The 922746-nt window shown below is 40.4% G+C and carries 792 protein-coding genes, 7 tRNA genes, 17 pseudogenes and 2 CRISPR repeat arrays (1 of these 818 cut by a window edge); of the genes and pseudogenes, 384 read left to right on the forward strand and 432 right to left on the reverse strand.

The window, feature by feature from the left end; all coding sequences use genetic code 11:
- Positions 1 to 633 precede the first annotated feature (633 nt).
- The gene (gene ilvN, locus QI031_RS00345; protein ID WP_281483266.1) at positions 634 to 1155 is read right to left on the reverse strand and encodes an acetolactate synthase small subunit; all 522 of its coding nucleotides are present in this window, start codon (positions 1153 to 1155) and stop codon (positions 634 to 636) included.
- A gap of 262 nt (positions 1156 to 1417) precedes the next feature.
- Between ilvN and QI031_RS00350 the strand changes: the two genes are divergently transcribed.
- Positions 1418 to 1786 (forward strand): phospholipid-binding protein, encoded by a 369-nt coding sequence (locus QI031_RS00350; RefSeq protein WP_281483267.1) that lies wholly within the window; start codon positions 1418 to 1420, stop codon positions 1784 to 1786.
- A gap of 44 nt (positions 1787 to 1830) precedes the next feature.
- Here the strand turns inward: QI031_RS00350 and QI031_RS00355 are convergent, their stop codons facing one another.
- Positions 1831 to 2760 (reverse strand): alpha/beta fold hydrolase, encoded by a 930-nt coding sequence (locus QI031_RS00355; RefSeq protein ID WP_281483268.1) that lies wholly within the window; start codon positions 2758 to 2760, stop codon positions 1831 to 1833.
- 483 nt (positions 2761 to 3243) lie between these two features.
- On the opposite strand from QI031_RS00355, the gene QI031_RS00360 reads away from it, so the two are divergent.
- From QI031_RS00360 to QI031_RS00385, 6 genes are all read left to right on the forward strand, one after another.
- Positions 3244 to 3531, forward strand: a complete 288-nt coding sequence (locus QI031_RS00360) for a Mo-dependent nitrogenase C-terminal domain-containing protein (protein WP_281486167.1) — start codon at positions 3244 to 3246, stop codon at positions 3529 to 3531.
- 182 nt (positions 3532 to 3713) lie between these two features.
- On the forward strand, positions 3714 to 4388 hold the full coding sequence (locus QI031_RS00365) for a response regulator transcription factor (protein ID WP_281483269.1): 675 nt from the start codon (positions 3714 to 3716) through the stop codon (positions 4386 to 4388).
- Between the two features lie 339 nt (positions 4389 to 4727).
- Positions 4728 to 5696: an arsenosugar biosynthesis arsenite methyltransferase ArsM gene (arsM, locus tag QI031_RS00370; RefSeq protein WP_281483270.1), complete on the forward strand. Its 969-nt coding sequence runs from the start codon at positions 4728 to 4730 to the stop codon at positions 5694 to 5696.
- Between the two features lie 15 nt (positions 5697 to 5711).
- The gene (locus QI031_RS00375) at positions 5712 to 6671 is read left to right on the forward strand and encodes an inorganic phosphate transporter (protein ID WP_281483271.1); all 960 of its coding nucleotides are present in this window, start codon (positions 5712 to 5714) and stop codon (positions 6669 to 6671) included.
- A 44-nt stretch (positions 6672 to 6715) separates the two neighbouring features.
- On the forward strand, positions 6716 to 7702 hold the full coding sequence (gene arsS / locus QI031_RS00380; RefSeq protein WP_281483272.1) for an arsenosugar biosynthesis radical SAM (seleno)protein ArsS: 987 nt from the start codon (positions 6716 to 6718) through the stop codon (positions 7700 to 7702).
- A gap of 402 nt (positions 7703 to 8104) precedes the next feature.
- Positions 8105 to 8536 carry a (2Fe-2S) ferredoxin domain-containing protein gene (locus QI031_RS00385; RefSeq protein ID WP_281483273.1) on the forward strand — a complete coding sequence of 144 codons (432 nt, stop codon included), beginning with the start codon at positions 8105 to 8107 and terminating at the stop codon, positions 8534 to 8536.
- 85 nt (positions 8537 to 8621) lie between these two features.
- Here the strand turns inward: QI031_RS00385 and QI031_RS00390 are convergent, their stop codons facing one another.
- The 3 genes from QI031_RS00390 to QI031_RS00400 form a co-directional block, all read right to left on the reverse strand.
- Positions 8622 to 8933, reverse strand: a complete 312-nt coding sequence (locus tag QI031_RS00390; RefSeq protein WP_281483274.1) for a P-II family nitrogen regulator — start codon at positions 8931 to 8933, stop codon at positions 8622 to 8624.
- 4 nt (positions 8934 to 8937) lie between these two features.
- Positions 8938 to 9906 (reverse strand): sodium-dependent bicarbonate transport family permease, encoded by a 969-nt coding sequence (locus QI031_RS00395; protein ID WP_281483275.1) that lies wholly within the window; start codon positions 9904 to 9906, stop codon positions 8938 to 8940.
- 533 nt (positions 9907 to 10439) lie between these two features.
- Positions 10440 to 12701 carry a sensor histidine kinase gene (locus tag QI031_RS00400; RefSeq protein WP_281483276.1) on the reverse strand — a complete coding sequence of 754 codons (2262 nt, stop codon included), beginning with the start codon at positions 12699 to 12701 and terminating at the stop codon, positions 10440 to 10442.
- Positions 12702 to 13260: 559 nt separating this feature from the next.
- Between QI031_RS00400 and QI031_RS00405 the strand changes: the two genes are divergently transcribed.
- Positions 13261 to 13665, forward strand: coding sequence for a response regulator (locus tag QI031_RS00405; RefSeq protein WP_281483277.1), 405 nt, complete (start codon positions 13261 to 13263; stop codon positions 13663 to 13665).
- Positions 13666 to 14061: 396 nt separating this feature from the next.
- Here the strand turns inward: QI031_RS00405 and ppsA are convergent, their stop codons facing one another.
- Positions 14062 to 16521 (reverse strand): phosphoenolpyruvate synthase, encoded by a 2460-nt coding sequence (gene ppsA, locus QI031_RS00410; RefSeq protein WP_281483278.1) that lies wholly within the window; start codon positions 16519 to 16521, stop codon positions 14062 to 14064.
- 183 nt (positions 16522 to 16704) lie between these two features.
- Between ppsA and QI031_RS00415 the strand changes: the two genes are divergently transcribed.
- Positions 16705 to 17109, forward strand: a complete 405-nt coding sequence (locus QI031_RS00415) for a hypothetical protein (RefSeq protein ID WP_281486168.1) — start codon at positions 16705 to 16707, stop codon at positions 17107 to 17109.
- Positions 17110 to 17145: 36 nt separating this feature from the next.
- On the opposite strand, the gene QI031_RS00420 is transcribed toward QI031_RS00415, so the two are convergent.
- The 3 genes from QI031_RS00420 to QI031_RS00430 form a co-directional block, all read right to left on the reverse strand.
- Positions 17146 to 17421 carry a DUF6737 family protein gene (locus tag QI031_RS00420; protein WP_281483279.1) on the reverse strand — a complete coding sequence of 92 codons (276 nt, stop codon included), beginning with the start codon at positions 17419 to 17421 and terminating at the stop codon, positions 17146 to 17148.
- Positions 17422 to 17472: 51 nt separating this feature from the next.
- Positions 17473 to 17940 (reverse strand): hypothetical protein, encoded by a 468-nt coding sequence (locus QI031_RS00425; protein WP_281483280.1) that lies wholly within the window; start codon positions 17938 to 17940, stop codon positions 17473 to 17475.
- A 431-nt stretch (positions 17941 to 18371) separates the two neighbouring features.
- A tRNA-Val gene (locus tag QI031_RS00430) sits at positions 18372 to 18444 on the reverse strand.
- Positions 18445 to 18562: 118 nt separating this feature from the next.
- Here QI031_RS00430 and QI031_RS00435 point away from each other — a divergent pair.
- The 3 genes from QI031_RS00435 to QI031_RS00445 all read left to right on the forward strand — a co-directional run bounded on the left by QI031_RS00435 (position 18563) and on the right by QI031_RS00445 (position 21265).
- The gene (locus QI031_RS00435; protein WP_281483281.1) at positions 18563 to 19180 is read left to right on the forward strand and encodes a metal-binding protein; all 618 of its coding nucleotides are present in this window, start codon (positions 18563 to 18565) and stop codon (positions 19178 to 19180) included.
- A gap of 3 nt (positions 19181 to 19183) precedes the next feature.
- A complete protein-coding gene (mazG, locus tag QI031_RS00440; RefSeq protein ID WP_281483282.1) occupies positions 19184 to 20002 on the forward strand; it encodes a nucleoside triphosphate pyrophosphohydrolase in 819 nt (272 codons plus the stop codon).
- 228 nt (positions 20003 to 20230) lie between these two features.
- Positions 20231 to 21265 carry an endonuclease NucS domain-containing protein gene (locus QI031_RS00445; RefSeq protein ID WP_281483283.1) on the forward strand — a complete coding sequence of 345 codons (1035 nt, stop codon included), beginning with the start codon at positions 20231 to 20233 and terminating at the stop codon, positions 21263 to 21265.
- A gap of 13 nt (positions 21266 to 21278) precedes the next feature.
- Here QI031_RS00445 and QI031_RS00450 read toward each other — a convergent pair whose 3' ends face one another.
- Both QI031_RS00450 and QI031_RS00455 read right to left on the reverse strand, forming a co-directional pair.
- A complete protein-coding gene (locus QI031_RS00450) occupies positions 21279 to 21842 on the reverse strand; it encodes a Uma2 family endonuclease (RefSeq protein ID WP_281483284.1) in 564 nt (187 codons plus the stop codon).
- Between the two features lie 144 nt (positions 21843 to 21986).
- Positions 21987 to 23984: a M48 family metalloprotease gene (locus QI031_RS00455; protein WP_281483285.1), complete on the reverse strand. Its 1998-nt coding sequence runs from the start codon at positions 23982 to 23984 to the stop codon at positions 21987 to 21989.
- A gap of 233 nt (positions 23985 to 24217) precedes the next feature.
- Here QI031_RS00455 and QI031_RS00460 point away from each other — a divergent pair, with 233 nt between their 5' ends.
- The 3 genes from QI031_RS00460 to QI031_RS00470 all read left to right on the forward strand — a co-directional run bounded on the left by QI031_RS00460 (position 24218) and on the right by QI031_RS00470 (position 26409).
- Complete coding sequence (locus QI031_RS00460; RefSeq protein WP_281483286.1) at positions 24218 to 24796, forward strand: Uma2 family endonuclease; 579 nt, start codon at positions 24218 to 24220, stop codon at positions 24794 to 24796.
- An 88-nt stretch (positions 24797 to 24884) separates the two neighbouring features.
- Positions 24885 to 25355, forward strand: a complete 471-nt coding sequence (locus QI031_RS00465; protein WP_281483287.1) for a DNA phosphorothioation-associated protein 4 — start codon at positions 24885 to 24887, stop codon at positions 25353 to 25355.
- Between the two features lie 73 nt (positions 25356 to 25428).
- Positions 25429 to 26409: an HNH endonuclease gene (locus QI031_RS00470; RefSeq protein ID WP_281483288.1), complete on the forward strand. Its 981-nt coding sequence runs from the start codon at positions 25429 to 25431 to the stop codon at positions 26407 to 26409.
- Positions 26410 to 26887: 478 nt separating this feature from the next.
- Here QI031_RS00470 and QI031_RS00475 read toward each other — a convergent pair whose 3' ends face one another.
- Positions 26888 to 28486 carry a DGQHR domain-containing protein gene (locus tag QI031_RS00475; RefSeq protein WP_281483289.1) on the reverse strand — a complete coding sequence of 533 codons (1599 nt, stop codon included), beginning with the start codon at positions 28484 to 28486 and terminating at the stop codon, positions 26888 to 26890.
- A gap of 159 nt (positions 28487 to 28645) precedes the next feature.
- On the opposite strand from QI031_RS00475, the gene dndC reads away from it, so the two are divergent.
- Positions 28646 to 30244, forward strand: coding sequence for a DNA phosphorothioation system sulfurtransferase DndC (gene dndC / locus QI031_RS00480; protein WP_281483290.1), 1599 nt, complete (start codon positions 28646 to 28648; stop codon positions 30242 to 30244).
- 97 nt (positions 30245 to 30341) lie between these two features.
- On the opposite strand, the gene QI031_RS00485 is transcribed toward dndC, so the two are convergent.
- Positions 30342 to 30587 (reverse strand): helix-turn-helix domain-containing protein, encoded by a 246-nt coding sequence (locus tag QI031_RS00485; RefSeq protein WP_281483291.1) that lies wholly within the window; start codon positions 30585 to 30587, stop codon positions 30342 to 30344.
- A 122-nt stretch (positions 30588 to 30709) separates the two neighbouring features.
- Here QI031_RS00485 and QI031_RS00490 point away from each other — a divergent pair, with 122 nt between their 5' ends.
- The 11 genes from QI031_RS00490 to QI031_RS00540 all read left to right on the forward strand — a co-directional run bounded on the left by QI031_RS00490 (position 30710) and on the right by QI031_RS00540 (position 39608).
- Positions 30710 to 30964, forward strand: coding sequence for a hypothetical protein (locus QI031_RS00490; RefSeq protein WP_281483292.1), 255 nt, complete (start codon positions 30710 to 30712; stop codon positions 30962 to 30964).
- Positions 30965 to 31216: 252 nt separating this feature from the next.
- Positions 31217 to 33202 (forward strand): DNA sulfur modification protein DndD, encoded by a 1986-nt coding sequence (dndD, locus tag QI031_RS00495; RefSeq protein WP_281483293.1) that lies wholly within the window; start codon positions 31217 to 31219, stop codon positions 33200 to 33202.
- Between the two features lie 68 nt (positions 33203 to 33270).
- Entirely contained in the window at positions 33271 to 33522 is a 252-nt protein-coding gene (locus QI031_RS00500) for a hypothetical protein (protein WP_281483294.1), read from the forward strand.
- Positions 33519 to 33854, forward strand: a complete 336-nt coding sequence (locus QI031_RS00505; protein WP_281483295.1) for a type II toxin-antitoxin system PemK/MazF family toxin — start codon at positions 33519 to 33521, stop codon at positions 33852 to 33854. The genes QI031_RS00500 and QI031_RS00505 overlap by 4 nt, the downstream gene beginning before the upstream one ends.
- A 29-nt stretch (positions 33855 to 33883) precedes the next feature.
- On the forward strand, positions 33884 to 34270 hold the full coding sequence (dndE, locus tag QI031_RS00510; protein WP_281483296.1) for a DNA sulfur modification protein DndE: 387 nt from the start codon (positions 33884 to 33886) through the stop codon (positions 34268 to 34270).
- A gap of 46 nt (positions 34271 to 34316) precedes the next feature.
- A complete protein-coding gene (locus tag QI031_RS00515) occupies positions 34317 to 35765 on the forward strand; it encodes a DNA phosphorothioation-associated putative methyltransferase (RefSeq protein WP_281483297.1) in 1449 nt (482 codons plus the stop codon).
- A 171-nt stretch (positions 35766 to 35936) separates the two neighbouring features.
- Positions 35937 to 37229, forward strand: coding sequence for an AmpG family muropeptide MFS transporter (locus QI031_RS00520; protein WP_281483298.1), 1293 nt, complete (start codon positions 35937 to 35939; stop codon positions 37227 to 37229).
- The gene (locus tag QI031_RS00525; RefSeq protein ID WP_281483299.1) at positions 37214 to 37633 is read left to right on the forward strand and encodes an ABC transporter permease; all 420 of its coding nucleotides are present in this window, start codon (positions 37214 to 37216) and stop codon (positions 37631 to 37633) included. Before QI031_RS00520 ends, QI031_RS00525 begins: the two co-directional genes overlap by 16 nt.
- Positions 37634 to 37854: 221 nt before the next feature.
- The gene (locus QI031_RS00530) at positions 37855 to 38001 is read left to right on the forward strand and encodes a hypothetical protein (protein ID WP_281483300.1); all 147 of its coding nucleotides are present in this window, start codon (positions 37855 to 37857) and stop codon (positions 37999 to 38001) included.
- Positions 38002 to 38170: 169 nt separating this feature from the next.
- Positions 38171 to 38683 (forward strand): GNAT family N-acetyltransferase, encoded by a 513-nt coding sequence (locus QI031_RS00535; RefSeq protein WP_281483301.1) that lies wholly within the window; start codon positions 38171 to 38173, stop codon positions 38681 to 38683.
- 163 nt (positions 38684 to 38846) lie between these two features.
- Complete coding sequence (locus QI031_RS00540; protein ID WP_281483302.1) at positions 38847 to 39608, forward strand: HEAT repeat domain-containing protein; 762 nt, start codon at positions 38847 to 38849, stop codon at positions 39606 to 39608.
- Between the two features lie 168 nt (positions 39609 to 39776).
- On the opposite strand, the gene QI031_RS00545 is transcribed toward QI031_RS00540, so the two are convergent.
- From QI031_RS00545 to QI031_RS00580, 8 genes and pseudogenes are all read right to left on the reverse strand, one after another.
- Complete coding sequence (locus QI031_RS00545) at positions 39777 to 40181, reverse strand: phosphomannose isomerase type II C-terminal cupin domain (RefSeq protein WP_281483303.1); 405 nt, start codon at positions 40179 to 40181, stop codon at positions 39777 to 39779.
- A 101-nt stretch (positions 40182 to 40282) separates the two neighbouring features.
- Positions 40283 to 41619, reverse strand: a pseudogene (locus QI031_RS00550) (PQQ-dependent sugar dehydrogenase).
- A 93-nt stretch (positions 41620 to 41712) separates the two neighbouring features.
- On the reverse strand, positions 41713 to 44013 hold the full coding sequence (locus QI031_RS00555; RefSeq protein WP_281483304.1) for an NACHT domain-containing protein: 2301 nt from the start codon (positions 44011 to 44013) through the stop codon (positions 41713 to 41715).
- A gap of 243 nt (positions 44014 to 44256) precedes the next feature.
- On the reverse strand, positions 44257 to 45471 hold the full coding sequence (locus QI031_RS00560; protein WP_281483305.1) for an EAL domain-containing response regulator: 1215 nt from the start codon (positions 45469 to 45471) through the stop codon (positions 44257 to 44259).
- Positions 45472 to 45480: 9 nt separating this feature from the next.
- Complete coding sequence (locus QI031_RS00565) at positions 45481 to 47874, reverse strand: PAS domain S-box protein (RefSeq protein WP_281483306.1); 2394 nt, start codon at positions 47872 to 47874, stop codon at positions 45481 to 45483.
- A gap of 543 nt (positions 47875 to 48417) precedes the next feature.
- Positions 48418 to 51105 (reverse strand): family 10 glycosylhydrolase, encoded by a 2688-nt coding sequence (locus QI031_RS00570; protein WP_281483307.1) that lies wholly within the window; start codon positions 51103 to 51105, stop codon positions 48418 to 48420.
- A 355-nt stretch (positions 51106 to 51460) separates the two neighbouring features.
- Positions 51461 to 52825 carry a TIGR03279 family radical SAM protein gene (locus tag QI031_RS00575; protein WP_281483308.1) on the reverse strand — a complete coding sequence of 455 codons (1365 nt, stop codon included), beginning with the start codon at positions 52823 to 52825 and terminating at the stop codon, positions 51461 to 51463.
- Positions 52826 to 52924: 99 nt separating this feature from the next.
- Complete coding sequence (locus QI031_RS00580) at positions 52925 to 53887, reverse strand: undecaprenyl-diphosphate phosphatase (protein WP_281486169.1); 963 nt, start codon at positions 53885 to 53887, stop codon at positions 52925 to 52927.
- Positions 53888 to 54212: 325 nt separating this feature from the next.
- Between QI031_RS00580 and QI031_RS00585 the strand changes: the two genes are divergently transcribed.
- The 3 genes from QI031_RS00585 to nadB all read left to right on the forward strand — a co-directional run bounded on the left by QI031_RS00585 (position 54213) and on the right by nadB (position 57561).
- Positions 54213 to 54992 carry a DUF3120 domain-containing protein gene (locus QI031_RS00585; RefSeq protein WP_281483309.1) on the forward strand — a complete coding sequence of 260 codons (780 nt, stop codon included), beginning with the start codon at positions 54213 to 54215 and terminating at the stop codon, positions 54990 to 54992.
- 261 nt (positions 54993 to 55253) lie between these two features.
- Positions 55254 to 55682, forward strand: coding sequence for a photosystem II complex extrinsic protein PsbU (gene psbU, locus QI031_RS00590; RefSeq protein ID WP_281486170.1), 429 nt, complete (start codon positions 55254 to 55256; stop codon positions 55680 to 55682).
- Between the two features lie 193 nt (positions 55683 to 55875).
- Complete coding sequence (nadB, locus tag QI031_RS00595; protein WP_281483310.1) at positions 55876 to 57561, forward strand: L-aspartate oxidase; 1686 nt, start codon at positions 55876 to 55878, stop codon at positions 57559 to 57561.
- 156 nt (positions 57562 to 57717) lie between these two features.
- Here nadB and QI031_RS00600 read toward each other — a convergent pair whose 3' ends face one another.
- The 4 genes from QI031_RS00600 to btpA form a co-directional block, all read right to left on the reverse strand.
- The gene (locus tag QI031_RS00600) at positions 57718 to 57954 is read right to left on the reverse strand and encodes a hypothetical protein (protein WP_281483311.1); all 237 of its coding nucleotides are present in this window, start codon (positions 57952 to 57954) and stop codon (positions 57718 to 57720) included.
- A 466-nt stretch (positions 57955 to 58420) separates the two neighbouring features.
- Positions 58421 to 60631 (reverse strand): CHASE2 domain-containing protein, encoded by a 2211-nt coding sequence (locus tag QI031_RS00605; protein ID WP_281483312.1) that lies wholly within the window; start codon positions 60629 to 60631, stop codon positions 58421 to 58423.
- Between the two features lie 732 nt (positions 60632 to 61363).
- The gene (locus tag QI031_RS00610) at positions 61364 to 62344 is read right to left on the reverse strand and encodes a vitamin K epoxide reductase family protein (RefSeq protein ID WP_281483313.1); all 981 of its coding nucleotides are present in this window, start codon (positions 62342 to 62344) and stop codon (positions 61364 to 61366) included.
- A gap of 279 nt (positions 62345 to 62623) precedes the next feature.
- Positions 62624 to 63472 carry a photosystem I biogenesis protein BtpA gene (btpA, locus tag QI031_RS00615; protein ID WP_281486171.1) on the reverse strand — a complete coding sequence of 283 codons (849 nt, stop codon included), beginning with the start codon at positions 63470 to 63472 and terminating at the stop codon, positions 62624 to 62626.
- A 680-nt stretch (positions 63473 to 64152) separates the two neighbouring features.
- Between btpA and rimO the strand changes: the two genes are divergently transcribed.
- The 3 genes from rimO to QI031_RS00630 all read left to right on the forward strand — a co-directional run bounded on the left by rimO (position 64153) and on the right by QI031_RS00630 (position 67637).
- Positions 64153 to 65472 (forward strand): 30S ribosomal protein S12 methylthiotransferase RimO, encoded by a 1320-nt coding sequence (gene rimO / locus QI031_RS00620; protein ID WP_281486172.1) that lies wholly within the window; start codon positions 64153 to 64155, stop codon positions 65470 to 65472.
- Positions 65473 to 65540: 68 nt separating this feature from the next.
- A complete protein-coding gene (locus QI031_RS00625; protein ID WP_281483314.1) occupies positions 65541 to 67052 on the forward strand; it encodes a DEAD/DEAH box helicase in 1512 nt (503 codons plus the stop codon).
- 450 nt (positions 67053 to 67502) lie between these two features.
- Positions 67503 to 67637: a hypothetical protein gene (locus QI031_RS00630; RefSeq protein WP_281483315.1), complete on the forward strand. Its 135-nt coding sequence runs from the start codon at positions 67503 to 67505 to the stop codon at positions 67635 to 67637.
- Positions 67638 to 68234: 597 nt separating this feature from the next.
- On the opposite strand, the gene ftsZ is transcribed toward QI031_RS00630, so the two are convergent.
- From ftsZ to QI031_RS00645, 3 genes are all read right to left on the reverse strand, one after another.
- On the reverse strand, positions 68235 to 69527 hold the full coding sequence (ftsZ, locus tag QI031_RS00635; RefSeq protein WP_281483316.1) for a cell division protein FtsZ: 1293 nt from the start codon (positions 69525 to 69527) through the stop codon (positions 68235 to 68237).
- A 46-nt stretch (positions 69528 to 69573) separates the two neighbouring features.
- Positions 69574 to 70143: a hypothetical protein gene (locus QI031_RS00640; RefSeq protein ID WP_281483317.1), complete on the reverse strand. Its 570-nt coding sequence runs from the start codon at positions 70141 to 70143 to the stop codon at positions 69574 to 69576.
- Between the two features lie 918 nt (positions 70144 to 71061).
- Entirely contained in the window at positions 71062 to 71907 is an 846-nt protein-coding gene (locus QI031_RS00645; protein ID WP_281483318.1) for a cell division protein FtsQ/DivIB, read from the reverse strand.
- A gap of 509 nt (positions 71908 to 72416) precedes the next feature.
- Between QI031_RS00645 and QI031_RS00650 the strand changes: the two genes are divergently transcribed.
- Positions 72417 to 73757: a P-loop NTPase fold protein gene (locus QI031_RS00650; protein ID WP_281483319.1), complete on the forward strand. Its 1341-nt coding sequence runs from the start codon at positions 72417 to 72419 to the stop codon at positions 73755 to 73757.
- Positions 73758 to 73960: 203 nt separating this feature from the next.
- A complete protein-coding gene (locus tag QI031_RS00655; RefSeq protein WP_281483320.1) occupies positions 73961 to 78919 on the forward strand; it encodes a WD40 domain-containing protein in 4959 nt (1652 codons plus the stop codon).
- 2 nt (positions 78920 to 78921) lie between these two features.
- On the opposite strand, the gene QI031_RS00660 is transcribed toward QI031_RS00655, so the two are convergent.
- Both QI031_RS00660 and QI031_RS00665 read right to left on the reverse strand, forming a co-directional pair.
- A complete protein-coding gene (locus QI031_RS00660) occupies positions 78922 to 79287 on the reverse strand; it encodes a hypothetical protein (RefSeq protein ID WP_281483321.1) in 366 nt (121 codons plus the stop codon).
- Positions 79288 to 79361: 74 nt separating this feature from the next.
- Positions 79362 to 79505, reverse strand: coding sequence for a hypothetical protein (locus QI031_RS00665; RefSeq protein WP_281483322.1), 144 nt, complete (start codon positions 79503 to 79505; stop codon positions 79362 to 79364).
- A 238-nt stretch (positions 79506 to 79743) separates the two neighbouring features.
- On the opposite strand from QI031_RS00665, the gene psbO reads away from it, so the two are divergent.
- Positions 79744 to 80580 carry a photosystem II manganese-stabilizing polypeptide gene (psbO, locus tag QI031_RS00670; protein WP_281483323.1) on the forward strand — a complete coding sequence of 279 codons (837 nt, stop codon included), beginning with the start codon at positions 79744 to 79746 and terminating at the stop codon, positions 80578 to 80580.
- 169 nt (positions 80581 to 80749) lie between these two features.
- On the opposite strand, the gene galE is transcribed toward psbO, so the two are convergent.
- Positions 80750 to 81760: a UDP-glucose 4-epimerase GalE gene (gene galE, locus QI031_RS00675; RefSeq protein ID WP_281483324.1), complete on the reverse strand. Its 1011-nt coding sequence runs from the start codon at positions 81758 to 81760 to the stop codon at positions 80750 to 80752.
- 330 nt (positions 81761 to 82090) lie between these two features.
- On the opposite strand from galE, the gene fraI reads away from it, so the two are divergent.
- Together fraI and QI031_RS00685 are read left to right on the forward strand one after the other, a co-directional pair.
- Positions 82091 to 82789 (forward strand): septal nanopore formation protein FraI, encoded by a 699-nt coding sequence (gene fraI / locus QI031_RS00680; RefSeq protein ID WP_281483325.1) that lies wholly within the window; start codon positions 82091 to 82093, stop codon positions 82787 to 82789.
- A 241-nt stretch (positions 82790 to 83030) separates the two neighbouring features.
- Positions 83031 to 84782, forward strand: a complete 1752-nt coding sequence (locus QI031_RS00685) for an ABC transporter ATP-binding protein (protein WP_281483326.1) — start codon at positions 83031 to 83033, stop codon at positions 84780 to 84782.
- Between the two features lie 206 nt (positions 84783 to 84988).
- Here the strand turns inward: QI031_RS00685 and QI031_RS00690 are convergent.
- Positions 84989 to 86049 (reverse strand): annotated as a pseudogene (locus QI031_RS00690) (IS630 family transposase).
- A gap of 154 nt (positions 86050 to 86203) precedes the next feature.
- Here QI031_RS00690 and QI031_RS00695 point away from each other — a divergent pair.
- Positions 86204 to 86863 (forward strand): HupE/UreJ family protein, encoded by a 660-nt coding sequence (locus tag QI031_RS00695; RefSeq protein WP_281483327.1) that lies wholly within the window; start codon positions 86204 to 86206, stop codon positions 86861 to 86863.
- Between the two features lie 63 nt (positions 86864 to 86926).
- On the opposite strand, the gene QI031_RS00700 is transcribed toward QI031_RS00695, so the two are convergent.
- A complete protein-coding gene (locus QI031_RS00700) occupies positions 86927 to 87604 on the reverse strand; it encodes a sugar transferase (protein WP_281483328.1) in 678 nt (225 codons plus the stop codon).
- 765 nt (positions 87605 to 88369) lie between these two features.
- Here QI031_RS00700 and QI031_RS00705 point away from each other — a divergent pair.
- A complete protein-coding gene (locus QI031_RS00705) occupies positions 88370 to 88666 on the forward strand; it encodes a hypothetical protein (protein WP_281483329.1) in 297 nt (98 codons plus the stop codon).
- A 223-nt stretch (positions 88667 to 88889) separates the two neighbouring features.
- On the opposite strand, the gene surE is transcribed toward QI031_RS00705, so the two are convergent.
- Entirely contained in the window at positions 88890 to 89570 is a 681-nt protein-coding gene (gene surE, locus QI031_RS00710; protein ID WP_281483330.1) for a 5'/3'-nucleotidase SurE, read from the reverse strand.
- 105 nt (positions 89571 to 89675) lie between these two features.
- Between surE and psb32 the strand changes: the two genes are divergently transcribed.
- On the forward strand, positions 89676 to 90413 hold the full coding sequence (psb32, locus tag QI031_RS00715; protein WP_281483331.1) for a photosystem II repair protein Psb32: 738 nt from the start codon (positions 89676 to 89678) through the stop codon (positions 90411 to 90413).
- A gap of 43 nt (positions 90414 to 90456) precedes the next feature.
- On the opposite strand, the gene QI031_RS00720 is transcribed toward psb32, so the two are convergent.
- Entirely contained in the window at positions 90457 to 90840 is a 384-nt protein-coding gene (locus tag QI031_RS00720) for a DUF4346 domain-containing protein (protein ID WP_281483332.1), read from the reverse strand.
- 393 nt (positions 90841 to 91233) lie between these two features.
- Between QI031_RS00720 and QI031_RS00725 the strand changes: the two genes are divergently transcribed.
- The 4 genes from QI031_RS00725 to QI031_RS00740 all read left to right on the forward strand — a co-directional run bounded on the left by QI031_RS00725 (position 91234) and on the right by QI031_RS00740 (position 94529).
- Complete coding sequence (locus QI031_RS00725) at positions 91234 to 91791, forward strand: RDD family protein (RefSeq protein ID WP_281483333.1); 558 nt, start codon at positions 91234 to 91236, stop codon at positions 91789 to 91791.
- Positions 91792 to 91837: 46 nt separating this feature from the next.
- The gene (gene rpmG / locus QI031_RS00730; protein ID WP_281483334.1) at positions 91838 to 92032 is read left to right on the forward strand and encodes a 50S ribosomal protein L33; all 195 of its coding nucleotides are present in this window, start codon (positions 91838 to 91840) and stop codon (positions 92030 to 92032) included.
- A gap of 3 nt (positions 92033 to 92035) precedes the next feature.
- A complete protein-coding gene (gene rpsR / locus QI031_RS00735) occupies positions 92036 to 92251 on the forward strand; it encodes a 30S ribosomal protein S18 (protein WP_214439325.1) in 216 nt (71 codons plus the stop codon).
- A 217-nt stretch (positions 92252 to 92468) separates the two neighbouring features.
- On the forward strand, positions 92469 to 94529 hold the full coding sequence (locus tag QI031_RS00740; protein ID WP_281483335.1) for a ribonuclease catalytic domain-containing protein: 2061 nt from the start codon (positions 92469 to 92471) through the stop codon (positions 94527 to 94529).
- On the opposite strand, the gene QI031_RS00745 is transcribed toward QI031_RS00740, so the two are convergent.
- From QI031_RS00745 to QI031_RS00760, 4 genes are all read right to left on the reverse strand, one after another.
- Positions 94526 to 95404 carry an SDR family oxidoreductase gene (locus tag QI031_RS00745; RefSeq protein WP_281483336.1) on the reverse strand — a complete coding sequence of 293 codons (879 nt, stop codon included), beginning with the start codon at positions 95402 to 95404 and terminating at the stop codon, positions 94526 to 94528. The two genes, QI031_RS00740 and QI031_RS00745, sit on opposite strands and share 4 nt — an antisense overlap.
- A 100-nt stretch (positions 95405 to 95504) precedes the next feature.
- Positions 95505 to 96143, reverse strand: a complete 639-nt coding sequence (locus QI031_RS00750) for a histidine phosphatase family protein (protein ID WP_281483337.1) — start codon at positions 96141 to 96143, stop codon at positions 95505 to 95507.
- A gap of 90 nt (positions 96144 to 96233) precedes the next feature.
- Positions 96234 to 96431: a hypothetical protein gene (locus QI031_RS00755; protein ID WP_281483338.1), complete on the reverse strand. Its 198-nt coding sequence runs from the start codon at positions 96429 to 96431 to the stop codon at positions 96234 to 96236.
- Between the two features lie 60 nt (positions 96432 to 96491).
- Positions 96492 to 97235, reverse strand: a complete 744-nt coding sequence (locus QI031_RS00760) for a tetratricopeptide repeat protein (protein ID WP_281483339.1) — start codon at positions 97233 to 97235, stop codon at positions 96492 to 96494.
- 486 nt (positions 97236 to 97721) lie between these two features.
- On the opposite strand from QI031_RS00760, the gene QI031_RS00765 reads away from it, so the two are divergent.
- Positions 97722 to 98639, forward strand: a complete 918-nt coding sequence (locus QI031_RS00765) for an AEC family transporter (RefSeq protein WP_281483340.1) — start codon at positions 97722 to 97724, stop codon at positions 98637 to 98639.
- Between the two features lie 297 nt (positions 98640 to 98936).
- Here the strand turns inward: QI031_RS00765 and QI031_RS00770 are convergent, their stop codons facing one another.
- Together QI031_RS00770 and dapB are read right to left on the reverse strand one after the other, a co-directional pair.
- Positions 98937 to 99644: a phosphate ABC transporter permease gene (locus QI031_RS00770; protein WP_281483341.1), complete on the reverse strand. Its 708-nt coding sequence runs from the start codon at positions 99642 to 99644 to the stop codon at positions 98937 to 98939.
- Between the two features lie 32 nt (positions 99645 to 99676).
- Positions 99677 to 100513, reverse strand: a complete 837-nt coding sequence (gene dapB, locus QI031_RS00775) for a 4-hydroxy-tetrahydrodipicolinate reductase (RefSeq protein ID WP_281483342.1) — start codon at positions 100511 to 100513, stop codon at positions 99677 to 99679.
- 242 nt (positions 100514 to 100755) lie between these two features.
- On the opposite strand from dapB, the gene QI031_RS00780 reads away from it, so the two are divergent.
- From QI031_RS00780 to QI031_RS00790, 3 genes and pseudogenes are all read left to right on the forward strand, one after another.
- Entirely contained in the window at positions 100756 to 101982 is a 1227-nt protein-coding gene (locus tag QI031_RS00780) for a hypothetical protein (RefSeq protein ID WP_281483343.1), read from the forward strand.
- A 150-nt stretch (positions 101983 to 102132) separates the two neighbouring features.
- Positions 102133 to 104256 (forward strand): annotated as a pseudogene (locus QI031_RS00785) (AAA-like domain-containing protein); the annotation flags it as partial.
- Positions 104249 to 107827, forward strand: a complete 3579-nt coding sequence (locus QI031_RS00790) for a WD40 domain-containing protein (protein ID WP_281483344.1) — start codon at positions 104249 to 104251, stop codon at positions 107825 to 107827. The pseudogene QI031_RS00785 and the gene QI031_RS00790, both read left to right, overlap by 8 nt.
- Positions 107828 to 108035: 208 nt before the next feature.
- On the opposite strand, the gene QI031_RS00795 is transcribed toward QI031_RS00790, so the two are convergent.
- From QI031_RS00795 to nrdJ, 4 genes are all read right to left on the reverse strand, one after another.
- The gene (locus QI031_RS00795) at positions 108036 to 108695 is read right to left on the reverse strand and encodes an HD domain-containing protein (RefSeq protein ID WP_281483345.1); all 660 of its coding nucleotides are present in this window, start codon (positions 108693 to 108695) and stop codon (positions 108036 to 108038) included.
- Positions 108696 to 108746: 51 nt separating this feature from the next.
- On the reverse strand, positions 108747 to 109097 hold the full coding sequence (locus QI031_RS00800; protein WP_281483346.1) for a 4a-hydroxytetrahydrobiopterin dehydratase: 351 nt from the start codon (positions 109095 to 109097) through the stop codon (positions 108747 to 108749).
- Between the two features lie 72 nt (positions 109098 to 109169).
- A complete protein-coding gene (locus QI031_RS00805) occupies positions 109170 to 109388 on the reverse strand; it encodes a ssl0294 family protein (protein WP_281483347.1) in 219 nt (72 codons plus the stop codon).
- Between the two features lie 166 nt (positions 109389 to 109554).
- Positions 109555 to 111855: a ribonucleoside-triphosphate reductase, adenosylcobalamin-dependent gene (nrdJ, locus tag QI031_RS00810; protein WP_281483348.1), complete on the reverse strand. Its 2301-nt coding sequence runs from the start codon at positions 111853 to 111855 to the stop codon at positions 109555 to 109557.
- Positions 111856 to 112599: 744 nt separating this feature from the next.
- Here nrdJ and QI031_RS00815 point away from each other — a divergent pair.
- Both QI031_RS00815 and QI031_RS00820 read left to right on the forward strand, forming a co-directional pair.
- On the forward strand, positions 112600 to 113031 hold the full coding sequence (locus QI031_RS00815; protein ID WP_281483349.1) for a hypothetical protein: 432 nt from the start codon (positions 112600 to 112602) through the stop codon (positions 113029 to 113031).
- 503 nt (positions 113032 to 113534) lie between these two features.
- Positions 113535 to 115958 (forward strand): two-partner secretion domain-containing protein, encoded by a 2424-nt coding sequence (locus QI031_RS00820; RefSeq protein WP_281483350.1) that lies wholly within the window; start codon positions 113535 to 113537, stop codon positions 115956 to 115958.
- A 358-nt stretch (positions 115959 to 116316) separates the two neighbouring features.
- Here the strand turns inward: QI031_RS00820 and QI031_RS00825 are convergent.
- Positions 116317 to 117542 (reverse strand): ISAzo13 family transposase gene (locus QI031_RS00825; protein WP_425526025.1). Its coding sequence is split into 2 segments (ribosomal slippage): positions 116317 to 117059 and positions 117059 to 117542, totalling 1227 coding nucleotides; the frame shifts between segments, so codons are not numbered across the junction.
- A 580-nt stretch (positions 117543 to 118122) separates the two neighbouring features.
- Here QI031_RS00825 and QI031_RS00830 point away from each other — a divergent pair.
- The 4 genes from QI031_RS00830 (at position 118123) to QI031_RS00845 (ending at position 126394) form a co-directional block, all read left to right on the forward strand.
- Positions 118123 to 120534, forward strand: a complete 2412-nt coding sequence (locus tag QI031_RS00830) for a sucrose synthase (RefSeq protein ID WP_281483351.1) — start codon at positions 118123 to 118125, stop codon at positions 120532 to 120534.
- An 85-nt stretch (positions 120535 to 120619) separates the two neighbouring features.
- Positions 120620 to 123565 carry a beta-phosphoglucomutase gene (gene pgmB / locus QI031_RS00835; protein WP_281483352.1) on the forward strand — a complete coding sequence of 982 codons (2946 nt, stop codon included), beginning with the start codon at positions 120620 to 120622 and terminating at the stop codon, positions 123563 to 123565.
- Positions 123566 to 124023: 458 nt separating this feature from the next.
- Entirely contained in the window at positions 124024 to 125193 is a 1170-nt protein-coding gene (locus QI031_RS00840; protein ID WP_281483353.1) for a glycosyltransferase family 4 protein, read from the forward strand.
- A 43-nt stretch (positions 125194 to 125236) separates the two neighbouring features.
- The gene (locus QI031_RS00845) at positions 125237 to 126394 is read left to right on the forward strand and encodes a glycosyltransferase family 4 protein (RefSeq protein WP_281483354.1); all 1158 of its coding nucleotides are present in this window, start codon (positions 125237 to 125239) and stop codon (positions 126392 to 126394) included.
- Here QI031_RS00845 and QI031_RS00850 read toward each other — a convergent pair.
- The 7 genes from QI031_RS00850 to QI031_RS00880 form a co-directional block, all read right to left on the reverse strand.
- Complete coding sequence (locus tag QI031_RS00850) at positions 126380 to 126751, reverse strand: hypothetical protein (RefSeq protein WP_281483355.1); 372 nt, start codon at positions 126749 to 126751, stop codon at positions 126380 to 126382. The genes QI031_RS00845 and QI031_RS00850 overlap by 15 nt on opposite strands.
- Positions 126752 to 126782: 31 nt before the next feature.
- Positions 126783 to 127049, reverse strand: coding sequence for a hypothetical protein (locus QI031_RS00855; protein ID WP_281483356.1), 267 nt, complete (start codon positions 127047 to 127049; stop codon positions 126783 to 126785).
- Between the two features lie 252 nt (positions 127050 to 127301).
- Entirely contained in the window at positions 127302 to 127913 is a 612-nt protein-coding gene (locus QI031_RS00860; protein WP_281483357.1) for a molybdenum cofactor guanylyltransferase, read from the reverse strand.
- Positions 127914 to 128341: 428 nt separating this feature from the next.
- Positions 128342 to 128605, reverse strand: a complete 264-nt coding sequence (locus QI031_RS00865) for a type II toxin-antitoxin system RelE family toxin (protein WP_281483358.1) — start codon at positions 128603 to 128605, stop codon at positions 128342 to 128344.
- Positions 128605 to 128829, reverse strand: coding sequence for a hypothetical protein (locus QI031_RS00870; protein ID WP_281483359.1), 225 nt, complete (start codon positions 128827 to 128829; stop codon positions 128605 to 128607). The genes QI031_RS00865 and QI031_RS00870 overlap by 1 nt, the downstream gene beginning before the upstream one ends.
- A gap of 33 nt (positions 128830 to 128862) precedes the next feature.
- Positions 128863 to 129243 (reverse strand): VOC family protein, encoded by a 381-nt coding sequence (locus QI031_RS00875; RefSeq protein WP_281483360.1) that lies wholly within the window; start codon positions 129241 to 129243, stop codon positions 128863 to 128865.
- A 24-nt stretch (positions 129244 to 129267) separates the two neighbouring features.
- Positions 129268 to 131346 (reverse strand): thioredoxin domain-containing protein, encoded by a 2079-nt coding sequence (locus QI031_RS00880; RefSeq protein ID WP_281483361.1) that lies wholly within the window; start codon positions 131344 to 131346, stop codon positions 129268 to 129270.
- Between QI031_RS00880 and QI031_RS00885 the strand changes: the two genes are divergently transcribed.
- Complete coding sequence (locus QI031_RS00885; protein ID WP_281483362.1) at positions 131345 to 131638, forward strand: hypothetical protein; 294 nt, start codon at positions 131345 to 131347, stop codon at positions 131636 to 131638. The genes QI031_RS00880 and QI031_RS00885 overlap by 2 nt on opposite strands.
- A gap of 141 nt (positions 131639 to 131779) precedes the next feature.
- Here QI031_RS00885 and QI031_RS00890 read toward each other — a convergent pair whose 3' ends face one another.
- The gene (locus tag QI031_RS00890) at positions 131780 to 134488 is read right to left on the reverse strand and encodes a CBS domain-containing protein (protein WP_281483363.1); all 2709 of its coding nucleotides are present in this window, start codon (positions 134486 to 134488) and stop codon (positions 131780 to 131782) included.
- Between the two features lie 462 nt (positions 134489 to 134950).
- Between QI031_RS00890 and psbZ the strand changes: the two genes are divergently transcribed.
- The 7 genes from psbZ (at position 134951) to QI031_RS00925 (ending at position 139895) form a co-directional block, all read left to right on the forward strand.
- Positions 134951 to 135139 (forward strand): photosystem II reaction center protein PsbZ, encoded by a 189-nt coding sequence (psbZ, locus tag QI031_RS00895; RefSeq protein WP_281483364.1) that lies wholly within the window; start codon positions 134951 to 134953, stop codon positions 135137 to 135139.
- A 185-nt stretch (positions 135140 to 135324) separates the two neighbouring features.
- Positions 135325 to 135903: a 6,7-dimethyl-8-ribityllumazine synthase gene (ribH, locus tag QI031_RS00900; protein ID WP_281486173.1), complete on the forward strand. Its 579-nt coding sequence runs from the start codon at positions 135325 to 135327 to the stop codon at positions 135901 to 135903.
- 314 nt (positions 135904 to 136217) lie between these two features.
- Positions 136218 to 136289, forward strand: a tRNA-Gly gene (locus QI031_RS00905).
- A gap of 1049 nt (positions 136290 to 137338) precedes the next feature.
- Positions 137339 to 137746, forward strand: a complete 408-nt coding sequence (locus tag QI031_RS00910; protein ID WP_281483365.1) for a hypothetical protein — start codon at positions 137339 to 137341, stop codon at positions 137744 to 137746.
- A 4-nt stretch (positions 137747 to 137750) separates the two neighbouring features.
- A complete protein-coding gene (locus QI031_RS00915) occupies positions 137751 to 139016 on the forward strand; it encodes a glutamate-5-semialdehyde dehydrogenase (RefSeq protein ID WP_281483366.1) in 1266 nt (421 codons plus the stop codon).
- Between the two features lie 136 nt (positions 139017 to 139152).
- The gene (locus tag QI031_RS00920; protein ID WP_281483367.1) at positions 139153 to 139572 is read left to right on the forward strand and encodes an element excision factor XisH family protein; all 420 of its coding nucleotides are present in this window, start codon (positions 139153 to 139155) and stop codon (positions 139570 to 139572) included.
- Entirely contained in the window at positions 139557 to 139895 is a 339-nt protein-coding gene (locus QI031_RS00925) for a XisI protein (RefSeq protein ID WP_281483368.1), read from the forward strand. Before QI031_RS00920 ends, QI031_RS00925 begins: the two co-directional genes overlap by 16 nt.
- 79 nt (positions 139896 to 139974) lie before the next feature.
- On the opposite strand, the gene QI031_RS00930 is transcribed toward QI031_RS00925, so the two are convergent.
- From QI031_RS00930 to QI031_RS00950, 5 genes and pseudogenes are all read right to left on the reverse strand, one after another.
- The gene (locus QI031_RS00930; protein WP_281483369.1) at positions 139975 to 140529 is read right to left on the reverse strand and encodes a Uma2 family endonuclease; all 555 of its coding nucleotides are present in this window, start codon (positions 140527 to 140529) and stop codon (positions 139975 to 139977) included.
- A gap of 119 nt (positions 140530 to 140648) precedes the next feature.
- The gene (locus QI031_RS00935) at positions 140649 to 141773 is read right to left on the reverse strand and encodes a fatty acid desaturase family protein (protein WP_281483370.1); all 1125 of its coding nucleotides are present in this window, start codon (positions 141771 to 141773) and stop codon (positions 140649 to 140651) included.
- A 186-nt stretch (positions 141774 to 141959) separates the two neighbouring features.
- Positions 141960 to 142130 (reverse strand): annotated as a pseudogene (locus tag QI031_RS00940) (fatty acid desaturase); the annotation flags it as partial.
- Positions 142131 to 142354: 224 nt separating this feature from the next.
- Positions 142355 to 143407 (reverse strand): fatty acid desaturase, encoded by a 1053-nt coding sequence (locus QI031_RS00945; RefSeq protein WP_281483371.1) that lies wholly within the window; start codon positions 143405 to 143407, stop codon positions 142355 to 142357.
- A 190-nt stretch (positions 143408 to 143597) separates the two neighbouring features.
- Positions 143598 to 144416, reverse strand: a complete 819-nt coding sequence (locus QI031_RS00950; RefSeq protein ID WP_281483372.1) for an acyl-CoA desaturase — start codon at positions 144414 to 144416, stop codon at positions 143598 to 143600.
- A gap of 87 nt (positions 144417 to 144503) precedes the next feature.
- Here QI031_RS00950 and QI031_RS00955 point away from each other — a divergent pair, with 87 nt between their 5' ends.
- Complete coding sequence (locus QI031_RS00955; protein ID WP_281483373.1) at positions 144504 to 145733, forward strand: methionine gamma-lyase family protein; 1230 nt, start codon at positions 144504 to 144506, stop codon at positions 145731 to 145733.
- Positions 145734 to 145784: 51 nt separating this feature from the next.
- Here QI031_RS00955 and QI031_RS00960 read toward each other — a convergent pair whose 3' ends face one another.
- Both QI031_RS00960 and QI031_RS00965 read right to left on the reverse strand, forming a co-directional pair.
- The gene (locus QI031_RS00960) at positions 145785 to 146162 is read right to left on the reverse strand and encodes a GxxExxY protein (protein ID WP_281483374.1); all 378 of its coding nucleotides are present in this window, start codon (positions 146160 to 146162) and stop codon (positions 145785 to 145787) included.
- Positions 146163 to 146195: 33 nt separating this feature from the next.
- The gene (locus tag QI031_RS00965; RefSeq protein WP_281483375.1) at positions 146196 to 147392 is read right to left on the reverse strand and encodes a Coenzyme F420 hydrogenase/dehydrogenase, beta subunit C-terminal domain; all 1197 of its coding nucleotides are present in this window, start codon (positions 147390 to 147392) and stop codon (positions 146196 to 146198) included.
- Between the two features lie 264 nt (positions 147393 to 147656).
- On the opposite strand from QI031_RS00965, the gene QI031_RS00970 reads away from it, so the two are divergent.
- Both QI031_RS00970 and trpD (QI031_RS00975) read left to right on the forward strand, forming a co-directional pair.
- A complete protein-coding gene (locus QI031_RS00970; RefSeq protein WP_281483376.1) occupies positions 147657 to 147905 on the forward strand; it encodes a hypothetical protein in 249 nt (82 codons plus the stop codon).
- A 132-nt stretch (positions 147906 to 148037) separates the two neighbouring features.
- The gene (gene trpD / locus QI031_RS00975) at positions 148038 to 149093 is read left to right on the forward strand and encodes an anthranilate phosphoribosyltransferase (protein ID WP_281483377.1); all 1056 of its coding nucleotides are present in this window, start codon (positions 148038 to 148040) and stop codon (positions 149091 to 149093) included.
- Here the strand turns inward: trpD (QI031_RS00975) and QI031_RS00980 are convergent.
- Positions 149023 to 150072 carry a retropepsin-like aspartic protease family protein gene (locus tag QI031_RS00980; RefSeq protein ID WP_281483378.1) on the reverse strand — a complete coding sequence of 350 codons (1050 nt, stop codon included), beginning with the start codon at positions 150070 to 150072 and terminating at the stop codon, positions 149023 to 149025. The two genes, trpD (QI031_RS00975) and QI031_RS00980, sit on opposite strands and share 71 nt — an antisense overlap.
- A 491-nt stretch (positions 150073 to 150563) precedes the next feature.
- On the opposite strand from QI031_RS00980, the gene carA reads away from it, so the two are divergent.
- The 9 genes and pseudogenes from carA to QI031_RS01025 all read left to right on the forward strand — a co-directional run bounded on the left by carA (position 150564) and on the right by QI031_RS01025 (position 158193).
- Positions 150564 to 151730, forward strand: a complete 1167-nt coding sequence (gene carA / locus QI031_RS00985) for a glutamine-hydrolyzing carbamoyl-phosphate synthase small subunit (RefSeq protein ID WP_281483379.1) — start codon at positions 150564 to 150566, stop codon at positions 151728 to 151730.
- A gap of 152 nt (positions 151731 to 151882) precedes the next feature.
- Complete coding sequence (locus QI031_RS00990) at positions 151883 to 152278, forward strand: STAS domain-containing protein (RefSeq protein WP_281483380.1); 396 nt, start codon at positions 151883 to 151885, stop codon at positions 152276 to 152278.
- Positions 152279 to 152984: 706 nt separating this feature from the next.
- On the forward strand, positions 152985 to 153467 hold the full coding sequence (locus QI031_RS00995; protein ID WP_281483381.1) for a Mini-ribonuclease 3: 483 nt from the start codon (positions 152985 to 152987) through the stop codon (positions 153465 to 153467).
- A 96-nt stretch (positions 153468 to 153563) separates the two neighbouring features.
- Positions 153564 to 154538 carry a 23S rRNA (guanosine(2251)-2'-O)-methyltransferase RlmB gene (rlmB, locus tag QI031_RS01000; RefSeq protein WP_281483382.1) on the forward strand — a complete coding sequence of 325 codons (975 nt, stop codon included), beginning with the start codon at positions 153564 to 153566 and terminating at the stop codon, positions 154536 to 154538.
- Between the two features lie 88 nt (positions 154539 to 154626).
- Positions 154627 to 154929, forward strand: a complete 303-nt coding sequence (locus QI031_RS01005; protein WP_281483383.1) for a DUF1816 domain-containing protein — start codon at positions 154627 to 154629, stop codon at positions 154927 to 154929.
- Positions 154930 to 155135: 206 nt separating this feature from the next.
- Positions 155136 to 155624, forward strand: coding sequence for a hypothetical protein (locus tag QI031_RS01010; protein WP_281483384.1), 489 nt, complete (start codon positions 155136 to 155138; stop codon positions 155622 to 155624).
- 440 nt (positions 155625 to 156064) lie between these two features.
- Positions 156065 to 157330 (forward strand): IS701 family transposase, encoded by a 1266-nt coding sequence (locus QI031_RS01015; RefSeq protein ID WP_281483385.1) that lies wholly within the window; start codon positions 156065 to 156067, stop codon positions 157328 to 157330.
- A 29-nt stretch (positions 157331 to 157359) separates the two neighbouring features.
- Positions 157360 to 157518: pseudogene (locus QI031_RS01020) on the forward strand (UPF0175 family protein); the annotation flags it as partial.
- Positions 157519 to 157785: 267 nt separating this feature from the next.
- A complete protein-coding gene (locus QI031_RS01025; RefSeq protein ID WP_484832968.1) occupies positions 157786 to 158193 on the forward strand; it encodes a PIN domain-containing protein in 408 nt (135 codons plus the stop codon).
- A 91-nt stretch (positions 158194 to 158284) separates the two neighbouring features.
- On the opposite strand, the gene QI031_RS01030 is transcribed toward QI031_RS01025, so the two are convergent.
- Positions 158285 to 158422 (reverse strand): hypothetical protein, encoded by a 138-nt coding sequence (locus QI031_RS01030; RefSeq protein ID WP_281483387.1) that lies wholly within the window; start codon positions 158420 to 158422, stop codon positions 158285 to 158287.
- Between QI031_RS01030 and QI031_RS01035 the strand changes: the two genes are divergently transcribed.
- Positions 158421 to 158552, forward strand: a complete 132-nt coding sequence (locus QI031_RS01035) for a hypothetical protein (protein WP_281483388.1) — start codon at positions 158421 to 158423, stop codon at positions 158550 to 158552. The two genes, QI031_RS01030 and QI031_RS01035, sit on opposite strands and share 2 nt — an antisense overlap.
- Here QI031_RS01035 and QI031_RS01040 read toward each other — a convergent pair whose 3' ends face one another.
- The 3 genes from QI031_RS01040 to QI031_RS01050 all read right to left on the reverse strand — a co-directional run bounded on the left by QI031_RS01040 (position 158553) and on the right by QI031_RS01050 (position 160963).
- Positions 158553 to 159395 (reverse strand): alpha/beta fold hydrolase, encoded by an 843-nt coding sequence (locus QI031_RS01040; protein WP_281483389.1) that lies wholly within the window; start codon positions 159393 to 159395, stop codon positions 158553 to 158555. It lies immediately after the preceding gene.
- Positions 159396 to 159465: 70 nt separating this feature from the next.
- Positions 159466 to 160101 (reverse strand): CAP domain-containing protein, encoded by a 636-nt coding sequence (locus QI031_RS01045; protein ID WP_281483390.1) that lies wholly within the window; start codon positions 160099 to 160101, stop codon positions 159466 to 159468.
- A 157-nt stretch (positions 160102 to 160258) separates the two neighbouring features.
- On the reverse strand, positions 160259 to 160963 hold the full coding sequence (locus QI031_RS01050; protein WP_281483391.1) for a CAP domain-containing protein: 705 nt from the start codon (positions 160961 to 160963) through the stop codon (positions 160259 to 160261).
- A 536-nt stretch (positions 160964 to 161499) separates the two neighbouring features.
- Here QI031_RS01050 and QI031_RS01055 point away from each other — a divergent pair.
- From QI031_RS01055 to QI031_RS01110, 12 genes are all read left to right on the forward strand, one after another.
- Entirely contained in the window at positions 161500 to 163149 is a 1650-nt protein-coding gene (locus tag QI031_RS01055; RefSeq protein WP_281483392.1) for a serine/threonine protein kinase, read from the forward strand.
- Between the two features lie 552 nt (positions 163150 to 163701).
- Positions 163702 to 164631 (forward strand): lipid kinase, encoded by a 930-nt coding sequence (locus QI031_RS01060; RefSeq protein ID WP_281483393.1) that lies wholly within the window; start codon positions 163702 to 163704, stop codon positions 164629 to 164631.
- 161 nt (positions 164632 to 164792) lie between these two features.
- Positions 164793 to 165404, forward strand: coding sequence for an exopolysaccharide biosynthesis protein (locus QI031_RS01065; RefSeq protein WP_281486174.1), 612 nt, complete (start codon positions 164793 to 164795; stop codon positions 165402 to 165404).
- 248 nt (positions 165405 to 165652) lie between these two features.
- Positions 165653 to 166453 (forward strand): SDR family NAD(P)-dependent oxidoreductase, encoded by an 801-nt coding sequence (locus tag QI031_RS01070; RefSeq protein WP_281483394.1) that lies wholly within the window; start codon positions 165653 to 165655, stop codon positions 166451 to 166453.
- 454 nt (positions 166454 to 166907) lie between these two features.
- Positions 166908 to 169232: a GMC family oxidoreductase N-terminal domain-containing protein gene (locus tag QI031_RS01075; protein ID WP_281483395.1), complete on the forward strand. Its 2325-nt coding sequence runs from the start codon at positions 166908 to 166910 to the stop codon at positions 169230 to 169232.
- Positions 169233 to 169347: 115 nt separating this feature from the next.
- Positions 169348 to 170412 carry a DUF6765 family protein gene (locus tag QI031_RS01080; RefSeq protein WP_281483396.1) on the forward strand — a complete coding sequence of 355 codons (1065 nt, stop codon included), beginning with the start codon at positions 169348 to 169350 and terminating at the stop codon, positions 170410 to 170412.
- A 177-nt stretch (positions 170413 to 170589) separates the two neighbouring features.
- A complete protein-coding gene (locus tag QI031_RS01085) occupies positions 170590 to 172290 on the forward strand; it encodes an alpha/beta hydrolase (protein ID WP_281483397.1) in 1701 nt (566 codons plus the stop codon).
- 353 nt (positions 172291 to 172643) lie between these two features.
- A complete protein-coding gene (locus QI031_RS01090) occupies positions 172644 to 174092 on the forward strand; it encodes a hypothetical protein (RefSeq protein WP_281483398.1) in 1449 nt (482 codons plus the stop codon).
- Between the two features lie 167 nt (positions 174093 to 174259).
- On the forward strand, positions 174260 to 175834 hold the full coding sequence (locus QI031_RS01095) for a c-type cytochrome (protein WP_281483399.1): 1575 nt from the start codon (positions 174260 to 174262) through the stop codon (positions 175832 to 175834).
- Positions 175835 to 175971: 137 nt separating this feature from the next.
- The gene (locus QI031_RS01100) at positions 175972 to 177864 is read left to right on the forward strand and encodes a cytochrome P450 (RefSeq protein WP_281483400.1); all 1893 of its coding nucleotides are present in this window, start codon (positions 175972 to 175974) and stop codon (positions 177862 to 177864) included.
- A gap of 23 nt (positions 177865 to 177887) precedes the next feature.
- Entirely contained in the window at positions 177888 to 178829 is a 942-nt protein-coding gene (locus tag QI031_RS01105; protein ID WP_281483401.1) for an alpha/beta hydrolase, read from the forward strand.
- Between the two features lie 127 nt (positions 178830 to 178956).
- Entirely contained in the window at positions 178957 to 179196 is a 240-nt protein-coding gene (locus tag QI031_RS01110) for a hypothetical protein (protein WP_281483402.1), read from the forward strand.
- Positions 179197 to 179310: 114 nt separating this feature from the next.
- Here QI031_RS01110 and QI031_RS01115 read toward each other — a convergent pair whose 3' ends face one another.
- The 3 genes from QI031_RS01115 to QI031_RS01125 form a co-directional block, all read right to left on the reverse strand.
- Positions 179311 to 179970, reverse strand: a complete 660-nt coding sequence (locus tag QI031_RS01115; protein WP_281483403.1) for an ester cyclase — start codon at positions 179968 to 179970, stop codon at positions 179311 to 179313.
- Between the two features lie 245 nt (positions 179971 to 180215).
- Positions 180216 to 180932: a cyclase family protein gene (locus QI031_RS01120; protein ID WP_281483404.1), complete on the reverse strand. Its 717-nt coding sequence runs from the start codon at positions 180930 to 180932 to the stop codon at positions 180216 to 180218.
- A 501-nt stretch (positions 180933 to 181433) separates the two neighbouring features.
- Positions 181434 to 182162 carry a phycocyanobilin:ferredoxin oxidoreductase gene (locus QI031_RS01125; RefSeq protein WP_281483405.1) on the reverse strand — a complete coding sequence of 243 codons (729 nt, stop codon included), beginning with the start codon at positions 182160 to 182162 and terminating at the stop codon, positions 181434 to 181436.
- 218 nt (positions 182163 to 182380) lie between these two features.
- Between QI031_RS01125 and QI031_RS01130 the strand changes: the two genes are divergently transcribed.
- Positions 182381 to 182680, forward strand: a complete 300-nt coding sequence (locus QI031_RS01130; RefSeq protein WP_281483406.1) for a hypothetical protein — start codon at positions 182381 to 182383, stop codon at positions 182678 to 182680.
- 213 nt (positions 182681 to 182893) lie between these two features.
- On the opposite strand, the gene QI031_RS01135 is transcribed toward QI031_RS01130, so the two are convergent.
- The 12 genes from QI031_RS01135 to QI031_RS01190 form a co-directional block, all read right to left on the reverse strand.
- Positions 182894 to 183787 (reverse strand): alpha/beta fold hydrolase, encoded by an 894-nt coding sequence (locus tag QI031_RS01135; protein WP_281483407.1) that lies wholly within the window; start codon positions 183785 to 183787, stop codon positions 182894 to 182896.
- 44 nt (positions 183788 to 183831) lie between these two features.
- Entirely contained in the window at positions 183832 to 185601 is a 1770-nt protein-coding gene (locus QI031_RS01140; protein ID WP_281483408.1) for a PAS domain-containing sensor histidine kinase, read from the reverse strand.
- Positions 185602 to 185753: 152 nt separating this feature from the next.
- On the reverse strand, positions 185754 to 186758 hold the full coding sequence (locus tag QI031_RS01145; RefSeq protein WP_281483409.1) for an NAD-dependent epimerase/dehydratase family protein: 1005 nt from the start codon (positions 186756 to 186758) through the stop codon (positions 185754 to 185756).
- Positions 186759 to 186820: 62 nt separating this feature from the next.
- On the reverse strand, positions 186821 to 188695 hold the full coding sequence (locus QI031_RS01150) for a TubC N-terminal docking domain-related protein (protein ID WP_281483410.1): 1875 nt from the start codon (positions 188693 to 188695) through the stop codon (positions 186821 to 186823).
- Positions 188696 to 188778: 83 nt separating this feature from the next.
- Entirely contained in the window at positions 188779 to 189084 is a 306-nt protein-coding gene (locus QI031_RS01155; protein WP_281483411.1) for a phosphopantetheine-binding protein, read from the reverse strand.
- A gap of 96 nt (positions 189085 to 189180) precedes the next feature.
- On the reverse strand, positions 189181 to 190536 hold the full coding sequence (locus QI031_RS01160) for a phthiocerol/phthiodiolone dimycocerosyl transferase family protein (RefSeq protein WP_281486175.1): 1356 nt from the start codon (positions 190534 to 190536) through the stop codon (positions 189181 to 189183).
- Between the two features lie 5 nt (positions 190537 to 190541).
- Positions 190542 to 192203 carry a PfaD family polyunsaturated fatty acid/polyketide biosynthesis protein gene (locus tag QI031_RS01165; protein WP_281483412.1) on the reverse strand — a complete coding sequence of 554 codons (1662 nt, stop codon included), beginning with the start codon at positions 192201 to 192203 and terminating at the stop codon, positions 190542 to 190544.
- A 36-nt stretch (positions 192204 to 192239) separates the two neighbouring features.
- Positions 192240 to 195518, reverse strand: a complete 3279-nt coding sequence (locus tag QI031_RS01170) for a type I polyketide synthase (RefSeq protein ID WP_281483413.1) — start codon at positions 195516 to 195518, stop codon at positions 192240 to 192242.
- A 115-nt stretch (positions 195519 to 195633) separates the two neighbouring features.
- Positions 195634 to 196989 carry a beta-ketoacyl [acyl carrier protein] synthase domain-containing protein gene (locus tag QI031_RS01175; protein ID WP_281483414.1) on the reverse strand — a complete coding sequence of 452 codons (1356 nt, stop codon included), beginning with the start codon at positions 196987 to 196989 and terminating at the stop codon, positions 195634 to 195636.
- 54 nt (positions 196990 to 197043) lie between these two features.
- On the reverse strand, positions 197044 to 198777 hold the full coding sequence (locus QI031_RS01180; RefSeq protein WP_281483415.1) for an SDR family NAD(P)-dependent oxidoreductase: 1734 nt from the start codon (positions 198775 to 198777) through the stop codon (positions 197044 to 197046).
- A gap of 95 nt (positions 198778 to 198872) precedes the next feature.
- Positions 198873 to 204056, reverse strand: coding sequence for a type I polyketide synthase (locus QI031_RS01185; protein ID WP_281483416.1), 5184 nt, complete (start codon positions 204054 to 204056; stop codon positions 198873 to 198875).
- A gap of 354 nt (positions 204057 to 204410) precedes the next feature.
- Complete coding sequence (locus QI031_RS01190) at positions 204411 to 204686, reverse strand: hypothetical protein (protein WP_281486176.1); 276 nt, start codon at positions 204684 to 204686, stop codon at positions 204411 to 204413.
- A 799-nt stretch (positions 204687 to 205485) separates the two neighbouring features.
- On the opposite strand from QI031_RS01190, the gene QI031_RS01195 reads away from it, so the two are divergent.
- The 5 genes from QI031_RS01195 to QI031_RS01215 all read left to right on the forward strand — a co-directional run bounded on the left by QI031_RS01195 (position 205486) and on the right by QI031_RS01215 (position 209783).
- Entirely contained in the window at positions 205486 to 205809 is a 324-nt protein-coding gene (locus QI031_RS01195) for a hypothetical protein (RefSeq protein ID WP_281483417.1), read from the forward strand.
- Between the two features lie 269 nt (positions 205810 to 206078).
- Complete coding sequence (locus QI031_RS01200) at positions 206079 to 207272, forward strand: ABC exporter membrane fusion protein (RefSeq protein ID WP_281483418.1); 1194 nt, start codon at positions 206079 to 206081, stop codon at positions 207270 to 207272.
- Positions 207273 to 207409: 137 nt separating this feature from the next.
- Positions 207410 to 208582, forward strand: a complete 1173-nt coding sequence (gene devC / locus QI031_RS01205; RefSeq protein WP_281483419.1) for an ABC transporter permease DevC — start codon at positions 207410 to 207412, stop codon at positions 208580 to 208582.
- Between the two features lie 23 nt (positions 208583 to 208605).
- Positions 208606 to 209298, forward strand: coding sequence for a DevA family ABC transporter ATP-binding protein (locus QI031_RS01210; protein WP_281483420.1), 693 nt, complete (start codon positions 208606 to 208608; stop codon positions 209296 to 209298).
- A 254-nt stretch (positions 209299 to 209552) separates the two neighbouring features.
- Positions 209553 to 209783, forward strand: coding sequence for a hypothetical protein (locus tag QI031_RS01215; RefSeq protein WP_281483421.1), 231 nt, complete (start codon positions 209553 to 209555; stop codon positions 209781 to 209783).
- A 345-nt stretch (positions 209784 to 210128) separates the two neighbouring features.
- Here QI031_RS01215 and QI031_RS01220 read toward each other — a convergent pair whose 3' ends face one another.
- Together QI031_RS01220 and QI031_RS01225 are read right to left on the reverse strand one after the other, a co-directional pair.
- Complete coding sequence (locus QI031_RS01220; RefSeq protein WP_281483422.1) at positions 210129 to 210638, reverse strand: hypothetical protein; 510 nt, start codon at positions 210636 to 210638, stop codon at positions 210129 to 210131.
- Positions 210639 to 210741: 103 nt separating this feature from the next.
- Positions 210742 to 211515 (reverse strand): glucosamine-6-phosphate deaminase, encoded by a 774-nt coding sequence (locus QI031_RS01225; protein ID WP_281483423.1) that lies wholly within the window; start codon positions 211513 to 211515, stop codon positions 210742 to 210744.
- Between the two features lie 300 nt (positions 211516 to 211815).
- Between QI031_RS01225 and QI031_RS01230 the strand changes: the two genes are divergently transcribed.
- The 6 genes from QI031_RS01230 (at position 211816) to QI031_RS01255 (ending at position 217502) form a co-directional block, all read left to right on the forward strand.
- On the forward strand, positions 211816 to 213159 hold the full coding sequence (locus QI031_RS01230) for an adenylosuccinate synthase (RefSeq protein WP_281483424.1): 1344 nt from the start codon (positions 211816 to 211818) through the stop codon (positions 213157 to 213159).
- Between the two features lie 173 nt (positions 213160 to 213332).
- Positions 213333 to 213983 (forward strand): 50S ribosomal protein L25/general stress protein Ctc, encoded by a 651-nt coding sequence (locus QI031_RS01235; protein ID WP_281483425.1) that lies wholly within the window; start codon positions 213333 to 213335, stop codon positions 213981 to 213983.
- An 81-nt stretch (positions 213984 to 214064) separates the two neighbouring features.
- On the forward strand, positions 214065 to 215609 hold the full coding sequence (locus QI031_RS01240) for a bifunctional aminoglycoside phosphotransferase/ATP-binding protein (protein WP_281483426.1): 1545 nt from the start codon (positions 214065 to 214067) through the stop codon (positions 215607 to 215609).
- Between the two features lie 13 nt (positions 215610 to 215622).
- On the forward strand, positions 215623 to 216126 hold the full coding sequence (locus QI031_RS01245) for a hypothetical protein (protein WP_281483427.1): 504 nt from the start codon (positions 215623 to 215625) through the stop codon (positions 216124 to 216126).
- A gap of 140 nt (positions 216127 to 216266) precedes the next feature.
- Positions 216267 to 217058, forward strand: coding sequence for a YdcF family protein (locus QI031_RS01250; RefSeq protein WP_281483428.1), 792 nt, complete (start codon positions 216267 to 216269; stop codon positions 217056 to 217058).
- A 222-nt stretch (positions 217059 to 217280) separates the two neighbouring features.
- The gene (locus QI031_RS01255) at positions 217281 to 217502 is read left to right on the forward strand and encodes a hypothetical protein (RefSeq protein ID WP_281483429.1); all 222 of its coding nucleotides are present in this window, start codon (positions 217281 to 217283) and stop codon (positions 217500 to 217502) included.
- Positions 217503 to 217507: 5 nt separating this feature from the next.
- Here the strand turns inward: QI031_RS01255 and QI031_RS01260 are convergent, their stop codons facing one another.
- Both QI031_RS01260 and QI031_RS01265 read right to left on the reverse strand, forming a co-directional pair.
- Positions 217508 to 217780 (reverse strand): ferredoxin-thioredoxin reductase variable chain, encoded by a 273-nt coding sequence (locus QI031_RS01260; protein ID WP_281486177.1) that lies wholly within the window; start codon positions 217778 to 217780, stop codon positions 217508 to 217510.
- 907 nt (positions 217781 to 218687) lie between these two features.
- Complete coding sequence (locus QI031_RS01265) at positions 218688 to 220655, reverse strand: PP2C family protein-serine/threonine phosphatase (protein WP_281483430.1); 1968 nt, start codon at positions 220653 to 220655, stop codon at positions 218688 to 218690.
- Between the two features lie 227 nt (positions 220656 to 220882).
- Between QI031_RS01265 and QI031_RS01270 the strand changes: the two genes are divergently transcribed.
- On the forward strand, positions 220883 to 221317 hold the full coding sequence (locus QI031_RS01270) for an NfeD family protein (protein ID WP_281483431.1): 435 nt from the start codon (positions 220883 to 220885) through the stop codon (positions 221315 to 221317).
- A 274-nt stretch (positions 221318 to 221591) separates the two neighbouring features.
- Complete coding sequence (locus QI031_RS01275) at positions 221592 to 222602, forward strand: SPFH domain-containing protein (protein ID WP_281483432.1); 1011 nt, start codon at positions 221592 to 221594, stop codon at positions 222600 to 222602.
- 343 nt (positions 222603 to 222945) lie between these two features.
- Here the strand turns inward: QI031_RS01275 and QI031_RS01280 are convergent.
- Positions 222946 to 223187 (reverse strand): annotated as a pseudogene (locus QI031_RS01280) (type 2 periplasmic-binding domain-containing protein); the annotation flags it as partial.
- An 82-nt stretch (positions 223188 to 223269) separates the two neighbouring features.
- On the opposite strand from QI031_RS01280, the gene QI031_RS01285 reads away from it, so the two are divergent.
- The 4 genes from QI031_RS01285 (at position 223270) to QI031_RS01300 (ending at position 226072) form a co-directional block, all read left to right on the forward strand.
- Positions 223270 to 224184, forward strand: coding sequence for an SMP-30/gluconolactonase/LRE family protein (locus tag QI031_RS01285; RefSeq protein WP_281483433.1), 915 nt, complete (start codon positions 223270 to 223272; stop codon positions 224182 to 224184).
- 32 nt (positions 224185 to 224216) lie between these two features.
- A complete protein-coding gene (locus tag QI031_RS01290; RefSeq protein ID WP_281483434.1) occupies positions 224217 to 224720 on the forward strand; it encodes an N-acetyltransferase in 504 nt (167 codons plus the stop codon).
- Between the two features lie 13 nt (positions 224721 to 224733).
- Positions 224734 to 225294, forward strand: coding sequence for a putative antibiotic biosynthesis monooxygenase (locus QI031_RS01295; RefSeq protein ID WP_281486178.1), 561 nt, complete (start codon positions 224734 to 224736; stop codon positions 225292 to 225294).
- Positions 225295 to 225763: 469 nt separating this feature from the next.
- The gene (locus tag QI031_RS01300; protein WP_281483435.1) at positions 225764 to 226072 is read left to right on the forward strand and encodes an RNA-binding regulator; all 309 of its coding nucleotides are present in this window, start codon (positions 225764 to 225766) and stop codon (positions 226070 to 226072) included.
- A gap of 424 nt (positions 226073 to 226496) precedes the next feature.
- Here the strand turns inward: QI031_RS01300 and arsC are convergent, their stop codons facing one another.
- The 3 genes from arsC to QI031_RS01315 are packed head-to-tail and all read right to left on the reverse strand — an operon-like array spanning position 226497 to position 228024.
- Positions 226497 to 226892, reverse strand: coding sequence for an arsenate reductase, glutathione/glutaredoxin type (gene arsC / locus QI031_RS01305; protein WP_484832219.1), 396 nt, complete (start codon positions 226890 to 226892; stop codon positions 226497 to 226499).
- A complete protein-coding gene (locus QI031_RS01310) occupies positions 226889 to 227599 on the reverse strand; it encodes an MIP/aquaporin family protein (protein WP_281483437.1) in 711 nt (236 codons plus the stop codon). Before QI031_RS01310 ends, arsC begins: the two co-directional genes overlap by 4 nt.
- 14 nt (positions 227600 to 227613) lie before the next feature.
- Positions 227614 to 228024, reverse strand: coding sequence for an ArsI/CadI family heavy metal resistance metalloenzyme (locus QI031_RS01315; RefSeq protein WP_281483438.1), 411 nt, complete (start codon positions 228022 to 228024; stop codon positions 227614 to 227616).
- A gap of 90 nt (positions 228025 to 228114) precedes the next feature.
- Between QI031_RS01315 and QI031_RS01320 the strand changes: the two genes are divergently transcribed.
- Positions 228115 to 228444 (forward strand): ArsR/SmtB family transcription factor, encoded by a 330-nt coding sequence (locus QI031_RS01320; RefSeq protein WP_281483439.1) that lies wholly within the window; start codon positions 228115 to 228117, stop codon positions 228442 to 228444.
- 213 nt (positions 228445 to 228657) lie between these two features.
- On the opposite strand, the gene QI031_RS01325 is transcribed toward QI031_RS01320, so the two are convergent.
- Positions 228658 to 229926, reverse strand: coding sequence for a glycosyltransferase family 4 protein (locus tag QI031_RS01325; RefSeq protein WP_281483440.1), 1269 nt, complete (start codon positions 229924 to 229926; stop codon positions 228658 to 228660).
- A 488-nt stretch (positions 229927 to 230414) separates the two neighbouring features.
- On the opposite strand from QI031_RS01325, the gene QI031_RS01330 reads away from it, so the two are divergent.
- The 4 genes from QI031_RS01330 to QI031_RS01345 all read left to right on the forward strand — a co-directional run bounded on the left by QI031_RS01330 (position 230415) and on the right by QI031_RS01345 (position 236500).
- The gene (locus QI031_RS01330; protein ID WP_281483441.1) at positions 230415 to 231578 is read left to right on the forward strand and encodes a tyrosinase family protein; all 1164 of its coding nucleotides are present in this window, start codon (positions 230415 to 230417) and stop codon (positions 231576 to 231578) included.
- Between the two features lie 545 nt (positions 231579 to 232123).
- The gene (locus QI031_RS01335; protein WP_281483442.1) at positions 232124 to 235660 is read left to right on the forward strand and encodes a WD40 domain-containing protein; all 3537 of its coding nucleotides are present in this window, start codon (positions 232124 to 232126) and stop codon (positions 235658 to 235660) included.
- A gap of 94 nt (positions 235661 to 235754) precedes the next feature.
- Positions 235755 to 236165 (forward strand): type II toxin-antitoxin system RelE/ParE family toxin, encoded by a 411-nt coding sequence (locus tag QI031_RS01340; RefSeq protein ID WP_281483443.1) that lies wholly within the window; start codon positions 235755 to 235757, stop codon positions 236163 to 236165.
- Positions 236162 to 236500, forward strand: coding sequence for a helix-turn-helix domain-containing protein (locus QI031_RS01345; RefSeq protein WP_281483444.1), 339 nt, complete (start codon positions 236162 to 236164; stop codon positions 236498 to 236500). Before QI031_RS01340 ends, QI031_RS01345 begins: the two co-directional genes overlap by 4 nt.
- Before the next feature lie 56 nt (positions 236501 to 236556).
- Here QI031_RS01345 and QI031_RS01350 read toward each other — a convergent pair whose 3' ends face one another.
- The 16 genes from QI031_RS01350 to QI031_RS01425 all read right to left on the reverse strand — a co-directional run bounded on the left by QI031_RS01350 (position 236557) and on the right by QI031_RS01425 (position 268547).
- On the reverse strand, positions 236557 to 237687 hold the full coding sequence (locus tag QI031_RS01350; RefSeq protein ID WP_281483445.1) for a 3-oxoacyl-ACP synthase III family protein: 1131 nt from the start codon (positions 237685 to 237687) through the stop codon (positions 236557 to 236559).
- A gap of 147 nt (positions 237688 to 237834) precedes the next feature.
- The gene (locus QI031_RS01355) at positions 237835 to 239589 is read right to left on the reverse strand and encodes a ScyA-related TPP-binding enzyme (RefSeq protein ID WP_281483446.1); all 1755 of its coding nucleotides are present in this window, start codon (positions 239587 to 239589) and stop codon (positions 237835 to 237837) included.
- Positions 239590 to 239618: 29 nt separating this feature from the next.
- Positions 239619 to 241139, reverse strand: coding sequence for a class I adenylate-forming enzyme family protein (locus QI031_RS01360; protein WP_281483447.1), 1521 nt, complete (start codon positions 241137 to 241139; stop codon positions 239619 to 239621).
- A gap of 159 nt (positions 241140 to 241298) precedes the next feature.
- Positions 241299 to 243008, reverse strand: coding sequence for an HAL/PAL/TAL family ammonia-lyase (locus QI031_RS01365; protein ID WP_281483448.1), 1710 nt, complete (start codon positions 243006 to 243008; stop codon positions 241299 to 241301).
- Positions 243009 to 243076: 68 nt separating this feature from the next.
- Positions 243077 to 244087, reverse strand: coding sequence for a beta-ketoacyl-ACP synthase 3 (locus QI031_RS01370; protein WP_281483449.1), 1011 nt, complete (start codon positions 244085 to 244087; stop codon positions 243077 to 243079).
- A 270-nt stretch (positions 244088 to 244357) separates the two neighbouring features.
- Positions 244358 to 245614: a beta-ketoacyl-ACP synthase II gene (fabF, locus tag QI031_RS01375; RefSeq protein ID WP_281483450.1), complete on the reverse strand. Its 1257-nt coding sequence runs from the start codon at positions 245612 to 245614 to the stop codon at positions 244358 to 244360.
- Positions 245615 to 245623: 9 nt separating this feature from the next.
- Positions 245624 to 245869 carry an acyl carrier protein gene (acpP, locus tag QI031_RS01380; protein ID WP_281483451.1) on the reverse strand — a complete coding sequence of 82 codons (246 nt, stop codon included), beginning with the start codon at positions 245867 to 245869 and terminating at the stop codon, positions 245624 to 245626.
- Positions 245870 to 246170: 301 nt separating this feature from the next.
- On the reverse strand, positions 246171 to 247301 hold the full coding sequence (locus QI031_RS01385; protein ID WP_281483452.1) for a 3-deoxy-7-phosphoheptulonate synthase: 1131 nt from the start codon (positions 247299 to 247301) through the stop codon (positions 246171 to 246173).
- 696 nt (positions 247302 to 247997) lie between these two features.
- Complete coding sequence (locus QI031_RS01390; protein ID WP_281483453.1) at positions 247998 to 248753, reverse strand: thioesterase II family protein; 756 nt, start codon at positions 248751 to 248753, stop codon at positions 247998 to 248000.
- A gap of 86 nt (positions 248754 to 248839) precedes the next feature.
- The gene (locus QI031_RS01395; protein ID WP_281483454.1) at positions 248840 to 249592 is read right to left on the reverse strand and encodes a DUF4386 domain-containing protein; all 753 of its coding nucleotides are present in this window, start codon (positions 249590 to 249592) and stop codon (positions 248840 to 248842) included.
- Positions 249593 to 249738: 146 nt separating this feature from the next.
- Positions 249739 to 250338, reverse strand: a complete 600-nt coding sequence (locus QI031_RS01400; RefSeq protein ID WP_281483455.1) for a cupin domain-containing protein — start codon at positions 250336 to 250338, stop codon at positions 249739 to 249741.
- A 222-nt stretch (positions 250339 to 250560) separates the two neighbouring features.
- Entirely contained in the window at positions 250561 to 250995 is a 435-nt protein-coding gene (locus QI031_RS01405; RefSeq protein WP_281483456.1) for a hypothetical protein, read from the reverse strand.
- Between the two features lie 498 nt (positions 250996 to 251493).
- Positions 251494 to 252579: a spondin domain-containing protein gene (locus QI031_RS01410; protein WP_281483457.1), complete on the reverse strand. Its 1086-nt coding sequence runs from the start codon at positions 252577 to 252579 to the stop codon at positions 251494 to 251496.
- Positions 252580 to 252725: 146 nt separating this feature from the next.
- Positions 252726 to 253679 (reverse strand): PEP-CTERM sorting domain-containing protein, encoded by a 954-nt coding sequence (locus QI031_RS01415; RefSeq protein WP_281483458.1) that lies wholly within the window; start codon positions 253677 to 253679, stop codon positions 252726 to 252728.
- A 301-nt stretch (positions 253680 to 253980) separates the two neighbouring features.
- The gene (locus QI031_RS01420; RefSeq protein WP_281483459.1) at positions 253981 to 258993 is read right to left on the reverse strand and encodes a non-ribosomal peptide synthetase; all 5013 of its coding nucleotides are present in this window, start codon (positions 258991 to 258993) and stop codon (positions 253981 to 253983) included.
- A gap of 167 nt (positions 258994 to 259160) precedes the next feature.
- Positions 259161 to 268547, reverse strand: a complete 9387-nt coding sequence (locus QI031_RS01425) for a type I polyketide synthase (RefSeq protein WP_281483460.1) — start codon at positions 268545 to 268547, stop codon at positions 259161 to 259163.
- 643 nt (positions 268548 to 269190) lie between these two features.
- Here QI031_RS01425 and QI031_RS01430 point away from each other — a divergent pair.
- Positions 269191 to 269337 (forward strand): annotated as a pseudogene (locus QI031_RS01430) (glycosyltransferase); the annotation flags it as partial.
- On the opposite strand, the gene QI031_RS01435 reads toward QI031_RS01430, so the two are convergent.
- From QI031_RS01435 to QI031_RS01460, 6 genes are all read right to left on the reverse strand, one after another.
- Positions 269334 to 269783, reverse strand: coding sequence for a type II toxin-antitoxin system YhaV family toxin (locus QI031_RS01435; protein ID WP_281483461.1), 450 nt, complete (start codon positions 269781 to 269783; stop codon positions 269334 to 269336). The pseudogene QI031_RS01430 and the gene QI031_RS01435 overlap by 4 nt on opposite strands.
- Positions 269767 to 270105, reverse strand: coding sequence for a hypothetical protein (locus tag QI031_RS01440; RefSeq protein WP_281483462.1), 339 nt, complete (start codon positions 270103 to 270105; stop codon positions 269767 to 269769). Before QI031_RS01440 ends, QI031_RS01435 begins: the two co-directional genes overlap by 17 nt.
- Before the next feature lie 268 nt (positions 270106 to 270373).
- Complete coding sequence (locus tag QI031_RS01445) at positions 270374 to 271120, reverse strand: 4'-phosphopantetheinyl transferase family protein (protein ID WP_281483463.1); 747 nt, start codon at positions 271118 to 271120, stop codon at positions 270374 to 270376.
- A gap of 44 nt (positions 271121 to 271164) precedes the next feature.
- Entirely contained in the window at positions 271165 to 271587 is a 423-nt protein-coding gene (locus QI031_RS01450) for an acyl carrier protein (RefSeq protein ID WP_281483464.1), read from the reverse strand.
- A gap of 49 nt (positions 271588 to 271636) precedes the next feature.
- Entirely contained in the window at positions 271637 to 272803 is a 1167-nt protein-coding gene (locus tag QI031_RS01455) for an MFS transporter (RefSeq protein WP_281483465.1), read from the reverse strand.
- A 91-nt stretch (positions 272804 to 272894) separates the two neighbouring features.
- A complete protein-coding gene (locus QI031_RS01460) occupies positions 272895 to 273752 on the reverse strand; it encodes a response regulator transcription factor (RefSeq protein WP_343217834.1) in 858 nt (285 codons plus the stop codon).
- A 32-nt stretch (positions 273753 to 273784) separates the two neighbouring features.
- On the opposite strand from QI031_RS01460, the gene QI031_RS01465 reads away from it, so the two are divergent.
- Together QI031_RS01465 and QI031_RS01470 are read left to right on the forward strand one after the other, a co-directional pair.
- The gene (locus tag QI031_RS01465) at positions 273785 to 273913 is read left to right on the forward strand and encodes a hypothetical protein (RefSeq protein ID WP_281483466.1); all 129 of its coding nucleotides are present in this window, start codon (positions 273785 to 273787) and stop codon (positions 273911 to 273913) included.
- Between the two features lie 631 nt (positions 273914 to 274544).
- On the forward strand, positions 274545 to 275933 hold the full coding sequence (locus QI031_RS01470; RefSeq protein WP_281483467.1) for a cytochrome P450: 1389 nt from the start codon (positions 274545 to 274547) through the stop codon (positions 275931 to 275933).
- A gap of 10 nt (positions 275934 to 275943) precedes the next feature.
- Here the strand turns inward: QI031_RS01470 and QI031_RS01475 are convergent, their stop codons facing one another.
- From QI031_RS01475 to QI031_RS01495, 5 genes are all read right to left on the reverse strand, one after another.
- Entirely contained in the window at positions 275944 to 276282 is a 339-nt protein-coding gene (locus QI031_RS01475) for a hypothetical protein (protein WP_281483468.1), read from the reverse strand.
- A 624-nt stretch (positions 276283 to 276906) separates the two neighbouring features.
- Positions 276907 to 277662, reverse strand: a complete 756-nt coding sequence (locus tag QI031_RS01480; protein ID WP_281483469.1) for a DevA family ABC transporter ATP-binding protein — start codon at positions 277660 to 277662, stop codon at positions 276907 to 276909.
- Positions 277663 to 277729: 67 nt separating this feature from the next.
- Positions 277730 to 278890, reverse strand: coding sequence for an ABC transporter permease DevC (gene devC / locus QI031_RS01485; protein WP_281483470.1), 1161 nt, complete (start codon positions 278888 to 278890; stop codon positions 277730 to 277732).
- 102 nt (positions 278891 to 278992) lie between these two features.
- Entirely contained in the window at positions 278993 to 280282 is a 1290-nt protein-coding gene (locus tag QI031_RS01490; protein ID WP_281483471.1) for an ABC exporter membrane fusion protein, read from the reverse strand.
- A 54-nt stretch (positions 280283 to 280336) separates the two neighbouring features.
- Positions 280337 to 280543, reverse strand: a complete 207-nt coding sequence (locus tag QI031_RS01495; protein WP_281483472.1) for a hypothetical protein — start codon at positions 280541 to 280543, stop codon at positions 280337 to 280339.
- Positions 280544 to 280906: 363 nt separating this feature from the next.
- Between QI031_RS01495 and QI031_RS01500 the strand changes: the two genes are divergently transcribed.
- Both QI031_RS01500 and QI031_RS01505 read left to right on the forward strand, forming a co-directional pair.
- Positions 280907 to 281614: a hypothetical protein gene (locus tag QI031_RS01500; RefSeq protein ID WP_281483473.1), complete on the forward strand. Its 708-nt coding sequence runs from the start codon at positions 280907 to 280909 to the stop codon at positions 281612 to 281614.
- An 84-nt stretch (positions 281615 to 281698) separates the two neighbouring features.
- The gene (locus QI031_RS01505) at positions 281699 to 282328 is read left to right on the forward strand and encodes a LysE family translocator (protein ID WP_281483474.1); all 630 of its coding nucleotides are present in this window, start codon (positions 281699 to 281701) and stop codon (positions 282326 to 282328) included.
- 180 nt (positions 282329 to 282508) lie between these two features.
- Here QI031_RS01505 and QI031_RS01510 read toward each other — a convergent pair whose 3' ends face one another.
- The gene (locus QI031_RS01510; RefSeq protein ID WP_281483475.1) at positions 282509 to 283138 is read right to left on the reverse strand and encodes a response regulator transcription factor; all 630 of its coding nucleotides are present in this window, start codon (positions 283136 to 283138) and stop codon (positions 282509 to 282511) included.
- A 1255-nt stretch (positions 283139 to 284393) separates the two neighbouring features.
- Between QI031_RS01510 and QI031_RS01515 the strand changes: the two genes are divergently transcribed.
- From QI031_RS01515 to QI031_RS01530, 4 genes are all read left to right on the forward strand, one after another.
- On the forward strand, positions 284394 to 286190 hold the full coding sequence (locus QI031_RS01515) for a ScyA-related TPP-binding enzyme (protein WP_425526051.1): 1797 nt from the start codon (positions 284394 to 284396) through the stop codon (positions 286188 to 286190).
- Between the two features lie 14 nt (positions 286191 to 286204).
- Positions 286205 to 287344, forward strand: a complete 1140-nt coding sequence (locus QI031_RS01520; protein WP_281483476.1) for a 3-oxoacyl-ACP synthase III family protein — start codon at positions 286205 to 286207, stop codon at positions 287342 to 287344.
- A 242-nt stretch (positions 287345 to 287586) separates the two neighbouring features.
- The gene (locus tag QI031_RS01525) at positions 287587 to 288588 is read left to right on the forward strand and encodes an SGNH/GDSL hydrolase family protein (protein ID WP_281483477.1); all 1002 of its coding nucleotides are present in this window, start codon (positions 287587 to 287589) and stop codon (positions 288586 to 288588) included.
- Positions 288589 to 288599: 11 nt separating this feature from the next.
- Positions 288600 to 289631, forward strand: coding sequence for a methyltransferase (locus tag QI031_RS01530; protein WP_281483478.1), 1032 nt, complete (start codon positions 288600 to 288602; stop codon positions 289629 to 289631).
- 15 nt (positions 289632 to 289646) lie between these two features.
- Here the strand turns inward: QI031_RS01530 and QI031_RS01535 are convergent, their stop codons facing one another.
- On the reverse strand, positions 289647 to 290351 hold the full coding sequence (locus QI031_RS01535) for a Uma2 family endonuclease (protein WP_281483479.1): 705 nt from the start codon (positions 290349 to 290351) through the stop codon (positions 289647 to 289649).
- 64 nt (positions 290352 to 290415) lie between these two features.
- Positions 290416 to 291012, reverse strand: a pseudogene (gene recR / locus QI031_RS01540) (recombination mediator RecR); the annotation flags it as partial.
- A 280-nt stretch (positions 291013 to 291292) separates the two neighbouring features.
- Here recR and QI031_RS01545 point away from each other — a divergent pair.
- Positions 291293 to 291574: a hypothetical protein gene (locus QI031_RS01545; protein WP_281486181.1), complete on the forward strand. Its 282-nt coding sequence runs from the start codon at positions 291293 to 291295 to the stop codon at positions 291572 to 291574.
- 87 nt (positions 291575 to 291661) lie between these two features.
- Here the strand turns inward: QI031_RS01545 and QI031_RS01550 are convergent, their stop codons facing one another.
- Positions 291662 to 292807 (reverse strand): hypothetical protein, encoded by a 1146-nt coding sequence (locus QI031_RS01550; protein WP_281483481.1) that lies wholly within the window; start codon positions 292805 to 292807, stop codon positions 291662 to 291664.
- Positions 292808 to 293088: 281 nt separating this feature from the next.
- Positions 293089 to 293586 (reverse strand): hypothetical protein, encoded by a 498-nt coding sequence (locus tag QI031_RS01555; protein WP_281483482.1) that lies wholly within the window; start codon positions 293584 to 293586, stop codon positions 293089 to 293091.
- Positions 293587 to 293955: 369 nt separating this feature from the next.
- Between QI031_RS01555 and QI031_RS01560 the strand changes: the two genes are divergently transcribed.
- The 3 genes and pseudogenes from QI031_RS01560 (at position 293956) to QI031_RS01570 (ending at position 296832) form a co-directional block, all read left to right on the forward strand.
- A complete protein-coding gene (locus QI031_RS01560) occupies positions 293956 to 295206 on the forward strand; it encodes a glycoside hydrolase family 10-like protein (RefSeq protein ID WP_281483483.1) in 1251 nt (416 codons plus the stop codon).
- A 275-nt stretch (positions 295207 to 295481) separates the two neighbouring features.
- Positions 295482 to 296108, forward strand: a pseudogene (locus tag QI031_RS01565) (Uma2 family endonuclease).
- Positions 296109 to 296496: 388 nt separating this feature from the next.
- Positions 296497 to 296832 (forward strand): GIY-YIG nuclease family protein, encoded by a 336-nt coding sequence (locus QI031_RS01570; RefSeq protein ID WP_281483484.1) that lies wholly within the window; start codon positions 296497 to 296499, stop codon positions 296830 to 296832.
- Positions 296833 to 296926: 94 nt separating this feature from the next.
- On the opposite strand, the gene QI031_RS01575 is transcribed toward QI031_RS01570, so the two are convergent.
- Together QI031_RS01575 and QI031_RS01580 are read right to left on the reverse strand one after the other, a co-directional pair.
- Positions 296927 to 297838, reverse strand: a complete 912-nt coding sequence (locus QI031_RS01575; RefSeq protein ID WP_281483485.1) for a carbohydrate ABC transporter permease — start codon at positions 297836 to 297838, stop codon at positions 296927 to 296929.
- A 151-nt stretch (positions 297839 to 297989) separates the two neighbouring features.
- Entirely contained in the window at positions 297990 to 299393 is a 1404-nt protein-coding gene (locus QI031_RS01580; RefSeq protein ID WP_281483486.1) for an amidase, read from the reverse strand.
- A gap of 227 nt (positions 299394 to 299620) precedes the next feature.
- On the opposite strand from QI031_RS01580, the gene QI031_RS01585 reads away from it, so the two are divergent.
- Positions 299621 to 301108 carry a hypothetical protein gene (locus tag QI031_RS01585; protein WP_281483487.1) on the forward strand — a complete coding sequence of 496 codons (1488 nt, stop codon included), beginning with the start codon at positions 299621 to 299623 and terminating at the stop codon, positions 301106 to 301108.
- Here QI031_RS01585 and map read toward each other — a convergent pair.
- Complete coding sequence (gene map, locus QI031_RS01590) at positions 301105 to 301932, reverse strand: type I methionyl aminopeptidase (RefSeq protein WP_281483488.1); 828 nt, start codon at positions 301930 to 301932, stop codon at positions 301105 to 301107. The genes QI031_RS01585 and map overlap by 4 nt on opposite strands.
- Before the next feature lie 336 nt (positions 301933 to 302268).
- Between map and argB the strand changes: the two genes are divergently transcribed.
- Positions 302269 to 303171, forward strand: a complete 903-nt coding sequence (argB, locus tag QI031_RS01595; RefSeq protein ID WP_281483489.1) for an acetylglutamate kinase — start codon at positions 302269 to 302271, stop codon at positions 303169 to 303171.
- Positions 303172 to 303408: 237 nt separating this feature from the next.
- Here argB and QI031_RS01600 read toward each other — a convergent pair whose 3' ends face one another.
- The 3 genes from QI031_RS01600 to QI031_RS01610 all read right to left on the reverse strand — a co-directional run bounded on the left by QI031_RS01600 (position 303409) and on the right by QI031_RS01610 (position 305135).
- Positions 303409 to 303813 (reverse strand): hypothetical protein, encoded by a 405-nt coding sequence (locus QI031_RS01600; protein ID WP_281483490.1) that lies wholly within the window; start codon positions 303811 to 303813, stop codon positions 303409 to 303411.
- Positions 303814 to 303868: 55 nt separating this feature from the next.
- Positions 303869 to 304114 (reverse strand): regulatory protein SipA, encoded by a 246-nt coding sequence (gene sipA, locus QI031_RS01605; RefSeq protein ID WP_281483491.1) that lies wholly within the window; start codon positions 304112 to 304114, stop codon positions 303869 to 303871.
- 532 nt (positions 304115 to 304646) lie between these two features.
- Positions 304647 to 305135 carry a Spy/CpxP family protein refolding chaperone gene (locus QI031_RS01610; protein ID WP_281483492.1) on the reverse strand — a complete coding sequence of 163 codons (489 nt, stop codon included), beginning with the start codon at positions 305133 to 305135 and terminating at the stop codon, positions 304647 to 304649.
- 249 nt (positions 305136 to 305384) lie between these two features.
- Between QI031_RS01610 and QI031_RS01615 the strand changes: the two genes are divergently transcribed.
- Complete coding sequence (locus QI031_RS01615; protein ID WP_281483493.1) at positions 305385 to 306590, forward strand: sensor histidine kinase; 1206 nt, start codon at positions 305385 to 305387, stop codon at positions 306588 to 306590.
- Positions 306587 to 307243, forward strand: a complete 657-nt coding sequence (locus QI031_RS01620) for a response regulator (RefSeq protein ID WP_281483494.1) — start codon at positions 306587 to 306589, stop codon at positions 307241 to 307243. Before QI031_RS01615 ends, QI031_RS01620 begins: the two co-directional genes overlap by 4 nt.
- Before the next feature lie 4 nt (positions 307244 to 307247).
- Here the strand turns inward: QI031_RS01620 and QI031_RS01625 are convergent, their stop codons facing one another.
- A complete protein-coding gene (locus QI031_RS01625; RefSeq protein ID WP_281483495.1) occupies positions 307248 to 307676 on the reverse strand; it encodes a nucleoside deaminase in 429 nt (142 codons plus the stop codon).
- A 90-nt stretch (positions 307677 to 307766) separates the two neighbouring features.
- Here QI031_RS01625 and QI031_RS01630 point away from each other — a divergent pair, with 90 nt between their 5' ends.
- Positions 307767 to 308555, forward strand: coding sequence for an ion transporter (locus tag QI031_RS01630; RefSeq protein WP_281483496.1), 789 nt, complete (start codon positions 307767 to 307769; stop codon positions 308553 to 308555).
- Positions 308556 to 308721: 166 nt separating this feature from the next.
- Here QI031_RS01630 and QI031_RS01635 read toward each other — a convergent pair whose 3' ends face one another.
- Positions 308722 to 309261, reverse strand: a complete 540-nt coding sequence (locus QI031_RS01635; protein WP_281483497.1) for a calcium-binding protein — start codon at positions 309259 to 309261, stop codon at positions 308722 to 308724.
- 131 nt (positions 309262 to 309392) lie between these two features.
- On the opposite strand from QI031_RS01635, the gene QI031_RS01640 reads away from it, so the two are divergent.
- Positions 309393 to 309647 (forward strand): hypothetical protein, encoded by a 255-nt coding sequence (locus QI031_RS01640; RefSeq protein WP_281483498.1) that lies wholly within the window; start codon positions 309393 to 309395, stop codon positions 309645 to 309647.
- 983 nt (positions 309648 to 310630) lie between these two features.
- Here the strand turns inward: QI031_RS01640 and QI031_RS01645 are convergent.
- Together QI031_RS01645 and QI031_RS01650 are read right to left on the reverse strand one after the other, a co-directional pair.
- Complete coding sequence (locus QI031_RS01645) at positions 310631 to 312262, reverse strand: ArnT family glycosyltransferase (protein ID WP_281483499.1); 1632 nt, start codon at positions 312260 to 312262, stop codon at positions 310631 to 310633.
- A gap of 88 nt (positions 312263 to 312350) precedes the next feature.
- Positions 312351 to 315002 carry an MASE1 domain-containing protein gene (locus tag QI031_RS01650; protein ID WP_281483500.1) on the reverse strand — a complete coding sequence of 884 codons (2652 nt, stop codon included), beginning with the start codon at positions 315000 to 315002 and terminating at the stop codon, positions 312351 to 312353.
- A gap of 22 nt (positions 315003 to 315024) precedes the next feature.
- Here QI031_RS01650 and QI031_RS31540 point away from each other — a divergent pair, with 22 nt between their 5' ends.
- Entirely contained in the window at positions 315025 to 315492 is a 468-nt protein-coding gene (locus QI031_RS31540) for a Rieske 2Fe-2S domain-containing protein (RefSeq protein WP_343217835.1), read from the forward strand.
- On the forward strand, positions 315438 to 316427 hold the full coding sequence (locus tag QI031_RS01655; RefSeq protein WP_343217836.1) for a cell death suppressor protein Lls1: 990 nt from the start codon (positions 315438 to 315440) through the stop codon (positions 316425 to 316427). The genes QI031_RS31540 and QI031_RS01655 overlap by 55 nt, the downstream gene beginning before the upstream one ends.
- A 120-nt stretch (positions 316428 to 316547) precedes the next feature.
- Here the strand turns inward: QI031_RS01655 and QI031_RS01660 are convergent, their stop codons facing one another.
- Positions 316548 to 317321 carry an MlaE family lipid ABC transporter permease subunit gene (locus tag QI031_RS01660; protein WP_281483501.1) on the reverse strand — a complete coding sequence of 258 codons (774 nt, stop codon included), beginning with the start codon at positions 317319 to 317321 and terminating at the stop codon, positions 316548 to 316550.
- 303 nt (positions 317322 to 317624) lie between these two features.
- Positions 317625 to 318353 (reverse strand): phytanoyl-CoA dioxygenase family protein, encoded by a 729-nt coding sequence (locus tag QI031_RS01665; RefSeq protein ID WP_281483502.1) that lies wholly within the window; start codon positions 318351 to 318353, stop codon positions 317625 to 317627.
- 968 nt (positions 318354 to 319321) lie between these two features.
- Here QI031_RS01665 and QI031_RS01670 point away from each other — a divergent pair.
- From QI031_RS01670 to QI031_RS01680, 3 genes are all read left to right on the forward strand, one after another.
- Complete coding sequence (locus QI031_RS01670; protein WP_281483503.1) at positions 319322 to 320272, forward strand: ABC transporter ATP-binding protein; 951 nt, start codon at positions 319322 to 319324, stop codon at positions 320270 to 320272.
- 42 nt (positions 320273 to 320314) lie between these two features.
- On the forward strand, positions 320315 to 322207 hold the full coding sequence (locus QI031_RS01675) for an ABC transporter permease subunit (RefSeq protein ID WP_281483504.1): 1893 nt from the start codon (positions 320315 to 320317) through the stop codon (positions 322205 to 322207).
- Positions 322208 to 322276: 69 nt separating this feature from the next.
- Positions 322277 to 323989, forward strand: a complete 1713-nt coding sequence (locus QI031_RS01680) for a hypothetical protein (protein WP_281483505.1) — start codon at positions 322277 to 322279, stop codon at positions 323987 to 323989.
- 192 nt (positions 323990 to 324181) lie between these two features.
- Here the strand turns inward: QI031_RS01680 and QI031_RS01685 are convergent, their stop codons facing one another.
- From QI031_RS01685 to QI031_RS01705, 5 genes are all read right to left on the reverse strand, one after another.
- Positions 324182 to 324541, reverse strand: a complete 360-nt coding sequence (locus QI031_RS01685) for a ribbon-helix-helix protein, CopG family (protein WP_281483506.1) — start codon at positions 324539 to 324541, stop codon at positions 324182 to 324184.
- A 147-nt stretch (positions 324542 to 324688) separates the two neighbouring features.
- Entirely contained in the window at positions 324689 to 324955 is a 267-nt protein-coding gene (locus tag QI031_RS01690; RefSeq protein ID WP_281483507.1) for a PIN domain-containing protein, read from the reverse strand.
- Complete coding sequence (locus QI031_RS01695) at positions 324945 to 325181, reverse strand: hypothetical protein (protein ID WP_281483508.1); 237 nt, start codon at positions 325179 to 325181, stop codon at positions 324945 to 324947. Before QI031_RS01695 ends, QI031_RS01690 begins: the two co-directional genes overlap by 11 nt.
- 572 nt (positions 325182 to 325753) lie before the next feature.
- Entirely contained in the window at positions 325754 to 327202 is a 1449-nt protein-coding gene (locus tag QI031_RS01700) for a hypothetical protein (protein WP_281483509.1), read from the reverse strand.
- Between the two features lie 464 nt (positions 327203 to 327666).
- A complete protein-coding gene (locus QI031_RS01705) occupies positions 327667 to 329880 on the reverse strand; it encodes a phosphoketolase family protein (RefSeq protein WP_281483510.1) in 2214 nt (737 codons plus the stop codon).
- A gap of 196 nt (positions 329881 to 330076) precedes the next feature.
- Between QI031_RS01705 and QI031_RS01710 the strand changes: the two genes are divergently transcribed.
- The 7 genes from QI031_RS01710 (at position 330077) to QI031_RS01740 (ending at position 336522) form a co-directional block, all read left to right on the forward strand.
- Complete coding sequence (locus QI031_RS01710; protein ID WP_281483511.1) at positions 330077 to 331447, forward strand: cytochrome P450; 1371 nt, start codon at positions 330077 to 330079, stop codon at positions 331445 to 331447.
- Between the two features lie 145 nt (positions 331448 to 331592).
- Entirely contained in the window at positions 331593 to 331847 is a 255-nt protein-coding gene (locus QI031_RS01715) for a DUF4212 domain-containing protein (RefSeq protein WP_214441315.1), read from the forward strand.
- A gap of 13 nt (positions 331848 to 331860) precedes the next feature.
- The gene (locus QI031_RS01720; protein ID WP_281483512.1) at positions 331861 to 333528 is read left to right on the forward strand and encodes a sodium:solute symporter family protein; all 1668 of its coding nucleotides are present in this window, start codon (positions 331861 to 331863) and stop codon (positions 333526 to 333528) included.
- A gap of 209 nt (positions 333529 to 333737) precedes the next feature.
- The gene (gene truB / locus QI031_RS01725) at positions 333738 to 334616 is read left to right on the forward strand and encodes a tRNA pseudouridine(55) synthase TruB (protein ID WP_281483513.1); all 879 of its coding nucleotides are present in this window, start codon (positions 333738 to 333740) and stop codon (positions 334614 to 334616) included.
- Positions 334617 to 334918: 302 nt separating this feature from the next.
- Positions 334919 to 335101: a CopG family transcriptional regulator gene (locus tag QI031_RS01730; protein WP_281483514.1), complete on the forward strand. Its 183-nt coding sequence runs from the start codon at positions 334919 to 334921 to the stop codon at positions 335099 to 335101.
- 268 nt (positions 335102 to 335369) lie between these two features.
- On the forward strand, positions 335370 to 336203 hold the full coding sequence (locus QI031_RS01735; protein WP_281483515.1) for a hypothetical protein: 834 nt from the start codon (positions 335370 to 335372) through the stop codon (positions 336201 to 336203).
- Between the two features lie 118 nt (positions 336204 to 336321).
- Positions 336322 to 336522 (forward strand): hypothetical protein, encoded by a 201-nt coding sequence (locus tag QI031_RS01740; protein WP_281483516.1) that lies wholly within the window; start codon positions 336322 to 336324, stop codon positions 336520 to 336522.
- Between the two features lie 276 nt (positions 336523 to 336798).
- Here QI031_RS01740 and QI031_RS01745 read toward each other — a convergent pair whose 3' ends face one another.
- The 3 genes from QI031_RS01745 to QI031_RS01755 all read right to left on the reverse strand — a co-directional run bounded on the left by QI031_RS01745 (position 336799) and on the right by QI031_RS01755 (position 343176).
- Positions 336799 to 340314 (reverse strand): WD40 domain-containing protein, encoded by a 3516-nt coding sequence (locus QI031_RS01745; protein WP_281483517.1) that lies wholly within the window; start codon positions 340312 to 340314, stop codon positions 336799 to 336801.
- A gap of 1062 nt (positions 340315 to 341376) precedes the next feature.
- On the reverse strand, positions 341377 to 341673 hold the full coding sequence (locus QI031_RS01750; RefSeq protein ID WP_281483518.1) for a hypothetical protein: 297 nt from the start codon (positions 341671 to 341673) through the stop codon (positions 341377 to 341379).
- 123 nt (positions 341674 to 341796) lie between these two features.
- Positions 341797 to 343176, reverse strand: coding sequence for a cytochrome P450 (locus tag QI031_RS01755; RefSeq protein ID WP_281483519.1), 1380 nt, complete (start codon positions 343174 to 343176; stop codon positions 341797 to 341799).
- Between the two features lie 110 nt (positions 343177 to 343286).
- On the opposite strand from QI031_RS01755, the gene QI031_RS01760 reads away from it, so the two are divergent.
- Both QI031_RS01760 and QI031_RS01765 read left to right on the forward strand, forming a co-directional pair.
- Positions 343287 to 343919, forward strand: coding sequence for a ParA family protein (locus tag QI031_RS01760; RefSeq protein ID WP_281483520.1), 633 nt, complete (start codon positions 343287 to 343289; stop codon positions 343917 to 343919).
- Positions 343919 to 344539: a hypothetical protein gene (locus tag QI031_RS01765; protein WP_281483521.1), complete on the forward strand. Its 621-nt coding sequence runs from the start codon at positions 343919 to 343921 to the stop codon at positions 344537 to 344539. The genes QI031_RS01760 and QI031_RS01765 overlap by 1 nt, the downstream gene beginning before the upstream one ends.
- Positions 344540 to 344707: 168 nt before the next feature.
- Here QI031_RS01765 and QI031_RS01770 read toward each other — a convergent pair whose 3' ends face one another.
- Positions 344708 to 345382, reverse strand: coding sequence for a carbonic anhydrase (locus QI031_RS01770; protein ID WP_281483522.1), 675 nt, complete (start codon positions 345380 to 345382; stop codon positions 344708 to 344710).
- A 707-nt stretch (positions 345383 to 346089) separates the two neighbouring features.
- On the opposite strand from QI031_RS01770, the gene QI031_RS01780 reads away from it, so the two are divergent.
- Positions 346090 to 346245 carry a DUF2256 domain-containing protein gene (locus tag QI031_RS01780; RefSeq protein WP_281483523.1) on the forward strand — a complete coding sequence of 52 codons (156 nt, stop codon included), beginning with the start codon at positions 346090 to 346092 and terminating at the stop codon, positions 346243 to 346245.
- 91 nt (positions 346246 to 346336) lie between these two features.
- Positions 346337 to 347293 carry an isoaspartyl peptidase/L-asparaginase gene (locus tag QI031_RS01785; RefSeq protein ID WP_281483524.1) on the forward strand — a complete coding sequence of 319 codons (957 nt, stop codon included), beginning with the start codon at positions 346337 to 346339 and terminating at the stop codon, positions 347291 to 347293.
- Positions 347294 to 347356: 63 nt separating this feature from the next.
- On the opposite strand, the gene glmU is transcribed toward QI031_RS01785, so the two are convergent.
- Both glmU and QI031_RS01795 read right to left on the reverse strand, forming a co-directional pair.
- Entirely contained in the window at positions 347357 to 348709 is a 1353-nt protein-coding gene (glmU, locus tag QI031_RS01790; RefSeq protein WP_281483525.1) for a bifunctional UDP-N-acetylglucosamine diphosphorylase/glucosamine-1-phosphate N-acetyltransferase GlmU, read from the reverse strand.
- Positions 348710 to 348842: 133 nt separating this feature from the next.
- Positions 348843 to 350075, reverse strand: coding sequence for a two-component system response regulator (locus QI031_RS01795; protein WP_281483526.1), 1233 nt, complete (start codon positions 350073 to 350075; stop codon positions 348843 to 348845).
- Positions 350076 to 350709: 634 nt separating this feature from the next.
- On the opposite strand from QI031_RS01795, the gene QI031_RS01800 reads away from it, so the two are divergent.
- Positions 350710 to 350865: a hypothetical protein gene (locus QI031_RS01800; RefSeq protein ID WP_281483527.1), complete on the forward strand. Its 156-nt coding sequence runs from the start codon at positions 350710 to 350712 to the stop codon at positions 350863 to 350865.
- Between the two features lie 113 nt (positions 350866 to 350978).
- On the opposite strand, the gene QI031_RS01805 is transcribed toward QI031_RS01800, so the two are convergent.
- Positions 350979 to 351878 (reverse strand): tRNA (5-methylaminomethyl-2-thiouridine)(34)-methyltransferase MnmD, encoded by a 900-nt coding sequence (locus QI031_RS01805; RefSeq protein ID WP_281483528.1) that lies wholly within the window; start codon positions 351876 to 351878, stop codon positions 350979 to 350981.
- Positions 351879 to 351903: 25 nt separating this feature from the next.
- On the opposite strand from QI031_RS01805, the gene QI031_RS01810 reads away from it, so the two are divergent.
- Positions 351904 to 352722, forward strand: a complete 819-nt coding sequence (locus QI031_RS01810) for a sulfurtransferase (protein ID WP_281483529.1) — start codon at positions 351904 to 351906, stop codon at positions 352720 to 352722.
- Between the two features lie 28 nt (positions 352723 to 352750).
- On the opposite strand, the gene QI031_RS01815 is transcribed toward QI031_RS01810, so the two are convergent.
- Positions 352751 to 354052 carry a hypothetical protein gene (locus QI031_RS01815; RefSeq protein WP_281483530.1) on the reverse strand — a complete coding sequence of 434 codons (1302 nt, stop codon included), beginning with the start codon at positions 354050 to 354052 and terminating at the stop codon, positions 352751 to 352753.
- 521 nt (positions 354053 to 354573) lie between these two features.
- Here QI031_RS01815 and QI031_RS01820 point away from each other — a divergent pair.
- The 3 genes from QI031_RS01820 (at position 354574) to QI031_RS01830 (ending at position 357938) form a co-directional block, all read left to right on the forward strand.
- Positions 354574 to 355911: a FecR domain-containing protein gene (locus QI031_RS01820; protein WP_281483531.1), complete on the forward strand. Its 1338-nt coding sequence runs from the start codon at positions 354574 to 354576 to the stop codon at positions 355909 to 355911.
- Positions 355912 to 355976: 65 nt separating this feature from the next.
- The gene (locus tag QI031_RS01825) at positions 355977 to 356612 is read left to right on the forward strand and encodes a YqiA/YcfP family alpha/beta fold hydrolase (protein ID WP_281483532.1); all 636 of its coding nucleotides are present in this window, start codon (positions 355977 to 355979) and stop codon (positions 356610 to 356612) included.
- Positions 356613 to 356789: 177 nt separating this feature from the next.
- The gene (locus tag QI031_RS01830) at positions 356790 to 357938 is read left to right on the forward strand and encodes a histidinol-phosphate transaminase (RefSeq protein WP_281483533.1); all 1149 of its coding nucleotides are present in this window, start codon (positions 356790 to 356792) and stop codon (positions 357936 to 357938) included.
- A gap of 203 nt (positions 357939 to 358141) precedes the next feature.
- Here QI031_RS01830 and QI031_RS01835 read toward each other — a convergent pair whose 3' ends face one another.
- Together QI031_RS01835 and QI031_RS01840 are read right to left on the reverse strand one after the other, a co-directional pair.
- Positions 358142 to 358696, reverse strand: a complete 555-nt coding sequence (locus QI031_RS01835; protein WP_281483534.1) for a hypothetical protein — start codon at positions 358694 to 358696, stop codon at positions 358142 to 358144.
- 816 nt (positions 358697 to 359512) lie between these two features.
- On the reverse strand, positions 359513 to 360151 hold the full coding sequence (locus QI031_RS01840; protein WP_281483535.1) for a GNAT family N-acetyltransferase: 639 nt from the start codon (positions 360149 to 360151) through the stop codon (positions 359513 to 359515).
- A gap of 1107 nt (positions 360152 to 361258) precedes the next feature.
- Between QI031_RS01840 and QI031_RS01845 the strand changes: the two genes are divergently transcribed.
- The 3 genes from QI031_RS01845 (at position 361259) to QI031_RS01855 (ending at position 366445) form a co-directional block, all read left to right on the forward strand.
- Positions 361259 to 364753, forward strand: a complete 3495-nt coding sequence (locus tag QI031_RS01845) for a response regulator (protein WP_281483536.1) — start codon at positions 361259 to 361261, stop codon at positions 364751 to 364753.
- A 66-nt stretch (positions 364754 to 364819) separates the two neighbouring features.
- Positions 364820 to 366331 (forward strand): hypothetical protein, encoded by a 1512-nt coding sequence (locus QI031_RS01850; RefSeq protein WP_281483537.1) that lies wholly within the window; start codon positions 364820 to 364822, stop codon positions 366329 to 366331.
- A gap of 43 nt (positions 366332 to 366374) precedes the next feature.
- Positions 366375 to 366445: transfer RNA gene (locus QI031_RS01855), tRNA-Gly, on the forward strand.
- A 627-nt stretch (positions 366446 to 367072) separates the two neighbouring features.
- Here the strand turns inward: QI031_RS01855 and QI031_RS01860 are convergent.
- Positions 367073 to 367480, reverse strand: a complete 408-nt coding sequence (locus tag QI031_RS01860; protein ID WP_281483538.1) for a type II toxin-antitoxin system VapC family toxin — start codon at positions 367478 to 367480, stop codon at positions 367073 to 367075.
- Positions 367470 to 367730 carry a hypothetical protein gene (locus tag QI031_RS01865; protein WP_281483539.1) on the reverse strand — a complete coding sequence of 87 codons (261 nt, stop codon included), beginning with the start codon at positions 367728 to 367730 and terminating at the stop codon, positions 367470 to 367472. Before QI031_RS01865 ends, QI031_RS01860 begins: the two co-directional genes overlap by 11 nt.
- A gap of 258 nt (positions 367731 to 367988) precedes the next feature.
- Between QI031_RS01865 and QI031_RS01870 the strand changes: the two genes are divergently transcribed.
- Together QI031_RS01870 and QI031_RS01875 are read left to right on the forward strand one after the other, a co-directional pair.
- Entirely contained in the window at positions 367989 to 368243 is a 255-nt protein-coding gene (locus QI031_RS01870; RefSeq protein WP_281483540.1) for a FitA-like ribbon-helix-helix domain-containing protein, read from the forward strand.
- Positions 368240 to 368467 carry a type II toxin-antitoxin system VapC family toxin gene (locus tag QI031_RS01875; RefSeq protein WP_281483541.1) on the forward strand — a complete coding sequence of 76 codons (228 nt, stop codon included), beginning with the start codon at positions 368240 to 368242 and terminating at the stop codon, positions 368465 to 368467. The genes QI031_RS01870 and QI031_RS01875 overlap by 4 nt, the downstream gene beginning before the upstream one ends.
- A gap of 93 nt (positions 368468 to 368560) precedes the next feature.
- Here QI031_RS01875 and QI031_RS01880 read toward each other — a convergent pair whose 3' ends face one another.
- From QI031_RS01880 to QI031_RS01890, 3 genes are all read right to left on the reverse strand, one after another.
- Complete coding sequence (locus QI031_RS01880) at positions 368561 to 369931, reverse strand: serine/threonine protein kinase (protein ID WP_281483542.1); 1371 nt, start codon at positions 369929 to 369931, stop codon at positions 368561 to 368563.
- Positions 369932 to 370005: 74 nt separating this feature from the next.
- Positions 370006 to 370785: a serine/threonine protein kinase gene (locus tag QI031_RS01885; RefSeq protein ID WP_425526002.1), complete on the reverse strand. Its 780-nt coding sequence runs from the start codon at positions 370783 to 370785 to the stop codon at positions 370006 to 370008.
- A gap of 39 nt (positions 370786 to 370824) precedes the next feature.
- Positions 370825 to 371022 carry a hypothetical protein gene (locus QI031_RS01890; protein WP_281483543.1) on the reverse strand — a complete coding sequence of 66 codons (198 nt, stop codon included), beginning with the start codon at positions 371020 to 371022 and terminating at the stop codon, positions 370825 to 370827.
- 612 nt (positions 371023 to 371634) lie between these two features.
- On the opposite strand from QI031_RS01890, the gene QI031_RS01895 reads away from it, so the two are divergent.
- The 7 genes from QI031_RS01895 to QI031_RS01925 all read left to right on the forward strand — a co-directional run bounded on the left by QI031_RS01895 (position 371635) and on the right by QI031_RS01925 (position 376710).
- Positions 371635 to 371928: a hypothetical protein gene (locus QI031_RS01895; RefSeq protein WP_281483544.1), complete on the forward strand. Its 294-nt coding sequence runs from the start codon at positions 371635 to 371637 to the stop codon at positions 371926 to 371928.
- A gap of 153 nt (positions 371929 to 372081) precedes the next feature.
- Positions 372082 to 372852, forward strand: coding sequence for a Uma2 family endonuclease (locus tag QI031_RS01900; RefSeq protein ID WP_281483545.1), 771 nt, complete (start codon positions 372082 to 372084; stop codon positions 372850 to 372852).
- Between the two features lie 387 nt (positions 372853 to 373239).
- On the forward strand, positions 373240 to 373494 hold the full coding sequence (locus tag QI031_RS01905) for a FitA-like ribbon-helix-helix domain-containing protein (protein ID WP_281483546.1): 255 nt from the start codon (positions 373240 to 373242) through the stop codon (positions 373492 to 373494).
- Positions 373491 to 373730, forward strand: coding sequence for a type II toxin-antitoxin system VapC family toxin (locus QI031_RS01910; protein ID WP_281483547.1), 240 nt, complete (start codon positions 373491 to 373493; stop codon positions 373728 to 373730). The genes QI031_RS01905 and QI031_RS01910 overlap by 4 nt, the downstream gene beginning before the upstream one ends.
- Before the next feature lie 6 nt (positions 373731 to 373736).
- A complete protein-coding gene (locus tag QI031_RS01915) occupies positions 373737 to 373910 on the forward strand; it encodes a type II toxin-antitoxin system VapC family toxin (RefSeq protein ID WP_281483548.1) in 174 nt (57 codons plus the stop codon).
- Between the two features lie 210 nt (positions 373911 to 374120).
- The gene (locus tag QI031_RS01920; protein WP_281483549.1) at positions 374121 to 375191 is read left to right on the forward strand and encodes a DMT family transporter; all 1071 of its coding nucleotides are present in this window, start codon (positions 374121 to 374123) and stop codon (positions 375189 to 375191) included.
- A gap of 322 nt (positions 375192 to 375513) precedes the next feature.
- The gene (locus QI031_RS01925; RefSeq protein WP_281483550.1) at positions 375514 to 376710 is read left to right on the forward strand and encodes a peptidoglycan-binding protein; all 1197 of its coding nucleotides are present in this window, start codon (positions 375514 to 375516) and stop codon (positions 376708 to 376710) included.
- On the opposite strand, the gene QI031_RS01930 is transcribed toward QI031_RS01925, so the two are convergent.
- Positions 376707 to 376883: a hypothetical protein gene (locus QI031_RS01930; protein ID WP_281483551.1), complete on the reverse strand. Its 177-nt coding sequence runs from the start codon at positions 376881 to 376883 to the stop codon at positions 376707 to 376709. The genes QI031_RS01925 and QI031_RS01930 overlap by 4 nt on opposite strands.
- 60 nt (positions 376884 to 376943) lie before the next feature.
- Between QI031_RS01930 and QI031_RS01935 the strand changes: the two genes are divergently transcribed.
- Positions 376944 to 377150: a glycogen debranching protein gene (locus tag QI031_RS01935; protein WP_281483552.1), complete on the forward strand. Its 207-nt coding sequence runs from the start codon at positions 376944 to 376946 to the stop codon at positions 377148 to 377150.
- Between the two features lie 27 nt (positions 377151 to 377177).
- Here QI031_RS01935 and QI031_RS01940 read toward each other — a convergent pair whose 3' ends face one another.
- Both QI031_RS01940 and QI031_RS01945 read right to left on the reverse strand, forming a co-directional pair.
- Positions 377178 to 377564, reverse strand: a complete 387-nt coding sequence (locus QI031_RS01940; RefSeq protein WP_343217880.1) for a nuclear transport factor 2 family protein — start codon at positions 377562 to 377564, stop codon at positions 377178 to 377180.
- Positions 377565 to 377701: 137 nt separating this feature from the next.
- The gene (locus tag QI031_RS01945) at positions 377702 to 378655 is read right to left on the reverse strand and encodes a Rieske 2Fe-2S domain-containing protein (protein ID WP_281483554.1); all 954 of its coding nucleotides are present in this window, start codon (positions 378653 to 378655) and stop codon (positions 377702 to 377704) included.
- A gap of 298 nt (positions 378656 to 378953) precedes the next feature.
- Between QI031_RS01945 and QI031_RS01950 the strand changes: the two genes are divergently transcribed.
- Positions 378954 to 379625, forward strand: coding sequence for a TetR/AcrR family transcriptional regulator (locus tag QI031_RS01950; RefSeq protein WP_281483555.1), 672 nt, complete (start codon positions 378954 to 378956; stop codon positions 379623 to 379625).
- Between the two features lie 132 nt (positions 379626 to 379757).
- Here QI031_RS01950 and QI031_RS01955 read toward each other — a convergent pair whose 3' ends face one another.
- Positions 379758 to 380381: a hypothetical protein gene (locus QI031_RS01955; protein ID WP_281483556.1), complete on the reverse strand. Its 624-nt coding sequence runs from the start codon at positions 380379 to 380381 to the stop codon at positions 379758 to 379760.
- 258 nt (positions 380382 to 380639) lie between these two features.
- On the opposite strand from QI031_RS01955, the gene psbP reads away from it, so the two are divergent.
- Both psbP and QI031_RS01965 read left to right on the forward strand, forming a co-directional pair.
- Positions 380640 to 381185 carry a photosystem II reaction center PsbP gene (gene psbP / locus QI031_RS01960; protein ID WP_281483557.1) on the forward strand — a complete coding sequence of 182 codons (546 nt, stop codon included), beginning with the start codon at positions 380640 to 380642 and terminating at the stop codon, positions 381183 to 381185.
- A 40-nt stretch (positions 381186 to 381225) separates the two neighbouring features.
- Positions 381226 to 381819: a Maf family protein gene (locus QI031_RS01965; protein ID WP_281483558.1), complete on the forward strand. Its 594-nt coding sequence runs from the start codon at positions 381226 to 381228 to the stop codon at positions 381817 to 381819.
- A 187-nt stretch (positions 381820 to 382006) separates the two neighbouring features.
- Here QI031_RS01965 and QI031_RS01970 read toward each other — a convergent pair.
- Together QI031_RS01970 and QI031_RS01975 are read right to left on the reverse strand one after the other, a co-directional pair.
- Positions 382007 to 383067 (reverse strand): annotated as a pseudogene (locus QI031_RS01970) (IS630 family transposase).
- 699 nt (positions 383068 to 383766) lie between these two features.
- Positions 383767 to 386898: a plasmid replication protein, CyRepA1 family gene (locus QI031_RS01975; protein ID WP_281483559.1), complete on the reverse strand. Its 3132-nt coding sequence runs from the start codon at positions 386896 to 386898 to the stop codon at positions 383767 to 383769.
- Positions 386899 to 387412: 514 nt separating this feature from the next.
- Here QI031_RS01975 and QI031_RS01980 point away from each other — a divergent pair.
- On the forward strand, positions 387413 to 387652 hold the full coding sequence (locus QI031_RS01980; RefSeq protein WP_281483560.1) for a hypothetical protein: 240 nt from the start codon (positions 387413 to 387415) through the stop codon (positions 387650 to 387652).
- 79 nt (positions 387653 to 387731) lie between these two features.
- Here QI031_RS01980 and QI031_RS01985 read toward each other — a convergent pair whose 3' ends face one another.
- Positions 387732 to 388448, reverse strand: a complete 717-nt coding sequence (locus QI031_RS01985; RefSeq protein ID WP_281483561.1) for a GDYXXLXY domain-containing protein — start codon at positions 388446 to 388448, stop codon at positions 387732 to 387734.
- Between the two features lie 248 nt (positions 388449 to 388696).
- A complete protein-coding gene (locus tag QI031_RS01990; RefSeq protein WP_281483562.1) occupies positions 388697 to 390124 on the reverse strand; it encodes a DUF2157 domain-containing protein in 1428 nt (475 codons plus the stop codon).
- A 116-nt stretch (positions 390125 to 390240) separates the two neighbouring features.
- Between QI031_RS01990 and QI031_RS01995 the strand changes: the two genes are divergently transcribed.
- Complete coding sequence (locus QI031_RS01995; protein ID WP_281483563.1) at positions 390241 to 391206, forward strand: RsmB/NOP family class I SAM-dependent RNA methyltransferase; 966 nt, start codon at positions 390241 to 390243, stop codon at positions 391204 to 391206.
- A 38-nt stretch (positions 391207 to 391244) separates the two neighbouring features.
- Here the strand turns inward: QI031_RS01995 and QI031_RS02000 are convergent, their stop codons facing one another.
- The 5 genes from QI031_RS02000 to QI031_RS02020 form a co-directional block, all read right to left on the reverse strand.
- Complete coding sequence (locus QI031_RS02000) at positions 391245 to 391835, reverse strand: flavodoxin family protein (protein WP_281483564.1); 591 nt, start codon at positions 391833 to 391835, stop codon at positions 391245 to 391247.
- A gap of 189 nt (positions 391836 to 392024) precedes the next feature.
- Positions 392025 to 393749 carry an ABC transporter ATP-binding protein gene (locus QI031_RS02005; protein WP_281483565.1) on the reverse strand — a complete coding sequence of 575 codons (1725 nt, stop codon included), beginning with the start codon at positions 393747 to 393749 and terminating at the stop codon, positions 392025 to 392027.
- A 66-nt stretch (positions 393750 to 393815) separates the two neighbouring features.
- A complete protein-coding gene (locus tag QI031_RS02010) occupies positions 393816 to 394355 on the reverse strand; it encodes a hypothetical protein (RefSeq protein WP_281483566.1) in 540 nt (179 codons plus the stop codon).
- 64 nt (positions 394356 to 394419) lie between these two features.
- A complete protein-coding gene (locus tag QI031_RS02015) occupies positions 394420 to 395043 on the reverse strand; it encodes an exopolysaccharide biosynthesis protein (protein WP_281483567.1) in 624 nt (207 codons plus the stop codon).
- A gap of 196 nt (positions 395044 to 395239) precedes the next feature.
- A complete protein-coding gene (locus tag QI031_RS02020; protein ID WP_281483568.1) occupies positions 395240 to 395845 on the reverse strand; it encodes a DedA family protein in 606 nt (201 codons plus the stop codon).
- 258 nt (positions 395846 to 396103) lie between these two features.
- Between QI031_RS02020 and QI031_RS02025 the strand changes: the two genes are divergently transcribed.
- Positions 396104 to 396886, forward strand: a complete 783-nt coding sequence (locus tag QI031_RS02025; RefSeq protein WP_281483569.1) for an ABC transporter permease — start codon at positions 396104 to 396106, stop codon at positions 396884 to 396886.
- Between the two features lie 85 nt (positions 396887 to 396971).
- On the opposite strand, the gene QI031_RS02030 is transcribed toward QI031_RS02025, so the two are convergent.
- On the reverse strand, positions 396972 to 397226 hold the full coding sequence (locus tag QI031_RS02030) for a rhodanese-like domain-containing protein (protein ID WP_343217838.1): 255 nt from the start codon (positions 397224 to 397226) through the stop codon (positions 396972 to 396974).
- A 17-nt stretch (positions 397227 to 397243) separates the two neighbouring features.
- Positions 397244 to 398590 carry an AAA-like domain-containing protein gene (locus QI031_RS02035; protein WP_281483570.1) on the reverse strand — a complete coding sequence of 449 codons (1347 nt, stop codon included), beginning with the start codon at positions 398588 to 398590 and terminating at the stop codon, positions 397244 to 397246.
- Between the two features lie 475 nt (positions 398591 to 399065).
- Here QI031_RS02035 and QI031_RS02040 point away from each other — a divergent pair, with 475 nt between their 5' ends.
- From QI031_RS02040 to mutL, 5 genes are all read left to right on the forward strand, one after another.
- Positions 399066 to 399302 carry a hypothetical protein gene (locus QI031_RS02040; RefSeq protein ID WP_281483571.1) on the forward strand — a complete coding sequence of 79 codons (237 nt, stop codon included), beginning with the start codon at positions 399066 to 399068 and terminating at the stop codon, positions 399300 to 399302.
- Positions 399303 to 399556: 254 nt separating this feature from the next.
- A complete protein-coding gene (locus tag QI031_RS02045; protein ID WP_281483572.1) occupies positions 399557 to 400666 on the forward strand; it encodes a hypothetical protein in 1110 nt (369 codons plus the stop codon).
- 39 nt (positions 400667 to 400705) lie between these two features.
- Complete coding sequence (locus QI031_RS02050) at positions 400706 to 401080, forward strand: hypothetical protein (RefSeq protein ID WP_281483573.1); 375 nt, start codon at positions 400706 to 400708, stop codon at positions 401078 to 401080.
- Positions 401081 to 401139: 59 nt separating this feature from the next.
- A complete protein-coding gene (locus tag QI031_RS02055; RefSeq protein ID WP_281483574.1) occupies positions 401140 to 401727 on the forward strand; it encodes a hypothetical protein in 588 nt (195 codons plus the stop codon).
- A gap of 367 nt (positions 401728 to 402094) precedes the next feature.
- On the forward strand, positions 402095 to 403753 hold the full coding sequence (gene mutL / locus QI031_RS02060; protein ID WP_281483575.1) for a DNA mismatch repair endonuclease MutL: 1659 nt from the start codon (positions 402095 to 402097) through the stop codon (positions 403751 to 403753).
- On the opposite strand, the gene QI031_RS02065 is transcribed toward mutL, so the two are convergent.
- The 3 genes from QI031_RS02065 to QI031_RS02075 form a co-directional block, all read right to left on the reverse strand.
- A complete protein-coding gene (locus QI031_RS02065) occupies positions 403700 to 405373 on the reverse strand; it encodes a DUF2079 domain-containing protein (RefSeq protein ID WP_281483576.1) in 1674 nt (557 codons plus the stop codon). The genes mutL and QI031_RS02065 overlap by 54 nt on opposite strands.
- 117 nt (positions 405374 to 405490) lie before the next feature.
- Positions 405491 to 406468: a helix-turn-helix transcriptional regulator gene (locus QI031_RS02070; RefSeq protein WP_281483577.1), complete on the reverse strand. Its 978-nt coding sequence runs from the start codon at positions 406466 to 406468 to the stop codon at positions 405491 to 405493.
- A 447-nt stretch (positions 406469 to 406915) separates the two neighbouring features.
- Positions 406916 to 407218 (reverse strand): hypothetical protein, encoded by a 303-nt coding sequence (locus QI031_RS02075; RefSeq protein ID WP_281483578.1) that lies wholly within the window; start codon positions 407216 to 407218, stop codon positions 406916 to 406918.
- Between the two features lie 2 nt (positions 407219 to 407220).
- Between QI031_RS02075 and QI031_RS02080 the strand changes: the two genes are divergently transcribed.
- From QI031_RS02080 to QI031_RS02090, 3 genes are all read left to right on the forward strand, one after another.
- On the forward strand, positions 407221 to 407349 hold the full coding sequence (locus tag QI031_RS02080) for a hypothetical protein (protein WP_281483579.1): 129 nt from the start codon (positions 407221 to 407223) through the stop codon (positions 407347 to 407349).
- 63 nt (positions 407350 to 407412) lie between these two features.
- On the forward strand, positions 407413 to 407625 hold the full coding sequence (locus QI031_RS02085) for a ribbon-helix-helix domain-containing protein (RefSeq protein ID WP_281483580.1): 213 nt from the start codon (positions 407413 to 407415) through the stop codon (positions 407623 to 407625).
- A 321-nt stretch (positions 407626 to 407946) separates the two neighbouring features.
- Positions 407947 to 408099, forward strand: a complete 153-nt coding sequence (locus tag QI031_RS02090) for a PIN domain-containing protein (protein ID WP_281483581.1) — start codon at positions 407947 to 407949, stop codon at positions 408097 to 408099.
- Here the strand turns inward: QI031_RS02090 and QI031_RS02095 are convergent.
- The 8 genes from QI031_RS02095 to cas3 all read right to left on the reverse strand — a co-directional run bounded on the left by QI031_RS02095 (position 408082) and on the right by cas3 (position 415276).
- Positions 408082 to 408408 (reverse strand): hypothetical protein, encoded by a 327-nt coding sequence (locus tag QI031_RS02095; RefSeq protein ID WP_281483582.1) that lies wholly within the window; start codon positions 408406 to 408408, stop codon positions 408082 to 408084. The two genes, QI031_RS02090 and QI031_RS02095, sit on opposite strands and share 18 nt — an antisense overlap.
- A gap of 29 nt (positions 408409 to 408437) precedes the next feature.
- Positions 408438 to 409426: a CRISPR direct-repeat array (repeat unit 37 nt; unit sequence GTTTCAATCCCGTTGCCGGGTTTCATTTATTTGAAAG).
- A 203-nt stretch (positions 409427 to 409629) separates the two neighbouring features.
- Positions 409630 to 409923: a CRISPR-associated endonuclease Cas2 gene (gene cas2, locus QI031_RS02100; protein WP_281483583.1), complete on the reverse strand. Its 294-nt coding sequence runs from the start codon at positions 409921 to 409923 to the stop codon at positions 409630 to 409632.
- The gene (cas1d, locus tag QI031_RS02105; protein ID WP_281483584.1) at positions 409920 to 410897 is read right to left on the reverse strand and encodes a type I-D CRISPR-associated endonuclease Cas1d; all 978 of its coding nucleotides are present in this window, start codon (positions 410895 to 410897) and stop codon (positions 409920 to 409922) included. The genes cas2 and cas1d overlap by 4 nt, the downstream gene beginning before the upstream one ends.
- A 3-nt stretch (positions 410898 to 410900) precedes the next feature.
- The gene (gene cas4, locus QI031_RS02110) at positions 410901 to 411485 is read right to left on the reverse strand and encodes a CRISPR-associated protein Cas4 (RefSeq protein WP_281483585.1); all 585 of its coding nucleotides are present in this window, start codon (positions 411483 to 411485) and stop codon (positions 410901 to 410903) included.
- Between the two features lie 7 nt (positions 411486 to 411492).
- Positions 411493 to 412350: a CRISPR system precrRNA processing endoribonuclease RAMP protein Cas6 gene (cas6, locus tag QI031_RS02115; protein ID WP_281483586.1), complete on the reverse strand. Its 858-nt coding sequence runs from the start codon at positions 412348 to 412350 to the stop codon at positions 411493 to 411495.
- Positions 412319 to 413110 carry a type I-D CRISPR-associated protein Cas5/Csc1 gene (gene cas5d / locus QI031_RS02120; protein ID WP_281483587.1) on the reverse strand — a complete coding sequence of 264 codons (792 nt, stop codon included), beginning with the start codon at positions 413108 to 413110 and terminating at the stop codon, positions 412319 to 412321. The genes cas6 and cas5d overlap by 32 nt, the downstream gene beginning before the upstream one ends.
- An 86-nt stretch (positions 413111 to 413196) precedes the next feature.
- Positions 413197 to 413700, reverse strand: coding sequence for a type I-D CRISPR-associated protein Cas7/Csc2 (gene cas7d / locus QI031_RS02125; protein ID WP_281483588.1), 504 nt, complete (start codon positions 413698 to 413700; stop codon positions 413197 to 413199).
- A complete protein-coding gene (cas3, locus tag QI031_RS02130; protein WP_281483589.1) occupies positions 413648 to 415276 on the reverse strand; it encodes a type I-D CRISPR-associated helicase Cas3' in 1629 nt (542 codons plus the stop codon). Before cas3 ends, cas7d begins: the two co-directional genes overlap by 53 nt.
- A 286-nt stretch (positions 415277 to 415562) precedes the next feature.
- Between cas3 and QI031_RS02135 the strand changes: the two genes are divergently transcribed.
- Complete coding sequence (locus QI031_RS02135) at positions 415563 to 416063, forward strand: helix-turn-helix domain-containing protein (protein ID WP_281480997.1); 501 nt, start codon at positions 415563 to 415565, stop codon at positions 416061 to 416063.
- A 47-nt stretch (positions 416064 to 416110) separates the two neighbouring features.
- Positions 416111 to 416635: an IS630 family transposase gene (locus QI031_RS02140; RefSeq protein WP_281485908.1), complete on the forward strand. Its 525-nt coding sequence runs from the start codon at positions 416111 to 416113 to the stop codon at positions 416633 to 416635.
- 119 nt (positions 416636 to 416754) lie between these two features.
- Here the strand turns inward: QI031_RS02140 and QI031_RS02145 are convergent.
- Positions 416755 to 417980 (reverse strand): ISAzo13 family transposase gene (locus QI031_RS02145; RefSeq protein WP_425526025.1). Its coding sequence is split into 2 segments (ribosomal slippage): positions 416755 to 417497 and positions 417497 to 417980, totalling 1227 coding nucleotides; the frame shifts between segments, so codons are not numbered across the junction.
- Between the two features lie 388 nt (positions 417981 to 418368).
- Positions 418369 to 419214: direct repeats of the CRISPR family, unit length 37 nt; unit sequence CTTTCAATTAAATGAAACCCGGCAACGGGATTGAAAC.
- Between the two features lie 54 nt (positions 419215 to 419268).
- Here QI031_RS02145 and QI031_RS02150 point away from each other — a divergent pair.
- From QI031_RS02150 to QI031_RS02160, 3 genes are all read left to right on the forward strand, one after another.
- Positions 419269 to 419994: a Uma2 family endonuclease gene (locus QI031_RS02150; protein ID WP_281483590.1), complete on the forward strand. Its 726-nt coding sequence runs from the start codon at positions 419269 to 419271 to the stop codon at positions 419992 to 419994.
- Positions 419995 to 420057: 63 nt separating this feature from the next.
- Positions 420058 to 420957 carry an ATP adenylyltransferase family protein gene (locus tag QI031_RS02155; RefSeq protein WP_281483591.1) on the forward strand — a complete coding sequence of 300 codons (900 nt, stop codon included), beginning with the start codon at positions 420058 to 420060 and terminating at the stop codon, positions 420955 to 420957.
- A 139-nt stretch (positions 420958 to 421096) separates the two neighbouring features.
- Positions 421097 to 421453: a DUF6464 family protein gene (locus QI031_RS02160; RefSeq protein ID WP_281483592.1), complete on the forward strand. Its 357-nt coding sequence runs from the start codon at positions 421097 to 421099 to the stop codon at positions 421451 to 421453.
- A gap of 49 nt (positions 421454 to 421502) precedes the next feature.
- On the opposite strand, the gene fmt is transcribed toward QI031_RS02160, so the two are convergent.
- Together fmt and QI031_RS02170 are read right to left on the reverse strand one after the other, a co-directional pair.
- Complete coding sequence (fmt, locus tag QI031_RS02165) at positions 421503 to 422522, reverse strand: methionyl-tRNA formyltransferase (protein ID WP_281483593.1); 1020 nt, start codon at positions 422520 to 422522, stop codon at positions 421503 to 421505.
- 252 nt (positions 422523 to 422774) lie between these two features.
- Entirely contained in the window at positions 422775 to 424055 is a 1281-nt protein-coding gene (locus tag QI031_RS02170; RefSeq protein ID WP_281483594.1) for a DNA cytosine methyltransferase, read from the reverse strand.
- A gap of 132 nt (positions 424056 to 424187) precedes the next feature.
- Between QI031_RS02170 and QI031_RS02175 the strand changes: the two genes are divergently transcribed.
- Both QI031_RS02175 and QI031_RS02180 read left to right on the forward strand, forming a co-directional pair.
- Positions 424188 to 424586 (forward strand): response regulator, encoded by a 399-nt coding sequence (locus tag QI031_RS02175; RefSeq protein ID WP_281483595.1) that lies wholly within the window; start codon positions 424188 to 424190, stop codon positions 424584 to 424586.
- The gene (locus QI031_RS02180) at positions 424586 to 424741 is read left to right on the forward strand and encodes a hypothetical protein (RefSeq protein ID WP_281483596.1); all 156 of its coding nucleotides are present in this window, start codon (positions 424586 to 424588) and stop codon (positions 424739 to 424741) included. Before QI031_RS02175 ends, QI031_RS02180 begins: the two co-directional genes overlap by 1 nt.
- Before the next feature lie 423 nt (positions 424742 to 425164).
- Here QI031_RS02180 and QI031_RS02185 read toward each other — a convergent pair whose 3' ends face one another.
- Both QI031_RS02185 and QI031_RS02190 read right to left on the reverse strand, forming a co-directional pair.
- Positions 425165 to 428152: a GAF domain-containing protein gene (locus QI031_RS02185; protein ID WP_281483597.1), complete on the reverse strand. Its 2988-nt coding sequence runs from the start codon at positions 428150 to 428152 to the stop codon at positions 425165 to 425167.
- Between the two features lie 194 nt (positions 428153 to 428346).
- Positions 428347 to 429609: an FAD-dependent hydroxylase gene (locus QI031_RS02190; protein WP_281485910.1), complete on the reverse strand. Its 1263-nt coding sequence runs from the start codon at positions 429607 to 429609 to the stop codon at positions 428347 to 428349.
- 168 nt (positions 429610 to 429777) lie between these two features.
- On the opposite strand from QI031_RS02190, the gene QI031_RS02195 reads away from it, so the two are divergent.
- Both QI031_RS02195 and QI031_RS02200 read left to right on the forward strand, forming a co-directional pair.
- Positions 429778 to 430650 carry an Rpn family recombination-promoting nuclease/putative transposase gene (locus QI031_RS02195; protein WP_281483598.1) on the forward strand — a complete coding sequence of 291 codons (873 nt, stop codon included), beginning with the start codon at positions 429778 to 429780 and terminating at the stop codon, positions 430648 to 430650.
- A gap of 48 nt (positions 430651 to 430698) precedes the next feature.
- The gene (locus QI031_RS02200; protein WP_281483599.1) at positions 430699 to 430917 is read left to right on the forward strand and encodes a hypothetical protein; all 219 of its coding nucleotides are present in this window, start codon (positions 430699 to 430701) and stop codon (positions 430915 to 430917) included.
- On the opposite strand, the gene QI031_RS02205 is transcribed toward QI031_RS02200, so the two are convergent.
- Entirely contained in the window at positions 430914 to 431672 is a 759-nt protein-coding gene (locus QI031_RS02205; protein WP_281483600.1) for a YebC/PmpR family DNA-binding transcriptional regulator, read from the reverse strand. The genes QI031_RS02200 and QI031_RS02205 overlap by 4 nt on opposite strands.
- A 274-nt stretch (positions 431673 to 431946) precedes the next feature.
- Between QI031_RS02205 and QI031_RS02210 the strand changes: the two genes are divergently transcribed.
- Entirely contained in the window at positions 431947 to 433242 is a 1296-nt protein-coding gene (locus tag QI031_RS02210; RefSeq protein ID WP_281483601.1) for an ABC transporter substrate-binding protein, read from the forward strand.
- On the opposite strand, the gene QI031_RS02215 is transcribed toward QI031_RS02210, so the two are convergent.
- Genes QI031_RS02215 through QI031_RS02225 form a run of 3 tightly spaced genes read right to left on the reverse strand, consistent with a single transcriptional unit; the run spans position 433243 to position 435680 of the window.
- On the reverse strand, positions 433243 to 433884 hold the full coding sequence (locus QI031_RS02215; protein ID WP_281483602.1) for a Uma2 family endonuclease: 642 nt from the start codon (positions 433882 to 433884) through the stop codon (positions 433243 to 433245).
- A gap of 57 nt (positions 433885 to 433941) precedes the next feature.
- Positions 433942 to 434709, reverse strand: a complete 768-nt coding sequence (gene uppS, locus QI031_RS02220) for a polyprenyl diphosphate synthase (protein ID WP_281483603.1) — start codon at positions 434707 to 434709, stop codon at positions 433942 to 433944.
- Between the two features lie 38 nt (positions 434710 to 434747).
- A complete protein-coding gene (locus QI031_RS02225; protein ID WP_281483604.1) occupies positions 434748 to 435680 on the reverse strand; it encodes a ferritin-like domain-containing protein in 933 nt (310 codons plus the stop codon).
- 219 nt (positions 435681 to 435899) lie between these two features.
- Between QI031_RS02225 and lepB (QI031_RS02230) the strand changes: the two genes are divergently transcribed.
- Positions 435900 to 436424 carry a signal peptidase I gene (lepB, locus tag QI031_RS02230; RefSeq protein WP_281483605.1) on the forward strand — a complete coding sequence of 175 codons (525 nt, stop codon included), beginning with the start codon at positions 435900 to 435902 and terminating at the stop codon, positions 436422 to 436424.
- Positions 436425 to 436457: 33 nt separating this feature from the next.
- Here the strand turns inward: lepB (QI031_RS02230) and QI031_RS02235 are convergent, their stop codons facing one another.
- A complete protein-coding gene (locus tag QI031_RS02235; RefSeq protein WP_281483606.1) occupies positions 436458 to 437141 on the reverse strand; it encodes a Uma2 family endonuclease in 684 nt (227 codons plus the stop codon).
- 149 nt (positions 437142 to 437290) lie between these two features.
- A complete protein-coding gene (locus QI031_RS02240) occupies positions 437291 to 439057 on the reverse strand; it encodes an alkaline phosphatase family protein (RefSeq protein ID WP_281483607.1) in 1767 nt (588 codons plus the stop codon).
- 366 nt (positions 439058 to 439423) lie between these two features.
- Here QI031_RS02240 and QI031_RS02245 point away from each other — a divergent pair, with 366 nt between their 5' ends.
- Positions 439424 to 441799: a helix-turn-helix domain-containing protein gene (locus tag QI031_RS02245; protein WP_281483608.1), complete on the forward strand. Its 2376-nt coding sequence runs from the start codon at positions 439424 to 439426 to the stop codon at positions 441797 to 441799.
- Positions 441800 to 441825: 26 nt separating this feature from the next.
- Here the strand turns inward: QI031_RS02245 and QI031_RS02250 are convergent, their stop codons facing one another.
- From QI031_RS02250 to QI031_RS02260, 3 genes are read right to left on the reverse strand one after another with little or no spacing between them, the layout of a single operon-like run.
- A complete protein-coding gene (locus tag QI031_RS02250) occupies positions 441826 to 442107 on the reverse strand; it encodes a hypothetical protein (RefSeq protein WP_281483609.1) in 282 nt (93 codons plus the stop codon).
- A gap of 28 nt (positions 442108 to 442135) precedes the next feature.
- Positions 442136 to 443176 carry an ABC transporter permease gene (locus QI031_RS02255; protein ID WP_281483610.1) on the reverse strand — a complete coding sequence of 347 codons (1041 nt, stop codon included), beginning with the start codon at positions 443174 to 443176 and terminating at the stop codon, positions 442136 to 442138.
- 24 nt (positions 443177 to 443200) lie between these two features.
- The gene (locus QI031_RS02260; protein WP_281483611.1) at positions 443201 to 443719 is read right to left on the reverse strand and encodes an adenine phosphoribosyltransferase; all 519 of its coding nucleotides are present in this window, start codon (positions 443717 to 443719) and stop codon (positions 443201 to 443203) included.
- Between the two features lie 636 nt (positions 443720 to 444355).
- Between QI031_RS02260 and QI031_RS02265 the strand changes: the two genes are divergently transcribed.
- On the forward strand, positions 444356 to 444982 hold the full coding sequence (locus QI031_RS02265; RefSeq protein ID WP_281483612.1) for a DUF3038 domain-containing protein: 627 nt from the start codon (positions 444356 to 444358) through the stop codon (positions 444980 to 444982).
- Positions 444979 to 446427, forward strand: a complete 1449-nt coding sequence (locus QI031_RS02270; protein WP_281483613.1) for a DUF4335 domain-containing protein — start codon at positions 444979 to 444981, stop codon at positions 446425 to 446427. The genes QI031_RS02265 and QI031_RS02270 overlap by 4 nt, the downstream gene beginning before the upstream one ends.
- A 153-nt stretch (positions 446428 to 446580) precedes the next feature.
- Here the strand turns inward: QI031_RS02270 and QI031_RS02275 are convergent, their stop codons facing one another.
- Complete coding sequence (locus QI031_RS02275; RefSeq protein WP_281483614.1) at positions 446581 to 448851, reverse strand: transglycosylase domain-containing protein; 2271 nt, start codon at positions 448849 to 448851, stop codon at positions 446581 to 446583.
- 443 nt (positions 448852 to 449294) lie between these two features.
- Here QI031_RS02275 and QI031_RS02280 point away from each other — a divergent pair, with 443 nt between their 5' ends.
- Positions 449295 to 450026: a hypothetical protein gene (locus tag QI031_RS02280; RefSeq protein ID WP_281483615.1), complete on the forward strand. Its 732-nt coding sequence runs from the start codon at positions 449295 to 449297 to the stop codon at positions 450024 to 450026.
- 546 nt (positions 450027 to 450572) lie between these two features.
- Here QI031_RS02280 and lspA read toward each other — a convergent pair.
- Together lspA and QI031_RS02290 are read right to left on the reverse strand one after the other, a co-directional pair.
- Positions 450573 to 451049: a signal peptidase II gene (lspA, locus tag QI031_RS02285; RefSeq protein WP_281483616.1), complete on the reverse strand. Its 477-nt coding sequence runs from the start codon at positions 451047 to 451049 to the stop codon at positions 450573 to 450575.
- 180 nt (positions 451050 to 451229) lie between these two features.
- Positions 451230 to 451817, reverse strand: coding sequence for a biotin transporter BioY (locus QI031_RS02290; RefSeq protein ID WP_281483617.1), 588 nt, complete (start codon positions 451815 to 451817; stop codon positions 451230 to 451232).
- A gap of 533 nt (positions 451818 to 452350) precedes the next feature.
- Here QI031_RS02290 and pstS point away from each other — a divergent pair.
- The 5 genes from pstS (at position 452351) to QI031_RS02315 (ending at position 457508) form a co-directional block, all read left to right on the forward strand.
- Positions 452351 to 453523 carry a phosphate ABC transporter substrate-binding protein PstS gene (pstS, locus tag QI031_RS02295; RefSeq protein WP_281485911.1) on the forward strand — a complete coding sequence of 391 codons (1173 nt, stop codon included), beginning with the start codon at positions 452351 to 452353 and terminating at the stop codon, positions 453521 to 453523.
- 170 nt (positions 453524 to 453693) lie between these two features.
- On the forward strand, positions 453694 to 454644 hold the full coding sequence (pstC, locus tag QI031_RS02300; protein ID WP_281483618.1) for a phosphate ABC transporter permease subunit PstC: 951 nt from the start codon (positions 453694 to 453696) through the stop codon (positions 454642 to 454644).
- A gap of 18 nt (positions 454645 to 454662) precedes the next feature.
- Positions 454663 to 455547, forward strand: a complete 885-nt coding sequence (gene pstA / locus QI031_RS02305; RefSeq protein ID WP_281483619.1) for a phosphate ABC transporter permease PstA — start codon at positions 454663 to 454665, stop codon at positions 455545 to 455547.
- Positions 455548 to 455597: 50 nt separating this feature from the next.
- Positions 455598 to 456404, forward strand: coding sequence for a phosphate ABC transporter ATP-binding protein PstB (gene pstB / locus QI031_RS02310; RefSeq protein ID WP_281483620.1), 807 nt, complete (start codon positions 455598 to 455600; stop codon positions 456402 to 456404).
- A 123-nt stretch (positions 456405 to 456527) separates the two neighbouring features.
- Positions 456528 to 457508, forward strand: a complete 981-nt coding sequence (locus tag QI031_RS02315; protein ID WP_281483621.1) for a protochlorophyllide reductase — start codon at positions 456528 to 456530, stop codon at positions 457506 to 457508.
- 203 nt (positions 457509 to 457711) lie between these two features.
- Here the strand turns inward: QI031_RS02315 and QI031_RS02320 are convergent, their stop codons facing one another.
- The 5 genes from QI031_RS02320 to QI031_RS02340 all read right to left on the reverse strand — a co-directional run bounded on the left by QI031_RS02320 (position 457712) and on the right by QI031_RS02340 (position 464059).
- Positions 457712 to 459436, reverse strand: a complete 1725-nt coding sequence (locus QI031_RS02320; protein WP_281483622.1) for an NAD+ synthase — start codon at positions 459434 to 459436, stop codon at positions 457712 to 457714.
- Positions 459437 to 459507: 71 nt separating this feature from the next.
- Positions 459508 to 460278, reverse strand: coding sequence for an NUDIX hydrolase (locus QI031_RS02325; protein ID WP_281483623.1), 771 nt, complete (start codon positions 460276 to 460278; stop codon positions 459508 to 459510).
- The gene (locus QI031_RS02330; RefSeq protein ID WP_281483624.1) at positions 460239 to 460838 is read right to left on the reverse strand and encodes a nicotinate-nucleotide adenylyltransferase; all 600 of its coding nucleotides are present in this window, start codon (positions 460836 to 460838) and stop codon (positions 460239 to 460241) included. The genes QI031_RS02325 and QI031_RS02330 overlap by 40 nt, the downstream gene beginning before the upstream one ends.
- Positions 460839 to 461097: 259 nt before the next feature.
- On the reverse strand, positions 461098 to 462561 hold the full coding sequence (locus QI031_RS02335; RefSeq protein ID WP_281483625.1) for a nicotinate phosphoribosyltransferase: 1464 nt from the start codon (positions 462559 to 462561) through the stop codon (positions 461098 to 461100).
- Positions 462562 to 463015: 454 nt separating this feature from the next.
- A complete protein-coding gene (locus QI031_RS02340; RefSeq protein WP_281483626.1) occupies positions 463016 to 464059 on the reverse strand; it encodes a M42 family metallopeptidase in 1044 nt (347 codons plus the stop codon).
- 69 nt (positions 464060 to 464128) lie between these two features.
- On the opposite strand from QI031_RS02340, the gene QI031_RS02345 reads away from it, so the two are divergent.
- Complete coding sequence (locus QI031_RS02345) at positions 464129 to 464905, forward strand: class II aldolase/adducin family protein (RefSeq protein WP_281483627.1); 777 nt, start codon at positions 464129 to 464131, stop codon at positions 464903 to 464905.
- Here the strand turns inward: QI031_RS02345 and QI031_RS02350 are convergent.
- Together QI031_RS02350 and QI031_RS02355 are read right to left on the reverse strand one after the other, a co-directional pair.
- Positions 464847 to 465902, reverse strand: coding sequence for an SGNH/GDSL hydrolase family protein (locus QI031_RS02350; protein ID WP_281483628.1), 1056 nt, complete (start codon positions 465900 to 465902; stop codon positions 464847 to 464849). The genes QI031_RS02345 and QI031_RS02350 overlap by 59 nt on opposite strands.
- Before the next feature lie 376 nt (positions 465903 to 466278).
- Positions 466279 to 467679 carry an S-layer homology domain-containing protein gene (locus QI031_RS02355; protein ID WP_281483629.1) on the reverse strand — a complete coding sequence of 467 codons (1401 nt, stop codon included), beginning with the start codon at positions 467677 to 467679 and terminating at the stop codon, positions 466279 to 466281.
- Between the two features lie 1035 nt (positions 467680 to 468714).
- Between QI031_RS02355 and QI031_RS02360 the strand changes: the two genes are divergently transcribed.
- On the forward strand, positions 468715 to 469920 hold the full coding sequence (locus tag QI031_RS02360; RefSeq protein ID WP_281485912.1) for a histidine kinase: 1206 nt from the start codon (positions 468715 to 468717) through the stop codon (positions 469918 to 469920).
- Positions 469921 to 470117: 197 nt separating this feature from the next.
- Here QI031_RS02360 and QI031_RS02365 read toward each other — a convergent pair whose 3' ends face one another.
- Positions 470118 to 471140 carry a GGDEF domain-containing response regulator gene (locus tag QI031_RS02365; RefSeq protein ID WP_281483630.1) on the reverse strand — a complete coding sequence of 341 codons (1023 nt, stop codon included), beginning with the start codon at positions 471138 to 471140 and terminating at the stop codon, positions 470118 to 470120.
- Positions 471141 to 472719: 1579 nt separating this feature from the next.
- Here QI031_RS02365 and QI031_RS02370 point away from each other — a divergent pair.
- The gene (locus tag QI031_RS02370) at positions 472720 to 472980 is read left to right on the forward strand and encodes a CRR7 family NDH-1 assembly protein (protein ID WP_281483631.1); all 261 of its coding nucleotides are present in this window, start codon (positions 472720 to 472722) and stop codon (positions 472978 to 472980) included.
- Between the two features lie 55 nt (positions 472981 to 473035).
- On the opposite strand, the gene QI031_RS02375 is transcribed toward QI031_RS02370, so the two are convergent.
- Positions 473036 to 473587, reverse strand: a complete 552-nt coding sequence (locus QI031_RS02375) for a DUF2854 domain-containing protein (RefSeq protein ID WP_281483632.1) — start codon at positions 473585 to 473587, stop codon at positions 473036 to 473038.
- Between the two features lie 361 nt (positions 473588 to 473948).
- Here QI031_RS02375 and QI031_RS02380 point away from each other — a divergent pair, with 361 nt between their 5' ends.
- Positions 473949 to 474128 carry a hypothetical protein gene (locus QI031_RS02380; protein WP_281483633.1) on the forward strand — a complete coding sequence of 60 codons (180 nt, stop codon included), beginning with the start codon at positions 473949 to 473951 and terminating at the stop codon, positions 474126 to 474128.
- A 143-nt stretch (positions 474129 to 474271) separates the two neighbouring features.
- Here QI031_RS02380 and QI031_RS02385 read toward each other — a convergent pair whose 3' ends face one another.
- From QI031_RS02385 to QI031_RS02420, 8 genes are all read right to left on the reverse strand, one after another.
- On the reverse strand, positions 474272 to 474688 hold the full coding sequence (locus tag QI031_RS02385) for a response regulator (RefSeq protein WP_281483634.1): 417 nt from the start codon (positions 474686 to 474688) through the stop codon (positions 474272 to 474274).
- A 206-nt stretch (positions 474689 to 474894) separates the two neighbouring features.
- Complete coding sequence (ppk1, locus tag QI031_RS02390) at positions 474895 to 477060, reverse strand: polyphosphate kinase 1 (protein ID WP_281483635.1); 2166 nt, start codon at positions 477058 to 477060, stop codon at positions 474895 to 474897.
- 99 nt (positions 477061 to 477159) lie between these two features.
- Positions 477160 to 480012, reverse strand: coding sequence for a carboxypeptidase regulatory-like domain-containing protein (locus QI031_RS02395; RefSeq protein WP_281483636.1), 2853 nt, complete (start codon positions 480010 to 480012; stop codon positions 477160 to 477162).
- Between the two features lie 119 nt (positions 480013 to 480131).
- Positions 480132 to 481052, reverse strand: coding sequence for a fimbrial biogenesis chaperone (locus tag QI031_RS02400; RefSeq protein WP_281483637.1), 921 nt, complete (start codon positions 481050 to 481052; stop codon positions 480132 to 480134).
- A gap of 66 nt (positions 481053 to 481118) precedes the next feature.
- Positions 481119 to 481661, reverse strand: coding sequence for a hypothetical protein (locus QI031_RS02405; protein ID WP_281483638.1), 543 nt, complete (start codon positions 481659 to 481661; stop codon positions 481119 to 481121).
- 273 nt (positions 481662 to 481934) lie between these two features.
- Positions 481935 to 482534 (reverse strand): hypothetical protein, encoded by a 600-nt coding sequence (locus tag QI031_RS02410; RefSeq protein WP_281483639.1) that lies wholly within the window; start codon positions 482532 to 482534, stop codon positions 481935 to 481937.
- 153 nt (positions 482535 to 482687) lie between these two features.
- The gene (locus tag QI031_RS02415) at positions 482688 to 485378 is read right to left on the reverse strand and encodes an ELWxxDGT repeat protein (protein ID WP_281483640.1); all 2691 of its coding nucleotides are present in this window, start codon (positions 485376 to 485378) and stop codon (positions 482688 to 482690) included.
- 444 nt (positions 485379 to 485822) lie between these two features.
- On the reverse strand, positions 485823 to 486026 hold the full coding sequence (locus tag QI031_RS02420) for a 2-oxoisovalerate dehydrogenase E1 subunit beta (RefSeq protein WP_281483641.1): 204 nt from the start codon (positions 486024 to 486026) through the stop codon (positions 485823 to 485825).
- A gap of 94 nt (positions 486027 to 486120) precedes the next feature.
- On the opposite strand from QI031_RS02420, the gene QI031_RS02425 reads away from it, so the two are divergent.
- The 3 genes from QI031_RS02425 to QI031_RS02435 all read left to right on the forward strand — a co-directional run bounded on the left by QI031_RS02425 (position 486121) and on the right by QI031_RS02435 (position 489958).
- Positions 486121 to 487542, forward strand: coding sequence for a sensor histidine kinase (locus QI031_RS02425; protein ID WP_281483642.1), 1422 nt, complete (start codon positions 486121 to 486123; stop codon positions 487540 to 487542).
- Between the two features lie 608 nt (positions 487543 to 488150).
- Positions 488151 to 488603, forward strand: a complete 453-nt coding sequence (locus QI031_RS31545) for a DUF2267 domain-containing protein (RefSeq protein WP_343217863.1) — start codon at positions 488151 to 488153, stop codon at positions 488601 to 488603.
- A 521-nt stretch (positions 488604 to 489124) separates the two neighbouring features.
- The gene (locus QI031_RS02435) at positions 489125 to 489958 is read left to right on the forward strand and encodes a hypothetical protein (RefSeq protein ID WP_281483644.1); all 834 of its coding nucleotides are present in this window, start codon (positions 489125 to 489127) and stop codon (positions 489956 to 489958) included.
- A 383-nt stretch (positions 489959 to 490341) separates the two neighbouring features.
- On the opposite strand, the gene QI031_RS02440 is transcribed toward QI031_RS02435, so the two are convergent.
- Both QI031_RS02440 and QI031_RS02445 read right to left on the reverse strand, forming a co-directional pair.
- Positions 490342 to 491445 carry a tetratricopeptide repeat protein gene (locus QI031_RS02440; RefSeq protein ID WP_281483645.1) on the reverse strand — a complete coding sequence of 368 codons (1104 nt, stop codon included), beginning with the start codon at positions 491443 to 491445 and terminating at the stop codon, positions 490342 to 490344.
- 99 nt (positions 491446 to 491544) lie between these two features.
- The gene (locus QI031_RS02445; RefSeq protein WP_281483646.1) at positions 491545 to 492174 is read right to left on the reverse strand and encodes an RNA polymerase sigma factor; all 630 of its coding nucleotides are present in this window, start codon (positions 492172 to 492174) and stop codon (positions 491545 to 491547) included.
- Between the two features lie 199 nt (positions 492175 to 492373).
- Here QI031_RS02445 and QI031_RS02450 point away from each other — a divergent pair, with 199 nt between their 5' ends.
- A complete protein-coding gene (locus QI031_RS02450) occupies positions 492374 to 492970 on the forward strand; it encodes a glyoxalase-like domain protein (protein ID WP_281483647.1) in 597 nt (198 codons plus the stop codon).
- A 198-nt stretch (positions 492971 to 493168) separates the two neighbouring features.
- Here QI031_RS02450 and lysS read toward each other — a convergent pair whose 3' ends face one another.
- Complete coding sequence (gene lysS, locus QI031_RS02455) at positions 493169 to 494854, reverse strand: lysine--tRNA ligase (RefSeq protein ID WP_281483648.1); 1686 nt, start codon at positions 494852 to 494854, stop codon at positions 493169 to 493171.
- 272 nt (positions 494855 to 495126) lie between these two features.
- Positions 495127 to 495327, reverse strand: coding sequence for a restriction endonuclease subunit S domain-containing protein (locus QI031_RS02460; RefSeq protein ID WP_281483649.1), 201 nt, complete (start codon positions 495325 to 495327; stop codon positions 495127 to 495129).
- A gap of 86 nt (positions 495328 to 495413) precedes the next feature.
- Between QI031_RS02460 and QI031_RS02465 the strand changes: the two genes are divergently transcribed.
- Entirely contained in the window at positions 495414 to 495605 is a 192-nt protein-coding gene (locus tag QI031_RS02465) for a hypothetical protein (protein WP_281483650.1), read from the forward strand.
- A 141-nt stretch (positions 495606 to 495746) separates the two neighbouring features.
- Here QI031_RS02465 and QI031_RS02470 read toward each other — a convergent pair whose 3' ends face one another.
- From QI031_RS02470 to hisF, 4 genes are all read right to left on the reverse strand, one after another.
- Positions 495747 to 495914, reverse strand: coding sequence for a ribbon-helix-helix domain-containing protein (locus tag QI031_RS02470; RefSeq protein ID WP_281485913.1), 168 nt, complete (start codon positions 495912 to 495914; stop codon positions 495747 to 495749).
- Positions 495915 to 496526: 612 nt separating this feature from the next.
- Positions 496527 to 496599: transfer RNA gene (locus QI031_RS02475), tRNA-Ala, on the reverse strand.
- A 74-nt stretch (positions 496600 to 496673) separates the two neighbouring features.
- Positions 496674 to 496865, reverse strand: coding sequence for a hypothetical protein (locus QI031_RS02480; protein ID WP_281483651.1), 192 nt, complete (start codon positions 496863 to 496865; stop codon positions 496674 to 496676).
- A gap of 105 nt (positions 496866 to 496970) precedes the next feature.
- A complete protein-coding gene (gene hisF, locus QI031_RS02485; protein ID WP_281483652.1) occupies positions 496971 to 497744 on the reverse strand; it encodes an imidazole glycerol phosphate synthase subunit HisF in 774 nt (257 codons plus the stop codon).
- 156 nt (positions 497745 to 497900) lie between these two features.
- Here hisF and ruvB point away from each other — a divergent pair, with 156 nt between their 5' ends.
- The 3 genes from ruvB to QI031_RS02500 all read left to right on the forward strand — a co-directional run bounded on the left by ruvB (position 497901) and on the right by QI031_RS02500 (position 501419).
- On the forward strand, positions 497901 to 499004 hold the full coding sequence (gene ruvB / locus QI031_RS02490; RefSeq protein WP_281483653.1) for a Holliday junction branch migration DNA helicase RuvB: 1104 nt from the start codon (positions 497901 to 497903) through the stop codon (positions 499002 to 499004).
- Between the two features lie 236 nt (positions 499005 to 499240).
- Positions 499241 to 500047, forward strand: a complete 807-nt coding sequence (locus tag QI031_RS02495) for a tetratricopeptide repeat protein (protein WP_281483654.1) — start codon at positions 499241 to 499243, stop codon at positions 500045 to 500047.
- 97 nt (positions 500048 to 500144) lie between these two features.
- Complete coding sequence (locus tag QI031_RS02500; protein WP_281483655.1) at positions 500145 to 501419, forward strand: glycosyltransferase; 1275 nt, start codon at positions 500145 to 500147, stop codon at positions 501417 to 501419.
- A 7-nt stretch (positions 501420 to 501426) separates the two neighbouring features.
- Here QI031_RS02500 and QI031_RS02505 read toward each other — a convergent pair whose 3' ends face one another.
- From QI031_RS02505 to QI031_RS02520, 4 genes are all read right to left on the reverse strand, one after another.
- Positions 501427 to 502818 (reverse strand): cytochrome P450, encoded by a 1392-nt coding sequence (locus tag QI031_RS02505; RefSeq protein ID WP_281483656.1) that lies wholly within the window; start codon positions 502816 to 502818, stop codon positions 501427 to 501429.
- A gap of 142 nt (positions 502819 to 502960) precedes the next feature.
- Entirely contained in the window at positions 502961 to 504418 is a 1458-nt protein-coding gene (locus QI031_RS02510; protein WP_281483657.1) for an alpha-amylase, read from the reverse strand.
- 259 nt (positions 504419 to 504677) lie between these two features.
- Entirely contained in the window at positions 504678 to 505466 is a 789-nt protein-coding gene (locus QI031_RS02515) for a TIGR01548 family HAD-type hydrolase (RefSeq protein ID WP_281485914.1), read from the reverse strand.
- Positions 505467 to 505537: 71 nt separating this feature from the next.
- On the reverse strand, positions 505538 to 505903 hold the full coding sequence (locus QI031_RS02520) for a four helix bundle protein (protein WP_281483658.1): 366 nt from the start codon (positions 505901 to 505903) through the stop codon (positions 505538 to 505540).
- A gap of 174 nt (positions 505904 to 506077) precedes the next feature.
- On the opposite strand from QI031_RS02520, the gene QI031_RS02525 reads away from it, so the two are divergent.
- Complete coding sequence (locus QI031_RS02525) at positions 506078 to 506377, forward strand: 30S ribosomal protein PSRP-3 (protein ID WP_069071048.1); 300 nt, start codon at positions 506078 to 506080, stop codon at positions 506375 to 506377.
- Between the two features lie 10 nt (positions 506378 to 506387).
- Here the strand turns inward: QI031_RS02525 and QI031_RS02530 are convergent, their stop codons facing one another.
- From QI031_RS02530 to QI031_RS02550, 5 genes are all read right to left on the reverse strand, one after another.
- A complete protein-coding gene (locus QI031_RS02530; protein WP_281483659.1) occupies positions 506388 to 508175 on the reverse strand; it encodes a protein kinase domain-containing protein in 1788 nt (595 codons plus the stop codon).
- A gap of 552 nt (positions 508176 to 508727) precedes the next feature.
- Entirely contained in the window at positions 508728 to 510839 is a 2112-nt protein-coding gene (locus tag QI031_RS02535; protein ID WP_281483660.1) for an SPFH domain-containing protein, read from the reverse strand.
- A gap of 274 nt (positions 510840 to 511113) precedes the next feature.
- Positions 511114 to 511527: an ATP synthase F1 subunit epsilon gene (gene atpC, locus QI031_RS02540; protein ID WP_281483661.1), complete on the reverse strand. Its 414-nt coding sequence runs from the start codon at positions 511525 to 511527 to the stop codon at positions 511114 to 511116.
- 117 nt (positions 511528 to 511644) lie between these two features.
- Positions 511645 to 513093: a F0F1 ATP synthase subunit beta gene (gene atpD, locus QI031_RS02545; protein ID WP_281483662.1), complete on the reverse strand. Its 1449-nt coding sequence runs from the start codon at positions 513091 to 513093 to the stop codon at positions 511645 to 511647.
- Between the two features lie 259 nt (positions 513094 to 513352).
- On the reverse strand, positions 513353 to 514540 hold the full coding sequence (locus QI031_RS02550) for a PEP-CTERM sorting domain-containing protein (protein WP_281483663.1): 1188 nt from the start codon (positions 514538 to 514540) through the stop codon (positions 513353 to 513355).
- Positions 514541 to 515192: 652 nt separating this feature from the next.
- On the opposite strand from QI031_RS02550, the gene QI031_RS02555 reads away from it, so the two are divergent.
- Positions 515193 to 516014 carry a SirB1 family protein gene (locus QI031_RS02555; RefSeq protein WP_281485915.1) on the forward strand — a complete coding sequence of 274 codons (822 nt, stop codon included), beginning with the start codon at positions 515193 to 515195 and terminating at the stop codon, positions 516012 to 516014.
- 11 nt (positions 516015 to 516025) lie between these two features.
- Here QI031_RS02555 and QI031_RS02560 read toward each other — a convergent pair whose 3' ends face one another.
- From QI031_RS02560 to clpS, 3 genes are all read right to left on the reverse strand, one after another.
- Entirely contained in the window at positions 516026 to 516478 is a 453-nt protein-coding gene (locus tag QI031_RS02560) for an SRPBCC family protein (RefSeq protein WP_281483664.1), read from the reverse strand.
- A gap of 128 nt (positions 516479 to 516606) precedes the next feature.
- Entirely contained in the window at positions 516607 to 517437 is an 831-nt protein-coding gene (locus QI031_RS02565) for a CPBP family intramembrane glutamic endopeptidase (RefSeq protein WP_281483665.1), read from the reverse strand.
- A gap of 192 nt (positions 517438 to 517629) precedes the next feature.
- Positions 517630 to 517911, reverse strand: a complete 282-nt coding sequence (clpS, locus tag QI031_RS02570; protein WP_015129168.1) for an ATP-dependent Clp protease adapter ClpS — start codon at positions 517909 to 517911, stop codon at positions 517630 to 517632.
- Positions 517912 to 518373: 462 nt separating this feature from the next.
- Here clpS and QI031_RS02575 point away from each other — a divergent pair, with 462 nt between their 5' ends.
- On the forward strand, positions 518374 to 518724 hold the full coding sequence (locus QI031_RS02575; protein ID WP_281483666.1) for a hypothetical protein: 351 nt from the start codon (positions 518374 to 518376) through the stop codon (positions 518722 to 518724).
- Between the two features lie 217 nt (positions 518725 to 518941).
- Here the strand turns inward: QI031_RS02575 and QI031_RS02580 are convergent, their stop codons facing one another.
- Complete coding sequence (locus tag QI031_RS02580) at positions 518942 to 519142, reverse strand: hypothetical protein (RefSeq protein ID WP_281483667.1); 201 nt, start codon at positions 519140 to 519142, stop codon at positions 518942 to 518944.
- 474 nt (positions 519143 to 519616) lie between these two features.
- Here QI031_RS02580 and QI031_RS02585 point away from each other — a divergent pair, with 474 nt between their 5' ends.
- The 4 genes from QI031_RS02585 (at position 519617) to QI031_RS02600 (ending at position 526377) form a co-directional block, all read left to right on the forward strand.
- Positions 519617 to 519919 carry an STAS domain-containing protein gene (locus QI031_RS02585; RefSeq protein WP_281483668.1) on the forward strand — a complete coding sequence of 101 codons (303 nt, stop codon included), beginning with the start codon at positions 519617 to 519619 and terminating at the stop codon, positions 519917 to 519919.
- A gap of 185 nt (positions 519920 to 520104) precedes the next feature.
- Complete coding sequence (locus QI031_RS02590; RefSeq protein WP_281483669.1) at positions 520105 to 522720, forward strand: TIGR03960 family B12-binding radical SAM protein; 2616 nt, start codon at positions 520105 to 520107, stop codon at positions 522718 to 522720.
- An 889-nt stretch (positions 522721 to 523609) separates the two neighbouring features.
- Entirely contained in the window at positions 523610 to 525706 is a 2097-nt protein-coding gene (rne, locus tag QI031_RS02595; protein ID WP_281483670.1) for a ribonuclease E, read from the forward strand.
- An 8-nt stretch (positions 525707 to 525714) separates the two neighbouring features.
- Positions 525715 to 526377: a ribonuclease HII gene (locus QI031_RS02600; RefSeq protein ID WP_281483671.1), complete on the forward strand. Its 663-nt coding sequence runs from the start codon at positions 525715 to 525717 to the stop codon at positions 526375 to 526377.
- 52 nt (positions 526378 to 526429) lie between these two features.
- On the opposite strand, the gene QI031_RS02605 is transcribed toward QI031_RS02600, so the two are convergent.
- Positions 526430 to 527017, reverse strand: coding sequence for a DUF1997 domain-containing protein (locus tag QI031_RS02605; protein ID WP_281483672.1), 588 nt, complete (start codon positions 527015 to 527017; stop codon positions 526430 to 526432).
- 315 nt (positions 527018 to 527332) lie between these two features.
- On the opposite strand from QI031_RS02605, the gene QI031_RS02610 reads away from it, so the two are divergent.
- The 3 genes from QI031_RS02610 to pheA all read left to right on the forward strand — a co-directional run bounded on the left by QI031_RS02610 (position 527333) and on the right by pheA (position 530274).
- The gene (locus QI031_RS02610; RefSeq protein WP_281483673.1) at positions 527333 to 529018 is read left to right on the forward strand and encodes a glycosyltransferase family 39 protein; all 1686 of its coding nucleotides are present in this window, start codon (positions 527333 to 527335) and stop codon (positions 529016 to 529018) included.
- A 116-nt stretch (positions 529019 to 529134) separates the two neighbouring features.
- On the forward strand, positions 529135 to 529314 hold the full coding sequence (locus tag QI031_RS02615; protein ID WP_281483674.1) for a hypothetical protein: 180 nt from the start codon (positions 529135 to 529137) through the stop codon (positions 529312 to 529314).
- An 84-nt stretch (positions 529315 to 529398) separates the two neighbouring features.
- Positions 529399 to 530274, forward strand: a complete 876-nt coding sequence (gene pheA / locus QI031_RS02620; protein ID WP_281483675.1) for a prephenate dehydratase — start codon at positions 529399 to 529401, stop codon at positions 530272 to 530274.
- A gap of 49 nt (positions 530275 to 530323) precedes the next feature.
- Here the strand turns inward: pheA and QI031_RS02625 are convergent, their stop codons facing one another.
- From QI031_RS02625 to QI031_RS02665, 9 genes are all read right to left on the reverse strand, one after another.
- A complete protein-coding gene (locus QI031_RS02625; protein ID WP_281483676.1) occupies positions 530324 to 530974 on the reverse strand; it encodes an LON peptidase substrate-binding domain-containing protein in 651 nt (216 codons plus the stop codon).
- A 303-nt stretch (positions 530975 to 531277) separates the two neighbouring features.
- Complete coding sequence (rpsJ, locus tag QI031_RS02630; protein WP_010998474.1) at positions 531278 to 531595, reverse strand: 30S ribosomal protein S10; 318 nt, start codon at positions 531593 to 531595, stop codon at positions 531278 to 531280.
- A gap of 142 nt (positions 531596 to 531737) precedes the next feature.
- Positions 531738 to 532967 (reverse strand): elongation factor Tu, encoded by a 1230-nt coding sequence (tuf, locus tag QI031_RS02635; RefSeq protein WP_281483677.1) that lies wholly within the window; start codon positions 532965 to 532967, stop codon positions 531738 to 531740.
- 22 nt (positions 532968 to 532989) lie between these two features.
- Positions 532990 to 535068: an elongation factor G gene (fusA, locus tag QI031_RS02640; protein ID WP_281483678.1), complete on the reverse strand. Its 2079-nt coding sequence runs from the start codon at positions 535066 to 535068 to the stop codon at positions 532990 to 532992.
- A 118-nt stretch (positions 535069 to 535186) separates the two neighbouring features.
- Entirely contained in the window at positions 535187 to 535657 is a 471-nt protein-coding gene (gene rpsG / locus QI031_RS02645; protein ID WP_281483679.1) for a 30S ribosomal protein S7, read from the reverse strand.
- Positions 535658 to 536014: 357 nt separating this feature from the next.
- A complete protein-coding gene (gene rpsL, locus QI031_RS02650; protein WP_281483680.1) occupies positions 536015 to 536398 on the reverse strand; it encodes a 30S ribosomal protein S12 in 384 nt (127 codons plus the stop codon).
- 107 nt (positions 536399 to 536505) lie between these two features.
- Positions 536506 to 536847, reverse strand: a complete 342-nt coding sequence (locus tag QI031_RS02655; protein WP_281483681.1) for a HesB/IscA family protein — start codon at positions 536845 to 536847, stop codon at positions 536506 to 536508.
- 170 nt (positions 536848 to 537017) lie between these two features.
- Positions 537018 to 537437, reverse strand: coding sequence for a cupin domain-containing protein (locus tag QI031_RS02660; protein ID WP_281485916.1), 420 nt, complete (start codon positions 537435 to 537437; stop codon positions 537018 to 537020).
- A gap of 337 nt (positions 537438 to 537774) precedes the next feature.
- Positions 537775 to 539805 carry a phosphodiester glycosidase family protein gene (locus tag QI031_RS02665; RefSeq protein ID WP_425526003.1) on the reverse strand — a complete coding sequence of 677 codons (2031 nt, stop codon included), beginning with the start codon at positions 539803 to 539805 and terminating at the stop codon, positions 537775 to 537777.
- 773 nt (positions 539806 to 540578) lie between these two features.
- Here QI031_RS02665 and gltB point away from each other — a divergent pair.
- Entirely contained in the window at positions 540579 to 545237 is a 4659-nt protein-coding gene (gene gltB / locus QI031_RS02670) for a glutamate synthase large subunit (protein WP_281483683.1), read from the forward strand.
- An 83-nt stretch (positions 545238 to 545320) separates the two neighbouring features.
- On the opposite strand, the gene QI031_RS02675 is transcribed toward gltB, so the two are convergent.
- The 7 genes from QI031_RS02675 to psaA form a co-directional block, all read right to left on the reverse strand.
- Positions 545321 to 545698 carry a DUF5615 family PIN-like protein gene (locus QI031_RS02675; RefSeq protein WP_281483684.1) on the reverse strand — a complete coding sequence of 126 codons (378 nt, stop codon included), beginning with the start codon at positions 545696 to 545698 and terminating at the stop codon, positions 545321 to 545323.
- Complete coding sequence (locus QI031_RS02680) at positions 545695 to 545925, reverse strand: DUF433 domain-containing protein (RefSeq protein ID WP_281483685.1); 231 nt, start codon at positions 545923 to 545925, stop codon at positions 545695 to 545697. Before QI031_RS02680 ends, QI031_RS02675 begins: the two co-directional genes overlap by 4 nt.
- A 91-nt stretch (positions 545926 to 546016) precedes the next feature.
- Complete coding sequence (locus tag QI031_RS02685; protein ID WP_281483686.1) at positions 546017 to 546364, reverse strand: type II toxin-antitoxin system PemK/MazF family toxin; 348 nt, start codon at positions 546362 to 546364, stop codon at positions 546017 to 546019.
- Positions 546364 to 546570, reverse strand: coding sequence for a hypothetical protein (locus tag QI031_RS02690; RefSeq protein ID WP_281483687.1), 207 nt, complete (start codon positions 546568 to 546570; stop codon positions 546364 to 546366). The genes QI031_RS02685 and QI031_RS02690 overlap by 1 nt, the downstream gene beginning before the upstream one ends.
- 22 nt (positions 546571 to 546592) lie before the next feature.
- Positions 546593 to 546910, reverse strand: a complete 318-nt coding sequence (locus QI031_RS02695) for an LAGLIDADG family homing endonuclease (RefSeq protein ID WP_343217864.1) — start codon at positions 546908 to 546910, stop codon at positions 546593 to 546595.
- 479 nt (positions 546911 to 547389) lie between these two features.
- Positions 547390 to 549621: a photosystem I core protein PsaB gene (gene psaB, locus QI031_RS02700; protein ID WP_281483688.1), complete on the reverse strand. Its 2232-nt coding sequence runs from the start codon at positions 549619 to 549621 to the stop codon at positions 547390 to 547392.
- Positions 549622 to 549725: 104 nt separating this feature from the next.
- A complete protein-coding gene (gene psaA / locus QI031_RS02705; RefSeq protein WP_281483689.1) occupies positions 549726 to 551984 on the reverse strand; it encodes a photosystem I core protein PsaA in 2259 nt (752 codons plus the stop codon).
- A gap of 521 nt (positions 551985 to 552505) precedes the next feature.
- On the opposite strand from psaA, the gene QI031_RS02710 reads away from it, so the two are divergent.
- Positions 552506 to 554086 (forward strand): hypothetical protein, encoded by a 1581-nt coding sequence (locus tag QI031_RS02710; protein ID WP_281483690.1) that lies wholly within the window; start codon positions 552506 to 552508, stop codon positions 554084 to 554086.
- Here QI031_RS02710 and QI031_RS02715 read toward each other — a convergent pair.
- The 4 genes from QI031_RS02715 to QI031_RS02730 all read right to left on the reverse strand — a co-directional run bounded on the left by QI031_RS02715 (position 554039) and on the right by QI031_RS02730 (position 557180).
- Positions 554039 to 554365, reverse strand: coding sequence for a hypothetical protein (locus QI031_RS02715; protein WP_281483691.1), 327 nt, complete (start codon positions 554363 to 554365; stop codon positions 554039 to 554041). The genes QI031_RS02710 and QI031_RS02715 overlap by 48 nt on opposite strands.
- Positions 554366 to 554778: 413 nt before the next feature.
- Positions 554779 to 555417, reverse strand: coding sequence for a Uma2 family endonuclease (locus QI031_RS02720; protein WP_281483692.1), 639 nt, complete (start codon positions 555415 to 555417; stop codon positions 554779 to 554781).
- A gap of 30 nt (positions 555418 to 555447) precedes the next feature.
- Positions 555448 to 556362: a glutaminase A gene (glsA, locus tag QI031_RS02725; protein WP_281483693.1), complete on the reverse strand. Its 915-nt coding sequence runs from the start codon at positions 556360 to 556362 to the stop codon at positions 555448 to 555450.
- 35 nt (positions 556363 to 556397) lie between these two features.
- Positions 556398 to 557180 carry an SIMPL domain-containing protein gene (locus QI031_RS02730; RefSeq protein WP_281483694.1) on the reverse strand — a complete coding sequence of 261 codons (783 nt, stop codon included), beginning with the start codon at positions 557178 to 557180 and terminating at the stop codon, positions 556398 to 556400.
- A 140-nt stretch (positions 557181 to 557320) separates the two neighbouring features.
- Between QI031_RS02730 and QI031_RS02735 the strand changes: the two genes are divergently transcribed.
- Positions 557321 to 558853, forward strand: a complete 1533-nt coding sequence (locus QI031_RS02735; protein ID WP_281483695.1) for a thioredoxin-like domain-containing protein — start codon at positions 557321 to 557323, stop codon at positions 558851 to 558853.
- A 390-nt stretch (positions 558854 to 559243) separates the two neighbouring features.
- A complete protein-coding gene (locus QI031_RS02740; RefSeq protein ID WP_281483696.1) occupies positions 559244 to 559759 on the forward strand; it encodes a hypothetical protein in 516 nt (171 codons plus the stop codon).
- A 202-nt stretch (positions 559760 to 559961) separates the two neighbouring features.
- Here the strand turns inward: QI031_RS02740 and QI031_RS02745 are convergent, their stop codons facing one another.
- From QI031_RS02745 to QI031_RS02755, 3 genes are all read right to left on the reverse strand, one after another.
- Positions 559962 to 560354, reverse strand: a complete 393-nt coding sequence (locus QI031_RS02745; RefSeq protein ID WP_281483697.1) for a GFA family protein — start codon at positions 560352 to 560354, stop codon at positions 559962 to 559964.
- Positions 560355 to 560373: 19 nt separating this feature from the next.
- Complete coding sequence (locus QI031_RS02750; protein ID WP_281483698.1) at positions 560374 to 560712, reverse strand: hypothetical protein; 339 nt, start codon at positions 560710 to 560712, stop codon at positions 560374 to 560376.
- A 71-nt stretch (positions 560713 to 560783) separates the two neighbouring features.
- A complete protein-coding gene (locus QI031_RS02755) occupies positions 560784 to 562268 on the reverse strand; it encodes a CIA30 family protein (RefSeq protein ID WP_281483699.1) in 1485 nt (494 codons plus the stop codon).
- A 188-nt stretch (positions 562269 to 562456) separates the two neighbouring features.
- Between QI031_RS02755 and QI031_RS02760 the strand changes: the two genes are divergently transcribed.
- Positions 562457 to 562954 (forward strand): HugZ family pyridoxamine 5'-phosphate oxidase, encoded by a 498-nt coding sequence (locus QI031_RS02760; RefSeq protein WP_281483700.1) that lies wholly within the window; start codon positions 562457 to 562459, stop codon positions 562952 to 562954.
- A gap of 36 nt (positions 562955 to 562990) precedes the next feature.
- On the forward strand, positions 562991 to 563878 hold the full coding sequence (locus QI031_RS02765; protein WP_281483701.1) for an alpha/beta fold hydrolase: 888 nt from the start codon (positions 562991 to 562993) through the stop codon (positions 563876 to 563878).
- A gap of 85 nt (positions 563879 to 563963) precedes the next feature.
- Here QI031_RS02765 and ccmS read toward each other — a convergent pair whose 3' ends face one another.
- Positions 563964 to 564392: a beta-carboxysome assembly chaperone CcmS gene (gene ccmS, locus QI031_RS02770; RefSeq protein WP_281483702.1), complete on the reverse strand. Its 429-nt coding sequence runs from the start codon at positions 564390 to 564392 to the stop codon at positions 563964 to 563966.
- A gap of 91 nt (positions 564393 to 564483) precedes the next feature.
- Positions 564484 to 566262, reverse strand: a complete 1779-nt coding sequence (locus tag QI031_RS02775) for an ABC transporter ATP-binding protein (RefSeq protein ID WP_281483703.1) — start codon at positions 566260 to 566262, stop codon at positions 564484 to 564486.
- 143 nt (positions 566263 to 566405) lie between these two features.
- Here QI031_RS02775 and QI031_RS02780 point away from each other — a divergent pair, with 143 nt between their 5' ends.
- The 7 genes from QI031_RS02780 to QI031_RS02810 all read left to right on the forward strand — a co-directional run bounded on the left by QI031_RS02780 (position 566406) and on the right by QI031_RS02810 (position 572593).
- Positions 566406 to 567254, forward strand: a complete 849-nt coding sequence (locus QI031_RS02780) for a prohibitin family protein (RefSeq protein WP_281483704.1) — start codon at positions 566406 to 566408, stop codon at positions 567252 to 567254.
- Between the two features lie 80 nt (positions 567255 to 567334).
- Positions 567335 to 567751: a DUF1824 family protein gene (locus QI031_RS02785; protein WP_281483705.1), complete on the forward strand. Its 417-nt coding sequence runs from the start codon at positions 567335 to 567337 to the stop codon at positions 567749 to 567751.
- 69 nt (positions 567752 to 567820) lie between these two features.
- Entirely contained in the window at positions 567821 to 569758 is a 1938-nt protein-coding gene (locus tag QI031_RS02790; protein WP_281483706.1) for an ABC transporter ATP-binding protein, read from the forward strand.
- A gap of 21 nt (positions 569759 to 569779) precedes the next feature.
- The gene (locus tag QI031_RS02795) at positions 569780 to 570364 is read left to right on the forward strand and encodes a Uma2 family endonuclease (protein WP_281483707.1); all 585 of its coding nucleotides are present in this window, start codon (positions 569780 to 569782) and stop codon (positions 570362 to 570364) included.
- 455 nt (positions 570365 to 570819) lie between these two features.
- Positions 570820 to 571506: a magnesium protoporphyrin IX methyltransferase gene (gene bchM / locus QI031_RS02800; protein ID WP_281483708.1), complete on the forward strand. Its 687-nt coding sequence runs from the start codon at positions 570820 to 570822 to the stop codon at positions 571504 to 571506.
- Between the two features lie 148 nt (positions 571507 to 571654).
- On the forward strand, positions 571655 to 572143 hold the full coding sequence (locus QI031_RS02805; protein WP_281483709.1) for a hypothetical protein: 489 nt from the start codon (positions 571655 to 571657) through the stop codon (positions 572141 to 572143).
- 69 nt (positions 572144 to 572212) lie between these two features.
- A complete protein-coding gene (locus QI031_RS02810; RefSeq protein WP_281483710.1) occupies positions 572213 to 572593 on the forward strand; it encodes a DUF423 domain-containing protein in 381 nt (126 codons plus the stop codon).
- 121 nt (positions 572594 to 572714) lie between these two features.
- Here the strand turns inward: QI031_RS02810 and QI031_RS02815 are convergent, their stop codons facing one another.
- A complete protein-coding gene (locus QI031_RS02815; protein ID WP_281483711.1) occupies positions 572715 to 574646 on the reverse strand; it encodes a choice-of-anchor Q domain-containing protein in 1932 nt (643 codons plus the stop codon).
- A 2247-nt stretch (positions 574647 to 576893) separates the two neighbouring features.
- Here QI031_RS02815 and QI031_RS02820 point away from each other — a divergent pair.
- The 3 genes from QI031_RS02820 to QI031_RS02830 all read left to right on the forward strand — a co-directional run bounded on the left by QI031_RS02820 (position 576894) and on the right by QI031_RS02830 (position 579034).
- On the forward strand, positions 576894 to 577643 hold the full coding sequence (locus QI031_RS02820; RefSeq protein WP_281483712.1) for a MotA/TolQ/ExbB proton channel family protein: 750 nt from the start codon (positions 576894 to 576896) through the stop codon (positions 577641 to 577643).
- 21 nt (positions 577644 to 577664) lie between these two features.
- Complete coding sequence (locus tag QI031_RS02825; RefSeq protein WP_281483713.1) at positions 577665 to 578294, forward strand: ExbD/TolR family protein; 630 nt, start codon at positions 577665 to 577667, stop codon at positions 578292 to 578294.
- Between the two features lie 374 nt (positions 578295 to 578668).
- Positions 578669 to 579034: a phage holin family protein gene (locus QI031_RS02830; RefSeq protein WP_281483714.1), complete on the forward strand. Its 366-nt coding sequence runs from the start codon at positions 578669 to 578671 to the stop codon at positions 579032 to 579034.
- Positions 579035 to 579104: 70 nt separating this feature from the next.
- Here QI031_RS02830 and psb29 read toward each other — a convergent pair whose 3' ends face one another.
- Positions 579105 to 579812 (reverse strand): photosystem II biogenesis protein Psp29, encoded by a 708-nt coding sequence (gene psb29, locus QI031_RS02835; RefSeq protein ID WP_281483715.1) that lies wholly within the window; start codon positions 579810 to 579812, stop codon positions 579105 to 579107.
- Positions 579813 to 579984: 172 nt separating this feature from the next.
- On the opposite strand from psb29, the gene QI031_RS02840 reads away from it, so the two are divergent.
- Positions 579985 to 580581, forward strand: coding sequence for a chromophore lyase CpcT/CpeT (locus QI031_RS02840; RefSeq protein ID WP_281483716.1), 597 nt, complete (start codon positions 579985 to 579987; stop codon positions 580579 to 580581).
- A gap of 65 nt (positions 580582 to 580646) precedes the next feature.
- On the opposite strand, the gene QI031_RS02845 is transcribed toward QI031_RS02840, so the two are convergent.
- Both QI031_RS02845 and hemF read right to left on the reverse strand, forming a co-directional pair.
- Positions 580647 to 581015 (reverse strand): STAS domain-containing protein, encoded by a 369-nt coding sequence (locus tag QI031_RS02845; RefSeq protein WP_281485918.1) that lies wholly within the window; start codon positions 581013 to 581015, stop codon positions 580647 to 580649.
- Between the two features lie 319 nt (positions 581016 to 581334).
- Positions 581335 to 582378: an oxygen-dependent coproporphyrinogen oxidase gene (hemF, locus tag QI031_RS02850; RefSeq protein WP_281483717.1), complete on the reverse strand. Its 1044-nt coding sequence runs from the start codon at positions 582376 to 582378 to the stop codon at positions 581335 to 581337.
- 428 nt (positions 582379 to 582806) lie between these two features.
- Here hemF and QI031_RS02855 point away from each other — a divergent pair, with 428 nt between their 5' ends.
- From QI031_RS02855 to QI031_RS02895, 9 genes are all read left to right on the forward strand, one after another.
- The gene (locus QI031_RS02855) at positions 582807 to 583331 is read left to right on the forward strand and encodes an SRPBCC family protein (protein WP_281483718.1); all 525 of its coding nucleotides are present in this window, start codon (positions 582807 to 582809) and stop codon (positions 583329 to 583331) included.
- A 164-nt stretch (positions 583332 to 583495) separates the two neighbouring features.
- Positions 583496 to 583822 (forward strand): hypothetical protein, encoded by a 327-nt coding sequence (locus QI031_RS02860; protein WP_281483719.1) that lies wholly within the window; start codon positions 583496 to 583498, stop codon positions 583820 to 583822.
- 63 nt (positions 583823 to 583885) lie between these two features.
- Positions 583886 to 584956 carry an Mrp/NBP35 family ATP-binding protein gene (locus QI031_RS02865; protein ID WP_281483720.1) on the forward strand — a complete coding sequence of 357 codons (1071 nt, stop codon included), beginning with the start codon at positions 583886 to 583888 and terminating at the stop codon, positions 584954 to 584956.
- Positions 584957 to 585104: 148 nt separating this feature from the next.
- Positions 585105 to 586421: a rod shape-determining protein RodA gene (gene rodA / locus QI031_RS02870; RefSeq protein WP_281483721.1), complete on the forward strand. Its 1317-nt coding sequence runs from the start codon at positions 585105 to 585107 to the stop codon at positions 586419 to 586421.
- A 161-nt stretch (positions 586422 to 586582) separates the two neighbouring features.
- Positions 586583 to 586780: an NAD(P)H dehydrogenase subunit NdhS gene (locus QI031_RS02875; RefSeq protein ID WP_281485919.1), complete on the forward strand. Its 198-nt coding sequence runs from the start codon at positions 586583 to 586585 to the stop codon at positions 586778 to 586780.
- 115 nt (positions 586781 to 586895) lie between these two features.
- Positions 586896 to 587552, forward strand: coding sequence for an HAS-barrel domain-containing protein (locus QI031_RS02880; protein WP_281483722.1), 657 nt, complete (start codon positions 586896 to 586898; stop codon positions 587550 to 587552).
- A 147-nt stretch (positions 587553 to 587699) separates the two neighbouring features.
- A complete protein-coding gene (locus QI031_RS02885; protein WP_281483723.1) occupies positions 587700 to 589835 on the forward strand; it encodes a cation:proton antiporter domain-containing protein in 2136 nt (711 codons plus the stop codon).
- Positions 589836 to 590131: 296 nt separating this feature from the next.
- Positions 590132 to 591082 (forward strand): UDP-glucuronic acid decarboxylase family protein, encoded by a 951-nt coding sequence (locus tag QI031_RS02890; protein ID WP_281483724.1) that lies wholly within the window; start codon positions 590132 to 590134, stop codon positions 591080 to 591082.
- 149 nt (positions 591083 to 591231) lie between these two features.
- Positions 591232 to 592623: a UDP-glucose dehydrogenase family protein gene (locus QI031_RS02895; RefSeq protein ID WP_281483725.1), complete on the forward strand. Its 1392-nt coding sequence runs from the start codon at positions 591232 to 591234 to the stop codon at positions 592621 to 592623.
- Between the two features lie 238 nt (positions 592624 to 592861).
- On the opposite strand, the gene QI031_RS02900 is transcribed toward QI031_RS02895, so the two are convergent.
- Complete coding sequence (locus QI031_RS02900) at positions 592862 to 593656, reverse strand: LmeA family phospholipid-binding protein (protein WP_281483726.1); 795 nt, start codon at positions 593654 to 593656, stop codon at positions 592862 to 592864.
- A gap of 339 nt (positions 593657 to 593995) precedes the next feature.
- Complete coding sequence (locus QI031_RS02910; RefSeq protein WP_281483727.1) at positions 593996 to 594127, reverse strand: hypothetical protein; 132 nt, start codon at positions 594125 to 594127, stop codon at positions 593996 to 593998.
- A 22-nt stretch (positions 594128 to 594149) separates the two neighbouring features.
- Here QI031_RS02910 and QI031_RS02915 point away from each other — a divergent pair, with 22 nt between their 5' ends.
- Together QI031_RS02915 and QI031_RS02920 are read left to right on the forward strand one after the other, a co-directional pair.
- A complete protein-coding gene (locus tag QI031_RS02915) occupies positions 594150 to 594767 on the forward strand; it encodes a 2OG-Fe(II) oxygenase (RefSeq protein ID WP_281485920.1) in 618 nt (205 codons plus the stop codon).
- A 404-nt stretch (positions 594768 to 595171) separates the two neighbouring features.
- Positions 595172 to 595570, forward strand: coding sequence for a hypothetical protein (locus QI031_RS02920; RefSeq protein ID WP_281483728.1), 399 nt, complete (start codon positions 595172 to 595174; stop codon positions 595568 to 595570).
- Between the two features lie 58 nt (positions 595571 to 595628).
- Here the strand turns inward: QI031_RS02920 and QI031_RS02925 are convergent, their stop codons facing one another.
- Together QI031_RS02925 and QI031_RS02930 are read right to left on the reverse strand one after the other, a co-directional pair.
- On the reverse strand, positions 595629 to 595790 hold the full coding sequence (locus tag QI031_RS02925; protein ID WP_281483729.1) for a hypothetical protein: 162 nt from the start codon (positions 595788 to 595790) through the stop codon (positions 595629 to 595631).
- Between the two features lie 39 nt (positions 595791 to 595829).
- Positions 595830 to 596060, reverse strand: coding sequence for a hypothetical protein (locus QI031_RS02930; protein WP_281483730.1), 231 nt, complete (start codon positions 596058 to 596060; stop codon positions 595830 to 595832).
- Between the two features lie 160 nt (positions 596061 to 596220).
- Between QI031_RS02930 and QI031_RS02935 the strand changes: the two genes are divergently transcribed.
- From QI031_RS02935 to QI031_RS02945, 3 genes are all read left to right on the forward strand, one after another.
- On the forward strand, positions 596221 to 598293 hold the full coding sequence (locus QI031_RS02935) for a flavin-dependent dehydrogenase (RefSeq protein WP_281483731.1): 2073 nt from the start codon (positions 596221 to 596223) through the stop codon (positions 598291 to 598293).
- A 174-nt stretch (positions 598294 to 598467) separates the two neighbouring features.
- The gene (gene purM / locus QI031_RS02940; RefSeq protein ID WP_281483732.1) at positions 598468 to 599496 is read left to right on the forward strand and encodes a phosphoribosylformylglycinamidine cyclo-ligase; all 1029 of its coding nucleotides are present in this window, start codon (positions 598468 to 598470) and stop codon (positions 599494 to 599496) included.
- Between the two features lie 340 nt (positions 599497 to 599836).
- Positions 599837 to 600523 carry a PHP domain-containing protein gene (locus QI031_RS02945; protein WP_281483733.1) on the forward strand — a complete coding sequence of 229 codons (687 nt, stop codon included), beginning with the start codon at positions 599837 to 599839 and terminating at the stop codon, positions 600521 to 600523.
- A 225-nt stretch (positions 600524 to 600748) separates the two neighbouring features.
- On the opposite strand, the gene QI031_RS02950 is transcribed toward QI031_RS02945, so the two are convergent.
- Both QI031_RS02950 and QI031_RS02955 read right to left on the reverse strand, forming a co-directional pair.
- The gene (locus tag QI031_RS02950; protein ID WP_281483734.1) at positions 600749 to 601204 is read right to left on the reverse strand and encodes a cupin domain-containing protein; all 456 of its coding nucleotides are present in this window, start codon (positions 601202 to 601204) and stop codon (positions 600749 to 600751) included.
- 1 nt (position 601205) lies between these two features.
- On the reverse strand, positions 601206 to 602000 hold the full coding sequence (locus QI031_RS02955) for a cysteine hydrolase family protein (protein ID WP_281483735.1): 795 nt from the start codon (positions 601998 to 602000) through the stop codon (positions 601206 to 601208).
- A gap of 82 nt (positions 602001 to 602082) precedes the next feature.
- Between QI031_RS02955 and QI031_RS02960 the strand changes: the two genes are divergently transcribed.
- Positions 602083 to 603492, forward strand: a complete 1410-nt coding sequence (locus QI031_RS02960) for an amidohydrolase (RefSeq protein WP_281483736.1) — start codon at positions 602083 to 602085, stop codon at positions 603490 to 603492.
- A 217-nt stretch (positions 603493 to 603709) separates the two neighbouring features.
- Here QI031_RS02960 and QI031_RS02965 read toward each other — a convergent pair whose 3' ends face one another.
- On the reverse strand, positions 603710 to 606595 hold the full coding sequence (locus QI031_RS02965; protein ID WP_281483737.1) for an NHLP bacteriocin export ABC transporter permease/ATPase subunit: 2886 nt from the start codon (positions 606593 to 606595) through the stop codon (positions 603710 to 603712).
- Between the two features lie 35 nt (positions 606596 to 606630).
- On the opposite strand from QI031_RS02965, the gene QI031_RS02970 reads away from it, so the two are divergent.
- A complete protein-coding gene (locus tag QI031_RS02970) occupies positions 606631 to 607002 on the forward strand; it encodes a hypothetical protein (RefSeq protein ID WP_281483738.1) in 372 nt (123 codons plus the stop codon).
- A gap of 76 nt (positions 607003 to 607078) precedes the next feature.
- Here the strand turns inward: QI031_RS02970 and QI031_RS02975 are convergent, their stop codons facing one another.
- From QI031_RS02975 to QI031_RS03005, 7 genes are all read right to left on the reverse strand, one after another.
- Positions 607079 to 607282, reverse strand: coding sequence for a hypothetical protein (locus tag QI031_RS02975; protein WP_281483739.1), 204 nt, complete (start codon positions 607280 to 607282; stop codon positions 607079 to 607081).
- Between the two features lie 19 nt (positions 607283 to 607301).
- On the reverse strand, positions 607302 to 609635 hold the full coding sequence (locus QI031_RS02980) for an NHLP family bacteriocin export ABC transporter peptidase/permease/ATPase subunit (protein WP_281483740.1): 2334 nt from the start codon (positions 609633 to 609635) through the stop codon (positions 607302 to 607304).
- Positions 609622 to 611067: an NHLP bacteriocin system secretion protein gene (locus QI031_RS02985; protein WP_281483741.1), complete on the reverse strand. Its 1446-nt coding sequence runs from the start codon at positions 611065 to 611067 to the stop codon at positions 609622 to 609624. The genes QI031_RS02980 and QI031_RS02985 overlap by 14 nt, the downstream gene beginning before the upstream one ends.
- Before the next feature lie 426 nt (positions 611068 to 611493).
- Positions 611494 to 612588, reverse strand: coding sequence for a cyclic nucleotide-binding domain-containing protein (locus tag QI031_RS02990; RefSeq protein ID WP_281483742.1), 1095 nt, complete (start codon positions 612586 to 612588; stop codon positions 611494 to 611496).
- Between the two features lie 308 nt (positions 612589 to 612896).
- Positions 612897 to 613703: a MinD/ParA family ATP-binding protein gene (locus QI031_RS02995; protein ID WP_281483743.1), complete on the reverse strand. Its 807-nt coding sequence runs from the start codon at positions 613701 to 613703 to the stop codon at positions 612897 to 612899.
- Between the two features lie 130 nt (positions 613704 to 613833).
- Complete coding sequence (locus QI031_RS03000) at positions 613834 to 616446, reverse strand: amino acid permease (protein ID WP_281483744.1); 2613 nt, start codon at positions 616444 to 616446, stop codon at positions 613834 to 613836.
- A gap of 2 nt (positions 616447 to 616448) precedes the next feature.
- Positions 616449 to 617885 carry a cache domain-containing protein gene (locus tag QI031_RS03005; RefSeq protein WP_281483745.1) on the reverse strand — a complete coding sequence of 479 codons (1437 nt, stop codon included), beginning with the start codon at positions 617883 to 617885 and terminating at the stop codon, positions 616449 to 616451.
- Between the two features lie 478 nt (positions 617886 to 618363).
- Here QI031_RS03005 and QI031_RS03010 point away from each other — a divergent pair, with 478 nt between their 5' ends.
- From QI031_RS03010 to QI031_RS03020, 3 genes are all read left to right on the forward strand, one after another.
- Positions 618364 to 618726, forward strand: a complete 363-nt coding sequence (locus tag QI031_RS03010; RefSeq protein WP_281483746.1) for an NHLP leader peptide family RiPP precursor — start codon at positions 618364 to 618366, stop codon at positions 618724 to 618726.
- Between the two features lie 125 nt (positions 618727 to 618851).
- Positions 618852 to 620354, forward strand: coding sequence for a radical SAM family RiPP maturation amino acid epimerase (locus QI031_RS03015; protein ID WP_281483747.1), 1503 nt, complete (start codon positions 618852 to 618854; stop codon positions 620352 to 620354).
- Positions 620355 to 620516: 162 nt separating this feature from the next.
- Positions 620517 to 621689, forward strand: coding sequence for a S8 family peptidase (locus tag QI031_RS03020; protein WP_281483748.1), 1173 nt, complete (start codon positions 620517 to 620519; stop codon positions 621687 to 621689).
- 318 nt (positions 621690 to 622007) lie between these two features.
- On the opposite strand, the gene QI031_RS03025 is transcribed toward QI031_RS03020, so the two are convergent.
- The 27 genes from QI031_RS03025 to QI031_RS03155 form a co-directional block, all read right to left on the reverse strand.
- A complete protein-coding gene (locus QI031_RS03025; protein ID WP_281483749.1) occupies positions 622008 to 622811 on the reverse strand; it encodes a helix-turn-helix domain-containing protein in 804 nt (267 codons plus the stop codon).
- A 411-nt stretch (positions 622812 to 623222) separates the two neighbouring features.
- Positions 623223 to 625841: a CHAT domain-containing protein gene (locus tag QI031_RS03030; protein WP_281483750.1), complete on the reverse strand. Its 2619-nt coding sequence runs from the start codon at positions 625839 to 625841 to the stop codon at positions 623223 to 623225.
- Positions 625842 to 626130: 289 nt separating this feature from the next.
- Positions 626131 to 627894 carry a ShlB/FhaC/HecB family hemolysin secretion/activation protein gene (locus QI031_RS03035; RefSeq protein WP_281483751.1) on the reverse strand — a complete coding sequence of 588 codons (1764 nt, stop codon included), beginning with the start codon at positions 627892 to 627894 and terminating at the stop codon, positions 626131 to 626133.
- Positions 627884 to 629557: an autotransporter outer membrane beta-barrel domain-containing protein gene (locus QI031_RS03040; protein ID WP_281483752.1), complete on the reverse strand. Its 1674-nt coding sequence runs from the start codon at positions 629555 to 629557 to the stop codon at positions 627884 to 627886. Before QI031_RS03040 ends, QI031_RS03035 begins: the two co-directional genes overlap by 11 nt.
- Positions 629558 to 629605: 48 nt before the next feature.
- Positions 629606 to 631033: a filamentous hemagglutinin N-terminal domain-containing protein gene (locus tag QI031_RS03045; RefSeq protein WP_281483753.1), complete on the reverse strand. Its 1428-nt coding sequence runs from the start codon at positions 631031 to 631033 to the stop codon at positions 629606 to 629608.
- Positions 631034 to 631156: 123 nt separating this feature from the next.
- The gene (locus tag QI031_RS03050) at positions 631157 to 635089 is read right to left on the reverse strand and encodes a two-partner secretion domain-containing protein (protein WP_281483754.1); all 3933 of its coding nucleotides are present in this window, start codon (positions 635087 to 635089) and stop codon (positions 631157 to 631159) included.
- A gap of 41 nt (positions 635090 to 635130) precedes the next feature.
- Positions 635131 to 635943: a DUF928 domain-containing protein gene (locus tag QI031_RS03055; RefSeq protein ID WP_281483755.1), complete on the reverse strand. Its 813-nt coding sequence runs from the start codon at positions 635941 to 635943 to the stop codon at positions 635131 to 635133.
- 13 nt (positions 635944 to 635956) lie between these two features.
- On the reverse strand, positions 635957 to 638308 hold the full coding sequence (locus QI031_RS03060) for a CHASE2 domain-containing protein (RefSeq protein ID WP_281483756.1): 2352 nt from the start codon (positions 638306 to 638308) through the stop codon (positions 635957 to 635959).
- Positions 638309 to 638331: 23 nt separating this feature from the next.
- On the reverse strand, positions 638332 to 639297 hold the full coding sequence (locus QI031_RS03065) for a DUF1822 family protein (protein WP_281483757.1): 966 nt from the start codon (positions 639295 to 639297) through the stop codon (positions 638332 to 638334).
- 18 nt (positions 639298 to 639315) lie between these two features.
- Positions 639316 to 639954, reverse strand: coding sequence for a sigma-70 family RNA polymerase sigma factor (locus tag QI031_RS03070; RefSeq protein WP_281483758.1), 639 nt, complete (start codon positions 639952 to 639954; stop codon positions 639316 to 639318).
- Positions 639955 to 640161: 207 nt separating this feature from the next.
- Entirely contained in the window at positions 640162 to 640470 is a 309-nt protein-coding gene (locus tag QI031_RS03075) for an urease subunit beta (protein WP_281483759.1), read from the reverse strand.
- 21 nt (positions 640471 to 640491) lie between these two features.
- Complete coding sequence (ureA, locus tag QI031_RS03080; RefSeq protein ID WP_281483760.1) at positions 640492 to 640794, reverse strand: urease subunit gamma; 303 nt, start codon at positions 640792 to 640794, stop codon at positions 640492 to 640494.
- Between the two features lie 40 nt (positions 640795 to 640834).
- A complete protein-coding gene (locus QI031_RS03085; protein WP_281483761.1) occupies positions 640835 to 641674 on the reverse strand; it encodes an urease accessory protein UreD in 840 nt (279 codons plus the stop codon).
- A gap of 163 nt (positions 641675 to 641837) precedes the next feature.
- The gene (locus QI031_RS03090; RefSeq protein ID WP_281483762.1) at positions 641838 to 642083 is read right to left on the reverse strand and encodes a hypothetical protein; all 246 of its coding nucleotides are present in this window, start codon (positions 642081 to 642083) and stop codon (positions 641838 to 641840) included.
- A 2-nt stretch (positions 642084 to 642085) separates the two neighbouring features.
- Positions 642086 to 642964, reverse strand: a complete 879-nt coding sequence (locus tag QI031_RS03095) for a hypothetical protein (protein WP_281483763.1) — start codon at positions 642962 to 642964, stop codon at positions 642086 to 642088.
- Positions 642965 to 643125: 161 nt separating this feature from the next.
- Positions 643126 to 643905, reverse strand: a complete 780-nt coding sequence (locus QI031_RS03100; protein ID WP_281483764.1) for an RNA polymerase sigma factor SigF — start codon at positions 643903 to 643905, stop codon at positions 643126 to 643128.
- Between the two features lie 809 nt (positions 643906 to 644714).
- Entirely contained in the window at positions 644715 to 646037 is a 1323-nt protein-coding gene (locus QI031_RS03105) for an ABC transporter substrate-binding protein (RefSeq protein WP_281483765.1), read from the reverse strand.
- Between the two features lie 183 nt (positions 646038 to 646220).
- Positions 646221 to 646312: transfer RNA gene (locus tag QI031_RS03110), tRNA-Ser, on the reverse strand.
- Positions 646313 to 646420: 108 nt separating this feature from the next.
- On the reverse strand, positions 646421 to 647353 hold the full coding sequence (gene crtB / locus QI031_RS03115; RefSeq protein WP_281483766.1) for a 15-cis-phytoene synthase CrtB: 933 nt from the start codon (positions 647351 to 647353) through the stop codon (positions 646421 to 646423).
- On the reverse strand, positions 647337 to 648776 hold the full coding sequence (pds, locus tag QI031_RS03120) for a 15-cis-phytoene desaturase (protein ID WP_281483767.1): 1440 nt from the start codon (positions 648774 to 648776) through the stop codon (positions 647337 to 647339). Before pds ends, crtB begins: the two co-directional genes overlap by 17 nt.
- 282 nt (positions 648777 to 649058) lie before the next feature.
- Positions 649059 to 650003, reverse strand: a complete 945-nt coding sequence (locus QI031_RS03125) for a LysR family transcriptional regulator (RefSeq protein ID WP_281483768.1) — start codon at positions 650001 to 650003, stop codon at positions 649059 to 649061.
- A gap of 250 nt (positions 650004 to 650253) precedes the next feature.
- Complete coding sequence (gene ccmO / locus QI031_RS03130; protein ID WP_281483769.1) at positions 650254 to 651126, reverse strand: beta-carboxysome assembly protein CcmO; 873 nt, start codon at positions 651124 to 651126, stop codon at positions 650254 to 650256.
- Between the two features lie 153 nt (positions 651127 to 651279).
- A complete protein-coding gene (ccmN, locus tag QI031_RS03135; protein ID WP_281483770.1) occupies positions 651280 to 652047 on the reverse strand; it encodes a beta-carboxysome scaffolding protein CcmN in 768 nt (255 codons plus the stop codon).
- Positions 652048 to 652173: 126 nt separating this feature from the next.
- Positions 652174 to 653838, reverse strand: a complete 1665-nt coding sequence (ccmM, locus tag QI031_RS03140; protein WP_281483771.1) for a beta-carboxysome scaffolding protein CcmM — start codon at positions 653836 to 653838, stop codon at positions 652174 to 652176.
- 75 nt (positions 653839 to 653913) lie between these two features.
- Positions 653914 to 654216, reverse strand: coding sequence for a beta-carboxysome shell vertex protein CcmL (gene ccmL, locus QI031_RS03145; protein ID WP_214442551.1), 303 nt, complete (start codon positions 654214 to 654216; stop codon positions 653914 to 653916).
- Between the two features lie 6 nt (positions 654217 to 654222).
- Positions 654223 to 654567: a carbon dioxide-concentrating mechanism protein CcmK gene (locus QI031_RS03150; protein ID WP_039748664.1), complete on the reverse strand. Its 345-nt coding sequence runs from the start codon at positions 654565 to 654567 to the stop codon at positions 654223 to 654225.
- 91 nt (positions 654568 to 654658) lie between these two features.
- Positions 654659 to 654967, reverse strand: coding sequence for a carbon dioxide-concentrating mechanism protein CcmK (locus tag QI031_RS03155; RefSeq protein ID WP_010995042.1), 309 nt, complete (start codon positions 654965 to 654967; stop codon positions 654659 to 654661).
- A gap of 656 nt (positions 654968 to 655623) precedes the next feature.
- Between QI031_RS03155 and QI031_RS03160 the strand changes: the two genes are divergently transcribed.
- The 3 genes from QI031_RS03160 to QI031_RS03170 all read left to right on the forward strand — a co-directional run bounded on the left by QI031_RS03160 (position 655624) and on the right by QI031_RS03170 (position 660311).
- On the forward strand, positions 655624 to 657480 hold the full coding sequence (locus QI031_RS03160) for an NAD(P)H-quinone oxidoreductase subunit F (protein ID WP_281483772.1): 1857 nt from the start codon (positions 655624 to 655626) through the stop codon (positions 657478 to 657480).
- Positions 657481 to 657549: 69 nt separating this feature from the next.
- The gene (locus QI031_RS03165) at positions 657550 to 659052 is read left to right on the forward strand and encodes an NADH-quinone oxidoreductase subunit M (protein WP_281483773.1); all 1503 of its coding nucleotides are present in this window, start codon (positions 657550 to 657552) and stop codon (positions 659050 to 659052) included.
- A gap of 128 nt (positions 659053 to 659180) precedes the next feature.
- The gene (locus QI031_RS03170; protein WP_281485921.1) at positions 659181 to 660311 is read left to right on the forward strand and encodes a CO2 hydration protein; all 1131 of its coding nucleotides are present in this window, start codon (positions 659181 to 659183) and stop codon (positions 660309 to 660311) included.
- A gap of 269 nt (positions 660312 to 660580) precedes the next feature.
- Here the strand turns inward: QI031_RS03170 and QI031_RS03175 are convergent, their stop codons facing one another.
- Positions 660581 to 662146, reverse strand: a complete 1566-nt coding sequence (locus QI031_RS03175) for an alpha-amylase family glycosyl hydrolase (RefSeq protein WP_281483774.1) — start codon at positions 662144 to 662146, stop codon at positions 660581 to 660583.
- 382 nt (positions 662147 to 662528) lie between these two features.
- On the opposite strand from QI031_RS03175, the gene QI031_RS03180 reads away from it, so the two are divergent.
- From QI031_RS03180 to QI031_RS03195, 4 genes are all read left to right on the forward strand, one after another.
- On the forward strand, positions 662529 to 663161 hold the full coding sequence (locus QI031_RS03180; RefSeq protein ID WP_281483775.1) for a PEP-CTERM sorting domain-containing protein: 633 nt from the start codon (positions 662529 to 662531) through the stop codon (positions 663159 to 663161).
- 169 nt (positions 663162 to 663330) lie between these two features.
- Positions 663331 to 665400: a phospholipase C gene (locus tag QI031_RS03185; protein WP_281483776.1), complete on the forward strand. Its 2070-nt coding sequence runs from the start codon at positions 663331 to 663333 to the stop codon at positions 665398 to 665400.
- 197 nt (positions 665401 to 665597) lie between these two features.
- Positions 665598 to 666548 (forward strand): type 2 periplasmic-binding domain-containing protein, encoded by a 951-nt coding sequence (locus QI031_RS03190; protein WP_281483777.1) that lies wholly within the window; start codon positions 665598 to 665600, stop codon positions 666546 to 666548.
- Positions 666549 to 666793: 245 nt separating this feature from the next.
- A complete protein-coding gene (locus QI031_RS03195; RefSeq protein WP_281483778.1) occupies positions 666794 to 667531 on the forward strand; it encodes an SDR family oxidoreductase in 738 nt (245 codons plus the stop codon).
- Between the two features lie 321 nt (positions 667532 to 667852).
- On the opposite strand, the gene hypB is transcribed toward QI031_RS03195, so the two are convergent.
- The 10 genes from hypB to QI031_RS03245 all read right to left on the reverse strand — a co-directional run bounded on the left by hypB (position 667853) and on the right by QI031_RS03245 (position 679635).
- Positions 667853 to 668704 (reverse strand): hydrogenase nickel incorporation protein HypB, encoded by an 852-nt coding sequence (gene hypB / locus QI031_RS03200; protein ID WP_281483779.1) that lies wholly within the window; start codon positions 668702 to 668704, stop codon positions 667853 to 667855.
- Positions 668695 to 669036 carry a hydrogenase maturation nickel metallochaperone HypA gene (gene hypA / locus QI031_RS03205; RefSeq protein WP_281483780.1) on the reverse strand — a complete coding sequence of 114 codons (342 nt, stop codon included), beginning with the start codon at positions 669034 to 669036 and terminating at the stop codon, positions 668695 to 668697. The genes hypB and hypA overlap by 10 nt, the downstream gene beginning before the upstream one ends.
- A 25-nt stretch (positions 669037 to 669061) precedes the next feature.
- On the reverse strand, positions 669062 to 670162 hold the full coding sequence (hypE, locus tag QI031_RS03210; protein WP_281483781.1) for a hydrogenase expression/formation protein HypE: 1101 nt from the start codon (positions 670160 to 670162) through the stop codon (positions 669062 to 669064).
- Between the two features lie 84 nt (positions 670163 to 670246).
- Positions 670247 to 670462 (reverse strand): tautomerase family protein, encoded by a 216-nt coding sequence (locus QI031_RS03215; RefSeq protein ID WP_281483782.1) that lies wholly within the window; start codon positions 670460 to 670462, stop codon positions 670247 to 670249.
- A 65-nt stretch (positions 670463 to 670527) separates the two neighbouring features.
- Complete coding sequence (hypD, locus tag QI031_RS03220; RefSeq protein ID WP_281483783.1) at positions 670528 to 671679, reverse strand: hydrogenase formation protein HypD; 1152 nt, start codon at positions 671677 to 671679, stop codon at positions 670528 to 670530.
- A gap of 231 nt (positions 671680 to 671910) precedes the next feature.
- Positions 671911 to 672171 carry a HypC/HybG/HupF family hydrogenase formation chaperone gene (locus QI031_RS03225; RefSeq protein WP_281483784.1) on the reverse strand — a complete coding sequence of 87 codons (261 nt, stop codon included), beginning with the start codon at positions 672169 to 672171 and terminating at the stop codon, positions 671911 to 671913.
- A gap of 45 nt (positions 672172 to 672216) precedes the next feature.
- A complete protein-coding gene (gene hypF, locus QI031_RS03230) occupies positions 672217 to 674571 on the reverse strand; it encodes a carbamoyltransferase HypF (protein ID WP_281483785.1) in 2355 nt (784 codons plus the stop codon).
- A 227-nt stretch (positions 674572 to 674798) separates the two neighbouring features.
- Positions 674799 to 675986, reverse strand: a complete 1188-nt coding sequence (locus QI031_RS03235; RefSeq protein WP_281483786.1) for an NHL repeat-containing protein — start codon at positions 675984 to 675986, stop codon at positions 674799 to 674801.
- Positions 675987 to 676335: 349 nt separating this feature from the next.
- On the reverse strand, positions 676336 to 677601 hold the full coding sequence (locus QI031_RS03240) for an IS701 family transposase (RefSeq protein ID WP_281480781.1): 1266 nt from the start codon (positions 677599 to 677601) through the stop codon (positions 676336 to 676338).
- 108 nt (positions 677602 to 677709) lie between these two features.
- Complete coding sequence (locus tag QI031_RS03245) at positions 677710 to 679635, reverse strand: choice-of-anchor Q domain-containing protein (protein ID WP_281483787.1); 1926 nt, start codon at positions 679633 to 679635, stop codon at positions 677710 to 677712.
- Positions 679636 to 680960: 1325 nt separating this feature from the next.
- Between QI031_RS03245 and QI031_RS03250 the strand changes: the two genes are divergently transcribed.
- Entirely contained in the window at positions 680961 to 681584 is a 624-nt protein-coding gene (locus QI031_RS03250) for a DUF4340 domain-containing protein (RefSeq protein WP_281483788.1), read from the forward strand.
- An 86-nt stretch (positions 681585 to 681670) separates the two neighbouring features.
- Here QI031_RS03250 and QI031_RS03255 read toward each other — a convergent pair whose 3' ends face one another.
- Positions 681671 to 681943, reverse strand: coding sequence for a hypothetical protein (locus QI031_RS03255; RefSeq protein WP_281483789.1), 273 nt, complete (start codon positions 681941 to 681943; stop codon positions 681671 to 681673).
- A 276-nt stretch (positions 681944 to 682219) separates the two neighbouring features.
- Between QI031_RS03255 and purU the strand changes: the two genes are divergently transcribed.
- On the forward strand, positions 682220 to 683074 hold the full coding sequence (gene purU / locus QI031_RS03260; protein ID WP_281483790.1) for a formyltetrahydrofolate deformylase: 855 nt from the start codon (positions 682220 to 682222) through the stop codon (positions 683072 to 683074).
- A 48-nt stretch (positions 683075 to 683122) separates the two neighbouring features.
- On the opposite strand, the gene QI031_RS03265 is transcribed toward purU, so the two are convergent.
- The 8 genes from QI031_RS03265 to QI031_RS03300 all read right to left on the reverse strand — a co-directional run bounded on the left by QI031_RS03265 (position 683123) and on the right by QI031_RS03300 (position 689580).
- Entirely contained in the window at positions 683123 to 683677 is a 555-nt protein-coding gene (locus QI031_RS03265; protein WP_281483791.1) for a (2Fe-2S) ferredoxin domain-containing protein, read from the reverse strand.
- Positions 683678 to 683926: 249 nt separating this feature from the next.
- Complete coding sequence (nifT, locus tag QI031_RS03270; protein ID WP_281483792.1) at positions 683927 to 684130, reverse strand: putative nitrogen fixation protein NifT; 204 nt, start codon at positions 684128 to 684130, stop codon at positions 683927 to 683929.
- On the reverse strand, positions 684105 to 684392 hold the full coding sequence (locus QI031_RS03275; protein WP_281483793.1) for a nitrogen fixation protein NifZ: 288 nt from the start codon (positions 684390 to 684392) through the stop codon (positions 684105 to 684107). Before QI031_RS03275 ends, nifT begins: the two co-directional genes overlap by 26 nt.
- Positions 684382 to 685512, reverse strand: a complete 1131-nt coding sequence (gene nifV / locus QI031_RS03280; protein ID WP_281483794.1) for a homocitrate synthase — start codon at positions 685510 to 685512, stop codon at positions 684382 to 684384. The genes QI031_RS03275 and nifV overlap by 11 nt, the downstream gene beginning before the upstream one ends.
- Positions 685513 to 686006: 494 nt before the next feature.
- Positions 686007 to 686204 carry a DUF2949 domain-containing protein gene (locus QI031_RS03285; protein ID WP_281483795.1) on the reverse strand — a complete coding sequence of 66 codons (198 nt, stop codon included), beginning with the start codon at positions 686202 to 686204 and terminating at the stop codon, positions 686007 to 686009.
- 167 nt (positions 686205 to 686371) lie between these two features.
- Positions 686372 to 686617, reverse strand: coding sequence for an Asr1405/Asl0597 family protein (locus QI031_RS03290; RefSeq protein ID WP_281483796.1), 246 nt, complete (start codon positions 686615 to 686617; stop codon positions 686372 to 686374).
- Positions 686618 to 686677: 60 nt separating this feature from the next.
- Positions 686678 to 687424 (reverse strand): serine O-acetyltransferase, encoded by a 747-nt coding sequence (gene cysE, locus QI031_RS03295; RefSeq protein WP_281483797.1) that lies wholly within the window; start codon positions 687422 to 687424, stop codon positions 686678 to 686680.
- A 1079-nt stretch (positions 687425 to 688503) separates the two neighbouring features.
- Complete coding sequence (locus QI031_RS03300) at positions 688504 to 689580, reverse strand: PIN/TRAM domain-containing protein (RefSeq protein ID WP_281483798.1); 1077 nt, start codon at positions 689578 to 689580, stop codon at positions 688504 to 688506.
- Positions 689581 to 689831: 251 nt separating this feature from the next.
- Here QI031_RS03300 and hemW point away from each other — a divergent pair, with 251 nt between their 5' ends.
- From hemW to QI031_RS03315, 3 genes are all read left to right on the forward strand, one after another.
- On the forward strand, positions 689832 to 691028 hold the full coding sequence (hemW, locus tag QI031_RS03305; protein ID WP_281483799.1) for a radical SAM family heme chaperone HemW: 1197 nt from the start codon (positions 689832 to 689834) through the stop codon (positions 691026 to 691028).
- A 290-nt stretch (positions 691029 to 691318) separates the two neighbouring features.
- Positions 691319 to 692149 (forward strand): tryptophan synthase subunit alpha, encoded by an 831-nt coding sequence (gene trpA, locus QI031_RS03310; RefSeq protein WP_281483800.1) that lies wholly within the window; start codon positions 691319 to 691321, stop codon positions 692147 to 692149.
- A 234-nt stretch (positions 692150 to 692383) separates the two neighbouring features.
- Positions 692384 to 693031 carry a heterocyst differentiation related protein gene (locus tag QI031_RS03315; protein ID WP_281483801.1) on the forward strand — a complete coding sequence of 216 codons (648 nt, stop codon included), beginning with the start codon at positions 692384 to 692386 and terminating at the stop codon, positions 693029 to 693031.
- Positions 693032 to 693101: 70 nt separating this feature from the next.
- On the opposite strand, the gene ureC is transcribed toward QI031_RS03315, so the two are convergent.
- The gene (gene ureC, locus QI031_RS03320) at positions 693102 to 694817 is read right to left on the reverse strand and encodes an urease subunit alpha (RefSeq protein ID WP_281485922.1); all 1716 of its coding nucleotides are present in this window, start codon (positions 694815 to 694817) and stop codon (positions 693102 to 693104) included.
- Between the two features lie 1032 nt (positions 694818 to 695849).
- On the opposite strand from ureC, the gene QI031_RS03325 reads away from it, so the two are divergent.
- The 3 genes from QI031_RS03325 to QI031_RS03335 all read left to right on the forward strand — a co-directional run bounded on the left by QI031_RS03325 (position 695850) and on the right by QI031_RS03335 (position 698127).
- Entirely contained in the window at positions 695850 to 695987 is a 138-nt protein-coding gene (locus QI031_RS03325; protein ID WP_281483802.1) for a hypothetical protein, read from the forward strand.
- A gap of 170 nt (positions 695988 to 696157) precedes the next feature.
- The gene (locus tag QI031_RS03330; RefSeq protein ID WP_281483803.1) at positions 696158 to 696604 is read left to right on the forward strand and encodes a tellurite resistance TerB family protein; all 447 of its coding nucleotides are present in this window, start codon (positions 696158 to 696160) and stop codon (positions 696602 to 696604) included.
- A gap of 170 nt (positions 696605 to 696774) precedes the next feature.
- The gene (locus QI031_RS03335; protein WP_281483804.1) at positions 696775 to 698127 is read left to right on the forward strand and encodes a UDP-N-acetylmuramoyl-tripeptide--D-alanyl-D-alanine ligase; all 1353 of its coding nucleotides are present in this window, start codon (positions 696775 to 696777) and stop codon (positions 698125 to 698127) included.
- Between the two features lie 40 nt (positions 698128 to 698167).
- Here the strand turns inward: QI031_RS03335 and QI031_RS03340 are convergent, their stop codons facing one another.
- Positions 698168 to 698344, reverse strand: a complete 177-nt coding sequence (locus QI031_RS03340; protein ID WP_281483805.1) for a hypothetical protein — start codon at positions 698342 to 698344, stop codon at positions 698168 to 698170.
- 96 nt (positions 698345 to 698440) lie between these two features.
- Between QI031_RS03340 and QI031_RS03345 the strand changes: the two genes are divergently transcribed.
- Both QI031_RS03345 and QI031_RS03350 read left to right on the forward strand, forming a co-directional pair.
- Positions 698441 to 698818, forward strand: a complete 378-nt coding sequence (locus QI031_RS03345; protein WP_281483806.1) for a hypothetical protein — start codon at positions 698441 to 698443, stop codon at positions 698816 to 698818.
- 30 nt (positions 698819 to 698848) lie between these two features.
- Entirely contained in the window at positions 698849 to 701377 is a 2529-nt protein-coding gene (locus tag QI031_RS03350) for a caspase, EACC1-associated type (RefSeq protein ID WP_281483807.1), read from the forward strand.
- Between the two features lie 42 nt (positions 701378 to 701419).
- On the opposite strand, the gene QI031_RS03355 is transcribed toward QI031_RS03350, so the two are convergent.
- From QI031_RS03355 to QI031_RS03370, 4 genes are all read right to left on the reverse strand, one after another.
- Positions 701420 to 701641 carry a type II toxin-antitoxin system HicA family toxin gene (locus QI031_RS03355; protein WP_281483808.1) on the reverse strand — a complete coding sequence of 74 codons (222 nt, stop codon included), beginning with the start codon at positions 701639 to 701641 and terminating at the stop codon, positions 701420 to 701422.
- Entirely contained in the window at positions 701638 to 701847 is a 210-nt protein-coding gene (locus tag QI031_RS03360; protein ID WP_281483809.1) for a type II toxin-antitoxin system HicB family antitoxin, read from the reverse strand. The genes QI031_RS03355 and QI031_RS03360 overlap by 4 nt, the downstream gene beginning before the upstream one ends.
- Positions 701848 to 701952: 105 nt before the next feature.
- Entirely contained in the window at positions 701953 to 702663 is a 711-nt protein-coding gene (locus tag QI031_RS03365; RefSeq protein ID WP_425526004.1) for a Uma2 family endonuclease, read from the reverse strand.
- A 34-nt stretch (positions 702664 to 702697) separates the two neighbouring features.
- Positions 702698 to 703336, reverse strand: coding sequence for a Uma2 family endonuclease (locus tag QI031_RS03370; RefSeq protein ID WP_281483810.1), 639 nt, complete (start codon positions 703334 to 703336; stop codon positions 702698 to 702700).
- A 136-nt stretch (positions 703337 to 703472) separates the two neighbouring features.
- Between QI031_RS03370 and QI031_RS03375 the strand changes: the two genes are divergently transcribed.
- The 4 genes from QI031_RS03375 to QI031_RS03390 all read left to right on the forward strand — a co-directional run bounded on the left by QI031_RS03375 (position 703473) and on the right by QI031_RS03390 (position 706336).
- The gene (locus QI031_RS03375; protein WP_281483811.1) at positions 703473 to 704198 is read left to right on the forward strand and encodes a pyridoxine 5'-phosphate synthase; all 726 of its coding nucleotides are present in this window, start codon (positions 703473 to 703475) and stop codon (positions 704196 to 704198) included.
- Between the two features lie 158 nt (positions 704199 to 704356).
- Complete coding sequence (locus QI031_RS03380) at positions 704357 to 705076, forward strand: SnoaL-like polyketide cyclase (RefSeq protein WP_281483812.1); 720 nt, start codon at positions 704357 to 704359, stop codon at positions 705074 to 705076.
- Positions 705077 to 705141: 65 nt separating this feature from the next.
- The gene (locus QI031_RS03385; protein ID WP_281483813.1) at positions 705142 to 705471 is read left to right on the forward strand and encodes an MgPME-cyclase complex family protein; all 330 of its coding nucleotides are present in this window, start codon (positions 705142 to 705144) and stop codon (positions 705469 to 705471) included.
- Positions 705472 to 705652: 181 nt separating this feature from the next.
- Positions 705653 to 706336 (forward strand): hypothetical protein, encoded by a 684-nt coding sequence (locus QI031_RS03390; protein ID WP_281483814.1) that lies wholly within the window; start codon positions 705653 to 705655, stop codon positions 706334 to 706336.
- Between the two features lie 384 nt (positions 706337 to 706720).
- Here QI031_RS03390 and QI031_RS03395 read toward each other — a convergent pair whose 3' ends face one another.
- The 3 genes from QI031_RS03395 to folD form a co-directional block, all read right to left on the reverse strand.
- Positions 706721 to 707176 carry a divergent PAP2 family protein gene (locus QI031_RS03395; RefSeq protein ID WP_281483815.1) on the reverse strand — a complete coding sequence of 152 codons (456 nt, stop codon included), beginning with the start codon at positions 707174 to 707176 and terminating at the stop codon, positions 706721 to 706723.
- Positions 707177 to 707194: 18 nt separating this feature from the next.
- Positions 707195 to 708124 carry a geranylgeranyl diphosphate synthase CrtE gene (gene crtE / locus QI031_RS03400; RefSeq protein ID WP_281483816.1) on the reverse strand — a complete coding sequence of 310 codons (930 nt, stop codon included), beginning with the start codon at positions 708122 to 708124 and terminating at the stop codon, positions 707195 to 707197.
- Positions 708125 to 708232: 108 nt separating this feature from the next.
- Positions 708233 to 709117: a bifunctional methylenetetrahydrofolate dehydrogenase/methenyltetrahydrofolate cyclohydrolase FolD gene (gene folD, locus QI031_RS03405; RefSeq protein ID WP_281483817.1), complete on the reverse strand. Its 885-nt coding sequence runs from the start codon at positions 709115 to 709117 to the stop codon at positions 708233 to 708235.
- Between the two features lie 43 nt (positions 709118 to 709160).
- Here folD and QI031_RS03410 point away from each other — a divergent pair, with 43 nt between their 5' ends.
- The 8 genes from QI031_RS03410 (at position 709161) to QI031_RS03445 (ending at position 716853) form a co-directional block, all read left to right on the forward strand.
- On the forward strand, positions 709161 to 709685 hold the full coding sequence (locus QI031_RS03410) for a hypothetical protein (RefSeq protein ID WP_343217839.1): 525 nt from the start codon (positions 709161 to 709163) through the stop codon (positions 709683 to 709685).
- A 31-nt stretch (positions 709686 to 709716) separates the two neighbouring features.
- Entirely contained in the window at positions 709717 to 710154 is a 438-nt protein-coding gene (locus QI031_RS03415) for an NUDIX hydrolase (RefSeq protein WP_281483818.1), read from the forward strand.
- Positions 710155 to 710458: 304 nt separating this feature from the next.
- Positions 710459 to 711031 (forward strand): signal peptidase I, encoded by a 573-nt coding sequence (gene lepB / locus QI031_RS03420; RefSeq protein ID WP_281483819.1) that lies wholly within the window; start codon positions 710459 to 710461, stop codon positions 711029 to 711031.
- 62 nt (positions 711032 to 711093) lie between these two features.
- On the forward strand, positions 711094 to 713220 hold the full coding sequence (locus QI031_RS03425; protein WP_281483820.1) for an ATP-binding protein: 2127 nt from the start codon (positions 711094 to 711096) through the stop codon (positions 713218 to 713220).
- A gap of 251 nt (positions 713221 to 713471) precedes the next feature.
- Positions 713472 to 713858 carry a response regulator gene (locus QI031_RS03430; protein WP_281483821.1) on the forward strand — a complete coding sequence of 129 codons (387 nt, stop codon included), beginning with the start codon at positions 713472 to 713474 and terminating at the stop codon, positions 713856 to 713858.
- A gap of 340 nt (positions 713859 to 714198) precedes the next feature.
- Complete coding sequence (locus QI031_RS03435; protein ID WP_281483822.1) at positions 714199 to 716094, forward strand: response regulator; 1896 nt, start codon at positions 714199 to 714201, stop codon at positions 716092 to 716094.
- A gap of 182 nt (positions 716095 to 716276) precedes the next feature.
- Positions 716277 to 716618 (forward strand): DUF6883 domain-containing protein, encoded by a 342-nt coding sequence (locus QI031_RS03440; RefSeq protein ID WP_281483824.1) that lies wholly within the window; start codon positions 716277 to 716279, stop codon positions 716616 to 716618.
- Positions 716608 to 716853, forward strand: coding sequence for a DUF4926 domain-containing protein (locus tag QI031_RS03445; RefSeq protein ID WP_281483825.1), 246 nt, complete (start codon positions 716608 to 716610; stop codon positions 716851 to 716853). The genes QI031_RS03440 and QI031_RS03445 overlap by 11 nt, the downstream gene beginning before the upstream one ends.
- 179 nt (positions 716854 to 717032) lie before the next feature.
- Here QI031_RS03445 and aat read toward each other — a convergent pair whose 3' ends face one another.
- Positions 717033 to 717608: a leucyl/phenylalanyl-tRNA--protein transferase gene (aat, locus tag QI031_RS03450; RefSeq protein ID WP_281483826.1), complete on the reverse strand. Its 576-nt coding sequence runs from the start codon at positions 717606 to 717608 to the stop codon at positions 717033 to 717035.
- A gap of 76 nt (positions 717609 to 717684) precedes the next feature.
- On the opposite strand from aat, the gene QI031_RS03455 reads away from it, so the two are divergent.
- A complete protein-coding gene (locus QI031_RS03455; protein WP_281483827.1) occupies positions 717685 to 718014 on the forward strand; it encodes a hypothetical protein in 330 nt (109 codons plus the stop codon).
- Positions 718015 to 718086: 72 nt separating this feature from the next.
- On the opposite strand, the gene rpsN is transcribed toward QI031_RS03455, so the two are convergent.
- From rpsN to rseP, 3 genes are all read right to left on the reverse strand, one after another.
- Positions 718087 to 718389: a 30S ribosomal protein S14 gene (gene rpsN / locus QI031_RS03460; RefSeq protein ID WP_281483828.1), complete on the reverse strand. Its 303-nt coding sequence runs from the start codon at positions 718387 to 718389 to the stop codon at positions 718087 to 718089.
- 203 nt (positions 718390 to 718592) lie between these two features.
- Positions 718593 to 719276 carry an endonuclease III gene (gene nth / locus QI031_RS03465; RefSeq protein ID WP_281483829.1) on the reverse strand — a complete coding sequence of 228 codons (684 nt, stop codon included), beginning with the start codon at positions 719274 to 719276 and terminating at the stop codon, positions 718593 to 718595.
- Positions 719252 to 720358: an RIP metalloprotease RseP gene (rseP, locus tag QI031_RS03470; protein WP_281483830.1), complete on the reverse strand. Its 1107-nt coding sequence runs from the start codon at positions 720356 to 720358 to the stop codon at positions 719252 to 719254. Before rseP ends, nth begins: the two co-directional genes overlap by 25 nt.
- A gap of 667 nt (positions 720359 to 721025) precedes the next feature.
- On the opposite strand from rseP, the gene QI031_RS03475 reads away from it, so the two are divergent.
- Both QI031_RS03475 and QI031_RS03480 read left to right on the forward strand, forming a co-directional pair.
- Positions 721026 to 721697, forward strand: a complete 672-nt coding sequence (locus QI031_RS03475; protein WP_281483831.1) for a Nif11-like leader peptide family natural product precursor — start codon at positions 721026 to 721028, stop codon at positions 721695 to 721697.
- Between the two features lie 364 nt (positions 721698 to 722061).
- Complete coding sequence (locus QI031_RS03480) at positions 722062 to 722445, forward strand: nuclear transport factor 2 family protein (RefSeq protein ID WP_281483832.1); 384 nt, start codon at positions 722062 to 722064, stop codon at positions 722443 to 722445.
- Between the two features lie 325 nt (positions 722446 to 722770).
- Here the strand turns inward: QI031_RS03480 and QI031_RS03485 are convergent, their stop codons facing one another.
- The 3 genes from QI031_RS03485 to QI031_RS03495 all read right to left on the reverse strand — a co-directional run bounded on the left by QI031_RS03485 (position 722771) and on the right by QI031_RS03495 (position 725165).
- The gene (locus tag QI031_RS03485; RefSeq protein ID WP_281483833.1) at positions 722771 to 724357 is read right to left on the reverse strand and encodes a glucose-6-phosphate isomerase; all 1587 of its coding nucleotides are present in this window, start codon (positions 724355 to 724357) and stop codon (positions 722771 to 722773) included.
- Between the two features lie 113 nt (positions 724358 to 724470).
- Positions 724471 to 724728: a cytotoxic translational repressor of toxin-antitoxin stability system gene (locus tag QI031_RS03490; RefSeq protein ID WP_281483834.1), complete on the reverse strand. Its 258-nt coding sequence runs from the start codon at positions 724726 to 724728 to the stop codon at positions 724471 to 724473.
- 239 nt (positions 724729 to 724967) lie between these two features.
- Complete coding sequence (locus QI031_RS03495) at positions 724968 to 725165, reverse strand: hypothetical protein (protein ID WP_281483835.1); 198 nt, start codon at positions 725163 to 725165, stop codon at positions 724968 to 724970.
- A 235-nt stretch (positions 725166 to 725400) separates the two neighbouring features.
- On the opposite strand from QI031_RS03495, the gene QI031_RS03500 reads away from it, so the two are divergent.
- From QI031_RS03500 to QI031_RS03515, 4 genes are all read left to right on the forward strand, one after another.
- Complete coding sequence (locus QI031_RS03500; protein WP_281483836.1) at positions 725401 to 726534, forward strand: branched-chain amino acid ABC transporter permease; 1134 nt, start codon at positions 725401 to 725403, stop codon at positions 726532 to 726534.
- Positions 726524 to 727297, forward strand: a complete 774-nt coding sequence (locus QI031_RS03505) for an ABC transporter ATP-binding protein (RefSeq protein WP_281483837.1) — start codon at positions 726524 to 726526, stop codon at positions 727295 to 727297. The genes QI031_RS03500 and QI031_RS03505 overlap by 11 nt, the downstream gene beginning before the upstream one ends.
- Positions 727298 to 727466: 169 nt before the next feature.
- Positions 727467 to 728336: a substrate-binding domain-containing protein gene (locus QI031_RS03510; RefSeq protein ID WP_281483838.1), complete on the forward strand. Its 870-nt coding sequence runs from the start codon at positions 727467 to 727469 to the stop codon at positions 728334 to 728336.
- 159 nt (positions 728337 to 728495) lie between these two features.
- Positions 728496 to 730403, forward strand: a complete 1908-nt coding sequence (locus QI031_RS03515) for a sensor histidine kinase (RefSeq protein ID WP_281483839.1) — start codon at positions 728496 to 728498, stop codon at positions 730401 to 730403.
- A gap of 94 nt (positions 730404 to 730497) precedes the next feature.
- On the opposite strand, the gene QI031_RS03520 is transcribed toward QI031_RS03515, so the two are convergent.
- Positions 730498 to 732543, reverse strand: coding sequence for an elongation factor G (locus tag QI031_RS03520; RefSeq protein ID WP_281483840.1), 2046 nt, complete (start codon positions 732541 to 732543; stop codon positions 730498 to 730500).
- 278 nt (positions 732544 to 732821) lie between these two features.
- Here QI031_RS03520 and QI031_RS03525 point away from each other — a divergent pair, with 278 nt between their 5' ends.
- From QI031_RS03525 to QI031_RS03545, 5 genes are all read left to right on the forward strand, one after another.
- A complete protein-coding gene (locus tag QI031_RS03525) occupies positions 732822 to 733838 on the forward strand; it encodes a tetratricopeptide repeat protein (protein WP_281483841.1) in 1017 nt (338 codons plus the stop codon).
- A gap of 90 nt (positions 733839 to 733928) precedes the next feature.
- Positions 733929 to 734477 (forward strand): phosphate-starvation-inducible PsiE family protein, encoded by a 549-nt coding sequence (locus QI031_RS03530; protein WP_281483842.1) that lies wholly within the window; start codon positions 733929 to 733931, stop codon positions 734475 to 734477.
- A gap of 195 nt (positions 734478 to 734672) precedes the next feature.
- A complete protein-coding gene (locus QI031_RS03535; protein WP_281483843.1) occupies positions 734673 to 735887 on the forward strand; it encodes a glycosyltransferase family 4 protein in 1215 nt (404 codons plus the stop codon).
- Between the two features lie 396 nt (positions 735888 to 736283).
- Positions 736284 to 736571 (forward strand): hypothetical protein, encoded by a 288-nt coding sequence (locus tag QI031_RS03540; RefSeq protein ID WP_281483844.1) that lies wholly within the window; start codon positions 736284 to 736286, stop codon positions 736569 to 736571.
- 1532 nt (positions 736572 to 738103) lie between these two features.
- Positions 738104 to 739264 carry a helix-turn-helix domain-containing protein gene (locus QI031_RS03545; protein WP_281483845.1) on the forward strand — a complete coding sequence of 387 codons (1161 nt, stop codon included), beginning with the start codon at positions 738104 to 738106 and terminating at the stop codon, positions 739262 to 739264.
- Between the two features lie 27 nt (positions 739265 to 739291).
- Here QI031_RS03545 and QI031_RS03550 read toward each other — a convergent pair whose 3' ends face one another.
- The gene (locus QI031_RS03550) at positions 739292 to 739477 is read right to left on the reverse strand and encodes a DUF4278 domain-containing protein (protein WP_281483846.1); all 186 of its coding nucleotides are present in this window, start codon (positions 739475 to 739477) and stop codon (positions 739292 to 739294) included.
- A gap of 668 nt (positions 739478 to 740145) precedes the next feature.
- Here QI031_RS03550 and QI031_RS03555 point away from each other — a divergent pair.
- Positions 740146 to 741780, forward strand: coding sequence for an alpha-D-glucose phosphate-specific phosphoglucomutase (locus QI031_RS03555; RefSeq protein ID WP_281483847.1), 1635 nt, complete (start codon positions 740146 to 740148; stop codon positions 741778 to 741780).
- A gap of 246 nt (positions 741781 to 742026) precedes the next feature.
- Here the strand turns inward: QI031_RS03555 and QI031_RS03560 are convergent, their stop codons facing one another.
- Positions 742027 to 742806, reverse strand: a complete 780-nt coding sequence (locus QI031_RS03560) for a carbonic anhydrase (protein ID WP_281483848.1) — start codon at positions 742804 to 742806, stop codon at positions 742027 to 742029.
- A gap of 155 nt (positions 742807 to 742961) precedes the next feature.
- Between QI031_RS03560 and QI031_RS31665 the strand changes: the two are divergent.
- The 3 genes and pseudogenes from QI031_RS31665 to QI031_RS03570 all read left to right on the forward strand — a co-directional run.
- A pseudogene (locus QI031_RS31665) lies at positions 742962 to 743139 on the forward strand (WD40 repeat domain-containing protein); the annotation flags it as partial.
- A gap of 317 nt (positions 743140 to 743456) precedes the next feature.
- The gene (locus QI031_RS03565; protein ID WP_281483849.1) at positions 743457 to 743645 is read left to right on the forward strand and encodes a hypothetical protein; all 189 of its coding nucleotides are present in this window, start codon (positions 743457 to 743459) and stop codon (positions 743643 to 743645) included.
- A gap of 190 nt (positions 743646 to 743835) precedes the next feature.
- Positions 743836 to 747765: an ATP-binding protein gene (locus QI031_RS03570; protein WP_281483850.1), complete on the forward strand. Its 3930-nt coding sequence runs from the start codon at positions 743836 to 743838 to the stop codon at positions 747763 to 747765.
- A 257-nt stretch (positions 747766 to 748022) separates the two neighbouring features.
- Here QI031_RS03570 and QI031_RS03575 read toward each other — a convergent pair whose 3' ends face one another.
- The 7 genes and pseudogenes from QI031_RS03575 to QI031_RS03605 all read right to left on the reverse strand — a co-directional run bounded on the left by QI031_RS03575 (position 748023) and on the right by QI031_RS03605 (position 756020).
- Complete coding sequence (locus QI031_RS03575; RefSeq protein WP_281483851.1) at positions 748023 to 749318, reverse strand: recombinase family protein; 1296 nt, start codon at positions 749316 to 749318, stop codon at positions 748023 to 748025.
- A 31-nt stretch (positions 749319 to 749349) separates the two neighbouring features.
- Positions 749350 to 749679: pseudogene (locus QI031_RS03580) on the reverse strand (recombinase family protein); the annotation flags it as partial.
- Between the two features lie 179 nt (positions 749680 to 749858).
- Positions 749859 to 750218 carry a VOC family protein gene (locus QI031_RS03585; protein ID WP_281483852.1) on the reverse strand — a complete coding sequence of 120 codons (360 nt, stop codon included), beginning with the start codon at positions 750216 to 750218 and terminating at the stop codon, positions 749859 to 749861.
- A 38-nt stretch (positions 750219 to 750256) separates the two neighbouring features.
- The gene (locus QI031_RS03590) at positions 750257 to 750952 is read right to left on the reverse strand and encodes a class I SAM-dependent methyltransferase (protein WP_281483853.1); all 696 of its coding nucleotides are present in this window, start codon (positions 750950 to 750952) and stop codon (positions 750257 to 750259) included.
- Positions 750953 to 751438: 486 nt separating this feature from the next.
- Positions 751439 to 752536 (reverse strand): iron-containing redox enzyme family protein, encoded by a 1098-nt coding sequence (locus QI031_RS03595; protein WP_281483854.1) that lies wholly within the window; start codon positions 752534 to 752536, stop codon positions 751439 to 751441.
- 410 nt (positions 752537 to 752946) lie between these two features.
- Positions 752947 to 755169: a family 1 glycosylhydrolase gene (locus QI031_RS03600; RefSeq protein ID WP_281483855.1), complete on the reverse strand. Its 2223-nt coding sequence runs from the start codon at positions 755167 to 755169 to the stop codon at positions 752947 to 752949.
- Between the two features lie 20 nt (positions 755170 to 755189).
- Positions 755190 to 756020 (reverse strand): N-acyl homoserine lactonase family protein, encoded by an 831-nt coding sequence (locus tag QI031_RS03605; protein ID WP_281483856.1) that lies wholly within the window; start codon positions 756018 to 756020, stop codon positions 755190 to 755192.
- Between the two features lie 236 nt (positions 756021 to 756256).
- Between QI031_RS03605 and QI031_RS03610 the strand changes: the two genes are divergently transcribed.
- Genes QI031_RS03610 through QI031_RS03620 form a run of 3 tightly spaced genes read left to right on the forward strand, consistent with a single transcriptional unit; the run spans position 756257 to position 759335 of the window.
- Positions 756257 to 757366 carry an Npun_R2821/Npun_R2822 family protein gene (locus tag QI031_RS03610; protein WP_343217840.1) on the forward strand — a complete coding sequence of 370 codons (1110 nt, stop codon included), beginning with the start codon at positions 756257 to 756259 and terminating at the stop codon, positions 757364 to 757366.
- Positions 757367 to 757412: 46 nt separating this feature from the next.
- Positions 757413 to 758360: a glycosyltransferase family 2 protein gene (locus tag QI031_RS03615; RefSeq protein WP_281483857.1), complete on the forward strand. Its 948-nt coding sequence runs from the start codon at positions 757413 to 757415 to the stop codon at positions 758358 to 758360.
- 45 nt (positions 758361 to 758405) lie between these two features.
- Positions 758406 to 759335, forward strand: coding sequence for a glycosyltransferase family 2 protein (locus tag QI031_RS03620; RefSeq protein ID WP_281483858.1), 930 nt, complete (start codon positions 758406 to 758408; stop codon positions 759333 to 759335).
- 107 nt (positions 759336 to 759442) lie between these two features.
- Here QI031_RS03620 and QI031_RS03625 read toward each other — a convergent pair whose 3' ends face one another.
- The 5 genes from QI031_RS03625 to QI031_RS03645 all read right to left on the reverse strand — a co-directional run bounded on the left by QI031_RS03625 (position 759443) and on the right by QI031_RS03645 (position 765532).
- Positions 759443 to 760735 (reverse strand): glycosyltransferase family 4 protein, encoded by a 1293-nt coding sequence (locus QI031_RS03625; protein ID WP_281483859.1) that lies wholly within the window; start codon positions 760733 to 760735, stop codon positions 759443 to 759445.
- Positions 760736 to 760829: 94 nt separating this feature from the next.
- Positions 760830 to 761558 (reverse strand): ParB N-terminal domain-containing protein, encoded by a 729-nt coding sequence (locus QI031_RS03630; protein ID WP_281483860.1) that lies wholly within the window; start codon positions 761556 to 761558, stop codon positions 760830 to 760832.
- Complete coding sequence (locus QI031_RS03635) at positions 761558 to 762922, reverse strand: AAA family ATPase (protein WP_281483861.1); 1365 nt, start codon at positions 762920 to 762922, stop codon at positions 761558 to 761560. The genes QI031_RS03630 and QI031_RS03635 overlap by 1 nt, the downstream gene beginning before the upstream one ends.
- A 270-nt stretch (positions 762923 to 763192) precedes the next feature.
- Positions 763193 to 764851 carry an alpha-amylase family glycosyl hydrolase gene (locus QI031_RS03640; protein WP_281483862.1) on the reverse strand — a complete coding sequence of 553 codons (1659 nt, stop codon included), beginning with the start codon at positions 764849 to 764851 and terminating at the stop codon, positions 763193 to 763195.
- A gap of 303 nt (positions 764852 to 765154) precedes the next feature.
- Entirely contained in the window at positions 765155 to 765532 is a 378-nt protein-coding gene (locus tag QI031_RS03645; RefSeq protein ID WP_281483863.1) for a DUF1823 family protein, read from the reverse strand.
- Between the two features lie 254 nt (positions 765533 to 765786).
- Here QI031_RS03645 and QI031_RS03650 point away from each other — a divergent pair, with 254 nt between their 5' ends.
- On the forward strand, positions 765787 to 766089 hold the full coding sequence (locus tag QI031_RS03650; RefSeq protein WP_281483864.1) for an acylphosphatase: 303 nt from the start codon (positions 765787 to 765789) through the stop codon (positions 766087 to 766089).
- A 227-nt stretch (positions 766090 to 766316) separates the two neighbouring features.
- On the opposite strand, the gene QI031_RS03655 is transcribed toward QI031_RS03650, so the two are convergent.
- Positions 766317 to 766466 carry a CHAT domain-containing protein gene (locus tag QI031_RS03655; RefSeq protein WP_281483865.1) on the reverse strand — a complete coding sequence of 50 codons (150 nt, stop codon included), beginning with the start codon at positions 766464 to 766466 and terminating at the stop codon, positions 766317 to 766319.
- A 14-nt stretch (positions 766467 to 766480) separates the two neighbouring features.
- On the opposite strand from QI031_RS03655, the gene QI031_RS03660 reads away from it, so the two are divergent.
- Positions 766481 to 767092 carry a GDSL-type esterase/lipase family protein gene (locus QI031_RS03660; protein ID WP_281483866.1) on the forward strand — a complete coding sequence of 204 codons (612 nt, stop codon included), beginning with the start codon at positions 766481 to 766483 and terminating at the stop codon, positions 767090 to 767092.
- A gap of 27 nt (positions 767093 to 767119) precedes the next feature.
- Here the strand turns inward: QI031_RS03660 and QI031_RS03665 are convergent, their stop codons facing one another.
- The 5 genes from QI031_RS03665 to QI031_RS03685 form a co-directional block, all read right to left on the reverse strand.
- Positions 767120 to 768106 carry a hypothetical protein gene (locus QI031_RS03665; protein WP_281483867.1) on the reverse strand — a complete coding sequence of 329 codons (987 nt, stop codon included), beginning with the start codon at positions 768104 to 768106 and terminating at the stop codon, positions 767120 to 767122.
- A 59-nt stretch (positions 768107 to 768165) separates the two neighbouring features.
- Complete coding sequence (locus QI031_RS03670; protein ID WP_281483868.1) at positions 768166 to 769386, reverse strand: MFS transporter; 1221 nt, start codon at positions 769384 to 769386, stop codon at positions 768166 to 768168.
- A gap of 590 nt (positions 769387 to 769976) precedes the next feature.
- Positions 769977 to 770699 carry a hypothetical protein gene (locus QI031_RS03675; protein WP_281483869.1) on the reverse strand — a complete coding sequence of 241 codons (723 nt, stop codon included), beginning with the start codon at positions 770697 to 770699 and terminating at the stop codon, positions 769977 to 769979.
- Positions 770700 to 771101: 402 nt separating this feature from the next.
- Entirely contained in the window at positions 771102 to 772433 is a 1332-nt protein-coding gene (locus tag QI031_RS03680; RefSeq protein ID WP_281483870.1) for a calcium-binding protein, read from the reverse strand.
- 503 nt (positions 772434 to 772936) lie between these two features.
- Positions 772937 to 774916 (reverse strand): DNA polymerase III subunit gamma/tau, encoded by a 1980-nt coding sequence (locus QI031_RS03685; RefSeq protein ID WP_281483871.1) that lies wholly within the window; start codon positions 774914 to 774916, stop codon positions 772937 to 772939.
- A 396-nt stretch (positions 774917 to 775312) separates the two neighbouring features.
- Between QI031_RS03685 and QI031_RS03690 the strand changes: the two genes are divergently transcribed.
- Positions 775313 to 776032, forward strand: coding sequence for a hypothetical protein (locus tag QI031_RS03690; RefSeq protein WP_281485925.1), 720 nt, complete (start codon positions 775313 to 775315; stop codon positions 776030 to 776032).
- Positions 776033 to 776315: 283 nt separating this feature from the next.
- On the forward strand, positions 776316 to 780071 hold the full coding sequence (locus QI031_RS03695) for a CHAT domain-containing protein (RefSeq protein WP_281483872.1): 3756 nt from the start codon (positions 776316 to 776318) through the stop codon (positions 780069 to 780071).
- A gap of 328 nt (positions 780072 to 780399) precedes the next feature.
- Here the strand turns inward: QI031_RS03695 and QI031_RS03700 are convergent, their stop codons facing one another.
- Positions 780400 to 780726 carry a hypothetical protein gene (locus QI031_RS03700; RefSeq protein WP_281483873.1) on the reverse strand — a complete coding sequence of 109 codons (327 nt, stop codon included), beginning with the start codon at positions 780724 to 780726 and terminating at the stop codon, positions 780400 to 780402.
- A gap of 315 nt (positions 780727 to 781041) precedes the next feature.
- On the opposite strand from QI031_RS03700, the gene QI031_RS03705 reads away from it, so the two are divergent.
- The gene (locus QI031_RS03705; protein WP_281483874.1) at positions 781042 to 781983 is read left to right on the forward strand and encodes a putative 2-dehydropantoate 2-reductase; all 942 of its coding nucleotides are present in this window, start codon (positions 781042 to 781044) and stop codon (positions 781981 to 781983) included.
- A 27-nt stretch (positions 781984 to 782010) separates the two neighbouring features.
- On the opposite strand, the gene QI031_RS03710 is transcribed toward QI031_RS03705, so the two are convergent.
- Positions 782011 to 783129, reverse strand: a complete 1119-nt coding sequence (locus tag QI031_RS03710) for an ABC transporter permease (RefSeq protein ID WP_281483875.1) — start codon at positions 783127 to 783129, stop codon at positions 782011 to 782013.
- A 235-nt stretch (positions 783130 to 783364) separates the two neighbouring features.
- Positions 783365 to 784240 (reverse strand): Npun_R2479 family HD domain-containing metalloprotein, encoded by an 876-nt coding sequence (locus QI031_RS03715; protein WP_281483876.1) that lies wholly within the window; start codon positions 784238 to 784240, stop codon positions 783365 to 783367.
- Positions 784241 to 784836: 596 nt separating this feature from the next.
- Between QI031_RS03715 and QI031_RS03720 the strand changes: the two genes are divergently transcribed.
- The 3 genes from QI031_RS03720 to QI031_RS03730 all read left to right on the forward strand — a co-directional run bounded on the left by QI031_RS03720 (position 784837) and on the right by QI031_RS03730 (position 789889).
- On the forward strand, positions 784837 to 786333 hold the full coding sequence (locus QI031_RS03720) for an efflux RND transporter periplasmic adaptor subunit (protein ID WP_281483877.1): 1497 nt from the start codon (positions 784837 to 784839) through the stop codon (positions 786331 to 786333).
- A gap of 274 nt (positions 786334 to 786607) precedes the next feature.
- Positions 786608 to 789763, forward strand: a complete 3156-nt coding sequence (locus QI031_RS03725) for an efflux RND transporter permease subunit (protein WP_281483878.1) — start codon at positions 786608 to 786610, stop codon at positions 789761 to 789763.
- Between the two features lie 54 nt (positions 789764 to 789817).
- Positions 789818 to 789889 (forward strand) — tRNA-Gly (locus tag QI031_RS03730).
- Between the two features lie 128 nt (positions 789890 to 790017).
- Here the strand turns inward: QI031_RS03730 and QI031_RS03735 are convergent.
- The 4 genes from QI031_RS03735 to uvrA form a co-directional block, all read right to left on the reverse strand.
- Positions 790018 to 790179: a type II toxin-antitoxin system RelE/ParE family toxin gene (locus tag QI031_RS03735; protein WP_281483879.1), complete on the reverse strand. Its 162-nt coding sequence runs from the start codon at positions 790177 to 790179 to the stop codon at positions 790018 to 790020.
- A gap of 14 nt (positions 790180 to 790193) precedes the next feature.
- Positions 790194 to 790328, reverse strand: a complete 135-nt coding sequence (locus QI031_RS03740) for a hypothetical protein (RefSeq protein ID WP_281483880.1) — start codon at positions 790326 to 790328, stop codon at positions 790194 to 790196.
- Positions 790325 to 790579 carry a hypothetical protein gene (locus QI031_RS03745; protein WP_281483881.1) on the reverse strand — a complete coding sequence of 85 codons (255 nt, stop codon included), beginning with the start codon at positions 790577 to 790579 and terminating at the stop codon, positions 790325 to 790327. Before QI031_RS03745 ends, QI031_RS03740 begins: the two co-directional genes overlap by 4 nt.
- A 329-nt stretch (positions 790580 to 790908) precedes the next feature.
- Positions 790909 to 793836, reverse strand: coding sequence for an excinuclease ABC subunit UvrA (gene uvrA / locus QI031_RS03750; RefSeq protein WP_281483882.1), 2928 nt, complete (start codon positions 793834 to 793836; stop codon positions 790909 to 790911).
- A 562-nt stretch (positions 793837 to 794398) separates the two neighbouring features.
- On the opposite strand from uvrA, the gene QI031_RS03755 reads away from it, so the two are divergent.
- From QI031_RS03755 to QI031_RS31670, 4 genes and pseudogenes are all read left to right on the forward strand, one after another.
- Complete coding sequence (locus QI031_RS03755; RefSeq protein ID WP_281483883.1) at positions 794399 to 794578, forward strand: hypothetical protein; 180 nt, start codon at positions 794399 to 794401, stop codon at positions 794576 to 794578.
- A 189-nt stretch (positions 794579 to 794767) separates the two neighbouring features.
- The gene (locus QI031_RS03760; protein WP_281483884.1) at positions 794768 to 794986 is read left to right on the forward strand and encodes a type II toxin-antitoxin system HicB family antitoxin; all 219 of its coding nucleotides are present in this window, start codon (positions 794768 to 794770) and stop codon (positions 794984 to 794986) included.
- Positions 794987 to 795070 (forward strand): annotated as a pseudogene (locus tag QI031_RS03765) (type II toxin-antitoxin system HicA family toxin); the annotation flags it as partial.
- 19 nt (positions 795071 to 795089) lie between these two features.
- A complete protein-coding gene (locus QI031_RS31670) occupies positions 795090 to 795206 on the forward strand; it encodes a type II toxin-antitoxin system HicA family toxin (protein ID WP_425526052.1) in 117 nt (38 codons plus the stop codon).
- A gap of 31 nt (positions 795207 to 795237) precedes the next feature.
- Here the strand turns inward: QI031_RS31670 and QI031_RS03770 are convergent, their stop codons facing one another.
- Positions 795238 to 796293, reverse strand: a complete 1056-nt coding sequence (locus QI031_RS03770; RefSeq protein ID WP_281483885.1) for a BMP family protein — start codon at positions 796291 to 796293, stop codon at positions 795238 to 795240.
- 161 nt (positions 796294 to 796454) lie between these two features.
- On the opposite strand from QI031_RS03770, the gene QI031_RS03775 reads away from it, so the two are divergent.
- Positions 796455 to 796889: a DoxX family protein gene (locus tag QI031_RS03775; protein WP_281483886.1), complete on the forward strand. Its 435-nt coding sequence runs from the start codon at positions 796455 to 796457 to the stop codon at positions 796887 to 796889.
- A gap of 212 nt (positions 796890 to 797101) precedes the next feature.
- Entirely contained in the window at positions 797102 to 797596 is a 495-nt protein-coding gene (locus tag QI031_RS03780) for an ureidoglycolate lyase (RefSeq protein WP_281483887.1), read from the forward strand.
- Here the strand turns inward: QI031_RS03780 and QI031_RS03785 are convergent.
- Positions 797593 to 799872 carry a tetratricopeptide repeat protein gene (locus QI031_RS03785; RefSeq protein ID WP_425526026.1) on the reverse strand — a complete coding sequence of 760 codons (2280 nt, stop codon included), beginning with the start codon at positions 799870 to 799872 and terminating at the stop codon, positions 797593 to 797595. The genes QI031_RS03780 and QI031_RS03785 overlap by 4 nt on opposite strands.
- A gap of 346 nt (positions 799873 to 800218) precedes the next feature.
- Between QI031_RS03785 and QI031_RS03790 the strand changes: the two genes are divergently transcribed.
- The 8 genes from QI031_RS03790 to QI031_RS03825 all read left to right on the forward strand — a co-directional run bounded on the left by QI031_RS03790 (position 800219) and on the right by QI031_RS03825 (position 806462).
- A complete protein-coding gene (locus QI031_RS03790; protein WP_281483888.1) occupies positions 800219 to 801376 on the forward strand; it encodes a DUF58 domain-containing protein in 1158 nt (385 codons plus the stop codon).
- 92 nt (positions 801377 to 801468) lie between these two features.
- Positions 801469 to 801834 carry a ferredoxin thioredoxin reductase catalytic beta subunit gene (locus QI031_RS03795; RefSeq protein WP_281483889.1) on the forward strand — a complete coding sequence of 122 codons (366 nt, stop codon included), beginning with the start codon at positions 801469 to 801471 and terminating at the stop codon, positions 801832 to 801834.
- Complete coding sequence (locus QI031_RS03800) at positions 801831 to 802220, forward strand: DUF309 domain-containing protein (protein ID WP_281483890.1); 390 nt, start codon at positions 801831 to 801833, stop codon at positions 802218 to 802220. The genes QI031_RS03795 and QI031_RS03800 overlap by 4 nt, the downstream gene beginning before the upstream one ends.
- Before the next feature lie 161 nt (positions 802221 to 802381).
- Entirely contained in the window at positions 802382 to 802882 is a 501-nt protein-coding gene (locus tag QI031_RS03805; protein ID WP_281480997.1) for a helix-turn-helix domain-containing protein, read from the forward strand.
- Between the two features lie 47 nt (positions 802883 to 802929).
- A complete protein-coding gene (locus tag QI031_RS03810; RefSeq protein ID WP_281485908.1) occupies positions 802930 to 803454 on the forward strand; it encodes an IS630 family transposase in 525 nt (174 codons plus the stop codon).
- 254 nt (positions 803455 to 803708) lie between these two features.
- Positions 803709 to 804233 (forward strand): LptA/OstA family protein, encoded by a 525-nt coding sequence (locus QI031_RS03815; protein ID WP_281483891.1) that lies wholly within the window; start codon positions 803709 to 803711, stop codon positions 804231 to 804233.
- Between the two features lie 29 nt (positions 804234 to 804262).
- Positions 804263 to 804991: an LPS export ABC transporter ATP-binding protein gene (gene lptB / locus QI031_RS03820; protein WP_281483892.1), complete on the forward strand. Its 729-nt coding sequence runs from the start codon at positions 804263 to 804265 to the stop codon at positions 804989 to 804991.
- 355 nt (positions 804992 to 805346) lie between these two features.
- Positions 805347 to 806462 carry an LptF/LptG family permease gene (locus QI031_RS03825; RefSeq protein WP_281483893.1) on the forward strand — a complete coding sequence of 372 codons (1116 nt, stop codon included), beginning with the start codon at positions 805347 to 805349 and terminating at the stop codon, positions 806460 to 806462.
- Between the two features lie 179 nt (positions 806463 to 806641).
- Here the strand turns inward: QI031_RS03825 and QI031_RS03830 are convergent, their stop codons facing one another.
- Positions 806642 to 807265, reverse strand: coding sequence for a CBS domain-containing protein (locus QI031_RS03830; protein WP_281483894.1), 624 nt, complete (start codon positions 807263 to 807265; stop codon positions 806642 to 806644).
- 746 nt (positions 807266 to 808011) lie between these two features.
- On the reverse strand, positions 808012 to 808272 hold the full coding sequence (locus QI031_RS03835; RefSeq protein ID WP_281483895.1) for a hypothetical protein: 261 nt from the start codon (positions 808270 to 808272) through the stop codon (positions 808012 to 808014).
- Between the two features lie 188 nt (positions 808273 to 808460).
- Here QI031_RS03835 and QI031_RS03840 point away from each other — a divergent pair, with 188 nt between their 5' ends.
- Positions 808461 to 809198: a phycocyanobilin:ferredoxin oxidoreductase gene (locus tag QI031_RS03840; protein WP_281483896.1), complete on the forward strand. Its 738-nt coding sequence runs from the start codon at positions 808461 to 808463 to the stop codon at positions 809196 to 809198.
- Between the two features lie 151 nt (positions 809199 to 809349).
- On the opposite strand, the gene QI031_RS03845 is transcribed toward QI031_RS03840, so the two are convergent.
- A complete protein-coding gene (locus tag QI031_RS03845; protein WP_281483897.1) occupies positions 809350 to 809727 on the reverse strand; it encodes a Mo-dependent nitrogenase C-terminal domain-containing protein in 378 nt (125 codons plus the stop codon).
- Between the two features lie 408 nt (positions 809728 to 810135).
- Here QI031_RS03845 and QI031_RS03850 point away from each other — a divergent pair, with 408 nt between their 5' ends.
- A complete protein-coding gene (locus QI031_RS03850; protein ID WP_281483898.1) occupies positions 810136 to 811332 on the forward strand; it encodes an anion transporter in 1197 nt (398 codons plus the stop codon).
- Between the two features lie 372 nt (positions 811333 to 811704).
- Here QI031_RS03850 and QI031_RS03855 read toward each other — a convergent pair whose 3' ends face one another.
- The 3 genes from QI031_RS03855 to QI031_RS03865 form a co-directional block, all read right to left on the reverse strand.
- Positions 811705 to 813477 (reverse strand): ribonuclease J, encoded by a 1773-nt coding sequence (locus QI031_RS03855; protein ID WP_281483899.1) that lies wholly within the window; start codon positions 813475 to 813477, stop codon positions 811705 to 811707.
- 267 nt (positions 813478 to 813744) lie between these two features.
- Complete coding sequence (gene dapA / locus QI031_RS03860; RefSeq protein WP_281483900.1) at positions 813745 to 814629, reverse strand: 4-hydroxy-tetrahydrodipicolinate synthase; 885 nt, start codon at positions 814627 to 814629, stop codon at positions 813745 to 813747.
- Positions 814630 to 814772: 143 nt separating this feature from the next.
- Positions 814773 to 815816 (reverse strand): aspartate-semialdehyde dehydrogenase, encoded by a 1044-nt coding sequence (locus QI031_RS03865; protein ID WP_281483901.1) that lies wholly within the window; start codon positions 815814 to 815816, stop codon positions 814773 to 814775.
- Between the two features lie 846 nt (positions 815817 to 816662).
- On the opposite strand from QI031_RS03865, the gene tig reads away from it, so the two are divergent.
- The 4 genes from tig (at position 816663) to QI031_RS03885 (ending at position 821415) form a co-directional block, all read left to right on the forward strand.
- Entirely contained in the window at positions 816663 to 818081 is a 1419-nt protein-coding gene (tig, locus tag QI031_RS03870) for a trigger factor (protein WP_281483902.1), read from the forward strand.
- 288 nt (positions 818082 to 818369) lie between these two features.
- Positions 818370 to 819068 (forward strand): ATP-dependent Clp endopeptidase proteolytic subunit ClpP, encoded by a 699-nt coding sequence (clpP, locus tag QI031_RS03875; RefSeq protein ID WP_281483903.1) that lies wholly within the window; start codon positions 818370 to 818372, stop codon positions 819066 to 819068.
- Between the two features lie 9 nt (positions 819069 to 819077).
- The gene (gene clpX, locus QI031_RS03880; RefSeq protein ID WP_281483904.1) at positions 819078 to 820418 is read left to right on the forward strand and encodes an ATP-dependent protease ATP-binding subunit ClpX; all 1341 of its coding nucleotides are present in this window, start codon (positions 819078 to 819080) and stop codon (positions 820416 to 820418) included.
- A 76-nt stretch (positions 820419 to 820494) separates the two neighbouring features.
- Positions 820495 to 821415, forward strand: a complete 921-nt coding sequence (locus tag QI031_RS03885; protein WP_281483905.1) for an alpha/beta fold hydrolase — start codon at positions 820495 to 820497, stop codon at positions 821413 to 821415.
- Between the two features lie 123 nt (positions 821416 to 821538).
- Here the strand turns inward: QI031_RS03885 and QI031_RS03890 are convergent, their stop codons facing one another.
- Complete coding sequence (locus tag QI031_RS03890; protein ID WP_281483906.1) at positions 821539 to 822645, reverse strand: glycosyltransferase family 4 protein; 1107 nt, start codon at positions 822643 to 822645, stop codon at positions 821539 to 821541.
- Positions 822646 to 822761: 116 nt separating this feature from the next.
- Positions 822762 to 823748: a GntR family transcriptional regulator gene (locus QI031_RS03895; protein WP_281483907.1), complete on the reverse strand. Its 987-nt coding sequence runs from the start codon at positions 823746 to 823748 to the stop codon at positions 822762 to 822764.
- Between the two features lie 204 nt (positions 823749 to 823952).
- On the opposite strand from QI031_RS03895, the gene QI031_RS03900 reads away from it, so the two are divergent.
- Both QI031_RS03900 and QI031_RS03905 read left to right on the forward strand, forming a co-directional pair.
- Complete coding sequence (locus QI031_RS03900; protein ID WP_281483908.1) at positions 823953 to 824702, forward strand: dienelactone hydrolase family protein; 750 nt, start codon at positions 823953 to 823955, stop codon at positions 824700 to 824702.
- A 163-nt stretch (positions 824703 to 824865) separates the two neighbouring features.
- Positions 824866 to 825768, forward strand: coding sequence for a S1 RNA-binding domain-containing protein (locus QI031_RS03905; protein ID WP_281483909.1), 903 nt, complete (start codon positions 824866 to 824868; stop codon positions 825766 to 825768).
- A 107-nt stretch (positions 825769 to 825875) separates the two neighbouring features.
- Here QI031_RS03905 and QI031_RS03910 read toward each other — a convergent pair whose 3' ends face one another.
- Complete coding sequence (locus QI031_RS03910) at positions 825876 to 826163, reverse strand: hypothetical protein (RefSeq protein ID WP_281483910.1); 288 nt, start codon at positions 826161 to 826163, stop codon at positions 825876 to 825878.
- A 93-nt stretch (positions 826164 to 826256) separates the two neighbouring features.
- Positions 826257 to 826509: pseudogene (locus QI031_RS03915) on the reverse strand (hypothetical protein); the annotation flags it as partial.
- Positions 826510 to 826674: 165 nt separating this feature from the next.
- Here QI031_RS03915 and QI031_RS03920 point away from each other — a divergent pair.
- On the forward strand, positions 826675 to 826887 hold the full coding sequence (locus QI031_RS03920; protein WP_162394360.1) for a helix-turn-helix domain-containing protein: 213 nt from the start codon (positions 826675 to 826677) through the stop codon (positions 826885 to 826887).
- A gap of 52 nt (positions 826888 to 826939) precedes the next feature.
- Here QI031_RS03920 and QI031_RS03925 read toward each other — a convergent pair whose 3' ends face one another.
- Both QI031_RS03925 and QI031_RS03930 read right to left on the reverse strand, forming a co-directional pair.
- Complete coding sequence (locus tag QI031_RS03925; protein ID WP_281483911.1) at positions 826940 to 827206, reverse strand: FitA-like ribbon-helix-helix domain-containing protein; 267 nt, start codon at positions 827204 to 827206, stop codon at positions 826940 to 826942.
- A 112-nt stretch (positions 827207 to 827318) separates the two neighbouring features.
- On the reverse strand, positions 827319 to 827699 hold the full coding sequence (locus tag QI031_RS03930; RefSeq protein ID WP_281483912.1) for a hypothetical protein: 381 nt from the start codon (positions 827697 to 827699) through the stop codon (positions 827319 to 827321).
- 118 nt (positions 827700 to 827817) lie between these two features.
- Here QI031_RS03930 and QI031_RS03935 point away from each other — a divergent pair, with 118 nt between their 5' ends.
- On the forward strand, positions 827818 to 828027 hold the full coding sequence (locus tag QI031_RS03935) for a ribbon-helix-helix domain-containing protein (protein WP_281483913.1): 210 nt from the start codon (positions 827818 to 827820) through the stop codon (positions 828025 to 828027).
- A gap of 397 nt (positions 828028 to 828424) precedes the next feature.
- The gene (locus tag QI031_RS03940; RefSeq protein WP_281483914.1) at positions 828425 to 829867 is read left to right on the forward strand and encodes a tetratricopeptide repeat protein; all 1443 of its coding nucleotides are present in this window, start codon (positions 828425 to 828427) and stop codon (positions 829865 to 829867) included.
- A 126-nt stretch (positions 829868 to 829993) separates the two neighbouring features.
- On the opposite strand, the gene QI031_RS03945 is transcribed toward QI031_RS03940, so the two are convergent.
- Together QI031_RS03945 and QI031_RS03950 are read right to left on the reverse strand one after the other, a co-directional pair.
- A tRNA-Ser gene (locus QI031_RS03945) sits at positions 829994 to 830078 on the reverse strand.
- A 78-nt stretch (positions 830079 to 830156) separates the two neighbouring features.
- The gene (locus QI031_RS03950) at positions 830157 to 831086 is read right to left on the reverse strand and encodes a TIGR04168 family protein (protein WP_281483915.1); all 930 of its coding nucleotides are present in this window, start codon (positions 831084 to 831086) and stop codon (positions 830157 to 830159) included.
- Between the two features lie 219 nt (positions 831087 to 831305).
- On the opposite strand from QI031_RS03950, the gene nadA reads away from it, so the two are divergent.
- The 3 genes from nadA (at position 831306) to QI031_RS03965 (ending at position 833360) form a co-directional block, all read left to right on the forward strand.
- A complete protein-coding gene (gene nadA, locus QI031_RS03955; RefSeq protein WP_281483916.1) occupies positions 831306 to 832280 on the forward strand; it encodes a quinolinate synthase NadA in 975 nt (324 codons plus the stop codon).
- Positions 832281 to 832620: 340 nt separating this feature from the next.
- Positions 832621 to 833037 (forward strand): XisH family protein, encoded by a 417-nt coding sequence (locus tag QI031_RS03960; protein ID WP_281483917.1) that lies wholly within the window; start codon positions 832621 to 832623, stop codon positions 833035 to 833037.
- The gene (locus QI031_RS03965) at positions 833025 to 833360 is read left to right on the forward strand and encodes a XisI protein (RefSeq protein ID WP_281483918.1); all 336 of its coding nucleotides are present in this window, start codon (positions 833025 to 833027) and stop codon (positions 833358 to 833360) included. The genes QI031_RS03960 and QI031_RS03965 overlap by 13 nt, the downstream gene beginning before the upstream one ends.
- A 198-nt stretch (positions 833361 to 833558) precedes the next feature.
- Here QI031_RS03965 and QI031_RS03970 read toward each other — a convergent pair whose 3' ends face one another.
- From QI031_RS03970 to QI031_RS03995, 6 genes are all read right to left on the reverse strand, one after another.
- On the reverse strand, positions 833559 to 833819 hold the full coding sequence (locus tag QI031_RS03970; protein ID WP_281485927.1) for a type II toxin-antitoxin system RelE/ParE family toxin: 261 nt from the start codon (positions 833817 to 833819) through the stop codon (positions 833559 to 833561).
- A 17-nt stretch (positions 833820 to 833836) separates the two neighbouring features.
- Complete coding sequence (locus QI031_RS03975) at positions 833837 to 834184, reverse strand: hypothetical protein (protein WP_281483919.1); 348 nt, start codon at positions 834182 to 834184, stop codon at positions 833837 to 833839.
- A 185-nt stretch (positions 834185 to 834369) separates the two neighbouring features.
- Positions 834370 to 835812, reverse strand: a complete 1443-nt coding sequence (locus QI031_RS03980; RefSeq protein ID WP_281483920.1) for a serine/threonine protein kinase — start codon at positions 835810 to 835812, stop codon at positions 834370 to 834372.
- A 273-nt stretch (positions 835813 to 836085) separates the two neighbouring features.
- The gene (locus QI031_RS03985) at positions 836086 to 836997 is read right to left on the reverse strand and encodes a hypothetical protein (protein ID WP_281483921.1); all 912 of its coding nucleotides are present in this window, start codon (positions 836995 to 836997) and stop codon (positions 836086 to 836088) included.
- 449 nt (positions 836998 to 837446) lie between these two features.
- Positions 837447 to 838499 carry a metallophosphoesterase gene (locus QI031_RS03990; protein ID WP_281483922.1) on the reverse strand — a complete coding sequence of 351 codons (1053 nt, stop codon included), beginning with the start codon at positions 838497 to 838499 and terminating at the stop codon, positions 837447 to 837449.
- 439 nt (positions 838500 to 838938) lie between these two features.
- Positions 838939 to 839163 (reverse strand): hypothetical protein, encoded by a 225-nt coding sequence (locus QI031_RS03995; protein ID WP_281483923.1) that lies wholly within the window; start codon positions 839161 to 839163, stop codon positions 838939 to 838941.
- Positions 839164 to 839439: 276 nt separating this feature from the next.
- On the opposite strand from QI031_RS03995, the gene QI031_RS04000 reads away from it, so the two are divergent.
- Positions 839440 to 839913, forward strand: a complete 474-nt coding sequence (locus tag QI031_RS04000) for a hydrogenase maturation protease (protein WP_281483924.1) — start codon at positions 839440 to 839442, stop codon at positions 839911 to 839913.
- Positions 839914 to 839916: 3 nt separating this feature from the next.
- Here the strand turns inward: QI031_RS04000 and QI031_RS04005 are convergent, their stop codons facing one another.
- The 3 genes from QI031_RS04005 to QI031_RS04015 are packed head-to-tail and all read right to left on the reverse strand — an operon-like array spanning position 839917 to position 842029.
- On the reverse strand, positions 839917 to 840294 hold the full coding sequence (locus QI031_RS04005; protein ID WP_281483925.1) for a hypothetical protein: 378 nt from the start codon (positions 840292 to 840294) through the stop codon (positions 839917 to 839919).
- A gap of 18 nt (positions 840295 to 840312) precedes the next feature.
- Complete coding sequence (locus QI031_RS04010) at positions 840313 to 841599, reverse strand: SagB family peptide dehydrogenase (RefSeq protein ID WP_281483926.1); 1287 nt, start codon at positions 841597 to 841599, stop codon at positions 840313 to 840315.
- Positions 841562 to 842029, reverse strand: a complete 468-nt coding sequence (locus QI031_RS04015; RefSeq protein WP_281483927.1) for an ankyrin repeat domain-containing protein — start codon at positions 842027 to 842029, stop codon at positions 841562 to 841564. The genes QI031_RS04010 and QI031_RS04015 overlap by 38 nt, the downstream gene beginning before the upstream one ends.
- A gap of 153 nt (positions 842030 to 842182) precedes the next feature.
- Between QI031_RS04015 and QI031_RS04020 the strand changes: the two genes are divergently transcribed.
- Positions 842183 to 842392, forward strand: a complete 210-nt coding sequence (locus tag QI031_RS04020) for a TOBE domain-containing protein (RefSeq protein ID WP_281483928.1) — start codon at positions 842183 to 842185, stop codon at positions 842390 to 842392.
- A gap of 59 nt (positions 842393 to 842451) precedes the next feature.
- Here the strand turns inward: QI031_RS04020 and QI031_RS04025 are convergent, their stop codons facing one another.
- The 13 genes and pseudogenes from QI031_RS04025 to QI031_RS31675 all read right to left on the reverse strand — a co-directional run.
- A complete protein-coding gene (locus tag QI031_RS04025; protein ID WP_343217843.1) occupies positions 842452 to 842769 on the reverse strand; it encodes a FeoA family protein in 318 nt (105 codons plus the stop codon).
- 18 nt (positions 842770 to 842787) lie between these two features.
- A complete protein-coding gene (locus QI031_RS04030) occupies positions 842788 to 843087 on the reverse strand; it encodes a 2Fe-2S iron-sulfur cluster-binding protein (protein ID WP_281483929.1) in 300 nt (99 codons plus the stop codon).
- 190 nt (positions 843088 to 843277) lie between these two features.
- A complete protein-coding gene (locus tag QI031_RS04035) occupies positions 843278 to 843649 on the reverse strand; it encodes a HesB/IscA family protein (protein ID WP_281483930.1) in 372 nt (123 codons plus the stop codon).
- Positions 843650 to 843716: 67 nt separating this feature from the next.
- Complete coding sequence (locus QI031_RS04040) at positions 843717 to 844517, reverse strand: HesA/MoeB/ThiF family protein (RefSeq protein WP_281483931.1); 801 nt, start codon at positions 844515 to 844517, stop codon at positions 843717 to 843719.
- A 10-nt stretch (positions 844518 to 844527) separates the two neighbouring features.
- On the reverse strand, positions 844528 to 844845 hold the full coding sequence (gene nifW, locus QI031_RS04045; RefSeq protein ID WP_281483932.1) for a nitrogenase-stabilizing/protective protein NifW: 318 nt from the start codon (positions 844843 to 844845) through the stop codon (positions 844528 to 844530).
- On the reverse strand, positions 844842 to 845048 hold the full coding sequence (locus tag QI031_RS04050) for a CCE_0567 family metalloprotein (RefSeq protein WP_281483933.1): 207 nt from the start codon (positions 845046 to 845048) through the stop codon (positions 844842 to 844844). Before QI031_RS04050 ends, nifW begins: the two co-directional genes overlap by 4 nt.
- Positions 845049 to 845331: 283 nt before the next feature.
- Positions 845332 to 845808, reverse strand: coding sequence for a NifX-associated nitrogen fixation protein (locus QI031_RS04055; protein WP_281483934.1), 477 nt, complete (start codon positions 845806 to 845808; stop codon positions 845332 to 845334).
- A complete protein-coding gene (nifX, locus tag QI031_RS04060) occupies positions 845805 to 846218 on the reverse strand; it encodes a nitrogen fixation protein NifX (protein WP_281483935.1) in 414 nt (137 codons plus the stop codon). The genes QI031_RS04055 and nifX overlap by 4 nt, the downstream gene beginning before the upstream one ends.
- 241 nt (positions 846219 to 846459) lie before the next feature.
- Positions 846460 to 847785, reverse strand: coding sequence for a nitrogenase iron-molybdenum cofactor biosynthesis protein NifN (gene nifN, locus QI031_RS04065; protein ID WP_281483936.1), 1326 nt, complete (start codon positions 847783 to 847785; stop codon positions 846460 to 846462).
- Entirely contained in the window at positions 847785 to 849221 is a 1437-nt protein-coding gene (gene nifE / locus QI031_RS04070; RefSeq protein ID WP_281483937.1) for a nitrogenase iron-molybdenum cofactor biosynthesis protein NifE, read from the reverse strand. The genes nifN and nifE overlap by 1 nt, the downstream gene beginning before the upstream one ends.
- A gap of 133 nt (positions 849222 to 849354) precedes the next feature.
- Positions 849355 to 849708 carry a Mo-dependent nitrogenase C-terminal domain-containing protein gene (locus QI031_RS04075; RefSeq protein ID WP_281483938.1) on the reverse strand — a complete coding sequence of 118 codons (354 nt, stop codon included), beginning with the start codon at positions 849706 to 849708 and terminating at the stop codon, positions 849355 to 849357.
- Positions 849709 to 849792: 84 nt separating this feature from the next.
- Entirely contained in the window at positions 849793 to 851328 is a 1536-nt protein-coding gene (nifK, locus tag QI031_RS04080; RefSeq protein ID WP_281483939.1) for a nitrogenase molybdenum-iron protein subunit beta, read from the reverse strand.
- 235 nt (positions 851329 to 851563) lie between these two features.
- Positions 851564 to 851722: pseudogene (locus tag QI031_RS31675) on the reverse strand (nitrogenase molybdenum-iron protein alpha chain); the annotation flags it as partial.
- Positions 851723 to 851832: 110 nt separating this feature from the next.
- Here QI031_RS31675 and QI031_RS04085 point away from each other — a divergent pair.
- The 3 genes from QI031_RS04085 (at position 851833) to QI031_RS04095 (ending at position 854022) form a co-directional block, all read left to right on the forward strand.
- Positions 851833 to 853251 carry a site-specific integrase gene (locus tag QI031_RS04085; RefSeq protein WP_281483940.1) on the forward strand — a complete coding sequence of 473 codons (1419 nt, stop codon included), beginning with the start codon at positions 851833 to 851835 and terminating at the stop codon, positions 853249 to 853251.
- A 77-nt stretch (positions 853252 to 853328) separates the two neighbouring features.
- Entirely contained in the window at positions 853329 to 853589 is a 261-nt protein-coding gene (locus tag QI031_RS04090) for a hypothetical protein (protein ID WP_281483941.1), read from the forward strand.
- On the forward strand, positions 853582 to 854022 hold the full coding sequence (locus tag QI031_RS04095; protein ID WP_281483942.1) for a pepsin/retropepsin-like aspartic protease family protein: 441 nt from the start codon (positions 853582 to 853584) through the stop codon (positions 854020 to 854022). The genes QI031_RS04090 and QI031_RS04095 overlap by 8 nt, the downstream gene beginning before the upstream one ends.
- Positions 854023 to 854031: 9 nt before the next feature.
- Here QI031_RS04095 and QI031_RS04100 read toward each other — a convergent pair whose 3' ends face one another.
- Together QI031_RS04100 and QI031_RS04105 are read right to left on the reverse strand one after the other, a co-directional pair.
- A complete protein-coding gene (locus QI031_RS04100) occupies positions 854032 to 854598 on the reverse strand; it encodes a Uma2 family endonuclease (protein ID WP_281483943.1) in 567 nt (188 codons plus the stop codon).
- Between the two features lie 182 nt (positions 854599 to 854780).
- A complete protein-coding gene (locus QI031_RS04105; RefSeq protein WP_281483944.1) occupies positions 854781 to 855320 on the reverse strand; it encodes a DUF2267 domain-containing protein in 540 nt (179 codons plus the stop codon).
- Between the two features lie 272 nt (positions 855321 to 855592).
- Between QI031_RS04105 and QI031_RS04110 the strand changes: the two genes are divergently transcribed.
- Together QI031_RS04110 and QI031_RS04115 are read left to right on the forward strand one after the other, a co-directional pair.
- Positions 855593 to 856381, forward strand: a complete 789-nt coding sequence (locus QI031_RS04110; RefSeq protein ID WP_281483945.1) for a dienelactone hydrolase family protein — start codon at positions 855593 to 855595, stop codon at positions 856379 to 856381.
- Between the two features lie 66 nt (positions 856382 to 856447).
- Positions 856448 to 858643, forward strand: coding sequence for a DNA methyltransferase (locus QI031_RS04115; RefSeq protein ID WP_281483946.1), 2196 nt, complete (start codon positions 856448 to 856450; stop codon positions 858641 to 858643).
- Between the two features lie 100 nt (positions 858644 to 858743).
- Here QI031_RS04115 and QI031_RS04120 read toward each other — a convergent pair whose 3' ends face one another.
- Positions 858744 to 859172 (reverse strand): hypothetical protein, encoded by a 429-nt coding sequence (locus QI031_RS04120; protein WP_281483947.1) that lies wholly within the window; start codon positions 859170 to 859172, stop codon positions 858744 to 858746.
- A gap of 840 nt (positions 859173 to 860012) precedes the next feature.
- Between QI031_RS04120 and QI031_RS04125 the strand changes: the two genes are divergently transcribed.
- A complete protein-coding gene (locus tag QI031_RS04125; protein ID WP_281483948.1) occupies positions 860013 to 860591 on the forward strand; it encodes a hypothetical protein in 579 nt (192 codons plus the stop codon).
- A gap of 351 nt (positions 860592 to 860942) precedes the next feature.
- Here QI031_RS04125 and QI031_RS04130 read toward each other — a convergent pair whose 3' ends face one another.
- Entirely contained in the window at positions 860943 to 861539 is a 597-nt protein-coding gene (locus tag QI031_RS04130; protein ID WP_281483949.1) for a hypothetical protein, read from the reverse strand.
- 67 nt (positions 861540 to 861606) lie between these two features.
- Here QI031_RS04130 and QI031_RS04135 point away from each other — a divergent pair, with 67 nt between their 5' ends.
- From QI031_RS04135 to QI031_RS04145, 3 genes are all read left to right on the forward strand, one after another.
- The gene (locus QI031_RS04135) at positions 861607 to 861768 is read left to right on the forward strand and encodes a hypothetical protein (protein ID WP_281483950.1); all 162 of its coding nucleotides are present in this window, start codon (positions 861607 to 861609) and stop codon (positions 861766 to 861768) included.
- Positions 861769 to 861824: 56 nt separating this feature from the next.
- The gene (locus QI031_RS04140) at positions 861825 to 862397 is read left to right on the forward strand and encodes a TMEM175 family protein (protein ID WP_281483951.1); all 573 of its coding nucleotides are present in this window, start codon (positions 861825 to 861827) and stop codon (positions 862395 to 862397) included.
- A gap of 445 nt (positions 862398 to 862842) precedes the next feature.
- Complete coding sequence (locus QI031_RS04145; protein ID WP_281483952.1) at positions 862843 to 863289, forward strand: hypothetical protein; 447 nt, start codon at positions 862843 to 862845, stop codon at positions 863287 to 863289.
- Positions 863290 to 863477: 188 nt separating this feature from the next.
- On the opposite strand, the pseudogene QI031_RS04150 reads toward QI031_RS04145, so the two are convergent.
- The 4 genes and pseudogenes from QI031_RS04150 to QI031_RS04165 form a co-directional block, all read right to left on the reverse strand.
- Positions 863478 to 864538, reverse strand: a pseudogene (locus QI031_RS04150) (IS630 family transposase).
- Positions 864539 to 864575: 37 nt separating this feature from the next.
- Positions 864576 to 865595: a pentapeptide repeat-containing protein gene (locus QI031_RS04155; RefSeq protein WP_281483953.1), complete on the reverse strand. Its 1020-nt coding sequence runs from the start codon at positions 865593 to 865595 to the stop codon at positions 864576 to 864578.
- Positions 865596 to 865818: 223 nt separating this feature from the next.
- Positions 865819 to 867090 carry an EndoU domain-containing protein gene (locus tag QI031_RS04160; protein WP_281483954.1) on the reverse strand — a complete coding sequence of 424 codons (1272 nt, stop codon included), beginning with the start codon at positions 867088 to 867090 and terminating at the stop codon, positions 865819 to 865821.
- A gap of 241 nt (positions 867091 to 867331) precedes the next feature.
- A complete protein-coding gene (locus QI031_RS04165) occupies positions 867332 to 868063 on the reverse strand; it encodes a hypothetical protein (RefSeq protein WP_281483955.1) in 732 nt (243 codons plus the stop codon).
- Between the two features lie 219 nt (positions 868064 to 868282).
- On the opposite strand from QI031_RS04165, the gene QI031_RS04170 reads away from it, so the two are divergent.
- The 7 genes and pseudogenes from QI031_RS04170 to QI031_RS04200 all read left to right on the forward strand — a co-directional run bounded on the left by QI031_RS04170 (position 868283) and on the right by QI031_RS04200 (position 873851).
- On the forward strand, positions 868283 to 868864 hold the full coding sequence (locus QI031_RS04170) for a Uma2 family endonuclease (protein WP_281483956.1): 582 nt from the start codon (positions 868283 to 868285) through the stop codon (positions 868862 to 868864).
- Between the two features lie 160 nt (positions 868865 to 869024).
- Positions 869025 to 869624 carry a hypothetical protein gene (locus QI031_RS04175; RefSeq protein WP_281483957.1) on the forward strand — a complete coding sequence of 200 codons (600 nt, stop codon included), beginning with the start codon at positions 869025 to 869027 and terminating at the stop codon, positions 869622 to 869624.
- Between the two features lie 311 nt (positions 869625 to 869935).
- Positions 869936 to 870409, forward strand: a complete 474-nt coding sequence (locus QI031_RS04180) for a type II toxin-antitoxin system VapC family toxin (RefSeq protein ID WP_281483958.1) — start codon at positions 869936 to 869938, stop codon at positions 870407 to 870409.
- Positions 870410 to 870411: 2 nt separating this feature from the next.
- Entirely contained in the window at positions 870412 to 870576 is a 165-nt protein-coding gene (locus QI031_RS04185; protein ID WP_281483959.1) for a hypothetical protein, read from the forward strand.
- Positions 870577 to 871342: 766 nt separating this feature from the next.
- Positions 871343 to 871894 carry a hypothetical protein gene (locus QI031_RS04190; protein ID WP_281483960.1) on the forward strand — a complete coding sequence of 184 codons (552 nt, stop codon included), beginning with the start codon at positions 871343 to 871345 and terminating at the stop codon, positions 871892 to 871894.
- A gap of 147 nt (positions 871895 to 872041) precedes the next feature.
- Positions 872042 to 872161: pseudogene (locus tag QI031_RS04195) on the forward strand (2Fe-2S iron-sulfur cluster-binding family protein); the annotation flags it as partial.
- A gap of 376 nt (positions 872162 to 872537) precedes the next feature.
- Complete coding sequence (locus QI031_RS04200) at positions 872538 to 873851, forward strand: NF041680 family putative transposase (protein WP_281481499.1); 1314 nt, start codon at positions 872538 to 872540, stop codon at positions 873849 to 873851.
- Positions 873852 to 873945: 94 nt separating this feature from the next.
- Here the strand turns inward: QI031_RS04200 and QI031_RS04205 are convergent, their stop codons facing one another.
- The 10 genes from QI031_RS04205 to nifB form a co-directional block, all read right to left on the reverse strand.
- Positions 873946 to 874206: a DUF5615 family PIN-like protein gene (locus QI031_RS04205; RefSeq protein ID WP_281483961.1), complete on the reverse strand. Its 261-nt coding sequence runs from the start codon at positions 874204 to 874206 to the stop codon at positions 873946 to 873948.
- Positions 874203 to 874454 (reverse strand): DUF433 domain-containing protein, encoded by a 252-nt coding sequence (locus QI031_RS04210; RefSeq protein WP_281483962.1) that lies wholly within the window; start codon positions 874452 to 874454, stop codon positions 874203 to 874205. The genes QI031_RS04205 and QI031_RS04210 overlap by 4 nt, the downstream gene beginning before the upstream one ends.
- 373 nt (positions 874455 to 874827) lie before the next feature.
- Positions 874828 to 876240, reverse strand: a complete 1413-nt coding sequence (gene nifD, locus QI031_RS04215; RefSeq protein ID WP_281483963.1) for a nitrogenase molybdenum-iron protein alpha chain — start codon at positions 876238 to 876240, stop codon at positions 874828 to 874830.
- Between the two features lie 156 nt (positions 876241 to 876396).
- Entirely contained in the window at positions 876397 to 877293 is an 897-nt protein-coding gene (gene nifH, locus QI031_RS04220; protein WP_281483964.1) for a nitrogenase iron protein, read from the reverse strand.
- A 2-nt stretch (positions 877294 to 877295) separates the two neighbouring features.
- On the reverse strand, positions 877296 to 877439 hold the full coding sequence (locus QI031_RS04225; protein ID WP_281483965.1) for a hypothetical protein: 144 nt from the start codon (positions 877437 to 877439) through the stop codon (positions 877296 to 877298).
- 201 nt (positions 877440 to 877640) lie between these two features.
- Entirely contained in the window at positions 877641 to 877997 is a 357-nt protein-coding gene (locus QI031_RS04230; protein WP_281483966.1) for a globin domain-containing protein, read from the reverse strand.
- A gap of 230 nt (positions 877998 to 878227) precedes the next feature.
- Positions 878228 to 879142 (reverse strand): Fe-S cluster assembly protein NifU, encoded by a 915-nt coding sequence (gene nifU / locus QI031_RS04235; protein ID WP_281483967.1) that lies wholly within the window; start codon positions 879140 to 879142, stop codon positions 878228 to 878230.
- A 336-nt stretch (positions 879143 to 879478) separates the two neighbouring features.
- A complete protein-coding gene (nifS, locus tag QI031_RS04240) occupies positions 879479 to 880678 on the reverse strand; it encodes a cysteine desulfurase NifS (RefSeq protein WP_281483968.1) in 1200 nt (399 codons plus the stop codon).
- Positions 880675 to 881022 carry a 4Fe-4S binding protein gene (locus QI031_RS04245; RefSeq protein WP_281483969.1) on the reverse strand — a complete coding sequence of 116 codons (348 nt, stop codon included), beginning with the start codon at positions 881020 to 881022 and terminating at the stop codon, positions 880675 to 880677. Before QI031_RS04245 ends, nifS begins: the two co-directional genes overlap by 4 nt.
- A gap of 154 nt (positions 881023 to 881176) precedes the next feature.
- Positions 881177 to 882628 (reverse strand): nitrogenase cofactor biosynthesis protein NifB, encoded by a 1452-nt coding sequence (gene nifB, locus QI031_RS04250; protein WP_281483970.1) that lies wholly within the window; start codon positions 882626 to 882628, stop codon positions 881177 to 881179.
- Between the two features lie 1065 nt (positions 882629 to 883693).
- Between nifB and QI031_RS04255 the strand changes: the two genes are divergently transcribed.
- On the forward strand, positions 883694 to 884638 hold the full coding sequence (locus tag QI031_RS04255) for an NAD(P)-dependent alcohol dehydrogenase (RefSeq protein ID WP_281483971.1): 945 nt from the start codon (positions 883694 to 883696) through the stop codon (positions 884636 to 884638).
- 233 nt (positions 884639 to 884871) lie between these two features.
- Here QI031_RS04255 and QI031_RS04260 read toward each other — a convergent pair whose 3' ends face one another.
- Together QI031_RS04260 and QI031_RS04265 are read right to left on the reverse strand one after the other, a co-directional pair.
- Positions 884872 to 885717, reverse strand: coding sequence for an HIT family protein (locus QI031_RS04260; protein ID WP_281483972.1), 846 nt, complete (start codon positions 885715 to 885717; stop codon positions 884872 to 884874).
- A 459-nt stretch (positions 885718 to 886176) separates the two neighbouring features.
- Positions 886177 to 886503: a winged helix-turn-helix transcriptional regulator gene (locus QI031_RS04265; protein ID WP_281483973.1), complete on the reverse strand. Its 327-nt coding sequence runs from the start codon at positions 886501 to 886503 to the stop codon at positions 886177 to 886179.
- A gap of 112 nt (positions 886504 to 886615) precedes the next feature.
- Here QI031_RS04265 and QI031_RS04270 point away from each other — a divergent pair, with 112 nt between their 5' ends.
- A complete protein-coding gene (locus QI031_RS04270; protein ID WP_281483974.1) occupies positions 886616 to 887350 on the forward strand; it encodes an SDR family oxidoreductase in 735 nt (244 codons plus the stop codon).
- A gap of 484 nt (positions 887351 to 887834) precedes the next feature.
- Here QI031_RS04270 and QI031_RS04275 read toward each other — a convergent pair whose 3' ends face one another.
- Entirely contained in the window at positions 887835 to 888680 is an 846-nt protein-coding gene (locus QI031_RS04275) for a response regulator transcription factor (RefSeq protein ID WP_281483975.1), read from the reverse strand.
- An 84-nt stretch (positions 888681 to 888764) separates the two neighbouring features.
- The gene (locus QI031_RS04280) at positions 888765 to 890720 is read right to left on the reverse strand and encodes a scytonemin biosynthesis sensor histidine kinase (RefSeq protein ID WP_281483976.1); all 1956 of its coding nucleotides are present in this window, start codon (positions 890718 to 890720) and stop codon (positions 888765 to 888767) included.
- A 1357-nt stretch (positions 890721 to 892077) separates the two neighbouring features.
- On the opposite strand from QI031_RS04280, the gene scyA reads away from it, so the two are divergent.
- The 9 genes from scyA to eboC all read left to right on the forward strand — a co-directional run bounded on the left by scyA (position 892078) and on the right by eboC (position 902919).
- On the forward strand, positions 892078 to 893946 hold the full coding sequence (gene scyA / locus QI031_RS04285; RefSeq protein ID WP_281483977.1) for a scytonemin biosynthesis protein ScyA: 1869 nt from the start codon (positions 892078 to 892080) through the stop codon (positions 893944 to 893946).
- Between the two features lie 108 nt (positions 893947 to 894054).
- A complete protein-coding gene (scyB, locus tag QI031_RS04290; protein WP_281483978.1) occupies positions 894055 to 895116 on the forward strand; it encodes a tryptophan dehydrogenase ScyB in 1062 nt (353 codons plus the stop codon).
- Positions 895117 to 895141: 25 nt separating this feature from the next.
- Positions 895142 to 896107, forward strand: coding sequence for a scytonemin biosynthesis cyclase/decarboxylase ScyC (scyC, locus tag QI031_RS04295; RefSeq protein WP_281483979.1), 966 nt, complete (start codon positions 895142 to 895144; stop codon positions 896105 to 896107).
- A gap of 59 nt (positions 896108 to 896166) precedes the next feature.
- Complete coding sequence (locus QI031_RS04300) at positions 896167 to 897432, forward strand: ScyD/ScyE family protein (RefSeq protein WP_281483980.1); 1266 nt, start codon at positions 896167 to 896169, stop codon at positions 897430 to 897432.
- A gap of 80 nt (positions 897433 to 897512) precedes the next feature.
- Entirely contained in the window at positions 897513 to 898796 is a 1284-nt protein-coding gene (locus QI031_RS04305; RefSeq protein ID WP_281483981.1) for a ScyD/ScyE family protein, read from the forward strand.
- A 150-nt stretch (positions 898797 to 898946) separates the two neighbouring features.
- Positions 898947 to 900128 (forward strand): scytonemin biosynthesis PEP-CTERM protein ScyF, encoded by a 1182-nt coding sequence (gene scyF / locus QI031_RS04310; RefSeq protein WP_281483982.1) that lies wholly within the window; start codon positions 898947 to 898949, stop codon positions 900126 to 900128.
- Positions 900129 to 900318: 190 nt separating this feature from the next.
- Positions 900319 to 901011: an EboA family metabolite traffic protein gene (locus QI031_RS04315; RefSeq protein WP_281483983.1), complete on the forward strand. Its 693-nt coding sequence runs from the start codon at positions 900319 to 900321 to the stop codon at positions 901009 to 901011.
- Positions 901012 to 901069: 58 nt separating this feature from the next.
- Positions 901070 to 902005 carry a TatD family hydrolase gene (locus tag QI031_RS04320; RefSeq protein ID WP_281483984.1) on the forward strand — a complete coding sequence of 312 codons (936 nt, stop codon included), beginning with the start codon at positions 901070 to 901072 and terminating at the stop codon, positions 902003 to 902005.
- A gap of 5 nt (positions 902006 to 902010) precedes the next feature.
- Positions 902011 to 902919, forward strand: a complete 909-nt coding sequence (gene eboC / locus QI031_RS04325; RefSeq protein WP_281483985.1) for a UbiA-like protein EboC — start codon at positions 902011 to 902013, stop codon at positions 902917 to 902919.
- Positions 902920 to 903192: 273 nt separating this feature from the next.
- Here the strand turns inward: eboC and QI031_RS04330 are convergent, their stop codons facing one another.
- Complete coding sequence (locus tag QI031_RS04330) at positions 903193 to 904533, reverse strand: transposase (RefSeq protein WP_281481729.1); 1341 nt, start codon at positions 904531 to 904533, stop codon at positions 903193 to 903195.
- A 98-nt stretch (positions 904534 to 904631) separates the two neighbouring features.
- Between QI031_RS04330 and QI031_RS04335 the strand changes: the two genes are divergently transcribed.
- From QI031_RS04335 to QI031_RS04405, 15 genes are all read left to right on the forward strand, one after another.
- The gene (locus QI031_RS04335; protein WP_281483986.1) at positions 904632 to 905921 is read left to right on the forward strand and encodes a glycosyltransferase family 4 protein; all 1290 of its coding nucleotides are present in this window, start codon (positions 904632 to 904634) and stop codon (positions 905919 to 905921) included.
- Between the two features lie 15 nt (positions 905922 to 905936).
- Positions 905937 to 906755: a bifunctional chorismate mutase/prephenate dehydrogenase gene (gene tyrA, locus QI031_RS04340; protein WP_281483987.1), complete on the forward strand. Its 819-nt coding sequence runs from the start codon at positions 905937 to 905939 to the stop codon at positions 906753 to 906755.
- A 160-nt stretch (positions 906756 to 906915) separates the two neighbouring features.
- Positions 906916 to 907554 carry a DsbA family oxidoreductase gene (locus QI031_RS04345; protein ID WP_281483988.1) on the forward strand — a complete coding sequence of 213 codons (639 nt, stop codon included), beginning with the start codon at positions 906916 to 906918 and terminating at the stop codon, positions 907552 to 907554.
- Positions 907551 to 908726, forward strand: coding sequence for a 3-dehydroquinate synthase (locus QI031_RS04350; RefSeq protein WP_281483989.1), 1176 nt, complete (start codon positions 907551 to 907553; stop codon positions 908724 to 908726). Before QI031_RS04345 ends, QI031_RS04350 begins: the two co-directional genes overlap by 4 nt.
- A 98-nt stretch (positions 908727 to 908824) precedes the next feature.
- Positions 908825 to 910069, forward strand: coding sequence for a metabolite traffic protein EboE (gene eboE / locus QI031_RS04355; protein ID WP_281483990.1), 1245 nt, complete (start codon positions 908825 to 908827; stop codon positions 910067 to 910069).
- 148 nt (positions 910070 to 910217) lie between these two features.
- A complete protein-coding gene (locus tag QI031_RS04360) occupies positions 910218 to 911597 on the forward strand; it encodes an alkaline phosphatase family protein (RefSeq protein WP_281483991.1) in 1380 nt (459 codons plus the stop codon).
- 452 nt (positions 911598 to 912049) lie between these two features.
- On the forward strand, positions 912050 to 914263 hold the full coding sequence (locus tag QI031_RS04365) for an anthranilate synthase (protein ID WP_281483992.1): 2214 nt from the start codon (positions 912050 to 912052) through the stop codon (positions 914261 to 914263).
- Between the two features lie 148 nt (positions 914264 to 914411).
- A complete protein-coding gene (trpC, locus tag QI031_RS04370) occupies positions 914412 to 915239 on the forward strand; it encodes an indole-3-glycerol phosphate synthase TrpC (protein ID WP_281483993.1) in 828 nt (275 codons plus the stop codon).
- Positions 915240 to 915401: 162 nt separating this feature from the next.
- Positions 915402 to 916229 carry a tryptophan synthase subunit alpha gene (gene trpA, locus QI031_RS04375; RefSeq protein WP_281483994.1) on the forward strand — a complete coding sequence of 276 codons (828 nt, stop codon included), beginning with the start codon at positions 915402 to 915404 and terminating at the stop codon, positions 916227 to 916229.
- A 73-nt stretch (positions 916230 to 916302) separates the two neighbouring features.
- Complete coding sequence (gene trpB / locus QI031_RS04380; protein WP_281483995.1) at positions 916303 to 917532, forward strand: tryptophan synthase subunit beta; 1230 nt, start codon at positions 916303 to 916305, stop codon at positions 917530 to 917532.
- A gap of 128 nt (positions 917533 to 917660) precedes the next feature.
- A complete protein-coding gene (trpD, locus tag QI031_RS04385; protein WP_281483996.1) occupies positions 917661 to 918755 on the forward strand; it encodes an anthranilate phosphoribosyltransferase in 1095 nt (364 codons plus the stop codon).
- 57 nt (positions 918756 to 918812) lie between these two features.
- Positions 918813 to 919889, forward strand: a complete 1077-nt coding sequence (gene aroF, locus QI031_RS04390; RefSeq protein WP_281483997.1) for a 3-deoxy-7-phosphoheptulonate synthase — start codon at positions 918813 to 918815, stop codon at positions 919887 to 919889.
- A 139-nt stretch (positions 919890 to 920028) separates the two neighbouring features.
- Positions 920029 to 920172: a hypothetical protein gene (locus tag QI031_RS04395; RefSeq protein WP_425526005.1), complete on the forward strand. Its 144-nt coding sequence runs from the start codon at positions 920029 to 920031 to the stop codon at positions 920170 to 920172.
- Between the two features lie 238 nt (positions 920173 to 920410).
- The gene (locus QI031_RS04400) at positions 920411 to 920644 is read left to right on the forward strand and encodes an antitoxin family protein (protein WP_281483998.1); all 234 of its coding nucleotides are present in this window, start codon (positions 920411 to 920413) and stop codon (positions 920642 to 920644) included.
- Positions 920641 to 920886 (forward strand): PIN domain-containing protein, encoded by a 246-nt coding sequence (locus QI031_RS04405; protein ID WP_281483999.1) that lies wholly within the window; start codon positions 920641 to 920643, stop codon positions 920884 to 920886. The genes QI031_RS04400 and QI031_RS04405 overlap by 4 nt, the downstream gene beginning before the upstream one ends.
- Positions 920887 to 921422: 536 nt before the next feature.
- Here the strand turns inward: QI031_RS04405 and QI031_RS04410 are convergent.
- A protein-coding gene (locus QI031_RS04410) for a RecQ family ATP-dependent DNA helicase (RefSeq protein ID WP_281484000.1) crosses the window boundary here: on the reverse strand, positions 921423 to 922746 show its 3' portion. It continues 119 nt past the right edge of the window; only the last 1324 of its 1443 coding nucleotides appear in the window; the start codon falls outside the window, past its right edge; it ends in the stop codon at positions 921423 to 921425.

Raw genomic sequence — 922746 nt, forward strand, 5'->3', positions numbered from 1 at the left:
ATCTATACAGGTAGATCACACTTGTTTCAAACAGAAGTATTTAGTCACTATGCAGTGCCTAGTTTTAAATTAATTTTCTAATTTAACCCTTTTATGTTAAATCCATATCAGACCCTCATCATGTCACAACAATAATCACGTTGTTCTTTCAAGAACATGGATTTTGAGTGGATATCTGCTGCCATGTTTGTGTTTGTCCGCAGATAATAGATGAACTGATTAGCCTTGCCAGGGAATCTTGAAAAATATCAAGTATAAAAATCAGGGTTTTCATACATAAGTCAGCTTATCAACAGTACTAAAATTTTGAAAATACCTCTTAGGGTAGATTATAAATTTCTTATGAATGAATAAATTAAAGAGTTTGTAAGATTACTTGATTGATTGTTGATTGATTCAAAGTTAGGCTTAACCTTGATTTTGATATCTATTTTAGAAACAACTATCCAAAAAAATATTCCTAACCAATGGCTAGGAACGAGATAGCGTCAGGATTTGCCAGTTAAGTTGATATTAATGGCAAAATTAAGGAAGAAGTATTTTCATTGTGCGTTGTGAACGATAGTTTATAAATATCTGTCTAAGAATTTGTGAACTATTAAGTTTGTATAAAATAGTAGCGATCGCATTTCTTTACGAAACCTTTGCTTCTAAAGATTTAAGTAACTCCGTATTCACACCAGACTCACGAGTCAAAGCAATTTTGCCGGTACGAGCCATTTCCCTCAGACCAAATTTTTGTAGTACCTGAACTATCGCCACCATCTTACCTGGATCTCCTACAACTTCCAAAGTTAGAGAATCTTCTGCTACATCTACGACTCTTGCCCGAAAAATCTGAGCTAGTTCGATCACTTCTGAGCGATTACTACTAGTAGCATTTACTTTCACTAGCATCAATTCTCGCTCTACGCAAGGAGTTTCAGTAATATCTTGCACCTTGAGAACATTGACCAGCTTGTACAATTGTTTGGTGAGTTGTTCGATGACGCGATCGTCACCTGGTACAACCATCGTAATTCGAGAAACTCCTCCTTGTTCACCTGGCCCTACAGCAAGACTTTCTATATTGAAGCCGCGACGGGCAAATAAACTCGAAATGCGGGACAGAACACCCGCCTCATCTTCTACTAAAACTGAAAGGGTATGTTTCATTTTCGCCAACACAGGATCAAGCAGCGTATCATTAAATGCAAGCACTGCCCTACACGTACTGTTTAAATTGCTAAATTGTATATCTAATCTTTTATTTTAAACTTAATACTTGCATTTACTACTCTCTCTAGAGAGTAGTTATGCATAAATCATACTGAAAGTAGAAAGCTTGCTCAAGCTACATCTTTTTTTTGGCAGATGTGGATTTTTTGTAAAACTTTTATTCTGTAATGTTATAAACCTTTAGTGGTAGAAAAATTGTATGAGTTGGTTAAAAAGACTTTTTGGATTAGAAAAACCTCAAAATGCACAAGTAAATCCTACTCCCCAAGCAGTACCGCAAGCTACTACTACTAATGCTGCCTCTACTGCTACGCAATCAATTCCCCCAGAGCGTGTAGGATTGAACGGAGAATATGACCAAAGTGGACTGGCAAAACGGGTAGCATTGGCATTTGATCAAGACCAGCAACTTGACGATGTTGATACTCTTTGGGTAGCTCAAACAACCAGCACTGTAGTCTTAAAAGGCAAAGTTCCCAGTCAGGAAATTCTGAACAAGATGGTTTCTGTAGCACAATCAGTGGATGGGGCTACAAATGTTGATACTAGGGAAGTTACTATTGGCTAGTAACACTGGGCAAAAGTCAAGGCTTTGGCTAATTTACCAGTTGCTCATGTGGTCGATTGCTGGGTGTCGTCAAGACATCCACCAATCCAATTTAAAATCGCTTGATTTACTTGATCTGGGCATTCATCGTGGGGACAATGACCTACATCTTCTAACTGAAGTATTTGTAATTTATCGTTGTACTGAGCAAATCGATTAGCAAGTGTAGGAGGAACGAATCGGTCTTTTTGCCCCCAAATTAATAGCATTGGTATTTTTAAATTTGGTAATAATGCCTTAACACTAGGACTAAAATTAACAGCGATCGCAGCTTTAAACAAGGCACTAAAAGCACGAGCAGCACCTCGGTCTTGGGGAGGGCTAGCTAAAATCTCTATAAGTTCATCGGTAATTGCCTCTGGATGAGCGTAAGCAATTCCAGCCCAGCGACGCAATATACTAGGACGGCGTACGAAGTGAAATATCGGTTTTAATATCAGCGGAGAAGCAACAATATTTTTAATGGTTTTGACCAAAGGTCGCAAATAAGGCGGAATCGCTTCTTGTTCTAATGAGGGATCAGGTAAACTCATCATCACTATCCCTTGCACCATATCAGGATGGGCAGCAGCGGCGGCCAAAGCAATCAGCGAACCGTTAGAATTTCCTATTAATATTACTGGTTGACGAATAAAAGCTTTCCAAAATTCGTATACTTGCTCTACCCACAGTTCTATGCTGTAATTCACAGGGGCTTTTTGGGAAGCACCAAAACCTAGCATATCTAAGGCGTAAACTGTGTGGTGTTCTCCCAACACCTCTAAATTATGTCGCCAATGACCAATAGAAGCACCAAACCCGTGTAGTAAGACTAAGGGTGTTGTTTGTCGATTGTCTTGAGCAGGTCGAATGTAAGTATAACGAGTTTGCCAACCTCGCCAAACCCAATCTCTTTGATTCCCAACTCGTTGCTGCCAGTGTACCGTAGTGGTCACACTTTCCTCCGAATTTATCAATAAGTTAATTAAATACTATCTAATGTTTTGTAGTCAGGACTTTAGTCCTGGATTTTCAAACTCTAAAGTTTTGACTACTAAATACAGTACTCGACCCTGCGGGAACAACTTCATCGGACGGGAAGTCCCTTCTCTACGAAACGCTATACGAACACGTTGACGTTATCAGAAGTTAGTCTGATTAGTCTGAAGGAGGTAATAAAGAAGCTACAAAGCTGATTGGATAAGAGTCATAAGCACGTAGTTCTTTCTGAAAATTAGGTAATTTACTGGGCTGAAAACGCATCAATTCATTATTGCTTCCAGCCAAAGTTAAAGACCTCTGCTCTATTAGCAAAATAGGGATTGCTTCTTGAAATCTTTAAAAAGTGAATGCATAAAATGATAGAACCAAACTGTATCTAATTAACAGAGAGTTAAATCTCTCAAATCTAGTCAAATTAGAAATTATGAAGGTGAATGATGACAAGCTTTACTCAAGTCTGCTTACATAAAGACCTACTGCATCCAGTCCGTGAGTGGTTAGAAAATATTGAAGTTCATAGCCCTAAACTAGCTCATCTGTTGTGCAAAGTCATCCCAGCTCAATGTCCCTTTGAACGTGATATTAAACTGTTTGGTCGTCAGCTATTTCACATTCCGCCAATGTGTAAATTAAATCCTTTCTATGAACAAGTAGTAACTCTGCGTTTTAGAGCGCTCTGTTATCTTGCAGATGAATGTGGTGAAGATGTCACAGCCTATTGCTAAAGCTAGATAATTGCTTGATGCAGCGTATCGGTAATTACAGATTTACAGTTGTAACCGACTTAAGTCTATACTAAGCTAACATAAGCCTAATTAGATGTCTGGCTATTTAGTAGCTAGTACCTTTCTAAAGTGTTACCAATCTGTGTTATTTACCATACCTTGCTGAAATCATTAACATCATCATGACGCACATCTTACTGGTTGAAGATGAAGTCAAACTGGCGCGATTTGTAGAACTAGAACTGAGTTACGAAGGTTATCAAGTCAGCGTCGCCTACGATGGATTAACTGCGCTTACCGCAGCGCGGGAATTACGTCCAGACTTAATCATTTTGGATTGGATGTTGCCTGGTTTATCAGGCTTAGAAATTTGCCGTCGCCTACGAAGTACTGGCGATAAAGTGCCGATAGTTTTATTAACTGCTAAAGACGAAGTAAGCGATCGCGTTGCAGGTTTAGACGCTGGTGCTGATGATTATGTAGTCAAACCTTTCAGCGTCGAAGAATTATTAGCCAGAGTCCGCGCTCATCTGCGAAGAAATCAAGAAGCAGATGCCGCAGATATTTTAGAATTTGAAGATTTGAGTTTAAATCGTCGCACGCGAGAAGTATTTCGGGGCAAGCGGTTAATTGATTTAACTGCCAAGGAGTTTGATTTACTAGAATATCTACTCATTCATCCACGACAGGTAATTACCCGCGATCGCATTTTAGAAGAAGTCTGGGGTTATGACTTCATGGGTGATTCCAACATTATCGAAGTTTACGTTCGCTACTTGCGTCTAAAGCTCGAAGCCAATAACGAAAAGCGCCTCATTCAAACTGTGCGTGGTGTCGGCTACGCCTTGCGTGAGTAGGGACTAGGGACTAGGGACTAGGGGTTAGAGATTTGGAAACAGATATAGTCATTCATAAAATTTTTTCAATCTCTAAAAGACCATTCAGAAAGTAAATATTAAGTAGGGTGTGTTACGGCTTAAAGTTTACTTTATAAATAAGCTCTAAACTCCTAGTCCCTAACCTCTAGTCCCTAACCTCTAGTCCCTAGCCCCTAGCCTCTAGTCCCTAGTCCCTAACCTCTAGTCCCTAATTTGAAGATTATCCCGTTCTCAGCAAAATCTCATGTAATTGATAGTTAGTTATATTAGGATGCACGGAGTTGATTCTATACGAAAATACAAAAAATTTAGACTACAATGACCTATCTAGAAACAGCAGCGCAATTCTACCGCGAAGTTGCCCAAACCCCGCAAGTGGGACTTTGCTGCGTTCAAAGTACGCCCCTGCAATTACCAGGATTGAAAGTTCCCTGTCAGATGCAGGAGATGAATTATGGTTGTGGTACTACTGTTCACCCCACGGAACTCTCAAACCAACCCACGGTGCTTTATGTCGGTGTTGGTGGTGGTTTAGAGGCATTACAATTCGCTTATTTTTCCCGTCGTCCAGGTGGTGTAATTGCCATTGAACCGGTTGCTGCTATGCGAGAAGCCGCCGCCCGCAATCTGGAAATTGCCGCTACAGAAAACCCCTGGTTTGACACCAGTTTTGTGGAAATTAAAGCAGGTGATGCTTTTAACTTACCTGTGGCTGACGCTGCTGTTGATATTGTCGCCCAAAATTGCCTTTTCAACATTTTTGAACCAGAAGATTTAACTCGTGCTTTACTAGAGGCATATCGAGTATTAAAACCAGATGGACGCTTGCAAATGAGCGATCCGATTGCCACGCGCACAATTCCCGAACATCTACGACAAGATGAGCAGCTACGAGCCATGTGTTTATCCGGGGCGCTCACATACGATGAGTATACTGAACGCATCATTAATGCTGGCTTTGGTCAAATTGAAATCCGCGCCCGTCGTCCTTATCGTTTGTTAGATTCTCAAACTTATAAATTAGAAGAAAATTTACTACTAGAAAGTTTAGATTCTGTTGCTTTCAAAGTCGCTATTCCAGAAGATGGTGCTTGCATCTTCACAGGCAAAACGGCAATTTATGCTGGCACAGAATCTTTATTTGATGATTCAGCAGGGCATCTGCTTCAGCGTGGTATTCCCGCAGCAGTTTGTGATAAAACCGCTGCTAAATTTGCAGCTTTAAAACCAGGAGAAATCATGATTACTGATTCTACTTGGCATTATAGCGGCGGTGGTTGCTGTTAATTTTAGTAAGCCCCAATGTTTTTAATTAGTTTATTTCTGTCTACGCTTTTTTTAGCTTACTCTAATGGAGCTAACGATAATTTTAAAGGTGTAGCAACACTGTTTGGTAGCCGAACAACTAGCTATCAAACAGCTATTTTATGGGCAACTTTTACAACTTTTGCTGGTGGATTGGCTGCAACTTTTTTTGCCAGTACACTAGTGAGAAATCTTTCTGGCCAAGGAATATTGCCAGATGCGATCGCCAATGCTCCAGAGTTTCATGTTGCAGTGGCGATCGCCTCTGGTTTAATGGTGCTAGTTGCTGCTCTAACAGGATTTCCCATTTCCACAACTCATAGCTTGACAGGCGCGCTGTTTGGTGCTGGTTTAGTGGCGATCGGACTCAAAGTTAATTTTGTAGCTTTGGGAAGTTTATTTATTTTACCCTTATTTCTCAGTCCCATAATTGCTATTTCTTTAACAGCAACAATTTATAGTTTATTAAAATATAGTAATTATCAATGGAACTTAGAAGCTAATCAAAAAGCAATTGATGCTTGTCACTTTATTAGTGCTGGCATAATTAGTTTTGCTAGAGGATTAAATAATACACCCAAAATTGTGTCGCTGATTGTGATTATTGAGTATTTCTCAATCCAAGGAGGGATGATTACGGTAGCAATGGCAATGGCACTTGGTGGTTTACTCAATTCTCAACAAATTGCTGCAACCATGAGCGAAAAAATTACTGCCATGAACCAAATTCAGGGTTTATCTGTCAATATAGTAACAGGACTACTTGTGATTGCTGCTACTCAATTTGGGCTTCCTGTTTCTACTACTCAAGTTTCTGTATCTTCTATTTTTGGTGTAGGACTAATTGAGAGAAAAACTAATGTAAGTGTTTTTTACAAACTTTTAATTTCATGGGTTTTGACTTTACCTACTGCTGCCATTATTAGTGGAATAACCTACAGATTGTTGCAAGGATAAAACCATCGAATAAATCTTGTCCATAGTTTGAGAAAAATTAACCAATGCAGACTATATCAATTACACCATTCAAAAATAAATTAAATTCCCCCTTAACAAAAAAAGGTATTACTGTTTTACAAATTAATTTAGGTAAGCGCTGTAATCTTGCCTGTACACACTGTCATGTCGAAGCTAGTCCCAAACGTACAGAAGAACTTTCTCCAGAAATTTGCCAACAGTTGATTGAGCTAATTCATAAATTTCCGGAAATTAAAATTGTGGATTTGACTGGTGGCGCACCAGAAATGAACTATGGATTTAAGCCATTAGTAGAAGCAGCAAGGGCAACTAACAAACAGGTAATTGTCAGATCTAATTTGACCATTTATTTTGTAGATGGCTTTGGTGATTTACCTGAATACTTCGCTCAACATCAACTAAGAATTGTAGCTTCTATGCCTTGCTACCTTGCAGACAATGTTGATAAAATGCGGGGTTATGGTGTCTTTGATCATTCAATTCAAGCTTTGCAATGGTTAAATAAACTTGGCTATGGAAAAGAACCAAATTTAATTTTAGATTTGGTTTACAATCCCCAATTACCCACAAGTGAAAAATTCTCTTTAGCTCCCGAACAGACTAACTTAGAACGAGACTACAAAATGTTTTTACAAGAACATTTTGGTATTATTTTCAATCATCTCTTCACTATTACTAACTTACCAGTTGGTAGAACTAGAATGCATTTAGAACGAAAAAAATTGTACGCTAGCTACTTGCAGTTTTTAGAGTCACATTTTAATAACGACACAATTGACCATTTGATGTGTCGTGACCAACTTTCAATTGATTATCTGGGTAATGTGTATGATTGCGACTTTAACCAGATGATAAATCTGCCGGCGAAAACTGTTAATGATGAAACATTAACAGTTACGAAATTGCTAGAAACTGGTAGTTTAGACTTGATTAATGAAATCCAAACTGCGCCATATTGCTATGGTTGTACTGCTGGATGCGGTTCTAGTTGTGGTGGTGCTTTGATATGAAGTTCAATGCGTTTATGTTATTGAAAAATAACTTTGTAACAAATTTCGTTACACTTTTACTACTATTCATCTCATGAGATTATGATGGGATGAACTAAATCTCCTCACACCACACCAAAAAGCCGTAGAAATTTTGATAATTTTACGGCTTTTATTTTTTATTGGAGATAAGAGCAGTAATTAATTATATCGTGTGCGGTTAAAGACTTGTCATCAAAACCGCAGAGGGCAGGAGACACAGGAGAAAAAGAGGAATTGGGAACAAGGAGAATTGGGCAAAGAACTGTCCCCCTGTTCCCTTGTCTTTCTTGCTCTTTTAAGCTAGAGGGCAGAAGGCAAGATTTGTTATAGATTGAAGATGGGTACGCCGCTTCAAAAACTAATCAACACAAGGAGATGGTTGTGAAGAAACTGATTAAGTGGCTCAGGAAAATTATCCAATACATCCTTGAGCAGTTTTCACCGCAACCCGAACAAATTTCAGTACCAAAGCCTCGTCCTGTCAGCATTCCTATTCCTACTGTTTCTCCCCGTTGGCAGTCTGGTTTGGTACTTGTGTGTTCACAATGTGCCAATGAGCAGCTTGTTAACTCCCATCGCCCTAACAGGAACTCAACGGCTGCTGAAGACCTAGAAAATTGGTTGAAATCTCGGCTGAAATCTGAAGGATTGTGGGGTGCATATCGAGTTGTTAGCACCAGTTGTTTGGGAGTTTGTCCAAAGGGACGGGTGACTGTAGTTGTTGGTAGTGATGCGGGCGGCAAAGGTCTATGCTTAGTTGTCAATCCCCGAAGCGATCGCGAACGTCTTTACTCATATATTAAGCAGAAATAGGGCATGGACAGTTATCAGTTATCAGTTATCACTGTTTACTGCCCCCTACCTCCCCTGCTCTCTAATCCCTAAGTCCCGAAAAGCGCTATAACGACGCGACGCATTTTATAGATCTAATCTCCATAACATCTGAGATGTAACAAGTACCTCCAAATTTGTTGAGCAGTGGTTTGATGTTTTCGACTACAGGCTTGACGTACTCTGGCATACAAAACGCAATAATGTAAACGTTATCGAGCATTGTCATGTCTAAATCTTCCGCCGTACCTCGTAACCCTTTGCCTGCAACATTGCGGATTACTGCATGACCATGTACACCTGATTTATCTAAACCATCTAAAATTCTGCTCAACTCAAACGCATTGGCAATAATTTCTATCTTTTTGACTAGGTGCATATCATTATCTCCAAAATAGGTTAATTCCGTACTGATACAACGGAATACCTACAATAATATTGAACGGGAATGTCACTGCTAGAGCAGTAGAAACGTACAGGCTGGGATTTGCTTCTGGAACAGTTAACCGCATAGCCGCTGGGACAGCAATGTAAGAGGCGCTGGCGCATAATACGGCGAATAAGAGTGAATCTCCCTGAGGCATACCAATGATTTTGGCAATTACTAATCCAACACCTGCATTGACTATTGGAATTAGTATGGCAAATAAAATCAGGAAAACTCCGGTTTTTTGCAAGTCTTTAATTCTTCTGGCGGCGACTAATCCCATATCCAGTAAAAAGAAGGTGAGAACACCATAAAACAACCCTTGGGTAAAGGGTTCTAATACTTGCCAACCATGCTCTCCCGTCAATACACCAATTATTAGGCTACCAACCAACAAAAAGACTGAACTATTTAAAAAAGCCTCTTGCAGAACTTCCGGCCAGGAAAACTCTCGCTTTTCGTCAACAGTGAATATATTCACCAAGATTAGACCAACAATGATCGCTGGAGACTCCATCAGGGCAAGGGCTGCCACCATATAACCATCAAAATTAATGCCCAGTTCACTCAGAAAAGCACTAGCAGTAATAAAGGTGACAGCACTAATTGAGCCGTAGGTAGCAGCGATCGCCGCTGCATCGTAAGTATCTAGCTTCCACTTCAGAATAAAAAATGTATAAACTGGGACGATGCAAGCCATCAATATCGCTGCCAAAAGCGTGAGAACTACTTCTTGAGTAACGCCGCTTTTAACTAGTTCTACTCCTCCTTTAAAACCAATCGCAAACAGCAGATACAGCGATAGAAGTTTGGGAATCGGGGCAGGAATTTCCAGATCGGACTTGACAAAAACAGCAGTCATCCCTAAAAAGAAAAAGAGGACTGGCGGATTTAGAAAATTGGAAATAATCAAGCTGACATCCATTTCCACCCCTCCTCATACTGATGAAATCGGCAATTCCAAAAATTTTTCATCTTAAAAAATTTAACGGCTCAATCATGATGTATCGTGTATTGCTACCTCATGTCAATTGGGTAAGCAAGTATCTCGAATGCAATTAGTAAGCTGCATCGTTAAATATGAGTGCAAAAATATGTTTTGGGAAAAATCGCGTATAAATTAGAACTAATTATGTTACCTTTTTATGGCATTAATTGTTTTTGTCCTCTGCAAATATTAAGTAATACCGTTTCACTTAATAATTGATACAAATAGGCAGCAGGGGAGCAGGGGGAAAGAATTAAAGACCAATCATCTATTTCAAGTATTTCGTGAAATAAATGGTATAACCTAGAGTAAATAAAGACACTTTGACAAAAATTTAGATGCCTTTTGGTCTGGAGTTAAGACAAGTCTCAACTCTAGTAATACAGCTTGGCGTAAATAAACCACCAATTCTCAATGAATCAAAAGCTTACGCTGTATTCATTTTTAATTTTTAATTTTGCGTAGCGGTACTAATCCACTTCCTGTAATGTGAAATAGAAAGTACTACCTTCGCCGTAGGCTGACTCCACCCAGATTTTACCTCCATGTCGCTCGACAATTTTTTTAGTGATGGTCAATCCTGCGCCAGTTCCGCCACCATATTTGCTGAGTCCGTGCAGTCGTTTGAAAATGCGGAAAATCGCCTCAAAGTGTTTTTCTCGAATGCCAATGCCGTTATCTCGCACGTAGAATATCACTGGTGGATTTGGATGGTCAATATAACCGATTTCAATCCATTTTTTGGCTTTATCGTTGTATTTAATGGCGTTGGCAATAAGATTATTGAAGACTTCGCCTACTTGGACGCGATCGCAATACACTGTTGGTAATGGTCTGGGAATACGAATCTCTACCTGCATCTCTTCAATTCTGGCACTCAACAAATCTAAACTGCGACGAACAACACCATTAAAATCAGTCTGCTGCATTGAGAGATCCACTCTGCCCAAGCGCGAAAAATATAGCAACGAATCGATTAAATCCTCCATGCGCTGGGTGAGACGAATCAGAGTTCTGAGCTTTTCTTTACCTTCATCGTTTATGGTTTGACCGTAATCCTCAATCAAAAAATTAGAATAATTATGAATACCCCGTAGTGGTTCCTTCAAATCATGAGAAGCAATGTAGGCAAAAGCATCTAATTCATGATTGCTGCGTTCTAATTCGATATTTAGCTGTGCTAGTTCATCTGCTTTCCGCAGCACTACGCCAATAATTGCACTTCTCAATTCCAGTGCTGCATCCACTTCACAAGATTTCCAAGGCCGTGACTTGAATTGCACTATTTCTTTCCACAATTCAAACGACTTGCGGGGTGATAGGCGCAATCCTCCATTTGCTGTTACTTCTACAGGTTTATTCGGGTTTCCGCCCCAATTTATAGTTCTTACTACTTCTGGGCGAAACCACAAAACATAATTTTTTTGAGTTTTAGAAAAGGAAAACGTCATCAAACCGCTGGCTACATCCCGAAATTTTTCAGCCTGGGGATAAACTTGTGAAAGTGCATCGGTGTAAAAAATATCCTCACGCAGATTTTGATAAAGCCATTCGACTAAATCTTGTAAATCCTGTTTTTCTGGAGTGTTACCAACGGTAAAATATTCTCCAGAAAAACAGACTGCTGCTCCTTGAGCGTTCACAAGATTCAGGAGATTAGGCTCGTAGTTAATTAAACCCTCAATAAAGTTTTTTTCTGCCGACATAAATTCAATTAACTTGCTGTGGACAGATTTCAATGTAATTTTATATTCGCTATCTTCACTATCTTCTTTTGTACCCAGTTCTAAAGATGTCATTTGTCCTAAAAATTCACAAGCATTGCGAATTTCATAAGGAATATATTTAGGTGATTGATGATGACAAGCAATTAGTCCCCATAGTTTTTTATTTTTCATAATCGAAATTGACATTGATGCCTTTACACCCATATTGTGCATATACTCAACATGTAAAGGTGAGACACTCCGCAATACCGACATACTTAAATCTAAAGGCTGCTCAGTCTCTGGGTTATTTATAGGCACAATTGCTGCTGATTGGTAGCCAGCATCAGGTATCAGCCTTAGCCAGTTTTGGCTGTAGAGTTGTCGGGCTTGATGAGGAATATCAGAAGCAGGGTAATGTAAGCCTAAATAAGCAGTAAGATATTCTGGCTTTTCTTCTGCAATAACGATGCCATTCCAATCATCATCTAATCGATAAATCATCACCCGATCAAAGCCAGTGATCTTTTTAATTTCTTTAGCAAGAATTTGACTTAATTTTGTGACAGTGGCTGCACCTTGTAACTTCGACATTGCCAGCTTCACTAAGTGATAAAATCTAAAAAATGCATTATCTTTTTCTGAAAATGCAGGTTCTAGTTCCAAGATTAAAACTTGATGGGAACGATGAACAATTCCATCAAAATGTATAGTTTTATCACCAGATTTTATAGTAAATTCAATTGGATTAACAAATGATAAATTTTCTTGAGATAAACAATCTTGTAGTAAATGAACTTGCTCAGATTCAATCAACTTGTGTAAAGGTTGATTTAGCAATTCTTCAGGATGAAGACCAAAAAAATTAAATATATTATTACTAACTTGCAGGATAGTTAAATCCGCTTCTTTTAACGCTAAAAGGATACCATGTGGCTGAATTGAGCCAGGAATATGAATTGGTTCGCGATCGCAGTTTGTGAGATCAACTTGAAAGGGAATGGTAATATCATTGTTACTGTTCACTTTTTAGTACCAATAATTATAAGTATGCCTGAACCAAAGACAACCTTTAATCTGCTTGGACAATTGTCAGGTTAATACACGTCTATAAGCATGTAATTATAAGATGATAATCATGTATGCAAATAAGATTTTCGCATTAAATTACTATTTATTAAAGGGAGATTGATAAATGTAATAAAACATAAACATATATAAAATTTACCTTAGGCAATAATTAAAATGCCAGAGAACAATTAGCCAAAAAACGAAGTTTGATTAGATAGATTGAGTTATTTGATCAGAAAAACTGGTGCGATCGCAGTAAAATTACCTTTGGTATAGTTACTGAGGATAAATAAAAACTCTACCCACAAGGGGATAAAGTTTTGTCAGTGGTCAGTAGCAAAGCGAAAAGTGAGTTTGAAACCAGATTAAAAACAACACTTCGACAAGCGGTAGTTGAATCTCGACTTCGCGACAATTAGGCGCAGCGATGCACTGAGTTTCGACACTTCGGTAAGCTTAGTGCATCGCTGACAACTGACAACTGACCCGCGTAGCGCAAATAAATGGAGACTCTATGCAACCTCACCTTCCTCTGGCAGGCTTAAACATTTTCGTGGTTGACGATGATGATGATAGCCGCTTTTATATCACTACCGTATTAGAAGCAGATGGAGCCACTGTCGTAGCGGTTACATCAGCGGCTGAGGCATGGGAAACGCTACCCAAGTTGCAACCTGATGTCTTTATCTGTGATATTGCCATGCCTGGCGAAGATGGCTACACCTTAATTCGCAAGGTGCGTTCACTGCAAAACGATAAACTTAGACAAGTCCCAGCAATCGCTTTAACTGCTTATGGAGACAGTGAAGATCGTATTCGTGCCTTAGAAGCGGGTTTTAACACTCATGTTGCTAAACCAGTTGATCCAGGAGAATTAGTGGTGATTATAGCAAATGTAGTTGCTTCTTGTAGAACTTAAGGGGCTAGGGGTTAAGGATTAGGGACTAGAAACTGTTTTCAAACCCAAAATAGTTGCTTTGTTGGGTTTCCTTACGTCAAACGCTACTTACTTTAAGTCGGCAGAGCCGACGACAGTCGCCTCAAGTCGGTAAACCCTTTCGGCAGTTCCTCATGGGGGAAACCCCCAAGACCGGACTGCCGACGCTCCTGCGTCGCTACCGCTACGCTAACACCACGGCGCTGTCTCCCCAACGTAGTGGCTCCCCAACCTACAGTTCAAGTTTGAAAACACGCCCTAGGAGCTAGGGAGTAGAGTGGTGTATTATATATCATAAGAAAACCGCTATAGATTTTGAAGAATTTGCTTTTTGGAGTTGCTTAAATCCTCCTAAAAACAACTACTACAAGTATTACCTCAAGCTTGCTGTTCGACTTTGGCTATTTCCAGCATTGTCTTTAAAACTGAATCTGGATTCAGACTTATAGAATCAATTCCCTCTTCAACCAAAAACTGAGCAAATTCTGGATAATCACTGGGTGCTTGTCCACAAATACCAATTTTGCGGTTATGCTTTTTGGCAGTTTGAATGACCATTTTCACCATTTGTTTGACTGCTGGACTGCGTTCATCAAATAACCGCGCCACTAACGCAGAATCTCTGTCTACTCCCAGTGTTAATTGAGTTAAGTCGTTGGAACCAATGGAGAATCCATCAAATACATCAGCAAACTCTTCAGCCATAATTACATTGCTGGGCAATTCACACATGACATAAACTTGTAAGTTATTGACACCTTGCTGTAAACCATTTTTTGCCATCTCTGCTAACACCAAACGCCCTTCATCAGGAGTCCGGCAAAAGGGAATCATGGGGATGACATTAGTTAAACCCATTTCTTCTCTGACCCGTTTTATAGCCTCGCATTCGAGAGCAAAAGCTTCTCTATAGCCTTCGTCGTAATAACGCGCCGCCCCTCGCCAGCCCAACATCGGGTTTTCTTCGTCGGGTTCAAACTGTTGACCGCCTAATAAATTGGCATATTCATTACTTTTAAAATCTGACATTCGCACAGTCACTGATTTGGGATAAAATGCTGCGGCAATTCTGCCTATACCTTGGGCTAATTTATCCACAAAATACTGAGATTTTTCGGCATAAAGTGCAGTAATTTTAGCAATTTTGGCTTTGACAAATTCGTCTTTTACTTCGTCAAAATGAATCAACGCCATTGGGTGGATTTGAATTTGGTTAGCAATGATAAACTCTGTCCGCGCCAAACCCACTCCATCGTTAGGAATGGCAGATAAACTCAAAGCTTCTTGAGGATTACCGACATTCATCAAAATTTGAGTGCGAGTGCGGGGTAAGTTCTCTAAAGGAACTTCTTGAACTTCAAAGGGCAATAAACCTGCATAAACCTTGCCTTCTTCTCCTTCAGCGCAAGAAATTGTTACTTCTTGACCAGTTTTCAAAACATCCGTCGCATTGCCGCAGCCCACGATCGCCGGCACACCCAACTCTCGTGCAATAATTGCTGCATGGCAGGTGCGTCCACCAGCATTAGTGACAATAGCACTGGCGCGTTTCATAATCGGTTCCCAGTCAGGGTCAGTTCTTTCTGTCACCAACACATCCCCAGCTTGGAACTGCTCAATTTTGTGTACATCTAAAATTAGGTGGACTTTGCCTTGACTAATTGCTTCCCCGACTGCACGTCCTGTTGTCAGAGGTTGAAGAGAAACATTCTTTGTTTGCTCCTCTGCTTTCCCTACAAGGCGATAACTACGCAGCAAATTTCCGGTTCTCTGTGACTGGACAGTTTCAGGACGTGCTTGGACTACAAACAATTGGTTGGTAATGCCATCTTTTGCCCATTCAATATCCATTGGAGTGTAAATACCGTGGACTTGAGAATAATGGTCTTCAATTAGACATGCCCAATGTGCTAGTTGTAAAATTTCGTCATCACTGAGGGCAAATTTACCTTTATCTGCGGTTGATACGGTGACATTTTTGGTAAATTTTGAGCCGTCATCATAGATCATTTTCAACTCTTTGCTGCCCAATTTTTTATCAATAATTGGGCGAAAACCTGTTTTTAAAGTTGGTTTAAAAACACAGTATTCATCTGGATTGACGGAACCTTGAACTACGTTTTCTCCTAAACCGTATGCTGCGGTGATTAATGCCGCATCCTTAAAACCAGTTTCTGTATCAATTGAAAACATTACTCCGGAGGTTGCTAAATCTGAACGCACCATTTTCTGCACACCCACAGTCAAAGCAATGCTCAAATGGTCAAATTTCTTAGTGTGACGATAAGAAATAGCGCGGTCAGTAAATAAAGAAGCAAAACATTTGTGACAAGCTGCTAAAACTCCTTCGACACCAACAACATTGAGGTATGTTTCTTGTTGTCCGGCAAAACTAGCATCGGGGAGGTCTTCGGCGGTAGCACTGGAGCGAACTGCTACATCTGTATCTGCGTTGTATTTCTCACATAGACTTTCATAAGCTGTAGCGATCGCCTCTCGCAATTCTACAGGAAATGGCGTATGTATCAACAGCGATCGTGCTTTTTTTCCCCTGAGCCGTAAATTTTTAATATCCTCAACATCCAAATCTCGAAACAGTTCTTGCAACTTTGCTTCTAACCCTGCTGATTGAATGAAATAACGATAAGCATAAGCCGTAGTAGCAAATCCGGTAGGAACTTTCACACCTTGAGGTGTCAATTGTTGAATCATTTCCCCTAATGAGGCATTCTTCCCACCAACAAGGGGAATGTCAGCAATTCCTACTTCATCAAACCAGAGAATAAGCGATCGCTCTTGAGAAAATTGAGCTAAAGTGTTTTGAGATACCGTAACCATCTGTATTACCTCTCAAGTATATGCTCTGGCTATAAGTGTGTAATTACTAGTGAGGATCTTATTTTCCCTATTCAATTTTAGGTTTCAATTTTGGGATTGTGCCATTAAACGCCACGTTTTCGTTAACAACAGCTAACATTATCCGGGATAATGACCATATCAAAATTTTGGATGTCAGGCAAAATGGCACAGCTAGAAAGACTATTGAAAATGGCAGAAGACGAGCTAACACAGTACAGCACTGATGCCCGTAAAATCGAAAAACTGCGCCGTAAAATTGGTTTATCAGTATCAGCAGCAGAACAGCGGCAAGTCAAATCAGAATTATTAGCAACTATGCAACCTAATATAATTACCCAAACTGTGGAAGAACAAAGACAAGTAGTAGCCTTACCATTTTGGGGAATTGCTGGATTGGGTTTGTTATTCGGAATTTCGTTAAATCAACCCCTAGCCTTATTAGCAGCCATAGGTGGAAGTGTAGCAGCTTTCAAAATTCAGCAATGGGGTTGGCGATTGCAAGCAAAACGTTTATTGTTACAAACGTTCGCAGATATTGAAGCACGTGTTAGCCAACCCAATAAATAATGTGGCATTGCTGAATATAACAATGAGATTAAACTCTTACTCTCTGCGTCTCTGCGTCTCTGCGTGAGGTAAATTCATAATATCGTGTTCGGGTGAATCGGGAATGCCACTTTTGATAATTAGTCGAGGCCAAACCAATAAGAAAAAACCCATCCATACCAATAGAGGAATTGCAACCAGTACTGTTAACCAAATGATCTTAAATAGTAGCCAACTGCCACTAATTAGCGTCACGCCTGTAAGTAAAATCGACCAAGGCTGACACCACCAAGGTTTGTAGTTCCAAGGATTTAGAGGCTTTTGTTCAGACATTGGTTTGATTGAGCAAATTTTTAAATTGTCTTCTTGTCATCTCAAGTAATTTTAGCGTTTCAATTGTTCTTTCCATGCTTCCAAGGTGATGTATTTGTTATCTATCACATCTAAAACATCAATTACACCGCTTGTACTCAAGACACGAAACCAATAAACCGTTGAATTATGATCTGGTTCATCTTCAAAGACTCTAATTTTATAGTAAGGATCATCAGGACTAGGAGAACCATAGACGATCGCAGCAACTTTTATACTACCCTTAGAGAGTCGTTCAATTTCTTTTGCTTTGCGTTGCACCTGTGGCAGTTTCCAAACTGAGTTCAGGGCAGTTTTTTCATCAATTTGTCTAATAGCCTGAGAAATTGTCTGATTAGTATATTTTTCTAATTCAGGGAACAGTTGGGAAGAATTTAGCTCCATCTGTACATGATCTCCAGAAATTGGAGTCAGGTCTGAGTGACCTGTTACCCCTATTAGCAAAGAAGTCATGAGAGGATACCAAATCAATCTTGTCATGAAGCTATTCCTAAACGTGATCTTTTTCTCGGTTAGCCTGCAAAAGGTTACTGCATAACATATCTAAAATAAATTTTTAGTATGTTGGCAACGGAGAAACTTTAGTTTAGCAGATTAAAGATGATCCCGCTGATAGTTAGTCGAATAAACTATAAGTATAACTGATGATTTTGGACACTACGGGATGAATTTATTCTGAATACCATACTTGTGGCGATCGCTCAACAGTATTTTTAAGATTCCAACTAATTTTTTATATGCAAATTTGGTGTATTTTCCAAATCTTTAATGTTGTAAGTGAGAATGAGCTGCGGCAGTCATTGAGTCTATTAGCCGTCAGGATAAATAGCTAAAATCAAAACCTAAAGGTGGCTTTTTTAAAGATGTACATCTGCCAATAAAAAAACCGCCTTGTGGCGGCTTTTGAAATATGGGCAGTACCAGACTCGAACTGATGACATCCTGCTTGTAAGGCAGGCGCTCTACCAACTGAGCTAACCGCCCATTTACTAATCCTTAACTAGTATAGCAGAACATTTCGCGTTGCGCTAGTAGTTTTGGGAAAATCTTTTTTCTCTTATACTGGCTCAGTATTAAGTTACTCACAGAGGAAAGATTTAGAATGCCCTCTGGTCGGACACACGATCGCATTACTTTGTATGCTCTACCATTAATAGCGGGTGTGACGTTCTGGCAGACTCGTAGCAGTAATGTGACTTTGTTAGTTGCAGGCGGATTTCTATTTGGAGGGCTGATGTTTGGCCCTGATTTAGATATTTACTCTGTGCAATTTCAACGCTGGGGTTTCTTACGTTGGATTTGGCTACCTTATCAAAAAAGTCTCCGTCATCGTTCTTTTTTATCCCACGGGCCAATTATTGGCACAACACTGCGGATACTTTATCTTGGCTGCTTGCTTACTACATTAGTAATTCTCGTTTTAGTAATTGCCCAAAAGCTGTGGAATCTGAGTTTTACTTGGCAAGATCTGGGGGAAACTATAGGGCGATCGCTCATGAATTACGATACTGAATATATCGCTTTATTCTTGGGTTTAGAACTCGGTGCGATGAGTCATTCTCTTAGCGATTGGGGCGGTTCGGCATATAAGCGCTTGCAAAAGCAAGGTTTACGGGGGTTGCTTACCAGCAGCAAAATTAAGAAGCGTAAACCAACAAGTCGTGGTCGTCGTCGAGCTACAGTGAGCAAAGACAAGGGGAAAATCACAAAGGATAAATAACTTATGACTGATGGCAAAGTTAATACTTTGGCGGCGTTGCAAGAGTTAATTGAGGTGGTAGCAAAGTTGCGATCGCCTGATGGGGGTTGTCCTTGGGATTTGGCTCAAACTCCCGAAACGCTGATACCTTATGTGATTGAAGAAGCTTATGAAGTGGTTGATGCGATTAAAAGTAAGGAAACAGAAGCAATTAAAGAAGAATTAGGAGATTTATTATTACAAGTAGTTTTACAAACCCAAATTGCTAGCGAATCTGGACAATTTGCTTTAGCAGAAGTCGCACAAGGTATTTCTCAAAAATTGATTCGCCGTCATCCCCATGTATTTGGTGATGTGTCGGTAGCCAGTGTAGATGAGGTACGGCAAAATTGGGAACAAATTAAAGCTGCGGAAAAAGGCGAATCATCCCCAAATAATCAAAAACTCAGCGCTAAACTCAGTCGCTATGGACGTACTCTTCCTCCGCTGATGGCGGCAATGAAAATTTCTCAAAAAGCTGCTGCGGTTGGGTTTGAATGGGAAAATATTGATGGAGTCTGGGACAAATTTCACGAGGAATTAGGTGAGTTTCAACAAGCTTTAGCTGAGGAAACACCCGAACGACAACAAGCAGAATTAGGAGATTTACTATTTGCGATTCTTCAGCTTGCCCGTTGGTATAATCTTGACCCTAGCGCTGCCTTACAAGGTACAAATCAGCGATTTGTGCAGCGGTTAGAAAAAATGGAGGCAGTTAGCGATCGCCCCCTTTCTGATTACAGTTTGGATGAGTTAGAGACTCTATGGCAACAGGCAAAAGCCCAAATTGCCAAAGAGCTGTAATACATACCGATTTACAATTTGATGGTGACTGTCTTAACTTCGGTATATTGCTGTAAGCCATACTCGCCTAGTTCTCGATCAATACCGAACTGTACCAGCTTGGTGATTATTAGCGATCGAACTCCCTAGAATCATCACTGAATTAAGCTCAGCACAACTCTAGTCAATAAATAGACATCAATTTAATAAGTGTGTTAACTTGGGCTGATTTATTTCAAAGTTAACTACATGTCACAAAATATTAGAATTTGGGATATTTCTTCCACAAATCGCCTCAGTGAAGTAAAAAAATCAAAGCTTGAAGCTGAACAGAGTATACAAGATTGGTTAGAGCAAGATATTTATATTATTTCAGATAACTTATTAGTAATAGGAAAGGAAGTGCAAACAGATTATGGTGGATTTATAGATCTTTTATGCTTAGATAAAAAAGGAGATATTGTCATTATAGAGTTAAAACGTGACAAGACTCCTAGAGAAGTTACCGCTCAAGCTTTAGATTATGCTTCTTGGGTAAAAGATTTATCAAACGATACGATTACTAGTATTGCTAATAAGTATCTAATAAATAAAGTTTCTCTAGAACTTGATAAAGCTTTCCAGAAAACTTTTAATACAGAATTACCCGAAATTCTTAATACAAATCATCAGATATTAATTGTTGCATCTAAAATAGATAGTAGCTCTGAAAGAATTATTAGTTATTTATCAGAAACTTATGGAGTAAATATTAATGCTGTAACATTTCAATACTTCTGTAGTGAAGATGGTAGAAAACTATTAGCTAGAGTATTTTTAATTGAGCCAACTCAAGTAGAAGAAAATACGCAGCGACAAAATAATTCCAAAAGACAACCAAATTTATCTTTTGAAGAACTTGATGAGATTGTTAAAAAACATAGTTTAGAAAATCTATATTCTACCCTCTATAAAAATTTGTTAAATACTTATTTTACTGTTGTTTCAACAACCAGAAGTTCATTGAGCTTTAAAAAAGGTAATAAAACTATATTTACTTTAATTCCTGTAGAAAGCAATCCTGAAAAAGGGCTTAAATTCCGGATTTATACAACAAGATTTGCACAACATTGGGGTATAAATACAGAGGAAATAATAAATTTATTGCCCACATCAAAATATAAATGGGAAAATTATCCTGATGCTACACCTGATTGGTCTGGGCATGAAGGATTTTTCAACAATCTAGATGAAGTAGACAAATTTATTGCAGGACTGCATAAACTAACTCAAAATTCAGTTTGATTTATCTTGATAATTAAAAACTCACACCTTCATAAATCAAATCAATTGCACAATTAAAATCAACACTTTCTATAGTGATATCTTCACCAATCGTATAGGGAGAATATAGCCACATTCTGCCCTCTCCCCGACGATAAAATTCTACTCCGATTTTTTCAGATTCAATTAAAATATATTCTTGCAAACTAGGCATAGTGCGATAGAAAGCAAACTTTTCTCCTCTATCTTTAGCTTCTGTTCCAGGAGAAAGTACTTCTACAATTATTTTGGGATATTGAATAAATCTGCGTGCATTTAAATCCCTAGTATCACAACTAATTACTACATCAGGATAAAAGTATGGGCTTTGAATACTGACTTGCACCTTGACATCGGCAACGTTGATCCGACAACCTCTAGCACGTAAATGGGGATACAATGCTCTGTAGAGATTTAGGGCGATATCATTGTGAGGAATTGTACCGCCAGTCATAGCAAAGATTTCACCATTCACGTATTCATAGCGACAACCTTGTAATGGTTCCCAATCAAGGTATTGCTCTATACTCATTTTTTGAGGTTGAGGAGTGGCAATCATTGCATCATGATCATAAATAAACGCTTTTAACTTTTGCTATCAATCTTATCACCCCAAAGAAATGGAGGCAGTTAGCAACTACCTCCTAATAAATTAAAGCTTGGATGTATTGAGAAATGCTTTGACAACAGGCTAAAAACTCGGCTATCTGCTGCTCAAAAACACAGTCAAGACCACTCCTAAGATAATCGATCCACCACCAAGGATGAATGACCATAAACGATGGTAACTATTGACAACAGTGCCATTTTCGCTTTGAAGTTGGATCAAATCCATCCAGGGCGCAACACCCCGACGGAACCAACCCACAGCCCCGACTTGTTCACCGATTAAGCTTTGTACTCGCTTCATCCCAAATAAGAAATTGCCAATGGGGCCAAAGCGGGAAGCGTAATGCAGATAAAGCATACCGCTACGGTCTTGAATTTTTAAATCGGAACCAAACTTATAACCAGCGTCGCCACGACCAATTAATTGACCTTCCAATTTTGCAGGTTGTCCACGCAATGGACTGGCGTAGGGGTCTGACATTAAAGTAAGAACGTCAGACGTTGGTGCTTGCTTGTAGTTGGGGAACATGACAAAGGCTTTGATGAGTATTCCCAACCCTAAACCGATAATTGGCGCGCCTAATATTAAACCTGAGTTTGAGTCACTTGACCAGATAATTATACCCAAGGCCAAGCCAGCAAAGAAACCGATGGTTTCGGCTCCATATAGCGTAATATCTAACAAGAAATTACCGTAAAGCTTGCTTCTATTGAGGTTTTTACCTTCTCCTACAACTCGTCCCATATCAAACTCAGTTGGTAAACCCAACTGTTCAGCATAGGTGCTGAGGGCGCGGACTCGTTTACCAGTCAGGGGATGAGTAGAATTTAACTCCATCCACCAGCCCCAAGGATTAAATAAATCCCACAAAAAGACGCGACCTATTTTTTGAGGTTCGGATGCAATGCGGTAGGCGGTTCCCGTAGAAGCAGCAGCTTTATGGTCGTAGATACCCAAGGCGCGAGTCCCTTCAATTAAACGGCTGGGTTCTTGTGTCCGTGAACCTTCTTCTAATATCCCGTAGGCAATCTTCACCAAGGCGCGGGATAATCCGTTAGGATTACCTGTGCTTTCTGCGGCGAAGTGGTCAGCAAAGTATTCTCTGGTACGGGAGAGATACAGCAGTAAGTAAGTACCGATAATATAAAATACGTAGGCCACAAAACCAGCGGTTTGGATAGCATCTTTAATTTTGCTATCGCCACCACCACGAGCCAATCTTCTGGCTGTGCTATAAATTAAGTAGCAAATCTGCACTAATGTAGATGCTACTGTCATCACTGCAAAATCCCAATGGACGATGTGTCCTAATTCATGGGCATAGACGGTAGCAATTTCATCATCATCCAGGTATGTGAAAAGTCCCTGACTGACGACTAAGCGGGCGCTGTTAGGTAATGAACCGTAAGTAAAAGCCGTTGGATTTTGGTCGTTAATGATTCCCAATCGGGGAGTTTTAAGGTTTTTCTGCTGACAAACTTGCCGAAGAACTTTAGCTGTCTCTGGACTGAGGGTTTCTATTTCTGCTAATTCTACCCAACGAGTCTGGTAAAGCCAGCGCTGGGTCAAATCCATCAAAAACGGAGATAGGAAAAAGGCAGCGATATTGAAAGTTATTGTAATACCAATCGCGATCGCTAGTCCTTGGAGTGGATTATCGCTACCTAAAATAAATACTAAGCTCAAGCCTAAAGCTAATACCATACCAAACAACAAGGTCATGGTGACACCAGAGGCTAATACAAGAGAGCCACCTACACCCCCCATTGCTAGTTTGACACCAGTTGTAACAGCACGTCCGGCTTTTTGGGTGGTGCTAGACTGAGTTACTGCACCTTTGGGTAAAGATTGGCTAGCTTTTTGGGCCCAGTTGCGAATCTGTGAGTTTTCACTCATCATTAACTTTTGACACAGACTCGTTGCTTTTTCGACTTCGCCTGCACCTTGGTAAGCTTTCATCAGCCACATCTGTGCAGAAAGATAATCTGAAGAATTGTGGTCAACACAATTTCGGCAGAACTGTTCTAGCAACTCAACTGCTTCTTGATAACGTCCTTGTTGAAAGGCATCTAATCCAGATTGTAATGACATAGGATCTCCTGTGCAAAGGAGTGATATTTGATCTATCAATACTCAATAAATTCAGCTTTCGTCATCGCAATTACGGAAAACAGCAACGTATAAATTATATTTTATCAGGATAGATATTTTTAGTTGGTTATATTCCAGGTAACTTTAAAACTGCTTCGGTGGTAATGGAAAATAGCCTAGGAGAAAGAGATATTGCTAAATTAAGATTATTCCTCATTCATATCAGGTAGTTGATGGATATAAAAACTGAGGTCACAATTGAGGATTTATACCACTTACCCGACAATTGTAAAGCGGAGATTGTGAATGGAAAATTGTTGCTGATGTCTCCAACTGGATTTTTACCGGGACGTACGGGAGGTGAAATTTATGCCAGTCTGCACGATTATGAACGCCTGAAAAAGAATGGTTATGCTTTACCTGATAATGTTGGTTTTATTGTAAATCTTACTCATCGCCGTTCTTTAAGTCCTGATGCCGCATTTTATACTGGCAAACCTACAGGTGGAAAGTTTCTTAATGGTGCGCCTGTGTTTGCTGCTGAGGTGAGAAGTGAAAATGATTATGGTGATAAGGCTGAGAAAGATATGGCTAGCAAACGCCGTGATTATTTTGCTGCGGGTACTTTGGTAGTTTGGGATGTGGATGTACTGAAAGAGGAAGTGATTAGAGTATACCGTGCTAGTGATCCTGAAGAACCGCAAGTGTATCGCCGTAGGGAGATGGCTGAAGCTGAACCCGCAGTACCAGGATGGACTATGTTAGTGGATAATTTGTTTGTTGAAAAACGAACCACAGAGGCACAGAGATGAATAGGCGATCGCTACTGTTAATTGGTATAAAATAGTGCGATCGCTTTTGCTTTTCGGTTAATATGGCAATAACGTAGATATCAAAGTCATGGCTGAAACTGGTAGAATTAGGGTTGCTAAAGATAAAGCTGAGTTGGTGAAAGATTTAACGTCTTCAAATGGTGGGACAGGGCCTTTTCAGACTTTTGCTGATGTGATTGTGTTTGCAGCAGCTTTAGGTGCAAAACATAAAAAACGGATGGCTTTGGGAGAGATTTCTAAAAGGGAACCATCGCCAATACCTCAAGAACAATTTATAGTTAGGGGATATAGTACAGTAATAAATTTAATAGCCATTGCTGAAATTCAAGATATAAAAGTTTTATCTCTTCAAGAAGAAAATATTAATGAGAAACGTAATTATATCTTTGAAGAATATGCTAATGGTGGACTTGAAATATTACAATCTGAAATCCGGGGCGCAGTAAATTATTCTGAAAGGATTTTATTGATCCTCAGTTCTGAAAGGTTTCAAGATAACTCGGAAGAAGATTTTGACTTAAGTAAATTTATTTCATAAATTAGCATCGATCCATGCTTAATCATTACCAACTGACTAAGAAAATACTTGTGATATATAGAAAGATGAAACAATGAGTAAAGCAAAACAGCCAGCAAATCAGCGAAGTTTAGTTTATTATTGTGAATGTTTCTCTAATATTAAAGTATATAAAAGTCAGACAAAAGGTGATGCTCTTAATAAACCCATTTTACTTTTATCTATAATTGATCTAATTACACAATATTTAATCACAGATAATCGGATCACCATGTCAAATGAATTGATTGATACCTTCAAGAAATATTGGGAAGTACTTGCTTCCAGCACTTGTAAGGGAAGTGATTTTGCACTTCCTTTTTTTCATCTAAAAAATGATAATGGTAAATTTTGGCATCTCAAGTATAGTTCTGGATATGATGGTGGTCGTCCGCAAACAATTCCTAAACTCAAGGAAGATGTTGACTATGCATATTTAGATGATGAACTATTTGATTTAATTCAAGATGAAATCTCTAGGCAAATATTAATTGATGCACTTGTTTCAGCTTGGCTACCATCTGAAGATAATACTATAGAAAAATTTTTAACAATTAATGAAAATTTTCAAGATATTACTTTAAAACTAGATAAAAATATAAAGTCTAGTAATTTAGATGTTAATCATAGACAAAGCTTAAGAAAATCAGTAATTAGAAATGCTTTTTTCAGAAAAGCAATTGTAAGTATTTATGGTTATAAATGTGCTTTTTGTGGACTCAAAGTAACTAAAAAAATTAACCAAAATATTGTGGATGGCGCACACATAAAGCCATTTTCACAGTTTTATGATAGTAAAATTAATAATGGAATAGCATTGTGTAAAAACCATCATTGGGCATTTGATAGGGGTTGGTTTGCTGTAGATGAGCAATACAAAATCATAGTTAGTCATGATTTGGAAGAAGTATCTCCCAATGCTAAACCTATGAAAGATTTTCACGGTGAAACAATACTTTTACCAAATACAGAGCAATACTTTCCAGAACTAGAAGCACTGCAATGGCATCGTGAAAACATATTTAAATCAAGATGAAATCAACATAAAACTATACCCATATAAGAGTTTAACTGCTAATAGGGGTATAGCTATTAACTCTCAGATAGTTTATTATTCAGTTAACTTCAACATGGGAACTAAAAGAAGGTTAGACCATGTTGAAGCAGAAAGCCCAAAGGCAGCTGGATTTCCCCTCCCCTCATTTCTGTAGGCAGTTAGCAAGTTATTCAAGAGGGTGTTTCCCATCTCATCCCATAACTTTTCGACAGGACTCTCCCACTTTCCATCTTTAATAAATACACGGAAGGCTGCAAGAATGGGAAAGACGAAAGTAATGGGAAGAGTGTGATTAAATTGCTTACCTGTGATGAACTGATAAGTCTTTTTTTCAACGCCGTTTAACTTACTCAGCCCTTTTTGCCGATCATATTCATCACGAAGGCACTCTTCAATATAAAGTACGTCTGTACTTTGACTAAATGCAACTACATAAACGTCATTTTATATACAATCTTTACAGGATAGGTGGAAGTCCTACTTGCTTTGGTTCAACAAACTCGCCATTAAAACTTATAGTTTTATCTTCTACAGTCCTAGCATCAGCTAAAGATTTACGAAGTTCAGCGCGTTCCATTTGATCTTGAATCCCACCTAAGATGTAAATTAATAATTTCGCCGCTAAATCTCGTCTAGAAACCTGCACTCGCTTTTTATTTGGGTCGTACAAAACTCCGTACCACAGAGATTGGGGATACTCCATACCACTAAAACCCCCTTGCTGGTCAAACTTCCGCAGTTTCTTAAAAATATCTACTAGGGAGAAACCTTTTTTAAATACCAAAATTCCTAAAGCTTGGGCTAATGCAACTTGAGCAACCGGACGGAAAAGTATATTTCCTTCGCCTCCATCTTTTTCAAAACTGAAGCGTCGTAAAACTGGTGTATCTTCATGTTCTAAAATTTTGTAGCTTGGAAGATTCGCCAAATAATCAAATAGCTTGCTAAATTCCTCAATTCCCTGCTCAAGTTCTTCATCCTCTGGTCGCATGGGAATTAGACCTTTCTCCAAGGGTTTCCAGTGAGGGAACTTTTGACCCAAATATCGCTCAGACATATCTTGTAGAGCTTGCAAAGTCGTCAAAACTGTAGAATTGGAAGCTACTGTTGCACTATTCCAATTGACGCGGGGTTTGCGCTCTTGTTGTTGTTCTAACAGTGAATGTGTAACTGCAATTTTTCTAGCTGCGATCGCAAAACCGTTATCTTCATTCAACTGTGTTAGCTGACCTTTAGTCAAGGGTGCAGCCATCAGATTGACATGAACAAAAATCGATCTTACCCTCCGCCTTGCCTCGGTGCGAGTTTCCCCAGTCGTTACCGCACAGATGAACTCAATACCAATTTTTTCCTTGGGTAAATTTTGCAAGTAAGCAAGGTCTACTTGGTACTTTTCTATTAAATCATTGACTGTAATAAAACTGTCATCAGCACCTTTATCTTTTTTATAGCGCTGGAGTTTGCGAGTTTTGATTAACTCCATCAATCCCTGAACCCCCATTAATCGATGTTGACCATCTAGCGCATATATAGTTACATCATCCTCAGAAATATTTAGCAGTCCTACTTTACCGTCTTTATCTAGGGGGATGAAATCAGTAGTAGATTTTGTGGCGCGTTCTTCGTTATCCCATTCAGCAGCTTTGGGATTATCCACCCACGGTTGATTAATTACTACCAGCACCGGGGGAAACTTATGATTTTGTCGAGCTGCTAGATACTGCACTAGCGGTGCTTGACGTGACCAATCAAGGGGGCGTTGCTGAATTTCATCAATACTATCTGCGTCAATCTCAACATTATTTGTGTCTGGATTGTACTTTTTTTGAAACAGAGGTAAGCCAGAGGCGAAGTGAACACGACCCGCAAACCATTCTAAAGTCACAGAGCTAACATAAGCTTCTACACCACCCATTTCGGTTTTTTGAACGAAAATTTGGTCTTTTTTCGTTAAAACATTATCTATCAATAAAGATAGTACCTGTTTTTCCTTATTTTCTCGTTCTAGATAGTCTATAGCGATGTCAGTAGTTGAGTCAGATGCACTGTCTTTCATGGATAATTGTGAAAAATTGTGTGTCAAAAATTAAATTACAACTCGTGTTAAGATGATAAATTTTATTTTTTTGCCTTGAAGTCTGTAAAATACGGAGGCTACCCTCAAAGTAATTCAAGGAAGGGTGAAAAATATCGATGTTTCAGTAGGTAAGGAAAAATGTCTACAGCACAACAGCAAGAGGATAAAAATCAGCAAGTACGTACTGTAGCAGAATTAGTGGATTATATCCAAGCTCTAACTACTGAAATTCAAGAATTATACTGTTTAGACGAGATACCTTGGGTTGTAGGCTATTCGGGCGGTAAAGATAGTACTGCAACTTTACAGCTGATCTGGAATGCGATCGCAAAACTACCACCAAAAAAAAGAACTAAAACAATCCATGTTATTACAACTGATACGTTGGTAGAAAATCCTGTAGTCTCTGTTTGGGTACGTAACTCTTTAGAACAGATGAAGGTTGCTGCTAAAGAGCAAGAAATGCCAATTGAACCCCATCTGCTTTATCCTGCAATTAAAGATACTTTTTGGGTAAACTTAATTGGGAAAGGCTACCCAGCACCGCGAAACAGATTTAGATGGTGTACTGAACGCCTTAAAATTCAACCATCTGACAGCTTTATTCGTGAAGTTATTAGGTCTAGTGGTGAGGTAATTCTTGTCTTAGGTACACGTAAAGCTGAAAGTACTAAACGTGCTGCTACGATGGCCAAACATCGGGAATGGCGGGTACGTGATCACATAAATGTTAATCCCAACCGACCTAACTCATTGATTTATCTTCCTATTGAAGATTGGCGTACTGATGAAGTCTGGATTTACTTAAATCAATTGCAAAATCCCTGGGAACATAGCAACAAAGATTTGTTCACCATGTATCGAGGCGCTACAGCAGATAATGAATGTCCGCTAGTTGTTGATACTTCTACTGCTAGCTGTGGTGATTCTCGCTTCGGCTGCTGGGTTTGCACAATTGTTAGTAAAGATAAATCGATGGAGGCAATGATCCAAAACGATGAAGAGAAAGAATGGATGCAGCCTCTATTGGATATTCGCAATGAATTAGACATTAAAGAAGATTGGGACAAAAGAGACTTTAGAAGGATTTGGGGAGATGTCCAACTATTCGAGCGCAATAAAGATGGAGAAATAACTGTTGAGCCAATACCTGGCCCTTATACTAAATATTGGCGGGAACATTGGCTCAGAAAATTATTAGAAGCGCAAACAAAAACCCGGCATACAGCGCCAGAAAATATGCGCGATATTACTCTAATTACTCCAGAAGAACTGAGTGAAATTCGCCGCATCTGGCTAGAAGACAAACACGAATTTGATGATAGTTTACCTCGCATTTATCAAGAAGTGACTGGTGAAGAATTTAAAGATCCCCGCCCTGGTGCTGACTATAGTCTATTAGGTAGCGATGAATGGGCTGTGTTAGAAGAAATCTGTGAAGATGATGCTATGCACTTGGAACTCATGGCGAAACTGTTGGATACTGAACGCCAGTATCGTAAGAAAGGCCGTCGTGTGGGAATATATGACACCTTAGAGAAATGTTTTACAACAAGTTCCCGTTCACCAGAAGAAGCAATTAAAAATGCTCATTTGAAACGTGATTTAAAGACAGCAGTTGACCAAGGTGATGTCAAAAAAGTCAAGCAGCTGACTTTGGGGGATGCTGTGGATGAAAACGATAATCAGCCAACTTGGGCAAACATCAAATTTCAAAAGAAGGAAACAACGTCATGATAATTCGTAATTCGTAATGATGCTCGATTGCGTAGCGTGTCGTAGACAAGACTCGCCAACGTAATTCTTAATTACCTTTCCGTTAAGCCGTGATGTACTAGAGTTGCTTATCATCTTCTGTAGGGTCTTCTAAATACAGCCTAATAAACTCCTCTGCTGCTGCTGGGTTGATTACTTTCAGCGCATTACGAATTTCTAACACTGTCTCCGCCACAGGGTCTGTCATCTCGTTTACCCAGCGATGAACGTTTGGCCGTCCTGTTCCCATTGTCACTGCTAACTTGTTTTGGCTAATACCATAAGTTTCCAATACCCGTTTCAGCGCTTTTCCTGCTTTTCCCATGCCTTTGATTGTGTCAAAGGCTTATAACCAAGTAAATGTTCTATATATGTAACAAACAGTGTAAGATGATATCGTTACTTATATGTAACAAAAACTTTTTATCAAAAAACAAGTAAATCCCAATGACTAAAAGCTTTTTAGCAGATGCTTTTCAAGCCACTGCACCGTCTGTTTCTTCTAGCGTTCTTGCAGAAACAATACCAAACCGAGAATCTGTAAAAGTTGTAATTTTTGGTTCTACAGCAGGTGTCAATAACACAATTCTCACTTTATACAAGCTTGGTTTTGCCCAAGTTAATGAATGGAGTCCTTTATTACCCAGTCCTAATCCCGGCGAAGTTATGAGTATTTTGACTCGCTATATTCTGACAAATTAACTGTAAATTCAGTAGGGTGGGCAATGTAAACCTTACAATAATAGGACTTACGCAAGAACTCTCTGAAACTCCTATTTTTCTGTGTCACGGACACTTTGCTCAAGTCGGGAAACCCGCCCACGCAAGTGTCCTTCTCAGCGTCCTCTGCGGTTAGATTTTCCGTTACCTGTGCGTAAATCCTGAATAAAATACTTGGCGAATATAATTTGCGGACTTTATTTTATAAACTCGAACTAATATAAACTAATATAAATGATATTTATTGAACTTGTATTACAAAACTTTGGCCCCTACTGTGGTCGTCAGATAATTAATCTGAACCCCAAAATTGATGCTAAAAATTCTAGCCCAATCATTTTATTAGGTGGCATGAATGGTGGTGGAAAAACCACCCTTATGGATGCAATTCGTCTTGCACTGTATGGGCAACGCGCCCAATGTTCAACTCGTGGTAATTTGAGTTATAACGATTTTCTAACCCAATGTGTTAATAGTCAGACTGATCCAACGGAAGATACTCGAATTGAATTAGCTTTTGAACACATTGAAAACGACAAACCAGTACAATATAGAATTGTACGAAGATGGACAATAAACCCTAAAGATGGTAAAGACCAATTGGGTATTTTAGATGCTAATGAATGGTTGGATACTGCGTTAGCTAATATTTGGGATGAATATATAGAAAATTTACTGCCATTGGGAATTTCTAACTTGTTTTTATTTGATGGTGAACAAGTTAAGGAACTTGCAGAACAAGAATCACCTCCACTAATTGTAGTGGATGCTATTCGTGGACTTTTGGGTTTAGAGTTAGCTGAACGTTTAGGAGTTGATTTAGAAATTTTAGTTAATCGCAAGCGGAAAGAACTTGCTGATACTAAAGAGTTAGCTGTTTTAGAAGAAATTGAACAAACACTAAATCTGCAACAAGATGAATATCAAGAAATTGAAAATAAATTAAAAGCACTTACCGAGAATTTAGAAGATGTAGAAAAAAAGCAGCAAGAAGCTTTAAATAAGTTTATTTCTGAAGGTGGTAAAATTGCTGGCGATCGCAGTCAATTAGAAAAACAAAAACATGAAAGAAATGCAGAATCGGAAAGTGCGCGTTTAGCAATGCGCGAATTAGCTGCTGATGTCTTACCTTTAGCTTTAATTGAACCTTTATTAAATGCAGCTTATCTGCAAGGAGAAAAAGAGTTTCGTCATCAACAAGCTAAGACAGCCCAAGATTTAATTTTACAACGAGATCAGCGTTTAATAGACTTAATTCATCAATTGGCGATCGCAGATGATCAAGTTGATCAAATTCACAAATTTATCGACCATGAAAACCAATCTTTAGAGCAAGATACCACAGGAGAAACTTGGTTATTAGCTGATACAGAAACACTCCACCAACTGGATAATGTCATTCACCATTACTTACTGTACACAAAGAAGACAGCCCAAGACAAGCTAACACTACTACAAACTCAAGAAGAAGAAATTATTGCTATAGAAAGACAAATACAAACAGCGGCATCTCCAGAAGATTATCAAAGACTAGTCGATGAATTACAAGAAGCACAAAAAGAAGTTGGAGAAGCTAAAGCTAATTGTGAAATAGCAAAACGTCGTTTGTATGAATTAGAAATCGAGATTCGCAACACTAAAAAAAGCCTAGAAACATATACTGACACCAATATTAAACGCCAAAATAAAGAACACATTATTATCTCTGCGGCTAAAGTCCAAGAAACACTCAAAATTTTTCGTGAAAAATTAACCCTTCGCAAACTGAACAAGTTAGAAGTAGAAGTTACAGAATGCTTTCGTTACTTGCTGCACAAATCAGATTTAGTACATCGCGTCGCCATTGACACCAACACTTTTAGCCTTTCGCTTTATGACTTAAATGGTCAACCCGTTCCCAAACATCGCCTTTCCGCTGGCGAAAAACAACTCCTAGCGATCGCCTTTCTTTGGGGTTTAGCACGAGTCTCCGGTCGCCGCTTACCCGTAGCTATTGATACGCCACTCGGTAGACTAGACTCTTCCCACCGGGGAAACCTCATAGAACGCTACTTTCCATCCGCTAGTCATCAAGTTATTTTGTTATCTACTGACACCGAAATTGGTAAAAAAGAAGTAGAAACATTGCGAGAAAATGAAGCGATCGCCCGTGAATATCTCCTCAAATATGACTCTAGCACCCGCCAAACCACAGTGATCGAAAATCAATATTTTTGGTAGTAGATATCGTTTAAAAAAGATATTTACAATATAAAATATCACGCTCTTTGGAAAGTAAATAAACAACTATGAACTCACCCCATGTACTAAAAATAGATTGTGATCTCCGTAGTTTGTCATTAGAAGAACTAGAATGGCTTTTAGAACGGATCACAAAACAAGTGCAAGAAAGGAAGCAAACATCAAATAAATTTACTGATGTGAACTATATGCATCAACAACTAGCTGCTATGGCTAATGATTTAGATATAAAAACAGAAATTATTTCTATAAATAATGAATTTGAGGTTACAGAAATGGATGGTCTAGAAAAGCTGTGAACATCGAGAGAGGACAAATTTATTTTGTCAATCTTAATCCAGTACTGGGTAGAGAACAAGCAGGAACACGACCAGTTTTAGTGTTATCTGTAGACGCTATCAACCAATCACCTGTAGTTGTCGGTACTAAAGGAACAAACATTAAGCGTGATTATCCAACTAACATACGAGTCTCTCCAAGTGACAGCGGATTGCTTGTAGAAACAGTGTTTTTATGTTTTCAAATTCGTTCTTTAGACCCAAATCGCTTTCCTGCTGACCCAGTTGGTAAAATTTCTGACTCCAAAATGCTTGATGTTGAAGTTGCGGTTCGCTACTGTTTGGGTTTATGAGCAAAAACTACCTCAATTTTTAGGAAGATATGGAAGCCCCAATCGAAAGAATTAAACTATCTCAAACAGCCAAAGACCAACTTCTTAAACTCAGACGCAACACCAAAATCGACCAATGGAATATTCTATGTCGTTGGGCATTTTGTCGTTCCCTCGCCGAACCAACCCCACCCTCACCTGTACCAATTCCTCAAGATAGTAACGTTGAGATGACTTGGCGCGTTTTTGGCGGGGAAATGTCCGATATCCTCCTTCTCGCTCTTAAGCAACGCTGTCACAACGATGGTTATCCCACCGACAAAGAAACCCTCGCTACCCAATTTCGCCTACACTTGCATCGCGGTATTGGCTACTTAGCAGGTGATCCAAATATCAAGAAAATTGAAGATTTAATTGAAATAGCGGTGAAAAATTGAAAGGATATTAGTTAACTGTTAACTGTTCACTGTTAACTGAAATATTATGCCCGAAGCGCTAGAAATCGAGCGTCATAGAGCTGCGATCGCTCGTAATGATATATCTCGCCCTGTGCGATTGGCAATAGAATGGTCAATCTTGAACCAAGACACCACCTTTTTTGACTACGGCTGCGGTTACGGTGGCGATGTAGAGCGAGTAACAAACCTAGGTTACACTAGCGCAGGTTGGGACCCTTACTACTATCCCGATACACCAATCACAACCGCTGATATAGTTAACTTGGGTTATGTCCTCAATGTGATTGAAGACCAAGAAGAACGCTGTCAAAGTTTAATTCAAGCCTGGGAACTCACCCATCAAGTTTTAATTGTCGCAGCTCAAGTACTAATTAATGCTCCCAGTAAAACACAACTAGCTTACAGCGATGGGATAGTAACTCGCCGCAATACTTTTCAGAAATACTACGAACAAGCAGAACTCAAAACTTATATTGATCAAGTCTTAAATGTAGATGCAGTCCCAGTAGCGCTGGGTGTTTACTTTATCTTTCGGGATGAAGCTCAAAAGCAAAGTTTCAAAGCCATCCGCTTCTTTTCTAGTACTGCAACTCCACGAGTCCGCGTACCTAGTAAGCGATTTGAAGATTATCAAGAACAACTCCAACCATTAATGGACTTTTTTACCAAGCGTGGCAGATTACCTGTAAAAGGTGAATTGGTAAATCAACAAGAATTATTGAGTGAATTTGGTAACTTCCGCCGGGCTTTTGGCGTAATTTTACAAGCCACAGATGAAGCAGAATGGGATGCGATCGCCTACCGTCGCTCTTTAGATATTCAAGTTTATCTGGCTTTGACCCACTTTGATCAACGCCCGAAATTTCATCAGCTAGCGCCGGAAATGCGCCATGACATCAAAGCTTTTTTTGGGAACTACGAAGAAGCTTGCCAAGTAGCCGACCAAAAGCTACTTAGTTTGGGCAATCCCAAAGTTGTACAAACTGTTTGCGAAAAAAGCAGAATTGGCAAACACACGCGCGGCGCTCTTTACATTCATATTTCTGCATTAGCTGCACTCGACCCATTGCTACGAATTTACGAAGGCTGTGCTAGTCGCACCATTGGGCGTGTAGATGGAGCTACGTTAATTAAATATTACACAGATAAACCGCAAATATCCTATCTTTTCTATCCAGATTTTGACCAAGATCCTCATCCAGCGTTAAAAGCCAGTATAACTATTGACTTAAAGACTTTATACATAACTCACCGAGACTACGAAAATCGAGCCAATCCGCCAATTCTGCATCGCAAAGAAACTTTTATTACTAGCAACTACCCACGCTACGAAGAATTTGCTCAACTCACCCGACAAGAACAGCAATTAGGACTGCTCAAACTCAAAAGCGATATAGGTACTCGCAAAGGTTGGGAAAAATGCCTCGCCGCCCACGGAGTGGAGATTATGGGACACGAAGTGAAGCAGGGATAATAGAGAGCAGGGGAAGCAGGGGAGGCAGGGGAGGCAGGGGAGAATAACAAATAATAATTAATCTCCCATGCCCCATGCCCAATGCCCAATGCCCAATGCCCAATGCCCCATGCCCAATGCCCCATGCCCAATGCCCCTTATAATGACTAAGATTTTCTTAAAATAAACAATATGAATATAGTGCGATCGCTGCTGCAAGTTTTCGGTAGCCGTAAAATGGCAGCGTTATTATTATTAGGGTTTTCATCAGGGTTGCCCTTATTTCTCACCAGTAAGACCTTGCAAGCTTGGATGACGGTGGAGAAAGTTGATTTGACCGCTATTGGGTTATTTAGTCTTGTAGGCTTGCCTTATTCGTTAAAATTTCTCTGGTCGCCTTTGTTAGACAGGTTTGCACTGCCATTTCTGGGTAGGCGGCGGGGTTGGTTGATGACAATTCAGATTGGATTGTTGATTGCGATCGCCTGCATGGCTTTTCAACAACCGAAACAAGCACTACAATTGTTAGCGATCAATGCTGTAGCGATCGCCTTTTTCAGTGCAACTCAAGATATTGCTGCTGATGCCTACCGCACCGACGTTTTAGAAGAATTAGAATTGGGAGCAGGTGCAGCAGTTTTCGTTTTAGGTTATCGGGTCGCGCTGTTACTCACTGGATCTTTGGCGTTAATCCTGGCTGATAGAATACCTTGGTCATCGGTTTACTTGTTGATGGCAGTGGGGATGATAATTGGTATTCTGGGAACTTTATTTGCACCAGAACCCAAGGAAATCCGTCCACCAGAATCTTTAGCCGCTGCGGTGATCTTGCCTTTTGGAGAATTTTTCCAGCGTCAGGGTGTAATTCGAGCCTTTTTAGTGCTGCTGTTTATCGTCCTTTATAAACTGGGCGATTCCTTTGTTAACAATATGTCCACACCCTTTTTGCTGCAAACAGGATTTACTCAAACCGATATTGGAGCAATTCAAGGCGGTATGGGACTTATTGCTACTATTATTGGCACTTTAGCAGGGGGCGCAGTTTTAAGTAAAATTGGTCTCAATCGCTCACTGTGGTTATTTGGCGGACTGCAAGCATTAAGTAACTTAGCTTACTTATTACTAGCCCAAGTCGGTAAAAATTATCAGGTTCTAATACTTACAATCAACATCGAAAACTTTTGTGCTGGGTTAGGAACAGCAGCTTTTGTCGCTTTTTTAATGAATATGTGTAACCAGCGCTTTTCCGCCACCCAGTATGCTTTGCTCTCAAGTTTCATGGCTGTTAGTCGTGATATTTTAGTTGCCCCAGCTGGCTCTTTAGCAAAAAATACGGGTTGGCCTTTATTTTTCGTCATTAGTATCATTGCCGCTGTGCCAGGATTACTTTTGTTACCATTCTTTGCTCCTTGGAACCCTAAGCCAGGAGCATTATCCAGACCAGGACTTGAGGAAGAAGAAGAGGATTTATGGGGAACCAAGTAGTTATTCTTGTCGGTACATTTGTTCTTTTAGTCACCGGTTTGTTACTTGGCTATGTTCTCTCACAGTTAGTTTTAGGATTTCTGTCATTTAGCCCGCCCATTCTTTTTGGAACACTCAGCCTGATTTTAATTTTTGGTACACTTTATTACGTTTTATTCTGGCAGTTAAAGAGAGAACAAACCCCGGTAGTTTCAGTAGAAAGACGTGTTGAGGTCAACGAAATTAACGAAACCAACGAACCAACAGTTGAGAACCATCTCAAAGACAACCTCATTGCTAAACTAAACGGTGATGTCGCGGCTGCCGAGCGTTTAATTGAGCAAGCAAAACAGGATTATCCAGGGATGCCAGAAAGTTGGTATTGCGAAAGAGTACTTGATGATTTAGAGCGCGATCAACGTTAATGCTAAAGGAGGTAGGCAAATAGGCTTCGACTTCGCTCAGCCTACAAGGAACAGGAGCAGATGAAGAAAATAATAATCAATTAATTTTAATTACCCATGCCCAATGCCCAATGCCCCTTTTGTTACCTGTATCCAAAAGCGGCTAAAATTAAGTCAAGCAAACTTCACAAATCTTCAGCTAGGGTCTTAAATATTAAGACCTTAGCTGGTGCAATACAAATATGGCTATATTTCGTCAATACATCGCCCCTTTGCTTGTAGTGTTGGTATTTTTGTTTGCCTTAGTGGCAGTCAGCGCCCGCATATTTTTACCCTCAGATATGGCAGCACCCGCACCGATTGAAGAGGTGGGAGTGATTGTTCCGTGAAAAAGCAGGGGAGCAGTGTTTCGACTACGCCCAACAATCGGTGCAGAGGTGCAGGGAAAAATACAAATAATAATTAATCACTCATGCCCCAACCCTTTGGGGTGATTGTGTTGGACGGGGCAACAGTCACCTTCCAACACATGCCCTATTTCCTATTCTCTTTAATCAAGTGTCTGAGCAACTGCTACCGGGATACTACATTCGTTGTGGTTCAACATTAGAACGATCGCTGCTGGTAAAATTCATGCAGCGGACTTACCAGCATCTATTCCCAGAGCAAGATTTCGCTCACCTAGCGCGAACAGTCGAGCAATACTTTTCTCGTGACACGCCTTTATGGTGGGTAGATTTTTCTAAAGAGGACGGGGAAGAAATTACCAACTCCCCTGCACCTATAGCTTGTCTGTGGGTAGGAAATGCCATAGACCAAGTACAAGGCGATCGCCATGCTCACATTTTTCTACTTTATGTCGAGCCAGAACACCGACGGCGGGGTGTTGGTACAGCTTTGATGCGATATATAGAAAATTGGGCAACTCAAAGAGGCGATCGCCAACTTGGCTTACAAGTGTTTCAGTCCAACCAACCCGCCTTGAATCTTTACAATCAGTTAGGTTATCAAACCCAATCTCTTTGGATGGTAAAATCGCTGAATACCAATAAAGAAGAAACTGGCGTGTAACAGTAGCATCCTAATAGCATGTTAGTTATGGCAATTCTCCTACGGATAAAAGTCAAACAGATAGCTAAGAAGTGTACAATAATCTCAACTAATACCTATCAGACTTTGACTTGTTGAGGTGGGGGGTTACATACTAAATCCCAATTGGGTATTTAAACAAAATATGTATGACGAAGACGACTTGAGCTTGCTTGATAATGTCGAGCAAGAACTAGAAAGCCCCCTAGATAAAATGGAGCCACTAACTGCTGAAGAGGAAGTGGCCAAACCAGACCCAGAAGTGATGTTAGCTCTTTTGGAAAGTCCTCATTCTCAACAAAGGATGCTAGCAGCTCGTGCCTTTTGCGACATTGAAGATGCACGGGCAACCCCTCATCTAATTGGCTTATTGAACGATACCTGTCCTTTAGTACGAGTGAGTGCAGCCTACGGCATCGGACGTAACCCCTCTTTTGAGGCAGTAGAGCCGTTAATTACTCAACTAAACAAAGACTGGAATGGTTATGTGCGTAAAGGCATTGTTTGGGCTTTAGGAAATTGCCGCGATCGCCGTTCTTTAGCACCCTTAGCAAATGCCTTAAGGACTGATATTTCCGCAGTGCGTTTATGGTCTGCTAGTGCCTTAGCGCAGATGGCAGAGGTGAGTTATGAGGCTGTCGTGGGGGCAATGCCGTCACTAATTCAAGCCTTAGTTCAAGATCCGATCGCAGCAGTGCGGAGTAACTGCGCTTGGACAATTGGACAGCTGTGTCGAGAATTACCTTCTAATATTATTTATGCCACAGCGATCGACGCTTTAATTCAAGCCTTTGCTGAAGACCAAGATTTAGGAGTACGGGAAGATGCAAAAGCTTCATTATTAGGTGTAGGCGATCCTCGTGGCTTGCAGTTGATTGAAACTTTAGAACAAGAAGGTTGGTTTTAGTTAGTTGGGCATGGGGCATGAAAAGGAGGAATTGGGGCAGGAGAGAAGTGCGGTCTTGGGGTTTCCCCAATTAGAGCAACTTCGGGGTGCAGGGTGCACACTTCGACTACGCTCAGCGACCGGGGGATGAAGAAAAATTACCTATTTCTCCCTGTTCTTCAGCCTCTACTAACTTTCAGATCCAGGCTTGACTAAATTTAAATCATAAGGACGTTCAGTATCATCCTCACCTAAATATTCACCATTTTGAATTTCCAGAATTACTAGCGGAATTTGTCCTGGATTTTCTACCTTATGCAGCGTTGCTGAGGGAACATAAGTTGACTCATTTCGATTTAATAATATCTCCTCTTCACCACAAGTTACCTTGGCTACACCAGATACTACAACCCAGTGTTCATTGCGGTGATAGTGAATTTGTGGTTTAATACTATGCCTGGGCTTGATTTCAATCCGGCTAATTCTATAAGATTCTCCTTCCTCTATAACTTCCACGTTACCCCAATAACGCGTACCTGAATGGGGAGAAGAGTCATTGATATTTGACTGATCATTATTTTCATTCTGAGTCATAACAAAATCTCCACTAAATATCTTTAAACTAAATGACTATTACTAACTAGTTGCCCAAAATTAAACTCATTATTTTCTTTCCATGCCCTATGCCCCATGCCCTAATCCCCTGTATACTGAATCCGATAAATCCGATTATTAGATTCTTCGGTCACTAAAAGACTACCATCAGGCAGTACAAGTAATCCTACAGGTCGTCCCCAAGTAGTTGGTACAGAAGGATTGAGCAAAAACCCTGTCATAAAATCTTCATAATAGCCTTGCGATCGTTCTTGAGCATTGAAGGGAATAAATACAATTTTATAACCAGTGCCGCGATCGCGGTTCCAAGAACCGCGAAAAGCTGCAAAAGCACCGTTACGGTATTTTTCGGGAAACTTTTGACCATCATAAAACTGTAAACCCAATGCTGCGGAATGGGCTTGAAATAAAACATCTGGGGTGCGAGTACGGGCTACCAAGTCGGGGCGTTTACTTTTACCATTCGTTATTGACGGGGATCAAGGTTGTTGGGTGTCAAGTAAGCATAAGGCCAGCCGTAAAATTCCCCTTGTTGAATGCGTGTGAGGTAGTCTGGAACCAAATCATCGCCAATGCCATCTCGTTCGTTGACAGTGGCGTAAAGTTCTTTAGTTACAGGATGAAAATCTAGACCAACTGGGTTACGCAAGCCGTAAGCAAAAGTTTTTTGCTGAGAACCATCCAAATTCATCACTTGTACAGAAGCCCTTGGTAGTGGTTCTTCATCTGCATTAGATTTAGAACCCACAGACACATATAATTTATTACGATCGGGTGAGACTACTACATTGCGTGTCCAGTGCTGGTTATAACCTCCACCAGGAAGATCAGCAATTTTTTTACCAGTACCAGTTAGTTTTTGTTGACCTTTAGTATAAGGAAATCGCAGAACCGCATCAGTATTCCCTAAAAAGAAAAAATTATCTGCAAAAGCCATACCAAAGGGAATATTTAGCCCATTAGACTGAGTAGCAAATGTCTGGCGCACATCAGCAACTCCATCACCATTGCTGTCACGCAATAAACGAATCCGGTTTTGTCGGGTTTCTGTCACCAGCACATCACCGCTAGGAGTTAAAGCTAACCAGCGTGGTGCGTCCAAATTTTCTGCAAAAACATTAACTGTAAATCCTTTTGGTACACGCAGTACCGGATTTTCTGGAATTTGTACAACATCAGGTCGTTTAGAAGCGCTTTTTGTAGCAAACGGTGCTGGTAAATTCTTCAGATTAATGCGGATAGGCTGGGGTGAAAGTGGTTCAGTAGGAATGATATTTTTCGGTTGTGTAGGATTCTGCGCTAATTTAGCCGATGGTTCAGATGCTTGAATGGGATTATCTGAAGAGGTACGAATTTGGTTACAGGCTGCTGTGGTAGATAGCAAAACTAGCAGCAAGCAACGTGCAGTAACTTTCATAGCAGGGGAAACTATACACAACTTCTTTACTTTAGACTTGAAATTTCATAACTGTCGCCAGTCTCAAGTCCGATTTTTGCTGATAAATCGCCTCTAACCACAAACTAAAAATAAATTTTCCTTAATAAAATTTCCTAGTTGAGGAGTGACATCACTAGCCCTATTGAGGCAATCTAAAAGTAACTTATTAGCATCCCAGTACTGCTGTAGTTGCTCCAACTCATGTTGATTGAACTGCCAATTATGACCAATTTGGCGAGTATCAATCATTAGAGTTCGCAATTCCTCAATCCAAGCATTTCCATGATCTTGCCACCAGATTTTTAGTACTTCTCCACCTTGACTTGGAAAAGGCAGTTGATTTTTCAGGTCTTGCAACGATTTTTGTAAAGATGGTTGATCTGTAAGTAAATGCCTTAAATCAAGGGCAAAACTTAAAGCAGAAAAACGCTGCAAAAAAATATCAACATTGATTCCCAAACTTACGACAAGTGCATGAGTCAGAGCTAGATCTAATGCTAAATCAACGGCAAGATTACCAGCAAGTCTTTGATCCAAAGACATAGCCAACTCTTGATTAAAAGCTAAAGGATATTCTGGAGGGAGAGCAATAGTAAAGTAAAAAGCCCGTACACTAGCCGCATGATAAGATGTGCTGACTGTGGCAGATTTTCGTTTTATCCATCCTAAAAAATCATATAATAACGTATTTGTGGTAGCTAAATTATCAATGTTTTCTTTGATTAACTGCAACAAAGTATCTGCAGGTCTTAACATATCTACACTTAGTAAATAGATATTTCGCCACCGATACTCATTTAAATGATTAACAAAATCTTTTAAAAGTTGGTTATTCGTAATAACTTCTCTAGCGATTAAATATTCTTGAAATATCAAATGAGAAAAAGTATAAATTCCTCGCGCTCTTTCGGTTAGTAATCCATGTTGCACTTCGATTGCTTTTAATACCGCTGCACTCTCTAACTCCAATGTTTCTATATCAGTTATTCTATTGGGAAGATGAACTAGATAGTCGGCGATGATTTGCCGTATTGTACTTTCACTTTGAAAATCATTTCCTTGGGTAAATAAAATTGCTGCAATTCGACTAAGCAATTTAACTTTATGTAGTAGTGACAAGTCACAAGAGACTTGTTCTCGTTTAATACCCTTTGCTTCATCCCAGCGTAACAAAAGTAGATCTAATGCTTGTTTATAAAGTTCACAGCGGTTGCTTGGGAAATCTTCTAGCGAATTAAAAACTAAGCACAGGAAATTCAAAAAAATCGGTGTAGCAGCTAACTCCAGAATTGGCAAATTTTCCTTTAGTTCTAGTTCTTGCATAAATCTATTTGCTAATTTTTTTGCTTGCAAGGGCAATTTTTTAGCAACTGTCAAAAACCAATTTTCTGCAAAAATGGCAATTTCTGTTTTAGTAAAATCTGCAATTTCTACTTCAGTAAATCTTTGAAATTGATAATCTTGATAAGCAATGCGAGAAGTAATAATTATTTGGTTTTTGTAAAATTTTTCCGTAAATATCCGAATTTTATGAATAACTTTTTCCGCAAATTCTGTCGTAACTTCATCTAAGCCATCTAATAAAACTAAAGCTCTACCATGAGCTAAGACTTTAACTAAATCTTGTTCAGAAATACCAAAATTTATTAAATAGTCATAAAGATAGTTAAATAAACTAATTTGGTTCCGTTCTCGAATATCTTCAGCAAAGTTTTTCAGACTAATAAAAATTGGTAGATAATCAGGTTGGAAAATTCCTTGATTGCAATTAATAGCAATTGATTGTAAAAATGTAGTTTTACCAGAACCTGGCTTTCCCAACACCATCAGATGGGAATATCTTTTAACCATTTCTAGTCCTACTATTTTTTCTGAGCTTGATTTACTCAATTTACAATAATTGAATTTATTTGCATTTAACTTTTGCAAATCGGAAATTTCTAGCCATCTGTTACTAGTAATTTCCTCAAGAATATTGACATCAACATAAATATCGTTGAGGGCAATGGGTCTAGTAATATCTAAAAGATGTAAAGTACCGCACTGGGCTTGCATTTTTTCATAGTGAACAGACCGCAGTTTCTGCACAAGGGCATCAATATCTAGGGTAATGCCTGTAGAGGTATCTAAAAACGTGGATTCGTCGAAATCCGGCTTTTGGGCTATTTCTGACGGTTCTAGCTCAAGGATAAAGCAAATGTCATTAAAAACATGGCGGTCGATAGGCTTACCAGTGAAAAACTTCCAAATAGGCTGGCGAGTTTCTAGACTGACTTCACTAGCTAGATATTCTTGTGTCCAACCCGTGCGTTTAAAAGCTTGTTTTGCCTTTCTAATGCCTTCAGCTGATGCTTGGAGCGATCGCTTTGCCATTGGTTTACCACCAACCTATAATACTGATGTGTCTGTTTGAATACAATTCATACAAATCATACAAGTTATACGTTAATTTACACCAAAAACCCAACACGATCGCAAACGTCGACTGTACATAATAGTATTCGAGTCAGCCAAATCTACATACCCAACTAGCTTAGGCCATTGCCAAGACTAGCTATTGCATCTTGAGCAATGCCCAAGCTTTTATTAAACCTGACTTGTATTGATTTTTTTGATTTACGCAGGTAAGTGTTTTTTATTCCACAAAAATTTTTCAAATTCTGCTGCGGGGAGTGGATGACTAAATAGAAAACCTTGCATAGCATCACAGCTTTTTTGGCGTAAAAAAGATAATTCTGCTTCTGTCTCTACACCTTCAGCGATTACCTGCATATTCAGGTTATGAGCCATTTCAATTAATGCTTTGGTAATTGCAGATTTTTGAGGATCTTGGTCAACATTGTGGATAAAATAGCGATCAATTTTGAGAGTATTAACTGGTAAATTCTTTAGATAAATTAAAGAAGAATAACCTGTGCCAAAATCATCAATGGCAATTCTAACACCTAGAGATTGCAATTTATTTATAGTAGCGATCGCGCTGGTTATATCTTGCATAATCATACTTTCAGTAAGTTCTATTTCTAAATATTGTGGTTCTAAATTATTGATTTTTAAAAACTTAACTATTTTTTGAATAAAATCTGGTTGATTAAATTCAATTACCGATAAATTTACAGCCAGGGTCAAGTCAGAAATTCTTGCATCCAGCCAGATTTTCATTTGCTTACAAACACTCTGTAATACCCATTGATCAATAGGCATAATTAAACCTATAGACTCTGCTAACGGAATAAATTCCGTTGGCGAAACTAAACCTAATTCAGGACTATGCCAACGCAACAAGCATTCAGCAGCTATTATTTTACCAGAGCTAATATTGACTACAGGTTGATAATAAATCTCGAATTGTTCTGTAAATTGCTGACTGTTTACAACTCGATGTAGACTAATTTCTAACAATTGTCTTTTAGGAGATAAAGTCTTAGTTATAGTTTGATTTGATAAATACTTCTTTAAAGTAGCTTGCCTTTCTAAGCGGTTCATGATTGCACTTAGTAACTCTGCCCTTGTAAATGGCTTGGTGAGATAGTCATCTGCTCCCATATCCATGCCTTGACGAAAATCAGCTTTAGCAGATTTTGCAGTTAAAAAAATAAAAGGAATAGTTGCTGTTAATGGCTCTTGACGTAGCGCCGTAATCACTCCATAACCGTCAATTTCCGGCATCATCATATCACACAAAATTAAATCAGGGATTTCAGATAACGCTAAATTTACACCTATTTTCCCATTCGCAGCAGCAACAGTTTCAAAGTTCTCAGCTTCTAATAAATCTAAAATATTTTCACGTACTGATTCCTCATCTTCAATAACTAAAATCTTGATCATAGATTTAACTCAACTGATATTTCGGTTATTAAATGGCAAAGTAACAGTAAACAACGTACCGACTTCCAGCTTACTTGTCACAAAAATTTCACCTTGATGGATATCCACACACCTTTTAACAATCGCTAATCCTAATCCAGTTCCTAAGATATTACCGACATTTTGAGCGCGATAAAATGATTCAAACAAGTGCGGCAAATCTTCTGGTGGAATACCAATTCCCCAATCTTGAATTTCAAATATAGCTTGTCCATTCTCACAAGCAAGAGTAAATTTTACAGCACTATTAGCTGGGGAATATTTAATTGCATTTGAGAGTAAATTACTCAAAATATGCCCCAATAATTTATTATCCATGCAGCATGACGCAGATTCATCTTGACTGATAAAATTAATAACTCGCTGATAGTTAAAATTCAATTGCATTTCTGCTACTAATTCATGGCAGTAGGCAACTAAATCAAAAGATTTAGGTTTAAACTCTAAGTTTCCTGCTTCCACTTTGCCAATCACCAACACATCATTCAACATATCCGTCATTCGCTTCACAGCAGTTTGAATACGGCGCAAATGAGTAAGTTTTTTTTCCTCTGTCCATTTTTGGTGGTAGTGTTCTAATAACTCCGCAGACGAAAGGATAGTACTTAAAGGCGTGCGGAACTCGTGGGAAGTCATAGAGACAAAACGAGATTTGAGTTCGCTAAGTTCTTTTTCTTTCTCTAAAGCTACTCTTAATTCTTGTTCTAATTGTTTACGGTCTGTGATTTCTGCCAAGTAACCAACCAATTCCAATGGATTACCAGTATCGTCTCGTAGTAGCTTGCCTTTGTCATATAGCCAACGATAACTTCCATCTTGATGTAAAAAACGGTATTCTAGTTTGTACTGTTCCTGTTCTAATACCTTTGAAAGTTCAGTAAATACATCTGGCAAGTCTTCTGGATGGATACGACTAGCCCAAAAACTGGAATCTTCTATCATTTCTTTGGCTTCATAGCCCAGTATGGTACTAACATTTTCGCTAACAAAAGTACCGCCAAAATCTCCCGATGCTTTGGCGGTATAGATTACAGCTGGACTGGAGTCAAGTAAATATTGCAAACGTTGTTGACTGACAAGTAATGCTATTTCTGCTTGCCGACGCTGTGTAACATCAGTATGGGTAGCTACTGTGCCGATAATTTTACCATTAGTATCTTTAATTACATAAGCACGTAAATAAATTTGCATAATGTGACTACTGCGCGATCGCATTGTTACTTCACCACGCCACGGTTCACCTTTGTAAATAGTCATAAGTACTTGTTGTAACTGCGCTGGATGCTGGAAAATAGTTAATGCTCCACCAACAGCTTGAAATTCTTTTAGGGTGTACTCATAAAGTTCAGTAAACCCCGAATTAACATAAATCGGCTTGCCTGTAATATCAGCCATGCAAATAGCGTCACTTGTACTTTCTATAGCTTGGCAAAAGCGTAATAGCGACTCTTCGGCTATTTTGCGGTCTGTAATATCTGTAGAAATGCTGCAAACTGCGTAGGGTAAACCATCAGCATTTTTTAAAGGAGACTTGACAGATAAATAAGTATGTAGTCCATCTTCGTGAGGGACAACTTCTTCAGCTTCTATGGAAATATTACCTGCAACTACCTGATGATTATTAGCAGCAAATCCATCGGCAATATCAGCAGACCAAATATCATAAATGCTTTTGCCTATAATTTGATCTTGAGTAATTTTAAATAATTGTTCAAATTTACGGTTGATCAGTAAGAATTGATTTTTAGTATCTATGACATAAATCACCGCAGAAGAATTATCTAAAATTGCTTGCAACTGCTGTTGAGTCTCTCGTAATGCACTTTCTGCCTGCTTACAAGCAGTAATATTTTGGAATTTAGCTTCAACATCAAAGACTGGAATCCCAGTAGTTTCAAGAACTGCTTCGTGGTCTAACTTTGCTTTTTGATGATTAACAAGTAAATCATAGTCTGATGTAGGTTGACTTAATTCTCGACAAATACTTTGAGATGTAATCGTCCCTACAAGTTGACCTTGACTATCTACAATTGGCAGAAAAACCAAGTTATTCTGGTTCAACAGTGACAATGCTGTTGCCATATTCTTAAATTCTGACAACTTCAGTGTTATTACTGAGGTATGCATAACTTCAGAAACTTTAGTGGTTTTAAAGTCAACCCCTGAAGCTAAAAGATGTAATATATCTTGCTGTGTCAAACACCCCACTATCTGCGAACTTGTCACCACCAAAATTTGGGTACTTTGTTTTGTCATCAGTGATATTGCATTTAACACTGATGTTTCTGGTGCAACCGTTAGTGGCGAAAAGTCGATTATTGACTTTAAGCATCGTAGCCAGAGAAGTTGAGGTAAGGCTTGCATAAACGATTACCATACCTATCATCTTTAAAGCAGATTATTTAAGTATCTTCTAATATAGGCACTAGGAGCTAGGGGCTAGGGACTAGAGTTATTTTTAGGGAAATGCTCAGAACTTTAGGTTGGGTTTGAAAACAGCCTCTAGCCCCTTTTCCTTACTGGAGTGTATTACACACAACCGAAAAGCGCTATACCTGGATTTCTCACTTGTGAGAAATCCAGGGAGTGTGGGGAGTGTGGGAAGAGAGGGGAAAGAGGGGAGATAGGGGGAAAGAGGGGAAAGAGGGGAGTGTGGGGAGAGATTTCTTCTCCATCCTCCCACACCTCCCACACCTCCCACACTTTTGTGAGAAATCCGGGTATATTAGCTTTGGCGATCGCAGTAACCAAGATTCATTGAAAGCGGCGGAAAACTCCATCCCTTCATGGGTGGTTAAATCAGTGAACAGTGAAAACTGATGACTGATAACTGATAATTTCTTCCCCATGCCCCATGCCCTATGCCCTATGCCCAAAAACTTCAATCCCCTTGTGGCGTGAAGTTTTTTATAAATCTAATCGCCGTTCGCCATAACGCAACAGCCTTTCTATCGTCACCAAACGATTTTCCCAAACTTTAAATTGATAGGGATTATCTGTAGTTTGTTGGCGCATCCATGCCCGAAATTGAAATTGAAACCGAGTCAAAGTAGCTCGTGTAGCAAGTAAATTACTACTAGATGGCGAGGCTGCCAGCTGATCTAAAGCTTTTTGTACTACTTTTGCTTGGTTATGAAAATCTGCAATTGTCGTGGTAGACATCCGCTGTTGATCGTTTTTTAACACTAACTGCCATTCTCTTTGCAAAGCAGCATAACGAACAGCAGCAGTTTTGAAAGGCTGGCGCTGAGGAAGAGGTTCATCAGTTGCAGACTGAACCTTTCCTTGAGTACTACTAAAGATTTTTTGTAATTCGCTGTTGAAATTATCTACAGCAAAGAGGGCATAACCACTAACTGGTAAATCTCTTACCAATTGCAGTTGGTCAAACGCTCCCACAGTTGGCAAAGAAAGTAAGCGAATACCCGGTACTAACAAGGTAGAACCTAACTGTGTTGAGGCTATCCAAGGCTGTGCTAAACGTTGAAAACGCGGAGTATCTTGAGCATAAGTCATGGGAACGATTAAATCTATATCCCCTCGCCTAGCCCAAACTTCCCAATGTTGTTGGATTTTTTGAATCCGTTCTGATTCTGGTAGGGGAAATACAGCAACTGATAAAATTAATTGCTTAGATAGGGAACAGTTTGTCGTTGGACATCGCTTTTTTCGTAACTGTTGCGATACTTGAGTGACAAAACTATCAATTTGTTGGGTACGAAATTCTGTCCACTGTTGCCATAAATCTTTTTGGCTAGGAGAAATCTTGACTGGATCTACACCAGTTAATTGCTGAAACTGCGCTCTTGCAGCTTTCCCATAACCGTAAGTGCGATTTGCACTTGGGTCTTGGAAGGGATAACGGATATAGTCTAGCTGAAGACCATCTACGTCATACTGGGTGACAATTTCTTCATACAGTCTCAGTAAATATTGCCGTACTTCGGGATTAGCTGGGTCAAAAAACGGCTTGGTCTGACCAACTGGAATGGAATTACCGAGTTGATCGTAATTTGCCCAATCGGGATGGGCTGCAAGTACTGGCCCTGGGTAATTAGGGTTAATCTTGAGAATCTCATTATGACCCTGGTTGCCAGCAGCAAAAGCCCAAACCCAAGCGTGTAATTCCATCTTTCGTTCATGGGCTAATTCCACCGCAGCCGCCAAAGGGTTCCACCCACGAATTAAGGGATTTTCTTGAGGTGCAACTTTGCTGGGATAAATGGTATAGCCAGCATTGACAGTTTCCAAAAAGACAGTGTTAATTCCTGCTTGTGCCAATCGATCAAAAATTTGGGCTAGTCCTTGTTTGCTACCAGCACGGACAATTGTCCCTCGATCTAACCATACTGCCCGAATTTCTGCTTGGGCTAATCGCTGATTTATAGGAAACTGCTGCCACAAATTTGTTTTTGTTGCTAGCCACTGCTGACGAGCCAAAGCATAATTTTTTTGGGCGATTAACTGGGGTAAGTTTTTGGCAACTATCCTGGCTTGGGCGATGACTTGCTCTTTGTTAAGAATTAGCGCTCCAGGTCTTGTTGAGGCTAATTGAGTTTCTTCCTTATTGAGAGACTGGAGATTACCAACATTAGCAGCGTCAGCCGATGCTGCTAAATGGGCGCTTTCTACTCGACCAATCAAATTTTCTAGCTCTTGCTGGAGGGCGATCGCTTCATTCTTGTCAATTGGCACATTAGAATTGGGTACGACATCCAGGCGCACTTTTTGTTCAAGTTGGTCGATGGTTTCTGGGGGAGCAGTGTTTCGACTACGCTCAACAACCGGGGCAGGGGAAGCAGGGGAAGCAGGGGAGGCAGGGGAAGTAGCTATGGAGGTGGAACAGTTTGGGGAACCGCCTTTGACTTTATTTCTGCTACTTGATGAAGCTGTTACATGACGATTGAGAGCAGCTTTTAACCAAGCAATATCTAGTTCTGCTGTGGAAGCAACATCTGTACCCCAGCGCCAGCCTAACAAGGTAGAACGTTCATTTGTCACTACTGCGGCAGCATTATCTTGAGCATTCCAGACAGCAGCAGTTTGACTGGTGGCATCATTAGGAATCACAGCACCGCCATGTACTTGGCCAAAAAGTCCGTTTTGGTTCATCCATGACGGCATCTTAGTTTTTGAGGGTTTGATTTGTTGGGTATTATTCAGGCCAAATCCCCAATAACTTCCCAAGAGTGATCGCAATAATTGTCTAACTCCTGGCGCTGATAAACTACCTACAGGGCCACTAGCAACTAAATTTCCTCCATTACTCATCCATTCTTCTAAAGCGATCGCTTGTGCTGGCGTTAATGTCTCTACATTTGGCAAAAATAAGACTCGGCGATCGCCCCAATCTGCTGCACTTCTCACATTAGCTAGATTAATCACACAATACTTTGCCCCAAGTGTTTGCAAACGTTTTGTGATTCCTGTCCATTGCTGTGTATTTTCTTGACTCTGCACCACACTTAATATAGGCTCTTCTGCCGCTGCTGTTGCTGGCAAAATACTCAATAAATTAAAGATTAAAAATTTAATACTTAAAATGAAGAATCTGGTTTTTATAATTTTTTTATGGCATTCGTCCTGATTCTTCACTACTTACTCCTTAATGGATTATTTATTAGTTATTCCTGCTTTCTTTATCATGCAATATCATAATAAAATACCTCCGAAAAATAACTGATATTTTATTTACGTTATGCGGGTCAGTTGTCAATTGTTTTTGATCTGGTTTAATATCCCCCAGCAGAGTTTTCGCTGTTTTGAAAAGTTAAGTGTCGGGAAGCCCAAACGCACTAAGCCAGTTTTCTCAAGTCGGGAAACCCGCCCACGAGACTGGCTCGACTTTTCGCTGTCTTGAAAAGTTCTGCGCCGGGAAGCCCAAACGCACAACGCCAGTTCTCTCAAGTCGGCAGAGCCGCCCACGAGACTGGCTTGACTTTTCGCTTTACTACTGACTACTAACCAATGACCATTGACCACTGACAACTTCAGCAATACAGACATTGATTAATTCTGTAACTCCAGCTACAGGGAAAATTTTTGTTTTTAATTGCCGAGATACTTCTTCAATATTAATGTCATCTAAAAATACCAATTCTCCTTGTTTCAACATCACATTTGGCAATAAAATTCCATCCCCTAAATCTTGTTCTGCTAAATTTAAAAGTAAATCATGACCTGTTAATAATCCTGTGACACTAATATTTTGTCCCCAATAATCACTACATAAAGCCTGCATATTTACTTCTAAACCTTCAACAGCATTCAAGCGTTCCAATATGGGTTGAAATGCTGTTTCTACTGCATTACCCACTACCCAAGTTAATTTTCTTGGGGGATAAATTTTTTCTGGTAGTAATTCTGTGGCAGTATCGGCAAATTGCTTGAGAAACAACCTAATAGAACCAACACCGTTATCAATTTGGGGATATTCTTCATATTCCGATTCGCTTGGTAATTCTTCACCTGCAATCAAAAACCATTCATCGGCTAACCAAGCAAAGCCAGAACCGAATTTTTGACGAAATTGCTGCGACAGCAACTGCACTTGGGCAATCACTTCTTTTGCTTTTTCTCTAGTTACAGGTATCAGTTGATCTTCGTGAGGACGAAATCGTGTCAAGCCTACTGGCACAACTGCCACTGATGCCACCGCAGGTACTTCACCAGTATGAAAGGACGCTAAATCTTTTAAGGTTTGTTCCAGGTGTTTGCCGTCATTTATACCAGGACAAACGACTACTTGAGCATGAATTTGTAATCGTCGGGCTTGAAACCACTGGAGTTGCTGTAGAATTTCTCCCGCACGGGAGTTTTTTAGCAGTCTAATTCTAACTTCGGGTTCTGTAGCATGAACAGACACAAACAATGGAGAAAGGCGCATTTGTTCAATCCGCTGCCATTCTCTCTTTGATAAATTAGTCAGAGTTAGGTAAGAGCCATACAAAAAGCTTAAACGGTAATCATCATCTTTTAAATACAAGCTAGAACGCTTACCCGGTGGCTGTTGATCAATAAAGCAAAAAGGGCAACGGTTATTACACTGAATTAAGCCATCAAATAAAGCAGTGGCAAATTCTAACCCCAGATCTTCGTCGTAGTCTTTTTCAATTTCAATATGATGGGTTTTGCCAGCAGCATCTAAAACTTCTAATTCGAGAACTTCATCAGCACATAAAAATTGATAATCAATTAAATCGCGGGGATGTATGCCATTGATAGCAATGATCGCATCACCAGCCTCAAAGCCAATCTCTGCGGCTATTGAGTCGGGAAGCACTTTAGTAATTTGGGCAGGACGAGTAGTAGACATAAGTGGAAGGGACTAGGGACTAGGGGCTAGGGACTAGGGAGAAAGAGGTAATTTTTCTTCATCCCCTATGCCCCATGCCCCATGCCCTATGCCCTAAAATTAACTATTTTTCAATAATCCTGCACCGATCGCACTTAAGATGACGACACCAAAGATCAGGCGATACCAAATAAATACCCAGGTGCTTCGGGTTTTGAGAAAGCGTAGCAATCCAGCGATCGCTATATATGAGAAAATTGTGGCAGAAATCACTCCTACAACAATAGGAACAATTGCTGCACTACTTAAACCTGCTTTGAGAACATCTTTTAATTCCACTAACCCTGCTAGGGTAATGGCTGGAATACCTAACAAAAACGAGAATCTAGCCGCTGTTTCCCGTTGCAAACTCATAAATAGCCCAGCTGTTAAGGTAGAACCAGAACGAGATACACCAGGTATTAATGCTAGAGATTGAGCTAAACCCATCAATAGCCCATCTTTCATTGTTAGATGCTCAAAGTCTCGTTGACGCTGACCGAGTTTTTCTGCTAATCCCAATAACAAAGCCATGACTATAGAGGCAGTAGCGATCGCTGCCATGCTTCTAATCGGTGAATTATCAAAGTCTGGAATAAATACTTTAATTAAAAGTCCAAAAAAGATAATAGGTAACGTACCCAGAATAATACCTATAAATAAGCGTAAGTCGTGATCATGATAATCTTTGAGGGCAATCGCTCTGGTGGCTCCTTTAAGAATGCGCGTTAGATCTCCCCAGAAATACCATAATACGGCTGCTATACTACCGAGCTGAATAATAGCAGTAAAAGCTACACCCGGATCACCCCAACCTAAAGCCACAGGCACAACTTTTAAATGTGCTGTGCTACTAATAGGCAGAAATTCCGTCATTCCCTGCACAAAGCCTAAAACAATAGCTTGTAAAATATTCATTGATTGCACCCCACTTACCACCGGGTTAGTTTGGGCGCTGACAACTTTAATCGGAAATGCCGCCACACAGAAGATGGCAGACATTGCACTTAAAAGCACGAACCATTGACGTTTTGATAGAGTCATCAGTTTACCTGCGATCGCTGTTATTACAACCAATTACACAAACAGCTGCTTGGAGAGCCTTCCAGGAAAGTTACACAGAGACTAGAAGAGGAGCAGCACTTCGACTACTTCGGCTACGCTCAGCACAAGTACGCTCAGTGACCAAAGCAGAGGAGAATAACAAATTAATCCCCCATGCCCCATGCCCCATGCCCTATGCCCTATGCCCCATAAACATAAACATTAATAATGTCCCAAATTTATATAATATAAAAATGCCCTAGGGGGGGATTCATCAGTGTGTTATCTTAAATAACATAAAGTTTAGTAACAATTATTAAAAACTTTGCTTAATAATACATTGTCTTCATACAACACTTCTACTAATTCTATTGATACCAAATTACATGCAACCGATACTGGGCAGATAAATATTAGAGAGTTAGAATCTACACTTTCCTTATCTCCGTCTTTCTTGATCTCTATATCTTCGCGACAAACGTGGTTAGTGTTTGCCGCGGCAGTATTTTTAGTATCAGTGCCAGTATTTATAGAAGCGCCGCTAGTGCGATCGCTGCCATTTATAAGTTTAGCGATTACAGGGTTTTGGGTATGGTTGAGTTTTAAATTAATGTCACGCCCTGCAACTTATCTGTGGGGAGATTTACTTTTAGGCTTTAGCTGGAGTTGGTTAGCAGGAGCTATTTATTGGGGCTGGTTACGTTGGGAGCCTGTGTGGCATTTACCAGTAGAGTCTATAGGGCTACCCTTTGCTTGTTGGTGTCTACTAAGAAATTGGGGTAAAGTTGGTAACTTCTTTTATTTAGGTTCTTTACTCGGAACAGTCTTGACAGATGTGTATTTTTATATAGTAGATTTAATGCCTTATTGGCGGCAAATTATGCAGGTAGAACCTGCTGGTGCGCCATTAATTTTACAAAATGCCCTGATTCAAGTACAAACTCCTTGGGGACAAACTTGGGCGGTAATCCTCGCCTCAGTGTTGTTGATAGCAGGAATTTTACCTTTACGTCAAAGACAACGCCATTGGTATGCCTTTGGCGGTGCGGTTTTAAGTACAATTTTAGTAGACAGTCTATTTTTACTAGCAGCCTACGCCGCTTGAGCATTAAATAAATAGAACAAGACCTTATACAAGGTTGGGTCTACGTGCCTCAACCCAACCTACACAAAAATGGCGAAGGTATTGTAGGACAAAGCGTTTAGCGGTGGTTACTAAGCTGTATATTAGTTTCTGATGATTGCTGTGTGTTAATTAAGCTATCACCTAGTCTAAAGGCAATCGTCTTGGCTGTAGACTGTGTACTATTGACACCTGTTGGCTGAAAGCCATTTTTTCAGTTTGATGGAAAGAGGTAGAAAAATCGTGAAAGTATTGGTGCGTTTATTAACAGTGTTTAGTTTGTTCCTTGGCTGCTGGGGATTTTTAGGAACAACTCAGATAGCCCAAGCTAGTAGTTTCAACAGTTTTGCTTTGCCTCAAGTTCCAATTTTGGCACTTGAACGGCAAAATCGGGCAGACGCTAAGCTAGGAACGGAATTTGGTAAAAAACTTGATTTGAATAATACCAACGTGCGGGCTTTTCAACAGTATCCGGGGTTGTATCCTACCCTTGCGAAGAAAATTCTCAAGAATGCTCCTTACGAAAGTGTAGAGGATGTATTGGATCTTCCAGGACTGAGCGATCGCCAAAAACAACTTCTGCAAGCTAACATGGATAACTTTACTGTGACAGAATTTGAACCTGCCTTTAACGAGGGAGACGATCGCATTAACAACGGTATCTACAGATAACCGCCTTTTTAGTTAGCTGTAGGCAAATTTATGAGTTAGGAGTTATGAGTTATGAGTTATGTAGTGATTTCAGGTATGGAATACCTTACTCTAGCCCCTAGTTTCTACTAGAGTGTATTGCACACAACTGAGAAACACCATAGTTACAAAACTTCTAACTCCTAACCTTTAACTCTTAACTTCCCCTAATACCTTGCCTCAAATAGATATTCCTAGTCAATTTGATGTCTTAGTAGTCGGCGCTGGTGCGGCTGGACTGTATACGGCACTTTGCTTACCAGAGTACTTGCAAGTCGGCTTGATTACTAAAGAAACAGTTTCTTTGTCTGCTAGTGATTGGGCCCAAGGTGGGATTGCTGCGGCTATTTCCCCGGAAGATTCTCCTTCACTGCACATTGAAGACACATTGGAAGCAGGTGCTGGTTTATGCGATCGCCCAGCAGTAGAGTTTCTTGCCCAACAAGCACCTAGCTGTATTCAATCTCTGGTTAACCTAGGAGTCGCTTTTGATCGACACGGTAAAGCGTTAGCTTTAACTTTAGAAGCCGCACATTCACGTAACCGTGTACTTCACGCCGCTGACACCACAGGTAGAGAGGTAACTACTACCCTAACTGCCCAAGTATTACGTCGTCAAAATATTCAAGTTATCCAGCAAGCTTTGGCGTTGAGTCTGTGGCTAGAACCCCAAAGCAGTCACTGTCAAGGAGTTAGTCTCTTTTACCAAGGTGAAATCCACTGGGTAAGGGCTGGTGCTGTTGTACTAGCAACTGGTGGTGGAGGTCAAGTATTTGCCCAAACCACTAACCCAGATGTCAGTACAGGCGATGGGGTAGCGATCGCCTGGCGCGCTGGGGCTATCCTCCGCGACTTAGAATTTGTCCAATTTCACCCTACTGCCTTAACTAAACCCGGCGCTGATCACTTTTTGATTAGTGAAGCTGTCCGAGGGGAAGGCGCACATCTTGTAGATAATGAAGGCCGGCGTTTTGCTTTCGATTATCACTCTGCTGGTGAACTCGCACCCAGAGATGTAGTTAGTAGAGCAATTTTTAGCCATTTACAACAGACTGCGGCCGATCCTGCTACTGCCCATGTGTGGCTAGATATGCGCCCTATTCCTGCTGACAAAATTCGTCACCGCTTTCCCAATATCATTAAAGTTTGTCAACATTGGGGCATTGATGTCTTTAATGAACCAATTCCCGTAGCCCCTGCTGCCCATTATTGGATGGGTGGTATTGTCACAGATTTGATCAATCGCACAAACATTCAGGGTTTGTATGCGGTGGGAGAAACAGCCAGTACCGGAGTGCATGGGGCAAATCGTTTAGCGAGTAATTCCTTGCTAGAATGTATTGTCTTTGGGGCGCAGATGGCTAATTTGAAGGATGAACTCACAAAGATTAAAGATGAAGAAACTAAACTCAGCTTTCATCCTTTGACATTCAGGCTTTCTGATGGCGATTGGCAAATCCAGCAAACACAATTAGAAGCATTTAGAGAAAAGTTACCGCGCCTAGTTTGGCAAAGTGCTGGTATTTGTCGAGAACAGTCAGTTTTAGCAGATGCGATCGCCACTGTTGAATTTTGGCAGCAAGACTTTGCCGCTTTGCCTTTAAGTCAATTTTTGATGGCTTTACGTCCATACGAACCCGTTAAATTTGACATACCGAACGCTGAAAAACAATTGCGACTTTGGGCAGAAACTCGTAATTTACTAGATGTAGCCTATTTAATTCTTAAAAGTGCTGTTTTTAGAACCGAAAGTCGGGGAGGACACTATCGCTTAGATTATCCTCAACCAGATCCAGCTTGGCAAGTTCACACGCTCGTACAAAAGCATCAATGGCGCAAGTCTGTAGTTCCCAACAAGTAGATGCATAAACCCGCGCAAGACACTTCTGTTTGTAAAAATGGACTCACAGCCCACGTCACTGACTCCTAAATTTATTATGGGTTTTTTAATTTTTAATTTTTAATTTTTGATTTTTAATTCCCCAAAGGCTCTGAATCTTGAGTAATAGTTAACTTGTTAACGAGTACCACTACCATGTAGGCTATCAGGCCCACCATGATTGGGTGGAACGAATAGGTCATGTGAATCCTGAGAATCAATACTAGAAGGAGTCGAGTGATTGCTACCAGTAGTGTTTAAAATATCAGTGGTTAGAGTGTTAAAGCTTCCCGTAGCATCAGCAATTTTCGGAATAATTATGTAAGCACTAATACAAAGTATCATAGCGCTGGTGATTCTTAAGTTAATTCTCATAAGCCTTTGTTAATACCTCCATTCTGATTTCATCTAGTGTTTTTTTGTGATCTACAGCAGATTAAGTTATTTTTTCCGAAAAATTAAATCTTGATGAAACTTTTATTGTGAATGGATAACAATTTAACCAAAAAGTAATTGATGCTAGCTTACACTTCGCCGACAAGCTATATTTTGAAAATACGCTCAGTATTCTAGAAATACGGCTACCAAGGAAGTTTTGGCATCAGTCTTAAGTTAGAAGTAGTTATCAGTCTCAAGTAAAATATTCGTTAGTTTCCGCAGAATAATTAATATTAGCAGAAAATCTTAAAAAACTATTAATTTTTTTGCGTATAAATACTTGCATTACTGAGCAATAAAGATTGACAAATAAGCTTATTTCAACTAAATTCCAGGGTTGGCATCAACAAGAATTAGTAAACATACATACTATAGTCATCATTTCAGCGAGTTTTGATAAATTTTAAGCAAACTCGTAGCGGTTTTTACCAAGATGCTTGGCACGGTACATAGCGGTGTCTGCTTGTTTAATTAATGCTTCCGTGCTTTGACCATTGAGGGGATAAATACTGATACCAATACTGGCAGAAATTTTAGTGGTATACTCATCCAAAACGATTGGCTCAGTAATGCACCCTAAAATTTTTTCCGCAACTTTAGCAGCTACCTGCTCATTAGGAAGTGACCGTAAAATCACTGTAAATTCATCACCGCCTAAACGGGAAACAGTATCACTACCACGTAAAGAGTTATTGAGCCGCTGAGCGATAGTTACTAAGAGGCGATCGCCTATCTCATGTCCAAAGGTATCATTGACTTGTTTAAAACCATCCAGATCAACAAACAGCAGTCCCAAAGATAAATTATTCTCTTGAGCCCAAACTAAAGACTCGTGAAGTTGTTCTGCAAAGAATTTACGGTTAGATAGACCTGTAAGCGGGTCGTGATCAGCTAGATAACGCAAATGGTCTTCTTTGCGTTTAGCGGTGCGTATAAGTTCGTATTCTTTCTCTTTACGCTGAGTAATATCTCGAATTATCCCCACTAAAAAGAAATTACCCGCCGCGTCTTTGTGGAGCGATCGCTTAGTAGCAATTAAATGAATTTTTCCCGCCGCATCAGTAAACTCTTCTTCATTTTCTTTTGGTTGTTGAGTGCGGAAAACTAATTCATCTTGTTGTCGAAACACGTCAGCTTCATGAGCAGGAAAAAAGTCATAGTCTGACTTTTCAATTAACACAGTATTAGGACGACCAATTAATCGACAGTATGCCTCATTTAACACAATCCACTGATGTTGTTTATTTTTGACAAAAATTGGATCTGCGATTGTATTGATTACTTGCTGCAAAAACTCTTTAGAACGTTTCAATTCTTCCTGAATATGGGCAACATGAAAAATCATCCAAATAGCTGAGATGCCAAAAGTCAGCAATGAAGGAATTATTGGTATCCACCAACCAGTTAAAAAAGCCAAATATGCACTTAAGATTAACGCTAGATAAGAAAGCAAAATACTAAACATACTCTGGCTTTTGGAGCGTACTTGCCACGTCATTACGGCTCCCAAATAAGACCAAGTAAAAATCCATAAAGATTCCCACAGTTGAGGCCATGTCTTTAATAAAGGTCGTCCTTCAATCGCAGCTGAGATTAATTCACTGATAAAATAAGCTTGAAGTTCGATACCTGTAATCGGCTCGGCTGCACCCATCAGACGACTAGATTGGGGAATAAATGCAAAATCTTGAAGACTAGGAGCAGTGGAACCAATAAGTACGATGCGATCGCTAATTAGGTTTTTGTCTACTTTATTAGCAAGCACATCGCTCATAGTTACCTGTCGATAACCACAAAGTTTTCCAGACGAGCTATTTTTACACCCTGGTTTAGGAAAATTGGATAAAATTTGGTAGCCTCTGTCATCAGCTCCTACATAAGCACCATCGTTGGCCTGAAAACGAGGAAATACCGACTTACCCAACTGTAAATACTCAGAGTTACTGACTGCTTTTTTTGGAGTAATCCCCTTTGACTTTAAATACAATAAAGCTAGCTTGAGCGCAAAACTTTCGTGTAACTTATTATTAACATGCCAATACAATAAACTGCGGCGTATTTTGCCATCAGGGTCAAATAGTACATTATTGAAACCGACTTGTTCTGTATTCAGTCCTTTTGGAGGTCGAACACCAACGTTTTTATTTTTAAAATTGTTATTTTTTTCATTTGCCAACAGTTCAATACCAATCAAGTTTGGCGTTGATTTATAAACATCAAGCAATTTTTGTTTACCAGAGTTTTCTGCCGAATCGTTACTAGGAACTTCCAAGTCTCGGTAGATATCTAAACCAATTGCTCGCGGTTTTTGTTCACTTAATTTTTGCAATAATTGAGCGATGATGCGATCTGGAATTGGCCAGCCAACTTTACGTAAATAACTCTCATCAATGACTACAATAGTAATGCGATTATCTGGCTGTTCGTTTGGACGTAAGCGAAAAAATTGATCTAAAACTCCTAACTCTAATGATTGCAATAATCCCATAGAACGCAAAATTAGGATGCAGATTGCAACGATAGAGGCGGTAATCAATTCTCTGTGTTTTTGACCAAGCGATTGTTTCAGTCTTAATATTAACCTTACAAGACGCTTGCATAACTGCTTACTCATTCCCATAACCTAGTGGGGAAAAATACTCTTTGTTTCTTATAGTTATCAGCCTATTGGCAAATATAACTTGTGCAAGAACTATAGCAATTCTCAAATGAGTGAAATAAACTTATTTTCAGGATCAGGAGGAGTAGTTCCTGTAAGAAAGTCTATGGTAAGTAGGTCGATGTCGATAATTATCGTTGGAATAAAGCAGGGAGCAGGGGGAGAAAAAGTTTGAGCCTTATTTACTTTTATTCACATAGTTTGATTTTATTTCACCGATTTACTTAACTCTAAATGGATCATTCATTATTCATTACGACTTATGTGTTACAAAAGGGCAACTGTAATTTTTGCTTCTATAAAAACAATTTCAGTATAAATATTATTCATTATTGATTACAAAAGTATATTTATAATAACTTTCAGTTGACATATTATTTTTTCAGTGTCTGTCTAATTTCCATTACTAACTCTCTCGGATGCTATCTAAATGCATTTAAGTACAAAAAATGTAAGTAATTGTACTCAAATATGTATTTTACTTCTGTGGTACTTGTAGATTAACGTAAGTCTTCAAGGGAGGCGCACGTTAGATTATAGTCCTAAGCAAATTAAAAATTTGTAATTGGGTACTAGACTAAGAGTATTTCATCAAAAAAAGTCAACTGGAAAAAAATAGCTGCATTTAACCAGTTGACTATGGAGTTTGAAAGCCTAAGTTTTCTCAAAAAGACTTGCTTAATGAAGTTACTTAAAGTATTTGAAATTACTAGAACCCGTATAACCAGAAACTTTTGCCAGTTCCTCTAAGTTTTGTACCCCACTGTAGCTTTTGCCATTAATAATCCAAGTAGGGAAACCTTCTACTTTTGCTGCTTTACATAATTCAGGTTTACCTTTTGGGCTATCAGCAGCGCATTCCACCTTAATATTGTCGATGATCTGTTCAGCTTCTTTGCCGAAAAGCAATTTCTGTTCGTGGCAGTGAGGACACCAGTAAGCACTGTATTCCTTAGCGCCTATCTTCACTAAATGGCGGGCTAGGGCAATTTCTGCCTCACCAGAAGTTGTGGTGACTTCCCAACCAAATTCTGGGTTAGGTTGTGCTTGAGGAACAAAGGTAATTTTCTCTGGTTGTCCAGAAGTTCCAGCTGTACCACCTGTTTGATTGACACCAGCATAGACACCTAAAGTACCAATTAGCGTTACCATCCCCACAATAATAGCGGTAAAAAAGATTTGTCCAACATCCTCCCAAGTACGGCCGATAATCGTCAATACTAAAAGACTCAGGGAGAACAAAGCCGAACCAATACAGTAAAGACAAATAGCCTTAATTTGAAATGCCAGCAAGTACATTAAGTAGCCACTGAAAACTGACATGGCGATCGCCCCCACCAACAGCAGCCACCACGTCCAGTTTTCTAATTGTTTACTGCTATTGTTTTGTCCTGATTTCAACACCAAGGGTGCTAGGGCAAATATCACCATGCTGGTGTATGCCAAAAACCCGAATAGGGCTAAAGGCTGACCCAAAACTGTTGCCCAAGGACTGGAAAGTACATCATTACAGCCCTTGACACCAGCTTGTGCTACACAAGCGGCGCTACCTCCTGTTATCTTTTCTATTGTGAGATATCCAGTTGTGAGCGCACCAAAGCCGGCGATCGCGGCAATCAATGGACGCGACCATTTATGAATCCAAGGAGTAGAACGGCGGCGAATCATAAACTGCTAATTGGGAAATTGGGCATGGGGTACTTGTACTGAGCGTAGCCGAAGTATGGGGCATGGGGCAATTAAGAGGAATTGGGGCAGAAGAGAAGTGCGGTCTTGGGGAGCCAGTCCGTTGGGCGGGTTTCCCGACTTGAAGGAACTGGCGTGTCTCCCCAAGTGGAGCAACTTCGGGGTGCGGGGTGCAAGGGGGATGAAGAGGAATTATCTATTTCTCCCTGCTCCCTGCTCCCTGCTCCCCTGCCTTTTTTCCTAGTTCCTAGTCCCTAACCTCTAAGAATGTAACTTCACTTGTTCTGCTGATTTGCTTTCACTTTTGGAGTTCCAAGTGCGATGTGCTGCTTCCACAAATTGGCTGACGCGAATTGGGTCAATTGGTTGCTCAATTCGACCTTGGCGTTTTAGGGAACTAGACACAATGACACCATCTGCTGCCTGCATTAGTGTAGCAATATTTTCCCAGTCGGCTCCACTACCAATAAATACTGGAGTGCCGTTTGCTGCGCCGCAAGCTAGCTCTAAATCTTCTAGGTCAGGAGGACTACCTGTAGACCAGCCAGATAAAATCACCGCGTCTGCCAAACCCCTTTCAATCGTATCTTTCACAGCAACTGTCAAATTTGGGGAACTCAAAGGACGGGCGTGCTTGACCAACACATCAGCCATAATTTTGACATTACAACCCAGTTCGCGCCGATAACGCAATAATTGATGGGCTTCTCCCTCAATTAATCCCTGATCGGTTGCCATTACTCCTGTTAGAACATTGACGCGGATAAATTGTGCTTGTACACAACTAGCGATCGCTATTGCACTTTTAGCATCGTTCCGCAAAACATTTAAGCCTACGGGCAACGTTACCAAATTTTGTATTCTTTGCACCACAACAGTCATCGCGCTGACAACTGCTGGATCTACTTGGTTTTTAGTAAACGGAGCATCGAAAAAATTCTCCACAATAATGCCATTAACCCCACCACTTGCTAAGGCTGCTGCTTCTTGTTCGGCGCGGTCAATTACCGCTTTTAAAGTACCTCCCCAACGGGGTGAGGTGGGTAGTGGGAGTAGGTGAACTACGCCAATAATCGGTGTTCGAGTTTTAAATATCTGATGTAAGTCCACGTCTTTAAATCCGCTTCGCGGAGTCAATAGTCCACCAGTCCAGAGTCTAAAATTTTTTGGCTATTGACTCTTGACTTTTAACTAAATTAGTCAAATGTGTTTTACACTGGTTGTCTTACTGCCTCTCTCCGAAGATGGAATTTGGCGTAAAACCTCCCATAAGATATGTTAAGATAAAACTTGGCTACAACAAGAGGAGTTTGCCACTCACAAGACGCAAGGCAGTTTCCCATAGTTTAGGCATTTCGTTTGCGCATTGTCGTAGACTAAGCCAGAAGCTCCAGGGTAGCATTACTGCTTTATTAGGCGTAGTCGCAAGTGCGATTTCCCTGAGGGTAGCGACTTCTCACAACAAGCCCTTTGGGCGGCTTCCCGACGGGTAAATTAACAACGCGTACGCTTGTGGTAATGCAAAATACCAGTAAGCAATTTGTTAAAAAACATTAAAAGTGTCGAATGTACCCAAAGGCACTCTATTTTACCTGGGAAACAGACTAATTAACAGAAATATCATACCATGACCTCAAATCATCAAGGTCATAAGTCCACAAGCAGTAGCTATAAGTGGAATATTTCTAGATGAGTTGTGAGCGCTGTAATTATAAGGGTACTAATTATCAAGGGCAAAATCATCGCGTTTTGTGTTTGACTACGAAAAAACCGGAAAATATTTTCAAAATATGGGTGAAAAGCCAACAATTGCAATTTCCCACTTGGGCTGCGAAAAAAACCGAATTGATACAGAACACATCTTAGGGCTGCTTGTAGAAGCAGGTTACGATGTAGATACAAATGAAGAGTTAGCAGATTACGTTATTGTCAATACATGTAGTTTTATTGAAGCGGCAAGAGAAGAATCTGTCAGAACTTTGGTAGAGTTGGCAGAGGCAGATAAAAAAATTGTCATCACTGGCTGTATGGCCCAGCACTTCCAGGAACAATTATTGGAAGAGTTGCCGGAAGCAGTTGCTGTGGTGGGAACAGGTGATTATCACAAAATTGTCAATGTAATTGAGCGAGTACAACAGGGAGAACGGGTCAAACAAGTTAGTGTAGAACCAACTTACATTGCTGATGAAACGACACCGCGCTACCGCACCACAACAGAGGGTGTTGCCTACTTGCGAATTGCTGAAGGATGTGATTATCGTTGTGCATTTTGTATTATTCCTTATCTACGAGGAAACCAGCGATCGCGTACTATTGAATCTATAGTTGCCGAAGCCAAGCAGCTAGCCTCCCAAGGGGTACAAGAGATTATTCTCATTTCCCAAATCACAACTAATTACGGTTTGGATATTTACGGTAAGCCAAAGTTAGCCGAACTGCTTCGCGCCTTGGCAAAGGTGGATGTACCTTGGATTCGAGTACATTATGCTTATCCCACCGGATTAACTTTGGATGTGATTACAGCGTTCAAAGAAACACCTAACGTCTTACCTTACCTGGATTTGCCTCTGCAACATTCTCATCCAGAGATTCTCCGCAATATGAACCGTCCTTGGCAAGGACGTGTGAACAATGAGATTATTGATCGCATCAAAACAGCGCTACCAACGGCAGTATTGCGGACAACATTTATAGTTGGTTTCCCCGGAGAAACTCAAGAGCATTTTGAGCATCTACTAGAGTTTGTGCAGCGGCATGAATTTGACCATGTTGGTGTTTTCACCTTTTCACCAGAACAGGAAACCCCTGCCTATAAGCTACCTAATCAGTTGCCACAACAAGTGATGGAGCAGCGTCGGCACAGAGTTATGGAACTCCAGCAGCCAATTTCGCAAAGAAAAAATCAGCAGGAAATAGGCAAGATTGTTGATGTCCTGATAGAGCAAGAAAATCCTGAAAGTGGGAAATTAATTGGTCGTTCAGGTAGATTTTCCCCAGAAGTCGATGGTCAAATTTATATCGAAGGTCAGGCGAAGTTAGGAACCATCGTGCCAGTAGCGATCCACGGCGCTGATATATATGACCTATACGGTCAAGTTGTCAATAACTAAATTGTCATTTGTCAAATTTAGATGACTAATGACTCATCTAAAAATAAAAACTAAACCTAGGAGATTTGATGAATCTTTCGTTTCCAGAATTAGGCATTTCACAAGAACGTGTAGAGTTATTAGAAACAATCGGCTTTACCGCACCTACTAATATTCAAGCCCAAGCTATTCCCCAATTGTTAGCAGGTCGAGATGTAGTCGGTCAATCCCAAACAGGAACAGGTAAAACAGCAGCATTTACCCTGCCAATTTTAGAACGGTTAGATGTTAACCAAAGAGCAGTACAAGCGTTGGTCTTGACCCCAACTCGTGAGTTAGCAATTCAAGTTCACGATGCCGTTGCTCAGTTCATGGGTAACGATGGATTGCGAGTGCTAGCAATTTATGGTGGACAATCGATTGACCGCCAAATGTCACAACTCAAACGTGGCGTTCACATGGTTGTGGGTACTCCAGGACGGATGATAGATTTACTAGACCGGGGCTGTCTCAAGCTCGATCAAGTGAAATGGTTTGTCTTAGATGAAGCCGATGAAATGTTGAGCATGGGTTTTATCGATGATGTGATTAAGATTCTTTCTCAAGCACCTACAGATCGCCAAACAGCTTTGTTCTCAGCCACCATGCCGCCATCGATTCGCATGTTGGTGAACAAATTTTTGCGATCGCCTGCGATAGTCACCGTCGAACAACCAAAAGCTGCTCCCAACAAAATCAATCAAGTAGCTTATCTCATCCCCCGTCACTGGACAAAAGCCAAAGCTTTACAGCCGATTCTGGAAATGGAAGATCCAGAAACAGCTTTAATCTTTGTGCGTACCAGACGCACAGCCGCAGAACTCACCAATCAATTACAAGCTGCTGGTCATAGTGTTGACGAATATCACGGTGACTTGTCGCAACAAGCACGAGAACGCTTATTAGGTAGATTCCGCAATCGTCAAGTGCGCTGGGTGGTAGCCACAGATATTGCCGCACGGGGGTTAGATGTCGATCAATTATCCCATGTGATCAACTACGACTTACCTGATAGCGTAGAAACCTATGTCCATCGGATTGGTCGTACTGGTCGAGCTGGTAAAGAAGGAACGGCTATTTCTTTAGTTCAGCCTTTTGAGCGACGCAAACAACAGGCATTTGAGCGCCATAATCGCCAAAGTTGGCAATTGCTATCAATTCCTACACGGGCGCAAATTGAAGCCAGACACATCAATAAATTGCAAGAACAAGTAGGAGAAGCCTTAACTGGCGAACGCCTAGCTTCATTCTTGCCAATAGTTAGCGAATTGATTGAAAAATACGATGCTCATGCGATCGCTGCGGCGGCATTGCAAATCGCTTACGATGAAACTCGTCCTGCTTGGTTGCAATCAGGCGTAGATCCCCAAGAAGACAACGTACCCGTACCCAAACCCAAGCTCAATAAACGTCGTGATTCTTCTGGTGAACGCAGCCGTTCCTCTTGGACTAAATCAGACAGTAACGGTGGTGAAGAAGAAAGACGAGGTACTCCCAAGCCTAAACTGCGGACAACACATCGTGAACCTTCTGTATCGCCTAATAGCAAAAAACTCGGTTGACATACAGAATAGAGAACCAACTTCTTAGTCAAGAATCAAAAGTCAATGGTGAGCCAGTACTGTCTTTTCACAAAGGGAGCCATTAGCGTAAAGCCTTCTCTACAAGAGGCTATGCGTAGCTTGCTTCTTTGCAGGACTACGCTTAGAGCGAGTCTGCGAACGTCTGGGGTTTTCCTAAATGGAGTGAGAGGCTAGAGTGGCTTTCCATGCTATTTGCTATAAATTGGGCATTGCTCGCCTAAAGCAGTGCCTCCCCATAATATCGTTTAACTTTAAAGTTGATACATTTGGGCAAGCAGGGGAAGCAGTGCGGTCTTGGGGTCTCCCCTTTGGGTGACGCTCGCAAGCTTGCTATCGCTACGCTAACGGCAGTCCAACGCCAGTCGCTCCTGGGGAGCCACTGCGTTGCGGGGGTTCCCCCCGAGTCCCGCAAGTGGCATGGAAACCCCCATGACCGCGCTGGCTCCTCTTTGTTGGAACAACTTTCTGCGGGCTGCCTCACCAAGTGGAGCAAGTGGCGTGGTTCCCCCCAAGAGCAACTGCCGTGAAGCAGGGGAAGCAGCACTTCGGCTACGCGGTAGTTAAGTTTCGGCTACGCTCAACTGCCGCGCAGCGCCGCACTAAGCCTGTCGAAGTGTCGAAACTCAGTGACCAAAGGCAGGGGGAGTAAGAAAAGTAATTTGTATCAATAATTTCGTGAAATGGTATAACAGCTTGTCTAAAGCTAATTAGCCTTCAATTTGCCTAAAAGTAGGAATAAAGCCGCTTCCTATTAGAATAAAGCAGGGGGCAGCACTTCGGCTTACTTCGACTACAGTTGTTGAGCAAAGTCGAAGGACGCTCATTATAAGTCGCTCAGTAACCAAAGGCGGCGGGAGAAAGAGTTTGAGCCTTATTTACTTTTATTCACATAGTTTGATTTTATTTCACCGACTTACTTAAATCTTTTTTCAAAAAATACTATTTTTGGCTATTTTTTATGAGTTGACAGACTCTTGCCCAATCTTATTTAATAACTGGGTAATATTGACAATTTTAGTTATCAATTCATTGGCTGCATTGGGGATCACAACAGGATTGCTTACCCCTCTCTATAAAAGTCTAGAAATAAAAGACTTTATCCAGTACTCAGCCAAACAAGAGACTGCAAATTTCATCTAAAAATTTAAAATCCAAAATCAATTAATTGCGTGGTGGTGTACGCCGATTACGAAGAAAATCTGGAATATCTAATCCAGTCTTTTCTTTGGGTTCTGCAACTGGTGTTGGGGGATTAACTGCTGGTGTCTGTGGTGTTGGTGTTGGCCGCTTTGTCGGGGTTGTTACCCTGGCGTTAACGACGTTTTGTTGTGGCGCTGTTTGCACTTCGCCTGTAAACCCAGTGGCAATGACTGTAATTCTTACCTCACCTTGTAGCCTGTCATCAATCACTGCTCCAAAAATAATATTGGCATTGGGATCAACTACTTCATATATTGCTTCTGCGGCAGCATTCACTTCATGTAGGGTAAGGTCACTACCACCAGTAATATTAAAGACAACTCCTCTAGCTCCTTCAATAGAACACTCAAGTAATGGTGATGAAATAGCAGCAATTGCTGCTTCTCTAGCTCTTGATTTGCCCGAACTAACACCTATACCCATCAATGCTGATCCCGCATCGGCCATCACAGCTCGGACATCAGCAAAGTCAACGTTTACTAAACCGGGAATCGTAATGATATCTGAAATTCCCTGTACCCCTTGACGTAGTACATCATCTGCATAGCGAAAAGCTTCTTGCACAGGAGTTTGCTCAGGAATCACTTCCAGCAGCTTGTTGTTGGGGATGATAATCAATGTATCTACCCTACTTTTTAGCCCTTCAACACCTTGCTCTGCTTGACTAGTGCGACGACGACCTTCAAAAACAAATGGACGAGTCACTACGCCAACAGTAAGAGCGCCCATTTCTTTTGCTACTTCTGCAACAATGGCGGCAGCACCTGTTCCAGTACCACCTCCCATGCCAGCCGTGATAAATACTAGATCAGCACCTTCTAAAGCCGTAGCAATTTCGTCTCGTGATTCCTCTGCTGCCTTTTGACCAATGGCAGGATTACCACCTGCTCCTAAACCTCGTGTTAGCTTTTGTCCAATCTGCAACCGACTAGGGGCCCCTGCCAAAGTTAAAGCTTGAGCATCAGTATTAATTGACCAAAACTCTACTCCGGAGACATCAGACTCAATCATGCGGTTAACCGCATTTCCACCACCACCACCTACACCGATTACTTTGATGTTGGCAACTCGACCTGGAACAATTTCGCCAATTCTGCTATTTTCTGTAGTGATCCTTTTACTATCGTTGTTTTGTCCAAAATTAAGCCCAGAGTGATTAAAGGGATTATTCGAGTTAGATGCCAGTGAAAATCCTGGCTGCCCCACAGATTGGGAGTTTTTATAGGTAAGCTCTTGGTTATTATCAAGTGTCATTGGATTTTGAAAGGTAGATAAACGACTTTACTCAGGTATTCTTCACCTAAGAGTCAACTATAGATAGTTGGACACTGCCTCTATGGCACTGTTCTTTATTGAGATCACTATTTCCAACCTTAACAAGATTGAAAGTGCGAAAGTTTGCTATAGGATAAGCCATGAAAGTAGTTATCTGCATAGCTAATTCTAGAGAAGTATACATACATTTACTAAAAATTGATCTGTATAACTTCCACAAAATATGAATATTTTCACTACTATGTTGCCAATTTGGCACAGCATACCTTTGACATACCCAATACCCTCCTAATAATTCTGTTGATGATTGAGATTGTTGATTACGTTGACAACTAGCAGTGTTTGTTTTTTTTAAATTAACAATCACACTTATTACATGAGTTTTGTATATTTTATTCACCATTAGAAGAATAAAATACTGATAATACAAGTTTTTTATCCCCAAATGATTAATACTATCGGCTGATTCTAGTAAATCAAATATACATCTAATAGCAGTACAAATAACATTGCGCTTAGAAAGCATGTCTTGCAAAAATGCGCTGTAATAGCCCATCCCACCTGCCTTAGCCATATAGTTGATAGATTTAACCATAGAAATGATTGCAACTTAAGAGACAAATTTTGCCTTTTATTGAATTAACTGTAAAGTCAAAGGCAAGGAGACTATGCTTATCAGTTATATAACATCCTGATAGATTTGCTATTTGATGTGCCTGAATAGACGCTTATTTAGGATAAGATTCTATCTTGTCAGACTGATGAAAGTGATAAATCTCATCAAAACTACCTTCTTTTTATGAACATTTGCGGTGGTATGATCAACTAATAGGTAGTTGTAACAGCAACTGTCCGTCTTGTAAGAAGTCACCCTCCAAGGGTCTACACCAGTGTTCTGCAATGGAAAACTCACGCATTTTTCTCATTTCTCAGCTGGGTTAGGTTAAAGATTGGTAGGCACAAGGCATTTTTCACACCAAACACCATCATCCGATTGTCTAACATATTGCACCCCTCGACCAGATGTCAGGGTAACAATTATAGGCCTTTGTAATCTCAAAAGAAGTCTGATGATGGATCTTTGCATCTAAATTAATTAAAATTTGACACTGATTTTTTAAAGTTATAGGACTTATCCCTCTTTTGTTACTACGAGGAGAGAAAAATATTATTCCTAGCCTGAGTCTCAGATATCATCACAAATGTAGGCGATCGCATCCCAGCTTGATCATTTACATCCTTTTGTTGAAAAAAGACGTAAAAATAGGCGTTTCAGATTATTCTCTGCCGAAGGCAACAAAAGAGGAATTACGCATTCATAATGAAAAACTGAGCCTTTGCGATTACTTCGCTGTATACCCTGCGGGAACGCTAAAAGCGAACGGAATAACGTAAAGTCGTAAGCCGTACGTCAGTTCTGAGTTATTAGAAAAGTGAAAATAATCAATATATTTAGTAAACATAAAATTTCTTAATTTACTAGAATTGGCTCAATTCAATATCTTGGATATTTCTAGGGAGTTTGGTGGTCAGTTTCCTGTGTTTTTTGGTTCATCCGTACTAATGGGGATTCGGGATTTTTCAGATCAATATACTCTATTTGATTGAGATTAAGCTTTTTAGATAAATGACGCATTTGAGCAAGTACCTTGATTTGTTCAGGTAATTGAGGACTTGGCGCACCCAAATAGACATTTCCTAGTTCTGTTTTTAAAATTAAATTCGTTGGATCTTGGCAATCAATTTCCATGATTTTCACAGAACTTTGGCTCAAAGATAGATAAAGCTGACTCCAGTAGGAACGATATTGTGCTGGCGCTCCAATAACTTTGAGAATCGGCAATTTGATGGTGGGATTCACTAATTTGTATTTTTCTAAGGGTATCCAAACACCACTTGCGTCTAGTAAACCCGTAGATGCTTGTTCATTGTTAGTATCAGTATTTGATGATTTGGCCTGTTGAGCGATCGCCACAGGTACTCGTTCTTGAATTTCAATGATTAATCCAGGAGGAAACAGCCGACGAGCGACGCTTGCTTGGGCAATAGTTGGTTGTTGCTCTAAAGAATCAGCGATCGCAGACGGTTCAATCCGCCATAAAGACTGAGGATAGGGAAATGTCAAAAATGACTGAATCGCTTCTTGTGAAAGCACTTGATCCCCTGATTTCATCACAATTTGCTTGGGAGTATTGAGTATCCATGTTGGTTGGATTGCCACCCATAGTAAACCACCAGCTAGGCCACTAATGGCTAAGGTTCGCCAAATAGCCTGAAGAATTTTCATCTGCCGTCGGCGACGTAATTTTTGACGGCGCTGGGCTAAATCTGTATAGGAAACTGAGACTATGCCAGCCATTTAAACCCCTTTTTGCTTGCGGTTCTATTCTTCGGTAGATTGAGAGTAACTGATTAACTACAGTAAACCTTGTCAACATCTGTTAGCCGCTACCCTCAAGACTTTTTTTACTTTTAGTAACAACACCTTACAGTATTCATCATCTGGGGTGTCAGGAATCCAAAGAAGACAGGGCTAGATTTAATACATATTACTGTTCTATTAGCAGCCACACAAATCAAGAACAGTAATAAATAGTAGCTTTTTTTACTAAATAATTTAATGCATATAAAGCAGTTTTTAGTCAAGTAAAAGCTTAAAGATTATCAAAAGCTGAATAGCATCTGTAAAAAAGACGGATATACTGTACCCATCAGGGTCAATTAAATCTCTATTATGGTACTGACTATTGCTTGTGGCAATCTTGCATCGAGCGTTGTCATCTGCAATATGATCAATTGCAAGCTAATTATGTACCTATACAAGTAATGGGGATTTTAAGTATATAAAAAGGCAAACAACGCATCTACATGATCAATACACTGAATTTGTCACGCTTTTACAAAGCATGTAATCCTAGCTACACGTTAAATATGGGTAATGTGCTGGATCAACAGTATTACATCGATTTTGCTGATGTCCGGGGTTGTAAGATTGTTGAGGAATTAAAACGTACTATCACTCGTATTTCTCCGGATGAGCCGACCTGTCAGTTATTTACGGGACATATTGGCTGCGGAAAGTCAACAGAGTTACAACGCCTCAAAGCAGAACTGGAAGTAGCAGGATTTCATGTAGTTTATTTTGAGTCCAGTCAAGACCTAGATATGGCGGATATTGATGTCAGTGATATCTTGTTGAGTGTAGCCCGTCAAGTTAGTGTCAGTTTAGAAGCAATTGGCATCAAACTAAAACCAAGTTACTTTATTAATTTGTTTAAAGAAATTGGGGATTTTTTGCAAAGTCCCATTGAGCTTTCTGGACAAGCAGAATTGTCTTTGGGTATTGCCAAAATTACAGCTAAAACTAAAGATAGCGCTCAGTTACGAAATCAGTTAAGGCAATATCTAGAACCACGTACCAATAGTATTTTGCAAGCTATTAATGAAGAGGTATTAGACAAGGCTGTTGAACAACTCAAGTTAAAAGGTCAAAAAGGACTGGTTGTAATCGTAGATAACTTAGATAGAGTCGATATGCGCCCTGTGGCATCTGGGCGGACACAACCAGAATATCTTTTTATTGACCGAGGTGAACAGTTACGCCGACTCAAATGCCACTTAGTTTATACGATTCCCCTAGCGTTGATTTTTTCCAATGAGTATGAAACATTGAAAAACCGCTTGGGGGGAGGCATTGCACCGAAAGTTCTGCCAATGGTCAGAGTGCGACAAAGAGATAGTAGTGATTACGAACCAGGGATGTCACTACTACGCCAATTAGTGCTAGCAAGAGCTTTTCCAGAAGTTTCTTATAATCAAAGGCTGTTATTAATTACAGAGTTATTTGATGATCCAGAAACCCTTAATCGCTTATGTCGCGTTAGTGGCGGTCACATTCGTAATTTACTAGGGTTGCTTTACAGTTGTCTTCAACGGCAAGATCCTCCTTTTTCTAGAGACTGTTTAGAAGCTGTGATTAAGGATTACCGTGACGATTTGCTATTAGCTATTGATGAATGTCAGTGGGAATTACTGTTTGAAGTAGTGCAGCAACAGAGCGTTAAAGGTGAGTCTGATTACCAAAGTTTATTACGAAGTATGTATTTATTTGAATACCGTGATCCTCAAGGGCGTTGGTTTGGTATTAGCCCAGCATTGGCAGAAACAGAAAAAGTGATAACTTGGCAGCAAAAACAAATTGTAAAATAAAAATTTCAAAAATTAATTAATAAGTTAATAAATTTGGAATTAAGCAATCCTCAAAACTAATTTAATAGACTAGTAAATGCCTGGATGGCATTTACTGAGTTTGTTAGTAACATACATAGTAACGACAAAAAATTAATAATTGGTAAGGCTATTTATGCCTTGTCAATTTTTGGTATGTAGTTTTTTATTATTATTTTATAATTATGACACAGTTGCAACTTACAGCAGCGATCGCCGAAACTAATCAGCAATCTCTGCAAAGGCTAGTGCGATCAATTCAGCTTTCACAAGGTCAGTTTTCTCTAATTTTAGTTCGATGTAACTATGGGCAATTGCGTGAACAAATGCTCAATACTGTCCATGAAATTACTAAAGATATCAATTTAAAAGAGATATTTATCCAACCCTCAACGACTGCCTTACACAACAAAATAGTCACAGAATTATTTCTAGATAATCCTGCTGTTATTACAGATTCTTTACCATCAGCTTTGATGGTGTTTGGTCTAGAATCAGTGATCAATCTTGATGACTTACTGAGTGGCATTAATCAAGCAAGAGATATCTACGCAGCTACTTTTTCTTTTCCGATAGTTTTGTGGCTGCAAGATGAAGTGGCATCATTGTTAGCTAGATTAGCGCCTGATTTCAAAAGTTGGGCTGCAACCACTATTAAATTTGAAATGACCAAAGAAGATTTAATTGCCTTAATACGGCAAGAGACAGAATCTCTCTTTGGCAAAGTCTTAGAAGCTGGTGCTGCTAGGTTTTTATCTAATGCTGCCCTTGATTTAGCACCAAAATCTCAGCATCGTCTCGAAATTGAATCAGCCCGTAATGATTTGTTACGGTTATATAGTGTCCAATTAGAACCAGGATTAGAAGCTAGTTTAGAATTTGTGTTAGGGCGAGACAAATACGCCAACGATCAAATTAATGGAGCTTTAGCTCATTATCAAAAAAGTCTAGCTTTATGTCAGCGAGAAGGTAAAAGAGAAAAAGAAGAGTTTAAAGAAAGAGAAAGTTTTCCCTATCGACTCTGGCAGGCAATAGTATTATTCCACTTAGGATTATGTTACCGCCGGATGGCAGATTTACATCAAGGTGCTAATAGTAATTATTGGCATCATGCTTGCGTTTGGTTTAAACAATGTCTGGAGAAATTAGAACAGGAACAAAGACAAGACTTGGTTGCCAAATTCATTTTGCCCGCTTGTGAAATGCTGCAACGTCTACAAGCCTGGGAAGAGTTAAAAGAATTAGCGCAAACGTCTTTGTTACTGCATAAAACTTATGGTAACTCAATGCAAGTTGCTCAAGATTATGGCTTTTTGGCAGCTGTGGCAGTTTCTGAATCTAAGTGGATATTAGCTCATGAATTGGTGAATACAGCCCTTTCAATTATAGAACGAGCAACAGATGCAGCCCGACAACAAGAAAGCTGGTATCTTTTATTGCTAGCACGGACACAACGGCATTTAGGTGAGTGCGATGAAGCTATTAGCAATCTGGAATGGGCGCGGGTAGTTTGTGAGCTACAGTATGAGCCATTATTATATTTAGAGATTTTAGAAGAATTGCGATCGCTTTATTTTTTGGAACGTCGCGATTACATAGAAGCTTTTAATCTCAAGCAAGAAAAAATTCAAATAGAACATCAGTACGGCTTTCGTGCATTCATTGGTGCTAGTCAATTACAGCCACAACGCTGCAAAATTAACCCAGTTATCGAACCGCAAAAAACACCATTTATTCCTGAGGGAATTGCTCAGGAAATAGCTGCTTCTGGACGACAACAAGATGTAAATCGTTTAATTGAAAGAATTACTCGTGCCGACTATAAACTGACGATTATTCATGGGCTATCGGGAGTTGGTAAAAGTTCAATTATTAAGGCTGGCTTGGTACCAGCTTTAAAAGGCAAAGCCATCGGTGAACGTATCCCTTTACCTATTGTTTTATCTAGTTACACCGATTGGGTTACAGCTTTGGGACGCAATATCAACCAAGTACTGACACAAATACAAGCCCCCATTGCGATCGATTTTTCTCCTGCTATTCTTTTGGAAAAGCTTCGTTTAGCTGCTGAACGCAACCACACAATAGTTATAATTTTTGATCAATTTGAAGAGTTTTTCTTTATTAATAACAATTCTCAAAGAGTAAAATTTTATAATTTCTTTAGTGAATGTTTAAATATTCCTTTTATCAAAATAATTCTCTCTTTAAGAGAAGATTATTTGCATTATTTATTAGAGTTTGAGCGTTTAAGCAAAAATACTAATAGTTTAAGTGTAATTAATCAAAATATTCTCGATAAAGATATTCGTTACTATTTAGGAAAGTTTTCTACTGAAGATACAATAGGTATTATCAAAAGTTTTACTCAACGATCTCACTATGCATTAAGCGATGACTTAATTCAAAAGTTGGTGCAAGATTTAGCAGGAGAGATTGGGGAAGTACATCCGATTGAATTACAAATAGTTGGCGCTCAACTACAAGCAGAAAACATTACAACACTAGAGCAATATAAGCTTTGTGGTGGCTCGAAAAAACTAGTAGAACGCTGGCTAGAAGAAGTTATTAAAGATTGTGGTCAAGAAAATGAAGAACTAAGTTGGAAATTATTATTTGAGTTAACTGATGAGAAAGGTACACGACCACTTAAAACAAAAAGTGATTTAGCGATCGCCTTAAATAAAAATCTTGATCAAACCTCCAATTTTGAATTAGCTTGGGAATTGATTTTAGAAATTTTAGTCGGTTCAGGATTAGTATTACGGCTACGAGAAGAGTTAGGCGATCGCTATCAATTGGTTCATGATTACTTAGTAGAACCAATTCGTCAAAAGAACAACTATGGTGTAGTTGCTGAACTAGAAAAAATAAAATTTGAAAAAAACAAAGCTGAGGTAGCTCAAAAACTCTCTCAAGAGCATCTGAATTTGCTTTTACAACGGCGACTGCGAGAAGCACGGATAGCGGGCGTAGTATTGGCGATGATGGGGGGAACAATAGCAGCTTTATGGTGGCAAGCCGACTTACAAAAAACAGCAGCTATTCGCCAAACTATTAGAGCAGAACGTAGCGAAACCAACTGGAAAATTAGTACAACCGCGGCATCGAGTGAAGCTTTGTTTGCTTCTAATAAAGAATTTGATGCTTTGTTAGAAGGTTTACGGGCTTGGAAAAAACTTAAACAAGCACAAGGAGTCCAACCGGAAACCAGAATGCGGGTAGTGACAGCCCTGCAACAAGCAGTTTATGGGGTAACGGAACTAAACCGCTTGGAGGGTCACTCTGATATTGTCTGGGGTGTAATTTTCAGCCCTGATGGACAATTATTGGCATCAGCCAGTCGAGATCAAACTATCAAAATCTGGCATCCTGACGGCACATTACTCCAAACCCTCAAAGGTCATACTGACGCTGTTACTAGCATCAGTTTTAGTCCTGATGGTCAAAAATTGGCATCCGCCAGTCTCGATAAAACTGTAAAAATCTGGCGCAAAAATCCCATTACAGGAGAATTTAATCCGCAGCCGTCCCAAACCATCGCTGGACAAGGTGATTGGGTTTATAGCGTCAGTTTTAGTCCTGATGGTAAATTTATAGCTACTGGCAATAAAGATAAAACCGTTAAACTCTGGCGACAAGACGGTACTTTAGTTAAAACTTTGTCTGGACATCAAGCAGAAGTTAACTGGATAAGCTTCAGTCCTGATGGTCGATTCATTGCTTCAGCAAGTGACGACAAAACAGTAAAAATTTGGCGAACAGACGGTAGCTTGGTTAAAACTTTGTACGGTCATGAAGAAGGTGTAACTATGGTTACCTTCAGTCCTGATGGTAAACTGCTAGCCTCAGCAGGTCGAGACAAAACTGTGAAATTATGGCAGCAAGATAAATTAGATTTTCGTCTTTACAAAAATTTACAACAACACACCAGTATAGTTTGGAGCCTCCAGTTCAGTTCTGATGGTCAAAAATTGGCATCAGGAAGTGATGACAACACGATCAATCTTTGGAGCGTAACTGGTACGTTACTCAAAACCTTCAAAGGACACAGTGATGCTGTTGCTGCTGTCGCTTTCAGTCCCGATAATAAATTGTTGGCATCAGGCAGTTACGACAAAACTGTCAAACTGTGGAGTTTAGATGCTCCCACACTACCTGTACTTCAGGGGCATCAAGATAAAGTTTTAAGCGTTGCTTGGAGTCCCGATGGTCAAATGTTGGCTTCTAGCAGCCGCGATCGCACCGTGAAACTCTGGCAACGAGACGAGATTCTTGATGGAGTTAAACCCCGACTTTATAAGACCTTAGTCGGGCATACAGATAAAGTTCCTAGTGTGAGTTTTGATCCCAAAGGTAAAATCTTAGCGTCAGGAAGTTATGACAAAACTGTCAAACTTTGGAACCGTGATGGTACTTTGCTGAAGACTCTCCAAGGACACAGCGATAGTGTAATGAGTGTCAGCTTTAGCCCTGATGGTAATTTGTTGGCATCAGCTAGTAAAGATCAGACGGTGAAACTTTGGAGTCGTGACGGCCACTTGCTAAAAACCTTAATGGGACATCAAGGTTGGGTGAATAGCGTTAATTTTAGTCCTGATGGTCAGGTGCTAGCTTCAGCTAGTGATGATAAAACAGTCAGACTTTGGCGACGGGATGGGACTTTGTTAAAAACTTTTTCGCCCCATGATAGCTGGGTTTTAGGTGTGAGTTTCAGTCCCACCGACCAATTACTAGCTTCAGCGAGTTGGGATAACACAGTTAGACTTTGGCGACGGGATGGTACTTTGTTGAAAACACTATTAAAGGGATATAGCGATAGCGTCAATGCTGTTACTTTTAGTCCTAATGGTCAATTCCTGGCTGCTGCCAGCTGGGATAGTACAGTCAAACTCTGGAGCCGTGAGGGTAAATTAATTAAAACCCTCAATGGGCATCGCGCTCCAGTACTAAGTGTTAGCTTTAGCCCTGATGGTCAAACCCTGGCATCGGCTAGTAACGATAACACCATAATTTTATGGAATCTGCATCTTGATGACTTACTTCTTCGTGGTTGCAACTGGGTAGATGATTACCTCAAGCACAACCCTAATATTGAAGGAGGCGATCGCTTTCTTTGTGATGGCGTAAATTATAGACGCTAAATTTAACATTTATGAGAGCGATCGCTATCTAAAACTTCATCGCTATTTGTTTGCTTGCTGTCTTCCTCAGTAGCTTCTGGAGGAAAATTTGCTAAAAAAGCTTGCAATCTCATCCGCCCAATATAAGGCCAGCCACCTTCAGACTCAATATCTTTTAAGAGCGAGTAGAGTTTCTGGCGATTATCAGGCAAACTTTCTTGAAAAACACCATCCCGGATGTCTCGATGTAATTGTTCTAATTGCCGTAGCAGGCTCAAAAGAGCGATTGCATCCCCTTGATAAACTTGGGCGACATCATCCACTGCGCTGGCGATCATTTGCAGTTGCTCAGATAATTTCCCCAATTCCAGACTATTATTTTTACTCACACTATCCTATCCGTGTAAATCAGGTCTACTCAAATTTACCGGAGATTTTCGGTTTTCATCCGCTGTTACCAGTTTTAGACCACAATCAAAGAAAGTAGAAAAGATGATGTTTCCTGAAATTGATCTTGTTTTGGATTAATTTTACAGGCGATCGCTTTCACTTGTAAAACAGCGCAACAACGCTCAATACAGCCTCTACACAAGCTAGATCCAATCATAACTTCTGAATTTAAAGCTAGAGTGCTTTGATTTTGAGTTAAAAAAAATCGTATGATCTGGCTGATTTCCCCATAAAGCATTGGGTTGTATGTAATGGCAACACATACATAATACAAAACGATGATTTGGGCGATGCCGCAAATGTCTATAACATTTTTCAGGCACAAAGTAAACCCAATTCTTCGGATTCCTCGAAGTACGCACTTTAGATATTAATTTTTGACATTGAGGTTGACCATGAGGTATCGCGCTTTAATTGTTACATTCTTGGCTTTATGCCTAGGGCTAATAACTGCTTGTAGTGAAGGCCCTTCTTCTAGTGGTGGTAGAGACTTACTCTCTTACGACCAAATTAGAGGCACTGGCTTGGCTAACAAATGCCCTCAACTAGCAGAAACTAGTCGTGGTTCCATTCCCCTTGACTCTAGTCAGTCCTACGCCATCAAAGAACTCTGCTTAGAACCAACCAATTTCTTTGTCAAAGAAGAACCTGCTAATAAACGGCAGAAAGCAGAATTTGTAGCTGGCAAATTATTGACCAGATACACTTCTACCATTGATCAGGTGCAAGGCAACTTGAAAATCAACTCAGATAATAGCCTGACCTTTAAAGAAGCTGATGGTCTTGACTTTCAAGCTATAACTGTAAAACTTCCTGGTGGTGAATTAGTACCTTTCCTCTTCACCATCAAAGACTTGGTTGCTCAAACACAACCTGGGTTGACCAGTATTAACACCTCCACGGACTTTGAAGGTACTTTTAAGGTTCCTTCCTATCGTGGTGCTGCTTTCTTAGATCCTAAAGGTCGTGGTGTCGTCAGCGGCTATGATAATGCCGTGGCTCTCCCCGCCCAAGCCGATGATGAAGAACTTACTCGCGCTAACGTCAAGCGTGCGGAAATTCTCAGTGGTGAAATTTCTTTGCAAGTAGCGAAAATAGATAGTTCCACTGGTGAAATTGCTGGGACTTTTGTAAGTGAACAACCATCGGATACAGATTTAGGTGCTGGCGAACCCAAAGAAGTCAAGATTCGAGGTCTATTTTATGCACGAGTTGAACCAACTGGTGTATAAGATTTAAGGGAACAGGGAAGTAGAGAGCAGGGGAAGCAGGGGAGGAAAGGGAGCAGGGAGCAGGGAGCAAGGGAGAAGGATTATGATACAAATTCAAGGTATTTTCTTCATTCTCCTCTGCACCCCGCCCCCTGCCCCTCTGCCTTTTCTTCCCTATGCCCCTCTGCCCCTATTCCCTTCCTTCTACATGTCGCTGTTGATGCCACTGCCATGCATGAGTCACAATATTTTTGATAGATGGGTACTGGGGTTGCCAGTTTAAGACTTTTCTAGCTTTTTCACCACTACCAATTAAAGATGGAGGATCGCCAGGACGGCGATCGCACTCTTGGACAGTTATTGGTAGTCCAGTTACCTGTTCGGCAGCTGCAATGACTTCTCTTACAGAAAAGCCACTACCATTACCTAAATTAAAAACTTCACTGTCGCCGCCTTTTAATAAATATTCCAAACCTAAAACATGAGCATCTGCCAAGTCGCTCACATGAATATAATCGCGAATACAAGTTCCATCAGGCGTGGGATAATCAGTACCAAAAATTGAGATAGATTGTCGTTTACCTAAAGCTGTTAGCAGCACCAAAGGAATTAAATGGGTTTCTGGATTGTGATCTTCGCCTAGTAAACCATTGGGTTCAGCACCAGCGGCGTTAAAGTAACGAAAGCGCACTGATTTTAATCCATAAGCAACGTCAAAATCAGCCAGAATCCGTTCCACCATTAACTTAGTAGCACCATAAGGATTGATGGGATTTTGGGGATGATTTTCTGGAATAGGTACAATTTCCGGTACTCCATAAGTAGCGCAAGTAGAAGAAAAGACAAATTTATTGATAGATGCAGCTAGCATTGCTTCTAGAAGAGTCAGGGTTCCCACCACGTTGTTACGGTAGTATTTCGCTGGGTCTATAACCGATTCTCCTACGTAGGCATAAGCGGAGAAGTGCATGACTGCGGCAATATTACGGGTTGTAAATAAGTCATCAAGCAAAGCGCGATCGCCTGTATCACCCACTACCAGCTCAACTTGTAAAACCTTTTCTACTAAGTCTCGATGCCCATAAACAAGATTATCAAGTATTATCACGTCATAATCGGCTTGTTTAAGAGCAAGTACAGTGTGAGAGCCAATATACCCTGCTCCTCCTGTGACTAAAATACTGGGCTTGACAGACGACATAAATTTTCCCTTTATAATTGACAGCTACCAAATTAATTTAGTTTACTGGTGCTACATTACTCTTCTATAAAATTAAAAATAATAGACTCAGTATGAAAAAATTGCACTAAAATCACTACGACGGTAGTCTTTGGTTACAGGCTTGAGGTATTTGCAGTCAGGTAACAGTGCGATTACAATTTGACGATAAAATAAACCCACTGCCCAAACCCTCTAGGTTGACCCTTACGGGTTGTTTGGTTACTTTATACCGAAAAACCCTTGTGGCAGTTCTTCTCAGAGGAAACCGCGCCACTGGCTCACCGCACCAGAAAATTTGAGAGTTTATCTATGTTTCTACTGCTAAGCCGGGTACTATTGTGGCTATTGATTGGCACTATCGTATATTCCTTGTTTCAGAGATTTTATCCCAGCGGCACTTTTGCAGGGCGATTAGTCTTAGTTATTGTGTTGATTGTCATAGCGCTGTCATTTGTCAATCCTAATGAACCAGCTGTTGCGTCTTTGTGGAGATTGATATCGTTTCCCTTGAAGCCTTTGGGAGCTTCGATCTTGTTAATGATGTTTGCTGCTCAGAGAATCAAGGGAGGCGGAATAGATGCTCCAGGAGGATTTTTACTGGGTTGGGCGCTGACAATTTTACTATTGTCTAGTACACCAGCGATCGCTTACTTCTTGGTGAGAACACCGATAGCAACAGTTGATAACATCAACCTAGCAACTAATGCTTACCCTGTGGAAACGCTGGTAGCATTAAGACAAGACACTACTGCCAATTATGTCTCAGATGTAGTAGGAGATACTATGCTGCCTGCTAGAGATTTGAGTCAAGCAACCATAGCTTTCAACTCGGTGGATATAAAAATTCCATCTTATCTATTACAAAATCCTCAAGATATCAGATCACGGGGATTGCGGATTGAAGACTTTGTACCCAATGCAGCAACCCTGCAATTAACAACCCAAGTCTGGGAAAGTTATCTTAGCCAAGTTTACATTTTCTTGCGTGGTAATCAGGTACAAGGTTAAAAATCACTTTAAAAAGGCCGCAATGCTACATCCTAGTGGCTGGCCTTATTTAGATTTTTATTAGAATTGTTAATGGTGATTCCACGATTTTTTAGCCCTTCGGCTCCACTCAGGACTAAAACCAAACAAAACAAAGGTGTTAGAAGTTACACTTTTTATGTAAGGTAAAGGACTAAACTTCAAATAAAAAATAGATTGATGATCTGTTGGTTTAGGATGATACAGTTGCGAAATTGCTTGAATGGCCAACTCTCGACGACTTGCTAGACTCGCTGCTTACCTACGTCCCCATTGGCGGGAGGCAACATTAGGCATTATCGCGCTGTTGTCTGTAAACGGACTAGGTGTTTATATCCCCTGGTTAATTCGCGCTTGCGTTGATAAACTTTCAACAAACTTCAGCTTAAACCAAGTGCTACATTACGTAGTACAAATTATCTTGCTGAGTTCAGCGATGTTGCTAATACGTATGGCATCACGTATTTGGCTATTTGGGGTAGGTCGTCAAGTAGAATTTGACCTCAAACAACGAATTTTTGAACACTTACTCAAGTTAGAACCGGCTTATTTTGCCACCAATACAGCTGGCGATTTGATTAGCAGGGCTACTAGTGATGTGGACAATATCAGGCGGCTTTTGGGTTTTGCCGTGTTAAGTTTGGCGAATACATTTTTTGCCTATCTCCTCACATTGCCAGTCATGTTAGCAATTAGTGTGGATCTAACATTAGCTTCTTTGGCCGTATATCCTTTGATGTTCTTGTTAGTGCATCTGTTTAGCAATTACTTACGCCAACAACAAGCAGCAGTACAAGAGCAAATCTCTGATATTAGTGAACTGATTCAAGAAGATATTAGCGGCATTGCCCTAATTAAAATTTATGCCCAAGAAGAAAACGAGCGTCGAGCTTTTGCTCAAAGAAATCAGCAGTTATTAACGGCTAACATGCAATTAGCAAAAAGCCGAAATATTTTGTTTCCGCTGATTGGCGGTCTAGCTAGTGTCAGTTCGTTGATTATAATTTGGCTAGGGACAATACGGATATCTTCTGGAACGCTGGCAGTTGGAGACTTTTTAGCGCTGTTAATTTATGTAGAGCGTCTGGTTTTTCCCACTACACTTTTAGGATTTACGATTACTGCCTATCAACGAGGTGAAGTAAGTATTGATCGTTTAGAATCTATTCTTACGGTTACGCCCAAAATTCAAGATCATGCCGATGTCATTCATCTGCATAGGAGTGATGTAAAGGGGGAACTAAAAGCTAAAAATCTCAGCTACACTTACCCTGGTTCCAGTATCCCAGCTTTAGAAAATATCAATTTTACGATCGCACCTGGGGAACTAGTGGCTATTGTGGGGGCAATTGGTTCTGGAAAATCAACTTTAGCGAATGCCTTACCACGCTTGTTGGATATTGAATCAGGGCAGTTGTTTTTAGATGGGTGGGATATTACTAAGATAGCGTTGGCAGATTTACGCAGTGCGATCGCCTATGTCCCCCAAGATAGCTTTTTATTCAGTACTACAATCAAGAATAATATCCGCTACGGTGATCCAGTTAGAGAACAAGAAGATGTAGAGTTTACAGCCCAGGTAGCCCAGATTCACCCAGAAATTACTAATTTTCCCCAGCAGTACGAAACTATTGTCGGCGAACGTGGTATTACTCTTTCAGGCGGACAACGACAACGCACTGCTTTAGCTAGAGCAATGTTAGTCAATGCTCCAGTATTAATTTTAGATGATGCTTTATCTAGTGTAGATAACCAAACTGCTACCAAAATCCTGAACAATCTTTCTAAGGATACAGATAAAAAAACTGTAATTTTTATTACGCATCAATTATCGGCGGCGGCGGCGGCTGACCGGATTTTTGTCATGGATAAAGGAAGAATTGTTCAGATAGGAAATCACTTAGAACTTGTACAACAAAAGGGTCTATATAGAACTTTGTGGAGTCAGCACCAAGTAGAAGAATTACTTCGTTAATATTTTGAATTGCCAGAATGATTGTTGGTTTGTGCGTGTAATTTATTAATTACATTTAATTGATAAATTATCTTCAGAGAATAATTAATATTTGAAGTATGTGCAGAATTATTTTTCCAGATTCCCATCCAATGAAATCTGCTTGACGGTTATAGATTCAGTTATTAATCCTTCACATAATATCATGTCCGGATAATCACTTACGATTAAACTCCAATCTGAAGCCACCAATGAAAACCAGTTAACCCACGAATTAAATCTTGCTGTTGAAGTAAAGACTGACAGCGATGAAATAAAATATTCTCCAAATCATTGAGTGAGTTAAACGATTGATTAGCGATTGGTTCGTCCACCAAAGTCCACAACCTTTCTGCCGGCTGTAACTCAGGTGAGTGAGAAGGCAAAAATGTTAAATGTAGTCCTTCAGGAATCTGTAAATTTTTACTGGTATGCCAGCCAGCACGGTCAACAGCTAATAAAATGTGTTTATTTTTACCTAATCCAAATTCACGAGCAAAATCAGCCAAAACCTGATTAAACAATTCTGTGTTCACGTAAGGCAGAATCCACCAATAGCTCTCTCCTGTTTTGGGATGTACAAAAGCATACAACCATAACCATTTAAACCGCCAATGGACATCAGCAATTGGTGTTTCTCCTTCAGGTACATACACTCGTCGCAAAATCGGTTTGAGTCCTAAACGATGTTCATCTTCACACCACAACTGAACTTCTGCATCTGGATAGATAGTTTGGAGTTGTTTTACTTGTGTCGCTAGTTTTTTTTCCAGGCTTCTTGCTCAAAATGATCGCTTTTAGTGTGAGACGGGCGAGGTACTCTGAGTCTAAAAGTCATCTGCCGTAATATCTCCCATCCCCTCTGTCGGCTGATCTGATTTCCTGTGACTTCAGTTAGCCAGTCTGCTACCTTTCGACCGTTCCATAGCCCTCCATCTGGTGCTTTCTCTTGTAATGCCTGCCATAACTGTGCTTGTTGCATATCATCCACTACAGGCTGTTTACCTTGGTTTAACTGCCTGCGATCGCCTAAGTATCCCACTCCAAATTCGTTGTATCTTTTTACCAATCCGTATATCCATGTTTTGCTGTAGCCTGTTATTTCCTCTACTTCTTCCGTTTTTTTACCTTGTGCTACTAACCAAATAATCTGGTACTGACGGCTTTCTATGCCATCTTTAGCTTGACGATAACGTTTTTCTAGCTCTTCAATACTTAAATGTTTGGCTACACTAATTCGTTTTGGCATGACTCATCTTTGCGCTCCCTGCTTTTATCGTAAGCGATTATCCGGACATGATATAACTTGATGAAATTGGCATAATCTAGAGCGATTATAATGTTAGTTTTTTAAGGTACTTGGGCAGTATAAAGTACCAAAAAAAACGAGTCTGACATTAGCGATGTTTAAAATTAAATTATTAGGATCTACTGCCCTTAAAGATTTACAGCACCGCCATATAAGAGCGATTGCTGCTTTAATTCTAATTAGTTTATTGACTTCATGGAGTGGATTACCATCTCACCATGCCATATCTAACTGCTGGGAAGGCTTATTGTGGGGAATAGCTAATCCAGTCATTGGCTTGGATCGTTTAACCAGCATTGTTGCTGTTGGGTTCCTCTCGGCTAGGATGATTTATAGTACTTTGATTGCTAGCTGGTTTATTTTAGCAACAGTCTTAGGAACAGTACTGCATTTATACCAGTTCAATTTACTAGGTGCGGAAATAGCGATCGCTATTTCTAGCATTGCCTTTGGCGTTATATTGTTGATGCCAAATCAATTTCACTGGTTGATCGTTGCATTATTAGGAATAATGGCTGGTTTGTTTCAAGGTTACAGCAATGGTCAGTCAATTGTTGGGCTAGATATGATGCCATTGCTTGCTTATATTTTTGGTGTTACCTTGACTCAGTATGCAGTTGTGATGAGTGCTAAAACAATTAGCAATTCAATCAGCCAAAATAAAATAAATGAATTTTTAACAAGGATAATTTATTTTGTCGGCTTCGCTTTCTGTGCGATCGGAATTGTGTTTCTGAAAAACTCAATCAACTAAATCAATTATTTAGTTATGTCACTGTTAATAGTTTAGTTATTTATACCATTAACAGTGAAGTCGTTAGAAAGCTCCGATACGTCCAAAGATGATGTAGAAAGTTTTTCCAATCAATAATAAATCGTAAAATTGATGCCAATTACTTTGATACTGCAAGTCTAAATCAACTATTTGTTCAAAATCTTTCACTTGAGAGCGACCGTTAACTTGCCATTCACCAGTTAATCCGGGTTTGACATTTAAACGTTGCCAGTGACGTTTTGTGTATTTTATCACTTCATCTTTGGTAGGTGGACGTGTTCCGACTAAACTCATTTCACCTACAAGCACATTCCAAAACTGAGGTAATTCATCTAAGCTAGTGCTTCGCAAAAAACGACCTACTTTCGTAACTCGAAAATCATTTTTGTTTTTAAATATTAGCCCGTTGGCTTCGTTATCCACTAAGGATTTTAACTGTTCCGCATCACTAACCATTGAACGGAACTTCCGAATCACAAAGGGTTGTCCTTGGAGTCCATAGCGTTCTTGAGTGAAGAAAATAGAACCTGGGCTATCAATTTTGATAGCGATCGCTATAGGTATAAACACGATACCTAGAATTACTAGCCCCACCAAGCTTCCTAATATATCCAAAATACGTTTAAACTTTGACTTTACCGAGGAATGAGGTGTAAATTCCAATTCCCAAGCTTTGTAAGTAGCACCTTGAAAGACACTTTGTAATGATGTTTGATACATTTTCTAGCCGAATATTGAGCGACAAGGGTAGAATTACGTAAGCTTCACCTCGACTATAGACTTAAGTTTTATTAACAGTATTAGGTTTTACGGTATATTTACTCGATCTTCATCTAGATAGTGGGGATCATAATATTTTACAAAGTTATTGTAAAGATAAGATAAAGCTAAAGCAAGTCTATCGTTTGGAGGATGGTCAAATGTAATTTTTATGCATAAAAGGATGCTTTTATTTAAAAATTTGTTACCAACTGATTACGTAAGCTAGAAAAATCAACAAAATATCTGGTATGAATGCAAGTAGCAACGAAAAACATCTTCTAAAGAGGGATTTTTCCAAAAAAAGCATAAGATAGCATATCTTGCAGAATCAGCATAGTAGATAGGAGTTGCAAAAAAAACTTCTATATCATCAAAAGGCGACGGAAAACCCACTTTTTCAAGGAGTGTCCGTAATAGTACTTCAGCTACGCCCTTCTCTACGAGAGGCTGCGCTCAGGCTAAACTCAGGACAAGTGCGCGGCAGTTGAGTTTCGACTGCGCTCAACTGCCGTGAAGTTGAAACTCAACTACCGCTAGCCGAAGTGTGGTAAGTAGCAAAAACAGCTGACAACACTTCGACTACGCTCAGTGCATCGCTGACAACTGACCACTGACACAAAATCCAGTCCCTTTCAAAGATAGGATGAGCTTAATATTTGGCGATCAGTTTATTTAAATATTTAAGGATGATTTGCGACGTTATATTTAGGGATAGTATAAGATATGGTTTCAGTAGGAATCGAAGTTAAAATTAGTCGTTTAGAATCCATTGTTGAGCAAATCGGGGAAGCAGTAATTTCTACGACTGAAACAATTGAACATCTTGCTGAAAGATTAGAAAACTTGAGTGTGCAAGTTGAAGCACAAGGCAAGCAGGTACAGCAGCAAGGCTATCAAATTTTCGCATTGTGTGATGCTGTCCAGAGCTTGGCTGAATCTCAGGATGACTCACTAAAAAAACTAGCTAAACTTACACAAACTCTAGACAGGTTGACATCCTTAATTGAAGGAACGGACTAAATAAATGTAGGGCATGGGGCATGAGAAAGAGGAATTGGGGACAAGGAGAATTGGAGAATTGGGGAAAGAAATGTCTCCCGCAGTCGCTCCACTTGGGGAGACCCCAAGACCCACAAGGGGTGCGGCAGTCGCTCCTGGGGGAAACCCCCAAGACCGCGCTACCTTACCGCGCTGCTCTCCTTGTTTCCCTGCTCCCTGCCCCCTGCCCCTCTGCTTCTTCTGGTCATACCTTCAGCTGAGTTATAGCGATATTACCAGAAAAACAGACATCTACATCGCTGCCAGGAGTGCGATCGCGTTTACCGTATTCGCCTACATAATAAAAATTATCACCGTCAATGCGATAATTGACTGGCAAAGGTTTGGTACATGGCTGACAAAATACTAATTTTGGGTTTTCTTCTCCTGGTTGTAGATGCGGCAGATTGACATTCCAGAAGCTTCCTGCTTCGAGAGAACGCTGGAGTAGGTCTGCTAAAACTTTAGCAGTTAATTTTGCAGCCAAATCCCAATCAAAATTTTGTTTAGCTTTGCGGTAATGAGAAATAGAAATTCCCGGAATACCATGCATTGCTGCTTCTCGCACAGCAGCAACAGTGCCAGAAATATAGGCATCGACTCCTAAATTGCCGCCAGCGTTAATGCCAGACAAGACAAATTTGGTATCTGGACAAATTTGCGTTATGGCAATTCTCACACAATCAGCAGGAGTACCTGCGATCGCATATTCGATCTCAGAACGCCGTTGGAGATGAATTGGCTGCGTAGTGGTGACTCGATGTCCACAGCCCGATTGATGGTGCTTAGGCGCGGCAATAATAGTCTTTTTATCATTGATGGCTGTAATCAAGGCTTGAATACCAGGAGCATCAATTCCATCGTCGTTAGTTAAGATAATAGTCATATTAATTATTATGGGATTTCTGTGTTCTCTATTCCCTATTCCCTATTCCCTTTTAAATTGGTTGTGTAGTATTTTTGGTGCAAGTATGTCTTAACGAAATCTCCAATGAAACAGCTCCTCAACCAATTACTTAGCATAAAAAAACACTTTATCCGGCTTATTTTACCGCTGTTAGCGATCGCTTTAGGTTCTTCGCTGTTTGCCACACCTGCATTAGCCATAGGTGTATACCAAATGCCAGGTCTAACAGTAAGCGATGCTAACTGGGTACTAGATAAAGGTGACGTTATTAGCCGCATCAATGAAGGCAAGATTAGTAGTTCCTTTGAAGATTTAGCTGAAAAAACTGGTAATGAAGTCAGATTTGTGAGTGTGCGCCGCCTCGACTATGGAGAAACAGCCGAAAGTTTTACTAAAGCACTGTTTGAAAAATGGTTTCCAACAAAAGAAGCCCAAGCTAATCAAACACTATTAGTACTAGTGACAATTGCCAACAACAGCGCTATCATCACAGGCGATAAAATCAAGTCTGTGTTGACAGACTCGATTGCCGAAAGCGTAGTTGATGAAACATTGGGTGTGCCATTACGGGATGGTAACAAATATAATCAGGCGTTTTTAGATGCTAGCGATCGCTTAGTCGCCGTCCTTTCTGGTCAACCCGATCCTGGCCCACCCGAAGTCATCGATAATATACAAGTAGAAGGCACATTTACCAAAGCAGAAGAAACCGACCAGGGTAACGCCACTGCTTGGGTAATAGGATTATTAATTGCCGCCACCATTATCCCGATGGCGACTTACTACATCTATCAGGTGAATCAACCATCATCTGATGGGTAATGAAACAGGTTGAAGGTTGAAGTATAAAACTCCAACCTTCTTGCTAATCTTGAACATACTCTTGCCCTGTAACCAAAGCCATCTCAGCTCGAATAAATTCTCGACCTAAATAGGCCGCATGATCTAACTGAGTTACTAAACAGGGCTGAGTTTCTTCAAAAATTTTCACACAAAGTTCTTTTGCTGTCCTCCCACTAAAAATTGTTGTGTTAGTTCGTTCTACCTTTCCCCGCGCCGGAATTACCTTTCCCGTTTCTGGATCGACGGCTAAACCGCGATCGTCAATTACGTTTGTAAAATGTTTGGCATAAATTAATCCCTCTTCTCGATCTAAGTAGATGATGAAATATCCACCAGGATCAAGAGCAATATGACGTTGAGAAAGTTTGTGATCAATTGCTGCCAAATCTTCAACTACTAAATCCATAAGCATTCTCAAAAGCAAATTTCTTTCTTCAGGGTTTTTACACTCCATATCAAGTGTAATTCCTATCTTACTTAATATTTTTAATATATTTGTGACTTCTTTTAATTCAATACTTATCGATAATAAACTCTTAAAACTAAAAGTAATCTCAAAGGAAATCAAGAACAAAGCATCTATCGTTAGTATTTGGTATATGTTCTGCGTTACAAATCTTCCCTGAAAGCACAGCAATTACCTCAGGCATCACTTTAATATTGAAAATAGCAGCAACAATATCTTTCCCAACCACTGACAACTGACCACACTTCGACTACGCTCAGTGCATCGCTGACCACTGACAACTGACAACTGACTATTGACCCGCATAGCGTAAATAAAAATCTTGAATTTGATATGACCATCGAACGAGTTCCTCAACAACATTATCCCAAGGCTGAGATTGGGCGACGAGGTATGGCATTAGGGCTTGATTTCTTCGGTGTATGGTTGATCAGTTCCTTGTTAGGCAGCAATAATTTTGGGATTCAATTTGTTCAGATCCTAGTTTTCATGATCTGTTGGCTGATTCTGCGCGTGGTAGTGGTATATAACAATCGAGGGCAAAGTTTAGGGCGTTGGGCTTTCGATCTAAAGGTGCTAGAAGTCGAAGATGGACAAGTAGTGGGTAGGATTCCAGAATTGCAGGCACTGCTGAAGCGAGAAGCTATAATTGGTTTTGGTGCGCTTTTGGTATCAATTGCCCTTAGCAATATTAGAGCCAATCCCACTGCTATACTGCTAGTACTTCCTCTGGCAATCGACTGTGGTGCTGCCTTGTCTGACAATCAACTGCGGCAAGCTTTGCATGACCGCTATGCTGGAACTTTCTTAGTTTCGTCGCGTCGGGGCTACTCGCTGGATATAAAAGTTAAGCGATTAGTTGAAAATTTGCGTCGTCATGTGAGAAGATAGTCATTTGTGTTAATTCTCCTCAAGCTTCACTGTTTGTAAAAAATCTATGGCTAAGAGTAAAGGTGTTCGCATAATAGTGACACTGGAATGTACTGAGTGTCGCACTAATCTAGACAAGCGTTCTGCTGGTGTTTCACGGTACACTAGTACTAAGAACCGTCGCAATACAACTAACCGCCTAGAACTGAAAAAGTTCTGCACCCACTGCAATAAACATACCGTTCACAAGGAAATTAAGTAAAAGATGAGCTATTACCGTCGTCGTCTGTCTCCAATTAAGCCAGGAGACCCAATTGATTATAAGGATGTTGATTTGTTACGTAAGTTTGTCACCGAACGGGGTAAGATACTACCGCGTCGGATCACAGGACTTACATGCAAACAACAGCGAGACTTGACATTAGCAATTAAACGTGCGCGGATTGTGGCTTTATTGCCTTTTATTAATGCCGAAGGCTAAAACAATTTTGGATTTGGGATTTCAGATTTTGGATTAATAGAAAAAGCTGCTTTTAAATAACAATTAGCTTTGTCTTTTTGATTCCAAAATCTCAAATCTGAGTAATAAAGTCTAAAATTGGTTTGACATAAAAAATCTTGGGATTCAGGATTTAATCAGTCGATATTAAATCCAAAATCCTCAATCTAAAATTTAAAATTACTAGAGTGCGAGAGTTGTGGAGAAGGGGACGCTAGTTGAATTTCGGGTTCAAGGCGATCGCCGTCTGGGTGTAGTAGAACGTCCAGATGGCAAAACCCGTTGGTTTGTGGTAGACGAACGCAGTCAATCCCATAGCCTCGCGCCGAGACAAATTACTTATACAGTTAACGGACAAGCCTACAAAACCTCTGAAATCGTCAGCTTTTTAGAGCAGGTCAAGCCTTATTTAGATCCATCAAGCTTAGAAGTAGCCTGGGAATTACTAGTAGAAGACGGGGAAACAGTTACACCTGCCGAAATGGCAAATCTGTTGTTTTCTCAATCAGACCCTGCTCCTTGTTATGCCGCACATTGCTTGTTATCAGATGATAAATTCTATTTCAAGCAAAAAGGAGACGCTTACGAACCACGAACTGCGGCTCAGGTGGCAGAACGCAAACACCAAATAGAAGTAGAAGCTCTCAAGGCGAAGGGACAGCAGGAATTTTTAGCTCGTGTAGAGCAAGCCCTGCAAGGTGAAACGGTAGAATGGCAGCGTCACGATCGCCAGCGCTTAGAAGGACTGGAAAAATACGCAGCACTGTTGGCGGATGTTGTGAAAATAGGAGTAAATTTTGACTCTCTAGGTCGTGCCTATCCTCCGTCAACCTCAGTCTTAGAGACTATGACCATGCTAGGCCGTCCTGCAACTCCCCAAGGAGCCTTGCAATTATTGATAGACCTAGGTTGGTGGAATGTCCATGAAAACTTGTTCTTGCGTCGTTCGTCAATTCCGGTTCAGTTTCCTCACAAGGTATTAGAAGTGGCGCAACAGCGTTTGGATTTTCCACCAGCTGACTTAGATGCAAATCGCCTAGATTTGAATCATTTGAAGGTTTACACAATTGATGATGAAAGCACCACTGAAATCGATGATGGTCTGAGTTGGGAATTACTCCCTGATGGACGACAGCGCTTGTGGGTACACATTGCTGATCCTACCCGGTGGTTAATGCCAGAAGATGATTTAGATTTAGAAGCGAGGAAGCGGGGAAGTACAGTTTATTTGCCTACTGGGATGATTCCCATGTTCCCCGAAGTATTGGCAACTGGGCCGATGAGTTTAGTTCAAGGGCAAGTTTGTTGTGCCTTGAGCTTTGGGGTTGTTCTAGATCAAAATGGGGCAGTAGAAGATTATTGCATTCATCCTAGTTTGATTAAGCCAACTTATCGCCTCACCTACGAAGATGTAGATGAGATGTTGCAATTGGGTGTACAAGCAGAACCAGAAATAGAAGCGATCGCCAATTGGGCAAGACAGCGCAAATCTTGGCGCTACAATCAAGGAGCCATCAGCATTAATATGCCGGAGGCGATGATCAAAGTCAAAGACGACAATATTGACATTGACATTTTAGATGATTCTTCCTCGCGGCAACTAGTAGCGGAAATGATGATTTTGGCTGGTGAAGTAGCAGCTCGCTACGGTCAAACTCATAATATACCTCTGCCATTTCGGGGTCAGCCGCAGCCAGAATTACCCCCAGAAGAAGAATTGCTTCAGTTACCAGCAGGGTTTGTGCGTGCTTGTGCGATGCGTCGCTGTATGCCCAAAAGTGAAATGAGCATTACTCCCGTGCGTCATGCCGGTTTAGGTTTGGATACCTATACACAGGCAACTTCTCCTATTCGCCGTTATAGTGACTTACTCACCCATTTTCAACTTAAAGCCCACTTACGAGGCGAAGTTCTGCCATTTTCAGCCGAACAACTCAAAGAAGTGATGATGAGTGTCACCAGCACTACCCAAGAATTAGTAATGGTGGAACGGCAAACTAATAGATATTGGGCTTTAGAGTATCTGCGCCGCCATCCTGAGCAAGTTTGGCATGTAACAGTCTTAATGTGGTTGCGGGAAGACAGCAATTTGACACTAATTCTGTTAGAAGACTTAGGCTTGCAATTACCAATGATGTTCAAACGTTTGGTGAGGTTGGGTGAACAGATATTAGTAAAAGTTAGCTTTGCCGACCCGCAAAAAGATTTTATTCAATTTCAAGAAATAATTTATCAAGAAGCTCATACAGCTACAAATTAAATATAAGTTCTGAATAATGTTTGCAATTCCTGTTTTAAAGATAACGGCTGATAACCTAAAGCAAAAGCTTTAGAACTATTTAAAGAAACATCGGCTGGTCTGGGCGCTGCCATTTTCACATCTGCTTGTCGGCAGGATTTAAGTCCAGTGGTGGGGAGTTGAAATACTTCGGTTAGTAACTGCCCAAAATCATAACGAGAAATTCGCTCTTTCCCTCCCAGATGAATATAACCGTTGACTTTTTCTAATGCTAATAATAGTCCTTTTGCCGCAGTTACTGCATTAACTGGCGTGCGAAATTCATCTATAAATAAACTTAGTTCTTTTCCTGCCTGTAAAGTTTGAATAAATGGTTGAATAAAGCTTTTAGCTGTAGGGGTTTTTGCACCAAACATTAATGGCATTCGACATACTGCTGTTTGAGGATATCGCTCTAGCATACCTATCTCAGCCATGACTTTTTGCTCACCATAAATATTGACAGGACATATAGAATCTGTTTCTTGATAAGGAGCATTTAAACCATTAAAAACTAAGTCAGTTGATGTAAAAGCACAAGGAACTGTGTAATCTGCACAAAGTCCAGCAATATTGCAGGATGTTGTCACATTAATTATGTGTGATTCTTGGGGATGGGTTTGACAAAAATTTGGTTGTGATTGTGCCGCTGTATGAATAACTGCTGCTGGGGCAATATCACTAAATATGTCCTTGAGTTGTTGATAATTTGTCAAATCAACTTTTAGTAATTTGATGCCAGAAATTTCTAATTCATGGGAAGAATAAGTGCCATAAACTTCCCATTTTTGCTTTGCTAGTTCGCAAATATGCCATCCTAAAAAACCACTAGCTCCAGTGATTAATAGTTTTTTCATGTTCAATTAAGCAACGTAGCTTTTTACATATTTTAATTGTAGTTAGGGGCTTGCATCATAAATTACGAATTACGAATTACGAATTACTAGTAGGGACTATTTATGTTCCCGGACGAGAGCGAATATAATCGGGTATATGATGGCGATCGCCTAGTATTTCTAACAAAGGGCCGTTAACATCAAATTTCATCATACTTACCGACGCGACCAAAATATTTACTCGATAGCGATAGCGTCCTAAATCAATTCCCAGTAAACTGCAAAGCATAATCCGAATCGTGGCTTTATGGGAAACTACTAAAACATTACCTTGGGGATGTTTTTCTTGAATTTCAGCAATTACAGGCATAGAACGGTTAGCAATATCTACCGCAGTTTCTCCACCTAGAGGTGCATTCCAAGCGGGTTCTGTCAACCATTTTACATAGTTTTCTGCATAGTTCTTTTGGACAAACGATTTACTCTTACTTTCCCATTCGCCGTAACTACCTTCTCTAAGTCCGTCACGCAACTGCATATCCATACCAATAGCATCACAAAATGGCTTGGCAGTTGCCATTGTGCGCTTCATTGGGCTAACATAAACAGCTTCCCACTGCAATTTTTGATAGACATCGGCAAAACTCTCTGCCATCTGCATCCCTTCTGTTGTCAACTCCGCATCGGTTTCACCGCAAAAATTACCACTTTGACTAAAAGTAGTTTCTCCATGTCGCAGTAAATATAAATTGAGTGTCATAGCTTGTATTGCGATTAGGATCAAGAAGTTTGTGCAAAAATAAAATACCATCAATTTAGCAGTCGGTTATGTGACACCAGCACAAAGTAATTAACCAAAAAAGTCAATCAACCACAAACTTTTGAAATCGAAGACAGAAGTAGCGGTTTCATACCATTTCACTAAATTACAGATACAAATTACTTTTCTTACTCCCCCTGCTTCCCCTGCTTCCTCTGCTTCCTCTGCTTCCCCTGCTTGCCCAAATGTATCAACTTTAAAGTGAAACGGTATCAGCGGCCACCTCATCGCCCAAAACATGATAACTTGCTACTTGAAAATCAAACAGCGATCGCCTGACATTGAAAACTAATTAATCAATTCCTGAAACCGCTTGTCACTACGCACTTTATTAAAATCTGGATCAGTTTTTGCTAACTTTTGGTATTTACCAGGAACCATTTGCATAGACTTGTGCAGGTTTTCAAGTGCTAGTTTTGTATTGCTTTGCAAAGCATAAGTGCAAGCTTTATTGTAGTAGGCTTCATCTTTACTTGGCTTGATGGCGATCGCTTTGTCGTATGATATCAGCGCTTCTTGGTATCTTTGCAATTTTGTCAGGGCAATGCCTCGATTAATCCAAGCTGCATACTTGTCTGGTTTGATGGCGATCGCTTTGTTGTAAGATTCTAAGGCTTCTTGATATTTTTGCAATGATGCTAGAGCATTGCCTTGGTTATACCAAGCTTCATCTTTGTCTGGTTTAATGGCGATCGCTTTATTGTAAGATTTTAAGGCTTCTTGATATTTTTGCAATGATGCCAGGGCGTTGCCTCGGTTAATCCAAGCTTCTGCACTCTCAGGTTGAATCGCGATTACCTTGTCGTATGCATTAATAGCGTCTTGGTAGCGTTGTTTGTCTAATAGTTGATCAGCCTGATAAAATAAGTCTTGGGCTTTTTGGTTAGCCTTTGCTTCTGTCAGTAGTTGAGTAACATTGATTTCCTGCACTACTTGCTTGGTATTTTCTGTTGATGAGTTTGCCTCATAACCACAACCGAAGGTGAATAAAGTAATAAAGCCAGAGGCAACGAGGCAGCGCCATAAGACCATGCTGTACCTACAGAAGTCCTAATACAATGTTGAAAAAACGTTGACTTTTTATCATAATATCAAAAATCCTACTTTTTTTTAAATTAATTTTTAGTTTTATATTAGTTAGATTTACTAAAGGTATTAAATATATTAATATATTGTGTCTAATATCCTAATATATTTAGGTATTGTAAATATAAGTTTTTAACTGAGTTATCTGGTTAACCTAGACTTGATCAAGACTTACGTAACTGGCACAGTGTGATCGCCAGTCAATAGTATATAAGTATTTAATCGATTAAGCATTTTTAACTTGAAATTGCGCTTTGGCAAAAGGTTAAAGGGTAAGGGTTAAAGGCTTTTCTTTTCCCTTTTACCCTTCCCCTTTACCCCTTATACCGAAAGATATTGTGGTGGGATGAGCTTAAGCTGAGTTACTATTGTAGACTGGAAAAAATAAACGCAACAGGTAACATTTTACATCTGTAATTCTTAGGCGCAATCTTGACAAATCTCCTAGAACTATACGTCAAGCTGGTGGGATTAGTCCTAGTTGGATTTATCTTGGGACGCAAACTACCTACCGCAGTTCCCACTCGTTTAGGTCGGTTTCTTTTCTGGGTGGGAGTACCTATAAGTATTGTAGCTTTTTTACGTCAAGCCGATTTATCAGGGCAGATTTGGATTGCACCTGCGATCGCTTATTTAGCTATGTTACTAGGGGCATCTTTGGCTTGGCTAGCAATTCAAGGGCAAGTCCATTTCACCAAGACTATTCCTCAACAATCAACTCAAGGTAGTTTGATTTTAGCAGCAATGGTAGGTAACACAGGTTATCTGGGTTTTCCCATTACCTTAGCAATGGTAGGACAAGAATACTTTGCTTGGGCTTTATTCTACGATTTACTAGGGTCACTATTTGGAAATTACGGCTTGGGTGTAGCGCTAGCATCTCATTTTGGTGGCAGTATTGGCAATTTTAAACAAATTGCTCAAGCAATCTTAATTAATCCTGCCTTATGGAGTTTCGGCTTTGGCTTGATGCTGCGACAAGTGACAATACCCAAGATAGTTGAGTTCTATCTAGATAAAATGGGTTGGAGTGTCGTTGCTTTATCTTTAGTATTAATTGGAATGCGGCTTTCAAAGCTTAAGTCTTGGCATAAGTTACCACAGGTAGGGATGAGTTTAGCAATTAAAATGCTCTTAGTTCCCTTAGTTATTGGTATTGCCTTACCACTTTTTGGTGTGACTGGTTCCGCTGCCCAGGTAATAGTATTACAGATGGCAATGCCTCCTGCATTTGGCACATTGGTAATTGCCGAAACTTTTAATCTTGATCGTGACTTAGCTGTTACTGCTTTGGCAGGAGGGGCTATGCTATTGCTGGTGACTTTACCGATTTGGCTATGGCTATTTTGATTGGCGCTATGCGGGTCAGTTGTTAGTTGTCAGCAGTCAGTGGTCAGTGGTCAGTGGTCAGTGGTCAGTGGTCAGCGATGCACTGACTTGTGCTGAGTTTAGCCTGAGCGTCTTGCCTTGAGCGTAGCCGAAAGGAGCCGTAAAGCCTACGGCATAGCTCGCTTAGCGCGTAGCGTCTCCGACAGGAGAAGGGCGTAGTCGAAGTATTGGGCATGGGGCATTGAGATTATTATTCTCCCCTGCTCCCCCTGCTTCCCCTGCTTCCCCTGCTCCCTGCTCCCTGCTCCCTGCTCCCTTTTATCTATAATCTTCTTCATCCCTTTGCCTATCTGGACGACGGCGGCGGCGTGGTCTTTCTTCTCTGTCTTCACGTAAGCGACGACTAACTTCATTAAAGAAATCTCTTCGCAGACAAGGATAGTCGTTTACCCACAAATCATGACTGGGGATGTATACGTCGCTAAATTCTTCAATAGTGCTTAAATCTGAGCGATTTGACATCACGATCATTTCAGCAATTTGACCACGAGTAATAACTTTGTGAGTCTGACGAAGTGGTGCTTCCAACTCTACGCTAAATCCTGTGTCATCGCCCACTTCTAAGTTAATCCGTTTTTCCCGATTTTCAACAATCACCAATTCACCTCTACTGTTGACGGTTTCTTGTTTACCTATCAATCGGTCTGTAATCCACCAATCTAAAATTCGACCACGGAAAAAACCGCTGTATTTGTAACGGCGGGTTTTTGTATTCCGGATACTTGCCTGAAACACTGGATACCACAGCCAAAAAAAAGCACCAAAAACCCCTACCAAAAAGATGATTCCACCAAATTCCAATTTGAAGAAAACTCTAATTAGGAAAATTACAGCTATAGTAACTACAGAAATTAATAAGCGCTGCAAAAAATTGGCAAATTTCCCCCAGTAGTACTTGTATTGTTGGCTAGTGGCTATTAAAGGTACAAGTTGTTCAAATTTTTGGCGGGTCAATGGGACTAACATATTTGGGGAGTAGGAATTGGGGAGTTTGCAGCTTAGAGGATCTTTTCTAATCCATATACTAACGACTTTAGCTGAGAGACTTTACGAATCGCCAGTAAAACTCCTGGCATGTAGCAAGAGCGATCGCTTGTGTCATGTCGTAAAGTATAGATTTGACCCGATGCGCCAAAAATTACTTCTTGATGAGCAATTAGTCCTGGTAAACGCACGCTGTGAATCCGAATGCCTTCTTCTGCTACACTGCCTCTAGCTCCGGGTAGTTTCTCGGTTTCTTTTACAAGAGGTTGGTTAAAAGGTTTACCCAGTTCGGCTAACAATTGCGCGGTCTGAATCGCCGTACCACTGGGGGCATCAGCTTTTTGGTTGTGGTGCAGTTCGATAATTTCTACATGATCAAAATATTGAGAAGCGGCGATCGCTGCTTGTTGCAACAGCACCATTCCTATGGAAAAATTAGGAATAATTAGACAACCAGTACTAGCTTTTTCGGCAAAGTCTGCCAAATTTTGAATTTGTTCTGCATTTAAACCCGTTGTGCCGACTACCGGACGAATACCGTAGGCGATCGCACTCCGCACATTATCATAAACTGAATCGGGATGCGTAAAGTCTACAATCACCCCTGGAGGCAGCTGTCTTTCCCCAGCTACGTACCCCAGCATTGGTTCTAACTGATTAGTAATAGGAACTTCCAGAGGTTCGCTTAAACCTGCTAATTCTCCAGCATCTTGACCTTGGTGTTCGGGGCTGGTGTCAACTGCACCCATGAGAGTTAAATCTGGCGCTTGCGTCACCGCTTTAATCACTTCGCGCCCCATTTTGCCAGCAGCACCATTAATAATAACTGGAATCGGCGTTTGATTAGTCATAGGTTAAGAAATACCCTTTGAATCAATATAAAGAACTTATAAAATTAAACAACAAAAGTGATGGCGTGTGTATAAATTAAGAGACTATGACTTACGCAATAACTCTTTAAAACTCTTATTACTCCGTGTACTCAGCGTTCTCTGCGGTTTCCTTTTCTGTTACCTATCCCTAAATTTTGTCAACTAATAATCGTTATATCCTTGTTGAAAATTAATTCCTACAAAATAAGTTAAAAATTAATATGTTTGCTCCACTTCGCCGTTTTATAAGTCAATTTTTTAACAGGTCAAATACAGTCAATAATGAACCTCTAAATAAAGTTAGTCTGATTGTTATTATTCTGATTGATATTTTTATTCTCATCAATGTTTTTACAGGCTTAGATGATATTAGTAGATGGCATCTTAGTCCTTCACAGGCTTATCCATGTTATTTCGAGTGGCAAAATTATCAGACACAAAAGATTAAAGATAAAGACTATAATATTATCCAGCTTTCCCTCACGTCTAATGAAAATCAATCTAGTCAACAGCAAATTTATCAACAAATAAAAACAGGACATTTAGGTAAGGTTTCTCCAACTTGTCTGAAATATGCGGAATATAAAGATAAAATCAATAATTCTCAAAATCGGCAAGAGATAAAAATTATCAATCAAAAACAAGAAAAAATTTCTGCGCTTAGACAAGCTAACAGCAGTATTCGTCAGCGATATGACTCTACACTTTTAGAAAAGATAGCAGGTCAACCTCGTGAGCAATCAATTAATCAAGTCAGTGCTGAAAAAGCGAAACTTGAATTAGAGCAAAACAATCAGAATATTTATATCCTTGAAAAAGAAATTGCTAATCTTAAAAATGAACTGCTAGCTCAACTAGAAAGCACTAGCTTTCTAAATTTTTTGAATAACAAAGAGCAATTTATTACAACTCAAAAAGGTTATCAGCAGGCATCGTTTTGGTATCCCAGTATTCAACTGGGTTTTCAATCAATTTTTCTATTGCCACTGATTTGTGTGGCTTTATTAGTTCATAATTTAGCTCAACAAAAAGGATATGGACTAATTAAACTAATTAGCTGGCATTTGCTTGTCATCTTTTTTATCCCGTTAATTCTGAAAGTTTTTGAATTTCTGCAAATCGGCGTACTATTTGAATTTGTTTTTAATATAATTAGCACCATTTTTGGAAGGTTACTTTTCCTCGTTAGTTATATTTATATCTTGCTAGTGCCATTGATAGGTTTTGGAATTATCAAGTTTTTTCAAAAAGTTGTTTTTAATCCTCAAGTCCAGGCAATTAGTAGAGTTCAAAAATCATCCTGTATTCAGTGTGCTAAAAAAATTCGGCAGAATGATATTTATTGTCCTTACTGCGGTTGCGATCAATACATTGAATGCCAACAATGTCACGAACTGACTTACAGACTAATACCATACTGTAAGCATTGCGGACATTTCAAGGCTTAATATAATTGGCTACGGCTATAAAGCTGAATATTTTAATGAATATGTGAATATTTCGCCTTTTTGTGTTATCAGAGTTGATATTGTGTTATCTATCAGTAATTATTCGTATAGTATGAGGCAGAGAACTGTACGCCGCTAAAAACCCTACGTGAAATTGTTGATAACACCGTGAAAAAAATCCTAATTTTGTCAGCAAATCCCACAAATACGGAAAAGCTGCGCTTAGATGAAGAAGTCCGGGAAATTCAGGCGGGGTTGGAACGTGCCAAAATTCGGGAGCAGTTTGAAATTATCACCAAATGGGCAGTGCGTCCTGACGATTTGCGTCGCGCCCTTTTAGATTATGAACCAGAAATCGTCCATTTTTCGGGACATGGGGGAGGAAATCAAGGCTTGGCTTTGGAAAATAATTCCGGGCAATTGCAACCAGTGAGTACAGAGTCACTGACTCGGTTGTTGAAATTATTTCAGAACAAAATTGAGTGTATTGTCTTAAACGCCTGTTACAGTGAAGTGCAAGCCGAAGCGGTTCATCAACAGATTAATTATGTAGTGGGTATGAATCGGGCAATTGGCGATCGCGCAGCGATTAAGTTTGCCGTCGGGTTTTATGATGCATTAGGGGCAGGTAGATCTTATGAGGATGCTTACGAGTTTGGTTGTTTGGCGATTGATTTAGAGAGTATTCCCGAATCTGCCACCCCGGTATTGAAATGCAGACATAATTTAGCAGCAGCTGAACCGAAACCACAAACTCAGCGTATTTTTATTAGCTATAAGCGTCATGCCGAACCCGATGAAACCGTGGTGCTGCAAGTTTTTCAGGCGCTTTCCTCACAGCATCAAGTCTTTATTGACCAAACAATGTCTGTAGGGACACATTGGGCTGAATGCATCGAAGCAGAAATTAGTCAAGCAAATTTTATGATTCTTTTTTTGTCATCTCATTCAGTCCACAGTGAGATGGTAGAAGCAGAAGTGAAGATGGCGCATAATTTAGCCCAAGTGCAGGGCGGAAAACCTGTGATTCTGCCAGTGCGTTTGGCTTATCGCCAGCCTTTTCAGTACCCTTTAAGCGCCTATTTAAATCATATTAATTGGGCATTTTGGCAAGATGCGGCAGATACACCGCGCCTGATTGATGAATTAAAACAAGCTGTTTCTGGGGGTGCATTGACGATTAGTGAGGAGAAATCGAAGGCAGATTTACTGCAAATCAGTGAACCGTCACCTCTTCCTCAACCCTTTGCTTCAGCACAGCCGGACTGCTTAGAAATGCCATCAGGGACGATGGAATCTCAATCTAATTTTTACGTAGAACGTTCCTCTGATGCCGTAGCCCTCCAGACAATCGAGCGTCAAGGCGTGACTGTTACGATTAAAGGACCGCGGCAAATGGGTAAGAGTTCGCTGTTAATTCGCACGATTGAAACTGCGGTGAATGCTGGTAAACATGTAGCTTTGCTGGATTTTCAATTGTTTGATAAAGCGGCTTTAACTAATGCTGACTTGTTTTTTCGTCAGTTCTGCATTTGGCTAACTGATGAGTTGGCAATGACAGATAAAGTTGAGCAGTATTGGGATATGCCTTTAGGTAATAGCCAGCGTTGCACTCGTTATGTAAGTCGTTATTTATTAAAAGAGTTTGGCAACCCTCTAGTTTTGGCAATGGATGAAGTAGAGAGGGTGTTTGATACTGATTTTCGCTCAGATTTCTTTGGGATGCTGCGGAGTTGGCACAATAGCCGCGCTACTACTGCGGTGTGGAAGCAACTAGATTTAGCGTTGGTAACTTCCACAGAACCTTACCAATTAATTGATAATCTTAACCAATCGCCTTTTAATGTGGGGCAAGTGATTGATTTAGAAGATTTTACACCCGCACAGGTAGCAGACTTGAATCGCCGTCATGGTTCGCCCCTCAACCCCAACGAAGAACGGCAATTAATAGCGTTACTGAATGGGCATCCTTATTTGGTACGTTTGGCACTCTACGAAATTGCCAGTCAGCGCCTGACTACGGCTGAGGTGTTCGCTCATGCTACGGCGGATAAAGGTCTATTTAGTAATCATCTGCGGAATCATCTGTTTCGATTACATAACAAACCGGAATTAGTGCAAGGAATGCTTCAGGTAATTCGTCAAAACACTTGTGAAGATGAAGGCGTTTTCTTTCGGTTGCGGGGTGCGGGTTTAGTGCGGCGGGAAGGGCGTGTAATTTTGCCGCGTTGTCAACTTTATGCCGATTATTTTCGGGAGAATCTGCGTGGTTAAACCAATCATTTACACTGTAGGCGGGACGGTACAGGCTGGGGGTGGTGTTTATATTCCCCGCCAAGCTGATGAGGAATTGCTGAGTTTATGTCGGTCAGCAATTTTTACTTATGTTCTCACGCCGCGCCAGATGGGTAAGTCGAGTTTGATGGTACGCACAGCCCAAACCCTGACAGCAGAAGGTATTAAAGCGGTGATTGTTGACCTCCAGGAATTGGGGGCAAATGTCACTGCCGAACAGTGGTATTTGGGCTTTTTGGTGAAGTTAGATGACCAACTGATGTTAGATACCGATGTGGTGAGTTGGTGGCAAGAACACCAGCATTTAGGGGTTTCGCAACGGCTGACATTGTTTTTTGAGCATGTGTTATTGGCTGAAGTTGAGGGGCAAATAGTCGTGTTTGTGGATGAAATTGATTCCACCCTTAGCTTAGATTTTACCGATGATTTTTTTATTGCAATTCGTTATTTGTATGTTGCCCGTGCGACTAATGCCGAATTTAACCGTTTATCTTTTGTGTTGATGGGGGTAGCAACTCCTGGGGATTTGATTCGGGATGCCAAGCGTACACCGTTTAATATTGGTACGCAGGTGGATTTGACTGATTTTACTTTTGAAGAAGCTTTACCCCTGGCCGAGGGTTTGGGTTTACTGGCTGATGAGGCTCAAAAAGTTTTGCGATGGGTGCTGAAATGGACGGGAGGGCATCCTTATTTAACACAGCGTTTGTTTGGTGCTTTATTAGCAGAGGGGAGTAGGGATGTAGACAAGATAGTTAGCAGCACATTTTTTGGTTTGATGAGTGAGCAAGATAATAACTTGCAATTTGTGCGGGATATGTTGACTAAACGCTCACCAGATATGGAGGTTTTGACTATATATCGGGAGATTCGCCGGGGTAAGCGGGCAATTGTAGATGAGGAACAATCGTTAGTTAAATCTCACTTAAAGTTGTCGGGGGTGGTGCGGCGTGAAAATAATGTTTTGCGGGTGAGAAATCAAATCTATCGGCAAGTATTTAATGGCAAGTGGATTAATCAATATTTGCCGTTTAATTTGCGGGATAGGTGGGAAAGGCTGAAACCGGCATTGCCCTATGTGGTTGCATTGGTATTGTTTTCGGGTTTAATGACGCTAGTGGCTGCGTATGTGAATAACCAACGCCTGATAGCAGAAGAACAACGCAGTAAGGCTCAAGAAGCCCAAAAAGAAGCACAAACCCAAAAGCAAAGAGCTGAAAACCAAGCTGCTAAAGCTCGTGAACAACAGGAAAGAGCAGAAAAACAAAGCCGAGAAGCAAAAAGACAAAAGCTAAGGGCTGAAGCAGGAGAGAAACAAGCCAAGTCTGCCCAAACAACAGCTGAAAAACGAGGTGTAGAACTAGCCGCAGCCCTCCAGCAAGCCCAAGCAGCTCAAACAGCCGAAGCCCAGCAGCGTCGAGTGGCAGAAGAACGAAAAAAACAAGCACAAGATGCCCAGAAACGTGCTGAACGAAACTTGTTAGAAGCCGACAGGCAGCGAAATATTGCCAAACAACAAGAACAGACAGCCGAAAAGCGCCGCATTAATGCCGAAATTCTGGCTGAGAGTTTAAAGTCACAAAACTTGTTGGCATCAAATTTGGAGATAGAAGCGTTAGTCGCAGGTTTGACATTAGGCAAACGACTAAAAACACTAGATAAAAATATAGAGTCAGATACCCGTGTTTCAGCTATAGCTTCTCTCCAGCAGGTGGTTTATGGAGTTAAGGAACGTAATCGATTAGAAGGTCATAGCAATTATGTCTATGGCGTGGCTTTTAGCCCCGATGGCAAAAACATTGCCTCTGCTAGTAAAGACAACACCGTAAAGTTGTGGAATCGCAACGGACAACTGTTACAAACTCTCCAAGGTCATAGCAATTGGGTTTATAGCGTGGCATTTAGCCCCGATGGCAAAACCATTGCCTCTGCCAGTGAGGACAACACCGTGAAGTTGTGGAATCTCAACGGACAACTGTTACAAACTCTCCAAGGTCATAGCGATTCGGTTTGGGGTGTGGCATTTAGTCCAGATGGCAAAACCATTGCCTCTGCTAGTAAAGACAACACCGTAAAGTTGTGGAATCTCAACGGACAACTGTTACAAACTCTCCAAGGTCATAGCGATTGGGTTAGGGGTGTGACATTTAGCCCTGACGGTCAAATTATTGCCTCTGCTAGTAAAGACAAAAAGGTAAAGTTGTGGAATCTCAACGGACAACTGTTACAAACTCTCAAAGGTCATAGCGATTCGGTTTGGGATGTGGCATTTAGCCCTGACGGTCAAATGATTGCCTCTGCTAGTAACGACAAAAAGGTAAAGTTGTGGAATCTCAACGGACAACTGTTAGAAACTCTCCAAGGTCATAGCCATTTGGTTTGGGGCGTGGCATTTAGCCCTGACGGTCAAATTATCGCTTCTGCGAGTTCAGATACAATGGTGAAGTTATGGAATCTCAACGGTCAAGAACTGCAAACTCTCAAAGGTCATAGCAGTTCGGTTTGGGATGTGGCATTTAGCCCCGACAGTCAAATTATTGCCTCTGCCAGTGACGACAAAACGGTGAAGTTGTGGAATCACAATGGGCAACAAGAATTGCAAACTCTTAAAGGTCACAGTAAGTTGGTTAGGGGTGTAGCATTTAGCCCTGACGGTCAAATTATTGCCTCTGCTAGTGACGACAAAACGGTGAAGTTGTGGAATCGCAATGGGCAAATGTTACAAACTCTCCAAAGTCATAGCAACTTTGTCAATGGTGTGGCATTTAGCCCTGATGGCAAAACCATTGCCTCTGCTAGTACAGACAACACAGTGAAGTTGTGGAATCGCAATGGGCAACAAGAATTGCAAACTCTTAAAGGTCACAGTAAGTCGGTTAAGGGTGTGGCATTTAGCCTTGACGGTCAAATTATTGCCTCTGCCAGTGAGGACAAAACGGTGAAGTTGTGGAATCTCAATGGGCAAATGTTACAAACTCTCCAAGGTCATAGCAACTTTGTCAATGGTGTGGCATTTAGCCCTGATGGCAAAACCATTGCCTCTGCCAGTGAGGACAACACAGTGAAGTTGTGGAATCTCAATGGTCAAGAACTCCAAACTCTCAAAGGCCATAGCAACTCTGTCAATGGTGTGGCATTTAGCCCTGATGGCAAAACCATTGCCTCTGCCAGTGAGGACAACACAGTGAAGTTGTGGAATCTCAATGGGCAAATGTTACAAACTCTTAGAGGTCATAGCACTTGGGTTAATAGCGTGGTATTTAGTCCTGACGGTCAAATTATTGTCTCTGCTAGTACAGACAAAACAGTGAAGTTGTGGAATCTCAACGGTCAGCAACTCCAAACTCTTAAAGGCCATAGCAGTTCTGTTTTGGGCGTGGCCTTCAGCCCCGATGGCCAAACTATTGCCTCTGCCAGTGATGACAACACGGTGAAGTTGTGGAATCTCAACTTGGATGATTTAATGGCTAAGGGTTGCGCTTGGGCGCGCGATTATTTACAGCACAACCCCAATGTGAGTGAGAAAGATAAGGGGTTGTGTAATTTGTAATACTCGCCAAGGGCGAGAAGCAAGCTACGTAATTCGTAATTATGGATTGGTACTTTATTGCAGGATAAACCGCTATAAGTAAGGTATTGAGAGACTTTTATTAGTTTGCGATCGCGTTTAAAAGCTTGACCTTACGCTGGAAATTTTAAAGGAGTCAGCAACGAGGATGAGATTATCTATTATCCTTCTAAAACTACTGTTGAACTTCCTAGCTATTGCATCTTTGAGAAAAGCTTTGAATTTCTGCTTGAATATTAGCTCTTGCAGATTGTTCTGCAACCTTCAACATCAGAGGCGTAAAATATATCTGCTGTCTTTGTAAAAATTTTTCTAAAACTTGTTTGCGACCGATAATATAATCATTTTCTGCCACCCAAGCATATTCTTGACGAATAGCATTAGCATACTCTTGATAATCAACTGAATCAGCAGCCAAAATTGCCAAATCTGCATCTAGTAAAATGTGGCTATCAATATCATCCGCAGTCGCTTGGTGATGTTTGGTGTTTAGAATCAGACGATGAATTGTCGTTATATAACTAATGGGAATTTCTAAACTATTCATTAACTGACAAGCATATTCAGCACTTTTTTCTTCGTTATCTAAAACTTTAGTATCATAAATAACATCATGAAACCAAGCTGCAAGTTGTACAGCGGGCAAATTTTGGGTATTTTTTTGTAAGGTTTGAATTTTATTTAAAACGTAGTGTATGTGTTGCAATGTATGGTAATAACGACCAGTAGTAGAATATGCCTCAACTACTTGGGTAAAGGTTGTTTTAATCTTGAATTGGTCAACTTCAAAGTATTGCAGTGTATGCTGCCAGTGATTAAATAAAATATTGGTAAGTTTAGCTGTAAGCATATAATCTCACATAACAAGATCCCCGACTTTTTAAAAAGTCGGGGATCTAATTTACTCGGCAAACTCAGCAGCGATCGCATCTGTTTTAGCTGCCATAATAAAATCATTGCGATGCAATCCTTCAATTGCATGTGTCCACCAAGTAACTGTAACTTTGCCCCATTCGGTTAGCAAAGCGGGATGATGTCCTTGTTTTTCGGCTTCTTCACCTACTTGTTGAGTAAAAGCTAGTGCTTTTTGAAAATCGGGAAACTTGTAAACGTGCTGTAAACGTGCTTCCCCATTCTCATCAATTATCTTCCAATCAGGAATCTGAGGCTTAAGTTCAGCAATTTCTGCTTTAGTTATTGGCGGCGAATCACCACTACAAGGAGCGCAAGTTTGTGGTAGTAAAGTCTCCATTGTTCTTACTCCTTCATGATTTCAATTAGTATTTTCCCGACGCTGTATCAGTTACAGCGTCGGACTTATAGCTTAGTCAATCGAAATTGACTGAGGGCCAGTACCCTTACCGTTATGCAGTTCAGTATTAAGGCTGGAATAACTGTGAGGACGAGTCTGTTGATCTAGCCAGCTTTTGACAGGATCATCTGCCAAGTTGAGTCTAAGTACACCAGACACAAACCCACCCAAAAATGAGATTGGGTGCTGAGTAAATTGTTTGAATATTGGTGACAATTCATCAATAAACATTCTATAAGTCTCCTAAGTGCCGTGAAAAATTATCACTTCTTGATCGTAACTTGGAATTGGGCATAGGGAATAAAAGGCAGAGGGGCAGGGTGCGGGGTGCAAGGGGGATGAAGAAGAATTACCTATTTCTCCCTGCTCCCTGCCCCCTGCTCCCCTGCTTCTTTTTTTACGACATTGGTTGCTGGTCTGGAAACATACATTTATCAGAGTCACAACCACTAGGGCCAGCTTCACTCAATTCACCTAAATCATAGCGGCTGAGAACTGCACAAAAATCATCTGTTTTCCGTCGTGCTTTGACATCTTGAGTCAAAAGTTCGTAGGTTGTTTTATCTATCGGCTCAAATGGCAAACGCGGGAATGACTGCAAATCGTCAAAACGAGCTAAAAGAGCTGCTGAGATGTATCCTTGATCATTTTTGATCGCTTCGTAGATCCGTTGTCCTAAAGATTCGATTTCATCAGAACGTAGTTCTAGAGTAGCTGATGTGTTGTGTGTTACATAGTGCTGCTGAACTTGGAGAACAAAATCGAATTGAGCCAAGACAGAAAACTGAGAAACATCAATTTTATCTGCTCCTGGTAAATTAGCCCAAGATACAGCGACGGGGATTTCTACTAGCCATTCGCTGACACGAGCATCAAAAGGATCATTTAACAAGTTGCCTTGTTCATCTTTATCTGATTGGGAAGGAATGACATTGTAACCGTAGTCAATACAGGCTAAAGCTACTGGATCATTTTTACCAAAAGTGATCCGGCGAATAAATCTCTGTGCCTTGGGGGGATGCCATCCAGAACTCGCACCAGTGAGTAAAGCTTTAGTACCACTAGGCTGGACTGTAGTGCAACGATTGGGACGTTTGAGATTATGGCGATCGCAATACTCCCATACAACTCGATGCACAGTATCTTTCCAAAAGCTGAGATATTTCGCTTCTTCGTGCTTGAATTGTAATCCTTGGGTAGTAGTTGGTCTGCCTTCCTCCCACCAACGTAGCCAGTCAACGCCAAAAGCATGAACAAAGAAATCAAATAAACCTGTGAAAGAAACACCCACAATTGGATCTAATTCACGGCTTTCTTGGTAGCGTGGTTCTAAAAATTTATGATTTAAAAGTGCTGCTACAGATAAAGCTCCCGCTGTGAAAGCTTCCTCTTGTTCTTGATAGTTATGTGGGTCAATTTGGTTTAAGTGAACTTCCCCAAGGTTACAGTGAAAATTGCTACCAATAATTTCACCACACGGGTTTAAACCATGACGAGCTAAACGATGTTCTAATTCCTTAGCATCCAAATAAGGATAGTGTGCTTGTAACCATTGTTTTGCTGTTCCTTGTTCATAAGATTTCAAGAAATCAACTTTTAAGGCTTGCGTCGGCAATAAATCACAGTTAGATCTAGCGACAGCTTCACCAGCCCATTGAATCGCACCTTCGCCACTATAATATTGTTTGCGAACAGCATCAACACATTCTTCTAATGTGGGCTTGCGGTGAAACACTCTGGTATGGTTTGCCATCCGTAAAGCATCACGCTCAGGATCAATTCGCCAGTTGCCATTTTTATCTTGCTGCCATAAATTATCTTTAGCAGTAGCTCCTAGTTGGTCGTCAGAAATAAACTGACGTATCCCTGCGCTTCTTCTAATGTTACCGGCAACTATGGTTACAGCAGCTTGATCAATTAATAAACAGCATTCAACTGAGTTTAATTGTCTTCCTACAGCTTTATTGAGAATGGATGCACAACTTTGATAAAGTCCAGGCAATTTAACGGGATTTGCAACTCCTCCAAAGCCGTTTAGAGTTTCTCCGGCTTGACGGACATCACTTAAATCAACGACTATTTTTACTTCTGTAGAAAATCGTTCATCTGTAGAGAGTTCTAGCAAGCTTTGATAAGATTCCACCCAGCCTTCACGGCTATCTCCCACACGGATAGTAACCTTGTGACCTTCTATATTGGTTTGGGTATATTCATGGCGTAATTCTGGAGATGTGCTACCAATTTCTCCACTTACCGTCACATTTAAGTAATTACGGATAGCAGGTAATTGATTAATATACTGCGGTTCTATAATGGCTCCCGTACCACAACCCATCATCGCCAAATCCATCATTAACCCGAAGGCATTCCAGTCTTCTAGGTTGGTAGATGTGCAGTTATAAGCCCCAGAAAAGTTTTTAGGTTTGGCTATCCAGTCAGTGCCACCAACCCACAGCCAGCGTCCACTAGGGAGAGCCTTAAGATTGCGTTGCATGTTCTCTAAGATGGCAATTTCTTCTGGGCGTAACTTGCCTAAATCGATTATGCCTTGGAGGGTGCGATCGCAAACCTCATCCCATGTTTCTCTTAGCCCTGCCTTTGTGCGGCGGCTGTAAGTTCTAAAAAATACTGGATTAGCAGCTGGCGCAGTTTCCGGGAACTGCGTACTTTGACGTTTTCTTTCAAGCTCTTGAACCATAAATTAGGTGTTTTGCGTTCTTGTTGGGTGCGGACAGATTATGACTATACGCCAAGTGGAATTAGGATTAAAGATTGCAAAATTTTCCACTTTGCGCTACTCCTCCACCTGTAAGAATTGCAACAAAATTGATCATGTATAATATGTCTTTGCTATTGTGCAAATGCCTCTACTGAGTTGCAAATATGAACAGTATTTTGGTGGTGGATATCAGAAATTTCATAGCTTCATTTTAGATTAGTTAAGCTCATTCCACCCCTGGAAGGGGCGGGATTTCGTGTCAGTGGTCAGTAGTCAGTAGTCAGTAGTCAGTTGTTTTTGCTACTGACCCCTTCGGGGTTCGCCAGTCGCTCATGGGGGCAACCCCCAAGACCGCGCTGGCTCACCACTGACTACTGACACTTGACGGCGACTATCCCGGACACTCCTTGTTCGCGAGACTCGTCTCTGAAAGAGAAGAAGTGGGCTTCCCGCCGCCTTTTGGTAAACCATTTCGGCGCAGGAGTAGGAATCAGCTGACTTTAAGTTATTTAATACAACTTGCGGAAATTAAAAGAACGCATACACAGCGCTCAAACTCAAGGAATAATATGAAGTTTTGTTACACATTGCGTAATTATTACAAGGCAAGGTGAGGTTTATATGTGTGAGGGTTAGAGGAACTTAATTTTTTTGCTAAGAGTCCTTTCTCTCGTGGTTCTACTTAGTTAATACAAATAGTAACTAGCAAAAAAGGCAAAAATCATGGAATCTCAAAAGATACAGCAAATCAATACTTCTGAGAATTTAGAACAGTTGCAAGATGAGATTGCTCAGAGAGAAAGTGGAGAAAAAAATATGGATTCTGATTTTCAAAAATCACATTCAGTAACTATGTTAATTCAGGATTTATTAAACTTAGAAAATGAAATTGGACAAAAATTTCGTGAGCTGATAAATAACTCTAATTTTGAGAAATTGCTGGAAAAATCTAATTTATCAAAACAAGCAGTTATAAGATTTGAGTGTAGTATTGAGTTAAATGACATTCAAGTTGATGATAATAGAGAAAATCAAACAATTACCAAATTCACAAAAACAATTCAAAATAGGGAACTTCAGTTAGTAGGATGTATGACGTATTGGGACCCAAATTGCGATGTTGATGGTTGCTCGGTAACAATATGCAAACCTTAATATTCTGTTATTAGTAGAACTCACGCCCTGGTGACGAAAACTAAACCTTTGCGATTACTACTCTTCGAGAAGCCGCTAACGCGTCTACGCTTTGTACCCCCTGCGGAAACGCTAAGAGCGAACGTAATAATGTAAAATCATAATCGTTGCGTAAGTTCTGATTAGTTTCACTAATTTATTGAACAGAAATTTAGCAATCCATAATCATCCGTGAGAAAATTTTTAGAAAAAAGTCATTGTTTTACAAAAATTACACTCTTTCTTAATTCTCACGTATCATTGGGGATTGCTATACAAACTTTTCTTAGTTAAATTAAATGTTTTTATCTAACTCTTACTAACCATAAAAAATCAATGATATTCAACCGCTGTTACTTACTTTCAAGGCTTAATTTGTGTATTTAATTTGTATATAAAAATTGATCAAAATGACTGTTTCATGATAAATTTGCATTTTCGTGTTATCTAAGCTTTAAAAACTGTACCTCTCCTTAACATTAGTTATGAATTATTTGCAAAAATCGCATAATTATCTAGGATTGATAACTATTAGTGTAATTGTTTTTTATGCAAACTCTGCTATTGCCCAAATTGATCCAGATGGGACTTTACCTAATAATTCTCAAAAGAGAACAGAAACAAATACTATAACTATTGAAGGAGGCACTTTATCCCCTGATGGCAAAAATTTATTTCATAGTTTTAGAGAATTTTCTGTTCCGCAAAATTATACGGTTGAATTTAAGCATAGTGGAAATGTTCAAAATATCATTAGTAGGATAACAGGTAATTCCGGTTCTCATATTGACGGCATTCTTAAAGTTAATGGCACAACTAATCTATTTATAATTAATCCTAATGGGATTACTTTTGGAGCTAATGCTTCTTTAAATATTGGTGGTTCATTTATAGCAACCACTGCAAGTAGTCTCAACTTTGGCGATGGTAGCAAATTTAGTGCTGTATCTCCCACAACCACACCCTTACTAACAGTAAGTGTACCTATCGGCTTACAATTTGGGGCAGTTGCTAAACCTATCCGCAATCAATCTCAAGCAAGAAGTTCAGATGGTACAACAAATGGTTTTGGTGGAAATGTTGGTATACAAGTGAAGCCAAGTAAAACATTAGCACTTGTAGGTGGGGATATAACGTTTGAGGGCGGAAACTTAACAGCACCTTCAGGAAGAATTGAGCTAGGAAGTGTTGCTGGTAATAGTTTAGTTAATTTAGAAATAAATGATAAACAAGGTCTAATCTTGGGATACGAAAATGTTCAAAAATTTCAAGATATTAAATTGACACAGCGAACTGAAATTCCATCTTATGCTGAAGTTCGATCTTATGTAGATAGTAGTGGTGAGCGTGGCGGTACTATTCAGGTGCAAGCCAAGCGCTTGTTACTTGATAAGGGTTCAATTATTTCAACTAATACTTCTAATTCAGAATTAGGAGGAATTTTAACTGTAAATACCTCTGAGTCTGTAGAACTAAATGATCGTAATACATCCTTGAGAGCCAGAAATCGCAGTATAGGTGAGGCTGGAAACTTGACTATCACTACTGGGAAGTTAATTGTCCGGGATGGGGCACAAGTAGTCATTAATAGTACTGATAGTATTGATTCGGTTCCGGTAGGAGAATTAACCGTAAACGCTTCAGATTCCGTAGAACTGTTGGGTTTTAGTTCTCCTGGTAATGGTCGTATTATTTCTAGTGAGTTGTCCAGTATAGCTCCTCTTGCTGGAAACGCTGGCAATATAACGATTACAACTAACAAATTACGTATCCAAGGACCGGCAAAGGTAACAACACAGTCCGCAGGAACCTTGTTAGCTTCTGGTGAAGCTATACCAGCTACTGGAAAAGGAGGAAATCTGACTGTAAAAGCTTTTGAATCTGTAGAGTTGATTGGAGACCCTTCAACTGGTAGATTCTTTAATTTATTATCTACTTCAACTCAAGGTGTTGGAGATGCTGGAAATTTAACGATAACCACAGGAAAATTAACTGTTCGAGACGGGGCTAGAATAAGTTCAAGCAGTGAAGGTAATATACCTAATCCAGGAGGGGCAGGTGACTTAAGTGTTACGGCTCGCTCAATCTTTTTGGAAAATCAAGGAGTAATCGAAACCAATAGTCAAGCAGGGCAAGGTGGCAATATTAAATTAAAGGTGCGAGACTTATTGCTTATGCGCCGCAACAGTCAAATATCCGCTAATGCTGGCAGTGATGGAAACGGTGGTAACATCACTATCAAAGCACCTAACGGCTTCATCCTCGCCCCTCCTTTAGGAAATAACGATATCACCGCTAACGCTAATTCTGGCTCTGGTGGTAAAATTACAATCGACGCTAAAAGGATCTTTGGGTTTGTGCCGCGCACTCGTGCAGACTTAGTAAGGGAGTTAAACACTGAAGACCCAGAACAACTAGACCCAAGTAACCTTTTAACCAACGATATCACGGCGTTTTCTGGAAATCCTTCATTGAATGGCATTATACAAATTAACTCTCTAGATGTTGACCCTAGTAAAGGATTAGTAGAATTACCTGTAAATGTGGTTGATAATTCTACACAAGTTGCTGCTGGTTGTAATGGTGGTGGAAAACTGGCAAAGGGTAAATTTACTGTTTCAGGGCGTGGAGGAATACCATCGAATCCGATAGAGCCGCTGACGGCTGAAACGGTTCTAGCAGACTGGATTACACTGGAGCCAGATATAGATAATCGTGCTAATGCTCTACAAAATAGGACGGTTAATCAAGAGCAGCTTCAACCGAAAAATTACTCACAGACTAATGAAATTGTAGAAGCCCAAGGGTGGATTGTAGATGCTAATGGAAATGTGGTTTTAGTGGCTCAAGTACCAACTGCAACACTACATAACTCAGCACTTACTAGCGTATCTTGTGCTGCTAATTAGATATTTTTTACTCTAATACTAGTTTTGTATAAAAGTACGCTTTAAAAACGTAGACCGAAGGGCTTGCCGGAGGCTACCACAAAGAACACAAAGAACACAAAGAAATAAAGAATGGTAGGTTGGGTTGCGCTGCGCTTAGGGACTTCCAAGAAATAAATTAATCAGCAAAAATCATAAGTTAATCTTTAAGAGATAATGATAATCATTCTGAAAGGGTAAGAGGTGGTTGCCGTCGGCAACCACCTCTTACCCCCTCAAACACAGAAGGAAAAGTCTGCATCTGCACTCTGTAAATAATTTCAGTGCAATATCATAATTAATATTCATGTTTTTAGATTTAAAAACTGAAGAGTGAAAATTAAGTGCTGCCACAACAAATATCAACAAACCATTTGCCTAAATCGGGAAATTTTTCATGTTCCGAGTTAGTGAGTCTTTCTATTTGTTTTTCAACAGCAGACATAGCCTCCTTAGTAAGAGTAACCCCAGTTTCATAAGTTTGAGTCACTAACTTAACCACAGGATTCTTACCTTTCCACGTCATGTTTTGAGCAAATTTTAAAGCGGTTGCAACTTCATCTAAAATACTGCCATTCCAAGAATTTTCTAATATCCCCCATACTCGCTCGATGGGATTATATTTGCTGTGATAGGGTGGATAGTAGGCTAAACGTATATTCAGTTGATATTCATGAACAAACTCAACGATACGTTTCATAAACTGGGTACGTCTAGAATTATTATCTGTCCCATTATCCTGGTTAATAATCAGGGTTTTTATTGAGGAAAATCGCCAACTCTCACTCTTCCAAAAATCTTCTAGAACGTCTACAATAAAATCACTCGTTACATTAGACTCTGTAAAGTATAAAAATAGTTCGTCTAATTCTGGAAGGAAGATGCCGTAAGGAGTTACGGTAGTTTTTGGATGAAAATTATGGTCTTCTGTTTCTGTGACAACTCGGTTTTTACCTCCTCTGTCAAAGTAGCCAATATCTACACGGGCTTTGGCATCCAGACTGAGACGTAAGATACTTGGATCATCCAGGGCGGATTGATTAACTATTGCTAATTGTTCAAAGATTGCGTCTGTTTCTGGAATTTTTTTTGAGGTAAAACTTTTGCTACTCGCTTGAGTCTATAACCTAAATCATTCAATTTAACTCTCATTGTTTCTTCAGTAGGTAACTGTTCATCCGTATAACCAAATTTATCAATTAATAGCTTTCTGACCTGACTAGCAGTTAGGCGTGTATACAGCCTTTGGCTTTTAAAACTTGGATCTGTTTGGCTTTGGAAATCAACTAATTTTTTGATATCTTCTAACAGGTTTGGTAAATGCTCTTCTACTTTCCATCTACCCCTAGCTGAATAATTATCTATACAACTAATCCCACTGGTTAGTTCTTTAATTCCTTTACGAATAGTATTTCTATCCCAGCCCAATTCTTTTTGAGCCAGTAATTGTCCTCCGTAACCTAATTCCATGACAATTTGTGCTTGAAAACGCCGCCTTGCTGCACCTTTGAGTTGGTTTGCTGTTTCCTTGAATACTTTTTTGACTGAATCAGTTAATTCGAGCAACACTCCTGTCCACCCACAAAATTCCCTCCAAATTGAATTTACTACGAATAGGGGGGAAGGAGAAGCAGCCTGCGGCTGCTTCTCCTTCCCCCCTTAGAATGATTATCATTATTATAATTGGTCATTTTATTCCTTGGAAGTCCCTTAACCCAACCTACTTTTCTTTTTTCTGTATTGCCCTTTAACCGAAAAGTATTGGGAGTGTTAGAGAGTTATTGCGTCAGTCTTACGTTAATTAGTACAAAGCGATGTCTGACGACAAGCCCTTTTACATCTATGCCCTGAAACGAATCACATCTCATCGATATTTCATCCCACAGCCAGAAGCGAAGGACTTTTGTGCTTATTTACTATAAAAGACAAGGAAAATATACCTCACACAGCTCATTTATACCAATTATCTAAAATTCGGCAACTAATTTAAAGCCGGAAACGCAGATTAAATCTTGAATTACGAATTACGTAGCTTGCTTCTCGCCTTTGGCGAGTATTACGAATTACGAATTGGTATTAGATATAACCGTTGGTGTTGAAGAGGAACAAATGAGGTTATAACTCAGCTAAAGTTTGGGAGTTCGTCATGCATGAACTAGTTCAAGCGGTCTTTGGTAGTGATGAAAAAACTGCTCTGCATCAGTTAATTGATGCTTTAAGAGTCTTAGATAAGTTTTACTTCCTCAGAAACGAAATCTTACATGTTTTTGCCGACTATTGTCAGCAATATCAAAAACCTGCCTACTTTTACTACTCTTCGGCAATTGGTAAATTAATTAACTACACCCATGAAATAATTCTGGAAGCAGAAAGTACGTGGTTTGTCGTCCGACCGAGGATTGGTAGTCAACAGGTATGGCGGTTAAGACCTGATTTTACTGGGTTTGATCTCATGACACCACAAGCATTTTTAGATGTGAGCGATCGCCTCGTCAACCGTTACCAACCTCACATTCTCGAAATCGACCTCCATCCTTTTTATCAAGGTTCTCCGACAATCGACGACCCCAGAAATATTGGTCAGGGTTTAGCCTTTCTCAACCATTACTTATGTAATCAATTATTGACTAATCCTGAGTATTGGGTAGAGGCTTTGTTTAAAGCGTTACATCGATTACACTATAATAATATTCCTTTACTAATCAGCGATCGCATTTCTTCAGGTACTCAGCTAGCCAAACGACTTAAGCAAGCACTAAAATTCTTAAGTCAGCGATCGCCTAATGAATCTTACGAAAAGTTTCGCGTTGATCTGCAAGAACTTGGCTTTGAAGCGGGTTGGGGTAATACTGCGGCGCGAGTCAGCGAAACCTTAGAACTTTTCGAGCGACTGATTGATACTCCCCAACCTGCAATTTTGGAAGCGTTTGTATCTCGTATTCCTGCTGTTTTTCGAGTTGTGCTGATTTCTATACACGGCTGGGTTGGCCAACAAGATGTTTTGGGACGAGATGAAACATTAGGTCAAGTTATTTATGTCCTGGAACAAGCTAGAAGCTTAGAAAATAAACTACAAGCAGAAATCAAACTTGCTGGTCTTGATTTGCTAGGTATTAAACCCCATGTAATTATTTTGACTCGGCTGATTCCTAATTGTGAGGGAACAGAATGTAACCTGCGCTTAGAAAAAGTCCAAAATACTGAAAACGCTTGGATATTACGCGTTCCTTTTAGGGAATTTAATCCTGAAATTACTAACAACTGGATTTCTAAATTTGATATTTGGCCATATTTAGAAACATTTGCTGAAGATGCAGAAAAAGAACTACTAGCTGAATTTCAAGGTTGTCCTAGTCTAATTATTGGTAACTATAGCGACGGCAATTTAGTAGCCTCTTTATTATCCCGCAGCCTAAAAGTTACTCAATGCAATATTGCCCACTCTTTAGAAAAACCGAAATATTTATTTAGTAATTTATATTGGCAAGACTTAGAAGATCAATACCATTTTTCAGCCCAATATACTGCTGATATAATCAGCATGAATGCCGCTGATTTTATCATTACTTCATCCTACCAAGAAATTGTCGGCACACCGGATTCAATGGGTCAATACGAGTCTTATAAGTGTTTTACGATGCCTCAGCTATATCATGTAATTGATGGCATTGATTTATTTAGTCCTAAATTCAACATGGTTCCACCGGGAGTAGATGATAAAAACTTCTTTCCCTACACTCAAAAAGAAGATAGAGATCCTAGCCTCAGCGCCCAAGTTATAGATCTACTCTTTCATCGTGAAGATCCTCATATTTTCGGTAAGTTAAATAACCCGAATAAGCGACCAATTTTTGCTATTCTGCCAATTACTTTTATTAAAAATCTTACAGGTTTGGCTGAATGTTTTGGGAGAAGTCAAGCTTTGCAAGAACGCTGTAACCTAATTATTGTAACTAGTAAATTACATCCAGATGCAGCAACAAATCCAGAAGACACCCGCGAAATTCAAAGACTTCACGACATTATCAATCAATATCATCTCGACGGCAATATTCGCTGGTTAGGAATGCGCCTTCCTAGCAATTATATTGGTGAAGCTTACCGAGTAATAGGCGATCGCCAAGGAATTTACGTTCATTTTGCCCGTTTTGAAGCCTTCGGACGCAGCATTTTAGAAGCAATGATTTCTGGTTTACCAACTTTTGCTTCTAAATTTGGTGGTGCTTTAGAAATTATTGCAGATCAAGAAAATGGATTTCATCTCAATCCCACCGATTTAGAAGAAACAGCAAATAAAATTTTGAACTTCTTGGATCAATGTGATACTCATCCCGAACACTGGAATGAAATCTCCGAGGAGATGAGCCAGCGAATACGTAACAGTTATAATTGGCAGTCACATACCAGTCAATTGCTATCGCTAGCTAAGATGTTTAGTTTCTGGAACTTTATTGCTCCAGAAAACAATGAATCTAGAGACCGCTATATGGAAACCTTATTTCATCTCATTTATAAACCTAGAGCAGAAAAGATTTTAGAAAAGCATCTTAAATTCTGATTTTTTCTCTGCTTTTAGCTAGATGAAAAACTACCAAGATTGAATAAAATTTTTCGGAAGTTGAATTTTAGCCAAGACATTCACAATGAATACAAAAAGTCCGGCTCGTCATTTTATTTATACAGACTGGATATTAATTGAAACCCAGTTTGATCCTGAGCAGCTGCACTCTAGAGAAACCCTCTTCACAATCGGTAACGGCTTTTTAGGAACAAGGGGAAGTTTTGAGGAAGGCTATATTCGGGCTTTGCCAGCCACTTTTATCCACGGGGTTTATAATGATGTTCCTGTAGTATATACAGAACTTGCCAACTGCCCCGACTGGCTACCATTAGTGGTAATAATTAATGACGAACGCTTCCGCCTCAACCAAGGCGAAATATTGCAGTATGATCGCCAGCTTGATTTACGTCAAGGCATTGTTAGCCGTTCTTTGCGTTGGCGTAGTCCCAGCGGTAACACCATAGACATCCATTTTGAACGTTTTGCTAGTCTAGCCGATCAGCATGTGTTAGGGCAGCGCTGCCGATTGACACCTTTAAATTTTGATGGAGTGATTGAAGTTCAAGCTAGTATCAATGGCTATCCTGAAAATCAGGGTTTTAATCACTGGGAAGATTTAGACCAAGGCAAAACAGATCAAGGAATCTGGTTCCACAGCCGCACCCGCAAGTCTCGGATTGATATTGGCATGGCAGCTAAGATGACAATATCTGGGGCTGAAGCTTCGTTACAAGTCAGCACTGCACCGGGTTATCCTACCTTGAGTGGTTCTTTTTTCGCTACATCACAGCAGACTGTAACAGTGGAAAAACTGGTTACAGTTTTTACCTCGCGGGAAATAGATGCACCAGTTCTAGCAGCTCAAGAAAAACTCGCACATCTGCCAGATTACACAACATTACTCAATGCCAACGCCCAAGCATGGGAGGAAGTTTGGCAATACAGCGACATCGTGATTGAGGGAGATAGCACAGCGGCTTTTGCTGTCCGCTACAATCTTTTTCAGTTGCTAATTGCTGCCCCAAGGCATGGTGACAAAGTAAGTATTCCGGCTAAAACTCTTTCAGGTTTTGGCTATCGCGGTCATGTCTTTTGGGATACAGAAATTTTTATCCTACCCTTTTTTACTTTTACCCAACCAGATTTAGCCCGCAACTTACTCAGTTACCGTTATTACACCTTAGATGGAGCGCGACGCAAGGCAATTCATTCGGGATATCAAGGAGCGATGTATGCTTGGGAAAGTGCTGTAACCGGAGATGAAGTTACACCACGTTGGTCACTTCCCAATGATTTTTACGGTGAAGATGTGCGGATTTGGTGTCGCGATCGCGAGATTCATATTAGTGCAGATATTACCTACGCTATTTGGTATTATTGGCAAGTCACTGGTGATGATCAGTGGATGCGAGATTGTGGTGCAGAGATTGTTTTAGATACTGCTGTTTTTTGGGGTAGTCGAGTTGAATTTAATTCTCAAGAACAACGTTATGAAATTCGCGGGGTAATTGGGGCGGACGAATATCACGAGTTAGTACATAACAACACTTTTACTAACCGGATGGTGCAGTGGCATTTAGAAAAAGCCCTGTTAGTCTATGATTGGCTGCATCAAAACTTTCCCGAACGAGCTGCTGAATTAGCAGAAAAATTGCCACTCACCTTAGAGATGCGATCGCATTGGCAAGATATTATCAACAAAATCTGGATTCCATACAACTCTGCAACAGGACTAATTGAGCAGTGTGAAGGATTTTTTCAACTAGAAGACATCAACTTAGAAGACTACGAACCTCGCCAACGTTCAATTCAAGCCATTTTAGGTATTGAAGAAACTAACGAACGGCAAGTACTCAAGCAACCAGATGTATTGATGCTTTTATATTTAATGCGGGAATCAGCAGATTATCCCTACAACCAAAAAGCTTTGCAAGCGAATTGGGATTACTATGCACCCCGTACTGATATTACTTATGGTTCCTCTCTTGGCCCGGCAATTCATGCCATCTTAGCCTCAGATTTAGGTCAATCAGAGTTAGCTTATAAACGGTTCATGCAAGCGGTAATGGTAGATCTCGAAGATAGCCGAGGTAACACCGCTGACGGGATTCACGGGGCTAGTGCTGGTGGAATTTGGCAGACTGTAGTTTTTGGATTTGGTGGGATTCAATTTACAGACAGTAAACCCGTAGCTAACCCTCACCTTCCCCCTGGCTGGACACGCCTCAAGTTTAAGTTACATTGGCGCGGCCAATGGCATGAATTTGATCTGCGTTCTCAACAGACTACCCAAGAGGAAAAAAACAGAGAATTTATCTTATTTGCTTCACCTGCTAATTCTCCATCTCTGCATAACCCCGACATTCGCGGAGTGATTTTCGATTTAGATGGTGTATTAACTGATACAGCAGAATATCATTATCTAGCTTGGCAGCAGCTAGCCGATGAAGAAGGCATCCCCTTTAATCGCCAAGCTAACGAACCGTTAAGAGGAATATCCCGTCGTGCTTCACTGATGATGATTTTAGGGAATAGACAATATTCAGAAGCAGAAATTGAAGAAATGATGGAGCGTAAAAATAATTACTACATAGAACTGATTCAAACCATCTCACCCAAAGATTTATTACCAGGAGCGATCGCTTTATTAGACGAATTACGGCAAAATGGAATTAAAACAGCCATTGGTTCAGCCAGTAAAAATGCCCGCATGGTTGTAGAACGATTGGGTATTGCCGATCAAGTAGATGCGATCGCGGATGGTTATAGTGTACAGCAACCCAAACCAGCACCTGATTTATTTTTATATGCTGCCAATCAACTCAAATTAGCACCACAACAATGTGTAGTTTTTGAAGATGCAGCAGCAGGGATTGAAGCCGCACTAGCAGCTAAGATGTGGACGGTAGGACTCGGCCCATCTGAACGCGTAGGCTCTGCTCATATTGTTCTCCCCAGCCTAGCAGGTGTGAAGTGGGCAGAATTACAAGCCAAATTGAGCGACGTTAGCAGGCAACAGTTAACATAACCTTTGATATTATTTTCTAGCAACATAAAAAACACTTAAATAACTGGCATTACTGAATCAAGGGATGAAATTTATGTATTGAGATCTAAAACTCCTTATTCTCTCTGCGCCTCTGCGTGATAAAAATCATCCCGCACTTATGCAACGCCAGAATTGGTATAAGATAACGTCTGATTTTAGTATAAAAAAATACTAAAATATAAAAACCTTTATTTATAGCCTAGGTTGCATAAACATAAAGAAAAGTAAACAATCCTCAAACTCTTTTCTCCTTGCCCCCTGCCTTATCCCAACGATAATTATTTACGCCTACAGTGTCACGTAAACATTACGGATGCAGTAGAGAATAACAGAATATAACTACTAGCAGCATCAATTTACTGCTGAATTTAAAAGACGGTTGAGCTTGGTATGAAAGTAAATACACGCACGCTCAATACATCATAGGAGGCAAGTAAGTGGAAGATAAAAAAGGTAATTTTAATTTAAAATCTGCATCTATCCTCGCTCTTGGGTTAGGCTGGTTTCCTCAAACGCCTGGAGGATTAGAAAGGTATATTTATGAGTTGACTCATAGTTTAGCAGCAAATCAAGACCAGATCGAATTATGTGGAGTCGGTCTACCAGAAGCGGAATTAAATTTGCCCATAAAACTAACTAATTTGGCTTCTCCAGATGATGCAATTTGGCAGAGATTTTGGTCTATTCGCCATAACTTTAAAAAAACTAGAGTCGGAAAACCAGATGCTATTAATTTGCATTTTGCATTATATAGTTTTCCTATTTTAGATCTTCTACCCAAGGGAGTACCTGTTACTTTTAATTTTCATGGCCCTTGGGCTTGGGAAAGTAAACAAGAAAATTTTAATCATAAATTCGGTATTTTTTTGAAGCGTAGCCTCGTAGAACAAAACACTTATAATCGCTGCGATCGCTTTATTGTTCTAAGTAAAGCATTTGGTAAAATTTTAAACCAAAACTATCAAATTCCGTGGAGCAAAATTCATGTCATTCCTGGCGGAGTTAATATTAATTGGTTCCAACCAAACTTATCTTCTCAAGAGGCTTGTCAACAGTTAGGTTGGCCTGAAAATCGGCGTATATTATTTACATCCCGCCGTTTAGTACATCGAGTCGGAGTAGACAAATTATTACAGGCAATAGCCAAAATTAAACCAAAAGTTCCTGATGTTTGGTTGGCAATTGCAGGTCGGGGTCATATACAAACTGCACTAGAACAACAAGTTAAAGAATTAGGATTAAACGATTATGTAAAATTTTTAGGTTTTCTCCCTGACGAACAGCTACCAATAGCTTATCAAGCAGCAGAATTAACTATTATGCCCAGCCAATCTTTTGAAGGTTTTGGATTAGCAATAGTAGAGTCTCTAGCCTGTGGTACTCCGGTTTTATGTACTCCAGTTGGGGGAATGCCAGAAATTTTACAACCCTTTTCACCCAATTTAATTACTGCGACAACTGAAGTTTCAGCTATTGCCGAAAAATTAGAACAAGTGTTATTAGGACAACTACCAATACCTTCACGTCAAATGTGTCGTCAGTACGCTGTTAATAATTTTGACTGGGATAAAATAGCCCAGCAAGTACGGCATGTTCTTTTGCAATGATGAAATGAAGAATTGTTATTTGATAATGCCTAATTTATAAGTTATGAAAATTTTATTTTTAGACCAAAGTGGTAAGCCAGGCGGTGCAGAATTATGTTTAATAGATATTGCTAAACCATATCGCGATCGCAGTATGGTAGGATTGTTTGCCGATGGATCTTTTAAAACTCTATTAAAGCAGCATCACATCCCAGTTGAAGTTCTCGCCACTCAACCTATTTCAGTCCGCAAACAAAGCAATTTAGTCCAAGCCTTAGGAAGTCTGGGACAACTCGCGCCACTGCTAGCTAAAGTTATCCAAAGAGCTAAAAAATACGATATTATTTATGCCAATACCCAAAAAGCTTTAGTTATTGGGGCATTAGCTAGCTTTCTGGCTCGTCGTCCTTTGGTTTATCATTTACATGATATTCTTTCTACAGAACATTTTAGCCAAATTAATCTGCGTGTTGCAGTTAATTTAGCTAATAAATTTGCATCATTAGTAATTGCCAATTCTCAAGCGAGTCAAAAAGCTTTTGTGCAAGCCGGAGGACGACCAGAATTAACTACTATTGTCTATAACGGCTTTGAACCACAAATTTATCAAACTTGCGAGTCTGAAATTAAACAATTGCGGCAAGATTTAGGGATAGCAGAAAAATTTGTAGTTGGACACTTCAGCCGACTTGCACCTTGGAAAGGTCAGCATATTTTAATTTCTGCACTTGCTCAATGTCCTGAAAATGTGACAGCAATTTTAGTCGGTGATGCTTTATTTGGTGAACAAGATTATGTTAAACAATTACACCAACAAATTGCTATATTAGGTCTAGAAAAGCGCGTCAAATTTTTAGGATTTCGTGTTGATATTCCTCAGTTAATGGCAGCTTGTGACTTGGTAGCACACACATCAACCTCCCCAGAACCCTTTGGTAGAGTCATTGTGGAGGCGATGCTATGTGGCAAACCTGTGGTTGCAGCTAAAGCTGGAGGCGCAATAGAATTAGTCGAAGATGGAATTAATGGTTTTCTGGTGACACCAAAAGAACCTCAAGAATTGGCACAAGTAATTCATACATGTGTTCAAGAACCAGAGATGACTGCAAGAATAGCAAGTCATGCCAGAACTCTTGCTAGTCAACGTTTTGATGTAACAGTTATCAATGATGTCATTGCCAAACTATTAAAGCGATTAATCGCGTCTCTACAAACCAACTAATTCCTTAGATTCAAAATCGGTTAGTTGTTGAGCGATCGCTAATCTTGCTTCTAATTTTGCTACACTAAACTGGTTACGCAGATATTCCAGATGAGCAAATGCGTTTGCTTTCTCAACAGTCAATCGCATCTGCATATCTATTGCTTGTTGGTATTCGTGATTCACAAGCAGCACTTCAAAACGACGCGCCTTGCGTTGAGCATCGTTTTTTAAATCTATATCAAAAGCTGCGGCGCGGTCTGCATTACCTTCAAATCGGTTAATCTGCTGCTGAACTGCCATTAATTGAGAGTCTATTTCATTCATCCGTTGGGCAGCTTGGGTGATTGCAGCCGGAAAATGACTCAGTTGCATCATCAAATTAATATTCCTATCAAAAAAAGGTCAACTACGCTACTTCCCTCAGTTGCGACGACGAAATAGCCACATCTGGAAATGAAAGCGAAAGCTGTTCGGCTTGAGGTACGGCGGCTTGTTCCAATACCTGAACTTCAATATTTACACTTACTAAATAACTGCCTGTGTCAGCAGCAACCGCTTCAGAAATTAACTTGGCAATATCTGGGCGTTTTGCAGTCAGAGGGTCACGTAAGATGCATCTATCCCATTCATGCTTGGCAGTTGGGTTGAGGTTGAGAATGTAATGTTTAATCATCGGACTAACCCTTGAATCCATCTTCCAGAAGACTGTCACACAGCCGTTTTGTACTGCAATAGGCTTTGTGGACGCTAAATCTATTATAGTACAAAAGTACTAAAAAGCAAAGATAAAATGAAAAAGCAGGGGGCAGCATAAGAAGCAGGGGGGCAGGGAGCAGGGAGCAGGGAGAAAGAGGTAATTTTTCTTCATCCCCCATGCCCAATGCCCAATGCCCCATGCCCAATGCCCCATGCCCCCTGCCTCTTATCAAATTAAAGCCCAGTCTTCTGGTGTATTACAATTAAACAGTATTTCTGGTGTTGGCAAGGGTAAAACCTTGACTGGATGTAGCTTTAGCCATTGCTGAAACGATCGCCCCCCTTGGTTGATAAACTCTAAAAGTTGGGGTAAACAGCGACGGCGATAGAAACCACACAGAGGTTCCCAGCCTTGATGAGAACGAGTTAAAGCTGCGATCGCTTCACCTTCCACATTATCAAGTTCTGCTGCCCATGTTTGCAACACTTCAAGCCGCAACTTGGGTAAATCGCAAGCTAGTAACAACACCCAGTCTGTTTTTACTTGTACTAGTCCTTGAGCAAACCCTACCAAAGGCCCGTGATTTAAAGGTTCATTGCCAGTTTCACCAGACAACGGCATTTCTCGAATAAACTGACAATGAGGTAATGTTAAGTGTTGATAGCGTTCTATCCAGGGAGTAACAATATAAACAGTGTCAGCACAACCCGCCGCAATTCGACAAACTCGCTGCAATAAAGGTACTCCGTGAACAGGAAGCAAAGCTTTATCCTGTCCCATACGTGAACTTTTACCACCAGCTAAGACAATGGCGGATAGCAGTTGTGAGTCATTTGTCATTTGTGCTTCGGCGTTGCTGAATTGAGGTATGAACTTGAAAAATTCAAAATAAGTAAGTCGGTGAGAATAAATCAAACTATGTTAACTAATGTAACATTGGCTAAAATTAGCTCTTAGTAAGGGCTTTAGCCCTTTTTTTAGGACTAAAGTCTTTACCCTACGGGTGACGCTCGAAGACTCGCTCTAAGCGAAGCTATGCCGCAGGCTTTACGCTGCGCTAACGTTAGTCGCTCATGGGGAGCCACTGCGTTGGGCGGGTTTCCAAGGCACTCCGTTGGGCGGCTTTGCCGACTTGAAGGAAGTGCCGCCGACTTGTAGCAAGTGGCGTGGAAACCCCCAAGACCGCGCTAACTCACTACAAACATTGAATTTTTTACCCCGTTCTAATTAATGCTTAACGCACCAATTTATAAACAGCCTTTTGTTTATCAAGTTTCGTCTTTATAAATTTTACTTCTATGCCCTACTCTAACTACACTTATTAGTAAAATATCATCATATATTTCATATATTATGCGGTAATCTCCTACTCGGATTCGATAAGAATTTTCATTACCTTTTATTTTTTTAACTTTATCTGGACGCGGTTCTATAGCCAAATCTAAAATTCTGGCATCGATGCGTTCTTTAATATTACTTGGTAGTTTATTTAGTTGTTTTGTAGCACTTTTTGTCAATTCAATTTGATACATTAAGCCGTTTCTTTGTTATATCCTTTATATTCATTCCAAGACACAGCACCATTGATACGTCTATCTTCTCTAGCTTCTTTAATAGCTTGCAAGTCTTCTTCATCTTCCATATCATCAATTATTTGTAAATACGCGAGTATTTCATCTAAAACACTGTCGTATGCTTGGTTTAACAACACGTTGATAGATTTAACTATTTCTTGTCTTTCTTGTTCGCTTTTCATTGCCATTTCGCTTTATATAATAGATAGACTTTATCAGTTTTCTGGTTCACAAAAAGTAATGCACACACCAGCTACATCAATAATTGCAAACTCCTTCATTCCCCAAGGTTTTGTTTGTAGCTGACCGTTCGGATGAATCATGTGTCCTCCATGTACCTGAAATTCCTGATATAGTTGCTCAATACCATCAACTTGAATGCGAAAGGTTGTCCATTCTGCAAGATGTTGATCGTCATTTTTTAGAAGAAAAATTTCTGCTGAGTCGCGCTTGACAACCGCCATAGTAATTGGGTTGCCTTCTTTGTGAATTAATTTAAAGCCAAGCTGTTGTTCATAGAAGGCGATAGATTTTTCTAAGTCATTGCCAGCCGGAATCATGGGGCTGATGTTTTTCAGTACAGGCTGTTTACTCATAAATTATATGTTCAGTATTTAAAGTCACCCTCTAGTTTGACTTTGCTGCACTTGCTGTAACATTTGCTCATAACTTGTTGCAGGTGCAAGACATTTCAAACCTTGACAAACTAAGGCAATGCTTCCTTCTGGTAAATTTGAGACGATACTAAACGCCGCCACAGGTAAATATTGAGGAATGAGAGATTTAATTTGCTCAATGGTGCTACGAATTAAGGTAGAGTTACGATACCAATCTAAGGCGGTGAACAAGCTAGGACATGCTTGGGGAGCGTTACTCATGACACTGCTAAAAGCTTTTAAACCTTGTTCAGCTAAGTCTAAATAATGTAAATTATCGGTGAGTAAAGCTAGACGGACTAAATTAGCGATCGCAACGCCGTTAGCTGATGGTGTAGCATTATCTGCATAGCTGCGTTCCCGCACGATTAAATCTTGACTGGCATCACTGGAGGTATTGTAGTAGCCACCTAATTCTACACTCCAAAGGAATTGATCAAATTCATCTTGGAGAGCGATCGCTTTTTCTAACCAGTGTTTTTGCTCAGGACAACAAGCGTATAAATCCAACAACGCTTTAATAAATAAAGCATAATCTTCCGACTGCGCTAGTACAGTCGCTTGACCTTGATAATTCAGTCGCTGGAAACGCCCATCTATAAATTGCTGTTCCAAGATGAAAGTTGCTGCCCTTGCGGCTATTTCCAAATACAAAGGTTCTTGAAATACCCCAGCCGCCCTTGCTAACGCGGAAATCATCAAGCTATTCCAAGCCACAATCATTTTTGTATCTGTCACCGAGGGAATACGCCCAGGCCAGTTGTGAGTTTTTGCTTCTTGATTGTTACTAGCAGCAGGGAAAGTCTTCAGTGAATTTGGTGCATCACCATAACGAGCAGTGAACAACTTACCCAATGCAATTTCTAGCGCTGCACTTAATTCTCCCGAATCACGTCTTTGCAGAACATTCTTGCCTTCAAAGTTGCCATTAGCAGTTACTGTAAACTTTTGTTGTAGTTCCGTTAGTTCTTCTGGCGTTAATAGTTGTGCTAGTTCGCTGTAACTCCAGACATAAAATGCTCCTTCTTCTGGTTCTATTGCGGTAGAGTTAATAAAACTATCGGCATCTTGAGCAGCATAAAAGTAACCTTCCGGGGCAGTCATCTCTCGTTGCAGCCATTCAACAGTACCCACAACTGCTCGCTTGAAAGCTGGCTCTTGAACTCCAGCACTCCACAAATTTGCTAGATACTCAACAATCTGACCATTGTCATAGAGCATCTTTTCAAAGTGAGGCACTGTCCAAGTAGCGTCAACAGTATAGCGATGAAAACCACCGCCGACATGATCATAAATGCCTCCCAAGGCTAAATCTAGTCCTCGTTGAGTACAAATTTGCTTGCCATCATTCTGAAATTCCCGTTCCCAATCAGAGCCAGGAAACAAAAACCGAGTTCCCCGCAGTGCCAATTCTGCATAGGGAATCATCGGAAAGCTATTACCCTGTTGGTTTGGAGTAATTACGCTCGTGCTGGTTTTCCAGCCTTGTTTGAGTAATTCATTTGTTTGAGCTGCTTGAGTAGTACCATTTTGCAATACCGCAGAAGTTAATAGCGACTCAATAATCAGGGCTTTGCGTTGGCGCAAGTCATCTTTTTCTGTATAGTAGTAGCGGCGAAGAGCTTGCAGCACTTGCAAAAAACCAGGACGACCATAACGCGGATCAACTGGAAAATAAGTACCAGCATAAAACGGTACTAAATCATCTGGAGAAAGAAAAACATTTAAAGGCCAACCCCCTTGACCACTCATCATTTGCAAAGACTGCATGTAAATACTGTCGAGGTCGGGTCTTTCTTCTCTGTCTACTTTGATGGGCAAGAAATTAGCATTCATGTACTCGGCAATAGCCAAATTGGAGAAAGCTTCGCCTTCCATGACAGTACACCAGTGGCAACTAGAATAACCAATGGAGAGAAAGATAGGTTTATTTTGTGCTTTTGCAGTTGCGAGAGCTTCATCACACCAAGACCACCAGTCAATCGGGTTTTCGGCGTGTTTGCGGAGATAGAGACTCTTAGCTTCAGCAAGGCGATTAGTCATGATTAAGATGCCGATAGTTGCCTTCTTTGCTCAGTCTATCCTATGGGGCATTGAGAAGAAGGGTAAGGGGAAAAGGGTAATACCGTTTCACTTTAAAGTTGATACATTTGGGCAAGCAGGGAAGGCAGGGGGCAGGGAGCAGGGGAGGCAGAGGGCAGAGGGCAGGGAGCAGGGGAGGCAGAGGAAGCAGGGGAGGCAGGGGAAGCAGAGGGCAGGGGGAGTAAGAAAAGTAATTTGTATCAATAATTTCGTGAAATGGTATGAGGGGAAAAGCTGGGCAAACGCATCTTAACCGTAATATGCCCATTTCAATCTTGCCGTCAGCTAGCGATGCCTGTGGCGGGCGTAGCGATTGCACTTTACCTGCCTACTTCCAGCAAATTCATACCTAACAAACTTTTTGGGCTTTTCTATCCGTCGAACTCACTTTACTTTATTGGGGATAATATTTGTTTAAAAATTCTGCTGCTGCTGTTTTATCTTGAACCACTTTATCTACAGTAGCAATAAGTAAATCATCTAAAATTTGTCGATATTGTGGACCAGGTTGGTAACCTAATTTTTTGAGGTCGTTACCATTGAGAATAGGCTGCACATTTGCCAAAACTGTGAAATAATGCCATATTTGCTGTCTAATCAGGCGTGAACTTTGTAAGGCAATTAAAATCAGCATTGGTAAATCGTGTTGTCTCAGCAGCTGGATTATTTGACTAGAACGTTGACACTGAGGTAAAGATTTCTGTACATCAGTTTGGGCTGAAGCCAAATTTTGCAAGCGTTTAATACTATCTTCTTGCAATTGTAAATTTTTTGCTACTTTTTCCCGAAATTCTGGTGCTAAGTGGGCAATTAATGCTTCTAGTCGCATTTGCCAATGGTTCAGACTTTGTTGGGGATCAAATCGTCGCAGACAGCGTTCTAGCAAACGCAGTTGTCGCACAAGTGAGTCATCTAGCGTTAGGGTAGGGTGAATACACTGCAACGCCCCTAAATTATCGAGTAATTGCAAAGCCAGTTGCCAGTAAGGGGCTTCTAAAATATGTTTTAATTCCGTTTTAAGTCTAGTTTGTAGTGCTGGGGTTTTACTATTTGTTTGGGAAGTGCGATCGTAAACACCACTATTGATGGCATAACGAATAAACTCTTGTGTTTGTGATTCAATCTCAAACCCGAAGCGCACAGCAAAGCGTACACCGCGATAAATGCGGGTAGGATCTTCGATAAAGCTGTTGGCGTGTAAAACTCGAATTTGCTTAGCTTGTAAGTCTAGTAAACCACCAAAAAAATCGAGTAATTCACCTGCACGAGGAGAGGTGAGACGTAAAGCAAGAGCGTTGATAGTAAAGTCTCGACGATATAAATCTTGGCGAATGGAACTCGCCTCAACTTCGGGATTTGCTGCTGGATAAGGGTAAAATTCTGTCCTAGCTGTGGCAATATCTACCCATAAAGAGTCTAATTCTGGATCTTTGTGCCATAACAAAGCAGCGGTTTGAAAAGCCCCATGAATGTCTAAACGGGCTGATGCATAAATTTGTTGGAGTGCTTTGGCTAATTCCACACCAGCGCCAACATCTGCTGCTTGATGAAAGCCATCAACTACCAAATCAATATCTGTAATCATCAAAGTGCCTGCTGCTGATTCAGCTAACAGCAAGTCTCGCACTGCACCCCCCACTAAGTAAAGATGCCAACCCCGTTGTTCTGCTGCCTGTGATGCAGTGCTAAGCAATTGCCACAGTTGAGGAGCAAGCTTATTTTTTAATTGAGGCAGGTTAATATTATCTTCTCTTCGTGTACTTTTGTGTCTCTCTGTTCCTCTGCCTCTGTTTTCATCTGCTTGATGTAATTCTCGTAATACATCAGTGCGAGTAACAATACCTACCAACTTTTCATTTTCTAATACTGGCAAACGTCCAATATCGTAAGTTACCATCAACGACTCAATTTGTGGCAGTGTTGTATTCGGTGTAATAGTTTTGACATTTGTTGTCATGTATCCTTTGACTGGCGCATGACTAAAGCCGTGGTGCAGGGCAATATCAATATCCCGCCGCGAAATAACCCCTACTAGTTGTCCTTGGACATCGACTACAGACAAGCCAGAGTGTCCATACCGTAATAAAATCCGTTGCGCCTCTGCAATTGTGGTTTCCGGGCGAATAGTACGGACGGGTGAAGACATTAAATCCCGCGCTGTGAGGGGATGAGGGATTGAGGCTTTGATGCCGTCTAGGAGTTGTTTTAAGATTGCCTGAGAATCGACTTTGCGTAAATTTACTGAAGTTGCTTGAGAATGACCGCCACCACCTAGGGGTTGAAATAATGAATTGAGATTAACACCAGGAATTTGCGATCGCCCAATTATAGTTAAGCGTGAATCATCATCTCCTAAATGATGTTCGTTGGCCAAGAGTAAAGCATCAATTTCGGTCAGTTCAATTAATTGTGAAGCCAGACTAGATAAACCCGGTACAAAATCATTGGTTTTGAGAGTTACCCAAGCAATGGTATATCCATGTAAATCAAAAGATTGTAAGTTTTCTATTGCCTCTGTTAATAGTTGCTGCAATTGGGGAGATAACCCAGGATCTCGATAAGTAGAAACTACCGACAAACTAGCGCCTTGCTGCATTAGCCAAGCCAAAGCCAGAGCATCCCGTGGTGTTGCACTATCATAAGTTAACGAGCCAGTATCTACATGAATACCCAAGGCCATCACCGTTGCTTGAGAAGGAGTGAGGGAAATTTGCTGTTGTTGCAATTTTTCCACCATTAAAGTGGTAGTGGCTCCCACTGGAGAAATATAAGATTGGGTAGCGGGAATATCCTGTTTTTGTCCGAGGTGATGGTCATAAACGATGATTTCTTGCAGATAAGGCAAATCTAACCACTCAGCAGCTTTGCCCAGGCGATCGCGCTGTTGTGTATCTACAATTGTTAGAGAACGAATCTTATGCGGATTCACCGAACGCCGTTCAATTAACGGATACTCATCTCGATGCAACGCTAAAAAATCCCGCACGGGTGGGTGAGAACCACCAGTCAGCACAATCTTACTTCCTGGAAGCAAACATGTTAATCCTACCGCTGCTCCTAGTGCGTCAAAGTCAGCTGTTGTGTGACAAAGAATTAAATCCATAATTGTCAGTTGTTAGTAGTCAGTGGTCAGTGGTCAGCGATGCACTAAGTTTCGACACTTCGACAGGCTCAGTGCGGCGCTGCGCGGTAATCGAGTTTCAACTTCGCGGCAGTTGAGCGTAGTCGAAACTCGATTACCGCGTAGTCGAAGTGTGGTCAGTGGTGAGCCAGCGTGATAGTTTTGGTTTCCCAAATGAGTAACTGGCAAATCCCTTTATGATTAGCGCTCAGAAATAACAACTAACAACCGACAACTGACAACTGACAACTGACTAATAACTATAGTGACGCAATTTCTGCTAGCTTACAAATAAGGAATAAAAAATTAAAGTGTCTTCTGTGGAACATCACAGAAAACTTCAATCAAAGCTCAGTCAACTTCCCACGTTTTACCGGGAGTCACTGAGAAACCTACATTGTAGGTAGAACATATCACTATTTCGCTGTCTTGGGAGAAACAAAAATGACGATAATATTCCAATTTGCTTTGATAGCTCTGGTAGCTTTGTCTTTTGTTCTGGTTGTTGGCGTTCCTGTTGCTTATGCAACTCCGCAAAACTGGGTTGAATCTAAAAAGCTGCTCTGGCTTGGTTCTGCGGCTTGGATTGCTTTGGTGCTTTTAGTTGGTCTGTTAAACTTTTTTGTTGTTTAAGCAACGGCTTCGCCCTAATGCAAGCAAATAGCATAGGGAATATGAGAGCAGGAAAGCCAAAATCACAGGTGAAAACTCAATGGATAAATTTTCCTTGTCCTTTTTGCCTGATTGTGCTTTCTTGCTCTTCTATGTTTAAAGAACAAATGTATAGTGGCAAGAGTATAGTTGATTTAGAGGCAGTCATGGCGGTTTTCGAGGGAACTTTTACTCAAACAGAACCTTTGCGTTTTGCAGTGGTTATTGGTCGATTTAATGACCTTGTTACCGGAAAACTGTTAGAGGGATGTCAAGATTGCCTGAAACGCCACGGCGTAGACCCCAATCCCCACGGTAATCAAGTGGACTACGTTTGGGTTCCTGGAAGTTTTGAAGTGCCAATTGTGGCTCGCCAATTAGCACTTTCCCATCGTTATGATGCTGTAATTTGTCTTGGTGCTGTAATTAGAGGGCAAACACCCCACTTCGATTTAGTATCCTCTGAAGCTGCCAAAGGAATTGCCTCTGCTAGTTTTCAGACCGGAGTTCCTGTAATTTTTGGTATTTTGACAGTAGACACTATGCAGCAAGCCTTAGAACGGGCAGGTATTAAAGGTAATCATGGCTGGGATTATGCTCTAAATGCCCTAGAAATGGCTAGTCTCATGCGACAATTGCGTTCTAATCTAGCAGAGCCATATTCACATAATCCTCAATCGTTGCCGGCTTCTTTCCAGGGTGCTAGTGTTGGTAATTTAACTGCAAACTCAGAAGAAATAGACTGAAATTAACCAATAGTCCGTAGTCCAAAATTTTTTGACTCTTGATTACGGACTATTGACTAAAATAATGGCTCTACCGTACTTGTTATGCTAAATTCGCAGCTGACTAAGAGGGAACTCTTAACAGGGAACGGGGAACAGGGTAAAGAGGCAATATAAAGCGATTATCTTCGTTAATAAGATGATTTACCTTATATATCTACCTTTTCGAGATTTCGCTATGTCAACTTAGCATACTAACTACTGAGGAACCAAAATAATTAAATGCAAGAGTTGACAAATAGAGATAGATTTGAGATCATAGATAAGTAGCAAATGCGGGTATAGCTCAGTGGTAGAGCGTCACCTTGCCAAGGTGAATGTCGCGCGTTCGAATCGCGTTACCCGCTTGTTAAAAGATGTGAATCTTAATTTTAATCTGTTCCAAACTCTATGGTAGTTTGCAATACCTCCGCCAAAATGAAAAAAGCCTTGATTCGTAAGTTGGTTTGAGGTACGTATACCCGAAGGGTCTAATCTTACGAGAACGCTTTTAGCGAACTTGCAGGGGAACCCAACAAATACGTTAGGTTTTGCTTGCCTAGGGGATGCTACGCGAATGCTCAACCCAGCTTACATAAGACAAGGCAAAAGTATTGAGTTTGGTTACAATTTTTGAAAGTGTAGTCGACTAATTTGGTTTAGGGTATGGAGCGCCGCATTAAAAAAGTTATACTACAACGTCAAGGTAACTAGTTATACAGCTGTATAATTAGATGCAAATTGAATATTGTAGCTGTATAAGGAACAAGTCTGAAAATGGATTAATGTAGAGACAATTATGGCTCTTTAAAAATGTTTGTGTTGCGGAAATCGCAACTAGCAGCAACACTCAAAGATAATTATCAGGAATTGACAGAAGTGATCCCGATCAAAGCGTGATCACAAGAAAACAATAATAGTGACCCCAGTGATTCGTAGGAAAATCTGGGGTAATGTTGAAAGTTCAATACTGGTTGTTTTCAGAGTTATCGCCACGTAGACTTAAAGTTGTAGCAGATATACAAGCATAATCAATGTTCAAAAAAGTAACTATATTACCTTTGAATTTACAAATGAAGACCAGTAAATTTTTAAACAAGATGCCAAACATCTCCTTTGGTCAAATGTATCTATAGCAGTTTTCTGATGAATGAAATACACTATTCTAGCCCCTATACCCTAATTGCTAGCCCCTTTTCCTGACTGGAGTGTATTGCATACAACCGAGAACCTCTATATACCTGAAGAGAAAAATATGAAAGTATTAGTTAGATACATTTTCTGTTTGTAATTATGGCAGTATTCGTCTCGACTCGCTATGTTGATAAACAGTTGATCACGCAGAAGCCACCCAGGCATTTCCGGGGGAATGGATTCTCACAGCCAGTAAAAACACGCTCAAGTTATTAGAACGCTTGTGCAATCTCAAAAACCTGAAAAAATCGACTTCAACACGGAATATCCCTGTCCCTGCCGTCGCCGGGGGCAGTTGATTCCTATTACCCTGACAGAAGCATTTGGTTGCGATCGCTGTCAGCAAATCTTTGTAGTAGAAGATAATGGTCATGTCCTAGAACAGCTTTCTACCACCTATCCCTACAAGCGAGCTTGGCGCTGGACGGGAAATAGTTGGCATGTAGTCCAACCACGGCTAGGAGAAAGCTATCTACCTATAGCATTGGGCATTCTTTTCGTGCTAGTGATTATATGGTTGCCATTAGCATTACGATTAGCGAATGGTTCCAGCATTATTGCTTGGGCGATGGTGGCAGTGCTGTTGGCTGTTCTGCCAGCACTCATGGTCTGGCTTACCTACAGACGTTAATTCAATGACCCTTGAAGTTTTAGATGATTACCCTGAACCAATTACTAGCGCTAAACGCGCTTATCAAGCTTCCCTAAAGTTGGGGTTCACAAAGGGAGCAGACCGTAGTCGTGCTGTGTTGGCGATGGCTGAGGCGATTGAGCGCTCATTTGACGACATTTTAGAAGCCAACACTTTGGATCTAGAAGCCAGCAAAGAAATGGCAGTGCCAGAGTTGATTTTGGATTGGCTAAAGTTGACTCCCACTCGGCTAGAAACAACAGTGGAAATTCTCCAACGGTTAGGAGAACTATCAGATCCACTGCGACGAGTCAGGAATGCTGATTATCAACTAGAAGACTCCCAAAGTTACACTCAGTTAATGCCTTTGGGAGTGATTGGATTTATTTATGAGGCATTTCCTGATTTAGGAGCGATCGCGGCGGGGTTTTGTATTAAAACTGGTAACAGTATCATTCTCAAAGGCGGTGCTGAGGCTAGCCATTCCAACACGGTAATTGCTGAAGTATTACAAAGTGCGATCGCTGAAGTTAATCTACCGCCAGGCTGTATAGAAATCATCACGGCCGAACATGGTGCTTCCATTCGGGATTTAGTTACTCAAGACCAGTATCTCAGCTTAGTGATTCCCTACGGGCGTTCTAGCTTGGTACAGCAAGTAATGCGGCAAGCAAGCTACCCAGTTTTAAAGTCAGCGATGGGCAATTGTTACCTTTACTGGTCGCTCAATGCGAGTTTAGAGATAGTACGTTGGATGATTACCGATAGCCATCAAAGTGAACCAGATCCAGTTAATGCCATCGAAAAAGTCCTAATTCATCGCCAAGCCATGCCCTCGTCTTTAGCAGTTCTGTGGAACAGCTTGAAAGAAAAAGGTTTTGAAATCAAAGGCGACGAAGAATTAGTAGAGGCGTTTCCCCAATTGCATTTAGCTAAAGAAGGCGAATGGGGAACCGCTTATTTAACCAAGACAATAGCTTTTAAATTAGTGGATAGTTTAGAAGAAGCGATCGCCTGGATTAATCAACACAGCAGCGGTCATGCTGACTGCATCGTCACTGAATCTTACCAGGAAAGTCGCCAGTTTGCTTTAGGAGTGAACAGCGCTTCTACATACATCAACACTTCCCCACGGTTTTCCCGCAATCCCTCGCGGGGAGACTCAGTATTTTTGGGTATGTCTAATCAAAAAGGCCACCGCCGGGGATTTATTAGTTTAGAAACTCTAACGACAGTTAAACATATTGTTCAGGGAAATGGTCGGTTTTAGGATTACAGGCGATAATTCTATAATTAAGGTATCTTAAGTTACTAGCTAGTAAAGATAATACAGTGAGTAAATCTGTTACTTACCAAAATTATAAGTCTAATCCTTAAATCCAAAAATCCCGATTCTGACGTTTAGTATGTCAAGACGAGATATCTATCACAATACAGTTAAACTTGCTTTACAAAAAGCAGGTTGGACAATTACACATGATCCCTTTCCTCTCCAAATAGGTAATAAACGTTTATCTACTGACTTAGGTGCGGAACGTTTAATTAGTGCGGAGAAAGGAACAGAAAAAATAGTTGTAGAAGTCAAGAGTTTTGTGGGTGAATCAGATGTTAAAGATTTGGAACAGGCGTTAGGACAGTATGTTTTATACAGACAAATACTTAATGAGATTGGAGAAAAACGAGATTTATATCTAGCAGTTTCTCGACCAGTTTTTAATAATGTGTTTACTATAGAATTAGGACAGATTTTAATTAAAAACCAAATTATCAAATTGATTGTATTTGATGATGTAGTCGAAGAGATAGTAAAATGGATAAGAAATTAAAATATCAAAAAATTATCAAAAAAATATTAACAGAAATAGCAAAATATCGCGCTTCTATACCTGATGGTTATGATTCACGATTATTATTTGATGATGAGAGAGGAAGTTATTTAGTTTTAGACATTGGTTGGAGTAATGATAAATATCTACATACAACACCTGTTCATATAGACTTAATTGATCACAAAATTTGGATTCAATATGATGATACAGAAGAAGGTATTGCAAATGATTTAATAGCAGCAGGTGTTCCTACACAGGATATTATACTTGGTTTTCGTCATCCTAAAGTTCGACCATATACAAACTTTGCTGTCAGCTAACAATGTTATTTTGACTGAACAACAAGATCCCCGACTTCTTAAATAAGCCGGGGATCTCAGCCTATAAAATTACAAAAACTTACTCAAATACAGGCGGCCATAATTCAGAAATTGCAATTTCCCAACCAGGAAATAACTCAATAATAGTTAATTTATCGTCACCCGCTAAAACTTCAATCTTACCATTGGGGCGATATACGCTCACAGTTAACTCATCTGGATTAATTAATATTCCTACTCTTGCGCCTAACTCTAAAAATAATTTGACTTTATCTTCCAATTTAGAAATTCTATCTGATTTAGATTTTATTTCTACAATCAAATCAGGTACTAACTGACCAAAATCTCTAACAGGACGTTTTAGTCTAGTCGCAGCCACAAAAGAAACATCAGGAGCGCGTAAATCAGTATTTGGCATAATAAACCCACCACTTGAGTCAAATATGCGTCCAAGCTTACGGGGTTTTATCCAATTACCTAATAGTCTGATTAACTCAGCTCCAATTTCGCTAGACTCTATATCCGATGGTCCCATAACTAAAATATTGCCTTCTTGCAGTTCTATTTGGTAGTCCTGCTCATCTCCTTGTAGCTTTTGTTGTAATCTTTCTACATCTTTAATGGTGAGAGCCATACAACTTTTCAGATATAGTTCACAATACAGTTATCTTAACTTTAATTATTTACAAACAAAGTTTACGTTAGGAAATTTTGTTTAATATGCCACCCCTTCAAGGGATGGCATTTTTTGGCTTAACGAGGTAAATTCTCTACCAGAGACATAGCTGAATAATCTGTATTTGCCTCTCCCATACGTTTTAGCCAAGAAAAATTAGAAGCCAGTGCTGATATAAATGTTGGATAAACATTGTACTTGACCTCAAATTCTTCACATACTTCTGCTAATATTAGAGCTATTTTTGGATAATGGATATGGCAAACCTGGGGAAATAAATGGTGTATGACTTGATAATTAAGTCCGCCAAGATACCAGTTTAAAAATTGATTCTTAGGAGCAAAATCAACAGTTGTTCTGATTTGAAAAATAGCCCATTCATCATCTATTTGATTTGTTTCAGCATCAGGTTGAATAAACTCTGCTGGTTCTAGAACATGAGCCAGCATGAAAACTATGCAAATCACTAGCCCATAAGTCATGTAAGTAATGAGAAATCCCACAATAGTTTGAATAGGAGTATAACCTACTGCTAAGGGTATTCCTAAGAAAAGCCCTAACCAAATAACTTTCCCACCGAACAAGATAAGCATCTCTAGTGGTTTAGGTGTAGGGATTGCATGGGAATGATATTTGCGCTTAAACAAAATTAGATGAATATCAGCAATCGACCAATAAATTGGGATTACTGTATATATAAATAAAATGAATATGTGTTGAAATGAATGATACCATTTATGCTCCATGTAGGGAGTCATCCGCACTAATCCATCACCGTGTATTTCTACATCATGCTCTAATATATTGGTGAAAGTATGATGTAAATAATTATGCCTAAATTTCCATAAATAACTAGATAAGCCAATTATGTCGTAGAGCGAACCTATAGTATTATTTACCCATTTTTTACGAGAATAACCGCCATGATTAGCATCATGACCTATACTAAAACCGACACCAGCAATACCTAACCCTAAGACAACACAGCTAATTACTTTGAGCCAAATTTGTGGCGGGCCAAAAAGAGTAAATGTCCACGCAGCAATTACCCATCCCAAAATCATTACCGTTTTGAGGTACATCGCGGGATTATCTCTAGTAGGAATGTTCCTAGACTGAAAATAAGCATCAACTCGTTTGTTTAGTTCTTTTCTAAAACCGTAGTTTTTAGTAAAAGTTATTTTTGGTTGTGTCTGTGTCATAAAAACCGCTCACGTAAATAACATTTGACTTGATTTAAAGTTGAAATAACTCTCAAAAAAGGCGTAGCTAGATATATCTCGAAGTTCAACATCAAATATCTGAAACTACGCCTAAAATTGTGTCGCAGATATCGGCACAATTTATAAAAAAATCATGACAGTCTTACCACAAAATCCAGCTTTGCATTAATTTTTTGCTAACTTTTTATTGGATGTGTAGTAAACCTTGCTGCCAGTATCTGAGACAAAATGACAACTAAAACATGAGCGCCATAAGGACTTACAAATCGGTTCTTCAGATTTGCGGAAGTATTCACCCATCACAGGTTTAATTGCTTTTGTTGCTTTTAACAAGTTGTTTTCGCTGTCTTGAAAAGTTCTGCGCCGGGAAACCCGGACGCACAATGCCAGTTCTCTCAAGTCGGTGGAACCGCCCACGAGACTGGCTCGACTTTTCTCTGTCTTGAAAAGTTGCTCCTCTTGGGTAGAACCCAAAACCGCACTTTTCGCTTTGCTATTGACTACTGACAAAACTCTATCCCCTTGTGGGTAGAGTTGTTATACTTGCACTTTATCCTTAGTTATCGTTCTGCATAATATTCATTGAAAGACTTATAACCAACATCAGTTGTGTACAGTTGACATTGGTCTACAATTTGCTTCATTAAAGACCAAGAAAACTGACATTCATCATGCAAATAAGGCTGCCAATTTTCTTTAATGCTGCTATATGCTAGCCGCAAATTATAAGAAGGAATTGCAGTAGAAAGGTGATGTGGGACATGAACATTGATGTCGTGGCAGAGGATTTCTATCCACCGGGGATAATCGCAGTGAATAGTACCAGATAGCTGTGCTAAAGCCTCGTTCCATTTATTCGCTGCCACAAAAGGCACATCTGAGGCAGTATGGTGAACAATAGTAAAAGTACTCATCCAAAAATGGTAGACCAGCCAGGGTACAAGCCAAAACTTGACAAATCCCCAAATACCAGTTGTAGCAATGAGTAAAGGAAAGGCGATCGCAGCAAAAATCACGACAACAGCCACAGAAAGCTTGATACTTGATTGGTCTTTCGTTTTGAAGTTCCGCCAATCAAAATGCACAACAGCCCAATGTCCAATGGAACCTACCCACCAGAGGCGTTTACGCATAAACCCTTCAAAGGCAAATTGCCTACTTTTATCCCAACTTTCAAAAACTTCTGGTCTAATGGGATGCCAAGCGTTATCCTCATCCAGCTTGTTGGTATGAGTATGGTGATAATTGTGCTTAATCCGCCAACTATGAAAAGGGTAAATTAACGGCATCATGAAAAAATGCCCCACCAAATCATTTACCCAACGACGTTTGGCGAATGATCGATGACCACAATCATGAGCAATGACAAAAAAACCTGTTAAAGCAGTGCCAGTCAAAATCCAGGCAAAGGGCAAGAGAAACCAAGGAGCGATCGCCAGAATATAGTAGCCTAAACCAACCATAAAAACACTGAACAAAACTTGAGTCCAAGCTTTGCGACGGTTTTGCTGAAAACATTCCCGTGGCAGCGTTTTGATAATATCTTTAAGCCTTAGGTTGGAATCACTAAGGTCTTCACTTAGCTGCTGGCTGTTAATTATTGATGTAGTCATGAACACCTGAAAAACAACACACCCCACTACCAAGTCACTTTTTTAGTAACTTGCCGCAAAGTTTCGTAATATTAGCGTCTCGGATTATAGCAACCTAACCTACCCAAGCGCACCCGTAACAAATTTACCAAAAGTCAAAAGTCAACAGTCAAAAGTTATAACTCTTGACCGTTGAGTTTCAACTATTGACTTATTGCTTTGTGCCGGCAAGTTTCACATTAGTAGCTAAACCGAGTACTTGTAGCAATTGAATTGTCATCCAAGTCAAATCGATTTCCCACCATTGCAGCCCGTGACGAGCTGAGTATTGAAAGGCATGGTGATTATTATGCCAGCCTTCGCCGAAAACTAATACAGCTACCCACCAACAATTAGTGGAGCGATCGCTCGTTTGGTGACTGCGATAGCCAAATTTATGGGTAGCGCTATTTACTAACCAAGTGCAGTGATAAACCCAGACAATACGAACAAAGATGCCCCAAACCACAAAAGGCCAGCCACCTAGAAACATTAGCAATAAACCCAGAGCTACCTGGATCAAAATAAAATATTTCTGTAAAAACTGATAAACTGGGTCTTCGGCAATGTCTTTGGTGAAGCGAGGAACATCAGCATGAGAGGGAGAGTGATAAATTAACCAACCGATATGACTCCACCAAAAGCCTTTATTGGAATCATGGGGATCAGGGTCAGTATCAGAATGTACATGATGAATGCGATGTGTCCCGATCCACTCAATTGGCCCTCCTTGACAGGCCAATGTCCCGCAAAAAACCAAGAAATACTCCAGCCATTTGGGAGTCTGAAAACTGCGATGGGTGACAAGGCGATGAAATCCTAAGGTAATGCCTAGACCACCACTTATCCAGTAAAGCAACAAAGCCACACCAACTGCTGACCAGCTAAAGTTACCAGGAACAAAAGCAAACAAAGCGCCGATGTGTAGACCAAGGAAAAATAGGGTATTCACCCAGTTGATTTGAGGTTTAGTCGAAGTAGCAATAGTCATGCAGTAACCCGAATTGGAATTGTCCAGCTTAATCTGCGCGATTTGAAAATCGCGTATATCTATAATTTTTTTGTGAAAGAGGAACTAATGAACAGCTTGGAGCAGCTGCGGCAAGCAGAACAGGCACTGTTAGAAATTTTTTCTGGAATTGACGCACAGGTCAAGCATAATCTGAAACGAGTCCTAAATGCTTTTCGTAATCACCGTGTAGGCGCACATCATTTTGCTGGTGTCAGTGGTTACGGCCACGATGATTTAGGACGAGAAACTTTAGATAAAGTTTTCGCCGAAGTTATGGGCGCAGAAGCAGCGGCCGTGCGAGTGCAGTTTGTTTCGGGAACTCATGCGATCGCTTGTGCTTTATTTGGTGTACTCCGTCCTGGAGATGAGATGTTAGCAGTGGTCGGTTCTCCCTACGATACGCTCGAAGAAGTCATTGGTTTAAGGGGTCAAGGACAAGGCTCCCTAATCGAGTTTGGCATAAATTACCGCCAATTAGAGCTAACTACGGACGGAAAGATAGATTGGCAAGCTTTAAATACTAACGTGGCTGATAACACCCGTTTAGTGTTAATTCAACGCTCTTGCGGCTATTCTTGGCGATCAAGTTTATCAATTGCCGACATAGAAAAAATTATCCACATAGTTAAACAGCAAAACCCCAACACAGTTTGCTTTGTAGATAACTGCTACGGCGAATTTATCGAAACCAAAGAACCCACCAATGTAGGTGCTGACTTGATGGCGGGATCGCTGATCAAAAATCCTGGCGGTACGATCGTCAACGCTGGTGGATATGTCGCCGGTCGCGCCGATTTAGTAGAAGCGGCCGCTTGTCGTCTAACTGCTCCTGGTATCGGTAGTTACGGCGGTGCGACCTTTGATCAAAATCGGTTGTTATTTCAAGGGTTGTTTTTAGCCCCACAGATGGTAGGAGAGGCGATGAAGGGAACTTACCTAACCGGTTATGTTTTTGACAAACTAGGTTATCCCGTAAATCCTGCGCCCCTTGCTCCTCGTGGGGATGTGATTCAGGCGATTAAACTTGGTTCTGCTGCCAAGCTAATTGCTTTCTGTAAAGCCATACAACAGCATTCTCCTGTTGGTTCTTATTTAGACCCCGTTCCCGATGATATGCCGGGGTACGAGAGCCAAGTAGTCATGGCTGGTGGGACATTTATTGAGGGTAGTACTTTGGAGTTTTCTGCGGATGGCCCTTTGCGTGAGCCTTATGTGGTTTATTGCCAAGGCGGGACTCACTGGACTCATATTGCGATCGCCTTGGAGGCGGCGATGGATGCTGTGGGAGAAGCTTAAGAAAAAGCTCACGCAAAGACGCAAAGGCGCAAAGGATTAGTGTGAGATTTTTTATAAGTTATTGACAACTCGTGAGATACCGTCTTTGATCAGCAAAGCTCCAAAATTGATCAGCAAGCCAAGGCGTTTGTTAGCAAGACTAAGATACGTTAATAGTTGTTTCTTGTGTACTGGATGAACTGCTTCTACTGATTTGAGTTCGATAATCACCTTGTCTTCAACAATAAGGTCTGCACGAAAACCTACCTCCAAATGTACATCTTCATAAACAACAGGTATGGGTCGCTCTGCCTCCACCTGCAATCCTCGTTTCCGTAACTCATATTCCAAAACAGCCTGATACACAGACTCCAATAATCCAGGTCCCAAACTTACGTGAATCTTGTATGCAGCATCAACAACCATCTTCGCAATTTCATTTTCATTCATCTTTAACTTTGCGCCTTCGCGCCTTTGCGTGAGCTATTCTTCCGGCAACTTATACTGCCCCACAATCCGCTTAGCATACTCCGGCACATGCCCCTCCAACTTCTTGGGATGATTCCGCTTCACATACAAATAATTCCTAGTAAAGTGCGAATCAATCGAAAACCGCGCATACTCCAAACCCTTCGGCCCAATTCTTTCAATCACCACACCCATGAGTTTCGCCGCCCACATCGGCAAAGTCACACCCTTATCATAAGCAGGAATACTTTGCTGTACAGCTTCTTGACGATTTCCTTGAGACATCACTGGCTGAGTATCTAACTGGTCTTGCACCAAGTCCAGCATTTCTTTACCAGTATCATTTCTGACTACAATCCACTGCCAGCCAAAGGGTGCGCCCATATAACCAACGACTAAATCTGCCAAGGAGTTAACGTAATCAAAGCAACTCATGCAGGAAGGAGCAAAGACATCTTTAAGTTTGTTAGTTTTCAAACCAAAGAAAGGTACGGTTTCTGTTGATCCGTCTTCATGTTTGAAGTGAACCCGAAAATCTTGCATAAATTCGTAATGTACAACAGTATCAGGCGATCGACTGGTGGTTTCTAAGAATTTTTGCAGTCCGTCGCGGGTAACATTATCTACGCAAGGTGTACCTAAAACATATAGTTTTTCTAAACCCAGTTGTTTTTCTACGGCTCGCAAAGCTTGAATTTGGCAACCAACACCAATTACCAATAATCGCTTCATTCCCGATTGTTCTATCTGTTCCAAAATAGAAAGGTTGGGTGAAAGTGTTGGTTTATTTACTCGTGCTGCTAGTATTTCTTCTGGGGTAAGAGCAATCACAGGCATGGGTTGAAAGCGGTCTTCTTTGGTGTTTTGGACACAGACAACACCTTCTACTAAACCGCGATTCAGCATTTCAATGGCGATGCTGCTAACAATACCCGTCCATTGTGCGCCTTCGATGGGCTGCTGTTTTCGCGCCGCCATCATGTCTTGATGAACACCAAAGTAGAGTTCATTGGCGTTATCGAGATCGCGCGATCGCCTGTGAGTTTGTTCTTCAAGTTCGCCTATTTGCTGATTAATAAAAGCACAAGCTTCCTTGACATAATGAATATAATATGTATCGCACAATCCGCATTCGCTACAAAGTTCTTTAGCAGGGCGGCGGCTAGTAGGTTTAAGAGCTTTGGCTTTTTTGTGAGGATAAACTGAGGTCATATAAATTTTTGTTTTATCCAGGAATCACTTTTATTACAATACCTTTACTGGCTATGAACTTTACGATACGTTTTTCAACGCAGAGGGACGCAAAGTAACGCAGAGTTTTACCTAATTTAATTCGCTACAAGTTAATGAGAGAGTATATTAGGACTTTTCTGACATAGTATTAAAAGCAAAATTTAAGGCTTAAGTAAATTTTACGAAGACGTAATAGTTTAACTGAGCCTAAGCTCTGGATAATGAGGTTTCCTAGATCAGCTTATGACACTCTACGATCCAGATCAATCAGGGCAGAAGGCTCTAGAAAAGTTACGTGTAGCAGCAACTAGCGCCAGCTTAACTTTAGAAACTGCTCAACGAGACTACGCGCAAGCTCAAATCGAAGTTTATAAATGGTTAAAACGATATAAACTTGCCTTAGAAAGTCTCAAAGAAACTACTACTTCTAGTTCAAGCACCGTTGTTAACTTAGAACTAGAATCACTGCGAAAGCAACTAGAGCAAATGTAGTCACTAAGACATCTACCTGAAATACCTTCTCTTCCTTTGCGCCTTTGCGCCTTTGCGTGAGGCAGATTCATTTCTTGTTCCCATTTTTCGGTAGGATAGCTCCCAGACTCACAACACACTTCAACCGGAGCTATGACAACCTCGCCAATTCCTACTCAACAATGGTATATCCTCCTGCAACAATTAATTGATGGCCAATCCTTATCCCGCACTCAAGCAACCGAATTGATGCAAGGATGGCTAAGTGAAGCAGTTCCCCCAGAATTATCAGGAGCAATTTTAACAGCACTGAACTTTAGAGGCGTTTCTGCTGATGAATTAACTGGAATGGCTGAGGTATTACAATCACAATGCTCACCCCTGAGAACTGATAACTCACAACTCAGTACAGTCATAGATACCTGTGGCACTGGTGGCGATGGTTCATCAACTTTTAATATTTCTACAGCCATTGCCTTTGTCGCCGCCGCTTATGGCGTACCCGTTGCCAAACATGGTAATCGTTCCGCATCAAGTCTGACAGGAAGTGCAGATGTTTTAGAAGCCTTGGGTGTAAACCTGAATGCCTCTAGCGAAAAAGTGCAAGCAGCACTATCACAAGTGGGGATCACTTTCTTATTTGCCCCTGGTTGGCATCCAGCATTGAAGGCAGTGGCTTCGTTACGCCGAACTCTAAAGATCCGAACGGTATTTAATTTGCTTGGGCCATTAGTCAATCCGTTGTATCCCACTGGGCAAGTTGTGGGGCTATTTACTCCTAAACTTTTGGCAACTGTTGCCCAAGCATTACACAATTTGGGTAAACAAAAAGCAATTGTTTTACATGGACGTGAAAGACTTGACGAAGCTGGGCTAGGAGATGTTACAGACTTGGCGGTGTTATCTGGAGGTGAAGTGCAAGTAACTACTCTTGATCCTCTGGATTTAGATATAACACCTGCTCCCATCGGTGCGCTGCGGGGTGGAGATGTCTCAGAAAACGCCGCAATTCTCAAAGCAGTACTGCAAGGTAAGGGTACTCAGGCACAACAAGATGCAGTCGCTTTAAATGCCTCTTTGGCGCTGCAAGTAGCGGGTGTTATCCCATTATTAGATCACGCCCAAGGTATTAATGTAGCTAGGGAGATCCTACAGAACGGTACTCCTTGGGCAAAATTGGAGCAATTAGTCCAGTTTCTGAAGGATTGATTTGTGATCGCGACTGTGGGCGAAATTCTACAACGTTACGTTTAATGGTGACATCGTAGTTACCAAAAAAGTCATGTCCTAATAATCCAGTTTCTAATTCTAAGCCAGCGATCGCTACTGGCACTTTATTTACTCTTACGCCACCGACTGCCATCGAATCAACATAACCCACAGGAAACTCTACAGCTTTAGAACTGGCGGTGTTAGCCTTGGCTTTTCCGACTGGTACTATCCCCAAAGCATTAGCCATTTGTTGAGTAATTACAGTTCCACTGGCTCCTGTATCTACAATCATGTCAAATTGTTGCTGTCCATTAAAGGTAACTGTGACAATTGGCGTTCCCCCAACTCGCCTTCTAATTGGGGCAACAAATACTTCTTTTTCTGAAGGAAGTATTTCTGATGAGGAAAAAATCGGTCTAGTTGGTGGCAATTTGACTCGTACAGGTGGGGGTACTGGTATGGGAACCTGGGGTGAAGTTTTTACTTGGGGAACAGCAACTACTATTTTTGGGGGATTAGCTTTAGCTACTGGTGGAGGGCTGGGAGCAGCTTTGCGTAGAGCATACTTCACTTGAAGCTGGTATTCTGAGATTTTAGCTTGAGCGATCGCAAATTCCGAGCTTTGTCGCCGGACTTTTTTCATTAAGGCGATCGCATCTTGAAACTGACTCGCCACTAAGTTCCAATCATCTGGGGATTGAGCAGATTGGCTGATACTTAAAGCACCCGCAGCTTTATCTAAACCTAGTTCAAAAGAACTGGGTTCCATTACCGACGGTGGCAAGTCTTCTGGTTCTGGAATGACTGGTGCTGTTGGTTCTCCAGGAGACGGCGTTACCTGATTGTCAGTCACTACCGACTGTTGATTGCGAAGAATCGCACCAGTTTGTTTTTCTTGACTACAAGCAACACCCAGAACCGCTAAAACACTTGAAATCAAAATCAGGGCTGCACGAGATAAAAAAGACTGAAGCATAATTAACTTCGATTTAAACTGCCCAAGGGACTGCAAATCTACTTTTGCCACCGATTCCCCTTTCAAAATTTTATCTTTTTAATTTTTAATTAATTCCCTTAAGAACGCGAAATTTCTTAACTCATGGGATAATTACATTCGCAGTATTGACTAAAGTGGGGATCAAAGACTGTTCATTCTTAACTGTTGACCGCTAAATGTCAACTGTCAAGAACTAGAGAAAGCAGGGGAGGCAGGGGAAGCAAGGGAAGCAGAGGAAGACAGGGAGACAGGGAGACAAGGGGATGGCAAGACAAGAAAAGCAGCGCGGTCTTTGTTGGAACAACTTTCTGCGGGCTGCCTCACCAAGTGGAACGACTGCGGGAGACATTATCTTTCCCAATTCTCCTTGTCTCCAATTCTTCTTTGATCCCCTCTGCACCCCGCACCCTGCCCCAATTCCTCTTCTCCATGCCCCATGCCCAATGCCCAATGCCCCAATCTTTTAGCTTATGCCTTTGTCTGATACAATCCCTGCTCTACTTGTCCTGGCAGATGGAACCACTTATCGCGGTTGGTCTTTCGGTGCGACGGGAACCACAATCGGAGAAGTGGTCTTTAATACTGGCATGACAGGATATCAAGAAGTATTAACTGACCCTAGTTACTGCGGTCAAATTGTGATTTTTACCTATCCTGAATTAGGCAACACTGGCGTTAATCCTGAAGACGAAGAATCGGCTCAACCGCAAGCCAAAGGTGCGATCGCTTGTAATATTTGTTACAAACCAAGTAACTGGAGATCAACACAATCCTTGCCTGACTATCTGAAACAATACCAAATACCAGGTATCTATGGAATTGATACCCGCGCTCTCACTCGCAAAATTCGCATGTTTGGAGCGATGAACGGCGGCATTTCCACCACGATTCTAGATGAGATGGAGTTATTAGAGCAGGTACAAGCAGCTCCCAACATGGCAGGATTGAATTTGGTACGTGAAGTCACAACCTCCAAAGTTTATGAATGGTCAGATCCTACAATCCCAGCTTGGGAATTTAACTCAGAATCGGCGGCAAATATCGGAGAATCTTTTACCGTTGTTGCCCTTGACTTTGGCGTAAAACGTAATATATTGCGTCGTTTAGCAAGTTATGGCTGTCGGGTGATAGTTGTTCCTGCTGATACACCACCAGAAGAAATTCTCAATTACAATCCAGATGGTGTTTTTCTTTCCAACGGGCCAGGCGACCCTGCGGCAGTTACTGAGGGAATTGCAACTACCAAAGCATTGCTGCAAAGTCAAAAACCCATTTTTGGCATTTGTATGGGACATCAAATTTTAGGTCATGCCCTTGGAGCAGAAACCTTTAAATTAAAATTTGGTCATCGCGGTCTCAATCAACCTGCGGGTTTACAACAAAGGATAGAAATTACTAGCCAAAACCATAGCTTTGCGATCAACCCAGATTCATTACCTGAGACAGTTGTAGAAATCAGTCACCTTAACCTCAACGATCGCACCGTTGCTGGGGTACGTCACAAATCTCTGCCGATATTTTCCGTACAATATCACCCAGAAGCCAGTCCCGGCCCTCACGATGCTGATTACTTGTTTGAACAATTTGTCCAAGCAATGCAAACAGCACGTCAAGCGACTATAGGGCATAGAGCATAGGGTATGGGACATAGGTTATTTTCTCCCTCTGCTTCCCCTGCTTCCCCTGCCTCCCCTGCTCCCTGCTCCCTGCCCCTCTGCTTCTTCCCCTGCTTCCCCTACCTCGCCTACTCCAGCAGGTTCTAGACAATTTGCACAAAAACCATCTATACTTGAGCGTTCACTTTAATGATGAGGAGGGAATTATTGCTGAGCCACTTAATCTAACCGTGAGCCTAAGAGGCACTCGTGAAGTCCGGGATAACTGTCAGCTATTCCGCCTCACAGGTTTGTTAGATGCATTTTCTGAACCGACATTTCGCAAAGTACTCGGTAACAAAATTGATGAGGGACCAAAGCACATTATCTTGGATCTCTCACAAATCGACTTTGTTGATAGCTCTGGCTTGGGCGCGCTCGTGCAGCTAGCCAAACAAGCTCAAACCGCAGATGGCACTTTGCAAATTGTCACTAATGCAAGAGTAACTCAGACAGTCAAACTTGTTCGCTTAGAGAAGTTTCTTTCGCTGCAAACTTCAGTTGACGCAGCGCTAGAAAATATCAAGTAGTATTGATCGTTTGATTAGAGAGTTCAATTTAGCTATCCGAATGCTTGATCTGGATAGCTTAATTTTTAGAGACGCTGGCAAACAACCTCTCTCCTTGTGAGAGAGGGACAAAAGCCAGCAGATCTAAAATGTCAGCATATTGCCAAGAAAATAAGTATATCTCAATATGTCAAAATAAAGGATAGATATACACAAAAAAACTTTGTAGCCTTTAGCTATACTGAAAGATAGCAGGGTTTTTAGGCATGTATAACTAAATAATTTGTATTTTTAGTCTATCAAATATTTGATATTTTAAATGACTACTTGTCAAATAAAGGAGACTATTTATGACTAACGCATAGGTAACGGAAAATATAACCGCAGAGGACACAAAGAAATAGGAGTTTCAGAGAGTTATTGCGTAAGTCCTAATACTATAGTAATCCGGTTTGATTCGGTGAATTTATTTGTGTAGGTAGGGAACAGGAAACAGGAAACAGGGAACAGTTAAGAAGGGATAGATATGCACTGAATCGTGTTCAAAAATCAAATAGGAGTCCTATATAAAGATGAGTTTTCAGTACAAGTTCAATTAAAAAAGATAAAATTTAATCATTAATTTTGATAGTGTTGATTATGCTAGATATACCAGCATGGCATATCCAAAAAAGAGTAAATATTTTTACTGCCTTTTGAATTTAGCCCATTCAGGAATGATTAACTTGTGAAGTCAAAGGAGGAAAAGCTATTAGATGGACAACAAGATGAAGCCCCTCAGCTAAATTCATCTTTGACCCAAGCATTCTTGGCAACTACAGCCCAATTACCACAAGAGATTTCCCAGACACAATTACAACAAATTTCTCCTGCTGCCTTAGCGTATTTAGGAGATGCAATTTATGAATTGTATGTTAGGATGTTCTATCTACTGCCATTACAGCGGACAGACACCTACCATCATTTGGTAGTAGCACAGGTAAGAGCCGAAACCCAGGCACTTCATTTGCGATCGCTAATCCCTGATCTCACAAAAACAGAATTAGAAATTGTCCGACGAGGTCGTAACGCTGCCACAAAACGCCCAAAACGAGTTGATCCCGATATCTATCAACAGGCAACTAGTCTAGAAACTTTAATTGGCTATCTTTATCTCACCGATTCCCAACGCTTAACCGAACTGTTGCAAAAACTTCACTTAGAGAAATAGTGGGCAACTCCATCTTATGAAAGGAAATTCAACAGTTGAGATCCGGTAAATTCAAGGAATCTGGAAGCCCACCCACAAGCTATACCCAAAACTGATATGCAAAATAAACCAAGAAAAATCAAGACTTCTGGCGAACCAAACCGTGGGCAACCGCTGAAAATTAAGACTAAGCGTGTCATCGCTAATTCGATTCACACTCCTAGTCCTAAACATAAAAAAGGGGATAGTAATTCTCTATCCAATAGCCCACGCCCACACCGCGATTTTTCTCATCCATCTCCATCTCTAAAACACACAGAAGATAACGACTTGATTTATGGTCGTCATCCCGTTTTGAGTGCTTTAGAAAGTGAGCGAGAACTGAATCGCATTTGGGTTACTCCTCGCCTACGCTATGATCCCCGTTTTCATCATTTGATTCTCCAAGCTAAAGACAATGGCACAGTCATTGACGAAGTAGAACCAAAGCGCTTAGACCAAATTACCAACGGTGCTAATCACCAAGGTATAGCAGCACAAATAGCTCCCTATACCTACATTGAATTGCCAGATTTGATTGAACAAACAAAATCAGTAACTGACCCTGTAATTGTAGTAGCTGATGGCATCACTGATCCCCATAACTTAGGTGCAATTATTCGCACCGCCGAAGCTATAGGCGCTCAGGGATTAGTCATACCTCAAAGAAGGGCATCAGGAATCACTTCTACCGTTGTCAAAGTGGCAGCAGGTGCTTTAGAAAATTTTACTGTCGCCAGAGTAGTCAACCTCAGCCGCGCCTTAGAAGAATTGAAAGAGGCTGGTTTTTGGATTTATGGTACTGCCGCTGCTGGCAGTGAACCTCTACATGCAGTCAAGTTCAGTGGCCCGATCGCTTTGGTAATTGGCTCTGAAGGTGAAGGTCTGAGTCTGTTGACACAACGCTCCTGCGATGTACTGGTATCAATCCCCCTGATGGGTAAGACCCCTAGCCTGAACGCTTCAGTAGCCGCAGGTATGGCGCTTTATGAGATTTATCGCCAGCGATCGCTAAACACGTTGTACCTAGATAAATTACAAAAACCTCTTTAAAAATTAAGAGGAAAAGAGTATAAAGAAATGTAAAAGTAAAATATCGTTGTTTAAAATTTAGTACCACGTTGATCAATCAGCAACAACTATGAAAACAATTTGGGATAACCTGAAAGAATCTTTGATTAACACATTTAACAGTCTCGGCTTAGCTTGGTGGGTGGAAATAGTAACGCAAAATCCGCGTTGTACCTACTATTTTGGGCCATTTTTAAGTTCTGCTGATGCGAAAGTGGCACTTAAAGGCTACGTAGAAGATTTAGAAGCAGAAGGCGCACAGGGAATAATTGTAAATGTTAAGCGCTGCAAACCAGGGACTCTCACAATTGCTGAAGACTTGGGGGAAAGGATTGACCGCAAAGTAAAGCCTGTCTTTAGCGGTCTGATGTAAGTAAGGCAAGAGAGTCAAATAAGAGACAGGGGAGCAAAGGTGATGGTTTCTACTCCCTTGTTTTTTTGATTTTTGACCACTGACTTAGGGCAGATCGGCCTCAATCTGTGGAAGAGTGGTTACAACTGCTAGTTCCTAAACAGGAGTCGCAATCATATACATCAGTTTCACCACGAGTTTAATCACCATTTACGGCAGATCCTTGGATGTGGATACGATGGTCTTTCTTGTTTTGGGTGTGCCTAGGTTTAGGAGTTATCAATCTACCATCAATTGTTCATGAACGTGATTTGGCACAGATTTCTTCGCGGGCTTCCATTCTAGCTTTTCTAGCTTTTTTAACTGCACTTTTTGCACCTATTACTGAATTTGGAAAAGTTTTTAGGTGGAGACCTGTGTTTGTGGGTTTGATAGCAGCTTTTCTGGGAGCATTAGTAGCTCCATCAGTAATTTCTGTTGAACCTACTCATAGTTTTTGGGATGTAATTTTAATTTATGCGTTCTTAGGTTACTTTTTAGGTCTTCTTTTGGGAGTACCGTCTGTAATTTTAGGAATTACCAAGAGAGATTTACAAGCATATTTCAATAGGTTTATGACAGTTGTAATTTTGCTAGGAGTTTCTCTGTCAGCTATAGCTTTAAGTTGGGCAATTTTTGCTTACCCTTTCTTGTTAAAGCAGTACGGTCAATCGTAGGCTAGATTGACACAAGAAATCCAACAGCTTTTCTTCGCCACCGTTGTTTCAAACAAACACTGGCTTCATGGTTTGAGATAAAATATAGGGATAATATTGAAATAATGCAAACCCAATAACAATTCGCCAACTCCGCTATAGCAAAGAAGAATTTGTTCGACGTGGCAAAGAGATCTATAAAGCTCAAGTTCGATCTCAAGTCGAGGAAGGCATCATGGCAAGATTGTGATAATTTACCTAGAATCGTCATTAACGCAATAGAGGAGAGGATGAGCAGACTATTACTTGAGATTTCAAACGATGTCGCGGAATCTCTTCAGCTTCCACCTTCAGAACGCCTCTCTCGTCTACAACGGGAATTAGCGGGACTTAGGCAAAAAAAGAGACTAAAAAAGGCTATAATGCAGAATTAGTATAGGTTTTACGTCAAATTAACCCCCATGAAAGAGACAACTCCCACAGCTATGCCCCCATGCTTTGAAAAATGGTGTCAAAGGTTTGACGATGTATTTGGTCATAAAGCGCAAAAAAGGGAGTTTAGACATTATTTAGGGGGGTTGTTAGGAGAAAGCGAACGGAAAAACTTGTTGCAGCTCGCAGAAAATGCCGTAGGAGTAAATTACCACCGATTACACCACTTTTTGACAGATTCCCCTTGGTCGGCCACAAAGGTGAATGAACGACGCTTAGAGGTAATGAACAAGTGTAGTCAGACTAAAATCAGTAGAGGATTTAGCTTGATAATTGATGATTCAGGGCATAGGAAAAGTGGTAACTTTACCGAAGGTGTGGGAAGACAATATATCGGAGAAATTGGCAAGACAGATAATGGAATAGTGGTGGTAACAACTCATTTATATGATGGGAGAAAAAGCCTACCATTAGATATAGAGTTATATCAACACGCTGATTCATTACCCGAAGGAAAACAAGACCCTCTATTTGAGAAAAAAACAGAGATAGCAATTAAGTTAATAGACCAAACAAGAGAGCGAGGATATCAACCAGGAATAGTGATTGTAGATGCCGGATATGGTAACAATACATCATTCCTATTAGAACTAGAAAATCGCAAATTAAAGTATTTAGGAGGAATAGCCAAAAATCGGAAAGTCACAATTAGTGAGCAAGAGAATAATCAACGAACAATTAGGATAGATGAGTTAGCAAAGTCTATACCCCAAGAGGCTTTTAGCGAAATTCAACTCAATTTAGATAAACCTAGAAAAGTATGGGTAGCAACTTTTGAAGTAGAGATATCACGTCTGGAAGGTAAACGAAGTATAGCTATCTTCATGAATGCTGCTACTTTTTCTGATGCCACAGATATCGACTACTTTATTACCAATGTTTCTACATCTGTTGTAACTTCAGAATGGATAGTAAACACCTATTCTCAACGCAATTGGGTAGAGGTCTTTTATAGAGAAGCCAAGGGTTTTTTAGGATTGAAAGAATATCAAGTCCGAGATAAAACCAGTCTCATGCGACATTTTATCTTGGTATTTTGTGCCTATACTTTTGTCCTTTGGCATCAGTTGACTGGTGGTTTTAGACGTAGGTGGGCAACTAAACCGTTGAACACTTTTACTGAGGCTTTAGAAGCCTTTAGAACTGCTATTTCTTTCCGATTTATTGAGTGGTTGACTGTTAATCGTGACGTATTTGCCGCTCATAAAGCCAGTTTCGGCTTTATTTGGGCTTGATTTTTCCTTAAGTCCCGTTAGCAGTTCGTTTATACCAAAAAGGGTTGCTCTCTTTTGGGAAAGCACGGGAGTTAGCACAAATGACAAAATGGGAGTTTCACTCACTACTTGGAGATGAGGCAATTGAGCGTAATTACGATTTAGAAGAACTGGAAAATGACTTAAATACTTTGGAGCATTTAGATTGAGAGCCATCAGTAACTCTTCTGTTTTGATTGCTCTGAGCAGCATTGGTCAATTGTCTATACTGACGCAGAGATTTACAGACGGAATTCTTATCCCTCTTGTGTCACTCTCGGAAAACAATAATCGAAGCAAGATTCTGAAACTTTGATTGAATAAAGCTTTGAGCCTTTATTTTCTAACAGTAACTAAAATTTGTAGCCTAACCCTGAAGATTATAACTCTGAAAGGCTTTCAAAGATTGGCTTCTCCCAAAGTGACAAAACAGGGTTATTCCACAAGCAGTCTGGTATGAAATTGTGGAGACTGGGGCAGGGCGGGCAGGGGCGGTAGAAGTTGCAGTAGGCTTAAACGTTTGGCTCACTGTTCAGGAGGTGGAGAACAAGACTCTGATATCATTGCTACAGCAAGATTTGGATAAGGGCGAAGCAGAAGCGATTGCATTATTGCTTGAGCAGTCTTTAGAAGCACTATTGCTGGATGAAAAGAAAGCGCGACAAGTTGCACGACGCATGAATTTACAGATACTTGGTACGTTGGGTCTTTTAATTTGGGCGAAACGGCAAGGAGTGATTGTTAACTTGCAAGAACAGCTTGATGCCTTGCGAACTGTGGCTAAATTTCGTTTGAGTCAGCAGGTTTATGACGAAGCTCTCAGACAAGTTGGGGAATTGCAATAGTCCCGACGAGGGCTAACAATTCAAATGCAGCGGACGGTTGAGAGTCTATGGTGCTGAGTTCGAGGGTACTTGCAGCCGCTCAGCCGGAACGTTAGGCAGCGATTGTACCTGCTTGGTCGCGTACAGCTAAACTACTGACACAGAGAAGATGGCTATCAAATGAACCCGATATAGAAGTATTAAAATTGTTGGTTGAGCGATCGGTAGTTAGGACTGTAATGAGAAACATGGATTCAGAAACCGAAACTCAAATCTGCGAGTGTGAAGCGCGACTTTACAACGCAATGTCAGCATCAGACGTATCCGAATTAGACTTGCTCATCGCCGCAGCAGTTCGAGGTCATCATTGGACTATTTAGTTATTGACCAACTACTTGTGGATGTAATGATAGCCAACAATTAATATCTCCCAGTACCTGCTGGGGAATCTCCCAGGGGAAAAGATGGGCTGTGTTGGGATAACAATGCCACTGACTATTTTGAAGATGTTGAGCAGTTTCTAGGCTCGACTGCGCTGTAATGTGACGGTCTTGCTCACCAGCAAGTACCAAACTAGGACAGTGAATTTGCTTTAGTTCTGTAAGTCTGTTGTAACTAGATCTTAAGGCTGTGGAAAGGGCAGAAGTTGCAGTAGTGGAGGTTTGCCAATAAGCCTGTACTGCTTCTTTGGCGATGTAGTCGTAAGCAGTGGGTGTATGTTGTTGAATTAGATAACGAAAAAGCGATCGCTTGCCAAAGGTTTCTATATTCCACTGCCAACTTGGTTGAATAACGTTCAATAGAGCGGCAACGCCAGTGTAAATATTATCTTGTAAACTAATTGGAGGATGACTCCCACGAGGTCTAGCCGCTGTCGCTACTAAAATTAGACCAGTTACACGCTGTGGCAAGCGCAATGCCAATTCCATCGCTAAAATACCACCAAGTGACCAGCCTAATAACAAACATTTTTCAATCTCAAAACGGTCTAGCAGCGCCTCTAAGTCGGTTAGATGGTCGTACATCTCAAATTTGCCATTAAAGCGACTTTTGCCATAACCGCGCAAATCTGGGGCAAAAGTCTTGTAACGCTTTGACAAGTGATTGGTAAAAACCGAAAGATTACGACCAGAACCAGGATGACCATGTATGCCTAAAATAGGGAATCCTTGACCTTGGATGTAGACATTCAAGTTAGCAGCTTTTGTGGATGAATAAGCCATTATCTGAGGTTTTTTGAAGACTTAGGCGATCGCAGCTGTTGGTAATCAATACAAACCAACAACAAAACAATTATAATTTTTCTGTATATCCTCCAGCATAAGTAATCACGCACATCTGCCTGTATGTGCTATGAATCCCAAAAGCAACTCCTGCGACTTTAAAAGCGGGGTTAAAAATATTATGGCGATGACCGCGTGATGGTACTCCATCATCAATAATTAATTGCATGACAATATCTTGAGCTGTACTAGAACCATAGCTGATATTTTCGCCAGCAGTAATTTCCCATTTGCCATAACGGCTAATGCGAGTAAACGGATCGCTGCCATCTCCACCATTATGACCTGTAGTTCCTTTTGCACCTTGGTCTTTAACGTGATCTCTCGCACCCGAAGACATACCTGGAGATAAGCTTAATGCTGGCACAGGATGGGTTGAATTGAGAAAAGCGATCGCCTCATCAACTGCTTTTATTCCTTCTTGAGTTTGTAAATAAATAAAGTCAGAGACTTTGACTTTTTTGCCTTGGAAGCGCTTTTTATAGTTTTCTAGAATTGGCAGATATGCAGCAGGATTTGTCCGCACTTGATTCATTTCTACTATCACTTGTTGTTCTAACACTGAGATAGTATTTTGCCGTGCCAACTTTTCAGCACCTTTTGGAGTCACTTCCGGCCAAAATTTCCAAAATTGTAGTTTTTGCATCAAAAATCTCACAGCTTAGGAGCGAAAAATTATTATATATTTAGCTCCACAGACTGAATAAAAGTTTTCGGAAAGCATTACCCAAAATCCTTGTAGAGACACAGCACTGTCTCACCATGCCCCATGCCCCATGCCCTATGCCCAATGCCCAAAAACTTTATCTTTCCTGATATCCACCAGCGTAAGTAATCACACAGATTGTTCTATAGACTTTGTGAGTTCCGTAAGCAACCCCAGCAACTTTGAAAGCACTGTTAAAGATATTTTTGCGATGACCGCGTGATGGTACTCCATCATCAACAATTAATTGCATGACGATATCTTGGGCAGTCTTTGGCCCATAACTGATGTTTTCGCCGGCGGTGGTTTGCCATTTTCCATAACGGTTGATGCGATTAAAAGGATCGCTGCCGTCACTACCATAGTGACCTGTTGCACCTTTTGGCCCTTGGTCTTTGACATGATCTTTAGCACCCAAAGACATACCCTTAGATGCACCTAATGCACCTACAGGACGAACTGACCGCAGAAAGGCAATCGCCTCATTAACTGGTTTTACACCTTCTTGAGTTACCAAATAGGTAGTGCTAGATAATTTGACATGCTTGCCCTGGAAGCGCTTTTTATAATTTTCCAGGATGGGAATGTATGCTTGAGGATTTGTCCGCACCTTAGTCATTTCTGCTATTACCTGTTGTTCTAAAGGTGAAAGGTAACTTGCCTTGACCAACAAAGTCGGACTAGCTGTTTGAATTGTGTTCGGGGGAGATTTTACTAAAGATGAGTTAGGTTGCAGAATTTGATATGAACAATTGGCTAGTAGTGTACTAAGAATAAACACGCAAATTTTAATGGGGTGCATTAGTTACCTCACAAGTTTACACGTAGATATTTATTTGGCTAACTTAGATGCACCAAAGCCTTTTGACCAGTATTTGGCTTGAAAAATTAAAATACTGACCTAAATTTGTTGTAGCATTAGTAACTACTAACTGTAAAGTCCAGTTATTAAACTAAGTATAATTTGATTCTACTTTTAGATAAAAAACCGCATTAAAAAATGCCAAAAAATAAATTCTCTGGTATTTGTAGCGGCTACTTTAAAAATCGGGCGATCGCAGACAGCAAAAGTCAGTATCTTGAAAAGAAAGGTATTGACAGCTTGATTTAACATCAAATGGGCATTGCTGTTGCCCTACTGTATTATGAAAAAGACAGAGCTATTGCGATTAGGAGGAGGTTTTTTCGACTTCGGGAGATCCAAAAAATAAATCGTCTCTAAAAATAGGCACACAAGCCTAATAAAATATCTAGAACAGCTTTATTGTTTGGAAGTCACTGAAAACTTAGGAATTAGTACTTATCTGCTCACTCAGGAATCAGGACTCAAAACTCTCTATGTTAACAGGCACAATTTTGCAGGGTGGAAAGTACACCCTAATCCAAGAAATAGGGCGCGGTGGTTTTGGCATTACGTTTAAGGCTACTCATCACTACTTAGGCCAAGATGTAGTGATGAAAACCATTAATGAAAAGCTACGACAACATCCTGATTTTGCCAAGTTTGAGCGTCAATTCCAAGATGAAGCCAGACGATTAGCAACTTGTATCCATCCCAATATTGTCCGAGTTAGTGACTTTTTTGTGGAAGATGGATTACCTTACATGGTGATGGAATATATTCCTGGCGAAACCTTAGGAGATGCTTTTGTATTACCAGCGATACCTTTGCCAGAAGCAACAGCAATACATTATATCCGTCAAATCGGAGCAGCATTACAGGTAGTACATAATAATGGTCTGCTACACCGAGATGTCAAACCGGATAATATCATCCTCCGTCAAGGGACTCAAGAAGTAGTATTAATTGATTTTGGTATTGCTAGAGAATTTAACGGTAGTGTGAGGCAAACTCATACTGGTATGGTTTCTGAGGGTTATTCTCCACTAGAACAGTACTTAACCCAAGCACCGCGCACACCCGCCACAGATGTTTATGGCTTGGCAGCAACATTGTATACTTTGTTGACGGCACAAGTTCCCTTGCCAGCCTTGTTGCGCGATCGCGAAAAAATGTCCTCTCCCCGCGAATTACAACCTCATTTGAGTGCAGCAGTCAATCAAGCCGTTATGCGTGGTATGTCTGTAGACTCTCGCTTTCGTCCGGCAACTGTCGCTGACTGGCTAAAATTACTACCTGGAAATGGACTTAATGTTACACCCCAAGTAGTACCCACTCACTCAGTAGCAACTATCAATTTGTCTGCTGAACAGCAACGCCAAAATTTATCTAAAAGAAATATTCAAAGTCGTGTTAAAGGAAAATCACAGCCGAAAAATTCGACACCAGCTAGCAATAAATTAGGAAAGTCTCAAGTATTCCTGGGTACAGGTATAGCCCTTACAGCTGCTATAGCAGGGTTTGGTATTACCACATTGCTTTCTCGTTCTGAACCACAGTCACCCTCAAAACCTTTGTTTGAACAGCGCCAAGTAGAGTCTGTTGAACAAAAGCCCGTACCTGTCCAAGAAAGTAATTCCACACAAGAAAATAATCCTACACAAGATACTCAAAATGTTTCTCCAAATGAATCTGCCTCTACTCCAACTTCTAGGCGGCGTAGGCGTAATTTTTCTGAGAGACAAGAAAAATCTAAAAATACAAGTAGCAACAATTCTCCAGAAAAATCATCACAATCTAATTCAGGAGAAGCATCAAGCCGCGATTCAAAGCAACCCTCAGTTTCTTCTACACCATCATTAGTAGAAAGACTACGAACAATTCGTTCCTCTCGTCGTACTTCCTCACCCACACCATCATCAGAAAATACTTCACCTTCTTCTGCGAAAGAATCCACCTCGCCCCAACCTGTAAGGCAATCAAAGCCTGTAATCATACCAGCATCACCACCTACAGAATCAAAACGGTCAAATCCTCCTGCTGTGGTAGTACCAACTTTAGATATGAAGAAAAATTCTTCTGCTGCCGATATTCAAACCCAAAAATATGAGAAATTGCAAGAAAAACTGCAAGAAAACAGCAATTAGGAATTATTAAAAATACTCTCACAGTATTATTAGATGAAAAACTCCATTCATGGGGCATTGGGCATGGGGCATGGGGAAGAAGTAATCAGTTATCACTGTTAACTGATTACTGATTTATTCACCCATGAAGGGCTGGAGTTTCTTGCCCTTTTAATAAAAATTAATAGTTAATATCAATTATCTTTTAAAACTTGTGGACAATATTCAATCTGACACATCAGGGGTTGACAGAAATATTCACTGTACCAGTAATGTAAATTTAAATATTTGTAACTATTATTACTATATGTAGAAATTTTATCTACAAATATATACTTATAACTGCAAACCTCTAGCTTTTGATTAGCACTATAATATTAGAATAAATCCCTGGGTGAAAATTCAAATATCCAAGACATTATTCTCTGCGTATTAAAATCAGCGATCGCTAGCAAAAATAAATAAGTTAAAAAGTAATAAATATCACGCAATAGTCAACGTTGATAAACAAAACTATTGGTAAATTTCATCACAGCTTCAACACTTTTTGTTAATTAACTGTAAGCACAGTATATGGACGCGGAAAATTGGACGTATCGATTACAAAGGGCGCTACCCGTAAGTTCCCGCGCATTACTATTAATAAATCGTCATGCTCGTCAAGGAGAAAAGCGTCTCTCAGAAGCAATTAATTGTCTTCAGCAACTTGGCTTTAATTTAATCGAAGAATCAATCGAAAATCCCACAAATATTTCTGAAACTATACTCCGTTATCAACATGAAGTTGACTTGGTAATTATTGGCGGTGGTGATGGCACACTTAATGCCGCAGTAGATAGTTTAGTTGAGGCTCAATTACCTTTAGGAATTTTACCTTTGGGAACTGCTAATGATTTAGCAAGGACTTTAGGTATTCCTAACTCTTTAAACGAAGCTTGTAAAGTAATTGCCTATGGAGATCTGCGACGCATTGACTTAGGATTAGTAAATGGCAAATACTTTTTTAATGTTGCTAGTTTAGGACTGAGTGTCAAGATTACCCAGCGGCTTACCAAAGAAGTTAAGCGCCGTTGGGGAATATTAGCCTACGCTGCTACCGCATTACAAGTGATTTGGGAGTCTCGGCCTTTTAGTGCAGAAATTCGTATTAATGGTAAATCTTTACATGTGAAAACTATACAAATCGCCGTGGGTAATGGGCGCTACTATGGTGGCGGTATGGCAGTGGTTCATTATGCGACAATCGACGATCAAAGATTAGATTTATATAGCTTAGAAATAAAACACTGGTGGCAAATCATATCGTTATTTCCAGCCATGCGAGAAGGGCGGCACATTTATCGGCGGGGTGTCCGTGCCATTCAAGGACAGAATATTGAGATCATTACTCGCAAACCACGTCCAATCAATACCGATGGTGAAATTACGACATACACACCTGCTAGTTTTCGGGTTGTACCAAATGCCGTAACTATTATAGTGCCACCAGTTGAAACTTTTTAATTTTTAAATGTATAATTTATGACTTTTTAATTAAGCGATGTCTGCGGTAAATAATAATTTGATATGATCAAGAATAGCGGTGGTGCATTTATATGAATACTTATATTTTGTATATTGAATGATAGGTGGGTATTGTGGCAACTCACATCAACTCACGCCAAATGAATTTGAGATTTTCTCAAGAAATTAAATCTTTGCTGCAACGCTTAACCGAACAGCAATTGACTTTAGGCCAAATTTTGGCAGAAACTTCTGAACGGGGTTTTAGTTTAGTCATTGCATTATTAGTTTTGCCTTTTTTACTTCCTATGCCGCCGGGATTAACAGGGCCTTTTGGCGGGGCTTGTTTGCTGTTGTCAGTACAGATGGTTTTGGGTAGGCGATCGCCTTGGCTACCTCGAAGAATTGCCCGTTACAAATTTCCTCGTCCTTTTGCTCAGTTATTGTTACAAAACCTGCAACGTCTCACCAAAATTTTAGAGAAAATTGCCCGTCCCCGACTCAAGAAAATAGCCAATAATCCTTTAACTTGGCGAATTAATGGGCTTTGTATCTCTTGGTTAGCAATATTATTAATTTCACCAATTCCCTTTACCAACCCTATACCTACTGTAGGTATTTTACTTTTGGCAGTTGCCACTATCGAAGCAGATGGTTTACTGATTTGCATTAGCTACGTAATCACTACTTTAATTACATTGCTATTTGGATTTATTGGTTATGCTTTGTGGTTAGCTCCTAGTTTGCTACCATCTATCTTCAGAGTAGCCTAACTTTAATAATCTAAAATAAACTATAGGAATCCGGTTTGATTTGGTGAAATTACTTGCGTGGTGCGCGTTCGCAAAGCGTCTCGCACAGAAGCGCAGCGCAAGCGCGATAGACGCAGAACATTGATATAGTAAAGTAAGCTGCGATCGCATCTCAGCTACTACAAGTTCTTATATTTACTTTACAAAACAGCAATTAACGCATTTTTACGGTATAAGAGATTCATAAATTCAACACAATATCTTGATTTATGAATACAACACCTCACGTAAACAGGGAAAAAACCGCTTTAATTACTGGGGCATCTGGGGGAATAGGATATGAACTAGCCAAGTTATTTGCTAACGATGGCTATAACTTAGTATTAATTGCTAGAAATGAAGAAAAGTTAATTCAAGTTGCTCAGGAATTTACCAGGAAATCAGGTATTAAAGTTGAAATTATTGTTAAGGATTTATCAATACCAACGGCTCCGGCAGAAATTTTTACAAAAGTACAACAAGCAGGTATTAAAGTTGATGTGCTGGTCAATAATGCCGGATTTGGGGCGTATGGATTCTTTTATGAAACAGATATTGTAACAGAATTGCAAATGCTACAGCTAAATGTGGTTAGCCTCACCCATTTAACTAAATTATTTCTCAAAGATATGGTCAAGCAAGGTTCTGGGAAGATATTAAATGTTTCTTCAGGTGCAGCCTTTCAACCAGGGCCTTTAATGGCAGTTTATTTTGCGACAAAAGCTTATGTATTATCATTTTCAGAAGCGATCGCTAATGAATTAGAAGGTACAGGTGTAACAGTAACCGTAGTTTGTCCGGGAACTACAGCATCTGGTTTCCAAGAAAGAGCAGCGATGGAAGAATCGAAGTTGGTTACGAGTCAAAAAGTTATGGATGCTGAAACCGTAGCTAAGATTAGCTACCGTGGCTTAATGGCAAATAAAACTGTTGTTGTCCCTGGTGTGAGAAATAAGTTACTTGCTGAAGCTGTAAGATTTACACCCAGAAAAATGGTTGTCAAAATAGCCAGAGAGATGAATAGTAAGTAATAAAAGTTAACTTTTTCTAGCCAAAAATTCTCTGTGATGTTACGCTAATATTTTCAATTTCTGTATCACATTGCCCAGTGCAATTTTAATATTTTTTTGCTTTTTTAACTCGCAGCAACCCTTACAATAGAGTTACTAAAAACTTAAGGGATTAAAGAAATTTGTGAACTTACATAAATCCCTGATCATTATCCGATAACTCTAGGTTGAGTATTGCTAAAGTTTTTTTTGGCAATATCAGATCATTCTGTTTTCAAACTTTAATTTTTCATAAAAAATTATCAGACATGTGGTTTTCTCTGCGGTATTTACGGAACCGCCTTGAATGCTGTTGAAGTACAACAACAGTAGGATTACTAAAACCTCACCTTATTTGTTTAATTAGCTTTTACCCTCATTTTGAATGTAGGTAAAGCCTATTTTGCTATGTCCACAATTTTCCAGGATTGATATTATGACTCGTTTATCAAGCCCTATTGAAAACTTAAAAAACCACTATACAGTTGTGATTATTGGTTCTGGCTATGGTGGCGGTATTGCTGCTTCACGCCTCGCAAGAGCTGGACAGGAAGTATGTGTACTAGAACGAGGCAAAGAATTTCAACCGGGTGAATATCCTAATACTGACACCCAAGCTGTAAGAGAAATCCAAGTAGATTTACCTAATAAACGCATTGGTTCGCGTACAGGCTTGTACGATTTTCACGTCAACCGAGATATTAACGTCTTTGTTGGTTGTGGATTGGGTGGTACATCTCTTGTTAATGCTAATGTTTCATTACAAGCTGAACCTCGTGTGTTTACAGACCAGCGTTGGCCTCAAGAACTGCGTGATGATGTAGAGACTCTAATAGCAGAGGGTTATCGCCGTGCGGAAGAAATGCTCAAACCTAACTCATATCCCGAAGATTTTCCGCCTTTGCCAAAATTACAAGCCTTAGAAAAATCTGCTGAATATTTGAACGAAAATTTTTATCGGCCACCTATCAATGTAACTTTTGAAGATAAAGTGAATCATGTAGGTGTAGAACAAAAAGCTTGTAATCTCTGCGGTGATTGTGTCTCAGGCTGTAATAATAAAGCCAAAAATACTGTGTTGATGAATTACCTGCCTGATGCTAAAAACCACGGTGCAGAAATTTATATACAAGTATCCGTGCGACAAATTGAGCGTCAAGGCGATCGCTGGTTGGTTCACTTCCAACTACTCAACGCCGGACAAGAAAAGTTTGATGCTCCAACCATGTTTGTCAGTGCCGATATTGTTGTCTTAGCGGCTGGGACTCTTGGTTCTACAGAAATTTTATTGCGATCGCAACAAACAGGTTTAGCAATATCTTCCCAACTAGGACATAACTTTACAGGCAATGGTGACGTACTGGCCTTCGGCTACAACACCGAACACAATATTAACGGCGTTGGCTTTGGTAATCGTTCCCTCGATCAACCCGTTGGCCCTTGTATTAGCGGCATTATCGACATGCGCGAACAACCACGGCTAGATAACGGCATGGTTATAGAAGAAGGTTCAATTCCGGGTGCATTAGCTTCCTTCTTACCAGAAACCTTTGCTTCAGCCGGCAGAGTCTTAGGAAAAGACACCGACGACGGCTTAGGCGATCGCTTCAAAGAAAAATTACGCGAAGGCGAAAGTTTAGCCCACGGTGCTTACACAGGTGCAGTCCGCAACACCCAGACTTATCTAGTAATGACTCACGATGATGCCGCCGGACAGATGTACTTAGAAAATGACCGTCTGCGGATTCGCTGGGAAAATGTCGGCAAACAACCAATCTTTCAGCGAGTCAACGATCGCCTCACAGAAGCAACGCGTCCCTTAGGCGGGACACAAATTCCCAACCCCATTTGGACTAACTTATTTGGTCATGATTTAGTTACCGTTCATCCTCTAGGTGGCTGCATCATGGCAGAAAACGCCGAACACGGTGTAGTCAATCATAAAGGACAAGTATTTTCTAGCAACCAAGGTACAGCCGTTTACGAAAACCTCTATATTTCCGATGGTTCAGTAATTCCCCGTACTCTAGGCGTAAATCCACTACTAACAATTTCTGCCGTGGCAGAGCGTTGTTGCGCCCTAATTGCTCAAGACCGGGGTTGGACAATTAACTACAATCTGCCTTCAATGCCCAGTGATTCAACCCCAACTGCACCCGCCAAACTAGGGATTCAGTTCACCGAAACCATGCGTGGTTACTTTTCAACTCAAGTCAAAGATGACGATTACCAACGTGCATTACAGCAAGGTAAAAAAGATAACTCTCCCCTGCAATTTACCCTCACAGTCATTGCCGACGACTTAGAACACCTACTCAACGACCCCAACCACCCAGCCCGGATAGTTGGTACAGTCACAGCTCCAGCTTTAGCAGCAGACCCATTAACAGTCAATAACGGTAATTTCAATCTGTTTGTCCAAAAAGCAGGACAAAACAAAACCCGACAGATGCGCTATCGAATGCACCTGACCACAGAAGCAGGGCAGACCTACTACTTCGAGGGCTTCAAACAAATTCACGATGACCGAGGCTTTGATATATGGTCTGACACCACCACTCTTTTCACCACCATTTATGACGGCGACAGTAACAACAGTCCCATCTTGGGTAAAGGCATTCTCAAAATTCAGCCCGTCGATTTCATCAAACAAATGACTACCCTAAAAGTCACCAACGCCGCCAATTCCACAGAACGCCTACAAGCACTTGATCGCTTTAGTCGTTTCTTTGCTGGCACATTATCAGAAGTCTACGTTTAGATGGTCAGTTGTTAGTTATCAGTTGTTACTAACCACCGACCACTGGCTACTGACCGTTGATCGTTAACCACTAGCTACCGACCACTGACCACTGACCACTGACCACTGACTAAATATGCAAATCGACTTTCATCATGGTGTCACCTACGTTGCAGCAAGATTAGCTGGATTTGAGCATGAAAACGCTAATATCATCGCCTACAGTACCCAGTACGTAGATGATGCCACCAACGACGGATTGATCCGGTTTGAGAATGGCGCATTATTTAGCCGCATTAGTTCAGCCCACAAGATGCTGGACTATCGCAACTTTGAAGAACTAGCAAATTATCGCGTTTGGATTCCGTTTCATTTTCTGCCAGGTAACGGCGGACTACCAGCAGGAGAAGATCCCCAAGGCAGCTTTATCAACAAATTAATCTGTCGTCCTAATAGCTATGTGGCTCAAGAAATGGTCAGGGAGTGTATAGAACATCGTCATACACCCTATGGTCTGCATCGTTTAGGTATCACTATGCACGTCTACGTTGATACCTGGGCGCATCAAGGGTTTGCCGGAGTTAATCATCGAGTGAATGAAGCCAAAAATCTTCTAGATGAACATGGTAAACCCGATCGCAAGCTGATAGATCGTCTCCAGAATTACTTCATCAGTGAAGCTTTACCCTTAGGACATGGTTCTGTGCTAACTAATCCTGACAAGCCATTTTTACGCTGGGGTTACTTTAACGGTAGGGGTGAGCAAATTACTAGAAACAATCCTCAAGACTTTCTAGCAGCCGCAGACAATATGTGTAAAGCCATGCAGCGATATTTAATAGGCGATCCAGATGCTGTTGTACCGGGATTGCCAGAACCAGATAAAACCTTAATCGCCCTAATGCTGGAGAATATCACAGATGACAAAGGTAACGTGCGTCACCAGAAATGGTTAAATGCGATCGCTGAAGGTAAATTCAGCTTTGGCAAAGCCGATATCAACTATATCCCCAAGGGCAAAGATTCCTGGAAATTTTTCGCCCTCGGTACCGAAAAGGCAGTAGATGGAGGAAATGAAAAGTATCCCTATCACCCCAGCTTTTTGACAAGTAACTGGAAAAAATTTCACGACGCTTTAGAATCTCATCACTTTTACATTACCCACGACTTGCTACCCAAATACGGCATCTGCGTTGCATAAATGCGGGATGATTTTATAAATTTTCCTTTGCGTCTTTGCGCCTTTGCGCGAGATTTTCATAGGACTTAAGCACTAGTTGCGGAAGAGTCGAACCACACAGACGCAGAGGACACGGAGGAATAAGAGTTAGAGAGGTATTTTGCGTAAGTCCTAATTTATTAACAATCGAGGTGTCCAATGACAACAACCACAACCACACCAGCCAAAGCAGGGATTCAATTCACCGAAACCATGCGCGGCTACTTTTCTACAGCAGTCACAAACAACGACTATCAAAAAGCATCTCAGCAGGGTAAACAGAATAATTCCAAGTTTGAATTTACCCTCACCGTGACTTCCGACGACTTGGACAAGATGCTTACAGATGAAAGTCACAAAGCCAAAATGTTTGGCACTGTCACCGCACCAGCTTTATCGCCCCAACCTCTGACAGTTACCGATGGCGAATTTAATTTATTCATCGTTGACCCAGACAGCGTCAATACGCGCCGTATGGTTTATCGGATGAAAATGACTGCTGAAGATGGTCAAGTTTATTACTTTGAAGGTTTCAAAGTCGTACACAACGATCCAGGTTTTGATCTGTGGACAGACACTACTACCTTATATATCACTGTGCATGACGGCGACAGTCAGAGCAGTCCAGTGATGGGACAGGGAATTTTAAAGATTCTCCCAGCAGACTTCTTGCATCAAATGTCTACATTGCAAGTTACTAACACCACCAGTCCTCAGCAAAAGCTGGAAGAAACTGCCCGCTTCGGTAGCTTTTTTGCCGGGGTTTTGTTTAACGTTTACGGTGGCATCTTTGCTCCTTCCAAAATATTTGATCCAGATGCACCACCGCGCCAAAAACGTCCTTTGCGGATGTCAGCGCCCCAGGTACATTTTTTCAACACTAGCGATGGAGTTCAACTGCGACTGATTCGGTATCAAGGTGGAACCAAAGGCCCAGTTATGCTAGCCCCAGGGTTTGGAACTTCTACCTTGGCATTTTCTATTGACACCGTAGAAACCAACCTGCCAGAGTTCTTGTATGCTCAAGGTTATGATGTCTGGTTATTCGATTATCGAGCCAGTGCCGATTTACCCTCGGCTACAACTCAGTTTTCAGCAGATGAAATTGCCCTTTACGATTGGCCAGCAGCAGTCGAGCAAGTACGTACCATCACTGGAGCGCCAACAGTCCAAGTCGTAGGGCATTGCGTTGGTTCTATGTCCTTCCAGATGGCGATGTTAGCAGGTCTGCAAGGAGTACGTTCTGCCGTTTGTTCTCAATTAACGACCCATCCTAGAGCCGCAACTCTCAATGAAGTCAGAGCTGGTTTACGTTTAGCTTCATTTTTGACAGTCTTAGGTGTAGATACTCTTAACCCAGACTTCGATACTCATGCCAATTGGCAAGATAAACTTTACGACGCGGTTTTAAGGTTATATCCCACCAAAGAACCCTACAACAATCCTGTTGATCGGCGTATTCTCTTTATGTATGGAGAAGTGTACAAAATTGCCCAACTCAACGAAGCCACTCACGATGCCATTCATGAGATCTTCGGCCCTGGTAATCTGACTTTCTTCCGACATATATCTTTGATTTTGCGCGAAGGACATATAGTAGACAAGGACGGTAAAGATGTTTACTTACCTCATCTAAAACGGTTAGCCATTCCCATCGCCCTGATTCACGGTGCAGATAACGCCTTCTTCTTACCAGAGGGTTCAGCAATTACTTACAAATTATTGTGTGAAAAAAATGGTAGTGATTTGTACGTACGCCACGTCATCCCAGATTATGCACACATGGATTGCTTCATGGGTAAAAACGCCGCCAGAGACATTTTTCCGACTATCCTAGCGGAACTAGAAAAGTTCAACTAGTTTTCACTTCGACTCCTTTCGACTTCGCTCAAGGCAAGTCGCTCAGTGATCGGAGGGTAGAGAGTCTTGGATACTCGCCCAAGAGTCCTGAATAAGTAGAAACAAATAAAAACTCAACCCACAAGGGGAAGTAGAGGAACAGTGTTTCGACTACGCTCAACAACCGGAACGGAGAAACAAGAACAATAACTGACAAGACAACTAAGGAGTCTAGCAAAAATAACCTGAACACTTTTGATGTGGAAGTAAAGCTAACAGCTTGTTTCAGATTAAATTTGTACAACTTATTTTTACATGATGCCTAACGACTAACAACTGACCCGCGTAGCACTACCAAACAGAACTCAAAAAATATGACCGAAATTAATCAACTACTGACTGAACCTCTAGCATCTGGCTTAAAAGAACTATTTCGCTATCCTCTCATGGAAGCGATCGCAGAACGACGCACACGCAGATTAGCTCGTGGTGCTTCTGTAATGGCCGGAGAACTCAGCTATACCAGCCAAAATCAGCCAGATCCTCTGACTCCCTTAGAAGAAGCGATTTTAATTGTGGCTACGGGGATGACTGGGATTACAACCCATGATGGCCCTCTAGATAAACCAGAAGGTGGCAAAGAATTGGGAACACCTTTCCTTAATATTGTTGGTCGTTCTGCCAGTAGCGCCGATAATTCCCAAGCCACCTCATTTTTCATGATCAACGACGAAGGTATTTGGTTGATCAAAAAACTCAAGGGTCGTGAAGCCTTAGCAGCCCTTGGTGATTTACCTACCAAATGGGAAGATTGGTCAGAAGAACATTGGTTAAAAACTGCGGCAGCTGCCAAACATCAAATAAGCGATCGTCGGCTTGATTTTCCCCGGATTTATCCTTACTATCTGGGCTGGAACAAACAAATTTCTAACCTTCCCGGCACAACCCTGTTTTTCCCGGTTGTCGATTGCACTCGTCAATATATTAATGTCCTACTGATCTTGCTTTCGGAACCAGAGGGTCAAAAACCTTTATTTATTGACGACTGGCAAAAGTTTCGCCCTAAAAGTTTATCAGATTGGGCAGCATGGGTAGGAATGCACTTAGGGCTAAGTCCCAAAATTCCTTATCAACCCATTGGTGGCATTGAACGAGTCAAAGGTGGTTTTGTCAATCCCAACAACACCGTTCCCTTGGGACTCGCCCAAACAATGCGGACTGAGCATGAATGTTTCTTTATTTTGCAAAATTTAATGCTTATTGGTCAGGCAATGGGTGTTGGGGGCTGGGTACATGGCTCAGTCTTCCAGCCTTACATTCTAGAACACAACCCGGCCAAAGAATGGTACGGTCTAGGATTTCACATGGAACCACCAACTCCCAAGAAAAGTATTTGGGCCCCACCACCCGCTACCCAACCCAATCCTGTAGGTATTGATGGCGTATTGGAAGGTCTTTGTCCACCATATATTCAGTCTATGGATGAAGCCGTTGATCGCGTCATTGAAGAAAAGTACGGCAGCCAAGGAGCCTACGGAGACAAAGATGTCTTTGCCCGTTCCTATAAATCCAGGTCAACTGCTGAAGCCTTCTTAAGAGATGCTGCACCCCACTCCCCAGAAACGATTCAGTACACCAAAGATATCTGCAACTATATCTATGAAACCTACGGTCGTTTTCCAGCTCACATTGATGCCTTCTTTGTTCCTGGCATCTGGCTTCAGTTCAGCCACCTAGAGTTGGAGTACTACCAAAAATACTACGATCCGGCTTTGTTCCGTCGCCAAGCCCAGCACGATGAAATTTGGGGCAATCACAGGTAACTTGATTTGGTGAATAATTCGTAGAGGCAGGGAACAAGGAGCTGAATTGAGTGAACTTGAAAAACAACTCTTAACCTTTGCGCCTTTGCGCCTTTGCGTGAGAAAAATTCATACCGCCATTATGTAACACCAAAAAATCAAATAGGAGTCTTACATCAAAGGAAGATATGCTCAAAGTTATTAGGGTTGCCGCCATATCCCTGATCTCTATCTTGCTGGTAGCGACTTTCGGGTTTTTGTACATCGAATCAACTTGGGCGAAACCTGTATTCAGAACTCCTCAAGAAGCATTTATCCACGGCAGTATTGGTACTGAGTTAGCGCCTTTACCAGTTATGCAAGTCTTACCTGATATATTTCCCGATCAATTTCAGCCAGCAGGCAAAGAAGCCGGGGATTGGGTTGAGCAATTCGGTTTTATCCATAGCAAACCCGGAGAGAATGAAGGATTGCCAGTGGGTTTTAGTACTTCCAACTTTCAACCACAATCGGGAAATCCTTCGCCTGTAAAGTTTGTGGGCTTTAGCTGTGCATTGTGTCACACCTCCCAAATTAAAAGATCTCCTGAAGATGAAGGTGTGATAGTTACAGGGATGGGAAGTACTTCCTTAGATTTGTTTGCCTGGGTGGATGCTTTCAAAACAGCAATTCTGGACGAAAAGCGTTTGACTGTAGAAAATGTTGCCGAAGCTTATGAAACTAAGTTCCAAAAACCACTAGGAATTTTAGAAAAAACTGTAGTTAGTTTTTGGTTATCAACTGCTAGAGGTCAAATACAAGCTACACTTCCCAAATGGGATGCCCCTTATAGTGGCAAAGATTTAAGAAATTCTCAGTTAGAACCTATTGGCCCTGCCAGAACCCAACCTTTTAAAGAGTTGGTACACTTTGTCATGGATCGTCCTGCTGCTTTGGATAAGTCTTATTCCAAACTGCCGTCGTTGTACGAACAAAAAAATCGTGACTGGGCGCAATATGATGGCAGTGTTAAAGACCGTCTTAGTCGTAGTGTACTTGCTGCTGTGGCGGCAGGAGCAACTCCGAATAACTTAGTAGTGCCAGAAATTTCGCATAATGTCACCCAAGCTATTGAATATACGCTGGATTTAAAAGGGCCTAAATATACTGAGGTATTTAAAGACCAAGGCATTCAGCTCGATCCACAGAAAATAGAACGTGGTCGTGCTGTCTTTATGCAAAGTTGCGCTACTTGTCATGGATATCGCAACTTGGAAGATGATACTTGGGTAAAAGGAGAACTTCAGGGTTTAATTACGCCCATAGAGGAAATTAAAACTGACTCCGAACGAGTTAACTATCGTTACTATCAAGAATTGCCGGATGCTGTTGAAAGTTTCTTTCCTGATAATCATCCTTTAAAGCCTAAACGAGAAAACCTCAGACCAGGGCCTTTAGGAGATACTAAAGGTTACATTAATGCTCCCATAGAAGCGGTTTTTGCTCGTGCGCCATATTTGCATAATGCCAGTGTTTTGACTTTAGCGGAGTTAATTAATCTCAAACCTCGTCGAGAGGTTTTTTATCGGGGAGAAAATCTTTATGATCCGGTTGATGTTGGTTTGATTTCACCAACTGAGGCTGATGATCAACATTACTTTAAATTAGATACTCGTGTTCAGGGTAATTCTAACAAAGGGCATGATTACCCTTGGGGTTATCAAGAAGCTGGTTGGAATCAGGGGGATTTGGAGGATTTATTGGAGTATCTCAAGACACTTTAATTTCTGTGATCTCTGTGCCTCTGCGGTTTATTTTTAATTGCACAGACACAGAGTCAAGAGGTTATAGCTAATCTCAGGTTAATGAATTACATCTTTTTTATCTCGCGCAAAGGCGCAAAGGCGCAAAGAAGAACGCAATGAGAATAGTTAAGTTTAAAATAAATGTTTCTTTGGCAGAGTTTACTAATACTTTTTTATCTTTTGGGATTATATTGATTGTTGCTTTGCTGGCTGCGGAGTTAAGTCCAAATTTGAATTTACATCGCGCAATTTATTCATTTTGGGCTAGCTCTTTGCTATTAATTCCGGCAATTTATTTATATATTTCGCTGGGAAAGTTAGCTAAGAGTAACAATTATTGGTTGTTGCTGTGGAGTTTTAGCTTTGTAGCTTATTTGGTGCATTTATTTTATGAGGTGTTTGTAATTTCTGGCAATGTTAAAGAAACTTTTGTTGCTGGTGGAACTGCGATCGCTACTGGTAAGTTAATTTTAGGCTTATGGTGGGGAATAGATGTCGCTTTAGCATGGTTTACTGATTCTTCTGCAAAATGGATACAAATTGAAAGAATTGGTATTAATATTTGTGTTGGTTTAAGCTTTCTAGTTATCTTGATTTTTCAAGAGGGATTGGCTCGTAGTTTGGGCGTAATTTTAGCGATCGCAATTGTGGTAGCTTTGTTGGTACGATCGCAAGATCCTTTGAATAATCAAAATATTGCAGATTTACCACCGGGTTCTTTTGGTTTGCCTTTCTTGGGAGAAACTATCTCTCTAGCTTGGGATAACCATAAATTCTACCGCGATCGCTTGCAAAAGTATGGTTCTGTTTTTAAAACTCATTTATTCGGTAAACCTGTTATTGCTTTTATTGGGCCGGAAGCTTTTACCTTTTTTCTTGACCAGAAATATTTTACTCGTGAGCAAGCTAATCCCCAGCCGATTCAAGAATTACTGGATTGGGAATCTTTACCGTTATTGGATGGTGAAAAACATCGCGATCGCAAAAATCTGATTCTCCAGGCTTTTACTCCCCAAGCTTTTGATAAATATATTCCTTTAATAGAAGAGGTTGCTACTTATTACCTCAAGCAATGGGAACAGTTAGGTAGTTTTGCTTGGATACCTGAATACCGCAAACTCAGCGCTTCTTTGACTAATGCTTTGTTTACTGGGGGAGTGCCAGGGCCAACGAGTGAGGCAGTCGGGGAAATTATTGAAACATTTGTTAAAGGTTTTACCTCTGTACCCGTTAACTTACGCTGGAATGGCTACGGAAAAGCGCTACAAAGTCGAGATAAGTTGCTGGCTTTAATTGACAAAGCGATCGCTCAACATCGTCAGCAACCTCAGCAAGATATGCTGGGTATTCTTTTACAAACCCGTCGTGAAGATGGCAGCAGCCTTACTGATGAACAGTTACGCCGTGAAGTACTGCATTTGTTCTTCGCAGCTTATGGAGGCATTTATATCTCCTTAACTTTTCTGTCGATGACTCTGGCTCAACATCCAGAAATGATGATGCTTGCCAGAGAAGAAGTTAATGCACAGGTTCCTGATGGCTCTTTGAATATGGAGCGATTACAGAATTTGGTGTATCTCAAAAAACTTGCTTACGAAATTCGCCGTTTTTATCCCATCAATGCTGCAACTTTTTTCGCCAAAGTTAAGCAGGAGTGTGAATTTCAAAACTACCGCATACCCAAAGATTGGGGTGCAGTCGGCGGGATTCATACTACTATGCATCTGCCCCAAGTTTTTCCTGAGCCGGAACAATTCAAACCCTGCCGTTTTGCTCCAGAAAAGTTTGCAGCTTTGCCCCAAAACAGCTATGTACCGCACGGTGGCGGCGCTCCAGATAGTCACCGCTGTCCTGGAGAAGACTTAATCACGGTACTAATCAAAGTCATAGCTGTGCATTTGCTACGTAAATACAACTGGGAACTACCACCGCAAAATCTAGAATTGAATTGTAATTTATTTCCGATTCCTCAGGATGGGTTGAAGGTAAATTTCGGCTTGAATAAATAATTACTTGAGAGGAAAGCAGTGTAATGAATATCTTAATTTGGCTAATAGTAATTGTTTTATTATTGTATGTATTTGTAGTAGCAAATTCCGCACGATTGCTAATTAAACCTAAGCGGCAGCAACTCTGGACTAATCCAAAACAAGAATTAGGGTTAGGCTACGAAGATGTAGAGTTTCCGGCTCAGGATGGCATCATGCTGAGTGGCTGGTTCATTCCAGCAACTCAAATGCCGGCAGCAACTGTGATTATGGTACATGGCTGGCCTTGGAATCGCATCGGCACGAAAGCCAACGACTTCTTAGGAGATTTGCCTGGGAGTAAGCCAATTAACTTATTGCCATTTGCTAAAGCCTTGCGCGATCGCAACTATAATGTGTTGATGTTTGACCTCCGCAATCATGGTCAAAGTAGTGCCAAGATTCCCCTAACCTCTGGCTGGTTAGAAAAGCGTGATTTATTAGGAGCCATACGCTACGCCAAGAGTCGCAACGAAGTAGATCCCAATCGCATCGGGACTATTGGGTTTTCTATGGGAGGCAACACTGTAGTATTCACTCTTCCCCATAGTACAGATATTAAAGCCGCTGTCGCTGTGCAACCAAATACCTCGGCAGTCTTTGGGCAACGTTATCGCGCCGATAAATTTGGCCCCCTCGCTCAAATACTTGGATCATCGGTGGAAATACTTTATCGTTTATCAGGCGGGCCAAGTACTGCTTTTATCGAACCTGCTTATGAAGCAGCCAACTCTCGTGATATTCCCGTGCTTTATGTGCAAGGTACAGGTGACAAATGGGGTAGTATTGCTGACGTTGCCAATATGGTAGCATCCACGCCCAACGCTGTAGAGCCTTTATATCCTGAAACAGATCACCGTTTTGGTGGCTATCAATACGTTATTGATCAGCCGGATAAAGTACTTGCCTTCTTTGATCAGTATTTGGGTAATACCAGTTCTATATGAAAATGCACATAGAACTAGTATAAGGCTGCTTACGCAGCCTTTGTGTTTTTTTCTACGCTTTAAGAGAGATGAATAACTGTATAAGGGTAAGTAAGAATTAATTGGAAACTTTAAACAGGGTAAATTCATGGCTGAAAGTAATGGAAATTCTCAGCAACCTATCAGTGACTTAGAATATGATTTTCTCACCGTCTTGCATAACAAAGCTGAAGCAGTAAGAGCTTATGAAACTTACATTCAAGATGCCCAAGAAGCAAACTCACAACCTTGCGTAGAATTGTTCCAAAAACTGCGGCAATCTGAAATGGAACAAGCACAAGAGATTCGCCATCATCTACAAGAAGTAATGCAGCACGGTAAAATGTAAGATTATTCATTAATAGATAGAGAGCAGCTGATACTATCAAATAGATTAATTATCAGCTGCTTGCTGTATTGGCTACATTGTTAAAAATTATCATGCATTTAACTTGAACATTCTTTAAGCATGAAAGGGACATCCAGAAGCGGTTAATTTGTTGAGAAAAACACTGTTATCAAAGAAATGTTCTACAGATTCAATCTTAAGTTCTTCCGTGACACGGGCGACACTTAATCCAATTATTTCTATGGTTTCACCTGTAGGAGCAAAGTTTTTAAAGTTTCCTTTAAATTGTCCCCAATGTCTCCACTTAAAGACAACATTAGGAGGAGGCGATAAAACTTCGATTAATTCCCAATGAAATCCTTCTGGAAAAGCTGTATGAAAAAGATTATAGGAAGAATCAAAGGTTTCCTCTGTTGACCTATAGTGTTCTGTCTCTCCTAAAAAGAGGTTGTAAGTACCGACATCAATTACATCTTGTGCTGTATATTGTTTGCCACCGTTAGTACTCATGCGAAACTTATCAGTAACCACAGAAAGCCATTGTTGTGGATTAATTTTGTGAGTGGCTTCCATCTCAAAAGTTCGCACCAGATTATAAGCGATCGCATTGAGAGAACCTTCGGCATGGTTGCACTGGCGTTCTTGTTCAAGGAATCGATTGGTATGAGAATAATCAGGTCTAGTCTCACGCCATTCAACAGAACTATCTACTGCAATCACTTCTTCCCGATCTTTTACCCAAAGGGGTAATTGTACTGGTTCTGTGTTAGTCATAAGAATTTCCTTGATGTAGCTACGGTTGTCTGAATTATTACGATTAAGTATAGAGAATACCTTAAAACAGTGAACAGTTATCAACTGGTTTTTAATATCATGTCCGGCTTATTAGTTATGAATCCTGCATCTGTGCAAAAACCTGAAAACTGCTTTTCCCCCTGCCCCCTGCCCCCTGCGGTCTTAATGATAAGTCTTTACCCGAACACGATATGACTGGTAACTGATAATTGATAATTGTTAAATTAAGGCACTAAGGCCAATACAGCAGCAGGAGAACCAGAACCATCCCGTAATCTCAAAATACCGATGACTAAGGTAGTACCTTTAGCTGGTAGCTGATCTAAATTTGTGAGATTCTCTAGCACAATGCGTGGTTTTTCCAATACCAAACGGTTAGTAGCGAAACTGTTATCCTGTCCGGGGTCAACACCATGAGTATCAATTCCTACGCCACCAATTTGTCGCTCATCAACTAAGAACTGGGTAGCATCGCTGTTAAACCCTGGAAAATGCATAATTCCTTGAGTATCTCGGTTGAAAAATGCATCTTCATCCCACCACTTGTTTTGCCAACCAGTATTAAGTAGAACTACGCTACCAGAAGAAATCGTGCCGTATTCTTCCTCCCAAGCCAGAATATCAGCAATAGTGAGGGCATAGTCAGGATAAATAGTGGTGGTTTCACAGATATCTATAACTATTGCAGGTACAACTAATGATTGAGGTGAATATTGGTCAATTCCTACACCATAACTGTGAAAACTATTAGGGGCATTGATGTGAGTGGCGCTATGTTCACCCAAAGAAAAACGACGTAAGTAATAGCCATCTTGTGACAATTCTGCAACGGTGTCAAATTCTATTGATGGGTCGCCTGGCCATTGAGGAACACTTTGATCAATTATGTGACTAAGGTGGATAACGCGTGAGTAAGTGATGGTATGTTGAGATTGTGTCATCTGTAGAAATATCTCTTGGTTTTATTAGCGCTTTACCCCTTGGTTATTAACTGTGGGCTTTATTATTTGACTACCGCATAGTGGTAATAGGCAGATAAATAAGTAGAACGACGTAAAAAATTCAATGTTTGTAGTAAGGGTTTTATACCGTTTTACTTTAAAGTTGATACATTTGGGCAAGCAGGGGAGGCAGGGGGCAGGGAGCAGGGGAGGCAGAGGAAGCAGGGGAGGCAGGGGAAGCAGGGGAGGCAGAGGAAGCAGGGGAGGCAGAGGAAGCAGGGGAGGCAGGGGAAGCAGAGGGCAGGGGGAGTAAGAAAAGTAATTTATATCAATAATTTCGTGAAATGGTATTACTTACATTCAACAGTTAGTACTATCGATGCATAGAATAAAAAGGCAAGAGAGTAGGAAAGAAGAATGATCACACAAATCCCAAACTTTTCCTTCTGCACCTTGCCCCAATTATTCTTTACTATTCCCTGCTTGTGAGCAATTTGATAATCAAGCCGCACAATCAAAGAGCATGGTAGTCATATAGCGTTCTGTCCATTCTGATCCAAAAGATTTTTCTAAAACCCGTCGAGTCTTGTCATTCTGCTGCTGTTTTGTACAGTAGGATTTTTGCCCTGATAGCACCCTGGCGACTTCAAGATGAGAAGTTAAAGGAGTTGAGGTACTGGCAATTTGACAATGCAAAATTAAAAATTCCCGGACTCGCTGTAAAAAAGCGGCTTCTTCTTGAGTGTCAACCGGACGCACAAACAAACAAAATTCTGAGAAAATATCACCCCATTGGGGCAAAGCACGCGGTTGAGAAAACTGAATAGCCGAAAGAGCTGATAACCTTGTATGGTAAATTTTTGGTAATGATCGATCCTTATTAATCGGAGACAAATCAACAATTGCTGCATTAATACCGCTTCTCCCTCCCACCAAATCTGACCCAAAAATCGGTAGAGCATATTCGGGATTGGGAAACATTACACAGTGGAGAATATCCAGCGAATTGCCTACCTGAGCTAGTTCTAGATGCAGCTTGCGAAACTGCGGTGTCTGGTAGCAATGATTTTCAATAACCAACCGTTCCCCTTCTAGGCAACCCTCGACGTAACCTAAATCTTCTGGAACCTGATAAGGTGATAGATCTAGGTGTTCTTGCCAAACTGACTCAATACAATTTGCCAGCTGGTGAATTAAGGGATGTTGGCGCGATCGCAGTGATGTTTGCATAAACTTAGTTATACGCTTTTATTTGATTAAAGTGCCGATATCTTACATTGCAATACGGTTTGTGCAAAAGGTGTGCAAACTAGGTTTAAAGTCGCGCCAGTAGTGGAATACAACTTGAGTTAGATGAACCTCTCCCCAACCCCTCTTTGCCTCGGAGAGGGGCAGAAATTTTTCTAGTTTTGAACGAAAAAATAAAGGTTTCAAAGCCTCTGCCCACGATGGGCTACAGTGTACACACAAGTTGCTGCATCAACATTGCTAATGTATTGCCTGACATTGCTAATGTATCGCCTGACATTGCTAATGTATTGCTTGACATTGCCAATGTATTGCTTGACATTGCCAATGTATCGCTTGACATTGCCGATGTATCGCTTGACATTGCCGATGTATCGCTTGACATTGCCGATGTATCGCCTAACATTGCCGATGTATTGCCTGACATTGCCAGTGTATCGCCTGACATTGCCGATGTATTGTCAAAATTGAGAGGCTCAGATCCCCGACTTATTCAATAAGTCGGGGATCTTGTTATTCACGAACGATTTAGGACTGCTATATTTCCTGTTTCCTGCTAAGTAAATCGGTGCAATAAAACCAAACTATGTAACGAAAAGTAAATAATGCTTAAACTCTTTCTCCCCCTGCCCCCTGCTCCCTGCCCCCTGCCCCCTGCCCCCTGCCCCCTGCCCCCTGCCTTATTCCAACAATAATTATTTACGCCGACCTACTTATAGGTCATCTCGAAAATCTAAAATATGTTGAGCAGTAATTTGTGGTTGTTCTAAATGAGGAAGATGACCGCAATCTTGAATCCAGATCAGTTGACTATTAAGAATTGCTCTTTTAAATCTTTTGGCATCTTCTGTGCCTAATATCTTATCGGTATCACCCCACAAAATCAGTGTTGGTTGGACAATTTCTGAGAGTTTTTTAAATCTAAAAGCACTATAACCACCGCTTTTAGTGAAAGCAATCAAAGCTTGATGCCAACTTGGCATTTGGAGATGTAACGCTCCACAATCTAGAGCATCAACCGAAACCAGACTAGGATTTTTGTAAGCAACACGAGAAATGCGATCGCGGACTTGAGGATTACGCAAAAATTGAGTAGCTAAATAATCCAAAGGAGGAAACATCAACCGACTTAAAGGTGAACCTTCCTTCAAACCAGCACTGTTTATTAATACCAATTTTTTTACTACTTCTGGGTAAGCAAATGTAAAATCAATGGCTGCTGCACCACCCATTGAGACACCTACTAAAATTACGGGTTGGTTGATCAGAGTTTTCCAGAAATAATAAAGATGAGTTTTAATAGCAATGGGACTAAATTTTATTTCTGCAAGTCTATGTGTAAACCCAAAACCCAATAAATCAACTGCCCAAGTTTCATTATCTGCTGCTAGCAGTGGTAAAAGGCGACGAAATTCTAATATAGAACTGTCAAAGCCGTGAATTAATAAAATGGGTATTTCACCACTTCCTTGATGAACATAAGTGGTAGTGATTGGTTGAGTAGTCAAAGGAGTGGCGATCGCTTGAGTTTGAATATTTTGAGCTAGGGCGATCGAGGCAGGTTCTGTCAGTTGCCCAACTGTGGTAGGTAAGAAACTAGGAAACATAAATTTTAGTTTACTCTAAAATCGTTAGCGATCGCGCTAACTCACTACGAACTAATTGGTAACGTAAACCAAAATGTTGCTCCTACATCCAATTCACTATTCATGCCAATTTCGCCGCCGTGGGCGTTAATGATTTGCTTACACAAATACAAACCTAATCCCAAACCTACAGAATTGCGGTTGTTACCAACCCGGAAGTAAAGGTTAAATAGTTGTTTCCTTTGTTCTGGAGTGATTCCTACGCCGTTATCACTAACAGTACAATAAATTTTTTCGCCTTCATCGGTAGCATTGAGTGTTAACAGCAACTCAGGCGGATTATGTTTAATAGCATTAACAATTAAGTTAGAAAAAACTCGCCATAGTTGGGTAGGATCGGCGTTTATTAGTGGTAAATCTGCTGTGACTGAATTTATCAGGGTAGTTTTATTTTCTGTTAATATTGGCTCTAAATCTGCGATCGCAGATTCCACTATAGTATGCAATTTTACAGGTTGACGTTGTAAGACAATTCCTTGCACTTCACTTAGATGAGCTTCCATCAACGAATTAATCAAATTGAGTTGGCGATCGCTACTTTGCACCATCCGTTCTAAAATCGACCGTGACACCAAAATTGAGGAAAATTCCTGTTCTTTACTATTGAGCAAATTCTTGAGTACCATTAAAGTGCCTAACACAGGGTTACGTAAATCATGGGAAACAGCATGGAAAAATACTCTTAAGGCTTCCTCTGCTTGTTTACGCTGTGTAATATCTTCAATTAACCCTTCATAGTAAAGCAGTTTTCCCTGTTCGTCTCGGACTGCGTAAGCCTTTTCCGAAATCCAGACAATACTGCCATCTCGGCGATAAATTTGGGACTCAAACTGAGAAACAATCCCATCTTGTTCAATTAAGCGCACAAATTCGGCACGGCGTTTGGGGTCAACATACAATTGATGTTCAATATCAGTAAAGTTTGTTGTGACTTCTTCAGGAAACGAATATCCATAAATACGTGCTAATGCCGGATTTGCTGTAATATAACGTCCATCGGGACTACTTTGAAAAATTCCTTCAATAGCGTTTTCAAAGATACTTCGATATTTAGCTTCTGCAACTTCTAGTTTTTGGTAGGTAGACTCCATTTCTTGACGGGCGTAAAACTCAGAGCGTTGCAGGCGATCGTATAAGTAAACACCCAAATCACATATAATACAAAACCATAAAATGTATAAAATGAACGTGACATTATATATTTCCGGGTGTTCAGGTATTGGTGTTTTTAATCCTAGTGCTGTATTCACACCAAAATAGTAAATTAAAATACCTATCTGAGACAGTAAATGCAGAGTCCAGCGGACTGGGATGAAGGTAGCTTGACTTAAAAACAGCAGTGACCAACCGAGGGTATCAGGTAGCGCAAAACCTTTAACAGTGGCGAATAGTTGTGATGCTAAACTAATTGACCATGATGACCCTAAAAATAATAACCCTGGACGACGATGACCAAACTGAGTTTTGTGCAAGAAAAAACAGATCACTAAACTCAGCAGTATAGCTAGATTAATTGCCAGTCCTTGAGTTGTAAGTAATGGTGACAGTCTCTGTAACTCTTTTAAAGGGAAAAAAAAGTCGTAAATATTTCGCAAAGTGAAGGTTAGCAAACAAATCAGCGCTAGCCATAACCATAGATGCAATCTTTGCCACAAAAAGCGATGCCTTTTGGCTAGCCACTTTGTCTCTTGAGACGAAGCCTGATAAAAAACACTAATTTCATCTAAAGTTGGCGCAGACAGGAATTTTTGCCACCACCTTCCAACTTTGCCCATTTTTCAGACTGCCATAAAACCTTTGTTTTATTATTATCTGACTGATAGGTGAATCATGAACAAAGAAGGCAGGATTCACTTGTACTGCTAAAGCAAAATCCGCAGGGGTAGGGTCTGCTTATTTCCGTCATACTGTACTAGTAAAGCAAGATTTACAAAATTATTTCTTGAATATCTGTTTTTTGCAACCATTCTTGTGTACGGCGCATTCCTTCTTCTAAATCGATTTTTGGTTGATAATTTAATCTGCTTTGGGCTTTAGCAATTGAATAAGCATAAGGACGAGTCACAAAATCTACAGAATCTGGCATAATATCAGCCTTCTTACCCACCAGTTTCTTAGCCAAGTTTTGCTGCCAAAGTACAGATTTAAGCATACTAGCTGGCAGAGAAATTGGCTCTGGTAAACCTCCAATTTCAGCTAGGCGTGTAAAATACTCTTTCCAAGAAGTTTTTTGACCATCAGTAATATTAAATACTTCTCCATAGGCTTCTTTTTCAATAGCTAAAAATATACCTTCAATCAGATTGTCCACATATACATGGTTCATTACTCCTAAACCATCATTAGCTAAGGCAAATAATTTTTGACGCATTAACAGCAGTGGTCGAACTATCCACGGGATACTTCCAGGACCGTAAACATCTCCGGCTCTAATGATGATGACGTTAAAATCTGGTGGAGCATTTAATTGTAAAAGAATTTCTTCGGCTTCTATTGTTGTCTGGCAGTAAGGATTATTTTCGCCACAAAGTGACCCTTTTTCTGTAACGCCATCAGGATAATTAAAGCCATAGACTAATACGCTAGAAAGATAAACAAAGGTTTTTACACCAGCATTTTTGGCAGCTTTTGCCAGATTAACAGTGCCTTCAACATTGACTTCACGAAAGTAGTCGAGTGAACCACTTTCTTGAGTAACTGCGGCTGTATGCAAAACAATATCCATTTCTTGACAAGCTTTTTGGGCAATCACAGGATCAGTGATATTTCCTAAAAGCAACTCAACACCTAGTTTTTGTGCTTTTTGAGTTTTCTCTGGGGAATGTTGCAGCCCCCGGATTTTCATTCCTTGGGATAAAGCTAGTTCGGCAGAACGTAAGCCGATAAATCCATCAATTCCTGATATTAGAAGTTGTTGTTGAGAGAGGTTCATAACACTTAGTGATGAAACTTTTATCAGAGTCTGAAGCATTAATAACAATGAATGATTGGGAATTAAATTTCTAATTCGCCTACTTTTGCTTTCAAAGAAGCAAAATGTTTGCCTCCAAGTTCCACTTGACCTTCTGCACATCCAGTTTTTAATCTTTCGACTAGATAATCTAAATCATGAGCGATAAAATTTGTGCCATGATCTGGCTCTACTAAACTAATTAAGTTCATGTCTTTCGATGATTGATTTGCCAAACTAGCAATACCCAAAAAATTGAATACTCCTGATTCATAAGTTCCACAAGGTACTGAAGGGTTATGGACTCCAACGCAGTATTCATGGGGTTTAAACCACTCAAATACTGGGTAGCCGTGGAAATGAACAATTGGCGCACCATTTTTAATTAATTTTGGTGTATATAAAGCAGCTGCAAGACTAATAGCAAGCATTACATAAACATCATAAGAAGGCTTAATATCTGCTACTTGCGAATCAAGTTCCTGCGGTAACTGTAATAATAACCTGTTTGTCAAACCAATTCTCAGGACATCGTTTTCAAGGTTTAAATTTGTTTTATTAGAACCAGAGCGAGCGCTAAAAACCCAGATATCAGGAATCTGCTTAAATTTATATTCTGTTCCTATTTGAGTTTTTAAATATCTGCGACCTATGGTATTTTGACGTACTTGATCAATATTAAATTCTGTAATAGAAGACAAGCTTTCCCATTCCTGTTCAGTTATCTCAACTTTACCTATATACTGTGGTGGTTCTGCATAAGCAACAAAGCCGTAAGAAACACCCGTTCTACCATTAACAATGACGTTGACAATATCTCTATGAGACTTTCTTTTAATTACCTCACTCAACTTTGAACCCGGAGGAAATAGATTTGTGTCTGCCAGTTTATGGCTTAAAGCAACTAATTTTTTAGCATAAGTAGATTTTTGAACGTGACACACTCCTAATTGAAATTTGCTCAGAGGTAAAGGTAAAATAGGTACGTAAATTTTAGGAATAAGTGATTTCAGAACAAACCTATCTATGTCACTTCTATAAAATATAGAATCAGATAGATTCATATTCAAAATCGAAAACTTAGTAGCAGAAACTCCAATTACAATTTCAGAAAAAGTACGGACTAATGTATTTAATCCAATTTTAATTTTTCTTTGATAAGGGGTTTGCGAATTAATAAACTCCTCATCTAAATCTGTGAGTACAATAACTTGAGTATTTGTTGGGTCTTCAATATATTTAGCTGCACATTCTTCAGCCCATCCGATTAATCGTCCAATTCCTGAAACAGATATTTTTCGGTCTTGCAGAATAAACCGAGAATATAATTGATAAAACTTTTCGGCTGCAAATGTTTCCGCAATACTTCTGATAGAAGCTGGTCTATCAACATCAATTACAGCATTAACTCCAGTTTTGACTACTCTAGTTTTAATGCTTTGCTTCCAGTTAGTTAGCGGTATATTGATTGCATATTTAAATTCTTTTGTAGCTTGCTCCCAAGAGATAATATTGACCCCGTATTCCTGTAATTTTTGTTCTAGTTCGGCTCTAAAACCTAAAATTGCTAAATTTTTGTATCCCTTAACTAGAGGTCTAAAAGTAACTGTCAGCCTCTGAGCCATTAGCTTAGGGTCAATAATCGGTGGTTTGGAATCTTGATTTAATTCCTCACCTACTTCTCCAATTAAACGCCCAATAGTTTGTAAACTTAAACCTTGAGCAATTGGCACATTAGCATAACTATGAGCTAGATTGCGCCGCAAAAATTCAATAATTTCTGGCTTATTTGCAACTATTTGTGCTTGAAGTTCTGGGGTTAATACTCCTTTAGGAGAACGAATATTTAATGTTTTATTTTCGACTGAAATATGTACACCTTGTTGTTTTAAATTAGACAAAATCTCTGCTGTTTCCATCTTTTTTTGGTATTGTTTAATCAATAAACTCAATCAGTGCAACTTGAAAATTGGTTTGTTTTTTGTCAAGTTTTCAGTTGAAACTAAATTTCAAAAGTTTCTGACTCCAAATCTTGAGATTCTTCGGCTAACCGTTGAGAAAGTAATTCGATAGTGGGATAATGCCATACCAGTAGAGGAGAAAATTCAAATCCCAACAACTTTTTTGCTTTAATAGCCAAGAGCATACCCTGTGATGAATCCAAACCGTAACTTTCTAAAGGCTCTGTGACATTTATCTCATCAGGTTTAACTCCCAGCAGTTCCGAAAGATGAAAGACTAACCAAGCTTGAATTTCTTCTGCTGTATAAGAGCGTTTTACAGTTGAATCGGGAATAGACTGGCTCATTTATAAACCTCTAAATTCACAAAATAATAACTTTGTATTCAGCAAATGAATACATTTATTTTCATGATTTTGTTATCCTGAAAAACTTAAAATAAGTTATTTAGTTATGCAAGAAGTATATCTTTTGCATGTAAAGCAAAGATTCAAATTGAAGTCACACATTTCCCTGATGAAAGACATTAATTCATTCACAAGAACTTCTATTGTTTCTTGACTAATTGCAGGCTGAGAAAATACAAAATTTAACAACATTTTGCCTTGAAAAGTTGCAGCATGAATAATAAACACACCTGCATATAAAGCATGTGAGCCAGCAAAGCTAATTTCTTCTAGTTCAAATTCGCCATAAAATTTAGGAATGCTAACCTTGCCAATGTTAGAGACAGAAACTGTAGCAGCTACTTGTTTGGGTTGTCTGAAACAAAAATCAATGAGATGTTTGGCAACTAACATCATCTTGAAGATATCACCGCGTTGTGTACCATCTTCTAGTTTTTGTTTGACATTCCGTGCTAATTCCCAAAAGGATGTGTTTGTTTTAATGGTGTGAAATCCCATCATAGACGCGGCTAATACAGCCAAATGTTCATCGCTAATTGTCGGTTTTAAACGTCTTCTCAAATCAAGATATGATAGACAGCTGACTTGGATATCTTTTTTGTTACCTTGAGTAATTTTTCTCGCTACTGTAAATATCATGGCAGCGCATAAAGCACTGTGTACTGTTGTATTTTCTTGTCGGCAAAGATTGATAAATTTTTGAGTTACATCTGGGTCAAGTTGTCGGTGAATAATGTGACAACGGCGTTGTGCAACAGGTACATAATTTTCTAAATCTAATGTTTTTGGTTGATACCAAATCTTCTGAAATCCCAACTGTAACAGAAATAGTACGTTATTTATCTTGCTTTTTAAGCCTTTCGTCCATTTAGGGATGATTTCTTCAATTGGTGGAAGAGGAGATAAATTAACTAAGTTGATTTCTTCACCAGATACAACTTTTTGACAATTAGTCAAAATTTCTGAGTGAAGTTGAATACATGATAAAGCATCTGCGATCGCATGATGTACTGTTGTAATTAAATAACTTATATTTTTCTGATTCTGAAAGTGAACTAGTACCACTCGCATGAGACATTTACTACTATCAATTTTTTCATTCATCTCCTCATCAACAACTTCTGTCCATTGCTCATCACTTAGCTTCTTCACAACACGTAAAGCAATCTTTGCTGTTCCCTCAGTTTGAAAGTAAAGACGATTTTGAGAACGGACAATGTGAGAATTGAGACGAGGATGACGACACTGAACTTTATCTAGCGATTGTCTGAGAACTTCTTTGCTGAGTGCGCCTTTAATGCGACTAATTGTCACTATATTCCAGGTTTTAGCTTGGCTATTTAAGGTTTCCATAGCTTGCTCAAGACGACCCAGCTTTCTGTTATGAATTATCATGATTAGTTTTGAGATACTGGGAAATACTGATTGTAGTAATCAGAAATTTGTAGCCCTTGAATTTTCAAACTTTGAATGCGATATAAAAATGCTGCCCCAGTCAGAATGTGATAAGCAACATCAACAACTCGACGATTGTTTGGTTCTGATAAATAAGAACCTCTTACCCAGTCATTAAAACTACCTATTGCTGGGCCGCACCAAATTTGATAATCAATTTCCCGACCTTTTTCACCAGAGTTAGACCAACGGGAAGATAATCCCAGATACCAACGAAAAATTAAAGCCATTTTCAGTTTAGAATTGTTGGCAGCTTTAATTAATTTATCAGGATTGCGTTTTGACAAATAATTAGCTGTTTCTTGCCATACAAACTCTAGACTATTTCGGAAAACTTGTTTTTCTAACTTCTCTTTTTCTTGGCTAGGAATATCTTCTATTGAGTTATAAGTTTTATATAAATCAAATAGTTTTTGAGCGCGCAAAGGAAAGAGAGTTCCTTTTTTTAATACTTGAAGTTTCACACCCATTTCAAACATATCTGCGGCTGGAGCCATCATCACATCAGCCATCTCGGCTTGAGCCAGTAATTGTTTAGTATATGTAGAAGTTCCGGCTTCAATGCAAGATTGATTAATTGAGCCAGTCATTACATAAGCAGCACCCATCATAAAAGCTGCTAAGGCTGATTGTGGTGTAGAAATTCCTCCTGCTACGCCTACTCTAATAGGCATTTCATAATTATATTGTGCTTGAATTTCATCGCGTAAAGCAATAATAGAAGGCAGTAAACAAACTAAAGGACGGTTATCTGTATGACCACCAGAATCGGCCTCGACGGTAACATCATCAGCCATTGGTACTTGTGCTGCTAGCTTTGCTTGCAACTGAGTAATTAGTCCTTGTTCTACAAGCTCTTTGAGGAATTTCTCTGGTGCTGGTTGCAGAAATTTAGTTGCTACTTCTCGACGAGAAACTTTAGCAATGACTTTGTTTTTGATTTCAATTTGATTGGCATCATTTAAACTTAAGCCAGCAACACGATAATAAACAATGTTGGCAGTTAAGTCTAAAAATGCTGAAGCTTCTACAGTTCTGACTTGATATTTTAAGTATAAATCCACAGCCCGGCGTTCAATCGCCATATCATTAGGACTGTGAATTAAATTAAAAGCATAAGGGCCATGAGGTAAAGCTGATTGAATGCGATGAATTGCGGCTTCTATACGTTCTGGAGGTAAACCGCCAGCCCCAAAAGAACTTAAAATCTTTTCTTTACCTAAAGCAATTACCATTTCTTCGGAAGCAATACCGCCAGCCATTGCCCCAGTCATATAAGCATATTTGACACCATGAAAGGAGAGAAAGTTTGCATCTCCTAACTGTTGAATGCGGATAGGAGGAACAAATGTTAGTAGTTCTAACTGTGCCGTTGTGCTATTGTCCGCAGAAGATAAATAACCCTCGTTCGTTACACCAATTTTTCCGGCAACTTTGACGATGTAACAAGGTTTGTCTAAAACTAATAGTTTATCTTTAATAGCTGCTTGCTCAAAAGCTATATCATCTAAATTTCGTTGCCAAATATGGTTTTGATGATAGGTATAGCCAGAAAAGCTCAGATTATTAGTGCGTTGATGAATTACAGAATCTAGAGTTTGCATAATGTTTTAGCTCGATAAACGGTAATTTTCACCAATTTATTGATTAAGCAAATTGTGAACAGCAGATAATTGTAAAAGAATAATTTCACTTAGTTGCTTGCTGGATTCTTGTCTAGCTTTTAAGAAAGCAACGTGAGCTTGATTAATGCGGGCATTATTAGCAATTAATTGATAATATTGAGACTTATTAAAGTCTGAAAGACTGACTGGATGATAAAAAGAGTTAAAGTCAGTTGTAGGATGAGGAGTCTGTGGAGGCATTTTGTTTTGAATTACAGTTGGTTCGGAAGATTTTAAATTTTTACTATTTTCCAGATATCTCTTGTGAATATTGACGGGGTTGTGAGAAGAGTTAATGGTTTTAAACTCTGGCAAATTCAGCATAGCTTGTTGTTCAAACTGGTCATCATGGTTAATTGTTTCAGATGTCTTTTGAAATAATTGAATATTTTCGTCACTCAAGATGGTAGCTGTAATTGATTTACCACCTAAAGTAATCGTTTTGAGAGTTGTTGTATTTTGATTAATTACTACTTTTTCCAGACTATAAAGTGGCGATAAGTCCAAATCGACGCGATGGCTAACAAGTTTTGCTAAGGCTTTAATCATAGAAGTATGATCATCTATACCCCTACGATTTAGCGAGACTGTGAGATGTTCTTTATTTTCGAGAATTTTATCAATCCATCGAGAACAAACACTCCCAGCACCAGTTTCAATAAATATTCTCGCTCCATCATCGTAGACACGATTAACTAGGCGGGGAAAATCTAATTGTTGAGATAAACCTGTAGCAATACTACGAGCGATCGCACCATCATTGAGTATAATAGGTTGATATTCAGCAGCAGAATAAAACGCAATATCTCTAATATTTTGAGTCGGTAAAGTGTTAAGTTTTACTAATTCTTCGTATTGCGATCGCATTGCTTCACAATGAATAACATGATCGAAAGGAGCCGGGAAAGCATTGCAACCTAAACTATTAATTAATCGCTGACAAGCTGTTATTTCACCAGCAATTAAAACTTCTTCTGAGGTATTTATTTGAGTTAAATAAACACGGTTTTCATGTTGAAGATATTCTCTGACTTGGGATGGACTGGTCATCAAAACATAATTACCCCAAAAATTCTGCTCTGAAGATGTTTTTGGTAAACCCCAATATTCACGCACGGCATTTTTTTGACCAGATAACTTATCTCCAAATAAAGGAGATGAATTAAAACTATTACTTCCACCCTCAAAGTTACTCCAAACTCCTTGGGCAACCATCATACTTGTTTCACCCAAACTATAGCCAAACACATATTTAGGTTTGATGTGAAAATCATCTCGAATGATTTTTGTAATTAGTCGAGAATAGGCTATTTCTACTTCAAACATTGCCAGAGAATCATCTAGCAATTGTTTTTCCAGAGTTTCTAATTGCCTAGCTGACAACTTATTTAAGCTTCTAGGATAAATTAGTTGATGAATTTTGGTCGCACGGTTAGCAAGATTACTAAATATCGTGTCATCGTAGACTTGAGGAAATAACCGCAAGAGATTTTTACCAATGCCGAGATAAGAATTGACGGCTGCTGGATAAACGTAAGCGATCGCTTTCTCTTTTCCTAATGGATTTGCTGTAAAATAACTGCCAACAGGCGTTTGCCAATCTGTACCTCGCTCAAAAGCAATGTTGACACCTTTACGAGCAGATGCGATTTCTTTAAGTAATTCTTTCTGGTTGCGTCCTGTAATTACTAAGGCGTACTTAGCTTGGAAATGTTGTTTAAAAGGAGCAAAAATCAGGCTAGCAGTAATTGATAAATTAGAACTATTTTCAATAATTTTTTGCAGATGCTCCAATTCTTCTAATAAAACTGAGCGTTCATCTGCTGCTATGGGAAGCAGATAAAAAGGCATTTGCTCTAAATACTGACTGCTGTACTTTTGTGGCTCTGATGCTTCTGACAAGATGACATGAGCATAAGTACCATCACATCCGATACCATTGACTGCGGCAACTCTAGTTTTACCATCTGTGCCGAGAAACCAAGGTCTAGATTCCGTGGGTACATAAAAAGGGCTATCCTGCCAAATTTGCGGTGTTTTAACACCAGACCAGTTGGGTGTGCCAGGAATGTATTTGTGATAAACACACAAAGCTGTTTTGATGAGGCTAGCCATTCCAGAGGCTACATGAGTATGACCAATATTGGCCTTGACGCTGCCAATCGCACAATACAAATCATTGCCCACAGCAGGATAAGCTTGCATTAATCCGGCGATTTCGGCTGCATCTTCCTGAGGAACACCACTACCGCAGACTTCCAGATATTTCACTTGGGTAGGTTGAATCCCAGCTATTTGGAAAGCTTGGTTACAGACTTCAGCAGTAGCAGAGACTGACCCTAAATTAACAGCATCAACAACTGCATAGATGCGATCGCTGTTTGCTTTTGCAGTATGATGACGCTTGAGAACAATTGCACCAGCACCCTCACCAACTGTCCAGCCGTTGGCTTTTTGGTCATAACTTAAGGTGTTAGCACCAGTGTTAATTTTTGACCATTGGTTTCGCAATAAGATATTTTCTACGCCACCGGCTAAATCGACAGCACCAACAACAACTGCGTCTGCTTCTCCAGAAATTAATAGCATTTGTGCTACTTCTAAGGCTTTGAAGGCGGAAGTTTCTACCGCAGTCATGGTGAATGCTGGTCCACTGAAATTCCATAAAGAGGAAATTCGGCTAGCCATGATATTGGCGATGTAACTGAGATATTCACCGACATCTACTTGATGGTGAACACTATCTTTAACGATGGTTTCCAGTTGAGTGGTTTTATCGGCAGATAATGGAATTTTTGCATTATTCAAACCATCTTTAATCTGCCAAGATAAGTTCCATCGTTGTTGTAGTTTGTGGACAGATAACTCTGTCTCCGCAGCAATAATTACAGCGACGTTTTTGCCTTTGGAAATGTTGGCATCTTTGAGGGCGCGGTCTACTACTTTTAGTAATAATAGTTGTTGGGGATTGAGTTTTTCTACTTCGTTGGGCGGGATTTTGTAAGCTAAGGTATCAATATCAAAATCTTTGATGTAAGCTCCTATTGGTGGTTTGCCTTCTGATAAACCGTATTGTTTGAGTAGGTCTTCTTGTTGTTCTATGCCATACCATCTTTGAGGCGGTAGGGGAATAAAATGCTGTTTGCCTTCATAAATACTGCGTTCAAGGGTATCTAGGTCTTGGCATTCGCCAAAAAAGGCATCCATGCCGATGATAGCGATTTTGTTAGAGGTGTTGTTTTGGGGTTTTAACATTATGAATAAAGTGGGAGGGATGGATTTATCTCACGCATTCGCCGCTAGGCGTTCCGCTTGCGGTAGGCGCAAAGGCGCAAAGAAGAAATACACAGTTTCACGCTTAATCCTTTGTTTAATTTTCTTGTTCTAGAATTAGGTGGGAGTTTGTACCACCGAAGCCAAAGGCGCTTAATGCTGCGTATTTCTTTGTCTTAGTGTTTGGCCAAGGGGTTGCAGTTGTGACAATGTTTTGAGGAAAGATGGGATTATTTTCAGAAGCTAAAGGTTGAGTTACGTTAATAGTTGGTGGAATTACGTCATGAGACATGCTGCAAATCGCTTTAGTCAAGCTGACCATTCCCGCAGCAACGAGTAAATGACCTACATTAGCTTTGACAGAACCTACTAAGGGTGCTGCTTGATGTTGACCAAAAAAGGTTTCTATCGAGTTAAATTCTGTGGTATCTCCTAATAAAGTGCCGGTTGCATGACACTCCATGTAATCGATAGTTTGAGGAGAAATTTGCGCTTCGGTATAAGCTCGTTCAAATGCTACAATTTGTCCTTGAGAATTAGGGCTGAGTAAGTGCTTACCTTTACCATCATTAGAAAGCCCATTACCACAAATTGTAGCTAAAATTTTATCGCCATCTCTAACAGCATCATTATATCTTTTTAGCATAACCATTCCTATGCCTTCAGATGTAATTAATCCTCGTGATTTTTGATCTAAAGGACAACTAGTATCATCTTCGGGATATCCTTGAATGCCAGAAAATAACATTCGCAAAAATAACGGATCTGCACAACTAATTGCTCCAGCTAACATCAAGTCAGCTTTACCAGATTGTAGGTAATGAGATGCTAGTTTAATTGCATAAAATGATGAGGAACAGGCAGCATCTATACAAAAGTGAGTACTAGATAAAGCAAAGGCTTGAGCAATTAAAGCTGCTGGAAAGCCAGAAATCATCGCATTATGTGGAGATATATTTGCTGATGTTAATAAGTCAGCTAAGTGGAAGTTTTGATTTTGTAAAAGTTTTGCGATCGCACCATCTATTATTCGCCGATAAATAGGTGATAATAATTGATTAGATAACTTTGTGGGTAAAGATAAAGTTCCCAAAATCAGCCCACATTTAGATAAAACAGATTGCTTTTCCCAATAACCACTTTGTACAATTGCTTGTTTGGCTGCATAAAGTGACCATTTAAAAGTATCATCTAAACTTTCTACAAAATCTGATGGTAGATTATATTCACTAGCATCAAATTGAAAGTTACGGATCAATCCTCCTTTAAGAGAATAAATTTTCTCTGGTTGTCCTTTGACTGAATTATAAAAAGTCATGGGATCTACTCCCATCTCTTCAGCAGTCACAAATGATGTTGAATCTTTTTGCTCAGTTAGATTCTGCCAAAATTGTTGAGGATTGTGAGCATCAGGAAACAAACATGATAATCCGATAATAGCTATTTTTTCCATTGCGGAAATCCTTATAAGCTAATATTAATTGACAAATCAGTAACTTGAAATTAATTATTTACGCTTGATTAGTTGTGTTGGTACAATAACTGCTTTGGCTCCTAAAATGCGTAAGTATATTTGTCCTTGACGATTATGAATCATGAAATCAGCAGTTACACTACTTTCTGTTTTTCTTTTAATTTCACAAGAAACATAAAAAGGTTCATTGCATGGCATAGCTGCGAACTGTTCTGATAATGTTAACTCTCCAGGTAAACAAACCGTTTGATGAAAATGACTTAACCAAATCCATAAAGATTGTGTACTTAAGTCAGTTGTATAAGGATTGCACCATCTCACAGGAAACTGTCCTTGTTGTTTATCTGTGATTTTTTGCCAAAAACACTCAACAGTAATTTTTTGGGAGCTAATATTTAAAACTCTAGTAATTTGTTGAAATGCTGTCCCATGAAATAAGGACAAATCTCCATTTTGATAAAAATCTTTACCAATCGTAGTGATGATATGATCTTCTGTGAAGTTTGCTGATTCGTAAATGGGAGGTTCTGGTATTTCTTGTACCAGTTTTATCAGTGATTTAAAATGAAAATGAGTTTTTCCGGTGGAGGTTTTACTCAGGATGGTAGTTTGAAAATCGATAGATGCAGAAGCAGTTTTAGAAGTTTCTTGTAATTCTAGAATGTATTCCTCAGCCAGACTTTCATTAAAAGGAATCCCTTTCAAAATTTTGAAATCTTGACATGTTAAAAATTTATAACCTGGATAACGTTCTTCACAGGCATTAATCATCCAGGACATGGCACAGGTAGCTGGTAAAACTGCTGATTCAGCAATCACATGATCAAGTAAAAATGGATTCTCTTTTAATGTCAGCCGGCGACGAATCTGATAGCTTCTTAGTTCTAAATCAAAGGTTACAGGAGGTGGATTCATGGGATTGCCAATTACTACTTGTGTAGTTGCATCCGTTACCGAATGCATTTCATTAACTAACATTTGTGTCCCACCCTCCACAGGAATAATTTTAATTCCCCGTTCGGTAAAAGCTTTTTTGAGTTCCGATGTCATCATCCCACTATCCCATGCTCCCCAATTGATGGCGACTACATGACATTGAGGATGATATTGTTTAATTAAATGGGCTGATTTGTTGAGAATTTCATTAGCGATCGCGTAATCAGATTGTCCAATATTTCCATAAAAACCTGTGACTGAAGAAAACAAAACTAAATGCTGAATTTGATTCAGATTGACGCAAGATAAAAGATTTTCTAATCCCTGTACTTTAGCAGCATAAACCTTTTCAAAATCCTGTTCTGTTTTCTTTTCAATCAATTTATCAGCTAAATTTCCAGCGCCGTGGATAATTCCTGTAATCGGGCCTGTGCGTTTGACAGCAGCAGTAAGTTTCTCTTGTAAAGCTAACTTATCTGTGACATCAACACTAATATATTCAGCTTGTGCGCCTATTTTTTGAATCGCCGCTAGAGTTTTTTTGATTTCCCGACTAGCAGCAATTTGGTGATATATCTTCTGCACACTCATCGGTGTAGGCTTCTCACCTTGGGTAAGCAGATTTTCCATGATACGTTTTTTTAATGCCGATTCTTCTAAACAATCATCAGCAAAATCTGGCTCGGTTTCTAAAATTTCTGAACGACCAAGCAGGATAAACTTACAAGGTTGGTGTTGTGCTAATTTAATGGTGCATTCCGCCGTAATTCCTTTAGCACCACCACTGACAACAAAAACCGATGAGGGATTAATCTGAGTTAGTGTAGTCATATTTATGAAGGATCAGTTAAAATTCCTCCTTTGTGTCTTTGTGCCTTGGTGGTTCAAAAATCCTTTTCTACCACAAAGACACGAAGACACAAAGATTAGAAAGAAGTAGTTAAGGTGACTCGTCCTTGTGAACCGTAAGCAACTTCACTGATATAAAGATTCGGGTCGTGAAGTTCAGCGATAATGTATGGTATTGACTGCTGGGGATCAAGAGTGGGACTTAAATCGATCGCGCGAGTAAATACTTGAGGCCATTCCCATCTCAGACTCTTAGTTAAACCAAATAAACCAGCGCCGATTGCTCCAAAGTTAACTTGATGCTCTAATCCAAAGGCTCCATCAAGATGAGCAACTGTACAAAAACAACTACGTCCAGAATGTGCCGCCTCATTTAAGGATTGTTTGAGATGTTTTGCCATCAAAAACACATGCTTGACGATCGCCTTTTCTGCTTTGAGATAAGAAATTTTACTAGAGTGATTGATTGCAAAGATAGGATGTAAATGAATGAAAGCACCAATTTGACCGAAGTTAGTAGCGATCGCTAGCAGTTTTTGTTGAAGATGCTCTTCACTCAAATCTGCTAAACTGACGTGAGGCATACCTTTGGGTAAAGGCGATTGTTGAGGAATCAGTGATTGCGGGAAACTTAAAACTACTACTTTCCAGCCTTGTTCTGTCAGGGAATGAGCCAATTTAGAAGTGATGAGGGAACCATCATCGGTAATTAAGGCAATGTATCCTTCTGGGAAAATGAAATCTAAACTATCGGGTGGCGGCAGGTTTTTGAGTTTGACTGGAAAGCGTTGAATATCTGGATTTACCTGATCTAATTGTTTGTCAAGCTGAGACTGAGAATTTTTTTTTTCATCCCCCGCTAACTGTCGGAGATATTCTACAATTTGACCAATAGTGCGGAGTTCTCCCAGTTCTTCGACGTTTGGCTTGGGTAAATCGGGGTACATCTCTTGCATCGCCCCTAAGATTTCTACCCGTTTGATGGAGTCAATCCCTAAATCTGCCTCCATATCCATGTCCAATTCCAACATTTCTACTGGGTAGCCTGTCTTATCACTGGTGATGGCTAACAAAGTTTGGCTAAAGTCTGGAAATTGAGAAGTGGGGGAAATAATTACTGTGTTATTTTCCGTTGGTATAGCGTCTTTGCTAGAAGAAATTTCTTGGGAGGAAGACTCTTCTAACAACTTCTCTTGGGTCTCTAATTCTTTGACAACTTCTGGAAGGGGAGTTTGTGAAGTTTGGAATTGCAAATACTCTACAACTTGACCGATAGTGCGGAGTTCTCCCAGTTCTTCGACATTCGATTGAGGAAAATCGGGGTACATATCTCGCAGCGCCCCTAAAATTTCCACCCGTTTGATGGAGTCAATCCCTAAATCTGCCTCCATATCCATGTCCATTTCCAGCATCTCTACTGGGTAGCCTGTCTTATCACTAATGATGTTGAGTAGAGTTTGGCTGAGGGTGGCTACATCAATGATTATTGGTAGTGGTTCAACAAGAGGTAGTTCTGCTTGCTGCTGCTGTTCAGATACAGGTTCTAACGTAGCAATCTTAATCTTACTTTGCTGCGGCGTAACCAGATCTAAAACTGATTTTGCTTGATGATGTACACCATTACCATTACTATAAGTTGGCTCAGATTTGGTCACAAATCCGTTACTCGTTACTGTCGCTGATGCAGTTGTGACGAGAACAGGTTTATCCTCTGGAATTTCTTGATAATTATCCAGTGGGATTAAACTGTGTTGAGTGCGATCGCCCGATAGCAGCTGATTATACTGTTGCTGGAGCAACTCGAAGAAGTCGTGAGTATAGTCATGCTGATAGTTGAGATATTGCTGATGAATGCGGAGAGTTTCAGCTTGATGATCGTGAAACCGCATAATATTCCGCTCGGAACTGGAGAGGGCAATTTGCTGTGTTTGCGCTTGTTGTTCCGTAAATTTATAATTGCCCCACAACAGATGCTGTTGCTGCATCAGTTGAAAGAAGATTTTGGTATATTCGGTTTGATGTTGCAACGATTGTTCGTGAATTTGCAAAATATCTCGTTGATGGCGATTAAACTCAATCAGGGTGTATTCTAAGCTATCTATAACTCTTTGGTTTAAGGGTAGTTCAGAATTTTGTAGTGGAGGCTTGACATTTTCGCCGTTATTAAAATTGACTGCTTTTTTCTTTATCGTTTCCGAAGGATATTCCCCAGCTGGCGCTGGATTTAATTTAACTTGATGCCCATTTTGCAGTGCTTTGGTAAACGACTGTTTTGTTTTTTCTGACACATAGTTTGTGCTATCTAAACTGATATTCAAGACTTTATTAGTAGTCACTTCTGGTATTTTTGGCTCAGGTTGATAGGGATCAATGTTTTGTAGAGGTAATCCAGCGACGCGTAACTGCACGATCGCTGTTCGCAAAGTGCGATCGCTATTCTGGGAACTATTAGTATTTAAAGCCACAGCTAAATGAGGGCGATCGCTAAGAATATCTTTAACCAAGTTAGTCAAAACGTTACGTGGCCCAAATTCAATAAAGCAATAACCGCCTTCAGCATAAATATTTTCAATCTCCTGTTTAAACAGCACTTGATTTCTCAGGTGTTCTTTGAGGATTTTTTGAATGACTTGCGGCTCACTAGGGTAGCACTTGCCTGTGATATTGGTATAAACAGAAATTTTTGGCTGTTTAAAAGTTACTTTTTCAATTGCTCTAGCAAAGGGTTGTTGGGCATGAGCAACAAGTGGTGTATGAAAGGCAGCTGAAACTGGTAGCAAAATGGTAGAAAATCCGAGATCTCTTAGAGCATCTTGTACTTTGACAGTTTCAGCTTTCGTCCCTGCCAACACTATCTGATAATGAGAATTAAAGTTAGCAACAGTAACTAACGGGAAATCTTTGATCAGTTCTACAACCTGATTCACATCTCCTCTCACCGCCAGCATCGCTCCAGCATCAAACTGAGGATCTTGGGGTGCAGCCATAGCTTGACCCCTAGCTTTGACTAAGAAAAAATAATCTTCCTCACTCAAAACCCCCGCAGCCCACAGAGCCGTCAATTCCCCAAAGCTATGCCCAGCGACAAAATCAGGTTTAAATCCCGCTTTTTGTAATATTTTGTACAAACCAGCACTAAAAACCGCGATCGCTGGCTGGGCATATTCTGTCTGTTGCAATGTTTCTAACTGAGTAGCCTTTTCCTCTGGAGAGAACACAGGATTAGGAAACACAACTTCTGAAACGGGTTGCAAATTATCTTGACGCAGCAGCCTATCCATCTGGCTATAAGTGTGCCGCAAGTCAGGAAAATTAATCACCAATTCCCGACCCATTTCTAGGTATTGTGAACCTTGCCCAGAAAATAGTGCTACTACCTTCCCTGCTGTATTTATCCCAGTTTGACGGTAATAAATTCCTTGGGGATGCTCCCAGGATTCTGCTTGCAGTTTATTCGTCAGGCAGTCGATGCAGATTTGTAACAAATCGCCAGCCTGGGCGAGAGAATCAGCCACAAACCCAACTCTGGCATTTGTGAGGGGAATTTCTAAAGATTTAGACGCTGAAATGAGTTCTGCATAATCACGCTCTTTAGTCTCAGATTGCAATTGACGCTGGATATCTTGACAACGCAATAACAATTCTTGAGGTGTGGACGCAAATAAAAGTATCGACTGAGGACTGTTATGTAAACGATGAGGAAGTCGATATTCACCTTGATATTCTTCTAAAACAACGTGATAATTTGTGCCACCAAAGCCAAAAGAACTGACCCCTGCACGTCTTGGCTGGTCATTGCTACTAATCCAAGGTCTTGTTTCTGTATTTAAATAAAACGGAGAACTATCAATGTTGAGTTTCGGATGTGGTTTGGTGATGTTAATTGTCGGTGGCAAAACTTTGTGGTGCAAAGCCAAAGCAGTTTTAATTAAACTTGCTGCACCCGCAGCCGCTTTTGTATGCCCAATTTGCGACTTGACACTTCCCAGGGCAATATATTGTTTTTGAGGATTGTCTTCACTAAAAACTTCTTTAATAGAGGCAAATTCGGTTGGATCTCCAACCATCGTGCCTGTGCCGTGTGCTTCAATTAAACCAACACTTGCAGGGGAAATGCCAGCATCTTCATAAGCACGACGCAAAGCTAAGACTTGACCTTCTGGACGTGGGGCATAGATACTTTTATAGCGACCATCGCCAGAAGTACCAATACCTTTAATGATTGCATAGATGCGATCGCTATCTCGTTGAGCATCTTCAAGACGCTTTAGTACCAACATCCCTACACCTTCACCCAACATCATCCCATCAGAATCAACATCAAATGGTTTGACATTTTCACCTTGAGAAACAGCAGGAGTTTTGCTGAAGCACATATAGGCAAAAATTGAGTTGTCGGTATCAACTCCGCCAGTCAACATCATATCGGCACGATGTTCAATTAGTTCACTAATTGCCATTTTCAAAGCACTTAACGAACTAGCACAGGCAGCATCTACTGTACAGTTAGTTCCTCCTAAATCTAGGCGGTTAGCAATTCGACCAGCGACAACATTAGCCAGCATTCCCGGAAAAGCATTTTCTTCCCACTGCACATAAGCACTTTTGATTTTCTCAACAATTTTTTGCGTATCTTCATCAGATAAACCGCTACTTTTGAGGGCTTTTTCCCAAACTGGATACTGCAATCTTGCACCCAATGGTACACCCAATTGTCTGCCTGCTGCCACACCTAAAATTACACCAGTGCGTTGGCGCAGCTGATTGTAAATATCACGATTAAGTTGCCGATCTTCACTATAGCCTGCATCTTCTATCGCTGCTTTGGCAACAACTAAACCCAGCAATTGTGAAACATCCGTGACTTCTAAAATATTAGGCGGTAGCCCAAATTCCATTGGGTTGAAATCAATTTCTGGGATGAATCCGCCTCGTTTGCAGTAGGTTTTATCAGGTGTTCTAGGATTAGCATCGTAGTAATCTTCGACGTTCCAACGTGAAGGAGGAACATCAGTAATACAATCAGTTTTGTGAATAATATTTTCCCAAAATTCTTGTAAATTTTGGGATTGGGGAAATATAGCAGCCATGCCAATAATGGCTATAGGATTGTTTTGCAGTTGTGTATTGATTTTGCTAGTTAGCGGTGTGTTTTCAACCATAGTTTTTTTCACTCGTATGAGCTGGAGCAGAGCCTTTTCACAATTGCTTACTTCATCTTGCAACTGTGTCAAGACAGCTTCAATTTTAGAAGCAGCCATGACTTCATCTTCACTATTTTGCTTGTGAAATATAAATGTATTGAAAAGTTTAGTTCCTTGATCAATTAGGAAACTTGGGATCAACCTTTAGAGAAAATACTTCTTTCAACACAAAACTTGTTGAGCAGATTTAACTGCGATAGTTTTATGTAGAAAACTTATCCAACTCCGTATTATCCTATCCAATTGCCGTTGCGCTTATATTAGACTAGTTGCTTCTCTATTGCAACTCACATGCAACTCAAATGCTAACTAGATGGATCTGATGAGATACAAATTGATCGAGCAAGGTCTTAGAGATAATTGCAGTGCTGATTTAACGATTATCATTGAGTACATAAGTCAAAACTTACATCACGAACTAATGCAGGATTTGGTTGTTGAATCAGAATCATCATCTGTGTTCTTATTCACCATCTGAGATTGAGCAGCAGCTAATAGCTTCTGTTCAAGTTCATTAATACCAATTCCCATCTGCAAAGCTGTTTTATTTTTCCATTCTTCTAGCTCAAACTCATGTTGGTTGAGCCATTCATGCACCGCCAAGCGAGCCATCTCAGCTTTACGACGAGTCTGACGAGCTGCATGAAAAATTAACCTTTGGTTATCAAAGTTTGGCAGTGAGAGCATGAATCGCTTTAGTTTCATTTTCATTGGAGTCTTTGGTGGGCAATATCGATCACTCACATATCTACTAGAACTCTTGTCTATTAATATCTCATATCACAAAAATGCATTACCAAAGTTGCATAACAATTGCATCTCTTCAGTAGATTGAGCAGTTTATATTGTAGATTTTTTGCGCCAACTTGCCGTTATATTATGACTTTCAACTAACGCGTCCTTTTATACTAAATCGACATTATCATCTATCAAAAAGTTGATTGTTTCGAGACAAAACTCTACCTCTATCTATTAGTTGATTTCTTTGAGTAATTTTGTTATCAAAAACTAGCTCCAATGAAAATGTAATTTTAACCACTAGTAACTATTCCTCAAGAATGAAAAAACTCCGATAATCAATTAACAATGTGTCAGGTATCCCACAAAACAAAGTGTTCAGATTAAGATGATAAATAACATTCAGGATAAAACACTATGCAATACTTGTCAATTGTTGTAATTCTCACCATAGTTTCTATTGATTATGTTGCTAACTATTTATAATTAAATCTGTTGCATGTGGGTTGCAATTGAGTATCAATCAGTTTATCGTGTGTGATTAAATCATGTAACTCCATACTATTGGTTAATAGAAGTATAAAGATACAAAGGTAGGAAGAATATAAATTTAAATTTATCTGATTATCTCAATGCTTTACACACTATTAACCGTATAGTATGACAATGCAATTTAATGTCATTATACCGTACTGCATGAAGCTTTCTAGATAATTTGACTGACATGAATTTATAAGGGCTTGCTGGCATGAGATTATCTGAGCTAGATCCACTTATACCGATAATTAAATTAAGAGAAGAACTTCTTAAGTTACCCAAAGGCTACTCATTTTATGAAGAAGAACTGGTAGATTTTTTATCCCGACGTAGATGGACTGAGAGCGATCGCCGCATTGACAGAACAACTTTTTGGCGCTGGAGAAATGACAACGGCATTCAACATCAAAAAGTATTTAGCCGATTGGATGTTTTGAAACTATGCCAAATTTGTGACCATTACCGGATAGATGGAACTCGTAGTGAATACTTAGCGATCATGAAAAAGAAACATGAGGTAGTGCTAAACAAGTAAAGATAAATATTACTACTGAATGCATCAAGTACTCAAAGCTGATGCTATTAACGGATTGATGGATACTTTTTTGATAATTCCATCATCCGAACTTTTTCTTTAGCAACAATTTAGACCTGACATCATCAAATAATTATCTTCTTTCTGTCCTCAAAATCTACGTTTATTCTGCGTTTCAATCTAATAGACGTAAAAAAAAGTCCGTAAATGCTCTAAAGCTTTGGCAGAGCAGCTTGTCGCCAGACATCACTAATTTGGAAAATATGATTATGGTATACAAACAAAAGCCGTCATTCACAAAACCTCTGAGTTGGTGGTTGATAATTTTGGCAACTGCGATGGCTGTGGTTACAGGCGCAGTTTCTTTCTACAGCCTTTCACAATTTTGGTCGTCCTCTAAAGTACAAGCTCCAACTCCACCAAGTAGTTCTTCGGCGATGACAGCTGTTGCTGCTTTAGGACGTTTAGAGCCTCAAGGAGAAGTTATTCGTCTGTCTGCTCCAGATTCTCAAGGAGGTGTGCGGGTTGCAAAACTCCTGGTAAACAAAGGAGACAAAGTACGTCAGGGACAATTAATCGCAATTCTTGACAGTTACTATCCCCGTCTTGCAGCTTTAGAAAAAGCTCAAAAACAAGTTTTAGTTGCTCAAGCGAGTCTTAACCAAGTAAAAGCAGGGGCTAAACTCGGAGATATCTCTGCACAACAAGCAACGATCGCCCGCCTAGAAGCTGAATTACGCGGAGAAGTTTCTGCACAACAAGCTACGATCGCTCGCCTAGAGGCAGAATTACGGAATGCTGAAAGCGAAAATCAGCGATATCAGCAATTGTTCAAAGAAGGTGCGATTTCAGCTTCAGATTCAGATGCTAAGGGTTTACGAGTCGAGACTGTGCAGCAACAACTTAACGAAGCTAAAGCTGCCCTCAACCGGACTGTAGAAACTCTCGAAAAACAATTAACTGAAGCTAAAGCCAAGCTCAAGAGTATTGCAGAAATCCGTCCTACCGATGTGCAAGCAGCACAAACCGATGTTGCAAGTGCGATCGCATCGGTAAAACAAGCGAAAGCAGACTTAGATTTGAGTATTGTGCGATCGCCTATCAATGGCCAAGTCTTAAAAATTCACGCTTGGCCTGGAGAAATCATCGGCAGTATGGGCATAGCTGATTTAGGTCGTACCCAACAGATGTATGTAGTAGCAGAAATCTATGAAACAGACATCAATAAAGTGCGTCTGGGTCAATCAGCTATTATTACTAGCGATGCTTTTCCTGAGAAATTGCGAGGAACAGTCACAGATATAGGTTTACAAGTTGGTAGACAAAATATCTTTAGTAATAATCCAGGTGCAGACACAGATAACAAAGTAGTTGATGTCAAAATTCGGATTGAAAACTTAGCAGAAAATCAACAAGTTGTTGCTCTTACAGATTTACAGGTACAGGTATTAATTGAGATATGACACAGGACTAAGAATAGGGGATTGGGAACAAACCAGTCTCTTGTAAATGGCAATTCAACTATTTTGACGTAGCAGTTCTAAATTACATAAGACACATAACCCCTAGCCCCTAGCCCCTCTCACTCAAGGTTGATCAAATGGCTTTCAATATACCTCTAGCTTGGCTACAACTAGCTAAACAAAAAGTTCGCTTTCTTGTCGCTTTAGCTGGAATTGCTTTTGTTGCAGTTTTGATGTTTATGCAAATTGGTTTCCAAGATGCTCTTTATGCCAGTGCGACACAATTACATAAAAATCTTCATGGAGATTTATTTATCATCAGCGCCCAATATAAATCTTTGACATCCAATCAAAGTTTTCCGCGCTGGCGTTTATATCAAGCGTTAGGTTTCGATGGTGTGAAATCGGTTAGCCCTTTATATATGCAATTTGCCAAGCTGAAAAATCCTATTAATGGTTTAAAATTTCCTATGTATGTGCTTGGTTTTGATCCAGTTGAATCGATTTTTACATTACCAGATGTTGAGAAAAACTTCAAATTACTCCAAATACCTAACATAGTTTTATTTGATCGGGCAGCTCGTCCGGAGTTTGGCCCTATTGCCCAAAATTTTGAGCAAGGCAAAAATGTACAAATTGAAATATTCACTTATACAGCATTAATTGGTTACAAAGTGAAAGTAGGGGGTTTATTTAGTTTAGGGCCTTCCTTTGGAGTTGATGGAAATTTAATCGTTAGTACTTCAACTTTCTTGAGAATATTTCAAGACCGTTCGGCACAAAATATAGATATAGGCATAATTGATCTCAAACCTAATACCGACCCTCAAAAAGTATTAGCAAGTTTATCAGCCTATTTACCACAAGATGTTAGAGTTGTTAACCGCGAAGATTTTATTAAGTTTGAAAAAAAATATTGGGCTCTTAGAACACCTATTGGATTTGTATTTAACTTGATGGTGTTAATGGGGTTTGTTGTTGGTGTAATTGTTGTATATCAAATTCTTTATAGCAATATTTCTAATCACTTAGCTGAATATGCAACCTTAAAAGCAATGGGATTTAAAAATAAATATCTGTTAAGTGTAGTTTTTCAACAGGCTTTAATTTTAGCAACTTTAGGATACATTCCAGGTTTGGCTATATCTATGGCTCTGTACGACGTGGCCAAAAATGCTACTAAATTACCAGTAACTATGAGTATTGATAAGGCAGTTTTAGTATTAGTTTCGGCAATTATAATGTGTTTAGTTTCTGGATTTTTCTCTACAAATAAACTACGGCATGTAGATCCAGCCGATATTTTTTAAATAAACAAAAATGCTTTTTAAATATGATGAAACCCAAATCTATTGTTGATGTAAAAAATCTTAACCAGTTTTTTGGTAAAAGAAAATTACGTAGTCAGATTTTATTTGATATTAATTTGACAATCAAATCTGGTGAAATTGTAATTATGACTGGCCCATCAGGTTCCGGTAAAACGACTTTACTAACTTTGATTGGTGGGTTACGTTCTGTCCAACAAGGAAGTCTAAAATTTTTAGGACAGGAACTTTATGGAGCCAGCAATGAGCAATTAGTACAAGCACGTCGCCATATTGGCTATATTTTTCAAGCTCACAACTTGCTAGATTTCTTAACAGCCAGACAAAATGTGCAAATGTCGCTGGAATTACATACAAATATTCCCAAATGGAAAGCTCTTAAGCAATCGGAAGCGATGCTTAATGCTGTTCACCTCGAAAATCGAGTTAATTATTACCCTTGTGATCTTTCAGGAGGACAAAAACAACGGGTAGCGATCGCGCGTGCTTTAGTTAGTCATCCTAAACTGGTGTTAGCTGATGAACCTACTGCGGCCTTAGATAGTAAGTCAGGCAGAGATGTTGTCACTTTGATGCAGCAACTAGCTAAAGAACAGAATTGCGCTATTTTGATAGTCACTCACGACAACCGAATATTAGATATTGCCGATCGCATAATTCAGATGGAAGATGGAAAACTACTCCCAGAAGTTTTTTAACACTTTCACAAAGGTACAGCGAATACTGATGCGAGTAGGAGGTATCATTTATACCAGTAATTTCATAAAATGGTATAACGTATTATTGTACCAGTACATATAAATTTTGCTGACAATTAACACCAACTACATAATTATTCTTATATCCCAAGTAATAGATAAAGTGGGCATAATATCTTCCTGAAGTCAAAAGCAAAACAGTCTAGAAGTATGAAGTTTTCATTGATCAGCCTATAGAGAATGTATGAACAATCATGTATACATTCTCAAACGGTGACAGTACCATTATGTTGACTATTGGTGATTATGTACTCAATCAACAAACTGGACATTTAGGGAAAGTAATCGGCTACGGACACATAATTATCAATAATGGATCTACCGTAACATTAAAAGTTTTAGTAGCTGAAACTGCCAATTCACATAAAAGGGAATTTGTGGTAGAAGATACAATTTCAGCATGGAATAGGTGGTCTGTAGTTTAAAACTTATACCTATTTTGTTCAATAAATTGACAATTTTAGGAGATTTTAAATACTTTATCAAAGCATTTGTAAAAATTATGGTGCAAGATTTGATTTTATGTCTACAAGAAGCTGCTTTAACATTTATACTTAAAAAGCATCTTTATCCCACAGATCCTTGTGAATGTTTCGTCAATCCCGACTGCGGATGTCCTCATCCAGGGCAAGAGTTGCAATGCGAAGACTGTTGCTATCTTGAAGGTTGCTTATCTAGTTTTAAGCTGAAATAAAAGTTATTGGTTTTCAATTTCTACTGAATTTATCAGTAGTAAAAGATGCTTACAACAATGATTTTGTATTTAATAATTACTGCTCTGCTCTTTTGTATACGATAATCACTCTATCTAAGTAAAGTTCATCCGTTACTACTGAGATGGTTCGTATAAGCTGTTCGCCTTGAACTTCAATGCTATCAGCTATTTTCGTGTCACCATCGTCGTATCTGAGCTTTTTTTTATTAACTTTATCGCTAGGTACAGCCCACGATACCAGCTCATCAAGCAATAAGAAGGCTTTTGAGTCATAGAAACTCAAATGGCCGTTAAACGGTATAACCTCAGACTGCAATACTCCTTCAAAGTCAAACCAATAAACTTTAGGAGCGCCCGTTCTTTCTTCAGAGAATTTACCATCTGATGAGATAGTTAGAGTAAGTCCTTGGGTTGCTTCTACCTGAGCAATTAAATTGTTGCTGTTACTATTCAACCAATTTTCGACACCATTTGCATCTAGTTCATCACCGATAAATTTAATTTCGCTTTTTATAGAAATGCTTCCTGTTAACAGCCATGTTCCAATTAATAATTCTATGTTCATCAGATTTTTTCAACTACTTATTATGCTGAAATCTTCAATGTAATCAACTGATACACGGTATTTATACAGTGTTTTTTCAGATCAAATCCCCATCAAACTCACATTAACTGAGTAAACTAGCAGAATTTATATCTAAAAATAATGTTGCTTGCGATTGCTGACGGAGAATAGAGGCAGGATATTTACTACTAATTGATTCTCGCAACATCTGTTTTACTGCTTGAGCTTTACGTTCTTCTGGTGCTAGACAGATAATTTTTGTAGCTGAACAAATCAAAGGCAGAGTAACAGTAAAAGCATACTGTGGAACACTATCGATGCTAGGGAAATGACCTGTATTCACTTGCTGTTGACGATTCGCTAGGTCTAGTTTCACTAATTTAACAGCATAAGGATCTTGAAAATTAGCTACTGCTGGGTCATTAAAAGCCAAGTGTCCGTTTTCGCCCACACCAAGACAGCATAAATCAATTGGTTGGGCTTGTAGTAATTTAGTGTAGCGATCGCATTCTGCTACAGGTTGTAATGCATCACCTTCTATATAATGAAATTGCTGCGGATATACTCGCTTCTCTACCCTTTCTTGCAGATAACGCCGAAAACTAGCAGGGTGATTAGCAGTAATTCCCAAGTATTCATCTAAATGAAATAAAATAATCCGCGACCAATTTATACCTCCTAACTCAATTAAAGCATCAAGAAATTTCAATTGGGAGTTTCCAGTTGCTAACAATACAGCTGCCGTATCTTGTCGCTGGAGAACCTCTTGTAAATACTTTTGTGTAATTTTTGCAACTTCCTGGGCCATTTCAACTTCAGAGTTGTAAATCTGCACCAATAAATCATCAACACGAAAAAACTTTGTAACGGCTACCATTTGCTTATGCAGAAAATTTTCAACAGTACAGCAATAACTTGAGCGCAATACTTTTCTGATGTTATAACGCTTCTCGTTTTAATCAGCTACATCTCGTTGAGGTCAGAGGCTGGGCGCTAGAGGCTCTTTCGAGCATCATAAGCTATCCTGGCGACACGACTCTCTCCCAAATCTTGCAAAAGATTTTCAAATTGTTGCCAGCTAATTTGGCATGATCTATTACTTAATTTTATTGACAAAGTTCGCAAAGTATGTTGATAATGGATCTTTGTGGAAACTTTACCTCTATAATATAAGCGCTTGGCTAACGTCATTGTCATAGGAGCCCAATGGGGCGATGAAGGAAAAGGTAAAATAACTGACTTACTCAGCCACTCAGCAGATGTAGTGGTACGTTATCAGGGGGGTGTCAATGCTGGACACACCATAGTAGTGAAAGGTCAGACCTTTAAACTGCACTTGATTCCCTCTGGTATTTTATACCCAGAAACTGAGTGCATTATCGGCTGTGGAACAGTGATTGATCCGCAGGTTTTGATAGCCGAACTCGATCAACTAGAAACATTAAATATTTCTACTGCCAAACTTTTAATATCTGAAACAGCCCATGTAACGATGCCTTACCATAGGTTGATTGATCGGGCATCGGAGGAGCGACGGGGAAGTTATAAAATCGGCACAACTGGGCGAGGAATTGGCCCAACTTATGCCGACAAATCAGAGCGTACAGGCATTAGAGTTTTAGATTTAATGAACTTTGATGCACTGCGTGAGCAATTAGAGTGGACGATTAATTATAAAAACGTCATTTTAGAAAAGCTTTATAACTTGCCACCCTTAGATCCACAAGAGGTAATAGAAGAGTATCTAGGATATGCTAAACGTCTGCAACCTTATGTAGTTGATACGTCGCTGAAAATATATGACGCGGTTCAGCGGCGGCGCAACATCTTATTTGAAGGCGCACAAGGTACGCTTTTAGACTTAGATCACGGTACTTATCCTTATGTGACCTCCTCCAACCCCGTAGCCGGGGGTGCTTGCGTTGGCGCAGGGGTAGGGCCGACGATGATAGATCGGGTCATTGGCGTGTCGAAAGCCTATACCACGCGTGTTGGAGAAGGGCCTTTTCCCACCGAACAAGATGGAGAGATTGGCGAATTGCTGTGCGATCGCGGTGCTGAATTTGGCACAACTACCGGACGCAAGCGCCGTTGTGGTTGGTTTGATGCCGTAATTGGTCGTTATGCCGTCAGAATTAACGGTATGGACTGTATGGCAATTACCAAACTAGATGTTCTAGATGAGCTAGCAGAAATTAAAGTTTGTGTCGCTTATGAAATAGACGGCGATCGCAGTGAACACTTTCCCACCAGTTCCCGTCAATTTGCCAGATGTCGCCCTATTTACAAAACCTTACCAGGGTGGCAAGTATCCACAAGTGAATGCCGCACCCTAGAAGACTTGCCCAAGCAAGCATTGGACTATCTGAAATTCTTAGCAGAATTAATGGAAGTCCCGATTGCGATCGTCTCCTTAGGAGCCAGCCGCGATCAAACTATTATCGTCGAAGACCCCATCCACGGGCCAAAACGTGCTTTGTTGCACCCTGATGGCACACCAGCCTCTTTACTGAGTGCTTAGTCATTGCTCAGTGCTAAGTTTTAAAACTTCTTGCGGGAAGTCCGTAGTTAGTTCATTAAACAATAGCCTTAGATGAAAAAGCAACTGACAACACTTCGACTACTTCGGCTACGCTCAGCACAAGTGCGCTCAGTGCATCGCTGACAACTGACAACTAACAACTAACAACTGATATGGCTATTACAGTCGAATGTCAAAAACGACCAGAAGGCAGCAAGCCCAAAGCTTTGCGCCGTTCTGGAGAAATACCCGCAAACTTATACGGTCACAAGGGTACAGAGTCAATTGCTTTGACTATTAACGCTAAAACCGTTGAGCGCTTGCTTAAAAAAGCTTCGGTCAATAATACCTTAATTGATTTAAACGTTACCGATGCACCTTGGCGAGGCAAAACCCTGTTGCGGGAACTTCAAATCCATCCAGCCAAAGGTACACCCTACCATCTCAGCTTTTTTGCTGTTGCTGGTCATGGTGACACCAACGTAGAAGTACCCCTACGTTTTGTGGGAGACGCTATTGGTGTTAAACAAGAAGGTGGTGTGTTAGATACTGTAATCAACGAATTGCAAGTGAGTTGTTCACCTGAGAATATCCCAGAAGCAATTGAAATTGATGTATCTAACTTAAAGGTGGGTGACAGTTTGCGTATCGATGAGTTGGTACTGCCCGAAGGTGTGACAGTTCTAGCTAAACCAGAGCAAGTTGTTGTCAATGTTTTACCGCCACGAGTTGTAGAAACAGAGACTGAAACAATATCGGAAGAAAGTGAAACTGTATCCGCAGACAGCGAGACAGCAGAAACAGAAAGTGAAACAGCCTCTTAAGCTACAGAAAGTATGTGATAATTTTTGATAATACCAGGAGAAAACTCCTGGTTTTTTTGTATTGAACCGCTGAGGAACAAGATGACAGAAGCGACCCTTCCAGCTTTAATTAAGCAAATGTTGCAGCCTAGATTTTATCCCCATGCGGTAACAGAACCCATTCAATTGGTACAAACTCATATTTCTTATGTACTGCTAACTGGAGATTATGCTTACAAGCTCAAAAAACCTGCAAATTTTGGTTTTTTAGACTTTTCTACCTTAGAAAAACGACAACATTTTTGTCAGGAAGAATTAAGCCTGAATCAGCGGGGTGCAGCCGAATTATATTTAGAAGTTTTACCCATAACTCAAGTAGGAGAGCAATACCATCTAGGCGGAACTGGTGAAACTGTAGAATATGTACTGAAGATGCGTCAGTTTCCTCAAGAGTCACTTTTTAGCCAACTTTTTGAACAAGGTAAGTTAAACGAGACACACTTAGAAGAGTTGGGACGAGTAGTAGCTCAGTACCATGCCAAAACCGCAACTAACGACTACATTCGGAGTTTTGGCGAAGTGCCTCAAATTCGAGCTGCATTTGATGAAAATTACGAGCAAACCGAAAAATATATTGGTGGCCCTCAAACACAGGTGCAATTTGACGAAACCAAAGCATACACTGAGCGTTTTTTTGCAGAAAGACAAGAATTATTTCAAAGCAGAATGCAAAATGACCATATTCGTGAATGTCATGGAGACTTGCACCTGCGAAATATAGCTCTGTGGCAAGATAAAATTCTGCTATTCGATTGCATTGAGTTTAACGAGCCGTTTCGTTTTGTCGATGTGATGTTCGACATTGCCTATGCTGTGATGGATCTAGAAGCACAGGAGCGAAAAGACTTAAGTAATGCCTACTTGAATACCTATGTCGAGCAGACTGGCGATTGGGAAGGATTACAAGTATTACCTATATATTTAAACCGTCAATCTTATGTTAGGGCAAAAGTAACTTCATTTTTATTAGATGACCCTGGTGTGGCAACAGCAGTTAAGGAAGAAGCCACAAAAACCGCAGCTAAATACTACAAGCTGGCTTGGGAATACACTAAACCCAAACAAGGACAACTGATTTTAATGTCGGGATTATCAGGTTCTGGCAAAAGTACAACAGCAAAATATTTAGCTCGTCAACTGGGAACAATTCACATTCGTTCCGATGCAGTGCGAAAACATTTAGGAGGAATTTCTCTATCGGAACGTGGTGGGGATGATTTATATACAGCCGAAATGACTCAGAAAACCTATGCGCGGTTGTTAGAATTGGGAATTATACTAGCTAATCAAGGTTTTTCTGTAATTTTAGATGCTAAATATGACCAACAACAGCTGCGGCAAGCAGTAATTGATCAAGCCGAAAAGTACGACCTTCCCCTAAAAATCATCTATTGCACAGCACCCACAGAAGTTATAAAAGAGCGTCTGGTTAACCGTACTGGTGATATTGCTGATGCTACCGTTGATTTATTAACATCACAAGTGCAGCAAGCTGAACCATTTACTGATGCCGAAAAACCATACGTCCAGGTTTGGGACACAACTCAATCACAACAGACACAATTAAACCAAATAATTCGCCAATAGCCGTTTTTACCTTATGGCACCTAAAAACAATGATTTTTTGAGTATTTCTCCTAGCTTTCTTTCTCAGCTGATATTTGGGGCGTTTTTAATTTTAATATTGTCGTTGACAGGTTCTCCCGTATCCCTGAGTATCTTTCTGGGCATTCTTGGCGGTTTCACCTTAGGCTGGATCACAAATGCTAGTAGAAATAGTCCTCAACCTCCATCTGTAGCCTCATCTGATGGCGTTGACGCAGCGTTGAAATACTGGTTATTTTTCTTATTGGGCTTTGTGTTTTTGGGATATCCTGCGCCCATGAGCATCTTACTAGGCGGCATAGGTGCTATGGGTGGAGGCTGGATTATTGCCTGGTGGGGAAGTAAAGAAGAAACCAGAACTCAGTTACCAGTTGAAACTGTAGAAGAAGCCAATGGTGAACAAACCAGCGATAGAATCACCAGACAACAAAAAAGAAGACCCGTTCGCCGTTATCGCCGTACTCGTGGAACCATCAATTTTAAATTTTGGGAAAGGTAGTATTTAAGGGGCTAGAGGCTAGGGACTAGGGGCTAGGAAAAGCAGGGGAGAAAGATGTAATTTTTCTTTCCCCCTTGCGCCCCGCACCCTGCCCCAATTCCTCTTCTCCATGCCCCATGCCCCATGCCCCATGCCCTATTATGTTTTTATATCTCTCTAAGTTACTGCCACTATTTATTTATCCATTGGGACTAGCTAGCTTAAGTTTGGTAGTGGCATTGATTACATTGTGGAAAAGACCACGTATTGCCGCAGGAGCGATCGCTTTATCTTTAATTTTATTGCTTGTTTGTAGTAACGCTTGGGTGTCTAAATCTCTGGCGCGATCGCTGGAGTGGCAAAATCTTCCCCTCAACCCAATCCCGAATGCTGATGCGATCGTAGTTTTGGGTGGTGCAACGAAATCGGCTTCTCCCCCCAGACCAACTGTTGATTTAAGTGAAGCGGGCGATCGCGTAATTTATGCTGCTCAACTATATCGCCAAAAAAAAGCGCCGATTATTATTCTCAGTGGTGGTCGCATCAGTTGGCGCGGCAGTGGTTCCCCAGAATCGGCAGATATGGCCACAATACTCACCTCTATTGGCATACCATCTGAGGCAATTGTCCAAGAGCCTGATTCTTTCAACACATATCAAAATGCTGTAAATGTCAAGAAAATTTTAGAAACTCGTGGCATAAACCGGATATTATTGATAACTTCAGCAATGCACATGCCGCGATCGCTAAAAATTTTTCAGCGTCAAGGTATTGATGTGATTCCTGCACCTACTGACTTTCTCGTCAGTCAAGGCGATATCAAGGAACTTGGCAGCACTCCTAAAGCCGCTATACTGAGTTTATTACCCGATAGCGACAACCTTAATCAATTTACTAGCGCCTTAAAAGAATATATTGGTAGTTTTGTCTATCGCTGGCGCGGTTGGCTTTAATGAACACGACTTAGGCACAGATTACGATGATTTTACGTTATTACGTTCCGCAGGGTGCAAAGCCTAGACGCGTTAGTGGCTTCTCGTACCCCTACGGAGAAGCAAGCTACGTGTAGCGTCTCCTTTTGGAGAAGAGTAGTAATCGCAAAGGCTTCGTTTTTCGCCACAAGTGCGTAAGTCATAATCAAGTTAGAAGTTGTTAATTATTTTTAATAAAATAATATGTCTAAAAACTTACCTTATATTATTCCATCTCCTCAACCTCAAGTTGACGAAACTTTTGCTGCTTACCATACAACCCATCAGTTTTACCACGAAGTTCAAACGCGTTCAGAGTTTCAGCGTTATTGTGAGTGGTATCATGTAACCGCAGAACAACACCGTCAAGAACTAAAAAAAATGCGCGGCGAACTGAATATTTTGCAGTGGTTTCGCCGCCCCTAAGCAATTTAGATAACTTCTAACTCATTTTCACGTAAATGAGCTTTAAATTTTTTACTAAATTGAACAAAAATCGGCAAGTTGGCGCTTACAGGTCTACCTTGCCATTCTGTGGCAAAACTTAAAATTTCGCCTTCTAGACCTTTAATGTCAAAAGCCTGACCTCGATGCTCAGGATGATGATAAACCACTACCGAATCTTTAACACGGACGCGATCGCCAACTTTCATAACAACATTTACACCTAGCTTTTGCTGTTCCACAAGTATCTCCACAGCTATTCCTCATTGAACTGCTATCTGGGAAAATAGACTGCTTGTTACAGCTACTCTTATAGGTCTAGTATTTACAGACGCTATTTTATTCCTCTGTACTCGCTACACAAACAAAGCCTGCCCATGCAGGCTTTGATAGAATTAGTTAAAGACATCAGAATTTTAGAGTAGACTTTAGTACTGACAGACTATGTGGGAAAACTTTACTTCTTATTTCCTGATAGAAATAAATTAAGAAAACCGAGTGTCGGCTTCCGTCGGGTAGCAGTTCTGCGGTAAAAAACCCACAGTACTTCTATTCCTCAATGCACTTGTCCACTCCCACAGGTGTCTCAGAGGTGCTTTATGGAGGAAAAATAAGCTATAACGGGCAAGTAAAACCCGCTTTGCTCTTGCTGTGCGCTTTAACGACAAATTTCATTCTACAACAAATAGATTTCTATTCCTATAGCTGTGCTGTAGTAGCAGCATATTGAAACAGTAAAAGAACAGGGAGAAATAGGCAGGGGAGCAGGGGAAGACAGGGAGACAAGGGGATGGGGAGACAAGGAGAGCAGCGCGGTCTTGGGGTCTCCCCCTCCGGGTGACGCTCGCAAGCTCGCTATCGCTACGCTAACGGCAGTCCAACGCCAGTCGCCTGCGGAGGGAAACCCTCCCGCAGCACTGGCTCCTCTTTGTTGGAACAACAAGACCGGGCTGCCTCACCAAGGGGAGCGACTGCGGGAGACATTTCTTTCCCCAATTCTCCAATTCTCCTTGTCCCCAATTCTTCTTTATCCCCTCTGCGCTCCGCACCCTGCCCCAATTCCTCTTCTCCATGCCCCATGCCCAATGCCCCATGCTTCAATTAGATTTGCTTTGTGGACAAATTGTTTAGATTGAACCAAAAAGGACTACTTTTGATTGCCATGCTTCAATTAGATTTGCTTTGTGGACAAATTGACTGCATTCCTTGGGGAAGTTGGCGACAGACTTGTTGAAATCCTTGTGGATTAAATTGCCGCCAAGCTAATAAACCTAGACTTGTACCCCCCACTAGCAAAGTTAATAATCCTCCAGCTAAGACTAAAGGTTTGACTCGAATTGTCTGCTTTGGCTTGGTAACTGGAGTTGGAATTGGTTCTTCTGATAAATCCAAATCCAAATCCAAATCTAGTAGTGCTTGAGAACTTTCTGCTAAAGATTCTTCTACTTCTGGTGGTTCGGCTTTGACAATTTCTACTGACTCTACAGATTGCTGCGATCGCGCCACTGGAACCAAGTATTCTTTAGAGACACGGCAAAGTGTCAGCACAACTGAAGTATTATCATGACCATTTTTCTGATTGGCTAAATTAATCCAATCACGGACAGCATCTTCAACTGACAGTCTACCAGCTAACACTGGAATTGCGTAATCTTGCCAGGATTGCTCTACCCAGTTATGGTCACTCAAGCCATCAGAACACAAAAGTAATATGCCATCTTCATCCAAGATGAAGCGTCTAATTAAAAAACGTAGAGAGTCAGCATCTTTTGTCCCCAATGCTTGAGTAAGAGCAGTCGCGTCTAGTCTTTGGAGTGCTTGATGATACAAACTCCGAGCAGAACGGACTTCTCGTGCTGCCACATCATCGTCTACTGTAAGTAACTGGCAATAGTCACGAGTTATCCAGTAAGCACGACTATCACCAATATTCGCCAAGTAAAGTTCATGAGCGTTATCTGACTGCCACCCAGAAGTCGTTGATACTCGTTGCGGTACTTGCACAGCCATGACAACAGTTGTCGCCATGCGTTCTCTACCTTGGCGTTTTTGTTCGTCGTTGCGAGAACAAATAACATTATTGACTATTCGTAAACAGGCCTCTAGTTGTTCTTGCAACAATTGTGGCTGTACAGGTTCAGATTGTTCTGCTACCTCTGCAAATAAAGCGCGGATTTGTAATTTCAGAGACTGTACTGCCAATTGACTAGCAACTTCACCGCCTTGGTGTCCGCCGATGCCATCACAAACAATAGACAAATGCGGTAATAATGGGTCATCTAAGTCCTGAAAAGCTGTAGGATAGCAAGTATCTTCATTTTGCGCTAGTTCAGGGCCTGTATCTGTTACTCCTGCCACTTTAAGAGTTAAGGGCAATTCTGCCGCCGATGCAAGTAATAAGGTATTAAGTTGAGTGGCAATTGTTTCTAACTCTACCTGAGTATTACCCATCTGCTCAACAATCTTTTCTAACTCTTTAGCTACTGATGTTTTGGCAAACTTTAGCCAAGGCTGCCAAGATTGTCCTAAATCCTGCAAACTTATTGTTTGAGTAGTTTGTGTTTGGTGAAGTTCCAGGAGTCGCACACACCAACCTTGTACACGCAGGTTCTCTGGGACTAGCAAACTATGGGCAACTCCTAGTTTTAATAGAGGTGTCCAAAGCTGGAGAATTTGCCACAGCCAATAAACTTGTCTAACTGCCGTTGCTTGTTCCCATGCATTAACAATGGTTGGGTAGATATTTCCTGTTTCATCTATAGGTACATTTTCTAGCAATAATATCTCACTATCACTCGCATCTTCTTCTAAGGAGGGAGCGAACCCATAGACTTGGGGGAGATGCAATCGTTCTGGATATAGCTTCAAATAAGGAATAACTGCTTGTGGTAACTCTTGGGGTACTTCTGGCGGCAGTCCTGGTTGAGTATCTAGCCAAACCTGGGATTTTATTACTTCATATCTGTCTGCCACTTTTGAACCTAGCGGGCTTTTGGCTGCCAAAGAGCCGCTAGCCCAAAGATAGCGATGAACTAGAGAAGCTTGGCAACTTGCACAAATACTATCTCCCACAGGATTAATAGGATTATTACAGCCTGGATTTATGCAATAAATTATTCGCTGAGTAGAAATCATGAAATTATAAATTCAAAAAATAAATAAACTCGTGAAGTTCGATTAAATTTAGCAGTCAACAACTTGAAAGCTAGAATAGACTGGATTTGTGTACCCCTGGCTACACCTTGTTACTGAAATTAATCAAAATTGTCAAACACCAAGTTTTGCTTTCTGTAAACGTTAGGCTTTAGGTGTATCTCATCTTTGAAACGCATCTAGGTAAATGTAATGTCTAGGATGGCACTATGCCAAGTTATACCTTAATCTGGCTCCTAGCAGGATCAGTTCTGTGTTTAATGGAACTGTTTTTGCCCTCAGCTTTTGTTGCCTTCATGATGGGAATCAGTGCTTTTGTGGTGGCACTGCTTTCCCTGGCGGGTTTGGCAAATTTATGGCTGCAAGTCTTGGTTTGGCTATTGCTTTCTTTAATACTGGTTGTACTTTCTAGGCGGTTTTCGCAACCAAAACGCCGCAAGTCGAAAATTCAAGATGCGACTGTAGCTGAAACATTAACAGAAATTGCTGCGGGAAAAACAGGTCGGGTACTGTACGAGGGTAATTCTTGGCAAGCACGATGTGACGATCATCAACTCAGCGTAGCACCACATCAAAGAGTGTATGTGGTCAGAAGAGAAGGCACAACTTTAATTGTGATGCCAGAATATCTGTTGCATTCTTAGGCAAGAGTCAATATTTAGTTAAAAGTTGTATGAAAATCTGATTTGATTCTTGAAGTTACTTGTCTAGGGAGGGAACACTTCGGCTACTTCGACTGCGCCCTTCTCTACGAGAGGCTGCGCCAACGGCTACGCTCAGGCTAAACTCAGCACAATTACGCTCAGTGCATCGCGGGGAACAGGCAACAGGGAACAATGAAGAAAAGATATGAAATGTACTGAGGTTTTTTTTCAAAAATACTAGTCCCATACTTGTAAATTTCCGGAGAATCAATAAATGTTAGAAAATTTCTTTTTACTAGTCTTTTTGGCGCTTGGTGGTTCTGCGGTGGCTGGCTCTGTAAGAGTTATTAGTCAAGGTAATGAAGCTTTGGTGGAAAGACTGGGTAGCTACAACAAAAAACTAGAACCAGGACTAAATTTTGTGCTTCCTTTCTTGGATAAACTTGTCTATCAAGAAACTATTCGTGAAAAAGTCTTAGATATTCCCCCACAAAAATGCATTACCCGCGACAATGTTGGTATAGAGGTGGATGCGGTGGTTTACTGGCGCATCGTGGATATGGAAAAAGCTTGGTACAAAGTAGAACATCTCCAGTCGGCAATGGTGAATTTAGTATTGACCCAAATTCGCTCAGAAATGGGACAGCTAGAATTAGATAAAACCTTTACTGCCCGTTCTCAAATTAATGAAATGTTGTTGCGAGATTTAGATATTGCTACTGACCCCTGGGGTGTAAAAGTGACGCGGGTAGAACTGCGAGATATTATCCCTTCTCAAACTGTGCGGGAATCGATGGAATTGCAAATGTCGGCAGAACGGCGGAGACGAGCAGCAATTTTAACTTCTGAAGGTGAGAGAGAATCTGCTGTCAATAGTGCTAGAGGTAAAGCTGAGGCGCAAATTCTGGATGCTGAGGCTCGTCAAAAAGCGACTATTCTCCAAGCCGAAGCGCAACAAAAGACGATTGTGCTGCAAGCACAAGCAGAACGCCAACAGCAAGTTCTTAAGGCGCAAGCAACCGCAGAAGCAATGCAAATTATTACTAATACCTTAAAAAATGAGCCTGAGGCACAGGAAGTATTACAGTTTTTACTTGCCCAAAATTATCTAGAAATGGGCGTGAAGATTGGCAGCAGCGACAGCAGTAAAGTCATGTTTATGGACCCACGCAGTATTCCTGCCACTCTAGAGGGAATGCGTTCTATTGTTTCTGACGCTACTGGAGTAAATTCTAACCCCTTATTTGGTAATGAAATGCCAACAAATAATAACCGCCCCAATTAAGAAGTTGGGAGATAGTCTCTGACATGTTTTAGGTAATCTCTCTATGAAAATTTTGAGGGAAGTACAGGACTTACGCAAAGTTATAAAAAAACGTAGACCGAAGGGCTTGCCGCAGGCTACCGCCCTACGGGTGACGCTCGCAAGCTCGTTACCGCTACGCTCTAAGTGAAGCTATGCCGCAGGCTTTACAGCAGTTCCTCATGGGGTTTCCCTCATGAGGAACTGCTTCACTAAAGACACATAGACGTATCAGCGGCTACTCTGCGAGTTCTCCGAAGGAGTACCCAAAGGTTAATTAAGAGGGTTTTAGAGAGTTCTTGCGTAAATCCTAAAGTAATTAATTTTAAATTCCCTCACAAATAATTTTAAGCATCTGCCGTAACCAAGATTTGCTTGATCTTTATCTGTAACTTTGCTCCAAAGCATGGAAATCATCCACGGTTCAGTTTGCAGAGGAAGTTCAAAAATTTCTAATGTGCCTTGACATGCAAATAGTTTTGCTAGCCTTGATGGGATGGCGGTAATTAAATCACTGTATGAAATAACTGCTGGTAGGATTAGCAAGTGGGGAGTTATTAGCACGATACCGGATGGAAGAGCGCAAGGATTATTTTTTGCAGAGATGCGAAAGTTTGGTAGCCTGATTCAATTACAGTGGTAGATTAATATGGAAAATTTCGCAGGTTTACCGCCGATTTACGTAGATACAACCATCGAATTAGCACCTGCTAAAATTATTACCTCATTCCCAATCAATACTTTCTTGGAAAATCTGGCGATCGCTCCAGATGGTACAATTTTTGTCACAAATCACGAAGTCGGTCAAATTGTTCGCGTTACTCCAGATGGTAATCAGCAGATTCATGCCACTGTTGAGGGCAAAGTTAATGGTCTGGCTTTCACTAGCAATGGAGGTTTATTAGCAACAGGATGGAATGCGGATTCTATACCTGTAGTTTCTTTAATCACTGTAGATGGCAGCGTGGAAACCTTGCTCACATTGCCAGATGCAATATTTTTAAATGGGATTACTCCGCTTTCTGGCACTCAATATTTAATAGCAGATTCCTATCGGGGAGCTATTTGGTTAATTGATATTGCCCAACGCCGTGGTTCAATTTGGTTAGAACATCCTTTACTCGCTCGTAGCAATCCAGAAAACGTTGTTCCGGCTGCAAATGGTTTGAAGCGTTTTGGTGATATTCTTTACGTTTCAAATACAGAAAAAATGTTGCTGTTGAAAATTCCAATTACTACAGCAGGTGAACCTGGTGAACCAGAAATCTTTGTGGAAAAGACCAATATTGATGACTTTGCCTTTGATGTAGAAGGCAACCTTTATGGAGCAACACATATTTACAACAGTGTCATTAAAATTACCCCCGACGCAAAAACCACAATCATTGCTCAATCAGAACAAGGTGTAATTGGCAGTACAGCAGTAGCTTTTGGTCAAACCCAGAGCGATCGCACCGCAATTTATGTTGTGATGAATGGGGGAATGTTTTTACCTCCTGCTACAGGTGTGGTTGCTGCTAACGTTGTTCGGTTGGAAGTAGGGAAAGCTGGGTATGTCTTTTAGTAATTTTCTAAGAATTGTATGACAGACTGACAATGCTTTTGAAGATTCATTATTTAGATGAAGCAAATGCACGAGAGATCGCTAAGTGGAATTATGACCCACCTTATGATTTCTACAATTTAAACCCCAAAGAAATTGAACAAAACATACAGTACTTTCTCGATTTTCAAAACAACTTCTACGGTATTTTTGCAGAGCCAAGAAAGTTTATTGGCTATTGTAGTTTTGGTAAGGATGGTCAAGTGCCTGGAGGTAATTACAGCACACCAGGGCTAGATATTGGTATGGGTATTTGTCCAAATTTAACAGGGCATGGTCGGGGGCGCTGCTATGCTGCAACGGTTCTCAATTTTGCTCAACAGATGTTTGCACCTGTTATTGTGCGGGTGACTATTGCGGCGTTTAATCAGCGCGCCCTTCAAGTATGGTATGGAGTGGGGTTTCATTGTGTTGATACCTTTGAGCATCAGTACTTGGGTGTGCCTTTTGTCATCTTGGTACGAGAAACCGATCATGTATCAAAAGCTGAATGGTGACATAACTATGGAGATGGAACAGGGCGAACAATTTGTAACCGTGGTTATTTCACAGGTTGTCAAACCAGGGTCTGAAATTGCTTACGAGGCTTGGCTGAAAGAGATTACCAGTGTTTCTAGAACCTATCCCGGTCATTTGGGTACAAACGTGATTCGTCCCCAAAACGGTGTGCGGTCTGAATATGTGATTATTTTCCGGTTTGATGGTTATGAAAATTTGCAGACGTGGATGACATCGCGCGATCGCGAATATTGGCTAAATCAAGCTCAAAGTTTGGTCGAATCTGACCCTAATGTTCAACAAATTAGTGGATTAGAAGCTTGGTTTTCTCTTCCCGGTCAACCACTGAAGACTCCACCGCGTTATAAAACAGCATTACTAACTTGGGCAGCTGTATATGTATTAATTAATATATTGAATACATTGATAACGCCTTTAATTCGAGGTTTACCACCTTTGATTGCTTCGCTGATTATTACTGTTATTATGGTAATTTTGTTGACTTACGTGATTATGCCTAGAGTTAGTCGTTTGTTTAGCAAGTGGCTATATCCTAAGTCGCGAAGAATTTAGCTAACTCTTCGCAACCTTGTGTTAGCACCTGAATTTCCCAGAAGTCCTAAATTTATTATTTACCAACCTTAGTAGATAAAAGTTGGTATAAAAGAATAAATTATCGAATCATTAAGTTTATGGAGCTAGTTAACAAGGTCGAGGAGTATACTTAAAACTATGCCAATAAGCTATTGCTGGTATTTAGAGAAATGTCAACAGCAAAAAGGAATAGACTTGGTGGCATTTTTGTTAATAATATTGCCCAATTATTCAGCAACTAAATAGTGTTTGCTGATATTTGTGTTGTTTTGTAACAGTTTTACAATACTTTCTTCTGCTTGCTATGTCGTTATGCCATCATGGGAGACGAGAGTTAATTCGGCGACAGCGTTTGTTTTTAGTATTGACAGGCTTTATTCCTTGTGGTATTTACAGACTTCTCTCCGAAATCTAAATCTCTACACTCTAACGGTTTTGGAGACTATCTATGTCAGTTTATGTAGGCAACCTTTCCTACGAAGTTACACAAGATGCTCTGAGTGCAGTTTTTGCAGAATATGGTTCTGTAAAACGTGTTCAGATCCCTACTGATCGTGAAACAGGCCGTGTACGCGGCTTTGCTTTTGTAGAAATGAGTACAGATGCAGAAGAAACAGCTGCTATTGAAGCTCTTGATGGTGCCGAGTGGATGGGCCGCGACTTAAAAGTCAATAAGGCTAAACCCAGAGAAGACAGAGGTGGTTCTTTTGGTGGTGGTGGCAACCGGGGTGGCTACGGCTCCCGTAACCGCTATTAAGCGACATAGATTCAACCCTTTTTAAGGTATAAAAAGGTTTGTGCTGTTTCTCAACTTTTGAGCAGCAGTAATTTAATAAAATTTATCAAAGACTCAAGTATTACTACTTGAGTCTTTGCTTATTTAGCGATTATTTTACTGACTGATAGTAACGCCGATAGGTTATACCGTTTCACTTTAAAGTTGATACATTTGGGCAAGCAGGGGAAGCAGAGGAGGCAGAGGGAGCAGGGGAAGCAGGGGAAGCAGCACTTCGGCTACGCGGTAGTTGAGCGCACTTGTACTGAGTTTAGCCTGAGCGTAGCCGTTGGCGCAGCCTCTCGTAGAGAAGGGCGAAGTCGAAGTAGTCGAAACTCAGTGACCGGAGGCAGGGGGAGTAAGAAAAGTAATTTGTATCAGTAATTTCGTGAAATGGTATCAGCTTCTAATTCAAAGATTCAAGCAATGCTACAACCCTATCCTTCACTTCATCCCGTACTCGTCGAAACACATCAATCGATTGACCTTCTGGATCATCAAGTTGCCAATCTTCAAAAACGTCCTGTAATACCCATTCCTTCGGCAAGTTAACTCCACACCCGCAAAGGGAAACGACCACACTATAATCTTCGGGCTTAAAATCGCTCAACGGTTTTGAGGCTTGCTTGCTAACATCAATGCCCACCTCTGACATCACCTGAATCACAACAGGATCGACCTGACTCGCTTCCAAGCCCGAACTTGTGACGGCTACTTTGTCTTTTCCCAAAGCCTTAGCGAATCCCTCTGCCATTTGAGAACGCCGAGAGTTTTTCTTGCAAACAAACATGATCTGTTTCATATCTCCTCCTCATGCTTCAACTCTGAAAATCCGTTCGATAGATACCGATAAACCCACACTGCCAGTTGTGCGCCTAAAATTGGTGCAATCCAATATAACCAGTGATGCTGCCATGTCCAACTGATGAGCGCAGGAGCAAACGAGCGTGCTGGGTTCATACTGGCTCCGGTGATTGAACCCATGCAGGCAGCTTCTAATCCAACGGTTAAACCAATCGCAATTCCAGCAAACCCGATTGGAGCGCGACGATCTAATCCAGATCCCAAGATCACGAGCATCAGAATAAAGGTGAGAATAATTTCTAAGGTAAAAGACTGTTGCCAATTACCATTCTGCGGCAGCGTTGCCCCTAAATTTGCCACAGAGCCAAAAGACAGAAACAGCACCCCCGAAGCAACAACTGCGCCCAGTACTTGAGCAAAAATGTAAGGCAACACTCGATTTCTCTGGAAAAAACCGCTGCTCCAAAATGCCAACGTTACAGCAGGGTTAAAATGTGCGCCACTAATATGACCCAATGCGTAAATTAATGCCGTGACCACGGCTCCAAAAACAAAGCTAACGCCGAGATGAGTGACAACTCCGTGACTGAGATAATTGACAATGACAGCCCCCGTCCCTGCGAAGACTAATGTAAAAGTGCCGATGGATTCTGCAACTAACTCTCTTGAGCAAGTCGCGAACAGTTGGCGGTTTTTTCCCTTCATATTGATGCCTTAAGCTAAGAGCAGCAAGCTTGAGAGTTCGTTCGACTCACGCCAAAATTCGCAGAATCCTTCAATACAGTATAGATTTCCCAATCAGCACCATCTGGATCTTGAACCCAAACTTTGTCTTGCAGAGCGTAGCAGCATGTCACCTGATTCTCTGGATCAACGGGTAGCCCACTTTGCTTGAGGCGATCGCTTGTCTGTGCAACTTGCTCTGACGACTCCACTTCAACCCCTAAATGATTAAGCTGACCCGCAGCCGCAGTATTTTCAATCAATACCAGCTTTAAGGGCGGCTCCTGGATAGCGAAATTGGCATAACCTGGGCGACGCTTGGCTGGAACAGAACCAAACAATTTGCTATAGAAATCAACGGCTGCATCAATATCACTCACATTCAAAGCTAATTGAACACGAGACATAATTCAGTTTCTCCTTATATTGATGTTCATCAATATTTATGGTTGCTGATATTATGGCAATAGATATCGATGTATGTCAATATAAGGAATATGAAATTCTCTAAACCTCTTACTCCTTGTTGTTCTCCTTTACTGGCTGGAAAACTCACTCCTGAAGAAGCTGTACAATTGGCGGCACTGTTTCGGGTTCTGAACGAGCCAGCACGATTACAAATGTTGAGCTTGATTGCTGCTCAATCCAATCAAGAAGTGTGTGCATGTGAGTTAGTCGAATCGCTGGGGTTGTCGCAACCTACGATCAGTCATCATCTTAAAGTCATGTATGAGGCGGGGCTGCTAGAAAAGGAACGACGCGGAACTTGGATTTACTATCGGATTGTGCAAGCTCGACTTGCAGCTTTGAAAGATGTGTTCTCTTGAACAGTAAAACTGCTGTTTTGACTTATCTACAGCTTATACCCTGAGAGCTTTTTTTACTCAACTGTTAACTTTTCAAACATCCTCTAAACTCTAGCTGTAACCAATCGCAACTAAAAGCTGAACTATTAGCTTTGAAAACTACATTATTTTGAGATCTGGGTGTGGCGATCGCAGCAACAGTCAACCAGTCAGGACTTACACAAAAATTAGGCTTTAAATAATTTTGGACACTACTTTAGACTCAACAGCTTGAGTGTCTGCTGTCACTGAATAAAACAGATTTTCATAGTGATTTAAAGCATGGTCAAAAGCGTATTGCTCAACAGCATATTGACGACTGTTATAACTTAAAGTTTTGACTTTTTCCGGGTGTTTATATAGTTCTAAAATTGCCGTTGCTAAAGCTTGGTCGTCTTCTGGAGGAACAATAACTCCGCCGCCACTTTGTCTCACAGCCCTTGCTGCTGTACCATTATCGGGTACAGACGCGACCAACGCCCGACCACTGGCAAGTAGCACTTGGATTTTTGATGGCATATTGAAAGATATAACGTTTTTCTTCTGCACTACCAAACCAACATCTGCTGCTGCTAACATTTGTGGCAAATGTTCGCGGGGTTGAAACGGCAGTAATAAAACGTTATCGGCTCCGCAATCTAAACAATATTGTTGCAATCGTTGTAAACCTTTCGCTTCTCCAACAATCACAAAGGCAATCTCTGGAATATGACGTAATAAAGCAGCAGCTTGAACAACGGTTTCTAAACCTTGGGTAAGCGCAATATTCCCAGAATACTGCACTATAAATTTGCCATTTAAATTATGTGCTGTACGGAAAGGATTATTTTCTTTGGGTAAAGGGCGAATGAAGTTGACATCAACCCAATTAGGAATTTGCTCGATTTTGTCTGACGCTACACCTTTAGATAGCAAGTTTTCGACAAAACCATCGGCAATAACGCTGATTTTAGAGGCACTGCGGTAAGCGAATTTTTCCAATCTTGCAAACAGCTTGATCAGCAATTTATTTTTCAGTAGTCCAACATGAACAGCTGCTTCTGGTAATATATCTTGAAGATTTAAGACTACAGGACAGGCACGCAACCATCCTAAAAGGGCAGCAGGTACGCAAACAGGTAGTGATGGCGACGTTGAGAGAATCACATCTGGTCGCCAACCCATGATGGCGGGTATAAAACTAGTCACAACAAAACTAGCATCTAGTAATATTCGATCTAACAAATTAGGTTGTGGGCGAATCCAAACATAACTGCGTTGAATTTGCACACCATTTTTATATTCGTTGAGATATAGTTTGCCCCGATAGCCTTCGTAAATTTGGCGTTCAGGATAGTTAGGCATAGCTGTAACGACACGCACTTCATGCCCACGCTTAGCCAGTCCCTCTGCTAATTCTGTCATCAGTGGGGCAATACCAATTGGTTCTGGATAGTAGTTGTAAGAGTAAATTAAAATCCGCATAACAAATTAGTCAGAGGTTTTCTGGCTTAATGAATAGTAAAGTTTATTACTTCAAAAAATTATTGTTCAGTATTTTGAAGTACTTAATATCTAATTCTCCCCTGAGAATCTTTCTGTGTCAGTGGTTTGTCGTTGAAGATTCAGTGAATTTTGTTAATGATTACTTAAGTAAAATTTGATATAAATTTTACTTACCAGCTATAAAATGTAATGTGCCAATTAAAAGTTAGGGTTAAGTAAAAATTCTGCAATGAATATTTGAAGTTTCAGCAAGTTGTCTCTTCTGAATCAGAAAATCACAGAAGCGATCGCCTAACTACTTTAATCAGAGGTTCATTTCAATGAAAACAAAAGTCGATACTTTTACTAGCACAAATACTAGAAAATCTCAAAAATGGAGACACTATTTTAAGCAGAATAAAAAGACTTTAAGCTTTCTCTGTAAAACAATCATCATGTTAAGTATTGGCATTTTTTTGGCCATAACTATGGTGAAAACTCCAGCAATGAATGCCACTTTAGTCAGAAAGAATGTTATTGACTTAACTCCACAGGAAAAAGCAGAATTTGTTAATGCTATTAAAACATTAAAAAATACAATCCCTCCAGGCAGTAATATCAGTCTCTATGACCAAATTGTTTCAGTACATGTGGGGGCTATGGGATTTTCGTCGATGCATACTGGAGGCATGAATAACAATCAGCATAATATGATGTCACTCCCTTCTGGACCTGCTGCGGGAACTGATGCTGCTCATGGAAATGCGGCATTTTTGCCTTGGCATCGTGAATATGTCAGACGATTTGAAAAAGCTTTGCAATCAGTTAATCCTCACATAACTATTCCATATTGGGATTGGACAGATCCTAGAGCTATTGATGTGATCTTTAAACCCGACTTTTTGGGAGCAAATGGTACAGGAAGAACAATTACTGTTCCAGGAGCAGGTAATTTTTATGGGGGTTCTGTTCAAGTCGGTAATTTTTCTCAAGCTGATGGCTGGATTTTGAACGAGAATTTACATATTGATCAATTGACCAATGAAACTCTAGGAACGTCGCTCATCCGCTTTCTCCAAGTCCCTCCTGCCAATAATTACCCTCTACCTCAAGCAGAAATAAATAATTTACTCAACATTAATGATTATCTTCAGTTTCGCCCTGCTATGGAAGGAGATATTACTGTAGATCAAAATGGTAACGAAATTCCAGGAGTATTTATTCATAATTACATTCATGGCTTAGTCGGTGGAGTTCTTGTAGATTTGACCCAGTTCCCACCTCTTTTGCTACAAAGATTAGGCACAATGAGCAACGTTCCTGGTTCTCCCAATGATCCTGTTTTTTGGCTGCATCATGCTAATGTGGATCGCCTTTGGGCCCAATGGCAAGAGAAAAATCACTCTAGAAGAGCTTTTTACCCAAGAACAAATCAGCCTTACGGACACAATCTCAATGACCGTATGTGGCCTTGGGATGGAGGTCAGTCTACTCCAGGAGCAATAGGGCCAGGAAATATACTGTCTCTATTACCAACTTTTGCACCCAATGACATTGTTACGCCCAAAGACACTCTTAATCTTAGAAGGTATGGTTATACCTACGACACTCTTAGACATCACCGAAAACGCTCGGTATGGTGGTCTCAATGATTTAACTGAATTGATCAAGATTAAATTCTGCGATCGCATTTTCTAAAGTTTGCTGAAGTTGCTCCTCACACACTTTATCTTTTTGCTCTCCAGTTTTAATTAAAATATGCCGTGAAAATTAAATTGGTAAGAGATATTTTTATCTCAAAAATGATCAAAATTTGAAGTTTTTTAAAGAATTTCTGCAAAATATAACATAAGGACTTAAGTCCCTATGCTCGTTGTTATACTCCATGCGGACACCTTTAGTTTTTATGTTTATTCTTAAATTTATTAATCAGAGACTTTTCAAAACAGCAATAATAAATTCTTTTTTAGTTTATGAAAAGATTAAGGTTAAAAGTCATAGATGAATTAAAATCTTTACACTTTTATCTTTCTCCCTTAACCAAGAGGTACTGATTGCTTATACATAATGATAAGCAGGCGTAGCAAAAGAGCTTTAGATTCACTGACAACTACAAATTGAAAGATAGCTGAGTCTATAGTAGACATTGTATCAATAATTACAGATAACTTATTTTGCATTCATAAGGTTAGTAGCTATGACGCAGCTTCCAAAGCAAAAACGTAAGCGCGGTCTGATTCTTACACCTGAAGGATTACAAAAGCTTCAATCTAGTAAAATTGCCTTGGAAGATAAAGAAAATTACGGTAATAGATATACCCTTGAAGATTTAAGCGAACGTGTAGGAGTAAATTCTGTTACAGTTTCTAAAGTATTATCCCGCGAAGAAGGAGTTGATAAAAAGACACTTGAGTTTTTTTTCCAAGCTTTTAATTTAAAGTTAGATAAGGCTGATTATACAAATTCAGACAAAACTCGACACTTAGATTGGGGAGAAGCAATTGGTGCATCGGTTTTTTATGGACGTACAGAAGAAATCGCTAAATTAGAGCATTGGATTTTGAAAGATCGCTGTCAGATAGTGGCGATTTTAGGTATGGGGGGGATGGGTAAAACTTCCCTTTGTGTGAAGCTTGTAGAACAAATTAAAGAGAATTTCGAGTATATCATTTGGCGATCGCTACAAGATGCGCCACCAGTAAACACACTTTTAGCTAGTTTAATTGAATTTCTTTCTGATCAACGAGAAACAGAAGCAGTCTTACCAGAAGGTACAGCACAGAGAGTTACACGGCTGCTTTATTATCTGCGACAACATCGCTGTTTGCTAATTTTAGATAACATGGAGTCCATTTTACGTAGTGGTAGTCGAACTGGACGTTATCGAGAAGGATATGAAGGATATAGTGAACTTTTAAAACGATTAGGACAAACAGAACAACAAAGCTGTTTAATACTGACAAGTAGAGAAAAACCCAAAGAAGTAGCATCAATGGAAGGAGATGGGTTATGTGTTCGCTCATTTATGCTCAAAGGTCTTTTGGCAAATGACGGCCAAGAAATTTTAAAAATTAAAGGAATATTGGCTGCTAATCATGAACTCAGAACATTAGTTGAACGCTATGGAGGGAACGCCTTAGCTTTAAAAGTCGTTGCTACAACCATTCAAGATTTATTTAGTGGTAATGTTTCGGAATTTTTAAAACAAGATGCAGTTGTTTTCGGTGACATTTGGGATATTTTAGAGCAGCAGTTTGAACGTTTATCAGATTTAGAAAAAGAAATAATCTATTGGCTGGCGATTAATCACGAACCGATTTCGCTTGCGGAAATACAAAACGATATTATATCAGCATTATCATTACAAAAATTATTAGAGGTTGTAGAGTCTTTAGTGAGGCGATCTTTAATCGAGAAAAGTAAAGCACTCTTTACTCTACAGCCTGTAGTCATGGAGTATGTAATCAATCGATTGATACAGCAAGTTTGCGAAGAAATTTTTACTCAGAAGATTGAGCTTTTTAGATGCCATGCCTTAATCAAAGCAACTGCAAAAGACTATGTGAAAAAGAATCAAATTCACCTGATTTTGCAACCAATAATAGAAGGATTGCTTGCTATTTTTAGAAATCAAATAACTTTAGAAAATCAACTAACTCAAATTTTAACTAACCTACGTAATACATATCCTTTAGAACAAAGTTATACCGCTGGAAATATTTTGAATTTACTTTGTCATTTAGAAACAGATCTAAGTGGTTACAATTGTTCTGATTTAACTATTTGGCAAGCAGACTTGCGGAATGTAAATTTGCACAATGCCAACTTTACGAATGCTAATTTAGCTAAGAGTGTTTTTGCTGAAACCCTCGGCGGTATTCATTCAGTGGCATTCAATCCTGATGGGAAACTCCTCGCTACAGGAGATACAAACGGGGAAGTGCGCTTACATCAGGTTGCAGATGGAAAACAACTATTAACATGTAAAGGACATACAGGTTGGGTCTGGCCGGTTATCTTTAATCCCAGTGGTCAAGTTATTGCTAGTGGTGGCGATGATAATACAGTCAAACTGTGGGATATTAATACTGGTCAATGCCTAACAACTTTGCAAGGTCATAGTGGTGGGATTTGGTCACTCGCTTTTAGTTCAGATGGTCATATACTTGCAAGTGGCAGTGAAGATACAACAGTCAAGTTGTGGGATGTTAGCACTGCTCGATGCCTTGATACTTTACAAGGATTAGGTAGTCAGGTGTGGGCAGTTGCTTTGAGTCCAGATAATCATACACTTGCCATTGGAAATAATGACCAAACAGTAAAGCTATGGGATGTCAACACGAATCAATGTCTCAAAGTCTTGAAGGGACATACCCGCAGAGTACAATCTCTGTCCTTTAGTCCAGATGGTGAGATGTTAGCAAGTGCTTCTCATGATCAAACAGTAAAATTGTGGAATGTTAATACTGGTCAATGCCTTCATACTTTCCCAGGTCATACTGACTTAGTAAATTCAGTTGCTTTTAGTGTGGATGGTTGTAAGCTGGCAAGTGCGAGTGATGACCAAACAGTAAGGCTGTGGGATGTCAGCACAAATCAATGCCTCAAAATTCTACACGGACATGATACAAGGGTGTGGGGAATAGCCTTTAGTCCAGACAAACAAGTGCTGGCAAGTGCGAGTGATGATCAAACAGTAAGGCTGTGGGATGTCAATACTGGCCGATGCCTGAGGATGTTACAAGGTCGTACTAGTGGGATTTGGTCAGTTGCTTTTAGCCCCAATGGTTGCATATTTGCGAGTGGAAGTAATGATCAAACATTGAGTTTGTGGGATGCCAACACTGGTAAACGTTTGAAAACTTGGCGAGGACACAATAGTCGGGTGACATCAGTTGCCATCAGTCCTGATGGTTGCATTCTTGCAAGTGCCAGTGAAGATCAAATAGTTAAGCTATGGGATATCAACACTGGTCAATGTTTTAAGACTTTGCGTGGACACACTAATCGAGTTTGGTCTGTAGCCTTCAGTACCCAAAATCAGACCCTAGCTAGTGGTTCTCAAGATCAAATGGTCAGGCTATGGGATATAACCACTAGTCAATGTTTCAAAACCTTGCAAGGACATACTCATCGAGTTTGGTCAGTTGCTTTTAGCCCAAATGGTCAGTTACTAGCTAGTGGTTCTCATGACCAAACAGTCAGGCTTTGGGATGTTAAAACTGGGAAATGCCTTCATCATCTCAAGAATCATACTGACTGGATTTGGTCAGTTAACTTCAGTCCAGATGGTCGCACCTTAGCTAGCGGCAGTGGGGATCAAACCATAAAGTTGTGGGATGTCAGCATTGGTAATTGTTTGGCAACTTTGCAGGGACATCAACATGGTGTATATTCAGTCGTTTTTAGTCCAGATGGCCACACTTTAGCTAGCGGTAGTGGAGATCAAACCGTGAAGTTGTGGGATGTTAGCACAGGTAATTGTATCAAAACCTTGCATGGACATACCAAGTGGGTGTGGTCAGTTGCTTTTAGTCCTGACAATCAAACCTTGGTTAGTGCTAGTGAAGATGCGACAATTAAGCTGTGGGATGTCAACAGTGGTGAGTGTTTAGAAACTCTTAAAAGCCCTAGACATTACGAAGGCATGAATATTAAGGGCGTTACAGGTGTAACTCTAGCCACTATTAACACTTTAAAAGCGTTAGGGGCGGTTGAGTACGGTGATAATTAGTAGTTTGTCAAAAACTCAAACCTTTAAGGCTGTTCAATCTAACGACAAACTATGATAACATTAAAGTTATCACAACAGTCAATTAAGTGAGTGAGTGAGTGCGTGGAAAGTTGAGTTTTATCAGTTTGCCAACGAGGAATCTCCAGTACTAGATTGGTTTAAAGAACAGGATGCAAAAGTTAAGGCTAGGCTAGGTCATATTTTTGATCTTTTAAAGGAACAAGGGATAGCTGTAGGAGAGCCACATGTAAAGCATCTTGAGGACAAGCTTTATGAAATTCGAGCAGAACAAGATACAAACATCTATCGCGTAATTTATTTCGCATACACTGGCAAGCAGTTCATCTTACTTCACGGGTTTCAAAAAAAAAGTCAAAAGACACCTAAAAAAGAGTTGAAATTGGCTAGAGAACGAATGAAGGACTTTATGGAACAAGAGAGACTTGAACAACAAAAGGCTTCTTTATTAAAAGGCAATAAATCTAAGAAGAGTAAAAAACGATGACCTCCAAAACAATTTCCTGGGATTCTATCCGTGATGAAGTACTAGCAGACCCAAAGGTAAAAGCTGAATATGAAGCACTAAAGCCGGAATTTCAGTTTGCAAGACGAGTAATTGCTCTGAGGAAGGCTAGTGGTTTAAACCAACGTGATTTTGCTGATTTGGTTGGTATTCAACAGCCACAGCTGGCTCGGATTGAATCTGGTAAACAGGTTCCCAAATTTGAAACTTTAGCAAAACTGGCTTCAGGGGCTGGTTACACAGTTGAAATTCGCTTTGTACCTACTAAAGGAAAACGGCGACAAAAAGTTCAACCTCTGACGATTCCTGCTAAGTAGTTAATTTGAGGGTTGTAGTAGCATCGGGTAAAATTAGAACCCACCATTAGCTGTTTTTAAGTGAGTACTAGATTTGGCAACCTAACCGTTAAGTTAGCTAAGGTGACAGGTGCTGACCCTAGAGCAACATTGCCCCAGCGCATGACAGTGGCAGCAGCGTTGGATACTGAACCAATGGTGTATACAAGAACTAAATCGTTTTCGTGAATCTTGCCTAATTGTACGCCGTGGTAAAGATTAGCGATGGGCAGCATTGGCCCAATGTTTGCATAGTGGGGATAAAGGTTAATTGTTCGTTCTGGCTCAATTCCCAGTGCTTCTGTGCAGAGACGCGAATACCAAGCAGTAGGTGTATTGAAAGCAAAAAATTTAATTTCATCAAGGGTGACACCAGCAGCAATCATCGCACCCAAGCAACATTCACGCAAGTAATCCACAGCAGTTTCACTCAATACCCTATTAGTATTCTTGGCTGCTCGAATTAACATCCTTGGCTTGCCTTCAGCATTCGTGGTTAATTCGTTATAGAAAGTCCCACAAGTTGCAGATGTATTGATAATTTTAGTACTCAAGATTCCTTGATTTGATCTGAGTGGTGCAACTACAAAGGCTCCAGCACCGTCACCAAAAAACCATGAGAGGGTATCGTTTTCGTCAGTAAAGCGAGAATAGGTGCAAGAGATTACAACTAGTACATTACGGTACTCTCCAGTTCGTACCAGGGCAGTAGCATTTTGCAGCGCCACCATAGCATTAGAACAGGTAGAATCAAGATTCCAAGCCGCACCATACAGACCAAGTTGACTAGCAAGAAAGGCAGCATTCCCAGGTAAAATATTTTCTGGCCAAAGTGAAGCAACAATCATCAAATCGATGTCTTTAGGAGACATTTGGGCAGCTGCGATCGCTTCTTTGGCTGCGCCATACTCTAATGTAAGTGAAGACTCATCCGCACTCAGTATCCGGCGCTCAATAGTGCCACGAAAAGGGTCTTTGAGATATGGTGTCATCTCTTGTTCAAATTTATTACTGGGAGTGGCATCAGCAGGTGAAAATACTTTTGATAAGCTTTTTTGCTCGGCTGTTGCAACTACATCAGGGTAATTTTCTCGCCAATAATCATTTGTGCGAATGATGCTAGGAAAGTTGACGGCAATTGAGCGAATACCAACTGGTAGATAAATCATGATTAATCTCCTTAAAACGGTTGTGTGGAAAGATAAGGGAAAGAATATGAATCTGTCTCACGCAAAGGCGCAAAGGCGCAAAGATGCCAAGAATCTACCTTTAGCTTTGGTCAAAAATCTTAATTCATCTCGCAAATATGCAACGCCTTATTGACTAATGAGGCTGTTAATGCGGCTACCGATGGGGGCTGGTCGAGTTGGATCGATAATGACATCAACTACGAATGGGACAATCGAAGTTAGAGCTGTTTCGAGAGCTGCTACAAGATCAGATTCGTTATGTACACGAATGCCATCGGCTCCCATACCACGGGCAATCATGACGAAATCTGTGCTTTCAATATCTGCATCTACACCGTAAAAGCCTTCCATGTTCATGCCTTGATCGCACATGTTATAACGTGCATCATTGAGGACAATCCAGACAGCGGGAATTTTGTGTTTGACAGCGGTACTGATTTCACTGTTCATCAGCATTGCACCATCACCAAGAATGGCAACAGCTTTACGATTTCGCGCCAGTGCAGCACCTAATACACCTGTACCAGCGTGTCCCATTGAGCCAAACCCGGTACTGACGCGATAGCGCCCTGGTGTAGCAAATCGTAGTGTGTGGGTTCCCCAAGCAAAGGAGTTACCGGCCTCAGTAATGACTACGGCATCGCTGTTTTCAACAATTATTTTTTGAATAGCATCCATGAGGATTTCAGGGCGTACCTGACCATTTACACGAGGCTCAATTACCTCATATTGAGGACGGGGTAGGGGTAACATTGGTGATGGACGAGAAGGTTCTGGAAAATACTTCAATAAAGCCTTAACAAAAGCTCCGACATCAGATTGAACTGAGAATGTCTCCGCCGATGGATAAGCAGTTCCCGGCACTTCGGAGTCGATATCTACGTGTACAAACCCGCGTGAGGGAACCATAACCGGACTCCAAAATGAAGTAAATTCACTGAGCCTAGTTCCCAAAACTAATACACGCAAAGGACGCTGGTCTTGCATATATTCCAAAACAGAACTATGTCCGCCAAAGCCTGTGACACCAATAAACTGAGGATGATCTTCAGGAAATATCCCCTTACCACGGGATGAGGTCATCACCGCAGCGTTGGTTCTTTCGGCAAGTTGGCGAATTTCTGCGGCTGCACCTCTAGCACCAAATCCTACCCAGATGGCAAATGACCCCTCACATAGCAGTTGTAAAGATTTACAGATAGTATCTTCTCCAGCTGTCACGGGAGATTGAGAAAAATTAATGCGAGGTAATGATGTTGTCAACTGACTTGTTTGGATTGGTCTAGGAATACTGATATGTCCGACAAAACCACCTGGTTTTCCTAAACCTAGGGCGAGTCTGTGAGCAATTTCTGGAAGTTCTGAGCTGCATTCAACTGTGGTGGCATAGTGAAATAATGTTCCTGATGTAAAAATGCCTGTATTAGACATGGTGTAAGAACTGGTTTCTTGAAAAGCCCAGCGTCCACGTTGGATTGCAGAGGTGGAAGGTGATAAGAAAATGATTTTTGCTCCTTCCCAACGAGCAGCAAATAGTCCAGTTAGGGCGTTAGTAATACCTGGGCCGGTTGTGCTGAATACGACCACAGGATCTCCGCTAGCAAAGTAAGACTCAATAGCTGCAAATGCGGCTCCGGCTTCATGACGAAATTGCAGTACTTGAATTGAGCTTTGCTCTAGGCTGGCTACAAGGGGGGTAATTCCGCCGCCAAATAGGCCAAAAGCATAGCGAACTCCCAAATCTTCTAAGATTTTGACTAAAGCTGCTGCAACAGTCCAATCTTTGGTTTTTTCAATTGATATGAGATTGGATGGAATAGCAGTATTTCTGGATAACTGCTTTAAAGAATTTGAGGTTTTGGTCAGAGTTTTGATATTCACGATCGCCTACTTTAATTTTACAAGTTGGATTAATGAGTCACAACAGCTAACTGAGATGTTGATTGCTGACGTAACACTCGCTTTAGCACTTTCCCGGTGGAGTTTTTCGGAATTGTATCGACGAATTTAATCACACGAGGAATTTTGTAAGTTGCCATTCTTTGAGAACAAAAATCAATGATTTGTTGTTCTGTAATTGCATAACCAATCTTCTGAACAATATTTGCTTTGACAATCTCATTTTTGAGGCGATCGCCAACTCCATAAACAGCTACTTCTGCGATCGCTGGATGTTGATAAATTACATTTTCAACTTCGCTGGGATAAACTTTAAATCCAGAAACATTGATCATATCTTTTAAGCGATCAACTATGTAGAAAAAACCCTCTTCGTCTGTTTTACCAATATCACCAGTATGGAACCAACCATTTTTCATGACTTGCGCGGTTTCAAAAGGGCGATTCCAATAACCAAGCATGACGTTTGCTCCTTTGATTGCTATTTCGCCTAATTCCCCTGTTGGTACTTGATCACCCTGACCATCAACAACTTTCATTTCCACATTTGCAATGGGAGTTCCTACACTACCTAACTTATATTTTTGTTTGTGATTATAAGTTGCAAATGGTGATGTTTCAGTTAAACCATAACCCTCATGAATGACAAGTTTATATTTTTGATACCAATTCTTTGCCACTTCTAAAGGCATGGGCGCGGCTGCTGAAAAGTAATAACGGATATTTTGGAGATTGTATTGTGAGGTATCCATATTCAGCAGTTTGATGAATACAGTCGGCACACCAAACAACATTGTTATTTGATGATCGGTAATAGTTTGGAGGACTCGTTCTGGTTCAAACCGACGTTGTAAGATAATAGTTGCACAGGCAGATAGACCAGCATTCAAAATGGCATTTTGACCAAAACAATGGAATAAAGGTAAGTAAAGTAGTAGGCGATCGCTCTTTTGAATGCGATAACAAGAGTTAGCACAATAGCTGTTAAAAAGTACATTGCTATGAGATAATGTCGCTCCTTTCGGAAAACCTGTTGTACCTGATGTATAGAGGATACTGGCAGGAGCATGACGATCCATTTCAATGGCACGTGCTTCAAAAGAAGCATTGGCCATGATTTGTGTGAGACTAATACCTTTTTTAGCTGTACCTTCTGCTATTAAAATGTGTCGCAGTTGAGGTAAATCTGCTTCTTGGACATACTGACTTTGTAGTTCTGTTGTAATGATGATTTTGGCAGCACAATCGTTGAGGATATAGCTGACTTCGTCACTTTTGAACATGACATTAATTGAGACAGCGATCGCACCAATTTTGAGAATGCCAAGATAAGAAATGACAAACTCAGGGATATTTGGTAAAAATAAAGCGATCCGATCTCCCCGCCTAATTCCTAAACCACGCAAACCGTTAGCAATACGGTTTGCCATCTCATCTAGTTCTTGGTAAGTGAAAGATGTTTCTTCAAAGATGAGGGCTGGTTTATTGGGAAAAAGGTAACAAGCAAGCTCTACATTTTGGGCAATATTCATGATTTAATTTTCTCCTAACTGAGATACTTTGTATCAATCATTCGTAATTAAAAAACTCTTTAATTACGGGCATTGCTGATTTTTGTTTCGCGCAAAGGCGCAAAGGCGCGAAACAAAAATCTTATTTCATCACGCATTTATGTAACGCGAAATTACGAATTAGATTGACTTTAAGCTTGACAAAATATCACTAACTGCTTGCACAATTAGACCACCAGTAGCTATATCAGTGGAAATTTGGGCAATATGTTGATCTAAAGATTGCTCGTTATCGTTCCAGATGTATGGACGTATAGAACTCGGTGGCTGTCCGATGACTTGACGAACTGCGGTGTATAATTTGACAGTGGCGGGTGATAAACATTGACGTGCGTCGTAATGACCAGCCATTTTATATGTACGGAGGTCAACGGCTTGGACTCCAAACATCAGGGCGATCGCCAGATAATTCTGAAAGATATCTAGAGAACGGCGTGCTAAAGTAGCAGAAATGTATCCTTGGCTGTTGATGTTTTGATTAAATTGCTCAGCATGGGTAGGAAAGCGATCGGCTAAAGAATTACCATAGAAGGTCAACAAAGGCATAATCGAGTTACCACTAATTTGCAAACCTTTGAGTCCCATATTGACTTTACGTTCTGGGTTGCCAACTAAAGAAGGTGGTAGTCCATTACTAAACTCTGGTGAAACCAGGAGGGCAATTTGTACATCGATATGTTTAGCCAATAGTCCAATATAATAACGTAGGTGATCCATTCCCATACCCACATACTGTCCGAGAAAATTACCGCCGTGATAACTAGCTTGGTTCTCAACATCAATCAAGGGGTTGTCGGTGACTGAGTTCATTTCTACCTCGATTTGCTTGGTAATTTGCAATACTCCGTCAACGATTGGCCCTATGTACTGCGGCAAGCAGCGCAGAGAGTAACGATCCTGGATTAGCTCTTGACCACGGTATTCGTGTTTACCATCTAATTCGTCACGGATTAAGTGTGAACCCTGAAGCAGGGAAAACATTTGGTTCGCTGTCCATAATTGACCAGGATGTGGTTTGCGCTGATGGATAAATGGATGGAAAGATTGATTTGTGCCGCATAAACCTTGGATAGCTAAGGCATGTACACCCATTGCTAATGCAAGTAAAACTCTAGCGTCATACACACAGTTAGCTGCAATACCTGTCATAACTGAAGTGCCATTCATCATCGCCAAGCCTTCTTTAGGTTGCAGTTGCAACTGTGGCAAACCCAGCTGACGCAACGCTGTTGGCGCATCCATTTCTTTACCATTGAAGTCAACGCTAAAGCTGGAATCTAGACCGATGAGCGCACCAGTAATGTAAGATAGCGGCACTAAGTCACCACTAGCACCAATTGAGCCAAATTCATATACGTGGGGTGTAACGCCAGCATTGAGGAAAGTTTCGAGCCGCTGAATTAGTTCTAGGCGGATACCTGATGCACCATACAGATGGGAATTGGCACGTAAAAGCATGGCAGCGCGAACATCTGCTAAAGGTAATCTCCTTCCAGCGCCGGATTTAAGAAACCAAATTAAGTTGGTTTGAAGTTCGGCTGCTTGTTCGCGGGAGACGACGACGTGAGCCATACCACCAAAGCCAGAAGTTACGCCGTATATAGGCTGGCCTGTTGCAACTGCGTTGTTAATGTAATCACAGGATGCTTGGACACCTTTGATGATGTCTGCATTTTCAGTTAAGCTGGCTCGTGTGCCATAACGGGCTACGCTGGCAACTTCATCGATTGTGAGGCTGCGATCGCCTATAATTACGGTTGCATCTGAAGTGTCAATGAAGGGTAGTGGCCAAGAACGCGTAATGTTTTGTTGTAAAGATGCTGTATTCATGGGATGATTTTTTTATCACGCAGAGACGCGGAGTCGCAGAGAGTAAGAGTTGATTTTTGAATTACGAATTACGAATTAAGAGAACCCCACTCAAAAATGGCAGCACCCCAAGAAAGTCCGGCTCCAAACCCAGCTAAAGCCACGACATCATTTGCTTTAATTTGCCCACGGCGAACAGCTTCATCCAAAGCCAAAGGAATTGAAGCAGCAGAGGTATTTCCATAATTTGCTAAGTTGCTGATGATTTTTTGATTAGGGATGCCTAAACGTTCAGCTACAGCATCCAAAATCCGCCGATTGGCCTGATGCATTAATAGCCAGTCTACCTGCTCAATAGCTAAACCTGCCCGATATAGTGCCTTTTCAATAACTTCCGGGACTTTTTGAATGGCAAAGCGGTAAACTTCTTGTCCGTTCATGGAAATGGGTTGATATGTGCCTTGTCCAATCCGGATATCATCAACTAGTTGTTTTTCTTGCCCTTGGAACTCCAATTTTAAATGCTGATTTTGCGTACCATTAGTATGAAGTTGAAAACCCAAAAGACAATCATGTTCACTTGCTTGGAGAACCACTGCACCTGCTCCATCACCAAATAGAATACAGGTACGTCGGTCAGACCAATCTACCCACCGTGAAAGTACTTCAGCGCCGATGAGAAGAACATTTTGATAAGCGCCAGTACGCATAAATTGGGCAGCAGTTACCAAACCAAACACGAAACCAGAACAGGCTGCTGTTAAATCAAAAGCTACAGCTTGAGTGGCTCCCAGTCGAGCTTGAATGAGACCGGCATTACCAAATAAATCATCAGGGGTAGATGTAGCTAGAATAATTAAATCTATGTTTTGTGGTGCTATACCTGCCATTTCTATGGCTTTTTGAGCAGCTTCAGTCGCCATAGTTGTGAGCGACTCCTGAGGCGAAAGAAGATGGCGCTGGCTGATTCCTGTACGAGTTGTTATCCAATCATCAGAAGTAACTACCATTTGATTGAGTTGATAATTATCTAAATATTTTTCAGGAACCGCAGAGCCAGTCCCCGTCAGAACAACACCTTGTCTTACTAAGGATTTCATCTGCTTTAATTGCTAATTATTGCTTGTAATCGAAATCTTTGATTCTGCTGTAGTTGCAGGGGAGCAGAAGAGGCAAGGGAGCAGGGAGCAGGGAGACAAGGAGAGAAGTGCGGTCTTGGGGTCTCCCCCTCCGGGTTCGGCAGTCCCTCTTTGTTGGGACAACAAGACCGGGCTGCCTCACCAAGTGGAGCAACTTCGGGAGAAAGAGGGAATTTTTCTTCATCCCCCTTGCGCCCTGCCCCTCTGCCTTTTCTTCCTCATGCCCCATAATTAATCTTCAAATTTTTTGAAAGCCAAAGAGACATTATGACCTCCAAAGCCAAAAGAGTTAGAAAGAGCAATATCTACTCTTTGATTTCGGCTTGTGTGGGGAACATAATCCAAGTCACATTTTGGGTCTGGTTGGTCTAAATTGATTGTTGGTGGAATAACATCAAGACCTACAGTTAAGACTGTTGCAATAGCTTCAATGCCTCCAGAAGCCCCCAAAAGATGGCCAGTCATCGATTTTGTAGAACTAATGGGAATTTCGAGGGCACGATTTCCTAAAGCTTGTTTAATAGCTAAAGTTTCTGTGGCATCGTTAGCTATAGTGCTAGTACCGTGAGCATTAATATAACTTACTTCGTTGGGGAACAACCTCGCATCTTTTAAGGCTAGTTCCATAGCTCTGGTTGCTCCCTCGCCGCTAGGAGTTGGAGTAGTTATATGGTAAGCATCACAAGTTAAACCATAACCGACAATCTCTGCATAAATATGAGTAGCTCCCCGGCGGATAGCGTGTTCTAAATCTTCTATAAGTAAAATACCTGCTCCTTCTCCCATAACGAAGCCATTTCGTTCTTTATCAAAGGGACGAGAGGCACGGGTAGGTTCTTCATTTCTATTTGAAAGGGTTTTAGCAGAACTGAAGGCAGCTATACATAAAGGTGTAATTGCTGCTTCTGTACCACCACAAATCATTGCCTGAACTTGACCTGTTTGAATTAAGCGAAAAGCCTCTCCGATGGCATTAGAACCAGCAGCACAAGCTGTAACAGTGCAGTAATTTGGCCCTTTAGCTCCTGTATGAATTGCTGTCAGTCCCGCTGCGATGTTAGAGATTGTCATGGGAATTGTAAAAGGACTACAGCGTTTAGGCCCTTGAGTTAGAAAGATTTTTTGCTGCTCTTCGATAACTTGCAAACCGCCGATGCCGTTGCCTATAATGATGCCAACTTGAGTAGCATTGGAGTCGTTAATTTTAAATTCAGCATTAGCGATCGCTTGCATACTTGCACAAACAGCAAATTGAGCAAAACGAGATATATGCTTGGCATCTTTGCGTTCTAAATAGTCATGAGGGTCAAAGTCCCTAACTTCACCTGCAATTTTACAATTATGCAAAGAAGCGTCAAAGTGGGTAATCGCATCAATACCACTGCGTCCAGCAATCAACCCGTCCCAATACTCCTTCACCGTATTGCCTAAAGGGGTAATAGCTCCCATACCTGTAACTACAACCCGTCTTAAATTTTTGCTAATCATAAGTAAAACTCAAAAAATAACTTTCTGACCAATGTAATTTACAACTTGTTGTACTGTTAAAAGTTGCTTTGCTTCTTGAGCAGGTATTCTTGTATTGAAAGCATCTTCTAATGCTTGAAATACTGCGATTAAATCTAAGTAATCTGCTCCTAAATCTAAAGTGAGATTAGCTTCAGGTGTAATTTTTTGTTGTTCATTTGCTAACTCTTCTGAAACAACAATTTGAACTTTATTAAATATTTCTTGTCTTGTCATAAACAACCTCTTGTTTTGTTGATATCAAGGTTTACTAAGACTATAGCAATGAATGCCAATACTTATAGATTAATTTAGTTTCAATAAAGTTTCAAGGGAATCTTTTTTGATTTTTTAGGACATTTATTAGTTGTTACTAATAGTAATTAATATTATTTCATTTACACTAGTTTCTATATACATTAAAATGTAGTAGTGTATCACGACTAAATTGATGCAAAAAAATTGTGGGTTGGGTTGACGTAAGGAAACCCAACACTTGTATCAATGTTGGGTTTCCTTAACTAAACTTCATTGATAACTATCTTACAATTGTCAACAAGCTTAGAGCATGATTTTCAGATGCAAATATTCCAGAAGTTTGCAGTGCAGTATTTCTATTTGTTTTAAGTTTTTGATGAGCAGATAAAATGATAGATTCTGTTTCTTCCCAATTAATACATTTGTCTGTAACAGACACGCCATACTGTAGTTTTTTCAGATCTGTAGGAATCTTTTGATTACCTTCATACAGATTCGACTCCAACATCATGCCAGCAATAGATTTATTGCCATCTACAATTTGTTGAAGAATATTATTAAAGACTGTAGCCTGTAACTTGTGATCTTTATAAGAATTGCCATGACTACAATCTATGACAATTCTTTGAGGTAATTTGAGTCCTTCTAACTTTTTATCTACCCAAGCTACAGTAGGCGCATCAAAATTAGGTTTACCATTTCCTCCACGTAAAATTATATGACTATAGATATTTCCTTTTGCTTTAAAAGTACAGACTTGGCCAGTTTGGTCAATTCCTAAAAAATGATGGGATTTATTAGCTGATTGAATGGCATCAAGAGCAACTTGAATGTTACCGTCAGTACCATTTTTAAAACCTATTGGCATAGATAAGCCACTTGCCATTTCCCGATGGGTTTGAGATTCAATAGTGCGTGCGCCAATTGCAGCCCAAGAAATTAAATCAGAAAAATATTGAGGTGTTACAGGATCTAAAGCTTCTGTAGCAGCAGGTAATCCTAGTTCAGCGATTTTGAGGAGTAATTTACGTGCTGTAAATAAACCTTTTTGAATATTAAAAGAACCATCTAAGTCTGGGTCATTAATTAATCCTTTCCATCCTACAGTTGTTCTAGGTTTTTCAAAGTAAACTCTCATCACAATCAATAGTTCATCTTTGACTTGATTGGCAAGAATTTTTAATCTTTGTGCATATTCTAAAGTAGCCTTGAAATCGTGGATAGAACAAGGACCTACAATAACAAATTTCCGGGAATCTCTACCATCCAAAATATTTTGGATAGCTTGTCTACCATGCAATACAGTTTCGGCAGCAACTTCGTTTGAAGGTAGTTGCTGCTTAATCTGCATTGGAGTCATTAAAACCATTGAAGATTCGATATTAGTGTTAAGTAAATTGCTAATTCTCATGATGTTAAACCACGTTATTGTTCTAATTTATGTGAGCTAATGCAAAATTGCTTGCAGACTTCAATTAAGAGAGTTTTTTACCATCCCTTAAAGATGTACTGAATGTTTATTAACCGTAGACATACGGCGTTGGCTATTTTGTTGTAGCTATAAAATTGTTCGGCATTTATAAACCTTATAGCTATAACAGGACTTATACACAGGTAACGGAAAATCTAACCGCAAAGGACGCTGAGAAGCCAGTGCGTTGGGGAGACAGCGCTGTGTAGTCCGGTCTTGGGGTCTCCCCCTTTGGGTACTCTTCGAGAACTCCTTCGGAGAACGGAAGTTTCAACTCGACGGGAAGCGGAGGCACTCCGTTGGTGAAGCAGCGCGGTCTTGGGGAGCCAGTCCGTTGCGGGGGTTCCCCCCGTTGAAGGAACTGGCGTGGTTTCCCCCATGAGCGACTGCTGAAAGGGTTTCCCGGCAGCCGCGGAAGTGCCGTCCAAGATTTGAACTTCCTCACCAAGTGGAGCAAGTGCCGTGGTTTCCCCCATGAGGAGCTGCCGAAAGGCTTTGCCGACTTGAAACGACTGTCGTCGGTTTCCCGACTTGTACCGCTAAAGCGGAACCCGCAGGGTAGCAACTGGCGCGAAACAGAGAAATAGGAGTTTCGGAAAGTTATTGCGTAAGTTTTATGCAATTTAAATTGAGAAATTAGGCTGCAATTTTTCTATTCAGATCTTGTGCTATGATTGACAAAATTTGATGGTATTCTTGGCGAATAAAGAAGTGATTGCCAGGAAATAAGTGTAAGTCAAAATCGCTGTTAGTCATTTCTCGCCAAGCCATGATTTCTTCAGATTCAACTTTTTTATCCTGTAAACCTCCAAAGGCAGTGATAGGAAAATTAAATCGCACACCTGGAGTATATTTATATGTTTCATGGATAGCGAAATCTGCTCGCAAAAGCGGTAGAAAAAACTTTGCTATTTGAGGATTTTGTAGCAGCGCATCTGGAACACCACCATATAAAAGAAGTTCTTCCCAAAAAGCGGCTTCAGGTAGTTGATGGATGGGAGTATTTGAAGCAGAAATATGAGGAGAACGACGACTGGAAACAAATAAATGTTGAGGTTCAGGATAACGTTGATTGTGGATTTGACGAGCTAATTCAAAGCTGATTAAGGCTCCCATACTATGACCAAAAAAAGCATAAGGAAGATCTAGATAAGGACGTAATACTGGTAATAGGCTTTGAACAAGTGGCGTAACGTGATTGAAAAGAGGTTCTTTTGATCTGTTTTCTCGTCCAGGAAGTTGTATAGGACAAACTTCAATATCTGACGGTAATAGCTCTGACCATTGACGATATATAGAAGCACTACCTCCAGCGTAAGGCAAGCAAAATAAGCGTAGACGAACTTTAGGGCGGGATTGATAGCGGACAATCCATTTGCTGGTGTCAATCATAAGTTTCCAATGTAATGAATGGTGTTATTAATAAGTATTAACAACTCTCTTGGATGAAATTACGCTTGCATTAAGTAAAACTTTTATTACACTCTAGAGATTTGCCTATTGTTTTTGTCGCTATTCTCATATTTATTTGCTGTTAAAAGTAGACTAATTCCTGTAATTAGCAGCCACAGTTCCCAAAGCATGAAACCAATCGGAGTTACTTCCCATACGGGTAGAGATGGAATCACTGTTGCAAGTAATTCGCTTTGTCCGAGAATTAATAGAGGGACTGTGAAAAGACCAAACCAAGCAATCCAAGGTTTAAAATAGGGTGAACCAAGCATTGCTAAACCAACTCCTAATGTCCAAAAAGCGAGTAGGGTTTGTCCCAAATGTTCGCCGATGATAACGCCGCCGTATTGATTAATTGCTTGAAAGACAACTGCGATCGCAGCACGAGTTGCTCTATCGGTTGTTTGCTGAACATACTGATCGGCTAAGACTGGAACTACAAACACCCAGCGCATCAGTCCAATGGACTGTAAGATACCGGAAAGTACACCCATCATGGTAGCAGCAGATAAATATGTAGTATCTTCTCGCGCTAGTACTTTTTGTAAAAAAGTACTGGCTGGAATGAATAGCAATGCTAATAAAGCAAAAACAAACCAAGTAAATATGAGTCCAGAACCACCTTCGTAAAACTTAGTCAGGATGTAGTTAGCAGGTTCACGCAAAATATCATCGTACTCAAAATTTTGAATCAGCAAAACGTAAGGTATGTTGATGGAGATAGATAGAAAAGTCAACACAGTACCTGTTGTTCTCAAAAGTTGTACGCGATTTGTCATAGCTACCTCTAATTAGTAGTTCGTAGTGACGCTCGTTCGCGTAGCGTCTCCCCTTGGGAGAAGACTCGCTAACGCTGCGCTAACGTAGTTCGTAATTCGTAATTAAGAGAGTTTTAAGTTACGAATCACGAATCTTGATGCTGGAATTACGACCAATATTTGGCTAGGGTTCGATCAACTTTTAAAATTTGACCAATTTTAGCTAGTCCATTTAGTACTAGTTTTTGGATAAATGGGGATTGTCCAACAATTGTGGTGTCAGATTTTTGCACAATCAAGGCTAGTTGCAATAAATTGGTAGGTACTCCGTCCTGATTTACTTTTCCGTCTATACCTAGACCGTACCAAGCTGTAATAAATTGCTCGAAATTACCAGCAGGATACATTTCACTAATGAATGTTACCCAGTCGTCTGATTCATTCCAGAAACTATGGTGCATTCCAGGATAAACGTTTACTTTATTTCCCGATCGCAGTATTTTTTTATTTCTTTTTTTACCTAGTTCCATAGTTAGTGAGCCGCTGATAACTTCAAATGTCTCACGCATAGAACCGTGGTAATGTAAGGGACTACCTTTTGCCCCTGGTGGGAGGTCAAACTGAATTTTCAAATATTCCCCGTTGCTATCAGCACTAGAGCAAATAATTGTCATGCGATCGCCTGTTACAGGATTGACAATTTGTTTTGATAAAATCAGGCTTTCACGTAAAACCGACAAATCTTTATAAGATTTTGATGTCGTCATGGAAAAATCCTTTTGTGTTCAAATGTGTAGTGTCAGTTGTCAGTTGTCAATAGTCAGTTGTTTTTGATCTGGTTTAATAATCCATTCCCTTGTAGGTGGTTTTAAAACATTTTCACTACTGACTAACAACCACTGACTACTGACAAAATGTCCCTTTATGGCCTTTATGGATGGAATTTTATTGTTGATCTATCCAGAAAACATACTTGAAGTGTTTGGGATTTACGCTACGTTCTGGGATGATATTTTAAAGGCGGGTTTACCATCTAATAAAGTTAAAAGAAGGTAACACTTACCAAGTATATCATCATTCCAACGATGAACAGGAATCCCAGAACAACTTAAAGATTCTGTAACAACTTTTGGCAAGTCGTTGAAGGTAATGTTTTTAACTGAATGCAGTGAGGAAAGAGCTTCTGCAAGTATTAAAACTGAGCCAATTTCACTTAAACGTCTACTTTCTAGTGAAATAATATTGCCATGTTGAAGCTGATTTAATTCTATATCCGAAACTTTTAATCCTAAAAGATTGAAACCCTTTTGAATTTCCGGAGTTACTGTTTGAGTTGGTACAGGCATGGTTGGAGTGGAAATAGCCATAATTTCGGGAGTTGTTGTTTGAGTTGGTACAGGCATAATTGGAGTTGATGTAGACATAATTTGAACTTGTGTGAACGATGTAGTGGAATTAACTTTGATCTAGCTAGAAGTTAGACCTTGTTTTTATCAGGACTTACGCAAAGAAATGGAAAAACGAACCGCCAAGGACGCAAAGAACACAAAGTTAAGAGGGTTTTAGAGACTTATTGCGTAAGTCCTATTTATGTTGAGTTGTGAAATTTATGCATAAAAAAGTTGTCACAAGTACTAAATGAAACTTTCGATTAGTCTTATTTGATGAACATTATTAACTTGAGAAAGAAACTTTTTAGTTGGAATTGAATTGACTGTCAGATTTGCAGCGATGAATATTGAAGTGAGTTTTTTTATACAATCTGTCCAGTCAATTTTAGTGAATTTGTAGTAAGGGATTTCAGTCATAAGCTTAGTTATTGAAGAGGATTGAAATCCTCACTACAAACTGTTGTTTTGCAATTTTGGGTTGATTGAGTAGAGAGGAAACCTACATTATAAGTAGGTTTCTTTTAAACAGCTTTATGAGTCAAAATGTGATGACAAGTTGTTTTTGCGTTGTTTAAGTTTACTCATCACTGTAACTATTGACAGTAAACTACCAAGAACTAGTAAACCTTGAGTGGTGGCTGGTTCATCTACTTGCGTGATAGTTATGTGTGCTACCTGATAGCCTGGATTTAAAAAGTCAGCATTGGCAAAACTTAATCCATCTAATTGAGAATCTACAACTCCACCTTCACCAGAGGCTTTTAAACCAGGATGAGGTTGAATCGTGCCGTTTTCAGGTACTTTCACTCGTGTAGGAAAGATCTGCTCGTTATTGACTAAACTACCTGCATCCCAAGCTTGATTACCAAAAACAATAAAGTCAGCGCCTAAAAATTTTCCTTGCTCATCAAAAACTTGAATTGCTTTTGGATCATCATTACCAATGAAAGCATCATCGCTAGGATAAAGCATTGTAGCATAGCTGAAGAAACGATTTTTCTGAGGATCTGTGACTTCAAAAACTGTAGAAGCAGTCGTTCCAGGAGGTTGTACAACAGGAATTGGTGCTAATGTTGGATAAAACAAGATATCTTGAACACCGCCATTTTTCCCTATTGGACTATCAGCAAACTCAGCAGCAATAGTTCCTGGTGAGGGAGGTAAATCGTTCACATCCAAGTCGGAATTAAAAATCGAATCGAGGATTGCAGATATGGCGGGGCGATCGCTACCTGCTTCTAACGCAGATTGCAACTCTGGAGATATAAAACCATAGTCAGTACCCGCTGCAAAAGTGTTAATCACTATGTCAGTAAGTTGGGGCACAGGAATATTAAAATCCGCTAGAATCCTCGCACCAAGACCAACCACCTGTTCTTCAGCTAAAAGAGCAACTCCATCTGAAGCTGGTTCACCCACGTTGAAAGCATCAAAACTTCCATCATGAAGGCCTAGCCAGAAATGGCCTAAGTTAATTCCCTGGTCTGGAGCCACATTTTCAACAGTAACTCTTAAAGTTGCTGCTGTGGATGGTGACGCTATGACTGCTCCAGTTGTAATCATTGTGGCTGTGAGCAAGGTATGAAAGTACATACCCATTTTTCTAAAAATAGCCATCTCTGTTCTCCAATTCGTAATTCGTAATGACGCGACGCTCCTGCGTCGCTAACGCTTCGCTATCGAAGACTCGCTCTAAGCGAAGCCATGCCGCAGGCTTTACGCTGCGCTAACGTAGTTCGTAATTAAGGCACTCAGAATTGGTATTACTTCAAGGTATTTCTGGCTTTTTTCTGTTGTTTTGGATAAGCGAATATACCTGAAACTGCAAGCATTAAAAATCCTAAGATTGTAGACGGTTCAGGAACGGAGACGGCGCGGACTGATAAAGGTAATGGAAAGTTTAAGATGCTAAAGCCATTACCAAATGAAAAAGCACCATCTTCAGCTGCAATGTCTTCTAGAACTAGCTGAACATTACCTCCGTTGTTTTCTACGTCTTGTAAAAACGCATCTGCTAAACCTGATGCTAATGGATCTAAACCAGCGACTTTTGTAGCTTTAACTGGTTCTGTATAGAATAGGTCAATATTATCTTCAAGTGCTGGTGTTTCACCGTACTCAAAAAGTACATAAAAAGGGGTATATCCTAAATCGACTATCTTAGTATTACCTAAGGAGAAATAGCTCTCAACAGCATCAGGATTAGCTGTATAAATTCTTTCTTCAATTGTTGAAGTAGGACTAGCTAACCAATCTTGACCAAGTTTATCTTCTCCTAAATTCCAGGCTTCCTTGAAATCGCGATCGCTTTTTTGACCATAACTAAAACCAATATTATTGAGAGCAATCGAGTTACTGTTCAAATAATTGAAAAAGTTGGGAAAATTTGTCACTTCTTCTAAACTTGCGGCTCTAGTAGCACCACTATTTTCAGGGCTAGCATTGCGCCCAGTTGCGTAGTAAGGTGCAAAGTTTCCTGAATTAGGGCTAATTTCTGAATGTCCTCTGTCTAAGGCATTCGGGTCAGGATTAAAGAATGCTGTTTGACCTTCGTTATTATCTAAACTCCCAAAGAAAGATAATTCGGAATTAGCTGCAATGGGTTTTGTGGAAATCAATTGTAATTTGCTGAAGTCGAAAGTCGCAGCTTGAACTGGTAAAGCAGTCGAGACTGCAACAGTAGTGGTAACAAGGACAGTTGAAAAGGAATTACGCATAGTTAAAATTGCACCTTCATTACTTATTCTCTTCAGTACTTTACCAGTACTTTCACTTAATTCAAGTTTTGTTTTTTCTACTATTTTTTACAAATTTGTTATTCTAGCAATCTTGAGGTTAGCACTAAGTTATTGCTAGGTTAAAAATTCGTACTTGTGATTGGTATAAGTTCGTAGTAAGGACTAAAGTCCTTACTACAAACAATAGACCTCTTGCATAAATATCTTTTTGTCTCACGCAAAGACGCAAAAACGCAAAGAAGAAGCTAAGAATAAGGACTTTTGCAAGAAGTCTAATGAGTTACACTGTTAATTCCTGTAAACTGGCAGTGCGACCATTTTGATTACGAGAGTTGAGTTGAGATTGATGACTCTTACTTTCGTTAGTTGCAGATTTCACTGGTACAGCTGCTACCATATCGTTCACTAATTCTAAATATCGCTCACCCAACTGACTAATAGTTGTTGGTAGATGGAAATTACTAGAGTATTCAATCTCTACTTCTAAACACCCATTAGCAAGAGTGAAGAAAAACTCTAATAGAGTTGTACGCTTTTGTTGGGGAGGAGATAAACGACGATCCCAATCTTCTTGAATGAACTCAAATACCTGAGAGTCAGGAATTGTGCGGTTGCCCAAATAATTAGCTCTCACAGGTGTTAAATGAGTATCTGGGTACATATAATCTGGGAGTTTATCAGACAACCAATCGAAAGTAACGCCGTTCATTGGCAGCCATTCAAATTGTTGTTTGATTTGCTTAATTATTGGTTCCCATCTGGTTTTTTCTTCAACCGTAATACCCATAGGGAAGTTAACTGCAAAATTGCCAACGCTGTCAAAGAATCTGTGATTATTGCCTAAGTCTCTACCGTGACTACGATGACTCAATACTACTCCATTTCGTCCACTCCATTCAGCCAGCAAGCGATATAGAGGAGCAAGTAAAAGGCTATAAAGATTGCAAACATAATATTGCTTACCTTTGGTTAGTAAAATTTCACTTTGGGGTTTGGGTAGAAGAAATCTTTTTTGAGCCGCAGAAGATTCAATATTTTCTCCTTTTTCAAAATCAAAAGGAACTTGAAAAGCATATTTTTGTGATGGAAATTGGTACAACCAGTAATAAATGTGCTTATCTAAATCACCTTGGGCTTCTTTTTCCATTAATAGACGCACATAATCATTGTAAGCAGGTTTGTTGGTTGTTGTCAGATTAATATTATTTGGATTGCCTAAATTTTGAGTGTAGGTAAACCAAAATTCTTGGAAAACTAAACCGTTGCTGAGTAAATCACCAATTAAATGATGTCCAATGAAGGCGATGTCGTAACATGAATCATTGACTTTGACGATAATTATCTTAATTAACGGCCACTGGTCAATTTGCAGTTGTTCACCAGCTTGTTGAATTAAGTTACGAACTTCTTCATCTCGTTTTTGGGCTGTTAGATGAGTGCCATCGTATAGTACTGCCTTTAATGGTTCAGTTGGTTGAATGACTTTTTGTTGCCATTGACCGTCTTTTTGAACAAATACTGTCCGCAAAGCAGAATAGCGTTCTACAAGGAGGTTAAAAGCTTGGTGGAAAACACTCAATTCTAAAGGATGGCGGTAAAGAAAACGGGTGTAACCAGTCCATTGATAAGGAGGTTCAAAGTATTTCATTACCCAGCGTTGTGCAGGGCCAAGGGGTAGGTATTCATCTGTAGAGACGCGATTAATCGCATCTGTACAAGGGGTTTCGCCGTTGAGGATAGCTGCGATCGCCTTACGATCCAGTTTGCCGTTATGATTTTTAGGTAAACTGTCTAACAGTTCTATCCGGTGCGGAATCATGTAATCAGGTAGCCAGCGTCCTATATATTCTTTGAGTTGTTTGTTATCTACCTGTTGACTAACTACACCAGCTACTAGCTTTTTCTGTCCTGACTCATAATCTATAGCGACAACAGCGGCTTCTCGAATATCTGGGTGAGTGTTGAGAACATTCTCGATTTCTCCCAATTCCACACGGAAACCACGTATTTTAACTTGGTGGTCAATTCGTCCGTGATATTCAAAGCTACCATCAGGTAATTGCTTGGCTAAATCGCCAGTCCGGTAGAGATATTTGCTATTGATGTCTGCAATGGGGTTGGGGCGGAAAGATTGCTCTGTTTTTTCGGGATTTTTGAGATAACCAAGCGCCAACTGTACGCCACCAATCCACAGTTCTCCTAACTCACCCGGCTGCACAGGCTGCATTTGTTCATCTAGGAGAACAATATTCACATTGTCAATTGCTTTGCCAATCGGAATACTAGTTTCTTCCCGTACACTATCGGGAATGATATGGGCGGTAACATCTATAGATGCTTCCGTAGGACCGTAAAGATTGGCTAAACCAACTTTAGTGCCATATTTATCTAACCAACGTTGAATGAAAGATACTGGTAAGGCTTCACCACTAAATACTAACCAACGCAAGTGAGGAAATGTCCACGCTTCTTCTTCTAAAGCAGTGACAAACTCTCCGAATAGGGAAGGAACGAAATGCATGATATTAATTTGGGTGTCATGCATCCACTGCACTAAACTCCAGGGATTTCTCACAACTTCCCGCTTCACAGGACAAGCTGTAGCGCCTACCATCAACGGCCAGAATATTTCCCAGACTGAGATATCAAAGCAGCAAGATGTTTTTTGGGCGACTCGTTCCCCAGGCGACAACTGAAAGGCTTTTTGCATCCAGTTGAGGCGGTTCATGTAACCCCGGTGATTCAGCATCACTCCTTTGGGGCGACCTGTAGAACCGGAGGTATACAACACTGTCATCAAATCATCAGGAGTATTAACGCTAGTAGGAACTTGTTCAGAACTACCAGACCAAGCACTTTGATTAACTTGGGTTAAAGTTGTCCCGCTTAAAGCTTCTCCCTCATCCAAGAACACTAAAGTAGACAACGGTAACTGTGCTGTCAGACATTCTGTTAATTTTGCATTCAGCTGATGTTCAGTTAATAAAGTTTGCACTTCAGCATGTTCTAATATGTATTGAATGCGTTCATGAGGATAAGTTGGATCTAAAGGAACATAAGCTCCTCCAGCCTTGAGAATGCCTAATATGCCAACCCACATCAAATAACCAGGGTTGAGCATCATACCTACTAAAACTCCTGGTTTGACTCCTAGAGTTTGCAAGTAATTAGCAACTTGATTAGACAGACGATGCAGTTGTTGATATGTGAGTTTGACGTTGCCATCAATAATAGCCACTGCATCAGGAGTGCGCTTAACTTGTTCGATAATTTCTAAGTAAGGGATTTCTATTGGCTGGGGAGTGGCTGCAACAATCGCTGGTGCTTGTCCCTGGCTGAGTGTATAAAGCATTTCTCCCAGGCTTCGGCAAGATAGTAAAGCCTGACGATTCACCTTACCTAACTGTTTTTCTAACTTGGTAATGATGCGGATAAGTTCTAGGGAATCTAATCCCAAATCCACGACTAAATCTTTGTCTAAAGCTGTGTCAGTGATGGAGTTATGGCAAACTTCTGTGGCTATCTGTTGCAGGATAGATTTGATGTGATTATCTGTTGGTAACGATGATAGTGCTTGAGTCGTTTGTTGGGGCTGAACTTGCAAAGATGCGAGTTCTTCAATGTTGGCAATCAATTGTTTGCAGAAACTATCAACGAGAGATTCACTAAAGAAACTGCTGTCATAACTAGTATTTAAGTGTAAGCAGTTATCGAATATCTCTACCAATGTGTCTACAGTGCCAGCATTAGTAACGGTAGCCGAACGGTAGTTGAGAATCTTCAGGGAACCATACTCAGGTTTGATATGGGTTTGACCCATGTTGGAGAGGAATAAGTTAGCTTTCATTCCCATCTGCATTAAACTAGCAGCAGTTGGAGGAATTTTGCCATTTTCCAAAGCTACTTTTTCTCGCAGCCAAATCCCCATTTGACGAGTTTGAGCGTTGTCGTGATTAGCTGCTAAGGTTGTATGAATTTCCGAATGAATCCCATAGAGGAAATTAGACCAATTCTCATCAGCCGTTGGCGCTCGGAAACTCAGGGCGAGATTTTGAGCAAAACAGCCAATTTCGTTAGGAATATCTACCCCTGGATAGATGCGTCCGCTTGTTGGGACGTTAATGATCGCAGAATCGGGCAACTTGCAAAACTTAGCAGCAGCTCTTAAATAAGCACCAACTACCAAAGAATTTAGCGGTAAACGCCAGTCGCGGGTACGGCTAATTAAGTCATCTGTGACTTTGCGACTCAGGCGGTAGGATAAAGTCGCGATGTTGGTAGAGTTATATTTGACGGTACTGCCTTGGGGATTCCAAACAGATTTATCTTTGCCCTGCTTGCTTAAATATTTGTGCAGAGATTGTTCTGCTTGTTGATTTTCCCAGGTATTGAGAGTGTTAGCGATCGCTTGATAATCTGCAACTGCGATCGCAGCTGGTAAAATTGGTTCAGTGCCATTGAGTCTTGCACTATAAATTTCCATGAAGTCGCGTAACACGATTTGGTTACTCAAACCATCAGAAATCAGGTGATGATTGGTGAAAAAGACTTCGTAAACGGCATCTTCAAGCTGGAAGACAAAGAACTTATGCAATGGCCACTGGGAGATATCCCATCTGGAATTGATGCAACGATTTACTTCCTCATTGATGCGGTATTCTTGAGTAGAGCGATCGCAATTTCTTAAATCTGTAATGGCAATTTCTGGAGGCGTGGGATTATCCAGCACCATCAAGCGATAATCTTTAAAACTAGTTGACCCAGCAGGAATGGAAAAGTATGCTCTCAGCATCGGGTGGCGAGTCAGTAGTTCTTGCCAACTTTGGCGAAAAACTTGGGGATTGAAAGCCCCATTCAACCGCAATGTGGAGCATAAACTACAAGTAGATACAGCCCAGTGGGAAGCTAAGAAGATATATTGAGCATCTAAAATTGGTACTTCTTCTGCTTTTGTTTCTGGCTGGGATGATACAACAGTAGTAGTTGCAGATATAGCAACAGTTAGTGTAGATGTAACTGATTCTTGAGGTGCAATCCAAGTTTGAGCGAGTTGTAAAACTTCTGCTAAAGTTTGCAGTTGCATTAATTGTTCCATTGGGACAACTTGCAAAAATTCAGCTTGCTTTTCCTGGGGAACCATTTGAATAAAGGTGTTGAGTAGCTCTACCATTTTGATAGAGTCTAGTCCCATATCGCTTTCCAGATACATATCTGGTTCTAAGTCTTCGACATCGTGTCCTGTGATTTTGGCAATAAAGGTGAAGATTTGTAGTTGCAAGTTGTTCTGGCTCATAATGCTCCAATAAATACTAGTAAATGAAAGATGAAGAGAAACGAACCGCCAAGGACGCAAAGTACACAAAGGGGAAGAGTTTTAGAGGGGTTTTGCTTTGTGGCATGAAAACAAACTTTGCGTTCCTTTGCGTTAAACTCTGCGCCCCTTTGCGTTTAAATTCCACTCTAATTATTGATATTTTCCACAGTTTTAGCAGCGAAACCAAATTCTTGAAGTAAAGCGTTGTAGCTAGATTGTCGCTGTTCTGGTGATAGTGTTGCTAGGTGTTCTATTAATAGCAAGCCATCAATTTCTACAGCTTCTGTAAATTTCGGTTCGCTATAATCAATTGGTGCTTTATAAGTTTTGCGCTCGAATGGATAAGTTGGTAGCGGTACTCTCCGCAGTCCTTGAGGAAATAAACCTAGGCTATTAAGTTGGACTCCTGCGGTATATAACCGAGCTATTATTGTCAGCAAGCTATTAATGACTGGCTGACTTTTTTCGGCATGAATCCAAGTTTGGGGGTCATCTGCAATATTTAATTGCTGTCTAATAAGTTCAGAGTTTCCTAGATGTAAATAAGCTCCTGTTTCACTACATGCTTCTTGGCACTGTTCGGCTTTTAATGAACCAGAAACATGTAAAAGTGACTGCAATTGTGTACTTGTAAACTTACCAGAAGGTTTGTAAGTACCTAGTGGGGTTACTATAGAGCAATTCCAAACTGTGACTAATGGAGCTTCTAATCTTGGTTCTTCGACAGAATTGTTGGTGTGTTTTCCTTCTAATTCTGCTAATAAGATGAATGCTTCTTTAAGGGAGGACATTGCAGTTAAACAAGCTCCAACTAAAATTCCTATTCCTTCTGCTAATATGACACTTGGTTGAATTTTGAGAGACATCAACAAGTTGCACAAGGCATATTGAACAGCAAAACTATGTGCTTTTTGTGAGAGGTTAGTAGTATTATTTGACTCCCAATTGGATAGTGTGCGTCGCCAGAGAAACTCACAATCAGCGTAGGCTTTTCTAAATTCAGGATAGCGAGCGCTTAATATTTTCGCCTCTTCTGGTGTAAAAGTACAGCTGTTATCTAAAACTAGATAAGTTGGTGTAGCTTTTTGGGGATTAGAACGACCAAGTTGAATATTGGACTGGTTTTGTTCTAAAGAAATAGCATTGAGAGAATCTAACAAATGTTGGCGGTTATTCACAACTAATGCCGCTTTGTAAGATAGTTCTCGTTGAGAATTACTCAGGGTCAAGCAAATCTCTGATAGTTCTTGTTCTGGATGTTGAATAACATGCTCGTGTAGTTGTTTGACAATTTCTTTGAGAACTTTTTGGTTGCGTCCAGTTAAGCACAATAAATGTGGGGAAGTTGGTTCTTCAGACTTAACAGACTGTGAAATGGGAGATTGTTCCACAATTAGGTGACAATTCGTACCACCAAATCCAAAACCGTTAACTCCGGCGCGTAACAATTCGCCATCGCTTGTCCAAGGTTTACCTTCTCCACCTACTACATATAAAGGTGTATTAGCAAAATCGATATGAGGACTCGGTTGTTCAAAGCCTACAGTTGGCGGAATTTTGCCGTGCTGCATGGCGAGTACAACTTTAATCAAGCTGACAACACCGGAACCAGCCATCAAATGACCAATAGAGGATTTAACAGAACCGATACCGCAAAAACCTTTACGGCTGGTGAAATCACGGAAAGCTTTGGTAATGCCCTCAACTTCTACGGGGTCGCCTAACATTGTGCCTGTGCCGTGAGTTTCAATGTAGGAGATAGTTTCCGGGTCGATGCCAAATTTATTGTAAGCCTTACGAATCGCTTCGGCTTGACCTTCTGGTTTCGGGGCGGTGATGCCTTGAGAATGTCCGTCGTTGTTGATGGCGGAACCTTTGATGACAGCGTGAATGTAATCGCCATCTTCTAAGGCTTTTCGCAAGGATTTGAGAACAACTGCGCCTGTACCTTCGCCGACAACCATACCATTAGCGCGGCTATCGAATGGGAAACATTCACCGGTGGGAGAAAAAGCTTGAACGCGGCTGAGGAAAGTAAAAGGAGTAGGACTGAGGTTGAGGTTAACACCGCCTGCGATCGCCATGCAAGTATCCCCCGCCCGGATACTTTCACAAGCCAGGTGAATTGCGACTAAAGAAGAAGAACATGCAGTACCTACTTCCAAACTTGGCCCCATTAAATCTAAACAGTGACTCACCCGCGCCGCGATTTGATTTAACTCGTTACCTGCGGTTGCTTCGGGCATCAATTCGCTGGGTTTGAGAACATCTGAAACTGTATCGAGTAAGTTTTTCTGCTCAGTAGGAGTGAGTTGCTCAAACCAAGAAGTTTTGTGCAAACGCCGCTTGAGAACAGTACCGTACTGATAATTAAAAAAGTGTTCTACATAGTTATTTTGGTCGCCACCAACAATGACAGCGATATCTTTCGTGCGGTATTTGCCGCCATAACCTGCTTGTTGTAAAGCTTGCCAAGATACCTCTAAAAATACCCGTTGTTGGGGGTCCATCGCCGTTGCTTCTCGTGGCGAAATGCCAAAGAACATCGGGTCAAAGTCAAAGGGATTTTCGATAAAACCACCACGTTTACAATAGGTCGTATGCGGGGCTGTTCCATTCTCCTCATAATAATCTTCAACTAGCCAGCGATCGCTCGGAACTTCTTTAATAAAGGAGCGTTTTTCATCGAGAAACTGCCAATATTGCTCTAAATTATCAGCCCCAGGAATTTTACAAGCCATGCCGATAATTGCAATATCTTCTTGTTTTACATCCATTGCTTTAAAGTTTGATTGTTGCAGCATCGAATTAGTTGGAGTCTCCTTTTTAGGCTTGTTGATAGGCGTTTCTGCGGTTGAAATTGCATCACCATACTGTTTTTCTAGATGGTCTGCTAATTCATCCGGTGTTTGATATTCAAAGAAAAGTGTGGGAGATAATTGATGTTTGAAGGTTAGACTTAATTGTTTAATTGCTTCTACAGCGCCTAGAGAATCTAGCCCTAACTCTTGAAAAGACCTGTATCCTTCTACTTGTTCTTGGGGAATTGTCACATATTGACTGAGTATGTCTCGAACCAGTCGCCGGATATTTTGAGTTTTAGGTTGGGGAAGAGGGACTAGGGGTTGGGGAAGAGGGGCTAGGGGTTGGGGAAGAGGGGCTAGGGGCTGGGGGCTAGGGGCTAGGGGTTGGGATAATTCAGTGATTTTTGGGGATTTTGTTTCTTTTTCCAGTAAATCCACAATGTGAACTACAGAATCATCTAAAGACAAAGCTTCAATAAAAGCATTCACAGCTTGGTCTGCTTCTAGAAGTTTCAATCCTTTGACTTTCGCCAAAATTACCAGCGCTTGTCCGCCGATTTTTGCCATTCCCTTGTCGCGCCACAGAGAGAAATTAACAGCAAGCGAATGTCCGGGCGCGCCGCGTTGGGTGCGGTATGTTGCATAGTTATCTAAGAAGATATTAGCTGCTGCGTAGTCTCCTAAGTTCGCTCCCCATTCAGCTTTTGATGCCGCCGCAGAGGATATCACAGCAAAGCATTTCAAAGGTTCGTTTTGGGTGACATTATCTAAAATAATGGTTCCCTCAACTTTGGGTGCAAGTACCTCCGCCACTGTTTCGGGTGTTTTTTGTAACAGTTTAAATCGAGTTTGATCCTGCACCCCAGCCGCATGGATGACTCCATGTAACTGTCCAAACTGCTCATGGATAGTTTCCATCAACAGCTGCATCCCTTCGGCATCCGTCACATCTACAGCGTGATAAAGTACCGTAGCTCCTAGTTGTTCTAGATTTTGAATAATCTGAATGCGTTTATTGTCACCTTCATGCAAATGCCATTCTGCTTTTGGTGGTAGGGGATGACGACCAGTGAGGACTAAATTAATCGGTGCGCGACTCACCATTCCTTTAGCGATTTCTGCCCCAACATCACTCACACCACCAGTAATCAACCAAGTATCTCCCGGTGTCAAGACAGACTGAAATTCCTTGCCAGCCGGAATTTCCATTCTTTCTAAAAGCCGAATGAATCTTTGTCCTTGGCGAATAACTACAATCCCTTCCTTGTCAGGTTTAGCTGGCAATTCTTGGAACAAAATTTGAGCCAGTGTTTCTGGAGATGCACTCCCAGGTGTAATATCTACTACCTTTGCTTGAATATTATTGTGTTCTTGAGTAATTGTCTGGGCTAAAGTTGCGCCCATTACTTGGTGTAAACCCTGAAGAGTATCATTTGCAGATGTTACGTAAGCACCCTGAGTTAACAGTAGGAGATTGATGGGAGAATTACCGTAATGTTTGACAAGTGCTTGCCCCAAATACAGCAGACTGTACATACCTTCTTGCAGTACAGAATCGTGAGAATCTACAGGCAACCGAGAGATAGCAGCTTGATTATAATTCCAAAGGTGAACAATAGCTGTAATCGTCAAACCTTGCTCTTTTAAAGCTTGAATCAGTTGGTCATAATCGAATGGCGAAGCAGGATTGATAATAAAATGGCGTTCTGTTTTTTGTTGGAACTTTTGACCAGCAGTTACAAAATAAACAGGATATTTTTCCGCATCAAACAGCTTCTCCAGGTTTTTAGCAACCATAAGAGCGTCCTTAAAAATGAGGACAGCCCCTGGCGGAATCTCTCCCGTTTCAACTAGCTGCTGAGGTTGCCATTGCCACTCATAAAAGTATTTAGAACTCTCTAAAACTCTCATTTCTTTGCGTACTTTGTGTCCTTGGCGGTTCGTTTCTTCATAATTCTGCGGGCTTTGTTTGCCGAGTTCATCTGTTGTAGTATTCAATTTGGTATTATTTCCTCCGTCGGTTTTAATCCAAAAACGTTGACGCTGAAACGGATAAGTAGGAAGTGCTAACTTAGCGCGTGTAAAATCTCGATCAAAGCCGTCCCAGTCCACATCTACGCCGAGGGTGTATAGTGTTGCCAAGCTGTTAAGTAACGACTGCCAGTTATCCTCTTTGGTAAGAGAAGTCAACCAAGTCCCAACTTCTTTTGGTAAACACTGCTTTCCTAAATTCGACAGCGTAGAATTGGGGCCGATTTCCAAAAATAAGTCATAACCTTGACGATGTAACGTCTCCATCCCTGCTGAAAATCTGACCGCTTCTCGAATATGACGACACCAATAATTAGCATCAGGAACATCTTGATTGCTGAGGATTTCACCCGTCAAGTTAGAAACTAAAGGAATGCGAGGCGCGTTAAACTTCACCGAGGCAGCAATCTTTTCAAAAGACTCCAGCATCGGGTTCATCAAAGGAGAGTGAAAAGCGTGGGAAACTTTTAACGCCTTGGCAGAAATTTTCTCAGACTCGAAGTGTTTCAACACTTTTTGCACAGCTGCTTTGGTTCCCGAAATCACAGTTTGCTTGGGACTATTCACAGTAGCAATAGATACGTCTGAAGAAGGCGCAATAGCATCCACTACCCGTTGCTCATCGGTCAAAACTGCCGCCATCATGCCATTAGGAGGTAACGCTTGCATCAGTCGCCCTCTTTCGGCAATTAACTTCAACCCATCTTCTAAACTGAACACCCCAGCAGCACAAGCCGCAGCATATTCCCCAACACTGTGACCGATAACTATATCTGGGACAATTCCCCAAGATTTCCACAGTTCAAAAAGGGCATATTCCAAGGCAAATAAAGCTGGTTGCGTATAGGCAGTTTCATTTAACACCGAGTTTGTATTTGACTCAGGGTAAATAACTGACAATAGAGGTTGTTCTAGATAAGCCCGGAGAATTTCATCGCAGCGTTCCAAGGTGCGGCGAAAAACTGGCTGGGTTTCATAGAGTTGTCGTCCCATTCCGACATACTGAGAACCTTGTCCGGTAAAGAGAAACGCAATTTTACGAGACTTATTTATTTCTGGCCGATTAACTATTGCCGAATTAACAAAAGTATTAAGTTGTTCGCTTAACTGAGCAGTAGATTCAGCAACCACAGCTAGACGATAATCAAAATGCGATCGCCCCGTGTTACTAGTAAAACAGACATCAGCAACAGCAACTTGGGGATTTGTCGCTAAAAATTGTCCATACTTCTGCGCTAATTCTCGCAACGCCTTTTCACTCTTCGCCGAGAGAGTCAACAAATGCTTAGGACGCTCAAACTCTGAAACTCTTCCTCCGTGTCCTTTGCGTCCTCTGCGGTTCGTTTCTTGACCTTCCTCCAAAATCACATGAGCATTAGTCCCACCAAACCCAAACGCACTTACACCAGCAAATCGCGGCTCTTTCGTCCAGACCTGACCTTCAGTAGGAATCGCCAAACCACTGCCCTCTAACTTGATATGAGGGTTAAGCTGCTGCAAATGTAAATTAGCTGGAATCTCTTGATGCTGTAACGCCAGCACCACTTTAATCAAACTAGCAATTCCCGATGCCGCCTCCAAATGACCGATATTGGTTTTTACCGAACCAATCCAGCAAGAACATGATGGCGTTAGCACTTCTTTCAAAGAATTGACCTCAATCGGATCTCCCAAGGGCGTACCAGTACCGTGCGTTTCCACATAACTAATTTGTGCAGGTTGTATTTGCGCCTTTTCCAAAGCCTGACGCACAACTGCTTGCTGAGAAGGACCATTAGGTGCTGTCAATCCATTGCTACGACCATCTTGGTTAACTGCCGAACCTCTAATAATTCCTAAAACCTGGTCTTGATCCCTCTTAGCATCACCAAGACGCTTCAAGACAACAACACCGCAGCCTTCACCGCGAACATAACCGTTAGCACTAGCATCAAATGTCTTACAATGGCCGTCGTCTGCCATCATTTGCGCTTGAGAAAAAGCGATCGTTAATTCGGGAGTTAGGATGAGATTGACCCCACCAGCTAAAGCTAATTCCGACTCTTTTTGACGCAGACTTTGGCAAGCTTGATGCACTGCAACGAGTGAAGAAGAACAAGCTGTATCTACTGCCCAACTCGGCCCACGTAAATCTAGTAAATAAGATAAGCGATTGGCGGTAATGCTGAACGCCGAACTAGTACCAAAGTAAGCATCAGTGCCAGTGGGATGGTTAAACTGCAACCGCGCATAATCATTAGTGCTAATACCGATAAATACCCCAGTTTGACTGCCTTTTAATTTTTGTGGGGCAATGCCAGCATTCTCCAACGCTTCCCAACTCACCTCTAACACCAACCGTTGCTGCGGGTCGATACTTTCGGCTTCGCGGGGACTGATGCCAAAGAAACCAGCATCAAATTGATCCACATCTTCCAGGAATCCCCCCCAACGGGTATTCATTTTTCCTGGTGTTGCTGGTTGGTCATCGTAAACTTGCTGAATATCCCAGCGATCGCCCGGTACTTCTACAATGGCATCAGTACCAGTTCGTAACAGTTGCCAGAACGCTTCCGGGTCTTTCGCTTTTGGAAAACGACAACCTATGCCTATAATTGCGATCGCATCTGTTGCGTCATTCTTACCACTTTCATCTGTCACCACATCAAACTCTAATTCTGGCTGGGAATTTTCCACCACCACAGCCAAATGTTCAGCCAAAGCCGCAATAGAAGGATAATCATAAACCAAAGTCGGAGAAAGACTCAATCCCAACCAATCTTCCAATTCCGTAGAAAGCATCATCGCCGCCAGCGAATCCAAACCATAACGCGCAAAAGGTTCTTGAACATCTATGCTTTGAGACGCAATCTTTAACTGCTGTGAAACCTTATCAACCAACCAAACTTGAATAACTTCTGCTTGCTTTCCTTCTGCCTTTGCGCCTTTGCGCCTTTGCGTGAGCCTTTCATATCCTGCTTGACCCTGCCACATATCCACAACATCCAACGTACCCTCCAAAAACTTAGCCCGACAAGCATGACGCTGAATTTTCCCACTAGAAGTTTTCGGAATACTTGCAGGCTTCAGCAGCGCTACAGCATAAACCTGTAACTCATGTTCCTCAGACACCGTTTGTCGGATAGCCGCCACAACTTCATCAACATTCAACTTGCGAATCGCAGTCCGTTCAACCTCGCAAGTCACAACGAGTTGTTCTTCGCTATCTACTTCAATTGCAAACGCCGCCGCGAAACCAATCCGTAAAGCTGGATGACTTTTGACCACTGTCGATTCGATATCCTGGGGATAGTGATTACGACCCCGGATAATAATCATGTCCTTGACGCGTCCGGTAACGAACAACTCACCATCCTGTAAAAATCCGAAATCACCGGTACGCAGAAATGGCTTACTTCCATCTTGCAAATATACTTGAAATGTTTGCGCTGTCGCTTCTGGTCTTTGCCAATAACCTTGAGCCACACTAGAACTAGCAACCCAAATTTCTCCGACTTCGTTGACTGCACATTGCGTCATTGTCTCTGGGTTAGCAATGACAATTTTTGTATCTAGCCAAGAATGCCCACACCCCACCAAATGTCTAATATTTTTAGTATCTGCATTAGCTGGAACAATCCGGTTTTGTTCGAGTGCTTCGGCTTCAACTTGACAATAAATCGGTTCGTCTTTGACATTGCCACCTGAAACCATCAAAGTGGACTCAGCCAAACCGTAGCAAGGATAAAATAAGTTAGTCCGGAAACCAGCGGGCTTAAACTTCGCTGCAAACCGTGCCATTGTTTCTTGACGAACAGGTTCAGAACCGCTGTAGGCGCTATGCCAATGACTTAAATCGAGGGATTCTATTTGTTCTGGAGTCAATTTGCTGCTAGCGCAGAGGTCATAACCAAAATTAGGGCCACCCGAATGATTTGCTTGATAATGCGAAATTGCTTGCAACCAGCGAATCGGACGCTGTACAAACGATGCAGGGGGCATCAGGATACATTTAAATCCTGTATATATGGGTTGTAAATGTCCATCAATCAAACCCATATCATGAAATCCAGGCAGCCAAGACACAGATACAGTATCAGGAGTAAGTTCAAATGCTTGCCTGATATACTCCAAGTTATGTAGCAGGTTGCCATGACTGACCATGACTCCCTTGGGCGAACCAGTAGAACCGGAAGTGTATTGTAGAAAGGCTAAAGTGTCGCTGTTAACTTCCGGTTTTTGCCAGTTTGAGGCTAAGTCATCAGCAATGCCATCGGTAGCGAGTAAATGTAAATCTGTTAGTTCTGTATCTTGGTCAAAGCGTTTTTTGATATTCTCGAATAGAGATGTGGTGGTTAGAGCTACCTTTGCTTGAGCATCTGTGATGATTGATTGTAATCTGGTGAGCTTTTGATTTTGTTTGGGTGGGTAAGCTGGAACGGCTACAACTCCTGCATATAAACAGCCGAAGAAAGCGGTAATAAATTCTAAGCCAGACGGGTAGAGTAATAAGGCTCGTTCGCCACTCGCTTTGATAGACTGGAGATAAGCTGCGATCGCTCGTACTTTTTGGTCTAATTCTTGATAAGTTAAACTAGCTGTTTCTATTTCTCCATCCTGCAAAAAAGTAAAAGCTAATCTATCAGGTTGGTGTAAGGCTCTGTAGCGCAGTAGTTCTACTAGTGAAGAAAATTTTAAATATTGAAAGGAAACAGTCATACTACCTTTTCCTTGGTGTTGTGTGAATTAGGGACTAGAGATTAGAGAAAAATAAATTTTCATCACTCTGTTGTGAATTAAAACATGAATTTATATCACGCAGAGTCGCAGCGAAAAGTTGTCAGGAGGGTTTCCCTCCGTAACAAACTTTTCAAGACAAAGTCGCAGAGAGATAAGAATTGGGAAGAGTTGATTTAGTGGAAGGATATCTTAACTAATTGTTAAAGAATATGTTTGCTTCAACTATTTATATTTGATTTGTGAATACTTTTAAGTTGTAGCTATCAGTAACATAGTTAAATTTACGGAATGTGAGATGAATAATCAATGGAAAATCTTTCGCTAATCAGGGATGTATCTTAGAAAATGGGGAGAGGAGAAAGCAGGAAGGAAAATACTAGGGCAAACCCACCTAAATTATATTTACTTACTACTGAGGTTAAGAATCAACGAAAAAATCAGCATTTTATCGTTTGATTTATTTTCCAAAACTTAAAGCGATGCCAAAGGCAAGCCGCAAAGCGTCTACGCTAAAATCTTTGTCAACAAGCAGAGGTTAATGATATTCTTCTTAAGCCTATTGAGAATAAGCTAGTCTTATTGACATGATACGATCGCCCTGTACTTTCATGCTGATTTTCTCATCATTCGTTTTTATCGATGCTCACCTTTATTTGCTTTTAGTTTACCTGCGATCGCTTTTCTCTACACTTTAATGACTATCGATTCAGCTATTCGTCACTGGCAAGGGCGTGGCGGTGCGTGGAAAGGACGAGTTTATCTTGGTTAAGAGTTATCTTCTCTAACTAACTCATCCAAGCTATCTGGAAATGTCCCGTGTTCAATCATTTTAGTAAACACTTGGTAGCAGTCATCTTTTGCTCCCTCTTTCCGTGGAAACCCTAACCACAAAATCACAATCGCTTTTAACTGTTCTGTATCAAACGCCCGAAAAAATAACCGATATCTGTCTGGTAAACCCATCTTTTTCACCCTTCCATAGCGTTTTAATGCTCCTGTCAAAGCAAAATGACTTGCCAAGGGATCGGAAGGAATTTTTGTTTCAATAGCCACAGTAATTGCTGCAAATAATTTTACTGTTGCATGGGTTTTATATTCAGCTTCTGGTAATTTTTCTTGTAACCGAGAAACACGCTCAAATAATTCTTGATACTGACTACCAAATAACTGTGGGTGAAAATATATTTCCCAGCCATTACTAATAAACTTCGCCATCTTCTAATGACTCATCGTCTAATTCTACACCCGCAATTAGTTGCTGGGCAGCCTCCGACATTTCAATTGTATAAGGTTGCATCGTGTTATTTTTTAATGCTTCTGTCATAGCAAAATCAAGAAACAGTCGCATTAATACTGAGTTCTCTTCTTCTTCAATTAGCTGAGGCACAATCCGCAAAATTGCAGTATCTGGTGATAATACTTCTATCCAACCATCTGCATTAGCAAACTGAGGATGCTCACGATAAAACTCTGCGGGGAACCTAAATCCTGCGCTGTTACCAATTTTGGTACTCCGAATGCTGTAGGAGTTGCTCATATTCATACGTATGTACAAGGTGTACTTACATAATAGCAAGTGCGATCGCTTTTCTCTACACTTTAATGACTATCGACTCTGCTATTCGTCATTGGCAAGGACGCGGTGGTGCTTGGAAAGGGCGCGTTTATCTTGGATAACACTACTCATCAAGCAACAATTTTTAATAAAGCCTACGTATATATACTGCACTTAAACAAAGCGAAACAGCTTAAATTTACACGGTATGAGCGCTCGCGTCGAAGCCTGACCGCTGATAACTGCCTTCCTACTCCCATTGCCAGCATTTGAGTTGCCAGCCGTGTCCTTCGACCGCTAAAGCACCCACATAGCCGTAAGCGGGTGTAAATTCTTGGAGTGACCAACGGGTGACAGTGGAGCGATCGCCTTTAATGCTGTAAAGTTGAACTGGCTCACTGGGAGATAATGAAACATCTAACTGATCCATCGGAAACAGTAGCCCATAACCAGTAGCTTTTAAATAAGCTTCTTTACGTGTCCAACCATTAAAAAATGCTCCTAGCTTTTGGTCTGTAGGAAGTTGATGAAAGACATTTTTTTCGCGCTCTGAAAAACAGCGATCTGCAATTTGTTCAAAGTCGGAAATAGGGCGAATATATTCAATATCAACACCAATTTCACGTTTACGGGTTATGGCATATAAAACAAGTTCGTGGGAGTGAGATAAATTAAAACTCAAGATACTTCCACCAGATGTTTCTGCTAGAGTTGGTTTGCCATGCTGTCCATAACAAAACTGTAATTGACTGGCATTAGTGCCTAAGTAAGAACCTAAGATTGTCCTCAGTAAGCCACGTCCAACAATGAAACGTTTCCTGTCTCGTTCTAAATAAAAACGCTCAGATCTGGTGCGTTCATCTTGTGAAAGTAATTGTGCTAATGTCTGAACGCGAGATGTTGATTGGTTGAGGAAAGTACACCAGACATGAACATCTTCGCTTAACAGTGACCAATTTGTAGGGGGAGAACGCCACAGGCAATCAACAGTGATCATAATAATTCGTAATACTCGCCTTTGGCGAGAAGCAAGCTACGTAATTAAGATACACAGACGTATTCAACTTCTTTAGCTAAATGTTGTGCCAATACCTTAACTGTGGGATATTCATACACCAACTCAAGAGAAAATCTACGTCCTAACCAAACTTCTATGGCGTATGTTAGACGTAATGCTTCTAGTGAAGTTATTCCGTAGTATTCAAAGGGCAGATGAATGTTAATTTCACTGTGATTAACTAGCAGCAGTTTAGAAAGATAAAAAACTAACCAGCCTTCAATAACTTCTTCTGTTTGAAACTGCTGTTGTAAAGGTCGTGCTTCAACATCACTCCGATACAAGAAGGTTTCTCTACTGTTACCAAGGTTTTGTATACACTCAAGTAGTGTATTATGACTACTTTTAAAAAACTGTAACAAGCTAGTATTTGTTAATTCTTTAGTGACATTTTGTAAGTTTTTCATACCTAAAATATCTCCTGTAATTAGTGGCACAAACGTTGATAAATGTTTGTTAGTAAGCTCTATCAGATTTATTCAATTCGCTTACTGTATAGACCAAAACTAAAGCAAAACTCATGATTGACAAGATAAAAATTTGACGCACACCAAAAATTTGCATGACGGTGGAAGAAAGTACAGGCCCAGCAGCACATCCAAAACCATAGACTGTTGTAAATAAGGCGCTTCCAGAAGATGATTCATTACGGGAAACTTTGTTGCCAATCATGGCGATCGCTAAGGGAAAAATAGGACTGATGCTAGCTCCAGAAATAAATGCCAAAACCTGAATAGTCATGGAGTTTGTAATTAATGAAAGAGACGAAAGAGAAAATATAATGATACAAACGGTTATCAAAAGAACCTTTAATTTATCGAAGCGGTCTGCTAAATGGGTAACAGGAAGGGTAGCCAGTAAACCTCCTAGTACAAATAAAACAAATGTAGACCCTATTTGTTCCACACCATAGTTTTGTTTTAGTAAATAAACTGGATATAAAGAAACCAGAGTAGCATCAACAAAACCATAAGCATAAGCGCTGTAAAGAGGAAGTTTCAACTTTCTAAAAAGCTCTATGCGTATAGAAGAGTGAAAAACAATAGACTTTTCAGGTAAGTTGAGCCAGACCACAATTAAGCCACTGAGAATTAAAAGACTACCTAAAGAAAAAGTTAATTGTGGAGAAAAGTTGTAGAGAGAAGAACCTATAACTGGTCCCATACCAAATCCAAAGGAAAAAGCTAAAGCATACAAGCCACTAGTAAGGCCTCGATTACTTTCATGACAAAAATAATTTAATGCTGTTTGCCCACAAACTAAATACAAACAACAACCAAAACCCATCACAGCCCGGATAACAAACCACAAAGATAATTGAGTTGTCATAGGAAATAAAGGAGCGCTACAACCCATCAGCATTAAACCTAATGTCATGGTTTTACGGAGTCCTATTTGGCGTAATATTCTTGCTACTAAAGGAGTTCCAATAAATATCATGAGAAAATATACTGTCGAGTTAGCACCTATCCATAACTCCTCAACTTGATTTTGAGCCATCAGTGTTGAAATAAAAGGATTAAACAGCCCTATAGATATACCCGATAAAAAAGCAATGACGTATAAAGCTGGTAGTCCATTAGAAAAGGCAGAGTTTGGTTTAGCGGAAGTTAAATTTTCCATTGTTTTTGTCTAATTAGGATTTTATCTTTTAGTGTCTTTGTGGTTTGATATTTTTTACCACGAAGACACGAAGACACAAAGATGAAAACAGTTAGTTTAAAGAAGGTGAGACGGAAAAATATTCATCAACTAGTTTCATCCGAGATGTATTTCTCCATTCTTTTGGAGGAAGCTGATGAATTTGTCGAAACAAGCGGATGAAATAACCTGCATCTACATATCCAACTTTTGTGGCGATTCGATTAACGGTTTCGTCGGTATTGAGTAGTAAATAACGCGCTTCTGTCATCCGGCGTTCAACAATCCAATCGTGTACTGATCGCTTGGTTTGGCGTTTAACTAAATTAGTTAAGTAAGCATGAGAGTAACCCACTGCTTGGGCAACATCAGAAAGATTAATTTGCTGATGATAATTCTCTTCAATATATTGAAAAACTTTACTCAGTCGGGAGCTAGTAGGATAGAAAGTTGTGGTGTCTATTGATTGTGATTTAGCTGATAGTTGCTGATTCACATACCATTGCTTCAAAGCAGTTTGTTTTTCTAATCGAGCCGCGATCGCTCCTAATAATTCTTCTACCGTACAAGGTTTAGTCAGATAATCATCAGCTCCTAAGTTCATACCTTTACGGAGTTCAGATTTGGTAAGTGTGACGGTGAGAAAAATAAACGGAATAATTGCTGTAACAGGATCTTGGCGTAGTGTGTTGAGAACGCCATAACCATCAAGTTCTGGCATCAGAATATCGCAAAGTACTAAATCAGGTAAACATTCCCGTGCGCGTTGAATACCAACAATGCCATTTTCAGCGCCAATAGTAGAGAAACCTTCAGATTTAAGGCAATTAACAAAAAGGTTGCGGGTTTTTGTTTCATCTTCAATTACTAAGATGTTTTTCATCGTTTTTCCTGCTAATGACTTATTACAGTGTTGAGAAATTAAAGCCATAATTTGTCTTTCTCCCAAAGCAGAATGTTGAGTTGAAATCTGTAATCACGAAAGATTTGTGGTCTAGCTTTTCTATTAGCGAACAAATAAAACAAATTTTTCTACTATGGAAAATTAAAGTCGCAGGAATCAAAATTACTAACGCGATCGCTCTTGATTAAACTTCAAGTTTGTAAATTTGTAGCAGTCAACAATAAATTTGCAAACATATCCAACACCTTTCAATGTTTTCTTTTCTCAACAGAGAGATAAAAAACCTGCAAAAGCCTATCTGCTACAGCAACTAAACTTATTCGTAACCCTTGTTATTGATAAGAATGCCAATTCTTGATGATTTTAACCAGCAAGTATCTAAAATTTAAGGATAAAGTTAGTGAAAAATCATCTCTTGACAACGGATAAGCTTGTCAGGAGTGCTTCATGTTGTGGTTGCAACGCTCCAGTCATAAACCAGAATAAATATAGTTGAATTACTTAAGTTGAAGATTACTAGAAATTGTTAACCTAAATTTTAACAAATCCCAATATTTTCTTAATCCTCATATAAATTCTTGAGGTTCGTTAACTGACTTCGGCTTGGCTGTTTTTTTGTGTTTCCCAATTCCACTAAATGGTAAGAGAAATTAGAACTGTGTAAAGACTTAAAGAATAAACTAATTATAATAGCGCCTTAATCAATTAAATATAGAGTCTTTATTGAGTACAAATAATAATTTTAGCTAAAGTACTTTTTCGTACATTAATCGACTGGTGCTAGTTGTTCATAGATGAGAACTATTTTTGAATAAAATTATGAAACTACCTGATGGGCCTAAGACTTCTCCCTTGTTGCAGTTACTACAGTGGTCAAATGACACACTAGGATATATGAAAGCTTCAACTCAGTCTTATGGTGACATATTCAGTGCTAGGCTTGGCTCAAACTCGAACTTAACGGTGTACGTTAGTAATCCCCAAGCAATTCAACAGATACTAGTTGGTGAGTCCAAAGAATTTGACAATACTGGTAATCAACTTTTCAAGCCAATTTTAGGAAAATATTCATTAACTACACTCACTGGTGAAAGCCATCGTCGTCATCGCCAATTAATCATGCCTTCATTTCATGGAGGACGTTTAAAAGCTTATGGAAATCAGATCTGTGACATCACTCAGCAGGTATTTAACCAATTAACTCCGGGGAAAACATTTTTGGCTCGTTCTGCTGTGCAAGAGATCTCAGAACAAGTCATCCTCAACGCTGTATTTGGTGTTAATAAAGGAGAGCGTTTACAAAAACTCAATCAACTTGTAAGTTCAATACTGGAATATGCTAAGTATCCATTTGTTTCCAGCTTATTCTTTTTACCTTTTTTGAGAAAAGATTTAGGTCGATGGAGTCCGTGGGGTTATGTTTGTCATTTGATGCGGCAAATTGACGAGCTTTTGTACAGTGAAATTCAAGAATGCCGCCAAAAATGTAACCCTGAAAGTACTGATATTCTCAGTTTACTCATGTCATCTCGCGATGAAAATGGGGAGCCAATGACTGATGAAGAATTACGCGATGAGTTACTAACATTAATGGTTGGTGGTAAAGATGGTATAGCATCAGCAATGGCTTGGTCATTGTACTGGGTTCATCACCTACCTCATATCCGTGAAAAGCTCATTGAAGAAATTGATACTCTAGGCTCTTCACCTGATCATGTTAGTATTGTGCGACTGCCATATCTCAATGCAGTTTATAAAGAAATTCTGCGGATTAGTCCCGTTGAAATCCAAGCTGAACCCCGGATTGTGAAATCGCCAGTTGAATTGTTAGGATACGAGTTGCCAATAGGTACAATATTAATTCCTTCTATTTATCTTGTTCATCAACGCCAAGATTTATACCCGGAACCTCAACAATTTAAGCCAGAGCGTTTTCTAGAAAAGCAGTTTCCCTATTATGAGTATCTACCTTATGGTGGTGGCGATCGCCGCTGTCCAGGTTCAGCATTTGCGGAATTTACCATGAAGTTGGTATTAGCAACAATTCTGTCACACTATCAACTAAAATTGGCTAATAACCGACCTGTACGCCCTGTTCTTAGCGGTTTAAACCTTGTGCCTGGTGATGGTGTGAAGATGGTTTTTTTAGGAACACGAACTAGTACCGCTACGCAAAAGTCAAAAGACTTATTGAGTGAAGTTGAGTAGGAGAAAACTTTTATTCTCTTAAATCATCCATCTCTAATAACTGAATTATCAGTGCATATAAAACAGAGCGCATTGTCACTCGTTTTTGTTTGCAGAGAGATTTAAACTGAGATTTTAGAGTTTTAGGAACGTATCCTTTTAGTTCTTCTAGTTCTTCTTGCGCTAAATTATCAGATAGTTGAGAAACAGGTGCATCTGTTTGTATCCATTGTCTAATTAAAGTTTCTAGCACCTCACTCATTTCTAAATTTTTTTGGACACAGAAAACTTTGAATTTAATTTTTAGAGATTTTGGTATAGTTCCCTTGACTACTTCAAATTCTCTGATTTCATTTTTAGCCACTGTCATACATACTTCTTTCTAAGTTCTGTTATTGTCAGTAAAACTTGATTTTGATTTTTGTTGCTGATAAAATTTTCATAATTAATCTGTTCAAATACAGGACTTACGCAAAATCATGATAAAACGAACCATATAGACGCGTCAGCGGCTTCCCGCAGGGTAGGACACAAAGGACACGAAGTTAAGAGGGTTTCACAGAGTTATTGCGTAAGTCCTAAAATAGTTAAGCATGATATTAAATATTATTTTTAGACTTAAAATCATGCTTTTTTTTAATTGATTGAGTTACTAGTTTTTAACCAGAAAATACTGAGTGCGACAACTAAAAAATATACAAAGTAATACTTCAATAGCTACGCTGATGAAATAAATTATCTCGTGGCAAAAAAAGTAACTCATTTAGCCATGTTAAAACATTGGATGTTTTTAACAACTGAATATCTTCAAGATAAGAATCAACTTTAGGCGATGTGCAAAAATAGGAAGTGACGGTGTAATCTTTGCTTTAGGGACTTCCAGAGAATAAATTATCCAATTTACTCAGATAATATTTGTTGTCTTCCCCCTGCTCCCTGCTCCCCTGCCTACCCCAGCGACGGGATATTTTTTAAGTTGGAAGTCCCTTATGTGTTATTGGTTAACTGTAGCGGCAGCATCTACGCCATTGGTCTTGATCTGACCATCTTCCATATAAACTATGCGATCGGCAATATCCAGAATCCGGTTGTCATGAGTAACAAGCAAAATTGTACAGCCTTGTTCTTTAGCTAGCCTCCGCATCAATTCCACGACATCGCGCCCAGATTTTTTATCGAGTGCAGCTGTAGGTTCGTCTGCCAAAATGATTTTAGGATGACTAACTAAGGCACGAGCGATCGCGACTCTTTGCTTTTGTCCTCCTGATAGGTTTTCTGGGTAATAATTTACACGCTGTCCTAAACCAACAGCTTCAAGCATAGCGATCGCTTGAGCATTGATATCCTGATTCAATAACTCTTCGTGTAACTCTAAAGACATGCGTACATTTTCTTTAGCTGACAAAAAAGTCATCAAATTATGTGCCTGAAAAATATAGCCAATCTGACAGCGTAGCTTAGTTAACAGTTGTTTGTTAGCTCCACAAATTTCCTGTCCTAAAATTTTCAAACTTCCTTCTTGAGCAGAACGCAATCCACCCATCAAAGTTAATAAAGTAGTTTTTCCTGAGCCAGAAGGGCCAGTCATAATCACAATATCGCCAGCGTTAATTGACAAGTTAATATCAAATAAAACTTGTTTACGCAGCGCACCTCCACCAAAGTAATGATTGAGATTGCGGACAGCAATCACTGGTTCTACAGCAGAAAGTTGGGAATTTAAAGTAACTGGTAAAGATTTTTGCAACATAATAGCAGTAGAAAACAACGAACAAAAAAACACCACTAACAACTGACCACTGACAACTAACAACTAACTAAAAAACATCAGCAGGGTCAGCAGAGCGTAATTTTCGCATGGCGATCGCCCCAGAAAAAGTACACATAATCACAGTCAAAATACAAACAGTGATCGCTCGTTCTAACTTCATGAAAATAGGCAGCATTGTGGCAGTATTGGCAACTTGATACAATCCAACCGAAAGTATAAATCCAGGTAAAAAACCCAAGATTGCTAAGAATAATGCTTCTTGAAGCAGGATTCCTAAAAGATAGCGATCGCTATAGCCCATTGCTTTAAGGGTGGCGTATTCTGGCAGGTGTTCGGAAACATCGGAATAAAGAATCTGGTAAACAATAACGATGCCGACAATAAACCCGACTGTTGTACCTAAACCGAAAATAAAACCAATAGCAGTACTACTTTCCCAGTATTTTTTTTCAATTTGGGCAAACTCTTCTGGAGTCAAGACTCTGACATCTTCAGGTAGCCCGTCGGACAGTTGCGATCGCACTGTTTCGAGAACCGCATTTGGTTTGAGCGTGATTAATCCAACTTCAATGCGATCGCGTTGATGCTCTGGGAATAACTGTAAAAAAGTGGAGTCACTAGCGATAACATTGCCATCGGCAGTAAAAGAAGCCCCATCAGTAAACAAAGCTTTAACGTCGATAGCTATACTATTCAATTCCGTCTCAAAGTTGCCTGTTTTATTAAAAATATCGCCAACTGCCCCATATTCCGGGCGGCCTGCTTGGTCAAACATCACCTGATATAACTGTTTAAGCTGATCTTGATTTTGTTGAATTTCTGGCGATTTAAAAACAGGTTGTGCCGGATCGACACCCCAAACCAAAATAGCGCGTTCCAGACGTGTTTGAGGATTTCGCCACTGTCCAGTGCCGATATAAACTGAATTTACTGATTGAACGCCCTCATAACCCAATACCTGATATAGTCGTTTTCTAGAAAAACTTTTTACCGAAGATAAAGTTTGAAATTGAGGACTAATCAAAACTAAATCTGCTTGTAAATTGCGGTGGGGTTTCGCCGCTGCATCAAACAGCGCACTTTCAAATCCCAACTGAATAAACATCAGCATATCGGCAAAGGTAATACCTGCAATTGCCACAGCCAGACGCGTTTTTTCTTTCATTAGCTGCCGCCATGCTAGCGGCGTTTTGCGAAAAAATCTCATAAGTAGTTACACAAAATTAAATTTATTGGTGTAAAGAGGGAACAGAAAAGAAGAGAAGTTAAGACTTTTCCCCATGCCCAATGCCCAATGCCCCATACCCATCTACAATTCAATTGCTGTCTGTACTTGCAAATTAGTAAAACCTGCAACTCGTTTACTATCTTCAGGAGTGAGACGAATTTTCACTTCCACGACTCGGCTATCTAGGTTTTCTCCTGGTTGATTGCTGAAAACGTTTTGTCGCTTTACTAGCAAGCCAATGTGATCAACGGTTCCTCGCAGTTCCCCCCCAAATGCTTGACTGGTAATTACGGCTTGCTGTCCCAGTTTCACTTTTCCAACGTCGGTTTGATAAACTTCTGCAACTGCCATCATTTGATCAGTTTGTGCTAAGTCGGCAATGCCAGCATCGCTAATTTTTTCTCCGATTCGTGTGTGAATTTTAATGATTTGACCCGTTATTGGTGCTTTGATATCAGCAGCGATTAACTCAGTTTGGGTACGTTTTAATGTGGCGATCGCATTTTCAACTTCTGTTCTTGCTGCTTGTACATCTACAGGACGAACTTCACTAATACTAGTCAGTGTGGCTTGGGCTTGGCTAACTTGTTTATTGCCAGTAGCTTGAGTACGGGCGAGTTCTGCTTTGGCTTCGGCTAGTTGTTTGCTAGCAGTGGTGTTAATACGCTTCTGAACTGCTTTGGCTTCATCTAATTGTTGTTTGGCAGTCTCTACAGTCAAACCTTTACTGTCATACAAAGAATTAGAAATTGCTCCTTGAGAATATAGCTGCTGATAACGTTGATATTCGGCTTCGGCATTTTTCAGTTCTGCTTCTAACTTTTTAATTGTTGCCCCTTGCGCTATTTTATCGCCTTGCCACTGTGCCTCTATGCGTGATATGGCTTCCTTTTGGGCTGTTTTGTCTCCTCGTGATTGTGCTTGGATGCGTTCAATATTTGCTTGCTGTGCCTGAATTTCTCCGGTTTTTGCCCCTGCTTCAACTTGAGCAAGTTTCGCTTGAGCAACTTTAATTTGTTGTTGGGCTTGGACTACAGCTGTTTGCAAGCGATCGCGTGAGTCTAAAATTGCTACAACTTGTCCGGCTTGGACGCGATCGCCTTCTTTGACTAAAATTTGGGCAACGCGATCGCCATCTAAAGCTAGGGGTGCAGATAAACTAATTACTTCTGCTTCTGGTTCTAGTCGTCCTAATGATGTGACTTTTGGTTTAGCAGGTGTAGTTGGTATTGGTTCGGATGAAGCTGTTTGCTCAACTTGCCCAAATTGAGAAACGCTATAAATAACAATTCCACCTGTCATTGCAGTTGCAGCAATTATTAATGCTAATAATCCTTTATTTGTTGGTTTTAGTAATAGCCTTTGACTCATTTATTTATCCTCTATCAAATTTTAAAGTGCTGTCTAAAGTCTAGAAACTGACAACTATTTTGGTAAAAATAACTGAATATCATCTTCTGCTAAATAGTTTAATTCTTCAGCATTCTGAGAATTTAGAACAGCATAGCGCCATGAGCCACGATGCTCTTTAGTTAAGTACTCAATTCCCACTATTAATCCTTGCTTAGTTTGCTGGCCTAGAGGAAATCGTGGGTATGCCCAATTTCGGGGGATAGTTATAGTTGGCTGCATAAAAAATCATCTTTGTTTTCAAAAAAAGGGAACAAGTCCTATTTTTTTGGATTTTTTAAAAATTGACCACATAACTTCGCAAAGATAACTAACAACTTAAGCTCTGCAAAATACTTTGTGAGCTTTTTTACATTAAGTATTTACATTTAAGCAAATTAACTGCTGAGTACAAAAATACCTATCAAAAGAGTATTTGTGTGTCTATACAGAGCAAAAAATATTTCGTAAATTGATAAGCAATTGAACAGCGCACTGCATTAAAGCTTCTTTTCTTCAATAAGATTTTGCAGGCGATCGCTACTCTTAAACAGAGTTCAACAGCAATTTTTCAAAGTAAACAACTTCCCAATTTTTGTAGATATCATGAAAACTATCACTCTTTCACGGGACTATTCTGTTTATACAGAAGAGCAGCATTTAGCTTGGAATAAATTATTTAATAGACAGCTAAATATTCTCCCAGGTAAAGCATGTAAAGAATTTATCGCCGGGATTGAAATGTTAAAAGAGCTAATTCAGCCTCTACCAAAACTAGAAATACTTTCAGTACGGCTGCAAGAATTTGTCGGCTGGAGACTTGTCCCTGTTGTGGGTATGATCGAAAGCCAAGAATATTACATGTATTTAGCAAACAAACAATTCCCTGTTGCGGTGAATATCAGAGACACCAACAATGATGGTTTTTCACCGCTTCCAGATGTTTGGCATGATATTTTTGGACATTTACCACTTTTAACATCTCCCTTATATAGCAATTTTGTGGAGGAGATAGCGAAACTTTGGTTGACAAAAAATAGAATACAAAAACAGCAAATTGCCAATATTTATTGGTACACTATAGAATCCGGTATTTGTCAAGAAAATGGGGAACGCAAAGTTTATGGTGCAAGTCAGTTATCAAGCTTTGATGAAATTCACTATGCTTTAAGCGATCGCGCTAAAGTTTACTCATTTGATTTACAAGCTTTAATTCATGCCAATATTAAATATGATGAATTTCAAAATAAACTGTTTGAAATACCTGCATTTGATTACTTAGAACAAATTTTAGATGAACTGAAATTTGTTTAGTTCAGTTTAACTAAAAAGCCTCATGTAGAGACGCGATTTATCGCGTCTCATAATCTTGATGTAGTTATGATTCATTAAAAAACTATGCTAATTACAGAAAATTTTGCTGTTTTTTTGGTTGCTACACTAACTTTGTGTGCTATTCCTGGCCCTGATATGTTGTATGTCATTGCACGCAGTATTGGACAAGGGCGCAAAGCCGGAATTGTTTCAGCTTTTGGTTTTAGCGTTGGGTTATTAGTACATACTTGTGGTGCTGCACTTGGTTTTTCAGCATTGCTAATGTCTTCACCTCTTGCTTACAGTATTGTGAAGTATGTAGGCGCTGCATACTTAATATTCTTAGGAATTAATATGCTTTTGAGCAAAAAAAGTATTAGCTCATTAGGAAAGCTAAAGCAAGCAAGTCTCAAACGGATTTTTAGCCAAGCCATTATTACAAACGTGCTGAACCCTAAAATAGCACTATTCTTTCTGGCTTTTCTACCTCAGTTTGTAAATATGTCAGAAGGTGCAGTCGGGTGGCAAATTCTAACTTTAGGCATCATTTTTAATATCATAGGTACTCTGTGGAACATAATTGTAGCCTTCATGGCTGGTTTTGCAGGTGATTGGCTGAAAAATCGCCCAAAATTCTCTCGTTTCCAACAATGGTTTACAGGTGGTATTTTAATTTCCCTCGGCGTTCATATTGCTCTGTCGCAAATCAGTTAGCCCAAACCATAAAACTTTGCTATGACTTACGCAATAACTCTCTGAAACTCCTATTTCTCTGTGTTCTCTGCGTCCTCTGCGGTTTATTTTCCCTTACTTGCGCGTAAGTCCTGTTTGCGCTCCTTTACGTTAAAAAACACTTTTTTGCCAGCCTTTATTACACACAATCAGTTGCTCACCTCAACTATGTTTTATTGCCCAGATAATCGCCTCAGATCGAGAACTTACTGCTAGTTTAGTGTATATACGGCTCATATAATTACGTACTGTCTGTTGAGCCAAGCTTAACTCAGCAGAAATGCGAGCATTATCCCAACCCTGTGCTATCATGCCAATGACTTGTTGCTCTCGCTTCGTTAGTGTAGCTTCAACATTTTCATTTTGCTCGTCTATTTTTTGTTGAATAAGTTTGTCGATAATTTTTTGACTGTACCACGTATTGCCTTTAACCACTGTACGAATAGCACTAATTAATGTTTGTGGTTCTTCAGATTTGAAAATACAGCCTTTTATCCCACCTATTTTTAAAATGGACAAGTCAAATTTATCAGAACTGGCTAATGCTAGCACTTGAGAATATGGACAAAATTTGCGTAAATCAACGATTGATTGAGGTAACGTTAAACTAGGTAAATCCAAATCAATAATTAATAGATCTGGCTGAAGTTTCAGATTTAATTCTGGAAGCTTAAAGGCATCATTTGTTTCACCTACTAAGATTAAATCTTCTTCGATATTGAGAGTCGCGCGAACTCCAACTCTTACCAACGAATTTTTTTCAGCAAGTAGTACTCGAATAATTTTGTACATCTGCAAGTTCCTATTTAGTATTTAATACCAATTCTTCATGAAGATGCACTAAATTTTTTAATTACGAACCACCAAAAGCGCCAAGGAAGAAAAGGATAATTATTAAGTGCAAGTTTATAAAGAATTGGTATTAAGTAAAAGAATTATTTTCCAGTCTCTATCTAAATTAGGTTGGTAATTAGCGTTACCCTGCTAGAACAGCGCTTAAGCTCAGGAATTTAGTCTTAACTACGAAAACCCAACTTGGCCTGTAAATAAAGATTTTGAGCATTTTCACCTAGACCAGTTATTTATGCCGTCTAGCACTAGACTTTAGAAGGAATAGTATCTAATAACAATAGAAAATCTTTAGATAAGTGAGAAATTATTTTGTTAATGCTTGATTGGAAGTGATAGTAAGATTTTGTATTCTAGATCACAAATATCCCACTTTTCGCCAGCTAACCTTAAGTTGATCCTTAAGTTTATGATCTTGAATCGACAAGATTTGATTAAGTGGCGAGACTAAATTACATCAACTAGAAATGCTTTTAAAACTAACTTGTTTAGTGATGAAATATCTAGTTGTTTTGTGAGATTTCGTTATCTTTTATATAGTTATGTTGCTGATTTGATGCAGAAAAATACCAAAAAGATAACGTTGTTTACAAAAAACGTCAGTTATTGTTATCTTTTAATCATACAGCAATCAATTCTTAACCTTGAAGTAAATTTTCGTTTATTAAAGAGTTTCTTTAGGTAGATGCAAAATATGAGTAGTAGACTATGATAAACGGAGAAGATTTTTGTATAGTTGTTTCTGTATAATCTAACCAAAATCATGGATGACTATAATAGCATTTAACGAATTGATACTAAGTCTAGCCTAAAAATAAGTTGCCGCCTTGATTCAGTTACTCTGTTTGTAATTTCAAGTTTTGACAGTACAACTTGGTGGTGAAAAAATTTTTCATCGATAGATAAAAACGAAAGACTCTAATGTGAATGGAATTTTGAAGTTGCAATTTCAAAGTATAAGAGTCGGACTAAAGTTCAGATTAGTTTTCTTTAAAAAAGGGCTTAGGCACTTTTTAATTTTCTCTGGAAAAGGACTTAGGCACTTTGTGTCATAACAACAATAATTTGAGCCATCTTACATAAAGGAATGATCCCTATGTCCTTACAACCTAATATGTGGCACTCCGCTATTAGTATGAGTTCAAATCACTCTTCTATTAATCCTTGTATGCCTCAATATTTAGAGCCAAAAACAAATATGTTAGTACTACCAAAAACGGATTTTATTTCCTTTCCATCTTCGCCTTCTTTAAATAAATCATCTATTGCAGATATCCAACCAAGTATGCTGTTGGATACATCTTCTGATAATAGTCAGCAATCAGAGTCTATCTCAGTTGCTTCTGCAATTGTAAAGATGTTAGAAGACTTGGGAGTGGAATATGCATTTGGAGTTTCCGGAGGTGCGATCGCTCCAATATGGCATACACTGCAACATAGTTCCATTAAATTACGCCACTTTCGTCACGAAGCCGGAGCCGCTTTTGCAGCCACAGAAGCGTATTTTGCCAGCGGTCGTCCCATCGTAGTATTTACCACAACAGGACCGGGGATCACAAACGCCTTAACAGGTTTATTTACTGCCCGTTGGGAAGATGCCAAAGTCATTTTTATCTCGGCTTCTACCTCAGCACCAAAGCGAGGACGGTGGGCGCTGCAAGAGACTAGTAATTACACTATGCCCAGTGCGGGAATTTTTACCTCAGAATCACTATTTCATTACGCAACAACTCTTGAATGTAGCGAGGAACTTCCAGAAGTCTCTCGACGGCTGGCGAAAGGTCTAGCTAAACCAAACGGCTTTGTCGCACACTTGAGCATACCTACTAACATCCAAGCAAATTTAGTTGAGACATCTTTGGCATCAGTCAATCTCTCTTGTACTCCTGCAACAGCCAGCGAAGAAGCGATTTCAGAATGTGCGCGGTTACTTACAGAAGGGTCGTTTGCTATCTGGGTGGGCTTTGGGGCGCGGTTTGCAGCTGCGGAAATTCGTAAGTTGGCTGAGAAAACAGGGGCAGCTGTGATGTGTTCGCCACGCGCTAAAGGTATTTTTCCTGAAGACCATCCTCAATTTGTCGGGATTACGGGCTTTGCTGGCCATGAGTCGGTTTTGAAATATATGGCAGAGTGTCGTCCTCTGCGGACGTTGGTACTGGGAACACGCCTTGGGGAATTTACCTCTTTTTGGAGTCCGGCAATGGTTCCATCACGAGGCTTTGTACATGTAGATATCGACCCAGAAGTTCCAGGAACTGCGTATCCATCTGCCGAGACAGTAGCAATTCAGTCTGACGTGAAAATATTTGTCAAGTCTCTGCTCAAGCGCTTTCCTAAGCGGCAAAATAAATCAAAAATCCAGTCTCTGCCCAGACCTGAACGTAGTGCGATTAATCCTAGTCAAGATAGTCCAGTGCGACCAGAAGTACTGATGAATCTCATGCAACGAGTCATCGTGGAAGGTAGCGATGCAATTGTGATGGCTGAAGGAGGCAATTCATTTGCTTGGGCAATCAACTTACTGCGATTTAATAAACCAAATCGTTTTCGAGTCAGTACTGGGTTCGGGGCGATGGGTCATTTTGTGACTAGCGTCGTGGGTGCAGCTTTAACACATCACGATAAAGCTGTGGCGATTGTCGGCGATGGCGCAATGCTGATGAACAACGAAGTCAGCACCGCTGTTAGCTATCGCATTCCTGCCGTTTGGATTGTACTCAACGATGGACGCTACAACATGTGCGACCAGGGTTCAAAAATGCAAGGTTACAAGGATATGGATGTGTATATCCCCCAAGCCGATTTCGTCATGCTTGCTCGCAGTATGGGAGCCGATGGTATCCGTGTAGAAAAAGAGTCTGACATCCAAGCAGCTTTAGAAATGGCCATGGTTTCGACTAGTCCATTTGTTGTTGATATACTCATCGACCCAACTCGAATTGCCCCAATTGGCACTCGGATTTTTAGTTTGATTTCACAAGGCGCTAAAAATTAAAGGAGATTTTGATTATGCATTATCCAGTAGGTGTGCGATCGCTAGCAATGGCTTTACCGAGTATCAAACGTTCAAACGATTATTACAGAGAAAAATATCCGGAATTAATTGCTCAGTCCGAACAAAGAAGTTTAGCTAGGTTATTTTCGGTTAATAACTCTACCCCCAACAACGAGTTTGACTTCAAGATGTTGCCTTATTTGCAAGACCCCTTTCGTGGCACTGTTAATCGGTGGGTACTTGCTCCAGATGAATCCTCGCTGATGTTACAAGAACGTGCGGCTCGTCAGGCTTTGGATGCAGCAAATCTGACTTTTTCAGAAGTTGATTTAATGCTTGTAGCTTCGATTTGGCCAGAACACATTGGATTTGGTGATGCTGCTTTTTTGTCTCGTCAATTGAACTTACAAGGTGCAGCCTGGAATATCGATGCTGCCTGTGGAGTTACCCCAGTGGCGTTGCAAACTGCCTGTGCTTTGGTGCGATCGCAAGAGTACCGTAATGTGTTAGTGGTAATTTCATGCTCATACTCTCGCTTTTTTGCTGAAGATGATACCCTCTCATGGTTTATGAGTGATGGTGTGGGAGCTTTTGTAGTTGGTTCTCTTGCACCTAATCAAGGTATTCTTGGTACTAAGACCATTCATACTGCTGCTTTATGTGACATTTTCTTTGCTAAACTCACTGAGGATGAACAAGGCAATCCCCAGGTGCAGATGCGGATGGATAAAATCGCTAATAGGGCAATTCGTGAAACGGCTGTGGATCAATTGCGGACATGTTGTGAAGGTGCAGTCGCCGCCGCTGGTGTCATTTTAGACCAAGTTGACTTTTTTATTTTTAATACATCCACAGCTTGGGGCGCACAATTCTGCGCCCAAGTATTGGGCATTGACATAGAGCGTACAATCAATCTTTATTCTCATTATGCAAACATTGGGCCAGTAATTACGGTAGCTAATCTTTACTATGCTGCCCAGTTGAATAAAATTCACGAAAATGATTTAGTTCTCATCTATGGTTTGGGTGCAGCAGGTGTTGCTTCTGCAAGTGTAATGCGTTGGGGCGATGTGGCGCTCGGTACTGTTCCACATTTGGGTGAACTTGACTCGTTATTGACAAGTTCTTCAGACCAGAGTTTCGCTGTTTGTTAAGTAGACCTCTTACATGAATAATTTTTTTCTCACGCAGAGGCGCAGCGAAAAGTTGTAAGGAAGGTTTCCAACGCCAGTTGCTCATGGGGAGCCACTGCGTTGCGGGGGTTCCCCCCGTTGAAGCAAGTGGCGTGGAAACCCCCAAGACCGCACTGGCTCCTCCGTAACAAACTTTTCAAGACAGAGACGCAGAGAAGATAAGGAGTTTGAGATTCTAATAAATTAAATTTCATCCCATAAGTATGCAAAAACAAATTCTGTCGGTAGGATTTTTCCTATTATCTTTGGTGTTGCCGCTGAAAGTATCGGCACAGAATTATGACGAGATTTATGTTTTTGGCGATAGCTTTTCTGATACAGGTAACGTATTCAACTTTACGTCCGGCGCTATTCCTCCTAGCCCTTACTTCAATGGACGTTTTTCTAATGGCCCGGTTTGGGTAGAATATTTAGCCTCAAAGTTGAAATTAACTTTCAATCCCAATACCAACTTCGCTTTTAGTGGTGCTACTACTGGATTCGATAATATCGGACTCTCTATTTTGCCAGGATTGCAGCAACAGATAAGTAGTTTTACGACAGCTATTCACTCTGCTAATCCCAACGCCCTTTATGTGGTGTGGGCTGGTACTAATGATTACCTTGATTATTTTTTGGGTAACATTCCTAATCCCACTAAGTCAGTCGCAAATTTATCAGCAGCCGTAAATTCTCTTGCTGCTGTTGGAGCTGAAGATATTATGGTGGTTAATCTACCCGATTTGGGGAAGTTTCCGGTTACTGGGGGCGATAGTCGCAGTGACAACGAACTTAGTAGTTTGATTAGCGCCCATAATTCTAACTTGGCTGCGTCTGTTGACTTTTTGAGCCAGCAACTCAGTCCTGATATCAACATTATTCCTGTTGATGTTAATTACTTATTTAATCAGGCGATCGCCAATCCCAACAAATTTGGTTTTACTAATGTCACCGACTCTTGTATCGGAGACTCGCCAATAGTACCTATCGAGATTTTCCCACAACCAGTTGTATGTATCCCAGACAAATTTTTGTTTTGGGACGAAGTTCACCCAACAACCGCCATGCATCAGCTAATCGGAGAATTAGCATTTTCAGCACTTTTAAAAGCATCTGTTCCTGAACCTTCTGTTGTATTGGCAGTGTTGATGTTTGCTTTAAGTGCATTATCGCTAAAGAAACGCTTTCACCTAATGAATTGCAGTCAAAAAATTGTAACCCGATAAGGAAAATTGAAATGAACCAACATACTTCTGTAGCAATTCCCAAGCCAAAAACAGATGAGCGACTACTTTGGGATCTTATTTCTGGCAATATAGGATTTGGTACATTTCTTGTGGCTTATGATCTGAAGCTTTTTCCATTTTTAGCCGAAAAACCACGGACTCTTACAGAAGTTTGTGAAATGCTAAAAATTCATCAACGTCCGGCTAAAGCTCTCTTATCAATGAATGCATCTCTAGGACTTTTGCAAGTCAAAGATGACTGTTATTCACTTACCTTGTTTGCGGAAGATTATCTTCTCGAAAGCAGTTCAACTTATTTAGGCGATTTCTTAGATTTGACAGTTGCTACCGCCTCTATGTATTCCTTTGAGAACATCAAAAAAGCAGTACTTTCTAATTCCTCACAAATTTACTCTGGTGAAAAACTTTTTCAAACCCATGAAAAACAAGCTGATTTAGCGCGGACTTTTACTAATGCCATACATAGTCGTAATCTAGGAGCAGCCCAAGCTTGGCCAGAACTTATTGATTTATCAGCACACAAACTTTTGTTAGATATTGGCGGAGGTTCGGGTGTTCATGCTATTCACGCCACATTGAAATGGTCAAACTTACAAGCTTTGATTATTGATCTTGCTCCTATATGTGAAGTAGCGCAAGAGTTTGTGGAACGCTACAGCTTACAAAGTCGCATTAAAACTCAGGTAAGTGATATGTGGAGTCAGCCTTTTCCGAAAGCAGATATTCACTTTTATTCTGATATTTATCATGATTGGCCACTAGAAAAAGGTCACTTTCTCGCTCAAAAAAGCTTTGACAGCTTAGAAAAAGGAGGTCGCATTATCATTCATGAGATGCTTTACAATGACCAAAAAATTAATTCTGCTGTTGCTGCCTATGATATTGCCATGCTCTTGTGGACAGAGGGTCAGCAGTATTCAGCTGATGAGTTATCAACAATGCTGATGGATGTAGGTTTCATAAATGTTGAAGTTAAGCCGACTTTCGGATATTGGAGTATTGTGACTGGCTACAAATCATAATATTGCCAGAAGATATTACAGTGTATTGGGATCAATTCCTTGTTGCTGTAATCTGGCTAAAAGTTCCTGAAGTTGTTGCTGAGTTTGTTCTAGTTGTTGTTGCTGTTGCGCGTTTACTTCTTCTGGAGTTTGGTATCTGTTACTATTTTCGTCATACCAAAACAGCCATTCTCGTATTCTTCTTTGATAAGTACCCTGTTCTCGTCCAATACCTAATCCAATTTCTGGCATCCAGATTTTATCCCCAGGTTGTAAAACGTATTTACCTTCAACTAAGCGATAAACTTCTAAACGCTGACGCTTACGACGTAACCGCGTTGGAGCATAAATTACATAGTACAAAATGCCTAATTGGGCATAATCTACTTTTTTTTGTTCGTATTCGCCGTTGTAAGTTGGAGAGACAACTTCTAAAGCTAAAATTGGTGGAATGCCTTCTTCTTCCCACAAAACGTAACTAGAACGTCCATTTTCTCCAACAAAACGTTCTACACCTAAACTCAAGAAACCATCAGGAACTATGGCAGGTTTACTAGGTGCATAATAAATTCCCATATTAATGCCAAAAAACCAATCTTCGCGGTTTTGCCAAATTGAGGCTAATATGGCTAACAACAAATTGGGAATTAATATTTGCAGTTCGTTATCCACAGGAGTATCATCTGAATCTGGCAATTCTGCTGATGAAGGTAGGCAGTCTAATGGATTGTAGTTGAACATAATCATGTTAACGGTTGACTGATGACAGTTAACTGTGGGGAATCCTAAATAGGTAAGATACAAATTAATCTAACTCTCGTCGTCCTTCTAACGCTCTTGCTAGTGTTACCTCGTCTGCATACTCTAAATCCCCACCTACGGGTAGACCAAAAGCAATCCGCGTCACCTTGGTAAATGGCTTCAACAGCTGACCAACATATAAAGTTGTTGTCTCGCCTTCTACACTCGGACTAATTGCTAAAATTACTTCTTGGGGTTGTTGCTGGCTAACTCGTCGTACTAAAGCTTGAATAGTCAACTGTTCTGGGCCAATACCATCCATCGGAGAAATTACTCCACCCAAGACATGATATTTGCCTTTGAACTCGCGAGTTTTTTCTAACGCAATCACATCACGAGAATCTACTACCACACAGATAGTCTGATTTTCACGGTTGGGATTGCGGCAGATTTCACAAATCGGGTCAGCGGATAAATGGAAGCAAACAGAACACAAACCTACTTGTTTTTTTGCTTGTATGAGGGCTTGTGCCAAAGCCTCTACTTCTGACTCTGGTCGTTTTAAGATATGTAAAGCTAACCGTTGGGCTGACTTGGGGCCAACTCCTGGTAGGCGTTGCAACTGCTCAATTAACCGTGCTAAAGGACGTGCGTAAACCGTTGTCTTGTCTCCAAAAGGTTATGGATATCATTCACTATGATGACATCTTTTTGGCTAATCCTCATCTGAAATACGAATTTCGTGTGAGTATGCCTCTCGATATAGTCATACCTGGATATGCTTAACCACCATCTCAGTAATTAGATGCTTGTTCGAGATTTATCTGAATGTTTTAATGTTATTAAAGAATTTTTAATTCAATACGAGTGCGTAAGTCCTATAGATAACTCAGTAACTTTTGTAAGTTAATAATTTTTAGCTAATTGGCAACTGTAAAATGATGGAAAACACAGAAAATACATTATTTGATAAAATCTTTCGTGATAGCGATGGCAAAATTGTTATAGCACAGATGCCCAACCCACCGCTTATTCTTTGGATAGTAGCTAGTTTACTAACTTTAGTTTTTACAAGCGGCAAAATCAATGTAGTGTTAGATGTACTGGCAAATGGCTCTTTATTTACTTGGGCTTGGCTGGAGTTATTTCAAGGTGTTAACTATTTTCGCAGAGCGCTAGGCCTTGCCGTATTTATTGGTATTTTTATATTCAAAATTCAGTAGTATGAAAGCTCTGTGTGATTATTGAAATTAAAGGCGATCGCTTGATGAGATAATGTACAAGCGATCGCTAATGGCAAAATCTGTTAGTTAAGTTTGGGTATTACTGTTAATTTGATTCCAGGCATTGATTACTTTGAGTAAATTTTGCGGGAGGTCATTGCGCGAAATATCGTTGTACTGAACCGTACCCTGACGACTGGTAAGGGTATAGGTGATATAATCGGCTGCACCATTAGGTGCTGGGTAATTCAAATTTTTGTAGTTACTAAATCTATAACGTTGTAACAATCTCTGAAATTGTTCTACTTGTTGCACAGAAATACGGCGTACACTACGCTCAGAATCATTAGCATCACCAATTCGCACGCGAATTAAACCCCCATCTTTAAGTAAAACAGTTTCGTAGGTTCTGCCAGCAAACCCACCACTAGAGATTTGCCGAAATACCACATTTTGATCTAAAGGTGGTGGTAATTCACTTGTAGGAATTGGTACAGGTTTAACTTTATCATCATCAGTATTTTCACTAGCCTTTTCATTTAACCTAATCACAGAACCTGTTTGATTAGTGTGATAAACCAATGTTTGATTAACTGCACTAACAACTACCCGCCAGCCAGGTGTCAAAGCAGCGAGGCATAATTCATCTATACCTCCCAACTCTAAGCAGCCGTCTCGCCATGTCTTCTGTTGAGCCTGAGTGATGTTGAGCCGAGAAACTGGTTGTTGCAAACGTCCAGATGCAGCTTGCAAAACGGCATTTTTTACAGATGTCGGTAAGTTAACTGAGGGAGTCTGTGCTGTAGCCAAGCGCAAGAAACGTCCATTGCTATTGGTGTGATAAACCCAGTTTTGTTGACCATTCGACACTACAACCCGCCAACCAGGAACTAGTGCTTGGGTGCAAAGTTCATCAGGCTGAGGTAATTCTAAGCAACCATTACGCCAAGTCTGTTGACTATAGTCAACTATTTTGAGTTCTTTGGTTGAAATTCTTTCTCTACGAGCTAAGTCTCGCAGTACCGCATTAACTACCTGATTTGGTAGGCGATTGGTTTTAATTTTTCCTTTAAGAACTTCACTTGTTGTCTGTGTTGGCTGATTTGCAGTAGCCGCCATAGCATTTTTAATCAGGGTTCCACCACTACTAACAGATAAAATGCCAGTCAAAATCAAAGCGGTGAAAATTCGGGCTTGGTTTGTGGTACAATAATTTTTCAACATAGTCTTCATAGTTAAGAAGCTAATATTAGTAACTAACTCAGTGTTTAAAAAACTAAACACTAACATCTAGCAATTAAGCACAAGATACTACATTATCCCAAGACTAAATTAGTTGGGATTAACTATAAAATACGCGTCATTTTGTGCAGATGTGATGATAGACGCTGGTGTACTGATTTTTTGTTCCTTGAGATTTTACGATCGCTTTATATACTCTTTTTGTGTATAAAGCGATCGCCCTTCAATTGATATACTCCAATCAATATCTTTATAATGGGTATAAAGCGAGATTAGGCGCTGAGTGCTGGACTCTCAATTGAATGTTGATAAGCAACGTCAAATCTAATAGTGCTGGCTGCCCAATTCTTAAAATCAGGTGCTAACCAAACTAACTTGCTGAGAATTTCGTCATTTACCCATAGCACCAAGGTAAAGTGACAGTTTTTGCGAAATTCATTTCGCATTAGATTGGTACTAAGAAGAAGTTGATTAATCGCTGTTACAGATTCTAAACCCTGTACTATCAAAGCCTCTGGCTGAGAATCACCTATCGTATTTATGATCGTTGTATAAAGAGTTTCAGCAGTAGGACAGATTATGATTTCTTGAATATCTGCTGATGAAGATTTCTTTAACGAACTCAGTACTTGTTGCTGTGTTTTAACAGAGTTACAACAAGCTAATATCAGCGAAAACTCTCCATCAGCAAGCATTATTGCCCTTGATAGTCTCTTCATGGCTGCTGTACTGTTTGCTAGGTGGTCTTGCTGATTACTTAAGTTCATCATACCAGTATTGCAAGTTTCAAAATTTACAAGTAACTGCGTATATATACTATTTAATCGTTGCCTTTTTTATCAATAAGTCAAGATATTTATCTTGTCAAAACACTTTTTTCTAAAACCTATTATCATCCTAAACGTTCATGCTTAAGTAAGCAAGTAGTGTATCGTTTCACATCAATAAATTAATAAATGCTGTGGTGTTTATAAAAATTTAATCTAAATTAAGATAAGTAACGAGTAAATTTAAGCTTTAAAAGCTGATCAAGCATAATCTGATTGTAAAAAGGATTTTATTGATAGGTAAAAACGCAACTTCTGTCAAAATATACCTGTCATAATTCATGTTTTCTTGTTTTTTGTTTGTAACAATTTATGAAAAGATTTATGAAGTGGTGTGTGAAGTTTTCAAAATTGAAAAGTCGTTCTAGTATTAAGCAAGGCTTGTTTGCAGTAGTTGTCAGCTTGAGCATGTTAGCCACAGTAATGTTAGCTTTGCCCTTGAATGCTCAAACTACTTATTCGCGATCGCTTGCAACAGAGTTAAGAGGGGTATGGTTAACAAATATTGATAGTAACGTATTGTTTGAGCGCGATCGCCTGAAAAAGTCTTTACAACGCCTAGATGAATTAAACTTTAATACGGTATATCCTGCGGTGTGGAATTGGGGATATACACTCTATCCTAGTAAAGTAGCAGCTAAAGTGATTGGGCGATCGCTTGATCCCACACCGGGACTGCAAGGGCGAGATATGCTCAAAGAAATTGTGAGCGAGGGACATAAAAAAGGGTTAACCGTGATTCCCTGGTTTGAATTTGGTTTTATGGCTCCTGCTGATTCTCTTTTAGCTAAAAATCGTCCCCAATGGCTCACCAGTCGTAGCGACGGCACAAAAATTGTCAAAGAAGGTACACATAACCGTGTTTGGTTGAGTCCTTTTCGCCCCGATGTACAAAATTTTATCCAAGATTTAATCGTTGAAATTGTTAGAAACTACGACATAGATGGCATTCAATTTGACGATCATTTTGGCTTGCCTTCCGAATTAGGCTACGATGCTTACACAGTGGCATTATACAAAAAAGAACATGGTGGCAAAGCTCCCTCCAAAAACCCGAAAGATCCAGAATGGGTACGCTGGAGAGCTAACAAAATTACCGATTTCATGAAGCGGGTATTTACAGCCATCAAAGCCAACAAAAAAGATTGTCTTGTTTCTGTTGCACCTAATCCTCAGCGTTTCTCCTACGAGTTTTTCTTAGCAGACTGGCAAAGATGGGAACGTATGGGATTAATCGAAGAATTGGTATTGCAGATATACCGTAATGACTTAAATGTATTTGTGAGTGAATTAGAGTATCCAGAAGTTCAAGCAGCACAAAGTCATATTCCCGTCAGTATTGGCATTTTGGCTGGCTTAAAAAATAGACCAATTCCGATGGAACAAATTCAGACACAAGTGCAAAAAGTCCGCGATCGCAATTTTGCCGGAGTCTCTTTCTTTTTTTATGAGACCCTATGGAATCTTAGCTCAGAAACAGCCTCAAAGCGTCAGTCTGGTTTTCAGCAAATTTTCTCAAAACCAGCGGTTTATCCGAACTTGCTCACAGGTTGGAAACCTTGAAGTGGAACACCATGCACCTAATACCGTTTTACTTTAAAGTTGATACATTTGGGCAAGCAGGGGGAGCAGGGGGAGCAGCACTTCGGCTACGCGGCAGTTGAGCGTAGTCGAAACTCAGTGACCGGAGGTAGGGGGAGTAAGAAAAGTAATTTGTATCAGTAATTTCGTGAAATGGTATGAAGATATCCTTGCTGAGTTGGCAAATCAGCAAGGAATAGAGAAATTAGAGGCATTGTTAAAATAATCAACACGAGCAACTTATAGGAGAAAAAGCAATGACAGTTGCAGCTACTAAAAAGATGAGCTTTGAAGAATTTCTCAATTATGACGATGGGACAGATGCTTTATATGAGTTAGAAAATGGAGAACTGATTTCCATGCCTTCAGAAAGCGATATTAATTAAAGGATAGCGATGTTTTTAATTGCTTATTTCTTGCAATTAGAAATTCCATCTTATCGATTGCGAATGAAGGCAGAGGTAGCTGTGCATAGCCGACAGGTGGGGGTGCGTGTGCCTGATTTGGTAGTGTATTCTGAGGAATTAGCAAAGTTAATGGAAAAAGCTACACGATCGCTAATTTTAATGGATATGCCGCCGCCTTTGTTGGTGGTTGAGGTGGTGAGTCAGTGCGTTGCGCGGGTTCCCCGCGTTGAAGCAACTGACAAACCCGTAAGGGTGAGTCCGAATCAGGAAAATCGGGATTATCGTTACAAGCGTTCTGAGTATGCAGCGCGGGGGGTTGCTGAATATTGGATTGTTGATCCAATTGCCCAAAAAGTGACGGTGTTGGAGTAGGTGGAGGGTTTTTATGAGCAAAAAGTGTATGTAGGAGATCAGGCGATCGCTTCCCCCGTATTTGCTAACCTTAAATTGACTGCTACTGAAGTTTTGCAAGGATGAACTTCTACAACTGTGTAAGCTAAGAATGAGCTAAAGCTTCGGATTTGCGATCGCGTTTTGGCTGAAGCTATCTACTATATATGAAGCGTAATTATACAGAATTTTTACAAGATATTTGATGGTTGCTGGCTTCGACTTCGCTCAGCCAGCAGTAGTCATCAGGACTACGCAGGGATTACGATTTTATGTCATTACGTTCGCTCTTAGAGTTCCCGCAGGGTGTGCAGCGTAGACGCGTTAGCGGCTTCTCGAAGAGTAGTAATCGCAAAAGCTTAGGTTATCGTTAAGAGTGCGTAAAAGTCCTATTCACTATAGTTAGAGTTTGTTCCCTTCTACTTCGCTCAGGGAATACTTCTTAGTAAGTGTCTAGCGATTGCACAAATCAACTATGGCTTATATCTATATTCTTGAGTGCATCGATGGTAGTTATTACACGGGTAGTACGACGGATTTAGAGCGAAGACTGTGGCAACATCAACAGGGAGAGGGTGCAAACCACACGGCAAAGCGGTTGCCTGTGAAGCTAGTTTTCTGCGAGTATTATGAACGCGTGGTAGATGCTTTTGAGCGTGAGAAGCAGGTACAAGGCTGGAGTCGTAAGAAGAAGCAAGCTTTGATTCTAGGGGATACAAATTTGTTGCATGAGTTAGCCGAATGTCAAAATGAAACTCATTACAGTAGGCTGGCTTCGACTTCGCTCAGCCAGCAAAAGAACGCTCCCTGAGCGAAGTCGTAAAAGAACGCTCCCTGAGCGAAGTCGAAGGGAGCAGCGATGAAGAATTGGTGAGATAGCCAAAATAAGCTAATACTAAGAAGCGTTATTGTGGACTTGAAATAGCTAGTCGTAAAATTGATAGCCCCAAAATGATCAAAAATAGGACTAGTCCAATTGTGCAGGCATAGCTAATTTCCAAGTTACTGAACGCTTGTTCATATAAATAGTAAACAATTGTTTTTGAGCTATTAAGTGGCCCTCCTTGAGTCATAATATAAACTTCTTCAAAGACTTTGGTGGCGGAAATAGCTGAAATCACTCCTACTAATGCTAAATAAGGCTGCATCAAAGGTACAGTAATATCCCAGTGTTTGCTGATACCATCTGAGCCATCAATAGCTGCGGCTTCATATACATCAGCGGGAATTGATTGCAAACCCGCTAAATAAATCACCATATAGTAGCCCAATCCTTTCCATACAGTCACAGCCATAACGCTAGCCAGAGAGATAGGGATAATTTCTAGCAGTTTAGCTGGGCTAGTCAGCCAGGGAATACCTTCAGGAAAAATCCCTAAAGTCTGTAAGAACTGATTAAGTAGACCTCTTTCTGCATACAGCCATTTCCAAGCTATACCCGCAACTACCATTGAAATTACTACTGGTGTGTAATAAGCTGCTCTAAACCAATTCATCCCCCTTAGTTTGTCATTTACCAAAATCGCCAGTCCCAAGGGAGCAATTACCAAAATTGGCACTACACCCACAAGATAAAGAAAAGTGTTTTCCAAAGTTTTCCAAAAAACTGCGTCTTTCCACAGGCGTAAGAAATTGGCAAACCCGATCCATTTTGGTGGTTGAGCAATATCTTCGTAGCTAGTAAAGCTGAGATAAAATGCTTGCAATGCAGGCCAAAAAACAGTCAAAATCAAGATAAATAAAGCAGGTAACAAAAATAAATAAGGAGTTAGACGTTGTTTGAGCAACATCCAATCTTTAGGCATTAATTGATTCATAAGGTGTTTTTTGAGTCATTTTTGGCGGCTGAATTTCCCGCCCATCATTAAATAACAGCGAAGAAAACTAATTAATATTACACGAACATTGACAAACAAAAGCAGGAGACACAAAGCCCTTTTTACCTTTGTGCCTTAGTGTCTTGGTGGTTCATAAGTCAAATTCAATGGCTGGACGATGATCAATCCAAGGATTAGCTGCTTCTAATTGTGCTGCTAGACTAATCAAAGTGGTTTCAGCCGCAGGTTTACCAATCAGCTGCACACTTATGGGTAATCCATTACTATCAAAACCTACAGGAATTGCGATCGCAGGTTGTCCGGTGGCGTTTGCTGCTGGACAAGGGGCAACCCAGCGCACAATATTTTGGAATGTCTCTTCTGGACTGAGATTAGACCATTCACCAATGCGAATCGGTGAATGTAAATAGACTGGTAATACCAACACATCTACAGTATCGAAAAAGGCCACTATTTGCCGTGCGACTATCTGCATTTGAGAAACCGCTTGCAGGTATTCAGCAACAGAACCCGTGCGGGCAAATAGCCAGCGATTTACAGGCTGCAATATTTCACTAGGTAGTCCTGAAGCTGCGATGCCAGCTTGCCACACGACTTGAAACGGTTCAACTAAGCCGCTGAAGTCAGGACATTTCTGTTCAACTTTGTGACCAAGTTGTTGTAATAAATCGACTGTTTTTAAAACACCTTGCTGACAGTTGGCATCAGCTTCGCCCAAGGGAGGAATACTAGTAGCAAAAGCTATTCGCAAAGCACCAAGTTTTTCTTGAGTGGCGGCGAGAAATGATGTTTCGGGGTCTTCTAGCCAATAAGCATCGCCTGTAACATAGCCAGAGATAGCATCTAACAAAGCAGCTGCATCAGCCACAGTCCGGGCAATCGGCCCATTGGTGGCAATTCCCGCATGGCGATCGCCTAATGGTGCTTTACTGACTCTTCCCCGTGATGGTTTGATACCCACCAAACCACAACAAGCCGCAGGGCCGCGAATTGAACCGCCACCATCAGAACCTTGAGCGATCGCACATAATCCGGCTGCGACTGCTGCGGCTGCACCGCCACTAGAACCACCTGGAGTATATTCTAAGTTCCAGGGATTTCTGGCTGGGGGAAATCCTGTAGGTTCGGTGTAAGGAAATGAACCTATTTCTGATGTTGCTGTTTTACCAAGAACAATAAACCCAGCTTGTTTAATCTTGGTTACAACTCCATCATCATATTCAGGAATATTATTTAGTAAAGCTGGATTTCCGTACGTACAAGGTACACTAGCTAAGGCGTTGAGGTCTTTAATCGAAATTGGTACGCCAAAAAACTGCGGTAGTTCTGAGGTAGTAATCAGCATTTGGGTTTTGGCTGTAGCATCTGCGATCGCTAATTCTGCCGTTACCGTAAAATAACTTCCCAATTGGGGATTTAACTGCTGAATCCGTTTTAAATATATTTCTACTAACTCTAGTGGCGATACTTCCCGGCGACTTATTAACCGTGCCAACTCTAGTGCTGGGGTGAAAGCTAAATCAATTTCATTCATGAGATTAGTTATTGGGCAGTTTTGTCTTTTTCTACAAGTTTCAAACTGGACTTGTTACTTTAGCAAAATTTACGGGAACTATAAATCTATCGCTCCTAAGATTTATTAATTAATCGGGATGCTTAGTTTCAACTAGGTTGGTTAGTCTCCTAACTAATCTATAACTTCATTGCAAAGACATTTTAATTGTTTTGCATCACCTTTTTACAAATCCCTTAGGGATATTTATGGTTGACTTAGAAAAACTTGTTAATGAATTACCACAAATTGTTCATCATTTGAACTTGACTATTGGTACTTCTCATGAAATCTTACAACAAGTTGTCCTGATTAATCAGGCTCAGGAACAACTACAAAATATTCAAAAATTAATTATTCAAGAATTAAGCTTTGCTAAAGTTAAAAATGCCGCAGTTGCTCAAGCAACCAGTTCATTGGTTGCTAATACTAATTTAGTAGATAGAGATATTAATCACAGATTAAGGTTTATTATAGAAAACTTTAGTAATTTAGAAATATCATTAACTGATCTACAAACAAAAATTGATTACTGGCAGGAATGGGGTAATTTACTTCAGGCTCTAGCCGCGGATATTTTAAGTGACGCTCAATTAGTAAATCAATTAAATTGTCATATTAACTATCTCAGTTTACCAGCTAAACTTAAATATTTTCGCAAAAAGCTAGAACATGATTTAGTATTTGGAAATTCTCTCAATCTCAAACAACAATCTTTACAGATTAGTAGTGTTTCCGAAGAAATATTAGAAGTAAAGCAAAGGGTAGAGTACGTTCTTAATACAATTAAGAGTAGTCATAGTCTCTTAACTATTTTATTAGGTATATCATCCTTTTTTGGTAAATCTGGCTTTACTTTAGAATGGTTAGATCATGAACACGAATTAATTGTGTCTAGTGATGGTAAGTTTCAAGAATTAACAGAAATTATCGATGAATGTCAATTTTTTCAACAAGAAATTGATAGTTTGCTTTTAAGAAGTAAGACATTAAAATTACAAGCAGAAAAAGGCATTATTAAGATTGAGCAAGAAAAGCCAAACGTTCAAGATACAGCAGAATTAACATCCAAGTTTTTAGAAAAAAAAACACAAAAGCTTTTCATCTTAGGACGTTCAATTTTTGTTATAGCTTCAAGTTTAGTAGTTTTAGGTTTTGGCGGTTGGGTTAATCAAGACAAACTGCCTCATCTTCAACAACAAAGAGCGATCGCCAATCAAGAAACCGATGCAACTGCTAACTTTACAGCTGCTTTAAAACTTGGTATTGAAGCTTCCGCCTTGGTGCAAAGTCCACCTAATTCTCTCATAGTCTGGCAACAAGCACAAAACAAATGGCAGCAAGCAATTAATTTATTAGCAAGTGTTCCTGAAGAAACATCAATTACTGCTAAAGCAAAGCAAAAATTAATTCGCTATCAAATTAACTACAATGCCATTAGTCAAAAAGTGTTAATTGAAAAACAAGCATTGGCAAACTTAGAATCAGCCCACAAGTTAGCGATAGAAGCTGCTTTTTTTGTGCAAACTTCGCCTAATTCAGTGACAGTTTGGCAGCAAGCTAAAGCAAAATGGCAGCAAGCAATTAATTTATTAGAAGCTATTCCAGAAAATACTGCGGTCTCTTTACAAGCTAAGGAAATGCTTGCTAGCTATAAAACTAATTATGCAGCCATTAGTGCCATAGTGAAAAACTAAACTTTGGTGCGATCGGTTAAAATCTCATAACCAGTTTCTGTTACTAAAACTGTATGCTCAAATTGGGCTGACAAAGCATTATCTACAGTTACCGCTGTCCATCGGTCAGATAATATCCGGGTATGCTTAGAACCTGCATTTAAAATTGGTTCAATGGCTAATGTCATCCCCGCACGGAGTTTGACATTTGGCATGTACTGAGTCCGGAAGTTGAACACTGAAGGTTCTTCGTGCAGGTTACGGCCAACACCATGCCCGGTAAATTCTTCTACTACACTATAACCATTGGCTTTGACATGGTCTTCTATTGCCCCAGCTAAATCAAGCAAGTATGCACCCGCCTTGACTTGTTCAATGCCTTTATAAAGAGATTCTTCAGCGACACGAATTAATTTAGCAGCTTCGGGAGTGACTTCGCCTACGGCAATCGTAATGCAAGAATCACCATGAAAACCTTGATAATAAGCACCTGTATCTACTTTTAATACATCCCCAGCCCGAATTACTTTCTTGGCACTGGGGATACCATGCACAACTTCATTGTTAATACTAGAGCAAATAGAACCAGTAAAACCGTGATATCCTTTAAAGCTTGGTGTGGCATCCATTTCTCGGATACGCTTTTCTGCGTAAGCATCCAAGTCAGCTGTAGTCATACCTGGCTTGACTAACTCAGAAATTTCTTTAAGAACAGTAGCTACAATTTTTGCTGATTGCCGCATAATTTCAATTTCACGCGGCGATTTAATTTCAATACCCCGGCGTTGTTTTTTTACAGGTGCAGGTTTAGTTTTCTGAGAAAGTAAATTACTGAAGATGTTCATGGGAAATTAATAATTACCTGTGTTTTGGAGCTACAGTGGTAGTGTTTTTTCTAGGTTAGTTGAGAAAAATATCTATATTTACGTTAACTTATTTTTTGCCCCATGCTACATTGCGGTATTAGTTAAACTTAACACCTCAATTTTGCGTTTTGCCTGATTTAGCATCCCAGTAGAAATGTCTATTTTTACGACTCAACCTTCTAAGCCTACCAGTTGTGCAGCTGCGATCGCCTTGTGCAAAACTTGATTAAACAAAATATCTGGCATGAGAGATTGTTACACGTTCCAAAGTCGTTCTACACTGACTGGATATATTTTAAGTTTTAACGGCTCCTTGTGATGGTCAACGATTCTGAATACATCAGGCAAGCTGAAGCTACTCGTGTGCGTGTACTCAGCGAAGCATTACCTTACATTCAACAATTTGCCGGTCGCACGGTTGTTGTGAAATATGGTGGTGCGGCAATGAAAGATAGCGCCCTCAAAGACAAAGTTATGCGGGACATTGTATTTTTATCCTGCGTCGGCTTGCGTCCCATCCTTGTACATGGGGGTGGCCCAGAAATTAATAGTTGGTTAAATAAACTGGGAATCGAAGCACAATTTAAGAATGGTCTGCGAGTTACCGATGCCCCCACAATGGATGTGGTCGAAATGGTGTTAGTCGGTCGAGTTAATAAAGAAATTGTTTCTTTGATTAGCAGGGCTGGGGGCTTAGCGGTAGGACTTTGCGGTAAAGATGGTAACTTGATTACAGCCCGTCCTCAAGATCAAGAAGGCATTGGCTTTGTAGGGGAAGTCAGCAATGTCAATATCAAAGTTTTAGAAACTCTCTCTAGCAGTGGCTATATTCCGGTAGTCTCTAGCGTCGCCGCAGACGATAAGGGACAAGCTTACAACATTAATGCTGATACCATAGCTGGTGAAATCGCTGCTGCACTAGGGGCAGAAAAGTTAATTTTACTGACTGATACACAAGGGATTTTTAAAGACTATAAAGATCCATCTACCTTGATTCCAAAAGTAGATATTCGTGAAGCCCGCGAACTGATTGCCAGTGGTGTAGTCAGTGGAGGGATGATTCCGAAAGTAAATTGTTGTGTGCGATCGCTTGCTCAAGGAGTCAGTGCAGCCCATATTATTGATGGACGCATTCCTCACGCTTTACTATTAGAAATCTTTACAGATGTTGGTATTGGAACCATGATTCTCGGTTCCCAGTTTATTCCAAAACGTTAGTCAAAAGAGGCAGGGGAGCAGGGAGCAAGGGGGAAAAACACCAGACGGAGCTTGTACTCCGCTTGAGATGAGCGCCTTAGAAGGGCGGGGCATGTCTGCGACACGCTACGCGAACATACACATGTTCCGCTTTGCTCCACGCAGAGGGAAAAGGCTTGCTCCCCCTGCTCCCTGCCCCCTTCCCCTCTGCTTCTTCGGTGAATGAGGTAGGTGGGTAAATAGCCCACCTGATAATTTTTAAGGATAAGTCAAAATAATCCGCGATCGCTGCCTCAATGGTCTGTCATGTCTGGAATTATTGATAATCACCGGATTAACTAATGTTGAGTCACGAATTACAGGATTAACTAACGTAGGATTAATTAGCGTTGAATTTCTCACTCTTTGCCTAACGCGTGGATAGGAATAAACGGGATAATTAGTGCGACTTGGCATCAGTCCCGTTGCTGGATCTACAGGCATGGGAGTAGAAATCGGACTACCGTAAATAAATGAACCAACAGCTGGCGAATTGTTAACTCCAGAAGCGCCATTAATCCAGATTACAGGCTGGGCGGCAACTGGGGCGCTCATAGCTGCTAAAGTTGCTAGAGTCATACCTACGCCCAAACAAATCAATGGCGAATGCTTGGTTTTTAGCATATTGTATTCACCTGGATTTAATAAAGTGAATTTTAATGAGTTCCCTCTTAATTTATTATTGCTCCAAGTGAGATTCAGGGGGGGTATCTGTGCTTTCAATATATTGGCTATCTAGAAGAAAGGCTCCTTTGGCAAAGCGAATACCCCAATATCCTCCAGGACGGCGGTCAATAACTATACCTTCTTCGCCAATACAAATCACATCTGGAGGACGTAACATAGGCATGGGGTCTGCTGTTTTGACGTAAGGCGGTAGTGCCACGATACGGACTTTACTACCAATGGCAAATTCGTTAGACATGCTAAAAAAGTTAGGAGTTTTGATTAACTCATAACTCATAACTCATAACTTATAACTTTTACTAGGGGATGAAATTAATTCGTAATTTATAGGACTTATGCACAGGTAACAGAAAACGTAGACTGAAGGGCTTGCCGTAGGCTACAACAAAGGACGCAGCGAAAAGTTGTCATAGCGTAGCGGTAGCGAGTCTGCGAGCGTCGGAGGGTTTCCAACGCCAGTTGTTCATACCATTTCACGAAATTATTGATACAAATTACTTTTCTTACTCCCCCTGCCTCCGGTCACTGAGTTTCGACTACGCTCAACTGCCGCGTAGCCGAAGTGCTGCTTCCCCTGCTTGCCCAAATGTATCAACTTTAAAGTGAAACGGTATAACCTACAGTTTGAGTTTAAAAACATGCCCTAGTCCCTGAACTTAACGAGATGTACCTTACTAAAACGATAAGCGCTATAGATGAAGAGAGAAAGGGAAAGAAGATAGAATTTGATCTCCTTTCCCACCTTCTGCAAGAAGTCTGGTAATTTTTGATTAGCGACTTTGTTGACGGCGTTGTCTCATATTTTCTTGAAATTGCTTGAGTTTAGCTTGCTGTTCCGGAGTCAAGATAGCTTGCATTTGCTGTTTCGATGACTCGCGGATTTGCCGCATTTGGGTTTTTTGTGCTTCAGTCAAATTCAATTCAACCCAACCCTTACGTTGACCTCGATTTGCTTGGCGTTGACCTTGACCTGCTTGGCGTTGCGCCTGACGTGCTTGCTTGGCAGCTGCCAATTTTGCTTTTTGTTCTGGGGTGAGAATTGCTTCAATTTTGGCGCGAGTGTCGCGACGAATTGATTGCATTTGGGCTTTTTGTGCATCTGTGAGTTCTAAGCCTTGCCAAGCGCCTCTTTGTTTTTTAGGAGTTTGGGCAACAATCAAAGGTGAAGAGGAGGATGTTTGTGCTTTGACTGTAAAGGGAATTGCAGTTAAGGTTAGGGCAATTGCTCCAGCTATCAATGACAATGACTTAAGTTTCATTTATGGCCTTGGTATTTTTCCTGGTTGGATGTCACCATCATAGAAACTTACATCCAGTAACTACATGAGGAGAAAGTCATGGTTATACCCATGACTTTGGTCATGATTAAGTTGGCAAAAATCTGATTAATAATTATGTATAAATTACAGTAAATATATAAAATAGCTGTCAAAGTCAATATATTACTGTGAAGCAATTTATAACACGTTCAGAGTCCTTGCAAATCTAAAATTCCCATCTCAAAGAGTATGAGCCGTCCCATTCAAATTACGAATCATCCTTTTCGGTTTCTGCTTTATTTAGAGTGGATATTATTAGCGATCGCTGTTTTTTCTGCCATACTACCGCCTTCACCACGCTTTTCTCCTAAGTTCCCTGAGCTAACAATATGTAGCCTCGTTTTATTTGGCTTAATGGGTTTAAGATTACCTACTAATAACAACTTTAGTAAAATTATCTATACGGCCAGTGAGATATTACTAATTTTAGTCACTGGTATTTTTGGAGGAAGGTCTGCTCGACTATTTCCATTTTTATACATAATTTTAGTAACTCGTAGTTGTCTAATTTTTAAGTTACCTGGGCGTTTATTAGTTACTGGATTATCATTTATTTTCTTTTTATTAACACTGCAACATCGGTTTCCACGATTTCCTTTACGGCCACAAGACCAAGAACGTTTTCGGTTTTTTAGTTTTAGTTTAGCTTTAATATTTGGTTTGAGTTTAGTTTTTGTACTACTATTAATGAATGCAGTCTTATCGGAACGGCAAAGTCGAGAAGAATTAGCGATCGCTCATGAAAAACTGCGGCAATATGCCCTGCGGATTGAAAATCAAGCTACCTTAGAAGAACGTAACCGCATCGCTCGTGAAATTCATGATTCATTGGGGCATTCTTTAACTGCTTTAAATCTTCAATTAGAAACTGCTTTAAAATTATCTCAATCTAACCCAAATAAGTCACAAAGTTTCTTGATGCAAGCTAAAGAATTAGGCTCAAAAGCATTACAAGATGTGCGACAATCTGTTTCAACGATGCGTTCTAATCCTTTACAAGAAAAATCTTTAACCCAGGCAATTCATTTATTAGCAGAAGATTTTCATCGTTCAAATGGTATTTTACCCATTTGTCAAATCAGTCTTGATCACTCTCTATCTGCGGAAGTTAACACTGCTATATATCGAATTATTCAAGAATCATTAACTAATATTTCTAAATATGCAGAAGCTACAGAAATTAAATTAGATATCATGATGACTAAAGGTAGTTTATATTTGATGATTCAAGATAAGGGTAAAGGTTTTGATATTCAGCAAAATACTACTGGTTTTGGATTACAAAGTATGCGCGATCGCACTTTAGCTCTGGGAGGTAAATTTAATATTAATAGTACTCCTGGTTCTGGTTGTCAAATTATAGTTGATATTCCCTTATCAAGGTTGATCCGATGATTAAAGTATTACTTGTAGATGACCAGAGTTTGATTCGTCAAGGCTTAAAAGCATTATTAGAACTAGAAACAGATTTAGAAATAGTAGGAGAAGCAGAAAATGGTAAAACTGCAATTCAATTGGTGGCAGAATTGCAACCAGATGTAGTGCTGTTAGATATCAGAATGCCGATCATGGACGGAGTTGCAGCTACACGAGAAATTCAACAGCAGTTTGCTGGCGTTAAAGTTTTAATACTGACAACTTTTGATGATGATGAATATGTCACAGCGGCTTTAAAAAATGGGGCAATGGGTTATTTACTCAAAGATACACCATCAGAAGAATTAGCTTTTGCTATTCGTGCCGTTGATAAAGGATACACACAGCTAGGGCCAGGAATTGTCAAAAAACTTTTGACTCAATTCCCCAATATGACACCAACTCAACTGCCACCTGTGCCACCTAATTTAACAGAACTTACTCCCAGAGAAAAAGAGGTTTTACGGTTAATTGCTACAGGTGCTAATAACCGAGAAATTGCTCAACAATTATATATTTCTGAGGGTACGGTAAAGAATCATGTAACAAATATTTTAAACAGATTGAACTTGCGCGATCGTACTCAAGCCGCTATTATTGCCAATACGTTTTTATCTTATTTAGATAATTAAAACTTTAACCATTAAATAATTCTAAACATTCATGTTTTAAAACGCCTTTTGTAACTTTTATATTTCTAGGTGATTTAGCAATAATCTCTTCACAAGCCAAATCAATTTGTGATTGCTTAATCAAAATTAAATCTTGAATTGAAGCACCATAAACAATTTCTGATATACCCGTCCATACACAAGCTGTTGCACACATCGGACAAGGCTCTCCAGTTGTATATATGCTATAACCTTCTAAAGAGGGGTTTTTGAGTTTAGCTGTTAAACTGCGAATGACATTTATTTCCGCATGAGCAGACGGATCGTTATCTCGCTTCACAGTATTATGAGCTACTGCAACCACATCGTTATTTTTAACAATCACTGCACCGTAAGGCGCATCACCTTTTTTTGCTTCTGTCAATGCTAAACGCATAAAATCTTCTTGGTTCATACTAGTTAGGTGTTGACAAGGATAATGGTTAAGAATATCGCATTTATGATGTGAGTTCTGCAAATGTATTAAAGTTATTGCTGGTCAAATATGTTACTGAGTAAAGAACAAACAGAATTTTACTTAAAAGACTTGGAAACGCCAATAGGTAAAGCGATTAATTTGGCAATTGTCGCTTTAGTTCTATTATCATCAGGAATTTTTGTAGTAGAAACCTATAATATTTCTGACAATGTTCGCTATCAGCTACATATAATTGATACTGCTATTTTCATCATTTTTGCAGTAGAATATGCTATCCGACTCTGGAGTGCGGAAAATAAAATTAAGTATATTTTTAGTTTTTATGCAATTATTGATTTAATCGCAATTTTGCCATTTTTACTTGGAATAGTAGATATTAAATTTATTCGTTTACTACGATGGTTCAGAATTTTAAGGTTAATTAGATTTATAGATAATCAATTCCTCTTTGCCAGTATTAGTACTGAAGATGGTGTTATTTTTGCGCGAATACTGTTTACATTATTCGCCATAGTCTTTGTCTATTCTGGCTTAATTTATCAAGTTGAGCATCCGGTTAACCCGCAAAGTTTTAGTACATTTTTAGATGCAGTTTATTTTTCTGTTGTCACAATGACAACAGTGGGATTTGGCGATGTGATTCCGATTTCAAAATTAGGTCGTCTCCTAACAGTATTGATGATTTTTACCGGAATTGCCTTGATTCCCTGGCAAGTGGGAGATTTGATTAAGCGAGTAGTCAAAACTGTTAATCAGGTAGAAACTGTTTGTTCAGATTGCGGTTTAACTTTTCATGATATCGATGCTGAATTTTGTAAAAGATGTGGCAGTAAATTACCAATTCGTAATTCGTAATTCGTAATGGGCTTCGCTCCGCTTCGCTAACGTAATTCGTAATTGAAATATACAGTTTAATAGCCATAAATATCAAATGGCTGGAGGGATTCGGAAAGCTGACTCAACAGCGATCGCCCTTCGCCTTTTAAAATAGAGAACAAGCGATCGCTGTTAAAATCAAAAATTAAGCAATTACGTTAAAACTAGCAGCAGTAACAGCGACACGATTAGAGAACAGGGCAATTTGCACCTGTGCATTACTACCAATACCATCGCTGTCATAGAACAATTCACCCTTAGCTTGATTGTAAATCAAGCGTTGACTATCATTTGTCGCACTCATCCCCAACACAAACCGATTCGCGTCCAATGTCCCAGGTGCAAATGCAAACTCAGCACCAGAAACTAACACCATATCCTCACCGACTTTGAAATCCAGGATAGTATCAAAGCCACCAGCAACAACACCAGTCAAATCAAACATATCTACACCAGAACCACCAACTAAGGTATCATTCCCCAAACCACCAATGAGTAAATCATTGCCAGCCTCCCCAGAGAGATAGTCATTACCATCTAAACCCCTCAAAGTATTGTTACCACTATTACCTGTGAGTCGGTTAGCAACACTATTACCCGTAGCATAAATATCTTGATTACCAATCAAATTCAGGTTTTCTAAGTTATCAGCTAAACTCCAGTTGATAGAAGAGATGACTGTCAATATCTTTCAATTAAGCAAACAAACAGAAATGTTGGGTTTCGCTGATGCTCAACCCAACCTACGCAATTTAAGGTTTTTAGCGTTGATTGAACTGTATTGCAATATAATACAACTCGATTAGCTGTGAAAAAATGACGATAAAACCGCACGATTTAACTCAAGCTTATGAAGAAGCCAGGGCTGCTGCTGTACAAGAGGGAGTTGAACAGGGAGTACAACTTGAACGTCGCCAAGTCGTAGAAAATTTGTTGAGATTCAGATTTGGTGAAGTGGATGAAGAACTATCAAAAGTAGTCAATAGTTTACTACAGTTATCGGCAGAAGAATTTACGCCAATGTGTCTTTCATTATCTCGTGAAGAACTGTTAGCAAGATTTTTGCATTAAATCTTATGCATTGGGCAATACGTTAAAAAATCTTTGGAGGGAAACTGAAAAGGCAGGGGAGCAGGGAGCAGGGGGAAAAATTACGCCACTTGTGGGTGAGATTTCAACTAACTAGGACTTACGCAACGCCGATATTGTCATTGCGACCGGAACAAAGTGTAGGGAAGCAATCCCAGCGTTAAGGTAGATTACTTCGCTATCGCTCGTAATGACGGAGTTACGTTATTTTTGCGTAAGTCCTGTTAACAAAGAAAAGGAGTAAGAGAGCTTTCATGCCACTTGCGGGTGTTAGCGTTTGCGTAGCGTCTCGCACAGAAGCGGAACAAAGTTCAATTTGTACTTCTGTTTTCCTTGCAAGAGCTACAGCTTGAACGTTTGCGTATTACGCGCAAGTTGTAGCAACTTCTGTTTTTCCTGCAAGAGCTACAGCTTGAACGTTTGCGTATTACGCGCAAGTTGTAGCAACTTCTGTTTTTCCTGCAAGAGCTACAGCTTTAACATTTACGTATTACGCGCAAGTTGTAGCAACTTCTGTTTTCCCTGCAAGAGCCACAGCTTGAACATTTACGTATTACGCGCAAACTGTAGCAACTTCCTTTTTAAAATATAGCAGTAGCCAAAATTGTTAGGACATTTATCTGTTCCCTGTTCCCTACAAAAATTAAACCACAGAGAAGCCAGTGCGTTAGGAAGACAGCGCTGTGGTGTTAGCGTAGCGGTAGCGACGCAAGAGCGTCAGTACAAGACGCTCAGTGACCGGAGGCAGGGGGAGTAAGAAAAGTAATTTGTTTCAAATATTTCGTGAAATGATATAACCACGCAAAATTAATTACAGTCATTGCGAGCGAAGCGAAGCAATCTCAACCTTTGCGATTGCTTCATTACGCTCCGCTCCATAAAGCCCTTCGGGCATGGCTTCGCTTAGCGCAATGACATTGTGTAATTAATTTTGTTTAACTACTTAAGAGTTTGAGAGCAAGTCTTCAAATTCCGTAAGACCGAGGATAAGGCTTGAGCAGCGTCTTGGCTTGATAGACATAAATGACGTTGACCACTACCCCGCCTCGCCGGATGGGAATCGTTGCAATCTCAGTCAAACTGCTAAAGTGACTTTGATAGCTATCCATCAAGTCTTTTCTTTGATTAAAGGGTTTAGTAGTAATGTACAGCGCGTCTTCTCCCAACCATTGAGTGGCTACTGACCAAAAAGCAAAGCCACGCACATCTTTACCAATATCAAAGCAAGTAATTGGAATATTTGCTAAGGGTTCCAGGGACATCGCAACTGGCCCACCAATGTAATAGCGATTAGTAAATATAAAACTAGATTTTTCTAAAGCTGTACTCAGAATAGGAGATGCAGCAAAACCACGCCGCAGTTGTTGAATATCAATTAGTTCTGTAGAAGGGTCATCTTTGGGAGGTAAGAAACCTCCCATAAAAGCGTACTGGCTAGGCTTTTGCATGATTCCCGTTGTCACTTGTAACAAAGCAATTAGTAAGATAGTGACAACCATAATTCCTGAACCTAAAAGCCATCGCCGCACCCAATGTCGAGATTGCTGCTCCCAGATGATTGCTTGTTGACCTAATAGCAAAGTTACCCCCCAAAATCCTGGCATTGACCAAGCCGGCAGAATTTGTCGATATCCTCCAATCAGAGTAAACCCCAAAATTACGGGTAAGGATACCCATAAAATTAAAAGCCAGGAATCAGGAAAGAAATTACCAAATTTTAATGATTTTTGGGAAAAAACTTGAACTGTTCCAGTTAACATTGGTCGCAAACTTACCCACCAGAGGGGTAATCCTATGGTTGGGAACAGGTAAGCTACTCCAGCTAAACAGACTAGTACTACACTCAGCAAATTGTAGCCGCCTCTAGGCACTGCTCGCTCTGATTGAAAGCGGAATGATACCCAATCATGCTGAATATTCCAAAACAAAATCGGGAAGATGGTGATTAGAAATAAGCCTAAACTCAGCCATGCCCAAGGGGAGCGAAAAACACAGCGATAACGTGGATTTGTTACACAAAAACCAACCAGCCCTAATCCTAAAATAAAACCGTGATATTTACTTAGACAGGCTAATCCCACTAAAATACCTAGAATTGCTAGGCGGTAACTGGGGATGTAGGATTTAGATGAATCTGGTTGTCGAAAAAATTCAGTGGTTGCACAAAATAAACTAGCTGACCAAAAAAATATCAACGGACTGTCAGGTAGACTGAGTATACCAAAGCCAACTTGAAAAATCGGACTAATAGTAGCGATCGCTAAAGTTATTTTCGCAGCTTGAGGAGAAAATAATTTCTTGCTAGTCAGATATAACAATACTAAACTGCCTGTGTGTGCAATCAACGCCCCCATACGAATGGTGAACTGAGATACAACTCCAGTCAACCAAGGGCCAAAACCAGTTGTTAGCGCTACTAGCAAAGGATGATCGAAATAGCTCCAGTCCAGATGTAGGCTATAAAGATAGTAATAAGCTTCATCAAAAGTAGGATAAAGCCAGAAAGCAATAAAAGCTCGAAACAGCAGTCCTCCAACCAGCAAACAAAACACTACTTGATTAGTTTTTTCAGCCAACCATTTCTGAGCTATTTGCATTTACTTAATATTCCTACTTTTTTTGAGTTTAGATCCCCAACTTTTTTAAAAAGTCGGGGATCTTGTTGTTCAATGAATTATTTATAATTTATGTTGTATATGTCAAAACTTGTGATATAGCCTTTAACAATGCCTCTGACTCAATCGGCTTCACCAAATGCATCTGATAGCCTGCTGCTAATGCTTGTTTCTGGTTTAATTCTCCCGCATAAGCAGTCAAAGCGATCGCCGGAATTTTTCCTCCTTGCTCTGCTGGCATAGCTCGAATTAAACGCATTAACATGTAACCATCTATTCCTGGCATTCCAATATCACTTAACAATAAATCAACTGGGGATTTTGCGATTACTTCCAAAGCATCACCTGCCGATGTAACTGTAGTGACAGATGCACCAAACTCTTTCAACATCATTAACAGAAATTCACCTGTATCTGTGTCATCATCTACAACTAAAATGCACAACCCTGTCAAATTCAAATAATTAGTTTGTTTGACACTACTTTTACTTGTCTGTAGCAGATTAGATATTAGCGGTAATCTGACTGTAAATGTTGCCCCCATTCCTTCTCCTGGACTCTCTGCTTTGACAGAACCACCGTGTAATTCGGTAAGATTACGAGCAATAGCTAGTCCTAATCCCAGACCTCCAAATTGTCGGGTTGTTGTACCATCAGCTTGACGGAAATAATCAAATACATAAGGTAAAAATTCCGTGCTAATGCCTTTGCCAGTATCTTGAACTTGAATTTCAGCAAAGTTGTCAAATCGTTCTAATCGCACCTTCACTTGCCCTCTTGGTGGTGTGAATTTGACTGCATTAGAAAGTAAATTCCACAAAATTTGTTGTAAGCGAGCGGCATCTCCTGCAACCATTCCGATATCTGATTCCAAGGAGGTATGAATTTGAATACTTTTTGCCTCTACTGCTAGCTGAACAGTTTCGAGTGCCCCTTCTATGGTGTTAACTAAATTCACAGGCTGAGTATTTAAAATGATTTTTCCTTGTTGAATGCGAGAAACATCCAGCAAATCTTCAATCAATTGAATTTGTAATTTAGCATTACGCTCGATAGCTTCTAGTCCACGTATTAGTGTTGCTCCTGCAAAATTACGACTTTTTAATAGTGTTGCCCAACCTAAAATAGGATTAAGTGAAGTCCGCAATTCATGAGAAAGAACTGCTAAGAATTGATCTTTAAGTTGGTTAGCCATTTCAGCTTCACTGCGTGCAGTCTGTTCTAAAATCAGTAAATGTTCACGCTCTACTTCTACTTGTTTGCGCTCAGTGATATTTCTAAAAAAGATACCTAGACCATCTTCAGCAGGATAAGCATGGATTTCAAACCACTTGTTCAACGGTTCGCATAATGCCTCAAAGTGGACAGCTACTTTTTCAGACATGGCACGATGATATTCCCACTCAAACTTTGTATCTTTCGTTTGAGGCCAATACTCCCACAAATTTTTCCCCAGAATGGATTCTGCTTCTACTCCATTAATTTTTGCTGCTTGTTGATTAACATAAGTAATTTGCCAGTCTTGATTGACAGCAATAAACGCATCCGTCATGCTTTCTAGAATATTGCCCAGCCGACTACGAAGGGCTTGCTCACGTTTCAGTAATTCATCTTTATCATGATGAGATTCTTCAAGATGAGCGTTAGCTTCAACTAGTGAATCATTAAGTTGGATCAGTTTTTCAGATAATTCTGCACGAGCTTGATATTCTCCTAGTCGTACTCTTTCTACAGCCAGCGTTACTTGAATCCTGGCTTTTTCTGTAATGGCAATTCCTACCAATAAACCGACAGCACACTGCACTAGTAAACTCAGTTTGTGAACATGTAAAACTTCTGCTGGGACTGGGAACCTTGGCAATGACATGGCATTGGGATAAACAACCAAGTAACAAAACAATGTTACCAGTACGCAAAAACTAGAGGTTAACATGCCGCTAGTGACACCAAAGCGAGTTGCAGCCCAGATAACAGGCACAAAACTTAAAAAAGATAATTGTTGAAATCTAAAATTTGAGTGGTCAGTTTCTAAAACAGTGAGAATTGCCGTAGCTATACAAAACAGTAGTATTGCGCTTACTTCTAGTAAAAGGCTGCGGGAGGTGGGAAAACTGAGACAGCTAGATGAAGATTTGGATGGTTCTGAATTAGTTAACCAATTTCGAGACTGCAAATACGGTGTTATGACTAGAAGGGCAGTAGGCGTAATTGCCATAATACCTATAGCGTTACCCAACCACCAGTAAGGAATATTTTGAGTCAAGCTAGAAGCCGACATGTTACCTATAGCTACCCAAGTCAAACTACCAATTGTGGCTATAGTAACCGATGCTACTAAAGGCACACTGAGAATAAAAAGAGTAGCATCTCTGAGGTTATTTAGTGTGAGGGAACCCCGCCAAAGACGACGGTAAAGTAACCAAGCAATTAAAGGTTCAATGACATCGACCCAGCCAATCATTCGCTCCCAACCGTGCAACCCCCAAAATGGTGACATCAAAAACGATGCTAACCCTGTCAAGATAATACCAGAGCGACCAAACCAAAAAGTCAAAGCGATCGCCACACCTGACGGAGGATACCACAGAGAAATTCCCGGCTGAACTTGGTAAATCAGCGCCATTCCATGAGCCATGATTAGGGCTATTAGCCCTACTAATAAAATAATCAGCGATCGCCGCATGGATGCAATTTTAGTAAAGATACAATTAATAGAGTGCAATCAAAATTTATAAATTGAAAGAATGTCGGATACAGAGCCTATTGTAGGCAATATTTCTGTAGATAAAATTTCTCCTGGTGGTAGTGACCCGCAGTGTTTCGATTGGCAAGAAGCATGGTATCCCGTCCATTATCTTGAGGATTTAGATAAATCAAAACCAACTCCTTTAACAGTATTAGGCAAAGATATTGTGATTTGGTGGGATAAGCAAGCAAAATCCTGGAGAATATTCACAGATCAGTGTCCTCATCGTTTAGCGCCACTCTCCGAAGGTAGAATTAACAATGATGGACTATTAGAGTGTCCATATCACGGCTGTCATTCTCTGGAGATGGCAATTGCCAACGTATTCCCCAGCAACCTCCAGGCGGAACAGCGGAAACTTCTTCACGAGCTTGTGCAGTATCATTACCTACAACTGAACGACAAGGACTATTGTTTGTTTATGTTGGCAACCCAGAAAATGCCGCCAAAACAACAGTTCCTATAATCGAACCTTTAGAAGAATCACCTGATGGCTGGGTCATAATCAATACATTTAGAGATGTACCTTACGATGCACTGACACTTTTAGAAAATATACTTGATCCCAGTCACGTAGCTTTCACACATCACCGAACTGTAGGCAATAGAGCCAATGCAACTGCTTTAGGATTAGAGGTCATTGAATCTGGAAAACAGGGATTCAAAGGCGTTTGGCAGCAAGGTATAAAACCAAACCAGTCAGGAAAACTATCGACAACTTTCGTCGCTCCTTGTTTAATGTGGCATGATATCAATTCTGAACGAGGAAGAATTATCACTTCTGTTTATGCAACACCAATTCGTAAAGGTGAATGTCGTTTATTTGCGCGTTTTCCTTTCAAGTTTTCTTCTAAACTTCCGGGTTTATTTATTCAGCTAAGACCACGCTGGTATTATCATATTGGACAAAATGGGGTTTTAGAAGACGATCAAATTTTCCTTCATTATCAAGAACGTTATTTAGCAGCCAAAGGAGGTAGTTATAACTTTGCTAAGGCCTTTTATCTCCCTACCAAAGCAGACAGTTTTGTTTTTGAATTGCGCCAGTGGGTCAACCAATATAATGCTGAACCATTTCCAGGGGAGAGTTTTCCACCAATAGTACCGAGAGAGAAGCTGCTAGAAAGGTATAACTCGCATACATTAAATTGTGCAAGTTGTAGAACTGCACTTGTTAATATTCAGCGATTGAAGTTATGGTGTGGAATTATAACAGTATTTGCTTTAATCAGCACTCCAGTTTTATCATTATTTTTCCATCCAAGATCTATTCCAGTCGCAGTGGCTGAAACATTAACACCCCTGATATTTGGGGTTATATGGTTGCTACTTAATAAGATTCAAAAACAGTTCTACAGTGGACGACCTATACCTTTACGTAATCTACCAGAGAAAAATTGAACAATAAGATCCCCGACTTCTTCGAGAAGTCGGGGATCTGGAGGATCTGAACAAGGAAAATTAGTCTTATTAAACGCGATAAAAGATGCAAAATTTGAATATTCGAGTCAAAAGTTAGGTTTAAAGTACAGGATTTTCAAACAGTAATAAAGATAGAAAAAAATCTATGATAAAAATTGATACCCAAGTAGTGACTACTGCTTTTGTTGCTGATTCTCCAACTTCTTTGGCTCCTCCCTTGGTAGTTAAACCCCAACTACAACCAATAACAGCAACCAAAGCCCCAAAAATAAATCCTTTCAACAAAATAATAGATAAATCTGAAGGTTCTAAAAAATTTCTGACGGATTCTAAAAATATTTCTGGAAGAATTTTGTAAAACTGTGCTGCGGCAAAAACACCGCCAATGAGTCCCATAAGCAAAGCAAAAATCATCATGATTGGCATCATTAAACAGCAAGCAATTACTCTAGGAAGTACTAGGTAATCAATTGGATCTGTTTTGAGCATATAAAGTGCATCAATTTGCTCTGTAACTCTCATTGCACCTAATTCTGCCGCAAAAGCAGAACCTACTTGTCCGGCAATAATACTAGCGGTCAAAATTGGTGCTAATTCTCTACAAAAAGCTAAAGCAAAAGCACCTCCTACAGCACTGACAGCACCAAATCTGACTAATTCTCTAGCCGTCTGAATAGTAAAAATCATCCCTGCAAAAATATTCACCAGAATAACTGGAGAAATAGAACCTGGCCCCGCAGTTACCATGTGTTCCAAAATTTTGCGGGAGCAAGTTTTTCCTTGAAGTAAATGTAGTGAGACTTGGCCAAAGAGTAGTACTGCGGCAAAACAGCGTACTATCCACAATTGCTCTAAATTTCCTTTTGGTTGCAATTTTACCGCCCTTGAGACTGACTGTTTTGTACCTAGGTGAGGTTATACCAATTCGTAATTCGTACCTCGACTTCGCTCGGCAACCTAATTCGTAATTATGAAAGTCTTACAGCATCTAAGCTTCTAGACTTGAATCTGTTACCTAATTTTAGAGAGTTGCTATTACGCTACACCTTGGGAAACTCTAGATTTTTACCTAAAATTTCAGGCTTTAGCGAAAAAAATATTCTTATGCTCTGAATTTTTTGCTACTTGTTTGATACGTTCAATAATGACTGCTGGCAATATTCCCTAATGTCTCATCTAGGGAAAAACTCCTGGTGTCCTGAGAATTTTTTGTTGAGAAGCAGTCAAGTTGGGATAATCATCAAGATTATAGTAGTATCTAGCCCATGCTGATGAGCCAGGGGAATATTTGTAAAATAGTGTCTGGCGATCGCCTAACCCCCGCCACGGCAGAGTACCATGAGTTAAAGCCTCAGTAAATATAATGGCGCTACCTGCCTTTACAGAAACTGCCTGTACGCACTCACAAGGAAATTCCAAATTTTTCCATGCTTGCGGTAGAGCTAGATTACTCTTATGACTACCAGGAATACAACCAAATCCCCCCTCACCAAAATGTACATCTTGCAGTTCGTAGGCGACAGTGGTCAAGCCATTATACATCCTGCCATTTTGGAACAGGTAATACTGACAAGGATCGTAGGGAGTTCCACCTCCATGTAGGTGAGAGCCAATAGGGCCAATACCTTCACGGATAATGTGAATATAGTCATGATCTAAGCGAAACTGTTCTCCCAACAACTCAGATAAATAGGGTGTAATCTGCGGATGATCTATTAGTTCTTGGTAAGGCTTGCCCCAAGATAGTAGACTATCAAAACGCAAAAATGTGGCTTCTGGATGATCTTGGAGGGCAATCTGTTGATTTAAAAGTACCTGAATTGCTTTAATCTGCTCACTATTTAGAACATTCTCGATAATCAAGAATCCTTGTAAGTCAAACAGATAGCGTTCAAACTCAGTCATGGTAATTATCGCTTGATGAAAGTTAGCAATTTGGAACCTTTGATTAGTTGATAACTAGTTCAAAAGATCACAATTGCAATATCTACGCAACTCTATCAAGAAAACTACTACGCTCAGTTCAAAATCAATAAAAAACCTCGGTTGGCAGCCGAGGTTTAAGGGAGAAGTACGAATGACAATGAGATCAAGCGATACCGAGCAAAAAATTTATTGTGTTTTATTAATTTATGTAAACCAAGTTAACAAAATTGTTACAATTAGTCAATAGGGCTTGACACTAAATAACGAATATTTTTTATAAGAATTACTTATTTTGGACAAAATACCGTGATTAAATGGCGATCGCTAATTAATGTTAACTTTTTATACCAGTAGCTAGATTTTTTCCATTGTCTTAGTCGATACAACCTATACAAGAGGGATTTTTAACTGGTGTCAGTTAACAAACTGTCACGCATTAAATGTTCAGTTTTGTCCTAAAAGAGATATGGTTAAGAATGCAAGGAGTGATGCCATCTCACTTAGTGTTTGTTACAAGTTATTCTCGTAATACTTTTCATTAGAAGTGTATTGCAGATTTTAAATGTTACATCAGTGAAGTGATTTGGTACAGATTTATACGAAAAAGCGCTTGAGTGAGCAAAACCTCAAGTGCTTTTTCGTCTCTCTACTCAATTTTGTAAAAGATAGGGAGCATGGGGCATGGTAAGAAGGCAAAGGGGCAGGGTGCGGGGTGCAAGGGGGAATTTGAAACTACTTCGCACTTATTAATTTGTGGTTAACACTCTTTCCTCTTCTCCCCTGCTCCCTGCTCCCTGCCCCTTGTCCTCTGTCTTTTGTCGTCTGCTGAACTTTTTGCAGGTGATAAATTTGTACTAAACTCAGTTTCAATTTCCGAAACGACACTGACAAAAGCTGTAGAGAAAGGTTAGGTTAACTGTTAATCACAAGCCGCACTCTAAGCAGCGATGGTAAAAGAATTAGCAATTTCTACCCGTGGACTAACGAAGCAATTTGAACGGCACGTTGCCGTTAATGACGTTGATTTAGAGATCCAGGTAGGTGAAGTATATGGATTGATTGGGCCGAATGGCGCGGGTAAAACAACTCTCATCCGCATGTTGGCAGCCGCTGAGGAACCAACTACGGGTGAGATTTATATTAATGGCGATCGCTTACGTCGTGATAAAAGTAATCTTACTCTTAAGCGTCGCTTGGGCTATTTACCCGATGACTATCCTTTGTATGAAGATTTGACTGTTTGGGATTACCTAGATTACTTTGCGCGTCTGTATCGCTTGCGAGAACCACGCCGCACTCAACGCCTGCATGAGGTTTTAGAACTCATCCAACTCGGTAATAAACGTTATAGTTTAATTTCTACTTTGTCGCGGGGGATGAAGCAGCGCTTGAGTTTAGCACGAACTATTATCCACGAACCAATTTTACTGCTGCTAGATGAGCCTGTCTCAGGACTTGACCCCATCGCTAGAATGCAGTTTCGTGAAATCATCAAGGCACTGCAAGAAGCCGGGATGACAATTTTGATTTCTTCCCACGTTCTCAGCGACTTAGCGGAACTTTGTACTTCCGTAGGGATTATGGAACTGGGTTTTTTGGTAGAAAGTGCTTCACTTAAGCAACTTTATCAGCGTCTTTCGCGCCAGCAAATTTTGTTATCAACTCTAGGAAATTTAGAAGCGCTTTTAAGTGAATTGAAACATCATCCATTGGTGGAAGAATGGGAAGTAATACCCACCAAAAACAGTGTACGAGTAAATTTTTCTGGCAAAGAAGAAGATAGTGCGGAATTATTGCGATCGCTGATTACATCTGGTATTCCCATAAACGATTTTCATTGTACTCAAGAAGACCTAGAAACTATTTTCTTGAAGTTAGGACACAAACAAGCATCTTAATAAGTCAATAATTCTCACTCCCTCTTTTTGGAGATTTTTTCTATGATGGTCAATTTAATAGACAAAATTGGCGACTGGAACCCGCAATTATTACGGGAACTCAAAGGTCGCCTCAAAGTTTTTCATGTTATAGTTGCTGTTGCTATCTCATTAATTACACAACTAGGAATTTTTTTATATCAGTTTGGTGATTTTCCCGGCGAAAAATATTCCATGTCTGGGACATACTGCAACTTGAGTTCAGGTTATCTACAGCAACAAAACTCAGTTTCTCAGCTAATTAACCAAGTTCAGCAAAAAATCAATTTATATAGTGGTAATAAAAACTATGACTTGGCAAAGCTGCAAGAACTAAAAACCCAACTTGCATCTTTGAATTTAAAACATACTAATCTTCATAAAACTTTATATCAGCAATATTGCCCTTCAGAACAAATCAATATGCAATTGTGGTGGCAAGACCACTGGAAATACATATTTTTAAGCCTGAGTGTGATATTTGTATTCACACTGCTAGTTGCTGGAACTTATTTGCTAATTAATAACTTGGGTCAAGAAGAACAACGCGGTACTTTAAATTTTATCCGTCTAAGTCCCCAATCGGAAGTGAGTGTTTTGACTGGCAAAATGCTAGGAGTACCAATTGTTATTTATCTTATAGTTTTAGCAGCATTACCTTTACATTTATGGGCTGGAATTTCTGCCAAAATTGCATTGAGTGCTATATTCAGTTTTTATTTAATTATAGTTGCTAGTTGTACGTTTTTTTACAGTGCTGCATTACTATTTGGCTTAATTAGTCATTGGGTTACGGGGTTTCAACCTTGGATAGCTAGTGGTGCAGTTTTAATGTTTTTGTTTATAACCATGCAACTAGCATCGGAGAGTTCAAATTTTCACAATGCAGCTACTTGGTTGAGGTTGTTAAGTCCTTTTGACATAATGAGTTATCTATTTGGAAACTTATTTCGTCAATATAATCAATCGTCATTGAATCAATTACAGTTTTTCTATTTACCATTAGGTAAAAGTGTTATTGGTTTGATTGGTTTACATTTATTTAATTACGGTGTGGGAATTTATTGGATTTGGCAAGCACTGAAACGACGCTTCCGTAATCCAGATGCAGCAATTTTCAGCAAAGGTGAAAGTTATTTTTTGGTAGCTTGTTCTCAAGTGATTTTTTGGGGATTCACTCTACAATATTACAACAATTATTGTCCACCAAATAGAACTGTGAACTCTGCTGATTGTTATTATGATTTTAACGATCAAATAGGAGAAAACTTTGTTTTCATAGCATTATTTAACTTAGTGCTATTATTTGCTTTGCTGATAATTTTGTCACCACATCGTCAAGAAATACAAGATTGGGCAAGATATCAATACCAAAAAGTTTCTAGTCGTTCTTGGTGGAGAAATTTGATTTGGGCTGAGAAAAGTCCTGCCTTAGTAGCAATGGCAATTAATTTGGCGATCGCTACTACACCTTTGGTAGTCTGGATTATACTTGCACCGATTTTGAACATTCACCATAATGACAGTATTGATTGGGTTAATGATATTGGGAGAATGAAGGCAATTTTAGCAATTGCTTTATTTATTAGTTTAATGATGATTTACACCACCATAGCCCAACTAATACTGTTAATGAAAACTCCCAAGCGTTCTGCCTTTGCAGTTGGTACTATAGGTGCATTGCTATTCTTACCAGCAATGATTCTTCAACTATTAGGTGTTACATCTCATAAAAATTCTATTGTCTGGCTATTTTCGACTTTTCCTTGGGCTGGTATTGAATACTCCGCAACTACAACAGTTTTTATGGCACTTTTAGCCGAGTTGACTGTTTTAGCATTATTAAATTTCCAATTGACAAAACAGGTTAAATTAGCAGGAGAGTCTGCAACAAAAGCATTATTAACAGGACATTGAACAACAAGATCCCCGACTTCTTTGAGAAGTCGGGGATCTCAGTTAAGTTAACTTAAGAGAGTGATAACTATGAAACCTAATTGCATGAATCTAATAGGAGATTGGAATCCTCAACTGTTGCGGGAATTAAAAGGGCGACTAAAATCCCGCAATCTCATATTAGCCACTGCTATCTCACTGCTGGGTCAATTTGTGGTTTTCATGTATTTTCAAACCCAGTTACCAACCAAAAATAATCTTTTATATAGTTACTCCCACAGATATTGCACCGGCAAATCCCTATATAACGCTAAAGAATGTCTAGGTGATGAATTTGGCAATGTTATTATCAACTGGCAATTATGGTCTTTGGATACATTTACGTTGCTGAGTCTTATTGGCTGTTTTACGCTTTTAGTTGCCGGAACTTATCTACTCATCAGCGATTTAGCTAACGAAGAAAGGCGTGATACACTCAATTTTATTCGCCTTAGCCCCCAATCACCCCAGAGTATTTTATGGGGAAAAATGTTAGGTGTGCCTATATTATTGTATGCTGCGGTATTGTTAGCAGTTCCCTTGCATTTGTGGTTAGGGTTAGCAGCCAATATTCCCCTGACGATGATTTTAATTTTCTACGCGATCGCGATCGCTGCTAGTATTTTTTACTATAGTGGAGCATTATTATTTGGCTTAGTCGGTTCTTGGTTAGGGGGTTTCCAAGCTTGGTTGGGAAGCGGCGCAGTTTTAGGCTTTCTCATGTTTACTAAGCAAGCAATGGCTCCAGAAGCATCATCTGATACTCCGTTTGTTGTATTAAGGTTGATGAACCCTTATTACTTAATTCCCCATCCTGACGTTAGTTCTATATTTTCTTCAGATAACCTCAACTTTATTAACTTTCATTGGTTTGGTATACCATTAGGAACTAGTTTTCTAACTACAGTTTGTTTTGCTATTTTGATTGACTTCATAGGCGCATACTTTATCTGGCAATCTTTACAGCGTTGCTTTCGTGATCCTAACGCTACTATGTTGAGCAAAAAGCAAAGTTATTTATTAACTATTTGTTTTACAGGTATCACTTTAGGATGTGCGAATTGGCAAAAACTAGCTATAGGTAATTATTATAGTTCTTACGGCTCACGTACGATATTTGAGAATTTGGCGTGCTTATTTTTCTTAAACTTGTGGCTGTTTTTATATCTCATCGCTGCACTCAATCCTCATCGCCAAACATTACAAGATTGGGCACGTTACAGACATACTTCTCAATATCAAGGACAGTATCATAGCAAGTTAATCAAGGATTTAATTTGGGGTGAGAAAAGCCCAGGAACTCTGGCGATCGCAATTAATGCCATGATTGCTATTATCTGTTTAAGTGTGTTTATTTTAATTTCTGGAGTCAACATAGGTGATAAAACCAATGCTTTTGTATCTCTATTTTTCTGTGGTAGTTTAGCTGTAATCTATGCAGTTATTGCTCAACTACTATTGTTAATGAAAAATCAGCATCGCCTATTGTGGGCTACTGGTGCAGTTGGTGCGGTAATTGTATTACCAGTAATCATTTTAGGTATGTTGTTTTCTAATCCCGGAAACAACTCTTTTCTGTGGCTGTTTTCGGTAGCTGCACCAATTATTACTTTATATCCTTCAGGAGAACACATATCAACAATGGCTCCTTTTTTAGCAATTCTTGGTCACTGTAGTATTTTAAGTTTATTGGTATTTCAACTAACGCGTAAACTGAGAAAAGTCGGAGAGTCAGCAACAAAAGCATTGCTGGTAGGAAATTAGGAAAACCTATAGACTTTTCTGCATGAGTTAAATTTTCTGCTATTCGTTGAGAATTATAAGCACCAAAATATAACTCGGCAACAGTGATGTTACAAATATAAAGTTGCTCCCATCATATTTGTTGAATTTTATCCCTAACTGAATTAATGTTCTTAATCCAGTAAATGCAAGTGTCAGTATCTAATAAATAAGTCATAAGCTAATATCATAGTTAGAAATAGTCCGGCTATCATAAATTTCTTTGACTATTTCTTCTGCGGTGCGTTCATCTTCCCAAGCACCATGTTTTTCTATAAATGCGTCTAGTGGGTGTGGTTTTGGCTTTTGGCTAGATGAGAAAAATATCTCATTCGCTATGAGTTGATTTGCTTGTGGTATTCCTAATTTTTGGGTTTCTTCTTTTGCTGTCACCATTACTTGCATTAATGTAATAGCTTGACGCAAGACATCGCTTTTACTTGCACCTGTTTTTTCTGCAAGTTCTTCGAGGATTTGATTTAGTTCAGGCGATAAATCTAAGGTTAGGTTGACTTTTCGAGGTGTATCAGTCATAGTTCTATTTTTCTATCATTGCTTATTTACATCCTAATTTAGCTGATTATGCTGCATATCTTCTGAGTAAATGATAAAACATTCACTTAACAACGCTGTAGATATAATCAAACTATCCCAATAAGAGTAGTGATATTTAGCGTAAATTTATAAGGCTTGTATAACTTCTGTTGCGTTAATTGCCTGAATTGGAAAGGTATTAACTATATCTAATATAATCGTGGTTGCATCTGTTGTAGATGTAAATTTTTTTCTAGTTAAAACATGAAATAACTCACCTAATACCTGAGTGCTAACTAGCAAAGATGAATAACTATTTTTAATAATTTCTGCAACTTGTTGGGATTTTTCGGGCGGATTTTTAGCATAGAGATAAATCCACAGGTTAGTATCGAGAAAAATTTTATCTTTCATAAATTTCGTCTCGATTAAATTTGTAATCTGCGGGGAGTTGGAAAGAGTAGTTATTAACTTGTGCTAAAAATTGTTGTATTTTGGATTCTTCAGAATCTATTGCTTGAGTGTATTCGCTGGGTTCGATAATCATAATTTTTATGGTTTTACCTTCTAATTCAGAACTTAGTTTTTCATTCAAAATAAGTTCGCCATTAGTACAAGTTGCCTGGATAATTTGCAGCATTATGAATAACCTTAAACCCTAAATTGAGTAAATTTTTTGTGATTGTCTTATTATAACTAAAGCGATGATGGTAGAGTGGGCGAGGCGCACCGGATAATCTGGTAAATATGATGATTTCCGTTTGCAAGCTCAGCCACTATTTACAGTTAGGTTATTGGTTTGGTGGGTTACGCTGTCGCTAAGCCACCCTACAGACTACTTCTGGTAGGAAATTAGGAAAATCTATAAATATCAGCACTATGGGGGAGGTTGAATTTGTCACATTAGATGAGGAAACTGTGGCAATTGTTTCATTCTACAGCATACAAGTACATCCAATCGGTAGAAGAGAAATTGCGCGATCGCGGATGATGAATTAATGTGAACAGTGCGATCGTACTCCTAAACTAAAGCCTTGATCGCCTAACGACTGAAGTTGCGGCTATACAAACAAAATCGGTCTTCACAGGTTTCAAAACGTTGAAATCACTGAAAGTATTGAAATCACTGAAAGTAAAGTTTGTTTATGTGCGTGGCTATCAGGAATATTTGAGAAAGTGGATTTAATTTAAAAAACTAAAAAATAAAGTCTTCTATTTACTTCCAATGGTCAAAGGATCAATTCCCAATGGAGAAAAATCTGAAAATCCATCAGAAAACATCTTTTCTAACTTATTTGAAGCATCAGGTAGACGTATTCTAAAAGTATCAATATTTTTTATTCCAAGAGGACTTAATAATTTTTCAGCATATTTAATGTGAGATGCTTCCAACAAGTATCTTGGTACTTTTTGCATATATACCTTACTCCAAGGTATCCATTTATTCCACTGGCTTGCTGCTGGAGCCATAAATTCCGATCTTAAAAATAAAAAGCAATCAGCATCCATAAATTCCTGAATTGGGATAACTTTTGCAAGCTCTCCTTGCGTATGACGTTCATTTAAAATATCTGCATGAATTGATATTCGGCTGAGGCGCAGGCGTTCTTTATGATAATTTAATAATTTAACATGTTTAGAGACATAGATGAATGATACTAAACCTTGTTCTTTAGATATTTGATGATTTTCAACATAGATTTCTTCTTCTAATAAATCTGCAATTAGTTGCCAACGATTTTCTCTAATTAGAAACGAGAAAAAAGTTACAAAAAGTTCATGACCTATAAATTTATAAAAATCAAAATCAATATTTTTATAGTTACCGAAGAAAGTACGCGGCATATTGTAACGTTCTAGAATAAGTTCAAACTGTTTGTATATTTCACTAGCAGCATCATAATTATTCATAGTTGCGATTACTTCCGCAATCTGAGCAAACTGTATAACTAAGTCTGTTGTTTGCTCAATTGACTGCATTAGCAACTCATCAGGGAAACCTCCTTTTGTAAAAGCTGGCTTGAGTGCGTCAAGTTCATCCCTTAACCATGTCATGAACCGACGAACTAAAGGTATTTGATTAGGCTGATAATTTTCAACAGCAATTCTTGCCTGTTCACCTATACTTAATGGTTGAACAATTTCCCCAGTAGTTTGCAAATCAAGTCCTTCCAAAATACTCCGAAGTGCTGCTGTCAATGTTCTTTCGAGTTTCTTTCGCTCTGTAGCACGATCCTCACTTTCTTGAAGCATGTGGTAAGTGATAACTCGTCTCATCCGCAGATCAAAAGGTAATTCTTCTGGCTTACCAAAAGCTGAATTCATCACCATGACAATGTTGTCCCATCCGAGAGTTTTGATTGCATATCCAAGTTCAATCAAGACGTTAGGGTTTGGAGTAGGACGAGACGAAGTATTTTGGTTAATAATTGAGATATCACATACAAAAACCTGAGCCTGTTCAATTTTGCCAAAGATTGTATAGGCAATATCAGGAGAGCCGGGTACATTAATTGTGTCTCGGTCTATAACTGGCTCTACTTCTATAGAATCATCATTGCGGATAGATTTGGCAGCATCTTCAAGAGCTTTTTCAATAAATCCACGATTCGTAGCATTCGGTAAGTCTGACTGCCAAGAATAGAATATTTTGCAGTGCATAATTTAGTATGTATATTAATCCCCATCCTGGAAAACACTGAGGTAGGGGTATCACATTACATTATATCTATACTAAATTTAATGTACTCACCTGATCGCACTTTTCCTCAAGTCTCCATATTTACCACGCTTCCAGATAAAAATATCACCCTTCGTCCTAGCTTAAAAATCAAGTTTTGTGACCTGTAAACTAAGTTTCTGACTCGTAAACTAACTTTTGCAACTCCAAAACCAGCTTTTGTCAAAGAATTTCAGCAAATCTACTCCCATTTTTCCTGTCTGCTAAGTTCTCTTCAATAAAAAAACGCAAATATACGCATTCCGGCGCTATTTCAGCGTTTCTATACGTATAAATGCGATAAAAGTAGAAACAATTCCAGTTTTATTTAATGGGCGTTGCTGAATCTAGGGATGAAAAGCAAAGGAAAATTCAATAAAATCATCCCGCATTTATGCAACATCATTTAATGCACTAATGCGATCGCGCGCTTAGTCAATGCCTCCGCAGTCAATCCATTAAACGCCATCAACTCACCTGCACTGGCTGTAGTTTCCCCACGCTTCCAAGCGAAGGTATCCCGCTTGCAGTTACTACGTAACATAATTGGTTCCAGCATCGCCGCAGCACCGCCAGTCACACCAATTAATGCATGACCATGAAATAATTCGGCAAATTTGGCATTATCCATAAAATCGCCATCAGCTTGAGAACAAGTATCCCATGCAGTATCATCAGGACGATATAAACGGCGGGGATTAATAACAGAAACTATCTTGACACCAATACCTTCAGTTTCTAAAAAAGCAGCCGCTTCAAATACTGGCATTAATGTCATATCACCAATTACTGCAAATACAACTTGCTGATCTCCAGCCACTTCTTGTAATAAAACTGCACCATCACGCAATCCTTTACGAGTTTGTTCTAAGGTAGTACGAATTGGTAAAGGTGACTTACTTGCAGTAATTACAATTCCTTTATTTTTAGTTGTCAATGCCCAGTCATAACAGACTTGAATACTGTTAGCATCGGGAGGAAATAAGGGAAAGACATTGCCATTTCTCATTAATGAAGCAAAGTAAGCTTCAATTTCTGGTCTTTGGTGAGTCCAACCGTTACGTCCTTGTTCTAAAGCCCCAGCAGTAAATAAAGTAATTGTCGAAGGTGTAGGACGGCGTAATTCTGCCATTGCTTGAATTACAGTTTGCCAAATTGGTAAACCGTTAACGGCAAAAGATTCGTAAGAACACCACAGAGTTCTCCCACCCATTAGCGCTAAACCAGCGGCTAAACCTGCACAAGCATCTTCACTCAACGGTTCGTAAACTTGTCCACTGGGATCTTGATTATATAAGTCGTCAATTGTAGGGTGAATAACTTTGAGTGCTTGGTTGATGTTACCAATTCCCGATGCTTCGTTACCGTCGGCGTTGGTAACTAAGAAGTTACTATCTTTTTTACCTACAATTCCTACCAACCGTCCCATCGCTGTTGTCGAAACTTTAGGATCACCACCTACGGAATATTCTTCTAAAGGCAATTCGCCTAACTCTGGTAATGGTAATTCAAATTCTGTAACCACAGTCTTCGCCGCAGGGCCACCGCCAGCGCGTTCTGCATTTGTGCGTACTAATTCCCAAGCTTCTAACGACAAAGCCCGTTCTTGTAAAGCTTTGATGATATGAGGAGCATCCAGCGTATCTTTAGGATAGAGGTTGTGAGATTTGGAACCTCGTGCGTGAACTCCTGCACCTTTGAGTTGTTTAATAACAAAAACAGTAAGTTTACCGTTAAGGGCAGAATGGGCTGCTTTATCTATACCAATAAGTACAGCTTTGGTGAAGGCTAGCCGCTGCTTAAAGGAAAAGGCGGTACTATCGACATAATCTCCTGGTTGATTTTGATCGTCAAAGTCTTTAGCATCCACTAAGACGACTTCCGCAAAACCGTTACCTTGCCAGTATGCTTTCATCTGTTCATTAGTTTTCAGAGAAACCATACTGTGATGTTCTTGGCTGTAACCATTCCACACCAGCACTGGCAAGAAGTTAGTAGCTTCGGGATAAGCGGTGTTAAAGTGTGCCATTGAACTCACAATATAGGGTTCACCCAATCCACCATCGCCCACAGTAAAGGGAAATAACTTATCTTTGTGTAGCAATGCAGCTGCCATTGCAAAGTGTTGTCCTTGTCCCAGTGGCCCCGCAGGTGCAAGAATGCCGGGTATGTAACCAGAGAGATGTCCTAAAAGACCGTGCTTTTCACGGAAGCGATCGCGCAATTGTTGGACTGTTAAAATTCCCATATCCTCCAAGGAGCGATCAAGGAACATGGCACTATAAAATCCAGGGGCGTGGTGTCCGACTTCGGTAATAATATTCTTGTGTCCCAACATGACAAGAGATGCATAAGCTTCTGCTTGGCTGGCAAATCCGCCTGGATGTCCAGAGGCTTTACTACTAGTCACTTGTAATGTTAGGTAACGCAGGGCATCGGCCGCCAGCAAAGTTTGATACACAGCAGCAGGATCTGCGGCATCTGCGATCGCTATTTTGCCCGACTCTATAGCAGGTGTTGCACCATAAGTTGCAAAACTTGGTAACGCTTCACCAAAATATTGAATGCCTTGACAAAAATTAGGAAGCGCTGAGGATGCTTTTGAAGTCATTGCTGTCATGCTGAGTACCTTGTAAGGACGACGAAAAACTGTAGATGCATGTTGAATTTAACAAAAATTTTACATCTTTCGTGTTGTAACGGTTTATTGCTTTTTTGCAACGTCAGCATAAGTAGCTTTAATAAAGTTAAAAGAAATTTAATTTTTTTATCGAAGTTTCACTGGCAAAAAAGAATTAATTCAGCAAATCAAGTTTATGAAACTACCAAATGGCCCCCAGTACCCAGCGCTAGTACAAAAGCTTCAATGGATCTTGAGTCCTATGTCTTTTATGGAAGCTTGCGCTCAGCGCTATGGCGACATCTTCACAATGCAATTGAATGAGCCTATGGTGTTTGTGAGCAATCCCCAAGCACTCCAGCAAATTTTGACTAGCGATACTAAAGAGTTTACAGCCCCCAGTGATCGCAACACTGCTTTTGAACCTATGCTAGGGAAAAATTCTCTGATCACAATCAGTGGTGAAGTGCATCGGCGGCAAAGACAGTTATTGATGCCTCCGCTTCACGGTGACAGAATGCGAACTTATGGACAGGTAATTAATGATGTCACAGAGCAAGTAATTTCTCAGTGGCAAGTAGGCAAATCCTTCTGTGTACACTCTGCTATGCAGCTTATTACCATGCGCGTAATTATGCAAGCTGTATTTGGACTATATGAAGGCCTAAGGGCGCAAGAACTAGAGGAGATTTTAGCTGCCATGCTAAATGAAACTTCTCCTTGGAGGGTTATTCAACTTTATTTTCCTGCCCTACAAAAAGATTTTGGCCCAAAAAGTTCTTGGGGAAAATTTATACGTCGCCGAGAGCGAGTCCACCAACTGCTAAACGCAGAAATTCAAGAACGTCGAGACCAACCAGACTCATCCCGTACAGATATTCTCAGCTTACTCATGGCAGCCCGCGATGAAGCAGGCCGACCAATGACAGATGCAGAGTTGTGTGATGAATTGATGACTTTGTTAGTAGCAGGTCACGAAACTACAGCCACTGCCCTAACTTGGGCATTGTACTGGATTCATAAATTTCCCTCAGTACGCGAAAAACTGGTGCAAGAACTAGATAGTTTAGGTGATCATCCAGACTGTAACAGTATTTTTAAAGCACCTTATCTCAATGCTGTTTACTGCGAGACCTTGCGAATATACCCAGTGGCTATGCTGACTTTTCCACGGGTAGTTAAAACACCCGTATCTCTTTGCGGTTATAAACTCGAACCAAACACAGTTGTCATGGGTTCCATATACTTAACCCACCAAAGAGAGGATTTATATCCAGAGCCTCAACAGTTTAAACCAGAACGCTTTTTAGAACGTCAATTTTCTCCTTACGAATTTTTGCCTTTTGGGGGTGGTGTTAGACGTTGTATTGGTATGGCATTTGCCCAGTTTGAAATGAAAGTTGTACTGGCAAAAATTCTTACAAGTCAAGAATTGGCGCTAGTAGATGATCGTGATATGCCACCGAAACGCCGTGGTTTAGTAACAGCCCCAGCGCGCCCTATCCAGATGGTTGTGAAAAGTCAGCGTGAGGCGAAGTCTCGTACTTTAGAAACAAGCACTAAGTAGTTAGATCCCCGACTTCTTGAAGAAGTCGGGGATCTTGCACAAAATTCAATTAAGTTTACTAAACAATTAAAAAAATTACACAGGAATTAGACAGCATAACACTGGCTTCTTGATATTATTCTTGATGCACTCATTATAAAAAACAATGGATGAAGATCAGCGTCGCTCTTACTGGCGTGCTAATACTGCTTTAATTCGTAACCTTTTAATTGTCTGGGCATTGGTTTCTATCGTTTTTAGTATTTTACTGGTTCAACTATTGAACGGAGTGCGTTTTTTTGGCGTACCCTTTGGTTTTTGGATGGCACAGCAAGGATCAATCCTGGTATTTGTAGCCTTGATTTTTATTTATGCCTTTCAAATGGACAAGTTAGACCGCAAATATAATATCAAGAAGTAAGGAAGAAAAAACCGTGTCAGTCGAAATTTGGACTCTTTTGTTGGTTGGACTCTCCTTTCTTGTCTACATTTATATTGGTTGGCAATCACGAGTCAAAAATAGTAAAGACTTTTTTATCGCCGGACAGGGGATACCTGCAATTGCGAATGGTGCAGCCACCGCAGCTGACTGGATGTCCGCAGCTTCGTTTATTTCAATGGCGGGGCTGATTTCTTTTTTGGGATATGACGGTTCTATTTATCTGATGGGTTGGACTGGTGGCTATGTGCTTTTAGCATTGCTGTTGGCTCCTTACCTACGGAAATTTGGTAAGTATACAGTGCCAGATTTTGTCGGCGATCGCTACTACTCTAATATTGCTCGTTTAGTGGCAGTAGTGGCAGCTATTTTCGTCTCCCTTACCTATGTAGCTGGGCAAATGCGGGGTGTGGGCATTGTTTTTAGCCGTTTCCTCCAAGTTGACATTAATACGGGTGTAATCATCGGCATGGTGATTGTCGGCTTTTTTGCCGTGTTAGGAGGGATGAAAGGCATTACCTGGACACAAGTAGCACAGTACTGTGTGTTGATTTTTGCTTACTTAATTCCGGTAATTGCGATCGCTTGGTTACTTACAGGTAATCCTATTCCCCAATTAGCATTTACTTTTAGTGATGTTGCTGACAAACTCAATCAAATCCAAGTTGATTTAGGGTTTAAGGAATATACCCAGCCATTTACGAACAAGTCCATGCTCGATGTATTGTTCACAACAATTGCCTTAATGGTTGGGACTGCTGGCTTACCTCATATTATTGTCCGATTTTACACAGTGCCAAGTGTACGGGCTGCCCGTTTTTCGGCTGGTTGGGCATTGTTATTTATTGCCATTCTTTATACTACGGCTCCCGCCCTCTCCATGTTTGCCCGTTATAACTTGATTAATACTCTGCACAATCATACAGTTGCAGAAGTACAGCAGCTAGACTGGGCGACTAAGTGGGAAAAAACGGGACTGCTAACCTTTGATGACAAAAATCAGGATGGTCGTCTCCAGTTAACCCCAAGTAAAGACACTAACGAAATTATAATTGATCGGGATATTATCGTACTTTCTACCCCAGAAGTAGCTAAACTAGCTCCTTGGGTGATTGGTTTGGTAGCGGCTGGCGGATTAGCTGCGGCTTTATCTACAGCATCAGGTTTATTGCTAGTAATATCTAGTTCTGTCGCTCACGATATCTATTATCGCATTGTAGATTCCACAGCCTCGGAACAAAAAAGAGTGTTTGTCGGGCGGATTATGGTGGGTTTGTCTATTGTTGTTGCTGGTTACTTTGGAGTAAATCCGCCGGGATTTGTGAGCGAAGTTGTGGCTTTTGCTTTTGGTTTAGCCGCTGCTAGTTTCTTCCCGGTAATTTTCTTAGGGATTTTCGACAAACGCACCAATTCCACAGGAGCGATCGCTGGGATGTTAACTGGTTTAATTTTTACCATAGCCTACATCATCGGCGTTAAGTTTGGCGGTATGCAACCTTGGTTTTTTGGAGTTTCTCCAGAAGGAATTGGTACTTTAGGTATGCTAATTAACTTTGTAGTTACCTTAATAGTTTCTCGTCTCACCCCACCCCCACCAGCAGAAATTCAAGCAATGGTAGAAGACCTCCGCAGCCCAATGATTGAAGAATCAGTATTTGAATGAAAGAGGTAGAGGAGCAGGGAAAAAGAGGCAGGGGAGCAGGGAGCAGGGAGACAAGGGGATGGGGAGACAAGGAGAGCAGCGCGGTCTTGGGGTCTCCCCAAGTGGAGCGACTGCGGAAGACATTTCTTTCCCCAATTCACCAATGCCTCATGCCTCATGCCCTATGCCCTATGCCCTATGCCCTATGAATACCCCATGCCCCATGCCCCATGCAAGGTTTCCTCAACTTAAACAAACCATTAGACTGGACTTCTCATGACTGTGTAGCACGGGTGCGAAAACTCTTGCGCCTTAAACGTGTGGGACATGCAGGAACTTTAGATCCTGCTGCTATTGGAGTGTTACCAATCGCACTTGGGAAAGCTACAAGATTATTGCAATATTTGCCAGAAAACAAAGCTTACAAAGCCACTATTCGGTTAGGTGTGCGTACCACAACTGATGATTTAAAAGGAGAAATCATTCATTCTCAGCCCTGTGCTGGATTAAATTTAGCAGAGGTAAAAACTGCTTTATCAAAATTTACGGGCAAAATTGAGCAAATACCACCAATTTACAGCGCCATTCAAGTGGATGGGAAACGGCTTTATGATTTAGCACGTCGAGGCGAAACAGTTGAAGTGCCAGTCAGAATAGTCGAAATTTTCCACATAGAAATTTTGGATTGGCGAGAGGGAGATTTTCCTGAATTGGACATTGCGATCGCCTGTGGTAGTGGTACATATATTAGAGCGATCGCTCGTGATTTAGGTACAGATTTAGCAACTGGTGGAACTCTTGCCGCTTTAACGCGCACTCAAAGTAGCGGTTTTAACTTAACAAACAGTCTTACTTTCAACGACTTAAAAGCTCAATTACAAGCCGAAATATTTCAACCTATTGCTCCTGATACTCCTTTGCAACATTTGCCATCTGTAAATTTACCAGCAACATCTGCCCAGAAATGGTGTCAGGGACAGCGAATTTCCCTAACTCTGGATGTTTTTGGGATAGTGAGAGTTTATGAACAAGAAACTCGCTTTTTAGGGGTTGGACAATTACAAGGTGAAGTATTAATTCCTCTTATGGTTTTTGAGCCAGTTTCTTAGTTAATTTGATCATATCATCAAGCTAATAAGATATTATTAACAACTTAGTAACTTTGTTTATGCGGTGTGGTGCTAGATGTATATGGTAAACTCTATGATAATCATTTAGTGTTTAGTAATGTAAACAGCGATCGCCTTTTGTTTCTCAAACTACATTTTTCGTAGAGTTTAGTGCTTTATGTCACCCTAGAAAAAACAAAAAGCTTAAGTTCAGTCTTAAAATCAAGATTTTCACTGGTAAAAGTGTTCATAGATTGGCAATCTATACAAAGTAAACACTTAATCAGTACAATTCCAAAGAAATGAATAAGATTGCTACTCGTAATTTTTCTAATTTTCCAGTTACTAAGGAAGAGGCAGTTCAACAAATTGCCATAGACTTAACATCAAATGAAGTTCAAAGTTTAGAGCAATATTGCGAACAAACAGGCAAAGTCGCAGAAGATGTGATTCGGGAACTAATTTGTAAATTACCCGTAACTTGACTCATGTCTGTATAAAATTGAGTATTCAATTTCAGCATTAAGAAACTTTATGCTAAAATTAAGCGCTTAACGCCATATTATATGCTATGTATTAGCTAGTTCACGATCATTACACTCGCGCCTCACAACTTACTCAGACACAAACTTTGATTGTTTTCGGAGATGTTTAATAACAGTTCATATAAAAAGCTATTCTATAGCAATCCATCTCCATATCTCTTGGTAGCAAAAGTAGTAGTTAATATGCCAGAAAACATAAAAGTGTAAAATGTGTGATAAATTTTTGAATGATACTAAATCAGTATATATTTTGACTAACGAAGTAGTAGTTGAGACCGCCAATCGTACTCGGTTAGATCAACCCGAACATGCGGGAAGCGACGATTCCTTCGCTCTAAATACAATTGATGCAGACACCTTAGCCAAAACTCGAAAACTTTTAAATACTGCAATAGTAGATGCTTGGCACACAGTGAAAACCGAGCGCAGACCACCAGCCTTAACCCCTACACGTTGGGTATGGCGACTTGCAGGTTTTTACCATTTGTGCCACTCTACTCCGCGATTGATGAGGTCAGCTCAAGAGCGTTTCGCTTTGACAAACCGTCAGAATTTAGCCCAGTGGGCTGGACAGAAAGCTAAAGAAGAGGCAGGTCACGACCTACTCGCCCTACGGGATATTCAATCTATGGGATATAAAGCTGAAGCTGTTGTTGAAGCGCTTGTTCCTCCCGCTGCCAAGATGTTACTGGATTACTTTGTACAAAGCGCCGAAGACTCAGATCCAATTGATTGCGTGGGCTATTCCTATACAGCAGAACGTTTAGGGGTATGTATAGGAGAGGGTTACATCCAGAGTGTAGAAGCACTGCTACCACCAGATGTCAAAGCTACTCGTTGCCTACGCGCTCATAGTGCTGTTAGCAGTGAGGTAGAACATGTCAAGGAGACAGTTGCAGTGATTGCGGGGCTTACTTTTGAGGAGCGTCAGCGCGTAGCTAAAGCCTGCTACCAAGCTGCATTTTTGCGCTTCAGCCCACCCAAAGAAGCTTATATATCAGATGAAGAGATTGAGAATGTGTTAAAACCACTAAAAACTTAAAAATAATCACAGTGAAGCTTAATTATCAAATGCTTAAGCACTCACCTAATAGCCAAGTGCAACTTGTTTAAAACAGTCTTAATAGTTACAATTCAGTACAATTACTCAGGGAAAGACAGTGATAACAGCAATAACCACAGCTATCGAGCAACAATCTTCGATTTCTGATAATTCTACTGTCAAGCAGGAATCTTTGAATCTTCATGATTCTGTTAGCAGCTTAGAGTTTTTGGATGATACAGAGTTTGAGTTGGAAAGAATCATGTTTGAGGAATTTGCAAAAGGATTACCAAGCGACATTCCTATGGCTGATTTCTAGTTTTTAATTTTGGCTTATCTGCACAGTTTAATAGATAAGGCTTGAATCATGAGTCAATATCCCTTGCTCTTGTAACTTGTGGTAAATTAAGAGTTTCAAAAGGCTTAGAAGTTGGTTAGACTCACATACCGTAATAGTTAAATAGTGAGGGATGGAGACTTATCAAGCAGAGAAAATCTCCTCTCTACTGAAACCTATATTTTAAACAAGTGTTACTATACTCTTCATATTAGAGTAATAAAATGGTCATCGCATTTTTATATAATGTCGTTTTTATTAAGAAATCGCTCCCAACCCTTTTAGAGTAGCGATGGTTGCGGCAGTTAAACCTGTAACCCCCTTAATATTCATTCCTTCATAAAATTTCTTAGCTTTCAAAGTTTTCAAGCAATCGCTCGTGCTAATATCCCAAAGTCGAATCGTCTCATCAGCGCCACTACTAGCCAGAGTTTGATTGTCTGGGCTAAAAGCAATTGACCATACCCAAGCGGAATGTCCATGTAACGTTTTTTGGCATTCACCTGTATTAACATCCCATAACTTAACTGTGTAATCGGGACTGCTACTAGCTAAAATCTGACCGTCCTGACTAAAGACGACTGCTTTGACAATACCATTTACACAAACTTGGAAAGTTTGAATACAGACACCAGTGCTAACACTCCACAACCGGATTGTACCGTCATAACTGGCACTTGCCAGCAGTTCACCATTAGGGCTAAAAGCAATTGACCAAACCCAATTCGTATGCCCCTCTAATGTTCTTTTGCACTCACCAGTGCTGATATCCCACAACTTAACTGTCTGATCCCAAGCACCACTCGCTAGCATTCTCCCTTGAGGACAAAAGGCAACTGACTGAACCGCTGCGCGATGTCCCTGAAAAGTTTCCAAAGCTTGACCAGTATGGACATCCCACAACTTCACCGTACAGTCGTGACTGCCACTAGCTAATATTTGACCATTTGGACTGTAAGCAACAGACCAGACAAGAGCATTATGTCCCTGAAAAGTTTGCAAAGCTTTACCTGTATGGACATCCCACAACTTCACTGTTTGATCGTCACTGCCACTTACCAATGTTTGACCCTTCGGACTGAAGGCTACCGATCGAACCGCAGCATGATGTCCGTGGAGAGTTTGCAAGGCTTGACCCGTCTTGACATCCCATAAACTCACCGTGTGGTCATGACTGCCACTTACCAAAATCTGACCATTCGGACTGTAAACAACTGACCAAAACTGGCTAGTATAACCGCTAAGAGTTTTAAGGCATTTACCAGTACTAATATTCCATAGTTTCACTGTTTGGTCTTCATCGCCACTGGCAAGAAGATCCCCTTGCAGACTAAAGACGACAGAACATACCCAACCCGAATGTCCCTGAAGAATTTTCAGACATTGTCCAGTACTAACGTTCCATAACCTCACTGTGTGGTCAAGACTGCCACTAGCAATGATATTGTCTTTAGGACTAATGGCAACAGACCAGACAGCAGCATGATGTCCCTGTAGAGTTTTAATGCATTCACCAGTGCCAACGTCCCATAACTTCACTGTCTGGTCATCACTACCACTTACTAAGGTCTGACCATCAGAGCTGATAGTGATTGATCGTATACCATCACAATGCCCCTGTAAGATTTTTATACATTCACCAGTGCTAACATCCCACAATCTAATTGTGTCGTCATCACTGCCACTTACTATAATCTGACCATCTGGATGGAAAACCGCAGAGATTACCCAACTTGTATGTCCTCGGAAAGTTCTTAAGCATTCAGCGGTGCTAACACTCCAGAGTCTTATCGTGCGGTCATTACTGCCACTGAGTAATGTATTACCATCGGGGCTAAAGGTAACTGTCCACACCTCGTGTTTATGTCCCTGAAAAGTTTGAAGACACTGGCCTGTACTAGCATCCCACAACTTTACACTGTGGTCACTACTACTGCTAGCAAGCATACTACCATCCGGACTAAAGGCAAGTGATGGAACCCAATTATTATGTCCCTTACAAATTAAAAGTTGTCTCCAATCTGAAACTTGGTACAAGCGAATCTCACCATTGGTATCCCCTGTAGCCAAAAGTTTGCCATTAGGGCTAAAGGCTACTGAGGCAATACCACCAAAGGTTTCAACAAAAACCGACTTAGCCAAATCAGAGTTTTGAAAATTGACATCGTGCAGTTTCACATTTCGCAAGTCTGCTTGCCAAACTGTTAGTTCAGAAAAATCATAACCCCTTAAATCTGTTTGTAGTTGACAAAGCAAATTAAGAACATTTCCACCTGTATACCCTGGTTCTAGGGGTGATTCTTTACGTAGTTTGACTAAAATTTTAGTTAATTTGTTTTCGATGCCTTTTTTACTTCTTAGTTCAGTCAGCAACCCATCAATTACTGGTTTGAGGATGAGGCGAATTTGGGTTTCTCTAATGTAATCTTTCGCACTGGCTTTGATTAAAGAGTGGCATCTAAAAAGCTGAAGATTATCAGTTGCAATTTCTTCACAGATTTGCTCTATCAATACCTGAGTTACATATTCCATGACTACAGGTTGTAAGGTGAACGTTGCTGCACTTTTTTCGACTAGCGATCGCCTTACTAAAGATTCTAGAGCCTCCAATATTTTTTGTAGTGGTACTGGTGATAAAATATCGTCTTGTAACTCTGATAGCGAAACTGGTTCACAATTAATTGCTAGCCAATACATTATTTCTTTTTCTAAATCTGATAAGCGCTGAAATTGTTGATCTAAAAGATCACGAATATCTCCAAAAACAATAGTATTTTGTTGCAAAAACTCAGTTACATTACCAGCAAACACGTCTTTAATTGTCGTTGCAACTATTTTTAAAGCTAAAGGATTACCCGCATAGCGTTCAATCATTGCTTTCCATTCATTTTCTGCTGCTGATAATCCTTTAAATTTTAAGATTTCCTGTGCTTCTAAAACTTTCAAGCCATTCAAAAGTAATGAGCGAACAGGTGCTTCTCCTTCCAATAATGCTACTTCTTTAGGTTTTTCGCGACTAGTTAGCATTAGGCAGCTGGGATGAGTTGCTTCTCCTAACCTTCTGAAGAACTCTCCATACTCTTCATATCCTTCTCGATAAATTCCGGCTCGACTACCACTGCGTAGAATTGATTCTGCATTATCCAATATCACTAAACAGCGGTGATTTCGTAAATAGTGCAGAAGGCGCGATATTCTATCACTTAAGCTTTCTGGTAAGTTACTTTCAGTTTCCTGTTCATCAGATAGAAATTGAATTAGGTTAGTTAAAATAGTTTGGATGGGTGGTGCTTCTCGTAGCGATCGCCAGATAATATATTCAAAGTTATCTTTAACTTGTTGAGCAAATTTAATCGACAGAGCCGTTTTACCAACACCTCCTATACCTAATAGAGCTACTAATCGGCATTGCTCATTAAGAATCCATCCCTCTAATGTGGCAAGTTCTTCTATACGTCCATAAAAACTAGGTGTAAAAATAGCTTCTCCCCAATCTAGGCGATTAGTTGAACTTAAATAGTCATTTTTATCTATTTTTAAGTTAAAAGCTGAAAAAAGCTTCTCAATAGTTTGTTTATCAACCCCTCCTTCACGATTCAACACTTTCGAGATTGTACCGGTGTACAATCCAGAACGGGCGCTCATTTCTTCAAGAGTGTACCTGTTACCAAAATTATCTTTGGCTTCTGACTTCAACTTCGCCTGTTGAATTTTTTGTAAACCTTTGGTAGTAAGTGTAACACCACGCTTGCGTCTCCAATTTTGTAAAGTCATGTATAAAAATGTAGTAATAATAATAACTTAACTTTGATTCAGTGTGCTTTGCAAACACATGAATCACGACTTGATCGTTAATTTGAGCTAATAATATTTAGCCTACAGTTTTTTCATTCTGTTTACTCCCAATATCTAAGTGCAGCTTCAATTATCTTTCTAATATGTTCTTTGTATATAGATAAATAGTAAGTAATAACATCAAAATTACTATTGATTTTGTCAGTAAGTCATTGACTACAATTATTTTCGTAATTTTAATTACCTCAATTCTAAATAGACAAAGTGTTTCTAAACCATCCTTCAGCTTTAACTGTTTGAGGAGGTTTGTTGATGGCGAGTTTGATGAAATCTTGCTATGGCGCTTATTGTCTGAGAGAGTTACATCTCTTTGATATCAAAGATTAGAGGCTAGAGTGTACATCATGTAATTGAGAACTGCTATATATTTGTCTTTATTAACACCTAGTCATTATATAGTTTGTTTTAGTTGCTGTTACATAGTCTGTAATTGCTAAATTGCGATCGTTTACTTAATGATGATATTGGGACTATAGGACTCATATTTGATTTGGAGAAAAAACTCAGTACACCCCTAAATCCCTTTTTTACTGCGATGCACTGAGTTTCGACTGCGCTCAACTACCGCGTAGCCGAAGTGTTCCCCGTTCCCTGCTCCCTGTTCCCTCTCTAGGCAAATATGTTCATTAATCAAATCGGATTGCTATAGTATTTGATTTTTGAAAAAAACCCAGTATATTGTCTTGAAAAGTTCTGTGCCTGGAAACCGAGACGCGCAGCGCCAGTTCTCTTAAGTCGGCAAAGCCGCCCACTAGACTGGCTTGACTTTTCGCTTTATTTTCTGTTCCCTACCTCCACCAGTGATTTAGGAATCAAATCGGATTCCTATATGTAATATTTCATTTTGAAATAGATAGTTAATAGTTTACCAATCTAGTAGTTTCGGCAAATATTATGTTTATGATTGCGATAGTCTACCTTGAGTGTATCTTTTGTCAATACTTCGCAAGATAAATATTTTTTAGTAAAATGTATATTATTTTACTCCCAGGTTGATACATCTCGCAGTCTAGCTGGAATTTCCCCTTGAGATAAGGGAAATTCTAACAAAGTTTCTTTATAACCCAAATACCCAGATTCAGCAAAAGACAACAGCATTCGCGAAAGTGCTAACCAAACTTCTGGCTCATATTCCCAATCACGATAACGCGAGGCTCTACCAGCAATTGAACGTAATGCCCAGAAATAAGAGTTCCTAACTACCGAACCGCCTTTTTTGAACTCCGGCAAGTCTTCATGATTGATAAAAAGCACTTCATTTTCAATTCTGGCTCTCATACCAGATATTTTAATCGATTTAGGGACTGCAACTTCAAGTCCGGTGTCAGTAGTCAGTGGTTAGTTGTTTTTGCTACTGACCACTGACACGAAATCCCATCCCCTTTTAGAGGTGGGATGAGCTTAAACTACAACAGGTGTACTTGCCAGTTGGATTTGTGGTGTTGCCACCATTTGCATTCCGGCTGGTGCAGCTAAAGTTAAACCACGACGCACAGGACGTACCGGGCGTTTATGAACCAGAGATACTTGAAACTGGGACAAAATTGTAGCTAAAGCAATCTTCATTTCATACTGGGCAAATGCTAAACCGATACAGCGGCGATTTCCACCACCAAAAGGTAAATATTCATAAGGAGAAAATTGCCTTTCTAAAAAGCGTTCTGGTTTAAACTGTTTGGGCTGTGGGTAAACAGCTTCGCGATGGTGCGCTAAATAAATACTGGGGACTATTACTGTTCCCTTTGACAATTGGTAGCCCATAATTTCAATAGGCGATTTGACAATTCTCAAAAAACCACTAATTACTATTGGATATATCCGCAATGTTTCTTGGCAAACTGCTGTTAAATAAGGCAGTCTTGCAATATGACTCGGTTCCGGGTTGATACCAAGGGTATTTATTTCTCTTAACAATTTCTCTCCTACTTCTGGTAATTGGTCAATCCAGTAAAAAGCCCAAGTTAACGCGGAGGAAGTAGTTTCATGTCCTGCAACCAACATTGTCATCAATTCATCGCGCAATTCTTGATCCGACATTGGTTGTCCATCTTCATAACGAGCCGAGATTAATAAACTGAGAATATCTTGGCGATTTTGTTGTGATTCAGCGCGACGTTCTTGAATCAAAGCATAAATCAGTTGATCAATTTTTTGCAATAACATCACTATCCGCCCCCAAGGACTCCATGCACCAAAATCTTTTTGCATGAAGTTAAAAAAGAAGGCGGTAGATATTAAGGGCGTACCCATAAAATCGAGTAAAGAAGTTAGTAATTGGCGCAGTTCTTGAAACCGTGAACCATTATATACACCAAACACTACTCTTAAGATCACCCGTAAGGTAATTTCTTGCATTGAATCTCGGATATTAAAGGGTTTACCAATATTCCATTCATTGCTTACCTGCTGGGTGATTTCGCGAATAGTTTCACCGTAAGCCCGCATTCTTTCGCCATGAAAAGGAGGGGTTAATAAGTTTCGTTGACGTTGATGGCGATCGCCATCTAATAAAATTAAAGAACTATCACCAAGCAAAAACCTCAAAATTCCGTTGCCTCTGCCTGTCTCGAAGTGAGTAGCATCAGCAGCAAAAATCTCCTCTAAAGCTTTGGGATGACTGAAGTACACAAGATGTTTATCATCGCGTCCCAAAATGGCAAAGTTGTCACCATAAACTTGAGCAAAATCTTCCAGGTATTTTACTGGCTGAGTAATAAACTTGATCAACCGCAGAAAGCGCGGCATATCTGGCCCATCAGGGAGATTTGTAGTTACTGTCATAGGTTTTTTGTTGGGCTTCATGGCTGGTGAATTTCATTTTTACGGATTTTTTTGCGCTTGGGGGTCGCACAAAGCGGTATATTCATGTATGGCAGCATCGGAAGTAAGCAGTGCCAAAAATCATCGCTATCCTTAACGGTAAAGGAGGAGTCGGCAAAACGACTACCTCAGTCAATTTGGCTGCACAGTTTGGGACAAAGCACAAGGTTCTTCTCGTTGATGCAGATATTCAAGGTTCCGCCAGTTGGTGGGTTGGGCGGAATCAAAATGATATGGGATTTGACCTATCCCAAGAAACTAATCCGCAACTTTTAGGTCATTTACGAAAAATAAAAGGTTACGATTTAGTAGTGGTGGATACGCCTCCGGCGCTGCACTCTGAAGCATTAGCAACAGTAGTAGCGATCGCAGACTATCTAGTTTTGCCTACACCTCCAGCACCAATGGATTTAGCTGTCCTTGTCGAAACAGTAAAAAAAACCGTCATCCCTGTAGGAGTTCCCCATCGGGTACTACTCACTAAAGTCGATATGCGGAGTGTAGGCGAAGCATTAGAAGCACAAAACACTCTCCAGCAGCTAGGAATCCCTGCTTGCAAAGCTTTCATCCGTGCCTATAAAGCTCACGAACGAGCAGCCCTGGAGGGTGTAGCGATTAGTGAATGGCGAGGAAAGAATGCTTGGGAAGCAGCATCAGACTACCGCAGCGTGGCTAACGAATTACAGCGTGATTGGAGAAAATAATGGTTAAGAAACAAAGTCTTTCAGACTTAATCCAAGAAGAAGCACAAAAAGTAACACCTACTGAAGACGAATCAGCTATTGAAGTTAAAGCAGAGAAAGTTGTGGAAGAAAATACTTCAACAGCAGAAACACCATCAACTGAGACAACAGAATCAACTTCTACCAGACGTACTAATCCGACTAAGGCTGATTTAGAAGTCATCATCAAAGAATTAAAAGAAACTCTCGAACAGTCACAGAAAAAGGAAAAAACTTCTCAGAAAAAAATTACTGATTTACAAGCAGCTTTATCTGAACAAGAAAAATCAGCAGAACGGCTTACAAAAGAACTTAATGAAACGAAAAAAACAGCATTGCAACTTGCAGAAGCTAATTCCAAATTAATAGAAGAACAAAAAGCTGTAAAAAAAGCAACAGAAAATAAATCTTTAGTAAAACCACAAGAAAAACAATCTGCAATCCAAGTCAAAGAAAAATACGACCCACTTGGCTATAGAAAATCACACATAGCGCCTGATAATTACAGAAAATCATACGTACCGCCGGAAAAAATGCCACAACGGCCAATAGATACTAATGACCATGAGGATTTCGACAACAATACTTGGTTGTACGATTAAAAAAGTTAAAGATTGTAGGATTCAGTGGTTTATGAGCTGATGAATCCTGCGATCGCAACAAATATCAACTCAGTGAATATGACAACTCTCAATCATTAATGAGAAAACACTATAATTTCACGTAACTGATGAAAGTAAAAAAATATTAGTTACTAATAATAATTTAAGTCACTCTGATGGTAATCGAATCAAAAGATTAGGTACAGGAAAAGGGCGATTTTCCAAGATTTTAAATTTACCAACACTCGCATCATAAGCGAATACTTCACCAGTTTCTATTTCATAAATCCAGGCATGAAGAGTGAGTTGACCACTATGTAATCTAGAACGAATGATTGGATATGTTTCTAGATTTTCTATTTGGGTTAATACATTTTGTTCAATGGCAATTTTTAAGAGTTTGTCACTAGAATAATCCTTATAGTTGTCTAAAACAAGGCGGCGAGTAGGTTCACCGTAATGTCTTAACCAGTCATAAACTAAAGGCATTTGTTGAGCAAGATTACCTATTTGTAAAAGCCCTTTCATTGCTCCACAATGAGAATGACCGCAAACGACAACCTCTTTTATACCTAAAGTTTGAATAGAATATTCAATACCTGCTCCTTCACCACTATTCAACGTTCCATAGGCAGGAATTATATTTCCCACATTACGGATCACAAATAATTCTCCTGGCGGACTTTGAGTAATTAAACATGGATCAATACGCGAGTCTGAGCAAGTTATGAATAATACTTCCGGGTTTTGACCGTGAGACAGTTGTTCAAATAACTCGCGATGTATACTAAAATAATTATCATGAAATTCATTGAGGCCTTCTATTATACGTTTAATTGGCATAGTTTAGTTATTGGTAAGTAAGAACATATTTAATTTTCAAATAAACCTATACTTTACTAAGTTTTCCGCACATCAACTCTTAATACCGCAAGGCGGAATTAAAAATTAAAAATTAAAGATGAACACAGCATAAGCTTTTCATTGATTTGGAATGGGTGGTTTATTTTTGCCGAACTGTACTAGTGTCGAAAGAAAACAATGAGGCTTAATTATATAAAATTAGTTCTATCAATCTTATTTAATGTGCAATACATTTGGCATCAGAGACAATACATACTCCTCCAAACTTTTTGAGAATAGGTATTAAGGAAAAGTTAGTGCTAGGGCTATGTAAATATATAAACTTGGATTCGCTGCGGGTACTGCTATGTAAGAAGTGTCACCACATAACACAGCCAAAAAAAGCTGACATTAAGCTGTTCCACATTTAACTTACATATTTTTGATTTTGGAGAAAAACCCATTAATCCTTCTTTCCTGCTCCCTGCACTCTGCTTCCCTGCTTGCCTCAATGTACAAATCAAAAGTTTAACAGCTTACTCTTAACAGACCAAAATCCTATCTTTTAATGTAAGCATTCAGAGAAATAGGTTTACAGAGATTGACAACATATTTATTTCCTAAAAGTATCCTTCCTTCGTAGCAAACTGGTTATAATTGTTTTCCATCCCTTTTAGCAATCAACTTCTCATCTGCAACGTATTTATATGGGACGCGCTCGTTCTAAATCTGACTTGCCAACAAAAATCTGTCCGGTATGTCAACGTCCTTTCACTTGGCGTAAAAAATGGCAAGATTGCTGGGACGAAGTAAAATACTGCTCAGAACGTTGCCGCCGTCACCGTTCTGAAGCGGAAACTTAACGTAAATTGGGGACTAGAGATTAAAAATTACCTGATCTCTAAGTATTAGTGATACTAACCGCAACTGAGACGCAAATAGCGCAAAGGATAAATGAAGTTACAGGTGCAACCTAAATTGATTATTCATGGAGGAGCAGGTAGTTCTCTCCACGGCAAAGGAGGATTGGAGGCGGTGCGCCAATCGCTCTATACAGTAGTAGAAGAAATCTATGCTCTTTTATTGTCAGGGGCAACTGCCTCTGTAGCAGTGGTACAAGGGTGTCAAATGTTGGAAGATGATCCTCGCTTTAATGCTGGTACTGGTTCAGTGTTGCAATCTGATGGTCAAATTCGCATGAGTGCTTCCTTGATGGATGGGACATCAAGGCGCTTTAGTGGCGTAATTAATGTGTCGCGGGTAAAAAATCCCATAGAATTAGTGCAATTTTTACAAAATTCGCCTGATCGCGTACTGTCAGATTATGGTGCGGCTGAACTAGCGCGAGAATTACAAGTTCCCAGCTACAACGGTTTAACTGAGTTGCGGTTACAAGAATGGATGCAAGAACGTCACGATAATTTTAAAAGTACAATGGCTGGCGTGGTAGCAGAACCCGAACTAGTAGAAAGTAGCAATGCTGGACGCGGAACTATTGGTGTAGTAGCTTTAGATGCCTATGGCAGGTTAGCTACTGGTACTTCTACTGGCGGCAAAGGTTTTGAGCGTATTGGACGAGTGAGCGATTCGGCAATGCCAGCAGGGAATTATGCCACTAGCCAAGCGGCTGTTAGTTGTACTGGTATTGGAGAAGATATCATCGATGAGTGTTTAGCACCACGGATTGTAGTACGCGTTACCGATGGTATGTCTCTCAAAGATGCCATGCAACGCTCATTTGCCGAAGCAGACAAAAATCAGCGAGATTTTGGAGCGATCGCCTTAGATGCCAACGGAGCGATCGCCTGGGGTAAAACCAGCGAAATCTTACTCGCCGCCTATCACAACGGCGAAAAACTTGGTGACACATTAGAATTGCCAATCGAAACAGACATCGGCTGCATTGAATAACCCAAAACAGAGCGTAGGGTGTGATGTTAATTCTCCCATGCCCCATGCCCCTATAGACATTTTTTATTCCTGCTTCTTACGCCAACCTGGTTTAACTACCTGACGCGCACGGGCAACTACCAAAGAATCATTAGGGACATCTTCTGTAACAGTTGAACCCGCGGCGACATAAACATCATCTCCCAAAGTTACTGGAGCTACTAAAACACTATTAGAACCCGTTTTAGTACGATCGCCTATTTTAGTAGGATGTTTATTTACGCCGTCATAGTTGGCAGTAATTGTACCTGCACCAATATTGACTTTATTACCTGTGGTGGTATCGCCCAAATACGATAAATGGGCTACGTTTGTGCGATCGCCTAAGTGAGTGTTTTTCAATTCTACAAAGTTACCCACACGGCATTTAGCACCTACTTGTGCTTGACCACGTAAATGAGCATAAGGGCCAATTCGGCTTCCCGCCTGTATCGTACTATCTGTTACTACAGAATACTGCACTGTAACATTCTCACCCAACTGACTATTTTCGATTAAAGTTCCAGGGCCGATGCGGCTGCCTGTTTGAATTGTGGTGTTTCCTCGCAGATGAGTTTGGGGTTCAATAATCACATCTGTTTGTAGTTCTACAGTGTCATCAATCGTAATGCTATTAGGATCTATTAAGGTGACACCAGCCACCATCCATTTTTCCTTGACTCGTCGTTGCAAAATTTCGTAGGCTGTGGCCAATTGTAGGCGATCGTTAATACCCAAAATTTCTTGATCATCTTCTACATCCACTGCTGTCACTTTGCCAACTTGAGTGACAGCATCCGTCAAGTAATATTCTTTTTGGGCATTGTTTGCCTCTAAGTGGGGTAATATCTTTGCTAAATCTTGCCAACGAAAGCAGTAAACCCCAGCGTTAATGCGACGATTTTGTCTTTGAGTAGCAGTACAATCTTTTTCTTCAACAATTTGTTGCACAACATTTTCACCATCACAAAAAACTCGCCCATAGCCTTTGGGTTCGCCAAGATGTGCGGTGAGAATAGTGGCAGAGTTGTGATTTTCCTGGTGAGTTTTTAATAACTGTTGCAGGGTTTGAGTACGTAACAAAGGTACATCACCATTGAGGATCAGCAAATCTCCTGTGTAGCCTTCAAGGTGGGGAAGTAATTGCTGTATAGCGTGACCTGTTCCCAGTTGTACAGTTTGTTCTACAAACTCTAAATTAGGGATTGACTGCATAGCTGTTTTCACTTCTTGGGCTTGATATCCCACAATTGCCATTCGTCGTGAAGGCGAAAGCGGTTCTACACTTTCAAGAACTCTTTCTACTAGCGATCGCCCACCTAATGAATGTAACACTTTGGGCAAGTGTGATTTCATCCGTGTGCCGCGTCCCGCTGCTAGAATTGCTACAACTACCATAATTAGCCATTAGCTGTCAGTGAACTACGCTTTCGCGCTTAATATTTTCAGATTTAGGCTCAAATCATACCAGCTAATGAAGGGTGAAGAATGAAAGATGAAGTATAAAGTCAAAATTTTAGCTCTTTGTTCTTCAATCTTTATCCTCGTAAAACTGGATAAATTTGAGAAACTGCTGTATGAGTTGGGGATTGCGCCAACCTAAATTAGTTTCTTCTAGCATTACAGATAGTGCTTCTTGTGTAGTGAAAGCTCTTTTATAAGGTCGTTCGCTTGTTAAGGCATCATAAATATCAATCATCTGAAATACTTGTGCTAAGTAGGGTATATCTTCTCCCTTAAGTCCATCGGGGTAGCCTGAGCCATCCCAGCGCTCGTGATGATGGCGGATGATTGGCACTACACCCCGCATACTGCGTAATGGTTGACAAATTTTTTCTCCGATGACGACATGCCGTCTCATTATTTGCCAATCTTCGGGGGTAAGTTTACCTGTTTTTAATAGTACATCGTCAGGAATACCTACTTTGCCAATATCGTGAAGATAACCACCCCACATCAAATCTCGAATTTGGTGGCGTGATAAATTTAAATATTCACCAAAAATTTGTCCTAGTTGTACCAGCCGTTCACAGTGATCGCCAGTATTGGGATCACGGCTTTCGATGGCTCTAGCCACGGAAAACAATACTTGTTCTGTGTGGTCTAAATCTTCATTCAAACGCTTCTGCCGCACTAAAGATTTAACACGCGCTGCTAGTTCTACACGGTCAAAAGGTTTGGTAAGAAAATCATCTGCTCCGACTTCAATTCCTCTAATTCGCGATCGCCTGTCATTTAAGGCTGTAATAAATATTACTGGAATTAATCTAGTATGCTCATCTTGCTTGAGCAATTGGCATACCTCAAAACCATCCATTCCCGGCATCATCACATCTAGCAAAATGAGATCCGGTTGTTTTTGTCTAACTAGTTCAACTGCTGTCACACCGCAATCGGCCTCAATAACTTCGTATCCTTCCATAGACAAGAGGGCAACGGCAGTCATTCGACTAGCAGTATGATCATCAACTACTAAAACTTTCGGCAGTTCTAAATCAGAGCCGTTCACTGTAGAACCTTTGGCTTGTAGACTTCTAGAGTTTAATGAATCATAACCAGAATTAATCTTAGGCTTTATCCAAGAAGTCTCTGAATGTTTCTGTTCAACTAAAAAGTCTTCTTTAGGTAAGCCCAAGGAATAACCTTCTAAATTTTGCCATCCTAAGGCATTATTGGAACTGATACTATTGGCTGCGCTTAGGCGGTTTGACTCACTAATATTTTGCTCAGTAGAGTCTGTACTCTTGGAACTCCATTGAATCACAAAGGCACCCCAATCTTTTAGAGAAGTTAACAGTGTTTGACTGCAAAAACAAGTTTAATGTTTGATCATATTTCTTTTAGTTATAACTGCAAGCTGTATGAACTACATAAGACTGCTTGCTTAAATAACAGACATCATATTTTTGGGATCTTACGATAATACTGAGTATATTACTACAATAATCTTGTAGTTAGGTTTTTCTGCTTATCATTCCAGTATGATGAATCCGCGCAAATGTTAAATCAGGTTTTTTACTGAGATTTACCAATATAATAGCGCCATAAAATGCTGTAATGGTTTAATTTAGATCAAAGTAGATGAGTTTAAATTTAATTTTTTTATACCAAATTTATTAAGCTACGTATTTTGTTTTCATAATTTATGTAAATCATCATACTCAAAAAATATACGCAATTTTGTGTAGCTGTAAACACTAAGACTATATTTTGTAACTATAATTACAAAATTCCCCATCTCATACCAATTCTCTGTGAAACCCCTTTTTTTTGCCAGGGGAATTTCTCTTTCTACCCCTGCCCCCCTTCGGGTTCGCCAGTCCAACGCCAGTCGCTCCTGGGGAGCCACTGCGTTGCGGGGGTTCCCCCCGAGTCCCGCAAGTGGCATGGAAACCCCCATGACCGCGCTGGCTCCTCTTTGTTGGAACAACTTTCTGCGGGCTGGCTCACCTGCTCCCGGTCACTGGGCGTTGTTTGCTGAGTTTAGCCTGAGTGCAGCCGAAGCAAGCCGTAAAGCCTACGGCATAGCTACGCTTAGCGCGCAGCGTCTTTGACAGGAGAAGAGCGCAGTCTAAGTAAGTCTAAGTAGCCGAAGTGCTGCTCCTCTACTTCTTCAGTCAGTAGTTAGTTGTTTTTGCTACTGACCACTGACTACTGACACCGGACGTTAATATTCTCCTTGGTTTAACAACCATCGTTTTCGCCACCGGGAAGTTGGCTCTAGTGAACAAGCCTGTTGTTCTTGTCTTCGCCGCATTATAATCGCATCGGCAGTATCGAGTAACTGTGGATCGCGGTAGGGAATTGCAGCACGAGTTCGCAAATGTTCCTCTTCTTCTAAAGATAAAGCAGAAAAAAGTAATGAATAGGATATTGATCCTTTGTCTTTTTTAGCTACAGTGCCAGGGGTTCGCCTTCCCAGAGGTGGAGTAGAACCTATCTGTAACTCAGCTGCCAAAAGTGCTACACGTACAGCAGCAGCACAAGAATAAGTCGCCATAATACCATCAATGTCTAAACACAGTGAAACTTGCTTGATAAATTCCACAGTCCACAATTGAGGACACTGAGGCGGTGAAAAGGGATCTAAAAAAATTGCATCTGCTTGAAAGCCCAATTGATGCACTAGCTTTATTGAGGTTCTGGCATCACCAATTAGTAGTTTTGCCTTGAGGCGGTCTGTTTGCACTTGTTGCTCAAATGCCAATTGAGTCAAAATTGCGGTGTGATCATAGTTCCAATTGTCAAATAAGTGATGAGCGATCGCAGCTTGTGGTACAGATGGATTGAGTTCTAAACCAATTAATTCAACATTACAACTAGGATTAACTGTCCAAATAGTCTGTAAGGCCGCTGCTGTGTTGTATCCTAGACCATAACAAATATCTAATAATCGTAAAACTGGTTTGTGGGCAGATGTAGCCAGTTGAGTTGGAGCAACAAACTTCAAAAAACTTTCTTGCTTAGCTCCAAAATGGCTGTGAAATAATTCACCAAACTCTTGGGAAACGAAGGTAAAGGAACCATCTGCTGTTAGCTGAGGTTGAAAGTTATTCAAGTCTGACATTTTGTAAATAAATTGATAATAGCTAATGACTAACAATTCATTTGTTGTTTCGCCAGCGTGGCTTTTTGAACACCTCAATGATCCACAAGTCGTCATTGTTGATTGTCGTTTTTCTTTAGCCAATCCACAACTAGGACAACAACAATACCAAACAAGCCATATTAAAAATTCTTATTATTTAGATTTAAATCAGGATCTTTCCAGTCCTGTAGGTAAGCATGGTGGTAGACATCCTTTACCTAACATTAATGATTTAACTAACAAATTAGCAACAATTGGAGTGAATTTTCAAAAAACTTTGGTTGTAGCCTATGACGACTCTCGCTTTGCCTTTGCATCTCGTCTTTGGTGGTTATTGCGCTATCTAGGACACGAGCAAGTTGCAGTGCTGAATGGAGGTTTTACCGAATGGCAAAAAGTTGGATATCCAATTACCAGCAACATTCCTCAACCCCAAAAAGCCACCTTTGTCCCTCAAATTAACCCAGAACTGTTAGTTGATATCGAGATTGTTAAAAATCGTAAAGATTTACCACAGGTAGTTTTAGTAGACTCTAGAGAAAGCGATCGCTATCGAGGTGAACGAGAGCCAATTGATCAAATCGCCGGCCATATTCCTGGTGCTGTTAACTATCCTTGGCTGGAAGTTACAAACTCTTCAGGACAATTACTTTCTCCAACAGAGCAAAACCAGCGATGGGAAAAGTTAGCAAATGCAGAGGAAATTTTAGTTTATTGTGGTTCTGGAGTGACTGCTTGTGTAAATTTACTTTCTTTAGAACTAGCTGGCATTCGTACAGGCAAACTTTATGCTGGTAGCTGGAGCGACTGGATTAGCTATTAATTACAAGTCTTTTTGCTCTTGACCAATTTCAAAACCTTCCTAATTCTAAATTGTAATTGATACTGAAAAACCAACCATCAAAATCAATGCTATTATCTGTAGAATCTCCAAAAGAAATGCCACTCTGCAAATTTATATTGCTTGATTCAGATATTTGATAATTTAAGTGTCCAAATAATCGATGATAATTATCATCTCGTTGACGCTGTGTAAAGTCTGACAAATTAAATTGGTAGTCCAAACCAAGCCGTAGAGGTTTTTGCAAGTAGTAGTCTAAAGAAACCCACAAAGAGTTGATGATGCGATTTCGGTTATTTGGCTCGGCAAAACTGACGCTGAATGTATAAAAGCTATCTAGCTTTAGATTTTCAGTCAGTGAGTCTCGTCTTCCCAAAGACAGATGCAAAGAATTTTCGCCCAAAAATCGATCGCCAGCTTCAAAGCGATCGCTATCCTTAGCATAAAACAACTGCTGATTACTCCAACCGATTTCCCCATACAGTCGCGGCGATAACTGTCGATAAATCCCTAAATTAAATTTGACTTGGTTGTAATTATATTTTGATTGATCTATATAACGAATCAAGTTACCATCAATTGATCCATTTAAATAAGTGTTAGCTCCCAGGGGATAATATGCAGAAGCTAAACTTAATCCAGAAAAAATTAAGCCGTCTTCTATAGGATCAATATTTGAGGAAAAAATATTACTTGTATGAAAATAGCCTATACGAGCCTTGAGAAAACCTATAGGTTTAAACTTAGCTACAGTTTCTTCTATTGGTGGTAAGGGTAATTGTTCCAGTGGCGTTTGTGGTATGGGTATTTGCTGCACTCTCAACCCCAGTTCTGGAAGAACATTTGCTTTAGGGTTTGGCTGTTTTTTCGTTTGCAGCCGTTGTATAAGCCTCTCTAGCCTTTCAGTATAATCTGTCTGAGATTCATCTAATAATGGTTCTATGGGCGGTAAAGATTGAGGAAAATTGCTTGGCTGCGTTTCTAACTGCGGCGCATCATTCGCTTGAGGTTCAGGATTTGAGGGTGTTGGATTAGATTGGGCAACTAATGATTTTGGCAGTGTCACATGTAATTGTATTTGTTCTGTGTATGCTAAATCTAATAAATAGAACTGCTGCGATCGCAAATTAATTGGCTTGTGCTTATCCTGCTGTGTTCTTGTCAAATATTTTGTTGATGTTAACTTTTTTTGAGAATCCCACTCATCTAAACTGGTAGCCCAAGCAGCATTTAACCTGATACAAAATATATCTGCACCACTAAAGATTAACAAAATTGCCAACAACAAATTTTTCCAACCCTTGGTTTGCATTTTTAGATAAGACCAACAAGATGTACATAGAAGTTTGAATAACTAATATAAAACTTCTATTAGACTTGTTCCTCAATGTATCTAATCATTATAAAAATAGGAAATAAACACTTATCTATATACTTTATTATACAAAAAATTATAATTATTAAATTTTGTTATTCATAAAATTGATGATTCATCACGTAGACTCTCTATACTATAGAAGTTTGGTTTCATTAGTTGATGCAAATATCTTAACTTAATAAAATAATAAGTTTAGCTTATGAAAATCTTCCTGTAAAAATCACCAAGGAATTTACTTAAAGTCTGGCTATAAAATTAACCAAATCAAAGGTTTAACATTCTACCAATTCTATGTGAAGGTGTTTTATACACTGATGCTTAGTACTACTGTATAAACAGAATAAAGCTAGTAGTTCATAAACAAAGCTTGTATACACGGGCAAATTATGCACACCTTCATAGAGAAATGGGTTTAGCCAGTTTGGTATAAATTAAATTTTCTGAGTATTGAAACTATGTCTGCTAAATTGTTCCCACTTTTGGCTATTGGTTTATCGGGTTTGATGGTTCTGCCTTTATCACATCAAGCAAATGCTCTCACTCCTCTAACTCGCGCTGAAATTCAAAATCTTCGCAACTTAGTACAATTTATTCCCAAAAATACTAAAAAGAGACGACCAGCTCGCAAATTAGATACCATGATTCCTGGGGATGGACTTTCTACCGGTCGGGCTTCTTTGGCAGATTTGCGCTTTAACGATGGCTCTTTAGCAAGGATTGGGGAACAGGCAATATTTCGATTCTTACCCAAAACTCGGAATTTTAGATTATCAAATGGAACTGTGCTGCTGCTTATTCCACCTGGAAGAGGACAAACACGTATACAAACACCGAACGCCGCAGCAGCAATTCGCGGTTCAGCTTTATTTGTGCGCTACGACCAACAAACAGACACCACAATTGTAGGGGCGTTGACAAATAGCGGCATTCAAGTTGCTAACCAAGAAGCCTCTCAAAATCAGGTGTTAAAAGCAGGACAACTGATGGTTATAGTGGAGGGCAAATTTCAAGGCTTATATAATTTTGATTTGAGAAATTTTTATGAAACAAGCGATCTAGTTCAGGGACTAGATTTAACTAGACAAAGTGTTTCATCAACAACAGATCAAGCGATCGCTAGCGTTCAAACTGAAACCGCCGCAGCTGTTGCAGCACAGTCACCAGTAACTGGTAAAGGAGTAATTGAAAATCCGTCTTTTTTAAAGTTGTCTACTAGTTCCTCAAACTCCGATAACACAGATAATTCTTCCACAGGTTCCATCAAAAACAATTCTTCAGTAGGCGACTTGCAAGAAACAGGACAAGTACTGTCAAATGATATTAATACAACTGTGAATGATGCTGATAGTAGCAACGATAGCAACGTTGATACCCAAAACAATAAAGTTGATAGTGATTTTAGTAAAACCCCATCGCCGGAACCAACTCCAACACCAGAACCAGAACCACAGCCACAGCCTAAACCATTACCAACCCCAGAACCAGAGCCAACTCCAACCCCAGAACCAGAGCCAACTCCAACTCCAGAACCAGAACCAACTCCAGAGCCAACTCCAACCCCAGAACCAGAGCCAACTCCAACTCCAGAACCAGAACCAACTCCAGAGCCAACTCCAACCCCAGAACCAGAACCAACTCCAGAACCAGAGCCAACCCCAGAACCAGAGCCAACTCCAGAACCAGAGCCAACTCCAGAACCAGAGCCAACCCCAGAACCAGAGCCAACCCCAGAACCAGAGCCAACTCCAGAACCAGCCCCAGTCCCAACTCCAGAACCGGCCCCAGCCCCTTAAATCATGCCAAAATAGTGCAACCAAAAAAGATTTTTATCAGCACTTATCACTAACTATCTACAGTCTTGCAATACATTTATCTCCACGGCTTTGCTTCCAGTCCTAAATCTGCCAAAGCTCAAGATATAGGCGATCGCTTTGCTAAAATTCAGACAAAACTAAAAATTCCTGATTTGAATGCTGGTAACTTTTTTCAATTGACTATTACTCGTCAGCTAACTCAAGTTGCATTAGAGTTTCCGAATGATTCTGTACCTATAACGCTAATTGGTTCAAGTTTGGGTGGTTTAATCTCTGCTTATTTAGGGCAAAAATACCCGCAAGTACAACGCCTCGTACTACTAGCACCAGCTTTTGGCTTTTTATCCCATTGGTTGCCTAAATTAGGAGATGAAGAGTTACAGCGTTGGCAACAAGAAAAGCAACTGATGATTTACCACTATGGGGAAGGGCGATCGCTGCCTCTAAGTTACAATTTCGTAACAGATGCGACTCAATACCAAGAGAAAATCTTACAGCGTCCTATTCCCACTTTAATTTTGCATGGCAAACAAGACGAAGTTATCCCAATTACAGCCAGTCGTAACTTTGCGCGCTTGCGTCCTTGGGTAGAATTAGTCGAACTCGACAGTGATCATAGTTTGGGTAATGTCACACAAGAAATTTGGCAAGCAATTTGCCTCTTTTGTCAGTTACCTTGAAGCTATAAAATATGAAATTCTAAACTAATGTTCTTAAGCCAAGTCAGTAATCAAACACAAACAACTGACAACCCTTCGACTACGCGGTAGTTGAGTTTCGACTTCGCTCAACTGCCGCGTAGTCGAAACTCAGTGCATCGCTGACAACTGACAACTGACAACTGACAATTAATTATTATGCTTCCCTTTATTCGTTCGGACTTAGCTCAATTCACAGCTTACAAACCTCACCCCAGTAGTAATAACGCCGAGCCAGTTTCCATGCAACTTGATCGGCTGGATACGAATGAAAGCCCCTATGATTTGCCTTTTAATTTAAAAGAAAAGTTAGCCTGGACATATCAGCAAGTCATTGAAACAAATCGTTATCCCGATGGTGGACATGAGACACTCAAAGATGCGATCGCTGAATATGTAAATGAGTCAGCGGCTCTGTTACCATCTTCTTTTACTGCTGCGAATATTTCTGTCGGCAATGGTTCAGATGAACTAATTCGCTCTTTATTAATCGCTACTTGTTTAGGGGGAGAAGGTGCAATTTTAGTTGCCAATCCCACTTTCTCAATGTACGGAATTTTGGCAAAAACTTTGGGGATTCCTGTTGTAGGGGTGGGTAGAAATGAAGAAAATTTTGAAATTGATTTAAAAGCTGCCCAATCTGCCATAGAACAAACTCAAAATCCTCCAATTCGAGTAGTTTTTGTCGTGCATCCTAATTCTCCTACTGCTAATGCTCTGACTGCGGCAGAGTTGGCGTGGTTAAGAAGTCTAAGTGAGCAGATTTTGGTAGTGATTGATGAAGCTTATTTTGAATTTAGCCAAAATACCTTAGTAGGAGAATTAGCACAGCATCCGAATTGGGTAATATTACGTACTTTTTCTAAGGCTTTCCGGTTAGCTGCTCTTCGAGTCGGCTATTGTGTTGCTCATCCAGAAGCGATCGCTATTTTAGAAAAAATCCGTTTACCTTATAATCTTCCCAGCTTTTCAATCATTGCAGCTTTAGTGGCTTTACAAAATCGCCAAACTTTGCTTGAGTCAATTCCTCAAATCCTGAATGAACGCACCAAGCTGACCAAAGCTTTATCAGAATACTCAATGTTACAACTCACGCCCAGCAATGCTAACTTCATTTTCCTGCGTTTGGAATCAAATAGCTTTCATCCAAAAGATACTACTGTGAAAAATCTCCACTCACAACTTAAGCAACTCGGTACTGTTGTACGCGAAATTAGCGGAGGATTGCGAATTACAGTTGGTACACCTGAGGAAAACGATCACACTCTGAATCGAATACAAGCTGTTTTGGCAAACCTGAAATCTTAAATTTTATTTATTATTTCAAGTTAAATTAACACACTTATTAATACATTAGGACTGATATTTGATTTTTGAAAAAATTCAGTACACCTCAAAGAGCCTTGTTTCCCGTTCCCCGCCTATCGCGCTTGCGCTGCGCTTCTCTGCGAGAGGCTTTGCGAACGCGCACCACGCAAGTAATTTCACCAAATCAAACCGGATTCCTATAGCTAGTAGTTAAGCCTACAGTTGACCTCGTTGCCCAAACGACGAACTAATCCTACGGTTTGTGGTAGTACACCAACTAAAAGAGCAAAGGCAGAATCAGGCAGGTTAGCCACAATTTCTGGCGGAAAGTATTGTTCAAATTGATCCAGAATTTTCTGTACTCTCTGTTGAGGAATAGGGTTTTCTGTAATTTGTTTAATCAACCGAATCCACTGTCGCCTAATCAAGTAAGCCTTTTGGCGCTCCTCATAAGATTCGGGAGTCGATAAATGCAGATTTCCTATAGATAAAGCCCTTTGGCAATCATAATCGTAATCTCCGCCAACAGCTGCTCCTGGGCCAGCAAATTCTGCATGGTAGCGCTTAAAAAGTATTAACCCATTACGTTTACGACTATTGACGATGAAAACCTTTCCACTATGCAATGTTGTAAGTATATCCGGGCCAGGTGATTGCTCAGTTACATCTGGCATGACAAGACGATTAAGGAAACTTGTATCAGGATAATAAGTTGATACCATAGCAGTTTGATAGCGTCGGCGCTTTTCGCTATCCATGTTTTCTTAAATTTTTAAGTAATTTGGTAGTTTTATGCACTTAACTAAAGAGGAATTGCTATTAAATTAAACTAGGTTTTTAATTTGCCTTCTCATCAAAACAAATTTGGTCAACTTAACTAATGATAGAAATAAGTAGGCATTCCCAAAGTAATTTGAGCAATTATTATTGTATTGAATAATTATATTTTATGAGATCTAACTGCATTTGTCTCCAAATTAAACTTAAATTTTTTTAAAGTTTTTATAAAGATGAATATCTTAAATACAAAGTTCCGATGAGTACCGCCTTTGGGCAAGCGTATTTTTACTGAATAATTATATTTTTAGTTTATTCCTAATCCTTTGAAAAATTTATATTTTTAGACATTTAAATAAATGCATATAACATGTTATGGATTAACAAAAAAATACGAACATATTATATTATTTATATTTTGTAATTATTTTTAGGACTTACGCACTAGTAATGAAAAATAAGCCTTTGCGATTACTACCCTGCGGGACACTTCGTGCAGAACGTAGCTATCGCTTTGCACCCTGCGGGAACGCTAAGAGCGAACGTAATGACGTAAAATTGTAATCCTTGTGTAAGTCCTGATTTTTATATAAAGATGCTGAAGGTCTATCACAAAAGATCACTTCGATAGCTTAACCAACTTCAATTAAGGATTTTAAAAGATATCAGCTTCAAAGAAATGCCGTATAGTTCATCATTATGTGAGATTATTAAGTGAATTAACGATGTAAAATTATTTATATGGACTAACTTTTAGTTAAGCTTAGTGTTTTGAAAACATGACTTTTAATTTATTGTCAGATTGACTTAGTACTTAAATGCTTATTTAGTAATATCTGCCGAGAACGCCTAATAAAGAAAGGATTCCAATTAGATTCTACTTTATCTACCTTATATCCCAGCTTAAAATAAAGTTGTCGTGCCTGATAATTATTTTCCAAAACATGTAAATACAAGTTGTGAAATCCCCATTCTTGGGAGAGTTGTTGACAGCTAGTGAGTAGTCCTGAAGCCACACCATGCCTACGATATTTAGGATGAACAGCTAAATTAGAAAGATAAGGAAAACTTTTGCCAACTTGTATCCACGAATCAGTAAAACGCACACCTAGTTCTACAGTTCCTATTAACTGATTCGTCAAACCAGTAATATCAACAGCTACTAAACAAACATGATGGGGTGCTGGCGATAATAGGCGATGTCTCAGGTCTTCGTAAATTCCCAAACGTAGTAGTGGAAAAGCCCATCCCCATAAACCATCTTGGGAATGAAAGCTTTCAGCAATGATTTGAGCGATATCATTAAAATCAGCAGGTGTAGCTGCACGAATTTGGAATTTGCAAGGAGCTTGTTCGGCAGCTGCCACGCGCTCTTGGTAATTTGGATCAAAAAACCAGGATGTCAATGTTAGTTCAGTATTGATTAAATTCAACAAAAATCTTCTCAAATATCCTAAAACATCGTATAAGCTATATTAAAGCTTAAATTAGCCTGAAACATTGAAATTACAGTAACATTAAAATTTAGTACTTGGTTCAGCAAAGCAAAGCTAAAGTTACAAAAATTAGTTCGAGTTTTCGTGAGTTGCACTTCAAAAATCTACAAGTCTCTTTTCAAGAACATTAGGAGTACTTTTTGATTTTCTAAGCATCACAGAGATGGACGATATCGCTACTAGCCGTTCTGCTCCTGTTAATAAAATCGCATCCAAAAAATCCTCTTGATTCATAAAGATATATGGAAGATTTATTTCTATTGCTGACGCATCTAGAAATGAGGTGTCTTTGCCCTAACCTATCGCTTTTAGATTTAGGCTCCTCTGATTTGCGACCCCTTGCCTCTCGACTGATATCCATGAAGCTGATTATTTTTTTTAACATCCGGTATCTAATCAATTTTAAACGTTCTCAGTTGCAGTACTGAGTAATTTCTGAAATTACCGTTACACTAATACCAGTTTCTCTGACTCAGTAATTCACTCAGTTTCAGAAAAATCTAAATATTTGGGGTAAAAATACCCAATTTGCCAGCCCATGTCACTTAGAAACATGCCATTCATATCTCTAGTTGCTAAATTGGCAAGAGGTACTTGTCTAATAGTATACTTTGGCTTTAAATCATATTGTTGTTATATTGCTGATTTTACCAATGAATGCCATAAATAAAATTCACCTACAAGTGTTAGTGCAACAGTTGCAACGGGAAAACTTAATATGCAGCTTTATCTGGTTTCTTCAGCCAGCCTTAAGGGCTGTATATATTATTGAAAAGTTATCGTCACAAGTGAGGAGAGATTTGGCAAGCAAGCACCAGCTCCATAAAACGGAATCTGATTGTGATCTCAATTGCTCTGTAATAAAGCAATTGACAAGCTGTACAAGCCATTGAGGCCAATCACTGTGAGTAAATGCTTCTACACTCAGCAGTCATGTAATCAAACAGCCTTATTTGCCGAAATGCTCTGCTCTTACCTGACTCAGAAACATTCCCTAGAGATCAGATTATTCTTTACCCAACTGCCGTTGCAGCAGGAAAGCGGTGCATGAAATCCCAAGTAAACAGTAAGCCCAAAATTTTGGTTGTTGATGATGAACCAGACAACCTTGATTTGCTTTACCGCACCTTTTATCGCGACTATCAGGTGTTGAGGGCAACCTCTGGCCCCGCAGCACTGGATTTGTTGGCAAAAGAGGGAGAGGTTTCGGTGATCATCTCTGATCAACGAATGCCAATTATGAGCGGTACAGAATTTTTGAGCCTGACAGCTACTCAATATCCCGATATTATCCGAATTATTTTAACTGGCTACACTGATGTCGAAGACTTAGTGGAAGCAATCAATGCTGGTAAGGTATTTAAATATGTAACTAAACCGTGGGAAGCAGAGGAGCTTAAAGGCGTTGTACGCCAAGCTTTAGATACCCACAATGTCCTTAAAGCCCGTACCCGCGAACTAACGCGTACACTACGCCAGGAATCACTGTTAAATACTGTTACAAATACAATTCGCAGTGCCTTGGACTATCGGCAAATTCTGCAAGCAATTGTCGATACAGTTGGTCACATGTTGGAGGTAGATGTTTGCCTTTTACGTCCCTTTCAAGATGAACAGTTGGTAGATGAAGGATTCATTTACCAAAGAGCTTACAAAGAGGTCGTAGAAGGAGATGAGGAAGATGGGGAAGCAACATCTCTTACATCTATTTTCCCTTCTTCTTCTTTACTAGCTCAAACAGTCTGGGAAACTCGCGAAGTTCAAATAATTCATGAGGTAGCAGGTGACGATCGCCTACTCGGTGAAACGCCTGAATTACTACAAAGAGTAGCAGCTTTCACTACCGCTAACATCTGCTCTAGTTTAGTTGTACCTTTGATTTGTCAACAAGAATTGATGGCAGTACTGGCGTTGCACCAATGTTACCAGCCACGCATTTGGGGTAAGGAGGAAGTGCAATTAGTGCTGATGGTAGCTGATCAGGCTGCTTTAGCTTTGTCTCAAGCTTATGCATACGAGCAGGTACGCGCCCTTGCCAAGCGAGAGGGTCTAATTAATACAATTACTACTGCGATTCGCTCTAGTCTAGATCCTGAAGATATTTTTGCAGCTATTACTCACCAACTAGGACAAGCTTTACAGCTCGATGGCTGTGTATTGTCTTTGTGGACAGAAGAAGATGAGTTTGCCCATTGCGTGGGTTTATATGATAGTTCTCAATATTTTGAGAATACCCAACTCTCAGCCCAGGATAAAAATTTAACTAGCAATCATGATTTCGTAACTTTAGAATTACCTCACTCTCAAGCACCGATAAAAGAAAATTCCATTCTGCAAGAGATTTTGCGAACACATGAGCCAGTAATTATTACTGATATGAGCGATTATTCCTCAGCAATTAAGGGGTTTGATTTGCCTGGGAAAATGCCAGCGCGATCGCTGATGGTTGTCCCTTTATTGGCTGATGGCAAATGCATTGGTAGTATTACTCTGCGGGAAGGCAACAAAGCAAGACAATGGCTAACATCTGATATTGAGTTGGCTAAAGCAGTAGCAGCTCAAGCTGCGATCGCTGTACAACAATCACGCCTGTATCAAAAAACTCGTGAGCAAGCCGAACGTTTATTACAACTAGACAAACAAAAAACTGAATTTTTTCAAAATATTTCCCATGAGTTTCGTACTCCCATAACTCTAATTCAAGGGCCTTTAGAGTCCGCAGTAGGTTCTGGTGAAGGATTATCTTACGCCCAAAGTGCGATCGCTCTACGTAACTCCCGCCGTCTACTAAGACTGGTAAACCAACTACTAGATCTACAACGTCTCGATGCTGGAAGGATGCAACCTAATTTTCGTCCTTGTGATTTAGTCGAATTTATCAGCCAAATTGTTGAGTCGTTTCGCCCCTACTGTGAAAAAAAGGAGTTACACCTCGTCACTGAGATGGACGAATGTCCTACTGTCTATTTGGATATGGAAAAGTTTGACAAAGTAGTTTATAACCTACTGTCAAATGCCATGAAGTTTACTCCTGAAAGAGGCACAATCAGCATCAAACTTCAAGCCGCAGAAAATTATTGCATATTGCAAATAAAAGACACAGGAATTGGTATTGTTCAGGAACAGATTCCCCACTTATTTGAGCGTTTCCGCCAAGCTGAAGGTTCAGAAAATCGCTCTTATGAAGGCAGTGGTTTAGGTTTGGCTTTAGTCAAAGAATTAGTAGAATTGCATGGCGGCAAAGTAACTGTAGAATCAGTTTACGGTGAAGGTACTACTTTTACTTTATGGCTGCTTACAGGAAATTCTCATTTACCTACACAACAAGTTCTAGAAACTCCTGTTGAACTGAATACAAGTCGCGCTAGCGTGGAATTGGCTGATTTAGAACTAGTAGAGCTAACCATAGATGATATTGAAAATATTACTAAAAAAGACTTAATACCTAACTCTGACGCTCAACATTCCATTTTAGTTGTAGACGACAATCCAGATTTGCGAACTTATGTATCTGATATCCTCCGCAGTAATGGCTATCAAGTCTGGACAGCTCGGAATGGTGATGAAGGGTTCAAAATAGCTCAGGAATTTTTACCCAGCTTAATTGTTACTGACTTGATGATGCCTTTGGTAACAGGGCTAGAAATGATTCGGATGATACGTAATCAAGAAAAATTGCAAGGAATCCCAGTAATTTTACTGACAGCGAAAGTTGACGAAGAAACTCGCATCGAAAGTACAGAACATGGCGCAGATGCTTATTTAGCAAAACCATTTAACGATCGCGAACTTCTAGCAGAAGTTAGGAATCTGTTAGCTCTAAAAGCAAATGAACGACGAGTTTTGGAACTAAATACTTACCTGACAGAATCGGTACTCAAGCGCTTTTTGCCTTCTGCATTAGTGCAGAAAGCCGCAACTGGAGATTTGACCTTAGATTTACGCCCAGAACCGCGTTTAATTACAGTTTTATTTAGCGATATCGTTGGTTTTACTCAGCTAGCAAACACACTTAGATCTCGACGAGTAGCAGAATTGCTAAATGAATATTTAGAAGCAATGACCAAAGCTGTATTTGACAATGGTGGTACTGTAGATAAATTTATGGGAGATGCTATTTTAGCTTTATATGGAGCGCCAGAAGAACTTACCCCCAATGAACAGGCACGTCGTGCTGTGAATACAGCAAGAGCAATGCAAGGTTCACTTGCTGTATTAAATCAACGTTGGCGCGACCAAGGTATATTTGACTCTGATGGACTCAGTGGCGTACAGTTCCGCTGTGGTATTCACCAAGGTACAGCAGTTGTAGGTATGTTCGGTAGCGCTGAACGTGCTGATTATACAGCCATTGGCCCTAGTGTAAATATTGCTGCCAGATTACAATCTGCCGCTATTCCCGGTACTATTCTGGTTTCTGCTGCTGTAGCAGATTATTTGCAAGACGAAGAAATTACCAAAGGCAGCCCATTAAAGCTTAAAGGAGTGGATGAAACAGTTCTCACCTTTGTTGTCACACCAGAATTAATGGTTAATCGCTAAAATTTAAACTAGATCTTTAATCATTAGCAGCTATAGCACCGAATCATTTCTGGTTTGAAATTTAATATGACGACATCGGTTGCAGACAAAACACCCATTTCAGACAAAACCTGGAGGCGACATACTGACCCACCAAGTTTGTGGATTGTTGTAGCCATAAGTTCAGTTTCCTTGCATTTGCTGGCTTTCTGGTTTATACGCTCATCTAATATTTTTAGACCGTGGTTTCCACAGCAAAGCCAAGCTGTGGTTCCTATTGAATTTGTAGAAATTTCTTCTCAAGCTAAACCAAAATTAACGGTTAAAAAAGTTACACCTAAACCATCAAAAGCTTCCCAACAGTCTGTACCATCACGTTTACCAAAAACAACGCAAACCACGCCTAAAAATCAGACTTCTGATGTTGTAAGTTCTGAGGATACAACACTCAACAGTAGCAAAACTGAAGTTTCTCAACCACCAAGAGGCAAGGGAGCAGGGGGCAGGGAGCAGGGGGCAGAGGACAGGAGTAGCAAAACTGAAGTTTCTCAAGCTAATACTCCATTATTTCCTCAAAAAATAGTTTCTACGCCAACACCCACACCAACATCAACAATTCCAGTCGGCGATCTTCCTTGGAACCGCCGTCAGGAAATCAAACTGGGAAGAGGAAAGCCACTACCAACAGGTGTTTTATCAGTACCATCAGAACAAACAAGAAGACCTGAAACTGAGCAAGAACAGATTCCTGGCATTCCCGGCGAGGAAACTACATCTACACTCACTGGAGAAAGTTCTCGGATTCCAGGAGAGGAAACTACATCTACACTCACTGGAGAAAGTTCTCGGATTCCAGGAGAGGAAACTACATCTACACTCACTGGAGAAAATTCTCGGATTCCAGGAGAGGAAACTACACCTACACCCACTGGAGAAAATTCTCGGATTCCAGGAGAGGAAACTACACCTACACCCACTGGAGAAAATTCTCGGATTCCAGGAGAGGAAACTACACCTACACCCACTGGAGAAAGTTCTCGGATTCCAGGAAAGGAGACTACATCTACACCCACTGGAGAAAGTTCTCGCGTTCCAGGAGAGGAAACTGCATCTACACCCACTGGAGAAAGTTCTCGGATTCCAGGAAAAGAGACTACATCTACACCTACTGGGGAAAGTTCTCGCGTTCCAAGACAAGGAGGATCAATAGCGATCGTAACTCCTTTATCTAAAAACGAAGTACTTCAACTAATACAAGAAGGCAGATTGAGACACAATGATTTACCTGATGTTTTAGCTAAATATCAAGGAAACAATAGAAAAACATTAGATTCTAGTTTTCTTCCTGGGGATTCTGAAATTCAGCCTGCACAGTTATTAACTAGCTTAGTAATTGATGAAAATGGCAAGTTTCAACAGGTTGAAATCCTAGAGATAGAGCCAACAAAACCACAAAGTGAGAAAATTTTATATGAGAAAGTTATCAATGAGCTGTTCAGTAATGAAAACTTCATGCCAGCCCATAATCAAGATGGCACAAAACCACCAACGAGCAATATTTTTATAAAAGTCACTATTAAGCCTGTTAACTCTAACTAGGTGCTTGAATTTTCGCAAAAGCTATGTTATACTTACAGGGTTTGCGGGCGTAGTTTAGTGGTAAAACTATAGCCTTCCAAGCTATTAATGCGGGTTCGATTCCCGCCGCCCGCTTAGGTAAAAGCCCTTGTAAGCTAAACATTGCGAGGGCTTTTTTGTTTTTTACAATAATCTTTTTGCAGTATATTTGTTCTATTGTCACTCTATTCTAGTTTTTTATGAATGAGCGATCGCTTGGGTAATGTCAAAATTTATCACTTGAAATGTATAGTAACGTTTGACGTGACGCGATCGCCTCTACGAGGTTATACCGTTTCAATTTAAAGTTGATACATTTGGGGAAGCAGGGGAAACAGCACTTCGGCTTACCTCGACTTCGCTCGGCACAAGTCGCTCAGTGACCGGAGGCAGGGGGAGTAAGAAAAGTAATTTGTATCAATAATTTCGTGAAATGGTATTACGGGACGCTGCGCGAACAAAGACGCTTTGCGATCGCACCATTAGTAAAACTCAAGCAGAAGCCTTGGCGGGCTATTTTAATGTAGATATCAGTTTATCAAAAACTGAAGGTTCAAAACCGGACTTCGTCCCGCTGCGCTCTAAGCGAAGCTATGCCGTAGGCTTTACGCCCGCCAGTGGCGCGAAACATTCCTTGTATCTGGAGGGAGGTAAAAACCCCACCGCGTGAAGTGGGTGGCTTGATTTAATACTTGCGACTTGCGACTTGATTTATTTACCTAGCTAGTATATTAAGATAATTTGAATAGCTGTAACTCGATGCATTGGTTTGGTTGACTTTTCAGTAGTAATCAATTCATCAGCCTTGAGCGAGAGGGCAGCGGCAACATGAAGTGCATCTATCGCAGCTAAACCGTGGATACAGGCAAGTTGATAAGCATCTTGTGTAATTTGCTCCGAGTCTGTTGCCCAATAGCTAATAGCGCTAAAGAAAGTTTCGTAAAACTCTGTTTCATCTTTCTGTTGGTTATAAATTGCTTTGGGCAGTACTTCTAACTTGACAAATTGGCTCGACACAAATTCCCGATTTACGTCATTGAGAATGCTATTTGCTCGAATGCTGGTTGAGTGAATACCCCTAAAAGCAGTGATGAGAACCCCAGAGTCGATGTAAGTCTTATTACGATTCACGGTATCCGCCCCGACGTTCAGCAAGCTCTTGTTCAATTTCTGCTTCGTTAAGTAATTGTATTCCAGAGGCGATCGCTCGAGTACGAATTTCCCACAGCTTCTTAGCTAAAGGCGTTTGGGGAATATATTCTGTATTAACTGCTGTTGCGTCTGATTCAAATTTCAACGCTTCCACAAACTCCAAAACTTTTTGTTGCTTTTCAGGTGTGAGTTCTCGCCAGCCTTCAAGCAACTGTTCTTCTTTACCCATAATCTACCTCGTCATAGAGTGATAGTTCTATTTTTGCTCATTTTTTGGGGTGATACTTTTACGCTGAGGTGATTGGTTCATCAGAAATTGCCTTGCAAATTGTTAATGGCGATTCTCCTTCCCTTCTTTACGAGAGGCTACGCCAACACGATCGCACCATTTATGGGTGGAGAATACTTAGAAAGTTGCGATCGCTTAGTGTTGAAATAAAAGCTTAGGTTAAAATCCCAAATAGATGCAATTAAACAACCCTGAAATATGGCTCAAATCCTCATTAAGAATTTAGATCCCTTAATTCTAGAAAAGTTAGAAACTCTCGCTAAACAACACGGAAGATCTTTGCAAGACGAATTAAAACACATCCTGCAACAAGCTAGCGAAGTAGGGATACATTACCACACTGGCAGCGATATGGAAAAAGCTAGAGAAGCAGTAGCACGCGTTCAGATAAGATATGCAGGCAAAACTCTCAGTGACAGTACCGAACTCATCCACGAGGATAGAGAACGGTGAGCCGATATATTTTAGATGCGAGTATTGCCATAAAATGGTTTGTGCCTGAAGTTCACTCTGATGCAGCTAGGCGTTTACTAGCAAGTAACCATACTTTTTTTGTGCCAGACTTTTTCTTTGCAGAAATAGCAAATGTCTTGTGGAAACGAGTACGTCGCGGCGAAGATAAGGCAGATAATGCAAAGCAAACTTTGGCAGATAGACACGCAGCTACTTGTCCTTAGACATTGTTTTTCCACAGAATGTAACTAATACAAAATTCTTTATTAATTAGCCTTTAAAACTTCATAAAGATGTGTATGTCTATTAAAAACCCACTAGCGTAATAGCCATTCTAAACCTAACCCTACACCAGAAGTGACAGCCAAAATCAGACAAGCATCAAACTTGCTAAAAGATTTTAGTAATTTATCTCCAGCTACAGCCACAACCCAAGCCACAATCCAAGCCGCAGACCATTCCCAAGCTATCAACCCAGCCCAATCCATAAACCTAGCCCAATCCACAGCCTTAGCCAAAGCCACAGCCCCAACAAAAGACACAAAGTAAGCCACAGTCCAAGCCCAAACCCCAGCCAAAGCTAGAAACAAAGCCCATGCGCTAGTCATAGCCATAAACCCAGCCCAAGTCAAAGCCACAGCCACAACCAAAGCCCAAACTATGTACGGAGCGTTAGACTCACTTAACAAGCAGGCTATCAATAGGTAGCTTAATAATACACCAATTAACCAGCCCCAGGGAATAATTCTAGGTAATTTAGTAGCTGGTTCACCTAGAATTACCTCTGAGTTTGGCTTGGCTTTGGAAAGAACAACTTCTTTTCTATGAACTGACTCAACAGGTGGTGGAGGTGTTGTTTTTGGTGCTTCTAACATTGCCAACCATGCCTGCATTGACTGAGGGCGGTCTTTTGCCTCCAGCGCCATACCCTTAAGAATTGCTTGATTTAATTCATCGCTAATGATCGGATTAATATGTTTAGGTGATTTCAAGAAATCATTATTGAGCTTGCGAGCCAGCGAAGTTGTAGGGCGTTGACCTGTTACTGCATAATAGAGTGTAGCAGCCACACAGTAAACATCAACCGTTGGTTTCCGACTTCCCCGACTTTCCCTAACCATCTGTTCATAAGGCGCAAACCATTCATTACCTGCAATTCCCTTTGAACTCAAAGTTTGAGGCAACAGTTCTTTAGCGATTCCAAAGTCAATTAAAACCGCTTTGCCATTTCTCCGCAACATAATGTTTCCAGGGTGGGCATCTCGGTGTACTAACCCTGCTTGATGCACTACACTTAAAGCTTCTCCAATCTGGCAAATGCAAGGTAAAATCTCCGCTTCTGGTAAAGCCCCCCTACGCCTCACCGCTTCAAATAAATTTTCTCCCTCAACAAAGTCCATTACCAAGCAGTAGGTAGCACTTTCTTTAAATAGGTCAATTACTCCAACAATGTGAGGATGAGGGTCTTGAGATAATCGTGCTAATATTCGCCCTTCTTCAATAAATCTCTCTATGTACTTGTCATACTCTGGATCATGGCTGAGATATTCATTAGGTGTTTTAACTACAACTGGGCGATTTAGCTCAACATGCAATGCCTTATAAGTAATGCCAAATCCCCCTTGTCCCAGGACTGTATCAATTACATATTTGCCACTTTGCAATTGTTGTCTTGCTATCCAGGGCATGAATACCTCTAAATCAAAGAAAAGACTTAAAAAATTACTTTAATGCCAGCATCCTAATGAAAGTTTAGCTAATTCTACGGTGTTTTGGTAGATGATGGACTAGGAGATACTGAGGGTGGACTATGAGACGGAGAGAGATTGAACCAGCCAGCCATAGCTCCGATACCTGCAAGTAGACCTCCAAAAGCAGCGATCGCAGCTATAACATTTGTCCAATTGATTGGGCTGGGCTGAGGGGGTATAGTTGTCACAAGCTGAGGAGTTTCCGCAGTTAATCCCAATAAATCAAGCCATTCCCGCATTGATTGAGGGCGCTCTTTTGGTACTAGCTTCATACCTGCTAAAATTGCGTGGTTTGTGCGATCGCTAATCTGAGGATTCCATTCTTTTGGAGACACTAAATGTTCACCGTCCACTTTGCGCTTGACTGCATCCACAGGTGTTCTCCCCGTCAGAAGTTTATACAGAGTAGCTGCTAGTGAATAAATATCACTACACGCACGAGTTATAGTATTTCTAGCGTAAAGTTCAGGAGGCGTAAATCCATCAGACGTTTCCTTGGTTCGGCTTGTAGTTAAAATATGGTCAAAGTCCAGAGCTAAACCAAAATCGATTAGTACTGCTTCTAGCTGTCCTTCTCGATTCCGTAACAAGATATTTCCCGGATGCACATCTCGATGAATCAATTCATTTTCATGTACAACTATCAGCGCTTCTCCAATTTGCTGAATGTAATGTAGTGCATCTGGTTCTGAAAGTGTTGGTGGACGCAAGTCAGCCAAACTCACTTCATTTACATACTCCATTACCAAACACCAATGCTCTCCTTCTTTGAAAGGTTCGGCAACCTGCACTATATGTTTATGCTTACACCGACTAAGCTTTACCGCCTCTTACCAAAACATCGTCTCTAGGCGATCACGTTCTGACTGACTTAAAGACGTTAGCAAGTCATCATTTAAGGTTTTGATGACCAAGCGATCGCCATTCCTATTTCTTACCAAATAAGTAATGCCAAAGCGTCCTCTTCCTAATTCTCTTTCAATGGTGTACTTTCCACCTTGCAAGCGATCGCCAGCTATCCAAGCCACGTTTGCAACTCCCAAAATGCTTAGATTAATTCTTACACAAGAAAGACTTAATAACTTGAGTTTAGCTTTGTGGAACTAATGCGATCGCCTAACTGCCCAAATGAATGCGCGATTTACTGAAATTTTTAAATAAACTGCGGTTTGTTTACAAAATCTTTTGAAATGAATACGCGATCTACTGAAATGAGAAAGTAAAAGTTCTTTTTACTTTCTCAAACCCCAGTTTGCTTTTTCATTTTGGTGTTTTCCGCAAGCGAAAGAAGGTTTTACTTTCTCAAATCCCACTTTACTTACTCATTTTGGTGTTTTCCGCAAGCGAAAGAAGGTTTTACTTTCTCAAACCCCAGTTTGCTTACTCATTTTGGTGTTTTCCGCAAGTAAATTGTGCTGATGCTTACTAAATTTGACTTTATTGATTAAGCAATAAGGTAGAGATAAAAGAACGGATATTATTCTTTTCTAAGCAAAGCCTTCTCCTCATTATTTTCTTAATTAGTAGTTGATAAGTATAAAATTATACTTTACTATTTAGATATGAGAAAGGCGATCGCCCTCCGGGAAGAGTCTGCGATCGCCTTTCTTTAAACCCCATAGTAGGAGTCAATTATCATCATGACACAAGTGCAAAATTTCGACGATAATCAAAATTTCTCTCAAGTACAGTCAGAACAATATTTGCCTAGTGAAGACTTCGACGCACCCACTCTCAAATCTGCTCAAAATTCATCGCCTAAAAGAGAACAAATTAAACACTTATTGATTGGTTCTCCCAAAGCCGTCACCAGTACAATTCACTTTTTGCAGGTAATTGGTTATGCAAATGTCGGAGATTGGAGTCAACTAATACCAACCGAAAACCCTAATGAAGTGATGAGTATTTTAATCCGTCAGATTTTAACGCAATAACCAAAGTCAAAAACCTCCAGTTATCCAATATCGCTGGGGGTTTTTTAGTTGTATATTTTTTAGCATCGGGTGTTAGATATTAAGAGCGATCGCCTTTTTCTCCTTCTATTGCTAAACTAAAAAACAACCCTTATCCAGTGCAAAGGTAATATTATGACCTATGCAACCAATCCAGCAACCGACGAACTTACCCCTTTTCCAGATCATACGCAGCTACCAGAGTCGGATGGTAGATTTGTAAGCCAGTCGCTTGCGGGGGCATCCCCCGTTGTGCGAACTGGCGCGAAAAATTGGCAAGAACATCCGCAAAGCATTTTACTAACTGACTCAATCACCCCTGTCTTAAAGCAATTACATCCTGATGGTCAATATTGTATCGGTCAGGACTTAGGGATTTACTGGCGCTTAACTGATCCCCCGGAGAAAGGCGCAGAAGCACCAGATTGGTTCTATGCAGGAAATGTACCGCCCTTACTTGATGGACAAACGCGACGTTCCTATGTATTTTGGCGAGAACACATCGCCCCATTGATTGCTTTGGAGTTTGTTTCTGGAGATGGTAGGGAAGAACGAGATAAAACTCCTTGGAAGGGGAAATTTTGGATTTATGAGCAGGTGATTCGTCCTCCTTTTTATGGCATTTATGAAGTCAACAAAGCCAGTGTGGAAGTTTATGAATTTATTGGCGGACAATATCAGCTGTTACCAACAAATGAGCGCGGGCATTATCCTATCACACCTTTGGGAGTTGAGTTAGGCATTTGGCAAGGAGAATATCAGAATGCAGAACTGCCTTGGTTACGCTGGTGGGATTTGCAAGGTAACTTATTGTTGACTGGTGAGGAAAGAGCCGAACAAGAACGTCAAAAAAATGAACGCCTGACAGCACAATTGCGCGCTCTCGGCGTTGAACCAGAAGCCTAATATCTCATTAAAACTTGTTTAAACCATTCATTAAATATTCTTTTGTAAGTAGCGATCGCTTATACTCCTAATAACAGGTTTCACTCTACAAACGATCAATGGCAAAAGACTCAAAAGACCAGAACGCACCCATAACACTGGCAAGTTTTTAGAAACTCCTTGATTCCAAACTCGTTAGTCTAGGTCTTTCTGCGACTTTAATTGCTGTAGCAATTGATTTTGCCCGCAAGTCGGAAACTAAAATTCTCGATTATTGCAACGGTTAGTAATCTGATAACAGAAGCCTGATTTAAGTTCACGTCGAGGGCGAGACATAACAAAATTTGAGAACATAAAAATTGCTAAATCGAAGTTTAGAATAGGCTTATCACTAACAAACCTGAAATTATGGCTCAAATCTTAGTGGAAAATTTAGACCCCTTGATTCTTCAAAGATTAGAAACTCTTGCCAAACAACACGGTAGATCTTTGCAAGAGGAATTAAAATATATTCTGCAACAAGCAACTGAAAAACAAACACACTACCACAGTGGCGGCGATATGGAAAAAGCTAGAGAAGCATTAGCACGCGCTCAGGTAAGATATGCAGGAAAAACTTTCAGTGATAGTACTGAACTCATCCGTGAGGATAGAGAACGGTGAGCCGATATGTTTTAGATGCCAGTGTTGCTATAAAATGGTTTGTTCCTGAAATCCACTCTGATGCAGCTAGGCTTCTACTGGCAAATAATCATATTTTTTTAGTTCCAGATTTTTTTTTCGCAGAAGTAGCAAATGTTTTTTGGAAACGAGTACATCGCGGCGAAGATACTGCTGAGAATGCAAGACAAACTTTGGCAGATTTAAATGCAATTCCTGTAGAAATTTGCTTATCTTAGCCATTGATGCCGCTTGCTTTAGATATTGCCCTCCAGAGCGATCGCGCAGTGTATGACAGTTTATACTTAGCTGTTGCTGTAACGCAACAATGCCAAATAGTGACAGCAGATGAAAAATTTTACAATGCATTGCAAAACACTACTTACGTCAATAATCTGCTGTGGGTGGAGAATATTTAAAAGCGAGGTGTATGACACCAATTTTCACACAATAAAGTCTGGGGAGCCTGAGCCTAATTTTGTAAAACTTGTGTAGCTAATCTGGCGATCGCACTGAGTATTCTTTATTTCTCTTTCAAAGATAGACCTTTGCAAACACAAAAAGTCACAATTAGGTAAAATTGTGTAAAGTAATCTCTGCGGTTGTTAATTAAAGGTCTCATCAAATCCATGCAACTGAAACTCAGTGCATTCCGACTTCCCTTCGCACCCCTACTATTAATTGCCCCCTTTTTCCTGTGGGGAACGGCAATGGTAGCGATGAAAGGAGTAATACCCCACACCACACCCTTATTTATGGCAGGTGTCCGCCTGTTGCCAGCGGGTGTATTAATTCTGATTGTAGCCGCATTAATGGATAGATCCCAGCCTCAGGGTTGGGCTGCATGGTTGTGGATTACCTTATTTGCCTTGGTAGATGGAACGCTGTTTCAAGGCTTTTTGGCTGAGGGATTAGTGAGAACCAGTGCTGGATTAGGTTCAGTGATGATTGATTCTCAACCCTTGGCTGTGGCTTTGCTGTCGTTGTGGCTATTTCAAGAACACATCGGTTTTTGGGGATGGCTGGGGTTAGGATTGGGAGTCACAGGTATTAGTTTAATTGGCTTACCAGATGAGTGGATTTTGCATTTTTTCGACTCAGGTGTAAATGCCACAGTAGGCAACTGGCAAGATTTATTTGCTAGTGGTGAATGGTTAATGCTGTTAGCGGCGCTATCAATGGCAGTGGGAACAGTTTTAATCCGGTTTGTATGCAAATATACAGATCCTGTAACAGCTACAGGATGGCACATGATTATTGGCGGATTGCCATTATGGGGAATCTCATCAGTTTTAGAGTCGCAGCAATGGCAAAATCTCGTAGCTGCTGATTGGATAGCTTTGAGTTATGCGACAATCTTTGGTAGTGCGATCGCCTACGGATTATTTTTCTATTTTGCCTCTAGTGGTAGTCTTACTAGTCTCAGTTCTCTGACCTTCCTTACACCAGTTTTTGCCCTACTATTTGGCAATCTCTTCCTCAGCGAAGTACTTAGTTCGTTACAGTGGACGGGAGTTTTCTTGACTTTAATTAGTATCTATCTCATCAATCAGCGTGATACTTTGTCAGGAAAGCAAAACATAGCGAGTGTCGAGGAAAACACAACTACACAGCAGCCAACAGTTTTAGAAGCATCTGCTAAAAAGTCAAACCCCGTAACCTTATCGTTAAGAGAATCAGAACCAGAAATCTCACCCTAACTCACTAGTAGTCTGCCAACCCAAAATTGTCGAGTGAGTGTAGGCAGGGGAGCAGAAGAAGCAGGGGAGCAGGGAGCAGGGAGACAAGGAGAGAAGTGCGGTCTTGGGGTTTCCCCAAGTAGAGCAACTTCGGAGAGAAAGAGGTAATTTTTCTTCATCCCCCTTGCCCCCTGCCCCCTGCCCCTTGTCCTCTTCTCCATGCCCCATTACCAATGCCCCATGCCCCATATTTTTGTGTCACACTAAACGTTAACATTTGGTCAGCTTAAAGTTATTGTGATATCCATGACTTAAAAAGCACATTCAGGCTGCAACTTCCAATATGAGGCAATGCTATTCCTCAGTTTTAATATTTACCTGTTTTACTTGCCTGGGATTTTACCCAAGTCGCGCAAGCATAGCTAACCCTAACTTATTACCGCTAACAATTGCCCAAGCTAGTTCTAAAGTACCTACCCAGTCAGGTGTCCTTAAACTTGGTAGTCAAGGTTTAGATGTAAAAGTGCTGCAAACTCAATTGCAGAAATTAGGATACTACAGTGGCTCAGTAGATGGAAAATACACTCCAAGTACACAAACTGCTGTAGCTAAATTTCAAAAAGCCAAGAATTTAAAAAGAGTAGATGGCATAGCAGATTTAGCGACTAAACGCAATCTACGAGCAGCTATGGCAGCAAAATTTCAGCCTGTCAACTCTTTGGTAATTGACCCTTTTACCCCAACGCCCCAACCAACTGCCAGTATTACACCCCAACCAGCTCAAAAAGGCTTTATCTGGTGGTCTTTGTTTGGCTTAGGAATTTTAGGAAGTATTGGCGCATTCTTGTTTTTGATGAAATGGTTTCGTCAGCAAAAACAAGTACAACAATTGCCAACTTCAGAAATGAAAGCTTTAAGTCCAGCAAAAGAAGACTTTGTGACACCGCCTTTACAAAAGTTGCACAACATACCAATTCAACAGGAAAATACTGCATCTGTGATCAATCCAGAAACAGCAAAAGCATCAACTCCTACAACACTACTGCCACTAGAAAAAACTTCTCGCATACCTAAAGTCAATGTCGTTGAAGAGTTGATTCAGGATTTACGCAGTAATGATCCTAAAAAGCGGCGTAAGGCTATTTGGAGCTTGAGTCAACAAGGAGATTCGCGGGCGATTCAGCCACTGGTAAATTTGATGGTTGATGCAGACTCTCAAGAACGTAGTTTAATTTTGGCAGCTTTAGCAGAAATCAACGTTCGTATACTCAAACCGTTAAACCGGGCTTTAGCAATTTCAATGCAAGACGAAAGTCCACAAGTGCGGCAAAATGCTATTCGTGATCTGACTCGCGTGTATGACATGATGAGTCAAATGAACCAACTTTTGAGCCACGCCCTAGAAGACCCAGATGCTGAAGTGCAATCAACAGCAAAGTATGCTCTAAATCAGATGAATAAAATGCGTGGTTTGCTGACTCAACCAAGTCTACCGGAAGCTACTGAAACAGATATCTGGCAAGATGACGAAATCAGCTAAAGTTGCAATTGCAAGAAGAGAACTACCCGTCCAACAATTCGCTTCCACAAGGGTCGAGTAGACCAATTTACCATATTAACTAATTGACTGCGCTCAAAACCAGTAATGAAAATAAATCCGGTGAGCAAGATAATCGCACCCAGCCACACCAGAATGGTAGTGAGTAACTCCATTGTGAAATACAATATCGTCAGCTATAGAATTTTAATCATCGCTTTTTTAGAGGATACTCTATGACCATTTGGGTAAATGAGCAAATTGATCCGTCTGGCATGATTCATGCCTGTATTGCCTGTTGTGATGAGTCTCAAGCCAAAGATTGTCATGAATCTTTTCAACAAAATCTGACTGAAATTCAAAAATCAACTGGTTGGGTAGCACAATTGCGGACAGTCAATTCTTGGGATGAAGTTCCTGTTAATGCTTTAAAACTTGATTGAGTTTTTGTAGTATCGCTGCGATCGCTCTTACCGCATAATTGGACTACCATGATGATGAACCAAATACCACTTACCCCCCAAAAGTTGAAATATATTCGTCGCCATTGATTGTGCTTCCATCTTTTTACCCCCAATGACTTGCAATAGATTTTCTCTTAGTACCACATAACCAGTGCGATCGCTTACTTCTGTAGTAATTATATCGGTGTTAATTTCTATGTAAGCGGTACTTTTAAATATCTGTTCCCAAGAAATACGAATATCTTTCCAACCTCGTATGACATTACGTCCTGGATGAATACAAAAACTACCAGTTCCTTGTGACCATACAGCACTCATAGCCTCAATATCTTTTTTTTCAAAAGCTCGATAAAAAGCTGTATTAGCGGCTAAAATTTCAGATGTCATGGTAATAGTAAATCATAATCAGAGATTTATCTATTATCTAATAACTTTTTATTTTTCAATGAAGTTATTCATACCGTTTTTCGTGAACGACAAGATCCTCGACTTCTTGAAGAAGTCGGGGATCTAAATCTCTGAGCCTCTAATTACCAATCACGGTATAGTCTTTCTGCATAAAACATAATTTCTTCATTTGGTAATCTAATTTGGGGTTTTTGCCGAGGATATAAACTTTCAACTGCACCTGTATCTTGTTCGATAACAGTGGCTCCGGCTTGTAAAAATGAATTTTTAAACAGTAATTTCATTATAGGATTATTAAGTTTGGCATACATCAAAATAAAAGTTTTGGTGCTTTTTTCCGTTTCTGGATAAAGAACATGAGTCTGAGCAATTTCAGCAATTGGTGTTTTGGCAAAAAAAACTGTAGTTGAAGGAAAAGCGTATTCGAGCGTGTTATTAAGTTTTTTAGGAAATATACCCAAAACAGGGTTTTTGATAATTTCTTTTAATGTGTTTTTAGAGCGTTTTAATTCTTGTTCGACTTTGGCATAGTATCCTTTTTCTTCAAAAGACGTGACATTACAATATGTGATTTTAAACATTTCTTTATGAGTACCGTTTTGGTGATTGTAGTCATAGTTAACCATTAGGTTACTTAAAAAATCACCCTGAATACTCTTTTCTCCAGTTACTCCAATTAATTCGTAGTTATCTGCAATTTTCTCATACAAATCTGGAATGGGTAATCTTGGCTCAAAGCCGCCATAAGTCCAAATACAATCATTACTAACAATTATTTCTAACGGTTTAGCAATTGGCTGGTTATCTTGTTTATCGTTGTGATAAAGTCTACCTTTGCCATCAAACTCTAATGCATGAAAAGGGCAAGTAATAGTATCTCTTTCTTGGCAAATCCACCCCGATGATAAAGGGGCTTGCATGTGTGGACAAATATTATTCAGAGCAAATATTTCACCTTTTTGGTTTTGCCAAAGTACATAATCTTGACTATTTAAAGTGATTTTATGGGGTTTATTTACTTTCAGCATTGATCTGTGAGCAATTAACCAAGGTGCGCCAGGTAAAATTGATTTCATTTTGACTCCAAAAGTTCTAAATTATTTGATTTATGAAAGATTTCAATGATAAGTTAGTTGTTTGTAGTAAGGACTTTAGTCCTTATTTTCTCAATGCTAAATACTCACTACAAACCCGAAAAACTAGCTTATAAAACTACTTAATACGGTTTGGCTGCTGCTTAGTTGCATTATTGAGCTAAAAATTAGTTAACTAATTTTTTAGTTAGTTAGTTATTAATTTAATCAATCTCATCTGATATGTCAACTACTAACCAAATTTTTAGTTAAGATGTTCTCGTTATGATGATGGAAAAACGTGGGTCGTTCAATACAGTCAAAACTCTCATCTAAAAAACCGCGTCAGGTGCGTGATGCGGAGGCGACGAAAAAACAGATTTTGGATGCAGCAGAAGCAGAGTTCGCCAAAAATGGATTAAATGGGGCGCGAACAGAGGCGATCGCCAAAGGTGCAGGTGTCACCACAGCAATGATTTACTACTACTTCGAGAGCAAGGAAGGATTATATCAAGCTGTTTTGCAACGTCCGGCGCTGGAAATGCACGAGGGGTTTGAGCAGCTAAATCTAGATCAGTTTCCACCAGAAGAAGCCTTAAAGATATTGGTAAAAGAAGCGATCGCCTACGAAGCAGCTCATCCGTACCGAGGAATGCTTTGGTTTCAAGAAGCCAACCAAAATCAGGGAAAGTATTTTAAATTAGGGAATTGGCAAGAAAATTTTGCCTATCTCATCAAAATTTTAGAGCGAGGTATGTTAGAGGGCTGTTTTCGTCAAATTGATCCGTTTCTTACCACTCTCCATATTATTGGGATTTGTAACTTATACTTCAATGCTTACGAAAACATCAAACATACTAGACCTGATTTGCAACTATTGAGTCCAGAAATGATTGAGCAGCATACTCAAGCAGCGATTAATTTCATTTTGGCTGGAGTCCGAAATAATAGTAACGCTGTGCGTAATTCGTAATAATATAGCAGTCCTGAATCATTCGTGAACAACAAGATCCCCGACTTCTCAAAGAAGTCGGGGATCTGAGCTTCTCAATTGTCACAAGTCCTAATTCGTTACGCGTTGTTTCTTTTCGTTGTGGTGTGCTAGTTAGCCACAAACAAGTCCTAATAAATAAGGATAAGCGTAGGAATTTGCAGCCAGTAATTTTGAACCCTGATAAGTTTTGAGTATTAAATTAGCTGTTGCTTTGAGGTTGTCCATTAGCAGGTTATCTTTGCCAAAGGCTTCAAATGCAAGGCTCCACCAAGTATTACTCTGAATTGTTAGATTAGTAATTTCTACATTACAACCATTATCGTTAGATTCATTAGTCACAACTTGTTGTACTGAAAGGTCAGATGAAACTTTATAAGATTGGGAATAGCGAACCTTGTGGACATTTATCCAAGTTGAATTTTCTAAAACCATTGCAGGTTGAAAACTTTCTCCTGTGGGATCATTGCACATCCACTTAGCCCATTTTTCAACCTTGCCTTCTGCATATTGTCCTAAACGTACTTCACCAAACTCTGCTTTGCGCCATTTGATCTCTAGTCGTCCTTGCCGCAGCTTGATTCCTAAATAATCACACTTTGGAGCATAGAGATACTGATCTTCCCGTTCTTCTGGCGGTTGCATTCGGTCAATCAGACAATTTTGCTGAAACCAAATTTTAATGTCGGTTGGTATCGTACCAGGGTAAAACCAGCGTAATTCGTTAGTTGTAAGCATAAATTTACTTGACTAGGGGCTAGGGACTAGGGACTAGAAGCTAGGGGCTAGAGTAGTGTATTACATCCATATAAATTAAGACTAGTTGTTATTTTTCCTGCCTCCCCTGCTTCCCTTGCTTCCCCTGCCTCCCCTGCCTCCCCTGCTTCCCCCGCCTCCCCTGCTCCTCTTTCTACCCCAGTTCCCCATTTGATGGGACAATGTAAACGATAAATTACACTTGCTTTTTATTGCTCCAGCCTAAAGGAATTTGTAGAAATGTGGAAACAAATTGCGTTGACTTTGCTATTAGTGTTAAGCCTCTGCTTGAGTAATCCTGGTGTCGCTGCTGCGTCTGGATTTAATAGCTTTGTAGATACTACTGATGGCTATGAGTTTTTATACCCTAATGGCTGGTTACAGGTAAAAGTTGCCAACGGCCCCGATGTGGTGTTCCACGATTTAATTGAGGTATCTGAAAATGTGTCTGTGGTTATTAGTGCTGTTCCAGATGACAAAACTTTGACAGAACTAGGAACACCAACAGAAGTAGGATATAAGCTGGGAAAAGCTGCTCTTGCTCCTCCTGACTCTGGTCGCTCAGCTGAATTAGTCAACGCTGTAAAGAAAGAATCTGATGGTAAAACCTATTACATTCTGGAGTATTTGGTGAAACTTCCCAACCGGGAACAACGACACAATGTAGCTAACGTCGCTGTCAGCCGTGGTAAACTTTTCACCTTCAACGCCTCAATTCCTGAGAGACGTTGGCAGAGAGTCCAACGGATGATGGAAGAGGTTGTAAATTCTTTTTCAGTGTATTAGTTAAAAATCAATAGTTAAGGATATTAGTTTTCTTACCCCTATGGTCATTCCACCTTTTGTACTTGCTTCTGCTTCCCCAGCGCGACGACGCTTGCTACAAACTGTTGGTATTGAGCCGATAGTTAAACCTAGTGATTTTGATGAGTCACAAATTCAACTTAGTGAACCTGCACAGTTGGTGCAAATTTTAGCCCAACGCAAAGCTGAAACTGTAGTTACCCAGTTTGAATCAGCTTTGATTATGGGTTGTGATTCAGTTTTGGCTCTTAATGGTGAGATTTATGGTAAACCAGCGGATGCTTGTGATGCGATCGCCCGCTGGCAGTTGATGCAAGGTAACTTTGGCGATCTTTATACAGGTCATGTGTTAATTGACACTTTGCAAAACCAGACTTTAGTCAAGTGTCAAGTGACAAGAGTTTACTTTGCTCAAATGAGCGATCGCGCGATTCAAGCTTATGTCGCTACAGGTGAACCCCTCAATTGTGCTGGTGCTTTTGCTCTTGAAGGTTTTGGCAGCTTATTTGTAGAAAAAATTACAGGTTGTCACAGCAACGTGATTGGACTCAGTTTACCCTTACTGCGGCAAATGTTGGCAGAACTGGGATACGATGTCACTGATTATTGGCAGTAGTCCCTAATTCTAGTAACATCCGTCTTTGTTAGAGACTCACATTGTTAGAGGATGTTTGAAAGGTCATAAGGGAATAGGATTTTCTTGTTTCCCCCTTGTGAAAGCTGCGGTGTACACACAAGTCTTTTAGAGTTAGTCGATACATTCACAATGTCAAGTGATATCATGTCCGGATAATCGCTTACGATTAAACTCCAATCTGAAGCCACCAATGAAAACCAGTTAACCCACGAATTAAATCTTGCTGTTGAAGTAAAGACTGACAGCGATGAAATAAAATATTCTCCAAATCATTGAGTGAGTTAAACGATTGATTAGCGATTGGTTCGTCCACCAAAGTCCACAACCTTTCTGCCGGCTGTAACTCAGGTGAGTGAGAAGGCAAAAATGTTAAATGTAGTCCTTCAGGAATCTGTAAATTTTTACTGGTATGCCAGCCAGCACGGTCAACAGCTAATAAAATGTGTTTATTTTTACCTAATCCAAATTCACGAGCAAAATCAGCCAAAACCTGATTAAACAATTCTGTGTTCACGTAAGGCAGAATCCACCAATAGCTCTCTCCTGTTTTGGGATGTACAAAAGCATACAACCATAACCATTTAAACCGCCAATGGACATCAGCAATTGGTGTTTCTCCTTCAGGTACATACACTCGTCGCAAAATCGGTTTGAGTCCTAAACGATGTTCATCTTCACACCACAACTGAACTTCTGCATCTGGATAGATAGTTTGGAGTTGTTTTACTTGTGTCGCTAGTTTTTTTTCCAGGCTTCTTGCTCAAAATGATCGCTTTTAGTGTGAGACGGGCGAGGTACTCTGAGTCTAAAAGTCATCTGCCGTAATATCTCCCATCCCCTCTGTCGGCTGATCTGATTTCCTGTGACTTCAGTTAGCCAGTCTGCTACCTTTCGACCGTTCCATAGCCCTCCATCTGGTGCTTTCTCTTGTAATGCCTGCCATAACTGTGCTTGTTGCATATCATCCACTACAGGCTGTTTACCTTGGTTTAACTGCCTGCGATCGCCTAAGTATCCCACTCCAAATTCGTTGTATCTTTTTACCAATCCGTATATCCATGTTTTGCTGTAGCCTGTTATTTCCTCTACTTCTTCCGTTTTTTTACCTTGTGCTACTAACCAAATAATCTGATACTGACGGCTTTCTATGCCATCTTTAGCTTGACGATAACGTTTTTCTAGCTCTTCAATACTTAAATGTTTGGCTACACTAATTCGTTTTGGCATGACTCATCTTTGCGCTCCCTGCTTTTATCGTAAGCGATTATCCGGACATGATATGATGCATTCACAATGTCAGGCAAGCAGTTAGTAAAATTTATTGAGTTTTTAAAAACATTCACAATGTCAAGTGATGCATTCACAATGTCAGGCAATGCATTAACAATGTCAAGCTATACATTCACACTGTCAGGCGATACATTCACAATGTCAGGCAATGCATTCACAATGTCAAGCTATACATTCACAATGTCGATGCAGCAACTTGTGTGTACACCGTAGCCTTGTGAAAGAGGAGCCAGTGCGTTGGGCGGGCAATGCCCTTATTTTAATTGGACACTAGCGAAAACAGAACTGTAGGTTGGGTTGACGTAAGGAAACCCAACAAAGCAACGTAAATGTTGGGTTGCGCTATGCTTAACCCAACCTACTGGTTCATCGCATAAAATTTGATTGGTTAACTCATTTTTAGTTTTTCTTTACTTTGCGTTCTCTGCGTCCTTTGCGGTTCGTTCTTCTAACCCTCAAAATTAATGGGACAGACCACTACTAGCATGACAAGCTTAAAATGTTGGGTAAAGCGATCGCTAAAATTTGATGATTTAGAGATTTTACAGATTCAATCAACCCAGCAAATTAAGCTTGTCGCGCCACTACTATAAGTTCTATTTTGGGTTTGAAAACAGTCCCTAGTCCCTAGTCCCTTTATTTAAACTGAACGCTAGCGAAAACAGCATTAGTTTGTGAATTATTCATCGAGTAATTTAGAGGAGAACTTATCATTTCACATCCCATCCTTTGATCATTGATTAACATCAGCTCATCTCGTTGATACCAAACTGTAAATATTTGCTCTCTGCCATCATGTAAAGTCTCTGGATCAATTTGATAAATATCATTAATTCGTTTTAGTTTTAAACCCAATAAGTTTAACAATCTACCAAGTATTTTTATTGTCGAAATACTTTCTTGCTCTCTTACCAAATCAATACCCAAAACTCTTTTAATATGTTGACTATGCTGAAAAGCGACATCTTTCAGTAACAGCAAGTCAGCATCACTTTCAGTAAATCTTCTTTCTGGTTCTAGAAACTGAAGCATTCCTAAAACCCTCATTGCTTCAACTTTGCAGGTATAGGTTTTTAAATCTGGGAGGAAAACCTTACCTTCGCCCCAAGACAATTGCTGATGCCATTCTTTTTGATCTCTGATATGGAAATACTCACTTTCATGAGTCAGATAATAGTGAACCAATAATTGGTAATAATAACCTTTGTCATCGCGCAATTTCAAAAAAGAAGTGACTGCAACACCATATCTTTGTCGGAGGTTATATTTATGAATTTGGTTGCGTTCTTCTTCAGTTAAGGTATGTTTGGCTAATAGCTGCTCATGTTCGACATAATCAATATCTCTAGCATTTGCGATCGCCATTGCAGAGGATAATTGATTTTGCTGCTTAATATCTCTAATTTGACGTTTGATTTCTTTCGCTTTTTGGCGTTTTTCTGACCAATCTTTTTGAACTTGAACAATTTCTAAAATCAATCTTTTGCGCGTTGCTAAATCGCTGGGATCAGTTGCTAAAAATGCTAATCGTAAATCTCGAATAATATTGTTGTGAACAGCATTACTTCGCATCCAAATTTGATGTCCATCAGCAGTTAAGCCATCTTGCATCGATTGACGATAAAGACGAATTGACGCATTGACTCTTGCAGACAATTTTGCCCAAGTCCGTAAATGAATCGGATCATAAACCAATGGTAAATCCACATCTATTTTATGTAATGGACTGAGCAAAGCTAAATTTTCTTTTTGATTTTCTTGATACCAATTAGACAACAAACGATAATTTGTACTACCACTACCAATTAAGCCGATGCCTCGTTTAGAACACCAGACAATACGTGGTACATCGTCCCTGACTCTGGCTAATGCTTGGCGTGCTTCGGCATCAGGAATTACTCCTTGAAAAATTCCATAAACACGGTCAAAATGTTGAACATCAATACTAATGCCAGTACCGAGGCTGGGTGTCACAAAAACAGCACTATAATCAGAAATTTTTTGATTAATAGCAGCTACAAAGTCTACTGCTGCATGACCAGGAGTATTTGTGGTATGACTGCTAATTACTAGAGATTTAGGAAACTGCTGTCGTAATTTTTCTAAACGCTCTTTTAAATAACGTTCAATTGTCTCACAACTATAACGTCCAGAGCGACTATCGGTAGTGACATAGCATTTACGTCCTGCAAGTAAGTCTAGTTCTAGTTGATGAATTAGCGGTGTAGGATTTGGAGAATCGTAAAAAGTTACATCCCAGCCTCGTTGCGGTTTCCATTGATTTACTAGCACCCAAGGCATTAATTTTATGCCTGCTAACCCCTGTAAGTATTCTAAGGATACATCTGATAAATCAGCATCCTGAGCAATTACTAATCCCCCAGTTTGTAGAACTATAGAAATTAGTTGCTGAAATAATTTAAGAATCTTGATGCGTTTGTGTTTGCAAGTATCACTATTAAGCAAATGCCATAAAGATTGTTCTACTTCGTCTAAAATTACAATTGCTCCCTGCCAATCTTCAAGATTGAGTTTCCAAATAGAATCAACACATAAGCCTACAGATTTATTCAAAAAGAATGGATCAAAAATAATAGGTAATTCTTGATCGGATGTCGTTAACCAATCACTCTGATTTAATCCCCATTTAATTCCTACCTTTTCACATAAAAATTTTCCTAGTTGAATCCTGTGAGTAATTAATAATACTGGTTGACTTCTATTTTTTGCTTGATTAACAAGAGTTTGCAAAGCTGTGGTTTTACCTGTACCTTTAGCTGATTTGACTCCTACTAAACCAGAAGTGGGGAAAGAAACTTCTCCTAAATAAGGTCGGTTGATGGTGAGTGCTGCTGGAATTGTTAACTCGGTATGAGGTTTAATTTGAGCAAGGTAAATTTCTAAATCAACACTTTGGCGATAAATTTTCTCAAAATTGTTTGCACCTTTAGCAATGATAAATTCGTCAACACCTTTTTCTGTACCTGGAAGTTCAATAACTTTGACTGAGCATTTTTTCTCTTGGAACAAACAACCAAGTTGAGCAATTGCATTATTGACGGCGGCAATTTTTTGGGGTTGAGTTTCAAAGTCAAAGCAAATATAAAAAGTGCGCTTGGTAATAGCGAATGTTGCTAAGTCAGGAATCAACTGCCGATTGATAACTTTGCCAAATCTATCTTTAACAACCCGATAACCACTGGTAATTCCCGGAACTGCGATCGCAGCGTATCCTTGTGTTAATAATGCTGCTGCTTTCTTGACTCCTTCACAGATAATGATGGGTAGATTATGTTCCATCACCCATTGCCAAAAGCCTACAGCAGCGCCATTACAGTCAATTTCAATATCTGTGGGTAAAGCTAGATTGTAACGCCCACAAACTTGCTGCCAAACCGATAGCGTCACCCGCAAACAAAATATTCGTGTAGGTGTGCTGGGGGGATGCTCATATTTAATGTATTTACCCTTATGATTCATCCGGGGTTGATTCGGCTTAAAGCATCCCCATTCCATTAATTGCCAATTTTTCAAAGGGTCTAATCCAGAACACCACCAACCACCTGCGGCGATATGAGAGTAACGCTGTAACCATCCACTTTTAATCATTCCAGTGTTGGTACGCGGCAAATGCTCAGAAATTAATAGGTACTCATAAGCATTTGCGCCTTGGAGCGATTTAAAATTAAGCTGTGTTAAGTGTAAATCTATACCACTATCTGTAATTAATTCCTCAAGGTGTTGGGGATGTAAGCAATGTAGATGCATGGTGTAAGCCTTGAATGGAATGGGATGGATTTAAAATTTATCATGCATTTGCTCGTTTGTTATGGCAGAGATCATGAGAATTTAATGATACTTTTTTTACTTCGTCCTAGACGATACATCGGTGAGTGATGAAGAGAGTAGTTTTATGTGAATGCCTTGCTCAAGTAATAACCTTGTACTGTGATTTTTAGTTACTGTAAATTTTTATTTATCAGTGTATTCTCGATTTTATTTATTAACACATAGGCTGATATTTAGCAACGATGCATAGGCACTAAGTTGATTTTTGCTAAACTTTGTTTTTCAATTAAATGCAATAGTAGTAACTAGAATTGTTTAAAATAGAGGTTTAAATAACATCCAAAGTTTGTAGTGGCTGTCTTAAAAAGTCAAGCGATCGCTAAAATTCGCAAGCTAGCTAAATAATCTTCTTCAAAGCAGCTGACATTAGCAGCATATATGTGTAGACTAATTGAGGATCGATTACTATTCTTAATCTTTTACACATCCATCTATGGATAGAAAATCTAAACGCCTATTGTTGCTTGTTGTTTTTTGTAGTGTAGCTGGTGTAGTTTTAGGAGGTACAGCCAGTTGGGCGCAGAGCAGTCTTTGTTTGGAAGCCACTGAGGTAACGAATGATTGTCTGACTCAAGACCCTATTCAAAAAACTATACAAGGAATGGGTACTGGATTGGTAGCAGGGGCAGGGGCGGCTTGTGGTGCAGCATGGAATGCCCGCCACGAAGATTAGTTTTGAGAGTTTGAGTTTGTAGTAAGGACTTTAGTCCTTTCTTGATTTTATAAGGACTGAAGTCCTTACTACGAACCTACTAAAAAGTATAGTTGCGATCGCCTACCCACAAGCTAACTGGCACAGCTTTACCCTGAGGATCTACTCTCACTTTCACCACTATAGGTCGTGTCCGTCTTCTGTTTTGTTGGGCAATGCGGAAAATATCGTTATTCATCTGCTGGCGTTGTTCTTCTGGGATATTATATGTTTCTATCCCATATATGACGTAACCATCCTGATAAACACCTCTTAAGGCTACTTGATTATTTGGCAGGTAGTTGGGGAGATTACTACTCACACGTATTGGTCGCCAAGCTCTAGGAACACCACGGCCAAAGGACTGTTGCTCTTGCAAAATCACATACAAATTTGTTCCTGATAGTAATTGTCCGTTTCTACTCTGATTTCTCCTAAGTAAATCATCCCAACCAGAAAGTCTTCTTAAGTTGGCAATGCGGGAGATGTTGTAGTCCAGCGATAAAGTATAGTCCCGCAGCACTTCATCAGGGTTTACAGGTACTGTTTGTAAAATAACCTCTTTACCTGCGAGGTTAGTGTACATTGCTTGGGTGGGAACTGCGAGAATTATTCCTGTTTGTATTGCTAAGGGAATTAATAGCCGCCAAAAAGGTAAAGGTTGGTTTGCTTTTTGTTCGGTAGCAATTAAGTAATCGCGAAAAGTCAGCTTCTTAGAAAATTCCGCTTCGGGAGACAATGATTTATTTGTACTAGATTCAGAAGAGTCACTTCTCATGAGCGTAGTCCTAAAAGAAATATGGGGTAAATCAAAAGCAGAATTAGGACTGACGCAGAGATTCTCTAAACACTGAGTTGGGAAAATGATAGTGCTGAATTGAGGTATGAATTTGAAAAATTCAAAATAAAAAACTCCTAACCTTTGCGCCTTTGTGTGAGATCCGGGAAAATTAACGAACCGCCAAGAGCGCCAAGAACGCCAAGAAAGGAAAGAGAAGTTTTCATGGATGATTTAGGATTGCTGTATCACTTTCTACTGGCAGTAGTTAGGCGACGTTCAAACCAAAGTCCAGCACTAATTAATGCAGAGCCACACATAAAAAACACAAGTGACCTAAAAAGTAGGTCGGTGTCGTACTCTAGCATTCGACTAATGATTTGCAACGTGAACAATAGCATACCGCCCCAAAAGGTACGTCTGTTGTTTAATTTCAATCCTTCTTGAATTAATCCCCAAGACAATACTGCCAAAAGTACGTTGAAAATAAAACTACCGAGTTCACCAATACGGCTAATAGCTTGATGCCAAAAAGGTACTACAGCTATAAAAACAATAAAAGTGGCAATTATTGCTGTAGTAAAAACTATTTCTCGGCGGGGAGGATTATTTTTCTGGCGCAGTAGAAACAACCATTGCAATACTGCTAAACCACTAAGAATCCCTAAATCGATGATGGGAAGAGACATGAACACACTTGCGTTGCTCGTTTGCGGATAAGAATTGTAAAATGGGGCTTGCCATTGCCAACGGAAGGACAAAACATAAAAGACAAACCCAAAAGCCACCAACCCTAAATCGCGGGCTAGAGGTTGAAATAATCGGTAATTGATTGTAGGAAACAGTAAATCGTCATAACTCCAGAATAATGCAGGTGGCAGGGCAAAAGCAAAAGATGCCATCCAAGGCGCTACATCAGCAAAATTCAGTAATGGTAAGGGATTGAGGTTTAATTGCAAAGAAACAGCAAAGATCAGGGCTGCTAAGAAAAAAATCCAACGCGAACGGCAAAAATAAGCTAAAGGTACAAACAGTAGCCATGATAATAAAGGCATGTGTCTTACCACCAGCCGCACCCAAGACCATTCACCAGAAACAGTTGAATAAAAAGATAAGTCTCCTAGTCCCGCCCAATAGCCAATCTGTATGAGGATAATTGCCATAATTCCCAAGGAATTTAAGCACAGACCGTAAGCCATGAACAAAACACCAAATCCCCAAGCGAGAAACAATTCGGCAGTGGAACCGTTAATATTGGAAATCTGCGCCATGAGGGCGATGTTTGCACCTAAGATAAAGGCGCTCAAAACTAGCAATCCCTCTCCTAATAAGCGTTTGCTGCGTTGCTGTTTCTTGCTTTCAGCTTTGCTTGCTTGGTTCCAGGTGTAAAAACCAATGATTGTAGTTGTCAAAAACAAACTCATCATCAAGATGAATTTAACTTCTCGTGACCATGCCTGCCAGTTGGCGGCGACAAAGGTAATCACGCCTAAACTTAAAAGGATACTACCTATAGCGATCGCAATCATCCCAGAGCGATCGCGTGCATCAACTTCTAGGTTTTTAAATTGATAACGGTCTGCAAGTTGTTGATATTGTGAAGAGCTAATTATTCCTTCGTCTCTCCATAATAGTATTTCTTTGCGTAGTTTCTGGTGAAAATTATCTAATACCATGACCATCTCCAGGGCAGTGGGGTAATTCGGCGATCGTCGTCAAAATAGCGGTCATTAGATTTTCAGTATGCAGCCAAGTCCTGGTATGGCATTGTTCTTCTGTAACAGTTTTAATAATGGAAAAACTTTCAAATTTACTACTTAAACTTTCACGGCGTTTGTTTGTTGATTCAAATCAACAAGAACAATTTATTGAAGCATTAATTCATCCCCAACCTTTTCCACCTTGTATTCTTTGGTGTCAAGAAAAGCCAGAGATTTTACCTTTTATAGTAGAAACACCAACTAACTGGCAACCACAATTTGTAGACCGTTTATACCTGGGTGAAAAACCAGGTCAACATCCGCTACATAACCAAGGGTATTTTTATTGCTTAGATTTTTCTTCTGTATTTGCTGCTACTACTTTGTTAGCAATTCCTCAATCAATCCAGATAATTTTTGATATGTGTGCTTCTCCAGGTGGTAAGAGTGTCTTTGCCTGGAAGGCGTTACAACCAGAATTAATTATTAGTAATGAAGTGATTGGTAAACGTTTGAAAATGTTAATCTCTAATTTAAAACGTTGCCAAATTAGTCCTTCTATTGTAGTGAATAGAGATTCTAGTATTTTTGCAGAAAATATTTCCTTATCTAGTGATTTAGTTATAGTAGATGCGCCTTGCACTGGACAATCTTTACTCGCTAAAGGTGAAAAATCACCAGGATGTTTTCATCCGACAGCTATTAATAAAAGTGCAAACCGACAAAAAAGAATTATAGCTAATTCGGCTAAAGTTGTTGCTCCTCAAGGTTATCTTGCTTATATGACTTGTACTTATTCTCTTGAAGAAAATGAGCAGGTTTGTGAATGGTTTTTGTCACGCTTTCCCCAATTTCAGGCTGTAAAAATTAGCTCTTTACAAGAGTATCAATCACATTTAACTACTCTACCTTGTTATCGAATTTTTCCTCAAGATAGATTAGGCGCTGGTGCGTTTACTGTGCTTTTTCAAAACACTGAGGATGGTGAAAAAAAAGATATAGGTTTGGATGCTTTATCTAGGGTTTGGAAAAATACTAACCACAGTACAGATTGTTAAATATGTAGCGCAACTGTAATTTAGTCTCAACAAAAATGTCAATTAATAAAACGCTTTGTGACTTCAGCAATCCGCAATCCATAACGTTCAGATGTGAGGCGATCGCCTTCGTCAATTACTGCTTCCTTACCACTCATATCCAGTGGACTTTGACCCATCACACCCAAAAATCCCCCTAAGCGATTTACCCCATCATCCTTACCAAATAAAAAGCTTTGTAAGTCTCCCACATTCACCCAAATCATGCCATGTTGAGCAGCGTTCGTTACCAAATATAAAAGTGTTCCTTGTTTGTCGCCACTGGGAGAACTAGAGTGCGTAAAACCGCCAGCAATTTTGTCTTTCCATCCGTGTTTAAACCAAATTTCGCTACCTGCATCGATAAATGCTTTGAATTGCGCTGCTACTCCACCCATATAAGTCGGTGAACCAAATACAATTGCATCTGCATGATTTAACTTTGTCATCACTTGATCATTCTTCCAGCGACCATTGACGATCTCTTCGCCGATAATCCGTATAAGTTCAATAGTTGTACCTTCACATTGACTTGCACCTTTAGCAACAGCTTGTGCCATTAAATGAGTATGACCGTTACCAGAAAAATAGATAATTGCAATGGTAGGCATAAAAAACTTTAGTTAAATTTTTAACTTCAATCAACGACAGATATCATAAGTACTTCTTGGTTGCAAAGTAAAGTATTGTAGGAAACAAACTTGAAAGTCTTTTAGTATCTATCTAGGTTTGATAATCAATTTATCTCTTAAATTTCCTAGCGATCGCTATAGTAATTTTGATGTTGCTTTTAGCACAAATTAACTAAATTGCTGGGCATAAAACCTAGCATAGCGGTGTTCTAAGGCTAATAGTTCTTCATGAGTTCCCGACTCGACAATTTGTCCTTGTTCTAAAACTAAAATGCGATCGCAGCGTCGTACTGTACTTAAACGATGAGCAATAATAAATACTGTGCGATTCTGCATTAATCTTTCTAAAGCTTCTTGGACTAATGCTTCTGACTCGGAATCTAACGCAGATGTAGCTTCATCTAAAATCAAAATTTGGGGATTTAATAAAACAGCACGAGCGATCGCAATTCTTTGGCGTTGTCCACCTGATAAGTTTACCCCACGTTCGCCTACCCAAGTATGATAACCCTCTGGTAGTTGACTAATAAATTGGTCAGCATTAGCAATTTTTGCCGCTTCTGCAACTGCTGACATTTCAAAAACATCTTTGCCAAAGGCAATATTTTGGGCAATTGTCCCGGAAAACATGATCGTTTCTTGGGGAACAATACCAATTTGTCGCCGCAGACTTTCAAGGGTGACATCTTGAATATCAACGCCATCAATGAATATTTGACCCGAAAGTGGATCATAAAAACGAGGTAGAAGATTTACAAATGTAGTTTTACCTGCACCAGAAGCACCCACAAGGGCGATCGCTTCTCCTGGCATGACCAATAAACTGATATCTTTTAAAACAGGCTCATCAGGTTTATAGGCAAAAGATACATGATGATATTCTACTTTGCCATTGACTGGGGGTAAGGCGATCGCCTTGGATTTTTCTATTACCGTCGGCTGAATTGCTATTAATTCAAAAACTCGGTCAACAGAGGCTTCACCTTGTTTAAATTCGTTGTAGTTGTTAGTAGTATGACCAATAGGATCAATCAACAACCCGGCTGCGGCTAAGTAACTAAAAAATTCTCCTACTGTTAAGTTGCGTTGAGAAATTTGCCAGGCCCCTACCATTAATAACGATAATGCACTCAAGGCTTCCAAAAATCCAATAATTGGGATTTGAATGGCTTTGAGGCGTTCTGCTAAATATTTGGCTTGAAAACTGCGTTCTGCCTCATGGCTAAATCGGGCGACTTCATACTTTTCGGCCGCAAAAGCTTGTACCAGACGAATACCGCTGAAAACTTCCGTGAGGATAGCCGATAAACTCGATACCCGATTTTGACTTTTAAGGGAATATTTGCGTAAACGTTCGCCAAACCAGCCAATTAAAATCCCCATTAATGGCGCAACAATCACCGTGGCTAGTGTGAGTTGCCAATTCAGGTAAATCATGTAGATGGGAATTGCCACCAACTGTAAAACGCAGGGAATAAAATCGTGAAATAATTTATTAATGACTTCACCAACGCGGTCAATATCTTCTGTGAGGCGGTAAGATAAATCACCTGCTTTGGCTGTTTCAAAAAAGCTGAGATTGAGCTTTTGTAAGTGGCTGTAGACTTGTTTACGGAGAGTAAAAGCAACTCTTAAAGCAGCTTTCGCCATGTATATATCTTGCACTGACTGAAAAAAGCCGCGTACAAGAAACACTAAGCCGAGAATTGCAGCTAATTGAGCGATCGCTACTACATTACCTTGTCCGAAGGGGGCTGCCAACTTACCTGCGATGTTTATTAGCCCTAATGTCGCTAGGACATATCCCAAGATGCCAACACATCCCTTGGTAATATTTTGCCACTGCGGTCGGATATAAGGCAGTAGTTGCCAGTAATTAGAACGGGTTTTCAAGCTATAACGTCCACAAAAATATTTTCCTTTGTTTGACGCTATCAGCTTTTGTGTAGTTTCTTCACGTTAATTCATATTTATGTCTGGGTTTTCTGGAAATTCCCAACGAAGTAGCCTAGGTAGCTGTGATAAATCTAAGGCGTAGTTCCCAGCCCACAGGACAATTTCTAAAACTAATAAATAGCGAATCCACAGTAATTCGTTCGTGGAACCTAAAATTGTTAACCCTTCATACAATTGCCAGAAGCGGTAAGGCAAATATAAGTAGGGAACCATCACCCATACTACATTTTGGACTTGTCTGAGGGTGACAATCTCCGAGATAATTTGCAACCCTAACATGACAAAGTACCAACCTAAGACGGTTAAGACGGAAGTGTAACCCCAAAACACACCCCACAGCAGCATTACTACTAAGGGTAATAACACTCCTAGTACTTGTACAGTGCCAAACCAGATTTTAAACCACTCTGGTAGCGGTTTTGGTAGGCTGAAGGGCTTGGCATTTCTCCACGCCCAACCAACAACAACTAAAAAAGCTGTGGCAACTAGGAAAAATATGAGGTTTTCTAAAAATAAGTAGAGGTTGGTGTCAAATAAATTCATGATGACATTATTAACCTCTAGTTAGTGTTTTCATGTCACTGATCCCCAGTGGTATTTTTGCAGATTAACGACCTAGCCAAGTTTTAATTAGATCAAGAATACTAGAACCACCCCAAACTAAGGCAAACAAAATTGAAGTAGTTAAGATTGCTCCCATTAAACACAGAACTAAACCACCTAAGCTAATAGCCCCATCATCTTCTAGTAAACCAAAGCCAGTTACAAAAATGCCCATTGCTGGTAAGGTATTAGTTCCTGGAATGGGAATCATCATCGAAATTGCCATCAGAGCGATCGCACTACCAATGGTGACTCTTCCTGGTAGAGTAGTACAGATATAGCTTAAACGAGGACGAGCGATCGCTTCAATTCTTCGCAGCCAAGGCAGCCCTCCTTTCAAAAACCCTTGGACTGTTGCCAGTTTAATCGGATGATTCATCATTTTCTGCGGTAGCCAAGGAGTTTTAGCACCGATAATTAACTGTACCGCCAAAAGAAAAATCAAAACTCCAAAAGGAACCGAGTACCCAGGCGCAGGAATCGGCAAAGCTGAAGGTAGAGATAAAATCACCAGCAAAAACCCAAATATTCTTTCTTTTGCTAGTAGTAAAATCTCCGCCAAAGTTACATTTGATGGTCTTTCTTCTTCAAAAAAATAGCGCTGTAATTCGTTAGATAGTCTAGCCATAAATTGCCAAAGTTTAGTTAATCTTAGTTAAAAGATATACTTAGTTGTCTGTATCAACAGCATAACTGAAAGCATATCGATAATGAAAAATCATGACTTGCTATCCGCTGTTACAAAATAAAATAGTAGTTAGTATATTCATGATAAATTGAGTTTTTATTGTTGTATTTTAGTTGAAAACGTCGAAATGAATCTTTCAATGTCTATTAGCTCTAGACTCTTGAATCAAATGAGCAATCGATGGTAGTAAAGAAACAACTATAATTAATCCGATAATCGGTAATAAATACTTATCTAACTGTTCAGCTGGCAAAGATTTTCCTAAGAAAAACCCTAATATGGTAATTCCAAACGTCCAAAATAAGCCGCCGATTAAGTTGTAAAACATAAATGTCCGATAATGCATTGCACCAAGTCCAGCTACAATTGGGGCAAAAGTCCTGACAATCGGTACAAATCTGGCTAAAACAATTGTTTTTTTGCCATGCTGTTGATAAAATTTTTGGGTTTTCACCAGATGTTTTTTATGAAATAACCATGAGTCTTCCTTTTGAAATAATCTTCTACCAAATTTGTGTCCTGTAGTATAGCCAACGTTATCACCTAGGACTGCACAAATAAAAGCACCAATAATTAAAACCCAAATATTCAATAGATTTTGAGATGCCACAAATCCCGCTGTAAACAGTAAACTATCTCCTGGTAGAAAAAACCCAATCAGCAAGCCAGATTCAGCAAAGATAATTCCCCAAACCCCAAAATAGCCTAATGATTTAATCAACTGTGGTAAGTCAAAATGCATAAAATCTCACATTATAAAGAATATGCATCCAACATCTTAACGTTCAGCAATTTTTTCAAATGATTAATATTATTAAGTTTACGTGAATTTATTTACGCTACGCGAGTCAGTGGTCAGTTGTCAGTGGTCAGTTGTCATTTATCTCCCCTGCTCCCTGCTCCCTGCCCCCCTGCTCCCTGCTCCCTGCTCCCCTGCCCCCTGCTCCCTATTTGTATCAATTTTAAAGTTAAACGGTATAACCTCCATTACAGGTAAAAGATGCAAAGATATTGGAAAGTACTAGGAATATTTTGGAGTACCGCTATAGCAGCAGAGATGGAGTATCGTCTCAACTTCCTCATAGCTGCTTTTACCAGCTTGGGTAATTTGGTAGGTAGTTTATTTGGACTATTCTTGTTTTATCGTACTGGCTATTCTTTTACTGGCTGGTCATGGGAAGCTGCTTTGATTGTTTTGGGAATTTTTACCTTGCTGCAAGGCTTTTCTGCAACCTTTCTGGCTCCCAATCTCAATCGAATTGTCCGCCATGTCCAAGAAGGCACTTTGGATTTTGTGCTACTCAAACCTATCCGTAGTCAGTTTTGGCTTTCTACTCATACCCTTTCACCTTGGGGAGTACCTGATTTGATTTTTGGTAGTTTTATAATTGGGTATGCAGGTCAACGCCTAGGTTTGGAAATCAGTAACTACCTACTTAGTGCAGTACCTTTGTTATTTGGTTTGGTAATTCTTTATAGTTTGTGGTTCATGCTAGGAGCAACTAGCATCTGGTTTGTAAAAATATACAACGTTACCGAGGTACTACGGGGTTTGTTGGAAGCTGGCAGATATCCAATGGTAGCGTATCCTGTAGCTTATCGTTTTTTCTTTACCTTTGTAGTACCAGTAGCTTTTTTAACTACCATACCAGCAGAAGCGATGTTAGGTCGTAGTCGAATAACTTGGTCAATAGGTGCAGCAGTTTTGGCCTTGGTGCTACTTTTAATTTCTACTTGGTTTTGGCGGTTTGCTTTACGGTTTTACACTAGTGCTTCAAGTTAAATTATGGTGTCAACCTGATTTTTTTGTACTACACAGTTTGTAGTACAAAAAAATCAGCAATTATTTCATAAACCTGAGGTTGAGTTTATGCTGCAATGCCTTCTGTAGAACCACCGGCTGCTTTCCAAGCAGCAAAACCGCCTTGAATTTCAGCGACATCAGTAAACCCAGCTTTCCGCAATAGTTGTGCAGCGTGGGTTGATTGTTCGTCGTTATCGCCATAAATATAGATATGGCGTTTCGTATGTAAGGCAGATTTGGCTTGCTGTGCCAAGTTTTCTAAAGAAATAGGTATGGCTTTGGTTATATGTCCGTGGTTGTAAGTATGGCGATCGCGCACGTCAATGTAAAATTACTTCACAGGCGATCGCAAAAAAATGGACGAAATAACTCGCAGACGAGACTTGCTTTTGTACCATGCAGATGCACTAACCCCATCTTGTGCAGCTGGAAGCCTTGCACAGCCTCACAATCTACGGGGTTTGATTGTCTGACAATTTCTGTAAACGATGGTAATAAATTGGGATAGCATTGCAGATTCCACCATTGCTGTTCTAGATGATCTGCATAGATGCCAAAAGCGATCGCAGAATTTTTTAACAGTTCTTCTAGGGTTATTGTCTGCTGTTGTAGGTAATAAAATGCTAACTGCAACCGATAAGGATGTCCTCCCAGCAAAGTAATCAGGCGCTGGGTTTGTGGCGTGTTTATCTCTTGTTCACACCTATCTGCTAGATCCTGTACCTGAGCAGAGGTAAACTCAGGCAACTCAATCACTAGCCCAGTATTCAAGAGAGAGGGATCGATTAAGGGAGGCATCAGAATTTCAGTAGAATGAACCGTCACCAGTCGCAATTTGTGCCAAGGATTAGTGTCTGCATCACCTTTTTTGGCTTGCTCTGACCAGGTTCGCAGAAGTTGCAGAAATTCCAGTGCGGTATCGGGGTAGGCAAAAAGCTGGTTGAGTTCATCAATCGCAATGACCAGGGAGCGATTCTTTCTTGAAGACGCTGCGCGATCGCGGTTAACTAAGATAACATTCTCGAAGTAGTCGGTGGCGTTCGATTTACTACCTAAGGAATTATTCCAAAAATCGATGATTGTATTTGGTAAGTCTAATTGCTTGCTAACTCTGGCACAGAACCATTGTAAGAAGCGATCTAGGTTCTGTAAAACCTCGCAGTCAGCGAGTTGCAAATTCACACAAACGGTGCGATCGCCAAGAGTTTCAGAATAAGCCAGAATGCGGGTCATTAAGGAGGTTTTGCCCATTTGCTTGGGAGCGCGGATGTTGATCAACGCACCGGGTTGCTGGATAGCTTCGTAACAAAGAGATTCGAGGATGGGACGATCAATGTAGAAGACTGAATCCAAGGACATTTGCCCTCCTGGTACGGTTGAGGAACAAGATTGCAAATTGTCTTGCTGAGGCTCCAAGTATAAATAATCATCCTTTAATAAAGTCAGATTAAAGGCATTGAAGCAGCAATCTAAGGTTCGTCTATCGACTCCTACTGAGCTAGTAAATACCTTGCTAAGGGTATTGGGGGTTAAACCTGTTTTCTCACTTAGAGCTTCAAGAGTGTATCGCTTAAAGTTTTGGGCAATTTCTATCTCAGCTTTTGCCTGATTGAGTTTCCTTGAACCTTGATGTGTCAGAGCCACACCCCGCCGTCGTAAATTATTTTTCGATTGTAATTGCATTTTTACTTATCAATCAAGTATAAAAATGTGCTTAGTAATCGACTTATCGATACAGGTGAATACTGTTATTACTTATGCACTTTACGAATTTATGCAGTATAGTTACAAATCTTATGGATACAACTCCAAAAAGTTTATTTTCAATGCGCCTCAAAGTAGGAGTTTGTTCATAAATCAGGAAAAGGTAAACATAAGTGTAGTTCTTAACTTGGGATTTTTTCCAAAGTTAAAAACGACGTTAACTAATGGTTGCAAGATAATTAAATTTCTGGGAACTGAAACCAGTATGGAGAATGGCTTTGTGGATTTACTGGTGATAAATCCTTAACTTTTTTCTTAAATTTGCAAACTTTGGTAGTGTTAGAAATTGGAAATCTGTACTGTTTAACTTAACTTGCCAAAACTCAATGTGATCTTCTTGACTTCAATGATTTAGTTAATTCATAAATACTAATATTACCCTTATGGAGACTGCATGACTTTTCTAATTCCTAATGAAAATAGCCGACCAAATCCCAGTCCTCACAAAACTAATCCAATTGAAAACCGAATTATGGCAATAACTACCAAAGAAGATTTGCAGCAAGAATTAGACTCAGTTCGTGCTAATTATCAAAAATGGCAAGGCGATCAAACTGCAATAAATACACAAACTAGACTGGCACAAATTATTCATTTTCGTGCTAGTCAGATAGGAGTTCAATTAATGTAACAGTAGCCAAACCATGTTTGTAGTAAGGACTTTAGTCCTAAAAAAAAGAGCTAAAGCTCTTACTACGAGCTAATTTTAGCAAAACTTACATTAGTTAACATAGTTTGATTTCTTCTCACCGACTTACTTATATTCCGTCTACTATGGTTAATTTATACATCGAATTTTTCTTACCGACTTACTTATACCACTAGATGCTATTAATAAGTATTAATCTTGTAATCGATTGAAAACATAAGTGAAATTAGAATTATTTGAACCAAGTTTTAAATAAATACAATGTAGCAATAGTAGCTGATGATTCATTGTTGACAAAAGTATCTAATCAAAAATTTATGCAACATAAAGTTAAAGTTTTACTTGCTTTAATTCCCTTCTCCTTTATCCTTGGCAGTTGCCAAAAAGAAGACTTATCAGCAGCTAAGTCATTTGGTGATTTATCTCAATCTCTAGTAGTTGCTAATAAAACAATATCGGCTGATATTTATGCTTCCTGCGCTCGGTCTGCAACTTTAGAAGCTCTGGGAACAACCGAGAATAGAATAAATAGTCAAAACCAATTGAATGTCTGCAACGATATTTATCTTCCAAACTCAAAAAATACTGAACGAGCTGGCAGCGTCTTAGTCAATTATGTTGCTGCAATTGGAAACTTAGCTACCGGAAATGATAACGATTTTACACCTCAGTTCCAGACAATTTCAGAAAGTTTGGGAAATCTTCCAATTAATGAAAATGCTCGCACAGCAGGGATTAAAATTGCTGATTTTATTACTAATCTTCTAATTAAAGATTTTCGGCGAGATAACTTAAAAGTTGCTATCGTTTGCACAGATCAAGATATTCAAGAATATTCTGCTCAACTGTCAGATTTTATTGAGTCATCCTATGTGAAAAATTTGCTTGATCGAGAAATTATGCAAATTCATGAAAATTATGGTTATTACATAGGTGAGGTCAATAAAAGAACAAAATTGTCAAATTCAGAAGACAATCTACAAGATTTTAGCGCACTTCAGGAACGACAAACTTTATTAGAGGCAGAAGAACGAGCAGAAATTACCAAAGTTATTGAACGCAAAAAACAGGGTGCAGACTACGTAACTGCGATTCGTGACACCGCAGAATTTCACGGCAAATTGAAGCGTATTTTCAACAAAAATCGTGAAAAACTCTCATCAGCTCAAATTCAAAAATGTAATAAATATCACTCTAATAATGCAAATCTAAGCGTTCAAAATACCCAACAAAAAGATGAGTTATGGAATCAAAAAATTACTACCTCGGAATTAAAGGAAGCTAAGAAAGTAACCAAGGAATATATTGACAAAATTACTCCTCTACTTGAGAGAAATCAAGATTAATTATCAAGATAATGTTTGCAAATAAAGGAAAAATGACTTATGCCTACTGACCTAAATTTAGATCATTTAAAAGAGGTTTATGAAAAACTAAATAACACAATTAAATTTCTCAGTGAAGAAGCTGGCAAAGCTCGTGACGATGGGAGAATTACTGCTGAAGAATGGCAAAAAGAACAAAGTGAATGGGGCAAGTTGGAAACCAAAGCACTTGAGTTACAGGGTTTAATCGATAAATCAGAGATAAGTACCATACTCAATAAAGATATTAACAGTTCTTATTCGCAAATTTTATATGCTACAGATAATCTAAAGAAATCTGCCGAGGAAATTGATAATGTTGGCAATGTTATATCAGAAATAGCTAAAGTTTTTGATGTTGTTAACAGCACCATTAATGCTATTAAATCAATCTAATTTACTGGCTTTTAGACTAAAAGTATTTTCATTTTAATTAACACACGGAAGTACAAGTTATGAAGACAGTAGTACCAGTTATGAAGATTGCGTTGGGGATTGTAGCGCTTTTAGTATTTGGTTGGCTTGGATGGTTGGTATTACAGCCGAACGGTAATGGAGATAAAAATCTATCTGGAAAGTTTGGAGGAATTGAAGTAACAGCTAGTAGTAAGAACTCTATTAATAAGAACTATACTGTTGATCCTAGTTTGCCTGGAAATAGTCCTGTTCCTGGGCTTTCTATCAAAGAAGGTAAGTTAGTTGAAGTTATTCCTGCCAGAGATTTTAAGTGGAGTTGTAAGGGAAACATAGCCGACCCCTATAACTTTGTCGGGCCTGGTGGCGACAGTAATTATACGGCTGATGATGAAAGAACTCGGTTACCTAGCGCCCCCTTTTGCGGGCTGATTGGTCGTGTTGGTAATAATGGTAAATGGCATTATCTTGGAGATAACAATACTTTTATTTCTGATAGCTCAGGAAGTCTTTATTTAACAGCTAACGATGTGACACCAGGAAACTGCCCTCTACCAGACAAGAATGAATGTTACTCAGATAACAAAGGCTCCGCTAGTGCAACCGTGACAGTCAATGTACAAAAATAGCAAAAGAATAACGATACGCTCATAGATGAAGGTTGATGAGTATGTGATGTCTACGGCGATACTCCACCTACGCTAATTTTGTAATGTATCAACTTTAAAGTGAAACGGTATTACTTGGAGGACTCTTATCAAACAGCACATTAATAACATTGTCAATCAACTTGCTTGACAAATACTTGCGAATTTTGGTATTGCTGAATCAAGGGATGAATTTTGTTTCGCGCATAGACGCGGTAGCGGCTTCCCGCAGGGTAGGCGCAAAGGCGCGAAGAATCAATCTTTTGCTTTGGTCAAAAATTTTAATTCATCCCGCATTTATGCAACGCCCGAATTTTTAATATATGCCAGAAGCTATAAACTATTATTTATGGCATCTACTATTCAAGCTTTACCAACGGAAGTCGTATATTTGATTACCGCCGGAGAGGTAATCGACTCTTTTGCATCGGTGGTGCGGGAATTGGTGGAAAATTCCCTAGATGCAGGTGCAACAAGGATTGTAGTTTATTTGTGGCCGCAGCAATGGCGAGTTCATGTAACCGATAATGGTTGTGGCATGAACCTAGAAGACTTGCAACAAGCAGCCACAGCCCACAGCACGAGTAAAATCCGTTCTAGTGACGATTTGTGGAAAATCAACAGTTTGGGGTTTCGGGGCGAAGCGTTGCACAGTTTGACGACTTTAGCTGAGGTGGAGATTTTGAGTCGTCCACTAGGAAAGTCAGGATGGCGGGTTGTCTATGGTAATGGCGGAAAGGCGATGCAAGTAGAAGCAACTGCGATCGCTCCTGGTACAGTTGTTGCAGTAGCTAATTTATTTGGTAATTGCTCATCTCGTCGTCAGGGATTACCAACAACAGCACAACAAATGAAAGCTGTACAGGCGACAATTCACCAAATCGCCCTTTGTCATCCTCAAGTCACTTGGCAAGTTTGGCAAAATGACCGCCAATGGTTCACTATCTGTCCTGCTGGAACAACAGGACAACTACTACCGCAGATTCTCAATCAGGTACGACAGGGTGATTTGCAAGAAGTAAAATTAGAACTGTCTCACCCGCCAAATTCACTACTTAACCTAGTTATCGGATTACCTGACCGTTGTCATCGCCATCGCCCTGATTGGGTAAGAGTAGCGATTAATAGGCGGATGGTAAACTCACCAGAAATAGAACAGGCGATTTTATCAGCATTTCATAGAACATTACCACGCGATCGCTATCCAATTTGCATCTTACATCTTGCCATTTCCCCTGAGCAAATTAACTGGAATCGCAATCCAGCTAAAACAGAAATTTACCTCAACGAAATTAGTTATTGGCAAGAACAAATTACCCAAGTAATTGACCAAGCACTACGAATTTCTCCTACCAATATTAAAGAATCTGTCCACACAACCAGAGTTAGTAAGTTACTCAAAGCCGCAGAAACCAAAGGCGGCTACAATTTCAATCCTCAAAACTTCAATGAAGATCATAAAACTTTTAACTCGTTAAAAGCTGTTGCTCAAGTTAGCAACACTTATATTGTTGTAGAACATCCTGGTGGAATGTGGTTAGTAGAACAGCACATCGCCCATGAGCGAGTTTTGTATGAGCAATTGTGCGATGAGTGGCAACTTGTTCCCATTGAACCACCAACTATTCTTTATCAATTGTCGCCAGCACAAGTTTCCCAACTGCAACGTATCGGTTTAGATATTGAACCCTTTGGCGAACAACTCTGGGCAGTCCGAACCTTACCCGCAATGCTACAGCAACGAGATGACTGTGCCGAAGCCATTTTAGAACTTAGTTGGGGAGGCGACTTACAAACGGCTCAAGTAGCTGTCGCTTGTCGGAGTGCTATTCGCAACGGCACACCAATGAATCTGCAAGAAATGCAGACACTTTTAGATAATTGGCAACGCACTCGCAACCCCCGCACCTGTCCTCACGGACGACCAATTTATTTATCGCTAGAAGAATCTGCTTTAGCAAGGTTTTTCCGGCGCAATTGGGTAATCGGCAAAAGTCACGGGATTTAATGATTGAATATTTAAAATCTGTAACTGTTGCCGAAATTGCAACCAAGCTGCTGTTGCTTGGATATCTGAACTAGCACCTTTTTTGAGCAAGACTACACCATTTTGAAAACCGATGATTCCATATTCTTGATTATTGCTAAGGCGATCAACAAGTTTTGCTAAATCTTGTAACTGTCGGCGATCGTCTTTAAATGCCGCTTGATATTGTTGTAATTGCCAAAGATCAGCGATCGCATAATCTACTTTAGTTACTTCTTGAGCATCATTGCGTAATTCCAAAGCAGGTAAGCGCAAAATTCCTCGACGGCCCGAAAGATGGGGTACAAGGTAAGTAGTGGCAGAAACACTAGCATCTGGGGGAATTTGTGCTAATAAAAGACGTATTTTAGCTACATGCTGCCACTGTTGAGGAAGTGAAATGTATACCCAGGGTTTGACAGAATCGGGAATCAGAAAATAAAAAGTCCGATTAGGGTTAGATGTAAAGCTAAAAAATAGCGATAGACAAATACAACCAATCCACAAGCGACGAAAAGAAGGTTTAAATTTGTGCTGATGCTGTGACCACCAAAGAATTGCTCCGTAACATAAGCCTGGTACAACAGTTAAAGCGTAGCGGACTGTAATTGCTAGTACCAAACTTCCCTTACCTAAAAGTAATTGTAAAAGCGGAAAACCGGCAATCATCCAAGCAGCAGGAGAAATGGCAGGTACAAAAGCTAATGGCAGCCATTGACCGATTAAATATTTAATTGTTCTGTCTACAGGCGTTACTAGTTCTACTAACAACCGCCACGGGTTGCTAATCATACCCCAAATAATCTCTAGGGTAGAAGCTTTATTCCCATCAGCATACTGACCAAACCGTTCTAGCATAAAGCGCTGGGAAATATCTTGAGAAAATAACGGCATGATTAGGTTGGTGAGAACCAACATATAGCCAAAACTGAGAACACAGACACCAATTCCAGCACGGGGAAAGCGTTTACTCAAAATCATATAAATTCCCACGCCAAATAAACCCACACCAGAATCTTCGCGGACAGCCAAAACCAAAACTGCCATCAGCCAAAATAACCACCACCAGCGTTTTTCTATTGCTAGGAGGAGGGTAAAAATAAATAGGGGGATTTGGCTAATATCGTGGAAATTACTTAAGGTTGGGCCAATAACTGCATTAGCAGCATAAAAACTGGCAGTAATCATCACTGCCAATGATGGTTGTAAATATTGCCGTGCCAATATGTACAAAACTACACCCGCAGCAGTGACCAGTGTGACTTGTAAAAATGTTAAAGTCGCGGGAGAAGGAAATAAAGCGTAGATTGGCCACCACAGCAATAAAGCTGGGGTAAAGTGTTGACCAAGGCGATGATAAAAAACTGTGGGAACTTCTCCAGCGTGGATAACATTAGTAGAAAGACTAGAAGAAAGGGAACTTTGAAAAAAGCGACCGTGGAGATTATTCCAAAAAACTTGGTTAAAAATCCCTTGGTCGAAGGAAGCGTAAAAACTATAGTAACGGTGCAGGGTAAAGAACAAACATAAGATAAAAAAGACTCCTGCTAATTGCAGGATAGTAACGCTGGGATTTCCTCGCTCAAGCTTCCACTTTGACATTAGTTGCAGTTTGTTGTGCATGTTTGACCACATCACTCACCCTTTCAGGGGCAAAACTTAAAAAATATTTAAAGATTTGCGGTGAGAGGATGTCAATGTTCCCAAGAATCTCTCGTTTTAATTTTCTGCCGCTGAAAACTGTTTTTGTATATTTTTATATTCTTTTTTGATTTCATCAGCTAGTAATTGGGGATTTAAAATTTGAACATTTGCCCCATATTTTAAGATGCGTTGTCGAAACCAAAACCAATAATCTATCGTTGCTTCGATGTCGCGGAATTTGCCTTCTGGGTCGTTGTAAATAACAATCTCATCTTTACGTCGAGGCTTATAGTTAGATAATTGCCCAGTTGTGCGATAGTTTACTTTTAATGTAGGAAAATCACAGGATATCCAATGAGTATCTGATGCAGCACCAACATTAACGATTTTATCGAGGCGAAAGATATGATTTTGGTCGATGTTGTGCCAATAATCAAACCACCCAGAACGCCAGTCAGGAATGAAAGCAAATAGGTAAAGCAGACCATCATGTAATCGTAGTTCAGAACGGTCAATATCCCAGATTCGTCCTTTTGCTCCTGGTTTACTTTGATAGCGGATAGTGTAGCGGCATTGTTGCACAAAACGTTCTTGGAGTTGGCGAACGATCGCATCTAGTTTATTCTCGCTATAGTCAACCGGAGGACTAAAATCAACTTTAATAGATGCTGGTATATCTGATTCTGTAATATTGCCAATACGTTGGATTTGGCTTGCTTGGGCAGAGAAACCCATATCAGCGAGGAAATACGCCGCTGTTGCCAGGGCTTCTCGCTGTTCGCTAGAAATCAGCACAGGAAAATTAGACTCGACTAGTTCATAGGGATGGTGTGGTGCGCTTTTAATTTCAATCCCGCAGTCTCTCAGTTTGCGAATTGTGCGGGTAATTTTTTGTTTAACATTAGCATTATCGACAGATTTGCCATGCTGTTCTAGAAAAATTGAGAGTAAATCTACTAGTTCTTCCCGTCGCCGTGGCTTTTCGGCTAGAAGTCTGAGGATTTCTAAGGCAAAGGCGACTTGGTTGTAATTGCCGTCACTTTTGGAGGACATGCTTGAAGAAAATGTTGCCAACTGTTGCTAAAGCATCGATTCAGTAATCAAAAACCTAACCACTCAACCCCTTCCCTACGAGGTAAGAGGGAGCTAAATTCCCTAAAATCATTAATTTGAGAGTTTAGGGACTTGCATGAAAATAAAGTACCAGTAAACCGAGTTTCGACACTTCGACATGGTTCGACTACGCTCACCAGCCGCTCAGTGCATCGCTCCGCTCAACTTTCGACGGCTGAGGGTTGTGTTAAAAGATTTAGGCGTTACAATTGTAACGCCGAGTTTCGACTGCGCTCAACTCTCGACGGCTGAAGGTTGAGCGCAGTCGAAACCTGACTGGTTGGGACACTATTAACCCGCAAATCCCTTAGCAGAAAATTTTGACGTTGATGTTTCCGTAGATAGGCAGATTCGCCCCCAATTGATTGGGGGCATTTTTTGGGATAGTTATTGCACCACAATTGGTCTATTTAAAATGCTCATTACCTCGTCGGGGTTGGGAGTTGGTAGCAAAGGACTCCAATCACCAACCTGGGCATAACCAATCACCTGTAAATGGTGAATTGTGCTGATTACAGCTTTAGAAGAACCAATCAACAAATGTTTTAGCGGTTCTTTAACAGGGTTGGCTTGAGAATCAACTTGATTGGTGGTGGGGTTAGCACCTAATAAAAAGCCTTGAATTAGATTTACATCCTCTTCTAAAGCAGTTGTCGTTTGTTGGGCAATACTTTTTATTTGTGTCATCATTTATGAGTCTCCCAATAGGGGGTAAAGACAAGCGATCGCTTTTCCGGTTGGCGCTGGGAGCGATCGCTTTGCCGTTGCAATGTGCAACACTCATAACTGTAACATATAAGATTCTAATTGTATACTATTAGTTTCTAAAAAGATGTTTTTAACATTTTAGCGAATCTTATGGCGTACTATAGGATGCAAAAGCGATGATTAAAAATAAAGTGAGTAAACGATTTACTGTAACTCTTCCAGATTCAGTGTTTGAAGATTTAGAGATCTTGGCAGATGCCCAAGGCAGACCAACAGCAAATCTTGCTGCTTTCTTGATTGAAGTCGGTATCTGTCAAATCAAAGAACGAGGGGAATTTCCAGACATGCCAAAATCCTCCAAAGTTCAGAAAACTAAGGAGGATACCTAATATTGGCATCATTGTTAAAGAGCGATCGCACTTATCAAAATTAGGACTTACGCAATAACTCTTTGAAACTCCTATTTCTCTTTGTTCTCAGCGTCCTCTGCGGTTAGGTTTTCCGTTGCCTATGCGTAAGTCCTGAAAATAACGTACTGCGATCGCGCTTGAACTTTGAATCAAAAAAACTTGATACAGCTAGAGTTGTGGGATGTAGCAGAAGCAATTTCCTGAGTATGCTGTGGGTTAGTAAAATTTATGTATGACTGTATTGAGTTTCCTTTGTCTACAGGAATTAGCTATGAGTAAATTTATTCAGCCATTAAACTTGTGTTGCAAGCTATTACTTTTAGTTGGTTACAAGTTCGCTCAGTTTCAACAATAGCGCCCAGCATTCCATTAGAATTAGATAATGGTGAAAGGGAAGTGATCGCTTTAGCATTAGAAACTGGTGAACAGCGAATACTATTGAATTTTATCTAAATTATCCATTGGATCATCTCTGCCGATGCCAAGCGATCGCAGTTTAGCTTTGACATTTTCCCAATCTTGCCCACAGTAATAATACTTTTTGTCCCGAATATCGGCCAAGTACAAACCAGGCTTGCCGCCATTTATGCGAAATAGTTCAACCAAAACTTTGATTTTAGTTAATCCGTTTCTTTCAAGCGTTGATTTTAAATCTGTAGAAATGCCGTGAGGGTTATGAAAAATGTCGCCGCCGTGGAAAAACCATTTTGTTCCCTCACGCTCGTAAATTTGAAAGTGGATGGGTGCGTGAATATTAATCATAATTCTCTTAGCTATTAAGCAGTTGATCTGTTTCAATTCCGTCGCCGGGTTTCATTTATTTGAAAGTCCTCAAGATGGCGTTTGCTGCACCTTTAGCGGCAAGTTTCAATCCCGTTGCCGGGTTTCATTTATTTGAAAGTCCAATCACGCTGCTTATAGTATTGAAAAGCTTCTTTGTTTCAATCCCGTTGCCGGGTTTCATTTATTTGAAAGTGGTGTTGTTGAGTCATCTATAACTCTACCAGCTAAGTTTCAATCCCGTTGCCGGGTTTCATTTATTTGAAAGTCTTAATAGGTTCACTAGAAGAACCAGAACTTGTAAGTTTCAATCCCGTTGCCGGGTTTCATTTATTTGAAAGTTACTGCCCTTTTGTCCTGTTGTCGCAGTCCGGGAAAGTTTCAATCCCGTTGCCGGGTTTCATTTATTTGAAAGTTGAAGTGCCTACCGTTAATTGTGAATTAATAGACGAAATCGTTTCAATCCCGTTGCCGGGTTTCATTTATTTGAAAGGCTACAACTTTGACAATTTCTAAAAACGACCTTGTAGCGTTTCAATCCCGTTGCCGGGTTTCATTTATTTGAAAGCCATAGTTAGTTATTCGTTTATCAAAAATGACCCGTTTCAATCCCGTTGCCGGGTTTCATTTATTTGAAAGAGAGATAGTAATATTGTTGGGTCGTGTTTCTGCTGGGTTTCAATCCCGTTGCCGGGTTTCATTTATTTGAAAGTGCTAGCGCTCCTAGTGAATATCCCCCACGGGTTAGTTTCAATCCCGTTGCCGGGTTTCATTTATTTGAAAGTGAATCATGACACGGCGTGATTCTTGCACCAGCTGGTTTCAATCCCGTTGCCGGGTTTCATTTATTTGAAAGCCTAACCAATTTATCTAGATTAAGGGTACAGGACTGTTTCAATCCCGTTGCCGGGTTTCATTTATTTGAAAGAGTCACAACAAAAGCTGGTGTGCAGAGGTCTGACTGTTTCAATCCCGTTGCCGGGTTTCATTTATTTGAAAGCCCGCCAGCCAGAAGCTAATCATAGAGCAAATCCCAACCTAAATTTTGGCGGGAGTCATTTAAAAGCCCGTTTCCGGTATTCATGAACAAGCTCTAGATTTATTCTTAAAACTCGAAACTATTGATTTATCAAGGTTCTGAGGATTTGGCGGGAGGTGGGGGGTTTTCGCCCGTGCTTTGCCCTGCCAAAAATCTTACTAGCATCATAATATAATCGTCTCTTGTTGTCGAGGTTGCTCGGAACCATAAGTAATAGTCTTACGTACTGATCCAGCATCCAAAACATAAATACGTACTGAATCTTCAGATGTTTTGATCAAGTTTTCAACTTGCACCTTAAGTTTAGCAAACTGGACGGTCGTTAAAAAACATTCAAATACGCTGTATTGCGTCCAAGTTCCATAGCCGGAAAGCATTTTATGTAGTTTGGTTCGCCGCTTATTCGCCGCTTTGCTATCAGGCAAATCATAAATTATCAGGTAAAACAAAGTACTCATCGCAGTGTCAAAGCTTTATAGGGAATCCCTTCTTGTAAATGCCGACTCAATAAACGGGCTTGCAATTCAATTGCCCGCCGATAGCTGCAACGATAGCCAAAAGAGGGATGCTTAAACTCATCGTTCATTTTTCGTTCCCATGCTTGCAAAAACTGTTTGCGTCCAGCTTCTGAAAGTCGATATGCACCAAGATTATCGGTAAAATCATCGGGTTTGATTTCTTTATGACTGATGACCGAAAGAATCAAATTATCGGCAATCAAGGGGCGAAATTCTTCCATTAAATCGAGAACCATTGCGGGTTGTCCTCTAGTGGCTTCGTGCAAATAACCAATATATGGATCTAAACCAGCTATATGTACCGCAGCTGTTACCTGGACTTGCAAAAGACCATAAGCAAACCCCAATAACGCATTCACTGCATCTGTTGGCGGGCGACGATTTCTCCCTGTAAATGACCATTCCTCCTCAAGCATCGCTGACCAAGCGGCAAAATATTCTCTTGCTGCTAACCCTTCTACACCACGCACTTCTTCGAGTGTGTTTTGTTCTTTAACTAGCTGTTTGCGAGATTTGAGAGGATTATCTTTTTGGTCGTGGCGGTACAAAACACTGTATTGATTATGGATTTTGCCTGTCACAATTGTTTTGACAATTTCTAAGCGATGGGCTGTATCATAATAAGCGGCGTACTGCGCTAGTCGTAACTGACCATTACGTGAGTAACTCGGAAGTGCCGAACCTAAATATTTACCAAAACCAGAAAGGTAATGTATGGGCATTCCTAACTCCAAAGCGTACACTAGAGCATCGCCAGTTATTTGTGGATTACCCATCAAGACGACTTGTTCGACGGTTTGGGCGGGAACCGATTTTTTCTCCCAGTTGCCATCTTCTTGTTTTAAGGCGACTTTAAAAGCTTCGGCAACTTTACTCAAAACTGCATCTGGTTGAGTGACATAAAGAACTGACATATTTTAGACCTCAAGGCGTAGTTTTTTAACTTCTTTTGGCAAACAAATTTTCTGCAAGCTGCAATCTTGACATTTTTTAGGATGGTCGATTGGTGGTGGCATTTTTTTACCAATTGCAGCCTGGGCTAACTTGATTGCTTGTTCTGTTGCTTGTCGCAATGCGGGTGTGAAATTTACATGTTCACGGCGGCGGTTGGCGTAGTAGAAAATTTCTCCGTAGGGAATGGTGGTATTAGTGCGTTCTTCTAAACACAAAGCCGCAGCGCATAATTGAAAATGGTCATTGAGGTGATTTGCCATCCGTCCTTTTTTAAATTCCACAGGAATCAGCTGGTTGTGTTTTTCTTCAACTGCGTCGATAATGCCATTAATGAGTAGGCGATCGCTCCACACCCACTGATGTCGATAAACTACCTTATCGCCTTCAATATTTTTGCCTTCATCATCAACATTGCGGTGCAAATGGCGACCAATGATAAGATGTTCGTTGTCTGCATTTTCCCCCAGTTCGTATTCCCAAAAAAAACGACGAGGGCAATATTCCCAAGCATTTAAATAAGCTAAGGGAAGATAATATTGTTCGTTCATTTGACTTTTACCTCATAACCCTTGTGACGGGGTTTTTAAAGTTTTGAGTTTTGAAATTTTGCATAATTAACTGCGTTTGTCCCATTCCCATTGCAGTTTTACGTCCTACCCCAGCAAAGAAAGCAAAATTCGCCAAAATAGTCGCAATTCGAGCAATTTCAGACTCATTAAATTTGTACCTTACCCAACCCTGCGCCCCAACTTCTGTACCTCCTTCCATCTTCAATGCATAGGTTTTAAGTTCGTAGGCTGTTACTAAAGCACTCCATTCACAAGTTGGGAGATGATACTCTGATGGTGCAAAAACGTTCCACCGTCGATGCAGTGAATTAAATACTAATTCCGGTAAAGGAAAGGTTTGTACACTTTTATTTTGTTTAAAGCTAGTAGGTGATAAAAAATGCAATTCCAGTTCATACAACACCTGGGGCGGATTAAATAATAAAGCATAATCAGCCGCACCTGCCAAGTGATGTGTTCCTGGTAGCGCATACATATTACGCAGTACAAAGGGAAAATCTGCTAATACTAAAGTTTGAGTTTCTGATTGTTCAAATCCTTGCATTAATGATGCAATTAAAGAACCATCCAATAAACCAATGCGAAAATAAAAGTAATCTCCCACACGCACCCCACCCCGACGGCGATTTCCTAACAATCCTGAAATTGTCAATGGTGAATTTTGGCTGGCGTGGATAGTTTCAGCAATTGCTGGATTTGCTATTGCTAACCACTTGAGTACTAAGGCGTGTAATGCACGAGATAAAGTCGGTGGTATTTCTCCTACATCCGCAGCTGCAACTTCGACAATAATTGAATGTAATGTGGTAGATTTATACTGCGGCAACGACATTTCCTGCTCCATAAAATATTCCTGTTGGTAGATTGATTTCTTGAGGTAACTGTTGATTTTGTTGGATATTTAATGTTGATTTAAAAGCTTGCCATTCTTCTTTTTTGGTGGATAAATATTCACCATGCAACTGTGCTTGACTAACTAAACTAACAGGAGGCATAACAACCCGGTTATAAAGTAATAAACGAGTATTATTTGGCAAATCCAACGGGTTTAAAGGATGCGAACAAGTGTAATTACCAGATTTTGTTTCGATGAGGCGATCGGGAATTTGGATAGTTTCAACTTTGATTTTAGCTGCCCATTTTCCCAAACGTATCCAATGGGGAATTTTGATGTTTTCTGGAGCAATAATATAAGTGCGATATTGACTACCAACAGCTAATTCTTTGGCTCTACCATAATTAATTGGATAGTTTTTCTCTGCACCTTTATCACCAAATTGTTTTGATTTGCCATAATAGGCTACTTGAGCAGCTTTAAAGGTATTAATTTGATAAGACCAATTGATAGGTTGAGCAGGAAATACATAAATACCAGCTTGATTTAAATGTAAAAGGTTTTGTTCAGCACTAGCATCTAAATATGTCGGTTTTTGTGCCAGTTCTCCTTGTATCCGATATAGTTGGGGAATGTAATTAATAGTAAACAGTGCAAAACTTAATCCCCAATTATGTAAGTATTTTTCAGTTTCATAAAGAATCCCCATCTCTCGCGTAGCGAAAAAAACATTATCATGTAGTGTCAATGTGCAGTGATATAATGCCATAGCAAATAATTTTCATTTAAGTGAATTTAGATCCCAGACTTCTTGAGATCCCCGACTTCTTAAAGAAGTCGGGGATCTGGGATAGCTTACTTTTTCTTTTTCAACGCGCCGAAGGATGCTGCATAAGCTTGAGTTTGTCCATATAGTGCAGTTATAGTTTCCTGCAAGCGTGTTTCATCTTGATAAAGTGCGCTAACTTCATCAACTAATTCATCTAACTGGGAACCAAAAATTAACTTGGTTTTACGTACAGGTTCATCATTTAATAAATTATTAGCCACTGTTTCTACATGCTGCAAAACATCACTAATGGGTGTATCGATATCACCATTTAAAGCATCATAAAGTGCTTGGGTATAATGCAAATTACTGAAAATTTCACCGTCACAAAAGGCAATACCAGCAATATAATTTCGCATTGTCCCTGTGCGGGATTCTTGTGCGCCATAACGCTTAGTACGGAGTAAGTTACCTAAAACGTAAATAAAGCCTTCATAGGTAGGGTCGCGCAGCGTTTCGACTGTGGGAAATGTGATTTTAAGTGTAAAAGTTATTGCTATCCCAAACCGCAGCTTGCAGGGTTGAACCACCCCGGAAGCTTAAAAGTTGTTTTTGAGTGGCTTTACCGACTGAGTTATTTTGCATTGCAAACCACTGTTTACGTACCGACTCAAAATCTTGTGAGTATACACGTTGCAAATCTGCTGTCATTTTGGCGCGTACTATTTCACTAACGTATTTATTCTCTTGAGTCATCCGCCAAAACATACCCTGCGCTTGCAATGCACCCCAACGCTGGCGATAATTTTCAAATTCTTTGGGCGGGTCAAATGCACAGGCGATCGCATCTTCTAAAACTTTTCGTGGTACTGTCTGATTGGCAGTAAGTTTTTCTTGCAATCTCGCCATCACCCAAGGAGTATGACCGGGAATTAAAATAAATGCTTTATAGGCATTAAAACCAGGATGTCTCCCTAATCTTCCTAAACGCTGCATTATTGTTGCAGAATCACTACTTTCAAAAATTAATAGGTGAATTTTAAAATCAACACCCACATCAACCGCAGACGTACCCACGACTAAAACAGGCGCTTCTGCATCTTTTAATTCGCTTTGCACCTGGATTCTTTGCTGTCTGTCGATGCGTCCGCTAATTTCTCGAACTTTCACCCCTGGTAATAAATCATTTAGTAAACGCGTCACCTGACCAGCTTTCGCCACAGAATTAACAATAATCAATCCCCTGGCTTTTGATTCTGCATTAAGAATTTGCTGAATCGTGGGAATCATCTCTTTTAACCATGTCTGGGTGTCTGCATCTTTCGCTAATTCCACAAACTCTAATTCCACAGCTTGCAGAATTTGGCGAAACCCAGGCTTTTCCTCACTTGCATACACTCCCTCAATCTCAGCAACTTTAAAACCTACTTGGCGTAATTGTTGGATAAAATCAGCTTTTGGCGTTGCGGAGGTAAACAAAAATCTTCTGGGACGAGATTGATTTTCTTGGCTGCGACGAATAAAAGCCAGACTATTTACAGCAGCCGTTTCTTGATGACTACCAAAAATATGAAACTCATCAAACACCCACAAATCAGGCCATTCAGCCAACACCAACGGTAGTAAATCGCTACCATAAGCAGGGTCACGGTATTGATAATGAGTTATGTAATGGAAAATATCAGGATTGGTCAGCAAAACAGGCTTTTGTTGAATTGCTAATAGCAGTTCTTGAAACTTGTTACTTTTTTCAGCTTGTTTAACCCTTCTATTTAATTCCGCACCATATAAACGGTCTACTCGTCGAGAAGCATCTAAACCAAACAGCGCATTATATTTGTTTTGTTGTTCGGTTTGGTCTTCTACTAGTTCAATCGTGGGATATAACCCCATCATCCGAAAATCAGGATTTATTAGTCCCGGTAAATTTGCACCCAACGTCTTACCGTCTCCAGTTGCCGCTTGATTGCAAATAATATCTGCATCTCCATGTATAATTTCTTGATAGGTCTTGGCTTGGTGTGACGATAAAGGACAAGCACATCCGGGAGGTGGCTGGAGTTGGGAAGCCCTTTGAGTGACAATACATTTAGAGGTGCACCCAAGGGGACAGTTCTCAACTCCTAGGTTAAGTTGAGAGTAAAGAGGCTGTAAAAAAAGCTGCATTTGCTTATCTGTGTTTCTATTGCATCCAGATTAATACCTGTTTTGGAAATATTGGTATCAAAATTTGATGTCAATGCCTTTTTCTTTTCTCGATTGTGGATAACTTTTGTAAAGTTAGGGACTTCCAAGAAATAAATTAATCAGCAAAAATCATAAGTTAATCTTTAAGAGATAATGATAATCATTCTGAAAGGGTAAGAGGTGGTTGCCGTCGGCAACCACCTCTTATACCAATTCACTAAAAGTATGATACAGATAAATTAGGAATAAATATGAACGGGTAAAAATGGTTGGAGTCACCAAAGTCGAAATAAAAGAATCAGTCCAACAGTTGCATGAACTGCTCGTCAAACAGAAAACAGCATCAAGCCGTGAACGAGTTCAAGCTTTGTATTTACTGAAAATGGGGCAAGTAAGAACGGTACAGGATGCAGCTTTTGTCGTAGGCAGAGAAAGAGTGACAGTGCAAAGATGGTTAAAAACATATACAGAGTCGGGAATAAACGGTCTATTGTCAACAAAAAAAAGTCCAGGGCGACCGCCAATTATTGATGGTTCGACCAAAGAACAACTTTTAAAAGAACTTGAACAGCCATTTGGATTTAAAAGCTATGAAGAAATCCGAACATGGTTGAAAGCGGTTCAAGGTGTGAGAGCGTCGTATAAAGTAGTACATGATACAGTACGCTATCGAATGAAAGCGAAGTTAAAAGTACCAAGAGCAGTAGGGATAAAACACAATGAAGAAGCAGAATTAGAATTTAAAAAAAACTGCCACAATACCTAGAAGTTATAAAAAAACACGTCATAGAGCCAAAAGATAAACATAAAGAAATTAGATACTGGTGTGGTGATGAAAGCCGTGTAGGATTAAAAACAGAATTAGGAAGACTGATCACGCTTTGTGGCATTAAACCTATTGGCATCATGCAATGGAAACGAGAAAATTTCTATTTATATGGTTTAGTAGAGCCGTTAACTGGTGAGTATTATATTTGGGAATTCTCTCATCTCAACACAGCTTGCTTCAATATCTTTTTAGAACAGTTTGCAGCTACGTATCCGGAAGATATACACATACTTCAATTAGACAATGGTGCTTTTCATTTAAGCCAGACTCTTAAAATTCCAGAAAATATTATTTTATTATTTCAACCTCCACATACTCCCCAAGTCAATCCCATTGAACGTTTATGGGAAGAAGTAAAAAGGAATTTAAGTTGGGAATGCTTTGCTAATTTGGACGAGTTAAGAACAGTTATTTGGCAACGTCTTGAGGAATTAAACACATCAATTGTTGCGAATATTACAGGTTGGGGTTTTATTCTGGATGCTTTATTTGTATCAGGCTTTTCGTGAAATGGTATTACCCCCTCAAACACAGAAGGAAAAGTCTGCATCTGCACTCTGTAAATAATTTCAGTGCAATATCATAATTAATATTCATGTTTTTAGATTTAAAAACTGAAGAGTGAAAATTAAGTGCTGCCACAACAAATATCAACAAACCATTTGCCTAAATCGGGAAATTTTTCATGTTCCGAGTTAGTGAGTCTTTCTATTTGTTTTTCAACAGCAGACATAGCCTCCTTAGTAAGAGTAACCCCAGTTTCATAAGTTTGAGTCACTAACTTAACCACAGGATTCTTACCTTTCCACGTCATGTTTTGAGCAAATTTTAAAGCGGTTGCAACTTCATCTAAAATACTGCCATTCCAAGAATTTTCTAATATCCCCCATACTCGCTCGATGGGATTATATTTGCTGTGATAGGGTGGATAGTAGGCTAAACGTATATTCAGTTGATATTCATGAACAAACTCAACGATACGTTTCATAAACTGGGTACGTCTAGAATTATTATCTGTCCCATTATCCTGGTTAATAATCAGGGTTTTTATTGAGGAAAATCGCCAACTCTCACTCTTCCAAAAATCTTCTAGAACGTCTACAATAAAATCACTCGTTACATTAGACTCTGTAAAGTATAAAAATAGTTCGTCTAATTCTGGAAGGAAGATGCCGTAAGGAGTTACGGTAGTTTTTGGATGAAAATTATGGTCTTCTGTTTCTGTGACAACTCGGTTTTTACCTCCTCTGTCAAAGTAGCCAATATCTACACGGGCTTTGGCATCCAGACTGAGACGTAAGATACTTGGATCATCCAGGGCGGATTGATTAACTATTGCTAATTGTTCAAAGATTGCGTCTGTTTCTGGAATTTTTTTTGAGGTAAAACTTTTGCTACTCGCTTGAGTCTATAACCTAAATCATTCAATTTAACTCTCATTGTTTCTTCAGTAGGTAACTGTTCATCCGTATAACCAAATTTATCAATTAATAGCTTTCTGACCTGACTAGCAGTTAGGCGTGTATACAGCCTTTGGCTTTTAAAACTTGGATCTGTTTGGCTTTGGAAATCAACTAATTTTTTGATATCTTCTAACAGGTTTGGTAAATGCTCTTCTACTTTCCATCTACCCCTAGCTGAATAATTATCTATACAACTAATCCCACTGGTTAGTTCTTTAATTCCTTTACGAATAGTATTTCTATCCCAGCCCAATTCTTTTTGAGCCAGTAATTGTCCTCCGTAACCTAATTCCATGACAATTTGTGCTTGAAAACGCCGCCTTGCTGCACCTTTGAGTTGGTTTGCTGTTTCCTTGAATACTTTTTTGACTGAATCAGTTAATTCGAGCAACACTCCTGTCCACCCACAAAATTCCCTCCAAATTGAATTTACTACGAATAGGGGGGAAGGAGAAGCAGCCTGCGGCTGCTTCTCCTTCCCCCCTTAGAATGATTATCATTATTATAATTGGTCATTTTATTCCTTGGAAGTCCCTTAAATGGTATAAATTTGAGAAAATAATCTTATAATCATCACCAAGCCAAAATTTTTGGCAGGGGAAAGCACGGGCGAAAACCCCCCACCTCCCGCCAAATCGGCAGAACCTTGATAATTGAATAGTTTCAGCGTTTTGAGTATTTTTTGGTTCGCCTTTAGCAACGGCTGAAATGGACTTTTAAAACAGTCCTGCCAAAATTGCTCTTGGAATATCCTTTGTGTCTAGGTTGTGGCTGGCGGGCTTTCAATTAAATGAAACCCGGCAACGGGATTGAAACTTTGGGCTGGCCTTTGCGATCGTAAACATCACTCTTTCAATTAAATGAAACCCGGCAACGGGATTGAAACATCGATCTTAGTTGATGTTCAATATCATCAAAGCTTTCAATTAAATGAAACCCGGCAACGGGATTGAAACGAACCACCAGGCAATCCATCCTGACGCAGCACCGACTTTCAATTAAATGAAACCCGGCAACGGGATTGAAACATCAAGCAAGGTCTCCGTGATTTAGCTCAAGAAACCGACTTTCAATTAAATGAAACCCGGCAACGGGATTGAAACATAAGTATCGCTATTTTCCCAATAACATGGGTTGACTTTCAATTAAATGAAACCCGGCAACGGGATTGAAACTAAAAAGTTCTATCCGCCCCTGGCGCATTTATTTGACTTTCAATTAAATGAAACCCGGCAACGGGATTGAAACAAGAATTTCTAACTCATTACTCATTACTCATTACTTCTTACTCCTTTCAATTAAATGAAACCCGGCAACGGGATTGAAACCGATCGCAGATTACCTAAAATCACGAACAAATAGTGATACTTTCAATTAAATGAAACCCGGCAACGGGATTGAAACAAACCTTTATGCCTCCTGTTCCAGCGAACGAAGGAACTTTCAATTAAATGAAACCCGGCAACGGGATTGAAACACAACGATTCAGGGTTGAAAGCTTTTATAGCAGCGCAACTTTCAATTAAATGAAACCCGGCAACGGGATTGAAACGAGTCAAAGCCGGGAAGGTTCCACTATGTCCGAGCACTTTCAATTAAATGAAACCCGGCAACGGGATTGAAACAGGCTAAGTTTCATATCATAGAACAAAGAGCCTTATTGTCAGGACTGCTTCACGATGTATCAAACCGATCCGCCACTTTCCCCAAAAGATGTATTACCTACCATGTATGATCTTCCCAGTGAAGATGCTGAGGAACCTGGTTTGCCGGATCAGTTTCATTTGTTGCAATCTCGTCTCTTAGACGAAACCTTCTGTCCGCCAAATTATCCTAGCGACCAAATATTTGTTGCTAGTGATCTGAATCTTTATTATGACGCGCGTCATCCTCTGTGGCAGAAGCGGCCAGATTGGTTTGCAGTCTTAGGTGTTTCTCGTCTCTATGAACAAAGAGATTTACGCTTAAGCTATGTAGTTTGGCAAGAAGCAGTTCATCCTTTTATTGTGGTTGAGTTACTTTCTCCCGGTACTGAAAAGGAAGACTTGGGTCAGACATTGCGGGATATTGAACAACCTCCAGGCAAATGGGAAGTATATGAACAGATCCTGCGCGTTCCTTATTACGCCGTATTTGATCGCTATAAATATGAATTCAAAATGTTTAAGCTGGATGGGGGTCGCTATGCAGAGGTAGCTTTGCCTGAACCACGTTTCTGGATGCCCGAAATAAAATTAGGCTTGGGTGTATGGCAAGGATGCTATCGAGATGTAGAACAGCCTTGGTTACGTTGGTATGATAGCAAAGGCAACTGGGTATCAACTTCCCTAGAACAAGAAAGACAACGAACACAAAGATTGATTGCACAGTTGAAAGCGCTTGGTGTTGAACCTGATTTAGATTAACTTTCTGAGAAATTCTTCTAAATAGTAGGATAAAGTTTCTCCATACTGATAAGATATTTCACCATGCCTGAAGGAAAAATATTGTTGAAACCTAGCACTTTATGGACAAGTGTCAAAGAACAAACTGCACATGCTTTACAGTGTGGGGCGCTACTGTCAATACCGACGGAGTTTGAATTTGTAGAACAGGATGGCGTGCTATTTTTAGTGCGGATTTTATCTAATCTCAACCGCAAAAAAGCAGCTAAGGAAAAACAAGATAAACAAACTACTAACTCTGGAAAGGAATTTAACCCCTTCCTTCCCTATGAAGAGGATTTGTTTGTTGCGGATATTTCCGAAACTCACGTATGTATTTTAAATAAATTTAACGTTGTTGATTACCATCTACTAATCATCACCCGTGCTTTTGAGGAACAGGAAAGCTTACTCACCCTAGAAGATTTTGCCGCTTTATGGGCATGTCTAGCTGATTTTGATGGTTTAGCATTCTACAACGGTGGCAAAATTGCAGGTGCTAGTCAGCGACACAAGCATTTACAACTTGTACCTTTACCACTTGCACCTTGCGGTTGGCAGATACCTATTGAACCGCTATTGGCATCAGCTAAGTTGCAGGATTCTATTGCAACTATACCAGAACTTCCTTTTACACATGCTTTTGCACCACTAGACTCTGATTTGGTACAGTCTCCGTTAGCTTTGTTAGAGTGTTATCGCACCTTACTACGTGCTGTAGGTTTAGATGCAGTTGATGGCAATAAACAGTCTGGTGCTTACAATTTCTTAGCTACACGAGAATGGATGCTTATAATACCGCGATCGCAGGAGCATTTTCAGTCTATTTCGATCAACTCATTAGGATTTGCGGGTGCATTACTAGTACGAAACGAACAAGAAATGCAACTTCTCAAAAACCAAGGCCCAATGAATATTCTAAAGAATGTCGGTGTATCTATTTAACTAGAGATTATAATTAGTGATTCGCTACATACAAATTTATCGCAAATGTAGCGAATCACTAATTATAATCTAAGTTCGGTAAGCTAGAGTAGGCTACTGCGATACCATTTTGATAATGTAAATCACATAACATCAGCTTATGGAGCCAGACTCTTTACCAACTGAGTTGATTTTGACACATCCGCGTCAATCACTCGGCAAAATCCAACTCGATTGGAAACCCCAACCTGGAAATTATCTCGATTTTGAAGGCAAAACTTACGCGGTTTTAGAACGCCGCCACAGATACCAACTTAAATCAGGACGTTACCGCTTGAACAATATAGCCCTTTATGTACAGTCTGCTCAAAGACCAGCAGAGAAAAGTTTAGTAGCAGGACGTTGGGTAGTAGGTGATGCCACTTGTCGTTATAACGCTCATTCTGAAATCATTCGCTGTGCAGTCAAACCAGATGGGCCTTGTGAATGTTGCCATTTCTACGAAAGCATTAACTAAAATATAGTGTTTTTTTATGGACAAAACACACCACTTTAGCCCCTAGCCCCTAACCCCTAGCCTCTAGCCCCTCCTCTGTAAACACTTCTCCTACAGCTAAGCGAGTACCATTAACAAAATCCCATCCCGATTGGGGACGCTTACCAGCTGGCTGAACTTCTTGCAACAGCAATAAACCCTCGCCAGTTTGAGTAATTGCTCCAATTCCCTTGGCGACGCTTACTACTTCTCCTGGATTACCCGATAGATTTGATAAATCAGGCAGTTTTTGAAGTATGCTTTGTAAATCTGTGGGTAGCAGGCGATCGTAGGCAGAACCAAGGGGAATGGTAGCCGTAATCTTCAGCAGTTGGTTCCGAAAGCTAGTAGTACAGTTGGGATAAAAGCCTCGAATTTGATTGTGTAATTCAATAGCACTTTTCGACCAATCTAAGCCGTAATTTTGCTTTTGAATTAAAGGTGCGTAAGTCGCTTGTGAATTATCTTGAGGAATCGCTGCAATTTCTTGATTTTCTAACTTTAAGAGGGTTTCTAGCAATAAATCTCCACCAATTGCAGATAGCTTCTCGGCTAAATCTTGGGCATTATCTAATAATCCAATAGGTGTAGTGGCTTTCAGTAACATTGCCCCAGTATCCATACCCGCATCCATTAACATTGTAGTAATGCCTGTTTCCTTCTCACCGTTATACAGACACCATTGAATTGGAGCTGCACCTCGATATTTGGGTAAAATTGAGCCATGTACATTAATACAACCCAACTTCGGCATAGCTAAAATTTGTGGCGATAAAATCTGTCCATAAGCAACAACCACAAACACATCTGCATCTAATTCTTGGAGTTTGCTTAAAGTCTCTATATCTTTCTTCACTCGCTGAGGTTGCCACACTGGTATATTATGAGCTAAGGCAACGTTTTTTACTGGTGAAGGAGTAAGTTTATTTCCTCGTTCCCGACGTTTATCTGGTTGAGTGACAACTGCCAAAACTTCAAATTTTGGTTGATTGAGTAACTTTTCTAAAGTGGGTATGGCAAATTGAGGAGTACCAAAAAAAACTAGTTTCATTAGTTTTGAATCAATAATCATTGACATACTCACCGCCCTTAAAATGCGGTGATTCTTGACGACTCACTGCAACTTGCTACTGAAGTAGTCTTATAGTCGCTCCTCGTCCATTTAAGGTTGTGCCGATGCCCCATGCCGACCCTTCGGGTTCGCTACTTCGACGGGACAGAAACTGACACCGCCGAGTAGACTCACCATTTCTATAATTGGTCTACAAAGATAGTATACATTGGTCTACAGAAGGAAGAGTTTTTAATTCTTTGCCTTTACCTTTTCTTGGTAATATTGTGCTGCTTGCGACATATTAAGTTGTAATAGCTTTTCATCTCCTAGCTGCTGACGAAAATGAGGCTTATGAGGCAATACCTGCAACTTACGAATAATTTCTGCTGCTACAGCTTTTGCTAATAGCGGTGGTACAGAGTTACCGATTTGGCGGAATCCATGCCATTTAGTCACATGAAATCTAAACCAGTCCGGGTAAGAATGTAATCTTGCAGCTTCCCTGACTGTAATGCAGCGGGGTGTGAATGGATGAATCGGTCGAGGAGAGGTAAAAGAACCTCTATATTTGTCTGTTCCTGCTCTTAAAGTGTTGCAAACACCAGCCGGATGTAGTTTATGAAAACGACTAATCGGCTCTCTCTCTCCCGGAATCGTCGCAGCGAAACGTTGAATAGTTGTGAGTGAGTGTTTTGTTCTCAGACTCGAAGAAAGGATTCGGGGATCAAAGTGACGCTGATATGCATAATCATCTACTAAAGTATTAATGCCGCGAAGTAGTAAAGCATAATTACTCGGTTTGCCATACTCTACTATTATCCAATCTCTATTTAATAACTCTGAGTAATTTTCTACTTCTGGTATATCTCCAATTGCTTCCCAGACTGTGGGGCTATTGGGAAGCATCGATAAATTTTGATTTGTAAAATTATTCGGCAATGCTTGTTTAGTAATTGGCTGGGGATATGGCGGTAACTCTACATCTTTCCTGGCCCCAATGAGAAATAATCTCTCGCGGGATTGTGGCACTCCATAATGAGCAGCATTGAGAATATGATAATTTTCTGCTATTTGATAGCCATGAATTTTAAAATCGCCAATCAAAGCTTGCAGAATTTTTTTGTGTTCACCGACTGTAATTCCCCGAACATTTTCCATTATAAAAAACTTCGGTTGTAGTTCTAAAACTAATCGATGAAAATGAAATACTAAAGAGTTTCGCGGGTCATCAAAAGCTCGTTTACCCATGAGTGAAAAGCCTTGACATGGAGAGCCACAAATGACTGCATCGATCTCGCGATCGCCAATTTCAGAACGCTGTCTAATTTCTTGGGCTGTAGTATCCACAACACTTTGACACAACACAGACCAAAAAGGAAAATTAAACTCATGTATAGCACAGTGAATCGGGTCTATTTCCACAGATGCCAACACATCAAAACCAGCTTGTTCAAAGCCAAGGGTCATGCCGCCAGCACCGGCGAACAAATCAACTGCGATCGGTCGTTGTTTTCTCAAATCATGAGCCATGACACCTCAACATAATTCGTAATTGATAATGACGTTTGCGGACTCGCTCTAAGCGTAGTTATACCGCAGACTTTATGTCATTAATAGAAATACTTCGGCGAATTACTCACAATCGGCGAAAGGATAGAGGTAATGACAACAAAGCGGGTTCTAGTGGTTGATAACGAGCAATATATTCAAGAAGTTGCCAAGATTTGCTTAGAAACTGTCGCAGGTTGGGAAGTACTAACAGCAAGTTCTGGTCAAGAGGGCATTGCTCAAGCCGTAGCTTGGCAACCAGATGTGATTTTATTAGATGTGATGATGCCAGATATGGATGGCATCACTACCTTTGAAAAGTTACAAGCAAATTCAGTTACCCAAGAAATTCCAGTAATTTTGCTCACGGCGAAAATTCAGTCTGCTGACCGTCGCCGCTATAATCAAATGGGCATGATTTCAGCGATCGCTAAACCGTTCAATCCCTTAGAATTAGCTAAACAAATAGCTGAGGTCTTGGGTTGGAGTTGGGAAACGCCTTTATCTCAGTAATGATAACTTCACTGTTGAAACGATTTGAGGTAGTGCTTAAACCAATATTTTCGCCAATTTTCTCTTGGGCTTTAGTCCAAAGTGTAGTAGCGATCGCAGTAGCAACAGCAGCCAATGTCACAGTGATCATAAATTCACTACGAATAAGTCTATAGTGTCTAGTGGTTTGTCAACCCAAAAATGACGGGTGGAGGCAAGCAGGGGAGGCAGTGCGGTCTTGGGGGTTCCCCCCAGGAGCAACTGCCGTGAAGCAGGGGAAGCAGAGGAAGCAGGGGGAGAAAAGAACTGGACTTTTTCCCATTAACCCAGCAAAGTTGACTTGCCAGAGTACTAGTACAGCAAGGCGGAATTAAAAATTAAAAATTAAAAATGAACACAGCATAAGCTTTTCATTGATTTGGAATGTGTGGTTTATTTTTGCCGAACTGTACTAATGGTCTATCGCATTAATTTTGAGGGTTAGAAGAACGAACCACAAAGTACGCTAAGAGCGCAAAGTTAAGAGTTAAAGAAGAGAAATTTAAAACCTAATTCAAATATCAAAACTTTTGGAAAAGACCATTAGTTTACTTGTAAAACTACTTGTCTTCTTGGACAATTGCTGTCAATTTAGCTAGTGACTGAACCACCTCTACAGTTTTTTCTGATGTCTGATTAGCAATAGTTGCAACTTCTAAAATAGATTGGTTAGCGGCAGTTGAAATGATGTCTTGGTTGGCAGCTGTTTGGGTAAGTTCCTCAATCAGTGCGTTAACTTGGGTGCTAATAGCGGTAATTTGATTGAGTTTTTCTTGAGCTGCTTTTGCTGTTTGAATCCCTGCGATCGCCTGTTCTTGTCCAGTCTGCACTAACGCCGTAACTTCGTGATCTGTGGTGTGAATTTCTCCAACCAAAGATTTAATTTTGGTAATATCACTATCCAATTGTTGCCCCAAAGCCAGAATTTTTTCCGCTGCAAATTCTTGACTTGCTTCGCCAGTACGAGTAGCTTCCAGGGCGATTTTCATGGCATGAAACTTGATTTGTGCCACAGTCTGACCGATTACAGTCACTTCTTGGTCAAGATTATGGGCAGGCTGTTCCAAACACTTAACTTTGGCGGCAACTTCCATAACTATGACTTGAATTGCAGAAATATAATCTGCAATTTGATATATGCTTTCTTGCCCATCTTGTGTTAAAATACTAAACTGCTGCTCTTGGTTGTCTGTTTGTTGAATACGAAGCAGCATTTGCCCAGTTAAATTAGCCAATTCTTGAATTTGATTGTAGGCAGATGTTACAGACTTCATCTGGGTAAGTGTTACAGAAGATAGAGTTTCCACAACAGCTTCACTATCTCTGAGCAGTTTTGACACTTGATGTTGAAATGCTGCATTATTTTGATGCTGTTGGTGGAAGGCAGATTCCACAGATGTATATGCCTGTTCTACTTGCTCTAGGAGCCTAGCATGGTCGAGAGCAAATCCTACCTGCATCGCTAACTGAACCACCAAATCAATCTCAGATTGCTGCCACTCCCTAGGTGTAGCACACTGATGGGCAATTAATAAGCCAAATAATTTTTCGTCTTTGAGAATGGGTGCAACTAAATTCGCCTTGACTGCAAAAGGTTCGAGTTGACTAATGTGACAAGCACTCAACCCCGCTTCATAAATATTGTTGACAGCTTGAACTCGACCTGCTTGGTATTGTTCCACGTAGCCTTCGGCGAAACAAGGGTCTTTGATATTGGCTCGTAATGCTTTAGGAAAACCGGGAAGCACTGCTTCGGCAATTACAGTACCGTACCAATGATCATCAAAGCTATAAACCATGACTCTGTCAGTACTCAGAGCTTTACGAATTTCCTCAACGGTAGTTTTTAGCACATCTGCTTCGTTGAGCGATCGCCTAATTTGGCGGGTAATATCTCCTAGTAAATGAGTGCGTGTTCCTTCAGTATCAATGCGCTGGAGCAATCTGGCATGGTCGAGAGCAAATCCTACTTGCATAGCTAACTGAGCCAGCAAATCAATTTCAAACTGCTGCCACTCTCTCGGTGCAGCACACTGATGAGCAATCAATAAGCCAAATAATTGGTCATCTTTGAGAATGGGTGCAACCAAATTCGCCTTGACTGCAAAAGGTTCGAGTTGACTCAGATGACAAGCACTCAGTCCCGCTGCAAAAATATTGTTGACAGCTTGAACTCGACCTGCTTGGTATTGTTCCACGTAGCCTTCGGCAAAACAAGGATCTTTGATGTTGGCTCGTAATGCCTTAGGAAAACCAGGAAGTACTGCTTCGGCAATTACAGTGCCATACCAATTACGATCAAAGCTATAAATCATTACCCTGTCAGCACTTAGGGTTTTGCGAATTTCATCAACGGTGATTTTGAGGACATCTTCTTCGTTAAGCGATCGCCGAATCTGACGGGTAAGATCTATGATTAATTGAGCTTTATCAGCCCTAGTATCCATTTGTTCTACCAGTCTGGCATGGTCGAGGGCAAATCCTACTTGCGTGGCAATTTGGGCGAACAAATCAATCTCAGGTTGTTGCCAAAAGCGGGGTGCAGAACACTGATGCCCAATCAATAAGCTAAATAACTGGTTATCTTTAATGATCGGTGCAATTAAATTTGCTTTGACTGCAAATCGTTCTAATAAACCAATATGGCAATCGTTAAGGTTGGCTTGATAAATATCATCGATCGCTAAAACGCGACCTTGGCGGTATTGTTCGATATATCTTTCTGTAAAACAGGGATCTGAAACAGTCGCCCATAAAGTTTTTGGCAAACTAGGTGCTACAGCTTCTTCAACAAACGTGCCACTGCCACTAGAGTCAAAGCGAAAAATAACTACACGGTCTATTCTCAAAGCTTTGCGAACTTCTGCAACAGTCGTTTTCAGGACATCTTCTTCCGAAAGTGCTTCTTGAATACGACGAGTAATCTTCATTAATACCTGAGAGCGTTCGGCTTCAGACTCTTGTTTCCAGAGTAACTCTGGTAATTGCTGTTGCAGGAGGCTAATGTTGGCCTTTAAAGCGGCTAATTCATCTTTGCCAGCAACACGAGATCGCGTCGTTACTTGCTCTAGACGTAACCTATTGACTAAAGCGGTAGAAATCTTGGCAGCAGACAAAACTGGACGCGTAGCCCGATTGGCTACAAAAGCGGCGATCGCTCCTGCTACTAAAGCGATCGCCCCAGCTTCCAGTAATAAAAATGATTTGTGTTTTTCTAATGCTTCTGCAACTGCGGTACTTGTTTGTTGTTCTGAAGTAATCTGCCGAGTAATAGATTGACTGCTAAAGTAGCTACCTGTACCAACTGCTACTACTGGGAACATAGTCAAAGCGATCGCCCAGGCAGTTACTTTTGACTTCAGGCTCCACTTTTGCTGCCTTTGTTGCTGATGCAAAATAGACTTTGAAGGACTTAAGTAACTTTTGGGATTTGTCACCCGTTCATTAATACTAGTCTGAGAATTACCAATCACGGTTTTGTCTGGGTTTTCAACAGAACCTTTGTTAGCGATATTACCATTAGATTTATCAAAAGAAGGTTGAGTCATCGATAAAACCTTGCCAAGATTGAATTGGCACAGCTAAATTGACTAGTATATTTTGCAAACAGGTGGTAAAAATTCCACCTACAAAAGTATAAATAACTGGGAACGCAGGGGAGCAGAGGACAGTAAACAGTCAACAGTGAAAACTGATAACTGTCTATGCCTTATGCCCAATGCCCCATGCCCCATGCCCAATATCACAAATGTTTTGCTAATTCTGGAGTTCGCCCTTTTAAACCAATCATTAATTTGAGCGTAAACACTTTCAACATAGGCACTCGCTGCATTACCCATAAACCCATACGACGAACTACTACTAAAGGTAAGAAATTGTTAGAAAACATCCGATCTAATAAATCTGTGAATCCTAAAATTGTTAAGTTTTCCCACTGCCGCCAACGTTCATAGCGCTTCAGTATCTTAACATTGCCAATATCTTGACCAGCTTTGTGTGCAGTTTGGATTACTTGCGCTAAAGCAGCCGCATCTCGAATACCCAAATTTAAACCTTGTCCGCCCACAGGATGGCAATTGTGAGCTGCATCACCAATTAATGCTAATCTTGGCAGAACATAGCGATCGCTTTGCATCAGTTGTACTGGAAAAATAAAGCGATCACCTAGTAATTCCAATTTGCCCATTTGATTACCATAGCGGCGGCTAAGTTCTGTTAAAAATTGCTGATCATCTAAAGCACACAAGGCTTTGGCTTCTTCATGAGGGGCTGTCCATACAATCCGGCAACGGTTACCTGGCAAAGGTAAAATTGCAAACGGCCCACTATTCCAAAATCTTTCGTAGGCAGTATCATTATGAGGTTTTTCTGGTTTCACAAAGGCGACAATGCAAGACTGCCAATATTTCCAGCCTGAGGTTTTGATGCCAGCCCCTTGACGAATCGGCGATCGCGCTCCATCGGCGGCTACTAGTAATTTACTACGTACTGTCTGTATTTGGTCGGCAATTTTGATATCTATTACTACTATGTCTTGCTGATATTTGATATTTACCACTTCTGCTGGACACAGATAAGTCACATTAGGACAATTTTGCACAAACTCTTGCAATGGTTGTAATAGTGCTTGATGTTCTGCTACATAACCTAATTCTGGCGTACCAATATCATTGGTTTTAAATTCCACCACATTGGGATAATCGGCATCAGACAGACGAACTTGGCGATATTTAGCAATTTGAGGTAGTATTTTGTCCCAAACACCAATGCCTTGGTAAATCAACGCCGAAAGCATGTGTACTGCGTAGGCTTGGCCTTTAGCTACTGCCGCTGATGTTACTCTGGCCTCAATTAGCAGTACATTCAAGTCAGAATCTTTTAAGGCAGAGGCTAGGGTTAAACCAGTAATTCCACCGCCTACAATTACCAAATCATAGTCGTATCCCCGGATGTCTGGGGAGAATTGCTGAGGGGGAAGTGTTTGAGTTAGCTGCGTCGCCATTATTAAGACAAATTAAGCAATCTTAATTACTATTGTGACGCGATCGCCTAGTTCTGAGCAAGTAAAATCAAGTTGAAAATGAGCGAGAGCAAAGCTTTTTTACGTATTATGTCACTTTTTGCACTAAAATCTGCCTTAAGTTCCATAAGGGAAATGTGATTTCAGGAAATTGTGAAAACAGGTACCCTTTTTTATAGGCTTTTTCAAGCCTCCCCCAGCATATTTTTTGAATTAATCGATCAACCTGGAACTGATGCTAATAGCTATCAATTCACTTCCATCGAACTGAAACAACAAGCATTTCGTCTTGATGGGGTGTTTTTACCAAAATCTAATAACCCTAATCAACCAATCTATTTTCTGGAAGTACAATTTCAGAAAGACAAGATTTTCTATCAGCGTGTCTTTGCAGAAATATTTTTGTATTTGCATCAATACCAAAGCATCAACGACTGGCGTGCAGTTGTAATCTTTCCCAGGCGGAGTTTGGAACCTGAAGAGACTAGACCGTATGATTTTTTACTAAACAGTCCTTTAGTACAACGTGTATATTTAAATGAGTCAGGAGAAAAAGCAGATACTTCAATAGGTGTTGGTATTGTGCAGCTAGTTGTGGAACGCAAAAGTAGCACAGTCATCAAAGCTAGACAGCTAATTGAGCAAGCTAAACAGCAGTTGACAGATGCGCGTACTCAGCAAGAAATTATAGAATTTATTGAAACGGTAGTAATTTACAAATTTCCCAAACTGAGCCGCGAAGAGGTAGAAGCTATGTTAGGGTTGGATGCCATTAGAAATACCAGAGTTTATCAAGAAGCTAAAGAAGAAGGCAAGATTGAAGGCAAGATCGAAGGCAAGATTGAAGGGAAAATCGAAGGCAAGATCGAAGGTAAGATTGAAGGGAAAATCGAAGGTAAGATCGAAGGCAAGATCGAAGCGGTTCCTCGCTTGTTAAAGTTAGGGCTGAGTCTGGAGCAAATTGCTGAGGCTCTAGAATTAGAAATTGATCTAGTACGACAAGCTACCACAAAACTGTCTTCTTAAAGAATGATGTATAAATTTCTTCAAATCAGCCGCAAGGAGGTGGAGACTATGTCGTTGTTAGACGCTATTAGACACACAAGAGTTTATCAAGAAGCCAAAGAAGAAGGTAAATTAGAGGCTAAACAAGAAGCCAAAGAAGAAGGTAAACTCGAAGTAGTGCCTAGGGTTTTAAAATTGGGGTTGAGTCTAGAGCAAATTGCTGAGGCTTTGGAATTAGACATTGAGGTAGTGCGAAAAGCCGCAGCAAAATCATCTTCAGATTCCTAAGTAATACTCACAGTTAATAATTGTTCTGCCATTTCAAAGTTAGATGTGACATTTTGTACATCATCCAAAGCTTCTAGTGTATCAATTAACTTGAGGAGTGATCGCGCTTGTTCAGGATCAGTCACCTCAATATGATTACTGGGAATCCAACGCAATTCGGCATCAGTCACTTGAAAGCCTTGATCTTTTAAAGTTTGGTTGAGGATTTCTAAATTTGTGACTTCTGTAAACACCTCAGCCATATCATCTTCAGTCATCTCATAAAAATCGGCATTGCCTTCGAGTGATGCTTCTAAAAGTTTATCTTCGTCAATCACTCCCTCGACAATACACACACCTTTTTGCTCAAACATCCAGCTAACGCAACCTGTTTCACCCAAATTACCACCATTTTTACTAAAAGCTACCCGTAAATCAGCAGCTGTGCGATTGCGATTATCGCTCAATGCTTCAATCAAAATGGCTACACCACCTGGGCCGTAACCTTCGTAGCGAATAGCTTCAAAATTATCATGATCGCTGCCAAAAGTACCTGCACCTTTAGCGATCGCTCGTTCGATATTATCATTGGGAATACCTGCTGCCTTAGCTTTATCAATGGCTGTACGCAGTTGAAAATTTCCTGATGGATCTGGTACACCACTTCTAACAGCAACAATAATTGCCCTGGAAAGCTGAGTAAAGGTTTTACCCTTTTTTGCATCTACCACCGCTTTCTGGCGTTTAATATTTGCCCATTTACTATGTCCTGCCATAACCTAAAATTATCAACGCTATATTTCAAGATTAAGATATACACAGCTTCTACCAAGATGCAAAGGCAAATTGGGGAAAATTATCAAGTGATAAAATATTAAATGTAAAGTATCGAGTTTTTGAATTTTCTATCTTCATCCTTAGTCAAGTCTCTGCCTAGTCTTAAACGCCAAAGTCGTAGTTATCAAATTTAGAGAATTAGTGAATTTTTTTAATCAACGTTATGTGCGGCTTTTTTTCACGCCCCAAAATTTCAGGAGAAAAAGAAATAAATTGCAATATTACCTTAGCCGTTTATTGCTGTTATTCCTAGTGATCATACTCACTTTAAGCGGATGTCAGGCTTTACGGAATAGAGTACAAGCAGATGAAGTAATTCGTGTGACTCTATGGCATGGAGTCAATCCACCACCAAATCGGGATCTATTGCAAAAACTTGTAGACAAATTTAATCAAACCCATCCAAATATTCAAGTAGAGTCACTTTATGTAGGACAACAAGATCAACAAACGCCCAAGATTTTGGCGGCGGTAGTCGCAAATGCACCGCCAGATATTTTGTGGTATAATCCGACAATTATGGGGCAATTAGTAGAATTGGATGCTTTAATTCCTTTAGATGAAATGCTGGCAAGTTCTCCGGTTAAAGACGAAATTGACCCCACTTTATATACATCAATGGAATACCAAGGTAAAACTTGGTCACTACCATTTGCAACAAATAATGTTGGTATTTTTTACCGCCCAAGTTTATTTAAAGCCGCTGGAATTACTGAATTACCTCGCACTTGGGAGGAGTTTCGACAGGTTGCGAAAAAATTAACTCGTGATATCAATAATGATGGCAAGATTGATCAATATGGGATGTTTTTACCCTTAGGAAAGGGAGAATTTACAGTATTTACTTGGTTGCCATTTATGTGGAGTGGCGGCGGCGAATTGATAAATGGAGATTCACAAACAGCGGCAGCAGTAGAATTGCAAGGTAATCAAGGAGCGATCGCAGCTTTAAAATATTGGCGTACTTTAATTACAGATGGTTCGGTTATTTTATCTAGCCCAGAACGGGGTTATGAAACAGATAAATTAATAGCTGGGAATGTGGCAATGCAATTGGGTGGCCCTTGGACTTTGGGACAACTTCAAGAAATGGGCATTGATTATGATGTACTGCCGATTCCTGTTGATGAAGTTCCTGCTACCAGTGTTGGCGGTGAGAATCTGTTCTTTTTCAAAACCAAGCCACAGCAGCAAAAGGCAGCTTTTAAGTTTGCTGAATATGTTTTGAGTGAAGAATTTCAAACAGAATTTGCACTAGAAACTGGTTATTTACCAATTAATTTAAAGTCCCGCCAAAGTGAAAAATATCAGGCATTCGTTAATGAATTACCACAGTTAAAAGTATTTTTAGATCAGGCCAAATATGGGCGATCGCGTCCTTTATTTCCTGGTTATAATCGGATTTCTGATAGTGTAGGTCGGGCAGTTGAATCTGTATTGTTGAGAAAAAAACCACCAGCAGAGGCATTACAAAAAACTCAACAACGCTTGGATTTGATTTTCAAGTGATTAATTCTGAAATTGAGTTAATAACCAAGCACCAACTTGGCCTTGATTCATCTGACGAGTGCGACGCAAGGCATCATTTAGGAGTGAAATTGCCAAACCTGGTAATACTTGAGATTCGGTAATTCGTCTACTACCTTGATTTTCTACTGCAAAAGCCATAACTTGGACATTTCGCACATCCACAATCCAGTATTCTTGCACTCCTAAATCTTCATACATTAGCCGTTTTTCACCTTTATCATCAGCAAGTGAAGTATTAGCAATTTCTATTACTAAAGCTGGTGGTGGGTAAATATCTAAGTTAATAATAGAAGTGCCGTAAGGAATGACATCGGCATTTTCTCCAATGTAGTAAGAGACATCGGGTTGAACTTCTCGAAGCCCTGTTTTGCGGTATGTACAGTTATCTTTGCCATTTAAAGCAATATCTTTAAGGCTGGCAAATAGATTAACAGCAAAGAGAACAATCGTATGGTCACTAGCATGATCATTTCCAACTGGTGGCATTTCAATCCTCATGCGTCCGTTGTAGTAGTAGCCTTTGGCTTTTTCGTGGGCAGGATTTTCGACTGCTTGGATATATTCATCCCAAGTAGCTATTACCCAAGTATCAGCTGGTATTCTTGTCTGTAATTTGCTCATGAGGATAATCTAGACGAGATCCTTAAAACTGATTATACAAGTTTAATATTGAGTCCACTAAGCTGATAAGGAAGGTTTAACTTGACCGAAACGGCGATCGCGTCCTTGGTAACTTAACAATGCTTGATGAAAAGCCGCGCGATCAAAATCCGGCCAAAAAATATCTGTAAAATACATTTCTGTGTAAGCCATTTGCCATAATAAAAAATTGCTCAAACGCATTTCGCCACTGGTACGAATCAGTAAATCTGGTTCTAAGATACCTGCTGTATAAAGTTGCTGTTCTACAAGATTTTCATTAATCTCTTCAAGATTAAGTTCTCCTTTTTGTACAAGTTCTGCCACTTGACGACAGGCTTGAGTAATTTCGTTGCGACTGCCGTAGTTAACTGCAACAGTAAAGTGAATCGCCTGATTATTTAACGTTTCTAGCATTGAACGTTCAATTTCTGTTTGTAAAGATTTAGATAGAGCCGATATATCCCCAATAAACGAGATTCTGACACCTTCTTGATGCATTTGCGTTAACTCACGGCGCAGCAGTCGTTCAAATAAAAGCATTAAAAAATCAACTTCTTCAGTAGGTCGTCGCCAATTCTCTGTGGAGAAAGCATAAGCTGTTAGCGCTTTAATTCCCCAATCTTTGCAACATCGCAATAGTTCTTTAAGTGTTCTGGCTCCTTGGCGATGTCCAGCAATGCGCGGTAATCCTCGACTGGTCGCCCATCTACCGTTACCATCCATAATCACAGCTACATGCTGGGGTAAGTATTGAGGATTTAAATCGATTGGTAGTGTTGAGATTTGTCCTTTATTCTGTGTCATTTGTTTTTTGTTCTTTATTATTTGACTAATTTTCAGTGTTAAATTCCCAGTAAGCCTTGCAAATACTTTGGTGTCAGGCTATTGTTCCAATTCCACAGCCGATGCATTGCATAGATAAAAGTGAAGATGAAGGTTACTTTGTTGCTCAAAGTCCAAGAACTCCAATTGAGTGTCTTCATCATGCGGCGGAGGGTACGAAGAAGGTTGTTGCGTTGATAATTTGGCGATCGCGTTTTGAGCAATGTCTGTCCAATTTGGATCATGGAAGTATCGGGAAATGCCCAAACTCCGAATCCCCAAAACTTAGTCAGATGATTGATTTCATCTTGTGCCAATTCTTCTAAAACATCCTGAAGTGCGCCAGTAGTATGAGCCATCAGCCAGATATATAGGCAAGTCGCACCGTATTCTGTCGCCACTCGGTGTAACCCATGACGATATAAGTCTTCGTAAGGGTCATCAGTCGGAAGATAGCCTCTAACGGTACGAGGATTTGGGCTGATTTTCTCGCCTGTGAGTTGGGTGTAAACCTTGATTAATGCAGGTGTATGTTGGCGTTCTTCTTTTTCCCATAAGCCTAGTTCTAGCAAGTCGCTATTTTCGTCAACTGTTCCACCCACAAAACGAGCCATTTGAGGATGTAATTTTTCCAAATACTGGCGACTAGTTTGGGTATAGCCCCGAATAGGGGCTTCGGTGTCTATTGTGCCGACAAGAATAGATAAAAATATTTCTGGAGCAATGCCAATAATTTGGTCACGATTAATTGCTTTCCAATCAATATTTTTCCAGGGGCGAGGTTGGGGATTTTCCAACTGTATCTGTAAATCACGCAAGCGATCGCGTAATTTTTCGTCTGCAAGATAATGGTCTACAAAAGCACGAATACGGCGCTGTTTATGAAAATAGCCAACTTGGGTCAGGCTTTGACCAGCCAAATCATCTACAACTGGGCTGAGGGCATTCAGCATATTTTTTTACATGATTTTTTGCTCTGTGCCCAATAGCCTAAGCGATCGCACTTTGTTTTGTCAGTCGGTTGAGGTCGGCAATTTTATCTGATGCGGTTGGAAGAGTCGGGTAAAAAGTCGGATGGTATTCTTATATTCTGTTTAAAAATAGATGTTTGATTAGTAATTAAATTGGGAAATATAAATTAATAGTTTTAAGTTTATTTAACCTATAAGTTAATGAAAAAATCAGGTGCATTACTAATTACAATTGCAATATTGGGACTGTTGTTACAAGGCTGCAACAAATATAAAGTCTATTGGATGCCTTCAGAAGCAATGCTGCCAAATGTACAAACAAAAGATAAGTTGCTAGTAGACACATCTAGCTACTATTCCCAAGTTCCACAAAGATATGACCTAGTATTATTTTCACCTACGGAACAGCTTAAAACAGAACAATATAGTGACCCCTTTATTAAGCGTGTAGTTGGTTTACCTGGAGAAAAGATAGAAATCAAGGATGGGAAGATTTATATAAACAATCAATCTATACAAGAGAATTATATTCTCAATGGACAGAAAACATTAGTTGATATTTGTCCATTAGAATATACACCTTATCTATCAAAGCCTGTCACTATACCTTCTAACTCGTACTTTATGCTAGGTGATAACCGCGAAAAAAGTTATGATAGTCGCTGTTGGGGTATTGTCCCAAAAAATAATCTTATTGGCAAGGTAGTAAAAATTTTAAAGTATTAAATCGCTTGAAGTTGACGTTAAGCAAAGCGAAAGTCAATCTTGTGATAAATCTCCAAATTGCTGACGATAACGTTCAATTTGCTGTTGCGCTGATTCCAACCTTTCTTCTGGTGTTTGATAACGCTTTCCTTGTTGATCATACCAATATAAAACCTGACGTTGGATATTACCAGATATATATTGTCCTCTACCAATTCCTAAATTAATTTCTGGCATCCAAAAGGGTTCACCAATTTGTAGTTGATAAGTGCCATTAACTAGCCGATAAACTTCAAAAGGTTGATGGCGATCGCGTTGCCAATATTCTGGATTATAAATAATGTAGTATAGCACTCCTAACTTGGCATAAATGTCTAATTTAGTGTTGTATTCTCCACTGGGAGTTAAAGAGACGATTTCCAAGACCAGGATAGGTGCAGTATTGTCTTCTTCCCAAACAACATAACTTTTGCGAGATTTACCTGCTTTGCGGCGTTCTACATTTAAACTCAAGAATCCGTCTGGTACAATCGGCACTAGTGGACTAACCCCTGTAGTATGGTAAACACCCATATCTACACCAAAAAACCAGTCATTGCGGCTTGCCCAAATAAATTCCAGCAAAAATAAAAGCAGGTTTGGAATAAAATTCTGGTCTTCGTTATCCACAGGAGTATCGTCTGAACAAGGAAGTTCAGCACTGCTAGGCAGAGATTGGCGTGGGTCGGATTTCACCATAGATAATAATGGTGTTAAGATGACTGACCTATGACTTTCATTCTAAGCGATACGAACTTATTAAAACTTTTACAATAATCAAAATTCAACGCCCCAGCAGTTGCCAGGGCGTTATTTAAGCAGTATTACACCTCAAAAAAGCTATTTAGTTAGCGATCGCGCTCTCGCCAACTTTTATCTATATAGCGTTGGTCTCCCACCTCTGATACCTGGATAGAGGCTTTATAACCTCCTCTGATTCTGGTAGTGTAAACGCGAGTTTTGACCTTCACTTGTCTAGGATCTACTCCTACTTTTAACCCTTCAACGAGTACCCGACCGTCAAAGTCTTCATTGCTATTAATGCCCTTAAGCGCCAAAATTGTCGGAGTAATATCAACATTACTTGCGGGTGTCTCAATAGTTACCCCTTGTTTGAAATCAGCTCCCCAAGCAAAAAAGGTGTTGCGAACATTCCAAGGACTCATGCTGCCGTGACCACTAGCATTACCTGTGAGTGGGCCAGTTGTTCCACCGCTAGTTTCTGTAAAGTCGGTTCCCTCAACACCAAAGGCATTTTTATTTGATGTCCAAGGAAAAGTCAAAATGATGTCAGCACCTCGTTCTTGATTGAACTCATGGATAAGTTCCAAAGAGAAGGTTCCTGGAACCCAACCTTCTGGTTGAGGAGGGCGTTGCCAATCTTTTGGAGTAAATCTAGTATCAAATCGAGGTCTTTCTCCAAATGGTCTGCGTGCTGCGGTAAATAGAACACCACTCCAGTCTTGTTTTTGTAAGAAGTTAGCAATCTTTTCGATTTGTCTGGGATTACGATCTTTGACGTGCAGCAATACAGCCTGACTGCTGCTAGCTAAGACGACATCATCTGAATCTTTACCCAGCTTGAGTCCAGCATTAATTAATTCTTGTTGTACATTGACCGCAAAAGTCTGAACGCTGAAGCCATGATCTGAAATTACGAAAATATTAGTTCGGTTAAATAACCCCAGTTTTTTGAGCCGATTCAGAACTAGACCAATGTTGCGATCGTCATTGCGGATGACGTTGATACCTTCTGGAGAACCAGCGCCAAATTGATGCTGAGTGTGGTCAGGTTCGGTTAACCAGTTAAAAATTACATCCGGTTTTAGCTCTGGAAGTACATAATCTGTAAGAACCTTCTCAGTCCAGTCTACCGCTTCGTTATATTGGTCATCTCCATTGGTATCTTGATTAGCAGGAGCAGCACCAAAACGAGCGAGAATTTCTTGGTTGACATTAGCGGGGAATGCTACAAGTTTACCTGGGTCGAAATATCCATTAATCAAAAAGCCAACATTATTAGTGATAGAACGGGGATTGAGAAGAAGTGTGCTACCTGTTGAACCAGAACTAATTGCAGCCAATTTCAGACCGTTTTCTTGGAGATGTTCACCCAAAGTTTTGACAAAAACTAACTTTCCATCAGTTACTTCATCTAGTTTTAGGAGATTAGTATATTCGCCTGTGCTAAATGAACTGGTTGGGTTCACTTGCGGCACATACATCGAGTTGCTGACAATGCCATTTTTACCTGGATAATATCCTGTACCGATCGCTGTTGCGTTAACGCGAGTCACCGTAGGGAAAACAGCATGACTATTAACATAATTGACACCCTCTTGACGCAAACGATATAGATTAGGCGTGTTTTGGGGATTAATGGAATCGGGGCGCAATCCATCTAAAATAAAGACTAAATTGAGACGAGCTTGACCAGGCAGTATAGAGTTAGGCTTTTTGTGGTGGTAGGTTGTGTCAGCTAGAGTTAATGTATTCTGACGTAATAAGTATTCTCCTGCACCAAAAGTAACAGCAGACATCCCAATAACTAATCCACCTAGAAACAAACGCCGCTTGAGCGAGTGTGTTTTTACTTGTCTTTGGTTGTTGTTCATACAATCTCTTTTTGACGATACAGCAGAGTAGCGGCGATCGCTGCTTCTAAAACAAGAAGGCTAGAAAGCAGCTTGAACAGAAACAGGAAAACTCAGTAAATTTTGTTTTCTTTGTGACAAAAAAAACTGTTAAATTCACTGTTTCTTCTTTGTGGTTGATTTTGCAAGTTTTGTTTTAACGTCTATTTACCAACGACTTAACTTTGAGTTAAGTCTGGATTAAAAGCCAACTTCATAAACAAAACTTTCAGTGCGGTTTCATAAAGTCGGATTCACAAAAATTTATCCGAAAAATTAAGAAACTAAACTGTAGAGTAACTATAGTTGCTCCTAAAATTTGAACTAAACTACCCTTGTCGTGACAAAATGAATGCTGAAGCGGCATTAGCATGGTTAGACACTATCATTCCTGCTCAGACCGGGGAACGGTTGAGCGATTTGCAAAAAGTTATTCTTCAGCAAGTTTGGTTGGGTAAAAAATATTTAGATATCGCCAACGATTATGGCTGCACTGAAGGACATGCTAAAGATGTTGGTTCACAGTTATGGAAGTTGCTTTCTCAAGCACTGCGAGAGAAAATTACCAAAAGTAATTGTCGAGCTACTTTAGAACGTTATTTAAGAAAAACCAGTATTTCTAGTTTGCTTGATTATTCACGATCGCCTCAGCCTTCAATCTCCGCAAAACCAGAAGATATTAATTTTATTGGACGACAAGAAGCGATCGCTCACCTAAATACTTTAGTTGCTCAAGGGTCTAAAGTCATCGTTATCCAAGGTGAGGGAGGCTTAGGCAAAACTACTCTCGCCCAGCAATATCTACAAACTCAGGGATTTGATTTGGTTTTAGAACTGCTGATGGCCAAGGAAACTCCAAATATTACCTCTGCGGAACGCATTGTAGAAGAGTGGTTAAAACAGGACTTTCACGTAGAACCAGGGGTAGAATTTGGCGTAACTTTGGGAAGACTGAAGCGCCAACTTCATACCCGACGCGTTGGGGTGTTAATTGATAACCTGGAACCAGCCTTAGATCAACAAGGACAAGTGATTGCTCTGCATCGCAGTTATGTGGAATTATTACGGGTTTTAGCTGATGCAAGAGTGCAATCTGTCACCTTAATTACAAGCCGCGATCGCCTCTGTGAACCAGGGCTAAATGTAACTCATTATCGGCTTCCGGGTTTGGATCAAACTGCGTGGCTACAGTTTTTTAGTAATCGCGGAATATTGATTGATCTATCAACCTTAGATATTATGCATCGCACCTATGGGGGCAATGCCAAAGCGATGGGTATTCTCCGCGGTTCGATTCAGGAGGATTTTAATTATGATATGGTTGCTTATTGGCAAGAAAATCATAGCGACCCCCTCGCAGTCACAGACTTAAAAAATTTAGCAGTTAGTCAAATTAATCGTCTGCAATTCCTCGATCTTCAAGCCTACCGTCTACTTTGTCGCCTGGGATGCTATCGTTACCAAGATGTCCCTACCATCCCATCTTTAGGACTGTTCTGTTTATTATGGGATGTGCCACCAAGTCAGCATCGCCAAATTATTACTTCTTTGAAAAATCGCTCTTTGGTGGAGTGCCATCAAGGTGAATATTGGCTACATCCGGTAATTCGAGCCGAGGCGATCGCTCGCTTACGCACTAGCAATGAATGGCAAATTACAAATCACAAAGCCGCAGAATTTTGGACGGCTAATGTCCAAAAGATTGAAACCTTTAAAGATGCTTTACAAGCTTTAGAAGCTTATTATCATTATATAGAAATTCATCATTTTGAGTTAGCAGGCAAAGTTATTCTTAAAAGTAGAAATAACCAATGGCAACAGTTTTTACCACTTGGAAGTACGCTGTACCGGATGGGATTGATTCAGCCTGTATTAGCTGCCATTACTTTAGTTATTAATAATATCAAAAATGACGAAAAACTCAGTGAACTTTACAATATTTTAGGCGATTTGTATTGGATAACAGGTAAAATTCATCAGGCGATCGCCTGTCAAGAAAAAACTATTACTTTTGCTGCTCAATCATTTAAATCTTTGCTTTTACAGCCAGACAATAAGCATCATGCCTACTATCTAAGAATGCTAGAGGTAGATTCCTTATTAAGCATTGGTCTTTACAAAATAGATTTGTGGGAATTAAAGACATCCGCAAAGTTATTTCAGCAGGTGATTGACTTGGCTCAAAATACAGATCATCATCGCTGGGCAGAAAAAGCTTTTGTGTGTCTAGCCTTAGTCAATTCTTATTTAGGACTACATGATAGTGCCTGTTCATTGGCAGATATAGCTTATTGCGATATGACAAATGAACAGATTACAGAACAGACGGGGAGATTTGCCTATTTTATGCAAATTGTAGGGCAAACCTACGTCAATTTAGGAGATTTTACCAAAGCTCATCAAATTTTTGACCAGGCTTTAATTTTTGCTGAACAAAGTCATTATTTACAAGTAAAAGCTAAAACTCTTAACGGTTTAGCAGAAATTTATCGGCAACAATCTCAATTTGAGTTGGCTCTTAATAATCACATAGAAGCAATTGAACTTTTAGAAAAAATTAGTGCTAAGTGTGACCTAGCGGAAGCTTATTTTCAATTGGGTTTAACTTATCAAAAAATGGCTAAATTCGATCAATGTCAGATAAAATTTCAGCAAGCAATACGGTTATTTACTGACATGCAAGCCCCACAACAAGTTAAAAAAGTTTGTGCTTATTTTCGCTAGGTTGAGCGAGAAATCAAATTACAGTTTTAACTGTGCTGTAAAAATTCTACTTTGGGCAATAATGGGTCAGTTACAATACCCACACCACTATAACCCCATCGCTTTAACAAACTGCCTAACTGCGTACCAGGAAGAGATTCTACAGCAAAGCGATTCGCCACTTCTGCCGCGTGGGTGTTGAGATAACTTAAAGCATCAAAGTGTTCCCGAAACAGCAATAAATAACTCGATGTTTCAGTATTAGGACGAGCGATGAGATAACGGCCGTCAGCTTGCGATCGCACTATGTAATAAACTTCAGACAGCATGGAAACTAGATCCAAATGGACAAGAAAATTAAGATTCCAACCGAATCCGCGGGTCAGCTACCTTTAATAACAAGTCTGCCATTAAGTTGCCTACATTCAGTAATACCGCACTCATGACTAAGCTAGCCATAACTAGATACTGGTCTTTAGCAATTACCGCTTGTAAGGTCAACCTTCCTAAACCCGGCCAGTTAAAGAATTGTTCAGCAATAAATGCACCACCTAATAAAGCTGCTAACTCAAAACCCAACAAAGTGATTAACGGGTTAATGGCATTGCGGAGGGCGTGAACATAAATTACGCGATTTTCTGGTAATCCTTTCGCACGAGCCGTTTGAATATAATCTTGACGCAAAACATCTAATAATTCACCGCGAGTTATCCGCTGCAAACCAGCAAAACTGGTGATACTCAAAGCGATAGTAGGTAAAATCATGTGCCAGCCGATATCAATAATTTTACCAAACCACGATAAGTCAGCGTAATTGATACTGGTCATACCACCCACCGGGAACAAAGGCGAAGTCATCTGAGCAAATATGAGTAAGAATAAAGCAGTGATAAAACTGGGAAAACCTTGTCCAGCATAGCTAATCACTTGTAAAATTCTATCTCCAGCGCGGTTTTGCTTCACAGCAGCAAAAATTCCTAAGGGAATAGCCACCGCCCAGGTAAAAATTAAAGAAGCGATCGCTAACAGCAAGGTTGCTGGTATTCTTTCCCATAACAAAGAAGCTACTGAGCGTTGATAAACAAAACTTGTGCCAAAATCTCCTTTTGTCAAGATTCTCCACAGCCATAGCCCAAATTGTTCCGGCCAAGACTTATTCAAACCAAACTGTTGTCTAAGTTCCTCAATTCGTTCTGGGGAAATTTTTGGGTTTTGCCGCAAAGTATCTACATAATCCCCCGGAGACAATTTCATGATGAAAAATGACAGCGCTGTTGCTAAAAGCAAGGTAAACAACGCTTGCAATATCCGCTTCACCACATAAATAAAAGTCTCGCTCGTAACTAAGCTGATAAGCCAGTTCCGACTTGTCTCCAAAGAAATTTTCGTAGAAGTCATTGATTCTTTTTCAATTACTAATCACTAATATTCAACAAGAGAGATAATTGGCACATCTGGTAGATGTTTACGCCCTTGTAAATCCCGTAGCTCGATAATAAACCCAAATCCCACTAGTTCACAGCCAATCTTTTGTAATAATTTTGCTGTGGCACTGGCTGTCCCACCTGTGGCAATTAAATCGTCTACAATCAAAACTCGGCTACCTGGATGTAAAGCGTCTTGATGAACTTCTAAGCAATCAGTACCATACTCCAATTCATATTCAATTGCATGAACGGCTGCTGGTAATTTGCCCTTTTTGCGTATAGGGATAAAACCAGATCCTAATTTATAAGCTAGAGGAGAGCCGAAAATGAACCCCCGTGACTCCATACCTACAACGTAATCTACCTTGAGTTCAGCCTCTGTGCATTTTTGTGTAAAAAAGTCAATAGTATATCGCAATCCGACTGGATCGCGCAGTAAAGTAGTGATATCTCGAAATAAAATTCCGGGTTTGGGAAAATCTGGGATGTCGCGAATTAAAGATTTTAAATCCATAAAACTAAGTAATAGGGCATGGGGCATGGGGCATAGGAAAAAGGAATCGGGGCAGAAGAGAAGTGCGGTAAGGCAGCGCGGTCTTGGGGGTTTCCCCCATGAGTGACTGCTGCACCCCTTGTGGGTCTTGGGGTCTCACGCCAGTCGCCTCAAGTCGGGAAACCCGCCCACAGCGCTGGCTCCCCAAATGGAGCAACTTCGGGGTGCGGGGTGCTGAGGGGAATGAAGAAAAATTACCTCTTTCTCCTTTTCTCCCTGCTCCCTGCCCCCTGCCTTTTCTTTCCCCTGCTCCTCTGCCTCTTATAGAGTCCCAAATTCTGTATACCTGAAAAATCGTACACTATAATGTCATACGCTTGGGGTTGAAGCTTCTATTGCATTATCCATTGACGATACTTAGAATCTACACCAAGCTAAAGATGGACTTGTATTAACAAACAAAGAGAGTAAACTTATGTTTTAAAAATCTGGATTTCAGTAGATGAAAATCTTTAAGTAGAACAAGTTAAGTAATGTATATACCCAGGCAGTCTCAATATTGCTGTAAGTCTCATGTTCTTCTTTGGCTGCTGATCTAAAGTTAGTTTTTACTAGTTTTACCTAGTCTGTTAGAACCGCACAAGGTATTTTATAGAAATGAGTGTCTCCGCGAGCATCACGCCGTTCAACAGTCCAAATTCTCCATCATTGCCCATGATTTTGGACACTTTACCAGATCCTGCGATCGCAGGACAGACATGTTCACCTAGAACTAGGCTACAAATTGATTTAATTTTACTGGCAATCGAAGCTTTAGAGCTTGGCAGTTCTGAAGCGATTTTAGCTTTTGCTGAAGAGTTGGAATTGAAAGGAATTATTAAAGATCGAGTAAATTTATGGCGGATGCGTAGTTCTAACCCCATGCGACGAGCGCATATCCGCCGACCTTTAACCATTATGGAAGCAAAAGCTTTGGTGGTCATTGCTTGCTACATTGCCCGGCGTTTAACAGTCGTAATTCGCCAAATGCTCATGCTCTGCCAGCAAATGAATGAAAAGCAAATACCGCTAGAACAAAATTTACGTCTATCAAATTATCTAGAACGGTTTCGAGTTCATTTTAAGAGTAGGATGAATGTCCGCCGTTCTGGTTTTTTGGCGTTAAATTCTGATGAAAAATTAGATGAGTTAGCTATAAATTTGTTAGGACAATTATTATTTTGTACTGGTACAGCTGGAATGCAGCGTTTCTGGATCAGTCTTTTTGACGGTGAAGTAGAATGAATATCCAACGTAAGTACAGTTTGCCTAATTGTACACTGCTTTTAGAAGGTTTAAGCGATGCTGCAAGATCGGCACAATTTCAGGAATTGCGCCCTGAACTGTCAATTTTAGTGAATGCAGAATGCTATTTCCCTAATTATAATCAGCCCTTGGTTGGAGGACGGGAATTTTTTGAAAGCTTGGTCAGGGCAGTTAGCGGCTATGCCCAAGAATTTTTGAGCAATGTGCCAAATCCGCAAGCTCACAATGAAGAATCAGAGCTTGTAGAGCTACAAAAACTTAGTGTTAACAGACATCGGTTAATTGTGCATTCTGAAGCCAATTCAGAAGGTTTGGCATCTAATGGCAACTCTCACAAACAGCCTATTCAAATAGATTTGAATACGGTGCAACTATTTGATTTAGTAGAAGCTGTAGATCAGTTTTTTGCTGATTCTCAAACATTACCAGAGTTATCACTAGAATTACAACCAGTCACCAGACGTTATGGTGGTGCTAGTCAAGCCTTACTCAAACAGGCAGTACCTGCAAGTGTTGGAGTTTCGAGTTTAGCAGTTGCAGCGATCGCTTTTAGTTTGATTCCAGCTCCAGAGGTGCGCCCACCCCAGCCTAAACCAGAGGAACAGACTAACTCTGCAACACCTAGCACCAGTCCTTCAGTACCTCCAACAACAGCACCCACAGATACTGCAACTCCTGCACCGACTCCCATCGCTGTGGCAACTCCCACACCCGGTACACAACCCGCAGTTAAAGATTTAGAAGCACTTTTAAATACAGTTAATGAAATTACTGATCCATCTCAGCTACGGGTTTTGAATCGCCAAGTTTACAACCAAATTAATCCGGCTTGGAATAATCGCTCTGCATTGAAACAGGATTTAATGTATCGTGTGGGTGTAGCTGCGGATGGTGCGATCGTTGGTTATAAAGCGTTAAATAAAGATGCGAACCAAGGGATAGAACTAACTCCTTTGCCTAACCTACTTTATAATCCTGCTAAGCGTCCTGCCATTTCTAATGAACCAATTGCTCAATTTAAAATAGTTTTTACTAACCAAGGTGTGTTAGAAGTTAGCCCTTGGCGAGGATACGCTAGAACTCCTGAAGTGATCGGTGCAAGAATTACTGAGCCGAAGGCAGTTAAAAGTTTAAACCAAAAGCTTTATAGTTCGCTTCGTCAAAGTTGGGGCGGTACTCCTACCTTCAAGCAAGATTTACTGTATCGGGTAGCAGTTAACAAAGATGGCACGATCGCCGACTATGAACCCCTTAATCAATCTGCTTTTGATTCTTTCCGCGAAACACCCCTACCGAAGATGTTTCAAGCACTTTACGGCTCAAATCTAGCTGCTCCTAACAATAAAGAGCCTCTAGCTCACTTTCGAGTTACATTCAAACCTAGCGGCAAACTTGAAGTAACTCCTTGGCGAGGATACCAGTAAGAGGCAGAGGAGCAGGGGAGCAGAAGAGGCAAGGGAGCAGGGAGCAGGGAGAAAGGGAGAAATATTAAAGATTAGGTACAAATTTAAGGCATTTTCTTAACTCCCCTCTGCACCCTGCCCCCTGCCCCTCTGCTTCTTATGCCCTCTGCCCCATTATCTTGTAATCCTCCCCATATAATTGCCCCACAACTGAGCTGCTTGAGCGCTGCTGCCGAGTGTGGGTGAATTATTGTCATTTCCTAGCCAAATACCAGTCACAAGTCGTTGGCTGGGAATAAAGCCAATAAACCATAAATCCACATTTTTATCAGTTGTCCCAGTTTTACCGGCTTCCCCTAATCCAATAGCAGCACTACGACCAGTACCTCTTGTGACGACTCCACGCATTAAACTAGTCATTTGGTCTGCAACACCAGTTGATAAAACTCGTTTGTTCGCATCGGGATTTTGTTGGAAAGTATAGACAACACGGCAGGTTTTTAAATCTTTGCGATCGCTACAGTCACTGCTGTCTAAAATTCTATTAATTGCATGGGGAGGATTCCACTCACCACGATTACCAATAGCGCCAAAAGCACCAGTCATTTCTAAAACATTAACCACACTCTGACCCAGCACCAAACCAGGAACCGGATCTAGGCTTGACTTGATGCCTAAACGCTTTGCCATTGTCACTACTTTATCTAGTCCTATATCTCTGGCAACTCTTAGAGCAATGGGGTTTTCTGAAAGCGCAAGTCCAGTGGCAACATCCAAGCTGACATCAGCACCAGCACGGCAAGGTTTGTAGGTAAAGCCTTGCCACGTTAAAGGAGCGCAAGAATAATTTTTGGATGGAGAAATACCTTTTTCAATAGCAGCTGTGTAAGCAAAAATTTTGAAGGTAGAACCTGGTTGTCTTTGAGCTTGAACAGCACGATTAAACTGACTTTTTCTATAATCAGTTCCGCCTACCATAGCCAGAATACTACCAGTTCTAGAATCTAGAGTGACGATCGCTCCTTGAGAAAACCTAAAAGTTGAACCAGCATTGCTCACTGAATTACGCAACGATGTTTCTGCTTGAGCTTGAATTGCCGGATTGAGATCGGTTTCAATGATATAGTTTCCTTCGTTTGCTGCTCCTGCACCCAAAATTGATTCCAGTTCTTGGAACACATAATTATAAAAATAAGGAGCAATAATTTTCGCCTGTTGTTCGCAGACTTTGGGGCTAATTTGGACAGTAGAACGCCTAGCTCTGTTTGCCTGTTCTTGCGTAATTTTACCCATCTCCTGCATCCGTTTAATCACACGGTTGCGGTATTCAGCTGCTTCTAGTTTATTTGGGCCATCTCCACAAAAATCAAAAGCATTGGGGGCAGGTAAAATTCCGACTAAAGTCGCCGCTTCAGCAAGAGTTAATTCTTTAGCTGATTTTCTAAAGTAATACTGGGCAGCATCTTCAAAACCAGAAGTATCTCCACCCAAAAACACCCGATTTAAATAAGTCAGCAAAATTTCATCTTTGCTGTAAAAAGTTTCTAACTTCAAAGCAACTATTGCTTCTCGCAATTTGCGTCCTAAGGAGTCCTGAGTACCAACATAGTCACGGAATAAACTGCGGGCTACTTGCTGGGTAACAGTGCTGGCTCCTTGCTGCACATCTCCACTACGACTGTTAATCAACACAGCTCGCAAAATCCCCAACGGATCAACCCCAAAGTGCCAATTGTATCGACTATCCTCTGATGCCACTACAGCGGTAGGCAAATAAGGACCAAAGTCTTGCAAACGCTTCATATCTACGTGAGAAGTAGTCCGAGGCTCACGCAGGGGGGTAGCGCCATCACGGGCGTAAACGATTATAGGAGCGCGAGTCGCTGTAGGTAAGGGTCTGACAGAAAACTTCGTCCATTCAACGCCAATCACCAATGCGAAAAGGGCACTTGCACCGCCAACGCCATAAGCAGCTAAAGTTGCAGCTTTTTGGTACCAAGGCGGTGGATCAACGTATTGCAGCCGCACTGAAGCAGCAAGTTCTGGTGGTCCTAATGTGAGAATATCGCCATGACGCAGTTCTAAGGAAGTAACCCGTCGCTTACCACGATAAATGCCATTAGTGGAGTTTTCATCTTTGATGACGAAAACAGGGGTGCGCTGAGTCGAATCTCGTGAGAGTGACAGGTGAATTTGGCTAACAACTGGGTTGCGAATGACTATATCGGAGGATTTAGAACTGCGACCAAGTATATAGCGATCGCCCAATAACGGATAAATTTCTGCCTTATCCGCCCCCGCATCCTGCACCCAGATTTCCGGTACTTTGGCATTAGGCTTGAGCGCCAGTTTGGAAAAGTCAACCCTAGCTTGAATTGTATGTACTGCTTGAGTCAGTTGACCAAGTAACGTTTGAGGCTTTTGAGGAGGTTGGGGGGAACTCATTGGCTAATCACATCATAGTTAATTTAGTGAAGAATCGGACGAATAACAGTCTCAATATAGGTCTTCCATCATTTTACTCATAAGCTTAAGAAGAAATTAGTTATACGGAATTATTGCCGATTCAATATTAACACCAAAAGAATCTTTTTTCAGAAAATATGGTGAGACGCGTTGTTCTTTTTTTTACATAATTTAAAATTTTAACTCTGACTTTATAATGCTTATTTTAGCTACAGTTATTTGTTGTATAAAAAGATGTAACAATTTTGCTTTTGTATTTCTACAAACTAACAATTAATACACAAACGATTTATAATCTACAGTTTTTACATGTTGATGCACTTTACAGCAAAGATAAACATCTACATTTAGGAAGATTTTCTAGAATGAATTGTCTGGTTTAATGGGCTGGATGTTCCGTTTCCGTTGAGGTTAATTTCAGAATGAAGAGAAAATCTCTGACCTTGATTGGTACAGCTCTGACTTTGGCATTCACCGCTAATGTTGCTGCTGCTCAATCCAGTAAGTCCTACTTAGCCCAAGCTAGCGACTCATCCACGAGTTCAACAACGGAAATTGAACTATCACCAGAAGGATTTAAAATTCTGTGTGAGAAGTCTCCTTTAAATTCCCGTTGTCCAGGTGGTACAGCAGTTACACCTACTAGCACCCCCGGTGATACTACAGTACCAGCCACCCAACCTTCTGATAGCAGTACTCCTGAGAATATGACTGCGCCAGAAACCCCGGTAGCACCTGATTCTACAACTCCTGACAACATGACTGCGCCGGAAACCCCGGTAGCACCTGATTCTACCACTCCTGACAACACAACTATACCAGGAAGCCCAATTACACCTGATTCGACTAGTCCTGGTAACTTAACTCCAACACCAGAAACTCCAGTAGCACCTGATTCGACTACTCCTAGTAACTTAACTCCAACACCAGAAACTCCAGTAGCACCTGATTCGACTACTCCTAGTAACTTAACTCCAACACCAGAAACTCCAGTAGCACCTGATTCGACTACTCCTAGCAACTTAACTCCAACACCAGAAACTCCAGTAGCACCTGATTCGACTAATCCTGATGGTATGACCGAACCAAGTACTACTTCTCCTAATGCAGTTCCAGACTCCAACTTGCCAACGACTCCCGCCCCAGGTAATTAAAAGTTAAAACACCATTTATTTGATGCGAATTTGTCGGCAAAGATAGTCGGTGCATCTGACATATCTAGTTTGAGAATTGGGCATAAAAAGAAAGATTTTTATCCTTTGTTATTAATGCCCGTTTATTAAGGTCTTGTACCAGTTGTATTATCTGGTGTGCAATATAAATTGCTAGATCCCTTTTTTATTCTTCGCATATAAGAATGAAAAGGGGTTTTAGGATAACTAGCCTGAGTTTTTCAACTCAGGCTTTATTGTTGTCTCATTGAATACTGTGAAGACACAATTAAAATTGCTATGAGAATAATGCCCAACTTGTACATTATTAGCAGTGCATAGGTGCTATGACCAAGGCTCCATCAAAGGCGACGGGAAACCCACTCCTTCAAGGGGTGTCCGTAATAGTCGCCCCGTCGCCGTCAGGTGTTAGTAGTCAGTTGTGAGTATCAAAAACAACTGACCACTGACAACTGACACGAAATCCCGTCCCTTCTAGGGGTGGGATGAGCTTAACCTTTCTTCCTTCGTGACAGACAGTTTACGATGCTAACGTGATCTATGATTTGAAGTTGGTGTTTTTTGTAAAGAGGCAATTAGTAAACAAATAATGCCGATACTGATAAACGAATCAGCAATATTAAATACAGCAAAATTAATCAATCGAAAATCAAGGAAATCCACGACATAGCCTAGAGCAAACCGATCTATACCGTTACCTATAGCTCCTCCCAAAATCAAGCCATAACCTAACTGATCCCAACGATTTAATACTGGGCCAAAGCAGGCCAGGGCTATCAAAACTAAACTTACTCCCAAAGATAGCCAACGCAACCACTCAACTTTTCCACTTAACAGACTAAAAGCTGCACCAGTGTTAGTGACATAGGTAATATGAAATATTCCTGGTAGAAGTGCTAGTGTTTGTCCCAAGTTAAGGGTTTGCACTACCCAGTATTTTGTAATTTGATCTAAGAAAAAAGCTATAAAGGCAGCTATCCAGAAAAGGCGGTTTTTTAAGCGCATGGCAAAATTAAAAGGGAACAGGGAACAGGGAACAGGGAACAGGGAACAGAGAAATTATCCCTAATTTTATTAAGGAACAAGTGTGTTTCTGTTGCCTTACGTTCCCAAGCAAATAACGTCAATAGTTAATGCAACTGACCACTGACCACTGACTACTGACAACTGACAACTGACCACTGACTAATAAAACATTAAATGTCTTAATAAATATGCTATTACGGTAACGGCACAAACTACAGCTAGTTGTCCTGGTACTGCAAACCAAGAGTATTTAAGAATTGCTTGGATTAAAGGTAGATTTTCTGTGCCTTTCCACTGAAAGATATAGCTAATAATCAAATAAGTAATCCCGCAGAGGTGAACGGTTAACAGGCCACAAATACAACTAAAAGCTAGAGTTTCTAGTCGAGGTCTGGCTTTAAAAGCAAATAATCCACAAATCCACGCTCCTGGAATAAAGCCTAATAGGTAGCCAAACTGAGATAATTTGATATAACCAATACCACCACCGTCGGCAAATACAGGTAGCAATGTTAAACCCATGACTAAATAGGCAATTTGTGAGAGCGCACCAGCATTTTTGCCCCCTAGACAACCTACCAATAACACTGCACCAACTTGACAGGTGACACCTAAAGAAAAAGTCTGGATTCCTTGCTGACTCCAACTCCAAGGAAAGGTGATACCATAGGCTTCTAAGAAGGTTCCACCCATTGTTAGGAGTAAGCCGATCATAGACCAAAGCAATTGATTGGAAGCGGCAAACATTTAATATAAGGCAAAAGAGAAAAGGCAAAAGGAAAAAATAATATTAACCAGTATAGGCTTCATTCTTTAACTTATAATTCGTACTGACACCTGAAGAACTTTTTAGCGATCGCTTCCTTTAAACTCTAGTGTTCCCTTTGCTATGCTTCCTTGGGCAATAATTTTATTAACTTGTTGATTTAATAACTGGCTTAAGGTTTGCCTAAACCAAGAGTAAGCGATCGCCTAAATCCCAAAACTTCTAAACATGAAATTATACTGTATTTAATCGTTTATTTACAAACTCTTGCTTAATTGATTAGCAATCAAATTTTCTAAGTACAAATCACTTATTTCTTACAAGCATTTTTATCTAACCGTATTTCTGAAGCGTTAGTATAAATATTATCCATAAACTGAAATCAGAAAATTTTTGAAATTTGCTTAAAGAAAGACGCTTTTTGGACTTTCTTAACCTTGCGTTTACCTTCAAGTCTATCCTTTAGCGGTATCTTAGAGACGCTCACCTGGTGATTGACTAAAAAATGACAGCGATGCTATCACGTTTGAATGTAGTAAAAACCCATCGCCTCACAGCTCCTATATCAGTGTTAGCACTGACAATTAGCCTAGCTGCTTGTGGCGGACAGCAAGCTTCAGACAACACTACCCCTTCTGGTACTGCTACAGATGCTACTGCCTCAAGTCCAGGTAAATTGGATCTTGGTGGCAACGTGTCATTGACTGGGGCAGGTGCTTCTTTCCCTGCGCCTTTATACGCAAGTTGGTTCAATGATTTAAACAAAAAATATCCCAACCTACAAGTTAACTATCAGTCGGTTGGTAGCGGTGCTGGAGTGGAGCAATTTCTCAAAGGCACTGTAGATTTTGGTGCTAGCGATGTGGCCATGAAGGATGAAGAAATCCAGAAAGTACCGCAAGATAAAGGTGTACTTTTGCTGCCCATGACTGCTGGTAGTATTGTATTATCCTACAACTTACCAGAAGTGTCGGAGCTGAAGTTACCAAGGGCAGTTTACAGTGATATTCTGCTAGGCAATATTAAAAGCTGGAACGATCCAAAAATTGCAGCTGCTAACCCAGGCGTAAACCTTCCTAATCAGCCCATTACAGTTGTGCATCGTTCTGATGGTAGTGGTACGACTGGTGTGTTTACAAAACACCTCAGCGCTATTAATCCAACTTGGAAGAGTAAAGTTGGAGAAGGCAAAACCGTTAACTGGCCTGTGGGAGTTGGTGCTAAGGGTAATGAAGGCGTTACCGCCCAAATTCAACAAACTCAAGGATCAATAGGTTACGTCGAGTATGGCTACGCCAAACAAAATAAACTGAAATTTGCGGCTTTAGAAAACCAAAGCGGCAAGTTTATTGTGCCTAGCGAAGAGTCGGCTGCTAAAACTTTAGAAGCAGTAACTCTACCAGAAAATCTCCGTGCTTTTATTGCAGATCCAGAAGGTGCAGAATCTTATCCCATAGTCACTTATACATGGATTCTGGCTTACAAAAAGTATCCAGATGCAGCCAAGGGTAAAGCTGTAGAAGCAATGATTGAATATGGTTTAACTGAAGGTCAGAAAATTGCTCCAGAATTAGGATATGTAGCTTTACCTGCAAACGTAGTTGCAAAAGTTGCTGCCGCTGCCGATCAAATCAACCCAGATTATAAAATTTCTGTGACTGGTAGTGGTAATAGCGCGAGCAAATAAAATTCAGGAATAGTCAATAAAAGTCTTTAATTAGGGTGGCCGTGCGAATTAGAACAATGTGACGTTAAAAAAGTCAACTGTCTTAAGTCTAAAAAATGATGTAGTGACAATTTTAAGAATCTGGTTTCCTCACACATTTTTCTCTGATTTAATCTTTAAATTCAGTAGTCATGGCTACAAATATCTCAAGTCTGAAATCAGCAAGTAAAAATCGGTCTGACATAGAAAAGTCGGTAGATAGAGGCTTTATTTGGCTGACTCGGATTTTTGCGCTGGCGGTCGCCGGCACTTTATTATGGATTGCAGTACAAGTTACAATTGCTGCTTGGCCTGCAATCCAACAATTTGGTATCGGCTTTTTAGCTCAAAGTACTTGGAATCCGGTCAACGATGAATATGGGGTACTGCCTCAAATTTATGGAACTTTAGTTAGTTCTTTTCTGGGTTTGTTAATAGCTATACCTATTGGTGTAGGTACTGCTGTTTTATTAAGCGAGAATTTTCTCCCAGGTAAGATACGGCTAGTATTAGTATTTTTGGTAGAACTTCTGGCAGCTATACCAAGTGTGGTCTATGGAGTCTGGGGCATTTTTGTTTTAGTGCCGATTTTAACCGACTTAGGCAAATGGCTGAATACTTATTTTGGCTGGTTGCCAATTTTTAGCACTCCTCCCACGGGGCCGGGAATGTTTCCCGCAGGGGTAATTTTAGCAATTATGACCTTGCCAATCATCACAGCGATCTCTCGTGATGCATTGATTTCCGTACCTTCAAGCTTACGTCAAGCAGCTGTGGGTTTAGGAGCAACTCGTTGGGAGACAATTTTTCAAGTTCTGATTCCAGCTGCCTTTTCTGGCATTGTTAGTGCTGTGATGCTGGCTTTGGGTCGAGCAATGGGTGAAACAATGGCTGTAACAATGTTGATTGGTAACTCTAACAACATTAGTCTTTCACTTTTAGCACCAGCTAATACGATTTCTTCTCTATTAGCTAATCAATTTTCCGAGGCTAGTGGTTTGCAAGTTGCGGCTTTAATGTACGCTGCTTTGGTTCTGTTTGTTTTGACACTAATAGTCAATATTATGGCAGAGTTTCTTGTGATCAGAATGAAGCGAATTTAGCATAATTGTGATTTAAATATGACTTCTCATTTTCCGCAAAGGAGTTTAACTCGCACTTCTACCTCTCCCCGGACACTGTTTAATACAGTGATGACTGTAATTGCATTTATTTGTGGAGTCTTGGCGCTTTTACCGCTGTTGGCAGTTCTTTCTTACGTCCTCATTAAAGGTTTTAGCAGTCTTAGTCTAAGCGTATTTACAGAACTACCGCCCGCACCCTTGAGAGAGGGAGGAGGTTTTGGTAATGCAATTCTGGGAACACTGTTAATGGTAGGAATTGCCGCATTAATTAGTATTCCCTTTGGTGTAATGGGAGCAATTTATTTAACAGAGTTTAGTTCTGGTAAAGTAGCTAGGAGTATACGTTTTGCTACTAATGTCCTCAGTGGAGTTCCTTCGATTATTGCTGGGGTATTTGCTTATGGAATTGTAGTTTTAACCTTGGTAAAACTCAATTTAGGTTCCTACTCAGCCATTGGTGGAGGATTTGCATTAGCAATTTTGATGTTGCCCATTATTGTAAGAACCACTGACGAAGCCTTACAATTAGTATCACAAGATTTGCGACAAGCATCTTTAGGGTTAGGAGCAACTAACTTTCAAACAGTGACCCAAGTTGTATTGCCATCGGCTTTACCAGCAATTGTAACTGGTTCAACATTGGCGATCGCCAGAGCAGCTGGAGAAACTGCACCTTTACTATTTACTGCTTTATTTTCACCATTTTGGCCTAAAAGTTTATTTGAGCCGACAGCTTCCTTAGCTGTTTTGGTTTACAACTTTGCTATTTCTCCTTTTCAGAATTGGCAGTCATTAGCTTGGGCAGCGTCTTTAATTTTGGTATTGATGGTTTTGATCACCAGTATTATCGCGCGCTGGGCAACTCGCCAGAAAGTTCATTAAATATATTTTCCCAGAGCGCATTTTTCATCCCTAACACTTACATTCTTTTTATGGCTACCAATATTAGCACCGCTAATGGCACAGAAACTGTTTTACGTACAGAAAACCTCAACATTTACTACGGCAACTTTTTAGCTGTACAGAATGTTTGGCTAGATATTCCCAAACATAAAGCGACAGCTTTTATTGGCCCTTCTGGTTGTGGTAAAAGTACCTTATTGCGATGCTATAACCGTTTAAATGACTTAATTGAATCATTTCGAGCCGAAGGTAAAGTTACTTATTACGATAAAAATCTTTATGCACCTGACGTTGATCCAGTAGAGGTGCGTCGGCGAATTGGGATGGTATTTCAAAGACCTAATCCTTTTCCCAAATCAATTTATGACAATATTACTTTTGGCGCTAAAATCAACGGCTACACAGGTAATATGGACGAACTAGTAGAACGTAGTTTGCGACAAGCAGCTTTGTGGGATGAAGTCAAAGACAAACTGCGGCAAAGTGGCTTTTCATTATCTGGTGGACAACAACAACGTCTGTGTATTGCCAGAGCGATCGCAGTGCAACCCGACGTTATATTAATGGATGAACCTTGCTCTGCTCTTGACCCCGTATCTACTTTGCGGGTTGAAGAATTGATTCATGAATTAAAAGAACAATATACCATAGTTATTGTTACTCATAACATGCAACAAGCCGCGCGGGTGTCAGATATGACTGCCTTTTTTAATGTTAAACCTTCAGACACGGGAGGGCGTAGTGGCTATCTAGTAGAATACGATGCTACAGAAACAATTTTCAACAATCCTAAGCAAGAAGATACACGAGATTACGTCAGCGGTAGATTCGGTTAGGCGAAGAGAAATTTCTTAACCAAAATTTTGTCTAACTTGAAAGGGCTATTTTATAGTCCTTTTTTATGTTAATTGATATCAATGGTGTGAGATCCTAGAGACAGTCAACGGAGTCTGAACTAAATGGAACAACCTCGCAAGTCAACGGTCGTGATCACCGGCACATCATCGGGGGTAGGTTTGCAAGCTGCAAAAGCTCTTGCTCAAACAGGGCAGTGGTATATAGTGATGGCTTGTCGGGATCTCCCCAAGACTCAAGAAGCTGCTCAATCTGTAGAAATCCCTCCAGATAGCTACACAATTATGCATCTCGACTTGGCTAGCTTAGAGAGTGTTCGACAGTTTGTCAAAAAATTTCGAGAAAGTGGCAGGTCGTTGGATGCTTTAGTATGTAACGCCGCAATATATATGCCTTTATTAAAAGAGCCGTTGCGAAGTGTAGACGGATACGAATTGAGCGTTGCTACAAATCACCTGGGACATTTTTTGTTATGTAATCTGATGCTGGAGGATTTAAAAAAATCATCCTCTAATGATCCAAGATTGGTAATTTTAGGAACCGTCACCCACAACCCAAAAGAATTGGGAGGAAAAATTCCACCGCGTCCAGACTTAGGAGATCTTAAAGGCTTGGTAGAGGGTTTTAAAGAGCCTTACTCAATGATTGATGGGAAAAAGTTTGAGCCTGTGAAAGCTTACAAAGATAGCAAAGTCTGCAATGTATTAACTATGCGGGAGTTGCACCGACGCTATCACGAGTCAACTGGCATTACCTTTAGTTCTCTTTATCCTGGTTGTGTAGCAACAACGCCGTTATTTAGAAACCACTACCCGTTATTTCAAAAACTTTTTCCATTGTTCCAAAGATATATTACTGGGGGATTTGTATCTGAAGAGTTAGCAGGCCAACGAGTCGCAGATGTAGTAGCTGATCCTGCATACAAACAATCTGGTGCTTATTGGAGTTGGGGTAATAGACAAAAGAAAGATGGTAAGTCTTTTGTCAGAGAGGTTTCTCCCGAAGCCAGCGATGATGAGAAAGCCAAACGCATGTGGGATTTAAGCGAAAAATTAGTTGGAATTGGGAAAGTTCAGCCTGTATAACAGTTGTCAAAAGGCTTTAAGAAGACGTTGGTAACTGCTTTTTTTCTCTCTGATATCTCTGTCCTCTGCGGTTGATAAAATAATTTAACCGCAGAGGCGCAGAGTACACAGAGTAAAGATTTTAATAGGCAATTTCTTGACCAATATTTTACCTGGTTTGAAAGGACTAAAGTCCTGACTACAAAAGTGTGTCACTATCATGATTAATGAGACAGACTACTAGGGTTGAGAACATTTTCAGAATGATAAGTATTTTTAACAGCAGCACCAACCCAGTTACTAGCAATTGGCATTCGCCAACCAGTGCCAAAAGCCCGATCAGTAATTTTTAATCCTGGGGGTGCTTGTCGCCGCTTAAATTCAGCACGCGCCACCATCTGGATGACTCGGTTGACAATCGCCGGATCGTGTCCTGCGGCGATAATTTGTGCAGCTGATTGGTGATGATGAATCAGGCGTTGCAAAATGTCATCTAAAATTTCGTAGGCAGGTAAAGAGTCTTGGTCAATTTGGCCGGGTTTGAGTTCGGCGCTGGGTGCTTTAGTGAGGATATTTTGGGGAATAATTTCACGATCGCAGTTTAACCAATGACAAAGTGAATAAACGCGGGTTTTAGGCACATCAGCAATCACTGCTAAACCGCCATTCATGTCACCATATAACGTACAATAACCAACCGCCATTTCTGACTTATTACCAGTAGACAATAAAAGATAGCCAAATTTATTAGCGATCGCCATTAATAAATTACCCCGAATCCGGGACTGAATATTTTCTTCGGCAATACCAAATTCAGTTCCAGCAAACAAGTCAGCTAAGGTGTAATCAAAGGATTGCATTAATTCGCCGATTTTTAAGATGTTCGTTTCAATCCCCAAATTTTTGCTTAATGCTAAAGCATCGCTAACAGAATGTTCAGAACTGTAAGGCGAAGGCATCAACACACCTAAGACATTTTCTTTACCTAACGCAGCCGTGGCGATCGCTGCTACTAATGCTGAGTCTATTCCTCCACTTAAACCTAATACTACTTTAGAAAAGCGACACTTTCGAGCATAATCTTGTACTCCTAAAACCAAAGCCTGCCAAATTTCTGCATCTGATGATTCATATTCAGCTACTATTGTACTTGAGTGCAAATCTCGTTGGACTGCATCAAATTCTATTATTCCTAAATCGGTTGCAAAACCACAGGCACGATACATAATTTCACCTTGACGATTCAAAGCAAAACTACATCCATCAAAAATTAAGTCATCATTTCCTCCCACTTGATTAGCATAGATAATTGGTTGTTGAAAACGCACTGCACTATGCTTAAGCATGGCTGCTCGGAAGTGTTGCTTACCAACTGTGTAAGGCGATGCAGATAAATTTACGATTAAATCAACACCAATAGTTGCTAAATCAGCGATTGGATTTGCGACATAACTTCGTTTGCCCCAAAAGTCTTCATCATTCCATAAATCTTCGCAAATAGTTACGCCAATATCAATATTATCTAAAGTAAAATAATTAGCTTGTAAACTTGGTTCAAAATAGCGTCTTTCATCAAAAACATCATAAGTAGGTAACAACTGCTTATGAAAAACTTGTTTGATTTCTCCTGCTTCTAATAAAGCTATACTATTAAATAAAGTTTTACCGCCAGTAATATGGGCTTTTAAGTTTTCTTCAACAGTTCCTACTAATACAGCTAAATTTGATGGTAAATCTTGCGCTAGTTGTTGCAATTCGATACCCATAGCTTCCACAAAACTAGGATTTAGTAATAAATCTCTTGGTGGATAACCACATAAAGAAAGTTCTGGTGTTAATAATAAACGCGCACCTAGTGCTGCTGCTTGCTGTGCAGCCTCTAAAATTTTGCGGGCATTTCCTGGCAAATCACCAATTGTGGGATTAAGTTGAGCGATCGCAATTTTCATTGTATTAGTCAGTTGTCAGTTGTCAGTTGTCAGTGGTAAATATTTATTTTTCTGGACTCTATAATTTGGATTTAAATAAATACTAAAGGTTTATCTTTAAAGGGTGCAAAAGCTTGAGCATCAAACTTATACAAACTAGCCGGACGGCCAGCACCCCGTGACACTTTAATTCCGGTATCGCATAAAAATCCCAACTTGAGTAAACGCGCCCGAAAGTTAGAATAATCGGCGAAATTTTCTCCTAAAACGGTTGTATATAACTGATACAAATCATTTAAAGTAAATGTTTCTGGTAAAACTTCAAAAGCTACCGGACTATACTCCAATTTATTTCGCAGCCGCCTGTGTCCATAAGTCAAAATTTCATTATGATCGAAAGCTAATTGTGGCACTTGCTTAACTGGATACCAAGCAATACCAGTCACTTTATCAGCAATTAATTCTGCTTCCTCAAATCTGACTAACGCAAAATAACTAACTGATAAATAACGCACACCATAACTACTAACTTCTTCTCGTGGATCACGATTGGGACCGCCAAAAGTGTATAACTGCTCTAAGTAAAGATTGTTAACTCTAATTTTCTCAGCCATGATGCGATAAGCAGCATCTTCTAGAGACTCGCCTTGACGTACCAAAGTACCGGGGAGACTCCAATAATTTAAAAATGGTTCCTGCTGTCGCATGACTAACAGAACTAGTAGCCGATTCTGCGTAGTATCTACAGAAAAAATCACATTATCAACACCTACCTTGAAGTCAGCCAAAGGTTGTTGAGCGGAGTCGAAACAAGGTTGTTGATTTAGCGCAGTTGAAATCTTTTTGTGGTTACGTCCTCGCATTTGTACAAATGCTCTCGATGAATATAAGCAATAATAGGGGGCGTGAGAGCTTGAGCATCTCCTTGTTCACGATATGCTGTTGAAGATACATCTAAACCTGTGAGACTAGCGATCGCTGTTTTTCCTCCCAGAGACTGCACTGCCTCTAAGCTAGACTGATCTATTGCATATCCCGGACGCGGTATAATCAATAATTGGACTTGCTGTAACAAATCTTCAATTCGATACCAACGCGGTAGCTGACTCAGTAAATCTGAACCAATCACCAAGGTATATTCAGCATTCTTTCCCCATCTAAATTTAGCTTTTTCCACTGTTTCCAGTGTTTTCCAGCTACTCAAATCCTGTTCTACAGCAATATTGTGTAGTGGTACATCCATATTCGCAATCAACAGTCGCAGCATTGCCGCCCGATGTTCCAAAGGAGTTTGATGAGATTTAAATGGATTATCTGCTGCCCAAACAGCCACCCAATCATAACGCGCAGATAACCACCTGAGAATCTCTTGATGTCCAGCAGTTGGTGGGTCGGCACTAGTACCAAATAAAGCTATTTTCATAATTCGTAATTCGTAATTCGTAATTCGTTGAGGCTGTTTCCAGAATTTTCACCTTGTATTTACTCAATACGTCGATTTATTTTCATAGATTTACCTCTGTGTCGCGCCAGTTGCTACCCTGCGGGTTCGCCGTTAGGCGTTCTCGTAAGAGTAGCCGCAGAAGCGTCTACAAGTCGGGAAACCCGCCGACAGTCGCCTCAAGTCGGGAAGCCCGCCCACGGCGCTGTCTCCCCAACGCACTGGCTTCTCTGCACGGCAGTCACTCATGGGGGAAACCACGCCAGTTCCTACAAGTCGGGAAACCCGCCCAACGGACTGGCTCCCCAAGACCGTGCTGCCTTGCCTCTGTGGTTCGTTTCTTCGTCTTTTGAGTCAACTCTTGCAACGCTGTTGAAATCTCCACTTCCACAGCCACAGGATTATCCAAACGCCGTGTGTGTTCTGGCAAACTAGCAACAGAAGCAGTAGTACGTTGGCGAACTTCCGCTAAAGTTTCTGGCGGCTGCAATCTTTCGCCCTGCTTCATCACCACCTGCAACAAAGCTTGTTCGTCCACAAGAGGACTTTCTATAATTAATCCCAATCTGTCGGCTTTTACCTTACCTGCTGCAAACGACCGAAAAATCTGTTTGCGTCCTGGGTAAGTTGTTTTACCACTCGATTTTTTCATAACTGGGATGCCATCGATTTCTACAAGTTTGTAAACTCCATTAATTGGCGAACCTGTAACTAATCGTGTTCCCAAGCCATAACCGTCGATTTCTGCTCCGGCTGCTTTGAGTCTTTTGATTTCCCATTCATCCAAGTCACCACTAGCGAAAATTGACACCCCAGGAAGGAGCGATCGCACGTGCTGGGATAAACTAACTAAATCTCCAGAGTCTAACCTTACGCCAGTTAACTCTATTTCTCCAGCGTTGACTTGCTGAGCTAATCGTTCGGCAGCGGCAATGGTATCGTAGGTATCAATTAACAATGGCGCACCTGGAAAATATCGATGAAATGCGCTAAAAGCTTGGTCTTCAGTTCCTTCTAGTGCTGATAGCGCCATCACTAAAGCGTGAGCCATCGTACCACTTGGTTGCTGCCCCAGTTGTAGCGCTGCTAACACATTTGAAGTAGAGTCTAATCCACCTGCTAATGCTGCCCGTGCTGCCCACAAAGAAGCTTGAGGACTAAATGCCCTTCTAGTGCCAAATTCTAAAAGTGCGGCTTGCTCCCCGGCGACATCACGTAGCCGGGCTGCTCTAGTGGCGATTAAAGTTTGATAATTGAGAGTATTTAATAGATAGGTTTCTACTAGTTGTGCTTGCCATAGAGGCGCTTCAACTCGCAACAGTGGTTGATTGGCAAACACCGCTGTTCCTTCGGGTACAGCCCACACATCTCCAGTAAATCGCCATTCGGCTAAAAGTGACCAAAAGCGATCGCTTGCGCCAGCAAAGATGCCTGTAGCCTGTAAAGCTGCTATTTGAGAGGAACTAAAGCGAAATTTTTCTAAATAGTCTAAGGCTTGCGCCAGACCCATAGCGATTAAATAGCCGAAATTATCGGGCGATCGCCTGACAAATAACTCAAAGCTAGCCCATCTTTGTTCTACACCTTCACCTGTGTAACAAGCTGCCATTGTTAGTTGGTAAAGGTCTGTAAGCAAGCTGTAGTCAGCAGCACAGAGAGTTAATTCTTGGTTCTGGCAGTGGTCTAAGTTTGAGAAAGTTGTCATGTAAGAGCGTCCTTACAAGAATGCTTCTCCTATTATGGTAGAATTTACCATAAATAATGTCAACTATTTAGAACAATTTTGTTAGATATCACTCTTTAGAAGCAAATTCCTTGTATTTTAATACTAAATTATTCAAATATTTAATATTTTATAATAGTTTTTTTTATTAAAAATGTTAATCTGCCCTCTACTCTCCTGCTTCTTCGGTCAGCCGAAAGAAGGAGGAATGAGGGTTTTCCTTCTGACTTACTCACCGTTTGCCTAATGGAAACAGGACTTACGCAGAAATAACGTAACTCCGTCATTACGAGCGATAGCGAAGTAATCTACCCTAACGCTGGGATTGCTTCCCTACACTCCGTTCCGGTCGCAATGACAATATCGGCGTTGCGTAAGTCCTAGGAAAGTAAGTCAGAACAGCTTTGTGTTGATATGCGATCGCCTTCTCAATTCATCACTCAAATTCAGTTTCACAAAAGGTTTTTAACAAATCGATACAGTTAGCGATCGCTCCTAAATGAGCAATTTCATAGCCGTGGGTATTTTGTGTCGGAAAGGCCAAACAAGCAGCGCGGCCAACATGACCAAACTTCATCGCAATGGAAGCATCACTACCAAATTGGCTAAGTGTCACTAGCTGCACTGGCATTTCTAACTGCTTAGCACTTTGACGTAGTTGCCCATTTAAATTTTCATCATAAATTCCATAGGCATCTTGAGAAAGAATTACCGGATTTTTGCCGTCTTCAATGGGGTATTCTGGTGAAAGTGGGCAGATTTCTAAAGCGATTAAAGCATCTAAACGTTGGTTTTGGGTAAAAAACAATGCCCCAACTGCCCCCACTTCTTCTTTCGCTGACGCGACCAAATAAACATCCACAGCTGGCTGTTTGAGTCTTTGAGCCAAAGCTAACAAAATTGCCACAGAGGCTTTGTTATCCAGGGTATAACTGGCGATGTGATCCTTTAACCTCAAAGGATGCTTGCGATGTTTACCGACCACCATTCTAGTTCCGGGTCGAATACCAGCGGCTTCTAGTTCAGCGGTTGTAAGTTTTGTCTCAATCCAGGCATTTTCCCACTTGACGGCGGTATCTTCTTGCTGATTTTTTTGGGGCGATTCGTGGGAAACGTGGCGAGAGCCAAAACTTAAAATACCGTTGATGGTTTGGTGATCTCCCAATAAATCTACGACACCTTCACCGTAAACCCACGGGTAAGAACCGCCTAATTTACGAACTTCCACACGACCTTGATCACCAAGATTTTTGACAATTGCGCCAATTTCGTCTTTATGAGCAGTAATAGCAATTGCTCTGTCAGAATTTAACCCTGGAATTTTAGCAATAATATTATCAGCGCGATCGCACCAAACTTCTACACCCAATGCTGCAAATCGCTGCATCAAAAATTGGTTAATTTCAGATTCTACACCACTAGGAGAATGGTGCATTACTAGTTCTGCAATTATTTCAAATAGCTGTTCGTAATCCCACATCAAGATAATATGAGTTTAAAAAATAAGTTCAATATCAATATTTTTACCTACAATCACATACTTTAGAAAATGCAAGTCATATCCACAGAACAACCAAAGACTCCCCAACCACCAATATTCACTTCCTTTGCAGAGGAACGCCGTTATCGCCAGCAACGCTTAGCAGCAGCATTGCGTCTGTTTTCCCGCTATGGATTTGACGAAGGTATTGCTGGACATATTACTGCCCGCGACCCAGAACATCCAGAACATTTTTGGGTCAACCCTTTTGGAATGCACTTCGGTATGATTCGAGTCAGTGACCTGATCTTAGTTAACCATTTAGGTGAAGTAATTGCAGGCGATCGCCCAGTTAATCAGGCAGCTTTTGCGATTCATTCCCAAGTTCACGCGGCTCGTCCGGATGTAGTAGCAGCAGCTCATGCTCATTCTGTCTACGGCAAAAGTTGGTCTAGTCTTGGCCGTCTGCTTGACCCCCTTACCCAAGATGCTTGTGCTTTTTACCAAGATCATAGTCTTTTCAATGACTACACAGGTGTGGTTCTGGAATTAGAAGAAGGCAAACGTATTGCCCAAACCTTGGGCAACAATAAAGCCATCATTCTCAAAAACCACGGTTTGCTCACGGTAGGTCATTCAGTTGATGAGGCTGCTTGGTGGTTTATTGCAATGGAGCGTTCTTGTCAAGCTCAATTAATGGCAGAGGCTGCTGGTAAACCTAGCCCAATTCAACCTGAATATGCCAGTTTGGCACATTCCCAGGTAGGGTCACATTATCTCGGATGGTTTAGTTTTCAACCGTTATACGAGATGATTGTGCGGCAAGAACCCGACTTATTGGAGTAAAAGTAGACTTTTTGTGTTGGCGTTTTAGCACACCTGCCGCACCCAAAGCCCCAAGTGCTAACATTCCCAATACAGCTGAAGGTTCGGGAATTGCCGCTAAAGCAGCATTAGCAACTATGCTATGAGCGCGCGCTGTGGGATGAATTTCATCCCAATACAAGTACTCGTTTGGGTTATTACAGATTGTTTGAGCAACTCTATTCAAGCAAGGTTGAGTAAAATTTGTAAAACCTAAATTTGCTGGGTCACTAAACAGAGAATTAACATCAAGAGAGATAATATTTAAACCCAGTACCGGATTTTGGTTAAAACTTTTGATAAGTTGTGACAGTCCATCATTATGGTCTTTGGTTAGCTGATTGAGCCTCTCAGACGTATCAGGAATTAATTGATTTAAGTTCAGCGCTAATGGTGTATTACCCAAATTTGGCAAATTCGGTACTATAACGTTTTTAACCCCAACGCTAGCGAGGGTTTGTAACGCATTTGATATACTTGCTAAGGTTGTGTCAGGATTTACAAAAGGTATAAAATCTGGGGATTGGGTAGGTAGATAATCATTGGCACCAATCCAAAGTACATAGAGCGCTTCTGGATCAGCAGGTTGCAAAGCCGTCAATGCTGCAACCTCCTGGGGAAAACTCGGTAAGCCAGTTACGATTGTATTTACATCTGTAGTGGTGGCTCCACCAAAGGCAAAGTTTATACCACTTTCGGGGGTAGCACCATTTAAGAAATTAATATATGGAGTAGGAGCCTCTAAGTTCAGCTTTTGGGCCAGTTCATCTATCCAGATAGGGCCATTAGAAAAACGCCCTTCAAAATAAGGCGGAGGTGGAAATCCGACTCCTGTTTGAGGATTTAAAGTTAGATTGTATAAATTTCCTGTATCTGAAAGACTATCACCAATTACAGAAAGTCCAGTAAAAGCTTCAGCTTTCAGTGGCAAAGCCAGCGAAAAAAGGACAAATCCTGCCGCCATCAACTGCTTTTTCATACTCATTTTAACCGTTATATGATAAGTCTACGAGTTATCCAGGAAAGCGATCGCCAAGCCAAATACTCTGAATCAGCTTTATTTGCGTAATTTTATTTAATATAGATGGGAATACTAACGAGTACTATATAAAATTAAATAACTTTAAATCCAAAAATTTACCTGATTTTTATTATTCATATCATGTCCGGCTTATTAGTTATGAATCTCGCATCTGTGCAAAAACCTGAAAACTCTTTCTCTCCCTGCCCCCTGCCCCCTGCCCCCTGCGGTCTTAATGATAAGTCTTTACTCGAACACGATATCACAGGTCTTTTGTAAAGCAATTATAAAGTTTGGCTGCCAAAATACTGAAACAGGTCAACTAACAAAAGAATTAGTTTTGCGGAGTTTTCACCTTTAAAGCTTCAACAGCAGATATACCCTCACCTTGAGTTCCAAAATACCACAAAGCGGCTGCGGCTTCTGCACGAGTCACAGGTTTTTTGGGCTGAAATAATGTTGTATATCCAAACACCCGCCGAATATTCGATTGTTCGCCATTTTGAAAATCTGCTAACACGGCGCGTAAAGCCTTGGGGTCAATTTTTCCGACATCCTGGAAACCCCAAGTTTGTTTGACAGCATCTAAACTGGCATTAGGTAAAGATTGGCGAGTATCCAATGGTACTTTCCATAAAATTAATTGCTCCCGTATCAAGGGGGCATCAGGACGAAACAAAACTGCTGTAGAATCTCCTGACAAAGGACTAGGAATTAATCCAGCTTCAGCCAACCCTTGAATTTCGGGAAAATCTGGGTCTGTTTTTGACACATCACTAAAAGCCGATTGAGTGCTTTGTGCAGCTAGACGAATTTGCTTAGCTGGATTACTAGCATACATAGCATTATTAGTCGCAACTAGCCAACGAGCATATTCTCGGTGGGTAATAATTTTACCCGGTTCAAATTGGTTAGTTGAAACATTTGAGTTGTTCTTAGTTGTCTGAGAATCTATAGACAAAACACCCAAGCTGGCTAAATCTTGAATGTATTTCCGTAGTTCTTGCGGTGCTTTGTTCAGATCGCTAAATTGTTGAGATGCAGGTGTAGGTGTAGCAGTTTTTTGACCTTCAACTGTATTTTCTGGTTGTGTAGCTAAATTTGTCGGTGCTACAGGGCCAATGAATTGTGGATCACCTGGTTGAGGAGGGTTATTAGCAGTTTCGCCAGGGCTAGTGGTTGGGCTAGGTTGTGTTGTTGCTGTACTATTGGATGTATACTCAATTACTAAACTAGTTGCTGTTTGTGGTTGATTGGGTGTAGGGTTAGTGACTGATTGAGGTTGAATGGATACCTTTGCCAGCAAGTTGTTCAGACGCGCTTCAAAAGAGCCTTCCGCTTCATCTGTAGGCTGTTGCAAAATCTGCCAATTGTTCGTCTGAAACTGGTTACGATAAAAGCTAGTGATCAAATTACTGGGATCAGAACTTAACCAGCGAGTGGATACCTTATTTTCTGAGCCATTACTAGGTGTTACTTCCTGGAGTGTGGCGTTGGGATATAACGGGATCTCTTTAGGAAAATCTGTCGGTAACGCAAGTGTGGGTTGATTTTGTTCTGCTTGCGTTTCACCCTGTTGAGTTTCAGTAAAAATCGCCGGATTGTCTTGCAATCTAGGATCTGCTGCCAAAGACTGTTCTAAGTTTTTGGCAGTTGGAGTATTAGCACAGGCTGTTAAAGAAGAAAATAGAACAGCCAAACTCAATAAGATAGCTGGAGATTTATGGGGAAGCACAGGCAGTCAAAGAACGCGTGTCAATTCCTACCCTAGCGCAGACTGTCGATATTTTATGCAGCTATATGTATTTAGCTTTAGGTAATTTTTAGCAAAGATTTGCTTACATTTAGGATGAAGCTATAGTCTAGTGCTAAATGCCATATAGGAAAGCGATCGCCAACCGTCAAAAGTGCTAAACTGAGATTAAATTCCTCCTTAGCATCACCCAAAGGAGGGAAAATAAGAGGTCACTGGCGCTAGATTGTAAACAATCTGAAAAAATTCAGGGAATATTACTCAGATGGGGAAAGCAATACCTGGAAAACTTCAGTGCCAAGTATCTCCAGATGTTTAGCGTAAATTTACTATGCTTGGGGATCAAGGTTGTCAGCAAAACGATTGAGTATTACAACAATTTTCTTATGACTCTGCAAATTGAGTTTCTGGGGAAAATTTTACTTCGGTTGTTGTAGAACTGAAGGAAGTTTTAACAGTGAACATTAAACAGTAATGTATTTGGGTTGGAACTTCCCGACTGAATCAGTGAATAGTCAAAAGTAATAACTGATAACTGATTTAATAATTACTGGCTAAAAGTATACAAATAGCAGTAAATTTGTGCTTGTAGCACATTTAACTAGTCAGGTAAAAGGGAAACGTTTCTCGGTAAGCCTACTAAAGCTACACAAAGTCCTAGAACTTCTGTAGTTGTGGTTGGGACATTTAATTGTCTACACATAACTTGCATGTGACTAACATCTAGCTCAGTCAGCGCTTGCTTTCTGTCCAAGTAGAAAATTTTTCATTTATTACCTTGGAAACAAAGTTGTAACTTAAGAAAAATTAGGACTTATATTCAAGAGCCGAAGTGTTTTTTGGAGATGAGATGAGTAAAAAGCAAGTAAAAGGCCGAAAAAGATGTATATCATGTGAAAAACGCAGATCTGATAGGAGTATGAAGAATCTAAAATAGATATTAAATTGAAAAAAGAACGACCATCGACAACTGTCAGTCCATTTTACTTTCTGCAAAGCGTCGCCAGGTTGTTACCAGTGCTGAAACACGATTACATGCAAGTTTCCCAGGATCAGCCTATTTATTCTGAGGCTCCACTCCAGCTATTGCTGTTCATCGATGGACGGCCTAAGTCACGACAACAAGTACAGCGAATACGTGCTTACTTAAAAGAATTGCAGGCTGAGTATAATTTTGAACTTCAAATTATTGATGTCGGGCAACAACCATATTTGGCGGAACACTTTAAATTGGTAGCAACGCCAGCTTTAATTAAAATTCACCCAGAGCCTAGACAGGTTTTAGCTGGGAGTAATATCATTGCTCAATTGAAAAATTGGTGGCCACGCTGGCAAACAGCTGTTGATGCCTACTTAAAATTGCAAGAAGACTTACAAGGACGTATTGATGACAATAGTCGAATATCTTCTCCCAAATCAACAATCCGTTCTGTTGCTGTTTCTGCGGAACTCATGCGTCTGTCAGACGAAATTTTTCGTTTAAAACAGGAAAAAGATAAACTCCAGGAACAATTGCAATTTAAAGATAGAGTAATTGCTATGCTGGCACATGACCTCCGCAATCCTCTAACGGCTGCGGCGATCGCCATAGAAACCCTTCAATCTAATTACAATATAGAAACAGGAAATTTTCAGCGCTTAAAACCAACAATGACAGCGCATTTATTAAAACAAGCCCGCAATCAAACCAAAACAATTGACCGGATGATTGCCGATCTTTTACAAGTAGGTCGAGGCAACGATACAGAGTTGCCTATATTACCGCAAAAAATGGAACTAGGCCAACTCTGTTTTGATGTATTAGAGGAATTACGCGATCGCTACACCGCTAAATCCCAAAAAATGGAGACAGATATACCCCAGGACTTACCTTATGTATATGCCGATCAAGAACGTATACGTCAGGTGTTGGTGAATCTGTTAGATAATGCCATTAAATACACACCAGAAGGTGGCAAAATTAGTATTGCTGGGTTGCATCGCACTACTCAAAAAGTTCAGTTTAGTATCGGCGATAACGGCCCTGGTATTCCTCTAGAAAATCGCGATCGCATTTTTGAAAACCATTTCCGTCTGCAACGAGATGAAAAAACAGAAGGCTACGGCATTGGTCTTTGTTTATGTCAACGTATTGTTAGGGCACACTACGGTCAAATTTGGGTAGACACTGCCCCCAATGGGGGAGCATGGTTCCACTTCACTTTGCCAGTGTATCCCTCTTAGTCAATGGTCAAATCAATTAAAAATTAAAAATGTAAAATTAAGAATTAAAGACAATTAGTGGAGGCTTTGACTCGTACTCCTACGGCGAAGCGAGCTACGCGTAGCGTCTCCGTAATAAGCTTGATATATCTAGGTTTCAGCAGTTTTTAGCCTCCAAAATATCAAAGTCCCACTGACAACTGATAACTAATAAACACTCAATTAAGAACAATGCGATCGCGCCCTTCTGCTTTAGCGCGATAAAGTGCTGTGTCTGCCGTCACAATTAAATTTAAAGGTGAAGATTCCCAAGTAGGAATAATAGTAGATACTCCTATACTGAGGGTGACAGACTGACTTACCGTAGATCCACTGTGAGCAATTTGTAAATTTCTAACTCCCGCTTGTATTGCCTTAGCAACATGAATTGCACCCTCTGCATGAGTATATGGCATAATCACAGCAAATTCCTCACCACCATAACGTGCCACTAAATCTTGATGTTTTTGTGCCTTATGGCTTAAAACAGCGCCTACCTTTTGTAAGCAGAGATCGCCAGCCGGATGGCCATATTGATCGTTGTAAAATTTAAAGAAATCTATGTCGCATAAAATTAACGACAGGGGAGACCCCTCCTGTGCCAAATTAATCCACTGTGTATTTAGATAATCGTCAAAGCGACGACGATTAGCCAACCCCGTTAAGCCATCAACGTTAGCTAGTTGCTGTAAAGCCAAGTTTGCCTCTTCTAACTGTTTATATACTTGCCCTTGCTGCAACAATTGTCGTAACCGCTGGCGCAACACCGCCCAGTGAATTGGTTTAGTGACATAATCTGTCGCCCCTGCCTCAAAAGCACGGTCTACAGAATGTTCATCATCTAAACTTGTGATCATCAGTATCGGAGTACGTCCCCATAACTTTGAAATTACGGTATTACCCAAGCCAGAGTCAGTATCTAAGCTGGCAAGTGCTGACATCAAATTATTTTTAGCAATTTGGAGTAAATGTTTACAACAAGTAAACCCATCCATCACAGGCATGACAGCATCTAGCAAAACTATATCTGGTTTGACATTCTCATAAGCATCTAAACACTGCTTACCATCAGTAACCTCAACTACACGATAGCCTTCTTGTTCCATAGCTTTACGCAACAGCACTCGGATGGCCTTGTCATCATCAGCCACCAGAATTACTGGAGGTTGTTTAGAAAGAGAAAATGGGCTTATGCCTGACATGAGTTGCGTTCCACAGAAAATGAAAGTATCGGGTAGAGACAGACCAGAACCTGGCACTCGTAGCCAAATTGCTTGTGAAAAAGAGTTGTTTACATTTAGAACCTTACTCAAAGGTCTTATTTGATAGAAGACCAATGAAACACTAATGGTAAGTGAAACAATTGCTCATTTGTTACTAGACGGCAAGAATTAGATAGAGTATCCTTGCAAAATTCACATAATTTTTAAGTGTTCGATGCCACTAATCATTGGTTTAAAAATTTGTCTAACCAGGAAATTTCAGAAATATTTTGAAAATGTTCTCCGATGCGATTGCATAGAAAAAATTTTTTCTGCATGAGAGTTACAATTTTTAGCCAAAGTGTGTCTGCCTTCATAGCCTTCTGCTGTTGGACAATAAATTGCTCAATTGTTTGGAGTCGAAAAAAAGATAGATAACTATAGGACTCATATTTGATTTGGAGAAAAAACTTAGTACACCCTTAAATCCCTTTTTTCCTGCGATGCACTGAGTTTCGACTGCGCTCAACTACCGCGTAGCCGAAGTGTTTTCCGTTAAGAGTTCCCCGTTCCCTCCCTACGCAAATATGTTCATTAATCAAATCGGATTGATATAAGTTGCATAAACTATTTATTTAAAATTCAAAAGTAATGTTTACCTTTTGACGGCTTTGGTAGAAAATGCTACTCTTATATTTCCCCAATCGTATAGTGTAATTGCAATTTTGAAGCAAACTGAGCAAAACTTTAAATGTATACCTCAATTCTTTACTTTATATAGGACTCATATTTGATTTTTGAAAAAATTCAGTACACCTCAAAGAGCCTTGTTCCCTGTTCCCTGCGATGCACTGAGCGTAGCCGAAGTGTTCCCTGCTTATACAAGTAATTTCACCAAATCAAACCGGATTCCTATAGTTACTTTAGATACATTCTGAGGATAATATAAGCAGTTAGCAAACTGCAATCCGAAAATAACTAATACTCAATCTTGTTGTGACTAGACTGTAACTCATTTAGAGTCATTGCCAGCCTTGAACATACTCATATTTAGGGGTAATTACATAACTTACATCAACTTAATATTAAGTTGCGTGCAAAACTTGATTATCTGGTTACTGCTCGTACCATTTTTTTATAGTTTTAGACTAAAAATGAATAAAGCCCAGTTATTTTGGGAATTTAATTTAAAATCTCTATTTCAACCTGATAAAATGCTCAAATAAGTCACAATTCCTTTTGGTTAAGCTGTCTTAGTCGTTAAAGATTCACCTAATCAAGATAGACAACTTTTTTTAAACGAACTTGTATTGCTTAAAATGAGATAAAAAGATTAAATGAAGTTTAATCTACTTCTCTATAAAAATTCTCATGATCTACGCATGGACTACGATTTCACATCATTGCAAGCAAAGCAAAGTAATCGCAAAGGCTTAGTTTTTCATTATGAGTGCATCAGTCCTAAATTAGGATTAGATTGGCTAGTCAAAACTAAATTTATGTATTATTATGCCAGATAATCAATCAATTACTTTTAAAGATATTGGCCGAAATCAAACTCTATTTAGGTTTAGAATAAATGCCAGATTCATTAATGTATCAACAAGATAATTTTGTTGTTCTAGAAACAAACCAACCAGAACAATTCCTGACATCATCAGAATTATTAGAAAAACTGAAAACTGTTTTGCAAAAAATTAATTCCCAGGATTTACCACCAGATTTACACAAATTTGATTCTGCGGAAGCTCAAGCACAATATTTAATAGACACAAGTTGTGAGTTAGACATTAGTCCTGGAGAATATTTACAGTGGTATGCAGTACGTATGGAAAAGTAATCTCTTAGTCAAGAGCCAATAGTAATTTAAAACAAAACTATTGACTTTTAATTAATTATTCTTGTTTAGCAGTAATTAATGCTAGCTCAATTTTATTTTCATTTGGTTGCGTTATTTTAACTTCTACTCCTGGGCCAAAATATTTGGTCATTTTTTCCTGCTTTTCCTGCCAGTCGTTAATGGATATACGCGGCGAATCAAATTCTAAAATCAAGGTATAAGCGCCATTAACTTCTGTTTCTCGTAAACCTGTAACTATTGGTCGTTCTTCATCTGTAGGACTCAGATTCAGAAAAGATAAAGCCCTATCTAAATGCGCCTCTTGACCATAGCAATATCTAGTAATATCTTTGCGAATTTTATTTTGAGTCACAGTTGCTTGCTGTTTTCGCAAGAGCAATACTGACGGCGTTGTAGCTTGGCTGAAGGGTACAGGCTTCATCTCATTGGCTTTGAGTGCCAATCCTCCCAGTAGTAGAGGAAAACCGTAAAAAAATCCTACAAGGTTTAGTGTGGCATTATTAGCAGCGTAGGCAACGAAACCAATAATGGTTAATATGCTGCCGACGGTTAAACCGAGTGTTCCCAAAGAGATTTGGCGTAACATGAGCTGAGGATAGTATAGACTTTTAATATATCAGTTTTATTATCATCGGCTATAAATAACAACTTAGGGAAGAGCAATAACTCAGAACCTGAGATTTATCAATAAACTTACCTAGCATAGTAGAGGAGAAAAAAGCAGACTATTAAAAACAGTAAAGAAGCCCATAACATAAGTCTTTTGAACGCTAGTGACGCTCGCAGGTTCGCTACCGCTTTGCCAACGCTCAAATTGGGGAACCCATCAACGCGACAGGCTGCTTTTGACTTTTGCGCAACAGTACTAGGTTAAGCTAGGAGATACAAGCCTTACCTTTTTTAAGTTAACTTTAAATTTGAAGATATTTAGGGGTTGAAAGAAAAAAATGGATTTACAGACTATAAAAGAACGAATTGCCGTAGTTCAAAATAAACGCGAATACTTGCTCAGCCTTTTAGAACAACCTAACTTAGGAGTTTTGAGAGTTGATGTAAATCAAGCTCTAGAAGAACTCGATGAGTTAGTTGACGAATTTAAACGCACCATTCCCGAAACTGGAAATTAATTAAGCAGTATTAGGGGCAGAAATACAATTAAGTGGAATCGTCAATTGGCGGTTCCACCGATGCTTATTAAGAATGCAATAATTTTCGTTTTCTCAAGTCTAGCTAATATTGTGATAATCAACCCGCAACTTTGCAGCATAATTTATCCTACGACAGAAGCGTCTTTTGAACGCTTTCCTAGCTGCTTTACCAAAGCGATGAGTTCAGTCGTTGAGACATCTTTCTTACAAACATCATCAAAATTAGGCATTGCTTGTGTCTGTACAAAACTCATGTCTTCTACTGAAGAGTAAGCTAATATTTGAGTTTGTGGAGAAATAGCTTTAATATGGCTAGAAGCACTCCAGCCATCCATGACTGGCATCTGTAAATCTAAAACAATCACATCAGGGTGATGGCGTTTCACCATTTCAATAGCTTCTTGACCATTACTAGCTAACCCTACTACTTGAATATTTTCCTGACAAGAAAAAGCTAATTGTAAGGTTAAACGAGTTAACTCGTGATCATCTGCGACTAGAACACGCAACGTAGAAAACTCACAGGATAACATTAACATTCAAGGGAAAGAAAATAATTAAGAACGATAACTTCATATAGTTTAAGGGAACAAGCACCAGCAATCACTCTATCTTATGGATGAATACATTGTCTTTTATCTATAGAGATTGATTAATAAACTTGTGAATAAATTTGAGTTTGCTAAAAACTCAACTTGAATTTAGTTGTCTGTATAAGAAAAACTTTTTTAATATCAATCAAATTTTAGACTATGCCTGTTGAACGTAATGCCATATTCATGAGGGTTTTTTGAGAGTTAGTTTCTGGACTATCCTCATGGGTTTGACGTTGGACATAACTGCCATCAGGTTGTAAATCCCACGCTTGACGGTTATCTGCTAACATAATTCCCATAATTTCTTGCAAATCTTTGGCAATGTCTGAGTCTTTAACTAAGGTGATTACTTCTACTCTGCGGTCTAGGTTACGACGCATCCAGTCAGCACTGCCAATATAAATTTCTTCTTGTTCGTTGTTATAGAAATAAAAAATTCGGGAGTGTTCTAAAAATCGACCGATAATGCTGATGACGCGAATATTTTCACTAACATCTTTGAGTCCAGGACGCAAACAGCAAATACCCCGAATAATTAAATCAATTTGTACTCCAGCGCGGGAAGCTTCGTATAAAGTAGTAATAATTTGTGGGTCAACTAAAGAGTTCATTTTGGCAACAATGCGCCCAGAAAACCCATTTTGGACATTCTCCATTTCACGATGAATTAATGATAAAAAGCGATCGCGCATATTTACAGGTGCAACCAGCAACTCTCGATAAGACTTTTGCAGAGAATAGCCTGTTAAAAAATTAAATATATCTGTAATATCAGCACCCAATTCTTCCCGACAGCTAAATAATCCTAAGTCTGTATACAGTCGCGCTGTTTTGGGATTATAGTTGCCAGTGCCAATATGCACATAACGACGCATCCGATCTTTTTCTCGCCGCACCACTAAAACAATTTTGCTATGGGTTTTGAGACCAACTAAACCATAGACAACATGAACGCCAACTCTTTCTAAACGTCTCGCCCAGTAAATATTATTTTCTTCGTCAAACCGGGCTTTTAATTCGACTAATACAGATACTTGTTTTCCATTTTCGGCAGCAGCAATTAAGGCGTTAACTATAGGCGAATCTCCTGAAGTCCGGTAAAGAGTCATCTTAATCGCTAACACATTCGGATCGTGAGCAGCATGGGTAATAAATCGTACTACTGTTGCTGAGAATGATTGATAAGGATGGTGAACCAGCAAATCCTTTTCCCGAATCACAGCAAAAAAATCCTTACCTTCTTCCATATCCAAGGCATCTGGACTTAAACTCGGCTCTTTTAGCCGTTGCAGACGGGAATGGACTACAGACTGGCGTGGTGGATCTTTGAGTTCTGGCAATGGTAATGCCATGAAATACATTAAATCCCGCAGTCCTAAAAGACCATCTACTTCATAAACATCACTTTCTGTCAATTCTAAATCTTGCAACAATCTAGAACGGATGGCTTCAGGAGTCTGGGATTGAATTTCTAGCCTAACTGGAGTTCCACCCATGCGGCGTTTTCGCAGTTCTTGCTCGATCGCTAGCAATAAATCATCGGCTTCATCTTCTTCTAAAGCCAAATCAGCATCGCGGGTAATCCGGAAAGGATGATATTCTTGAATATTCATTCCCGGAAATAAAGACTCTAGATTGTGAGCGATCGCCTGTTCTAAAGGTACACCTGTCCAGTTAACGGGTTGTTCGTTTTCCTGAATCCCTAACTCTGGGGGTAAAGGCAAAAATCGCGGCAAAACGCTAGGGACTTTGACTCTAGCAAAAAATTCTTCTTCGGTATCGGGGTTTTTGACCACAACTGCCAAATTCAAGCTGAGATTGGAAATGTAGGGAAAGGGATGGCTAGGGTCAACAGCCAAAGGAGTTAAAACCGGAAATATTTGGTCTTCATAGTAATTATCCAAATAAGTCCGCTGTTTTTGAGACAAATTAATGTAATCGAGGATATGAATCCCGTGACTTGCTAATAGCGGTTGTAATGCTTGGTCAAAATGTTGGTGCTGTTTTGTTATCTGAGGAACGAGGGTAGACCGAATATCATCTAACTGTTGTTGTGGTGTCCGTCCATCGGGAGTTAACTGGCTAACTTTTGCTTCTACCTGTTGTTTCAAAGCCGCAACCCGCACCATGAAGAACTCATCTAAGTTGGAACTAAATATTGCCAAAAACTTGAGCCTTTCAAGTAGTGGCGTTCTGGGGTCACAGGCTTCATGTAATACCCGATTGTTAAACTCTAACCAGCTTAACTCGCGGTTAAGATAATATTGTGGATCGTTCAAATTGATGGGAGTAGCGCTCTTTTTCGATTTCGGCATGGCGATCGCAGGGTAGCCAGGTGTAGCCCAGACAACTGGAGAACAATAAATATAGTAGATGAAATCGGGCGATCGCTTCTAGCCCTAGATTATACATATCTAAGGTTTTTGGGCTGGTTCATTGTCCTTAATTTCTTTAACTGCGGCTGCAACTGGTAACTTGAGATTTTGGTCGTAGACGAAATCCTTACTAATTGCTACTTGGAGATTAGGTAAAGTTATGCCGTTGGTGATGCCTTCTTGAGCCGGAACCCTTAATGTGTAGTTACCAACAGGAACGCCATCTAGACGATAAAGACCAAATTGGTCAGTCATGGTTGTAGAAACTCGTTTTCCTTCGGCATCAATTAGCTCTACTTCCACTTCTGACATCGGTTGGCCAGTAACATCGGTGATTCTACCTGCCATACCATACTCTAAGTTGGCAGGGAAATCTAAGCGAGTTACAGCAGAACTTGCCACCTCAGCTACTATAGTTGTTTTCTTCAAGGAAAGTTCTACAGGTAATTGTTCTGGTTCAATTTCAACTATATAGACACCTTCTGGTAAATTACCAACGAAGAAGTTCCCTTGGGAATCAGTTTTGGCTGCACCAGCGCTTTGGTTGCGGTTATTGAATACCCGGACAATAGATCCACTTAAATCAAAACCTTGTTTTTTTCCTTCTACTAAAATTCGCCCAGCTATTCCCCCTCGATCTTTACCAATAGAGATATAGTTAGATGGAGCCATTCTGCCACCAGCAAAAGATAAATCTGATACTAGCGAAATTGTTAAGCGATCATCACCAAAACCGCCAAAAAGGTTTCTAGTTCTAGATGGAATGCCTTGATACTCAGCTCTTGCAAATAAACCAGGTAGAACCTGCATACTAGCACCTACAATTGGCCCAACATCTCCATCACTATATGCCATTCCTAAACGCCAACTCAGACCTGATAGACTGCGAGCATTACGATTAAGCGTCATTGTATAACGATTGGCTAAATTACCACCAAATTCGCCGCCCAATGATAGTAAATAATCTCGGTTTAAGTTATAGCTAAAATCGCTTGTATAAACATCACCAAAAGTATTAAACGACAGTCTACTATTTCGTGTTGGTTGATAAAAAGCATTGAATAAATAGCGCCCTTCAATATCAGGTCTACCTCTCAAAGATAAGCCTGAAAAAGGCCTCATATAGAAAGTTGGTGCAATGTGAGCAGTAGAGTTACTTTGATCTTGGTAATTGCGAGTAATAACTCCTAGATTAAAATCGTTATTAAACTTATATTGAAATTCCAGACTATGGTTAAAGCGATCGCGCGATTGATTACTATACAGATATCCCGATGGAAATAATTCTGAATTACCGATAATTTGTAATTTATCTAACTGAATATCTAAGTCTGCTGTATAACCAATTCCACCGCGAGATGTACCAACACTAGCAGCTAAAATTGCGGGATTAGCTAAACGCCAAACTAAGCCCGCTTGGGCTTGTGTTGTATCGGGTAAAACTTGTAATGCCCCTTCTAATGTTAAATCATTAGAAATACCTTGGCGCACCTGATAAAATGCCGCAAGTTTACCTGAGTCAACAGAATTAAAATCATCAAACAAAGTATTTTGGATTAAGTTTCCAGTTAAGCCTAACCCTCCTAGTTGAAGAGTTCCACCAGACGGTAGTAGCAAATCAGAAACATTAATCCTCAAAGAACGAATTTCAACTGGTAAATTTGGATTGTTTCGGTCAAATACTAAAAGTTCAATGTCGTTAGTTTGACTTGGAGGCAAATTGACATCTATAAATTCGTATTCTCCACTCAGTCCTACTTGCTGTTGAGCAACTATAACTCCGCTAACTCTTAACTGTACAAAACTTGCTGGTGGAACTACACCCCGAAATGTTTGTACAGGTTGAGAGCGTCTAGGTAAAAGCTCATTAGCGTTGTAAGCTGTAGAAAATCTACTTTTGGGTAGATTAGTATAACCAAATTGCGCTCCGGTTAAGTTAACGCCATTAATTAGAGGATGTAAACTGATTTGTTGTCGTCCCACCTGATAAAGAAATTGACCAGAACGCTTAAAGAAAAAGTATTCAGTAATGTCAGGTTGGTTAACAAAATTGTTATCTAAACGTACTCGCCATGCTCCGTCTAATAAACGTCCTCCTAAAAGAGTAGAACTACGCCAGCTTGTGTCTCCAGAATTGTTGGTAAACTGTAACTCTTGTCTGAGATTTGAAAGCCCACTACTAGCAGGTCTAACTTCTGGTTGCAATTCAGCTGCTTGAGAACTAGATTGTCCATCACCTCTTCGCCAAGGTACATCCACAATCAAAGCTAAATCTGCTGAATTTAGTTCAATATTTGTAGCTAGTTTTTCGCGTAAAACAATATCACTGATATATGTAACACCGTTAATCTCTTTGAGATCGTCATCTGCGATCGCAACTACTCCTAAAGGAGTTTTAAGTTGGGTTTTACCGTCTATGTTTTCAACGGTAAATCCAGTAAGTTGGGCAAAATTTAATAATGGAAGTAATAATATTTTTCCCTCTTGCACAACATCTAAACTGCCAACTTCTCGCTGGTTAATGATTACTCCCAGTAATAAATTTTGTGATGTGGCTAAAATATTATCACTGAGAGTATTTGTCGAATCATTATTTTTTTCTACTGGGGTTTCTTTGGTGTCAGTAGTAATCGATTTTGGCGAGGCGACTGGTAATGTGAGATTTTGAGCAACTACTTGTTTTCCCATTTGTTCCTGAGAGCAGGACTGTAGTAAGTCATTTGGGGAAAATTCAGCTGTTGATAATATTTCTGGTGCAGCAGGCGCGGCGATCGCTTTTGCAATTATCTCAGATTTTTTGCTATTGTTATCATCCAGCGGTGGTTTGCAAGAAACATTCTCAGACTGTAAGATTGTAACTGTTGGGGGTGGTGTTGGGTTTTGGTAGAACATATTTAAACACAAAAATTCCTACAAGCAGCCTAGAAAGCTTCTTGGCTGCAACATGATTTTTAAGAAAAACAAAAAATAACCCAGTTGCCGGGAAACTCAAAGCTTTGAAACTGCAAAAACTATTTACTACGAAGAGAGTTTCGGAGGTTTCGCACAGCCGGTTTAACTTGAGCCTCGATAGTATTAGCTACTGGAACTGTAAATGGAATACCTTTGTTGATGGCTACACCACTCAAATCTCCATTAATGTCTAATACGTAATTTCCAGGCGGTAAATTTTTGGTAATTGGTAGCTGAAGTTGACGGCGGTTATTAGGTAGTACTGGTGAAAAGGGTAAATATCCTGCGTCTACTACATTTTCTGGGAGCTTGGCATTGGGCTTGTCTACATTAGCTATAGGTTTTGTAGCCTCAGAACCGGGATATTTAGCAGCAGGCCAAATGGCATATTGACCATTCAATCGCACATAAGCATTACCTTGATTAGAAACGTCAAATACCGCGTTTTGAGTTTTCTTTTTGGTGTCTACAGCTACAGAATTAAGTACACCAGTTCTTTTTACGTCTCCGACATAACCATAGATGACAACACCTATTTGAGAGATGACCCTCATTTTGGTTTTAGGGTCAACTTGATTTTTAGGAGAAACTTCTTGGAGATAAAGTACAGCCCGGTGTTCTCCTGGTTTGGGTTGGGTTTTAGGACGAATTGCAAAGCGGATAGTTTGGGCGCCACGTGCAGGAATTATAAATCGGGAAGGGGTAAAAACAATCCACTGGTCTAAAGATTCCGCAGTGGGTGCAACATCTTGTAGTTTGTTGTCTTGACTCATCACCCAAGACCGAACAAAAGCCTTAATTTCTACTGGTTTGGAAGAAAGGTTTAGAAGGCGAATAGACTGAGAACGAGTATTTTTGCTATTGATTTCTAATTCAAATCGGGAGGGAGTTACACCAACATTTAGTGCTGTAGCAGGTGGCATTCCCAGAGCTAACAACCCGATTGCACTTAAGGCTATATTTCTAAATTTTGGAAACATCTGCAATGAAATGATTGATTTTTGCACACACTATAAAGACGCTATTTCTTGATGGAAATCAGAAACTTAGTGTTGATTTATTGTCACCGTCAAATCGCCACCATAAGCACCAGCTGACTGAGCTGTTGAGAGATCCATTTTTAAGCGAACGCCTCCCTGTATCAGCGCTGTATTGCTATTTTGATCGCGAGAAACTTCAATGATAGGCAGTGGTTCTAAAGCAACTGAAACAGCAGATTCAGAACGCCTATCATTACTAACTGCATTGCTTCGACCATTTTCAGCTCTAATTTCATAAGTGGCATTCAGAAAACCCACTTGCTCTAGGGGAACTCGCATTTGCCAAAGTGCTGGCAATTCGCGGGTGATAATAGTATCGAAGCGGGGAGGAGCTAGCAAATTCTCCTGGGCAACTGACTCAGTGACAGCAGCAGGTGAAATTTCTGATGGTGCAAGAGGAGGAATTACTAGTTTTTGAGGAGTCGATAACTGATAAATTTCCGTAGGCTCGGCACTACTGAATAAATATTGTGCTAGAGTTTGGGGCTGGTGCAGTAAAAGAAGCGCTGCGATTGTGCCCAAGCAGCTAATGACTTGATTCCGTGACATATTGCTGACATCACAGTTATGTGTATTTGGTGAATTTTGGAAGGTTAGGGATTACAAAAGACTTCCAAAAGGGAGGTTGTAGGGAGTACTTTCAGTACTAAAAATCTAATAAATGGAGGCTATGAAGAACAGGATTTAGTTGCACATCAGTAGCCTCGATTTAATTTAGTTAGCGCTTTGCTGAATCCTAGAATGAGGTATAATTAGAGAGTCTAATCTTCTAATAATTTTCCTTCGCTAAAATCAGCAATATCAGCCATAGAGAAGTAGCTGTTACTCAGCAGTAGCTGTAACTGTAATTTCGCCTCCAGTATAAGCACCTGCGTCAGAGATACCACCGGAGCCATTTAAGTTCAGGCTCAAAGTAACACCACTAACAAAGGGGTTGATTAAGCCAGGTACATTAGCGAAATTCATCATAGGAGTAACGCCGGCAATTTGGATTGTTGCACCATTAGTTGCGGTGAGAGTAGGAGTTTTTACAGTGGTAGCAACTGTAACACCATTGCCGCGAGGGCTGTTAGACCATATAGCGAACACCTCTGGGATGTCCTTGTTAACTTGGAGGTTTCCTCCTGTTAAATAAAAGGGTGATGTCTGATCCAGTCCACTGGTGGTTCCATCTGCTATACCAGATTTATCTGTACCAAAAAATCCGGTTCCACTTGTATTTAGTGTTGCAGCGGTTAAATCTGTAGGTAGAATAGATACATCAATGGTGTCAACAGTTCTCAAATATAGTACTTCAGGTACAGTTACTTGAACATTGACATCACTAGAACCTGAAATTTGTGCGTGGGCTGGTGCAGCGAAAATGGTGCTACCCAAAGCGGCGGCACTGGCGGCAATAATGGCTACAATTTTGCTCTTCATGATCAAAAATTTCTCCCTATTTCTGTGTTTGTGTTAGTTCTGATACTTTGCTGGGCAAATAAATTGCCTAAACCTTAAAAATCTTGTGAACGCTAAACTACAATCAATCAATTTGGTTTATCACTGAATTTTTTTGTTTTACACATCACCTCCTTAAATAACCCACAATTCTGTACCATTAGTCCCGTTGTTGGCAGTGAAGAACAGTCGCGTACCAACGACAGTCAGCTTCGCAGGATTAGCATTATTTGTAGAGTTGATATTGCTCATCTTGCGCGTACCTAAAGCTGTGCCGTCACTGCTCCACACCTCCCTATTGTTGCTAGCATCAGATGCTGCAAAGTATAAAGTGCCATTAAAATCAACGAGACTAGTAGGAATACTGTTATTTGGTTCGCCACCCACCCAAATATCTTTTACCAGTTCGGCATTGGTGCTGTTGCTTTTCCATAGTTCCAAGCCACTGTCAGAGTTATAACCAGTAAAGTAAAGAGTAGTGCCAACACCTGCAAGATTGAATGCACCGATACCAGAAATATCACTGTTTATTTGTGTAGTGCCTGTACTAGTACCGTCACTCTTCCACAGTTCTTGCCGAAAGTCACCATTGCTATCTGTAACAAAATACAGCGTATTCTCAACGGCGGTGAGAAATGCCGGTGCAAATCCATTTTTCCCAGGTGTAATATCTTTAACTAAACTAGCTGCTCCAGCTTCGTATTTCCAAACCTCAACCCCGCTTGTACCATCATTAGCTGTGAAGTACAGCGTACTACCAATAGCAGTAAGATTACCAGGGGATGAGCCAAGTCCTCCCGACCTGATATCAATAACTTGAGTGCCATTGGTGCTACCATTGCTTACCCAAAGCTCTTGACCAAATTCGGGGTTCTGGGCTGTAAAATACAGCTGACCGTTAACATTGGTGAGATTCGTCGGATCAGAACTGTTAGCACCAGAGTAAATGTCTTTAACTAAAGCAACTGTTGTACCATTGTATGACCACAATTCAGCACCATTCGTGCCATCTTTAGCAATAAAGTAAAGCCTATTACCGACAACAGTCAGATGATCTGGGCTAGAACTAGCAGCACCAGGATTAATATTACTGAGCATCTGTGATGTAGTGCCGTCGTACACCCAAAGTTCTCTACCGTTGCTGCCATCGTTAGCAGTGAAGTAAAGCTTATTATTGAAGACAGTCAAATTACTGGGATTAAAACCACCAGGATTAATAGTAGTGATGCGGGTGTTAGTACTACCATTACTCTTCCACAGTTGCACATCATTACTACCATCATTGGCAGTAAAGTACAAATCGCTACCCCATGCTGTCAAATTATCAGGGTCAGAACTAGCTGTCCCTGGATACACTTCGAGCATTTGAGTTCTGGGATTTTGAGAAACATTTAGGGTGTAGAAACTGTTGGCTAAACCAGAGGTGTAAACACGAATGTAGTAAGTGCCTGTATTCAAATTGGTATTGATAGTTTCATCTGAGGTTCCTCCCATAGCAGATGACTGAATCACAGTACCACTGCTGTTAAGTAGTTGAACATCTGCATTGTCAATTAAATTTTTAAGAGTGAGACGAAACTCACTATTGATATTGAGACTAAAACGGTAGTAATCATTAGTATCAATATTGCCAACAAAATCGTTGAAACTTTGGGAACCAGATAATGTACCGATATCTCTGGCTGTGGCTCTAGTATTAGGAGCTTGGTCTGTCCCTATTGCCATAGCGGAGGCAGAGAGAGTGTAATTAGTAGCTACACCCGTCTCAGGAGTTACCAAAATGTAATATGTGCCGGAGTTTAAGCTGCGTCTAATCGAGTCTACAGCCGTTCCCGACAGATTAGAAGATTGAATACCATTTCCTGAGCTATCAAGTAGTTGTAGATTTGCATTTGCTGTTGCTGGGGTTAAAGTAAAATCAACTAAAGCAGCAGTAGCTAAATCAAAGCGGTAATAGTCTTTGTCATCACCAGAATTGACAAAGTCTGAGAAGCTTGTAGCAGTGGTATTTAAAGGGTTAATATTGCGAGCCGCTGTCAACGTATTCCCAGCATAATCGTCTGGGTCTGGGGTCAAAGAAAGCTGCAAGTTATAGTTTGTAAAATTACCTGCACCACCAAGATATACCTGAATATAATATGTGCCAGCTGCCAGATCACGAACAATAGACTCTGATGCAGTGCCGACTTGATTTGAAGTTTGAAGAATATTTCCAAAACTGTTGCGTAGCTGCAAATCAGCATTGGCTCCTAGCCCATTTAAAGTGATGCCAATATTGCCGTTATTTGCTAGGGTAAATTTGTAGTAGTCACTGCTATCTTTAATTGCACCTGTAGCACCTGCGTTGCCTACAAAATCAGTGGTACTGTAGCTAGTGTTGATACTATTAAAAGTACCAATATCAAATGCAGTTGATATCAAATTATCAGAACGTCCGCTTTCTTGAACGACTTCGGCTGATAAGCTAAGATCATAAAAAGTGTTACTGCCACCACTACCCAAATAAACCTGGGCGTAGTAAGTACCAACAGCTAAGTTAACTCGGAGTGATTCCGCTGTAGTACCAGATTGAGAAGAAGTATAAATAGAGTTGCCAGTACTGTTTAGCAGTTTTAAGTCTGCATTGCTGCTAAGGTTATCCAAACCTAAATTAACAATGCTAGAACTGCTAAGGGTAAATTTATAAGTATCGGAGAGGTCTGAACCGCCAATAGAATCTCTAAATATGTTAGTAGTGCTGGTTAGAGAACCGCCAATATAAGCTGCTGTATCTAAAGCTGTGGCTGTACTACTTCCTGGGTCGGTAAATCCTGAATAAGTTGCCATAAATATTTAATATTTTCTATAGAAATTCAACATCAACCATTAGCTACAAATTATTTGTAGCCATGCAATACAACTTCACTACTGTTCGTCAACCAATAATTACTGTTACTGCTGCCAAATTCCTGGTTTGTTTTATGAAGATATAACCTGCTTGGAAATAGGATTTTTGCTTTCGTAACGTGTTTGTATGAGGTTTGCTTGGTAGATGTCAAAGTTTGAATTTTTGAGTTTTAGCAAGTGAATAAAACCTTGGGATTCTAACTTAAATGTTTTTTTTACAAATTTACGAAGTTATACACGAAGTAACTTGTGTATTATGTGTCTATTTTAGATTTTTGCTGTTTTTTAGGTTATTTCCTTCTGGATTAAGTGCAACTAGAATTTAACTCCTGTAGAAAATGTCTAACCACAGTAAAACTACTTAAAATGTAAAGTATGAGTGATTTATAGTACGATATGCAGTCCAATCGCTTTCGGTCGATTTGCTTGATCAAGAAAATGGCAGCGTACCGCATCACGTAACATTTCTTTTAAGCTAGTAATATCATCAGCTTGAGTAAAAATTGATTCACCCAAAGCCTTCGCCGTGTAACCACCTTCTGGGTCTTCTTCAATTAAAAATATGATTTCAGTCGCTGTATTTTTCACTATGGTTATGCTGACGTAGAAGTTTTACCTCAACCATAATTTAACATTCAAAAAGATTTACTTTGATAACATTAGATCTTCTCTGCATTGCTTTATGTTCCAGGCTACTCGTCGCCGTCTGGCTATTTGGTACACTGCTGTCACCGCTGTATTACTCCTCCTATTCGCTAGTGGAGTGTATTTATATGTCCGCAGTACATTAGTGGAGCGAGTTGACGATACCCTCAATCATGTAGTGGAAATTGTCGAGCGTTCTTTGGTAATTGAACCAGTTGACGATGAACCTGAGCAGTTTCGCATTAATGTAGAAGCCAGTTTTCGAGATAATGCTGACACCGTAGAAGATGATCACATTGATTTAGAATGGTTCAGTCCTACTGGTAAGTTGATTTGGTCAACTTTATCGGAACCTCTAAATATTCCTATTCATGGCGATCGCACTGGTGAAACAGTTCGTGTAGTAAAGTCAGATAGGGAGATAGCAAAATGGGGAGATTCAGCACTTTTATTGCGACAAGTAACCCAGCGTGTACAAGTCGGACGGCAGGTTTTGGGATATCTGCGTGTAAGTCATCCTTGGTTTGAAGTTACTAAACCTAGTCGCCAGTTAATGATTGATTTGGCATTAGGTACTTGGTTAATGGTAATTTCTGTAGCTGCAAGTGGCTGGTTTCTTTCGGGTAAAGCGATGGAACCTGTAGGCGAATCTTACCAACGCCTGAAACAATTTACCGCTGACGCTTCTCACGAACTTAGAAGTCCTATTGCTTTGATTCAAACTAATGTACAAGTTGCTTTGGCTGATTTGGAGTCAGCACAAGCAGAAGCGACTACTTCCATAAACTATCGCCAACAGTTAAAGTTAGTAGAACGACTAACTCAGCGTTTGGGTAAGTTAGTCAATGATTTACTATTTTTAGCACGACAAGATAGTGGTATTAGCAAAGATAGTTTTTCACCTTGTCCTCTAGATGCCTTGTTGATGGAGGTGGTGGAGGAACAACAATTGTTAGCTAGTGAAAAAAAAATCATTCTCACTTTAGACTTAGTTGATCCTTCCACTTCTACAACTGATCCTAAATTGTTAGAAAATTGGTTCACACTTATAGGCAAATGGGATCAATTAGTGCGGTTATTCACAAATTTAATTGGTAACGCCTTGCAATATACGCCAGCAGGTGGAAGAGTGAATGTAGAATTGATGCGTATAGAGGCCAGCAATCGCGTTTCTAGAATCCGTTACACCACCGACCAGTTGCAAATTAAAGTTACTGATACAGGAATTGGGATTCCAGTAGAAGCAATTCCACGCTTATTTGACCGCTTTTATCGAGTAGACCCAGCACGTACCCATAAAACGAGAAATACAGCTACAGACAGTACTACAGGCTCAGGTTTAGGATTAGCGATCGCTCAAGCTATTGTCGAACATCACCAAGGTCAAATTCAAGTAGAAAGCAATATCGGCAAAGGCACTACTTTTATTGTCAATTTACCAATAACCCTAGAGTATTAATTAAATATTGAGTATTTGTTTCCTGTGACAGATGAAGATAAATAACTTTACACACTAACTTAGATTACAAAGATTACAATATTCAGCCAATATCTAACAGTTGGCTATTACTACTCGTAATCTTCAATAAGTAGTACTAACTGCTAGCTTTAAGCTTGGCAAAACGCATCTACGACAGAATTTTGGAGGATTAAATGCCAATAAGTATAAGAAAAGATGTAGCTTACATTTTACTCAAAAAAATTAATGAAACTGGGCAGGGAATGCACGAAGTTGAGTTTAATGAAGCTGATTTATTAGGTAAAAAAATAACACCAGCCGAATTTTTGGGGCATTTAGATTACTTAAATCAACAGCACTACATTAATGCTGAATTTACAGGTAATGCCTACGGTAAACAAGAAGATGTTCCTGATTTTATTAATCCGCAAGAGTTTGAGATGAGAATCGCCAATACCTATGCGTCACAGGATGGTCCTCTGCCTCACTTGATTACCTTTAAAAAAGCTGAACTCACAGAAAAAGGACGCAAAATCCTAGAGGAAATGGAAGCTAATCCACCCGAAAGTTTAAAGAAAGGTTCATCGACTCCCATTGCGACGAAAGATATGCCTTTTTTAGAAAAGGTGATGGCCAAGAGTGGACTACCCGACGTTTATGATGCTAGAGATATCACAGAAGTAACATATCGGGTAATGCGCGATTTAATGACTACAGAAGCCGCCGACCGAGTTGAAAGTGAACTGCACAAACCAGCCGAGATTACCGATGATAAATCGGTGCAAATGGAAATCGCTGATTTGTGGCATGATACAAATCCAATTGTGGGATTTTTAAGTCGGGTGCGTCCACCTTGGCAAGGCCCTGGTATTTTTAAAATTGATAGCGATCGCTTTTTATTCAGAGTAGCAAATGAAGGTGGTATGCCACAAAATGTAGACCGTGAACAAGTAATCAAAGCGGTATTTTCTGCTACTAAGGATGAATTATCCTCAGAAAGGATTCAAGAAATAGCAAGTTGGTTGCCTGATAAAGTTCGTCAACTTTGGGAAGAAGCTTAAACTAGGCTGAAAGTCGCAGTTAACGGTCTATCAACCAAAAATACTGGGTTGAGGCAGGTAGGAGAAGCAGAGGAAGCAGCAATTCGGCTTACTTCGGCTTCGCTCAGTACAAGACGCTCAGTGACCGGAAGCAGGGGGAGAAAAGAACTGGATTTTTTCCCATTAACCCAGCAAATTCATCTTGACAGACCACTATATACATCAGACGCGTAGGCGGTCTTTCTTATTTTCTGGAAAGGCTGCCTACATGGATTTTAAACTCTTCCTTCTCTGATAATTAATTTATTTTCTTCATGCTAAAGAATGAAATAATTATTTTAATTGATATTATTTTCAAGTCTATAGTTAGATAAAATCAAAATCTATAATTGTTATAATTCAATTAATTAATATTGTTAAGTATTCTTTTAAAAAAATTAAACTATACCGTTAAGTTTTAAATACTCTGATTTAATTTTAATTAATTGAAATAACTACTAAATTCTTAATAAAAAAGCCGAGATATTTCTAGGAGCTAACTAATGAATAATATTTTCTCAAATTTTCGCAAGTATGCCGGGTTATTCGGAGCTATTTGTGGAGGATTATTAATTAGTGTGCCAGTAATTCCAAAAGCAGCATTGGCACAACAGACTACTTCTAAAGTTAATCCTTGTCCAAGCATTTACTACGAAGAACCACATAACAATCAAATTTTAACGCCACGCGGATGTCCTCCTAATGCACTAACTCGAAAGCTAGCTGCTCAAGGAACTCTTCCTATGACTCCCGCACCTGCACCAACATCTTCATCACCATATCAAGGAGGAATGAGTGTAGGCGGTGAAGCTCCCCAATCAAGCACTCCTGGGATTAACCCTTGTCCTCGTATTTACTATGAAGAACCATTCAACAGTAGGAATGTAGTACCTCAAGGATGTCCACCTAATGCTCTTACCCAACAGATGCAACAACAAGGATTTACTCCTGGTGTAGTTGTTCCCGTGCGTCCAGCGGTTTCTGTACCTCAACCACCACTACCAAGTCAACGACAAACCGCCAGTACTCAGGTTGCATTGGCAGATGGAAAGGTGAGTATTAGATTAGTGAATGATACTGGGGCTGATGTAACTTACCAAGTAATTGGTGATACGCAATCTCGAATCTTAGAGGGTAAGTCAAATGTGATGTTGCAAGGTTTAAATGCACCAACAACATTGACACTCTACCGTAAAGATAGAGGATTGCTTCAGGTAATTCCCCAAGCTACTTCAACACCGGGAATGTTAGAAGTTAAATTGGATGAAACAACCGACCAAAATATGAATCAAGGTAGTGTCAGGGTTCAAGAAGACGGTACAGTATTCGTTAATTAGGGCTTGCTGAAAAAGTCTTATCGTTGGGATAGGGAACAGGAAACAGGCTGGACAAGAAAGCAGGGGAGCAGGAAAAAATAGGTAATTTTTCTTCATCCCCCTTGCACCCCGCACCCCGAAGTTGCTCCACTTGGGGAGACACCAAGACCGCACTTCTCTTCTGCCCCAATTCCTCTTTCTTATCCCTCTTGTGTCACTCTCGGAAAACAATAATCGAAGCAAGATTCTGAAACTTTTATTGAATAAAGCTTTGAGCCTTTATTTTCTAACAGTAACTAAAATTTGTAGCCTAACCCTGAAGATTATAACTCTGAAAGGCTTTTAAAGATTGGCTTCTCCCAAAGTGACAAAACAGGGTTATACTCAATGCCCTTTTCTATAAACTACTTGACACGCCGCTTCAGCATTTGAGTTAGTCTATCCACCAATAGCACTTCTTTTTTGCTATCTTCTAATGTGCGTGACAATACAATCGCTCTTTCATAAAAATTACGGGCAGTTGGGTAATTACCTAGCTGCTCGTAAATTTGAGCGTAGGACTCAAAAGATTTCAACTCCTCACGCAGATTTTGTAATTCTTGAGCAAGGATGAGACGCTGTTCTAATAAATCAAAAGTACGTTCATAACGACCTACAGCACTATGAGCTATGACTAAACCATCAATTGCTCGTAATTGGTTAGTGCGATCGCGGTTTATTTTAGCAATCCGCATTGCTGCACCATAACTACCAATTGTATCTGAATAGTTCCCTGCTGCGAGATAAGCATCACCTAAATTATTTAAGGTATTCGCTTCACCGATGGTATCACCAGTTTGACGGCGGAAAGTTAAAGCCGTTTCATAAAGCTTAATCGCTTTGTTGTAATCTCCTAGCCTCACTGTTACTAATCCCAAATTACTCAAAGACAGTCCTTCACCTGTAATATTTTTGACATTGTGAGCAATTGTTAGTGCTTCTTGGACTGTTTTACCAGCGGCGACAGGTTCTCCTTGTTGTAGTAGTAAAGTAGCAATGTTGTTGAGGGCAAAAATCTGAGATTGAAAATCTTTAGTATCACGAGCAATACCTAACTGTCGGCGTAATGCATTTTCTCCTTCTTTAAAACGACTCAGTTGGATATAAGCTCTTGCCAGTAAATTATAGGTTAGTCCTTGGGCTTTAATATCGCCAATTGAGTGGTAAATATCAAGCGCTTGCAAAGAAGAGTCAATTGTTTTATCGGCATACCCAGAGGCATACTGTTGTTCACCAATTCGTAACAAGCTATCTGCCTTATCTCTAGATTGTCGCCAACTAGAATTACTTAAAGGTTGGTGGAGTTGTTGGGTGATATCAGCAGCAGATGCTGCTAGGGGATTGAGCAAAGAAGTAAAAAGTAAAAAATAAAAAGTCAGCCGTGCAGCGAGTCCATCACTACGGCGAGGATTTACTAAGTATTCTGTACGAAGGATGAGAGCTAATGACAATAAATGCCGTTGTTTCATAAAAATTAACCCGTGAAATTTCGGCTTTAATTAGAAGGTTTAAGAAGAAGTTTTATTTTTTCGTAATTATCGCTACATTTATACGTGTATATACTTGAACTAAGATTGGACTAAATCTTCGTCCAAGTAGATGGTGCGGATATCTGTAGGTAATTTGTCCTCTAGCATACGATAGCCTTCTTGAAGAAAATTGGCTACTTCGGGAGGCGATATTTTTTCTCCTTCAGCTTGGAGATAGGCAGCGATTCTAGTCTCGCTCCAATGAAAAGTCTGAGCCATTAAGACCATCAATCGCAAAATTGGTGGTAATTGGTCTAATGCCTTTTCGACGTAGCACCATAATGGCGGCGAAGTTGCTTGTAGAGAATAATGAATTGCTTCTGTGGGAGGTACTTGAAGCTCATTGATACAGAAAGCTGTAATGTTAATTAGCCAATTTTGTAGAGTTAAAGCTTCCTGTCCTGATTGGGGTTCAGTTAAATTGAGTCCACCGAGTTCGTAATAGATATGCCGCCAAGTCAGGGTAAACAGATAATCGGCTTGCACAGGCGATCGCGCTGAATGCTGAATTAAGGTGTAGACTATAGGGCTGTAGCGGCAAAAAATCACCGTAAAGTACCTCCCAGCATCTGGATTGCTTTGAAACAAATCCAGCAGTTCTTGGTCACTGTGATGGAACAGCGACTTAACTAGTGGGTGATTAGCTTCCGGAAAATGAGGAATTTGCATAAAACCATTCGGTTGATAGTGGTTAAAATAATATTGGAAATGGTAGTCTTGTAGCTCACCCAGTTTATATTGGGTGTGCTGATGATCATTGCTAAGATTCAGACTACTTTAGTATTGATAAACTAGAAACAAAGACTTAATTTTTAGTCTTTATCGACAATAATAAAAGCGGCTCCTTTATACAATCTTTAATTTGTTCATGGTTATAGCAGTCAGTGCAATGAATATTCTGCTCGCTCCCTTGACTTTAGGTTCTTTTTTGCCTTCTCTGCCCTTGGATAGTCTATTTTCTACTCAAGGCATTATGGTGATGCTGCTAGCAGCTTATGCAGGTGCTATGTGGATGTTTCTCACCAGCGCCCCCAAAGTACACACAGTTATGGTGTCTGATTTAGAGATTGCACGACAGTTGTATGAAGGGCTGCTAGACTTGCCAGCAGCTGAAGTGCCTCTGCACTACTACTACAACTACGAACAAACTATGGGCGCAACCGGGATCGATCCATTGTATATATCCACTAGTCCTAGTTTGTCTGGCAGGATGATGAATAATGCCAATGAAGGATTGTGGTATCAAATGAAAAAAAATACTCAGCTACATGTCATTACTGGAGCGAGTTTAGGCAGCAAAAATCAGCAACGTCACGTTTGTTTTGACCGCGACTGCCTAGACATGATTTTAATGCGAGTAGAAATGCGCGGTTTAAAATTTAAGATTCGCAACCAGAAGCCCCTAAATTTTCTAGTTAAAGATTACGAAGGGCGCATTATTGAAGTAGCTGAAGTAGCGAATTAGTTATAACAGGGAACAAGGAATAGGCTTGAAAGTCTCTTGGTATCAGGGTTTTATGATCAGCTTATGTCCTAAACTATTTGGCAACAACTATATTGGTCATTTGTATAAATATAGATCCAAGTCAATGCTCAGTCAGATTCCCGACTTTTTCAAAAAAGTCGGGAATCTTGTACTTCACGATCTTTTCTACTTATTTCATCAACTCAGTTGTTCAAATTTAAATTTACCTTTTATAAATTTGTTAAAGTATTGACCTGTAGATGATGCATTGTCTAAGTCTTCTTTGATATTAGGAGGTACTTTGAAATACTCATAAACACTGCCACTATCAAATTCAATAGTTAGTATTTGAGTTTTGGCAACATAGCTAAATTGCTTAATAAAGCTACCTTCAGGTTTGAGCAGAGGAAAGGCGATCGCATCGCGAATACTGGCACAATCAGTTAATAACATTACTAACCTGTCAATCCCAATTCCTAAACCACCTGTGGGTGGCATTCCATATTCAAGAGCTGTCAAAAAGTCCTCATCTACACCTTGGGCTTCTAAATCACCAGCTGCTTTTCTTTGCGCTTGTGCTTCTAAACGTTCTCTTTGGTCAATGGGGTCTGTTAATTCTGAGAAGCTATTAGCAGTTTCCCGCCCAACGATAAATAACTCAAATCTTTCTACCAAGCCAGCTTGAGAACGGTGTGGTTTTGCTAAAGGCGAAATTTCCACCGGATAATCAATTACAAAGGTAGGCTGAATTAAGTTTGTTTCTACCTTCTCTTCAAAAGCTAAATTTAGTAGTTTACCAATAGATTGGCATTCCTCTACACCAGGAATAGCAGCATTTTTACTAGCTGTTTTTGCTTCTTCCAAGGTGGGGAACGAATTGAAATCTAAGCCAGTAAATTCTTTAACTACATCGTGCATTGTTACCCGTCGCCAAGGCAAAGTTAAATCTATAGATTCTCCTTGGTAGGTAATTTGCAAGGTTTCAAGCACCTCTTGGGCGACAGTGGTAATAATCCCTTCCGTCAGCGCCATCATGTCGTTATAGTCGGCGTAGGCTTGGTAAACTTCTATGGAAGTAAATTCAGGGTTATGTCGCGTCGAAATTCCCTCATTGCGGAAAATTCGCCCTAATTCAAACACCTTTTCAAAACCACCCACAATCAACCGCTTGAGATGGAGTTCTGTAGCAATTCGCAGATACAAGTCCATTTCTAAAGTGTTGTGGTGAGTGACGAAAGGACGTGCATCTGCCCCCCCAGCTTCACTTTGCAGAACAGGCGTTTCAATTTCTAGAAAATCTCGTTGTTCTAAATAGCGACGAATACCCGCAGTAATTTGGGCGCGGTGGCGGAAAGTTTGCCGCACTTCTGGGTTAACAATCAAGTCAACATAACGCTGACGATAGCGTTTGGCAACATCAGTTAACCCATGCCACTTATCGGGTAAAGGTAAGAGGGATTTGGTAAGGATGGTATATTGTTTAACATAAACAGATAACTCGCCCTTTTCAGTCCGTTTAATAGTGCCTTTGACTCCTAGAATGTCACCTGCATCTGTGAGTTGTTTCAAGTGATTAAAGGCATCAGCATCAATATCTGCCATGCTTTCTTGGATGCGATTTTTATCCAGATAAAGCTGAATTGTGCCGGTTTCATCTTGCAATGTGAAGAAAGCCAACTTACCGAAAACGCGACGTGCCATAATGCGTCCAGCAATGGCAACTTCTAAATCAACTTCTTCACCGTTGGGCAAATCGGCAAATTTTTCTTGCAATTGCGCTGCGTGATGGGTTGATTGCCAACGATAGGCATAGGGATTAGTTCCTAGCTGCTTTAGTTGATCTACTTTTTCTAATCTGGCGGCACGAATATCTTCTTCCGACATGGTAACGAACTCTCAAAGGGCAAGATTAATTATAGATGCTGGAAAAGTAGTCAACACTAATCACGGATTGATAAGGATTGCAAGATGTGACTTTACCCATAACTTTGCCGCCAATAACTCTATAACCCTCATTCTTGCGTCAGCTAATTTTGGATGAAATTGACCGTTTGGAACCGTAACTTTGCCGCTAGTCCAAATTGGATGGTTATGTTGTCTATATTGCTTTGTCCAGTATTTGTCCTATCCTTCACGAACTAAAGTTTATAGTCTGTTTAAAACTTTGGTTCTTTTTGCTGCTGGCGTTTTTCGATTTCGTCGTAGATGGAAAGCAGGCGATCGCACTTCTCTACAATCCGTTTTTGTTCAGTAGTTGGTGGTAATGGAAAAATTGCTCTACGTCCATCTTCTGTACCCAACCTTGGTAAATTTATACCGTCTTCATTGCGTATCTGGATACCTAGTAATGTTGCCAAGGCATTATATCCGTAAGGATGGGAATATCAGCACTTATGAGCTTTCTGTGTTCTTCGCTGTATTTGTGATGTTACAGTTCTAGAATTTGTTTAATGCTCGATGCTTGGGGTTGAAACAGTCTGCTTTTAAAGGTTTGTCTAATAACAAAGGATTCGTGGCGATCGCTATCACTATTTTGGTAGGTTCAACTTATCCTGATCAAATTTCCAATTTGGCAGCAACTGATTCATCAAACCTACAAAGTGATCACCGCGATAACGTTCTCAAGACCGTTTAAGTCCCGACTTTGAAGTTTTTCAATATTGCACAGAGCTAATAACATACGGTGCAAAGAAACTTTGCTTATGTATTCGCTAAGGATATGAAGATATAGCACATATCAGGAACTCGCAAATTAACTTGCTTGCGATAGGTAATTTTATTGCGGTGGATTTTGTTGCTTCTCCCGCTCCTCAACCGCTTTACTCACAATCCGAACCACGAGATTACTGATGGGACGGTCTTCTTCCTGCGCCCATCTTACCAAAGCCTCATGGATATCTTTGGGGAAATATATAGAAGTTTGTACGCGATCGCTCTGGCTCATCAACACTTAAAGGATTTATCGCCAGTTAATCATACCCCAGCATCAGCTACTGAATCTCAACAATGTTTAGCAATGTTTTATGCTAATGTTAAAAACATTGCCATACTTTTTAAAAACGTGTGACAGATTGGTATACAGTTTTTGTCTTAGAAGTCGATGCCATTAGCGACTTGAGCCATGTTAATGACTGGGCTTGCATTGATTGTGGCTAACTCCGCAAATTGGCAAAGTTGCCAGCAGATTTTCTGATACTGCAAGATGATCGAAATTTTTATATGGCGATCGCGTCAAGTGGCAGCAGTACTGAAGAACCTTAAGTTTTAACTACACGAGCTAAGAAATTATTGATTTTCAGGAGAAGTTGGCCTTATGACTCTCAGTTGGTGGTGGGTTGAAAGCTCAACTTCCTATGTGCATATTGCCGATGGCTGGTGTGGGTTTCAACAACCCTCTCAGCCGATGGTGGGTTGAAAGATTTGTACAACTATCTTCTCAGCAATCTCACTTTTACAGCCTTCTATCGTAAAATTATTCATTATGGTGGTTTGAAAGAAGCGCTTCAATGGCATCTTGCCAGAGATGTGCTGTATTTATAATAATTTAATATACAAATGGAGCTAAGCGGATTCGAACCGCTGACCCCCTCAATGCCATTGAGGTGCTCTACCAACTGAGCTATAACCCCTTACAATGCGTTATTTATATTGCCTTAGCTGTTAATGCTTTGTCAAGTTTTTGCTCTAAACCCAACATCATTGTTTAAGAAACTTGCAACAAATAGGTCATACAGTGACCCATCAAAAAGTAAACTACTAGCATGGCAGCAGCAGCTAGAGCTACCAATGTGCCAGCCAGCATCATAGAAAATTCTTTGTTCTCAACGGCTTTTTCCATCAGGTGCAGTGACCATGCCACCAGCGCCACATCAAATAATAAAATAGGAATCAACATATTTCTTAATATTTATTAATACTTGTACACCAATGTTAACACCCTTTTGGAGAACTGTATCTAACTTACGATAGATGTGATTAGTTTTCGATGATGTCTATCTAATTAGGACAATAACCGTACAGGTAGGTGACGATCGCGTAAGTAATTCTTAATTTCTGCCACACTTAGTTGTCCGTAGTGCAGTAATGATGCTAATAGTGCAGCTTCGGCTTTGCCTTCTGTAAGTGCTGTGTAAATATGTTCACAATTGCCTGCACCACCGGAGGCAATGACTGGAACTTGTACAGATTCAGCGATCGCTCTTGTCAGCCCTAGGTCATAGCCAGCTTGAGTACCATCAGCATCCATACTGGTAACTAGCAGTTCTCCTGCTCCTCGTTTTTCTACTTCTTGTGCCCAAAGTAGGGCATCTAAGCCAGTGTTTTCTCTACCACCTCGCACATACACATCCCAGCCTGGGTTATAGGGGTCAATTCTGCGTCTGGCATCAATAGCAACAACTATGCATTGATTACCAAAGCGATCGCTTGCCCGACTAATTAAGTCTGGTTCACGTACTGCCGCAGAATTAATACTAACTTTGTCTGCTCCAGCCCGTAATAAAACTTTAACATTTTCTAATGATTGAATACCACCACCGACAGTTAATGGAATAAAGACCTGTTCAGCAGTGCGGTAAACTACATCAATAATTGTATTGCGATCTTCATGAGTCGCTGTAATATCCAGAAATACTAACTCATCTGCACCAGCTTCGTTGTAAACCTTTGCCAATTCAACCGGATCACCCGCATCTTTAAGATCAACAAAGTTAACTCCCTTTACAACTCGTCCCGCCTTCACATCTAAGCACGGTAAGATTCTTTTAGACAACATAATAACTTTTGCACTCCTGGGTAATTGTCCGGAATTTAAATTTTAAATTGGCGTGCGTATTCCCAAACTAAAATCTTCGCATCCCTTGTTGAATAGCAAGCATGGCGGCAGATATAGCGCTCACACAGTCCTCAAGTCAAAGTTGATAGCTGAATTATGGCGATAATCTCCTCGAAAAAACAGCCTCAAGAACCCAACGGACAACCAAAGCAGCCTCAAGAGTCGGCGAAAGCGTCTCCCAAGGAAAACGTTTTGCAACCTGAAGCTGCTATTGATGAACAAGGTAAGCAAGAAGAGAGTATCCGACCACAGCGATTTGCTGATTACATTGGGCAAAAAGACCTAAAAGATGTCCTGGACATTGCCATTAAAGCAGCCAAGTCGAGAGGTGAGGTGTTGGATCACTTGCTGCTATATGGACCTCCCGGATTGGGTAAAACGACAATGGCAATGATTTTAGCATCAGAAATGGGAGTAAATTACAAAATTACCAGTGCGCCAGCGCTAGAACGTCCAAGGGATATTGTAGGACTACTAGTGAATCTCAAACCCGGAGATATTTTATTTGTAGATGAGATTCATCGTCTTTCGCGGATGACAGAAGAAATTCTCTATCCGGCTATGGAAGATTACCGCTTAGATATCACCATTGGCAAAGGTTCCAGCGCCCGTACCAGAAGTTTACCACTATCAAAATTTACCTTAGTAGGAGCTACAACTCGTGTAGGTGCGTTGACTTCACCATTACGCGATCGCTTCGGCTTAGTACAAAAACTGCGATTTTACGAAGTTGATGAACTGAGCCAAATTGTCTCACGCAGCGCTCAATTTCTGCAAACCCCGGTTACAGAAGATGGTGCTGTAGAAATTGCCAAGCGATCGCGGGGTACACCACGGATTGCAAATCGGTTACTCAAGCGAGTACGTGATTATGCAGAGGTAAAATCATCAGGAGAGATTACCGAAAGTATCGCAGCCGAAGCACTGCAACTATTCCAAGTAGATCCTCGTGGTTTAGATTGGACAGATCGCCAAATGTTGAATGTGATTATTGAACAATTCAACGGTGGTCCAGTGGGGTTAGAAACAATTGCTGCTGCTACAGGTGAAGATACCCAAACCATTGAAGAAGTTTACGAACCTTACCTGATGCAAATTGGTTATTTAAGCCGGACTCCCCGTGGCCGAGTAGCGACAAAAGCAGCATATAAGCATTTGGGCTTTAAACCGCCCAATAATGAACAGTTATCATTGCTGTAATTAAGAGCTAAGGGCTAGAGACTAGGAAGCAGGGGAGGCAGGGGAAGCAGAGGGGCAGGGAGCAGGGAGAAAAGGAGAAAGAGGTAATTTTTCTTTATCCCCCTTGCACCCCGCACCCGGTCACTGAGCGTAGCCGAAGTGCTGCCCCAATTCCTCTTCTCCATGCCTTATGCCCCATACTTCGGCTACGCTCAGTACAAGTGTCCAATGCCCAATGCCCTTATTCATAAACCCAGATGATTAAATTGATTGGTATTGTTCTCAGTCTCGTACTTGTGTTTGGCTGGAGTAGACCAGTTATGGCAGTATCTCAACAGGCTAGCGTAACTCAAGAGCAACTCCAGCAAGGAGATGAGTGGGCAGATCAAGCCTTTGCAGCCACAAATCAGGGCGACTTTGCCAAAGCTGAAGAGTATTGGACAAAGATTATTGAGCAGTTTCCTACTAATGCTGGTGCATGGAGTAATCGAGGAAATTCACGGGTGAGTCAGAACAAGTTACAAGCCGCTTTGACAGATTACAATAAAGCCATCGAACTAGCACCTAATGTTACCGATCCTTATTTGAATAGGGGTACAGCCTTAGAAGGCTTAGGAAAATGGCAAGATGCGATCGCAGATTATAATCATGTCCTAGAGCTTGATCCTCAAGATGCAATGGCATATAACAATCGTGGTAATGCTAAAGCAGGTTTAGGAAAATGGCAAGATGCGATCGCTGACTATCAAAAATCAACTGAAATTGCCCCAAATTTTGCCTTTGCTCGTGCCAATTATGCCCTCGCTCTTTATGAAACAGGTCAAACCGATTCAGCAATTCGCGAAATGAAAAATATAATTCGTAAATATCCCAAATTTGCTGATATGCGTGCTGCTCTCACAGCTGCTTACTGGGTTAGTGGCAACAAAGGCGAAGCAGAAAGTAACTGGGTAGCAGCTTATGGACTGGATAGCCGTTACAAAGACATGAACTGGGTGAAAAATATTCGCCGTTGGCCTCCCAGTATGGTTGCAGCTTTAGATAAGTTCTTGAAATTACAGTAGATGCACGTTTAGGTTATTTTTTCCACCCCCAACGGAGGTATTTACTATAGAAGTATTTTTGGTTTAGGTTTTTGGAACAAAACTAGATGAATTTACCATGACTCATTTTGGTATTCTCAGTCCTGGTGCAGCAACAGGCCCACTCAATACCATGCTTCCTCTAGGGCAAGAACTTCAACGGCGTGGTCATCGCGTTACTCACTTTGGAACCCTCGACACTCAACCCAAAGTATTAGCAGCAGGAATAGAATTTTCGCCCATAGGAGAGCAAGATTTTCCGGCTGGCTCATCAGCAGAATCTCTTAGCAAGTTAGGACAACTGCGTGGAATAGCTGCATTTCAATATACGATTGAATTGCTTAAACAGATATCGGCTGTAACGCTGCGGGACGCTCCAGCAGCACTGCAAGCCGCAGGTGTAGAAGCTCTGCTAGTCAACCAAAGTTCAGTGGAGGGAGGAACAATTGCCGATTTTCTGGGAATCCCTTTTGTCTCTGTTTGTAGTGCGGTGGTACTGAACCGAGAACCTAGTATTCCTCCTTTTTTTACTAGTTGGAAGTATAGTCCAGCTTGGTGGGCACGCTTACGCAACCAAGCAGGTTACACGTTACTCAATCGCATTGCTAAGCCAATTCAAGAATTAGTAGATGAGTATCGTCAAGAGTGGAAATTACCTTTATACTCTCAACCTAATGATGGTTATTCTCAGTTAGCTCAAATCAGTAATGCACCTGCTGAGTTTGAATATCCTAGGCAAGAATTACCTCCTTGGTTTCATTTCACAGGCAGTTACCATACTTCAGCCAATCGGGCATCTGTTGCTTTTCCTGATGAAAAACTTACGGATAAACCTTTAATTTATGCTTCGATGGGAACATTACAAAATCGTTTGATTTGGGTTTTTGAAACTATTGCCTCGGCTTGTGAAGAATTAGATGCTCAGTTAGTAATTTCTCTAGGAGGTTCCGCCAAACCAGAATCACTGCCAAACTTGCCGGGAAATCCTTTAGTAGTGGAGTATGCACCTCAATTAGAAGTGCTAGAAAAAGCCACCCTGATGATTACTCATGCAGGAATGAATACCACTATGGAATGCGTGAAGAAAGGTGTGCCAATGGTGGCAATCCCAGTTGCCAACGACCAGCCAGGAGTAGCAGCCCGTATCGCTTGGACAGGGGTGGGTGAGTTTATCCCCCTCAAGAAATTGAATGTTCCTGGGTTACGAAATGCTGTAGAGCAAGTGTTAACAAAAGAATCTTACAAACAGAATGCTCTCAGGTTACAAGCAGCTACTCACCGGGCTGGGGGGGTAAGTCGAGCCGCTGATATTATTGAGCAAGCTGTATCTACGGGTAAGCCTGTTTTGGCTTAAACACAACTTAACTAAAACTAGTCTGAAGAATGGGCTGACTTTGAGGATGTCTTTTTCCTTTCACCACCATCTTTACACCTCCTTTTGGCGAAAACAGCAAACCTTTACGTACTGGCTGCACTGGTTTATGGTCAGCTAATTCCATTTGCCAGCGAGAAAGGATTGTCACTAAAACCAGTTTCATCTCAAACAAAGCTAGTGCCATACCAATACAGCGGCGATTACCACCACCAAAAGGTATGTACTCATAAGGAGTAAATTGACGTTCTAGAAAACGCTCTGGTTTAAACTGCTTTGGTTGAGGATATAAATCTTCTCGATGATGAGTTAAATAAATAGAAGGAATCAGCAGAGTACCGGGTTCAAACTTGTATTCTCCAATTTGTAGCGGTGATTTGACCACTCGATTTAGTGCCGATATTGCCACTGGGTAAAGGCGTAGCGTTTCAGAACAAATAGCATTCAGGTATGGTAATTGGAAAATAGCATTTGGATCGGGGTTTTCACCTAACTTATCCAGTTCTTGCAGTAGTTTCTCTCGCACCTGTGGCAGATGGTGAACCCAGTACAATGCCCATGACAAGGAGGTTGCAGTCGTCTCGTGACCTGCTACTAAAAGAGTCATCAACTCATCTCGCAACTCTAAATCTGTCATTGGCTCTCCTGCTTCATCACGAGCAGCCATCATCAAAGATAGAATATCAGTTCGAGACGGGTCAAATTGCGCTTTGCGTTCTTGAATTTCGGCGTAGATAAGTTGATCAATTTGCTGTCGTAAACGCAGGTATTTTCCCCAGGGACTCCATGCACCTAAATCGTGCCTTAGTGATGGGAAAATAAGCAGAACTGTCCTGATAATAGGTGTTTTGGGATTCAGTATTGCAATTAAAAGTTCCTTGAGCTTTTCATAACGTGACCCGTCTTCCAAACCAAAAACAGCTTTTAAAATCACTTGGAAAGAGATTTCTTGCATGAACGGTAGAACTGTAAAAGGTTCCCCAATCTGCCACTGACTAGTCACTTGTGTAGTAATATTACCAATTAATTGACCATAAGAAAGCATCCGTTCTCCGTGCAAAGGAGGTGTCAATAGCTTTCTTTGTCGTTGGTGGGGCTTTCCGTCTAACGCCAGCAGTGATTGCTGCCCCAATAAAGGTGATTTAATACCTGCTGCCCCACCGGAGTCCAACTGTTTGGGAGGAGTATTAAAAATCTGCTGAATTGCCTGGGGATTGCTAACGAATACTTGAGGGGTAGAATTTTGTCCTAATTGGAGAGTAAATAAGTCTCCGTAGCGTTTGGCACAATCTTCCATGTACTCCAAGGGGCTAACTAACCATTGGAGTGTCTGAAGCCAGGGTTGAGTTTGGGGGCCTTTGGGCAGTTGCTGTACAGACATTTTTATTAATCTCCCAATAATTGGAGCAAAACTAGCGTTTTATGCAACCATTGTTTGATTGATCTTAGAACATGGATGTAGGCGATCGCCTCGTCAACCAATTAAGGTAAAAGGTAAATAAACTTTACCTTTTTGTTTGGCACTACTTTTGTAACCAAACTGACACTGAACCACCCGAACAAGGAAAATTTCCCCAGCCATCATCATTCGTATAAACGATTTCTTGGATATGCTCTGTAGCATCGTAGAAAGCTGCATCGGGTCGGAACATATTCATCCACTTGCTTCCGGCTTCGCCGTTGGTCATCACTACAGCCATTGCTCCAGGATGTTCGCTATTACCCAAACGCGTCCAACCGATAGTATTGGGGTGATCAAAGTAATCGTGTTGGTCGCCAAAACCATATTCTTTACGAGCTTTCAAATATTTTTCAATTAGGAAACGGTGAGAATATAGAGTAGCATCGCGTCCTTTATCGTGATATTGCGCCCCGTAATAGTCTGCATAAAAAACGCAAGGATAACCTTCACGACGTAATAAGATCAGTGCATACGCTAATGGTTTAAACCAAGGTTCAACAGGCGATTCTAGCGATTGACATGGTTGAGTATCGTGATTTTCTACAAAAGTGACTGCTAAGGCTGGTTGTTCTTTGACTAAGGTTCTGTCAAAAATAGTCCGTATATCAAAACTACTACCCTGGCGACTGGCTTGGTGAAATTTGAAGTGTAGCGGCACATCAAATAAAGACATCAGCCCTTCGGTTGCAGCCAGGTAGCCATGTAAATCATCGATATTTTGAGACCAATACTCGCCACAGTTGAACAGTTTTCGTCCACTAAAATGAACTCGTAAGTGGTTGAGCCAATCGCGGAAAAATGAAGAACGGACATGTTTGACGGCATCAATACGGAAACCATCTACGTTGGTGCTGTCAATAAACCAACGTCCCCAATACATCAATTCGCCGCGTACCAGTTCGTTACTCGAATCCAAATCATTGGCTAGTAAGTAGTCATAGTTACCGTGTTCGTAGTTAACTTCCGTCTCAAAATTTTTATCTTTGATGCGGTAGAGCTTGTCTGTATTTTGGGTATCTGCATTGTAAGACAATGAATCGAAGCACCACCAATGCCACTTCATGCTGGAGTATTTATCTCCACGCCCAGGAAAATTGAACTTGGTATAAGCACCAATTTCGTACCAGTCACTAATAGCGCGGTTGCGATCATTCCAATCCATTTCTTGGGCTAAAATGCGTTCTATTTCATCTCCGCCGTCTTTGTGGTTAAAAACTACATCAGCATAAATTTGAAGGTCAACACCTTGGGCTGTTTTAATGGCTTTTAAATATTCTTCCCGTGTGCCGTATTTTGTCCGAACAGTACCTTTTTGATCAAACTCACCCAAATCAAACAAATCGTAAACTGCGTATCCCACATCCCATGTACCGCCACTACCTTTGTATGCTGGCGGCAGCCATAAGGCAGTAAAGCCTGCATTAGCTAGATCATTGGCTGTTTTATTCAGCTGGTTCCACAGGTTGTCCTCATTTAAGACGTACCAATGGAAATACTGCATTATTACACCGTTGCTCATGCGATCGCCTTTTCCTGCTAAAAATATCTGGTGCTAGGGTAAGTCGTTTTGATCACACAACCAATGTATTATCCAAATTTATTTATGTTTGAATAGCAACTTGGTAAGTAGGTAATTGGGCATGGGGCTAAAAGAAGCAAGGGGGCAGCACTTCGGCTTCGCGGTAGTTGAGCGCAGTCGAAACTCAGTGACCGGGTGCAGGGAGCAGAGGGAGTAAAATCAAGGGGCATTTAACATGGAAAGATAATAATTCCTCACTCTAGCTACTAAGCATTATTTCTTGAATTTTGACTGGATTTAGTTGCTCGACATTACTTAAAACTACTGCTGCTCCTGCTGTTAGGAGTGTTTGGGCGTATGCATCACGGCGCTGTGCTGTTTCTTGTACATGAGGCGGTAAAACTCCCACACCAATCCAAATCCGGTGAGGATTGATTTCTCGCGCTTTGACTACTGTGTACATATCAGCGACTGTATCGCCGACATAAACAATTACTGACAATTCATCCAGATTATTCTCTAACTGTTGCACAGTAGCAAAAAGTCCTGTAGGGTCTGGTTTACCTGGTGCATCTTCCATTGCAATCAACACTGGAGACTTCAAACCCAAACGTTTTTCTAAAACATAGTTAGCGGAAGCACGAGTTGCACCACTGAAAAATCCCCAAGCAATTCCGGCTTGTGTCAGTTGTTCTAAATAGCTGGCTTGTAACAATAAAGGTTCATTACAGATATACCCAGTGAAATTGTCGGGATCTGTACCTCGGTAACGGGACTGGAAGAAATCCACAATTGCTTTGTAGTCCAGTTGCAGTTGTTCGCGGGACTGTCCTTGTCCTGCCAAGTAGCGGTAAATTAATTCTTGGGAGGCTTCCCAATCGTTATTCCAAACACCTTCAGATTTTAATTGATCAATGTCTAGGGGTGTCGGACGATAGGCTTTATTCGTAAAATACTCTACTGTATCTGCGATCGCTCGACGATAGGAACCGCTAACATCGCGTACAACACCATCAATATCGAAAATAACAATTGCTTTTTGAATCATGGGGCATGGGGCATTGGGCAAGGGGCATGGGAAATAGTAAAACTTGTGACCCATTTTTTATTACTTAGTCCCTAATGTCTGTTGCCTATGGATTTTAGATAGGCATTGAGCTTAGGTAAAAGATCATCAAGGAGGGGTTTAAATTTGTTTATATGTTCGCTTGTTAATAGCTTTCTAGCGTAGGCTAATCTCAACCAACTGATTGTTTCATACAAAGATCCTCTGGCAATCTTGACAAAACGTCGATTGTCTTGGTCGTTGTACCTACCTCTACCTTCAGCTATATTCGCACAAATACTATCAGCAGACCGCACAATTTGCTTACCCAATGTATCCTTAGTGAAATTATCCCATTTCTTCACAATCTCCCAAATTTCATTAGCTAACCTTTCAGAAAGTTTATAAACTTCCAGATCCTCAAAATCAGGTCTCCCCACAATATTTCCTTAAGTCAAATCACCCCATACCTCATAATGCCCAACACCCAACGTCAAATACTCAATGCCCCATGCCCCATGCCCCATGCCCTATTTCCCATTTGGTAAGTATTGCGTTAAAATAAGCGATCGCAATCTTAGTAATTAATGCCCGGATATTCCCCGGAGGTGTGATTGACCAAATTTATTCTAAAAATTCTGTGGTTAGACGAAAACGTCGCCCTTGCAGTTGATCAAATTGTAGGCAAAGGCACAAGTCCTTTGACGAAGTACTTTTTCTGGCCTAGAAACGATGCTTGGGAAGAGTTAAAAAAGGAACTAGAATCCAAACACTGGATTACCGATGTAGATCGCGTCGAATTGCTTAATAAGGCAACCGAAGTGATTAATTACTGGCAAGAAGAAGGCAGAAATCGCCCAATGGCTGAAGCTCAGTTGAAGTTTCCCGAAGTTGCTTTTACAGGTAGTGCTTGATATTGCCTAATTAGCTTTCCTGCTGTTCTACAAGTTGCCACAGTTTGATGGTCTTATCCTTGCTACCACTAGCAATTAGTTGTGCAACTTGACTGACAGCAACGGCAGATACTGAGTCTACATGACCAAAGAGAGTAGCAAGTTCTTCTGCTGTGCTTACCCTCCAAAGTTTAACTGTCTTGTCCCAACTGGCACTAATTACCGTTTCGCCATCGGCAGTGAAAGCTATTGCCACCACTGACCAAGAATGGCCTGAAAGTGTAGTAATTAGCTGACCAGTACTTACTTCCCACAATTTTATAGTGTTATCATCGCTACCTGTCGCCAGAATTTTACCATCTGGACTAAAAGCGATCGTCAAAACCGCCCGTGTATGCCCTAAAAGGGAGCCTAACAAGGTACAACATGGGTGGTTTTGAAATTGTCCCTCAGACTTTTGTGTTGTTAATTGCCACAGGTGAATCGTTCTGTCAAAACTAGCGGTGGCTAATAGTTTTCCCTGGGGGCTAAAAGCTACCGAACTCACCTGTAATTGGTGTTTTGTGAGAGTGTAAATTTCTGTATTAGTATTTATATCCCAGAGTATGACCTTCTTATCCCAACTACCACTAGCGAGAATCTGTCCATCAGGACTAAAAGCAATTGATTTGACTGCGTGTGAATGTCCACACAAAGTCACTATTTCATGAAATGTATTGAGATTCCACAATTTAATAGTTTTATCGTCGCTAGCGGTGGCTAATGTTTTGCCATCGGGACTAAAAGCAACTGATGTCACGCTTTGGGAATGCGCTTCTAGGCTAGTTAATAATTTTTTCGTATTTAAATCCCATAGTCTGATGATTTTATCATCGCCACTGGCTAAAGTATTATTATCAGAACTGATAGATAGGGCATTGACACTGCTTAACGTAATAGAATTTTCTGTTATGGTGTGTAAGCATTGCCACGAAGAACTGGAAATTTTAAATTTAAAATTTTGAATTTTAGACTCTATACCCATCGCTTTCATGACCTCATCTGCTGATTGAAAGCGCTGACTAACAGAATTTTGAAGGAGACGATCAAGAATTTGTGCCAAATGTTCGCTGATTCTAGAGGTGAGATATTGTTGCCAAACCCAGCAATCATTAGCAACATCAAATAAATCAAAGGGAGAAATTTGGGTAAGTAAATAAATACAAGTCACACCCAAACTATAAAGATCACTAGCAAAAACTGCTTTTCCTTTTGTTTGCTCAGGTGCTGCATATTCTGGGCTACCAATGCTATGTTCAGCAATTAGCAGGTCAATGTCTGTAAAGACTTTAGCTGTACTAAAATCGACTAAAACTAGATTCCCCTCTTTATTTTTTTGGGGAAATCTGCGAATAATATTTTCTGGTTTAATATCACGGTGGATGAGATTGCGTAGGCGTAGCCCGCCGCAGGCATCGCTAATAAATGTAATCACTGGCAATATATCTGCTAAAAGTTGCCAAATCTGACTTTCATTAAAAGCGCCCTCTTCTTCAACTATTTGAGCTAAATTGATGCCTTCAATAAACTCCTGTACTAAATAAAAGTACTCATCATCTTGAAAATATGCTATCAAAGCAGGAATTTGAGGATGTTTACCTAATTCTTTGAGGCACTGTGCTTTTTGCTCAAATACTGTAAGTGTTGTATTTTGTGGCGAAAATTGTTGCACTACACAAGGAATTGGGGGAAACTGACCTTCATCAACTGCGAGAAAGGTTTTACAAAATCCCCCTTTACCAATCTGCTTAAGTAAACGATAACGTTCTTGGATTAGCAAAATTTTCCTGTCAGAGTTATCAACCGATATAGCACCAATGTAGCCTGATTGTGTACTAATCCTTCTGCAAGTTCATATCTAAAAAGAGGTCAAAAAATCTTAGAGGGTTATTGGTCAATACGGTTCAGTTAAGCATTTCTTTCTGGGAGCATCCCACTTTTTTGAATGTCATTGCGAACGAAGCGAAGCAATCGCAAAATCCTCCAACTAAGAGCGAGTCGATGCGATTGCTTCGTCGTTCCTCCTCGCAATGACAGTTATTATCTCATTGGAAAATAAAAACTGGGATGCACCCTTTCTTTCTTCTCTTTGCGTCCTTTGCGTCCTTGGCGGTTCGTTAAAAAAATTGACTTTGGCAAAGGATTTCAGTCTTAACTGAACTGTATTGGGTTATTGGTGGTAAAAGTAACCTAAAATCTTTATTTAAGAATCCCTAAGAAGAGTATTTTATAGAATATCTTTTGGAAAAACTTACGCGCGATCGCACAAAACAAAATATCGAATTAATAGCACTTTAGTCCTTTTTAATTGCTAAAGTGCCAACTATTTACTTTAATTATCTTCAGGCAATTCTACAACAAACTGAGTAGCACCATTTGGCGTGATTGGTGGTGTTTTAGTAACTATTGGTTGTGGATACAATGGCGTTGGTATGTCTTCACTTGGTTTGGCTGTTTGATTCCATAAAATCATCGATAGTAGACCATCTACCAAACCGTTAGTGCTGCCATTACTACCACCCACAAGCACATCTGGAATCAAGCGGACATTGCGATCGCCTATAATCTGCATTAGCTGCATCGCTGTATAACCTGATGAGCCTAAAGCTTCCACACCAGCTTGATATGTCTCAGCTTTAGCATTACCTGTAGCCCGAATCCCTTCAGCCTCGGCAATTGCCCGCAATTTTGTACCTTCTGCTTCACCGGTTGCTTGCTTAATCTGTGCTTGGGCTTTCAAATCGGCAATATGCACACTTTGCTCTGATTTCACCATTTCTTGTTGGATATCAGCCAGAGCTGTTTCCCGAACTAGTTGCTGCCGCTGGGTTTGTGCCATCTTTTGCACTTCATAAGTCTTGCGTTCCTCTTCAGCAATTTTTCGGTCAGTTTGTGTCTCCATCAATGATGCTGGTGGCTGAATATCACCAATTAGGGTATCAATCGCTTGCACATCATAAGCCCGCAGTGCTGCTTTGATATACTCAGATGCTTCAGTTTGACGCTCACTCCGGGCATTCAAAAAGTCTAGCACTGTGTAATCTTGAGCCGAGTTACGGAAATAATTACCAATGCTTGGCTCTAGCACATTATCCACTAAATTCTGCATTGAGCCAACACGAGAAATTACTTTTGGAGCATCTAAAGCACCAACATGGATAATTTGAGACACTTCCAAATCAAAAGCGAACCCATCTCTAGAACGTACAGTTAAAGCTGCCAAATGGACATCATATTTGTGCCGTTCGGTGCGCCCTGACCAGTTCAACACTATATTAGTGGTTGGTACTAGTTCTACTTTCATGATGCGTGTATTCAACGGATGTTTACCAGGATACAAAGGCTCAACCCACACGCCTTTATGTCCAGGATTCACCAAATTACCGTGGGTGAAGGCAGCACCGCTAACATCTTCAGTAGCTCTCCCTACAAAAGAAATTACCACGCCTACATACCCAATCGGAATTTCTGTCATTGGGACTTGTTCAACCTGAACAAACCAAGGATTTAGATTCCAAGAACCAGAAAGCAGAATCTGTTCTTGTAAACCTCGTCGTCCCTGTCCATTGAGAAATTTCTGACCATTTTGAAAATTATCATGTCCTTCAATCACGGGGCCAGCAATTTCACCACCGGAAATTGGTACACCATCGAGAGTAGTGACAACGCCAACCTTGTCAGACGCGATGCTATACACCCGTAACTGTTCTGGACTCATGCCATGAGCAGTAGCATTGGCTGCCATGATCACTTTAAATAGAGCAGTGTTGATCCGGTATGTACCAGCAGTCAAAAAACCCATTTGCCGACCTTTTTCCCCACCTTGGGTCAAAAATTTGCGGGCATCTTGAAAATTATCACAATCGATAATTTTTCCCAAAATACGTTCTGGCGGGTTGGATGCACCATCAGCTGCCACAATTAAAGCGATTTCACCTTGGGGAACGACAATTACTTGTTCTTTACGAACTGAGTACTGCCAAGGCCAGTAGCCCCAATGCCAACCAGGAGCCAGAGTATCTGCCTGCAAACCTGCTTCACCATTAAGGGCAATTAAAGAGCCGGCTGGAAGTCCACGACCAGAAACAGTAAATTTTCTGACTACAATGCCAACTTCACGTTCGCCAATAACTACAAGTCCACCAAAGAATAAAGGGACAAATATGATAAGACCACCAACTACCACAATAGGGATGACTCCCCACGGCGACAACTGCATTGCTTGATATTGAGTTTTATTGATTTGTAACTGAGCAATTACAGGTTTTATCTGCTCTAGCTGAACGGATACAGAATTAATTTCTTGTGCAGTAATTGTTTTTAGGGAACTAGCATTAGCAGAATTGATACTGCTAGCTAACGCTAATGTTGCTATGAGCGATGTTGCAACACCAGCTAATTTATTTTGTTTACGTTTACCAAAGGAAGACAGAAGATTTTTCATAATTTGTGCCCATTTGGGCAACTAATCACCCAAATTAACACTTCACTTTGGTTGTGCCAAATTTCTTAAACTTGGTGTAATTTTGTTCAAGTTTATAAAAAGTGACGGTAGAATCTTTCTTTATAGGCAATTTCCCAACTTGAGGCACTGACATCATTATTAACTATGCCCCATGCCCTATGCCCCATGCCCTATGCCCTATGCCCTTATATAAATACTGTGGGGTGGACAAACAAATAGCCCACCCCACAAAGCAGCAGTAAAAAATAAAATTTTAGACCAAACCACCAGCAGCTTGAAAGCGGGCGCGGGCGCGTTTGAAGGCTTGATTTGCCTGGATTTGAGCTTGGCGATCGCCTGCTGGCACTTGAGAAAGACGTGTTTCTGCTTGGGTATAAGCAGCACGAGCTTCTTCAAGGTTAATTTTGTCGCCACGTTCAGCGCTGTTAACCAGAATTGTCACTTCGTTTTCTTCGACTTCGGCAAAACCACCCAAAAGAGCGATCGCTTGCCAGTTCTGATTTTTAGCAGCACGCACGCGCATCACACCAATATCCAAAGCGCTCAACAGTGGCGCGTGTCCACTAAGGATACCAAGCTGACCAGTAGTGCTGGGCAAAATTACTTCTTCAGCCGGAGCATCCCACACTGTTTTGTCTGGGGAAATTACACGAACGGTTAATGTCATTTGTCGTTTGAGAGTTATCGTTTGTGAGTTGTCAGCGCTGCACTGAGCGTAGTCGAAGTGTTGTCAGTTGTCAGTTTATTTTTTATGACTGACCACTGACCACTAACTACTGACTAATTAACTCTTGAGTTTTTCAGCTTTAGCTTTAGCTTCGTTAATATCGCCCACTAAGTAGAAAGCTTGCTCTGGTAAATCATCCAATTCACCAGACAAAATCATCTGGAAACCCTTAATGGTGTCTTCTAATTTCACGTACTTACCAGGAGAACCTGTAAATACTTCCGCTACAAAGAAAGGCTGAGACAAGAAACGCTCAACCTTCCGCGCTCTAGCTACGGTCAAACGGTCATCTTCAGACAATTCATCTAAACCAAGAATGGCGATAATATCCTGAAGTTCTTTGTAACGTTGTAGAGTCGCCTGTACAGCACGAGCAGTACTGTAGTGTTCTTCACCAACAATGTTGGGCTGCAACATCGTCGAGGTGGAGCCTAGGGGGTCAACTGCGGGATAAATGCCCTTAGCTGCCAAACCACGAGATAGTACTGTTGTTCCGTCCAAGTGGGCGAAAGTAGTTGCAGGTGCGGGGTCAGTTAAGTCATCCGCAGGTACGTATACTGCTTGAATTGAGGTAATAGAACCTTCTGTAGTGGAAGTAATACGCTCTTGTAGTTCACCTACATCGGTTCCCAGTGTGGGCTGATATCCCACAGCAGAAGGCATCCGACCCAACAGCGCTGATACTTCTGAACCTGCTTGCACAAACCGGAAAATGTTGTCGATAAACAACAGCACATCCTGCTTATTCACATCCCGGAAATACTCAGCCATTGTCAACCCTGACAGACCAACCCGCATTCTTGCTCCGGGTGGTTCGTTCATTTGACCATAAACTAGAGCAATTTTTGAGTCATTGAGGTTATCTTTGTTGATTACCCCAGATTCCATCATTTCGTTGTAGAGGTCATTACCTTCACGGGTGCGCTCACCTACTCCAGCAAAGACAGATACGCCGCCGTGCTGGGTAGCGATGTTGTTAATCAACTCCATCATGATCACGGTCTTACCAACACCAGCACCACCGAATAAACCAATCTTACCGCCGCGTCGATAGGGAGTTAGAAGGTCAACAACTTTAATCCCAGTCTCAAACACGGAAGGTTTAGTTTCCAGTTCAGTGAATTTGGGAGCAGAACGGTGGATGGGTAAGGTTTCTTCAGAGTTTACAGGCCCTTGATTGTCTACAGGTTCGCCAAGGACGTTGAAAATTCGACCTAAGGTGACTTTACCAACTGGTACGTTAATGGGAGCGCCAGTATCAACGACTTCCAGACCACGCACTAAGCCATCGGTGCCGCTCATCGCAACAGCTCGTACTTGGTTATCGCCTAGTAATTGCTGTACTTCAACAGTGAGGTTGATTTCCTGTCCAGCTTCGTTCGTGCCTTTGATGGTCAGAGCATTGTAGATTTGCGGCAATTTCCCGCCGGGGAACTTAACGTCTACAACTGGACCAATGATTTGGGTAATGTAACCAATGTTTGTTTTTTCTGCGGTGGTGACCATGCTGCGCCTAGTGATTGAAGCTATATTTCAGATAAGGTCGTAAAAGACATAAAATTTAGCAATGTCATCTTTCACATTAGCACTTAACGACCCTACTCTTTGCCATAAATTGATTCTTAAGACTGGGGTCTGCAAGTAAAGTTAAGCTAGCTTCCAAAGCTTGGCAAGCTCACAATAAAAAACTGCCATGTCTTTATAATTGCAGACACGGCAGTAATATTAAAAAAGACGCTGGATCAATTTAGAATTTAAGCTGAATTTAGGCTACAGCTTTCTGTTTTTGTTTACGCTTGAGTATGGTTCCACCAGTACCCAAAACCAACAACCCTAGCAAAGCAGAAGGCTCAGGTACAGACTTTGTGTCCTTTGTGTCTTTGACATCAACGTTAACTAATGTTTCACCAAAGCCTGGGGCAACAAGTTTTAAGACATCATCAGCATCATCGATACCATCAGCCAGTAAGTTAACTGTGAAGGTTCTCGTTGCACCTTGCGGTACGCCACTGAATGAAGTTGGTGTAATACTTTGTACATAACCATAATCATCACTCACTGCGGTCAGAGTAATGTTAGCGAAGGCATCTGTTAGACCAGCGGTTATTGCACTTACCAAGTTGGAACTATTACTTGAAAGAGTCACAACCGAGCCAAATCCTAAATCACTTACCAAACTCTGATAGGTAGATAACACATTGGAGGTAACTGCAAAAATCGGGATAATATTGGCAGCCTGTAACGCAGCTTTAACTTGGGCGATACTGGGATAGTCTTCGCCTGTACCTGCTGGACTACCGTCAAGAACTGCATCTCCGTTATTTGCAGGTCGAGAAGAAAAATCACCAGCTTGATGGAATGTAGCATCTGTAGTAATAACAGCTACTTTAAATGCATCATCGCGGAAACCAATTTCTGTTTTAGCTCGTACTGCTGTTTGCAACAATGCTTCTAGCTGTGATTCAGGAAAATCGCTACCACCTTTAAGAGTAAGTCCATTAACAGATGCTTGAAAAGCAGTTGTATTAGCAGTTAAACCTAAATCGGTTTTGTAAACATAGTCACTAAAAGAACCAAATGGGCTAATTGGTTTGTCAGCAAAAGAACCAAGACCAAATTGGGTATCAGCAACTGTACCTGTTACAGAACTAATTAAACTTGGTACTAAGGCTTTGACTACAGGTAAATCATCCGAAAAAGAACCTGTTAGATCTTGCAACAAGAACAAGTCAAGTTTGTTAGGTGATTTAGGGACTGTCACATTGACGGTTATAGAAAGGGGATTATTAGCATCTAAAAATACATCATATTTAGTTGGACTAATTGCCGAGCCTACAGGTGCTGGAGTAATATTTGTAATTGAGCTGACAGCATGAACTTCAGATGGTACAAGCACTCCAGTGATGCCAACTGTGCATACTGCGCCAACTGCTAATTTTGAAATTTTTTTCATGGAATTTAACATTTATAAAATCTCCAAAGAAGTATTTTTTGACATGGAAAAACTATGAGATGAGCTTTACTAACTCCTCGTAATAAAGGGGGTGAAATTATTACATATTGTCTGGAGTCCAAGAGGCTATTAAGCAGCCTTTTGTGACGATCGCAGATTTAAGAAATGATGAAAATGACTAAAGCATTTAATTAGCTTTAGTCCTCAAATTAGAGGTGAGATTTTTATCAGTATTTGCCTCACCTGTGTATTTACATAGCTTACTGGCGATTTTTTTTGTTGACTATAGTTTCTACGTGTATTTACACAAAAAATACACTTGAATTTGGATTAAAAATGAATGAAAACTTATCTTCAATCAGGCTTACGTTTGTAGCACTAGATCAATAAATAAATAAAACTTTGTAAAAATATATTGTCTCTTTAAAACAGGTTTATATTAGTAATCTGAGGCTATACACTCTGCATTAATAAAAGTAGGTATTTGCCAATTCTTTTACAGTAAATGTTTATTTTAGTCAATTTAAAATCCTGAAGACTTTGTAAAAATTATGTTTCCCAATTTTCTTAAATATCTCTAAAATAAAATTAGTACACAAAAATGGTGTCATTAGACCCGCCTCATCCTCACATCTCTACTGAGCAATTGCTTATGAATTTATCGTCAGCGCGACAATATTTTTATCAGGAAATTCATCAACCTGACGAGCATATCAACTTAGCAAAGGCAGCTTTGTATATTGCACAGGAAGAATATCCTGACCTTAACCCAGAAGAATACCTTAATGCCCTTGATACGATGGCAAGTGAAGTCAAAGAACGCTTACCTGCATCACGGTATCCTCTACGGTTAATTCAAAGCCTAAATCAGTATTTTTACGAAGATTTAAAATTTTCTGGTAATCAATCAGACTACTATAATCCTTGTAACAGTTTTTTAAATGATGTAATCGACCATCGGTTAGGGATTCCTATTACCTTGGCACTAGTTTATCTAGAAGTTGCCCACAGAATTGATTTTCCAATGGTAGGGATAGGAATGCCAGGACACTTTTTAATTCGCCCAGATATTCCAGATGTGGAAATTTTTGTTGATGCATTTAACCGGGGTGAGGTGATGTTTGCACAAGATTGTCAAGAACGACTCACTCAAATGTTTCAACAACCCGTAAACTTAAACCCGGAATTTTTAGCTCCCGTCAGTAATGGACAATTTCTGATGCGAATCCTCACAAATTTGAAATATATCTACCTGAAACAGCAAAATTTAGCGAAAACTTTAGCTGCGGTTGAACGAATTGTGTTGTTGTTTCCTAACGCGATTTTAGAAGTGCGCGATCGCGGTCTACTTTACTATAAACTTGGTCATTACCCGCAAGCTGCTGATGATTTGCAAACTTATCTAGCAAAAGTCCCTGATGCTGAAGATGCACCAGTGATTAGGCGGTTACTTGATGAACTGGGAAAGGGATAAATAGCAACTGACTACTGACTACTGACTACTGACTCTGCTACTTGCTTAAGGCGACGCAGCTGAGCTTGCATATCTTTTTGAGTCCAAGATGCTGCAAAGGTTTTGAAGCCCCAACTCACGAGGGAGTTGGGAATATTGAACTCAAAACGGTTCAATAAACACGTTCCCTGTTCTAATGGTTGACATTCCCAGCGATCGTATCCTTGGAAAAAACCTTGAAATTCCCACACTACCACACCTGATTGACGTTCTATAACAACACTTTTGAGCGTGGGTTCAAAAAAAGGAATTTGAATTATAAAGCGACTTTGACTGCCAATATCTGTACTCCAGGCTCCGCCTACAGGTTCGCAACGCAGGACAGGATTAAGCCAACGGTGCATGAGATTTAAGTCGGTAATGCAACTCTCGACTACCGTAGGTGTGGCATTAATTTGAATTGATTGCTCAAAAGCTTGGGACACTTTACATTTTATGCTTTTTATGCAGTTGCTCTTAGGAATGCATCTTACTTCCTTGTTAAAATCAACTTTACATTAATTAGTGTTAAAAATATTATTCTGAGATTTTAAATCACAAGCGATCGCATTACTTATATGTAATTTTTACTGATTCGCCCCCTAATCCACAACGCCAACACACTCATAAACAATACCCCTATCACTCCTTGCAGGGGATTCTGATTCACGCCAGTTATCCAATCAGGAACTTGACTTGAATATTTAACTAATTCCCCAACATTAATAATGTAGTAACCCCAAACTAAACCTCCGTGTAGACCAATTGGTAAACCTAATCGTCCTCTACGCCAGCGTTTTCCCCATACCTGCGTTAGCCCTAGCAATACTAAAGCTGGAAATTGTGGCAGTATTTGAATAATAACTTCCCAAGGTTTAATAAAGTGCAAAACAGCAAACGCAACGGCATCTGTCCACAATGCCACACGCGGACTGTAATCACGCTGTAACTCATTTAGTAACCAGCCTCGAAATAATAATTCCTCTGCAAAACCAATAGCTAAACTAACTATTAAACCCTCTAAAATCACTTTTAACAAAAAAACCTTTGGTTGTTGCCATACCAACCAACCCAAAAAGCCTTGTACACCAAAAAGTATCAGAATATTAATTAATCCCAAAGCCAAGCCACGCAACAAATCTAAACCGTTTTTCCGTGTGATTTCTAAGCCATACTGCCGCAGTATCTGGGGTTGCCGATAGACATGTTTTCCCCATAGCTTCAAAAGAAAAATAAACTCTGTATATAACAATACCATTGTCAATATACTTACTAAATTAGCATCATGCACTAATAAGTAAATTGGTGCAGCGAAGGGCAACCATAGCAGTAATAAAATTGTAATAAAATAACCCAGCCTAATAGGGGCAGGGTTTTGGGCTACACGGTTAAAGTTTATTTTCATACCACTCAGTAGTCGATTATTAAGCTGATGTGCAGCTAAATTGTATAAGGCGAAAACGTAAAATTATTGTAGTGCGGGCAGGGTTCGACTGAACGCTCACACCAAAGTCTTGCTTGCGTCCCATATACAAATTAAATACGCAATAGCTTAATTGTTCGCTTTTTAACTGACTACTGACCACTAACTAATAGACTATTCATCAGGTTCAATAGTGCTACTTAAACCGTGACTTTTCAATGTTTCACAATAGAACTCAGCGTGTTCTTGAGCGCAAGTAATGACTAAAGCTAGTCCATTAGTATGGGCTTCCATCATAATACTCACAGCTTGGGGTTGAGTAAGACTCGACACCGTAGTTAATAATGCTTGAACCACATGCTCCATAGAGTTGTAGTCGTCGTTATGAAGCAAAACGCGATACCGAGGCGCGAGCTTGCGGGACGTGGAACGCTTCTCAATAGTTTCGACTGACACTGCTCTTGCTCTTTCTGCGATGGTTTACTACAACATACTTTGTTTCTGTCTTGCGTTTGCTTAACAGTTATTCACTATATTCTATAGCATTTTCATTTCAACTTTATAGGACTATAGGAATCCGATTTGATTAATGAACATATTTGCGTAGGGAGGAAACAGGGAACTCTTAACGGGGAACACTTCGGCTACGCGGTAGTTGAGCGCAGTCGAAACTCAGTGCATCGCAGGAAAAAAAGGATTTAGGGGTGTACTGAGTTTTTTCAAAAACCAAATATAGGAATCCTATATGATATTTTGCGGCAAAGGATTGAGGTAATGAATGCTACAGAGATAATTTTGAGGCATTTGCCTTAGATAATTAATTACAGATGCGACAATGCTACATTAATACTACAAAAAATATACATAAAATTAAGAAAGCTGCAAGATAATCCTTGCCACTAAACTAGCTGCATAATTATGGACATGAGCCTAGATTTTCAACCAGGACAAATTGTGTCTTTAGAATATGGTGACAGGAATCTGTATGCAGAAGTCATTCAAGTTGTGGTTTCCCGTCAGTTGTGTTGGGTACGTCCTTTATTGCTAGTCACCTACACCCAAGAGCTACCGTTAGTTACTGACTTAAGAGATGCTTCTGACTTGCTTTGGCCTGACAAGTTATTTCGACCGGCCTTAGATACAGAAGTAATTACCTTGTTAAGCCAGGTATTGGCAAAAGACCCAAAAGCTGAGACTGACTCAGCTGCCAAGCAACAACTTAATCAATTTATTTACCAACTTTGGCAAGCTTATAAGGATAACGGATGAAAGATAAAATTTCTCAAGGCAGCAAGACTGTAGACCAAAATAAAGTTAACTATTTTAAAGCTTAATCTTTCTAGTATAGTACGGCATAAATAAGCAGACCATTAAAAATGGCAAAAAATTGTAGATAATACAAGTCTTTTGACTTCCAAGGCAGCGGTATTAGTTTCTTGTAAAAAAAACTTTGGCTCGAGAAAACTGGTAATACCCATACCTAGAACTAATATACCCAGCTAGGGACTAATTTAACCCGACCTGCATCCATCTCTGCCATCAGTAACTCTAGAGCTTCGTAATCAACATCAGATATATAACCATTTTCAGTGAGTTCTGAGTTGATCTCATTTTCTATCTCAGGAGTTAGTTTTTTAATATCAAGAGCTTTTTCTACCAATTGACGAATAGCGTGCTTAGTTCTCATAAATAGATCATCCAACTTTAAAATATGGTACTAATTATCCGAGATTAAGTCTGGTATAAAATGTGATCTACATACTAGTATCTGAGTGATATAGATCACAAGCTGATGAGATAGTTAATTTGATATCAACCCTACTATCTGCCACAAGCAACCCTGAAACTCAAAGCGTTTGACCTAAAACTATATCTTGATCAAATCAGCTTTAAGTCATAGACCAATCAAGTTTTCTCAGCATAGTTATGCTTGATGGATCTTCTTTACGGCTGTATCTGTTGATTGTTTTGGAACCGATGCTGAAAAAAAGTATATATGAATACATTTTACCCTGTATTTATGACAATCTTTAAACAGACCCACTAAAGCAATAAAGATTCAGCAAAGAGTGACCAAACCTATGGTCGATGCTAGGGAAAACAGTTTATGTTCAGATAAATATGGGCTTCACAGTTCAATAACTTCAATTAGGATGTTGATATGCAAGCAGTACTGGAGTGTCCAAAAACTACTGTTATTCGTCCTCAAGGCATTTTAAACGCAGCCAATGCCTTGGAGTTGGAAAAAGATTTGACAACAGCGTTAACCCAAGATAATACTTCAATCTTGCTAGTAGATTTAGCCGCAGTAGAATCTTTAGACAGTGCTGGCTTAATGGCATTGGTCTCTGCGCTCAAGCTTGCTCAGAGTTTAGGAAGGAGTTTACAGTTGGATTCTGTTTCTCCATCAGTGAGAATGATTTTTGAACTTACACAGCTTGATGGAATTTTTGAGATAATTTAAAAGCTAAACCAATTTGTCAGGTGTATGAATTTTATATAATCTTTTATACTACCATTGAATGTAGCTTATTCAGCAAACTTGTGTAACAAAATTGTAAGTTTTCCAGATAAACCTGATTGAACGAACTAATCAATGTTAAGGTTACAAGTGATTAGCTGTAATTAAGGTAGCTAGAAGATAGCACAGTGGCTGTTGCAGTTGAAAAATTAATCACACCGGAAATTTTAAAGCCAGCGCGTTATCTGGGTAACGAACGCCTAGCAGTGCATAAAAATTGGGATACGGCAGAAATACGTTGGGTACTAACATACCCAGAAGTATATGAAGTAGGCTCGTCCAATTTAGGGCATATCATTTTATATAACATCTTGAATGCCCAACCACGACAGTTATGCGATCGCGCTTATCTACCAGGGACAGACTTGGCAGCTAAACTCCGACAGACAGATACACCCTTATTTGCTGTAGAGTCAAAGCGATCGCTCACACAATTCGACATCTTAGGCTTTAGCCTCAGTTACGAACTCGGTGCAACTAACATTCTAGAAATGTTAGATTTGGCTGGAGTTCCCCTCACATGGCGAGAACGGGCAAAGGGAGAATATCCTTTGGTTTTTGCTGGTGGACAAACAGCAACTTCTAATCCTGAACCTTATGCCGACTTCTTCGACTTTTTCGCCCTCGGAGACGGTGAAGAACTTTTGCCAGAAATTGGCTTGGTCTTAGAAGAGTGCAAAAGAGCAGGACTAAACCGGGAACAGACTTTACTGGACTTGACACAAATACCAGGCGTATATGTTCCTCAGTTTTACGACATGGCAGCAGATGGCTCAGTTCATCCTCACCATTCAAATGTCCCAAAGCAAATTTTGCGCCGAGTTTCCACCCCGATACCAGCTTATTCCATTGGGTTAGTTCCTTACGTAGAAACTGTACATGACCGTTTGACAATTGAGATTCGGCGGGGATGTACTCGCGGATGTCGCTTCTGTCAACCAGGAATGCTGACCCGACCAGCACGGGATGTAGAACCTAATCAAGTTGTAGAAGCAATTGAACAGGGAATGCGGGCAACTGGTTACAATGAATTTTCTTTGTTATCTCTAAGTTGTTCCGATTATTTGTCCTTACCTGCGGTGGGGATGGAAATTAAAAATCGATTAAAAAATGAAAATATTTCTTTGACTCTTCCTAGTCAACGAGTTGATAGATTTGATGAAAATATTGCCAACATCCTAGGCGGTACACGGCAAGGTAGCATTACCTTTGCTCCAGAAGCTGGAACCCAACGGATGCGCGACATTGTAAATAAAGGTTTAACGAATGAAGAATTGCTAAGAGGCGTGAAAACAGCTTGGGAGCAAGGTTGGGACAAGATCAAGCTGTATTTTATGATTGGCTTGCCGGGTGAGACAGATGCCGATATTGTAGGCATAGCAGAAACAGTCAGCTGGCTGCAAAGAGAATGTCGGGGTCAAAGAAGAAAACCGCTTAACTTTAACTTAACAATTTCTAACTTTACGCCCAAACCTCATACTCCCTTTCAGTGGCACTCAGTTTCTACTACGGAATTTAAACGTAAGCAAAATTTGTTGCGGTACGAATTTCGCCGGATTAGAGGAGTGAAAGTGAATTTCACCGATGTCCGGATTTCGGCAATGGAAGACTTTGTGGGTAGGGGCGATCGCAGTTTGGGTAAGGTAGTACGCCGAGCCTGGGAATTAGGCGCTGGCATGGATTCCTGGTACGAAAATTTGGATCAAGCTTTTGGTGCTTGGGAATCGGCGATCGCAGAAGCCGGCTTAGACTGGAAATATCGCCAAGTGGAAAACGGCGAATGGAATTTGATAGAAAGTATGAAGGAAAATAACCTTCATGCTTTATTTGATGCTCCCCTACCTTGGGATCATATAAATACAGGTATAGATAAAAAGTGGCTGAAGGAAGATTTACAACGTGCTTTAGAAGCTGCAACTGTTTTAGACTGTTCCTTTGAAGGTTGTTCTCACTGTGGCGTTTGTGGCACAGATTTTGGTCACAATATCGTGATCTCGCCACCTGCTATTCCCCAATTTGCTGGTGAGTTTGTTCCCAACACAACTAAAGCCCAAAGACTGCGTGTCTGGTTTGGTAAACAAGGCGATATGGCTTTGTTAAGTCATCTAGACTTAATGCGCCTATTTGATCGAGTTTTACGGCGAGCAGGCTTGCCTATTGCTTTTACTGGTGGGTTTCATCCAAGTCCACGTATTTCTGTAGCCAACGCCTTGGCTTTAGGAATTACCAGCAGTGGCGAAATTGTGGATTTTGAGTTAACACAACCAGTAGCAGTAGATATTTTTCGAGAACTGCTGGCTCACGAACTACCCACAGATATACCTATATATAATGTGGTGCAGTTGGATTTAAAAGTTCCCGCTGCTAGCCAAATCATGGAAGCAGCAGAGTATTTGATTACAGTGGCAACACTTAGCACAGTTACATTTGCACAATGGCAAGAATGGATTGAAACAATCAAAGCAAAAGACGAACTCTGGTGGGAGCAAATAACCAAGTCAGGTAAAAGCCACTTAGTAAATCTGCGCTCGCGTTTGTTTGCACTAGAATTAGTACAGACTAACGATAATACAGCCCAAGAGTCTACAGTTGTCCTGCGTTATGTAGGTAGCTATCGTCCTGATGGGGTGCTGTTGCGTCCTGAACAAATCCTGTTTATGCTGGAAAAAGTAACAGGTGTAGAATTTCAACTTCTGCACATTCATCGCAATCAGTTATTTTTAGCTGACTCGCACTCTAACTAAAAAGTGAGCATCGGAATGCGTGTAAGTTGAGGCTATGCAAGCCTGTGACAACCACACAAATCTCTCGCAAACGCAGCGATCGTTCTGATATACTTCTTGGTAAAGCAACATAAACCCGGCAACGATTGCGAAAGTTAAGCAATCAGTATCGTGAAAACTAAACGGTCAAAGTAGCTAGTTATGATTGTTACCAAAATTTGTGTCTTGGAAGGACTCTTGCCCTTGGAGGGAATATAAGACCAACAAAGCTATGGAGTTCTAAAGGCAGTTCCTGATTAATTGGAAAACTTCCATTGTACCGCAGGTCAATGTGTAGTAGTTCGCGAGTATAATCCCTGAAGGGTAACTTGCTAGTAGTTCCCTTAATGTGGAAGATCATGGGAATTGATTTTCAGTAAGGTTGCGTTAGAATCAGATGAAGAGAAATTTTCTGGCGCTGCATTGAATGAACTGGTTCACTACTCTGGTACTCAGGGTGCGGAAGCAAAGATATTAGAGTGTAACTTCTAGGATTTTATCCCAGACAAACAGCAGGCAGATCAAAGAACACTCTCTCTTGATAGCTATCTTGTGAACTAGTAACTAACAATAAGCTCCGTCGGCACCTCTGACTCTATGCTTTTTAAAACAACTGCTGAATACCTAATCCCTAGATGGTGAAGGTATCGCATCAAAAATCAACCACAGACGGTTGATTTATTTGCTTAAACAATATGCAGCCGTTCTGGAATAATCAGGCGTGTAAACGCAATTTCTTAGTCAATAGCTCCTTAACTTTGAGCTTGAATCCACAATATTTATTACAAGCGGCACCTTTTAGGGCTGGCAGGGGTGAGAGGCATAACAAACCCCCAAGCCAATTAGTGCTGCCAATTTTTGAGGAAATTGAATGCCAAAACAAATTATTATCGCGGAGCAGCATCAAATTGCCGCTGTCTTTTCTGAAGATCAAATACAAGAACTCGTTGTGGCCACCGGTCATCACCAAATAGGTGATATCTATTTAGGTGTAGTAGAAAATGTCTTACCTGGGATAGATGCGGCCTTTGTCAATATTGGTGATCCAGAGCGTAACGGTTTTATTCATGTGACTGACTTGGGGCCTTTGAAGCTCAAGCGTACAGCTGCCGCAATTACAGAACTATTAGCACCACAACAAAAAGTGTTGGTGCAAGTGATGAAAGAACCAACGGGAACGAAAGGCCCTAGGCTCACAGGTAATATTACTTTGCCCGGACGCTACGTAGTGCTGATGCCTTATGGTAGAGGTGTAAATTTATCCCGACGGATCAAGAATGAAAGTGAGCGTAACCGTTTACGGGCATTGGCAATTTTGGTTAAGCCGGCAGGAATGGGTTTGCTAGTGCGTACAGAAGCAGAAGGCAAACCAGAAGAAGCGATTATGGAAGATTTGGAGGTGCTGCAAAAGCAATGGGAAGCCATTCAGCAAGAAGCACACTCCACTCGTGCCCCGGCATTACTCAATCGAGATGATGACTTTATCCAGCGTGTATTACGGGATATGTATGGTGCAGATGTCAATCGGATTGTTGTGGATTCTAGTACTGGCTTGAAGCGGGTCAAGCAATATTTGCAGAATTGGAGTGGAGGTCAAACACCGCAAGGATTGTTAATTGACCATCATCGCGATCGCTCTGGAATTTTAGAGTACTTCCGCATCAATGCCGCAATTCGAGAAGCCCTCAAACCCAGGGTAGACTTGCCCTCTGGAGGTTATGTCATTATTGAGCCGACTGAGGCATTAACGGTAATTGATGTGAACTCTGGTTCTTTTACGCGATCGGCAACAGCCAGAGAAACAGTTTTATGGACTAACTGTGAAGCTGCCACGGAAATTGCCCGTCAGTTACGTCTGCGAAATGTTGCTGGGGTAATTGTTGTTGACTTCATTGATATGGAATTGCGGCGCGACCAATTGCAAGTTCTAGAGCATTTTAACAAAGCGCTGAAAGCAGACAAAGCTCGTCCCCAAATTGCCCAATTGACTGAATTGGGTTTGGTAGAACTTACCCGTAAGCGCCAAGGTCAAAATATTTACGAATTGTTCGGTGAAACATGTCCTACTTGTGGCGGTTTAGGACATATTGTGCATCTACCTGGAGAAAACGAAAACCGATTACCAACACCAGTAGAAATACCAGAGCGCTTTGTATCTCTGCCTCATAAAGAACCACGTTTACCCGCTGCTCGCATCACAGAAACACGGGAAAACTACGATGCCTTCCAAGAAGGATTTGATGGTGACTCTGACGTGAGCGCCTTGAATTTAATCAATCATCCTAGTTATCAAGAACTCGGCGATAACAACAAGCGTCGTACTCGCACTCGCCGTAGTCGGATTGGCATCAATGGGACGAACGGAAAAGATGAAACCCGGATTAATACTCATCCATTAGCTTTTGATAATGAGCCAGATTTAGACTTAGATGCTGAGGCAGAGCTAGAGTCTACACCAGATATCCCCTTACCTAATCTTGGTAAATCCGGTTGGACTGAACGGGCAGAACGTCATAAAGTTACCAAGGTAGAGCCAATTAAACCAGTGGTAGAACCACCGGAGATTAGGACTGTAGAAATGACCATTCCAGAACAGGATGTTTTTGCCTTGATGGGAGTTTCTCCTTTAGTGAAGTTAGAGCAAGAGGTCAAAAATCCTAAGTCCGTAATTATTAACATTGTTCAGCCTGGACAACTACCAAATGTGCCTGCTGAATTAGATGCAGAATCAACTGTTACTAAAACAAAAAGAGAAAGTATTGATGTAAATACGAACACATTACAAATTGAAACAAAGCAGAAATCTTTACCAGAAGATGCATTAAAGCCAGAAGAGTTTGAAGCTAACCCTGTTGGAGGTTTCACCAATACAGAGGAAACTGAAGCTAGCAGCACTTCTATAGGCAACCGTCGTCGCCGTCGTCGTTCATCTGCGCTAGACGATACATCTACCGCAGATGATAATTAATTTATTTTATGGTTGAGACACGGCATGACGCTCTTCATTCGCTAGCATCCTTAAGTGGATCAAATTGGCTGGAGTTGTCCTCTAATTTATTAGGCATTTCAGGTTTAATTGTGGGGGTGGATGAAGTCGGACGAGGTGCTTTATTTGGCCCTGTAGTAGCAGCAGCAGTGATACTACCACCTTGTGCTATATCAGAGCTAATGGCAGCTGGGATTAAAGATAGTAAAAAGTTGTCTAGTTCTCGTCGAACTCAAATGGCACAGCTAATTTCTACCCTAGCAATTGATTGGAAAATCGGTTTTGCTTCCACTGCCGAAATCGACCAAATAAACATTTTGCAAGCTACATTGTTAGCAATGAAGCGGGCTGTACTCAAACTCAAGGTACAGCCTGTAATCTGCTTGGTTGATGGCAATCAGCCAATGAAGGACTTGCCTGTACCACAACAAACAATAGTTAAGGGAGACGAGCGATCGCTTAATATTGCTGCTGCTAGTATTATGGCTAAAGTTTGGCGTGACGCTTTGGTGATGCGTCTGGCATCCAAGTACACTAAATACGACATAATACATAACAAGGGTTATGGTAGTCAAAAGCATTTGGTGGCACTGCAAGAATACGGTCCCTCACCCTTACATCGCAAGTCCTTTCGTCCTTGCCAAATTCAGTAGGGGCATGACATATACATGTACGCCCCTACAACCAATTCATTGATTACAAAAATTACTCTATGTTAAAAATTGGTAATTCACCATTTTCATCATCTAAAGCTTTTTCTTTTGTTTGCGAGATTACCCAGTGACGATAATCTGCTAGTAGTTGATGTAGCAACCGTTGTTTAATTGTCAACAACACACTCTTGAGTAAACCATTGCCAGTTGCTTCTAAAAGGGGTTTGGGAGTTAAAGAAAATGGTAGTGGCAATTCCACTTGCACTTCTAAATCGGCTTTTCCTTGTAGACGAGTACCAGTATTGAACTGATAGGGAGACAAATGTCCTTGTAAATTTAAAGCAAAGCGCTGATTAACATACTCAAAACCAAGGATTTCACAACCTACTGACCGCAAAAAAATTGTTCCATTTGATTCTGCCCAGACTTTCATGTCTACAGTAGGTTGAAGACTTAGGGACATAAAAGTCAGAGGACGCATTTTCAAACGAAATACTTCCTTTGAAAGCTGCTGAATCCGTCGACTGTCCACCAAGGTATTAACCAAACGTTGAGGCTGACGCAAGTAATGCTGGATAGGAATAGGCTGCTGTGGAACAGTAATTTCTACCGATTGGGAGGCTGTGAACTTGGTAGCCATAGTTGCAGGAAGTAATTGTTATATATCTCTATTATTCATGATTTTTTTATATTTATTAATTTTAATTGAGCAAAAATATTTATCTTGGGTTGGTTTATTTGAATAAGTAGATTTATTTATAGTTCTCATTCATCATTTAGATAGATTTAAAAATTATGTTTACTAACTTTAGAGAGATAAATTATCAATCAACCGATAGGTAATTATTTAGCTAATGGCAATTACTTTAAAACATAACTTATATCACGATTTAATCAGGCTTTACTGTTGTTGAAAAAAGTAATTTTTGAACTAAATTAATTTGACATCGCGTTAATGAAAAACCGCTATCATCTATTGCTAATACTACTATGGTTGGCTATTGGCACTTGTCTACGCTTTTGGCGTTTGACATCTCTACCTCCTTGGACTGATGAGTGTGCAACGATAGTTTTTAGCTTAGGTAATAGTTTTCATACAGTACCACTTAATCAGGTCATTAGTTCGGATGTGTTGTTACAGCCACTAAAAGCTATACCTACTGTAGGAATCAATGCAGTTATCGAGCATTTATTGCATGAAAGTACTCATCCCCCAGTCTATTTTGTATTGTCCCACTTTTGGATGAAATGGTTTTCTTCCATAGGAGAGCTAACTTCTATTTGGGCAGCGCGATCGCTCAGTGCTGTATTTGGGATAGTATCAATTCCTGCTATGTTTGGCTTTGGCTATTTAGCCTTTCGTTCCAAATTAATTGGGCAGATGGCGGCAGCAATGATGGCAGTTTCACCCTACACTATTTTCTTGGCTAGAGATGCACGTCATTACACCTTGGTAATTTTGTTAGTAATTGCTTCTCTATGTTGTTTTGTTAAAACAGTTCAAAGTCTTCATCGCCAACAATCTTTACCACTTTGGATAGTATTTGCCTGGGTAGTAAGCAATACTTTGGGGGTAGCAACCCATTACTTTTTTACTTTAACTCTTTGTGCTGAAGGCTTTGTATTATTGAGGCAAATTTGGCACAACAGAAAACAGAAAGAATCGATGCAATCTAATTTATGGCGTATCGGAATAGTTGCTGTAGGTACTCTGATGGGATGTCTTGTCTGGATACCAACTATCAAAAATATTCCTGGTAATGAACTGACAACCTGGGTAGCAAGTAGCAATCCTCATGTGAGATGGTTAGAACCAATAGGACGGCTACTACTTTGGATACTTAGTATGCTATTTTTGTTACCTTCAGCAATCACAAACTTACCCGTGGCAATTGTGATTGTTTCTGGTGTAGTCACCTTGCTATTTTTGCTTTGGAGTCTGCCTCATCTTGTAAATGGGCTAAAAATCCAGCAGCATAACCATGATACTGATCTAGCAATACAAATATTGATTGGATATGTAATTGGGGCGATCGCTTTGTGCTTATGCTTCACTTATGGTCTAGAGATGGACTTAACCTTGGCTGCTCGTTTCCAATTTATCTGTGCACCAACCATAATTTTACTATTAGGTGCTGCATTAGCAGGCTGTTGGCAGCGATTACAAAATTTCAAACTGCATCCGTTGGTAAATGGGAAAGTAGTAGTCAGTATAATTTGGCTAATGGCAATGTTTGGAGGAGTAACAGCAACTTGGAATCTAGGCTACTTGCAAAATCAACGCCCTGATCTTCTTGCAGCTGTGATCCAAAAAGCATCTCACTCCAATGTACTAATTGCCACTACTCATTTACATCATGGGCAAACCGGCAGAATGATGGGGTTAGCCTGGGAATTTTTACACCTACCTGCTCAAAATGTCCAGTTTTTCTTGGCTCACCAAGATTCAGATACACAAGATTATACCCAGGCGATACAAACGTTTGATGAACAACTTACTGAAATTCCCAGACCTTTAGATTTATGGTTAGTCGAGTTCCGGACTCAAGTTGATCTGGAATCGCAGCACTGTGTTATTGACAACCAGTACGGTAAATCTGCTGGTGAATACAGTTACAAACTTTATCATTGTGCAACATGACATATTTTATGATCTGTTGTTACCAACACTGCTATATTGAAATCAAAAAATGATCAGACATGATCTTATTGTGATCTGATTCTGTTGAAGAAGCGCTGTGGATCGCTTTTAGAGCATTGGAGGAGAAAGCTTTTCTCACAGACCGCCTAGCAGCACGGATGAATAAACATAAACAAACCCTGTCAGCAAAACCATTAACCCAAAAGGCGAAAGCTACTCGTCAGCATTCCGCCATCATTAAAGAACTGCTGATGAAAAGCAATAAGACGGAAACAAATACTTTTGGAGAAGAATAACTTTATAGTGCTTCTCGGTGCGGTAGCGAGTCCGCAAGCGTTTTACAATTTTTAATTAATAATTTTTAATTGGAGCAAAGCGACTTGACCATATCTATTGCCCATTTAGGGCCTCCTGGCACTTACGCAGAACAAGCAGCAGTTTTCTATGTTAACTGGCTAGCTGAAAATACAGGAATTGCAGCTACTTTATGCCCTTATCCTAGTATTGCTCAGTCACTCCAAGCTGTTGCGGCTGGACACACTCAATTAGCTGTTGTGCCAGTGGAAAATTCTATTGAAGGCAGTGTAACCATGACGATGGATACACTTTGGCAGTTAGAAAATCTGCAAATTCAGTTAGCTTTAGTCATGCCTATTGCTCATGCCTTAATTTCCTGTGCAACTGGTGTAGATAACATTAAAACTGTTTATTCACATCCACAAGCTTTAGCCCAATGTCAGGGGTGGTTAGAGCAGTTTCTGCCAAATGTACAGCTAATTCCTGCCAATTCTACAACTGAAGCCCTACAAAGACTAGAGCAAGAATTAACAACAGCTGCGATCGCATCTACTAGAGCAGCCCAACTTTACAATTTGCCTATACTAGCTAGTAATATTAACGACTACCCAGAAAACTGTACTCGTTTTTGGGTGGTAAGTAAGGTAGGAGCAGAGGCTATTAAACAAACATCTTCAGTTCATGCAACCCATACTTCGCTGGCTTTTAGCCTACCAGCCAATGTACCAGGAGCATTGGTTAAACTCCTACAAGTATTTGCTCAACGAGAAATTAATCTTAGCCGAATTGAGTCTCGTCCAACCAAGCGATCGCTAGGCGAATACTTGTTTTTTATTGATATAGAAGCAGATGCAAGGGAAGCACGAGTCCAATCGGCTTTAGCAGAACTAAATATTTACACAGAAGTTTTAAAAATTTTGGGCGCTTATAATGTTTTATCAATTGGCGCTATGCAGTAAGGAGTAATCAGTCAATTGTGAAAAGTTCTGACTAATGACTAATGACTCCTCATGGATTCTGATTAAAAGTATCTTTCAACACAGAACGAGCTGCTAAGTGATTACGAGTAGTAGTCAAAATTTCTGCTTCTCTTTCCAACCGAGCAATAGTATCTTGCATTTCTAATAGTGATTGTTGCTCTGCGGCTACACCATAGAGATTACTGGCTACCCAATAAGATAGCTCTGTTGGTAGATCGGGTAATTCTTCTGGCAATTCAATATTTTGTTCGGTTAACTTAGCTGAAAGACGCACGACATCCCGCAGTAGTTGTTCTACTTCAGAAGCAAAAGGTCGTAAGTCTTGACTTGGGGGCTGGTCTTCTAACCACTCTACCAAACCAACGCGGTAAGGCTTTTCCCGAACATACTCTAAGACACGAAACCTTTGCTGTCCCAAAGTCAACATTTTCATCCGGTCATCTGGCAAGCGTTGGTAATGAATGATTTCTGCACAACAACCAACGTTCGCTATCGTACCTTGAACTGGATCGACCATTAAGACCCCAAACCTGCGATCGCTTTCCAAAATCGTGTTCATCATGATTCGGTAGCGAAATTCAAAGATGTGCAGGGGTAATGGTCTAGTCGGAAAAAGAACTACTTCGGGTAACGGGAACAGAGGTAGTTCGCGGACTGCAATTTTAGAAGAGGATGTCATTGTTACCTTGGTATAAATTTAATCTTTAACAAATTTATTCTTCTCTGCTTTTCCCGTACTCTGTTTACATTCTATCATTTGTTTCCTAGGCAATAAAAAGCCCTAAAGAAATTTCTTCAGAGCTAGGTAAATATTCATACTAAAAAATTTCAGTTGTTAGTGGTCAATTGCTTTTCTGTAACTAACAACTGACCACACTTCGACTACGCGGTAGTTGAGTTTCGGCTACGCTCAACTGCCGCGCAGCGCTGCACTGAGCCTGTCGAAGTGTCGAAACTCAGTGCATCGCTGACCACTGACTAATTACAATTTGACTTCAATATCTACACCTGAGGGTAAATCAAGTTTCATCAAAGCATCAATAGTTTTAGAAGAAGGCTGATATATGTCTATAATCCGACGATGGGTACGGGTTTCAAAGTGTTCTCGCGAATCTTTATCTACGTGAGGCGATCGCAGTACGCAGTAGATTTTGCGTTTTGTTGGTAAAGGAATCGGTCCTATAGCTGTAGCGTTAGTCCGGTTAGCCGTGTCTACAATCTTCTCGCAAGATGTATCTAATAAACGACGGTCAAAAGCCTGTAAACGTATTCTAATCTTCTGCTGCTGTAGAGTTGCCATCTTTAATTTTCTAGGTTCTGATATTAAGGGTACAGGTTACGTACATAAAGCTGTAACCTGTCATTTTATTGGGAGAGGGAAGAGAAAGGAGCAGAAAGGGTTTTGTACCATCTCTACTCCTTTATTATCGGGGCAAAAAGTGCTATTTCAAGATTTTGGAGACAACACCAGCACCGATGGTACGACCACCTTCACGAATAGCGAAGCGCATTCCTTGCTCGATTGCGATCGCATTAATTAGTTCTACTGTCATTTTGATGCGATCGCCTGGCATTACCATTTCTGCTTCGCTGCCATCATCAGAAGTGAAAGCTTTGATAGTGCCAGTTACATCGGTTGTCCGCACGTAGAACTGAGGACGATAGCCAGAGAAAAATGGAGTTTTGCGACCACCTTCTTTTTCGGTCAGTACGTACACTTCACCTTCAAATTGAGTGTGAGGTGTAATCGAACCGGGTTTAGCAATTACCATACCCCGTTCAATGTCAGTTTTTTGGATACCCCGCAGTAGTACACCTGCATTATCTCCAGCCATACCTTCATCAAGACTCTTCTTAAACATCTCGATTCCAGTAACAGTGGTGTTGCGAGTATCTCTAATACCCACCAATTCCACTGTATCGCCGACTTTTACCTTACCGCGTTCAATCCGACCGGTAGCGACCGTACCCCGACCTGTGATCGAGAATACGTCTTCTACAGCCATTAGGAAGGGCTTATCAACAGCGCGATCAGGTGTGGGGATGTATGAATCTACAGCATCCATTAATGCATAGATTTTATCTACCCACTCATCTTCTCCCCGTTGTGTCTTGGCGTTAGTAGTCATTTTTTCCAGTGCTTTGAGACCGGAGCCTGTAACAATGGGGATATCGTCGCCAGGGAAATCATAGGCACTTAATAGTTCCCGGACTTCTAGTTCTACTAACTCTAGTAGTTCAGCATCATCTACCATGTCTTCTTTATTTAAGAAGACAACTAGACTAGGTACACCCACCTGCTTTGCTAACAGGATATGTTCGCGGGTTTGGGGCATGGGACCATCAGCAGCCGAAACCACAAGGATTGCACCATCCATTTGGGCAGCGCCGGTGATCATGTTTTTCACATAGTCAGCGTGTCCGGGGCAGTCTACGTGAGCATAGTGCCGATTACTGGTTTCGTACTCAACGTGGGCTGTATTGATGGTAATACCCCGCGCCTTTTCTTCGGGTGCGTTATCGATTTGATCGTAACCTCTACCAACCGCTTGACCAAGAGCCGCTAAGGTCATGGTAATAGCTGCTGTTAATGTAGTTTTACCATGATCAACGTGGCCAATAGTACCGATATTAACGTGAGGTTTATTCCTTTCAAACTTTGCGCGTGCCATGAATGCTCGTTTCCTTTTCTAATTAAGCGTTCCCTTTGCTTTTTGCAATGATTGCCTCAGCCACGTTGCGAGGCACTTCTTCGTAATGGCTAAACTCCATAGAGAAGATACCCCGACCTTGGGTCTTCGACCGGATATCAGTGGCATAACCAAACATTTCTGCTAATGGGACTTTAGCAGTTACTTTGGCAAGACCATCATCAGATCCCATGCCCTCAATTTGTCCACGACGTGAATTGAGGTCGCCCATAACATCCCCAAGGAAGTTTTCGGGAACTTCGACCTCAACTTTCATCATAGGTTCTAAGAGAGCTGGTGAGGCTTTCATTACTGCCTCTTTCATCGCCATTGAGCCAGCGATTTTGAAAGCCATTTCTGAAGAGTCTACATCGTGGTATGACCCATCAATCAGTGTTGCTTTGACATCAATCAGTGGATAACCGGCTAAAATACCCGATTCGCAGCTTTCTTTCATTCCTTGTTCTGCGGGGCCGACGTACTCTTTGGGTACGCTACCACCGACTATCTTGGAAACAAATTCAAAACCGCTACCAGGTTCTCCTGGCTCCAGATCAATAACAACGTGACCGTATTGGCCTTTACCACCACTTTGACGGATGAATTTCCCTTCTATTTTGGTGACGTGCTTACGAATTGTTTCGCGATATGCTACTTGCGGCGCACCGACATTTGCTTCCACTTTAAATTCGCGTAACATACGGTCTACCAGAATTTCCAGGTGCAGCTCTCCCATTCCGGCAATTACCGTTTGGTTGGTTTCCGGATCAACGTGGACACGAAAGGTTGGGTCTTCTTCTGAGAGAGATTGCAGAGCTTTGGAGAGCTTATCCATGTCATTCTTAGTTTTGGGTTCAACCGCCACTGAGATTACAGGCTCAGGAATAAATAGAGATTCCAGAATTACTGGCGATGCTTCATCAGTAATAGTGTCACCTGTTAAGGTGTCTTTCAATCCTAATGCTGCTCCTAAATCTCCTGCCCGCATTTCATCGACATCAAGTCGTTCATCTGCTTTCAAAATCACCAGACGAGAAATCCGTTCTTTCTTGTTCTTGGTAGCGTTGAGGACATAGCTACCTTTTTTCAGCACACCAGAATAAACGCGAACAAAGGTTAGGCGGCCATAAGGGTCAGCCATAATCTTGAATGCCAGCGCTGACAAAGGTTCGTCATCATCAGCCCGACGCTCTACAGTTTCGCCATTCGGCAGTGTGCCTTGAATTGGTGGTACTTCAGTTGGCGCAGGTAGATAATCTACAACTGCATCCAACATCAACTGTACGCCTTTGTTTTTGAATGCAGAACCACAAAGTACTGGTACAATCGTTCCCGCCGTTGTACCTTTACGCAGAGCAGAACGAATTTCCTCTTCTGTAAGTTCTTCTCCCTCGAAGTACTTATTCATCAGATTGTCATCAGTTTCCGCCACAGCTTCTATCAGCTTGGTGCGGTATTCTTTTGCTTTTTCTTGCAATTCTGCTGGAATTTCTGTTTCTTCAATATCAGTTCCTTGATCGTTGTTGTAAATATAGGCACAATTACGTACTAGATCAACGATTCCTCGGAACTCAGTTTCACTACCAATTGGTAGTTGAATGGCAATAGCATTAGCCCGCAGGCGATCGCGCATTTGCTCGTGAACTCTATAAAAGTTCGCGCCTGTACGATCCATTTTGTTAACAAAAGCGATTCGAGGCACTTTATAGCGGTCTGCTTGTCGCCACACTGTCTCTGATTGCGGTTGCACACCGCCCACAGAACAAAATACTGCGATTACACCATCCAACACGCGCATGGAACGTTCAACTTCAATTGTGAAGTCAACGTGACCTGGAGTATCGATAATGTTAATTTGATGATCTTTCCAGCTGGTACTGATAGCAGCAGCAGTAATAGTAATTCCCCTTTCCCGCTCCTGATCCATCCAGTCGGTTACGGCAGTTCCTTCATGAACTTCACCAATTTTATGAATTATGCCAGAGTAAAACAATATTCTCTCGGTTGTCGTTGTCTTGCCCGCATCTATATGCGCCGCAATACCGATATTGCGTACTCTCTCTAGCGGGATCGTACGTGCCACAGTAGCCTCCTATAGTTTTTGCCTCATGATATCTTGTATATTACTCTTTGTTAAGATTCTATACTTTTACGGAAAACCGTCTTGGTTTTTGTAAATTCGCGATATATCGCTTTTTCCCTTAGTAACGATAATGTGCGAAGGCTTTGTTGGCTTCCGCCATCCGGTGTGTTTCTTCGCGTTTACGAATTGCGTTACCGCTTTCATTGGCTGCATCCATTAACTCGTTAGCTAACTTACTGGCCATTGTGCGGCCTGGTCTCGACCGAGAAAATTGTACTAGCCAACGTAGCGCCAGAGTAGTACCCCGATCTGAACGTACTTCCATTGGTACTTGGTAGGTTGCCCCACCAACTCGGCGAGCCTTGACTTCTACTAAAGGTGTGGCATTTCGCACTGCTCTTTCAAAGGTTTCCAAAGCAGCGCTGCCGGTACGTTCTTCAATAGTTTTTAAAGCATCATAAACAATACGTGCGGCTAGAGATTTTTTCCCATGATGCATAATTCGCCGGATTATCATGCTCACAAGGCGACTGTTGTATACAGAGTCAGGCGGAACTGGCCGCCTTTGAATAACACCACGACGAGACATACTTCAACCTTTAATGCGGATTTGGCAACGAAATTATATGCTATCAGACACTGGATCTTTAGGCAGCGATCGCTGTCTAGACTTAGTTAATTTTTCTCTACAGTTGCAGCAAAGGTGAGCTATGGTCTGGCTGCTTGCAACTGGACATACAAGGCAACAGCATTTAAAAGCCTTATATTTGGGATTAAAATGCTGTAGCACTGATCGGATACTACTTAAAAATTACCTACACTTGCTCACTTAACTCAAGGGTGTAGCTGGATTTTATTGAAAAAGTCAGCACAGCTAGTTTTTGTTTCTTCGCTCACACTTTTAGAGAACGGTTAATCGCATCAATCACGATTAATCGTCTCTGTTTTATTTTGTAGCCTCTTTTGGGCGCTTCGTTCCGTACTTGGAACGTCCTTGTTTGCGGTCTTTGACTCCGGCTGTATCTAGCGTGCCACGAATAATGTGGTATCTTACGCCTGGTAAATCTTTAACCCGACCGCCACGAATCATTACCACAGAATGCTCTTGCAAGTTGTGGCCAATTCCGGGGATGTAAGCTGTGACTTCAAATCCAGAAGTAAGCCTGACTCTCGCTACTTTACGTAGAGCTGAGTTAGGTTTTTTCGGTGTAGTCGTGTATACTCTAGTACAAACACCCCGGCGTTGTGGGCATTGCTTCAGAGCTGGAGACTTGGTTTTCTGACGCGCTTTCTCGCGTTGATTATGTATGAGTTGCTGTATTGTTGGCATGAGTTACAGCGCGTGAAGCTGCTTAGTGGTCTAAGTTTTAACAAATCCTGATTATATCTTTTTTTTTAACTATATGTCAAATTATTATGTTATTTTTAAATTTTTTCTCAATCAATAGCATTTGGTGCAGTGATAGAGAAAGAATTACCACAGCCACAGGTGGCGATCGCCTGGGGATTATGGAAGCGAAAACCACCGCCTATCAAGTCTTCTGAATAATCTACGGCCAAACCGTTGACGTAATCTAAGCTTTCAGCATCTACGACTACTTGAATGCCATTCAAGTCAAAAACGCGATCGCTAATTTCTACTGTTTCATCAAAAGACATATCATAAAACCAATCGTAACAACCACCCGCTTTAACCGCTAATCTAAATAAGATATTTGGCTGTTGGTTTGACTTTAATCTTCTGATTTCATTTGCCGCTGTTTGACTTAGATTAATCATAAAACTTGTTTTGGCAATTCAAACCCCATCTTAAAAAGTATATCGCACTAAATATCCCCACCTAAAATAGGCAGGGATACTTGACGTGCTGTGATTAATTCAGATAATTTGCACAAAAAAATATTTAATTTTTAGCTCCCAATTGTAGCCCTATGAATATTATATCAGTTTTAATTTCCGGTACGGGCATAGTCGTCTTGGTAGCGGATAATATCATCTTCGCCCAAGTATTCGCCATTTTGCACTTCAATTAAAACTAAGGAAATTACGCCAGGATTCTCTAAACGATGAGATGTACACTGAGGTACATAAGTTGATTGATTATTGCCCAACAGAATTTCTTGCTCGCCACAAGTTACCCTAGCTGTACCAGAGACGACAATCCAATGTTCGCTGCGGTGGTGATGCATTTGCAGACTGAGACGGTGTCCTGGCTTAACTTCGATACGCTTGATTTTATATCCACGCCCTTCTTCCAACACAGTAAAAGAACCCCAAGGACGTAGTTCAGTTGCAGCAACGCCTCTGGCAGTGAGCGCGGTGGGTAGGGGCAGAGTGTTAATTTGTGTGGTTTCTTGATATTGAGCCATAGTTACCTCATTTAAAGACATAACAAACCGTCATTATTCTTAACAACTGATGGAAAAATCTGGCGCAATCTTGCAACCGTGAAAATCAGCAATTCAATTCCACCTTGCTAAAGATAGCAAAATCAGACTTTGTGGTGTAAAGAATTACTACTAAAACTGTCGAGTCTACATCAAGTCTTCATCCAGCAAAATGGCTGCTTGTTCTAAACTTTAAAAAATGATTGGAAATGAGAAATGGGGAATGGGGCATGGGGCATGGGGCATGGGAGATTAATTATTATTTGTTATTCTCCCCTGCTCCCTGCTCCCGTGCTCCTCTGCTCCCCTTGCTCTTCATTCATTGCTTTTGTTGTAGGAAAATCCCAATGCCGTTGTGGACACGAGCAGCGGTATTAGGAGAACGGTCGAGTAGTTGTCCTCCTAGATAAAGACTGGTAGAGCTACCACCGTCTAAATTTAGGGCATTTACACAACCTAAAAGCTTCATCAGTTGAGCATGTTCTGCCAAATTAGGGCCTGCCCCACCAGCGCGATTATGCACCGCAGCAATCATTAGTGTGCCTGTTGCAGTTGTACAAATACCGCTACGAATAGCTTTTTCGGCAATAAAAGCATCGCTAAATTTCTCGCTTTTGGCATCAAGGACAATTTGATTGTTTTGTACTAACAATGGCCCGGCTCCGACAATGTAAGGGTAACGGTTAAAGTCAGCAGGGGTAGTGTTACTAGAAATACTGACTGTAGTACCAATTGGTAACTGTGATGCAGTACTAGCAGCATTTTTGCGTAAAGTTAATAGATAGCCATCTGGGGGAATAGGAACGGCAGTTTCACTAGCTTTACCTCCTGGTAACTGTTGGATAATTTGGTTTTTGTTAATTACAAGAATAATTTCGTTGTCACTCAGGGGCGTATAACTAGCTCCCCAAGCTGGAGTGTAGCGGGCAATACCACTTTGTACGTAGCCGCTGTTGAGAAACAAAATTGGTAATTGCAGGTTGTTGGGAGCAACTAAAGTTTCTTGTAAAGTCAGACGACCGAAATAAAATTGTCCAGAATCATTCCAGGCGATCGCGCCCCGATTAAGAATAGGGCCTGATAACCATTGATTATCTCGACGAATTGCACCTAAGGGTAATTTATTATTGCGGTTAAAATAACCACCATTAATTGCCGCTGCTGCTAAGTACTGCTGTGCTGTTTGAATTAAGGGCGCAATACCTGTTAAAGTATCGGAATTTGCCCGAATAGGTTTTAATGTAATTCCAACTTTGCGGGGATTGACTTCTAACCAAACTACAGGAAAGCTTTCTGCATCTAAATTGATAAATTGTTGTCGCCAGCGTAATCCCGATGCCCAAGTAATATCCCGCGGCAGCATGGCATCGGGACGAATGTCAATCATCAGGCGATTGGGGTTAGCTACAGTGCTAATCCGGGGAGACATGCCGAAGGGAACGCTTAAATGAATGATTGTTTGGTTATTGACCACCTCTACTTGTTGAATTAATGCATCAGGATCTGGTATTGCTGGTAGTTGTTTGAGCAAATCTGGCAGTGATGGCGGCGGTGGTGGTAGGGGAGTATAGCGTTGAACTAAGAGGGGATCGGCTATTCCATCTAAGGTAACTGTCCACTCTCTATTCGGTGGCGTAGTAGATTTAGGGGTGGGAATATCGGGATCTAAGGTTGGAAGTTGAGGCTTTTTGATGGGTAAACCTTGTGAAACTTGCCAAGGAGTTGGGCGATCTAAATCTACAACAATGCGATCGCTCTGCAAAGGTGCAACGCTTTTCTCTGAGGGTTGCTGGCTTTGAAGAATATTTTTCACTTGTGCTTTAGGGATGGCAATTACCAAAATATTGCCATTGGCTTGCAGCTGCCATCCGGCTGTTTGAGCAAAATTAGTAATGTCTAAATAGCGATATCCTCCCAACAATTGGGCAGCTAAAATTGGTCGCTTAGTTGATGAAAACCAATCTATTGGTTGCCTAGCTGGATTACTGCTACTTAATAAATCTATGCCGATTAATTGTCTGAGTACTCCGTCACTGATATGAGTTTTAACTTTACCTGTGGTTAGCGATCGCTGTAACCAAGCTCCTGGTACGATACGACCATTGAGGGAAATTTGATTTCCGGCAAAAGATTGTGGAGTTTTTGCTGGAGTTGGTTTGGCGTTTGTTGGAGGCTTTTGAGCGTTTGTAGTATGGGTGCTAGATAAGCATAATACTGTGGCAATTATTGGCGGCACAATAGCCCAAAACAACCTACTTACACGCCATTTTGGCGGTTTGTTGTTGGCATTACCTTGATTAGTCAAAGCACTGTGGTCTTGTTGGCAGCAGTAATTCGGCATTTTTACCATAATTTACTAGGTATTGTTGAAAGCGATCGCCCAAAAAATAGGTTAACTAAAGTTATTGGCAAATATTAAAAAATCATGATTTAACTTTTGAATAAAAATGATATTATATATATTGGCTTATTGTCTCTCATCCAATTTAGCCAACCACTTGCGCTATAGAAACTACAGTAAGTAACTGTTTTGACTAAGATTATTTTCCTACCAGACTATACACAATTAGTCTTGGTTATAGCAGCTTGATCAAGCTGTTTCTTACTAGACAATAGTTGTTATTGTTGGGTACTGAAGTGAAGTTTAGTTTTTATTAACACCGATGACGACAAATAAACAGCAAAACTATAGACAAGAGAAATATTTAGGAATTGTCAAATGGCCATTTAGTGTAATACGCTGATTTTATTGCTGAATCAGGATAATTGTAAGTTTTAAAAACAGTAAAGCGTTTAGTTTGAGTTTTGTTACAGGTAAGGCAAAACATCCTTTATTTAAAAAATAGCTTTCATCTGGAAAATAAAGAATTGAGAAAATACATAGCTTCACGATATAAATAAAAGACTGTCAGGGCAAAGGTAGTTTGTTTTACACAGCATAAACACACAAAAAAATAACGCAGCTATTTTAACACGGGTAAATCAAAAAGAAAAACCGAAGTTAAAATTTTTTTTCCCTAAATTTCGGTAACTTTATGTATTTTTTTTAAGAACGAAATTTAGTAATTTTTCCTCACAAGTACTGGCAAAATTTGTGACTCCACATTATTTCAGGGATGGGCTATGAATGATCAACCGATGAATCAATTACAAACAATGACATTTTCGGATACCTACCAAGGACAAAGATGGTTAGTAGATGAACGAGATGCCTGTGGTGTGGGTTTCATTGCTCATCGCCAAAATCATGAGAGTCACGAAGTTTTGGTTAAAGCTTTAGCTGCTTTGACTTGCTTAGAACACCGGGGCGGTTGTAGTGCAGACCAAGACTCTGGTGATGGTGCAGGGATCTTGACAGCTATTCCTTGGGAGTTGTTCCAACTAGATTATTCTCCAGTTAAGATCAAAGATTTATCTCCTAGCAATTTAGCTGTGGGGATGATATTTTTACCGCCAGATGCAGAATTAGCTCAAAAAGCTAGATTAGCAGTTGAGCAAATAGCCAAGCAAGAAAAATTAACTGTACTGGGCTGGCGAGTAGTACCAGTGCAGCCTAATTTACTGGGAGTCCAAGCCAAAGAAAATCAACCCCAGATAGAACAAGTTTTTTTAGCTGCTGCTGAAAAAAGTGGCGATGAACTAGAACGGCATTTGTATATTACCCGCCGCCGTATTAGTACAGCGGCAAAAGATATTTCAGAAGACTTTTATGTTTGCTCGTTGTCAAGTCGCACAATTGTCTATAAGGGCATGGTGCGTTCTGCTGTGTTGGGCAACTTTTATGAAGATTTAAAAAATCCGGCTTACAAAAGTGCGTTTGCAGTTTATCACCGCCGCTTTAGTACCAATACCATGCCCAAATGGCCTTTAGCTCAACCGATGCGGCTTTTGGGTCACAATGGCGAAATTAACACCTTGTTGGGTAACATCAATTGGATGATGGCGCGAGAAGCCAGTCTCAATCATCCAGTATGGGGCGATCGCATTAGCGAACTCAAGCCTTTAGTCCATATCGATAACAGCGATTCAGCCACTTTAGACAATGTGCTGGAGTTACTGGTGCGTTCTGGACGTAGCCCTTTGGAAGCTTTGATGTTTATGGTTCCAGAAGCTTACCAAAATCAGCCATCTTTAAGTAAATATCCAGAAATTGTCGATTTTTACGAATATTACAGCGGTTTACAAGAAGCGTGGGATGGGCCAGCACTTTTAGTATTTAGCGACGGAAAAAAAGTCGGTGCATCACTAGATCGTAATGGCTTAAGACCAGCTCGTTACGCAATCACTAAAGATGATTACATCGTCGTGGCTTCAGAAGCAGGTGTAGTAGATTTTCCAGAAGCCAACATTATTGAAAAAGGCAGACTTGGCCCTGGACAAATGATTGCGGTGGATTTAGTCAGCCATGAAGTGTTGAAGAACTGGGAGATTAAGCAGCGTATCGCTAGGCAACAACCTTATGGGGAATGGTTGCAAAAATATCGCCAAGAATTAAAGTCATTAATCATTGATCATTCTGCATTAGCCAATGGCAATGGTAATGGCAACGGCAAAGGACAATTGACTATTGATAGACAAAACTTACTCCGCCATCAAATTGCCTTTGGCTACACCACAGAAGATGTAGAAATGGTCATTCAACCAATGGCCGCAGAAAGCAAAGAGCCGACTTTCTGTATGGGGGATGATATTCCTTTAGCTGTGCTGTCCCAAAAACCTCACCTGCTTTATGATTATTTCAAACAGCGCTTTGCTCAAGTGACAAATCCAGCAATTGATCCCTTACGGGAAAAGCTGGTGATGTCCTTGAAAGTTGAACTAGGTGAACGAGGTAACTTATTAGAACCAAAGCCAGAATATGCTCGCAGGTTAAAGCTGGAATCACCAGTGTTGACAGAGGCAGAATTGGACGCGATTAAATTGTCAGGTTTTGCAACAGCTGAGTTGTCAACTTTATTTGAAATTGCCAGCGGTCCAGAAGGATTAAAAGCAGCCGTACAGTCTTTGCAAGCACAAGCAGCAGAATCGGTTAGGGCTGGAGCGAAAATTTTGATTTTGAGCGATTCTGATCGTCAAGGTTTTACACTCAGTACTGAACATACTTATATTCCTCCTTTGTTAGCGGTAGGTGCTGTACATCACCACCTGATCCGTGAAGGTTTGCGAATGAAAGCATCCCTGATTGTCAACACTGCTCAATGCTGGAGTACCCATCATTTTGCTTGTCTGATTGGCTATGGGGCTGGTGCAGTTTGTCCCTATATGGCTTTAGATACTGTACGTGATTGGTGGTTAGATCCTAAAACACAACAGTTTATGGAACGGGGTAAAATTGCCGCCTGTTCCCAAGAACAAGCCATAGGTAATTATCGCCAAGCTGTAGAGTCAGGTTTATTAAAAATTCTCTCCAAAATGGGAATTTCTCTACTCTCCAGCTATCAAGCAGCACAAATATTTGAAGCTATTGGCATCGGTGGAGATTTATTAGAGCTGGGATTCCGTGGTACAGCTTCCCGCATCGGTGGTTTGAGTATTAGTGAACTAGCTGTGGAAGTGCTTTCCTTCCACAGTAAGGCTTTCCCGGAACTGACAACCCAGAAGTTAGAAAACTTGGGCTTTGTCCAGTACCGACGTGGTGGCGAATATCACATGAACAGCCCAGAAATGGCGAAGGCGTTGCATAAAGCTGTGGATGCCAAAAACTATGATCACTACGAAGTTTATAAACAATACCTGCAAGGTAGACCCATCACAGCATTGCGTGACTTGTTAGACTTTCAAAGCGATCGCTCACCAATTCCTGAAGAAGAGGTAGAGTCAGTAGTGGAAATTGTCCGGCGTTTCTGCACTGGCGGCATGTCTTTAGGCGCTTTATCGCGGGAAGCCCATGAAACATTAGCGATCGCGATGAACCGCATGGGTGGTAAATCTAACTCTGGAGAAGGTGGTGAAGATGCAGTCCGTTACAAAGTCTTGGATGATGTAGACGAATCTGGTCACTCGCCCACTCTACCGCACTTAAAAGGATTGCGGAATGGTGATACTGCTTCTAGCTTCATCAAGCAAGTCGCATCGGGGCGCTTTGGGGTAACGCCAGGATATTTGAGCAGTGCTAAACAAATTGAAATCAAAATCGCTCAAGGTGCAAAACCTGGAGAAGGCGGACAACTGCCAGGGCCGAAAGTAAGTCAGTACATTGCAACGTTAAGACGCTCTAAGCCCGGTGTGACGCTAATTTCACCACCACCCCACCATGATATTTATTCTATTGAAGATTTAGCACAGCTAATTTTTGATTTGCACCAAATTAATCCCAAGGCGCAGGTGTCAGTTAAGTTAGTTGCAGAAATCGGCATTGGCACAATCGCAGCGGGTGTGGCTAAGGCAAACGCCGACATCATCCAAATTTCTGGTCACGATGGAGGTACAGGGGCATCACCACTAAGTTCGATTAAACACGCTGGTTCACCGTGGGAACTAGGGTTGAGTGAGGTGCATCGTGTTTTGATGCAAAATAGTCTGCGCGATCGCGTGATTTTACGTGTAGATGGCGGTTTCAAAACTGGCTGGGATGTAATCATCGGTGCATTGATGGGCGGCGAAGAATTTGGCTTCGGTTCCATCGCCATGATTGCCGAAGGATGTGTGATGGCGCGAGTTTGTCACCTGAATACCTGTCCTGTGGGCGTTGCTACCCAAAAAGCAGAACTACGTGAGCGCTTTAGTGGTACACCAGAACATGTTGTCAATTTCTTCTATTTCGTGGCGCAAGAGGTGCGTAGCCTTCTAGCTAAACTAGGCTACCGTTCTCTATCAGAAATTATTGGGCGTGCGGATTTATTGACAGCACGACAAGATGCCAAACTTACCAAAACGCAAGCGTTGAACCTCAATTGTTTGCTTCAGCTACCAGATACTAAAGAAAACCGTAGCTGGTTGATCCATGAAGAAGTTCATAGCAACGGTGTGGTTGTAGACGATCAATTGCTAGCTGATCTAGAAATTCAAGCTGCCATTAAAAATCAGTCTAGTGTTACTAAAAGACTACCAATAGTCAACACTGATAGAACAGTTGGTGCAAGATTAGCAGGTGCGATCGCTTCTCAGTATGGCGATAGCGGCTTTGAAGGACAAATTAATCTCAAATTTACAGGTAGCGTTGGTCAAAGTTTTGGTGCTTTCAACCTCCCAGGTATGACTCTTACCCTAGAAGGAGAAGCCAACGACTATGTAGGTAAAGGAATGCACGGCGGCGAAATCATTATTAAACCTCCTGCCAATGCTACCTATAACCCTGCACAAAATGTCATAGTTGGCAATACCTGCCTCTATGGTGCTACAGGTGGTGTGTTGTTTGCCAATGGTTTAGCAGGAGAACGTTTCGCTGTGCGAAACTCTAAAGGCATAGCAGTCCTTGAAGGCGCTGGAGATCATTGTTGCGAGTATATGACTGGTGGGGTGATTGTTGTTCTTGGCAAAGTAGGACGTAACGTAGCAGCTGGCATGACTGGCGGACTGGCATATTTCTTAGATGAAGATAACTCATTCCCTGAGTTAGTTAACCCAGAAATTGTCAAAATCCAACGGGTAACTACAGAAGCAGGTGAAAAACAATTACAAGAGTTAATCGAAACTCATGCAATACGTACAGGTTCACCAAAAGCGAAGATGATTCTGCAAAATTGGCAAGCATATTTGCCTAAGTTTTGGCAATTGGTTCCGCCTTCAGAAGCAAGTAGTGCAGAAGCAGATGCTAAACAAGAACAGCTAAGTACAGTTTAGTCATACTAAATTGATATTAAGAAAGCTACAGATTTAATTTAGTTCCCACGCTTAAATCTGTAGCTTTCTTTTTCCATTAAAATTTATGAGTTTTGAAATGGACGACGGATTCTTGTCTGGATTTTATCTGCAACCACAAGACAACCTTTTAAAGCTTCTAAAGGTTGTTCATTTATAACGCGAGTTAAAATTTTTACCACAGCTTGACGGCTACGATTGCGCGATCGCAATAATAGAATACCCGGATGCGAACCTGTTGGAAAACGGCGAACATCAGAAAAATCTAAATCAAGAGTAATAAAAAATCTTTCCTCAGCACAGACTTCTTGCCAAACAACTTCATCTTTCGCACCAGATAGCCCTTCATCCGTGACACGTTCAGCGTTATAACCAGATTGTTGTAAAAACTCAACGTGGCTTTGTGCCATGTTTTCGTCAAGTTTCACTAACATTTTTGTCATCGTAGTGGTAACAGTTCCTCTTCTCTGGTTAGTTCTGCTGCATAGGCAATAGCAGCTTTGACATCTTCTAAAGTTAATGGTGGATAATCTGTGACGATTTCTTCAAAGGTCAGCCCATCAGCAAGATTATCAAGGACTACAGATACCATAATGCGTGTACCTTTAATACATGCTTTACCGTGACACACATTTGGGTTGATGCTGATGCGTTCTTGCCAGTTAGTCATGGTTGGGTTTGTTGGAAATTTTAGTTAATTTTATTTTAGGATGTGTGGTGCTGCGATCGCTCTTTTAGCTAGCGTTACGATAACTTTAAGATTATGTCAACTGAAAAGCTTGGCTCATCACTGTATTTAGCTGCTGAAGTTGACTTATTGCTAATTTACCTATACGTCTGGTAATTAATCTCTGCTCAACTGTAACAATTCGAGTCACTCTTACCTTAGAAATTACTCGTAATCCAGTAGTAGCAAAATCTGAATCTGAAGTATCCAAAATAAATTCTTCTGGAGCTATCTTAGTGACATTTTGAGATGAAATGAAACATAGAGTAACATCATTACCATTTCCATCTACCCATAAAACTAAACCAGGGCGTAATTTAGTTTCTCTCAAGTCCGTAAAAGGGAATGGAACTAAGACAATATCTCCCTTTTGCAAAGACATTAGATAGGTTCCCCATCATCCAAAGTGTATATGTCTGGTTCTTCATTAAGAAATTCAAAAGCTCCGCCAGCTTGAGCAAGGTGCATTAAGTCACTGGTTAAAGGCTGCGATGAATCAAAAAATAGTTTTTCTTCTAAGAGTATGCGCTCTTCATCAGAGAGAGATAGGATTATTTGCAATAACGATTCAACAAGTTTAGTATTCATATTTAATAAATTTTAAATTCTGTTATAGTTCAAAATCATTATATTCACGCAATTTATTTAGCATTAAAATAGACTTTTGAGTCAGTTCTATTTCTTCTTTTGTTGCTTTTATAGGGATTCCATTGAGGAAATAGCTGTACTTACGCAGAACTTCTTCTTTCCATATTAAATACTCTTTAGCTTTTTTAGAACGCAGAGGATAAAGTTCAAATAAGGGAACAACTATCTCTACTAATTGTTTATTGTTACTCACTTGATAATAAGTTACTGGCTTTCCTTTCTGTGTTGCGTAAGGACGAGTAACATAACCTATATGTAGAGTATTTTGAATGAAATTCAGAACTTATTGATCATCACTTCTTTGACCAATTCTTATTCTCGGAGACCATAATCCATTCGGGCATTTATTAACTATCAAAGAACCTTCACCATCAAAGAAACCACTGAACCAAGACCCAAATTTTTCATCAATATGTAACCGATTAGGAACTTGTAAATTATTTGTTGGCATTTTTCTACTAAGTAAATAAAGCTAATTGTACCATTTTGCACTACATAAGTACTACTTTACAGACAAGCTTCTTGTATATACTCGAAAAGTAGAAAACTAGCTTTTACAAAACAAATAAATTTCTTCTTAGCATCTTAGCGCGGCAGTCGCTACAAGTCGAGGAACCCGCCCAACGCGCTGCCTTGCCTTTGCGTGAGATTAAAGAAAGTTTTTTTGACTTGTACTATTCAACGTTAATAATTACACAAAAAAATCCCCTACCTTGCGGCAGGGGATTTTATCACTTACCTACAAAACTAGCAGCCAGATTAACCGAACTTACCAGCCGTAGAGGCAATCAAGAACGCTGCGTAGGTAAGGACATAGCCAACAGTGAAGTGAGCTAGACCAACCAAACGACCTTGAACGATAGACATGGCAACGGGCTTATCTTTCCAGCGAACCAAGTTAGCTAGAGGAGTACGCTCGTGCGCCCAAACAAGAGTTTCAATCAACTCTTGCCAGTAACCTCTCCAAGAGATCAGGAACATGAAGCCTGTAGCCCAAACTAAGTGTCCGAATAGGAACATCCAAGCCCAGACAGACAGGTTATTCACACCGTAGGGATTGTATCCGTTAATTAACTGAGCAGAGTTAGCCCAGAGATAATCACGGAACCAACCCATGAGATACGTAGAGTTTTCGTTGAACTGAGCAACGTTACCCTGCCAGACACCTAGATGCTTCCAATGCCAGTAGAAAGTTACCCAACCAATGGTATTAAGCATCCAGAACATAGCGAGGTAGAAAGAGTCCCAAGCGGAGATATCGCAAGTACCGCCACGACCAGGGCCGTCGCAAGGGAAGGCATAGCCGAAGTCCTTTTTGTCGGGCATCAGCTTAGAACCACGGGCATCCAAAGCACCTTTAACAAGTACTAAGGTGGTGGTGTGAATAGCCAAAGCGAATGCGTGGTGTACCAGGAAGTCACCAGGGCCAATTGTTAAGAACAGAGAGTTGGTGCTGTTGTTGATGGCATCCAACCAACCACCTAACCAAACGTTACCGTAGTTAGGATAGGCTGTATAAGCAACGCTATCGGGGTTAGACAGTAGGGTGTTTAAACCGTACAGTACTTTACCGTGAGAAGCTTGAATGAACTGAGCAAACACAGGCTCAATCAAGATTTGCTTTTCAGGTGTACCGAAAGCAACTACTACGTCGTTGTGTACGTACAAGCCTAAAGTATGGAAACCTAAGAAGAGCGATACCCAACTGAGGTGAGAAATAATCGCTTCTTTGTGCTTCAATACGCGGTCAAGTACGTTGCCCTTGTTTTGTTCGGGGTCGTAGTCACGTACCCAGAAGATGGCAGCGTGGGCGAAAGCACCAACCATCAAGAAGCCAGCAATATACTGGTGGTGGGTGTACAGCGATGCCTGAGTCGTGTAATCCTTCGCAATAAATGCGTAGGGAGGCAAAGAGTACATGTGCTGCGCCACTAAAGAAGTGATAGTTCCTAATGCCGCTAAAGCTAGGGACAATTGGAAGTGCAGCGAGTTGTTAATGGTGTCGTAAAGACCTTGGTGAGGCAGGTTAAATTGACCTTCACTCTTGCTACCGGGTACTAAACCAGATTTGGAGTTCAGCATTTCTTTGATGCTGTGACCAATTCCAAAGTTAGTGCGGTACATGTGACCGGCAACAATGAAAAGCACTGCGATCGCCAAGTGGTGGTGAGCCATATCAGTCAGCCACAGAGACTCTGTCTGAGGATGGAAACCACCCAAGAAAGTCAGAATCGCTGTACCTGCACCTTCAGATGTGCTGAATACATGACCAGCTGTATCCGGGTTTTGAGCGTAAACACCCCAGTTACCTGTAAAGAAAGGTGTTAAGCCTGCTGGGTGGGGCGCAGTGGTTAAGAAGTTATCCCAACCTACGTGCTGTCCGCGGGATTCGGGGATAGCAACGTGAATCAAGTGACCAGCCCAAGCCAAAGAACTAACACCAAACAAACCAGCCAAGTGGTGGTTGAGGCGGGGTTCAGCACTCTTGAACCAAGAGAGGCTAGGACGGAACTTGGGTTGCAAGTGCAACCAACCAGCAAACAAGAACAGTGCTGCCAACAATAGCAGGAACACTGAACCTGTATACAGTTCACCGTTCGTCCGCATACCAATGGTGTACCACCAGTGGTAAACACCAGAATAAGCAATGTTTACAGGATTACTAGCGCCAGCTTGGGTAAAAGCTTCAACAGCAGGTTTACCGAAGTGGGGGTCCCAAATCGCATGGGCGATGGGACGGACGTGAAGGGGATCTTTGATCCACAGTTCAAAGTTACCTTGCCAGGCTACATGAAACAGGAGGCTGGAAGCCCACAGGAAAATGATTGCCAAGTGACCGAAGTGAGTGGCGAAAATCTTTTGGTAAAGATTTTCTTCAGTCATGCCATCGTGGCTTTCAAAGTCGTTGCCTGTGGCGATCCCATACCATATCCGACGAGTAGTCGGGTCCTGTGCGAGATCCTGGCTAAATTTGGGAAATTTTGTTGCCATAGGTTTGATAAATCCTCTGACCTTTAGCCATCAGGTATCAGTTCTATTTTGGATTCGGGATTTTGGATCTAACTAAAATCCCAAATCCAAAATTTTGCTGATTGCTACCCTACTGAAAGGATGTGTGCGTGGAAGAATGCCCAGGTAGTAGCAATTCCTCCGAGGAGGTAGTGAGCTACACCTACCGCCCGACCCTGAATGATGCTCAGAGCGCGAGGCTGAATTGCTGGTGCTACTTTCAGTTTATTATGTGCCCAAACAATGGACTCAATAAGTTCTTGCCAGTAGCCGCGACCACTAAACAAGAACATTAAGCTGAATGCCCAGACAAAGTGAGCGCCTAAGAACATTAGTCCATAGGCAGATAGCGCGCTGCCATAGGAGTTGATTACTTGTGAAGCTTGCGCCCACAAGAAGTCACGCAACCAGCCGTTGATAGTGATGGCACTTTGGGCAAAGTTACCACCAGTAATGTGAGATACATTACCAGCTGCGTCTACGGTTCCCCAAACATCTGATTGCATTTTCCAACTGAAGTGGAAAATTACAATCGATATGGAGTTGTACATCCAGAACAATCCGAGGAATACATGATCCCAACCAGATACTTGACAAGTACCGCCACGACCAGGACCGTCGCAAGGAAAGCGGAAGCCTAGATTTGCTTTGTCTGGAATCAGACGAGAGCTGCGGGCAAACAAGACACCTTTGAGCAGGATCAAAACGGTGACGTGAATGGTGAAGGCGTGGATGTGGTGGATTAAGAAATCCGCTGTACCCAAAGCAATGGGCATCATTGCCACTTTACCGCCTACAGCCAAAATACCGCCGCCGAAAGCATAGCTAACTGGCTCTAAGGCATTGGGAGCAGTGCCGCCAGGAGCTAGGGTATGCAAGTTTTGCACCCACTGAGCAAATACTGGTTGCAACTGAATTGCTGTATCGGAGAACATGTCTTGGGGACGACCCAAGGCACGCATTGTGTCGTTGTGGATGTACAGTCCGAAGCTATGGAAGCCGAGGAAAATACACACCCAATTGAGGTGAGAGATGATAGCATCCCGGTGACGAATCACCCGATCCAATACGTTGTTTTGATTAACAACTGGATCGTAATCCCGAACCATGAAGATGGCAGCGTGAGCAGCCCCACCAACGATCAGGAAACCACCGATCCACATGTGGTGAGTGAAGATACACAGCTGCGTAGCGTAATCCGTTGCCAAGTATGGATAAGGGGGCATCGCGTACATGTGATGCGCGATGATGATTGTCAAGGAACCCAAGAAGGCAAGGTTAGTTGCCAACTGAGCGTGCCAGGATGTGGTCATGTTTTCATAAAGACCCTTGTGACCTTCCCCGGTAAAGGGACCTTTGTGGTTTTCTAGGATCTCTTTGATGCTATGACCGATACCCCAGTTGGTACGGTACATGTGACCAGCAATGATAAACAGTACCGCGATCGCTAGGTGGTGATGAGAAATATCTGTCATCCACAAGCCACCTGTGACTGGGTTTAGACCGCCCTTGAAGGTGAGGAAGTCAGCGTACTGACCCCAGTTCAAGGTGAAGAAAGGTGTTAAACCAGCAGCAAAACCGGGATACAGCTCCGTTAACAAGTCTTTGTTCAGGATAAACTCTTGGGGCAAGGGTATGTCTTTAAGAGCAACTCCTGCATCCAACAGCTTGTTAGTTGGTGCGGACACATGAATCAAGTGTCCAGCCCAGCCCAAGGAACCACAACCCAACAGCACTTGTAAGTGGTGATTTAGCATCGACTCCACGTTCTGGAACCATTCCAGTTTAGGAGCGCGCTTGTGGTAGTGGAACCAACCCGCAAATAGGAACAAAGCTGCTAGTACCAAACCGCCAATAGCGGTGCAGTACAGCTGGAATGAGTTGGTAATACCCCAGCCACGCCATACTTGAAACAAACCAGAGGTGATTTGAATGCCGTGGAAACCACCGCCAACATCACCATTTAAAATGTCTTGACCAACAATAGGCCAAACAACCTGAGCGCTGGGTCGAACGTTCAAGGGATCGGTCAACCAGGCTTCGTAGTTAGAAAACTTAGCGCCATGAAAAATCATCCCGCTCAACCAGATAGTCACTATAGCCAAGTGACCAAAGTGGGCTGCAAATATCTTGCGGGAGATGTCTTCTAAATCGCTTGTATGTGTATCAAAATCGTGGGCGAGTGCGTGCAGGTTCCAAATCCAGGTGGTGGTTTTGGGACCTCTAGCTAAAGTTCTGTCAAAATGCCCCGGTTGTGACCATTTCTCAAGGGAAGTGGGAACCGGATCATTATCGACAATTACTCTGGCCTTTTTCTCCTCTCGCTCCGGAGGACTGATTGTCATTCGACCTCCTCTCTATGATCAGGAATGAGGAATCATGAATACCACAAGGTGAACTTTAGCCGCTTTTTCCAGAAAAATTCTGGAGCAGCGATTAAGACCCTACATGGAGAGTTGTTTCTCGTTGAATTATAGAGTCTTAACTTGTACATTGTTAGACACATTTTAACAATAATTCAAAATCCCTGAAATTATTATCTGTTCTGCTTTCTAACTTTAAACTCCTGTACAAAAAGTCAATAGTTTATCCATATAATTTACAAAGAATAACAATTCGTAAAATTTATAGTTTAAATTCGATGCACCAATAGTTTTAGTTTTTGTTACCCTTACCCATCCAATATTTTGATGTTTACTAAAATAATTGTTGGTAAGAATTGTAAAAAGGATTACTATTTCCGCAATAACTCTGATATACAACCACCAAAAGCTAGAAGATCTCACCTTTTGGTCTATGGTGTCCGATAGACGGTTTAAGCAAAAATAATCTGTCAGTTGTTGAAGACTATAACTGGGTGTAAGGCATGAATTCTTGGCAAAAGAAAGTTTTAGATCAGCTCTTTCCTAAGAGTTTCACTATTTTTAGGTGGCTAATCACACTAGTCTTGATCTTAAGTTTGACCAGTTGTGGTAAAAAAGCTGTAAGCCAAGAAGTATCCCTTGGCTATGGAAAAAAGCCTCCACAAAATTCCCAAATTTCGCAGCAATTTTCCGAAGTTTCTCCACCAGATGTCCTTCAAGAATTGCGCTCAACTTTAGAAGTTTATCGACCACAAGTTACAATAGTTACACCTCAAGCTGATGAAGTTCTTTCAGAAAATACAGTTACAGTCAGCTTTCAGGTTAAAGATTTACCCATATTCAAAAACTCCCAATGGGAATTAGGCCCCCATCTCCATGTAATTCTTGATAACCAACCTTATATAGCTGTTTACGATTTAAGTCAGCCCTTGGTTTTACCAAACTTATCCCCAGGGACTCATACTCTACGCGTTTTTGCCTCTCGTCCCTGGCATGAAAGCTTTAAAAATGAAGGTGCTTACGCTGAGACAACATTTCATATTCTTACCAAAACCGACGATCATAATCCCGACCCGACTTTGCCTGTATTAACCTACAGCCGTCCTAAAGGTGACTACGGTGCAGAACCGATTCTGTTGGACTTTTATCTAACGAATGCTCCCCTGCGTCTTGTTGCTAAAGACAACCTTAACAACCAAATTGGGGACTGGCGCATTCGCTGCACAATTAATGGTGAAAGCTTTGTTCTTGACCGCTGGCAACCAATATATCTTAAAGGCTTTAAGCCTGGGAAAAACTGGGTAAAACTAGAATTTCTTGATAATCAAGGAAACCCAGTCAAAAATGTATTTAACACGACAGTTAGACTAATCAATTACCAGCCAAAAGGCAAAGATACTCTCTCAAGGATTGTCAGAGGCGAATTACAAGCTGATGAGGTGCGTGGGATTGTAGATCAAAATTACACTCAAGAAGTACCAGTACCGACTGTTGAAAAAACGCCAGAACCACAAATCATTCCTGAAACAGAAGTTCCAGAAATACCTCCAACTCAGTCAAACGATTTACCACAGTCAGAAGTAACACCTACACCAGAAGCGACTGAACTACCGCAAAAAGTAGCTCCCGAACCAGAAAAACCAAGATTTGGCAGATTTTTTAACCGCCCCCGCACTAGCACTCAACCGTCTCCTAGTGTGACTCCTACTCCTTCAGACATTTTGGAGTCACCTGCACCAGAACCACAGCCCGAAGTAACGCCTACACCTGAACCAGCAAAACCAAAATCTGACGAATTTTTTAATAATCGTCCTAGCCCTAGCGCCCAACCATCGCCTAATTTACCTCCGACATTACCTGAAATTATTGAGCCTGCTGTACCAGAACCAACTCTACAGCTACCAGAAACTCCAATAGAACCACAACCAGAGGTATCACCGACACCTGAAAGTAGCGAAGTTCCTGAAAAACAAATAACTCAACCTCAAGCCTCAAGATTTAGCAAATATTTTCAGCGTCGTCCCAGTCCAACGGTTTCACCTGTACCAGAAACTACACTCACGCCAACCCAAGTTAATAGGTAGCAGGGGAGCAGCACTTCGGCTACGCTCAGTGACCGGGAGCAGGCTACGGTGTACACACAAGTCATCTAAAACTGCCCCATTGACTAACAATGCGATTGTATTGGCTGACAGTGCCAATGTCTCGACTAACAATGCGATTGTATCGGCTGACAATGCCAATGTCTCGACTGACAATGCGATTGTATCGGCTGACAGTGCCAATGTCTCGACTAACAATGCGATTGTATCGGCTGACAATGCCAATGTCTCGACTAACAATGCGATTGTACTGGCCTGCAAAAATTAACCCACCTGACGTTACACAGCAACTCTAAAAGACTTGTGTGTACACGCTAGGTGACCAGGGGGAAAGAATTAAAGACCAATTATCTGTTTCAAATATTTCGTGAAATGGTATTACGCGCAAATTACGATTTTACGTCATTACGAGCAAAGCGTAGACGCGTTAGCAGTGAAGCAGCGCGGTCTTGGGGGTTTCCACGCCGCTTGCTACAAGTCGGGAAACCGCAAGGGCGCAGTGGCTCCCCATGAGCGACTGCTGTTACTATTAGCGTAGCGGTAGCAAGCTTGCGTTCGCGTAGCGTCTCGTAGAGAGCATCACCCAGAGGGCTTCTCGTTCGCGTAGCGTCTCCGTAAGGAGAAGAGTAGTAATTGCAAAGGCTTCGTTTTTTGTTAAGAGTACATAAGTCCTATCAGCAAAAAGTCTTGAGCCACTGTCGAAAAGCTTTGATTACGGCATTGCGACCCATCGTTTTGCTTTGTTCTAAATAGCGAGGAATTACCTCCTTCAGTGGCAAACTTGGAAATAAGGCGCTTGTTTGTGTCTCTATATACTCTCCATCTTGCAACACATTGATTTGTAAGCTTGATTGCTCAAATCGCCAAAGTTCAGGAACTCCAAGTGCTTGATAAATATCGGGATGGGTGCGAGATGTGATATCAATTTCTAGAGCCAAATCTGGGGGAGGATCAACTGTCAAGTCAAGTCGTTTTTTACCACGAATGGCTAGTTCATTTTGAATGTAGAAGCATTGGTCGGGTTCGATTCCTTTTAGCATCGACTGTTTTTTGTATGTTGTTGAGCCTAAACTTCTAAACTCAATGTCCAATTCTTCCAATAAAACTTTGATTAAATCACTAATAATTTCTTTGTCGTCTTTATGTTCAGGCAAAGGAGTTATGATTTCCAAAATTCCATTGTTATATGTAACACGAGTTGAACGATGTTCCCCTAACTCGTCTAAAATCAACTCAAATTCTTGCCAACTGACATCACGAAGCAGCACTCGTTGCCCTGGTGGAATACTCAATCGCCTTAGTTCGAGCAACATTAGTTAATCCTCCTAAGAGTTCTCATATCTTTAGCTGAAGATACTCAACTGTAAGTGTTTTGATAAAGCTTCAACAAAAGCGATCGCAGCTACAGGATTACCTATATTATCTAAGGCGGGACTGTAGCAAGCGATCGCTCCTTGATTTGGTACTATTGCTAAAAGTCCGCCGCCAATTCCAGATTTCATCGGTAAACCAATTTGAACTGCAAACTTGGCAGAAGCTTCGTAAAGTCCACAGGTTAACATCACAGCATTCACAATCTGGCGGTTTTGTAGCGATAAAGAGTCGTTGTTACAAGCTAAGAGTTTTCCTAGTGAAGCTAAATCTTCAACTCGCCCAGATAAACAGCATATCTGCTCATAAGTGTCAAGAGCTATTTCTAGATTTTTTATATGCTTAGTTTCTGCAAGATAGTTGGCGATCGCTTGGTTAGCAGCTGCACGAGACGCACGTACCGAAGCTAGCATGACTTCATCTAAATATAATTGACAACCTGCCAATTTGTTTAACCATTGACATAAATTATGGGTGCGATCGCTGGCGGTTTTTCCTGGTAATTTATCAGCAATGGTAATTGCCCCACTATTAATCATCGGGTTGCGGGGATATCCGCGATCGGCAATCAATTGATCTAAAGAATTAAAAGCAGTATCCGATGGTTCAACGCCAACCCAGTGCAAAACTGCATCTGCTCCCATATTTTCTAGCAGATACAGAAAAGAAAAAGATTTGATAATACTCATTAAGGGGAACACACAAGCTGTATCCCCCAAACTATAAGTTTGTCCTGAAACACAGCAGATGTGAGCTGCAAACCAACGAGGATTAGCTAAAGCTAATTGTGGAATGCGATCGCACACTTTTCCCTGGTCAGCCAGAGATTTAGTTTGCTGTATCCAAGTTAATAACTCGGTATTAGTTAGTCTTACAAGTGCTTTCAAAGAGGATCTGCGCTCAAACTATTTCTAGTTTACGATTACCGAACAGTTGGTTGATAGCGAACTTGCAGCGTCACAAAAGCTTCTATCCGTTGTTCTCCAGCAACAACAGATGTATTAAATGAATTTGTTGGAGCCGCTTTTTGTATCAAATCATTCATCTGCATTACAACTGGCATAGGTGGACTAGCACCGTTAATTTGAATATTGACAATTTCTTGTTGCTTTAATTCCAGAGCGCCCAAAGCTGCATCTGCTTGAGATCTAGCGTTTTTCGAGGCGGCATTGATTGCTTGTTTTTGTGCAGCAGCGATCGCTTCATCTGATGCGACTAATGTTACACCATCAATCCTTGTAGCTCCGGTTTTAACTGCTTCGTCTAACAACGAGCCAATTTTTTCTGGGGCTATTTGGAAGCGAACAAGGTTGGTTGCAGAATAGCCAGAGATTGCTTGTTTCCCGTCCTTTTGGCTGTAGCGAGGGTTAAGACTGATACTGGTCGTTTCTAACTTCGTTACATCTGGACGCGCTTTTAATAAGTCAAGCACTGCTTGCGATCGCTTGGCAAGTTCCTGTTGTACAAGTGCAGAAGTTTGGGCTTGCACCTCCACACCTAAGCTGACTCGTGCAGTTGTTTTGGGAATATCTACCATCCCTCGTCCAGAAACCACAAGTGTTTGCGATGGGAATGCCGTATTTGGTTCAACTCGGCTTTGAGCTGCTTGACAACCTACTAAACTTAAGAACCCAAAAGCCAATAATAAAAATTGCCATGTTTTTCCAGAGTTGAGTCTAAAATTTAACGAAGGAAAATAATTCATAACTGCATGAAAAATTTTGTGTGTTTCCAATGTGGCACTAGAGCAGTTGATAACTACTGACGTTACAGTTTTGGCAACATTTTAATTGAGCGATCGCATCCGAATTAATGCAAAGCTGTATTAAGTGCAAAGAATAGCCTATGACTCCTCGTGTGAGAGCGCCGGAATTACCACAAAATTACGCTTGGCTAAACACAGATAAACCCTTGTCTTTGAAACAACTTAAGGGTAGAGTCGTAATTTTGGACTTTTGGACATATTGCTGTATTAATTGTCTGCATATCCTGCCAGACTTGAAATATTTAGAACACAAATATCAAGATAGTCTTACGGTTATTGGTGTTCATTCTGCCAAGTTTGACAACGAAAAAGAAACTGAAAATATCCGTCAAGCTATTCTGCGCTACGACATTGAACATCCAGTTTTAGTGGATAGTGGTTTTCGAGTTTGGCAAGATTATACTGTGCGTGCTTGGCCTACTTTGATGGTAATTGATCCAGAAGGTTACGTGGTTGGCTACTTTTCTGGCGAAGGTAAACGTGATGCTTTAGATGAATTGATTGAAAAGCTAGTTAGCCAACACCAAGAAAAAGGCACAATTAATTTTCAAGAAATTAGCCTGACTTTAGAAAAGCAACGCCAACCATTAATTACACCTTTAGCTTTTCCCGGTAAAGTTCTAGCCACCCCGGCAGGTTTATTTATCGCTGACTCTGGACACCACCGTTTAGTTATGAGTAATTTTGACGGGGAGATTCTGCACATCATTGGAACTGGTAAATCTGGTTTAACTGATGGTGCTTTTAGTGAAGCTCAGTTTTCTGCACCCCAAGGAATGGCATTTGATGCAGATAAACAAATTCTCTATGTCGCTGATACAGAAAATCATGTACTGCGACAAGTTGATTTTCAGCGTCAGGTAGTAAAAACGATCGCCGGAACAGGTGAACAAAGCCGCAATATTCGTCCTCATGAGGGTTTTGGCTTAGAAACTGCCCTTAATTCTCCTTGGGATTTAGTGAAAGTAGGAAATATTTTGTTTATTGCGATCGCGGGGTTGCATCAAATTTGGATAATGGATTTAGAAACCAGCATTATCAAAACTTATGCTGGAACTGGTGCAGAAGCTTGTGTTGACGGTTCGTTGACTGAATCTGCTTTTGCTCAACCCAGTGGTATCACCACCAATGGACAACAATTATATATTGCTGATAGTGAAGTTAGTTCAATTCGGGCTGTAGGACTAATAGAACCATTTCAAGTTAGAACTGTATGCGGTAGCGGTGAGTTATTCGGTTTTGGCGACATAGATGGACAAGGTGAGGATGTTCGATTACAGCACTGTTTAGGAGTGGAATACGCCCAGAATTATCTGTGGGTAGCAGATACTTATAACCACAAAATTAAATTAGTTAGTCCTAATACAGGTAATTGTCAAACAGTTTTGGGAGATGCTTCAGCGGGTTTACAAGATGGCCAAGGTAAGAATACTCGGTTTTTTGAACCTTCAGGATTAAGCGTTATAGATTCACATTTATATATAGCTGATACTAATAATCATGCTATTCGCTGTGCAGATTTGAATAATTTTGAGGTAACAACACTGCAATTTCCTGGTTTGTGTGCGCCAGATGTATGTATTCCGGTGAATTTACCTAACCCAGAGACCTGACTTTTGATGGAATATAGGTCAGGTCAAAAGTCTAGTGTTGCATCGCCTTGGTCAGAGAAGATATTTTGGTTTGTTGCGGTATCAAATAAACAAGCAACATAGTTGTATTTTCCCAGATAAACTGATAAGATTTTGCTATCAAGCTTTAAATTTGAGCTTGCTAAGTGGATAAAAGCTTTCTTCATCAATACATCGAAGTTTTCTTTCTTTTTACTGCGGCTTACTATAGATTATTCAGACTCCCACGAACAGAGGGGGCATGTTGTCTTATAAGCTGGCAAAGCCTGAGTAGGGATTGTCTGGATAGGCTGAAGCTTTGCTGTACCTAAGTTCTATCCATGATGTGAAATTCCTGAGTAAGGAATAATATAAAACCAAAGGAATAAAAAAATGCGTCTAAGAAAGTTAGTCAGCTATGGGATTTTTGTGCTTATTATCGTCATTGGGGTAAGTTTCACGGGAATTGCCCGTGGTTTTGACATTCCACCCCCAACTCAAAAGATTGCGTTTGCAGAACAAACAAGCGATCTGATGCTTAATACATTGTTTGCGGCGCTGACACAGGAGTTCGACGAGACAACGCCGGATAATGTCGAACAGGGTAAGCAGTCCATTTCGCTAATATTTAATGATAGTAACAAAGATATGCGGCTAGTCGGCACTGTTAGCCCCCTCAAACAAAACGATCGCCCCAACGATAAATTTGAGCGCCAAGCAAACATGCTGGCAATGACAGGGCAGACATATACATCTGTCCAGCGCTTGGATAATAAATGGTACTATCGGCGTTCAATCCCTCTCAGCAACTTTAGGGCAGAATGTGCGCTTTGTCACGTTAATTTCCCCGCTGGCCCCACATCAGATTGGGTAGGCGCGCTGATGCTTAGGATTCCGATTCAGGATTAAGTACTTTCAAAAAATAAAATAGTTACTATATAGCGCTTCTTGGTTGTATGCAATACACTCCAGTAAAGACAAGGGGCTAGGGGCTAGGGGCTAGGGGCTAGAGGCTAAAGTGGTATATTTTATCCATAAGAAAACCCCTATAAAAGGTAGGAGTCAGTGCTGGTGTCGGCAATACTGACTCCACGTTTATGAGTTTCTCCAATCAGGAATGTAGTGTATGAACATTTGTCTCCCAATTTTGCCCATCAAAAGGTATAATCTGAAAATTATCAATCACATCACCATCTAAACACCGCACATTTACATCAATGCCATCAGGATGACTGCGGGGAATATAAAAAGGATGCATTCCACAAGTGCGGCAAAATTTGTGTTGGGCTATTCCTGTGTTAAATCTATAGGTTGTTAATTCATCTTGGCCTTTAAGCAAAGTAAATTGCGATCGCGGCACAATTAAATGTAAAAATCCTTTTTTTCTGCAAATTGAACAGTTACAATCATCCGCTTTATGGTCTTCAGTCGTTACTCGAAATCGAACTGCGCCACAGTGACATCCGCCCTCATAAGTGACTGATTCTTGAGTATTTTTTGTCATAAAAATTATCTTATAAAGCTTAACTTTTCTCTAATTGAGATACTCGTTCTTCTAATTTATTGACTTGTTGTTTTAATTCAATCACCAAAGTTGCTAGTCGGTCAAACATCCGGTCAGACTGTGATAAACTTTGTCTAGAGCTAGGCGATCGCGGTGTTAGTGTTGTCCTTGAAGATGATGGCTGGCTGTTTTTTCCTAGTTGAGATTCTATTTGATTCAGGCGTGATTCGACACGATTAAAGTCCGCTTCTAAGTTATTGATACGTGATTCGACTTGCTGCGATGAAGCGCTGTTAGACAATAGCCCCATCCAAATAACGATTACCAAACTGACGGCGAACAATAACCTGCGAAACATTTCAATTACTCCTTCGGTAGAGATAGAGTAGACAAATTACATCTCTATCTCTTCATTCCCTGCTGCTAATTTTATTGATCTGGTTGTAAAAGAGAAAATAGTTGATACCAATTGATGGAGTTAATACTATTTTCACCTTCTTTTACCTCAAGCGTAACATTACACGCTTTTGATTGTTGTAGTGCTTGTATACAAAGTTCTGCCACATCTTCACGGCTGATTTTGCCTTTAATATTGTCACCTTGCTCGAATATTAATGACTTACCTCCTGCTTCTTCAGTTAAAGCACAAGGTCTAATAATTGTATAAGGTAGACCACTTGCTCTTAAACTATCTTCTCCTTTCAACTTCCAGGTTAAAATTCCTCCTAGCTGGTCATTTAATTTGACTGCTGGTGGTTCTTCATCTAAATTAATTCCAGGTCGTCCAGGACGAGTTACACCTGCTGAACTGACAAGGACAAACTTTGGTAAAACTTTCCCACCATAAGCTTTGATTGATTCCACTTGCAAAGCAAAATTACCAGCTGAAAAGTGAGGATTTAAAGCGCCATCATATTCAAACTTGCTCAACATCAACTGAAATGAGCTAACTTTGCTGGTTTCAATCGGTGGACAATCGTTAACTACTTTTGCCCTAAATACAGGAGTCAAATCTGCAAAAGGAACACGAATATTAATCCAAGTATTATCTACCGTGTCAAAAGAATAGCTGTAACCAACACCATCCCATTTTGTATCTGTCCGCAGAAAGATTTTGTAACGCTGACCATCACCTTTTACACGTAAATCTACACCTTCGTAGCCAGATAAATCAAAAGGTGGATCAAAATTTCTAGTTCTAACAGACGCAAAACCACCAGAGTTAGCAGTGGAAACATTACCAGTAAACAAAGCTGTGTTTTCTAATAATTGAATCTTACTTGCACTGACACCGCCCATGACGACATCATCTACTGCACCCCAGGTATTTTTTAACTCTGCGGAGGGATTAGTAAAGTCAAATATAATTTTTTCATTGGCTTGGGGTAGATATTTTGCTGCTGCTTGTACCAAGTTTTTCACACCTTGATATTCCACATTTTCTGGAGTATCCCCCACAATTTCTGGTTGATAAAATTTAACACCTTGGTAATATTTAGCTCTATCTGCTGTGTCTCCTTCTACAGGTTGTACACGCACTGCTGTACAACAAACTACAGCTTGAATATTAGCCATAACGACAGAATTTAATGTTTCTGGTTGAGTAATATCCGCAGCTACCAAGTCAACATCATCACCTAAAATTGAACGTGCTTTGTCTATATCTCGGACAAGCGATCGCACATTATAACCCCTTTCTACAAGTCGCCTGACTACTCGTTTACCGACACCACCAGTCGCACCAGCTACCAATATTACACCCATATTTTTGCCCCCCTTGGGTTTATCTTGATTTCCTTTGGACCAACCTGGAATTAACTGTTGTACCCAGTTAAGCAAAGGAATAACCTCAAAGTAGGTCAAAGTTTCAACAAACCTACCCAAGTCCCATTGAGAACGATTTTTGTCACTCACAACTGCGTCCTCATAAAATTTATTCTTAGTTACATAATAACGAAATATTACATTTCTTTCTTTGCATCTTTGCGCCTTTGCGTGGGATAAGAAAAACGTGGTTCGCTTACCTAAAAATAGCTGTCAGCTAATATCACTCAAGAACGTTAAGATACTTAAGAGTGCTATCAATCAAATAGAAATTTACTATGAGCCAACTTGAAAAAGCTCAAGCTGAATATGAAACTTTCCCTCAAGAATTGGGCAGTGTAATCATTAGCACAATTAATCAGCAAGGAACACCCAATGCTAGTTATGCTCCTTTCGTGATTGATGATGCCAAAAATATTTATATTTACGTTAGTGGATTAGCAACTCATACCCAAAATATTCATGCCAATCCTCAAGTAAGCGTCTTATTTATTGACGATGAATCTAAAAGTAAACAAATTTTTGCTCGTCGCCGTTTGAGTTTTGATTGTACAGCTACTTTAATAGAGCGTGAAACTGAGACTTGGAATAGCATTGTCGATAAATTTCACCAGCGTTTTGGCGAAATTATCGAGATGTTGCGTGGCTTAAACGACTTTCGGATTTTCCAGCTAACTCCTAAATCAGGTCGTTTTGTGATTGGTTTTGGTACAGCTTATCAAATTAATGGCGATCGCCTCAATCAACTTGTTCACATTACAGGAGATCAAAAGTAGTGAAATTTTCTGTATTCATACTTAAAATATAGTTTTATGCTTCAGTTTTTACCTCCTGGCTTTGGGCATAAAATCATCCATACATCTTTGGGGGCAATGGTTTACTATACACAAACCACTGCACCTTGGTTAAATGCTGCTGAAGATTTACCGCCATTATTGTTCTTGCATAACTTCGGTGGTGGAGCATCAGCTTATGAATGGTCTAAAGTTTATCCCGCTTTTGCCCCTAAATACCGCATATTAGCCCCAGATTTAATCGGTTGGGGAGAATCTGCTCATCCGGTGCAAGATTACCAAATTAGTGACTATCTGACTACAATCGCCGAATTTATCACCCAGACTTGTACTCACGCTGTAACTGTAGTAGCTTCTTCTCTGACAGCTGCTTTGACTATCCGCCTAGCCATTAACAAGCCGGAATTATTCCAAAGATTATTTTTAGTATGTCCTTCTGGCTTTGATGATTTTGGCCAAGGTGCTGGACGCAGACTTCCACTACCTATTATCAATACACCCTTGTTGGATAATATAATTTATGCTCTTGGTGCTGAAAATGCCCTCGCTGTCAGAAATTTTTTACAAAGTTTTCTGTTTGCTAAACCAGAACGAGTTTCACAAGAAATGGTAGAAGCTTATTTAACTTCTGCACAACAACCAAATGCTAAGTTTGCAGCTTTGGCATTTTTACGAGGCGATCTTTATTTTGACTTGAGTTTGTATATTCAGCAATTGCAAATTCCTACTGTGATGTTTTGGGGAGAAAAAGCGCAATTTACGAGTGTTAAATTAGGGCGACGTTTGGCTAATTTAAATATAAATGCGATTCCAGATTTTCAGGCGATCGCCAATACAGGAATTTTACCTCATTTAGAAACACCAGAAGTTTTTATTGGTTTATTGCAACGCTATTTAATAGCCTAAAACCGCAGAGGCGCAGAGGACACAGAGATGTTTATGAATGATTTAGGACTGCTATATATGTCTTTCTACTGGTAACTGATAACTGTTAACTGTCCAAGCTTTCACTCATCCGCTGTTCTAGCAAATCCAGTAACCCCTCTACATCCTTATCAACCTGCTTAAAACAATCCGGTGGTGCTGGTTCTGGTGCAAACTGAATTAATTTAATTTCACCTTTACCAATACCAATCATCACTACTTCTATTTCTGGTTGATGATTTTCGACAATTCCTAAAATTTCCTGAAGCCGATTTTCAACTTGATCATTTAAATTTTCTATTGCTTCTTGGGGACAATATACAAAATGTGGAGTTGGTTGTAAATCAATACCAATAGTACCCTTGCTATTACCATTTTCTAACCACAATCCCCAAAACAGTGCCGCTAAATCTTGCTGATTTGCTTTCACAAATCTATCCAACTGGCCACGCCACTTGTGATCACCTAATTCTGACTGAGTGTTACCAAACATCATAAATAATTCGTAATCCGTAATTCGTAATTTTTGAAGTAATTCAGCACATATTTATTTCCTATGCCCCATGCCCCATGCCCCATGCCCTATATTATTTCAACCCACTTTGTACACGCCAGAGATTAGCGTAAATGCCATCTCGTTCTAGTAGTTGTTCGTGGGTTGCTGACTCTACTAATTTCCCATGTTCCATGACATAGATACAATCAGCATTGCGGATAGTAGAAAGACGATGAGCGATCGCAATTGTGGTTCTATCTACTATAATTCGTTCGAGCGATCGCTGGATAGCGGCTTCTGTTTCGTTGTCTACTGCGGAGGTGGCTTCATCTAAAATCAAAATGGGTGGATTCTTTAATACTGCACGAGCGATCGCAATTCTTTGTCTTTGTCCACCAGATAACTTTTGTCCTCTTTCTCCCACAATTGTCTCATAACTTTGGGGCAATTCCATAATAAATTCATGAGCTTCAGCCACTCTTGCCGCTTTCATGATTTCTGGTTCGCTAGCATCAAAGCTACCATAAGCAATATTCTCGGCTACTGTGCCATGAAATAAAAATACATCCTGACTCACCAAACCAATACAACGGCGTAAATCTTGTAATTTCAAATCTTGTATTTCGATTCCATCTACGGTAATCATTCCTGTTTTGATTTCATACAACCGCAATAACAACTTAACTAAAGTACTTTTACCGGAACCAGTTGAACCAACAATCGCAATAGTTTTACCTGCGGGAATATCTAACGACAGATTTTCAATTACAGGAAATCTGTCTTGATAGGCAAAAGTGACATTTTTAAATTTCACTTCGCCGCGGACTTTTTCAATTGGTAAAGCTATCCTTCCTGGATGAATCGCGATCGGCGTATCTAATAAATTCATGACTCGATTGGTAGAAGCCATCGCTCTTTGATATTGATCAAAGGTATCACCTAATCTTGTTAACGGCCACAACAAGCGCTGAATTAAAAATATTAATACGCTATAAGTTCCTACAGACATTTTGCCTGCAACTGCTGCCATTCCACCATATAATAATAGTGCAGTAAATCCTACCAAAATCAGCATCCGGATTAATGGTATAAAAGCGGCTGAAAGTTTAATTGCTTTAGTATTACTACGACGATAACTTTCACTTTCTACTTCTAAACGCGAGGCTTCATAAGTTTCGGCTGTAAAACTTTTAATTGTAGTAATACCGCTAATATTATTGGCTAAACGCGAGTTGAGGAAACCGACTTTTTCTCTAACATCAGCATAACGGGGTGCAAGCAGTCGTTGATAAGCTAAAGAACCCCAAAGAATAAACGGCATTGGCAACAAGGCCATCCACGCTACACTAGGAGCCAAAACGAAGAAAGCACCACCAATAATGACCACAGTTGTAGCAACTTGAATCAGATCATTGGCTCCCGTGTCTAAAAATCGTTCTAATTGGTTAATATCATCACTAAGGATGGACATTAAACCGCCAGTGCTACGTTCTTCAAAATAAGCCAATTCCAACTCTTGCAAATGCTTGTAGGCATCTAAACGTAAGTTATGCTGAACACTCTGTGCTAAATTGCGCCAAAGTCTAGCATAAGCGTACTCAAACACTGATTCTAATATCCAAACAATCACAGTGAGAACCGAAAGAATCAAAAACTGCCCAAAGACATCTTTAACTCCTAATTGAGCAATGATAGAATCCTGCTGTTTGACAACTACATCTACCGCAATCCCAATTAATGCTGGCGGTGCTAAGTCAAAAAGTTTATTGAGGATAGAACAACCAGTAGCCAGCCAAATTTGCTGACGATACTGATGTCCGTAGTCAAGCAGGCGCTGGAGGGGATGCACTGAATGTCTACGTTTTTTCATTATCTGGCCGTTTACAATTGCGTGAAACTGATGTTACCACGAGAGGGAGAAATATCTTACTTTTGTAGCCTTAAACCTGCGTAGGCAGATAACGTGTCACCATAGTACAGGAGTTGCCTAAAGATGCAAAAGGAGATAAAACCTTGAAAAATCAGCAATTGGGGAATTGGCAAACCACACTTTTGGGAATTGTGGTATCAATAATAGTGCTAATTGGGCTTAATTCCTTTATCATTATCAATCCAGGACAAGCAGGAGTAATCAGCATCTTAGGTAAAGCGAGAGACGGTGCTTTGTTGGAGGGGATTCATGTAAAACCACCTTTCATTTCAGTAATAGATGTGTATGATTTGACGGTGCAGAAATTTGAAGTCCCAGCGGAAAGTTCTACTAAGGATTTGCAAAATTTATCTGCCAGATTTGCGATTAACTTTCGTCTTGATCCCTTACAAGTAGTAGAGGTGAGAAGAAAACAAGGGACTTTAGCAAATATTGTCTCAAAGATCATTGCCCCCCAGACTCAAGAAGCGTTTAAAATTGCAGCTGCTAGACGCACAGTCGAAGAAGCGATTACCAAAAGAAGTGAATTGAAAGAAGACTTCGATAATGCTTTAGGCGATCGCCTAGATAAATATGGGATAATTGTCTTAGATACTAGTGTAGTTGACTTGACTTTCTCCCCAGAATTTGCCAGAGCTGTAGAAGAAAAACAAATTGCGGAACAACGCGCCCAAAGAGCTGTTTATGTAGCACGAGAAGCCGAACAAGAAGCACAAGCAGAAGTTAATCGGGCTAAAGGTAAAGCAGAAGCCCAAAGACTCTTAGCAGAAACTCTCAAAGCTCAAGGTGGGCAATTAGTTTTACAAAAAGAAGCAATTGAAGCATGGAAAACAGGCGGCGCTCAAATGCCTAGAGTTTTGGTAATGGGTGGTGAATCAAAAGGTAGTGTACCTTTTATTTTCAACCTAGGGAATGTTCCCAATCAGCCATAATTTGAGTCAATAATACAAATCAGGTGGGTTATGCCCACCTCAAACACCAAAGCTAAACCAAGTCAATAATAAACTAATTTATGTCAACTCCTAATCATCAGAATCTCACAACCGCAGAAGCTAAGAAAATCCTCAATAAATTCAACTGTTTAGATATCGCACCTATTCTTAAACCATCAGAAAAAGTTTTAACCCGCAAGGCTTTAGTGTTAATTACTAATCTATCTGATTATCAAATATTAGGAATTTGCGCTGACACAGCTGAAGAAGGAATACTAGCAATGAGAACTTACTCTCATGCTTTTGGTTATGAAGTACCAAGTGATTTAGCTACACCTGAAGGGCCAGTTTATATTAAATTAAATGGCAAAAATGGTTTGTGTTACCTCGATTCTTACGCAGGGCATCATCGCGGAGTATTAGTATCTTGCCAGTCTTACGACGAAGGGGGAATCAACGAAATGTATGGACATTTACCACTCGATTTATTCGTCTAAAATTTGGTTATGTAGGTAAGCTAAATGCCTTACCTACTAGCTAATGATTAATCAGTAATCACTAATTTTATGGGTATTATTACACTACAATCGGTAAAAAAAGACTTTGGTATCAAAGAAATATTAAAAGATGCTACTTTTAGTCTTGATGCTACTGATAAAGTGGGCTTAATTGGTACTAATGGTTCTGGTAAATCAACTTTATTAAAAATGATTGCTGGAATAGAATCAATCGATAGTGGTCAGATTTTATCCACCTCTGGTTCTAAAATCATTTACCTGCCTCAACAGCCAGATTTAGATGAAAATCGTACAGTTTTAGAGCAAATTTTCGCTGACAGCGGCGAGCATTTATCTTTGGTACGTGAGTATGAAGAACTCACCAATAAATTAGCTCACTATCCAGAAGATAACCAGATTATGTCCCGCCTTTCTGTAGTCATGCAGAACATGGAAACTACTGGTGCTTGGGAACTGGAAACTAACGCCAAAATTATCCTCAGTAAGTTAGGAATTTTTGACTTTGATGCCGTAATCGGTACTTTATCTGGAGGTTATCGTAAGCGGATTGCTCTAGCAACAGCTTTGTTGTCAGAACCAGATGTTTTACTTATGGATGAGCCAACTAACCATCTTGATGCTCTTTCTGTAGAATGGTTGCAAAGTTATTTAAATCGCTTTCGTGGCGCACTTTTACTTATCACCCATGACCGCTATTTTTTAGATAAAGTTACAAATCGGATAATTGAAATTGACCGGGGTGATATTTTTACCTATACAGGTAATTATTCATATTACCTAGAAAAGAAAGCTCTAGCTGAAGAATCTGCTATTAGTAGTCAACGTAAACATCAAGGTGTATTGCGGCGCGAATTAGAATGGTTAAGCCGTGGGCCAAAAGCTCGAAGTACCAAACAAAAAGCTAGAATTGAGCGCGTTCACGCCATGCGAAACACTGAGTTTAAACAAGCTCAGGGGAAAGTTGATATTTCTACAGTTGGTCGTCGTATCGGTAAAAAAGTTATTGAACTAAATAATATTTCTAAAGCTTACGATGGCCGGACTTTAATTAACAACTTTACCTACGAATTTAGTCCCGAAGACCGCATTGGCATTATTGGTGGTAACGGTGCAGGGAAATCCACTTTAATGGATATTATTACTGGGCGCGTTCAGCCAGATGCTGGTAACGTGGAAATTGGTACTACTATTCACATTGGTTATTTTGACCAACATTCTGAAGAATTACTCACAGCTTTAGACGAAAATCAGCGCGTGATTGACTACATTAAAGAAGAGGGCGAATTTGTCAAAATTACCGATGGTACTCAAATTTCCGCCTCCCAAATGTTAGAGAGATTTCTCTTTCCTGGAAACCAGCAATATGCTCCTATTCATAAACTTTCGGGTGGAGAAAAGCGACGTTTATTTTTATTGCGTATTCTCATTGGTGCGCCCAACGTTTTAATTTTAGATGAACCGACAAATGATTTGGATGTACAGACACTAGCAATATTAGAAGATTATTTAGAAGACTTTGCTGGGTGTGTAATAACAGTTTCTCATGATCGCTACTTTTTAGATCGCACTGTAGATACAATCTTTGCCTTAGAAGCAGGCGGTAATTTACGGCAATATCCAGGTAATTACTCAGTTTATCTTGATTATAAAAAAGCTGAAGAAGACGAAGAAAAACAACAACAAGCTAGTAATAATCAAGAAGATTCCCAAAAACTAGAGTCAGCAAAAGTTATATCTTCTTCTGAAAATACAGAAAATAAAAAACGGCGTGGACTGTCCAATTGGGAAAAGCGGGAATTTGAACAATTAGAAGGTAAAATTGCTCAGTTAGAAGCTGAAAAAGCAGACACTGAGAAAGCAATGACAAGTGTTGCGCCTGGAAATTATGGTCAAGTACAAAAACTCTACGAACAAGTAGAAACCCTCAAACAAGCGATTGATGTAGCTACTGAACGTTGGTTAGAATTAGCCGAAATTGATTCTTAAAGAAATGAGCAAGTAATAAATATGAATGCTCTAACATTAAATTTACCACCAGTTTTAGTATTAACTGACGAACAATTCTATCAACTTTGCCAAGTAAATCGTGACTTAAGAATAGAACGTACAGCCACCGGAGAATTAATAATCATGCCACCTACAGGAGGTGAAACAGGCAATCGAAACATTGAAATTGCTTTTCAATTACAAGCTTGGAGTCGAAAAAGTAACTTAGGAATTGCTTTTGATTCTTCTACTTGTTTCAAACTCCCCAATGGTGCGGAACGCTCTCCAGATGCTTCTTGGGTGAAACGTGAACGTTGGGATAATTTGAACCAACAACAAAAACAAAAATTTCCCCCTTTGTGTCCTGATTTTGTTTTAGAGTTGCGTTCTCAAACAGATTCACTTAAAGCTTTACAAGAGAAAATGCAAGAGTACATAGATAATGGTGTAAGATTAGGTTGGCTCATCGACCCAAAAACACAACAAGTTGAAATATATCGTGTAGGTCAGGCAGTAGAAATATTACAAAACCCTGAGACTCTATCAGGAGAAGATGTATTGCCGGGTTTTATACTTAATTTAAAACCTATTTTTGGCAGTATTTAAGTATTTTTTTAAGAGTCTAGTACAGTGCGGCAAAAATAAACTACTCATTCCAAATTGATGAAAAACTTATGCTGTGTTCATTTTTAATTTTTAATTCCGCCTTGTGGTACTAGCCTTTATTGTTGCATAAAAAATATTCTTATTGCTCTTTAGTTTTTCTAAAAACTGCATTTTGCATCTTTACATGAGACTACATGAGCAAAAATCTTTAAACTCATCCCACCCTTGAAAGGGACAGGATTTCGTGTCAGTGGTCAGTTGTTTTTGCTACTCACCACTGACTACTGACACCTGACGGCGACGGGGCGATGGTTACTGAGCGTAGCCGAAGTACTATTACGGATACTTCTTCCTCTCAGAAGTGGGTTTCCCGTCGCCTTTTAATGAAAGCGATCGCTCTTGTCGGTTCCCAAGAATGATAATTTTAATCAGGGGAACCCTTACAATCAAAGTTTATGAACGCAGCTGACGATAAAACCATTGTTCGTGAGTATTTCAATTCCACAGGGTTTGACCGCTGGAAGCGAATTTATGGTGATGGTGAAGTTAATAAAGTCCAGCTAGATATTCGCACTGGACACCAGCAAACTGTAGATACTGTTATCGACTGGCTAAAGGCCGATAACAACTTATCAAAGTTATCAATCTGCGATGCAGGCTGTGGTGTAGGTAGCCTCAGCATTCCTCTAGCGGTAGATGGCGCTAAAGTCTATGCCAGTGATATTTCCGAAAAAATGGTCGAAGAAGCCAAACAAAGAGCCTTACAAACCTTGGGAAATGCTGAAAATCCTACTTTTGCCGTGCAAGATTTGGAATCATTAAGCGGTAGTTACCACACCGTAATTTGTTTGGATGTTCTCATCCACTATCCTCAACAAAAAGCCGATGAGATGATTTCTCACCTGTGTTCTTTGGCACAGTCAAGGATAATTCTCAGCTTTGCACCGAAGACTTGCGCCCTCACTATACTCAAGAAAATTGGTAGTTTCTTTCCAGGGCCAAGTAAGACAACTCGTGCTTATTTGCATCGTCAGGCTGATGTAGTCAAAATCTTAGAAAGTAACGGCTTTTCTATACAACGGCAGTCAATGACTAAGACTCGCTTTTATTTCTCTCGCATCCTGGAAGCAACACGTAATTAACAAAATGCTGATGAGAGGATTTTCCTCTCTCTTCATATTAAAGTTCCATAACTTTTTCTTTTTAGTATTGCGAGATGTTCTTAATTATTGAAAGCTTTGTGAAAGTGAGGTTAGAATCGCAAACAAAGTGTAAATCTGAAGTGAAACTATGAAGACTGCTGAAAAATTGGCTGCTGGTTGGCTATTAACACTCGGATTCATGTTTTTAACGCTATCAGTATCAGCGGTGTTGGAAAAACATACTATGTTGAAGACAATCTCAATAGGTGATAACGAGGAATTAGTTCAAGATTATTTTAATAGAGATGCTCTTTATCTGCTTGATACTACTGCTAGACAAGGCATCATTTTTGGCGTTCCTACGATGTTACTTGGGGCATGGCTGAGCTTAGCACTATACCGTCAAGGAAAGTATGAAGAAAAGGCAATTCAAAAACAAATAAGCGATCGCCTCCAATCGACTTTTTATCAGATGCTAAAAGAAAATCAAGGACACATAACTGTTTTAGGTTTTGCGATACATTCACAATTACCAGCAGCCGTAGCCAGAGAATATTTAGACGAAAAAGCTAAAGAATTTAATGCTAATTTTCAAGTGACCGAAGAAGGGGCTTTATCATATCATTTTGACATCTAATGTAAATTCCAATTTGAGGATTTATATTTGTGTCTTGTTAAATTTCCAACCAAATTACGGCTAAGTCTCATGACACAGTTTTTTTTGAGCATAGCTGCTGTTTTTGGCGGTTTGTCGGTTGCCGCAGGTGCTTTCGCTTCTCATGCCCTGCGAGATAAAATTAGTGAGCGATCGCTAGAAGTTTTTGAAACTGGCGCTCGTTACCAAATGTATCATGCTTTAGCACTTTTGTTAGTAGGAATACTGATTAGTCGTGCCGAATCATCTCAATCCACTCTCATAGCTAGTGGGTGGCTTTTTATTATTGGTATTGCTATTTTCTCAGGCAGCTTGTACGCCTTGAGCTTAACTGATATTAAAACATTGGGTGCAATTACACCACTAGGCGGAGTAGCTTTTCTTGCTGGTTGGTGTACTTTAGCTTTTGCTGCTTGGAGTTTAAAGTTTTAAAAATTAGGAGTTAGAAGTCAAAAATTAAAAACTCCTAACTCCTAATTTCTGAGTTTAGTAGCAAGCTATGAATATCTGTCATGACTACAGGTATTTCATTTAATGAACTTGCACAATATATTTACTGTAACTTAAAGTTATCAGCAGTCAAAGCGTTGGCTTTGATGCCTTTGATCGTCACTATATCCTCAGACCAGATACCATCATCATTCGCGTCAATCTTAACAACAGTACTATTGCCAACTTGCCCTAGTCGTATGCAATCTTTAAAAGGATTAGAGCTGTTATTTTTAGCTCTATTGAACATTGGGCTGAAGTCAATGATATCTCTTTTCAACTCAAAACCCATAATAATGTCACCTCTTTCTGAATAGTAATTGAAGACATATCGGTCAACGCCTTCTCCACCAATCAAAACATCTTTACCACCTCCACCAATCAGGATATCGTTACCATAGCCACCCATGAGGATATCGTTACCCTTGCCACCAATAACTGTGTCACTACCTTTAGTGCCATAGATGAAATTGTTGGTGAAATTACTATTAGACTGACTTGTGACTTGAGGTAGTGGAGCATTTCTACTGACATTCGCCTCGAAAGCACCAATATCTGGTTCACTATCTCGTTGCACCATTCCAGCATCAAATGTAGGTGTGATACTATTTTTCACACCAGCATTAATCGCAGGGCTGTCTGATTTGAGAGGATGCATTAAAACTCCCCCAATATTTTTTAACGAATCAAGCATTGGGTCAATAATCTTACTACCTGCTACAACTCGCGTACCCCATGATACTGGTGAACTAGGATATTCAATATTGCCACCACCATCTTTTAGTTCAAAGTCAACTTGCATTTGTGCTTTAGTAGCGGAGGTATTGTTAGCAACAATTGAGTTAGTGAGTTTTGTCGGGTGAGTTGCACTTGGAACCCATATCGCTCCTGCTGCTCGTCCAGCAGAGTTATCAACAATAGTGGAATTGACAATGTTGACGGGGACATTATCAGTAGTGTTAATAAACATTGCTCCACCCGCATCTTTGCTTACACTATTACCAGAAAAGGTGCTGTTGATGATGTCCACTGGCGAATGACCATCTAGCCATATCCCTCCACCTTGTCTGATAGCAGTATTATCTGCAAAGGTGACGTTGCGAATTTTCAAGTCGCTATTAGCTCTTAACCCACCCCCGCGAGAAAGTCCTTGAGGATTAATGCCAGCGGAGTTACCAATTACAGTGCTGTCTTCGAGGATGATTTTGTCTGGGCCATAACCATAAAGAAACAGTGCGCCTCCTTCTCCTTCAGTCTTATTTCCTTCAAAATGACTACCACGGACGATAATTGTACCTCCGGAATTTTGCATCTTTCTCGAATCAGGCCCGATTGGGTTAGCTCCATCAGTCAAGATAGCACCGCCACCCATGCCACCTTCTGAACTATTTTTGAGAAAGACTGAGTTTTCTACAGTCAGTGTACCGAGTAGGCTATATATCGCACCACCGTTCACGCCCTTGTTGTTAGTAAATTTGCTATCTTTAACAACAAGATTACCAGCGCCAACAATGGCGATCGCTCCTCCACCGTATTCAGCGTTTGTTAATCTACCATCGTTACCATCAAATTGACTATTAACTACAGTTGCTCTGACACCAAAGCCAAGACCAATAGCTCCACCAATACCTGCGCTATTATTTTCAAATCGAGAGTTGGTGACTTTTATATTGCTGTAGTCTAAGACTTGAATTGCACCACCTCTGCCAGAGGTGTAACCGTCAACAATAGTCAGGTCATTAAATGTCACATTGAGTTGCCGCTCTACGAAAAATACTCCTGTGCTATTGTTGCCGCTAATTTTTAAATTTGTTGCCCCTGAACCATCAATATTGATATCTTCAGTAATGACAAGTTTTCCACTGGTGAGTTTGATAGTTTGGTTGGCAAGACCTGAAGCAAATTTGATAGTATCCCCCGCACCAACCGAGGCGATCGCCGCACGCAAAGAACCTGCTCCGCTGTCTGCGGAAGTAGTAACGCTAATGATAGTCACGCTTGGAATTTCCTTTTAGAGCAATGTTTTTAGACAGACGTTTTGGACAAAATTACTATTTTTGTGGTTTAGAAGTGCCCTAGTCATTGTTCTGGGCAATAATATCCATCAAACTTGGTTAGTCTTTTTTATAAACCTTAAAAAAACGAAAGCCTAAGGGAAAATCCACTTAAAAAAATTTCAGTGTAGATTTACTGAAGCGGAAAATTAAACTTGATTTATTTATTTTTAGGAAATATTTTTATCTAAATTTAGTTTTATATAAATTCCAACAAATCATGATTGAAAGTTCATAATTTACTGTCATCTCATAAATAAAGGTTTTTGAAAATATATTTATTTTTAACGAATATATTCTATAAAAAATTAATTTTAATTCGTTGAAATTATTTTTAAAAATATTTTTGTATAATGTTAATCTGCACAAAACACTTATAAATAAAGAGTTTTATTATTTTTTTGTACTTTTTAAGTAATATAAACAATCATGAACTAATTCAGGTATTAATCATTGTAGTATGTTAATTAATCTAGTGATTACATATTTACTCTAATTAAAAGTAATAAATTTTTAATATAACTATCAATATTTTTATATGGTTGCTAAAAAATAGATAATCATAAATATTTAGATATGCTTTGCATTTAATAAAATGCATTATGCTATTATTGAATCATCCATAGCAAATCAAGTACATAATTTATTAGCTTTGGTATTATTGTTGAATTTTTAGTATTTTAAATAACATCAACTTAGTTAAAGCAAATTACTATTTAATCTGCTCTTGAAACTTATTTAGAGAAAAGTTATAAATTTAGTCTAATAGCAATCACTGACAAAGCCAATACTCATTAATTATGCTGTTGTTCACATCTCAACTTCAAGAGGTTGTTAACACTAAATTAATTTATTTTCAAAAATTTATCAAAATAAAAATGTATCTTACTACCTTGCAAGAGATAGACTTTAATTCTTGATGTCTAGATTAATTATCACATTAATAAGCGCTTGTAACCTTGGTTTGATTAAGTTTGATTAAACTCATATCTGTCAGTTAAATGATGCCTATCGTAGTCGTTCGCTTAATCTAAAATCACAATAAAAGAGTCACCTTTTGGATTAAAACACTTTGACATAAAAAACTTTTAATTTTAGTTACAAAATCATATTTATAATACTAAAATTATTGAAATAAGAAAGAAGATAAGTAAATAATCGCTACACCAAAAAGACATCAAACTTTATACTGTTTTAGCTAAAATGCGATCGCTGATATTGAACTTAGATCATCTCGTATTTTTTCCATTATCTTTGCGTTGCATAATAAAAGCTATATCATTTAGCATATTTATACCATGCAACAGCAAAGACAAGTCTAGTTATGTATAAATACTAGTTTTTCATTGTACTATGATTTTTTTTATAACTATAGTTCATAGAGACATATCTGCTCTTAAATAAGCAAAATCGGCTATATTTAGGGTTATAACTTGTATTAGCTCAACCATACTCTCATTAGCATTAGTAGTTTAAATTAAGACATTAAGTACGAGTTTTTTACTAGCAATCTTAAAAAAACATGATCTAGTAATTATATTTTTAGATCTGGTTGCGTTGATTTAGGCTGATTAGCGATCGCTTTCTTACATAAAGTGTGTGATCTGCCCTTAAGCTCTTATACTAGATCAATGATCGCCTTATCTAGTTAGTGTAAGGTTATTTACTTGATACGAGACAGCTTGCTTTACAAAAACAAAGGAGCAGGGTATCTCGTCATTTAGGTGTCTTTTAGGAACTTCCAGAAAATAAATTATCCAATTTTTTCAGATAATATTTTTCTTTCTCCCCCTGCGCTTGGTCACTGAGCGACTTGTACTGAATTTAGCCTGAGTGTGCTTGTGCTGAGTTTCGACTACTTCGACTTCGCTCAGTACAAGTGCGCTCAACTACCGTGTAGTCGAAGTAAGCCGAAGTGCTGTACCCTGCCCCCTTGCCTACACAGTAATGGGATATTTTTTCAGTTGGAAGTCCCTTATCCCTCAATTCTCTTACTTTGCGTGTGATATCTTTGCGGCAAAAAAGATAATTTAAATCCCTATCGGCCAGCAGATTTTGGCAGCAGTCTGATAATCTATGTTGTGTTTCGGCAAATTTATTTTTTGGAAGTCCCTCATTTTGCATTAATCTCTAGAATTAAAATGCTTTAGCGCATTTGTTTTAGGATATGGAGGGAGGAAACTTAAACTGTGGATATTTTAGATCTTTTTCAAAAGGGCGGGCCAGCAATGTGGCCTTTGCTTGTGCTGTCAATTTTGTCTATAAGCGTAATCTTTGAGCGTTTGTGGTTTTGGTTGCGAATTTTGACTCAAGAAAAGGAAATAGTTAATCGTGTTCTGGATGCTGCTCATGATAATTGGGAAGTAGCTGCGGAAATTGCTAGACAGGCAACAGATCAGCCTATTGGACGATTTCTTTTTGCCCCGTTACGCTTACCAAAAAATGATGCGGAAACTTTTCGACTGGCACTAGAGTCCACAGCAGAGGATGAATTGGCTGGGATGCGGCGGGGCGAAAAACTTTTAGAAGCAGTGATTGCACTTGCGCCACTCTTAGGATTGTTGGGTACAGTGTTAGGTTTAATTCAGTCTTTGCGCTCAATTCGGATTGGTGATTTGGGAACTGAATCTACTGCTGGGGTGACTACTGGTATTGGTGAATCCTTAATTAGTACGGCAGCCGGACTAATAGTCGCCATCATTAGTCTGGTTTTTTACCGTCTATTTCAAAGTTTTGTAGTCAACCAAGTTAAAGTTTTTCGTAAGGCAGGAAATGAAATGGAATTACTCTATCGTCAATCTCCGCCTAACTTTAGTAACAGTACATCAATAATCGTCCAAGAAGCTTCACGCGACAGCTTTAATCCTCCTCAGAAGCGAAGCAGGAATCAGTTTCCTGAGCCACCTGCACCCCCTGCTCCTGATTCATTAGACTCCTGATCCTGGCGTAAGAGTAAGACGATGAAAGTTAATTTACATAGTCCAATTGAAGAAGCCCAAATTCAAATTATCCCTTTAATTGATGTCGTTTTTTGTATTCTGACGTTTTTTCTGTTGGCTGCTTTGCAATTTACTCGTCAACAAGCAATTAATGTTGATTTACCCAAAGCTAGTACCAGCACAGCTGCTGGTGTAACTTCACAAAGTAGTCAAATTGTGACTATTGATGCTGTTGGTAATACTTACATAGAAAAACAGCCTGTCAAACGAGAAGAGTTGGCACAGAGGTTAAAGCAATATCTTCAAGAAAATCCTAATGGTATTGTGATTTTAAATGCGTCACGCACAGCCACTTACAATGATGTCATTGAAACATTGGATATACTACGACAGGTAGGAGGCGATCGCGTCTCCTTGGGGATTATACCAGGGCCGTCTCAATTATCTCCATCTTTATCGAACCCACTTACAGATCCTTATTTTCCTACTAATCCTGTGCCTAACACTGCACCACTTCCAGGTATAAATTCCCCAGGTGAAATTCCTGTACCTCAAACAGAACAAGGTATTAGTCCTGCCACTCCTGGCATTCCTAATACAGCAACGCCTCAAGTACCTGTAGCACCCGAAAACACTAATCCTACTCCTTAAAATACGAGACACAGCCACAAATTGATGTAAAGCTCTCGGTTGATAACCAAGGGCTTTATATCATGTTCGGCAAAAGACTTATCATTAAAGCCGCAAGGGGCAAGAGATTTTTAATATTTTTACTAGATACCCGGAATAATAACTAATCAAGCGAACACGATATTACTTATCAATACTTGTAAAAAAACATAGAAGTAAAAATTAATTTCCTGATCTTCTACTTTCTTCAAGTTTGTTCCTAAACCTAAAAATATCCAAAATAAATTCTGAATAGAGAAAAATACCTGTTAATTTACAAATAATTGGTTCAGCTTCAAAGCTTTTTTCTTCAAAATTACTGCCAATCGTCATTTACGTTTCAGGAATTGTGGCTCATGAATACAATTGCAACGCTTTTGATTGTTTGGATAGTAACGTCTATCAGTTTATTGATTATTAGTAAGCTTCCTTTTGGAGTTGAAGTTGACACTATCCAAAAGGCCTTTTTTTCGGCAGCAATCTTAGGTATTGTCACGACTATAGTGAGACCGATTTTACACTTTGTATTTGCCGTACCAAATTTACTGACCTTTGATTTACTATCCGGCATTTTCACATTTATGATTGCCGTTGTTTGTTTTAGTCTCGCGGCTTGGTTGGTAGAGGGCTTTCGCCTACGCTTTGGTATTTGGAGTGCTGTATTAGGAGCTTTTGCACTCACTATCATCAACAGTTTAATTTACAGCTTATTAGGTGTATAGACAAAAAGTCAAAAGCCCATAGTCAATAGACAAAGTTTTAACTACTGACTATTGACTATATGATCCTTGATTACTCGGTAACAGTTGGAGGCACAACGGGTGTACTTGATTGCTGTTGGCGCTTTTCGCGTTTTTTGCGGTCAGCTTCGAGCATATCCGCCATAACTATTAATGCTTGCTCCATCTTGTCTAGATTAGAGCGATATAACTCTAAATCTTTGTTAAGTTTTTCTTCAGACAAGTGCAAGCCAGCAGCGATACTTTTTAGTGCCTCCGTGCGTTGCTTTTCGTCTTTGACTAATTCTGGATCTGACAACTCTAACAGTGAGAATAAACCAATTGCAAATAAGCGACTGTATTTAAAGTTAGGATTATTAGCGATCGCTTGCAATTGTGCTTGCAAGTCAGTATCTTGACTTAAATGAGTAGTTTGACTAAGCCACCCAATTAAATCATTAGCTGATAGACTTTTCGCTACAGTTTGCAGTCGTTCAGCTTCCTGTCGATAGCGTTGCGATTCTTGTTCTATAGCTTGGCATAAGGCGTTAAAAATTGATTCCTTATCCCGTTCTGGTTGGTAGCCTTGCATGAAGCGGTCAAAGGTTGTGACGACACCCAAGGCATAAATTGGATTGTAGCTAAAATCGATATTTACTGACAGTAGATGCATTTCTACCATCAATTCTTCTACAACTCGACGATAAATTGTGTTAATCGGTCGAGTGTGAAGTGAGTAAAAAGTTCGCTTTGTATCAGAAACAGTACGGACGTTATTCACAAAGAAAATGTTAAGGGCGACGTTACTTTATTTTCTCGCTTCAAGGCTACTTTGCCAAGTTTAGGTTTTCTAACTGGGAGTTACAACCAAACTGATGGCATGAGGGGTATGAACCCTCTTTCCTTAAAAGCTAGGCAAAAATTATCATACTTTGTGATTATACTTTACATTTATGAGTTTTTTGCTGCCCTTGACTGCCTTAGGTGAATACTTAACTGGTGAATTTGATAATCAAGAACAAGCTTTAGCAGAGCCTGTATGGTATGTCCACTTGCGGATGTGGCAAAGACCAATTGATTTGTTCTCAGAAGACAGTATTACCTTGTTTGCTGAACAAGCAAATATTGTCAACTTAGACAGCCCTTATCGTCAGCGAATTATGCGGTTGATGCCAGGACGCGACTCTGATTTACCCATACAAGTGCAGTACTACATGCTTAAAGATCCAAGTGCCTTAAGTGGTGCAGGTCGAAATCCTGCTTTACTCAAGACACTGGCAATTGAGCAATTAGATTTACTACCAGGCTGTATTCTCACTGTCACCCCACAAATACTAGCTCCCAATACCTATAAATTTGCCGCTACTCCACCTTTAGATGCTTGTTGCAGCTTCACATATCTTGGTAAGAGCATCCAAGTTTCTTTGGGCTTTGAAGCCACTGCGACGGAATTTAACAGCTACGATAAAGGAATTGACCCAGAGACTAAAAAAGCTACTTGGGGAGCGATTATTGGCCCTTATCGCTACATTAAGCGAGAGCAGTACTGAGTAAGCAAAAGTTATGAACTTTTAACTAACACCTCATTCTTAACTTTAAACTTTTAACTCATTCTCTAGCTAGCAATGCTACGAGGTACACCCTCTAAAGCTTCCTCCTCTGTTTCCAAAATTTCAAAAACTGTATCCATCATCGTCACTTCAAACACAAGTTTGGCTTCTGGATGTACATTGCAGATGCGGAAGCTGCCCTTGACTTTATCAGCATCACGCATCCCAGCGACCAAAGATGTCAAACCCGAACTATCAATAAAATTTACTTGGCCGAGATTGACCACTACATGAGCGCTAAGTTTGGAAATACACTCTTGTAATTTCAAGCGAAATTGCCAAGCTGTAGTAATATCTAGGCGACCTGCGGGTGTCAAGACAATAACGGTATTACCATCTTGGGTTGTATAGGTTGTTTGTTCTATCTGAATCACTAAGCCTCCGTTTGGTATTCGTCTCAAAATTGACTGCGGTTGGACTGACTATAGGATTGGTGAGCCAAAAGCTTTGCTTTGATTAGCAATCTTTTATTTTTTACCTCAACAGGTAATAGATTTTAGTTGACTCACCTGTCACGGTATTATCCAGTGCTAACACTTGAGATTAACAAGCTACAGCTAAAATTGTCACCTTTTTCTACTAGGTGCTTACTTTTAGTAGTTTAACTCACCAAAATCAGGCTGAGTACCCAGATAAGCTAGCTGAGTAAAAAAGACGAAGTAAATTTAACGTAATTTTTTACTCAGTACAATGCTATGACATAGGTTTCCAATTTACCCAATCCTGAGGCTTGAGAAAGGTTTCATACAACTGGGCTTCTGGAGAGTTAGGTTCTGGTTTATACCCATACTCCCAGCGTACCAAAGGCGGTAAAGACATCAAAATAGATTCGGTACGACCGTTGGTTTGCAGACCAAAAATTGTACCTCTGTCATAAACCAAATTAAATTCTACATACCTGCCTCGGCGGTAGAGTTGAAAGTTCCGTTCGCGATCGCCATATTCCATCCCATGTCGTCGTTCGACAATTGGCACGTAAGCCGGCAAAAATGATCTACCACAGTCTTGGATAAAAGCAAACAATTCTTCCCAGCTGCGGGGCGCTGGTGTTCCGACTTGGTTACTGTAAGCAGCCGCCGTTCCATGAGGATCAGGACCAGCATATAAACCACTTTGACTGTGTTGGTAATCAAAAAATAGACCACCAACTCCTCTTGTCTCATCTCGATGCTTGAGGTAGAAATATTCATCGCACCAGCGCTTAAACACTGGGTAATACTCTGGATGATGTTGATCGCAAGCTTGCTTCAGCGTTTGATGTAAATGTATTGCATCTTCGGCAAAGGGGTAATAAGGTGTCAAGTCAATACCACCACCAAACCACCAGACTGGCCCCGCCTCAAAATAACGATAATTCAGATGCACTGTTGGTACGTAAGGATTACGAGGATGTAGTACCATTGAAGTACCTGTCGCATACCAACTGTGTCCTTCTGCATCTGGTCGTTGAGCTAAAATTGAAGGCGGTAGATGATCTCCCCAAACTTCAGAAAAGCCTACACCTGCTTGTTCAAAGATTGCACCATCGCGTAAAACGCGCGATCGCCCACCACCACCTTCTGGGCGTTCCCAACCATCTTCGTTAAACTTACCCACACCATCGAGTTCTGTCAACTTTTGAGAAATTTCCTCTTGCAACCGTTGCATAAACTGACGAACTCTAGTCTTACCGTCAGTTGGTGGTAGATACTCGGATGATACTGCTTCTACAGTTGGGGTTTGCGAGTTGGTTAACATAAGATTCCCGAACCTAAATTACAATTTTCCAAAAGCTACAAATTTTCAATTTAAAAACTTGTAGGCAAAATTTAGCTTGATTCTTAGCTCAATTTGCCCAACCTGCTTTTTTCTTGCTTGTCAAACATTTACACAATCGATAAATATGACTAGAGTTATTTTCCCTCAAATGCGTATAGGCTTGTATATTGAGCAAGTTTTTTTTTGGACTTGTTGATGGGAAATTTCTGGCAAATTAGTCTACAAGCATTCTCTACTTTAAAGCATCAAGGTACAAACTGAATTGTTCAATGGTGTTTTCAACTAGAGAGCGATCGCGTTGTCCTCAGTGCCTAATTAAGGCTTGCTATGCTAAGGGCAATTTTGAGAAAGTGTAATCCAACGATGCCAGAGTTACCAGCAAGTCTGTAGCGAGGAGGATTAGGCAAATGCAAAGTTGGTTATCCCAATTCTTCCACCGCAAACGCCGTCGGCTTTGCGCTTCTTTGGTACGGACGTATCGAGAAATTAGTTCGGCTTCTGTAGATGAACTATGGCTAAAGGTGGTTGACTTAACGGATGTTTCCTGGCATCCATCACTCAAGAGTACTAATGTTCCCTACGGGTTAGTACCCAAACCTGGATTAATTTTCCAGGCTGTGACACGTTTTTCACCTATTCCCATCCGAATTTTTGTAGAGCGCGTTAATCCTAAAGAAATGCTGAGTATCCGAGTACTGGCGATCCCTGGCATCGAAGAACGGATTATCTATCGGATAGAGTCCACAGTTTGTGGTACTTGTTTATCGTATTCTGTAACTCTACGGGGTTGGTTTTCGCCTTTGATTTGGTCCTTATCTCGTCCTTATGCAGATCGTGTAGCACGCTCTTTAGTTGAAGCAGTCGAAAAGGCCGCACTGCAAGCGGTGTCAGGAAAGAAAAAATCTCTTAATGATAGTTGTTTTGACGTTTAGGGGCTAGGGGCTAGGAACTAGGGGCTAGGGGCTAGGGGCTAGATCTGAAAAAATAATTAACCGAATCCCTAATCTTTAGAGACTGTTTTCACAACTCAAAATAGAACTTATAGTAGGTTGGATTAAGCATAGCGCAACCCAACACTTACGTTGCTTTGTTGGGTTTGCTTACGTCAAACGCCACTTACTACCCTGCGGGTACTCCTTCGGAGAACTCGCAGAGTAGCCGCAGAAGCGTCTACAAGTCGGCAGAGCCGACGACAGTCGCCTCAAGTCGGGAAACCCTTTCGGCAGTTCCTCATGGGGGAAACCACGCCACTTGCTCCACTTGGGGAGACCCCAAGACCGCAGTGGCTCCCCAAGACCACGGACTGCCGACGCTCCTGCATCGCTACCGCTACGCTAACACCACGGCGCTGTCTCCCCAACGCAGTGGCTCCCCAATCTACAGTTGTAGTTTGAAAACACGCCCTAGCCCCCAAGAAAGTTAAGATTCTATTAGGTGATAATGAAATTTTCTTAAATTTGGTTACGGCGGTAACGGTTAAAACACTATGTACGATGTTCTTGATTCACGCTCTGTCTTAGAAGTGTTGCGACCAGTGCAAGACCCAGAACTCCGTAAGAGTCTGGTAGAACTGAATATGATTCGCAACGTCAAAATTGACGGTGGCAAGGTTAGCTTCACTTTGGTATTGACTACACCTGCTTGTCCATTACGTGAATTTATTATCGAAGATTGTGAAAAAGCGGTTAAAAAGCTACCTAGTGTCACAGAGGTAAATGTAGAAGTGACAGCAGAAACACCCCAGCAGAAAAACCTACCAGATCGCACTGGCGTTCCTGGTGTTAAAAATATTCTGGCTGTCTCCAGTGGCAAAGGTGGTGTTGGTAAAAGTACGGTGGCGGTAAACATAGCAGTGGCTTTGGCGCAAACTGGAGCTAAAGTCGGCTTATTAGATGCCGATATTTACGGGCCTAATGACCCCACCATGTTAGGGCTAGCCGATGCTCAAATTGTTGTGCGTTCCACAGATAAAGGTGAAGTTCTAGAACCTGCTTTTAATCATGGTGTCAAATTGGTTTCAATGGGCTTTTTGATTGACAGAGATCAACCAGTAATTTGGCGTGGCCCAATGCTTAACGGAGTAATTCGCCAATTTCTCTATCAAGTCGAATGGGGAGAGCTGGATTATTTGATTGTAGATATGCCACCAGGAACTGGTGATGCTCAGCTAACTTTAACCCAAGCAGTACCAATGTCGGGCGCAATAATTGTTACTACCCCGCAAACTGTAGCATTGTTAGATTCCCGTAAAGGGTTAAAAATGTTTCAGCAATTAAACATATCCGTATTGGGGATCGTAGAAAATATGAGTTATTTTATCCCCCCAGATATGCCAGATAAGCAATATGACATCTTTGGTTCTGGTGGTGGCTCTAAAACAGCATCAGAGTTGGGAGTTCCCTTATTAGGATGCATACCACTAGAAATTCCGACGAGAGTTGGTGGTGATAATGGTGTGCCGATAGTCGTTGCTGAACCAGATTCGGCCTCTGCCAAAGCATTAAAAGCGATCGCTCTAGCAATTGCTGGTAAAGTGTCTGTGGCTGCACTGACATAGTAACAAGGCAGAGGAGCAGCACTTCGACTACGCTCAGTGACTGGGGCAGGGGAGAATAATAATATCTATGCTCAATGCCCCATGCCCTGTAGTTTTTTATCTAAGAATCGCTATATTAATAGTCAATTCTAAAGTTTAAAATTGCACAATGTTATTAAAACGTTCCTTTCCCAAAGTTCGTTGGAAGTATTGGGTTAAGCCCTGGCAGCAAGTAGATTGGTTGTTATTTTGTTTACCTATAGGTATCAGTATATTTGGCGGCATCATGATTTTGAGTACAGAACTCAAACAGCCCGTAACCGATTGGTGGTGGCATTGGTTGGTAGCTGGGATCGGCGTTTTAATAGCGTTGTTTTTAGCCCGTTGCCGTTATGAAAACTTGATTCAGTGGCATTGGATAACATACGCACTGACGAGTCTCAGTCTAATTACAGTGATGATTGCTGGTACTAGTGCCAAAGGTGCACAGCGCTGGATCAGTGTTGCTGGCTTCAATGTCCAACCCTCGGAATTTGCCAAAATAGGCGTAATCATCACCTTGGCGGCTCTATTACATAAACGCACAGCTTCCACCCTCGAAAGTGTGTTTCGGGTGCTGGCAATTACTGCTATTCCTTGGGGATTGGTCTTTTTGCAGCCAGATTTAGCCACATCATTGGTATTTGCGGCGATCGTTTTAGGAATGCTTTATTGGGCAAATGCCAACCCAGGCTGGTTGATTTTGATGATATCGCCTGTAGTTTCTGCTATTTTGTTCAGTACAAATTGGCCTTTGTCCGCACCGATAGTTTCATTAAATCAAGAAGTATCTTTTGGAATTTTAGGGTTAGTTTGGGTGGTCGCTATGGGTATTTTGGGTTGGCGGACTCTTCCCTGGCGTAGATTTGGTCTGAATGGGATCAGCACAGCGGCTCTTAACCTTCTAGGTGGGGAATTAGGAGTATTTGCCTGGAATCATATTTTAAAAGATTACCAAAAAGCCCGATTAACTGTATTTCTGCGCCCCGGACACGACCTTTTAGGCGCTGGCTATCACCAACACCAATCACGAATTGCGATTGGGGCGGGTGAGATTTGGGGATGGGGTTTATTTAAAGGGCCAATGACTCAACTGAATTTTGTACCCGAACAGCATACAGATTTTATTTTTTCCGCAGTCGGTGAAGAATTTGGTTTTGTCGGTTGTTTGGTTGTGTTGTTTGCATTTTGCTTAATTTGCTTCCGTTTGTTGCGTATAGCTCAAACAGCCAAAGACAATTTTGGTTCGCTGTTGGCTATTGGTGTTTTATCTATGATTGTCTTTGAATTGCTTGTAAACGTGGGTATGACTGTTGGTTTAGCACCAGTAGCAGGAATACCTTTACCTTGGATGAGTTACGGACGTTCTGCTATGTTGACTAATTTTATCTCTTTAGGAATAGTAGAATCGGTAGCGAATTTTCGCCAACGACAGAAGTATTATTAATAGAAAGTCGGCGAGGAACTCCTCCTTTTATAGATTGAGAGGGTCGTTCGCCGACTTGGGGCATTGGGCATTGGTGACTCTTTCCATAGTTCTTTTTCACCTGACAACTGACAGTTAACAAGTATTAAGCTATTAATAGTAAACTAGCGAAGGTAAACATGATGATTCTGCCTGGAGCAACGGTTCGCGTTAACAACCCCGCAGATACTTATTATCGCTCTGAAGGACTTGTGCAACGAGTCAGCGATGGTAAGGTGGCTGTATTATTTGAAGGTGGTAACTGGGATAAATTAGTTACTTTTCGCTTATCGGAATTGGAAGCTGTAGAAATCACAGCAGGACGTAAAAAAGGAAAATAGAACAAAGTACTAACTACTGACAACACTTCGACTACGCGGTAGTTGAATCTCGACTTCGCTCGATTGCCGCGAAGTCGAAACTCAGTGCATCGCTGATAACTGACAAGAAACCAAGATGCGCCTTCCTTTACCACAGTTTGCCACAGGCGATCGCCATCCCAATCACATTGCGGAGGTGATCGAAACTACTACTACTGAATTTTTGGCACAGTGTTTAGAGCCGGAAGACTTAAGTTTTCCGCCGATGCCGCCTTTTGGTAGTTGGGTATGTTCTGTGGATGAAGAGTCAGGCAATCAAGTTTATGCTGTGGTGTATTATGCTACGACTATGCCTGTAGATTCTGTACATCGGGCTGTGGCTCTGGGGTTGTCATTGCAGGATTTGCGTGAAGAACAACCCCAGATTTTTGCTATGCTCAAAACTGAATTTAAGGCTGCGATCGTCGGATTTGAGCAGCCATCTCTTACTCTAGGTTATAACCAAGCAATATATCAGTATCTACCTCCCCGTCCCCCACAAATTCATCAAGCTGTTTATCGATGTGAACCAGAAGCAATAATTCAATTCACCGAAGAACTAGATTTTTTGCGGACATTACTTTCTATAAATGGTGCGCCAGTAGAATCTTTAATCGCAGCAGCTATTCGTGAAGTTTACCAGTTACGTAAAGCTGACCGACAATGGCTAATTAAAGCTGGACGTACTCTAAGCGTACTGTTGAAAGATGACTATGATCGCTTACGGTTTATATTAAGTCAAATCCACCCCTAGGTAGTTAGTTATTAGATAATTGCCTAGGTAGTGTAAGTTAGGATTTTTTGATTTTTCGTCAGGGTGACTTTTACGGTTATTTATATTGATCGGAAGATTGCTTTTAGGGTAATCACAACTTCACCGTCGCCCCTTTAAGTCCTATCTATGGAACGAATATCACAAGTTCTAGCTATAGAACCAACAGCCCAAGTTCTGAGCAAGGAGCCAATTATTGCCTTTGCTATTTTACTAGTGGTCGTTTTAATTGTACCAATTTTGTTTGAGCGACTCAGATTACCAGGAATAGTAGGTTTAGTATTTTCTGGTGTGGTACTTGGGTCATCAGGCTGGAATCTATTTGATCCAGAATCGCCAATAATTAATCTGTTATCAGACATCGGCTTAGTTTATCTGATGTTTGTCACAGGTTTAGAAGTTGACATAAATCGATTTCGTCAGAGAAAACAACGCTCCTTAGGACTTGGCAGTTTTACTTTCAGTGTTTCTTTGGCAATAGGAACCTTAATAGGACGGTTTTTTGGTTTTGATTGGAATACTTCAATCTTGATTGGCTCTTTGTTTTCTTCCTATAGCCTTTTGGCATATCCCATTATTAATCGTCTAGGAATTATCAATAACGAAGCTGTTTCCATCACAATTGGAGCTACATTTTTTACTGATATTGGCGCACTTTTAATATTAGCTGTTTGTGTAGCTACGACTCAAATAAGGATATTTAGCTTTGTCAAGTTAATTCCTTTGTTCAGTTGGTTAATAATTTATTCATTCGCCATCTTATTAGGCTTAGATTGGTTAGGTAAAGAATTTTTTCGGCGGTCAGGAGACGACGAGGGAAACAAGTTTTTATTTATATTTATGTCAGTATTCATTGCTGCTGTAAGTATTCAATTAACTGAGGTAGAGAAAGTTTTTACAGCTTTTTTAGTAGGTTTAGCAGTTAATGAAGCGGTAGGTGAAGGGTCAGTTAAAGAAAAAGTAGTGTTTATTGGCAATGTCTTATTTATTCCCATTTTCTTTGTTCATCTTGGCTTGCTATTCAAGTTACCTACTATTTTTAACAGTATTAAGAATTTCCAATTAACTCTGTTGATTGTAATTGGTTTGATTTTTGGCAAATTGATAGCAGCTGGGTTAGCAAAAATTATCTACCGTTATAACTGGCAGGAAACGCTAACAATATGGTCTTTATCAATGCCTCAAGTGGGTACAACCTTAGCAGCAACTGTAGTGGGATATCAGGTTGGACTACTACCAATCACAATTTTAAATAGCGTTATTATTTTAATGTTAGTAACAGCAATATTAGCACCTTTAATTACTAGTAGGACAGCTGTTGCTTTGACTACTTCTCCAGTCTCAGAAACCACTTCCTTAACTTTAGCTGCTCATCAAAAAGAGGAACCTCCCAGTACTTTTACTATAGTCGTGCCTGTTAATAATCCTCAAACTCAGCAGTATTTGATGGAAATGGCGGCTTTATTAGCACGTCAATCTCATGGCAGAATTGTACCGCTAGCGATCGCCACATCTACTGCTAATATGGATGCGCCACAGTTAGAACTGTCTTTGCAACGTAGTGAGCGATTATTAGCAAAAGCTACGGCACAGAGTCGAGTATTTGGATTAAAAGCAGAACCACTGCTTCGCATTGATGATGCTTTTGCCCCAGGAATTAGCAGGGCAGCTCGTGAACAAAATGCGAGTTTAATTATCATGGGTTGGGGTAAACGTACTGGGTTGAGAGCGCGTTTATTTGGCAATGTGATTGATAATGTACTTTGGGCATCTCATTGTCCTGTAGCGGTGACACGTTTAGTAGACTCACCCAAAAAAATTCAGCGCATCTTAGTACCTTTAGAAAATTTAACAGCACCAGCATTACAACCAGTGCAACTTGCCCAAATGCTGGCAGAGGCAAATCAAAGCCAAGTAACTGTATTAAATGTGTGCGATCGCCGCACTAGTTCGAGTAAAATCGCTGCTAGGCGATCGCATCTCTCAATGCTGGTGTCTAAAATAGCTGTGCTAAATCCTCCAGAAATTCAAATCATCCCTCATGAGAATGTTGTTCAAGCAATTTTGCAAGCAGCGCGATTGTATGATTTAGTAGTGTTGCCTTTTATACGCAGTAGGACAATTGTTGGTAGTTTAACTGTTAGCGATGTCACAACCCAGTTAGCGAGGCAACTTACCTGCTCTATTGTCATGCTTGGAGAACCGCAAGGTCATCAAAACGGAACTTTACTAACAAATGTTTCAAACAATATAAAATCTGTATAATACAATACTATTTTTGGCACTGAAGATTTTTGCTTTAAAAAACTTTATTTTGTTGAAGATTTGATGAAGTCTAGACAGAAAATCACAATACTATGAAGATGTTTGGTATTTTGCTAGATGAATTGTGAAGTATTCTAAATTTAAATGTAACAAAATTAAATACGTAGAAAAACTACTAAATTAATAAAACTAGATTAATTAGCTGTATTCATCCTGTATTTTTATACATGGACTGGGTACTCTAAAAACAAGTTAAATAGCCAGATTAGTAATATTTTGTAAGTAACTGGGAAACTATGAGAATTTTGGTGACGGGCGGTGCTGGGTTTATTGGTTCCCATCTCATTGACCGATTAATACCAGCAGGGCATGAAGTTATTTGCTTAGATAATTTCTATACAGGTAACAAAGACAATATCCTCAAATGGATGAATCATCCTTACTTTGAGTTGATCCGCCACGACATTACTGAGCCAATTAGATTAGAAGTAGATCAAATTTATCATCTAGCTTGTCCAGCTTCTCCAGTACATTACCAGTACAACCCAGTGAAAACCGTTAAAACTAACGTGATGGGAACGCTGAATATGTTGGGGTTGGCGAAACGTGTTAAGGCTCGGTTCTTCTTAGCGTCAACCAGTGAAGTGTATGGTGATCCTGAAGTACATCCCCAAGTTGAAGAGTATAGGGGTAGCGTTAATCCCATTGGTATACGTTCATGTTATGACGAAGGCAAAAGAATCGCTGAGACTTTAGCATTTGATTACTACAGGCAAAATAAAGTTGATATTCGGGTGGTTCGCATCTTTAACACCTACGGCCCACGGATGTTAGAAAACGATGGTCGGGTAGTGAGCAACTTTATAGTGCAAGCTTTGCGTGGTATTCCCTTAACTGTGTATGGTGATGGTTCGCAAACTCGTAGTTTTTGCTACGTTTCCGACTTGGTAGAAGGATTTATCCGCCTGATGAATAGCGATTATGTTGGCCCAGTAAATCTGGGAAATCCAGGTGAATACACAATCTTAGAATTAGCGCAAGCTGTGCAGAATATGGTGAACCCAGATGCAGAGATTAAGTTTGAACCCCTACCTTCTGATGATCCCCGTCGTCGCCAGCCTGATATTACAAAAGCTAAAACCTTGTTAAATTGGGAACCTACCGTTCCGCTACAAGAAGGGTTAAAACTAACAATAGAAGATTTCCGCGATCGCATCAAAAGCGATGTCAAAGATTTAGCCTCTTGAGTATTACTTAGTGTGGCTTTAAAGTTTTGTGCAGACTGACTTTATTCGTTGTCTGTACTTTTCATAGCTGGGTTTCCCGGCAGTGTATAAGTGTCATAATTGACAATTTTTTTGAAGACTAATCCCAAAAAAGCTAGGAGTTAAATTAGATGCGTGTTTGCGTAATAGGTACTGGTTACGTTGGTTTAGTTACAGGCGCTTGCTTGGCTCATATTGGTCATGATGTAATTTGCATAGACAATAACGAAGAAAAAGTTAAGCTAATGAAGTCTGGGCAGTCGCCTATTTTTGAGCCAGGACTGTCAGAAATTATGCAATCTGCTATTCAAGCAGGAAAAATTCAGTTCAGCAGTGATCTGGCCGCAGGAGTTGCCCACGGAGAAATTCTATTTATTGCTGTAGGAACACCACCATTACCAACTGGTGAAAGCGATACCCGTTATGTTGAAGCGGTGGCTCGTGGTATCGGTGCTAATCTTAACGGTGGTTATAAAGTAATTGTAAATAAATCTACAGTACCCATTGGTTCAGGTGACTGGGTGCGGATGATTGTTCTAGATGGTATTGCTGAACGTCAAAAAATACTTGTACCAGCAGGTGGAGTATCAAGTGATGAAATATTACCTGATGCCGTAGCTCAATTTGATGTAGTTAGTAATCCAGAATTTTTGCGTGAAGGTTCGGCAGTCTACGATACCTTTAACCCAGATCGGATTGTGCTAGGTGGCAATAGTCAAAAAGCGATCGCTTTAATGCAAGAACTGTATGCTCCGATTGTAGAACGTAAGTACGCCGCTGACCAATCTTTACCTCCTGTATCAGTATTAGCCACAGATTTGAGTTCGGCAGAAATGATTAAGTATGCCGCTAATGCCTTTTTGGCGACCAAGATTAGTTTTATTAACGAAGTTGCTAACATTTGCGATCGCGTTGGTGCTGATGTTACCCAAGTAGCAAAAGGTATTGGTCTGGATTCCCGCATTGGTAACAAGTTCTTAAACGCTGGTATTGGTTGGGGTGGTTCCTGCTTCCCCAAAGATGTGGCTGCACTGATTCACACAGCTGATGACTATGGCTATGAAGCCCAACTCATGAAAGCCGCCGTCAGTGTCAACGAGCGTCAGCGCTTAATAGCTCTAGAAAAACTCCAGCAAGCCTTGAAAATCCTTAAAGGCAAAACTGTAGGACTACTCGGACTGACATTCAAGCCAGATACTGATGACATGCGGGATGCGCCAGCCCTGAATTTGATTGAGCAGCTAAACCGATTAGGAGCCAAAGTCAAAGCTTATGACCCAATTGTTTCTCAAACAGGTATGCGTCATGGTCTTTCGGGTGTACTAGTAGAAACTGATGCCGAACGTCTAGCCGATGGCTGCGATGCTTTAGTACTTGTGACTGAATGGGAGCAGTTCAGCAATTTAGATTATGCAAAAATGGCAAAATTAATGCTCCACCCCGTGCTGATTGACGGTCGCAACTTCCTAGATCCTGAAACTATGGTCAGGGCTGGATTCCAGTATGTGGGTGTAGGAAGATAGATAATTACTAATTCGTAATTCGTAATTCGTAATTGAGAGGAACAGAGCAAATATTAACAGCCCAGCGATAGCGAGTCCTTGTGCGTCTTACAACTACGAATTTTTTTTTCTAAATCTCAAAAATTAAAATGCCGTCTAGTTAATTCTGGCGGCATTTTATGTGTTTTAAATTTGACGCAAGCAAAAATGCAAAGTTCTTCTTAGATCTTGTACTACAACTTGGCACGAAACACGTATCTTAAGAGCTATGTGGAATACGCTCAATCTCCGCATATCCACTGAAAATTAACTTTTTACCCTCAGTTTCTAAGCGATTGAGTCGCATTTTTACTCCATCCAAGTCAAAACGATCTAAGTCAACCATATTATCTAAAATTTCTGCCAATGCCATGCTCAAAGTTTGAGATATTTCTCGTTGCGCTTCTGGTACAGCGTCAAGTTCGATTTTAGGGTCTTTAAAAGAAATACGTCGCCGCCGTTCAACGGCTACGGTTAATGTCATACTCAGCGGTATGAGTTCACCATTGTTTAAATCTGCCTTTGCTGCCAGATGCAAGCGATTTCCAGGTAACAGTTGTACCTGAACATCTGTAAATGAGACTGGTTGACCACCAGATAATGCTGTCAAAGCAGGTACAGAGAGATTGACCAAGCGCTTTTTCACCAATTCGGCTTTGAAGGCTTGATTAATGCCTGTTTCTGACAAAATTACTTGAGCGATCGCCTGAGTGGGTTGTTTGAGATTTAATTTCCCCCCCAATACTGCACCAAAATCAATCGCAACCGCATCAGTTTCAAACGACATCTCCTCTACCGCGAAATCTCTACGGATGACCAAGCCGCTACCATTCATTTTGAAGCTATCAATACTGCCTTGCAAGAGCTTGCTGGAGGGATGGCAGCGCACTAAGACTTCTACTGACTCGCTTTGGGTAAACAGGTGGCGAATCGTTTGGCTAGCGACTGTGTTGAGCATCTTCTCCCCCCAGTCTGTGCCTTTTGAATCTGTTAAACCAGTAAGTCCGCCGAACATTTGGTTTTAGTCTCTAGAAGTTCTTTGTACTTTTGTAACAAAATGTGAACAATACAGCAAGTGTCTAGAGATTGATTATGCTGATGGGCAAGCCTGGGATGGTTGATAACTAACATCTAGCTATGCCTAATATTACTCTATTGATCGCTCAGATTGTTACCATGTACTATGATTATTGAACCTGCTCCTACCAGTTTTTTCCTTGTTCAGTTTATATTGTGGAATTGGCTGTTTTGTAATCAAAGCATAAATAACATCTGGGTCTAAGTCAGCCCCCGAACCCCATTGAATCGTTCCGTAGTCAGGGTTGACGCACACTGTAGCAAAGTATTCTTTATCTTACAGAGGCGCAAATACACCTGTAAATTTAATAATTTTATTAATATCAACTACTCCTTCAACGTCATCTTCAAAGCGGATGTCAAGCTGATAGTTTTCTCTTGGTTCAACTGCAAAGATATTTTTGAGCATTCTGTACACCTGCCGCACCCCAGTGAAACGCTATCAACAACAATTCAACGCCTTCCCCAGCGATTACCTCAACAATTTGTGGGGAGAAATTCATGCTTGTCCTTACTTTGCTATCAACAACCTCAACCGCGATTTTGTGGGAACAAAAGGATTTTCGGTAGTATTTACACGATCGCACCTCTTTAAAGTAGAGCAACAATTCCCCTACTTCAAGCCGTACTTAGATTTAGCACTCCAGACTAACTGTAATGCTTTTTATCTCAATCCTTTACTACTCAAAGAAGGCTCCCGCGTTGATCCGCATATTGATCGCTCTTTGCGTTCATACTGTAAAACTGTTGAACCACCTGCGGTTGTCAGCGTTCTTTACGTGCGTGTACCTCCAGACATGGAAGGAGGAGAATTAGTACTGCGATCGCACAAACGTCAACTTGGGCAAATTAAGCCACAAATCAATACATTACTTTATTTTCAAGGTGATTTAACTCACTCTGTCAATGCAGTGAAAACATCAGGAAATCGTCTGAGTTTGGTTTGTGAACAGTATAGTTTAAGCGAGGCTGAACTCCAGGAAATACCAGAGTTTACAGTGGAGTCAAGAGTTGCTCAATCTCCCAAAAAATCAAGAAGGTATACTTAAGTAGGTAGGTCGATGTCAATAATTATCGTTGGGATAAAGCAGGGGGAGAAAGAGTTTGAGCCTTATTTACTTTTATTCATATAGTTTGATTTTATTTCACCGACTTACTCAAGTAGTTAAGGTTTTGTTCTGGATCAGGCTAAATATTAGCCTCGTTATTAAGAATTTCATTGTTGCTATTAATGTAATGTGCCAGTTTTCTAATTGTCTACTAAGTTAGCAAAACTTTTTGATCCTAAAATGTCAAATTCTCACTTTTAATAGGTGAAATTAGCATTTTTTTAGGTAATCATAATAGTGTTACCACTTAAAAAATCTTGTTGTTGTCTAGATTTTGATTAAAATCCTTTACAACTACAACTTGAGCTTTCTTGAATCAATTGATTTTCCGAGAGTGTATCACCATGAATCAAATCTTAAAACGCACATTTCTACCTAGCCTCATGGCTGCAAGTTTAGCTACTGTCACCTTGATTCCTGCTCAACCCGCTGCTGCTGATGATGAAGTACTGCGAGACATAGGTCTAGGAGCCGCTAGCGGTGTAGTATCTGGATTTATCACAAGATGCGGTTCTGTTGTAGACAATGCCGCTAAGGGTGCTGCTGCTGGTGCTGCTGTTAATGGCGCTAATGGTTTAAGAGGAAATCGTAGAAACCGTAACTTGGGACAAGATGTCGTAGTTGGTGCTGCTGCTGGTACAGCAACTGGTGCTATAACTGGTGGTTGCAGAAGACCTTTGAATAATGCAATCAATGGTGCAGCTGCGGGTACAGTGATTCATATCTATAACAATAGAAAATAATTCGTACTTGCTGTACCTGAACATCGGTAAATGCGTTTCTCAAAGACTAGAAACGTATTTACCAAGTTACGGAATTGGGTAACTCTTCAACTTGGATATTCACCAAGCTACCCAACTTGATAGATTTTTGAATATTGTCACAAGCATCATTTTGTATCTTTCTCAGTCTGCGTCTAGCTCCTCGCAAGTTTTCTGGACGTACCCCGATGCAAGCTGACAAAATGCGAAAATTGAAAAAATTACTTTCTTACTTGCTTGATTAAAAATTTTCCCAGGCTTGACTAACCAATTTGCTCAACCAGCGTCGTTGCTGCTGATCTAGTACAGTATCATCGGCTAGGACTTGGGCGGTTAATTCTTCCAAGGATTGACCTTGAGAACGGACAATTTTAATGACTCCAGCGATCGCTGAGGCAACTAGTTCTTCATCAACTTGTTTTTGTTGTAGAGCAAAAATGTCCTGAGGGCTGTCTGGGATGGGATAATTCATGGCGTGGGTTTACAGAAATTCAAAATGAACAATAAATTTGAGAAATTATTAAAAAACCTTTACTGAATCTTTATTCAAGTAATAGGGCGGATTTTAGCGTAATTTCTGCCTTTTTAAAATCCGTCTTAGTGAATAGATTGCTCGGAGATGTCAGCAAAACATGAAAGAAATACTCTATCTAGAAGTTCCGATTTCGGACATAGCAGCTGTATGTAGTTGGTTACAAACAGATTTTGAGCCAGGAAACGGGGAAAAGGTGCTTACACCAGATGGCTTTCGTCTGAAAATACCTGCTGAAACTACAACTGCTGACACGGCTATTTCCGAAAAATTACCGACTGAAATTTCTGTATTTGTTTGGTCAGTACAGCGCACTACTTATTTAAAAGTGTTCCGTTGGGCAGATAAACCCTTTCCTCAAGAGAGGGAAATTTTGCAACGCTTAATTGCTGAAATTAGAAAGCGTTTTCCCCATCAATACCCTGAACTCCCACAGATTGATGCTCAGCAATCAATTTTTGAGGCACTAGCGCCCCATTATCCTTTGACTGTCAAGTATTTTCAGCGAATGCCCAAGGGGGAATATGACTTGAAGCGTGCCTATTGGTGGGAGCAAAGATGGCGTGAAGGAGTACGTAATCCGCAAGAGCCAAGGCAGGTGATTTTTAAAGAGAATAAGGTAACAAAAAGTCCTGATGTCCAATACGACTTAATTTATATCGGTGGTGCATTAGGGGTAATTCATGCGGCAGTGATGGCCAAACTAGGATATAAAGTCCTACTTATAGAGCGTTTACCCTTTGGACGGATGAATCGGGAATGGAATATTTCCCGTGATGAAATTCAAAGTTTAATAAATCTAGGTTTGGTGACATCCGCTGAGTTAGAAACCATAATTGCTAAGGAATATAAAGACGGATTCAATAAATTTTTTGACGGTAATAATCCCCCAAAATTGCGATCGCCTGTCTTACACACCCCTACCGTATTAAATGTAGCCTTAGATTCAGAAAAATGGCTGCAAATGTGCGGGCAGAAGCTTCAAGCAGCAGGTGGCCAAATTTGGGATGAGACCGAGTTTATTCGTGCGGATATTGATATATCACAAGTTGTAGTTAAAGTCAAGCATTTAACAACTCAAAATGAGCAGCAAGTGAGTGGGCGGCTGTTGGTTGATGCGATGGGAACTGCTTCTCCTATTGCTTGGCAATTAAATGGCGGTCGTGCTTTTGATAGTGTATGTCCAACAGTAGGGGCAGTAGTTGCGAAGGGATTTGAGCCGGGAGTTTGGGATTCCCAGTATGGAGATGTGCTGTACAGCCACGGAGATATTTCTCGCGGCAGACAATTGATTTGGGAATTATTTCCCGGAGAAGGTGAAGAACTAACGATTTATTTATTTCACTACCACGAAGTCAATCGAGAAAATCCCGGCTCATTATTAGAGATGTACGAGGACTTTTTTACGATTTTGCCAGAGTATCGGCGTTGCGACTTAGACAAGTTGGTGTGGAAAAAACCGACATTTGGTTATATACCAGGACATTTTAGTGTCGGGAGTAGCGATCGCACTGTTGCCTTTGATAGATTGATTGCGATCGGTGATGCTGCATCTCTCCAATCACCCTTGGTTTTCACGGGTTTTGGTTCACTGGTACGCAATTTAGATCGTTTAACCACACTGCTAGATACAGCCCTCAAACACAATTTATTGAGTGTCCGCCACTTGAACCGCATTCGGGCTTACCAAAGCAATGTTTCGGTAACTTGGCTATTTTCTAAAGGCATGATGGTTCCGACTGGCAAGTTTTTACCGCCCCAGCGGATTAACTCGATGCTAAATACCTTTTTTGGATTATTAGCAGACGAACCGCCAGAAGTTGCAGATAACTTTATTAAAGATCGCTGTGATTGGTTCACCTTTAATCGCCTCGCACTCAAAGCAGCTCGTAAAAATCCTGCTTTATTGTTATGGATTTGGCAACTAGCTGGATTTAAAGATTTAGTACGCTGGGTAGGGAATTATTTCAACTTTGGTATTCATACCTTAGTCAGCACTTTATTGAGTACATGGTTTCCGCGCTTTTTGGTGCGAATCAAACCTTGGTTAGAACCCCGTTATCCAGCATTGTGGTTGCGGCTATTAGTGATTCGTTATGCGATCGCTACTGGTAAACCGCGATCGCCAAATCAGGTAACAACAGTCAAACCAGAAGCAATAATTCTCAATTAATCATTTTTTCAATCAAGAGTTAAAAACTCACTTATTCGTGAACAACAGATCCCCGACTTCTTAAAGAAGTCGGGGATCTGAGGCATTTTTACAAATCAAATAGGATTGCTATAGACTTTTGACTCTAGATTCCCCTACTGTGAACTATGGACTAATGGCTATTGACTAACTTTTATGGATTATCGGGATGCTGGGGTTGATGTTGAGGCTGGTCGAGCCTTTGTAGATCAAATTCGTAATTTGGTTCACAGCACCTTTAGACCGGAAGTAATTGGGGGATTAGGTGGTTTTGGCGGATGTTTTCAATTACCGGGAGGTTTTCAAGAACCAGTATTGGTTTCCGGGACAGATGGCGTAGGTACAAAGCTGAAAATCGCTCAAATTCTCAACCGTCATGACAGTATTGGTATTGACTTAGTCGCCATGTGCGTTAACGACGTGCTGACATCAGGTGCAGAACCACTGTTTTTTTTAGATTATGTCGCAACTAGTAAGTTAGAAAAAGAGCAATTAACTCAGGTAGTGGCGGGTATAGCCTCTGGATGTAGGCTAGCAGGTTGTGCCTTATTAGGAGGAGAAACGGCAGAAATGCCTGGTTTTTACCAAGTGGGTGAGTATGACTTAGCTGGGTTTTGTGTAGGAATTGTAGAAAAAAGCCAAATGTTGGATGGTTCTCAAGTCCAAGTAGGAGATGTCGCGATCGCTCTTGCGAGTACTGGTGTACATAGTAATGGCTTTAGTTTAGTCAGAAAAATCGTTAATGATGGCGGTTTTTCTTGGAATGAAAGCCCAGAATTATTAGGTGGCGAAACTATAGGAGAAACTTTTCTCCAACCCACACGCATTTATGTCAAACCCGTTTTAGCAGCGCGTCAAGCTGGGTTAGAAATTCATGGCATGGCTCACATTACAGGTGGGGGATTACCAGAAAATTTACCTCGATGTTTGGGGAAAAATCAAGCGATCGCCATTAATCCCAATAGTTGGACTATTCCACCTGTGTTTCAGTGGCTAGCTGAAGCCGGATCGGTCAGTTCCCAGGCTATGTATGACACTTTTAACATGGGTATTGGATTTGTGCTGCTTGTACCACCCCATCAAACAGAACAGACTATTACTTTTTTTCAATCACAGAATATTCCTGCTGTGGCAATTGGCGAAGTAATTACAGGTTCTGGTGAATTAGTCGGATTAAGAACGTAGCAACAATATTTACATGTAGCCAGACTTTGATTTGAGGTTAGTGAGGCAGGAACTTCGCTAACCTTGATTTTGACAAATTATTTGGCAAATTTTTCTCATGAGTATCATGAGTATATAGACGCTTTTTGGCAATATTTTTTACTTATACTTATAAAAGCGATTCAAAATTCTCATGGCCAGAATCATTGAGATTTGCTAACGTAGTCTTAACATATTGAAAAATTTCACAGATGAAACTAATACAATAGCTTTCCACACTTATTTACTGTGTTGGAATTTTTTCATCTAAAGACTTGGTGTGTTGGTGTAGAAAATCACATATTTTTATTCACAGAGGATTATGGTTGTAAATTTAGCTCGAACATCTGCTTCCACCGAACTACTAAAGCAAGTATTTCAAAAAATTGATGCTCAAAGTTGTCCCAAGACATTTAACTTTCACATGCACACTATCCACTCAGATGGTAGGTTACAGCCAAGTGCATTGATAGAACAAGCGATCGCCATCGGTCTGCAAGGATTAGCCATCACCGACCACCACTGTATTGACGGATATAAAGCAGCACAAATTTATTTAGAAGATTGGCAGTGGAACCATCCTGCTGCTAAAACTCCACATCTATGGAGTGGGACAGAAATTAATGCTAATCTCTTGGATAATGAAGTTCACATTTTGGCTTACGCTTTTGAGCTAGATAACTCTAGTATTAAACCTTATTTACAAAAAAAGGCTACTACAGGCCACGCATATCAAGCAAGTAATGTAATTGCTGCGATTCATGATGCTGGGGGATTAGCAGTCTTAGCTCATCCAGCTCGTTACAAGCGATCGCATTTCGACTTAATTCCAGCTGCGGCTGAAAAGGGAATTGACGGTGTAGAAAGTTTTTACGCTTACAATAACCCCAATCCCTGGAGACCAACAGCCTTGGAATCAAAACAGGTACAAAAACTGGCTGGTGAATATGGTCTTTTCAATACCTGTGGTACTGATACTCACGGTTTAAATTTACTTCAACGATTGTAAGGTTACAGTTGTTTTTTCTGAATACTCTTGGTTCAATCAGCCAAGAGGCTATTGTGGTGTTATATCATGTTCGCTTGATTAGTTATGATTTTGGCCATCTATGCAAAAATATTAAAAATCTCTTTCCCCTGCTCCCTGCTCCCTGCTCCCCTGATTTCTACAGTTACACCGAATCATGAACTGTAGAAAAGAGAAGACTAAAGTCCTCACTACAATAAGATATTTCTAACAAGGCATTAAAGCATCTAATCTTCCCAAAACTGCCATATCTTCTGCATCTAACTCTACAGGAATCCCACTGCGAATTAATTCTGCAAAATCTTCGTTGGGAACCATCACAGTTAATGTATATAAGCGATTAGCACCTGTATTTTTAATTAAATGAGTGCCTGTAGGTGGTACTAATAAACTATCTCCGGCTTGGATGCGGACATTTTTACCATCACAAATTGCTACTCCTTCTCCTTTGAGAACAAAAAACATTTCTACCGCCCATTGATGACGATTTGGTGGTGTTTGTCCACCAACATCAAAAATTTCTATGCAACAAGTTAAAGAAGTATTCGCACTTGCCGTATCAAAAATAATTGCTAACCGATTAGAGTCATCAGGACTAATGCGGTATACTTGATAATCTTTGGGAGATTTGATAATGGGAATTACACAACTACTAGCGTGCATTTTATTGATCTCCTCCTGTGGATTCAGGATTATTCAGCGTTGTTAAAATCGCTTGGGAATCAGTGACAAAACCAAAACATTGTTTAATGTTGTACAACGTCGCCAACCAACAATAGTCGGGAGATGTTGTAGCACTACAGTCTTTAACTAAAATGCAGTCATATCCTAAAAAATGAGCATCACATAAGGTAGTCATTACACATTGATCGGCATTAACACCCGCGAAAAATAGTGTCGTTCTTCCTAGGTTCCGCAGGATACTATCTAGAGGCGTATCCCAAAAGCCACTCATGCGGTATTTATCCACACGAATATCTTCTGGTAGCTGTTCTAGTTCGTCTATCACTGCTGCTGCCCAACTACCTGCCATAAGTACTCTAGCACTATTGACAGGTAATGGATCGCCTAATCCTATGCCTTCGCCTGTAGGGTTGTAGACGTGACGAGAAGCGGCGCTAATATTTAATAAATCAGGACGATTGCCCCAATTTACCCAAATAACTGCCACACCAGCCTCACGCAATTTTGGCAGTAAATTATTTAAAGGTTCAATAGGTTGACGGGCTGGAGTTACATCTACGCCGATATGCGCTAGCCAGCCATCGTGGTGACAGAAGTCGTTTTGCATATCTATGACGAGGATGGCGGCTTTTGCCAAGTCTAAGCGCAGGGTTTTGGTTTCTGTTGATAAAATAGCGGATTGTGGGGTCTTTTGAGGACGAGTGATATCTGCGATCGCCTGATTCACAGTCCACGCATTTGGTGCAACTCCCAATGTCCGAAATGGCAGATTCATAAATGACAACGTCCAAAACCATTTTTTATTTGTAACTTGAATTGCTACTGAGTGTTCAATAACTTAATCAAGGTTAAATATTGTGAACTTCACTATCCAGAATGTTTTGATTGCCACCCATGACGATTATGCAACCGTAGATGTGCAGGTTGTGGATAGTAAAATTGCCGCGATCGCTCCCAAACTAGATGTTATTGGTGCTGTCTTTAATGGTAGCAATAAGCTATTACTGCCTGGATTCTTTAATGCTCACACCCACTCATCAGAAATGTGGCAACGGGGAATTATGTCAGCCTTTCCTTTAGAATTATGGCTAGCGGAATTATATGACTTTGCCCCTCTGGATTTAGAAAAAGTTTATCTCAGTGCTTTAGGAACAGCAGTAGAAACTTTATTATCCGGCGGTACGAGTGTAGTAGATCATTTAGTGTTAATTCCTGGACAAGAGCTAGAAACGATCGCCACTGCAAATCGCGCTTATCAAGAAGTAGGAATCAGGACTTTTATTGCTCCTTTAATTCAAGATGAATCTCTTGCCGCCGGGATGCCTTCTGGAGAATCGCCACAAAATCACGAGCCTTATTTTCGCTCAACTTCGGCAACATTAGAAATCATCGAAGAAGCGGTGAAAAAGTTTCATCATCCAGATGCAGGTATTAGTATTTTGGTTGCACCAACAGGAATACAATTGTGTACTGATGCCTTGTTTACAGGATGTATTGAATTAAGCGATCGCTACGATCTTTGTCGTCATTCTCATTTACTCGAAACCAAAGCTCAAGAAAAACTTGCCCAAGAAAAATACGGTTGTACTGCGGTTGAACATTTAAACCAAATTGGTTATTTGAGCGATCGCACTTCTTTAGCTCATTGTGTTTGGTTAAGCGATCGTGATATTAAGATTCTTGCAGAAACTCAATCTACAGTTGTGCATAATCCCTTAAGTAACCTACGTTTAGGCAGCGGTATTGCCCCCATTTTAAAATATCGCCAAGCTGGGGTAAACGTAACTTTTGGTTGTGATGGTGCTTCTAGTAATGACTCCCAAGATTTATTAGAAGCGATCAAAATTGGTTCTATTTTACATAATGTTACAGACTTAGATTATCAACACTGGATTACGCCTCGACAATCAGTGGAAATGGCAGCTTTAGGAGGTGCAAAAGGATTAAATGTGGCAGACAAACTTGGTTCTTTAACTGTCGGCAAACAAGCTGACTTAGTGCTTTATGATCTTACTAATTTATCATTACTACCCCGTACAGATCCTATTGGTTTATTAGTTTTAGGTCGTCCCACAAACATTGTCGATAGTGTTTGGATAAATGGTCAACAAATTGTTGCTAATAGTAAAGTAACAACAATTAATGTTGATGAATTACGTCAAGAACTCTTTAAACATAGTCAATGGGAAACAAAACGCAAGTCTTCAACCGTCGCCCAAATTGAAACTCATTACCGCACCGTCATGGATTTACCAGACAGCAAATGAAATTAATAATGCAACTCAACCAAATTCACCCCATGTGGGCGACCAGTTGAAGTTGTTAGCCCCCAGGCAGCTGCGCCCAGTTTGGCGCTCATACCGTTTCACTTTAAAATTGATACAAATAGGCAGCAGGGGAGCAGGGAGCAGGGAGCAGGGGGAAAGAGGGTTTCCTGGTTTTTGTACAGATGCAGGAATTATAACTAATTACGCGGACATGATATCACGTCATTTGCCGAGCCATTAACTGAGAAAATAGCCCCTCAAAAGCAGCTAGTTCTTGGAAAGTTCCCTTTTGTACAACCCGCCCAGCTTGGAGTACATAGATTTGGTGAGCATTACGGATGGTGCTAAGTCGGTGAGCGATCGCTATTCTGGTAACTTGTAATTTATCTAAACTTTCACTCACAATTGCCTGGGTTCTGTTATCTAAAGCACTAGTAGCCTCATCAAATAATAAAATGCGGGGTTTTAATGCTAAAGCACGAGCAATCAACAACCGTTGTCGTTGTCCTCCAGAAAGATTGCCACCACCCTCACTAATTACTGTATGCATTTCCATTGGCATGGCGGCAATATCATCAGCAAATCCAGACATTCGTGCAGCTTCCCAGGCTTCATCTAGGGTAATCTGAGCGCCACCAGCAATATTATCGAAAATTGAGGCTGCTGTCAGTTGCCCACCCTGCAAGACAACACCCAATTGTCGGCGTACAGCGTCTACATCTAAACCAGACAAATCTTGACCATCGTAATAGATAGTACCAGCTTCGGGGGTTTCAAACCCTAGTAGTAATCGGAATATTGTTGATTTACCACTTCCAGATCCTCCGACAAAAGCAATGAACTCCCCAGGCTTTGCAGAGATACTCACATCATCCAACGTCAGCGCTCCATCACTGCGGTAACGAAATGTCACATGATCTACAACAATTTTGCCAATGAGATTGCCTGGATCGGCTTTGCTGCGATCCACTTCCGGTATAGTTGCTAAAATTGGCTGAGTGCGTTTCCACTGCGGGACGACCTGCAAAACTTCAGTAACTGTATTGCTCAGGTCTGTGGCTCCCCTAATAAAATTGCCAAAGGCTGCATTGAAAGCTAAAAAAGTACCAAGAGATAATCCAATCGCTCCTGAAGTCTGAGCTTCTTCAAACAAACTAATGGTGAACCAAAAAAGTATTCCAGAAGTTAGTGTAGGCATCAATGTATTGAAAAGTGCTACAAAATCTTCAACTTGTTGTGTACTAAGTTCAAGTTTGACTTGCCGAGAGTAGTTTTTACTCCAAGAAGCAAAGGCACGATCCTCAGCGCCAGCAACATGCAGTTTAGAAATTCCGTTGATTAACTGCACCGTTTGTCCAAAAATATCCCCCTGCAATTCCAGCAGTGGACGCACCTTACGCAGCAGGACTACACCAGAGAGGGTAGTTACAGCAACAGCAACGAAAGCAACAGCAACAGCAACGAAAGCTAATTTGAAGTTGTAGTAAAACAACTGCCCCAAGTAAAACAGTGCAAACAGACTAGTAATTAGATTTATTAGGGTTTTACCACTAAGTTGGCGGCGGATTGTGCTTATTGATGATACGCGGGACTGAAGGTCGCCTGTTGTGTACTGCCGAAAAAATGATACAGGAAGATTAAGCAGTCGATCCCATACAGCTGCTTGAGTAGAAGCATCAGAAGCCGTTTCCATTCGCAGAATCGCAAAACCTTGAGTTAGCTGAAATAAGGCTGTTCCTAAAGCAGCAATCAGTAGCCCTAATCCAACTTGCAGCAGTAGTCCCCTATCGCTATCTGGAATCGCGTTGTCCATGAGAATCGCGATCGCTTGGGGTGTGAGCATTCCCAGTAATGTCACGGTAATGCCAGTAAATAAAATAGCCAGCAGTTCTCTTGTTTGTCCTTTAAATGCGAATTGGAGTAGATCTAAAGCTGTAAGTGCCTTATCGGGCAAAGATCGATAAAACATATAAGCAATGGGAACCAGTGTTGCGGCTATACCTTCATCTACTCTTAAGCGGGTCTGCTCAACTGGGTCAAATATCTCATAGCTAGTTGCAGATATCGGTAACAGTGCAACTGGTCGGTTGTCCTGCTCAGTATAGGCTACTAAAGCACCAGAATCCTTCTCCCACCAGTTGTCCCGCAGCAACACCCGCCGCATCCGAATACGCGAAGCCCGAACAATTGCTTCCAATGGCTCTTTAACCCGCTTAAGATTTTCCGAGCGAGCCGGAGGGCAGATTTTCACCCCCAAAGCCCTTCCTACTGCACCAGCAGCGATTAATAAAGGTGTGCCTTCGAGGAAAAAGTTCCCGTCTTGATAATTCAGGGTCGATGCTAGCTCCCCTAAAGCCTCTGCTGTGACTTGGCGGTTGAGACGTTGGCGGTCGCGTAATCGTTGTAGTTCATCGTCCGCTTCTTGCTGATCTAAAAGGTCAACATAGCGTAAAAGTTGAGTATTAAACTGGGACAATCCTAAAAGCAAAGTATCTGAATTATGGATTTCTGAAGTAGCTAGAGTAGTAAGTTGAACCCCCTCGACAGCTTCCAGCCACATTTTATCGCCCAGGCAAAAAGTTCCTGCTGTACTGGTTAAAGTCAAATCCTCAAACCCCAGCCAGCGAACAGTCCCTTGCTGAAGCTGTACCCAACAAACAACACCCGCTTCCGGCTGGAAAGTCTGACCAGCGATGAGAGAAAATCTTGCCTGTTCACAAGCCCTTACCTGAATTGCTGGTGTGGCAAACTGGGACGTAGTACCAAGTTGTTTAAGCCAATTTTCTACCCAGGTGGTTGCTATTATATCTGCGTTGGCTACTAATTCACTGAAACATTCTTGATGTAGTTGTAACAGTTCTGTCTCTCCAACTGGCACTGCCAAAATCTGGTTGTACTGTTTGTCATAACTAGCAGCCGTTCCAAAAAGTGTCTCCCCCAGACTACAACTGCATAAATAACGGCGAGTACCTTCGATAACACCATCTTTAACTGTGACAGCAAACAGTGCGATCGAGCCAGATTGAATTACCCAAACTTTATAAGGGTCATCCAGCAGTATCGGCTCATTGCCTTTAACTTGGTAAAGTTGTCCTTTTAACATAATTATTTTGTCAGTTGTCAGTTGTTAGTTGTCAGTTGTCATTGGTCAAGGTTCAACTTTCACCTTTTGAGGTTCAACTTTCAGCTTCTGAGGTTCAACTTTCAGCTTTTGAGGTTCAACTTTCAGCTTCTGAGGTTCAACTTTCAGCTTCTGAGGTTCAACTTTCAGCTTCTGAGGTTCAACTTTCGGCTTCTGAGGTTCAACTTTCAGCTTCTGAGGTTCAACTTTCAGCTTCTGAGGTTCAACTTTCGGCTTCTGAGGTTCAACTTTCGGTTTCTGAGGTTCAAGTTTCGGCTTCTGAGGTTCAACTTTCGGCTTCCGAGGTTCAACTTTCAGCTTCTGAGGTTCAACTTTCAGCTTCTGAGGTTCAACTTTCAGCTTCTGATGCCATTTCACGAAATTATTGATACAAATTACTTTTCTTACTCCCCCTGCCTCCGGTCACTGAGTTTCGACTACGCGGCAATCGAGCGAAGTCGAGATTCAACTGCCGCGTAGCCGAAGTGCTGCTTCACCTGCTTCCCCTGCCTCCCCTGCCTCCTCTGCTTCCCCTGCTCCACGGCAGTTGCTTGCTCCTGGGGGGAACCCCCAAGACCGCACTGCCTCCCCTGCTTGCCCAAATGTATCAACTTTAAAGTGAAACGGTATGAGGTTCAACTTTCGTGAGCTTCTTCTTGTTCTCTTCATCTCCTCGTTTTTTTGTTTGTTATGTTTCCTGCAATGCTTCACCTTCAGTGCAGATTAACCGCGAGTACACACCCTCAACTTCCCACAATTCTTGATGAGTGCCTCGCTGCACTACCTTTCCACGTTCTAAGACGATGATTTCATCACAGTCTCGAATTGTACTTAATCGGTGTGCGACAATAATACAGGTGCATCCCCGTCGTTGGAGATTTTCGTCAATGTTTTTTTCCGTCTCCACATCTAGGGCGCTGGTAGCTTCATCCATGACGAGTATTGTGGGGTTGTTCACAAAGGCACGGGCAATTTCTAGCCTTTGTCGTTGACCTCCACTTAAATTAGCAGCTCCTTCCATTAGTTCTGCATCATATCCCCCAGACATGGAGAGAATCACATCCTCAATCGCCGCATCTTCACAAGCACGCATCAAGTTTTTATCTGCGATCGTGGCATCCCAGAGGGTCAAGTTATCCCTTACCGTACCGCTAAACAGCAAGATATCTTGTTCAACCATTGCAACAGAGTTAGTCAGTAATTCGTGAGGAATTTGTCCTCTAGGTTTACCATCAAAGAGAATGTCTCCTGTCCAAGGTTCATAAAGCCCACTGACGATTTTGGCAACGGTAGACTTACCAGAACCACTTCCACCTACCAAAGCTACTCGCTGTCCGGGTTTGATTGAGAGGTTAAAGTTTTCAATCAACGGAGGTTCAAGGGGACTATAGCCAAACGAGATGTTCCGCAACTCGACATACCCCTGTAATCTGGGCAAAGGGGCAGAAAAAGATGAGGAGGATCTTGCTTCCCCTGCTCCCCCTGCTCCCCCTGCTCCCCCTGCTCCTCCTACTTCCCCTGCTCCTCCTACTTCCCCTGCTCCCCATCTTCTCTTCTCCAACTGCGGATCTGTTGGATTGTCTAGTACATCATCCAAACGAATCAAGTTGCCTTCTAGCTCTTGTAGAATGCTGCCGAAATTGACGAGATTATTCACAGGCTCCTCGAAACTCTGCATTAAACCTTGAAAGGCTATGAGCATTCCAATACTGAGGTGTCCATCCATTACCCGTAAACCACCTACAACTAACAGCAGCATGGAAGAAAGAGCAGATAAGAGCGTTGGTAATACTGCAAATGTTTGATTTGTTACCCCTAATTCTTGTTGAGAGTTAATTGCCTTAGTGTAATAGCCTGACCACCGAGAAAAGAAATCTGATTCTAAACCTGATGCTTTGAGAGTTTCTATACTTTGGAGAGCTGCAATCGATGCACCAGCAGCTTTACCATGTTCTTGTATCAATCGCTGATTAGCATCTACTCTTTGTCGAGAAATCCACTGCAAAGTAAAGACGTTGATGGCAGCAAAACTAACCACAACTAAGGTTAGTAACCAATCATATTGAAACATGATCAGCGCGTAAAAAATCACCATCACTGCATCAATGACAGTAGTCGCCAAACTTCCAGAAAGGACATCAGCAACTTGGTCGTTGAGACTGGTGCGGTTACTGATTTCTCCGGCAAAGCGTTGGGCATAAAAGCTCACAGGTAAGCGTAGAATATGCCAGAGAAAGCGACTCGACATGCCAACAGCCAACTTAGTTTTCAGGTGACGCAGATATCGTAACCGTAGTAGCGTTAGCCACCCTTGAAGTACAGATGCGATCGCCATTGCCAAAATCAAGGGACGCAACCAGTGTTGCCGTTGTTCGACCAAGATTTCGTCTACAAAAATTTGGCTAAATACAGGTATAGCCAGTCCAATAATAGTTAAGAAAAATCCTGCTATTAGGCAATAAACTAGCGCACCAGCAGCCCCTTGTAATCGTTTCCACAAAGATGAAATCATGCTGGGTTTACGACCACCTTTGATGAACTCTGCACCTGGTTCCATCACCAGCACCACTCCGGTATATCCCTCGTCAAATTCCTGAGGGGATAGATGACGCGGCCCAGTCGCGGGGTCGTTAAGATAAACGCGAGAAGAGCTAAATCCCTCCACTACTAGAAAGTGATTAAAATTCCAAAACACAATATAGGGAGGATGCAGCCCTTGCAGTTGCTTGAGTTCCTTTTTAAAGCCTTTCGCCTGGAGTCCATAGCTTTTGGCAGCCTTAAGCATGTTGGACGCTTTACTACCATCACGAGAAACACCGCACTCTCGGCGCAGTTCTGGCAACGGCACAATCCGACCGTAGTAACCTAAAATAATTCCCAGAGCAGCAGCACCACATTCCACAGCCTCCATTTGCAGGAGGGTCGGGGTTTTGACGCGCCCCCTGCTTGTGCTTTGCAGCAGTTTTTGCAAAGGCTGCAAAGGATTAATCGGTTTTACTAAAGTCGCATTAGTTGATACCACTGAAAGACCTCAGAATAGGTAAAACATACGTCAAAGGAGCGCGTTCTTCTACCTTGACTCGAACAACAGTAGTCGTTCCAGAAGAGATTTTCAGTTGCGGTCCGGTGGAAGAAGACCATTTGTAACCACTGAAACTAGAGGAATCCGGCTCTAAGTCAGCGAATACTTGCATTACTCCTTCCTGTTTTTGAGACATTAAACCTTCCACTACTTCTGGATTGCCCACCACATTAGCAGCTCCCTCCTTAGTAATGGGAAATGGCGAGACACTGGTAATGGTTCCCACGATGCCGCCAAAGCGTTCCCGTTTAACAGTTTGGGGGGTAATTTGAACCGTCATCCCTGGTTGAATTTTCTTGCCCTCTGCGATCGCAAAATACGTTATACCAACCAGTTTGCTAGATGGATTTTCTTCATCTATGCTCCCTAACCGAGTTCCCGCATTGACAACTTGTCCAGGGGTAACAGTGATTTCTAAAATGCGTCCGTTGTGTTGGCTGACAATCTGACTGTTGGTACTTAGTTGTAGTTCAAGTTTGGCAATTTCTCGCTTGATTTCTTGAATCTCGTTTTTGCGGGTAGTTGTAGTTTGCAAGTCTTCTTGAGCTAGACTAGCTATTTTACTGTTCTGTTCTTGCAATTGAGCTTGGATGTTTTTGATTTCGTTCAGGTTTGAGAGGTATTGTTGTTGTGCATCCGCTTCCTTAAGGTCTAATTGCTTCAATTGAGATTCAGCTTCATCAATGCTGGCACGAGCATTGTCGTATTGTTGCTGTGCTTCTAACACCACATCATCAGTAATCGCTCCCTCTGTCAATAAGCTCTGGCGGTTTTCTAGCCTCTTTTTATGGGTAGGAAGCAGTCCTTGGAGTATTTGCAAGCGTCGCTGTAAGTTAAGGCGATCGCGCCCTATTGACACCAATCCTTTTTCCCTTAACACTGGTGTTAAATCCTGCATGATCTTCAGTCTTTGCTGAAGACTTAGGCGTTGCTCTTGAATTGCCTTTGTATCAAGCTGCTGACGCTGAATTTGTATCAAGCTAGCGTTGCGATCTTGTGTTTCCAATTGGACTAATTTGGCGCGTGCTAGTTGTAATTGCTTACGCAAGTCAACTTGGTCAATTGTTGCCAATACTTGTCCCTTTTTGACGATATCCCCAACTTTAATATTGAGAACAAGCAACTGTCCTGAGCTTAGTGATTGCAGAGGTACAACTTTGCGTGGGTAAATCATTACTCCTCGGCCTTCAACGGTGATGGGGATACGTCCATAAATACTCCAGACTATGCCTACTCCCACTAGAGAACCCAAAGCGACTAGCGGTAGCCAACTTTTAGGACTGACAACTTGCATTAATTGGTCTAGTCTTTCAGGAGAAGATAGTCGCTCTAGTGACTCTTTGCGGAATAAACTACGTTTCTGGTTTAACATTTATCTTCACGTTAATAATTTATAAATAGTATTTTTAACTGATTGCTAAAAAACCTTATTTATTCCTTTCTTTGCGTCCTTTGCGTCTTGGCGGTTTGTTTAAAATAAATATTTTAGTGTTGCGTAATGATATGTAAAAGTCTCACGCAGAGTCGCAGCGAAAAGTTCCTCGTTCGCGTAAGCGTTCCGCAGGAAAGCCGGGTTTCCCGGCGTAGGAAACTTTTCAAGACAGAGACACAGAGATAGAAAAGATTTATGGTTTGGTATTATTAGAGTAGATAAAGATGTATTTAAATACAATACAAAAATTTTATGTGAAAGTATTATTATTTTATGTTTTTCATTTTGAGTGAGACTGGCGGCAGAAATGATTGCTAAAATCGCTTGTAGCCGCCATTAATTTAAGGCTAGGTAATTTAGATAAACTCAACTCACTCTTAACCGTTCCTGCATCCATTCAAATCTTTTTCCAGCCAACGCCATACGATCCAAAACACTGGCATCAAGTTCATCTTCATATTCCATATTTTCATTTAGTGTTTGGCCTTGACTATAAACGCGCCTGCTATAACCAAGGCGACTAAGCATTCCTTGAAATCTATGAGAAAGTAAAGTAGCAATCACTTGATAAAAACGAGATGCAAATCCGATATCTTGCTGTAACTTTGCTGCTACTTGCTGTCGTGAAATAGACAAAACTATTGAGTTTTCAATAGCCTTAATGGTTGTAGCAGGTAAGCGACCATCAATGAAGAGTGTTTCTCCTATAATTTCACCTTTCGATAATTTTGCTATCTCTCGATTTGCAACTTCACTATTTTCTATAGCGGCAAAAGCACGAGCTAATGGATTACGTTCATCATCAGAAACAGAGAGTGACATGATGCCACTTATTAGGATATAAAGTGCATCCACAGGCTTTTGTTCATGGATAAGTACGGTATTAGCGGCAATTTTGTGTTGAGTCCCACAAGCCATTATCCAATCGATGTCACTATCATGCAATTTTCCTAATACAAATAACACATCTTTTAATGGTTGTCCTGGAGCTATATGGCTACGACCAAGTTGATTGATGATGCTTTGTATTCTATCTGAAAGTATAATCGCGATCGCTCGATAAAAGCGCGAAGCAAAACCAACATCTTGCTGCAATTTTGCTGCTAATTCTTGTTGAGGAATTGACAATACTAGCGATTTTTCTACAGCCTTGACGGTTGTAGCTGTCAGGCGAGTACTGACAAAGGGAACTTCTCCAACAACCTCACCACTAGATAATCTTGCAATTTCTCGATTGGGAGTTTCAATACCTTCGATGGCTGCAAAAGCACGAGTCAGAGGATTGTTGTCAGGTTCAGCAGCAGTAACTGTTAACATTCCATCTAGTAGGATATGTAAGGAATTAATAGTTTTCCCTTCTTGAATGAGTACAGTGCCAGCGGCTATTTCTCTTTGATGACCTATAGCAATCATCCAATCGATGTCACTGTTAGTTAATTCTTTAAGTAGGACTTCTGTCATGGGTTAATTACCCTACGTTTTGTAAATGAAAGGTTGAAGAAAAACGAACCGCCAAGACGCAGAGGACGCAGAGAGATGAGACGGTTTTTGAGATTTATTTAGTAAAACTTTCAGTTTCCCATTTTTGACGGTATTGATGAATCCTGTCTCAGTTATTAAACCCACTAACTATGCAGGCTCCCATAGTAGTAGTCCAATGTAGGCGAGGACATGAGAACGGAAGAATTGTTGTTTAGTCATCGCGATCGCCTTTTAAAATAGATGAGAAAGATGAAGAAGAAATAATAACTGCTTCTGCCTTCTGATTTCTAACTCCTGACTCCTGCCTCTTGTTTCTCAATTACACCAGCAATCTGCTCAGTTATTTCTTTGATTGTTTGAGTGATGGGATGATGAAGGTAACGCAGAGAAAAAACACCATTGCTTGCTAACTGCACTACCTCTTCTGAAAGGGGTAAAATTCCAGCCACTGAAACGTTGTAAATTTTCTCTACCTGTTGTTGCAAGTCGAGAAAATTCAAGCTTGGTAAAGCCTTATTAATTACCAACAACATTTTTGGTACTCGCAGTTTACGAGCTACATCAACTGTTACAGCAGTGCCTTGGAAGTCTTGATTATCTGGACGCAGAAGAATCACCAAAACATTAGAAATACCTATGGAAAGTAAGGTTTCTTCATTCAAGCCAGGGTGTGTATCAATTAATAAGTAATCCAGTTTTAGAGTGCGGATAAGTTCTTGAAAACCATCGTTGAGCCGGACTACATCATATCCCTCACGTAAAATTCTGGCGATTTCACCTGCCTTAATACTAGAAGGAACTAAATAAAGACTACCTTTGACTGTACCTATATTTCCTTGGTTTGCAACTAGAGTATCAGTAACATCGTAAGCAGCATCTTTAATGTTACAACGACCCCATAAATAGTCATTGAGAGCGAGTTCCATTTTATTCTCATTAAGCCCGAAAATAACATGAATCCCAGGCGATTGGATATCAGTGTCGATGATACCTACACGTTGTCCCGCAAGCGCCATAGTAGAAGCTATGTTAGCAATCAAGTTTGATTTACCAGTGCCACCACGGAATGAATGAATCGCAATAATTTGTGCCATAAATTACCTCGTAGTCTATAAAAACGTGATTAATCGTGTCTGTATATCATGTCCGGCTTATTAATTATGAATCCCGCATCTGTGCAAAAACTTGAAAACCCTTTCTCCCCCTGCTCCCTGGTTACTGAGCTCAGTCGAAGTATGCCCCAGAAAATGACGGCTCTGGAAAAGTAAACTTTAACCAGCATCCATCACTAATGAGAGGAAGCAAAACTCGCCCGTTGGATAATTTCAAGTCAAACTGCATGTTCTTATTTCCACTATGGATTTCCACAAGTGTAGGCAAACTTTTAGAGTCAATCTGGGAATTACTGCTATGTACCCACACTCTCAATTCCTGTTTTCGCTTAGTTGGTAGGCAAAAAGTGGCATACTGTAAAGATGAAAGTGATGGAATCTCGACAGTGGCAGCTTGGTGGTGTTGTTCACTTCCGGCATATCCTAATAACACTTTTGCTATTTTTGGTTGTCCACCAGCAGTGATTGTGAATACGGATCGTCCTTTTTGGTGTTGCTCTCGGAGTTCAACTACCATACGAGAAGTAAACGCACCATAGTACTTCATTGCCAAAGTTGCTCCTAAAGAGAGGACAGCAATAGACAATGCACTGATACGCGCCACAGAATTTTCCCAGATGAACAGACCGTGGACAAGTAGGATAGCTAAAAATAGGCTGTATACACCTACGCTGAATAAGGGATAGTTGAGAATTTTCAAGACTACTCCGGGTACAAGCTCTCCTTTGCGGCGGCTAGAAATCAATAGTAAAACTGGAAAAATACCGCCAACCAGGGAGTTGCCAAGCACACCAGCGAAGGCGAGTACGCTGGTAAAAGATTGTGTACCAACCAGGAATAGCCACTCAGTTAGTAAGAAGACTAGAAGTAACGGGCTGATGGATAGGAAAAAGCGACGTTGGTTTAGTAGGGTTTTGCAAAACCTTTGTGTCTGATTTTGATGTTCAGAAGTAAGATTATTAAAATCAGCTTTTAATCCTCCTTCGTAAACCAAGAGCATGGGTGAAATAGCTTGTACACAAGCATTATCATGATTAGCCGATCGCACTTCTAAAGTCAGACGAGTATCCCACTTACGTAAGTCTGGGAATTGGTGAAGTAACTCTTGAATATTCCAACGTTCAGCAAAGACAATTTCTACATGATGGACATTGCCACTCAATTGAATATCTAAACGAAACTTGGATTTAGCTTCTTCTAATCCCAGGTAAGTTACACCAATATAAGGAACACAGCTAGGATTGCCACCAGGATGCAAGATTAATATTCCCGAATGGCACGGCAGTTTTAAAATTGGTTGGGAACGGTCAGGTAGCCACTCTCTAGCTAAGTTGACTAAGAGACTAGAACTGCGGAGCCAAGCCATTCCTAACAACAAGGTGACTAACACTGCTCCCAAGATTGTGACGATCACACCGATTTGCAGCGCCAATGGTTCTAAGGCAGTGCCTGACTGTCCAGTGAGCAAGTCTGGCGAGACGGCTCCGTTAACTGCAAGTACCCAAATACAAAAGAGAAGAGTTAAAAAAGCAGTTCCCGCCACGCTTCCCCAAATTAAAGATCCAGCGCTAGGGTCACGGGGAAGTATCAATTTGCCACATTCTCCGACATAAACATGCCCGAAGTAAAGCATCAAACTCACACCTAAAATCCGTTGTAGCATCCAAGGGTGGAAAAGTTGACCGTCAAGAAAGGGCAAGTTTACATATAAAAGGTTTTCTAGTTGGACATGGCGGAATGCCAATAATGAAAGAATGAGAAGCAAACTTACGTTGATGCCTGCTAGTAATACCATCAAGGCAACGGTGAAGTTTAAAGATTTACGAGATACCAAGTACAATCCGGCACAAAATAACAACACCGCCCATAGTGCTGCTGGTATGTGAGTGAAGTTTGCCATAGTCACCGACAAACCAATATAGCAAGCCAAGGCTATGAGGAAAACACGAATGCCTACTGCAACAGACAGTATAAATGAGCCTGTATTTCCTAAATAATTAGATACTAATTGTTTGATAAAAGCATTACCATAACGAAAATCGCTACTGCGACCAACGGCTTCTGCCATACAAGCCATAGTTAGGATATTGATTATACCGATGATGACTATGAAGGCAATTGTAGCTAACGGGCCGATATCGGCTACGGCGATAGGTAAAGCTAAGAAGGCTTGAGGAAGACCCAAAGCTACAGTCAGTATTGAGGCTAACCAGAAGGGTGGAAGAGACTCTAGACGTTGGGCGATCGCTGCTGTCATCCAGCGCCACTGTTCTATCAGTGATAACTTGGATGCAAAAATGGTCGATAGTTGTTTTCTATACAAGCGCAAGTAAGCCACTTGTACTGACTTTTCATCTAAACCCAAAGTTGCGCGGATGTTAGGCACAGTTTGATAGATGAAAGTGTACTTCTGGCTGAAGGCATGAGCGATCGCAGCTTTGAGTCTAGGATTTTTTGGTATGAGGGTTGCCCACTGCTTTGCGTAGCGTTCCAAGTGTTGGATGGTGGGATGGAGTGGTGGCGCGTTTCCTAAAGCAAAAGCTTCGAGAAAAGCCAAATCGCGCTCTGAGGCAGCTTGCTCTGTGAGGGAAAACTCCATCTGCGATCGCGCCACTATCTGTGCTGTGCGACTCTCAAGCAAAAACAATAGTGTATTCGCTCGTTTTGCTGGTAAACCCGCTAGTACTTCCTCTGGTGATATCAATTCGTCATCATCGAATGACATATTTATGCCTCACAGTTTAGCGATCGCTCTTTAAGGGATTGCACCTGAGTCTGCAATCTCTGATAGTAATCTGTCTCAGTTTCGCTAACAGTTACTTCGTGTTCTCTGAGCTTTTGAATCTTTTTTTGTAACTGCCGGAAATGTTCGTTTTCCGTAATTTCCGCAACGTTGCTAGCTCTTTTAGTCTCGTCAATCTCAATGTGCAGTTCCTGAACTTGCATTTTGAGCTTTTGATCTCGCATCCTCACTTGTTCAGCCATCCCCAAGAAAACACGTACTAATTGGCCTATGTCGTCTTGGGTATGAGCTAATTTCTCCAATCTTGGACGCAATTCCAATACCTGAGAATCAAAATCATCCTGCTCTAATGCTTGTGCTGTGGCTGTGAGGGCGTAAATTGGTTGAGAAATTCTCCGTGCTAAGAGTAACGCAATGATGGCTGTAATTCCCCCCACAATCAATACACTGCCACCATGCAGCCACATCAGGCGCTTCAATGGCTCGATAAAATTTTCTTTGGGCTGGCTGACACCCAATACCCAAGGTTGTTTTTGCAAAGGTGCAAAGCCAACTATCCGGGGCATTTGCTGAGGTGGAAAGCGATAGGTAGTATGACCTGCGTGTTTAGCTTTCACCATCACCTGCAATTCTGGAATACCTAAGCTCTGAATTTGATCTAGAGCGTAACGCCTGTCCTTAACAACCTGTTTTAATATCTCAGGCGGTAGGGGAGCGAGGCTATGATAAAGGAGAGATTTATTAAAATGACTGATAATTACTCCCTGTTGGTCAATCAAAAAGGTATATTGGGAACCTACTTGTAACGCATTTGCGATCGTCCAGATACCTTCTCCTTTAATTTTCAGTACTGTGACTCCGACAATTTTGCCACTAGGCGATCGCACTGGCACAGAGAAAAACATACCTGGTCGTTTTGTTGTTTCCCCTACCAGAATGCTAGAAATATAAGATTTGCCTTGGATGCTGGAACGGAAATATTCACGGAAAGCATAGTTTTGACCAAGGAATTTAAGATCACTAGCGGCGATCGCACGACCTTGTTTATCCATGACAAAAACAGCATCAAACTCAGGGTTAGAACGGAAGACATTTTGTAGCGTTTGTTGCAATTGAGGGCGGAGGGCTTCTCGCTTAGAAGACGTGGAAGCTGCTAGAAAATTTACGACATTGCGATCGCGACTAACTTGGATAACAACATGTTGAATATCAATAATTAACTGGTCGAGGCGACTAGCAGTACTGGTGGCTAACAGTTCCAGTTTGCGATATTCGCCAGCCTCCACACTATCTAAGCTATGGCGCAGGTTGTAGTAGGTGGTGAAGCTCATCGGTATGAGGGCAACTGACACCAACGCTGCTGATATTTTGGCAGCTATAGACCAAGCAGGTGGGCAAAGTAACCGATGTAAACGCTTCATTTCATCTATTGTGATAATTAGTTGTAAAAATCTCTAAGTTCACTTCTACAGCAACGCATAAGAAAGTAATTCTAGATACGCTAACTTTAGTTTGTCTGGATTTTTTAATTTAATTCATTATGTTTTTACTCATACTTAGATTTGTAGTTTAGAGGATGCTAACCCGATTCACAATCCTAAATTTTTCGGTAGAACTCACAAATTTTTAGTTTTTGTTAAGTATTTAATTAAATACACTTTTAGTATTTGATTTTTTTTAAGCTTGTTTTTTAATAAAATTATGTACTGATACGTGAATTATTTGATTTTTTTCGATTTCTCTAAATAATTGAGAATAAATAAATTTTTTAACATCATCAATTTTACTTTTTTAGATTTTTTACCTAAACAATTCAAATTGACGATCTGATTGAAAAATCGATATTGTAATTAGTGTCAATCATCAAGTGATGACAACAAACATTCAGGAAAAAATCAAATGCACGAAGAGCTAAAAAACATCATTTCTCAATCAATAAACACCCGCTTTGAGTTGGAGCAAAAACTCATTCAGCAGTCTTGGGAAGATGAAAGCTTTAAGCAAGAATTGCTCACCAATCCCAAGACCGTTTTTGCAAGAGAGTTAGGACAACAACTACCAAAAGATATCGAAATAGAAGTACTCCAAGAAACTGATAATAAAGTTTACTTGGTACTTCCTACCAATCCTATATCAGATATCAAGTCCGAAGTAGAATTAACTGAGGAAGCTCTAGAAAGTGTGGCAGGCGGTGTCAACTTATTTGGTGGACTAGTAAAAAGATGGAATTGGATTATTCGCAATGCAAATAACTTAGCATAAGCGTAAGTTTGGCATTTTTTAGCAATAGTAAATTCCAATTTTTATAACCCAGTGAGCTTTGATGAAGAGTGATTCTTTGTTTACTGGGTTTACTACCTATCCATTTTTGTAATTGACAGGTTTTGATGATGCAAGTAAGTAATAGTTTAGAAAAAAAAGAATTATTTAGCACGAATATTAGTCAAATAAGACAGACTCTTAAAAAATGGATAACTAATGATGAACTTCATTGGACTGAAAAATTATCTGATGAAGTTTTAATGCAAGAATTAATACAAATAAGTCAAATTCAGCGTTTCAGTCAAAAGTGGCAGGCCGATCCAGAATTAAAAAAACAGTTACTTATAGATTCACATCAAGCTGTTGCTAGATATAACCTGAACATTAATCCTGAAGAAATAAGGGTACTATGGGATAAAACTCATACTCAAAAAGAAAATCAAGCAGATTCAATTTCTCTATCTTTAAAAAACTACCGAAATCTGATCAATGATGAAGTAAGGCAAGCCTACGAGATACAACGTATTGCAGGTTCCTCAATCGAACCTAGTTACAAAGCATGGCGTGAGCGGCAGATGACTCGTGCTGCAAGTGAACTCAATCAACTTCCTCAGACGCTACCTGAGATACATTTCCCAATAGCTTTTGAACTTAGCAAAGGATGTTCTGTAGGATGCTGGTTTTGTGGTGTTTCTGCACCTCGTCTCGGAGATATTTTCATATATAACCAGGAAAATGCTAGGCTATGGCGCGAAGTCCTCGAATTAATGAAAGAGATACTTGGACCTGCTGCTGGAACAGGCTTCTGTTACTGTGCGAGCGATCCATTTGATAACCCAGACTATGAAAAATTCTGCGATGATTTCCACGCAATCTTAGGAATTTTTCCGCCAACTACAACTGCTCAACCTCTAAAAAATCCAGATCGTACAAGATTTTTGTTGAAGCTTTCTTTAGAAAAAGGCTGCATTTTGAATCGCTTCTCAATTCTTTCATTAAAAATGTTAGACCAAGTTTGTAATGAATTTAGTTCAGAAGAGTTAGCTTTCGTTGATTTCGTACTTCAAAATAAAGAGGCAGATATTCCCAAATCCTATTCTGGTCGTGCGCGTGAACATAATCACAGAAAAGCAGAAAAAAGTCAGGAAATACTAAATAATACCTTGGCAGGATCTACTGCCTGTGTAAGTGGCTTCTTGTTCAACATGGTTGACCGGAGTGTTAAACTCATTAGTCCCTGCAATGCTGATGAACGTTGGCCATTGGGTTATCGGGTTTACGAAAAGGGTACTTTTACTAACGCTGATGATTTAAAAATTCTCCTTAAGAGAATGATAAACACTCACATGCCACTTACTCTTAGACCCAATGACCGCATTAGTTTCCGTCGAGATTTGAAATATGAAAATTTACCAGATGGGTTTCAAGTCTCAACCAAATTTCACAAACATAAGTTTCAGAATGCTTCTTACATCAGGCAACTAGGAGAAGTTATCTACAAGGGAGATAAAACAGCAGAAGAAATTGCTTTGTTGTTTAATGTCTGTGGCATTCCATCAGCAACTATATATCATTTTCTAAATTTGATATTCGAGCATGGAGTTCTAGATGATGAACCAAAAATGTAAATATTTTTAACTGATAATAATCGAGTAATTATAGATATTCTTGCTTATTACTCCTAATTTTTTTATTTTCTTGCTAAATAAATTTAACCTCTTCTAACTAAATGAGTTTTGAGAAAGTTTCTAAAAACTATGAGAGATTTGAGACTTATCCGAAGAATCGTTATGTCAGGGTTGATTGCGACAACTGCCACACTTGGGGGCTGTGTTGCCGAAGTTCAAGCGGCTATTTTCAGCCTACCGATTGAAGAAGCAGCCAAAGCTACAGGAGTTGATGTTTTGCGCGATCGCTACGGTCTAGATGGCACTGGAATCACCATCGGTTTCATATCTGATAGCTTTGCTACAGCAAAGACTTTCGACACCTCTGGCAACCTGGATACTTATGCAACCAACATAGCCAATGGTTACCTACCATCTGGCGTTAACGTCCTAAAAGACTTCTTTGAGCCTTATGCCATAGATGAGGGTCGCGCCATAGCCCAGCTCATTCATGCTGTGGCTCCGCGAGCTAAGTTAGTGTTCCACACAGGTGTAGGTGGTGTAGATGTCTTCGGGCAAAGCATTCAGGCTCTAGCGGCTGCTGGGGCAGATATCATAGTGGATGATGTTGCTTATGACCCTGCAATAGATCAGGAGCCTCCGAATGGATTAATCAACCAAGCAATAGATAGGGTATTCAACCAGGGCATTGCTTACTTCACTGAAGCTGGTAATGATTTCCCTTACCCAATTTATGGACACTCTAATAATTCCAATGCTGTGAGTGTTGGAGCAGTATACTACGGAAACGCACCATCCTACTCAAGCCGAAAGGATGGGACTGTTATAGAACAGGGGCAATTGGAACCCTTTTCTTCCGAAGGCAACCCAGATTCCTTAAAACCTGATGTTGTGGCTCCGGATGGGTTGGCAATTTCCTTCGACTTGGGTGGAGGGTCTCGTAGTGATATCGACCCCGGCTTTTTCAGTTTTTTTGGGACTTCTGCGTCAGCACCGTATACAGCAGCAGTAGCAGCACTGTTACTACAAGCAGACCCAAGCGCAACACCCACTGAAATCTATAACGCACTGAGAGATACGGCTGATAGCCCTGTATCTGGTTTTGACTCCAGACTAGGCTTTGGTTTAATTCGGGGAGACAAAGCGATCGCAGCACTAGGAGTACCTAAGCCAATTCCTGAACCTGCCACCACCCTAGCTATGCTGTGTGTTGGTGTTATCGTTGCAGGTTTATCTTTGAAACGCACTCAACGGAAGTCTCAGACTATCGCTAAACCTAGCGAGAGACTTACCTTAGTTCACTCAAGTTTTACACGGTTGCCGCCCAACACCTAATACCGTTTGACTTTAAAGTTGATACATTTGGTCAAGCAGAGGAGGCAGGGGAAGCAGGGGAGGCAGGGGGGAGTAAGAAAAGTAATTGTATTAGTAATTTCGTGAAATGGTATAAAAACCGGAAAAGGATATTTACACAGCCTCAAAAGCCCAAAGGTGGGCTTTTTTTATCGCAGTGAATTGATCTGCACCCTTAATTAAGCTAATCGTCATTTAAATTGCATCATGTTAATGGTAATAAAAACTGCAAACCCTCTCCCTTGCCCCCTGCTCCCTGCCCCCCTGCGGCCTGAATGTGCAAATTAAATGTTTAACAGCTTACGAATTAATAGAGGGAATACGTTGCGCTTTTCGCCAAACTTGAGGAGTCATGCCAAAGCTGATGCGAAACTGGCGAAAGAAACATCCCGCATAACGATAGCCCACTGCTTCAGCAATTTGCTCTATTGATTGATTAGTTTCTAGCAACAAGGAACACGCTGCTGCCATTCGGCGTTTGGCTATCCATTGATGCACTGTCTCTCCCGTTTGTCGTCGCACTAGGTCAGTTAGGTAAGCTGCCGAGTAACCAACTGCTTGAGCTACGTCAGTCAAGCCCATTGGTTGATGATAATTTGCCTCGATGAAATCAAAAACCTCACGCAAATGAGGGTTAGAAGGCAACAGCGATTGAGAATCTATTGATTTTGCAGTTTCGGTATCTTGTAACTCTAAAATTTGCTGAGTTTTAGGATCATACGGCTGCTTTTGGGTTATTTGCTTTTCTTCCAGTCGAGCAGCGATCGCTCTCAACAGTTCTTCTACGGTAGAGGGTTTGCTAAGATAGTCATCTTCTTCTACTTGCATCCCTGAACAAACTTCAGTCTTGGTATTCTTGGCGGTGAAAAAACTGATAGAAATAACACCGTCAGCAGTGGCATCTAAAGCTGCCTGAAGCAAAGAAAGAGACTTTTTTAGTTCTGTTTGTGTCCGCTGGTGCAAAGTTTTCTCACGGCACAATTGCTGATCACTTTCATTTAACTTAGCTAAAAGCTCTTGCATTTTTGACTCTAGCGCTGCATTAGTTCTCTGTAAAGCGAATAAAGTCTGCTGGCGATCGCTAATTTGGTTGCTCAAAACCATCGTTCAACTCCCTGCAATTACTGAATGAGATTTGAAAGCTCAGTCTCTATCCCAAAAGTGCTATTAGCATTGTTCAATTTAGATAACTCTTGTCAAATTCTCCTCGTTACCACTTCCTGCAAACTCAAATTCATTTAATGTTGATTGCTCCATATCTTTCTCTTGCTAAGGCGACTTTTTTTACACGAATACCAAAATTTATTTACAAAAGTTGATATTTAACACTAAAAATAGCTTTTTGCCATTGCAACAATTAAAAGCTTAAAATCTCTATTATTCACAGGTGATAAAATGCGTTTTTAAAGAATTAAACCGTTGGTAAATTAGGCTATGAGAAAGTACCTCAAACTCTTTCTCCCCCTGCTCCCTGCTTTATTCCAACGATAATTATTGATATCGACCTACTTATAATTACAACCAGTTGCCCACAAGAACATAAGATGCCCAAAAATATGGGCGATTTTCTTTAGCTAAAATCGCAAGTTGAGCGTGTTGTAAAGCTTGGGCTTTAGTTACCCCAGCATCTAACTGTCGGTATAATTCACCCATAAACTCACTCGTAGATTTATCATCTACTGTCCACAAAGTTGCTAGCGTACTGCGTGCGCCCGCCCGCACCGCCACACCAGCTAATCCTAAAGCAGCTCGTTTGTCTCCTGTGGCAGTTTTACAGGCACTAAGAACTAGTAATTCAATTGTTTCTGGTCGGCTTTCACCTCTAGTTCGTAGCAAATTATCTAACTCTTTAACCTTCAATAGGTCATTCCAAGTAAGAATATATGTTTGTTCAAGGTCTGAACTAAATTGCCCATGAGTTGCTAGATGCACCACTGAAAACGGAGTAGATTGAATTTGCTTTTCCAGATTAATTTCAGTGAAATCTTGATTTAAAAGTTTTTTACTTGTTTTAACTTCAGACTGAACTTGTTTTAATTCCTGTGTCACATTTGAAAGTTCAGCAAAGGATTGACCTTCAATCACACGTTCTTGCTCAACTCCGGCAACTAAAACATTTAACTGTACATTTTGTAAAGGCTTAGGATCAACAAGTTGCAAGCCAGGGGCTAAAGAAATAGCATACTTTTCTATTAGATAATTCTGCTGTTGTTTGTCGTAGAGAATCGCCATTGGAATATTCCGCAAAGCACCATCTAATACAAACACTAAAGTTTTGATGTTTTTGTTTGTTAAATTGGTTTCAATGGGTCTAATTAACCAATCATATAACCGTTGTGAGGACTGTTTAACATCAGGCTCCCGGCTAGCAATGGGTAAGTCTTTCTGTAGCTGTTCTACAGTTTTTTCTAGTACATTTTTAGATATTTTAGTAGTATTGCGGTAAATTGTATCTTGCCCTGGTAATTTAGTAATAATTTCTAGTCTATTATCTAAAATAATTGGATAGATAACAGCTGTATATTTTTGTTTTTCAACTAATTTATCAAGGTCAACTCTTGGTAGCAAACAAGGCGAACGAAAGAAGTTATCTAATTCTGCTAACTGAAGAGATTCGATTACTTGACGGGCTTGAAGAAGATTATCTGGCTTTTGATTTGTATTGTCTGGAAGCTGCAACAGCAAGTCAACGTACTGTCGATATACAGGTTCTATGCTCTCGCGGAAAGAAAATTGTACATCAGGATTAATTGCTACTAAATCGTTACGAAGAGATTTAAGGGCGTTATAAGCTCGGTTATAAGCATCTGTTGCTGCTGGGATATGAGATTGCTTTTGCAGTAGCCGTCCCATCTGCCAATGCCATTGATAGGCAATATCTTGAGCATCAATAGACTCAGCTTTTACCAAAGCTTGTTGTGTAAGGTCTTTGGCATCAGATAGCTGTCCAGTTTGTTCGTACAGTTCGCCAAGAGTACCAAGGGCATAAGATTCGGTTCGTTCATCTTTTAAATCATTAGCCACTTGCACAGCTTGCGCTAGCATTTTAGCAACATCTTTTGGCTGAATTGAGTTCTGTCTCATTTTGCTCAGACTTTGGGCAAAATTAATTTGATAGTTAACAGCCGTCCGGCTTGGAGGTAAATTAGCTATCTGCGACTGAATTTGAGGCAATAAAGCTTTTGCTGTACTAAATTGCTTTTGCTCTACCAATAGTCTCAATAAATTCAGTTGAGCCTGGAGGCGCACAGTAGGTGTTACAGATGCAATCTGCACTGCTTGTTGATAGTATTGAGTTGCTGTTTTAGTGTAATCATTGGCGCTCTTTGAGTTACCCAAACTAATTTGAGCTGATGCTTGAGCGCGGGCTATGTTACCTAAACTTAGTAAAGCATTACTTTGAGCGATCGCATCTCCTACTCGCCTAGCTACAAAATAACTTTCTTCTAAGATTTTGTATGAATCGTTTAAATAACCCAAACTTCGCAGAACATTCCCTAAGCTATCCAAGCCTGTAGCTTTAAGAGCAGAATCTGGTTGTTTTTGCAGAATTTCTTGTACTGATATTAATGTTTTATGTGCCTGTAGATAATTTCCTAAAGCTTGCATTGCTTGGGCTTGATTAATGCGATCGCGAATCAACGCCGATGTATCATTTAGTTGTTGATAAATTTTGACAGCTTCTTGCCAACTACCCAGTGCGGCTTCAGTTTGCCCTCGTGCTAATTCCAGTCCACCTTTAACATCTAAAGCTTGGGCAAGTATTTGTGCTTGCTCTTGTGAAGAATCTGAAGGTTTTAGAGTTTGTAATAGTTTAATACTTTGTGCGATCGCTTCAGTTGCCTCTTGCCATTGTCCTAGTTTTTGGTAGGCTAAAGATAGATTGCTCAAAGCTATAGCTTCATTCAACGCATCATTATTAGCTTTAAATTCATTAGCTGCTTTTTCTAAAAGTTGTACCGCCTCTATAAACTGTCCCGCTTCATAAAGTGCTTGACTTTGTTGCACTAATCTAGAAGTCTCGGTTGAGTTGACAGCAGATGTTTTTGCTAAAGCAGGAAAGTATAGGATTGTAGAATTGGGATTTTGAATTTTAGAGTCGCTATGTTGCGCGATTTCTCTGCGTTGTAACATTTGGTGAGTCAGTACAGTGAGAGGATTGCTCGATCTACTAGGCGACTGCTTTAGGCTCATGTTAGCGATGTTGAGAGCGTTACTTGAAGGGCGTAATTTAGCAAATGCTATCGTTAAATAATTAGATGAATCAAAAAAACACGGCAAATAAATACAGAATAATGCAGTCAATAATCCTAGTAAAAAATGCTTGATAAACTTCATGCTTTTATAAATAAAATTGCTTTTTTGATAAAGTTTTTTAGTGATTTTAATTAATGAGAATGTATTTCTACAATTTTGTATAAAATTAAAACGGATTATATTGTACAAAAAAATACAAACCGTTTTCTTGCCATGTATTGCCTTGAGTATCAACATCAACTAAAGGAATACCCCACTCAATAGCGGCAGTAAAGTTATTACCCTGTAACCAACGTAAGCCCAAGCCAACAGAAGCTAGAGTATCAGTATCATTTTCATCTCTACTTGATGAATTACCCCAAGCATTACCAACATCAACAAAAGGAGTAACTTGTAGAACTCCATCCCAGTCAGGTACACGCAGAATCGGTAATCGTAACTCAGCAGAAGCAAGAGCGCCATTATCTCTCAATAGAAAATCTTGACGGTATCCCCGGACACTATTTATACCACCTAAACCAAATTGTTCTGAAGCTAAAAGCGTAGTGGAAGCTAGTTGCACATCACCACGGAGTAAAAATAAAGTATCAGGAGCTAACAGGCGTACCCATTGCGCTTGTCCTCGCCAAGCAAAAAAGCGGCTGTCAGGCTCGGTATCATTAATTGTGGCATTGAATGCACCAATACCCAAACTAAATTGAGAGCGAACGGCAATTACTTCTTGGCTATTGCGAGAAGTCCAATCTTGAAAGAATCGCAACGCAGAAACACTCGTGTTTCCGTCTGCATCAGATCCTGGTGAAAGTAGAGAAAGGGGAGCATCCTGCTGTTCAAATATAGAAGAGGAAATATCACTATCTCTACGAGAAGCTGTTATTCCAAGGGCAAATTCTTGGCTTGGAGTTTGGACTAGCGGCTGGCGGAATGTAAGTTCGTAATATTGGGAAGCTGATTCAATATCTAGTTTATTAAAAGGACGTTCAATAATATCAGCTGATGTAGTTCCATAACTGAAAGTGAGAGTGCCATTACGGGGATTGAGGGGTAAGCTGTAGCTGGCATCTATGGTATTACTGCCATCTGTATTACTGTATGCTAACGATATACTATCTCCAATTCCCAGTAAGTTGGCTTCGCTAACTTGTAGTTGTCGTCGAAAACTACCAACGCTAGGAGAGCGACCATTGTCTAGTGTGATTTGTGTATTGAATGTATCTGCTTCCGTTACCTTGATACTTAGCAAACTAGCACCAGTACGTGAACCAGCAGATAGTTCAGCAGACAAGTTTTGAATTAAAGGATTGATTTGTAATAGTTGTAAGGACTCTAATAAGCGGTTTTGATTCAAAGGGGTAGAAGTGTCATTAGCTATGCGACTACGAATATAATTTGGGTTGAGTCGCCTAGTTCCAGTGATTTGGATATCTTCTAATTCACCTTCGATTACCTCAATTCGGACAACACCATCTGTAAGAGTTTGTTCAGGAATATAAGCTCCGGAAGTAATGTATCCTTCTTGAATATACAGATCGGTAATTTTAGAACGAACTTCTAATAAATCTGCAAAAGTGATAGGTTTGTTTGTAAATTCAGTAAGTAAATCAGTCAACTTTTTTTCGCTGAACACTGTATTACCAACAACTTCAAATTGTTTAACAGTGAAGGTTTGTGGTAATTGAGGGAGTGGTTCGGATGGTGTGGGTAAGGGTTGAGAAGGTTGGAGTAGTTCGGATGGTGGAGGTAGTTGCGGTGGAGGAGAGGGTGGTGGCTGACGGGGTGAAGGTGGTTGGACATCCTGCGGTGGCGGAATCTGCGAAGGTAAGGGAGAATTGTTTTGAGATATCTGCGCTTGGCTAGGTATTGTTGTGATGCTGTTAAACAACATAAGTAAGCAAAACGCAGCAAAAGTATGAGTAACTTTAGCTACCATGACACTGAATAGGGTTTTGTTTGGAACTATGAGGAGTAACGGTGGATGAATTAGCACTTAGGACTATTTGTCCTTTAGCATTGAGGGTTGCACCTGTGGCTTCAACAATACGTTTGGGAGTGGAGGTAGTTGGTTTAGTGGTAACAGGTGGTAGGGAACGGTTGTTATTGCTGTGTTTAAGAGATACCCAATCTATTTGGGTTGCATCAGGAGTAAGAATATCTTTAGGATTGGCTGGTAAACCACCGCGTCCAATGTTCACAAAACTGCTTTGGGCATAAGCAGGACTATAGCAACCTTGGGCTACTTCCGTATCTACTGGTATTGTTGGTAATTCAATTAAGCCACTGTTGGGGTCGATACCAGGTGTATTCAGTTCTATAGTACCGCTAAGTGTTGGGTTCGTTTGCGAAATGGCACTGATATTACTTGTGGGAACTTGACTTGGATCTAAATCAGGGCTTAGGTGCTGGAAATCTTCTCGGCTTAGTGGGGCAATGCCATAAATACCAGTAGCGTTAATCGTGATTCTTCCTCCAGAGCCACTAAATGCATTAGCGGTGATGTCGCTGTTTTCTTCTGGGGCAGAGATGATGAACCCATTGGGAGCATTTATGGTGATGTTGCCGCCATCACCACCTTTCTGATCAGTACCCGCAGTGGCAGAGATGAGACTACTACGGCGTAATAGTAATAAATCTCCTACTTGGAGTCTAATATTACCACCATTACCTAATGCAGAATCAGCGATGAACCTGCCAGAGTTATCCAACTGAACTTTAGGTGAGGTTATTTCAATGTCTCCTGCACTTCCTGAACCTTGAGAACTTACAAACAGTCCACTAGCAGCATTCTCAATATTGGCAACTTTCCCTGTGCCAAATTTAGCAATCCGGTCATTGAAAGTAGCATCACTGTTATGAACAATTACTTCGTTGGTAGCGTCTACCGTAATCTTACCTGCATTTCCGTTGCCAGAGCTAGTAGAAAGCAGTTGTCCCCCATTGACAACCTCAAAAAGATTTGCCCTTACTGTAATATTGCCACCATTACCATCATTTATGGTTTCGGCATTTAAGACTGCTTCATTGGATATATTAAAGGTGCTGGTCTTGATATTGATATCTCCGCCTCTACCAGAGGAGAGAGTATTTGTATATAGTGCGGTGGATGCTCCAGTAATAAAACTCGTTCCAAAAATGCTTACAGAATCAGTAGCATTGATTTCAATCGTACCTGCATTTCCTTGTCCACGAGTGCCAGTGGCGAGTTCGGAACCATCTGATATATTGAAGTTTTTGGTATTAATAATGATATCCCCTCCCCTGCCAGAGGAGTTGGTGTCGGTGAATGCATATAATCTACTAGATAAAAATTCAGGGGTAGAACTCGTTCCAGAAATGTTTACAGAATCAGTAGCATTGATCTCAATCGTACCTGCATTTCCTTGTCTATAAGTGACAGTAGCGAGTAGAGAACCGTTTGACACATGGAAGTTTTTAGCACCAATGATGATATCCCCTCCCCTGTTGGAGGAGTAGGTTTCTGTAAATAATGCGCCTTCAGAAATGCTTACAGAATCAGTAGCATTGATTTTAATTTTACCTGCGTTTCCCTCTCCAGAAGTACTGGTAAGTAATTGAGATCCATCAGTTAAGGACAACGAGCCGGAGTTGATAGTAATGTCCCCTCCTTTGCCAACAGATCCTGTTTACAAAATGCTAAAGATGTACCCGTTAGCAATTGTCACAGTACCACGAACATTAATATTGATATTTCCTGCATTTCCCTGTCCAGATAGCTGAGGCTGTACTATACCTTGATCATCGGCAGTTACAAAAACTGCGGTTATTAGTTGAGCATCAGTTGTTAAGGAAAAGGAGTTAGAGGAGATATTAATGCTCCCCGCATTACCACGTCCTTCTGATCGCACAGCATTGCCTACTAGACTGCTCCCTGCCACTTTTATTTCCCCTGTCGCTTTGAGCGTAATATCTCCCGCCTGAGCATTAACTGACCCTAATTTTTTCCCAATGCCACTAGTAAGCTGGCTTCCTTCTCCCGAAACATCTATATTTCGAGCGTTGACTATAATACTTCCACCACCACTACCAGCCACATATACAATAGCGCTATTGCGAAGGGAAACATTACTTCTATCTACATGATCAGGAAAACTCAAACTAAGATTACTATCATCCGTATTCAAAGCAACTTTTCCTGCACCAGCTAAAGAGCCTAACTCCACTCGCCCGCCAATAGCATTCAATATTCCACCATCCATATTGATATCACCACCTATCAGCAGCAAACTTTTTCCATCTGGTACTCGTAAACCTGATACACTAAAGCCTGCTGGGTCTTTTCCTGCGGGCGCAACTGAGTTATTTTGAATAGCTGCATTTTGATTAATCTGATTAAATAGTAATGCTGAAGGATTTACTGTTAGTAGCGATAAAGGGATATTTTTCTCAATAGCACTAAAAAAACCGCGATCGCCAAATCCAATAGCATTAGCTGTAGTCCCTACAAAAGAACCACCAATATCTAGCCTCGCACCTTGACCAAAAATAATTCCCTTGGGATTTATCAAAAACAAATTAGCTGTACCTAAGCTGCGAATTAACCCATCAATCTGAGAAACTGACCCACCTGTTACTCTACTAATAATATTTTGAATATCAACAGCATTATTAAAAGAAGCAGCGCCACCATTAGGTACAGAAAATTCGCTAAAGCTGTGGAATAGATTAGCTCCTGCTTGCGTTCCTCCATTGATATTGAAAATGTTTCCATCTCTTATGACGCTAGAATTATTAGGCAAGGTGTTATCTGGGGTAATTTGAGCAAAAACACGCTCTGGCAAAGAAGCAATAAATACACCTCCTACCACCAACCAAATACACCAACAACGCCAATTTTGAGTTTTATCTGATTGAGTACTTGATTTTTCACGGCATTTAGAAAAGTCTGTTTGCTCGGTGGGCGATCGCCAATAAATGCTCCTATACTCGTTTGATAAACTGTTCTTTCTGTAAACGAATTTGAGAACAATTTGCCGGATATAATGTGGCGTATACGATGCGTTATGCGATCGCCTAATTTCTGTTTCCCAAACCCCGATTTTTCTATCAGACATTTTTATTGCTCCCAAACTATTAATTATGAAACTGTGCAAAAAAAACTACGCTGTTTCCTTGTTTGGTGGACTTTAGTGAAAATTCAGGACATAGTACTCATTAGCAATCACGTCTGAGTAAATTTAGCCACCATGACACCCAATTGGGTTTTGTCTGGAACTACTAAGAGTAACGGTGGATGAATTAGCACTTAGGACTATTTGTCCTTTAGCGTTGAGGGTTGCACCTGTGGCTTCAACAATACGTTTGGGTGTAGAGAAAGTTGGTTTAATGCTAACAGGTGGTAGGGAACGGTTGTTGTTGCTGGGTTTAAAAGATACCCAATTCATTTGGGTTGCATCAGGAGTGAGAATATCTTTAGGATTGGCTGGTAAACCGCCACGCCCATTAATTACAAAACGACTTTGGGCATAACCTGGACTGTAGCAGCCTTGGGCTACTTGGGTGTCAACTGGTATTGTTGGCAATTCAACTAAGCCACTGTCAGGGTCAATCTCAGGTGTATTTAGTGCTACAGTGCCTTGTACACCGAGTTCTGACCTAGCAGTGATATCACTCAAGGGAGTTGGACTTTCACGGGGTTGAATACCATAGATACCAAAGGCTTTGATATCCACTCTCCCACCTCTGCCTGTAAAAGCATTGGCGGTAATGTCGCTGTTTTCGCTGGGGATGGCGAGGATAAAGCCCGACGGGGCATTGATGGTGATATTGCCACCATTACCCCCAGCTTGTGCTGTACCTGCGGTGGTAGAAATTTGAGCGCCACGACGCAGTAGCAATAAATCAGTTTGTAAATTGATGTCGCCACCATTACCCGATGTAGATTTGGCGTTGAGTGTACCACTGTTGTCTAGAGTAACTCTAGGTGAGGTGACGATAATATCTCCAGCAGTACCTGTCGTACTTTGAGAGTTCACGAACAAGCCACTGTTGAAGTTTGAACTGCTACCAGAGATGGTAATAAAATCAGCCGCATTAACTTTGATTGTGCCTGCATTCCCTTGTCCAGAAGTTGAGGCTTTAAGTATAGCGCCATCGCGTAACAAGAAAGAACCAGAATCAATAGTAATGTTACCCCCATTGCCAACTGTTCCCGTTTCCACATCGCTGAAAATCGCACTAGGCAAACCATTTTTCTCCCCAGCAATATCAACTTTGCCAGTAACATTAACATTGACATTCCCTGCATTCCCCCGTCCTGCTGGCTGGGTCGCAGATGCTATACTAGTAAGGGTTTGCAGTTGAGCGCCATCAATGAGTGACAGGGTTGCCGCATTGACATCGATGTTGCCACCCTTACCTACACCCCCTGCTCCCAACCTGCTGAAGATAGAAGCATTACCTGCAAGAGAAACAGCATCTTTTGCACTGACTATCACATTCCCCGCATTCCCTTGTCCAAATGTTGAGGCAGTAAGTTGAGCGCCATCTTGTAACGAGAACGAACCAGAATCAATAGTAATATTACCCGCATTGCCAACTGTTCCCGTTTCCACCCTGCTGCGAATCCCACTGACTAAACCATTTTTCTCCCCAGCAATATCAACTTTGCCAGTAACATTAACATTGACATTGCCCGCATCCCCCTGTCCTGCTGGTTGGGTAGCAGATGCTCTACTAGTAAGGGTTACCAGTTGAGCGCCATCAATTAGTGACAGTGTTGCCGCATTGACGTCGATGTTGCCACCTTTACCAACACCTCCAGCTTCCACCGTGCTGAAGATATAAGCATCTGCAAGAGAAACAGCATCTTTTGCACTGACTATCACATTCCCCGCATTCCCTTGTCCAGAAGTTGAGGCAATAAGTTGTGCGTCATTTTGTAACAAGAATGAGCCAGAATCAATAGTAATATTACCACCATTACCAACTGTCCCCGTTTCCATATTGCTGGAAATCGCACTCACAAAACCATTTTTCTCCCCAGCAATATCAACTTTGCCAGTAACATTAAAATTGACATTCCCCGCATCCCCCCGTCCTGCTGGCTGGGTATCAGATGCACCACGAGTAAGGGTTTGCAGTTGAGCGCCATCAATTAGTGACAGTGTTGCCGCATTGATGTCGATATTGCCACCTTTACCAACACCTCCAGCTTCCACCGTGCTGAGGATAGAAGCATCTGCAAGAGAAACAGCATCTTTTGCACTGACTATCACATTCCCCGCATTCCCTTGTCCAGAAGTTGAGGCAATAAGTTGTGCGTCATTTTGTAACAAGAATGAGCCAGAATCAATAGTAATGTTACCACCATCGCCAACTGTCCCCGTTTCCATATTGCTGGAAATCCCACTGACTAAACCATTTTTCTCCCCAGCAATATCAACTTTGCCAGTAACATTAACATTGACATTCCCCGCATCCCCCCGTCCTGCTGGCTGGGTATCAGATGCACCACGAGTAAGGGTTTGCAGTTGAGCGCCATCAATTAGTGACAGTGTTGCCGCATTGATGTCGATATTGCCACCTTTACCAACACCTCCAACTTCCACCGTGTTGAAGATAGAAGCATCTGCAAGAGAAACAGCATCTTTTGCACTGACTATCACACTCCCTGCATTCCCTTGTCCAAATGTTGAGCTTTGAAGTTGAGCGCCATCTTGTAACGAAAATGAACCAGAATCGATAGTAATGTTACCTCCATTACCAACTGTCCCCGTTTCAACCCAGCTGAAAATTGCACTAGGAAAACTGTTTTTCTCCCCAACGATATCAACAGCGCCAGTCACGTTAACATTGACATTCCCCGCATTTCTCTGTCCTGCTGGCTGGGTAGCGGATGCTTCACGAGTAATAGTTAGCAGTTGAGCGCTATCAACTAGTGATAGGGTTGCAGCATTGATATCGATATTGCCACCTTTACCGACGCCTCCTGATTCCACTGTGCTGAGGATATAAGCATTTGCAAGAGAAACAGCATCTTTTGCATTCACTCTCACATTTCCCGCATTCCCTCGTCCACTAGTTGAAGCTTGAAGTTGAGCGCCATCTTGTAACGAGAATGAGCCAGAGTCAATAGTAATGTTACCGCCATTGCCTTGTGACCCCAAATGCACATCATTCAAAACTACGCTCCCAGATGAAACTTTGATTTCCTCGGTAGCATTAAGCGTAATATCTCCTGCAACAGTTTCAGGTATTCCCAAACCTTCCCCAATACCAGCACTTAAAATACTTCCTCCCAATATCTCTAGATTAGAGGCATTGACTGCAATATTACCGCCACCAGCCCCTTCTACATATATTGCAGCTTGATTGGTAAGGGATACATCTGCTCGCGTCACATTCTCAGGAAATTTCAAGCTGAGACTATCACCATCTACACCCAGCGCTACATTGCCAGGTTTGCCCAATCCTCCTAACTCAACTCGTCCACCATAAGCATTTAGTAGTCCCCCATCCATGCTGACATTACCACCTACCAGCACTAAGCTCTTACCATCTGGTACTCGTAAACCAAATGCACTAAAGCCTGCTGAATCAACTCCTGCGGGTGCTATTGAGTTATTTTGAATTGGCGCAGTAGAAATTTGATTAAACAAAAAAGCGGAAGGATTTACTGTTAGCAACTGTGAAGTATTCGGATTAGTAGCACTGAAAAAACCTTGATTACCAAATCCAATAGCATTAGCTGTAGTCCCTACAAAAGAACCACCGATATCTAGCCTTGCACCCTGTCCAAAAATAATCCCCTTGGGATTTATCAAAAACAAATTAGCTGTACCTAAGCTGCGAATTAACCCATCAATCTGAGAAACTGACCCACCTGTTACTCTACTAATAATATTTTGAATATCAACAGCATTATTAAAAGAAGCAGTGCCACCAGTAGGTACAGAAAACTCGCTAAAGCTGTGAAACAAATTGCTTCCTGTTTGCGTTCCTCCAGTGATACTGAAGGTACTGCCATTTGGTGTAACGATGGAATTATTAGGCAAGGTGTTATCTGGAGTAATTTGAGCAAAAACATACTCTTGCCAAGAAATAATTAACACACTACCTAACACCAAACTACTACACCAATGCAGCCAATATTGAATTTTCCCTGACATAGCACCCCCAATAAATCAGTAACTTTATTGTGTGATTAGTCTTATTTGCCTAAGCTGTAATGCTGTACAATTGGCTCTTTTGCAATATCTGGCAAGCCAACTACATTTAATAAGTCAAACCAATCGTTATTGATAGTTGCATTCTGCGGATTAGCGTGATGCAGTTGAGCTAAATTAGTTAGGGCATCATACCAAATATCATTGGTACTGTAGGCAATGTATTCTCTTGATTTTGCCGCTTTCAATTGACTATTAAGAGTCTGAGTCAGCATCTCTCTTTGCACAAATCCATCTACATAAAAATTCTCAGATGTTTTTTGTGGATCACCACAATAAATATGAAAGTACCAGTGATACTTTTTATCTGCTTTTAAAGAGTATTGCGATTGTGATGGTAAAGTAATGCTAATAATACCAGATTCCCCAGACAGAGTCAGAGGTGTTCGAGAGACATTCTTTACATCTTTACCATCTAGCACTTGTAACACGAATTCTCCAGAACGCGTGGTTTGTGGCAGTTGGGGAACATAAAACCAAAATGTTGGATTTTCTGCGACTGTTGATGCTGAAAATGATGCTTCTGCATCACCAGGTACTAAAGCAGTCAGACGCGTCAAAGAGGTAGGACACTCAGGATTACGCCCTGCCCCTGCTCTGCGACGACCTGTAGGTGCGCCATTTTTGGGTAATTTTGGTTGCTTAAAAGATTGGAAGTGCGAATTTTTAATAGTGTTTTGAGTCGAATTAGAAACCTGTGCTTGCACTAATTGCAAATAACTTGTTGTACTAATAATTAGCAAAGAAATGATGCAGGTATTTTGAATTGATTGGTAAAGTAGCTTTTTTTTAATCATAATCAAGATTTGTTTATCTTTTTTGACCAAAATTGGAACGTCTCAACCATAAAATTACCATTACTTGAGTAGTTAGCAACCCTAATACTGAGGGGATAAATGGTATCCATCCAGCCAGTATAAAAATACTAAAACTTAATCCAAATAATGTTAGTAGCGTTACTATCACCGCCAATCCTAAGTGTAATGGTTTTGAATAATACCATGCTGTAATACCTCCTATTAATGACCATCCCCATATCCAAAGTATTTCCATCCATCCAGACCACCACCACAACAAAGGTCTACGGTCTAAAACGGCGCTCAGGATTTGACTTAGCATATGTGCTTGTACGAACACCCCCGGTATTTGCTTTTGCTTTGGTCTGGCATTAGAACTAAAAGGTGTTTTCCAATAATCGTTCGTATTAGTAGGAGCAGAAAGACCAATAATAACTATGCGGTCTTTGAGTAATTGAACTGATTCTATTGGAATTTTTTCATCTAACACATCTCTCAAACTAATTTGCTCGGCAATTTTTTCAGCAGAGCGGAGAGAACGATAATTCAACAATACTTGATAACCAGATGCATCCACTTTTTGATAACCGCTAGTGTGTTCGTTTAATTGCTCAAACACAATATCACCAATTTGTAAATGACCTTCTTTGGTAACACTTGATGTTTTGGCTTCTTGATCTAAATAATGAAGTGCTAGTTGTAGACTGAAAGCATATTCTGTGGTGCATAGAGATTTTGAGGGAGGAGTCAAATGTAAAAGCTGGCGACGAGCAATATTTTCATCATCTGCAACAAAATCACTAAAGCTCAAGCGTTCTCTGGAAACTCCAAAAGGTGGTGGAATCCCATCAGTATCACCATCATCATCAGTTGTCGCAACTTTACACACGAAAAATAGACGATTATCTTGCTGAAAACGAGTAGCTAAATTTGGATATTTGGGGTCTAGAGTCCCATCACGATAAATATCTAAACCAATACTTCGTGGTTGATATTTATTTAATTTTTCTAATAGCTGAGCAAGTGCTTGGTCAGACAATGACCATCGCATTTGCATTCCTTTGTTGATTTGGTATTGAATATCAGCTTCATCAATAGTAATAATTAAAATTCGCTCATCAGGTTGTTCGGTGACAAAATGCGATCGCATCTGTATAAAATGGTCAAAAGCATGTAGTTCTGATGCTTGCAGATAACCCCAATATCGCACACCCGTAACTAAACTTGTTACCAACAAGCTTGTCAGCAATACTGCCATTGCATTCTTGTTAGTGAGCATTTTTCGCTGCAACTGCCAAGTCATAGGCACTACCGCAGGATGTTCGCTAATCACTGGCAACCAAGTCGCGCCAGGATATTCCTTTTCTATTCCTTTGAGCCTTTGTCTGGCAGTGCGAACCGCAGTATATATAGATTGTCTTGATGAAAAAACTTCTAGGAAATACTTTAAAAATTTTTGAGCTACCAAGTCCGGTACTGGCTCTCGCATGACAATAGTTTGCGGAATCTGTATATCTTGCAATTCTCGCGCTAATCCTAATCCATCACAGGAGTTGAAAATTGCTAATTGTAAACCGTTGGCAACAGCATTTCTCAAGTCATGTCTGAGTTCATCAATTGTTAATTGATCTGTTTTATTAATATAGATGCAACCTGTATCACCTTCGCTTTTACTATGACCTGCGAAAAATAGAATATTCCAAGGCTGTTTCCACAACTTATCGTTGATGTCTGAATATTGAGGTTCTACTAAAAAAGTTATAGCGGCATTTGGTAATTTCTCTAGTAACTGGCGGTCTTTTTCTACATCTATACCATCACTATGACCTAAAATTGCCAAAATTCTGATTTTATTTTTCCAGGTATATGTCTGCAATACTGATGTTACTGGTTCTGAGTCTGGAATACCGAGAACAACTTCAGCTTTGAGATAATCTTGATCTATTAAATCCCACAAATGCCAAGGAAGTTTCTTGAGTTGCAAACAATGAGTACGAATCAACACTCGTATTTCTTCATCTGGCATCAAATGTTTGAGCCATTTTTCCCGCACAGGACGAAAAGAGTCTGACAGCAACCATTTATTTAGATGCTTCTGCACCTCACTAGCTTTTGTATCGTACTCCTGACGTCGCTGAGAGATAGAACCATCGTAAGTAATTTTTTTGGCTTTGATGCGGGTAAATTTCCACAAGCTACGATATATGGACTGCCACTGTTCGATAGCTGTTGCCATATCTAAATTGGAGGGCAGTTTGCCAGTAATTTCTGTAGTAGGACGTTTGCCTTCTTCTCCAATCTCCAGCGTTACCTGCACGCCTAAGTGCAAATCGCCATCTAGCTTCAGCACAACTAATTTTCTCATTGGCAGTACCCCTGCTGTTATTCTTAACAAATGACAAAATTTTCTGTAATGCTGATATCTCCTAAAGCCAGTTTAATGCTGAAACGTTCTCCTACCTCACAACTAAACTCTAATTGAATATTTTTATTGCTATTTCTAGTTTGGGCTTCCATTACAGATTTTCCCTCAAAATCCAGTACCATTAGATTGAGATTTGGTGGTAAGTAATATTGTCCGTTTGTCGGATGTACTTCTACAATAACGTCCATTTCTTGTTCGTTATCTGGAGGTAAGGTAACAACTAAAACCACTGCTTGTTCCTGTAAATATTTTCCTAAATCAATCAGCTTACCTCTACTAATAAAAGCACCTGTTTTACTTCTCATATTCCAAGCTGGATTGATACTTTGAGTGTCTAAAAGAGTCTCAACTTCTTGCCAACCAGCTTCAAAAATGTTTTCTAACCACTGTTTCAATTTCACTAAATTCTGATTGAACGCCAGCGAATTATTAAATGTTTCACCAACTTTTAATTGGGAAAGTTCTTCTAAATACTCCAATAAATCATCTAAAGATTGTAGTTGATTAATAGGTAACAAATCCGTTTGTACCTGCTTGACAAATCCCAGTAGCGTTGCTTCTCGAAATGATTTGCCAATCTGCACAGCGACATAGCCAATTCGATTTGACTGTACTTCTGGCGGCACGTAAACAAATCGTGCATCTTCTAATACTGGCCGACATTCTAATAAGCCCAAGTTTTTTATCGACAAATCAGCGACATCCATTAATGTCTGTTGTATGACATTCCAACTGTCACTTTTATTTAAGTCTGTCTCAAATCCCATATAACTTAGATAAGAATTGACGAAAGAAACAGATAAAGTATTAAGATAAACTTGTTCAGCTTTTTCTGGTGTGGCTTGTTGTTGACGTAGATCTTCTGCCCGATGCCTACCATCTACAGGTATAGGAGCTGAAAAAGTTAAAACGTCTATGATTTTGTTCATATTGTATTGCTCAGTCAATTAAGTATATAAATATTCTTGAAGTTTATCAGCAAACTTTTTCAAGCAACGTTGATAAAAATTATGTAAAGAAGTGATTCCAATACCCCATTCCAATGAAATATCTTTCCAGGAAATACCAGAACATCTTCTTTGAGCTATAGCTTGAAAATTTGCCTCTGGATGACCTTTGATGTGTTCCTTACAAAAAACGGATTCTGGATCTGATTCTATACATTCTCTGACTTGTTCAAATAAAGAAGCTGGTTGAAAATCAGGTATATTTTCCCAATGAGAATTGTCGAGATTGATTTCATTTTCTTTGCCAATAACTTTAGGTATAGCCTCTGGAAAAAAACGTTTAGTTAATAGCATGTTGACCCAAGTTATAACTTCGCCTCGTTCTGGATCGTACCTATTAATATTATTATCTTGACAAAGATAGAAAAATAAATTTTGTACTGCTTCATCATAGATATCTTCGTAAACTAGTTGAAATTGACCTTTGTAAGGGCGAACAAGTTTACCTGATTGCCAAATAGCATTAATCAAACGTGTTAATGCTATCCGCTTTTCCTTAGTTAAGTGTGTGCATTTTTGGGCTGCGATCGCTAATTCTTTAAGATGTGCATCTAGTTGTTTTCTCCAGTTGTTAGCCATAAAAGATCTCGAATCAGAATGCACCAAGTCGCGAATTTATATATAACTCATGTATTGCTTGCGACTTTTACACAAACCATCCACAATTGTTACAAAACTTTTCACTTATGCATTGAACTGGGGATTAAGAAGATTTGGATTAGTACAACACCCAGGGCAAACGTACGCCAAACTTGGAACCCTTGCTGAATAAGCAAAAGATCTTTATTAGTCGAGATTGTCGTTAATTCTGCTATTGAAACCGTAAACTTGGCGTGTACCAACCAAAGGTACTAAGGTAATTTCTTTTTCATCCCCTGGTTCAAATCTAACTGCCGTTCCGGCGGGGATATCGAGGCGCATTCCTCGCGCTTGTTCTCTATCAAAATTTAAGGCACTGTTAACTTCATAAAAGTGAAAATGCGAACCAACTTGTATGGGGCGATCGCCTGTATTAGATACTTGCAATTTTATAGTTGGACGACCAACATTTAATTCAATTTCGCTTGCTGATGTGATAATTTCCCCAGGAATCATAATAAATTCAAAATTATATAATTAACGAATTGGATTGTGAACTGTTACCAATTTTGTGCCATCAGGAAAAGTTGCTTCCACCTGCACCTCATGTACCATTTCTGGTATTCCTTCCATCACTTCATCGCGTGTTAACAGTGTTGTTCCATAATTCATCAATTCTGCTACTGTTTGCCCATCTCTTGCACCTTCTAAAATAGCGGCAGAAATATAGGCAACTGCTTCTGGATAATTCAATTTCAAACCTCTTTTTTTACGTCTTTCTGCTAATAGTGCAGCTGTAAAAATTAACAGCTTATCTTTTTCTTGCGGCGTAAGTTGCATTCTTCTCTCTCTTGGCGTTCTTTGCGTCTTAATGGTTCGTTCAAACTTGCCAAACTCTTGGTATGCAATTACCACGACCTAAAAAATCAACTCGTAGCATTTGCCAAACAGATGTAAACCAGTTTCTCACTTCAGTTGTAGAGTAACCACGATATCGACACAAAAATCCATTTTGTAATTGGCTAACACCTGCTTCGCCTTCGCCATCCCATAAATTTCGTGTTCTCTCGACGATTTCTTTTGACATAAAACTTCCCACCCAAACGAGACTACCCACAATAGGTTTTCCTAACAAACCGTGGGGACTGTGAAAAACTTCTTCGCTACCCGGTAGCCATTGCCGATCTATCCATAAGGGTACGCCTTGCTGCCAAATTTCAGTATGCGATCGCCATTCTCCCTGCAAAAATTTTTCTCCTCTAGCACTGCGACCAAATCGGTTAATTTCCCAGCCTAAATAATTAGCTTTGGTGGCTAATTCTACCCGTAAATCTTGCCGATAAATCGCACCGTTAAATAAAATTGTTTCCTGTGGCAACCATTCTAAACAAGCACCAGCATCAATTTGTATTTCGATGGTTTGTCTAGCTTGTAAACCGTTACTGCGATAGATTTTACTAGCGGCAGCTGTAGTGATTAAAGCTTGTGCATCAGGTTTGAGGTGTAAATTCAAGGATAAGCGATCGCCTCCTACAACTCCCCCAGCGGTATGTAAAATGACGCTATGACAAACTTTTTGCCCTTCTGGATAAAACGGGCGTTGTACCTTTAACGGTGCTTGATGGCGATCGTAAATCAGCTGGGTCGTATTCAGGCGATCGGCATAAACTAAGTTAAGTTTGCCATGCCAACCTTCTGCTATTTGCGGGTTACAGGTCATTTATAAAGTCAATATTATTTTTTCGCTCACTTACTTAGATGATAAGAAAAATATTTTAGTAAAAAAAATAGACCTGTATGATTAACAAGGTCTCTTTGGACAAGAAAAAGCTTAATTTTATCTACAGACTAATGAGAAAGTTAGGCAACAGTCAATCGAGGTATCAAACGCTGTAACGATTTTGATAATGAGCCAAAATTTGTTGGACGCGTTGCCGACTTTCAAAACTAGAGTTTGGTGTCCAAGAAATCCACAAGCCACTGACTTGGCTTTGATTGTAATCAAATTGTTGAGATGACTGAGGAATCAAACCCACTTTTACCCCTTCAACTTGACGCAAATGAGCTACTATCTCTCGATAGATTGCTAAGGGTAAACCAACAAATTCAATTTTTTCCTTGGTTTCCATCTTTACGAAGCTTCAACACTAAAAGAATTTTGCGAAGGTATTGTTACTGAAACAGTATTTCCTCCAGTTGTAGCTGATGGCGTAGAACCAGCAGGTGTTTCTCCTACCATTCTGGCAACTTCGATACCATATTGTTCCAGAATTACGATCGGATTGGAACCCTCATTCATTTCAATCCGTTTGATTAGCAGACCATTTGCTAGCCGCTGTCCCGCCTGTACATAGCGACTTGCCTGCTCATTTGGTACTTTAATAATTGCTTGGGGTTCTCTACCAATTAGAACTACACCACTGACCATAACTGCTCTTGCTAGTTCAGGTTGTGCTGGTGGTGGTAATACAGATACTAAAGTAGGATTGGCAACAACTTGGGGCAAAACTTTAGGTAAAACTTGAGCCAAAACGGGATTGAGTTTTGATTTTGGTTTTGGAGTTTTTGCTACTGTGGTTTGAGACAAAACAGCACTGCGTGTTGGTAGTTTTCGTCCTGCAATCACCACACCTCGATTAGAGGTACTAGGTAGGGGAGGCAATACAGGTACTTTTCTCACAGCTGTATTTGTGGACATTCCAGAAACTGGTGTGCCAACAATTTGGGCAAATGGGTCAGGCCGCCCTTTTGAAATTACAGTTACCCGTTCTGTAGCATTAGTGAGCTGAATTAAATTAGAAGTGCTAGAGGCATTAGTGGGAGTTTCCTGGGCAACTATCAAAGGGTTATTAAAGGATTGAGTCTTTGATGGCGCTTTAGCTACCAAAGATTGAGTTACTGGTGGCGTAGGCGGTGTAGGATTAGTCGCTTGTTGTGTATCTTCTGAAGCACATCCTGCGATCGCTATACTTAAAATAGTTGCAAATGCAATTTTTGATTTTCTGCCCATGAGCTGTTCTCAAAAGCCATAATAAATTTACTTGTGTAATTCAACAATGCCTATTTGTATCACAGGCAAAGTATTTTCCCTTTATAACCTAATTTTTAAAATTTCAAGGGTTATTTTTAGCACTATCAGTCAGGGGTAAATGCGGTTAACCTAACTTGTGCTTAATCTTCTCCTGTACACATCAGTTGCTTCAATAAGTCTAAGCCTTTCTTAACTCTACGAGAAACCGTGACTACACTAATTCCTAAGTGTTCTGCCACTTGTTTTTGTGTCAAATCCTGTAAAAATACACATTCTAAAACTTCACGGGTGCGCTGTTCTAACTGAATCAGTGCTTGTTGTAGGCGAATTTGGTCTTCTTGTACCAATTGAAAACTACGATAATGGGGGTCTGGAACCAATTCTCCTAAGCTTGTAGCTCCTTCTTCACCATCTTGAATGGGAACATCTAAGCTCAAAGGGGCACGATTAATCCATGCTAATTTAATTTCCTGCCATTCTTCTGTAGAAATTGTTAGCGCTTCGGCTAATTCAGAATCAGTAGGTTGGCGGTTATATTTTTCGCGCAATGAACGCGAAACTCCAACTGCTTGCTGTTGCAACGCTAAATAGCGCCTAGGAATCCGCACTGTGACACCTTTATCTCGCAAATAGTGTTGAATTTCACCGCGAATATAGGGCATAGCAAAGGAACTGAAGGCATGTCCTTTAGAAATTTCAAATCTTTCAATCGCTCTAATTAAACCCAAACAACCAACCTGGAGTAAGTCATCATAGCTTTCATGACATTGATTCATCCAGTAATGAGCTTCTTTTCTCACAAGTCCAAAATTAAGTTTCACCAGTTGATTGCGAACAGTTTCTGAACGATATTGCTGATATTCTCGCAATAACTGCCAAATTTCGTGCTTTAGTTCATTGGTTGCTGTGGTAGTCGTCATAGCACCGGGCTTATTTAGTAAATAAATACTCAAAGATTCGCTTTTAAACAAAGTTACGATTATGCGATTTCCAAGCAAACATCATGCTATTTGCTTCAGGAAAATCTCCATGCATTGACATTTTTTTGATAAAAATGCCACATAGCGCTATCAATCGAGCAAAGTTTAAATAAGCGAAATCAGCATTTTGTTTGTTATTTAGAGCTAGTGTTAGCTGTAGGTTTTACAATCTACATAGAAACAAAATATTAAATTTTATACTAAATTTCAAACCGAGATTGTACTTAATTTATTCATGGATGATTAGGGCTATTTCTGATAATTTTTATTGACTATCAAGGTTTGTTTTCCGTGAAGTTACTGGAGCGATTAAATATAGTTCATATAAATGAAATACAGATAAACTTAAAAATAGATAAACTGATTATTTTGCCTTGCGTCTACTGAGGTAAGGTCTAATGCAACTCAAAAAATTATCGTTAATATCAGCTATAGTCTCGTCAGGTAGATTACTTAAAGCCATAGGCGTAGGCGTAGGTTGGGTTAAGCACAGTGCAACCCAACATCGATAAAAGTGTTGGGTTTCCTTACGTCAAACGCCACTTAAGTAAGTCGGTGCAATAAAACTAGCCACAGTATTCGATTTATGAATACTGTGGCTTCTAGTGAAGTTTTGCTAAATAGCAAAATCCAAATAAACTAGCGCAAACAGATAACTAGCTTGAAAATATTTGATGTTTACCCTGCGAGTACTCCTTACGGAGAATCCAAGGGTGTTCATGTACTCTGATATGTGCAGTTAATAACAGCTACTTAGGACTAACTTTGTCAATTGCCTTGATTTTGCCGTCTTCTCCTACTGTCCAAACATCGTAGACACCAAGGACATCGCCATTAGCATCAACATCTACGTTACCGCTAGCTCCTTGGTAGTTAATATCTTGACCAGCTTTAAGTAACTTCAATCCCTCACAGACATCAGTCACATCTTTACCAGGTGCATTGCTAACTTCACGAATTTTATTAGCTATGCCAACCCCTGTGTTTTCTTTAGCAGCTTGCGCTGCCAAAACCAATAATGCAGCGGCATCCCAAGCTTGGGGAGCATATTCTCCAGGTGAACCACCTTTTTTATCTTTCCAGAGCTTGTTAAAAGATGTTAATGCTTGACCATCAGAACCGGGTACTGTACCTAATGCTCCAGTTAAGATATATTGACCGTCGCTGCCTTTACCAACTTGTTCAGGAAAGGTTGGTGATTTAACTCCATCTGTCAGCAAAACCTGCACTCCCTTGGTTAAGCCTTGTTCATAGGCAGCTTTGAGAAGTAGACTACCTGTTTCAGCATAAAGGACTGCAATTACTGCATCTGGCTTACCAGCGAAAGCATTAGCAGCTTCGGTATTAAATGTTTGAGCTTTGGGGTCGTAACGAACTGGGTTGTTTTTATTAATTACTGTTCCGCCCAATTTCTCAAAAGTTTCTACAAATGCTTTTTCAAAGCCCACACCATAGTCGTTGTTAATTACAACTGTCGAAACTCGCTGGAAACCTTTTTTTCTAGCAAGTTGGGCTAAGGCTAGTGCTTGATAGGTATCAGGGGGAGCAGTACGTGCCCAAAAGCCTTTGAAGTCACCATTTTTTGCTTTTTGAGTGAAGACAGGACTGGTACTACCAGGGGAAACCAACATAACTTTATTCGGTACGGCAACTGAGACAGCCGCAGTGGAAACACTACTGGCAAATGAACCAACTACACCCGCCACTTTATCCAAAGTTGCCAGCTTACTCATGCCAGCAGCGCCAGCTTTGGGGTCGGTTTGGTCGTCTACTTGCACTAAAGTTACAGGTTCACCGTTAACACCACCGCAAGCGTTAACACTCTCAACTAGTAGGGGAACTGAACCCACCATCTGCTGTCCTATTGAGGCTAAGTCACCAGTTGTTGGTAGCAGAGAACCAATTTTGAGATTTTTAGCATTACTATTTGTAGTAGTTGAGTTGACTGGTGCAGTGGTACTCCCATTATTAGCTGTGTTATTGGGACTACCAGTATTATCACAAGCTGCTGTCAGGAAACCAGCTGCTAAAGTACTTATGCTTAAAGCTAAAGCAGCACTAATTTTTTTCATAAACTACTCTCACTCCTCTAATGTTCAGGAGCCTGAAAGCAAGATGTAAACTAGGTTTTAAAGTTAGCTTAATCTTAACAGACTCTAAAGGATAAATGATAACATCCACCTTAGGGAATAAAAGCGCTTACTCCTAAACAAGCATCTATTTAGCTTATAGAAAGTATTTTTAATGCTTTAAAACGGAGAGGGAGGGATTCGAACCCTCGGTACGGAGTTACCTGCCGTACAACAGATTAGCAATCTGTCGCTTTCGACCACTCAGCCACCTCTCCTGGGTCACGAATAAGAATGTTAGCAAATTTATTTGAGGAAGTCAATTGTCAGTTGTCAGTTGTTAGTTGTTTTCTTAGTCACCACTGACCCCTGACTACTGAACCTCTTCAAAGCACTTGCGATCGCATCCAAGCTGCGGGCAAAGACCGTAACTTTTGCCATTGGGGTACGTAAGCGCGTCGAGTAAAGGCATTGTAATCGTTGCGTTCAATTACATTTAAAATTCCGCTGTAATGCATTAGGGCTGCCCACACAGGCCAACGCCCATCAGCAGATAAGTAAGATATCCCCTTTTCAGCCTTGCGATAAAATTGTCGTGCTCGATCAATTTGAAAGCGCATTAGGGAACGCCAGCGCTCATCCACGACACTCTCGAACAAATCTTGCTCAGTATAGTTAAATCGGGCTAGGTCTTCTAGAGGAATATAAATTCGTCCGCGTTGTGCATCTTCTCCTACATCTCTTAGTATGTTGGTGAGTTGCTTGGCGATTCCTAAGGCAATCTCTTCTTCTAGGGGAACGTATGGCTGTTGTTCACAATTCCACGGAGCTGTATTTTTGGTATTATCCAACCCCATAACTGATGTTGACATTAAGCCTACAGTGCCAGCTACACGATAACAGTAGAGATATAACTCCTCAAAAGTTGCATAGCGACTGCGATATAAGTCCATACGCTGGCCGGCAATCATATCCTTAAAGGGCTGAATGTCCATTGGGAAGCGTTGAACAGTATCTACCAAAGCTACATCGAAATTATCTAATGGGTGTCCAGCAAAAATTGATTCTAGCTGGTGTTCCCATAAGTCTAAGGTTTCTGGCGTAGTAATAGCAGATGCAGGGCCATCTACTAGTTCATCTGTACGGCGACACCAAGCATAAATTGCCCAGATAGCGGGACGCTTTTCTTTGCTCAGGAGCAAAGTACTGAGGTAAAAAGTTGTGGAATACTTGGCTATGAGATGACGACAAAGTTCATAGGACTCGTCCACAGAGACCAGCGTTTTCATGCGCGGGGGGGATTCAGGCAGTTGCAGCATTCGTTGCGGGCGGTCGGGTTAGCGTTTGCAGGTTTGAGGAATTTGCTACCGGGAGTGCCTCAGAAATTGCCTGCGCTGTCAGCTTACCAGAAAGTACAGCACCTTCCATACTGGCTAAGTAGCGTTGCATGGTGTAATCCCCAGTCAAATAAAAGTTGGCGATGGGGGTTGTCTGGGAAGGACGGTACTGTTGACGACCGGGGGTCGCTTTATAAACTGAACGCGGCGTTTTCACTACATGAGATTTCAGTAATTTGGCTGGATTTTCTCCCCCAAAGTGGTTGGGGAAAAGTTTTTCCAGTTCGGCAATCGTTGCAGCCACAATCTCCTCATCTGATTTGGCGATCCAATCTTTTGCCGGAGCTAAAACTAATTCCAGCATCGAGCGATGGGGATTAGCATATTCACGACAAGTATTGCTCATATCAGCATAAACGCTGAGGAGGGGCGATCGCGAAAATAGCAGATGATCAATTTCTGTCAGTTTTCGATCAAACCACAGATGTAAGTTAATAACTGGTACGCCTTCTAAACCTTCTAGCTTCTGGAAAAATTCCATTTGCTGCCAAGGTTCTGGCAAAATGACCTTCAGTGGGTCAACTGGCATAGCAGATACGTATAAGTCAGCTGTCAAAACTTGATCTGCTGCGCCATTCAAACCCCGCAGCAAAAAACCCTTTACTGTACCGTCAGGGTTCAGCAAAATTTCTTTCAAAGGCGCATTTAATCGCACTTCTCCACCACCTTTAGTGATGTGATCTACTATGGGTTGACACAATCGCTCTGTTGGGGAACCATCCAAAAAGGCCATTTTCGAGCCGTTTTTTTCTTGGAGAAAGCGATTGAGAGCAGTCAATAGGATAGTAGAAGAAATTTCATCTGGCCCGATGAAGTTCAGCGATTTGGCCATCGCAATGAAAACTTCTTGGTTGACTCGTTCTGGAATGTTTTGTTGACGTAGCCATTCTGTCCACGAGTATTTGTCCATTGCTTCAACGTACTTCTGCCCCTGGATCATTGCTGGTAATAACCCAATGCCAAAGCGGATTTTTTCTGGCCACGTCAGCATGTCGTTGTTTCGCAGAATAGCCACAATACCATTCAATGGAGCTGGCAAATTCGGGAAATCAAAACGGCTATAAGTCCCTGGTGCGTTGGGTTGATTGAAGATCATGGTGTGTTCTTTCCATTGCAATCGATCTTCAATGTCTAATTCTTTAAATAGCTGCAACATGTTGGGGTATGCCCCAAAGAAGATGTGCAGACCCGTTTCGTACCAGTCTCCGTCAGAATCTTTCCACGCTGCCACTTTGCCACCCAGTACGTCCCGGCGTTCCAAGACAATGGGAGTGTGACCTGCGTCTGTGAGATATTTCGCGCAGGAGAGTCCTGCTAGACCTGCACCCGCGATCGCTACTCGCATTTAAACTTACTGCCTTTTAATATTTCTTTATCATTTTGCCGTTCTTATTATACGTTGCAATCCGTTACAGTTGGCATTCGTTGTGCGATCGCTTCCCTAAAAATCTCCTATAGGAGAGAATTTTACGGAGATATATCTACAGCATCTACTATCATTCACTGTAAAAACATAACTGTAGCTTATAACACATGCTGGTTATTAATTTGATAGAATTTATACCAAGTTTTCGCCAAGAATGCAATATATAGTTAGATTAAGTTGTAGCAATGTAGACAAATTTTATTATTGACCTGACTCAGCGATATTTGACTTCAAAGAAACTGTAGCGGTTTTTTCAACAAACTTCTGTGCTGCATCCACTAAATACTCGTAATAAGTACGAGCGACGATAGACAATTGTTTGCCAGATGGGTGAACTATGTACCACATTCGCTTAATAGGAAAATGTTGTACATCCAAAATGCTGAACTCTGAGGCATCTGTGATTAAGGTATGACGAGATAAAATAGAAATTCCTAAACCCCCAGCAATGGCTTGTTTAATTGCTTCATTACTCCCCAATTCCAACTTCACTTTTACCTTCACTGCATGTTCGTCTAAGAGGCTTTGGACAGCGCGGCGTGTTCCCGAACCCGGTTCTCGCATAATAAAGGGTTCTTGAGACAAACGTTCAATGGGGATATTTGCTTGGTTTGCTAAAGGATGATCAGCAGGTGCAATTACTACTAAAGAGTTGTCTAAAAATGCTTGGGAATTTATATCTAAATGTTCTGGTACTTGACTCATAATATACAAGTCATCCAGATTATTAAGCATCCTGTCCAAAATTCGCTCATGGTTTGTTACTTGTAGCGAAATCTCAATTCCTGGATAAAGTTGGCAAAATGGCCCTAACAAACGTGGTATAAAATATTTTGCTGTTGTAATTGCTGCCAAGCGCAATTGACCTTGTTTTAGCCCTTTTAAATCTGCCACTTTCATCTCAAACTGGGCTATAGTCTCAAAAATCTGCCGACAAGTAGCAAACAATTCCCGACCTGCTTCTGTCAAAAATAAGCGCTTTCCCACTTGCTCAAATAAAGGCAACCCTACCGATTTTGTAAGTTGCTTGATCTGCATAGAAACAGTAGGTTGAGTCAAAAATAATTCTTCAGCAGCGCGCGTAAAACTACTGTGTCTTGCCGCCGCCTCGAACACTTTCAACTGGTGTAGCGTCGCCTGATTCAAGGGTAATTCTCCTGTTAATAGCGATTCATAGATATAAAACTAGTATCACTGAATACTTGCTAATGATGTTATGTCGCTCATACAAAGTTATGAGTTTAAGTATAGATAAAACTCTATCATCGCTATTAAAAGAAAGTTCTTTTATTTATGGAAGTAAGAAGTTATGATCAAAACAACGAGCAAAGCGTAAGATGCCTTCCAGCTAATTGATGAATGCTGAATACTGAATTATATAATCATTCATGATTCATCATTCATCCTTCCATAATTCTTCAGGAATTTTTGCAGGTAGCTGAGCTAAATCTGGTAACTCCAATACCTCTGGTTCGGCAACTTGTTCCTTCTGTGGTAATTCTAATACTTCTGGTTCGGCAACTTGCTTCTTCTGCGGTAACTCTAACACTTCTAGTTCGGCAACTTGTTCTTTGACGTTTATTGGCAAATTTAATGGTTGGCGTTGTTCTATCCAACAACTTGCTATTGGTAAAGTTTGTTCTAATTCATCTAAAGGTCGAGGAATTACCATGACTGAGTTCAGTTCCCCAATTCGTTCTGCTTCATACATCCCAGCTTCTACTGCTACCGCAACATTAGCTACAGAACCACGAATAATAGCTGTACATAAACCAGCACCAATTTTTTCATAAGCTCCTAGCTGGACATCAGCAGCTTTGAGCATAGCATCACAAGCGCCTACCATTGCTGGAAATCCCCGTGTTTCTACTAAACCGATGGCTAAGTTGCTAAGACGGCTGTAACTTCCTTCCTGCATAAGTTTACTCATGCGGTTTGCAATGGGCAGAACTATTTCGAGGTTAGGATAAGGTCGAGGAATTACCAGGCTAGAAATTAATTGACCAAACTGTTCAGCGGTTTGCACACCAGATTCAACAGCTAAACGGACATCAGCAATTCCACCACGAATAATTGCAGTACAGTGACCACTGCCAATTTTTTCATATCCTACAAGGTGAACTCCAGCTGATTTCAGCATCATATCCGCTGTACCAACGATCGCAGGAAAGCTAGCAGTGGATACTAAACCCAAAGCAGTATCTTGGAAGTTGTCTCGACGACGCGATGACTGAACTGTGTTAATAGGACGTTGATTATATATTTCCATGTGAATTTTCCCCAGATAATCACAAAAAATTGAAAGATGAAGGATCTAAGCTGAAGGATAAAATGTGACAATCAGATCCCTTGCATAAAACCGTAGGGTTAATTTCATACTTCATCCTTGAGAACACTTCAGTCCACAACTTACAATTAACACTTACTCAGACTGATCGTCAGAGATTGGATTATTTAAGGATTGCCGATGGGGAAATAATGTGGTTAATAACCTATTTATGCTTCCTTGTCCATAAATTTGATTTCCAGAACTATTGAGTGATTCAGTCGCAGGTTGATTAGATTCAAAGTTTTGAGAGTCGGGGTTTATCGATGCTTCTTTAGAGCCACTACTATTAGTATCTGACTCTACAGGAGTAGAATGGCTTTGTGAATTGGGCGATGGCTTGGCAGGATAAGCAATTTGCTGTTTAAATTCCAAAAAAGCCGATGCTGAGAGATTAGTTGAGGAAATTACTTTGTCCTCATTTTCTCCTAAACTATTGTCTTGTTGATTTTGGACATTATTAGAAACAGCACTATCTGGGGGTAATTTTGGTTGTTTTTTGTCATCTATCTGCCGACTGGTATCTCCTAAAATTGAGCCAGGTGGAATTACTACTCCTGCTGCAACTGAATAGTTAAAAACTGTTGTTGCTGAACCAATACAAGCATTTGCACCAATTTTACCTTTACCAACCATCAAAAACCCAGCTCCCAAGTTCGCTCCTGCTTCTACTTCTAAGGTTCCTGTATCAGCTTGGATAATTGACCCCATACCGATACAAACGCCTGGACCGATGACTATCTTGCTGTTAACAGCCGCTTGGAGTATGACTCCAGGTGCAAGTACTGCACTCGGATGAATAATCACCTCGCCACTAATATAAGAATCAAAGTTGTTGCTGAGGCGCAGTGGCGGCACAGACATGGAAGTTTTAACCTCGCAAGCCAGAAGAAATTAAGAGAGTTAGGAGTTCAAAGTCAGGAGTTAAGAGTTAGAAGTGAGGAGTTTTTGTTCAGGATTCATAACTCATAACTCGTAGTTCATAACTTCTCAAGGACGCTGGATAATTGTTTCTAACACTCGGCGCTTGGCTTTGGGGTCAATGCCAATTAGGCGCACATATTCCCCTTGATATTCGCCTAGGTATGCTTCTAAAGCAGCGATCGCTTCTCTATCAGACCTAGCTTCAATTTGACCACAGCTAGACCAGGAACCTGTACGGAATCGCCGTTGGTCTACGTGTTCAGCACTAATCTTATATCCACCAGCTAATAAGCCGCGTAGCTGGTCTATTACTTCCGAACTCAAGTGTGTATTGGTAGCTGTTGCTTTGGTAGTACTAGAGCTCGTGCTGGTAAATGATTTCTTTTGACTACTAGATGAGGCTACTTGACCATTAGGTCGTTGGATAATACTTTCTAGTACCCGCCGTTTAGCTTTGGAGTCAATACCAATCAAGCGTACATATTCACCTGGATGATTGTTGATACACTCTTCTAAGGCAGAAATCACTTCTTTGGTCGAATTGGAGGTAATTGGTTCACAAGTTTGCCAGGAACCTGTACGGAAGCGGCGCTCATCTACGTGTTCTGTACCTACTTTGTAACCACCTGCTAATAGTTGGCGGATTTGATCTACGGTTTCAGTACTCAACGCACCGCTAGTAGAGCTATGACCATTGTCATTATTATAGCTGCGATAGCTGCCGTTACCATTTTTACTAGCAGGAGCCTTAAAGCTGGCAGCAGTAGCATTAACTACACCATCTGGCCGCTGAATAATGGTTTCTAACACGCGCCGTCTACCATTATCAATGCCAAATAGACGGACGTATTCGCCGCTATGTTCTCTTAAACAACTTTCTAAAGCTGCGATCGCATCTCCCATTGATCTTGGTTCAATTGGCTGACAACTAGTCCAAGAACCAGTACGGAACCGTCTTTGATCTACATGTTCTGTACCAATCTTATAGCCTTGATTTAATAAATAGCGCACCTGCTCTATTGTTTCTGCACCCAAACTGTTACTCGACACTTGACTACTCCTTTCTAATTCTAAAACAGTAATACCATTACCTGTATAAGATTTAGCATTCTCATCTCGGATGGGTGCAATACACTTGCTATCCGCAGCACAGCGATAACCAGTCCGTAATGCTTGATTAATCCCTACGACATGATGGGCAAATTCTTCATCTTGATCTTGCACATCTGGCAAGCGGTCTGCTTGCTGCTGATTGGTAATTATTGATCCCGAAGGTACATACTTGCCTGCGGGAATTTCGACATCTTGAATTAAAGCGTGCATCATGACGATGCAACCTGCACCCACCCTGGCATTAAATACCGTAGAGCGAAAGCCAATGAAGGAATTTTCCCCAACATAAGCTGGCCCATGAATCAGTGCCATGTGGGTAATAGAAGCATTTTCGCCAATCCATACCGAGTATTTGTTTTGGTCGTCGCCAATTACTCGGCCTTGTTCCAATCCATGAATAACGACACCATCTTGAATATTAGTGCTTTCACCGATATAAAAAGGTGTGCCTTCATCAGCTCTAATCGAAGTTCCTGGAGCAATGATGACATTTGCACCGACGTATACATCTCCAATAATGTTGGAAAACGGGTGTACAAAGGTGCTTTCATGGATTTTTGGTTCAGCTAAATTCCTCGACCACGGGGTTGGGGGTGCCGCCGTGCTGCGGACTGCCATAGCGAGATTCCTCCTGAATTAAGCGTCAACAGTCAACAGCCGATAATTTATAGACTTTTGACTCTTGACTTTTGACTATCGATACTGATCTTTTTTGCCGTAAATTAGGCGATCTTCTACATGAATGGTGTCAATTATCGCCACAATCACTGCATCTAACGGACGCTGTTCATTACCAGGAATTTGACGAGCAGCACTGCCACAGGTAACAAGCACCCACTCATCTACTCCTGCACCCACACTATCCGCAGCTACTTCATACTTTGGCAGTGAATTTCCTTCTTCATCTACTAACTGCACCAGCAGTAGCTTGACACCTCTCATACTTGGATCTTTTTGAGTGCCTACTACTGTGCCACGAACTTTGGCAATTTGCATTACAGATTATGGTCTTCTACCAAAAGGACGGATCGCGTTAACATTTTCACGGAATTGCTCAACGTCTTCTGTGTAACGAATTGGCAGCACATATTCTAAGTTCTCATGAGGACGAGCAATGATGTGAGTAGACAGCACTTGTCCACCATTGACTCGCTTGACTGATTCAACTCCTGCCCCTACAGAAGCTTGCACTTCTGAAACGTCGCCCCGAACAATTACTGTTACCCGACCACTACCAATTTTTTCGTAGCCTACCAGGGTGACGCGAGCAGCTTTCACCATTGCGTCAGCAGCTTCCACTACTGCTGGGAAGCCCAACGTTTCTACCATTCCTACTGCAATTGACATTAGTTCTAACCTTTAATAACGTTTCTAAATTTGGACGAAAGTGGAGCTTCAAGAAGGCGACCCCGTAAATTACTTTGTGTTTTATCGACTTTTAAGTACGAAACTGTTCTACAGCTTCTGTATACCGAATCGGTAAGACGTATTCTAAGTTTTCGTGAGGACGAGCAATGATGTGAGTGGATACTACTTCACCACCATTTACTCTTCTGGCCGCTTCAATTCCGGCTGCAACTGAGGCTTGCACCTCAGATACATCTCCCCGGACAATCACTGTTACCCTCGCACTACCAATTTTTTCATATCCTACCAAAGTTACACGCGCGGCTTTCACCATTGCATCGGCAGCTTCTACTACTGCCGGAAAGCCCTTAGTCTCAATCATTCCAACTGCAATTGGCATCGCAGAACTCCTAAAAAATGTAATCCGATCAGTACTGTTGCTTGAAAATTTTGACGGGGAAGCTCATCTTGAGCTACAAAATCACTTCCAAATTAAGCATAGGAAAGCTTGGCGTTCCTGGCAATATCAATCAGTATAATAGTTTATAATAAAAAAGTTTTAAAAAACTTAACAAAAATTTATAGTACTATTTACTCAATCAAAGTTTACTGAATTACTAGAGCAGCTGCTTATGCTTTATAATTTTTTTATAACATTGACAAAATGACATTCATAACCAGTCTTAATTGTTTGTATCAAGGAAAGCCCAAAGGCTGTGTGTCTTGCTGTATCTCTCTTTTCTAAATTTTGCAATCAAAGCAAAGAATGTGTGAAAGATACATAAATTTTTCTAATATATCGTATAAATTTATTTGCTAAAAATAGAAAGACAAATTGACAAACAGAACCAAAATAATAAGAGTAAATGCTTTTAAAGATGTAAAGTTATATTTAATTGTCCCTTAACTAAGATAAACTAAATTAAAAAGACTTAATCAAAATCTCAGTGAAAAAAAGTTAAAAAAGTAGAGACTTAGAGAAAGTTTATTTTTTTAGTAAATGGTTGTTTTAAAGCTATTAAAAAAATTTAGGCTGAGTCGTCAAGGTAAATTTAGATGAATGAGTTTCTATTTGTAACAAGTTGGTTAGTGCCTTTGTATAGCTTAGGAGGTGCGATTTTAACATTGCCCTGGGGACTAGGAATCATTCAGCGTACAGGGCCAAAACCTGCGGCATATTTAAACTTGTTGACAACCCTTTTAGCTTTTGCCCATAGCCTGTTTGTATTTAAAGATATTTGGGATAGAGAGCCAGAAAATTTACTGATTACCTGGTTTAAAGCAGCAGATTTTGAAATATCCTTTGCCTTAGAACTCTCGCCAGTGAGTATTGGGGCAATAGTTTTAATCACAGGATTAAGTCTATTAGCACAGGTATATGCTTTGGGCTACATGGAAAAAGACTGGTCGTTGGCACGTTTTTTTGCACTGATTGGATTTTTTGAAGCGGCGCTGAACGGTCTAGCGATTAATGATTCTTTGTTTCTGAGCTATTGCCTTTTAGAAGTTTTGACTCTTTCGACTTATTTACTAGTGGGCTTTTGGTATGCTCAACCGCTAGTAGTGACAGCAGCGCGCGATGCTTTTTTAACTAAGCGAGTCGGAGATTTGTTGCTACTTATGGGTGTGGTGACGCTTTCTAACTTAGCTGGAAGTTTGAACTTTTCTGATTTATATGAATGGGCGCAAACGGCTAACTTGAACCCGGTAACATCAACCTTATTGGGGCTAGCATTGATTGCTGGGCCAGCGGGTAAATGTGCCCAATTTCCTCTACACCTGTGGTTAGATGAGGCGATGGAAGGGCCTAACCCTGCTTCGGTAATGCGAAATTCACTGGTAGTAGCTGGTGGTGCTTATGTACTTTATAAATTGCAACCAATTTTAGCTTTATCTCCAGTGGCTTTGAATGCTTTGGTAGTGATGGGTACGGTGACAGCAGTTGGTGCAACATTAGTTTCTCTAGCACAAATTGACATCAAACGGGCTTTATCTCATTCCACCAGTGCATACATGGGATTAATCTTTTTGGCGGTAGGGTTACAACAAGGTGGCGTAGCCTTGATGTTGTTATTAACTCATGCGATCGCTAAAGCTTTATTATTTATGAGTTCTGGTTCAGTGATCTATACTACTAGTACTCAAGACTTGACAGAAATGGGTGGTTTATGGTCAAGAATGCCAGCAACTACTACTGCCTTTGTTGTGGGTTCAGCAGGAATGGTAACACTGCTACCTTTAGGAAGCTTTTGGGCGATGTTAGCTTGGGCTGATGGTTTTGTAAATATTAGCCCTTGGGTAATCGGAGTTTTAGTTATAGTCAATGGCTTGACAGCATTAAATTTGACTAGAGTATTTCGGTTAATCTTCTGGGGTGAACCGCAACAAAAGACCCGCCGTACCCCGGAGGTTGGTTGGCAAATGACATTACCAATGGTGTCATTAACTGTAGTAACTCTTTTGTTACCCCTGATGCTACAACAATGGTATTTGTTACCAGACTGGGAAAGTATTGATTGGTTTGTAGTGTCAGTACTGATTTCTTCTACTATTGTGGGGGTAGGAATTGGCTCTACAATGTATCTGCACAAAGCATGGTCAAGATCCAGAATCCTGGCGTGGCGATTTATGCAGGACTTACTAGGGTATGATTTTTACATTGACCGAGTTTATCGGCTGACGGTAGTGAGTGCAGTTGCACTGCTATCTAAGGTTTCTGCTTGGAGCGATCGCTACTTAGTTGATGGTTTAGTTAACTTGGTGGGATTTGCGACAATTTTTGGGGGGCAGAGTTTGAAATACAGTATTTCTGGTCAATCTCAAGGTTACATGTTAACCATCCTAGCGGTAGTTAGCGTCTTGGGATTTTTCATCAGCTGGTCATTAGGTCTATTAGATAAATTGCCTTTTTAAAATTGCCCAGTCCAGAAGCAGAAGTGATTATTCTCCCTACTCTTCTAATCTTTTTACCTAGTTCTGTCTATGCTTAGTGCTTTGATTTTGCTGCCGTTGTTGGGTGCAGCTTTAATTGGTTTCTGGCCTGCTAACCTTAGTGGAACACCTGCACGTAGGGTAGCTTTAGTCTTTGCTAGTATTGCCTTTTTATGGACTATTTTTTTAACCACTCAGTTCAACCCAGGAGACATTAATCAACAGTTTGCCGAGTCTGTGCCTTGGATTGATGTCTTAGGATTGAACTATAATCTAGGCATAGATGGTTTATCTTTACCGTTGTTAGTTTTAAATGGACTATTGACTTGTATTGCTATTTATACTAGTGAGCAGGCTCTACAACGTCCTAAATTTTATTACTCTTTGATATTACTATTAAGTGCTGGAGTTACTGGAGCATTCCTAGCACAGGATTTACTGTTATTTTTCCTATTTTACGAGCTAGAACTGATTCCTCTGTATTTGTTAATCGCGATTTGGGGTGGTGCAAGACGGGGTTATGCTGCGACAAAATTCCTTATATATACAGCAGTTTCAGGAATTTTGATTTTAGCAAGTTTCTTGGGCATGGTTTGGCTAAGTGGTGGTTCTAACTTTGCACTAGCAAGCTTGAATTGTGCAACTTTACCTTTAGCGACACAAACTTTATTACTTGCGGGGATTTTGGTAGGTTTTGGAATTAAGATTCCTTTAGTTCCCTTTCATACTTGGTTGCCAGATGCCCACGTTGAAGCTTCCACACCCATTTCTGTATTATTGGCTGGGGTACTTTTGAAGTTGGGAACTTATGGCTTACTGCGGTTTGGCATGAACTTATTGCCAGATGCTTGGAGTTATTTAGCTCCCTGGTTGGCAATTTGGGCTGTAGTAAGTGTATTATACGGCTCATCATGTGCGATCGCCCAAACCGATATGAAAAAAATGGTAGCCTATAGTTCTATTGGACACATGGGCTACATATTGTTGGCGGTAGCAGCGGCTACACCTTTAAGTGTTTTGGGTGCTGTCATGCAAATGGTTAGCCACGGCTTAATTTCTGCTTTACTATTTTTGTTGGTAGGTGTTGTATATGAAAAAGCAGGTAGTCGCAACTTAGAAGTCCTCCAAGGATTACTGAATCCAGAACGAGGTTTGCCTGTAATTGGTAGCTTAATGGTGATGGGAGTCATGGCCAGTGCTGGACTACCGGGAATGCTAGGGTTTATTTCCGAATTTATTATTTTTCGCGGAAGTTTCGCAGTTTTTCCACTGCAAACCCTTTTATCTATGCTGGGTACAGGCTTAACAGCGGTTTATTTCTTAATTTTGATGAATCGCGCCTTTTTTGGTCGCTTGTCTGCACAAGTTACCCACTTGCCCAGGGTTTATTGGAGCGATCGCATTCCCGCTATGATCTTAGCTGTGCTGATTATTATTTTTGGCGTTCAACCCACTTGGTTAGTGCGCTGGACTGAACCAACAATCACAGCAATGGTTAATATCCAAAACGTAGTAGCAACAGTGTCATTGGATAAGGCAAAAAGCAAAAGTTAAAAAATGGAGATTGGGGACTAAGAAAAACTTAGACGCTACACAATTCCAATTTTTTCAAATCAAATTAAAAATTATGAATTAGGAATTAGGATAATCCCCAATCCAGAGAATTTATTGGAGAAATGATGATGTTAGATACTAGAAAAAAGCCTAAGAAGCAACCATTAGCTGAGTATATTGAACGACTGCAAAAAGGAGGAGCATTACTCCCTAACAGTCCAGAAAATGTATTAGAAGTAGTTGGTATTCTTAAAAGCTATGGTGTAGTTTTAGATGCATATTCTAAAAATCTGATTTATATTGCTGAACATCAATTTTTAGTATTCTTTCCATTTTTTAAATATTTTAACGGAGAGTTTACTGTGCAAAAGTTACTCCGTCATTGGTGGCATGATCGGATTAATTTTGAATATGCCGAATATTGCATGAAAGCCATGCTGTGGCACGGTGGCGGCGGATTAGATAACTATTTAGATACCGAAGAATTTCAAGCAAGAGCGCAAGCAGTTATCGCGGCTAAATTTAAATATAATCCTTTAATTTTAGGACTTAATCAACTTTTTCCAGACTTTTTAACTGAACAGTTGCGAGTTTCTGCTTATTATACTGGCTTAGGTCAATTCTGGCGAGTCATGGCTGATATTTTTCTTAGCCTATCAGACTTATACGACAAAGGTAAAATCACATCAATTGCCGAAGTTGTAGAACATATTAAAGCAGGTTTAGTCGCAGATGCATCAAAACCAATTACTTATACCGTCAAAATTCAAGAAAAAGTCTATGATATTATTCCTAAATCAGTTGGTTTAACCTTCTTAGCAGACACAGCCATACCTTATGTAGAAGCAGTATTCTTCCGGGGAACTCCTTTTCATGGCACAGTTTCATACAATGCCCAAGCCTATCAAATTTCCCCAGATCAGTCACGATTTCAGTATGGCGCTTTATATGCCGACCCTCTGCCTATTGGTGGTGCGGGTATACCTCCCACTTTACTGATGCAGGATATGCGTCATTATCTGCCAGAGTATTTGCATGAAGTTTATCGCCGCAGTCTTCGAGGTGAAGATGATTTACTCGTACAAATTTGTATAAGCTTCCAAAAATCAATGTTTTGCGTGACAACGGCAACGATTTTAGGATTGATGCCTCATTCTTTAGATACTCAAGATCCAGCTGAACAAAATGCTAATTTAGTCTACTTAGAAAAGTGGATGGATAGGTTACAAACTTCCCGGTTATTAGAAGTTAACAAGTAGTTAGATTAGGCGTTGCTGAATTAAAAAGTGACCTTTGCCGGGAACTACACTACTTAATGAACATAAACTCGTAGTGCAATTCCCTGACGAAGATTTAGTCAATACTGCTCGGTTAAGCTCAAAAAGCTTAATATTTGTAGGTTGGGTTGAGGAACGAAACCCAACATGTCTGGGGTTTTTTTGGGTTTCACTTCGTTTAACCCAACCTACAATGATCCTTAAGCGAGTAGTATTGAAGATTTAGTCCTTTATTCAAGAGTTGTAGTTAACTACACCAAAATTGCCATACCGGAGGGGGGTAAATCAATCCGCACAGCAGCCCTATGATCATCGTGATAATGCTGCACAGTGACAGTTTGTCTCTCTGGCGGATAGCGTAGTTGTTTATCGTTCCAATCACTCTTGTATAAATAAGTCATGGTTGAATCGGCAGAATGCATGGCAGCATCGACTGTCACTTCAGCACCACGATTTTCTAAAGCATGGGTGTTCAATACCATCAATACTTCTGTATCAAACAAAATTTGTGACCAAGCAACTAATTCGCCTTGTTGGGGAATGGAGAATGGGTAATTACAAAATGATGTTTCCCGTAGGATGTGATGCCCCCGACGCAAAGCTTTACCAATTTTATCGTGTTGGTTGCGAAGACGAGCGATCGCTGCAATTCTTAAATAAGTGGGATGATCTAGATTGAAGAAATGACAGTCTGCTGTTTGAAATGCACCAAAAGCACCGCCAAACATCGCTTCACAGACGTATCTATCTACAAACTGCCCATCTTCAATATTACCTGTATTGCCAGTAAAAGCTTGTTCTGTCCCATAATAAATAGCCGGGATTCCTGGCATAGTTAATTGCACTCCAACAGCGTTAGCAACCTGTTCATAAAGGTTGGGAACATCGCTATGTACAGCAAATCGCTGTTTACAATCAGGGGATGATATATCATCATCCAAAATGGAAACATGATACAAACCATCTTGCCGACATTGCCCTGCAAAATGATTTTCGCTGTACAAATCGAAAAATACACAAGGGTTTGCTAAACCCTTAGCCATTGTGGTTAAAGCATCAGCAGCTTGGGCGATGTCAAGTACAGCACTGAGGTTACAACCTAAAATATCTAAGTAAGCATCTGCCATGTTATCGGAATTTATCTTCCCAGTCAGCAAAAAATTGTCCTTGCCGATAGATTGAGCATATTCACGAATAGCAATACAGAATTTGCGGGCATTTTGAGGAGGTATATTCTGGGTTGTCTTGATGCAAAACCCGTCGCAGTCAACAAGAGCAATCCAGTACTGATAAACTCTCGCTAGATTTGCAATCATTTCATCTCTATAGAACCAGTCATGATCACTATGGTTAGAGATGATATCTAGGATGACATACATGCGGCGATCGTGGGCGGCATCTATTAAATCTCTTAAATCTTGACAAGTTCCTAAGTGAGGGTCAATATCTAAAAAGTTTTGAATGCTGTCACTAGCATCTGTTTCTAAGTTCAGTTGTCGCCAAGGGGAGTTAATCCACAGTGTTGTTACTCCTAATCGCTGCAAGTAATCCAACTTACTTTTAACTCCCCTGAAAGTTCCACCTAAAAACTTTGTATTTGCTGCTATCCAGTCAGCTTTGTTTTTTACCTGGAATCTTAAAGGATTAGTATGGTCAAAAAGTTCCCTATGACTTTCATTATCATCACTGAATCTATCCGGTAGTAGATGGTACAAGAACTGGTCTCGCCAACTGACAGGACTTAACTGAACCCTTCCGCGTGGTTTTAGGTCTGTGTCAGAGAGCTTTTGGGGTGCAAATTCTTCAACTTTAGCCATGAGGACTTACGCATTGATTCTGAAATATGCACCTCAATGTTTAAAATAACTATCTCCAATTTTCATGAACCCATAGAGGTATTTCAGAGTTCGCAACGTATTTACATTAATTTTTTTACATAATTCTTTGTACTTTCAACTGTGCCAATAATGATTATTAACTTTTTCATAAACTTTTCTCAATGTTGGACAAATATATTCGTTATCAATAACCAAAATTCCAGTAGTTTGATTGTCTGCATTGATCTGATGAAGACTTTAAGCATTTTGTAGCCATTTCACTTCAAGCCTATATATAACAGTGCCTTCACCTTGGCACTATTTTTGGTGTGTAAATAGCGCACTCAATAAACATGGGCAAAAATTATGGAGAGCAAACTTAATGCAGAGTGCAACACCTTTCAAAAGATTATTGCAAGCAACTATCACCGTAGGAGTTAGTTTTGCTACGCTTACAGTTATTGGCACAAATCCAGCCCAAGCTGTCAATTTGAAAACATTTAATATTTCAGGAAATTTTGCTCCTGCGGTTGAGGATAATTCAGTAGGGCTACCTGTGAGTTTGGCAAATGGTTCTTTTAATGGGACTTACACAGTTGATGTGGAGCGATTACCTGCTTCTAGTTCTTTTGTAGATTTGACAAGTTGGAATGTCAACTTAGTCAATGACAATACTGTTTTAAGAACATTATCCAACAGTTTGGCTGGCAATACAGCTTACATTCAAGAGAACATACTTGCTTTTGCAGACGCAGGTTTATTAGCAGAGCAAAATAATAACTTGTACAGTTTAGAACTGTATTTTGACAGCAATTTCATAGGTAGGGGTAGTACCAATAATGGAATTTTCCTAGATAATAGCGATTTGGGAAGTGTCCAAAGTTCGGGCATTACTGCCGTAACTTCTGCTAAAAGTGAGGTCGTTCCTGAGCCTCGGACTATTGTTGGAACAGTAGTTGTTGCTATTATTAGTTTGTGGCTAAAAAGAAAGCGAAAAGCTGAAATAGCGGCATAATTTTCCTGAGGTTCAACGGTGTTCAGTTTTGCTGAATTTCGGAATTAGTCAAGAGCATGGCGTAACCAGACTACATATTTTAAATCTAAAATATGCTTGCGGTATGTGAAGTAATTATCCATTCCGTATAGCGATATTAGCTGAATAGAAACTATCAAGGAGATGTGCTTTGAGACGACTTACAAAGTTCTATTTTGCTCTCACACTTTTACTACTGCCATCCTCTATCATACCGTTGATATTTCTTGGCTCGGCGATCGCACAAGATTCCTCTTTACAGGAACCTTCGCAACCAGATTCAAACGTGACAACTCAGCCAGATGTCACGCCAGATGTAGCAAAATACTTAAATAATGCGGGTAAGGAACCCAAGTTACCACCGAAGATACTGACAAGGCTGCTTCAGCAACGGATCAAATACGTTTTTGTCATCTTTAACGAAAACCATTCCTTCGACAACGAGTATGGCACCTTACCAGGTATCAACGGACTTTACTCAGACGGGCAAAAGCCTCGTAGTCCAGCAAAAACCCCAGGCTTTACTCAGACTTATACAGATGTCAACGGCATGACCATCAAAGTTCAGCCATTTCGGATTGGGCCAGAGCAGAACGCCACAGTTGTCGACAGCGTTGACCACTCACACACCGGACTTGCAAACAAGCTCCATGTTGTGAACGGTAAGCCCCAGATGGATCAATTTGCCAACGACGAGTATACGCGCTTCGCGTCAAAAGGTGGAGCAGCTAATATTGCTGAAGGCAAGCAGTTCGCACGCCTTGTGATGTCCCACGTCGATTGCGACACTATTCCGTTCTTCTGGAAGTGGGCAAGTCGCTTTACGGTCTTCGATAATATCTTTGCAACTGAGGATACCCCCTCAACCCCGAATGCAGTGGCGATGCTGGCGGGACAATCGGGTGAAACGCAGTGGGTCAAGCACGATTCGAGTGGTCAATCCTACACCGTGGGTAGCCACACAGGGACGACCCAAGGTGTACCTCTGGTCAACGACCCGCAGCCTTTCTACGGCTCCCAGTTCGACACCACAACGGACAACAAGCAGCCTGCTGGCACAAGAGAGTACTACGGCGATGACAATATCGCCTCGAACCTGACCTTCGCCAGTCTGCCACTGACTTTCCAAGGGCGTAAAATTCAGGCAGTTTTAGCTGGTAACAAAAATCCTTTATTTGATTTACCCGATATCCAGCAGGATATTCCTTATATCCAGAAACTCCGAACTGAGCCTGTTAATTGGCGCTGGTATCAAGAAGGCTACGATCTTGAACCGACTGATACCAACGGGGTCGCTTCCCACAATGCCTATGTTACCCATCACAACGGAGCGCAGTATTTTGGCTATATTGCCAACACGCCTAAAGTGAGCGAAAATCTCCGGGGGCTTGGTGACTTTTTTACTGACATAGCCAAAGATAAGCTACCCAAAGGCGGTGTGTTCTACATTCGCGGTGGCTATACAAACCAACAGGGTCTGAAGCCGCCAATTACGAACCCCAAGACACCTGCTGATGAGATTGCGGCAATCAATGCGGCAAAGTTGGGTGACGACGATCACCCAGGTTACACTGATCGCCAAATCAGCGAGGCAATGGCAGCCCGGACAATCAATGCGATCGCCTCAAATCCAAAGCTGTGGCAACAAAGTGCAATCATCATCACTTATGACGAGTCGGATGGCTTCTACGACCACGTTCCACCACGTATTTTGTCTTATGGTCCTGACGGACTGCCACTCTCCCGTGGTGTCCGCGTCCCGCTAATCTTGATTTCACCCTATGCCCGGACTCACGCCGTCTCACATGTTGAGGGCGATCACAACTCAGTGATTGAAACGATCAACACGATTTTCGGTTTGCCCCCACTTGCTAGCCTACCTGATGAAGCCCAAGCGCTTGCCGCAGGTAATTCTCCTCAGTTCAACAAGTTCGGCCCGCCAGGATTTGAGCAGAAGTACCTCGGCCCGCGTGACATCAATTCGCCGATTACTGACAGCCTGCTGTCGGGCTTCGATCCCAAGCGCTTACTCGGTATTTCACCGCCACTACCAGCCTCGTTTGCAACGATTCCTGATAATGTCGTCAACACATTACCGCATTATGGCGGCCAAGGCTGCCGGGCAATTGGAATTACACCAGAGGATAAGCGCCAGGGGATAGTCAACAAAGTTCCTAAGGGTTTTAACCCACTACCAAGCACATATCCAGCGGCTAACTAATTCTTGAAGAGTTATATCATGTCCGCGTAATTAGTTATAATTCCCGCATCTGTGCAAAAACCATGAAACCCTCTTTCTCCCTGCCCCCTGCCCCCTGCGGTCTTAATTACAAGTCTTTAACCGGACACGATATTAGACGGATGGGCGTACCCCGTCCGTCTCTCAGGCTGGGTATTGACATTTTCTGAGAAAAATTTATGCGCTTTTTATTGGTATTACTGACCCTGTTTGGTATCGGTTGCTCAACTTCCACCGCTGAGGCTAGTTCTGTAATTGAACGTGTGAAAGCGCGCCATCTCGTTCGTTGCGGCAGCGTCGAGAGACCGGGTCTGGCAACTGAAACCCAGCCGGGTGTGTGGAGTGGTCTTAATGTCGATGTCTGTCGGGCGATCGCTGCGGCTGTTCTCGGCTCTCCTGACCGCATTGAATATCATAAATACGAGACAGACAAAGACTTCGACGCTGTGCGTAACCAAGAAGATGATGTCTACTTTCTGACGCGATCGGAGATTAACACACAGAAATTGACCAACAAGTTAGTACTCGGCCCGACTGTGTTCTTAGAATCCGATACGGTGATGGTAGCATCCACTTCAGCTGTCCATCATCTTACTGACCTGGCAGACGATAGTATCTGCTTTATGATTGGCAGTTCGGTCGAGCAAAGCCTCAATGCTTACTTTGGTAAGCTTCATAAAAACTGGTTTCGTCGGGCATTCTCTGAAGATGGGGAGATGATCGACACATACAACGTGCAGAATTGTCATGCGATCGCTGGTGAGATCACAACCTTGGCAAATATCCGTCTCGACCCTGGAGTGAACCGATTATCAAGCCGCATTCTTCCAGAGTCTGTGAATATCTTTGCAGTTATAGCAGCAACAAAAACCGATGACACTCAGTGGTCGGCGATCGTTGCATGGATAGTGCATACATTAATCAACCTAGAAATACCCAAAACCCAGTCGAATGCAGAGAGTACTGGGAAAATGCCAGTTTCTCTCTCAGAGTTGTTTATTGATAAAGAGTGGCAGCGCCATGTTCTCACTTCTGTAGGCAGCTACAGCGATATTTTTAATCGCAATCTTGGTAAGGGTTCGCCACTGAGACTCGACCGTGGGTTAAATACGAACCATAGTGGGACTTAGACAAAAATCAAGCCCAAATATAACCTAAACTAGCTTTGTAAGCAGCAAACAGGTCACGATTTAAGTTCAACTAATCAAATCGTTCGACTCACAAAACGATTTGTAGGATGGATGATGATACCATGCTAGAAGAAGCGGTGGAAGCCGCAGTCTTTTTTCAAGAGAGCAGCTAAATTTCTTTGCCCTAACTGAGAGCGATTGTCCAAGGTTTTTCAGCTCATGGAAAACCACAAGGAGAAATCCAAATGAACTATGACATTAAAGACAAAACTATTTTGGTTACGGGCGCAAATCGCGGCATTGGCAAGGCGATAGTTGAGTCGTTTATTGAACATGGAGCTACCAAAGTCTATGCGGCTGTTCGTCAGCTCAATAGTGTCTCCTCATTGGTTGAACAATACGGCGATCGGGTAGTACCAATTCAGGTTGATTTAGGCGATCCCCAATCTATTGTTGCGGCTGCTCAAACTGCCCCAGATGTACAAATTGTGATCAATAATGCAGGAGTGTTTCAAGCTGGAACTCCCTTAGCTGAGAATGCGATCGTCGCTCTCGAATTTCAGATGAACATCAATGTATATGGATTGATCTACATGGCTCAGGCGTTTGCCCCGGTACTTAAAGCCAATGGAGGTGGTGTCTTTGCCCAAATCAACTCTGTTGCTTCGCTCAAGAGTTTCTCAGACTCTGCCACTTACTGTGCCTCAAAAGCTGCGGCTTATTCAATCACCCAGGCACTACGAGAGCTATTGAGCGAGCAGGACACGTTTGTGCTAAGTGTTCACCCTGGCCCGATTGCCACGGATATGGGCGATGCGGCAGGAATGAGTGAGGTTGCACAGTCACCTACACTTGTGGCAGACGGGATAATAAAAGCTCTCAAAGCTGGGGATTTTCACGTCTTTCCTGACTTGGTGGCAAAACAAATGGGCAATGCTTATAAAAGCTTTGCGGAAAATGTCGTTGAGGTGTCATCAAGTTAACTACATTGTCGGATAACCAATTTCATTGCCTGATTTATGATTACTGAAAATTTTGTTAAACAAGTCGTGCTTAGATGGTGGCTCACTTGTCTGTCGGTACTCAACGCTGATTAAAACAATATTCAAAATATATGTTATTTGATTCTACCCATTTACTTTGCAGTTGGGGGTTGTGCTTAATCGCTGCGCGCAGTTTATCTCTGTGAATTCATGCGTCTCAAGCCCGGTAAACAACCCCATTTTCAGCAGGGTTTACGTACTATGTCCTTTATCCAGTCTGCTTTGTAGCTTCTATGTCACCCCTTCAATTCACCGACTTACTTAAGCAGAAACTAACCTGTCAAAACTAGTTACCTTTTGCGATAGCCATTTGTACCAATTATCTAATCCAGTTCCCGTAGTTGCAGAAACCTGAAAAATCTGAATTTGGGGATTTACTTGCTGGGCATATTCTATACACTTTTGCACATCAAATTGTACATAAGGTAATAAATCAATTTTGGTGAGAATCATTATCTGACTAGCACGGAAGATGTGAGGATATTTGATTGGTTTATCTTCTCCTTCTGTAACGGAAAGAATGACCACTTTTGCTTGTTCTCCCAAATCAAATAAAGCCGGACAAACCAGATTTCCTACATTTTCAATCATCACAACTGAATTGAGTGGCGGATTTAGTTGTTGTAAACCCCTGTCAATCATTGATGCATCTAAATGACAGCCTGTACCTGTGTTGATTTGGACGACTTGACAACCTGTTTCTTTAATTTTTTGGGCATCGTTGGCTGTTTCTTGGTCGCCTTCGATTACATTAATAGGTAATTGATGCTTTAAATCATTAATGGTACGGGTTAATAAAGTTGTTTTCCCTGCACCCGGAGAACTCATTAAATTTAAAGCTAGAACATTTCGACCTTTGAACCAACCGCGATTTTGGGCGGCTATAAGATTATTTTTTGCTAAGATATCTTGTTCTAAAGATATCGTTGTGCCGTGTATTTTGGCATGAATTTGAGATGCTTCGGTGTGAGGTTCGTGACTGTGAGTATGAGTAATGACAGTACCATCTGCTAAAGTATGGGTATGATGATATTGATTATGTTCAACCTCACCCGTTTCCATATTAATAATTTTGCCTTCTGTATCATCAGAACAACCGCAAGTTACACACATACTTCCTCTATTTCTATTTCTTTAATTTTTAGTTCTTCACCAGTTATTAAATCTAATTGCACGCTACCGCATTTACAAATGCCAAAAGGTTTATCTAGATAAACTTCTGCACCACATTGACGGCATTTGGCTAAACCAGGAATTTCGATAATTTCTAATATTGCCCCTGCTAAAACTGTATTTCGAGTACAAATATCAAAACAAAATTGGATAGCATCGGCAAGAATAGCTGAAAGTTTGCCAATTTCTAAAACAACTCGTTGCACTTTTGCACCTTGGGCGTGTTCAATGACAATTGCCACAATATTTTGAGTAATTCCAAGTTCATGCATAGGTAGAGAATCTCTAAAACTTTAACTAACAAATTCGTGGTAGTTGTTCGCCAACGAGCATATCAACAATACGTTCAGCATTAAAAGCAGTTTTTAATAAGACAATTCCTGGAGGTGAAGGAATAACTTCGCCAATAATACACGCATTCTTTCCAGATGGATGAGATTTCATTGCTGATAAAACATTTTCAGCATTCTCTTGTCCTACTACTACTACCAGTTTACCTTCATTTGCTAAATACAACGGGTCTAAACCCAAAATTTCGCAAACTCCTTTAACCTCTTCTCGCACTGGAATAGATTCTTCATTAATGCGAATACCTACTTGAGAACTCAGGGCAAATTCATTTAAAACTGTAGCTAAACCGCCGCGTGTAGCATCCCGCATCGCATGAATATCAGGACATACTTTCAGGATAGTTTCTACTAAATCATGTAACGGTTGACAGTCACTTTCTATATTAGTTTCTAATGCTAGTTCTCCACGAGCTATTAAAATAGCAGCACCATGATTGCCTAATTCACCATTAATAATTACAAGATCTCCTGGCTGAATATTATGGGCAGAAATATTCACTTCTTTAGGGATAACTCCAACGCCAGCAGTATTAATAAATAACTTATCAGCAGCACCGCGATGTACAACTTTGGTGTCACCTGTAACAATTTTAATACCTGCTTTTAACGCAGCTTTTTTCATGCTAGCAGCAACTCGCCGTAAGGTTTCTACAGGTAATCCTTCTTCTAAAATAACGCTACAAGTCAGATATAAAGGTTTAGCACCACTAACAGCTAAATCATTAACTGTGCCATTGATGGCTAATTCTCCAATATCACTACTAGGAAAAAATAAAGGGTCTACAACATAAGAATCTGTAGTCAAGGCTAGTCTATCTCCCTGTTGCATGAGACTAGCTAAATTTAAACTGGCTTGGTCTTCTAGTTGGGAAAGAATAGGATTATCAAAATTACTAACAAAGATATCATCAATTAAATCGCGCATGGCTTTACCACCACTACCATGTGCCAGAGTGATATGGCTATCTCGCACTTTACCTTGACGATGACGGACTTGTTCAATTTTTTGAAATAAAGAATTTTTTGTTTGATTAGCAGAAATCTTCATATTTAAAAAAATGGCAATAAAAATAAACAACTCAACTTTTATTAAGGTGCGTTAATCACGCACCTTATAAATCAATAACAAATTTTACCTACCTGTCTCATCATGCTTACCACGATGTCTATCAGAATGTAATATACCGTTGATAGCCCAGTTTTCACGTTCAAATTCATCAATGTGAATAGTTATCCATTCTGGCTTAGTACCTAAAACAGCAACTAGAACATTAGTAATAGATTCCACTAGTCGCCGTTTCTTTTCAATGGAGTGTCCTCTGGCAATTTTAACTGTTACAAATGGCATATATTTTTACTCCAATCCCAAAATTGTTGTTGTGTAGAGTTTGGGATGCTCATTTTGATCTTAAGTTATGGAGATAGGGTTACTGTTTGTTTATCAGTTAATTTTTGCGTCATTATATTAGAAAATCTGCCGTATTTGTAATAAGCGGCACAAGCACCTTCAGAAGAGACCATACAAGTTCCAATGGGTGTTTCTGGTGTACAAGCTGTACCAAATACTTTACATTCCCAGGGTTTTAAAACTCCTTTTAAGATTTCGCCACACTGACAAGCTTTGTGGTCGGCAACCTTCAGATTAGGAAGAGTAAACTTAAGTTCGGCATCAAATTGTGCATATTTTTCACGAATTTTTAAACCAGAATCAGGTATTTCACCTAAGCCCCGCCAATCAAAATTTTCTCGCACAGTAAAAACTTGATTCATGGCTGTTAGCGCTACTTGATTGCCAGCTTTTTCTACGAGTCTGTTATATTGATTTTCGACTTCGCAACGATTTTCTACTAGCTGTTTTAGTAGCATCCAAATTGATTGAAGAATATCTAAAGGTTCAAATCCTGAAACGACAATTGGTTTATGATATTTTTGCGAAATAAATTCATAAGGCTCAGTGCCAATTACTATACTGACATGACCAGGACCAACAAATCCATCTAATTGCAAGTCAGGATTATCTAGTAATGCTTGTAAGGCAGGAATCACGAGGACGTGGTTACAAAACATACTAAAGTTAGGAATTTTTTCGGCTGCTGCTTGCAAGATGGTAAGGGAGGTGCTAGGGGCGGTAGTTTCAAAGCCTAGGGCGAAGAAAACAATTTCTTTGTCGGGTTTGTCTTTGGCAATTTGCAGACTATCTAGAGGAGAATATACCATGCGGATATCTGCACCTGTGGCTCTGGCTTGCAGGAGGCTGGTATGGGAACCGGGAACCCGCATAGTGTCGCCAAATGTGGCCAAAATGACGTTAGGATTTTGAGAGATAGCGATCGCATCGTCTAATCTACCCTTGGGCATGACGCATACTGGACAACCAGGCCCATGAATGAGTTCTAGGGAATCTGGCAATATTTCTTCAATGCCGTATTTAAATATGGAATGGGTATGTCCGCCGCATACTTCCATAATTTTGATATGTTTATTTAGCTGGAGGCATAGTTTTTCGATTTCTCGGCGTAAGACTTCAGCTTTTTCTGGTTCGCGAAATTCGTCTACGTATTTCATAATAAGTGAGGAGTAGGGGTTTTATATGTGAGTTAATTTCGCTTTTATAGTAAGAGGATTTTTTAATTAACCGCAGAGGCGCAGAGAACGCAGAGAGTAAGAGATAGATTATTTGGTGTTGCATAATGGCGGTATGAATTTATCTCACGCAAAGGCGCAAAGGCGCAAAGGTTAAGAGTTTTTTATTTTGAATTTTTCAAGTTCATACCTCGATTCAGTAACGCCGATTATTTAAGTATTAACTGCGGCTTGGGCTGTGGCGAGTTCTTCTAATAATTGTAATGTTTCTGCTGCTTCTTGTTCGTTGATGCGATTCATGGCAAAGCCAACATGAACTAGCACCCAATCTCCAATACAAGCTTCGGGGGGATGTTGTTCGTCAACAATGCAGGCAATATTGACTTGGCGTTTGACACCAGCAATGTTGACAATAGCTAGTTGATGATTTGTGTCGGTTATTTCGACAATTTGTCCAGGGATTCCTAAGCACATTTTTATTTTCCTGTTTGAAGATAGAAGAATTTGATAAAATTAAGCTTAAGATATTAATTTAGCTGCTGTAATCACAGCTTGACCTAGCGATAAACCGCCATCATTAGTAGGAAACAAGCTATGAGTAAGTACATTTATTCCCAATTTTTGTAACCCATTAGTAACTTGCTCCAACAAAATACAATTTTGAAATACTCCTCCTGATAGGGCAACTTGATGAATGACATTTTGTTGACGGAGACGCTTGACCATATTGACGATGACATGAGCTAAACTTTGATGAAATTTTGCAGCTATCACTGATTGAGGAATTTGTTGCTGCAAGTCATTAAGTAAAACTTGCCACATTGGGCATGGGTCTATACAATAAATATTATCTGAAAAGCTGAAATTAAAAGGATAAATTAGCGTTTCTTCATGATTATTTAAGGTGTGAGTTTTTGCTAATGTTTCCATTGCGATCGCAGCCTGTCCTTCATAGCTACATTCTTCTGGATAAATACCGATAGCCGCTGCCACTGCATCGAACAATCGCCCTCCAGAGGATGCTGGAGGAGAATTAATTTTTTGTTCTATTAGCTGATTGAGTAACTTTAGTGGCTTTTGATGCAAAAGTTTTACAATTTCTAATTCCGAATATTTTTGCTGACAATCATCCCAAAGATTAGATGCAATTAATTGAGCATAAGTATTACGCCAAGGCTGATAAATTGCTTGTTCGCCGCCAATCATGGCTACAGGTTTAAATGTTGCCAATCTTTGAAATTGACGATAATCAGCTAGGAGAAATTCTCCACCCCAAAATGCACCATCTTCACCATAACCTAATCCATCTAAAGCAATTCCTAAAATGGGAGGTGAATCTAAAGGAATATTATTTTCTGCCATGCAAGCGGCAATGTGAGCGTGGTGATGTTGAATTTGGTAAAGTTGAATTTGATTAGCACTTGCTAGTTGTTTGCCAAATTTAGTTGCAAGATATTCAGGATGTTTATCAATGGCTATAGCTTGGGGCTGATGTTCAAATAAATTTAAATATAAATTTAATGTATCTTGATAAGCATTAAAAGCAGCAGCATTTTCTAAGTCTCCCAAATGTTGAGAAAGAATTGCTTCATTTTCTCGCAATAGGCAAAAGGTATTTTTTAATTCACTACCCATTGCTAAAATCTGCGGAATATTCTTAAATCCCGGTGGTAACTTAATCGGTGCTGGTGCGTATCCTCTAGCACGGCGAACTATTTGCACTTTCTCATTAATAACCCGTACAACTGAATCATCTACTCGGTTAATAATGTCCCGATTATGGAGAATGAAGTAATCAGCTATTTGACTTAATTTTTCTTTTGCATCATCATTATCAATACATTGCGGTTCATCAGCAAGATTGCCGCTAGTTAAAACAATTGGGCGATTCATCCGCCTGAGAATTAAATGATGTAAGGGCGTATAAGGTAACATGAAACCAAGAGTGTTTTGCCCTGGTGCTACCGACGTTGCAATAGAAGATTGCTGAGTACCGAATTGCTTTTTTTGTAATAAAGTAATCGGTGCTGCGGAACTTGTCAATAATTCTTTTTCCTTAGCGCTAACAGTGCAATGTTCCTCGATTATTGCTATATCGCGCGCCATTAAAGCAAAAGGTTTATGATTGCGTCTTTTGCGCTGGCGCAGTTTTTGTACTGCTACTTCTTGCGTTGCATCACAAGCTAAATGAATACCACCTAATCCCTTAATTGCAACAATTTCACCTTTCTGCAACAGTGTACATACAGCATCCACATCATCCATCATTGAGAACATAGAAGCTGTCACAGGTTTACCATCAGCACGTTCTAACCAAGTTGTAGGGCCACAAGTATGACAAGCTACAGGTTGGGCATGAAAGCGACGATTTTCAACATCATGGTATGACTTTTCACATTCTGGACACATAGCAAACGCAGACATACTGGTATTACATCTGTCGTAAGGAATGGCACGAATAATACTTAAGCGGGGGCCGCAATGAGTGCAGTTAGTAAATGGGTAACGATAAAAGCGGCTAAAGGGGTCAAAAATTTCTTGTTGACATTGGGGACAAGTCGCAGCATCAGGGGCAATTTCTGTTTTGATGACATTAGTAATACTGCTAGAAATTACAAAATCATCAAAACTAAATTCACCTATGTAGGGAGTGCGTATCAATTCATTTATTCTGGCCAGCGGCGGACATTCTTGTTGTAATCTGGTGACAAATTCTGTTAAATCGGCTTCGCTACCAGATACGCGAATTAACACACCTTCACCATCATTACAAACATCTCCACGCAAATTACAAGATTTTGCCAAACGATATACAGTCGGGCGAAAACCTACCCCTTGCACAGTACCGCGAACTCGAATTTCTTCAATTGTCATAGGCTATCATGCATCAAATTTACTAGAGTTGCTTCTCTTCAACTTCTCTGCGTACCCTGCGTCTCTGTGGTTTGTTTTCTTTCTTACTGAATAGTAATCTTGAATGATTTATTTCACGCAGAGGCGCATACTTCGACCCTTCGACAGGCTCAGGGCGGCGCTGCGCTCAGTAAGCAGAGGCGCAGAGAGAATAAGGAGTTTTAGATTTAACACATAAATTTCATTCGTTAATTCAAGCGCCACAGTAAGATTCGGTTATTCCCAGAATCGGCGATTACCGCAGTTTCTCCCCAAATTTTGACTCCATAGCACCAATTTAAACTTTCTCTGGTTGGTAGTCCGTAATTGCGATTTTCACCTTTGCTTTGAAAATTTATTTGTCCTACCAACGCATCTGCCATCATACCTTGCAGTGATAATATTGATTCTGGCTTCCTCCATCCTAACAACCTTGAGTTAGCCGTATCTGCAACTACTAACCAATCGCCAGCCACCCCCACACCATAAGGCATACTCAAACTACTAGCATTAGGAGAATAAACTCCTTGATTCATCTCCACACAATCAAAGCTTTTTTGTCCTAATACTGCCGCACATGGGGCATTATTTTCTATAGGCATTCCTTGCCAAATCATTACGCGGTTATTACCTGCATCAGCAATAACTAAATTATCTTCCCAGACAGTAATATCGTGACACCAACGCATACTTGCTGCTGTAGGAGAACCACCGCCATTTTCATTGCGAGATATCATATCTGGTTGTCCTAAGACTAAATCAGCAGGTTGACCATTTTCTATAGGTAATTGCTGCCAAATTAATACCCGGCGATTACCTGTATCAGTGACAAAGAGCTGTCCTTGATGATAGAAAATACCATAAGGCCAATGCATTGTGTTAGCAGATGCTTGTTGAGTTCCTCTATTTGGTTCGTTATCAGTAAAATTCCCTTGTCCTAACACCAAGTCAGCCGGCACATTGTTATTTGTTGGTAAGTTTCGCCAAATTAAAACGCGATGATTCCAAGCATCTGCAACTGCTAACCCTGCACCACAAGCACAAATTCCCGTTGGCACACTAACAGTTGTACTTCCTGGTGTACCTTTAGCATTTTGTCCTTCATGATAAAAATCTGGTTGTCCAATTACCCAATCTGCTGGTTGATTATCTTGAGTGGGTAAATGTCGCCATCCTAATAATCGATGGTGTCCTGTATCTGATACCCACAATGGCCCAGTTGCAGAAAGTAAACAAGCACCGCGAGGACCAAACATTGTTGTGGGACTGGGTACAATAGGTATTGCTAATTGTTGGGGTTCAATAATATTGCCTACAATTACCTCTGCACCTTGAGATGATAAGAATAATTTTTGCTGTGATTTTAATAGGTTATTAATTTGATTTTGTTTATGCATGTATATTTGAGAAACCGCAGATAGACGCTAAGAGATGTTGATAACCATTTAAAATCATCGGTACAAATTAACATGTATCAGCGGCTGCAATTGTTCATTGAAAGCGGCGAGAAACTCCATCCTTTCATGGGTGGTTGAGGTTGTTCCTCCCGCCGTTTGGGGTATAGGGTACTTGTACTGAGTTTAGCCTGAGCGCACTTGTACTGAGTTTCGACTGCGCTCAACTACCGCGTAGTCGAAGTATTGGGACTGGGGCATAGGGAAGAATTTACCAATGCCCTATGCCCAAAAACTCTATACCCTTGTAGGTGGAGTTTTTTATTCCCTCTTAGCGGGACTTAAGGAAAAATCAAGCCCAAATAAAGCCGAAACTGGCTTTATGAGCGGCAAATACGTCACGATTAACAGTCAACCACTCAATAAATCGGAAAGAAATAGCAGTTCTAAAGGCTTCTAAAGCCTCAGTAAAAGTGTTCAACGGTTTAGTTGCCCACCTACGTCTAAAACCACCAGTCAACTGATGCCAAAGGACAAAAGTATAGGCACAAAATACCAAGATAAAATGTCGCATGAGACTGGTTTTATCTCGGACTTGATATTCTTTCAATCCTAAAAAACCCTTGGCTTCTCTATAAAAGACCTCTACCCAATTGCGTTGAGAATAGGTGTTTACTATCCATTCTGAAGTTACAACAGATGTAGAAACATTGGTAATAAAGTAGTCGATATCTGTGGCATCAGAAAAAGTAGCAGCATTCATGACGATAGCTATACTTCGTTTACCTTCCAGACGTGATATCTCTACTTCAAAAGTTGCTACCCATACTTTTCTAGGTTTATCTAAATTGAGTTGAGTTTCGCTAAAAGCCTCTTGGGGTATAGACTTTGCTAACTCATCTATCCTAATTGTTCGTTGATTATTCTCTTGCTCACTAATTGTGACTTTCCGATTTTTGGCTATTCCTCCTAAATACTTTAATTTGCGATTTTCTAGTTCTAATAGGAATGATGTATTGTTACCATATCCGGCATCTACAATCACTATTCCTGGTTGATATCCTCGCTCTCTTGTTTGGTCTATTAACTTAATTGCTATCTCTGTTTTTTTCTCAAATAGAGGGTCTTGTTTTCCTTCGGGTAATGAATCAGCGTGTTGATATAACTCTATATCTAATGGTAGGCTTTTTCTCCCATCATATAAATGAGTTGTTACCACCACTATTCCATTATCTGTCTTGCCAATTTCTCCGATATATTGTCTTCCCACACCTTCGGTAAAGTTACCACTTTTCCTATGCCCTGAATCATCAATTATCAAGCTAAATCCCCTACTGATTTTAGTCTGACTACACTTGTTCATTACCTCTAAGCGTCGTTCATTCACCTTTGTGGCCGACCAAGGGGAATCTGTCAAAAAGTGGTGTAATCGGTGGTAATTTACTCCTACGGCATTTTCTGCGAGCTGGAACAAGTTTTTCCGTTCGCTTTCTCCTAACAACCCCCCTAAATAATGTCTAAACTCCCTTTTTTGCGCTTTATGACCAAATACATCGTCAAACCTTTGACACCATTTTTCAAAGCATGGGGGCATAGCTGTGGGAGTTGTCTCTTTCATGGGGGTTAGTTTGACGTAAAACCTATGCTAATTCTGCATTATAGCCTTTTTTATTCTCTTTTTTTGCCTAAGTCCCGTTAGTGTCTTTACAAAAGGGATTTTTGACTTTTACAAAGAGAAATTATCAGCAGTCAAGGTGCTAGCTTTGATGCCCTTCAGCATCACAATATCATCAGACCATGTACCATCATCATTCGCGTCAATCTTAACAACAGTATTATTGCCTACTTGCCCTAGTCGTATACAATCTTGAAAAGGCTTAGAGGCGGTATTATTAGCTCTGTTGAACACTGGGCTGAGGTCAATGATATCTCTTGCAATCTCAAAACCCATAATAATGTCACCTCTTTCTGAATAGTATTGGAAGACATATCGGTCAACGCCTTCTCCACCAATTAGAACATCAACACCTTCTCCACCAATCAGGATATCGTTACCATAGCCACCCATGAGGATATCATTGCCATAGCCACCAACTACTGTGTCACTACCTTTAGTACCATAGATGAAATTGTTGCTGGAATTACTATTAGACTGACTTGTGACTTGAGTTAATGGAGCATTTCTACTGACATTCGCCTCGAAAGCACCAATATCTGGTTCACTATCTCGTTGCACCATTCCAGCATCAACAGAGGGTGTGATACTATTTCGTTTTCCAGCATTAATCGCAGGGCTGCCTGATTTGAGGGGATGCATTAAAACTCCCCCAATGTTTTTTAACGAATCAAGCATTGGGTCAACAATCTCACTACCTGCTACAACTCGCGTACCCCATGATACTGGTGAACTAGGATATTCAATATTGCCACCACCATCTTTGAGTTCAAAGTCAACTTGCATTTGTGCTTTAGTAGCGGAGGTATTGTTAGCAACAATTGAGTTGGTGAGTTTTGTCGGGTGAGTTGCATTTGGAACCCATATTGCTCCTGCTGCTCGTCCAGCAGAGTTATCAACAATAGTGGAATTGACAATGTTGACGGGAACGTTACTATCAGTGTTAATAAACATTGCTCCACCCGCATCTTCGCTGACACTATTGTCAGAAAAGGTGCTGTTGATGATGTCCACTGGCGAATGACCATCTAGCCATATCCCTCCACCTTGTCTGACAGCCCTATTATCTGCAAAGGTGACGTTGCGAATTGTCAAGTCGCTATTAGCTCTTAACCCACCTCCGCGAGAAATTCCTTGAGGATTAATGCCAGCGGAGTTACCAATGACGGTACTGTCTTCGAGGATGATTTTGTCTGGACCATAACCATAGAGAAACAGTGCGCCTCCTTCTCCTTCAGTCTTATTTCCTTCAAAATGACTACCACGGACGATAATTGTACCTCCAGAGCCGATGTTTCTCGAATCAGGCCCGATTGGGTTAGCTCCATCAGTGAAGATAGCACCGCCACCCATGTCACCTTCTGAACTATTTTTGAGAAAGACTGAGTTTTCAACAGTCAGTGTACCGAGTAGGCTATATATTGCACCGCCATTCACGCCCTTATTGTTAGTAAATTTGCTGTCTTTGACAACAAGATTACCAGCGCCAACAGTGGCGATCGCTCCTCCACCGTATTCAGCGTTTGTTAAGCTACCATCGTTACCATCAAATTGACTATTAACTACAGTTGCTCTGACACCAAAGCCAAGACCAATAGCTCCACCAATACCTGCGCTATTATTGTCAAATTGAGAGTTGGTGACTTTTATATTGCCGTAGTCTAAAACTTGAATTGCACCACCTTTTCCAGAGGTGTAACCATCGGCAATAGTCAGGTCATTAAATGTCACATTGACTTGTCGCTCTACGAGAAATACTCCTGTGCTATTGTTGCCGCTAATTTTTAAATTTGCTGCCTCTGAGCCGTCAATCTTTATGTCTTCAGTAATGACAAGTTTTCCACTGGTGAGTTTGATGGTTTTGTTGGCAAGACCTGAAGCAAACTTGATAGTATCACCTGCACCAGCCGAGGCGATCGCCTCTCGCAAAGAACCTGAACCGTTATCTGCGGAAGTAGTAACGCTAATGATAGTCATGTTTTGAATTCCCTTTTAAATCAAGGTTTTCAGATAGACATTTTGGACAAAATCACTAATTTTGTGATTTTCAGTAATAGCCAAGTCATCGTTCAGGACGATGGAATTCAGAACACTAAAGAGTTGCCTTTTTATAAACCTGAAAGAAATGAAAGTCTCACCGTAAATATACTGAAATTATGAAAATTGCTTGAACCTCCTAAATTTTTGACTAGTGCATCTTCTCATATTTTTGATTGAGTTGAATGAGAACAAATTGCACCGAGGAACAATTTTTAATTGTTTTAAGTCATTTTTTTAGTATGTATATACCGAGTAAAAGGTAACATTATTTATATTATTTTTTTATGCACATCCTTGGACTAATGTCAATAGCTTAATTATCTATTGACAAAATACTAAATATGTAGTCTCAAGCACAATAAAATATTTAGATGAGCTTCTTCATGCCACTATAATTTACTGCCAAACGCTTAATAAATATGAAGTTCAGGGAAAAAATATCTCAATTTAATTGATGTTTATAAAAGGTGTAGTGCTAACTATAAAAATGGATCAAATATTGATATATGTAAGTTTTTTATCTGCTGTAACAATTTTATTAATTTGACTTTAGTTGCTAAAAAAGCAGTATAAATATGTAATTTTATTTAGTTTTTATGTTTTAATTATAACTATACTTATAACTTTTACTGATCTAAAGCTAGATTGCACTTTGCTTTAAATTACACCTAATAATATTCATGAATTGAAAATTTTGATACGAAAGATAATAGGTCAACCAATAGGCAATACAGGTTTTTTACTATGATTTTGCTAATTATTATCCCTGAGTTTTACTTTGAAAAAAGTGTATTTTAGCAATAAATTTTGTTTTAAAACCTAAGTATTATTTTTGTAACATCAAGTTAATAAGTTTACGTATTTTTGAGTAAAATACATTTATTTTTATTTTAGTTATTATTAACAAATAACAAATAAAAAGGCAGATACCTATAAGCAATTATAATCAATAATTATTTTATTAATGAAAAATTGGCTTGATAAAAGTATCTTAAATTACTAAAATTTCAAATTATCGTTCTTGATTGAACTAAAATCAAAGTTGCCACTAAGTACTTAAAAAAGTGATGATGCCGAAAATATAATTGTTTTGCCAAATCATCAAAAGCGATCGCTAGCAAATATAGGCTTGATAACGCTCTTTAATCATTCTCATGAGAGAATAATAAAGGAAATTGCCGTAAACTCTTTGCTAGACTATGTTGGAGGTAAGGTAAGCAGCCGAAACTATAAAATAAATATCCCTGGTAACTGACCAAGAAATGAAATTTACACAAACTACTTTAATTTTGATATTGCTAGCGCTAGGTTTAGGTGGTTTTGTTTACTTCTACGAAATTCAAGGTGCAACTCAGCGCCAAGAAGTTAAGGAGCAAAAACAGCAAATTTTCTCTTTTGCCGCCGATGATGTGCAATCTTTAACAGTAAAAACTCAAGATATGACCATCAATCTAGAACGTAATAGCCAGTCTAGTAGCCCTAAGTGGTTGCTGAAATCTCCGGTATCAGAGCCAGCAAATGATGCTATTGTTGGATATTTGATGGATTTATTAATCAAAGGTAAGAGCGATCGCACTTTATCAATCCCAGCTAACCAGCGAGGAGAATTTAATTTAGATCAACCCTTAGCAACCATCGATATTAAGTTGAAGAATCAAGATACTCATCAGTTGATTTTAGGTAAAACTGACTTTAATAACCGTTTTTTGTATGCTCAAGCCGATTCTGCCACTCAACCAAATGGAAATACTAATTTACTGTTGGTATCTACAGATTTTAAAAATGCAGTAAACCGAGAGTTATCAGAATGGAAAGAATCTGTAGACAATGGCAATCAACTACCTTCATTAAATATTCCTCAACCAACTCCAGAAAGTATAAAATAATCAATTTTGAGAGAGATATAAACTTAATTTAATAATGTGTAAATTATTAACAGTAAATTATAAATTTACAGATTTTTTATTTTGCATCAATCGTTAGCCATCATCTCATCTGTTTGATTGATTAGTATATCAATATCTTTTTTGTGTTTTTTATGAAACTTTAATAGCTCTAAGTAAGCAAATGGTACTACTATCGGCCACAAGATAGTCATGATGATCAAAATCATCTGATAAAAAGAACGTTGTTTTGAACTCATTTCTTCATCTTGTAAAAAGAAAAACAACCATTCATTAAATAAATAGTAGCCCATCACTAAGTAGACGATTATTACTAAAGAAAACAGAAGTGCATGTAACATAATGTTTACATAAATTGTTTGTCAATTGAAGTTGAGTTTTTCTTATAAATCTCATTGACGGTAATATGAACAAATTGTATTTTATATGCCGTCCTGATACTGTAATGTTTTTTATTAATAAAATTAACGTTAACTTAAAAGGAATATTAGTAAAATTGGCTTCATCGTCAGCAGTAGGATGTCAAATTTTGATTATTCTTGTTTAAACTGGCATTTAGACTAATTTAAGAAAACTTTATTAGTAATTATACTTAATATCTGTCTTGCAACCTTAACATGATCAATCCTACCGCAACTTTGCTGATTTCTTGTCCCGATCAACGGGGATTAGTGGCGAAAATTGCCAACTTCATCTATGCTAATGGCGGTAATATTATCCATGCAGATCAGCATACAGACTTTGCTGCTGAATTATTTCTCACCCGTATTGAATGGCAATTACAAGGATTTAATTTACCGCGAGAGTTTATTGCACCTGCATTTAATGCTATTGCCCAACCTTTGGGTGCTAAATGGGAACTGCACTTTTCTGATACTGTACCACGCATTGCTATTTGGGTAAGTCGGCAAGACCATTGTCTGCTTGACTTGATTTGGCGACAACGCGCTCAAGAGTTTGCCGCTGAAATTCCTTTAATTGTCAGCAATCATTCTAATTTAAAAGCAGTAGTAGAGCAATTTGGCATCGATTACCACCATATTCCTATTACTAAAGATCATAAAGCCGAGCAAGAAACCCAACAATTAGAATTATTGCAACAGTACAAAATTGATTTGGTGATTTTAGCAAAATATATGCAAATTGTTAGTGCAGATTTTATTGCTAAATTTCCGCAAATTATTAACATTCATCACTCATTTTTACCTGCCTTTGTAGGTGCAAATCCTTACCATCGTGCATCTGAACGTGGTGTAAAAATTATTGGTGCAACGGCTCATTATGCCACTGCTGATTTAGATGCTGGCCCGATTATTGAACAAGATGTGGTACGAGTAAGTCACCGCGATGAAGTTGATGATTTGATTAGAAAAGGTAAAGATTTGGAGCGCGTTGTATTAGCTAGAGCAGTGCGTTTACACTTACAAAATCGGGTTTTGGTGTATGGAAATCGAACAGTAGTATTTGAATGATTTAAACTTTGGACGATTGCCAGTTTCTGCTCCTTGCCTCTTGTTGACTTAGCCAAGACCTAAATTATTGAGGTGAGTTTCTAGTAGTGAGGCGATCGCTTCTGGACGAACTTTCTTGTATTTCTTTTTACCTAGCTGTAAAACACAGTTAGGGGCGCTGCTGCAACGTTTTTGGCAGCCTGTTTGTTCAATGGTAACTTTGTCTAATAGACCGCGATCGCCCAAAGTTTTTTCTAATTCTGACAAAAATCCTTTACCACCCCGCTTTACACAACCTGACTTTTGACATACCAGAATCTTGGCTTCGGGCTGATCTGGTAAATCTTGAATTGGGCAAGTAGCAACTGGTGTGACTCGATAGGCCTTAAATTTAATCTCACCTGTATGTGGATTTAACTTACTGATACCACAAACACTGATTGGTTCACCAGGCACTAAAGATGAACCCAGTGGACGACGCAACTCTTTAGGTAGTTTAATTTGCACATTTCCTGATGGAATTGCTAACTGCAAGTATTTTGATTTCCCTGGTTTATCACCAATAAAACCTAAAAACTGCCCTTCAAGATTCAATTCCGATAAAGTCAGATATTTGTCACCCATTTTTAATTGTAGATTTTGAACAGTGAACAGTGAACAGTTATGATTTAGAAATTACAGCTAATCTCAGGTTTATGAACCAGATCTTGTTTTTCTCACGCAAAGACAAGCCAGTGCGTTGGGCGGGTTCCCCGACTTGTAGCAACTGGCGCGCAAAGACGCAAAGAAGAACGCAAGAATGTGGTTTGAATAAATGCAACCTGCTATAAGAGTTAGGAGTTAAGTATCATAAGTCTTAACTCATAATTCTTGTTAGGCAAGGCGTTTAGCTTCTACGGTTTGAGGTAAGTTTTCTGGTTTAGGTACTTCACGAAATTCTAATTCCCAGCCATTTGCTAAAGTCAGAATCTTTCCTGCATCTGTGTCTGTTTGTTTAACTACTTCTTCTTCTAAGTCTTTTTTAGCAACATAGACAACCAATGTACCAGCATCATTCATCCGTAGCATTACTTTCATGAGATTCCTCAACAGATTCTAGTTCTTTTTTGCGACAACCGACGACGAACCCTGTCTCTAAGAAATGCACAGCATAGATATACGAACTCTGTAGATATGTACCTATACTTGCTATGTAGCCAACATCTCCCTTGTTTGCTAAAACTGCCCCAACTTCTTGGCCAGGAAATGTACCATCGTTTTTAATCAGTTTACGAAGTCTGACTTTTTCACCAATTTCAAAAACGGGAGGTAAATCCAGTTCTAATTCATCACGTTGCATGAGAGTACCTCTGTTCTCTGACCAAATTCAATACTTCTTCGGTTGTGAGGCTGCGTTTTTTCTGTACTGACTGCTGGCGTACTGCATCTAAAATAAACTGAGTTTCTTCTGGGTTGAGAAAGATGCCGTACTGTTCTAACATGTTAGACACTGAATGCCGACCAGAATGTTTACCCATTACTAAACGTCGTTCCCAACCTACTTCTTCAGGTGTAAATGGTTCGTAAGTCAGGGGGTTTTGCAATACGCCATGAGCATGGATTCCCGACTCGTGAGCAAAAGTGTTTTCACCCACAATTGCCTTCCAAGGCGGTACTTTAGAGCCTGATGCTAAAGCCACTAATTGCGACAATTCCAACAAACGGCGAGTGTCAATACCCAAATCAATGCCATAGATGCGTTTGACTGACATCACCACTTCTTCTAAAGCAGCATTACCAGCTCTTTCGCCTAATCCGTTAACTGTGGTACTTACAGAAAAGGCTCCAGCTTTCATCCCAGCCAAGGCATTAGCTGTTGCCAAACCAAAATCATTGTGAGTGTGGATTTCTAAGGGAATTGATAAAGCTGCCACCAATCGCTTGACTTTAGCGTAGGTGCTAAATGGGTCAAGAACTCCTACAGTGTCACAAAAACGAAATCGTGATGCACCCCATTCTTGAGCATGAAGTGCTACATCCAAAAGAAAGCTTTCGTCAGCTCTAGAAGAATCTTCGCCACCAACTGCCACCCAAAGACCGCGATCGCTAGCGAAGCTGATACAATCTTTGAGTCTTTGCAAACTTACCCGCCACTGTCCATGAAATTTAGCGGCGATTTGGATACCAGAAACAGGGATAGCAATATGCACTCGCTTCAAACCACAGGCGATGGAAGCTTTGATATCTGAGATCACAGCACGATTCCAGCCCAGAAGGTTTGCTTGCAACCCCAAATTTGTAATTGCAGATATAGCGCGCATTTCTTCTTGTCCCATCGCCGGAATCCCAACTTCTAATTCGGGAACACCAATGGTATCTAGAAACTTAGCGATCGCTAATTTTTCCTCAAAGGTAAAAGCAACACCTGCTGCTTGTTCCCCATCACGTAATGTAGTGTCATTAATTAAGATTTCATTCATCTGAAATATCCCTCTGAGGAATTTTTCTTCATATTCTTTATGGATTGTGAGCCGATTATTCCGTAATTCCTAGTAGTAGTTAGTGCCTAATACAAATGTTGAATAGTGAATGGTAAATGCTCTCAACTCACACAATTAATAGTTCATCTTCATGATTCTTTAATATTACTCAACTAATAACTTCACATCTGTATGACAGCAAACCAAAAATAGGTATAATTTAGAAATTATTTTTACCCTTGCTAGGCAAAACTTTTTTTAGTAGGAGATAGCTAAAAAAGCTATTAGCAAGTCCCAAAGAAAATAAAACACAAAATCCGGCAATCAAGCTAGAAATCATTGAAGTATCCTCATATAATTGCAAGTCTTTTTTTCGGATGAGATGACAAGCGAGTAAAAGTACTAAGTAACTAAACAAAATTAATTACGCACTTATTTTCTCTGTTCCCTGTTTCCTCTCTACACAAATGAATTTAATTTTGCGCGACTACTTACTAATGCTGATTTTCTAACCAATCCAAAATTCGCTCTAGTTGTTCTAAATTAACTAGCCCATATTGCCAAAGCAGCATTGAGAGAGGCTCATGATCAAACTCACGGTGTCGCAGTGCCACAGAAATATCTGCATTTGAAAGAGCGAGTTCGTTATGTAAAAAGTTGATCAAATTGATCTCGCTATTACGAGTCACCATAATTTGGAAGTACACCTTATTTGGACTAAGAAAAAAGTAACAATTAGAAACTACCAATTTGTTTTGGTAATTTCACTGCTGAATTTCCAAATGTGTTAGGCAAACTAAATCTAAATTGTGTCTTGTTTAAAACAGGACAAATTAAGAAAATGTATTTCCTTTTTTACTTAGCACTCAGCACTATAATCCCAGCAACGCTCTAGCCATTCGACTAATTCATGGCGATGAGCCAGAAATTGTATCACTGTGCTACGGATGAGAACCGCTTCTAACAAAGTATTTACTTGTACTCGTAAAGAACCATCAGCATGACAAGAACAAGAAATTTTCAACTCTTGTAAACGGTGATAGATTCGCCAGCGATCGCTCAACGGTATCTGCAAAACTTGATCGCCTAAAGTGTTATTGGTCATTAGTTGTTAGTGGTCAGTAGTTAGTTGTCAGTTGTCAGAGATACGAATTACGAATTGATATTAGTGATTCTTGGTCATTGACTTTTGAGTGTTGAGTTTTTGTTCAAGTTGTTCAATGCGTGAAAGCAAAGAACGAATCACACTTGCTTCCAAATCAGGGAGTTTTCCGTGTTCTAAGGGACAAAGATTTGTACTTTCTTTGCGGGAGATAATTCGACCGGGAACGCCTACAACGGTAGAATCTGTAGGAACATCGCGCAAAACGATTGAACCTGCGCCAATACGAACGCGATCGCCTATTTGCAGATTACCTAAAACTTTCGCACCCGCACCCACCACAACGTTCTTACCCAAGGTTGGGTGACGCTTACCACTATCTTTGCCAGTACCGCCAAGGGTAACGCCCTGGTAAATCAGGGTAAAGTCTCCCACGATCGCAGTTTCACCAATCACCACGCCCATACCGTGGTCGATAAACACGCCTTTACCAATCTCTGCACCTGGATGAATTTCAATTCCCGTCAGAAACCGACCCCAGTGAGAAATCAGACGGGGGATGAAACTTACTCCCCGACAATGTAGCCAGTGGGCGAGACGATGCAAACATAGTGCGTGCAGTCCAGGGTAGCAAAACACCACTTCTAGCCAATTACGAGCTGCTGGATCGCGTTCAAAGATAATCTGAAAATCACTCCACAATGGCTCAAAAAAATTGCCAGAGAGTAACCTTTTCAGCAAGGATCTATTTGGAGAATCCGCAGTGATTGCAGTTTGGGAATTTTTGATACTTTTTAAGGACTGTTGCATCGATGGTGTCTGGTTGAAAGAGCCATGTGTTATTTTTCTGCTTATATCAGGTGACTCCCAACTGGACGGTACATCCAATGTCGATTGGATTTATTGAATTGATTAAGGTTGTACTCATACACCCCAAACCCTGATTTAAGGGAAATTTAAAATTTCTCTTGGGGTAGAGGTGCTAGTGTTTCCCAATAGGGGTACTAGTATTTTTAGGGTCAAGGGTTAAGAATTTATGTACTCACTCTGAATAACTTTGCCTGTAAAAGTTGCAGCGATTTAGGCAAGATATTTTGAGATATATTAAGTTGTACTCAGCTGTTTACAAATATGCAGTAGAAGAGATAACCAACTAAATATCTGTATCTTCGGTTACGATTACTATTCTATTATTTGGCAAGTTAAAAGATAGGTTTCTTTATTTTCTTTTAGTGTTTGTTGTCTGTATGTATGTACACGTTTGAAAATATAGTTATAGTTCATAAGCTATTAGAAGTATCTCACTTGAGCAAATATACAAATTAGTGAGAAAATCTCAGGCAGTACCTAAGCTCTCCGTGTAAAACATTATTCCTGAACAAGTTTTTTTTGGTAGTGTAAAGAATCAAAACTAAATGCAAATGTCCAATTAGAGAAGCACCCATGATTTTTATCGCCTCAACACTTGCAATTTTACCTGTTGAGCGAAAATGAACAGTCCTGCCCTTAATAAGGGGAAAACTGGAGAAAATCTCTCAAAGTTCCCCCTTTTTAAGGGGAGCCAGCGCCGTAGGTGGGTTGCCCGACTTGAGGCGACTGGCGTAGATTTAGGGGGATCTAGATATGTGCAACCTCACATTAAATTGGTATTAAACCTCAAAAAAATAATCGGTACACTAAACCTGCACCGATGGTTGCGCCGACGCTATGCGTAAGCACAACTTTATTGAAAGCGGTGGAAAACTCCGTCCATTCATGGGTGGTTAAATCAGTAATCAGTTAACAGTGATAACTGATTACTTCTTCTCTATACCCCATTCCCTATGCCAAAAACTTCATCCCGCAAGTGGGGTGAGGTTTTTTATTCTAATTGCACTTGACATTTTCCTTCATGCCAATGCTGAAGCTTGGGGTTTGGCAAAAATCATTCGTCCTGCTGAGGTTTGCAAAGCACTGGTGACTACTACTCGCAGTTCAGCACCTACATAGTTACTACCTTCTTCAACAACAACCATAGTGCCATCATCTAGGTAGCCGATTCCCTGACTCGGTTCTTTACCTTCTTTGAGAACCTTTAAATCCAAGTTGTCGCCAGGTAGGTAACTAGGACGCACGGCATTCACAAGGTCATTAACATTCAATACAGGTACTTTTTGCACACTAGCAACTTTGGACAAGTTGTAATCATTGGTCAGCAATGTACCATTTATTTCTTGGGCAAAGCGTACTAATTTCGCATCTACTGTGGCAATATCTTCGTAATCAACAGGGTTGATCAAAATGCGATCGCTGTAAGTTCCTTTAATGCGGTTAAGAATCTCTAGCCCACGCCTTCCCCGCACCCGCTTTTGGTCTTTACTAGCATCCGCTACTTGCTGTAATTCCTGTAAGACAAACTGTGGTACGATAATTTGCCCTTCAAGAAAACCTGTTTCTAGTAGTGCTTCAATGCGACCATCAATAATACAGCTAGTGTCTAAAACTTTGGTATTAGCGGGTTTTAGTGTTCCTTCCGCTACCATCGTCTCCACAGTGTTGGGATTAATAAACCGCAATAAGCCTCGCCCATGAGTATCTGCTAAATTCATGCCAGTGACAGCAAGTATAATACTGCCAACAACTGCTACCAGAGGCTTAATAAATCCAAAGTCTATGGGGATGGGTAGCAAAAATAGTGGGGCTAGCATTAAATTAGCTAGCAATAGCCCAATGACTAAACCCACAGCACGAGTTAAAATCATTTCCAGTGGCATTTCTCGGACTTGTGCTTCTAAGCGGCGATATGTCGTTTGAAAACTCAGTCCGATCGCACCACCAATAATAGCGGCAAAGACGGCAACAACTAAGCGTAAAGCTTCTATATTTGTTACCCGATCTAGTGAGCCATTGGGTAGTAGTTCAGTGCTGTAGAACCCTATTCCTGCTGCTGCCAGGATAAATGAGATAATGATAATAGCGTCAAGCATGGTTGTCTTGTTTTCCTGCGATTGTGTGACCCGATAAAGTCAAGTATTTTTTATTTCACTTATAAAAGAAATTAATCAATATTGACTTACACTAGGCTTTTAAGCAGGGAATATCTGCAAATATTATAACTAAAGTGTTTTCTGTTCATATTTTTCATGGTTTTGTTGTAAAACGATAAAAACTTGTAAAAAAACTATTTATTTTCACTATTTTTAATTCTTTCGTTGGATTAATTTCCTTATTTCTCGCAATGATTCAAAAAGTTAATGTTTCTAGCATTGCAAGTTCTGCTTATATACATATTCCCTTTTGCAGACGGCGGTGCTTTTATTGTGATTTTCCCGTGTTTATAGTGGGCAATCGCTCACGTGGTGAAACATCTGATACTATCTCTCAATACATTGATGTGCTATGTCAAGAAATTGCAATTACGCCAGCCTGTGGTCAACCACTAAAGACAATTTTCTTTGGTGGCGGTACTCCGTCACTGTTATCGGTAGAGCAGTTGCAACGTATAGTGAAAGCGCTCGAAAAGCGTTTTGGGATTGCTCTTGGAGTAGAAATTTCAATGGAAATAGACCCAGGCACATTTGATTTAGCACATATAGCAGGCTATCGTAGCGTGGGTGTGAACCGGGTAAGTTTAGGTGTACAAGCGTTTCAGGAAGAATTATTGCAAGTTGCTGGGCGATCGCACTCAGTTGTAGATATTCTTGCATCTGTGGAATTAATCCACCAAGTCGAGATTCCCGAATTTAGCATAGACCTAATTTCTGGGTTGCCGCATCAGTCTTTAGATCAGTGGCAAGATTCCCTAAATCAAGCAGTGACAATTGCACCAACTCATATATCTATATATGACCTAACTATTGAGCCTGGAACAGCTTTTGGTCGTTACTACAAACCCGGTGACAGTCCTTTACCCACAGATTTAACCACAGTCAAAATGTACCAAATGGGGCAGCAGATTTTGACCGATGCAGGTTATGAGCATTATGAAATTTCTAATTATGCTCAACCTGGCCATCAATGTCGGCATAATCGAGTTTATTGGAAAAATCAACCTTATTACGGCTTTGGCATGGGTGCAGCGAGTTACGTACAAGGTAAACGCTTGACTCGTCCACGTAAAACTAAAGAATATTATCAGTGGGTGCAAGATTTGATTGCGAATGGTGGGGTAATTCATTGTGAAGTGACACCACCAGATGAGATTTTGTTAGAAACCTTAATGTTGGGGCTGCGTCTAGCAGAAGGTGTGAGTTTGTCCCTTTTGGCTGAAGAATTTGGACAACAGAAGGTAAAGAAGATTCAACAGCTTTTACAGCCTTATTTTGAGAAAGGTTGGGTAACAGTTATAGACGGTAGGTTACGGTTAAGTGACCCAGAGGGATTTTTATTTTCTAATGTTGTGTTGGCAAAATTATTCAGCGGGTTGGAGGAATAAGGGACTTCCAACTAAAAAAATATCCCGTCACTGTGTAGGCAGAGGGGCAGGGAGCAGGGCGCAGAGGAAAGACAGAAAAATACGATCCCATTAAATTGGATAATTTATTTTCTGGAAGTCCCTAAAATAATTCGTAATGATGCTGCACTGTACTAATAGGCTTTCTGCCTAAGAAGTTGTAAAGTGATCATCTATGAGTCAAAAGTCAAGAATGTAGGAGTTATTGACTACTGACCACACTTCGACTACGCTCAGTGCATCGCTGACCACTGACCACCGACCACTAACAAATGACTGCAATTTCCGATCGCTTTGAAACTCTGCGACAGAATCAAGAATGTGCTTTGATTCCATTTATTACCGCTGGTGATCCAGATTTAGCAACAACAGCAGCAGCGTTGCAAATTCTAGATCGCAATGGAGCCGACATTATTGAGCTTGGTGTTCCCTATTCTGATCCTCTAGCAGATGGTCCGGTGATTCAAGCTGCTGCTACCCGCGCCTTGCAACGGGGTACAAACTTGGATCAAGTATTGGAAATGCTCCAAGCAATCACTCCCAAGTTGCGATCGCCTATTGTTCTGTTTACCTACTACAATCCAATTTTGCATCGAGGAATTGACAAATTTCTTCAGCAAATCGCCGCCGCTGGAGTGGCTGGATTGGTAGTACCCGATTTACCTTTAGAAGAAGCCGCAGGCTTGCTACAACCAGCTAGTGAAATCGGAATTGATTTAACTTTGTTGGTTGCTCCCACCAGTTCTACTCAAAGAATAGAAGCGATCGCTCGTGATTCTCAAGGATTTATCTATTTGGTGAGTGTCACAGGTGTCACTGGTATGCGATCGCAAATAGAAGCACGAGTATCAGACTTACTCAAAAAAATTCGTAGTGTTACTGATAAACCCGTCGGAGTCGGCTTTGGTATTTCCGAAGCATCACAAGCTCTACAAATGAGAGAATGGGGAGCAGATGCGGCGATCGTGGGTAGTGCTTTTGTGAAGCGTCTAGCTACCGGAACACCAGAACAGGGACTAAATGCGATCGCTGAATTTTGCCAAAGTCTCAAAACAGCCATCACAAAAACCGACAGCAGCAAAAATTCTCCTCTTGATGATTGAGAGAAAGTAGAGTAAAAAAGTATATCAGCGCAGTTTTTTTACTTTTGGCTAGTGGACAATTTGACGGATATAATCTTGAATATTAACAGCAGATAGTAGGCTATAAAAAACTAGCTGGTACGGTCGCTTATAGTTTGAGTAATTATGTGAAGTTGAGTAGGCGAAAAAAGATGAGTGTGAGAGTGAGTCAGTCACAAATGAATTTAGTTACGTCGCAGTTGAGAGGCAAAGGCGATGAGTGAGAGTATGGCGTTCATCGGCGGAGTCGCCGTAGCTGGGCTGGCGGCTCTTGTCCTACTTAAGGGCACAAATACTCCCTTACAATCGAATTTCGCTGTTCCTGGGCAAATGCCAGGGACAATGGTAGCGCCCCAAATGCAGCAACCGATATATCCTTACGGGCAATCACCATATTATGCCAACCCCCAGCCTCAGCCCCCAGCTGCTCCCAATCCCGAACAGCGCGTAGAAATGGAACGGCTGAACATGCAGTTTGAGCGTTTCAAAGCTGACAACGAGCAACTAAGAGCGCAAAATCAACAACTCCAGAGCCAATTACAGAATTACATTAATCAGCAACAGTCACAACTTGCCCAGCCCAAAGTATTACCAGAAGCGCTCCCATCTCAAGAGCCTTGGTGGTCTTCACCGATTGTCTGGGCAGTAGGAGGCGCAACTTTGACTATTGGTGGTGGCGTTGTGGTTGCTGGTGTACTGGCTTTATTCTCACCACGGCAACGTCCTAGTCGTACAGTACAAGTAATTCACCCTTACCAAGGGTCTACGCCTCCTTTAGCCCCTGTACGTCGCACTGAGTTTCTGCCTCCTTCTCATGTAGAAGCAAGACGAATTGAAACTCCACAGTACGACGAAATGCACTAAACAATAAAAAATGAGGCGATAAATTACACAGAGTCAAACTGTAACATTATCGCCTTAATGTTTTTTAGTCTTAAAACAAGAAGTACCTTTGCGCCATTGGTAAAACTGTTGCGGGTTCACAAATTAGCAACTCACCATCTGCCCTCACTTCGTAAGTTTCGGGATCAACTTCAATCTCAGGTAAAGCATCATTTAGCTTCATATTTTGTTTACTCAATTGACGTATTCCGGAAACCGCAACTGCTGACTTTTTTAAACCCAATTGGGTAGGCATGTCCCTTTCTAAAGCTGTTTGGGAAACAAAAGTTAAGGATGTGGCGTGACGCGCCCCAGCAAAACTGCCGAACATCGGACGCATATACACAGGTTGCGGTGTGGGAATACTAGCGTTAGCATCGCCCATTTGTGACCATGCAATCATGCCGCCTTTAATTACTATCTCTGGTTTCACGCCAAAAAACGCCGGCTGCCATAAACACAAATCTGCAAGTTTGCCTTCTTCTACTGAACCTACATATTGAGCAATTCCATGAGTAATTGCCGGATTAATAGTATATTTAGCAACATATCTTTTGGCTCGAAAATTGTCTGCTTTTTGCTCAGTTCCTTGTGGGTTAAGTGTTCCTCGTTGCACCTTCATTTTGTGGGATGTCTGCCAGGTGCGAATTATTACCTCACCGACTCGTCCCATCGCTTGAGAATCAGAAGCAATCATGCTAAATGCTCCTAAGTCGTGCAAAATATCTTCAGCAGCGATAGTTTCTCGGCGGATACGGGATTCGGCAAAGGCGACATCTTCAGGAATCCCCGAATCGAGGTGATGGCATACCATCAGCATATCCAGGTGTTCTTCTAAAGTGTTGACAGTATAAGGACGTGTGGGGTTAGTGGAAGATGGTAGAACGTTAATTTGGCTGCAAACTTTGATAATATCCGGCGCGTGTCCACCGCCTGCACCTTCAGTATGGTAAGTATGGATAGCACGATCTTTGAAAGCAGCGATCGTATCTTCCACAAATCCAGCTTCGTTTAGGGTGTCGGTATGGATTGCCACTTGTACATCATACTCATCGGCAACACTAAGACAAGTATCAATTGTTGCGGGTGTAGTTCCCCAGTCTTCATGCAATTTTAAACCCATTGCCCCAGCTTGCACTTGTTCCACAAGTCCTTGGGGTTGGCTGGTATTGCCTTTGCCCAAAAATCCTAAATTCACAGGAAAAGCATCAGCCGCTTGTAGCATCCGGTAAATATTCCAAGGGCCTGGGGTACAAGTAGTGGCATTCGTACCTGTAGCAGGGCCAGTACCACCGCCAATCATTGTAGTAATACCAGAAGCGATCGCCACTTCAATTTGTTGGGGGCAAATAAAATGAATGTGACTATCAATTCCGCCGGCTGTAAGAATCATGCCTTCTCCAGCTAAAGCTTCGGTTCCAGGGCCAATAATAATATCTACATTATCTTGAATATAAGGATTTCCAGCTTTACCAATTTTAAAAATCTTGCCATCTTTTATACCAATATCTGCTTTGACAATACCCCACCAATCGAGAATCAAAGCATTAGTAATGACTAAATCTACCGCACCATCGGCATTAGAAATAGGTGATTGTCCCATCCCATCCCTAATAACTTTACCGCCGCCAAATTTAACTTCATCACCGTAAGTTGTAAAGTCTTGTTCAACTTCAATAAATAATTCTGTATCAGCAAGTCGGACGCGATCGCCTACTGTTGGGCCATAAGTTTCGGCGTAGGCACGGCCATCCATTCTGTAAGGCATAATACACTCCTGGATATTGATTAAAATAATAATGTAAAGACGCGTCATGACACATCTCTACAAATTATCAATAAAACTTACGCACGAACTCTCTGAAACTCGTATTTCTCCGTGTCCTCTGTCTTGAAAAGTTTGTTACGGGGGGAACGCAAAACTTAATCCCAGCCCCCTTCCCTTTCTACGGTGTATACACAAGTTGCTTTATCAACATTGTTAATGTATCGGTTGACGTTGTGAATGCAACGACTGACATTGTTGAGGTATTAGTTGACATTGTGAATGCAACGACTCGCATTACTAATGTAACGACTGACATTGTTGATGTATTAGTTGACATTGTGAATGCAACAACTGGCATTACTAATGTAACGACCTAAATACCTTTTCAAAAGGGGAACTTTGATTCTAGTTTCCCCTTTTTTAAGGGGTAATAGCAATGCACAACTTTAGTACTGAGTTTAGCCTGAGCGTTGATTGCTGAGCGCAGTCGTAAAGCCTGCGGCATAGCTACGCTTAACGCGCAGCCTCTTTGACAAAAGAAGAGTACAGTCGAAGTAGCTGAAGGACTATTCTGGATACTCCTCGAAAAAGTGGGTTTCCCGTCGCCTTTTATTAATTTTTAAATTTCATTCTTTAATTCAGCAACGCCTAATTTCTTACGTAAATTCTCTCAAGATAAATTCTTTATATTTGAGTGATATAGGCTCTAAAAGCAGTCGAACTGTGGAAATCTTTAAATCTCAAAGTTCAATACTCTTTTTTTGAGAATGTATTTTAATTTACTAATATTTTAAGGCAAATCGCGGTGGTTTATAGTGCCTTAAATTTGACATCAAAGCTTTTGCAGTATTACCTGTAACACAATAGCGATGAATTTCATCGAATCTTCAAAAAGAAAAAGTTTAAGTAATCTTATAAAAGAGCTAAAGTTTTGTTAAGATGCTAATGCTAGGAGTTTTTTCACGGGAATTATTCAGTCAGTGCGTGAAGAAATAAAAAGTACTAGCAACACAGAGTAAAGAAGGTGAAGCAATGACCACCTATGTTTTTTTTGAAGATGCCCTCCGGATGCTTACTAATGCCTATTTGCTATCAGCAGTGTTGCTAATCGCAGCTTCGGGCATAGGTTTGGCAGTCATCGAAACGATTGAGAAAACAGGAGAACGCTAAGTTAAATCCTGGCGATGTACTTTTTGCCAAAAAGCATTGAGTGCAGGTGTTCGCTGCGAAGCCGTCCTGGGAACACTAAGCAATGAAAGTCTCACAGCGTTACAGGATTATCTGACAATCTGCACAGGTAACTGTATCGCTACTGAGACCTCAATCCAGGAGCAACTAGCATGAATTTATTAAACACAGTCCTGGGCATAGAAAACCCTGCCCCAGCACTCCTCAGTCCGGCGGAAGCTTTTGCAGCTATCACTTTGGCAACAACAGCTTCAGATGGTTATCTTTCCAATGAGCAAGCGCTTTGTATATCCTCTGTGCTTTATCGGATTAATCTTTTTAAAAGTTATACCGATGAGCTTATGAATGGGTTATTTGATAAAATCCTAGGTATTCTAAGGCAAGACGGTTTTAATTCCTTATTTAACGCAGCTAAAGAGTCTTTATCTCAAGACTTACGGGAAGCAGCTTTTGCTGTAGCCACCGACTTGATTTTAGCTGAAGGTGTTGTCACCGAAGACGAAAAAAATTTTTTAATTGATTTATCTCAAGCTTTAAGCATTTCCTCTGAAATAGCCATCCAAATCATGCAAGTGATGATGATCAAAAATCAGGGATAGATTTTAGAAATTATAATTACTACCCAACTATAAGTAACACATAAAATATAAATTAAGTAGTGCCAAAGGAGTAAAGCTTTTTTGGCACTATTCTTATTGTAATTTTGCCAAAATCTGTAAAAATATTAACTTTAATACTTTAATATCCTTTACCCCTCTTTTTTATTAATATGCCTTGGTCTGCTTCCATACCCCAACTAATTGAAGTTCTTTTATCCCATCCTGTAAACTTATCTGAAGCTGCTTTAGCACAAGTAAGTAGTGGTATCCAAACAGACAGCCGCCTTCTCAAGCCAGGTGAAGTGTTTCTAGCTTTGCGGGGTGAAAAGTTTGATGGTCACGAGTTTGTGCCTACAGCGATCGCTAAGGGTGCTATAGCTGCAATTGTCGATTTTGCCTACGAAAATCCAGGATTACCTGTATTGCAAGTAGAAAACACCTTAAAGGCATATCAACAAATCGGCAGATGGTGGCGCGATCGCTTTCATATTCCTGTGATTGGGGTGACAGGTTCTGTAGGCAAAACCACAACCAAAGAACTGATTGCGGCAGTTTTGGCAACGCAAGGATCAGTTCACAAAACTTATGGTAATTTTAACAACGAAATCGGTGTCCCTAAAACACTCCTAGAACTTGATGCCGAAGATGACTTTGCCGTGATTGAAATGGCAATGCGCGGTAGAGGGCAAATTGCCGAACTCACGCACATTGCAAACCCTACCATTGGATTGATTACCAATGTCGGCACGGCGCATATTGAGTTACTGGGTTCTGAAGTGGCGATCGCTGAGGCCAAATGTGAGTTATTAGCCGAAATGTCGAAGGATAGTGTGGCGATTCTCAATTATGACAATTCTTTGTTAATGACCACCGCCAAGAAAGTTTGGTCAGGAGAAGTTTTGACTTATGGTCTTTCTGGTGGTGATATCCAAGGGCAGTTGAGCGATAGCGAAACTATAGAAGTAGGAGGAATGCAATTGCCTTTACCCCTACCTGGCCGCCACAATGCCGCTAACTTCTTGGCAGCTTTAGCAGTAGCAAAAGTCTTGGGAATTGATTGGTCAAGCCTGAAAGATAATGTAAAAGTGGATATGCCCACGGGGCGATCACAACGGTTTACTTTGCCCAACGATGTATTAATCTTAGATGAGACATATAATGCTGCACCAGAAGCTATGCTTGCAGCTTTACAGTTATTGGCAGACACACCCGGAAAGCGCAAAATAGCCGTGTTAGGTGCAATGAAAGAATTGGGAGAGCGATCGCTCCAACTGCACCAGCAAGTAGGAGAAGCAGTACGAAATTTGCAATTAGATGGTTTATTGGTTTTGGTGGATGGACAAGATGCAGAAGCGATCGCTAAAAGTGCCGGGAGTATTCCATCGGAGTGTTTTGCTACACATGGCGAGTTGATTGCCAGATTGAAGACATACGTACAAACAGGCGATCGTTTATTATTCAAAGCTGCTCATTCAGTGGGGCTGGATCGTGTTGTTAATCAGTTTCGCTCAGAATTTCCTTAAGAAAGACAAATACAATCACCCATGTCTGGCGATCGCAATTTTAAGATCGATCGCTATTTTGGCGTTGCTGATTGAAAATATGAATTTGTCTCACGCAAAGGCGCAAAGGCGCAAAGAAAAAGAAAGGTAATTTTGGCATTTCATCTGCTGATTCAGAAACGCCGCTATTTTCATCTAGCAATCTTTCGCAAAAAGATGTAGATTTTTGATAAAACATCAGTAATTTTACCGTAATTGCTTTAATTCATGATGTAATCAATGAAGTTACAGAAAAAATCGCTCCTCAACTATTGGATACGCTAAAGAGGTAAAGATGGTCTCTAAATCTAATGTCAAACTAACGATCGCTCTTGCTAATCCAGACTTAGATCCAGAGAAACAAGAACGGGAAACGCGAAATCTCTTGCGAGAAATTAGAGACTTAGATGTAGAAAGTGCTGAACTTGTAGCAGTTACAGAAACTCCTGAAGGCGCAAGGGCATTTGGAGGTTTTTTGCTGGGGGTGTTGAAGGCAGAAGTGAGCCTAGCTAATTGTAAGAAAGTATTGGGATTTTTAGGCGATCGTTTGGGGAACAAAACCATTGAGTTGGAAGTTGAGGCTAATGGTAAGAAACTCAAAGTCAAAGCTAGCAGTAAAGAAGAGTTAAACGCCGCCATTGAACAAGCTCAAAAGTTTATCGCAGGTAATTAAGAAATTCCAGCAGTAAGGAAGAATAGCGAGATGGCGAAAGTAGCACTTCTAATAGGAGTTAGTGAGTATGAACCTGATCTTACCCCATTGCCAGCAGCAGCAAAAGATGTAGAGGCAATGCAGCGAGTTTTACAACACCCAGAGATTGGCGGTTTTGATGAGGTAAAAGTGCTGGTAAATCCTCAACGACATGAGATGGAGGAAGCGATCGAAATCTTGTTTGATAATCGTCAAACAGATGACCTCTTGCTGCTATTTTTCTCTGGTCATGGCATTAAAGATGAAAATGGTAAGCTTTACTTTGCAGCCCGTAATACCCGCAAAAATGATAAAGGAGTATTAGTTAAGGCAACAACAGTACCAGCTAGCTTTGTGCATGATGTCATGAGCAATAGTTATTCCAATCGTGAGGTAGTGATTCTCGATTGTTGCTTTAGTGGCGCGTTTGCTGAAGGTATGGCGGCTAAAGATGATGGTTTTGTGGATGTCAAGAACCAACTAGGTGGAGAAGGGCGAGCTGTTCTCACATCTTCGACTTCTACCCAATTTTCATTTGAACAACAAGGAGCAGATACCTCAACTTACACCAGCTACATAATTGAGGGGTTAGAGACTGGTGCAGCAGACCGGGATGAAGATGGTTGGATATCTGTTGATGAATTGCACGAATATGCTGCCAAGAAAGTGCAAGAAAGTACACCAGCCATGAAACCAGAGATATATCCTGTCAAAGGTGGCTTTAAAATCAAGCTTGCCCAAGCACCAAGTAATGATCCCAGACTTACATATATTCGAGAAGTTGATTATTGGGTAGAGGGTGGTAATGGTGAAATTTCCATTGCTGGTCGCGCTGCATTGGATGCACTACAAGAAACGCTAAAACTATCACCTGAAGACGCTGCTGGAATTGAAACTCAGGTTTTAGCACCTATCGAAAACAAAAAGATAAAATTGCAGCGATATGAGCTAGCGTTCCGCAACGAGATTGAACAAGGGTTTCCTCTCAGTGACCAAGCTAGTGCAGATTTGAAACGTCTTCAACAATTGTTAGGACTCAGAAATGAAGATATAGCTTTAATCGAAGTTCCGATAATTGCCGAACAGCAATCTACACCTCCGGTAGTTGTTAATTCTCAATATCACCAAAATAACAATTTTAAATACTATGTAGGAGCTTGCATTATCGGGATAATAGGAATACTTGTTGGTGGTAGTGGTACTGTAATCTACTTTTTTAAAACCAGAGAGATATCTCAACCTGTAGTTCAGCCTATAGTAAACTCCTGTACTAAAGAGACATATACTTTAAGCGACAGAATCAGCTTAGGTGAAGAAATTTTATTAAAACAAGATACGAACCCAGATAAAGAAGCTGGAGTTAAAGCATTTTTAGAAGGTAAGTGTCAAATTGCTATTGACAAGTTAAATTTATATCGTAAAGCTAACCGTCCAGATCCAGAAGCATTAATTTACTTGAATAATGCTAAGGCTCGTCAGCAAGGAGAGCGTCTTAAAATTGCCGTCAGCGTACCCATTGGTACAAATTCAAATGTAGCAAAAGAGATGTTACGCGGTGTAGCTCAAGCTCAAGATGAGGTGAATAGCAGTGGTGGCATTAATCGCAAAGTTTTAGAAGTAGCGATCGCTAATGATGATAACAATTCAAGCGAAGCCCAAAACATTGCCAAACAGTTCAGCAACGATCAAACTATTTTAGCTGTAGTGGGACACAACGCGAGCGAAGCTGCCGTACCTGCTGCATTTGAGTATAAAAGTGGGAAGCTAGTGATGCTTTCTCCGACCAGTTTTGATCAACGCCTATCTGGTCTTAGCAACTATATATTCCGTACTGTTAATACTAACAATTTAGCAAAAAGCCTTTCTGATTACAAAATCAAGATCACTGCCAAAACCAATATTGTCATTTGTGTCGATCCTGAGTCTCCTGATAATAAGTGGTTTGCAGATGAGTTTACCAAAGTCATAGAACAGGCTAATTATAAAATTAATCCTATCTCTTGTAACCTTTCTGACTCTACTCTTGATCCTAATGCTATAATTTCTCAAGCTATAGGCAGCGGAGCAGATGGTTTGTTATTGGCTCCTTATATAAACAGAATTGATAAAGCTCTAGAAATGGCACGAGTTAGTAAAGGACGGTTACAGTTATTTAGCAGTCCCACAATGTACACGCAACAAACCCTAGCGGAGGGAAAAGCCGATGTTAACGGTATGGTATTAGCTGTACCTTGGTATCCTCAAGCAATTCTTAAACATCCCTTTGCACAAGATGCTCAGAAACTTTGGGGTGGACCTGTAAATTGGCGAACAGCGACAACCTATGATGCAACCAAGGTAATAATTGCAGGTTTACAAAACAGTAATAACCGTGAGGAATTGCAAAAGACGCTGCACAGTCCAGGTTTTTCAGTCGAAGGTGCAACAGGAAAGATTCAGTTTTCACAATCAGGCGATCGCATAAACAATGACATATTTTTAATCAAAGTTCAACAAAGACTTGGCACTGATAAATATGAATTTGTGCCGCTTCAACCTTAGTTTTGCAGCTTTACTTAATAGCGATCGCATCCATTTTTTCACTCACAGCAACTCGATAAACTCATCAACACTCAACCCAACCTGTCTAATAATTGCTCGTAAAGTTCCTTTGTCTAATTCTTGATGATTTGGGACAACCACTTCAGCAAAAGGCTCGTCTCGACGTAAGATAATATGGCTTCCACGTTGCCGTAAAACGTAGAAATTACCATTTTTTAATGTTTTAATGCACTCCTGACCAGAAATTATCGGCAGCTTACTCATACATCGACCAAAACAGTTTCCAAATGATCTTCTGGAATAGGCCGATTTTCTTCTTGTAAAACCTCAATATATAGTTCTATAGCTTCCTTGATGTTGGCAATAGCTTCTATTTTCGTTTTTCCCTGACTGATACAAGCAGGTAAGCTAGGACATTCAGCCACCCAATAACCATCTTCTCCTGGATAAATTATTACTTGCCGTTTCATCTATTACTCCTACAACATATCTGGATTGTTCCCCAACTCTCTTAATCTAGCTTCCAAGCGAGCAGCTTTTTCAACAGCAGCTTGAGCTTGTGTAACTGCGGCTTCTTACCTAGCAACAGCAGCTTGTGCTTGTGCAACAGCAATTTCCGCCTGTGTAATTGCGGCTTGTGCTTGTGCAGCAGCGGCTTCTTCTGGTAACAAAACCAAATTACCAGCCATATCGTAAAACCGTAACCACACCGCTGTTTCTCTATCTATTGTTCCCTCACTCGTACCCAACCAAAAGCCTAAACGCTTACACCATAGCCATCCGCGCTCATTCGGGGTCAAAGGCTGGTACTGCTGATTATCATCTAAATGCCACCCTTTTAAAGAATTAGGATCAAAGGGGTCATAGACAAAATAATCTGAGGTGCGGAAAGTTTGTTCATAAAGATCTTTTTTAATACCCTGATCTATGGTTGCTGTAGATGGTGACATCAATTCCACAATCACATCAGGATAACGACCGTTTTCTTCCCAAACTACCCAGCCTTGTCTTGAATTATTGCCGTCAACATTAAGAACAGCAAAAAAATCTGGGCCGCGGAAATCACGGTTACGAACCTGGGCGCTGCTGTAATAAATAAACATATTGCCGCCAGTGAAGAAATCATTACGGTCAGCCCAAGCTTGTTGCAATGACCTAATCAAAACATTCATAGCAATACGGTGGCGATTTGATTCCAAGGGTTCACCATCATCAAAAATTAAATCTGTTGGTGGCATGGGGGGTTGCCATTCTACAACAGCCGCTGGATTGTTCTCAATATTCATGAGCGATCGCCTTTTTCACAAAGCCTTAAATTGACTATAAATTATTCTTTACCCAACTTCTAAAATTACGCATAGCTTGACTTCTCCCAATTGTTAAACACTGTTGAACATACTCATTAACTAATTCAATAATGGAAATATTAGGAAAATTAGGACTAAATTGCGATTTTATATATTTGCTTTCTTGTAACAAAAAAATTTCTAAACCTTGTTGTGTATATCGCCAAAGTTCAGGGACTCCCAAAATTTCATAATTCTCAAATCGAGTGCGGGAGGTAATATCAATTTCAATAGCTAAATCTGGTGGCAGATCTATATTTAAATCTATGCGATTTTTACCAATGACAGCAGCTTGATTTTGAATATAAAAACTGGTATCCGGTTCTACTGCTTGCCGCATTCGCTCATTTTTTAGGGTTGTAGAACCAAAAGGCTCAAAATCAACTTCAAGTTTGTCTAATAAAATTCTCACTAACTCGCCAAAGATTTCTTTATCTTTTTCGTGTTCTGGTAAGGGAACCATAATTTCTAACCAGCCATGACTATAAGAAATACGTGCGGCACGCTTATCTCCCATTTCTTCTAAAATATTTTCTAACTGCTGCCAACTAATATCTTTGAGCAGCATTTGTTGGCCTGGTTTGACGATAATTTGTTGTAGTTTTAAAAGCATATCGCCTCACAGAATAGGTCTAAATATTATTCTAAATCCGTTGAGTTAGTCACGCGATCGCCTGGGCTTGGCAACTTCTAGCCAAAATTTCCGGTAAAATTAACTTCAAAAGACTGTGGATAGGGAGATACGAGGGTTGGCTACACTTGGTGTTAACATCGACCACATCGCTACCATCCGGCAAGCACGGCGGACGGTAGAACCAGACCCCGTAGCGGCGGCGGTGCTGGCAGAATTAGCAGGTGCAGACGGCATTACAGTACATCTACGGGAAGATCGGCGGCATATCCAAGATCGGGATGTGCGAATTTTAAGGCAAACCGTGCGATCGCATCTAAATTTAGAAATGGCCGCTACAGATGAAATGGTAGCGATCGCTCTAGATATTAAACCCGATTATGTAACTTTAGTACCTGAAAAACGCGAAGAAGTCACCACAGAAGGCGGATTAGATATTGCCGGACAAATTGTTAGAATGAGCGAGGTAGTTAATAAACTACAGAGTGCTGGCATTCCAGTTAGCTTGTTTATTGATGCCGATCCAGCACAAATTGAAGCGTCTGTCAAAGTACAGGCACGATTCATTGAACTGCACACTGGGCGATATGCTGAAGCTCAAGATGAAACTACGCGCCAGCAAGAATTAGCCATATTAGCGAAAGGGTGCGAACAAGCAATTAAAGCTGGATTGCGAGTCAACGCTGGCCACGGACTCACTTACTGGAACGTCTATCCGGTAGCTGCTTTCCCAGGCATGGAAGAACTGAATATTGGTCATACCATCATCAGTCGGGCAGCCTTGGTAGGAATAGAAAGAGCAGTCCGCGAGATGAAACAAGCTATACAAGGGCATGGGGGATAGGGCATGGGGCATGGGGCATGAGATAAAGTCTTACTCTCCCTGCTCCCTGCTCCCTGCCCCCTTGCCTGCCTCAACAGATAAATCCCTTACAAAAGCGTAAGGAGGGGTTGTGACTGCGAAATCTGGAAATTGCAAGCAAATCTTCAGTAAAGACTTCTATGAGCGCCACACAGTCTAACAACCTGCCGCTTTGGGTACAAGATAGAGAGCGAGTTATTGCAGAAAGTATTGATGTCCAGTGGCGTTATCAAACAGCCCCGGATTATACTCGCTCAAACGAAAATCTGGCTACAGAAAGTACGCGCAATCATCTTGAAGGTACATTAGAAGCGATCGTGCAAAATTTGGTAAGAACCTTTGAGATGGAGGTATCTTTCAAAACTAACCCACAAGAATGGTTGTCTATTGTCAACGACAAGTTTCGTGTCAGTACTAATGGTGGGTTAGAGTACACAGCAGCAGATGTATCAGCCCAAGGTACTTACAATTTATTTATGGCTGATTCCGAACATTACAAGGCTTCTCAAGAAAGCTTTGAAACATCAGCCCAAATCTTCCATACAACTTTTCCCCAGGGATTTCCTTGGGAGGTGCTGGAAGTGTTTTCCGGGCCACCAAATGTAACATTCAAGTGGCGGCACTGGGGGCATTTTAATGGTAAATACCAAGATTATGCACCAACTGGAGAAACTATAGAAATTATTGGCATGAGTGTTGCTCGTGTAACTGATGACTTGAAGATTATTTCCTTGGAACACTACTTTGACAACACACTGTTTTTAGACAAATTGACAGCTGGTGGTAAACAAGTTAGTAGTGAAAGTAATAAAGGTGCTTGTCCTTTTAGTTCCTGGTTCAAGAAAGTCAAAAAAAGCTAGTCAATCAGGGTACAGAGATCACACTGTACCCTTAAATTATTCATTAGTAACCATCAAGGATGAAAATGCAAACATACTATTACGTTTTGGCAAGCCAACAATTTTTGGTACATGAAGAACCAATAGAGGAAGTTCTCAAAGAACGTACTCGGAACTACCATGAACAAGAAAAAGAAATTGATTTTTGGTTAATTCAGCAACCAGCTTTCCTAGAAGCACCAGAAATGGCACAGATAAAAGCAAAGTGTCCCAAACCAGCCGCTGCGATTATTTCTACCAACTCCCAATTTATTACTTGGCTAAAACTGCGATTAGAATATGTGATTACAGGTGAATTTCAGGCTCCTTCTGCAACAATTCCCAACCCTTTAGCATCTTTTAGTAATGTGTCCTGATCACTAGGGGCTAGGAACTAGGAGCTAGGGGCTAGAGCTTGCTAATGTGTCCTGATCACTAGGGACTAGGGGCTAGAGCTTGCTAATGTGTCCTGGTAAAGTCAACAGTCAATAGTCACAGGATTATCAAATGTAGACTATTGACTCATAACTAAATAATCTTTTTGAGAAAATCTAGTTTATGCATCCCAAATCTGTGCAGAAATTTGAAACCTTATCTAGTGCTTTAGGATTTGCGATCGCAGGATTAATCAGTAGCATGACTGCTGCGATCGCCCAACCAGCCATTCCTGTCTGTCAGCCTCCAAGTGCTGGAGAATATCTTTTGCTGGTAGTCAGTCCTACAGCGAATAATCAAAAGCAGCTGCGTAGTGCCTTACCAAATGAAATTCCCAGCACCACCTGCCAATACCTCACTGAGATAGTGACGCGCATAGGAGGCTTTAAAAAGATTGATGATGCTAATCGTTGGGCAAGATATATCAATAATATTGCTGGGTTATCTGCCATTATCACTACAAGACCAGCAGCGCCCAATGTGGCACAAGCCCAACCCCAAACACAACCTCAAATTCAACCCCAACCTCAGACAATCAGCTATAATCCCCAAGCCCTAGGAGATGGTTTTGCTGTCTTAGTAGATTATTTCAACCGTCCAGAACTAGTAAATAGCGTCCAAAAAGCAGTAGGAGGTAACGTAGGTTTTGCTTCCTACGGTCAACGTCCTTATTTGCTAGCAGTTCATACCACTAACCAACAAGAAGCATACAATATATTACAAAAGCTTAATGAACGCGGCTTTTTTGCCGTTTTAGTAGATAGTCGAAAGGTAGTACTATTGCGGTCAGTTGTACGTTTGCAATAGTTTAGTTAAAAATTTCAAAATCAAGGGTGCAAGGGTCAAAAATAGAGATTAAAGCCAATATTTTTGATATGGCCTACAAACTCTTGACCGAATAATTATTAATTCGTAATTCGTAATTCGTAATTAATCGTACAAGCCCATCAATTTGTTGATGGAGATAAAAAACATAATTCCTTTGTCTTGGAAAATTGCTCCACTTGGTGAGGCAGCCCGGTCTTGTTGTTCCAACAAAGAGGGACTGCCGTTAGCGTAGCGATAGCGAGCTTGCGAGCGTCACCCGGAGGGGGAGACCTCAAGACCGCATTTTCCGCTTTTTCAAGCCCCCGACTTTAGTCGGGAGGTCACAATTACGAATTACGAATTATCAATTACGAATTATTTTGACTAATAAGCAGCTCTAGCTAACCAAGAAATGGTGATGCCTAAAGCTGATCCAGCTATTACTTGCACTGGTGTATGTCCTAACAGTTCCTTAAGACGATCTTGGCTAAAGTCTGGTTTTTCGTGGAATAATTCATCAATCATTTGATTAAGGATGCGAGCTTGTTTACCAGCAGCTTGGCGAACTCCAGCCGCATCATACATAACGATGATGGCAAAAACCATAGCTAAAGCAAACTCAGGTGATGCCCAACCGATGCTTTGCCCTACACCAGTAGCTAAAGCCGTAACAAGGGCTGAATGGGCGCTGGGCATACCGCCAGTTGTGACTAAAACACGCACATCCAGTTTACGATGTTGGGCTAGCTCCACTAATAACTTCAATGCCTGAGCCATTAAACAAGCTATCAGAGCAACCAGCAGCACCCGGTTGTCTAAAATGTCGCCTATGTCCTGCATGGTTTTTTGGTATTGACCTTAATGATTGCGACTGATGATAAAGTGGGCAAGTGCTTGAAGTGGCTGTGCCAGTTCCCCAAAGGGTTCTAACTCTTTACAAGCTGCCTCAATTAGCTGTTGGGCTTTGGAGCGCGATTCCTCAATTCCCCACAAGCTAGGATAAGTTACTTTCTTGGCTACAAGGTCTTTACCAGCAGTTTTGCCTAATTGTTCCTGGGTAGCAGTGATATCCAGAATATCATCTATGATTTGAAATGCTAGTCCAATGTTTTGAGAATACCGAGAGAGCTTTTGCACATTTTCTAAAGATGCCCCAGCTAAAATACCACCACAAACAACACAGGCTTCTAAAAGGGCAGCTGTTTTATGGTTATGAATAAAAGTTAGGGTTTCTAGAGAAATATCTGACTTTCCTTCCGAGTCTAGATCAACTACTTGACCACCAACCAAACCAGCAGCCCCCATTGCCCTACCGAGACGAGCAATTACCTTTAAAACTCGATCCTTAGGCACGTTTTCGGGGGTTTGAGTGGCAACAAATTCAAAAGCATAAGCCAATAAGCCGTCCCCGGCTAAAATAGCGATATCTTCACCATATATTTTGTGATTTGTCAACTTGCCACGACGGTAATCATCGTTATCCATCGCCGGCAAATCGTCATGAATCAAAGACATGGTGTGGATCATCTCTACAGCACAAGCTGTTGGCATTGCCATTTCAATTGTGCCGCCCATCATTTCACAGGTAGCAAGGCAAAGAATGGGTCGCACGCGCTTACCTCCAGCTAGTAGCGAGTAGCGCATTGATTCATAGATCTTTTCTGGATAAATAATGGGAATAGCCTTATCCAGAGCAGCTTCACAAATTTTTTGTCGCTCTTTTAGATAGGCTACTAAGTTAAAAGTGGCTTTCTCTGGCATTTTCTGAAGGTTATCCGCTGCTACCATTCTTCAATTCCTTCAATTTTGGGCTTTTGGCTGTTTGGTCATATACGTCACAATTTTAAGGTGCTGTGGAGCTGAAAAAATCATCAATGAGGTGAGGAGTTTTAACTCCTAACTTTTAACTCCTGCTTTCCTTAAGTAGCTGGCAACTGTATTTTGCAATAAAATAGCGACAGTCATAGGGCCAACACCACCAGGAACTGGGGTGATAAATCCCGCCACGCCAGCAGTTGATTCCCAGTGGACATCGCCGACTAGACGACTTTTACCACTGGCATCGGTGACACGGTTCATTCCCACATCTACCACAACAGCGCCCGGTTTCACCATTTCAGCAGTGATTAATCCTGGACGACCGACGGCAGCAATGAGAATATCAGCAGTTTGAGCGATCGCACTTAGATTTTGCGATCGCGAGTGGGCAATGGTAACAGTCGCATCAGCCTCTAAGAGCATTAATGCCATAGGCTTGCCTACCAAAATACTCCGTCCTACAACCACAGCTTGTTTGCCTCGTAGAGGAATTTCATACTCTTCTAAAAGCCGCATTACACCAGCTGGGGTGCAACTGCGTAAACCCACTTCTCCTCGCACTAGTCGTCCCAAGTTAACTGGGTGTAGTCCATCGGCATCTTTATCTGGGTCTATTTGATGTAGCAGAGTCACAGCATCCAAATGATTCGGTAGAGGTAGCTGCACCAAAATCCCATCTATCTGCTCATCTTGATTAAGTTCAGCAATTACTGACTCTAATTCTGCTTGGGTGGTTTCTGTAGGAAAGTGCTTGCCAAAAGAAGCAATGCCTACCTTAGCGCAAGCTCGTTCTTTATTGCGTACATAAGCAGCCGATGCTGGGTTATCGCCCACCATCAGAACTGCTAAACCAGGAGGTCTACCAATTTTGGCTTGTGATTCTGTAATCTCAACAGAGAGTTCTTGGTGAATTTTTTCAGCTAAAGCTTTACCATCAAGAAGTTTGGCAGTTTTAGTTTCCATGAGAATTTAATCCAAAGTAGGGCATGGGGGAGGCAGTGCGGTCTTGGGGTCTCCCCAAGTAGAGCAACTGCCGTCATGGGGTGTTAGTCTTAAGCAGACGACCAAGCAAGTACTAATACAAAAATTTCCTCAAATAATGGCTTTCATACAACAAGCGAAGAAATTTTACCCTTCATTTTTGTACGGCTACAATAAAATTCCTTATCGTCTGGGATTAACTTTATTTATTGTGGCGGGACTTTGTAGTTGTAGTTCTTTGAAAATGCCTAGTTTAAAGGCTAGTAATTTAAGCTTTGGCAGCAATGTCACTCCAATTCGGCAAATTAAGCCACAACAAGGGAAACAGACTACGACTACAGTTTATGTTGAAGGAAAGGTGGAAAAGCGAGTTCCTTTAGTCAAACAGTGGGCATATCAAATTAACGACTCAACTGACAAAATCTGGGTTGTTACGAATCAAAGCAATCTCGAAGAGGGAGCGCGAGTCGTAATTAAGGGTAAAGTTCACTACAAAAGCATACCCTTAGCAGGCAAGGAGTTTGGGGAAGTTTATATAGAAGAAGAGTAATATTTATAACGAAAATATTAAGTAAATATTTATGAATAACCAACAGGTGCATGTAGCGATCGCTATTCTTTATCAAGAAAACAAGTTTCTCATGCAACTACGAGACAATATTCCTACTATTGCTGCTGCTGGTTGCTGGGGGCTATTTGGCGGTCATATTGAAACTGGCGAAACACCAGAGATAGCAGTAAAACGAGAAGTTTTAGAAGAAATTGGCTATAATCTATCACCGTTTTTTGAATTTGGCTGCTATGCCGATGATACAGTTGTGCGTCATGTGTTTCATGCACCGCTGTTGGTGGAACTCAATCAATTAGTTTTGCATGAAGGCTGGGATATGGGTTTATTGACACCTAAAGATATTCGTCAAGGCAATTGTTATTCGGCAAATGCACGCGAAGTCAGACCTTTGGGGGTTATGCATCAGCGAATTATGTTGGATTTTATCGAGAAAAAGCAACAATCTTAATCGTTAACGTCTCATAATCAAGATATAGCGCTTCTTCAGTAAGAAAGGGGCTAGGAACTAGGGACTAGGGGCTAGAGTGGTGTATTTTATCCATAAAGAAAACCGCTGTATTTGTTCTATAAGAAAGGGGCTAGGAACTAGGGATTAGGGGCTAGAGTGGTGTATTTTATCCATAAAGAAAACCGCTGTATTTGTTCTATGAGAAAGGGGCTAGGAACTAGGGATTAGGGGCTAGAGTGGTGTATTTTATCCATAAAGAAAACCGCTGTATTTGTTCTATTTTGTGAAGTAGCTGAAAATATTTATGACTCCTCAAAAAAGTGATGAAAAACAAGCTGCTGCGTCTGCAAAAATATGGCGTAGTTGGCAGGAAAATCTGATTTTAATTGCGATCGCCTTGTGTTTATCACTGCTGATCCGAACTTTTATTGCCGAACCCCGATACATACCTTCGGATTCAATGTTACCTACTTTACATACAGGCGATCGCTTGGTGGTAGAAAAAGTCTCTTACCGTTTTCATCCTCCCATAGCTGGGGATATTGTTGTTTTTCAGCCTTCAAAAGAACTGCAAAGTCGGGGATACCCTAAAGACCAAGCTTTTATCAAGCGGGTGATTGGTGTCCCTGGCAAGATTCTCAAGGTTACTCAAGGCAAAGTTTACCTCAATGGTCAACCCCTTGTAGAAGACTATATTGCTGAACCATCAAATCAGCCATTTCCACCAGTACAAGTCCCAGAAGATCAGTTTTTTGTCATGGGCGACAACCGTAATGATAGTAACGATTCTCGCTACTGGGGCTTTTTACCGAGAAAAAATATTATTGGTCGGGCAGTATTTCGCTTTTGGCCTCTTGATCGCATAGGGTTTATTTAAAATAGAGTACAGACTTCATTCTGAGCAATGATAAATTTCTCACAAAATCGTTGCCCCTCTCTATGTCTAAACGTTCATCTTTACGTAAATCCGGTACAAAAAATCCCAAGCAGCGGCTTGAAAAACAGCAACTACTCCAACCTATTTTTGAGAAAGCTTATGATGCGATCGCCGTTACCGACGATCAAGGTATTCTCATAGAGGTTAATGCTGCTGCTTGTCAACTATTTGGTTTATCTCATACTGCATTAGTTGGACGAATCCTAGCTGATTTTACAGATACCAAATTTGACTTTGCACAAATCTGTCTTAGGGTTAAAGCTGGAAGCGAACAGACTGGCAAACTTGAGCTGTTGCGTCCTGATGGCGCTCAAAGACAGGTGGAATACACCTTAACTTTGAATGTGGTTCCCCAACGTCATCTGATGATTTTACGGGATATCACTGACCGTAAGAAAGCCGTAGAAGACGAATTATGGTGTCAGCGCCAATGGGTTGAATTGTTTTCGGAAGTGACTTTAAAAATTCGTCAATCTTTGCAGTTAAAAGAAATTCTACGGGCTACAGTTACGGAAGTTCAGCGAATTTTGCAAGCAGATCGGGTACTAATTTACCAAGTATTAGCAGATGGTACAGGTAAGGCTATTAGCGAAGCCGTTTTACCAGATTATCCTGCAATTCTAGATTTAGAGTTTCCTGAAGAAGTGTTTCCTCAGGAGTATCAGCAATTATACGCCGAGGGACGTGTGCGGGCGATCGCTGATGTTCATCATCCCGATAATGGATTAGCAGAATGTTTGATTGAGTTTATTGACCAATTTGATATCAAATCCAAACTAATTGTACCGATTCTACAAAATCTCAATTCTCATCAACAAAGTGAATCAAAATCCCAAAATCAACTTTGGGGATTATTGATTGCTCATCACTGCGATCGCCCCCGACAATGGGTAGATTTTGAGTTGGAATTGATGCAACAATTAGCAGATCAAATTAGTATCGCTTTAGCTCAAGCACAATTACTAGAAAATCTCGAAGAAATTGTCGAAGTTCGCACAGCCGAACTTCAAGATGTCAACCGTAATCTCCATCAAGAAATCAATGACCGAATGCAAGCAGAATCAGCACTGCGGCGTAGTGAAGAACAATTACGCCTAATTACTAATGCTTTGCCTGTATTCATTGCCTACGTCGATGATCAACAATATTATCGTTTTAATAATCAAGCTTATGAAGATTGGTTAGGAAAGTCTCTAGCTGATATTCACGGTTGCCATATTCGACAAGTATGGGGAGAAGATTGTTACCAAAGAATGCAAATTCATGTAGAAGCAGCTTTATTAGGTGATGTAGTAACTTATGAAAATGAAATAGTTTTGTGTGATGGTAATTCCCGTTCTTTTAATACTACTTATATTCCTCATATTGATGAGCAACAAGTTGTTAAAGGATTCTTTTCTCTAGCTAGTGATATTAGCGATCGCAAAGCCATTGAACGCACGAAAGATGAGTTTATTTCTGTAGTTAGCCATGAACTGCGGACTCCTCTAACTTCCTTACACAGTGCTTTAAAAATCTTGGTGACAGGACGATTAGGAACCCTTTCAACCGATGGACAGCAAATGCTAGAAATTGCTGACGAAAATACCGAACGATTAGTACGTTTGGTTAATAACGTTCTGGATTTGCAGCGGATTGAGTTGGGCAAATTCACAATGGAAAAGCAAGCTTGCAAAGCGGCTGATTTCATGATTCAGGCAACTGAAGCTATGCAACCAATGGCACAGCAACATGGAGTGATACTCGTAACTCAGCCAGTGGATATCCAAATTTGGGTAGATTCCGATTACATCGTGCAAGCACTCACTAACCTACTCAGTAATGCAATCAAATTTTCATTATCGGGTGGAACAGTTTCTTTAACAGCCCAATGTCAACAAAAATCTCAAGTTTTATTCTGCGTCCACGATCAAGGACAAGGAATACCTCAAAGTAAACTTGAAACCATTTTTGAACGATTCCAACAAGTTGATTCTTCAGATTCGCGCAAAAAAGGAGGGACAGGCTTAGGTTTGGCTATTTGTCGTAAAATTATTGAACAACACGAAGGTAAAATTTGGGCAGAAAGTATACTGGGGAAAGGCAGTTCCTTTTGTTTCACATTGCCAACTTTGCTTCGTAATTCGTAATTACCTTTTGATCAGGTTTTAGGTTTTAGGCATTTGAAATATTTGGTTTAAGTAAGTCAGTGAAATAAAATCAAACTATGTGAATAAAAGTAAATAGCGACTTGTACTGAGTTTCGACTGCGCGGCAGTTGAGCGTAGCCGAAACTCAACTACCGCGTAGTCGAAGTAAGCCGAAGTGCTGCCCCCTGCTTTATCCCAACGATAATTATTGACATCGACCTACTTATTTCCGCCGTATTGTACTAGTTTTTATGGCTACCAAGCGTGTTTTAATCATTGATGATGAAGAAACCATTCAAACAGTGGTGCAGTTTGGCATCCGCATGACAGCAGGATGGGACGTATTCACCGCTAACTCAGCGCCCAAAGGTATCCAAACTGCCCAAATTGAACAGCCTGATGTCATTTTGTTAGATGTAATGATGCCCGACATGGATGGTATCGCTACTTTTAAAGCTCTCCAGTCTCATCCTGAGACTAAACATATTCCAGTAATTTTTTTAACTGCCAAAGCACAGACATCAGAAAAACGGCAGTTTAACGATTTGGGCGTGAGTGGTGTGATTACCAAACCTTTTAATTCGCTGGATTTACCTGATCAAATTGCTAAGATTCTTCATTGGCAACTCCAATCGTAAAACAGCAGAGGGCAGGGGGGCAGTGTTTCGACTTACTTCGGCTTCGCCCTTCGGCTACGCTCAGGCTAAACTCAGTACAAGACGCTCAACAACCAAGGCAGAGGGGCAGGGGAGATAAATAACAACTGACAACTGACCACACTTCGACTACGCGGTAGTTGAGCGCAGTCGAAACTCAGTGCATCGCTGACAACTGACCACTAACCACTGACAACCGACAACCGACAACTGACCCACACAGCGTCCATAAACTTCTCTACCTATAAGAAGATAGGGTTTTTTGAAAGTTTTGACTATACTGCAAAGACCTGACTAAACTTGTGCATACAAGCAGGTATTTATGAAAATATTAGTTGTAGAAGATGATGAGTCACTAACTGCGGTTTTGACAAAGAGCCTAGCGGCACATCACTATGTTGTAGATACCGTCAAAGATGGTGAAATGGGTTGGACATACGGTTCAACTTTTGAATATGACCTGATGGTGTTAGATATTATGTTGCCTAAGTTGGATGGTATTAGTTTATGCCAACGCTTCCGGGCAGAAGGATACACCACACCAATTCTTTTACTCACAGCTCAAGATACCAGTACTACTAAAGTCAAGGGATTGGATGCAGGTGCAGATGATTATGTAGTCAAGCCGTTTGATGGGTTGGAATTGATCGCCCGGATTCGAGCTTTGTTGCGCCGTAGCAGTGTCAGCCCTTTCCCAATCATGACTTGGGGGGATTTACTCCTCAACCCTAGCACTTGTGAAGTAACCTACAACGATCAACCCCTGATTCTCACGACTAAGGAATATCGGTTACTAGAACTTTTGCTTTGGGATAGCCAGCATGTATTTAGTACTAACGAAATTTTAGACCGATTATGGTCTTCAGAAGAATTTCCAGCGGAGGCGACGGTACGCTCTCATATCCGGCGATTGCGTCATAAATTAGTGGCAGCAGGCGCTCCTGTAGATTTTATTGCTACAGTTAATGGACGGGGATATTACCTAAAAGCACCTGGACAGGAAACAAAACTCCGGAGTAATTCTTCTTTTGTTCCTGTGGAGATTTTAAAAGCAACGCCTTCAGCCATACCAGAAGTTATAGGCGATCGCTGCCAAAAACAGCAAGTACAATACCTCACATTCCTCAATGAAACCTGGACAGCCCAGAAACCTAAAATTCTTGAACAATTGACGGTACTATCTCAGGTTGTGAAAGACTTGCAAGTTAATTCACTTCACCATCAACTGCAAGCAGAAGCACAACAAATTACTCATAAATTCGTAGGAACTTTAGGAACCTTTGGACTAACAAAGGCAATGCAAACAGCACGCCAATTAGAGCATTTGCTAAACAGTCATGAACCGCTGCGGCCACCACACGCAGCATTAATAAAAACTTTAGTCAATACCTTACAGCAAGAAATTCACAATACAACTTTTATTGAGAAGTTACAGTTATCTGCTGAACAATCACCGCTGTTGTTGATTGTAGATCAAGATTCTAGCTTGACTCAATCCTTAGTTACGGTAGCAAAAAGTTACAGGATTCGTACAGCGATCGCACCCACAATAGAAGTTGCTAAAATCTGGTTAACTTCTGAATTGATCGCCGAACTTCCCCAGGCAATTTTACTGCCAATTGCCTCCCCAAAAAAGATGACAGATCTTTCGGAGTGGTTGCCAACTTTGACACAACATCACCCCGAACTACAGATTTTGGTAATGAGCGATCGCGCTGAGTTGACAGATCGTTTAGAAGTAGTGCGGCAAGGTGGTAAGCTGTTTTTGGAAAGATCCATTAATCCAGAACAGGCGATCGCTGCTGTCATGCAACTGCTGAGTAGTGCAGATATAACAGCAAAGGTGATGATTGTCGATCACGATCAAGATTGGTTACGCACCCTACCAACACTGCTGAATCCTTGGGGCTTTAAAGTTACCACCTTGGCAGAACCTCAGCAATTTTGGACAGTATTGCAAGCTGTAATGCCTGATGTACTGGTGTTAGATGTGAACATGCCCCAAATCAATGGATTTGAACTCTGCCAAGTTGTGCGGAGTGATCCACGTTGGCGGCGTTTACCCGTTTTATTTTTGAGTATGCTAACAGATGCGAAAACCCAGAATCAAGCTTTTAATGTCGGTGCAGATGACTACCTCTGCAAGCCAGTAAATGCCGTAGATCTCGCCAACCGCATCCTCAATCGTCTTCAGCGAATGCGGAGTTGGGCAAGTTAAGGGTTTGGCAAACAATAGACTTTTTACTTTTTGTCTAAGTACCAATAAGAAGGTCATGAAAAAAGTTATTTTTAGATAGAAATTCCCGCAGTAGAGTTTATGTCACTTCACTATATGTAGATTTAACGGTGTCACTATTATGGCGGAAGCAACAAAGTAAACAAAGCCGTAGAAACAGTTATATGAAAATTCCGCCTGATGCTATTATTGCTGACGAAAAAATTACCCGCTACTTATTAGTACCAAGAGAACAAGACGATAAATCAAAGTTTCTCGCCCTAGCTGGATTTACACAAGAAAATCCAGAACTCTTAAAAGCAGCAATTCGACAATTAGTAGATTCAACAGCAACAATACAAGATAGGGATAATGAATATGGGGTGTTCTATCGCGTTACTGGTGAATTAATCGGCTTGAAGGGGCGAAACTTAGCAGTGATTACAGTTTGGCTGCAAAGGGCTGTTGACGGCAAGTTTCAGTTTATCACTCTTAAACCTAACAAGGAGTCTTCAGATGAGCTTTGAACTATACCAACGTGTAGCTTTAAATCGTGACTTAAATGAATATCAATTAAAAAAAGGCGATGTGGCAACTTTAATTGATTTTGTCCCTCATCCTAGCAATGGCGAACAAGGATGTGTTCTAGAAGTATTCAGTGCTACTGGTGAATCAATATTTGTTGTTATCCTTCCCATCACTGATATTAAACCACTGAAAAATCATGAAATTTTAAGCGTTCGCTCTTTGGTGGAAATTTAGGTTGCCCAGGGGTTCAATTATTAGCAAACAATAGATTTTTTACTTTTTGAGTTCTGCATCCGCTTTTTTTGGATTAAAGTAATCGCTAGGAAAAAGAAACCTCATAATACATCAACCAAATATAGCAATTCTAAATAGTAAATAGGTTGTAAACAAAGCATAAAATTTATTGCATCCGATTATACTAAATAACAATGAGATTGCAACGCTTTATTAAGTAAAGCTTGATACTCTTCATCCGTAACACCATAAGCGCCAAATCTTTCTAAGTGGGGATTCATCATTTGAGCATCGAATAGCACAAATTGCCTTTGACGTAATCTTTCCACTAATTTAACCATTGCTACCTTTGAGCCATCGGGAATATGGTAAAACATCGATTCACCAATGAAAGCGCCACCAATGACAATTCCTAAAATTCCCCCAGCAAGTTTGTCACCTTGCCAAGTTTCAAAACTATAAGCGTATCCTGTCTGGTAAAGTAGCCAGTAAATCTCTTGTAATTCTGGTGAAATCCAAGTGTTTTCGCGGTTAGCACATCCAGCGACTACAGATTGAAAGTCACGGTTAATCGCCACGGTAAAACGCTCTTGGTTTAAAACACGTCGCAAAGACTTGGGGTAGCGAAATTGTTCATTCAAAGGAATTAAAGTGCGATCGCGACTACTATACCACCCCAGTCCATTGGTGTCATCAGCCATGAGAAAATAGCCTTGGGCATAGCCTCGAATAATAGTAGCGATGTCATATTCCATAAATATAAAAAACGCCAGAGAAATACAACTGGATGTTCCTCTGCAACTTACTTAGCGTTATTTTGCGTTTAAAAAAATGACTGAGATAATTCCACCTATCACCCTACCACCATCTGAAAATCCTCACCTCGAAGGTGAATGGTTGCAACAGAGTTTATTGAGGTGGCTAGATACAGAATTTATCCCGGAAGCCATCAATCATACAATATCTCAACGAGCAGCACAGATTTTTGTGCGACAGCGCATGGAAGGAGAAAATGATCTTGGCTCTCTGGTGATTGCCATTGTTACAGAGATGGAGGCCTTTGATTTTTCTAAAAGTTTTTATGGAGAGTTTGCGATCGCTAACGCTGTCAGCGATCTACTCTTAGACAGTCTAGGCATAGACCGTTGCTGCGGTCAATAATTTTTGTTAGTTGTCAGTTGTCAGTTGTCAGTTGTGATTTTTTACGACTAACCACTGACTACTAACCACTGACTACCAACTAGACTTAACAACTCCAGGTAAAAGACCCTCATGCGCCCATTCCCGTAATACGTTCCGAGACAGCCCAAAGTCACGGTAAACACCTCTAGGGCGACCAGTTACCCAGCAACGGTTGCGGCGACGGCTAGGTGCGCTATTACGTGGTAGTTGTTGGATTCTACGGTGAATTTCCAACTTCTCTAAGGGAGATTCGGTAGTTTTGAACTCGTCTAACAAAGCTTCCCGCTTGTCAGCGTACTTTTCTACCATTTTGGCGCGCTTTTTCTCGCGCTCAATCATGCTCTTTTTTGCCATACATTCTCTAACTTAAATTTAGACAGCATTTTCTATTCTACAACGCCCTATCAATTCTAGGGCTACTTTTGTCGTCAATACCCCATGCCCTATACCCTATCAGCACTAGTAGTCTGCCAAGGGAACTTTGCTAAGTTAATGGGAAAAAAGTCCGGTTCTTTTCTCCCCCTGCCTCCCCTGCCTCCCCTGCTTGTCTCCACCCGTCATTTTTGAGTTGACAGACCACTAGGACATAAATCAGCAAGTTGACACGCTTCACAATTGGGAGACCGTGCTTTACAGATAGCACGACCATGATAAATTAGCCGAATCGACCAATTTTCCCAATCTGTTTGCGGTAACAACTCCATTAAATCTTTTTCTATGCGAGTTGGGTCTGGATTTTCAGTTAAACCCAAACGTTGGCTGAGGCGCTTAACATGAGTGTCTACGGTTACGCCAGCATTAATGCCATAAGCATGAGCTAAGACTACATTGGCTGTTTTGCGCGCCACACCAGGAAGTTGCAACAACTGTGGCATTTGGTTGGGTACAACAGAGTCAAACTCAGCAACAATCATGCGACACGCCGCTTGAATATTTTTCGCTTTATTGCGATAAAACCCTGTAGAACGTACCAAGTTTTCTAATTCTACTAAATCAGCGATCGCCAAACTAGCTGCATCGGGAAACCGAGCAAACAAAGCTGGTGTGACTTTATTTACTCGTTCATCTGTACACTGAGCAGAAAGAATAGTAGCCACCAGCAGTTGCACTGGTGTTGAGTAGTTCAAAGAGCAAACTGCATCTGGATAAAGATGCTTTAGGCGAACTAGAATTTCTAGTACCCGTTGCTTCTTGGATAGTGATTTAGGCGTGGTACTCACTGAAACAATTTTTGTACCCATTCCAACTGACTAGTAAGCTGGGTGGTTTCTTTAACAATCAGAAAAATTCCCAGTCCTAACAGTAGCATTAAACCTGTTTGCATGACACCTTCTTGGACGCGGGTGGGTAAAGGCTTACCACGCACACCTTCAATCAGCAAAAACGCCAGTTGTCCGCCATCCAAAGCTGGTAGAGGCAAAATATTGATGATTGCCAAGTTAATGCTGATTAAAGCCGCAAAGAAAAATAAACTACCCGTATCATTTTGGGCAATACTGGAACCGATTTGCACAATTTTAATCGGCCCTGCTACTTGGCCAGCCGTTTCGCCAAAGTTGGTAACTAGCTGCCCAAAGCCTTTAAATGTCATCGTAATGATGCGCTGAAATTCTACTGCACCCTTGTTTAAGGCTTTCAGCGGGTTAGTAACGGGATGACGCTCTACTTTGACGTTGGGAGAAAGTCCAACACCGACACTACCTTCACCATTGGCTTTAGCTTCGGGAACTACATTCAAAGATAACTTTTGGTCGCCACGAGCAATTTCTAATTTAACTGGCTTACCTGCATTCGTTTTAATGATTTCCCTTAAAGCTTCTAATTCTTGCGGCGATGTACCAAATTTTGTTTGATTAGCAGCTAAAATCACATCTCCTTTTTCAATACCTGCTTTTTGGGCTACAGAACTAACATCTGGTGCTAGCTGTTGGATTAAAACTCCTGGTTGAGGTAGGCTGGTTTGTGGTATACCAATAAAGCCAATCTGGGCTACTAAAAGGAAGTAAGCAAATATTAAATTTGCGATTACTCCAGCACTGATGACGATCGCCCGATCTAAAATCGGCCGATTACGCAGCAGGTTCGGGTCATTGGGTGGAATATCACTATCTGGGTCATCGTCGGGAAAGCCAACAAAGCCACCCAAAGGAAAGGCGCGGATAGCATATTCGGTTTGTGATCCTTGGTACTTCCAAAGAATTGGGCCAAACCCTAAAGAAAAACGGTTAACGTGAATACCTTGAGAACGGGCTGCAATAAAATGTCCCAGCTCGTGTACCAAGATCAGAACAGCCAAGACTGCGATCGCTGCTAAAACTGACATAGAGCAAATTTAGTGAAAATATTAAGCTATCTAACTTATCTCTATTTTAAGATGTGCGACAAGCATAGTATTGGTCTTGACTCGTCCAAATTAAACATTTTTGCACTTTGTTTAAGTTTTTTATAAATTTATTGTAATTTTTTACACTAATCACTAAGTGTAATTAGTCTTACTTTTGAGACGGTTTACTAGTCAAATTAGGATAATATATTTAGTTTCTTTTTTTACTGCTGTCTATTTCCAAAATTATTCAGGTGCGATCGCTAGATCAAAGGCTGTCTAATTCAATGAATACCATTTCTTTAGGAAGCTGCGCCAAATTTCCTTTGCTTTTTATTTTTTTCTTCTTTGTGTACTTTGCGGTAGCCTACGGCAAGCCGCATTGCGTCTACATTCCTCATATAGTTAAGTGCGTTGTACCTTCATATAGAACTGGTATAAGGATATAACAAAGAAAAAAAGCGATCGCAGCAGGCGATCGTTAACTCAGTATACCGATTTTACTTAAGTTTAAAATTTACAAAACTTTTATACTTAATTACTGTGTAACTTCATTTACATAAGATAGTATATCCAGTACTGTCGAAGAACTCACTTTATACTGACTACACTGATATTTATTAATGGTTAGGCTCTACTAAGTTAGAGACTATAAGAGAGATGACTTATGTATTATCAGCTGTGGAATTTTTTCTTGAAAGAAGACCAGTATCTTTTCTGGAAAGAGAAGATAAAATTTAACAAAAAGTCTGATAAATTGACTTGGCAAAACATTATCGATTTTTTGGGATTAATAGAACAAACCTTTTTATTAAAAAGTCAATTAGGAAAAACTAATACTATTGAGCAATTTATCAAGTTATCTACAGAAAATGGTTATAACTTCACCGCAGAGGAACTTGCTTGGTTTATAACTACAAGGAAACAGATTTGGGATCTTTTTGATTTAGCACAAAAAACCCCATCTCTTAAAGAACAATTACTAACAGCCAAAAGTCCGCAGGGTTTTATTAAAATAGCTACTGAAAATGGCTATGATTTTTCTGTAGAAGAGTTAGCTTGGCTCTTAACTGAAATTAAGGCATCTCCCAAACTAGTCTCTATAAATAACAGTGTTGGGGAGATTCTAACAGTATCAAATTACGGCAGAATTGAAACAGGATATTGGATTTGGCTAGCAGAATATTGGGGAATTGTACCACCATTTTGTCATTGTCATCAGCTAGGTACTTTATTTTCTCAATATATGGACAATCCTTTTCTGCCTGATCGCTGTTTTTTACCTAAAAGTTACTTTAATCAACGTTTCTTAAGTCGAGTATATAGTAATCCGGTTTGATTCGGTGAATTTATTTGTGTAGGTAGGGAACAGGAAACAGGAAACAGGGAACAGTTAAGAAGGGGTAGATATGTACTGAATCGTGTTCCTTAATCAAATAGGAGTCCTATAGTACTAATTCGTAATTCGTACCTCGACTTCGCTCGGCAACCTAATTCGTAATTCGTAATTAAGATGCACTTCAAAAAGGGCTAATACAGGTGCTTTCTGTTCGCTACCATTGGTCACAAGTTAAGACTGTGAGGCGGTTGTCAAGAGAGTTTGAATCACTCAATTATTTGTCTTAACTGAGTTTCACATAATTTTGTTGAGAACAAATCATTCTAGTCATACACTACAAACAACCATAGCTTATCGCCCCTTTATGCCAGATAATTCTTCGCCAAAAATCGAACTGCTGCGCGCGGCCTACGCAGCTTTCAACGCACGAGACATCGATGCCGCCCTCGCCATCATGACTCCTGACGTGGCTTGGCCAAAAGCGTTCAAAGGTGGTTTTGTCCATAGCCCTCAGGAAGTCCGCGCTTATTGGACAGAGCAATGGAACGAGATCAACCCGCATGTGGAACCAACTTCCTTTCACTCAGAAGATGACGGGCGTGTTTTGGTCAATGTGCATCAGGTCGTGCGCGACTTGGCGGGGAATCTTCTCGCCGATGAGTATGTTGGCCATCGCTTCACCATCGAGCATGGTCTGATCCGAAGCATGGAAGTTTGTCCACTTCCATCATCCAGCCAAAACACCTGACCACGCGTTGCTGCGTCACCTTCTTACCCCCTGCGTCTGCAACCAAGCGATCGCTTGCTTCGTGGCCGCTGCTAGTCGCTCAATTATTTATCTTGACTAAGTTTCACATAATTTTGTTGGGAACAAATCGTTCTAGTAAACCAGTACAATAATGATATTTATGCTCAAACGATCTATTGACAAAATTCACTTACTTTTAATTTGTTCTCAATGGTCTGCTACTCTTTTTATGAAAGAAAACATAAAGTAAAGCATCCTAGATTGAACATCCAGTTTCAATTATCAGGATGCTTTACAGTAAAAAACTTGAACAAATTGTGATGTATTAGCTAGCAGAAACTTTCAAACTACTAGGTTGACCTAGATCACCATGAAAAACCACACCGCGATGATTGGCGTACAGATGACGCAGAATCTTGTAAATTGGTTCAACTTGGTCAGCAGCACCTGCTTTCTCGGCGACTTCTTCTAAAGACAGAGCAGTTTTTTCTTTTTGCAGTACTGCTACTACTCGTGTTTGTAAATCAAGAATGGCGGCTGCGGCTTTTTTACCAGCTTCCACCCCTGGTTGATGGTAAGCGTTGATATTTACTAAGCTGGCATACAAACCAACAGCGCGTTCATACAAAGCAATTAATGCCCCGACAGTCCGGGGATTGACTTGGGGAATAGTGACTGTAATTGAATCGCGATGATTTTCGTAAAGTGCTTGTCGAGTTCCTTGCAGAAAACCAGAAAGAAAATCGCCCGATGTAACTCCTGGCTCTATTTCTGGCGAGGGACTATTGCGATCTTCCAAAACTTCAATTAGGGTAGCAAAGAAATTTGGGACACCTTCACGCAACTGCTGGACGTAAGCGTGTTGATCTGTAGAACCTTTATTACCATAAACAGCGATGCCTTGATAGACAGTATTGCCGTCTAAGTCCTTTTCTTTACCCAAGGACTCCATTACTAGCTGTTGCAAATAGCGACTGAACAACAGTAGGCTATCCTTGTACGGCAGGACAACCATGTCTTTTTCACCCCGTCCATTACCAGAAAAATACCAAGCCAAAGCCAATAAAGCAGCAGGATTATTTTTCAAGTCTTGAACGCGGGTAGCGTCATCCATTTCTTTTGCACCATCTAGCATGGCGCGAACATCAATACCCTGCAATGCTGCTGGTACTAAACCCACAGCAGACATTTCGGAAGTGCGTCCTCCCACCCAGTCATACATGGGGAACCTAGCTAGCCAGCCTTCAGCTTGTGCTATTTTATCTAAATTGCTATCAACGCTGGTAATCGCTACAGCATATTTGGCAAAATCTAAATTATGTCCAGCGTAAGCTTTTTTGACTTCAATCATGCCATTGCGGGGTTCTGGCGTGCCTCCAGATTTGGAGATGACTAGAACCAAGGTGCTAGCAAGGCTATTTCGTAGATGATTGAGAATGCGATCAATACCTGCGGGGTCGCTATTGTCGATAAAGTGAATTTTCAGAGGTGGAAAATCTGGGGAAAGGGCTTCTGCGACAAATTGAGGTCCTAAAGCAGAACCACCAATGCCAATGGAAATTATATCGGTAAAACGACTGGCTTTAGGAGGATGAATAGCACCTGTTTGGACTTTTTCAGCAAAGGCTTCAATATTTTCTAGAGTTTGGACAATTTCTTGTGTAAGTTCTGGAGTGGGTGCTAAATCAGGATTTCGCAACCAGTAATGGCCAACCATGCGGTCTTCATCGGGGTTAGCGATCGCACCCTTTTCTAATTGGGTCATATCCGCAAACGCCTTGTCAAACTTCGGCAGCAACGACTCCACGAAAGCGTCATCAAAACGCATCCGACTTACATCTAAGTAAAGTCCTAATCCCTCGTGGAAATATAACCAATTTTGGTATCGTTGCCAAAGTGCCGTTGCATCCATAAGGGAAATCTCAAATAAAGTGTTTTTCCAAAATAAGTTTAATGTAAGGATAGAGCGATCCCTGCCTAGCCTTATACAGTTTACAGTTTTAAGTGTTGGTCAAACTCTTCACTTTAAACATCTGGCATAGGTATGACCCGCAGAAATTTGACAATTTCGCCTCTAATCTCTATACCGACAAGATAATCATCTATAGTAAAACGATGAAAAATCCTGCCACTATCCAACTGCCGTAATTCTGGCAGACTATGCAAAAGTCCCTTTTCAGCAAACTCAAAAAAGACAAAATCATATACCCGCTGGTAGGCAGCTGGCTCTAAACTCTTCAGGTCTACTAAAAAAGACCTGGCATAGCGCACTTCCAGACTCATACCGTTTCACTTTAAAGTTGATACAAATAGGCAGCAAGGGAGCAGGGAGCAGAGAGCAGGGGGCATACTTCGACTGCGCCCTTCTCCTGTCAAAGATGCTGCGCGCTAAGCGTAGCTATGCCGCAGGCTTCACGACTACGCTCAGGACAAGCTCAGTAACCAGGGGAAAGAATTAAAGACCAATCATCTGTTTCAAATATTTCGTGAAATGGTATCACTAGGCTTTACCTTAACCAAAATCAGAAAAACATTAATACTTGTATCGCTTCTTCACGGGTTAAGATATCCCACGGTTGCTGCGATTGTTTAACTTGTTGTATGGCATCAAGCATATAAGAGTCACAATGTAAAGCGTGGAGAGCATTCCAACCACTTTCGAGTTCTTCATCACCCAACTGCTCGATTAAGTGATGAATCCTAATTCGCAACAAATTCATAATTTTGATTGATAATATTACCCAAAACTCAAAAATATTATTCCCAGAAAATGGCAATGGGTAACTAAACAGGGAGCAGAGGAGCAGGGGGAGCAGGGGGAGCAGAGGAGCAGGGGAGGCAGGGGAGGCAGGGGGAGCAGGGGGAGCAGGGGGAGCAGGGGGAGGCAGGGGAGGCAGGGGGAGCAGGGGGAGTAGGGAAAATAAATAACAACTGACAACTGACAACTGACTAAACATGACTGACTATCTAATCTTTCTAGCAATTTCTACGGCAATTTTTGCCCTGTTCGGTTTGGGACTCAACTTACAGTGGGGTTTTACAGGGTTAATTAACTTTGGTCATATTGCTTTTATGACCCTAGGGGCTTATACAACGGTATTGTTAAGCTTCAAAGGTGTTCCCCTATTTATTTCAGCAGTGATTGGGGCAATAGTCGCGGCTTTGTTGGGTTTGATCATTGGTTTTGCAACTCTGCGCTTGCGGGAGGATTATTTGGCAATTGTCACCATCGGCACAGGAGAATTAATTCGTTTGGTGGTAAATAACCAGGAATTACCTGTGGGTGACATTTGGATATCAGGAGCGTTTGGGGTACAAAGTTATCGTATACCCTTATCTACAGAGCCGAATCTGTTTTTTAGACTAGGGATGATTGGACTGTTGACGCTGTTGGTTGTGGTAACTTTATTGGCATTGTGGCGCTGGATTCGGACTGCTCAAAAATCTTTGGTTGCTGATTTCGCTCACAAAATAAGTAGTAAGCAAGAATTAGCCACACGTTTGGGTGTAGGTATTGTATTTGCTCTTTTGACGATCGCCATTTATATTTCTGGAGTTATCGGCCTGTACAATTACAATCCAAAAGCGGGTTTAATGCTGTTGGCACTTTTGACATTAGCTTTTGTATTTTGGCGCTTAGAAGTTTTAGTGCGATCGCCTTGGGGTAGAGTCCTCAAAGCTATCCGTGAGGACGAAGAAATACCCAAAGCAATGGGGAAAAACGTTTTTTGGTACAAAATGCAATCGCTGATGCTTGGCGGGGCGATCGCAGGGGTTGCTGGTGCTTTTTTTGCTTGGCAACTTAGCGCCATTTATCCTGACAATTTTCAACCACAGCTAACTTTTGACGCTTGGATTATGGTGACTTTAGGTGGTTCTGGCAATAATATCGGCACAATTTTAGGTGCAGTAATTTACTTTGCTTACGATGCCCTCACTAGAGAAGTATTACCAAAATTTGTCCCTCTTGATGAAGCGCGTCTGGGTGCATTTCGCATTATGGTAATTGGTTTAATTTTGATGGTACTGATGATTTGGCGACCTCAAGGTATCTTAGGGAAAAAGGAGGAACTCACCCTTGGAAAATAACTCACTTCCTCTATTGGTAGCAACTGGACTTTGCAAAAGCTTTGGTGGGATTAAAGCAGTTCATGACGCAAGAATTGAAGTTGCCAAAGGTAGTATTACTGGCTTAATTGGCCCCAATGGTGCTGGTAAAACTACTTTATTTAATTTACTCTCTAACTTCATTCGCTCAGATAAAGGACGAGTAATTTTTGACGGCGAACCCATCCAACATTTACAACCATACCAAATCGCCCAGCAGGGAATAGTCCGCACCTTTCAAGTTGCTAGGACTCTCTCGCGGTTGTCGGTGTTAGAAAATATGCTATTGGCAGCACAAAAACAAACAGGTGAGAATTTTTGGCAGGTGCAGTTACAGCCGCATGTTGTCGCTAAAGAAGAAAAGCAATTAACAGAACAGGCGATGTTTTTGTTAGAATCCGTGGGATTAGCCCAAAAAGCCCACGAATATGCCGGTGGTTTATCTGGTGGACAACGCAAACTGCTAGAAATGGGAAGGGCGTTGATGACTAATCCGAAGTTAATTTTATTAGATGAACCCGCCGCGGGGGTAAATCCTAGATTGATTGATGATATATGCGATCGCATTGTCACCTGGAACCGCCGGGATGGCATGACATTTTTAATTATTGAACACAATATGGATGTGATTATGTCCTTGTGCGATCGTGTTTGGGTATTAGCAGAAGGGCAGAATTTGGCTGACGGTAATCCAGCAGAAATTCAAAACAATCAAAAGGTTCTAGAAGCCTATTTGGGAAAATAATTTGTGAAATAACAATATATTTATAAAATAATTAAAACCGTAAATACCCGGCTTTTCAAAAAAGTCGGGTATTTTGTTGCTTACAGTTACATTTTATGATTATTCGGGAATATTAAGTTATAAAAGCTTAAAAGCAATATTGAATTTTTGATATTTGGATACTTAACTTATGAAAAAGATTGCTAATTCCATGATTATCGGTATCCTCCTTTTGGGGCTTTGCAGTTGCAATTCAGTTAAATCGACTGATTTGAAAAATTCTAACTCAGTTACTAGCCTAAGCAAGTCTCAAGCTAAAGCAGTTATCAAAGTAGGTGGTTCTAGTTCAACGGTAACTGTTTTAAAACTTTTAGCACAAGCTTATCAATCCCAAAATAAAAATATCGAAATTGAGTTTGTTTCCAATGGTCAATCGGAAGGAGCGATCGCAGCCCTCAAAAACGATATTATCGACATCGCTGGTAGCAGTCACAAACTCAAACCAGAAGAAGATAACGGTCAAATTCAATATCGAGAAATTGCACAAGATTTATTACTTGTTGCTACTAACAATAGTGTTAAAGGTGTTAGCAACCTCTCCACTAAACAATTAAAAGCAATTTATCAAGGTGACATTACAAATTGGCAGGAATTAGGCGGTGCTGATGCAAAAATTGTAGTTTTGGATAGACCCGAAGATGAATCAGCGAAAAAGTTATTGCGAAAATATTATTTAGGAGAAGAGAAAACCACAACTAAAGCTGTGATTTTGAACAAAGAGGGAGAATTAATTGAAACCTTACAAAATACTCCTAACTCCATCGGCGCTTTCTCTTTGGCTTATTCTCTAATCAATAAATTGCCTATTAATCATCTCAGTCTCAATGGTGTTGCTCCTAAAGCGCAAAACTTTGCCAGTGGTCAATATCAAATGGTGCGTCATATAGGTATTCTCTGGGACAAAACACCTTCAACATCTACTCAGGGTTTTATTGATTTTATTGCAAGCAAAGAAGGTGAAACAGTACTACAAAATAATGGTTTTGTCCCTACCAAATAAATTAACAATTTTGTAATTAATTATATTAGCGCAGCGGTAGCGAGTCCGCGAGGGTCATTAAGAATTACTGGTTAATATGTCATGCGTAAATTTTTCAGGAGTCTGAAACTCATCCAAAAAATTGTTCTACCATTGCTTGCAGTTTGTTTGAGTGTATTCATGCTGGGCTTATTAATATTAGGAAATTGGTTCACCGATAGTTTGCAGCAGAATTTCCGTCAAGAAATTGGAAGTTTTGCTGAACGAGTTGCTCAAGATTTCCAGGATGAACAGCAAACTCTAGAAACGGAAATCGAACTAATTACTAATCGAGATATGCTGAGTCAGGCTGTTAAACAGCGCGATCAAGGTTTGTTGTTGCAAATATTACTACCACTCAAATCTGTTTTGAAATTGGATTGGATTAAAGTAATTGATACTCAAGGAAATATCCTTGTGGATTTACGAAACGGCTCTTTTCATCAAGCCAATTTATTAGACAAAGTAATTACTAGTACTGCTATTAAAGGAGCACATTTAGTAGATTTGGTAGATGTAGAAGGTGGAGAACAAGTTCTACAAGTGGCCACAAATGGGATTAAATCATCAGCAGGAGTTTTGGGAGGAATTGTCATTGGTAACTTAGTAGATGATATCTTACTACAACAAATTGCTGCGGGTTCTTCCAAACACCTAATTATCCATAGACAAAATAGTATAGTTGCAACAACCTTGTCAGCAGCCAAAGTAGGAAATTGGCAATTTCCTCGTTCTGAGTCACCTGCTGAACAAATAACTATTAATAACAAAAAATACTTAGCCAAAAGTATCACATTTACAGGAGCAAGTCAGTCTTTAACAATTACAGTGTTGTATCCCATCTCGCTGTTAGAGGTTGCTCAACATAAGTTATGGAAGCACTTAGGGCTGTTATTTTTGTTGGGAAGCAGTATTGTGGCAGTTATTGGTTTTTTAATTGCACAAACAATTACTCGTCATCTGCAAGCTGTTACAAAAGTTGCACAACGAGTCACCCAAGAATCGAATTTTGATCTCCAAGCTCCCGTAACGACTCAAGACGAAGTAGGAATCTTAGCTATTTCTTTTAATCAATTAATTCAACAGGTAAAACAACTATTAGCAGAACAATATCAAGTAAACCAAAAGCTAGAAATTTATAGTCAAACACTAGAAGAAAAAGTAGAAGAACGAACACAAGCGCTGCGGAAAAAAAATACCGCTCTTAGCCAAACTTTACAAGAACTCAGGCGTACCCAGTCCCAATTAATTCAAAACGAAAAAATGTCTTCTTTGGGACAGTTGATTGCTGGCATTGCCCATGAAATCAATAACCCAGTTAATTTCATCTACGGTAATCTCAAGTACACTGATGATTACACTCAACAGTTAATGCAGTTACTTGAACTTTATCAGAAACATTACCCTTCGCCAGAACCAGAAATTCAAAATGCCCAAAAAGAAGCTGATATTGCATATTTAACAGAAGATTTGCCGAAAATTTTGACTTCTATGAAGATTGGAGCTAGTCGCATCCGGGAAATTGTCCTCAGTTTGCGAATCTTCTCTCGTTTGGATGAAGCCGAGTTTAAAACTACTGATATCCATGAAGGGATTGATAGTACCCTATTAATTTTGCAACACCGAATCAAATCCCAAAACGCTCGCCCCCAAATCACAATAATCAAAGAGTATGGTGATATTCCTAAAGTCCAGTGCTTTGCAGGACAATTGAACCAGGTATTTATGAACATCTTGGCCAATGCCATCGATGCTTTAGAAGAGGCTTTTCAAAAAGGGCTTTGTCCAGAACCGATAATTAGTATTTCTTCAGCCCAAGTGGATGGAAATCTCTTTATTCATATTGCTGATAATGGTATAGGGATTCCAGAAGCAATCCAGTCTCATTTATTTGATCCCTTTTTCACTACAAAACCAGTTGGTAAAGGTACTGGTATGGGATTATCAATTAGCTATCAAATTATTACTGAAAAACATGATGGTTCGTTACGTTGCATTTCATCACCGGGACAGGGTGCAAAGTTTGTAATTGCCATCCCTATTCGATAAGGTGAAGCTGATTATTGTAAGTTTAGGGACACCCACAAAAGATGTCCCTAAATAGAAATTTAAGAGGATGTTAGATTCAGTCTAAAATCTAGAACTACTTACCGTTGGTGTTATTACCATTTCCATTACTCGTAAGGACGCGTTCAGCAAGTTTTTCCGGTACTTCCTGGAGATGATCATATACCCAATGGAAGGAACCAACACCAAGAGTAAGCGATCGCAACTCCACAATAAAGTTTTGCATTTCTGCTTGAGGCAAGTATGCAGCTACATTATCCCAGCCTTGCCAATCATTTCTCCCTTCATAGCCCAAAATTTGCCCACGTCTGCCACTCACAAGTTGCAATACTTTAGAGGTAAATTCGCTGGGTGTTGTTACCTCCACCCGCAGAATTGGTTCTAGAAGGGTAGGTTGCGCCTTGGGTATTCCCGTTTGCATAGCTAATCGGGCAGCTTGTCTAAAGGCTTGTTCAGAACTATCAACGCTGTGGTAAGAACCATTGGTTAATGTTACTGCTACATCTACCATTGGAAAGCCCAAAGGCCCGTGTGTAAGAAACTCCCGCACACCCATTTCCACGCCAGGAATGTACTGTTTAGGAACTACACCACCGACAATGGTTTCATTAAAGTTAAAGCCTGTACCTCGCGGCAAAGGTTGAATGTCAAGAAAAACATCACCAAACTGCCCATGACCACCGCTTTGGTGTTTATAGCGCCCATGTACCGCAGCCACAGTTTTGCGGATAGTTTCTTTGTAAGGCACTTGTGGCAAGTGGGTCGTCATTGGCAAATTATACTTACGGCGCAGTCTATCTAAGGCGACTTGTAAATGAATTTCGCCTTGACCCCAAAGAATTACTTCGTGGGTATCACCGTGTTGTTCCCAAGCCAAAGCAGGATCTTCTTCTAAGAGTTTGGTAATGGCGCTGCTGAGTTTAACTTCATCGTTGCGCTTTTCTGGTGTAATAGCAAGGGCATACACTGGTTCTAACTGTTCAGCTTTGGATAGTTCCTGAACTTGCTTTTCTGTAGAGATGGTATCCCCGGTCTTAATTCCCTCTAAACGACTGACTGCAACAATTTCACCAGCCCCGACTTCATTCACTAACTGCTGTTGTTGTCCCATGAGACGGTAAATTCCACCAGCGCGAATGCCATTGAGGACGATACCATCAGTTAATTTGCCCCGCCAAATCCGCACTAAAGAAAGTTTGCCACCTTGGGGAGTGTAATAAGTTTTTAGTACTTGGGCTAAAGATGTATTGTCTTTGATGTTCTTTAAGCGGCGTTCGGCTGTGGTTTCTGGTTCGGGTGCTTCTCGTTGCAGGGCTTCTAATAGAGGTCTTACACCATAATCTTGTTCTGCCACACCAAAGAAAACGGGTACTACCAAATCAGCCCCTAATTCTAATTTTAAATCGTTGAGAATTTCTTCTTGGGGTGGTTCGATGTCTTCTAAAAGTTCTTCCAATAAGTGGTCGTCAAAATCTGCCAAAGCTTCGAGCATTTCTGCCCGTGCTTGATGTTCTTCTGCTTTTAAACTTTCGGGGAAGGGAATCGGGTCAGCAGGTGCGCCCGAATGATATTGATATGCTTGTTCGCTCACCATGTCGATAAAGCCGGTCAGCTGTTCCCCATTCATAATGGGATATTGGTGTGCTACTAAAGGACGGCTGGATACTGCTTTGAGGGCGTGTAACGTTTCTAAAACGTGAATATTCGCCCGATCCATTTTGTTAACAAAGACGATGTGAGGAATTTCCCAATCGTCTAGGAATTTAAATAAAGGGGCTAGGGTGAGGACACGATCGCGTATGGGTTCGCAAACTACAATTACTGCATCCACTCCCATTAAAGCATTGTACGTTTCTTGGACAAATTCCACAGAACCCGGACAATCTATAAAAGTAAAGCGAGTACCATTAAATTCGGTACTCGCTGCACTCACCTCCACGCTCATCTGGCGATCGCGTGATTCTCCGGCACTATCTCCAACTGTGTTACCATCCTTAACATTGCCCTTGCGCGAAATTGTCCCTGTGACAAATAACAAGCTTTCTAGTAAAGTAGTTTTTCCACTTAAATAAGGGCCAACAATTGCAACATTCCGCGAACCCGATTTTACTTTTTCGTTCATAAAACCTCCCTTGCGGTAAATTACTCTTAACCGCATGATTCTGTGTGTTTTAGGGATTAATAGTTCTGCTGGAGGAAGAATTATTCCTCCCTTAATTTGTCATTATCCTCTCTTTAATCGAAAGTAAAAAAAATTGTAGCCTGTCGTAAGATTTAGCTTAAGAAAAATTAAGTACCACAAACTTTAATAGAGAAACCAAACATTTTGTAAAGGCATTCTTTATAACCAAACCTTTTATGAAGTAAACGTAACTCAAACTGTTGCTAGCCCAAAAATCTATGAGATTATCACTCAATAAATATTCCCTAGCAGAAATAGTGAGCTTGATATTAATAACTGGCAGCATACTCTCACTCTCTCCTCCTGCCTCCCCTGCCTCCCCTGCCCCCCGGTCACTGAGCGAAGTCGAAGTGCTGCCCCCCTGCCCCCTGCCCCCTGCCCCCTGGTTACTGAGCGCAGTCGAAGTATGCCCCCTGCCTCTTCTAGCACAATCGAACGCTCAAAATGCCACAGAGTTATTAAATCAAGGATTACAGTTAATCCAGGCGGGAAGGGCGCAAGATGCGATCGCAGTTTTTCAACAAGCAACTAAACTAGATCCCAATTTAGCCGCTGCTCATTACAATTTAGGACTAGCATTGCGCCAAACAGGGCAATTAAAGCCAGCGGCTGATGCATTTTATCAGGCCACCCAATCAGATCCTAATTTTTCTTTAGCCTTTGCCAATTTAGGCGGAACGCTATTAGAAGCAAATAATTTACAACAGGCAAATGATTACTTACAGCGAGCATTACAACTTGATCCTAAACTAGGTTTTGCCCACTATAATTTGGGGTTAGTACGAGAACAGCAACGAGAATGGGGACAAGCGATCGCTGCTTTTAAAAAAGCAATGGAATATAGTAAGAATGCCCCAGAACCTCCCTATCATATCGGGTTGTGTTATCTCCAACAGGGTAAAATCAATCAAGCAAAAGACGCTTTTAGTCAGGCATTACAAAGAAATCCCAAATATGCAGAAGTTCACTACAATCTGGGAACAATTTGGTTTAGCCAAGGCAAATTACAAGAAGCATTAGAAGCTTTTAGAAAATCAGCTGTAGCTAACTCCAACTACCCTCATGCTTATTATGGAGCCGGGTTAGTTTTTATGCAGCAAAAGCAGTATGCTCAAGCAGCCCAAGTATTACAATATGCCAGAGATTTATATAATGCTCAAGGTAGTCCTCAATGGGCGAAAAATGCCCAACAATTGTTGCAACAAGCACAAAATTTAAATTACAAACCTCGCTGAGGCGCGATCGCTTAATATTGCCTAAAATTAAGATATTGGGTGGACTGGCAGGTGTGGTGTGAACTTGTCCCAATTGAAATGGAAACTGACATGCAAAAGCGCTTCAAAAGTCGATTTTTATTTGGCGATCGCTGGCTTGATCGGCATTCAATTGTTCGCAACATGGAGGCTTTCCAAGACTTAATTGTGATTGTCCTATGTTTAATTTTGTTTGCCGTCATGGTGATCCAATTGTGGGGAATATTAATTGCTCTCGTGCAGCCGTTAGACTTTCAAGAAGTAACTGCAAAAATACTCTTTGTATTGATTTTGGTAGAGTTATTTCGACTTCTGATGGTTTACTTACAGGAACATAGTATTGCTGTGGGAGTAGCAGTAGAAATAGCAATTGTATCTGTACTCAGAGAAGTAGTCGTTCACGGGGCATTAGAAATTTCAGGGATGCAGACGGCAGCAATTTGTGGCTTATTGTTGATTTTAGGTGCATTGCTGGTGGTGTATGCTAAAACCCCACACATGGATTGTATAAGTGCTAACACCAAGTATTGCCCTATTGTCCAGCCAGGAAACAGAGAACAGCAAAACGAGTTAGAGTTCCAATATTCACGTTACTATGACGAAGATCAACCTCGTGCATAAGTAAATAGACAGCAATTCTGTGACTAGATCAACTAAGCCACGAGTAGCAAATTGGAACATCTATTATTTAATACCAATTCTGTGTGAAGCCGCACAGAATTGGTATAAGGGATATTAGTGATGACATCAAGCACTAACTAAAGGCATGGTATATGTATCATCATTTGACTTAGTGTTATTCCTGATATCCGCTGTATGAATATTTTAATGCTATCTTCTACTTTTCCCTATCCACCAACGCGAGGGGGAACTCAAGTCAGGACATTTAATTTACTCAAATATTTGAGTCAAAGTCATGCTATTACCCTTGTGACTCAACATGAAAGCGATGTAACACAAACAGAAATCTCAGGATTAAGGGAATGTGTAGATCAACTAGTTGTATTTGAACGTCCTGCCGATTCTCAAGAAACTACAGGAATACTGAAGAAGATACAGCGTTTTAATACATTCTTACAACAAGGTACACCGCCAAGTGTACTTAATCGTTATTCAACTGAAATGCAAGAGTGGGTTAGTAACTTCGTCGAGGCGAAGAAATGTGATGTGATCACCTGCGAACATAGCGTGAATGAAATTTATGTACCAGCACACTTCCAAAAGCATCTGAAAACCGTAGTTAATATTCATAGTTCTGTCTACGGTACTTGTCGTAATCAGCTAGCAACTGGTACTTCTGAAAATACATTGCGAGACAAAATTAATTTACCGCTTTTACGTCGCTATGAGCAAAGATATTGCTCTAAATTTTCCAAAATTGTCGTGACAACGCAAGAAGATCAAATTCAACTACAAGCGTTTAGTCCTAACAGTGAAATTACAGTTATTCCTAATGGTGTAGATTTAGTTTCATTTCCCTATCGTACTACTGATCCGGGGGGAAACCGCTTAGTTTTTATTGGCGCTATGGATAATTTAGCTAACATTGATGCTGTTTGCTTTTTCAGCAGCCAAATTTTACCAGAAATCCAAAAAATATATCCTGATACAACTTTCGATATTGTCGGTTCTCGTCCTGCACCAGAAGTTTTAGCACTGCAACACCAACCAGGAATTAATGTAACTGGTAAAGTGCCGTCAATGGTAGAGTATTTACACCAATCAACTGTCTGTATTGTACCGATGCGAACAGGATTTGGGATTAAAAATAAAACTCTAGAAGCAATGGCAGCTGGTATACCCTTAGTAGCAAGCGATCGCGGTTTAGAAGGACTAGTCGTAGACGGTAATAATATATCATTACGGGCATTACGAGCAAATGAACCAGCAGAGTATATTTGCGCTATTAGTCAACTATTTGATAGTCCACAATTGCGTTCTGAATTATCTCGCAAAGCTAGACAACTTGTAGAAACAGAGTTCACTTGGGATATTGCTGGAAAACGTTACGAACAAGTTTGTCTGGGATAAAATGATTAAGCAAAAATAAATACATTCGTCAAGATAGAGTATAAAACAGGACTTACGCAAGCCCAAATCGTCATTGCGACCGAAACGAAGTGTAGGGAAGCAATCGCAGGATTTTTGCTATTACGTCGCTATCGCTCGTAATGACGAAATTGCGTTAGTTTTGCGTAAGTCCCATAAAACATAGAAATTAGATTAGATTACTGTACATAACCTAACCTAAAATTTGAGTTTAAAAATACCTTTAAGCTCATCTCACCCCTGGAAGGGGCGGGATTTCGTGTCAGTGGTCAGGGGTCAATACTCAGTTTTTTTGCTACTCACCACACTTCGGCTACGCTCAGTGCATCGCTGACTACTGACACCTGACGGGGACGGGGCGACTATTACAGACCCTCCTTGTTCGCGTCAGCGTCTCTGAAAGAGAAGAAGTGGGTAGTGCGATCGCCTTTTGACTACTGTTGCATCGAAGGCACTGCAAAAATTCTGCTGGATATAGGCACACGTAAATCTGGTTTATTAGGATTTGAGATAGTATTAGCAGATGATGCATCATTAGTAACTTCAGAAAAGATGGTTTTGTTACTATTGGTAAAAATAGGAGAATTAACTAATTGGGATGATTCTATTGTACTAATTATGGGAGATATATCAGAAGCTATAGGACTAATAACAGTATTAGTTTGATCGGTGTTTGATGCTGGTACAGTCTGAGCCTGGGACGGAGAAATATTGAATGCAGAGATTGTTGCTAATGTCAGCGCTAGCAAGGAATAACAGTATTGATTCATTTTAATTTATCAAATTTTTGAGCTTTGGGCTTTAATTAAGTTGTGTTATATTTTTTTGAGAGCCTCAGATTCCAACTTCTCACAAAAGTCGAAAACCTTGTATAAATAACAACGCAACTATTAAAAATATACATATACTTTTATCGAATAAAAAAGAGAAAAATTACGGATTTTTTAATTCGATATGATTTAGCTAGTTAATTATTTGATGAGTAGATTCAATGAAACAAACTACAAAAAATATAAACTCTTGATAAATTGCAAAATTCAAATATCTGTACAGAAAAAGGAGTGATGAATTTGGTGAGATATCATCAAACCCATTACTCCTGATACATTGTGCGTTGATAAGCTGTTATGCTTGAGTTACATTACAACAAACTAGTACTTAACTTGTCCTCTCACTAAAGATACTAATTTTTGTTAAATATTTTCGTTATTCTTTACACGTTTATTTGTTGTTGTTCTTACTATAGATAGTTAAGTGATTTCTAGTAGTTCACCAACCCAATATTGCTGTGTAGACCTAGCAGGAGTGAAGGGGGTAGGGCGCAAGGAGAGAATCTTTCTCCTCTGCTCCCTGCCACGAAGCCTGCCACCACGCAAAGTTCTCTTGGCAGATTACTAATAGGACATACTACTAGCCAAGAAAATACCAATACTGACGAGTTTCAATACTTCGACAAGCTACTTCGGCTAAACTCAGGCTAGACTCAGTACAAGTCAGTATAACGCTTTGCTCAACTCTCGACCTTCCGTTGGTTTCGACTTTGCTCAACTAACGGCTGCGGTAAATTCATTAATGGAATTTATCTAATTAAATAGTAGCTATAGAAATCCGGTTTGATTTGGTGAAATTACTTGCGTGGTGCGCGTTCGCAAAGCGTCTCGCACAGAAGCGCAGCGCAAGCGCGATAGGCGGGGAATAAGGAACAGGGAACAAGGCTCTTTGAGGTGTACTGAATTTTTTCAAAAATCAAATATGAGTCCTAATATTAATTCAAGAATGCATACATAAGTAGGAATATTGCCTGTTTCATCAACTTTGTTAATCTCTCTTTGTTAGTAAATCAAAAACTAATGAACAGGTAAATTACTCAAGAGCGATCGCTAGGTTGACTGAATTTTACATTTCTTTAGAAACAACCCTGGAAATTAGTTTATTTTACTACTAAGGGTAGAAGTATTATCTAGCAAAAATGCTTATTATTTACTTTGGTCAAGGAATTTTTATCCAAAAATTCAATAATTAGCCAATATACTCAAAAATATGTGTATTTAGAAAGTACCGTTGGGCAGCAGTTGCAGCTTATTAAAAGTTTCATTACATAGTGGCAACAGCCTCAGAGCTTGGGTAACTCCTCTAAAAATTTGACACACTGTAATTTTTTTTGCTCAACCTCTGCAAGCTAGTAGTGGTAATTTAAGGTGAACATAGAACAATTTATCCAGCGCACAGAAGCATTACACAGAAGTTTGGCAGATTTATACCAAACAGCTAGTGTCTTACCTTGGATTCCGCCGGATATGCTACCACAAGCTTTTAAAGAACTATATGGCACTTCAAAGATACTACAGTTAGCGGCCGAAGAACTTTATCAACAAAATGAAGAACTTGTACAAACACGAAATCTGCTAGAAGCAGAACGCCAATATTACCAAGATTTATTCGAGTTCGCACCAGATGGCTATTTAGTTACAAATGCGGAAGGAATTATCCGAGAGGTTAATCTAAGTGCAGCTAAGTTGCTCAATATTTCCAGACAGTCTTTAATAGGCAAACCAATGAGCAACTTTGTCCTTTTCCAAGAAAGACATTGTTTTCGTAGTGAACTTAATCAGTTATCGCAATCTGACAGAAGGCGAGAGTTAGTAGTGCGCTTTCGGCAAGGACATGGCGATTTTTTTACCGCAGCTTTAACAGTGACAGCATTTCGCAATCAACATGGCAGAGTCAGTTCTCTACGCTGGCTATTACGTAACATTGATGAACGTCAGAAAATAGAAGGGCTAATCAAGAGTGATATAGATCTTAGTCAAGATCGTCCTATATTTAAACATTCAAAAGGAGAAACTATTCCTCTAAACCCATTAATGATCTGGTATGTTCATCAGGGGTTAGTTAAACTCAGTACCTTTTTTGAAACAGGCGAAGAAGCATTAATTGGATTAGCTAAAACGCAAATGGTTTTTGGCTCTAATATGACTTCTTTACCAATTTACCAAGCAACAGCCTTAACGGATGTCGAATTAGTCTCAATTTATGTAACAGAAATGACTGTTAATCCAATATTGAACCGTATTTTATTACCGAAAATCAATCAGCGATTACAGCAAACTGAATCATTTTTAGTCATATCTGGAAGACGACGAGTAGAAGATCGTTTACATCATTTATTAGAACTTTTAAAACGAGAAGTTGGTGAACCTGTTGTAGGTGGAACTCGCTTTAGTGTTCGTTTTACTCATGAAGATATTGCTAGTGCCTGTTGCACTACGAGAGTGACAATTACAAGATTGATGGGTAAACTACAACAACAAGGTTTAATTAGTTTTGATACCAAAAAACATATAGTCTTGAAAGACTGAATTATGCTGCGATCGCTTCATTAAATTTCATTGCCAAATAGTATAACTCGTACCACGATACTTTAATTCTATTGGTAACTTCAATTGATGCGTAACTGTGGATGGCTGCACTTTAAATTTAGCACCACGATAGCAGCCAATATATGAGTTTGTAGCAGCTTTAACATCTGTATAGTTCAATTCGTAACTAGCAGCCCGATAAGTTAGTTGCATAATTGCCTCCTTTTAGGAAGTATCTAATCTTGACATTCCTATTTATAAATTAAAGGCAAATAAGAGTAGATACAAAAAAGTTAAGGATTTCTCTAAACTTAACTTTTAATTATAAATTAATTATTTGACTGTAAAATATCTAGTTTTTATACATTAATCTAGCAATTAATTTGATTAATAAACATATTTGCGTAGGGAGGGAACACTTCGGCTACGCTCAGTGCATCGCAGGAAAAAAGAGATTTAGGGGTATACTGAGTTTTTTCTCCAAATCAAATATGAATCCTATAGATTAATTGTTAAAATATCCCAAAGCTTTTAAAGGCAATAAATAATATTGCCATAATCAAACGTTAACTTATTTAAGAAGTAGCACCGCAAGGCGAAATTAAAAATTAATACAGCATCAGCTTTTCATTGATCTAGAATGGATGGTTTATTTTTGCCGAACTGTACTAGCATTAATGCATTAAAGTTGAGCTTAACTTTTCATCTGTATCCATATTTTGTCAGTGCGATGCCTTTGGCGGGCTATACCTGCGTTCAAGATTGTATAGAATAACCCGCTTGATCATACATGGCGAAAAATTTGTTGACTAACTTAGCAGTAGAAATTCTTATAATAAGCACTTGGAAAGAGAAAAACGTTTTATTTGCTAAATATTTTCATGAGCATCCGTAACATTTCTACTACCCCCTTTCAAGATCAGAAGCCTGGTACTTCTGGGCTACGCAAAGCAGTCACCGTTTTTCAACAGCCCCATTACCTGGAAAATTTTGTTCAATCTATCTTCGATACTGTAGGAGATTTACGAGGACAAACCTTAATCTTAGGTGGTGATGGTCGCTACTATAATCGACCAGCAATTCAAATTATTCTGAAAATGGCTGCTGCTAACGGTGTTGCACGGGTGAAAGTCGGTCGGGGTGGCATCTTGTCTACACCAGCAACTTCCTGTGTAATTCGCAAGTACAACGCTCTTGGTGGCATAATTTTATCTGCTAGTCACAATCCCGGCGGCCCAGAAGGAGATTTTGGCGTTAAGTACAATAGCAGCAATGGTGGCCCCGCACCAGAAAAGATGACGGCAGCAATTTTTGACCGTAGTAAAGTCATAGACCATTACAAAATTTTGACCGCGCCTGATGTGAATTTAGATACATTGGGTGAATCTAAATTGGCAGATATGGTAGTCGAAGTCATTGACTCAGTGCAAGACTACGAAAAACTGATGGAGTCGCTATTCGACTTCGGAAAAATTCGAGAACTGCTAACTAGTGGGAATTTTCGGATGTGCATGGACTCAATGCACGCTGTGACTGGGCCTTATGCTATAAATTTATTTGAGCAAACACTAGGCGCACCTAAAGGCACAGTAATTAATGGTACTCCTTTAGAAGACTTTGGTGATGGACATCCTGACCCAAATTTAGTCTACGCTCATGAACTGGTAGAAATACTGTTTGGGGATAATGCTCCCGACTTTGGCGCAGCTTCTGATGGCGATGGCGATCGCAATATGATTTTAGGACGTAAATTCTTTGTCACACCAAGCGATAGCTTAGCAGTTTTAACAGCTAATGCAACTCTAGTTCCTGGTTACGCTGACGGTTTAGCAGGAGTAGCGCGTTCTATGCCTACTAGTCAAGCGGCTGATCGAGTCGCGGCGGATTTGGGTATCGATTGCTATGAAACGCCCACAGGTTGGAAATTCTTTGGTAACTTGTTAGATGCAGGTAAAGCTACTCTGTGTGGAGAGGAAAGCTTTGGTAGTGGTTCTAACCATATTCGTGAAAAAGACGGATTATGGGCTGTGTTATTTTGGCTGAATATCTTAGCAGTCAAACAACAACCCGTTGAACAAGTTTTAAAGGAACATTGGCAAAAATACGGCCGCAATTACTATTCTCGCCATGACTACGAAGCGATAAATAGCGATCGCGCTAATCAATTAATGGCTAATCTCCACGCTCAGATTCCCAATCTCAAAGGAAAAAAATTAGGCAATTACGAAGTCAAATACAGCGATGACTTTAGCTATACCGACCTTGTTGATGGCAGTATCAGCGAAAATCAAGGTATCCGCATTGGATTTACCGATGGTTCTCGCATTGTCTATCGCCTCTCTGGAACTGGAACTCAAGGCGCAACCTTGCGAATTTACTTAGAAAGCTATGAGCCTGATAGTAGCAAACACAATCTTGATCCACAACAGAGCCTTGCAGACTTAATTGCAATCGCCAATGAAGTTGCTCAAGTACGTACATTTACCAACATGGAAAAACCAACTGTAATTACTTAACGTGAGTTCGATAAGTATTGTTTTGAACTAACCTCCAGCCCCTCTCCTACAAGGCTACGGTGTACACACAAGTTTTAGAAAGTTGCCTAACAGCGTTTCGATCCCCCCTAACCCCCTTAAAAAACGGGGAAAACTTTTTAAAGTCCCCCTTTTTTAAGGGAGCCACTGCGTTGGGCGGATTCCTCGACTTGTAGGAAGTGGCGTGGATTTAGGGGGATTTAGATCATTATTGAGGTCTACAAATGGCTAGTTGCCATGTAGTTCAATTTTTCTGTCATTTGTGGGCTGAACTGGACGGGCATTTACCTGATACAACTTTTCAAAAGTATCAATCTCTTCTGATGAGACTGTAATTGGTTCTGTTAAAACATTCCATTTGACGCTTTCACTACAAGGTGGCGTTGTGAGTGAACCAGAATAGCTGAAGTATGCTTTACTTTTAGGCAATAAATCAGCAGCGTTAATGGTTTGACCACTAACAGTGTTTGTTTTCTGTGTAGACGGAATATGTTGCCAAATTTTATCAATTACAGGATTTGCAGTTCCTTTGTTCATCATGACTCCTACAACTGATAGTTCACCTGCTGTATTGCGGTGTACTAGATGCAGTTCCATAGCCGAGGCATTGCCCTCAATGGTATGTTCACTGGGAGTATGGAAATGGAACTGGAGAAGTGCATATTGTTTGCCATTGATAGTAACGCTGCTTCCTGGTGCATAATTTACTTGCACTGTGCGACCATTGTTGACAATTTCTAAAGGTGTAGGCTTGTAGTTAAAGACTATCTGTGCAGGATTTCCTTGGACAGCATCAACAATATTAATGGGGGACTGATCTTTACCTGATTCACAGAGGGCAAAATTATTATCAAGTTCGCCCCATCGAGTTGGATTTTCTGCACCACCGTAGCTCCAATCTGGTGTTTTTACTTGAGCGAAACTTGGTACAGATGGTATGGGACTAAAAATTAAGGTAAATGCCAAAACTAAAAAGATGTTTTTTTGCCATTGTGGTCTCAGATCCATTGGAGTCTTCATCCTTTTACAAATATGGGAATAAAGACGATAATACCCTTTTATGAATACTCAAAAATAGTTGTTGTATACATAAAACAATGTTGATTAATTAATATTTCATATAAGATTAATTTGGTTTTGTGTGGGATAATTTTTGCTTATATGGTTTAGTGATCGCATCGGGAAAATTTTAGTCCCGATGGCAAAGCTCTAGCCTCTGCTAGTTAGGACAATACTATCAAACTTTGGCATATTGCAGACGGGAAATTAATCAACACATTAACTGGATATACAAACGGTGTAACCAGTTTAAGTTTCAGTTTTGATAGTCAAATACTAGCTTGGTGCTAGTGCTGACAGTAAGTTGTTAAACATTTAATTTGCACATTGAGACCGCAGGGGGCAGCACTTCGGCTTACTTCGGCTTCTCTCAGTACAAGACGCTCAGTGACCGGGAGCAGGGGCAAGGGAGAGGGTTTGCAGCTTTTATTAACATTAACATGATGCAATTTAAATGACGATTAGCTTACTATCAAATTATGGTATAGCAATCCGGTCTGACTTCTGAAATTATTTGCGTAAGCAGGGAACCATTAACAGGAAACAAAGCTCTTTGAGGTGTACTGAATTTTTTCAAAAATCAAATATGAGTCCTATATGTGGCAACTAGGACATTATTTAAAACCTTACTCGGATACCCAAATCAATTTAATAGTACCAGCTTCTGTCCTGACGGCAAACTTTCACTCAGTGGTGGCAAAGATAGTGGAGTGATGTTGTGGAATCTAAATTTAAATGATTTGATGCTGCAAGGATGCTTAAGAATAACAGATTATCTACAAAAATAATGTGAGTATTAATAAAGGCGATCGCTCAATATATAATTCTATTCTTTGAAATACATGAAATATGCATATAGATAGATGAAAAAATTCATTTTGTTGCAGTAGATTTATATACAAAAAACGTGATGAATATTAATTCAGTAAATCACACTGAACGTTACTACCTTAGATAGAGGCGGTTACAAAAACCTCAATGTTAAAAGTCAACCGCTTGCGATCGCAAGATTTACATAATTTAGTAGTAGTACAAGTGGCAGGTGCGATCGCGATTTTGGTCGGCGGCTTGGTACTACTAGGTCGATATTTCAGACTGGAACTTCCTCAAGCAGTTTTTTTTGGCAGTTCAGTGGTGATGAAGGCAAATACAGCCTTGTGTTTTCTTTTGTCTGGCATTTCACTGTGGCTATTAGTCAGAGTTAGCAGGGAAAACTCCAAATCTGAAAAAACTCAAGATAAAAGAAACTCTTCTCGCCGTCGTCTCTTTTATTTAAAGCTTTATAGGGGTTTTGCCGCAGTGCCTGGCCTGATTGGGTTGCTGACACTAGTACAATATTTCGTCAGTCTTGTTGGGGATGCGCCAATTACTATAGTGGCGTTCCGTCCAGAACTGATGGGGTTGAATACTGCCCTCAATTTTATACTGCTGAGTAGATCTTTAGATCTGCTGCTTCACCCGAAAACCCAACGTAGTTATTGGTATGCTCAGATTCTGAGTGCCATAGCTGCGGTGATTTCTGTGCAGGCCGTCGTTGGCTACGCCTACAAGGTGCAAGTTCTCTACGGTATTGTACCCTACACCAGAACAATGGAGTTATATACAGCACTGACATTCATTGTGCTTTGTATTGGTCTTTTATGGGTGCATACCGAACAGGGATTCATGCGGGTAATTATGAGCGATACCTACGGCGGCTTATTGGCGCGTCGTTTATTAATTGCCGCGATCGCAGTTCCTTTTTTGTTAGGGTGGTTAATTGTAGAAGGACAACAAGCAGGAAGTTACGGCCCAGCTTTTGCAATATCAATATTCGCTATAGTCCTAATTGTAATTTTTGTGATTTTGGTATGGCAAAGTGCAGCAGTTATTGAACGCCTATCTCGTCAACACGATCAGACTCAAAAAGAACTTAAAGCTTACGAAGAAAAACTCAGAAGTTTTGTAGATTCCAATGTCATTGGCATTTTGTTTGCCGATGTCTACGGCGGTATTCAACAAGCAAACGACGAATTTTTAGAGATGATTGGTTACACCCGTGAAGATTTACTAACAGGTAGATTAAGTTGGAGCAATATTACCCCACCAGAGCATTTACATTTGGATGCACAAAGTATTTTAGAAGCACAAGCAAATCCTAAAGGCACTTGTATACCTTACGAAAAAGAATTTATTTGCCAAGATGGTAGCCGCGTCCCGGTATTAGTTGGTTATGTATTATTAGGAGAAAAACGCGAAGAATCAGTTGCTTTTATTCTCAATTTGAGCGAACGCAAACAAGCAAAAGAACAAATAGTAAAGCTTAATAAAGATTTACAGCGTCGGGTTACTGAGTTTCAAACTTTATTAGAAGTAATTCCAATTGGCATTGGCATTGCCGAAGATCCAGAATGTCAAACTATCAAAGTTAACCCAGCATTTGCTGATTTGTTGGGAATCTCGCCAAATGTGAATGCTTCCCTCAGCGCTCCCAGTCACGAAAGACCAACAAACTTTAAAGTCTATCGCGAAGGTAGAGAATTGTCAGCAAAGGAACTCCCGATGCAGTACTCTGCGGCTTATGGTGTTGAATTTGTTAATTGCGAGTTCGATATCGTTCATGAAAATGGCAGAGTAGTGAATTTGTTAGAGTACGTTGCACCACTATTTGATGAAGAAGGCAATACCAGGGGAGCAGTTGGTGCATTTTTGGATATTACAGAACGTAAGCAAGCAGAGGTCACACTCCGCAACCAGCATAAATGGTTGGAAGATGTGTTAAATCTGATGCCAATACCATTACTATTTATTGAACCAGAAACAGCACGGGTAATATTTGCCAATCGAGCTGCTGATGAAATAGCTGGGGGTAAATTTCCTCAAAATATACCAGCCGAAGAGTATCATACAGCCTACTACTGCACAGATACAGCAGGTGATGCCATCCCCAATGATCAAATGCCTGGAGTCAGGGTCGCTCGTGGAGAACGTTTAGATGGATTGGAGATAGACTGGCATACGAGTAGAGGTGTGCGTTCTCTACATATATTTGCTGATAGTCTCCCAGCCATGCACGGTTATCCAGCTACCTGCGTTTTAGCTTTCCAAGATATTACTAATCTCAAAGAGATAGAAAAAGCTCTGTCATTGGGTTACGAAAGACTCCAGTTACTTTTTAGCACAGCCAACGATTTACTCTCTAGTCAAGAACCAGCAGTACTGCTTGACAGCGTTTTCCAAAAACTAAAAGAGCAAATTGGTTTAGATATTTACTTCAACTATTTAGTTGAAGACAACTCCCAGGTAATGCGGCTCACATCCTACACAGGTTTTTCTGAGGAATTAGCCAAAGAAATTGAATGGTTAAAATTTGGTCAAGCCGTTTGCGGTGCTGTAGCTCAAGGGCGTTGTCCCATTTCTCTAGAAAATGTACAACAATCAACTGACCCAAAAACAGAATTGATTCGTTCTTTAGGCGTTAATGCTTATTATAGCTATCCATTAATAGCTCAAGGGCGACTTTTGGGTACTCTGTCTTTTGGCAGTCGCAGTCGCTCTCGCTTCACTGATAATCAAAGAGGAATGATGCAAGCAGTTTGCGACCAGATAGTTATAGCTATAGAACGCGCGATCTTAATTGCCTCTTTGCAGCGACAAACTGAGCAGTTGAGTGAAGCCAACCGCATGAAGGATGAATTTTTAGCAATACTATCTCATGAATTGCGATCGCCTCTCAATGCTATCTTAGGCTGGTCTCAACTACTACGCAGCCGCAAACTTAGTGAAACTCAGACAGCCAAAGCTTTAGAAACCATCGAGCGCAACGCCAGAGCGCAAACTCAGTTAATTGAAGACCTGCTGGATATTTCGCGGATGATTAGAGGCAAGTTGCGGCTCAATGTCCGTACTTGCAATTTGGTTTCTCTGGTTGAGTCAGCAATTGAAACTGTTAACCTAGCTGCTCAAGCCAAAGAAATCGATTTGAGTTGGGAATTAGATCGCGAAAATTTAGAGTCTGCTGCACCACAAGCCCAAATTTTGCCAAGTTCAGAGAGTGGATTAATTGAAGCAAAACATCCAAATTCAAGTTTATTGGTTTCCGGTGATGGCGAACGCTTACAGCAAATCATCTGGAATCTACTATCTAATGCTATCAAATTTACCAATCGCGGCGGTAAGGTAAAAATTAAGCTGTCAATTGTTAGTAGTCAAGACAAGTACCAGACAACCGAAAACTATGCTCAGATTCAAGTAATTGACACAGGCATGGGTATCAGTCAGCAATTTCTTCCTTATGTGTTTGATCGATTTCGTCAAGCTGATAGTTCTAGTACTAGATCACACGGCGGATTAGGGCTAGGGTTAGCGATTGTCCGTCATTTAGTCGAATTACATGGCGGTAGCGTTCATGTATATAGTCAAGGCGAAGGGCAAGGAGCAACGTTTACAGTCAAATTACCTCTATTATTGCCAACTACAGAGATGGTTGTGGAGGCAAAAAGTGGGAGTCAACCAGAAGATTTCATTCCTCCAAATCTCAGTTCTTCTCTATCAGGTGTGCGGGTATTAGTTGTAGATGACGAGGCCGATACCCGTGACTTTATTTTTACAGTCCTCCAACAGTGTCAAGCCGAAGTGCGAGTAGTTGCATCGGTACAAGAAGCGTTGCAAGTAATTTCACAGTGGAAACCAGATGTTTTAGTGAGTGACATTGGTATGCCTGAAGAAGATGGTTACTCTTTAATCCGTAAATTGCGATCGCAGTCACCAGAACAAGGCGGTAAAATTCCCGCAGCAGCCTTAACAGCTTATGCCAGAGCCGAAGATCGGATGCGGGCTATCAAAGAAGGTTATCAACTGCATTTGCCTAAACCCATTGAGCCAGCTGAATTAGCGACAGTGGTTGCTAGCCTAGTGGGGCGGACTTGAGAAGAAGCAGGGGAAGCAGGGGAAGCAGGGGAGGCAGGGGAGGCAAGAAGAATAACCACTGACCACTGACCACACTTCGACTACGCTCAGTGCATCGCTGACCACTGACCACTGACCACACTTCGACTACGCTCAGTGCATCGCTGACTAATGACCAATGACCACACTTCAACTACGCTCAGTGCATCGCTGACTAATGACCAATGAAGAGATATCTTAACCGAACGGTATTGAGTTCTAAACAGGTTTTTGATAGCCTAAAAAATAAAAATAACTTGCAAATTCCATTCTTTATCTTGGCGAATTATCTCTATTTGTTTAATAAATTCTCGAAAATAAAATCTCCGCTCTGTTTCTGACAAATCTAACCAAAATTGCGGAATTGAAACAGCTTGAGCAACAGAACGCAAGTTAACTGGGGGCAGAGTTGCCAGTTTTGCCTGGAGGGCTGAAATTTCTGTACGAAGTTTGTAAGCTCTTAATTTAGCTGTTTCAGTATCTAAAACCCCAGTTTCGATTAAAGCCGGTAATTGAGCGAGTATTTCTTGCTGACGAGCGATCGCTTGCCCTAAACTCTGCTTAATTGCATCCAACTGGGGAAAATCCATCCCTGCAACTGCTAAGGGTAAGTCACGGCAAACTTTGTCAATTGTATGTTCTAATATCTCTTGGTAAGGAATAGCCCGACACTTGGGATTTTTAGGACAACTAATAGGACGTAAATAAAGATACTCTTTGTTTTGATAGCGCTGAGTGACGCGAGAAACTTTTGTGTGTGACTGACATTCACTACAAATAACTAACCCAGCTAAAGAACGGGGCGCGCTAGCAGTCCGAGGTGGTAATCGGCTATTACGGCGCAAGAGTCGATCAATTTGGGCAGCTTCTTCTTGAGAAATGATGGGGATATGAGTATCACAAATAATTTCCCCATTTTGATAAGCCGTATCACCGCGATAAACGGCATTAGTCAACCAACGCCGTCCAGTAGTGACAGAGATTTTCTTACCGTATTTTTTTGCTAAGTAACGAACTGCACCTCGTAGAGAACCATAAAGTAAAAAGTTGTCAAAAAAATCTTTGACCACTGGCGAAGTACTGCGATCAATAATATATTTATCTTTACCTCTACGGTAGCCATAAGGAACTTTACCGGGTGGAGGTGCAGCATCAAGACGATTGCGGGCGTGTCCTTGACGGATACGGTGGCTGCGTTGCTGACGTTGGATTTCGTACAGTAATTTCAGTAACTCAGCACGGAGTTGGGAATTTTCAGAAGTGTAAGATTGTTCAGTAGCAAAGATCGCTATCTCCATCGCTTCGAGTTGATTGAGGCGATCGCTTATTTCTTCTATAGTATCCCCTAATTCTTCCAAGCGACGAATGAGCAGATAATCTGCTGGCTCAGTTTGGCAATCTGCGAGTAATTTTTGTAATTGCGATCGCTCTTTGCCTAAATCCTCATAAACCCGATCTATCTCCCATCCCCAATTAGCTGGATCAACAGAAGTTTCTAGTAAAGGGTCACTGTAAGTGTAGGCGATAATTTTCATTGGTCAGTTGTCAGCGATGCACTGAGCGTAGTCGAAGTGTGGTCAGTAATTTCAGTAACTCAGCACGGAGTTGGGAATTTTCAGAAGTGTAAGATTGTTCAGTAGCAAAGATCGCTATCTCCATCGCTTCGAGTTGATTGAGGCGATCGCTTATTTCTTCTATAGTATCCCCTAATTCTTCCAAGCGACGAATGAGCAGATAATCTGCTGGCTCAGTTTGGCAATCTGCGAGTAATTTTTGTAATTGCGATCGCTCTTTGCCTAAATCCTCATAAACCCGATCTATCTCCCATCCCCAATTAGCTGGATCAACAGAAGTTTCTAGTAAAGGGTCACTGTAAGTGTAGGCGATAATTTTCATTGGTCAGTTGTCAGCGATGCACTGAGCGTAGTCGAAGTGTGGTCAGTGGTCAGTTGTTATTCTTGTCTCCTGTGCCTTGGTTGTTGAGCGTAGTCGAAACACTGCCCCTGTGCCTTGGTTGTTGAGCGTCTTGTACTGAGCGAAGCCGAAGTAAGTCGAAACACTGCCCCTGTGCCTCCTCACTGCTGACTCAATTCGATAATATTCCCATCTGGGTCTTGGGTGAAGAGGGCGGCGCGACCTGAGGCACTGGCTTGAATGGGATAATTTTGATTAAGTAACTCCTGTTTAGCGGTGTCCAAATCTGCAACAGAAAAAGCAATGTGTGGATTGCGTCCCCATTTCTCGTTAGGGTTTTCAGTAGGAACAGCTGACGCAACTATAAGGTGGATTTGATAATTGCCGACTTGATACCATGCACCGAGATACTTCAAGGAGCGATCTATTTTGGATAATCCCAATACTTTGCTATAAAAATGTTCAGAACGTTCTAAATCAGTAACGAGAATAGCCGCATGAAGACTTTGGGTAATCTGCATTTCTGGTCAGGTGCAATGTAATTAATTGTAATTTTACTTTATAAATTCACCATTACCTGAGCTAATTCATGAGATAAATTGGTAGCTGATTCTTGACCTTTTCTAAATAAAACACCAGCTAAGAAGTAATAGTTACCAGAATAAAATGCCATTTTGTTTTTTCGTAAGTTCTCTATGTATTTTTTAACTTTTGGTTCTGAACTATAATATCCAAATTTCAAAGGTAAAATCATAAAGTTTTGGACAAAATAATTATTGTCTTTGGCTTTTTGAAGCGTACTTAGAGGATTAGAAAAGCTAGATATTAAAACTAATACATTTTTATAATCTAGTGTCAAAAGCTTGTTAGTAATAGTAGCTCCATCTGTACCTCCAAATAATAGCGGCATATAAATATCTGGATCTGGTGCTGGAATATAAGGTGGATTGGCTACAAGATATTCGGCTTTAGGTTTAAAAGACTTAAATAAACATGAGTTAGAGATGATGTATTTCTGAGCGAGATTATATTCATCAATTGTAGAATTGGCCAGTTTCCATGCAGAGGTATTTAATTCAAATCCATGTACTACAGCATCAAACTTATTTTTCAACAATGAATTAATAATGGGGCTGCCATCTCCTGAGCCAAACTCAACAACAGACTCATTATTTTTGCAATTTCTGAAAACGAATGTTTCTAAGCAAGTTGAGTAGAAATTCGATTCTTCAGGACAAAAAAAGATATCTTTCATGTTATTGCACTTCCAGCATAATATGCGTATAATCAGGTTAGTTAATGCCTAAAATAAAGGCAAAAAACAGCTTTATCAAGCAATTTAAAATAGATGCTCACAAGCATCTACATCTATAGGATTAGTATTTGATTTTAAAAAAAACTCCGTACACCTAATATCTCTTCTTCTTTGTTACTCGTGGTCACTGAATTTCGACACTTCGATAGGCTACTTCGGCTACGCTCAGGCTAAACTCAGCACAAGTCAGTGCGGCGCTACGTGGCAATCGAGCGTATCCCTACAGGGAAGCAAACTACGCGTAGCGTCTCGTAGAGAAGTCGAGATTCAACTACCGTTTGTCAAAGTGTTTCCTCCATAAACAATTAACATCAAGAATCAAATCAGATTCCTATAGATAAGTTAGATATACTCAATTGAGAATTTCCAAAAAATCTGTTATCTTAAATTGCTAATTTTGGGAATTGACTTTTTGGGTAAAGCAGTTTATTCAGACTTACGTATTGATTGCACAACAGCTTGAGCTGCGCGATCGCCCATTAGTTTTTCCTGGTCGTACCCCAAAACCAATTCCCAAGCATGATCGGGGTATTGTTCTGCTAAAGGCAAAGCCACATCATCTAACATCCACTGTCCGTGACGTTCATCTTCTTTGATATGCAGCTCCCAATAACCCATAGCTGCTTCTGACAAACCTAGGCGTTGTGCTGCTGTCAGATAATTTTTGTAAGCTCCAGGGCCAGCTATCTCAAAATAAGTCAATCCACCATTGTAACGTAAGAAATGGCGTTTGCGCTCAGTTAATAAAAAGTTATGGTTACTACAAGCTAGAACTTCCCACGGTACTAAGTCAAAGTAACCTTCTGGTTGAGTATTCATGCCAAACTCACTCAGCATTTGGGCAAAAAATGTAGAATGCTTGCGAGACAAGCGGCCATTGCCATACTCTTCAAGTAATACCCGCACTAGAGTACATTGCACTTCATTCGCAGCACCACCTAAAATCCTGGCAAGACGACTACCTTCTACTAAACCATCTAAAGAAGCAATTGCTAGCAAGTGACGATAACCAGCTTCAGTCATCTCCTCGCGAATGTATTTACTATTCTCTGACAATGGCGGATCTAAATCGTTAGAGCTGCGCTCAATTAAAGCTTGTTTGACATCTAGTTGTTTTAATGCTCTCACATCAATTTGCGTTAGTTCCCAGTCTTGCCAAGCAGCCTCAATTTGGTTACGACATGAATATAAATAAAGCGATCGCTCATTGGTATAATTTTGCAAATCATCATACCAAAATAGCTTTAACCGATTAATTCGATAAAGTATCCGCTGGAGAAATCTGTGAGCTTGCATGTCACCACAGTCATCTCGATAAGCAGCGCGAATTGCATTCGAGAGTATACGTTCAAATTCATTGACTTTCTCAGCTTCTACATCGAGGATATTATCTAAATCTTCCGCAGCTAGCAGTTCGATAAATTGCTGCTCAGCGCGGTCATATTTGGTAACTGTTCTTTTTTCTGTTTGCGTACTCTTTTCTACAATCCCAGCAGTAGGGAACATCGCTAAATTGCTTTGCATGTAATATTGTCAAACTAGTTTCACCTCTAATACTTAGAGTTTCACACTTGTAGGTTTGTGTACCTCTTTCCTTGGTTATAAAGAAACATTCAGTCTGGAAGAAGAATATGGAATAGTAAGCTAATCGTCATTCATTTTTCCAGAATGATTCGCTTGTAGTAAGAACTTCAGTTCTACTTTTGTGCAATTTAAATGCACAACAACTTATCAGTAAATGCTTATGGGTCACTTGTACTGAGTTTCGACACTTCGACAGGCTACTTCGACTACGCTCAGTACAAGTCAGTGCAGCGCTGCGCGGCAATCGAGTTTCGACTACGCTCAACTGCCGCGAAGTCGAGATTCAACTACCGCGTAGTCGAAGTATTGGGCATAGGGCATAAACAGTTATCAGTTATCACTGTTAAGATTTACACACCACTTTTCTTGATGATATCTCGGTATACTTTTGCCGCAGGGCTAGGTTGGCGCTTTAATTCTGGATCATGATCTAACTGAACGTGGTACAAACCAAAATCGCTATCTGGGCCAAACTTCAGACCCCATTCACGGTTAGAAGTAATACACCAAGAAACGTAACCCACCACATTTACACCGTCATGACGAGCGCGCTGCACCTGCTGGATATGCTGGCGAATGTATTCTTCGCGTTTAACAACCTTATCAGCTATATCAACACAGCCGTTCTCGACAATCATAATTTCTTTGTCAGGAAACAGTTGGGCGTGAAACTTGAGCATATCGTACAGTACTCCAGACCAAACTGGTGCGTTACCGAAACGTCCAAAAGCTGCATCCATTAACTGCTGAATGCGGTTAAGTCGCAAATTGCTGATGCCCCAATAGTAATCAAACCCGACAAAATCTTGCTGACCGACGCATTCTTTAGGACAAAGGAATGTAGGTAGTTTTCCAGCCATGCCCAGATGCCACCAATTACTGGTCAGCGATGATGAGAGGGCGCTGAAAATCTTAAATATGGGGTCAAAAACTCGCACCAGCGATCGCAATACAGGTAGACGTTCTTGAGTCGCCACTGCTTGAAATTTTACTTTGTTAGGATCACCGAAAATTTGCTGGGCTATAGCACGAGCTAAATCAATTTCTAAGCCGCTAAATTCACCTGTTTTCGGGTCGCGATAACCAAACCCAGGTACGTTATCTTTGACAGCTACAATCAAATAACCCCGATTTTGAATGCCACGCAGCAGAGGCTTGGGTAAAGGCTTGTTAGATATTAGGGATTGTTCCCCACCTTGCTTAGTGATGTCAGCTAGAGTTGAGCGTCTGCCTACGCGGGGCGGTTCTGGTACAGATTGACCGGGGAAATGACGGGCGTAACTAGCAGCCCAAGCACCAGATTCCTTGAAGTTGCGGACTGCGATATCTACAGCATTCAGTAACTCGCGATCGCCTTTAGCTACAGCCGCAGCGTAGTTTTCTTCAGTCAGTCCCTCACCATTTTTACCCACAAGTCGATATTGTCCCGGATGTTGCTTTGCAGTTTCTAACAGCATGATGTCATCAGCGAGGATGGCGTTGATTTGCTCGTAGTCTAAAGCTCTGAGGGCATCATCATAGTTATCTACCACTCGCACATCAGCTGCGGGAATTAGCCAATTGATGGCAGATTCAGCAGTAGTACTTTTAATTACTGCTACAGGTTTGCGGTCTAAATCTTCAAGTCGCTCAATAGTACTAGCTGATTTTACCAAGAGAAATTGACCCGCCTGATAGTAAGTTTCAGAGAAAGCTACTTGCTGGTCTCGATCTTCTGTCATAGTTAAAGTAGCAATGACTACATCTACCTGCCCTTTTTCCAACAAAGCGCGCTCACTAAAACGTTTGCCTTGGGCAACGAAATCTTCGGGACGACGGAGATTAGTAACATTGCGATCAACCAGTTTTTGCAACCACAACGGTAGACCCAATAACATGGGATTTGCCCCCACTTGGGCATCTGGGTTGACCTGCTTGAGAATCGTTCTCGCTCTAGTATGTGCCAAAAACAAATTCCGCATCAACTTCTGGACTGCGGTCATCTGCTCGGCAATAGTCGCGCCTCGATCTAAACCAGGTGGCATAAAGTAAGATCTTTCCCACCAAGGTTTGACATAGCCGTAGATCAATTGACTAGGTTCATTAAAGCTAATCCAGTAGCGTACCAAAGGCCCCATACGTTGAGCAACTTCTTGAGCATAACTGGCAAAAATTGACGGAAATTCTGGGCTAGTTAAACCACCTCGTGCCTCTACATGAATAGGATGGGTGAAATGGTGCAATGTAGCCATTGGTTCCATGTTATGCGATCGGATAGTTTCGATCACTTGACGGTAATGTTCAAAGGCCTCCTCATTGAATTGGCCAGGTTGAGGTTCTACCCGCGACCAAGCAATAGAAAAGCGGAACATCTTGCAACCAAGAGACTGTGCCAGGGCAATATCTTCGGCGTAGCGATGCCAAAAATCAGTAGCTTGACCCCTGATTGTGAGGGCGCGGCGACGTTCCCACACATCCCGAATGTCTTCATAGTTAGAATCGTAGGCTTCGCATTGGTGGTCAGCTGTAGCTACACCGAACATAAATGATTCGGGTAAAGGTGCGAGGCGATCGCTTATTGGTGTGTTTGTCATTTGGGTCACTCCTTTTGGAATTAAACTGAAACAATGGTTCGTGCTGCTAATCTTTGAGCTGCACTAGGGTCGTGACTGGGAAGATAAACCGTAGGAAATTCTTGGACGTACTGTAAAATTTGCTTCAACGTCTGACGGGATTTGTCTTCATCTTGAGCAACACCGTCAACAATTTGATCTAACATCAGTTGTTGAGTGTAAGAAGCATCACCAGCAAAAAACAAAGAAAGTCCATCAATTTGTAATAAAACTGACAAATGCCCCCCAGTATGACCCTCTGTAGGAATTAAGCTGACATCTCCAGCTTTTGTGAGGGTGAAGCTTTCCAAAAAAGTTCCAAGAGGATGGGGTTCATAATCTATTAAAGTAGGGGCTAACCACTCTGGCCAACGCTGAGTTAAATAACCTCTTAACTGTCCACTCCAACCATTAGTTAATTCGTATTCTTTACGAGAAATAATAATTTCTGCATTCGGAAAATGATGTAAACCGCCTATATGGTCTGTGTGTAGATGAGTAAGAATCACCCAACGAACATCATTTGGTTCTATACCCAAAGCACGTAAGCGAAAATTTACCTCATCTTCCGGTTGCAAACATGGTTTAATACTGAACTGAAAATAAGGATTCCACCAAGGGAAATAACCTGGTTCCAAAGTGCGTGCGGTTTCACCTGTATCAATTAAAATAATTCCTTCTTGATGTTCAATTGCCCAGCTATAAATCGGTAAAGGCTCAGTCCAATTGCGGTCAAGAATAGTATTGACCAGACGCATAGCACCATGACCTTTGCCATAGCACTGGCAAGTTTTAATCGTTACAAGTCCACTTTGAACAGCGTGAATCCGCATTTTTACTTCTTACCTCTGTGTCCTCAGCGTCTCTGTGGTTAGATTCTCCTTGTTATATCAATTCTCTGTGAAGCCGCACATTATTTTGACCCCTCCCCAAGGCATCGGCTACGGTGTATACACAGGTGCTAGTAAACTACTATCTGAAGGAGTTGTGGGTGGAGTTATTTATATGAATCTTCATATATAACTGGTATTACATGTTTTTTGCCAAAAATTGAGAATTTATTTTTGAGATGACACTTGCCACAGATTATGCCATCATTAATCTGTCTATATATTTATTAATAAAACTTTTCAAACACAAACACAAAGGATTTATAAAAATGGAATCTTTCGGTGTTTATACCCTCGCCAATGATGTTGTTTACAATCAATTAATCGCATTACTCAACAGCATTGAGGTGAATGTTAGCCCAAATATTCCTATTTGTATTATTCCTTATGATGGGCGACTCAATCGGGTCAGACAAGAAGTTAATTCTCGTAAGAATGTCATACTATATGATAACTGGGAAGTTATTCAACATTGGGAAGAATTTGCTCATCAAGTTTGGGTAGCTCATCCTAGAGAAATGTGGAGCAAGGCTTCGCGTCCTACTTGGTACAAAAGTCATTTACAAAGAAAGTTTGTCACTTTTGATGGTATTTTTGAGCAGTTTGTATTTTATGACTGTGACAGCTTGGTCATGAAGCCTGTTGATGATGTTATCAAAAAATTAGCTATTTACGATTTTATTTTTGATGATTGGGAACATACTAAGCCTCGGTCTGTAGCTGCGTTAGATATTGCAGTTGTAGAAGCGTCGGGTATGTATACGGAAGCAAATATCCGTCCTAAGTTGCACTGTTCTAGTTTTTTTGGCGGTAAGCGAGGATTATTTACTGCCCAAGACATTGCAGCCATGAAGCAACGGTTAATTGCTCAAAGAGAAGTTGAATGGATTAATAAAACTGGATGGTGGGATGATGCTTTTTTGTTTAATTATATGACTTTGGGGGGCGATCGCTCATTATTTAACTTTACACTCAGCCCAGATCATCAAGATAGAACTGGCAATTGTGCCAATGCCGATATCTTCCTCAATATCAATAATATTCTTTACGATAAAAACGGATTAAAGCCTATACATCGCATTCACTATATGAGCTATTCTCCAGGAGATTTTGCTCGTTTATGCCAAGGTGAAGATATCAATATTTGTTATAGAGAAGAATTTTTATACTATCGTTTTCTCAAACATCCAGAACACAGACCAAAAAAATTAGAACCACAGAATATGATTTCTAAAACTAACCAATTATTTGGTAAGACTATGAAAAAATTGCAAAGGACTTTATTTTAAATTTTACCTACATATATATCTATATTAATACTGTATTCATAAAAATATGCCTAAAATTAGTGTTTGTATTCCTACTTTCAACCGTGTTAATCTTCTGCCTTATGCTATTGAAAGTGTCCTCAAACAGTCAGAACCAGATTTTGAATTACTTGTTTGTGATGATGGTTCTAGTGATGGAACCCCAGAATTGATGTCACAGTATACAGATAACCGGGTTAAATATATCCGCCACGCCCAAAATATCGGTAAAAGTAATAATATGCGTTCTGGTTTTGATGCAGCCAGTGGCGAATATTTTATGAAATTTGATGATGATGACCGACTCACAGCCGATTTTTTAGCCTGTACTACAGCCATTCTTGATCAAGATTCTAGCATTGATTTTGTGGGTACAGATCATTGGATAATTGATATCAATAATGTCCGAGATGAGGATAAAACTCAGGAAAATTCTCGTCGATGGGGTAGAAGCAACTTAGCAAATGGTATTGTCCACAATTTATTAGAGGTTGTCTTTATTCAACAAAGTTTCCAAGTTGGAGCAACTTTGTTTCGTCGGCAAACTTTACAAGAATTAGGATTTATGTTGCCCAATCTGCAAAATTGTGAGGATAATGATTTATTTGTGCGGTTAGCTTTAGCTGGTAAAAAAGGCTATTACTTACCAGAATTACTCATGGAATATCGTTATCATGCAGAACAACAAGGTATTAATCGCGCTATTCCTTATTTGTCTGATAAAATTAAGTATTTAGAAAGTTATCAATTTGATTCCGATAAATTGGAAAAAATTCGTCATAATCGCCTGCTAGAAACGCAAATATTGTTAGGATTACGCTTGATTGAAAAGGGCGAAGTTTCCCAAGGAAGGAAGTTAGTTTTAGCAGGTAAATCTTTTTCAACCGCTAAAGCTTGGACTGGTTTAGGACTATCACTTTTACCAAGTAAATTACGGATTCAGGCTTTTAAAGCACTCCGACAAGTACGTGGTTAAATATTACTTCGATATTTATACAAAAAATATTATTGAATAATAGTCATGAATAAGAAAGTTCCGCAAATTTTTATTCTAGTTATCAATTGGAATGGCAAAGCAGATACAATTGAATGTTTAGAGTCAGTACAGAAAATTGATTACCCAAATTATCAAATTATATTATTAGATAATGGCTCCATAGATGATTCAGTTCTTACCATTAAAGAAAAATTTCCTCAAGTATTAGTCATTGAAAATAATGCTAATCTGGGGTTTGCTGCTGGTAATAATGTTGGTATCGACTATGCTATCTCTCAAGGAGCAGATTATATATTTTTATTGAATAATGATACTGTAGTTGATTCACAAATCCTTTGGGCATTTATTTATGCTCATGAAAAATATCCAGAGGCGGGGATATTAGGAGCAAAAATATACTACTACAGCCAACCCGAAAAAATTTGGTTTGCTGGAGCGCAGTGGCTACCTGAGCAAGCTATTTTTAAGCATATAGGATTGGGAAAGCTAGATAATGAGAGTAATTTTACAGAAATTCAAGAAACAGACTATGTTTGCGGCTGTGCATTATTGATAACAGCAGAAGTAGTTAAAAAGATAGGAATAATGGAGCCAAAATATTTTTTAATGTGGGAAGAAACAGACTGGTGTTATCGAGCTAAAAGAGCAGGATATAAATGTATTTTAGTCCCACAATCAAAGGTATGGCATAAAATTTCAGCAAGTTTTAGTGGTGGAGACAAAGCCCCTCATTATCAATATTTTTGGTGGCGTAATCGATTATTATGGGTTGAGCGCAATTTCTCTTTTTGGACAGCATTCAGCATTTATCAAGTCATTTTTCGAGATATTTTACGCCAGATTCGCAAATATTTTAATTCACCTTTAGGTAGCCCAGAAAAACTTAAATCTCAGGCCGCTTTACGAGGAGTAAAAGATTACCTAATCCGTCAATTTGGTAATAGTTTTTCATAAATTAGAATAACATGTCTGTTGCTATAACTGTGTTTATGTGGTCAGCTAAAAGAGCTTTCAACCGCAGAGACGCAAAGAACACAGAGAGAAAAAAGAGATTTTAAAAGTCAACTTAAAGGGGCTAGTTCAGGAACTAACTGATGAATAGCTAAATTGATTTTGCGACTAACTGCTTGCCAAGAATATTCTGCCTGTACAAGTTCATAAGCAGAACGAGCCAGTTTATCTCTTAAAGAAAAATCTAACCAAAGTTGATTCACACCTTCAATTAATTCTTCGATGGTATTTCTAATTAACAGATGTTCCCCATTCCTTGCTTTGATACCTTCTGCACCTTTGGTAGTACTTACAACAGGGCAGCCACCCGCAAACGCTTCTAAGATTTTTAGACGTGTACCTCCGCCTTGAAGTAAAGGTACAACCATCACACTAGCAGCGGCTAAATAAGGTCGTACATCGGGTATGCTGCCAGTAACAATAATTCCCGGTTCTCTCTGGGCTGCTACTTGCATAGATAAGGTAGGATTACGCCCTACCAACAGCAGACGGCTATCTGGGTAGAGTTTGCGTAGTTGGGGGTAAATTTGATAAATCAGTAACTCGGCAGCTACTGTGTTGGGCGAGTATGAAAGCTGACCCAAAAAAAGTATATTGTGGCGCGTATTCTCCAATTTAGTTACTGGTGGGCATTCACGGGAGTACACACTGTTATAGTGGGCAACATTAATGCCGTTAGGTATAACTTGAGTTGGTGCTACTTGCTTGTAATACTGATTTATTAACCTTGAATCATCTTCGCTACACACCCATACTTGGCTGGCTTGTTTGACGAAATCGCTTTCAATGGACAAAAGATGGTCTAGCTGAATTTTTGCTTTGAATTGTGACTTAAAATCTGGAAGTGAACTGTGTCTTTGTTGCCACACGGATGCTTCCACATTATGGTTATCGAAGATAATTTGACACTGATGGCGTTTGACAACATTTAAGTATGGGTACAACCAGACTTCTTCAAAGATTACCAAATTGGGTTGAAATTTTGTCAGGATTGTGTCTAATTCTTCAGCCGCAGTTTTTGCATAAGCCCAATCAGCATCGGGATGTCTGCGTGATTGCAGCCACCATAAACGATTTTCTAATTTTTCCCATTTTGAGCGTTGGCTGGCAACGTTGCTGTGTTTCCATAGTGTGACTCCGGGTAAAGATGTGTTTTGAGGACTCCAGTTAGAAACTGAAAAAACACCAACGGAGCCTAATTTCATCATGATGTTGATGTTTTGCCAAGTACGTAAGCTTACTCCGCCGATGGGTGGGTAAGGCACTTCTTTGGTGATGAACAAAGTGCGAATCAAGGATGTCACTCGAATATGGTTTTGAAGAAGGGGGAATGTTTCGCGCATAGACACGAAGTGGCTTCTCGTAGAGTAGGCGCAAAGGCGCGAAGTAATTTAATGTAGCAGTTTAAGTTTATTGAATGTTGATCAAGTCAAGTAACTACCTCTTTGACCACAAATCAACTATGTCAAGCATTTTATTACTACTTATCCCTCTCTGCATACTTTTACCATGTGATATTTTGACCCTTTCTACAACATCATTTAATGATTTAAATTGCTCTTTACTACGTTCATTTTCTACTACTTCTGCTATCATAGAAGCTCTTTTTTCAGGAATCCCAACATTAATTAATCGAGAAGCAATATTAAGTTTATCAAATTTTCTAAACACTTCTAAAGGTTCAACTTTATCAGCTAGCTTCTGCTCAAGGCTTTTGACTTTATTTTCTAATTGGACGTGAGTAGTTGCTTGTTCTAATAGTTGTTTAGTGATCTTTTCAAAGCGTGACTCTAAATTAATGAGGAATTTTTCAATATCTTTTGAGTTCCATTCTGTGATGACTGGGATATTATCTTTTGGCTTTCTGAATACTTCAACTTGTTTTGTTAAAGTTTCTTCATTCTCATCTTCAATAATAAATACTCCAATCATTTCACCTTTGCGAGGATCTATTTCTCTAGCTCTAGAAGCAGCATAATACTCAAAATCTCCATCTGCTACCTCATAGGATTGTAGACTTGTTCTACGAACGACTATAGGGTTAATAACTCCCTCAGATTCTAAAATTAATTCAGCAGCTTGTTCTAACTTTTCTTCTGCAAAAAGTGAACGAGGCTTGCTGGAGATAATCTTTTTGATGGCGACAAGTGATGTAGATAATTTCATTATATTAATCCTGTTTTTTGTAGAACTTCCGTTGCTAGTAGTTCAAATTCTTGTGCAGCAGTTGAATCTGGTTTGAAATCAATTACAGAAACAGGATCAGCTACTTCGATATCTCCAATCATCAGAGTTTTTTCTGCACATTTTGCTAAATCATCTCTTTCATAAATCACAGTATCCATAACGTTAATATCATAACGTTGGGTAATTTTTTCTATTCTATTTTTTAGAGTTGATTGTATAAATCTAGCATTTGTAGATATTTTACAAGCAAGGACACCTACTATTTCAATAGGTGGTTTTTTGATTTGTTTTCTAAAGCCATTAACAGCTTTGACAAACTCTTTTACATTTGTTAGTCCTTGATTAGCAAAAGGTTTTAAATCAGAAGGAATAATCAAATAGTCTGCTGCTATTAATGCAATTCTTGCATAAAGATTTAAAGAAGGTGGAGTATCGATAAGTACCACGTCGTAGTTATCACCTACCTCTTCTAATTTATCAATTAATATTAGTCTGCTATAATCAAGGGCATTTAAATCAGTTTCATTTTTCATTAAATCAATATGTGCAGGAACAACATTAATTTCTGGATCACTAAAATTAGATTTTCTGGCTACATCAGAGATAGGATAAAAGTCCTCTGATTGTAATACATGAAAAATATTAGAATCTTTTATATCATCAAACTCTTCATCGTCAAATTTTACTAAACCTGTGGCAAATGTAGTGTTAGCTTGGCTATCGAGGTCAATAACTAAAACTCTTTTACCCTTTTTTCTGAGAGCAGCAGCTAGATTAACTACAGTAGTTGTTTTGCCTACTCCACCTTTGTTATGATAAACCGCAATTATTTTCATTGAATCTTGCCTTTCTATTTCAAAATTTGAATTAGCTTCAGATACTTGTTCTTTTAAACTGTCTATAACCTGTGATTCTTTTAGACTATCTCTGCCAATTAAAACTGTAATTGTATCTATCTTTTCTTCAACATCCTTACCAGAACATTGAAATACTAGCTGAACATCATTTTTAAATTTTTCATAAATCCTGATTTCTTTACCATTAGTGAGTAACCCATACCTGACATTCAAGCTTGTTAAATAATGCCTGAGTTTGGGAATATGATTATTTAAGTTTTGCTTCGGGCTTTTTGCCTCCATAACCACACTCAGCGGTGAGTTGGCATCTAAGACAAAGGGAATTACTTGTGCAGCAAATGCTAAGAAGTCTAAACGGATGCTACCAACAGCAACTTCTTGATGCCACGTTTCGGGAGTATACCCTAGCTGCGGTAGCAAATATTGCACTATAAGTTTACTTTCAACTTCGCTTTCGTTGCGACACAGTTCAGGGTTAAAAGGCAATATTTTTTACCTCTAGAAATTTACAAGCATGGTAAATAACTTGATACTTATTCAAGTATGCCATAGGGTTAGTTATTTATGGCACAATAAAGACTTAATAATATGTAAGTATTTTAAGTTGTATTTAATATTATTACTGATACAAGTTAATACTGAGGCAATGTCTATTGCAGCTATAAATAAAAAAAGCCCCCGTAACTAAGTTGGGGGGCTTTACGCATCGAATCTTATACAAAATGTTGATAATTTAGCACAGCGAAAACGGCTATATTACTGCCATACAAAGACTTTGGCTTCGTAAGAGCCTATGTCAGTTCTAATACCATCATCACCTGATTCGACATCATAATCGCCTGTCCATTCATGCCATGTACCACTTTCAGGGAAGTTGGGAATGTGATAATCAGCTAAGAAATTGTCTGAAAAATTGGCTACTACAACTACACGAGAACCTTCATCATTCCAACGGCTATAGGCTAACACCTTAGCTTCAGGATTTTCGTGAATAAAGTCAATCTTTTCGGTATAGAGGGCATGATTATTTTTACGCAGATTAATTAACCCTGAGTAGTACTTAGATAAATTACGGTTGAGGTCATGACCTAACAGTGTCCAATCGATTTTGGCTGATTCTTGTTGTTTGGGTTTGTATTCACCAAATTCTTCACCCATCCAAATTAAAGGTACACCGACAGCTGTCATGAGAATAGCTGCACCCAATCTAGCCCGCTTAAATGCTTCTTCGTCCAAAATCTGGCGATCGCCTAACTCTGCCATAATATGATTATGGTCATGGTTGGTGAGGTAATTAACTACATTTGTAGCACCCAAAAAGCCTTGACGTTTACAGTCAATAACATCTTTGAGGCGTTCTAAATCAAAGGTATCACCGCAGATATGTTCTAAAATACAGTGATAGAAGCTATCATGCCAACAGCCATCCATTGGGCCATCTACATTAGTAATGCTGGTGGTTTCAGGAATGTGTTCTGCAACATTGTAAAAAGGCTTAGTCCCAGCAGTCTTTTTGGCTTCCTGAACAATCCAGTGCATGAAATCGTAGTTGGCAATTTGCCTAGCTGCATCGAAACGAATACCATCTATATGATATTCTGACACCCAAAAACGGATCGTTTCACCAATAAATTTTCTGGCTGGAAAAATATCTAATTTTTCGTCGTAATGTTCATAATTAAACTCAGGTCCCCAGTTATTATCAGGGTCGCGGGGAGAGTGATGATACCAATAATCATGGTCAATTTGAGTCAACGGGGCAGATGCTTCTGAGTGGTTATAAATACCATCAATAATAACGCGGATACCTCGATTGTGGCACTCATCAACTAGCTTCTTTAACCCTTCTGTAGAACCATAGCTAGATTCAGTAGCAAAAAAGTGTCGGGGGTTATAACCCCAGCTATAGTCACCTGGATATTCTTTCAGCGGCATCAACTCAATAGCATTGATTCCTAATTCACACAAATAATCTAATTTTTCGATGACATGTTTATACTTACCTCGTGCATAAGGATCATCTTCACCACCAGAAAAGTCTCCCACATGTAATTCATAAATTACTAATTCATGGTCAGCTGGCAAAGGTTTGTCATCATGTTTCCAAACATAAGTATCAACAATCCTCTCTCCATCTTTTATGCGTACAACACTATCATCTTTGCCACTTAATTCATCAATATCCGTTGCATAAGGATCTGTAACATCAACCCATTGTTCCGGTTCAAAAAACCATGAATTAGACTGCACACGAAATTTATATTTGTAAGTGCCATCTTCTAATTCAACACTTGTCCGAAAATAACCATCTTCGCCTCTTTTCATGGGAATTTCTTCCCAATCGGAAAAGGAACCAATTAATACTGCTCCTTTGTTATAAGGCGCAAATAAGTTAAATTCAATTGGCTTTACCATGAAATTCTTTGTAAGAAATGTTGTTGATATTGGTTATTTTCTAAATTATTAATCAATTTGCCAATCAGTCTTTAGAAATAATTACATAAAAATTTCCTCTATCTGGAGAATGAAGTTTGAATCTATAAAGATAATATTTATTGAGTAATAATAGCTTAAATTAGTCTTTAGCTGCTTATATTTAATTTTCTACTACCATAAGTTATAGATCAAAATATAATTAATTAATTTCTATTTTAACTTTAAAAAAGCAAATACTCGGACTAAATTATGGGTTGATTACCGAATATTTGCCAGAATAAATTACTCCAATTGATTGCTATTTTGCTGTAAATAACTCAGTAACCAATTTGCTGCTGTTGCTCTACGAGTTTGTCGAGGGCCAAATTCACCTATTTTATAACCCTTGAAACCCAGTTTTTCTTTAACTATTTGTTTATTTTCCTTAGGAATAGAACGAGTTAACTTGACTGTTGCAGGACGACTATCAATAAAATCTGGCGGCTGTGGGTAATCATTTCGCCATTCTTGTACAACTGCACTAATATCCCACGTTTCTGTGGAGGTATCATAACGATAGCCTAAATAATGCCATACCAATTGATTAACTGTGGCATCATCAATTTGATCGTTAAGAATCGCCCAAATTGTATCTGTGTTGAGTGGTGGTAAATTAGACATAAGTAATGAAAAATACACAATTTGCGTGTGATCAAGTATCGAGAGTTAGAGATACATCTATCCAATCGACAATGACTAATAGGCAGTAAAAACAATTTACCACTATCTTGAAAACTCCTAAAGTTAGCGATGAATTTATCCCTATCTACATCTGATAAAAGACTTATCCGTCAAAACCAAAAGTGTTTGACTTAAAAAGTCGATTGCATATCCACAAAGCAGGTAGACTGGAATCGTAAAGAATAAAGCAGTCAATGCAGAATCCCACTCCACTGCCAAAAATAATTCGCGCCCATGTATTCATTTCTGGTCGAGTCCAAGGGGTAGGCTATCGTTATGCTACTGTCGATACAGCCAGCCAATTGGGATTAACAGGTTGGGTGCGGAATCTTACTGATAATCGTGTAGAAGCAGTTTTTGAAGGATCACGGGAAGTTGTAGAAGAGATGATTCGCTGGTGTCACTCAGGGCCACCTGCGGCTGTAGTCAAAGATGTAGTGATTGAGTATGAAAAACCGGAAGGATTACAAGGATTTGAAGTGAAACGGATTGAATAGATTTTACGAGTCGTGAAGCGTAAAGCCCAGACTAACGCCTCTTCTTTAGCAGATGATTGGTGGGTTGCATGTATTTTTCATCACCTTCTTTAATATCGCGTTTAACTAAGTATCTTTTCTAAAAAACTGTCAAAAGCAATCTTATCAATCAAGCCATTTTCTACAAGTATTCGGCCTACAGTGACCAAATGCACAGTATTAACACTTGAGTTACCACACCAAGAAACTTAGATTTGCCACTCACCCTGAAAATTGAAAGCCGACCAGAAATAAGGATTACGCCACTCATCTTGCTGCCACATCTTTAACTGGGTATCATGCAAAGCCACATTCAGCGATTTACCCTGCTGCAACATTTGTTGGTAAAATTCCTGCATCAAAGGAAATGAATATGACTGAAAAGTTGGGACTTCAAATCAGAATTTGTTTTATCGGCGAATCTTTCGTCAATGGTACAGGTGATCCTGAGTATCTAGGTTGGGCAGGAAGAATATGTGTTAGTGCTAATCAAAAAGGTCATGAGATCACTTACTATAATTTAGGGGTTCGGCGAGAAACGAGTACTGAACTTAAAAATCGTTGGCTGCAAGAAGTTTCCTATCGCTTACCAAAAATTTATGATGGCAGAGTTGTATTTTGTTTTGGAGTAAATGATACAACAATAGAAAACGGTAAACTTCGTGTTTCGCCAACAGAATCAATTGAAAATATTCGTAATGTTTTAAGCGATGCTAGACAATTATATCCCGTTTTAATGGTCAGTCCACTACCAATTGCAGATGATGAGCAAAATCAAAGGATTGCTGATTTAGCAAAACAATATGCTTTAGTTTGTAATGAGCTTGATGTGCCTTATTTAAATGTTTTTCCTGTATTAGAAAAATCCCATATTTGGATAGATGAAGCAAAAGCCAATGACGGCGCACATCCAAGAGCCGCAGGTTATACAGAGCTTGCCAGAATTATAGAAACTTGGGATGCTTGGTTAAATTGGTTTAATTGACCAGTTTTAATTTTTAATTTTACATTTTTAATTTTTAATTGGGTTGACGGGTAAACGAGAAATTGTCCATAAAAGGAGCAGAAAGATTAAGTAAATTATGCCAACTAGCCCAAACTCAATTAGAGGAATATAAGTTACTTCGTAAATTCTTCCCAAGCCGCGTTCAGTTAGTCCATAAACGGCCAATACACTTACTAAAAAAGCTCCATATATAGTACGTTTAGTCCAGATACCCAAAGATAGACCGTGGAGTTGAGTCAGTACTAAAATACCAAGAAAACCAAAGAGAAATGTTGGCCATTTGCTTTGTCCTAACATCCACGAGACAACTACACTATGTAAAAGCACCGTAATTTCTAAAGTGAATGTCCACCAACGGTTTGTATGGGTGCGGTTAAAAATTAGCGACGATTGCAGTAGAAGTAAAAACATATAGAGAAAACCAATTAAGTGTCCCAAAGTCGCTTCCATTGGATGATACCAAAAGGTATAGATAGCGGCGAAGGAGAAAAAGTAGCCGTGGTATAGCTTGATAATTTGCAAAAACTGTTGATGGAAGGGAACAGAATTACCAAAAAACAAACCGCGTCGGGGCGTTTCTAAAATCAGTACGAAAACTAGTAAAAGTACAACTGCACCCTGAGAAGCCCAAATTGAAGTATCTTGAGCTAGAGCATCGTACCAAATATAGGTTTGGAGAAAGTGTAAAGCAATGAATGCAAAATTAATGGCAAGCATGAGGTAATTAATGGGGTGCAACGCTGTTTTGTATTTCAGCTGCGATCGCTGCGCCCACAAAATACACGCCCAGATGCTAAACTGATGTGCAAGATATATGCCCCAAGCCGTCGCTCGGCTCCAAAATGTCGGGTTGGGAAGTTTCCAGTAGTACCAGTTTAGTCCTTGGTCAGGAAGTTTGATAATACTTGCAGGAATACTCCCACCCAGCCAAATTGCGTAGGTGAGGAGAATGCTTACAAAGATGCCTAAAAATAATACTCGGCGACCTGTCATATTAGTTCGTAATTCGTAATTCGTAATTAAGACTTTTTTTAACTTTGAAATTAAGATTTTCAGGCGACAGGTTCTGCTTTTGATTCAGATGTGTTTTTAATCACTCGTAAGCTCAAAGTCAAAGCTAATAGCATTACTAAAGATCCACTCAAAAAAGGTGCATCAATCCCAAATTTCATGAAACTAACCCCCGCCCATGTTGGCCCTACAATACGTGCCAAGGCAGAACAAGAATTAGCAATTCCTAGTATTTGTCCTTGTTCTTCTGCGGTTGTAGTTTGAGAAATCAAACTGTTCAATATTGGTTGGCTGACACTAATTCCCCATGCTACAAGTGCGGTGGCGACCAACAATAAAATTAAGCTTTGTGAAAATCCAATTAGCAATAATCCTAAACCTAACCCTAATATCCCCCAGGTAAGTAACTTGATTTCACCCAAGCGTTTCTTAAGCAATCCGATGAGTCCTCCTTGAATGATTGTGCTGACAATCCCCATGAAGGCAAAAAGATAACTTGTTTGTTGAGGTCCCCAATTTAATTGCTGCTTAGACCATAAAGCTAATGTAGAGTCCATAGCCGCAACAGCAAAGGTAACAAAAAAGTAAATGCCAGCAAGCATACAAAACTGTGGACGCTGTGACAGTTGTAGCCAGTTCAGCCGTCGCTGACGGTAACGATGAGTTTGGATTTTAGCCTTAATCTGAGAATTTAGGGACTCCGGAAGCAACATCAAAGCACACACCAATGCCAATAAGGATAATCCGGCTGCGAATAACGACGGTAAATGAAAGTTGGCGTTATTCGGATCAGAACCGACTAAAAGACCTCCAATAGCAGGGCCAAGAATGAAGCCAAGACCAAAAGCTGCCCCGATCATACCCATGCCACGCGCTCGATTAGTTGGCGTGGTAATATCTGCTATGTATGCTTGAGCAGTGGCAATATTTCCTGCCATTATCCCAGCAAGACTACGAGCAATAAACAAAATCCATAATGAGTTGGCAAAGCTTAAACCTGCGTATGCAATTACAGAACCGAATAAAGTTAGTAATAAAATCGGACGACGACCGTAGCGATCGCTAAATCTGCCCCATAATGGAGCAAATAAGAACTGCATTAAAGAATAAATAGCTATAAGTAAAGTCGCTTCATGAGGTTTTGCACCGAATTGTTCAGCATACAAAGGTAATATTGGCAGGATAATTCCGAAACCGAGTAAATCTATAAATACAGTCAAAAACAAGACAAATATAGCCTTGTGATTATTTTCATTCTCCATAGTTGCAATTTATATAGAACTCATATTTGATTTTTGAAAAAATTCAGTACACCTCAAAGAGCCTTGTTTCCTGCGATACACTGAGTTTCGACTACTTCGACTTCGCCCTTCGGCTACGCTCAGGCTAAACTCAGTACAAGTGCGCTCAACTACCGCGTAGCCGAAGTATTCCCTGTTTTCTGTTCCCCGTCTACGCAAGTAATTTCAGAAATCAACCGATTTGTACACTTAGATAAAATATATGTAGCTTTGTTAATTATGATAAATATGATGATTTTTGAACAAAGAAAAGTAAAATGAATCAACTAATTAAAAAAACATTGTGTTTGAATTTGAGCATGGTTAAGCAAAATAGCGTGGAATAAACCTATGATGAAAATCAAGCCAATAATACTACTAATAAAAGCAACTATCATCTCATGCCTTCGTATAGCTTTTTGGATTTTAGTGTCTATGATGTCTTCTAATTCTTTGTATGACATTGAGTTTAATTTGACTGAAAATAATATGTTTGTGAAACTTAAGTATTTACTTAAATTTGAGTATATCTATAAATCATTAAATGAAAGTTATTTCAATTTCTGATAATTTCAAGTGTGTCGGCGTAGTTTCAAAACAGTACCTGAAATGCCAAAAGCTAATATCGCCAAGATAAAAGCTGGTTCGGGAACTGCAATAATGCTGACCCGATTAATAGCCAAGCCGTATTGTGGAGAAGAACTGCTAAAAACGAGCCGCGAAATATTAGGAGTGTCGCTACGAATCCCTAAGAACACTGCGGAATTATCTAATGCTAACGATGAAGTGCTTAAAACTGAGTAACTACCCAACAGATTATTAGCATTATCAAAAGCACTAATAAAAATTTCAACTTCTAAATTACTAATATCTACAGCTATTTGAGTACCAGCGCCAAAAATAGGTTCTTCAAAACTAATACTAAAAGGCCCTCCATTCCCTTGAGTCCGAGGATCAGCAGCACCAGGAGGAAGAGGTTGAAAACCTGTTGGATCTATACCTCCAAAGAGAATAAAATCTCCTTGTGCAAAGTTAGTCCGAATGCCGGGTGGAGGCAAAGTTTGAAAGACAAACGGTGGAGTAATTTGAGGATTTAAGCTTGGACTTATATCTACATCCAATTTTAAACCACCTTGAGATGTTGCTATAAAAGAGTTAGGTAAAAAACTAGAAAAATTAGGAGCAGAGGGATTAAATACTTTACCTAAACTCACCCAATCAACTTGATCATGGCCTCCCAAAATAGCACGTTCAGTTACTAAAAAGGTAGCTGCTTTAACTGGTAGTGATGTCAATGTTATTAAACTTGTAACTATCGATAAACATTTTAATTTGGCAGAAAAATTAAACAATTGTTTTCTCATAACAGCTATAATTCTTAAGTTAATAACTTTAACAAAGCTAAATATTAGAGTATCATCAATATTTTATAATCTACTCCGAATATAAAGTATTATATTACTCCCAAATGTATTTTAAGATAAATACTGTGTTTAGTAACTATGTTGCAAAAAACTTTGATATTAGCTGATAATTATTAATAAAATTTATAATTTTTACCAACCTTACATCATTTTTTGCAACACAATATTGGTTTGAGTTATAAACTCAATTGCTTGTGTTTTTACTATCCTCAACTGGATATTAGCAAACTACTAACCAGTGCTTCCGTAACAAGTTGAAAAAACTTTGTAATTTTATACTAATTGAATACTTAAATTGGATGGGAGATTTTCAAGGAAGGCAAATTGATTTCCTAAGAAAGACAAGTTACCGTTAGAGGTGTCAAAAGAAAAATCACTAATGTTAGTAGTACCAAATCCTACTTTAGAAACTTGGATTACGTCTTTTTGAGCAAAGTTGTAATCTTTGATGGTATCAATACCCTCATTAACACTATTGAAAATAAACTTATCTGCACCAAAGCCACCTATAAGAATATCATCACCTTCTCCACCAGTGATGGAATCATTACCAAGGCCTGCGGAGATAATATCATCGCCCCCATTACCTATTAATTGGTTCTTTTGATTGTCGCCAGTGATGATGTCACTTTCATTTGTACCGATAACATTATCAAAGTTGATCACCGTAAATGGCAATGTTCCCAAACCAGGAACGTTATTGGCCGATATACTTTGATTTTGTAGGTCAGCGGTGATAGATACGCCAGGAACAGATTGGGATGCATCTATAGTGTTGTTTTTCACACTAGCATCAGCAATAACCGTTTCTACTTTGAAAAGTTGGTCTGTTCCTAATTTGCCAGCTTTTTCAACTGTGCCTACACCGGACAGAGTAATGCTTTTACCCAGTTTTCTGTAGTCTGCGGTGTCAATACCATCTCCCCCATCAATGCTGTCGTTACCCCGACTGCCTTTAAAGGTGTCATCGCCTGCGCCACCTGCTAACTTGTCATTACCGCGTCCACCGTCAATCAAGTCATTGCCACCTCTACCATCAATGCTGTCATTGCCATCATTACCGAATAATCGGTTACTTTGATTGTTGCCAATAATACTGTCATTTTCATTTGTACCTTGGATGTTGACAAAGTTAATGACATTAAATGTCAATGTTCCCAGACCAGGAACATTAAGGGCAGAAATAGTTTCGGCTTCTAGGTCAACAGCGGCAGATACTCCGGGTAAAGATTGGGATGCATCTATGGTGTTGTTTTTTACACTAGCATCAGTTATAACTGTTTCAACTTTAAAAAGTTGGTCTTTTCCAAATTTACCAGCTTTTTCAACTGTGCCTACACCTGAGAGAGTAATCCTTTTACCTAGACTACTATAGTCTGCGGTATCAATGCCATCTCCACCATTGATACTGTCATTACCCCGACTACCTCTGAAAGTGTCATCGCCAGCATTACCCGCCAAGGTGTCATTACCGTTTCCACCGTCAATTAGGTCATTTCCCAGACCGCCGGAGATATTGTCATTACCTCCACGACCAAAAATTTGATCGTCATTATTAGTGCCCGACAAAAAGTCACTGTTAGCAGTACCAACAATAGTGGACATAATGTATACCTTATTTTGGTTTTACAGGTCAAATGTGTTCGATAGTTGTAAGACATGTGTGTTACAACTATCGCAATGATTAGTTTCTGGTTAAATACTCACTATTCGCCTAATCAAGGATGAATTTGATGAAATCAGGGATATTTGAAGAAATAGAGTTCATCAAAAAAGCGATCGCATTCCCAAACATCAATCAAAAGCCATCAAGTACTAATGCTGAATCTTGAATATTAAAATATTTACATAAATATTTTTTTCTCAGTAGTACCCTTGAGGGTACTATTTCATACCACAGATTTTTACTTAAAGAGCTTGTATATTTTTTTGTCTTCTGTAACTTCTCATACCATTTCACAAAATATTTGAAACAGATGATTAATCTTTAATTCTTTCCCCCTGGTTACTAAGCGCACTTGTGCTGAGTTTAGCCTGAGCGTAGCCGTTGGCGCAGCCTCTCGTAGAGAAGGGTGTAGTCGAAGTAGTCGAAGTATGCCCCCTGCTTTTCACTCATCGTCTGTTTCTGATTCATCTGTCCATTCAGATGTAGATATAGATTCAGGCGATTCTGTTGCATCTTCTGTGAGGCGGATAATTTGTCCATCAAAAAATTGTGCCAGACGTTGAGCTGCGATCGCTACTTCGTCAGTTTCCCAATCATTGGAAAGTGGTCGGGTTGGTGGCAAAGGTGAAGGTTTTACTTTATTTCCATTGTTGGCTGCTGGTTCGATTTTTGCTGGTGGTGGTGCAGGTATGGGATCTGGCTGTGGTGTTGGCGTTGGCTGGTGATTCTGGTTGTCAGTGGAAGGAGGAGGTTGCTGAATCTTAGAGGAACCGTTTTTTGATGGTTCTTTTCTAGCTACAGCGGAGTTTAACAAAGTTCCTTTTTCTAGGCTGACCTCAACTTCCCGACCAAAAGTCTGCTGAAACGCAGCCTTTATCATGGGTAAATCAGATTTTACTTTGTCATACCATACAGATTTAACACCAACGCAAGCAACAGTACCATCAAACTCCGTGAGATAGCACATTTGACGCAGCAGTTCTCGCCTTGAGATTGGCTGGAGGTTAGCCAGGACTTTTTGCCAATCTTGGGTCAAGTCAGATTGCATGACTTCATTAACCGCTTCTGCTGGCACTTCTGGAGATACTGATTGTGCAGGTGCAATCGGCGGTTTTTCCTCAACAGATGGCTGAGGGACAAATCCATTTTCTGGTGGCAGTGACACCGAGTCATGAGAAGAGTTGTGATTTACTGAATCAGACGAATTACTCTCCCGACGGCTTTCGATATGATTGGGTTGTGAAAGAGAAGTTGGATACTGTGGAGATGGACGATGATTGTTTGATGGTGCAGTGACTTTAGGTAAAATCCCTGTAGCGGCAGATTGAATATTTGCACTGGGTAACAATCCTAGTAATGTCATCTCCAGCCACAAACGCGGTTGAGTAGTGTTTTTAATTTGGACTTCAGCAGTTCGCAAGTGTTGCTGTCCTGCCAAAATTGTAGTCACATCGAATTGCTGGGCAAACTCAACTAGCGCTGTCCAGGTTTGACTAGTACAAGCAACTAAATCATGGCGATTAGGTGCTGTTTTGGCAATCAGTAAATCGCGGTAGCAAGCGGCGAAATTTTGCAGAATAATCAATGGTTCCCGACCGCGATCTAGAATATTGCGGCTACAATCTAACACTGATTCTGCATGGTCTTGAGCGATCGCATTTAACAGCGATAATAAATCTTTTTCACTTACCGAACCCACTAAATCCCAAACTTTGTCCGGTGTCACCTCACCAGACAATAGCGCTAATTGGTCAAGTAAACTTTCCGCATCTCGCAAGCCTCCCTGAGCAATTTGGGCTACCAAAGTGACAGCATCAGGAGCAATTTGAATATTTTCTTTAGCAGCGATCGCAGTTAAATGTTTTACCATCGCTTCTAACTGAATCCTTCTAAAATCAAACCTTTGGCAACGCGAAATAATTGTCGGTAATACTCGTTGCGGGTCTGTTGTCGCCAAAACAAAGACTACATGCTTAGGTGGTTCTTCTAAGGTTTTAAGTAATGCATTGAACGCTTGGGTACTTAACATGTGGCATTCATCCACCACATAAACTTTATAGCGGCACTGCACAGGGGCAAACTGAGCTTTTTCAATCAACTCACGGATATTATCGACACCAGTATTACTAGCAGCATCAATTTCAATCACATCAAGGGAATATCCCTGAGTGATTCCCCGACAAACATCACATACACCACAAGGCTCAGCCGTGGGTTTACCACTTTTGAGGCAATTTAAAGATTTAGCAAGAATCCGGGCGCTTGAAGTCTTACCTGTCCCTCGCGGGCCAGTGAACAAATAGGCAGGAGCAATCTTAGCTGTGCGAATCGCATTAGTGAGGGTAGTCGCGATCGCTTCTTGTCCCACCAGTTCAGCAAAACTCTTCGGGCGATACTTGTGATGTAGGGGTTCGTAAGACATAGATAGAAATTGTCAATGCCTTTTATAAATTGATTTAGTAACACAAGTACGCAATTTGGCATTCAATTATTCTAAACGCAGGAATATCCCTTGGAAACAATTAAATAATTTCAGTACCTTGTTTTTTATTATAGTACATTTGAACCAATAGGAGGGGCTAGGGGCTAGGGGCTAGGGAGCAGGGAGCAGGGGAGGCAGGGGGAGCAGGGGAGGCAGGGAGAAAAGGAGAAAGGGAGAAAGAGGTAATTCCTCTTCATCTCCTCTGCACCCTGCACCCTGCCCCTCCGCCTCTTCTCCATGCCCATAGAATAATGTACATTTTATTGACTGAAGTGAAATGATGGTACAGTGCGATCGCTACAATCTTAGGGTAAGCAATACTCAATGGTGCAGCAAATGCTCAGGCGGTTAGTTCAATGGTTTAAAAGATTTTTCCAACGCTTGTTTGGTGGGCAACAGACTGACTCCAAAACAAAAGACAATGTACCAAAAGAACCAGCACCACCTCTAACCGACACAGATCTAGAATTTCTGTTTACCGAACTTCTAGAGGGAGTACATCAGGCGCGAGGACAAGCTTGGGCGCAAAAGTGGCTGCATAACATTGAACATCGCGTCTCTAGCGATCGCTGGATAGAATGGTTACAGCGCTTTGGTGAAAGATTGATAGCATCACCTACACCTAACAATGAACTAGCTGCTCGGTTAGTCCAACTGGGTGAGTTAGGCATCGGAGAAGTTGGCAATACTGCCTACGATATTGGTATGCAGGTATTGAGACGCAATCAAAGCGAACCAATATGGGAATACGAGGGGCCAGATGCTGTCAGTGAAACTTATTTACCTGAAGAAAACTATCTACCTCAAGAGAACTACCTATTACAAAACGAATTAAACCAACAAGAAAATATCCCAGCGGTGGAAGAATCCTTCCCAGCAGAAGGAGAATACCAAACTGTTAGCCTAGAGCAATTGTTTGTCATGTTGCAGCAAGATGAGAACCTACGCCAGCAAGTTGCTCAACAGCTAGCAATCGAAACTGACGATCCACAAGTTATTGTCCAGGAGTTGATTAATCAATATGCTGCAAATGAATCGACTACAGATCAAGGGTAAGCTATTGGAAATGGGGCATGGGGCATTGGGCATGGGGCATTGGGCATGGAGCTATAGATATTATTCTCCCCTGCTCCTCTGCTCCTCTGCTCCTCTGCTCTCTAGTCCCTAGTCCCTAGCCTCTAGCCCCTAGCCCCTAGCCCCTAGCCCCTAGTTCTAAAGTTTTGTATATTTTTTATAATCCTATGACTAAAAACCTCGCTAAATTCAATTGTTTTGACGTAATTACAGATTTTTTTAACATAACGATCGCTACAATCTAGGAGAAATAAAATCCAAGAGTATGGCAGATCTCACGCAGCTATTGCAGTGGCTTATAACATTTTTAAACAGCCCCGTTGGTAGTCAGCAGACTCGTGTTATCAAGACTGCGAGGGGACAGAAGGTTGGAGAATCACCTCCTGAACTCACGAATGCGGATCTGGAACTTTTGTTTCATGAACTGTTGGAAGGTGTCTATCAAGGACGTGAACGACAGTGGGCGATCAATTATCTAGAACGCATGGAAGAACGCATTAGTGTTGAGCGTTGGATAGATTGGTTACTAATTTTTGGTGAAAAATTACTTACATCACCCGCACCAAATCATCAGTTAGCAACGCGGATGGTACAGCTAGGTGAGCTTCGTGTCGGTACAATTGGAGAACTTTCTTATGACATTGGCACACAGCTGTTGACACGTAATTTAAGCGAATGGTACGACGATAATGAGGAGCCAGAAGCCGAAACTACAATTTCTGAAACGTCTGAAAGCCTAACAGACTCTCCAGGACAGGAGTTAATACGTAACTTAGGCGAACTGTTATGGGAATCTGACGATCTAGAAATTGAAACCACGACAGCATCCCCAGCAGATACTAATGAGCAATCAAGAGAATTAATCTGGGAATATGAAGGTGAAGAAGTTGAAACCGCAGCAGTCAACGATGAGCCAAGAGGCTCGTTGATTGAGGAATATCCACAGGAAGAAGTTGAAGCTACCTTATTACCGCAAGAAAACTTAGAAGATTTAATTAGGGAAGATACACAAGAAGAAGTCGAAGCCCCAAGGGTACTACCTCTGCTGATTCCTGCACAAGAAGATGTAATTGGTAATTTAAGCGAACTTTCATTAGACTATGTAGTCAAAACCCCAGCCCCCATCGTCTCAAAAGAAAAGGTTGGGGATCGGTCTCTCACTAATTTAGAGCCACAAGTAGCTAACACTTTAGATGAATTATTAGTCAGGTTGGATCAAAGTACAAACTTAGCCCAACAATTGGCTTCCAATCTGGCAATTTCCCCAAGCCAAACTCCAGCGATTACCACCAACCCGTCGAATGCTCAAGCATGGTTTTACCAAGGTCTTCAGCAAGCTAAAACTGGTGATTTGTTAGGGGCGATCGCTTCTTATAATCAAGCAATAGAAATTCAGCCCAACTCTTCTGAATATTGGTTTAACAGAGGCTTGACTTTATTTCATTTAAAACATTTTGCTGAGGCGATCGCTTCTTATAATCAAGCTATAGAATTAAAACCCGACTATTACAAAGCTTGGCACAATCGGGGTGGAACCTTAGGTGAACTAGGACAATTCGAGGAAGCGATCACATCTTTTGATCAAGCAATCAAAATCCAGCCCGATTACCCAGATGCTTGGTCTAGCAAGGGTTTAGCGCTACTGAAGTTAGGGCAACTGTGGGAAGCGATCGCCTCTTATGATGAAGCTGTACGTTTAGAACCCCAAGATCCAGAAAACTGGTATTTTCGAGGGATCGCCTTAGCTGTTAGTGAGCAACATGAAGAAGCGATCGCCTCTTATGATGAAGCTTTAGAACTAGAACCGGACTTTCATGAAGTTTGGATTGATCGCGGTGTAGTTCTATTTAATTTAAAACGCTGGCAAGAAGCGATCGCCTCTTGGGACAAAGCTCTTTCAAGTCAGCCTAACTTTTACTTAGCTTGGTACAACCGGGGTATAGCTTTAGATAACTTAGCACGCCGCGAAGAAGCGATTGATTCTTATCGTCAAGCCATAGCAATTAAACCCGATTTTCATTTAGCATGGTACAACCAAGCAGTAGCCCTATTTTATTTAGAACAATTTACTGAAGCGATCATTTCTTACGACAATGCCTTACAAATTAAACTTGACTACTGGGAAGCTTGGATTGGTCGAGGTACAGCAATTGGTCATTTAGAGAATACTGAGGCGCTGTCGAGTTTGTCAACTAATCTAGCAGCGACAAATCCCGCCCTTAAGTATGGTGGCTATGAAGGGAAATTAGCCAGTTACGAAGAAGGATTGAAACATGTCCGCCCAGATACTTATCCTGAAGGTTGGGGGAGATTGCATTTAGCGATCGGTAATACCCATTACGATTTAGGCAAGAAACATCCGACATCTCGTAATTACTGGCACAATGCCATAACTGAATATAATCAAGCACTATTAACCCTCACAAGTGAAGATTTTGCCCAGTTACATTTAGAAGTTTTGCAATCTTTAATCAAAGCGCTTTTGGGTTTAGGAGAAACAGCACAAGCACAAGAATTACAGCAACACAGTGTCAATTTGCTGCAACAATTGCTTAATGAACCTACTCGCCCTGACGAAAGTAAAAAACAGCTAGCTCTCAAATTTGCCGGAGTTTGGCAATTAGCAGTTGATGTCCATGTAGATTACGGTGATTTGGTGGAAGCCTGGGAAATGGCAGAACAAATCAAAAATTCTTGCTTAAATTGGCTGTTATTCGATTGGAATCAAGAAATTTACTCACCCAATTATCATTCAGTTCAACAACTGCTTGATCCCACTACAGCGATTATTTACTGGCATATTAGCCCAGTAGCTCTACACACTTTCATTATTAAAGATGAAGCACCATCACCTATCCTCGTCTTTACACCCATACAAGAGATAGGGAAAATATCTTTAGAAGAAACCGCTACATCTGGCGATGAATTGCCTTTAACTGAAGCAGCAAGGCGCTTAATTGAATTTGAAAATTGGCTGGAAGATTGGAACCACACACACCAAGAATATTGTAGTCAAGTTCCATCTCAGCAAAACAAGAGTAATCATTCTTGGCGATTAGAAATGGAACCGAGGTTGTTAAAACTGAAAAATATCCTCCAAATTTCCACAATTGCCCAAGAACTTGAAGATATTACTCAACTAATTCTTGTTCCCCACCGTAACTTGCACAGATTGCCTCTCCATGCACTGTTTGATCCTCACCAAGAAGATTTGCCAAGCGTGGCATCTAATTTTACTATTACTTATTTGCCTAGTATCCAAACAGGTTTAAATTTAAAAACTAAAAATTTACAGCAGTCATCAAATCAAAAATTGCTCAGTATTGAGCATCCTAATAGTACAGGTTATGCAACACTAAAATTTTCCCAAATTGAATCTGAAATCGTCAGTCAGATGTTTAATAATCCTCAACGCATTCAGGGAGTAAAAGCTACTAAAAATGTGGTCGAAAATGCCTTATTTAATAGTAATAATATATTACATTTTACTGGATATGCTACTACTAATAATAGTGAGCCAAAAAAATCAGAATTAGCTTTAGCAGATGAAGAAAAACTAACTTTAGCAGAAATCTGTCAAGGAAATCTAGCTAGCTACAATTTGGTAACTCTTTCTGCTTGTGAAACTGCCAAAATTAACAAATATAATATTACTACTGAATATGTGGGTTTAGTTAATGGTTTTCTCTGGAGAAAAGTACCCCATGTCGTGAGTACTCTTTGGACTGTAGAATCATCTGCGAGTGCGTTGGTGATGATAGAGTTTTATCGCAAGCTACAGCAAGATAAATCTGCAACGACTGCATTAGCTGAAGCAACAGCATGGCTAAAAGAACTAACTGCTGGAGAATTAACAAAATGGTATGAAGACTTACTTAATAATCTGCAATCTGAAGAGTTGAGAGTTAGGACTTATTTAGCTACATATCTATATAGAAGTAGTAAAATGACACCAGATCAAAAGCTTTACGATCATCCCTATTACTGGGCAGCATTCATTATTACAGGTAAATTGAGTTGATATCCAAAGCATGATCAAAAACGATATTCAAGCTAGAGAAAATTAATCATTGAAGTAACACAAATCTATTACTCTGCGTTCTCTGTCTTGAAAAGTTTGTTACGGAGGGAAACCCTCCGACGCTCGCGGACTCGCTAACGCTTCGCTATGACAACTTTTCGCTGCGCCTCTGCGGTTCGATTAATCACCTTGAAAGAGAGTGCGATCGCAGTTCGATATCTGAATTATGATAGTACTACAATATGTAACAGCGATCGCAGCTTTTAATTCGGATGAGTGATGATTTTTTCTAGAACTTTGTTCCTGTATTGAATATTATTTGTCGTTTTCAAGCATTGTTAGAAAGACGCAGACTATTCATTTGGTATTTTCGCACCATAACCGCTACCAAATTACTCAACAAACAACTAATTGCTAAGCATAACAAAATATAAGTGGGAGCCATCACTACACCAATAGCAAACCAAGTATATACGTGTAATACCATCACAAAAGCAAAAATGCTGGCAATCCCCACTGTTTGCCATATTTGGCGCTGTAGAAATGTGAGGATGATTGTCAATGATGTAGCAATCAAGTTTGCTGGTACAAGAAATGCACAAATGCTGACGCAGTTGGCACGGGAGAACTCTGCTAAAGTGTGGAAATCAAGCATCAATTTTTTGGGATAATGTCGGCATATAAAATTAATAAAATATATTTTTACTTATCTAAACCGAGCTTAGCATACCTCTAAAGTAATCACTTGAGAAATGTAACATAATTTAAATCTGACTAAATAGTTAATCTTAATTAAGAATATGAGCCATTTATTTTACCTAATTAATCTCTGCAAAAAATTTTAAATTATAGTGAATTTGCTTGAAATATTATTACAAAAACTTATGTGTAAATGTAAACGAAGTGATAAATTCACTATCTACAGACATAGAGAAGCTGATTATTCTGAGAAAATTTGTTGGGGAAAAATATGTGCGATCGCAAGTATGCCATTCTAGGAACTGGTGCATTAGGTGGATTTTATGGAGGCAAATTACAAAAAGCTGGTTTGGATGTGCATTTTTTGCTCAGAAGTGACTATGACCATGTCAAAAAATATGGTTTACTCGTTGAGTCTAAAGACGGTGACTTTGCCCTTCCCCAAGTTAATGCTTATCAAGATATAGAGAAAATGCCACAATGCGATGTGGTAGTAGTTGCATTAAAAACAACACAAAATTATTTGCTACCGAAATTGTTACCACCTATTGTTAAAAATGGTGGGGTGGTGTTGGTATTGCAAAATGGACTTGGTATAGAAGAAGAAATTGCCCAAATAATTGGCAACGTCAGTATTATTGGTGGACTGTGCTTTTTGTGTTCCAATAAAGTAGCACAAGGACATATTTGCCACTTGGACTATGGACATATTACTTTAGGGGAATATATTCCAGGCTATCCTACTGTTGGCATTACAGACAAAATACAGCAAATTGCCCATGACTTTCATCGGGCTGGGATTGCAATAGAATTAGCTGAAGACTTACTATTAGCACGTTGGAAAAAGTTGGTGTGGAATATTCCTTACAATGGTCTTTCTGTAATTCTCAATGCCAGAACAGATGAATTAATGGCAGATATGTACACTTGCAAATTAGTCGAACAATTAATGTTTGAAGTAGCGGCAGGGGCAAATAGTCATGGGCGTAATATTCCTGACAGTTTCATTCAAAAAATGCTAGATTACACCGTCAAAATGAAACCTTACCGCACTAGCATGAAAATTGACTATGATGAATGTCGCCCCCTAGAGATAGAGGCAATTTTTGGCAATCCAATACGTCAGGCACAAACAGCAGGTGCAAGTTTATTACAAATTAGTTGTATCTACAATCAGTTGAAGTTTCTAGATACCAAAAATCAAAAACAATAATCTAGAACTATGGGTATATAAACTAGCTTATCTTCGTAAACTGCGGGGGTCGAGAGCATCTCTGAGTCCATCACCCAACAAATTGAAAGCCAGTACCGTCAGAATAATTAGCAGTGCTGGCGGCCAAATTAACCAAGGTTGCAACACCAAAATAGAGGCATTGCTTGCCAGAGAAAGCATATTTCCCCATGATGGGTCTGGTTGTTGAATACCTAAGCCAATTAGACTTAATACTGCCTCAGCGCTAATAAAACTAGGAACCGCAAGAGTAGCAGAGATAATTACATAAGTAGCCGTTTGCGGCAAAACGTGGCGGAGAATAATATAAATTGGCTTACCACCCATTGCTCTTGCTGCTTGGACAAATTCTCGCTCTTTAATTGATAATACTTGTCCGCGAATTACCCGTGCTAAACCAGCCCAGCTAATTACTGAAGTAATTACCACAATCAATAAAAAGCGTTGGGTACTGCTTAAACCAGGTGGTAAGACTGCACCTAAGGTAACTAGAAGATAAATACTTGGGAAAGTCATCAGTACTTCTGCGAGGCGCATGATAACACTGTCAGTCCAGCCGCCAAAATAACCAGAAATGCCACCTATAAAAAGACCTAGGGGAAAGGTAATAATAACTCCGATAATTCCGATAAATAAGCTAATGCGACCCCCATGTACTAAGCGACTGAATTGGTCGCGTCCTTGTTCGTCAGTACCTAAGATATTAAATTTAGCCTCATTAGCTGCACCAAATAAATGCCAATCCAAGGGTATGCCGGGAAAGATGATAGTTTCATCCCACTCAGGCGGCAGTGGCAAACTCAGCTGCAACAGCCGATATTCTGCCCCAGAGACAAATAAACGTAAGGGTGAGGGTTTTTTAAAGTTTACAATCAGTTGGCGATCGCCTGTTTGCAGGTCAGTATCTCCTTGGGTCGTAGGATAAATATGAGGGCCAATAAACCGCCCTGATGATTTTGAAACCCAATAAACCTGAGTTGGTGGCAGTAGGGAACCATTTGCCTGTGAGGCATAGGGGTCATAAGGGGCAACAAAATCAGCAGCAATTACTGCTAGATAAAAAATTAACAGTAAAATTGCCCCAAATCGCGCCAAAGGATTCTTTTGCAGTCTTTGCCACCAATTCATAGTTATGTGTCCTTGGTTAGTTGTCAGTTGTTTTTGATCTAGTGGTCTATCACATCAAATTATTTTGATTGGTTAACTTATTCTTAGTTTTTCTTCCTTTGCGGTTCATGATTTTACCTTCAAAATTAATGGGACAGACCACTAGTTCATTAGTTCATTACTTTATCTTGAAAGTGGCTCGATCTTAAAAAATATGATTGCCACTGACCACTGACCACTGACCACTGACTAATATCTAAGCATGTCGTTGCTCAACTAAATATAGATGTTCTTCTTGCTGTTTTTCATGTTCTACAACAAATACGTTCGAGTAGAGGTTAGCAACAATTTGTTTTCCTTGCTGTGTCAAAGATAAGTAACGCAATCCTTCTTTGATGTAGGGATGAACACCATTCCAGTAAAATTTAGCGTAGTTTTTGCGTAAATCAGCAGGTGTCTCGTAGCCCAAAACCTTATTCATCCCAGTTTCTTCAAACTCGTAAAATAAAGAGGTAATTTTCTTTAAATAACGCGGGTCGCTTAATTGCCCGATTAAATCAGCAGCACGCACTAATCCAGCAAAGTTAGCTGTCTCTTGATGATCTTCTGCTGTAGGTACTGGGAAACGAGTCCATTCAATATTACTCTTAATCACGTCAGCATCTATCAACTTGTGACCGCCAAAACGCTCATCAATAAAAAGTTTGGCTCTATCAACATGATAAGGTGTAAGGCTGGCATCAGAAGCTCCTGGGTGTAGAGAAATCATTCTGCCATTTTTACCTGTAGCATATAAACCTGCGGCCTCTTGGTCTTGTCGGCAAACTCCTTTGACATAACCGATATCATGGCATACCAAAGAAATGATGAAATGTAGCCAGTCTTCGCTGGAAACGCCACCTTCTCGAATGTGTTTACCACGTAACATTTCCTGTCCTACCAAGGTAACTAAAACCGAGTGTTCAACGTTGTGATAAAGAGCGTCGCTATTGGCAATATTTTCCAATGCCATACTCCCTGCCCAAGCGATGATATCTTGGTAATCATTTTTCGAGCAGCCGTATGTACGACGGTAGCCTTCTCGAATTTGCTTGACAAAAGCATCAATTAAAATTTCAGTGACATTGAACATGGCTTTGTGACTTAGATTGGTAATCAAACAATTTTTAGGTTTCTAGACTAGTGGTTCATTTAATCAATTCAAAACTGCTGTAACTATTTACGAGTTTTTACTAGCTTGCACAAGCAGGGTTGCCGTTATGGAAATTTTAAACAATGCAAATTTATCCTTTGTAACTTAGAAATGGATGTGAGCGCTAGCTATCTTCATAATTTGCTCAGATGATATGCTAACCAAATTTATATAAGTAATATTTATTAGCGTGTATGAGACAAAAGGTAAGTGCGATCGCGACCTACTCTAATTAAGTGTTTCACATCTGTTTATTTAGTGACAGTGATCTCAATACAAAAGCTGTGTGACTTATAAATAGGCTGATAGAGAACGTAAATCATGCTGCTTGATAAACAACCGTATAAATACTGAATATTTTTTTGATTTGATTAAAAGAATTAAGTCAATTTATGGGCATCATAATGAGGATTATTACGGTCAAAATTCTCAAATATGAGCCATATTTTAGTATGCATAGTCAGTTGAAACCTATTTAAAAAAAAAAGACCAGTAGTGGTATTTGCATAGATAAATCGGCTAGTGGAGGTAGAACTTTGGACAACGAAAGTTTTTTAGAAGTGGAAACAGAAGCACCTGTAAAGGTTGATGAGGATGAATCTTTTAGTAAAGCAGATACTCAGCAAACCCGTCCTTGGTTAATACCGCTATTTATAGGTACTGGCTTGGGGATAGCGATCGCTTTGGGTGGTATAAGTTTATTTACTTACCTTCCTAGTCGTCAACAAAGTGCAGTAGCAAAGAAAGTCGCACCGACAGTTAACCCAGCCATGACAGTCACTATCGCCCCAGTAGAAAAGACCCGTATTTTCCGCACTTTCAATACTACTGGGACTGTAGCAGCTCGTGATTTGATTCCTGTTTTGCCACAGGTCAACAGTTTACAAATCAAAATTATCCCTGAAGACATTAAAGAGGGAGCTTTTGTCAACAAAGGTCAAGTACTGGCAATACTGGATGATTCCATACTGCAAGCCCAAATTAGTCAAGCAAAAGCAGAGATAGAATCTAAGCAAGCCGATGTGGTATCTAAGCAAGCAGAAATAACATCCAAGCAAGCTAGTGTGGCATCTAATCAGGCGATAGTTAAACAAAAACGAGCCGACTTAGGGCAAGCCCAAGCCAAATTAGAAGAAGCTGAAAAGAATTTTCAACGTTATCAAAAACTTGCCGCTTCGGGAGCGATTAGTCAGCAAGAACTTGATACTCGTTTTTACACAGTGAAAACTGCTAAAGAGTCTGTACGCCTAGCCCAAGAAAATATTTATAGCGCTCAAGCAAATGTCAGTAGTGCCAAAGCAAATATTGGCAGTGCCAAAGCAAATGTGAATAAAGCCCAAGCTGATGTCCGTAGTAGTGTGGCCAAGGTACAACAACTGCAAACTCAACTCAAGCAAACTGTAGTGCGTGCGCCGATTTCGGGAATGATTGCCGAGAAATTAGCCAGAGTCGGCGATGTTACGGGTGTACCGCCACAAACTCAAACTGGGACTGTGATTGGTGGTACACAAAAGCTGTTTTCTATTATCCGTAACGGTAGGTTAGAACTTCAGGCACGGGTTCCGCAAATGCAATTGCCACAGATAGATATTGGTGCATCTGTACAAATTACCTCAGATGTTGATCGTCGAGTGCGATCGCAAGGACGAGTTAGAGAAATCCAACCGCTAGTAAATCCCCAAAGGCGCGAAGCTACAGTCAAAATTGATTTACCCGTAACAGATTTATTAAAACCTGGGATGTTTGCGCGGGCAGCAATTAACACTAATACAACAATGGGGATAGCTGTACCCCAAAAAGCAGTGCAATCCCAACCAGATGGCAGCGTCATTTTATTTACCTTATCGGACGAAGATATAGTCCGCGCCCAGAAAGTAGAAGTAGGAGAACTTATCGATGGTGACAGAGTAGAAATCAAGAGTGGGTTGCAAATCAGCAATAACTTAAAACAAGACATTTCAAATCTGCGCGTAGTAGTTAACGGTGCAAGCTACCTCAAAGACGGCGACAAGGTAAGAGTCGCAAACCAATAAATTTTCTGGCATTGCTGAATCAGAAGATGAAATTTGATGAATTGAAACTTAAAACTCCTTATACTCTCTGCGTCTCTGCGCGACGGACACTTTGCTCAAGTCGGCAGAGCCGCCCACGCAAGTGTCCTCCTCTGCGTGTTAGCAAAGCGGGGCGTAGCCCGATAAATCATCCTGAAATATGCAACACCAATTTTCTTTATCCCCCTTGCGCCCTGCACCCTGCCCCTCTGCCTTTTATTCCCCATGCCCCTCATCCCAAACATAAAATTTTCTTATGTCTTTTAACATCTCGGCTTGGTCAATTAAAAAACCTGTTCCCACGATAGTTTTATTTTTAATTTTGACGGTAGTAGGTTGGTTTTCCTTTATATCCTTAGGAATTGATATTAACCCCAATATTGATGTGCCAGCAGTTTTAGTCACAGTTACTCAACCAGGAGCAAGCCCAGCAGAACTAGAATCCCAAGTGACGAAAAAAATTGAAGATGCTGTTGCAGGTTTGGGTAATATCGATAACATGATTTCCACAGTTAGCGATGGCAACTCCAAAACAACGATTAATTTTATTTTAGGGACAAATAGCGATCGCGCTACTAATGATGTGCGGAATGCGATCGCTCAAATTCGCCAAAGTTTACCCCAAGATATCAATGACCCAATTGTACAACGCTTAGATTTTGCTGGCGGTGCAGTAATTACCTACGCAGTCAAATCTGATCAGCGTTCTGTAGAAGAATTAAGTAACATCGTAGACCAAACCATCAGCCGGGCTTTATTAGCAGTCAAGGGTGTAGCCCAAATTAAGCGTGTGGGTGGAGTTGACCGAGAAATCCGAATTAACCTTGATCCTAATCAGTTAGAATCTTTAGGCATTACTGCCACTCAGGTCAACGACCAAATCCGCACATTGAATGTTAACTTACCTGGGGGACGTGCCGAAGTTGGTGGTAGCGAACAAAGTATCCGCACCCTTGGTAGTGCCGCGAGTGTGGATGTTTTGCAAACCTATGAAATCCTTCTACCTGGGGGTGGTTCCGTCCCTTTATCTAGTTTGGGAACTGTTGAAGATAAGTTTGCCGATGTGCGTCAAGCCGCCCGTTTGAACAACCAACCTGTGGTCGCTTTCCAGGTATTGCGGAGTACTGGCAGCGTCATGGTGACAGTAGAAGCAGGAGTCAAAGCAGCAGTCGCACAATTACAAAAAACACTTCCCCAAGATGTACAACTGAATTTAATTTTTACTAGGGCTGACGTTGTTCGCAAATCTTACGAAAGCACCATTGATGAATTAATTCAAGCTTCGGTACTAGCTGTGATTGTAATTTTAGTGTTTTTACGAGACTGGCGAGCCACATTAATTACTGCTGTTGCCCTGCCTTTATCGATCATTCCTACCTTCGCTGTGCAGCAAGCTTTGGGTTATACCCTCAACAACATGACTTTGTTGGCATTAGCCCTGGCTGTAGGTAACTTAGTGGATGATGCCGTTGTTGAAATTGAAAACATGGAACGGCATATCGCTATGGGCAAATCAGCCTGGAAAGCTGCTTTTGACTCTTCTGAGGAAGTGGGATTAGCAGTTATGGCTTCTTCTGCCACAATTATTGCCGTGTTTCTGCCCGTTGCTTTTATGGGCGGCGTTCCTGGGCAGTTTTTTCAACCATTTGGTGTTACCGTTGCCGTTTCTACAATTTTCTCAACTTTAGTCGCACGGATGGTGACACCGATGATGGGAGCTTATTTATTACACAAGCAACATCATCAACCTAGTGCTACTCAAGCCAAGTTGAGACTCAGCAAAATTTTCAATCTCCAATCCCAAACTTCAGATTTTAAACACCGTCGCTTGCAGCCTTATAAATCCCTCCTCAAGTGGGCATTACGCCATAGATTGACAACAATGGCGATCGCCTTAGCTTTTTTTATGGCAAGTCTGATGCTAGTTCCTTTAATTCCTAAGGGTTTCGTTGATGACGGCGACTTGGGTATTTCTACTGTTGCAATTGAATTACCTCCCGGTTCCACCTTGGCAGATGTCAACAAGGTTGCAACCCAAGCAACTGATTTGATTCGCCAAAATCCCACAGTTGAACGAGTGTTAGCCACAGAAGAAATTAATGCTGCAACTCTGGCTGTGCAACTCAAACCCAAGTCAGAACGGAAAATTTCTCAAAAACAATTTGAAGAACAAGTCCGCCCTTTATTTCAAGAAATACCGGGAGCTAGAATCAGTTTCCAAAGCCAAAGTCCAGGGGATAGTCGTAAAAGCCTATCAATAGTTCTCAGGAGTGAAAATCCCCAAGCTTTAAACGAAACTGCCAATGCCTTAGAAAAGCAAATGCGAGATGTCACTGGCTTAGTAGAAGTATCTTCTAGCGCTAGTTTAGTTAAACCAGAAATTGTCGTTGTTCCCAACCCTCAACGAGCAGCGGATTTAGGTGTAACAGTGCAAGCGATCGCTCGTACTGCTTCTTTGGCAACTATTGGCGATAACGAGGCAAATTTAGCCAAGTTTAACTTAAGCGATCGGCAAATTCCTATCCGCGTTCAAATTGACCCCAAAGCGCGTACAGATATTAACACCCTCAAAAATCTTCAAGTTCCCAGTCAAAATGGTGAGTTGGTTTCTCTTTTGGCAGTTGCAGATATTCGTTTTGGTAGTGGCCCTGCAACCATCAATCGTTATGATCGCGCTCGTCAAGTTGCAGTAGAAGCCAACTTGCAAAGTATTTCCTTGGGAGAAGCAGTACAAGCAGTTAATAACCTCCCGGCATTGCAAAACTTACCCCCAGAAGTCACACAGCAACCTTCTGGTAGTGCCAAAATTATGCAGGACATTTTCAGCCGTTTTGGTGGCGCACTAGCACTAGCAGTTTTGTGTATCTATGCAATTTTGGTCTTGTTGTATAATAACTTTCTCCATCCCCTGTCAATTATGGCGGCATTGCCTTTTTGTTTAGGCGGCGCTTTAGTAGCCTTGATGGTTGCTCAAAAACCCTTGGGAATCTATGCCTTGATTGGGGTTGTACTGCTATTAGGAATTGTTACCAAAAACTCGATTCTTTTGGTTGATTATACAATCATTAATATGCAAGCAGGTAAAACCCAACGCCATGCATTGATTGAATCTGGCGTGTCGCGTCTACGTCCGATTATGATGACTTCTCTAGCAACAATTGCGGGTACTTTGCCTTTGGCGTTGGGTATTGGTGTCGGTTCTGAAGTTCGTCAACCGATGGGAATTGCAATTATGGGTGGTTTCACAACTTCTACCTTGTTGACACTGGTAGTTGTACCAGTCATATTTACCTACATTGACGACTTCCAGACTTGGATTTTAGATACATTGCGTTATGGTTTGGGCAAGAAGCGTACCGAAGAACGTGAAATAACAACTCTGCCACCTACCAGCGAACAATCTGCTTCTTAAAGGTCAAGTAATGGTATAATATTATCTGGCTTAATCTTCAGCTAAGAATTATCTGCGGGTGTAATTCAGTGGTAGAATATCTGCTTCCCATGCAGAGTGTCGTGGGTTCGAGTCCCATCACCCGCTTAAAACAAAAGCCTTATATAGTGGGCATTTCAAGAATTATGTTGAGACTAAATATAATTATCAAGAACAGTCTATTTGCAAACATTTAGGCAATTCTATTAATTTTTCACTTATCCCAACCAATTTTGCTAATCCTCATTCTGCCCTAAAAATAAACCTTCCAAATCTTGATACCCACTAACAACACGTAAAATTTCAACACCTTCCTCAATTGTACGGTAGAAAATTAGGTAATCATTAACAGAAAAGCTGCGTAAATTAGGAGCTAATTCATCTCGTCTACGTCCCATACCAGGAAATTTAGCTAACCTTTCACATTTTGGTTGATTTTGGCGAGAAGGCTTTCAGCAGTATCAAAACTATTATTGTTGGCAATGTAATCGATAATAGCCTCAACATCCCGACTTGCTGGAACTGTAAACCTACAAATATTGCTCATTGACCAGCCTGAGCGCGTTTTTGTTGCAGTTTCTCGCGTAACTGTTGAAACACCTCTTCAGCATCGACTAACTCACCCCGATCAGCTGCTTCCATTCCAAGGTGAATTTCCTGCTGTAATTGCTTAAATCTCCCCTTGTATAACTTTTCCCATTCGTCAGCTTGCAACAAATTAATAAACGCCAGTACCTCTTGTTGCTTCTCAGGTGATAATACCCGTACTTTTTCTAAAATGGCTTGCTCAATAGTCATTTAACTGCTCCCTAGAGTGAAAGTCGCACATCTGCACATCATATTTCTATTCTAAAGTTGGCATCCCTACAAAGAAACTAACAGCTCATACTTCCAGAGGATTTCAAGCCTTTTAATAGTCCACCAAAAAAATTATGACAGGTCTAAATCAGGATACAATCGTTGAAATTTAACTCTAGATCTGAAGCGACAAAACGCCAATCAATTTTAACTTTTTGCTGATTACGTTGGTCAAAGGTTTTAGAATTTAAAGTTGATAGAACTCACATTATGATTAAGGCCGCAGGGAGCAATGAGTTTACAACTATATAGGCGATCGCTCTCCTCGACTATTTTTTGATCGCGGGATAATGCTGCAATACCTGCTGCAAATACTGTCCCGTATAAGAGCGGGAATTTTTGGCAATTTCCTCTGGTGTCCCTACAGCAATTATTTCTCCCCCTTTATCGCCACCTTCAGGCCCCAAATCAATCACCCAGTCAGCACAACGAATTACATCTAAATTGTGTTCAATGACTAAAATCGAATTGCCTTTATCCACTAAACGTTGCAACACATCCAATAATTTGTGGACATCATAAAAAGACAAACCTGTCGTGGGTTCATCTATTAAATAAAGCGTTTTACCTGTAGCGCGGCGTGATAGTTCTGTTGCTAATTTTACCCGCTGCGCTTCACCACCAGATAATGTAGTCGCAGGTTGTCCAAGTTTGACATAACCCAAACCAACATCATATAAAGTTTGCAAACGAGTTACAGCTTTAGGAATGTTTTGAAAAAACTCTAAACTTTCCTCAACTGTCATATTGAGAACATCAGAAATAGATTTATCTTTGTACTTTACTTGCAAAGTTTCACGGTTATATCTTGCACCTTTACAAATTTCACATTGGACATAAACATCTGGTAAAAAGTTCATTTCGATGACGTTGACACCTTGTCCGCTACAAGCTTCGCAACGTCCACCTTTAACATTAAAAGAAAATTGTCCAGGTTTGTAACCCCTAGCTTTGGCTTCTACTGTTTGAGAAAATACATCTCGAATCGCATCGAAAACACCTGTGTAAGTTGCAGGATTGGAACGTGGTGTACGTCCAATTGGAGATTGATCGATAACGATCGCTTTATCAACTGCATTTAATCCCTTAATTTCCTGTAACTGTTTCGGTAAAGGAACTTTCTTCGTCAAGTGGTGTTGCAGTGACGGGTAAAGTAATTCGTTAATCAAAGTCGATTTACCTGAACCTGAAACACCAGTTACAGCGACAAGTTCACCCAATGGTATTTCAACATCAATATTTCTTAAGTTGTTACGATGGGCATTATTAATTACCAAACTGCGCCCATTTCCTGCTCGACGTTCTGCTGGGGTATTAATGACTCGCCGTCCAGATAAATAAGCACCTGTTAAGGAATCTTCTGCTGTTAACAACGCCTGTAAATCACCTTGGGCGATAATATTCCCACCGTGGATTCCTGCACCCGGCCCAATATCAACAATATGGTTAGCTGCACGAATCGTTTCTTCATCATGCTCAACCACAATTAATGTATTACCTAAATCACGCAATTTAGTTAAAGTTTTGAGTAACCGTCCATTATCTCGTTGATGTAAACCAATACTCGGCTCATCTAAAACATAGAGAACTCCAGTTAAACCAGAACCAATTTGAGTTGCAAGGCGAATCCGTTGGGCTTCACCACCAGAAAGAGTCATTGCCGGACGATCAAGAGTCAAGTAATCTAAACCTACATCCAACAAAAATTGCAATCTAGCTTTGATTTCTCTCAATACTAAATCAGCAATTTGCATTTGGCGATCGCTCAACTTTAACTGAGCAGTTCTTTCTTGACAATCTCGAATTGATACCCCAGTTAAATCTAAAATTCCATATTGTCCTAACCGTACCGCCAAAGCCTCAGCCTTTAACCTTTTCCCCCCACAAACCTCACATGGTTGATCAACCAAATACTGCTCTAATTTTTGCTTAATTAACTCCGAACCCCCTTCATATTGCCGCTGCAAAATGGGAATAGCACCCTTAAAACTCTGTGTCCTCCGTGCCTCTGCGGTTCGTTCTCCCTTCTCCCCATACAAAACAATCTCTTGTTGTTCTGCTGTCAAATTATTCCAATGTGTTTGTAACTCAAACCCATGAGCTTGACCCAAACTATAAAGTAATTCCAGATAATATGAATTATCTTTTTCTGACCAAGGCGCGATCGCAGCATAAATTGGTGCTTCAGGGTTAGGTACTACCAAATCTGGTGCAAATCTTCTTAAAGTCCCGATTCCATGACAATTAGCACAAGCGCCATAAGGCGAGTTAAACGAAAACAAACGCGGTGATAATTCCTCCATCACCGCCCCATGTACTGGACAAGCAAAGTTTTCCGAAAACACTAATTCTTCTTCGCTGTCAGTTGTCAGTTGTTCCTTGTCAGTTGTTTGTTGATTATCACTACTGACTACTGACGACTGACTAACGACAATATTAGCAATCCCACCAGATTGCTTCAGACACGTAGATAAAGAATCTACCAAGCGTTCTTGGATGTCTGGTTTTTTCACCAAACGGTCGATTACAACCTCAATCGTGTGAGTTAAATTTTTATCTAATTCAATCGAGTCTGATAATTCTCGAACTTCGCCATCAATCCGTACACGGACAAAACCTTGGGAAGCAAGACTAGATAACAACTTGCGGTGAGTGCCTTTTTTTCCGCGGACAACAGGGGCGAGAATTTGAAATCGAGTGCGATCTGGTAACTCTAAAATGCGATCGCACATCTCATCAATTGTCTGGGGTGCAATAGAGCGATCGCATATCGGACAATGGGGTTCACCAGCCCGCCCAAACAACAACCGTAAATAATCGTAAATCTCCGTCACCGTCCCGACTGTAGAACGGGGGTTATGAGATGTAGATTTTTGGTCAATGGAAATTGCTGGACTTAAGCCTTCAATTGCTTCCACGTCCGGTTTATCCAACTGTCCTAAAAATTGCCGGGCGTAGGCGCTAAGAGATTCAACATAGCGACGTTGCCCTTCTGCAAAAATCGTATCAAAAGCTAAAGAAGACTTACCCGAACCAGATACACCAGTAAATACAATCAGGCGATCGCGTGGCAATTCCAAATCAATATTTTTCAGATTATGCTGCCTAGCACCCCTAATCCGAATCGTGTTCCGGTCATTTTGGTTGGGGTGCGGAAGATGTCCATTCAGGGATGCGGCTAGCTTGTTATCTGACATATCGGAATGGTGAAAGGCGGCGTAAAATGTAGGTATAAAACAGTATAAGTACCAAAAAATGAATCTTGAAAAAGTTGATTCCTTTGCCCCAAAGGAGCGAAGTTATGTAACAAGTTCTGACTTCATCCTTTATCCTTGACATTTCAGACTGTTTTGGTGAAACAATCCTTAATAATACTATCTTTATTGTGGTTATAGTAGAACAATAGTACTGTTTAAGGTAGAGATTACTCTATATTCAGTCCGCAGACATCTTCCTTTATCTGCTAACTGGGGAAGCATCACAAATAAACATCCTCCTCAGGGTAAAACTGATAGTATTGCAAAGATAAAACTGTGTATAGATAACTACATTTCTTCACAGTACAACAATTATGCGTAGACGCAAAGCGGCTTGTCGTCAGACATCGCTTCTGTGAAAAATACAATAAAAAACTAGAATAAAACAGGACTTACGCAAAGAAATGGAAAAACGAACCGCCAAGGACGCAGAGAACACGAAGTTAAGAGGGTTTTAGAGAGTTATTGCGTAAGTCCTATAAAATTGATAAGTAAGCCTTTAATGAATGAAGTCACTGCTATGCAAGTTAACGAACTTACTATCGAAGAACTTAAAGCCCTCATTCGAGAAACTGTTCTAGAAACTATAGAAGAACTACTAGTAGACCTAGATATAAATCAAACCATCAATGAGAATTTTAAACAAGAAATACTAGCAATTCAGAAACGTACACAGGTATAAGAGGTGTTTTTGCAGCAGAAGTTATGCAGAGACTAGGTTTAAGAAACGGATGAATTACTCAGTTGAGTATGAGCCAGAAGCCCTAGTTTCGAGAAAAGAATTATTTTTATTGATTGGATTGGACATCGCAAAGAGATTTACAACTAAATTGTGTACTTTACTTATATTAAGCAACTCAATTACACAACTATGAAATTCCAAGTAATTTTCAGTTTTGATTCAGAATATGAAGGATACATTGCTGAAGTTCCCGAACTTCCTGGCTGTATGAGTCAAGGCAAAACACTTGATGAAGCTATAGAAAATATTAAAGATGCTATTAAAGGATATCTATACGTTCAAACTCAACATGGTAAGCCTTATTTTCCTCAAGAATCACAAACATTTATCACAGAAGTTGTAGTATAAATGGGGCGTTTATCAAATATTTCTGGTAAAGAAGCTGTTAAAGTTTTTGAGAAGTTTAATTATATATTAGATCACCAAACCGGAAGTCATATTATATTATGGCATGACTCAAAACCCACCTTATCAGTTCCAACATCATCGAGAACTAGCACCTGGATTATTAAGAAGTCTAATTCGACAAGCTGGAATTACAGTTGATGAGTTCCTCGAAAATAAATGAATGTGATGTAAAATTTACAAATGTCTAAATTTTAGACTGAGGCTTTTTTCACACAACGTGTGTCTTTACCACCCTCATTGCAATTTTCAAAGATAATTTTTTTATCAATAATCTCCTGTTTTGTATTTAAGGCCTTTTGTTTAACTTGTTCTGGAACCATTGAGCCAAATTTTCCTAAATTTAATATATCTGGTTTTTCTAAACCTATAGTATATATTTGACCTTTGATTTGTTGTTGTTTTGCCAATTCTGCTAAATATACTATTGCTAAATCTAATCGTTTCACGGCACTAGTTAAAACTGCTTTGGGGGCTATATTTAATTGATCTTTAGTATTTCCAAAAGCATAAACTCCCTTTTCACTAGCAGTTTGCAACACTACGGCTGAGGCATTATCTAACCATTGATAAATTACATCTATGCCAGATGCAATTAATGTCAATGTTGCTTCTTTGGCTTTGGCAACATCATTCCAATCACCTGTGAAGGTAGAGGTAATTTGAATATTTGGTTTTATAGATTTTGCCCCTAATTCAAATCCCCGTAATTCTTCTTGAGTAGCTGCAAATTTTTGTCCGGCAATATAAGCTAATTTGTTAGATTTAGTCATAGAAGCGGCAATAATTCCACACAAATAGCTAACTTGTAGGTGATCTATTCTTAAAGCGGCGATATTTTTGCCTTTAACAGAACCGTTAACAGCAACAAAAAATGTGTTGGGAAACTTTGCAGCTACTTGTTTGACTGCTGCATCAAATTGTCCGCCGTGGGCAAAAACTACGTTGTAACCTTTACGGGCAAAATCTGTTAATGCTTTTGTTTGATCTGCTGGTGCTACTTGTTCTACATAAGCTACTTCTGCACACAGCTTTTGTCTTACCTGATTTATCCCTTCGTAACCAGATTGATTCCAAGCTTGATCTGTACTGCTTCCAGGAAGGGCGATCGCTACTTTAAACCATTGACTACTATTTGCTGTTTTTGGTGTCGTAGCTTGGTTGTTATTGCAAGCTTCTAGTAAAAAGCCGATACCAAGAACTGCTGAACCAGACAAAACAAATTTACGCCGATTAAAATTTACCGTCATACATGAGTCTGAAGATGGATCGTTGTTTTAGTTATTAATTTACTTTAAAGTCGCAAGTGGTATTTTGGCAAAATTTAGCCAATTTTTATCCCTATTGATTGAAGACAGACTGATACTAGGCAATCAATACTGAATTAGTAGGAATAAATTAAGCAAAACCTATGAATAAATATAAGGAACTTTTACGTGTCATCCTGGCAGTATCTATTATTGTAGTTGGAGTCACACATTTTATTGTGCCAGAACAGTATGTGAGAATTGTGCCTCCTCAACTTCCCTATCCTTTAGGATTAGTTTATCTCAGTGGCTTTTATGAAATTTTGGGTGGTATTGGCTTATTAGTTCCACCTGTAAGTCAAGCTGCTGCTTGGGGATTAGTTGCACTTTTTATTGCTGTTTACCCAGCCAATATCAATATGGCAGTTAATCTAATTAAAGTTGATCATATACCCAATTCACCTTGGATTCATGTTGTAAGACTGCCGTTACAAGGAGTTTTAATTGCTTGGGCTTGGTGGTACACAAAGCCTGCAAATCGCGATCAACAAGTGTCTGTGATTCCTAAATCGCTTATTCCTGAAGAGTTAGAATGGTAATGATTAAATATGAAAAACTAACCGCAGAGTCGCTGAGGTAACAGAGAAAAGATTATTTGCGTAAGTCATAGTAAAATTTTGCGTTGCTGAATCTAGAGATGAAATTTATGTGTTGATATCTAAAACTCCTCATTCTCTCTGCGCCTCTGCGTGATAAAAATCATCCTGCATTTATGCAACGCCTAAAATTTTTTGCAAAATCAAAAATTTTTATGAGTACATCACAAACACTAAAACAATTACCAGCAGAGTTGATTAACTCTGAAAACTTTCGACGTTATGGACAGGTAATTTTTGCAAGTCAAGATGGTAAGAATTTTGATGTAGAAGATGCCCAGTTAAATTTACAAAATGGGACTCCGCGATTTTATATTATGCGGTTAGATAAGAAGGGGCGGAAATTTCATCAAATTACTCGCCATTTGCAATGCACTCAATGTTTAGGTGCTTTGGCAGGTAAAGATTGGTTAATCGCAGTTTGTCCTCCTCATAATGATAGAAATACACCTGTTTTAGAAGAAATTGCCGCTTTTCGGATTCCGGGAAATTGTTTTATTAAATTGAATGAGGGTACTTGGCACGCTGGGCCATATTTTGAGCATGAGGTTGTAGACTTTTATAATTTAGAACTTGCTGATACAAATGTGGTGGATCATTTCACTCATGATTTTGTTGAAAGTCATAATTTAGAATTTGAGATGATTTAAACAGCAATCAACTGTTTAAAGTTAGCATCATCTGCAATTTCATCAAAATCTATATCGGTTGCGGCATCTTCTTTGTATATAGGATTCAGTTGGATTGCCTGTTGGAGATTTTCTAAAGCTAATTCAACTTGCCTTTGTAGTGCATAACAAGCTGCTTTGTTGTAATAAGTCCTGGCGTAATCTGACTTAATTTCTAATGCTTTATTAAAACTAGCGATCGCTTCATCATCACGTCCTAATCTTACCAAAGTATAACCACGTTTATCCCAAGCTTTAGGGGAATCAGGTTGAAATTTTAGTGACTGATCAAAGCTGGCGATCGCTTCTTCGTATTGCTCTAATTCTACCAGTGAAAGCCCACGATTTAACCAAGCAATGGCATCATTTGGTTGGAGTTGTATAGCTTGATCAAAAGAGTCAAAAGCCTGTTGATGCTGTCGTAAGTTACCAAAAGCTACACCGCGATCGCACCATGCTTGATGATAATCAGGTTGAATCTCAATTGCTCTATCGTAAGAGGCGATCGCATCTTGATAACGTTTTAATCTAACTAAAGTCAAACCTCGTTTTAACCAAACAATAGGTTCATTCGGCTGAAGTTTAACTGCTCTATTATAAACTGCGATCGCATCTAGATACTGCTTTTGAGAAAATAAAGTATCTCCCTCTTGCATATAATCATCTGCTAATAATTTCGGTTGTGGTTGTGGTTCTTGGGTTTCCTCCTTTTCAGCAATAGAGGTAGGTTTCACTTCAACCAATTCATGCAAAATTGCATCCTTGCGTTGTTGAGCATCTAACTGTAATTCCGAGAGTTGAGAAACAAATTCCGTTTCTAACTTTTCTAGTTTTTCTAGAATTAGCAGCTTTTGTTGTTGAGCGTTCGATTGTAATTCTGAAAACTGAGAAACAAACTCCGAACCTGAACTTTCTAAATTCGCAATTATCAGCTCTTTTTGAGCTTGAGCATTCACCTGTAATTCTGATAGTTGAGATGCAAACTCAGTTTTTAGTTGAATCAGATCATCAAATATATTATCTTTTTGTTGCTGCGTATCTAACTGTAATTCCGATAGATAAGATTTAAATGTGTTTTCTAGTTTTTCTAAATTTTCCAGCGTTGTATTTTTATTTTGTTCTGCATCTATCTGTAACTGAGATAGTTGAGATGCAAACTTAGCTTGAGATTTTGTAAAACTCTCAATAATATTGTTCTTTTGTACCTGAGTTTCAGATTGTAATTGGGCTAATTGAGATTGAAATAAAGTTTCTGATTCTCCTAAATTTTTTAAAATGATATCCTTTTGTTTTCGAGCATCTGTTTCTAACTCAGATAATTGTGTGACAAACTCTGTCTGCAATTTAGTTAAATTATTAAGGATGCTATCCTTTTGTTTTTGAGTATCACCTTGAACATTTGCAAATTGAGCAATAAAATCATATTTATTTTGTTCTATGCTTTCTAAAGCTAGATTTTTTTGTTGTTCAACACCTAATTTTAATTCAGAAAACTGAGAGGCTAGCTCCGATTCTAGTTTGGCTATATTCTCTACTGTGAGATTCCTTTGAAGTTGACTATCCAACTGTAATTGGGATAATTCCCCAGCAAATTCAGATTCTAATTTCTTTATATTTTGTTGAACACTTTTGACATCGGTTTCTAGTCCCGCAAAAATCTTATCTTTTGATTGCAATAGTTCAGATGTCAAGGTTGATAAATTTTCTTGATGTATTTTTATTTTTTCTTGTAATGACTCAGCCTCCTTTTCTAATTGACGATTGAGCTTTTTAGCATCTTGAATAGTATTTTCAGCTTCTTGCTTAACAATAACTAACTGGTTTTGTAAATTTTCAACTCCCTCTAACTGTGCCATTGCTCTATTCACAATTTCACGGATTGCTACCCGTCTTAACAACCAAAATAGAGCAATAACTGCAACTGGAAATAAACTCAATATGACCAACCAGATATTCATTAGGATAGTTGTAGGATTAAAGGCACGTTCTAAATTAGATTGTTCTGGTTCGGGAGTGCGATTTTCTACTGCTGCTTGCGCTAGTTTTTCCTGCTGCTGATTTGATATTACTGGGACAGGAGTCAATTCTCTAGACACGGATGGTATGGGTTGCCCGCTGGTAATATTAGCAGATACCAGCAAAGGTGAAAAGACAATAGCGCTTTTTAAAATTACGGTAAAAACAACTTGATTCTTGCTCTTCACTCTAGTAACCTTCCTTGAATGAAAACCACTACTTTTAGTGTAGTGGTTTAGCATCAGGTGTTCATAATCATGATTTGGCAATAGGCTACATCCCACCGGGGGCGATCGCTTCAACCAACTTGTTAAAAAGTAAAATGGTAAACTGAACATTGATATAATTTTTGCGATCGCACCTCCCCAGCTCACAGGCCAACCGCGATCGCATTTCAAAACTCGCTTTTACTTAGGCTGAATCGGCTTCACTAAAGGCGATCGCGCCAATGATAACGCGATCGCCTAATGTGGGTTCTAATTAGCCCAAACCCAAAAACTGAGAAATCAGCGACAACAGGTTATTACTGAGTTTGGTCAACCTATGAAAGACTGTGAATTTCAATCAGTGTTGGGTTAAAAAAGAAACATGAAAATCACCAAACCCATTACTAACTGGTTAGAAATTCGTGCTAGCACCCCTGCATACACTGGTTGGGTATTAGCAGGCATTGCTATTTGTTTTTTCGGGGCAGCTATTAATACTATGGCTGGATGGCTGTATGCAATTAGCGGTGTGAGTTTTGCTCTGCTTGGTATAGCCGCAATTTTACCACCGCGATCGCTTGTTGGTCTATTTATTACCCGCCATCCCATCTCGCCTGTATCAGCAGGAGATGACTTGACAGTGGAATTAGAAATCCACAACCAAAAAAATCAACCTGTAAGCTTACTACAAATTGAAGATATCTTGCCGTTTGTTTTAGGCAAGCCAATACAAACGGCAATAGAAGTAATACCTAGCCAAGGTAGTTATCGTTGGGTATATTATCACCCTACCCAACATCGAGGTATTTATCGCTGGGGTACAGTTGAACTGGTGAGTGGTGCGCCTTTGGGATTATTTTGGTCTCGTCGTCAGCATGATTGCGCGGCGATCGCGATCGTTTATCCTCCTGTTTTACCTCTGGCTACATGTCCTTTAGTAGATGAGATGGGACAAGAAGAGAGTAAAAGGGGCGATCCTCACGGTAGACCATTGCAGACAGCAACCACAGGATTAGTGCGATCGCTACGTCCTTATCGCATCGGAGATCCCACTCGTCTGATTCACTGGCGTACTAGTGCGCGCTATGGTGAATTGCGAGTGCGAGAATTAGAAATGATCACGGGCGGACAGGAAATAATTATTGCTCTTGATAGTGCCGGTGGTTGGCAAGCAGAAAATTTTGAACAAGCAGTAATTGCCGCAGCGTCTTTGTACTTTTATGCACATCAACAACAGCTACAGGTACAACTGTGGACAGCATCAACAGGATTAGTCAAAGGTGAGCGTATTGTTTTAGAAACCCTAGCAGCGACCGCGTTTCAAGAAGAAACTAGTATTAACGAGTTTTACAGCTATCCTGTAATTTGGTTAACTCAAAACCCCTTGACACTTTCCTCCTTACCACAGGGTAGTCGTTGGGTGTTATGGAAGCATATCTCATTGCCAGAAGAAGTAATTAATTGGGACTATCCTGGCATCGTCCTACAGAATGATCAAGCATTGCAATCACAGTTGCAAAAATCATTACATTCAAATTGAAAAACTCAGGTTGGGGAAACTCACCCAGTAATTGCTTAGTGAGGCTGAGGTACAATGCAAAGAAATATTTAAGTTATGAGTTGCCGATCCACATGATATCATCAGAAGCCAACGCCAAATCCACAGAAAAAAGCCTAGAGGCAATGCGGCATTTTTCCGAGCAATATGCCAAGCGGACTGGAACTTACTTTTGTTCTGAGCCTTCTGTAACCGCAGTTGTAATTGAAGGACTAGCCAAACATAAAGACGATCTAGGTGCGCCGTTGTGTCCTTGTCGTCACTACGAAGACAAAGAAGCCGAAGTCAAAGCTACATATTGGAACTGTCCTTGTGTACCGATGAGAGAACGCAAAGAATGCCATTGTATGCTCTTTCTCACAACGGATAACGAGTTTGCTGGAGAACAGCAAGAAATCTCTTTAGAAACAATCAAAGAAGTGCGAGACAGTATGGGATGAGCAAAACTATCCCTCGACAGTTTTGGCAAGGCGTAGAACAGTTCAATTTAGGACAGTTCTATGACTGCCATGATACTTTAGAAGCTCTGTGGATAGAAGCCAGCGAACCAGAAAAATCTTTTTATCAAGGTGTGCTGCAAATTGCTGTAGCACTTTATCATCTGGGTAATCGTAACTGGCGAGGCGCTGTGATTTTACTGGGAGAAGGTAGCAATCGCCTACGACGTTATCCATCTAGTTATAGCGGCATTGATGTAGACGAGTTACTGAATCAAAGTACAAATTTGTTAAAAACCCTACAACAAACTGGAGCAGACAAAATTACTACTGGTGAAATAGATATCAATCAATCATTGCCTTTGCCGAGAATTGCCATAATTCAATGATGAGTGAAAGTTAACTCAGATAATTTAGGATAAACAATTGGGGAATGGAGACTTTGTCTATTCCCCAATATTTTTTAGTAGTTTATTTTAAATTTCGGTCTTATACCAATTCACTAAAAGTATGATACAGATAAATTAGGAATAAATATGAACGGGTAAAAATGGTTGGAGTCACCAAAGTCGAAATAAAAGAATCAGTCCAACAGTTGCATGAACTGCTCGTCAAACAGAAAACAGCATCAAGCCGTGAACGAGTTCAAGCTTTGTATTTACTGAAAATGGGGCAAGTAAGAACGGTACAGGATGCAGCTTTTGTCGTAGGCAGAGAAAGAGTGACAGTGCAAAGATGGTTAAAAACATATACAGAGTCGGGAATAAACGGTCTATTGTCAACAAAAAAAAGTCCAGGGCGACCGCCAATTATTGATGGTTCGACCAAAGAACAACTTTTAAAAGAACTTGAACAGCCATTTGGATTTAAAAGCTATGAAGAAATCCGAACATGGTTGAAAGCGGTTCAAGGTGTGAGAGCGTCGTATAAAGTAGTACATGATACAGTACGCTATCGAATGAAAGCGAAGTTAAAAGTACCAAGAGCAGTAGGGATAAAACACAATGAAGAAGCAGAATTAGAATTTAAAAAAAACTGCCACAATACCTAGAAGTTATAAAAAAACACGTCATAGAGCCAAAAGATAAACATAAAGAAATTAGATACTGGTGTGGTGATGAAAGCCGTGTAGGATTAAAAACAGAATTAGGAAGACTGATCACGCTTTGTGGCATTAAACCTATTGGCATCATGCAATGGAAACGAGAAAATTTCTATTTATATGGTTTAGTAGAGCCGTTAACTGGTGAGTATTATATTTGGGAATTCTCTCATCTCAACACAGCTTGCTTCAATATCTTTTTAGAACAGTTTGCAGCTACGTATCCGGAAGATATACACATACTTCAATTAGACAATGGTGCTTTTCATTTAAGCCAGACTCTTAAAATTCCAGAAAATATTATTTTATTATTTCAACCTCCACATACTCCCCAAGTCAATCCCATTGAACGTTTATGGGAAGAAGTAAAAAGGAATTTAAGTTGGGAATGCTTTGCTAATTTGGACGAGTTAAGAACAGTTATTTGGCAACGTCTTGAGGAATTAAACACATCAATTGTTGCGAATATTACAGGTTGGGGTTTTATTCTGGATGCTTTATTTGTATCAGGCTTTTCGTGAAATGGTATTATGCCCCAGATGAAAGTCTGGCAGTATCTTCTTGTGCTTCTGGACTTGATCAAGCGACAATTACGGTTGCTGACTCTGCCTAATCACAAATTTGGATAAAGTTACAGTGAAACCTCTAGGTTTAGCAAAGCGTCAATATTTTAGCCAGCAGTTATCCCAACTTACTCCAGATAGTAGATTTTATTTCAGGATAAAGTAATTGAGATAATTAGTATACAAGCAAAAATCCTAAATCCCAAATTGCTATGATGCCCTGTTATCAATTGCCCATATCACAGATACGTCGTTTTGGATTAGCCTTGCTATTACCAGTTACACTCTGGGGCGTGATGTCTACTGATAATTCATTAAGTGGCAATAGTTTTCCGATTCAAATGCAAACTGCTACTGCCCAAACACCGCAAGAAAATCGCCCACTGACAATTCGTTCAGATGTGCAAGAATATGATGCCAAAACTCAAGTAGTAACGGCTCGTGGTAACGTGCAAATGTTGTACCCTGCTCGTCAACTGCAAGCAACAGCTGCCCAAGCACAATACTTTAGCAAAGAACGCCGGATTGACTTTAGTGGCAATGTCTATATTTTGCAAAAGGGTGGTAATAGTATGCGGGCTGAAAAGGTAACTTATCTGATTGACGAAGGGCGATTTGTTGCCTTACCGCAATCCAACCGTCAGGTAGAGTCCATCTACATGGTTCAGGAATCAGATGACGGCGGACAACCTACTACACCTGCCCCTCAAACACCAGGTTTCAAAGGTTCTAATTAGCATCTACCACAAATCAAAAGGCGCGAATCGTGAAAATTGTCCTAGAGAATATTCATAAATCTTATGGCAAGCGACTTATTGTCAATCGCGTCAATCTTTCTATAGCTCAAGGAGAAATCGTCGGTTTACTAGGGCCTAATGGAGCTGGTAAAACGACGACATTTTATATTGCCACAGGTTTAGAAAAGCCTAATCAAGGGAGAGTCTGGCTAGATAGCCGAGAAATTACCGGAATGCCAATGCACAAAAGGGCAAGATTGGGTATTGGCTATTTAGCTCAAGAACCAAGTGTTTTTCGCCAACTCTCAGTGCAAGATAATCTTCTTTTAGTCTTAGAGCAGACGAACGTGCCACGATGGGAGTGGCCAAAACGAGTCCAAACTTTACTGCGAGAGTTTCGCTTGGAGAAGTTAGCCAAAAGTAAAGGTATTCAACTTTCTGGTGGTGAACGCCGACGAACAGAGTTAGCAAGGGCTTTGGCTGCTGGCAGAGAAGGGCCAAAGTTTTTACTTTTGGATGAACCATTTGCCGGAGTTGATCCCATTGCAGTTTCCGAAATTCAGCAAATTGTCGCACGATTGCGCGATCGCGGTATGGGTATCTTAATCACAGATCACAATGTTCGTGAAACCCTAGCTATTACTGATCGTGCTTACATTATGCGCGAGGGGCAAATTCTCGCCTTTGGTATTGCAGAAGAACTTTACAGCAATTCCCTTGTCCGGCAATACTACTTAGGGGATAACTTTCAGGCTTAAATTCTGAGAAAAGGGGCTAGGGGCTAGGGACTAGTACACATTAAAAACAATGAAAGGGAACAGGGAACGGGCAAATCTATTCCCTGTTCCCGCCCCAAAGGAGCTTGATGAAAACTGCTATATTGAGTTTTTATTTTTTACCATTCATCTGTTATTAATTTATAGCGATCGCTAGCATTTTATGACAAAAATTGCTCATAAAACCTTTATACCAAAATACTTTTAAGTCTGTTCTTTATTCCCTGTACTCTACTATATTGTCAGGATTGTCTGCGTTTAATTCTTCAAATTGCTTATGATATCAACAAAGTTTAAGCCTTTTTATAGCCTCAGATCACTGTTGCCTTTTACGATCATGGATCGCTATCTTGCTAGCGAAATGCTACCAACATTTTTTTTTGGTGTTGGAGCTTTTTCGTCAATTGGCGTAACCATTGATTCTGTATTTGAGCTAGTAAGGAAAATTGTAGAATCCGGGCTACCCATAGACATTGCTATTCAAGTTTTTTTGTTAAAACTTCCTAATTTCATCGTTTTAGCCTTCCCCATGTCTACACTGCTGGCTACTTTGATGACTTATAGTCGTCTTTCTAGTGAAAGCGAATTAATTGCCCTACGTGGCTGTGGGGTGAGTGTCTATCGCATGGTGCTAACTGCTGTGATGTTGAGTCTTGTAGTTACGGGAATGACATTTGTGTTTAATGAACAAATCGCCCCAGCCGCAAATTACCAAGCAACTCTTACCCTAGATAGTGCCTTGAAGTCGGATAAGCCAACTTTTCAGCAGCAAAATATTTTTTATCCTGAGTACCGGGATATCCCACAGTCAGATGGTAGTAAAAGCAGAATATTATCACGCTTATTTTATGCTGACCAGTTTGATGGTAAGCGAATGAAGGGTTTGACGATTATAGACCGTTCTAAAGAAGGTGTGAGTCAAATTGTGGTATCAGAATCTGCTCAGTGGAATGGTTCTCAAAACGTCTGGGATTTTTACAACGGCACAATCTATTTAGTGGCTGCCGATCGCTCTTATCGCAATATTTTACGGTTTGAACATCAACAGCTGCAATTACCCCGCACACCCTTAAGTTTGGCAGAAAAAAGCCGGGACTACGGTGAAATGAATATTAGTGAAGCACTAGAACAACTAACTGTAGAACGTCTCGGTGGCGATCGCCAAAAAATTCGTAAACTCCAAGTACGGATTCAACAAAAAATTGCCTTGCCGTTTGTCTGCGTAGTTTTTGGCTTGGTAGGTGCAGCAATGGGAACCATACCCCAACGGACTGGGCGAGGAACAAGTTTTGGTATTAGCGTCATAGTAATTTTTTCTTACTACCTTATTTTCTTTATTAGTGGTGCGATCGGTCAAGCAGGTATACTTTCTCCCTTCATGGGCGCTTGGTTGCCTAACTTTATATTTTTCGGAATAGGTGCATTTTTATTAATACGGGTTGCTCAACGCTAAAGAAGCAGAAAGCAGCACTTCGACTACGCTCAGTGACCGGAGCAGGGGAGCAGGAGAGTAGGAGAGTAAGGAAAAATAACAATGCCCACTTGCCCTGACTTGTGCTGAGCGTAGTCGAAGTAGCGAAGCCGTTCGACGGAGTCGTTCCCGAAGGGTAGGGATACCCTATGCCCTAACCCTCAAGCACTTCGACTACTTCGACATTCTGGTGCATCTGGATTGTCTTTACAGTATTCTTCAAAGGATATTTTGGCTGATACCATGCTTTCAGCTTTTTGATGAGCAACTTCTGCTTGCAATTCTTCTACCTCATCCCAGGCTGTTGCACAGGCTTTAGAATAAGCACCATGTTCAGTACAAACAGCACGAGCCTCTGCGATCGCTTTATGGATTCTCTCCTCCAGTAATAGTACTTTTGGTGCTTCCACAAAGTTACTCTTAGTCAAAATATCGGTAATCGAGATAATACCTAATAACTTGCCTTGAATCACGGGCGCTCTATGAATACCTGTATTAGCAAACAACCTTGCTACATACTCTACACCCAACTCAGGATTAACAACGATGCAAGGTTTACTCATAATTTCGTAAACCCTCATTTGTTTAGCATCTTTACCGTAGGCTGTTACCTTATAAACCACGTCAGTTTCAGTGACGATACCGTAGGCATCATCATCAGAGCGACAATCTACAACTAAAGCACGTAAACCTTTTTCTTTCATCAGTCCCACTGCTTCAGCGACTGTTGCTGAACCACGAATAGTAACGACATCGGTGGTCATGATATCTTCAGCTTTCATCATTGCTGTAGTCTCCTGGTAAATAATACGGTGCGATCGCTCTACACATCCTAAGGCGGGCGTTATACCGTTTCACTTTAAAGTTGATACATTTGGGCAAGCAGGGGAAGCAGGGGAGGTAGGGGGAGTAAGAAAAGTAATTTGTATCAATAATTTCGTGAAATGGTATTAGCGCAGCCATCACTGTTTGCTCTTGACATTCCCAGCAGATAGGATAGGCGGGTGCTTGCCGTCATTGAGTGGAGTGCCGCGCTTTTATACCTTTTTTCAAATGTTTGCCACAAGAAAATAGGTACTATAGGCGTATAGAAGCATTGCAGCGCACAGTTTAAGAGTAAATAGGTGGAATTTTTTCATGCCCCAACAATAAGTTAGTGCAGCTGTAGATGGCTAATGATATCCAAAGTGACCAAAGCTTAAAATCTCAGTCTTAAAGTAACTTTAAGACCAGCACAATATTTTTAAACCAGTCCTTGATCTATCTGAGCTGTGAAGGTAAGTAATGGCAAACCTATTACATTCTGATTCAGCGTTGGCGTAATCAAGAGTTAGGGGAGTACATGGACTCCCCGCACTTGTCGATTCTCTTTGATGGAGATGAGACAAGCGTTTAAGGACTTGCGTGAAAATAAAGTATCAGTAAACCGAGTTTCGACTGCGCTCAACTCTCAACAGTTGAGGGTTGAGCGCAGTCGAAACCCCATTGGTTGGGACACTATTAACCAGCAGATCCCTTACCAGTAGCTGTATTATCGATTATTAATAAATTGCCTCGTATGCAATGAGCATTCTCCATAATCTGGAATCCAGGCTAGCCATTCATCTGTTGACACCCGACAGAGTAATAGTGCTTCATCAAAGCTAAAGGGGTTAGGCAGTTCTAAAAGCTTAACCCACATTGAAGTTTGGAAATCTTGCTCTGACTCTATGGCATAAGATTTACTTAACCAATCTCGATGCTGTTGACTTGTTGGTTGAGCAAAATTTGGTTTTTCAGAATTTAGTTTCATAACTATGTATTAGCCTTAACGAAAGGGCTAACATAAAAATATTTCTGTAGCCTAGAGTACAAAATTTATAATCAATGGGAAAAGTTATCGTTTCATAACTTTACGTTAGTTAAGCGTAAGTGTTTCCTTAGAATAGAGTGGCGCTAGTGGTTGTAGACTGGCAAATAGATAGCATTTTCAATGAGAACATGTCATTTACTTCTGTTCCTTCGCTGCGTGAGCAACAACATCCCTTAATTCGTCAGCTTGCTGATTGTATTGAGACAGTTTGGTACAAGCATTTGGATCTGTCAACTTACCATTTGCCTACTGAGTTAGGGTATGTGGAAGGTAAATTAGAGGGCGAGAAACTGACGATTGAAAATCGTTGCTATCAAACACCCCAGTTCCGAAAAATGCACTTGGAACTGGCAAAAATCGGCAATATGCTGGATATTCTGCATTGCGTGATGTTTCCCCGTCCAGAATATAACCTGCCGATGTTTGGTTGTGATTTAGTTGGGGGTAGAGGTCAAATTAGTGCTGCGATCGCAGATCTATCTCCTGTGAGCCTAGAACGTACCTTACCAAAATCCTATACTTTGGCATTAGCGGCGCTGACACCACCTAATTTTTCCCAACCCCGTGAATTACCCGAATGGGGACATATCTTTTCAGACTTTTGTATCTTTGTTCGCCCCAGTTCTCCAGAAGAAGAAGCAACGTTTCTTTCGCGTGTGCGGGAATTTTTAGAAATTCATTGTACCCAAGCGATCGCTTCTACTCCCGTGACACCCGAACAGACGTTGCAAATTATCGCCGGACAACGCAACTATTGCACCAAACAACAACAAAATGACAAAACCCGTCGGGTACTCGAAAAAGCCTTTGGTCAAGATTGGGCAGAGCATTATATGACCACAGTTTTATTTGACCTGCCAGATTAATACAAAGTTGCGGCATAAAGCATCACTGCACACTGATTTTACTTCCTCTAAATAATACTATCTATTGCAACTTGGTATAATTGAAAATAATAAAATATCCAGAGTCAAAAGAAATTGTATTGACCCTGGATTATTAACTTTTGATTCTGTTCTAACAGTACTGCGATACATCCTCGCCGCATTCATCGGCTAGATAGCACATCGCTCGAAAACGTAAACCAACTACTTCTTCATATAAGGGATTAAGTTTGCACATGGGCGGAATGTGAAACAGGGTTTTCCCAAATAATTTGACATCACGCTCAAAGGGACATTGAGCAGGAATCAACTTGCATAAGCGGTGAGCTAATTGGCGATCACCAACTTGAATGCTGTCTAAGCGCCGCCGCAAGGGTTGGAGAATATTATAGTAAACCTGAGAAAATGAACCTTGCCGCTGGTTTGCATGAGTGTTGCTAGCTTCGGCTGGATTTATGGAGACCCAACTGGCAAGAAAAATTTTTTTTGTGGTATTATCGAATACCTTCATGGTTAATCCTCTGTGTTATTGAGGGGTATTCACCTGTTTGATGAATATATACAACGTGGCAACTACCTTTACCGGAAAAATAGTGTTCTGACTGAGAGTATGATCTAAATGTTTGAGTAGCCACTGAAGTCAGAACCATTTATTACTACGTCAAGTTAATCGCAATTTCCTCGGAATCGGTAGTGTAAAAATACGATCTTGTTCATAACTTGATTTAGTTTAAATTTTAATAAAGAAATCTATCTTGGGTTAGATCTTAGTGTAACATACACAAAACTTAATTAGATAGTTTTCTACGAGTGATTCTAACGGGAATAAATATCAAATAACTCAGTATTTTTACTCAAAAAATTCCAGCATAGTAAATAAATTTTAGACATTAGTTTCAGTAATAGCGGAGTCAATAAAGTGAGCGTCCTTCAATTGGCAAGCCATAGCATTTTAGGACTGACTTACTTAGGATTAGCATTGGGCTACATTCCTGGTTTACGAATGAACCGTGCCACTATTGCTTTAGTTGGTTCTGCTTTTTTAATTGCTTTAGGTACACTGAATTTACAAGAAGCATGGCAAGCAATTGATGCCAACACCATTGTATTTCTTTTGAGCATGATGGTAGTTAACGCTAACCTATTTTATGCAGGGTTTTTTTGGCGATCGCTTTCTGTATTGTTAAGTTTTACCCGCAGTCCTGTGGGTTTATTAATTGCGTTAACTTTTGGTAGTGGTATTCTTTCTGCTTTTTTTCTTAATGACACTATCGCGCTGGTTTTTACACCTCTAACTTTGAATCTAGCTCAAACTTTGGGTTTAAATCCGATTCCCTACTTGCTGGCGATCGCAGGAGCAACTAATATTGGCTCAGTAGCAACCTTGAGTGGTAATCCCCAAAACATTCTCATTGGTTCGTTTTCTGGTATTTCTTATTTAGATTTCTGGTGTGCATTAGCTCCCGTTGCGATAACTGGCTTGGTAGTTCAAATAGGACTGCTATGGTTACTATACCCAGATGTCCGTTCAAATCAACCGTGCCAAATTTTACCAACTGGCAACCAACAAATTTTCAAACCTTTATTTCATAAAAGTTTAGTTATCATCACTGGGTTGCTGATTGCATTTGCTGTTGGCTTACCCTTAGCGGAATCTGCTTTAGTCGCCGCTAGCTTATTACTAATCACTCGGCGGATTAAACCACAACGCATTCTGAAAAAAGTGGATTGGAATCTCTTGGTGATGTTTTCTGGACTGTTCGTCTTGACAAAAGTCACACAAAATTTGAATTTACTCCAGCCATTTACCCATGTAATTAACTCTGCTGCGAGTTTTTTGAGTGTAACTGTTGTTTTATCTAACTTAATTTCTAATGTGCCTACTGTACTTTTACTCCATCCCTTGATTTCTCAAGATGATACCCAGTATTGGCTATTGCTAGCAGCAGGTTCAACTCTGGCGGGTAATCTAACTTTATTTGGTTCAGTTGCCAACCTAATTGTTGTAGAGGCTGCTGCTGATTTAGGTTACAAATTAAGTTTGGTAGAGCATCTGCGCTTTGGAGCGCCACTAACATTGTGTACTCTACTTTTAGTATACCTTTGGGTTCACTGAAGGTATGTGCTTTAAGTGATGAACTAAGCTGAAAGCACCATAATTGCCTCATGCTTGCCAGTACCAGGAGGCATTTCTACCAGTATCCCATCCTCAAGTTGATGGCGCTTGTCTGTGCCATCATCAAAATTAATTTACTCCTCAATAGTATTGATTGTTATTGCTGTTTTAATCATAATGCTCATCTCCAATAACTATAAGCAAATACAAAGGCTGCGGCTTCTATATTCATAATTACAAACAGTATTTCACGCCAAAGCGCAAAGATACAAAGAAAAACTCTGCGTCTCTTCTTAAAAAGTTTGTTACGGAGGGAAACCCTCCTTACAACTTTTCGCTGCGCCTCTGCGTGAGATTGTGATCTTAAATTCCCTAAGATGCTACTTGAGCAGCAGTCCGAGTCCGCCGTCTTCTACCATCGGCAACTTTTACAGGCGGCTCATCAGGAATTTGCATCAACAAAGTCACAGATGGTTGACATTGCAATTCTCGACGAATAGAGCGTTGTAATTCCCTTTCTAAAGTTCCTTGCAATCCGCCCCAATCTACCTCTAATTGTTCACCTTCACGAGGTTGGGCAAATTCTGACCAGCGCACGCCAAGAATTTCTTCAATCCGCTGTTGTACCCATTTTTGCACAAGCGATCGCTCTACACTTGTAACTACACCTCGCAGATGAACTTCTGGTTTAGCTAACAGTTTGCCATGCCAATCAATGGCAGCGGCAATGGTAACAATACCTTCTTCCGCCATCCGTTGCCGTTCGTGCAGGACTGTGGCGCTGACCATACCCGAACTAGTAGTATCTACCAGTTCTATACCAGATGGCACTTTACCAGCGACGCGGATGGCATCTTCTGTCAGTTCCACGATGTCGCCATTCTGGATAATGATCATGTTTTCGGCGGGAATGCCCATACTCTGAGCCGTTTGGGCGTGCCTTACTAACATCCGATGTTCGCCGTGAAATGGCACAAAGAACTTGGGACGAGTTAAGGCAATCATCAGCTTTTGTTCTTCCTGACAGCCGTGACCAGATACGTGAATGCCTTTATCCCGTCCATAGATTACTGTTGCCCCTTGAATCATCAACTTATCGATGGTGTTGACTACAGCGATAGTATTACCGGGAATTGGATTTGCAGAAAATAGTACTGTATCTCCTGGACGGATTCTGATGTGGGGATGTTCTTGATTGGCAATCCGGGTCATGGCTGCCATTGTTTCACCTTGAGAACCAGTAGTTAAAATCAGTACCTTCTCATCAGGCATGTTGCGTACTGCGTGCAAGGGATAGAACAAGCTATCATCACATTTGATATAACCCAGATTACGGGCGTGAGCAATTAAATTCAGCATGGAACGACCCACAACTGACACTGCCCGATTATGCTTTTGTGCTAACTGCAAAATCATATTGATGCGATGCACACTAGAAGCAAAGGTAGTAACAAACAAACGTCCAGTGGCTTTACCAAATTCCCGATCAAGATTGGGATAAACTGAGCGTTCAGAAGGTGTAAATCCCGGCACTTCTGCGTTAGTAGAATCACTCAATAGGCAAAGTACACCTTTTTCGCCGTGTTCTGCTAGTCGTTGCAGATCAAAATTTTCACCATCGACAGGGGTATGGTCTATTTTAAAGTCTCCTGTGTGAATCACCACACCAAGAGGAGTATTAATTGCAACAGTAAAGCTATCAGCTATAGAATGGGTATTACGGATGTATTCTACAACAAAAGATTTACCAAACCGCACAACGTCGCGGGGGCGGACTGTTCTTAATTCTGTGCGATCGCGCACTCCTGCTTCTTCTAATTTACCCTCTAGCATGGCCATTGCGAGTCTTGGCCCATAAATCACGGGTATGTCAAATTGCTTCAGGTGAAAAGCAATGCCGCCGATATGATCTTCATGACCGTGAGTAACAATCATGCCTTTAATTTTATGGCGATTTTCCCGCAGATAAGTTGTATCTGGTAGGACAATATTTACTCCATGCATCGCCTCTGTAGGAAATGCTAATCCTGCATCTAATAAGATAATTTCGTCGTCGTATTCAAAAACACAGGTATTTTTGCCAATTTCATGTAAACCACCCAAGGGAATAATCTTTAGGGCAGAACTAGTTTCGTTTTTTACCATTTTCTCCTGAGATTTTTGCTTGTTTTTTAGTGTTAATAAATTCAAAGTTAGCGATCTTGATATGAAAGGCAGCATTTTGCTGTTTATACTAAAAACAGCCAAATTTTAATCAAATTTTCAGTTATTTGTTTAATAAAATAAACTTTAGACTGAAGGATTCATAGTATATCTATGACGGTTGTAGCACGAGTGATTAAAGTGCTAGCTGGCAAAAATTTTGCTTATTTTTAGCTATGACTAACCAGCAAGCGCTCAACAAGTTACTGCTTAGATTAAATGAAGTTTTTCTAGAACCACTTTTAATTTTTGACTTACTTCCAAATCAGCTTCGTGTAGGGGTAGACGAGTTGAACCAACCTCCCAACCTTTAAGATTCAATGCTTTTTTAACTGGAATGGGATTTGTAGTTAAAAATAAAGCTTTAAACAACGGGAAGAGTTGGAGATGAATTTCTGTGGCAACTTCAGTTTCTCCCGCACTAAAAGCTTGAATCATCTGCTGTAGTTGATTTCCTACCAGATGAGAAGCTACGCTTACTACACCCTTGGCTCCAACTGCTAACAAGGGCAGTGTTAAGGAATCATCTCCAGAGTAAATCTGAAATTCTTTTGATGTCAAGCGGCGTATTTCACTGGTCTGATCTAAATTTCCACTAGCTTCTTTGATGCCAACAATATTGCTAATCTCAGCTAACTGGGTAACGGTTTCAGGGCTGAGGTTTTGACCAGTACGCCCAGGAACATTGTATAACAATAATGGCAAATCGGGACAAGCTTGGGCGATCGCCGCGAAGTGTTGGTAAAGACCTGTTTGTGGTGGTTTATTGTAATAAGGTACAACTTGTAAAGAACCATGCACTCCTATTTTAGCTGCCTTTTGAGTAGCAGCGATCGCTTCTTTGGTGGAATTAGAACCACATCCTGCTATCACCTTGGCTTTTCCGGCTACAGACTGCAATACTTCTACAAACAGCTGATACTCCTCATCCCAAGTCAGGGTGGGGGATTCACCTGTTGTACCACACACCACCAATGTATCTGTACCGTTGTTGGCTAGATACGCTGCTAGTTCTGCCGCTACATCATAGTTAACGCTACCGTCTGCTTTGAACGGTGTAATCATAGCGGTTAAAACTCTGCCAAATTCTCCCACCCTTTTTTCACTCCTGATTACCCAAACTGTTTTTAATACCTTGGTGGTTTCTTATTGTGATAACCTATTGATCAATTTCTTTCAAGCGTAGTTCGCAAAATTACACTGATGTTTGTATATCTTAAATGAGTACAAGATGATTGCTAGTTAAACACATAGGCAGTTGCAGGTTTAAGTAGATTTTGTGCTACTAATAACTCGGCAATTTGTACTGCATTCAATGCTGCGCCTTTACGGATTTGGTCGCCACAAAGCCACAATTCTAAACCACAAGTATGAGAAATATCTTGACGAATCCTGCCTACTAAAACTTCGTCTTTACCAGTTGCTTCTATTGGCATGGGAAAATGATTTGTGTTCCAATCTTCTAATAATTTTATGCCTGGAGAGTGACTTAAAATTTCTCTGGCTTCATCTGGGTGAAAAGGTTCCTCAAATTCTAAATTAATTGCTTCTGAATGAGCGCGTAGTACGGGAACCCGTACACAAGTGGCAGTAATTTTAATCTTTTGGGTTCCGAAAATCTTTTGGGTTTCGTTGACCATTTTCATTTCTTCCTCACAATACCCGGCATCATTCAATGGAGAATTATGGGGAAATAAATTAAATGCTAATGGGTAAGGCAATACCTCAGCGACTGGTGGCTGTCCTTGTAAGATAGCGCTAGCTTGGGTTTTGACTTCTGCCATTGCTTTAGCACCAGCCCCACTAGCAGATTGATAAGTTGAGGCTACAATCCGTTGCACTGGTTTGATTTTGTGCAATGGCCAAACTGCTACTGTCATCAAAATTGTTGTGCAGTTGGGGTTGGCAATAATGCCTTTATGGTTAGCAACTGCTGAGGGATTTACCTCAGGTACTACTAAGGGAACTTCCGGGTTCATGCGAAAGGCACTGGAGTTATCTATAACTACTGCACCCTTTTCGACTGCAACTGCTGCCCATTTTTTCGATGTGGAACCACCTGCACTCGCTAGCACCAAGTCAACGTTTTCTAAGGCGTGATCATTAACTGATTCTACTGGTAAATTTTCTCCTTTAAAACGCAGCGATCGCCCGACACTTCGTTCAGATGCCAATAATTTTAAATCCGCGATCGGAAAATTACGGCAATCCAGCAATTCTAGCAACTCTGTACCAACAGCACCAGTTGCTCCCAAAATAGCTACACGATAGGATTTAGACAAACTGGATTCCTCCTTTAAGAGGTAATGTGCGATTTTTGTAAATAATTGATCATGTATCCATATTTTCCATATTTTTTAAATAGCAATAATCAAGTTTTTTTATATTTAGATTAATTTTTTCCTACTATACCTTTACTTTTTAAATCACATAAATTGAATGATATTGAAATTTACAATAAATATTGATCAAATTTGTGCCAATTTGGCATTTTTAAAGCATAAACTATTATACAACAAACCCCTACTAAGTGAAAAAAATTGAGGTGTTTGTGTTTTGGCGTTGTCCAAATCTCCAGTTTGATTAAATAAATATTTAACCTGTAGAGCAGGTTGCCTAGATAGTGGATGTACTATGATCCAAATGTAATGAAGCCAGTACAGCTAAAAAGGTGGCTACACGTTACCTCAATAGCCATGTTGGGTAATCATAATCAAAGCAAACCCAACAGTACAACATGAGAAACAAAATCTGTTGGTTGATAACTAGGATATCACGGTGTTAGTCTTCTGATGAATAAGTCCATTTAGCATTGCCCTTTAGGGGGATTAAAAATCTTCACAGAATCACATCTAAGGGATTTTTGAGTCCTCAGCAATGAAAAGCGCAAGAACTACTAGAAGTTTAGAGATGCAATCGGTTAAGTTATTGCGGTAAAGTATCAAGTCCTTTGCCATTGGCAGTAAACTGGATCTCTACTGAAGGACACTCATCCATAAATATTTGGATTTTTGTGATCTGCCTTGTGGGCATCTCCTATCATAACCAAGAGACATCAATCTATAGAAGCGGTAAATCGCGTCTTGTATGTACTTGGAGTAAAAAATACCAAAAAATAGAACCGAAGTATGAAAGTTACCCAGGAAAAACTTCCCGCCAGTCAAATAGGGCTGGAAATAGAGATTACGCCAGAAATTACCAAGCAAACTTACGAGCAGGTAATTAAAAATTTAGCTAGTACTACCAATATTCCTGGGTTTCGTAAAGGCAAAGTGCCTCGGCAGATATTGCTACAACGCCTAGGCACAGCTCGAATCAAGGCAGCAGCGCTGGAAGAACTAGTTCAAGATGGCGTAGAGCAAGCAGTCAAACAAGAAGCCATCCAAGCAATTGGTCAACCGCAATTGCGTACTTCGTTTGAGGAATTAATAAATAATTATGAACCAGGAAAGCCCCTAATTTTTTCTGCTGCGGTTGATGTAGAGCCAGAAGTTAACTTGGTGCAGTACACGGGTTTGCAAGCTCAAGCAGAGGAAATTAAGTATGACCCTACCCAAGTAGAAAACGTTCTCAACCAAGAACGTGAAGGATTAGCAACACTGATTCCTGTGGAAGGACGTGCAGCCCAAATTGGTGATGTTGCTGTAGTCGATTTTAAAGGTTTACTCTCTAAAGTTGAAGGTGAAGATGAAACAGCCGAACCAACACCAATTCCTGGAGGCGAAGCAAGCGACTTTCAACTAGATTTGCAGGAAGATAAATTTATTCCAGGTTTTGTAACTGGCATGGTGGGGATGAATCCTGGAGAAACCAGAGAAATTCCGGCTCAGTTTCCAGATCCTTATGTTAACGAAGAATTAGCGGGTAAAGCGGCAATTTTCACCGTTACACTCAAAGAACTTAAAGAAAAAGAACTTGCGGAATTAAATGATGACTTTGCTCAGGAAGTCAGTGATTTTAACACCTTGGATGAATTGCGCGCTTCTTTAGAAGAGCGATATCAAAAAGAGGCTGAAGAAAAAACTAAAACTAATAAGCAGGAAGCTTTATTAGCAGAACTGTTGAAGCATGTGGAAGTTGACTTGCCCACAACACTGATTGAGCAAGAAATAGACACAATGCTGACACAAACAGCAGTCCGGTTGTCTCAACAGGGACTGGATGTGAGAAAACTATTTACCCAAGATATCATTCCTCAATTACGAGAGCGATCGCGCGATGAGGCCATTGAACGCCTGAAACGGTCTATGGGACTGCGGGAAGTCAGTAAACGTGAATCTATTGAGGTGACACCCCAAGAAGTTCAAGCTAGAGTTACAGAACTGTTGGAGCAGTACTCAGACCAAGATATTGATGAAGACAGACTGCAATCAGTAGTGGAAAACGAGCTACTAACAGAAAAAATCATTGATTGGCTGTTAGACAATTCCACAATTGAGCTTGTACCTGAAGGTTCTTTGAGTGCTGCCGAAGATGCAGAAACTGAAACGTCACAGATAACAGAACCTCAGACTGAAGAACAAAGTACATCAGATACCACAGAATGAAAATTCCCCTAAGCAGAAATTTTCAGTTATAAGTGTAGTGCTGAGTCTTAAATATGTTAAAAATTCTTACTTAAGACTCAGCAATTAGGACTAATTTAGGCTAGATATTTACAAAATCCTCAGTAAACTAAGGCATTTATTATCGCCTTAGCTTGATACGGTGTTACACGAGAAGAATATGGATGAGGCATAATGGTTAACACATACTTCAAATAGAAATCGCATTCTTGAAAAAGGCGGCTCTCGCTGCTGTCAACTCTGTCCTCATTTATTCTCAAATGTGCTTTTATGGTTACATCGCAGTCGGGAAACTACCCCATTAGCAGTTATAGTCGAGTAGATATCTACTCCCACCTCAGTAGTCCTAGCAACATCGTCCCGATGGTGGTAGAACAATCCGGCATGGGAGAAAGAGCTTTTGACATCTACTCCCGCCTACTGCGAGAACGAATTATCTTTTTGGGAACACCCATAGACGATAATATTGCTAATGCAATTGTTGCTCAGTTACTATTTCTGGACTCTGAAGATCCAGAGAAAGATATTCAACTGTACATCAATTCTCCTGGTGGCTCCGTCTACGCAGGTATGGCAATCTATGATACAATTCAGCAAATCCGTCCTGATGTTGTTACTATATGTTTTGGATTAGCCGCTAGTATGGGGGCATTCTTATTAACAGCAGGAACTGCGGGTAAGCGGATGTCTTTACCTGACTCCCGTATTATGATTCATCAACCACTAGGAGGCGCTCAAGGTCAAGCCATTGACATAGAAATTCAAGCTAGAGAAATTCTTTACATTAAGAGTAAGTTGAATCAGTTAATGGCTTATCATACTGGTCAACCCCTAGAAAGACTTGAAGCGGATACTGAGCGCGACTTTTTTATGTCGGCAGAAGAAGCTAAAAACTACGGTTTGATAGATCAAGTTATCTCCAGACAAAATCTTCCCACAGCAGGGGAAAACGTCACCATTCTGAAATAAGAGGCTGGTATGTCTAAGTACGACTCCCATTTAAAATGTTCGTTTTGTGGCAAGTCTCAAGAGCAGGTGCGTAAATTAATCGCAGGGCCGGGAGTCTACATCTGTGATGAATGCGTTGACTTGTGCAATGAAATACTAGATGAGGAGCTACTTGACACAAATGGCGCTGCGTCGCAACCAGCACCAAAGTCAGAACCACCTGAAAAACGTCGCACCCGTTCTTCCAGTCTCTCTTTTAATCAAATACCTAAACCAAGAGAGATTAAGAACTATCTAGACGACCACGTTATTGGTCAAGATGAAGCCAAGAAAGTACTGTCAGTAGCGGTTTACAATCACTACAAACGGCTGGCAGTCCTTCAGTCAAAAGGTAATGGCAAAGGTGGAGCAGATGACGCGGTAGAACTGCAAAAGTCTAACATTTTGTTAATTGGGCCAACAGGCTGTGGCAAAACTCTCTTAGCACAAACTCTGGCAAAAATCCTTGATGTTCCCTTTGCTGTTGCCGATGCCACGACATTAACAGAAGCTGGGTATGTAGGGGAAGATGTCGAGAATATTTTGCTGCGACTATTACAAGTGGCAGATTTAGATGTAGAGGAAGCCCAGCGAGGCATTATCTATATCGATGAAATTGACAAAGTTGCTCGCAAAAGTGAAAATCCCTCAATTACACGCGATGTTTCTGGCGAAGGCGTACAGCAAGCTTTGCTGAAAATGCTAGAAGGAACAGTTGCCAATGTCCCACCCCAAGGAGGACGTAAGCATCCTTATCAAGACTGCATCCAGATTGATACCAGCAATATTCTGTTTGTCTGTGGTGGCGCTTTTGTCGGCTTAGAAAAAGTTGTAGAGCAGAGAGCAGGCAAAAAGTCAATAGGTTTTGTTCAGCCTGGAGAAGGACAGTCGAAAGAGAAGCGAACCGCAGATACTCTCCGCTATTTGGAACCGGATGACTTGGTGAAATTTGGCATGATTCCTGAATTTATTGGGCGAGTGCCAATGGTAGCAGTAGTAGATCCACTGGATGAAGAAGCGCTAATGGCGATTCTCACCGAGCCACGTAGTGCCTTGGTCAAACAGTACCAAAAACTACTGAAGATGGATAACGTCCAATTAGATTTTAAACCAGATGCCTTGCGGGCGATCGCTCAAGAAGCATACCGCCGCAAAACTGGCGCTAGAGCTTTGCGAGGTATTGTGGAAGAATTGATGCTGGATGTGATGTATGAGTTACCATCCCGTAAGGATGTAACTCGCTGCACAGTAACGCGGGAAATGGTTGAGAAACGTTCGACAGCCGAACTAATCATGCATCCATCTTCACTACCGAAGCCAGAATCAGCATAATTGTCATTAGTCAGTGGTCAATAGCAAAAAACAAACTACAATCGACCACTGGTAATTAACAAATCATAAAAGATACATGCCTTATATTAACGTTCGTGGAGTTGAGCATTACTACGAATGGATAAAAAAACCATCCACTTCCTTGGCAAAACCAGTGATGGTTTTTATCCACGGTTGGGCTGGTTCAGCTAGGTATTGGAGAAGTACGGCTGAAGCTTTAGTAGAACATTTCGATTGTTTACTTTACGATTTACGGGGATTTGGGCGTTCTGGTGGTAAGCCAACCATAGTCCAAGCTAGTGAAGCTGTTGTTGATTCTCAATCTTTTCAGGAACAATCAGAGGCAATTACAGAGTTAACCTATGAATTGGAAGAATATGCTGAGGATTTGGCAGCTTTACTAGATAAGTTGCATCTTTTGCGTATCTACATTAATGCCCACTCAATGGGCGCATCTATCGCCACTTTGTTCTTCAATCGCTATCCCGAAAAAGTGGAACGAGGAATTTTGACTTGTAGCGGTATTTTTGAGTATGACGAAAAAGCTTTTGCAGCTTTTCATAAATTTGGTGGCTATGTAGTTAAATTCCGTCCCAAATGGTTGGGAAAAATACCATTTGTTGACCGGATGTTTATGGCGAGATTTTTGTATAGTCCTATACTAGCTGCTGAACGTCAGGCGTTTTTACAAGATTTTCTGGAAGCAGATTATGATGCAGCCTTAGGCACAATTTTTACTTCAGTGAGTAAAGCGCAGTCTGAATTAATGCCAAGCGAATTTACTAAATTGACAGTACCGACTTTGTTGGTAGCAGGGGAGTATGACAAAATTATTCCAGCCGAGATGGGTCGTCAAGCAGCTACACTGAATGACAAAGTTGAGTTTGCAATGATTCCCAATACAGCACATTTCCCAATGTTGGAGGATGCACCAACTTATATGCAGCGAGTGCGAGAGTTTTTGCAAATTTCTGTACCAGAAATACAAGCAGTTTAAAGAGTTTGGCGCAGCTTTACAAAGAAACGGTATAAGTAGTTCTCGTTTTAACAAATTAATGGAAGTGGGGTTTTTAAAGCCGTTGAACTCACGTTAATTGAAGTATTATTTTTAACTAAAAAATCAATGCAAGACTTCTTCATAAAGTTTTAAGTATTCAATCGCTACTTTTTGGGGTTGAAAATTTTCTTTCGCAAACAAATGAGCTTGTTTTGACCAATGATGTAAAATATCTGGTTGGTTTAAAGTATGTACTAGTAATTTAGCTGCTTCTTCTAGATTTCTAGGTAGAATTAAACCTAAATCATGTTCTTTGAATATCTCAGCTAAATTCATTGTTGGCATGATAGCGCAAGGCAATCCCAGATACATTGCTTCTGCAATTGATACTCCAAATACCTCCCAGCGAGAAGTTTGGATATACATACTTGCTTGGGACAATATTTTATTTTTTTCTGCTTTAAATACTGGTGGGTGAAAATACATATTTGCAGGAAGACTATTTTGAATGCGCTTCAACCAATTGCTAGTTTTAGCATCTATTTTTCCATATAAATGCACTTCAATGTTTGGTGTTAACAAACTAGCAAGCTCTACTAAAATATCAATACCCTTATGGAAAACATCGAATCTACCTAAATAAACAAGTTTTTTCTTAGTTGTGTTTCCACTCCATTTTATATTGGAAAAATCTTCAAATTTCACAGGATTAGTTATGCAAGAAATCATTCCTTTGTAATTAGGAACATAATTTTGTATAGCTCTTTTTTCTCCTAGTGTGACTGCTGTGATTGCCGATGCTTTTAACAATCTAGGTTTTTCAATTAACCATCCATAAAGCCACTTTTTCAACCAACCTCTCTTCAGAAACTCTGGATTTATTGCATGTGGTGTTACAATGTAAGGAATTTTTTGTTTAACCAAATATGCTGATAAGCTGGCTTGGTTAAGCATAAATATTGAATGAAAATGAACAATGTCTATGACACAATATTTTAGTAAGTTCTCTAATGCTTGTTTGTTATATATTCCATGATTACTATGAATATAAAGCAGATTGATACCCGCTTTTTTGACAAAATCTTTAGTAGAGTCTGGAGGTTTACTATTAAGCAGAATGCTGACGTTATGTCCTAGACAAACTTGACTTTGAGCAACTGACCAAACAACATAATTAATGCCATTTACTACTTGAGGGGATACCGAAGCTCCAATATGTAGAATCTTCACAAGTTTTTGTATATTTTACAGAATCTGGTAAACTGTGAATCTGTATGAGTTTCAAAAATTTTTGAAATCTGTGACATTTAACAAACTTTTTGCTTTTTATAATCTTTGATTATGGGTTAACTCAAACCCAGTTCTCGTTTTAACAAATTAATCGAATTTGTACCGATATAATTTTCAACCTTAATCAATTTGGGTGGACGAATAATATCTTCAACAAATGCTTGCACTGCCGCCTGTACAGTCGCAAAGCAAGCTTGATCGCTGATAATTACCTCAGCCCGCTTGACGATCGCATGAAGTTTGTAAGCATCTTTGGGTTGAGCAGTCATCACTAATAGTTCATCTCCCCGTAAGCCGTGGAGAATTACTTCTGCGGCTCTGGCGATTCCTGAACTGAGGCTAACTATGCCTACACAGTTTTCCTTGGGTAGGGTTTTGAGCAAATTGAGTTCTTTAGTGTAATCATAGATATCCAAAGGTATCACACGTACAGCTTTAGGAGCAGCGATCGCTTCTACATCTCCAATAAAATATCTACTAGTAACCACCGTAGCTGAGTTAGTTTTATCTAACACAGCGGCTAATTCTTCCATTGCTACCAGTTGTACTGGTATTTTGAGGGCTGCTTCTAATTCATACACCATTAATTCACCAGCACCCATGTCATAAGATGGGACTGCAACCAGGACTTGGGCGCTACAACGCAAGCGCCAGTCAATCTCTGCTAAAAATAGCTCCCTAGCTTGATTGAGTGAACATCCGTGAGACAGTAGCTCGTCAAGTGCTTGCTGCACAACTGTATAGGCTTCGTCAGGATGTTGTCTGAGGATTGGTGATGGCAGCTTGCTACCACCCTCATGACCTTGAGCGCGGACATAAATGCCTGAACCAGCAAGACTTTCAACCAAGCCGTCATCTTCTAACTGGCGATAAACTTTGCTAATAGTATTGCGGTGTAGACCCGTTTGCATTGCCAATGCCCGTGTGCTGGGCAACTTGTATCCGGGTGGATATTGCCGGGAAGCGATCGCAAACCGGATTTGATTAAACAGCTGGGCTGATGCAGGGATTTCGCTGTCTGGCTGAATACGGAATTGAATCATCACCAAACCTCTAGGATACTAATAGGGGCAATTGACCAGCTGCATTTGCTACTTGTGAAATATTTTATATGGAATGTTTCTGGTAAAAATTTTTAATGCCCTCACTTTTGATAATTAATAATTTAAATGGCAATTGAACTGGCATACTGGCATAGTTATATCAAATTATCACAGAGCTAATTTACAGCACTAGTAAAAATTATTATGACAGAGCAAGCAATAAATACCACAACGGTTAATCTTTCTCTACCAGATGATTTGCAAATACCAGCTTATTTAGCACAGCCAAAAGCATCTGGTTCTTATCCAGGAGTTGTAGTGTTACAGGAGATTTTTGGTGTTAACCTCCACATCCGGGAAGTTACAGAACGAATTGCCGAACAAGGTTATATAGCGATCGCTCCTGCGCTTTTCCAACGTCAAGCCCCTGGTTTTGAAACTGGCTATACCTCAGAAGACATTGAAATCGGTAGGGGTTATGCAATGCAAACTCAAGCCTCAGAATTATTGAGTGATATTCAAGCAGCAATTGACCACCTCAAAAGTCTTCCCCAAGTCAAAAAAGATGGCTTCGGCTGTATTGGTTTCTGCTTTGGTGGTCATGTTGCTTATCTGGCGGCTACTCTTGTGGATGTCAAAGCTACTGCTTCCTTTTACGGTGCTGGTATTGCTACTCGGACATTCGGAGGTGGCGCTGCGACTGTGACTCGTACCCAAGAAATTAAAGGTACAATTTATACCTTTTTTGGTAAGGAAGATGCCAGCATTCCTAGCGAACAAGTAGATGCAATTGCCGCAGAGTTAGAAAAATATCAAATTCCTCATCGGGTGTTTCGCTACGATGGAGCTGACCACGGATTTTTTTGTAACCATCGCGCCAGCTATAATCCTAAAGCGGCAGCCGATGCTTGGGAGCAGGTAGAACAACTTTTTGGTAACGTGTTGGCGGTGTAGAAATAAAAGCGTTGTCAAGTTCCCTTGCAAGTTGTTTCGGTCTTTTATTTCTGCTAAGCTCTGATGCCACAATTGTAGACATCTTTAATCAAGTCAGACTTGATTGGACGTTTGGTAGATATCCAGTGGCATCAGCTCAAATAACAATTTATCTTCAATAGTCATGAACTCCGAATCGAAACTTTCTCAAACAGCCAATTCGTCTTTCACAATGGACGATTTTGCCAAAGCCCTAGAAAAACACGACTATCAGTTTCAAAAGGGACAGGTTGTACATGGTAAGGTGTTTCAACTTGACCATGATGGAGCTTATGTCGATATTGGTGGCAAGTCGTCAGCTTTTCTCCCCCGCGATGAGGCTTCTTTGAGAGCAGTAACCGATTTATCGGAGGTACTGCCTTTGCAAGAAGATTTAGAATTTTTGGTGATCCGAGATCAGGATGCTGAAGGTCAAGTCACCCTTTCTCGTAAGCAGTTAGAAATTCAGCACGTCTGGGAAAAGTTGATGCAAATGCAAGAAAATTCTCAGACAGTGCAAGTACGAGTTACTGGTGTCAATAAAGGTGGTGTCACCGTCGATATTAATTCTTTGCGGGGATTTATTCCGCGATCGCACTTGGCTGAGCGTGATAATTTAGAAGCACTTAAAGGTCAAAATCTGACTGTGGGCTTTTTAGAAATTAATCGTAACACCAATAAACTCGTCCTTTCTCAACGTTTAGCGGCGCGTTCAGCTAACTTCAGTTTGTTAGAACTAGGTCAACTGGTAGAAGGTAAAATAACTGGAATTAAACCATTTGGGGTGTTTGTAGATTTGGATGGCATGAGTGCCTTACTCCACATCAAGCAAGTGAGCCAAAAATTCATCGAATCTCTAGATAAAGTCTTTCAAGTCGGTCAAATCATCAAAGCGATTATTATTGACTTGGATGAAGGTAAAGGTCGGGTAGCTTTGTCTACCAGAGTTTTGGAAAACTTCCCTGGTGAGGTGTTAGAAAATATGGATGAAGTGATGGCAACCGCCGAGGCGCGTGCTAACCGAGCCAGTAACAAAACTGCTGAATAGCTGTAAAATCAGTGAACACTTCGACATGGTTCGACTGCGCTCACCAGCCGCTTAGTGCATCGCAGTGAACAGTGAATAGTTATCAAGTGGCTTTTGACTGATAACTGTTAAACACATAGCAGTAATTTTTCTGGGCGATAGTTTTGGCGGAGGTCTTGTAAAGTCTCTTGGTGAAAAGCGTAAGGAATTAACTCGACTAATTCGCCCCAACTGTACAACTCAGATTCAGAAGTAGCTTGCAAAAATTCTTGAGTAAAGAATTGCGCCCACCAGTTGGGCGCTTGCTTTTTGGAGGTATAATCGTGTTGCTTTCGCCAGCGTCTACGCCACTTGATTAAGTCTGATTGTCTGGGTGGTTGCACTCCCAATACGGTTCGGATAAGCTCTTGAAGCATGGAGGAAACAAAGTTATTGTCTAGTATTCTTCTCCCCCTGCCTCTCTTCTTCCCCTGCTCCCCCTGCTTACCTCAACAGATCAGTTTGTTAACCGAACAGTATTAGTTGCACTCCCGCAATTGGCGGAAAATCAGCGTAGCTGACAAATTTGCTGATACCTTTAGTGTGGATATAAACCACATATCGCCAACATTCAACTGCATATATATCTTGAAGACCAATTTGAAACATCAAGCAAACTGCCTCTTCTGTAACAAATCGTCCTAATTGGTGGGGAGTGAACGATTTGTGGACAATTTTTGATTCACGGATGTTCAGCGCTTTAGGCTGGAGTGATGATACCATAAAAATGTCTGTAAAGCGGGTAGATTTTTGCCTTGTCGGTAAATACGTCATCCGTTTTACGGAATAGGTATTGCGATCGCCTTTCAGTTTTGCAGGCCGGGGGGCGATCGTTTTATCGGATACAAGATATTAAACGACTTATATAAGTCAGTTGTCAACTATATTATGGGAATGATTCGGCTAAAGATTCGAGAGTTTGCTGATGAGAAGGGTTGGACACTAAAAGAGGTATCTGATCGTTCTGGTGTAGTTTACAGCACTCTGAGAACTTATGCGCGATCGCCCGGTCTAGCAACTGTTGACTTTACTGCCATTCAGAAGTTAGCTAGAACTTTTGATGTGATGATTGAAGAATTAGTTGAGGTGGTGCAAGAGTAGGCGAAAGTTGATTTTCTGGCGTGGATTTATAATTTTATACTAAATGGTAAGTTTATCTGTTGCGGTCTTCTCGAATCATTTCAGTACTATCAGGTAATCCAAAATCCGCTGGATTCGCACGTCGGCGCTGGGGATTTTCTTCTAGGACTTTAAGTACATTCTGTCGTTTGTGATCTTCTATTTGCTGTGGTTCCGTGTTCAAAACTTGTTCTAACAAAGTTATCACTTGGGCGTTAATTGAACGGTGTTCAGAAGCGGCTAACTCTTGCAGCTTGGCATACAAATCATCAGGTAAATTTCTTACATAAAGGGTAGCCATCGCTTGACCTCAAAGTAGGATTTAACACTATGCTATCACAATGCAAGCATAAAATTATTCTGATAACTCCTCTCAAATGAGAGGAGTACGGTAGGTTTTTATGGTTTAAGCGCTATTTGTTTAGCGTTTCGATTACTTCTTTTATCAACTGCTTAGTCTTGTGAAGATTTAGCAGTCTAGTTTGGTCATAACGTTCTGGTAGTGGAAGTAACTTACCTTCTAGTGTTGCGCGAATCAGCGCGGCTTGTTCATCGGTAGGTTCTCCTATTTCATAAAGCATTGTGCCAAGTGCTTCAGAACTTCTCCAACTAAGATTCCTTAATCCTCTTTTGTGATCTTTGAATTGCTGAATAGCTTGCATGGGGAAAGCCAATAACGGAGTAATCCAACTTGTTTTATACCCAGGATTTCCTACCGGCTTGATTCCGTACCGTGCAGCAAAGTCTTTCAATTCTTTAAGCGTTTTGCTTTCAAGTTCAGAACGTGTAAACATAGAAGTGCCTAATTTTCTAATTGGGTTTGGCAGCTACCCCAACTTGCTAGGGCTGGCTAGCTGCCAATTAAATTATCGCACGACTTCACGCGATAACACCAATTAAAAAAATATTTTTATGCCTAATTACGAAGAAAAACCTTATTTAAAGAAGCATCAATTTACCACTAATAGGGAAGAACCATTAACGGCAAAAATAACTCTTAGACTTCCCCCATCAATGCTAGAGAAATTAAAAAGTCTAGATAACTATCCAGAATTTGTCAGGCAAGCAATTTGGAATGCACTAAATAAGCTTGAAAATTCAGATGATGCTACAGAAGATTGATAATAATTCGTAATTTGTAATTCATAGAAAGATTGTTGGCTTTGGCTAAAGCTTTTAATCTTGCATATAAATTATTAGGTATATGCAAATAAAGGGTAGCGAGGTGATCGCTTGACTTCCCAGCAGAAGTTATAGCAAGGAGAGAGAGTACGGTTAATGGTTACTTTGGTATGCAGATAGGAAAATATTAAGATCGGGGTTTATTGCTTTGAATTTTCGTAACCGGATTTATACTTAGTTAATTCTTATATCATTACTTTTAATTTAGTAAATTTTGAGAAAATATCAGAGTTTTCACAAATGTCAATTTACCAAAATATCCTTAATATTTAAAAAGTACAAAAATACTAGAAATATTTATAGTTTAAATATTTTTTTGGATAAAATTGGAGGATAAATGAGCATAGAAGAATTTGTTATTGATGTTGCCGAAGAATGTATATTAAATGAATTTACTGGTAGCAACAAAGTAGGTTCAGTAGCAGGTGGTGTAGGAGCATTATGTGCAATAGGCGCTTTAGGTCTTACTGGCCCAATTGCAATACCTTTAGCTATAGCTGGAGGAGTTTTAGCTGGTGCAAAAGGAGAGTCTTCAGTTAAAAATGCAGCAAGAGGTATAGGTTCTATAGTTGAAAGTGTAGCATTTGGAGTTGGTTCCGTAGTTGATAATGCAACTAAAGGAATAGCAGGGGGATTTTTAGGATTTATTGATATATTCAAAAGCGATGAAGATTTCTTTAAAAGAGGGGTTGAGAGGTTTGAAAATGAACAATATGCAGAAGCAGTTGAAGATTTTTCTCAAGCAATAGAAATTAACCCTCAATATTCCGAAGCATATTTTTTAAGAGGTTGTATTTATTCTGATGCTGGTGAACATCAAGAAGCCATTAAAGATTTTTCTCAAGCAATAGAAATCAGCCCTGAATGGGATGAAGCATATTTTTTAAGGGGCTGTACTCGTTCTGACGTTCATGACTATCGAGGAGCTATTGCTGATTACACACAGACAATCATAATTAATCCTGAACATTGTGAGGCTTATTGTAATAGAGGGCATCTTTTAGCTGCACAAAAAAATTACGATGGTGCGATTTTTGATTATACACAGACTATTACACTCAATCCAAATGAAGTAGAGATTTATGAAAGAAGAGGGAGGATATATGTTGAGATTAAAGACTATAAACTTGCTCTAGCAGACTACACCCAAGTAATTAATTTAGATAAATGTAAATTTGATGTTTACTTTATCAGAGGTTGCATTCTTGTTGATTTAAAAGACTATAAAGAAGCAATAAAAGATTTTACTTACGTTATAGAAAATAACTATAATTTAGCCGACGCATACTTGTATAGAGCTAATGCTTATTTGGCAAATGAAAACTATCATAAAGCAATTGCCGATTTTACTGAAATTATCAATATTCGTCCTAATGATGTTAATTGTTTGTTAGACCGGGCTGGCGCTCGTGCTACTATTAAAGATTACAATGGTGCTATTGCAGATTATACTTTAGTGATTCAAATTCAATCTGAATCTGTTGATGTCTACTTTTATAGAGGTAATATTCGCAGTCTACAAAGAGACTTTAGAGGAGCAATTAAAGACTATAATAAAGTTATACAAATTGACCCAAATTATGCTTTTGCATATATAAAACGTGCTTTTCTTCAGAAAGAACAAGGTAAAAATAAAGAAGCAATAGAAGATTTGAAGCTGGCAATCGCTATTTTTTATAAGAAATCTATGCTCAATGAAGTTAGAAATCTTCAACAAAAAATTAGAACTTTGGAAAATGAAATTAAAAATACTCCTTGGTGGAAAACACGGATTTTTTAAAATCACCAAACCGAAGCCGAAGAACTAACAAAAATTCTTGGTGCAATCATCGTCTCCACCAAAAGCTCCACCTAACCTCATCCTCCCCAATTTTTAATTTTTAATTTTCAATTTTTAATTCCTAAACGGAGAGGGGGAGATTCGAACTCCCGGAGGTTTTAGCCTCATCCGATTTCAAGTCGGACGCAATCGACCACTCTGCCACCTCTCCAGTAAATCTGTCTAGCTGCTGCTGACCGACATTTGTTGGTTAACACCAAAGCTGACAGATAATACTATATCTCATCATCTACGCAGGTTGCACTACTGAAGGCGATCGCTCGTAAAAAATTTCTTCAGATGCCACCTGCAAGTCATTACCCACCCAAACTAGGGAGACTTGCGAAACCACACCATCTTCTAAGGAAACAAGGGAAAAATTACGTAGTTTCTCGCCCCCATTTTCCATAATCCTGGGTACGCTCGCCGCATTTAAGTAGATTGTCCCCTCTGGACTTCTAAAAACAGGCTTGCGTAGCACTTTCTTGGTATGTCGGAGGGTATGGTGCATGTGACCAAATGTCACCAGAGGAATGGTTTTACCAGCCGTGAGCGCCTGAGAAATCGCCTCACCAAAGTCTGGGTCGCCAAAGTCACCGCCGATAGGATGCCAGTCTTTACCGCAGGGATCTTCTGGGCGATCGCCTAACCCACTTGGGCCGTTGTGTCCTAGAAAAATAATCGTTTCGTAAGCAGCGCTTTTGACTGCTTTAACAATGCGATCGGCGGATTCTTCTAAATTCGTCACACCATATCTTTCTTGAACGATTTCCGCAAATCTCCACTCTGGGCCACCCCAACTAAAAGGACGACCCCCCACTACAGTTAAATTACCAGCCGGAAAATCCAGCTTACCGTAACCGACATGGGCTATGCCTAATAAATCGAGTTGTTCTTGTACCCAATCTTCCTTGGAGCGATCATAAGGACACTTTCTGCGTCCCCATTCGGTAGCAGTGTACCAAGCATCGTGGTTGCCCATTACTGCTGCTTTGGGAATGTCGAGAGAAGCGATCGCTTTTACCACTTCCACCGACTCATTGCCAAAATCCCCTACAAACAGCACTAAGTCAACACCCAAATGCTTGAGTGCAATACCATCTTCTACTTCCCATTGATCATGAACATCGCCAATTACAGCAATTTTGAGGGTTGTTGATTGAGTTTTCTGACTGGTCATGCCACTTTCCTTGCCGTCTATCTCCAGGATATGAAACTCAGAGGGATTTGGACACAACACCGTGAAAAGCAGGGGACAGGGAGCAGGGGGCAGAGGGGAAGATGGAGTTCCCTTTGTCCCCGTCCTCCTGCCTCTTATCAACCGTCTACCATTTTTGGTAAAAACTACTATAATTGAATCCACAGGACAAATACTTGCAATTAAGAGCAACCCCTAACTGTGTTTACCACTGCACTAGCTCAACGAGAAAAAACCCAACCGGGTGGACTACCACTAGATTTGTTTGCCGCTATTGAAAGCCTGAAAAAAGAACTCAATGCGGTGATTCTGGCGCATTACTATCAAGAGCCAGAAATTCAAGACATCGCAGATTTTATTGGGGATTCATTACAACTGGCAAAAGCAGCGGCTAAAACCAATGCCGATGTGATTGTCTTTGCTGGTGTTCATTTCATGGCAGAGACGGCAAAGATACTCAATCCTGATAAATTGGTGCTGTTACCAGATTTGGATGCTGGTTGTTCTTTAGCAGACAGTTGTCCACCGGAGGCGTTTGCAGCTTTTAAAGCGGCTCATCCTGATCATTTGGTGGTTTCTTACATCAACTGCTCTGCTGATATTAAAGCGATGAGCGATATTATCTGTACTAGTTCCAACGCTGTCAAGATTGTGCAGCAGATACCCCAGTCACAGCCGATTATTTTTGCTCCAGACCGCAATTTAGGGCGGTATGTCATGGAACAGACTGGAAGAGATTTGTTGCTGTGGCAAGGTAGCTGTATTGTTCATGAAACCTTTTCCGAAAAGAAAATTGTCCAGTTGAAAATTGCCCACCCAGAGGCAGAGGCGATCGCTCACCCAGAATGTGAAAGTAGTGTATTGCGCCACGCTAGCTTTATCGGTTCTACAGCAGCTTTACTTAAATATTGTCAAAATAGCCCAACACAAGAATTTATTGTGGCTACTGAACCGGGTATTATTCATCAAATGCAAAAACTAGCTCCTAAAAAACGCTTTATTCCTGCGCCGCCGTTGAATAACTGCAACTGCAATGAATGTCCATTTATGCGGTTAAATACTTTAGAAAAATTGTATTTAGCAATGAAAAACCGCACTCCTGAAATTACCATGTCAGAAGAGATAAGAATTGCGGCACTGCGACCAATTCAACGGATGTTAGAGATGAGTTTGTAATTAAACTTAGAGGTTGTCTGAAAAGTGATTAGCTGTGATTCTAGACACTTGTTGATCCCCCCTAGCCCCCCTTAAAAAGGGGGGAATTAGAATCAAAGTCCCCCTTTTCAAGGGGGATTTAGGGGGATCTAAAACTATTTGATACATCATTAGAGACTTTTCAAACATCCTCTTAGGTTAGGTAGAGTAAAAAAATCAAAATGAAGTTGATTTTTTTACTCTACCTAACCTAAAAACACTAAATGTTGTTTATGGTAATTTATTGATAAGTTATGAATGTTATGTAATGCAAAAGAAAGCAAAGCTCGATTTTCGATCTCTGAATTTTCTACTTGAGAATATGCCAGCAAGAGACGTTTTTCATGATGCGGTCAAGCATGGACTAATTACTGACGGATGGCAAATTACTTATGACCCGTTGCCAGTTAGTTGGGAATTGGGGGATATGTATATCGATTTGGGTGCAGAAAAGCTTCTTGCTGCCCAAAGAGATGAGGTGAAGATTGCAGTAGAGATTAAAAGTTTTGTAAAAACTTCAGCAATTTATGAATTTCACACAGCATTAGGACAATTTATTAACTATCGACTGGCACTATCTGAAATTGAACAAGAACGCACGCTTTATTTAGCAGTACCAATTGATGCTTATAGTTCGTTTTTTATAACCAAATTCATACAAAATATTATCCGTATTTATCAACTCAAATTAATAGTTTATAATCCAGAAACAGAGGAAATTTTAGAATGGATAAACTAATACAGTACCGAGAAATTGTGCAAAAACTGCTACGTGAATATGCAGAAATCGGTAATCATGACTCAGATATAGAAACGCAAATAGTATTTGATACCGAACGAAATCATTATCAATTGATGAATGTGGGGTGGAAAAATCAACGCCGCGTTTACGGTTGCTTTTTACATATTGATATTAAAGATGGTAAAGTCTGGCTGCAACATAATGGAACCGAATCTGAGGTAGCAGAAGAACTAGCAAATTTAGGAATTTCTAAGCAAGATATTATAATTGGATTCCACTCTCCTTTCAAGCGCCAGTTTACAGATTATGCAGTTAATTAAAACAATGATTCATAAATTTTATTTTCAATAAAGTATTCTACAATAAACAATCGAGAATTTTTTTACAAAGCCTTCCGATGAACAAAGCTAAATCCAATTAAGCAACATGTCTAACTTACACACCACTTAACTCATCTTGCTGCAATAAATAATAGCTCCTTGATTAGAAACGACTGTTTTATTGACTGCAAGTTTATCCTAAAGAGGTCGATTTTCTTTTCCGTGATAGACGTGTAAAATAACAACATCCTCTTCAAGAATAGCGTAATGAATTACAAAGCCATATTTACCAAAAGAAACTAAAAGTTTTCGTAATCCTGCTATTTCATCTAGAATCGCGCCTCGACGTGGATTCTGCTGTAGGCTCTCACCTGAAGAGACAATTGCTTTTACTGCGCGGGAAGCTGCATCAGCATTATTAATTTTTATAAAGTCGTAATGACGATTTAAATCGTCAATTGCAGTTTCTGTCTAAACTATTTGGGACATGGGCGTTCTGGATCGGTTCCTAAACTGTCTGCCCATTGGCGTACAAGGTCATGCGTGACTCCTGAACCTGTGCGACGGTAAGCTTCGAGAGCTGATTTGCTTTGCTGAACCATTTGGGCTTCAGTCAGAGGTTGAAAATTTAATGCTGCGTCTATCTCACCGTACTCAAATAATTCTTCTGTGGTTTGAGTCGGTTGATTTATCAGTAACTGCTCAAAGTCTTCTAAGTCTCCTTCTGAACCATTCAACCATGCAAATAGGAGACTTTTTACCTGTTCTGGGGGTAATGCCTCAAGATGCTCTAAAATTTGCTGCCTAATATTGCTTGCTGTCATAAGCTTTTAATTTTTGTAGTAGCTATGCATAAATACAAGATTTTTCACTACCGTTCTTAAATTTTAACTTTTCAGATTGACAAAGCGAAACTCAACTAAGCAACATGTTTAACTTACACACCATTTAACTCATCTTGCTGTAATAATAGATCCTTACAAAGAAACGGTATAAGCCGTATTGAATTTTAGCTGCCACCTAAACTAGCTAAAAAAACGATTACAAAAACGAATCCTGTTAAACATAGGCTTACAACTGCCCACGTCTTTTGGTTAGCCTTGAAAGCTTCAATACTAGCCCATCTACGACTTTTCCATGCCCATTCATTGCCTTTGATTCCAAGAATAATTGCCATAATCAAGCCTACATAAGGTATAAAACATAAAAGACCAATCCAAACCTTGTTGCCAACACTCCAGAAAGCTCCGAACAAAAAAGCTCCCCAATTCCAACCTTTAATTTCTTGAGGAACAGGAATAGATGCATCAAAAATTTGACCACAACCGGAATTATTGACTGGGGAAGGTGCAGAGTTTCCAGAATAGTTAGGTGTTGGATAAACTGGATTTTGGTAGATAGGTGCAGAGTTTCCAGAATAGTTAGGCGTTGAATAAGCTGGATTTTGGTAGATAGGTGTAGAGTTTCCAGAATAGTTAGGCGTTGAATAAGCTGGATTTGTCTGTCTCAATCCCAGAAATGATAAAATTTCATCAGCAGACTGGAAACGCTGATCTCCTCTTGGAGCCAACATCCGATTTAATACTTGAGTCATCAGAAGACTAAGGTTGATTTCCCTGTCCCATTTCCAAGTCAACGTATATTGATCTAACAATTGTTCTGGTTGTTTACCAGTCATTAACACAATAGCTGTCACAGCCAAAGCATATAAATCACTGTTAGGAGCTACAATTCCCAACCTAATTTGCTCGTCAGGGGCATAACCAACCTTACCAATACTAGTTCCTCTTGGGGCTGATGTTGTTTGTAAATTAGTAGCAACATTAACTGTTACTTGTTTAACAGCACCCATATCAATTAATATAGGCAACCCTGTTTTACCGCTGAGAATAATATTATCTGGTGAGATATCTCGATGAATAACGCCTTGATTGTGCAGGTAGCTTAATACGGGCAGCAAATCTTGAAAAAGTTTAGTTATTTCTGGTTCGCTGAAACATCTCCCTTGTCTGAGTCGCTCATTCAACAATGATTCATAGGTTCGACCTTCAATAAAGTCTTCTACAAGAAACAATCGGGAATTTTCTTGAAAAGCTTCCCAAAATCGGGGTATTTGAGAATGCTGTAACTGGTAAAGTGTTACCGCTTCTCTTTGAAACAGTTCTACAGCTTTATTGAGGGCTCCAGTTCCTTGGACAGAAGGAATAAACTCTTTGATAGCAACCTTTTCATTAAAACGACCCGTATCTTCTGCAATGTAGGTTCTGCCAAATCCTCCCTGACCTAGCATTTCTCTAACTATGTAGCGATCGCGTAATCTAGTTCCAGGTTGAATACCAATTAAGGTAGGCTCTAAATAATGATTGGAGTTTTGTAACGGTTCACCGCAGGTTGAACAAAAGTTAGATCCACCAGTACTTTTATGTCCCTGACTACAAGTAATATAATTCATACATAAACTTTCATAATTATATATTCCTGCTAAAAAAGCAGATTTACCTAAGTATATAGGCTTTTTACACACAAATATCTTGTGTATAAGCTCAGTAATTTTAAGTAACAGTTATTTACATTTTCCTTGAAAGTAATACAGTTTGAATGAATTACAACTTACTTCTTGCACCGCTTTACTATATTCGTTATTGGGCTATGCGGTACTCCTAAATCATGATGGTAAGCTTCGAGAGCTGATTTGCTTTGCTGAACATATATTCCACCCCAAAAACTAAGATTTACTCTTTGCAGCTTCTTTTTGCGCCGCTTCACTATATTTTTTATATAGTTGAGTCCGAATTTTAGCTTCTTGATGGCGGTTGTAATTTGGAGGCACTGTCGCCATTAAATCTGAAGCCTGTTGCCATTTAGCAGCTAGTTCTAACCATTGCGTTGAGGTTGTAGCTATTTTCCCAGATGCCGAGGCTTGGTTAGCAATTCTCACAGCTGCTATGAATGGTTCATCGGATGATTCGGAAAGATTATTATTAGTAGCTTTTGTTTTATTTTGGTTAGGATTAGCTGTAGTTACAGACTTCTTAGTTTCTGGTTGCGTTAACTGTGTTAATTTATCACCCAATTGGGCATAAACAACCCAACCAAGCAAAAATATTGAAAATAAGCCAGCAGTTGCTAGTATTCCTGTTTTTGATAAATTTTTGTGCTTTTTTTTGTTAGTAAATACTGAAGTTCGAGAAAAGTGATTTTTTGGTAAACTGACTTTTACTAATTCTGGTTGGACTTCAGTCAAATCTGTAATTAGCTGCTTTAAGGCGTTTGGCTGAATTAAGGTAATTTCCTGTGACCACAGTACTTGATTTTCGCGATCGCTACAAATTTCTTTCAACCACAGTAATTGCTGTTCTCGGACAATTCGGCTATTGATATGGACTTTACGAATATTACGCGGTGCGATCGTTTCTAGGATTTGCTGGATTCTTTCTACTATGGTGTTTTGCTCAAGTTGCTCTGTTTTGGCTGCCTCACACAGAAGTTGCAAGACACCATCAGAAAAAATGGCTCTAGTTCTGACACCAGAGTTAGCTAGCTTTTCGTTCAATAATTGGATAATCGCCGCTACGCTGCCTTGGTGAGCTTGCCATGCAATATCGTTGATTCGATCTACCACTGGAGACTTAACCATAGATCCTGCACCCTGACTGATTAACTGATTCATTAATTTAGGGACTCTATTCTACTGACCTTTGCTTTGTCTTCGATTTTACGAGTAAAAAGATCAGGTTGCCAAATAAAATTATAAAAATCAAACCTCCTTTTGTCTGTATTCAAGAAATTTTATTTAAACGAAACTAAATACTATCAGTACGTGGGTAAACTTCTTATGTAACTGCAAATTAGCTTGTCTAGCTTGCTGTATAACCAATCTTTGATATTTGAGTCATGTCCAAAAGTTTGTTTATTATTAAAGATTACATATTTCAACTAAGTGAAATTGGTATAACTAGCTCCTTTACAAATAAAAATCAATAGTATAAACACCCATAAAAACTCTGATGCATATAATTAGCCTGCTTGACGTAGGCTTTGTTTTCAGCCCCAGGCTTTAAGCCTGAGGATGTTATGTGCTGGATTTTAGTATCTGAACTTGTAATCTCTCTCGCCACTTTGAGGATATGGCGGCACAATTTCTTGATTCACTTCAAACAAATTGGGATTGCTAGGATTAACTGTGACTTTCAACCAATGCACGTTAGGAGAGCCAAATGTCTCTACTCGCGTGAAGTTAGTAACTACCGTGCCAGATGCAGTATTTAAAGGCTTATCAATGCGGAAGTAATGGCTATCTCCATGAACGAGCATGACTGGCTGACTATAATCTTGTAATTCGGCTTGCAATGCATTAATAAAATCACGGAAGCCATTCTGTTCTGCATCAGCGGGTACATCAAAATTATCTGGGTTGGCATGGATAGTGATTACCAAACCAAGATTTTTGTTGGCCTTAGCAAGGGCAAATGCTTTCTTTAACCAGACAAGGTTAGCAGCATTACGTTCAGCGTACTCAGCATCATTTTCTGCATTTCGTCCCAAGTTATTGTTACTACCAACAACATGGATACCAACAAATAGAACATTACCCGCAGTCCAGTAAACATTTTCCCGGAACTTACTGTACTGTGGATTATCACTCTGGCGTTCTAACTCAATTGTCCTTTGTCCCAGACTTCTGTCCCCTTGGGTAAAGAGTTCGCGTAATTTTGCTAAACGCTCAATCGGATCGTATTCACCAGCTGCGGGGCGATGACAATCTGTCCACTCGTTATCACCAAAGATGTAAACTAAAGGATGTCTGAATTGTTGAAAAAGTTGCGATCGCTGGAGAAAAACCTCATTTGAGCAAAGGCTGGAGCCACTTTTAAAATCTCCATCGTGAATGATAAAGCGAACCGAAGATTGATTAATATCTTTAATTAAATTTGGATACTCCTCTTCTTGTCGAGCATCATAAGGTAAATCGCCAATGAGAGCAAAATCAAAACTTCTTGCATCACGATTATTGTCAAAACCTCTTGGGCTGTAATTACGCTGAAATGGTGGCTGGGCGCTTGTTGAAGAAACAAAGGTTGCAGAGATGCCAAATAGACAAAATGGAACTAAGGCTCCCAGCAGTTTCTTGAATTTCATATTTTGCGAACTGTATTTGATGACAAATCGCTAGAAGCCTAATATTAGAGGATTAAGAGTAAATTAAGAAACTGTTCGACAAAAGGTAAATTTGATTTACGCTATGCGGGTTAGTTGTCAGTTGTCAGTTGTTTTTGATCTGATTTAATTAGGACTTACGCAATAACTCTCTGAAACTCTGCGGTTGAATTTTCCGCTACTGGTGCGTAATACCGTTTCACTTTAAAGTTGATACACATGGGTAAGCAGGGGGAGCAGAGGTAGCAGGGGAGGCAGGGGAAGAAAGAAAAGTAATTTGTATAAAGAATTTCGTGGAATGGTATAAGTCCTGTTAATAATCCATCCCCTTGTAGTGAATATTAAAACATTTTTACTACTAATCACTGACCACTGACTACTGACAAAACTCCATCCTGAAGTGGCGTGGAGTTTTTATCTACTAATGTATTGTATTCAAATTTTGCAACCACTGCTGTATGATTTCTCTTTGGGTTTTGCTAACTTTGATACTTGCTCCTTTTAATGTATCTCGTGGAAAAATTTCTCGCAAATCAGCAAGCATTTCAGCAGAGCGACAAGCTTCTAAACATTCTGTAATATAATCTATTGAATCCAGCATCAACCATTCTTTAGTAGCCTTTAATTCGCAAATATGACGCTGCATGAGTTGGATTAGGGCTGGCTGTAGTATATATATAAACTGCAATGCGAAGATTGTTAGAGGTTTTTGCCTAAAAAATCAACAATGTTTATATAGATAAAATCAGAATATCATAAATTATTTAGATATATTATATGAGGCGATCACTATAGCAGTCCTAAATGAGTCGTGAAAAATATAGATAAGGAAACGAACCGCCAAGAACGCCAAGTACGCAAAGGGAAGAAAGAAGAAAGAGATATGTAATTTTCACAAATGATTTAGGATCGCAACAATTCCATGCTAACTATTATTGGTTGCGGTAATCTCAACCGCAGTGACGACGCAGTAGGCGTAATCATCGCCCAACGCCTACAAAAGTATCTAGCCGAAAATCCTCATCCTAATGTGCAAGTTTATGATTGTGGAACCGCAGGGATGGAAGTAATGTTTCAAGCTAGAGGTAGTAAACAATTAGTAATTATTGATGCTAGTTCCACAAATTCAAAACCGGGTGCTGTGTTTAAAGTTCCTGGTGAAGAACTAGAAGCACTGCCAGAACCTAGTTATAGTTTGCATGATTTTCGTTGGGATCATGCTTTAGCTGCCGGGCGAAAAATCTTTCACAATGACTTTCCCCAAGAGGTGATAGTTTATTTAATTGAGGCAAAAAATCTTGATTTGGGACTAGAGTTAAGTTCTATTGTTAAACATTCTGCTGATTTAGTTTTTGAAGAGGTAGCTGCAATCATCAGACAGAATGTTGAGGTGTAATATTCATCCAGCCCAATCACGATAAACAGAAAGTTCATCTACCCTCATTTCAAATGGTATACCTTGACTTTCTGGAGGACAGACACGAATTTTAGCACTGGTGATAATTGAGTTGAGTAATGTTCCCATTGGCACGATTTGTTGTAAGACACGCCAGTTAGTAACTTGGTCTGGACACTCAATCACTAATGTCATAGCATTAGCTTGAGTTGTGACATACCAACGACAATTAGATAGAAGATTTTGAATTGTGCGATCGCAGCCTTCGTAAAAGTGTTTACTAATAGAATACTCTAGTTGTTGTCGTAATATAATATCTGCCGATGTTGGCTGGATATGATGAGAGTCATCATCATTGAAATAAAACTTCTTATTAGCCATTGCTGTTGATGTTCCTACTTAAATTCCAATCGCCATTGCATAAAGAATATCTTTGGTTGTTTCTAAGAATCTGCGAGTTTCGTCATCATAATAAGCACCAATTCCACTACATTGAATCCCTAAATAGTTGCTACCCAGATATATCCTTTGTCCTAAAAAACCAGCCAATTGCATCGCAGTTTGATAGTTCGTATAGTCGGACACAAAAAAGAAAGTTACAGCACAATCTCTGGCAATGGCTTGATTAACACATAAGTACCCTGTCTGTTCGCTGAAATCCCCAGTCTGAAGCAAAAGAGTACCTTTATATAACCCAGGTGACATGCCTTCTACCCTATGTAAGACTGAATAAATTTCTACATCCTCACCACTTTCAGTTGGTATAGGTTGCTCAAGCTGTTGCAAGACATATAAATAGTTTTCTTGAGAAATAAACTGTTTCCGGAAACGTCTAATAGAACGCCGATTCCAAACAATTTGTTGAAATTTATCCTTGTCAAAGTTAAACTGAGGCTGCTTTAATTTCTGGTGTTTACTTTTATGTAAAGCTGTTACTTGATAGCTATATTCAATGAATTGATTAGCTTCAAAATAATCTGTACCACAAACAAAAGGAACTTTCAGTCTTAAACGTCTGACTAATTGATCTTGGACTTTTCCGGAGATTGCACAAGCAGTAATAAACTCTTTATTCTCAAAACCTAAATCTGTATTGAGAGCGAGTTTATCAAAGTCAAAAATCAATTGTATATCTTTATTATGGAGATAAGCTGATGCAGCGATCGCACCTAAATGGTGTCCGCTATCTAAAAAGCAATATCTCAAACTCCGATCTTGATATTTCCAGCTAGACCTATAATAAACACAACTAATTAAAAAAATGAATCCGTTGATACTTTTATTCGGTATAATATAGCTCTCTAAGCCATCATCAATTAATTCATAGATTAATGTTAGACAATTATTCTCAACTTCTAAATGATATATTCCATTAATCATTCCCTCTATGCCGCGAATCTGGATATAAACTTCTGTAGGATAGAGAGCGCCTGCTGATGGATTTACCCGTAGTTTATCAGGTGTATTTTTATATAACTTTTCTGAAGTGACAGCACTAGTTAACCAGATAAAAGCATGAATAGGATTGTTGAGATTTAATGTCACCCGCCGATAAAATTTTGGATAAACTTTAAATGCAATCGGTTGAGTTGACGCGTCTACATAGTTGGGATTAATCTGCACTGATAAGTAAGAATGCTTGGTAGAATCATGATAAGCTTTTCCTTGATTCTGATTTTGTGGCATTTTTAAGCAACCTTAAAACTTCTACATTGCTGGCGAAATCTATCGCTCGATAGTCGTCTAAATTTTTCAAATCTAGGTTAGGATGATGTTGTAAAAGTAACTTAGCAACTTCAGTTTTACCTGCTGAGGCTGCATACATTAAAACAGTTGCACCGTTATCATTTTGGTTATCAATATTAATATTGGCAGCAAGTAATAAATTAATTAATTCGTAGTGATTACCAAAACAAGCAAACCACAGAGCATTATTGTGATCGTTGTTTGTAACATTGATATCTACACCGACATCAATCAGTTCTTTAACAACTGCATAAACTCCTTCTCTTGTAGCTTTCATTAAAGCTGTATCACCATTTTCACCTGATTGATTTAAATCTTCAGCATTATATCCGTTTGCTGTTAGCCATTGCTGAGTTAGTTGATTGATCATATTACTTGACTACTCAAAATTTATTCTGTAAAGTTAACTTAAGTTTTATTTAGATCCCCGACTTCTCAAACAAGTCGGGGATTTTGTTGTTCACGAATAATTCAGGACTGCTATAGTTTATTCAGTATAAATAACTCAAAGGAAAAGCAAAACATGGAAATTAGCGCTCGTAATTCTCTCAAAGCTACTGTCAAGAAGATTGTGAATGGTTCAGTTAATACAGAAGTGACTTTAGAGTTAGCATCTGGAATAGAACTAGTATCGATCATCACAAAATCTTCAGCCGAAAAGCTGGGACTTGTAGAGGGGAAACAAGCTTATGCTGTGATTAAGTCATCAGATGTAATTGTTGCTGTTGATTAAACATAAACAAAAACTCTGACTTCTTAGAACCCCGACTTCTTGTTAAAGAAATCAGGGTTCTAAACAATAATACGAACATAAATAGCACAAACAACTTCTTTTTCTACATCTAATAATATTTTTCCGGCTTTAATAATCAAAGAGGGAAATTGTTGTTCTAATGTTATTACTGTACCTGTTGTTATACCTAGTGACTTGAGTTTTTTGAGAATTAGATCATCCTGAATTTTACAGGAAGTGATAATGCCTTGTTCTCCCACTTGCAGCAAGTCTAATGAGCAGCCAGTTACACTAAAAGGAGTAAACATTGTCACTATTAAGAATAGATACAACATGAAAGATGAAGGATGAACTTTTAATAATTCATCCTTCATCATTGATTACATTGCTGAAATTTAGACGAGATATGGTTCTTGATGTGTTTTGATTGTGCAATTAGAACGGGGATAAGTAACACAAAGTAGGGCGAATCCTTTTGACACTTGCTCGTCATCTAAAAAGATTTGATCAGATTGATCAATTTCACCTTCAACTACTTTACCTACACAACTAGAACAAGAACCTGCATGACAAGAGAAGGGTAACTCAATACCATTTTCTTCTGCTGCTTCTAAAATGGTAGTTTCTTCGTCTACTTCAATTGTGGTATCGAGGTCTTCTTTTTTGCTGATTAATCTAACTTGGTAGGTAGCCATTTGTGGATTCTCCTCAAAATTTTATAGGATGAGATGGGATTCTCGAAGTTTTTGTAGCTCCCGCCTTCGAGAAGCTGTGCAGAGTACGTCTACGGGAAATGTTAAATAATTCGTAATTCGTAATTCGTAGTTCGTAATTATCACTGCTCAATCAAAATTACAAATTACGCATGATTCAGTTACGAATTATTTAGGTGCAAGGTACGCCAGTTGGTGTACAGTCACCTGCTTTAAAGGATTTTCCGCAACCACAGGTATCGCTGGCATTGGGGTTGCTGAACTTAAAGCCACTTTCCATCACCCCTTCGACAAAATCGATGACTATGCCTTCTAATAAAGGCGCACTTTTGGGATCAACGTAAACCAGTACCTCACCTTGTTTGATTACCAAGTCATCTGGTTGGGGCTTGCTAGTGATGTCTATTGCATATTCGTAGCCATTACAACCACCATCTTTTACAGCGACGCGGATACCTTTAGTTGCGCCGTTAGCATTGGGAGAAGAACCCTGTAAAAATGCCCGTAGACGGAACTCTGCCTTTTCTGTCAAAGTAACACTCATCAAGTCTCCTGATCTGTAGCGATTAATTATTTCTGATGCGGAATGTGAGTTTTTTTGGAGCGATCGCCTATGTTGTAAGATTGCTTGTAGGTTCCATTGATTTACCTTGAGCGTATCTCCAAGGTGCAGTGTTACCACAAACTGGACAAGAGCGATCGCGGTGAGTACGGCGTTTAGCAAATTCCATCCGACTTAAATCTATTGTCAGCAATTGTGATAACAAAGGTTGACTAAACCCAGTAATCAGCTTGATTGCTTCCAACGCCGTCAGACAAGCTAGTGTTCCAGAAACAGCGCCTAGAACTGAAAAGCCACGCCTATCCCAATCAGGCTTTTCGGGAAACAGACAGGATAAACAAGGAGTCACACCAGGAATAATCGTGGTTAGGTAAGCCTCCATCCCATCCATCGCCGCTTCTACCATTGGTTTACGCCAGCGCACACAAGCTTCATTTAACAAATTGCGCTCTGTAAAATTATGGGCGCAATCCAGCGTCATATCAGCGGATTGGACTAAAGAATCAACATTTTCCGGGGTGACATAATCGTGAACTGCTTCTATTTGAATATCAGGATTGATCGCTTCTAGAGTTTCTTTAGCTTTGAAAACTCTTGGTTTACCTACCCAATCATCCGTCATCAAAATCTGACGATTCATATCATCTAAACGCAAATCACCACCCCGGACTAAGATTAGTCGCCCAACGCCCGCTACTGCTAAATAGAGCGCCGCCGTACCGCCCAATCCCCCCACACCCGTAACCATAACCGTCGCTGATTTCAGGCGCTTTTGAGCTGTTTCGCCAAAATTCGGAAGCATCATTTGGCGACTATATCTTTCTAACTCGGTAGGCGTTAGGTTTATCACTTTGTACCTCCTAATCAGAAGTGATTTCTGTCAGCGTGACTACATTCTTTGGCTTGTCGTTAAATACTTTGAACAGCTTTTGTTCATGGGGTGATGATTCAAGGAATAACTCATAAGCTTTTTGCAAAGCCAAAGAATATTGACTGAGTTTTGCTTCAGGAGTTAAATCAGGAAACTTATCATCAACTTCCGCCATATATTGGGAAAACTTCTTCAAAATATGCAGACGATTTACATTCACAAATGTTTGGTCGTAAGGCAGCTCAAAAAACTGCAAAAATTCTTCTGTATCTACGAGCTTTTGAAATTCTTCAATAGTTCCAGTCATTTAGTTTTCTCCAATTGTTTTAGCTGTTGCTTAAGTTCATCTAACTGCTTATAGATTTCATAAGTTGCAGCCGCCACATCCATAAGTTGTGTGTAATCGGTGGGCAAACCTTCTGCTAAATCATGCAGATCCATTTTCATTTGCCCAGCCTTACTATTGAGTTTTCTGATTTTGGTTTTCAGCTCCTCAATTTCCTGCACCATTAATTACTCCTAATTATTAAACTTTGTGTCTTAGTGCGGGCAGTCCGCTCAAGTCGGTAAACCCGCCACGCGGCTGCCCTTGTCTTTGTGGTTGATTACCACTAAGGCAATACCGTTCGGTTAAGGAATTTCTTTGTTGAGGCAAGCAGGGGGAGCAGGGGGAGAAGAGAAGCAGGGGAAGAGAAGAATTACTCAACAATGACCCTTTTTACTCTCCTGCCTCACCTGCTTATCCGAATCGTATTGACCACCAAGGCACAAAGACACTAAGAGCAATTAACTTTCAAAGTTTGCCTACTTCAGGGAAGCGTTTCGCTAAATCAACGCCTTTTTGAACAAAAGCTTCTCCTTCTTCTGCCAATTTTTCTAGGGAATCAAAACCAAAACGATGGGCATCTCTTAAGGTTTTCATTGCTAACAAAAGACGACCAGAAAAAACTAGCGCCCAGCCAAAACCTTCATGACTCAAATCAATGACAACTTGAGAAATTAGACCTGTTTCTTGTTCAATACCTGCGGCTACAGCCCGAAAAAATGCCATTATCCGTGCTTGAGTGATCGGATCAACTTCACCTTCTAGAGAGATTTCACGCTTCTTTTGTTTGGTGACAACAAAGGGTTTAAGAATTAATTCATCTGACCACTTACGATAAGTTCCGTAAGTATCTTGACCCCGGATTTGTTGTAGCAATACCTTCAAAAAAGGGGAACTCAAAACTTCGGCTGTAACTGTTCCGTTAACACTATTGTTTTCGCTCATACGGCTGCTTCATTTTCAAGATCATCTGCAAAATTTGAAGTTTTTGGTTGTAAAGCCTTACGCAACCAAGGAGGAGGATTACCTTTGAGAGTTTGCACTAACTTAGTGAGGACTTCATTAATTTCTTCCTCTTCTGATTTTGCCTTGACTGGGGTAACACCTTTTTTGATTAAACGCGCTGCGGCGCTACCACCAATTGCTGTCACATAAACAATTGTGCAATCCTCTATAGCTTTAAGTTTGGGGGTGATTTTATCTTCATTACCATCTTCTTTGAGATCACCTTCAAACTTGAGAGTTTCTAAGAACTCATATCCCTTATCTGAGATCTCATAAACATCAATTTCTCTTGCCCATCCAAAGTGAGCATTAATATGAACGTGGTCACTTGTCGTGAAGGCAATTTTCATTTTAATTTGTCCTTTTTTAGTGGGCATTGGGCATGGGGCATGGGGCATGGAGAAGAGGAATTGGGGCAGGGTGCGGGGTGCACACTTCGACTACGCTCAGCGACCGGGGGATAAAGAAAAATTACCTCTTTCTCCCGAAGTTGCTCCACTTGGGGAGACCCCAAGACCGCACTTCTCTCCTTTTCTCCCTGCTCCCTGCCCCCCTGCTTCCCCTGCCTCCCCTGCTCCCCCTGCTTCTCTTCTAGTCCCTACCTAATCCCCATAAATGCTTAACTCTCTCTTCTTCGGCTTCTAAAAATAGGTTGCCGATGCCAAACAATAGCTCCATCGTGCCGCGATAGCCGACTTTGGTAAAATGACCATTACCCAAACGGTCATAAATGGGAATGCCTAGACGATAAAGGGGAATTGAGAGACGTTTGGCGATCGCACCTACGTTAGAGTTGCCAATTAATAAGTCAGACCCTGCTGCTAGTTGCTCGAAGTCTTCTAAATCACCGATGGTGACATTTTTAACCGGGAGTTGTTCTAGTAGCGGCGATCGCGTCGTTGTCACCGCTGCATGAATTTGGGTTCCCATTGATTGCAGAAAACATACTGTTGACCACAATAAGTCCGGTTCCAGCGCCAAGGAGACTCGTTTTGCCCCAAAGTAAAAGTGAGTATCCAACATGGCATCTTGCAACTGGCGGCGCTGGCGGCGATATTTTTCGGGTACGCTGTTGCTGCTCAAAATTGCCAATGCTTGGAGAAACTCATCTACTGCTTCTAATCCTGTGAGTTCACCAAACACCTCGTAAGGTATGCCAAACCGTTCTTCGAGGATTTTGGCTGCATTTCGCATACTTTCGCCTAAGGCGATCGTAAAGGCGGAACTACCCACTTCTCGTAACTGTTTTAAGGTAGTGCCACTAGCTGTAACAGCGCTATAGCCATCTTCTAAATGACCATCCAACGAAGCGCCCAAGTCAGGTACAAAGATGGGTACTAAACCAAAAGCCGTAACCATTTCTTTAATTTCTTGGATATCCCCTGGGGTAAAAGCAGAACCCGCCAAAATCGTGACTTGCTCGGTTCTGATTCCCTCCTGTTTGGGAATTTCCTGAATTATGCTTTCTACAGCAGCGGCAAAACCGTCTTGTAATGCACCTTTAAAGTCTGGTGTAGGTGCAAAGATAATCGGTAAGTGATCTAGTTCTGGGTGGCGTTGGCGAATGTCCTTGAGAAAACGCTCGATGTCATCGCCTCTGGTTTCTGTCAGCCCTGTGCTGCATAAACCAATAATTTCTGGGTTGACCTTTTCTACCAAGGTGAGAATTGCTTGCTCTAAATTCTCTTCGCCGCCCAAAATTGTAGTAACTTCAGTCATGGCTGTAGTGGCTAAGGGAATGGCTTCCCGAAAATGCCGTACAAGCACAACTTTGGCGAAGGCAGTACAACCTTGGGAACCGTGGAATAAAGGGATCATCCCTTTTAATCCTAAAAAGGCTAAAGATGCACCCAAGGCTTGGCTTTGCTTGAGGGGATTAACAGCAACTGATTTGTTAGGAACAGTAACTACCGCCATTAAATTATCTCCTCCATCGACGCAAACAGAGAATGATCTATATCTCTTCCTGCCAAGGTTCCTTCATCTTCATCCCAAGGAGCTGGCTTACGTACTTGCTCCCAGATGGGGCTATAAAGCGCTTCGTACAGTTCTCTGGCCATCTCAATCATCCCTACATAACCTGCATAAGGATGGTGGCGTTCTTGGTTGATATCCAAAAAAGGAATCCGCGCTTTCAGGGCAGTGTATTGGTTACGACCACCAGCAATTAGCATATCTGCTTTGGTATCTTTAACTAGTTGCAGCAATTCCTTAGCGTTGCCTTTTTCCAGCATGATGCCATCATTGCCGATTAAATTCTTAATCTTGGCTTTATCTTCCTCGGTGCTTTTTCTGGTGCTGGTAGCAACAACTTCGATGCCCAAGTCTTTAGCCGCTGAGATAATTGACCAACTCTTAACGCCACCTGTATACAGAACAACTCGCTTACCTTTGAGTCGGGCGCGATAAGGAGCCAAAGCCAAATCTAAAGCCGCAGTTTCTTCGGCAATCAGCTTTTCGGTACGTTCTTGCAAATCAGGATCGCCCAATTTAGCGGCAATGTTCCGCAAACAGCGGTTCATATCATCGATGCCGTAGAAAGATTCTTCAATGTAAGGAATGTTGTAGCGCTCCTGCATTTTTCTTGCCATGTTGAGCAGCGCTCGTGAACAAATCATCACATTCAGCTTGGCGCGGTGGGCGTAGCGAATTTCGTTGTAGCGAGCATCGCCCGTAATTTTAGATAGAACCCGAATGCCTAATTTTTCTAACAGTGGTGTTACTCCCCACATTTCCCCGGCGATGTTGTATTCACCGATTAAGTTAATATCATAGGGGGTTGTATGTTCCGGTTCTGCTGTGCCGACAACATATTCTAATAAAGATTCACCACCAAAGCGGTTACCTAAGTTTTTACTACCAATGAACCCTGGAGCAATTACAGGAATTACAGGAGTGCCGATTTTGTCTGCCGCCGCCTTGCAAACAGCATCGATATCATCACCAATTAAAGCCGTCACACAGGTAGCGTAGACAAATACTGCTGCTGGATTGTAGCGTTCTTTAACTTCTAAAATCGCCTTGTAGAGTTTCTTTTCACCACCGAAAATCACATCATTTTCAGTTAAATCAGTGGTAAAACCCGTCTTGTAAAGCATCGGGCCAGAAGAGAGACTACCACGACTACCCCAGGAATTACCAGCACAGGCGATCGGGCCGTGGACTAAATGAGCAGCATCTGCGATCGGTACTAGGGCAATCATTGCACCATCAAAAGCACAGCCTCCTTGAGCAGCACCTGGTTGTGCTTGTTGAGTGCAAGACTTGTTTTTCTTTTCTCCCTGTTTCTGCTGATTATGTCCACATCCTGGCTCATTGAGCAGCTCGTTAACTTTACCTTGGGTAGTTTTCATCTCTCTTCTTTGATTGGATTGCAGGTGTTATACGAATCCGTAATTTGTAATTCGTAATTAATAATTTGTGGAGAATTGGTCTTAATTGTTCTTTGTCAGTTGTTAGTTTTTGCTATTGACAACTGACAAATAACTAACAAATATATTTCGTGACATCTTCTCCACATTCATCAGAAAGATAAGATAAAGCACGAAAGCGCATTCCGACAAACTCGTCATATAAGGGATTAAGTTTACACAGAGGGGGAATATTCAAAGTCCGCCCAAATAACTTAAAGCTGCGTTCAAAGGGACAACAGCAAGGAATTACTTGGCAAATTATGTGAGCCAGACGATAATTTTTAACGGGTATTCCATCCACAAAATTACGTGCAGGGCTGAGAATTTTGTGAAACCAGCCGGGCTTTTTATAGTTAGGTGGATGGTAACTAGGATGAGTATGAGTGTGAGTATGAGAATGAGAATGAGTATGATTGATGGTTTCCATATTACAGATATTTCAGGTTAAGGTTGAAGGATGAAAATTTCATCCTTCAACGTTTTCTTACTTTTGGCGATGCGATCGCAATTTCTAACGAATCAAGTCGTAAGAAATATCGGTCTTAGAAGGAATATTGGTGTTGCGATCGATTTCTTCAAACAGGGTGTTGACGACCCAGTTAAGGAGATTGATCGCACCTTGATAGCCGATGGTGCTATAGCGGTGCAGGTGGTGACGATCCATGATGGGATAACCGATTCTCACGAGGGGAATCTTGGTATCACGCCACAGATACTTACCGTAGGAGTTACCGATGAGGAAATCTACAGGTTCGGTGAACAACAAAGAACGCATGTGCCATAAGTCTTTACCGCCCCAGATGGTTGCGCCTTGACCAAAAGGACTAGAATCTAGCAATTCTTTGAGTTCTTTCTCAAACACTTCGTTGGTGTTGTGAACCAGGATATGCACAGGTTCAGCACCCATTTCCAACATGAAGCCCACAACGCTGTACACTAAATCTGGTTCACCGTAGATAGCGAAGCGCTTGCCATGAACCCATGCATGGGAATCAGTCATCGCGTCAACTGCACGACCGCGTTCGATTTCCAATTCTTCGGGAATGGGCTTACCAGTTAGTTCGCTGAGTTTCATCAAGAACTCATCAGTACCCTTAATACCCCAAGGACGGGAAACTACGGTTGGTTGCTTCCATTCTTTTTCGATGTACTCGCGGGTTTTGGGGGTAGAGTGTGCTTGCAGAGCAACTGTGACTTTAGCATTAATTGAATCTGCTGCATCTTCTAGCTTTGTACCACCTGGGTACATATCAAATTCACCTGTGTTAGGTGAATCTAGGTAATCGCTGTTGTCAGCCAAAATGGTGTAGTCAAAACCGAACAAAGAAGCAATCCGTTTCAGTTCGCGGTTGTTGCCAACGTAGGTGTCAAAACCTGGGATAAAGTTGATCTTGCCGTTGCTGGTTTCTTTCTTCTTACCTGCTGTCAGGTTAGAAAGAATACCCTTCATCATGTTGTCGTAACCAGTGATGTGGGAACCGACAAAGCTAGGTGTGTGGGCGTAAGGTACTGGAAATTCTTTGGGAACTGCACCAGCTTGTTTTGCATTGTTGATGAAAGCTTGTAAGTCATCACCAATTACTTCTGCCATACAGGTGGTGCAAACAGCGATCATCTTAGGCTTGTAAAGTTGGTAAGAGTTTGCCAAGCCGTCGATCATGTTTTGCATACCGCCGAACACCGCTGCATCTTCAGTCATTGAAGAAGACACACCAGAAAATGGTTCTTTGTAGTGGCGGGTTAAGTGTGTACGGAAGTAAGCTACGCAACCTTGAGAACCTTGTACGAAGGGTAGTGTACCTTCAAAACCAACAGCAGCAAAGATTGCTCCTAAAGGTTGGCAACCTTTAGCAGGGTTGACGGTTAAAGCTTCACGAGCGAAGTTCTTTTCCCGATATTCCCAACCCTTCGTCCATTCTGCAACTCGTGCAACTTCTTCGGGGCTGTGACCGTTTTCAAACTGCTTTTTGTTTTCAAATAGCTCTTGATACTCTGGTTGGTGGAATAACTCAACGTGGTCTTGAATTTTGTCTGGATTCTGAGGCATTTCCGTGGATCTCCAAGCTTACTGAAGTCGTTACTAATCGAGGATCGTGCAGTGGGTGGGGTAAAGACGCAATTAATCGCGTCTGTATAAGCAAGGTGGGAGTAGAAATATCACTCAAAATTCAGAATGCAAAAATCAAAATAAACTTTTAACTTTTGAATTTTGAACTTTGAATTTCCAACTCCCCCTGGGGTTTTAGCCCCAGGTTATCCCTACTTATCCCTTTTCCATTTATTTAGGCGGTAGCTTTGGCGGTAGCCTTAGCCTCAGCTTTCTTGCTCCAAGGAGCGCCAATTAAACCCCAGGTTGGGCTGTTGAGTGCCAAATCCATATCACGAGCAAAGATAGCGAAGCCATCATAACCGTGATAAGGGCCGGAGTAATCCTTTTTATGGTTAAATGACTTTAAATAGCCTAATGTTTACAGCAAGCAATGTTAGTGACAGACATTGTTCGCTGATAACACATTTATTTTTAGGCTAAATATAGGCTAAAAACACAGCGATGCATAATCAGGGTCAAGACAAATATCAACAAGCTTTTGCAGACTTAGAGCTAGTTTCATCTACCGATGGCAGTTTTATCGGCTCAAGTCTGCAAGCACAGCAGCAAAGAGAACACATGAGAACAAAAGTACTACAAGAACTAGAAAAAGTTAATCTGCGTTTGAAGTCTGCAAAGACAAAAGTGACAATTAGAGAATCAAATGGAAGTCTGCAATTACGAGCGACGTTACCAATTAAACCAACAGACAAAGATACTAATGGTACAGGGAGAAAGCAATACAATCTCAGTTTGAACATTCCCGCTAATTTAGATGGACTCAAAACAGCTGAAGAAGAAGCTTATGAATTAGGAAAGTTAATTGCTCGTAAAACCTTTGAATGGAATGATAAATATTTAGGTAATGAGGCAATTAAAAAAGAGTTTAAAACAATAGGAGAATTACTCGAACAATTTGAAAACGAGTATTTTAAAACTCATAAACGCACAACCAAAAGCGAACATACTTTCTTTTATTACTTTTCTCGCACCAAACGATTCACTAACTCCCAAGATTTAGCCACTCCTGAAAATCTAATTAGTTCAATTGAAAAAATTGATAAAGAGTGGGCTAAATATAATGCAGCCAGAGCCATATCTGCATTTTGCATGACTTTCAAAATTGCCATTGATTTGTCTAAATATTCCCAAATACCTGAAAACAATTCCCGAAATATACCAACAGATGCGGAAATAGCCGCAGGAATTATTAAATTTAAAGATTATCTCAATAGTAGAGGTAATCAAGTTAATCAAAAGGTTCAAAATAGCTGGCAACTTTGGCGATGGACTTATGGAATGTTAGCAGTGTTTGGTTTAAGACCACGGGAGCTTTTTATTAATCCTGATATTAATTGGTGGTTGAGTCAAGAAAATGTAGATTTGACATGGAAAGTTCATAAGGATTGTAAAACTGGGGAAAGGCAAGCATTACCATTACATCAGCAATGGATTGAGGAATTTGATTTGAGAAATCCTCAATATTTAGAGATGTTGGCAACTGCGATCGCTAAAAAAGATAACACTAATTATGCTGAAATAACAGCATTAACACAACGAGTTAGTTGGTGGTTTCGTAAAATTGGTTTAGATTTTAAACCTTATGATTTACGCCATGCTTGGGCAATTCGGGCGCATATTTTAGGAATACCAATTAAAGCGGCGGCGGATAATTTAGGGCATAGTATACAAGTCCACACCCAAACTTATCAGCGTTGGTTTTCGCTAGATATGCGGAAGTTGGCTATGAATCAGGCTGTGAATAAGAGGAATGAGGTTGAGGTTATGAAGGAGGAAAATCAGAGGTTGAAAATGGAGAATGAAAGACTAAAAATGGAGATTGAGAAGTTGAAAATGGAGATTGCTTATAAGCGTAGTTGAATCTGCTTATAAATCAATTATAATATGATATTGGGTTAAGAATAAATTTCGTTAATTACCTATTAATAATTAACAATATGCTTTTAAATGATTTGCTAAAAACTGTTAGTAAACTATCGCATCAAGACAAATTGCGCCTTATTCATTTTCTCTTGCTGGAAGTAGCAAGGGAAGAAGGATGCAATTTAGAATCAACTGATAATCAAGAACAGGAAAATGCACTCCTGAAGCAACTGGAATCTACTGAAGCAGTTATATGGTCTCCTTATGAAGCGTATGAAGCAGCTCAAACATTATCTGAGCTTCTGACAGCAGCAAAACAGGAAGGTCATGCTTGAAGGTAAAAGATTTCCTTTTATTGAGCGCAGCAACGCTCTCGGTGTTTCCAGCGCAATGCCTTATCTACCATTGACTTTGACTTATAAAAACCAGTCTATCGAAGTTATGGGTTTGCTGGATACAGGTGCAAGTATTAATGTATTACCTTACGAAATTGGTATACAACTAGGAGCAGTTTGGGAAGAACAAAAAGTTCCAATTCAGTTAAGCGGAAATCTCGCTTCTCTGGAAGCACGGGGATTAGTAATATCAGCTACAGTTGCAGAATTTTCTCCTGTTTTGCTTGCATTTGCTTGGACAAAATCTACACAAGCACCTGTGATACTAGGACACATGAATTTCTTTGCAGAGTTTGATGTATGTTTTTACCGCGCTGATTTGGCTTTCGAGATTAGTCCAAGAAAAAATAGCACGATCGCACCCTTTCCCTAACCTACATTTTCAAAAAACAACGCCGCGATAAATTTCTGCGATCGCTAATTCTACCCCAATTGATTCTAAGGAAATAGATTGCTCTAAGTTGCTAAAATCACTAAGCAACCAACCTTCTGCTTTTTTACTGTAGCGTTCTACAAAGGGTTCATCCTGCTCTACTAATAAATATTCGCTAAAACTTGCAATTGATCTATACATCCGAAATTTACTTTGTCGGTCGTAATCTGCGGTGGAAGGAGATAGCACTTCAACAATCAGGGTGGGATTCAAGACTTCATCTAAGCGGTTATCATTCAGTTGCGGTTCACCCTCAAAAACCATTACGTCTGGATATACTCCGCGTCGATGTTCAGGAATCCACAGCCTTAAATCGCTATTAATTGGCTCGAATTGAGTATCGCGCAGCAAAAATTTGAGAAAGGCAAAAATATTGCCACTAATGCGGCTGTGTTTTAGTGTTCCTCCAGGCATGGGTACGATTTCTCCGTCTCGGTATTCGCTGCGTCCTTCGGCTTTTTCTTCAATGGCACGATATTCATCTAAACTGTAGCGGCGCTTGATGGTAGAAACCATAGATTGTAGGCGATCACATTTGCTATGGGGCAATAAAACTATTTTGTCATATATTTTAGTTGTGAGGAGATCTGCAATGCGATCGCTACTAAATTAATAGTTGTAAATTAGTAAAATTCTCATACAAAAAGCCTGTTTGCGGATAATAATCACAAACAGGCTTAACTTTTTCAGACTTATAATTAAGCTTGTTCCCAAAGCTCATGTATACGGTCAGGAAGCCAGCTAGCAATTTCCTGAATCCGTTCTTGGGAAAGTTCGTCTTTGGTGGCAGAAAACACTGCTTTAATTGCTTGATCTCGGTCGATTGTGCCTGGTAGTCCGCCTTCATTGGCAACTCGTCTCAGAAATAGATTGGAATCAATTCCTACGGGAGCCGGGCCTTTTAAAGGTTGACGGACTCGACTTAAAAATCTCACAATTGGATTAGTGTCTTTCCATAATTCAGCTACTTCTAACTGGAGTGATTTATCCTCTGTAGATGTAGCCTCTGTACGCAGTTCTGCTTCTACGCGATCGCTGGCTTCTGTCGTCATTAAGTCGCGCATCACACGAAATACAACTTCGCTAAAGTCCCTTGCGTCATACAAGTCTGCAAATCCGCTTTTGACCATCACCTTTTCTAAAAAAGAGCGATTTCCTTCAGCGATCGCAGTTCGAGTATCTTCAATCTCGGTTGGATCAACTTCTGGAATGTTGTTTCTGAATGCTTGATCGGGCATTGTTTTTCCTTCTACTTTTTAATATCTAGTCTTTGTGTTTACTTATGTTAAGTTCGCATAAACTAAAAAGCCTCAAATCTTCCATAAGTTTGAGATGTTATCCGTTCAAAAGTTAGAAATTCATTCGATTTGCATACAGAAGCCAAGTCATACTTGAGGCTGAGTAAGGAGCAGAGCAATACTCTTGGTATTTCCGTCCATCATAGACATCGCCCATTAGCGTCGAAAACAGTCAGAATAGGTGAGGTGGTATAAAATTAGCCCAAACAAAGATGACAAACATCAAAATTAAGACTACAAAAGTCAAAATACCCAACAACGACTTAGAAATCGATGCTTATTTAGCTCAACCAGCTAGTCCAGGAACTTTTGGTGCTGTCATAGTTTTTCAAGAAATTTTTGGAGTTAATAGCAATATTCGAGATATCACCGAACTCATTGCTCAACAAGGTTATGTAGCAATAGCCCCCGCGATGTATCAACGTATTGCGCCTGGTTTTGAGGCTGACTTTAGTGCTGAGGATGTGGGATTTAGTCCAGAAGCCTATCAGCTTGGTTTGCAATACTACCAACAAGTTAAGTATCAAGAAATCATCAGCGATATTCAAGCTACAATAAGCTACTTAAAAATTTTACCCAATGTCAAAGATAATGCCATTGGCGCGATTGGTTTTTGTTTTGGCGGTCATGTTGCATATATTGCTGCAACTTTAAGCGATATCAAAGCCACAGCTTCATTTTACGGTGGCGGGATTACCACTTCTAGTTACGGCGAAGATACTCCTACCATTAATCGTACTTCAGAAATCAAAGGTACTATTTATACATTTTTTGGTACAAGAGATACATTAGTTTCTCAGGAAGATAATGAACAAATTGAGGCAGAGTTAAACAAACATCAAATCAATCATCGCGTATTTCGATACGATGCCGGACACGGATTCTTTGCTGGATTTTTTGTAGATCAACATCCATTTTTAGCCCAGCATCCCAGTTATAACCCCCAAGCGGCTCCTGATGCTTGGCAACATGTTTTAGAACTGTTTCAAAACAACTTGTAAAACTAAAGAAGCAATTAAGATAAGATGTCCTAGTTCTCTATGAAAGTATAGGATTCATAAAACTCAATGATTAAGCATTCTCAGCTTCAGCTTTTCAATTTAGTACCTGAACCACAACAAAATGCTCAATCAAAAATTATTAAAGAGAGGACAGGTACATTTACCGATAACATGAAATTACCTATCCATAGATGGTTTCGTTATTCTGCCGGATTTTCAGCAGATTGGGTTGAAAAAGTAATTACAGAATTAGAACCTCAAACTATCCTTGATCCATTTGTCGGCTCAGGTACTGTATGTATTGCAGCTGATCGGCTTGGTATAAATTCTTATGGTATTGAAGCGCATTCTTTTGTTTATAGGCTTGCAAAAGGGAAACTTGCATGGGTGGTAGATATTCATGCGTTTTTGGAAGCAGTTACAAAAATTAAGCGTTTTGCTGCAAGTCTTCAGCCAAATCTTCCAGAAAAAATCCCAGTCTTATTAAGCAAATGTTATACAAATGAAACATTAATAGATCTCTTCAAAATTAGACAAGCTTATCTTGAAATAGCCCCATCTTTATCTGAAGAATTACAATCTCTGATTTTTCTAGCAATTTCTGCCATTTTACGCTCATCAAGTCATGTAAATACAGCACAGTGGCAATATATTCTTCCTAATAAGCGTAAAGCTAAGGTATATGAGCCATTTGAAGCACTAGAAAGGCAGGTTGATTTGATGCAAGAAGATATGTATCAAATGCAATCTATTACTCAATCTAGTCAAACCCATCTCATTCAAGATGATGCCAGAAATTTAAAAAGTATTCCAGATAATTTAATAGATTTAGTAATCACTTCTCCACCTTATGCAAACAACTACGATTATGCAGATGCTACACGTCTTGAAATGACCTTCTGGGGCGAAGTTAATTCTTGGGGAGATTTACATGAGACAGTTCGTAAATTTTTAATTCGCTCCAGTTCACAACATGTTTCCAAAGATCGACTAAGCTTAACTAATTTGATTGCTGAATCGATTATAGATCCGATTCGAGATGAGTTAATACCTGTTTGCCAAGAACTAGAAAACATTCGCAAAACCAAGGGTGGTAATAAAGCGTATCATACGATGATTGCCGCTTATTTTATCGATATGGGGTTTGTATTTCATGCTTTACATCGAGTTGCGACATCAGATTGTAAAACTTGTTTTGTTGTAGGAGATTCAGCTCCTTATGGAGTATATGTTCCGGTTGAAAAATGGCTTGGTAAATTAGCCGTTGCAGCAGGATTTGATTTCTGGTCTTTTGAGCAGATTAGGCAGCGTAACATCAAGTGGAAAAACAGAAAACATAATGTTCCACTGCATGAAGGAAGACTTTGGATAGAAGGTAAATTTATGGCACAATCTCCATCACATAAGTTTGGGCAAAATTTAGGCAAACTTCTTGAAGCTATTGTGCTTGACGATATCCTCAAACCCCGACTACAAGAGTTTGCACAAACCAAAAACTACTATCTCGATTGGCAGCGATCGCGTCCTGCAAGAAGCGGTAAAAAAGTTACATGGGAAGATAAATATGGCAATAAACATGATTTAGATTTTGTGATTGAGATTGATGGTACAGATAACCAGCTTGGTAGACCTGTTGCATTTATCGAGTCTGCATGGCGTAGATATACAAAACATTCAAAAAATAAAGCTCAAGAAATCCAAGGCGCTATACTACCTATTATTGAACTTCATCATTTGTCAGCCCCATTTTATGGTGCGGTGTTAGCGGGAGATTTTACTAAACCGGCTTTGGATCAGCTGAGAAATAATGGATTTGCAATTATATATATTCCTTATAAACATGTTGTAGCAGCATTTAAAGAAATTGGTTTTGACGTTGCATTTGACGAAGATACTCCAGACGAAATTTATGCCAAAGCCTCCAATACTTTAGCTGATATCACTAATTTAGACAAAGAGAAACTTCGGCAAGCTTTGATGCAAGCTTCAAAACAAGAAGTCGAGCAATTTATGGATATACTCAAAAATTGCCTTGAGCGTTATATTGCCAAAATAATTATCATTCCGCTTTTTGGTATAAGATACGAGTTTCTAAGCATTAATGATGCAATTACAGAGCTAAATATACTTGATATTAATAGTCCCAATGGTAAGTTTGATAGATTCGAGGTCATCATTGATTACAGCAATAATGACACAATTAAAGCAACTTTTCAGAATAAGACTTTGCTTGCAGATTTTTTAAGAAAGTTGGAAAGTTAAAGTAGGAACAAATATGGTTGGGATGACATAAAGAGATTTTACTGTTGCTCAATTGTGTTGTTAATAGTGAAAATTACTGTTATGCTCTTAGCCGCTTTTATTATCTTTTAGATGCAGCATTCATTCCATTCCCATTACTGTCTACATTGGCAACAAATGATGTTTGCTGTGAACTAGCAGTCGGTGATTCGCCTCGTAGTCCTCTGCGGCGCTGGTTTTTAGGAACTCCTCCCGCCATGCCGTACTCTACACTGCTTTTGCCATATCGAGTCCCAACTGCCATGAGCATGTGTTCTGTCATATCTCCCAACTCGTCCTCTGTTTCCAACATCTCACGGTATAGTTTATCCAAGCTGGAAAGGGCACTATTATAGGCATTTTCCTTAGCTCGCATCGTCTCAATCAAGGTTGAAAAGGCAGGTAAGGTAAGTCCATTGCCTAAATCTAACTTCGGATCAATTGAGTTGATGCCAGCCGCACGACGCACTGCTCTTTCTAAAACTGGGGAAGTTCTTTTTCTACGAGCCATAATTTACACCTTGTAATTTAGTATGGTTACTATTCTTTACTTTAAAAAATTGACCTACAGATCAGCCTGAGAGAATTTTGGCAAATCTAAAATAGTTTTTGCTACACAGAAATAATTACAGCAAATTGCGTGAATTACTGAAACTAGAAAGCAAACTGGGGTTTGAGAAAGCAAAAGCTTATTTGACTTGCGGAAAACACCAAAATGAGAAAGCAAACTGGGGTTTGAGAAAGCAAAAGCTTATTTGACTTGCGGAAAACACCAAAATGAGAAAGCAAACTGGGGTTTGAGAAAGCAAAAGCTTATTTGACTTGCGGAAAACACCAAAATGAGAAAGCAAACTGGGGTTTGAGAAAGTAAAAGCTTATTTTGCTAACTAAAAGCGATCGCTAGAATGCTAAATAAGTATAAGTTCTTGATGTAAGTAGTCAAACAGAATTAATTACACAATGTCATTGCGCTAAGCGAAGTCATGCCTATATCCCTACGGGGAAGCAAACTACGCGTAGCATCTCTAGAGAAGCGGAATGCAGCAATCCTAGCCCTTGCGATTGCTTCCCTTCTCTTCGAGACGCTAACGCGAACGGTCGCAATGACGGTTATTTGAACGGACATGATATTACAGATGATTCTCAAAGATGACATTATATAAAGACAATATATGAATTATGGGGTTGCTTAAGAGCTTAACTAAACCATATATGCAGTAGATTATATGGTGCGTTGCCTGAACGACAATGTACCCTACTAGCTGGGGATTTGATACGATTAACAAAGTGGCGATCGCCTACAACCTAAATATAAGCGATCGCACCTCTTCAGCAGATTGGCACAATAACTATGGCAAAGCGTAAAAAAAGCAATCTCCAGTGGATTAAAGAAACGCTTGAACTAAAACCTGACCATCGCTGGGAATCTCCATCAGGTTACAAGATTTTTGTCGCAGATAGGGGGGCTGTTCGTTTAAATGTTCCCCAGGATTGGGTTTTTGAGCCACAAGAAAAATCGTTCAAGTTCATGGACAAAAAACCGCCGAAGGATGATTGTGCTTTAGAAGTATCTTTTAATCGCCTACCACCGCGTGACTGGAGCTTATTTCCTCTAAAATCTACCTTAAAGAAAGTTATAGAAGATGACAGCCGCAACGTCATTGCTAAGGGAGAAATCATTACCCTCAAGCGTCAAACCGCCAGGATTGTGTGGACAGAACTGAAATTTATTGACACTCAAGAAGAACCACGGGAAGCCTTTTCACGAATTTGCATCGGTTTGGGGTCAAATGTTCAGTGTTTGATTACCTTCGATTATTGGGCAGATCAAGCAGAACAACTCACCCCAATTTGGGATGAAGTGTTGCGTAGTCTCACTTTAGGGCTGTATATTCGTGACCCGATGACTGGTTTAGCTTTCCCTGACTAAAAGACGCTTAAAAACTTTTATTGTTCGTAAAGCAATACGCTTAACACCGTGTAGTCAACGGTGGAGCTTTTAAGCGTTTCCATCAGCATTACATAAACAGGACTTACGCAAGGATTACGATTTTACATCATTACGTTCGCTCTTAGCGTTCCCGCAGGGTACAAAGTGAAGTAATCGCAAAGGCTTATTTTTTGTCACCAGTGCGTAAGTCCTAATAAACTTAAAAACGGTATGGATTATTATTCAAGAGGATGGAATTTGACTGAGGCAAGTTGCACAGCAAAAGAGCCGATATGGTGGTTTTTCATTTAGTTTAAAAAGTTGATTTTATATCTAAATTTTGGAGTTTTATCATTGAATTGATTGACATAAAATACCCAAAATTTTATTCAATTCTTTAATATAATAATTATTCAAATCTACAAATAATATAGTATTTTCTAATTTTAAAAATTTCCAAATATCCCCTGTTGTCACTGCCCCATAAATAGTTTTAATCTCATTACCCTCTTGTTGATTAAAAATTTGTGCTGCTAACATTGCCGCCATGCATTGACCTAATCCACCTTTAAGATTTTCATTCTTAGCCTCGACAACAATCAATACAGGTGCATTAATTGTTAACTGTTCCTTTGAGCGACTAATAACAAAATCACAATAACCATTTAATCCCTTCTCGACATCAACATTAAAATCTGTTCCAGAAAACAAACTAATCTGATAATTTGCTTTACGCCTTACTTCCAACAAAATAGGCGTAATAATCATTTCTGAGCGGGCTTTTTCGGTATTAATTGCCAAAGCTAATTCTGTGGTTTCTTGTAGAATAGATATTAATTTGTCACTTATTTGTATAGGTTCGATGTTAGCAAATAAATCAATTTCCTCATCAATTTGAATATTAAAATCCTTTTTAAACTTAGTCAAGTTAAAGTCACTATAAGCCATTGGTATTACCTAACTTTTATTTGCTGTAGACATTGCTATTACTGATTTATAATGTGTAAAATTAACTGTGTTTTACACTATTAATACTGTAGCGGCGCTCAATTGTATAAATTATAGATTGCAGGCGATCGCCGCTAAATTCCGAATTGGTAACTATTGTGCTGCTGATGAAGCTTTTGATATCCTCCAAAAAGAGCCGACTGATTGCATAGACAATTTTCATTCATGAGGCTATCTGGTGCGGTACAGTACTCTCAAATCAGCATAAAAGGAGCGTGTATACAAATGGTAAAAGGGAGGTTAGAAGCATTCAGCGATGGCGTGATTGCTATCGTTATTACCATCATGGTGCTAGAAATGAAAGTACCAGATGAAGCTAATTTAGCCGCGCTACGTCCCATAATTCCAGTATTTCTGAGCTATGTACTGAGTTTTATTTTTCTCGGTATTTACTGGAACAATCACCATCATTTATTACAAGCAGTTCGACATGTTAATGGCCGTATCCTTTGGGCTAATCTGCATTTACTGTTTTGGTTGTCGCTAATTCCTTTTGTTACTGGCTGGATGGGCGAAAATAATTTTAGTGCCATGCCAGTTGCCCTTTATGGTACTGTACTGCTGTTTGCTGCGATCGCTTATTTCATACTGACCCGTGTTTTGATTGATCATCACGGTAAAGATTCGATTTTGGCGACTGCAATTGGTCGAGATTTTAAAGGCAAAATATCGCCAGTGTTCTATGCTGTAGCAATTCCCCTTTCATTTGTAAATTCGTGGTTGTCCTGCGTCTTATATATTTTAGTCGCCATTATGTGGCTGATCCCCGATCCTCGCATTGAGAGAAATATAACTTGATAAATTAGGCGATCGCCACTTTTTGCTACATTCGGTATTAACGCTTTAACTCCCTTCGGGAGAGGGAACGGGCAATGGGCAACAGTTCGTCCGTTTGTTCCCTCTCCCCACCAATGGGTCTGAGTCCCCCACCTATAGGTGGAAAGTCGTATAGGGGGGTAACAGCCCTCCGTCACAGACAGTCCCTGTTCCCTATTCCCTGTTCCCTGTTGCCCGTTAATTTGAATCTGCAATCATTGTAAAAATACTGATGATTGATGTATTGGGTTGTGCTATTGTCACAATGTATTTTCCCACATACACGATGTTCATGCATTTAACTATTGAACGAAAGAATTAATTCTTTTATCAACTTACAACAATAAAACCTCTGTCTAGAGAGCGATTTGGCCGATTATTCAAATAAAGTAAAAATAGGATACAAACTTTTGAGATTTTGTATCCTATGAAACTGAATTATTTGACAAAACGGCTCTCTACTGTAGGACGTTGGATAGCTACAACTGTATTTTGTGTATCAGCGATCGCTTTTGTTTGGCAAGGTGCGTTTTTCTCTAATACCGCAGCAATGGCTAGTCCTGCTATGAACTTGATTGCATCCGCAGACATGGGTGATAAAGTTCAAAACAAAGCTAGTGAAGACGCTAGACAAACTAAGAATTTTATCCGAGACACCGCAGATAAAGTTGAGCAAACTGCAAACAAAAATGCCACTAAAGTTGATCGAGCTACAGATGATGGTAGTTTTTTAGAGCGCAAAGCCAACAGAGATGCGGCTCGAATTGGTAAAAGAGCAGAAGAAGATGCAGCTCGGACTCAAGAAGCAGTAGACAATACCAAGAATGTCGTTGAAAAAGCTGTTGATAACATCAAAGATGCTTTTAGCAACTAGAAAATAGATCAGCTGTTTCATAGATTCAGTTGCATATTTAACTGAAAAAGGTGTTTTTCAGCTTACTAATTTTAAAGTCAATATACATTGTTTTCTCCATTCATTGAAAACTGTGGGAAACTCCAATGTATATTGATTTAATTTTTGTGATTCTACATTTCATATCATGTCCGGATAATCACTTACGATTAAACTCCAATCTGAAGCCACCAATGAAAACCAGTTAACCCACGAATTAAATCTTGCTGTTGAAGTAAAGACTGACAGCGATGAAATAAAATATTCTCCAAATCATTGAGTGAGTTAAACGATTGATTAGCGATTGGTTCGTCCACCAAAGTCCACAACCTTTCTGCCGGCTGTAACTCAGGTGAGTGAGAAGGCAAAAATGTTAAATGTAGTCCTTCAGGAATCTGTAAATTTTTACTGGTATGCCAGCCAGCACGGTCAACAGCTAATAAAATGTGTTTATTTTTACCTAATCCAAATTCACGAGCAAAATCAGCCAAAACCTGATTAAACAATTCTGTGTTCACGTAAGGCAGAATCCACCAATAGCTCTCTCCTGTTTTGGGATGTACAAAAGCATACAACCATAACCATTTAAACCGCCAATGGACATCAGCAATTGGTGTTTCTCCTTCAGGTACATACACTCGTCGCAAAATCGGTTTGAGTCCTAAACGATGTTCATCTTCACACCACAACTGAACTTCTGCATCTGGATAGATAGTTTGGAGTTGTTTTACTTGTGTCGCTAGTTTTTTTTCCAGGCTTCTTGCTCAAAATGATCGCTTTTAGTGTGAGACGGGCGAGGTACTCTGAGTCTAAAAGTCATCTGCCGTAATATCTCCCATCCCCTCTGTCGGCTGATCTGATTTCCTGTGACTTCAGTTAGCCAGTCTGCTACCTTTCGACCGTTCCATAGCCCTCCATCTGGTGCTTTCTCTTGTAATGCCTGCCATAACTGTGCTTGTTGCATATCATCCACTACAGGCTGTTTACCTTGGTTTAACTGCCTGCGATCGCCTAAGTATCCCACTCCAAATTCGTTGTATCTTTTTACCAATCCGTATATCCATGTTTTGCTGTAGCCTGCTATTTCCTCTACTTCTTCCGTTTTTTTACCTTGTGCTACTAACCAAATAATCTGGTACTGACGGCTTTCTATGCCATCTTTAGCTTGACGATAACGTTTTTCTAGCTCTTCAATACTTAAATGTTTGGCTACACTAATTCGTTTTGGCATGACTCATCTTTGCGCTCCCTGCTTTTATCGTAAGCGATTATCCGGACATGATATCATCAGCTTTTCGATTTAATTCTGGCAATCCTAGCTGTATACTAAATTCCGAAGTATATATAGCACTTTGCCAGTTTTTCGCTTCTTTTATCTCTTTCAAAGATAAACCAATTGCTCCCACAAAGTTAGCTTTAGCAAGATTAGCTCCGAAAAATTTAACTTCAGTCAAATTAGCATTTGAGAAGTTCGCTTCAGTTAAATTGGCTTCAAAAAAGCTGGCGTATGAAAGATTAGTACCCAGCAAATTTGCTCCACGCAGATCAGTTCCTGTCAAACTAGCCCCACGTAGATCAGCTCCCGCTAGTTTTGCTTCAGTCAACTTGGCTCCAGCTAGTTTTGCCCCTGTTAACTTGGCTCTATTAAGTTTGGCTCCAGTGAGGTTTGCTCCAGTAATATCAGCTCCTACAAGATTAGCCTCAGAAAGCTTTGCTCTTGTAAGATTGGCTCTAAATAACTTTGCTTCCTGCAAGTTCGCATCAGACAAATCCGTATCGGTAAGATTTGCATCAAAAAGGCTAGCAAATTTTAGATTGATGCCTTGCAGATTTGCTTCAGGCATTACTACGCCATTTAACATTACACCTTCTTGATTTAATTCTTCAAGAGCCTTGAAGCGAGCATAACTTGTTGGGACTTTAGCTGCCGCAGCATTATCAATGACTTGCCATGCTTCATAATGCTTTTGTGCTTTGCGTTCAGGAATTTCTTTAAAGTACAAGATAACTCCTGCAACAAGAGCAATTGAATCAGCATTTTTAAAAATAATTTTCACTACATCGCGAATAGAGCGAATATTTGTCTCGTCTTCAACCCAAATAGCAAGCAATGACAAGATTATGACTGAGCCTGTAACAAATAGCCAAGTAGGTATATGTTGGATGTTTGTTCCTACTTGATCCCAAAATTTTTTACATATACCTGCCCAAATTTCCTTCTTATATAAAGTTAAAAGGAAAAACTTGATAAATTTTCTAGTAAGTAATTCTTTAATTTCACCAAACAACTTAATTTTACCTCGGTTTCTTCAAAGACGATTTTTTCTGAGTTTCATCTCCTTAACATCTTATTTATTAGTTTGTCTTTAAAATATGATAATTCTTAGTATTTAATTGTGGTTAATTTAGCGGTTCTTCTGATCAAAGTGCGATCGCATCGATTTTGTAGAGTGTGTCAATATTAATTATTTTTTGCTGACCCACCCTACATCTATTTAGCAATTGATTTAATTACTGCACACAGTTAGGATTACTACCAGGAGTAGCATCAGGGTAAAAAGTGCGGACACCGCCACTTCTCCTAACAAACACTGCTTTAAAGGTTCTACCTTCATCAGTTACACTCCAATGACAAACAGTGTTAGTAGAACTAGTATTAGGATTGTTCTTGTAAGCTAAAGCTGCAAGGGAGAGAATTTCTTCAGCACTTAGAGTATATGCATAACCTTTGATAGAAGATTGAGAAGTGCTATTGCCTACTTTCATCACCACACCCATTGTATAAACAGTATTGGGAACTACTTCCTCCATAGATGTATTATTATTTAGCCGTCCAGCTAAACCCTTTTCTTCAAGTTCTACATAACGACCAACAAAATGTAATCCACCTATCGAACCTCCGGCGACTGGTTCTCCGCAGAAAACATGGTCAAAACCATCAACGTTAAACCAGACGTTAGTCAAGTCAACTAAGAAGTCTGCATTGGAAGTACGCCCCGGAATTAAATATCCTCCCACATATTGTTTGATATTTGCCAAAACGGTAGGATTATTGTTCATCATTGCCTGGAAGTTAGACGGACTAACAACAGTACCAGGTTGTCCGCAAAGATCAGTTACCGCCCTGTCAAAGTTATTCAAAGTTGGCACAGTGGGAGTAACATCAGCTGGGCTACCGTATGCTAATCCAGATACAGGGTTGTTAATATTGTCAAAGAATGGCACAGAACCAGCGGGTAGAGAAGGAGAACCGGAAGAACCATAATCGGTAATCACAAAATCATCAATGTTAGTTCTGTTGGAAGTTCCATCAGTTTTGCGGACTTCACAGCGAACGATACCAGAAATATTAGGGGTGAAAGTTGCGGTTTGTAATGATTTTGAGCTTGTAGTAATAATTGAACCTATAGGTGTCCATGAAGTACCGCTATTGGTCGAACACCACAATCCCCAAGTTGTACTAGTATCATTACCATACTTAGCGTGTTTAATGGTAACAGTGCCAGCGCCCGTAGTCCGATCAAATTTCATCGTCACTTTGCCGTTGTTGCGGATACGAACAGATTGTGAACCGTTTTTAACATCGCTTGATAAGTTACCAATTAAAGCATCATTCAAATTCCAAGTACCTGTACTCAAATTAATATCAGCCGCAGCATAAGCACCTTTTTGACCAGATTCAAATCCTTCAGAAATCGTGGCACTAGTTGCTCGAAAAGTAAAAAAGGAAAGCAGGAAGACAGATCCTCCTGCTATTTTTAAAGGCAAGGTTAATTTAGGCATACAAGTCAAAATTAGATATTTAACTAACCTATTTAATCTAAAGTCGATTGGTTATTTGAGGATTAACTTCTTTTTAAGCTTTTTAAGAATAAAAAAATAATGTGATTAATTACGCTTCGTTGCAGGCGATCGCATCATAACGTGTTATTTTGTAGTGCGGCGATCGCCTAAGTATTAATTTTGGATTTATTGATAGAAAATTCTTAATTCTTACTTGTTTTTTGTTGCAATAATATCGTTCTTAAGTGTCAAAGTTGGCATCCATCAATATTGTACCGTCAGTAGATAGCACTATATAACGATAATTGCGTGGAGCCACAGCCCAAAATTTTTGTAATTGCTGCACACTGTAACCATTGGGGACATTAATTTCAAAATATCCATGTTCTGGAACCCAGGCAATCCATAGACCACTGTTTGCCTGACTGTAGCCCATTTCGTTCCAGAATAAATTGCGGATTGAGCGCTCTCGTGTCTGGCTTATTGGTACACGCACCTGTCGCCAAGAAGGATTACCAGCATTTCGTAGAGCCTCTTGAGGGAAGTTATTAGGAAGTGATCGCCCAATGCTATTGTAATACCAGCTATAGCGTGCCTTTTCAGTCAGCATAAAAAAACGCGTACAAGCATCATACACTGCCGAGAGCAAGCGACCATCACTAGCGTAAACACTATGTGGATTGTTACCAAGTTGCAATAGGTTTAAGACTTCCTGTTTTTGAGAATCACGGAGTTGATCAAAACTGGAAGCTAGAGTAATGCGATCTCCTTGCAAGCTTTTATACACTTGGGCTTTGCCCCAAGGATAAGTTTTTCTGCGTTGTAATTCTTGCCAACGTTGTTGCATTTGCGGCTGCACTTCTTCAAGTGGAGGAACGGAACCAGGACAGTTAGCTTGAGCCGGAGATATCACAGCCACAAAGTTTACAGTAGCAGTAATTGGTAATAACCAAAGAAAATTTTGGTATAACATGTTACGGTCTATAAAAATAATTTTTTAATTCTAGCAGTTTAAATTTATATGCCAATAAGAATGGGCGATCAATTAGTGTATAGCGATCGCATCTCAAAAAATCCCTGAAATGCAGTGCTTTTATAGAGTTAGGCGATCGCAGTTAAACTTGTTGTACAAAAATCAAGAGAACGCCTTTTTTCGCTATCCTAGAAAAGAAAACCATTGCCAGCTTAAACGATGGTTGCTTTACCAGATCCCGTCTTAATGAGTGCAGAGGAATATCTAGTTTGGGAACCCACCCAAGAGCAACGCTACGAGTATTGGGATGGCGAAATTGTGGCGATGAGCGGTGCTACACGCAACCATAATCGGGTTTCCGGAAATTTTTTTAAGCTTTTAGATGATGCTTTAGCAGATCGCTCCTGTGAAGTATACATTGTAGATGTGAAGGTAGAAGTTGAGCCAGGGCAAAAGTATTTTTATCCAGATGTGGTGGTAACTTGCGACGAGCGCGATCGCGATCCACAATTAATACAATTTCCCTGCTTAATTATCGAAGTGTTATCACCTTCAACAGAGGCAGCCGATAGGGGGAAAAAGTTTGCCAAATATCGCCAATTACCAATCTTGCAAGAATATGTTTTAGTACAAGTAGCTCAACCGAGTGTAGAAGTCTTTCGGCGCAATGAACAGGGAAAATGGGTGCTATCAGAGTATAATTTGGATGAAATATTGCGACTGGAATCGGTGAATGTAGAAATTGCGATCGCTGATTTGTACCGCAAAGTCGAGTTTGAAACCGAAGCCACCGAAAATTGAATAGATGACACACAATTTATAAGTATGCAGTAGCTTATTGTTAAGTTGGGACGTAAACATAGCCTATTGTAAACATCGATATGACGGACTACTTTGAGAAAGGAGTAAAATAGAAGCAATTCTCTTTTATTGAAAACGTCATATAAAGCAGTGCAAAATTATGGCGTACAGCGACTTTACTCTAGAAAAAGCTGCGACTGTTTTGGGAATCACTACCCAAGAAGCCGATCTGTTTCCTAAGCTTGTACCTCTTTCTATTCCTTCGTGGTTAAATGAAACTTTAGGAAAGCGAACCCAATTAGCTCTAATTAGTGAAAAGGCTCGGAGCGAATTTATTATTGTACCGATTTTGCTAGGTTGTCGTGATCTCAGCCAAGATAGGTTGGCAATTTTCTCTGGACAAAGACTAGATGTCGATCCTGTACAGGGCTTGATTGGAGAATGTGATTTTATTTTAGCAATAGCTCCACCTTTACCACCCTTGCGATCGCCAATTCTCACGGTTGTAGAAGCAAAGAAAAATGATGTTGAAGCTGGGTTAGGACAGTGCATCGCCCAAATGGTGGCGGCAGATTTATTCAATCGTTCATCTGGACAAGTAGAAATACCCATGTATGGATGCGTGACAACAGGAGAAGTATGGCAGTTTCTGCAACTTTCACAAAAAGTGGCTTTGCTCGATAAGCAAAGATATTACTTGGATAACGTCGGAGCGATTTTGGCAATTGTACAGACAATTGTTCAGAAATTCACCGATTAATTTGTATAGTAAATTGTAATAATATCCTGGTAGCTCATGACGATTATAAACTGCATAGCATCTTTCTAAGTCTAAAACAGCTTGACATCACGGTGCAACGAAGCGATCGCAAGCTTGTTGTTGAGTGAATGCGTAGGCGTTCGCATAGCGTCTTGTAGAGAAGCCCATCGTAGACATCGCTACATATAGTCTAAAATTAGCGATCGCAGATGAATTATATGGGCGACAGAATTATTAAAACATCAGGGGTTTTGAGATGCGTGTTATTTTATTACTCGTAAACGATGGAGAAGGCAATTTTTAAAGCCTGTATGAGTGAAAGTGTCTATATTGAAACTAGTATCATTGGCTACCTGACTGCTAGACCAAGCAATAATTTAATTCTGATGGCAAATGTAGAGGCCACACGGCAATGGTGGGATATTCGCCGTGTTCAGTTTGACCTTTACATTTCACAAACAGTCTTAGACGAGGTAGCACGGGGCGATGCTGAGATAGCAACAAGGCGGCTCAAAATGTTAAGTGACTTTCCCTTACTCGAAGTCAACGAAGCTGTTGAGAATTTGGCGGCTCAATACCTTGCAAAAAGTAACCTCCCACCCAAAGCTGCTGATGACGCACTTCACATTGCAGTAGCTACAGTCTACGGCTTGGACTACTTGTTAACGTGGAATTGTAAACACATTGCTAACGCCCAAATCCAGAAAAAGTTAATTCAAATCAGCTTTGATGTTGGATATGAGTTACCAACTATTTGTACACCTTACGAGCTAATGGGAGAGTAAAAATGTGGAGAGATGAAGTTCTAGAGGAAATTTATAGAATCCGAGAAGAACACGCCAAAACTTTTAATTACGATCTTAAAGCAATTTGTGATGATTTGCGACAGAAGCAAGCTGCAAGTAGCAGACGAATTATTTCAACACCTCTTAAGCAACCCCGCAAACGATAAAACAAAGCTGTTGTAGCTGACTGACTCAAATTTTGATCAAAATTAAGTCTAAAACAGCTTGACATAGTGCTGCAACGAGGCGGATCGCACAAATGGTCTACTTTTTTTACCGCGATGTCTACGACGGGCTATTCGGCGATCGCACCATCCTTTAAATTAGTTTTATTAACGCGCCATCATTGGGATTTCATCAAGATAGCCGAATTGTTAATAGAGGTAGTAATAGTTTAATGCGATCGCACCCCCTCATCACGCATAATTCAGTAGGGTGCGTTGTCGCAAAGCGCAACGCACCATCATCTCAAACATCCCAAATATCAGAAACAAGTTGAACCTCACCATCACCCCAATTTAACGAGTAAATGTTCTGCTGGATAAAACGATGAACACTCGAAAAAGCCCATTGCTGAGGTGATTCACACAGTTGATGCCGCACAGGATTATAGTGAATGTAGTCACAATGATTAGCAAAATCAACATCGTCTCTAACTATATGTTCCCAAAAGCGGCGTTGCCATAAATTTTTTTCTTTTCGCTTTTCTCGTGAGCGGGAGAGATAGAAAAATTCTGGATAACCACTTTAAATTAAGTAATTACATGAAAAGAAAAGTTTGTGTATAGTATTTTAATACAGGTATTAAATGCAAAAATTTCAGATAACTATCCTAAATCAGGTAATTAAACGGAAATTATCAGTTTAATAACTAGATATACTTCACCAATCCACGTTTCCCTCATAGAGAGTTTTACCTTAAGTTTTTGAAAAATGCGGAAAATTTGGCAATTCATAAATCGATATCCGCCGACAGCACTAATAAGGTCTCTCAGTTTCTTGCTGGAGGCCATTATACGAAATGCTCAGAGCGGTAGTCAAATTGTAGTTGCAGCAACAGTAGTCCCTTTCTTACTTTTGGCAATAGCTCTGTTGTACTTGGCAAATGCAGTTAAGTGGATTTCAACTAACTTTTTCAATCTCATGAAATCTCTTTTTACAATTTGTATTATAGAAGTGCGTTTCTACTGGGAAAAAATGCGAGAAGTTGGAGAAGTTCTTGCTGAAGAATTATCTGAATTAATTTCAAGAATGTTTCAGTTTATTTTATATCTTTTGTCTAAGCTTGTTGATGACAACGCTGAATACGGAAATCATGGAAATCACACATCAGTATTAGTAATTTTACGGAGATTTATCACATGGTTATTTTATGCACTAGTAACTATATTAATGAGTGCCTTTCTTATTATAACCTTCTTTACAGGCTTGCCATTATTACACCAATATCTACGACAACTTTTGATGGGTAACATCAATAGTTAAAACGAAGAAGTATAACAATTTAAACGCAGTAGACGAACAAAAACTTTGGTACTGAATTTAGTCTTGTACTGGAAACAAACAGCTACAAAGTTTAAAGATTACTCGAAAAACTACATAACTAATAAACTATAACTTAGGCTGATGCTTATGGCAATTTACAAAGTCAGATTAGTCAACAAAGCTGAACGGTTAGATACTGTAATTGAAGTTCCAGATGATGAATACATTTTAGATTATGCTGAAGATTGGAGTCTTGACTTACCCTATAAGAGTTATATTGTCTGAAGCATCAAAAAAGATTGTCATCGAATAACCCTAAAACTCGCATTTAGGCTAACAATAGACTCTTTTTTCTACCACTATAGGAAAAAACTTGCCTGACTTGACTTGTAAGAGCGATCGCTACAACAGTTTACTTATTGTACATCTCGCAGACAATCTTTCAAAAGGAAAGCTTTAGTACAATTCTAAGCAATGCAGACTTGGATTATTGAGTAGTTTGTGAATTACTTCCACCCCAGAACGAAGTAAAGATTCAACTTGTTTTGTTCTGGAGTTTGGACTAAAAAGCTAGAGAAAAGCAGTCAGCAGTAACACTGACTGCCGTAAAGTCAATGAAAGTAATCAATAAATCATTGACGTGATGATCCTGACACAACTAGAAAAATTCCGCCAAGGTATCTACGATAGTTTGGGGAAGGCCAAAGATGCAGTATTTGAATTGATGGATGCAGTATTGACAAGTCCGAGTATCCCATCATTTGTAAGCTTGTCACAAAGCCCAGTATTTCGACGGCAATGGTCGAGCATTTATGCAGCACTACATGATAGTCGTCCACCGAAAATGTTGCTGATGAAGCTACTGGTACAGGAGGTAGAGACGGATGAACAGCCATTTCTAGCAGGAGATCATAGCTTTTGGGCAAGACCAGAAGCGAAGACACTAAAAGAAAGAACTTTTCATGGGGATAGAGGGGGGAGCATAGGCATCGGACAAAGTTACAGTACGTTAGCGTGGATACCAGAGGCGGATGGGAGTTGGGCATTACCGTTGAAACATGAACGGATAACCACCTTTGAAACGCCAACGAGTAAAGCCGCATTCCAACTAAAACTTGTCACCCGTGAGTTAGGCACTAGACCACTTGCAGCTTATGACCGAGGCTACGGCAACGCCAAATTTGTCCAAGCCACGGAGGAGATTAACGCAGACCTATTATTGCGTTTAGCATCTAACCGATGTGTATGGGGTACACCCGGTACTTATAAAGGACGAGGCGCACCATGTAAACATGGTCACAAGTTTAAGCTCAATGACCCCCAAACTTGGCCAGAGGCAACTGAAACTCTGGAAGTTGAAGACCCGAAAGTTGGTCGAGTGAAAGTAATGCGTTGGAGTGGATTTCATTTCCTTCAGTCCCCAAACCGGGCAATGGAAATCATTCGCGTCGAGGTACTCCAACCAGTAGGACGTAATCGGAAGTTTCAACCTTTATGGCTAGCTTGGTTGGGTCAGACAATGCCTCCATTAGAGAATCTCTGGCAAAAATACCTATGCCGCTTTGCTTTAGAGCATTGGTATCGATTTGCCAAGCAGAGGTTATATTGGACACAGCCTCAATTGAGTTCTACTCGGGCCGCAGAGCGATGGAGTGACTTGATGCCCCTGCTAACTTGGCAACTCTGGTTCGCAAGAGTTGCCTGTATTGATTCCCCCTTGCCCTGGCAATCGACTCAGGATAAACTGTCTCCAGGACGTGTAGCACAAGCCTTTCCTCTAATTTTAGCCACTATTGGCACTCCTGCTCAACCCCCGAAAACTCAAGGGTTATCACCTGGGCGTGCCCAAGGGCATCAGCCACCTCAACGTCCCCGTTATCTCACTGTCAAAAAACACGCATCTAAAAAACCTAAAACCGAAGAATCACTTAAGAACGCTAATCTAACTGCTGCTTAGTTTCTGCTTCTTTTTTAACGATTCCACTTAACTCAGCCTCTAACAAAGCTGGGTAACTTTCTTTTGCCTTCTCTTCATTCCTGCTAAATGCAGATTAGTCCAAACTCAAGTTTGTTGGTGCATTTCCGCAACGTAGCCATACAACTTTAGGCGGAGAACCATATAAACGGCTTCTTTCGGCAAAGTCTACATCTTGAGTAACGATGCAAAAGTCATTTGTTTTAGCAAATTCCCATATTTCAGTATCAGTCTTTACTTCTAACCCATAAAGCTGAACATGACTCGAATCAGGGAAAACGTCTGCTAATTGAGTTACTAGTAGGCGACTCAAATTTTGATCAAAAAGTAGTTTCAAACACCACCTACCGTTGGTTTAGCATCTCCTAAAGAGGCAACTAAACGATGCTCACGATCAGCAGCAAACTCCAAACAAGCTCTAATATCTTGTTCTGTTAATTCAGGGAAGTCATCTAGTATTTCCCCATGAGACATACCAGCCGCCAACCAACCGAGAACGTCGTAAACGGTGATTCGCATCCGTCGAATGCAAGGTTTACCACCTCGCTTGTCAGGTTCGATTGTAATGATATCCTGATAGCTCATGGTGATCATAAACTGTGTAGTATCTTTCTAAGTCTAAAACAGCTTGACATAGTGCTGCAACGAGGTAGAGTGCAACAATACTCTACTTTTTTTTACTGCGATGTCTACGACGGACTATTGGACGATCGCGCTATCTCATAAATTAGTTTTATTAACGCGTCATCTTATTCAGCAAAAGCAATCGCCCCATTTAATCTAAAAAGTTGTCATTGAAAATAGTCTTTTAATTTACAGTTTTTCTTTGAGCAAAATGCAATTCAAATCTTAAAACTAGACTGAATAAGAGTTATATTGTTTTAAGCATCAAAAGAGATTGTTACCGAATAACCCTAAAACTTGCATTTAGGCTAAAAATTGACTCTTTTTTCTACCACTATAGTAAAAAACTTGCCTGACTTGACTTGTAAGAGCGATCGCTAGGTTCGGAGTAATCCCAAGAGTGCATTTGACGGAAAGGAAGACCCATCTTTTGGAAGACATACTTCTCTTTCACACCAGAAGCAATTAAGTCTGGCTTAAGTGCTTTAACAAATTCCTCGAACTCGTAAGCAGTCACGTCATCATAAACGATGGTGCCGTTTTCGATGTAGTGGGTAGTACGTTTGTAATCATCGTTATGAGCGAATTCATAACCAGTACCAACCATCTTCATACCCAAGTCTTGGAAAGCGGGTACAACGTGGCGAGGACGTAGACCACCGACCATCATGGCAACGGTCTTACCTTCTAAACGGGGGCGATACTTCTCAACGATCGCATCCATTGTAGGCTGATACTTAGCGATGATCTTCTCAGCGTTTGCTTGGATCTTCTCGTCAAACTTAGAAGCAATTTCCCGTAAAGATTCAGCAATCTTGGTGGGGCCGAAGAAGTTGTATTCCAACCAGGGTATACCGTAAGCTTCTTCCATGTGACGGCTGATGTAGTTCATCGACCGATAACAGTGGATGAGGTTCATCTTTACATTTGGAGTCATCAACATTTCGTTGATAGTACCATCACCAGACCACTGAGCAACTACGCGCAAGCCGAGTTCTTCTAAAAGGATACGGCTAGCCCAAGCATCACCACCGATGTTGTAGTCACCGATAATAGCTACATCATAGGGGGTAGACTCGAATTGTAAATTGCCTTCTTTTTTATCTTTGTCGGCTCTGGTGAATACCCAGTCACGCACCATGTCGTTAGCAATGTGGTGTCCTAAAGACTGAGAAACACCCCGGAAGCCTTCGCAACGTACAGGAACAACAGGCTTGCCAATTTCTTTTGATGACTTTCTAGCAACAGCTTCGATGTCATCTCCAATTAGACCAATGGGACATTCAGATTGAATGGAAACACCACGGTTCAAGGGGAATAAGACTTCGAGTTCTTCAATGAGCTTTAAGAGTTTTTTGTCGCCACCAAAAACGATATCCCGTTCTTGGAAGTCAGAGGTGAAGTGCATGGTACCAAAGGTGTCAACACCTGTTGTACCAATGTAGTAGTTACGACGACCAGACCAAGACCAGTAACCGCAACCAACAGGCCCGTGGCTAATGTGGATCATGTCCTTAATAGGACCCCAAACCACACCTTTGGAACCTGCATAAGCACAACCACGAGCAGTCATTACACCAGGAATAGATTTGATGTTAGACTTAACGCCGCAATCGCTCTTACCTTCTTCGTATACATTTAAGTGCTTTTCCCGTTTTTTCTTAGCTTTATCAGGATAAGCATCTAGAACTTCTTTAATTAGTTCTTTTCTTTCTTCGATGATGTTTTGATTTTCTGGAGGAGTCATTTTGTAGCCTCTCTTGCACCTAAGGAACGGGTATGGGGGAATGGGTAGGGCTGTTTAACTGCCTTTTTTCCCCTGTGGGGTTGGGGACTCGTAGTCCCCTGGGGGATAGAAGGAAATGTTGGAAGAATTTTCTTCCTTTTGACTTGTGCTAAATGTTTATTTAGCAGCAGCAGCAGCAGCGTCAGCAGCAATAAGTTTTGCTGCTTCTTCGTCGCTTTCGAGGATACCGAACTCGATCAACAGTGCTTCTAGTTCGTCCATCTCAATGGGTGTGGGGATGGTGAGCTTTTCGTTGTTGATGATCTTCTTAGCTAAAGCGCGGTATTCTTGACCTTGGTTGCTATCTGGTGCGTACTCGTTAACAGTCATCCGGCGCAATTCTGCGTGTTGAACGATGTTGTCGCGGGGTACGAAGTGAATCATCTGGGTGTTCAAACGTTCTGCCAGAGTTTCGATCAATTCGATTTCGCGGTCAACTTTACGGCTGTTACAAATCAAGCCACCTAAGCGCACACCGCCAGTGTGAGCATATTTCAAAATACCACGAGCGATGTTGTTGGCAGCATACATCGCCATCATTTCACCAGAGGTAACGATGTAGATTTCTTGTGCTTTACCTTCACGGATAGGCATAGCAAAACCACCACATACAACGTCACCTAGTACGTCGTAAGATACGAAGTCAACGTCTTGGTATGCACCGTTTTCTTCTAAGAAGTTAATAGCGGTGATAATACCACGACCAGCACAACCTACACCGGGTTCTGGACCACCAGATTCTACGCAACGTACGCCACGGAAACCGGTGAGCATTACTTCTTCGAGTTCCAAATCTTCAACTGCACCACGTTCAGCAGCCAAGTGAAGCACGGTAGTTTGAGCTTTACTGTGCAGCATCAAACGAGTGGAGTCAGCTTTAGGGTCACAACCAACGATTAGAATGCGTTGACCCATTTCTGCCATAGCAGCTAGGGTGTTTTGGGAAGTGGTGGACTTACCAATACCACCTTTACCGTAGAAAGCTATCTGTCTGATTTTTTCGTCAACAGCCATGATTAGATATCTCCTGCAATTGGTTGATTGGTGGGTCTGTTGTTTTGTCTGTTAATTCTCACGGCTGTTGAGCTACAGCGTGAGCGTGTGTAGAACGTCACCGGGGGCGATCGCTCTACAGCAAAATTAGTGGATACTGGACTCATAATTATTCTGGGTTAAATTTTTATTTACCCTTTGTCATCTGTCGTTTGCCAAAACAAATGACAAAGGAATTACACACTTTACAAATACGTCATATTTTGGAAAGCTAGAAAAATTAAGTAGGACTTGAGTGAATACCAATTCGTAATTCGTAATTAAGAATGGTATTAGCTATTTGTCGATAATCAATGCGTCAGTCCTAATTACTTGTTCAAGATAGCGCCTTTTAAATTGGAGACACGATCTAGTGCAGCGCTGGTGTCCTCTGCTGATTCTCCGCGCACAGCCATTGCTTCACTCAAGTGTTTGGTGATCGCATCAAAGTGTTGTTGCTGTAATTTCATTCCTGCATGGGTTTTGTCCATCGGACGACCACCGTATTGTTTTGGCCCTTCAAAAATTTGAGATAAGAAAGCAACTAAATGATTACGTTGCTTGGCCATATCTGTACCAGCAAAAAAGTGATTGAGAGTGTTATCTGTGGCAATGCGTTTGTGGAGTTCGTCTACTATTTGTTCAAGAGCTGGTTGTCCACCAAGTTTGTCGTACAATGTACTCATATCCTGTTCCTTTGAAGCGAGTTGGATGAATACCAATTCGTAATTCGTAATTAAGAAAGTCAGATTTAATCTGTAGCTTTCTTTTGCAGAATTGGTTTAAGACTTGTATCTATGTGCTGTTGGTTAGGAATGAAGCATTGATGGGAAGACAATTTTAGCGGTCAAATCTTACTTTCTATTTGTGGCTAATCCACATTAAGGTGTATTTGGGCTGTGAGTAAATTTTTCAGCTATGGCTCAACAGCTTCGACAATCAGGTTCTTGCTGACTCTCTCTTGTAGTCTAGCTTCAATCGCAATTTTTAGGGTAGCTGTGCTGCTAGAACAAGAACCACAAGCACCTTGAAGGAGAACCTTCACATGATCGCCATCTACATCATAAAGTTCCACATCACCACCATCGGCAATCAATACGGGTCTGACTTCTTCATCCAGAACCTTTTGAATTAAGGCTATCTTTTGGACATTGGTTAATGGTCTTGGTGATTGCTGTTGAGAGATAGCTATATTTGTAGCAACTTTCACGCCATAATTGTTGAGAGTCGGCGCAGTAGATTCTTGCTGTACAGATTTAATTATATCATCAATATTTGCCAAACAGGAACCGCATCCGCCGCCAGCTTTGACATAATTTGTTACTTGTTCTGCATCAGTAAGCTGATTTTCGATAACTATGCGACGAATCTTAGACTCGCTAATGCCAAAGCAGCTACAAACTAATGCACCTTCGTCATCGTCGTCATGGGTGGCTAGAGGTATGCCTCGATAATTATAAATTGCTGCTTCTAGAGCTTCTTGTCCCATCACAGAGCAATGCATCTTAGCTTCTGGCAAGCCACCGAGGTAATCTGCAATTTCTTTATTGGAGACTTTTAACGCTTCATCTAAAGTTAAACCCTTGACCATTTCTGTCAACGCACTAGAAGAAGCGATCGCACTAGTACAGCCAAAGGTTTGAAAACGTGCATCTAAAATCTTATCAGATTCTACTTCAACTTTCAGATGCAATCTCAGCGCATCACCACAAGCAATGCTACCTATTTCTCCAGTGGCAAGTTTAACACCAGGTTCATCCGTTTTTGGGATTTCTCCCTGATTCTTAGGATCGTAAAACAGTTCTAATACTTTATCTGTATAGTCCCACATGACTTTTGTCCTTTGTTAGTTTTCAGTTGTTAGTTGTCAGTTGTTAGGCATCACGTAAAAATAAGTTGTACAAATTTAATCTGAAACAAGCTGTTAGCTTTTCTTCCACATCAAAAGTGTTCAGGTTATTTTTGCTAGACTCCTTTAGTTGTCATTTACCATTAATTAGACACACTTCGACTACGCGGTAGTTGAATCTCGACTTCGCGGCAGTTAAGCGTAGTCGAAACTCGATTTTTGCGCACTTGTACTGAGCGACTTGTACTGAGCGTAGTCGAAGTAAGTCGAAGCAGTCGAAACTCAGTGCATCGCTGACCACTGACCACTGACTACTGACTACTGACTAATAACCAATGACTGTTCTTGCAACCATCCTGCATTATCATTTTTGAAGGGTGAGAGAGCGCGTAAACGTTCTACAATGTTGGGCATGACTGCAATTACTTGATCGATTTCAGCGTCTGTAGTGTAGCGACACAGGCTGAAGCGAATCGAACCATGCAGGGTGGTGTAAGGTAAACCCATTGCCCGCAAAACGTGGGAAGGTTCCAAAGAGCCGGAGGTGCAAGCAGAGCCAGATGAAGCACAGATGCCGTATTGGTTTAAGGAAAGCAGAATAGCTTCACCTTCAATGTATTTAAAGCCAATGTTAGTGGTGTTTGGCAATCTCTGCGTTGGATCACCGTTAACTTCACAGTCGGGAATAGTAGCGAGTAGAGTTTGTTCTAGGCGATCGCGCAGTCTTTTTTCTCTTTTGGTCGCCTCTTCTAAGTGTAACATCTCTAGTTCAGCCGCTTTGCCCAAGGCAATAATTCCTGGTACATTCTCTGTACCTGCACGACGACCGCGTTCTTGGTGTCCGCCAATTAGCAAAGGACGGAACCTCACACCACGTCGCACATATAAAGCACCAATACCTTTGGGTGCATGAATTTTGTGACCAGACAAAGTTAACATATCCACGGTGCTATTCTTCATATTCAGAGGGATTTTGCCCACTGCTTGCACCGCATCGACATGAAACAAAGCGCCATGCTCTTTTACTCTTAATCCAATCTGCTCAATGGGGAAAACTGTGCCGGTTTCGTTGTTGGCATACATAATTGTCACCAAGGCAGTGTTCCCTGTCAAGGAAGCTTCCAGCTCATTGAGATCCAACTGTCCCTGACTATTTACCGAAAGATAAGTGACACTATAACCTTGGGTTTCCAATTGTTTGCAGACATTCAGTACCGCTGGGTGTTCAACTTGGGTGGTGATGATATGTCGCTTTTCTGGTTGCGCCAACAGCGCGGCTCGAATCGCGGCGTTATCTCCTTCTGTACCACAACTGGTATAAACAATTTCTGATTCATCAGCTCCTAAAAGGGCTGCCAGTTGTTGCCGTGCTGTTTTCACGGCTTTGCCGAGTTGTCCACCAAAGGTATGCATACTAGAGGGATTGCCGTAGTAGTCCCTCAAGTAAGGCAACATTACTTCTATAACTTCTGGATCTACCTTAGTGGTAGCATTATTATCTAGATAAATGATGCTCATATTCCTAAGACTTCACCCTGACGCTTTTGCAATTGCTCGGAAAACTTCTGGGAATAATATTCAAACCAACGCTCCCAGTAATCTTTTTTGTTGGTTAACTTCGCTAAAGAGTGGTTGTAATTAGCAAACCAGTCTTCCCAATAATCGCCTTTCTGTTTAACGCAACCGTTGCAGGTGGGACAACCAGCTTTACATTGAGGCACTGTGTAAAAGCTACCAACACAGTTTGTACAAAGTTCAGGGTCAATCCAGTGATTACCATCAATAACCTTAACTGCACCAGTGGGACATACAGACAGACAGAGATTGCAGGAAATACACTGGCTAGTGATTTTATAAGCCATGATTATTCTCCTTTTTTGGATGTTGGGCATGGGGCATGGGGCAATTAAGAGGAATTGGGGCAGGGTGCGGGGTGCAAGGGGGATGAAGAAAATTACCTCTTTCTCCTTTTCTCCCTGCTCCCTGCTCCCCTGCTTCTTTCATAGCCCCTAGTTCCTAGTCCTGAGCCTCTAATCCCTTTACATATTGCTCGTAAAACTCTAAAGCAACCTTTTCAATCACGTCGTAAGCTTCAACAGTCTGTATGCCAACTTCTTGCAATTTTTCTTGAGGACAGTTACCAATCTTGGAAACTAACACTGCTTTGCAATCTGCGATCGCTTTCATAATATGCTCGAAAGTGGCTTCTTCTCCGTATCCACCTTGACAATATTGATCAATCTTGCGGTGACTAACGAAACGAACTTCATTTCCATCCACTTCGTAAATTTGAAATTCTTTCGCATGACCGAAGTGTTGGTTAACTAATCCGCCACCTTTGGTTGCTACTGCAACTAAGATTTTGGGAGTCTGGGCAAATTTCTTGCCAGCAAATGCCTTTTGTTTGGCTGCTTCTAGTTCTTCTTTAAATTTCTCGATACCTTCGTGAACCAGGGTACGTTTTTCCAGGTCGTATTCTGCGTCCATTTCCATGAATTTATCTTTAGTAAATTCCTGGCTGCGGTCTTCTCCTAGTAATCCGACGGCATCGGCTCGGCATTGACGGCAATGGCGCATCATTTTCATATTACCGGAGCAGTTATCTTGAACTGCTTTGAGTTCTTTTTGGGAAGGCCCGCGCTGACCTGTTAAGCCGAAGTGTGTGCCATGTTCTGGCGCAGAAATCAACGGCATGATGTTGTGCAAGAATGCACCTTGCTCACGAATCATTTTGTTGACTTCAATCAAGTTTTGGTCGTTAACTCCTGGAATCATCACGGAGTTGACTTTACACAAGATGTCAGCTTCTCTGAGGGCTTGCAATCCTTCCATCTGCTTTTCGAGCAGAATTTTAGCTCCTTCCACACCTCTGTAGCGTTTACGCTTGTAGTGAACCCAAGAATAAATCTGTGCGCCGATTTCTGGGTCTGTGGTGTTGAGGGTGATAGTAACGTGATCTATATTTAATTGTTTAATGCGATCGATGTATTCGGGTAGCATTAAACCGTTGGTTGATAAGCACAACTTGATGTCTGGTGCTTTTTCTGCAATCAACTCAAAGGTGCGGAATGTCTTTTCAGGATTAGCCAAGGGGTCGCCAGGACCGGCAATTCCCACAACTGTCATTTGCGGAATCTTGCCTGCTATGACTATGGCTTTGTGTGCCGCTTCTTCTGGTGTGAGTAATTCGCTAACTACTCCAGGACGGCTTTCGTTCGCGCAGTCATATTTTCGGTTGCAATAGTTGCATTGAATGTTACAGGCTGGTGCAACTGCAACGTGCATCCGGGCATAATGGTGATGAGCGTCTTCGCTGTAGCAAGGATGTTTAGCAATCCGTTCTTTGAGCTTTTCATCTCTTTCCACGGTGGCGCTGCTTTTGCTGTCGCAGCCGCAACCACCTGATTTTGCTTGGGTTGTTGCTTCCTGATTGTCGGGGGTAATGATTTTTGTAGACGGTAGTGTCATTGAATTTCGCAAAAGTTCGGTGGACTGGGCTGCCACTGTGGGAGATGTTGTGGCTATTATCTTGCCTAGAAATTGAAGTCGCGTCTGTCGCACTGCCCGCAGCGGTCTACCTGATAACGGTAGTTAGACGCTTGATTAAAGCGGCTTTTTACAGAGTTGGGCAAGTTATAAATCCTGGAGGTTCGGCTAGTGTGTGTCAACGTTTGGTTCTTTGGGTGGAGTTGGTACGTGCAGCCGCGACTTCTATTTACAGAGGCAAGGTGCTATCTTCATCCCTCCACTCACTCTTCGCTTCTAATTTGTGTCGGAGCGTTAAGTGATTGGCGATATAAAATTTATAGCAGTCGTTCCTAAATGAAGCGGCTGGTTTCTCAAGGATAGAATTTATTGGATTTATTACGTTGGTACTCAAATATTGAAACCCTAGTTATAAGGGCTTTACAAGAATTAAAAAAGTTTTTTTCGGGTAGGGGTTCTAGTGTTTTTTGGCTGGGGTGCGAGTATTTATGAAGAGGGGTTCAGGATTTCTTTGTACTCAGCCACAACCCAGTAACAGTGAGGATTTCAGCCTTATTTGAATGGGTTTTGGTGCATTTTTATATGTACTCAAACTATCCTCAAATCTAGACAAAATCAATCAAGTCTTGGGGATTTGGGGGAAAAACTGGAGCAAGCTACGTCGTGCTACTCCAGATACGTGCGAAATTCAATTCTGTATCCAACATATCATTTTTTTCGAGATAAAAATGCAGTTCATATTTTTTTAACTTTTGCTGATTCCAGATATGCAATTAGGTCTTTAAGTCTTATCTGGTAAGTCATACAAGCTCTGGAAAATAGGTGAATGGATGGGAACTTTTTTCAAAAGATTTAATTTTTAACCTATATTTTTTTGGTTTTCACAAGCAGGAGACTTCGTTTTTACTGGTTCCTAGCTAACGAAACGCGATGCTATAAGATGTTCTGCGATCGCAATATACTTTAGTTCTAACTGCTCATTATAAACTCTCATGGTCGCTACACTGTAGTCATAACAGCAAAACAGGGCAGCAGGAGAAAAATGTGATGAAAGCAGCAGTTATCCACCGCTATGGTTCCCCTGAAGTGTTGCAATATGAAGATGTGGAGCAACCGCAGGTTAAATCTCATCAATTGTTGGTGAAAATCCACGCTACCAGCGTTAATCCCATTGATTGGAAAACTCGCCAGGGAGCGTTGAAGTTAATTACAGGCAATAAATTTCCCAAAATTTTGGGGTTTGATATATCTGGAGAAGTGATGGCGGTTGGTGCTAATGTCACGCGCTTTAGTCCAGGAGATGCAGTTTATGGTAGTACTATATTCCCTGGAGGATCTTATGCAGAATTTGCAGCCGTCCCAGAAAAAATAGTGGCGCTTAAGCCGACAAATTTGACTCATGAGGAAGCAGCTACCATTCCCTTAGCTGGGCTAACAGCTTTGCAAGCTCTGCGAGATCAAGGTAATATCCAATCAGGACAAACTGTCTTAATTAATGGCGCGTCTGGCGGTGTGGGAATTTTTGCAGTACAAATTGCCAAAGCTTTAGGAACAGAGGTAACGGGTGTTTGTAGTACCAAAAATTTGGATGTAGTCAAATCGTTGGGAGCAGACCGTGTGATTGATTACACTCAGGAAGATTTTACCGAAGATACAGCACAATATGACATTATCTTCGATGCCGTGGGCAAGCGATCGCTTTCTAATTGCAAACGCGTCCTCAAACCCAACGGAATTTATATTACAACGTTACCTACACCGGAAGTTTTGGTGCAGAGTGTCTTAACGGCATTTCTTCCCGGTAAAAAAGCAAAATTTCTCTTTGAACAGCCTAATACTCAAGACTTAATTTATCTCAAAGAATTGATTGAGGCGGGTAAAATTCGGACTGTAATTGACCGCACTTATCCTTTACAAGAACTAGCTGCGGCTCATGCATATAGTGCAAGTGAACGAGCAGTTGGTAAGATTGCGATCGCTGTTGCAAGTTGATATTTCTGTAGTGGGGTAGCATATCTGATGGATTCTATTGGATGCAATATTTACAGCATTTTGCAAGTAAATTTAGTCAGGGGAGGGTACGCGACAGCGCGGGGGAGTATTTTTGTAACTCACCAACTTTAAATCTGCTGTATGCATCCGCTGGCATAATCTAGCAAAAATGAAATTTGATTATTTTCCTCAAACACTTTCTGAGTAATAAATTCGGAATCTATATAGTAAAGTTATTTCCCTTTAGGAATAACGGTTCTAATGCCACTTTTAACACCGATAGCATCGCCTTTGTAACGAGGGATGATATGAATACTACTGTGCATAATATTTTGCCCTGCTTCTCTATTGATGTTCATGCCGACGTTAAAGCCATCAGGAGTGAATTGTGTTTTAAGAATTTCTTGGACTTTATTGACCATCAACCAGCAAGCAGATTGTTCTTTAAATGGTAAATTAAAATAATTGCTAACATGACGTTTAGGGATAACTAAAATATGTCCTTTACTAATAGGATAACCGTCAAATATAGCATAAGCGGTTGCTGATTCTGTTAGTAAATTAAGATTTTTATGAGGATTACAAAATATACAGTGATTCGTTGAGTTGCGTTGATAATTATACTGATATAATTCCCGATTTTCATCTAAATAAATGGAAAAAAACGGAAGTTTGACGCTACACTGATATGTTGGCTTTTTATGGATATAATGTTCTCTAAATCCTTCTTTTTTAAGATCCCTTCTTACAGCATAAAAGGCTTTACCTCCTGGTTTTAATAAATGCGATATTTCCATTAATACACGAGTTTGTTCTTCAGGAAACAAAACATTTAAAACATAAAAGCAAATGATTGTATCAAATTTTTCATGAGGATATTGGGGAAAATAATAAGGATCATAACCTGTAATATCACAACCTTTGTGGCGTAGTAATTTCACATCATTACCAAAGCCACAACCAAAATCTAATATTTTGCCTTGGAGCAAGTTTTGATTTAATAAAAACTGGGCAGGAGATGAGAGATAAGTTCTTTCTATTGCCGTGAAATGGCTGAATTGATTTTTCTGCTGTTTCATGGGGTTTCAATATTCATGTTCTCCCTGTTTTAGCACAAGCTAACATAACACCCAGAAACTTCAGCAAGAAAGTAGACGGGTGCATCCCAGTTTTTATTTGACAACAATAGAATAAGTGTCATTGCGAGGAGGAACGACGAAGCAATCGCATTGACTTGTTTTTAGTCAGAGATTTTGCGATTGCTTCACTCCACTTCGTTACGTTCGCAATGACGTTCAAAAAAGTGGGATGCTCCCAAAGTAGACTTCTTGCAAAAGTCGTTTTTTCGCGTTCTTCTTTGCGTGTTTGTGCCTACCCTGCGGGAACGCCTAAAGGCAAACGCGCGAAAAAAAAATATTTATGCAAAAGGTCTAATAACTCCTGAGCAATTTACTTAACACGTTCTCAAATCTCTGGGTTTTGAATTATCATTGAGCGATTATTTTGGCTAGGACGGATGTTAACAATCGATTCATGAGCTATTGATGATTTAATAGGTGTTCTTTTCCCCATTCACAAAGAGACTTCAGAGCAGGTTCAAGGCTTTTGCCATAATTTGTAAACGAATACTCTACTTTTGGAGGAACTTCTGAGTAACTTGTTCGGTTGACGATTCCATCCTTTTCTAGTTCGCGCAATTGTTGAATCAACATTTTTTCTGTAATTTCAGGTATCAACCGCTTGAGTTCACTAAAGCGTCTTGTTCGGTCTTTCAAATGCCATAAAATCAAAATTTTCCACTTACCTCCTAGTACTTTTAGGGTTGTCTGCACAAACACAGTTCCTTCCGTTTGATCTTCTGACATTTGTACCTCTTGAGAATCCGAGAAGCTTACCAAAAAGTAAGTACTTCTCAAAAAGTAAGTATGAGCATATTGTAGAAGATGCTTAACTTATTTCTAACTAGGAAATAACACGATGCCATCTTTACAAAACAAAGTAGCGATCGTCACAGGCTCCTCTCGTGGAATTGGACGGGCGATCGCAGAGCGATTAGGGCGCGATGGTGCGTCTGTAGCCGTTACCTATGCCAAGAACAAAGACAAAGCTGAGGAGGTTGTTGCTGCAATTAAAGCAAGCGGGTCAGAGGCGATCGCACTCCAAGTCGATGTCAAAGAAATTGATAGTGTGCGTCGCTTATTTCAACAAGTACTTGACCACTTCGGCAGGATTGACATTCTGGTTAACAATGCGGCTGGTAAAAATATCTTCAAGCCCACCATCGAGATGACTAATGACGAATATAATAGTATGTTCGATATCACGCGTGGGGTTTATTTTGCCCTACAGGAGGCAGCAAAACACCTGGCTGATGGCGGTCGAATCATTAGTATTTCTACGAGTGGTACGGTAATGGCGATCCCAGCTGGAGGAGCCTACTCTGGTTCCAAAGGGGCGATCGAACAGTTTAGTGCTTGTTTAGCAAAAGAATTAGGAAAGCGCGGTATTACCGTAAATACGGTTTCGCCAGGAGTTACAGATACAGATGGGCTAGTTCTGGACGAAGAACAAGTCAATCAACTCATTGCTCAAACTCCACTTCAGCGTCTTGGTCAGCCAAAAGACGTAGCGGATGCGGTTGCAATATTAGTTTCAGATGATGCTCACTGGATTACAGGACAGAGCATTCGCGCCAATGGCGGCATTGCTTAACAACTAAATTCAGAGCAAAAATAGTTACCACACAATTTAAAACTGCCCTAGACAAAATCCAGAGCAGTCTTTAATAGAAGTAAATTATATAGGAGACTTATATTGTTGTCCCCCGGTTTATGCATAGTTAATACTGTTATAAAACACTCTTCACTTGGTGTTCTGTACTTTACGCAAAAAATGAATAATTTTAATAGTGGCATTACAAAATTCAGAAGTTATAGGAGTCCTATAGTAACTACATATAAGTCCAAAATATATCGATAAATTTCTGCGGGGATTACTGGTTTTTGCAGACTTAAAGCCAGTAGTTTAGGTAGGCGATCGCCATTCGTGCAACAACGCCCAAGGGTATTGTTAAGGTAACGGTTATTAGCAACTGATCAAGACACGAGTAATCATCATCAAAAGCATGAAAAATGATTAGCTCGGACTAGCACTGCTGCCTTGGAAGTCAAAAGTCAAAATAAAATTCTAGATTCACTTATAAGGCTGTTTCTAGCTCTGGTAACACAACCTGATCAAGTGCTTGCTGCTCTTTGCGCCAAGCATGGGGAGGTAAACCGTGATGTTGGCGAAACTGGCGGGAAAAATGACAGACATGTTGATAGCCTAAGGCTTTGGCAATTTGCTCGATTGTCTGATTGTTATTTTGGAGTAACTTTCGAGCTTCAGCCATGCGGCGTTTGACAATCCAGATGTTGACAGTTTTTCCTGTCTGTCTTGATACTCGATTAGTTAAGTAAGCAGCTGAGTAACCTACTGCCTCAGCCACATCACACAATGTAATTCCTTGGTCATAATTAGCTTCAATGAAGTCAAAAACTTCTTGTAGTTGTGGATCACTAGGAAAAATTGATTTTGGAGAGGTGTTTGAGGAAACTTTATTTACAGATGCTGGTTTTGCAGCTTTCTGGAGCTTAGTCACAAACCAATCTTGAAGACTAGCTTGCTTTTTTAATCGGCTAGCGATCGCCCTCAGCAATTCATCTACTGTCGAAGGTTTGGTAAGATAATCATCTGCTCCCAATTCCATAGCCTTGCGAACATCTGTCTTACTGTTGCTACCAGTCAGAAAAATGAATGGAATAATCTTTGTTACAGGATCTTGGCGCAGTGTAGTCAGAACGTCATAACCATCTATATCAGGCATTGCAATATCACAAATTACCAAGTCAGGTAAATGCTCTTGCGCTTGCTGGATACCATCAAGACCGCTTTCAGCATCGAATATTTCAAAACCTTCAGCTTCAAGACCTTTGACGAAAAGATTACGGGTAATGGCATCATCTTCGATTACGAGGATTTTTTTTGAGGATTGGTACATCATTATTTCTATCACTAAAACTTTTGGCAGGTAATAATTACGTAACTCTAATGCCGAATATTCAATAGGGATGAAGTTGATAAACTTTCATTTAACTAATGGCAAAAGCACAGTAAACGTAGAGCCTACATTAACTTCACTCTCTACAGTAATTTGACCTTGATGTAAATCTACAAGAGTCTTGAGGATTGATAATCCTAATCCAGTACCAGGAATATGATCGATATTGCTGCCTCTGTAGAATGGCTCAAATAAGTATTCTTGATCTGCGACTGGAATCCCAATTCCCTGATCTTTTATTTGGAAAATCACTTGTTCACTCTCACACCAGAGTTGAAAATCAATCGTACAGTTAGAGAGGGAATATTTAATTGCGTTATCTAGCAAATTTTTTAAAATAGACTCTAGCAATTTTTTATCCATGCAGGCCGTTAAGCTGTACGCTGGACTGACAAAGTTGATTTGACACTGACTACTGGTCATCTGCATCTGTGCCACTAAATCATTGCAGAACTGAACTAGTTCTAACGGTTTTGGCTCAAAGTTGATTTTTGCAGACTCCGCTTTAGAAAAGAACAGAATATCATCCACCATTTGGCTGATATGTTCGGAGGCTGTTTGAATATTATCGAGTAATGGTCGTATTTCTTGTTCTGTCCATTCGCAGATATGTCGCTTGAGTAAGCTATTAGAGAATGAAACAATATTTAGCGGTGTGCGGAACTGATGACAGACTATAGATAAAAAGCGCGCTCTCAGTTCGCTTAGTTGTTTAGCTTGTTCTAGAGCTTGGTTAAGTTCTGATTCGGCATATTTGTAATCGGTGATATCAATACCCGCGATTAGTTGAACTGGTTTATTGCCAAAATCCAGCACTCCATCTAGGACTGCGACTGTGCAAGCTAGCCAGCGTTCTGTACCGTTTTTTGTGAGAATATTCATCTCTTGATATTCAAAGTTACCTATTTCACCCCGGTTACGTACTTGCCTACGTTTTTTATTTTTAATCAGTTGGCGAATATCAAAGCCATTTAATAGTTCCTCTTTGGTGTAGCCAGTCAGTAGCTCTACTGCCGGATTTATATAGCAAAGCCGTGTGCCTTGAATCAAGAAAGTGCTAGCATCAGTAATCTCTGCCAAAGTCCGAAATCTAGCTTCGTTCAGCCTTAATGCTTTCTCAGTCTGCTTGAATGCAGTAATGTCCCAGATACTCCAGACTCTACCAATAATTTTCTCATCAAGGCGCTGAGGCTGAGAGTAGTGGGCGAATATTCTGCCATCCTTTAACTCCAAAATGTCGTAGCTTTCAAAGTCAGATTGACTAGAAACTTCCCAAACCAATCGATTAAAGGCTTCTGAATCTTGCAGTTGGTTTTCAAAAAAGGCTTTACATCGAGGACATTTTTTAGACAGCATCAAAGATTCTGGAATCTGCCACATATCTATAAATTTCTGGTTAACGCTGAGAATATCTCCCTCAAAGTTAATTGCGATAATGCCATTGGCAGTAGATTCAAGAGTAGAACGAAGTATAGATATAGAGGTTTCTAACTCTGTTTGTTTGGTGTTGAGTTGCAAAACTTCTTGCTGCAACTTTTTTTTGCTTTCTCTTAATTCATCAATCCATTTCTGCACGCTCACATCTACTACTTCATTACTCTTTTCACGCACAAATGCACAGCCAAATCTTTCTCCTTGATGATTTATATAAGTCATGGCTATTTCTACTAGAAATATTCGACCTTGTTTTGTGCGATAACGAGATTTAAAAGTATAAGAATCCTGTAATTGAATATCTGCCCAATTATGTAGAGAATAGTCTACATCTATCTCTTGCAGTGTCATCGAAAGCATTTCTTCACCGGAATATTCAGTCATCCGGCAAGTGGCATCGTTAACATAGAGAAACTGCCCGTTGGCTCCTAAACAGAAGGCAGCATCTACAGCTTGATTAATCAAAAGATGAGCGAACTTCAACTCCACTTCTGGCTGTATTGCCCGTTGAGAGTTGGATCGAGCTAATCTATAATCGCCAGAACTCATATCCCTACTTATTTACTCCCCAGTATTTTTAAGTCAGCACCACAGCCATTAATAAACAATCATTGTTTTTTACAATTATTAGTGCAGTATGAGCTTGTTAAAAACGAATGAACTATTTTACAGATTAAAGTAGGTTATTTATGGTTTTTGCTTGATATAACAACTATACCAATAAATTTTAGTGTTTTTTCTTGTATCAGAATATATAAATTAAAAAAATGACGTTATTTATTTAGACACATATTTATCTAATCACTAATTATTGATTAGACTTTTTAACTTTTCACTTTTAGGTCGAAAGCAACATTGACTTACTAGCGATCTAAAACTGCTTCATTTTGAATTTAAGTCTGCTGACCTAGTTATCACCGTATTATTAGCCCATATTTTTACTGCTTAACTTAAGTGCTTAACGTTTCTTAATTTACCCTCTCAGAAATTTAACTATGGAAGAATGTGTCTAGTCATCCGTAATAAGGAGTACATTTATATTGCAAAAAAGCACCAGTATTTGTATTTTTTTGTAAAACAACACACATTTAGGATCAAAAATTGGAGTAATAATGTTTAATCATCTATCTTTAGAAATACATTTTTGGATGAATATGTACTAATTTTCCAGTTATCTTTCAAAGGAAAGATCAAACATTTACATTAATCATTTTGATTGATATAAGAAAATGTCAAAATTTTGTAAAGACTATTTAGCGATCGCATAAAGATTGCTACGATACTAGTATTTAGTGCTAGTAAAATTTAGCTAAATTTTATGGCTAGGCTAAAACAAATTTGACTCACATCAAATTTAGTATGCACTGAGCGTAAGACGTAGAAATTCAAAGTAATTGCTCCAAGGGGTAAAAAAGCTTCACAACTATCCCCAAGCGTCAATTTCCCAAAATTTTGTCATAGGGAATTATAGCCATTTTGCCAAAAGCGAAAGAATTGATAACCCTATCAACAGATTTTTCATTGCAAATATGGTCTGATTTGATTAAAAACTGCAAAGTTTCAAATTTGCAGAGCAGTTAAATGAGAATTGAGATCAGTTTTGTAACAAAAGCAAAAGAATTGCCAACCGCATCAACAGATTTTTCATTGTAAATCAGTGTTCACATCCTATATTCTGGTTTCTAGAAGCACAGACTTGATTGTTTTGCTTTTTTATAAAGTTTTTTTTAAATGGTCTTGAAAGCAGTTCTCTAAAGCAGTGATCGCAAGCCATAGCTATCTTTACTATCAACTAAGCTTGGCTGTATGTCGTCAAAATCACAGGATTGTTCGTATTAGATATTACAAAGAGTCCGGGCGTGAAATAGTGAGTCTTTGTGCAAATTTCTGAAATTAAGTGAAAGCAATGAGTAAAAAGTATACTGGTTCAAATTCTCCTCTAATGGTTACTGAGCCACACAGCAAATATGTAGAATCTGCGTTAGATGAATCTCGTCAATTAGACAAGTCGGGAAAAAATGAGATTCAGCCTTTTTTACCTGACGGTACAGACCCAACGCCTTCAGTCGCCGATGCAACTGCCCAAATGTTAGCCAAATTGGGAGTAAGTAGCGCTTTTGGTGTGGCTGGGGGTGCGATGGCTAGTCTATGGGGCGCACTGTCAAATAGCTCTATAGAAGTATTGAACTTCCGCCATGAAACTGGGGCTGCCTTTGCAGCAGTTGAGGCATATTTTGCTAGCGATCGCCCTACAGTTATATTTACCACAGCCGGGCCGGGGATCACTAATTCTCTGACAGGTTTATTTGCTGCTCGTGGCGAAGGTGCAAAGGTAATTTTAGTCTCAGCTTGCACCTCAGCCCCAAATCGTGGGCGTTGGGCAATTCAAGAAACCAGCAGCTACACATTACCCAGTGGGGGAATGTTTACATCAGGAGCATTATTCAACTATGCAATCACGATTGAATCTGCTGCCCAACTACCGCAGATTTTCCGTAAACTGGCTTTAGCTTTAGCCCAACCAGGGGGATTTGTAGCTCATTTGAGCATTCCTACTAGTGTGCAGACAAGTTTAGTTGAGGATATATCTTGGCCTCAACTAGATATACCTCGTAATGCGATCGCACCGAATCAACAAGCGATCGCTAAATCTGTAGAATTATTATCGGCTGGCCGCTTTGCTATCTGGGTTGGTTTCGGGGCGCGGGAAGCAGCAGAAGAAATTCGCCAACTCGCCGAAAAAACTGGTGCAGCAGTCATGTCCTCACCCCGCGCCAAAGGTATTTTTCCTGAAGATCATCCTCAATATATAGGTGTCACAGGTTTAGGTGGTCATGCTTCTGTCTTTACCTACATGCAAGAACAACCACCACTTTGTACCCTCGTACTGGGAACCCGCCTTGGTGAACCGACTTCCTTTTGGAGTCCGGCGATGGTTCCCCCCAGAGGTTTCGTCCATGTAGATATAGACCCAGAAGTACCAGGAGTAGCTTATTCACACGCTGAAACTTTTGCAGTCCGGGCTGATATCAAAACCTATTTGCAGGAACTATTAAAGCATTGGCCAGAGAATGATTCGCCCTCTATAGAGACATTACCTCATCCAGAACACGAAGTAATTCCCTTAGATTTAGATATAGATTATCCCGTGCGGCCAGAAGTATTGATGGCAGCTATTCAAAAGGTAATTGTTGAAGGCAGTAATGCCGTAGTTATGGCAGAGTGCGGTAACTCCTTTACTTGGTCAACTCATTTTCTCAAATTCCCCCAAGCTAATCGCTACCGAGTTAGTACCGGAGTTGGCGCAATGGGTCACGCCGTCACAGGAGTATTAGGTGCAGCACAAGCACGCAACGGCAAAGCCGTAGCCATTGTCGGTGATGGTGCAATGCTCATGAATAACGAAATTAGCACAGCCGTCAAATACAAAATTCCTGCCATCTGGATTGTACTAAACGACGCTCGTTATAACATGTGCCATCAAGGCATGAAAATACTGGGATTAACAGGTGCGGATGCCACAATGCCAGTGACAAACTTTGCCATGATAGCACGCGGTATGGGAGCCGAGGCGATCGCAGTCGTCAGAGAAACAGATCTCGAAGCCGCATTAGAACAAGCATTAGCTGCAAATGTTCCCTTTTTAATCGACGTAGTAATTGATCCCGACAGACTTGCACCCTCTGGTGGACGCAACAAAAGTTTAGCAGCTCAAGGAGTTAAATCTAGTCCAGCCAAAACTCCAGCTAAAGCAGTCTCATTCCCATCAGTTTGACCGAAAACAGGGTGTGAGCAACCTCATACCCTCAATCCATTCATCTTTTTCCTCTCTGCGCCTCCGCGTCTCTGCGTGAGAAAAGTAATCAATAACCAAGTAACCAAAATGCTGCTATTTGAAACCGTTAGAGAAATGGGTCACGAACAAGTTCTCTTTTGTCATGGAAAAAATCCAGACATTAGAGCAATAATCGCCATCCATAGCACGACCCTAGGCCCAGCAATGGGAGCAACCAGATTATTTCCTTACATGAACGAAGAAGCTGCCTTAGAAGATGCACTTCGTCTTAGTCGAGGAATGACCTACAAAGCTGCCTGTGCTAACATTCCCGCCGGTGGAGGAAAAGCAGTAATTATTGCTAACCCTGAAAACAAAACAGATGACTTGTTAAGAGCTTATGGACGTTTTGTAGACAGTCTTAACGGTCGTTTTATTACAGGACAAGATGTCAACATTACTCCTGACGACGTGCGGACAATTAGTCAAGAAACCAATCATGTTGTTGGCGTATTTGAAAAATCTGGTGGCCCTGCTCCCATCACAGCCTGGGGAGTATTTCTAGGTATTAAAGCCGCTGTCAAATTCCGTTGGCAAAACGAAAATCTACAAGGCATGAAAGTTGCAGTTCAAGGTTTAGGAAATGTTGGCAAAAACCTCTGCCGTCATTTGCATGAACAAGGCGTAAAGCTTTATGTCAGTGATGTTAATTCAACCAAAGCAAAAGAAATAAAAAACCTTTTTGGTGCAACGGTTGTAGAACCAGAAGAAATTTACTCTTTAGATGTAGATATTTTCTCACCTTGTGCTTTAGGTGGAACCCTTAATAGTCATACAATTCCTTTTTTGCAAGCTCCAATTATTGCTGGTGCAGCTAATAATCAATTAGGAATTGAGCAACTACATAGTCAAATGCTTACCAAAAAAGGAATTTTGTACACTCCTGACTATGTAATTAACGCTGGAGGATTAATTAATGTCTATAACGAAATGATTGGTTACGAAGAAGAAAAAGCCTTTCAGCAAGTGCAAAATATTTACGACACATTGTTAGCAATTTTTGATATTGCTAAACAACAAGAAATTACAACTAATGATGCTGCAAAACAATTAGCAGAAGAGCGCATCAACAACGGTAAGTACAGCAAAGTTAAGGCGATCGCAGCTTAATTATTATTATCTTCAGGAGTTAAAAATGGAAAAAAATACGTTTGCAACATCAGCTTATATCGCTACTTCACCAAAAAGCGCCTTCGACTACCTTTGTAGTTTAAAAAATTTAGACGAATGGACGCTTTATAGCCGAATGAAAGAGCAAATTGACGAAGATACTTGGTTGGGTACAGCATCTGGATATCACAAAAATCTTTACTATCACGTTAAAAAACTAGAAAATCCGCTTTTTTACGGCATTGAATGGCACTGCGGTTTAGAGTATCAAAAATATTTTCAGGTTTACCCAGTCTTGCTATTTCCTACCGACTATATTGAGCCGGGAACAGATGAAAAAGGCGTGTATTTTCATTGGTTGAGTTTTGTCGATCCCAAACGTCAAACTCAGATGATTATGCAGGGAATCCACACGGTACATACTTCCGAGTGTCGTTCTCTTAAAGGTAATTTAGAACGTAAAAATGGTCATACTACAGCCGCCAAAGGAAGCTATTTTATTGATACTGACACTATTTATGTTGATGCCCCAATTGAAATGGGAATTGACTATTTAAAAGACTTAAAAAACATTGATGATTGGGCGCATTTACTACGACCAGACGGCAATATTACTGCTGAATCAGGTCAATTCAAAGATGAATATGACCAGAAAGTAAAAGTTTCTGTACGAGTTTATAGCTTGAGTAAATATTACTTACTTGAACAAGAACATTTTTATCCAGATTACGAATATTATCAGCGCTCTGTAACATTACTAATTCCCACCGCTTATGCTTTCGCAGACCCAGAAGCTTCTGGTTTTATTCTGCATCGCATTACATTTTGGAAAACCGATAAAACTGTTACCCACGGCAAACTGCAAATTGAAGACTTTGGCGCTGAAAGCATGAACATCAAACGTTTACTCGAAGCAAAAGCCGGCAACCTGCAATCATTCGACCGGGGAATGAGTTATTTACCGAAAATTCAAGAACTTGTCGCTAATTAGTGGTCAGTCGTCAGTGGTTACTAAATAATAAATAACCAACAACTGACAAAGTAAAAAATATGAAATTGAAACAATTGACAATTACTTTCCTCACTTTTTGTGTTGCTGCTTTTTCTGGAATGAAAGCTGCAAAAGCGGCATCATTTAAAGTAATTGCTGATAATCTAAATAATGCTGGAGGTCTGAGTTTTGGTGCTGACGGTAATCTCTATGTAACTGAGGCGGGAACTGGCGGAAACGGAGCTTGTGTTCCCCCATCAAGTGGTCAAGGCGATTCTTTATGCTATGGCACAAACGGTGCAGTTACCAGAATAAAGAATGGTAAGCAAGAGCGTGTACTGACAGGACTTCCCTCTATAGCATTACCCGATGGGACAGGAGCCGGTGGGGCTAATGATATCAAATTTGATGCCACAGGTAAGCCTTATATTCTCGTTGGTTATGCAGCTAATCCTGCCGATCGCGATCGCAATTTAGGTAACACTGATCTAGGAAAAATAATCACTGCTGACTTTAACACCAATTCTTGGACAAGTGTTGCCGATTTAGCTAACTATGAACTCGCTAACAATCCTGATGGCAAGGATTTAGCTAGTAATCCCTTGGGTTTATTAATTGATGGCAATACTTTAGTGGCTGTTGATTCCGGTGCAAACGACTTGCTGAGTGTGCAGACTGATGGTAGTAATTTACAGGCAATTACCACTTTTCCTGAAGATATATTAACTAATCCAGTCTTTCCACCTTCTGGTTCTCCATCCAACGAACCATCACAAGTACCATCCCAAGAAGCAGCAGCACCGCCGTCACAGTTTCCCATTCAAGCAGTACCCTCCAATATTGCTAAAAGCCTTGATGGTACTTATTACATCAGCCAATTTACTGGTTTTCCTTTTCCAGAAGGGGGCGCAAAAATTTATCGCGTTGGTGCTGATGGTAAGCCAACAGTCTATGCAGATAACTTTACCCAACTCACAGACTTAGAATTTGATCCGACTGGCAATTTGTATGCTTTGCAATACGCCAATCAGTCGGCTTGGAAGGGCAATTTAGAGGGTTCTTTAATCAAAATAGCTACTGATGGCACTCGGACAACTCTTCTTAGTGGCAATGGATTAGAGTCACCTAGCGCCTTGGCAATTGGTGCTGATGGGTCAATTTACATCACCAATCGCGGCGGCCGTCCTGGAGTTGGACAAGTTCTAAAAATTGAAAATCCTAAATCTGTACCTGAACCTAATTTCACTTTAGGTCTATTAGCGATCGCTGCTTTGGGCATTGTTTGTAGCCAGGGCTTAAGCCTTACTTTTATGCAACCCAAATAAATGCTCATCAGCCTAAAAAGTTTCACACCAAGTTCAATATTTACCCTGCGTTCAATTACTAACTCTTAATCTCCAAAAACATGAAACTCAAATCAGTTGCTTTAGCTCTTTTCACTGTTTGTATTGCCACAGCTGCTACTGCAAAAGCAGCATCAGCCGCAACTCTATCAGTCATTGCCGACGGTCTTGATAACCCCCGCAATTTGGCATTTGATCCTGAAGGTAATATTTATGTAACTCAAAGTGGTAAAGGTGGTGACGGTAAAGATGGTAGATGTATTCCCTCACCTAGTGCTGGATATATACCTTTATGTGCTGGTCAAAATGGTTCTTTAACCAAAATTGCTAAAGATGGTACAAAAACAGATATTATATCTGGTCTGACTTCTTTAGCATTATCGCCCTCTGGAGAACAAGCAGCAGGCCCTGCGGACTTTAAATTTGATTCTAAGGGCAATGCTTATCTTTTAACTGGTCTTGCAGGTGATCCAAGCAATCGTGACACCGTTTTAAAATCACCAGACTTAGGACAGTTATATAAAGTAGACTTAAGCACAGGTTCTTTGACAAGTCTTGCCGATTTTGCAGCCTACGAAACCGCGTTTAATCCCGATGGCACTGACCTCATTTCCAATCCTTATGCTTTTGTCATTAAAGATAATGATGCTTATGTAGTTGATGGGGGCGGAAACACAATATATTCTGTAGGACTAGATGGTAGTGGTATTAAAAATGTAGCTGCATTCCCTCAAAAAGTCGTACCTAGAGATAAACTTGAATACCCAGATCTTGGCCCAGATGTAGATCCATCTACACTGCCAGTCACCCAACAATCAGTACCTACAGGAATTGCGATCGCTCCTGATGGCAGTTTAACAGTCAGCGAATATACTTACTTTCCTTATCCAGAAGGAGAAGCACGGCTGTTTAAAGTTGATCCTAATGATTTGTCTATTCAGGCGATCGCTGATGGCTTTACACAACTAACTGGTGTGACTTACGATGCTGAAGGCAATTTATATGCCTTGCAACACATTAATAGTTCCGAATGGAAAGAAATTCAACAAGGCGGGATTATCACTGGTGATATTAGCGGTGCTTTGATCAAAATATCTCCTGATGGTACTCGTGAAACTATCTGGAGTGGTGATGGATTAGAAGCAGCTTCTGGTATTACCTATGGTCCTGATGGTAGTTTCTATATCTCCAACCGAGCCAGACTTGCAGGCACAGGACAAATTATCAAGATTGATCCCAACGCTAAACGAGTTCCTGAACCCTCTTCTACATTGGGTGTAGTTACTGCTGCTGCTTTCGGTGCAGGTTCAATACTTAAACGCAAACGTAAAGCAGAGATAGCTTAATACCTGTTAACAAAATGGAATGCTGCCTCACAGAGAAAGTTGCATTTCGACTAGGAGGCAGCAGCCCGAAACTCAGGGTTCCCAAGCTAGGACTGGGAACAAAATTAGTACCACAAAGAGTATACCTTATACAACCAGTACTTAAAATTCATGGGATTAGTCAAAAACTTGTCAATCGGCATTATTGGCGCTGGGTTCACTGTGTTAACAACAGTTGCCCAAGTTAAAGCTGTAACATTAACTTACGACAGAAGTATTGGTAGTCCTGGCTTTGGCCCTGGAGAACTGTTTGTTCCCCAAGGGATAGCGGTGGATAGCCAAGGGAATACCCTCATAGCTAACGGACGCGGTGTTAACCCCGATGGTACTCCTAACTACAACCTTGGTAACAAAATTGAAATATTTAATCCTAGCGGTCAGTATATTGGAGCAATTGGCTCCGGTGGTACAGGACCTGGGCAGTTTGACGAGCCAACAACTGTAGACTTTAGTCCAGTAACAGGGGATCTGTATTCAGGTGACGTTTACAACAACCGCATCAATCAATTCGATTCTCAGGGTAACTTTATTAGATCCTTTGCAAATGGAGAATTTACTCCTCTAGTAGAGGGTAGATTGTTCTTTGGACCATCTGGTTTGACATTTGACAAAGATGGCAACGTGTACGTTGGTGATTTTAACGGCGAAAGGATTCTTAAATATACATCAGACGGACAGCAACTTGGTGTCATTGGTGGTACTAGAGGCACTGCACCTGGACAATTTCAAGGTGTAGCAGGTGTAAGAATTTCTCCAGTTAGTGGAAATATCTTTGTAGCTGACCAGTATAATAACCGCGTTCAAGTACTTGATCCAAATGGTAATCCTCTGTTGGCATTTGGTTCAGCAGGTAGCGAACCTGGACAGCTTCTTCAGCCAATTGGCATCGAAGTGGACGACCAAGAGAATGTTTATGTAGCTGATTCTATCAACAGCCGCGTACAGGTGTTTGATAAAAACGGTAACTTCTTGACTTCCTTCGGTCAACCAGCCCTAGATGCATCAGGGAACCCAGTCCCGCCTCCAGCATTAACCGGCCCTCCTTTTGGCGACCCCCTCGACCTCACTCCCGGCAGATTTAACTGGACGGGTGGTACAAGCTACAAAGACGGCAAACTCTATGTGGGCGATTTCTTCCAAGGTCGCGTTCAAGTATTAAACGTAGAAGATAGAGCAAAAGTGCCTGAACCTAATTCAGCATTAGGTTTGGCGTTGCTTGGGCTTGGAGCTACTACTGTTACATTGAGAAAACGTCGTCAGCAAAAGCCAGTCATTACTTTGGAGAAAGCATAAGAAAATAGGACTTACGCAACAACTCTCTAAAACCTTCTTAACTTAGTGTCCTACCCTGCGGGAAGCTGCAAAGCGTCTATGTGTCCTTTGTGGTAGCCTGCGGCAAGCCCTTCGGTCTACGTTTTTCCATAATTTTGCGTAAGTCCTGCTTAGGAACAAGAAACCCTCAAAGTTTATATAAATAAATGTCATGTCTGCTGTAATTCATCTAGACCTAACTAGTATTAACGACTTACTGCGTCACTGGATTGTACTGCAAGTTACTCAAGAAGCTGTTACTTGGCTAGATGAAAAGCAAGAGCAGATTGCCAAAGGTGCTAGTACGCGAGTATTTTTCACGGCATTCAGCGCTGTGCCACGTTACACAGGTAAAAATCGGCTGAATCTAACTTTAAAAGACTTAAAAGCAGCTTCGGCAATTCAAACAGGTTGGTTTCCTGGTGATTGGACTGTAGACCAAGCAGCTCGCACATTATTAGTATTAACTTTGCCACAAGCTGATGTAGAGAAATACTTGCATATTTTAGAACAAGTGTTCATAACTGCTGATGTGGGGGAATTAGTTGCACTATATCAAGCTTTATCTTTGCTGCCTTATCCAGAACGTTTGAGGAAACGCGCTGCTGAAGGTGTTCGCAGTAATATGATAGCGGTTTTCAATGCGATCGCTTTACAAAATCCTTATCCAGCGCAGTATTTTGATACTCTGGCATGGAATCAGATGATATTAAAAGCTTTGTTTGTAGGGAGTCCTTTGCATTTAATTCAGGGTTTGGATTCTCGTGCTAACCCAGAGTTATCGAGAATGGTAGTTGATTATGCTCATGAACGTCATAGTGCTAACCGTTCTATACCTGCTGAATTGTGGCGATTAGTGGGATGAATTTAGCTCACGCAAAGGCGCAAAGGCGCAAAGAGTTTACCTAATTAATACTAAAAATATGATGTATATTGATCCTCACATTCACATGAGTTCTCGCACAACTGATGATTATGAAATGATGCGAAAGTCGGGAATTGTAGCGGTGATTGAACCGGCTTTTTGGTTAGGACAACCTCGTACTACTGTTGGTTCTTTTCAAGATTATTTCAGCAGTTTGGTTGGTTGGGAAAGATTTCGGGCTGCACAGTTTGGGATTAAGCATTACTGCACTATCGGCTTAAATTCTAAAGAAGCGAATAATGAAGCTTTGGCAGAACAAGTGATGGAATTGTTACCTTTATATGCTTGCAAGGAGGGTGTAGTTGCTATTGGTGAAATTGGCTATGATGATATGACACCAGCCGAAGATAAATACTTCCGCCTCCAGTTAGAATTGGCAAAAGAATTAAATATGTTGGTGATGATTCATACACCCCATCGTGATAAGAAAGCGGGTACAAGTCGCAGTATGGATGTGTGTATTGAACATGGTTTGAAGCCATCACAAGTAATCGTAGATCATAACAATGAAGAGACTGTTGCGGAAGTTTTAGAGCGAGGCTTCTGGGCAGCTTTCACAATTTACCCTAATACCAAAATGGGGAATGCCCGTATGGTAGAAGTTGTCCGCGAGTATGGCAGCGTTAGCGAAGCGGGACGTGATAACGTTCGTCGCATCATTGTAGATAGTAGCGCGGATTGGGGAGTTAGCGATCCTTTGGCTGTACCTAAGACTGCTTTACTGATGTTGGAAAGGGGAATTGCAGAAGCTGATGTACAAAAAGTTTGCTATCAAAATGCTCTTGCAGCTTACAGCCAAAGTGGTCAAATGCAAGAATCAGACTGGTTAAATTCAACTCCTATCGACCAGCGACAATTATTTAATGATAATTCTGTACTGCGAGGACAGCAACCATTAGTAGAGTCGCGCCATGATTATGCCCTCATTGAATGAAAATTATGAACACTGCAACATCAACTTTTGACCGCTGGTGGGCATATCTGCAATTGATGCGACCTGCTAATATTATTACCGCCTGGGCAGATATTATGGCTGGCTTTGCAGCTTCGGGGTATTTTGTTTTCAATCATCAGTTTAATCTAATTCCCCTGTTATGGTTGCTATTGGCTACCACTGGTTTGTACGGTGGAGGAATTGTATTTAATGATGTATTTGATGCCCAACTAGATGCCAAAGAACGACCAGAGCGACCGATACCTAGTGGTAGAGCATCTCTAAGTGGGGCAACTCTTCTTGGTATTATGCTGTTGAGTGTAGGTGTAGCAGCAGCTGCTCAAGTTTCTTGGTTAAGTGCTATTTTGGCTGTGGCGATCGCGTCCTTTGCTCTGTTGTATGATGCTTTTGGCAAACATAACTCTATTTTTGGTCCTATCAATATGGGAGTTTGCCGTGGAGGTAACTTATTACTAGGTGCAAGTGTTTTACCAATGGTACTCAAAGAATATTGGTTTTTAGCTTTGATTTCTATAGTATACATTGCTGCAATTACTATCCTCAGTCGGGGTGAAGTACACGGGGCAAAGCTGAACACCTCTGTAGTAGCGCTATCGCTCATTATTATAGTTATTGCCGGACTTTTAGGGTTAGGGCTATTACCAAATTATCAAGTTATTGCAGCATTACCATTTGTAGTTGTGTTCGCTGTGCGGGTGTTGTTGCCTTTTATCCAAGCAGTACGCAAACCTACCCCAGAGCAAATCCGTATTGCAGTTAAAGCTGGAGTTTTATCACTGATTGTTTTAGATAGTACTCTAGCAGCAGGTTTTGCAGGTGTTCTCTATGGCTTGATAGTTCTCAGCTTATTACCAATTTCGATAAAACTGGCACAAGTGTTTGCGGTGACTTAAAGCATAAATTTTACAATTTGGATTGATATGTGTTGGCGATTACGAAACGAATTATGGAAATACAGTTTTGTCAGTGGTCAGTAGTAAAGATGAAATTATAGGGTTAGGGTATTAAGCCAGATTTAAAACAACACTTCGACAAGCTACTTCGACTACGCTCAGCACAAGTCAGTGCATCGCTAACAACTAACAACTGACCCGCGTAGCGTAACAAAGCCAACATTTCAAGGTGCTTCTAGGAAATTAATAGCTCATGCCAATACCTCTGCCAAATTACGAGGGTTCAACGCCCGTAGAAACGGGATGAATGCGTCCTAAAGAAGTAAGCTTGGCAAAAATCTGGTTTAATAAAATAGGCTCAGGGATTTCTGGAAGCATTTTTAAAATTTCATGGATATATCGAAAGCCACGATAATGAGCCTTAAGGTCAATAATGCCGGAGCCGGGATTAATGAGGCGAAAATCAGCGAGAAGATGATGAGATAAATTAACCATAAAAAATGCGAAATTAGCAGCGTTAGTTACCGCAGTTTGCCTCAGATTCATAAAATCTTCCAACCCCCAAAACTGCTTTGCATCACGGAAGTTAAACTCGATTTGAAAGCGGAGTTTGTAATAATCAATTATTTTTTCAAATGATAATTCCAGGTCACTGGAGAATAGAACTACATGGCTACGAACATTAGTCTTAAGATTGGTTTTGACTAAAATCACTACATTTAGAGCTTGGGCAAATTCTTTGTGAAGGAGAGTGGCTTGATAAATATCACTTTGAATCTCATCCTCAATGCTACTTTTAGATAAATATTTGTCAGGTATATTACTATAGTCTAGTTTGTCACCGTATTTACGACGAGAGCGTTTATGATAGTCAGGATTTTCATAAGGGATATATAATGCTGAATCGTGGCGCAACTTGGAAATTATGTGCAAGTTCACTTGTCGTGCCATCTGTAAAGCGTTGTTGTTACCAAAATGACCATCTACTACCAAGTATGTTAGGGGAATAAAATTAGCTACTAACTTGAATAGTGAATTAATCATCTTTTTAATTAGCAATAGTTCAGATGTGAATATCACTTCGGTTTTATTTTTGTTTTTACTCCCTTTTGGTCGTCCACGTCCACGTTTTTCTTTGGTTTTTATTTTTTCGCTTGACAACTGAATATTTGTTTTAGTATTACTCTTGATTACTTGTTCTATTTGAATCGGAAATGACTGTCTTTGCTCAACACTTACTAACGACAAGACAAAGAAAGATAGCCCTGATATAGGTTTGTTTACTAGGCTAGAGAAGAATCTATCCAACCCATAAGTCTGTTTACCCGACTTGCTGACTACAACTTCATCTCCGGCAAGCAAATATACTTCATCCTTTCGCCATAAATGTTTACGAAAAAACAGCCAAAACAATGTTGCCCAAGGTATTACTGTATGAAAAAATCTCAACATTGTCCGATAACTACCACCAATGTCTGTCCAACGAGAAATTCCCAACATGGTGGCTCGGCCGCTCATTGCTAACATGGCCATGATGATCTGGTTCATTCGGCGCATCGTCGTAGCGTTGATCTGCGGTAGCAGGCATTGTAACAGTGATAGGATGTCCAACATGGGCGAATTGTAGCTTTTGAGTTGTCGTTTGGGAAGACAACAACTCTACTACAAAGCGCCCTCTCTCTTCATACTCTTTTTTTGGCGAAGGTATTGTCATGCATATTCTGATTTATTCTTACAACTATCATCCAGAGCCAATTGGAATTGCGCCCTTGATGACTGAACTAGCAGAAGGACTGGTAGAGCGAGGTCATGAAGTACGGGTAATTACAGGAATGCCCAACTATCCTCAGCGCCAGATTTACGACGGCTACAAGGGTAAGTTGTATGTTACAGAACAAAAAAATGGCGTTAAGATTCAACGCAGCTACTTACGGATAAAATCTAAACCTAACCTGATAGACCGACTGTTATTAGAGTTAAGCTTTGTCTTTACAAGTTTGCCACAAGCTCTCAAAGGCCAGCGACCTGATGTAATTCTTTTAACAGTACCACCACTATTGGTTTGTTTACCTGCAACTTTACTCGGTTGGTTATACAATTGCCCAGTAGTATTGAATGTGCAAGATATTCTTCCGGAAGCGGCTGTACGTGTGGGGTTAATTAAAAATAAATTAATCATCCGGGCTTTTGAAGCTTTAGAAAAATTTGCTTATCGTACTGCCCATACTATCAGCGTGATTGCCGATGGTTTTGTGGATAATTTAGTTCAAAAGAATGTACCTGCAAATAAAATTGCCTGTATTCCTAATTGGGTAAATTTGAATTTTATTAGACCTTTATCCAAGCAAAACAACTCTTGGAGAAACGCTCATCAATTAGATAATAAATTTGTGGTGCTTTATTCTGGTAATATTGCTCTCACCCAAGGTTTAGAGACAGTTGTAGAAGCAGCCGTTCGCTTGCGTCATCTCAAAGATATTGCTTTTGTGATTGCTGGGGAATCGAAAGCGTTGGCAAGATTGCAGCAACATTGTCTTAATTGTGGAGCAGATAATGTTTTGCTCGTGCCGTTACAACCACGAGAAAAACTACCCCAGATGTTAGCAGCAGCAGATGTGGGTTTAATTGTACAAAAAAGCAATGTAATTTCTTTTAATATGCCTTCTAAAATACCTTTGTTGTTGGCTAGTGGTCGCCCAATAGTGGGTTCAGTTCCCGCCACTGGTACTGCTGCTAAAGCTATCCAACAAAGTGGTGGCGGCATAGTTGTTGAGCCAGAGTCACCTGAATCTTTAGCTGATGCAGTACAGAATTTATACGAAAATCCGGTTTTAGCAGCGCAGCTTGGTGACAAAGGTAGAAAGTTTGCAGTTAAAAACTATGCCTTTGAACAAGCGCTGGATAGTTATGAACAGTTATTTGCTGATGTTATTGCTAACCAAGCTACGAATTTGGATGTTTTGCCCAAATTTACTTCCAAGGAATCGCTTGCTGATATTTAATTGAGAACAAGAATAATGCCTTTGAAAGCCATCACCTTTGAGCCTGAATTAGTAAATCATGTCAAACCCCGACAAATTACCATCATCGGTGGATGTGGCAGGATGGGAAGATTTTTTCAAGAGCAACTTTCAACAGCAGGTCATAACGTTAATATTCTTGAACAAGAAGATTGGGAAGATGCAGAACAACTGTTGAGTCCAGCAGAATTAGTATTAGTATCTGTTCCTATTGCGTATACAGTTGATGTTATTAAACGTGCGGCTCAATATTTAGCTCCAGCCACAGCTTTGTGTGACATTACAAGTATTAAAACACAGCCAACTCAAGCAATGCTCGAATCTCATTGTGGACCTGTTATGGGCTTACATCCGATGTTTGGGCCAAACATCACATCATTTTCAGAGCAAAAAGTGGTGGTATGTCCAGGAAGAAACGATGATGTATTTCAATGGTTATTAGACTTGATTAAAAGTCAAGGCGGAGAATTAATTATTTGCACGCCTGAAGAACACGACGAAATGATGGTGATTATTCAAGCAATGCAGCATTTTTGTCGATTTAGTATGGGGGTCTTTTTAGCAGCAGCAAATATTGATATTGGCCGTAGCTTAACAATGTCAACTCCTAGTTACCGCCAAGAAATTAATATTCTTAAACGTTTATTTGCTCAAAATTCTAATTTATGTGTTGACATTATGCTAGCTTCAGAAGAAAGATGTCAAGCAATTATTTCTTTGGCTGATAACTATAAACGCTTGGCAATATTGGTAGCAAAGAAAGATAGAGTTGCCTTAATTAAAGAATTTGAAAATACTCAAAGTTTTTTTGAATAGAAATAATATGAAATAAAAAACTAGCATCTTAAAACTCTTAATCTCTGCGACTCCGCGTCCACCGAAGTTTGCTCAACGGGGGGAACCCCCGCACGCAACTTCTCTCTGCGTGAGAAAAAAATGTGATGATTTCACGGAATAACTAATATTAATAATAAATATGTTAATCGATATTTTTCATGATACCGTTTGCCCTTGGTGTCGAATTGGGAAAAAGCATCTTTTTGATGCATTAGCACAATGGCAATCAGAAGCAGTAAAAATTAACTGGCATCCTTTTCTTCTCGATGATAGCGTTCCTGCTTGTGGGTATGAATTTCGTAGCTTTATGCAAAGAAGAAAAGGTATTGGAGTCAAAGAACTCCGGTATATGTTTGACTATGCACAACGAGCCGGAGAGGCTGCTGGAGTTAAGTTAGCTTTTGAGAAAGTCCGTTTGGCTGTTAATACTAAACTTTCTCATCGATTAATTGCTTTAGCACCAATAAATCTTAAAAATGATGTTGTGGAAGCAATTTATCAAGCTTATTTTGAAGATGGTTTGAATATTGGAGATATTCATGTTTTAGTTGCCATTGGTACAGCCTATAAAATGGATGCTGTGGAATTACGATCGCAGTTAAACAATGATACTAAAATTCAGGCAATTGTAGCTGAATCAAACTTAGTGCGATCGCATGGTATTACTAGTGTGCCATTCTTCATAATCAACAACAAAATCAAAATAAGTGGTTCTCACTCTGTTGAGGGTTTTCTCCAAGCTTTAAATAGTGCTGCACTTCAGGATATAACCAGATGATATTAGACATCAGACAAAAACAAACATTTAATCTCAAACCAATTTATCAACGTGTTGCAGTTAGTTTCAACTATGAAGTTTGCTTTACTCATAATCTATTTGAGTTGAAAAATCCCACATTGGCACAAGTAATTACAGCCGATGGAGAGCGAAAGCCAAAAAAGGTATTAGCAATAGTCGATGCAGGGTTGTTAACGTTTTGTCCTGATTTAATCAAACAATTAACAGCTTATAGCAAGTTTTATGCAGAAGTACTCACACTGCCTATAGAACCAATCATAGTTCCAGGTGGTGAGGCTGCGAAAAATGATCCCAATTTGGTAGAACAAATCCATCAACAAATTGAAACCGTTGGATTATGTCGCCACTCTTATATATTGGCGATTGGTGGCGGGGCTGTATTAGATTTGGTAGGATATGCAGCCGCAACTGCTCATCGAGGGATTCGTCTGATTCGAGTTCCGACGACAGTGTTAGCACAAAATGATTCCGGGGTGGGAGTCAAAAATGGTATTAATGCCTATGGTAAAAAGAATTTTCTTGGTACATTTGCCCCACCTTATGCAGTAATTAATGATTTTAGCTTCTTGACAACTCTCAGCGATCGCGATTGGCGTTCTGGGATTGCAGAGGCGTTGAAAGTAGCGCTCATTAAGGATGCTAGCTTTTTTGATTTTATTCACAGCCATAGCGCCGCCCTTGTGCGTCGAGATATGGATGTGATGCAACAAGTGATTTATCGTTGCGCCCAACTACATCTAGAACATATCGCTAATAGTGGCGATGCTTTTGAAATGGGTTCGTCCCGTCCCTTGGATTTTGGCCATTGGGCGGCGCATAAATTAGAGCATTTGACGAATTATAGTTTACGTCATGGCGAAGCAGTGGCGATCGGCATTGCTTTGGATAGTACTTATTCTTATCTTTTAGGGCTACTTGATGGCTCGGAGTGGCGACAAATATTGCATACGCTGTCAGTGTTGGGTTTTACTTTGTATTTGCCAGAGTTGGCAGATTTTCAGAAAGTGTTTGAGGGGTTATCTGAGTTTCAAGAGCATTTGGGGGGTGAGTTAACTTTGACGTTGTTGGAGGGTGTTGGGAAGGGTGTTGAGGTGCATGAGGTGGATTTGAGTTTGTATGGGGAAGCTATTTTGTTGTTGGGGAGCGAATGATTTATCTCACGCAAAGGCGCAAAGAAGCAAAGAAGATAGTTTTCTTCGTGTCTTAGTGTCTTTGTGGTTAAAAAAATATCAAATTAAAGTGGGTAAATATGAAGGTTGGAATTAATAATAATTTTCATTTGACTTATTGTACTAATATTCATCCTGGGGAAGAGTGGGAACAAGTTTTTACTAATTTAAAGCAGTATATTCCACCTCTTAAAGCACGATTAGCAGCAAGGAAGTCTTTCGGGATTGGGTTACGTTTAGCGGAAGTAGCAGCTAGGGAGTTGTTAGAGGGAAATGCTTTAGGTGAGTTGCAATTGTGGTTGCAGGAAGAAGATTTATATGTGTTTACTTTGAATGGTTTTCCCTATGGACGATTTCATCGGGAAGTGGTGAAAGACCAAGTTTATGCGCCGGATTGGTCACAGCAGGAGCGATTGGATTACACTTTACAATTAACCAATATTTTGGCGGCGTTATTACCAAATGAAACTGAAGGTAGTATTTCTACATTGCCGTTATCTTATAAACCTTGGTACAAGGGTAATCAACTTGTTCAAGCATACGTTATGGATAGCTCTAGTCTCCACATAGCGCAGGTTGTGGCTCGGATGATTTATATTTATGCTGAACAAGGAAAACTCCTACACCTGGATTTGGAACCTGAACCAGATGGATTAATTGAAAATGCTGCCGAAGTCATTGATTATTTCCAAATGCATTTATTACCTATTGGTGGGGCTTATTTAGCAAAACATTTAGGGATTTCGCAAGTCGCCGCTGAAAATCATTTATTAAACCATGTGCGTGTTTGTTACGACACTTGTCATTTCGCTGTTGAATATGAAAATCCTGTTGCAGTTTTTCAACAATTTCAAGCAGCGGGGATTCAAGTTGGTAAAATTCAAATTAGTGCTGCATTGCAGGTGAAAATACCAGAAAATGCTGAACAACGCCATCAGCTAACAGAACGATTAAATCCTTTTGCAGAATCAACATATTTACATCAAGTAATTGCTCGTGATATATATGGGCGATCGCGTCATTATTCAGACTTAGAAACTGCTTTACCCAACCTCAAAAATACCATAGATCGTGAGTGGCGGATTCACTTTCATGTTCCGCTATTTATCCGCGATTACCCACTATTGCAGTCTACCCAAGATGACATTATTACCGTATTGAATCTCCTCAAAAATCGTCAAACTTGCACTCATCTAGAAATTGAAACTTACACCTGGGAAGTCTTACCAGAAGACATGAAACTCGATTTATCAGCATCAATAAAACGCGAGTACGAATGGGTGCTATCAAAATTGTTAACAAAATCCTTAGTCACTAGTAACTAATCACAAAAATTTTAATTATAAAACTCTCAATTTCCCTTCTTGGCGCTCTTGGCGTTCTTGGTGAAGCAGTCCGGTCTTGGGGGTTTCCCCCATGAGGAACTGCTGAACCCGTAGGGCGGTTCGGTACGTTTTACTCTTAATTTTTTCCATGCAAAAAACTGTTGTTCTCAACGTAGTCGGCTTAACACCCAGCCTTTTAAATAAACACACACCCTTCCTTTCTAGCTGGGCAAAACAAGCACAAATCGCTTCCATTACACCCGTATTACCTGCTGTTACCTGCACAGCCCAAGCAACTTATCTTACCGGAAAATTACCCAGCGAACATGGAATTGTCGCCAATGGTTGGTACTTTCGAGACGAATGTGAAATTAAATTTTGGCGACAGTCCAATAAACTTGTCCAGACTCCCAAAGTGTGGGAAATGGCGAAAGCGTTAGATCCCAACTTTACCTGCGCCAACTTGTTTTGGTGGTACAATATGTACTCATCGGTAGACTATGCAGTTACTCCACGACCGATGTATCCTGCCGATGGCAAGAAAATTCCTGATATTTATACGCAACCGGGGAATTTGCGATCGCAATTACAAGCCGAACTTGGTCAATTTCCTTTATTCAATTTTTGGGGGCCTAACACATCTATTCGTGCTACCCAATGGATTGCAGATGCAGCTAAGTGGATTGAAGAACGCCATAACCCCACGTTGTCATTAGTTTATTTACCCCATCTTGACTACTGCTTACAAAAATTTGGCCCTGATGTAGAGAAAGTAGCTGAAGATTTACAAGCAATTGATGCGGTTTGTAGTGACTTGATTCAATATTACGAAAATCGCGGCGCTGAAGTTATTGTTTTATCTGAATATGGAATTACATCAGTATCGCAACCGATTCACCTCAATCGGATGTTGCGAGAACAAGGCTTACTAACAGTACGCGAAGAACTAGGACGAGAATTACTAGATGCTGGTGCAAGTAAAGCTTTTGCTGTCGCGGATCATCAACTTGCCCATATTTATGTCAACGATCCTTTTTATATCCCCAAAGTGCGATCGCTTTTAGAAGAAACTCAGGGAGTTGCCTATATTTTAGATGATACCAAAAAATCAGCTTATGGTTTAGCTCATTCTAGATCGGGAGAATTAATCGCAGTCGCTCAACCTGATGCTTGGTTTACTTATTATTATTGGCTTGATGATCGTCGCGCCCCTGATTTTGCCAATACTGTCGATATTCATCGCAAACCCGGTTATGATCCTGTAGAACTTTTTCTTAATTCCAAAATAAAACTTCCTCAAGTCAAAGTTGGACTCAAGCTTTTACAGAAACAGTTAGGGTTTCGCTATTTGATGGATGTCATTCCTTTAGATGCTTCTTTAGTGCGTGGTTCTCACGGTTGTTTTCCGCTTTCTCCTGCTGAGGGACCGTTATTGATTAGCAATCAAGCTCACTTGTTGGACAATGATTCAATACAAGCAAGTGATGTTTGTCAATTAATTTTGGGACATTTAATTAAATCGGCTTAGATAAATATAATATTACTAAATCATTCGTGAACAACAAGATCCCCGACTTCTCAAAGAAGTCGGGGATCTAAGCCTCTACAAACATTCAGTACATTGTTATTTCTTCTTTCCTATCCCCTGCCTCTACGAGTGATTCACCAAATCAAACCGGATTACTATATTTTTATCTATCCATAGGAAGAGGCGATAATTTAAAATTATGATTTTATAAACTATCCTAAAAAAGTATCATTCAAGAACGAATAAATTGATACCTCAATCGAAAAAAATATCAGTGTGTTAGCTGCATGATGTTTAGTACAATTTCAATTAAATCAAGCAAGCAGCTTTTTTAATTAGTTAATAAAAATAGTCGGTTGAGTGACAGTAAAACCCGACAGATCACTGCTTTAACAATTTTTAATTTCTAACCTTAACTGTATTGACTAATAACTACCTCAGAGAAACTATCTATGATTGTTAATTCCCATTCCTACACAACCCTTGGTGGTGTGCATGTTTCTCGCTCCACCACAGAAGTAAAGATGGAAACTGCCCTTGAAGAGATTCTTTTTTACTTAAATTCTCAGCGGGGAGGTTTATTAAATAGTAGCTACGAATATCCAGGAAGATATAAAAGATGGGCAATTGGATTTGTCAATCCGCCACTAGAATTGACAACCAGAGAAAATACTTTTACACTGACAGCCCTGAATGATCGCGGTCAAATTCTGTTACCTTTACTGTTAAATAAACTATCTCAATCACCACAGATTGAGGATGTTAACCAAAATCAAAGCTGTATTACAGGATTGATTAAATCTAGCCAAAAATTCTTTGCTGAAGAAGAACGCAGTCAACAACCTTCGGCATTTACAGTTGTGCGTGAAATTCTCCATATTTTCTCTAGTCATGAAGACGAACGTCTAGGATTATATGGGGCTTTTGGTTATGATTTAGTCTTTCAGTTTGAACCAATTAACCAATGTTTAGAACGTCCGAAAGATCAGCATGATTTATTACTTTATCTACCCGATGAATTAATAGTTGTTGACTACTATCAACAACGGGCATTTTGTCTACGATATGAATTTGAAACAGAGTATGGCAGTACTAATAATTTACCTAGAACAGGTGAATCGATAGATTATCGCGGTAAACATTTAGTTCCGAGCAAAACTGCTGATCACGAAGTAGGCGAGTATGCCAAACAGCAAGTTGAAACTGCTCTCGATTATTTCCGTCGAGGAGATTTATTTGAAGTAGTTCCGAGTCAAAGTTTTTTTGCAGCTTGTGAAGAAGAACCCAGCAAATTATTTGAAACTTTAAAACAAATTAATCCTAGCCCTTATGGATTTATTTTTAACTTAGGTGGAGAATACCTCATTGGTGCATCGCCAGAAATGTTTGTGCGAGTTGAGGGTAAACGTGTAGAAACTTGTCCGATAAGTGGCACCATAATTCGTGGACAAGATGCCATTGATGATGCTGTGCAGATTCGTCAGTTACTCAATTCACACAAAGATGAAGCTGAGTTGACTATGTGTACAGACGTTGATCGCAATGATAAATCTCGGATTTGTGAACCAGGTTCAGTACAAGTAATTGGTCGTCGCCAAATCGAATTATACAGTCATTTGATCCATACAGTAGATCATGTCGAAGGTATATTGCGATCGCAATTTGACGCTTTAGACGCGTTTCTCAGTCATACTTGGGCAGTGACAGTTACTGGCGCACCAAAAAGAGCTGCTATAGAATTTATCGAACAGCACGAACGTAGCGCCCGACGGTGGTATGGTGGAGCAGTTGGCTATTTAAACTTCAACGGCAACTTAAATACTGGCTTAATCTTGCGGACAATTCGTTTAAAAGATGCGATCGCCGAAGTACGAGTTGGTGCTACAGTCCTTTATGATTCCATACCCCAAGCCGAAGAACAAGAAACTATTACCAAAGCTGCGGCTTTATTTGAGACGATTCGTCGTGTGAAGCAGACAGGTGAGAAAACAGGCGATCGCACTCCTATACAATTGAGTCAAAGTGTACCCAATGTAGAATCTGGTAAACGTGTCTTACTAATAGATCACGAAGATTCTTTTGTACATACACTAGCCAACTACATCCGCCAAACAGGTGCAAGTGTCAAAACCTTACGTCATGGCTTCTGCGAGTCACTGTTCGATACAGAACGCCCCGATTTAGTTGTCTTATCTCCTGGCCCTGGTAGACCGAGTGATTTTCGAGTTCCAGAGATGGTTCACGCTTGTATCCGTCGCCAAATTCCCATTTTCGGAGTTTGTTTAGGACTGCAAGGCATCGTCGAGGCCTTCGGCGGACAACTTGGAGTTCTCAATTATCCCCAACATGGTAAATCATCGCGGATTTTCGTTACCGATTCCGATTCTGTTCTTTTTCAGGGCTTACCAGAATCTTTTACAGTTGGTAGATACCACTCATTGTTTGCCATTGCCCAACAGCTACCAAGAGAACTTAACATCACAGCAATTTCTAATGACGACGTAATTATGGCAATTGAACATCAGACACTGCCAATTGCTGCTGTGCAGTTTCATCCAGAATCCATCATGACCTTATCTGGAAAAGTTGGTTTGGCAATGATTCAAAATGTGGTCAGTAAATATACTTTAAGTAAAGAGTTATTGGGCATGGGACACTTGTACTGAGTTTAGCCTGAGCGCAGCCGAAGGGCGTAGTCGAAGTATGGGGCATAGGGCATACAGTTACCAATTATCAGTTTTCACTGTTCACTCCCTCTGCTCCCCCGCTCTTTCTAGCCCCCCAGTCTCTAGCCCCTAGCCCCTAGTCCCTTTTATGATCAACAAAATTGCTCCTCCTAGCCATATTCTTGAAGAAATTGTGCGGCATAAAAAGCAGGAAGTCGCACAAATGCAGCAAGCACTACCTTTGACTTCTTTGCAAAATAAGTTAAATCATGCTGCGCCTGTGCGAAATTTCTTGAGCGCTTTGCAACAAAGTTCCCACCGACCTAGCTTAATTGCCGAAGTTAAAAAAGCGTCACCGAGTCGCGGAGTGATCCGAAATGATTTTAACCCAGTAGCGATCGCCCAAGCTTACGAACGGGGTGGTGCGGCTTGTCTCTCAATTTTGACTGACGAGAAGTTTTTTCAAGGCAGTTTTGTTAATTTGCGGAGTGTGCGTCAGCAAGTTGCATTACCTTTACTGTGTAAGGAGTTCATTATTGACCCTTATCAAATTTATTTAGCACGGACAGCTGGCGCTGATGCAGTGTTATTGATTGCTGCTATTTTAAGCGATCAAGAACTCCAAGATTTTTTGCGAGTGATTCACGATTTAGGTATGAATGCGCTGGTAGAAGTTCATACTATCGCTGAACTAGATCGGGTGCTGAAACTTGAAGATATCCGTTTAGTAGGAATCAACAACCGTAATTTAGATAATTTTACAGTTGATTTAGCCACAACACAGTTACTTTTGGCACAGCGACACAAACAGATGCAAAGTTTGGGGATTACCGTTGTGAGTGAATCGGGATTATATACACCTGCTGATTTATCTGTTGTGGCTGAGGCTGGAGCGCGGGCGGTTTTGGTGGGAGAGTCTTTAATTAAGCAAAGCGATGTAGAACAAGCTGTGCATAATATTTTGAGCCTTGTTTAAACCCAATTTATTGATGTAGGAGGTAGAAGCCTCGACGATGGAGGTCAAAGCATCAACGATGAAGCTCAAAGCCTCAATAACAAGAAATATAGCGTGGCTATTGCTAACTGCTAATTGTTGATTATTCCAAAACTATTAACTAATCATTAACTAATTTTCAGAATGACTTCTATCTCCGATTCCTTTCAAACTTTACGCGATCGCCAACAGTGTGCTTTGATTCCCTTTATTACCGCTGGCGATCCCAACTTAGAAACTACTGCCGAAGCTTTACGCATTTTAGATCGCAATGGTGCTGATTTTATTGAGTTGGGCGTTCCTTACTCCGATCCTTTGGCAGATGGGCCAGTAATTCAAGCCGCCGCCACTCGTGCTTTGCAAAGAGGCACAAAATTAGAGCAAGTTCTCCAGATGTTGCAAACTGTGAGTCCTAGCTTGAAAGCCCCAATCATCTTATTTACTTACTACAACCCGATTTTGCACCGGGGTATCAAGACATTTTTAACCCAAATTGCCGCCGCTGGAGTGCGAGGGTTAGTAGTACCAGACTTACCCCTAGAAGAAGCAGCACAATTAATCCAGACCGCTGCATCTTTTAATATTGAAGTAATTTTACTCGTAGCGCCTACCAGTTCACAAGATCGGATTATAGCGATCGCTCGTCAATCTCAGGGATTTATCTACCTAGTCAGTGTCACAGGTGTTACAGGTATCCGTTCTCAAATCCAAGACCGCGTCAAACATCTGATCACAGACTTACGCAGCGTCACCGACAAACCCATCGGCGTAGGTTTTGGCATCTCAGGGGCAGAACAAGCACATCAAATCAGAGAATGGGGTGCAGACGCAGTAATCGTTGGTAGCGCCTTCGTCAAACGCCTCGCCCAGAGTACTCCCACCGAAGGACTACAAGCCGTAGAACAACTTTGCCGCGAACTCAAAACAGCAATAACCCCTGCATCCTTACAACAAGTTGGTGCTGCTAAGTAAAAAATCTTGGTATTTTTCTACCTTTGCGTCTTTGCGCCTTTGCGTGAGCTTTTTCTAAAAAAGGATTTTAACAATGGTCAGCATACAAAACATCAAAACAACAACTCAACAACCAGACTCCTTAGGCAGATTTGGCAAATTCGGCGGTAAATACGTCCCCGAAACTCTAATGCCCGCCCTAGCAGAACTAGAAACAGCATATCAACAATATCGCCACGACCCCAACTTCCAAACCCAACTGCAAAACCTCCTACGAGATTACGTCGGACGACCCAGCCCCTTATATTTTGCCGAACGCCTCACAAAACATTACGCTAGACCTGATGGCACGGGAGCGCAAATTTATTTAAAACGTGAAGACTTAAATCACACAGGCGCTCACAAAATTAATAACGCATTGGCTCAGGCTTTGCTAGCCAAGCGCATGGGTAAACAACGGATTATTGCCGAAACCGGAGCCGGACAACACGGAGTAGCAACTGCAACTGTATGTGCGTTGTTTGGTTTAAAATGCGTGATTTACATGGGCATCCACGACATGGAACGACAAGCCCTCAACGTATTTCGGATGAAGTTGATGGGAGCAGAAGTTCGCCCTGTAGAAGCAGGTACAGGAACCCTCAAAGATGCCACCTCAGAGGCGATTCGGGATTGGGTAACGAATGTCGAAACTACCCATTACATCTTAGGTTCTGTAGCTGGCCCTCATCCCTACCCAATGATGGTGCGTGACTTTCATGCTGTCATCGGTCAAGAAACGCGCGCTCAATGTCAAGAAAAATGGGGAGGATTACCGGATATTTTACTTGCTTGTGTGGGTGGCGGTTCCAATGCGATCGGCTTATTCCATGAATTTATGGATGAATCTGCTGTACGGATGATTGGAGTTGAAGCGGCTGGTGAAGGTGTAGATACTCAAAAACATGCAGCAACTCTGACACGAGGACAAGTTGGAGTTTTACATGGTGCAATGAGTTACCTATTGCAAGATGATGATGGTCAAATAATTGAAGCACATTCGATTAGTGCAGGGCTAGACTATCCTGGCGTAGGGCCTGAGCATAGTTATTTAAAAGATTTGGGGCGCGCTGAATATTACAGCGTCACTGACGAGCAATCCTTAGAGGCATTTCAGAAACTTTCGCAACTAGAAGGAATTATTCCAGCTTTAGAAACTGCCCATGCGATCGCATATCTAGAAATTCTTTGTCCTCAGCTCGATGGTAATCCCAAAATTGTCATCAATTGCTCAGGACGTGGTGACAAGGATGTGCAGACTGTAGCAAAAATTCTTAATCATTAGACTCAAAAAATTTCTTTTTTCTCTCTGCGATCTCAGCGTCTCTGTGGTTTATAAATTTTTATTTAACCGCAGAGGCGCAGAGAACACAGAGTAAAGAGGTGACAGAGGATTTTATTTGACTATTAATTATGATCACTGCAACTCAAATTCCACCTGACAAAGTCTCTCTAACTCTGGATGGTTATGACTGGCCAAGTTTATTACAACAGTTATTCGCTCGGCAATCTTTGACTCGCACTCAAGCTGCGGATTTAATGCAAGGTTGGCTCATAGATGCTATTCCTCCCGTTCTTTCAGGGGCAATTTTGGCGGCAATTCAAGCTAAAGGCGTATCTGCTGAAGAATTATTCGGCATGGCTAGTGTCTTACAATCTCAATCTTTTGCTACTCCCCAGTCTGCGTTTCCCTTAATTGACACTTGTGGAACTGGTGGAGATGGGGCTGCAACTTTTAATATTTCCACTGCTGTAGCTTTTGTAGCAGCGGCTGCTGGGGTAAAAGTTGCCAAGCATGGTAATCGTTCGGCATCTAGTAAGACTGGTTCTGCTGATGTGTTGGAAGCTTTGGGTGTCAATCTCAATGCTAGTTCTGAAAAAGTGCAAGCAGCAGTAGGGGAAATTGGCATTACCTTTTTGTTTGCTCCTGGTTGGCATCCCGCACTCAAGGCGGTTGCTGCTTTGCGAAAAACTTTGAAGGTACGGACTATTTTTAATTTGCTGGGGCCTTTAGTTAATCCTATGCGGCCGACAGGGCAAATTATCGGTGTCAATGATCCGCTGTTAATAGAAGAAATTGCTCAAGCTTTATCGCAGTTGGGATGCCGAACTGCGATCGCTCTCCACGGACGCGAACGTTTAGATGAGGCTGGTTTGGCGGATATCACTGATTTAGCTGTCCTCCAAGAAAAAAAGGTGCGCTGTCTAACACTAAATCCTCAAGAACTGGGTTTGAGTCCTGCACCAACTACAGCGTTGCACGGTGGAGATGTCCAAGAAAATGCGGAAATCCTCAAGGCAATTCTGCAAGGAAAAGGTACTCAAGCACAGCAAGATGTAGTCGCTTTAAATACAGCCTTAGCCCTGCAAGTTGGTGAGGCGATCGCTGGCGAAACAGACATCTTAGCAGGTTGCGTCAAAGGTATTGTCCTAGCTAAAGAAGTCCTACGAAGCGGCGCGGCTTGGACAAAACTAGAGCAACTCGCCGAATTTTTACACGATTCTTAACCACTGACCACTAACAACTGACCACTGACAATTAACAACTAACAAAGGAAAAATCAAATGATTGTAGTACTTAAAACTGGTACACCTGCTGAGGAAATTACTCGTCTGAGCAAAGAATTAAGTGATACTTGGAAAGTAAAAGTAGAAAAAAGCATTGGCAAGCATAAAGTTGTTCTAGGAATGATTGGTGAAACTGCAACTCTTGATCGGCTGCAAATTCAGGAGTTTAGCCCTTGGATTGAACAAGTATTGCGAGTAGAAAAACCTTTCAAGCGAGTTAGTAGAGAGTTTCGACATGGAGAAGCTAGCGAGGTTATTGTATCTACACCTAGCGGTCACGTTTCTTTCGGAGAACATCATCCTATTGTGGTGGTGGCTGGCCCTTGTTCTGTGGAAAATGAAACGATGATTGTAGAGACAGCCAAGCGAGTAAAAACCGCAGGAGCCAAGTTTCTCCGTGGGGGAGCTTACAAACCCCGCACCTCACCTTATGCGTTTCAAGGCTATGGTGAAAGCGCTTTAGATTTATTAGCCGCAGCTCGTGAAGCTACAGGTTTGGGTATCATCACAGAACTGATGGATGCTGCTGATTTGCCAGCAGTGGCAAGAGTTGCTGATATCATCCAAATCGGTGCTAGAAATATGCACAACTTTTCGTTATTAAAGAAAGTCGGCGCTCAAGATAAACCTGTACTGCTGAAGCGGGGAATGTCTGCCACCATTGACGAGTGGTTAATGGCAGCAGAGTATATTTTGGCATCAGGAAACCCAAATGTAATTCTTTGCGAACGGGGAATTAGAACCTTTGATGGTAAATATGCCCGGAATACTTTAGATTTATCGGTGCTGCCAGTATTGCGATCGCTCACCCATTTACCAATTATGATCGATCCTAGCCACGGTACTGGTAGATCAGAATATGTGCCACCGATGGCAATGGCTGCGATCGCTGCTGGTACAGATGCTTTAATGATTGAAGTACACCCCAATCCCGCCAAAGCTTTATCTGATGGCCCCCAATCTCTCACCCCAGATAAATTTGACCGCTTAGTTCAAGATATGTCAGTGATTGGCAAAGTCGTTAATCGCTGGTCTACGCAGACATCGCAGACTCCTGAGTTGTTACACATTTAAGTAGCACGAAAGGCAAGCAGGGGGCAGAGGAAGAAGTTTGTATAAATCTTTTCACTATCCCCAATGCCCCATGCCCAACGGGGATGGAAAATCTATTCAGGCGATCGCTGATGATTTCTATTGATTTATTCCCCGCCAGATGTCTACTATCTTGGCAAAACGCATTGAAGATTTAACAAAAATATTTAAAACACAACGTCAACGAACAGGAGGCGATCGCGCTGATAAAATTGCCCCTATTTGGGCAAGAAATGGGAGAATCTATAAAGGCGATCGCAGATGATTTAGAAACAATTTAATTTTATAGAATATAGCGATCACACCACTAAAGTTAGTCTAGGTTCACTTAAAGACCAAGGAGTCATACCGTTTTACTTTAAAGTTGATACATTTGGGCAAGCAGGGGAGCAGGGGGAAAGAATTAAAGACCAATCATCTGTTTCAAATAGTTCGTGAAATGGTATCAGCAGTTAAAATCATTGTGTAATGTTATTTAAATAAGTAACCTGGCGAATAGCAAAATGCAAACTTTAAGAGCTATCTATGAAAATGGTGTATTTCGCCCTCTAGAAAAACTTGAATTGGTTGAAGGGCAATCTGTTCAACTAATAATTGACACTAATCCTGTTACTCCTAAAGAAATGTTACAACTAGCAGTTGAGGTTTATGAGGGACTATCAGAAACAGATATTGACGAAATTGAGGAAATTGCTTTAAAGCAAAATTATTTTTTTGCGGATAGAACTGAAGAATGAGTCAAGAGCAAGTTCTTTTAGATACCGATACGCTGTCAGCAATAATGCGTCAAAATCCGCTTGTTATTCCTAAAGCTCAAGCATATTTAACTCAACACAGCAGGTTTACATTTTCTATTATTACTCGTTATGAAATTCTGCGAGGATTAAAAGCTAAAGGGGCTAACAAACAACTTCGAGCGTTTGAAAAATTTTGTACCAACAATATTATTATTCCTTTAACTGATGAGATAATTGTCTAAGCATCTGATATCTATGCCGAACTCAGAAAGAAAGGAACTACCATTGGGGATGCTGATATTTTGATCGCTGCTTCAGCAATAATTAATAACATAGCTGTTGTTACTAACAATCAATCCCATTTTGGTCATATTTCTGGACTGACTATATATAACTGGTTGGCTTAAATACCTCAATTTAGGCGATCGCACCGATGAAATTTAAGCGATCACCAAGACATCCGCGATACTTGTGGTTTAAAAGCACCGCAGTTTGAAGCCTCTAATACCGTTTCACTTTAAAGTTGATACATTTGAGCAAGCAGGGGAAGCAGCACTTCGGCTGCGCGGTAGTTGAGCGCACTTGTACTGAGTTTAGCCTGAGCGTAGCCGAAGGGCGAAGTCGAAGTAGTCGAAACTCAGTGACCGGAGGCAGGGGGAGTAAGAAAAGTAATTTGTATCAATAATTTCGTGAAATGGTATAAATCTCGGCATAGTGTACTTAATTCCTAATGGTGAAATTAAGTTTGTACCTGGATGGATAAAATTAAAAAACTTACTTAATGGCAATTATCACAATGTCCGCACCGCCAGTTAGCAGCTTCTCGGTCAAAACCAAAAGCATGTAATAAAAATTGCCAACGACACTGCTTAGTAGTTAGATATTGATGCATTTGTTTAGCAGCTTGTGATTGCGTCGTCGGTTGATTTTTGATTTTTGATGTGATGGTGTAATGAAAAGGGTCAAGCCAGTTTAACTGACCGCTGCTGTGGAGTAAAGCAAGTGCTGTAGCACCATCAGGAAATTGTTTTGTGACTGCATTAACTTCTCCTGTTTTTGGTAGTTTTTTGACTAATTGTTGCGCTATTTGTTGTTGCGATCGCATTTGCTCTTGAAAAAATTCCTGTCTTTGTTTATCCTCTGGATCTAACCACCCTGTAGGTTCACTCACCAATGTCAGTGCTTGAGCCGGTTTTCCATCCCTCCCAGCCCGTCCGATTTCTTGCACATATTCAGACAATAAATGCGGGGCGTGAAAATGAATTACCCAGCGAACATCAGGTTTATTAATCCCCATACCAAAAGCACAGGTACAAACTACAAAGGGAATTTTACCACCTAACCAATTAGCTTCTACTGCACGGCGTTCTGTTGCACCCAGTCCAGCGTGATAACTAGCTGTGTCATAGCCCATACCTGCTAACCATGCGGCTAAATTTTCACTATCTCGCCTTGTGCGAACATAGATCAAACCTGGCTGTTGCGGTCTATTTTGAATAAATTGAAGTAATTGCTGTTTTCTACTCCGTGGTGTCCAAGCTATGCGGACGCTGGTATGCAGATTAGGACGATAGGGATTAAGGCGAAAAACCTCCGGTTGCTGTAGTTGTAAAACTGTAGAAATGATTTTTTGAGCTAGAGGATCAGCCGTAGCAGTAAAAGCAGCAATGCTAATTTTTGTTCCTGGTGGTTTTGATTTGAGCAATGCAGGACGCACTGCCCCTAATCTGCGATAAGCTGGCCGAAATGTATCTCCCCACTGCACAAGGCAATGAGCTTCATCTAAAATTATGCCGTTAATACGCAATTGTGGGTGACATAATCTTTCCCAGACTGGCGTGCTTAGTAAAGTTTCTGGCGATAGATAAAGTAATCTTAGTTGTTGTCGTTCCAACGCTTGCAATGTCGTCCGACGTTGGGATGATGGCAATTCACTATGTAAAAGTGCAGCTTTTTGATGATGCTGGAGTAGTTCCTGCACTTGATTTTCCATCAGCGCTACTAAAGGTGAAACTACTAAAGTTAATCCTGTTTGCAGAAGTGCAGGAAGTTGAAAACAAATCGATTTGCCGCCACCTGTTGGCATGATAATTAATGCGTCT

Origin of the sequence: Halotia branconii CENA392 (assembly GCF_029953635.1) — a bacterium.
In the GTDB taxonomy this organism is placed as follows: domain Bacteria; phylum Cyanobacteriota; class Cyanobacteriia; order Cyanobacteriales; family Nostocaceae; genus Halotia; species Halotia branconii.

Excerpts from the sequence above, each read along its gene's own strand:
- lepB (WP_281483819.1), top strand. The coding sequence starts at position 710,459 with ATGACTCCTCAAAAAAGTGATGAAAAACAAGCTGCTGCGTCTGCAAAA.
- QI031_RS01680 (WP_281483505.1), top strand. The coding sequence starts at position 322,277 with ATGAAACCTAATTGCATGAATCTAATAGGAGATTGGAATCCTCAACTG.
- hypF (WP_281483785.1), bottom strand. The coding sequence starts at position 674,571 with ATGACAATTGAAGAAATTCGAGTTCGCGGTACTGTGCAAGGGGTAGGT.
- QI031_RS03680 (WP_281483870.1), bottom strand. The coding sequence starts at position 772,433 with ATGTCCACTATTGTTGGTACTGCTAACAGTGACTTTTTGTCGGGCACT.
- QI031_RS00530 (WP_281483300.1), top strand. The coding sequence starts at position 37,855 with ATGGCTATATTTCGTCAATACATCGCCCCTTTGCTTGTAGTGTTGGTA.
- hypE (WP_281483781.1), bottom strand. The coding sequence starts at position 670,162 with ATGAAGATTTCTGCTAATCAAACAAAAAATTCTTTATTTCAAAAAATT.
- QI031_RS00545 (WP_281483303.1), bottom strand. The coding sequence starts at position 40,181 with ATGACTCAGAATGAAAATAATGATCAGTCAAATATCAATGACTCTTCT.
- QI031_RS01425 (WP_281483460.1), bottom strand. The coding sequence starts at position 268,547 with ATGACTGTTTCCTTTCAATATTTAAAATTTTCTTCACTAGTAGAACTA.
- QI031_RS04015 (WP_281483927.1), bottom strand. The coding sequence starts at position 842,029 with ATGATCAATCAACTAACTCAGCAATGGCTAACAGCAAACGGATATAAT.
- QI031_RS01090 (WP_281483398.1), top strand. The coding sequence starts at position 172,644 with ATGACCGAAATTAATCAACTACTGACTGAACCTCTAGCATCTGGCTTA.
- QI031_RS00780 (WP_281483343.1), top strand. The coding sequence starts at position 100,756 with ATGTTTGCTCCACTTCGCCGTTTTATAAGTCAATTTTTTAACAGGTCA.
- ccmO (WP_281483769.1), bottom strand. The coding sequence starts at position 651,126 with ATGGAAATATATAATCAACGTCCTATTAACACAGTTCAGTCATCGCGT.
- QI031_RS02245 (WP_281483608.1), top strand. The coding sequence starts at position 439,424 with ATGAATGCTGAAGCGGCATTAGCATGGTTAGACACTATCATTCCTGCT.
- nifX (WP_281483935.1), bottom strand. The coding sequence starts at position 846,218 with ATGAAAATTGCCTTCACGACAAGTGACCACGTTCATATTAATGCTCAC.
- QI031_RS00760 (WP_281483339.1), bottom strand. The coding sequence starts at position 97,235 with ATGGTCTTATGGCGCTGCCTCGTTGCCTCTGGCTTTATTACTTTATTC.
- QI031_RS00395 (WP_281483275.1), bottom strand. The coding sequence starts at position 9,906 with ATGGATGTCAGCTTGATTATTTCCAATTTTCTAAATCCGCCAGTCCTC.
- QI031_RS03085 (WP_281483761.1), bottom strand. The coding sequence starts at position 641,674 with ATGACCTGTAACCCGCAAATAGCAGAAGGTTGGCATGGCAAACTTAAC.
- pstC (WP_281483618.1), top strand. The coding sequence starts at position 453,694 with ATGGCTACAAATATCTCAAGTCTGAAATCAGCAAGTAAAAATCGGTCT.
- QI031_RS00845 (WP_281483354.1), top strand. The coding sequence starts at position 125,237 with ATGAAAATTTTATTTTTAGACCAAAGTGGTAAGCCAGGCGGTGCAGAA.
- QI031_RS01920 (WP_281483549.1), top strand. The coding sequence starts at position 374,121 with ATGCAACTGAAACTCAGTGCATTCCGACTTCCCTTCGCACCCCTACTA.
- QI031_RS00915 (WP_281483366.1), top strand. The coding sequence starts at position 137,751 with ATGACCCTTGAAGTTTTAGATGATTACCCTGAACCAATTACTAGCGCT.
- QI031_RS01180 (WP_281483415.1), bottom strand. The coding sequence starts at position 198,777 with ATGACTACACTAACTCAGATTAATCCCTCATCGGTTTTTGTTGTCAGT.
- QI031_RS02205 (WP_281483600.1), bottom strand. The coding sequence starts at position 431,672 with ATGGCAGGACATAGTAAATGGGCAAATATTAAACGCCAGAAAGCGGTG.
- QI031_RS02010 (WP_281483566.1), bottom strand. The coding sequence starts at position 394,355 with ATGAATTTATTTGACACCAACCTCTACTTATTTTTAGAAAACCTCATA.
- QI031_RS01285 (WP_281483433.1), top strand. The coding sequence starts at position 223,270 with ATGGAAAATTTCGCAGGTTTACCGCCGATTTACGTAGATACAACCATC.
- QI031_RS03495 (WP_281483835.1), bottom strand. The coding sequence starts at position 725,165 with ATGAATTTGTTGCGAATTAGGATTCATCACTTAATCGAGCAGTTGGGT.
- QI031_RS04075 (WP_281483938.1), bottom strand. The coding sequence starts at position 849,708 with ATGGAAACCATCAATCATACTCATTCTCATTCTCATACTCACACTCAT.
- QI031_RS04110 (WP_281483945.1), top strand. The coding sequence starts at position 855,593 with ATGACAAACATCAAAATTAAGACTACAAAAGTCAAAATACCCAACAAC.
- QI031_RS03430 (WP_281483821.1), top strand. The coding sequence starts at position 713,472 with ATGGCTACCAAGCGTGTTTTAATCATTGATGATGAAGAAACCATTCAA.
- hemW (WP_281483799.1), top strand. The coding sequence starts at position 689,832 with ATGATTCAAAAAGTTAATGTTTCTAGCATTGCAAGTTCTGCTTATATA.
- ilvN (WP_281483266.1), bottom strand. The coding sequence starts at position 1,155 with ATGAAACATACCCTTTCAGTTTTAGTAGAAGATGAGGCGGGTGTTCTG.
- QI031_RS03525 (WP_281483841.1), top strand. The coding sequence starts at position 732,822 with ATGAGATTATCACTCAATAAATATTCCCTAGCAGAAATAGTGAGCTTG.
- QI031_RS01085 (WP_281483397.1), top strand. The coding sequence starts at position 170,590 with ATGACAACAACCACAACCACACCAGCCAAAGCAGGGATTCAATTCACC.
- QI031_RS01495 (WP_281483472.1), bottom strand. The coding sequence starts at position 280,543 with ATGCAGCCAACTATAACTATCCCCCGAAATTGGGCATACCCACGATTT.
- QI031_RS01030 (WP_281483387.1), bottom strand. The coding sequence starts at position 158,422 with ATGTTTCTCATTACAGTCCTAACTACCGATCGCTCAACCAACAATTTT.
- QI031_RS01175 (WP_281483414.1), bottom strand. The coding sequence starts at position 196,989 with ATGGAAAAAATAGCTATTATCGGATTATCATGTTTGTTTCCTGATGCT.
- QI031_RS03385 (WP_281483813.1), top strand. The coding sequence starts at position 705,142 with ATGCAAACATACTATTACGTTTTGGCAAGCCAACAATTTTTGGTACAT.
- QI031_RS01520 (WP_281483476.1), top strand. The coding sequence starts at position 286,205 with ATGCATTATCCAGTAGGTGTGCGATCGCTAGCAATGGCTTTACCGAGT.
- QI031_RS03090 (WP_281483762.1), bottom strand. The coding sequence starts at position 642,083 with ATGGAAACCAAGGAAAAAATTGAATTTGTTGGTTTACCCTTAGCAATC.
- QI031_RS02175 (WP_281483595.1), top strand. The coding sequence starts at position 424,188 with ATGACAACAAAGCGGGTTCTAGTGGTTGATAACGAGCAATATATTCAA.
- QI031_RS03950 (WP_281483915.1), bottom strand. The coding sequence starts at position 831,086 with ATGACCAGTCAGAAAACTCAATCAACAACCCTCAAAATTGCTGTAATT.
- QI031_RS02395 (WP_281483636.1), bottom strand. The coding sequence starts at position 480,012 with ATGTTCTACCAAAACCCAACACCACCCCCAACAGTTACAATCTTACAG.
- QI031_RS04050 (WP_281483933.1), bottom strand. The coding sequence starts at position 845,048 with ATGGTGCAGGAAATTGAGGAGCTGAAAACCAAAATCAGAAAACTCAAT.
- mazG (WP_281483282.1), top strand. The coding sequence starts at position 19,184 with ATGACTGATGGCAAAGTTAATACTTTGGCGGCGTTGCAAGAGTTAATT.
- QI031_RS02265 (WP_281483612.1), top strand. The coding sequence starts at position 444,356 with ATGAGTGTCTCCGCGAGCATCACGCCGTTCAACAGTCCAAATTCTCCA.
- QI031_RS01545 (WP_281486181.1), top strand. The coding sequence starts at position 291,293 with ATGGAAAACACAGAAAATACATTATTTGATAAAATCTTTCGTGATAGC.
- QI031_RS01315 (WP_281483438.1), bottom strand. The coding sequence starts at position 228,024 with ATGTCTCGTGTTCAATTAGCTTTGAATGTGAGTGATATTGATGCAGCC.
- carA (WP_281483379.1), top strand. The coding sequence starts at position 150,564 with ATGCCTTTGTCTGATACAATCCCTGCTCTACTTGTCCTGGCAGATGGA.
- QI031_RS02075 (WP_281483578.1), bottom strand. The coding sequence starts at position 407,218 with ATGATGACACAAATAAAAAGTATTGCCCAACAAACGACAACTGCTTTA.
- aroF (WP_281483997.1), top strand. The coding sequence starts at position 918,813 with ATGATTGTAGTACTTAAAACTGGTACACCTGCTGAGGAAATTACTCGT.
- QI031_RS03170 (WP_281485921.1), top strand. The coding sequence starts at position 659,181 with ATGTTAGATACTAGAAAAAAGCCTAAGAAGCAACCATTAGCTGAGTAT.
- QI031_RS00500 (WP_281483294.1), top strand. The coding sequence starts at position 33,271 with ATGAACTCACCCCATGTACTAAAAATAGATTGTGATCTCCGTAGTTTG.
- QI031_RS01530 (WP_281483478.1), top strand. The coding sequence starts at position 288,600 with ATGAACCAACATACTTCTGTAGCAATTCCCAAGCCAAAAACAGATGAG.
- QI031_RS04265 (WP_281483973.1), bottom strand. The coding sequence starts at position 886,503 with ATGTCAGAAGATCAAACGGAAGGAACTGTGTTTGTGCAGACAACCCTA.
- QI031_RS03300 (WP_281483798.1), bottom strand. The coding sequence starts at position 689,580 with ATGCTTGACGCTATTATCATTATCTCATTTATCCTGGCAGCAGCAGGA.
- QI031_RS01325 (WP_281483440.1), bottom strand. The coding sequence starts at position 229,926 with ATGCGGATTTTAATTTACTCTTACAACTACTATCCAGAACCAATTGGT.
- QI031_RS03445 (WP_281483825.1), top strand. The coding sequence starts at position 716,608 with ATGAGCTTTGAACTATACCAACGTGTAGCTTTAAATCGTGACTTAAAT.
- folD (WP_281483817.1), bottom strand. The coding sequence starts at position 709,117 with ATGGAAACTAAAACTGCCAAACTTCTTGATGGTAAAGCTTTAGCTGAA.
- QI031_RS01705 (WP_281483510.1), bottom strand. The coding sequence starts at position 329,880 with ATGACAGCAATGACTTCAAAAGCATCCTCAGCGCTTCCTAATTTTTGT.
- QI031_RS03195 (WP_281483778.1), top strand. The coding sequence starts at position 666,794 with ATGAACTATGACATTAAAGACAAAACTATTTTGGTTACGGGCGCAAAT.
- QI031_RS03985 (WP_281483921.1), bottom strand. The coding sequence starts at position 836,997 with ATGGTTAAGTCTCCAGTGGTAGATCGAATCAACGATATTGCATGGCAA.
- QI031_RS00605 (WP_281483312.1), bottom strand. The coding sequence starts at position 60,631 with ATGAGTAAGCAGTTATGCAAGCGTCTTGTAAGGTTAATATTAAGACTG.
- QI031_RS03245 (WP_281483787.1), bottom strand. The coding sequence starts at position 679,635 with ATGACTATCATTAGCGTTACTACTTCCGCAGATAACGGTTCAGGTTCT.
- cas2 (WP_281483583.1), bottom strand. The coding sequence starts at position 409,923 with ATGAGTACTTTGTTTTACCTGATAATTTATGATTTGCCTGATAGCAAA.
- QI031_RS01105 (WP_281483401.1), top strand. The coding sequence starts at position 177,888 with ATGAATATCTTAATTTGGCTAATAGTAATTGTTTTATTATTGTATGTA.
- QI031_RS03620 (WP_281483858.1), top strand. The coding sequence starts at position 758,406 with ATGAATAAGAAAGTTCCGCAAATTTTTATTCTAGTTATCAATTGGAAT.
- QI031_RS03030 (WP_281483750.1), bottom strand. The coding sequence starts at position 625,841 with ATGTTACAACGCAGAGAAATCGCGCAACATAGCGACTCTAAAATTCAA.
- QI031_RS04085 (WP_281483940.1), top strand. The coding sequence starts at position 851,833 with ATGCATAATCAGGGTCAAGACAAATATCAACAAGCTTTTGCAGACTTA.
- QI031_RS02380 (WP_281483633.1), top strand. The coding sequence starts at position 473,949 with ATGGATTTACAGACTATAAAAGAACGAATTGCCGTAGTTCAAAATAAA.
- nifN (WP_281483936.1), bottom strand. The coding sequence starts at position 847,785 with ATGGCGGTAGTTACTGTTCCTAACAAATCAGTTGCTGTTAATCCCCTC.
- rpsR (WP_214439325.1), top strand. The coding sequence starts at position 92,036 with ATGAGCTATTACCGTCGTCGTCTGTCTCCAATTAAGCCAGGAGACCCA.
- QI031_RS03070 (WP_281483758.1), bottom strand. The coding sequence starts at position 639,954 with ATGGCTAACAACTGGAGAAAACAACTAGATGCACATCTTAAAGAATTA.
- QI031_RS04115 (WP_281483946.1), top strand. The coding sequence starts at position 856,448 with ATGATTAAGCATTCTCAGCTTCAGCTTTTCAATTTAGTACCTGAACCA.
- trpD (WP_281483377.1), top strand. The coding sequence starts at position 148,038 with ATGACAACCTCGCCAATTCCTACTCAACAATGGTATATCCTCCTGCAA.
- cas6 (WP_281483586.1), bottom strand. The coding sequence starts at position 412,350 with ATGGAGCAGGAAATGTCGTTGCCGCAGTATAAATCTACCACATTACAT.
- QI031_RS01750 (WP_281483518.1), bottom strand. The coding sequence starts at position 341,673 with ATGAGAGCCAGAATTGAAAATGAAGTGCTTTTTATCAATCATGAAGAC.
- QI031_RS01095 (WP_281483399.1), top strand. The coding sequence starts at position 174,260 with ATGCTCAAAGTTATTAGGGTTGCCGCCATATCCCTGATCTCTATCTTG.
- cas3 (WP_281483589.1), bottom strand. The coding sequence starts at position 415,276 with ATGCAGCTTTTTTTACAGCCTCTTTACTCTCAACTTAACCTAGGAGTT.
- QI031_RS01310 (WP_281483437.1), bottom strand. The coding sequence starts at position 227,599 with ATGAAGGGAAAAAACCGCCAACTGTTCGCGACTTGCTCAAGAGAGTTA.
- QI031_RS02440 (WP_281483645.1), bottom strand. The coding sequence starts at position 491,445 with ATGAAACAACGGCATTTATTGTCATTAGCTCTCATCCTTCGTACAGAA.
- trpB (WP_281483995.1), top strand. The coding sequence starts at position 916,303 with ATGGTCAGCATACAAAACATCAAAACAACAACTCAACAACCAGACTCC.
- QI031_RS01555 (WP_281483482.1), bottom strand. The coding sequence starts at position 293,586 with ATGATGAACTTAAGTAATCAGCAAGACCACCTAGCAAACAGTACAGCA.
- QI031_RS01570 (WP_281483484.1), top strand. The coding sequence starts at position 296,497 with ATGGCTTATATCTATATTCTTGAGTGCATCGATGGTAGTTATTACACG.
- QI031_RS02575 (WP_281483666.1), top strand. The coding sequence starts at position 518,374 with ATGGACATGAGCCTAGATTTTCAACCAGGACAAATTGTGTCTTTAGAA.
- QI031_RS02410 (WP_281483639.1), bottom strand. The coding sequence starts at position 482,534 with ATGAAGAGCAAAATTGTAGCCATTATTGCCGCCAGTGCCGCCGCTTTG.
- QI031_RS01955 (WP_281483556.1), bottom strand. The coding sequence starts at position 380,381 with ATGCTTACAACTAACGAATTACGCTGGTTTTACCCTGGTACGATACCA.
- pstB (WP_281483620.1), top strand. The coding sequence starts at position 455,598 with ATGGCTACCAATATTAGCACCGCTAATGGCACAGAAACTGTTTTACGT.
- uppS (WP_281483603.1), bottom strand. The coding sequence starts at position 434,709 with ATGACACAGAATAAAGGACAAATCTCAACACTACCAATCGATTTAAAT.
- QI031_RS01075 (WP_281483395.1), top strand. The coding sequence starts at position 166,908 with ATGACTCGTTTATCAAGCCCTATTGAAAACTTAAAAAACCACTATACA.
- QI031_RS02625 (WP_281483676.1), bottom strand. The coding sequence starts at position 530,974 with ATGACATCCTCTTCTAAAATTGCAGTCCGCGAACTACCTCTGTTCCCG.
- QI031_RS02080 (WP_281483579.1), top strand. The coding sequence starts at position 407,221 with ATGAGTCTCCCAATAGGGGGTAAAGACAAGCGATCGCTTTTCCGGTTG.
- QI031_RS03630 (WP_281483860.1), bottom strand. The coding sequence starts at position 761,558 with ATGAAATTATCTACATCACTTGTCGCCATCAAAAAGATTATCTCCAGC.
- QI031_RS01225 (WP_281483423.1), bottom strand. The coding sequence starts at position 211,515 with ATGGTAGCCGTTACAAAGTTTTTTCGTGTTGATGATTTATTGGTGCAG.
- QI031_RS01385 (WP_281483452.1), bottom strand. The coding sequence starts at position 247,301 with ATGAGAATTAGCAATTTACTTAACACTAATATCGAATCTTCAATGGTT.
- QI031_RS04100 (WP_281483943.1), bottom strand. The coding sequence starts at position 854,598 with ATGGTTTCTACCATCAAGCGCCGCTACAGTTTAGATGAATATCGTGCC.
- QI031_RS01050 (WP_281483391.1), bottom strand. The coding sequence starts at position 160,963 with ATGCACCCCATTAAAATTTGCGTGTTTATTCTTAGTACACTACTAGCC.
- QI031_RS01675 (WP_281483504.1), top strand. The coding sequence starts at position 320,315 with ATGATGGTCAATTTAATAGACAAAATTGGCGACTGGAACCCGCAATTA.
- QI031_RS03650 (WP_281483864.1), top strand. The coding sequence starts at position 765,787 with ATGCAGAATCCCACTCCACTGCCAAAAATAATTCGCGCCCATGTATTC.
- QI031_RS01745 (WP_281483517.1), bottom strand. The coding sequence starts at position 340,314 with ATGACTTTACAAAATTGGAGACGCAAGCGTGGTGTTACACTTACTACC.
- QI031_RS03275 (WP_281483793.1), bottom strand. The coding sequence starts at position 684,392 with ATGCAACGTGATGAATTAGAACTGGATTTACCTCCCGTTTTTGAAATT.
- QI031_RS03585 (WP_281483852.1), bottom strand. The coding sequence starts at position 750,218 with ATGCAGATTACCCAAAGTCTTCATGCGGCTATTCTCGTTACTGATTTA.
- QI031_RS04160 (WP_281483954.1), bottom strand. The coding sequence starts at position 867,090 with ATGCCTAAATTAACCTTGCCTTTAAAAATAGCAGGAGGATCTGTCTTC.
- QI031_RS04030 (WP_281483929.1), bottom strand. The coding sequence starts at position 843,087 with ATGGCTACCTACCAAGTTAGATTAATCAGCAAAAAAGAAGACCTCGAT.
- purU (WP_281483790.1), top strand. The coding sequence starts at position 682,220 with ATGATCAATCCTACCGCAACTTTGCTGATTTCTTGTCCCGATCAACGG.
- QI031_RS02150 (WP_281483590.1), top strand. The coding sequence starts at position 419,269 with ATGTATCAAACCGATCCGCCACTTTCCCCAAAAGATGTATTACCTACC.
- QI031_RS01365 (WP_281483448.1), bottom strand. The coding sequence starts at position 243,008 with ATGAATACAGCATCTTTACAACAAAACATTACGCGTTCTTGGCCACTA.
- QI031_RS03005 (WP_281483745.1), bottom strand. The coding sequence starts at position 617,885 with ATGAAGCGTTTACATCGGTTACTTTGCCCACCTGCTTGGTCTATAGCT.
- sipA (WP_281483491.1), bottom strand. The coding sequence starts at position 304,114 with ATGTCTAACGAATTTGCCATTGGTAGTAAAGTCCGTATCGTGGCACTA.
- QI031_RS01005 (WP_281483383.1), top strand. The coding sequence starts at position 154,627 with ATGAAAACAATTTGGGATAACCTGAAAGAATCTTTGATTAACACATTT.
- QI031_RS00965 (WP_281483375.1), bottom strand. The coding sequence starts at position 147,392 with ATGACCTCAGTTTATCCTCACAAAAAAGCCAAAGCTCTTAAACCTACT.
- QI031_RS03520 (WP_281483840.1), bottom strand. The coding sequence starts at position 732,543 with ATGAACGAAAAAGTAAAATCGGGTTCGCGGAATGTTGCAATTGTTGGC.
- QI031_RS04180 (WP_281483958.1), top strand. The coding sequence starts at position 869,936 with ATGAGTGAAAGTGTCTATATTGAAACTAGTATCATTGGCTACCTGACT.
- QI031_RS02505 (WP_281483656.1), bottom strand. The coding sequence starts at position 502,818 with ATGTCTGTACAGCAACTGCCCAAAGGCCCCCAAACTCAACCCTGGCTT.
- QI031_RS01575 (WP_281483485.1), bottom strand. The coding sequence starts at position 297,838 with ATGAATCAATTAATGCCTAAAGATTGGATGTTGCTCAAACAACGTCTA.
- QI031_RS03785 (WP_425526026.1), bottom strand. The coding sequence starts at position 799,872 with ATGCTAAACCACTACACTAAAAGTAGTGGTTTTCATTCAAGGAAGGTT.
- QI031_RS01290 (WP_281483434.1), top strand. The coding sequence starts at position 224,217 with ATGCTTTTGAAGATTCATTATTTAGATGAAGCAAATGCACGAGAGATC.
- QI031_RS02350 (WP_281483628.1), bottom strand. The coding sequence starts at position 465,902 with ATGAAAAAGCAGTTGATGGCGGCAGGATTTGTCCTTTTTTCGCTGGCT.
- QI031_RS04170 (WP_281483956.1), top strand. The coding sequence starts at position 868,283 with ATGGTTGCTTTACCAGATCCCGTCTTAATGAGTGCAGAGGAATATCTA.
- QI031_RS03980 (WP_281483920.1), bottom strand. The coding sequence starts at position 835,812 with ATGAATTATATTACTTGTAGTCAGGGACATAAAAGTACTGGTGGATCT.
- QI031_RS02280 (WP_281483615.1), top strand. The coding sequence starts at position 449,295 with ATGAAGAGAAAATCTCTGACCTTGATTGGTACAGCTCTGACTTTGGCA.
- nifD (WP_281483963.1), bottom strand. The coding sequence starts at position 876,240 with ATGACTCCTCCAGAAAATCAAAACATCATCGAAGAAAGAAAAGAACTA.
- QI031_RS01580 (WP_281483486.1), bottom strand. The coding sequence starts at position 299,393 with ATGAATGAAATTGATTTAGCTTTCACCCCAGCACTAGAGTTGGCACGG.
- QI031_RS00515 (WP_281483297.1), top strand. The coding sequence starts at position 34,317 with ATGCCCGAAGCGCTAGAAATCGAGCGTCATAGAGCTGCGATCGCTCGT.
- QI031_RS03550 (WP_281483846.1), bottom strand. The coding sequence starts at position 739,477 with ATGCAACTAACTTATCGGGCTGCTAGTTACGAATTGAACTATACAGAT.
- QI031_RS02035 (WP_281483570.1), bottom strand. The coding sequence starts at position 398,590 with ATGCAATTACAATCGAAAAATAATTTACGACGGCGGGGTGTGGCTCTG.
- QI031_RS03255 (WP_281483789.1), bottom strand. The coding sequence starts at position 681,943 with ATGTTACATGCACTTCTGTTTTCTTTAGTAATAATCGTCTACTTAGTG.
- QI031_RS01200 (WP_281483418.1), top strand. The coding sequence starts at position 206,079 with ATGGTATACAAACAAAAGCCGTCATTCACAAAACCTCTGAGTTGGTGG.
- QI031_RS00415 (WP_281486168.1), top strand. The coding sequence starts at position 16,705 with ATGGCACAGCTAGAAAGACTATTGAAAATGGCAGAAGACGAGCTAACA.
- QI031_RS01585 (WP_281483487.1), top strand. The coding sequence starts at position 299,621 with ATGGTTGACTTAGAAAAACTTGTTAATGAATTACCACAAATTGTTCAT.
- QI031_RS02730 (WP_281483694.1), bottom strand. The coding sequence starts at position 557,180 with ATGAATTATTTTCCTTCGTTAAATTTTAGACTCAACTCTGGAAAAACA.
- QI031_RS03685 (WP_281483871.1), bottom strand. The coding sequence starts at position 774,916 with ATGTCTTACGAACCCCTACATCACAAGTATCGCCCGAAGAGTTTTGCT.
- QI031_RS02875 (WP_281485919.1), top strand. The coding sequence starts at position 586,583 with ATGATTCTGCCTGGAGCAACGGTTCGCGTTAACAACCCCGCAGATACT.
- mutL (WP_281483575.1), top strand. The coding sequence starts at position 402,095 with ATGGCATCTACTATTCAAGCTTTACCAACGGAAGTCGTATATTTGATT.
- QI031_RS03910 (WP_281483910.1), bottom strand. The coding sequence starts at position 826,163 with ATGCTTCAAGAGCTTATCCGAACCGTATTGGGAGTGCAACCACCCAGA.
- rseP (WP_281483830.1), bottom strand. The coding sequence starts at position 720,358 with ATGTCAGTTTTAGCAGCGATCGCAGTCTTGGCTGTTCTGATCTTGGTA.
- hemF (WP_281483717.1), bottom strand. The coding sequence starts at position 582,378 with ATGTTAACCAACTCGCAAACCCCAACTGTAGAAGCAGTATCATCCGAG.
- QI031_RS02930 (WP_281483730.1), bottom strand. The coding sequence starts at position 596,060 with ATGAATTATCCCATCCCAGACAGCCCTCAGGACATTTTTGCTCTACAA.
- QI031_RS01695 (WP_281483508.1), bottom strand. The coding sequence starts at position 325,181 with ATGCTGCAAATTATCCAGGCAACTTGTACTAATGGCGAACTTATTTTG.
- QI031_RS02445 (WP_281483646.1), bottom strand. The coding sequence starts at position 492,174 with ATGCAAATTCCTCATTTTCCGGAAGCTAATCACCCACTAGTTAAGTCG.
- QI031_RS02070 (WP_281483577.1), bottom strand. The coding sequence starts at position 406,468 with ATGTCCTCCAAAAGTGACGGCAATTACAACCAAGTCGCCTTTGCCTTA.
- uvrA (WP_281483882.1), bottom strand. The coding sequence starts at position 793,836 with ATGTCAGATAACAAGCTAGCCGCATCCCTGAATGGACATCTTCCGCAC.
- QI031_RS00920 (WP_281483367.1), top strand. The coding sequence starts at position 139,153 with ATGTCAAGACGAGATATCTATCACAATACAGTTAAACTTGCTTTACAA.
- QI031_RS01440 (WP_281483462.1), bottom strand. The coding sequence starts at position 270,105 with ATGAGCAACTCCTACAGCATTCGGAGTACCAAAATTGGTAACAGCGCA.
- galE (WP_281483324.1), bottom strand. The coding sequence starts at position 81,760 with ATGTCGTCTGTCAAGCCCAGTATTTTAGTCACAGGAGGAGCAGGGTAT.
- scyF (WP_281483982.1), top strand. The coding sequence starts at position 898,947 with ATGGGATTAGTCAAAAACTTGTCAATCGGCATTATTGGCGCTGGGTTC.
- QI031_RS03095 (WP_281483763.1), bottom strand. The coding sequence starts at position 642,964 with ATGGGCAGAAAATCAAAAATTGCATTTGCAACTATTTTAAGTATAGCG.
- QI031_RS01645 (WP_281483499.1), bottom strand. The coding sequence starts at position 312,262 with ATGCAAATAGCTCAGAAATGGTTGGCTGAAAAAACTAATCAAGTAGTG.
- QI031_RS01070 (WP_281483394.1), top strand. The coding sequence starts at position 165,653 with ATGAATACAACACCTCACGTAAACAGGGAAAAAACCGCTTTAATTACT.
- QI031_RS01550 (WP_281483481.1), bottom strand. The coding sequence starts at position 292,807 with ATGAAGACTATGTTGAAAAATTATTGTACCACAAACCAAGCCCGAATT.
- QI031_RS03225 (WP_281483784.1), bottom strand. The coding sequence starts at position 672,171 with ATGTGCTTAGGAATCCCTGGACAAATTGTCGAAATAACCGACACAAAT.
- QI031_RS03015 (WP_281483747.1), top strand. The coding sequence starts at position 618,852 with ATGATGCAAGTAAGTAATAGTTTAGAAAAAAAAGAATTATTTAGCACG.
- QI031_RS03795 (WP_281483889.1), top strand. The coding sequence starts at position 801,469 with ATGATATCATCAGAAGCCAACGCCAAATCCACAGAAAAAAGCCTAGAG.
- QI031_RS01905 (WP_281483546.1), top strand. The coding sequence starts at position 373,240 with ATGGCTCAAATCTTAGTGGAAAATTTAGACCCCTTGATTCTTCAAAGA.
- QI031_RS04105 (WP_281483944.1), bottom strand. The coding sequence starts at position 855,320 with ATGCCCGATCAAGCATTCAGAAACAACATTCCAGAAGTTGATCCAACC.
- nifV (WP_281483794.1), bottom strand. The coding sequence starts at position 685,512 with ATGAATGAAATCTTAATTAATGACACTACATTACGTGATGGGGAACAA.
- QI031_RS02180 (WP_281483596.1), top strand. The coding sequence starts at position 424,586 with ATGATAACTTCACTGTTGAAACGATTTGAGGTAGTGCTTAAACCAATA.
- QI031_RS02315 (WP_281483621.1), top strand. The coding sequence starts at position 456,528 with ATGGAACAACCTCGCAAGTCAACGGTCGTGATCACCGGCACATCATCG.
- QI031_RS03250 (WP_281483788.1), top strand. The coding sequence starts at position 680,961 with ATGAAATTTACACAAACTACTTTAATTTTGATATTGCTAGCGCTAGGT.
- QI031_RS02240 (WP_281483607.1), bottom strand. The coding sequence starts at position 439,057 with ATGAACAACAACCAAAGACAAGTAAAAACACACTCGCTCAAGCGGCGT.
- purM (WP_281483732.1), top strand. The coding sequence starts at position 598,468 with ATGGATTATCGGGATGCTGGGGTTGATGTTGAGGCTGGTCGAGCCTTT.
- QI031_RS31540 (WP_343217835.1), top strand. The coding sequence starts at position 315,025 with ATGTCGGATACAGAGCCTATTGTAGGCAATATTTCTGTAGATAAAATT.
- QI031_RS01145 (WP_281483409.1), bottom strand. The coding sequence starts at position 186,758 with ATGAACCTCTCTCAACAACAACTTCTAATATCAGGAATTGATGGATTT.
- QI031_RS03100 (WP_281483764.1), bottom strand. The coding sequence starts at position 643,905 with ATGACGACTACCACAGCAACCAATGAACTAAAGCACGAAATTTGGCAG.
- QI031_RS03560 (WP_281483848.1), bottom strand. The coding sequence starts at position 742,806 with ATGGATCTGAGACCACAATGGCAAAAAAACATCTTTTTAGTTTTGGCA.
- QI031_RS01245 (WP_281483427.1), top strand. The coding sequence starts at position 215,623 with ATGGCACCTAAAAACAATGATTTTTTGAGTATTTCTCCTAGCTTTCTT.
- QI031_RS02535 (WP_281483660.1), bottom strand. The coding sequence starts at position 510,839 with ATGAAAAATCTTCTGTCTTCCTTTGGTAAACGTAAACAAAATAAATTA.
- QI031_RS02375 (WP_281483632.1), bottom strand. The coding sequence starts at position 473,587 with ATGTTACGCCAAATCTCTTTGGGAACACTCGGTTTAACCGTCGGCAGC.
- QI031_RS01155 (WP_281483411.1), bottom strand. The coding sequence starts at position 189,084 with ATGAGCCAGTCTATTCCCGATTCAACTGTAAAACGCTCTTATACAGCA.
- QI031_RS03365 (WP_425526004.1), bottom strand. The coding sequence starts at position 702,663 with ATGAATATTGAGAACAATCCAGCGGCTGTTGTAGAATGGCAACCCCCC.
- QI031_RS00955 (WP_281483373.1), top strand. The coding sequence starts at position 144,504 with ATGAACAGCTTGGAGCAGCTGCGGCAAGCAGAACAGGCACTGTTAGAA.
- QI031_RS02185 (WP_281483597.1), bottom strand. The coding sequence starts at position 428,152 with ATGACTCAACCTTCTTTTGATAAATCTAATGGTAATATCGCTAACAAA.
- QI031_RS01510 (WP_281483475.1), bottom strand. The coding sequence starts at position 283,138 with ATGTACAAAATTATTCGAGTACTACTTGCTGAAAAAAATTCGTTGGTA.
- QI031_RS02685 (WP_281483686.1), bottom strand. The coding sequence starts at position 546,364 with ATGTCTTTGCAAAAGGGAGATATTGTCTTAGTTCCATTCCCTTTTACG.
- nifW (WP_281483932.1), bottom strand. The coding sequence starts at position 844,845 with ATGACTGGAACTATTGAAGAATTTCAAAAGCTCGTAGATACAGAAGAA.
- QI031_RS01985 (WP_281483561.1), bottom strand. The coding sequence starts at position 388,448 with ATGAGAAGTGACTCTTCTGAATCTAGTACAAATAAATCATTGTCTCCC.
- QI031_RS03415 (WP_281483818.1), top strand. The coding sequence starts at position 709,717 with ATGAATAACCAACAGGTGCATGTAGCGATCGCTATTCTTTATCAAGAA.
- QI031_RS03510 (WP_281483838.1), top strand. The coding sequence starts at position 727,467 with ATGAAAAAGATTGCTAATTCCATGATTATCGGTATCCTCCTTTTGGGG.
- QI031_RS02270 (WP_281483613.1), top strand. The coding sequence starts at position 444,979 with ATGAATATCCAACGTAAGTACAGTTTGCCTAATTGTACACTGCTTTTA.
- QI031_RS03715 (WP_281483876.1), bottom strand. The coding sequence starts at position 784,240 with ATGTTCAATGTCACTGAAATTTTAATTGATGCTTTTGTCAAGCAAATT.
- QI031_RS02065 (WP_281483576.1), bottom strand. The coding sequence starts at position 405,373 with ATGTCAAAGTGGAAGCTTGAGCGAGGAAATCCCAGCGTTACTATCCTG.
- QI031_RS02965 (WP_281483737.1), bottom strand. The coding sequence starts at position 606,595 with ATGTTAAAAGGACAACTTTACCAAGTTAAAGGCAATGAGCCGATACTG.
- QI031_RS02015 (WP_281483567.1), bottom strand. The coding sequence starts at position 395,043 with ATGGCTAGACTATCTAACGAATTACAGCGCTATTTTTTTGAAGAAGAA.
- QI031_RS03180 (WP_281483775.1), top strand. The coding sequence starts at position 662,529 with ATGCAGAGTGCAACACCTTTCAAAAGATTATTGCAAGCAACTATCACC.
- QI031_RS02720 (WP_281483692.1), bottom strand. The coding sequence starts at position 555,417 with ATGTTGCTCGAACTAAGGCGATTGAGTATTCCACCAGGGCAACGAGTG.
- psbO (WP_281483323.1), top strand. The coding sequence starts at position 79,744 with ATGAGGTATCGCGCTTTAATTGTTACATTCTTGGCTTTATGCCTAGGG.
- nifK (WP_281483939.1), bottom strand. The coding sequence starts at position 851,328 with ATGCCTCAGAATCCAGACAAAATTCAAGACCACGTTGAGTTATTCCAC.
- QI031_RS04320 (WP_281483984.1), top strand. The coding sequence starts at position 901,070 with ATGATGTATATTGATCCTCACATTCACATGAGTTCTCGCACAACTGAT.
- QI031_RS03760 (WP_281483884.1), top strand. The coding sequence starts at position 794,768 with ATGAAATTCCAAGTAATTTTCAGTTTTGATTCAGAATATGAAGGATAC.
- QI031_RS04350 (WP_281483989.1), top strand. The coding sequence starts at position 907,551 with ATGATATTAGACATCAGACAAAAACAAACATTTAATCTCAAACCAATT.
- QI031_RS01930 (WP_281483551.1), bottom strand. The coding sequence starts at position 376,883 with ATGGAGTTACTCACTACCATTCTGGTGTGGCTGGGTGCGATTATCTTG.
- QI031_RS03025 (WP_281483749.1), bottom strand. The coding sequence starts at position 622,811 with ATGGTTTTGAGCAACCAAATTAGCGATCGCCAGCAGACTTTATTCGCT.
- QI031_RS01265 (WP_281483430.1), bottom strand. The coding sequence starts at position 220,655 with ATGATTTCTACTCAGCGAATAATTTATTGCATAAATCCAGGCTGTAAT.
- trpA (WP_281483994.1), top strand. The coding sequence starts at position 915,402 with ATGACTTCTATCTCCGATTCCTTTCAAACTTTACGCGATCGCCAACAG.
- QI031_RS01395 (WP_281483454.1), bottom strand. The coding sequence starts at position 249,592 with ATGACAAATCGCGTACAACTTTTGAGAACAACAGGTACTGTGTTGACT.
- pgmB (WP_281483352.1), top strand. The coding sequence starts at position 120,620 with ATGAATACAAAAAGTCCGGCTCGTCATTTTATTTATACAGACTGGATA.
- QI031_RS04165 (WP_281483955.1), bottom strand. The coding sequence starts at position 868,063 with ATGTTATACCAAAATTTTCTTTGGTTATTACCAATTACTGCTACTGTA.
- QI031_RS03575 (WP_281483851.1), bottom strand. The coding sequence starts at position 749,318 with ATGAAAATTATCGCCTACACTTACAGTGACCCTTTACTAGAAACTTCT.
- ftsZ (WP_281483316.1), bottom strand. The coding sequence starts at position 69,527 with ATGACACTTGATAATAACCAAGAGCTTACCTATAAAAACTCCCAATCT.
- QI031_RS01505 (WP_281483474.1), top strand. The coding sequence starts at position 281,699 with ATGCTAATTACAGAAAATTTTGCTGTTTTTTTGGTTGCTACACTAACT.
- QI031_RS04035 (WP_281483930.1), bottom strand. The coding sequence starts at position 843,649 with ATGAGTGTTACTTTGACAGAAAAGGCAGAGTTCCGTCTACGGGCATTT.
- QI031_RS02795 (WP_281483707.1), top strand. The coding sequence starts at position 569,780 with ATGAATGCTCTAACATTAAATTTACCACCAGTTTTAGTATTAACTGAC.
- QI031_RS00830 (WP_281483351.1), top strand. The coding sequence starts at position 118,123 with ATGCATGAACTAGTTCAAGCGGTCTTTGGTAGTGATGAAAAAACTGCT.
- QI031_RS04175 (WP_281483957.1), top strand. The coding sequence starts at position 869,025 with ATGGCGTACAGCGACTTTACTCTAGAAAAAGCTGCGACTGTTTTGGGA.
- QI031_RS03440 (WP_281483824.1), top strand. The coding sequence starts at position 716,277 with ATGAAAATTCCGCCTGATGCTATTATTGCTGACGAAAAAATTACCCGC.
- QI031_RS01470 (WP_281483467.1), top strand. The coding sequence starts at position 274,545 with ATGAAACTACCTGATGGGCCTAAGACTTCTCCCTTGTTGCAGTTACTA.
- QI031_RS01560 (WP_281483483.1), top strand. The coding sequence starts at position 293,956 with ATGAAAAGATTTATGAAGTGGTGTGTGAAGTTTTCAAAATTGAAAAGT.
- lspA (WP_281483616.1), bottom strand. The coding sequence starts at position 451,049 with ATGCGCTTAAAAAACCGCCTTTTCTGGATAGCTGCCTTTATAGCTTTT.
- QI031_RS03700 (WP_281483873.1), bottom strand. The coding sequence starts at position 780,726 with ATGCTTGATTTCCACACTTTAGCAGAGTTCTCCCGTGCCAACTGCGTC.
- QI031_RS01065 (WP_281486174.1), top strand. The coding sequence starts at position 164,793 with ATGAATTTGAGATTTTCTCAAGAAATTAAATCTTTGCTGCAACGCTTA.
- QI031_RS01515 (WP_425526051.1), top strand. The coding sequence starts at position 284,394 with ATGTTAGTACTACCAAAAACGGATTTTATTTCCTTTCCATCTTCGCCT.
- QI031_RS03340 (WP_281483805.1), bottom strand. The coding sequence starts at position 698,344 with ATGTTTTATCAAAAATCTACATCTTTTTGCGAAAGATTGCTAGATGAA.
- QI031_RS00795 (WP_281483345.1), bottom strand. The coding sequence starts at position 108,695 with ATGCTTACAGCTAAACTTACCAATATTTTATTTAATCACTGGCAGCAT.
- clpP (WP_281483903.1), top strand. The coding sequence starts at position 818,370 with ATGGTTACATCGCAGTCGGGAAACTACCCCATTAGCAGTTATAGTCGA.
- QI031_RS03930 (WP_281483912.1), bottom strand. The coding sequence starts at position 827,699 with ATGTTTACACGTTCTGAACTTGAAAGCAAAACGCTTAAAGAATTGAAA.
- QI031_RS03990 (WP_281483922.1), bottom strand. The coding sequence starts at position 838,499 with ATGAAATTCAAGAAACTGCTGGGAGCCTTAGTTCCATTTTGTCTATTT.
- QI031_RS03160 (WP_281483772.1), top strand. The coding sequence starts at position 655,624 with ATGAATGAGTTTCTATTTGTAACAAGTTGGTTAGTGCCTTTGTATAGC.
- QI031_RS03500 (WP_281483836.1), top strand. The coding sequence starts at position 725,401 with ATGACTGACTATCTAATCTTTCTAGCAATTTCTACGGCAATTTTTGCC.
- QI031_RS01615 (WP_281483493.1), top strand. The coding sequence starts at position 305,385 with ATGAGCCGTCCCATTCAAATTACGAATCATCCTTTTCGGTTTCTGCTT.
- QI031_RS04345 (WP_281483988.1), top strand. The coding sequence starts at position 906,916 with ATGTTAATCGATATTTTTCATGATACCGTTTGCCCTTGGTGTCGAATT.
- nrdJ (WP_281483348.1), bottom strand. The coding sequence starts at position 111,855 with ATGGTTCAAGAGCTTGAAAGAAAACGTCAAAGTACGCAGTTCCCGGAA.
- QI031_RS02335 (WP_281483625.1), bottom strand. The coding sequence starts at position 462,561 with ATGACAACTTTCTCAAACTTAGACCACTGCCAGAACCAAGAATTAACT.
- QI031_RS01270 (WP_281483431.1), top strand. The coding sequence starts at position 220,883 with ATGCCAAGTTATACCTTAATCTGGCTCCTAGCAGGATCAGTTCTGTGT.
- QI031_RS03190 (WP_281483777.1), top strand. The coding sequence starts at position 665,598 with ATGCGCTTTTTATTGGTATTACTGACCCTGTTTGGTATCGGTTGCTCA.
- QI031_RS00425 (WP_281483280.1), bottom strand. The coding sequence starts at position 17,940 with ATGACAAGATTGATTTGGTATCCTCTCATGACTTCTTTGCTAATAGGG.
- QI031_RS00470 (WP_281483288.1), top strand. The coding sequence starts at position 25,429 with ATGAGTAAAGCAAAACAGCCAGCAAATCAGCGAAGTTTAGTTTATTAT.
- eboC (WP_281483985.1), top strand. The coding sequence starts at position 902,011 with ATGAACACTGCAACATCAACTTTTGACCGCTGGTGGGCATATCTGCAA.
- QI031_RS02450 (WP_281483647.1), top strand. The coding sequence starts at position 492,374 with ATGGTTATAGCAGTCAGTGCAATGAATATTCTGCTCGCTCCCTTGACT.
- QI031_RS02095 (WP_281483582.1), bottom strand. The coding sequence starts at position 408,408 with ATGATTAATATTCACGCACCCATCCACTTTCAAATTTACGAGCGTGAG.
- QI031_RS03805 (WP_281480997.1), top strand. The coding sequence starts at position 802,382 with ATGGTTGGAGTCACCAAAGTCGAAATAAAAGAATCAGTCCAACAGTTG.
- QI031_RS01100 (WP_281483400.1), top strand. The coding sequence starts at position 175,972 with ATGAGAATAGTTAAGTTTAAAATAAATGTTTCTTTGGCAGAGTTTACT.
- QI031_RS01275 (WP_281483432.1), top strand. The coding sequence starts at position 221,592 with ATGTTAGAAAATTTCTTTTTACTAGTCTTTTTGGCGCTTGGTGGTTCT.
- QI031_RS03775 (WP_281483886.1), top strand. The coding sequence starts at position 796,455 with ATGAATAAATATAAGGAACTTTTACGTGTCATCCTGGCAGTATCTATT.
- hisF (WP_281483652.1), bottom strand. The coding sequence starts at position 497,744 with ATGTTGTCTAAAAGAATCTTACCGTGCTTAGATGTGAAGGCGGGACGA.
- nifS (WP_281483968.1), bottom strand. The coding sequence starts at position 880,678 with ATGAGCATCATTTATCTAGATAATAATGCTACCACTAAGGTAGATCCA.
- QI031_RS02790 (WP_281483706.1), top strand. The coding sequence starts at position 567,821 with ATGGGTATTATTACACTACAATCGGTAAAAAAAGACTTTGGTATCAAA.
- QI031_RS01715 (WP_214441315.1), top strand. The coding sequence starts at position 331,593 with ATGGATGAAGATCAGCGTCGCTCTTACTGGCGTGCTAATACTGCTTTA.
- QI031_RS01135 (WP_281483407.1), bottom strand. The coding sequence starts at position 183,787 with ATGTTTCCTAGTTTCTTACCTACCACAGTTGGGCAACTGACAGAACCT.
- QI031_RS02040 (WP_281483571.1), top strand. The coding sequence starts at position 399,066 with ATGACTTTTCTAATTCCTAATGAAAATAGCCGACCAAATCCCAGTCCT.
- QI031_RS02330 (WP_281483624.1), bottom strand. The coding sequence starts at position 460,838 with ATGAAAATAGCTTTATTTGGTACTAGTGCCGACCCACCAACTGCTGGA.
- QI031_RS01235 (WP_281483425.1), top strand. The coding sequence starts at position 213,333 with ATGGCTATTACAGTCGAATGTCAAAAACGACCAGAAGGCAGCAAGCCC.
- QI031_RS03935 (WP_281483913.1), top strand. The coding sequence starts at position 827,818 with ATGCCTAATTACGAAGAAAAACCTTATTTAAAGAAGCATCAATTTACC.
- QI031_RS01820 (WP_281483531.1), top strand. The coding sequence starts at position 354,574 with ATGTCTGCTAAATTGTTCCCACTTTTGGCTATTGGTTTATCGGGTTTG.
- QI031_RS02785 (WP_281483705.1), top strand. The coding sequence starts at position 567,335 with ATGTCAACTCCTAATCATCAGAATCTCACAACCGCAGAAGCTAAGAAA.
- QI031_RS02160 (WP_281483592.1), top strand. The coding sequence starts at position 421,097 with ATGGAGCCAGACTCTTTACCAACTGAGTTGATTTTGACACATCCGCGT.
- QI031_RS03235 (WP_281483786.1), bottom strand. The coding sequence starts at position 675,986 with ATGCATAAACAAAATCAAATTAATAACCTATTAAAATCACAGCAAAAA.
- QI031_RS00650 (WP_281483319.1), top strand. The coding sequence starts at position 72,417 with ATGATCAATACACTGAATTTGTCACGCTTTTACAAAGCATGTAATCCT.
- QI031_RS02610 (WP_281483673.1), top strand. The coding sequence starts at position 527,333 with ATGAAAAACCGCTATCATCTATTGCTAATACTACTATGGTTGGCTATT.
- trpA (WP_281483800.1), top strand. The coding sequence starts at position 691,319 with ATGACTGCAATTTCCGATCGCTTTGAAACTCTGCGACAGAATCAAGAA.
- QI031_RS02155 (WP_281483591.1), top strand. The coding sequence starts at position 420,058 with ATGCCTGAAGGAAAAATATTGTTGAAACCTAGCACTTTATGGACAAGT.
- tuf (WP_281483677.1), bottom strand. The coding sequence starts at position 532,967 with ATGGCACGCGCAAAGTTTGAAAGGAATAAACCTCACGTTAATATCGGT.
- QI031_RS01250 (WP_281483428.1), top strand. The coding sequence starts at position 216,267 with ATGTTTTTATATCTCTCTAAGTTACTGCCACTATTTATTTATCCATTG.
- QI031_RS02745 (WP_281483697.1), bottom strand. The coding sequence starts at position 560,354 with ATGACAAAAAATACTCAAGAATCAGTCACTTATGAGGGCGGATGTCAC.
- QI031_RS01685 (WP_281483506.1), bottom strand. The coding sequence starts at position 324,541 with ATGACTGATACACCTCGAAAAGTCAACCTAACCTTAGATTTATCGCCT.
- QI031_RS02885 (WP_281483723.1), top strand. The coding sequence starts at position 587,700 with ATGGAACGAATATCACAAGTTCTAGCTATAGAACCAACAGCCCAAGTT.
- QI031_RS02470 (WP_281485913.1), bottom strand. The coding sequence starts at position 495,914 with ATGAGCCAGAGCGATCGCGTACAAACTTCTATATATTTCCCCAAAGAT.
- QI031_RS03660 (WP_281483866.1), top strand. The coding sequence starts at position 766,481 with ATGACTGAAAAGTTGGGACTTCAAATCAGAATTTGTTTTATCGGCGAA.
- QI031_RS04275 (WP_281483975.1), bottom strand. The coding sequence starts at position 888,680 with ATGATGTACCAATCCTCAAAAAAAATCCTCGTAATCGAAGATGATGCC.
- QI031_RS02690 (WP_281483687.1), bottom strand. The coding sequence starts at position 546,570 with ATGAATACTAAACTTGTTGAATCGTTATTGCAAATAATCCTATCTCTC.
- hypB (WP_281483779.1), bottom strand. The coding sequence starts at position 668,704 with ATGTGTGTAACTTGCGGTTGTTCTGATGATACAGAAGGCAAAATTATT.
- cas1d (WP_281483584.1), bottom strand. The coding sequence starts at position 410,897 with ATGTCAGTTCTTTATGTCACTCAACCAGATGCAGTTTTGAGTAAAGTT.
- tyrA (WP_281483987.1), top strand. The coding sequence starts at position 905,937 with ATGCCTTTGAAAGCCATCACCTTTGAGCCTGAATTAGTAAATCATGTC.
- QI031_RS01195 (WP_281483417.1), top strand. The coding sequence starts at position 205,486 with ATGAGATTATCTGAGCTAGATCCACTTATACCGATAATTAAATTAAGA.
- QI031_RS01690 (WP_281483507.1), bottom strand. The coding sequence starts at position 324,955 with ATGAAAGATAAAATTTTTCTCGATACTAACCTGTGGATTTATCTCTAT.
- QI031_RS00970 (WP_281483376.1), top strand. The coding sequence starts at position 147,657 with ATGACACTCTACGATCCAGATCAATCAGGGCAGAAGGCTCTAGAAAAG.
- QI031_RS03845 (WP_281483897.1), bottom strand. The coding sequence starts at position 809,727 with ATGAAGGTATTCGATAATACCACAAAAAAAATTTTTCTTGCCAGTTGG.
- QI031_RS04145 (WP_281483952.1), top strand. The coding sequence starts at position 862,843 with ATGAAACTGAATTATTTGACAAAACGGCTCTCTACTGTAGGACGTTGG.
- QI031_RS03815 (WP_281483891.1), top strand. The coding sequence starts at position 803,709 with ATGATGCCCTGTTATCAATTGCCCATATCACAGATACGTCGTTTTGGA.
- QI031_RS03480 (WP_281483832.1), top strand. The coding sequence starts at position 722,062 with ATGCCAGATAATTCTTCGCCAAAAATCGAACTGCTGCGCGCGGCCTAC.
- QI031_RS04120 (WP_281483947.1), bottom strand. The coding sequence starts at position 859,172 with ATGGCTCGTAGAAAAAGAACTTCCCCAGTTTTAGAAAGAGCAGTGCGT.
- QI031_RS03530 (WP_281483842.1), top strand. The coding sequence starts at position 733,929 with ATGCAAAAGCGCTTCAAAAGTCGATTTTTATTTGGCGATCGCTGGCTT.
- QI031_RS03165 (WP_281483773.1), top strand. The coding sequence starts at position 657,550 with ATGCTTAGTGCTTTGATTTTGCTGCCGTTGTTGGGTGCAGCTTTAATT.
- nth (WP_281483829.1), bottom strand. The coding sequence starts at position 719,276 with ATGGGTACAAAAATTGTTTCAGTGAGTACCACGCCTAAATCACTATCC.
- QI031_RS02750 (WP_281483698.1), bottom strand. The coding sequence starts at position 560,712 with ATGTTTCGCAGGTTATTGTTCGCCGTCAGTTTGGTAATCGTTATTTGG.
- QI031_RS02215 (WP_281483602.1), bottom strand. The coding sequence starts at position 433,884 with ATGAGCAAATTACAGACAAGAATACCAGCTGATACTTGGGTAATAGCT.
- QI031_RS01780 (WP_281483523.1), top strand. The coding sequence starts at position 346,090 with ATGGGACGCGCTCGTTCTAAATCTGACTTGCCAACAAAAATCTGTCCG.
- QI031_RS00770 (WP_281483341.1), bottom strand. The coding sequence starts at position 99,644 with ATGTTAGTCCCATTGACCCGCCAAAAATTTGAACAACTTGTACCTTTA.
- QI031_RS03020 (WP_281483748.1), top strand. The coding sequence starts at position 620,517 with ATGTCAGGGTTGATTGCGACAACTGCCACACTTGGGGGCTGTGTTGCC.
- QI031_RS03740 (WP_281483880.1), bottom strand. The coding sequence starts at position 790,328 with ATGAGCAATATTTGTAGGTTTACAGTTCCAGCAAGTCGGGATGTTGAG.
- aat (WP_281483826.1), bottom strand. The coding sequence starts at position 717,608 with ATGGAATATGACATCGCTACTATTATTCGAGGCTATGCCCAAGGCTAT.
- QI031_RS03705 (WP_281483874.1), top strand. The coding sequence starts at position 781,042 with ATGTGCGATCGCAAGTATGCCATTCTAGGAACTGGTGCATTAGGTGGA.
- QI031_RS00750 (WP_281483337.1), bottom strand. The coding sequence starts at position 96,143 with ATGACACTCAATTTATATTTACTGCGACATGGAGAAACTACTTTTAGT.
- QI031_RS00575 (WP_281483308.1), bottom strand. The coding sequence starts at position 52,825 with ATGTCTACTACTCGTCCTGCCCAAATTACTAAAGTGCTTCCCGACTCA.
- QI031_RS01990 (WP_281483562.1), bottom strand. The coding sequence starts at position 390,124 with ATGGTATTAGATAATTTTCACCAGAAACTACGCAAAGAAATACTATTA.
- QI031_RS02990 (WP_281483742.1), bottom strand. The coding sequence starts at position 612,588 with ATGACAGAAGTCCTACTTAAAGAATTAACTAACAGTGACATCGATTGG.
- rodA (WP_281483721.1), top strand. The coding sequence starts at position 585,105 with ATGTTATTAAAACGTTCCTTTCCCAAAGTTCGTTGGAAGTATTGGGTT.
- QI031_RS02225 (WP_281483604.1), bottom strand. The coding sequence starts at position 435,680 with ATGCTGAATGCCCTCAGCCCAGTTGTAGATGATTTGGCTGGTCAAAGC.
- QI031_RS04185 (WP_281483959.1), top strand. The coding sequence starts at position 870,412 with ATGTGGAGAGATGAAGTTCTAGAGGAAATTTATAGAATCCGAGAAGAA.
- QI031_RS02515 (WP_281485914.1), bottom strand. The coding sequence starts at position 505,466 with ATGATTCAAAAAGCAATTGTTATTTTCGATATTGATGGTGTTGTACGC.
- QI031_RS02740 (WP_281483696.1), top strand. The coding sequence starts at position 559,244 with ATGCGTCTAAGAAAGTTAGTCAGCTATGGGATTTTTGTGCTTATTATC.
- QI031_RS03830 (WP_281483894.1), bottom strand. The coding sequence starts at position 807,265 with ATGATGAAAGCTGAAGATATCATGACCACCGATGTCGTTACTATTCGT.
- QI031_RS00450 (WP_281483284.1), bottom strand. The coding sequence starts at position 21,842 with ATGATTGCCACTCCTCAACCTCAAAAAATGAGTATAGAGCAATACCTT.
- nifU (WP_281483967.1), bottom strand. The coding sequence starts at position 879,142 with ATGTGGGACTATACAGATAAAGTATTAGAACTGTTTTACGATCCTAAG.
- cas4 (WP_281483585.1), bottom strand. The coding sequence starts at position 411,485 with ATGAACGAACAATATTATCTTCCCTTAGCTTATTTAAATGCTTGGGAA.
- QI031_RS01710 (WP_281483511.1), top strand. The coding sequence starts at position 330,077 with ATGAAACTACCAAATGGCCCCCAGTACCCAGCGCTAGTACAAAAGCTT.
- QI031_RS00435 (WP_281483281.1), top strand. The coding sequence starts at position 18,563 with ATGCCCTCTGGTCGGACACACGATCGCATTACTTTGTATGCTCTACCA.
- QI031_RS02775 (WP_281483703.1), bottom strand. The coding sequence starts at position 566,262 with ATGAAAAAACGTAGACATTCAGTGCATCCCCTCCAGCGCCTGCTTGAC.
- QI031_RS01835 (WP_281483534.1), bottom strand. The coding sequence starts at position 358,696 with ATGGATAGCGAAAAGCGCCGACGCTATCAAACTGCTATGGTATCAACT.
- QI031_RS03610 (WP_343217840.1), top strand. The coding sequence starts at position 756,257 with ATGACACTTGCCACAGATTATGCCATCATTAATCTGTCTATATATTTA.
- QI031_RS04270 (WP_281483974.1), top strand. The coding sequence starts at position 886,616 with ATGCCATCTTTACAAAACAAAGTAGCGATCGTCACAGGCTCCTCTCGT.
- QI031_RS01370 (WP_281483449.1), bottom strand. The coding sequence starts at position 244,087 with ATGAAATCCTTAGTAAGACAAGGTGTTGTTCTGACGGGGACTGGCTCT.
- scyA (WP_281483977.1), top strand. The coding sequence starts at position 892,078 with ATGAGTAAAAAGTATACTGGTTCAAATTCTCCTCTAATGGTTACTGAG.
- QI031_RS01895 (WP_281483544.1), top strand. The coding sequence starts at position 371,635 with ATGACACAAGTGCAAAATTTCGACGATAATCAAAATTTCTCTCAAGTA.
- QI031_RS03800 (WP_281483890.1), top strand. The coding sequence starts at position 801,831 with ATGAGCAAAACTATCCCTCGACAGTTTTGGCAAGGCGTAGAACAGTTC.
- psaB (WP_281483688.1), bottom strand. The coding sequence starts at position 549,621 with ATGGCAACAAAATTTCCCAAATTTAGCCAGGATCTCGCACAGGACCCG.
- glmU (WP_281483525.1), bottom strand. The coding sequence starts at position 348,709 with ATGGTAGTTGTAGCAATTCTAGCAGCGGGACGCGGCACACGGATGAAA.
- QI031_RS01525 (WP_281483477.1), top strand. The coding sequence starts at position 287,587 with ATGCAAAAACAAATTCTGTCGGTAGGATTTTTCCTATTATCTTTGGTG.
- QI031_RS03920 (WP_162394360.1), top strand. The coding sequence starts at position 826,675 with ATGGGAATGATTCGGCTAAAGATTCGAGAGTTTGCTGATGAGAAGGGT.
- QI031_RS01965 (WP_281483558.1), top strand. The coding sequence starts at position 381,226 with ATGGTCATTCCACCTTTTGTACTTGCTTCTGCTTCCCCAGCGCGACGA.
- psbP (WP_281483557.1), top strand. The coding sequence starts at position 380,640 with ATGTGGAAACAAATTGCGTTGACTTTGCTATTAGTGTTAAGCCTCTGC.
- QI031_RS02170 (WP_281483594.1), bottom strand. The coding sequence starts at position 424,055 with ATGGCTCATGATTTGAGAAAACAACGACCGATCGCAGTTGATTTGTTC.
- QI031_RS02830 (WP_281483714.1), top strand. The coding sequence starts at position 578,669 with ATGAATACAATTGCAACGCTTTTGATTGTTTGGATAGTAACGTCTATC.
- QI031_RS01115 (WP_281483403.1), bottom strand. The coding sequence starts at position 179,970 with ATGACTAACACAGAACCAGTACAATTACCCCTTTGGGTAAAAGATCGG.
- QI031_RS03240 (WP_281480781.1), bottom strand. The coding sequence starts at position 677,601 with ATGAAAGAGACAACTCCCACAGCTATGCCCCCATGCTTTGAAAAATGG.
- QI031_RS01935 (WP_281483552.1), top strand. The coding sequence starts at position 376,944 with ATGACCATTTGGGTAAATGAGCAAATTGATCCGTCTGGCATGATTCAT.
- QI031_RS01815 (WP_281483530.1), bottom strand. The coding sequence starts at position 354,052 with ATGCAAACCAAGGGTTGGAAAAATTTGTTGTTGGCAATTTTGTTAATC.
- QI031_RS04210 (WP_281483962.1), bottom strand. The coding sequence starts at position 874,454 with ATGAGCTATCAGGATATCATTACAATCGAACCTGACAAGCGAGGTGGT.
- QI031_RS00540 (WP_281483302.1), top strand. The coding sequence starts at position 38,847 with ATGTATGACGAAGACGACTTGAGCTTGCTTGATAATGTCGAGCAAGAA.
- QI031_RS02135 (WP_281480997.1), top strand. The coding sequence starts at position 415,563 with ATGGTTGGAGTCACCAAAGTCGAAATAAAAGAATCAGTCCAACAGTTG.
- QI031_RS01945 (WP_281483554.1), bottom strand. The coding sequence starts at position 378,655 with ATGAAATCAATTTTACCTGGCGCACCTTGGTTAATTGCTCACAGATCA.
- QI031_RS04230 (WP_281483966.1), bottom strand. The coding sequence starts at position 877,997 with ATGAGTACATTGTACGACAAACTTGGTGGACAACCAGCTCTTGAACAA.
- QI031_RS02665 (WP_425526003.1), bottom strand. The coding sequence starts at position 539,805 with ATGGTAAAAATGCCGAATTACTGCTGCCAACAAGACCACAGTGCTTTG.
- QI031_RS03975 (WP_281483919.1), bottom strand. The coding sequence starts at position 834,184 with ATGACAGCAAGCAATATTAGGCAGCAAATTTTAGAGCATCTTGAGGCA.
- ruvB (WP_281483653.1), top strand. The coding sequence starts at position 497,901 with ATGGCGATAATCTCCTCGAAAAAACAGCCTCAAGAACCCAACGGACAA.
- QI031_RS01770 (WP_281483522.1), bottom strand. The coding sequence starts at position 345,382 with ATGCCAATTAAACGTATAATAGAAGGCCTCAATGAATTTCATGATAAT.
- QI031_RS00565 (WP_281483306.1), bottom strand. The coding sequence starts at position 47,874 with ATGCAAGCCTTACCTCAACTTCTCTGGCTACGATGCTTAAAGTCAATA.
- QI031_RS02320 (WP_281483622.1), bottom strand. The coding sequence starts at position 459,436 with ATGAAAATTGCGATCGCTCAACTTAATCCCACAATTGGTGATTTGCCA.
- QI031_RS02840 (WP_281483716.1), top strand. The coding sequence starts at position 579,985 with ATGAGTTTTTTGCTGCCCTTGACTGCCTTAGGTGAATACTTAACTGGT.
- QI031_RS00630 (WP_281483315.1), top strand. The coding sequence starts at position 67,503 with ATGACCGCGCTGGCTCCTCTTTGTTGGAACAACTTTCTGCGGGCTGCC.
- QI031_RS01405 (WP_281483456.1), bottom strand. The coding sequence starts at position 250,995 with ATGTCTACATCAACTCCAATTATGCCTGTACCAACTCAAACAACAACT.
- QI031_RS00850 (WP_281483355.1), bottom strand. The coding sequence starts at position 126,751 with ATGATGCAACTGAGTCATTTTCCGGCTGCAATCACCCAAGCTGCCCAA.
- QI031_RS04095 (WP_281483942.1), top strand. The coding sequence starts at position 853,582 with ATGCTTGAAGGTAAAAGATTTCCTTTTATTGAGCGCAGCAACGCTCTC.
- QI031_RS00580 (WP_281486169.1), bottom strand. The coding sequence starts at position 53,887 with ATGACTCTATCAAAACGTCAATGGTTCGTGCTTTTAAGTGCAATGTCT.
- QI031_RS03640 (WP_281483862.1), bottom strand. The coding sequence starts at position 764,851 with ATGGTAAAGCCAATTGAATTTAACTTATTTGCGCCTTATAACAAAGGA.
- pstA (WP_281483619.1), top strand. The coding sequence starts at position 454,663 with ATGACTTCTCATTTTCCGCAAAGGAGTTTAACTCGCACTTCTACCTCT.
- QI031_RS01785 (WP_281483524.1), top strand. The coding sequence starts at position 346,337 with ATGAAGTTACAGGTGCAACCTAAATTGATTATTCATGGAGGAGCAGGT.
- tig (WP_281483902.1), top strand. The coding sequence starts at position 816,663 with ATGAAAGTTACCCAGGAAAAACTTCCCGCCAGTCAAATAGGGCTGGAA.
- QI031_RS02425 (WP_281483642.1), top strand. The coding sequence starts at position 486,121 with ATGTTCCAGGCTACTCGTCGCCGTCTGGCTATTTGGTACACTGCTGTC.
- QI031_RS00930 (WP_281483369.1), bottom strand. The coding sequence starts at position 140,529 with ATGGCTCTCACCATTAAAGATGTAGAAAGATTACAACAAAAGCTACAA.
- QI031_RS03595 (WP_281483854.1), bottom strand. The coding sequence starts at position 752,536 with ATGCAAAGCAATTTAGCGATGTTCCCTACTGCTGGGATTGTAGAAAAG.
- QI031_RS02920 (WP_281483728.1), top strand. The coding sequence starts at position 595,172 with ATGAATCAAATCTTAAAACGCACATTTCTACCTAGCCTCATGGCTGCA.
- QI031_RS00600 (WP_281483311.1), bottom strand. The coding sequence starts at position 57,954 with ATGAGAATTAACTTAAGAATCACCAGCGCTATGATACTTTGTATTAGT.
- QI031_RS01435 (WP_281483461.1), bottom strand. The coding sequence starts at position 269,783 with ATGGCGAAGTTTATTAGTAATGGCTGGGAAATATATTTTCACCCACAG.
- QI031_RS03755 (WP_281483883.1), top strand. The coding sequence starts at position 794,399 with ATGAATGAAGTCACTGCTATGCAAGTTAACGAACTTACTATCGAAGAA.
- QI031_RS02050 (WP_281483573.1), top strand. The coding sequence starts at position 400,706 with ATGCCTACTGACCTAAATTTAGATCATTTAAAAGAGGTTTATGAAAAA.
- QI031_RS02275 (WP_281483614.1), bottom strand. The coding sequence starts at position 448,851 with ATGAGTTCCCCCCAACCTCCTCAAAAGCCTCAAACGTTACTTGGTCAA.
- QI031_RS03645 (WP_281483863.1), bottom strand. The coding sequence starts at position 765,532 with ATGTCTAATTTACCACCACTCAACACAGATACAATTTGGGCGATTCTT.
- QI031_RS00890 (WP_281483363.1), bottom strand. The coding sequence starts at position 134,488 with ATGGATTTAATTCTTTGTCACACAACAGCTGACTTTGACGCACTAGGA.
- QI031_RS01410 (WP_281483457.1), bottom strand. The coding sequence starts at position 252,579 with ATGGCTATTTTTAGAAAAATGGGTATGTACTTTCATACCTTGCTCACA.
- QI031_RS03615 (WP_281483857.1), top strand. The coding sequence starts at position 757,413 with ATGCCTAAAATTAGTGTTTGTATTCCTACTTTCAACCGTGTTAATCTT.
- QI031_RS02825 (WP_281483713.1), top strand. The coding sequence starts at position 577,665 with ATGAAAGTTAATTTACATAGTCCAATTGAAGAAGCCCAAATTCAAATT.
- QI031_RS03625 (WP_281483859.1), bottom strand. The coding sequence starts at position 760,735 with ATGCGCGAAACATTCCCCCTTCTTCAAAACCATATTCGAGTGACATCC.
- QI031_RS02655 (WP_281483681.1), bottom strand. The coding sequence starts at position 536,847 with ATGATTAATCTAAGTCAAACAGCGGCAAATGAAATCAGAAGATTAAAG.
- QI031_RS01125 (WP_281483405.1), bottom strand. The coding sequence starts at position 182,162 with ATGCAAACATCACTGCGATCGCGCCAACATCCCTTAATTCACCAGCTG.
- cas5d (WP_281483587.1), bottom strand. The coding sequence starts at position 413,110 with ATGGCATTATATCACTGCACATTGACACTACATGATAATGTTTTTTTC.
- QI031_RS02900 (WP_281483726.1), bottom strand. The coding sequence starts at position 593,656 with ATGTTCGGCGGACTTACTGGTTTAACAGATTCAAAAGGCACAGACTGG.
- QI031_RS03665 (WP_281483867.1), bottom strand. The coding sequence starts at position 768,106 with ATGACAGGTCGCCGAGTATTATTTTTAGGCATCTTTGTAAGCATTCTC.
- QI031_RS02290 (WP_281483617.1), bottom strand. The coding sequence starts at position 451,817 with ATGTTTGCCGCTTCCAATCAATTGCTTTGGTCTATGATCGGCTTACTC.
- rne (WP_281483670.1), top strand. The coding sequence starts at position 523,610 with ATGCCAAAACAAATTATTATCGCGGAGCAGCATCAAATTGCCGCTGTC.
- surE (WP_281483330.1), bottom strand. The coding sequence starts at position 89,570 with ATGACTATTATCTTAACTAACGACGATGGAATTGATGCTCCTGGTATT.
- dndC (WP_281483290.1), top strand. The coding sequence starts at position 28,646 with ATGTCTACAGCACAACAGCAAGAGGATAAAAATCAGCAAGTACGTACT.
- QI031_RS03425 (WP_281483820.1), top strand. The coding sequence starts at position 711,094 with ATGTCTAAACGTTCATCTTTACGTAAATCCGGTACAAAAAATCCCAAG.
- pds (WP_281483767.1), bottom strand. The coding sequence starts at position 648,776 with ATGCGAGTAGCGATCGCGGGTGCAGGTCTAGCAGGACTCTCCTGCGCG.
- QI031_RS01330 (WP_281483441.1), top strand. The coding sequence starts at position 230,415 with ATGGTGAAAACTCCAGCAATGAATGCCACTTTAGTCAGAAAGAATGTT.
- QI031_RS03060 (WP_281483756.1), bottom strand. The coding sequence starts at position 638,308 with ATGAGAAAATTAGTTGTGCTGAAGCTAGATGGCGATTTGCACTTAGGC.
- hypD (WP_281483783.1), bottom strand. The coding sequence starts at position 671,679 with ATGAAATACGTAGACGAATTTCGCGAACCAGAAAAAGCTGAAGTCTTA.
- QI031_RS00465 (WP_281483287.1), top strand. The coding sequence starts at position 24,885 with ATGGCTGAAACTGGTAGAATTAGGGTTGCTAAAGATAAAGCTGAGTTG.
- QI031_RS02585 (WP_281483668.1), top strand. The coding sequence starts at position 519,617 with ATGCAAGCAGTACTGGAGTGTCCAAAAACTACTGTTATTCGTCCTCAA.
- ppk1 (WP_281483635.1), bottom strand. The coding sequence starts at position 477,060 with ATGCCGAAATCGAAAAAGAGCGCTACTCCCATCAATTTGAACGATCCA.
- QI031_RS03325 (WP_281483802.1), top strand. The coding sequence starts at position 695,850 with ATGACCACCTATGTTTTTTTTGAAGATGCCCTCCGGATGCTTACTAAT.
- QI031_RS01445 (WP_281483463.1), bottom strand. The coding sequence starts at position 271,120 with ATGATCACTGTTGATTGCCTGTGGCGTTCTCCCCCTACAAATTGGTCA.
- QI031_RS00685 (WP_281483326.1), top strand. The coding sequence starts at position 83,031 with ATGGCCAACTCTCGACGACTTGCTAGACTCGCTGCTTACCTACGTCCC.
- QI031_RS02510 (WP_281483657.1), bottom strand. The coding sequence starts at position 504,418 with ATGAGCAACGGTGTAATAATGCAGTATTTCCATTGGTACGTCTTAAAT.
- QI031_RS03925 (WP_281483911.1), bottom strand. The coding sequence starts at position 827,206 with ATGGCTACCCTTTATGTAAGAAATTTACCTGATGATTTGTATGCCAAG.
- QI031_RS01805 (WP_281483528.1), bottom strand. The coding sequence starts at position 351,878 with ATGTCAGACTTGAATAACTTTCAACCTCAGCTAACAGCAGATGGTTCC.
- QI031_RS02855 (WP_281483718.1), top strand. The coding sequence starts at position 582,807 with ATGCAAAGTTGGTTATCCCAATTCTTCCACCGCAAACGCCGTCGGCTT.
- QI031_RS00405 (WP_281483277.1), top strand. The coding sequence starts at position 13,261 with ATGCAACCTCACCTTCCTCTGGCAGGCTTAAACATTTTCGTGGTTGAC.
- QI031_RS01850 (WP_281483537.1), top strand. The coding sequence starts at position 364,820 with ATGACGACATCGGTTGCAGACAAAACACCCATTTCAGACAAAACCTGG.
- QI031_RS03790 (WP_281483888.1), top strand. The coding sequence starts at position 800,219 with ATGAAAATCACCAAACCCATTACTAACTGGTTAGAAATTCGTGCTAGC.
- QI031_RS02405 (WP_281483638.1), bottom strand. The coding sequence starts at position 481,661 with ATGTCACGGAATCAAGTCATTAGCTGCTTGGGCACAATCGCAGCGCTT.
- nifB (WP_281483970.1), bottom strand. The coding sequence starts at position 882,628 with ATGACACTACCGTCTACAAAAATCATTACCCCCGACAATCAGGAAGCA.
- QI031_RS04090 (WP_281483941.1), top strand. The coding sequence starts at position 853,329 with ATGCTTTTAAATGATTTGCTAAAAACTGTTAGTAAACTATCGCATCAA.
- QI031_RS03780 (WP_281483887.1), top strand. The coding sequence starts at position 797,102 with ATGAGTACATCACAAACACTAAAACAATTACCAGCAGAGTTGATTAAC.
- QI031_RS01870 (WP_281483540.1), top strand. The coding sequence starts at position 367,989 with ATGGCTCAAATCCTCATTAAGAATTTAGATCCCTTAATTCTAGAAAAG.
- QI031_RS04200 (WP_281481499.1), top strand. The coding sequence starts at position 872,538 with ATGATCCTGACACAACTAGAAAAATTCCGCCAAGGTATCTACGATAGT.
- arsM (WP_281483270.1), top strand. The coding sequence starts at position 4,728 with ATGACCTATCTAGAAACAGCAGCGCAATTCTACCGCGAAGTTGCCCAA.
- QI031_RS03370 (WP_281483810.1), bottom strand. The coding sequence starts at position 703,336 with ATGCTTTTAAAACTACAACAAATTATCGTCAAACCAGGCCAACAAATG.
- QI031_RS00360 (WP_281486167.1), top strand. The coding sequence starts at position 3,244 with ATGACAAGCTTTACTCAAGTCTGCTTACATAAAGACCTACTGCATCCA.
- QI031_RS04130 (WP_281483949.1), bottom strand. The coding sequence starts at position 861,539 with ATGGCTTATAGTGACTTTAACTTGACTAAGTTTAAAAAGGATTTTAAT.
- QI031_RS01255 (WP_281483429.1), top strand. The coding sequence starts at position 217,281 with ATGTCTAAAAACTTACCTTATATTATTCCATCTCCTCAACCTCAAGTT.
- QI031_RS01810 (WP_281483529.1), top strand. The coding sequence starts at position 351,904 with ATGACTAACAATTCATTTGTTGTTTCGCCAGCGTGGCTTTTTGAACAC.
- QI031_RS04025 (WP_343217843.1), bottom strand. The coding sequence starts at position 842,769 with ATGATGAAGGATGAATTATTAAAAGTTCATCCTTCATCTTTCATGTTG.
- trpC (WP_281483993.1), top strand. The coding sequence starts at position 914,412 with ATGATCAACAAAATTGCTCCTCCTAGCCATATTCTTGAAGAAATTGTG.
- QI031_RS00950 (WP_281483372.1), bottom strand. The coding sequence starts at position 144,416 with ATGACTATTGCTACTTCGACTAAACCTCAAATCAACTGGGTGAATACC.
- QI031_RS03605 (WP_281483856.1), bottom strand. The coding sequence starts at position 756,020 with ATGCGGATTCACGCTGTTCAAAGTGGACTTGTAACGATTAAAACTTGC.
- QI031_RS02805 (WP_281483709.1), top strand. The coding sequence starts at position 571,655 with ATGAAGACTGCTGAAAAATTGGCTGCTGGTTGGCTATTAACACTCGGA.
- pstS (WP_281485911.1), top strand. The coding sequence starts at position 452,351 with ATGCTATCACGTTTGAATGTAGTAAAAACCCATCGCCTCACAGCTCCT.
- QI031_RS03655 (WP_281483865.1), bottom strand. The coding sequence starts at position 766,466 with ATGCAGGAATTTTACCAACAAATGTTGCAGCAGGGTAAATCGCTGAAT.
- QI031_RS03515 (WP_281483839.1), top strand. The coding sequence starts at position 728,496 with ATGCTGGGCTTATTAATATTAGGAAATTGGTTCACCGATAGTTTGCAG.
- QI031_RS02710 (WP_281483690.1), top strand. The coding sequence starts at position 552,506 with ATGAATTCTTGGCAAAAGAAAGTTTTAGATCAGCTCTTTCCTAAGAGT.
- QI031_RS01400 (WP_281483455.1), bottom strand. The coding sequence starts at position 250,338 with ATGACGACATCAAAATCTTATAAAGATTTGTCGGTTTTACGTGAAAGC.
- QI031_RS02735 (WP_281483695.1), top strand. The coding sequence starts at position 557,321 with ATGACTCCTCGTGTGAGAGCGCCGGAATTACCACAAAATTACGCTTGG.
- QI031_RS00870 (WP_281483359.1), bottom strand. The coding sequence starts at position 128,829 with ATGAAAAGCGAACAAGAAAGACAAGAAATAGTTAAATCTATCAACGTG.
- QI031_RS00610 (WP_281483313.1), bottom strand. The coding sequence starts at position 62,344 with ATGATTCGCCGCCGTTCTACTCCTTGGATTCATAAATGGTCGCGTCCA.
- QI031_RS00935 (WP_281483370.1), bottom strand. The coding sequence starts at position 141,773 with ATGACACAGACACAACCAAAAATAACTTTTACTAAAAACTACGGTTTT.
- QI031_RS02020 (WP_281483568.1), bottom strand. The coding sequence starts at position 395,845 with ATGCATTTTGACTTACCACAGTTGATTAAATCATTAGGCTATTTTGGG.
- atpC (WP_281483661.1), bottom strand. The coding sequence starts at position 511,527 with ATGACATTAACCGTTCGTGTAATTTCCCCAGACAAAACAGTGTGGGAT.
- QI031_RS03840 (WP_281483896.1), top strand. The coding sequence starts at position 808,461 with ATGTCATTTACTTCTGTTCCTTCGCTGCGTGAGCAACAACATCCCTTA.
- trpD (WP_281483996.1), top strand. The coding sequence starts at position 917,661 with ATGATCACTGCAACTCAAATTCCACCTGACAAAGTCTCTCTAACTCTG.
- QI031_RS03315 (WP_281483801.1), top strand. The coding sequence starts at position 692,384 with ATGAGTGAGAGTATGGCGTTCATCGGCGGAGTCGCCGTAGCTGGGCTG.
- nifH (WP_281483964.1), bottom strand. The coding sequence starts at position 877,293 with ATGGCTGTTGACGAAAAAATCAGACAGATAGCTTTCTACGGTAAAGGT.
- QI031_RS04055 (WP_281483934.1), bottom strand. The coding sequence starts at position 845,808 with ATGAGCGAAAACAATAGTGTTAACGGAACAGTTACAGCCGAAGTTTTG.
- QI031_RS31670 (WP_425526052.1), top strand. The coding sequence starts at position 795,090 with ATGACTCAAAACCCACCTTATCAGTTCCAACATCATCGAGAACTAGCA.
- QI031_RS00625 (WP_281483314.1), top strand. The coding sequence starts at position 65,541 with ATGAATCTTTCGTTTCCAGAATTAGGCATTTCACAAGAACGTGTAGAG.
- QI031_RS02400 (WP_281483637.1), bottom strand. The coding sequence starts at position 481,052 with ATGTTTCCAAAATTTAGAAATATAGCCTTAAGTGCAATCGGGTTGTTA.
- QI031_RS03285 (WP_281483795.1), bottom strand. The coding sequence starts at position 686,204 with ATGGTGACTCGTAATAGCGAGATCAATTTGATCAACTTTTTACATAAC.
- QI031_RS01345 (WP_281483444.1), top strand. The coding sequence starts at position 236,162 with ATGACCTCCAAAACAATTTCCTGGGATTCTATCCGTGATGAAGTACTA.
- QI031_RS01220 (WP_281483422.1), bottom strand. The coding sequence starts at position 210,638 with ATGAACATAGAATTATTAATTGGAACATGGCTGTTAACAGGAAGCATT.
- QI031_RS01335 (WP_281483442.1), top strand. The coding sequence starts at position 232,124 with ATGACGCAGCTTCCAAAGCAAAAACGTAAGCGCGGTCTGATTCTTACA.
- QI031_RS03835 (WP_281483895.1), bottom strand. The coding sequence starts at position 808,272 with ATGAAACTAAATTCTGAAAAACCAAATTTTGCTCAACCAACAAGTCAA.
- QI031_RS02580 (WP_281483667.1), bottom strand. The coding sequence starts at position 519,142 with ATGAGAACTAAGCACGCTATTCGTCAATTGGTAGAAAAAGCTCTTGAT.
- QI031_RS00560 (WP_281483305.1), bottom strand. The coding sequence starts at position 45,471 with ATGATCAAGATTTTAGTTATTGAAGATGAGGAATCAGTACGTGAAAAT.
- QI031_RS02255 (WP_281483610.1), bottom strand. The coding sequence starts at position 443,176 with ATGACTTCTACGAAAATTTCTTTGGAGACAAGTCGGAACTGGCTTATC.
- QI031_RS01300 (WP_281483435.1), top strand. The coding sequence starts at position 225,764 with ATGTCAGTTTATGTAGGCAACCTTTCCTACGAAGTTACACAAGATGCT.
- QI031_RS03600 (WP_281483855.1), bottom strand. The coding sequence starts at position 755,169 with ATGACAAACACACCAATAAGCGATCGCCTCGCACCTTTACCCGAATCA.
- QI031_RS02340 (WP_281483626.1), bottom strand. The coding sequence starts at position 464,059 with ATGTGGGATTACGAACAGCTATTTGAAATAATTGCAGAACTAGTAATG.
- lysS (WP_281483648.1), bottom strand. The coding sequence starts at position 494,854 with ATGTCGGAAGAAGATATTCGTGCCGCCAGATTAGAAAAAGTAGATCAA.
- QI031_RS01110 (WP_281483402.1), top strand. The coding sequence starts at position 178,957 with ATGGCTGAAAGTAATGGAAATTCTCAGCAACCTATCAGTGACTTAGAA.
- QI031_RS02325 (WP_281483623.1), bottom strand. The coding sequence starts at position 460,278 with ATGCGAGGACGTAACCACAAAAAGATTTCAACTGCGCTAAATCAACAA.
- QI031_RS04360 (WP_281483991.1), top strand. The coding sequence starts at position 910,218 with ATGCAAAAAACTGTTGTTCTCAACGTAGTCGGCTTAACACCCAGCCTT.
- QI031_RS00980 (WP_281483378.1), bottom strand. The coding sequence starts at position 150,072 with ATGCTTCAGTCTTTTTTATCTCGTGCAGCCCTGATTTTGATTTCAAGT.
- QI031_RS00640 (WP_281483317.1), bottom strand. The coding sequence starts at position 70,143 with ATGGTTAAATCTATCAACTATATGGCTAAGGCAGGTGGGATGGGCTAT.
- QI031_RS00525 (WP_281483299.1), top strand. The coding sequence starts at position 37,214 with ATGGGGAACCAAGTAGTTATTCTTGTCGGTACATTTGTTCTTTTAGTC.
- dapB (WP_281483342.1), bottom strand. The coding sequence starts at position 100,513 with ATGACTAATCAAACGCCGATTCCAGTTATTATTAATGGTGCTGCTGGC.
- QI031_RS03690 (WP_281485925.1), top strand. The coding sequence starts at position 775,313 with ATGCTCAGGCGGTTAGTTCAATGGTTTAAAAGATTTTTCCAACGCTTG.
- QI031_RS03050 (WP_281483754.1), bottom strand. The coding sequence starts at position 635,089 with ATGTCAGGGAAAATTCAATATTGGCTGCATTGGTGTAGTAGTTTGGTG.
- QI031_RS04020 (WP_281483928.1), top strand. The coding sequence starts at position 842,183 with ATGGAAATTAGCGCTCGTAATTCTCTCAAAGCTACTGTCAAGAAGATT.
- QI031_RS00445 (WP_281483283.1), top strand. The coding sequence starts at position 20,231 with ATGTCACAAAATATTAGAATTTGGGATATTTCTTCCACAAATCGCCTC.
- QI031_RS03965 (WP_281483918.1), top strand. The coding sequence starts at position 833,025 with ATGGATAAACTAATACAGTACCGAGAAATTGTGCAAAAACTGCTACGT.
- QI031_RS02765 (WP_281483701.1), top strand. The coding sequence starts at position 562,991 with ATGCTTCAGTTTTTACCTCCTGGCTTTGGGCATAAAATCATCCATACA.
- QI031_RS03335 (WP_281483804.1), top strand. The coding sequence starts at position 696,775 with ATGCCTTGGTCTGCTTCCATACCCCAACTAATTGAAGTTCTTTTATCC.
- QI031_RS04260 (WP_281483972.1), bottom strand. The coding sequence starts at position 885,717 with ATGAAACAGCAGAAAAATCAATTCAGCCATTTCACGGCAATAGAAAGA.
- QI031_RS01700 (WP_281483509.1), bottom strand. The coding sequence starts at position 327,202 with ATGCACTGCAAAATATTCTATTCTTGGCAGTCAGACTTACCGAATGCT.
- QI031_RS01010 (WP_281483384.1), top strand. The coding sequence starts at position 155,136 with ATGTGGATACGATGGTCTTTCTTGTTTTGGGTGTGCCTAGGTTTAGGA.
- QI031_RS00475 (WP_281483289.1), bottom strand. The coding sequence starts at position 28,486 with ATGAAAGACAGTGCATCTGACTCAACTACTGACATCGCTATAGACTAT.
- QI031_RS04305 (WP_281483981.1), top strand. The coding sequence starts at position 897,513 with ATGAAACTCAAATCAGTTGCTTTAGCTCTTTTCACTGTTTGTATTGCC.
- QI031_RS02910 (WP_281483727.1), bottom strand. The coding sequence starts at position 594,127 with ATGCTCAAAAATATCTTTGCAGTTGAACCAAGAGAAAACTATCAGCTT.
- QI031_RS01130 (WP_281483406.1), top strand. The coding sequence starts at position 182,381 with ATGGGCTACAGTGTACACACAAGTTGCTGCATCAACATTGCTAATGTA.
- fraI (WP_281483325.1), top strand. The coding sequence starts at position 82,091 with ATGTTTCTACTGCTAAGCCGGGTACTATTGTGGCTATTGATTGGCACT.
- QI031_RS00520 (WP_281483298.1), top strand. The coding sequence starts at position 35,937 with ATGAATATAGTGCGATCGCTGCTGCAAGTTTTCGGTAGCCGTAAAATG.
- QI031_RS01480 (WP_281483469.1), bottom strand. The coding sequence starts at position 277,662 with ATGTTGCAAAAATCTTTACCAGTTACTTTAAATTCCCAACTTTCTGCT.
- rpmG (WP_281483334.1), top strand. The coding sequence starts at position 91,838 with ATGGCTAAGAGTAAAGGTGTTCGCATAATAGTGACACTGGAATGTACT.
- QI031_RS02480 (WP_281483651.1), bottom strand. The coding sequence starts at position 496,865 with ATGTTGATTCCTATTTTATTATTTGATGTGGCGCTGGTGGCATGGTCA.
- arsS (WP_281483272.1), top strand. The coding sequence starts at position 6,716 with ATGCAGACTATATCAATTACACCATTCAAAAATAAATTAAATTCCCCC.
- QI031_RS01865 (WP_281483539.1), bottom strand. The coding sequence starts at position 367,730 with ATGGGTAAAGAAGAACAGTTGCTTGAAGGCTGGCGAGAACTCACACCT.
- QI031_RS02995 (WP_281483743.1), bottom strand. The coding sequence starts at position 613,703 with ATGGCACAAATTATTGCGATTCATTCATTCCGTGGTGGCACTGGTAAA.
- QI031_RS03045 (WP_281483753.1), bottom strand. The coding sequence starts at position 631,033 with ATGTCTGATAGAAAAATCGGGGTTTGGGAAACAGAAATTAGGCGATCG.
- QI031_RS01215 (WP_281483421.1), top strand. The coding sequence starts at position 209,553 with ATGTATACATTCTCAAACGGTGACAGTACCATTATGTTGACTATTGGT.
- QI031_RS02950 (WP_281483734.1), bottom strand. The coding sequence starts at position 601,204 with ATGCACGCTAGTAGTTGTGTAATTCCCATTATCAAATCTCCCAAAGAT.
- QI031_RS04315 (WP_281483983.1), top strand. The coding sequence starts at position 900,319 with ATGTCTGCTGTAATTCATCTAGACCTAACTAGTATTAACGACTTACTG.
- hypA (WP_281483780.1), bottom strand. The coding sequence starts at position 669,036 with ATGCATGAACTTGGAATTACTCAAAATATTGTGGCAATTGTCATTGAA.
- devC (WP_281483470.1), bottom strand. The coding sequence starts at position 278,890 with ATGAGATTTTTTCGCAAAACGCCGCTAGCATGGCGGCAGCTAATGAAA.
- QI031_RS04140 (WP_281483951.1), top strand. The coding sequence starts at position 861,825 with ATGGTAAAAGGGAGGTTAGAAGCATTCAGCGATGGCGTGATTGCTATC.
- dndE (WP_281483296.1), top strand. The coding sequence starts at position 33,884 with ATGGAAGCCCCAATCGAAAGAATTAAACTATCTCAAACAGCCAAAGAC.
- ppsA (WP_281483278.1), bottom strand. The coding sequence starts at position 16,521 with ATGGTTACGGTATCTCAAAACACTTTAGCTCAATTTTCTCAAGAGCGA.
- rlmB (WP_281483382.1), top strand. The coding sequence starts at position 153,564 with ATGCAAAATAAACCAAGAAAAATCAAGACTTCTGGCGAACCAAACCGT.
- QI031_RS03590 (WP_281483853.1), bottom strand. The coding sequence starts at position 750,952 with ATGAAAGATATCTTTTTTTGTCCTGAAGAATCGAATTTCTACTCAACT.
- crtB (WP_281483766.1), bottom strand. The coding sequence starts at position 647,353 with ATGCTGCAACTGCCTGAATCCCCCCCGCGCATGAAAACGCTGGTCTCT.
- lepB (WP_281483605.1), top strand. The coding sequence starts at position 435,900 with ATGAAAAAATCAGGTGCATTACTAATTACAATTGCAATATTGGGACTG.
- QI031_RS00455 (WP_281483285.1), bottom strand. The coding sequence starts at position 23,984 with ATGTCATTACAATCTGGATTAGATGCCTTTCAACAAGGACGTTATCAA.
- QI031_RS04330 (WP_281481729.1), bottom strand. The coding sequence starts at position 904,533 with ATGTTGGACATCCTATCACTGTTACAATGCCTGCTACCGCAGATCAAC.
- QI031_RS04190 (WP_281483960.1), top strand. The coding sequence starts at position 871,343 with ATGCGGAAAATTTGGCAATTCATAAATCGATATCCGCCGACAGCACTA.
- QI031_RS01350 (WP_281483445.1), bottom strand. The coding sequence starts at position 237,687 with ATGATTTATCTACCAGTTGGTATTCGCTCAATTGCCGTCAACTTTCCT.
- QI031_RS00820 (WP_281483350.1), top strand. The coding sequence starts at position 113,535 with ATGAATTATTTGCAAAAATCGCATAATTATCTAGGATTGATAACTATT.
- QI031_RS01980 (WP_281483560.1), top strand. The coding sequence starts at position 387,413 with ATGGATAGAAAATCTAAACGCCTATTGTTGCTTGTTGTTTTTTGTAGT.
- QI031_RS02985 (WP_281483741.1), bottom strand. The coding sequence starts at position 611,067 with ATGTTAAACCAGAAACGTAGTTTATTCCGCAAAGAGTCACTAGAGCGA.
- QI031_RS00555 (WP_281483304.1), bottom strand. The coding sequence starts at position 44,013 with ATGGCAAAGCGATCGCTCCAAGCATCAGCTGAAGGCATTAGAAAGGCA.
- QI031_RS03555 (WP_281483847.1), top strand. The coding sequence starts at position 740,146 with ATGAGCATCCGTAACATTTCTACTACCCCCTTTCAAGATCAGAAGCCT.
- rpsG (WP_281483679.1), bottom strand. The coding sequence starts at position 535,657 with ATGTCTCGTCGTGGTGTTATTCAAAGGCGGCCAGTTCCGCCTGACTCT.
- QI031_RS04255 (WP_281483971.1), top strand. The coding sequence starts at position 883,694 with ATGAAAGCAGCAGTTATCCACCGCTATGGTTCCCCTGAAGTGTTGCAA.
- QI031_RS03695 (WP_281483872.1), top strand. The coding sequence starts at position 776,316 with ATGGCAGATCTCACGCAGCTATTGCAGTGGCTTATAACATTTTTAAAC.
- cysE (WP_281483797.1), bottom strand. The coding sequence starts at position 687,424 with ATGCAACAGTCCTTAAAAAGTATCAAAAATTCCCAAACTGCAATCACT.
- QI031_RS00695 (WP_281483327.1), top strand. The coding sequence starts at position 86,204 with ATGTTTAAAATTAAATTATTAGGATCTACTGCCCTTAAAGATTTACAG.
- QI031_RS01620 (WP_281483494.1), top strand. The coding sequence starts at position 306,587 with ATGATTAAAGTATTACTTGTAGATGACCAGAGTTTGATTCGTCAAGGC.
- QI031_RS01055 (WP_281483392.1), top strand. The coding sequence starts at position 161,500 with ATGTTAACAGGCACAATTTTGCAGGGTGGAAAGTACACCCTAATCCAA.
- QI031_RS02605 (WP_281483672.1), bottom strand. The coding sequence starts at position 527,017 with ATGGCTACCAAGTTCACAGCCTCCCAATCGGTAGAAATTACTGTTCCA.
- QI031_RS02260 (WP_281483611.1), bottom strand. The coding sequence starts at position 443,719 with ATGGATTTAAAATCTTTAATTCGCGACATCCCAGATTTTCCCAAACCC.
- QI031_RS03535 (WP_281483843.1), top strand. The coding sequence starts at position 734,673 with ATGAATATTTTAATGCTATCTTCTACTTTTCCCTATCCACCAACGCGA.
- QI031_RS03175 (WP_281483774.1), bottom strand. The coding sequence starts at position 662,146 with ATGGCTAAAGTTGAAGAATTTGCACCCCAAAAGCTCTCTGACACAGAC.
- QI031_RS02250 (WP_281483609.1), bottom strand. The coding sequence starts at position 442,107 with ATGCTGTCTGAAGTTTATTACATAGTGCGATCGCAAGCTGACGGCCGT.
- QI031_RS04405 (WP_281483999.1), top strand. The coding sequence starts at position 920,641 with ATGAGTCAAGAGCAAGTTCTTTTAGATACCGATACGCTGTCAGCAATA.
- QI031_RS03105 (WP_281483765.1), bottom strand. The coding sequence starts at position 646,037 with ATGAAAAAAATTAGTGCTGCTTTAGCTTTAAGCATAAGTACTTTAGCA.
- QI031_RS02760 (WP_281483700.1), top strand. The coding sequence starts at position 562,457 with ATGAGCCAACTTGAAAAAGCTCAAGCTGAATATGAAACTTTCCCTCAA.
- QI031_RS01035 (WP_281483388.1), top strand. The coding sequence starts at position 158,421 with ATGGATTCAGAAACCGAAACTCAAATCTGCGAGTGTGAAGCGCGACTT.
- QI031_RS00645 (WP_281483318.1), bottom strand. The coding sequence starts at position 71,907 with ATGGCTGGCATAGTCTCAGTTTCCTATACAGATTTAGCCCAGCGCCGT.
- QI031_RS01500 (WP_281483473.1), top strand. The coding sequence starts at position 280,907 with ATGAAAACTATCACTCTTTCACGGGACTATTCTGTTTATACAGAAGAG.
- QI031_RS03905 (WP_281483909.1), top strand. The coding sequence starts at position 824,866 with ATGAACTCCGAATCGAAACTTTCTCAAACAGCCAATTCGTCTTTCACA.
- QI031_RS00490 (WP_281483292.1), top strand. The coding sequence starts at position 30,710 with ATGACTAAAAGCTTTTTAGCAGATGCTTTTCAAGCCACTGCACCGTCT.
- QI031_RS03000 (WP_281483744.1), bottom strand. The coding sequence starts at position 616,446 with ATGTCATTCGATGATGACGAATTGATATCACCAGAGGAAGTACTAGCG.
- QI031_RS02890 (WP_281483724.1), top strand. The coding sequence starts at position 590,132 with ATGAGAATTTTGGTGACGGGCGGTGCTGGGTTTATTGGTTCCCATCTC.
- QI031_RS02025 (WP_281483569.1), top strand. The coding sequence starts at position 396,104 with ATGCAAAGATATTGGAAAGTACTAGGAATATTTTGGAGTACCGCTATA.
- ureC (WP_281485922.1), bottom strand. The coding sequence starts at position 694,817 with ATGCCTTACAGAATGGATGGCCGTGCCTACGCCGAAACTTATGGCCCA.
- QI031_RS00860 (WP_281483357.1), bottom strand. The coding sequence starts at position 127,913 with ATGACAAATGACTCACAACTGCTATCCGCCATTGTCTTAGCTGGTGGT.
- QI031_RS03940 (WP_281483914.1), top strand. The coding sequence starts at position 828,425 with ATGAGCATAGAAGAATTTGTTATTGATGTTGCCGAAGAATGTATATTA.
- QI031_RS04335 (WP_281483986.1), top strand. The coding sequence starts at position 904,632 with ATGCATATTCTGATTTATTCTTACAACTATCATCCAGAGCCAATTGGA.
- QI031_RS01730 (WP_281483514.1), top strand. The coding sequence starts at position 334,919 with ATGAATAAGATTGCTACTCGTAATTTTTCTAATTTTCCAGTTACTAAG.
- QI031_RS03075 (WP_281483759.1), bottom strand. The coding sequence starts at position 640,470 with ATGATTCCTGGGGAAATTATCACATCAGCAAGCGAAATTGAATTAAAT.
- QI031_RS01490 (WP_281483471.1), bottom strand. The coding sequence starts at position 280,282 with ATGAGTCAAAGGCTATTACTAAAACCAACAAATAAAGGATTATTAGCA.
- QI031_RS02085 (WP_281483580.1), top strand. The coding sequence starts at position 407,413 with ATGATTAAAAATAAAGTGAGTAAACGATTTACTGTAACTCTTCCAGAT.
- QI031_RS00700 (WP_281483328.1), bottom strand. The coding sequence starts at position 87,604 with ATGTATCAAACATCATTACAAAGTGTCTTTCAAGGTGCTACTTACAAA.
- QI031_RS02565 (WP_281483665.1), bottom strand. The coding sequence starts at position 517,437 with ATGAAAATAAACTTTAACCGTGTAGCCCAAAACCCTGCCCCTATTAGG.
- QI031_RS01915 (WP_281483548.1), top strand. The coding sequence starts at position 373,737 with ATGCCGCTTGCTTTAGATATTGCCCTCCAGAGCGATCGCGCAGTGTAT.
- QI031_RS01415 (WP_281483458.1), bottom strand. The coding sequence starts at position 253,679 with ATGCGTAATTCCTTTTCAACTGTCCTTGTTACCACTACTGTTGCAGTC.
- QI031_RS00390 (WP_281483274.1), bottom strand. The coding sequence starts at position 8,933 with ATGCACCTAGTCAAAAAGATAGAAATTATTGCCAATGCGTTTGAGTTG.
- QI031_RS01830 (WP_281483533.1), top strand. The coding sequence starts at position 356,790 with ATGCTTCCCTTTATTCGTTCGGACTTAGCTCAATTCACAGCTTACAAA.
- QI031_RS01975 (WP_281483559.1), bottom strand. The coding sequence starts at position 386,898 with ATGCATCTACATTGCTTACATCCCCAACACCTTGAGGAATTAATTACA.
- QI031_RS02415 (WP_281483640.1), bottom strand. The coding sequence starts at position 485,378 with ATGGCAACTTATTCAGGATTTACCGACCCAGGAAGTAGTACAGCCACA.
- QI031_RS03380 (WP_281483812.1), top strand. The coding sequence starts at position 704,357 with ATGAGCGCCACACAGTCTAACAACCTGCCGCTTTGGGTACAAGATAGA.
- QI031_RS03010 (WP_281483746.1), top strand. The coding sequence starts at position 618,364 with ATGCACGAAGAGCTAAAAAACATCATTTCTCAATCAATAAACACCCGC.
- QI031_RS02235 (WP_281483606.1), bottom strand. The coding sequence starts at position 437,141 with ATGGTGAAATCCGACCCACGCCAATCTCTGCCTAGCAGTGCTGAACTT.
- QI031_RS00705 (WP_281483329.1), top strand. The coding sequence starts at position 88,370 with ATGGTTTCAGTAGGAATCGAAGTTAAAATTAGTCGTTTAGAATCCATT.
- QI031_RS03350 (WP_281483807.1), top strand. The coding sequence starts at position 698,849 with ATGGCGAAAGTAGCACTTCTAATAGGAGTTAGTGAGTATGAACCTGAT.
- QI031_RS00885 (WP_281483362.1), top strand. The coding sequence starts at position 131,345 with ATGATTAAGATGCCGATAGTTGCCTTCTTTGCTCAGTCTATCCTATGG.
- QI031_RS03330 (WP_281483803.1), top strand. The coding sequence starts at position 696,158 with ATGAATTTATTAAACACAGTCCTGGGCATAGAAAACCCTGCCCCAGCA.
- QI031_RS01765 (WP_281483521.1), top strand. The coding sequence starts at position 343,919 with ATGGTTAAGAAACAAAGTCTTTCAGACTTAATCCAAGAAGAAGCACAA.
- QI031_RS04365 (WP_281483992.1), top strand. The coding sequence starts at position 912,050 with ATGATTGTTAATTCCCATTCCTACACAACCCTTGGTGGTGTGCATGTT.
- QI031_RS01755 (WP_281483519.1), bottom strand. The coding sequence starts at position 343,176 with ATGACAGTAACTACAAATCTCCCTGATGGGCCAGATATGCCGCGCTTT.
- QI031_RS04300 (WP_281483980.1), top strand. The coding sequence starts at position 896,167 with ATGAAATTGAAACAATTGACAATTACTTTCCTCACTTTTTGTGTTGCT.
- fabF (WP_281483450.1), bottom strand. The coding sequence starts at position 245,614 with ATGATTAGCAAAAATTTAAGACGGGTTGTAGTTACAGGTATGGGAGCT.
- QI031_RS01045 (WP_281483390.1), bottom strand. The coding sequence starts at position 160,101 with ATGCAAAAACTACAATTTTGGAAATTTTGGCCGGAAGTGACTCCAAAA.
- QI031_RS01420 (WP_281483459.1), bottom strand. The coding sequence starts at position 258,993 with ATGAGCCAGAACAACTTGCAACTACAAATCTTCACCTTTATTGCCAAA.
- QI031_RS01120 (WP_281483404.1), bottom strand. The coding sequence starts at position 180,932 with ATGACACAATCTCAACATACCATCACTTACTCACGCGTTATCCACCTT.
- QI031_RS01240 (WP_281483426.1), top strand. The coding sequence starts at position 214,065 with ATGACAGAAGCGACCCTTCCAGCTTTAATTAAGCAAATGTTGCAGCCT.
- QI031_RS02810 (WP_281483710.1), top strand. The coding sequence starts at position 572,213 with ATGACACAGTTTTTTTTGAGCATAGCTGCTGTTTTTGGCGGTTTGTCG.
- QI031_RS02550 (WP_281483663.1), bottom strand. The coding sequence starts at position 514,540 with ATGAAAAAAATTTCAAAATTAGCAGTTGGCGCAGTATGCACAGTTGGC.
- QI031_RS03265 (WP_281483791.1), bottom strand. The coding sequence starts at position 683,677 with ATGGGTGACAAATATCTGACTTTATCGGAATTGAATCTTGAAGGGCAG.
- QI031_RS01670 (WP_281483503.1), top strand. The coding sequence starts at position 319,322 with ATGGTAAAAGAATTAGCAATTTCTACCCGTGGACTAACGAAGCAATTT.
- QI031_RS03035 (WP_281483751.1), bottom strand. The coding sequence starts at position 627,894 with ATGGTAGCTAAAGTTACTCATACTTTTGCTGCGTTTTGCTTACTTATG.
- nifT (WP_281483792.1), bottom strand. The coding sequence starts at position 684,130 with ATGAAAGTAATGCTACGGATGAATGATGCTGGTACATTGGTTGTCTAT.
- psbZ (WP_281483364.1), top strand. The coding sequence starts at position 134,951 with ATGACGATAATATTCCAATTTGCTTTGATAGCTCTGGTAGCTTTGTCT.
- QI031_RS03770 (WP_281483885.1), bottom strand. The coding sequence starts at position 796,293 with ATGACGGTAAATTTTAATCGGCGTAAATTTGTTTTGTCTGGTTCAGCA.
- ribH (WP_281486173.1), top strand. The coding sequence starts at position 135,325 with ATGGCGGTTTTCGAGGGAACTTTTACTCAAACAGAACCTTTGCGTTTT.
- QI031_RS02345 (WP_281483627.1), top strand. The coding sequence starts at position 464,129 with ATGCAAGTCATATCCACAGAACAACCAAAGACTCCCCAACCACCAATA.
- psaA (WP_281483689.1), bottom strand. The coding sequence starts at position 551,984 with ATGACAATCAGTCCTCCGGAGCGAGAGGAGAAAAAGGCCAGAGTAATT.
- QI031_RS01185 (WP_281483416.1), bottom strand. The coding sequence starts at position 204,056 with ATGGCTGCTTCTAAAATTGAAGCTGTCTTGACACAGTTGCAAGATGAA.
- QI031_RS01995 (WP_281483563.1), top strand. The coding sequence starts at position 390,241 with ATGGAAAAACTTTCAAATTTACTACTTAAACTTTCACGGCGTTTGTTT.
- QI031_RS02000 (WP_281483564.1), bottom strand. The coding sequence starts at position 391,835 with ATGCCTACCATTGCAATTATCTATTTTTCTGGTAACGGTCATACTCAT.
- ccmN (WP_281483770.1), bottom strand. The coding sequence starts at position 652,047 with ATGTCTGTGCCGCCACTGCGCCTCAGCAACAACTTTGATTCTTATATT.
- QI031_RS00365 (WP_281483269.1), top strand. The coding sequence starts at position 3,714 with ATGACGCACATCTTACTGGTTGAAGATGAAGTCAAACTGGCGCGATTT.
- QI031_RS00725 (WP_281483333.1), top strand. The coding sequence starts at position 91,234 with ATGACCATCGAACGAGTTCCTCAACAACATTATCCCAAGGCTGAGATT.
- QI031_RS01640 (WP_281483498.1), top strand. The coding sequence starts at position 309,393 with ATGACGATAAAACCGCACGATTTAACTCAAGCTTATGAAGAAGCCAGG.
- QI031_RS00745 (WP_281483336.1), bottom strand. The coding sequence starts at position 95,404 with ATGAAAAAACTATTAATCACTGGAGCTAGTGGTTTTTTAGGATGGCAT.
- QI031_RS02200 (WP_281483599.1), top strand. The coding sequence starts at position 430,699 with ATGTCGTTGTTAGACGCTATTAGACACACAAGAGTTTATCAAGAAGCC.
- QI031_RS02955 (WP_281483735.1), bottom strand. The coding sequence starts at position 602,000 with ATGAATCTGCCATTTCGGACATTGGGAGTTGCACCAAATGCGTGGACT.
- crtE (WP_281483816.1), bottom strand. The coding sequence starts at position 708,124 with ATGGTAGCAGCGGATAACCTTCAGAAAATGCCAGAGAAAGCCACTTTT.
- QI031_RS01320 (WP_281483439.1), top strand. The coding sequence starts at position 228,115 with ATGAAATTCTCTAAACCTCTTACTCCTTGTTGTTCTCCTTTACTGGCT.
- QI031_RS01040 (WP_281483389.1), bottom strand. The coding sequence starts at position 159,395 with ATGGCTTATTCATCCACAAAAGCTGCTAACTTGAATGTCTACATCCAA.
- QI031_RS01845 (WP_281483536.1), top strand. The coding sequence starts at position 361,259 with ATGAAATCCCAAGTAAACAGTAAGCCCAAAATTTTGGTTGTTGATGAT.
- QI031_RS03455 (WP_281483827.1), top strand. The coding sequence starts at position 717,685 with ATGACTGAGATAATTCCACCTATCACCCTACCACCATCTGAAAATCCT.
- QI031_RS01880 (WP_281483542.1), bottom strand. The coding sequence starts at position 369,931 with ATGCCCTGGATAGCAAGACAACAATTGCAAAGTGGCAAATATGTAATT.
- QI031_RS03345 (WP_281483806.1), top strand. The coding sequence starts at position 698,441 with ATGGTCTCTAAATCTAATGTCAAACTAACGATCGCTCTTGCTAATCCA.
- QI031_RS03570 (WP_281483850.1), top strand. The coding sequence starts at position 743,836 with ATGTTAAAAGTCAACCGCTTGCGATCGCAAGATTTACATAATTTAGTA.
- QI031_RS00960 (WP_281483374.1), bottom strand. The coding sequence starts at position 146,162 with ATGAATGAAAATGAAATTGCGAAGATGGTTGTTGATGCTGCATACAAG.
- QI031_RS03360 (WP_281483809.1), bottom strand. The coding sequence starts at position 701,847 with ATGAAACGGCAAGTAATAATTTATCCAGGAGAAGATGGTTATTGGGTG.
- QI031_RS00815 (WP_281483349.1), top strand. The coding sequence starts at position 112,600 with ATGGAATCTCAAAAGATACAGCAAATCAATACTTCTGAGAATTTAGAA.
- QI031_RS03825 (WP_281483893.1), top strand. The coding sequence starts at position 805,347 with ATGGATCGCTATCTTGCTAGCGAAATGCTACCAACATTTTTTTTTGGT.
- QI031_RS00945 (WP_281483371.1), bottom strand. The coding sequence starts at position 143,407 with ATGACTACATCAATAATTAACAGCCAGCAGCTAAGTGAAGACCTTAGT.
- acpP (WP_281483451.1), bottom strand. The coding sequence starts at position 245,869 with ATGACAAGACAAGAAATATTTAATAAAGTTCAAATTGTTGTTTCAGAA.
- QI031_RS01295 (WP_281486178.1), top strand. The coding sequence starts at position 224,734 with ATGGAACAGGGCGAACAATTTGTAACCGTGGTTATTTCACAGGTTGTC.
- QI031_RS00720 (WP_281483332.1), bottom strand. The coding sequence starts at position 90,840 with ATGGATTTAGTAGTTGAAGATTTGGCAGCAATTGATCACAAACTTTCT.
- truB (WP_281483513.1), top strand. The coding sequence starts at position 333,738 with ATGCAAGGTTTCCTCAACTTAAACAAACCATTAGACTGGACTTCTCAT.
- rpsJ (WP_010998474.1), bottom strand. The coding sequence starts at position 531,595 with ATGGCAACTCTACAGCAGCAGAAGATTAGAATACGTTTACAGGCTTTT.
- QI031_RS01360 (WP_281483447.1), bottom strand. The coding sequence starts at position 241,139 with ATGAATATTGCCCAAAATGTAGAGCTTGCTTGTTACCTTTTTCCCAAT.
- QI031_RS04400 (WP_281483998.1), top strand. The coding sequence starts at position 920,411 with ATGCAAACTTTAAGAGCTATCTATGAAAATGGTGTATTTCGCCCTCTA.
- clpX (WP_281483904.1), top strand. The coding sequence starts at position 819,078 with ATGTCTAAGTACGACTCCCATTTAAAATGTTCGTTTTGTGGCAAGTCT.
- QI031_RS02500 (WP_281483655.1), top strand. The coding sequence starts at position 500,145 with ATGACTCATTTTGGTATTCTCAGTCCTGGTGCAGCAACAGGCCCACTC.
- QI031_RS03710 (WP_281483875.1), bottom strand. The coding sequence starts at position 783,129 with ATGAATTGGTGGCAAAGACTGCAAAAGAATCCTTTGGCGCGATTTGGG.
- QI031_RS01015 (WP_281483385.1), top strand. The coding sequence starts at position 156,065 with ATGAAAGAGACAACTCCCACAGCTATGCCCCCATGCTTTGAAAAATGG.
- QI031_RS03150 (WP_039748664.1), bottom strand. The coding sequence starts at position 654,567 with ATGTCAATTGCAGTAGGAATGGTAGAAACGTTGGGCTTCCCAGCAGTA.
- QI031_RS01455 (WP_281483465.1), bottom strand. The coding sequence starts at position 272,803 with ATGGAAAATTTAACTTCCGCTAAACCAAACTCTGCCTTTTCTAATGGA.
- QI031_RS03155 (WP_010995042.1), bottom strand. The coding sequence starts at position 654,967 with ATGCCAATTGCAGTTGGAATGATTGAGACTAAGGGCTTTCCGGCAGTA.
- QI031_RS01450 (WP_281483464.1), bottom strand. The coding sequence starts at position 271,587 with ATGAAAAACTTACAAAATGTCACTAAAGAATTAACAAATACTAGCTTG.
- QI031_RS00800 (WP_281483346.1), bottom strand. The coding sequence starts at position 109,097 with ATGGAGACTTTACTACCACAAACTTGCGCTCCTTGTAGTGGTGATTCG.
- QI031_RS04280 (WP_281483976.1), bottom strand. The coding sequence starts at position 890,720 with ATGAGTTCTGGCGATTATAGATTAGCTCGATCCAACTCTCAACGGGCA.
- scyB (WP_281483978.1), top strand. The coding sequence starts at position 894,055 with ATGCTGCTATTTGAAACCGTTAGAGAAATGGGTCACGAACAAGTTCTC.
- fmt (WP_281483593.1), bottom strand. The coding sequence starts at position 422,522 with ATGAAACTAGTTTTTTTTGGTACTCCTCAATTTGCCATACCCACTTTA.
- QI031_RS03475 (WP_281483831.1), top strand. The coding sequence starts at position 721,026 with ATGTATTATCAGCTGTGGAATTTTTTCTTGAAAGAAGACCAGTATCTT.
- QI031_RS03900 (WP_281483908.1), top strand. The coding sequence starts at position 823,953 with ATGACAGAGCAAGCAATAAATACCACAACGGTTAATCTTTCTCTACCA.
- QI031_RS04005 (WP_281483925.1), bottom strand. The coding sequence starts at position 840,294 with ATGGCTAATAAGAAGTTTTATTTCAATGATGATGACTCTCATCATATC.
- QI031_RS03055 (WP_281483755.1), bottom strand. The coding sequence starts at position 635,943 with ATGATTAAAAAAAAGCTACTTTACCAATCAATTCAAAATACCTGCATC.
- rpsN (WP_281483828.1), bottom strand. The coding sequence starts at position 718,389 with ATGGCAAAAAAGAGCATGATTGAGCGCGAGAAAAAGCGCGCCAAAATG.
- QI031_RS03065 (WP_281483757.1), bottom strand. The coding sequence starts at position 639,297 with ATGAACAAAATCATAGACGTTTTAACTTTTTCAGCTCCTATACCTGTA.
- QI031_RS00655 (WP_281483320.1), top strand. The coding sequence starts at position 73,961 with ATGACACAGTTGCAACTTACAGCAGCGATCGCCGAAACTAATCAGCAA.
- QI031_RS03485 (WP_281483833.1), bottom strand. The coding sequence starts at position 724,357 with ATGGATGCAACGGCACTTTGGCAACGATACCAAAATTGGTTATATTTC.
- gltB (WP_281483683.1), top strand. The coding sequence starts at position 540,579 with ATGAATGATCAACCGATGAATCAATTACAAACAATGACATTTTCGGAT.
- QI031_RS03960 (WP_281483917.1), top strand. The coding sequence starts at position 832,621 with ATGCCAGCAAGAGACGTTTTTCATGATGCGGTCAAGCATGGACTAATT.
- rpsL (WP_281483680.1), bottom strand. The coding sequence starts at position 536,398 with ATGCCAACAATACAGCAACTCATACATAATCAACGCGAGAAAGCGCGT.
- QI031_RS01170 (WP_281483413.1), bottom strand. The coding sequence starts at position 195,518 with ATGTTAAAACCCCAAAACAACACCTCTAACAAAATCGCTATCATCGGC.
- QI031_RS03995 (WP_281483923.1), bottom strand. The coding sequence starts at position 839,163 with ATGCAGCGTCATATTTGCGAATTAAAGGCTACTAAAGAATGGTTGATG.
- QI031_RS02945 (WP_281483733.1), top strand. The coding sequence starts at position 599,837 with ATGGTTGTAAATTTAGCTCGAACATCTGCTTCCACCGAACTACTAAAG.
- QI031_RS02935 (WP_281483731.1), top strand. The coding sequence starts at position 596,221 with ATGAAAGAAATACTCTATCTAGAAGTTCCGATTTCGGACATAGCAGCT.
- QI031_RS03355 (WP_281483808.1), bottom strand. The coding sequence starts at position 701,641 with ATGAGTAAGCTGCCGATAATTTCTGGTCAGGAGTGCATTAAAACATTA.
- QI031_RS03290 (WP_281483796.1), bottom strand. The coding sequence starts at position 686,617 with ATGACCAATAACACTTTAGGCGATCAAGTTTTGCAGATACCGTTGAGC.
- QI031_RS01665 (WP_281483502.1), bottom strand. The coding sequence starts at position 318,353 with ATGACTGAGTTTGAACGCTATCTGTTTGACTTACAAGGATTCTTGATT.
- QI031_RS01140 (WP_281483408.1), bottom strand. The coding sequence starts at position 185,601 with ATGGGCAAAGTTGGAAGGTGGTGGCAAAAATTCCTGTCTGCGCCAACT.
- map (WP_281483488.1), bottom strand. The coding sequence starts at position 301,932 with ATGAACATCTTCAGTAATTTACTTTCTCAGAAAACTAAACCTGCACCT.
- QI031_RS02675 (WP_281483684.1), bottom strand. The coding sequence starts at position 545,698 with ATGACAAAAATGTTAGTGAAACTTGACGAAAACATGGCACAAAGCCAC.
- QI031_RS03725 (WP_281483878.1), top strand. The coding sequence starts at position 786,608 with ATGTCTTTTAACATCTCGGCTTGGTCAATTAAAAAACCTGTTCCCACG.
- QI031_RS01080 (WP_281483396.1), top strand. The coding sequence starts at position 169,348 with ATGCAAATCGACTTTCATCATGGTGTCACCTACGTTGCAGCAAGATTA.
- QI031_RS00485 (WP_281483291.1), bottom strand. The coding sequence starts at position 30,587 with ATGGGAAAAGCAGGAAAAGCGCTGAAACGGGTATTGGAAACTTATGGT.
- ureA (WP_281483760.1), bottom strand. The coding sequence starts at position 640,794 with ATGCAACTTACGCCGCAAGAAAAAGATAAGCTGTTAATTTTTACAGCT.
- QI031_RS04395 (WP_425526005.1), top strand. The coding sequence starts at position 920,029 with ATGTCTACTATCTTGGCAAAACGCATTGAAGATTTAACAAAAATATTT.
- QI031_RS01190 (WP_281486176.1), bottom strand. The coding sequence starts at position 204,686 with ATGCTCTCACTGCCAAACTTTGATAACCAAAGGTTAATTTTTCATGCA.
- QI031_RS00460 (WP_281483286.1), top strand. The coding sequence starts at position 24,218 with ATGGATATAAAAACTGAGGTCACAATTGAGGATTTATACCACTTACCC.
- QI031_RS02495 (WP_281483654.1), top strand. The coding sequence starts at position 499,241 with ATGATTAAATTGATTGGTATTGTTCTCAGTCTCGTACTTGTGTTTGGC.
- psb32 (WP_281483331.1), top strand. The coding sequence starts at position 89,676 with ATGAAACAGCTCCTCAACCAATTACTTAGCATAAAAAAACACTTTATC.
- QI031_RS01060 (WP_281483393.1), top strand. The coding sequence starts at position 163,702 with ATGGACGCGGAAAATTGGACGTATCGATTACAAAGGGCGCTACCCGTA.
- QI031_RS01925 (WP_281483550.1), top strand. The coding sequence starts at position 375,514 with ATGAGGCAATGCTATTCCTCAGTTTTAATATTTACCTGTTTTACTTGC.
- QI031_RS02660 (WP_281485916.1), bottom strand. The coding sequence starts at position 537,437 with ATGGCTCAATATCAAGAAACCACACAAATTAACACTCTGCCCCTACCC.
- QI031_RS01600 (WP_281483490.1), bottom strand. The coding sequence starts at position 303,813 with ATGCTAAAAACCAAGCATTCGCCATTGATTTGTTTGGGCGTAGGTATG.
- QI031_RS01735 (WP_281483515.1), top strand. The coding sequence starts at position 335,370 with ATGTGTGATAAATTTTTGAATGATACTAAATCAGTATATATTTTGACT.
- QI031_RS02555 (WP_281485915.1), top strand. The coding sequence starts at position 515,193 with ATGAATTTATCGTCAGCGCGACAATATTTTTATCAGGAAATTCATCAA.
- QI031_RS04225 (WP_281483965.1), bottom strand. The coding sequence starts at position 877,439 with ATGAGTCCAGTATCCACTAATTTTGCTGTAGAGCGATCGCCCCCGGTG.
- QI031_RS04245 (WP_281483969.1), bottom strand. The coding sequence starts at position 881,022 with ATGGCTTATAAAATCACTAGCCAGTGTATTTCCTGCAATCTCTGTCTG.
- QI031_RS01800 (WP_281483527.1), top strand. The coding sequence starts at position 350,710 with ATGACCGCGCTGGCTCCTCTTTGTTGGAACAACTTTCTGCGGGCTGGC.
- QI031_RS02365 (WP_281483630.1), bottom strand. The coding sequence starts at position 471,140 with ATGTCAGGCATAAGCCCATTTTCTCTTTCTAAACAACCTCCAGTAATT.
- QI031_RS03745 (WP_281483881.1), bottom strand. The coding sequence starts at position 790,579 with ATGACTATTGAGCAAGCCATTTTAGAAAAAGTACGGGTATTATCACCT.
- QI031_RS00755 (WP_281483338.1), bottom strand. The coding sequence starts at position 96,431 with ATGAGGTGGCCGCTGATACCGTTTCACTTTAAAGTTGATACATTTGGG.
- dndD (WP_281483293.1), top strand. The coding sequence starts at position 31,217 with ATGATATTTATTGAACTTGTATTACAAAACTTTGGCCCCTACTGTGGT.
- arsC (WP_484832219.1), bottom strand. The coding sequence starts at position 226,892 with ATGAAACAGATCATGTTTGTTTGCAAGAAAAACTCTCGGCGTTCTCAA.
- QI031_RS02680 (WP_281483685.1), bottom strand. The coding sequence starts at position 545,925 with ATGACTAACTGGCAAGAACGCATCAGCATCAACCCAAATGTGTGTCAC.
- QI031_RS03390 (WP_281483814.1), top strand. The coding sequence starts at position 705,653 with ATGCATCCCAAATCTGTGCAGAAATTTGAAACCTTATCTAGTGCTTTA.
- QI031_RS00925 (WP_281483368.1), top strand. The coding sequence starts at position 139,557 with ATGGATAAGAAATTAAAATATCAAAAAATTATCAAAAAAATATTAACA.
- QI031_RS00865 (WP_281483358.1), bottom strand. The coding sequence starts at position 128,605 with ATGTATCAAATTGAATTGACAAAAAGTGCTACAAAACAACTAAATAAA.
- QI031_RS01150 (WP_281483410.1), bottom strand. The coding sequence starts at position 188,695 with ATGGAAACAGCAGAGATTTTGTCTAATTTAAAACAACAAGGTGTACAT.
- QI031_RS03435 (WP_281483822.1), top strand. The coding sequence starts at position 714,199 with ATGAAAATATTAGTTGTAGAAGATGATGAGTCACTAACTGCGGTTTTG.
- QI031_RS04010 (WP_281483926.1), bottom strand. The coding sequence starts at position 841,599 with ATGCCACAAAATCAGAATCAAGGAAAAGCTTATCATGATTCTACCAAG.
- QI031_RS02975 (WP_281483739.1), bottom strand. The coding sequence starts at position 607,282 with ATGAAGAGAACAAGAAGAAGCTCACGAAAGTTGAACCTCATACCGTTT.
- QI031_RS01625 (WP_281483495.1), bottom strand. The coding sequence starts at position 307,676 with ATGAACCAAGAAGATTTTATGCGTTTAGCATTGACAGAAGCAAAAAAA.
- QI031_RS01535 (WP_281483479.1), bottom strand. The coding sequence starts at position 290,351 with ATGTTCAACTACAATCCATTAGACTGCCTACCTTCATCAGCAGAATTG.
- atpD (WP_281483662.1), bottom strand. The coding sequence starts at position 513,093 with ATGGTCACCACCGCAGAAAAAACAAACATTGGTTACATTACCCAAATC.
- QI031_RS00420 (WP_281483279.1), bottom strand. The coding sequence starts at position 17,421 with ATGTCTGAACAAAAGCCTCTAAATCCTTGGAACTACAAACCTTGGTGG.
- QI031_RS03885 (WP_281483905.1), top strand. The coding sequence starts at position 820,495 with ATGCCTTATATTAACGTTCGTGGAGTTGAGCATTACTACGAATGGATA.
- bchM (WP_281483708.1), top strand. The coding sequence starts at position 570,820 with ATGAACGCAGCTGACGATAAAACCATTGTTCGTGAGTATTTCAATTCC.
- QI031_RS04000 (WP_281483924.1), top strand. The coding sequence starts at position 839,440 with ATGCTAACTATTATTGGTTGCGGTAATCTCAACCGCAGTGACGACGCA.
- QI031_RS01460 (WP_343217834.1), bottom strand. The coding sequence starts at position 273,752 with ATGGCTTTAATTTCTCAACACTGTAATAAGTCATTAGCAGGAAAAACG.
- QI031_RS02055 (WP_281483574.1), top strand. The coding sequence starts at position 401,140 with ATGAAGACAGTAGTACCAGTTATGAAGATTGCGTTGGGGATTGTAGCG.
- QI031_RS03735 (WP_281483879.1), bottom strand. The coding sequence starts at position 790,179 with ATGGGACGTAGACGAGATGAATTAGCTCCTAATTTACGCAGCTTTTCT.
- QI031_RS02880 (WP_281483722.1), top strand. The coding sequence starts at position 586,896 with ATGCGCCTTCCTTTACCACAGTTTGCCACAGGCGATCGCCATCCCAAT.
- QI031_RS01165 (WP_281483412.1), bottom strand. The coding sequence starts at position 192,203 with ATGCAAACTCTAGATTCTGTAATTCATCAACGCACTAATAATCTGAGC.
- QI031_RS02370 (WP_281483631.1), top strand. The coding sequence starts at position 472,720 with ATGCCAGATTCATTAATGTATCAACAAGATAATTTTGTTGTTCTAGAA.
- QI031_RS01210 (WP_281483420.1), top strand. The coding sequence starts at position 208,606 with ATGATGAAACCCAAATCTATTGTTGATGTAAAAAATCTTAACCAGTTT.
- QI031_RS02865 (WP_281483720.1), top strand. The coding sequence starts at position 583,886 with ATGTACGATGTTCTTGATTCACGCTCTGTCTTAGAAGTGTTGCGACCA.
- QI031_RS03490 (WP_281483834.1), bottom strand. The coding sequence starts at position 724,728 with ATGAGTCTGGAAGTGCGCTATGCCAGGTCTTTTTTAGTAGACCTGAAG.
- ccmL (WP_214442551.1), bottom strand. The coding sequence starts at position 654,216 with ATGCAAATTGCCAAAGTTCGTGGCACAGTAGTAGGCACTCAAAAAGAT.
- QI031_RS00665 (WP_281483322.1), bottom strand. The coding sequence starts at position 79,505 with ATGATTGGATCTAGCTTGTGTAGAGGCTGTATTGAGCGTTGTTGCGCT.
- QI031_RS03215 (WP_281483782.1), bottom strand. The coding sequence starts at position 670,462 with ATGCCATTTGTAACAGTTAAAATTGCCAGAGGACACTCCATTGAAAAG.
- QI031_RS03895 (WP_281483907.1), bottom strand. The coding sequence starts at position 823,748 with ATGATTCAATTCCGTATTCAGCCAGACAGCGAAATCCCTGCATCAGCC.
- QI031_RS01610 (WP_281483492.1), bottom strand. The coding sequence starts at position 305,135 with ATGAAACTTAAGTCATTGTCATTGATAGCTGGAGCAATTGCCCTAACC.
- QI031_RS03670 (WP_281483868.1), bottom strand. The coding sequence starts at position 769,386 with ATGGAGAATGAAAATAATCACAAGGCTATATTTGTCTTGTTTTTGACT.
- QI031_RS03855 (WP_281483899.1), bottom strand. The coding sequence starts at position 813,477 with ATGGTAAAAAACGAAACTAGTTCTGCCCTAAAGATTATTCCCTTGGGT.
- QI031_RS01630 (WP_281483496.1), top strand. The coding sequence starts at position 307,767 with ATGTTACTGAGTAAAGAACAAACAGAATTTTACTTAAAAGACTTGGAA.
- QI031_RS04125 (WP_281483948.1), top strand. The coding sequence starts at position 860,013 with ATGGCAAAGCGTAAAAAAAGCAATCTCCAGTGGATTAAAGAAACGCTT.
- ccmM (WP_281483771.1), bottom strand. The coding sequence starts at position 653,838 with ATGGCAGTCCGCAGCACGGCGGCACCCCCAACCCCGTGGTCGAGGAAT.
- QI031_RS00855 (WP_281483356.1), bottom strand. The coding sequence starts at position 127,049 with ATGATTAAACATTACATTCTCAACCTCAACCCAACTGCCAAGCATGAA.
- rimO (WP_281486172.1), top strand. The coding sequence starts at position 64,153 with ATGGGTGAAAAGCCAACAATTGCAATTTCCCACTTGGGCTGCGAAAAA.
- QI031_RS01390 (WP_281483453.1), bottom strand. The coding sequence starts at position 248,753 with ATGATTGACACCAGCAAATGGATTGTCCGCTATCAATCCCGCCCTAAA.
- QI031_RS02600 (WP_281483671.1), top strand. The coding sequence starts at position 525,715 with ATGGTTGAGACACGGCATGACGCTCTTCATTCGCTAGCATCCTTAAGT.
- eboE (WP_281483990.1), top strand. The coding sequence starts at position 908,825 with ATGAAGGTTGGAATTAATAATAATTTTCATTTGACTTATTGTACTAAT.
- QI031_RS31545 (WP_343217863.1), top strand. The coding sequence starts at position 488,151 with ATGCCTTTTTTAGAAAAGGTGATGGCCAAGAGTGGACTACCCGACGTT.
- scyC (WP_281483979.1), top strand. The coding sequence starts at position 895,142 with ATGGAAAAAAATACGTTTGCAACATCAGCTTATATCGCTACTTCACCA.
- QI031_RS00875 (WP_281483360.1), bottom strand. The coding sequence starts at position 129,243 with ATGAGTAAACAGCCTGTACTGAAAAACATCAGCCCCATGATTCCGGCT.
- devC (WP_281483419.1), top strand. The coding sequence starts at position 207,410 with ATGGCTTTCAATATACCTCTAGCTTGGCTACAACTAGCTAAACAAAAA.
- QI031_RS00350 (WP_281483267.1), top strand. The coding sequence starts at position 1,418 with ATGAGTTGGTTAAAAAGACTTTTTGGATTAGAAAAACCTCAAAATGCA.
- nifE (WP_281483937.1), bottom strand. The coding sequence starts at position 849,221 with ATGAAAACTACCCAAGGTAAAGTTAACGAGCTGCTCAATGAGCCAGGA.
- QI031_RS00375 (WP_281483271.1), top strand. The coding sequence starts at position 5,712 with ATGTTTTTAATTAGTTTATTTCTGTCTACGCTTTTTTTAGCTTACTCT.
- QI031_RS01475 (WP_281483468.1), bottom strand. The coding sequence starts at position 276,282 with ATGACAGTGGCTAAAAATGAAATCAGAGAATTTGAAGTAGTCAAGGGA.
- QI031_RS02895 (WP_281483725.1), top strand. The coding sequence starts at position 591,232 with ATGCGTGTTTGCGTAATAGGTACTGGTTACGTTGGTTTAGTTACAGGC.
- QI031_RS02435 (WP_281483644.1), top strand. The coding sequence starts at position 489,125 with ATGAATAATATTTTCTCAAATTTTCGCAAGTATGCCGGGTTATTCGGA.
- QI031_RS00805 (WP_281483347.1), bottom strand. The coding sequence starts at position 109,388 with ATGTTTATTGATGAATTGTCACCAATATTCAAACAATTTACTCAGCAC.
- QI031_RS03395 (WP_281483815.1), bottom strand. The coding sequence starts at position 707,176 with ATGCAGGACATAGGCGACATTTTAGACAACCGGGTGCTGCTGGTTGCT.
- ccmS (WP_281483702.1), bottom strand. The coding sequence starts at position 564,392 with ATGATGTTTGGTAACACTCAGTCAGAATTAGGTGATCACAAGTGGCGT.
- QI031_RS00880 (WP_281483361.1), bottom strand. The coding sequence starts at position 131,346 with ATGACTAATCGCCTTGCTGAAGCTAAGAGTCTCTATCTCCGCAAACAC.
- QI031_RS01900 (WP_281483545.1), top strand. The coding sequence starts at position 372,082 with ATGACCTATGCAACCAATCCAGCAACCGACGAACTTACCCCTTTTCCA.
- QI031_RS02385 (WP_281483634.1), bottom strand. The coding sequence starts at position 474,688 with ATGTTAATGTTATCCTGTGAGTTTTCTACGTTGCGTGTTCTAGTCGCA.